Genomic DNA, 922,746 nt, shown 5'->3' with positions numbered 1-922,746 from the left:
GTTAGAGCTTGCTATACCTTTCAGTCCATTTGAAAGCGACAGATCTTCAGGAGGGATAGGGTTACCCTTAACCAATCCGAGATCAATAACTTTACTTGGTGCGTAATAATGGAAGATCTCCCTGTCCGTGATTCCAATCATAATATCCTGCGAGTGAATCTTTTTGAAATAAGGTGCTGCGAGGACTAAGGCATCGATAATACTCATCTCTTCATCTCCCATATAAAAAATGTATATGTAGTTTTATCGTCACAATGGGTTATTAAATGAATATTGTCATAGTAGAGTAACAATCCCCACGTATGATTTGTTTATGAATACTATTAGCAGACGCCAATTTCTGAAGAAAAGTGCTCAAGTGTCGCTCGGGCTGCTTGGAACCGCAAGTGCATCCGGCATTTATTCACACTGGGTTGAGCCCTACTGGCTTGAAGTTAAACATATAGATATAAAGCTTCGTCTACTCCCTCCAGCATTCGATAGATTTCGTATCGTTCATTTCAGTGATTTACACTTAGGCGTGTATACGAAGTCCGAAGCCTTAACAGAGTTAGTACAGCAAATTCAACATGTAAATCCAGATCTGATCTGCTTCACAGGGGATCTACTAGATCATTCTGTCGATTATATTTCTGAGGCTGTGGACATCTGTTCACAGTTGCGGGCACCCTTTGGACAATATGCTGTGTTAGGTAACCACGATGCTTTTGGCACTAGGAAAGCTGTGACGAAAGGGTTAACGCAATCTGGATTCCACGTACTTCATAATGAACATATTGTCTTAAAAAAAGATGCGGAGGCGCTTTATCTAGCTGGAGTGGATGATCCGTGGGTCGGCAAAGCAGATATTCATCAGGCGCTACGCCATATCCCTGATAAGGCATGTACTCTACTCCTTGCGCACGAGCCTGATTTTGCCGATGAATACAGTGATCTTCCCATAGATCTGCAATTGTCCGGCCATAGTCACGGAGGACAGGTGCGTCTCCCATTTGTAGGTGCCTTGTATACCCCGCCGCACGGCAGTAAATATTCAAGCGGATTATACCAGCTCCCACATAGTCGACTCCAGGTCTACACCACACGCGGAATTGGAGTGACTCGTATGCCTGTACGTTTTAATTGTCGTCCCGAGCTTACCGTAATTACTTTAAAGTCCTCATGATTGTGTCAAAAATTAATAAATGGTTAAAAAGTATATACCTTTTGCACGTCTATGCAACAACACTGTAACCGTGTTTGTAATCAAATCTATTTGGGGCCTAGGTATAATTGTAGGAGTGATAGATAACATCAAAAATCATAATGAACTACATAAGCCCATCATTGGAGAGGAGAAATTAAATCATGAACAAAACTGTGAAATGGACGTCTGCTGTATTAGCAGCTGGAGTATTACTTGGAGGTACTGGACTCATCGGAGGGAATTCTGTTCTAGCTGCAACCACTGGTACAAAAACAGTCACACAAGCCGTTCAGCAGCCTTCTGTGGTGCTTAAATATAAAGGCCAAGTCTTAACGCAGCAAGGAAAAATCGTAGACGGAAATACGATGATCCCTTTAACTGTATTGCGTGATGCCTTCGGCCTTGCTATTCAATACAATTCAACCACAAAGACTTACAGTGTAAGTAGTGACTCGGTGAAGCTTAACATGGAGGTCTCTGACTATGGCGTCAGTACCGATTTGAACGGATATTACATTTATAGCATGACCGGAAATCATGAAGTGAAGATGATCAACGACCGCTTATATGTTCCTTTCAAACTGTTAAATGATTATTTAGGTGTTCAAGGCGTATATAATCCAGCCCAGAAATCGCTTGAACTTAGCAAAAAGGTGATGAATGACATCAAGATCACCTCTGTTACCTTAGACAAGAGCAATAAGAATGCTAATATTAAAGTACAATATCCACAGATCAGCGGTCTGACGGATGAAGTACAAAACACGATTAATACCACCTTCAAAAAAGAGGCTGAACTATTCGTGTCAGAGGCTGAGAAAGAGTCTAGCCGTAGGGATGGCACAATAGAGAATAAATATGACTACTCTCAAACTTATGTTGTCACCTTTAACCGTGAAGGCGTGCTTAGTATTGTAGTTGATCAATATGGTTACAGCGGTGGAGCACACGGCGGTACCATGCGCGAGGGACATACCTTCTCGCTGAAGGATGGTATGAAGATAGAGCTTAAAGACCTGCTAAAGGCAGAACCAAACTACAAACAAAAGCTAGATAAAATGTTGAAGGCAAGTACCAAGGATATTGCTTTTCCGGAGTCAACTGGTGGACTCACAGATAAACCAGCCTTCTACGTCAGTGAAAGTGGCTTAGCTATCTTCTATCAACAATATGAAATCGCACCTTATGCAGCTGGAATTCCTACCTACACCTTTAATTTCAGTTCAATATTGCCTAAAGGCACCGATCCATTTGCTTCTTTCAAATAAATACTAACGCATAACAAAAAAGCGCTTCAGCCAATCGGCTAAGGCGCTTTTTGTTATCTATATTAATCTTCTAAACTGCCGGCAGGACCAAAAAATTCAAAATGAATTCTGTCATCAGGTACCCGCCATTCCTTGAGCGCCTTATATATGACCTTCATAAATGGGGTCGGCCCACAGAAATAGAATTCAGAGTTCACATCTGCTATTTCTTGAAGCCAAGAAAGATCAATATAACCAGATCTATTGTACTGGTCTCCTTCGTTTGGAGATTCATAACATACATAGGACCGAAGAGAAGAATGAGATTGCGCTAAATCTGCCACCCTATCTTTCATAGCATGCAAACTTCCATTGATGGCTGCATGAATATAAGTTACCTCGCGTTCTGGCTGTGCAGCAACTATTGTCTCCAGCATACTTACCATTGGAGTTAAGCCCACACCCCCACTGATTAGAACCACCGGAGTGTCACTACGCTGATCCAGTACGAAATCGCCCGCTGGAGAGCCCACTTCTAATATAGAGCCCACTTGGACGAAATCATGCAGATAAGCGGATACGACGCCCGCAGGTCTGTCTATCCCTTCACCTTCCCGTTTAACAGTGATACGGTAATACGCCTGTCCCGGAGCACTGGACAAACTGTAGTGGCGAATATGGGAATATTCTTCCCCCTCGGGCTGAACACGAACCGTGATGTACTGACCCGGGAAATAAGAAGAGATAGCCCCTCCATCCTCTGGAGACAGGTAAAAGGAAGTAATATGCTCACTTTCACTAACCTTCCGAGTGACGACAAAGTTTCTGAATCCACTCCAGCCCCCCGGAGCTTCCGCAGCTTCACGATACTTTTCTGCTTCCACACCAATGAAAGCATCTGCGATTACACCATAGGCTTTGGCCCATGCATCTATAATTTCCGGTGTTGCCGCATCGCCAAGCACTTGTCCAATCGCAGCTAACAAGGTCTCACCCACAATCGGATAATGCTCAGGTAATACACCCAGTGCTCGATGCTTCTCTGCAATCTGTTTTACCACCGGTAAGATATTCCCTAGTTGATCAATATTCATAGCCGCTGCTAGGACTGCGTTAGCAAGCGCTGTCTGCTGTCTGCCTTGCCGCTGATTGGCATGATTAAATATATTTAATAGCTCTGGATGGTTTTCAAATAACATGCCATAGAACGTCGTAGTAATGGTTGTTCCATGAACCTGTAATATAGGAACTGTTGATTTTATAATAGCAATCGTTTGTTGATCTAACATATGAATACCCTCTCTCCTGCAATTAGATAATACCTCTATAAAAAGCATATAGAAGCTGCAAATGAGCGAGTGTGCGCTGAATCACTTTAAAATTTAATAAAATGTGAATAAACAGAAAATGCAATGATATCCATCACATTCGAATGCCCAATCCAAAAAAAAGCTGTCCAAGCAGCTCAGGTAGCTACCGGACAGCACTTTCACTCTTATTTTGCCAGCTCCACAAAGCCTTCTCCGAACACATCTCTTACATCGTGAATGGCAATAAAAGCCTCTTTATCAATCGATCTTACAATTTTCTTAAGCATGGTTACTTCCTGTTTGCTAATGACAATATAGAGAAGCTCTTTGGGTTCTTTAGTATAATACCCTCGGCCATAAATGACTGTGACCCCTCTATCCATGATTCCATTAACTTGTTCAGCAATTTTGTCCTGCTCCTTGGATACAATCGTAACGGCCTTCTTAGGATTCACTCCCTCAATAATGAAGTCCATCACCTTAGTCGCTACATAGAGCATCACAATCGTAAACATCAGACTTTGAACACCAATGATGAAATACGAAGCAAATACCACAACTAAATCGACTAGAAGAAGAGCGTAGCTAACGTTCCAATCCAAAAATTTATGCAGGATTCTGGCGATAATGGTTGACCCTGCGGTCGTTCCACCCACACGTATGATCATTCCGATACCCACACCAGACAAGATGCCTCCAAATATTGCATTGATGATCAACTCATCGCTGGCGATATGCCAATTCTTCGTAAGAATCAGGAATAACGAGTTAAAAAACACCGCAATAATCGTGTATACTGTCGTCGTTTTGTCCAGAAATTTATAACCCACAATTAATAATAAAGCATTAAGAATTAAGCTAACAATACCTGGTGACCACTGATACAAATAGTATGTAATCATAGTCAGTCCCGTTACCCCGCCTTCACCGAACTCGTTCGGAATCACAAACAAGTTAACGGCCAAGGAAAACAGCAATGCTCCTACAATGATGGAAACAATATCCGAAATACGCTTTTTCATACCATGCCCCTTCTATCCTCTGTCTATATCTACCATCCACAAATACTAACACCGCTTCGATATAGTTGTAAACAATCCAGAAGAAACCAGCATTCTATATATGACGTAACCGACTACCCCACCGCAAGTGTTTAAGATCAGATCATCCACGTCAAAGGTGCCGATATACAATACTAATTGTGTAACTTCAAAGCTCAGACTCAGCGCAAAAGAGAGCATGAAGACCTTTTGAAATAACCTTACTTTTTGCGACAACAGCATAGGAACAAAGACTCCAAACGGAATAAACGCCAGAAGATTGCCCACTAAATTAAGTGATGAAAAAGGATCTGAAAGTGACAGATGCTTGATCTCTTGCGAGATCTCTTTAAAGGGTACATAGTTGCCCTGTCGCTTAAAAATTCTGTCGGGATGCTCGAGCATACGCCCTGCCTGTTCCCAAAGTGACTGCAAGCTAAAAGGTGCGCCTTTAAATACGATAATTCGGATCAAGAAATACATATAGACAATAAATACGGCTGCCAGCAATAATGTCATAGTAGACTCGCTCTTAGGCTTCGTACTCATCAAAATGTAGTGACAATTACGCCATCCATATTATCGCCCGACGTTTTATATTGCCCTTCCTTTGGAATCTTAATACTTGTATATCCTGATACTGGATAATAGTTCACCGTATATGTTTTGCCGTCTACAACCGTTGAAATTTCACTATTCTCCTTCAAAAGATCTAAATATTGTTCCAGCACGATCCCCTTCTCCTGAATGATCGCACTGTGCGGCAAGCCGACATAACGGAAGTGCCAAGGTTCATATTTAATCCCCGTAATCTCCGTTTTGTCTTTCGGATAGCGTAGAATAAAGCCGTATTTCCACGCATTCTTTTCCAGCCATTTGCCTTCAGGTGCTTTGCTCATTTCCGATTGAGACGATCCGATGTCCAGCGATAATCCTAAATTATGTTCGCTATATTGCGCTGGAAGAGCATAGTCTGAACCTTTTTCCGCATACAATTGCTCTTGCTCCTCAAAGTCCCTGTACCCACTGCTAATTAAAAAATGATTCACGTCATCCTTCTCAGCAGCTTTGATCATTTTATTGAATTTATGTGCTACACTTTCAGACAACCGAATCGAGGTATCTAGTAATCCATAGCCCTGAACCAGATCCTTCTGATCAAATAAGGTCACAATATCAGACTTCACGCTGTCCTCATGTACCGGATATTGTTTGTTCACCAGCAATAAATCCCCTTGATATACCTGATCTTGCGTAATCACCTTTAAACTATCGCTATTTCTAATCGATCCTTTCTGGATCTTATCATTCTTATCAGCTAAATTACCCGTATCCGGTAAATAACGAGCGGCTGCGTAACCAAGAAATAACACAACGATCACCAAAAAGCCCCACTTTTTCATCCGTAATGTCCTCCCATTTCCTTAAGACGTTTATGCTTGATAGGAATAGAATAACGAAGACACTTTAAAGAAAAGCAGGACAATTATAAAGTTTTTCTTAAAATGTATAAGGGCTCAGCGGCCTTACCCAGTAAAGGTATATCCTACACCCCAGATTGTCTTAATAAATTTGTTCTTATTGATGTCTTCACCAAGCTTTTTGCGCAAGGTACGGATATGCACCATGACCGTGTTGCCACTCTCATAATAAGCTTCTCCCCATACCTGCTGGAAGATACTCTCCGCGCTAAACACCTGCTTAGGATGGCTCGCCAATAAATGAAGAATATCAAACTCTTTCGGAGTTAGGTCTATTACCTCGCCGTAAAGAGTGACGGTATGTTCATCTGGTGAAATCGTCAACCCACCAACTTCGAGGACCGACTTAAGAACGGCTGCGGGCTGACTGAATTGTATAGAGCGCCGTAGTTGAGAATTAACGCGGGCGACTAATTCCATTGGATTGAACGGTTTGGTCATATAATCATCTGCGCCCATGACAAGTCCCGTGATCTTATCCAGATCAGAAGTCTTCGCGCTTAAAAAAATAATCGGCAGATGATGCTGCTCCCGAATGTGACGGGTTACCTCATAGCCATCCAGCCCTGGCATCATAATATCCAGAATCGCCAAATCTATTGTTTGGGACTCAATAGCTTGCACCGCTGCCCGCCCATCGGATACTTTAATGATATGATACCCTTCTTTTTGCAAATGCAAAGCCACCAGATCCGCAATCTCCGCCTCATCATCCGCAATTAAAATCGTAATGCGCTTCATCTATATTTCACCCCTGTAGGTTTGTGCTATATGATCTACATCCATTATACCCCAAACTTAAAAACCACCCTATGAACAAGGTGGTTTCTCGTTTACATCTGTGATTAATAATATACGGAAATACCATCACTTAAAAGATGATGTCTTAATTAGCTTTCGGCCTTTACCAAAAGGAATGCACAGCGGTGTTCCGAAGATCGGATCAGCGGTTACTTGGCATTCCATATCAAATACATCGTGAATCAATTGCTCGTTAACAATGTTCTCAGGCTCACCTTGCGCATAGATCCGTCCTTCTTTAACCGCAACGATGTGATGTGCATATCTACAAGCCAGATTAATATCATGAAGCACCATTACAATGGTGCGATTCTCCTGCTCATTAAGATCAAATAAAAGATCCAGAATATCGACCTGATGGGTCATATCAAGATAAGTCGTAGGCTCATCCAGTAGAATCGTCGAGGTATTCTGAGCGAGTGTCATTGCAATCCAAGCTCGTTGTCTTTGTCCTCCCGAGAGGGAGTCTATTGAACGACCTGATAGCTCATTCATATGAGTCACTTCAAGGGCTTTCTTCACCATAATCTCATCTTCACGAGACCATTGCTGAAGGAAGCTTTGATACGGATAACGGCCTTGCTTAACAAGCTGTTGGACAGTCAAGCCTTCAGGTGCAATGGGTCCTTGCGGCAGGATAGCGAGGCGTCGCGCAACCTCCTTAGCTGGAAGCTTGGCAATATCACTGCCATCTAGGATAATACTGCCTTCTTGAGGCTTCAATAAACGGGCAAGAGAACGTAGTAAGGTTGACTTACCACAGCCGTTGCTTCCGATGAATACAGTGATTTTCCCTTTAGGAATAAGCACATCTAGATTAGAGAACACTGGCTTTTTTCCATAGGATAACGTAAGATTGTTCGCTTGGATAACGGACATGTGAGTCACTCCCTTTATGAACTGCGATGACGGTACAATAAGTAGATGAAGAAAGGCGCTCCAATAGCAGCGGTGAATACGCCTGCCGGGATATCCAGAGGGATAAACGCAATTCTGGCGACAAGATCAGATAGCAGTAAGACAAGTGAGCCGATAAGAGCTGAGACTGGAATAACGCCGCCATAGGCAGGCCCAACTAGCTTTCGAGCAATATGCGGAGCCATCAGACCAATAAAATTGATTGCACCACCAATAGCAACCGCTACCCCTGCAAGGGCAACGCTGATCACGAGCAGAATCGTTCTTTTGACTTGGACCGAACTGCCAACACTCGTAGCTACCTCATCCCCTAGCTCTTGCACATTTAGGTGCCTAGCATAAATCAATGCAGCAGGAATCAGAATAACCATCCATGGCAGCATCGTTAGTACATCTCGGTCCCAAGATACACCATATATACTTCCCGTCATGAAAGTGAATGCTTTGACCGCTACAGCTGTCGGCGTAAACGATGATGAGAGAATCAACATATATGTAACTGCTGTAATCGCCGTAGACATTCCGATCCCAATCAGCACCAGTCGAAGTGGAGTAATCCCCCGTCGATATGCGAATAGATAGATCAGGAGTGCTGCCGCAAAAGCCCCGGCAATCGAACTAATAGGCATGAAACGGATACTTACGTGAGAGAAATAAAGAATGAAAATCACGGTACCAAGCGATGCCCCACCAGAAATCCCTATAATATCAGGTGATGTGAGTGGATTACGAACGATACCCTGCAGCAATGCTCCAGAGATGGCTAGTGCCGCACCGACCATAACCGCAACGACGACACGAGGCATTCTTAAGGAGAAAATAATCATCGCATCGGACGGATCGCCTATACCGAAAAGCGTTCGAATAACGGCAATCGGACTAATAAAAGTACTTCCAAGTCCTACACAGATGATCATCGTAATTACATTAGCGGCTAACAGCAACAAAATCATGATTAACGTTCTACGACTAATTTGAAAAGAGTGATTACGACCTCTAAGGGTCATCCATTTATCCATATTAGGCATCCCCTCTTCTGGCAATATATACGAAGAAAGGAACCCCGAGAATAGCAGTCATAACGCCAACAGGTATTTCCTTCGGAAATGCAATGTACCGTGATCCAATATCTGCGCCAAGCAGTAGAATACCCCCAAGTATAGCGCAGTAAGGAATAACCCAGCGATAATCCAGACCTACCAAATAACGTGTAATATGTGGAATTACAATGCCTACAAAAGCAATTGGACCTGCAATCGATACAGAACCACCTGCAAGCAAGACAATGATGACCCCAGCAGCTAGTTTAATGAATATTGTCTTCTGTCCGAGCCCTGTAGCAACATCTTCCCCCAGCGTAAGCAGGTTCATATGTCTAGCAATCACAAAGGCACCTAATAGTGCTATACCCATATAAGGTGCAGCTGTAATAAATATTCCCATGTCCCGCCCCGCAACAGAACCGACGAACCAATATAAGACTTGATCAAAGGTCTGCCCACCGGTTAATAAACAACCAAGGGATAAAGAGGAGAAAAAGGCAGTCATTGCAGCACCCGCGAGTGTAACCTTAAGGGGAGTCAGTCCATCGCTTCCACTGGAGCCGAGAATGTATACAATGGTGGCTGTGACAGCTGCGCCGATGAAAGCTAGGGTTGCAAAGGTGGTCAGACCACTTGCTCCGAAAAAAGCTGAGCCCGCAACAATGAAGAATGCTGCTCCGGCGTTAATACCGAAGAGACTCGGTGAAGCTAGAGGGTTGCGTGTGATGCCTTGCATCAAGGAGCCTGCAACTGCCAGACTCGCTCCAGCTATCGCAGCTATAAAAGCACGTGGTACTCTAGCTGTCTGTATAATCAAATGCTCTTGTGAACCATTGTAATCCGTGAAGGATTGGACAATCGTATGCCAACTAATATTAGTCACGCCAAAGGCGATACTGCATACAATTCCGGCAACCAATAACACCAGACTCATCAGTAATCCAACAACCTTCTGCGCTCGCGTGTTAAGTAGAGTGCTCATAGTTTCCTCTTTCCTATTATCCTATGATTAATTTACATATAAACCAATCAGGTTCCTAAGATATTTTAGGTTATGAGGTAGAACCTGTCAACGAAGATGATAATCATTATCATAAAATCGTTGACTTTGAGAATGTAAGTTGTTATAGTTTTTTCCATCGTCGTTGAGAATCATTTTCATAATATATAGGGGGTTAGTGAATGTTTTCCGTTATAAAAAAACAAAGATTTTCTTTAACTATATCCGCAGCTTTACTCGCCTTGACTGTCATTGTGTCAGGTTGTGGTCAAGCAGGATCTAATAACAGTAATGCAGCAAGTCCCGTTGAATCTAATGCAGCAAACTCAGGAGCCGAACATAAAGTAACTCACTCTATGGGAGAAACTACAATTAAAGGAACACCGAAGCGTGTAGTTGTACTAACGAATGAAGGAACGGAAGCTTTGCTGGCTCTTGGCGTGAAGCCAGTAGGAGCTGTTAAATCATGGACAGGTGATCCGTGGTATGAACACATCGCAGCGGATATGGAAGGTGTAACTGTCGTTGGTGAAGAAAGCCAGCCAAACCTTGAACTCATTGCCAGTCTGAAACCTGATCTAATCATCGGTAATAAGTTGCGTCAGGAAAAAGTGTACGACCAGCTAAAAGCCATTGCACCAACCGTCTTCTCTGAAACGCTTCGTGGCGCATGGCAAACGAACTTCCTACTCTATGCTGATGCTTTGGGCAAAACTACCGAGGGCGAAAAGCTGATTGCAGACTACGATAGCCGTGCTGCAGATTTCAAAGCAAAAGCAGGCGATAAGCTGAATCAGAAAGTATCTGTCGTTCGTTTCATGGCAGGAAAGACACGTATCTACCTAGAGGATACTTTCACAGGTATTGCCTTCTCCAAGCTGGGGATCACTCGTCCCGACAATCAGAAATATACCGATACATTCGTTGAAGAGATTACCAAAGAGCGTCTTCCAGAAGTAGATGCAGACATGTTGTTCTACTTCACTTACGACACTGGTGACGGAAAAGGCACCGAGATGGAACAAGAAATGCTGAAAGATCCGCTCTGGCAAAGCCTTAATGTTGTTAAGAACAATAAAGCCATCAGAGTGAGCGATGCAATCTGGAATACATCTGGCGGCGTCATCGCAGCTAATCTTATGCTTGATGAGCTTTACAAGATTTATGATATAAAATAAACAGCACGAAAAGAGATGGTACTGGAAATTTCCTGTACCATCTCTTTTTTATGGTTAAAAATAACCAACAAACTTCCTCTACTACAGCAATATATCCAAATTATTTTTTTCTATTATGGCTCTCTAGCAGGGCCTCTAATGAAATGCCATTAACTGTGACGCCTGAAAGATTGCAGTCTTTTATCTCTACATTTGAAAGATCACACTCTACAAAAGATGTGCCGTTAAGCTGGCATCGTTCAAACTTATTGCCTTTACCATACAAGTGAATATCATGAAAATAGGCTTCTCCTAATTCACTATTGCTAATCTCAATTTCCCACAATCCGACTTCATTAAACTTAACAAGATGCATATTGATATCGTTAAAAGTAGTACTGCTCATATTAATATTGTCAAACTTGGTACCCGCCATATTTACATTAGAAAAGTTCGTCTTAGGCATATCAATATCATCGAATTCACTTTGGCCCATGGCCACACGACGAAAGTTGGTTTCAGGCATTCTTTCATCCTGAAAAACTCTCTTTTTAAATTCGTCCTGCAATTTGTTTTCACTTAGATTGTTATTCACTGTACTCAACATCTCCCTTTTTAAGATCGTTCTTGATCTGCGGAGTCTACTCTCGACAGCTTCAATAGATAAATCAAGGAAATCAGCGATCTCCCTAACCTTGTAGTTGTCGATATAGAATAGAATGGTGACTATACGGTTAGCTTCGGATAAGGTGTTTAATGCCTTCCACACATCTTGCTGGAGTTCTCTTCGGAGGAGCTGATCTTCAGTGGTCTCCAACTGAGAAACCTCGATTTGCTCCATGAATTCATATGCAGCTTTCTTCTTATTCGCCCTAAACCAATCCATACATTCCCGTGTAGTAACTGCATATAACCAACTGGCGAGTTTCTCTGGCTCCTTTAAGTTGGGTAAATAACGATAGGTCTTAACAAAAACCTCTTGTGTAATGTCTTGCGCGGTGTGGAAATCACCCAATTTACCGTAAGCTACTCCATATACTGCATTGGAATATTTGCCGATAAGCCCACTGAATGCATCCATATCCCCTTTACACACCTTATCTACCAGTTCTGCATCCGTACGAGTCACTATCTGCCTCCTTAACAATCAAGCTCATAACATAGACGGAAAAGGAGTTCAAAAACCGTCTTTATGTCTTTAAATAATCTTTTTGATGAAGAAAGGTCTAGTTAGAGTTCAGTACTACTGGCTTGCCGATACAGCTCACGACTCTTATAACCAGCCTGTAGAATCTTCTTCATTTCTTCTTTACGCTTAGCTCTTGTTGCCTCTTGTTTGGCACTATAGACATATCGAGCCCAATCTTTGCGGTATCCCGGGGTAAGCGATTCATAGATCGCAAGCAAATCCGACGTACCTTTCAGATCTTGCTCCACGTTTGGAATGAAAGAAATATAGTCATCCACAGATTGACTAGGGGTATTGGAAAGCTGACCTTTCCCCTTAGCGTCCTCTTTCAACCCCACAACTGTAAAGACATCATCCAAACCTACCATGCGTGCAAATTTAATATTGCTTGTCCCGATGTAGCCATTCTCATCACTGCCCAGACCCTCTAGTAAGTCGTCACGATGAATAAAGGTCGGATACACTTTGTTTCCCTTTTTAGGATACGCCACAAAGAGATAGCCATTCTTATGAAGATGCTGTTGCTCAATCACACGGTTCACTAGTTCCTGTAACGACGCCATGTCTAGTACAAAGGCAAATATAAGATCATACGCCCCATTTAGCGAAGTATCATAATCCGTCAATTCCGCTAAATAATCGGAGCCTTCCGGTTTACTCAATATCGCTACTTGGTTGTATTTTTGTAAGTTCAGCTTTTCTACGATGGTTTTAGTCACTATGCTTCATCCCCCAAATGTATTCGGATGCTTCTTCATCGTGATCATTATAGCCTAATCGCTACCCAATCTAAAACATTCTACGGGCCGTCACAAAACGCTTCTTCCACTTCTCACTCAGGGCTTCATAATGGACGCCTTGCTCCTTAGAATACGTATGCAATATCTGATTATTTCCCGCATACATAGCAACATGACCAATGTCGAGACCACGTGCACTAAAGAACAGTAGATCTCCTTTACGCAGTTCGCTGATTCCAACTTCCTTCCCTTCTTTGGCTTGATTATAAGAGGCGCGTGGCAGATCCACCGACAACACGTTCTCTAATAAATGTGCTACGAAAGAAGAACAGTCAAAGGTAGACGTCTGGTTCGTCGCTGCACCGAATTCATAAGGGGTTCCCAGATACTTTTCTCCATAAGCAAGCAACGCACTTCCCTGCTTCTCAGCGAGCGACTCACTAGTATAATCGCTATATTTCGGTTTAGCAGATATGTACCCCGTCTTGTTGTCTTGCGTTCGCACTTCTAACCACAAAGCATCCACTTCTCTAACGATATGGACTTTATCGCCTACGGACAACATTTGCTGGACACCTGATTGATCCGATGAATTCGGCGAACTGCGCAGGTTAACCCCATAACGAATCGTTGTATCGTAATTCAGCGCTGAATAGATGCGGACGGTCCGAGTGTTAGCCTCCCACTTCACGGTGCTGCCTAGAGCCTCGCTGACAAAACGCAGCGGCATCATCGTATTACCACCGACAACCTGACCCGGAACGGTTAAGCTTAAGGCTTGTCCATTTTTGTTCGCGGTTAAATCTCCTATTTGATAAGTCAGCACCAGCGTTCCCTTAGTGGCCTTCACTGTTTTGGTATCGTTGTTCCATGAAATCTTTGCTCCCTGTTCTTCAAACAGCTTGCGCATGGGAATAAGCGTTGTACCGTTTATGAGCAAGGGCTGAACCTCTAATTCAAGCTGCCGATCATCCAGAAAAACGCCTGTAACCTGATTCTGAGGCATCACCGCCGCATGGGCTGGAGCTGTATAGAGTATAGATGTAAGTAGTACAAGTAGTGTGGCTTTCTTATGAATCCTCATGATGTCGTCACCTCGTTGATTAATATGTTCAATTGTTATTACTAAAAAAAGGGTAATTAGTTTTGTTACAATTATTGGGGTTGCTGTCTAACTACTGCTCAAACCATGTAAAAAGAGGACTGCGGTCACCTTTCGGTGCCACAGCCCTCTTTTTAATCCACTTCAAAAATAGAATCGATAATGATCGGAAGATTATCCCTTACAGAAACAGCGCCCAATACCGAACGAGCATGACTGCCCTTGTCCCCGAATACCTCCAGCATTAAATCCGAACAGCCATTGAGCACTTTATGATGTTCTTCGAATAAGGGATCTGCATTCACAAATCCTTGAATTTTGACCACTCTCTTCACTTTATCCAAGGAGCCTAAAGCAGACTCAAGGACGGCAAGGATCTCTATACCAGCCTGACGTGCAAAATGATAGCCTTCTTCGGTGGTGAAGTCTTGTCCCAGCTTGCCTTTGGGATGCCCGGCGGGTCCTTTTCCCGATACAAAACATAATCCATTAACAATAACGTAGTTAGCATATTTTGCCGCCGGTTCACTAGCACTAGGTAGGACAATACCTAATTCCTCAAGTCTATCCGCTATGATTCGATCCGCCACTTCAGTTCCCTCCTCCAATCAGTACAACCTCAATAAATTGGTAAGATTATACTGATTAATCCAGAAAGGGTCAATCCTATTTTGCTTCGACCTCTGCTTCCCATCTCGATATCTCAGCTCGAACAATTGGCGCTACTTCAGTACCCAATAGCTCAATGGCTCTCATTACATCCTTATGAGGCATCGTACCTAGCGGTACATGCAGCATAAAGCGTGTAATTCCTACGTGTTTGCGTAGGTGAATAATCTTCTCAGCAACAGTGTCTGGATCTCCTACATACAAGGCACCTTCAAATCTACGTGCCGCATCAAAGCTCGCCCGACTATAATGACCCCAGCCACGCTCACGACCAATCACATTCATACTAGCCTGCGTAGAGGGGAAGAACATATCGGCCGCAAGCTGATTATCCTCTGCAATAAAGCCGTGCGAGTGTGAGGCAACCGGAAGCTTCGACACATCATGTCCTGCTTGGGCCGCCGCTTTCTTATAGAGCTTCACCAGTGGAGCAAATTGCAACGGACTTCCGCCAATAATCGCGAGCACAAGTGGTAGCCCGAGCAGGCCAGCACGAATCACAGATTCCGTATTGCCTCCACTGCCAATCCATACGGGCAAAGGATTCTGAACGGGGCGCGGATAAATCCCCAAATTATTAATGGCTGGTCGGTGATTTCCACTCCAGGTTACTTTTTCGGATGCCGTTATTTTTAACAACAGGTCCAGCTTCTCATCGAATAACTCATCGTAGTCATTTAAGTCGTATCCAAAGAGCGGGAAAGATTCGATAAAAGAACCCCGGCCTGCCATGATTTCTGCCCGTCCATTTGAGATTCCATCAAGTGTTGCAAAATCCTGAAATACACGTACTGGATCAGCAGAGGACAGCACGGTTACCGCACTGGTCAGCCGAATTCGTGTCGTCTGTGAGGCAGCCGCAGCCAGCAAAACTGCTGGAGAAGATGCGGCATAATCCTTTCGATGATGCTCACCCACACCGAATATATCTAAGCCCACCTTATCTGCAAGAACAATCTCCTCTACTACCTCGCGCAATCGCTGTGCATGACTTATTAACTCCCCCGATTGAACATCCGGTGTTGTTTCTACGAACGTACTGATACCTATTTCCACTTACGATTCCCCCTTAACTATAATTTTCTCTTCGAGTTGTTTGTTTGATTATAACACAAGTTACGTTCAAGCAGAGCTAGGCATTAATGCCTAGCTCTAACTTGTCCAAAAACTCATTTTTAAAATTTGCAGAACATCACTGACAAATAGAGGATTTTGATGAAATATGTTGAAATGATCTAAAACAAGTAGCTCTCATGCATCTCATGCTTGATATAGGAGGGACATATGCTTCAAAGAAATAAACACAAAAATTCCATATCCAAACAAACCTTCAATCCTGTTCGGGGCTCCTTAAAAATCGCCGTAATATATTTTATTGTTGGGTGCTTATGGATCCCTTTAACAGATAAGGCCGTTTCCACTTTTACGCGAGATCCGGAGTGGATAAGACTTATTAATATAATTAAAGGCTGGTTCTTTATCCTCATAACAGCTTTGCTTATCTTTGCATTAATTCTAGGTACTCTGAAACGGATTAAAAGGATCGAGAAGAAACTGGATCTTGCCTATAGGGATAGGGTGAGCGCCCACGAAAATCTAGAGGCCGCCTATGAGGAAATCACAGCTACGGAAGAAGAACTCAGACAGCAATATGATCAGCTCATTGAGAATCAAGAGAAGCTAGCCATGAATGAAGAAAGGATGCATTACCTGGCGTATCATGATCTATTAACCGGCTTGCCAAACAAATTAGCTTTTTATGAGAATGGGCCTCACATTTTGGAACTGAATAACATTGCAGCCTTAATGTTCATCGACATTGATTACTTCAAATATGTAAATGATACGATGGGCCATGAATTTGGTGACCGGCTAATTGTTAAGGTTAGTGAGAGATTGGTGTCCCTGGTTGGGAGTAGTGGGGAAGTGTATCGTTTCGCCGGGGATGAGTTCATCGTTCTTTTATATTCTATTGAGAACAGTCAGTGTATAACTAGTGTAGCCTCTCACATTATTGCCGGTTTTAAAGATGCGATTGAGATGGATGACAGTCTGCTACATGTTAGCCTAAGCATCGGAATCAGTGCTCACCCCGAACATGGAAGTAATATTATGGAACTCCTTAAATGCGCAGACATCGCTATGTATAAAGCCAAAGACGCTGGCAAGGGTCAAATTATTGTCTTTGATCAACCGCTCAATGATACCTTTACTGAGCGAATGAACATTGAGAAGCAGTTGTATAATGCTTTAGAGAAAAATGAGCTAGAGGTATTCTATCAACCCCAGATTGATCTGACTCAGAACAGAGTGACGGGACTAGAGGCTCTTATGCGCTGGAACAACCCCATACTAGGCATGGTCCCTCCGGATAAGTTTATCAAAATAGCAGAAGATTCCCACCTCATTATTCCTCTCGGGGCGTGGGTGCTCAGAACAGCCTGTGCCTTTTTAAAAAGTCTTCATGAGCAAGGATTATCACATCTGACGATGTCTGTTAATATTTCAATGCTGCAGCTACTGCAAAGCGACTTCAATGAGTTAGTTCTAGACACCTTGCAAGCCTCCGGACTAGATCCTGAATACTTAGAGCTAGAGATTACAGAGAGTGTTCTGGTTGAATCTTACGAATATGTGAGTAGTAAACTGACTGAACTCAGAGCTCACAACATCAAAATTGCCTTGGATGACTTTGGTACCGGTTATTCCTCCTTAAGCTATCTTACTCATATGCCGATCTCGACTTTAAAAATAGACAAGTCCTTCATTGATTCCATTCGAACAGGGACACATCAAGCCGTTCTTGTCGAACAAATTATTATGATTGGTAAACGCATGAATATGTGTGTTATTGCAGAAGGTGTGGAGCGAACTGTACAACTCGATTACCTGCAGGAGCAAGGCTGCGATAAAATTCAAGGTTACTTGTTCAGTAAGCCACAGTCCGCACAGAGCGTAAAAGAGCTGCTAACCGAGTGGGAGAAGGTTTCGAGCTTAAATGAATAAAGATGAACCTATTTTTTTATATAAGAAGGTGTTACCGAATTGAATGTCATGACATGGATTGACTTATCATTATTCTTCGTTCTTTTCGTTCTATTCATCTACATATTTGTTACTGTAACAATCACTAACTTACATAAGGTTTACTTGACTTTCCATTTCACGATGATGTTATGGCCCTTCTGTCAATTTGCTCTCAAAACTACAGCGGATCCCGATGTTCAATTGTTTTATGTGAAGCTCGCTTTTATTGACTCGATACTGTTAACGATTGGATGGCTTCTTTTTACGATATTTCTCACTGGAAAATCATATCTCCTCCGAAAAAAGAAAACGCTGATCCTATACATTGTCGCAGCATTGATCTTAATTGGAGTGATCGTCAATCCAAAGCAAAGCTTTGTACTGCCAATGCATGGTGGATATGTTGAAAGATCTTATGGTCCGCTTTTTTGGCTGTTTATTCTCTTCTTGATCTGCACTATTATTATTTCTCTGTATATCATCTATTCAGCGCTTATATCGAACGCCACACAGCGGATCAAAAAACAGGTTACTCATGTACTCAAAGGTGTGCTGGTGCTGACTGTATTTGTATTACTGGATGTCTTTCTTAATGTGGTACTGTTTAAATCTCAGCCGGTGATTCCGGGGATGACCTCTCTGGGGATACTAATCTCTGCCATCTTTTTCGTCATTGCCATCCATCGTGATAAAATATTTGATCTCGTAACCATCGCTCATCAGGATATCATTGACACACTCACACTAGGTATTCTTGTACTGGATGATAACGAGACTGTGGTAGAGATCAATCGATCGCTTTTGCCAAAAATCAACCTACAGATCGGTGATCGCTTCGACTTATCGGCGCTAACACCCCTGGAGCAGACTGCCAGCGCTTTCCGATTGTTTCAACATACATATCTTAAACAGCCCATGGAGAGAACCGAAGTTGAAGTATTCTACACCTCGCTCCAAGCATACATCAATATTACAGCGGAACCCATTGTCGTAGGCGAGATCATGGTTGGACGGATTCTCACCTTTCAGGATAGAAGCGAGCTGCATCGCCTCATTGCTGAGACTAATCAGCAGAACGAGATCCTGCAAGAGCGTAATCTGGCATTAATTGCAATCCAGAATGAGCTTTCTCAGACCAACCAAAAACTCAAGCAGATGGCCATAACCGACAGCTTAACAGGTTGTTATAACCGTCATTACTTAACACAGTACTTAGAACAAGAGATCATAGAAAATATGATATTGAAGCAGCCTTTTGCCATCATTCTACTGGATATCGACTTTTTCAAAACGGTGAATGACAATTACGGCCACTTAGTCGGCGATGTTGTAATTTGCAGCACGGTAGAGGTCATTAAGCAATCGCTAAGGGAGACGGATATTCTGGCACGCTATGGCGGGGAAGAGTTTATCGTCTATTTACCAAATACGAACCACACACAAGCAAACCTCTGGGCAGAGCATATCAAATTCATGATAGAGGCCAATAAAGTACATGTGGATGAGGTTGCTCATTCTGTATCCATCACTGTAAGCATGGGACTACTGTCCATTAATAATTTTGCAGAGCAGTATGCAGAAAGCCCGACCAATCAACTAAATGATTTATTCGAATCTGTGGACAAAGCTTTATATCAAGCCAAAAATGCAGGACGAAACCAAATTGTTGAAATCATAAGATGACACGCCTTTAAATATTACCTAAAAAAAGAAAGAATCAGCCCTACTTCTATCGAAGGTAAGCTGATTCTTTCTTTTATATCTTTTTAACAAATTCGGATTTTAATTTCATAGCCCCAAACCCATCAATTTTGCAATCAATATCATGATCTCCGTCCACTAAACGGATGTTTTTGACTTTGGTACCTATCTTCAGAACAGATGAGCTTCCTTTTACCTTAAGGTCTTTGATTACAGTTACTGAGTCGCCGTCGTTTAATACATTGCCATTGGCATCTTTGATAACCTTTTGATCTTCACTATTCTCAGACTCTGATTCTAATGTCCACTCGTGTGCACATTCCGGGCAGACTAGTAGATTTCCATCTTCATAAGTGTACTCAGAATTACATTTCGGGCAGTTCGGTAAATTAGACATTGTTTCATTTTCTCCAATCGTAGTTCAAATTCTAGCTGTCTTGCGGCTAATCTTTAAAAGTATATTTCATATTCATGAAGGAATCCACTATATCCAGATAGTAAGCTTGTTCCACGTTTATTAAAAAACAAACTACTAAATATTATCTTGTATATATTTTCACAATTGTCTATGATAATAATGTAAAATTTTCATATAAATACATAGGAGAGTGAACAATGATTAGTCAAAGGAGTGTCGCATTTTCCATTATACTGTCATTAATTACATGTGGAATATACGGAATATTTTGGTTTATTGTTCTAACAAATGACGTAGGAAAGCTAAGTGGAGACTACACATTCACAGGAGGAAAGCATTTTCTTCTAACATTGATTACTTGCGGGATATGGAGCCTGGTTTGGGCCTACCAGATCGGTAAACATGTTGCAGAAGCTCAAAGACAACGCGGCTATCTCGTATCCGATAATTCAGCTCTGTACGTGATCCTCACAATCTTTAGTTTTGGTATTGTCACATACGCTTTGGTGCAATCTGATGTTAACAAATTGGTATAATTTTATGATTCATAGAAGGACACACCCTAAACTATTTTGGAGTGTGTCCTTAAGTCTCCTTGGCTTACTGTATTTCACTGTATGGATGCCTTTAACCAATCTAGGTATACCTTGTCTATTTCATGAATGGACTGGATTTTATTGTCCGGGATGTGGAATCACAAGAGTTATTCTATCCTTATTAAAGTTCGACTTCATTCAGGCGTTTAGATTTAACCCGTTGCTATTTATTCTAGCGCCTCTGTATATGTTGTACTTAATTACTGAAAAGAAACGTATCCAACCACTTAGCCATGGAATTATGGCTGTGATGTTGATCCTAACCGTTACATTTGGAGTACTGAGAAATTTTCCAATGTTTGATTACTTGGCCCCTACAGTAATTCGTTAGCATCAACTATGGTTACATAATAGCTTGAAGGCGCACAATCGCTTGAGCCCGGTCAACCACCTCTAATTTGCTATAAAGATTACTAATATAGTTACGGGCTGTCCCCTCCGCAATATGCAGTGTATCGGCAATTTCGCGATTGTTAAGTCCCCGGATAATGAGCTGCGCCAGCTCCTCTTCCCGTTCTGTCAGACTCATACGATCTACATTGGATCTTTGCCAATGTTCGTACTCCTCCGTCAATCTGTTCATCCTCGTCGCCAATTTGGCTGCTACCGGAGCTGGCAGAATAAATTGCCCGGATATCGTATCACGGATCGAAGAAATCATTTTATCAGCATCCATATCCTTCAGCATATAGCCGCTTGCTCCAAATGCCATACCCTCAACAATATAATCGGTCTCTATAAAAGTGGTTAAAATCAGAATGAATATATCCGGACGAATCTGCTTGATTCGTTTTAGTGCACTGATCCCATTCATGATCGGCATTTGAACATCAAGCAGTACCAGATCGGGTTGGAATGCTTCCACCATCTCGCAGGCCTCTTCCCCGTTCTTGGCAGCGCCAACCACTTCCATATCATCCTCCAGATCCAGAATGGTACGAAGTCCTTCACGCGTCAACAATTGATCATCGGCAATTACAATCTTTATCTTACTCATTTTCTATTCCCAACCCTTCGCATTGGCAGATCGATTTCCAGTAGACAGCCCTCATTCATTTCTGAATCGATGGATAAGCTACCTCCCAGTTGCTCCACCCGTTCTTTCATCGTCCTGAGTCCAAAACCCATCACTATATGACTATCTCCTGACCCACGATCTTTGAGCCTAAACTGTAAATTTGCTCCGACAGACTCCAGACTAAAATGAAACTCCGTACTCTTACCGTGTCTGATTCCGTTCGTTAGGCCCTCCTGCAAAGCATGATAGATGGCCTTTTTATAGGCTGTTGACATGGCCTCCGGCAGATCATAAATAATGGCATGGACGACAACGCCCGCATTACGTTCAGTATCGCGTATCAGTTGCTTCAACATGACCGTGAGGTCCGAATACTTGTCCTCCTTCAGCATATGGACAGAGCCGCGGATTTCATTCAAGCTATGCCGAACAAGATCCTGTGCTTCAACCAGTCGCTGAAAACCACTATCTATATCTTTTTTCTGAAGCAGCCGCTTGCCAGCTTCAATCTGCAGAATCGTCGATGTAAGTGTATGCCCAACAATATCATGAATCTCTTGGGCAATACGATTGCGTTCTTCAAAGACGGTAGCTTCGGCCAAAGCCGCAGATGTTTCTCGCATCGAACGCTCCAGACTACGAGTTCTTTCTACAACTTGGTCCTCTAGATTTTTTTTAAGATATTGGATTCCCGAATACAGCTTGGCGTTAGCGATTGAGATTGCGCATTGTGAACCAAGCAGCTTGAGCACATCGAGCCTACTTGGCGTAAATACACCTGGGGATAGGTTATTCTCCAAATAGAGCAAGCAAACCAATTTATTCTGATTCATGATAGGAAGACAAAGAACTGATTTCAGTCTATTATTCCTAACGTAAACGTTACGCGTAAATATCCCCTCACTGAGCGCATCATGTAATACAACCTGCTCCTGTGTTCTTGCTGCATAGGCTATAATCGCTGCCGGAACAAGATCTGACTCTTCCCCGAGAGGAACAGATTCGATATGCTGAGCTTCTGAGGTACCATAAGCTTCAACCATCCATTTGCCATCATGATCAAAAATAACTGCCCCATATTCGGCCCCAGCATTGTGGAGCATGATCCGCATCAGCGTGGCCAATAATCGACTCATCTCCATCTCGCCCGATAAAGCTTGAGCAGACATAACTACAGAAAGGGAATCGACTCGATCGAGCCCGGGCTCCCGTTTAATATGCAGCAAATGGCTATGCTGCTGCTCAAGGTCAGCCGCTTTAGCCTTTGCGCCCCATTGCAGATAAGCCTCGTAGGCCTCAGTCATATAGATTCTTGCTAGATGTAATTTGCCATGACGAAGTCCATATTTGCCATAGCATTCCGCCGCCATCGCTAAATCGTGAATATGGCCATTGATACGAGCAGCCTCAATAGACTGCTCATACAAGGCTTCAGCTTGTCGTGGATCTCGCGATAGGCGAGTCAGCTCAGCCTTCATCAACAAATATTTATGCTCATAATTTTCCGGGCAACGCTTAGCAAACTTTTTCATTTTCTTCAGCCGACTGTGCATTTTTACCCGGTATACACGCTGCTCTTCAGCGTTATATTCCTCATACAACTGAGCCCAGACTAAACATTCATACACGGTCTGCATAGGACTGTCTAAGCCATCTTCACGTGATTTTATAATGGCAGCTGATTTCGCTAATGCCTCACTGGCTTCGCGGTACTCCCCAAATACATAACCTGTCAAATATCGGTGTATCCAGACCATTTCTTGTATAAAATCAAAGGTATCTCCATGAACCGACTGTGCAAAATCAGGTTCGCTAATCTCTGCGATGTTAAATGGATCATCTAGTGAGCGATAACCTGTCAATCGAACTAGAGTAGCTGCAGCTATGATAGCCTGCTTACAGTGAAGACTGTTGTTATGGCGCAGCAAATCACCGGAATGAGCAATTAACCGATCATAGATATCGCCTAACGGATGGCCAAATTGCAAAAGGGAGGCACAGTTGATTAGCACACTCTGGTTGCCTTTCCATAAGTCACCTGATTCCAGTCCCACTTTACCTGCTTTCTCGGTAAACATACGGAGCATAGTTGGATCATAATGCCGCCAGCTATCGTAGCACATTGCGAACGCAGCTAAGGTTGTCATATGCACTTTCGGATAGGGTTCCGATAAGCTGCACGCCAGCATGGCCCATTTAAATGTTTCTTCATCATTACGGAAGTAATAGTATTGAAACATTGCATAGCCTATGAATCCAATGGAAGCCTCCGGAGTCATCCCATAATCGAGCGTCAATTCAATCATGGTGAAGGAAGAAGCGAGCCACCCATCTCGGTTGACATAGAAGCAGGCATTGCTCGTATGATCTAAAGTGGTCATTGCGACTCTACGAGCCTCGTCGGTCATCGGCGGTAAAAGATTAAGCGATTCGAGTGAAACCTTCTGTAGTCTGCGCCGCAATCTTAACCATTGAAGCGTCAATTGAACATAGCTAGGATCAAATTGATGGCTCACTTTCAATAGCGATAATGTATGCCGACCTAAGGAGATAACCTCTTCATGGTTATCATTACTTGCTTCCAATTGAACCTTCATCGCGTAGATGTAAGCCTTATCCGTATTTGTCGCAGCTTTATGGATTAACAGATGAAATAATTCATTAGCCTTATCAAAATGTGAACATAAGTATTCGAGCTCGGCCCTCTCACGAAATACCCGGAAGGTTAGCCCATAATGCTCCTCCCAGCTCTGCTCCTCTAGTATCGCTGTTGCCTGAAGCATATATTGTAAGGCTGTCTCATGTGCAGTCGTTTGCTTCGCTTTTATCCCTGCCTGTAAGTTCAGCTCTACCAGTTGAAGCCTCTGTTCGGGGCGATCTATCCATGTAAGCGCCTGATTGAAATGATGGACCGCTTCAAATAGAATCGTTCCTTCACTAAGAGAGCTGCGGCCTAGCAATAGCATGCCAATCCTCCAATGTAGCTCTGGGCGCACCTCTTCGGGAACAAGAGCATAAGCCGCCCGATGAATGCGGTTATGCTGGAATTTAAAATGCGTATATTCCTCCCCGTTAACAGGTTGTAGCACACGTCCATTTACAGCGACTTCCAACGCTTCGGTCAATGTCTCTACCGGAATCTCCATAATTTCGGCAAGCGTACCCACATCAAATATGCTGCCCATTAATGCAGCTCTACTAAGTGCATACACCGTCTGATCAGGAAATTGCTGTAATTTACTTGAAAGATAGGCTGCTGCATTATCAGGAACATTCAATTCAGTAATGCGCTGGAGGTCCCATTTCCAGCTTCGAAGATCCTCGTCAAATTCCACTCGCTGATCATCAATCAAATCCTGAAGGAATTGCTTAATAAATAGTGGATTCCCATCTGTCTTATGCAGAAGTACCCGCGCTAACTCGTCCAAGTCAGCAGCCTCGTAACGCATAACATCCAGTAGCAGTTGTTTTAAATCGGTGAGTTCAAGCGCTTGTAGAGATATTCTACTCATCACTACGTTGCGGTCTATCAAATGCTTTTCCAGCTTACTGAGTGGGTGCAGCCTCGTGATTTCCCGATCACGATAGGAAAGAACGATTAGCAGATGACTCGTGGCCGTGTCCTCTATAAGCGAAGTAAGATATTGCAGCGATGTTTCATCCGCCCATTGCAGATTGTCCAATATCAAGATCAAGGGATGATCTTCATGAGGAAAGAGTTGAATAAATCGGCTCATAATTAATTGAAATCGATGCTGAGCTTCCAGCGGCGGCAACGAAGGCACGGAAGGTTGGGGACCAATCAAGAGCTCAAGCTTAGGGACAAGTTCGATCAATAATTGCCCGTAACTGTCCACTGCCTGTAAAATACGCAGCTTCCAAACCTCCACCTGCAGCTTCGTTTCCATCAGCAGTTGACTGACCAATTCTTCTATAACTTGATGCCAGATGCCATAAGGGAGTGAGGTATGTAGAGATTCGAATTTGCCTCTGGCGAAAAAACCATCCAAAGAAATCGAATTTCTAAGCGTTTCTTTTAGAAAGGTTGTTTTACCGATACCACTCTCACCACTAAGCCAGACCGTCTTTACAGCACCTTGTGATGCTCGTTTCAGTGCTTCTCGTAAGCTTAGTTTCTCAAAATGTCTTCCGTAGAATCGTTCCGATACCATCCAGCGTTCCGGAATATCCCAGCATCCTAATAGGAAGGGCTCGATGTACCCGTATTGTTGTAGGTGGGTTAGACATTCCTCAAGATCCGACTTGATTCCAAAGGCGCTGGCATATCTCGCATCGGGCATCTTCTCCATGCATTTAGCAACAATGTCAGAGACAGATAGAGGGATAGTGGGAAACCTGCGATGTAAAGGCTCAGGTGTATCTGCAAGATGACGATATACAATATCAACAACATCATGAAGCTCAAAGGGGCGACTGCCTGAAAGACATTCATACATAATGACTCCAAGCGAATAAAAGTCAGAACGATAGTCCGGGTTCAACCCAGTTCGACCCGTTTGCTCTGGCGATATATAAGGAAGCAAGGCATCCGGCCGCCCGCTTAAAGGTGACAATGGACTGGTATCATTTTCAGCGGAGCACATTCGTATATCAATAAATTTCACTTCAAAAGTAATTGGATTGACGATTAGATGAGCGGGGGTCAGTTCATTTAGTGTTATTTTTTCTCGATGAATTTGCATAAGACAATCAGCAACAGCGATGGCGATCCGAAGCAGCACTGGAAGCTCCAGTGAATCAGGTGTACGCAGTATCTGATCCAGCGTACTCCCCTCTATATCTTTTAGGAGAAGGACTGGCCGATCCGGTGTGATTTCCAGGCTATATGCCTCGATTGCTCCACGACCGCTAAGTCGCTTAAGCATGTCATACTCATGACGAAAAGCATCAACCATAGTAGATCCCGGGTACTCGCCTGTAGTTGTCTTGGCAATAACCCTAAGGCCATCTTCTTGACGTAGGAGTCTGTACAGCCTGATATCTGAGGTAGTCTCTATCAGATCTAAAGTTTGGTATCCTTGCAACTCAAACATGAACAGCACTCCCTAGTTACAATTAGGTAGACAGAATAAGCAATCTCGCAAAGCAATTATACTCATTATATCATCTGATCTCGCCATAGAATCCTATGTTGTAATTAACTTTGTCATCTATTTTGTCATATGACATCTATAAAATTGCATTGTGATAATATAGGAAAAAATACACAATCATCCCCACATAAGGAGGATTCAAATTGCATCTTTCCTACATAGACTACCCTATGCTTGAGCACCTGTCCGATGAAGAATTACAGCAGTTAGCTCCAGAAATGCAAGAAGAGCATTATGAACCCGGCAAGCTTATCATGAAAAAGGGCGAGGTCAGCCAGCGGGTTTATATTTTGGTATCCGGTCAGGTACAAGTATTTATTAGTACGGAAATAAAGGTAGAATTGGCTATACTCTCGAAAGGCCAGTTCTTCGGGGAAATGTCCTGTCTTACCGGAGATCCCATTAGTGCACATGTAGAAGCGATCGATAATGTTCATGTAATATCCGTATCCAGAAATGGCATGCTGCTGTTGATGGACAAAAATCGCGAGTTCCGCAGCCAGATCATCGAATCCATGATCAAGAGAATCCAAAATTCCAACGAACGTGTACTGGAAGAGCATTCGAAAAGTCAGATCATCATGAAGCTTCATGAATCCGAGGAACAAGAGCGCTATGGTGAACTGATCGGAGAAAGTGCCGAAATGCGCACACTTCTCAGATCGATTGAACATCTGTCGACGGAGCGGGTCCATGTTGTCGTGATAGGTGAATCCGGTACAGGGAAGGTAAATGTAGCAAGAGCACTTCATTACCGAGCAACGAACGGTCAATACCCGCTACTGGTGTTAAATGTAGCAGACATGAGCCTTGTTGATTGGGAGACCAAGGTTATTGCGGCAAAAGGAGGAACCATTGTCATCGAGGAAGCAGAATCCTGTCCTTCTGAGAAGCTACTACAGCTGCTGGAGACAGCTGCACAGATTCGAATTATCCTGACTAGCACTTGTCCCTTGAAGATTGTTTCCCACTTAGCGGTCTTGCCTGTGCCTCCTCTTCGTGAGCGAACTGAAGATATACCGCTGCTTGCGCAATACTTTCTAGAGAAAGAAGGAGCGGGCAATGCGCAAGAGGTCCTCTCTCAAGATGCCCTGAGCATGCTGTCCCTGTTCCCTTACCTCGACAATAATGTTGAGGAATTACGAAATATCGTGAGGGAAGCCTATATTCGGAGCGAAGGACGTATGATCTACAGTCACCATCTCCGCTTCGGCCGAGTCCGTAAAGTAGGAGACCGCCCCGTTATTGGTCTGGCGTTAGGAAGCGGTGCAGCCAGAGGCATGGCTCACCTTGGGGTGTTAACCATTCTGGAGCAGGAGGGCATTCCCATAGACATGATCGCAGGAACAAGCGTTGGATCTATGGTCGGAGGAGCCTATGCAGCCGGAATGTCTGTAAAAGAATGTATGAAGGTTCTTTCTACGATCAGTTGGGGACAACTGGTGCGTCCAACCTTCCCTATGCGGTCCCTTGTTCATAACGCGCCCATTATCAGCTTTATCGAAAAGCATGTCGGTAAGCGTCTAATTGAGGAGCTGCCTATACCCTTTGGCGCGATAGCTTCAGACGTCTCCACCGGTGAGGCTCATATCATGAGGACGGGTTCGCTTGCACATACCATTGCCGCAAGTACAGCCGTTCCCGTAGCCATGCGACCTGTCAACTATCAAGGAAAGCACTTAGCCGATGGAGCCATTGTTCATCCTGTGCCAGCTGCGCTAGTAAGGAGCATGGGAGCTGATATTGTAATAGCAGTTAACGTTTGCCCTGAATCCTTCACGAAGGGAGCAGCCAGACATCTAATAGATTCCTTAATGAATACGATTGACATCATGAGCGCAAAGCTGATAAAGGAAGAGCTGCAATTAGCGGATGTAATCTTACGTCCCGATCTTGGCTTCAATCAAATCAGCTTTAAGGATGCGGACAATTACATAGCCGCCGGAGAAGTGGTAACAAGAGAAGCGATTACCCAAATCCGCCAAAAAATAGCCGCTTCCTAAATACATTGCATACAAAAAAAGAAAAATTCAGGAGGTGTCCCAAGAGCTATGAACTGCTACTGGTACACCTCCTTGTATTTAATGCTAATGTTATATTTCTACTCATAGCACATTTCATATTTCGTTAGCCCTATCGCGTTTGCGTACAATGCTGCCTGTGTCCGATCATTAACCTGCAGCTTCGCTAAAATCTGGCTGACATGCTTCTTCACCGTAAATTCACTGATATATAGACGTGTAGCAATCGTTCTGTTGCAAGCACCTTGTCCAAGTTCAATCAGAACTTCCTTTTCTTTCGGTGTTAATTCATCCGTCGGACTGCTACCGCTAATACGCATCTTTTCTTCCATTAGACCAGGATCATAGTACTTTCTCCCTTTATGCACCAACTGGATAGCAAAGAGTAACTCCTCCGGCAGTGCCTCTTTTAGGACATATCCATCTACTAGTACTTCTTCAGCCCTCAAAAAATCCTCTCTGCTCGCAGAGGAAGTCAACAGAATGAACTTACTAACCATGCCGCGAGCACGTGCTGTCTTAATTATATCCAAGCCCGATTCATCAACAAGCTTAAGATCAATGAGAACAATATCTGGCTTTGTCGCTTCAATCACTTCAAATGCTTCTTGACCATTCGTAGCTTCACCAGCGAATTGCACACCTGACTGCATTGAAATGACAGATGCCAGCCCTCTTCTAACTAAAGGATGATCATCCACAATAACGATTTTCATAGAAACGCCTCCCTCTAAATCTCATGACAATCTTAATTCTCTATATCAAGTCCACTTAGGTTACCGTCCAATTAATTTCTGCCCGTTTGGCCCCTTCCATCTTGAGCAGGAATTCCGACTTAAATCCAATAGCCCCTGCAAATAAAAAATTAGGAAAAGTACTTATCATCGAATTATAGCTTGTCACATTTTCGTTATAGATACGTCTACTAGCAGATAGATTTTCCTCAAAATATTAATCCTTTGTTGCAATTTGATATACGGATCGCTGACCTTAAGCTCTGGACAATAGTCTGCCTGAACATTAGCAAAAGATTCTCTCACACGATTACTCATGCTGAACATTCGTAGGCTGGAAGAGTTGAACCATCTGATTCATTATAATTAATAGACTTGTCTGGTTATAGTGAGCGTTGTCATCACTTCTGTCATATTACAAAATGGATGTTTTTTACATAATACGAGTCTCATATTACGTAAGCCCAATATAAAAACAGGCGAATCATGGTTGAATACACCACAATTCGCCTGTTTTCTTCTGCCTATGGGATTTAATTGTTATCAATAAAAGAAATTAATTGCACGAGATTACCTGCGACTTGGTAAGTTAACCCCAGCATGTAAGTTCCCTTCTCCTCGTTCGATAGGTCTATAGTGAACACATCAGGATTAGCTGCCCATTCATTCATATCAAACATGATTTCTTTAGATGTTCCAGTGTTTCTGACCCCTGCCGAACTAGGGATCACTTTACTGCCATCAAGCCCTTTCACCGGATTGGTCCATTCAACCACAGGTCCCTTTAATCCTCCCACCTCTACCACTTGAGGGTCAGCCAATAAGCTCGTTAGTTTAGTTAACCCTTGTAATGGGGAGAAGTCAGTGATTTCATTTCCAGTAATATCAAGTGTCTCTAGGTTCTTAGCATACTGTAGACCTTCCAAGGATCTAGCTCTTCCTGTCTCGCTCGTTAACGTTGTAAGGTTATACATATCCCCTAGCGTTAGTTCTCCAGTTACGCCTAACGTAGTCTTGATCGAAGCACTTATATATTTGTCCGCAATGGTAATGACTTGCGTAAGGTCTATTTCGGTCAGACCTTCTATTGCTTGTTGTAACGCTGCCGAGGCTGCATCTATTTCACTTTGTGTGACAGAAGGATTAGTCAAAGCCGCTTCTGCACTCGAAAGGCTTGCCGTAAATGCCGCATTACTCTCAGCCGTGAAGCCTTCTAGAGAAATTGCTTTTGCCTCTGCAATGGCTTGCTCCAGATCTCCAGTGAATAGGTGATCTCCATTCGCAAAATGTAGTTTGGTTCCTCCCCATGTAGCATGGTCAGATCCGTTGCCATTTCCGCCGTCTGTAACGACTAATTTCAGCTCTTTAGCTCCGTTAATATCCAATTCGATGAACTTCTGCGGATCTCTGGAGCCCATAACCCCACTATCGAATTTCTTCTCTCCATCGACAAACACTTCAAAGCTCACCGAACCGACCGTACCATACATTTGTCGATCTACACCCACATAGGAAGTGAAGTAGTCCGCGTTCTTATCGCTTAGATCGTATACAATCGTCGAGTTAGAGTGTGCTCCAATCCCTCTCTCGTAGGACACTACTTGATTGCTCTTATCTGTTAATCTCAGCGTATTGGCACTAATAGATTTATCCTTCAAAGGTGCGGTATAGCTGTTCTGAGTAGAATTCCAGTCGTAATCCGTTAGATACGTAAAGTCTGTCATATCGACCACGGCAATGGTTCTAGTCTTTGTCGTCGTATTCCCATCACTATCGGTTACAGTGTACGTGATCGGATACTTTCCAGCTCTGTTAAATTTAACTTGATCTTCACCCGTAACCTTTACTTGAGCCGTCAAGTCACCATCTTCTGAATCTGTTGCCGAATAGTCTGCACCTACTGCTATCGCTTGGCCCACTTTGGTAGATACTGATTTAGCTATGGTAAGCTCCGGGGGACTGTTCAGAATTATAAACTTCGCATCAGCGAAATCACCGTGATCTGATGCATTTCCGTTGCCTGCATTGTCTAATACCAATTTCAATTCACTTACACCCTTCACAGGGATTCGAGCTAGTTTGGCTTCCGTGCCAAATTTCATCAGTCCGCTGTTATACACTTCTACCCCATCGGCGAAAATTTTGAAGATCACACTAGAGTTGTTTTGCTCCGGGATATTTCTATCAACCCCTACAAACGTTTCAAAATATTCATAGTTTGCGCCCGCTAGATTATATACAATCTCAGAGTTAGCATGCGTTCCTAAGCCCTTAGCGAACTCTTTGGTTACGCCATTTACAAGTAGTTTAATCGGATTGTTAGAACTTGCCTTATCCTTACGAACAACATTATAATCCGTTCTTGCCGACTGCCAAGCTGTATCACTCAAGTATTTACTAGCGCTATACACAACGATTGTTCTGGTCTGCACAGCTGTATTCCCATCCCGGTCTGTAACTGACAGTTCGACGTTGTAAGTGCCTGTTTTGCTTGAAGTGAAACCATTCGGACTTACCTCAACGGCTCCAATCAAGTTACCATCTTCCTTATCAACGGCTGTAACACCGGTCAAAACATCAAAGTCACTGTTCAGCTCAATAAACGTTGTCTCTTCAGGCACTGTGATAGTAGGCTTGCTTGAAGTATTCGTAAACTTCGCATCCGCCCATACCGTATGATCTGAAGCATTGCCGTCTGTAGCATCTGTGGTAACCAGCTTCACTTCTCGCGCGCCTGTCACAGGTATTTTCACAAATTCATGCTCTGTCCCTGCCCGGAAAACATCGCTCGTGAATTTCTTCTCTCCATCTACATACACTTCAAAGGTTGCAGAGGATGGCTTTCCTTTCATCGCTTGATCGATCCCGATGTAGCTTTCAAAGAAGTCATAACCTTTACCCTCAATATCATAAACAACTTCAGAGTTCGCATGTACACCGATTCCCTTGGTATAGGTCGCAGCTAACCCTTGTCGAACAAGGGTGATGATTCCACCAGAAACGGCTTTGTCTTTCTTTAATTCACCCCAACCAACAACGACTGACTTGGCAGTAAGATCCGAAAGATAAGCATAGTCACTCGTTACCGTAACCAGTGTAGTTTTGGTTTCTGTAACCCCTTCGTTCTTCACTTCATATACCACTTCGTAGTCGCCTTTTTGCGTTACATCAACGGTATTTGCTTTCAGGGTGACATTAGCAGTAATATCGTTCCCTTGGTAGTTAGTCGCTTTTACATAGTTCATCGGATCAAAGGCTTGATTAAGCTTTAACGTAATTTGATCTTCAACAGACAGCGCTGGCTTGAAGGCTTTAACCTGTACCGGCTTCAGTGGGCTCAGCTTCTTATCATAACCAACGATCTTGTACGTATAATTGATGCTGCTATCTACATTCGTGTCCACGAACTGGTCAGTCCCAGTAAACCCTACTAACTTATCGTCTCTATACACCTCATAACCTAAGAAATCTTTCTTAAGATCCTTATCTATACTGAAGCTTAATGTGTTCGATTTAGCAGTAGTGTTAGGCGTGATATTAACCTTTATCGCAACATTCTTATCTGCTATTCCTGTTCCCTCATAATGAACCACTGAATTGTTTAAATACCAGAGCTTTTTCGGTGCTGGGTATTTAGCTAACTTCTCTTTCGTTTCAGGATTCACAGTGAAGCCATGTCTGGCAAAATAGCTACTTAGGTCTAACCCCAGCACTTCAGAGGAGAACTCCACCAAATACTGCTGCTTGGAATTGTCGCCGTTCGGAAGGGAGACCTTCCGCTCGCGGTACAGCTTGGTCAGTTCTGTCCAGTAACCCGGATGCGCTAATTCTAACTGCCAATAGGCACCGAGCTGTGCAAATAAGCCCTGCTGATTCATAACCACTTTATTTTCTTCGATTACATATTTATAAATATCACTTTCAAAAGGAATACGAGTATCCATCGAGTCCGCATAGACTGACATCAGCATAGACACCATATTATTGGTTACTTCACCATATTCTCGTTCACCCATCGCCAAGCGATGCCCTATTTCATGATTCAATCCCCAGCCTGGATAGACTTTGTTAAAATCACCTAACATCGTCCCTACGGTCCCAATTTGTATCCCTGTATGATCTCCCGCTGCATACATCGCACCATAAGGCTGCATCAATCGGATGTTCTCACGAATTAGCTTCGCATCATGAATCACACTACTGCCATCCAAGCCATAGAAGTCAAAGATCGTCTTCATCCAAGTATCATAGCCGGTGACGGTACCCAGCGGATCATTTTCTTGCGTAATAAACTTGTTATAAGCTTCTGTCGCAGTTCCTGTGAAAATAACATGATCGCTGACCATTTCCACCACATCGATGAGCTCGCGATCTTGAACATTCGGATGCGCTGCCTTATCTTCATCTAATTTTTGTTTATAGGTGGTTAAGAAGGCTTTAAATTGTTCAGGATCTGTAGTCTTGGTCATCATAGGGATCTTGGTAAGCCCCTCGAACCGGATCATAGGTGCTTTACCTTGTTCCTCTGCTGTATATGGATTGACGATATACACTGTACCGCCCTTAGTCACTTCATGTGCATAATAACTATTCGTAGCAAATTCAGGAACGGCTATAATGTTCTTACCTGGACGCAATTGCACACCTCTAGCCCAAACATTCCAAGCCGCCTCTTGTTGAGAAAAGACTAAAGAAGGTAGTTTATCGCTCGAAGCTGCGTCCACATAAACGTTGATTGTATCTCCAGGCATTGCAACGAGACCTGTAGGCTGGTTGTTCGTACCGAAACCAATTCTCAGGTTTTCCTGCGCATGCTTTTTCATATCTCCACGTTGTTCCGCCTCAATGATGGTGCCTTCGGTTTGAACTTCACCATTCACTAGCTTCTTAGCTAAATCCAAAGAATCTTTCAGGATTGGATAGAGCGGATGTACTTTTGCCGCTTCTTCTAATTGATTGATTGCTTCAACGCTATTATAAGCAGGAACAACCGCACTCATCGTGCCATCTGTGAAAATATCATTTACAGCTTCGCTTACTTTATCTTCTGTATAAAATCTAAATTCAGCCGCAAAAGGTCTGTTGATATTGGCTTTTGTGAACTTGAATTTCAATCTTTTAAACTTCGTAGGTTCGAATTTAAACTCCAGAAAGTCATTCGTACTAGTCGCGGTTCCGCTAGATATGAGTTGGAAGGTCTCTCCCTTACTTGTTTCTGATGCATAAATTTCAAAAGCCTCTGGGAAGCCTTTGCGGTTATCTCTAGCCAGGAAAGCCACTCTATCTAGTATTTTCGCTTGCGCTAACTCAAACACAACTTCATTCGTGAAGCTGTCATCATTGTTTTTGTTCGTTTCCCAGTGTGTATTCGGCTGGTCATCGAGCATGTATTCCGGTTTCGTACCTGGATAGCTCCCACCGTTCACCGTTACTTTTGATACATTAGAGTTAGGCATTCTATAAGCTTCGCTATAGGCATTTTCATATGCTGTACCATAGCCTTTTAGCTTCGAAACCTTAGCCGCTTTTGCCTCTATTTGATGATTCTCCAGAAGTACTTTTGCATTCTCTATATCTGCTTGAAACTGCGCGTACAGTGGATGTGTCTGCACTTCTTGTTCTAAAGTCGTTAATTTCTCCACCGTATTAAATGCTGCGCTAACTTGACTCAAGGTATCATCTGTAAATAAATTTTTCATTTTAGCGGATACGGTATCTTCTTTGTAAAAAGAAAACTCAGCTGCACTCGCCCAATCTTGGTTAGCTTTTTTAAAGACAAATTTAAGTCTCTTGAAGGCTGTGGGTGCAAACTGAATCTCTACTACGTCACCTGCTCCGCCTTTATATTCTCCAGAGGATACTAGCGTATAATCGCCTGCATCCGTAGTTGAACCATAAATATCAAATTCCTGAGCAAACCCCTTCCCCTTTGCACTGGATTGTCTTGCAGCATATACGATTCTATTTAATTCAGTGGACTCATTGAAAACAAAGACAACCTCATTCGTAAACGTTGAACTATTCGGTTTGCCCGTTTCCCAATGCGTACTCATATCGCCATCCATAGCCTTAGCTATAGGTGAACCTGAGTAGTTACCACCGTTATTGGTAATGGATTTAATATTCGCAGGATTCATTCTAAAAACATCATTATAAGCGCCTAGGATAGCCTTGCCGTACAGATCAAACGGAATAACTGACGCATTGCTGAATAGGTCAGCCTTGCTTTGTACTACAGTGTTCACTACACTTACCTTGCTTACATCACTTGCTAAAGCATAACCTGCCTCACTCGAAAAACTAGCTAACATGGCTGCCGATGTAGCGATCGCAATCATTTTTTTCATCTTTTCTACCCCCCAGATGTAATATGAATCTCTTCCGTGACTAAAAATAGGCAAAAAAAAAACTACCCCAAAAGAGTAGCTTGATTGCGTATAAAGTCGCATAAAAACTAAGACTTAATTTTTATTAAACTTTAACAAAAAGCGTAATACACTCTTTGGCAGCTGGCTGACAATAGTTATGATAACCTTAGTCCCTATAGCTTTGCGTCCCTACATTTCCATAGGTTTGCCTATGAAGTTTCGAATACATTACAAAGAGTAACATAACGCTACATCTGATCGCATGATTAATTGGTATGAAATCCGAATAGGTAATTGCAATTACTTTTTCTATCGTGATAGATATTCTTTATCGAGTATCCCGGAAGAGAGAGGAACCTTTAGGACTGGAGGTCTACTTAACTCCCCGCACCAAACAAACGCCGGAACCAATTCCACACATCGCCCGTGATGGGAATTAACCCGAAGCCATGCTCGCCAACTGCGATTAGACCATATGCCCATTGGCCAATAGCTACTGCTCCCCCAGCAATCCGTCCTATGGCTACCGCCCCAAATGCCGTATCACCTATGGCGACAGCTCCCAACGCTTTTTCGGCTATCGCGATCGCGCCTACAGCCACTCCTGCAATGGCAATCGCTCCAGCTGCGAAGCCAAGCCAGCTAATTGCTATCGCTCCAAGGGCTAACCACATTCCTAGTGATATTGCACCCACGGATAGAACCCCTACGCTTATCGCACCTATGGAAATCAAGCCTACAGCTACATCTCCAATAGCAATTAATCCAACAGCTGTCTTCACTTGTGGCTTGCTTCCGTGACCATACCCCTGACCTGAGTAGCGACCCAAATTGCTGCGAATACTTACCACCGGAAATGATGGAGACGGCCATTGATAATCAATTTCTCGTCCACCTAACCCTCTAGAATCCGCCCAGTGTGTGATGTACTTATGCCATTTCATATCCATCCCGTCCCCCTTCTCAATTACCTTAATTATACAACCCCGGGGGTTGGCTGTACTCAGACTCTGACCTGAAATTCATCTCATCCTCTAGACGGAGTTATACTCATTAGGATCACTGTTTGGGAATAGGATCAGGCTTTCCAAATAAATATCCCTGAAACAACTGATAACCACTCTGCTTAAGCCATTCAAAGTCCTCTCTAAACTCCACACCTTCTGCTAAAGGAACGGATTGGATTTCTAAAGCTTTTTCCAAAAATTGTTTAGCTATTTTCTGTTTGTTCAGATCGCTGTACACACCCTGAACATATTTCATATCCAGCTTCATGTAATGGGGTTTAAGCTCCAATAACATCTCGATCGTGCTGAAGCCCTCGCCAACATCATCTAAAGCGTATTCAAATCCCCGATCCTTGTAATATGTCAAAATAGCCTTCAAATGAGCGAGATCATCCACTTTCTCCGTCTCAACAACTTCAAAAACAAAAAGAGAGGGATCGACGCCTAATTGATTGGCCAGTTCAACGGTTGATCTTAAGCAGAACTCTGGCGCGTAGATCGACGTTGGGATAAAATTAATAAACGTTTTTTTATTTAAGGGTGCAGCATATTTTACAGCAGTCATTCTACATAACCGGTCTAAAGCATATAAACGCCCACGATTCCGTGCCGCCGCAAAAATCTCATTAGGATAGATAAGAGATCCGTCTTCTTTTTTAAATCTGGATAGGAGCTCGTATGCAAAAATCTCTTCCCTTACGTTCACAATCGGTTGGAAGTGACAAGTAACTAAGCCCTTAGTTATAACCTCATCAATCCACTCCATATCAAGTACAGTGGGTAATTCGGATAGAGGTCTCCATGTTTGGTCATCTATACGGAATTCAAACTGCTCCGACTCCATATGGTCATTACAGAAATCTAGAAAATCCCGCACCCCAGCCTCCTTAATCGTAATCACATTTTCTTCTACCTTATGTATCGTATTACTTCTACTCAAGTGATGAATAACCTCAGGTAAAATCCTTAGATTAAGCTCACCATGAGCCTTGATTTCAAAATTCAGCTCTCTTACTACACAATGATTACATGCCACATTCATAACCCCTTTAATAATCAATTCTCTGAAAAAGATCCCGGAACTGCTCTTCTCAATCGAAATCCGTATACTCCAGTAAATACGTCGGGTCTAACACGGTGATCTGCTGATGTTGAATATCAATAATCTTTTGCTCTTGCAGATCTTTAAGCACAAGGGTAGCCGTCTCCCTGAGCGTTCCGATCATATCCGCGAACTGCTGATGGGTCAGTCGAAGATCAATCCTCATCTCGCCTTGCTCCTCTATCCCGAATCTTTGGTATAGTCTTCTTAGTGTAAATATCGCACGCGCTCTCGCATCATGAAATTTCATTTCGTGTAATAACCGATTCGATAAAAATAAACGGTCCATTTGCAGCAGCATTAATTGTTCCTTAATCAATGGATAATCGGCAAGCATCTGCTTAAAAGGCTCACGTTTAATCTCAAATAATACTGTATCGTTCATAGCCACCGCAGATAACACTCTTACATTAGAGGGATGAATCACTTCCAGATCACCAAAGAAATCCCCTTTTCCAAAAAGATCTACGGTATGCTCTTTCCCTTTCGTGGTAGCGTACACTCTTATAATCCCCGAATAGATAATGTAGGCATGATCCCCCGGATCTGATTCTGTAAACACTAGAGTCCCCTTGGAATATGCCTTATAAGTGAATAATCTTGAGACCGCCTTGATCTCCTCCGAGGGTAAACCCTGAAAAAAGCGAATGCCAGTCCAAAAAGAAGCTTCCATCTCATTATTCCTTTCTAAAACATTCCATAGTTTTGTATGCCAACATACTGATAATAAATCATCATCCTGTTATATTCTATCGTAACGATGCCAAAACCAATAACAAAGGAGAACCTCCATGAGATATAATTTTGACGGAAAAGGACTTACAGAAACGCCAGAGATCGTGTTTGAGAGCAATCCTCTACTAGAACTGAGCATGTACAACAACCATCTTAAAGAAATCCCTGACCAGCTCTTCCTTCATGACGAATTAGAGGTACTTAATTATGCGGGTAATGAAATCGAACAGTTATCCGAGAACATCGGTCGCTTAGTTCACCTAAGAATGTTGGATTTAGGCCATAATCGACTTAAGCTGTTGCCGGAGACAATTGGCGGACTGCAGGGGTTAGATTCTTTTCTATACCTAAGCAATAATCAGTTGGAACAGCTGCCGGAGCAGCTTTGTAATCTCCAGAAACTCAAGTATCTGAACGTAACAGATAATCATCTCAAGCAATTGCCTACCCGTATAGGCGAAATGAGCAGTCTAATTGAATTGCGGCTTTATTATAATCAGCTAGAACGTCTACCTGATTCGATCACACAAATAAAAGGGTTAAGAGAGATTCATCTGTATGGTAATCAACTGGTCGTATTGCCAGAGCATTTGGGTGCTTTAGAAGAACTGCGGATACTCGATATGAGTGATAATCGAATCACTGAACTGCCTTCATCTATCGGTAAACTAAGCAAGTTAAGAAGACTTAACCTTCGAAAAAATAAACTGAATAAGCTGCCTGAGGAAATAGGTCAATTAAACAGCCTTATTGAGCTTGATTTAAGAGATAATAACCTGCAAGAAATTCCGAATTCTCTTTTACAGCTTGAACGTTTAGAGAAACTGGATCTCAGATGGAATCACAGCTTGAAAAAAATAGACATTTTAGAGGAATTAGAGCAAAGAGGATGTATCGTTTATAAATAACAAAAAAGCCCCCTGTTAAAGAAGCTTTTCATGCAAATCTATGCTATGCGTGACGCGGTTTCTTCCCTGTTCTTTAGAGGCATAGAGCGCTTGATCAGCTTTTTGCAGAAGGGTGGTTTCTGAATCGGCTGGAATAAATGTAGCTATACCAATACTCACCGTAATCCGGCCCATTTCCCAAGTTGAATACGCGATAGATTGCCGTAAATTCTCAGCTATAGTCTTTGACTCCGAGATGTCTGTATTAGGTAAAAGAAGTATGAATTCCTCACCGCCATATCTAACCGCCATATCCTCTTTACGAGATTGCAGTTTCAAGATACTCGCCATTTTCTCCAGCACATAGTCACCTGTCTGATGCCCATAGGTGTCGTTCACTTTTTTAAAATGATCAATATCTATAATACACAGCGAAAATGCTGCTTGAACTTGGCCATACCCTGCAATCTGCTCTTCCAGCTTCTCTTGAAGAAACCTTCTATTCTTCAGCCCAGTCAGCTTATCTGTATTAGATAATTCTACTAAAACGGCATTCATCTCCAGCAATTCAGCTTGCTTTTGCTCGATTTCCAGGTGAATTTGTTTGAGCTTTGCCAGCGCCTGATCTTTTTCCCAATAAGCCTCTTCTATTTGCTTCTTCGCAGATCGTAACTCTAGCTCATAATCAATACGTTTGCCCATCTGTACTAAAATACAATCAATGACCTCTACACCTTCACACTCAAGGCGTCTGCCATTTAACAAGTAAGGGACGGCTTGTCCCTTGCTGTCCTTCAAATTGATAAATAGCTCTTCTACCTGTCCATTCAGATTGATAAAAGGATAGAAGTATGAATGAAAAATAAGCTTGTTTGCCGTAGACATGATAGATTCAAAATGCTTATGCACCAAATCAACCTGCTTATACCCCATACGGTCCAAGAACGTCTGATTTACATCCTTGATTATTCCTTCATGGGTAATAGAAACATAGCCACAAGGCGCATATCTTAATCGGTCATCCATGATCTAAATATCCTTTCAACACAGCATAATCTCATCTAGCTTACTTAAGATATTCATTAATTAAAGTGATGGTCTCCTCAGGATGGCTTATATGCGGGTAATGCCCTTTAGCCTCCATTAACCGGAAGGTGCTATTATTCAAGTGTTTATGTAGATATTCTCCAGCCGCTATAGGTACGATACTGTCATCCGAGCATTGTAGAATAAGTGTAGGGATTGTAGCCTTAGGTAGATCTTCCCTATGATCTGAAAAGAACGTAACTTCTGCAAATTCCCTTGCAATAACAGGATCTGCCGAGATAAAGCTGCGCTCCAGCTCTTTCGTTAACATCGGGTCAGGGTTGTTCATAGCAAGAGGTGCCATAAAGCTAGCCCAGCCAGCAAAATTCATCTCCATCATCTCCAGAAGCTCAGTAATATCGCTCTTCTCGAAGCCTCCGAAATAAGTATCCCCCTCATTTAAATAACATGAAGAAGGACCAATCATAATCATTTTATCAAAATAGTCCGGCCGCTCAATCGAAGCAAGCATCCCGATCATAGAGCTAATCGAATGACCTATAAAAATAATATCTTTGAGTTCCAACGTTTCGATGACATCCAATACATCCTGTACATAGCCGTGGAGCGTATGATACTTATCTGTTGTATATGCACTTAAATCTGAGTTACCTGAACCTACATAATCAAATAGAACGATTCGATATTTTTTCTCAAAAGAAGGCGTGATAAACTGCCACATGCTCTGGTCACACCCAAATCCATGTGCAAAAAGGATGGTTCTTTCTCCTTCTCCAATCACTTTCACATGATTCCGCGCCCTAACATCGTTCATTTCATATAACTCCCTCTATAGTTAGCATTCTCTCTATTTTGAAGGGTTAACCTGGAAATATCAAGAGCATAAAAAACTCCGCTAGAGTAATCTCTAGCGGAGTTTTTATGATATCTAATTTTAGAATGCTGAAGTCCATCCCGCATCGGCAGCGAGGACTGCTCCGTTTACAAAACTGGAATCATCTGAAGCCAGGAATAACGCAACTTGTGCGATTTCTTCAGGTGAACCTACACGAGGAATTACAGCCTGTGTTAGTTGAGTGCGGCTCATGCCGAACTCATTAATATTTTTCATAGAAGCACTAATGTTAGTGGCAGTAGCTCCTGGTGCGATGGCATTACAACGAATGCCTTTGTTGGCATACATAAAAGCTGTATTTTTCGTCAAGCCTACTACTGCATGTTTGGAGGCAGTATAAGTTGCTCCAGCATGAGCACCACTTACGCCACCGGTAGAAGCGGTATTCACAATAACGCCCTTTCCTTTTTCGAGGAAAATAGGTAGCGCTTTACGTGTGGACCGCATTACACTTTTGGTATTGATGTCAAAGATAAGATCCCATCTCTCATCATTAATATCACCAACTGGCTCAAAGCCGTCCATAATACCCGCATTATTCACTAGTATATCTAGGGTTCCATATTCATTTACTGCAGTATCAATCATGTTATTGATATCTTCGACTAGAGCAACATTTACTTTCAACGCCTTAGCTACTCCACCATTACTAACGATTCCTGCTGCGACTTGTTCCGCACCTTCGAGGTTAAGATCGGCTACTATTACTTTAGCACCTTCTTTAGCGTACAACTCTGCGATAGATTTCCCCATACCCGAGGCTGCTCCGGTAACAACTGCAACTCTGTCTTGAAGTTTCATGTTGGAAGTCTCCTTTACGTTTATCTATAATGTAAGTATCAATACAAGCAAAAACGCCTTCGGCGTCCTTAATGGGACGGTAAGCGTATATGCGAGAAATATAAGGATAAAGTATAGCGTGAAACTTATACTTCCTTATATTTTATAAAATCTCTAAATCACTTAAAATTTATTCTACTCAAGTTTAATCTTCTGCAATTTAACTATCAATATACAGATGAGACATCAAATGTTCATAAATATATATAACTTGGAATTGTGTTGAAATAGGAATAGAAAATAGACAGTTAGGTGGTCTTCTGTTGCTTAAAAATCGAAGAACGAGTAAATCGAAGAAAGAACTAAAAAATGCATTGATATTACTCATGGAAAAAAAGAATTTCCGCACCATTACGATAACCGATATTGTGACCCTAGCCGATTTAAACCGTGGAACCTTCTATAAGCATTATCAAACCAAAGAAGAACTTCTGAATGAGCTAATTGATGATGTGCTGGAGGATTTAATTAAGGCTTATAAAGATCCCTATCTCCATACCGATAAATTCATGGTGAGTGAGCTTACTACCTCTAGCATCAAAATTTTCGAGCATGTCGTTTCCTACTCTAATTTTTATACCATCATTGTAAATTCCAATGTTCTGCCTGGGTTTCAAAATAAGATTTGTGACATCTTAAAGGAGCTAACCAAGCAGGACTTAGTCGAGGTTAATAATACTAATAACAATATAAATATCGAATTATTTTCTAGCTATACGGCCTATGCTCTATTTGGATTAATCATGGAATGGGTAAAGGGAGGGTTCAAATATACTGCGAACCATATGGCAGAGCAGCTGATTCAAATTCTGTCTTTTAATTCACACAATGTGATCATAAAGACTTCAAATCAACCCATTAAGCAGAATTTAATCTCTATTAATAGCGACTAATTATCTGTACCACCAAAAAGCCACTCCAATGTGCTGGAGTGGCTTTTAATATGCAATTTATAGATTATGGTCTTCCTTTTCCACCGCCACCGCCGCCACCTGGACCTTGATTGGTGTTCGCGGTGGTTACTCCGGATTCATTCAGCCAAGTTACACTACTTGTGATTTCAAACGCTACTACTTTCGTTCCTCCAGTATATTCGCCATCCGTATACAATCCATTTGCTTCACTGCCAGTCGAGGTACCTCCCGAGTAGAGGGTGTATGATCCACCGTCTTTCAAATCAGGGGAGCTCATCACCAACGACTGATAATCCTTCGATGGAGCAAAGGTTAGAATCGTGTTTCCTTCGCTATCCTCCAGATGGACCAATGTTCCGGCCTTTTGGATCTGAGGAAACGTCATGCTGACTGCATGTTGGTTGGAGGTGTCAGACGTTGCCTGAGCCATACCCGAGCTTCCCACAGCTATTAGAATACCGCCACTCTGTTCAAAGCTGCCATCGTAATCGAGAGCACCGTTTCCACCATTAGTAGGTCCATTAACAATTACTGTACCACCTGACATCACGATAGAGCCGTTCGAATCCAATCCGTCACCTGTGGCATCGACTGTTAATGTTCCCCCGCTAATCGTGAGCACATTAGCCGCAGCATCGCTGAATTGATCCTGCTCCTGAGGGCCACCTCCTACAGTCGCTTCATTATTACCTCCTGCAACATTCACTCCATCATCAGAAGCAACCACATGAGCTTCACCACCGGAAATCTCGATGTTTGCTCCTTCAATCCCTTCGTAGCTCTTCGTAATATCAATTTTGCCACCGGATATCGCCACCAAGGCATCCGCATGGATTCCATCGTCGCCAGTTTTGATGTTGAATTCTCCATCGGCTATCGCAACGTTACTGTTGCTGTGCACTGCATCATCAGCAGAATCAATGTTAAATGTTCCGTTGTTTACGCTAATATCTCCTCCAGCCTTCAAGCCTTTAGTACTTGGTATTTCCGATTCTGTTGTTGTTGTCGTTGTTGGTGCTTCCGTTGTTGTTATCTCTGGCTTTGCTTCTGGTTTTGTTGCTGGTGTCGATGTTTCTGATGTTCCCGGTGCTTGGCCACCTGTTCCTTGACCTCGGTCACCTCTCATGCCCATGCCTGCCCCTTGATCACCTGTCTTCACTTCGCCATTCTCGCTGCCTCCACCTGTAACCACGGTATACGTTCCGCCATCGATTACAAGTACAGTTTCCGCCTGAATTCCGTCATTGCCAGCCTTAATATCAAATGTTCCTGCTGCTATAGCAAGGAAGCCTTTGTCCGTTTCGGTATCGTTCGTTGATTTCATTCCGTCACCTTCAGCTGTAATGCTGATACTTCCATCCTGCACAGCGACTAGATCTTTACCGACAATCCCGTCATCGGCAGCCTGAATTTCAAGTGTGCCATTCATTATTTTGAGATCATCCTTGCTTGTAATCCCATCATTATAATTAGCAGAAACGGACAGCTTCCCTGTGCCATTGATTGTTAAGTCTGCTTTACTAAAGATAGCTGCACTAGGCTCATCTGTAGTGTCATCAGCATAGACATAAGTTGCTCCATCCGATACGGAGTTCTCTGTTCCGTCTTCCAAGGTAATGATCACTTTACCTGCTTCTTTAATATCAATTGCAGCACTATCGCTGTTCGTGATGTTCACACCGTTCAGTACCAAATGCACAATACCTTCATCCTGATTATTTACTACAATCTGTCCATCACTCAGCTTACCAGACAGCACATAAGTTCCCGCTGCAGTAATTGTCACTGATCCATCCTTAGACTCAGCCCCGGTGCCGTCAACAAGCGCACTTGTTCCAGCCAAAGCAATTTCCGTCGATTGGTCCGCCGTCCAACTTGTATTAGAATCGTCTTCATCGAACGTTACCAAGTCCGATAGCTTAGCACTTGCAAGTTGCACTCCACTATCAGCTCCACTCTGGCTCGACGTTAATTCACTCGACGTGGTTTCAGACTGTACTGTCTTATTATTATTGCTGCAAGCCGACATGAGTCCCGCACACAGTAACAAGACCCCTATTTTACTGACTGTTATATAATTCTTCATATCTCATCCATCCTTTCGATCATTTTAATAGTCATTTGCAGAGGGAGTCATAGTTAACGAGAGATCTAGATTCCCGTTACGAGTGCGAATCGCATCTAGAAATTCCTTTTGGTTCACAGTCTCACCCAGCGTAACGGCGTAGACGAGTTCATATAAACTACCAAGCTCAGTCGTTCTAATCTTCTTAAGCTCATACCCCACATTAAATTTATTGAAAACTTCAGCGAAGGCTTCCTCATACCCCAGACTCTCTGGAATAGTTACCTTGAGTGTCTTTTGCAACGTTGTTTTTACCCCGAAATTAGTCCGATTAAGAATAAACATAAGTGCGCACAAGATAAGAGTGAACAAGACTGCGTATCCGAATGAACCTACCCCGCAGGCCAGTCCTGATGCCATGGTAAACAATACAAATGTGATATCCTTCGGATCACCAGGTGCACTTCTGAACCGAATGATGGAGAATGCTCCGGCAAGACTGAAGGCTCTGGCAACATTACTGCCAATGAGCAGGATGATGATGGCTACAATTACGGGCAGCAGTACCATTGTGAGTGTGAAGCTTTGCGAATAACCGCCGGAATTTGTCTTCATATAGGTGTAGCTAATGATCCCGCCAAGGGCGATAGCTATAACAATAGTTAGGATTGCGTTGGTAAACGTTAGCTCTGTACTCGTTGCTACGGTAAATAATGAATCAAGCATAAAGAGCACTCCCCCGTTCTGTTTTACTGTTCTTCAGCATTTTTTTATATTCATTACCGTACTTGGAGAAGCTTGTACGGTACATTTGATGCTCTGAGAGCATTTTTGCTAACCAAACCGGAATCGTATTTTCAGCCTTTACTTCCATAAGCCACTGACCTGGCTCTAGTAATGGTTCGCCATAAACGCCATGCTCCATCTTGAGATCGTACCGCCGACTTCGGATATTCGTATCGAACGTGATTCTTAAATCGCGATTATTTTTACAGAACAATGCTTTGCGGTCATAAGACAGATACACCTTAGGCTGCAATTCATACCGCGTTAAAAAGTACTTAATCTCTTCTATCACCTGTTTGTTCATATAATCCTTAAATTCTGGTTCCCTGCCAGTGGCAACAAAAGCATAAGCCTCGTCCAATTTGAGCGACGTTCTTCTTTTATTCACCAGCCCAAACACCTTCTTCTTAATTTCCAGATATACCTTTGTATCTTGATTCGGAACACCGTAAGCTCTCAAACGCAGCTTCTCTTTGTACTTCGGCTTCGCAAGACTATTACGAATCAGGGTATTGTGCGCAGTATCATAATATAAGTTGGTGATGGAATAAAACTCATGCTGCTTGTTGAAATCGTCTAGTTCCATGTATTCAAGTAATTGGTTAAAAAATTTATAGTAGGCTTCGTTATCCAGTAAATATTTGTTCTCATAACGGTTGAATACCTCAATCGCCATATGGGATCATTCCTTTCTGTTTATCGTTGTCTCGTGTGCTTATGAATGTATCTTAGATCCCAAACCTTTAATGAATCTTAAATGGTTTTACAAACTACCCCACTACAGGTGTAAATCGTAACTCCGGTGAATGTTGGACTTCCGGCCGCTGTTGTCTGCAAATTTCTTGATTTAAACTGCTGTTCGCAGTGGAAATCCGCAGACAAAGGCGGACGCTATCGCTCCTAAAGTTCCAAAATCCCCCTCCGTTACTTGCCACCTGTTCAATTTTTACAATGCAGTTCTATACCAGCCTTCATTAAGGTTCAGTAAAGGTAATACTGATATAATGACCTCAATAACAAATACTCGTTTTATGTAGGGGATGCAAAACCATGAGAATATTAATCGTAGAAGATGAGCTTCATCTCGCTGAAGCCTTAACTCAAATATTAAAAAAACATAATTATTCGGTGGATGCAGTCCATGACGGTAGATCGGGTCTGGATTACGCACTGAGCGGAATTTATGATTTGCTGCTGCTCGACATTATGCTACCTGAGATGGATGGGGTTAGCGTCCTCAAGACGCTGCGCAAGAAAGGGGAATCCACTCCCGTTATCCTGCTTACCGCAAAGGGGGAGATAACAGATATGGTCACTGGACTAGACTATGGGGCTGATGATTATATCGCCAAACCTTTTTCCTCGGAGATCTTACTGGCACGAATAAGGGCTGTACTAAGACGTAAAAACGAGGTTATTCCAGATGATGCTTTAAAGTTCGGGGATATTGAATTGAATACATCGACTCTGAAGCTTACCGTGGGTGGCAAAGAGATCAAGCTGAACCTTAAGGAAAGTGAATTATTGGAGCTTCTGATTCTTAGGAAACAAGCCGTAACCTCCAAGGAACAAATTATTGAGAAGTTATGGGGGTTCGATTCGGAGGCAGAGCACAACAATGTGGAAGTGTACATTTCTTTTTTGAGAAAAAAATTGACCTTCTTAAATTCTACTGTACGCATTAGTACGATTAGAAATGTAGGGTATGTACTAGAGGTGACGGCCTAATGTTCACGAAGCTCAGAAATCGATTTCTTATTGTTAACCTAGTAACTATATCCGTAATAATGCTGGTGGCTTTCATATCGATTTATGTCATTACGTACCAAGATGTCCAAAACAATATTCAGATGGATCTTCACAGAATTATGGAGAACTACAAGTCTCCCGGCGGTGATACAGGACGAATGGGCTCAACTAAGGGAGGTTCCCAGTTACCCCATGCTGATAATAAACGTATGGATAACGGAACTCCACCTCCGGAACGGTCCGTCTCATTTATGCTGAAGATAGATACAGCGTCGAACCTCATCGGGAAAGATTCCAAATTTACGATGGACGATGAATTTTATGATACGGCTCTGCAAGAGGCTCTAAGTGCTGATAAAGATACCGGAAGGTTCACCTTGGACAGCAGCAAATGGATCTTCAACATCCAGCATACGAATGATGGGGCAATGCTTGTATTTCTGGACATCACTGCCCAGCAGAAAATCCTCACCAATCTAATCTATACCTTCTCTGTAGTTGGCTCGGTGATGCTAATTATTTTATACTTCACAAGCCGTTTTTTCGCTAATCGGTCCATCGCACCGGTGAAGGAGGCTTTTGATAAACAGAAGCAGTTTATTGCCGATGCTTCCCATGAATTGAAGACACCGTTGACCATTATTAACACCAATGCGGATGTTCTTCTCTCCAACAGTGATGATACTATTCACAATCAGTCGAAGTGGCTGCACTATATCAAATCGGAAACAGAGAGAATGACCAGTCTGACCAATGATCTGCTATACCTAACCGAGATGGACGACTCCAGATCGACCATGATCTATTCGAAGTTCAATTTGAGCGAAGCGGTTGAGAATATTATTTTAACAATGGAAGCTATTATCTTCGAGAAACGTATCTCGCTTGAATATGACATTGAGCCTAACCTGACTGTGATGGGGAATAGTGAACAGATTAAACAAGTGATTATGATCCTTTTGGACAACGCTGTAAAATATACGAATCCTAAAGGCTCAGTCACTTTATCCCTTAAAAAACAACATAATGATATGGTGTTATCGGTCACCAATACGGGTGAGGGCATTGCACCGGAGCACTTAGCAAGAATCTTTGACCGATTCTACCGTACGAATGCTTCCCGAGCGCGTAAACAAGGGGGTTATGGCCTGGGGCTGGCGATTGCCAAATCCATCGTTGAACAACATAAAGGAAAAATTTACGCCAAAAGCACGGTCGGCGAATCCACCACCTTTTACGTTCATCTTTCGTAACTAAAAGTAAAAAAAGACTCAATCCCTGTTATCACTAGGATTTGAGTCTTTTTAATATGCTGATTTCATTTACTACACTTCGCCCCAATAGACCTCGGTCTCATATTCAAAAAACACTTTATCATCCTGTTTATTTCGTTCAAATAGGTTCCTCAGCTCCGTCATCATATTCTCGTAACGTGGATCTCCGGGGGCCGGAATGTAGGAAGATGATCTCGCCCGTCCGCTTAATCCCTCGAAATCAAACACCTGCTGATTGCTAAAGTGCGCTACTTGCATCTGCCCTGCCTTAAAAAAGGAGCTAAGGATTTCAGGGGTAATATTCTTATGATTAACTTGAGTGTAGTCGGTGCCGAAGGTTTGCACGAGCTGCTCATATTCCTCCAGAAATGGGGTACCGTAAGTACGCCGAGAATTCCATATCAGAACTGCCTTTCCACCCGGTTTAAGAATCCGCTTGAATTCCAATTGCGCTGCATCCCTATCAAACCAGTGAAACGCCTGGGCACACACGATAAAGTCTACAGACTGGTCTGGCAATTCTGTCTTCTCGGCAGACCCAGGCAATGCGCGGAAATGGTTGTCCGTTGCGAACTTCTCCTCCGCAGCTGTACGCATTTTCGGATTTGGTTCAACGGCAGTCACGCGACACCCGCGCTCCAGAAGCAGTGCTGAGAATATTCCTGTTCCTGCGCCAATATCCGCAATATCACAATTCGATTTTAAACCAATCGTATTGTATAAATAATCAATGGCTTCTTTAGGATAACTCGGGCGATATTTCACATACGAATCTACCCGGTTTGAGAACCGTTCTTTGTTATTCATCCAAATACACTCCCTTAGCTTTTAGGTTCGTACTCACTTAATTTGCCTTGATAGATCAGCTTCAGCCGATCGCTTTGCCGAAAATCATCCGGCGTTACGAGCGCAGGCAGCTTGTTCCATAGCTTGATGCCGGACCTCTCCAGGATTTCCGCTACAAATTGTGAGCAGAAATAAGAGTTGCTGAATTCAACAGGTTCCTTCAGAGCGATACCAATCACGCCGAGAATATTATAGAGATACTTTTGCCGGCTTCGGATAAAAACTTTGAGTACCCGCTCCATTTTCTCCACTTCACGGGCTGTAACTTGAAGTTCATATAGAACACACGTCGTATTTGGATATTTGCTGAACGTGCCTGTCTTAATATCCTCCTTCACGAATCCTCCGTTTAGAGGGTTGCTCGGGTGCTTTCTGCCAAAGCTATATAACTCGGAAAGCTCCCGATTAAAGGAGATCGAGGCATGATTATAAGGAGCTCTCGTGTAGCCTTGAATAAGCTTCGTAAAGAGCGTTCCGGTATTCGTAAGCAAGATAAAGACCGATGGATCATCTGCCATTTACAATTTTCCCCTTATCAAGATTGAACGTTTCCTTCATAATAACATATGAACCCATTAATGGAATCTACTCTACGACAAGTTGGTGATTAGCTATCGACCGCTCTCTATTAACGGTAATTCTGATTTTTGCAGCCTTATCGGCCATTCACTTGATGTATGTAGTTATAGGCAAATTACAGCCCAGTAAAGATTATACAGGGATCGGCTTCCGCATCAAAACCTGGTGGGGAATGCTTTTTATCTTTTGTTTGGCTACTCTCTTTAATCCAGTCGTCTCACTATTGGCACTCATGGTGCTGACCTTCTTCGCACTCAAAGAATATTTTTCCATGATAAAGTCACGAAAATCCGACCGCAGACTATTTCTGTGGGCGTACTTATCCATTCCTCTACAGTTCTACTGGATTTATATCGAATGGTACGGGATGTTCATTGTGTTTATTCCAGTCTATGTATTCTTACTCCTACCGCTACCTAGGCTCATTAATAAAGGGACAGTTGGCTTCCTGCGTAGTGTTAGTTCAACCCAGTGGGGATTAATGCTGATGGTCTTCGGACTTAGTCACTTAGCTTATTTTCAATTTGCTACACCGGAGTATGGAGCGGGGCTTGTATTATTCCTAGTAGTGCTGACACAGCTGAATGATGTGGTCCACTATCTCGCATCCCTTTATATGGGAAAGCGCAAAGTGGTCCCAACCGCCAACCCGTATTTGACCTGGGAAGGTTTTGCCTGTGCGTTTGTCGTAACAACCGGGGTCTCCTATTTGATCTATCCCTACCTGACGCCGCTCAACCCGATCTTCGGTTTCCTGTCAGGCATGCTAATCAGTTTGAGCGGCTTCTTGGGTAGCTTAACGGTTTCCGTGCTGAAGCGAGATTTGCTCATCGGTGATGGCGATAAATTCGTAGCTTTAAAAGAAAGCTATTTAAGCCGTGTGGATAGCTTGACCTACACCTCGCCGGTCTTTTTCCATGTCATCCGTTATTTCTTCGATTTCATGTAAATTAGTTTTCTACAACGATTTTGATCGCTTGGCCGATAGGTGGCAAGCTTTTGGTCAACATTGGACCGTAGAACGCATACACTTTGTCACCTTTTTTCAGCTCACTTATGGCAATCTTCTGATTGTCTTTCGTGCCGAGAATAGTCGTAGTATCTGAAGTATTTAGAACAATCGTCTCGAAGGAAGAATCACTGAGCTTATCGCCTTTGATTACAACGCGGGTCGTGCCATTATCTGAAGGAGTAACCTCTTCGATCACGCCAACCGTTCCCAAGGTCTGCTGATCGGGAGCTTGTTCTTTCACAACAATCTTGATCGCGCCCGCCAATGGCGGCATGCTCATAGCCATGACCATACTGTGCTCGACCTCGATGGACATGCCTAGCTGCAGATCAGCAAAGGTTAGCTTCTTATTATCAGCAGATACGATCTCCGTTTCATCAGAAATGCCTAGGCGAATGCCATGACCATAGCCGTTGAGGCCGATTTCAGCATTTTTTTCGCCCTTATAGATACTAGTGATTGATCCTTGTTTGATCGTGTCTGAAGCGGTCTCTCCATTGCCTTGTTCCTTGGAATTAATCGATATGGTTCCAGTTGGGCCTGCGACTACTTCAAGCTTCAATACTTTTTCGAAGAATGATAATGGAACGTAGGTTTTGCCATTCTTTAGCTCCGGTATAGCACCCAGCGAAAGAATTGTTGTACCATTACGGTAAGCATCTTTTGCAATTTGAAAGGACATCGACTGGCTATCTTTCTCAAGACCTAGCGATTGAAGGCTTTGAGTCCATGTTAGCTTGTATCCAAGTGCTTCAGCTGCTGTACGGATAGGGATCATAACTTCCTTGCTTGAACCTACGTATAGCGGAACATCGACTGGGGAGAAGCCGTTACCATCAATGACTAGCACATATTTTAGACCACCATAAGAATCCTGCGGCACTGAGGAATTGGTCGCTGGTTTGACTGGAGCTGGCTGGATTGGCGCAGCAGAGATGACGTTCGATGCTATGAGCGTGCCAACGAGGACCGCTCCGATTACTTTGAATGTTTTCATAGTGAATTATACCTCCTGAGATGAATGAAATTGTGCTACTCTATCATTCTTAACGTGAGGTTCAGAAAAAATGTTGCGATAAGATCAATCACTCAGACGTTCCATAAATGATCTTGGAGCGTCTTTGTCATGTTCTCTTGCTGGCTGGCAAACTGCTTAAATCTATGTCCGTTCGCTCCAGAAGGATGAGGAAATCCCCATAAACAGCGGTGATCATCGAGCTTACCCTCAGATACCAAAAGCTGGAGCATTTCCTCGACCGTTTTTCCTAAAGGAATAATTAAAGCTTGGCTCAGGATGCCCAGCTCCTGCTCTAACGACAATAGCGCACATTCTCTAAGGAACGGATCTGAACGTAGCTTAGGATGTGCCCCATTATAATTTTTCTTCTCTACGAACACAGGAAAACGCAATAAAGAGGTGGTATGTAGGTTCGTTTGCTGCTCCTGAAACAATTGGTCACAAGAGGTAAGGTTCAAGTACTGATGCAGCCCAAGTGTATCTAGCATGTGAATTAACGTACTCCTCATGGAGCCTGCGAATCTCGCCGCTTCTTTTGCTTTTCTGCATACCTCTTCATCTGAAAGCCCGGCTTTCAACCCAATGACTGCTTCTTGTATGGCTATTCTCATTTGTGTAAAACCGGGTGTTAGTCCGATAATGATCACCTTTGCAGTAGGATTCAGGTACTCATTGTGCGGTGCATAGTACATTTCAAGCTTGCCGCTACGCTTCATTAGAAGCTTATCTACCTGCAGATCCTCTTTCGTTAGCGCGGTCCCCTTCGGAAGTGAAAGCATCGCTGCTTTATATTGTTGCAAATGGTTAGAGATGAGCATGTCATCCACCTCTCATGTCCCTATAATGATCCACTCACGAGACGCCCTTCGTACCATACGGCTTGACGATCCGCTCTTCGTGCTACAGCTTCAGCCGAACAGCTCGCATGCAGCAGCACAAAGCTTGCAGTGTCTCCTACCTTTGGCCACACCTGTTCACCTTTTAGTCCAAGCGGCGTTATCCCTCCCGTTATGAATCCTAGGGATTGCGATAATGACCGTTCATCACTACACCCATATAACTCTGCGTAACGTCCTACCTTCTCCAATTGATCCCCATTTCCAAAAGGTGACCAGTGATCCGTAAGGCTATCTGTTGCCAGTTTCACTTGTACACCTTGGCTGTGCAGCATTGGTAGTGGCATCATCATTCTGCCAATAGGTACTGTGGATGCAATCCCCATACCAAGTGATGCCATCCGTGCAGCCATTTCTTCTGCTTCCTGCTGCGATGCACCTGCGAACCAGAATGCGTGGCTAACGGTCACTTTGCCCTGCAAGCCAGCTTCTTCTGTGAGATCAGCCAAACGCGACAACGTCTGCTTTCCTGCTTCTTTTCCATCATGTAAGTGAAGATCAATGCCAGCATTACTCATTACCGCTAGCTCGACCATGGTCTGGAGTGACTTCTCGATATCTCCATCCACTGAGTATGGATCGACACCACCTACATAGGTTGCCCCCTCTGCCAGGGATTGCTTTACTAATTCAACAGAATTAGAGCGAAGCAGACCATGCTGCGGAAAGGCTACAATTTCTGATGAAATTTTGCCGGAGAAGGTATCCAATGCTTGCAGGGTTGCCTCTAAACGCTTCAGACCGCTGACAGGCTCAATATTACAATGACTACGCACATGTGTAGCACCGAAACGCTGTATAAGCGTCAAGATGCTCTCCGCTTGTTGTCTCGCCATAGGCAGCAGCTTAGGCAATAATACCTTCTCTTCCTCAATGCGTTCGAAGACACCGGCTGCAGGCTTTACCGCTTTCCATGGTCCAGCGAAATATGTTTTATCTAAATGGATATGTGCCTCCTCAAAGGAAGGAAGCATCAATAACCCTTTGCAGTCATATTTAGGTAGATGACTCTGAAGCTCTACGTCCGCTCCAACCACTTCCGAAATCTTATCCCCGTCAATTCGGATATGACAAACCTTCGTATCTGTACCAACCACTTGTCCATCCTCAATAACATAACCCTGCTCTAATCTTATATTGGTTAACCAGTAAGAAGCATTCAACATGCTACCCCATCCTTTTCTCAACGATTTAATATAGGTGCGAACCACTTTATCCTAAATGGTACCATAGCCCTTCCTATATAAAAAATGTTTGAAAGGTTTTTAGCATAAGACTATATCGTAAATATCCCAACTTCTAACTTTAAAAATACAGATAACTCGCTGAGTTCTCTAAGTTTGGTCGTCATCTCATCGATAGTCGCAAGTTGCTCCTCCGTGGAAGCCGCTACTTCCTGTGAGGACGATGCCGACTGATCAATGAGTTGCGAAGATTGCACTAGAGCCTTCAATGATTGATGTGACATTGTAGACAACTCACCAAATATGCCTTGAATTCGCAGCGTGCTTTGGGTTGTTAGATCAACCTTCTGAACGATTTCCTCCAGAGATTGTTGCCCTTGTAATACTAAATCATTCTGTTGATTGACCACTTGTTGACTCGATTCCATCGTTTTGACCGCTGCATTCGTATCCGCTTGAATTGCGCCAACAAGCTCGGCAATCTGCTCGGCTGCTCTTTCGGAACCTTCAGCAAGCTTACGGATCTCTCCTGCAACTACTGCAAAACCTTTCCCTTGCTCTCCAGCGCGGGCCGCTTCAATGGCTGCATTTAGCGCGAGTAGATTCGTCTGACTAGCCAATTCGGAAATCACGTTAATGATCTCACCGATTTGGCTGGATCGGCTGTTCAGCTGTGCAATGGTTTCTGTTGAACGCTCAATGGAACTAACCATAGTTTCCAAGTGATCTACAGATGCCCGGTTTGCACGCTGGCCAGTTTGCACCGCTTTTATTAAATGATTGGAATCGTGAACTGTCTTTACCGTTTCCTGAATAATTTCCTCAGAGATTTCCCCTGTCCGTTCCATCATCGTGAGTACTTGCCGCACATGTTCTGCTTGCTCCGTCGACCTCACAGCCATATCCGTAATAATCGTGGTAATTTGCTTGGATGTCTCATTTGTCTGCTCTGCTGAAACTTGAAGTATTTCTGCATTTTCATTCAGATGATTGGCCTGTGAAGTGACATTCCCGACGATGGCCCGAATGTTATCCAGAAACTGATTCATGGAATACGCCAACATCCCAATCTCATCATTACGCTTCATGTCCAGCTTCTTAGTCAGATCGCCTCCGTGTTCAACAAGCTCCATTACATGCTCATTGATTCTTCGCAGCGGTCGTACAATAAGTCGGGTTAAGATAATGAAGAGTAAGACAATAAAAATAATCAAAGCGATAACAAAACCGCCAATAATTAAATATTGGTTGTTCATCATTGGCTCCAAGATCTGTTCTACAGACATCACCAGCACTAGCTTGTAATCTGTATCGCCGATCCTTGTAAAAGCATAAACATTCTTCGAGTCCTCCGTACCACTAGTTCCCGTAGATTGTGCTATGACCTGACCAACCTTTTGCAACTGTATGTCCGGTTCATCAAATATAGCTTTACCTATATCGTGCTTAGGGTTCTGGCTTGCTACATATCGACCAGCTTTATCTATGACAAAATAATAACCTGCATCCTCCTCACTCATTTCAGCCAAGCTCTTCTGAAAATCATTCGACAATCGACTATTCAGTTTAGTAGAAGTAAGCTCCACCTTATAGTTAAGCTTTTGTTCAACTTCATGACTGAGAATTTCATTAAACTTAGAAAATGTGTACATACATAGACCTGCAAAAATCAACACCATGTATACTACAGAAACGGTCATAACGATGGTTCGAACGGTTTTCTTCTTCAATGTCTGAATTCCCTTCCAATCTAGTGACATCATGTCATCCATAGCTACAGATTAATCGGACCGTGATGTTTGACGCTGGACCTAGCTTCTCCAATGCGACTAGCTTCCTTGTTCAGTAGCTCATCCACTCGATGGCTCTTCAGCCCCCTTCTAGAAATCTCCTTTAAGACCTCTTCCAGTCCGGTGATCATGTTCAGCGGTGCTTCTCGATCTGCCCCCGGTGTATCACCATTGTCGTGCAGAACGATGATAGAACCGGGTTTTATCTTTTTCAATAAGTCATGCTTTATTTGGGCTGCGCTAACAGTCGCCTTCCAGTCTCCCACCATTACAGACCACAACACTACCCGATAAGAACGTCTAAGAAAGACAAGATCGCCTAAATTAAGGAGCCCCCATGGTGGTCGATACAAGATAGGCCGCTCTCCTGTAATCCGCTCGACAATTTCAGCTGTTCGATCTACTTGCTTCCGTCTATTCGTCCATGGAGAGTAAATCCAGTTAGGCGTATGTGTATAATTATGAATGCCGATCTGATGTCCTTCACGGTGCATTCGCTGGATTAAATCCGGGAATTGCTCAGCCCTTTTGCCTAATACGAAAAAAGTTGCTTTAACGTCATGTTCATGCAGCAAGTCCAATAATTCAGGGGTATAGCATGGATCTGGTCCGTCATCGAAAGTAAAGGCCACTTCCTTCGCGGCATTTCCTCTGGATACAACACCCCATCCCAATATTCGAGTAATCACAAACGGAACAATCATATAAAGAATAATCGCATCCATAGCTAAAATAAGGAGCGTCCACATTAGGAAACCGCCTCTTTCCTTCGAGGAGCAAACCGCGCTTTCAAAGACTGCTTACTAAGCACGAGCATCTTAGGAGACAACTTCTCCGTGCTGTCCTCAACGCGATGTTTCCCCTCCGGATGCAGCATCCGAAGTAAGAACCGAAGATAGATTCCGAACCATCGCCGCTGCCATTTGGACTTGATAGGATGCTGCTCAAACCCTATTCCATGAATGATCCCCCGGTGAAGTAGCGTAATCCCCGTTAGCGCCTGCACTTTGCTTAGTTCTGGATTGCTATCTAGTTCACGACTAATCTCCTTCATGGCCTCGCGAAGCATACGTGCAGTTCGAATTCCGGCCCGATCAGCGCCTAGGGTACGCGTAAGCTGCACTACCTGACGATTATCCAGATGAAGTTCACCCACCCAATCTCCGGGAAGAATCTGATGTCCATCTTGGCAGACTATACTTTCACCGTGATACTTTAACACGACCAATTTACATATCCCGTATCTCCACACAGACTGGCTGCGGAATTTGGTGACAATAGCAAATAGGTTCTCCCACATCATCCAAAGAGATTGCGAGAATAATTTTATAAATGAAACTGAGGCTACCATTAATCTTCCTTCTTTCGTGTAAAAGTTTATCTTCTAGCAAAATCTTTCACTAAACGCCGCGTATACCTGCCGATCATCTTTACTAAACTGTTGCCAAGATAAGCACCTATCCAAAGAGATACCGCGCCTAACAGCATGAACAGAAGTGAGGTGTTGAGTGTTTTATTTTCAATCCCAAATAACGATATAGAAGAGATATCGATGAAATACAAGATAGGTGACAACAAGAGAATAATAGGGGACAAATAAAAAAGAGTTGCACATATGAGACTGAGCATTCCAATTCCAAATTGCAGCATCAACCCTATAATTGCTCTCCAGTTATGCTCATCGGACAACTCCGCCTTAACCTTTTCCCATATGTTTCCTTGTTCTTGAGATCGAGTTGGAAGCGTCCGAACGGAGATATCCGTATAGACTTTCGTTCGAATTCGCTCATGTTGTAAAAAGGTTTCGGTAGAACGCAAAACATAGTAAAGGATCGGAATCCCTACTATGGTGAAGGACATCGCGACCCCAAAAGTGATGCCTACCAAATAAAAGCAAAAGTAAAATAGCCCTGTGGCAAAAGTAATTAATAAGAAACAGAAATTCCTCACATGCTTCCGGATCATTTGACTCATATTCTCCTCTTCCTCTCTGCACTAAAAATTTGTTCATCTTTGTAAATCCTATGTTAGAGCTCCTGATGTAAAATCGACCAGTGCCATAATGTCATATGACAGTTATTTCATACAAAAAAGCACCTTTCGCCTACTCCCACAAGGGAAAATAGACAACAAGATGCTCGCTCTACAATTTCAGATCATTCGGTTTTAGTTATTCCAAAGTGCCAAAGGCTTTCTCAACAGCCTCTTCGCGATTCCGTACACCCAGCTTAGCATAGATGGTAGAAGCGTAATTTCTCACCGTTCCATCAGACAAATACAATTTAGCTGCAATGGATTTATAACGCATGCCCTTTGACAGGCATTCTAGAATTTCCAGCTCGCGCGGGGTCAGCCCATACTCATTACTCTGCTCAGTCTGCGCTTCAGAAGTTGGATGCATCTCATAATGATCAATTAATACATTCGTAATAGCTGGTGTTATCATCTTCACACCCCGATGTACGAGACGTATCCCTTCGAATAGCTCCTGCGGTTCAGTAGACTTCAACAAGTAGCCATCTGCCCCGTTTTGCAGTGCTTCGACTGCCAAATCCGTTTCTTGAAAAGTAGTCAGGATCAGCACTCGTACCCCTGGCCACTTTTGCTTAATAAGCTTCGTTGCTTCTGCACCGTCCATGTCAGGCATATTTAAGTCCATCAGCACTACATGAGGCTGTTCCTGCTCACAGAAGCCTACTGCTTGTTCACCATTCTCAGCTAACCCAATGATCTCAAAATCGGGCTGCTGCTCTAAAATAATTCGCAGACTATCCCGGATATAAGGTTGATCATCGACCAGCAATAAGCGAATCATTTCCTCCTGTATCTCTTCAAGCCTTGGTAAACTACAGGTCACTAAGGTTCCTTCACCTGGCTTAGAGTAGAGATACACTTGGCCTTGCAGGTTAGAAGCACGTTCCTTCATCGCGTTCACACCAAATCCTGCTTTTAAATCTTCAGTGCCTAATCCATTATCCTGCACTTCCAGTCGAATTAACTTCTCTTCGTAATGCAGGGTGATGACAATTTCACTGGCTTGACCATGACGAACAGCGTTGGTTATCGACTCTTGCAAACATCTATATAAGGTCATTTTAGCCTGCTTGGATATTGTATAAGCCTCTCCGAACGTTCTTAGACGAACCTTAACCTTCGAAAAGGTCTGGAAATCATCCACTAATTTCTGCAGGGACTGCATAAGCGTCAATGAATCCTGCGAAGAGCCCACATGGTGCAAATATTTACGCACATCATCCAAGCCATTGCGAGTTAGCTTTAATAAGGAATCTATCTTTTGCTCTCCTTCAGAGGTATTCACCTCCGTACGTAAAGTCTCCAGCCCCATAAGAATTGAAGTATAAGAATGCCCTACAGTGTCATGCAAATCTTTGGATAATCGATTTCTTTCCTCCAGAAGGGTCATACGCTCGACTTGTGAGATATACTGCTCCAGGACAGCATTCTGGTTCTTAATAATCCCGTTCTGCTTATGATTCACCACCAGCAAGTGAAAAGCGAAGCCAATCGTATACACCAAGCCAAAGTTCACAATCATCGATATAGCATCCATTTGTTGTGACAATTTAGATAACATTATTGGAATCAAGATCACCGTGATCGGAGCTGACCAACGATAGGACTTCTGTGCACTATTGCTGGCAATCATAAAAGCAATTGGCAGAAAAGTTACATACGAATCAGGAAACAGAGCAGCCAAATATAAGCATAGACCACCTGAAAGAAGGATCTCCGCCATCAGATAATACTTATAATGCAGCTGCAAACAAAACCAAGGCACTGAAAAAGAGATCACACCCCAAACAAACACGATCCAGAAAGGAATCGTAAAGTCCTCCGAGAGGTAACACATCGTAACTATAAAAGAAGTAGAAAAACAAATCCGAAACAGGAGGACGAGCCAATCGTACCAGAACCACTGTTTGACCAGATTAAACAAGACATTGCCCCCTATAAATTCTGCTGACTAGACCCTTATTATAGTGTAATCCCCTGAGGCCTTACTAGTTACAAAAGGTCATGAGAAGGGATGACATTTATGCTAGGGGTGTAATTACAGAATAGAAAAAAAGATACCATCCCTTTAGGGGCAGCATCCCTTGATCAATCCTAATCGATTTCTGGAATTAAAACTTAATTCGTGAAAATCCATTGTCTGTCATTACATACCCCACGCCATTGCCTACATAGTTGAAATTAAAATCATCCTTCAGCTTAAAAGTATAATCTACTGCGAGCGTTTTAGGATTTAAAACATATGTGGTGGAACCCGGGAAGCCAAGCTCAATATTACCATCCTGTAATCGGCCCAACGATACAAAAAATTCTGTCTCATCTTTAAGCGCTACCGACTTAACCAATCCTTTGACATTATATAGAGACAGCTTGCCATTGGCATAAACCCCATAAACTTCACCAAGTGAGGATACGACAGCATCACCTGCGATATCTCTTCCCCACAGTAGATTACCTTTAGAGTTGAATCCGAATAACCGATTCCCTGTCTTTGGTATATTAGTACGGATTAGTACTGTTCCATCGGAAAGCACCTGATTGTAAGACACTTCAGTGTACGAATCGGCTGGCATTTGATATGTAAACACTGAATTTAAGGAAGAATCGAGTGCCTGGATACGTGAGCCTTTCCCACCACCGTAATTCGTTTGAATTAAGACACGATTTCCTTGCGCCAATACCGTTCCTTTATAAGAAATATTTTTTACTTTGGTACCACTTTTATTAATTAAAGTTAGTGACCCGTTATAATTCCCATTGTTATCAAAATTACCTTGGGATGCAAAGACTAAACTCCCGTTATCAAGTCTATATAAGTATCCCTCTGTCTGAGACAAATTCACTTTCCATTTCCGTTTTCCGTCTGGTCCCACCGCATAGATCTGAGTTGCGTCAGGTGAAAGATTATCTGTAAAGGTTATGTATACCGTTCCATCTGGCGCCACTAAATAATCTTTCGATTCACGAAACATCGCTGTGCCAGGGTCTGCAAAATTAACTGACCACTTTAGCCTCCCTGTCTGTGTATCATAAGATTTCAGCGTATCAACCAACCATACCTTAGTTTGGGTAGCATGCTCTTCCTTAGTGTGGAGATACACTGTATTTAATGATGGAACCTCCACGGGACCCCCTTCTATACTTTCTAATGCTCCCACAACATTCAGCTGACTCCATTGGGGGCTAGGTAATTTCGTTACTGTTCCAGCGGCCTCTACAACATTAAAAGATAGCGTACTGGCGGTAATCAGCAAGAGCGCAAGAAGACCTGTAAATATTCCTTTTTTCAAAAAATATCAACCTTTCTTTCCATAAATAGTATGTATCATGTTACTTTACTACCTTTTTTAAGGGACAACAAGATTATATTAATCATCTTTTTAAATGAAAGCCCTCATTGTATGATAGTACATATTATTTAGCCAGATATTACAGATAAAGGAGTTGGGATATAAGATGAGTGAGGAGAACAGCCTACAGCACGTAATCGATTCATTAAACGAATGGGTGATTAAATTACCGCAGGAATTCAAGACTATCTAGAACATATGGAGCACCATATTCAAAGGCAATTTTATAACGCATTACTCATCATCGGAGGAATCATCTATGTTAGCCGCACTACTTCACGGAATCGCCTTAGCCTTTGGATTAATTCTTCCGCTTGGCGCACAAAATGTCTTTGTATTTAACCAAGGGGCCTCACAGCCAAAGTTTAAAAAAGCCATCCCAGTTATTATTACGGCTGCTTTATGTGACACCCTTCTTATTTTATTAGCCGTCTTAGGCGTTTCTGTTCTTGTGTTTGCCATCCCTGTTCTGCAGACCGCTTTATTTGCAGTAGGACTTGTATTTCTTTTGTATATGGGATGGTCCATCTGGAGAAGCACACCTACCTCTTCATCCCAAGACACAGCACCTCTATCTTCAAAAAAACAAATTTTGTTTGCGATGTCCGTTTCTTTATTAAATCCACACGCGATCCTGGATACAATTGGGGTTATCGGCACCAGCTCCCTTAGTTACACGGGCATAGACAAAGTTACATTCGCCGTTTCGACTATCCTTGTTTCTTGGATTTGGTTCTTTGGGCTTGCTGTAGCAGGAAAGACCGTAGGACAAATAGATTCAAGCGGCAAAATCATGCTGATCATTAATAAGCTCTCTGCGATTATCATTTGGGTCGTTGCAGCATATATTGCTTACAAGCTTTTTCAGATGTAATAGAAGAAAGGCCATCCCTATAGGGATGGCCTTTTGTTAATATCTATACATATTCTTGTCCCTACATTCAGTTCACTATATGAGAGTCATAAGCCGTACACCAAATCGTCGTATAATTAAGTCCAATTTACACCATAATGTACTAGAATTTTGACTTCTTGTTCGGAATGCTGTACATTACAAAGTGGACGAACAATAATCAAACCAAAATACTATAATGTTCGCATTTAGAGGTGTATATAATGAAAAAAGTATTCGATTATGAAGATATTCAGTTAATTCCTGCAAAATGTATCGTAAATAGCCGTTCTGAGTGTGATACAACAGTCACCTTAGGTGGTCATACTTTTAAATTACCTGTGGTACCTGCAAATATGCAAACCATCATAGATGAGAAGATCGCCAGCTTCTTAGCCCAAAATGGCTACTTCTACATTATGCATCGTTTTGAACCGGAGAAGCGTACGTCTTTCATCAAGGACATGCACACCCGCGGATTAATCGCATCCATTAGTGTCGGAGTCAAAGAAGAAGAATACGATTTCGTTGAACAATTAGCTAACGAACAGTTGATTCCGGAATTCATTACGATCGATATTGCACATGGTCATTCCGAGGCTGTCATTCGAATGATCAAACATATTAAACAGTATTTACCTGCTAGTTTCGTTATTGCTGGAAACGTGGGAACTCCTGAAGGCGTTAGAGAATTAGAGAACGCTGGGGCCGACGCTACTAAAGTGGGAATTGGACCAGGGAAAGTATGTATCACGAAGATTAAGACAGGATTCGGAACAGGTGGCTGGCAATTAGCCGCACTACGCTTGTGTGCCAAGGCTGCAAGTAAGCCTATTATCGCTGACGGAGGCATTCGGACACATGGAGATATCGCCAAGTCCATTAGATTTGGTGCTTCCATGGTCATGATCGGTTCCCTATTTGCTGGGCATGAAGAATCTCCTGGTGATACCATCGAGATCGATGGAAAGCTGTATAAAGAGTACTTCGGCTCCGCTTCTGAATACCAAAAAGGTGAAAAGAAGAATGTTGAGGGCAAAAAAATAGTTGTCGAGCACAAAGGTGCTTTAGCAGAAACCTTGAGAGAGATGGAGCAAGATCTTCAGTCCTCGATTTCTTATGCTGGAGGCAATAAATTAGAAGCTATTCGTAAAGTAGATTATGTTATCGTTAAGAATTCCATTTTTAATGGTGACAAGGTCTATTAACAAACATAAAAGAGGTGAGTAAGACGACTTAGGTCGTTCTTGCTCACCTTTTTTTAGGTTGTTATGATTTCTGCTATACCACTTTGGGGTAATCATCTAATAGGCTATTAGATTGAACAAGAGAGGATAATCCCTATGCGGCAAGCTATGATTATTATTAACCCCTCATCTGGTAAAGAAGAAGCTGGCGAATATGTCAGATATGCAGAAAGAGTTCTAGCTGATCAAGGCTACTTGGTTACGATTAAGGAGACGGCAAAAGAACTAGATGCAACTCGTTATTGTATCACTGCCTGTGAGGAGTGTTACGATCTAGTCGTCTCCATTGGCGGGGATGGCACGCTTCACGAGACCATTAATGGTCTTATGAATCAGAAACAACACCCAAAGTTAGGTGTAGTCCCTTTAGGAACGGTTAATGATTTTGCCCGCGCGTTACAGATTCCATTGAATCCCGAAATAGCCATTCAAACCCTTGCTTCCTCGAACGTAAAGACAGTAGATATTGGTTGCTTGAATGACCGCTTATTCGGAAATGTTGTTGCTGTAGGTTCAATCGCCGGATCTTTATCCTCCGTTTCAATCGAAGAGAAAACCAAGCTCGGCTCTTTGGCATATTTGAAAGAAGGCCTAAAACAACTTACAAGCACTTCCCCCCACCCTCTTGTCATTCATTATGACGAGAAGACATGGCAAGGCGATTCCCCGCTTTTTCTCGCCGTGTTAACCAACTCCGTTGGCGGATTCGAGAATCTGATACCTGATGCTGCGGTTGACGATGGTCTGCTTCACTGTTTTATTATTCAAGACCTCAGTATACTCAATACCATTACAGCCAGTATTTCTTTACTACTTGGCAGCCTTAAGGATCATAAAGACGTTGTCTATTTCACGGCCCAAAATGTGACTGTGAGCTCTCCAGAAGCCGTAAAAACCAATGTGGATGGTGAAGAAGGTCCGATTTTACCAATTACGCTAAGTGTTCTCCCTCGTCATATCCAAGTCATTGTGCCGGAAGTAGACTAACAAATAAAAAGCAGTCCGGAACTCAAAAAGTTCCAGACTGCCATTCATTTATGGATACCCCGTTCCATATCTCCTTCTAATCAAATAACTAAGAAGTAAATTCTATTCCGATACAATAAACTTTTTACTTAATAACCACATTCCGCCGCTAATCCCTAAGAAATAGATGGGCATCGTCAGTAATGAACCATTATGCAGGGCGCTCATTCCCCATGTCGCCAAACTAACTAATAAGTAATATCCCAAACTGAAGATCGCACCTGCTGTTCCCACAACATCCTGAAAATTGACAAGCGCAAGACTTAGACAATTAGGTAAAGCGATACCGGCCCCCATTAACATGACAAAAAGGGTTATTAGAATGCATACCATCAACATCATATTCGGCAACGAGACAAGGCTGCTTACGATTGTTAATAGCAAAGCCCCACTGGTCATCACTAAACAGCCGATGTGAATTATTTTTTCTGCGGCATAGAGACTCAATAATCTCTTGGACATCATTGCTCCCACTATCGATGCCAAAGCCACAACAATGCCTAGAAAACCATATACTCCCGGTGAAATGTTAAAGTGTTCAATAAATATAAAGGGTGCTTCCGCATAGTAGCTAAATAAAACTCCATTGATGCCCCCGATCAGTAACCCAAACACTAGTACACGTGGCAATGAGAGCATTCTTTTAACGATAGGTAGAATAGCCACCTTTTTTCTCACGGAAACATCAGTCGTTTCTGGCAGCTTCCAAAAAGCATACACAAATAACAACACACTCATCATCACTAATGTAAAGAAAACCGCTCGAAAACCAAAAGCTTGATCCACCCATCCGCCAATAAGCGGCCCTACTGCTGGAGTAAAAGCGATCACCGCCGAGATTTGGGCAAACATGGCATGCCGCTTATTCCCGGATACACTCTCCCGAAGAATGGTTTGCGTAATGATAGAGCCAGTTGCTGCTCCAAATGCTTGAATGAAACGGCTGACCAGAAGTAGAGTAATGGATTCCGAGTAAAAACACATCAAGCTTCCAACACCATATACAATGAGGCCACCCAGCATGGCAGGTCTCCGTCCGATGAAATCAGAGAGCCAACCCCAACACAAAACACCTAAAGCAAATCCGATAAAATATATACTTAATGTTAACTGTACAGAACTATTAGAGACCCCAAGTGCTACCGCAATATCCGGCAACGATGGAGTGTAGATCGTCTCACTAATTTGCGGAAAAGCCACAAGAACAATCATTAGCAGTAAAGATGGTGCTGCATATTTTTTCATATTAAATTCGCCCTCCTACAAGCTTATATCCTCGAACAACAACAAGAATATGAGCCTAGCTAGGGAAATGGGGGCATCATTATGGCAAGACGACTATAGATCATCATGTTCGATATTACCTTTCATTGTTAAGTTTTCTTTGTTATATAGGAGGGTTTCAATGATTCAACTAAAATATCATTATATACGGTAATAGAAAAGCTCTCAAACGAAACGCATCGCCTGAGAGCATATTTATGTTATGAGTTTTGTTCCGATAATCCATTTACAGTTATACCAGCGGCGCTGGACTTCTTTTTATCCTGAGAAGCATGTAGCTTTACCATCACAAATCGTGCAAAAGGTTGGATCACTATACTTTCAGCGATCAGTACAATTAGGAAATTTCTTGGCCAATTCGCTAAGAAGTGATTGAACGTTTCAGAACTCAACCCGTTTCCGATGATGTCTCCAATAAAGGTCATCACAAATGACATTCCTAGTACGGTGAAAAGAATACGAAATAGAATTTTGGCGTTGAAGCTATCGCTAGGTTGTGTGAATTTAGCTGTCAGCTTTTCTGCGATACGCCCAATAACAACAGGCTCTAAAATCATAACAATGACCCAAATGATCGGAAACACCTTAAGGATCGATAAGGCAACTTCCCCATTAAATTCTCCAACCGCTAAAATGATATTTAATGAAGACATAAACAGAACGGTTAGTGTACAAATAATTGCACCGTATAATGCGCCCTCTTTACCGTTTCTCGGTAATCTTGTTTCTAGATTCATGATGTTCTTCCTTTCAAAATTGTCGGTAATAGTTTCGCAATAGTCTTTAAAGGTGCGGTAGATCGCTGCGTTTGACACAGCATGATCGCACCCTCAATCGAGGTTGTCAGCAATAAAGCAATATCAGAAGCTAGTTCATTCGAGAAACCTTCAGTTGCAAGCTTCGTGTAGTAAATAGTCTGAATGTTCTCATAAAGTGAGTTACATGCTTGGCGGACAGGCTCACTGACCGTAGCCATTTCACTGACAATACTGCTAAATGTATAGCCTGTAAGCTTGCCCTCGGTTTCCAGGTTGTGAATTAACTTATTAAGCATGAATTGTGTGGCCTCTTGTGTAGAAGAATGCTTTTTGAAAATGTCCTCCATATCTATTGTTATTGCTTCCTTTAGGCTTTTTAGACAAGCAATTAATAGCTCTTCTTTTCCATTTGGAAAATGATGATAGAGCGCTCCTTTGGTAACATCACAAGCTTTTAAAATTTCACTAACGCCTACACTCTTATAACCTTTTTGTTGAAAAAGGAGTGTCGCCTTCTCAATCATTAGTGATTTTGTATCCATAATTACGTATTCCCCCTAACATACCAACCGGTCTGTTTGTAATTATAACAATATAATATCCGTTAATGTAAGTGTTTTTTGCTTTTTTTCAAAAAAAGCATTGAAGTTTTCATGAAATACAGTAAAAAAAGACCCTAATCATGTTGTGCCGGAGGAGGCAAAGTTGCCGTCGCACATGGATTAATGTTATCATTCTGATGAAGTTATTTTACTTTAAATATGAAGGAGGAATACCTGATGAAAAAGAGATCCCTAAAATATTTATCTTTTGGTATTGGGTATTCTACTGCTGTTTTTTTCTAGAATTAATGATTGATAGGATAAGTCTGTCAAAAATTAAAACTAAAAAACAGTGGAGATATATAACCTAGCTATCGTTATGTATCTTCTATTTAAAGGAGACTTCATAAAAATGAATTTAAATAATAATGTGATCACAAGATATAATCCAGAAAATATTGCGAAACCCGTTGGTAACTACAGTCATGTAACAAAAATAAGCAGAAACGCTGAAATGTATGTATTTTCTGGTCAAATTGGAATCGATCAAAACAGTAATATCCCTACAGATTTTAATCAACAAGTAACAAATACGATGAGTAATATTGTAGAAGTCCTCTCTTCTCAAAAGTTGACTCCCGATAACGTAATCAAAATCAACATTTGGGCCACAGAAGAAATCGATTGGGATCATTTCTATGGAATTTGGAATAAAGTATTCGGGATGACGCCTCCTTCAATGACCATTGCATATGTTAAAGGATTAGGTTTACCTGAATTGAAAATCGAATTAGATGTTTGGGCTGCAGGATAAACTATATTAAGCAGGACTAATTTAAAATACTGTACGCAAAACGAGCCTTAGAAGCAATTCTAAAGGCTCGTTTTTGTAATCTGACAGCAAAAAGAGCTCAGTCTCCTGAGCCCTTCAAATACATTTCTATCTTTTTATATCTGAAGAATTGTCCCAACCTTCAACGTTCTCGAGCCCCGGAATGCTGTCTTTATAGAAAACAGGATCCTTCCCTTCACGTTTCTGCTTTTTATAATCCTTCAAGGCGGCAAAGGCCACTTTAGATAATAGCAGGATGGCAATCAAATTCACGATAACCATGAAGCCCATAAATAAGTCGGCCAAATCCCATACCAATTGAACCTTTGCTACGGAACCAAAAATAATCATCGCCAAAACACTGTATCTATAGAATAGTAATACCTTTTTGTTGGAATTCAAAAATTCTATATTGGTTTCACCGTAATAATAATTTCCAATTAACGTGCTGAAAGCAAACAAAAAAATCATAATCGCTAGTGATCCGGATGCCCACGAACCAATATGCTCGCTTAATGCGGCTTGTGTCAGCTTGATTCCGTCCAGCCCTGGCTGCTTATAGGCATCAGACAACAAGATAATGAACGCCGTACTCGAACAAATAAGTAACGTATCTGTGAGTACGCCTAGCGCTTGCATTAGCCCTTGTTTCACCGGATGACTCGTAGTTGCCGTTGCCGCAGCATTAGGCGCACTACCCATACCCGCTTCGTTAGAGAACAAACCACGCTTCACGCCCTGTAGAATTACTGCACCAAGAGAGCCACCAGCGACTTGTTCAAATCCGAAGGCACTTTTCACAATGAGTGCGAAAACTCCTGGGAGTTCTGTAATATTAATCAGCATAATAATAAGAGCAGCCCCAATGTAGATTCCTGCCATTACCACTACAATATATTCGGACATTCTTGCGATACGCTTAACACCGCCAAAGATAACCAGTGCAAAGGCAGCAGCCATTACAAGCCCAAGAATGGCCCGATTGGTGCCAAATGAATTTTCAAAGGCCACTGTGACCGTATTCGATTGGACCGCGTTAAATACAAGCCCGAAGGATAATGTAATCAGAACCGCGAATATCGCACCCATCCAGCGCTTGTTCAGGCCTTTCTCCATATAATAGGCAGGCCCACCGCGAAATCCGGTCTTATCATTCACTTTATATACCTGTGCCAAAGTGCTTTCTATAAAACCGGACGCTGATCCAATAATGGCAATCACCCACATCCAGAAAATAGCCCCTGGACCACCTATGGCAATAGCAATTGCGATTCCCGTTATATTACCTGTTCCTACCCTCGCCGCCATACTAATGCAGAAAGCCTGGAAGGATGAAATACTATCTTTTGACCTTTCATTGGATCCTTTAAGAACCCGAAACATTTCTTTGAACATACCAAACTGTACAAATTTCGATCTTACGGTGAAATAAAGTCCACAAGCAATAAGAAGGATCACCAATATTTTCGACCACAAAAAATCATTTGTTACGCTAATCATACTATCTAAAAATTGTTGCATGTAATTCCGCCTCTCCATTCTGTCGATACCAAGTTGCTAAGCTTATAACACATAGTATTTTCAAATATAACAGTCATTATTTCAAATGCCAATAAAAATTGTAACTTTCATAACATCTCTTGTCAGTGGGTTTCGCATACTTTTCAGAATTCTGGTAGAAAATACTATTCATATCTGAAGAGAGGTGGAGCTTTGCCATATGGATAAGGAAAAAGAAGATATGATTTTAACGGATCGACAGGGACATCCCATTACAGATAATCAAAATATACGAACGGTAGGAAATCGCGGGCCATCGACGCTCGAAAACTACCACTTTATCGAGAAAATATCTCATTTTGATCGAGAGCGTATTCCGGAACGTGTGGTGCATGCTAGGGGTGCAGGAGCCCACGGGTATTTTGAAGCTTATGGAAAAGTAGGCGATGAACCCGTCTCGAAGTATACGCGTGCTAAGCTTTTTCAAGAAGCAGGCAAAAAAACACCTGTATTCGTAAGGTTTTCAACAGTGGTTCATGGCGTGTACTCTCCGGAGACCTTTCGTGATCCACGTGGCTTCGCCACAAAGTTCTATACAGAGGATGGCAACTGGGACTTGGTCGGCAACAATCTGAAGATTTTCTTTATCCGTGATCCGCTGAAATTTCCTGACATGGTTCATGCTTTCAAGCCAGATCCCGTGACCAATCTGCAAAACCCGGAGCGGATGTTTGATTTTGTATCGAACTCTCCTGAAGCTACTCATATGATTACATTCCTGTTCTCTCCTTGGGGGATTCCAGCCAACTATCGGCAGATGCAGGGGTCTGGTGTTAATACCTATAAATGGGTGAATGAAAACGGCGAAGCCGTCTTAATCAAATACCATTGGGAGCCGCTGAAACATGGCATCAAGAATCTAACTCAGCAAGCCGCTGAGGATATACAAGCCAAAAACGTCAGCCATGCTACGCAGGATCTATATGAGGCTATTGCGCGTAAGGATTACCCTGAATGGGAGCTTTGTGTGCAAATCCTAAGTGACGATGAGCATCCTGAGCTCGATTTTGATCCACTCGATCCTACTAAGCTTTGGGATCATGAACGTTTCCCATTTTTACCTGTAGGGAAGATGGTTCTGGATCGAAATCCAGACAATTATTTTGCCGAGGTCGATCAGGTCGCTTTCGGGACTGGAGTTCTAGTAGACGGTCTGGATTTCTCGGATGACAAGCTGCTGCAAGGCCGGACGTTCTCCTATTCGGATACTCAGCGGCACCGGGTGGGCGCCAACTACATTCAATTACCGATCAATGCTCCAAAGACAAGGGTAGCGACGAATCAGCGGGATGGGCAAATGACTTATCATGTGGATAAGGCGCCTGAGCAAAACCCACATGTAAATTACGAACCTTCCTCGCTTGGCGGGTTAAAGGAGGCAGCTCCTTCTGGCAAAGAGCATCAACCGATGTATAATGATCGACTAGTTCGCGACAAAATTAGTCGGACAAATGACTTCGGGCAAGCTGGTGATACCTATCGCAAGTTCGAGGATTGGGAACGGGATGAATTGATTCATAACCTGGTCGATGCCCTAAAAATATGTGCGCCTGTGATTCAAACCAATATGATTGAACATTTTACAAAAGCTGATCCAGACTACGGTCGCCGAGTGGCTGAAGGTCTTGCTCAAGCCAAAGCTGACCACAAGCATCTAGGTACTTCAGAGAATCGAGACGGCGCGGAAATTGCGGAGCAATCCGGTAAACAAACCGATGGCTATTAGAAGTTAAATGAAGGGTTAAGGGACCTGTTATAAGGGTTCTTTAACCTTTTTTTGATTTTAAGAGCTTTCGCTTTGCCATATTCACGTAACATATGAACACTATGATTATTGTGTAGCTAAGATCATAGGAGGAACAAACCGTGCAAAATACAACCATATTAATTACCGGTGGAACCGGATCTTGGGGACGACAACTCGTGAAACGGTTATTGGAAAGAGACCCAAAGGAAATCAGAATATTTTCCCGCAATGAGTCACTTCAAGTAGAACTACAACAGGAATATCATCATAATCCCAAACTAACGTTCATCATCGGTGATATACGTGATAAGCAAGAACTGATGCAAGCTTGCCATCAGGTAGATTATATCTATCATTTAGCGGCCTTGAAGCATGTCCCGATCTGCGAACAACAACCAGACAGTGCGATGAAGACTAACGTACTCGGAACTCAGCATGTGATTCAAGCCGCTATTAAACACGGCGTAAAAAAAGTAGTTTATGTTTCAACCGATAAAGCAGCGCAACCATCGAGTACCTACGGAATGACAAAATCACTCGGTGAAAAGCTAATGGTCCATGCCAATCTCAGACAAACCAAAACTCAGTTTGTATGTGTGAGAAGTGGCAATGTACTTGGCTCAACGGGTAGCGTGGTGCCTATTTTCAAACAAAGTATTGTGGATGGAGTAGACATTTCCCTTACAGATGCTAGAATGACTCGTTTTTTCTTAACCATAGATGATGCAATTACCCTACTCCTTAAAGCAACAGAAGAAAGCAGAGGCGGAGAAGTCTTTGTGACCAAAATGCCTGCTTGCAGCATTAAGGATCTTGCCCAAGTCTTAATTGACGACTTATCAACTAGCACGATCCAAATCAAGGAAACGGGGATACGTCCCGGTGAAAGCTTAAGTGAGGCCCTAATTTCGGAATTCGAGAGCGCCTCATCTATACATCTGGATAATCACTATTATGTGATTCTCCCTCCTTTTGCTATAGAAGGTTTGCAGGAAGCTTATGCCTCTTGCCCGCCTGTGGACTTCCAAAGCTATGATTCCAATCATGTGTTGATGAGCAAACCTGCGATAAAAGAAATGTTACAACATGGTGGGTTTCTAGCATGAGTACCTCGATCGTATTTACAGGTGGAGGCTCCGCTGGCCATGTATCCGGCAACCTTGTGTTGATCTCTAAGTGTTTAGCAGAGGATTGGGACGTCCATTATATAGGCTCCGAACAAGGGATTGAGCGCAAGCTTTTGTCTGACTACAAGGAGGAAGTGACCTACCATCCCATTTCCACAGGGAAATTGAGACGCTACTTCGATTGGAAGAATGTAACTGATGTATTCAAAATCATGAAGGGCATCTTTCAATCCTACCGACTCCTACGAACCATCAAACCTGGTGTGATTTTTTCTAAAGGTGGATTTGTTTCTGTACCCGTCGTGATTGGAGCCAAACTCAACAAAGTGCCCATCATTATTTATGAACCAGACTTAAATCTTGGACTAGCTAATAAAATCTCACTTCCGTTTGCCACTCATCTGTGTACAAATTTTCTGGATACTGTAACCAAATCTGCTTCTCTCAAGGCCGTTCATGTGGGACCGCTCTTGAAGGAGCAATTCAAATTAGCTGATAAACAACGTGGTTTAGCCTTTTGCGGATTCACCTCTGCTAAGCCTGTTCTTCTTATTATGGGAGGAAGCCAAGGGGCACACAGCATTAACCAAATGGTGAACAATGTACTCGCTGAGTTGATAAATAAATTTCAAGTGGTTCATATTTGCGGGGAGGGAAAGGTTAATTATCACCTCTCGATGTCAGGCTACAAATCGTATGAATTCATTACAAGCTGTGAGCTGCCGCATTTATTAGCTATGGCGGATGTTGTCGTATCCCGTGCAGGCTCAAATTCTATGATGGAGCTTCTTTCTATGCAAAAGCCAATGTTATTAATTCCTCACACGAATGGTGGCAGCCGCTCTGGTCAACTTGCCCAAGCACAGTATTTTCAACAAACTGGACTCGCTGAAATGTTACTTGAAGAAGAGATGACTAATCAAACCTTTGTTCATTCGATCATGACGCTATACGAGAACCGCTCTACTTACAAAGATAAGATGAAGCCTTATGAGAACGGCAGAGGAGCCTATAAGGTAATGAATTTAATCAAACAAGTAAGCGGCGAGGACTTAACAATGATCAAGGCAGGTACGGTTTAGATGGGAATGAAGCTAGCGAATTGGTTGCTCCTCTGCTTTATCGCTGTCGTCTGTATTTTGGTTTATTTTGGACAAAGGGTCCTATAATAAACATCTCTAAATTGTACCGAACATTTTTGGAATGGGTATAATTAACGTATCTATAATCTTAGGGGGAGAAACTCATGGAGAAACATCCGACGTTAGAAATGTATGACTACAATGTATGGGCCAATCAAACGATCATCCATCGCTTAAAGGAGTTGCCTAAAGACATTTATCATAAGGATATCCAGAGTGGTTTTTCTTCAGTAGCAAAGGTTGTGACGCATATTTATGTCGTGGAGAATATTTGGTTTGACTTGATTTCAGGGCGAACTAGGAATGAAGCTAAAGCATCAGCTGCCCAATTAGAGCCCTTGTTAGCAATAAAAGATATTGAAGAAATGGATGTCCTCTATCGTGAGCTAACCAGCAAAAATAAAATAGTGTTGGCTAGTCAAATAGATAAGGACCCCACCGTTGTGTTAGATCATCCAACTATGGGATCACTTGAGACATCCATTTCCGGTGCTATCTTCCACGTAGTAAACCATGGCAGCTATCACCGTGGGAATATCGGGACTATGCTGCGACAAATGGGCCATACCTCAGTGCTGCAGGATTATGTTGCCTATCTTTATAACGAGTCCAAATAATCATCGATCCGTTATCTTTGAGAGTTAATTAGCCACAGCTTTGAAATATTGATAGACCTGATTTAGCTTTTTGTCATGTTTACCTTTTGGACTCTCCATATTCCCAAACTCGAAAAACTTCACTTTTTTCATACCGCAATATTGAAATAATGCTTTTCTCATCAGCACCTTATGGGAATTGTTTAACCAATATAAAGGATAAAGGGTTGGCCCCTTCATGCTGGAAATACAAACCACGGACTTCCCTTTCAGCAGCCCTTCGGGGATAAGGCCGCCCTTTTCTCTATAAGCAAAATTAGAGGCAAACATTTGATCAATATACCCGAGCAGCATGGCTGGAGGCCGGCCCCACCAGATCGGATACACAAACACAATTTTGTCTGCCTGACGAATCTGCTCACGATACTTCTCAAACTTGGGATCGATATGCATGTCTCTTCTACGTTTATTTTCGTTAAAGACCAGCACCGGATCAAATTGCTCTTCATATAGATCAAGCACCTCGATGTTCGTGATCTTTCGATTTTCATTACTTCCTTGAATGACTTTATTGAGAAAAGCATAACTTAAACTTTTATGATTCGGATGAGTATAGATGACTAAAACATTCATTGGTCCACCTCTTTAATTATCATTTGATAACAAAATCGTATCACAATCTTTATTTAGTTGTCAAATGATAATTGTATTATGATAATTATTTTGTTAAAGTTTACACTAAGAGGTGATCGTTATGGACAAAGAAGCGTTTTTTCATAAATTAGTGACCTTTACGACGGCAGTCCATGAAGTAACATTCGATTTAACCAAAGATGTTAGACCGGAAGGTATTACGCCCGTTCAATATAGTATTCTGGAGTATATTGCGGTCAGCCAGCCTGTTACCCTCAGTCAAATTAGTGATTGTAAGAATATCTCTATGCCGAACACGAGCCGTGAGCTCAAGAAATTAACAGAAAAGAATCTTTGTGAAAAGCTGGATGTCGCAGAAGATCGGCGTAAGCAAATGATTCGGTTGTCTGACGCTGGACAAGCGATGATGAACAAAGCTTTTGAACAGATCGGCGAACGTTTCCTGGACCGGATCAAGGATTCTTCTACTGAAGAACTGGAAGAAATCAACCGAGCACTCGATGTGCTTCAGTCCAAGGTGTTTAATAGCGACAATTGAGCAGATTAAAAAACAGAGCAGCTGCCTCCATTATAGGAGAACCGCTGCTCTGTTTTTTTCGATCGTTTATTTGGCTGATTTATCAGCCCCACATTCAGCTAAATCGCCGAATCCACTATTTCACCAGTCCACCGATAAAGGACTCAAAATTGTCAGCCAAGCGTGTGATCTTGTATTTGTTATCTCGATCTACATGGATAACCTCGGGTTCGCCATCATTTCCAAACTCGCGGTAATCCAGCATGATTACTTCATTCTCAGAAGGACAATCACAAATCACCACACCAACCTCAGGATAACGTCCATTTTCAATCACAGTCCGGCTGCCTGAAGCTCCACACAGCGACTTATTCTTATCTCGTCCAATTCCAAGGATCCCTGAAATCGTAATAAATTCTTCTGTTCCCGGAATTGGGTACCGAGTGTTATGAGGAATTCCCCCATTATGTAGCTTCATCATTTCAACGTAGTATTTTGGCAGCTTAAAAACCAGCTCTTCTTCTACTGAAGCAATCAATGCATCTGTAGGCGATTCAGAGATATATTCTGAGAACGCATACTCGCTGTCATCCCAAAAGTTGGTGGTGTCGATCGCTACTACAGGCTTCTTAGCAGGTTTATTCACAGGCTTTTTCGTAGCTTTCTTAGCCAATTTTCGTTTGATCCATCCCAAAAACTCTAAGGTGTCCTCATCATCAGGCTCTAGCTCGTCTGCAATTGTAAATGCTTTTAAAGCTTCGTCGTACCGCTTCAGATAATAATAGGAAACTCCGATACGGTAATGCCAAAGCGGGTCACCTTCACCCTCTTCTTCAATGCTCAAATACTGCTCTAAAGCTTCTTCATATTGCCCGAGATTATTAAGCGCTCTGCCCAAATGACTAGTTAGAACATAATCTCTTTCCTCTTCAGGAATTTCCGTTATTGCATCCACGATTTCTTGAAATTCATCCTCTTCATGCCAAGTATCCAATTTTCCCAATAGCTCATCACTCATCATTAATACCTCCTAGTAACGATCACTCAAAATACCTATTAGAAATTATACCATTTATAGCCTATGCCCAGCCAATCACGCATCAAAGGCGAAATTTAGTTAAAAAAACAGACCACATAGCTCTTCTGCGGTCTGTTACGTATACACAAATTCATGAGCACCCCTCATTGCTTGTTTTCAATCCTCTGCATAAACTCTTCAACGGCGCTATAGCCAAGCTGCTTCAGATACCAGTTGTTGGCGGCAGCTTCAATTAGGCCGGCTACGTCACGGCCGGGCTGAAGCTGGATTTCAATATGCGGAATTTGGACACCGAGATAGTCTGTGAACTTCGGCTCCAGTTCGAGCTCATTATTCAAGGAATTTTCTCGCCAAGGAGATAACTCGATGTCGAGTACAATTCGCGTCTCATCCTGAAAAGCTCTACGCCCGTACTGGCGTACAACATTGATCAGACCAATACTGCGCAGCGCTAGGAATTCGCGGGTCGTCTCGTTATGTGTGCCGAGAAGCGTCGCCGGTCCCAGCTTCTTCAGCACCACGATATCATCCGCCACAAATCGATGACCTCTTCTAATAAGCGTATGCGCGGTTTCGCTTTTTCCAATCCCTGACTTGCCTCTGAGTAGGACACCTATACCAGACACGTTTACACATACTCCATGAATTGAAAGCTCTGGCGCCAGCGCCTTCACCAGATAGGTATCAATCTTTGCGATGATCTCTGTCGTCGTCTCCTGCGTCCGAAGCAACGGGATGCCCTCTTCTTCGCAGAATAGAGTTAAATAAGGAATCTCCTGCTGACCTGTCGTCACAATAAAGCATGGTGGATGATACTTGACGATATTACCAATATGTAACTTGCGCTCTTCAACGCTTAGGGTTAACAGATAATTGATTTCCTTGCAGCCCAATACTTGTACCCGCTTCGTTGGGAAAAAATCAAAGTAACCCACGAACTCCAGACCAGGTCTATGCGCCTTTGAACGAGTGATTTCACGATCCATGCAGCTAGCACCTGCAAGCACTTCCAGCTTAAACGTCTCTGTAAGGCTTTGAACGGTAGTCGATTTCAATGCTGTTCCCTCCTGTGGCTGCGTATCTCGAATACGCAATACGGTTAACGGGATATATTCAACGACAAATGGGATGATTCCTGCAAAATAAACAAAAGGGCGTTCAATCACCGTTAAATGATTGAGCGCCTCTCGATTAGAACGTTCTATTTACTCGTTAATGTAAGTGTTGACTCGATTTTGAATCAGCTTGCTGACGTCTTCAGCGGATTTCTGACCACTCATATATGAATCAAATTCTTCAATTGCAATTGAAACGACCTTATGATCACTAGATAAATTCCTACTTGCTCCATCTAGAAGCTGATGTAATTCTTGAATTTTACTTTCTACAGTCTCAGCATCAAACTTCTGTTCTAGAAGAGGTAGTGTTCCCGCTACTGCCTGCTGCTTAGCATCATTAAGCTGTTTCTCCACAACTCCCTTATGCAGCGGAAAACCCTGTACCACTGGTGAAGATTGCATTTCTTCGGAAAGCATGAACTTAATAAAGTTCCAAGCTTCCTCTTGAACCTTGGACTTGCTGTTAATGCCTAAAGTAAAGTATGACTTAAATGGAGTTCCGTTATATTTTCCATTGACTGTTGGATTTTGATATAGTTTAAGCTTTGGATCAAGGACTTGAGAGAGGCCTGACATTGGATCGAAAAGGTTAGCATTGTTGAACAAGGTTTTGGTATAGTCGTACGTAAAATCATTACTAAGTACGCCCTCATCATACATCGATTTGATTTGCTTCATCATATCTCGAAACAGATCGGAATCGAAATTCGCTTGACCTTGATCAATGAGCTTATCATAATTAGCTTCTATATACTCCGCTAACATTTGAATCGGGAATAGATTAACAAATGCGAAATAATCCTCACCAACTTTTCCCTTAAGCTTCTTGGAAATATCTTTAAACTCATCCCATGTCCATGTCTGATCATCGATTTTAATGTTAGCCTGTTCTAACAACTCTGTATTCCCAGTTAGCGCGTCGATGACAAATGAGAATGGCATTGCATACAAACCATTACCATCTTGGGAGCCCTCAAAAATATTCTGATAGTACTGATTTCGATCAAAGTCAGCATCCTTATCCATCAGATCATAGAAATTAGTCAGCATGTTCTTGGCGACATATTTGTCCTGTGGTAGATCGTTCATTACGATCATGTCCGCCCCTTTGCCAGACATCATCTGTGTGCTCACTGTTTGTATATACTTCTCAACATCGCCCTTTGAGAATGCTTCTCCTGATTGACTCATTCCATCTTCATTCGTTTGGGGTCTAGCTAGATACTCTTTGATATCAATTTGTATATCTGGACGAATTTTTTTGTATTGCTTAACCGCCTCCTCTAAATAAGGAGTTACCGCCATAGTCGCAATCTCAATCTTCTTGCCATCCTGACCTGATTGTTCATTAGATGTTCCTTCTGTACCTGATCCCACGCTGCTGCTAGAGCATCCCGATAATACGACTATCATTGCTAATAAGGCCAATACCCATCTTCTATTCAAATTCATTCATTCCCTTCAATATACTCGGATTCGATTACCTTCCTGAAGTGGTTCACTTGATTCAATAATGATCTCATCATCAGGACTTAAGCCGCTCACAGCTACAATCTCATCTTCGGTTGAATCACCCGTTACAATATAAGCCTTGCGTGCATTAAACGTATTGCCGAGTGAGCTTTTCTTCTCCTCAATTACAAAGACATAGCTCCCTGTTGTATCTTTATGAACCCATTTCTTTGGTAACACATAACCTTTTTCATTTGACTCCTTCTTTATATCCAGACTGACTTGTTCGCCGCCTTTAATACCATCATCGGAGACAGAAACGACAACCTGATAACTGGATTTATCGGATGAATCTTCTTCACTGCTCTCTTGGGATGCAGCTTTAATCTCTTCAATTACACCGTTAACCAGTGTATTGTCTTTCTGCAATCGAACAGAAACCTTAGATCCAATCTCGAATAATGCCGTATTATCCGACTCGACAGCAAATGAAAATTCGAAGCCCTTACCACTATCCATTAAGGTCAGGATTGTCCCCCCTTGTGAAGCATTAATACTATCCTCTGCTGTAATCTTTGTGACTTTTCCATCAAAGGGGGCAGTCAGTGTCTGTTTATCCGCTTTATCTTTGCGCAGCTTATTCATCTTTCTTTGCGCCAGTTCAAGATCCATATTATCCAGTTCAAGAGCTCGCTCTGCCTTGGCAATCACTTGCTCATCACCACCTATTAATGCATTGAGCATATCCTCCTCGAGAATCTCCCGATTTAGCTTTTGTTTCTTAAGCGCCGTTTCCTCTTGATAGATCTGTTCATCCAGATCAGAGCTATCAAATGTCACGAGCTTTTGCCCCTTCTTAACCTCAGCATTCTCTTTTACATGAACCTTCACAATTTTAGAGCCAGTCTCATTCAACAAATCCACCTGCTTCCGAGGTGTTAAGACTCCACTCCCTTTAACCTGATAAACTAATGATTTCGAGGTAAGTTTCTCCGTAACTACTTTGGGCAGCGTCATCGTTTCGAGTGTGCTGCTAAAGAAAGTCAAACCAGCCAATATCGCAAAAAACAATACAAACAAAGCAGCCGTTAATCGTTGTCGCTTAGATGTGCTTGTCATCTCATTTCCCCTATCCTTTAATTCCAGAAAGCTCTATGCCCTCAATAAAATACCGTTCCGCCAAAAGAAACAAGAGAATCATAGGCGTCATATACAAGACCGCAGCCGCAAAGGATACCCCAAGCGCATCTTCCTGTAGACGAGATAGAAAAATGGACAAGGGCTGCAAATTGGCATCCTGCAGAAAGATCAGGGGCTGCTCCACCATATTCCAGTAATCTGCAAACAGCAGAACAACAAGCGCTGCCATTCCAGGTTTAACCATAGGCAGGACAATCCTGATAAAGGATCGAAAATAACCCGCCCCATCCATTTGGGCTGCTTCCATATATGCCGTTGGAATTTGGAGCATAAATTGTCTGAGCAGGAACACACCAAACGCCGCAAATATCCCTGGTAAAATAATGGAGCTTGGACTATTAATCAGCCCTAGCCGATCGGACATGATATAGTTCGGCACAAGCGTGACCTGAAACGGCATGAGCATGGTTATCAAATACACAATAAATAAGGGCTCTCTGCCAGGAAATCGCAGCTTAGCAAATGCAAATGCCGCTAATGTTGCCACCACGACCTGGCCTATAATGATTGGAAACACCATAAATACAGAGTTCCAGAACATACGAAGAAATTGCGAGGTTGAAATAAGCACCTTATAAAATTGCTCCAGCGAAACCCAATCTGGAATCAGCTTCAAATTCACAAAATCGTTCATCTGTGTATTACCTAACATGCCGTAATTCATCATAATTTCCTTCTCCGTCATCAAGGAGCTTACCATTGTGAGCACAACCGGAAATAGCATTACCAGCGCGATTACGGCTAAGATAATAGTAAGTAGCAGTGTTCTTATCTGTTTCTTGTTCATCTACACCCCTCCCTTTACTCCATAAATGAACGGAACTTATGTTCAACTCGGAAGAGCATCAACACAATGACTAAAATACAGAGCACCATTAAGAAAGCTGCAGCCGACAGCTTCTGAATATCGAGCGATAAGAACATATTGTTCATATAGTGCTGAAGCATATAGATACTGTCATGAGGATAGTCACCCGCAACTAAATAAATTTCCCGAAATACCTTGAATGAGTTCAGAATCGACATCAGCATCACTAAAAATCCTGTCGGTATTAAATAAATCAAGGTGATCTGGTGCTTACGAGCCCAGCTTGCACCTTCCAGGTTTGCTATCTCATAATATTGATCTGGGATATTTTGCAGTCCAGCCAAGAATAGAACCACATTATAGCCAATGTTTTTCCATACATAGATAAAAATAATGACCCCTTGCGCCCACTCTGATTTCATCCAATCGATCCGCTCAATTCCAATCCACTCTAATGCATGATTGAAAAAACCATTCCAGTCGAATAGGATCTGCCATACGAGCACAATTGACGCTACTGGAACAACCAGTGGCAATACATATGAGGTACGCAGCCAATTCCGAAGATAGACTCGTTTGTTAAGCAGCATGGCAAGAGCAAGTGACAACAGAATAAGGATCGGAACACCAATTATTGTGAACCAGAATGTATTCCCTGCCGCCTTTTGAAAGGACGAGCTAGCTAATAGGCTCTGATAATTGGCAAACGATAACCCTGCCTCACCACTTGGATTCTCAAATGAAAATACAACACTTTGACCAAACGGAATCAAATAAAATAGCGCAAACCCGATCAAACTCGGAGCAAGAAAGCAGAACGCCACAAGAATCTCCTTGCGAGCCAAATATGAAATTCTCACAGCCTCAACCTCCTTTCGAGCTTGTTCCATACAAGCAACATGTTTACCGTACAAATAACTATTCTATAGATCAGCTTCGGTATTAATTTGGAGCAATTGTGGAAAAAGTATGGAAAAGCCCGCTTGAAAGGACAACTTTGTTAGAATAAAAGATGTATTGGTCAGGAGGTCTGTTGATGAAGAACTATCAAATCGCAATCGTTGAAGATGATTGTCATATAAGAGATATCGTTGAGAATTATTTACAGAAGGAAGGCTATAGCACCCTATCGTTAGGTTCAGCAGAAGAAGCGCTCATGTTATGGAACACAGAGCGCCCGGATATGTGGATTCTAGACATCATGCTTCCAGGTATGAATGGCTATGAATTCTGCAAACAAATTCGTAAGGAAGCCGAAGTTCCTATTATTATGATCTCTGCTCGTGATGAGGAAGTAGATAAGATACTTGGACTTGAGCTTGGAAGCGATGATTATTTAACTAAGCCTTTCAGCCCACGTGAGCTGGTCGCACGAGTAAATCGTTTATTCCATCGGCTTAACTCCCTTACAGAAAGATCAGAACAGAGTATAGTCTCTTCTAAATCAAACGACCTCATCATCGATGAGCTTCGTCTAGTATTAGATAGTCGTCTGGTTTACTGGAGGTCTAAAGAAATTGAAATGACGGTGAAGGAATTTTCATTGCTTCATACCTTAGCAGCGCAACCGAATCGAGCTTTTTCTCGCAATGAGTTGTTAACATTAGTGTGGGGGAATGACTATTTCGGTAGCGATCGGGCAATTGACGATTTAGTCAAAAGACTTCGTCGTAAAATGGAAGACCTGCCTCTTGAAACCGTTTGGGGCTATGGTTATCGAATGCGCGTGGATGGAGTGAAGACATAACATGAAACTAATCTATAAGCTTCATTTATCATTTGGAATATTACTGGTATGCGTACTCGTGCTTACAGCTACATTCGTTTATCCTCTACTAATGGACACACTAATCAATAATCAAAGAGAAGAGCTAAGATCACAAGGCAGTGCAATGATGGAGTTGGTCAATTCGTTACCTGTTCAAGACCTAACACCTTCTCAGTCAGCAGCAGCTATCGTACAGCCGGCTCAAGAAATTAATAGATCCGTCGATGCGTTACTCATAGAGCCGAATCGTAATATATTATTTAGTACAATGACTGAAGCGCAGACACAGACATGGCTACCGCTCATTGAACAGCACTCAAGTCACAATCAGCAGGATTTATGGGAAAATGGACAGGAGAAATATATTGTTGAGACCTTAACTTCTAATCCACAGAATCTTGATCCAACTAGTGCTGTAACCGCAGCCACCCTTGTCTTGTCTACACCGCTAAGCAAAGTAAAATCATATCAATCAGAGCTTTTTACAAGAATGATGTTCATTATGGTGATTGGGGGCATTATTGCCTTTGGCCTAAGTTTATTTATTACCAAACGTCTCGTTACTCCTCTTGAGAAATTAAAGCTTGAGCTCAAAAAAGTTGAAAAACGCCAATTCGATGAGGTACAGCTCATTCAAACTGGCGGGGAAATTGGTGAGGTAGCCCAAAGTGTCCATCATCTCGCAGGAGAACTTAAACAATACCATCATGCTCAAAGACAATTTTTCCAGAATGCTTCTCATGAACTTAAGACCCCACTAATGACGATTCAAGGTTATGCAGAGGGAATACGAGATGGTATTTTCACCGGGGATCGTGCTGACAATGGTCTCGATGTAATCTCGAGCGAATGTGAACGGCTTAAGGGCATTGTCACAGAGATGATCTTGTTAGCCAAGCTTGAAAGTGAAGATGGTATTTTTGATCAAGAAGAAGTGTCGGTTAAACAATTAATCGATAAAACCGTCGATCGAATACGTCCATTAGCTATAAATGAGGAAGTTGACATCAAGGTAAGGTATGAAGTGGATAACCCGAGCAAACTTCATATTCATGGAGATTCAGAAAAACTATTACAAGCGGTACTAAATATTATGAGTAATGCGATCAGGCATGCATCACAAGCCGTGGATATAGAAATTTCAGAGCAGGATGGACAAGTGCAGATCGATGTCATAGATGATGGTCAAGGTATTCCTGATCAATTACTGCCTCAGCTATTTCAGCGTTTTATTAAAGGTAAGAATGGAGAAACGGGACTTGGACTCGCCATTTCACGTGCAATTGTTGAACGGTGCGACGGTACTATATCCGCTCATAACGGAGAGCATGGTGGAGCGATCTTTCGAATGAGTTTTCCTTCAAAATAAATGTCATTCTGATCCTCAAAGACTGTCATCGAATCGAATACGAACTCTTTCTATGATGCCGCCAGACAGCTCTATACTTTGTATGACTTTTTTGGCAAAGAGCCATACTAACCCTCACAGACTATGACTATCCCGAAGGAGAGTACTGATGAGCGAACAACAATGGCTGATTCCAGCAACCAAGGGATTGGGCTTCAAGTTGGACAAAGGACAGATTGTCCGGGTAACCGATGTAGAAGGAGAGCAGGTAGCCGATTTCGCTGCTTATAACGCCGTTCGCCCTAATGAACGGATTGACCCCGGTGTAACGATAGATGCTCTAGGCAAGATGAATGTTCTTCCGGGGGACATCCTCTATTCCAACCAATACAGACCACTGTTTACTATTATTAAGGATACTGTGGGCCGCCATGATTTCATTAACTCTGCCTGTCGTCCCGAGATGTATGAGGTGCTGTATAACAAAAAGAATCACGCCAGCTGCTACAATAACCTGAATGAGGCGCTGGAGGAGTTTGGCCTGCCCGCTCCCGATCAGCATTATCCGTTTAATCTTTTTATGAATACTGTCATTGATCCTTCTGGAAAAGTCAGCGTGGAGCGACCGCTTTCTAAAGCTGGGGATTATATTGAGTTGCGGGCTGAGATGGATCTGATCATTGCCATATCGGCTTGTCCCTGCTCCGAAAGTGTCTGCAACGGGTATAAATGTACACCGATTGCCGTGGAGATCCTTTAGAGTATGTCGCAAAGAGGTTCGTGCCAAATGGCTCGTCTTCTAACTTACCTACTTCTTGAATAGAATGACTTGTACAAGTTAACATCTCATTCAAGGAGCGATGACCATGAATAGCTTTTTAACCTATATCGTACTCGGAATATCGTTATCTGCACCGATTGGTCCCATCAATGCAGCCCAGCTCGATCGGGGAGCGCGGATGGGATTTTTCCAATCCTGGATGATCGGACTGGGGGCTATGTGTGCGGATTTAGTGTATATGCTACTCATTTACTTTGGACTAGCCCACTTTCTGAATACCCCGTTTATGAAAACCTTCCTGTGGACATTCGGCAGCTTCGTACTCCTTTATACCGGAATTGACACCTTAAAAAATATCAATGCCGTGCCTGGATCCGCCTCACGAGGTGCACAGACCGGCACTAGCGCCTTCCGTTCAGGCTTTTTGATGGCACTAATGAACCCACTCAGCATTCTGTTCTGGTTAGGTATCTACGGCTCCATTCTGGCCAAAAGCATAGAAAATCAACATTTCGATCAGGTGCTGTGGAACAGCATGGGTATTTTTGTCGGCATCCTACTCTGGGATGTGGTGATGGCGATGCTGTCTAGCTTCTTTCATCGGTTCACCGGCCCTTCTATGCTCCGGTTCATTTCCCTTGCCGCGGGGATTTGCCTTCTTGGTTTTGGCATCTACTTCGGTTCTCAGGCATTTATACAGTTGTTTGGCTAATAGGTTCAACCAGCAAGAGCTTTCCTAGGCCTTCACCCATCTCCCTCCCTTCGCATAGGATGTTTTGAACCTAACGAGGAGGGTGTTTTTGGATGGCCCATTTGAACACAAAGGTCTGGCTGGATGAACATCTGGCTGAGCTGCCGTACTGGCAGCAGGATGCTTTTCGTCAATTTACATCTATGATTGCAGATCCCGAAGGCAAATATCCCTGTATTCCGGGACGTCAGGGGTTTCTGTCCAATCATTTGCGTTTTGGCTTCGTAGCTGATCCACGAAGTGAAGAGTCTGCAATAGAGGTCGCTCAATTACTTCGTCAATATGGGGAATGCTCGCGGGATACCGGCAAATATGCTTCCCTTGTTCTATTTTTTGAAACTCCGGAAGATTTGGCGGAAGGTTTCTCCATTGAGGAATATGAGAATTTGTTCTGGTCCATTCTGGGCCGCGTCAGCGCGGTAGACACGGTGCCTTGGCCGAATGAAATTTCTACAGATCCCTCCCATCCTTCGTGGGAGTTCTGCTTTGATGGGCACCCGTATTTCGCGTTCTGCGCAACCCCGGCACATGAGCTGCGGAGAAGCCGCCATACCCCTTGTTTTGTCATTGCTTTTCAGCCGCGTTGGGTGTTCGAGAATATTAATGATTCTACCGCATTTGGCCGCAATATGAAGAAGCAGATCCGCAAGAAGCTTGCTGACTACGACAGTGTTCCCGCACATCCCTCCCTTCAATGGTATGGGCAGGAGAGCAATTTAGAATGGAAGCAATATTTTCTGCGAGATGATGAAAGTGCGCCGTCTAAATGTCCATATACTTATATGAAGAACAAGTTCAAAGCAATAGGAATTAAATTTCACTCTTAAGCGCTTATGAGGTTTGTGCGCGTTTTTTCAAGAGGTGCTCCCTAAACCAGGTAATCAACGCAATGACACAGATGATCAGAAGGCTGGACCAGAAGCCGGGACGGCCCCCTTTTTCAAAAAGTGTACCTGCCACGGCAGTAATGATCAGCGCCATAGCGATCATGGATCTAATCCAACCGCCCATCTTTGGTCTCAATAACTTAAGGAAAGAGGCAAGGATAAATAGCCATGTGTACAAAATAACTAGACCGGCCGCCGTGGTGATATGCTCAAAAATTTCCTTTGGCAGAAACAAGCTCAGTACAATTGTCACGCACAGGCCCAGCATATTAATACCAAGCGCGTAGAGCGGCATCTTCCTTTTTCCTTTGGTCACCGCCAGCCAAGAAGGAGCATCTTTATCCTCGGCCAAGGTTACCAGCATAGTCGAGACCGCATACAATGAAGCCACTAAAATAGAGAACCCGGCCACGATCATTACCCCGTTCAGTACATATACAAGAATAGGTAGTCCCATCGCTTCAAGTGCAGCAATAATTGAGCTTTGATCAGATCTCACTTTCTCAGGGCTCACGAATAATAGGGCGAGTCCTATCGACAGTACATACAGCAGGGTCACGCCCAGCAGCATAAACCTACCTGCTTTTGGAGCTTCTTTTGAGTCGCGTAGGTCCATCGCCATAAAGCCCATTACCTCAATACCCCCAAAAGCATAGAACGCATAAAGTAACCCTTTCCAAGCACCCATCCATCCTTTATTCAACCATGCTGCCGAACTGTGAACCGTATCCCAATTCCCCCTTCCCCTCAAAAGGGCAATCACGGCGACCACGATGAACATCAGTACCGCGGCGATTTTGATCATGGCGAATAGATTTTCCGCTTTGTTAATCCCCTGGCTACCTAGAATAATGACCAGCAGACCCAGTACAGCATAAATTGCGGTAAAAACCCAAAGCGGCCAACTCGGAAACCAGACCCGCGAAAACAGGCCCAAAGCAGTCAAGGTACTGCCGAGTATTAGAATTTCTGAGCACCAATAGATCCAGCCCATGCCAAACCCGGCCCAGCGGCCAAAAGCCTCTTTGGCATAACTACGAAAAGAGCCCTTTTGAGGATTCTGTATAGTCATTTGGGCCAGCGCCTCATAGACGAACAGAGTTGCCACAGCCGCCAACACAAAAATAACCAACACCAATAATCCGCTCTTACGGATAGCGATGCTGGAACCAAGAAAGAATCCCGTGCCAATCGTGCAGCCTACACCAAATAAAGTAAGCTGCCACCAAGGTAGCTTGCCAGTTGGAGAACCCATATGTATATCCCCTCCGTCTGGTGTTACTATGCGTTATCGGGTGTTATTTTATTCTGGTATAGGCTTAGGCAGGCAAAAGAAGACCCGACTTCCTGTTCAACAACAAGCGAGTCGGGTCTTCTACAGTTAGAATGGTCAGCGCCCTAATTATTTACGGGCATCTGAGGAGATCCGGCAGCGGGAACATAGGCATCCAGCATCTGCTGTATTACTGAAACCTGAAGCTGCGGAACCTGATAATAGGCATGTTTGTTCTGATAAAGGAACAACTCATATCCCATTTCAATAAAATGCTGCACCTGTGAAGCCAGCACCCGACGTAGCGCTGGGTTCGTCACTTCCGGTGAAGACATAGCCAGCAGTGAGGCATGGGATTTGATTAGACCCAACATATACCCGCTGACGCCCGCATCTTTCACATCCGCCAGTGACGAGTTAGGCTTCTTGGGCGGGGCCGGTTGGAGGCCGTAAACCGGCTGTGTCATATTCGGGATAAGATAGGTAGCCGTTTCCTGGCTTGGCTTTTGCCCTGTCTTAAAGCATTGGCAGGTCAAGTTGTACTGATCCAGCATGAAATTGTACTGCCGATCCAAGATAGACAATAGCTCTTGATCCTGTACAAAGGTTCTGAACATCATGAACTGGTCCAGTAAATTGATCTGGCAGGACAATACCTCGTGCACATCGAACATTTCGTGGGCGCCGTGGCCTAGCTGCTGTCCACCCATCTTCATGCTTCCTGACTGTAATTGCTGCTGCAAAGTATATTCTCCTTTGTTCTTAGATGAGTAGCCTCTATAATATGAAGGATCAGGTAGCCAATTATGCACGCAGTTATATTTTCATCCCTCCATATCTAAGTCAAAGCGCCTCACTTACTGCAACCTTCTTATTTTGAATCCGAAGATTCCTTCTATGTGTCGTGAATAATCCGAAGTACCCTAGCGTTACGAGGATACAGATTATAACATCAACTACAATTAAGTTCTGATAATTCCCAAAATAATCGAAGGATAGGCCTCCGATTAATACACCTACTATACCGCCGCCCTGGTGCATGAGAAGTAGAACACCGGTAAGTTTTCCTTTACCCTTTGCAAACTCATTAATGACAAGCATTCCACCTGGTAATGCACTTAAGTAGGTAATTCCGAACGCTATAGCAAAAAGAATAGGTGAACTTCCCAAGTGCATAAAGAGGAAAGCAAAACCTATAATGCGAATGCCATACAATAGAGACATCATCATTAATTTATTGTATCGGTCCAGAAAATAGCCGCAAATGAGTGCCCCCGTGATTTCCATAATACCAAGGATGCTCATAGATAAGGCGATCATGCTTGGTGATACATCTGCCAACTGATGTATGGCTACCAAATTCATCTCGACGGATCCCATATTGATACCGCAGGTGAACAGCGCAATCGCGACTACGACAAAGATAGGAAGAGAAATAAATTTCTTCGACGGTGGAGTTACTCTAGGTGATGTATCTTGACCTTCGACTTCTATTGAACGATCCGAAGGAGCTCTCTCCGTATTTTTCTGTTGTGAACTCTTAATTCCTAACCAAATTACGGGAAGTGTTACACAAACACCTAGGATAAAAGAAGCCATAAAGGCGTTTTTCCAAGTCAGCCAGTCCATGGATACGAAAATGGGTGTAATAATCGCTAATCCTACAGAAGAGGCACTCGCCAGCAAGGCCATTGCTTTAGCCCGATGATGCCGAAACCATTCAAACATCAATATATAATTTGTCGTCGCCCCAATACCTGCTAAACCAGAGATAACACCGTATCCAATAAAAAAGACAATAGGATGGTGGCCTAACACGACAATACCAGTACCCAAAGTACTCATGATTGCACTTAACATTAGAATCTTCTTTGTGCCATAACGATCCACGAGCCAGCCCCCCAAAGGTGTGCATACGGCTACGATGAATAAATTTGTGGACCATGCCATTGAGATGAATCCCCTGCTAATCTGTAAATCCGTCGATATTTGCACCTGAAAAAAAGACAAGCTGAAGCGAGTCAATGCACCAATAAATCCAATAACCCAGAGAGATCCTAATCCAATCCATGCATACCTGGATTCCTTAAACCATGTCGTTTCCATTATGGTTTCCACCCCTGTCTATTATAAAAGATACCGATTGGTATCTTTTATAATAGCATAGATGCTTTTCTTTGCAACAGAATAATTTCATTTGATATACTACGTGTACATATACAATTAAGGACGGAGGATGACAATGGAAAAGGGTGAGAAGACTCGCAATTACATCATAGCTAAAGCCGCTGAACTGTTTAACCAGAAAGGATATTCAGGCTCATCCTTATCTGATATAACAGAATTGACAGGCATTAAGAAAGGTGGCATTTATCGTCATTTTTCCAGTAAGGATGAGATTGCATATGAAGCCTTTAGCTATGCGGGTAGTATTGTGGGGGGCCAACTAGCTCATGCCATTAGTCAGCAAGAAACGGCCTCTGGCAAGCTATTAGCATATTTACATGTGTACGAGAAAGTAGTTGAAGCGCCACCTTTTATTGGGGGGTGTCCGCTCCTTAACACGGCTATTGAAAGCGACGACAGTCATCCAGGCTTGCGTGAAAAAGCCCAGCAAGCCCTAATAGGCACACTGGAATCCAAAAAGAAAATCATTTCTGAAGGTGTACAAAGTGGTGAATTCAAAGCAGATCTCGACATTGAGGCACTAGCTACCTTCTCCCTTTCCATCATGGAGGGCGGCATCATGATGAGTAAGCTCGAGGGAAATAATCGGCATATACGGATGAATATCAAGAGCTTTGCTGCTTATTTAAAAAAAGAGTGTCTACGCGAACCTAGTTAGTTCACTCAAAACTTTTTTAACATACAAAGATTTCAAAATAAAAAGGAGCTTCGTCATTACTCACGAGGCTCCTTTAGCTTAATCTTAGTTCCTTAACTTTATTTATGTTCCAACCACTGACATTCTGTGATTTCTATTTCTGTAAATGTTGCTTTAAATGACGAATCCTCTGGGCTACAAGCATATAAACCAAAGTTGATATGTTCACTCCCTTCAAACAAATGAAAAATACGCATCTGCTTAAAGGTAATCCCATCTAAAGAGTTTTCAACGCAGAAGTCACTCCCACGTCGACTTAATCTGTAATACATTGTTTTTATTGTTGCGTCGAGATCTGTTGTTGCCCAGTCTGAATATCCATGATTCGTAACCACACTACCCAATCTTTGATATTCTTCATTCTCATATTCAATCGATGCCTTGAACCAATTGTCACTGTCCTGATAGACAATTACTCCACACTGGTCAAATCTATGAGCGCTGTCAAAATCAGTTTTCACTATAAAAGAAAAGTATTTCTCATCCGTCTTCATTAGCAACGCAGGTGCATTATCGTTCCTGAACCCATAATAGGTGCGTTGCCAAAAATCCGTATTAGGCTCAGTTATAATTTCAATCTTCTCATCTGTAATAGAAAAAGTGTTTACTGGATACTGCCAAAAAAGATTTTCTTTTAAAAAGTTCATCTCACTGCTCCTTATCTAGGTCCCTCTTTACCCTTGAATGTCCCTTCTGGCATCTTGCTCGGCGAGAATCTCTTTGTCCTCCGCGTTATCTCTCGTCACTTTCTGAACGCCAACGGCGCTATATGAAATCAACAGAATAACAGCTATATAATACCCCTTTACATTCAATTGAAATGGAGCATTGTACAGACCAATAAAGAACATTACATACCCAATAACCAAGCCTGCAAAAGCCATAATTGTGAAAGCCCCTGTATTTCTCATCCTGTGTTTCGGATTTTCTAGCTTAATTTCTTTATCCTCTGAGTTGTCTCTAACGACCTTTTGCACAACGATACAGCTAATCGTAATTAACACCATGCAAAGCAAATAATACCCTTTCACGTTCAATTCCCAATCGTCGTTGTACACCCCCAAACAGAATAGAAAAAGACCTGCAGCCAATGCAAAATACGATACCCCTGTGAAAGCAGCTGTGTTGCGTTTACGATACCTCTGATTCATCCGACGATTCCTCTCCCAATACAGAATTGAATGGTGTTATAGCCTTCTTCACTATACCGTGGAACATCGGTAAAATTCTACCATTAATTAGGTTGTTTTGGGAAACACAAAGAAAACGGTCTCAGTCCCAGGCAATTCAGGACTAAAGCCGCCTCCTACATTTTCTGCAACTTTATGATTTAGAAAAAATGCTACTCCCTTTCCTGATCCACCAATTGCTGCTGTGCGAGACGAATCATCTCGCGGACCATCGATCCACCAATTTTTCCACCAATCTGACCCACTGATTCTGTGCTCAAATGTCCATTCTCACCGTGTTCCAATGGGATACCAAGTTCTTTTGCGACTTCATATTTCACATCATCAGGCCGCTCCGGATCTACATCATAACCCTCGCGCCGCATCACCTCGGCTTTAAACGTTTGCATTCCGCGATTGACTCCCGGCACTGCATATTTCCTGTTTCTTCTGGACATCCCTTATCCCCTCCTAACATGTTTTAAGTAACATGCCCGGAAAACGAAATATCCACCCCTGTTGATTTGCTCCGATTATTTCCAAGAGGGCGCTGAAAGGCCAACTGCTGTCAGGGTGCTTGCCCTCTGTTTCTTATGCATAAATTTTGCTTGAAGGTGACGTTACGTCACCTGCTATACTAACTGAGAACAACACGCTGGAGCAATCGATTGGATGTGAGGAAAGGATGTACAAAGAGAACTATTTAACGACAGGACAGCTTGCAAAGCGTACAGGAATAACGGTCAGGACATTGCGATATTATGATCAGATTGGGCTTCTAATTCCAGAAGATCATCACGCGGGATCGATAAGATCTTATAACATGAAAGACCTAGAAAAATTGCAGCAAATTCAAACGTTGAAATATTTAGGGCTATCACTTCAAGAAATAAAAGACATCTTAGATGCAGAGTCGCTATCCATAGGGGAGATCAGACATTCGTTACAAGCACAGCTCGATGTTCTACAGAGAAAAATCACTCATACGGAGCATGTAGTTCATGCAATACGAGATGCTATGCAAATGTCGGTCAATCGGTCTGATTGGAACCACTTAGCAAATGTTATTCAAACCTTGCAGAGTAAGCAAGATTGGGGGGAACAGTATCGGACGGCGAGCCGCTTGCAAACGCGGATACATCTTTATGACAAGTTCAGTACAAATCCGCAAGGCTGGCATAATTGGGTCTTTGAACAACTGGAGGTGCACCCTGGAGCCCACATTCTAGAGTTAGGTGGCGGCGATGGGACCTTTTGGATAAGAAACGCAGAACGAATTCCAAGCAGCTGGCGCATCACACTTACTGATATTTCGAGCGGGATGGTAGAAGAAGCACGTTGCCGCTTAGGAAGTAAGAATTCACAGTTTAAGCTCTTATCTGTTGACGCGCAACAAATCCCCTTCCACGATGAGCATTTCGATGTGGTTATCGCTAACAACATGCTGTATCACGTGCCGGACATCCCTAAAGCGATCCACGAGATACACCGCGTCCTAAAGCGAGGGGGTATAATATGCACCTCTACAATGAGCACTCAACACCTACAAGAGATTGAACACTTGGCGGTCTCGTTCGACCCCGACCTTCATGTATTGGATCAAGCTATTAAACGATTTAATCTGGGTAACGGAGGAGACCTGCTGTCTTCTTGCTTCTCCGATCTTCGGTTACTACGTTACGACGACCGTCTGTTAGTCGACGAAGCTGAACCCCTGATTGAATATATGATATCGACCCCGATGAACGCAAAAGAGCGACTTGTCGGTGCGGCTATAGACAAATTTCGAAACCACGTCAATCGTCTTCTACAGGAGAATGGAGCCCTCGAAATGACTAAAGAAAACGGGATTTTTCTAGGGAGGAAATGAGATGAAGGCACAGTATTACAACCCAAGAGTACGGATCGTAAAAGAGGAACTTCTATCGGATAACTGGTACACCTTAAAGAAGATCACATTCAAGTATGAAAAAGAAAATGGACAATGGGAGACACAATCCCGTGAAGTGTATGACCGAGGCAACGGAGCGACCATTCTACTCTATAATCGACACAAACAAACCATCGTACTTACGAGACAATTCCGAATGCCTACTTATCTAAACGGCAATGTGACTGGAATGCTTATCGAAACCTGCGCGGGGCTACTCGATAAAGAAACACCAGAAGAAAGTATTCTGAGGGAAACGGAGGAAGAGACGGGGTACCGTATCGACCGAGTGCAGAAAGTTGGCGAGGTCTATATGTCACCAGGATCCGTTACCGAAACCCTGCACTTCTTTGTAGCTGAGTATAGTGACGTCATGACAACTGGTCCTGGTGGGGGACTTGAGGAGGAACAGGAAAATATTGAAGTAGTGGAACTTCCGTTTGCTCAAGCGCTTGACATGGTCCAAAGCGGCGAGATTCGTGATGCTAAGACGGTAATGCTGCTCCAATACGCTCAGATCCAAGGTCTCTTGAAGGTAAAATCAAAACCGCTGCATATCCTTATCGCTGGCCCGTATCGTTCTGGAACCAATGATGATCCAGTATTAATCGAGGAAAATGTCAAATACATGAATAAAATTGCTCTTCAAGTTTACGAGGCTGGGCATATGCCAGTGCTGGGGGAGTGGTATGCTTTGCCTCTTATTGCTACAGCCGGTTCCACTAATCTAGGAGACGACGTTTTCAACCGGATTTTCCATCCGTCTTCCATTCGCCTGCTTAATTACTGTGATGCCGTGCTTCGAGTTGGAGGATCATCTCAGGGTGCCGATGAAATGGTACAGGTTGCGCAAGAGAAAGGATTGTTGATTTACGAACGGCTGGATGAACTTCCGTTATTGTGATAATAAGCATTTTTTTCTGTCTGATGATGCACTCTTGATTTAAGTCAATGCCCGCCATACTACTCCTAATTACAATAAAAATAAAAAGTCCTTTAGGAGGCTATCTATGGCTATCTCAGAAAAAGATCTATCGAATCAGCGAAAGTCCGCTTTAACTGCTGGAATCTCACTTATTATCATGACCCTTGCCTCATTTTTTTCGTATGGCTTTGTCCATGGGAATCTTGTTGTTCAGGGCGATGCCAGCGTCACATTCAATAACCTTGTGTCATCCACTAACCTTTTCAAAGGTGAAATTTTGGGTTGGATCATCATTATGATTACTGACATCCTGGTCGCCTGGGCGTTTTATGTGTTTCTAGAACCGATTAACCAAAAGCTATCATTACTCGGCGCCTGGCTTCGTCTAACCTATTCCGCTATATTGGGAGTCTCTATACTTAACTTGATAGTTGTGCTGCTGCTCACGGGAAATACAATCGACTTTTCCTCATTAAAAATCGAACAGACTCAAGCATTTATGATGTTATTTCTGGATGCATTTCAATTGATTTGGTCTATGGGATTGGTCGTTTTTGGCGGGCATCTGTTAATTGTGGGCTATGTGGCTTTAAAATCTGGCATCATCCCTAAAGTAATCGGCATCTTATTGCTGCTTGCTTCAATAGGTTACATGATCATTCATCTAAGCAAAATATTTCTTCCACAATACGAAGGGGTCATTACAATATTAAATTATATTTTTACTATTCCTATGATTGTAGGAGAACTAGGTTTTGGGATATGGCTACTGCTTAGAGGAGGAAAACTCCACAAAAGTGTATGACTTTCTTTTTAGTTATCACTGGAATGAACCCGCTTCTTAATTCTACTTAATGACTCTGGTGTCATCCCCAGATAGCTGGCCAATTGATGCTGAGGTACGCGAGTGAGTAAGTGAGGTCTTTTTCGCAACAAAGCTTTGTAACGTTCTTCAGGATTGGAAGCGATAAATGAAGTTAATTCGTCCTGTACCTCACCTAAGTTTTCCTCTACCATTTTGCGGATCATCGTTTCCAATTGCGAGTGTTTGTGAAGCATGTCTTGTTCCGCATAAAGTTCACCAACCACCAATGTGCTATCTTCTAGACAGGTTAAGGTGTACGCAGAGGGCTTACTTTCTTGATGCCGATTAAAAATCGAAGCCGCTTGCTCTTCTGTGTAGAAATTAGATGTGACTTCTTTTCCCGATTCATCTATCGAGTACTGCCTAACACAACCTTTTAGCACGAAAAAACATTTTGTGGGAAAATCTCCTTGTCTAAGGAGCACTGTCCCCTTTTTAAATTCCTCTATAAGGATACCCTCAACAATATCCTGCTGATCCTCTTCGTTAAGAGATGTAAATTTACTCATATACTTATACAATATATTTTTCATATCTCTCTCCAATCTTCCGAAGTTAATGGCCCGCTTATGATGCCCTTGAAGCTATTTAGGCTCCCGAGAGGGAGCTTCTTGCCTTATTATACTAGCTCATACTAAAACAAATGCAACCTCAGAACTCTTCATACGCCGCTCGGCTGCGTCCGATAGCGCCTTCATATACAATCGATCTCAAAAAACAGGGAGGCCCAATAGCCATTTCATGACTGTTGGGCCTCCCTTATCCTGTACTGTATATTACTTGTTCGCTAAGAAAGCATCGATTTGCGCTTGCAGCTCAGCTTGGATTTTATCAATGCCAGCTGATTTCAGCTGTTTGTTCAAATCTGCAAGGCCTTTGTCGATATCTTTAATTACGCCGTACTCAAGCGGAATGGCATAGCGGAGCATTACATTGCCCACATTGGCAATTTCCGTCTTCACTTTGCTATTGTCGAATACAAAGGTTTCAAGGGCATAGTGGTAGACGTTAGCTTCCCAGCCCTTAGCCAGATCGTTAGCTTCTTGCGGGAATGCTTCATTGTCAAGGTTGAGTGGCGAGTTGAAGTTCCAATTAGAGAAGCCGGTAAAGTTCGGATTTTTGTCGAGTGCTTTATATTTGGTGTCGCCAACCGGTTCATAGTGCACGCCACTAATGCCGTACATCATCAGGTCGTGCAGTTCTTTATCGTTTTGCATCAGATCGATCAGCATCAAGGAACGTTCTACATTTTTGGAAGTCGCATGAATCGACGTACCGTTTTGTGTAGAAATCGCCACTGATTTTTTCTTCCCCTGGTTAATATCAGCCAACGCTACTTCATAAGGAGAATTTTCTTGGCGCATTAAAGCCATGAGTGCTCCAAGTGTTCCGTTATTGTGCGTAATCGAGGCGGTTTTACCTGCTTTAAAATCCGCCTGATGATCATTTTTACTGTTCAGAACGTTTTTCGACCAAGCATTGTTATCAGCGAGATCTTTGTAATACACGAGTAGATCTTTGAACTCTTGCGTTTCATAGACGTTAAAGACTTTACCTGTTTCATCGGTCAATTTGAAGGCAAATGGAAGATCTAGATCAAACATATTCCATTCGTTTTGCTGCTTCAGTAATACACGGTCCAAATTATGATACTTCCAGTCTCCCGTTTCCGGAGTGAAAGGTGTAATTCCTTTTTCCTTCTCAGCTATCGTCTTCAAATAGGTAGCATATGCTTCCGGGCTGTTGATTTCAGGAAGATTGTATTTCTTACGCAAATCTTCACGATAGAGAATCAGCTTTTCAACAGATTCCCCTCTGTTTTGTGGAACCATGTACAGTTTGCCGTTTACTTTTGCCTGATCCCAGCTCACATCTGACATAGCTTCCTTAGTTTTTGGCATATATTTAGTAATTAGCTCATCGGTTAATTCTAGAAATCCGCCTTTCAGTGCCTGGTCATTATAACCGGCCCAGTTTGCCGAATAGATGAGGTCAAAATCTTCATTAGCTGCCAGCTTCAGTGGATATTTTTGAGCCCAGTCAGACCAGTCCAAGAACTCGCCCTCAAGGGTCGCATTAATTTTTTCTTTCAGTTTCTTGTTAATTTCAGCAAAAACACTATCATAGTCTATCGGTTTAGGCCCAACGAAGATCATTTTCAACTTTACTTCTTTAGAGGTGTCTATGGTATCTGAAGTTTCGGCTGCATTCGTTGCACTCGCTGTTTCTGTAGGCTCACTTGTTACCTCAGCGGCATTGTTGGTAGCCTTAGCGGATGTATTGGCGTTGTTGCCACCACCACATGCGCTCAAAATCATTACGAAGGTTAAAACGAGTGCGAGCATAATGAATCTATTTTTTCTCAGCATTTCAAGCCTTCCCCCTTGTATTAATTATATTGATAAACCGGATTTCCCCGGGTTCATCCTTTTACAGCGCCAATCGTCAAGCCTTGAACGAAATATCTCTGAACGAATGGATAAGCGAGCAGAATCGGACCTGTAGCTACAACCGTCATTGCCATCTTCAAGCTCTCGCTTGGGATCGATGTGGTTACGACTGCTCCTGCACCCATCATGGCTTTTCGCATGCCATCCATATTGCCAAGCATTTTGTACAAATAATATTGAAGCGGCATCAGCTTCTCATCGGAAATAAATAGAAGGGCATTGTACCAGTCGTTCCAATAGGCAAGAGCCAGAAACAAACCAATAGTCGCTAGCGCCGGCTTGGAGAGAGGCAGGATTAGACGAGCGTAGATCTTAAAATCGCCTGCACCGTCAATTTTAGCCGATTCTACGATTGCTTCCGGAATGCTGCCCATAAACGACTTCATAACAATGATGTAGAAGACGTTGAGCATCATCGGAATCACTAAAGCCAGCAATGTATCTTTGATATGGAGGTAATTGACCATAAGCAGATACCAAGGAACCAGACCGCCGTTAAATAAAGTTGTAAAGAAAAAGAAGAATGAAAATTTATTACGCCATTTAAAATCTTTTCTGGATAGCGCATAAGCCGTCATTGAAGTCAGAAACAAACCAAACAGTGTGCCTATTATAGTAACGCCTATCGTCACCATATAGGCTTGAATCATCTGGTCGGGATACTTAAACAAAATGCTGTAGGCTTCTGTTGAGAAGGCCGTAGGTATAAATTGATAGCCATCTGTTAATATTTTTGACTCTTCCGTCAGCGATGAAGATACGACAAGTATAAACGGGAATATACATAAAATTGCGAGAAAGATTAGGGATACATAACCAATACCCGAGAATATTTTACGATCGAGCTGCTTCATATCGTTACCTCCATTATGAAAACTGTACCTCTGATGCGGTTAGAATAAGGCGCGGTCTTTATCGTATTTGCGAACAGCATAGTTCACAGTCATAATCGTTGCGAAGCCAAGAACGGACTGGAAAACGCCAGCCGCAGCCGACATGCCGATATCATTCGAAGTAATCAACGATCTGAACACGAAAGTATCGATAACGTCCGTCGAAGAGAACAACAAACCGTTATTGCCGATCATGTTATAAAACATCCCGAAATCACCGCGGAAAATATTCCCGACCGCCAGCAGCACCAAAATAATAATCGTCGGGTAAAGATTTGGAATCGTCACTTTCCGGATCCGCTGAAAAATATTGGCGCCATCGATTTCAGCTGCCTCATACTGTTCAGTATCTATGCCCGTAATCGCGGCCAAGTACATTACTGTTCCGTATCCAAGGCCTTTCCAGGCGGAAACGAGAACTAGGATATACGGCCAGTAGGCAGGCGTATTGTAAATATCAATAGGTTCTAGCCCGAGTCCTCTAAGGAGTGCGTTCACAGTACCAATGTCATAATTGAGCAGGTTATAGGCAATCGCGCCGACAACTACCCATGAAATAAAGTAGGGAAGAAACAACGCCGATTGCGTAATTTTGCGGAACCATTTGCCACCGACCTCAAACAACATAATGGCTGCAAAAATTTGCAAAGAGTTATTTACAACGATGAATGCAATATTGTACAATGCTGTATTCCGTGTTACCCGCCAGGCATCTCCTGATTCAAAGAAAAAGCGGAAGTTATCGAGCCCGTTCCAGGCACTTCCAAAAATACCGCCCGCGTAATCATAATGCTTGAAGGCAATAATAATGCCCGCCATTGGGACATAGGCAAACAAAAGAAAAAAAGCAACCGCCGGAGCCAGCATCAGCAACAGAACCCTATAGTTTTTTAAATCGCTCCAAAATGTATGCCCTTTCATCTTTGCACCCCTTTCTTCTCTATATCTCTCATTATAAAAGGACGACGGCGGTGAGATAATTCAGCGAAACAACTAAACATAATACTAATTCAACGATTCATAAACAATTTCGATAAAAAAGAAGCCCCTGTTCCATATAGAACATGAGCCTCCCCAATAAGTAATCGATTCAGATTTTATTTTTCTTCCGGTACTCGCCGGGCGACATGCCCATATATTGCTTGAACTGCCTATTGAAATAAATAATATTTTTATATCCGGCTTGTTCCGCAATCTCATATACTTTTTTCGTTGGATCCTCGAGCAGCTCGCATACCCGCTTCATACGCAATTCACTTAGAAAATCGCTGAAGAGACTATTGGTTTCGACCTTGAACAGATGCCCTAGATAGTTAGGGGTAAAGTCGAAATGTGCGGCGACCTCGTTTAGCGTTATTTTTTGATCTAATCTTTCTTTCACATACTCCGTGATTTCATCAATTAACTTGCGCTTTTGCCTTTGGCGTTTCAAATAAAGCAGCTCCGACAGTTCAAAGAATCTTCTTCTCAGCCACGAAAGGATATCATGCACCGTTTCGAACTGAAACAGCACAAAAGGATGATGAGAATCCCAATTCAAAATCTCGTACAAATGCTCATTCATTTGCTGCAGATCAGCATGAAGCTTAGAGGTAATCCGGATAATGATATCGTAGATGTCGTTTTTCTGGGAGATCGGGCTGTCTCCGGCAAATAGCTGAAGCAAGCAATCATCAATAGTGGTAAGGTCGTAGTCGAGCATAGCTTTAAGCATACGATCCACAATAACCTCTAAGTCCGAAGCCATCTTTTCCTTTGGAGACCATTCCGAGGCATCTTGGATCAACCTATTCTTCCCTACGATCCATTTAATGCTTAGAGCGGCCTGCGCCTGCCGATAGGAATCATGTAGCTTGACCGGGTCGGTTGTGTACATTCCTCTTCCGATCGTAATCGAACAGGAGAACTCCTGATAGAACGCTCGAATCAACTCTTCCAGCAAAGCTGTAAAATATTGTTCCTGAACCGCAGCAAGGATCACAAAGTGATAGTCATAAGTCGTAATCACCATGCCCAAATTTTGATCCTGTGCAAACTTTCGGATAAACTGATTGGCAGTGCTGCTCCATAAACTCCGCTCTTCTTCCGTCCAGGTTTGGATTTTTCGCGCCATGTCGTCGATCTCAATGAGGGCAACCGCTGATGCACCTTGTAAGTATGGCGTGAGAACGTTGTGAATGTGCGTTTCAACCTGTCCCGGTGCAGCCTCGTTAAACCAACGCAGCAGTAGCTCCTGATTAACAAGTGTCAGCGTTTCCGACAAGGAAGTACGCTGCGTCCTCTCTTTCTCAATCTTTGTGCAGAGTTCGGTCAGCGTCTCGTTCAGCTCGTCATCATCCACAGGCTTAAGCAAATAACTGTATGCGTTCAATTGAATCGCTTCCTTGGCATAATTGAAATCCTGATGTCCGCTAATAAATAGAATATGGACATCTGGGTTAATCTCCTTCGCTTTCCGTGCAAATTCCACGCCTGACATAATCGGCATACCGATATCAGAGAGAATGATATCTACAGGGTGCTGCTCCATCATTTTCAAAGCGGCAAACCCGCTTGTTGCAGTTCTCACGCTATGCAAAGGCAAATGATCACTGCCGGCTACACGCCTTCTAAGCCATTCCAAATCGATTACTTCATCATCCACCAGCAGAACATTGATTTCCATCGCCATACTCCTCACTCCCCCATCACTTCCCTGATCTCTGCATTTTCCACCGGTAAAATAATTTGAACTGTCGTTCCCGCTCCAAAATAGCTACCGATTTGAATGCCGAAATCGCTCCCGTATCGCAGTTTAATTCGTTCTTCCACGTTTCTCAGACCGTAGCTGCCTGGTTGATATGCGCTTGATCGCATGTTTTGAAGTGTCTCCGGCCGCATGCCGATCCCGTTGTCAATGACCTTGAGTTCGATGCGGTCACCCAGCCGCTTTCCAGTAATACGAATCGCAATGGTCTCCCCGAACCAGGCGTGCTTGAATATATTCTCCACAAACGGCTGTAAAATCAGCTTAATAATAGGCACCTGTAAAATTTCCGGATCGACATCATAATAAACCTCAAAGGCGTCCGCATACTTCACTCTCTGAATTTCCAGATACATCCTCACCTGCTCCAGCTCATTTTCAAGGGAGATATATACATGCCCATCGTTTAATGTGAGTCGATAAAATTTGGAGAGACCTTGTACCATCTGCGTAACCTTCTCCACTTCCCCCAAATTGGCCAGACTGCCGATGGTCGACAGCGTATTGTACAAGAAATGAGGACTGATCTGGGCTTGAAGCACATCCAGCTCCGCTTGCTTTTTCTGAATGCCCTGCACATAAACGTTCCGGATGAGTTCCTGAATGCTGGTCGCCATTTGGTTGAAGCTATTAGCGATATAGACAAATTCATCGTTCCCTGGAAATCCGATTCTTTTATAAAAATTACCCTCCTGAAACGATCGAACCAAATACACAATCCGCTTGATCTTCTTGCCAGATATACGTGCAACTAGAAAACCGATAATAGCCATCACCAAAAAACTGATGGAACAAACGGTACTAATCACCTTCCGCATTCTACTAGCATCTTTGTTCAAATAAGAGTGAGGTACGCGCGCCTCAATGACATAGCTTGATACCGGAATATCTTCACTAATAATTAAATAATCATCTTGTTTCGTATCTTCAGCAGCAACACCTTGTTCATACAAAGTCATTCCTGTAGCCCTATCCAACAGACGAAGTTCAATCCCCTGTTCAATCGGAAAAGTATCAAAATTACCAAATAGCTCATCAATCCTCGCCGTAACGCGAATATATCCGATAATCGCAGGTGCTGCCTTGGAAGAAACAAGCTTACGGAAATATGAAATATTACCTAGCTCACGGTCGGTATCCGCTTGAAGCCACAAACTGTCTTGATTATTCGCAACAATCGACTTAAACCACTCCGTATTCTCGATCACCTGATCAGAAAGAACATAATAATCACTTCGACCGATAGGTGTCGACATATCATCACCAGTAATTTCAAGCATCGTCTCATTGACTGTAAAAAGCGCAAGTCTCAGCTTGTTCCCATACAGTTGCAGAGGGGCCTTCATATAAGGAACGATATCATCTCTCATTTTGAGCATATTTTCCAAAGGATCTCCCCTGAACTGAAGGGCATTCTGAAAATTCGTATTTAGAAACAGCGAGTTGGTCATACGTTTGATTTCATCTGTCTGGTATTCGATGTTGTTCCTCGTCTGCTTTAATGCGGTCCGGACATTCGTTTCCGCCATTTCAGTCCTGGACTCTACGAGCATTGTGTAGGCTATATAGCCAACCAGCACATCTGTCAGCAATACAAGAATGAGATACGGAATCATCATCTTGTATGTGAATGGAATATACTTTTTACTAGACAGTTTCCTCTCCATGCGCATGCTCCCTTATATACGTATCAATACGACTGCTATTTTGACCCATTTTACAACGAAAAGAAAGCGGTTACTATATCTTGTATTTGGAAACTTCGCTTTAGAGTAGCACTCTGTTCTCCAAAATATTTTTCAAGCTGATATGCGATTTGGAAGGTCCGAACTTTATAAGGTGATCTTGAAATTCAGCAAGCGCCTCAATCGTTGAGGTCTGTACCTTAATGAGATAATTATATTCTCCACTAATGCGGAACAAATCGGTAACTTCCATAGCATCGTTGCAAAAATCGGTGAGCTCTTGGCAATGTTCTGTTTTGATTAGAATAAAAGTAGTCGTACCCCGGTTCAGATCCCGCAAATTAAAAGCTGTATGATACCCCGATATGATGTTCCTTTCCTCCAACTTAATGATTCTTTCTTTAACGGATGGTTGTGACATCGAAACCTCTTTGCTGATTTGTGAAATGGGCATTCGAGCATTGTACTGCAATAATTGCATAATCTTTTTATCAATATCATCCATAAGATGTTCCATATCAAGCGCCTCCTAGCTCTTTTTAAATAAATAAACCCATTCAACTAAAATACCTTATATTCAATAACCATGTCAGGATAAAACACTTATCTTATATATGTATCTCCTATTTTAATCCAACTATAATAAATAGTACATTAGATATAGGAGTGATTAATAATGAGCGTAAAAGGTCTTGCACATATAGCGATTCAAGCCAAAGATTATAAAGCAACAATTTCATTTTACATTGACGCCTTAGGATTTAAGTTAGGTCATCATTGGAGTCTGCCCTCCTTTCAAATCAAAGAAGCTTCAATGCTTATTTCACCTGATCAAAGAACTTGCATAGAGATTTTTGATAAGGATGCAGTCATTGCCGCCCAAGGCAAAAAAGCCTTGTCTGAAGAGGATATAGCTCACGGAGCACTCTTACATTTCGCCTTCTATGTGGATAATGTAGATGAAATGTACCAAAAAGCCCTTGCTCATGGAGCAAAGGCTTTTATAGAACCAGATTCGCTTTCTCTTGGTGAACCGCCTCTTCTGATCAAGAACGCGATCGTTCACAGCCCCAATGGGGAAGTTATCGAATTTCTTGAAGAGGTTGATTTTGATATGTCTAATTACACTTCCTCATACAAAGAGGTATCCAAGGCTTGAATAAAGCCCGACCAATCGCCTGTCGTGTATAGCAGAAGCCGATGCATCGCGCGCGTACAAGCTGTATAAAAGAGTTTACGTTCGCTCTCCCGATGATAAGTCTGTGTAGAAGCATCGTAGATTAGCACGGCGTCGAACTCTACGCCCTTAGCAAGATACGCAGGAATAATTAGCGTTCCCTTCTCAAAGGTGAGTGTCTCCTTCGTAATAAGCCGCAGATTCTCCCCACCCTGAGCAAGCAGTGCTTCATAGGCTTCGCGGCTTTCCGCAGCAGTCTTAGTAATAACGGCGATGGAGTCGAGACCTTCGGCCATAAGCGCCGCAAGCTCCTCTTTTATCCGTACCGCCCGCTCCACCTCATTGCTAGCCTTCAATAGGTGCGGCTTCTTGCCGCCCCTATCAAAAGGCACGATCTCTTCATTAGGTAGCAGCGCCTTCGTAAACTCCACAATCTCGCGAGTCGAACGATAGCTTCGGATTAAACGAAATAGATTCGTTTCCTCTTCACCATAAAGCCGGATCAAAGGAGAATTCACCTCTTGCAGATTCGTCGCTTGCGGGAAAATCGCTTGACTGAAATCGCCGAGAACTGTCATGCTGGCGCGGGGAAACAATTGCTTGAGGAACGCGAATTGGAACGGCGAATAATCCTGTCCTTCATCAATAAATAAATGCCGCACCATTGTATTCGTACGCGAACCCTCGATAAGCTCTTTTAAATATAGGAATGGGGTCTCATCCTCATAAAACAGCTCGGTACGGCTCAACTTTTCCTTCGTCTGCTTACAAATTTCTGACCATTGGTCAGGCACTTCGGTCTCACCCGTCATTTTCTGATAAGTGGCTTCATCCCTAAATAACTGCTCGTATAATCCAATCGTATCTATGAATTTCAACCGTTTGGCATCCCGTCTTAGCGGTTTGAAGTGCTCCTTCACGATCATACGACGCAGTAACTCATCTTCCTGTGAGCTAAAGTCAAAGACATTCTCTTCCCCGTCCTTCTGAGTACGAAAATCGCCATAGATTTCAAGATACTGCTCTGTAAAATCGAAGACAGCTTCCTCTCGCCGGTACTTCTTAAGCACCTCACTGTAAGCTTCGGCATATTGATCGTTGTCGAGGTAATCGACTTCATCTTGAACCCAGGGCGCTTCCATTTCCTGACGCTCTAGCTTAGTCAGCTCACGCAGCAGCCATTCACGTAGTAAAGCAACGCGATTAGCCAATCGTATAGAGCTGTCGTAGCTGTAAAATTGCGACTTCATTTGCTCCGCAGTAATCAACTCGCGGTCCCGGAAACGGATACTGTGGAACAGCATACCTTCTTTGCCTAACCATAACGCGTAGCTTTGAAGAGCATGCAGGAAAGCCTCAGAAGCCTTATATTGCATCCCCGTTAACCGTGCTTCATACCCCTGCGAGGATTGTGACGTCAGTACATATTCAATCTGCTCGAAGGGGTCCTCCAAATTCATCGTGGATCCGAGCCAATAGGCAAGGTACTCCTGAAAGGTCGTTTGCTGCATATTCTCTTCGCCGAGCTCAGGGAGCACCGTCGATACATAACTGTTAAACATCGGATTTGGCGAAAAAAGAACGATCTGATCTGCCTTGAGCCTATCGCGGTGTTTGTATAATAAATACGCTACCCGTTGCAGCGCTGCAGACGTTTTTCCGCTGCCAGCCGCTCCTTGCACAATAAGCATACGGCTTTTGTCATTGCGGATGATGGCGTTCTGTTCCTTCTGGATGGTCGCCACAATGCTCTTCATTTGTGAATCTGCGCCTTTGCCAAGCACCTGCTGAAGCAATTCGTCCCCGATCGTTAAGCTCGTATCGAACACGTTCTGGAGCTGACCGTAACGGATCTGATATTGCCGCTTCAGCATCATCTCACCTGTAATCTGTCCTCCCGGCGTTTCGTAAGTAGATGGCCCTGGGGAATGATCATAATACATGCTTGCAATAGGCGTTCGCCAGTCATACACCAGAAAGTCCACACCGTCTGCATCAACGAAAGAAGCCACTCCGATATAAATTTTCTCACTCAAGCCCAAACCATCTTCTTGAAAATCCATTCGCCCAAAATAGGGAGATGGCAGTAGCCGTTTCATATTCTTAAAACGCTGCACCCGCTGCCGGTGGCTGCGCTCCCGCTCCGACAACAACGCTTCTTGCTGCTTTATACTGTAGAAGGTCTCTTCGAAATCTTCGTCTGTGCTCGTATTGACCGTGACTTCTTCCCAAAACCGCTTGCGAATGTCCACCACTTGATCACGTAGCCCAGTCACTTCTGGCTCTAGTTCTGCGATTCTTGATTGCAGCTTTTCCGTAACCAAATCAAGCCGATCTTGTTCTTGCTGCCAATCCATTACATTTACCATCTTCACGAACACGCTCCTTTTCATTCTTGTTATAAAGAAGCAAAAATTAAAATTTGACAAACTGTTAATCCACATGGTATTATAATAGTGTAGATAAGATGTTACACTTATGTGTAAATTAGTGAAATCAACAGTGATTATTTTATAATATCACGATCTTTCTTTGCATGCAAATTATTTATATAAGTAAGAAGAACCAGCAGACTCTGCTGGTTCTTCTTTTTTTGAATGCCAAGCTTGGGCACATATAGAGAATAGACAAAAAGACCGTCCTAAATACGGTCTTTTTTCTTACTACAGTAAGTTTACTATTTAGTTTGCAGCAGATTCATAATGATGGTTACTGCCTCTGCTCTTGTTGCCGTCTCATTTGGTGCAAATACATTGCCGTTACGCCCGCTCACAATGCCTGATTTCTTCACGGCTGCAACCGCATCCTTTGCCCATGCAGGAATTTGGCTATCATCAGCAAAGCCTGTTGATGCCGCCGTTGTTAAATCTCCCCCTGCTGCTCTAGAGATCATAACTGCTAGCTCCGAACGTGTTATGCTCGCTGCCGGACGGAAGGTAACATCCTCATAGCCGCGTATAATCTTCGCCTCTAAAGCTTGTGCAATGGACTTCTCAGCCCAAGCAGGGATTGTATCTGTGAAGCCCAATTCCACACCGTTTCCTGTTGGCTTCAGCGCATTCATCAGCATCACCGCAAATTCAGCGCGTGTCACCGCACCATTCGGTTTGAACGTTCCGTCGGTATAACCCTTGACGATCCCTTCGCTCACCGCTTTCTTAATATTAGCCTGTGCCCAATGTCCCGAGATATCGCTAAATTGAGCCTCTGTTGTCGGTTCAGTAGATGCATTGGTTACCGGTAATCCAGTCGCTTGATCCACTACGAGTACAGCAAACTTCGTAAAGTGATCCACATCTGCAGCAATGCGATTTCCATCTATTTTGCCGCCATTAACTTTCACCCAGCTCTTCTTCACTTCATCATAATAAAAGATCGCTACAGTTTGGCCGCTCTTCACTTGTCCTGAATCGAACACAAAGGTTAGCGTGACTGGTTTATTAAAGTTCTCCGCGAAGTTTTTTAGAACTTCATAGATCGGGCTTACGAGAATCTCATGATTGCTGAGAAGATTCTGCGAATCGAGCACTTTCTCAATCGTTAATACCAACTGCTTGCCTGAAGCATTAGCTGGAATTGAAATCACAAGCCCATTATCCAATCTGACTTCACCCGCTTGACCTGCAGGAAGCGTCAGTTTCCCATTGGAGGAGATAACCGGAAGTACGACATTAGAGGTACTACCACCATCATTACCACCGTTTCCATTACCATCAGAACCGTTATCTTGCGCAGCTCTCGTTATTGTTGCTGTGTATCTCGTACCTGTGCCATCTTGGGCAATTACGAATAACTCCAATCGGTTACTACCTACTTCAAGGGGAAGCTCTATGCTTGTTGCCCCACTTGCCAAACTTATCGGACCGGCCACAAGTGTATTGGCACTATTGTACATACTCACTGTCAAGGTACCATAGACAGCATCGCTGGCCGTTGCCGTCACTGTGAAGTTAGATAAAGAATACGGTACACTCGCTGTATAGTCGTATACACTTCCGCTCACTGTTTGATCCAATGTTATGCCGCTCAAATCCAAGCTATTCAAGCTTGCACTAGAACTTAATGTTGTAAACGTAATCTCTTGTCCGTAGCTTACTCCGGTTGCATTCACTGCGTAGGCACGTACATGATAGGTAGCTCCAGATTGAAGTCCTGCAAGACTTACTGAAAAGGCTCCTGTTCCACCTGATTCAGCTATAACTTTACTATCCTCAATTGTCGGATTGGCACTAGTAGAATATACGATTCCTCGCTCTGTAACCTTAGCGCCACCGTCCGAAGTGATATTTCCTCCAACCGCAGCTGTCATAGAAGTGATATTTTGTACTTCTGCATCCGTATCAACAATAGCAGGTTCCTCAATACCTTTGACAAAGCTTAGATAGAAATCATCAATCGATCCCCATGCGCCGCCGTCTGCTTTGATATTAGCTCCGATTGTAAGGGATCCATCGGTAACGAGAATATCCTGGATCTCAGGATTATTCCACTGTGCCCATCCTTTCACACCGGTGTTTACTTTTACTTCCTTACCATCCGTTACAGCAAACAGATTCATATTGGGGTTGGCAGCATCTCCCCCTTGAATAAACATCGAAAGATTATAATATCCCGGCTTCAGACCAGAAATAGTCTGCTCTACTCTAAAATCCACTGCTTTCGCAGAGTAGAAATGTAGTGAATAGTTGCCTGTTTTGGCATCTGTAACTTTATTTTGGTAGTCTGTATGTGGAGCATTAACGTCAGCATAGGTGATTTTCCACATGCTTCTATCGCTATTTTCAAAGCCTGCGTTGATGATAAAGTTCTCTTTTTTAATAACTAGAAGAGCCTTTACCACCTGACCGCCTTCCGTCGTTCCACCAATCACATAGCTGCCCGCACCCTTGCTAATGGCTTGCTCAAGCGCAACTTGATCCCAAACCACTGACATCTTGCCGGAGCTTCCATCATTGTAAGTAACACTTACGTCTGTTGGCAGATGGATTGGCTCCCCAGCAATCGCCGTTATCGAAACATCCTTAATTTCATCTACAGCAATAGGGGCCACTGCGCCTGTATTCACATATTTGAACACATTCAGCGAGGCAAGCGGATGTCCGTTAAAATCAAACAAAGCCTGGTTATCAACGGCACTTCCGCCATACCATTCCCCTGCATCATCAGGGTCATATTCCTTCGCGTAGCTGGATGCCCAACCGGAACCATACTGTTCCCAAATCAACTTATTCTGCTTCAGATTTTCTTTCGGACCTACCGGAAGCCAAGCAGGCTCCCAATAAAACACGCCAATTCCCGCTTTACCCACATTCGCAACCGCTTCGATCACGTCTCTAACTGAGTTAGCCTGACCTTGAACGCTGATAGGGTAGTTTAAAGTTTGACCTGAACTTTGCGGCGCTGTATTTCCGTGTCCATCCCCGTCTTCTGCGGTATACGCGTAAGAGGTTTCGGCTACCATTACTTTTTTACCATAAGTATCAGCTACTTGCTTCAACACGGATGTCAAATTGCTTAATGTACCGTGCCAGAATGGATAATAAGAACTTGCAAACACATCATAGTCCACATTGTTATCTTGCAAATTCTTCGCTATAGTGGCATATCTGCTTGCTGACTCCGGATTTGTAAAATGCAGAGCAACCAGAATATCAGGATTGATCTCCCGAATGGCTTTGCTTCCCTCATTAAACAATTGGCTCATCTTCGTCCAATTAGATTCACCAACGAATTGTCCATTCGTTTCATTGCCTACTTGAACCATACCAATATCAATACCTGCATCAAGCAGAGCTTGAAGACTTACTTTGGTATATTCGTAAAGCGCTGTCTTCTTATCTTCAAAACTCAAATTTGCCCATGCCTTAGGCGTATGCTGCTTGGCCGGATCGGCCCAAAAGTCAGAATAATGAAAATCCACTAGCAACTTCATGCCGTTTGCGGTCGCCCTTTTCCCAATTTCAATCGCGGTGGCCAGATCATTATTGCCACCACCATAACCTTTTCCAGCTGTATCAAAAGGATCATTCCATATCCGTACCCGAACGTAATTAACCCCCGCTTCATGTACGGTTGTAAAAATATCCTGCACTTCTCCGTTTTCATTGTAAAACTCGACTCCGCTATTCTCTAAAGAAATAATACTGGAGATATCCACGCCCTTAATAAAATCAGGCTGGAGTCCTTCCACCTTCTTTACAAAAATATCCGCCGGCACCGGCTGGGTCGTATCCGTACTCAACTGTTTCAACTCAAAGCTGTCCAGAAATCCATATGCGCTTGGAGCGCCGCTTATGTTCGCACCAACCTCAAGACTCGGGGTATCCTGCTTCAAGATAAATTTCAGGGTGAGCGTTCCCCAAGCATTATAGCCAGTGGTAGCAACAGCGGATGCCTTCTCGTCACCCGCAAACAATTCAACATTCCCCGTCTCATTGTCAGTACCGCCCATCGACTTGACTGAGAGCTCATAACTTCCCGCAGGGAGGTTCGTTATAGTCTGCTTAAGCGAGATGGTCTGGTTTCCAGTAGCGACTTTGTTAATCCAATATTTGAAAGCATGAGCTCCTTCATCTGGATTTAGCCAAGTATCATCGGCATATGCAAAATGCTTAATTTCTACATGATTCCAATCTGCCGTATCGACACTCCATGATCCATCATCCCAGAAATTGTCCTCGAAACCGCCATTTACTATTAAAGAACTGTTCGAATCTGCAGCCAAAGCACTCCTCATGTTGAATGAGAATGAACTTAGCAGCAACAACACTGCTAAAAATGCAGAGATACCCTTTTGATTAACTCTCACGTTCTGATCACCTTCCATTCTAAATTTTCAGATGCATATGTGTGCGTCCCAAGTTATGTAAGCACTTACAAATCAATATACCAATAGTTAAAATATTTAGTAACGGATGAAAAGATAACATTTTGTATGCTTAAGCAAGCTTTATAGGCTTTAATCTTCGTTTTCCATTATTCTGGAATAGATGATATTAAATAGATTTCAGATTTTTTTATCCAAATATAACTTTTTGTATGCCTTCTCCATCTAATCATACAGAGGGCCCTCAAGGAGGAAAAATCATTTGCTGGAAAACGAACTGGATATCAAAAAAGCGCAGAAAGGCGACCACGAGGCGTTTACCCGTCTTTTCAGGCAACTGGAATCCCAGTTGTACAGATTAGCCAAAACCATTCTGCTAAAAGATGAAGATTGCGCGGATGCTCTTCAGGAGACGACACTGAAGGTGTATAAAGGGTTGGCCAACCTTAAACAGCCTAAGTTTTTTAAAACCTGGGTTATACGCATCCTGATTAATGAATGCAATCAGTTACTTCGTATGCGAGAGCGAACTATAGCTGTGGCGGAAATTCCCGAAGAACCGGTCGATTCCTATGTGCATTTTGAAGATTCAGGCAACGTAGACCTGCAAAGCTTCATTAATCAGTTGGACGAATCCCTGCGGCTTGCTATCGTGCTTTTTTATTATGACGATTTATCCATTAAGCAGATTGCAGATGTGCTCGACATCTCCGAAGGAGCGGTCAGGGCACGACTTCATCGCGCACGGAGATTGTTGTCCAAACAGATACATCCTGTGCGGGAGGAGGGTCTTGCTAATGAATAATAACAATTTAGAAAAGCAGATCAGGGAGCTAGGAAAGGCTAATATACAGGAGCTTCCACCTTTACTGCGGTCGCGGCAGGATTCGATTTATGCATCACTCGCCACAATTGTCCAGGATCCTGTGGAAAAGGAAAAGAAAAAACGGATATATCCAAAAATCGCAGCTGCTGTATCTGCAGCGATAGTGCTAAGTGTTATGCTAACGGCCGTCTATCCGCCAACGTTGGCCAATGCGCTCAAGCAGCTTCCATGGATAGGCGGAATTTTTGAACGGGCAGATGATATAGGATTGCAAGCTGCTCAGCGTCTGGGTCTGATTACCCGACCGAATAGCAGTGATACGCATGATGGAATCACCTTGTCTGCCGAAGAGGCTGTATTTGATGGCAACCGATTGGCATTCTCAGTGAAGCGCAAGGGAGAAGGGCTGGACGGGAAGCTCACCGGCGTGACGATTGGAGCGGATGGGAAGCCTTTTCTAGGCAAAGGTTCAATAATGTCCGCAGAAGTTTTGATCGATGGGATTTCAATGGAGGAATTCTCAGATGGTCATTGGGAAGCTGTTCCTTTTCTAACCTGGATGGAAGGCAAGGAGCAGAGTACAGCTATTTTTCAACTGGTGGATTCTTCGAATTTGGGGATCACCAAGCCTTTCCCTGATCAATTTGAACTGACTGTAACCCTTCTTTTAAACGGTATAGATACACCATACATTCTGGAGATTCCTGCACGTAAGGTTACAGAAAATAGTATTGTCGTACCTGATATGCGCGCACAAGCAGAGGGATGGAGTCTGACGCTGCAAAAGCTGGAATATAGCCCATTAACCACGCGCCTGTTACTCAACATTGAACAAGAGACTGACGGGGATTACGCAGATTTTAATACATTGGGCTTTGAAGTGACGGATGAACAGGGACTGGTATTGGAAAATATATCGCAAAAAGCACTCCTTTCATTCAATAGATCACAGGATCTGAATCTGCTTGTAGAGCCGTTCGAGAAACATCCCAATATGCTCACAATCCGTGGCTATCTTTATGAGTTCGAGGATCCAAAAAGTAAGAGTGGCGCATTCAAAACAGATAGTTCCGGAAATCCTGTGAAGCATTATATCGATGGCCTGGAAATAAACGTGCTAGTTAAATAAACACTAAGGAGAATGATATCATGAAGAAAATGACAACGAAATTGTCTGTAATTTTAAGTGCTGCTGTATGCCTTGGAGCGTTGGGAATGCCGGCTTTAACCCAAGCAGCCAGTGTTCAAACCGCCGCTGAAGCTTCCCTGAATACAACAAAAGCCGCCGATTCACACGATCAGCTTACTTTAAAGGGCAGTGCACAGTTTGACGGTAATTATATTAAGATCGATCTGAGCCGTGAGGGATCCCTGTTCTCAGGAATGCTCGCAGGGGTAACCTTGAACGATAAAGGTGAGCCTTACCTTGCAGAAGGAACCATTATGGCAGTAGACGCCAATCTCACTAATTCAGGTGGAATTGATTTTAAATCACCACGCTGGATCAGTGATGGTGACGCCAACAAGGCGGTTGTTGTATTGCAGACCGGATGGCTAACTGAGCAGCAAAAGGCAAGCCTGGCTTCCTCTGAATTGAGCATCCATGTGAAGCTTAACGGAATCGAAGATCCGTATGTACTAAAGTTTTCTCTTAAGCAAGCAGGAGTAGCGCGTAACATTCAGCTACCAGCTTTAAAGAAAGACAACCAATTTGAAATCAAAACTAATCGTGTTGCTGTGGGAGAGACTTCTGTGCGCATTGCTTTAGCAGTTAAAGGGGTTGCTACCCAAGCACAGGCTTTAGGATATGATATTTATGATAATCTGGGAAACGAATTAGAATATATTGCACGGGAATCTGTTGCAACAACCCAGAATACTGTTTCTGAAGATTTATTGTTCGAGGCGCTTCGCCCGGCCGCAGAATATCTCATTATCAAACCTTATCAAGCCGTGTTTGAAAAAGGCACTGCCGGGGCTTATAAAGTAGATGCCAAAGGTAATGTAGTTAAAAATTACAACAAGCAACTAGAGATCAAAATTCCTCTGAAATAATAAACGCTGCAACAGATCCATATGTATGAGGAAAAGGGGATTACCTGTTGGCCGTGAGGCCTGAGGTAATCCCCTTTTTCATGGATGAAGCGTAATTGTATTACTAGTCATCCATAGACAAATCCAGTGTATTCCCTTTACTAATGAAGACCTTGTAATTAGCTATTTTGTCGTTCAGCATCTTCTCTGTCTCTGTTAAATGTCTGATTTGATCCTGAACTGAGCTTCTATGATCTTCCAGAAGATTCAAGCGGGCTTGGCTTGTATGTTCTCCTTCTAAATATAACTGGGCATATTGCCTGATTTGTGAAATGGGCATTTGGGTTTGTTTCAACCTCAGTACAAATCGCAGCCAAGCAAGATGAGTATCATCATATACCCTCTCTCCATTGGCACTGCGTATCGGAGCAACGATCCCTTCTTTTTCATAATATCTCAGTGTATATGTGGTTATCTCCAATAACTTGGATACCTCGCTAATCGTGTACATGCAAATCCTCTAATCTATTTTATTTTGAAAGTCACCCTGATTATAAAAAACATTTGCCTTAGAGTAAACTCTAACCTATATAATCAAATCGCAGTAAGATCGAATTACATTCTCGTAGAAAAATAGGAGGAAATCACATGAAGTACACTGTAATTACCGGCGCTAGTTCAGGGATAGGTTATGAAACTGCCCTAGCTTTTGCTTCTCGTGGAAAAAACTTAATCCTTGTGGCCCGCAGAAAGGAACAGCTAGAGGAATTACAGTCTAAAATCGCTCGTATTCATCCTAATGTAGAGGTTGTCATTCAAACGATTGACTTATCCGTTATCGAGAATGCTTATACATTGTATGAAAGCCTGCAAGGATATTCCATCGAAACCTGGATCAACAATGCCGGATTTGGGAACTTTGCTTCAGTGGCCGAGCAAGATTTAAATAAAATAACTACAATGCTACATCTGAACATAGAAGCGTTGACTATACTCTCCTCTTTATTCGTTCGAGACTACTCCACTATTGAAGGCACGCAATTAATTAACGTTTCATCTGGTGGCGGTTATACGATTGTGGGCAATGCTATAACGTACTGTGCGAGCAAGTTTTATGTAAGTGCATTTACTGAAGGACTATCTCATGAGTTGAAGAGTCAAGGTGCACCTATGCAGGCTAAAGTGTTGGCACCTGCCGCAACAGAAACAGAATTCGCGAAACGTGCTTTCGATATCACGAATTTCGAATATCACGGCGCTGTGCGGAAATTCCATACCGCGAAGGAAATGGCTGGATTCATGCTTGATCTGTATGACAGCAATCATGTGGTGGGACTTGTGAATGGTTTGACGTACGAGTTTGAGTTGAGAGATGCTATTTTTAATTATGTGGAGAGTACGCGATAGGCTTGTCTCGAAAGTTAAACAAATATGGCCATCCTTCAACGGATGGCCATGCACACTAACCAAGATATTGACACTTCCATTTGAAAATCTCATCAACAGCTTGATGAGATCCACCGGATGTTCGAAAGGAATCTTTAGTCGTTGCAACAGCTTTTTGGAATGACGGAAGGGTGAGCACACGCTCTACAGCTTCACGCAGTTCAGTTGCAGTTAATCCTTGCATTTGTAATTTAATGCCCGCTCCAATATTGACGACTTGCTCCGCAATGATCGGCTGATCCGCACTTAGTGGGATTACAATTAGCGGAACCCCATAGTAGAGACCCTCATGCGCACTATTCATTCCACCATGTGTAATGAATATTTTTGTGTACTGTAATATATCCGTCTGTGGAACATAGTTTTTAACTATGAAGTTGGGAGGAATTTCTCCCAAATCATAGATTTGCACTTTGTTCCCAATGGACATAACAATCGTATAATCCGTATTCCCGAATGCCTCAAAACAAAGCTTATAGAAATCACTTGCTTGGTTGAAGACCGTACCCATTGAAATGTAAATTAGGTCCTTTCCCTTAATTGCAGAAAAATCAAAATGATCTGGCGTTAATCGTGAAGAGATGGAAGGACCAACGAATTTATACGATGGGTCGAAGGCTTCTCCATAAGGTTGAAACTCCCTTGTCGTATACACGATTGTAAGTGGTGCAGGATTACAGAACACTTCGTAAGGAGAGTGAATCTGCACACCATATTGTTCCTTTATTTTTATGGTCAGACTTTGAAATCTATCGTCTACAGCTTTTACTATTTCTGCAGGGGCTTCTGTGTAGAATCGTTCCATGACTTGATCAAATGATTCCTTTGTCTGTGCAAAAGAAGTACAAGAGTTGATTGCAGGAAGATTAAGAATTTGAGCCAGTAAACGTCCACAACCAAACATCGAATCATGGATGATGTAATCGAAATGCTCCCCCTTAATCTGTTCAAGAACGCTTGGTATAACGATATCCGCCGTAAGTAAAAGCCCATTGACTCTTTCAAGCAGATAATCTCTCCCACCTGAAATAAAGGCTTTTATAAATTGTTGAGCGTCCAATGTCCGTACTATAGCACCTGTCTCCTCCATACGCTCCCGAAAAGCTTCTATAGTGAAGTACACTACCTCCTCTCCACGAGAAATAAGCTCCTGTACAACGCCAATCGTTGGATTGATATGTCCCTCTGATCCAGCATTAATAAATAAGACACGTGCCATGCCTACCACTCCTCAGTTATGACCTAAGTTACGATGTATGTAGCTCCCTCTTTTGTCCTTTTCAATGTACCCATTATACGTTTATCTAAGAACCGACTTCTACTTATCAAAATCCCCAGTCGATATTTCAATCCTAATTTTACCTAATTTTACCTAATTTTACCTAATTTTGCTATAATAATGAAAACATAGTTAACAAAAAATGGAGAGTGATGAAAACATGGACCGGATTCTGATCGTCGATGATGAACCCGACATTCGTGAGCTTATTCGCTTACATCTGGAACGCGCCGGATGGGACATCGCCGAAGCGGAGTCTGGGCGGCAGGCGATCTTACAGCTACAAGCGCAGCCTTTCTCACTGATCGTTCTGGACATCATGATGGACGACGGTAACGGTTTCGAAGTTCTACGCTACTTGCGGGAACATCGTCCGGAAACGCTGGTCATTGCGCTTAGTGCGAGAAGAGAAGTGGAAGACAGAATCGACGCACTTGGACTGGGAGCCGACGATTACATGACCAAGCCCTTCAGTCCAATGGAGCTGCTAGCACGGATACAGGCCCATTTCCGCAGGCGCCATCCTGAGACCTCCAACCGGCCCCATGTGATTCAATTGAATAAACTTATTCTGGATATCGACAATTATGTACTACATAATGATGGACAACAACATGGACTGACTCCGGTCGAATGCCATCTACTGCAAGTGTTCATGCTCAATCCTGATCGCGTACTAACAAAAGGAGAAATCTACAAACAAGTCTGGCAGCATGAAAACTATGACGCCAACAACCTCAGCGTCTTCATCAGCCGCATCCGAAAAATACTTGAAAGCGCACCCGGGTCCCAATCTAATCTTCATACCATTCGCGGCATCGGCTATCGCCTCTCAGGTGACGGACGATGAAGAGACGAACTAAGCTATGGCTGATGATGCTATCCAGTGCCGCAGGAAGCATCGTCTTGTTTATTACGATTACCCTAATGACCGGGAAGACTTGGACCCCGGGATATGATCTGAAGATGTTAAACGCCATCGCACAAGAAGCACTTACGGCTATAGAACGGCAAGACGCCTACTCGGGACCAGAGGTTCAACCCATTCTGGAAGAAGTACTACGCCCGCATTCCAAGATCCGCCTAGAGTGGCTGGCTGAGGACGGTTCGACGCTGTATGATTCCGCCGGCGAGAATAATTCCTACGACTTCCGCAAATTAGCCGACCGTGTTGACCATATGCCAAATAATCTTTGGGGTGAAAATACTCCGATCACTCTTACTTATTCCGTTGCCCATGATCATCGATCCTATTACATGTTATTGAGTTTATCCAGCGAAGACATGACATCTGGACAAATATATTTTTTTCTCCGAACGTATAAAGCTTTACTAACATTTATTTTACCTCTGTTACTGGCGTTGTTGCTTCCCTATCTCCTTTCCTTATGGTTCTTCTCTTCCACCGATCGTCGCATTACAAAACTGAACAACGCGCTGAACCAAGTCGGAATCCGAAGCGATGTCATCGTGCTGGAAGATACGTCGAGGGACGAGATCGCTCAGCTGACCCAACACTACAATTCAATGGCAATGCGTATCCAGAGCCAGTCTGCCCAAATTGAACAGTTAGAACATCGGCGAAGACTGCTCTTATCGGACCTGTCCCACGATTTGCGAACGCCGTTAACTATGATTTTGGGTTATGCCGAGATGATCCGTACCGGTGCGTACAAGAATGAGAACGAGCTTCAGTCCGGGGCCAAAATCATCCTGCAGCGTTCTCGCTACATGGATAAGCTGCTTGATCAGTTACTCGACATTACCCGTCAAGAAGAGCATTTACTTCGGCTTCAGCTTGCTCCGCATAACCTGTCGGAATTAATGCGAAAGATCGCAGCCGATTACCTCTTATTCCTGGACGATAAGAACATCGTGTTGGAGGCAGACATCCAAGATACGGATATCGAGGTTATGATCGACGCACCGCTGATCGAACGTGCTTTGCGCAACTTGCTGGACAATGCCGTTCGTTACGGTGAAGAAGGACACTATCTGGGAATTGGATTGACGGAGGAACAAGAGGAAGTGGTTCTCACGGTCAAAAACCGGGGTAAAGGGATCGCACGAGAGGATCGCGAGCGTATCTTCGAGCGTTTCTACCGCGCCGACGGTGGAAGAAAAGGCGAGGGACTTGGCATCGGGCTCTCGATCGTCAAGGAAATCGCGGAATTGCACCATGGCAACGTGCGTTTGCTGGACGAAGCTGTGACGGAAACCATTTTTCAGATTAGAATTCCTAAGAAGTCTCCTAGTGAACATGAAAGTTAATGTCGATCAAAGCTACGTTTTTCTGCGTGCTTCTACGAATAAATAGAAGGAGGCGACGAGAGCGCCCAATGTTCCGCAAATCATATCCATCATCGTGTCGGTCAAACTACCATTTTGCGAATGAAGCTCAAAGAGATGATCCACCGTAAACTCATAAATCTCCCACATTCCAGCCATTGCAACAGCAAACAGGAACGCGAACCAAATGATGATGTTGGAAGGCAGACCGCCCAGCCCTTTACGCTTAACCATCTTGATCAAGATGAATCGTCCTACGAACAATAAAATAATTCCAGACAGCAGATGTTCAATCTTATCTAAATAAGGGATGACACCATACAAATTGAATAAATTGGCGAGCATCATCGTGATTGTGATAAAGACCAGCACCGAAAACTGAAGTGCGGGAGGCAGTTCGCTGTTGGTCCTTGTGATTAAGCCCTTAAAGAGTAACAGGACTAGAATGATAAGGGCTGCTTGAAATGTTTTATCATCATTTCCATTCAGGCCAAAATAAACAATTGATACTCCGCAAATGAGGTGAAGAATCATTTCAAAAAAATAATTGAATCTATGGTTTCTAGAAGTCTCTTGCATAGCAGTTCCTTTCTGGCTAGACTCGTTTAATTAATTATCACCCGTTCAAAGTCACCCCATACGACAATCATATCATTAGTTACAAAAAGACTCCCGTGACTTTCCCTTAGTCGGGAATACACGGGAGCCTTGAGCGATCCAATCAGCCCTTACATCGCTTTTTCAGCCAAATCGTTCACTAAATTTCTCATCCACTTCCGGGAGTAAATCCGGGCGTAACCGAAGCCAAAACGGACAACCTCCTCAAGTGATATGACGAGATATACAAGGTAGACAGGCTGCTTCCAGACGTATGATAGCAATAGCCCGGAGGGGACACCTATCAGCCATGTCGCGGTCGATTCCATGCTGAACACGAACTTGCTGTCTCCCCCACTGTTTAGAATGCCGCCTGCTATAATCATATTGGAAACTTTGGCCCAAAGAAATCCAGCGAATACGATAACGATATATATGCTCATCTGTTTAGCATCCTCGGAGATATTGAATGCGGAGACATACAGCTTCGAGCCTGCCGCAATGATAACCCCGACAATTAGAGAGATGATAATGCCAAGACGAATGAACTTTTTCGCATGATCGAGTGCGATATCCGTTTCGTTCGCGCCCAAACGGTTGCCAACCAAAACCCCAGCTGCACTAGCCAGACCGGACAATAAGCCGATGCAAAGCCCTTGCAATGGGAAGGTAATGGTCATCGCCGTCATCTCCATCGTCCCCATGCGGCTATAGATGATCGCATATGCCGTTTCACCCAATACCCAGATCAATTCAGTCAGCAGCAGCGGATACGTCGTTCCAAAAAACTTGCGGATGAGCGGTCTAGGAATGATGAACAAGTTCTTTAACCCAACAGCGCCTGGTAAACGATATCGGTACACGGCACCAATGATCAACAAACATTCTATTACCCTGGAAATAAGGGTAGCAATAGCCGCACCCTTCAGACCAAGCGCTGGAGCGCCGAAGTTCCCGTAAATAAGTACGTAATTCAGTATAATATTCAACACAACAGCAATTAAGCTTACATACATCGGCCATTTGGCATGGCCCGTACTACGCAAAATCGCGGAATACATCATCGTGAGCATGACAGGTACAAAGCCGATCGACATGATCTGCAGAAAAATATATCCATTATCTATTACATTCGCATCTGTCGTGAACATGCTCAGGAAAAGCGGCGAATCGATGAAGACAGCCGCAGAAAATAAGAACGAGAACGCGAAGCCGACGATTAGTCCAAGGCCCAGCACCTGGGAGACGCTTTTGGAATCTTTGTTCCCCCAAAACTGGGCTGCATAAATAGACACACCCGTCGATAGACCAGCCAAGACAACCGCGATGATCCCATATATTTTGGTGGACATTCCCACCGAGGCAATCGCCACATCTCCAAGCTGCCCGACCATCAACTGATCCGTCAAATTGAGCAATGCCATTAGTAAGCTTTGAAGCGTAACAGGTACAGCGATTTTATACACACTTTTGTAGAAGTTCTCTTTCTCTGACATGGATCATTCACAACCCCCATATTCTCGATTTTACCGCGTCCATAGCCATTCGCAGTCTATGACTTCGTGTGAGGTTATATCACTTTTTTGTAGCGCATGAGCGTATAATTATCTTTTGGCTGAATTTCTACAACCTTGAACTTTTTCGCAAAGCACAATTGCTGATACCCGTCTCCATCCACTAAAGTAATGTTCGTGGAACCGCCTATGATGATCGGAAGCTGCATCAGAATAATTTCATCGACGATGTCCTGATCGAAGATATGCCAGTTCAAAAAGCCGCCGCCCTCGACCATCAAGCTGGTAATCCCGAATTTGTCTTCCAACTGACGTTCAAGCTCCACGAAATCGACTTTATCCTCACCGCAGATGAGGCACTCCTTCCCTCTTTCCCGGATCTGCTTGATTTTATATTCATCCCGTCCTTTCTCGGTTGTGACAATAATCGTCCTCCCCTCATCCGAGAGCACATTGCTATCCAGCGGAATATCCAAGGTGGTCGTCGGAATGATCCGGATTGGATTTTTGTTCTCCTCATACCGATTAGTAAGAAAGGGATTGTCCGTCAGAATTGTATTTTTGCCGACCATAATGCCCTGCACATTCCCCCGGAATAGATGAATGAATTCCATATCCTCACTGGAAAACAAAGAAAAAAGCTCCTTACTCGAATTACCAGCTCCCATAGTGAGCTTACCGTCAATCGAAATTTGGCTGAATATCGTTGTTTTCATTTGTCTTCTCCCCGTCTCTTTTAGCTTTTATATACGCCCCAGAATGCTTGGATGGTCTGTTCAATTTTTTTCAATGCTTGTTCAGAATTGCTTAAGGGCAGCTCGGTTAGACCCGCATTTAGCGCCTCCCATACATGAATCATGAAGGGGTAAGTCGGCATCGGCCGTGCGTGCTCCAACAGCGATATAATCATCTTTTTGTTAAGCGTAGCAGAGGCAGCTAGACGGTTCAGCACCTCTTCCTGAGCTGGAATCCGCTGTACACCCAGCGTCCACATGGTTTGGCACTCATCACTCAGCATAAAATGCGTGAACGACAAGATATCTTCCCGCTCCTCCGATGTTAACGAATGATTCGGGTAAATTAGGCCGATAGAAGAAGACATGGATAGCGATTGCTGGCCTTCTATGACCGGAAGCTGGCAGACCGCAAGCCTGTTGTTCATCTGCTTGTCCAGATGGTTATAAATCCACTCTCCACAAATAATGGCGCCAATCTTACCATCAATAAACTGCTCTAGCAGTCCTGTGGAACCGTCGAGACTAACGAGCACGCCTTGATCCATCTTGTCATGGATGAACTCAAGTGCTCGCTTCATTTCAGAGGTTACGATATTCGGCTTTCCATCCTGAACAGGCCAACCACCGAAAGCTGTAAGAAACGGAATAAACCAATAACCCTGCTGTAAATCTGCCCCAATCGGTATGATGCCTTGAGCGGACAACCTCTCTGCTGCCTCTTCGAACACTTCCCATGTCGTCGGCGCACTGGCGTAAATCTCCGGATTGTAATACACAACCAGATGATTGCCCCGTAATACCGGGATACCATACTGAACACCATCCAGTTGCATCGTTGAAAGTGCCCCTTCAGTGAGTGCATCATCGAATAGCCAGCCCGGTACTTCAGAGTAAAGTCCATTCTCAACATAGGAGGACATATCCGCAGGAACCATCGCCAGATGCGGACCTTGATGAGTGTCCTTAATTTGGTTCAGTCGCGCAGTCAACTCCGTAATGTTCATTACTTGTGGCGTAATTTGTACGCCGAAGCGCTCTGTATACAGCTTGCAAATTCCCTCTAACACCTCAATCGAGGTATCTCCCGGACCGTCAAACTCATGCCATAACATGATTTCTTTGCTCTTCTTTTCCATCGCTGCCTCTCCCCCTTAACTAACTTGTCTATGATTGTTTACGAGCACTAAAGCCTGATTTGGTGCAAGCAGTAAGCTGTCTAACGTCTGACCTACGATGCTGCCCGTTAAGGAACTATCCAGCGTCACGGTCATTGGGTAACGCCCAGGTATCGCAGCCTTCAAATCAACTTGGCAGGAGGTATCAGCGCTCAAGTTAAAGCAGCACAGCAGTGTCAGCTCCCCATGCATATACCCGTACAGAACTGTACCTTCCGGGGATTGAGCCACGAAAAAGTTTTCTGGCTTCACTAGCTGGGGCCAATCTTTCTTAAATTCACTTAGCTCTGTCAGCAGCGGCAGCATCGGTGCAGGATTAGTCCAATTGATTTGCATGACGTTAAAAAAAGCGCGGGAAATCTCCTCTCCGTTCGTGTTGTCTCCAAGACCACAGTTGAGGGGCTGCTCCTCATTCATTTCATAGCCAGTCGTCACGTATGGAATTGCATTCGGAAGAAATTGATTAAATACAGCAATCATCCGAGCCACCTCAACACCGCCACGGCTCGTGATCCGAGGCGTATCTGCTGTTTCTGCACAGGCGAACACATGAATGTTTAACTCAGGCAGCTCCTCTAAGAATGAAACGAGATTGTCCTTATTGATTTGCGTCATGACATTCCATCCGCTGCCAAGCATAATGTTGTAGCCGGTGCTCGCCGCCTTCTTGTGATTACGATTGAACAAATCTTCGCTGATCAAGATTGCATTCGGATTCAACTCTTTAATCGTGTCAAAAATACGAGTCAACAGCGGAATAGGAAGTACATGTCCGATATCGATGCGGAAGCCATCAATCCCATACTTTTCGAGATTAAACCGTACGGCCTCCTCCAGCACATCCCACAGCTCCAGATTCGGCTCCTCACCCGGGTAGTCATTGCATTTAATCGTATCAAAAAGAACATATGGTGCCTGATCCGAACTTATAAGATGTCTCACTTGCGGAGAAAAGTCCTTGTAGAGGCGCAAGAACGTAATGTCTGTCCAAATCGGCTGTACATCGTTAATCCAATCCGAATGTGCGGGAGCAGTCGTTATCCCCATCTCTTGCTCCACCAAAGTTAATAGCTCATCTCCAGTTTTAGCAGCCTTCTCTTTTAACTGCTGCCAAAGGATTGGATGAAGTTCATTGGGCGGCGGCGAGAACTTCCGCAGAAATGCTGCGGTTTCCTGGCTGTGGTAGACCGTCTCCAATTTGTCAGGCGTACACTCCTCAAAGAATCCAAGCTCAGGAATCGATGGCGGTGCAAAGCCTTCTAATTCCTGCATTTTGATCCAATACACCCATTCGGGATGTTCGGTAATGAACAAACTGTTTTTCGCCGTTACACGGGGAATGAAATCAACAACAGTCTTAATATCAAGCAAATGACAAGCTTCTACCAAAGCGCTGAGCTCATCGTGGATCGTAAACTCCTCCATACCATCCAGCAAGCTGTCGTGTAGGTTCTGATCCAAGTGGAATAACGATTGCACAGCGTAAGGTGACCCGATATCTCCTTTCAGATTCAACTTGCTGTACTGGTTCACTGGAAGCATATACAGAATATTGATGCCCATTTTCTTTAACAGCGGCAGAAGAATAAAGAATCTTAAAAAAGTACCGGATTCAATTGTTCCATCATGGTTGTAATCCCAAGCCGTCGAATAACGAATTAATGAAGAATAGATCGCGCTGTCGTCTAAATTCGTGCGTTCCTTGAGCGAATATCTCCACGAAAGCTTGTCTACATACTTCAAATGCTCTGTCAAAAAATCATACGGATGTACACAAATTTCACCGTCTTTTTCGAAAAGAACACGCTCATATTTGCACTCATTCCACACAGCAGGAATCCAAATTGGCGCGACGTCTTTATCTTTGTGTGTAGACAAGTAATCCTGAACAAGTCTAAATTTGCTTTCTTTGCTCATTAATAGATCCACCTCTCATTGATTGCAGTTCTACGTTTAGGGAACAAAAACCGTCTTTACGGTGTCACTCCCAACCACCTTCAAAGAGTTCAATTCATAGCCGATCAACTCGTTTATTGCTGCCTCGTGCTGATTGAGCTTAACTTTTCTAGTCACCAGTTTCTCCAGTTCAGGTGTCTCAGCGGCAAACCGCAAAGCTTCCTCGAACATGTAGCGGTATTCGCCTGCTGCGATAATTTTGATTGCATGCTGTACGAATCTGGTAGGGGAAAAGGTGTACCGATACTTCGCATTAATTCCAAAAGGAACGATGCGCCCTCCACGCTCAATCCATTCCTCCGCTACTTCGAGCTGAGTGCCCACCGTATCGATAATCACATCAAACTTATGTCCCGCGCAGATTTCATCTACGGTAGCTTGATTTAATTGGGATGGTGTTAGAGCAAAATCCGAGATTTCTCTGGCAAATGCCAACCGATAGGGATTAATTTCCGTCGCTACCGTGAGCGCAGCTTTTGATTTACTCACCATTTGACTTAACAGTCCCATTGGACCCGATCCAAGAATGAGCACCTTATCGTCAGCCGTGACATTAGCTTCTTTGAAATTGTGCAGCACACAGGCAAGCGGCTCGATTAATACCCCCGTCTCCCAGCTCATATGATCAGGCAAAAGGTGTGCAAACGTTTGTACAGTTGAGAAAAAAAAAGTGAATGTCCCATTTCGATTCAAACCAGCAATAGGCATCCCATTTCCATCGGAGCCTATACATAAGTGCGGCTGTTCTTTCAAGCAAAAATAACATTCATTGCAGCTTTGATTCGGATCGATAACTACTCGGTCCCCCACCTTAACACGGTCAACATTACTGCCAATTTCAATTACGATCCCCACAGCCTCATGACCACGAATGATTCCTGGAACTCCTTCCTCTTTACCGGTTATGACCGCTAGATCTGTTCCACAAATGCCTGTCATCTCAATCCGAATCTTAACTTCATCCGGGGTTACAATCTGTGGCTCTTCCCATTCGCAGAGCTCTAGCTTATCATTGGATGTCCACACCAGCGCTTCCATACGCATTCTTCCTTTCACTTTTCCTATTATCCATTTTCCACCAGAATATATCATACCTCCCATGTAAAAGTAAGGTGAATATTGTCGTAAAATGTTAAAGATTACATTTTTAATATACTCATCGCATAAGTAAGCGCTTTAAATAATATAAAAACCTCCCCCTCGAACGCTTCGCTCAGGGTTAAGCCATCTTTACTTGAAGATATAATAAAACGGCCTTAATCCAATTAAATTAGGACCAGGACCGTTAATCGTGTTAATTTCTTTATATTTCAATAATATGCTCTTAATGAATCATTAAGCCGTCTCTTCATTTCATTGCGCACATACTCAGGTTCAATGCATTGGCACTTATCGCCGAAGCTCATTAGGATTCCATAACCATAATCATCTTCAATAAAATCAAGATAGGCATAGAATTTGCCGTTGCCTAGGGGAGTAATGTTCTCTTCCCCGCAATAATCCAACATCCTGTCGAGGATAGAATGGTCTAGCTGCAATTTTATTCTTTGCATTTTCCTGGACATGGTATCTGTAAACTCTGAAAATGCTAGAGGAATCTCACGCATAACAAAACAATCTTCCATTCTCTCCAGTTCCGATATGCGGGATAGCTTGAATACTCGAAATTGCTGCCGCTTTAAACAATACCCCTGCACATACCAATGATTTTCTTTCAATAACAGACGATGAGGTTCAAGGGTCCGCATAAACTTATCCCCTTTAGCGCTTAGGTACATAAAAGACAGTATGTGCAATGCTCCAAGGCTGTTCGAATCACTTCAACTTTGGTTTGTAGATCATTGCTACCTAGCCAAGCGGATAAGTCAAAAGAGATTTGGTTGGTTTTCAGTGTAATTTCATGCTGTTTATCCTCCGGGATAAAGCTTTTTACTTTGGCCAGGGTAGCAGTGGTTTCCTCACCGGATAATGTATTGGATATAAAGCCAAGCCCCATCAGTAGAGCGGTTATGTCCTTGACGGTAAAAAAACCTTTTTCTATCTTATACTCATTCATGATCCCAATGCCCCTCCTACACCGGAGCTGGTCACAATCGGAATACCTGCTTGATTAATGGTTTCAATATCACGATAAATGGTTCTAAGTGAAACTTCGAACAGTTCGGCCAGCTCTCTCCCGCTCATCTTTTCTCTTTGCAAGAGTAGCATAATGATAGCGATCATTCGTTCTAGCTTCATACTCATCCCCCTGAAATTTATGTTCTATGACTGACATAAAAGCTGTCAGCGATACATTGCTATACTAAGTTTATCAAATGTTAAGGAGGAACTATAAATGGATTACAAGAACGAATTTTACCACACATTAAGCAAGACCCACTACAAATATGCCCATGTAGCGCAGATTTATCTATAAACATCGTGGAGGAAACACGCCATGAACTGATATCACGCTTCAGCACACCCCTCGGCTGCTCCACACAAAATAGGGGCTGTCCCTCGGCCACTTTCATGGCTTTTGAGACAACCCCTATCATTAATCATTATTGACTAATCGAACCTGTTGGATATAACGTCGTACCACCAATCGAAACTTTGATATTGCTGGACAATGGAACGTTCGTTTCATCAATCACGGTTCTCCACCAATCCCACGCAAGACCTGTACACTCTTTGGCGGAAATTTTGATATTCTTGGCATTAGGAGGAAGTGGAATCTCTGTCGAGAAATGCGCCGTTTTATCTCGGCCATTTCCTTCCCATGTTTTATGTGTAATGATTTCTAGTCCATTTGCATCAAATGTAAATTCATCCCAAGATACGTCAAACTGAGCTACATATGCACCACTGTGATCAAGCGTTATTTTACCCTTAGTATATTCTGTCGTTTTAGTCTCTATATATTCCGTATTGTTGTGAACAGCCGCAAGGGAATTGTCTTTCAAGAAGACACTAGTATATGAAATGGGGTATGCTGGATTTTTACTGCTAAATTGTGCATTGTCCTTAATTACATTTTGGATGACACTAAAGTCTTTCGTGACGATTTGGTTATGTGTTTGTGCATCGCCGCCTAATACAACAGCTGTAAATGAACTTTCATCATAAATATTTTTGTACTGCCCACTACCACTAGCTTGTATGTTAGGATTATTGAGCAATGCTTTAAATGCAGTCTGTACATCACTGCTCTTCGAAGTTGTCTCCAATTTGACGTAAATAGTTCTGCCATAAGCTACGTTAGATACCATCAGTGGCGGAGCCTCATTACTTACCCCTTTACGGACTAATTCAGCAAACGTCACACTGCTATCAAAAAGGTCCGATGGATTGTTAGGAAGAGTCGCGCTTACGGTATAAAAGATTTGCTTATAAGCAGCTACCATCACTTTTTTCTCGCCGCTTGCTACTGCGTTAAAGTCGATTCCGAGCGTGTTGTTAAGGTATTGTGCATTCACATTAAGTGCACTGGCAATTTGATTTTTGCTGTACACCATCGATTCTGCATACTGTAATCTTGCAGGCAGGGTATGTGTGTCTGAATATTTGTCAACCCAAGTCGACACGAGCTGATCAACGGCACCAGAAACACTGCTGAAATTTGGATTTTGAACCGCAATTGTATTTTCACTCTTCAACCCAGGTAGATCAATACTAATATCTAATGGTTTTCTCGCGGCCATAACCAGACTAGGCTGATTATTCGCAAAATCCTCATTTGCAAGTTGTATGACACCTGGATACGTGCGATTCGTGATCGAATCAATAATGGAAATATCTACGGGTGAGGTTGCGAGTGATTTTTTATCCCGTTCAACCACGATAAATTTTCCATTTGACTGGGTACCTTCTTTGGGAACAAAACTACTAATTCGATCACCATTTATGGCCAAAACTTCATTACGATTATAATTTAGGCCTGCGATTCCAGCATCAATATCATTAGGTACGTTTGCTTCAGCGAATGAAATACTGGAAAAGGTAAATAAGCTTAAACTTAATAATAAACTTCCTAACCATTTCGCCCCTTTAAAACGTTTTTGAGTTTTCATACATTTCTCCTCCTTCTTGTAAAACGATAGGACTTTCCCTACTGTATATATCGGTTTTTTGTCGGAATATCACTAGTCCTGAATTAAATTTCACTCATGTCGCAGCCTTCACACAACCAACGATACAAAAGTATCTCAGCCGTTTTACGGCTTTTGGGACAGCCTCTTTTATCTATGCTCATAATGATGGACGCTGTACGGAGCAACGGTTTTCTGCTTGAATTCACAGTTACAATCTCTGGGAATATTAAGCAACAGGTTACCATATTCCGTATGTAGCTTACGTGTGTAGCCACCGCTATGAGTTTCCACAATTCATGCCAATACGGTCGTATTTTTCATCATCTAAAAACGCAGTTTACCCCAGAATCATTCTACATTTCTTCATTAAAAACGTAATTCTCTACTTTGTGAAATTTTTAACAAACTCACTTTAACACAAGTTCCTACAAAATTTTTACCAGTACTTCAAAGGAAAATAGACATTATCCTATTAATTTATCAATATGATGATTGAATGACACCTAATCTATTCGACGTAATTGTCTAGTATCTACATTTCCGTAGAAAAGTAAGTTACAATAGATTCAAGAAAAGAAGAACGAGAAGAAATGGAATTTATAACTCATGAATAAAAAACCATAGGGGTATAAGACAATGATCAATAAACTTCATGAACTCAATAAACAAAAAAAACCACTATCCGTCATTGTGTATGACCAATTGTATAAATTAATCATGGAAGGAATATTTCCTCCCGACAGCCAGCTTCCAACAGAACCCGAATTGGCCAAAAAACTAGGTGTAAGCAGAATGACATTGAGACATGCTTTGGCACTTTTGAAGGAAGATGGCTTGGTTAAAAATATCCAGGGCAAGGGAAATTTCATTACCAAATTTCATCAGAATGAAAGTATGGATGGCTTGGAGAAGTTGGGGAATCCTCTATATAAATGCTATACGGGAAACATAGATGATATCGAACTTATTTTCCGAATTGACCTAATAACGGACTATGCCATACAAGTATTAAATCGAGAAATGACTGCAGTTGTTGCGTTGGAACGCTGGTATAAAAGTAACGATAAGATCGTAGCTTTTGCTTTTACGATGATGCCAATCGAAGCCGTTTCTCAATTAAATCTTGACTTACAAAACGAAAAGCAAGTACTGGACATGTTGGAGGAGAAGGTATATGAACTAGCTAATTCCTCCACCATTGAAATTAAACGTTCTGATTCTGTCAATACTCCGTCATTAAAATACCAACTTTCCTACGGAGAGGAATGTGATTTAATTTTAGAAAGTGTATATATCAGCGATAAGTACCCTGTTGTTTATAACAAATACTATATACCCATACAATTTAGTCAAATTAGGATTAAAACATCTAAATAACCGAATGAAGGGCATGCGCTGCCCATTATCTTTTAAAGCAAGCCACAATGGAACGAAAACGTCAAATGGCAAGCCTCCAATAAACCGGAGGCTTGCCATTTTTTTAATTTTAGAAGCATTAGAATGAAGACGAGACTGACTCATTCGTAAGAAAACCAACTTTCAGGAAAACCCCTTTCTGTAATAAAAAGACAAATTTTAAAAGGTTGTCAGTGAGATAAAGGTGTGGTAATATTCTCATTGTTAAATAACATACAAGTTGTTAGACAACTATACAATGTTGTATGATCAGAAAAGTTATCATGAATGACTATGAAATCGCAATCAAAGGGTAATTATTTTGGGGTTATTCATGGAAGCGCTACCTTATTCAACATCATTAGAAGCAAACAACAAAGGAGAAGAATATACCTATGTCTACTACAACTGCAGATGTGTGCATGAAGAAACCCCAGGAATATAATTTTAAGAAAGCAGTACCTATTACCTTGCTATTATTTCTACTATGCTTGATTATTGATAATTCGTTTAAGATTGTTTCTGTTGATATGGCAAAAGATTTTAACATTTCAGCGACAACAGTCAGCTGGCAAGCAACCCTAGCTGGCCTTGTGATTGGGATTGGGGCGGTTGTTTACGCAGCTTTGGCGGATTCCATTAGTTTCAGAAAACTTTTTACCGCTGGTATCATTTTAATATGTGTCGGTTCAGTCATGGGATATGTTTTCCAACATTCGTTTTTACTCGTTGTTATCTCACGATTGATCCAAACGGCAGGTTTAGCATCAGCTGAAACATTATATGTTATATTTGTAACCAAACATTTACCTGCAAATGAACAAAAGAAATTTTTAGGATTAAGTACAAGCAGTTTTGCTCTTTCACAGCTTATTGGTGCATTAACTGGAGGCTATATTTCTACGTATTTCCATTGGACAATGCTGTTTTTAGTTTCTTTAGTAACACTTCTCACCCTTCCATTTATTTTAAAATATCTTCCTAAGGAAGAAGCGAAAAACAGTCATGTTGATGTATTAGGATTATTTCTAGTGGGAACCATTTCAGCATCCCTACTACTGTATATTACCGATTTCAATTGGATGTACCTTCTCTTGTTTGTTGTTGCAATTACATTATTCCTTACTTATATTAGTAAGAACTCCAAAGCGTTTATTGGAATATCATTCTTTAAAAATAAACAGTTTATCTCATTGCTTGGCGTTGCTTTTGTGATTTACTCTGTGCAGTTAGCATATATTTTCTTATTTCCATTCTTGCTTGAAAAGATTTATGGTCTGAAGCTAGATACCATTTCACTATTATTGATTCCAGGCTATATAGGAGCCACTCTAGTCGGGGCTCTTTCTGGAAAATTCGCGAAGTTCTTAGGAAGCAAGCAATGCATTACAATCGCGATGTCTTGTATAGTGGTAAGCTTATTATTAGGCGCATTCTTTATACAAACTTCGGTTGTTGTATTTGTGATCTCCATGGTGTTATTCTCTAGCTCATTTGCATTCATGTATGCACCGATACTTGATTCTTGTATTCGTACGATTGAAAAAGAAAAAACAGGTACAGCCGTCGGATTTTTCAATTTAACACTGAATGTCGCGATGTCAATCGGAATTGCCTATACAGCAGCTATGATGGACCATTCCGCCATGCGAAGAAGCTTCTTAGGAATTACGAGCAATTCGGATGCTTCGATGTTTAGTAATATCCTATTCATTCTCGTATTCATTACCCTTTTCAGTTTATCTCTGTACTGGGTATTAGTAGGACGAAAAACGACGAAATAAATTACGTTGTTAGTTCATAATTGGAACCCTAAAACCAAAAGTTTAGGGTTCTTTTTTAAATTAAAATTCCTTTCCTTGTCCTCTTCTTTTGTAGCGCAGGTCCTCCTCTCAACTGGTCAACGACAAAATCATGGATTTAAAAGAACTCGCACATTCCCTGCACAGAAAAAAAAGTCTCCATCGAGATACCGTATCATTCTATATTCAAAACAAGGCGTTCCATTGTGGATGGCGCAGATAACCTGATGGATCTTCTTTAATTCTAATCCCGATTGAACTCTCACCTTGAACCTAACCGGTTACATACCTTCTTTTATACATCAAGGTAATTTGGCCTGCTATGTATTCCGCACTATATTGGCTGCCATCCTTAATCCACCACATAATAATCCCTAATAGTGATGCTGCAATAATATCAAGGGAGACAACCTCCTTAGTGGAATCTATGTTTCTCACGTTTCTTCGTTTTTCGATCGTATTTTTTAATAGGTTGGTTAATTGGTTTTTGAAGCCTTTGTGCTCTACCAATACAGCAAAGATTTGCCGGTATTCATAAAAATAACTTAAAAATGTGACCAACTGCTCCTGTTCGATACTGCTCTTCACTTGTAATAACGGTTCAACCTTCATGGACAGGTCATCAAAGATTTCATGTACGATCTGGCGCAATAAATCATTAATATCCTCATAATGCAAATAAAACGTTGCACGATTCAGCTCAGCACGGTTGGCGATTTTTTGGACAGTCAATTGAGAAATCTCCACATTCTCGGCCAATAATGAAAAAACAGCATTTTTCAGCATCTTTTTTGAGCGAATGGCTCGTGGATCAACTCTTTTATGTTCGGACATTTCATCCCTCTATTATCGTTTATATAGTATTTCATCAACTAATTTACCCATTCTGTCGATTAGTCGACATTTTCAATAAAATTGCAAATAGGAATACCGTTTAAATGCTGATATGATTTATTTTATCGACACTATGTCGAAAAAGCAATGAAGAGAGGCCTGCACCATGCAAGAAGATATTAAGAAAATAAATAAAGGAATCCTACTAACCATTCTAATTTTTGGTTGTTTCTTATCTACACTCAATCAGACGCTTTTAAATGTCGCCTTAAGTAGTCTGATGGATGTATTTGATGTCACGGCAACAACTGTACAATGGATTTCAACGGGTTTTATGCTGGTCAACGGGATATTGATTCCGATTACAGCCTATTTAATGAAACGTTTTACAACACGTCAATTATTTCTAAGTGCCATGTCATTTTTATTAATTGGATCAATCATTTGTGCAGCAGCGCCGAGCTTTAGTCTACTCTTAGTCGGACGGATGATCCAAGCTGCAGGTGCCGGTATTATAATGCCGCTCATGATGAGCGTTGTGCTCGCTATTTTCCCTGTTGAAAAACGCGGCAGTGCTATGGGACTGCTTGGACTGGCGATGATATTTGCTCCTGCTATTGGGCCAACGCTTGCGGGATTTATTGTTGAATATCACTCTTGGCGCTGGTTATTTATCGGCCTCATTCCACTCGTCATCATTGTTATAGCGTTGGCATTCAAGTATTTAGTGAATGTATCCGAGACGTCTAAGTCTAAGCTTGATGTGGTAAGTGTTCTTTTATCGACCGTCGGATTTGGCTTGATTTTATATGGCTTCAGTAGTGCAGGAAGTAAAGGCTGGGACGATCTAATAGTAATTCTGACCTTAGGGATCGGGATCGCTGTTACGGCCGTATTCTGCCTTCGACAAATCAAGTCTGATGATCCACTGTTAAACCTGTCTGTCTTCAAAAATAAAGTTTTTACGATGACTTCTCTTATTAACGTGTTAATTACCATGATGATGTACGCAGATATGATTTTATTGCCTATTTATCTGCAAAATGGGCGTGGTTCTACAGCATTTGATGCAGGACTACTCTTGTTGCCGGGGGCACTCGTAAATGCGTTCATGTCACCCGTCACCGGTAAATTATATGACCGTTTTGGTGCCAAGCCACTGTTCATCATTGGTTTACTCTTTATTATTCCATCTATGTGGGCGGTATCTGATCTATCTGAATCGACCACGTATATGTATCTAATGATTCGTACCATTGGCTTGCGAATTGGATTAAGCTTCATTACTATGCCACTCAATACGGCTGGACTAAATGCACTTCCCAAGCAACTCGGCACCCATGGTACAGCAGTGAACAATACCGTTCGCCAAATTGCCGGAGCCATCGGAACTGCTGTCGTAATTACGATTTATACTGTGCAGGCAACAAGTCATGCGGCCACAGTGATACAGAGCAACCCCTCTACTACTCCTGAGATCCTTAAATCCCTTGCATCCATTCTTGGGGCAAGTGACGCCTATTACTTTATGATGATTTTATCCGTCGCCGCGTTTGTTATAACATTATTTATGCCGATGAAGAGCAAGATCATGGTTGAAAAGAAAGCAAACCTAGTTAACAAGGAATAACCTTATAACGTGGAATGTAAAAAGGACAGCGATCAGCTGTCCTTTTACATTATTAATAGCTATTCCCGGCTCACCGGCTTACTCTTGTTTATATTTTTCTTTCAGAATGCTGGAGCCGATTCCCCCGACAACCATTAAAATCAAAGAACCGAAGTTCCAAAAGAATGACCCGCCATTCAAGGTAATCCCTAGCGCCGTTACTTTGTTCAGAAAGAGAACACAGAGTTTAATCACTAACAGCACAATGCCTGCTATTACGAAGACATCAAATACAAACTTTAATTTCGGGTGAGCTAATTTCTTCCCTTCTTCTATCACCTTTTTGGTCAACTCCTCGTCACTTCTTAGTAACTCATCGATAGTTACCCCAAAAAGATCGCTTATTTTAATAATGATTTCAATGCTTGGGTAGTTTTGACCATTCTCCCATTTCGAAACCGACTGTCGGCTTACAAACAGCTTCTCGGCCAGTTCTTCTTGTGACCAACTTTTTTTATTTCTTTCCGCTTTTAACTTCTCCCCAAAGATCATAGCAGCAACTACCTTTCTGCAATTCTTAAGCCTATATTGGATTAATCGTATGCAGAAGTAAAGAACGCTTTAGTTGCAGCCCCGCAACCCCAAGTTGCAGTTAACACTAGGCATACCGCTAGTTGATGTTGACCTCACTCAAGCTTGATTACTTTTCCCCTTTTTGCTTCTAATTGAATACAGGATGAATAATAAAACAAACCATAATGGAGTACACAATAAAGCCGGGCGTGTCTCTCCAGCGAACAGCATGATGATCAGTATTCCAGCGAACAAGGTTAAGACAATATAATTAATAGCCGGTGTGAACGGTGCTTTAAATTTGGATTTCGCCTGTAAGTCTGGCCGGGTTTTCTTATACTTAATATGGCAGATAAGAACAATGCCCCACACCCATATAAAACAAATGGCGCTAATCGTTGTCACGATTCCAAAAGCCTGCTCCGGAATAAGTTTACTCAAAAGTGCACCCACAGATATAACAATTGTAGAAATGAATAACGAGTTACCTGGTACATGGTTTTTATTTAGTTTGCCCAAACGAGGTGACGCTTGGTTATTTCTACTCAAATTATAGAGAATTCGGCTGGTCGAGAACATCCCACTATTACAAGCGGACGCGGCTGAAGTTAATACGACAAAATTAATAATCCCTGCGGCAATTGGAATCCCTACTAAAGTAAAGGTTTTTACAAAAGGACTCTCTGCCGGGCTGAGCTCCGTCCAAGGGTTAATGCATAGCAGGACAAAAAGCGCACCAACATAGAAAAATAGAATCCGTAAAGGAATTTTGTTGATTGCCGATGGGATATTTTTCTCCGGATCCGCTGTTTCCGCTGCCGACACCCCGACCAATTCCACACCCACGTAAGCAAATACAACCATTTGAAAAGAAAATAAGAAGCCTGATATGCCGTTCGGAAAAAATCCCCCATGCTCCCATAGGTTTCGTACCGTCACCGATCCTGCATCCGTCTTAAACCCAATGATCAGTAAAATGACCCCAAGACCAATCAAGGCGAGAATCGTAATTACCTTAATTAAAGCAAACCAAAATTCGAGTTCCCCAAAGCTCTTTACAGTTAATAGATTAAGTCCTAATAACACGACTAGACAGGCGATGGCAGGAACCCACTGCGGGATATCAAACCAGTACTGTACATATACGCCAACAGCAATGACATCAGCCATAGCCGTCATGATCCAGCAAAACCAATAGGTCCAACCGGTAATGAATGCGACCCGTGATCCAAGGTAGTCTTCAGCAATATCCGTAAACGATTGATAGCCCGCTTTAGATAATAGGAGTTCTCCCAGTGCTCTCATCACAAAAAACACAGCAATACCCACGATTAAATACGTGATCATGATGGATGGGCCTGCCTTCTCTATCGCCTTGCCTGATCCCAAGAATAATCCTGTACCAATGGTGCCGCCAATAGCAATAAGTTGAACATGCCGATTGGCCAGCTCTCTCTTTAATTCTGGTTGTGCCATACCTAGTTCCCCCTTGTGAGTACAATAAATTGGAATAAAAAAAGAGAGATTGGATGTCATCCAATCTCCCAGATCGTAAGAATATCAAATAATATTCGCCCTGCTGATAGCGATCAGCATGACAAATACATATTCAGTACTCTTCTGTCCTTTTGCCTGAGATTGTGAACCCTTCGGCGCCGCGGAATTTCCGCAGTCTCTCCAGAAGCTGCTCCAGCTAAAGTATAATCCTTAGCCATCATAGCTCGTGAATTATGAAGTTGATAAAGCGGTAACGCAGTAAAGCTGTTCTGATATTCTAACATATTACTTGTGATGTGAGTGTTAATCAGTGATAAAAGTCTCAAGAATTTAAAGTTAGCCTCATGAACATACTACTTTTTGAAAAGCAAAAAACTAAAGGAGTATGCTAATGAAAGCCGCTGTAGTAAAGAAATTCAAAGAAAAGTTAGAGCTACAAGACGTACCTAAACCAAAACCCGGACACAAAGAAATCCTTGTCCATATTCATGCGTGCGGAGTGTGTCATACTGATTTGCATGCTGCTCATGGCGATTGGCCCGTCAAACCGAAACTCCCTCTTATTCCCGGACATGAAGGCGTTGGGATTATTGAAGAAATAGGTGAAGGAGTTACACACTTAAAGGTAGGAGACCGAGTAGGAATCCCATGGCTGTACTCAGCCTGCGGTCATTGTGAGTATTGTCTTACAGGAAGAGAGACTCTTTGTCTCGATCAGCAAAATTCTGGATATTCCGTAGATGGTGGATATGCAGAATATTGTGTGGCAGCTGCCGATTATGTAGTGAAGGTTCCTGATAATCTAAGCTTCATCGAAGCGGCACCTTTATTTTGCGCTGGCGTTACGACCTACAAAGCTTTGAAAGTATCAGGTGTAAAGCCAGGTGAATGGGTAGCCATTTTCGGCGTCGGAGGATTGGGTCATCTTGGTGTACAATATGCAAAGGTGATGGGAATGAACGTAGTGGCCATCGACACGTCGGATGAAAAGATGGAGCTTGCCAAACAGCTTGGCGCAGACAAAACCGTAAACGCATTAAAAGAAGATGCCGCAGACTGGATTCAAAAAGAAATCGGTGGAGTACATGGTGTCGTTTGTACGGCGGTTGCGAAAAAAGCATTCGACCAAGCCTACGGGGCCATTCGTCGCGGCGGTACCTGCGTCATGGTTGGACTGCCTCCTGAATCCATGGATGTCCCGATCTTTGATACGGTATTAAACGGTACAAAGGTAGTCGGTTCGATTGTCGGCACTCGCAAAGATTTACAAGAAACATTACAATTCGCTGCAGAAGGAAAAATAAAAACCATTATTGAGACACGTAAACTAGAAGATATTAATGAGATCTACGATCTTATGTTAGAAGGCAAAATCAATGGTCGAATCGTCCTTGATATGACGAAATGACCCGAAAGAAAACCCGCTCGAAGTGTTGCTTTTCGAGCGGGTTTTTTTATGACTAAAATTTGTCCCACTTATGATAAGGTTCAGCGTAACATCTATAGAACGCAGACACCTGCACCAATGTCTCCACAAGCCGCGTTGGATACGATTAATGCTTACTACGTTCGGCAAGCTGGCGATGCGCCTGACCACTCAATATTTGACACTGCTGGAGTAACAGGTGTTACTCCGTCGAACTTAACCTATGTTGATTATGCATTGAGCGTGGACGAGACATCTCCATGGACAGTACTTGAAATTCAAGAGATTGTTAATGAAGTTCATTCAGGACTCGTATTGACAGCGATCAGCATGGGGCTTTCCCATGCCGTTTTGAATTCCATTTTTATTCCCGTTCTTACCTTTGAGCTTAACTTAATGACATTGCCTGTTTGGGTGTCCTTATTGTTTTTCTAAGTTTTGCTTGCTAAGCGACTCTATTCAGCATCATTCTGTTCTTCCAGCCATCTCAAAATCGCTTGGTTTGTTTCTTCCGGCTTTTCTTGCTGGATCCAATGACCGCAATTCAGATTGACCACTTCCGCATTAGGCACGAACTTTGTCAGGTTTTCAGACCTCTGGACCGTATCCCGGTCACCATAGATCATGAGGGTCGGCTGTACCATAAAAATGAAGGGGGTTGCGATTTTGGATGAGCTGTTTCATCCCTTCTTCATTTAGCGATTTGATTTATGCCTCGCATTTAAAACGTTCTGACTTTTGATGAGAATTAAACCCTAATTGATTGAGAAATACAGTAGCTCCTCTCTCCTAAAGATCAGGGAAACAATAGACCCAGATTTATGCAGTACCAAAAATCCTTTTAACGATTCTTTTGATATTTATATTTCCTTATTCTGTAATATATTTTTTGCAATGTTGAAATTTTAGCCCTTCTTCAGATGAAGCGATCAATATTCCAAGCCTTCTTAATCGTGTTTCTTCTTTCTTGGCGCTCATTACCCACCAGATAGAATCTCTTTTATAGGATGGTGATAAATTAGTGAAGAATAGCCAGGCTGTTTGATTTGCCTTGATTTGTTCTTCATATTCTTTGGCAAGTTCCACGTTTCTTTGTTCAGAGGAATAGCCTTGTGCATCGGTTCTGTTGTAAAAGACGTGCATTCCTTCTGGTCTCATCTTTCCAAGCTGTATTAGTGCTTTTACCTTCTTTACGTTCACAGCACTCCATACACTATTTACTTTGCGCGGAGTAAAGCGAATCTTATAGCTTTGTTTATCAATGGTTTTTCGTATACCGTCAATCCACCCAAAACAAAGAGCGGCATCTACTGATGCAGACCAAGTAAGGCTTGCACGCCCTGTACTTATCCCAAAATAGCCCACCCAAATTTCACTAGCTTCAGCATGATGTTCTTCTAACCAATCGTTAAACTCTTCTTGGTTGTTGAAAAAAACTACATCTCCCATTGTTCCAGCCATTTTAAAATCGCTTGGTTTGTTTCTTCCGGCTTTTCTTCCTGGATCCAATGACCGCAATCCAGATTGACCACTTCCACATTGGGCACGAACTTTGTCAGGTTTTCAGACTTCGCAACCACATCCCGGTCGCCGTAGATCATGAGGGTCGGCTGCTGGATGATTGGGTTCACTTTCGCCAATAAGCGCCAGTTGCGGTCAAGGTTCCTGTACCAATTTATGCTGCCCGTGAACCCTGATGTTTCAAAAGCGGAGACGTAAACGGCCAGCTCGCTTTCACTCAATACGGGCTCACCGAGCGGTGTTTCTGCTCTGGCGAGATTGATCAACGCCATACCTGGCTCAGGTGCTCTGAGAGGCTCGTTCTTCCGGTACAGGTTGCGAAGGAACCTGTATGTATTGTCTTCGAATACGGCGTCCGCGACGCCTGGCTGTCGATTGAAGTGGACGAAATAGAAATCGCCGCCAAGTATTTCTTCCATGAACTCGATCCAGGGTTTTTCTCCGCGCTCTTGGTAAGGCAAGCTCAGATTTATCACTTTATTGACGCGGTTTGGATGCAACAAGGTCAGTCCCCAAACGACGAATGCACCCCAGTCATGACCGACAAAGGTAGCGTCCTCGTATCCATAGTGATCGAGAAGCGCGATGAGATCACCCGACAAGTGTTCAATGTCATAGTCTGTTACTTCGGTCGGACGGGATGAGTTGCCGTAACCCCGCTGGTTGGGGACGATGACATGGTAGCCCGCTGCGGCAAGTGCGTCCATCTGATGGCGCCAAGAAAAGGCATGCTCTGGCCAGCCGTGGCAGAGTACAATAGGTTTTCCTGCGTTTTCTCGGCCTGCTTCAAACACTTCGAGTTCCACACCGTTGGCTGAAATAAGGGTGGGCTTGGGAAAATCGGTTGGATTAAACATTGAATTAAAACCTCCTTCTTGTGATACTTGTAGTATAATGAATAAAAGGTGACATCTAGGTGTCACCTTTCTGAAATCATGTAAAAAAAGAGGGCAATTATGGACAAAGTGGAGAGACTCATTTCGATTATCATGATATTGCTGAAAAAAGAGGTTGTTTCTACAACGGAATTCTCACAACTATTCAATGTCTCCAAAAGAACGATCCTTCGCGATATGGAAACATTGAGCTTATCGAACATCCCGATCTACTCTGTCAATGGGGTCAAAGGGGGCTACGGCATAATGGATGAATACAAGGTTGATAAACGCCTTTTAAGCAGCTCCGATTTACAGAATATATTAACTGCGCTCGGCGGATTGGAACAAATCCTCCGTACTGAAGAAGTTGAAAGAACGATAAAAAAAATAGAGGCAATGGTTAGTCCATTGTCTCTAAATCGTTCCATTCAACTGTCGTTTTATGATTGGGAAGGTCGGTCCGAGATTCTTGAAACCTTAAAGACATATCAAGAATCCATTTCAAAAAAGAGGCTGGTTTCGTTTGATTATACAGATAAGGACGGGGCTGTAACGAATAGAATGGTCGAGCCCTATGAGCTGCATTTTAGCGAATCGAGTTGGTACTTGAAAGGATTCTGTTTACATCGACAGGGATATCGAACTTTCAAGTTATCTCGGATCGATCATATTACTATGGATGAACGCGCGTTTCATCCTAGAGACGATTGGTCAGAGCAAGTACACGAAGCAAATTATCTACCTGAATTCGTCACGATTAAGGCCTGGATATCGCCTAGCATAAAAGATCAAATCATCGAAAGGTATGGTCGAAGAAGTATTGAAGACCATAGTTCTGGATTTTTATTAGCAACCATTTATGTCCCACAAAATCGTATGGGATTTCAACTTTTAGCAAGCTTCGGCACTCATCTAAAAGTTGTAGAGCCCAAAACCTATGTTGAAGACTTTCGAAATTATTTATATCAAATGATGGAGAACTATTCCTGATATATTTAGCATTAAAGCTTCAACCTTCAACTCAACTTTTCGCCCTACTTATGATAAGGTTCCCCCCGATTGATCTTCACCGCGCGATAAATCTGCTCCACCAGCACCAGGCGCATGAGCTGATGGGGCAGCGTCATGCGCCCGAAGCTCATGCGCTGCTGCGCGCGGCGCATGACCTCGTCGGAGAGCCCATGGCTCCCTCCGATGACGAACACGACATGGCTCGTCCCATAGGTGCCGAGCCGGTCAATTTCTGCGGCAAGCTCTTCCGAGCTCCACAGCTTGCCGTCAATCGCGAGCGCAATGACATGCGCCTCGCTCTTTATGTGCGCGAGGATGCGTTCCCCCTCGCGTGCCTTAACAATACCGACCTCTGCTTCGCTTAGAGAGTCGGGTGCTTTTTCATCTGCCACCTCAATCACCTGAAATTTCAGGTACGGTGTCAACCGTTTAGCATACTCCGCGATGCCATTAATCAAGTACTTTTCCTTCAATTTTCCTACGCCAATAATTTGAATAAGCATAAGTGCCTCCTGTTATAGTCCTCTATTGAAATAGCAAAAGGACGCGCACTGGGCGTCCCTTGTAAGTAGCTTCCTAATCTTTCGCATTCCTTAAATGTCCTATTCTTCAGACAATCCATCCCCTACTTACTCTCCTCCCGCTCCTCCATTACAAAATCCGGCTTTTCCCCAGCTTCATAAGCACTCAATATAGAATCCAGCAATCCTGGGAAACGTGCGCTCAGATCCTCTGTCCGTAGCGACAGTATACGCTGGGTTCCTTGCACCCGCGTAAACACAACCCCTGACTCGCGCAGCGTACGGGCATGGTGAGACATGGTGGATTTGGCGATCGGAACGTTGAAGCCGTTGCAAGCCTGTTCTCCATTTCTATGAATATCCGATACGATATGGAGGCGAATTGGATCGCTGAGCGCATACAATACGGAAGCAAGCTGAATGTCCTTGCGGTCCGGATGAAATAGTATTTTCATGGATGATTATCCCCTTTGTCCTACTTTTAATGCGAAAAAAATATTGGTGATCCTAATTGCATTTTATATCAACGCATGCTATATTTCAATTGTTCGTAAGTAATCGAACTATTAAACAATAAAAAAGGAGTGCTTCGCACATGACTTCTGTAAATAACCTTTCCGCGAATGCGGATCATGAAGCCTCCGTTCCGGAAGCGACTCTTCCACGGGAAGGCCTGCTGACTCTCCTGTTCAGCATTGCTGTGGTTCTCGTCATCATGAATACAGCCATGTTCAATTTGGCACTGCCTGATGTAACCGAAGCCTTCGGCATTACAGCTGCATCCGCTTCTTGGATTGTTACCGGGTATTCCATTATGTTTTCGATTGCTTCAATCACGTACAGCCGGCTCTCTGATTTTCTGCCGATCCGCCGCCTGCTGGTGATAGGCTTGTTGACGCTAGGCTTTGCGGCTGTGGCCGGCTTCTTCAGCACCAACTTTATCTTTCTACTTATTGTGCGCATTCTACAGGCGTCGGGCGCGGGCGCAGTAATGTCCTTATCTCTTGTGTTGTTTACCCGCTATGTCCCGCAATCCCGTCGCGGCAAATCGATGGCGACGATTATGTCAGCCGTTTCACTCGGCCTAGGCCTTGGTCCGGTCGCGGGCGGAGCCATCGTCGAATATCTTGGCTGGATCTGGTTGTTCGCTGTAACGGCAGCTATTTTGCTTCTCGTACCGTTGTTCCTCATCCTGTTGCCTAAAGAGGTGCCCACCCGGGGTTCCTTTGATGTGCTTGGTGGGCTGCTCTTGGGCGTCGGCACCACCGGTCTGCTGCTGTTCCTGACTAGTGGGCTGTGGGTGGCCTTGGTCGCCGGACTTGTCGCCATCGCTTTATTTGTTGGCCGCATCCGCAGCACGCCCGACCCATTTGTAATGCCCGCGCTTTTCCGTAACCGCTCATATCTCGTGCTGGCGGTGGTCGGAATCGCCTCCTATCTATGTAGCTTCGCCACCTTGTTCCTGCTGCCACAGATTTTAACTCATCGTTTTGGCTTCAGTGCAAGTCATGCCGGGCTTGTGATCTTTCCGGGCTCGTTGCTCGCAATCTTCGTTTCCCGTTCCGTCGGACGAATCATCGACCGTTATGGCAATGCGGGGATATTGCGCTTCGCTCCACTGCTTGTGTTGACTGCTACCGTCCTGTTCGCATTCTTCGCTGGGCGGTCCTGGATTGCCGTTATGCTGATCTATATGATTATGAGTCTTGCCTTCACGACGTTGTCCAGTAGTGTATCCAATGAAATCTCACGGATTCTGCCTTCCTCACAAATAGGCTCCGGGATGGGACTGTTCCAGCTACTGCAATTCTTTAGCGGCGCCTTCAGCGTAGCTATGGCCGCAAGTGCATTGGAATGGCAGCGTGGGCTGCCGCTCCGGGCCGCTTACTCGAACATCTACTGGGGACTCTCTATTGCAGCAATGCTTGCCATCATCTCAGCCATTGTCTACCGCAAGAATAACCGAGGTAGCTCCCTGACCAATATGGCAGATGCAGCAGATGCATAAGATTAATCCTCCAATGCACCTATAATTATTCCACGCAAAAACACCTTGCGGCCCATTTCCGGGACTGCAAGGTGTTTTTTTATAAGTCTTAAAGGTCCTTTAGACCACCAAATATTCAGCGTTCTTCTCACATTGGGTGCACTTTGCCGGCGGGTCCCAGTCAGAGAATTCCGTTTCCTTCAAATCCACTACATCTGGTGCATCTTCATACTCGTCCACAAACAAATCAATAGCTAATTCTACATGTTCTTTACATACTACATACATTCAACCAAGCATCCCTTTCTGTGCCGCTACGGCCTAATACTCCTTCTATTGTTCTACCATACTTCCCACGAAAATGGAACTCCTATCTATCCATTCCAGCGATCTGTTCATCCATTGTCTATATTCTTGCCCTTCACCAAAAAAAGATTCCTCCCACCCCGAAGGGCAAAAGGAATCTCATCACTTATCTCTCTCTATTATCTATAAATATTATTTTAAACTCTCCATCCTACCCTAGAAACTCCACCGGACGATCCAGCTCATACAATCTGCGGTAACGTGGTTCTTTTTTCATCAGCTCCGCATGGGTTCCACGCATTTCTACTGAGCCATTTTCCATAAAAATCACTTCATCCATCTGCTCCGCACCGACCAAATGATGCGTTACCCAAATTAGTGACTTACCCTTCATGGCTTCGAACATTGTCTTCAAAAGATCACGTTCCGTCCGCGGGTCCAACCCTACAGTCGGTTCGTCGAGTATGACAACAGGTGTATTTTGCAGCAAAATACGAGCTAACGCTATCCGCTGACGCTCTCCACCAGAGAATCGTTGCCCCGCTTCACGAACAAAGGTATCATATCCATCTGGCAACGAGGAGATCAACGTATCCATTTTGGCTAAGGCGCCAGCTTCTTTAATGGCTTGTTCGGAAGCCTTCGGATCACCCATACGAATATTGTTAGCTACTGTAGTATCGAATAAATGTGGACTCTGATTAAGCACCGCTATAATAGAAGGAATATGCTCGCCATAGGCATCTGCAGCAATTCCATTAATCGTAACCGAGCCGTGAGAAGGTTCAATAACACCTTGAATAGCCTTTAATAACGTCGATTTACCCGCACCACTTCGGCCGATGATCGCAATCTTTTTACCTTGTGGAATATCGAGGCTGAGATCGCGAACCGACCAGTTAGTCTCTGAACCATAGTGGTAACCTACATTTTCGAGCTTGATGTGAGCACTCTTCATGGCCTGAGGCAGAGCATCGACTACAGTTGCTTTTTCAGAGACGATGTTCTGCTCAGTTCCATTTACACCAGACAATCGCTCTAAGGAGTTACGGTACTGCGGGATTTTCTCCACCGCTTCAGACACTGGCAGAAAGGCATCTGCTACAGGAAAAACAACCAGTACGAACGCCGCAATCAATGTACCCGCAATAGCACCATCTGCAAACTCTCCAGCGGCCCAATATAGCATAGAAAGCACGCCAATCCCAATTACCGCTTGCCCAATGAACGTACGAATACGTGCCCAGCTGCGCAGCGCTGCATCGGTTTTGGCTACTTTTCTCTCATCTGCTTCGTAAGTGTCTACGAACTGGCTTTGTCGTCCACTAATGACCCAGTCACCCATACCAAGTACGGCGTCAGTCAGCTTTTGATAGAGACGATTACGCTCTACTTTCACTTCACGTTGGCGCTTCTGTGTGAACAATAGAGATAAGAACGGCAACACCACTACTAACACCAATATATACAGAGCCATCAATAGCGCAAAGGCGATATCAAAAGTACCCAGTGCAATCACAGCTGCTCCATAAATCAGCAAAGCAATAATGCTTGGAAAAACGGTGCGCAGATATACATTTTGCAAATATTCAATGTCATCCGCAAGCATCCCGAGAATATCCCCAGTGCGGAAGCGTGACGACAGGAACAAAGCCTGTGGTTCCAAAATATTGTACAGACGCACACGCATCTTAGATAGAATTCGCAAAATCGTGTCATGCCCAACTAAACGTTCTACATAATGAATGACAGCCCGACTCGTTCCGAACGTACGCACACCTACAATCGGTACATAAATCATTAAAATATTTTCGACGGGTGTAGACGCTTTTGAGATCAGAAATCCTGAAGTATACATTAATGATGAGGCTGTAAAAATCGTCAACGCCCCAAGCACGATAATAAGCAAAAAACGCCAAAAATACGACGATACATACGGAGCAAACCATCCTTCACGTTTCAATGGATTCCCTCCAATTGCGACCCAATCAACTCATAATACGCACCCTTGCGGGCAAGCAATTCCTGATGGGTACCGATTTCTGCCACTTTTCCTTGTTTCATTACTACAATAATGTCCATATCAAGCATCCAGTGCAGGCGATGTGTAGCCAGAAAGACCAGCTTTCCTTCAAAAAGAGGCACCATCGTCTCCTTCAGCTCATATTCCGTCTCAATATCCAGATGTGCCGTCGGCTCATCCAATAACATAATCGGACGACTGCTGAGTAAAGCTCGAGCCAGCGCAACCCGCTGCTCCTGCCCGCCACTGAACGAACGACCTCCGCCGCCGATCATCTCATCCAAGCCATTCGGAAGGGTTGCCGCCAGCTCTGATAATCCAGTAGCTTTCACAGCTGCAGCCACAGCTTCCATAGAAGCTTCAGGGTAATAGAAGCGAATATTATCAGCCAATGTACCACTAAAAATATAAGGGCGCTGCGGGATATACGAGGTCTGCTTTCGCCAAGCCTCATCCGTTAATGCGCTAACCGTTGTACCGTTTACTGTGATACTTCCTGAAGTAGGATGTAAGAAACCACCCAAGATATCGACTAGTGTAGATTTACCGGCCCCACTCTCTCCGATAATCCCAATTTTGCTTGCTCCTTTAAATTGCAGGTTTACCGCTTCCAGCGAAGAAAGACCAGCTTCCTCGTATTTCACACTGACATCATTTAATGTAAGTATGCTATTTTTATGCCAAGTGAATATCTCTTCTGGTGTTTTCGATGCTGATCTCAATGCTTGGTCACCATTAGAACCTACTACTTCAGCTTTCACTTCATCCTGATCTATAATGCTTTTCATTGCCTCAGCGGCTTCCTTACCATCGAGAGTAGCATGGAAATCCGAACCTACCAATCGTACAGGCAAAAAATATTCCGGTGCCAAGATCAGAATGGTTAAGCCCGTAACCAGTGTCATCTGATCGTTGACCAGACGCAGGCCAAGACTTACCGCGACGGAAGCAACGGATAACATCGTAAAGAAGTCCAGCGCGAACGAAGACAAAAAGGCTACTCGCAGTGTACGCATCGTCGCCGAGCGATACCGATCGCTGACGGTGGCAATACTCGTGCTATGACTACGACTGCGGCCCAGAAATTTCAGCGTTTCTAGCCCACGGAGGGAGTCTACGAAATGATTAGATAAGGTACGATAAGATTTCAGCTGACGGTCCATCTGCTTGCGAGCCGTCATCCCGATCAAGATCATAAAAACAATAATAATCGGCATAGTGATCGTTAGAATTATCCCACTCGCGGTATCCATCTTGTAGATATAAATAAGCACCAAAATCGGTGTAATTGACATCCCTACCATTCTAGGGATAATCGCTTCTAAATATGTGCGGAACTTTGTTACGCCTTCCAGCACAAGTGTGACAAGATCCCCGGTTCCACGCCCGCCCACCATTCTGGGTCCAAGCTGGAAGAGCTTATCCATCATTTCCCTCCGCATGTTGCTGCCTGTTGCTTCCGCAAAGCGGTAAGAGATACGGCTCATCAGCATGGCGCAAGCATGGCGCACTAGAAATGCAAGAAGGAACAATAGCGAAGTAGCCCATTGTTCCTTCAGAGGTTCTCCTGCAAATAGCGCAGAGATGACTTCTGCCAGCCATTTGGCCAACAGAAGTATGGACATGCTTTGCACCAGGGTAAGGAGGCCAACGATCAGAAATACCGGCTTAGCTCCTTTATACCCAAGCAAATTTTTATCCATTAGTATTCAAGATGCTCCTTCTCGTGAACGCGTTTATGAAAGACAAAGTAACTCCAAATTTGATATCCCAATACGAATGGAAGGATGGTCAGTGCCACAATCGTCATTACCTTTAAAGAGTAATGTCCCGAAGCCGCATTGGTAATTGTCAAATTAAAGGCTTGATCGATTGAACTAATCATAACACGTGGGAACAATCCTACAAAGATAGAAGTTACGGACAATGCTATTACCGCTCCTGTCATTCCAAAAGCATAGCCGTCCTTCTTCTTCGTCATGAAATAACCCGATAATATGAACGCGATAATTCCCAGCGCTACTATAATCATAAGAACTAAACCACGTTGTTCGAAAATATCAGTCATATAATAAGTCATTACCACGAAAGCGAGCAATAGAGCCCCAAGTGGCAAAAGCAATCTTTGCGCCATTTTTCGAGCGCGAGCCTGTAGATCACCCACTGTACGCAACGTTGTGAACATGAGACCATGTACCAAACAAAGAAGGACAACAGTCACACCAGCTACTACGGTATACACATTTACGATATCTGTAAAACCTGCGTACATTTGCATATCCCCATCAATCGGCAAACCTTTGATGAAGCTGGCGAACACCACAGCAAGGAGGAAAGGTGGGAGGAAGCTGCCGAAAAAGATACAAACATCCCAAGTTTTTTTCCAAGCTACGGAATCCCGTTTACCTCTAAATTCAAAAGCAACACCACGTGCAATCAAAGCTAATAAAGCAAAGACAAAGGGAATGTAAAATCCGCTAAACAACGTTGCATACCACTCAGGGAAAGCCGCAAACATTGCACCCGCAGCAGTAATTAACCATACCTCGTTTCCATCCCAGAAGGGTCCGATCGAGTTAATCAGAATCCGGCGCTCAGTGTCATTCTTAGCGAGAATTTGTGTTTCCATCCCTACGCCGAAATCGAAACCCTCCAGGAAGAAGAACCCTATAAACAGAACTGCAATGAGCACAAACCACAATTCATTAAGAGACATCATTGGGCGCCCTCCTCGTTATATGGATCATGCGAATCCCCGTGATCGTTATCCATCGCATAAGGACCTTTTTTAATCACTTTCATAAACAAACCAATTAGAACTAATCCGAGAATGGCGTAAATCGCTGTAAAAGAAATAACAGAGAATAGAACCTGACCACTTGTAATGTTAGGCGACACACTGTCTTCCGTTGTCATCAATCCGAATACCGTCCATGGCTGACGCCCGAATTCGGTCATGACCCAACCTGCTGTATTCGCGATTGGAGGAAGCAGTATTCCCCATAACATAAACCGCATAAACCAAGTGTTTGGACGGTCCATCTTTTTGCGCCACATTAAATACATTGCGTACATACCCATTACGATCATTAACGTTCCTGCTAGAACCATGATCCGGAAACTCCAGAATGTCGTACGTACTGGCGGGATATAGTCACCGGGGCCATAGGTTTGCTCATACTCAGCTTGCAGCTCAAGCATACCTTTAACTTCACCGGAAAATTTACTGTATGAAAGGAAGCTTAGCATATACGGAATTTGAAATTCTCCAGAACTTTCCTGCTTGTCAGGATCAATGTTAGCCCATACGGTCCAAGGTGCTGGGTCACCACTCTTACCCCACAGTCCTTCAGAAGCCGCCATCTTCATAGGTTGAGTCTCAACCAAATACTGTGCTTGCGCATGGCCTGCCACGGCTACACCAATAGAAGAAATGATACCTACGATTGCTGCAATTTGAAAAGATTTCTTAAAGAAAGATACATCTTGTTTCTTCAATATCTTATACGCACTAATACCCGTTACGAGGAAGGCGCCTGTTGCATACGCAGCAAGAACCGTGTGCGGGAATTCAACCAGCAATTGTCCGTTCGTAATGAGCGCGAAGAAATCATTCATTTCTGCCCGTCCATTATTTATCTCAAATCCCACAGGATGCTGCATAAAGGAGTTCGCTGCTAGAATCCAGAAAGCGGATAACATCGTACCGAAAGCTACTAGCCAGATGGATAACAAGTGCACTCTTTTGGACACTTTGTCCCAGCCGAATATCCAGATGCCAATAAAAGTAGACTCCAGAAAAAAAGCTGCCAATGCTTCGACTGCAAGTGGAGCCCCGAATACATCACCCACAAAACGTGAATAATCAGACCAGTTCATCCCGAACTGAAATTCCTGCAAAATACCTGTAACTACCCCTACTGCAAAGTTGATGAGAAACAGCTTTCCCCAGAACTGTGCCATTCTTTTGTACTCTTCATTGCCTTTTCTAACGTACATGGTCTCCATGATCGCAATCAAGAGCGCTAGTCCGATTGATACCGGTACAAAGAAATAGTGGAATATTGTCGTCGACGCAAATTGTATACGCGACAGCATTACTGTATCCATATTTTTCCCTTCCTTCTCCCCTTTTCGTTAACTATATTGTGTCAAAAATTTAGACGCACTTTTGTGATAAATGTCACACAAAGGGGTGCTTTTAACGGTGAAATTCAAATGATTTGTGACAAAAATCACAATTTACCTTAAAAAAAGCAAAAAAAATAAGACGGTTTGACCGTCTTGAAGTTGTTCACTGTTCTATAACAAGCTTGACTCATAAAGGCATTGGTTAGGTAATGGAAATACCCTTCTTCAGCGATTTGAGATCGCCATTCGAATTAAGCAATTGTGGTAGCATCTTCGTGCTGCGAACCATTGGAGAGTCACATAGACGGCAAGAAGGCGCATGTTCAAATGCGAAATTATCCCTCATCCATCCGTTGCATCCATCATTGGTACACGCCCAAATCGCGGTATTTTCTTCCGGTATTTCTTCCAAAGGTTTCTTCCGGTAGTTCATTGCCGTTCCTCCCATCCTGTAAGTCAATAGTGACTAACTAGATATAAAAAGACCGTCCCAACTTTCACAAGCTGGGACGGTTTCTTCTATTATTACAGTTTTACAACGTTTTCGGCTTGTGGTCCACGGTTGCCTTGAACAACGTTGAATTCAACGCGTTGGCCTTCGTCCAAAGTTTTGAAGCCGTCGCCAGTGATTGCGCTGAAGTGAACGAATACGTCGCTTCCGCCTTCAACTTCGATAAATCCGAATCCTTTTTCTGCGTTGAACCATTTAACTGTACCTGTTTGCATGTGTGTTACCTCCACAAATTTAAATTAATATGTTCTTTTTATCTTCAAACAAAGAAAAAATTCACACATTGAAAAAGGTTGTATTACCGAATATAACAGCCCTTTTCAATGCGAAAATTAGGGACTAAATGTATGATTGATATCATATTACCACACCTGATTAGCAAAGGCAAGCTGGCATCCGTATATATCCGTTTCTACCCTAATAAGTATTACCTTCCAATGTAAGGGTTGCCAGTCAGCCCAAAATTGATTAAATCAGCTTATAATTGCCATATTTATCAAAACTTTAGAAGAAATAGATCCCCGATAGCGATACAGAGTATCGCTATTTCAGGAAGCTCTACCTTCTCAACCGAAGGGGTAGTCCGCTCTACTTGTCATTACTGCTATATCATTATATGCCGACTTCCAGCATATTATTCCTCTGGTTTTTCAAGAAGTTTTACTGTAGTCTGATTGACTTTCCCATTTCGATAATAGGTAATCTTCAGATCCTCACCAATCTTCGTCTGATTATATAAATACTTGCGAAGGGAAAGCGTGGATGTAATAGGTTCATCATTAAATTTCGTAATTACATCATTGAACTGTATTCCCGCTTCTTGTGCAGGTCCAACAGCATCCAGAACTACAACTCCATCCTTAACATTGTTCGGTAGGTTCAGTTCCTTGCGTTGGTCCTCTGCGAGAGGAATGTAAGGATTGTTTAAATCTACCGAATATACGCCCAAGTAGGAACGGGCAATCCGCCCTTTCTCAGCCAGTTCATTAGCGGTATCTATCACATGGTTAGCTGGAATAGCAAAACCCAGCCCTTCTACACCTGCATCGGAGATTTTCATCGTGTTAATACCGATGACTTTACCATCCAGATCCACAAGCGCCCCGCCGCTATTGCCTTCATTAATTGCTGCATCGGTCTGAATGACCTCTTGCTCCCAATCATATACGCCGTCCTGATTCAAGGATACGGGAACCTTCCGTTCAGTATAGCTGACAATACCTGAAGTCAATGTGTCACCAAGTCCCAACGGGTTTCCGATGGCAATGACCGTTTCACCTAGACGAAGCTTCGAGGAATCCCCGAGCTCTGCGATTGTATTGATCCCTTTGGCATCAATAGAAAGGACCGCGATGTCACTCACTTTATCCGTTCCAACGAGTGTAGCTTTACGTGTCTCGCCATCTACTGTTACGACTTCAAGATTGCTAGAGTCTTCGATGACATGGTTATTAGTAATGATAAATGCTTTATTATCTACCTTTTTATAAATCACTCCAGAGCCTAATGCTGACTCATCCAGAATGTTCAATTCTTTATTATCTTCTTTATGATTGATAATACTTACTACTGCAGGACGAACCGTAGCAGCGGCTTGAATGATACGGTCAAACGGATCTCTGCTTGGGGCAACCTCCCCAGTTGTTACTACCGACTTCGGGGCAGTTTCGTGACTCATTTGTCCAGTAAGCATACTGAATAAAAACACTGCCACCACAGCACTGATTAAGGAGCAGACGGCGGATATTTGCCAAGTGGATAAGCCCTTGCGCGATCTTCGCACAGAATGCTTGCGGTTAGCAAATGATCCCTTTGATGCTTCATCCCCTCTGGACCGTGATACTTTAGTTGAATAGAAATCGTCATCAAACAATCCCACCGAAAATCTCCCCCTTCTATTGCCAACCGTTCACAGTATCTAAAACCTGAACCTCTAGCAATCACGTTCCAAGCATATACCTCTGCATCCTTTAGACTCCAACAATCACTAAAAAGTTTCACTTTATCCATTAACCACACAATAGTTTCAGTTAATCGAAAGAATTTTAGAATCTTTCAATATATCTTCTCTACTAGGAATATTTTGCAACTTAAAAGACTACACTAATAGAAAGGTTCCATAAATTTAGAGTTTGCTTATCACGTCTATAATTGTATCACAGGCAACCCTCATTTCGTGATTTTCCTGAGGTAAAAAGCCTGCGAATTTTTTACAACTCCAGTTCTGTTTTTACTACATAAGGAGGTATAATTATGAATTCTTTTTCCACAAGTATGGATCTGGTGGAGTTTATCGGTAAGCTTGGCGATTTGAAGGATGAACACTACCATATGACCCTTGCCTTCAGTGCTATGATCGAATTGATGATCGATAAAGGCCTGATCTCCCGCCAAGAATTAGAACGAAAGACTGCCGAGCTTGATCAGCTTATGACAACTGGCTCAGCTTATCCCATGGCGTAGGTTGGTCATAATACGTATCGCAAAGCTTAAACTCACTATCTTTAAAGAAACAGCCCCGATCCTCCATTGCGCAACGTACCGACATTTTAGCCAAATCCATCATATTATGATCCCGGCTTAAATGCGCTAAATAGGTACGTTTAGTCCGTCCTGTGAGAATTTCACTTAGTGCTGCTCCGGCTGCTTCATTAGAAAGGTGACCCATGTCGCCAAGTATACGTCGTTTCGTATTCCACGGATAACGTCCCATCCTCAGCATTTCAATATCATGATTCGCCTCCAGCACCAATACGTCCGCCTCTGAAATCGCATCTCTTACCTTGTCGCTAACATATCCCAGATCTGTAGCTACACACAGTTTTTCTTTTCCATCATAAAAATTGTAACCCACCGGCTCCGCCGCATCATGAGAAATTGCAAACGATTCTACACGCAGACTACCAAAATCCCTATGCTGTCCCGACTCCATAATGATTCGGTTATAGTCGGGTATTTTCCCAATGCCTTTTTCAATGGCTCCCCAGGTATTGGTGTTCGCATAAATCGGAAGATCGTATTTACGGGCCATTGCCCCGAGTCCTTTAATATGATCGGAATGCTCGTGTGTGACTAGAATCCCGTCTATATCATTACCCGTTAGCTCGCGCATGGCCAACAGCTCATCGATCCGCTTGGCACTTAGTCCCGCGTCAATCATAAGTGTTGTCTCCCCGTTCCGAACCACCGTTACATTTCCGGTAGAACCACTGGACAGTACTGTAAATGAAATCCCCATTTTCCTTACTCCTTCTAATCTGTTGTCTTCGGACTGATGATGTCCGCACTTATAGCATCCACATAATAGGCATTGCCGTTCTCCAGCATGAACCGCCACATTGGCGACGCTACCTGACTTTCGGAGTTGAACAACTCACCATAATAACCAAGCTCAATCTCCTTTACTACGGAGTCTGCCGGAAAATATTTTTCAATCAAACTGCTAAGCGCTTGCGATGCCGGCAGTACCTTCTGTTCCTTATCGCTACTGCTTGCCCCTATCTCAATCTTAGGTGAGCGGAAAGCTACAATCTTCTGATCACTATTAATCAACTCTAACCTAACTCGGAATAGCGACCACTGATTCTGAACTAGCGGGTGAAGCACGAACTTCCCAACTTCACTTTCTTGAGAATCAAAACGATAATTTGCGATATCCGGTATTTGACTCTCAAGCGCCTTGCTAAGGTCAGTGAAGGAAGAATAGATCAGCTTACTGTCTATAGGAACATCTAATTTAATGGGTGGTTCATTCTGCTCTTCAGCAGAATATCGATAAGTTATATTAGGAAGCTGCGGGGTAGAAGCCGGAATGGGACACAACACACGAATCCCTTTCTGCTCCATGACCGCCTGGGTTTCTTCGGACAGGGAAGTGAAATCGAGATTGGCACTAACCTGATCGCGCAAATCAATCCACAGCTGATAACATAGCAGCAGATTTAGACCTAAAAAGGCGCAAATTAGTACATTTTTGGCTCTTCCCCAATCCATACCCTTACCTCCTAAATGTTATATGAACAACTTGTACATTAATTTAATGTAAGAACGCTGCCGTCAATAAGCGTAACCTTCCAGACTGGAAGTAGTTGCAGCTTCTCTTCTTTCACTACAGGTACATACGCAGGTGTTAAATCCTTCACCGCCGAAGTTTTGCTAACCGCAGACAATTGATTCTCTAGCTCCACGCCTCCAGATAGCTCTACGATTTTCTTCTCTGCCTTACTCTCATCAATATAGATTAACGAGCGTTCATAAGAGGATACGGTGCCTTGCTGCAATTCCAGATTAATTACACCATACTGCAGCTGCGAGTTACTCATAATCGGATAGGAGCCATATGGATAGGAACCATAATATTGTTGAAAAGAGACCTTTCTCTCCTGTCTCCCCTCCTCGGTGGCTTCAAGACGATAGGTTCCATTCCATCCACCATGTTGGTTCACAAATTCTACAGCTTCAAGCGCATCCTTGGCCGGTGTACTGTCTCCGGCTGGAAGTGCGGCAGGATCGCTATAGCTCATCCAATTGCGTTCCTTATCGACCTGAAGACTCCGTTTGCTATCCGTATAAATCTCCGAGCCATTTTTCTCGCGAATATATCTAGTACTTCCAACATCGAAGAAAAGATTGTTCTGCATTTGTTCTATGGTATACATGCCTGAAGGCATCTCAACCTGAACCAGAGAAATCTTGCTGTCTGGCACATAATAATCACCATCTACGGACTTGTAAGGCGTCCAGTTCTTGCCGAAATCCACATGCTGCTGCACGTCTTGCACAGTTAAATCCGCTTTTGCCGCTTCATATATAATGTCGCCTCTCGTACTGAAGAAAATGGCATGCGCTTTGGAGTCATTCTTAATGTTATAGATCCAAATGCGATCAATGCTTTCTCCTTCAAATAGGGAGTCAGGTGACAGCTGCATAACCCGCTGAAGTAACGTTACCGGAATGCCGGATCCGAACGAAAGCTCAATCCCCGGATTCTCATTTCGAATCTTATCCCAATCATAATCCTGTACCGAGTGCCGCTGGAAGCTTTCAAATCCACGCCCTTTTAACCGATTCATAATCAAGCTATAGAACGTTGAGTCTGGATAAAAAAGCGTATGTTTGTTATCGCCCATATGGATGATCATTTTATCAGGGTACAGCAGGTTCTCAACCTTTTCCTCCGGACCCATATTGTCTGTCTTCACATATAGATTCTCGGAGAGTACCGCTGAGTCTGCACCAGGCAAGCGATAAATCAAATAGTAACTCTCAACAAGACTTCCCAGCACGAGCAAGGCTAGAATCCATGACTTCAATCTCTCCTTCATGCCTCACTCCCCCTTTGCGCATTCAGAGGTAGCGTAAAGGTTACCTTAGAGCCTTCATTAAGCTCGGATTGCAGGGAAATAGAGCCTCCATGGGCTTTCACAATTTCCCGGGCAATGGAAAGGCCAAGTCCGGTGCCTCCCATATTCCGTGAACGCGCCTTATCCACCCGATAAAAACGTTCAAAGATCCGCTCGATGTCTTTCTTCGGAATACCAATCCCGGAATCCCGTACAGAAATGGAGAGCATTCCATCCTCACTTTTCAAGGCTTCCAATTCAATCGTACCGCCTTCTGGCGTATATTTTAATGCATTGGAGACCAAATTCCCCAAGACCTGATCGATTTGATCACGATCGAGCCATGCTGTGCTTACATCCCTACGGACCCTTGTACTAATGTCGATCCGCTTCTGCCGAATCTGAAAAGAAAAGCGGTCTGCTACATCCTCTAGCATTTCAGTAATATCCGTCTGCTGAATTCTGAGAAGTGCCTCCTTGGAATCCAGACGCGACAGATGCAGTAGATCCGTAACCAGACGAATCATACGCTCGGTTTCGTTACGAATAACCCCAACAAAACGAACCGCTAACTGCGGATCCTCAAGCGCTCCATCATCAAGTGCCTCCACATAGCTCTTAATCGTTGTAAGTGGTGTTCTTAGCTCATGCGAAACGTTCGCGACGAACTCTCGGCGTGATTCCTCCAGGTTCTCTTGCTCAGTTACATCTTGCAGCACGGCAATAGTACCGGCAATCCCACCTTCACGGCGATGAATCGGAGTAAACGTAACTCTCACGATATTAGAATCTTCTCCACCCATATGTGTCAGATGAAGCATTGCAGACTGGGCATTTCCTTTAGCCAAGGAACCACTCTGCTCATAATCAAGACCTAGCAATTTATCCAGTGGGGCACCTTCCGGCAACGGACCTTCTGTTCCCAGCATAAGTGCTGCTCGAAGGTTCATAAGAATGACTACACCATTCTCATCCGTGGCTACCACACCGTCACTCATATTCGTCAGAATAGAGGTAAGCTTCTCTTTCTCTTCCTCATTCTGAGAGAGCGCCTCACGCAATCTGCCGGTCATATAATTGAATGCCTGACTGAGTTGTCCAATTTCATCGTTGCCGAGCACGGGCATTTTTCGATTGAACCGACCCTCAGCAACAGCTGTTGCATGCCTAGTCATTTCTTTAATCGGCTGCGTAATGGTGTGTGCAAGAATAACACATAGGACAACTGTCAGTCCCAAGGCTAACAGCAAACCAGAGATGAATACACTGTTGATCCTGCCCATGGTCGCATATAAATCTTTCATGTCAGCAGCAATATAGATTGCACCTACTACCTTGTCACCGGAAAGTACCGGCTTGGCCACAACCTTTTTTCGCACATTATCATCAGCAATAATATATTCTTCATTATCGCTGATCCCCTGCAAGGCGCGATTGACTACGGTCTGAGTGTTGCGCTGTCCGACATAGTCATTCTGAGAGGGCACGGAGGTGGTGATGATTTTGCCGCTGGCATCAAGCACCTGAATCTCGGCCCCGTTAATGTAAAGATTATTAACCATACCACGCAGACTTTCTACAGCCGTTTCCTCGTCAACGGTACCAGCCTCACTACCGAATTTATCAGCAGTCAGGATGGACAGCATCTCCGCACGTGCTTTAAGATCCTTCGTGAAGTTATCCGTTAACGAGTTCTTCATCGAGCTGACAAAATAGACTCCAATTAACTGCATAGCTATCAGAATCAGCAGCACATAAATAATAATAAGCTTGGCCTGAATTGTCCGGAAAAAGGACCACCACTTCATCACAGTCCTCCGCTTTTAGGGCTATGCATCAAATAGCCAAGTCCGCGCCGAGTATAAATATATTCCGGCTTGCTGGGATTCTCCTCAATTTTCTCTCTTAGACGACGGATCGTCACGTCTACGGTCCGCACATCGCCGAAATACTCGAATCCCCACACAGCCTGCAGTAAATGCTCCCGGGTCATCACCTTACCCGCATGTTTAATCATATAGTAGAGCAGCTCATATTCACGATGGGTCAAATCAAGCGGCTCCCCACCCTTATAAACCAGATACATATCTGTATCAATAAATAGATCAAAATGGTATATACCCTGTCTGGTCTCTGCAGGTTCATTCGCCATTCCCGGCGGTGACGGTTTGTGCTGTCTCCGCATTTGGGCCTTCACTCTGGCGAGTAGCTCACGTGTACTAAAAGGTTTGGTCACATAGTCATCCGCACCAAGCTCTAGACCAAGCACCTTATCAATCTCTCCGTCTTTGGCAGTAAGCATAATGATAGGAATGTCCAAATGTGCAGAACGAACCTCACGACAAACATCCATCCCGTCCTTACCAGGCAGCATAAGATCAAGCAGCATAAGATCAGGCTTTTTGGACAATGCCAATTCTACTGCACTGTTACCATCAAAAGCACAAATAACCTCGTAGCCTTCTTTTTCTAGATTAAACTTCAATATATCAGCAATAGGCTGTTCATCGTCTACTACCAGAATCGTTCCCATCTGCATGTCTCAGCTTCACCTTCCTATCCCTACTTAAAGATCATTCCTTTATTTTAACATACCTGTCTTACCGTCACATCCTACGAAATAAGGAATCGGCTTCCCCAGCAAAAAGAAACAGCTATATCGTCATTCCTATATTAAAAAAAATAAAACCGCTCGAGTTTAATCGAGCAGTTGAGGTTAAAGTATGAATTATCGCAAATACTTCATTGGATTTACTGCAGTGCCATTCTTCCGAATCTCAAAATGCAGATGTGTTCCCGTCGAGCGTCCAGTATTGCCCATTACACCAATTTTGGCGCCTTGTTCCAAACGCTGTCCCGTAGAAACGGAGATGCTGTTTAAGTGGCCATAATAGGTTTCGTATCCGTTACGGTGATCCACGATAACCACATTTCCATATCCACTCTTCACACCAGCAAAGATTACAGTTCCGGCATCAGAGGCTTTAATGCTTCGGTTGCCAGATACCATATCTAGACCCTTATGAGCACGGCTCCAGCGCTCACCGAAACTACTAGTAAGGGTTGCTCCGCTTACTGGCCAACTGAACATGCCTGTTCCTTCACCAACTACCTTCGTACCCCGATAAACCACTTCAGGGAGAGAAGATTTAATAACGGTCTGACCCAACCACTCTTCTTGTACGACCATTCCGTTTTTCTTTGTTAACCGATACTGCATTTCTTTAAGGCCCGTTTGTCCTGGACGAACGACCTTACTTTTGCCTGCTGGTAACTGGTCGCTTTTCCGCACGATCACTTCAGGCTCAGTAACCACCTGCTCTGACACTTGCTCTACAGTAACAACTGTAACATCTGGCTGTGGTACCTTCAGCTTCAGTGTATCTCCAATCTTCAACGTTAGCTCTTTCACATCCGGGTTGTTACTATAGATCTCTTTTTGTGTAATTTCAAACCGTTTGGCAATCCCCGAAATCGTATCGCCCTCTTGAACGGTATAAAGAAGTGGTGCTTCTTTACCCTCGGTAAGAGTTTTGACCGCTTCCTTCACATCCAACACTTTGTTAGGATCTGTCTTCACTGGAACAATAGCAACTTCTTCACTAATTTTGACTGACTCCACTTGGTTAGGAGCTTTTGCTTTCGCAGCACTTGAACTTGAGGCTGCTGTTCTTGTGAGCTTACTAGCCGTTGCTACTTTAGTTTGCGGAACATAATGATTCTTTACCCCTTCAAGCACCGCATTTGCGGTCTCTTGATCCTTAACAATGCCAACCACCTTGCCATCTACCAATAATTGTACACCTACGGCATAGGCCTTCAGCATTCCATCTAGTTTATTAAGCGTTGCTTCACTATCAACTTCCGGCTTGTACGCTTTCTCCTGTTTAATTGTAATGCCTTCTGTCTGAAGCACCATCGTTGAATCTGGATACTTGTCCTGATATTCCTGTTGCTTCTTATCATACAGCTGATTAAGCTGTGCCTGATCGTTAAGCTTCCCGATCTCCTTACCCTTCACCAACACTTGATAGAAGGTTTCAGTATTGGCTGCTACATACTTTTTCTCTGCACCAATCAACACAGTGGTTAGAAGTACTAAACCAACAGCTCCCAAAATCCAAGAGTGCCGGAATCTACGAGTTCCTTTTTCTTGATGAAAGTGTGTGGAGTCGTGATCTAAATTGTGGCTCTGCTGAACATCTGCTCCGGATTCTGCTGTGTCGCTATCCTGCAGTTTCCCCATCCGGCGCATGAACTTAAATCCCTTCATGAAACTCTCCCTTTCAGTCCGCTCGGTCATCCGAGACGAGCGGCCAAGCTAGTTATACGATCTCGAGTATATAGATTACGACCATGAATATTTCCACTTATCCTAGTTCTAATTTCCTGCTTCTAATGGACCCTCAAAAAGGTTACAATTGGTTACAAAAAATTAACCCTTTGAACATCCTTGTCTAATGTACCATAGCTGAGCGGAAAATTTCAACTTTGTACACATAAAAAAACCCACGAAATACGCGGGTTTTTTGCGCAAATATGAAAATTTAGCCTTTTTCTTGTGTCTAGAAATTGACAATTACTATGGTTGCTGTAGAGTTTCTGTAGTTGGTGTAAGCATTTTCATTATACTCTCGTATTCATCGGGATCAACATATTTGGCAATGACTTGTTGCAGCTCCTTAACCTCATCCTCCGTTAGACCATCCTCCATCGCCGTGGAGATTTTCTGCATCTCATCCTGCGGTAGTTTGGACATCAAGATATTGAATATATTTACCTTCTCCGCCGAAGGGAGATTATCTTTTAAGTCACCTATTGCCTCAGGTGTCATTACCAATTTCTGGTCCTCTAAACTTCCACTCTGGCTTTCGTTAGTAGAAGACTCATTTGAGGCTTGGCCCATAACCGGTAAAGCATCCTCGGGTGCTTTTTCCTCCACCGGCTCCCCTTTTTCAGGTGTATCCTTACTTTTATCTTTATCCTTGTTTACCGCGCTGCCTGTTGTCGTCGCTTCTTTATTCGCTTTATTGGAGTCCGATTGGCTATCCATGCCAATAATGCTCTTGACCATCCCACCTAAACCTGGGCCTGGACTATCCACTTTAATATCGAAGCTCGCCAGCACCGACTGAATATAAGCATTTACAACCACGCCCGTAGTTAGAATTGAAAGTGTACTTGCGAGTACTACAATTAGACATACTCCCAGTGCACGCTTCACGATCTTCATTTCTTCTCTCCTCTCACCTATGTTCAAGTCTATCTGGTATATTTTTTCCATGTTTTTCTATACTCCCAGTATTGACTAGAACCGGCTTCGGGAAACATACGCATAAAAGTAAACATAAAAAAGAGACCTCTCGCGAGGTCCCTTATAAATGACTAAATATATTTAGATATAAATTGGCATTACTTGATTCGTCTGCTCACGGTTACGGCCTACTGAGAAGATGGCGATCGGAATCCCTGTAAGCTCAGATACACGTTCAACATATCTACGTGTGTTCGCTGGTAGATCATCCAATGTTTTTGCAGAAGTAATATCTTCGCTCCAACCTGGAAGCTCCTCATATACCGCTTCGCACTCTGCCAGCATCTTAAGGCTAGCTGGGTAATGCGTGATTACTTCACCACGGTATTTGTAGCCTGTGCAGATCTTCACAGTCTCAAGTCCACTCAGCACATCCAGCGAGTTAAGAGACAAGCCTGTGATTCCACTCACACGACGAGCGTGACTTACAACAACACTGTCAAACCAGCCTACACGGCGAGCACGTCCTGTAACTGTTCCATATTCATGACCTGTTTCACGGATATAATCACCTGTTGCATCGTTCAGTTCTGTAGGGAACGGGCCATCTCCAACACGAGTAGTGTAGGCTTTAGCAACCCCGATAACCTGTTTAATCTTAGAAGGTCCAACACCAGAACCTATGCATACGCCACCTGCAGAAGGGTTAGAAGAAGTAACAAACGGATACGTACCTTGATCGATATCAAGCATTACCCCTTGTGCGCCTTCAAACAATACTTTGCGGTCTGCATCAATAGCTTCATTAAGAATGACCGACGTATCTGTCACATAATTACGTAGCACTTCCGCATATTCCAGGTACTGAGTCAGAATCTCTTCAACGTCAAGAGCTTCCGCGCCATATACTTGAGTAATCACTTGGTTCTTCTCTTCCATCAAGTGACGAAGTCTCAATTCGAATTCCTCAGCGTCCATCAGGTCAGCAATACGGATACCGTTACGTGCAGCCTTATCCATGTAACATGGACCGATGCCTTTGCGTGTTGTACCAATCTTGTTCGGACCCTTGCGGTCTTCTTCCAGAGCATCCAGTACCATGTGATAAGGCATAATAACATGAGCCCGGTCGCTGATCACTAAGTTTTTAGTGTCAAAGCCGTTCTCGTGAATATAATTAATTTCTTGGATCAAGGCAGCTGGATTAATAACCATCCCGTTACCAATTACACAAGTCTTTTCTTTATAAAATACACCAGAAGGGATTAAGCTGAGCTTAAACTTCTCACCGTCAATCAGAATCGTGTGACCGGCATTATTGCCCCCTTGATAACGGGCAACCACATCTGCACTTTCCGCTAGAAAGTCAGTGATTTTCCCTTTACCTTCGTCTCCCCATTGTGTTCCCACGACGACTACCGTTGACATGTTCATTCCTCCGTAGGTGCTAGCAAGCACCATTATTTTTCATAATATGGGCCCTGTACGTCATTCTTATGTACGTAGCCCTCCGGACTCCAAGCGGATTTACCCACTAAAGGACAATACTCAGTGTAACAGCCGTTTTTTTCAAAGTCAAATAAAACGAACGATTACACAAAGAAATGTGCAATCGTTCGGATATCATACATGACAGGTTACCCAGCAAATGGTTCTGCATGTGCTCGCTCGTAGTTAACGAACTTGTTGAAGTTTTTGAGGAAGACAAGCTCTACTGTCCCAACGGGACCATTACGCTGTTTAGCTATAATAATTTCAATAATATTTTTCTTCTCAGTGTCCTGATTGTAATAGTCGTCACGATACAAGAACGCAACAATGTCGGCATCCTGCTCGATAGAACCGGATTCACGCAAGTCACTCATCATCGGTCGTTTATCCTGACGTTGTTCCACACCCCGGCTAAGCTGCGACAGGGCGATAACCGGCACGTCCAATTCACGAGCGATCTGCTTCAAAGTACGGGATATATCCGATACTTCCTGTTGACGGTTTTCCCCGCCTTTACCGCGGCCCTGAATGAGCTGCAAGTAGTCAATGACGATCATCCCCAGGCCCTTTTCCTTCTTGAGCCTCCGGCATTTCGCACGAATATCCGTTACAGTAATCCCTGCTGTATCATCGATATAAATCTCCGCCTCCGACAGGGACTGAATGCCCATAGTCAGCTTCGACCAATCATCATCACTCTTGAAGTCACCGGTACGCATAGTATTCGCATCCAGATTAGCTTCGGCACAAATCATCCGCTGTACTAGCTGCGGCGCAGACATTTCCAGACTAAATATGGCAACCGTCTCTTTGGCACGTACGGCCACATTCTGAGCAATATTTAGCGCGAATGCTGTCTTACCTACAGAAGGACGGGCTGCAACAATAATCAAATCATTGCGCTGGAATCCATTAGTCATATGGTCTAAATCCACAAATCCCGTTGGAATACCTGACATGCCGCCCTTATCTTTATTCTGATGGAGGAGTTCAACCTTATCAAATACTTCCATTAAAACATCGCGGATTGCGATAAATCCACTGCCGCTGCGCCGGTTAGAGATTTCAAGAATTCGCCGTTCTGCATCACTCAGCATATCGGCTACATCTTCGCCGCCGGTGTAACCCTCGCTTACGATTTGCGTCGCTGTACGAATCAAACGCCGTAACATAGCCTTTTCTTCAATAATCTGCGCGTAGTATTCTACGTTAGCCGCAGTAGGCACAGCATGCGCCAGCTTAGCTAGGTAGCTAACACCACCAATATCTTCGAGTTCTCCCTTGTCCTGCAGTCTAGAAGTAAGCGTAACAAGATCAATCGGCTGGCTCTCTTCTCCGAGCTGCACCATCGCCTCAAAAATCATTTGATGCGCTTTATCGTAGAAGTCTTCGGTATTCACCCGTTCCATTGCAGTAATGAGCGCTTCATCCTGCAACAGAACAGCACCAATTACCGCTTGCTCCGCCTCAAGATTCTGCGGGGGAACCCGATCGAAAAAGAGATCTCCACCCATGTTACTCCTCCGTTACCTGAACCTTAAGGGTAGCCTTTACTTCAGTGTGTAGTTTTATACTTACTTGAAACACTCCCAAATGACGAATCGGCTCTCCTAGCTCAATCTTGCGCTTATCGATGGAAATGCTTTGAGTGGAAGCTAGCGTTTCAGCAATTTGTTTGCTCGTGATTGCGCCGAATAGACGGCCGCCTTCACCTGCTTTTGCTTTCATAGTCAGGGTAAGCTCATCTATCTTCTTGCCCAGTTGCTGAGCTTCTTCTTTTTCGTTATCTTTACGGCGTTGTTCAGCAGCTGCTTGATTCTCAAGCGTCTTCACATTGCCTTCCGTTGCCGGACGAACTAATCCACGTGGTAACAGGAAGTTCGAAGCATAACCTTCGGATACCTCTTTAACCTGACCTTTTTTACCTTGACCCTTAACATCTTTTATGAAAATGACCTTCATTCGAATAAACCCTCTTTCGATTCGATTTCAGCCAGCACTTGCAGCAGTCTGGCTTCTGCTTCTTTACATGTTCCTTCTAGCTGTACCGCGGCGTTCGATAGATGCCCACCACCACCCATTTTTTCCATCACGACCTGTACATTCATACGCCCAAGTGATCGAGCACTAATGCTTATCAGGCCGTCTGGTCGCTCACTAATGACAAATGAAGCGACTACGTTCGTCATCCCAAGTAATGTATCCGCAGTCTGAGCGATAAGTAGCTGTGGAATCTTCATACCTGGTGCCGTAACGACCAATGCGATTTGATCATAAATCATACGCGCATGTTTGATAATTTCGGCTTTTGAAATATACTCCTGTAAATCCTCTTTCAGCATACGCTGAATAAGAACGGTATCCGCACCATTTCGGCGCAGAAACCCTGCAGCTTCAAATGTACGTGAGCCTGTATGCAGTGCAAAGTGCTTCGTATCTACAGTAATTCCCGCTAAAAGCATTGTAGCATCCAATGGACTAATCTTTACCTTCTCATGGATATATTGAAGCAACTCTGTCACCAGCTCACAGGTCGATGAAGCATAAGGCTCTAAATAGACAAGTACAGCATCGTTGATGAACTCTTCACCTCTACGGTGATGATCCACCACCACAATTCTACTCGCATATTGCACAAGCCGCGGTTCCATTGTCATAGACGCCTTATGGGTATCTACAACAATAAGCAGTGTATGCTCCGTCATTACTTGTAAAGACTGCTCCGTTGTGATGAACGACTTAAACAATTCATCATCTTTCCGAATCTGCTCCATCATGTTCGTTATGGAAGGATTAGGAGTTTCCATCACAATGCTAGCCTCTACATTATACATCTGTGCGGCTCTCAGAAGGCCAATCGCAGCACCAACAGCATCGATATCTGGTGTCCGGTGGCCGAGGATCAGCACACGGTCGCTCTCCTGCATTAAATCACGCAGCGCATGCGCAATGACTCTTGCCCGCACTCGTGTACGCTTCTCCGCAGCATTACTCTTTCCACCGTAGAAAGACAACCTCTGGCCTGCTTTTACAGCAGCCTGATCTCCACCTCGGCCGAGCGCCATATCCAAACTGGATTGTGCTAAGGCACCTAGTTCGCTTGCAGAGTCCGCTCCAAATGCCATACCAATACTTAGTGTCATGGGCACTTTAAGGTCGGCCGTCATTTCCCTAATCTCATCGAGAATAACGAATCGACTTTCTTCCAGTGCTTGCAGACTACGATGATTAAGTAGCATTAGATAACGCTCAGACGACAGACGACGCAGATAAACATCAAACTGTTTACTCCATTCGGTGATCTCACTCGCTACCTTAGCGATCAGAGAAGTACGCTGTTGATCATCCATTCCTTGAGCAGATTCATCTAGATTATCCATCATCACTATGCCAATCGCCAGCTTCTCATCCTCATAACGTTCACGTAGCACCACAAGCTCAGTGATATCATACATGTAAAGAATACGTTCACTTGGAATAATGACAGCTTGATAAAATCGTTCATCCACAGTGAGCTCAAGGCGAGTGTCATGCAATACGCCATCTTTGTGAACATCCCTTTTTCCCGAGACATTCGTCGTAAAAAAAGACTGCATATCCGGCAGTAATTCCAGTAGCGGTTCCCCAACTAAAGACTTGCGCGCAAAAATATCACCAGCATAGCGGTTATTCCATTCTACTGTTCGATCTTCGCTAAACAGAATGATTCCGAGGGGCAGCATACTCACTGCTTCTCCCTCCACTCGCTTAATACGAAAAGTTAATCCATTAATATATTCCACCAGATTACGGCGGAACGAAATTTCCGTCTTCAGCATATAGAAGCATAATGTACCTGCCAGAAACAGGCTAACGACCCCAAGAGCCCAGTTATAAATACTAACAATTATAATAAGGGCCAACAGCAGCATGAACGCCCATACGGTATGATAGCCGTGCCAGCGTCTTTGCAGAAATTTAGGCATGAACTCTCACCCTATCGTTTCGATTTCGTCACATACTCCCGCAGTGGGAAAGCAAGATCAATAATACCGATAATGCGTAGCGGCGGCAGCAAAATGACCGGTATTGCTAGCAGAATGGCAACCATCTTGTTCCATTTGCGTTCATGCGCCAGGAAGAAGAAAAATCCAATCGCCTGAATCATAAAGCCAATTCGTAACAACGGCAGTAGATTGGCAGAAATCATGAGGATGTAATTATTCTCTGATCCTGAGAAGAAGAGCTGAAGAACCACACCAATCAAATAATACCAAATAAACGATCTCGAAAGTCTCCATTCACGAGCAGGCTTCATCTTAGGCACTGCATAATTCATACTGTTCAGAATCGGACGAACAATAGAATGCGTAATGACAGCTATCATAAAAGAGCTTACGATTAGAGTCATTGGGATCATTTGAACCGTCATATGACTTAGCTTGTTTACATCCTCAGTCGTAAATCCAAGATCAGTAAACAGTGGGTTAGCAGTACCAAGATCAGACAGAGGAGAGTTAACCATCTGCAGCACATCGTTCACATAGCTAGACAAATCAAAGTTAAATAACGCCGTACCGAGTAATAAGAGTAACAGGAATTCTCCAAGAATCGTAACCGTACCTGCAATCACGGTAGATACTGCTGAAGCATGTCTTTTATACCAACGTCCCATAACCAGAGCAGGTATTAAGAAATACGCCGCGATCAGCACATAAATAGGTGTAATCAGTCCAACAATCAGCAACACCGGCAATACGTGTAGAACGAATTGTTTGGTGTTCAGCGTAGTGAATAACACTACTGCCGGAACAATCATAAATAGGGTAGTGATGATGAGCAGTGGAGTCGTTAAACTAAGCAGCAAAAGTAAATATACTACGCTCCAAGCCACAGATGACCAGCGAAATTTCAACAGTATTCACCTCTTACGCATATGTTCTTCTAAAGCAGATATATCTTGATACCATTCTTCCAGTTGATGCCCTTCCTGCTTATGCTTTCTGAGCTTCTCGAGTAGCAAGTCATCTAATTGACGATAGGGAATCCCTAGTCTGCGGCCCAAAATATAAGAGCTCATAATCAAACTAGCCAGGCTGTCGCCCACACGGGTAGTACTGCCTTCCCATAACGCTTTAAATAACCGTGAAACTTGGTCAATCACTTCTGTTTTTAACCATTCAATTACCTTGGCGCGTTTAGCGACATCCAGATCCTTCGGCACATTGGACACGTCTCTCTACCTCCGGCAAAAAGCTTTATTCTCCATTATAGCATAAAAAATTCCGTGTCACACAAGGGCGCCCCGCACACCTTAAGTATGCTTCAACAAGGGATGAACTAGTACTTCTTACATTTTTAAAAAAGACCTGCTTTCCGTTATCGCCGGAAATACAGGCCTTGTTCCGATTGCTTCTATTACCGCGAATAAATTGGGCTATAATGACTCTTGAGATTGTTTTGATACAAATTTCTCACAATATTCTATGACTTGACTCCGGCGAACGATGCCAATAAACCGGTTCATATCATCGACTACAGGAACAAAGTTCTGTACCTTAGCCAAATTAATCAGATCTTCCATATCCGCATCAATCGAGACAGGTCTGTTATTCATCCTCAACGGCAAATCTTTAAGCAAGAATTTTGAAGCGTTCTCGAAAGTAACCTTGCCCTCGGATTCCTTCATATACCAGAGCAGATCACCCTCTGTAACCGTACCAGCGTATTCTCCATTTCGGTTCAGAATAGGGACAGCAGTATAACGGTGATACTCCATCCTCTCCAACGTTTGGCGTAGCGTTGAATCGATCGTTACGCAAGCGACTTCCTGTTTCGGAAGTAAAAAAAATGCAATATTCATCTCTTGATCCTCCTCAAAGAGTTCCGAAGGAATTACGGTTCTTTAACTTCCTTTTACTACCATGCAAAATTATTAATACGTGGCAGCTTAATAATCGTTCCAATACATTATAGCATGAAGACAGTAAGCAGCAGCCATAAGAATGTGAATGGCTGCTGCAATTAATTATATGAGTTTGAACTCCACTTTAGAATTATTGCGTAACTGCTGTTGATTTAGGCTCCAGTGCATTACTTGCTTTTCCCGGCTCAATTAGTTGATCTACAGGTGTTGCTGCACTCATCCAGTTGTCGATCATCGCCTTAGCTTCACTCAAATCCTCTTCATCAACGATATCATAGTAAACACCATCCATACGTTTACCTTCACCCATAACTGTGAAGCTTGAGATATCCATGCCTTTTCCGCCCATGAATTTTTTGGCTAGACTAATGATCATCGAAGGCTCTATATCGGTTTTAAAATTATCTCCCATAATATCCAGCAACTTCGGAATGTTGCCAATTTGACTGATCGATAACATTTTATTCGCTACAACATCAATAAAAACCTGTTGGCGTTTGGTACGGTTAAAGTCACTATCTTCACGATAACGCGTATAGTTCAATGCTTCTTGTCCGTTATAAAGCGACTTTCCAGCTTCAATTGTAAACTTTTCATGATCCTTACCCTTGTTCACAATGTCTTTCTTAATCGGCAGCGGAACGCCTCCAATAGCATCTACAGCATCCTTGAGTCCTTGGAAATTTATTGTCGCATAATATTGAATATCATGACCAAGCAGAGCTTCTAGAGAATCCTTGGCCATCTGTTGCCCCCCAAAAGCATAGGCATGTGTAATCTTATCCTTTTTATTATCCTTATGACCTATAATTTCCGTATACGTATCACGCGGAATAGAAATGAGCAGGATCTTATAGTCCTCAGGCCGAACAACAGCGTACATCATGGTATCTGAACGTGCCGTTTCATTATCACGTTGATCAGTACCTAGCAACATAATTGAGAACGGATCGCTCTTGTACACAACCGGTTCTGGCTTAACCTTATTATCATCCTTAAGCGGCTGGTAAGATTCTTCCTTTAGCTTAGTTTCAACCCGATCAGACAAAAAGAGGTCGAAGGCTAATACTGCCAGGGAATTACGAAACAGAAAGCCTCCCGCTATAATAACAACAAGAACAATGAGGGCGATATATCTTTTCTTTATTTTTTTCATCTTTGATTCCTTCATTTTTGATTCCTTCTTTATTGTAGAATAATTGCTTGCCATATATATAATGCTTCCTGAATCTTTATCAGGCAGTCATGACTTTATTTCTCACGGCGATCAACTGACCCTTATTCCATTATCTTATTGTCCCCCCTTTCAAGAAATTCAGGTCATTCAAAATTATAGAAAAAAAAGTTTTTTGCGGTTCTAAAATAATGTGGACTAAAACAATATTTCTATTGTAATCACTAAATGGATAAAAAGAAACCACAAATAACGACATGAATAGGGAAAAAGCACCAAACCAAGTAATAAATACTGGTATGGCGCTCCGACTTTAGTTCCTAATTCTGAGCGGATTCATCATATGTTTAACCCGATCTCCGGATTGTAAACCACGGAAAAATCCGTAATCAAATAATTTTGCTGCCCCTTCAAATCGGCTCTCATAAGTCTTTGCCCCCATAACGACTGCAATAAGCCTATGCCCATCCCGCTGAGCCGAGCCTGCAATACAGTATCCTGCCCGGTTATTATGTCCAGTCTTTAAACCATCTGTACCCTCATAAGCGTAAATGCCACCCATAGCTGGCAACATGAAATTGCTATTACTTACATATAGCCCCTTATTCTTCAAATGCATTTGTGTACGGCTGGAAATATTGAGAATATCCGGATGATGATAGATTAGTGCGGCAGCCAATTTAGCGGTATCACGAGCTGTCATCATAGTCTCACCGCTGATATGCATATTCGGATCAGTGAAACCAAGATCCTTACCTGATAGGCCCGTTGCATTAGTAAATATTGTACGAGAAGATAAGCCTAGACTATGTGCCTTGTCGTTCATCATGAGCACAAAAGAGGCTTCTGAACCAGCCATATACTCAGCCAATGCAACAGTAGCATCGTTGGCAGAATAAATAGTGACTCCTTCGAATAATTCTCTTATAGTATAGAATTCTCCCCGCTTCAATGAGAGACTTGTGCCGCCCATTTTACTTGCATAGGCACTAATTGGGACTCTATCCTCCCATCTAATCATTCCAGAGGAGATTTGATCCAGCACAATCATTTCTGTCATTAATTTAGATACACTGGCCGGTGGCATGGGTACATCACCATTAATATCCACCCAAATATCTCCGGTATCCATATCTAGAAGCACTGCTGATTCCGCGTCAATATTCGGTTTAAAACCAAGCCCAGTTGGCCTCCATACCGCAATTAAGACAACGACTAATACAGCTGCGATTGCCCCCACTACTATCCGTCTCTTCATCGTCGTCATCCTCCATACTATATATGACGAATGAAACTACAATTTGATTTCACTTTTCACAAAAAATTATTATTTTATTTTTCGTCCTCTTCCTTAATCCACCATTTATAAGGGTCAATAATCGTACTCATTGAATTCACGCGAACGCCCTGTAGGCGCTTATTTACTGGAACTATCGCTTTTCGTTCGGCAAAAAAGATCATAGGCACCTCTTCATTAACCAGCTTCTGCCACTCATAGTATATTTCTTTACGATAATCCATATCGTATGCCTTCATACTTACGCCTTCACGAATCAGCTCTTCATTCCGCTCGGAAGACCAACGGGGATAGTTCCATAGATCATTTTCTCTCCATAGACCTGTTGGATCGGGATCACTGGCTAGCCCCCATACTCCGTAAAATAGTTCGATAGACGGATCATCGGCTTCCACTGCGTCGTAGAAAGCATGAAATTCCTTTAATGCTCCACCGTTTAGCTGTACATCGAGTCCAACATCACGCCAATTTCTTAAAATGGCATTAGTACGTAGCTCTGCTGTTTGACTGCCTAGCATAGAATCAAAATGGATCATCAGCTTCTGGCCCTTTGGGTCTTCCCGTAATCCATCACCGTCTAGATCCAAGAACCCAGCAGCATCCAGCAGTTCCTTGGCCTTTGTAGGATTATATAGATAAGCATTAATCTCAGTATCAGGGATCTTCGCCCAGCTAGTGCTAGGTATTGGAGTCTCTACAGCCTCAGCTAGACCGTGGGAATATGCTTTGATGATCCCTTCACGATCTAAAGCATAATACATAGCTTGCCGTAATCTTTTGTCTTCAAATTTAGGGTTATCCATTACGATGGTCTCGGTTTCCGTATCCCAATGCCCGAATTTAAAACCTATATATTCATAGCCTAGCTCAGCAGTTTGCAGGATGTTAATGTTATCCAGTTCTTTTAGATCATCATAAGCATCCCGAGGGGCTGACTCTATGTCAATCTCTCCTGATTGAAAGCGTTCAGCCACTTCCTTATCGTCAAATGCCTTATACACTATCCCATCCAATAGCGCTTTGCCCTTGTAATATTGATCAAAACGTTTCATTTCTACCCTCTGGCCAGGCTGAATATGTTCAACCTCAAAAGGGCCAATACCTATAGGAGATTTTCGCATCTGGTCACTTTCAGGCATATCTTTAACAGCAATTCCAGTATAGTATTTTTTATTCATCGGATAGGGCCACAGACTATCGATGGTGTTTACCCGTGCAGCAGTTACAGTTATTTTCAAAGTATAAGGATCTATAACCTTCAATCCGGATATGCCCTTCGCTTCTCCCTCATGATAGGCCTCTGCACCCTGAATCATTTCAACACTATAATAATGCGAGCCCGTATAATCTGGACTAGCAATAGTTTCAATTGCGAATTTCCAATCCTCTACCGTTAATTCATCACCGTTATGCCAACGGATTCCCGGTTTAATTTTAAAGGTAAATACTTTATGATCATCAGATTCCTGCCAAGAGGCGATATTAGGAACCGTCACTAGTTCATCATTTACCTGAAACATCGGCTCAGTAATAAATTCCAGCACATGAAAATCATCTTCACCTTCATAAAAAGCAGGCTCAAACAAACCCGTAAATGGTGAGGAGAATCCGTAGGTAACTACTCCACCAGCTTGTGGCTTATCGTCTACTATATTATGGCGCGAAGATAATGGATTACTGCTAGAAGTTGTTCTACTACATGCTGACAATAGAGTTGCCATCACGAGCAGCGTTAACAACAACCTGCATATTTTCTTATTATTCATGTGTTTCTTCCCTTCTCTAGTTGAACGTATATCTACATTTAAGTTATGGAACATAAATATTTTTACTGTAACAAAGTTTTATGGTGGTTACAATAACTTCTAAGCCCTAGGCCTTTACTCCTGCTTGAAATTCACTTATTTCGTTATATCTATAAAAAAAGACCTGTCTCGTGGACAGATCTTCATTGAATCTATTCTTCATCTCTGTGCGTAATCGTTAAACCCTCAACATGTTTACGCTGCATCAGCTTGCGCTTTTTACGTGTATCCTTACTCTCAAAAATAATATCAAAGTCATATTCCTCCGGGTATAGCTCTTCTTTTGAAAGATAGGGCTTCAACCGCTTATGGTTAATTTTCATTTTTTGTTTCTGGATCATCACCCCAACCATTCCTAAATGATCTCTCTTCTCATATACGATCCCTGTCCGGCCGAGTGACGTTACCACGACTGCATCTCCAATTTCAAATTGAATCAGCTTCTCCTTGCTGCGGTCAGATGGAGTAGCCTCTTCTTCTGCATTGCCATGTTCCTCTACTGGAAGTGCATCATATTCCTGTTCTCCATCTTTGCTGAAAAGATTTCCCCATGCCTCTCCGCTGCCTTTCTGTAGCCTTTGTTGCTGCGCCTCTACGATTTCCCATGATCTCTTAATAACGTTATCCTGTATCCCCAGCTTTTTAGCGATCTGCAGAGCGTAACTTTCCCCCGCTTCTCCAATCGTCAATCGATACAAAGGCTGTAGCGTTTCTTTATCAAATTCCATTCGCGCATTTTGAAAGCCCGTCGTTGCGGCTGCAAAGGCTTTTAGCTCATTAAAATGTGTAGTAACAATAATATTCGCCCCTTTACGGCTCAGCTCTTCCAGAATCGCGATAGAGAGCGCAATGCCCTCCCCGGGATCCGTACCAGCCGCCAGCTCGTCAATGAGCAGCAGCACCCCCTTAGATGCATCTCTCAGCATTCCCTCAATACTCTTCATTTGCGCCGAGAATGTGCTGAGTGATTGTGCCAGACTTTGTCCGTCGCCAATTACACTGATTACATCCGTAAAAATAGTGAATTCGCTACCCTCCTCGACCGGAATCAACAGCCCCGATTGAGCCATGATCGTCAGCAGCCCTAGTGTCTTAAGGACCACAGTTTTACCACCTGTATTTGGGCCTGTAATGATGAGGGATTTATACCCCTTACCAACCTCCAGATTGATCGGAATCATCCCCTTCAGCATGGGATGCCTGCCTCCATTCATCTTTAGAAAGCCTTTCGCATTCAGCGTAACAGAAGATGCCCCCAGCGTTCGTGCATATTTAGCTTTAGCAAAAATAAAATCATACGTGCCCGTAGCCTCAATATTAAGGTGCAGGGCAGCCTGTTCCTGTTCTACCAAGCTAGTCAGCATGCTGAGGATTACGGCTTCTTCTCGCGCCTCTTCACCCAAAAGTAAATCAAGTTCAATTTGGAGAGCAGCGATCTCGTCTGGTTCAATAAACACCGTCTGTCCACTTGTGGATTGATCAAGCACCGATCCTTTTATTTGTTTATGATATTCCCGTTTTACGGGGATAACGTAACGGCCACCTCGCTGACTATAAATATTCTCCTGCAAAATCGATTGATGGCGTGACATAATTCCGTCGATTTTTTTATGAAGACGTTCTTTAGCCACTACAATCCGTTTTCGAACTCGCTCTAACCCCTTGCTTGCTCCATCATCAATCGCACCAAAACGGATACAACGATCAATAGCCTCCCTCACGTGATTTAACTCCATCAACGAGGATGCATATGCAGCAATCCGCGGAGCGCTCTGTTCTTTAGAGGCCATATATTTGCGCAGTTGACTACAGCTCTTAAGAAATGTAGCAACCGCAGTGAAATCTTGCTCACTGTACAAATATCCAGTCCCCATTAATGACATGATCCACTCAATGCCTTCTAATGAAGGAATGGGTACACTCGATCCTCGTTCCAGCAGTTCTTTAGCTTCAGAAGTTTCCTCCATTGCTCTTTGAATCGTCGGCAAATAGGTCATTGGCATAAGCTCTTCTACAGCTTTTTTTCCTACATAAGATACTGCGTGGCGCCCAAGCTCTGTTTTAATGATTTCGTATTCCAGCATGTTTAGACTTTGTAAATTCACAGCAAATCCTCCTTCAAATCTCTATTGGTTTGGACCTAATTCTCCATAACGCAAAGAAGGGCAAAGAATGCCACTATGGCAGTCCTTGCCCTTCTTTTTATACTGATGCCCTCTATCGTCCTAAGGCCCCGAAATGAGAACAGGTGCCGAAAAACAAAAAAACCGTGCAATAAGAGCACGGTTAATTACAAAGAGAACAACAGCCGTAAAGAGGCCATTTGACGCTTCGTGTGTTCTTAACTAAATCATCCACCCGTAAGGAACAACAGACTGCTGCGTAATACGAACTCAAATAGAGCACGTAATCGCCTCATGACGAGCCTGCTAAAGCCTTCCTAATCAAGTGTTATGAAATTGCTAGTTAAGAACGGTCACCGACATCAAAATTTCCCCTTTAGTTATAGGATAGCTGTAATTTAACATAATAAAGTGCCAACGTCAAACGATTCAACGCCCAAATAATTCGATTTCATGCTTACCCTACTATTAATACTTCCTTTTCTGCATACAAAAAAAGCAGCCGGTTTCCCGACTGCTTTTATAAAACGTCCTATTCCGTTGTGTAAGGAAGCAACGCGATTTGACGCGAGCGTTTTACAGCAATGGTAAGAGCGCGTTGGTATTTTGCACTTGTACCTGTTACACGACGTGGCAAAATCTTTCCACGTTCGCTGATGAACTTCTTAAGAAGTTCGGTATCTTTATAATCAATGTGAGTAATCTTGTTCACAGTGAAAAAGCAAACTTTTTTACGCTTGTTGCGTCCACCACGACGTGCTGGTCTTTTGTCGTTGTCAGCGCCTTCTCTTGGTTTAAAAGCCATATTCTTTTCAGTCCTTCCTAATTAAAATGGCAAATCATCATCCGATATATCAATCGGTTTACCATCGCCCGAAAAAGGATCTTGAGTATTGTTGTTACGCGAGAAATTATTGTTGTTATTTCCGCGTCCAGCGTTACCACCGCCACCATATGCTGGCTCTTCAGGCATACTACTTGCACCACTTGAAGTATTTCCACCTTCACGGCTCTGTGAAGATTCCAGGAAACGAACATTATCAGCAATAACTTCAGTTACGTATACACGTTTGCCTTCGTTATTCTCATAATTCCGCACTTGGATGCGTCCTTCCACTGCTGTCAGACGACCTTTGCGCAAGTAATTGGCACAGGTTTCTGCTAGCTGTCTCCAGGTTACAACCGGGATGAAGTCTGCCTCACGTTCACCGTTCTGGCCCGTAAAGTTACGATCTACGGCTAGCGTAAATTGCGTTACGGCAACACCAGCGGGAGTATAACGAAGTTCCGGGTCACGGGTCAACCGTCCGATCAAAATGATACGGTTCAACAATTCTGGTCCCCTCCTTTAGAGCGATTCATTACAAAGCTTGTCAAGATCTTAAGCAACGTCGTTCGTAATGAGATAACGAATAACTTCGTCAGAAATCTTCATAAGACGTTCTAATTCAGTAACTACTGCAGGTTCTGCATTGAAGTTAACCAAAACATAAACGCCATCACGGAATTTCTTGATCTCATACGCAAGACGGCGTTTACCTTGCACTTCGTGCTTTGTAATTTCCCCGCCATTGGAGATGATGCCTTGGAATTTATCGACTGCTGCTTGAACGGCTTCTTGTTCAATGTCAGGACGAATAATGTACATCACTTCATATTTGCGCATAATTTTCACCTCCTTATGGTCTGAGGCCCCTAATCACGTCAGGAGCAAGGAACGAGCACAAACATAGACTCGCACCTGATTAATATACCAAAATGAACAGCAGAGTGCAAGCAATATTAATACAGGACAACTCCTCCCCCTCTTTTTACATGAAAAAATCACTACCTGCGCACAATAATTACGAATTCATCTACACTAAAAAAGGAGGAATAATGATGGGTGAGAAAACGGAATATGAAGAAGGCGACAAGGCCCCCAATCCAGGCATGTACACAGAGGTAGGCGAAGCCCGAAGCTTCCACACTGAGATTTCGAATCCACAGCACATTAAAATGGAAAAAGGGGACACCTTCCCTGAGACCACCAACAAAAATCGAAAGTGGAAAAAGGTTGAAAAAGCACGGGTCCACTAATTCAAAAATATTTTAAAAATAAATGTGTATAAAAAGCCCGACATTACACATACTATACTCAGGCAGTACAAAAGAGAGGTGTGGTTCCGTTGGCCGTCGTAGACGAACACAATCACAGGAGATCTGATTCAGCATCTATTGTAAGCTGGGAAGAGTAGTGGGTTATTGCCTTAAAAAAGCATTAGCCTCAGCAACGCCTAAATCACTTTAGTCGCTATAAACAGAGAAATTCCAAACATCATTGATGTACTGCCTCCTGAAGAAGGACCCGAAAGGGCCCTTCTTTTTGCGTTATATATTATCCTGTATATCGGCTACTATAGACACAAAAAAACCTCCGTTACAGGAACGAAGGATTCATTAAATGTTATATATGCTGAAGTGGCGGAGAGGGTGGGATTCGAACCCACGCACGCTTTGACACGCCTAACTGATTTCGAGTCAGCCCCCTTGGGCCTCTTGGGTACCTCTCCGCAGCAAAAATAATTGTATCATGCAGACATGCCATTTGCAAGCTTAATTATTGTCTGTATTTTCCTCCGCAGAGCGCAGTACCTTCTTCATATTCTTCTCGAATTTAGCACGGGGAATCAGAACACTATGCTGACAGCCTGTACATTTAATTCGGATATCCATCCCCATGCGAATGATTTCCATCTCATTAGATCCACAAGGATGCTGCTTCTTCATTTGCACTATATCCCCAAGCTGAAAAACTTTACGTTCCACTATTCTTCCCCCTCTTCTCCTTCTTGTGTAGCTGCGATTTGCCGTCTTGATCCAGTGCTTGCCGACCCTGTAACTTCTAGTGCATGTTCTGTTTTTGCAAGATCTATTTGAGCCTTCGCCTCTGCCTCTGCCTTCTTACGTGCTTCTTCTTCAGCTTGAGCCAGTTCCAGCATGCTCTGTTTCTCTAATGCCTGCTTTATGTCGTTTTGAATTTGTCTCTCCGCTGCATCTCTTGCATTAGGAGCACAGCTGGCAGCTATACGAATCACATATTCCGAGGTACTCATGGACTGTATTCCGAGCACATTAGGGTAAGCAAGCACATTGAAGTTACGCTGTTCTATTCCTTTTAGCGCCTCGCCAATTAATCCTAACGTGACTTCCAAGCTTCGCTCCATTTTAACAGGAACATCAACTACAGCCAATGCATTGGAAAGAGAATAGTTCGTCACATTCGTAATTAGTCCATTAGGGATAATAAATACTTCTCCGGTTGCACTTAACAGTCTTGTTGTTCGCAATCCGATTAATTCTACAGTCCCTTTATAAGTACCTGTCTGAATTACATCACCAACCGCAAATTGGTCCTCCAAAATAATAAAGAACCCTGTAATAACATCCTTCACCAGACTTTGTGCTCCAAAACCTACTGCCAGACCAAGTACACCTGCTCCGGCCAACAAGGGTGCTAAATCGAAGTGGAACTCTGAAAGAACGAGCATGATCATCACAAAATTACAGATAACCGTTACTACATTTTTCATCAATTCCCCTACCGTAGTAAACCTTCGTGTGTTAGACAGAATTCTGCCACCCGTTTTACGTTCAAGCGAACGATCAATAATATTAGAAACAATCTTAATAATAACCCTAGTTAAGAGAAAAATAATAAGAATTCGTAGTCCTGAGAATAAGACATTGGCCCACATATCAGCATCGGTAAACCAATTCCACACCTTATCTTTAAAACGCAAGGCATCTTTTACAGCATCACCGGGAGTAGTAGCCTCTAATATCCACCTATTCATATTGTATAGTCCTCCCTACCTCTCAATCAGTATGTAGTTCTCGTTGTGTTTTCCGTAGATACCGCGTATTTCGATATTCTGTTCCGTTACTATCCTTTGTACCTCTTCCAGTGCACTTTGATAAAACTGAATCGATATCGCGCATCCTGCCGTGATCTCTTTCGGGGTTGGAAATATATCAATTTCAATTTCCGCATACTCAAGCAGCATTTCAGCACGAAGCGCCTGCTGGGTAGAGTCAAACGCGATCAACATCTCCTCCTGCATATACGTTACGCCTCCCGTAGGTTTATCGTCCTATCTCTTGCCGCTGTAGTATAAAACCCCTCTTCTATCCATATACTAGATACCATCAAATAGAATCAGCTTCAGAAAGGAAGATGGTATGAATTTTTCATCGAAAGCTACATCAGCGCAAGAAACGTCCTGTTTAAAAATATCACATACCGATCCCGATATCTATTCTGCTATTACCCACCGACTACTGTTTCACTTTGCACGTACACGCCCGGAAACACAGATTGTCGTCATTTGTGTAGGTACGGACCGATCCACAGGAGATTCTCTTGGCCCTCTTGTTGGCACTGCATTGTCACGTTTTCATAGTCCGCTGTTTCATTTATATGGAACTCTTGAGGAGCCTGTCCATGCTGTTAACCTTGAGGAAACTCTATCCCTAATCAACGAAAGATATAGTAACCCCTTTATCATCGGTATAGATGCTTGTTTAGGTCACTCTACTAGTGTAGGATGCATCCAAGTCGTTGAAGGGCCTTTGAGACCAGGTGCTGGCGTAAATAAACAATTGCCGCCGGTAGGTGATATCCATTTGACGGGAATCGTTAATGTCGGCGGCTTTATGGAGTATTTTGTATTACAGAACACGCGATTAAGTTTAGTTATGCGATTATCTGATATTATAGCTACGAGTCTATATTCTGCCTTAAAGCAATGGAATCTTCATGCTAGGTCCGCTGCAACGCGAGAGTAACTACTTCTTTTTCTTCAGGTGATAAGACATATTGTGATTCGCCATTCTGCATAGGTTTAGAGTAAATGTAAGAATTCTCACGATTATGAAGACTGGTTAATACAATACCACTACTGTTGTCATCCAGTATAGCGACTGAGAAACTCAGATCATTGCCACGTTCACCAAAGGCATTATAACGCTTCAGCGCAATATTGGACTTCATGCCACGCATTCTAGTTTGAGTTGCTTCTAATACGTTTTTTTGCTCACGTTGTTCTTCTTCCAGCATGTCGCTTTGGTTCTTCAGATCAATTAGAAGGCCTTCCAGATCCTCCACACCGCTCCCAGCCATCATGGCCTCATATTTACGCCGCATAGCACGCAGCTTAGCCCCCTGGGCGATCACAGTGATTATCAGCACTAACATAATTACTGTAAAACCAAACACAAACCACTGCAACTGCTCACTAATTAATTGATTTAATTCAGACATGAATGGACCATCCTTTTTATTCATCTGCTGCGGGCATTGCCATATAACTCATCCATAGCAGCCAGCATTCTGCTTATATTATGCTCTGTCGTATCTACACCTACACTCGCCCGAACAGCACCACTCTCTAGCGTGTCAACCGCCTTATGTGCCAAAGGGGTACAATGCATACCCGCTCTGACCGCTATTTTATAATCACGATCTAGACGGTGAGCAATATTCGCCGATTCTTCTCCATCTACCACAAAAGATACAATGCCAGTTCTCGGAGCCCCTAGAGAGGGTCCTAATATTCTAATGCCTGGGATGTTGGACAACCCTTCCATTAGCTTTTGAGTTAATGTCCATTCACTCTCATGGATAACGTTCGTCCCTAAAGATTGTACCTTTTGAACACCTGCTAGTAAACCGGCAATCCCTACCGTATTTTGCGTCCCCGCTTCATACCGATCTGGACGAACAGAGGGCTGTTCACTATTTTCAGATTGACTACCTGTCCCTCCATGCATTAAGGGTTCAAGATCCAAATTAGGTGATATATAAAGTCCGCCAGTTCCTTGTGGTCCAAGCAGCCCTTTATGCCCCGGAAATGCCAATAAGTCTATATTCATTTTTTTAACATCAATATCAAGTGAGCCTGCACTTTGAGCTGCATCCAATAGAAACACAGCACCATGCGATTTAACGATATCACCAATATCACCGATAGGGAGTATACTTCCTAGTAAATTGGAGCTGTGATTGCAGATCACCATTTTGGTATTCGGCTGGAAAGCATTTTTGAGTTCTTTTAAATCCAATTGCCCTTCACGATCCACTTTTAGATAGTCAACTTTTATCCCAAGTGTCTTACGCAAGTATTCCAGCGGCCGTCTCACAGAATTGTGTTCTGTCATCGTTGAAATCACGTGATCTCCCGCTTTAAGCGTCCCTCTGATCGCCATATTCAAACTCATCGTAGTATTATGGGTAAAAGCTATATCTTGCGCATTAGATACACCGAACAATCCCGCCAGCACACTCCGCGTCCTTACTAACACTCGACCGCTTCCTATCGCTAGCGAGTAATTACCTCTACCAGCATTTGCTCCTGACTGCAGAGCATTCATCATCGCAGATGCAACCTCTGGTGGTTTCGGCCACGAAGTAGCTGCATGATCCAGATATACGAAGTCTTCCATAACCTCGCTCCTCGTCTATTACCCTTTTTTAATCAACTTATTCAAAAAAACATACCCCTAATTATCCGATTAAGGATATCTCAGGATATGTTCTTGGCATAGATACCCATTTAGTTACCCAATAATTCCAACAATCTTTCTAAATCCTGAGCACTGTAGTAATTCAGTTCAATCTTCCCTTTTTCCTTACCCTGTTTAATTTTCACCGTTGTTTTAAAACGTTCACGCAATACTTCCTCTACATTATCAATATAGGGATCACGTTTAACAACTTTGACCTTAACTCCATTAGTAGGTTTTCGGTCCAAGTTCTTCACTGTTTCTTCTAGTTCTCTTACACTCCACTGTTGTTCCACGCATTGTTCGGCCAGTTGTTTAATTACTTCTGGATCCTTTAAAGCAACAATTGCCCGCGCATGCCCCATTGACATTGTTCCACGTGAAACATATTCTTTTACTTCTTCAGGTAAAGAAAGCAATCTCAGGAAGTTGGCGATATGAGATCTGGACTTTCCTACCTTAAGCGAGAGTTCTTCCTGCGTGAGTGAAAACTGATCCATTAAGCCTTGGTAAGCCACTGCAATTTCCATTGCATTTAGGTTCTCACGTTGCAAGTTCTCGATTAATGCAATCTCCATGACTTGCTGATCACTAAGATTTCTAACGACTGCTGGAATTGTAGCTTTGCCACAATACTGCGAGGCACGGAATCTGCGTTCGCCGGCAATGATCTCATACCCCTTCAATACGCTACGAACAATGATCGGCTGAATCACGCCATGTTGTCTGATCGATTCTGCTAGTTCTTGAATGGCCTCTTCATTAAAGTCTTTGCGCGGTTGATATGGATTAGCCCGAAGTTGAGCTAAAGGGATCTCAACTACCTTGTCATCTTCATTAATTGATAAAGATGGAATTAGCGCATCCAGACCTTTTCCTAATCGTTTACTCATAAGAAATCACTTCCTTTGCCAACTCTAAATACACTTCCGCTCCTTTAGAGCGAGGATCATAAGTAATAATGGATTGTCCATGTGACGGCGCTTCACTTAACCGGACATTCCGAGGGATAATCGTTCGATATACTTTTTCTTGGAAATACTTCTTAACCTCTTCTATCACTTGAATTCCCAGATTGGTCCGGGCATCAAGCATAGTCAATAATACTCCCTCTATCTTCAGATGCGGGTTGAGATTTTTTTGCACCAGACGAACGGTGTTTAAGAGCTGACTCAAACCCTCAAGCGCATAATATTCACACTGGATCGGGATGATTACCGAATCCGCTGCAGTAAGGGAATTGATTGTTAAAATGCCAAGTGAAGGAGGACAATCGATGATAATATAATCATAATTGTTTTTAACCGCATTCAGCGCCTTTTTTAGCTTTAGCTCTCTGGAAATCGTCGATACTAACTCGATTTCCGCACCCGCTAATTGAATGGTCGCCGGAATGATATGCAGTCCTTCATTTTGAGTTTCCAGTATGGTTTCTAGAGGATTTACCTCATTTATAAGAATGTCATATATACAATTCGCCACGTCCGCCTTGTTGACGCCAACGCCGCTAGTAGTGTTACCTTGAGGATCGATATCAACTAGAAGCACTCTTTTTCCTAATGTAGCCATACCGGCACCTAGGTTCACGGAGGTTGTTGTTTTACCGACACCGCCTTTTTGATTTGCTATGGCAATAATCTTGGACACTTATTTCACCTCGAATAGTTAGGAAGAATCTTCTCGTAGATCGCAAGTACAAATGTTCCTGACGCTGAGATAGCGTCACACTTTATGAAGAATATAGACAACTATTATATACTGGAACTTTAAATTACAGGCCTGGCCAACACATCCCGGTTCTAGCCACACCAAAGGCGGCCAATCACCTCAAGGCCGCCTTTAGCTTTTGAAACAATTTATCTTTTGGGGATTTGGATTACAATCTCGTAATGGTCACCACGGTCATTTTCTGACGTTTTGATTTCCATCCCTGAGCCTGACACCATATCAATAGATTGACGAATTGTATTAAGAGCTAGACGAACATCCTTGGTATAGGAGACCCGCTTTGATTTTTTAGTTTGTGAGACTTGTTTGTAGAAAGCAATACGAGCTTCTGTTTGTTTAACATTTAAGCCTTTTGAAATGATTTCTGCCAACACTTTCAGTTGCATCTCCACACTATCGAGTGATAATAATGAACGTGCATGTCTTTCAGAAATCTGACGCTCCATTAACGCCGTCTTAACCTCTTCAGGTAAATTAAGTAAGCGAATTTTATTAGCTATGGTAGACTGACTTTTACCTAGTCGTTGTGCTAAGCTTTCTTGCGTCAATTGATGAAGATCAATTAACTTTTGATAAGCAACAGCTTCCTCAATAGAGGTCAAGCCCTCACGCTGTAAGTTTTCTATAAGCGCAATAGATGCGGCTTGTGAATCATTGAATTCACGAACAATGGCTGGAATCGTCTCTAAACCAAGCTTTTTGACCGCACGCCAGCGTCGTTCACCTGCGATGATCTCGTACACGGAATCTCGCATGCGTACAACTATGGGTTGAATGACCCCATGAGTTTTAATCGTCTGGCACAACTCATCGATCTTGTCGTCATCGAATATCGTCCGTGGTTGGTAAGGACTGCTAATGACCTCATGAACTGGTATTTGTTTAATTTCTTCTCCGCTGCTCCGCTCGGTAAATCCAAATAGCTTGGTAAATTGTTCTTTCATTCCGTTCATAACCACCTAATTTCGTTATAGTACGATCTTCTTGACCTTCTTCTCGGAAAGCGTATCGTACAGCAATAAAAAACATTCTGATATTATGAAATGGCCTGCAGCTATCAGGCATCATAATCTCTCCTTCTTTCGAACAAGAGTACAGAGAAGGAGTTATATACAAAATTAAAAGTCTACTATGCTATTCTATCACTTTTCTCTACATAATCATATTCTCCGTAAAGACCTATTTTTCCTGCATTTTCATAATGATAGCCGCTTAATAAACATATCAAATTAGTTTATCTTTTAATTAACGTTCATTTAAGATCGTTATCGCAATTCCACTCAAAAAAGGTCATCCTCTAAAAAGAAGATGACCTTAAATATATTTGCCAATCTATAATGTTTCACGTGAAACATTATTTGATAAGTGGTGTTTTGGCAGGAATCCCCGCTTTTCGTGGGTACTTAGCAGGAGTGGCACCTGTCTTACGAATAATGACAATATGTCGCGCCGACTCTTCCACAGGCAAGCTGAACGACTCTACTTTACCAAGTTGAGCACGAAGCTCTTTTAAGCTGTACTTCGCCTCACTTAATTCTTCTGATGGATCGCTTCCCTTCATGGCAGCGAAAACTCCATCCTTACGTGTGAAAGGAAGACAAAACTCATTCAACAAGGATAATCTTGCCACCGCACGCGCAGTCACCAAATCATAGGCGTCACGATGCTTGAATTGCCGGGCAATATCCTCCGCACGCCCATGAATCAATTGCACATCAGTTAATTTCAACGTAGTACAGACATGCTGCAGAAAAGAGATTCTTTTACTTAATGAATCAATGATCGTAAGTTTCAAATGTGGAAAACAAATCTTAAGCGGAATACCTGGAAACCCGGCTCCCGAACCGATATCTGCCAAATTGTTTATCTCATTGATATTAAGGAAAAAGGCTAGAGAGATCGAATCATAAAAATGTTTCGTGTAAACCTGCTCACGCTCTGTTATTCCAGTGAGATTCATTTTTTCATTCCAGGATACGAGTTCCTTATAGTAAAGATCGAATTGCTCCAATTGTTCTGCTGTAAGTGTAATGCCTCTTTCTTGTAAAAGCTGTGTGAATTGAACTTCCGTATTATCCATAGATTATCCTTTCGCCGCGGTTACCCGGTTGTAATGCTCGAGATATACGAGGAGAATAGAAATGTCGGCAGGTGTGACTCCCGCAATCCGAGAGGCCTGCCCGATAGAGATTGGACGGATCTTAGTCAGCTTCTGCCGTGCTTCCATCGCTAATCCATGGATTTCATTATAATTAATGTCATCTGGAATTTTCTTCTTTTCCATCTTTTGCAGGCGCTCCACATGTTGAAGCTGTTTTTCAATATAACCGGCATATTTAATTTGGATTTCAACTTGTTCCTTCATTTCTGCATCGAGCAGCTCCGGTGATGGAGAGACTTGATCTACGAAGCTATATACAAGCTCTGGACGACGCATCAGAACAAGCAAATTGCTGCCGTCTACAATAGGTGCCGATTCATATTGTGCTAGTACATGATTTACCTCAACAGGTTTAACCTTTGTCTCTTGCAGACGAACAATTTCACGCTCCACCCGTTCTTTTTTATCCGTGAAGTTATCAAATCGTTCCTTTGTGATCAAACCAATATCGTAACCAATAGGTGTAAGTCTTAGATCTGCATTGTCATGGCGAAGCAATAACCGATATTCTGCACGTGAAGTAAGCAGACGGTAAGGTTCATTAGTGCCTTTAGTCACCAGATCATCAATGAGCACACCAATGTATCCCTGTGAACGATCTAAGATTACGGGTTCTTTATCTTGCACTTTGCGCGCTGCATTAATTCCAGCCATTACACCTTGTCCAGCGGCTTCTTCATAACCGGAAGTACCATTGATTTGTCCAGCAGTGAAAAGACCTGGTAGACGTTTAGTTTCAAGAGATGGCCATAGCTGTGTAGGAACCATTGCATCATATTCAATAGCATAGCCGTTACGCATCATCTCTACCTTTTCCATACCAGGGATGGAACGCAGAATCGCTAGCTGTACATCCTCAGGAAGACTAGTCGACAGACCTTGTACATAGTATTCCGATGTATTTTTTCCTTCTGGCTCTAAAAAGATCTGATGCTTAGATTTATCACTAAATCTTACTACTTTATCTTCAATAGATGGGCAATAACGTGGACCTGTTCCTTCAATAATACCCGTAAACATCGGCGCACGATGAAGGTTGTCATTAATAATCTGATGAGTAACCTCAGAGGTATAAGTTAACCAACAAGGAAGCTGTTCATTGTTCGATGATTTCGTTTCAAACGAAAAGAATTTAGGCTCATCGTCGCCGGGTTGAATTTCTGTCTTCGAGAAATCGATCGTATCGCGATGTACACGTGGAGGTGTACCTGTCTTAAAACGCACCAATTCAAAACCAAGCTCCCGCAAATTCTCAGATAGCTTCACTGATGGCTGTTGATTGTTAGGTCCACTCTCATATGTCAGTTCACCCATGATCACCTTACCACGCAGGTAAGTACCTGTAGTCAGGATAACAGTCTTACTATGGTATTCCGTTCCTGTCTTCGTAACTACACCTGCACAACGTCCATCCTCAACGATTAAACGCTCAACCATCCCTTGACGAAGCGTCAAATTAGGCGTTTTCTCCATCGTTTCCTTCATTGTATGTTGGTACAAGAACTTATCAGCTTGTGCACGCAATGCATGCACCGCAGGTCCCTTCCCTGTGTTAAGCATACGAAGCTGAATAAAAGTCTTATCTATATTACGGCCCATTTCTCCGCCTAGCGCATCAATCTCACGCACCACATGTCCTTTGGCAGGTCCGCCTATGGACGGATTGCAGGGCATGAATGCAACCATATCCAGGTTAATTGTGATCATCAACGTGCTGCAGCCCATTCGTGCTGACGCTAGAGCTGCTTCGCAACCGGCATGACCGGCGCCAATGACGATTACGTCATAGTTGCCTCCATCATAACTCATGTCCTGTTTCCCCCTAAATGTTATATTAAAATGTAAAACCTATTTTCCTAAACAAAATTGTGAGAATATTTGATCTAACAACGAGTCCGCTGCCGTATCGCCAATAATTTCACCGAGTTGTTCCCATGCTAGCCGTACATCGATTTGAATCATATCAATTGGAATATACTGTTCCGCCGCATCGTATGCATCCTGTAGTGATTTATAGGCTTTTTTAAGCAGTGCAATATGTCTCACATTACTTACATATGTCAAGTCACCCGATTCCAGCTTTCCACCAAAAAAGAGTGTCGAAATGGCATCTTCAAGTTTGTCTAGACCTTCCTCTTCCAGAACAGACATCGGTACGATGTTGGACTCCTCAAAGAACGAGAGCAACTTATCCTTATCCAGTTTGGGCGGTAAGTCCATTTTATTCATGATCACTAGGCATTGTCTACCGTGGATTTGTTCCATCAATGCCAATTCGTCCTCATGCAGCTCTTCGTTAGCATTTAGCACAAGTAGAATCAGATCCGCATCACTAACTGCCGCCTTGGAACGTTCTACGCCAATCTTCTCCACTACATCCATCGTTTCACGAATTCCCGCCGTATCAAGCAGCTTAAGCGGAATGTTGTTTATCGTTATATATTCTTCGATGACATCACGTGTTGTTCCAGGAATATCTGTTACAATCGCTTTGTTATCACGTGCTAACGCGTTTAATAAAGAAGATTTACCAACATTGGGACGACCAACTATAGCTGTCGTTATCCCCTCACGAAGAATTTTCCCTTCATTAGAAGTCTTAAGAAGCTTTGTGATTCCTTCCATCACTTCACTGCTTTTATCTTTAATAAATTCAGCTGTCATGGATTCTACATCATGCTCTGGATAATCTATATTCACTTCGATATGAGCCAGCATCTCAATAAGTGTATGGCGCAAAGCATGAATTCGATCCGACAAGGATCCACTAACCTGCTTTAAAGCCACAGAAAACGCACGATCCGACTTCGAGCGAATGAGATCAATAACTGCCTCAGCCTGTGATAAATCAATACGTCCACCCAAGAAAGCACGCTTGGTGAACTCACCCGGCTCGGCTAACCTTATCTCCTGCTGAAGAAGTAAATCCATCACTCTTCTTACAGAAATTACACCACCATGAGCACTGATCTCTACTACATCCTCGGTCGTAAAAGAACGTGGGCCCTTCATTACGGTTACAAGTACTTCTTCCATCTTCTCTCCGTTATCCGGACTAACGATATGCCCATAATGAACGGTATGCGATTCCGCTTCAGTTAACGGAACTCGACTACGAAACAAAGGCGCCACTTGGGAAATAGCCTGAGGGCCACTTACCCGAATAATAGCAATTCCTCCCTCGCCTAATGCCGTCGATACGGCAGCAATGGTGTCACTAAGCATGCTGTTTTTCACCCCAAAACCTATATTTTTTTGATCATAAACGGTCTTATATTGTTAAAAAAGCAATGACCCCTTACATTGGTCAAGGAGTCATTGCATCATATAGTCTTTACTTCAAAGTTATAACGACGCGGCGATTTGGCTCTTCGCCCTTACTAAGGGTATTCACTTGCCGATGATCCTGTAATCTGGAGTGAATAATTTTCCGCTCCTGAGGTGACATCGGTTCCAGTACTACCTCTTTACGAGTCCGAATGACACGACTGGCTAAACGATCAGCCAGCTCTTCGAGAGTTTTTTTACGCCGCTCACGGAAGTTCTCCGCATCTAGCACAAGCCGTATAAAACTGTCGGAGTAACGATTAGCTACGATATTAGCCAAATACTGCAGAGCATCGAGAGTTTGTCCTCTTCTACCAATCAACAGTCCCAAATCTGGACCTGATATCTGCAGAATCGTGGATTCCTTAGTGTGGACGATTTCGACTTCCACTTCGAGCCCCATGCTCTTAGCGACATCCACAATGAAATGAACGGCTTCTTGGTAAGCTTCCTCCACCGGTTGTCCGGAATCTTGGCGTGGCACACCGCCGTTAGCCTCCTGTTTGCTCTCTCTTGTTGACTGCTGAGGCAGTGACGGAGCACTCGCCGCTGATGCCGGTGCGGCTTCGGCTATCAAGGTTAACTCAACCTTGGCACCTTTCGCACCGATCAATCCCAGGAATCCTCTTGATGGCTGCTCAAGTACGTTGACCGTTACCCGGTCCTTTTGAACTCCAAGCTGGGTTAGTCCCCGTTCTACAGCTTCTTCAATGGTTTTCCCTGTTGCGACGACTTTGCTCATTTTGACTTTTTGGCTCCCTTCGATGCTTTACTGCCGCCTTTGCTCTTCACAGCAGTTGAGTCATCTGTACTTTTCACAGCACTTGCGATTGCCAATTTATGTTTATCGTTGTTGCGATATAAGAAATAGTTCTGAACAATAGTGTAAATGTTACTGTACACCCAGTATAGCGGCAATGCTGCTGGGAAGTTGTAGGACATAACGAAAATCAGAACTGGATAGATCATCATCATGAACTGCATTGGCCCTTGTTGTTGCATCGGGTTCATTTTAGTCATCATTCTAGTTTGTATAAATGTTGTTAATGCTGCAAGCACTGGTAAGATAAACAGATGATCCGGCTTACCTAGCTCCAGCCATAAGAAGGAGTGCTCCCGTAGATGTGGATTATAGTAGATCGAGTTGTAGAGAGCGATAAAGATAGGCATTTGTACGATCAGCGGTAAACAACCCGCCATTGGATTAACCTTATTCTCTTGGAACAAACGCATCGTTTCTTGCTGCACCTTTTCAGGTGTGTCTTTATATTTTTTCTGGATCTTTTGGAGTTCCGGTTGAATGGCTTGCATTGCCCGCGAGCTCTTCACCTGTTTAATCGTAAGCGGAAGAATCAACGTGCGGACAATAATAACCATCACAAGTACGGCTAAACCATATTCTCCGTTAAACCAATCAGCAAACTTGTCCAAGGCAATGGCGAAATAATACACTACATTACTTTGCCAGAAGCCTCCATTCTTTAAATCCTCCGTAGTGTGCGTAACAGCAGCTGACGGAGCGCATCCCGACAGAACAGCTAACGACAACACCATCACTGTGATGAGGAGAAACCATTTTCCCCGTCTAGTCTTCATTAGAGACACTTCAAAACCCCTCTCTTGAACATTCCATTCCACCGTAAATCATACCATAATTATGAATACAAATAAACAAGCCTCTTATGCGTCCTTTATTTGCGGGAAGCCTTGAGTAGCTTGGCTTTGCGCAGTACATGCAGCACGCTTTTTTCGAGCTCTGCGTATTCCATGGAAAGCGCTCCTTTTCTTACGATAAACACCATATCGAGTCCACCTGCAATTTCAGGTTCATGATGACGGACGATTTCCTTCACCAATCTTCTCATTCGGTTACGGACAACCGCGTTTCCAACCTTTTTACTGACCGATACCCCAACTCTAAATCGCTCTACCTCTTTTTTGCTAAACCAATACACTACAAATTGATGATTCGCAAATGACTTCCCATGGCGATATACACGACTGAAGTCGGCACGGTTTCGTAATCGTAACTTTTTGTGCACGGGAATCTCCTTCATAAATCCGGTTAAAAGTATCGTTCCGAATTTTTTTCTTCTAATAGTATAGTCATTTGGATGTCGCCATAAACGACCGCGACTACAACGCCGAAATTTCCCTTCTATATTATAGAAAGAAAAATATTCTCAACTTCTCACAAAATAATTCTGTATATACGTTAAATAGCCCCGCAAAGTGTAGCTAGCGCATTAAGCGAGATCCTAGTCGTTTGCAGAGCAAATAATAATAAAAAGCAGTAAAAAAAGACCACCGGAGTGGTCCCTTAGTGGCCTAACTTACGCACTCAAAACTTTTCTGCCTTTCAAGCGGCGAGCTGCCAGCACTTTACGGCCGTTTTTCGTGCTCATTCTTTTACGGAAACCGTGAACCTTCTTGCGTTTGCTCACATTTGGTCTAAATGTCGGTCTCATAATTGCACCTCCCTTACAGGAACTTAATTACTGTCATATAAGCAGAAACGGTCTAAGCCGTCCTTATAGTAGGGACAGTATCTACATGAATCATCATTTAATTATCGAGACATATCCTTACAGAAAACACCTTTATATATTTAAACATATTTTATGCGCAAAAGTCAACCTACTGCTGGCTCCAGACCCTCCCTCAAATTCAAGCCGCTTATCCACAACTCCCATTAGAAAAAAAGTAATCCACAAGATATGACAGTTATCCACCTGTGATCAAAAAATAAAGTCGACTACTCACAGATGAGCACAACCTGTGTATAAAATTATCGAAGCTTTGGCGTAAAGTGTCGAACCGTAAACAAATTATCAACAATATGTAGTGGTGTTCCTAATAATTGTACACAAGTGCTTGAATTTGTGGATAAAATAGCCCTGCTCATTGAAAAATAAGGGGCGTTTTGCTATGATGGTATTACTTTTGAATGTGAATAGATTTGTTTGTTCTCTTAATTATCAACAAGCTGTGGATAAAGTTGTGAACAAATCAAATTTATCCATATTTTTTTGTCTCTTCATATTGCCTACTGGGGATAAATATCAGCACCAACCTATTTTCTTCGACATTTCCACTTCATGGCTGATGCCACATTTGGAAGATTTAAAGGAGTGACAGTCTGTGGACAGCCATACTTCCGAATTATGGCAGCAAATTTTATCGATTATTCAAACCAAATTAAGCAAGCCGAGCTTTGATACCTGGTTTAAGGCTACTAAAGCGATAACCTTCAACTCCCAGGTTCTCATTATCTCGGCACCTACAACGTTCGCAGTAGAATGGCTGGAAAGTCGCTACACCAAACTAGTAGGAGCAACGGTCTACGAAGTCACTGGGAAACAAGTGGATGTAAAATTCGTGATTGAAGAAAGCAAGCCGCCTGAGCTTGTGGTTCAACAATCCGCTCCCACTCCCGTAGTATCACGAGAAGAAGCGCAAACGCATCTACTCAATCCCAAGTACACTTTTGACACTTTTGTAATCGGCTCCGGCAACCGTTTTGCGCATGCAGCCTCACTGGCAGTAGCCGAAGCGCCGGCCAAAGCATACAATCCCTTGTTTTTATATGGTGGTGTAGGTCTGGGCAAAACCCATTTAATGCATGCCATTGGGCACTATGTTCTAGAACATAACCCGAATAACAAGGTTATTTACATCTCATCAGAGAAATTCACGAATGAATTTATCAATTCAATCCGTGATAACCGCGGTGAAAGCTTCCGCAATAAGTATCGTAACGTTGACATTTTGCTTATTGACGATATTCAATTCCTCGCTGGAAAAGAGTCCACGCAGGAGGAGTTTTTTCATACGTTCAATGCGCTCCACGAAGAACGCAAGCAAATTATCATCTCCAGCGACCGACCGCCAAAGGAAATTCCCACACTGGAAGAACGGCTACGTTCCCGGTTCGAGTGGGGCTTGATTACGGATATTCAACCACCCGATCTAGAAACCCGAATTGCGATTTTGCGCAAAAAGGCGAAGGCAGAGAACCTTGATATCCCTAATGAGGCCATGATGTATATTGCTAACCAGATTGACACCAATATTCGTGAGCTGGAGGGTGCATTAATCCGGGTTGTTGCTTACTCATCGCTAACTAACCAGGATGTAACTACTCATTTGGCAGCTGAAGCACTCAAGGATATTATTCCTTCCAGCCGGCCTAAGATGATTACCATCGCTGATATTCAGCAAAAAGTCGGTGAATACTACAATTTACGCCTTGAAGACTTCAAAGCGCGAAAACGTACGAAAGCCGTAGCTTTTCCACGTCAAATCGCAATGTATCTCTCCCGTGAACTAACCGATTATTCGCTCCCTAAGATTGGTGAGGCATTCGGAGGACGTGACCATACGACCGTAATTCATGCGCATGACAAAATTACACAGTCATTAAAGGTCGATCAGGAGTTGTACAAAGTGGTAAATAATCTTGCGGAGAAAATTAAAAATCCTTCCTAAGAGGAACAAAGAGCCTATACACAATCTATACACATGTGGGTAGGCTTAATTTTATGCTATTTGATAGGGTTATCCACATATTAGACGCCCCTACTACTAATACTATTAAATAACTATAATAATTCATCATGTAAAGACGCGTAATAAAGAGATACCAATACAACGAAATTCCCAATTTTTCAGCTAGGAGTGAAATCATGAAAATAAGCATTCTTAAAAATGAACTCAACGAATCCATTCAACACGTATCCAAAGCTATATCCAGTAGAACAACCATCCCTATTCTGACCGGTATTAAGCTGGAAGTTAGCCATCAAGGCGTCACATTAACTGCAAGCGACACCGATATTTCGATTCAATCGTTTATTCCAGCAGAGAATGACAGCCATACGATCGTGAAGATAGATCAGCCAGGAAGTGTTGTTCTTCCCGCTAAATTTTTCGTCGAAATTATTAAGAAGCTGCCCTCCAAAGAGATTCACATGGAAGTTAAAGAAGGATTCCAAACATATATTTCTTCTGGATCCACTGAGATTCAGATCGTAGGTTTAGACCCTGAAGAATTCCCGGTGCTACCGAGTATTGAGGAGAACGATACTATCTCCCTGCCAGGTGATTTGCTGAAAAATATGATTAAACAAACCGCTTTTTCTATTTCTACCCAAGAGACAACTCCGATTTTAACAGGTATACTGTGGAATCTGGCTGATAATGAGTTTAAGTTTACAGCGACAGACCGTCACCGCTTAGCTACAAGAGCAGCAAAACTAGAAGGTACGGAGAATGTCCAATTTGCAAATATCGTAATCGCCGGTAAAACTCTTAATGAGCTAAGCAAGATTATTCCTGATCAAAATATGCTCGTTGATATTGTGGTTGCGGACAATCAAGTTCTCTTTAAAATCGACAAAGTACTGTTCTATTCACGGATCCTTGATGGAATTTATCCGGATACTTCTAGAATTATTCCAACAACCTACAAAACAGAACTAACTTTGGACACAAAAAAATTAAGCGAATCGATTGATCGTGCTTATTTGCTGTCCCGTGAAGAAAAAACCAATATTGTGCGCATGCAGACGCTTGAGCAAGGCGGTATTGAAATTTCATCTAGCTCTTCTGAGCTTGGTAAAGTTCGCGAAGAACTTGAAGTCATTGATTTCAAAGGTGAACCGCTCAAAATATCTTTCAACTCCAAATATATGCTCGATGTCTTAAAAGTTATTGAGAGTGAGCAGCTTGTAATAGCATTTACAGGAATGATGAGTCCGATCATTTTGAAGCCGCTCGATCAAACCAATAGCTTGTATATTATTTTGCCTTACCGTACAACAAATTAATGCCAACATTCATGAACATGTGGATAAGTGGCTGAAAGGATAAAAACCATGAAAAAAATACTTATCCACAGTGGATATATTAAGCTGGATCAATTCCTGAAACTTTCTGATTGTGTATCCACAGGTGGAATGGCTAAAGCTTTGCTGCAAGAAGGACATGTACTTGTTAACGGAGAAGTAGAGGAACGGCGCGGAAGAAAACTTTATCCGGGTGATCAAATTGAAGTGCAGGATAACGGCACATTTCAGGTTGAAGGCGGAGGAGTCAAAGAGGAGTAGGCTAGGGGAGGAACCATTTCGTGTTTGTTAAAAATATCGGTCTGCAGCATTATCGGAATTACGGGCTGCTGCGTCTGGAGAGCTTGGGCGATGTGAACCTGATTCTGGGTCAGAACGCCCAAGGCAAAACAAACCTCATGGAGGCATTGTTCGTCCTGGCGATGACCAAAAGCCACCGCACCTCGAAGGATCGCGAACTTATCTCATTTGATGCCCCTGGAGACGCTGCTCAGATCATTGCCGAGGTAGAACGGAAGTACGGCGATCTCAAGCTAGAGCTCACCCTATCTGCCAAAGGTAAAAAAGCTAAGATTAACGGTTTAGAACAGCGACGTCTTAGTGAGTTTGTGGGATCACTCAATGTGGTCATGTTTGCACCGGAAGATTTAGAGATAGTCAAAGGCACACCTGGCATCAGACGGCGTTTTCTCGATATGGAGATTGGCCAAGTCCAGCCCAGTTATCTATTTCACCTCCAGCAGTATCAAAAAATTCTCTTACAAAGAGGCAATTTGCTGAAGCAGTTGTGGGGGAAAGAGGCAGCGGGAAAAGACCTTTTGGAAATTTGGGATGCTCAACTTGTGGAGCATGGTGTTAAAATCGTCAAAAAAAGGAAACAATTCATAAAGAAGCTGCAAATATGGGCTGAAAGCATACACCGGGGGATTACGAACGGCGGAGAAGAACTGAAATTGCTCTATGTCCCCTCTTTCGGCGATCGGGATGAGGAAGATGAAGCTGTCTTATTAGACAATTTTATGTTAAAGTTATCACAAACGAGAGAACAAGAAATCAGGCGCGGTATGACGCTGACGGGTCCCCATCGGGATGACCTGTCCTTTTTTATCAACGGAAGGGAAGCTCAGGTCTACGGTTCTCAGGGACAGCAGCGTACAACGGCTTTATCGCTCAAGCTGGCGGAAATCGAGCTGATCCATGAAGAAATCGGAGAATATCCTGTGCTGCTTCTTGATGATGTTTTATCCGAGCTTGATCCTTACCGACAGACCCAGCTTATTGAAACCTTTCAAAGCAAGGTACAGACATTCATTACCGCTACCGGGATTGAGGGTCTGAATGCCGATAAATTAAAGGGCGCCAGCCTATATCATGTTCATGATGGAAAAGTGGAGTTATAAAGAGCGGAGGAAGATCATGTATATTCATTTGGGCGGGGAGAAGATTATTCGCTCTTCGGAGTTAATTGCAATATTTGATATTTCGATTGAGAAATCTTCCAAGGTGTCTAAGCAATTCGTCATTCACTCTGAGCAGGACAAGAAGCTTGAGCGGATTGGTGAAGAGGAAGCAAAATCTATTGTCGTAACTAAAAATATCGTGTATTACTCCCCCATTTCCTCCTCCACTCTTAAAAAAAGAGCCAAAATTTTGCTCGAAATATAACTTGCGTTTAGTAACAAAGAGATAATCTGAAAGAAGTAGGTGAAGGCATGTCAATGAATCAACCGACATATGATGAGAGCCAGATTCAGGTACTGGAAGGGCTAGAAGCTGTCCGGAAACGTCCGGGCATGTATATTGGTTCCACTAGTTCTAAAGGTCTCCATCACTTGGTGTGGGAGGTCGTAGATAATAGTATCGATGAAGCCCTAGCAGGTTATTGTGACCGGATTCAAGTGATTATTCATGAGGATAACGGGATTACTGTTATCGATAATGGACGTGGCATACCTGTAGGTGAAAATGAAAAACTTAAAAAGTCGACGCTTGAAGTTGTAATGACAGTACTGCATGCAGGCGGTAAGTTCGGCGGCGGCGGATATAAAGTATCAGGCGGCTTACACGGTGTGGGTATCTCCGTAGTAAATGCCTTGTCTGAGAAGGTTGTTGTTAATGTTAAGCGTGATGGGCATATTTATCAGCAGGAATACAGACGTGGTGCACCACAGTATGAGATCAAAGTTGTTGGAGATACGGAAGAGACAGGTACGACTACAACTTTTCATCCGGACCCTGAAATCTTTACTGAAACCACGGTCTTTGAATATGCGACACTGCTTACTCGTATTCGGGAGCTAGCTTTTCTTAACAAAGGAATTGAGCTTTCACTGCATGATGAGCGGACCGATGTCACCAACGTGTTCAAATATGAGGGTGGTATCGTTGAATATGTGAAATATCTGAATGAGAAAAAAGAAGCGCTGCACGAGGAACCAATCTACGTGGAAGGCTCACGGGATATGATTCAGGTTGAAGTAGCTCTCCAATATAATGATTCGTATACAGAGAACATCTACTCTTTTGCGAATAATATTAATACCCATGAGGGCGGAACGCATGAATCCGGCTTCAAAAGTGCTTTAACACGTATTATCAATGATTACGCCCGTAAAGCGGGTGTGCTGAAGGATGGTAATTCAAATCTGACTGGCGACGACGTGCGTGAAGGATTGACAGCCATTATTTCTGTCAAAATTCCAGAGCCTCAGTTCGAAGGTCAAACGAAGACTAAGCTCGGAAATAGTGAAGTCCGTGGAATAGTAGAATCACTGTTCGGAGAGAAATTGCAGGAATTCCTGGAAGAGAATCCGGCAGTATCACGCCGTGTCCTTGAGAAGTCGCTTTCAGCTTCACGTGCACGAGAAGCCGCTCGTAAGGCTCGTGAGTTAACCCGCCGTAAGAGTGCGCTTGAAGTCAGTGCACTACCTGGTAAACTTGCGGACTGTTCATCCAAGGATGCGTCTATCAGCGAACTGTATATCGTCGAAGGTGACTCTGCGGGTGGATCGGCCAAGCAGGGACGGGATCGTCATTTCCAAGCGATTCTACCGCTGCGTGGTAAGATTCTAAACGTAGAAAAGGCACGCTTAGACCGTATTTTATCCAACGCCGAGATCCGGGCTATTATTACTGCTCTTGGTACAGGAATCAGTGATGATTTTGACCTATCGAAGGCTCGTTACCATAAAGTCGTTATTATGACGGATGCCGACGTCGATGGAGCTCATATTAGAACCTTGTTGTTAACATTCTTCTACCGTTACATGCGGAAGCTAGTAGATGCAGGTTATATCTATATCGCACAACCGCCATTATTTAAGATAGAACGCAACAAAGTGATCCGTTATGCAGGTAGCGAGAAGGAACGAGATGAGATTATCGCCTCTTTTGGTGAGAATGTTAAGGTCAATGTTCAGCGCTACAAAGGTTTGGGTGAAATGAATGCTACCCAGCTGTGGGACACGACGATGGATCCTGAGGCTCGTATGATGCTACAAGTAACGATTGAAGATGCGATGCTCGCTGATAGTATCTTTGATACGCTGATGGGCGATAATGTTGAGCCAAGACGTGACTTTATCCATGAGCATGCGAAGAGCGTCAGATACCTTGATGTGTAACAATTACATTCAAGCATAAACGCCTTCGGCGTCCTTATAAGGACGATAAGCGTTTAAGCGAGAAATATAAGACATAAAGTATGGTGTAAAACTTATACTTTCTTATATTTTAATAAAACCTCCGGCTTCTGTTCCTAAAGGAATGAGAATGCTGGAGGTTTTTTTGGTTTCAGAGCTGATTTTTAGGCTTTAGTATATTGCCTATTGCGGGTAGTATATGGGGATTTTCTAGCTTTTACACGTCCGTATGCTACAGCATAGCGGTGTATTCTACGATAGATAGATTTATCAGGAAATAACTTGAATACAACAATGGATGGAAGCGTGTTGACCTCAAGCAGCCACATATCCATATGCTGATCCATGGCAATATCCAGACCAATTTCTTTAATTCCTGGATAGGTGGTTTCCAATTGGCCTGCAATTTGTACGCCTAAAGATTTTAATTGATTAATCGTGGAGAGTGTTTCAGAAGGGTTCATATGATTTTTTAATAATGTATTTACTGACAGAATACTGCCTCCACTATGATAATTGGTGACGATTTTCTGAGGGGCAGCTACTCTTCCGAGCATTCCTGTTGTTTCCCATGCACCTGATGGAGTCTTTTGGGCAAGAACTCGAAGGTCGAAGGGACGATCTTGGTGACGCAGGAGATCAATTCCTTTTTGGACGAGGTAGGTACGGTTCTGAATTCGTTTCTGTAAGGCCTCATGCAGCTCTTCGGGGGAGAAGAAAACTTCTGCCGTCTTTGCATATCTTAAAATATATAGGACCTGTGCTTCTTGCTGTTCTCTCTCCTCGTTATTGGCGGTGACATTCATTTCAGTCTTCTGCTGGCTAGGACTTAAAATCACCGTACGCTGCTCAGCTCTCATTACACCAATACCAAAGCTTCCGCGATCAGGTTTTATATAGACCATGGCATATAACGCAAGCATTTCTTTAAGAACATTTAAATCATATTTACGAGTATCAGGCACATATAGAGATAGAGATTGATTTTGAAGGATAACTTTTGTTTTAGCCCATTTACTTGGGACTCGTTGAATCTTCATTATCTTCCTCCTTAACAATTTTGTGCAGCATTTGCTCTTTTGAATTCCCTTGTACAAAACTTGCTGTGGAAGCATAATCTTTGGCAGCTGAAAATCAGGACAAGCTACCTAAACAATGGTATAATATAAGGATATGGGGTTATGCCTTATCGAACGATACTAGGATAATAAAACCGTGTTTCTTGTCTTTACAGTCTATGTACTAAAGACATTTGCGGAAAGGGCGAATACCCTAATCAGCGCAAAAGAAATCAATATTAGAAGATAAAAGGCTATCATGTTTAATTGTGCTACTTTTGTGAAAGTAATATAATTAAGGGTAGCGGTTTTTTAACTGAAGGAGGTCCAGCAACTCATGGCTGAACAAAATAACCCACAAGTCAAAGATCGGGACATTGGCGTGGAAATGCGTGAATCCTTTATGGATTACGCAATGAGCATCATTGTTAGCCGGGCTTTGCCAGATGTGCGGGACGGACTCAAGCCGGTTCACCGACGCATTTTGTTTGCGATGTCGGAACTTGGAATGTCTGCGGATAAGCCTCATAAGAAATCGGCAAGAATCGTCGGTGAGGTTATCGGTAAGTACCACCCTCACGGTGACTCAGCCGTCTATGAAACAATGGTACGGATGGCTCAGGATTTCTCTATGCGCTATATGCTTGTGGACGGTCACGGGAACTTTGGTTCGATTGATGGTGATATGGCTGCAGCGATGCGTTATACAGAAGCCCGTCTTTCCAAGATTGCAGGCGAAATGCTTCGAGATTTGAACAAAGAAACAGTTGATTTCGCACCCAACTATGATGGTGAAGAGAATGAGCCAGTTGTATTACCAGCTCGCTATCCGAACCTGCTCGTTAATGGAGTATCTGGTATAGCTGTGGGTATGGCTACTAATATTCCACCGCATAACCTAGGTGAAGTTATCGATGGTGTGCAGGCGATGATTAAGAATCCTGATATCACCCCTATGGAATTGATGGAGTATATCCAAGGCCCAGATTTCCCAACGGCTGGATATATTTTGGGTCGTGAGGGTATTCGTCAGGCTTATCGTACGGGGCGTGGTTCAGTGACCATGCGTGCAAAGGCAACGATTGAAGAGAATAACGGTAAGGCTCGCATCATTGTACATGAGCTGCCGTATCAGGTGAATAAGGCGAGACTGGTTGAGAAAATCGCAGAATTAGTACGTGAGAAACGGATCGAGGGTATAACGGATCTTCGAGATGAGTCTGACCGTAACGGTATGCGTGTAGTTGTCGAGATGAGACGTGATGTGAATCCAAATGTTGTGTTGAACAATCTATATAAACATACTTCTATGCAATCTACATTTGGTATCAACATGCTGGCCATCGTAAACAACGAGCCGAAAATTCTTAATCTGCGTGATGTGCTCTATCATTATTTGCAGCACCAGATTGAAGTTATTCGTCGTCGTACAATATTTGATCTTAAAAAAGCCGAAGCACGCGCTCATATTTTAGAAGGTCTGCGTATTGCGCTGGATCATCTGGATGAAGTTATTGCGTTAATTCGTGCTTCTCGGACAACGGACATAGCCCGTGAGGGATTAATGAGCACCTTTAGCCTTAGTGTAGAGCAGGCTCAAGCGATCCTCGATATGCGAATGCAGCGTCTGACCGGTCTGGAAAGAGAAAAGATCGAGAATGAATATAACGAATTGCTAGCTAAAATTGCAGAGTACCGTGAAATTTTGGCGAATGAGCATCTTGTACTGGAAATCATCAGTAACGAGCTGCAGGATATTCGTGATAGATATTCTGATGAACGCCGGACAGAGATTACCGTTGGTGAAGAAAGTATCCTGGATGAAGACCTTATTCCGCGTGAAGAGGTTGTTATCACTATTACACATACGGGATACATCAAACGTCTACCTGTCAGCACCTACCGCAGTCAGAAGCGTGGAGGGCGCGGAGTCATGGGGATGGACACCAAGGATCAGGACTTTGTGGAGCATCTCTTCGTGAGTAACTCTCATAACTATCTGATGTTCTTTACCGATAAGGGTAAGGTATACCGGATTAAAGCTTATGAGATCCCAGAGCTGGGACGTACAGCACGAGGGACACCAATCATCAACCTGATTCAAATTGAACAAGGTGAGAAGATTAGTGCCGTAATCCAAGTGGAAGAAACCGATAGTGACAAGTACTTGTTCTTTGCTACCCGCGAAGGTATCGTGAAGAAGACGCCGCTTGAGGATTACAATAACATCCGCAAAGGCGGACTTATCGCTATTAACCTTCGTGAAGAGGATTCTCTAATTGAGGTTAAGCTGACAGATGGACAGCAAAATCTTATTATCGGTACAGCTCGCGGAATGTCGATTACGTTCTCAGAGAATGATGTTCGTTCTATGGGTCGTAGCGCGACAGGCGTGAAGGGCATTACGCTTGATAGTAATGACCATGTCATCGGTATGGATTGTGTCGATAAGGAGCTTGAGGTTCTGATTGTTACTAGCAAGGGTTATGGTAAACGGACACCAGCCGGTGACTATCGTTCCCAGACTCGTGGTGGTAAAGGAATCAAGACCATTAATCTCACTGAGAAGAATGGCCCTGTAGTTGGTCTAAAAGTCGTTAAGAACGATGAAGACTTAATGATCATTACTACAAGCGGTACCTTGATTCGTACCAGCATGGATGGAATCTCTACTATGGGTCGTTATGCGCAAGGGGTTAAGCTAATTAACATCCGCGAGGATGATGCAGTGGCTACTCTGTGTAGAGCAGATAAGAACGAAGAGGACGAATTGTCTGAAGATATGGAAGGCCTCGAGGAACAAGTAACAGTAGATGAATCTGGTGATATTGATCAACCGGAAACAATCGCTGAGGATCAAGAAGATAATTTAGAGTAGGTTTTATTCAATAAAGAGCAAGGGCTTCTATTACAGAGACCCTTGCTCTTTTTGCTGTGATTAATTAATAGCTAGTTATTTAATGAAATTTAATGAGGATTTTTATAAGAATAGTTTTCATTTCACTAGTCGCTTCCTTTTATCCGTACTATAATTAGCCGATAGAGTATAAATCAGTATATAAAGTACTATTTTCTCAGAAATTATCTGTCATATTAGATTTCGGTAATCCTGAGCTTATTGTTATAGAAATTAAGGGGCTGAGTATATGCCAAGTGTATTGGCTGGAGAAGTTAAAGCGGGCTCAAAGATAACCAAAGATGTAATTACACCTTTGGGGGGAATTTTGTTCACCAAGGGAAAGATACTACTCCCCCGTGATCTAGAAATTTTAGAAGCTTTTTTGGTTGGGCAAGTGGAGATCGAAGGTGTTCAGGGAGAGGCCAACTCTGATGCTGTCAAAAAAAACGCCAAGCAGACAGCACTTAAAGCTGGAGCGATTATAAATGAATCGATGCTGATCAAGAACAATTCCCCACTACATGATGAATATGAAAAAATGATCGCACTTATTAGGACCAGCTATCGTTCGGTAACGGCAGCCTCACTTCCTATTTTTGAGTTGCGGAGTCAATTAGAGTTACTAATTAGTCATTTGAAGGATTATCATGTGTTGAAGTTTTCTCCACGTACGCTAAAAGACGAGGATTACAACTATCACAATGCCGTACTGTCCGCGTTAACATCATATAAGATCGCTCAGTGGTGCGGGTATCCGCAAAAGGATTGGATGCAGATCGCTTTTGCCGGATTGCTACATGACATCGGAAACGCAAAAGTAGATAGTTCTCTTTTACATAAGCCGGAGTCACTTAATAGTGCTGAAATAGAAGAGGTTCGCAGACATACTACATATGGCTATCAATTGTTGCGTAATGTTACAGCGATTAATGAAGGGGTAAGACTAACAGCATTGCAGCATCATGAGAAGGTTGACGGGTCTGGATACCCACTTAAGCTAGAAGGTAGCCAGATTCACTTTTACGCTAAAGTAGTTGCGGTAGCAGATATATTCCATGCTATGACTCTAGAAAGGGCCTATAGAAAAGCACAGTCTCCTTATTTAGTGTTAGAGCAGATAATGACAGAAAGCTTCGGTAAGCTCGACCCAGTCGTTGTACAGACCTTTATACAGAAGAGTACCGATTTGTTTAATGGAACCAGAATACGTCTGAGCGATGGACGTCATGGAGAGATCATATTTACTGACCGTGCTAATCCAACACGTCCTATGATTAAGGTAGAGGGTACGATTGTGAACCTAATGTTGGAGCGAGAATTGTATATTCAGGAGATCATTGCTTAGAGAAGGAAGTATTAAGAGACTGTATAAATGAGACTGTGCTAAAAGGTATATACCAATATATAAAGGGAGATTAATAGCACAGTCTCTTATTTATAGATTATATTAAAAAAAAGTGTTGCAATGAATCTCTATACATGATATATTCTATTTCTGGCCGAGAAACACACATGCCGAGCTCGAAAAAGAAGTTAAAAAAAGAGCTTGACATTAAACGGCCGAACATGATATAGTATAAGAGTTGCTGCTGAGACATTAAACGGCGCCAACGAGAACTTGATCTTTGAAAACTGAACAACGAGTGAGTAGGAAATCACGAAAGTGATATCCAAAATTAGAGAATTAATTTTCTCGTCAGATGTTTCAAAATGAGCATATCGCTCTTTTCAATACTAATTGGAGAGTTTGATCCTGGCTCAGGACGAACGCTGGCGGCGTGCCTAATACATGCAAGTCGAGCGGAGTCATTTTGAAAGCTTGCTTTCAAAATGACTTAGCGGCGGACGGGTGAGTAACACGTAGGCAACCTGCCCCTTAGACTGGGATAACTACCGGAAACGGTAGCTAATACCGGATAATTTCTTTTTTCTCCTGAAGAAAGAATGAAAGACGGAGCAATCTGTCACTGAGGGATGGGCCTGCGGCGCATTAGCTAGTTGGTGGGGTAACGGCCCACCAAGGCGACGATGCGTAGCCGACCTGAGAGGGTGAACGGCCACACTGGGACTGAGACACGGCCCAGACTCCTACGGGAGGCAGCAGTAGGGAATCTTCCGCAATGGACGAAAGTCTGACGGAGCAACGCCGCGTGAGTGATGAAGGTTTTCGGATCGTAAAGCTCTGTTGCCAGGGAAGAACGTCCGGTAGAGTAACTGCTATCGGAGTGACGGTACCTGAGAAGAAAGCCCCGGCTAACTACGTGCCAGCAGCCGCGGTAATACGTAGGGGGCAAGCGTTGTCCGGAATTATTGGGCGTAAAGCGCGCGCAGGCGGTCATTTAAGTCTGGTGTTTAAACCTTGGGCTCAACCTGAGGTCGCACTGGAAACTGGGTGACTTGAGTACAGAAGAGGAAAGTGGAATTCCACGTGTAGCGGTGAAATGCGTAGATATGTGGAGGAACACCAGTGGCGAAGGCGACTTTCTGGGCTGTAACTGACGCTGAGGCGCGAAAGCGTGGGGAGCAAACAGGATTAGATACCCTGGTAGTCCACGCCGTAAACGATGAGTGCTAGGTGTTAGGGGTTTCGATACCCTTGGTGCCGAAGTTAACACAGTAAGCACTCCGCCTGGGGAGTACGGTCGCAAGACTGAAACTCAAAGGAATTGACGGGGACCCGCACAAGCAGTGGAGTATGTGGTTTAATTCGAAGCAACGCGAAGAACCTTACCAGGTCTTGACATCCCTCTGAATCCACTAGAGATAGTGGCGGCCTTCGGGACAGAGGAGACAGGTGGTGCATGGTTGTCGTCAGCTCGTGTCGTGAGATGTTGGGTTAAGTCCCGCAACGAGCGCAACCCTTAACTTTAGTTGCCAGCAGGTAAGGCTGGGCACTCTAGAGTGACTGCCGGTGACAAACCGGAGGAAGGTGGGGATGACGTCAAATCATCATGCCCCTTATGACCTGGGCTACACACGTACTACAATGGCCGGTACAACGGGAAGCGAAGCCGCGAGGTGAAGCCAATCCCATCAAAGCCGGTCTCAGTTCGGATTGCAGGCTGCAACTCGCCTGCATGAAGTCGGAATTGCTAGTAATCGCGGATCAGCATGCCGCGGTGAATACGTTCCCGGGTCTTGTACACACCGCCCGTCACACCACGAGAGTTTACAACACCCGAAGTCGGTGGGGTAACCCGCAAGGGAGCCAGCCGCCGAAGGTGGGGTAGATGATTGGGGTGAAGTCGTAACAAGGTAGCCGTATCGGAAGGTGCGGCTGGATCACCTCCTTTCTATGGAGAATCGTCTTCTGCAATGAAGACATTCAAATCGGAAGTTAAACTTCCAAAATCTCAGGTTTAGGCCTGTTACTCACTCGTTGCTCAGTTTTGAGAGTTTAAGCTCTCAAGTAAGACTTGATCCTTGAAAACTGGATACCGAAACGAATTTGCGTTTTAGAACATCTTTTAGCAACTTGTGCAAACAAGTAAATGTTATTAGTGAGATTTTTCAAAGAAGATATCGTTCGATATTTTCCTGCGGAAAAATCAAGGTTAAGCTAATAAGAGCACACGGAGGATGCCTAGGCGCCAGGAGCCGACGAAGGACGTGGCGAACAACGAAACTGCCTCGGGGAGCTGTAAGCAAGCTTTGATCCGGGGGTGTCCGAATGGGGAAACCCAGCTGTGGTAATTCGCAGTTACTCATCTCTGAACACATAGGAGATGTAGAGGCAGACCAGGGGAACTGAAACATCTAAGTACCCTGAGGAAGAGAAAACAATAGTGATTCCGTCAGTAGCGGCGAGCGAACGCGGAACAGCCTAAACCTAAGAGCTTGCTCTTAGGGGTTGTGGGACGTCTCACATGGAGTTACAAAGGAATATGGTAGGTGAAGAGGTCTGGAAAGGCCCGCGATAGAGGTAAAAGCCCTGTAGCCTAAACTGTGTTCTCTCCGAGACGGATCCCGAGTAGTGCGGGGCACGTGAAACCCCGTATGAATCCAGCAGGACCATCTGCTAAGGCTAAATACTACCTGGCGACCGATAGTGAAACAGTACCGTGAGGGAAAGGTGAAAAGCACCCCGGAAGGGGAGTGAAATAGAACCTGAAACCGTGTGCTTACAAAAAGTCAGAGCCCTATCTATGGGTGATGGCGTGCCTTTTGTAGAATGAACCGGCGAGTTACGTTTAACATGCAAGGTTAAGTCGAGAAGACGGAGCCGCAGCGAAAGCGAGTCTGAATAGGGCGATTTAGTATGTGGACGTAGACCCGAAACCGTGTGATCTACCCCTGTCCAGGGTGAAGGTGCGGTAACACGCACTGGAGGCCCGAACCCACGCATGTTGAAAAATGCGGGGATGAGGTGGGGGTAGCGGAGAAATTCCAATCGAACTCGGAGATAGCTGGTTCTCCCCGAAATAGCTTTAGGGCTAGCCTCGGTATAAGAGTAGTGGAGGTAGAGCACTGATTGGGTGCGGGGTCCGCAAGGATTACCAAGCTCAGTCAAACTCCGAATGCCATATACTTATTGCCGGGAGTCAGACAGTGAGTGCTAAGATCCATTGTCAAAAGGGAAACAGCCCAGACCATCAGCTAAGGTCCCCAAGTGTGTGTTAAGTGGGAAAGGATGTGGAGTTGCACAGACAACCAGGATGTTGGCTTAGAAGCAGCCACCATTGAAAGAGTGCGTAATAGCTCACTGGTCGAGTGACTCTGCGCCGAAAATGTAACGGGGCTAAACACACCACCGAAGCTATGGCTAGATACGTATGTATCTGGGGTAGGGGAGCGTTGTATGTGGGTTGAAGGTGTACCGTAAGGAGCGCTGGACAGCATACAAGTGAGAATGCCGGTATGAGTAACGAAAAGATCAGTGAGAATCTGATCCGCCGAAAGCCCAAGGTTTCCTGAGGAAGGCTCGTCCGCTCAGGGTAAGTCGGGACCTAAGGCGAGGCCGAAAGGCGTAGTCGAAGGACAACAGTTTGAAATTACTGTACCACCGTAATCCGCTATGAGCGATGGGGTGACGCAGGAGGGTAGTGACGCGGACTGATGGATATGTCCGTCTAAGCAGTGAGGCTGATGTGTAGGCAAATCCGCACATCATTAAGGCTGGGCTGTGATGGGGAGCGAAAATTACAGTAGCGAAGGTCATGATCTCACACTGCCAAGAAAAGCCTCTAGCCAGGAGAAGGTGCCCGTACCGCAAACCGACACAGGTAGGCGAGAAGAGAATTCTAAGGCGCGCGGAAGAACTCTCGTTAAGGAACTCGGCAAAATGACCCCGTAACTTCGGGAGAAGGGGTGCCCCGGTAGTGTGAATAGCACGAGGGGGCCGCAGTGAAAAGGCCCAAGCGACTGTTTAGCAAAAACACAGGTCTGTGCGAAGCCGCAAGGCGAAGTATACGGGCTGACGCCTGCCCGGTGCTGGAAGGTTAAGGGGAGTGGTTAGGGGTAACCCGAAGCTATGAACCGAAGCCCCAGTAAACGGCGGCCGTAACTATAACGGTCCTAAGGTAGCGAAATTCCTTGTCAGGTAAATTCTGACCCGCACGAATGGCGTAACGACTTGGGCGCTGTCTCAACGAGAGATCCGGTGAAATTTTAATACCTGTGAAGATGCAGGTTACCCGCGACAAGACGGAAAGACCCCATGGAGCTTTACTGCAGCTTGATATTGAATTTGGGTACGATCTGTACAGGATAGGTGGGAGCCGTAGAAATCGGAGCGCAAGCTTCGGTGGAGGCGCCGTTGGGATACCACCCTGATCGTATCTAGGTTCTAACCTAGTACCCTAATCGGGTACGGGGACCGTGTCAGGCGGGCAGTTTGACTGGGGCGGTCGCCTCCTAAAGAGTAACGGAGGCGTTCCAAGGTTCCCTCAGAATGGTTGGAAATCATTCGAAGAGTGCAAAGGCATAAGGGAGCTTGACTGCGAGACCTACAAGTCGAGCAGGGACGAAAGTCGGACTTAGTGATCCGGTGGTACCGCATGGAAGGGCCATCGCTCAACGGATAAAAGCTACCCTGGGGATAACAGGCTTATCTCCCCCAAGAGTCCACATCGACGGGGAGGTTTGGCACCTCGATGTCGGCTCATCGCATCCTGGGGCTGAAGTAGGTCCCAAGGGTTGGGCTGTTCGCCCATTAAAGCGGTACGCGAGCTGGGTTCAGAACGTCGTGAGACAGTTCGGTCCCTATCTGTCGTGGGCGCAGGAAATTTGAGAGGAGCTGTCCTTAGTACGAGAGGACCGGGATGGACGTACCGCTGGTGCACCAGTTGTTTCGCCAGAAGCATGGCTGGGTAGCTACGTACGGACGGGATAAGCGCTGAAAGCATCTAAGCGTGAAGCCCCCCTCAAGATGAGATTTCCCAATTAGTAAGACCCCTTGAAGACGACGAGGTAGATAGGTTGGAGGTGGAAGTGCAGTAATGCATGGAGCTGACCAATACTAATCGGTCGAGGGCTTATCCTATACTTAAGACGCAAATTCAATTCGGATTCAGTTTTCAGGCATCAAGCCTGTAACACGCTTAGAAATTCATTCTCACTTCTGGTGATGAACGAAATTTCACGCGGCAGCGTCTGTTTCACAGACGCATGTTTGGTGGCGATAGCGGAGGGGTTCCACGCGTACCCATCCCGAACACGACCGTTAAGCCCTCCAGCGCCGATGGTACTTGGACCGAAGGGTCCTGGGAGAGTAGGACGTTGCCAAGCACGCAAGACCACTGTTGAGTAATCGACAGTGGTCTTTTTGTTATGTCTATTTACTTAACGGATTGTTAAGATTTAAATTTTGTTTGACAGACCACATTGATTAATCCATAATACAATTCATACTAAACATATAAGAATTATAGGGGGAGCGGATTATGTCATATTTTAATGTATCTGTTAAGAAACCGGTTCTGTTGGGGGCGATAGCAGTTTTGCTATTGATGGTAATTGCAGGATGCTCGGGATCTAATAATAAGGCTGCTTCAAATAAAGATGCGCAGGAAAGTGCGAGTCCAGCAACAGCAACTCAGAGTCCTCAAGCGGCAGAGCCGGCAGTAGGAGGAACCTTCGTCTATGGACGCCCTGCATCTGTAACCTCGTTGGATTTGCATAACCAGATTACGTCCAACAATGCTTTTGCAATCGACAAAGTATTTGAATCGTTAGTTGCTTTTGACAGCAAGGGCGAAATTGTAGATTGGCTTGCGAAGTCACATAGTATCAGTGAGGATGGCCTGACGTATACTTTTAAACTTCGCGACGGCGTAAAGTTTTCAAACGGTACGGATTTGACTGCAGAAGATGCTGTATTCTCCCTTGAGCGGCACTTGAAGGTTGGCGGCCCGCTGGCAATATCGGCAAAGGTCGGCACAATTAAGGCGCAGGATAACAAAACGCTTGTTATTACACTTAAAGAGCCTTATACACCATTTATCTCAGAGCTATCCAATTTCTCAAATGGCATCTTGCCTAACAATTTTGGTGGAGTTTCCGAAGAAGAATTCTTTAAGAAGCCCATCGGAACGGGACCGTTTGTGGTTGAATCATGGGATACAGCGGGGGATCTGACCTTTACTAAGAACAAATTCTACTGGCAAGAAGGAAAACCATATATTGATAAGCTTGTTTATAAGTTGATTGAGGATGATAGCCAAGCGATCAACCAGCTGAAGGCTGGGGAAGTTAATGCTATTGAATCTTTAGCGCTGCAAAATGCCAATGAGATCAAAGATGGAGCTGACACTAAAGTAATTACTAACGGCAGTTGGGTGACAGAGCAATTGTTCTTTAATACGCTGGATGAGCATTTCTCGGATGTGCATGTTCGCCGCGCGCTGGCTCTGGCACTTGATCGTGAAGGCTTGACCAAAGCATTAACGTTTGGTTATGCACAAACGGCAAACTCATTACTGCCAACAACGATTCCTTATAACTCCAATGATACAATCAAGGCTCTGAACTTCAATGTTGAGGCAGCCAAGGAGGAGCTTGCTAAATCTGCCTTCCCTAATGGATTCACTACCAAATTACTTGTAGCCTCCGGCAACAGTACAAGAGCACAAGAAGCACAAATTATCCAGGCAGCGGGTCAAACAATCGGGATTAAGATTGAGATTGAATCGATTGAGCTTGCTACTTTCCGTGAACGTTTCTTTGCATATGATTTTGCGGCAATGCTTAATAGCGGTCAAGCGGATTCCCCGGAAGCGAACTCGATCATTGCTTTTCAAACTGATCCGGAAGGCTTCAGCAAATCGTATTGGACGCATTATACGAATGATGAAGTAACGAAGCTTCTATATGAGGGCCAAAAAACTGCAGATGGCGATGCTCGTGCGCAAATCTATACTAAACTGCTGCAGACACTTGCTGATGAAGTACCTTATATTCCGCTTTATTATCCAGATGTCTTGAAAGGTATTCGTTCTTCTGTTGATGGTCTTGTTGTTCTACCTAACGGCAGCGCCCGTTTCGAAGATGTCCACATCAGCCAATGACGAATCTTAAGCAGGTGTTAAATCAACCTAGAGGAAGCAAGGACTCTTACAACTGGCTTGTGATATCACTTATAAAGGCGCTGGCAGTGATCTGCTGCGTAATGATAGCAGTCTTTTTCATCATCCGAATTGTGCCTGGAGATCCAGCTAAAATGATATTGGGAGAATACAGTACCCCTGAGGCGCTCAAGAGTATGCATCATACTCTTGGGCTGGACCTTCCTTTATGGGAGCAGTTCATGCGATTTCTGAAGACGCTATTTACTCAGGGGGATACTGGAAACTCCATTGTTATGGGTACATCAACAAGAGAGTTGATTATGCAGCGTGCCCCTGTCACTTTGTTGCTCATAGTAATGGCGTGTGTGTTGGCGATTTTCGTATCACTTCTGCTTGCTACAGTAGCAGCTACGCATAAGGATAAACTGCTGGATCATTTAATACGTATTTTTCCTACAATAACTTTGGGTATGCCAATCTTCTGGGTTGGCTTACTTTTAATTTTGCTCTTTAGTGTCCGGCTTGGCTGGTTCCCCGTTGGGGGAGTAAGTGAAGGGTGGATTGGAACTTTGCACAGTCTTGCACTTCCGGCAATCACCGTTGCTTTCTCACAGATCCCTACGCTGGTCCGTTCGTTAAGAGCACAGATGCTTGAAGTGTTAGAATCGGATTTTGTAGTTACACTTAAGGCTGCCGGAATACCAAGCAGGGTTATTTTATTTAAACATGTGCTGCGCAATTCGGCTCTACCAACACTGATGCTGATGGGTGTGAATATTTCATATCTAATCGGCGGTACATTGGTCGTTGAACAGGTGTTTGGAATAAAGGGAATTGGCAGTTTGTTATTCACTTCAATTTCGAAACGGGACTTTCCAGTTATTCAAGGAATAGCACTTTACTGTGCGCTAGCTGTTGTGATCATCAGTCTCTTGATTGAAATCATTTCTTGGTGGCTTGATCCCAGAACGAAGGGAAAACAATGAAAACGATAAGACTAGAACCACGATTGTATGAGGCTGGCAAAATGACTAGCGGCTTAAAACGAATATGGAATACCCCTTCACTTCTAGTGGGATTGATTATGTTTGCTGCTCTTATTCTCTTGACTGTGTTCATACCGTATATAAGTCCCTATGATCCCTCCGAGCAAAATTTGAGCGCCTTTCTGCAGCCTCCGTCGGCTGAACACTGGCTAGGAACCGATCAGCTGGGACGTGATCTGTTTACTAGATTGATTTATGCAGCGAGGACTGATTTAAAAATCATGGTCTTGGCAGAAATCATTCCCTTTTGCATAGGTGTGTTCCTAGGAATGCTAGCAGGATATTACGGCAAATGGATTGATACAGTTATTACGCTGCTGTCAGATACGTTGATCGCTTTTCCTTTTTATCTAATCGTCATTATCGTTGCTTTTGCCAGTGGAGCAGGAGAACGAGGCATTTATATTACGTTTATCCTTGTAGGTTGGATTGTCTTTGCCCGTGTAGTGAGAGGTCTTAGCGCATCTTTTCGCAATCAGGAATGGGTGGCATCCGCTCAAACCTTAGGGCTACCCGGAGTAAAAATTATTTTGCGTCATCTGCTGCCCAATGTACTTCCGCAAGCCGTTGTCGTTCTTATGACAGACATGATTGGATTGCTTGTTGCCATTGTTACACTGGGGTATCTTGGGATCGGTATTACACCGCCAACTCCAGACTGGGGAACTATGATCTCAGATGGACAGCCCTTCATCACTACAGCTTGGTGGCTCTCAGCTGTCCCAGGATTTGCAGTGGTGTATACCGGAATAGCTTTGTCGCTCCTAGGTGATGGTTTGGCAGACATATGGAGGAAAAAATGATGTCTATACAACCCATTTTAGAAATAAACGCACTATCGCTGGCAGCGAAGTCAAAAGAGAGATTAGTCAACAATGTTAGCTTTTCGCTGAGCAAAGGGGAGAGTCTAGGATTAGTAGGTGAGTCGGGTTCAGGAAAATCGCTTACGCTGCGTGCAATTCTGGGACTACTTCCAAATGGTGTTGAACAGACAGGTGGCACCATTAAGAGTGACGTAAGCAGTGCGATGGTGTTTCAAGACCCAAGAGGTGCGCTTGATCCACTCTGTATGGTTGTCAATCAGCTGGCTGAAGTCGTGTATTACAGACAGAAAGTTAGTCGAAAGGCTTCGCGAATGATTGCGCTGGAGCTACTCGAAAGGCTTGGTCTCCCTGATTCTTTAAAGAAAAAGGATCGATATCCGAGTCAGCTGTCAGGCGGTCAATGTCAACGGGTAGTCATCGCTTTGGCACTGGCGTGCAAGCCAGGTATTCTTCTCTGTGATGAGCCGACAACGGCGCTGGATGTCACGGTTCAACGACAAATTATTGAAACGATCACGAACCTCCAGCAGGAGTTGGGATTTGCTATGGTTTTTGTAACGCATAATCTCGCGATTGCAGCCAACTTGTGCTCACGCCTATGTGTAATGAAACAAGGGCAGATTGTGGAGCATGGCGCTACCCTTGATATTTTGCAAAATCCATCCGACCCTTACACACAGATGCTGATTGATTCGGTGCTTCCTTTGCCAGAGCTTGAAGGGAGTAGAGACTCATGGAACTAGCCTTACAAATAAAAGATTTAACTGTTCACTACGGCGGATTTACTGCACTGGATTGTATCAATTTGAATCTTGAGCAGCACACCACTCTTGGACTTGTTGGAGAATCCGGTTCAGGGAAATCTACGCTGGCGCGAGTAATTGCTGGACTGATTGCCCCGCATGAGGGGAAGATTCTGTTAGGTACCCAAGAGTTAAAAAAGAAAAGGAGCCGTGAGCAGCGTAAAACAATCCAGATGATCTTCCAAAATCCTGATGCATCGCTGAATCCAAAGCATTCGATTAGGCAAATTCTTTCCGAGCCCTTATTGTTTCATAAAATTGTGGGACGTACGGACGTTGAGCAAAGATGTAAAGAGCTTTTGAACCAGGTTCATTTGGAGCAAAAGGCTTTAGATAAATTCCCGCATGAATTTTCAGGTGGTCAACGGCAACGGATAGCGATCGCTCGTGCATTAAGCGTTGAACCAAATATCCTGATCGCCGATGAACCAACCAGCGCGCTGGATGTATCTGTGCAGCTTAGTGTGCTCGAACTGTTCAATACGCTGAAAGCTGAGCTTAATCTCACCATGCTTTTTATTTCCCATGATCTAGGAGTAATTAATGCAATTAGCGATACGGTAGCAGTTATGCGGCAAGGAAAGCTCGTGGAGCAGAGTCCGAAGGATCAATTCTTCATCCGGCCTAAACATGAATACAGTTACGAGCTGTTGTCGGCAGTTCCTAAAATGCCAAAATCAAGTACATCAGGAGGTTTCTTATGAGCCCAGAATATAATGTACATGTGCCACTTTCAGTGGATGAGTACAATAAGCTTACACAATTGATTTCTACTATCTTGTTTACTGAGCACCCACCAGTTATCATCCCAGCTGAGGCAATTCTGGGGATCGAGGCAGTGGCTGCAGGAATAGCCGCGCCTGGTCGAACCATTGTAAATATAGTAACAGGTCCCTATGGAAGTCTATTTGGAAAGTGGCTTGAACGGGGAGGTGCAACGGTTATTGAAGTAAAGGTTCCTTTTGATGAAGTGGTCACTAGCGACCAAGTTGCTTCCGCAATTAAAGAGTTTAGCCCTTGTGCCCTTTCCTTTGTTCAGGCTGAAGTAGTTACAGGTGGTTCTAATCCGGCTAAAGAAATATTTAAGATTGCAAAGGAGTTCAATCTCATTACTGTGACGGACTCAGTTTCTGCGGTTGGGGGAGAGGCGTTACTGGTCGATGAATGGGGAGTTGATTTTGCTGTGATAGGCGCACAAAAAGCCTTGGCTGGACCTAACGGTGTTAGCGCCGTCAGTATTTCACCACGTGGCTGGCAATTTCTTGAGTCTAATAAAAATGCACCGCGTAACTCCATTCTGTCCTTGCTGGATCTCAAACCTTCGCTGGATGGCACTGCGCCGCTACGGGTTGCTCCAAATATCCCTACTTTAGAGGCTCGAGCTCTGATCCTGGCCTTGACACGAATTGAAGAAGAGGGATTGGAGCAAATCATTCAGCGTCATGAAAGGGCTGCAGCTGCTACATTAGCTGGTATAGAATCCTTGGGGCTTGAGCCTTGGCAAAAGGACAGCAGACATTATTCTACACTGACTACAACGGTTCGGATTGCTGGAAAGCAAGATTTGCAGATCGAAAAACCTATAGGCATTGTGGCTCCAGGAGACGGAGAATTATTTGGCCATCTTTTGCGGATCAATCATTTCGGAACAAATGCTGCTCGGAAAAGTGTGGAGGAAGCCATATCAACACTTGCTGAGTTATTGAAACAAGACCCTGATCAGGCATTACATGCTGTTCGGCTGGCTTGGGGGGAATGAAGATGATTGACAAGCATCCAGAACTGCATACATTCAAGAATATTTATATAGCAGGTATCGAAGGTAAACGTTTTGATGTTGTGATTAAGGATGGTTATTTTTTATCTATAACTGAAATAGAGCCGCAACAAAATAATTCAACACTTACAGGGACAGATCTATGGATTAGTCCAGGTATTATAGATCTTCATACGCATATGGCTTGGACAGACTTTGACCATGCAGATCAATTAAAGCGCGACTCCCAGCAGATCGAAGCCATGCAGGCACAAGCCTTTGAGGCTACTTTAAGGACAGGTGTAACGACTGTACGTGATGCAGGCGGAATTGTGCCAAGCACAGTGCAGCATCTTGTTCAGCAGTATCAGCAGCCATTAAGAGTGCATACCAGCAGCGATATGCTTGGAGCAGCAGATGCCCGTGGACTTAAGCATTTGGAACAACGGATGGCGCAAATCTTTGCTACAGGAGCGGGCTGGGTAAAAATCATGGCCACAGGCGGTCTTGGGGCGCCCACCGAGAAAGTCGTAGATCCGATCTTTTCCGAAGAAGAGTTCGCATTCATTGTTCGTAATGCACATGCTCATGATAAGAAGGTACTGGTTCATACCTGGGGTGGAGTGACGATAGACTGGTCCATTCAGGCCGGGGTGGAATCTATAGAGCATGGGATGTTTCTAACTGAAGATCAGGCAGGGAGACTTGCTAATTCGGAGGTAGCTTTTGTACCTACTACATCCATCTATCGCATTGCCGCAGATCCGAAAGGCGTTCTAGCGTTGAACCCGATCATTTGCGAACGAGCTGCCCGCGCTGCTGAATCACATTCCAAAGCCATTAATTATGCAAAAAGAGAAGGCGTTCGTATTGGATTCGGTACAGATTATGCTACACCCTTATTACATGGTTATAACCTTCAAGAGCTGGATACGTTGATTGATTATGGCTTAACTCGAAGAGAAGCGTGGCAGTCTGCTACTAAAAGCGCTGCTGACATTCTAGGGAGCGGTAACGAGTTTGGTCAGATTGCAGAAGGTTTTATTGCAGATGCTGTTGTTTTCAATGTCGATCCATACCAGGCGTATAATGCAGAGATACTTCGAAACAGTATCGTTTCCGTAATTACTGGAGCGAAGGAAGCGGAATTAATTTAGATTCGTCTAAGCTATCTTCTGAAAACAACTGATATCTTTTTCAGTTGTTTTTCTTTTATATTATGGAATGTATATAAGGTAACAGTATATAAAGATAGAGTGTATTCATTAATACATGATTTATGGTTTTTAAATCTTTCAAAAAAAAGTGTTGCAATGAATCTCTATACATGATATATTCTATTTCTGGCCGAGAAACACACATGCCGAGCTCGAAAAAGAAGTTAAAAAAAGAGCTTGACATTAAACGGCCGAACATGATATAGTATAAGAGTTGCTGCTGAGACATTAAACGGCGCCAACGAGAACTTGATCTTTGAAAACTGAACAACGAGTGAGTAGGAAATCACGAAAGTGAAATCCAAAATTAGAGAATTAATTTTCTCGTCAGATGTTTCAAAATGAGCATATCGCTCTTTTCAATACTAATTGGAGAGTTTGATCCTGGCTCAGGACGAACGCTGGCGGCGTGCCTAATACATGCAAGTCGAGCGGAGTCACTTTGAAAGCTTGCTTTCAAAGTGACTTAGCGGCGGACGGGTGAGTAACACGTAGGCAACCTGCCCCTTAGACTGGGATAACTACCGGAAACGGTAGCTAATACCGGATAATTTCTTTTTTCTCCTGAAGGAAGAATGAAAGACGGAGCAATCTGTCACTGAGGGATGGGCCTGCGGCGCATTAGCTAGTTGGTGGGGTAACGGCCCACCAAGGCGACGATGCGTAGCCGACCTGAGAGGGTGAACGGCCACACTGGGACTGAGACACGGCCCAGACTCCTACGGGAGGCAGCAGTAGGGAATCTTCCGCAATGGACGAAAGTCTGACGGAGCAACGCCGCGTGAGTGATGAAGGTTTTCGGATCGTAAAGCTCTGTTGCCAGGGAAGAACGTCCGGTAGAGTAACTGCTATCGGAGTGACGGTACCTGAGAAGAAAGCCCCGGCTAACTACGTGCCAGCAGCCGCGGTAATACGTAGGGGGCAAGCGTTGTCCGGAATTATTGGGCGTAAAGCGCGCGCAGGCGGTCATTTAAGTCTGGTGTTTAAACCTTGGGCTCAACCTGAGGTCGCACTGGAAACTGGGTGACTTGAGTACAGAAGAGGAAAGTGGAATTCCACGTGTAGCGGTGAAATGCGTAGATATGTGGAGGAACACCAGTGGCGAAGGCGACTTTCTGGGCTGTAACTGACGCTGAGGCGCGAAAGCGTGGGGAGCAAACAGGATTAGATACCCTGGTAGTCCACGCCGTAAACGATGAGTGCTAGGTGTTAGGGGTTTCGATACCCTTGGTGCCGAAGTTAACACAGTAAGCACTCCGCCTGGGGAGTACGGTCGCAAGACTGAAACTCAAAGGAATTGACGGGGACCCGCACAAGCAGTGGAGTATGTGGTTTAATTCGAAGCAACGCGAAGAACCTTACCAGGTCTTGACATCCCTCTGAATCCACTAGAGATAGTGGCGGCCTTCGGGACAGAGGAGACAGGTGGTGCATGGTTGTCGTCAGCTCGTGTCGTGAGATGTTGGGTTAAGTCCCGCAACGAGCGCAACCCTTAACTTTAGTTGCCAGCAGGTAAGGCTGGGCACTCTAGAGTGACTGCCGGTGACAAACCGGAGGAAGGTGGGGATGACGTCAAATCATCATGCCCCTTATGACCTGGGCTACACACGTACTACAATGGCCGGTACAACGGGAAGCGAAACCGCGAGGTGAAGCCAATCCCATCAAAGCCGGTCTCAGTTCGGATTGCAGGCTGCAACTCGCCTGCATGAAGTCGGAATTGCTAGTAATCGCGGATCAGCATGCCGCGGTGAATACGTTCCCGGGTCTTGTACACACCGCCCGTCACACCACGAGAGTTTACAACACCCGAAGTCGGTGGGGTAACCCGCAAGGGAGCCAGCCGCCGAAGGTGGGGTAGATGATTGGGGTGAAGTCGTAACAAGGTAGCCGTATCGGAAGGTGCGGCTGGATCACCTCCTTTCTATGGAGAATCGTCTTCTGCAATGAAGACATTCAAATCGGAAGTTAAACTTCCAAATCTCAGGTTTAGGCCTGTTACTCACTCGTTGCTCAGTTTTGAGAGTTTAAGCTCTCATCTTTAAACTTGATCCTTGAAAACTGGATACCGAAACGAATTTGCGTTTTAGAACATCTTTTAGCAACTTGTGCAAACAAGTAAATGTTATTAGTGAGATTTTTCTTAGGAAAAATCGAGGTTAAGCTAATAAGAGCACACGGAGGATGCCTAGGCGCCAGGAGCCGACGAAGGACGTGGCGAACAACGAAACTGCCTCGGGGAGCTGTAAGCAAGCTTTGATCCGGGGGTGTCCGAATGGGGAAACCCAGCTGTGGTAATTCGCAGTTACTCATCTCTGAACACATAGGAGATGTAGAGGCAGACCAGGGGAACTGAAACATCTAAGTACCCTGAGGAAGAGAAAACAATAGTGATTCCGTCAGTAGCGGCGAGCGAACGCGGAACAGCCTAAACCTAAGAGCTTGCTCTTAGGGGTTGTGGGACGTCTCACATGGAGTTACAAAGGAATATGGTAGGTGAAGAGGTCTGGAAAGGCCCGCGATAGAGGTAAAAGCCCTGTAACCTAAACTGTGTTCTCTCCGAGACGGATCCCGAGTAGTGCGGGGCACGTGAAACCCCGTATGAATCCAGCAGGACCATCTGCTAAGGCTAAATACTACCTGGCGACCGATAGTGAAACAGTACCGTGAGGGAAAGGTGAAAAGCACCCCGGAAGGGGAGTGAAATAGAACCTGAAACCGTGTGCTTACAAAAAGTCAGAGCCCTATTAATGGGTGATGGCGTGCCTTTTGTAGAATGAACCGGCGAGTTACGTTTAACATGCAAGGTTAAGTCGAGAAGACGGAGCCGCAGCGAAAGCGAGTCTGAATAGGGCGATTTAGTATGTGGACGTAGACCCGAAACCGTGTGATCTACCCCTGTCCAGGGTGAAGGTGCGGTAACACGCACTGGAGGCCCGAACCCACGCATGTTGAAAAATGCGGGGATGAGGTGGGGGTAGCGGAGAAATTCCAATCGAACTCGGAGATAGCTGGTTCTCCCCGAAATAGCTTTAGGGCTAGCCTCGGTATAAGAGTAGTGGAGGTAGAGCACTGATTGGGTGCGGGGTCCGCAAGGATTACCAAGCTCAGTCAAACTCCGAATGCCATATACTTATTGCCGGGAGTCAGACAGTGAGTGCTAAGATCCATTGTCAAAAGGGAAACAGCCCAGACCATCAGCTAAGGTCCCCAAGTGTGTGTTAAGTGGGAAAGGATGTGGAGTTGCACAGACAACCAGGATGTTGGCTTAGAAGCAGCCACCATTGAAAGAGTGCGTAATAGCTCACTGGTCGAGTGACTCTGCGCCGAAAATGTAACGGGGCTAAACACACCACCGAAGCTATGGCTAGATACGTATGTATCTGGGGTAGGGGAGCGTTGTATGTGGGTTGAAGGTGTACCGTAAGGAGCGCTGGACAGCATACAAGTGAGAATGCCGGTATGAGTAACGAAAAGATCAGTGAGAATCTGATCCGCCGAAAGCCCAAGGTTTCCTGAGGAAGGCTCGTCCGCTCAGGGTAAGTCGGGACCTAAGGCGAGGCCGAAAGGCGTAGTCGAAGGACAACAGTTTGAAATTACTGTACCACCGTAATCCGCTATGAGCGATGGGGTGACGCAGGAGGGTAGTGACGCGGACTGATGGATATGTCCGTCTAAGCAGTGAGGCTGATGTGTAGGCAAATCCGCACATCATTAAGGCTGGGCTGTGATGGGGAGCGAAAATTACAGTAGCGAAGGTCATGATCTCACACTGCCAAGAAAAGCCTCTAGCCAGGAGAAGGTGCCCGTACCGCAAACCGACACAGGTAGGCGAGAAGAGAATTCTAAGGCGCGCGGAAGAACTCTCGTTAAGGAACTCGGCAAAATGACCCCGTAACTTCGGGAGAAGGGGTGCCCCGGTAGTGTGAATAGCACGAGGGGGCCGCAGTGAAAAGGCCCAAGCGACTGTTTAGCAAAAACACAGGTCTGTGCGAAGCCGCAAGGCGAAGTATACGGGCTGACGCCTGCCCGGTGCTGGAAGGTTAAGGGGAGTGGTTAGGGGTAACCCGAAGCTATGAACCGAAGCCCCAGTAAACGGCGGCCGTAACTATAACGGTCCTAAGGTAGCGAAATTCCTTGTCAGGTAAATTCTGACCCGCACGAATGGCGTAACGACTTGGGCGCTGTCTCAACGAGAGATCCGGTGAAATTTTAATACCTGTGAAGATGCAGGTTACCCGCGACAAGACGGAAAGACCCCATGGAGCTTTACTGCAGCTTGATATTGAATTTGGGTACGATCTGTACAGGATAGGTGGGAGCCGTAGAAATCGGAGCGCAAGCTTCGGTGGAGGCGCCGTTGGGATACCACCCTGATCGTATCTAGGTTCTAACCTAGTACCCTAATCGGGTACGGGGACCGTGTCAGGCGGGCAGTTTGACTGGGGCGGTCGCCTCCTAAAGAGTAACGGAGGCGTTCCAAGGTTCCCTCAGAATGGTTGGAAATCATTCGAAGAGTGCAAAGGCATAAGGGAGCTTGACTGCGAGACCTACAAGTCGAGCAGGGACGAAAGTCGGACTTAGTGATCCGGTGGTACCGCATGGAAGGGCCATCGCTCAACGGATAAAAGCTACCCTGGGGATAACAGGCTTATCTCCCCCAAGAGTCCACATCGACGGGGAGGTTTGGCACCTCGATGTCGGCTCATCGCATCCTGGGGCTGAAGTAGGTCCCAAGGGTTGGGCTGTTCGCCCATTAAAGCGGTACGCGAGCTGGGTTCAGAACGTCGTGAGACAGTTCGGTCCCTATCTGTCGTGGGCGCAGGAAATTTGAGAGGAGCTGTCCTTAGTACGAGAGGACCGGGATGGACGTACCGCTGGTGCACCAGTTGTTCCGCCAGGAGCATGGCTGGGTAGCTACGTACGGACGGGATAAGCGCTGAAAGCATCTAAGCGTGAAGCCCCCCTCAAGATGAGATTTCCCAATTAGTAAGACCCCTTGAAGACGACGAGGTAGATAGGTTGGAGGTGGAAGTGCAGTAATGCATGGAGCTGACCAATACTAATCGGTCGAGGGCTTATCCTATACTTAATACGCAAATTCAATTCGGATTCAGTTTTCAGGCGATTAAGCCTGAGCATTTACGCTGTAAATGCCCGTTTGGTGGCGATAGCGGAGGGGTTCCACGCGTACCCATCCCGAACACGACCGTTAAGCCCTCCAGCGCCGATGGTACTTGGACCGAAGGGTCCTGGGAGAGTAGGACGTTGCCAAGCAGATTAAGCCATTGTTGATAATATCAGCAGTGGCTTTTTTTCTTTTTTTATTATGCAAGTATTTAAGGCTAGTAATAACAGTAGAATAGGTTACTGTGGAATGACATTTTTGTTACCGACGCTGCGGTGGATACAAGTATAATAGAAAAGTGCTAATAGTTAGCAGATCTTTAATACGAAGGAACTACTCATAAATTCTAACTTTGAATTTTCTTGTGTCTTTAGATGCATTGTAGAGGTAGGGAGGATTTAAGGCATGAAACAATTAAAAATATTCAAGTTAATAATGATTTCTTGTATTTTAACTTTAATACTGGCAAGTTGCGGGGCTAAAGAACCTAAGTGGGATACTTTCGAGGGTGCACTGAATGAGAAAAGCTTCCCTGTCCCTCATGAGGCAAACTCACCAGATCAGACCACTACTAACGTTGCTATGGATTATGTACGTTATTCTTTACCTGGATTAAAGGAGAAGAATGGTATTCCGGATCCTTATTTGGAGGCTATTAAAGCCTGGGGATGGACAGAACAGGAAGATGATGATAGTGATTCTTCGGGCGTTTTTCTGAAGGATGGGTTAACGGTTCATTTAACAGTGCACGATGATTATTTTGTAGTAATGATTCCTAAAGAAAAGAAGACCTCCATTAAAGGCCTTAAGACGAAATAAAGAATCGCCATCCCTAAGGATGGCGGTTTGTTTTTTAATACATGAAAATAATATGAGCTATACTGCTGCACTTTATTGAGAGTAATAGGATACATCGGTCGGATTGAATTTCAGCATGCCTCCCTGATCCTGTCGATTCAGTCTGAACAGAGTATAAAGACGAGGCAGTAGGAGCCATAAGTGACAAGTGATCAGTGATACTGTAAATGCTGGCGGTGACCAGAAAATAAAGAGTGCTGCAATACAAAGACCGATATAGAAATTATGTAGTTGTACTTTACGGAATATACGGTAACTAATATGTTGATCAGGCATAAACCCTAACCAAGGCAGTTTAAATGAGACAGACCATCTTTTTGAAATGGGGTGTCCTGAGATTAAAAGAACTGAGCGTGAAATGACATATTGAACCCAGAAGGCTACAGGCGCTGCTATGATTATGTAAAGAATGCTCCACCAGGAAAGAAATACGGTTTCGAGCACAAGGACTAATAAGGGAAGCATAATATAAATAGGCAGCAGGCGTGCCGTTAGATTGACTTTTTTAATTAGTTTATATTGATAGAATGTAGCTGCACCTTTGGTAGTGGGTTCCATAGATTATAGTCTAACCTCCTCGTGAATTCGTATGTTCTTAATATCGGCGATTGGATGTATTTTATTAAACTGCGGCGAAAATTCACCGATATAACGGCAACGGAATATATATAATGCACGATACGAAGGATATGAAAAAACTATGAAAAGGTTTAAAATGATAGAAGGTGTATCATACTGTTCTTAAAAGAGTCAAGGTGGGATGGTTATGGAACAGCAAACCGGGCAAGCTTGTATCATTTGTGGACAGGTAAAAGAGGAAGGTATTGTGATTGTCTCGCATTTTATTTGTGAGGAATGTGAGGCTGAGATGATACGTACCGAGGCTGAAGATGCCAAGTACCGTTTTTTTATCGGCCGGATGAAGAAGATTGGATTGCAAAAGAACGCCTAAGTAGAGTAACTCTGTTAAATGATGCAATTAAGAGAGCGGTCTGGATGAAAGATACGAAGGCTGCATTAGTGATATTCAATACACGGCTTCCTCGTTCTTCAGGCGGGAGGAGCCGTTTTCTTGTCCATAGGGCTGCTTTTACACTGAAGCGTAGGCGTTTGCGAATATTTACGTTAAAATAGAAGGAACCCTATGGGAAGGAATTTAATATGAATAAATTACAACGTTGTAGGGCGCCTATATACGAAATGCTGGAACAATATAGAATTATGGGTAATAGATCATATCATGTGCCAGGTCATAAGAATGGAGAGGCATATGAGGGCGTTGAAGGCGCTGGCTTTTTAGATGAGGTAATGAAGTATGATGTTACGGAAATTTCTGGAACGGATGATCTTCATCATCCTGAGGGAGTTATCAAGGAAGCGCAAGAGTTGGCAGCAGACTGCTTTGGAGCAGAGGAAAGCTTTTTTCTGGTTGGAGGGAGCACAGCCGGCAATCTGGCTCTTATTCTAACCGCTTGTCCCGAGCCTGGAATGATTATGATTGTTCAACGCAATGTGCATAAGTCAGTCATTCATGGACTGATGTTGGCTGGAGTACGTGCTGTTTTTCTGGAGCCTCTGATTGATCCACTTAGCGGCTTGGCAGTGGCGCCGGCGGCCGAAGCTGTTAAGGCTGCACTTGCAGCCTATCCTGAAGCCGCAGCTGTACTTGTTACCATGCCGAATTATTACGGCATGGGTAGTGATCTTGCGCCCCTCGCGCGTATTTGTCACGACAGCGGTGTACCGCTGCTTGTGGATGAAGCGCACGGGGCGCATTATGGGCAGCACCCGGCGCTGCCAGCCGGGGCACTTGCTTGTGGCGCGGACGGCGTCGTGCAGTCCACGCACAAGATGCTCACAGCGATGACCATGGGCGCTATGCTGCATGTTCAAGGGCCGCGGCTCGACCGCGCCCTGCTCCGGCAGCGGCTCGCCATGGTGCAGAGCTCCAGCCCATCATATCCTATGGTGGCGTCGCTGGATCTTGCCCGGCGGCTGCTGCACAGCCGGGGCAAGGGTGCCTTCACGGCGGGGCTGGCCGCCGTGGACGTTCTGCGGCGCGGACTCGCGGAGCTGCCGCGCTACGGACTAGTGCAGCCGGCAGAGCCGCTGCACCCGAATACGCCGCCTGATTCTTTGGCGGCGTACGTGACACAGGACCCCTTTAAAGTCGTCATTTATGACGCCACCGGGGTCCTGAGCGGCTTCGAGCTGCAGCGTAAGCTCGAGGCAAAGGGCTGCGTGCCGGAGATGAGCGATGACCGGCACGTAGTGCTGCTGTTCAGCCTTGGATCGAAGGCTGGAGATGCAGATCATTTGCTGCAGGCGCTGCGGGAAATAGATTCGGAGGAGCCTTCCGAATCACCGAACGCCCCCGACTTATCAGGCGCTCGCAATATTTCCACGTGGAACAATTTCCATTCTTTACAAATCTCAGATCCTGTTCACTTCTCATTGAAGCCGGTGTCGGTCAATGAGATTGAAAGTATTGATCTTAAACATTGCGTGGGTAGAGTGGCGGCAGAGATGGTTATTCCCTATCCACCAGGCATCCCGGTATTATATCCGGGTGAAGTGATCACAGATCAGATCCAAAGAAGGCTGGCTGGTTTAGCCAAAGGAGGCGCCAAATTTCAGGCTTGTGCTGATCCGGTCTTGCAGCGTATTGAGGTATACAACATTCAGAAGGGCGGAGAAGCATAAGTGGGAAAAGAAGGTTTCTTCATAACATTAGAAGGGGGCGAAGGCTCCGGAAAAACAACGGTACTAGGTAGAGTAACGGCCTATTTACAGAACCGGTCCATGCCTTATCGAATTACCCGTGAACCGGGTGGCGTTGAGATTGCTGAGAAGATTCGTTCCATTATTCTAGATCCTGCCCATACAGCTATGGATGCGCGTACAGAGGCATTACTATACGCTGCATCAAGAAGCCAACATCTCGCCGAAGTCGTTGAACCAGCTCTTAGAGAAGGGCTTACTGTACTCTGTGACCGCTTTGTAGACAGCAGCCTCGTTTATCAAGGACATGCGAGAGGACTCGGAATAGAAGAGGTATGGAGTATTAATCGTTTTGCGATAGGGAACCGTATGCCAGATCTAACCTTTTATCTGGATGTAGACCCAGAGATAGGGTTGTCACGGATAGCAGCGAATCAAGAACGGGAAGTGAATCGTCTGGATCTGGAGAGCCTTTCTTTTCATAAGAAGGTCCGTGAAGGCTATCAATTATTAGCCCAGGCCAATCCGGACAGAATAGTAGTTCTGGATGCTAATCGCCCCATTCATATGGTAGAACAAGATATCGTGAGAACTCTTGAAGAGAGAGTATTAAAGGGTTTTTAGGGTGTTTTGTCTAATATACTAAGAGAAGTGACATAATTAGGCGTGTGCTTATGAAGTAAGGGTTACTACGAGTAACTCTAAGTAGTAATACACCATAAAAGTATTGGGAGGGAATGCGAAGATGAAGTTGATCATTGCAATTATCCAGGATAAAGACAGTAACCGGTTGTCCAGCGAGCTAGTCAAAGCCAATTTCCGTGCTACTAAACTTGCAAGTACAGGTGGATTTCTACGAGCGGGGAATACGACATTTATGATCGGGGTAGAAGACAGTCAGATTGAATCTGTATTGACCGTAATCCGAAACAGCTGTAAAGTGCGTGAGCAGTTAGTCACTCCTGTAACACCGATGAGTGGAACAACGGATTCGTATTTGCCACTTCCTGTTGAGGTACAAGTGGGTGGAGCTACTGTATTCGTACTTCCTGTAGATCGTTTTGAACATTATTAAGTATAATATAGATTAGCAAGCCATTTATAAAAAGGGCGGTAGATAACCTTTGAAGATCAATCCGGGGTATAGGCCCTTGAAGAGTGAGATGCCAAATGCAGAAGGGGCTAACAAACCCGTTCAGCAAAAAACGTTCTCTGATGTTTTTCAGCAGCAAAGTGAGCAGAAAACCAAAGATGAACTGAATCGCCAGATCAAAGAAATACAGTCTCAAGGCGATCGTTTATCTAAGTCTATGACGATTCGTGAGCTTACCATCTACCGGATGATGATCAAAAGATTTCTGGAGGAAACGGCTCGAAGAGGCGTCATTCTGAAGGAAACACGCGGATGGGATCGACGTGGACGTGGCAAGCGTTACAAGCTGCTTGAGGAAATTGATTCGGCTTTGCTATCAATGGCAGATGATTTGCTGAATAGTGAGCAAGGCCGGATCGATCTGTTAGGACGCGTTGGAGAAATCCGTGGGTTGTTAATCAACCTTTCTTTTTAAAATATAAGAAAGTATATGCTTTACACTATACTTTAGCCTTATATTTCTCGATTAAACACTTACCGTCCTTATAAGGACGCTAAAGGCGTTTATGTTTGAAAGTTTTGGGAGGAAATTATGCCTTTTCATGATATAGTAGGCCAGGAGAACGCCAAGCGGCTACTCCAAAATGCCTTGCGCAAAGAAGCTGTGAGTCATGCTTATTTATTTACAGGGCCGGCAGGCAGTGGACAAATGAAAACGGCGCTGATGTTTGCCCAAGCTATATTTTGTACCCAGAGCAAGGACGATGCCTGTGGGGAATGCCTGGAGTGCCGTAAAGTAGAGCATGGAAACCACCCTGATTTGTCACTGCTGCAGCCAGATGGAGCAAGTATTAAAATAGATCAAATCCGTGAGCTGCAGCGCGTCTTTTCCTATCGGTCAGAGGGTGTGAATCCGAAAGTTTATATTATAGATGGAGCAGACAAAATGACGGTACAAGCTGCCAATAGTCTGCTGAAATTTCTGGAGGAACCACCAGCTCCGGCTGTTGGAATCTTAATTTCTGATAATAGCCGTTCCTTATTGCCAACAATTCAGTCGCGGACTCAACGGATTCCATTTAGTCCGTTAAACCCGGATATTATGCTCCAAGCTCTGGCAAGTGAGGGCGTTCCCATACCCTTAGCTCGATGTGCAGTATCACTTAGTTCAGGACTTGATGGTTGCAGGAAACTTTTGGAACAGAATTGGTTTGCAGAAATGAGAAATGTAATGTTACAATTAGCTAAGGAGTCCTTAGGCAAGGGCAGCTCCGCTGTAGCAACTGCTGGGCAGAAGCTGTTCAAGACCGGACTCGCTGAACATTTGGATATCTTCTTCAGCATGTTCCATCTGTGGTTTAAAGATATGCTTTACTTCCTGTATCGTAAGCATGAAAGTATCGTTTTCATAGATCAGTTAGACTTTATTTCCAGGCATGCCCGTGAGCGGAGTGCGGAACAATGGGTGGCTTATATGGGATTTGCTGCAGAGAGCACTAAGAAGCTGCGATCCAATGCCAATGCCCAGTTGTGTCTGGAGCAGTTTTTAATCCGACTGGAAAGTTAAAGGATTAGTTATGATATATCCTCCGGATGTCGCTTTACCTGGAAATATCGTTTTAACAGACGAGGAAGGACAAGCATGGATCATCAGGGAGCGGACATGCCCATAGGTTCCTTTTACCGGCAAACAAGGGGGTTAATTTTTGTACAGCGTAGTAGGTGTCCGTTTTAAAAAAGCGGGTAAAATATATTATTTCGATCCACTTGATTTTCCGATTGAACGGGATCAATATGTTATTGTGGAGACAGCACGTGGGGTTGAATACGGTAAAGTTGTCGTAGGCAAAAAAGAGGTGGAAGAATCCGACGTAGTTTTGCCCCTCAAAAAAGTGATGCGTATTGCCGGAGAAACCGACGCACGCGTAGTTGAAGAGAACAAAGGGGCCGCTAAAGAGGCTTTTACCACCTGTTTAAATAAAATACGCGACCATGGTCTCAAAATGAAGCTCGTCGATGTAGAGTTTACTTTTGACCGTAATAAGATTATATTTTACTTTACGGCCGAAGGACGGGTCGACTTCAGAGAATTGGTTAAAGATCTAGCAAGTATCTTCCGGACCCGCATTGAGCTACGGCAAATTGGGGTGCGTGATGAGGCTAAAATGCTAGGTGGACTTGGACCTTGTGGGCGAGTGCTTTGTTGTTCATCTTGGTTAGGGGATTTTGAACCCGTATCCATTAAAATGGCGAAGGATCAGAACCTGTCACTTAATCCGACGAAGATTTCAGGACTTTGTGGACGTCTGATGTGTTGTTTGAAATTTGAGCATGACAATTATGAGAGTGTAAAGGAAGAAATGCCAGCGGTCGGCAAGATTGTCGTGACCTCATTGGGTGATGGCAAAGTAGTAGGACTTAATGCCGGAAGCCGTACGGTTCATGTACAGTTGTTTGAAGTGGGCAAAGTTAAGGAACTTCCAATGGATGATGTTGTCGTCAAGTAAACCATTATAAGGTTACTTTCGGGGTGGAAACTTGGAGAAGAAAAATATATTTGCACACATGCAGGATATGGAAGCACAGATGGAAACGATGCGCGCCAATCTTGGAGAATGGAAACAGACGGTAAAAGAACTGATGGAAGCTAATCAGAGGTTAACTCTGGAGAATGAACAGCTTCGCAAAATTTTAAAGCGGGATGCACCTTTGGATCCTACCGTAGATTCTGCGGAGGCGGAAGCTCTTTTAGCTGCCGGAGAGGGAACAGAAGAGGTTGTCGGGGAAGGTTATGACAACTTGGCCCGGCTTTACCATGAAGGCTTTCACATCTGTAATGTTTATTTTGGACATTTACGCACGGAAGGTGATTGTCTGTTCTGTCTTTCTTTTCTTAATAAATGAGGATATCCAGCCGTAGGAGATTGATCCTACGGTTTTTTTTGAATTTAGCTCAACAAAACATTTAGGAGATTACTACATGACAAATTCTTTTAACGATATATCTGTTCCTTTGTTGCCGACGGAGCGGGTGGATGATTTATTAACGCATGACTTGCGAATTATTCAAAGTGACGAAGTATTTAGCTTTTCTATGGATGCTGTACTGCTTGCGCGTTTCGCCAGCGTTCCGCCTCGTGGGAGAGTCCTGGATCTTTGTACTGGAAATGGTGTAATTCCTATTTTGATGACGACCCGAACTAAAGCTTCTATAGAAGGGATTGAAATTCAGCCCCGTTTAGCGGATATGGCTCGGCGTAGCGTGGCTCTAAATGGGCTACAGGATCAGGTTGTGATCCATGAAGGCGATTTACGTGAGTTATATAAAGTTGCAGGGCATGGCGTATATGATGCAATAACAGTCAATCCTCCTTATATGCCGCTTAACGGCAGTGACCTCAAGCTGAACACTCATCAGGCTATGGCTCGTCATGAAATCGGGTGTACGCTGGAGGAGGTCATTCAAGCCTGTGTGAGACTGGTTCGCACCGGTGGAAAGGTAAGTATGGTTCACAAGCCACAACGATTGGTCGATATTATTAGTCTTATGAGAAAATATAGGCTCGAGCCTAAGATTATTCGCTTTGTACATCCACGTGCGCATCTGGAAGCTAATATGGTATTAATTGAAGCGATACGTGATGGTAAGCCGGAGGTTCGTTTACATCCACCACTCATTGTATATAATGAGGACAATCAATACTGTCCAGAAATTATGGACATCTACTATGGTGCTAAAGAGGGTAAATCATGACGATATCATGCCAAAGCAGTTTTCAGAACAATAACAATACACATAAGCAGGAATCAACCGGTTCACTTTTTTTGGTGGCAACACCCATCGGTAATTTAGAGGATATGACTTATCGTGCTGTCCGCACTTTGCAGGAATGCGATATTATTGCAGCTGAGGATACAAGACAAACTCGGAAATTGTTGAGCCATTTTGAAATTACACCCTCTATGTTGTTCAGTTATCATGAGCATAATAAGGCTGCCAGTGGACCTGAACTTATCCGCTATATAATAGAAGGAAAAAATTTGGCACTCGTCAGCGATGCCGGTTTACCAGCCATTTCCGACCCTGGTGCAGACCTTGTAGCCCTTGCCATAAGTCATGGTATACCAGTAATTCCTATACCCGGAGCTAACGCAGCTTTGTCAGCATTAATTGCCTCTGGTCTGCCTACGACTACTTTCACTTTTATCGGCTTCTTACCTCGAGAACGTAAAGATATCCGTGCGGTATTAAGTCCACTTCGTTCGGCGCAAGGGACTATACTGTTCTACGAATCTCCACATCGCGTGGTGAAGACACTGGCTCATCTCCATGAAGCATTTGGCAATCGGCGAATTGTGCTTGCTCGTGAACTGACGAAGAGATATGAGGAGTTTCTACGTGGGACGATCGAGGAATGTACGGATTGGCTCGCTGAACATCCACCGCTTGGTGAGTATGTTATCGTCGTTGAAGGCGAGAGCAAGGAAGATGCTGAAATGGCGGAATCGGCTTGGTGGCGCCAGTTAAATATTGAAGAACATGTTGCTCATTACGAAGCAGCAGATATGCCGCGTAAAGAAGCTATGAAAAAAGCAGCCTCTGATCGTGGTGTGTCAAAGCGGGATATTTATAACGCACTTCTGGATAAAACGGAGCAGCAGTAAGTGTTATTGACGGATTCTAATTCTAAGAGGCTAACAAGGTGCGGAGGGGTATTACGAAGCTGACGAGATTCTAGCCTGAAGGTGGTTCCCAAAAGGAAGCCCAAGATAGACCAGATCATGGTAAAAACACGATTTGCTTCATGCTCTCACCGCATTCCCCATCATTATTAGGTGTCATGAGGGGAGTTAATCCTTGTAGACACCTTTTGGGCAGGAAACACAGGTGATTGCAGAAAAAAAATACCTCCCGCGGTCACGGGAGGTCAAGGAGATATGAAAAGGTTAGAATTAACAATTTGATTAGTTCTATTATATACTATTTATTTTAGTTTGTCACAGGGGTAGGGATAGTAGAAATGCATTCATGACAAACTATTTTTCCTTTGAAGTAAGTTACGTTCTCAGCGTTGCCGCAGAAAATGCAGGCAGGCTCATATTTCTTAAGCATAATGCGCTCACCATCAACGTAAATTTCAAGTGCGTCTTTTTCACCAATGCCAAGAGTACGGCGCAATTCAATGGGAATAACTACCCGTCCAAGTTCGTCTACTTTTCTTACAATTCCTGTTGATTTCATCATAACAATCGTTACTCCTCTCAATGTTCCAAAAACGTCATTATTCGACATTGTTCACTGTTTTATGATATTTATAATACCAACGATTCCCAAAACAGTCAACCTTTTTTCATCTGTTGAATAAGTGCTTTTTCACGAAAACTTTGAATTCCCTATAACAATCACGAATTCTAAAAAAAGTGAAAAAATAAACTTTGTCGATTTACCAAGACTAAAAACGTCACTATTCGACAAAGTACGACATAATTACTTATTATATACTTATATTGGTTAAAATCATATTAAATTTAATAAAGGAGTTGATCTCATGAAGCAGCCGCTCACAGAAGAAAAGGTTTTCAAAGATCCGGTTCACAATTATATCCATGTGCAGGATACTATTATTTGGCGACTAATAAATACAAAGGAATTTCAGCGTTTACGCCGTATTCGCCAGCTGGGGACCTCGTATCTTACTTTTCATGGCGCAGAGCATAGTCGGTTTTCTCATTCCCTAGGGGTGTACGAAATTACACGTAGAATTATTTCGCAATTTGAACGAAGCGGGTATAAGGATTGGATTCCTGAAGAAAGTCTGCTTACCTTGTGTGCGGCCTTGCTGCATGATCTGGGACACGGTCCATTTTCCCATTCTATAGAAGAAGCTTTTGAAATGAATCATGAGGATTGGACTTGTCGAATTATTCTGGAGGACACAGAGATTACTGAGATCTTGCGTGATGTGGAGGAGGATTTTCCTCGTAAAGTAGCCTCTGTAATCGCTAAAACTTATGAGCATGAAATTGTTGTAAATCTGGTTTCCAGTCCGCTAGATGCTGATCGCATGGATTATTTGCTGCGTGATGCGTACTATACAGGTGTAAACTATGGGACGATCGACATTGATCGGATTTTAAGAATGCTGCGTCCTTATAATGGTCGAATTGTTGTAAAAGAATCGGGAATGCACGCCATTGAAGATTATTTAATGTCGCGCTATCAAATGTACTGGCAAGTCTATTTTCATCCGGTGACACGTAGCTCAGAGATTATTTTACGACAAATTTTCCGTAGAGCCAAGGAGCTTTTCCAAGAGGGGTACAATTTTAGTTTCATGATTAATCCGCTGGAGGATTTGTTCCGTGGTGAGGTGACAGTGAAGCAATATTTAATGCTAGATGAAGCACTGGTACAGACGGCTTTTATGCAGTGGACGCTTGAGAAAGATGAGCTACTAAGCGACTTGTGTACCCGTTTTATTCATCGTAAACTGTATAAATATGTTGAGGTGGAGAATCTCGATACAGATATGATTACTGAAATTCGTAGCAGTTTTGCGGCAGCGGGACTTCACCCAGAATATGATTTGGAGATTGATTTTCCGACAGATCTGCCCTATGATGTGTTCCGTCCGGGAGAAGCTTTTGACAATAAACAAATTCTGCTGCTTGATCGGCATGATCATCTGCGGGAAATTTCAGAGGTGTCGGATATTGTGCGTTCTATTAGCGGTATTCACCGTGGCAGATATCATCTTTATTTTCCTCAGGATAAGTTGAGAAATGCGCTTACGCGATTGCCTGGTTCTATTGCAGAGATTTTTGCAAAATAATACAAGAAAATATGGGATTTTTGACAAGAAGAGTAGAAATATAAGATATAACGGATAGTGTGAAACTTATATTGTCTTATATTTAAAAAAGAACAAGGAGTGAGGGTTAAAATGTTTCTGTTTGACACACATACGCATCTGGATGCACCTCAATTCGACGAGGATCGCGAAGAAGTTATCGCTCGTGCTGTAGAAGCAGGAGTTAGCAAGATGATTAATATCGGATTTAATCGGGAGACGATTCCCTCAACGATGAAGCTGGCGGAATCTTATGATTATATTTATGCGGCAGTGGGTTGGCATCCTCAGGATGCGATTGATATGAAAGAAGGAGATCTCGATTGGATCGCTTCTCTATGCAGTCATAAAAAAGTAGTGGCTATTGGTGAAATCGGACTGGATTATTACTGGGATACTTCTCCCAAGGATGTGCAACATGAAGTTTTTCGCAAGCAAATTGGACTAGCCCGTGAATTAAATATGCCGATTTGTATTCATGATCGTGATGCCCATGAGGATGTTGTACGGATTTTACGGGAGGAAAAAGCAAATGAGGTTGGAGGCGTGATGCACTCATTCTCAGGAAGCTGGGAAACAGCTAAAATGTGCTTGAATCTTGGTTTTCATTTATCCTTTGGAGGACCCATTACGTTCAAAAATGCAAGAGTGCCAAAAGAAGTGCTTGCGCAGACCCCACTAGACCGATTATTGATCGAAACCGATGCTCCATATTTGACTCCACACCCCTTCCGCGGGAAGCGAAATGAGAGCGCTCATGTGAAGCTTGTAGCAGAGGCAGCAGCTGAAATTAAAGGGTTAACATGGGAAGAATTGGCTAAAATAACGTATGCGAACGCACTGGAACGATTTGGGATTGAGTGAAAACGGGAGCAAAACAGGCGAAAAATAGAGAATGGCCGATATATTAAACTTTTTTAATATAAAAACGGCTGAATATTACAATATTTTAACCATATTTTTGCGTAAACGTGGTTGAATCGTCCTTTACAACATGCATCAAAACAGGATATCATCTTTTCAGTGATGTGAGCTGTGTTATAGTGACAGCCATTGATTCATGGATCGTCTCGCTGAGTCTCCGTATGGAGAACGGGGGAACCAATATTGACCTGCCGCATGCCTGTATTTTAAATACGGTTTAGACGTGCCGTAGGACAGTATTTGATTTCTTCACGTGGTCTTTGGGGTGAATTTAAGGGCAACCGCCATGAGCGGGTGACCTGAAATAGGGCGTCTCTCTTTCGTCCGAACCCGACAGCTAACCCCGTAAGCGCAAGTAAGAGAGGCAACCTCGTGCACAAGCATTCTCTATTCTGATATTGGAGAAGCCACGAAAGAGTCCTCAGTTGAACTCTTTTTAGGCTTTTTTATTTTTGAATAAATAGAATGTTGCCCACATACTGTTATATAACAGGGGTGGGAGTAGCTGTGCCGAGCAGGCGATCCATGAGCAGGAGACGCTAAGTTATTACGTGCGTGTCCTGTGACAATCTCAAATAGTTTCGTCAAAGGAATTCAGTCCTCATGATATACAATTGACGACGGGGCTATGTAAGGAGGATGGAGAGAATGGGCGTATTCCAACCAGAAGTATCCCATGATTCGCAGTCATCCAGCAGGTCTTTCGCATTACGGTGGGAGCAAGTAAATACTCGCGTACTTTTACTTGCAGGCGTGATTTCAGTCGCTATCGCGCTACTTATTCTGCTGTACGTACACGGTCAAAGTAACAAACAATTATTTTTAGTAATAGACGGGCAAACACAGACGCTTGAAACGCGAGAAGCGCTTCTTGGTGATGTGTTGGAGAAAGAGCAAATTTCGCTGCAGCCGCATGATGAACTATCTTTAGGACTGAGTGATGAAATAAAAGACGGTGACCGTGTCGTTATCAATCGTGCGCAGAAAATTAGTCTTACTGCGGATGGAGCAACAAAAACGTTATATACGACCGAAGACACAATTGGTAAAGCAATTGAGAAAATGGGCATTACCCTAGAAGGTCATGATAAGATTTTCCCTTCGTTAGACACCACCATTTCTGCAAACATGGAGGTTAAGATTGTTCGCATCAACAAACAGACTGTACAGCGATCAACTAACTTACCCTTCAGAGTCATCAAGACAGCAGACCCCTCCCTTACTGTGGGAACAGTTAGAGTGGCACAGGCAGGCAAACCAGGCGTCATGATTCAGCATATTGAAAAGATCTACCAAGACGGAGAACTGGCCTCTATGCGCATGATTGGTAAGGAAGTACAAACGGTAACGAAAGATAAGATTATTGCCGTTGGTACCAAAGCACTTCCTAAGCCGGCTGTAGCTAAGACTACAACAACTTCCAAATCAAACACCACTTCAAAAACGGCTAAGGTTAGCGCCAAGACTAATAACGTCACTAGCAAGGCTGGCGTAGACTTTGAGTACAAGAAGATGATTAAGAACGTCTCCATGACAGCTTATTCATCAGAAGAGCCAGGTATTGGTACCAAAACTGCCTCCGGAACACGCGTAACGGAAGGTCGTACAATTGCGGTAGACCCGAATGTAATCCCTATTGGCTGGTGGGTATATATCGAGGGGCTTGGATTCCGCCGAGCAGAAGATACTGGCGGTGCCATTAAAGGCAATAAAGTAGATGTCTATTACGATTCACTGAGCCATGTCCGTAATTTCGGTCGTAAATCACGTACCGTTTATGTGATTGGACCTGTGAAGCCGGAGTTAAACTAGGCTGAAGCTTTTGCAAATTATTCTTTGATAAGCTATAGTGATGATAACCGTTAAGGAACGCCAGATGATCATTTCGTTGATCGCAGAGCAACCGCTCATCACTTATACATTCTTTAACCAAAAGAAGAGGAGCGAAACCTCTTCTTTTTTGCTTTTTTTGGAAGGAGTCAAGAGATATGATTAAGGAATTAATTGTCGTTGAAGGTAAGAGTGATACCGTCGCTGTTAAACGCGCTGTAGAAGCAGATACAATCGAAACAGGGGGCTCGGCTGTAGACCGGACCGTAATTGCGAAGATCGCGCTTGCTATGGAGCGTAGAGGAGTGATTATCCTTACTGACCCGGATCACGCGGGTGAACGAATTCGTAAGATTGTGTCCGCAAAGGTGCCGGGCTGTAAGCATGCCTTCATTCCGGAGAAGGACGCAACCCGCAAGGGAGATATTGGTGTGGAGAACGCTTCTCCAGAGGCGATTCGTCATGCGCTGCGGAATGTACATACCTCTTTTGAAGGTGCACCTGCTTTAATTGGACTTGATGATCTAATGGCCGCTGGAATGCTTGTACATCCTCGGGCAGCTGAAAGACGTATGGCACTTGGTAATTTGCTTGGAATCGGATATTGTAATGGCAAGCAGCTGTACAAGCGGCTGGCGATGTTTGGAATTACGCGGGAGGAATTTGCCGGAGCTCTCGCCCAAATTGATCAGGGGGGCATTACTTCATGAGTAGTAGAGAGGAAATTTCGACTCCAAAACGGACGAAAGAAATTATTCAACGTTATGGATTCAAGTTCAAGAAGAGCTTAGGACAGAATTTTTTGATTGATCAAAATATATTGGACAAGATTGTTGACGCCGCTGGGCTAGATAGCGAATCAGGGGCATTGGAAATCGGTCCTGGGATTGGTGCCCTGACCGAGCGTTTGGCGCTAACCGCTGGTGCGGTGACCGCTGTGGAGATCGACCGTAGGCTGATTCCTATTTTAAGGGACGTACTTTCCCCTTATCCGCATGTTAAGGTTCGTAATGATGATGTTCTGAATGTAAATCTGCAGGAGCTGTTCAAAGAAGATTTTGCATCCGTGAACAAGGTAAGCGTAGTTGCCAATCTGCCGTATTATGTAACTACTCCGATTCTGATGAAGCTGCTCGAAGAGAAGCTACCGCTTGATAACATCGTTGTAATGATTCAGAAAGAGGTTGCGGAGCGTATGGCCGCTTCTCCGGGAGGAAAGGAATACGGGAGCCTTAGCATTGCCGTGCAGTACTACAGCGAGCCTGAGCTCGTCTGCATTGTGCCGCGTACGGTGTTCATTCCTCAACCTAATGTGGAGTCCGCTGTAATCCGTCTAAAGGTAAGAGAGCGTCCACCGGTAGAAGTTGAGAGTGAGAAGCACTTCTTTGAGGTCGTCCAAGCTTCTTTCACACAGCGTCGCAAGACGATTGCTAACAATCTCAAGGCTCGTTACTTCCCGGAAGAGGGACGTGAGCGTCTGGAGGCTTTACTCGCAGAAGCTGGTATTGAACCAACCCGTCGTGGAGAAACGTTAAGTCTAGAAGAATACGCCCGATTGAGCGGTGTTCTGTTGGCTGCTGGAATTGAATAAGCTAAAAACATAGCTAGTTATGAACCAACTGAGGCCTTTGCCCATACGATGGGGTAGAGGTGGTGGTTGTAATGAATTTAGGAGACTTGGTCGTTCGTAAATCTTATGGCGGAGATTTGACTTTTCGTGTAGATCATATTGTGCAGGACAGAGCCGTCATTAAAGGCACAGATTTCCGTCTGTTGGCGGATTCTCCTCTGAATGACTTGGTTCAAGTGCCTCCTACCCGAATTACGGAACGAGGACAGCAGGCACAGATTAAAGCGAATGAATCACTGACACAGCTGCGGAAAGACCGACAGGAGCAAAGTCAGCGGAGCGGGAGCGCTCTATCAGAAGGAGCATGGGCTCCATCGCCCAAGGAAGCTGCTTATTTTGAAGTACCGGGGAAAGTACTGCATCTGGATGGCGATCCAGCGTATTTGAATAAGAGCCTTAGCTTATACGAGCAATTGCGGATCCCTGCTGAAGGTCATCATGTTCATGAGTCCGCAATGGCTGACACTTTATACCGGCTGCTGCCCCGCGTGCGTCCAGATATTGTGGTGATTACCGGTCATGACGGGGTGCTGAAGCAACAGCATACTTACGATCTTCACAGTCTGAGCAGCTATAAAAATTCGCAAAACTTCGTAGCTGCTATTAGGGTAGCTAGGGATTATGAGCGAAATTTTGATGCGTTGACGATTGTTGCAGGTGCTTGTCAGTCACATTTTGAAGCACTGCTGGGGGCAGGGGCGAACTTCGCCAGTTCTCCTGGACGGATATTGATCCATGCCCTAGACCCAGTTTATGTAGCGGCAAAATCGTCGTTCACGCCCATTAGGGATACGGTGAATCTGAGTGAGGTTTTGAACAACACCATTAGTGGTAATCAGGGAATCGGCGGTATTGAGACCCGTGGCAGCTTCCGTATTGGGATGCCGCGTCTGCAGAACCTGTCAGCACTAAAAGTGACACCTTCCGCAATTTAATCGACAGGTACAGGTCTATTTTCAAAGCTAATAGGTAATTTGAAGTGGCCGAATAGAGTAACGCGAAGAAAGGGTGAGCGATGAGCTTAACCCTTTTTTTATATAAGAAAGTATAAGTTTCACGCTATACATTATCCTTATATTTCCCGCATAAACGCTAACCGTCCTTATAGGGACGCCAAAGGCGATTATGCTTGTGTGAAATGGTAGTTATCTTTAAAGATCGACAATGTTATTTTTCTTGCTTTGTGGTAAACCTATTACAGATAACAAGGCTATTAGTTCGCCTCTGATTCTCCGCAAAAAAATTCCGTTGACAACCAAATATTCATCATCTATAATTATTTATTTGCTTTGACAAACACCTGGGGAAGTTGTATAATGGACAAGAAAAGAGGTGGTCGTCAGGCAATGGCTAATAACGCGCTGTTGGAAATCAAACGCAGTCTCGAAGCTCACGTCGGTCATAAGATCACGTTGCGTGCAAACGGAGGTCGTCGTAAAACCGTAGAACGCACCGGTGTCCTGGAAGAAACGTACCCTTCTGTATTTATTGTCAAACTGGATCAGGAGCAGCAAACATTCAAGCGAGTCTCCTATAGCTATGCCGATATCCTTACTGAATCTGTGGAAATCACAGTATGTGAAGACGATGGGCAGATGCGGATTATGTATATTAAAGCTTAATGTTTCACGGGCAGCTTCCTTTGGAGGCTGTTTTTTATTTGTATCAGAAACGGTTGTCCTTCAAAAAGGACGACCGTTTCTTTTTTTTTGGCGGTTAATATTCAGTGAATGATCCTTGTTCTTAGCAAGCATACTAATTGAGCAATCGGTTTATCATTTTCTTTCATAAGGGAGGAATTCCGTAATGAGCCGCAGAAAACGAGGCATGATGTCGGAAGAACTAAAGACAGAGTTAGCCAAGGAGCTTGGTTTTTACGAAACTGTGGAACGTGAAGGATGGGGAGGAATACGGGCGAAGGATGCAGGTAATATGGTAAAAAGAGCGATTCAGCTCGCTGAAGAGGCTGCCCGGAAATCTTAATCTTTAGCGTGTGAACAATTATTTAACGAAAAAGGGTGCGTCTAACTGGCGACACCCTTTTATTATTGGACTTCATTAGAAGTTTTTCATATAATATGTTAAGTTGTTTTTACGGGAAAAGCTGAAGGTGGGTGAACGCCTTGAAAATGTATGAGAAGGCACCAGCTAAAATTAATTTGATGCTGGATGTGCTGCACAAGCGTGCTGACGGTTTTCATGAGGTGGAAATGATTATGACCATGGTAGATCTAGCAGACCGTTTAGAGCTGTCTGAGCTGCCAAGGGATACTATTATAATATCAAGTCAAGCGGGTTATATTCCTCTAGATGAGAAGAACCTGGCCTTTCAAGCGGCTAGGCTTATTAAAGAGCGTTATAACGTGAAGAGTGGTGTACATATCCATCTGGATAAAAGAATACCGGTCGCAGCTGGCCTGGCTGGCGGCAGCAGTGATGCAGCGGCTACCCTACGTGGTCTGAACCGACTGTGGCGCCTAGGTATACCTGCGCAGGAGCTGCAGGAGCTTGGCGCTGAGCTTGGCTCAGATGTGCCTTTCTGCGTTACAGGTGGCACTGCCTTGGCAACAGGTCGTGGCGAGAAGCTGACGCCGATTAAGAACCCTCCGCAATGCTGGGTAGTATTAGCTAAGCCACCTATCAATGTATCGACTGCGGAAGTATACGGACGTGTGCGGAGCAATAATATAGCTGTTCATCCTTCGGCTCGAAAGATGCAGGACGCGATCGAAGCTGGAGATTTTGGGGGCGTGTGTAATCATCTGGGCAATGTGCTTGAGGATGTTACCCTAAAGCTGCATCCAGAGGTCCAGCAGCTCAAAGAGGCGATGGTTAAGCTCGGAGCAGACGGAGTGTTAATGTCCGGCAGCGGTCCTACAGTGTTCGGTTTAGTGTCCAAGCAGTCTAAAGTAGCAAGAATTTATAATGGACTGCGAGGGTTCTGCAAGGAAGTCTATGCAGTGAGATCACTCAATTAGTATGCTTCTCTTGTGTAAACCCGTACAAAAGTGATATATTTTTCATAAAATATTCGGTTTTGGCGAGGAGCATTCCGTGAAGAAATTAAAAAGAAGCCAACGTTTGGTAGACATGACTCAGTTTTTACTTGAGCGGCCACATGACCTACTGCCGCTGTCTATATTTGCCGATCGGTATGGAGCGGCTAAGTCCTCCATCAGTGAAGATTTGGCGATCATAAAAGAAGTATTTGAAGGTGAGGGCATTGGAGAGCTTCAGACCTTAGCCGGTGCAGCAGGTGGAGTACGTTATATTCCTGTGATGCCTAAAGAAATGGCGCTCTCTTTTGTTAAACGTTTATGTGTGCAGCTGGAACAGACAGATCGGATATTGCCTGGTGGTTATTTGTATATGTCGGACCTGCTTGGACTGCCATCTTTGATGGAGCAAGCTGGGAAGATCATCGCAACGGCCTTTTATGGATCGGAAATCGATGTGGTGATGACAGTAGAAACTAAAGGGATTCCGCTAGCCTATGCAACGGCAGCACAGCTCGGCTTGCCAGTGGTGCTGGTACGACGTGATCATCAGGTTACAGAAGGTTCAGCAGTAAGCATTAATTATGTATCTGGATCACATAAGAGCATACATACCATGTCTCTTTCTAGACGAGCACTCAAGGAGAAATCACGGGTACTCATTGTAGATGACTTTATGAAGGCAGGCGGGACCGTTCGAGGGATGGTTGATTTACTCGGTGAGTTCAATGCCGAAGTTGCTGGAGTGGGTGTGTTGGTCGAATCAGGTGCAGTAGAGACGGAAGAGCGTCTGTTGCATGACTATGTTTCTTTAGTGAAACTAAGCGAGGTAGACTCGAAAGAGCGGCGGATTTCCGCGCATCCGGGTAACTACTTTTCCTCTTGATAGATTGACGTTTCTTTGTTTTCAAAAAGCGTGGAAATTGTCGAAAACGTAAGGGATATTAAGAAAATCACCCGATGCGTGTCGAAAACAACAGATCCTAAAAAATATATTTCTTTTTTAGGTATTTTATGGAATCAAAAAGAAGGAATTCGCTTTGCTGTGTGGAATTATACACCAAGTCTCTGATGGAAAAAGGTGGTGAACACACACATGCAAATTACGGATGTCAGACTCCGCCGCGTTAACTCTGAGGGGAGAATGAAAGCAATCGCATCCATTACAATCGATAACGAGTTTGTTGTTCATGACATTCGCGTCATCGATGGTAATAACGGGATGTTTGTTGCAATGCCCAGCAAGCGTACACCGGATGGCGAATTCCGCGATATCGCTCACCCGATCTCTTCGGGAACACGCGAGAAGATTCAATCCGCGGTTCTGGCCGAGTACGATCGCGCCGCTACTGAAGAAGAAGAAGAAGTTATTGAAGAGGGAGCTTAGGCTGCCTCGGAAGACGGCTACCTTTTGGGTGGCGTAGGATCCGCCGTTTTTGATAAGATCATACCGAATATACTTCATGACTTAAGCAGCTTGATCTTGCAAGAAAAGCTAGCGCTAGTGAAGGATTTGACGACATCTTCGAAAGGCAGCGATAAATGCTTTTCTAACATGGGGTTTATAGAAAAGAGAACCATGACTTCATGGTTCTCTTTTCTTTTTGCCCGGAATGAGATATATTCAGTAGTGAGTTCAAGAGTAGGAGGTTGGCATTCTTGAAAAGAATGGCTGTAGTTCTTGCCGCAGGTCAAGGCAAGCGAATGAAATCTAAATTATATAAGGTGCTGCACCCCGTTTGCGGTAAGCCAATGGTAGGGCACGTGCTTGATACAGTAGAAGCGACCGGATGCCAGCGCACCGTTGTTGTTGTTGGGCATGGCGCAGAGAAGGTTAAGGCCTATGTAGGGCAAAGTGCGGAATACGTGCTGCAGGAAACTCAGCTCGGTACTGGTCACGCTGTCAAACAAGCTAAGGATTTGCTCGGTGGTGAAGAAGGAACGACGATTGTTGCTTATGGTGACACTCCGCTTATTACATCGGAGACGCTGATAGGATTGATGGCTCTGCATGAGGAGCGTCAGGCGGCAGCGACTGTATTAACCGCAGTAATGGATGATCCATCTGGATTAGGACGGATTATACGTAGTGAAGATGGCGGCTTAATGAAGATCGTAGAACAGAAAGATTGTAATGCCGAACAGGCAGCTATTCATGAAATCAACACAGGAATTTATTGCTTTGATAACATCAAGTTATTTTCGGCTTTAGAGAAGGTTACTAACAGCAATAATCAACAGGAATATTATTTGACAGATGTTATCAGTATTCTGCGTGAGCAAGGTGATCTTGTTCTAGCATTCCAGACTGAGGATGCTAACGAGTCTATTGGTGTTAATGACCGTTTAGCTTTATCTGATGCGGAAGGTATTATGCGTCAACGTATCAACCGCAAACATATGCTGGGTGGCGTAACCATAATCGATCCTGCCTCCACATATATCGGAGCAGATGTAGTCATTGGGTCGGATACAACGATCTATCCAGGAACCATCTTGAAGGGTAAAACTGTAATCGGTGAGAACTGTGTGATCGGACCGGCAAGTGAAATCGAAGATTGTCAGATCATGGACGACGCGACGATTAAGCAGTCCGTATTGAATCAAGCACAAGTTGGCGCACGGACTACCGTTGGGCCTTTTGCCTATTTGCGTCCAGGTTCTATACTTGGAGAAGAAGTGAAGGTTGGAGATTTCGTCGAGATCAAGAATGCTACGATTGGTGACGGTTCTAAGGTGTCGCATCTTAGCTATATTGGCGACGCATCTGTGGGTAAGAATGTAAACGTCGGTTGCGGTGCGATTACTGTTAACTACGACGGGTATAATAAATTTACGACAACAATTGAAGACGATGCCTTTATCGGCAGTAACGTTAACCTTATTGCACCGGTTTCTGTGGGCAAGGGGGCTTTTGTTGTAGCTGGTTCGACAATTACGCGTTCCGTTTCAGAGAACGATCTGGCTGTTGCCAGAGTACGGCAGGAGAATAAACCGGGATATGCAGAGAAGATCCGTTCCCGTGCAAAAGCGAAGAAAGACCACTCGAGTCCATCGTAAAGCGTTGCTAAGAAGCGCCGGACGGACTTATATTTCCGCGCCGGCGCCTTTGGAAAGCTAAATTCCGTCACGGAGGGTTTAAATTTTATGACTTATTGTGATTCCAAATTAAAGATTTTCACCTGTAACTCCAACCCAAAGCTTGCTAGTCAAATCGCTGATTACATCGGAATTCCGATGGGTGAATCGCATACTACAAGTTTTAGCGATGGAGAAATTCAGGTCAAGCTGTCAGAGAGCGTTCGGGGTTGTCATGTGTATATTGTTCAATCCACCTGCGGCCCGGTTAATGACAACCTAATGGAGCTTTTAGTTATGGTGGATGCACTCAAACGCGCCTCCGCAAAAAGCATCAATGTGGTTATCCCTTACTATGGTTACGCTCGTCAAGATCGGAAAGCTCGTTCCCGTGACCCTATTACGGCCAAGCTGGTAGCAAATTTGATTGAAAAAGCCGGCGCCCACCGTGTAATTACGATGGACCTCCATGCTATGCAGATTCAGGGATTCTTTGATATTCCAGTGGATCACTTGCTGGGAGTTCCTATCCTGGCTCAGTATTTCCGTTCCAAACAAATCGAGAACCCAGTTGTCGTATCGCCAGATCACGGCGGTGTAGTACGTGCAAGAAAGCTTGCTGATTTCCTGAACGCTCCGCTTGCAATTATAGACAAGCGTCGTCCAGAGCCGAATGTCAGCGAAGTCATGAACATTATCGGTAATATTGAAGGTAAAACAGCCATTCTGATCGATGATATTATCGATACTGCTGGAACCATTGTACTTGGTGCTAATGCTTTGATGGAAGGCGGCGTGAAGGAAGTATACGCTTGCTGTACACACCCAGTATTGTCTGGTCCTGCACATGAACGTCTGGAGAATTCTCCAATTAAAGAGATTATCGTGACAGATACGATTCCAATTCGCAGCGCGAACCCAACTTCTAAACTCAAAGTGTTGTCCGTGGCTCCACTTATGGGTGAGGCAATTATCCGCGTTCATGAAGAGTTGTCGATTAGTAAATTGTTTGAAATTGAATAAATATAATCAATAAATAGCAAGCAAAAACGCCTTCGGCGTCCCCAAAGGACGGTAAGCGTTTATGCGAGAAATATAAGGATAATGTATAGCGTGAAACTTATACATTCTTATATTGTACAAAAGGGTTACACCTCCACTCTCGGAGATGTAACCCTTATCGGCGTGATGCAGGTAGAAGCGCTGGCTTCAATACCCGGCGCGGGAGACGAAGGTGAATATGCTGCGGTTATAGAGTGTCCCTTGCAGCTCCACGAATCCTTCGTCCACTGCTGTCAATACACCAATGTCAATGTGCACGTCGCCTCTGTATATTTCCACAGGCACAGCATATTGGATATGGTACTGAAAATCGCGCTGATGTGTTAAGATTCCACTTTGATGTAGCATAGGTTATCACCTGTCTTCGGAGTATAATTTCGCTCTGGTTGCACAGAGATATGTAGATAAGATCTATTGTACCAAAAACGGACTTCTCTTGCCGGAGAGCCCGATGGAAAGGAAAGGTTCGATAATGAAATGGATTGTCGGATTGGGAAATCCGGGAACACAATATGCGAAAACAAGGCATAATGTTGGTTTTATGGCATTGGATGAGCTTGCGGCTCAGAACGGGATTTCCTTCAACCAAAGCAAATGTAAATCCGTGATCGGTGAAGGGGTTATCGGGGGAGTCAAAACCGTATTGATTAAACCGATGACCTTTATGAATTTGTCCGGTGAGGCCGTTCGCGCTTATATGGATTATTACAAAGTTAAACTAGAAGATATGATCGTCGTCTACGATGATCTGGATACCGAAATCGGAAAAATTCGCTTGCGTTATCAAGGTAGTGCTGGTGGGCATAACGGAATTAAATCGATCATTCAGCATGTAGGTACACAAAGCTTTAATCGGGTACGCATGGGTATTTCTCGCCCTGAACCGGGTTTTGCAATAGTGGATTATGTTCTCTCTTCTTTTCCTAAAAAGGAAGGCGATCCTCTGAAGCAGATGATCCTTAATACTTGTGATGCACTGGAGTTCAGCTTACAGAATTCATTCGAACAGACGATGGCTAAATTCAATGGTTGATCTGTAAACTCTGTTGGTTATGAGGCTAAAGATGATGCTCCCCGGACATACTGAAGGTATATAGTACCTTCAGGAGGCATATAGATGGCAATAAACTATGTATGTAGGCACTGCAAGACATCTCTAGGCAGCATTAATAGAAGTGATGTAACAGAAATGCAGTTGGGCCTTCATTCCTTGACCCCTGCGGAGCGCAGAGATATAATAGCGTATAATTCAGAAGGTGAGATCACGGTAAAGGTGACTTGCGACTATTGCAAGGAGGCTTTAGAGCATAATCCGGAGCTTAGCCTGCTGACGAGTCCGCTTCAGTAGGTGATAGCGCCTGTCTCTATCGTCATCCGCAAGCCTTGGCGTTACAGCTGAGGCTTCTTTTCGATTCCAATCATAATAGGTGACGGTGGCTTTGGCTTCCGTTAGCCTGTTTAGTAAGAGAGGTGCGCCTGTTGTTACAAGGTATTATAGAAGCTTTTTCCAAGGATCCCGATTTCCAGTCTATCACCCAGGGTGTAGCTGCAGGTATGAAAGAGCAGCTCATATCGGGGCTTACAGGTTCAGCTAGACAGATCATGCTTGCAGCACTGCATGAAGAGACAGCTCGTCCCTTGCTTGTGGTGACTCATAATATGTTTTCGGCTCAGAAAATGGCCGATGATTTACAGGAAGCGCTTTCCCCGGAACGAGTTCTGCTCTATCCTGCTAATGAACTTGTGGCTGCGGAAGCGGCTGTCTCAAGTCCAGAGACATTAGCCCAGCGTATTGATGTACTGACCAAATGTGCTCAGGGCTTCCGTGGTATTGTTGTAGTTCCCTACTCGGGAGTGCGCAGACTGCTCCCTGCACCAGAGGTTATGGCAGAGGCACAGGTTACGGTTTCTCAGGATGGAACGCTTGCTCTGGATGAATTCTTGATGTCCATGATCGAAATGGGTTATGAAAGAGTAGAGCGGGTTGAGAATCGCGGTGAACTGAGCGTAAGAGGAGGAATTATTGATTTTTATCCAATGACTTCTCCTTTGGCATATCGTGTTGAGTTATTTGATGATGAGGTTGATTCGATCAGAACTTTTGATCCAGTCGATCAGCGTTCTATTGATAAAGTACGAAGTGTGAAGATCACACCGGCTAAAGAGATTATAGCGAGCAGGTTTCGCCAGGAATCTGCTTCTGCTGAAGCATCGGTTATGCTGGAACGACAGCTTGAGAAAATGGCGGATCGGCAGGCTAAGTTGCGTCTAAAAGAAGAAATTGGACGCGAGCTAGAAATGCTGCGCGAAGGAACCTATTTTCCTGAAATCTATAAATATATCAGTCTTTTATACCCTGAACGCTCTCATTTATTTGATTACATGGCCCAGGATACGATCCTTATTCTCGATGAGCCGACAAGACTGCTTGAAACGGCGAAACAGCTCGAAAGAGATGAATCGGAATGGAACCTCCATCTGATGCAAAACGGCAAAACATTGCCGGATCTGGATCTCTCTGTTGAGACAGATGTTGTGATGTACAAACGTCCGTTCCAAAGCCTGTTTATGTCGATCTTTTTACGCCAGGTCCCACACATTCAACCACAGAACATTCTTGGGTTTATTAGTCGTGGGATGCAGGATTTCCATGGTCAGATGAATGTGCTTAAATCGGAAATGGAGCGTTGGCAGAAGTCTGGTGTAAAGGTAATGATGCTTGCGAGCAGTGAAGAACGGATTGAACGTGTGCGCAGAGTCCTTTACGACTACGGCATTGATGAGCCAACGATCGTACAAGGAAACCTGGGTTCAGGCTTTGAGCTGCCTTCTATTCATTTAGCCGTTATCACTGAAGGAGAGATGTTCTCTCAGAAGCAGCGGAAGGCACGAAAGATCTCCAAAGGGATAGATAATGCTGAACGGATCAAGAGTTATACTGAGCTGAAAATTGGTGATTATGTCGTTCACCAGAACCATGGTATCGGTAAGTATATGGGGATCGGCACGCTGGAGGTCAGCGGTATTCATCGCGACTATATGCATATTTTATATGCGGGTGGCGATAAGCTCTCGGTTCCGATTGAGCAAATTGACTTGATTCAGAAATATGTCGGTTCAGAAGATAAAGAGCCGAAAGTATATAAATTAGGCGGTAATGAATGGACGCGGGTGACCAATAAGGTCCGCTCTTCCGTTCAGGATATTGCTGATGATCTAATCAAACTGTACGCTGAACGCCAAAGTGCAGCAGGGTATGGTTTTGAGAAGGACACACAGGAACAGCGTGAATTTGAAGAAATGTTCCCTTACGAGGAGACTCGGGATCAGCTTCGAGCGATTGAAGAGATTAAGAAGGATATGGAACAGAATCGTCCAATGGATCGGCTCCTTTGTGGAGACGTTGGATATGGTAAAACGGAGGTAGCTATACGAGCAGCCTTTAAATCAGCGATTGAAGGTAAACAGGTGGCTGTACTGGTACCGACAACGATTCTAGCTCAGCAGCATTATGAGACCTTCCGGGAACGCTTCGCAAATTATCCGCTAAATATTCAGGTCCTAAGTCGTTTCCGCAGCCGTAAGGAGCAGAATGAGACGATTAAAGGCGTTCGGGCAGGAACGGTTGACGTGGTTATTGGTACTCACCGTTTATTGTCTCAGGACCTTGTATTTAAGGACTTAGGTTTATTGATCGTGGATGAGGAACAGCGATTTGGCGTGACTCATAAAGAGAAGCTGAAGAAGTTAAAAACGAATGTAGATGTTCTTACCCTGACAGCAACTCCAATTCCTCGTACATTGCATATGTCGATGCTGGGAGTGCGTGATTTGTCTGTTATTGAGACGCCGCCTGAGAACCGTTTCCCCGTGCAGACTTATGTTGTTGAGCATAGTCAGACGCTTACGAGGGAAGCTGTAGAGCGTGAATTGGCTCGTGGCGGTCAAGTCTACTATCTCTATAATCGTGTGCAGGGCATTCAAGAAATGGCCGCTCAAATTTCTATGCTTGTTCCTGAGGCTAGGGTAGGCATCGGACATGGCCAAATGTCGGAAGCGGAGCTGGAGAAGACGATCCTTGATTTTCTTGATGGAGAATACGATGTGCTGGTCAGCACAAGTATTATTGAGACGGGTGTAGATATCCCTAACGTAAATACACTTATTGTGCATGATGCCGATAAGATGGGCTTGTCTCAACTCTATCAATTACGTGGACGTGTAGGCCGGTCCAACCGGATTGCGTACGCCTATTTTACCTATCAGCGGGACAAGGTTCTGACTGAAGTGGCAGAGAAGCGTCTACAATCTATTAAGGAATTTACGGAACTGGGTTCTGGTTTCAAAATAGCGATGCGGGATTTATCTATTCGTGGTGCCGGTAACTTACTTGGTGCAGAACAGCATGGTTTTATTGCATCCGTAGGATTTGATCTATACTCACAAATGCTGGCGGAGGAGATCCGCAAGCGTAAGGTTACTGTGCTTGGAGAGGAAGATACCTCGCTCAAAGAGGGCAACACCGTCATTGATTTGTCGATTGACGCATATCTGCCATCCGAGTATATTTACGACAGTATCCAGAAAATTGAAATCTACAAAAAAGTTGCGGCAGTAACATCCTTCGATGATGCTTCTGAGCTTGAGGATGAACTCTTGGATCGGTTCGGAGAACTGCCTGAAGCAGTTGTTAATCTATTAACTGTGGCTCGTCTAAAAGTGTATGGAAAAATGTATGGTATTGATTCCATGATCAGACGTGGTGATGATGTTACCCTGAATTTCTATGAGGGAAGTCTTGGCGCTCTGGATACGGCCAAACTCGCCAAAGTTGGAAATAGCTTCGAAAGACGTGTACAATTCGATAGAGATGCTAAAGCCAGTATCCGAGTAAAGTCGAAAGACTTAAGTGATAAACAGCTGCTTGACTTGCTTGAACAGTTTCTTAAGGAAGCTAAACAGTCTTTTAAATCGAAGGGAGAACTACACAATGTCGTTAAATAAAAAAAAATCATGGAAAGTACTGCTCGTTTCATTGGTAGCAGCGGTTTCCTTTTCTATGCTAGCAGCATGCGGTAGTAGTGCTGATGATAGCAAGGCAGTTGCGACTTATAAAGGTGGAACAATCACAGAGAAGGAATTTGCTATGGATCAAAAAATCATGAAATTCCTCTCCCCACAGCAAGCGCAATATTTAGAGATTGAGGCGTTTAAGGAATCTATTTTGAAGCAGGAAGTGGGCTTTGAATATTTGGCTTCCAAAGCAACGGATGAAGCGAAGAAGCAGGCGAAGAAAGAGGCTGATAGCCAAATCGCTGACTTGAAGAAAGCTCTGGGCGACACTTATAAGAAAACACTTAAAGACGCAGACGTTACAGAGGGCGATATCCATAGTTATATGGAGCGTGTGCTGACGGTTTATCAGGATATGCTGCTTAAAGTGACAGATGATCAGGTTGTCAAAGAATTTGAAGCTACAAAAGGTGACTTTACGGTAGCGACTTTGCGCCATGTGCTAATCGGTCTGACAGATGCTAACAACAAAGAGCGCACTAGCGAAGAAGCACTGAAAATCGCGAAGGAAGTTAAGGCAAAGCTGGACGGCGGAGCTGATTTTGCAGCAATCGCTAAGGAATACACTGACGATACAAGCTCTAAGGAAACAGGCGGAGAATATAAAGATAAAGCTGTAGGAACGTATGTAGACGAGTTTAAGAAGGCTGCTCAAACCTTGCCTTTGAATACCATTAGTGATCCTGTAGAGACTTCTTATGGTTACCACATTATCAAAGTGGAGTCCCGTACCGACAAAACCTTTGATCAGTTAACGGATGAACAAAAAGAAGGCATTAAGAGCTCCATTGTGTCCAAGAACCTAGAAGCGTTCATGGAGAAAGATCTGGAAGGTATTATTGAGAGCATCAATCTGCCGAAGAGCTCTGCTGCCGCAGATGAATCCGGAACAAAAAATAGCGGAACAGAAGCCACTACAGCGCCAAGCGCATCCCCAAGTGCTACAAAAGCTGCTGAATAAACATCGGTAAAAATGGACAAGCTTACCTTAGAAAAGCCATCCTCACTTAATGTGAAGATGGCTTTTTATTTCGAAGAAACATCTTCAGAACGGCCTTTATCTTGATGCAGATATTAATACATGTCAGCTTATGTATAAGGATCTGGGAAGAGATGAATACTATGGTCAGATATTACGATAAATCACTGGGATTATCCTTTCCCATAATGGACAGTAGTAAGACCATACTTCTTAAGAAAGCGGGGCACATGTGAAATGAAAGCTACTGGAATTGTTCGGCGTATTGATGATCTCGGACGAGTGGTTATTCCCAAAGAAATTAGACGTACTCTACGGATTAGAGAAGGCGACCCACTGGAAATTTTCGTCGATCGGGACGGTGAAGTCATACTCAAGAAATATTCCCCGATTGGCGAGCTTGGTGACTTTGCAAAAGAGTACGCGGAGTCCTTGTTCGAAGGTACTGGGCATATTACGATGATTGCTGATCGTGATACCTTTATTGCACTGGCTGGTGGCTCCAAGAAAGACTATTTGGAAAAACAAGTAGGAATTCTTTTGGAGAAGGTCATGGATAGTCGTAAGACTGTACTGGAAACCAACGAAGGCAGTTATGAAATCGCTAAAGATCATCCGGATTTGGTGTCCTCATATGTAGCCTCACCGATCATTTCCGGTGGAGATCCTATTGGTTGTGTAGTGATGGTAAGTAAGGATGATTCAGCGAAAATGTCGTCAATGGAAGTGAAAATGGCCGAAACCGCCGCCGCATTCCTTGGCAAGCAAATGGAGCAATAACCGTAATGTAGACCCCGCTTTCCTTTTGGTAAGATATACAAAGGGCAAACGGGGTTTTGTCGTTCTTACAAAACCGTTTCTACTTGTGGGTATACATACGTTATAATATAGAAATTCATCCCATTAAAGTTGTAGAAGCAGGTACTTTATGAAATCGAACTCACAAACATCACGATTGCTGCAAGGGGCATTTATTCTAAGTGCAGCAGCGATTATTTCAAAGCTTATAGGTACACTCCAAAAAATCCCGCTGCAAAATCTAGGCGGAGATGCGGTATTTGGTATATACAACACGGTTTATCCTTTGTACACGATGTTGTTGACGGTAGCGATGCTGGGTCTGCCAGCGGCCATATCCAAATTTGTCGCTGAAGCCTCTGCAGGAAGGCGGGATGACGAGGGTCGGCGGATTCTGCGGTTATCTGCGGTTATAACAGCCATAAGCGGCTTGGTTATCGGAGCAATCACCTATGCAGGTGCGCCGATTATAGCTGGGTGGGTCGGCAACTCGCATGTGATGCCCGCTTTGCGGGCAAGTGCGTGGGGACTTGCGGTTGTTCCAATCATGTCAGCTCTTCGGGGTTACTTTCAGGGTCTTCATAATATGGTTCCGACGGCTGTGTCACAAATTGTAGAGCAGTCCGTACGTGTTACAGTAATGATTGTACTGCTCTTATACCTGACCTCACTGGGTGCAGGCGCTGAGAGCATTGCTGCTGGCGCATTGCTTGGCTCAGCCGGGGGAGGGGCAGCAGGGCTTGTGATTATGCTGCTATTTTTGCGACGTCATCGGCGGGTGTTAAGACAAGGGGCCCCTTTAGATGCTGCCGCTTCTGTCGAAAGTCAGGGTTTAAAGCTGCCCAATGCAGATAATGAGGGGCGTTCAAATCAACAGATTATGGGCGTTAAAGCAGGGGCCTTGCTGGCTTATGGAATTCCCGTGATGCTTGGTGCGCTCGCAATGCCTCTTATCGGTCTTGTAGATGTATTCACTGTACCTCGCTTGCTATCCTCTGTAGGAAGCGAAGTGGAGGCAATGACACAGTTTGGTGTATACAATCGTGGTTTGCCACTAGTGCAGATTGTAACGATGATTGCCACTTCTTTGTCTGTCGTGTTCATACCAGCCTTAGCAGAGGCGAAGTACAAGGGAGACATGAAGCTGATCGAGAACCGTTGCAGCTTGTCACTGCGTTGGTTCTGGCTGCTAGGGCTGGCAGCGTCAGCGGGCCTTGCAGTGCTTGCTGAGCCGATTAATATGGCTCTTTATGGCGACACCGCCGGCAGCAGCACTATGACTTGGCTGGCCATAACCGCTGTTGGCGGTACGGTCAGCATCATCTCGGCTGCACTCCTGCAGGGCCTCGGCTACGTGCGCGCCCCGGCCCTGCACCTTTTGGCCGCCGCGCTGCTCAAGGCGGCCCTGAACCTGCTGCTGGTTCCGCAGCAGGGCATTACCGGCGCAGCCATCGCTGGCGTGGCCGCGCATTCGTTCGCAGCAGCGCTCAACGTGCTGCTGCTGTATCGCCAGGGCCATCTGCGGCTTCGCCTCGCAGATGCCCTGGCACGGCCCGCGCTGCTCACAGCGGGCCTGGCTCTTGCCGCTGCAGCCACCAGCTGGGGCGTGGACGCTGCGGCTACAGCCGCTGGCATCGGCGGCGGGCGCACTGCCAGCTTGGCGCAGAGCCTGCTCGGGGTGCTCGCAGGCTGCGCTGTCTTTGCCGTAGGGGCTATAGTCCTTCGGCTCCTTAGCGAGAGCGAGCTTCGCCAGCTTCCAGGCTTCGGCCCGTCCCTGGCGGACAAGCTGAAGAAGCTGCGCTTATTCCCTTAATCAACGTTTACATCACAATATAAAAATGCGGTCTGCTGAGACAGCCGCTTAAGAGGAGGAACAGACATGAGTGCAACATTAACGGTCGTCGGTCTGGGTTCAGGCAACCCTGATCGATTGACGCTAGGAATTATAAAGAAGCTGAAGGCAGCATCCGTTGTCTATGTCCGCACAAAAGAGCATCCAGTCATGGCTGCACTCTCCGAGCTTGAAATAACTTCCCAGTCCTTTGATGGATTGTATGAATCTTTATCCTCGTTTCCAGAGGTGTATGCAGCGATTACTTCAAAACTGATTGAAGAGGCTCAAGCATCAGCAGACGGTACAGATATTGTTTACGCGGTTCCGGGTCATCCTATGGTTGCGGAATCAGCGGTTTCGCAGCTGCGCGAGCGGTGCCCTGAGGAAGGCATTGAACTGCAAATATTGGGTGGAGAGAGCTTTCTCGACGAGGCGTTTGTTCGACTGGGGTTTGACCCCATTGAAGGGTTTCAGTTACTAGATGCTTCAGGCATTCGCAGTGCTCAGCTTCAGCCTGAACTACATACTCTGATTGGTCAGGTGTACGATAGCTTCACAGCCTCGGAGACAAAATTATGTTTGATGGAGCTGTACCCGCCTGAATATGAAGTTGTTGTGGGGCATGCACTCGGTGTCGAGAACGAAGAAAGTATTGTAAGAGTCCCACTGTACGAACTGGATCGACTCGACGGTTATGGCAACCTGTCGTTAGTTTATGTACCTGCGAATCGTGACGAGAATCTAAGGAATCGTACCTTTGCCCGTCTGCATGAGATTGTCGATATTCTTCGAAGCCCGGAAGGTTGTCCATGGGATCGGGAGCAGACACATGAATCCCTGCGCAAAAATTTAATCGAAGAAACCTATGAAGTCCTTGAAACGATTGATGAGGATGATCCCGATCATATGAAAGAGGAGCTGGGCGACCTTTTGCTGCAAATTATGCTTCACTCTCAAATGGAGGAGGAGCTTGGCACGTTTAACGTGTATGACGTCATTGAAGGGCTGAATGATAAGCTTATCTTCCGTCACCCTCACGTATTTGGGGATACCAATGCGAATGATGCCGAAGAAGCGCTGAAGAACTGGGAGGGCATGAAGGCAGAAGAGAAGCGGCGTAAAGGTGTGAAGCCAGAGGAATTATCCGTTCTTAGTGGTGTTCCGCGTGACCTGCCTGCTCTTATGAAGGCATACAAGCTTCAGAAAAAAGCATCCAAGGTGGGGTTTGACTGGGACAACGCTACGGATTGCATAGCCAAGATTCGTGAGGAGATTGATGAGCTGCAGGAGGCGATTGACACAGATGCGGCGACAGATGATCAAATTCTGGAACTTGGGGATTTGTTGTTTGCAGTTACGAATGTCGCTCGTTTTATCGGTGCAGATCCGGAAGAGGCATTAACCCGGACTAACCGCAAATTTGTGCGCCGGTTTCAATATATTGAGCAAAGCTTGCAGCGCAAGGGAACGAGCGTAAAGGATAGTAGTTTGGAAGAGATGGAAGAACTGTGGCAAGAGGCTAAGGCTGAGGAGCGAAAAGTCTAGTAATTCACAGCCTCTTTACGGTATATGGACTCAAAAATGGGGCAATGCTGTGGATGTAGCTTTTATTTTCTGATTTAGAATGTGGCCAGTAGTTTAATAGTGCTATAGAATAGATTCTGCGACGATTTCTGAGAAATAACTGCTTCTTTTTTAAAAAAACGACGAATCGTGGCAGGATTTTAAGGTGACATCAAGAATAACATAAAGACGAAATGCGATTCGCCCCATATTATGGTGGTGATTCTCGTTTCATTTATTTTTTCGTATCCTAGGAGGAACTTTAAATTATGAACAAGACAGATTTGGTAAACAACATTTCCGAGAAAAACGGATTGGCAAAAAAAGATGTAGAAGCAGTATTGAACGGATTCTTGGGTGAGATTACAGAAGCTTTGGCAAAAGGTGATAAAGTCCAACTGATCGGTTTCGGAACTTTTGAAACTCGCAAACGTGCAGGACGCACTGGTCGCAACCCGCAAACGGGCACTACGATTGAAATTCCAGAATCGACTGTACCGGCTTTCAAAGCTGGTAACAAGCTTAAAGAAGCCGTTAACTAATGCGTCTTGACAAATTCCTGAAAGTGTCCCGTTTAATTAAGCGCCGTACAGTGGCCAAGGATGTGTCCGAACAAGGCCGGGTACTGATTAACGGGCGGGAATCTAAACCTAGTAGTGCAGTTAAGATCGGTGACGAGATTACTGTACAATTTGGACAAAAGCTTGTAACGGTCAAAGTAGAAAAGCTGGTCGAAACGACTCGCAAGGACGAGGCCGCTGGTATGTATACTCTAGTTCGGGAAGAGCCTGTTGCCAAAAGCAGCGGACTGGACTGGTAAGAGTAATAGAAGAAGGCATAACTTTACATTTTGTAGAGTTGTGCCTTCTTTTTGTTTCTATTATTTTTAGTGGGACGGGATGTTCTATAACTTCTGCCTCTGCCATAGATTAGAGGTAAGAAGGAGGGGTACATGCTATGATTGAGCCAGGAAAGGTAAACAAACAGCATGATCTGCACATGCGCAGTCGGAAGCAGCTGGAGTTGACGGGCGTGCAAAATGTGGAGAGCTTCGACAGCGAGGAATTTTTGCTTCGTACAGAACTCGGCCATCTCACCATTCGCGGGAATCATTTACATATCAAAAATTTAAGTCTGGAGAACGGAATGTTGTCCCTAGAGGGCAATGTACATTCCCTGATTTATCTCGATCCCGGATCGCAGGGCAAAAATAAAGGTCTGCTCGGTAAGCTATTTAAATGAATCCTGCAGTCCAGTGGGTGACGCTGTTCTACATGATCATGGCCGGGCTGGCAATGGGACTGGCCTATGACAGCTACCGGGTGCTGTCGCTGAAGTTCAATTTTCCCAAATGGCTGAATGCCATGCTAGATCTACTGTATTGGCTTTGGGCCGCCTTGCTCGTTTTTCGTATGCTGTATGCCGGAAATCAAGGACAATTGCGGTTTTATGTCTTTCTAGGTTTGTTTCTAGGAGTATGGATCTATTTTTTAATCTTCAGTGTTACGGTGCGGCGTTTTGTGTTAAGGTTAATTCAATCGGTTCAGTATATGTGCAGGTTGCTGTGGAGACTTGTGGAGATCCTGATAGGTACACCTCTTCTCTGGCTTTGGCGATTTATTTTAGGGCTGCTAAAGCTACTAGGTCGTATTCTGCGGTTCATCTTTAAGCTTCTGCTGCGTCTGACCAAACCAATTTGGGTATTACCTGTTAGGTGGATCTCTCCACAGTTATCGCGGCTGACACATAGCGCCTGGATTGTGAAGATCACTGAATGGATTACCAAATGGCGGAAACGCTGACCTTGAATTAGGGGGTACGTTGCATGAACAGATTTACTGCGGAAGAGAAAAGTAATCATAGCAAAAATTCGGCCGCAGGCGCGAAGAGAAGAAGATTTATGTGGATTGTCTTTGTGGCAGTATTTTTTGGTTGGGCGGGTTATACTTACTTCGCTCAAAGTGCGGTCATTGCGGACAAGGGTGAGGAACTTGCAAAGAAACAGGAGACTAGTGAGGATGTCATGGCATCTTTAACTCAATTAAAATATGAATTATCCAGACTTAATGATGACGAGTATATTGGCCAATTAGCACGTAAATGGTACAATATCTATCCTCAAGGGGAAACTCCTATTCGAACAGAGCAATCAGAGCAATAATAGCGGCGAAAAGAGGCTTTTACTCTGTTGCCTTGCTTTGCTCTTTACTGTATAATCAAATCACCGCAGACAGGATGACCTTAATATTCGTCTGTATATTTTTAAGGGAGGATCATTTTATTCTATGGCAATTGAAGTGGGCACCAAGTTAGAAGGCAAAGTGACAGGCATCACGCATTTCGGAGCATTTGTGGATCTGTCAGGAGGTGTCACAGGTCTCGTTCACATCTCGGAAATCGCCGATAATTATGTCAAGGATGTTAACGATCATCTGAAGATTAGTGATGTAGTAACAGTCAAGGTGATCAACGTCGATAAGGACGGCAAGATCGGACTTTCCATTAAGCAGGCTGTTGACAAGCCAGCATCGGAAGTACGTCCGCCTAGAGCTCCAAGACCAGAACGTCCTAGCGGCGGAGACCGTTTCGGCGGTGGAGGCGGCAGTGGTGGAGGCGGCGGTGGATTCAATCGTGAACGGGGTGGGCGTCCATTTAAGCCTGCAGCCGGTAAACCTTCATTCGAGGATAAAATGTCGCGATTCCTGAAAGACAGCGAAGAACGGATATCTTCGATTAAGAAGAACACAGAAGGAAAGCGCGGAGGCCGTGGAGCTAAACGCGTGTAATCCAATACCTGTACATCATAAATAACCGCAGGGGCATTTCGCCCTTGCGGTTTTTTTGTCATGTCATATAAAATTGCCGACAGCATCCATGTCATTCTCACATAACTCTAGGGCAATCGCTGACGAAAGACCGCCGCGTCAGCGCGTGAAATTACGTTGTAAACAATCTTGAAACCAATCAACCTACCGTCCCGCAAGGGATAGAACCGCTTTTTTACAGATCATGAATGAAGGCTTTTTTGTCGGAAATTTCTTGTGTGTGTCCCTCCATTTCTGACAAACTTTCTCAATTCCCCGGTTATATAATGAGTACCATAAATTCTTAAACGGGTGGTGTAGGGGAATGAGTAAAAGCAACGTGGTAAATTTGCCAGAGTGGACAAGAGTGGGAAGTGAAGATAAGAAGCAGAGACAAGCATTGCGCACGCGTATTACAGCTTGGGGTCAGAAACAACGGTATATTCAGCTAATAGCAGCGAAGAAATGGATGCTATTGCTTAGTTTCATGGGGTTTCTGCTGGGTAGAGCCATGATTCTGGACGAACTATCCCCTTTTGCTGTCGCATACTTTGCCGTCATTGTGTTTATGCGTCGCGACTCTATTCTACCTGTAGCTGCAGCCATTATAGCTGGAAGTCTCTTTACTCCATTCCCTGGAGCTTTGGTTACTACTGCTGAGCTGATTATTTTCTTTTTAGTTTATAAAGGCTTGGAAAGTTATGAACGAATAGATTTATCCTATGCACCACTTATGGTGTTCGTGTCTTCGTTTATGGTTGGCTTGTTCCAGATTGTTATTGGACCTTCTCTTTCTTGGTATCCGCTTATGATGACAACACTAGATGCTTTACTAGGTTTTGTACTTACACTGGTGTTCATTCAAGCGCTGCCTTTACTAACCTATAAGCAAAAGAGTAGAGCGCTCAGGAACGAGGAGATTCTGTGCCTTATTATCTTACTTGCCTCAGTAATGACGGGCCTTGTGGGCTGGACCCTTAATGGTTTGTCTTTGGAGCATATATTGTCACGATATTTGATTCTACTCTTCGCCATGGCAGGGGGGGCTCCTCTTGGGGCTGCTGTTGGGGTGGTGACCGGATTGATTCTCAGTTTGGCGGATATTAGTGCTATCTATCAAATGAGCCTGCTTGCTTTTTCTGGAATGCTAGCGGGAATGATGCAGGGTGGTCGAAAAGGTGCAGTATCTATCGGGATGTTGCTAGGATCCACGATCCTTTCCGTCTATTTTACGGGTCCAGGTGATATGATGGCCTCAACATGGGAAACCTGCGTAGCGGTAGTGCTATTTCTTATAACGCCTAAGGCGATGATATCTGCCATTGCTAAATATGTTCCTGGCACGTCAGATCATAGCCGATCGCAACACGAATATGCGCGAAGGGTCAGGGATTTAACGGCAGAACGGGTGACGCAATTCTCACAGGTATTCCAGCAGCTGTCGAGCAGCTTTGGTCAGATTCCACGTGCCGGAGAAGTAGGGAAGTCAGACCGTGAGATGGAGGATTTCATGAGTACGGTGACAGAGGGTGCCTGTGCAGGATGCATTCGGCGTTCCCACTGCTGGGATGCAAAATTCTATCAGACGTATAGATATATGACAGATATGATGACTACTGTTGAGGAATGCCCTGATATTACGGCAGCTCAGCTGCCTCCGGAATGGAGCCGGATTTGCGGTAAAACTGGTGAAGTACTTGAAGTCATGAAAGGACAATATGATCTTTACCAACATGATATGCGATGGAAAAGACAAATATACGATAGTCGTCAATTTGTTGCCGAGCAGTTATCGGGCGTGTCACAGGTTATGGAGGACCTGGCGCGTGAAATAAAACGTGAGGGACAGGCTATGTATCGTCAGGAAGCTCAAATCCGTGAGACATTGGAGAAATTAGGGCTGTCTATTCATAGTATCGAAATCCTAAGTTTAGATCCTGGGCGTGTAGAAATAGAGGTGGTGCATGCCTATACTCGTGGTTTTGATGAATGCCGTAAAATGATCGCTCCACTCCTTTCCGACATACTAGATGAGAATATTGCTGTCATGAGCGAGACGGCAGTCCATCCTCGGGAAGGATTGTCGATGGTTACCTTCGGTTCAGCCAAAGCCTTTGAGATAAACACAGGAGTGGCCGTTGTTTCTAAAGGAGGAGATATGTTATCTGGCGATAGCTTCAGTACCGTGGAGCTTGGAAACGGCACCTTTGCAGTATCCATTAGCGACGGAATGGGAAATGGTGAGCGGGCGAGAATGGAGAGTAGTGCCGCCCTCGGTATGTTAGAAAAGCTACTGCAATCCGGTATGGATGAGAAGCTGGCTGTAAAGTCGGTAAACTCTATTCTCTTATTACGTTCTCCTGACGAGTTCTACGCTACCGTTGACATGGCTTTGATCGATCAGTATTCCGCACAGACAACTTTTATGAAGATTGCTTCCGCACCGAGCTTTATCCGGAGGGGTAGTGAGGTCATTCCAATAACCTCTAGCAATCTGCCTATAGGAATCATTAAAGATATCGATGTGGATCTGATCAGCATGCAGCTTCGGGCCGGTGATATTTTGATTATGATGACGGATGGTATTTATGATGCGCCAGGATATGCCGTTAATAAGGAGATATGGATGAAACGGTTGATCCAAGAGCTTGAGGGGGATGATCCTCAAGATTTGGCGGATAGCCTGTTAGATAAGGTAATCCGTTATCAGGGCAATGAGATCCATGATGACATGACAATTGTCGTCAGTCGTGTGGATCATTTCCATCCGGAATGGTCCAGCCTGCATATGCCTGGTGTTGGCCGAATGGAGCGTCCGCGTACGGTGAGTTAGGAATTTTCTCGGTTTAGGCTTAGGTTTTATGTTTAGTACGCGGAAGGGCCGTATTGCTTGTGTGTTTAAGCACGCACGAAGTGTCGTGTTGCCTATATATTTGCAGTGCGCGCAATGCGCCGTGCTGCTATAGGAGTTTAAGTACGCGCGAAGCGTCGTGCGTGCTTGGAAGTCGGGGCGAGTCTGTGATGTGTAACTCGCCGGCCTCTACCATTACGTTTCAAAGGTTCGCTGACTTTGGAGGGTAATTTTTTAGATCTAAACTGTTTACTAGTGAAGGTACGGAACGGAGAGAAAGTTTGGAGCTGTAGAAGCGGAGCGTTCGCCTTTATTATTTGATTTCAACCGCAGAAGGCGGTTTTAATAGAGAAATCAAATAATAACAGCGATCGAAAGCCCAAACATTTCTCGCAGTTCCCCTATTCACTATCCCCTTAGTTCAGATCACAAATTTCCCCAACAAAAGCGACCGTTTGAAATCTCTCATTTCTGGATATGCTAGAAACAGAGGTTCAAACAAAGGGGGAGTTGAGGGTTATGAAGCAAATTATGCTCATTACTGACGGTTGTTCGAATGTAGGAGAAAGTCCGGTGTTGGCAGCGGCGCATGCCCTGCAGGAGGGAATCACCGTAAATGTGGTTGGTGTAGTTGATTATGGTACGATCGGCGAACTCGGAAGCCGGGAGATTGCCGACATTGCCAAGGCCGGGGGAGGCCTTAGCCGAATAGTCGGAACGCCACAACTGGCACAGACGATTCAGATGATGACACGCAAGACCGTGGTTCAGACGATCCAGCAGGCGGTTAATAAAGAGGTAAAAAAGATACTAGGCAATGGCTCATTGGATCAGTTACCTCCTGTTCAACGTTCACAGGTTGTTACAGTTGTAGATGAACTGACAGAAACAACACCGCTGCGCATTGCACTTCTTATCGATGCCAGTGCTAGTATGAAACCTAAACTGGGTGCTGTGGAAGATGCTATCCGCGATTTGGCGCTCAGTTTGGAAGCACGGGAAGGTAAGAGTGAGATTGCTGTGTTCCATTATCCTGGAAATAACAGCAGCGAAGATGCCAAGCTTGATCTAGATTGGACCCATGACATGTCAGGTATTCGTACGTTATTCTCTAAATTACACATGAGAGGCGCGACACCGACGGGTCCAGCTATTTTCAAGGTGCTTGAACATTATCGTTATGATACACTGGATGAACATCGTGGACGCCGACTAAGTGATGACCACGACGAAAGAGAAGGGATGATTGGTGGGTATGTCGTCTAATCCGTCCTATCCTACTGGTACCTTAATTAACGGCAAATGGCGGGGTAACCGTTATGTCGTTGAGCGGATGCTGGGAAGGGGCGCGAACGGAACCGTATATCTTGTGCAAAGAGAAGGCAGACGGGAAAGGTACGCGCTAAAAATCGGATACGATACACTTGAACTTCAATCGGAGATCAATGTACTAACCTCGCTGCAATCACGGCGAAAGCGGAATGAGCATCGTGCTCGTCGTGAGAATCCATTGTCTTCTTATTTTTTGGAAGCGGATGATTTTGCGAATGGGGATAATGTCCCCTTCTATGTAATGAGGTATGTTGAAGGCAAACCTCTGCATCATTTTTTATCGAAAAACGGTCCCGACTGGTTAGGCCTGGTAGGTCTTGGTCTGCTTGATAAGCTGCGCACGCTGCATGAATGCGGTTTTGTGTTCGGGGATTTGAAGCCGGAGAACGTCATGGTATCAAAGTACGGCGAAGTGGAGCTGATCGACTTTGGGGGCACAAGTCCTATTGGTCGCAGTGTGAAGCAGTTTACCGAATGGCATGACCGTGGTTTTTGGAATGCAGGCAGCCGCACGAGTGATGAGGGTTATGATCTATTCGCTTTTGCTGTACTGTGCCTCCGTCTTTTGAATGAAGAGGGGCTCAAGAAAGCTGCGCTACAGCTGCCGCAGACAAGAAGTGTAGATGAGCTGTTTAAGCTGGCTAGAAATCTACCCGACAAGAAACTATCCTCTTGGATTTGTTTGGCGTTAAAAGGAGGTTTCTCCGGTTCCGCTGATGCTACAGAGCTCTGGCGAAGCCATATTTACAATTCGCGTAGAAAGCGTCCTGATAGTATGGACACACCTCGCTGGCTCAAAAATGCTTTTGGGGTATCCTTGTTTGTGCTTGCCTTTACAATTTATTGGGTATTTCGGTTTTGAACTTATACATATAGTTAGAGAGAAGGGGGGCCGCATATGGAGCAAATGAATGGACTGGTGGAGTCAGTATTGGAGTCAGCAGCCGAGCACGAGCTGTGGGCGCCCCATGACACCATTGTAGTCGCAGTTTCCGGCGGCCCGGATTCTGTGGCTCTTTTGCATGTTTTGCATGAAATAGCAGTAAACGTTATGCCACTTACCTTAATATGCGCTCATGTGAATCACGGATTTAGAGCGGAGTCTAAGGAAGAGGTAGAGCTAGTACGTGGTATGGCTGAACAGTTGGGACTGCCCTTTGAGTTGGCAGAATTCGATATTCCCTCTTTGGCTAAAGAGAGTGGACTCGGTCCTGAGGGGACAGCACGCGAAAAGCGATACGAATTTCTGATTGATACCGCACACCGTTATGGGGCGCGCTCCGTTGCTCTGGCTCATCATGCGGATGATCAGGCAGAAACGGTGATTATGCGTCTATTGCGAGGAAGCGGTTTATCGGGGCTGTCCGGTATCAAGTGGAAAAGAACAGAAAAAAAGGTGGAACTCATTCGTCCATTCCTACGTATTAACAAAACGGCTCTTCTTGGGTTATGTCAGAATGAAGGTTTCACCTATGCCGAGGATGCAACTAATCTGCTGACGAAATACAAGCGGAATGCTGTTCGATTGGAAGTTCTTCCTTTTCTGGAAAGGTATAACGGCAGAGTGAGACAGTCACTTGTGCAGCTTGCGGAAATTGCAGGAGCTGAGGATGAATATATGGAGGCATCTGCGGTAAAATGCTTTGAGGAGCTGGTTTCGGAAGGGGAAGGGAAATATACCTTTAACAGAGCTTCATTTGCGGCCATACCCTCCGCTTTACAACGGCGTTTGATTAAACTAATATTAAATTATCTGTCGGCGGATCTATCTGCCCTTGATTTCTCCAAGATTGAATCTGTACGTCGGGGAACGCTGCAGAGCTATCCCACCACCTGGAGTTTGGATTTAGGTGGAGGCCTGACTTGTGTGCGGCAATATGATATCATCTTGTTCTCGTCCAAGCCCGCGCAGCAACAGGCAAGCTATACATATCGTCTGTTTTTACCGGATTCCGAGCTTAAGCTGGAGGAAATAGGTAAGGTGATGTCGATGGCGGTGCTGGAGAGAGAAAACTTTTTTGTACAGGGGGAGGATTATGGGAAGATGTCGGCTTGGTTTGACCGTGATGAACTGGTCTTTCCACTAACGATACGTTCCCGATTGCCTGGAGATACCATAAGAGTCATGGGATTAAACGGAAGCAAAAAGGTAAAAGATATTTATATTGATGATAAAATACCTGCTGCTGAACGCTCAATGATCCCCCTCGTTTGTGATGGTTTGGGCAATATCGTCTGGATTCCGGGCGTAAGACGCTCGATGCATGCCGCAGTAGGGCGGCAAACGACCTCGGTACTTCTATTGTCTCTAGCAGAGCTGGATGACCGTGAAGAAACGTAATGGTCGATGTAAGTCTTTCATAGTATAACTTAGGAGGTTTCGCAAGTTGCAAAATGATATTCAAGAAGTCTTGATCACCGAAGAGGAACTTCAGCAGAAAATTAAGGAGCTCGGTCGAACACTGAGCGAAGAATACGCAGGACGTACCCCTTTAGTCATTTGTGTACTAAAAGGCGCGTTTATATTTATGGCAGATCTGGTTAAAGCCATTACAGTACCTGTTGAGATGGATTTCATGGCAGTATCTAGCTATGGAGCATCCACCAAGTCCTCTGGTGTTGTCAAAATTATTAAGGATTTAGATGTATCGGTAGAAGGCCGCGATATCTTGATCGTTGAAGATATTATTGACAGTGGCCTTACGCTCAGCTATTTGATTGAGCTACTCCGCAACCGCAATGCTGCTTCTATCAATGTGGTTACCTTGTTTGATAAGCCCTCAGGTCGTACGGTTAATCTGGAAGCCAGCTATACAGGCTTCGTGTTGCCAGACGAATTTGTAGTAGGCTACGGATTGGATTATGCCGAGCGGTATCGGAACCTCCCATATGTTGGAGTGCTGAAGCCTGAGATTTATTCCAATTGAACTATTGATTGCCTTGATCATACGGATCGGGCACCCTTGGCTTCCTTTATTTGAGGTGTCCCAAGAGGCTATGGTACAATAACTTGAGTGTTGCGAGAGGAGGTAGGGGATGAATCGGTTCATCCGGAATTCTGGTTTTTATTTGATTTTATTTTTAGTCGTGGTGGGTATTGTCCAGTTTGTGAGCAATGGAAATGAAGCCGCCGATTTCCCTAGATACGACGAGTTACGGCAGGAGATCAAGAGCAACAATGTGAAGGATTTGACGGTTCAGTTTGAGGGTAATGCCTTTTTAGTTACAGGCGAATATAGAGAGTTGCCTGCCGATACTAAATCGAAAAGCTTCTCCACATATATTCCTCCAACAGATGCTGCTATTAATGAACTGATTCAAGCCAGTGATGTTAATGGGATTGAATTAACTCAGAAGAAAATGGAAGGTACCAGCATTTGGCTGACATTCCTTTCTTCTATTATCCCGCTAGTCATTATGTTCATCTTGTTCTTCTTCCTGTTTAACCAGGCGCAAGGTGGCGGCGGTAAAGTCATGAATTTCGGCAAGAGCAAGGCTCGGTTATATAATGAAGAGAAGAAGAAAATCAGCTTCGAGGATGTTGCAGGGGCGGACGAAGAGAAGCAAGAGCTTGTCGAAGTCGTTGAGTTCCTGAAAGATCCGCGCAAATTTGCAGCTGTCGGTGCACGTATCCCTAAAGGCGTACTGCTTGTAGGCCCTCCGGGAACAGGTAAAACATTGCTTGCACGTGCAGTAGCAGGTGAAGCCGGTGTTCCTTTCTTTAGTATTTCCGGTTCCGATTTTGTAGAAATGTTCGTGGGTGTCGGTGCTTCTCGGGTACGTGATTTGTTCGAGAACGCTAAGAAGAACGCGCCATGTATTATCTTCATTGATGAAATTGATGCTGTGGGTCGTCAACGCGGCGCCGGACTCGGCGGCGGACATGACGAGCGCGAGCAGACACTTAACCAATTGCTGGTTGAGATGGATGGATTCGGTGGTAACGAAGGCATTATTATTGTTGCGGCAACTAACCGCGCTGATATACTTGATCCTGCATTACTTCGTCCAGGACGTTTTGACCGTCAAATTACGGTTGACCGCCCCGACGTAAAAGGCCGTGAAGCTGTACTTAAGGTTCATGCCCGTAACAAGCCGCTTACGAAAGATGTAAGACTGGATGTTGTCGCTAAACGCACAACTGGATTCACGGGTGCTGATCTAGAGAATCTGCTAAATGAAGCAGCATTGCTAGCTGCACGTCGTAACCGCAAAGATATTTCCATGATTGAAGTGGATGAAGCCATTGACCGTGTTATCGTGGGTACTGAGAAACGTAGTCGGGTTATCAGTGACCGTGAGAAACGCATTGTTGCTTACCATGAAGCAGGCCATACTATAGCTGGTTATTTCCTTGAGCATGCTGATATGGTGCATAAAGTTACAATTATCCCACGCGGACGTGCCGGCGGATATGTTATTATGCTTCCGAAGGAAGATCGGATGATCGTTACCAAGCAGGAGCTTTTGGATAAGGTTACTGGATTACTTGGTGGACGTGTTGCCGAAGAATTGTTTATTGGTGAGATCGGTACGGGCGCATACAGTGACTTCCAACAGGCTACGCGTATCGTGCGTGCCATGATCATGGAGTACGGTATGAGCGATAAGCTTGGACCTATGCAGTTCGGCTCTTCTCAAGGCCAAGTATTCTTGGGTCGTGATATTGGGCATGAACAGAATTATAGTGATTCCATCGCTTATGAGATTGATCAAGAAATGCAGAACTTTATTACTTCGAGCTACGAACGTTGTAAAGAACTGTTGCTCAAACACTCTAAAGAAATGCACCTGATTGCCAATACGTTACTTGAGAAGGAAACACTTGAGCTTGATCAGATTAAAGAGCTGATTGAACAAGGATTCCTTTCTGAAGATGGTAAGGCTGAGGGTGGCGAAGGTGTTGCGCTTGAAGTTGGCGAACCTGTCATTGATAATATCGGTGATGTTCGTGTCCGCATTCAAGGCAAGTCTGAAGATACTGATTCCACGCCTCCGAACCTATCAAAGGAAATCCCGAACAAACCTGAATCTGAGGGTAATGACGGATCTGATGATGACAATAAAGGCGGCGGAACTAGCCTCACCTAAGCAGGATCACTATTCATAAGATGTAAATTAATCCGGAGAGCGTAATTGCTCTCCGGATTTTTTATTTTAATTTTTAGGTAATTTCATGCTTAGAAGCCTGTCTAGTCACATTGACAGGGGCTGGAACGTTGTGTACATTAGTGATTAATATTACTTACTATTAACATCAGCTTATTCATTTTTTCGGATGATGGCTCATGCCATTTGATAACATCGCACCGGCGTAAAGCCGCGAAGATTTAAGGGGGAGAACAATCGGTGGAAGCTCTGGCACTTGAGCGTAAGCAGGAACAGAATCGAGAACTTCGTATACGTCTTGAACAGCTTAAGAAGGAAAGAAACGCAATCATTTTAGCTCATTATTATCAACGTGATGAAATTCAGGAGGTTGCCGATTTCCGGGGAGACTCTTTTTTACTCGCTCAGAAGGCTGCAGAGACTGATGCAGAGGTTATTGTATTCTGCGGTGTTCATTTCATGGGGGAAAGTGCTAAAATTCTGGCTCCAAACAAAACCGTCCTTATTCCTGATGAACGTGCAGGCTGCCCAATGGCTGATATGGTCAATGTAGACGGTTTGCGTAAGCTTAAAGCGCAACATCCAAATGCTAAAGTGGTGACTTATATCAACTCGTCTGCAGAGATTAAAGCGGAAACTGATATCTGTTGTACCTCTGCCAATGCCGTGAAAGTAATCGAATCCCTCGATGCTGAAGAAATTATCTGGGTACCCGATAAGAATCTTGGTCAATACGTACAAGATCAGACCGGCAAAAAACTGATTATCTGGGAAGGCTATTGCAACACTCATGATATGTTGACTGTTAAAGATGTAGTAGAAATGAGAGCGAAATACCCAGAAGCAGAATTTGTAGTTCATCCAGAATGTCGTCCGGAAGTAGTGGCCATGGGTGATTATGTAGGTAGTACTACATCCATTCTCGAGTATTGCCGGAAATCTGACCGTAAGCAATTTATCGTTGGAACTGAGGATGGTACAGGATATCAGCTTCGTAAAGATAGTCCGGATAAAGAATTCCATTTTGCTACAAAATTTCTTGTTTGTCCTAATATGAAAGTTAACAATCTAAAAAAACTGGTGAAATGCCTGGAGACGATGAAGCCACAAATCTATGTACCGCCTGCTGTCGCCGACAAAGCCAGAACTTCCCTAGAGCGCATGCTACAAGTCCGGTAGTATGCGCTACTCTTTCGTTGAAACAGGTGAAACGCGGTCATGATTCCACAATATTTGGTTGATTTTGATCTTCGGGATATTCCTAAAGTAAAGACAGATTGTATTGTTATCGGTTCAGGGATTGCCGGATTGTTCACAGCTATTAAAGCTAGTGAAGATCGGCGTGTCATTATGATCACAAAGAAATCAGTAATGGAGAGTAATACTCGCTATGCACAGGGGGGGATCGCAGCTGTAATAGCTGAGGACGATTCCCCTGCTTACCACCGGCAGGATACATTAATGGCGGGAGCAGGTCTGTGCTCATCCACAGCTGTCGATGCACTTGTTAATGAAGGACCAGATAGAGTTCATGAGCTAATTCGTTTAGGTACTCTTTTTGATAAGGAAGATGGGGTACTGGCTTTGACGCAGGAAGGAGCGCATAGTCACCGTCGTATTTTGCATGCTAATGGAGATGCTACAGGTTATGAGATTGTTCGTGCCTTGGCTGAACAGGTAGCTGAACATGAGAACATTGAGGTGTGGGATGATCATTATGTCATTGATCTCATTACTGAAGGTGGAGAATGTGTAGGCGCATTGTTGCAGCGTCCCGGCGGAGGACGGTTATTCCTGCAAGGGGATGCGACTATTTTGTGCTCTGGCGGTGCAGGACAATTATTTAGATACACTACCAACCCTGAAGTAGCTACAGGCGACGGGGTAGCCATTGCTTATCGTGCCGGGGCTCATATACGAGATATGGAATTTATTCAATTTCATCCTACAGCATTGAGTTATCCTGGAGCTCCTAGATTCCTAATCTCCGAAGCAGTTCGTGGGGAAGGAGCAGTATTGCGCAATATTAATGGAGAGCGGTTCATGGAACGATATCATGAGTTGCTTGAGCTAGCCCCACGAGATATTGTAGCTCGGGCTATTGTAAGTGAAATGGAGCTTACAAAGTCAACGTTTGTCTATTTGGATATTACGCATGAATCCCCAGAAATGGTGAAGCATCGTTTCCCTACAATACATGAGACCTGTATGGGCTATGGACTGGATATTACAAGTGATTGGATTCCAGTGGCTCCAGCTGCGCATTATATGATGGGGGGCATTAAGACCGATCTGAATGGGGAGAGTACGATTCCTCGCTTGTTTGCTTGCGGGGAGGTTTCTTCCACAGGCGTACATGGGGCTAATCGATTAGCAAGCAATTCATTATCGGAAGCAGTTGTTTTTGGACATCGTATTATTGAGCGGATTCGCCAATTATCTCCGCTTGGACGTGATGTTACATCAGTTAGTAGCAACGAAGGGCGTGTTGATTCGCCAACTCAAGCTATTGTGGAACGCCGTTTGAAGCTACAAAAGGTAATGGTTCGATATGCTGGATTACGACGTAATGAAGAGACCTTGTCTAAGGGAATAGAAGAATTGAAACGGCAGCTACCCATCTTTGGATCCGTATTGACTAAACGAGAGGAATACGAGTTCGCTAATATGCTGACCTGCTGTTTGCTCGTGACAGAGTCTGCTCTAGCACGGGAAGAGAGTCGCGGGGCACATTACCGTGAGGATTACCCGCAGCGAAGTGATGATCAGTGGCGCAAGCACCTGCTTCAAATTCGCGATCTGGGAATAGTGGAGGAATTAAGCGATGATGTTTAATGGTTACAATGAAGAATTAGTACAATCCATTAAGGCTTGGCTGCGGGAAGATGTCGGTTCGGGTGATGTAACAACACAAATGACAATACCTGTTGGCCATGAATCTAAAGGGATTATTCATGCTAAAGAAGATGGCGTAATTTGTGGTATCCCGATTGCAGAGTTGGTTTTTGAAATTGTTGATCCTACGCTTAGCTTTACAGCCCTTGTAGAAGAAGGTCAGGCAGTGACAAAAGGGACTGTAATTATTGAGGTAGAGGGAAGCACACATGCAATTCTTACGGGTGAACGGCTTGCACTCAACTTGATGCAGCGTCTTTCCGGTGTAGCATCACGTACGTCATCTTTCGTACAGGTGCTCGATGGATTACCGACTCGTCTAGTAGATACACGTAAGACTACACCAGGACATCGTATGCTGGAAAAATATGCAGTTCGTGTTGGTGGAGGCTTTAATCATCGTTTTGGTCTATATGATGCGGTTATGATCAAGGACAATCATATCAAAGGTGCAGGTGGTATTAGGCAGGCAGTAGGTCGTGCGCGGAAGAACATTCCACATACGATGAGCATTGAAGTAGAGACTGAGAACTTAGAGCAAGTCGAAGAGGCGCTGGCAGCAGGTGCTGATATTATTATGCTTGATAATATGTCTAACGAGATGATGAAGCAAGCGGTGGCTAGGATTAAAGCTAAAGCTCCACATGTCAAGACAGAGGCCTCCGGCAATGTATCGTTAGAAACGGTTCGTGGGATCGCAGAAACAGGTGTGGATGTGATTTCTGTAGGACGCCTTACGTACTCCTTTTCCAGTCTGGATATTAGTCTAGACCTTAATGCCAAGAAGGAAGGGTCCTCATCATGATGCTTGCTGTCGATGTCGGTAATACCAATATTGTTCTCGGTGTATACAGAAAGCGCGAATTGTTACATCATTTTCGGCTAAGTACTGCGCGCCAATCCACCGTGGACGAATATGGAGTGCTGATACACAATCTTTTTCAGATGTCAGGGATCTCTGTTAAAGATGTGGAAGGTGTAATTATATCCTCGGTAGTTCCACCTCTGGTTAAGACTATCGTGGATATGTGTATAAAGTATATAGGCAAAGATCCGTTACTCGTAGGACCAGGGATAAAAACGGGACTTAATCTTCGCTATGAGAATCCGCGTGAGATTGGCGCAGACCGGATTGTTAATGCTGTGGCTGCGATTGAACAATATAAATGTCCGCTTGTTGTTGTTGATTTTGGTACGGCTACGACCTTCGACTGTATCGATGCAGGGGCTAATTATCTTGGAGGAGCGATTGTTCCGGGTCTTGTTATTTCTACAGAGGCCTTATACCAGCGGGCGTCGAAACTGCCACGAATTGAGTTGGAGAAGCCTAAAAAGGTTATCGGACGTAATACAGTTCACGCTATGCAGGCTGGTATTATTTTTGGGTATGCAGGCCAAGTCGAGGGGATTGTAAAGCGTATCAAAATCGAGATGAACGCTCCGGAACTGAAGGTTATTTCTACTGGAGGCCTCGCTTCGCTAATTGCGGGGGAGACGGATTGTATCGACGAAGTAAATCCTATGTTAACACTAGAAGGATTACGAATTATTTATGACCGTAACCAATAAAGATAAAGAAGCCTAAAGGGCGAAGAGATAGGAGGGCTATGCACCCAATGGAAAAAAAGAAGGATCGACTTATCCGTGGAACAGCTATGAATGGTAAAGTGAGAGCGTTTGCTGTCCGCACAACAGAATTGGTCGAGGAATTGCGGCGCAGACATGATACGTATCCAACGGCTACAGCCGCACTTGGACGTACAGTTACCGCTGCAGCCATGATGGGCGCTATGCTCAAAGGAAGAGAGAAGCTATGTATCATGGTCAAAGGGGATGGACCGATCGGGCAAATCGTTGCGGAGTCCAATGCGTTGGGAGAAGTGTGCGGTTATGTACACCATCCTCACATTCACTTACCTAGCAATAGTATGGGCAAATTGGATGTCGCTGGAGCCGTAGGAACTGAAGGGTTCATTGATATTATAAAGGATTTAGGTTTGAAGGAACCTTATCGAGGTAGTATTCCTATCATCTCCGGAGAACTTGCGGAAGATTTCACTTATTATTTCGCTGTTTCTGAACAAACCCCAGCTGCAGTTGGATTAGGTGTATTAGTGGATACCGATGAGTCAGTGATTGTAGCCGGAGGGTTTATCGTGCAGCTTCTTCCAGGACTGACGGATGCGGAGATTACGGAGATCGAAAAAGCTCTAGGGGCTATGCCTTCCGTGACAACACTTCTTGATCAGGGTCTAGAGCCAGAAGAAATGCTGCGTTTTCTTTTGCCGGATGCGGTAGTTATGGATGAACTGGATATTAACTTTGCTTGTCAATGTTCGCGTGAGCGGGTAGAGCAGACATTGGTTAGCTTAGGGCAAGATGAACTGGAGAGATTAATTGCAGAAGATGAGCAGGCTGAAGTTGTATGTCATTTTTGCAACGAGGCTTATGTTTTTAATAAGGACGAATTACAGGTCATTTTAGAACAAGCGAAATCGTAGGGCATGGGATGATGACGAGACAGGAACGTGCACTTCGCAATACGGTTGTTATTCTGGCTGTTGCAACTTTAATGCTCGGGGGCCTATTGTTCTGGAGCTTACGCGCCATGGCTCTTCTAAAAGGGGATACAACAGAAAACGAAACACCGGATGCAGCGACTGCAGGCGGACAACCGATAACAGATAAGCAGTGGATGGATGAGCTCAAAAAAAAGCATGGCCACGAAGTGCTGGTTGGAATGATCAATCATATTGTTGTGGAGATGGAAGCAAAGGCTCTGGGGATTACCGTGACCGACGATGAGGTTGAGCAAGAACTTGCACGAACTATGGTTGGATACGGATCGGAAGAACAGTATTATGCACAAATGCAGTCTCAGCTGGGATTATCTCGTCAGGAAGTGTTCGCAGAAACGGCTTATCGTCTGACCTTACAAGCAATAGCCACTGATGGTATTACGATTAAGGAAGCTGATATCGATACTTATTTAGACCAAAATACGGAGCGTTTCACTCCCAAAAGGGAATTGGAACTCTCCATGATTAAGGTTTCATCTTATGATGAAGGCGAGCAAGTAATGGATCGCTTGGAGCAGGGTGAGAATTTTGCTGATTTAGCTAGGGAAGTTTCCATTGATGCAGAGAGTCGGCAGCAAGGAGGCCGTTTGGGCAAAGTAGAGGAAGACGATCCTTTTTGGCCTGAGGGACTGCTTAAGACCGCTGCTAGTTTGGATGAGGGTGATATAGCGGGGCCGATTCAGGCGGAGGACGACTTCGCTATCATTCGACTAGAGAGTATTCACACACAAAATATTCCTGATCAAAAGGAAATTCGGGCGCTGGTACGTCAAGAGCTGGCGTTGGAGCAAGCACCCCCTCTACAGCAAGTGGAGAGTGATTTGCGCACGAAATATGATGTGGCAATAAATATTGACAACAGCCTGCAAGATTGATAATATGATATTAACGTAAAACCTACCGTTTTAGTCGGAAATAACTAACGGTGGTCCAATATCTATACCCCTTTATAGCAGTTATTATTGCATAATAGGGACACACATACAGAAGAGTAAAGTCACAATTTACGTTCTTATATCGCATTTATCATTCTAAGGAGGTTTTTGCTCATGGCTAAAGTCGTTAACAACGTAACAGAATTGATCGGAGGTACTCCGCTCGTTCGTTTGAATCGTCTGGCACAGGAAGGCTCCGCAGATATTTATTTGAAATTGGAATATCAGAATCCGGGATCAAGCGTAAAAGACCGTATCGCAATCAGCATCGTTGAAGAAGCTGAACGTGAAGGTCTACTGAAACCTGGAGGTACAATTGTAGAAGCAACCAGTGGTAACACTGGTATTGGCTTGGCACTTGTGGCTGCGGCTAAAGGTTATAAGGCAGTTATCGTAATGCCGGAAACCATGAGCTTGGAACGCCGTAATCTACTTCGTGCATACGGAGCAGAATTGGTTCTGACTCCAGGATCGGAAGGCATGAATGGTGCGGTTAAGAAAGCGGAAGAAATTCTGAAAGAGAACCCAAGCTATTTCCCATCGGAGCAATTCAAGAATAAAGCGAACGTGAAGATCCACCGTGAGACCACTGGACCTGAAATCGTTGAAGCTATTGAGTCCATCGGAGGCCCACTGGATGCTTTTATTGCAGGTATCGGAACAGGTGGAACGATCACGGGTGCAGGTGAAGTGCTGAAGAGCAAATATCCTGACGTGAAGATCTATGCTGTGGAGCCTGCTGCTTCTCCAATCTTGGCAGGAGGCAAACCAGGCCCTCACAAAATTCAGGGTATCGGAGCAAACTTCATTCCTGAAATCCTGAACCAGGACATTTATGATGAGATCATCCATGTTGAGAACGATGAAGCATTCGAAACTGCACGCCGTGTAGCTAAAGAAGAAGGCGTCTTGTCTGGCATTTCTTCCGGTGCAGCAGTATTTGCAGCACTTAAGGTTGCTAAAGACCTCGGTCCTGGCAAGAAGGTAGTTGTCATCATCCCAAGTAATGGTGAACGTTACCTGAGTACACCACTTTACAATTTCGAAGCGTAATTGTTTGCAATAACGTAATTTATAAGAGTCTTCATACCACTTTTCTGGTGGTGATGGAGACTCTTTTCGTTGATTATATGGGCAAAAGGCTCTATGGATATATGACGACCTAGACGTGGTAATTTATTATTTTTGAAAAATGCTATGGTTTTTACTGAAGACTTAAAAGCCATAATAATTTCCTATAGCTGGGGGCTTTTCAATAATGCCTTAAGTACAGTATACTGACAGGCAATATACTACTGATGATTAATAATAAGTAATTGCTAGATAAAACTAAGCAAATGCTTACGAAGTAAGTTTTGTCCCGAAGATTAAACTGTAGGATTATGCTAGACAAAACTAAGCAAATGCTTACGAAGTAAGTTTTATTGCGAAGTGATGTCTATGATGTAATTGCTTCATAAAACTTTTAGGAGGATGGCTTTGGAAATCATAACGACATGGAATGAGTGGGAACAATGGGCAGCTGAAGACTGGAGCATGTTCCCCTTGATTATAAAATCACCCAAGTGCTCGGGGGAATTGCCCGCATCCTGGAAGAAGGCCTGGGAACTAGCTTCCGAATACTCCGTAGTGTTGGAGAGTGGCAAGGGTGGCCGTTATACGTACTTAGGTTTAAATCCTGTATCAATATTAAAAGGCAAGGGAGAAGGCGCTGAGGTGTTTAGCCTTTCTCCCGAATCATTGGGTCATACAGCCGATGAGGGTTCACATGAGACTACAACGCTGCTAGGTAAGCAGCTAGAGCTGCTACAACAATGGATGTCAGGCTTCACCTCGCCAAGTCTAAACGTTCAGGGCATTCCTCCATTTACCGGTGGATGTATTGGATTTCTAGGGTACGATGTGGTTCGCTCATTGGAGCGTTTACCGTCTCTCGCACAAGATGATCCCGGTTTTCCTGATTATCTCTTTATGAGGATGGATGAGGTATGGATTTATGATCACAAAGAGCATGTGCTTTATTGTGCTGTTCATGTCCCGGTTCCAGCAGAATGTGGGATGGAGGATTTGCAGAACCTTTATCTCGGTGCTATAGAACAGGCTGGGCGAATGGTAGAGCAGTGGCAGTTGATATCCACTGCTTCGGGATTGAACGAAGAGGTCAAAGGTAGCATTGAGGCCCTCACAGATTCCTCAGGAGAGTGGCCGGGTATGACCTCGGCCTTCTCACCTGAGAAGTTCCAGCAGGCTGTGCTGGACGTTCAGGAATACATCCGCCAAGGCGATGTATTTCAAGTGAACCTCTCGCTGCGCCAGGAGGCGCAGCTGAAGTCCTCGCCGGAGGATGTTTACGAATGGCTGCGCAAGCTCAATCCGTCCCCGTACATGGGGCTCTTGCGGTCGCCCGGCTTCGCGCTATCCAGCGCTTCACCGGAGCTGCTCGTCAAGCTGCACGGGGACAAAGTGAGCGCACGGCCAATCGCCGGCACCCGGCGCCGAGGCCTGACTCCCGCGGAGGATGCCGCCATGGAGGCGGAGCTTCGCGGGAGCGAAAAAGAGATCGCCGAGCATATTATGCTTGTCGATCTGGAGCGCAACGACATCGGGCGTGTCGCTGCATATGGATCCGTCAGCGTGCCTGAGCTGATGACGGTGGAGCGTTACTCTCATGTGATGCATCTCGTTTCGCAGGTAGAGGGCCAGGTCGCACCGGATAAGGATGCTTATGCTGTAATCGCAGCATTGTTCCCAGGGGGAACGATTACAGGCGCGCCCAAAGTAAGAACAATGGAAATCATTGAAGAGCTGGAGCCGGTTCGGCGTGGGCCGTATACAGGATCCATGGGCTTTATTGACTATAACGGAAATATGGAATTAAATATTATTATTAGAACACTGGCTGTAAAGGATGGAGTCGGATATATTCAGACAGGTGCGGGCATCGTGATCGACTCTGATCCATACCGTGAATACCGTGAATGCCATAATAAAGCCAAAGCGGTAGTGAAGGCAGTACTCTGTAGTGAGTTACAGCAGGAATCCCAAACTACCAGCGGCGCCGAAGGGGGAGAAACACTGTGATCTTGGTCATCGATAATTATGATTCCTTTACGTATAACCTCGTACAGTATTTGGGTGAACTTGGGGAAGAGGTTAAAGTACACCGCAACGATGAAATTACCATTGAAGAGATTGAAAAAATGGCTCCCGATCATATTTTAATTTCTCCAGGACCATGTACACCTAATGAAGCGGGGATCAGTTTGGAATTGTTACATCATTTCAAAGGTATTATTCCGATCTTCGGCGTATGCCTTGGGCATCAGGCGATAGGCCAAGCATTTGGTGGAAATGTTATTCGTGCAGAGCGTTTGATGCATGGAAAGACATCCCCGATTCATCATAATGGTACGTCGGTTTTTGAAGGTCTGGAGTCTCCTTTTACGGCAACGAGATATCATTCTTTGATTGTAGAGCGCGAGAGTCTGCCGGATTGTCTGGAGATTACAGCGGAGACCGAAGAAGGGGAGATTATGGCACTGCGCCATAAAGAATACCCTATCGAAGGTGTGCAATTCCATCCGGAATCGATTATTACGGATCATGGTCATACGATGCTGCGTAATTTCTTGAAACGGAGAGCCGGAGAAACGGCATGAAATATATAGGATTTAACAATGGTGTCATTGATGCAAGACAAGCCGTGGTTTCCGCCCTGGATCACGGTTTTTTATACGGCATAGGATTGTTCGAGACCTTTCGGACGTATGGGGGAGTGCCTTTTCTACTGGAGCGTCATTTGAAGCGTATGGCAGAGGGCTGCAAGGAGCTTGGTATTCCATTTGCGCAGGATGTTGAACAGCTGCAGGAGTGGATCCAGCGTGTTATGGACAAAAATGAATTAAAAGAAGCTTATATACGCTATACCGTGACCGCTGGTGAGGATATTCTCGGATTACCTGCGGGCGACTATTGCGAACCCAATCATTTGCTGTACATCAAAGCGCTGCCGAAAGTATCCGAAAAGATATATAGCGAAGGCAAAGACCTGCAATTGTTGTCCTTAAGGCGTAACACTCCGGAGGGAGCAGTGCGATTCAAGTCTCTGCATTATATGAATAATATTTTGGCCAAGCGTGAGCTTAGGGGCTATGCCTCTGCGGCGAATGGTGCTGAAGGACTGATGTTGACTGCACAAGAGATCATAGCAGAGGGCATTGTCAGTAACATCTTTTTTATAAAAAACAATATTCTCCACACTCCAGATATCTCAGCTGGGATTCTACCGGGAATTACCCGGGAAATGGTAATGGAGCTGGCTCGTAGTGCTAGAATTAGGGTAGAAGAGGGCGCATATCATTGGGAGCAGTTAAAAATAGCCGACGAAGTATTTCTTACTAATTCCGTACAAGAAATTGTCCCGGTCACAACGATTTGGGAAAAAGATAAAAAATTTACCGTAGGCGATGGCCTTTGCGGCAGAATGACTTCGGATTTGATTTCATTCTATAGAGAAAGGACGGGAATACCGAAATGAGACCAGCCATATTCAAGCGGACATACCGCTGTGGAAATACTGATTTGGAATTGGGAAAGCGAACGCTGATTATGGGCATCCTGAATGTAACCCCGGATTCTTTTTCAGATGGAGGACTTTGGGATGATCCGGACAAAGCAGTAGAACATGCGCTACAAATGGCCGCAGACGGTGCTGATATTATAGATATTGGTGGAGAATCTACCCGTCCTGGTCATAAACCAGTGGGGCTTGAAGAGGAATTAGCTCGTGTATTGCCTGTCATCGAGAGTATTCATCGAGCGGCACCGCATATTCCGTTATCTATAGATACGTACAAAGCTGAAGTGGCACGCCAAGCTATTGCTGCTGGTGCCCATATCATTAATGATATATGGGGCTGTAAGGCTGATCCGGAAATGGCGGTAGTGGCAGCAGCTGCAGACTGTCCCATTATTTTGATGCATAACCGGCAGGACCGTGATTATACGAATCTAAGTGCGGATATGTCGGCAGACCTTAAGGAAAGTATTGATCTTGCTTTAGCCGCAGGAGTGAAGCCAGTCAATATCATCTTGGATCCAGGGATCGGCTTTGCGAAGGATTTTAATGAAAATTTGCAGGCGATGATGCTTTTGGACGGGTTGACTGAGTTTGGCTATCCACTGTTACTGGCGACTTCACGCAAAAAATTCATCCGGACCGTACTTGATTTGCCCGCTGATGATGTTGTGGAAGGTACCGCAGCTACAGTAGCCTTTGGTATTGCTCAGGGCTGCCAGATCGTACGAGTGCATGATGTATCCCTAATAAAACGAACGGTCAAGATGTGTGATGCGATGTTGTATGCTGCACCTCCATTGGTGCGTGAATAAAGATATTTTATAAAAAGGGCGGGTTTAAAGATGGATAAAATGACACTGCATCGAATGGAATATTACGGATATCATGGTGTATTTGAAGAAGAGCGTAAGCTGGGCCAACGTTTTTACATTGATTTGGAGCTGGAACTCGATCTACAGGGAGCGGGCCAGAACGATGATTTGAACCAAACCGTAAACTATGCTGAAGTGCATGAACTGGTCAAAAACATTGTCGAAATAAAGTCCTTTAAGTTAATTGAAGCTCTGGCAGAATATATTGCATCCTCCGTACTGGACACTTATACTGTTATCAATGCAGTAACGGTAAAGGTAACTAAACCGCATCCGCCATTCGACATTCATTTTCAGGGAGTGACTGTGGAGCTGCGCAGAACTAGAAAGTGAGAACAAAGTCCATGAATATACATTCCACCTCTGAAGAATCAGAGGCTTATATTGCTTTAGGGGCTAATTTGGGCGACCGTGAGGGCACGCTGTCAGAGGCTTTGAACAGACTGAATAATCATGATGAAATATCGGTAGTTCGCTGCTCCAAAGTCTACGAGACAGAGCCAGTAGGTTATTTAGATCAGCCGCAGTTTCTTAATATGGCAGCAGCTTTGCGCACGACGCTTGCGCCAGAGACCTTGCTGGAAGTAATGCTGGGGATCGAAACGCAGCTGGGTCGTATCCGGGATATTCGCTATGGACCGAGAACGGTAGATCTAGATTTATTGTGGGTAGAGGGCCAGACACTTGATACTCCGCATTTAACGTTACCGCATCCGCGTATGTTTGAGCGTGCATTTGTAATGCTTCCGCTCAGTGATATCGTTCCACAGAATGAACAGTCTTCCGGACTCCGCAAGTTGATTACAGCAGCGCTTCAAGACATAGACGGGAAGGAAGGAATTCGGTTGTGGACAACAAGCGTATGGGACGGAGGGTCAGGGCATTCCGCAAGCTAAAAGGCTATACTCAGCAGGAACTTGCGGATCTCACTGGGATTTCCTTGGCTGTGCTTGGCGCAGTCGAGAGGGGCAATAGACGTTTGGAAGATCAAATTTTAGATAAAATTGCGAATGTCCTAGGGGTTACAACCGAAGAATTGGTAAACCCTGACTCATAATTTTTAAGCAATTTAAATAGGAATAATGGAAGTGATACGAATGCTGAAGATTGGCGACATTGAGATGAAAAATCAAGTTGTTCTGGCACCTATGGCTGGGGTGTGCAATCCGGCCTTTCGTCTAATCGCTAAAGAGTTTGGTACAGGTTTAGTCTGTGCGGAAATGGTGAGCGACAAGGCTATTATTCACGGAAATACGCGTACTCGCGAAATGTTATTTGTAGATGAACGGGAGAAACCGCTTAGTTTGCAGATTTTTGGCGGGGATAGAGAATCACTGGTGCAAGCAGCTAAAGTGGTTGATAAAGAAACCAATGCTGATATTATCGATATCAATATGGGATGCCCAGTGCCTAAAGTAACTAAATGTGATGCGGGAGCCCGCTGGCTTTTGAATCCCGATAAAATCTATGAAATGGTCTCTGCAGTTGTCGATGTTGTCGATAAACCCGTAACCGTGAAAATGCGGATTGGCTGGGATAGCGAGCATATTTTTGTCGAAGATAATGCACGTGCAGTAGAACGTGCCGGTGGCAAGGCTGTCAGTGTACATGGACGAACACGAGAGCAACTCTACACGGGGCGCGCGGATTGGAATTATATCAAGATGGCAAAAGAAGCGGTCTCCATTCCGGTTATCGGCAATGGTGATGTGAATACACCTGAAGATGCTCGGGCTATGCTTGATCAGACCGGTTGTGATGGCGTGATGATCGGGCGTGGTGCGCTAGGTAACCCATGGATGCTGTATCGTACGATTCAGTATTTAAGCACCGGGGAACTGATGCCTGAACCTGGATTGGATGAGAAGATTAAGGTTGCCATTCTTCATATGGATCGGCTGGTTGCACTTAAGGGAGAAGCAGTAGCCGTTCGGGAGATGCGTAAGCATATGGCTTGGTATTTAAAAGGCCTGAAGTCTGCTGCACGAGTGAAGGATGTGCTCATGTTAGAGACAGAACGTGATGGAATGGTGAAGATTTTGAATGATTTTGTCGTTCAGCTAAAGCATGAAGAAGAGAATAAGGGTAATGAAATGTCTGCTTCCGCAGTATAAACGTTGTTTTCCTTACGCTTTTTGAACACATCCCACTTTATATGTGGTGTCATTGACATTTTGTAGCGGTTCCAATATAATTTCACAGTATAAAATCGCCGTTACAGTAAGAGCAATGCAGCAGGGAGGGTTCTTATCCTCCTAGATTAGCATATAGTATGGTGTTTTCAATAAATGTATACGACAGGAGAATCGGTTGAGATGAGCGATAAAGAAGTCATCCTTACGCCGGACGGGCTAAAGCGTCTGGAAGATGAGCTGGAATTCCTCAAATCTGTGAAACGCCGCGAGGTTGCTGAACGGATTAAGGTAGCGATTGGCTACGGAGATATCAGTGAGAACTCGGAGTATGAAGACGCGAAGAATGAGCAGGCTTTTATCGAAGGACGCGTTATCACCTTGGAGAAGATGCTTCGCAACGCGCGCATCATTAATAGCGACGAGATCGTTACTGATGTGGTAAGTATCGGTGTTACTGTAAGTGTTGAAGATTTGGAATATGGTGACACTATGGAATACACGATCGTAGGTACAGCGGAGTCCGATCCACTGAATAATAAGATCTCCAACGAAAGTCCAGTAGGCAAAGCCATCATCGGCAAGAAAATAGGCACGATTGTTGACGTTAATACACCTGCAGGCGTTATTCAATATAAAATTCTCGATATCAGAATGAAGTAGTGTACAGATCTTATAGTCTGTAAATAGATGTGCTGCCGAATGTATAAGTAGTTTTCTTGTATGCAGGCAGATAAGGGAACATTGTTTGGGAAAGCTTCCTTAGGGAAGCTTTTTTTCAAAATATAAGGGATTTATATCTGCAAGGGGATGAATAGCATGACCGAGGAAATGAATAATGTGGAGAATGCAGAGAACGAACTTAGTGAGCTTTTGCAAATCCGCCGTGCCAAATTGGACGAGCTAAGAGGACTTGGTATCGATCCTTTCGGCAAAAAGTATGAGCGTACAGCTAACGCTGGCGACCTAGTATCGAAGTATGATGGACTTTCTAAAGAAGAATTGGACGAGCTATCTGTTGAAGTCAGCATAGCGGGTCGCATTATGGCAAAACGTGTTATGGGCAAAGCCAGTTTTGCGCATATCCAAGATCTCAGTGGAAGAATTCAGCTTTATGTTCGTCAAGACAGCATTCCTGAAACGCAATACGCAGCGTTCAATGTTCTCGATCTAGGAGACATCATCGGCGTTCGCGGAACAGTATTCAAAACCAAAACAGGCGAGACCTCCATCAAAGTGCATAATCTCGAAGTCTTGTCCAAGTCCTTGTTGCCGCTTCCTGAGAAATATCATGGTCTTAAAGATGTAGAGCTGCGTTACCGTCAGCGCTATGTTGATTTGATTATTAATCCGGAAGTTCAACAGACCTTTATTGCTCGTTCAAGAATCATTCAATCTATGCGTCGTTATTTGGATTCACTTGGCTATCTTGAAGTTGAGACACCTACACTTCATGCGATTGCCGGTGGAGCTGCAGCGCGTCCGTTCATTACTTACCACAACACACTTGAAATGCAGCTTTATATGCGTATTGCTATTGAGCTTCATTTGAAACGTCTTATTGTTGGTGGACTGGAAAAAGTATACGAAATCGGTCGTGTATACCGTAATGAAGGAATTTCGACTCGTCACAATCCTGAGTTTACTATGATTGAGCTGTATGAAGCTTATGCTGATTACAAGGACATCATGAACCTTACGGAGAATATGATCGCTCATATTGCCCAAGAGGTATTAGGAACTCAACAGGTCGACTATCAAGGCAAGCCGGTAGATCTGTCACCAGGATGGCGTCGTGTAACTATGGTTGATGCCGTTAAAGAAGTAACCGGTGTTGATTTCAGTGTTCATATGACAGATGAGGAAGCACAGGCTCTGGCAAAAGAGCACCGTGTACCTGTAGAGAAGCACATGTCTTTCGGTCATATCCTTAATGCTTTCTTCGAGCAATTTGTAGAGGAAACTCTGATTCAGCCTACCTTTGTAATGGGACATCCGGTTGAAATCTCACCACTCGCGAAGAAAAACGATGAGGATCCACGCTTCACCGATCGTTTTGAATTGTTTATTGTGGGTCGTGAACATGCGAATGCATTTAGTGAATTGAATGATCCGATCGACCAGCGTCAACGCTTTGAAGCGCAAATCCAGGAGAAAGAGCAAGGTAATGACGAAGCTCATGAAATGGACGATGACTTTATCCGTGCTTTGGAATATGGTATGCCTCCTACAGGTGGACTGGGAATCGGTGTAGACCGTTTGATCATGTTGCTTACCAATTCTGCATCTATTCGTGATGTACTGCTGTTCCCGCATATGCGTAACCGTACAAACGAATAGTATTTATACAACAATGAGCATAGGGGAGCTGTCTAGCGGCGGTTCTCCTTGGCTACTGTTGATCAGAAGGTAAAGATTCTGGTATCGTTATAAAGATATATAGCTTAATACTAATTGTTTGAAAAAAAAGTGTTGCAAAGAATCTCTATACATGATATATTCTATTTCTGGCCGAGAAACACACATGCCGAGCTCGAAAAAGAAGTAAAAAAAGAGCTTGACATTAAACGGCTGGACATGATATAGTATAAGAGTTGCTGCTGAGACATTAAACGGCGCCAACGAGAACTTGATCTTTGAAAACTGAACAACGAGTGAGTAGGAAATCACGAAAGTGAAATCCAAAATTAGAGAATTAATTTTCTCGTCAGATGTTTCAAAATGAGCATATCGCTCTTTTCAATACTAATTGGAGAGTTTGATCCTGGCTCAGGACGAACGCTGGCGGCGTGCCTAATACATGCAAGTCGAGCGGAGTCACTTTGAAAGCTTGCTTTCAAAATGACTTAGCGGCGGACGGGTGAGTAACACGTAGGCAACCTGCCCCTTAGACTGGGATAACTACCGGAAACGGTAGCTAATACCGGATAATTTCTTTTTTCTCCTGAAGGAAGAATGAAAGACGGAGCAATCTGTCACTGAGGGATGGGCCTGCGGCGCATTAGCTAGTTGGTGGGGTAACGGCCCACCAAGGCGACGATGCGTAGCCGACCTGAGAGGGTGAACGGCCACACTGGGACTGAGACACGGCCCAGACTCCTACGGGAGGCAGCAGTAGGGAATCTTCCGCAATGGACGAAAGTCTGACGGAGCAACGCCGCGTGAGTGATGAAGGTTTTCGGATCGTAAAGCTCTGTTGCCAGGGAAGAACGTCCGGTAGAGTAACTGCTATCGGAGTGACGGTACCTGAGAAGAAAGCCCCGGCTAACTACGTGCCAGCAGCCGCGGTAATACGTAGGGGGCAAGCGTTGTCCGGAATTATTGGGCGTAAAGCGCGCGCAGGCGGTCATTTAAGTCTGGTGTTTAAACCTTGGGCTCAACCTGAGGTCGCACTGGAAACTGGGTGACTTGAGTACAGAAGAGGAAAGTGGAATTCCACGTGTAGCGGTGAAATGCGTAGATATGTGGAGGAACACCAGTGGCGAAGGCGACTTTCTGGGCTGTAACTGACGCTGAGGCGCGAAAGCGTGGGGAGCAAACAGGATTAGATACCCTGGTAGTCCACGCCGTAAACGATGAGTGCTAGGTGTTAGGGGTTTCGATACCCTTGGTGCCGAAGTTAACACAGTAAGCACTCCGCCTGGGGAGTACGGTCGCAAGACTGAAACTCAAAGGAATTGACGGGGACCCGCACAAGCAGTGGAGTATGTGGTTTAATTCGAAGCAACGCGAAGAACCTTACCAGGTCTTGACATCCCTCTGAATCCACTAGAGATAGTGGCGGCCTTCGGGACAGAGGAGACAGGTGGTGCATGGTTGTCGTCAGCTCGTGTCGTGAGATGTTGGGTTAAGTCCCGCAACGAGCGCAACCCTTAACTTTAGTTGCCAGCAGGTAAGGCTGGGCACTCTAGAGTGACTGCCGGTGACAAACCGGAGGAAGGTGGGGATGACGTCAAATCATCATGCCCCTTATGACCTGGGCTACACACGTACTACAATGGCCGGTACAACGGGAAGCGAAGCCGCGAGGTGAAGCCAATCCCATCAAAGCCGGTCTCAGTTCGGATTGCAGGCTGCAACTCGCCTGCATGAAGTCGGAATTGCTAGTAATCGCGGATCAGCATGCCGCGGTGAATACGTTCCCGGGTCTTGTACACACCGCCCGTCACACCACGAGAGTTTACAACACCCGAAGTCGGTGGGGTAACCCGCAAGGGAGCCAGCCGCCGAAGGTGGGGTAGATGATTGGGGTGAAGTCGTAACAAGGTAGCCGTATCGGAAGGTGCGGCTGGATCACCTCCTTTCTATGGAGAATCGTCTTCTGCAATGAAGACATTCAAATCGGAAGTTAAGCTTCCAAAATCTCAGGTTTAGGCCTGTTACTCACTCGTTGCTCAGTTTTGAGAGTTTAAGCTCTCAGTAAGACTTGATCCTTGAAAACTGGATACCGAAACGAATTTGCGTTTTAGAACATCTTTTAGCAACTTGTGTAAACAAGTAAATGTTATTAGTGAGATTTTTCTTAGGAAAAATCAAGGTTAAGCTAATAAGAGCACACGGAGGATGCCTAGGCGCCAGGAGCCGACGAAGGACGTGGCGAACAACGAAACTGCCTCGGGGAGCTGTAAGCAAGCTTTGATCCGGGGGTGTCCGAATGGGGAAACCCAGCTGTGGTAATTCGCAGTTACTCATCTCTGAACACATAGGAGATGTAGAGGCAGACCAGGGGAACTGAAACATCTAAGTACCCTGAGGAAGAGAAAACAATAGTGATTCCGTCAGTAGCGGCGAGCGAACGCGGAACAGCCTAAACCTAAGAGCTTGCTCTTAGGGGTTGTGGGACGTCTCACATGGAGTTACAAAGGAATATGGTAGGTGAAGAGGTCTGGAAAGGCCCGCGATAGAGGTAAAAGCCCTGTAACCTAAACTGTGTTCTCTCCGAGACGGATCCCGAGTAGTGCGGGGCACGTGAAACCCCGTATGAATCCAGCAGGACCATCTGCTAAGGCTAAATACTACCTGGCGACCGATAGTGAAACAGTACCGTGAGGGAAAGGTGAAAAGCACCCCGGAAGGGGAGTGAAATAGAACCTGAAACCGTGTGCTTACAAAAAGTCAGAGCCCTATTAATGGGTGATGGCGTGCCTTTTGTAGAATGAACCGGCGAGTTACGTTTAACATGCAAGGTTAAGTCGAGAAGACGGAGCCGCAGCGAAAGCGAGTCTGAATAGGGCGATTTAGTATGTGGACGTAGACCCGAAACCGTGTGATCTACCCCTGTCCAGGGTGAAGGTGCGGTAACACGCACTGGAGGCCCGAACCCACGCATGTTGAAAAATGCGGGGATGAGGTGGGGGTAGCGGAGAAATTCCAATCGAACTCGGAGATAGCTGGTTCTCCCCGAAATAGCTTTAGGGCTAGCCTCGGTATAAGAGTAGTGGAGGTAGAGCACTGATTGGGTGCGGGGTCCGCAAGGATTACCAAGCTCAGTCAAACTCCGAATGCCATATACTTATTGCCGGGAGTCAGACAGTGAGTGCTAAGATCCATTGTCAAAAGGGAAACAGCCCAGACCATCAGCTAAGGTCCCCAAGTGTGTGTTAAGTGGGAAAGGATGTGGAGTTGCACAGACAACCAGGATGTTGGCTTAGAAGCAGCCACCATTGAAAGAGTGCGTAATAGCTCACTGGTCGAGTGACTCTGCGCCGAAAATGTAACGGGGCTAAACACACCACCGAAGCTATGGCTAGATACGTATGTATCTGGGGTAGGGGAGCGTTGTATGTGGGTTGAAGGTGTACCGTAAGGAGCGCTGGACAGCATACAAGTGAGAATGCCGGTATGAGTAACGAAAAGATCAGTGAGAATCTGATCCGCCGAAAGCCCAAGGTTTCCTGAGGAAGGCTCGTCCGCTCAGGGTAAGTCGGGACCTAAGGCGAGGCCGAAAGGCGTAGTCGAAGGACAACAGTTTGAAATTACTGTACCACCGTAATCCGCTATGAGCGATGGGGTGACGCAGGAGGGTAGTGACGCGGACTGATGGATATGTCCGTCTAAGCAGTGAGGCTGATGTGTAGGCAAATCCGCACATCGTTAAGGCTGGGCTGTGATGGGGAGCGAAAATTACAGTAGCGAAGGTCATGATCTCACACTGCCAAGAAAAGCCTCTAGCCAGGAGAAGGTGCCCGTACCGCAAACCGACACAGGTAGGCGAGAAGAGAATTCTAAGGCGCGCGGAAGAACTCTCGTTAAGGAACTCGGCAAAATGACCCCGTAACTTCGGGAGAAGGGGTGCCCCGGTAGTGTGAATAGCACGAGGGGGCCGCAGTGAAAAGGCCCAAGCGACTGTTTAGCAAAAACACAGGTCTGTGCGAAGCCGCAAGGCGAAGTATACGGGCTGACGCCTGCCCGGTGCTGGAAGGTTAAGGGGAGTGGTTAGGGGTAACCCGAAGCTATGAACCGAAGCCCCAGTAAACGGCGGCCGTAACTATAACGGTCCTAAGGTAGCGAAATTCCTTGTCAGGTAAATTCTGACCCGCACGAATGGCGTAACGACTTGGGCGCTGTCTCAACGAGAGATCCGGTGAAATTTTAATACCTGTGAAGATGCAGGTTACCCGCGACAAGACGGAAAGACCCCATGGAGCTTTACTGCAGCTTGATATTGAATTTGGGTACGATCTGTACAGGATAGGTGGGAGCCGTAGAAATCGGAGCGCAAGCTTCGGTGGAGGCGCCGTTGGGATACCACCCTGATCGTATCTAGGTTCTAACCTAGTACCCTTACCGGGTACGGGGACCGTGTCAGGCGGGCAGTTTGACTGGGGCGGTCGCCTCCTAAAGAGTAACGGAGGCGTTCCAAGGTTCCCTCAGAATGGTTGGAAATCATTCGAAGAGTGCAAAGGCATAAGGGAGCTTGACTGCGAGACCTACAAGTCGAGCAGGGACGAAAGTCGGACTTAGTGATCCGGTGGTACCGCATGGAAGGGCCATCGCTCAACGGATAAAAGCTACCCTGGGGATAACAGGCTTATCTCCCCCAAGAGTCCACATCGACGGGGAGGTTTGGCACCTCGATGTCGGCTCATCGCATCCTGGGGCTGAAGTAGGTCCCAAGGGTTGGGCTGTTCGCCCATTAAAGCGGTACGCGAGCTGGGTTCAGAACGTCGTGAGACAGTTCGGTCCCTATCTGTCGTGGGCGCAGGAAATTTGAGAGGAGCTGTCCTTAGTACGAGAGGACCGGGATGGACGTACCGCTGGTGCACCAGTTGTTCCGCCAGGAGCATGGCTGGGTAGCTACGTACGGACGGGATAAGCGCTGAAAGCATCTAAGCGTGAAGCCCCCCTCAAGATGAGATTTCCCAATTAGTAAGACCCCTTGAAGACGACGAGGTAGATAGGTTGGAGGTGGAAGTGCAGTAATGCATGGAGCTGACCAATACTAATCGGTCGAGGGCTTATCCTATACTTAAAACGCAAATTCAATTCGGATTCAGTTTTCAGGCGACTCAAGCCTGAGCATTTACGATGTAAATGCCCGTTTGGTGGCGATAGCGGAGGGGTTCCACACGTACCCATCCCGAACACGACCGTTAAGCCCTCCAGCGCCGATGGTACTTGGACCGAAGGGTCCTGGGAGAGTAGGACGTTGCCAAGCACGCAAGACCACTGTTGAGTAATCGACAGTGGTCTTTTTGTTGTATTATTGAAGAATTCATTAGGGTTTATTTTGAGATACTACATTAGAGATAGGTGTAAGCATTGGTGATGGGTATGGTGGATTGTATAATTTGACCACTAATTGTCCACTCTGCGCGGACAATAGTCCAATAATTCGCTTACGCGTGAGTCGTTTTTTGAATACCTACTCTGATGATGTAATGTTCTTGACAGTCCAAATGCCCTTTGCTAAGATGGCAATAATATATTTTTGGATAAGCATCTCAAACCTAAATTGAAGATATGAACTTGTTTAACTTCCAGATGTACAGAGTTGTCTGTCGTGAATGGACTTAAAGTCGAAGGTTCTTCTTTTATAAAGTTTGTAGGCGGGTAATAATTTAAAACAACCGAGGAGGAATGACCCAGGTGTGGAAAGATAAGTTTGGTAAAGAAGGTCTGACTTTTGATGATGTGCTGCTGGTTCCGCGTAAATCTGAGGTACTGCCGAAGGAAGTAGATTTGACTACAGTTCTAAGTAAGAATGTGAAGTTGAACATCCCGCTTATGAGTGCAGGTATGGACACAGTCACAGAAGCGGCTATGGCCATTGCTATTGCTCGTGAGGGTGGTATCGGGATTATTCACAAGAATATGCCTGTAGAGCAGCAAGCGGAAGAAGTGGATCGTGTAAAACGTTCTGAGAGCGGAGTTATTACTAACCCATTCTCTCTTTCAGCAGAACATCTGGTATCCGATGCTGAACTGCTGATGGGTAAATATCGTATTTCCGGAGTACCGATTGTAGACAATGACAACAAACTGGTCGGTATTCTAACTAATAGAGATTTACGTTTTATTCATGACTTTAATATTCCAATCAAAGAAGTTATGACACATGAGAATCTCGTGACTGCTGCTGTAGGTACGACACTTCAAGAAGCAGAAGGCATCTTACAACGTCATAAAATTGAGAAATTGCCGCTGGTGGACGAGAATAACGTTCTTAAGGGCCTAATCACAATTAAAGATATTGAGAAGGCGATTCAGTTCCCTAACGGAGCGAAAGATGCACAGGGTCGCTTACTGGTTGGAGCAGCTGTTGGTATCTCTAAAGATACATTCGAGCGTACTGCAGCGTTAGTGAAATCAGGTGTGGATTTGATCGTCGTCGATTCTGCACATGGTCACCACATTAATATTATTGAAGCGGTTCGCCAAATTCGTGAGTTGTATCCTGATCTTACGATTGTTGCTGGTAACGTGGCTACAGGTGAAGCAACCCGTGAACTTATTGAAGCTGGAGCTTCTGTAGTTAAAGTAGGTATTGGACCTGGATCTATCTGTACAACACGAGTTATCGCTGGTATCGGTGTTCCGCAGGTTACAGCCATTTATGATTGTGCAACGGTTGCTCGTGAGTACGGAGTTCCTATCATCGCTGACGGTGGAATCAAGTATTCCGGTGAAATCACTAAGGCTATTGCCGCTGGTGCTCATGCAGTAATGATGGGAAGTATGTTTGCGGGTACAGAAGAAAGCCCAGGAGAATCGGAGCTTTATCAAGGCCGTAAATTTAAAGTATATCGTGGTATGGGCAGTATGAGTGCCATGAAACAAGGTAGTAAGGATCGTTATTTCCAGGATGACGATAAGAAGCTTGTTCCTGAAGGAATTGAGGGTCGTATCGCTTTTAAAGGGCCTCTTTCGGATACCGTTCATCAATTGATTGGCGGACTGCGTTCGGGTATGGGCTACTGTGGGACCAAGTCACTCGAAGAACTTCGGAATGACACTTCTTTCATTCGCATCACAAGTGCCGGACTTCGCGAAAGCCATCCACATGATGTGCAAATTACGAAAGAAGCTCCAAATTATTCCGTGTAATGGACTAGAAAGACTATTTTTTGGACAGACAGGACTATTTCGTCCTGTCTGTCTTTTTTTGCGTGTACCCCTGTGTTAGAATAGAACAAGCTATTGATATGAGGTTTAAAGGAGAGTAGTAATCATTGAAGCACAAACAGAAATTTAACGGTAAGCAATTTATGATTAAGACAGTCACAGTAGGTCTACTTTTAAATATGTTAGTTTCCACTCCACTTCCGGCATTCGCTGAGGAAGGTACGACAACGACAATACAAGCTGGTACTGCAACTCAGACGACTCAGAAAGTAGTAAAGATCCCTTCTGTGGAATCACTGGGTCTAAATTTGAAATCAGCGGTTCTAATAGAACCAACAACAGGTGAAATTCTTTTATCTATGAATGCAGATGAGGCTTTGCCTCCAGCTAGTATGACTAAGATGATGACAGAGTATCTTGTAGCAGAAGCGGTGAAGACTGGACAGCTTTCATGGGATCAAAAAGTCATAGTAGGAGAAAATGCGTCTAAACAGGTTGGATCACGTATTTTTCTAGCGGAAAATGACGAGCATACGGTTGAAGAGCTGTATATAGCAATGGCTGTCGGATCTGCAAATGATGCTACAGTAGCTTTGGCAGAACTAGTTTCCGGATCAGAATTGGAATTCGTAGAGCTAATGAATCAGACTGCCCAGAAGATGGGGATGAAAACTGCCTATTTTGTTAATTCTACTGGATTAGACAAAGCTGACATGCCTAAGAAGTTCCGCTCAACTGATAAGAAAGAAAACGTAATGTCAGCGATGGATGCTGCTATTCTTGCCAAATATATCGTTACTGATCATCCTGATTTTAATAGATTTACAACGGTTCAGTCGTATAAGTTCCGTGAACGTGATACCGCACCAATGATTAACTTTAACTGGATGTTGGAAGCTAACAAGAGTATCCAGAATTTTAAGGCTTATGCTTATGAGGGATTGGATGGTTTGAAAACAGGCCATACCGCTAGAGCAAAATATTGTTTTGCAGGTACAGCTGTACGTGATGGCATGCGTCTGATAAGTGTAGTAATGGGGGCTAATACAGAGCCACACCGTTTTACAGAGACGAAGAAAGTACTTGATTTCGGATTTAATAATTTTGAAATCAAACAGGTTGTGGCCCCTAAAGCAGTGATAGCCGGCAACGAAACCGTGCCAGTTCTTAAAGGGAAAAATAAAAAGGTGTCTGTAGTTACGGATGAAGCTGTTTCGTTTATCGTCCCTAAGGGAACAACCTCCCCTCAAATTAAAACAACTGTTGAAATAAATGATCCAGCAACCTTAGTTGCTCCTATAGAACAATCTGCTAAAGTGGGTAAGGTTACTTATTCCTACCAAGTTGAAGGCATGTCTGATGTTCAGCAGAAGACAGTTAATCTGATTACTGCTGAAGAAGCGGAGAAAGCCGGTTGGTTCAGTTTATTCCTTAGAGCCATTGGAGATTTCTTCGGCGATTTATTTACAGGGATCAAGAACTTGTTCTAATGAATTTAGCATCGAAAATTGCGTTAAATCCGAGTAAGTGGATTGTATATTTCCCTTCATTGGGGTAAAATTACAAGTTAGATTAAGATAGATCATTCGGGGGGCTAGGACATGGAAACTGGAACATCGCGAGTTAAAAGAGGCATGGCAGAAATGCAAAAAGGCGGCGTCATTATGGACGTCATGAATGCAGAACAAGCAAAAATTGCTGAGGCTGCGGGTGCAGTAGCTGTTATGGCATTGGAACGCGTGCCTTCTGATATTCGCGCAGCTGGCGGTGTAGCACGGATGGCCGATCCTACAATTGTAGAAGAAGTTATCAAAGTGGTAAGTATCCCTGTTATGGCTAAGGCTCGTATTGGCCATTACGTAGAAGCAAAGGTTCTGGAATCCTTGGGTGTTGACTATTTGGATGAGAGTGAAGTTCTTACTCCTGCTGATGAAGTCTTCCATATTAATAAACGTGAGTTCACTGTTCCGTTCGTATGTGGAGCTAAAGACTTGGGTGAAGCCTTGAGACGTATTAACGAAGGTGCATCCATGATCCGTACGAAAGGTGAACCAGGAACAGGCAACATTGTTGAAGCAGTGCGTCATATGCGCTTTATCAATAGTCAAATCCGCAAAGTAACTAATTTGTCCAAGGATGAGCTATATAATGAAGCTAAGAACCTGGGAGTTCCTTACGAGCTACTGCTTGAAGTGCATGAGCTTGGTAAGCTGCCGGTTGTTAACTTTGCTGCTGGCGGTGTAGCAACTCCTGCCGATGCTGCCCTGATGATGCATCTAGGTGCGGATGGTGTGTTTGTAGGCTCAGGTATTTTTAAATCGGACAACCCTGAGAAATTTGCCCGTGCGATCGTTGAAGCCACTACACACTATACTGATTACAAACTGATTGCAGAAGTATCTAAGAACCTTGGCGCACCAATGAAGGGGATTGATATTGCAACTCTAACCCCGGCTGAACGTATGTCGGAGCGTGGCCGTTAATAGAGAGAAGGTTGCCGGATGAAAATAGGAGTGCTGGCGCTTCAAGGCGCAGTTACGGAGCATATTGTTAGTATAGAGAAGACCGGAGCAGTGGGCGTACCTATCAAGCGAGTAGAGCAGCTTGAGGAGGTTGACGGCCTAATTATTCCTGGTGGTGAGAGTACAACGATCGGTAAACTGATGCGAAAATATGGCTTCATCGAAGCCATACGTAACTTCTCCAATCAAGGCAAGCCGATTTTTGGAACATGCGCGGGTATGATTGTTTTGGCCAAACAAATTGCCGGCGGCGAACCAGGGCATTTGGAGCTAATGGATATTACGGTGGCTCGGAATGCATTCGGTCGTCAACGGGAAAGCTTTGAATGTGATCTGGAGGTTAAAGGAATTGATGAGCCGGTTCGCGCTGTTTTTATACGTGCACCGCTTATCAACGAGGTAGGCCCGGGTGTAGATGTGCTTACAGTCTATAATGATGAGATTGTAACTGCACGGGAGGGTAACCTGCTGGTGTCTTCTTTTCATCCAGAATTGACCGATGATTTCAGACTGCATCAATATTTTGCTGATATGGTAGAGGCTACTAGGCAAGTGCAACAACAGAATCGCATATAAGAACATCCTGACTCTTTCAAAGCTGTAAGCAGCAATTTGAAAGAGTTTAGGCTGTTTTCAGGAGGGAAACTTTGTGTTAGACGTAAAAGTATTACGCAGTGATTACGCTCGAGTTGAACAAGCCTTAGAGAAACGGGGTAAATCACTGGATTTAATTGCTGATTTTCCACAACTTGATCTACGCAGACGTGAATTACTGCAAGAAACAGAAGGTCTTAAGAACCGTCGTAATACGGTTTCTGGTGAAGTAGCGAAGAAGAAGAAGAATGGTGAGCCAGCAGATGATCTAATTGCAGAAATGCGTACGGTATCTGACCGAATTAAAGAGCTTGATGACGAAGTGCGTGAATTGGAAGTTCAGATTGCTGAACTTACTATGAGTATTCCGAATATTCCTCATGATTCAGTTCCAGTTGGTAAATCTGAGGATGATAACGTTGAATTGCGTCGCTGGTCGGAGCCAAAGGAATTCGGATTTACTCCGAAATCACATTGGGAGCTTGCGCAGCAGCTCGATATTATTGATTTTGAAGCTGCAGCGAAGGTTACGGGATCTCGGTTTGTTTTTTATAAAGGACTGGGAGCACGTTTAGAGCGGGCGCTTATTAACTTTATGATGGATCTGCACAGTGGTGAGCATAACTATGAAGAAATGCTGCCGCCTTACATTGTGAATAAAGACAGCTTGTACGGAACGGGGCAACTTCCTAAGTTTGAGGAAGATCTGTTTAAGTTACGTGACACTGAATACTATTTGATTCCTACAGCGGAAGTACCTGTGACCAACTACTATCGCGAAGAGATTTTGACAGCAGCAGATCTACCTAAGTATCATGTAGCATACAGCTCTTGTTTCCGTTCTGAGGCGGGTTCAGCTGGCCGTGATACTCGCGGTCTGATCCGTCAGCATCAATTCAACAAGGTAGAGCTGGTGAAGCTTTCTACTCCTGAATCCTCTTATGAGGAGTTAGAAAAAATGACAGCAGATGCTGAGCGTGTGCTGCAGCTTCTTGGATTGCCTTATCGCGTACTTGGGCTATGTACAGCTGATATGGGCTTTACATCGGCTAAGACGTACGATTTGGAAGTATGGCTGCCTGAGAGTGGAATGTACCGTGAGATCTCTTCTTGCTCGAATACGGAGGACTTCCAAGCGCGTCGGGCAAATATTCGTTTCCGTAAAGATCCGAAATCCAAACCTGAATTTGTTCATACACTGAACGGATCTGCTTTGGCTGTTGGGCGTACTGTTGCAGCAATTCTTGAGAATTATCAGCAAGAGGATGGTAGTGTTCTGATTCCAGAATGTCTACAACCGTATATGCGTAATGTAAAATCGATCCAACCTAAAACTATTTAAGAAAATAGTTGCTTTTTATTCGCACCATATGGTATAATTACTAATGCATGTGAAATTTATATGCATTTGGAGAGGTACCGAAGCGGTCATAACGGGGCGGTCTTGAAAACCGTTAGGGTGCAAGCCCACATGGGTTCGAATCCCATCCTCTCCGCCATTCCTTTATGAACTTTAAGAAATAAGCAGATAGAAACCGTCTCCTTTGGAGGCGGTTTTTTTGTTGTGCTTGAACTGGTACAGTTTTAGTTATTGTTTGATGAACCTAGTTCCATTGAGAATAAAAAGATTGATTTCTCCGCAATGTATTAGAGAAGGAGGATGATCATAATTATGGACAGACAATTGGAAGTAGATCAGCATAATCTTGTCTCGGCCTGGCAAGAACGCCTGCCTGCGTTAATGGAGGATGGGGACAGTTTCAATGTACTAGCGGATGATGGTGATCCGAATAGTCTGCTTATTCATTTTAATGCAGCAGGACGTCAAGGGTACTCACTTGATTTTCGTTGCAGGTATGTAGATAGCAGGGAGGTCGCTGTTGATCTGCTTGATGTGGAGCAGAGTGGAATTCATATTGATGAGCATAGTGATGCAGTACAGCTATTAGCACAGCAGTATTCACGGCAAATTCACGAATGTGCTCAGGCTCTACAGAATATAACTAATCCTTAGGAGGAATGAACAATGTCAAAGCCAAAAAGTATTCCAGTTCCCGGGGCACAGCCCAACGATGGCCAGCGTAGAAAGGAGCATAATTCTTCTGCACCAGAACCACTTTCTGGCTCTAAAAAGGTGAAGCAGGCTAATCATGTAGACCATCATAATCCGCAAGGATAACAAATAAAAACAATAAGAATTATAAAGAAGTGTTTCTTGATTTTTACAAATAGTTTATGATAAGTGGGGGAGATTTTTTTTACATGGGAGAGGAGAAAAATAATGAACAAAAAATGGAGTTTATCGGCCGCGGCACTGTTGCTTACAGCAGCAGTAATTCTGCCAGGATGTGCAAGTAAACAGGAGGCGCCAAAAGAGGCCTTAAAATCAGCCGCGTCAAAAGCGACTACGATGTCTTCATATGAGATGAAGAGTAAATTCTCGATCAATGATCTAACCATCGAGACTGCTGATGCTGAATCTGCTGCAATGACCACACAGGTACTCAGCATGCTCAAGAATGCTGATATTACCGTCGACGGGGTTTATCAGGCTGATCCAATGCAGACAGAGCTAACTATGGTTCTGAATCTCAAGGGCGATATGAGCATGAGCTTCAATGTCCCTATGGTGATGACCACTGAGAAGTTGTATGTTAAGATTCCATCGATTCCGTTCTTCCCGATTCCGGAGACAATCGTAAATAAGTTTGTAGAGGTGGATCTGAAGGCGTTGGCAGAACAAGAGGGTGCTGAGTTTAATCCAAGTGCTCTTGATACACAGAAAATGCAAAAGTTCTCTAATGAAGTGATGGACACTGTATTAGCGGAATATGATGAAGGAAAATATTTTAATGAGCTTAGTCCAAAGGAAGCAAATTTACCGGAGGGTGTTGAAGCTAAACAGGTCGTTCAGTTCCAAGTGACAAACGATAATGTTAAAGAAGCAATCACCATCTTTGTGAATAATGCCCTGCCTAAAATCATTGATATTGTGAGCAAGGAAGAATACAAGGATATGCTGCAAATTAATGATGCTGATCTGGCTAAGGCTAAAGAAGAGATCACATCAAGTGAAACTAGAACTGAATTCGATAAGAGTTTGGCGGATCTTGATAAGTATCTTACAATTAATCAGTTCCACTACAATACAGCGATCAATAAAGACGGATTCCCTGTGTATCAGGATTTATTGATGGACATTAAAGTAAATGATCCGGAAGATGGCACGAACGTAGCCTTCTCTGTAAACGGAACAGGTCAATATGGTAAGATTAACGAGAAGCCAGAGTTCAAGATTGGCATTCCTCAGGGCGATGATGTAATTACAATGGATCAACTAGAGGAGCAATTCGGTAGCTTGGGGACTTATTAATAAGAAGTTACGAGAGAAAGACCCGCATGTTGCGTATGATATACGCCCATGCGGGTCTTTTTTTATTAGAAGAATAAGATTTTTAATCCTGAACGAGTCAGTAGAAAGTTATTTGTGTTCATCCGGCAGCATATCTTCGGCTAATATTGCATAGGTTTGATGATCCTGCCACTGGCCGTTTATTTTGAGATACCGGCGTGCGATACCTTCAGGTTTAAATCCGCTCTTCTCCAGCACCCTCCGAGAAGCCTCGTTATGCAATAAGATGGCTGCTTGAATCCTATGAAGACCTAAGGCTCGAAAAGCGTAGCCGAGAACTAATCCGACCGCAGCAGTCATGTAACCTTTTGCCTGCATCCGATGATCCATTAAATAGCCTAAATCAGCATACTGAGCTACACCTCTTGAGACATTAGATAGCGTGATTTGACCTATTAGTTGTCCATCAAGCAGATAGACACCGAACATATAGGCTTTGTCCTCCTGAGCATCCACCAGACGCTGATTGATGATCCGTTGTTGACTCTCCAAAGTGTAGAATTGCTCATCGCGTTTTGGTTCAAATGGTTCATGTGTTAACCGATTATTCAAACGCAGCTCCAGTAATTTCTCTGTATCCTTTAGCTCTAGAGGAGAAATATAGATACCATGTGAGGTATGATATAAAGTAAGGGTCATTTCAGGTCTCTCCTTTTTTTAAATATAAGAAAGTATAAGTTTAGCACCTATACTTTATGTTTTATATTTCTCGCTTAAACGCTTACCGTCCTTATAAGGACGCCGAAGGCGTTTATGCTTGTTTCGATGGTTTTTGACGTAAACGACGAAAGAATGAGGTCAGTAGGTCTGCACATTCTTCTTGTAAAATCCCCTGAATCACTTCGGTGCGATGGTTAAAACGCGGTTCTTCAAGCAAATTCATGAGGGTCCCAGCACATCCAGCCTTAGGATCAGGAGTGCCATATACAGTGAGGGGTACTCTTGATTGTACAATCGCTCCCGCACACATAGGACAAGGCTCTAAAGTAACATACAGCTGGCAATCCAGCAGTCGCCATGAGTTCATGACATTGCTGGCCTCACGAATGGCAACCATTTCTGCATGAGCTGTAGAATCCATTGTAGTTTCTCTTAAATTGTATCCACGTCCGATAATTTCACCATGCCGTACGATGACCGCCCCAATGGGAACCTCCCCTAATGCTTCAGCCTTGCGGGCTTCTGCTATCGCCTGCCTCATCCAGTGTTCATGAACCGCTCGCATATCATCTAGCGATTCACCTGCTTTAATATTCAAGATCATCTTCCCTTCCTTTATATCCATTGTACAACGAACAAATATTCGTTCTTAACAAAATGTGCATAACTCTGTGGATAACCGCCTACTTATGCACATTTTTGTACACATCGTTTTATAATAAAATGTTTATATGTGCATAAGCTGTGGATGGTTTCTTGAAATATAAGAAAGTATAAGTTTCACGCTATACTTTATCCTTATATTTCGCGCTTAAACGCTTCCCGTCGGTATAAGGACGCCGAAGGCATTTATACTTGTATATTGTAGAGAAAGACCTTTTGAATTTCAATATTTCTTGAATTGGAACGCTTCATTGAAATGTCTTTTCAAATGTGAGGGCAAAAGGTATGATGTTTATTGTAGGCCCCGCAAGGATTTACCAGTGGATAAGAGGTGAACAAACAGTTTGTCCATAAAGACAAAACTATCTGCTATTATTTTTGGGGCGGTGTTGCTAATTTTAGCACTGAACCTGACATTTAACCTTTATGCCGCCCAAAATAATCTACGGAATGAAAGCATTAATAATATGCAACTAACCGCTATGCAAATGGCCGTTTCTGTAGAACAAAGTAACTATAGCTCTAACTATGTAGAATATCAAATTGCGCATAATTTAAGGATGGCGGCTATCTTTGCCTCCGAAGAGCTGGACCCCGACTATAGGAATGTGACGAATGAACAACTTAAGGCCCTAACTTCCAAGGTGGGCGTGTCTAATATTTCAATTCTGGTAAAGACTGATAACGATATTGTAATAGCGAGGTCTTCGGTGCCTAGTGATATTGGGGTGTCCACAAAGGACTGGGGGTACTGGTATCTGGCCTTTTTGGAGTTGTTCGATAATCAGGAGGTATCCGTGGGTCAGGGGCAGGCCATGGACCATTTTTGGTCAGGCCCTTTTGATTATTCAACCTACAATCTCGATTTCATTGAAAAGTGGGGATATTACCATGATGAAGAGAGCAACTACATCATAAATCCTGTTATTCTCAATACTGCAGCCAGCGACTATGTCAAGATTACCAATCCCGATCAAATTGCAGCGCAGACTAAAGAAGCTAATCCAGGGATCTTAGAACTCACAGGATTTAACCCAGTAACATTTGGTTCAGCAAGTATGAAGGCTGACGGAACTGACACATTGAATAAGAATCTTGGTAACCGTCCCATTAAGTACGGCACCTATACTTATGGTAATGTGGAGCAGGATAGAACAGCGATTCTATTGGCTCAGGAGAAGCAGAAGCCGGTTACACTGGAGACGAAAGTGCTTGGAAAAAGAGTGCTCAAAAGCTTCATCCCTATCCAATCTCCTGGACTGAAAGCTTATGTGATTGGAGTCGTTTTGGATTACTCCGTGATTTCATCTGTGGTTCATGAACAATTAATTAATAATCTGACAACTTCACTGTTATTACTTACATTATTCTTGTTATGTAGTTACATACTGTCTGGATTTGTTACTCGTCCTATTCAGGCGATACTTGCCAAAGTGAACGATGTAGCTAAAGGGAAATTCGAGCCTCCACTTAAGGTAACTAGCCGGGATGAATTAGGGCAACTGGCACTACGAATCAACGCTATGACGGCTCATCTCATGCAGCGCACTAATCGACTCAAACAGACACTGGAAGAGAACCGAGCAGTTAAGGAGCATTTGGAATCGGTTATTAATGGAACCTCTGATGCGATACATACCATCGATATGGACGGCCGAATTACTAGTACGAACAGAGCCTTCGAAGAGCTGTATGGATGGAGTGCCAAAGAGGTGCTAGGGAATAAGCCTTACCTTGTGCCTGCGACAGCGCTTAAGCAGGAGGAAGAACGGCTTGATGCGTTAAAGAGTGGTGCGGTTCTACCACCAATTGAAACCGTAAGACTTAAACGTGATGGAACAATTGTTGAAGTTAGTGTTAGTACCTCAGTGATTCGTGATGAAGACGGGTACCCACATTCCTTTATTCACGTCTCACGTGATATGACGGAACGTAACCGAATGGAGGAACTGCTTAGACGCTCTGAGAAGCTGACTACAGTTGGCCAATTAGCCGCGGGAGTAGCCCATGAGATCCGTAATCCTCTTACGACGCTAAAAGGATTTCTGCAGCTTCAACAAGAAAAGCAGATTTTGGTCCCCCTCCATATTGAACTGATGTTGTCCGAGCTCGAGCGGATTAATCTGATCGTAAGTGAATTTTTGATTTTGGCCAAGCCTCAAGCTGTTCATTTTCAGGAAAAAGATGTGCGGGATATCCTTGGTGATGTGGTTTCTCTATTAGACAGTCAAGCTCATTTGTTTGGGATTCAGTTTAGTGCGACATTCTCTGAATATCCATCCACCGTACATTGTGAAGTGAACCAGCTAAAGCAGGTGTTTATTAACATCGTCAAAAATGCTATTGAAGCTATGCCTGATGGTGGTGTGATTTCAATGGAGTTAAGAAATACCTTGGATTCTGTCTTCATTCTTATTTCAGATCAAGGCGAAGGAATTCCTAAGGATATGCTGCCTAAGCTGGGTGAGCCCTTCTTCACCAATAAGGAGTCGGGAACAGGCTTAGGGCTAATGATTAGCCAACGTATTATTCAGGCTCATAAGGGTCATTTGGAAATACAAAGTGAAGTGGGTCAAGGGACAACTGTTATGATCAAGCTGCCTGCAGCTGGTACGGATACCCCTTGGCTTAATATTAAGGATGAACGGAGTGAAGGACAACGTGAGAATTAATAAATTCATCAGTGAGACAGGGTACTGTTCACGCCGTGAAGCAGATAAGCTGGTGGAAGGTGGTAGAGTTATGATCAACGGAGAACCTGCTGTGCTTGGCAGTCAGGCCGTTCCAGGCGATGATGTGAGAATAGATGGTGTTGCGCTTGAAACATCAAGCCAGACGGTTTACATTGCGTTAAACAAGCCAGTGGGTATCACTTCAACTACAGAGCAGCATATTAAGGGGAATATTGTTGATTTTGTAGGTCATCATGAGCGAATCTTCCCGATTGGGCGACTCGATAAGGATTCAGAAGGATTGATTTTGCTTACCAACGATGGGGACATCGTTAACAAGATTTTACGGTCCGAAGGTCGGCATGAAAAAGAGTATGTTGTTACTGTAGACAGACCGATTACGCCATCATTTATTACCGGCATGTCCAGTGGCGTAAAGATATTAGGTGAGAAGACGCTACCTTGTGAGGTCACTCGTATTACAGAGCGTGTATTCCGTATTATTTTGACGGAGGGTAAGAATCGTCAGATCCGCCGTATGTGCAGCGCTTTTGGCTACGAGGTTAGAAAGCTTCAACGCATTCGGATTATGAATATTCGTCTAGGGGCATTACAAACAGGAGAATGGCGTGAGCTGTCTGCTGAAGAGAAGCAAGAACTTGGAGCTACACTGAACTACGAACTTCTATAACTTAGAAAAGCCTAGATTTGAATACAATGTATCAAAAAAGAGCTGTTCCATCGGTCTAAGACCTTGGGACAGCTCTTTATGTTTGTAATAGGATAACCATTATTCATCGGAAGGAGCAATACCTGAGAACTCTTTGGTTTCTTGATATTTACGAATAATGGATACTTCAACCCGGCGGTTCTTACTTCGTCCAACAGCTGTTGTATTTTCAGAAATGGGGTGGTATTCCCCGTATCCAATCGCACTAAATTTCCGTGGATTTAGGTTCGTATTTGTTAGCAAGATCTTCATGAACTGAAGGGCGCGATCGGCGCTCAGGTCCCAGTTGGAAGAATAGTCGCTATTAGAGATAGGGATATTATCGGTATGTCCTTGCACGACTACATCATAATCCGGGAATTGCTGCAGCATGGTTGAGATGGACTTTGCTAATTGCCGAGAATCATCTTTAACTACTGCCTGTCCGGATGCGAACAACGCGTTATCACTTATCGTAATCATAAGCTGGGATTGATTGAGCTTAGTGCTGAGTAGATCGGTAAGGCCGTTCTTGCTGATATATTGATCAAACTGCTTCTTAAGCTTCTCTAAATCCTCTTGTTCCTTTTGCCGCAGCTTAGCCATTTCTGTTTGTTCATTTTTCTTGGTTACTGATTTATCCATTTGATCATTTTTTCCTAAATCCTCTTGACTCTTAGATGGCATTGCCGCCCGCTCTTCAAGAACACCTGTACCGCCATTAAGAGCAGAACTGAAGGCTTGACTCATCTCTTCGAATTTTTTGGCATCCGTTGCACTCATAGAATACATTACGATGAACAAGGCTACCAGAAGGGTCATAAGATCAGAATAAGGCAGTAGCCACGATTCATCGGCGTGTTCTTCATGCTCTTCGTGTCGTCTAGTCTTTTTGCTCACCCGATCCACTCTCCTTCTCATCATTTAACTTAGCTCGTTCCGAAGGTGTCAGGAAGACAGCAAGCTTCTGATTGATGGCAATAGTGGATACACCGGATTGTATGGACAAAAGACCTTCGACCATCATCATTCGAACTTCAATTTCACGTTTGGAAAGTCGTTTCAGCTTATTGGCAATAGGATGCCATAATACGTAACCTGTAAAGATACCGAGTAGTGTTGCGATGAAGGCAGCCCCGATTGCTGCAGCCAATTTGTTCATATCACTCATATCAGCCAGAGCGGCGATAAGTCCGATAACGGCCCCGAGTACGCCAAGTGTAGGAGCATACATACCTGCTTGTGAGAAAATGAGTGCGCCTGCTTTATGTCTATCCTCTGTGGCGTGGATGTCCTCCATGAGAACATCGCGGACAAAATCCTGATCATTTCCATCAATAATCATCCGCATGCCATTTCTGAGGAAGTTATCTTCTATTTCATCGACTTTCGACTCAAGAGCCAGCAGACCTTCACGCCGTGTAATAGAAGCCCACTCCATGAACATAGTAATTAATTCGGATTTACTGATTAATTTCTTTTTGACAAAAATCATTTTAAACAGACTTGGAATCTTCTTGACCTCCGAGAACGGAAAGGCCATAAAGATGGAAGCTGCCGTACCCACTAAGATAATAACGTAAGCAGCAGGTGTGGCTAAAGCGTGAAGAGGAGCGTGCTTGAGGATCATACCCCAAATAACTGCAACTAGACCAAAAATTAAACCAAGTATTGTTGAAATTTCCATTATGCACCTCGTCCATGAGATTATAAGATGTGTTCCGACAAAGCCGCGTATATCATCCTTGAAACAGCGGCAAGGCACTCTGTTCGAAACCGAATAACGTATATTCTTATTTATCGACATCATTCCGTTTTTTGTGAAGTCATTTTTTCGGCTATAATGGATAAGGTAAGTAATTATTCATCTGTGGAGAAAACGGAGTGATACATGTGGGTGTAAAGCATGGTAGAGATTACGGTGAAATCCTAACGGATTTGACTGAGGCTGTCGGAAGAATTTCCGATGGGTACTTATTTTTTGAAATGGATCCGGAAGAGTGGCAAGAATTGCCGCAGGAATCCAAGATGGAGGTATGGGAGGCACTGGCTGAGGATCTTTTCTTCGCGCTGGGTAATGAACCTATGATTGAGGTGGGGAGCGGCGTTATCATTTACGATAAGGACACGCACCGCATTAATATTTTAGTCGGAGAAGAGGATTTAGCCTCTGTTGTTTTGATTTAAGAAGAGGCGGTGGCGGGGCGTAATTTGCCCGTAGTTAGTAGCCCGTGTTAAAATTGGTGTAGCCGAGTTATAATCGCTGGGATTCTTGAATACATTTAATCGAAAATATTGCCTTTATCCTGGCACATCCCTTGGACCTCAGAAGCTAAGGGATGTTTTGTTTAACGAATAATACGAGTAAAGGGACCTGCGGATTTTACTGCAATTTTTAGTAAGGGAGGAAACGAATTGTTATTTACCGAAGAAGAACTGCGTGAGCAGATCAGCAAGCTGGAAGGTTGGAAGCTGGAAGAGAATACCATGGTGCGAAAATATATGTTCAGCCAATATATGAAGGGTATTGCTTTCGTTGATGAAGTAGCCACCATTTCAGAAGCCTTTGATCACCATCCACATATTACGATTGATTATAAGACAGTGACTTTACGACTGAAATCAAATGAGGAAGACGGTATTACAGCTCTAGATATTCGAGAGGCACATGAATTTAATGAAGCCTTTGAGAAAAATCGTTAGTGTCACCTAAACTCATAAATAAACGCCCGTGCGCAGATAGTGAACTATCTTCTGGCACGGGCGTTTTTAGTTGCTTAGGTAGTAGTTACTGTTACTTTTTCTCTGAGAGCCAGAGGGCGACGTTTGCAATCTCCTCAGGGGCTAGCTTTTCTTTAAAGGAAGGCATTTGACCTCGTCCTTTAGTGACGATACTGTAGATTTCTTCAGCATCATGCTGACCGCCTTCATTTTGAAGACTGGGCCCAACTCCACCTTGAAGCTGATCGCCGTGACAGGTGATACAGCTGGCTTTCACGGTTGCTTCGGCCTTTGCCGCATCCAATTGGACTTCCGGCATCGTCGGTTTATTCTGTTCAGCTACCTCTTCTTTACCTGGAAGTGTAAACATAAGTACTACCGCAAAGGCACAGGCGGCAAAAAACAAACCGCTCATGATCCATTTCTGCATCCCAGTTCGTCCCTTCTATGTAAGCTGCTCCCTACATTATAGCTCAAGGTGAAGCGTTATCATAGGGTTTGTGACAAAAAAATGAACGATAATGCCATCAAATCATTGAAAAATATGGAATTTAATATTATTTATCATAGACCATGCAATAAAAAGGTTTGTTTCCTGTGGGGGTTAGGCGCTCATACGTATCGGTAATCGTAAATCCACACTTTTGGTAAGTTCGGATCGCCCGCTGGTTCCAGGTCAATACCTCTAGATCAATCTCACGCTCAGGATAACGAATTAAGGCTGCTTGCACGATTGCATCCATGAATATTTTCCCTAGACCTTGACCGCATAGATCAGGGCGCATACCAATCCCCAAGCGAACAACACCTTCCATTGGAAACAACTGCGCGAATCCACACAAAATCCCTTGCCCATTTAGTATGGAGACATATTGCTCATTCCGTAGCTGCGGGTCACCGAACTCGATTCCAAGAGCCTGCATTTGCTCCCACGGCATCCAGCCGTAAATATTATAAGGGGCAGTGTAATCCCAGTTGCAAACCTCTTCCGCGTGACTGGTCTCCATAGGCGCTACATGAAAAGTAACAGAGGGATTTATCATAAGGTCAAGGACCTCCTTTCACGGGGGAACTTTAAATGTCTTATAATTCTAGCTTAAAATACTTATGGTCCTTATAAGGACATCGAAGGCGTTTATGCTTGTAACTAATTATATACAAAAAGAGGCATGGTCGACTCAGAAATTTATTAGGATTATTGTTTTACAAATTCTGAGAGGGGTAAATACTAAATAAGACAAAAAACAAGCTCTTCCCCAAGAATCAACATCTTGGAAAAGAGCCTATGTACGATTTACTTATTGAACATCATCATTATCCTCTGTCTCAGAAGCAACAGAATGATAAGCATCCGTGCTCATAATTCGTTTAGCACCGATGTAGCGTTTCACGTAGTAGCTATCACTCAGGGAGCTAATCGTTACACCGCGTGAGGAAGATGCGTGTGCAAACTTGCCTTCACCGACATAAATACCGACATGGGAGACACCCTTACCACTTGTATTGAAGAATACAAGATCTCCAGATCTTAAATCATCTTGGGAGATAGCAGTACCCATTTGATACTGGGAACCTGATTGGTGTGGTAGGTTTATACCAATTTTATCAAATACATACATTGTAAATCCGGAGCAATCAAATCCATTTGTGGAGATGCCGCCGGATACGTACTTAGTTCCGATGGTCTTGTCGATCACTTTATCCATTTTGGAATCCGCGAAAGCGCTTCCTGCTCCGATGGTGAAAATAATGGAAAAGCTAAGTACTGCTGCTGCTAGCTTCTTCTTCAAAAGTTTATACCCCTTCCGGATGCCTACGAGGTTAGCTTAAGGGTTCGGTTGAAGGTCCCCTATGACCCCTCTAAAAATGGAGGTCAATTCACCCAAAGTTGGTTCCCCCGTTTTCCTAATAGTTAGGAAACTCGGCTGATACTGTTGATTAGGAATAGCTTGTAATCAATACATGACAAAACCTTTGTAAATAACAACTTAATGATTACAAAAATGTTACTAAAATCTTACTGCAGTTATTGTAACAAACAGAGTGCCGCTTGGCAATCGTTTTTAACATAATCATGCAGAAAAATTCGTTTTTTTTAAAGACAAAATGCATATGTAAGCGATAATATTAAACTAATTTTTATATTTATTGAAATTTTTATCAAATAAAAGTGTTTAAAGTCCGTTCTAGAGGTGTAAAGAATATAATAAGGCAAAAGAAAACCTGGATTCGATTAAGTCAATAATCAAACCCAGGTCTATATAATGTAATTGTGAGGTTATAGTTGTGGGGAAGTATTAATCGTAGGCTATAGCTTGATATGAGGAAGTACTCATTACTCTTTTAGCACCAACGTAGCGATTGGCCCAGTAGGACTGGCTAAGTGAAGTGATGGTCACGCCATATGAAGATGATGATTGTGCGAATTTTCCGTTTCCAACATAAATGCCGACATGGGATACGCCGTTGCCCAATGTGTTAAAGAAAACTAGGTCACCTGAACGTAATTTACTTTTGGCTACAGGAGTTCCGACATTATATTGAGCTTTTGAAGTACGGGGCAAAGAAAGACCCACCTTCTTGAATACATACGTAGTAAATCCAGAACAGTCAAACCCGGCAGTGCTAGTGCCTCCGGTTTTATAGGCAACTCCAATTGTCTTTGAAATAACACTGTCCATCTTAGAATCTGCAAAGGCACTTCCTCCACCAATAGAGAACGCCATCACAAGTCCTAGCGCCGCAGCGACGCATGCTTTTCTTAAATTCTTCAAAAAAATTGTACCCCTTCCAATGCCTGTGAGGTTAGCTTAAGGATTCGGTAGAAGGTTCCCCTATGATCACTGCAAAGCGAGATCAATTCACCCAAAATATGGTTCCCCCACTTCCCGGTGCAAGGAATTCGGCGTTTTATGCACCAGATAGTGACTTATCGACATGACTACGACAAATACATGAAGTTATGTAGAAATCGTTTCAAATGATTACAAACTTGTTACCAATGGAACAGGACTTATTGTAACAAAGTCTTTACGATTTTGCAAATCCTCATAATTTGTCTATAACGCGAAAGAGTCCCAGCTCCTGATTCAGGAACCGGGACTCTTATATTATGTTCTGTAATGCTTCAAATTATTGTGGAAATGCTTTACTGTGCCATAGATGATATTGAGCTGAAATTCCCCACATTTTGAAGAGTGTTGAGGGCAGTGATGAAAGTTGACGAATAAGAAGTGCTGGTAGGCCAGGACAGAAGATGCCCGTTATTCCGCACACTAGCAAAAGGATCAGGCCTGCTGCACCAAGTATGATTGAAATTCCTATTGCCGGAATCAGCGACTTCAAGCAAATGAATAAGGAGGAGAACATCCCCGTGCCGCTGGTATAACCAAACTGCATATATAGAAGGAACAGGCGCACGATAAAGATGTATATAAGCCATGCCAATACGTATGGAACTAGATGAAGTAACAAAGAGTAGTTCAGAAAGGAGGACAAGAATAGCCCGTACATTTTTGGAGCAAGCCAGTATAACGGAAGTAGAGCCAGCACCCATTCGATTAGACTGAAGATAAACACTGGAAATCCATAAAGCTTCATACCTGGAAAAAAGAACAGGCCACGCTCTCCTTTTCGCTCCTGATGGAGTTCATGCAGTAATCCTGCCCTTATGAAGGGGGAGAGTAGCAGTCGTAAGACAACAAGCCCTAGGAACATCCATAACCAAGTACGTATCGCAGGATCTGTGTTTAAGCTGAACTGCCCTTCGACATAATAGAGTAGTCTGCCCATTCCGCTGCCTCCAGCGTCTTTATCTGGATAACGTAGTAGAATTGGAACGATAGCAGACCGGATGAAGCCGTACATAAAGTAGCCCCAGAGCAGTCGGTAGATGAAGAGCAGAATCAGAATATAAAATTGCTCCTTCATGCTTTGCCAGCCGCGGGTTATCGATGTTCTCACAATCATTCACCTCACCAGACAAGAGTTCCGAGCACGGTTTCAACTAGTTTAGTTACACTTAATGTCCAGCGGGAGAGCGTTTTGGGCTCTATTTCCGCCAGTCTGAAGTTATTAAGATGTTTGTTTTCTAACAGAATGGTATGCTCAGGATCAACCTCAGCAGAGAGAAGAAGCTTATCGCTTAACAATTGGAAGGTAGTCTCTGCTCCTTCACCGCTCCAGACCCGCTCTGTATCAGAGCCATCGGCGAATGTGAATTTAATGGGAACGTCAATGTAATGGCTCCCTTTGTTTGTAATCTTTACTATGGATTCATAGCTCTGAGCATCGCTGTTGCCATTCTTTTTAATCGTAATCGTATCTACTGAGAAATCAGGAGCACCACCACCATAAATATAATCTTCGAAATAAGGCTGCCATGATTTTTTGGTTACCTTCTCAATGACTTTTTGAAAATCAGACGTAGTGGGGTGCTGGAAACGGAATTTACGTGCGTAAGTGGACATGATGCTGTTCATTGCCTTAGTGCCTACTTGGCGTTCAATATCCTTAAGTACTAGCTTTCCGCGAATATACACATTCCGGCTATAGGATTCTGCCCCGGCATATTTCCATGTCTCTAAATTTAGCGGCTCTGATTTGGTCACCAAGCTGGACTGAAGTGGGAGATTCGTTTTGATGCCATATTCTTGTTCCATGAGTCTGTCTTCAGCATAAGAAGTGAAGCTTTCGTCTAGCCAAGCCTCTTCGAATTCATTGCTGGCTACCATGCCGTAAAAGTATTGATGGCCAATTTCATGAACGACGGTTCTTTCAAGTGAGGTGTCAGGAGAAGAGTCTGTGGCTCCAAACGCTGTAATGAGTGTTGGATACTCCATTCCTCCAGCCCCATTCCCCTCCTTAGGCGGAACGATAATAGACAGGGTGGAGTAGGGATAAGGACCGTACCATTTGCTGAAGTAGGCCAGAGCTGCCTTAGCGGCCTGAAGGTATCTTTCCTTTAAGTCTTTGTGTAATGGATCGAGATACACCTTAATCCGTACACCAGGCACTTCTGGCGTAGAGAAGGCTTCTTCGGCTACTGTAAAATCAGGGGATGCCGCCCACGCAAAGTCATGGACATCGTCAGCGTAGAACTGATATATTTTTTGATCTTGCTTTAGCTTGGCATTCTTCACAGGAAATCCGGTCGCAGCTACCGTGTAGTCGGAAGGAACCGCAATCGTTACATTAAAGATGCCAAAATCGCTGTAAAACTCAGAGGTGCCGTGGTACTGGTGCAAATCCCAGCCTTCCTCCTTAACCCCACGTGTGCCCATAGGCTCGTATACACTAAGTTTAGGGAACCATTGCCCAGCCATCACGAAATTGCCGGATGCGCCCATACGGGCAAATATTTTGGGGAGCTGAACCTCGTACTGGAGTTTAAGCGTGACACTTTCTCCACCATTAACCGGCTGTGGGAGATGTACCTTTAGGAGTGTCTTATCGTTGACGTTACCATCATCGGGTTGTACAAATTGCACTCTTTGCATTAGTGATGTTCCTTCTGTTGTGCGCAAATCGGTTAAAGTCATACTTCCGAAGCCATTCTCTGGCATGGTGTCACCTCTGAGCGTTCCTCCGGACTCCTTCATAAAGGTAGTATCTGGTGAAGCAAAAGCATTTGGATACATATGGAAATATAGATCACTTACCGGTTTTACACCGGGGTGTGTCCAGGTTACCGTCTCAGAAGCGATTAAGGTTTCTGTATCAGGAACAAGCTGAACATCGATGTGATACTCGACAACTCGTTGACTTAATGCCTCTTCTGCTGGAACGGGGGCGCTATCAGGCAGTGTCTGCTGTGGTGCAGCTGCAGGAGCTGTGCCGCTTGAGGACTTGGCCTCTTTTGAAACAAAGCTAGTAACAGAAGATGTGGAGTTATCCCCCGAATAGACCCATATGCCTCCTAATAGCACGAGGGTGGCCAGGGTCGCAAAGATGATGATGTACCTTAATGACAGTGACTTCATAGTGTGATTCCTCCCGTGACAAGCATCTACGGGATGTATATGTTTGCAATCGCCGCATTATTAGCTAAAATTAAATTATTCGTAAGAGGAAGGGTGTGCACTCGTGGACAACATACAACCGGAAGGCAAGAAACAGATTGCCTTAAATATTGTGAATGCCAAAAGTAAACATAAAGGCTTTGGAGCGGGCTCTATAGAGCTCAATAACGTATCGCCTGTCATTATTGATGGCGGTGAAGCAGTCATTGATATTGGTGCCATGCATGCCAAGAGTAAGGTTGAAAAGGGGATTAAATTCTCCATGAACCGTGAAGATGTACCTAATGGTAGACAGGTTTGGGTAGTATGGGTAGCAGTGGACCGTACACAGGATAGTCAATTCTATGGTGGAATAACGGCCTGCGAAATGTGGATCGATACGGAAGCACGTCGCGGTTGGAAAATTCTCGCCGAGCATGTCAATAAGTTGGATGCTGCTCTAAAACGCAAAATCGATGTGGGAGGGCTTGGCACAGTTGAAAAAGCTGCCCTCAAATCCCTCTTGATCTCTCATAATGAGGCATGGTGGACTGCGTCCTCCGATGAGCTTAAGGCTGCACTGACCGAGTAGGAACGATTACCCGGTCAAGGTTACCTGATACAGAAAAAGGCTTCGACATCCTGAAATAGGAGAGTCGAAGCCTTTTTGAATTGAACACAATGAATTAGTTTACGATTTGCCTGCCGTACTAAGTTTGCGTTTTAGTTGACTTACTCTAGCTTGACTGATCCCAAGAATTTCAGCAAGCTCTTTCTGATTGGCATATGGATGTTCTTCTATGGCCCGCTCCAGGCGTTGGCACATATCCTCTGTCTTCGTCTTCCGGGTAGTGCTGCTGTGCTCTGACACTTCGCCTGCAAAATCTTGGCGCGCCTCAGGCACTTGAGACATGCGTTCAGGGTCGGCAATTTCTTTTAGACAGCTACTGCAAATAAATTGCTCTTTATAGTAGGTGACATGGTCGTGGCTTCTGCAAAACGTACATTCTGTCGAGGTGTACTTCCTGAGTATGATGGTGTTATCGTTTAATATAAAAAATTCGATAGGATCACCAATGTCGATATTACGAGTCATACGGATTTCTGCGGGAACCACAATTCTCCCAAGACTGTCTAAACTCCGGATCATGCCTGTATCCTTCATCCCATGTCCCTCATTTACATCTTTATATTTTGGTTGCTACTAACTATTATAGCAGTAATTGTGAGTTAAGAGAATGGGGTGAATATAATTAATGAAGCGGTTACATCCTTTGTGGGAGAAGTGAAAATCGAGTTTGGCCATCCTATGGATTCTACAATAAATAAGTAATAAAAAAGAAAAACCTCTTCAATTAATGAAGAGGTTAATTCAACCACCAGCGTTTAATATTGTTCCACAGGGAACGACTTTCTTCAGCAGGATCTACTTTGCTTTGTACATCATCGACAGCGGGAGCTTTGCCATGTTGATCACAGTATTCGGTGGGCTCAGTTCCACTAATGAAAGTCTCCAGTTCTTTTTCGGGACAGGCTGCTGTAGCTAGCTTACCGGATTGCGGATTGATGTATACACTGACTACGCCATCTGGAATGGGAAAAATCTTAGGCGGGATATTTTCCAACGCTTTTTCAGTAAACTCCGCGAAAATTGGAGCTGCCCGTCGGCCATCGGTTGTTGTGATGTCGCGCCCCTTGTCATATCCAACCCAAACTGCAGTGGACAGCTCGGGGGTGAAGCCTACCATCCAGCCGTCTGTATCCGTAGTTCCAGTCTTCCCGGCTACCGGACGTTTGATTATAGAAGCTACGCGATTTCCTGTCCCCCCAGTCTCAAATACCCCCTCCATTAAACGGGTCAACACATAGGCGGCAGAAGGTTCTACAATGGCTTCACCCTTTGGCTGTGGTGCTTCATACAGCACCATACCATTAGAATCCGTTATTTTTAGAATGGCTGTGGTGGGCATTTTCTGACCACTGTTTCCAATAACAGCGAATGCCGCAGCCATTTCTAGCGGACTGATCGGTGAGGTACCGAGTGCCAGTGACGGCACGCTTTGAAGCGGACTATCAATGCCCATCTTGCCTGCCATCTCGCTCACCTTATCTGCGCCGATCTTCATGATCGTATTCACAGCATAGATATTGTCGGATGCTGCAATGGCTTGTCGCATATTGATTTCGCCCAGATACTTATCCCCGAAGTTCCGAGGCTGGTAGGTTTTGCGATTGTTATCATAATGGAACATCGTTGGCTGGCTTTTGAAAACGGAAAGACCAGTCATCTCTTTAGAAGAGAGTGCTGCTAAATACATGATCGGCTTAAAGGACGAGCCAGGCTGACGTGTGGTGGCTAGAGCATGGTTGTATTGGTTGGTACGATAATTTTTTCCGCCGACCATAGCTTTAATGTAGCCAGTGCGAGGATCGATGGAAACAAGAGCGGTCTCCAGATCACTCTTTTGATCCATCTCTTTGTCGACTGCTTGTTCTGCGGCATGCTGCATGTCAGGGTCAAGGGTAGTGTAAACATTTAGTCCCCCTTGTTCCAGCTCATCACTGCTGATGTGAAGAGATTCTGTGGCCAGATTGCGGATATAATCTCTGAAATAAGGTGCAACCACAGTGGTATCCTTCTGGCCTTGTGGTTTTAAGTTCAAGTCATCCTGAACAGCCTGTCCTGCTTCTTCTTGTGTGATTTCTCCTAAATTAGCCATGACAGTCAAAATGATTTTTTGTCGTTTTTTAGCGTTGTCTAAATGATTGTACGGCGAATAATAGGTTGGTCCTTTTGGAATCCCAGCTAGCATGGTACTCTCTGCCAAGTCTAAGTCTGCTGCAGATTTACCAAAATACATTTGAGAGGCTGCTTCAATGCCATAGGCACCATGGCCATAGTAGATGTTATTTAAATACATGTTCAAGATTTCATCTTTGCTGTATTTCATCTCGAGCTGCATCGTATACAAGGCTTCTTTAGCTTTACGCGTCCACGTCTTCTCGTGGGATAGATAAAGATTTCTCGCGAGCTGCTGAGTTAGCGTGCTAGCCCCCTGCGTTCGGTTTCCCTCTTCCAGATTGACGAGCACGGCCCGAGCCATCCCCTTCATGTCAAATCCGGAATGCTCGTAAAACTTACGGTCCTCGACGGCTAGTGTGGCTTCAATGAGCAGGGGAGAAATTTGACTTAATTTGACCGGTTCACGGCTACGCCCGTCTGAGGTAAAGGTGGCAAGAATATTGCCCCTGGAGTCGAGTAGCTTGGAGCGCACATCGTCGCCAATGGGAGGGAGATCTTTTTGGTATAGGTAACCGAGCAGAGCTCCCGTGGTCAGTAGAAACAATATAATCATGGCTACCAGCAGCCGGAATAAACGGCGGAAGCGGCTTTTTCGTTTGGGTGGACTCGTTGATTCACGTGACATGACACCAGACTCCCTTCTCCTTGTATTATGGGAAAGGAACTGGAAGGATATTCATTGTATAACTAGGTGATCTGTTAAAGGGACTATCACCGGAGGAGATTTAAATAGGAGATGACAAACTGTTTCCATTTTGTGACTATTCAATGGTGGATCATGCGTGCTTCAGGAGGTATAAAAGAGTAGAGATTGAAAGCGAGGGTATATATACAATAGGAGGTGTCATTATGAACTGGACGAAAAAGATTCACAGATCGACAATAACCGCCCTTTCGGCGACGCTAATAATGGTTTCAGGCTGGGGTGCATCAGCTTCTTCTGTACATGCTGCGGCATCGGCTACACCAGCGGCGTGCGGCACTGGAGATCATGGGCTACTACAGTCTCTGCAAAACAAGCATTCAGGAGACGTATCCACACCGCTTACCTTTTCTGATGTTCAGTTTCTGAATGGAAATATCGGACGGGCAGCAGGCAATGGATTTATGATTGGCACTTCTGATGGAGGCTGCAATTTTCAAGAAATTTATGAAGGTCAATGGAGCTTTAAACAGATTGATTTTCCCGATAACGTGCATGGTTTTGCCCTTGCTTCTGTAGAAGACGGTCAAGCTCGATATTTAATCAGTACCTCTAATGGCGGCTCAGAATGGAAAAGACTTTCGAATAAAGCTGTCAGCTTTGAAAGAATCGATTTTTTCGACAGTAAGATTGGTTTCGGATATAACAGGGCATCAACGTATTACACCAAGGACGGGGGACTTAGCTGGAGTAAGATTTCAACCCCATCCAATACACGTGGTGCTTATTTCAGTGATCGTAATACCGGCTGGGCTGTTGTAACTGTGCCTGGAACCGGCTACCGAATAATGAAGACTACAGATGGTGGGAAAACTTGGAGTTTATCGTTGAAGGCAGCCTTTTCTGATCCTGAGTATGGCCAAATCACCGCGAAGGGAGATCAAGTTGATGTGGTTCTCTTTGGCGGCTCAGGGATGAGTCAAACCTCATACTCCCTATATACAAGTACGAATAAGGGGAAAAGCTGGAATAGAGTGATCGCCCAGGAAACTGCTGGGGGTGGACCTTCCCCGGGTAGTGGAAAAGCTGTAGTAAATAAAGGGCCTGCGTCTGGCAGACCGGGAAATTTGGAGCTGATAGGGAACAATACGACCTTCTTGGTGGGTTATTCCGACGCAGCAGAAAAAGTAGCGGTAGGACGCACATATAACGGTGGCAAGCAGTGGACCAATCTTCCGGCGATTGCTGGGTATGAAGGAGTAATCTCGTTCACTAGTAATAAAGAAGGCTGGCTAGCCGTTCGCCAACGCGATTATTCATCGTTATATGTAACTAAAGATGGCGGCGCATCTTGGCAACTTAGATTTTCGTTGAAAATTTTGTCCTTGTAACGGGCGGGTTAGTAAAGGTAGCGAGCATAGCTTTTAGTTTTCTAAACGGTTCCTAAGGGAACCGTTTTTTTTGTGATTATGAAGTTGGTTGCACTTGTGTACAGTTTTACTACATGTTCCAAGTGTGCTTTTATCCATCAATATGGTAAAATTTTATGAGCTAAGCTAGATCTAATGGATTCTGAGATTGAAATGCTTCTTTGAACTGGATATAGTGTACAATGGGAAAGCGAATAGGCCTTTGAATGAATATAAAAATGTTTAAGTTTTACGACAGGCGTTTTTCTTATGCAGAATGCAGAGGCTTGCAGAATGGAGGAACGTGTGATGCCCGAATTACAGTCTAACAAATATGACGTCTCTATTACGCTCGTGAGCCTTCAAGATGGTCAGCGGAATGTTATGAAAGCGAATGGAGAGGTAGTATCCAAAGGACCGCATCTATATATTCAATATGAAGAGTTAGAGCAAGGCCCTCGAGGAGAGGAAATTTCTGTTCGTACAACAATAAAGATTGCAGGCAAACAGCTAAAGCTAATCCGCCACGGTGGGATACAGTCGGAACAGAGCTTTCAATCCGGACGGCGTCTGCCGGGATTCTATCGTTCACCATATACACAGTTTAATCTTTCTACAGAAACGAACAAGCTGGACGTGGTGCGCGAAGGGCGCTCCCTAACGGTTGCATGGGAATATGATTTGTACGTATACGAGGAATTGTCAGGAAAGTTTGCTATTAGTTTGCATATACAGGAGGAACCGAAATTATGACACAGAGAAAGAATCCGTTGGAGCTAGTGAATGAACGGGTAAAAGAAGCCATTGCCGATGCAATTGTAAATGCAGGAATTGTTGCACCGGAAGAGGTTCCGGATATCGTACTGGAAGTACCAAGAGATAAGGCACACGGTGATTTGGCTACGAACGCTGCTATGCAGCTGACCAAAATCGCAAAACGTAACCCACGCCAGATTGCTGAGGCAATTATAGAGCATTTGGATACAAGCAGCGCTTCTATTGAAAAAGCTGAGATTGCCGGACCAGGCTTTATTAACTTTACGTTGTCCAAGAATTATTTGTACCCAATTATCAGCCTTGTTGCTGAGCAGGGTGATGATTATGGCCGTATTAACATCGGTCAAGGTCAGAAGGTTGAAATGGAGTTCGTCAGCGCTAATCCAACGGGTAGCCTTCATTTAGGACATGCTCGTGGTGCTGCTGTCGGCGATGCGCTTTGCAACGTACTCGATTATGCAGGCTATCAGGTGACACGGGAATATTATATTAATGATGCCGGTAACCAGGTGGTCAACCTGTGCAAATCCATTGAAACTCGTTACCTGCAGGAGCTGGGCCAAGAAGCAGAAATGCCTGAAGACGGTTACCATGGCGAGGATATTAAGGGATTTGCTAAAGAGCTTGTGGCTGAAAAGGGTGATACACTACTCGAAATGAGCCCAAGTGACCGCGCAGCTTTTTTCCGGACTTATGGACTTAATAAAGAGCTCGATAAAATCAAACGTGATCTGGGACTATTCCGCGTAAACTTCGATATCTGGTTCAGTGAGACTTCGCTGTACGAGAACGGAGAAGTGTTACGCTCACTAGACGAGCTTCGTGATCGTGGAGAAGTTTATGAGCAGGATGGGGCAACCTGGCTGCAAACGACTAAGTATGGCGATGATAAAGACCGCGTTCTGATTAAGAACGATGGCACATACACCTACCTTACACCGGACATTGCTTATCACAGCGATAAGTATGGCCGTGGTTACGATAAAATGATTAACATTTGGGGTGCGGATCATCATGGCTATATTCCGCGGATGAAAGCGGCGATGTCAGCACTTGGCAATGATCCTGAGAAGCTAGTGGTTCTGATTGCTCAGATGGTCAGCCTGTTCCAGAATGGTGAAAAGGTTAAAATGTCGAAACGTACCGGCAAAGCGGTTACGATGGAAGATTTGATGGAAGAAGTAGGAATCGATGCGATTCGTTATTTCTTCACCATGCGTAGCATGGATTCCCATCTCGATTTCGATATGGACTTGGCGATCTCTACTTCTAATGAGAACCCTGTATTCTACGTTCAATATGCGCATGCGCGTATCTGCAGCATCTTCCGTCAGGCAGAGGAGCAAGGGATCTTCATTCCTGATTACGCTGAGATTGACTTCTCCAAGCTGACAGCAGTGCATGAATATGACCTGCTGCGCAAAATTGGTGAGCTCCCAGCAGAAATTGCTGTTGCGGCTGAAGGTTATGCTCCACATCGCCTCATCCGTTATGTATATGAGCTGGCTGCGATGTTCCACAGTTATTACAAAGCTGAACGTGTAATCACTGAGGATGCCGCTCAAACCGTGGCACGACTTGCACTGCTTGGTGCTGCGCGTACCACCATTGCTAATGTCCTGCGTCTTGTTGGTGTTTCCGCACCAGACCGCATGTAATTCAACATCAAACGACAAAAAATCCGCCTTCCGGTTCTCTGGGAGGCGGATTTTATTTTGTGCCGTTCTTCGCACCGGCACAAGCTGCGCTCACGTCAGAGTGACCCACCCGGTGCCCGGGTGGGGTCTATACGTTCGCGGATACCGCCCGCTTGGCCCTCACTCCTGCTTTCAGCAGGCGTAGGGCATCGGCAGCGCCGCCGCCAAGGGATGCGCGTCGCTGCCCCTTGCGCAGCCGCACCGGGGACGCGGTACGGCGCAAGAGCAGCTTCAGCTCCCTTGGCGAGAGCCCCGGTCGCACCGAGAGCAGCAGTGCAGCGGCTCCCGTGACATGCGAGGTCGCCATGGAGGTGCCGCTCATCTCTTTGTAGCCCTCCTTCAGCCAACAGGAGGTCACGCCTTCGCCGGGGCCATAGACATCGATATAAGAACCGCGGTTGCTGAAGCCAGCAACACGATGTCTTTTATCGATGGCACCCACGGCAATCGTCTCAGGATAACGTGCGGGGTAGTCTCCGCCACGTTTTCCATCATTCCCGGATGAGGCGATGACAGCGATTCCGGCTCGGTACGCTTTAATAACCACATTGTGAAGCGCTTTGCTTCTAGTTTTCATTCCGAAGCTCATATTGATGATATCAATTTTGTTCTGTACGCACCAATCAATGCCCAGTACAATGTCCGATACATACGCGGAGCCGCTATGATCAAAGGCCTTGACTGGATATAGCAACGCTCGTGGAGCCACTCCCATCATACCGCGTGTTCCTCCTGCCGCAGCTAGAGTTCCGGCGATATGAGTCCCGTGTCCATTATCATCTAGCGGCAACATTCCGCGGTGTAGTAAGTTGACCCCAGAGGCTAATGAATGCTTCAGATCGGGATGGCGGTAATCAGCACCTGTGTCGATTACGCCGATTTTGACGTGAACTCCGGTTGATTTGGACCATGCCTGAGGAGCATGAATGGCTTTTACTCCCCAAGGGAGTGTGGCGGTACCGCTCTTTTCGTTAGCTATGGAATGGATTTGTATTTGTAGATCCTCTTCGACATTTAGGAGGTCTGCAAATCGATTCATTAGTTTTCCAGCTCCGGCAGCAGGCACAAAAAAGGCCCGAATCAGCGGAGATACCTGCACTTGCCGCAGCTCAGGCTGCTTCGCTTTCAGCGCCTTCCATTGTGTAAAAGCTCCGGCATACTGGCGGGGATCATTGAAGGTAAGAATACGCCGCTCACCATTGTTGGGGGCAACCGATATTTCTTCAAGAAGCATGTGCCAAAATTTGAAATAGTCCATAGGTTTCGCTGTCCCCTCCTCGGTGCCCTGCTGCCATATTGTATGAGTGGAAGAGGGGGTCCGAATGGGAACTTGCCCTTTTTTAACGAAATGGGCTGCCCATCGTGTCAAAAGACGGCGCTTTACATAAAATAGACAGAAGAGATTAACACTCTCTTTGTAACATCACGTAAGGAGCCGATCCTTGGCGTGGATACAGTCATGCGCGGAGGGTTTCCTCCGCCTTTTTTTATTTAAAAGGAATTATAAGTTTCACACGGGTACATATGTTTTGGGTTTATTCTTCTTCAAGATGGAGACAGGTTTCTGCTATAGATAACAGCCTGAAGGCTCTTTCTGTTAGCTGTTACCGCTTTTGACTTGCAATTTGTTGTCAAATAGGTTTTACTTAGTTTTGTTAATGGATATTATTGAAATAAACCGTAATGTGAACAATGCGTGAGAGGAAGTGTCCTTTAGTGAGTACGCCACTCAATTTAAAGCTAGACCCTGAGAAAGTTAAAGAAATGCCGATGGTGGATTTGGCCTTTCTAGTGCTTAAGGCAGCCAATACACCGTATTATTACCGTGATCTGATGGTCGAGGTAGCCAAGTTGCGCGGCATGACCGATCAACAAAGCCAAGATACTATTGCCCAGTTATATACCGAGATTAACATTGATGGGCGTTTTGCCTGTGTCGGAACCAACCTTTGGGGATTGAAACGCTGGTATCCTCTAGAGCGCTCTGATGATCCGGTTGGTAACACCAAACGCGTGCGTATCATCAACGATGAAGACGATGATTTGGAAGATGACGACTTTGCTGAAGAAGAAGAAAACTACGCTGCTGAAGAAGAGGATTTCGACGCTATCGACGAAGATCGCGACGACCTCTATTCCGACGACGACAGCGAAGAAGAAGTCGACGAAGATGTCGTGATCGATGAAGATGACATAGACGAAGATGACTCAGATGAAGACGATGCAGAAGATGACTCAGATGAAGACGATGCAGAAGCTGACAAGTAAGATAAATAATTTCAAAGAGTCTTGCTGATGGTATAATTCCTCCCTTGACAGTGGGGGAACGTCAGAGTAAACTATTGCATGGGCTTATCATGTAAGTTAATAAACGCGTTTCTTAAAATAAAAAGTGCCCCGGTTCTACGGGTGTCACTTTTTTGTTTTTTTAGATGCAAAGTAGCTGTAGTTTTATGTAATTTGCGGGACGACGTTTTATGTTTTCCCCGGTGAATCAAACTTTTGATTTCCCCTGTTTTGATGATAGTAAAACGGGTTACGATAAACACCATGCGCCGCTTTTATGTCTGGACTTTATTTAGGAGGGTTTTACAGTGACAAAGTATATTTTTGTAACGGGTGGCGTTGTGTCTTCCCTGGGCAAGGGCATTACCGCCGCTTCGCTGGGCAGGCTGCTCAAAAACAGAGGTCTAAAGGTAACGATTCAGAAATTTGATCCGTATCTTAACGTAGACCCTGGAACGATGAGTCCTTATCAGCACGGTGAAGTATTCGTAACCGATGACGGTGCGGAGACTGACCTTGACCTTGGACACTATGAACGGTTTATTGATATTAATCTGTCAAAGAACAACAATGTGACGACAGGTAAGATCTATTCATCCGTAATCAGCAAGGAACGTCGTGGAGAGTATTTGGGCGGAACTGTACAAGTTATCCCACACATTACGAATGAGATCAAAGAACGCGTGTTCCGTGCAGGCCGCGAGACCAACTCTGATGTTGTAATCACAGAGATTGGTGGAACCGTAGGTGATATTGAAAGTCTTCCGTTCCTGGAAGCCATTCGTCAGATCAAGAGTGATATCGGACGGGAAAATGTGATGTATATCCACGTAACCTTGATTCCTTATATCAAGGCTGCTGGAGAAGTGAAGACAAAGCCGACACAACACAGTGTTAAAGAGCTGCGCAGTATCGGTATTCAACCGAATGTCATCGTGTGCCGTACGGAATATGAGCTTTCCGCAGATATGAAAGCGAAGATCGCACTCTTTTGCGATATTGATGCTAATGCTGTTGTGGAATGCCGCGATGCTTCAACGTTGTATGAAGTTCCATTGAATCTTCGTGATGAAGGATTGGACGAGATTGTTGTTAATCATTTGAAGCTTACGACACCTGCACCAGATATGCGTGAATGGGAAAGTATGCTTGAACGGATTCAGAAGCTTGAAAAAACAGTGGAAATTGCGATTGTTGGTAAGTACGTAGCACTGCATGACGCTTATTTGAGCGTTGTTGAATCACTTTCACACGCAGGCTTTGCTGCTAATGCAGAGGTTAAGATTCGCTGGGTGAATGCAGAGGAAATTACGGATGAGAACGTGGATGAAATGCTGCGTGGTATTGGTGGTATTCTTGTTCCTGGTGGTTTCGGTGATCGGGGAATTGAAGGTAAAATCTCTGCGATTCGTTATGCCCGTGAGAAATTGATACCTTTCTTCGGAATTTGCTTAGGTATGCAAGTTTCCGTAATCGAATATGGCCGTTCTGTTCTAGGTCTACAAGGTGCGAATAGCTCCGAAATCGATCCGAACACACCATATCCACTGATCGATCTGCTTCCTGAGCAGAAGGATATTGAAGATATGGGCGGTACTATGCGTCTTGGCTTGTATCCTTGTAAGATTGCTGAGGGTTCCCTGGCAATGTCTTGCTACGATGATGAACTGGTTTATGAGCGTCACCGTCACCGGTATGAGTTCAACAATACGTACCGTGATGAGATTGAAAAAGCAGGTCTGGTTATTTCCGGAACCTCTCCAGATGGCCGTTTAGTTGAGATCGTAGAGCTTCCGGGACATCCTTGGTTCTTGTCGGTTCAATTCCATCCGGAATTCACTTCACGTCCGAACCGTCCACAACCGTTGTTCCGTGATTTCGTCAAAGCTTCTTTGACTCATTCCGAACAGCAGTAATTTTGTAAATATAATCGGAACCTGCGGGTTCTGTATCAAACCTGAAGAGCCTCCCATAGGAGGCTCTTTTTTTTAACTATTCAAAAGTATAAGTTGTTCATCTATCCTTTATGTCTAATATTTTTCGCTTAAACGCTTACCGTCCTTATAGGGACGCCGAAGGTGTTTATGCCTGTTTGTCCATTTTGAAGAGCTCCGTAAATGACATCACTGTAATTCAGACTCTTTATTTACCCATTTTATCCAATTAGCAGGATTTGAGCAGTGAAGCACGAATAATAGGTTTCGTATGGGTTAGTTTCTGAAGGGGCCGTTAGCTGTGGAGAGCGCGGTATAGTCAATCTGGCTTAATCTCTGGGAGGGTATTATATGGAAAAAAAGAAAGTGTTAATTGTCGATGATCAGAATGGGATTCGGATTCTTCTTATGGAAGTGTTCAATAGCGAAGGATATACGACATTTCAAGCAGCTAACGGAAAATTGGCCTTAGACATTGTTCGCAGTGAGTCTCCTGACTTGGTTTTGCTCGATATGAAAATACCGGGAATGGATGGACTCGAGATTTTGAAGCATCTGAAGGAACTAAATCCATCCATTAAGGTCATAATGATGACCGCTTATGGGGAGCTGGATATGATTAAGGAAGCAACCAAGCTAGGCGCATTGATGCATTTCACAAAGCCATTTGACATCGATGAAATGCGGGTAGCGGTCAATATGCATCTTCATAATAAGTCTGTAGATCAATGCAGTTAAAGTGATATTTTCTGTATCGATTCTATTTGGTTATGGTGATTATAAACAGTTTGAGTGCAAATGCTATACGGGTTGGATAAAAATCGTCCCACCGGGACATTTTTTTGTTTATCCTATTTAGTATTTGACTCAGGATGTGTTATAATAAGCCTGTATGTGATGTCGGTTTAAAAACATAGCCAACCAACATTCTTAGGAGGATGAAACCATGCCATTAGTATCTATGACAGACATGTTGAACAAAGCACTTGAAGGAAAATACGCAGTAGGTCAGTACAACATTAACAACTTGGAGTGGACACAAGCTATTCTTGGTGCCGCTGAACAAGAGAAATCACCAGTAATCCTTGGTGTATCCGAAGGCGCAGCACGTCACATGGGCGGCTTCACTACTGTTGTTAAAATGGTAGAAGGTCTAATTATCGATATGAATATCACAGTTCCTGTAGCGATCCACCTTGACCATGGATCTAGCTTTGATAAATGTAAAGCAGCAATTGATGCTGGATTTACATCCGTAATGATCGACGGTTCCCACCACCCAATCGATGAGAACATTGATATGACTAAAAAAGTCGTTGAATATGCTCACGCTAAAGGTGTTTCTGTAGAAGCAGAAGTAGGTACTGTTGGTGGACAAGAAGACGACGTTATCGGCGGCATCATGTATGCTAAGCTTGATGAGTGCGTACGTATTGTTAAAGAAACAGGTATCGACACTTTGGCTCCTGCACTAGGTTCCGTTCATGGACCTTACCATGGCGAGCCTAACCTCGGATTTAAAGAAATGGAAGAAATCCGCGACGCTACTAACATCCCAATGGTTCTTCATGGTGGTACAGGTATTCCTGAACATGACATCAAGAAAGCTATCTCCTTGGGTACTTCCAAAATCAACGTAAACACTGAGAACCAAATCGTGTTCGCAAAAGTTGTTCGCGAAGTTCTAGCTGCTAAACCTGATGCTTACGATCCACGTACATTCATCGCACCAGGTCGCGATGCGATCAAAGAAACCGTTATCGGTAAAATCCGCGAATTTGGATCCAACAACAAAGCCTAATCATTGTTAGCTTCCGCCACAGGTGGACAAGCAATTTGTAAAGGGCAGGGTGTAGCTCTGCCCAGTTGAATAGTTTGATGAGGAAAGCACACCGCTTAGCCGGTGTCTTTCCATTTTCATCACTAAAAGTCCACAGCACGTATTGCCCACACAGCTGCAATACACGTAGGGGGAAATTGATAAATCTATGGAAAAATTAATGATTGGCGGTGGACGTCCGCTAGAGGGCGTTGTAACCATCAGTGGAGCAAAGAATAGTGCTATTGCACTTATTCCTGCGGCGATTTTGGCCGAATCTGAAGTTGTTCTTGATAATTTACCGTCCCTTAGTGATGTAGCCGTTTACTCCGAAATCTTGCAAGAGCTTGGCGCAAGTGTATCTTGGTCAGGCAACCAGATGAAAATTGATCCTTCGCGTATTGTATCTATACCTATGCCTAATGGTCCGGTTAAGAAACTTCGAGCTTCGTATTATATGATGGGAGCTCTACTTGGAAGATTCAAAGAAGCGACAATAGGTCTACCCGGTGGTTGTAACTTCGAACCTCGTCCAATCGATCAGCATATCAAAGGATTCGAGGCACTGGGAGCAACAGTTACCAACGAACATGGTTCTATCCACTTATATGCTAAAGAGCTACGCGGTGCGAAGATTTATTTAGACGTATCAAGCGTAGGTGCCACTATTAACATCATGCTGGCGGCTTCACGTGCCAAAGGCTCCACAATTATTGAAAATGCGGCTAAAGAGCCTGAGATTATAGATGTAGCAACCCTATTGAACTCTATGGGCGCTGTTATTAAAGGCGCCGGTACAGAAACCATCAGAATCGAAGGGGTATCGGAGATGCACGGTTGCCGTCACTCCATTATTCCCGATCGGATTCAAGCAGGAACTTATATGATTGCCGCTGCGGCTACGCGTGGTAATGTGTTGATAGATAACGTTATTCCTAAGCACTTGGAAGCTTTAACGGCCAAGCTTTTAGAGATGGGCGTTGATATTGAAGAGCTTGACGAAAGTATTCGCGTTATAGGTAGAGCTAAATATGAGCACGCAGATGTCAAAGCGTTGACCTATCCTGGCTTTCCTACAGATTTACAATCTCCTATGACAAGTATGTTGACACAGGCGGAAGGCGTTAGTGTGCTTAGCGATTTCGTCTACAGCAACCGTTTTAAACATGTGCCAGAATTGGTACGGATGGGCGCGAAAATACGCGTTGAAGGCCGTTCTGCAATTATTGAGGGTGGTAAGCTTAACGCTGCAAAGGTGAAAGCGACTGATTTACGGGCAGGCGCTGCTCTTGTCATTGCTGGATTGACAGTAGGGGATGGGATCACCGAGGTGACCGGCGTAGAATATATTGACCGTGGTTATGATAATTTAGTGAGCAACCTTCGACAACTTGGTGCTCATGTTTGGCGTGAGAACGAATAAAATTAGGATATCCCGTTTGGAAGGAGGTTTATTTGCTTATTTACCGCATATATCCTTCCAAATTGGGTATTAATATCCTAATGGGCATTTTAATAGACTCATCATTTTGCCTAGTAGATAGACTAGGGCGAACTCATTTAAAAATTGAATAGGTGGTTATTACATGGATCTTCAAATTTCCGATTTGGAAGAAATGAAGCTGACCGAGTTGTATAAGCTGGCCAAGAAATACCAGATCCCTTATTACGGACAGCTGAAGAAACGGGAACTGATCTTTGCGATCCTTCGGGCACAGGCAGAGCAAAGCGGTCTTATGTTTATGGAAGGCGTACTGGAAATTCTACCCGAGGGTTATGGATTTCTAAGGCCGATTAACTATTTGCCTAGCGCTGAAGATATTTATATCTCAGCCTCACAAATTCGGAAGTTTGATCTCAGAAGCGGAGATCTTGTATCTGGGAAATGCCGGACGCCGAAAGAAAATGAACGATATTTTGGCCTGCTTCAAGTCAATGCCGTTAATGGCGAGAACCCTGCTAGCGCAGCGGAGCGACTACATTTTCCAGCATTAACACCACTTTATCCGCAAGACAAGCTACCGCTTGAAACATCCCCTACTCATTTGTCTACCCGAATAATGGATTTGCTCGCTCCTGTAGGTTTGGGGCAGCGGGGTTTGATTGTAGCACCTCCTAAAGCAGGAAAAACGCTCCTCTTGAAAGAAATTGCCAATAGTATTTCCACTAATAATCCTGAGATTGAACTCTTTGTATTGCTAATAGATGAGCGTCCCGAAGAAGTAACTGATATGCAGCGTTCAGTAAAAGGCGAAGTGGTTGCATCGACGTTTGATGAGCTTCCAGAGAATCATATTAAAGTGGCCGAACTTGTGTTGCAAAGAGCTCTTCGTTTAGTTGAGCACAAGAAGGATGTAGTTATTCTTTTAGACAGCATTACCCGTCTTGCACGTGCGTATAATCTTGTGGTTCCACCATCTGGACGCACGCTTAGTGGGGGGATTGACCCAGCAGCCTTTCATCGGCCGAAACGGTTTTTTGGCTCTGCACGGAATGTAGAAGAGGGCGGTTCACTGACTATTTTAGCAACTGCTTTAATTGATACCGGATCACGTATGGATGATATTATTTATGAAGAGTTTAAGGGTACTGGTAATATGGAGCTTCATTTGGACCGAAAATTGGCGGAACGCCGTATATTCCCTGCTATTGATATTCGTCGTTCAGGTACACGTCGTGAAGAAGTGCTCTTGAGCAAAGAAGAGCTTGATACGATCTGGGCGATTCGCAAAAATATGAATGAATCCTACGATTTTGTGGAGGGATTCATCAAAAAGCTGCGTGATACAAAGACTAATGCTGAATTCTTAGCATCATTTGACGTTGCGGGAGCTAAACAATCGCCAAATGGAACTGCAAGTAGCGGAGGAACTTCCAACAGTGGTACGGCTGCTCGTCGCACAACACGGGCAAAGACTTCTTCAGTACCTACAACTTGAGAATTGATAATAAGAGGAGACTAACATGTATTTGGTATATGCCGACGGGCAAGGAAACGTATATGATCATCCAGAACTGTACGGGTTAGCCCGTAGTGGGGATATGATCGTTGAAATGTTGGAGGAAGAGTTGATTCCGCTGCCTGAAGGCGCCACTCTTGTGGGCTTGCCTAGTACGCGGGCTGTGGGTATGGATCCTGAGACAGGTGAAATGATGGCGTTGCCGGATGGCTCACAGGCTGTAGGCGCGCTGCTGCCTCAGGGCTATACTCGCTTGTGTCTTCCTGGGTATGTAAAGACAGATAAGTCTTACAAGCTTCCTCTGTTTGGGTATTCGGCTGTAGTGTGGAAGGATGGCGGGTTCTATGTTGCGGCGGATCCAACCGATAATCCGGAGAAGTGGAACCCACTGAACTGTGATAAACAGGATCTTGAGGTAAGCGTTGGCGAGTTGACTGCCAAATATCCTGATAACCGTCTCTATGAGCATCTTTCTAACTGTGCGCTTGGTTATGAATGCCTGACTTCCTCCAACACCTTCTTAGGGCGTTGGGAGGGCGGTGTACCTGTCTCTTATTCATGTAATGCTGGATGTTTTGGCTGTATTTCTGAGCAACCTGATGATAGTGGTTTTGTGTCTCCGCAGACTCGTATGAATTTCCGGCCAACGGTCAATGAAATTTCACAAGTTATGTTGGAGCACTTGAAGACGCCTGAATCGATTATCAGTTTTGGACAAGGCTGTGAAGGTGAGCCTTCTACGCAGGCAAAACTTATTATAGAAGCAATCCGTGAAGTGCGCTCGATTACTGACATGGGCTACATTAATATCAACACCAATGCTGGCTTAAGCGATCATATTCGTGGAATCGTCGATGCTGGGCTGGATTTGATGCGTGTCAGCACGATTAGTGCTCTAGATGATCATTACAATGCTTATTACAAACCACGTGGCTACACATTGGCTAATGTAGAGAAGTCTTTGAAATATGCTGCCTCGCAAGGTGTTTACACATCGATCAACTATCTGATTTTCCCTGGAGTAACTGATCGCGAAGAAGAGATTGAGGCGATGGTGGAGTTTGTAAGACGTACGGATCTGAAGCTTATTCAGATGCGTAATCTGAACATTGATCCAGAGAGTTATCTGGAGTTAATTCCTCCTGCTAAGGGTGAAATTCTCGGCATGAAGACGATGCTGGAAATTTTCCGGGACGAATTGCCGGATGTTGTTATTGGTTCTTACACACATGTACCACCAGCAAATATGGCTCGGGTAAAGCAACGGCAACTCAACATTTAATAGATTAAATGTACCAATGAATTACCAATGAAACATATTGATCAATTGAATTTTTCGTGCTAAAATACCACAGTGTAATCATATAACTCTGGGTCCGCATGAGGCTTAGGGCATGAGAGGTGAAATTCAAAATGCAAGCAGCAATTCAACCAAAGTATAACTTAACTAAGGTAACCTGCGCATGTGGCAACTCTTTCGAAGCTGGCTCTGTTAAACAAGAGCTTCGTGTTGAAATTTGCTCCAGCTGCCATCCTTTCTTCACTGGCAAGCAGAAGTTCCTGGATGCCGGCGGTCGCGTTGATAAATTCAAGAAGAAATACGGTATCTAATTGGAATAGCCGCTTAGCGGCTTAATGGTTAGATCGAGCTCCCAGCTTTCTCGCTGGGGGCTCATTTTATGTCTTGGAGTTGATTTTTGTCCGAGCGTGAGCTATACTTATCTTCGCCGTGCTAGACGGGGAGGTAGCGGTGCCCTGTAACTCGCAATCCGCTGTAGCGAGGTTGAATTCCTGTTAGAGGTGCTATCGATGTGAGGCCTTGGTTCCTACGGGCTGTGTTGACGGTTGGGTCCTCCGCAATGAGTGCTTATGAACCTGGTCAGGTCCGGAAGGAAGCAGCCATAAGTAAGTTTACTCTTGTGCCGGAGGGTGGCCTAGCCCGAGCAGTCATGTAGGGTTGCCGCTTGGATCGTAGTCATCAATAACAGGTGCACGGTTTATAATTCTGTTTATAACAGCATCTTTGCCACAAGCAAAGATGCTTTTTGTTTTTGGTCAATAGCCGATGAATATAGTATAATAAATTTGCGACAAATGCCGGGAAAGAGGCAGCCTAAGAGAGGGTAATGCATAGTGGAACATATCGCGCTGTACCGTGCTTGGCGGCCGCAGTCGTTTCAAGACATGGTTGGACAACAGCACATTATCCAAACGCTGCAGAACGCAATTCGTGAACAGCGGGTTTCGCATGCCTATCTGTTCAGTGGTCCGCGGGGAACTGGTAAGACAAGTGCTGCTAAAGTCTTAGCGAAAGCGGTCAATTGTGAACGTGGGCCAGGTCCGGAGCCTTGCAACGAGTGTCCTTCCTGCTTGCGAATCACTGCGGGTAATGTGATGGATGTGCAGGAAATAGACGCGGCATCCAACCGGGGCGTAGAAGAGATTCGTGACCTCCGGGACAAGGTGAAATATGCACCTACCGAGGTGCGCCGTAAAGTGTATATTATTGATGAAGTGCATATGCTGACAACAGAAGCATTTAATGCGCTATTAAAGACATTGGAAGAACCGCCGTCACATGCAATGTTCATCCTTGCGACTACGGAACCTCATAAATTGCCAGCGACGATCATTTCTCGTTGTCAGCGTTTTGACTTCCGCAGAGTAGCTTTGGAAGAGCAGACAGCACATCTAAGTGCTATCTGTGAGAAGGAAGGGATTACAGCCGATGTTAACGCATTGCAGTATATTGCCCGCCTTTCTGATGGGGGTATGCGCGATGCAGTGAGTTTGCTGGATCAGATTTCATCTTTTACAGATGGCAAAGTTACGTACGAACAAGTGCTGGGGATGACCGGAGGGATACCCTCTGAGCAATTTGCACGTCTTGCCACTGCCATATTGGAAGGTGATATGGGTCTTCTGCTGGAGCTTGTTGAACAGCTTATGCATGAAGGTAAGAGTGCTGATAAATGTCTAGAGAATCTTATGTATTATTTCCGTGATTTATTGATGATTAAGATGGTACCTGGGGCCGATCAACTGACGGAGCGAGTGCTTAATCCCGCCGAGTTTAAAGATATGGCCACCGCATTTTCCCGGGATCGTCTGTTTCAGATCGTAGATACACTTAATAAGTACCTGGGTGAAATGAAATATGCTACTCATCCGCAGACTTTGTTTGAAGTCGCACTGATGAAGCTTTGTAGCTTGCAGCAAGAGGAAAGTGAGACCGCATCAGCTGCTCCGTTAGGTGCATTGCAGGCTGGGTCAGGGGCGAATGCTCCTGCAGTCCACTCTGGTGAACTGGATCTGCTCAAGAGACAGATTACTGCGCTGGAGAAAAAGCTGGAGCAGGCATTGCAGGCCGGTGGTATTTCCGGAGGTGGGCGAGATGGTGCCTCTTCTGCGAAATCGAATCCGACTCCAAGTTCTGCGCCTAGAATCTCTGCAACCTCCAAAATGCCTCCAAATGTTGATAAGTTTATTGCTGGTAAGGATAGTCCTGATTTTGCAGCTATCTATAAACAGTGGAGTCTTGTCTTGCAAGGGGTAAAAGAGGAGAAGGTAACGGTTCATGCGTGGTTTGTAGACGGAGAACCTGTATCTGTAATGGACGACGCTGTGCTTGTTGCGTTTAAGAACACGATTCATCGTGATACAACGGAGAAGCCAGCAAACAGACAGGTCATTGAGAATGTGTTTGCAGCGCGTCTTGGTAAACCTTATAGACTGGTAACTATAATGCAGCGCGATTGGAACGAAGCCGCTCAGAAGTCAGTGGGACAGCCTAGCAAAGAAGAGTTGCGGCTAGAGCATGAACATGATACTGCAGATGCGAAATCTGAACCTTGGATTGATGAGGCTATCCAGCTTTTTGGAGAAGACCTTGTTGTCATAAAAGAGTAATGTAAGCATACTAGCGCAAATTGCGCATTCCAAAGGAGAGATGATGTATGAATAATATGAACCAAATGATGAAGCAAGTTAAGAAAATGCAGGAGCAAATGCTTAAGGCTCAAGAAGAACTAGGTGGCAAGGTGATTGAAGGCTCATCAGGTGGTGGAGTAGTTACAGTTCAAGTTAATGGCCACAAAAAGTTGCTTTCTATCCAAATCAAGCCAGAAGCTGTTGATCCGGAAGATGTTGAAATGCTACAGGATTTGGTAATCACTGCAGTTAATGATGCTTTGACTCAAGCTGAAGACCTTGCGAACAATGATATGGGTAAATTTACTGGTGGAATGAAGATCCCAGGCTTGTTCTAATTCACTCACTCCACTTTCGTCTAAAGGAGAATTATTAATTTGTATTATCCCGAACCGCTAGCCAAGCTGATCGATGCTTTTACGCGCTTGCCCGGGATTGGGCCGAAGACAGCCGCCCGGTTAGCTTTTCATGTGCTTAACATGAAAGAGGATGACGTCATTGATTTTGCTAAAGCGCTAGTAAGTGTCAAGCGTAATCTTCATTATTGCTCCGTCTGCTGTAATATTACGGATACGGACCCGTGTAAGATATGTCAGGACAAAACTAGAGATCCTTCAGTAATCTGTGTGATCCAAGACTCCAAGGATTTGGTGGCAATAGAACGAACCAAAGAGTTTAATGGGTATTATCACGTTCTTCAGGGTGCGATTTCACCTATGGAAGGTATTGGCCCTGATGATATTCGCTTGAAGGAATTATTGACTCGTTTGAGTGATGAAAGAGTGAGTGAGCTTATCATGGCGACTAACCCCAACATTGAGGGTGAGGCAACGGCGATGTATATTTCTCGTTTAGTTCGGCCTTTTGAGATTAAAATCACCAGAATAGCCCATGGCTTGCCTGTTGGTGGCGATCTTGAATATGCTGACGAGGTTACCTTGTCCAAAGCGTTGGAAGGTCGTCGTGAGCTATTCTAGTAGCTCTAAAGTCGTGTTTTTCAAAAGGAGGCCCCCTGGGCCTCCTTTTTTTGTTCTAAGTTTGTCCCTATCCCGATATGAATGAGAATAACGAGATGTAATTTTGCATCGAAATTATTCTGAGGAGGAATGAGTAATGGGATGGTGGAGCTCATTGTGGCGGGGAGTAGATGAAGAACAGGGTAGAAAAGATACGGAGGGCTGGGAAACGTTGCTGGAGGTTCGTAAGGCGCAATCTGAGTGGGAGAGAGCGTACCTAATGTTTGATGAAGCGTTGGGTCAAGATCAAATTGATTATGCTATTTATATTTTAGAGGCAGCAGAGCGCAAGTATCAGATACATCTTAAACATGCAAAGAGCATTGGATTAAATAGCAGTCAGATGTAGGCGCTAACCAAATGGAAATATAGGAGGGATCAACATGCTAAGAATGTTAGCTATAGGAGTACTGGTCATATCGGTTGTATTGTTGAGTGTAATTGTATTCCGGAAAAAACTTGGCTTTGGATGGCTTAGTCTGTTCGGAGCTCATTTGGTACTGGCTGCGCTCGCGATATATGTAGTGAATTTCTCGGGTTTAATCACACAAGTTCATATTCCCTTGAATCCCGCAACCATAGGCGCAGTAACGGTTCTTGGCCTTCCAGGCGTAGTAATGTTAATAGGATTAAGAATTATTTTGTTTTAATGCTTGACGTGAGTTTGAAAAATATGATACATTAAGTCTCGCCCCTTTGGACAAGATGTTGATTAACAACTTGCTGAAACGGTAAGCGAAAAAAAGAAATTAAAAAAACGCTTGACGAAAACAAAGGTGCTGTGATATATTATAAAGGTCGCTGCTGACAAGCAACGACAACGAAAGATGAGACATTGATCTTTGAAAACTGAACAACGAGTGAGTGGGAAATCACGAAAGTGAAATCCAAAATTAGAGAATTAATTTTCTCGTCAGATGTTTCAAAATGAGCATATCGCTCTTTTCAATACTAATTGGAGAGTTTGATCCTGGCTCAGGACGAACGCTGGCGGCGTGCCTAATACATGCAAGTCGAGCGGAGTCATTTTGAAAGCTTGCTTTCAAAATGACTTAGCGGCGGACGGGTGAGTAACACGTAGGCAACCTGCCCCTTAGACTGGGATAACTACCGGAAACGGTAGCTAATACCGGATAATTTCTTTTTTCTCCTGAAGAAAGAATGAAAGACGGAGCAATCTGTCACTGAGGGATGGGCCTGCGGCGCATTAGCTAGTTGGTGGGGTAACGGCCCACCAAGGCGACGATGCGTAGCCGACCTGAGAGGGTGAACGGCCACACTGGGACTGAGACACGGCCCAGACTCCTACGGGAGGCAGCAGTAGGGAATCTTCCGCAATGGACGAAAGTCTGACGGAGCAACGCCGCGTGAGTGATGAAGGTTTTCGGATCGTAAAGCTCTGTTGCCAGGGAAGAACGTCCGGTAGAGTAACTGCTATCGGAGTGACGGTACCTGAGAAGAAAGCCCCGGCTAACTACGTGCCAGCAGCCGCGGTAATACGTAGGGGGCAAGCGTTGTCCGGAATTATTGGGCGTAAAGCGCGCGCAGGCGGTCATTTAAGTCTGGTGTTTAAACCTTGGGCTCAACCTGAGGTCGCACTGGAAACTGGGTGACTTGAGTACAGAAGAGGAAAGTGGAATTCCACGTGTAGCGGTGAAATGCGTAGATATGTGGAGGAACACCAGTGGCGAAGGCGACTTTCTGGGCTGTAACTGACGCTGAGGCGCGAAAGCGTGGGGAGCAAACAGGATTAGATACCCTGGTAGTCCACGCCGTAAACGATGAGTGCTAGGTGTTAGGGGTTTCGATACCCTTGGTGCCGAAGTTAACACAGTAAGCACTCCGCCTGGGGAGTACGGTCGCAAGACTGAAACTCAAAGGAATTGACGGGGACCCGCACAAGCAGTGGAGTATGTGGTTTAATTCGAAGCAACGCGAAGAACCTTACCAGGTCTTGACATCCCTCTGAATCCACTAGAGATAGTGGCGGCCTTCGGGACAGAGGAGACAGGTGGTGCATGGTTGTCGTCAGCTCGTGTCGTGAGATGTTGGGTTAAGTCCCGCAACGAGCGCAACCCTTAACTTTAGTTGCCAGCAAGTAATGTTGGGCACTCTAGAGTGACTGCCGGTGACAAACCGGAGGAAGGTGGGGATGACGTCAAATCATCATGCCCCTTATGACCTGGGCTACACACGTACTACAATGGCCGGTACAACGGGAAGCGAAACCGCGAGGTGAAGCCAATCCCATCAAAGCCGGTCTCAGTTCGGATTGCAGGCTGCAACTCGCCTGCATGAAGTCGGAATTGCTAGTAATCGCGGATCAGCATGCCGCGGTGAATACGTTCCCGGGTCTTGTACACACCGCCCGTCACACCACGAGAGTTTACAACACCCGAAGTCGGTGGGGTAACCCGCAAGGGAGCCAGCCGCCGAAGGTGGGGTAGATGATTGGGGTGAAGTCGTAACAAGGTAGCCGTATCGGAAGGTGCGGCTGGATCACCTCCTTTCTATGGAGAATCGTCTTCTGCAATGAAGACATTCAAATCGGAAGTTAAACTTCCATTATAGAACCTTCGGGTTCGAACACTCACTCGTGTTCAGTTTTGAAAGAGCAAGTCTCTTTCGTATGCGTTTGGTGGCGATAGCGGAGGGGTTCCACACGTACCCATCCCGAACACGACCGTTAAGCCCTCCAGCGCCGATGGTACTTGGACCGAAGGGTCCTGGGAGAGTAGGACGCCGCCAAGCGGACAACCATTCTTTGGTTGATTCACAATATTATATATGTTATATGGGCTTTTAGCTCAGTTGGTTAGAGCGCACCTCTGATAAGGGTGAGGTCGGTGGTTCGAGTCCACCAAGGCCCACCATATGACATTATATCCTTTTATGGGGCCATAGCTCAGCTGGGAGAGCGCCTGCCTTGCAAGCAGGAGGTCAGCGGTTCGATCCCGCTTGGCTCCACCATAATTTTAATTCGATACCTTCTTTAAACTTGATCCTTGAAAACTGGATACCGAAACGAATTTGCGTTTTAGAACATCTTTTAGCAACTTGTGTAAACAAGTAAATGTTATTAGTGAGATTTTTCTTAGGAAAAATCGAGGTTAAGCTAATAAGAGCACACGGAGGATGCCTAGGCGCCAGGAGCCGACGAAGGACGTGGCGAACAACGAAACTGCCTCGGGGAGCTGTAAGCAAGCTTTGATCCGGGGGTGTCCGAATGGGGAAACCCAGCTGTGGTAATTCGCAGTTACTCATCTCTGAACACATAGGAGATGTAGAGGCAGACCAGGGGAACTGAAACATCTAAGTACCCTGAGGAAGAGAAAACAATAGTGATTCCGTCAGTAGCGGCGAGCGAACGCGGAACAGCCTAAACCTAAGAGCTTGCTCTTAGGGGTTGTGGGACGTCTCACATGGAGTTACAAAGGAATATGGTAGGTGAAGAGGTCTGGAAAGGCCCGCGATAGAGGTAAAAGCCCTGTAGCCTAAACTGTGTTCTCTCCGAGACGGATCCCGAGTAGTGCGGGGCACGTGAAACCCCGTATGAATCCAGCAGGACCATCTGCTAAGGCTAAATACTACCTGGCGACCGATAGTGAAACAGTACCGTGAGGGAAAGGTGAAAAGCACCCCGGAAGGGGAGTGAAATAGAACCTGAAACCGTGTGCTTACAAAAAGTCAGAGCCCTATCTATGGGTGATGGCGTGCCTTTTGTAGAATGAACCGGCGAGTTACGTTTAACATGCAAGGTTAAGTCGAGAAGACGGAGCCGCAGCGAAAGCGAGTCTGAATAGGGCGATTTAGTATGTGGACGTAGACCCGAAACCGTGTGATCTACCCCTGTCCAGGGTGAAGGTGCGGTAACACGCACTGGAGGCCCGAACCCACGCATGTTGAAAAATGCGGGGATGAGGTGGGGGTAGCGGAGAAATTCCAATCGAACTCGGAGATAGCTGGTTCTCCCCGAAATAGCTTTAGGGCTAGCCTCGGTATAAGAGTAGTGGAGGTAGAGCACTGATTGGGTGCGGGGTCCGCAAGGATTACCAAGCTCAGTCAAACTCCGAATGCCATATACTTATTGCCGGGAGTCAGACAGTGAGTGCTAAGATCCATTGTCAAAAGGGAAACAGCCCAGACCATCAGCTAAGGTCCCCAAGTGTGTGTTAAGTGGGAAAGGATGTGGAGTTGCACAGACAACCAGGATGTTGGCTTAGAAGCAGCCACCATTGAAAGAGTGCGTAATAGCTCACTGGTCGAGTGACTCTGCGCCGAAAATGTAACGGGGCTAAACACACCACCGAAGCTATGGCTAGATACGTATGTATCTGGGGTAGGGGAGCGTTGTATGTGGGTTGAAGGTGTACCGTAAGGAGCGCTGGACAGCATACAAGTGAGAATGCCGGTATGAGTAACGAAAAGATCAGTGAGAATCTGATCCGCCGAAAGCCCAAGGTTTCCTGAGGAAGGCTCGTCCGCTCAGGGTAAGTCGGGACCTAAGGCGAGGCCGAAAGGCGTAGTCGAAGGACAACAGTTTGAAATTACTGTACCACCGTAATCCGCTATGAGCGATGGGGTGACGCAGGAGGGTAGTGACGCGGACTGATGGATATGTCCGTCTAAGCAGTGAGGCTGATGTGTAGGCAAATCCGCACATCATTAAGGCTGGGCTGTGATGGGGAGCGAAAATTATAGTAGCGAAGGTCATGATCTCACACTGCCAAGAAAAGCCTCTAGCCAGGAGAAGGTGCCCGTACCGCAAACCGACACAGGTAGGCGAGAAGAGAATTCTAAGGCGCGCGGAAGAACTCTCGTTAAGGAACTCGGCAAAATGACCCCGTAACTTCGGGAGAAGGGGTGCCCCGGTAGTGTGAATAGCACGAGGGGGCCGCAGTGAAAAGGCCCAAGCGACTGTTTAGCAAAAACACAGGTCTGTGCGAAGCCGCAAGGCGAAGTATACGGGCTGACGCCTGCCCGGTGCTGGAAGGTTAAGGGGAGTGGTTAGGGGTAACCCGAAGCTATGAACCGAAGCCCCAGTAAACGGCGGCCGTAACTATAACGGTCCTAAGGTAGCGAAATTCCTTGTCAGGTAAATTCTGACCCGCACGAATGGCGTAACGACTTGGGCGCTGTCTCAACGAGAGATCCGGTGAAATTTTAATACCTGTGAAGATGCAGGTTACCCGCGACAAGACGGAAAGACCCCATGGAGCTTTACTGCAGCTTGATATTGAATTTGGGTACGATCTGTACAGGATAGGTGGGAGCCGTAGAAATCGGAGCGCAAGCTTCGGTGGAGGCGCCGTTGGGATACCACCCTGATCGTATCTAGGTTCTAACCTAGTACCCTTACCGGGTACGGGGACCGTGTCAGGCGGGCAGTTTGACTGGGGCGGTCGCCTCCTAAAGAGTAACGGAGGCGTTCCAAGGTTCCCTCAGAATGGTTGGAAATCATTCGAAGAGTGCAAAGGCATAAGGGAGCTTGACTGCGAGACCTACAAGTCGAGCAGGGACGAAAGTCGGACTTAGTGATCCGGTGGTACCGCATGGAAGGGCCATCGCTCAACGGATAAAAGCTACCCTGGGGATAACAGGCTTATCTCCCCCAAGAGTCCACATCGACGGGGAGGTTTGGCACCTCGATGTCGGCTCATCGCATCCTGGGGCTGAAGTAGGTCCCAAGGGTTGGGCTGTTCGCCCATTAAAGCGGTACGCGAGCTGGGTTCAGAACGTCGTGAGACAGTTCGGTCCCTATCTGTCGTGGGCGCAGGAAATTTGAGAGGAGCTGTCCTTAGTACGAGAGGACCGGGATGGACGTACCGCTGGTGCACCAGTTGTTCCGCCAGGAGCATGGCTGGGTAGCTACGTACGGACGGGATAAGCGCTGAAAGCATCTAAGCGTGAAGCCCCCCTCAAGATGAGATTTCCCAATTAGTAAGACCCCTTGAAGACGACGAGGTAGATAGGTTGGAGGTGGAAGTGCAGTAATGCATGGAGCTGACCAATACTAATCGGTCGAGGGCTTATCCTATACTTAGAACGCAAATTCAATTCGGATTCAGTTTTCAGGGAGTCAAATTCCTGTTTGGATTGCTGTGGTACTGATATCGTTTGGAGAGATACCCAAGTGGCTATAAGGGGACCCTCTGCTAAGGGGTTAGACTGCGTAAGCGGTGCGTGGGTTCGAATCCCACTCTCTCCGCCATTTTCAATCCATAGCATTTCTAATTATTGTGGCGGTGTAGCTCAGCTGGCTAGAGCGTACGGTTCATACCCGTGAGGTCGGGGGTTCGATCCCCTTCGCCGCTACCATAATACCTGGAGGCTTAGCTCAGCTGGGAGAGCATCTGCCTTACAAGCAGAGGGTCGGGGGTTCGATCCCCTCAGCCTCCACCATTATTACTTTTTTAGAATTACTTTTTACACCGTGCCGGTGTAGCTCAACTGGTAGAGCAACTGACTTGTAATCAGTAGGTTGGGGGTTCAAGTCCTCTCGCCGGCACCATTATTATCAATGCGGAACCGTGGTGTAGTTGGCCTAACATGCCTGCCTGTCACGCAGGAGATCGCGAGTTCGAATCTCGTCGGTTCCGCCATTTTTTTCCACAAGACTAGGGTGGGAAGTTTAATGCTACCACTTTATTTTTATGTCAATTTAATATGGCTCGATAGCTCAGTCGGTAGAGCAGAGGACTGAAAATCCTCGTGTCGGCGGTTCGAATCCGTCTCGAGCCACTTTTCCCTGGGGGATTAGCGAAGTGGCCAAACGCATCAGACTGTAAATCTGCTCACGTACGTGTTCGGTGGTTCGAATCCATCATCCCCCACCATTTATGAGCCATTAGCTCAGTTGGTAGAGCACCTGACTTTTAATCAGGGTGTCGAAGGTTCGAGTCCTTCATGGCTCATCCCAAACAGAAAGTCATCACCTTATGGTGGTGGCTTTTTTTGTGTTTTATGGTTGTATTATAGTAGCGCGCTACTGTAGCGATTAACATAATATAAGAGAATATGCTAAAATAGGCGAAAAGAGCAAAAGTGGTGGAGCATGGTGACTATGGATAGTGAGACATTGCGGAAAAAATTAGAGCAGCTCACCGGAAAGAGAACCGGAATCAAGCAGTTAGGGAGGCAGCATTCAGCTTCTCTTTTTAGCATGGGATTAGAAGGACAGGATCAGCTGGTAATCCATGAGGGTCATCTCTGGGCACCTTTGTATGAGAGTGACGGACGTATAACCGCTGTCTGGGTAGAAATGGAGGGGCTCACCTCTCTGGAAGTACAACTGGTCAACTATGCAGTTCGAAATTTTGCTATTGCACTTAAAGCTACAGGGCTTAGAGAAGAAGGTGAAGTGGAGGCGCGGCAGCTTGGCGCTTGGTTGAACACGGAGCTAGAGCAAGAGAAAAATGACACTGAAATTCCCGATGAGATCACCCTAAAGGGACGTCTGTTCGGAGATATGATTCCATTCCTCCTAAGTAGTGAGATTGCCCATAGTCCACAGATCTCTTATCGTTCACTGATGAAATTACTGCGTAGCTATTTTGAGAACGAAATTCTGCTCATTCCCCTTCAAGAGAAGGAATGGTTAATTTTAGCTCGTAAAGAATTACTTACGGGCGGGGATGATAAGGATGATGAAGAAGAGAGTGTAGATGATCTTCTAGCACAGACTAGTATGGGGTTACATGAGCTGATAGCTAGTGAATGGGTAGGGGTATTCCATTTGGCAGTAGCTCCGGCTATAGTCCCTGTTAAGGGATTGACTGGATCTGTAGCTTTGCTCAGGGAGACGATTGTACTTGGTCGTATTTTTCAAGTAGGAGAGTATATTCATTTACCTTGGGAACTGCATTTGGAACGTCTGGTTAACAGCATTCCTGATGTACGCCGCAAACAGTTGCTTGGACAAATTGGTGACTACTCCTCTGTACTATCAGATAAAGAAATGCTGCTGACTTTGGAGACTTTTTTTGAGATGGACTGTAATGTAAGTGAAACCGCCAAGAAGTTGTATATCCATCGTAATACGCTGCTTTATCGTCTGGATAAGATAAAACAAGAGACCGGAGCAGATGTACGAAGCTTTGGGGACGCTGCTATTGTTAAGCTTACTATGCTTTTGTATAAAGTGACGAAAAGGAAATAGGTTTTTTGTGAACCTTACAAATAGCCATAGTGTCCCGACTGGGGTAATATAAATGTACAAGGAAACAGAATTTTTATATTAACTAATTAATAATTAACTCGAGGGGGAAATACAATGGCAGGCGTACGTTTAGAGCATATTTTCAAAAAATACCCGGGTTCAGATAAAGCAACAGTAATCGATATCAATCTTGATATTAAAGATAAGGAATTTCTAGTATTGGTTGGACCTTCCGGTTGCGGTAAATCCACAACTTTGCGTATGATCGCTGGTTTGGAAGAAATCTCCGAAGGTAAAATGTACATTGGCGATCGTGTAGTTAATGACGTTGCACCTAAAGACCGCGATATCGCGATGGTATTCCAATCCTACGCCCTGTATCCGCATATGAGCGTATACCAAAACATGGCTTTCGGTTTGAAACTTCGTAAAGTGAAGAAGGATGAAATCGACAAGAAAGTTCGCGAAGCTGCTAAAATTCTTGATATCGAGCATTTGCTAGATCGTAAACCAAAAGCGCTTTCCGGTGGTCAACGCCAACGTGTCGCTTTGGGACGCGCTATCGTACGTGATCCACAAGTCTTCTTGATGGATGAGCCTCTTTCCAACTTGGATGCTAAACTTCGTGGTCAAATGCGTGCTGAAATCACTAAACTGGTTAAGCGCCTTGAAACTACTTGTATCTACGTAACGCATGACCAAACAGAAGCTATGACAATGGGTGATCGTATCGTAGTTATGTATGATGGTATCATTCAACAAGCAGCTTCCCCTGAAGAGTTGTACAATGAACCTACAAACTTGTTCGTAGCTGGATTTATCGGATCCCCTACAATGAACTTTATCAATGGTACTTTGTCCGAAGTGAGCGGTTCTATCCGTTTCCGTGCTGAGAACCTTGATGTTGAAGTACCAGGCGGAAAAGCTCAAATCATCCGCAACAAAGGTTACATCGGTAAAGAAGTAATCATGGGTGTTCGTCCAGAAGATATCCATGAAGAGCCAGTATTCTTGGAAGCTTCCCCGAACACAATCTTCACTTCATTGGTTGATGTTACTGAAAACCTTGGTCACGAAATGCTCCTTTACTTGAGCGGCCTTGGTAAATCTACTGTAATCGCTCGTGTAGATGGACGTTCCACTACTCGCGAAGGCAGCAAGCCTAAATTGGCTATTGATATGAACAAAATTCACTTCTTTGATAAAGAATCCGAAGCTAACATTTTGTTGGGATAAGATTGTAAAGATCTTTTCTCTCTTGATAAAGCCACCCGAAAGGGTGGCTTTATTGTTTAGATGGCCCCTGTTTGGTTAGGCGCTAAGATTGCATTCATAAGCGTTATCAATTAAGATAGCAGGAGAATTACCTCCGGAATGTAAAGAGATCGCTGCCAACCGGACGCAGTAAGCGGACAAATACCGCAGGTGACGAAAGGACGAAATTACATGGCTAAGAAAGTAAAAGTATCTGAATTGGTACAGCATTTTCAATTAGAGGTTATTTCCGGCCAGGAAGGTCTAAAGAGACCCATTACGGTCGATGACCTGAATCGCCCTGGACTAGAGATTGCTGGTTATTTTGAATATTATCCAGAAGAACGTGTTCAATTGCTAGGCAAAACAGAACTCGCTTTTTTCTCCATGCTGCCCGAAGCTGAGCGGAAAAGTCGACTTCGTGGAATTTGTAATGATAACACACCTTGTATTGTAATTACACGTGGTTTGGAAGTGCCTCAGGAGTTAATTGACATAAGTAATGAAAAGGCTCTTCCTGTGCTTCGCAGCTCGATGGCTACGACTATTTTCTCCAGCCGTTTGACGAGCTTCCTAGAAGGGAAATTAGCCCCTACGGCGACTATTCATGGCGTACTTTGTGATGTATATGGTGTAGGTATGCTAATTACGGGTAGTAGTGGGATTGGTAAAAGTGAAACAGCCCTTGAGCTTGTAAAACGCGGTCATCGATTGATTGCTGATGATGCCGTAGAGATCCGTCAGACTTCAGATAACCAGCTGCATGGTACAGCCCCTGAGTTAATCCGTCATTTACTGGAGATCCGTGGAGTAGGTATCATTAATGTAATGACACTTTTTGGTGCGGGTGCCATTCGTAATCATAAACGGATTACACTTGTTGTTAGATTGGAAGCTTGGCAGCAAGACAAGCAGTATGATCGACTTGGACTTGATGAGGAAACGACACGGATTATTGACACAGATGTTCCGCTTGTAACGATTCCCGTACGCCCAGGACGTAACCTTGCAGTTATTATAGAGGTTGCAGCGATGAACTATCGCCTGAAACAAATGGGCTTTAATGCAGCCCTGCAGTTCACGAATAAGCTAACTGCGACCATATCTGAAGATATGGATGATCTCGATTAGGAGTGTGAGAGAATGTTCCCATTAGCACTAAATCCTATTGTCTTCTCAATTGGATCACTGCAAGTACACTGGTACGGATTAATACTAGGTTTCGGTGCACTCGCGGGGTTATTTCTTGCGATCCGCGAGGGCAAACGGTTTGGTATACCACAAGAATTCTTTATGGATATGCTGCTGCTAGGTGTGCCTTCGGCCATTATTGGGGCACGGATTTACTTTGTAGCGTTTAAATGGGAGGATTATAAGGATAATTTAATAGATGTCTTTAAGATCTGGAATGGTGGCATCGCCATTTACGGTGCGTTAATTGGAGCCATTATTTGCGGAATTATTTATTTCCGCTATAAAGGCTACCCCTTCTGGCGTATCGTTGATATTTGTGCACCTGGACTACTTGCGGGTCAAATGATTGGACGCTGGGGAAACTTTGTCAACCAAGAGGCATACGGCAGCGTGGTTGAAGAGTCTTTTTTACGGGATAAACTGCATTTACCTGACTTCATCGTGAACCAAATGTACATAGGGGATGCTTTTCATCATCCGACCTTCTTATATGAATCTCTTTGGAGCTTACTGGGTATCGCGCTACTCATGGTCCTTCGTCGCCAGAAGTTTGTGCGTGCCGGTGAGATCTTCATGTCTTACTTTATATGGTATTCCATCGGTCGTTTCTTCATTGAAGCCATACGTACGGACAGCTTGGCCTTTAATGGAAGTGCAGGTTTGGCATCCTTTATGAACGGATTGTGGAAACCGATGGAATGGTTAGGCTTTGAGCAAGGATACTTGGACCCAAGCTATGGAAATATTCGTATTTCTCAGCTGCTTGCTCTACTGATCATCGTCGCAGCTGTACTGCTTATCATTATTCGTAGGGTCACTGGAGAGCCTAAAGCACATTATTCTGATCCTATCGTATGTACTAAACCGATCAAAGCAGATACTATAGTGCCTGAAAGCGCAGTAAATACACCGCAGAAAGCTCGTCACGGGGCTCAACCTGAGCAAGGACAGCCTGCGGATGGAGATAAGAAGGAGCAGTAAAGCTTATGATAGAATGCGTTCTTTTTGATCTAGATGGAACGATTGTCGATACGAATGAGCTAATTATTAGTTCGTTTATGTACGCGCTGAAGGACAATGGTCTAGCTCCACTCACTAGGGAAGAGATTATTCCGCATATGGGCACAACCCTTCAGCAACAGATGAGAGTCTTCTCTGGACTTGAGGATGTAAGTGGTGCGCTTGAGAAATCCTACCGTTCTTATAATTATGAACATCACGATGAGTTAGTACGTCCCTTTCCTCAAGTGAATGAGACAATGGAAGAGCTCTTACGTCGTGGAATTAAAATGGGGATTGTGACCACAAAAATTCGTCCAACAACGATTAAGTCACTTGAGATGTTTGATTTGCTAAAGTACATGGATACGATTGTGACGGTGAACGATGTTACTGAACCAAAGCCACATCCAGAGCCTGTTCTGACAGCAGTCAATAACCTTGGCGTTGATCCTCGTAAAACTCTTATGGTGGGTGACAGTACGGTTGATATTCAGTCAGCAAAAGCTGCTGGTGTATATGCGGCTGGAGTATCGTGGTCTTTAAAAGGCGAAGAGACTCTCCGCAAGTATGATCCCGACTATATCATCCATAACATGAAGGATATTATAGAAATTGTGGAGCGAGGAACGAGTGAATCGTGAGAAACGTAACCCGATATCCTGTAGAAGGTCATAACTCACTTTGGTACATTTACCGTACGGTCAGCCCGTGGAAGGGTGTCCGCAACTTTATTTTTATTCAGATTGCCCGTTATTGCCCGATTCTACCGTTAAAGAACTGGATCTATCGTCGGATTCTCGGGATGAAGGTAGGCAAGCATACTTCCTTCGGTCTGATGGCGATGGTGGATGTATTTTTTCCGGAAAAAATAACGGTGGGTGAGAACTCTATTATCGGTTATAACACGACGATTCTGGCGCATGAGTATTTAATCAAGGAGTATCGCCTGGGAGAAGTAGTGATTGGTGAAAATGTATTGATTGGCGCGAATACAACGATTCTTCCCGGTGTAACCATCGGTGATTGGGCAGTTGTTGCCGCAGGATCAGTAGTACACAAGAATGTGGCGGCTGGCTCTTTTGTAGGAGGCAATCCACTGCGAGAGCTACGTCCAGCTTCATCGGAAGATTCTTCGGAACAAGTGTAAAAGATGCTTCGTAAACCCTGCAGTTTCATATTGCGTTTTTTTAGCGCAGGATCTGCAGGGTTTCTTGCGTCTTGGAGAAGCATATTAAGAAAACTTTAAGATCTTCTTAAGTTTTTTATTCGGATGTAGGCGGTATAATTAACCTTAGTAATCACGTAAATCCCACGCTAGGCATTCAGCGTCAAATATCAGAATGTAAATTCAGCAAGTGCAGACTTCCTGGTATGTTCAGTTTCCACATTCCGCTTAGCGTCTCTATGAACAACCATCATAGTAGAGAAGAGGAATTTAATATGAATACTGTGAGACAGGAAAGGCTGCCCCAGCTGGATATTTTCAGAGCTCTAGCTATATTAGGTGTACTGCATGTGCATGCCTCATCTTTTGCTGCTGGAGAGCAGGCACTGCATTCACCTTATTATTACTGGCTGAACTGGATTAACATTTTCTTTAAATTCGGTACGCCCTCATTTATTTTCCTTAGCAGCTTCGTATTGTTTTATAATTATTATGGTCGTCCTGTGACACGTAGCTTGATCATTAATTTCTACCGTCGGCGATTAAAGTATATCTTACTGCCTTATTTGCTAGCTTCTATGGGCTATTATGCACTAACTCTATATGTGAACGGACGATTGATGCAGAGCCTTGGAGATAACTTGTTAAGCTTTTCTAGAGCGTTATTCTCGGGTTCCGCATATGCGCATTTGTATTTTGTCTTTATTAGCATTCAGTTTTATTTGCTTTTTCCAGTGCTGCTTAAGCTACTGCAGAGTTCCCGCTTCTTAATGAAATGGGCGATACCGGTGGGTTTGGCGCTTCAGTGGGGTTTTATTTTTTGGAATAAGTACGAACTGCACATTGTTGAAAAAGGGAGCTTGGCGATCTCCTACCTGGCCTATTATATGATGGGTGCTTATCTCGCCATTCACTTTGAGAAGGTGAAGCTGTGGCTGATAAAGCCATGGAGTGAGCTGGCTGCCAAGCAAAAGAGATGGACTGCCTTATTAGTGAGCTTGTGGTTAATTGCAGCCTTTATCCATGTGCAGCTATGGTATGTAGCCCGCCATTTTGGGGTGTGGACGGATTCGCTGTGGTACGAGCTGTTATGGAATGTTCATACGATGTTATCGGCATTGGTTCTGTTGTACGCTACATTTTTGCTTTATCGAAAGGCCCCTCGTGTGATCGTTGCTTTCTTGACTCGTTTAGGTGAGTTGTCATTTGCAATTTATTTGATTCATCCGCTATTGCTGGCGATATATCGCAGGTTCCGATATCATATTCCCCTCGAATCGCTAACTTATGTTTTCTTCATCTATGGAGGACTTGTAGTTGCACTGGGAGGAAGCTGGTTCATGGTGCAGTTTGCTTTTCGCCGAATTCCTAAGTCATGGATCTTCTTGGGAAGTGTTCCTCGGTCTCTAGAGTCTAGTTCCAAGGTAAGGTCAGGACATGCCTCGGAGGAGATGAGGAAGGTTAATACTTGATTTGGCATCATTTTGATGCGGAGCTTAACAGGAGGAAAGATAATGAGACAAAAAGAAAGAATTCCGCAGCTGGATATTTTTCGAGCGATTGCTATTTTTGCAGTGCTAGCTATTCATGCTACTTCGCGAACGTTGGCGGAGACACTAGGTACAAACATGTTTCATCCGTTCTTATTTATTAATAAATTCAGCCAGTTCGCTGTACCTTCATTCATATTTTTGAGTGGGTTCGTGCTGTTCTATAACTATATTGATCGTCCTCTGGGCGGAAAGACGCTGGGGAAGTTCTACAGTAGAAGGCTGCTTTATATTATCGTGCCTTATGTACTATTTTCACTGTTGTATTTTGCATTAAAAATGACGGCGGGACATACATGGAGTTTACCTCCAGGGGAGATGGCTTCTAAGCTTTGGAAGTATTTGTGGACAGGAACAGCATACACGCATTTGTATTATATTATTATCATTATTCAGTTCTACGTATTGTTTCCGCTCATTCTGTGGTGTCTGCAAAAGGTTCGTCGTCTGGCGGCTTGGGCACCGCTAATCGGATTGGCTCTACAATGGGGTTTTGTGCTGCTGAATAAATACATGACTAATAACGGGTATTGGCAGTTGTCCAAGGGCAGTCTGGCAATCACTTATTTCTCGTATTTCTTGCTGGGTGCTGGGATTGCAGTATATTATCCTTCTTTGAAAAAATGGCTGGTACCTTCACGTGAAGGCTGGCGCGCCGGTAAAGGTCCGGTATGGATTACGTTGTGGTTGTTGTGGATCGTAGCTGGGGTTGTTCATGTGGAGCTATGGTTTAACAACTATACGAAGAAAACAGTCATCAATAGTTTATGGTATGAGGGATTCTCTAACCTTCATGCGCTACTCTCTTGTGTGGTGTTGTTACAAGTCTCCTTCTTATTGTACGGAGCGGGCCGAAGCTTGATTACAAGACTGTTGTTATCTGCCGGAGCTTGCTCTTTCGGAATCTATTTACTGCATCCGTTACTGCTATTTTTCTATAGAAAATTACCGTTTCACGGGGGTTCTCTTGCATATACCGCAGCGATTGCTGGGGGTTGGCTCTTTGCGTTGTTAGGTTCATGGGTGGTAGTGGCCTTTGCCTTCCGATATATTAAATCGGCTTGGATCATCTTCGGCTCGGGTCCACAGAAAGCAAAAGCAGAATCTAAAAGTGCATAGTCTATTGCAAGGAAATATAAAAGCGTCGGTTTTCCCACATATGTGGGCAGGCCGACGCTTTTTATTTTTGCCTTATTCTCCAGCTTGTTCCCGCTGAAATTCTGCAATGGCTTGATACTGGCTTTCGAGACTACGGTAGACAGAAATATAGATCGGCAGCAGCTGCTTGTATATTTTGGTATGTTCATCCAATGGATCATGTTTATAGGTTGAACCAATCATGTCAAACACCACATCAAAGGAATCTACACGACCCGTAGCATAAAGGCCAAGTACAACCGCACCGAGGCAGGAGCTCTCGATACTCTCCGGAATGACAACCTCCTGATCAAAGATATCAGCCATCATCTGCCGCCACACTGAGGAGCGGGCGAATCCGCCAGTGGCAAGGATTCTGCTTGGGCGTCCGATTTGTTCTTCCATAGCAAGGAGAACCATATACATATTGAAGATTACGCCCTCTAGTACTGATCGAATCATATGCTCCTTATGGTGGTTCATAGAAAGGCCAAAGAAGGAGCCGCGGGCATCCGGATTCCACAGCGGCGCCCGTTCTCCAGTCAAGTAAGGATGGAATAAAAGTCCACCGCTTCCCGCAGGAACTTGCTCTGCAATACGAGTCAGAACCTCGTAAGGATCAATGCCTAGTCGTTTGGCGGTTTCAACTTCAGAGGCCGCGAACTCATCCCTTACCCAACGGAACAGCATACCGCCATTGTTGACGGGTCCTCCAATTACCCAATGTTTTGGAGTTAAGTTATAACAGAAGGTCCGTCCTTTGGGATCGGTGAGCGGGTGATCCACCACGGTACGAATTGCTCCACTCGTACCAATCGTAGCGGCCACTACACCGGGTTCAATTGCACCTACGCCGAGATTGGACAGGACGCCGTCACTGGCGCCAATAACAAATGGGGTTGTAGGGAGCAGCAGAAGTTCCTCAGCTAGACCAGGGAGCAGCCCTTGCATGATCTGTGTGGTGGGAACAAGCCGCGAGAGTTGATCCGCTGTAATATGAGCAATCTCTAAAGCTTCTTTATTCCACTCTAGATTCTCTAGATTGAGCATGCCTGTGGAAGAGGCAATGGAATGATCGATGACGTATTCGCCAAACAATCTTGCGAATATGTATTCTTTAATGGAAATAAATTTATAGGTTTGCTGGAATACGTCAGGCTGCTCTTCACGAAGCCACATTAGCTTGGTGATCGGAGACATTGGGTGTATAGGTGTGCCTGTGCGTAGATACAATTCATGGCCGTTTAGCTCATCCTTCAAACGAAGTGCGCATCCGGCACTGCGATTATCAGCCCATGTGATGCAGGCAGTTAGGGCCTTACCCAGTTTATCAACTGCAATGACACTGTGCATGGCTGAACTGAAGGAGACGAATAGGATTTCATCCGCAGATACACCGCTTTGCCGCATAACTTTAGAGATAGTATGGAAGACTGCACTCAGGATTTGTTCTGGGTCTTGCTCCGCTATTGAGGGTGAGGGCTGATGTAAGGGATATCCTACATTAGCTTGTGCAGCTATGGCTCCTTTTTCCTCGAAGAGAACTGCTTTGGTACTTGTAGTTCCAATATCAACGCCAATCATATAGGATTTAGTCACGCATTAGCCCTTCTTTCTAGTTGTAAGTAGATTTTTAGAACACTAATTACAGAATTATGAAGTACAATCATATTAGCTCATTATAGTATTGGATAAACGTGGAGGCAAAATAAAGGGATTCCCAAGTATTGGTTCGAAGTACATAAGTGTTTGATTTAGATTTTCTTTGTGAACAATTCAACCTAGGTAGACAAGCTTTAAGCATACAAGCATTAGAATTGAAGTCATAGCTTTACCCCGTTAGATTGACGAAAAAGCAGTGACCATGATACGATATTGAAAATACTTTAATTTGCTACCACTTTACCATAGTAAAGTAAATATAAACAGTATCTAATGATAACTGACGAGGTGAACAATGAAGATGTCCAAACCAAAGGGATTTGAGAAGCCGTCTGGCGTTCGGGACTATCTGCCCCGGGCCGTAACGAAATTACGCAAAATTGAGAATGATGTGCTGCATTGCATGAGTCGCTGGGGTTATCAGCAAATGATGACTCCGACGCTAGAATATTACGATACAGTTGGCGTGGCTAGCTCTACGTCCGACCAAAAGCTTTATAAATTGCTCAACAATCGTGGTCAGGCGCTAGTGCTTCGTTCTGAAATGACAGCTCCGGTTGCCCGTGTTGTGGCATCTTTATTAAAGGATGAGCCATTGCCATTGCGGTTGTCCTATCACGCTAATGTTTTCCGTGCTATTGAGGAAGAAGCAGGGCGGGAAGCAGAGTTTTTTCAGACAGGGGTCGAGCTGGTAGGTGACGATTCACCTGAGGCGGATGCTGAAGTAGTGGCGCTCGCAATTTCATCTTTGCAGGCTGCAGGTGTGAAGTCTTTTAAAATCGCGATGGGGCATGTAGGCTTTCTGAATGGTTTATTTCAAGAGGCACTTCCACAATTGCCGAAGGCTCAGGAGGAGCTCAAAAGTCATTTGTTGGGCCGTGACTACGTCTCTTTTCGGGAGACCTTACGCCGGCTGGATCTGACGGAAGCTCAGAAGAATGAACTGGATGGACTGTTACGTTTGCGTGGAGGCAAGGAGATTTGTGGACAGGCGCTGGAGCTTAGCGATCATCCGCTTGCCCGTCATTCAATAGATCATTTATGCAAGGTGTGGGAGGTACTGGTCTCTTACGGCGTATCACAGCATGTGCTGATCGATCTGACGATGATCGGGGACTTCTCTTATTATACAGGGATGACTTTCGAAGGCTATGCAGCGGAATTAGGGTTTCCGGTATGTAGTGGAGGTAGATATGATAATCTCCTTCAGCAGTTTGGACGTCCGATCCCTTCTACAGGTTTTTCTTTAAAAACGAATCGTATTCTCGATGGTGTGGCTGGATCGAGCGAAGAGGAAGAGCTGCCTATCTTGATCCAATATGATGCTACTCGCAGAAAAGAAGGTCTGGAAGAGGCAACACGCTTACGGTCGGAAGGGCACGCAGTAGTGACTAGACTAGCAGCAGGTCCAGAAGAGCTTGAAACTGTGAAGCGTCTAGATACGGATACGATCGAAGCAGATGGTATGCGGTACGGCGAAATCTATACCTTTGTATCTTTTGTAAGTGAACATGGCTGAGATATCGCTAGCAAGAATGAGCGGTTAAGATAAATTTTGTATGGAAATGGAAAAGGAGGCAACTTAACGATGGCACAGATTTTGAAGGTCGCTATGCCAAAAGGTCGGATTTATGAAAAGGCTGCTGAGCTGTTCCGCCAGGCAGGTCTCCCGATTCCACCGGATGGTGAGGCATCCCGCAAGCTTGTTATTCCGCTGCCTGAGGCAGGCATGGAGTTTATATTAGCTAAACCAGTAGATGTACCTACATATGTAGAATATGGTGTGGCCGACATTGGAATCGTGGGCAAGGACGTATTGCTGGAGGAAGATCGTGATGTATATGAGCTGCTTGATCTTGGCATCGCTCGATGCCGGATGTCGATCATTGGATTACCGAACTGGCAGCCGGGGATTCAGCAGCGTGTAGCGACGAAATATCCGAATGTGGCATCAAAGTATTTCCGGGAGCAGGGACAGCAGGTTGAGGTCGTGAAGCTGAATGGTTCAATTGAGCTTGCGCCGCTGATTGGTCTCGCTGATCGTATCGTGGATATGGTAGAGACGGGCCAAACACTGCGGGATAACGGATTAATTGAAATGAAGAGCATATTCGAAATTACGAGCCGCCTTGTGGCGAATCGTGTGAGCTATCGGATGAAAAATGAAGAGATACAGCAGCTGTGTGACCGACTACAGGCGGTTATAGGGGAACCAAATTTGCGGTAGGTGACAGATGTTAAGGGGTAAAGGGAGGAACCGGCGATGAAGGTTGTATCGAGCAAGGATTTTAAGCTAGAGCGAGAAGTCGAGTATGGAACGCCAGAGCAAAATCAGGCGGTAAAGGAAATTGTATTCGCGATTAAAAAAGAAGGAGACACGGCGCTTCTTCGCTACACGGAGCAATTTGATCGGGTCACGCTCACGCCGAATCAGCTGCGGGTAACGCCGGAAGAGCTTCAGGCGGCGTATGGCCGGGTAGAAGAATCTTTCGTATCCGCTATTCAAGCGGCTGCAGCAAATATCCGGGCTTTTCATGCTAGACAGAAACGGAATTCGTGGATGGATCTTCAGCCCGATGGCACGATTCTGGGACAGATTATTCGTCCGCTGAAGCGGGTAGGGGTATATGTTCCTGGTGGTAAGGCAGCTTATCCTTCCTCGGTGCTGATGAACGTGATCCCTGCACAGATCGCAGGCGTGCCGGAGATCGTTATGGTAACCCCGCCATCCACCGGCGGCAAAGAAGGGATTGATCCTTACATCCTGGTTGCTGCTGCAGAAGCAGGGGTGAATGAAATCTACCGTGTGGGCGGAGCGCAGGCGGTAGCTGCTTTGGCTTTTGGGACGGAGAGCATAGCGCCGGTAGATAAGATATGTGGGCCCGGCAATATATACGTTGCGCTGGCGAAACGCGAGGTATATGGTGCCGTGGACATCGACAGTATCGCGGGACCAAGCGAAATTGTCGTGCTCGCAGATGAGACCGCTGAGCCGGCCTATGTCGCAGCGGATCTGCTCTCGCAGGCCGAGCATGACGAGATGGCCTCAGCGATTCTAGTCACGCCATCGCAGAGCTTGGCGGATAGCGTGGCTGCTGAAGTGGAGCGTCAGCTACAGGAGCTGCCGCGACAGGCGATCGCCCGTTCATCCGTAGAAAATTACGGGGCGATCATTGTTGTGGAATCTATGGAGGAGGGAATCTCCGTAGTGAATCGGTTGGCACCTGAGCATCTAGAGATTGTTGTCGAGGATCCAATGGGCCTTGTGGGCAGCATCGAGAATGCTGGGGCGATCTTCCTGGGAGCGTATAGCTCGGAGCCTGTGGGCGACTATTTTGCCGGACCGAATCATATTATCCCGACCAATGGTACGGCACGCTTCTCGTCGCCAGTGGATGTGGATGATTTTATAAAGAAATCAAGTCTGATCTATTACAGTAAAGAAGCCCTCCTGCGGGATGGAAAGACCATTATAGAGCTGGCGCGTCGCGAAGGGTTAGAAGGCCACGCACGAGCCATTGAGATTCGACTCAAGAACGAAGGAAAAGGTGGAGACGGATATGGAGAACAATAATGAACAGGCCTTGCGCCAAGCAGGATTAAGCCGTAAAACAAACGAGACGGATATCAAGCTGTCTCTTAACGTAGATGGAAGTGGAGTTTCTGAGCTGGAGACGGATGTTCCTTTTCTGAATCATATGCTGGACCTATTTACGAAGCACGGCCAGTTTGACCTGTCAGTACAGGCGCGAGGAGATATCGAAATTGATGATCACCACACGGTTGAAGACATCGGGATCTGCCTAGGTCAAGCGCTGCACGAAGCACTGGGTGATAAAAAGGGAATCAAACGTTATGCGAGTGTTTTTGTACCGATGGATGAGGCGTTGGCGCAGGTTGTGATCGATATCAGCAATCGCCCACACTTTGAATATCGCGCAACGTATCCTTCACAGCAGGTGGGCAGCTTTTCGACGGAGCTTGTTCAGGAATTCTTATGGAAGTTCGCGCTGGAAGCTCGGATTACGCTGCATGTGATCGTACACTACGGTTCTAACACACATCACATGATTGAGGCTGTATTCAAGGCGCTCGGACGGGCACTCGATGAAGCGACACTGATTGATCCACGTGTGAAGGGTGTGCCTTCTACGAAGGGAGTGCTGTAGCATGACTGTTGCAATCGTCGATTATGGCATGGGCAACCTGCACAGTGTGAGCAAGGCGGTAGAACGTCTCGGTTATGAGTGTGTAGTGACGGGGGAAGCCGAGCAAATTCTCGCTGCTGATAGTGTCATTCTGCCTGGTGTCGGTGCATTTGGCGATGCGATGGAGCAGCTGCGGGAAAGTGGTTTGGATCGTGTGGTCAAACAGGTAGCTGCCGGAACCCAGCCGCTGCTAGGAATCTGTCTTGGTATGCAACTACTGTTTAGCAGTAGTGAAGAGCATGGCAGCCATGAGGGCCTTGATATTCTCTCAGGCTCGGTGGTGCGTTTCGCTCCTAGAGATGGCTATAAAGTGCCGCATATGGGTTGGAACAAGCTGAGCTTTAGGCAGCCGCAAAGTCCGCTTTTTGCAGATCTTGATGAGGGTCATGTGTACTTTGTGCACTCTTATCATGCGCTTGTAGCGAATGAGAGTGATCTGCTGGCTGTCACCGATTATGGTTACCCAGTCACAGCTATTGTGGGGCAAGATAATGTGTTCGGCATGCAGTTCCACCCGGAGAAGAGCGGGGAGCTAGGCATCAAGCTGCTGGGAAATTTTTTGAAATTAAAGGGAGAGCGGGCGTAAGCTGCGCTATAAATATAATGTAACGAAAGTGGGGAGCGCCAAATGTCTTCTTTTATTGTATATCCGGCGATTGATATCCGGGATGGAAAATGTGTCAGGCTGCAGCAGGGGGATTACAGTCAGGAAACGATATACAATGATAGCCCACTGGAGGTGGCAAAATCATGGGAAGAGCAGGGCGGAAAGTTCATTCATTTGGTGGACTTAGATGGCGCGAAAGCAGGTCATCCTGTGAATGATGCGATTATCGGCGCTATTGCTGCTAATGCTAATGTGCCTGTTCAGGTGGGCGGTGGCCTTCGTAATCTTGCGGACGTGGAAAAATTGCTTGGGCTTGGCGTTAGTCGGGTTATTATCGGAACTGCTGCGATTAACGATCATGCTTTTACCGAAGCGGTATTGGCTAAATACGGTGATAAAGTAGCTATCGGCATTGATGCGCGCAACGGTTATGTTGCGACACATGGCTGGTTGAACACCTCTGAGGTACGTGCTGAGGATCTGGCTAAGGAATTGGCTGCAAAAGGAGCTGAGACGTTCATTTACACCGACATCTCCCGCGACGGGATGATGCAGGGTCCGAACGTGGAGGGCATTGTGTCCATGGCGAAGGTCAGCGGTAAAACGGTGATCGCCTCCGGCGGAGTCACCAGTCTTGATGATCTGTTACGTCTGAACGTACACAGCGGCAGCGGTGTGGGCGGAGCTATTGTTGGCAAGGCGTTGTACACGGGCAATATTGATCTTTCCAAAGCTTTGCAGGCGCTTGGGCAGAAGTAGTGCTGAGTATGTGCGTTAGTTGACGAACCTGACTAATTAACTCGTTCACACTCTGCGAAAAATCTTATTTAGGGGTGCTGGTTGCATTTTGTGCAATAGAAAGCTGCTTAAAGAAGCTGAATGCTTATCTGATTGCACTTTGTACAATCTAAACAGTACAAAGCTCTTATTTTTGTGGATTTCTCAGGAATCTATTGCACGAAATGCAACAGACGGCACAATTAGATTGTTTGAGGTCGATTCTATTGTACAGAATGCAATAGAACGTTGAACTAGGCTAATAAGCCACTAAGCTATTGAGCGACTAAGGTGGTTTCAGCTAAAGCCTGATGTGGAATCTGCTGCAATAAGTTAATTAAGCGGCAGGTTGGGCATTATTCCTTTGATAGTATAAGTGTACTTCATACAACTATTGTTCCAATTCAGAACCCTTTAGCTAATTTAATTGTATTTCGTGCAGCTATATATGAGAGTTGAGCTTATATCTAAGTTCATTCCCAGATTTAATTGTACAAAATGCAGTTAAACACCTAGTTTTCTGGACGGACGGTGAAATAACTGCACAATGTGCAATTAAATGAACCGATGATATCATGAGCGCGAGCCCACATATCGCCTATATGAATGTGGTCTTGCGGTTGTCGCGAGCTCGTCGTCCTGCTAGGAGCAAGAATCGTGGGAACAAAGTGATTATAGAGTGAGTGGAGCGGGATTTAGGGGGATCAAAATGTTTTAGGAAAACACATGGAAAGGGGGATTAATAATGTTAGCAAAACGTATCATCCCCTGTCTTGACGTTAAGGACGGACGGGTAGTCAAAGGCGTTAACTTTGTGAATCTGCGTGATGCCGGAGATCCGGTAGAGCTGGCAGCGCTGTATGACCGTGAGGGTGCAGATGAGCTTGTGTTTCTCGATATATCGGCTTCCGTAGAAGGCCGGGCGACCATGATTGAGGTTGTGCGGCAGACCGCAGGTGAAATCGCCATTCCTTTTACAGTGGGCGGCGGGATCTCTACACCTGATGATATGAAGCGGATTCTTCGTGCAGGTGCAGACAAAATCGGCATTAATACGGCTGCTATCACTAATCCACAGTTAATTCTGGAAGGTGCACGCCGTTTTGGCTCTCAATGTATTGTGGTAGCAATAGATGCTAAATATAACGAGGCATTTGGTGAATGGGAAGTGTATACACATGGTGGTCGCAAGCCCACTGGCATCCGTGCTCTGACCTGGGCCAAGGAAGCTGAAAAGCTGGGTGCAGGCGAGATTTTGCTCACAAGTATGGATGCAGATGGGACGAAAGATGGCTTCGACCTGAAGCTGACCTCAGCAGTAAGCGATTTACTTAGTATTCCTGTGATTGCTTCTGGCGGCGCTGGAAAGAAGGAGCATTTTTACGACGTATTTACGGAAGGGAAAGCCGATGCGGGACTGGCGGCGACCATTTTTCACTATAAAGAGATTGCCATTAACGACTTAAAGGCTGACTTGAAGCAAAAAGGGGTAGAGATCCGATGAGCGAAACAGAAAAGAATACATCCATTAGCCAAAAAGAAGCGCTGGCCGGCATTCGCTGGAATGAAGCGGGGTTGGTGCCTACCGTTGTGCAGGATGCTAACACACTAGAAGTTTTGATGGTTGCTTATATGAATTCGGAATCGTTGCAGCTCTCGTTGGAAAGTGGCCAGACCTGGTTCTGGAGCCGCTCACGCAGCGAGCTTTGGCACAAAGGTGGAACCTCAGGCAATACACAAGCGATTACTTCCATATCCTATGATTGTGATAGTGATACACTGCTCGTGAAGGTTGTCCCTGAAGGACCAGCTTGCCATACTGGAGCTACGTCATGCTTTTTCCGTGACATTCCTTTGAATAACCAAGACGAGGAATCTCAGAAATCGTTAGCTACTAGCCTTACGGATGGTGAGCGTTTTGCTGTTCTTGGTGAGCTGGAGCGCGTGATTGCTGAGCGGGAAGTAGAGCGTCCGGAAGGCGCGTATACAACTTATTTGTTCGATAAAGGTATCGATAAGATCCTTAAGAAGGTAGGCGAAGAAGCCTCTGAAACGATTATTGCCGCCAAAAATAAAGATAATGCCGAGCTGCGTCTTGAAGTTAGTGATCTGATCTATCACTTACTAGTACTGCTACAGGAGCGCAAGCTTCCGCTGGATGAAATCATGGAAGAGTTGAGTACCCGCCACGAGCGCCCACGCCGGGACCAGTACTAGGGAGGGAACTGACGGATGCATATCGATTACCACACGCATCATGAGCGCTGCGGTCATGCCGTGGGCAAGCTTGAGGAGTATGTGCAGCGTGGGATACAGCTTGGTCTTCAGCAGCTAGGGTTATCCGACCACTTGCCGCTCATCCATGTTGATCCTGCTAGCTATTACCCTGAAATGGCCATGCCAATGGCTGAACTGCCTCGTTATGTGGAGGAATGCCTGACGCTGAAGGAACGCTACCGCGGAGTCATAGACTTGCGGGTAGGGCTGGAAGCAGATTATATTGAAGGCTACGAGGATCAAATTCGTGAGATTTTATCTCCTTACCCATGGGATTATCTGATAGGCTCTGTGCATTTTCTCGGGGAGTGGGATATCACGGATTATCGACAGGTTGATGGCTGGGAAGGCAAGGATGAACTAGAGGTATATCACCTTTATTATGATGCTGTAAAGAAGTCGGCGTTATCAGGATTATATGATATTATAGGACATATGGATGTTATTAAACGGTTCGGCTATGGTCCTCAGACACCAGAAGGTAAAGCAGAGGTGAGAATGCTGGAGCTGGAAACCTTAAAGGTTATAGCGGATAGCGGAATCGCCATGGAGCTGAATGCTTCAGGACTTACCAAGCCATGTGCTGAGATGTTCCCGGCGGAACATCTGCTACAGGAGGCTTTTAAGCTCGGTATACCACTTACGCTCGGCTCGGATGCACATGACCCTGCCAAGCTTGGTGACGGCTTGCAAGAGGCACGTAGCATGCTTTGGCACACAGGCTTCCGTGAGCTGGCTGTATTTGAGGGACGCCGTCGTACCACTGTTCCGTTCAAACTATAATTTATAATCCGCAGGAGGGTATTATGCATCATCAACAATTACGTATTTTTTCCGGTTCGTCGAATCCAAAGCTGGCGGCAGATATTGCAGAGCGACTTGGTGTTGAATTGGGGCAGATTAAGCTGACCCGTTTCATGAGCGGCGAGATTTACGTGCATTACGAAGAGAGCATCCGGAACTGCGACGTATTTTTGGTGCAATCCCTATCCCATCCCATTAATGAGATGTTCGTGGAACTGCTCGTGATGATAGATGCTGCTAAACGGGCATCAGCACGTACAGTTAACATTATTGTGCCGTATTATGGATACGCTCGACAGGAACGTAAGTCTGCACCTCGTGAACCGATCTCGGCTAAGATGGTAGCTGATGTACTTACGACCGCGGGCGCAACCCGTGTAATCACTATCGATTTGCATGCAGCGGCAATTCAAGGATTTTTCAACATTCCGGTCGATCATCTGACTGCTCTCGATTTGATCAGCAGCCATTTGAAGGCCAAGGCTATGTCTGATTTGGTCATTGTTTCTCCGGATGCCGGACGTGCATCTATGGCTGAGAAGCTGGCAAATAAGCTGGATTCACCTTTTGCCATTATGATCAAGAAGCGTCCAGCCCATAATGAATCTGTAATCACTCATGTCATTGGTGATGTCGAGGGACGTACACCGATTATTATCGAGGACCTGATTGATACAGGGACTACCATCGTGAATGTGGTTGAGGGTCTGAAAGAGAGAGGTGCGAAGGACAGTATCGTCTGTGCAACGCATGGATTGTTCTCAGGACCTGCGCTGCAGCGGCTTGACCATCCCTCTGTTCAGGAAGTGGTCATTACGGACTCTATTGCGCTGCCAGATGATCATTCAAGTCGGTTTACGGTCTTATCGGTGGCACCGATGCTTGCACAAGCTACACGTATTATTCTTGAGGGCGGTTCAATCGATAAGCTTTTCAGAGACGCGGGAATTTAATTCCCCGTCTTTTTTTAAATATAAGAAAGTATAAGTTTCACACCATACTTTATGTCTTATATTTCTCGCATATACGCTTACCGTCCTTATAAGGACGCTGAAGGCGTTTATGCTTGTTTTTACGTGAAAAAGTTGCTGTTTGTGGAGTGGTAGAGTCTTTCTCAACTTGAGAATCTCGCGGTCACATGTGGTATACTGTGTGAAGATAGCCGCACCCATAAAGGGAACGGAATAGCGATTAAGTTTGGAGCTCCGGTATACCCCATTGGGCGCCGTCCTCCTATTTTTTCGTTAGTATAAAAGGAAGCTTCTTATAAGGGGGTGCCTTGCTTCCATGATGGAGAGAACTTCAGAGTATGAGGAGAATGGTAATGTTATTCCTGTCACTCTGAATGCCAATTTTTTCTTTGAAAGAGCCGTTCGGTCCTTGGATCGCTTTCAATATGATAAGGCATTAAAGAATTTTCGCAAAGCTGTAGAGTACGAACCGGAGAACCCGGTAAATCATTGTAACGTAGCAGGCGTATTATCAGAGATGGGTAATTATGAGGCGTCTAACGACATTTTGACCCATGTGCTGGAGAATATTGATCCTGGAATGACGGAATGTTATTTCTATATGGCTAACAACTTCGCCAATATGGAAAGCTATGAGGAGGCAGAACGCTCACTTGTTACTTATCTCGAAGAAGATGTGAACGGTGAATTTCTGGCCGAATCGGAAGAGTTGATGGAACTTCTGCAATATGAGCTCGATCGTCCTGCACCACTTATCCGGATTAGAAGCCGGGAAGGGGTAATAGAGCATGAGCGGGCCCGAGCGCTGTTGGAGGAAGGCAAGTTTACACAAGCCGTAACTTTGCTTGAAGAGATTGTGAGCAATACGCCAGACTTCTTGGCGGCGCATAACAACCTAGCCCTTGCGTATTTCTATATGGGTCGTTTTACCAAAGCCAAAGAATGCATTATGCGGGTGCTTGAACAGGACTCTGGGAATTTGCACGCACTTTGTAACTTGGCGATCTTTTTGCAGTATGAAGGTGACCGCGGGCAACTGGCTGGATTATTACGTTTGCTAGAGACGACTATTCCTTTTCACCAGGAGCATTTATTCAAGATGGCCACTACGATGGGGATTCTGGGACGGCATAGAACCGCCTATGGTCATTTTCGGCGCCTGCTGAAAGATGAGGAAGTCGGCGGTGACGCCAGTTTGTACCATTACTGTGCGGCAGCAGCAAGTAATAGCGGTCTCTATGCAGAGGCTCAGCGTTGCTGGCAAAAAGCTGCTAAGCTGGATCCGGAATCGGCTGTGCCGAGATTTTTTCTGGCCCAACTGCAGCAAGCGCAGGGGGAAGGCAAGGCGTTGTCTCCAATCAGTTACAACTATCAGCTCCCCTTTCAAGAGCAGCTGAAGCTGTGGAAAGACAACAAAGGCAGTTTTGCTGAAGAGGTGCGGAACAATCCACTGCTTCGGTCTTCCTTCTTCTGGGCACTTCGCTACGGTGATGCCAATACGAAGCTTCAGGTTACGGAAGCTCTGCGCTGGATTGAGGATGAAGAAATGTCCGAGATTCTACAAGGACTTCTGAAACAACAGCCATTGCAGGAAGAAAAGCTGCAGGAAGCTGCGCTTCTGAGCCTGCAGCGACTGATTGGTAGTGTTCCGGAGGAAAATGTACTTCAGGAAGCCAAAGAAACTTCTAATGCGCGTCTGAAGGGATTGCCAGAATGGAGAGAAGATTGGCAAAAAGTCATCGACCAGACGGTAAGTATGATGGACCGGAGATTTGATGCCGTTCAGAAAAAAGATGCTGAATTACTTTGGAAGCAATTCGTGAGTAGCATATATCCAGATGTTCCTTTTATCCGTCAAACGGAAGGCTGGTGTGCTGCCTTGGAATATCTGATCGCAAAAATGCATAACCTTCCAGTCACCTACCGCGAGGTAGCTCAGCGTTATGACGTATCCGTGTCGATGGTCAGTCGTTATGCTCGGCGTATCGATGATGAATGTAGTTTTCAGGGAAGTGTGAGCGACAGTCTTCCCCCGTTTACTGAAAATATCTAAATTCTTGATGCATAAACCCTATTGTGAGGAGGCCACTGTTATGTACAAAACGATTGTAATCGGAACAGGCCCGGCCGGGCTTACTGCTGCTATTTATTTGGCACGTGCCAACCTTAACCCACTTGTAATTGAAGGGATGCAGCCAGGTGGACAACTGACAACGACAACAGAAGTGGAGAACTTTCCAGGTTTTCCCGAAGGGATTCTCGGCCCGGATTTAATGGACAACATGCGGAAGCAGGCTGAACGTTTTGGTGCTGAATTCAAGAATGGTTGGGTGGATTCAGTGGATTTTTCACAGCGTCCATTTAAAGTTACAGTAGATGGTTTGGGTGTATTAGAGGCAGAGTCGGTAATTATCTCTACCGGTGCTTCTGCCAGATATTTAGGAATACCAGGGGAGCAGGAGAATGTGGGCCGTGGGGTCAGCACTTGCGCTACTTGTGATGGCTTCTTTTTCCGGAACAAGAAGATTATCGTGGTCGGTGGTGGAGACTCTGCGATGGAGGAAGCCAGCTTCTTAACAAGATTTGCTTCTAGCGTAACCGTGGTTCATCGTCGTGATGAGCTCAGAGCTTCAAAAATTATGCAGGACCGCGCACGCGATAATAGTAAGGTTGTGTGGGCACTTAACCGTACACCGCTTGAAGTAACAACCGGCGAGTCTGGAGTTAAGGGACTGACGGTTCGAAACAATGATACAGGGCTTGAAGAACTCATCGAAGCGGACGGCGTGTTTGTCGCTATTGGTCATACGCCGAATACCGGATTCTTGGGCGGTCAGATTACGACCGATACCAATGGTTATATTGTAGTAAATCCAGGTACTACCGAGACGAACATTCCGGGTGTATTCGCTTGCGGCGACGTACAGGATACCCGTTACCGTCAAGCGATCTCCGCAGCAGGGACTGGCTGTATGGCAGCAATGGACGCTGAGAAATATCTTGAGGGCACAATGGTACATGACTGGAGCGAAAACTTGGGTAGTTAATATAACTAAATTTAATCGGAATGAATTCAAGCAGGTGATCCTTATCTTAAAGGGGCGCCTGCTTTTTTTGTAGCAGGAAGCTGGGTGCTGTTAAAATAACTGTAACAATGTCTTTCGAAAAGGGCTTGCACATTTTAAAAATACGTTTACAATAAGAGATAATGTTAACGTGAACAATCCGAACATATTTAGCAACCAAATTATTATAATTTAAAGAAATAAATAAGTTAAAATATCATAATCTGAAAAATGTTCACGTTAAACTAATCGTAACTTCCATTATGATTATAAAGGAGAGCAGCAAACCTCATGAGCAAAAAATTCATGGATGAGAACTTCCTGTTGTCGAGCGAGACCGCCATTAAGCTGTTTCATAATCATGCGAAAGATATGCCTATTATCGACTATCATTGCCACCTCAGTCCTCAAGAGATCTATGAGAACAAGACGTTCAACAATATTACCGAAGCTTGGCTGTATGGCGACCATTACAAATGGAGAGTGATGCGGGCAAATGGTGTAGAGGAGAAGTTCATTACTGGTGATGCTAGTGACTATGAAAAGTTCTTGGCATGGTCTAGAACCGTTCCTAAGATTATCGGGAATCCGCTCTATCATTGGACACATCTTGAGTTGCAGCGTTTCTTTGGAGTATATGATTTGCTAAATGAGGCTAATGCTCCGAAGATTTGGGATGAAGTGAACAGACAGTTGCAAGGTGAAGGATATGGAGCAAGAGATCTAATTGTTAAATCGAAAGTAACTGTTGTATGCACCACCGATGACCCAGTAGATTCTCTGGAATATCATGAAAAAATCACTAGCTTGAGTGGATTCGATGCCAGCGTAGTTCCGGGGTTTCGTCCAGATAAAGCCCTTGAGATTAATCGTACTACCTTCAAGCCTTGGGTAGCTCAGCTAAGCGAAGTCTCAGGAATGGATGTTGAGAATTATGGTCAGTTTCTAGAAGCATTGGAGAGCAGAGTGAGATTCTTCCATGCCAGAGCGGGCCGTGTATCCGATCATGCTTTGGATGCAGTAATGTTTGAGCCTGCTACCTTGGAGGAAGCTACGGCTATATTCAACAAAGCTCTTCGTGAAGGCGTTGTAAGTGAGAGTGAAGAAAAGAAATACAAAGGGTTCACATTAGTATTCCTTGGCAAATTGTACAACGAGCTGGATTGGGCGATGCAATTCCATATCCATGCGCTACGCAATAATAACAGCGTAATGTTCGGACGACTCGGCCCTGATACCGGCTATGATTCGATTAATGATGGCGTGATTGCTAAACCGCTGGCAGGTCTGTTAGATGCGCTGGACCGTGAGAATGCGCTGCCTAAGACCATTTTGTACTCACTGAACCCTAATGATAATCATGTCATTGCTGGTTTAATGGGCTGCTTCCAAGGGGGCGGTATTCCAGGGAAAATTCAATTCGGAACGGCATGGTGGTTCAATGACAATAAGGATGGCATGCTGGAACAGATGAAGACGCTTGCTAACCTCGGTGTGCTTAGCCAGTTTGTCGGGATGCTAACAGACTCCAGAAGTTTTTTATCATATACCAGACATGAGTATTTTAGAAGAATCCTATGTGATCTTGTAGGCTCTTGGGTAGAGAATGGAGAAGCTCCGGAGGATATGGAGCTACTGGGTAGTATGATTGAGAATATCTGTTACAATAACGCTGATCATTATTTCAATTTCTCGAAACAGGCATTGGTGACTAGGTAATCGTTATGATATCCTTACATGGAAGAGCCAAACCCGTTTGATAAGGAAGGTTGACCCATGGCACCTACAATCAAGGATATCGCCAAACTGGCGAATGTTTCACATACAACTGTATCAAGAGCACTTAACAACAGTCCCCTAATTAAAGAAGTTACACGTAAAAAAATTGCCGAGATCGCTGCGCAAGTGGGTTATGTCCCCAATTACAATGCCAAAAGCCTTGTGATGCAGCGGTCATACACCATTGGCTTGTTCTTCACGAGTATCGCCAACGGCACCACGTCTGGTTTCTTCTCTGATACGATTCGTGGTGTAAATAGTGTCATAGATGTAGAGTATAATCTGTTCATCCGTGGGATCGACGATTATGCGGACTATTCCTCTATTCATCACAAACGCTTTGATGGAATTATTCTAATGAGCCAGAGTGAAGCAGATAATAAATTCATTTACCATGTTGTCCAGCAAGGCATTCCAATCGTTGTGCTGAATCGGCAGATAGATGATCGCTCCATTATTAATATCATCTCGAATGACCGGGAAGGCGCTTATCATGCAGGCAAACACCTGATTGAGTCCGGGCATCAAGACATTGCGATCATTGAAGGTGTTGAGGGCTTTAAATCCACGCAGGAACGCAGAGACGGTTTTATAAAAGCTTTGATTGACCATAATATCCCTGTTCGTAACGATTATATGCGAAATGGTAATTACGATATGCAAAGTGGGTATGAGGCGATGGGCAAGCTGCTAGATTTGGAAAAACCGCCGACGGCAGTATTTTGTTCCAATGACGATATGGCAATCGGGGCTATGAAAGCTGTTTTTGAGCGAGGGCAGCAGGTGCCAAACGATGTTTCTATTGTTGGTTTTGATGATATTGGATTTTCGCTCTTTGCGAATCCTTCGCTTACCACAGTTAAACGTCCTATTGAGAAGATCAGCGAGCATGGAGCCCTCAAGCTGCTAAGCTTAATTAAAGAACCTTTGGAGAATGACGGGCTAACCTCCATTGATACGGAGTTTATTGCGAGAGAATCGGTTAGAAAACTGTAGAAGCAAAAAGCTGAACATAGCAGCTTGATCCTTTCACTCGTAAAGGATTTTGAATAAAAATTTTCACGTGTGCATTAATTAATAAAATAATAATATAAATATTGTATTATAAAGTATATTTAATTAGTTTATCGTGTGCATTAATAATCAGGAGGCGTTTATATGAGCAGATTAAATAGTGATAGTTGGAAAGCCTACAAGCAATATCCTGAGAAGGTTCTGCAATTTGGTGAAGGCAATTTCATGCGCGCTTTTGTAGATTGGCAGATTCATACCATGAATCAAAAAACGGATTTCAATGGTGGCGTGGTGGTTGTACAACCGCTGGGTAACGGACTTGCAGAAATGCTAAATGCTCAGAACGGTTTATATACGCTTTATCTCCAAGGAATCAAAGATGGAGCAGCGGTAAAAGAACATGAGGTCATCAACTGTATTACACGAACGCTTAATCCTTTTGCCCAGCATGAGGAGTATATGAAGCTTGCCGAGAATCCAGAGCTGCGCTTTATCGTGTCCAACACCACTGAGGCGGGAATTGCTTTTGAAGCAGGCGACAAGTTAACCGATGCTCCGCAGAGCAGTTTTCCAGGTAAACTGACGGCCTTATTGTATAAGCGTTTTGAATTTTTTAACGGTGATGCATCTAAAGGTTTTATTATCATTCCGTGCGAGCTGATTGACCGAAATGGGGATGAGCTTAAGAAGGTTATTTTGAAATATGCAGATTTATGGAATCTTGGAGAGGGCTTTGTAAACTGGCTGAATGAAGCTAACACCTTCTGCTGTAGTTTGGTGGACCGCATCGTTCCTGGATATCCAAGAGACACCATCGCTGAGATTACGGAAGAATTGGGCTATGAGGATAAGTTGGTCGTTGTCGGCGAGCAGTTCCATCTTTGGGTAATTGAAGGGCCTCAATGGATTAAAAATGAATTCCCGGCTGAAGTAGCAGGTCTTAATGTGCTCGTGGTAGATGATATGACCCCTTACCGGACGCGTAAAGTGAGAATTCTAAACGGAGCTCATACCGCATTGACACCAGTAGCGTATTTGTACGGCATTGATACGGTTGCCGAGGCCATTGAGCACAAAGAGGTTGGGGCGTACGTGAAGTCCTTAATCTACGATGAGATCATTCCGACGCTGGATCTGCCGGTAGAGGAATTGAATTCTTTTGCAGACGCGGTATTGGAAAGGTTCCTGAACCCTTATGTGCAGCATTACTTGATGAGCATCTCCCTTAATTCTATCTCGAAATTTAAGACAAGAGATCTGCCTTCTTTATTGCAATATGTAGAGTCCAAAGGACAATTGCCCGAGAAGCTTGTTTTCTCAATGAGTGCATTAATTGCCTTCTATAAAGGACGTAGAGGGGAAGAAGAGATTCATCTGGCGGATGATGCGGATATTTTGGAATGGTTCGCCTCCTTGTGGGGAGGATGGGATGGCACAGACACTGGGTTACGGGCACTGGCTGTCGAGGTATTAGCAGCGACAAATCGCTGGGGCTGTGACCTGAATGAAGTGGCTGGTCTTACTGACAAGGTGACAGAAGGGCTCATTGCGATTGAGAGAACAGGTATGAAGCAAGCGCTGCAAGCGTACGTGAAGAGACCTGCACACAACTAATACACAGGAGGTGGATAACGACATGATTAAGACTATGAAAGAGGTACTGCAGATCAACGAGGCTGATAACGTGGCAGTTGCACTTAAAGACTATCAAGCAGGCGACACCATTGTGATTGGTTCAAAAGAGATAAAAATTACGGAAGATATTGCTAGAGGTCATAAAATTGCACTAACCAGTATTAGCGAAGGCGAGAATGTATTGAAGTATGGTTATCCCATCGGTCATGCTAAAGCGCCTATCGTGCCGGGCCAGTGGGTGCATACCCATAATACGAAGACAAACCTAACAGGGGTTGAGGAATATACTTTTGAGCAGAAGCTGACCCCCAATCCTTTTAAAACGGAGAATTTGACCTTTAAGGGGTATCGTCGCTTTGACGGATCTGTAGGTATTCGTAATGAGCTGTGGATCGTCCCTACGGTTGGTTGTGTGAATGGAGTGGCGGAGCAGATCATCAATATTTTTAAGGCAGAGGTTGGCGATATCGCTCCGTTCGATAACGTGCTCGTACTGAAGCATAACTATGGTTGCTCCCAGCTGGGTGATGATCATGACAATACCCGTACAATACTTGCTAACGCGGTTAAGCATCCAAATGCGGGCGCCGTTCTTGTGCTCGGACTAGGTTGTGAGAATAACAATTTGCATATTTTTAAAGACATGCTGGGTAGTTACGATGACGATCGAGTGCGTTTTCTTGTCTCCCAAGAGGTTGGAAACGAGATTGAAGAAGGCGTAAAGCTGCTGAAGGAACTCTACAATAACGTACAGGGCGATCATCGGGAAGAAGTCGCACTCTCTGAGCTGAAGATTGGTCTGAAGTGTGGAGGCTCGGATGGCCTGTCCGGGATTACAGCGAATCCGCTTCTTGGACGTCTGTCTGACTATATGGCTGCCCAAGGCGGCACAACTGTACTCACTGAAGTACCTGAAATGTTTGGCGCCGAAAAGATTCTGATGGAACGTGCTGCAGACGAAGCTATTTTCCACAAAATTGTTGATCTCATCAATGACTTTAAGCAGTATTTCATGGACTATAAACAGCCGGTATATGAAAACCCTTCACCAGGCAATAAAGCCGGAGGGATTACTACGCTTGAGGATAAATCGCTGGGTTGCACTCAAAAATCCGGTAATTCCACGGTAATGGATGTACTCAAGTACGGAGAGCTTATCACTAACAAAGGCTTAAATCTTCTTAACGCGCCGGGCAATGACCTAGTGGCTTCGTCGGCTCTGGCTGCTGCTGGCTGCCAATTGGTGATCTTTACGACCGGACGGGGGACACCTTTTGGTACATTCGTGCCAACAATGAAGGTGTCTACCAATACCCCATTGTATGAAGGTAAACGTCACTGGATCGATTTTAATGCGGGTGTGTTGGTTGAAGATGGTTCTCCAGATGAGGTTCTGCGTGACTTCATTAACTACATTATCAGCGTGGCTAGTGGGGAATGGGTAAATAACGAGAAGAATAACTTCCGCGAGATATCGATATTCAAAACAGGAGTAACGCTATAATAAATAATTTATTACGAATTAGACTGTCCCTTATGCTATTTAGCGTAGGGGGCAGTTTTTTAATTTCACATTATACATAATCCATCTTTAAAAGAACGGTCATTGCTTTCTTCTAATTTAGTGATTGCAATCACTATTGCCTTGTACGGCCTGTGCTAATCTGTTGTTGAGAATAGTTCTCATATAAAGGAGAAGAGTCCAATGGAAAAAATGCTGCGAATGGATGAGTCTATCTTCGAGATGGTATCCCGGCATCCAGAGGTCGTTGAGATTATGGTAGAGCTGGGCTTTAAGGACATTGCTAAGCCAGGTATGCTGCAGACCGCTGGCCGTTTCATGACCTTATCCAAAGGAATCAAGCTGAAGAAAATGGATCTCGATACCGTGAAGTTAGCATTTGAACGACACGGCTTCGAGATTATGAAATAAAGGAATCTATCATCAAAATTTTCATTAAGGAGAGATCAATAATGAGTGAATTGATAAATAACCGCGAGGTTGATGTACCGGAGCTAACTCGTCGCCAAGCCATGCTCAAGGAGATTATTAAAGAACTGCATGCAGGCAAAAGTGTTGAAGAGGTTAAGGCACGCTTCGAGGAAGCTGTAGGTGATGTTACTGTTGCGGAAATCTCTGCAATGGAGCATTCGTTAATGACTGAAGAGGGAATTCCAGTATCCGAGGTACAGCGGCTTTGTTCGGTGCATACAGCAATATTCAAAGGCTCTATTGAGCAAATTCACCGCTCCTCAAAGCCTGAAGAACAACCCGGCCACCCAGTCCACACCTTCAAGCTAGAAAACCGTGAGATTGAAAGACTTGTGAACTTCCGTTTAGATTTGCATGCTACCAAATTCCAGAAGAATGACAGCGAGGAGCTGATCTTTAAGCTGCTGGAGGATCTTAGCTTACTGCTGGATCTAGATAAACACTATAGTCGAAAAGAAAATCTGTTGTTCCCTTACCTTGAAAAATACGGCATTTATGGACCAACCAAGGTAATGTGGGGCGTGGATGATCATATCCGTCGTATGATTAAAGATGCAAAAGCAGCGCTCAGCAGCTACAGAGGAAATGCAGCAGATATTGGTGTTCAACTTACGGAGATCATCAAGGAAGTTAATGAAATGATTTTTAAGGAAGAAAATATTTTATTGCCTATGTCGCTGGATAAATTGACGGAAGACGAATGGGTCAAAATCGCTCGGGAGAGCGATGAGATCGGATTCTGCCTAACGGCGCCGGAGCAGGAGTGGATACCCGAACGTGCCGCAGAGCCGGAAGGTGCAGCATTGCAGGGTGAAGCAGTGGGAGCCGCTCCGCAAGAAGGGTTCATCCGTTTTGAGACAGGGCTGTTGTCATTGCATCAGCTCGAAACAGTACTCAATCACCTGCCAGTAGATCTGACATTCATTGATGAGAATGATGTCGTTCGATATTTTTCACACGGGAAGGAACGTATCTTTGCCCGAACTAAGGCAGTTATCGGCCGCACGGTACAGAACTGTCATCCGCCTCAAAGTGTTCATGTGGTGGAGAAGCTTCTGGAAGATTTTAAGGCAGGTCGTAAGGATGCTGAGGACTTCTGGATCAACATCAAGGATAAATTTATCTATATCCGTTATTTCGCCGTCCGAGACGAGACTGGTCGGTATATGGGTACGCTGGAGTTTACACAGAATATCGCACCTATCCGTGCACTGGAGGGGCAAAAGCGTATTTTGTCAGAATAAATGGGTGTTTTAGGTTATTTTCCAGATAATAATATAGTCAGAAGACTCTCTTACATAGTCGTAAGGGGGTCTTTTTAGAATATAATAGAGTATAGTATTAAAATAAGGAATTCCCGGGTGTGTTGTCTTTCCTTGACCACAGAGGGGGCTTCTATTATAGTTGGTACTTAGGATTAACTATTTTAGTATAAAAAAAGGTGGCTTGTTACATGTCTGAGAATATCTACGTTGGCGTGGATTTGGGTGGAACTGCAATTAAGGTTGGAATCTGCAATGCTGAGGGAACGCTACTGCATACTTATGAGGGACCCACAGGAACTGCAGAAGGTGTCGATACTGTTATCGATAATATCGAGAAGTATGTACGCCAAATTGTGGAGGATTCCCCGTACTCTTGGGATCAGCTTGCAGGTGTAGGCGCGGGCGTAGCAGGGTTCACAAATATTCGTGAAGGAATCATTATCCTTGCGCCCAACATAGGATTTAAAGATGTGCCGATTCGCTCCATTTTGGAAGATCGCTGGAACAAGCCTGTCAAAATAGACAATGATGCGAACGTGGCTGCACTGGGTGAAGCCTGGAGTGGTGCAGGACGCGGGATTGAAAATTGTGTCTGCTATACGCTAGGAACAGGTGTTGGTGGCGGAATCATTATTAACGGAAAGATTTATCAAGGTTTTGCAGGTCTAGCAGGTGAGCTTGGCCATATCACTGTAGTGCCGGATTTGGAAGCCATTCAATGTGGTTGCGGTAATATGGGATGTCTGGAAACCGTTTCCTCCGCTACAGGAATTATTCGTATGGCTAACGATGCAGTAGCTCGTGGTGATCGTACTTCCCTCTCAATGGTAGAGAAGATTGCTGCGAAGGAAGTCTTTGATGCGGCTAAGGCTGGCGATGAAGTAGCGATTCGCATAGTAAACCGTGCAGCATACTACCTGGGTAAATCTATGGCTTCTGTTGCAGCCGTGCTTAACCCTGAGGTCTTCATCATTGGTGGTGGTGTGTCTAAGGCTGGAGATATTCTATTTGATGAAGTTCGTCGTGTGTTTGCTAAGCTCGCACCGGCTCCGCTTCAGACTGGTGTTTCGATTATTCCTGCAGAGCTTGGTAATGATGCAGGTATTGTGGGTGCAGCAGGTCTTCTGCTTCGTTCTTAAAAGATAGGGAGTATTCATATACTAATTTAGGGAGGGGACGCTTTAATGACCGAATTGGACAATACTCCAACGGCTGGAGCCACCCTGATCATTATTACCGGAATGTCAGGTGCGGGTAAGACAATTGCTGTGCAGAGTCTGGAAGACCTAGGGTTCTTCTGTGTCGATAATTTGCCGCCGGTGCTGATCCCTAAGTTTGCAGAACTGATTGAGCAGTCGAAGGGTAAGATCGCCAAGGTAGCGCTTGTGATTGACCTGCGCGGTAGGGAATTCTTCACTGCTTTGTCCGAGTCTCTAGCCTATATTAAAGATGAGTCAACCATTGGCTGTGAAATCTTGTTCTTGGATGCTACGGATTCGGTGCTTGTGCAGCGTTACAAGGAAAGCCGGCGTCATCATCCTCTAGCGCCTAAGGGACTTCCGCTTGATGGTATCAAGCTGGAACGTAAAATGCTTGAGGAATTAAAGAATTCAGCTACATTATGTCTGGATACTAGCAGTATGAAACCAGTGCAGCTCAAGGAGAAGATCGTTTCTCGGTTCTCGCATTTAGGAAAAAGTACACTCTCCGTCAACATTACATCGTTCGGATTTAAGTATGGTATTCCTATTGATGCAGACCTCGTCTTCGATGTTCGCTTTTTGCCTAACCCACATTATGTGGATCACCTGCGGCCAAAAACAGGTCAGGACAGCGATGTCTATGACTATGTAATGAAGTGGCCTGAAACACAGGTGTTCCTGACCAAACTGCTCGATATGCTTCATTTCTTAATTCCGCAATATCGTAGGGAAGGTAAATCCCAGATTATTATCGGCATTGGCTGTACAGGCGGGAAACACCGTTCAGTAGCCATTTCTGAATATTTGGGCAAAATGCTGGGCGTCAGCGAAACGGAATCCGTAGCCGTTAGTCATCGGGATTCCGAGCGTGATCGGCACTAATGAGAGAAGGGGTCCATAGTGGCTGAAGAACAAAGACAGCGTCCACGTATCGTCGTTATGGGCGGTGGCACGGGGCTATCTGTCATGCTTCGCGGCTTAAAAGAAAAGCCGCTAGATATTACAGCTATAGTTACCGTAGCAGATGATGGAGGAAGCTCGGGCATTTTGCGCAGTGAACTGCAAATGCCGCCTCCTGGGGACATCCGCAACGTATTAACAGCTATGGCTGATGTAGAGCCGCTCATGGCGGATATTATGAGATATCGTTTCAACACGGGCGAAGGCTTGGCGGGTCATAGTCTTGGCAATTTAATTCTTGCCGCGCTTACAGATATATCTGGCGATTTTGTCACAGCTGTTCGTGAGCTTAGCCGATTATTTGCTGTTCGCGGACGGGTATTACCCGCTGCGGGGGATGCCGTAGTATTGCGTGCAGAAATGTCGGACGGCACGATTATCACGGGTGAATCTAAGATACCGGAAGCAGGCGGGATCATTAAACGGGTTTCTTTGGAGCCTGCTGATGTGGAACCGTTGCCTGAAGCACTTGAAGCGATTCGAAATGCTGATGCAATTCTTTTGGGTCCAGGGAGTCTATATACGAGCATTCTTCCGAACCTACTTGTTCCGAAGCTAGCAGAAGCAGTTGTATCTTCTGATGCAATCAAAATTTTTGTCTGCAATGTAATGACTCAGCCTGGTGAAACGGATAATTATACTGTAAATGACCATCTACAAGCCGTTTATGATCATATTGGGATTCATTTATTTGATTATATTATTGTGAATGACGGTGAAATTCCTGAGCAGGTGCAGTCGAAGTACGCTGAGAAGGGTGCGCGTCCGGTACAGCTCGATAAGGATGTACTAGAAGGCAGTGCATATAAAGTTATAGCGGATAAGCTAGTGTTATTCCGAACTTATTTAAGGCATGATACCGATAAGCTTAGTCATCATATCTATCAGCTTGTGCAAGATTGGATAAACAGAAACCCTAGGGTATAACTTAAAATATAAGAAAATATAAGTTTTACACTTATACTTTCTTATATTTCTCGCTTAAACGCTTACCGTCCTCAAAAGGACGCCGAAGGCGTTAATGCTTGTATATATGAATGACGTACTTATTTTCAGAAAGAGGTGAGACCCTTGTCTTTTGCGGCCCTTACAAAAAAAGAGCTGACGATGGTGGAGAGTGAGCCCTGTTGTGAGAAGGCGGAAATGTCAGCGCTTATCCGTATGAATGGATCTGTGCAGCTTTCAAGCAAAAAGGTGATTCTCGACATTTCGACGGAGAACGCCGCGATTGCAAGGCGGGTATATTCTTTACTTAAGAAATATTACCAGGTCCATATTGAGCTACTCGTGCGTAAAAAAATGCGTTTGAAGAAAAATAACGTTTATATCGTTAGAATCCCTAGTCGCGTACAGGAAATCTTAAATGATCTCAGAATTGTGTCCGAAGGATTTATTTTTACCGACGGTATTGATAAAGAGATTGTTGGGAATAACTGCTGTAAGCGTGCTTATTTGCGGGGTGCCTTTTTGGCGGGCGGATCCGTTAATAATCCGGAGGGTTCCTCTTACCATTTGGAGATTTCCTCGATGTATGAGGAGCATTGTAAGGCGCTGGTCGATCTGGCTGGTGAATTTCACCTAAACGCACGCTGCATTGAACGTAAAAAAGGGTTCATTCTATACATTAAAGAAGGCGAGAAGATTATCGAATTCTTAAGTCTGATCGGGGCGCATCAAGCGTTGTTCAAATTTGAGGATGTAAGAATTATGCGCGATATGCGTAATTCCGTGAATCGGATCGTGAACTGCGAGACCGCGAATCTCAATAAAACGATAAGTGCCGCGGTGCGGCAGATTGAGAATATCAAACTGCTGCAGCGAGAAGTGGGTCTGGAGAGCTTACCGGATAAACTGCGGGAAGTTGCAGAAATTCGAATGGCACATCCAGATATCAACCTTAAAGAGGTTGGTGAAATGCTGAAAGGTACGGTTAGTAAGTCCGGAGTAAATCATCGACTTCGTAAGATTGATGAACTGGCAGACAAGGTTCGAGGCGGCTAATCACTTTTTTTCTAGTGTGGTTTACGTTATAATGATATAATAATATAAAATTAATGTGAAATTTTTGGGGAGAACTCAATTAGGGGGTAAGCGTTTCATGACAAAGCACCCGGTAGTTGTTCGGTTGAAGACAGGGCTACACGCTCGACCGGCAGCATTGTTTGTGCAAGAAGCTAACAAGTTTTCGTCGGAGATTTTCGTGGAAAAAGACGATAAAAAAGTAAACGCCAAAAGTATTATGGGTATTATGAGCCTAGCGATCAGTTCCGGCACGGAGATCTATATCAGCGCGGATGGTGCAGACGCGGATCAAGCTGTAAACGCTTTGACGAGTCTCGTCAGCAAAGAAGAGCTTGAGAACCAATAATCTTTTGAAGTGACTTTTTATCGAATGACTAAAAAGCCCCCAGGGGCTTTTTTTTATACCAAAAAATAGATTTTAACTGTGCAACATTTACCAAAAAGACTCGTCTAGAGGATAATAACAAATCACAAAAGATGAAAGGGGCTGGCAAATATGAAAGGTTTGGTAAAAAAGATTGGTTCAGTGTTGATCGTAGGAAGTTTGTTAATTGGAGGGATTAGCATGAGTGGTGTCTTCCAAGGCCCTGCAAAGGCTTACGCAGATGAAGTGCAGAAAAATGTTGTTAGTGTAGTAGGTAAAGGTGAGTTGTCCATCAAGCCGGATATTGTATACTTGTCCATCGGTGTGGATACTACGGCTACAACTGCGCAAGAAGCGCAAAAAACAAATGCTGCTAAAATCCAAAAGATCACTACATTACTGAAGGGGACTTGGAAAATCGCAGATAAGGATATTCAAAGTACCCAATTCTATGTGCAACCCAACTATAGTTATAGTGAAAAAGAAGGACAGCAAGTGAAAGGATACAACGCGAATCATACACTGTTAGTGTCCTATAGAGATCTGACCAAGGTTGGTGAATTGCTAGACGCTGCATCTGCGGCGGGGGCAAATAATATCGGAAATGCACGTTTTTCCGTGGAAGATACTTCTGCCTTTGAAGCTCAGGTGATTGAAAAGGCGATGGCGAACGCAGATGTTAAAGCAGGTGCTATTGCTAAGGCAGCTAAACGTAGCTTGGGTCAAGTAATCACGGTCAGCCAAAATGATGGCAATGTCACTCCGGTTTATTTTGAACAGAATCTAAAAATGGAAATGGCTGCAGCAGATGCTGGTGCAAGCACATCCGTTCAACCGGGAGTAGTTAAAGTTACAACACAGCTGAGCGTAATGTATGAATTGAAATAGTAGCAGAACAAGGTGATTGCAGAGAGGAGAGGTGATCTTCCACTAGTAATAGTGGGGGCGCCTCTTTTTTGTGTGAATTCTCCAAGATTAGGTTTAATAAACTGGAAAGGAGTGGGAAAACTAGATGATGAATATTTCAAAAGAAACAGTACGCAAATGGGGCATAGGTTTGATGTCGGCGGGATTATTGCTTGGTGGAGGATTGCTGCCTAGTGATAAGGGTTATGCAGCGTCTGATCAGACGAAGAGCAAGGCTATTGCTGCAAGTATAGTTTTAAAGGCGAACGGGGTAATTTCTCAGCAGACAGGTATTTTGCAGGAAGGGAAGGTCTGGATTCCGATTACCTTTATGCGTGATGTGCTGCAATTACCTCTAACTTATGATAAAAAAGAAAATGCATACACGATCGGAAAGGGAACGACTAAGGCCAAGTTGCTGTTATCTAGCTATGGTACTTCAATTTGGGTGAACAATTATTACATTCGAGAGTATGAAGGAAAGCTAATAAACAATCGGCTCTATGTTCCATCAGGTCTGTTAAATGATTATTTAGGCTATAAAGTGGATTGGAGTCGGGGCTCTAGTAGGTTGAATGTGGTGAATAGATCACAGAATGCGTTGATAGTAACCACAGAGACCTATGCTAAGGATCGAAAAGAGGCTTTGATCCAGCTTGATTATCCGAAGTTTAGTGGATTAAGCAATTCCAATGCACAGCAGGCCATGAATGATATTTTGAAAGAAAGTGCCATGAAATTTGCTGCAAACGCAGAGAAGGATATCTCGAATCGATCCGGGTCAGAGCCTAAGTATACCTATGATATAGAATATATGGTGACCTACAATCAGGATGGTGTGATCAGCTTAGTGATGTCACAGTATAGCGATACGGGCGGCGCTCATGGTATGACCAATCGGGAGGCGTTTACCTTTTCGCTCAAGGATGGCAAACGTCTACTGTTGGGCGACCTGTTCGGAGCTAACCCAAACTACAAAAAAGAGTTGAATGCTAAGTTGAACAACCTAGTAAAAGCGGAGGAAAGTTATTTGGGAGGATTCAACGGATTGAATACGGAAAAGTATTTTTATCTGAAGGATGATCAGGTCGTTCTGTTCTTCCAATTGTATGAATACACAGCTTATGCTGCGGGGTTCCCGGAATATCCCTTTACTTTCAAAGAACTGTTGCCGGAAGGCGGTAGCCCATTTGCTGCTGTAAAATAAATAGAGAAGTCGTAACCGCTAGTGTCACCACTGGACATCTCCCCCTTACCAAAATGACCTCGAATTCATATGCTAAATGGAGTAACTAGTTTATGAACGGGGGAGAGCTATGAGCTATCAATACACTGCAATTGGCGATTCCTTGACGACTGGATTTGGCGCTCTGCCAGGTAACGGTTTTGTACCGGTGTACCGTAGAATGGCGGAAGGGAGACTGCGTTCTAATGTAGCCTCTACGAATTTGGGCGTGAATGGATTGACTACTTCTGAATTGGAACAGCGGCTACGCGGAAGCTCTATGACTCGTGAAGCCATTCGAGCAGCGGATATTATCACTCTATCCATTGGTGGTAATGATTTAATCCATGCAGCGAAGGCTGCAGCTAGACAACCTGAAAATTTATCTAAAGAGCTGCGAAGATCATTGCAAGAGTGCAAACAGAATTTTGCTGCAATTATGAGTATCCTCTTCCAATTGAAGGCGGGAACGCGTAGACCTTATATCATTCGAATTGTGGGATTGTATAATCCCTATCCTCAGGTAGTAGGCGCTACAGAGTGGGTAAGGCAGTTTAACAGTTATGCCTCACAGTACAGTAGCCGGGTATGTGGATTTGCTTCTATTTATAGTGAGTTTGCAGGAAACGAGAGAGGGCTTTTATCAATTGACCACTTACATCCGAATGGTCGAGGCTACCGTGTGATTGCTGAGAAACTGGATGCGCTTGGTTATGGTGGTTTGTATTAATTGAGATTCGTATGAAGTAGTGGTCTGAAAAGTAAAGAGGCTGTGCACTAACCATCAAGTGGATAGGGCACAGCCTCTTTGTGTTGTTTTATAGCTTACACACCGCTAGGCAGTGTCTTCTCGATGACTTTATCAACGATACCGTAAGCTGCCGCGTCTGCAGCAGTCATGAAGTAATCACGATCAGTGTCCTTCTCAATACGTTCTAGCGGTTGACCCGTACGTTCTGCAAGAATACGATTCAACTTATCACGCAATTTCAGGATACGACGGGCACGGATTTCAATATCCGTTGCTTGACCTTGAGCACCACCCAGAGGTTGGTGAATCATGATCTCACTGTTAGGCAGTGCGAAGCGTTTGCCTTTAGCGCCAGCGTTAAGTAGGAAAGCTCCCATAGAAGCTGCCATACCCACACAGATGGTGGAAACGTCCGGTTTAATGTACTGCATTGTATCAAAAATAGCCATACCTGCAGTAATGGAACCGCCGGGGCTATTCACGTAAAGGTGAATGTCCTTCTCCGGATCTTCGGCAGCCAAGAACAGCATTTGTGCGATGATAGAATTGGCTACCACGTCATTAACCTCCGTTCCAAGGAAAATGATGCGGTCCTTCAGCAGGCGGGAATAGATGTCATAAGCGCGCTCACCGCGGTTGCTCTGTTCTACTACCATAGGAATATAACTCACGTGGAAAACCTCCTTGATATTGGTTCTTCAAATGTATTCATTTTTACTCTTGCCGTATTACCCACATGATAAACAAATTCAAACAAAAAGTCAAAGAAAGTCAAACTTATATTCAAAAAAAAGAGCCGACACGCGGCTCTTTGGTTAAGTAGTAGTATAGGCACTACTGAATTATGTACAAAAGTGAAATTAATGGCGCGCCCGCCAAGAATCGAACTTGGATCTCAGGCTTCGGAGGCCTACGTCATATCCATTGGACCACGGGCGCAACAAAAATGATTATAATACAATTTCTGTGCAATTGCAATGGACAGGAAGAAACGACGCTGTCGTCCTTTATTGACGACAACCGTTTCTCGTAGAAATATAAGGATGATATATAACGTGAAACCTGTAATTTCTTATATTTTTAATAATACTGTACACAGGCTTTATCCCTATTCTTCAAGGTGGACAAGCGTACATTGTGTTTCACTCAGCTAAAGAATCTGGATTGTTAATGACAGGTTTTTTGGAGCAGAACCTCTTTCCCAATCTTATAAATGTATAAGAAGACAAGCGCTTGAGAATTCTACTCTCGGAAGACTTGCACTTCGAGCAATATTTGGTTAGAATATGAGTGGGACTTAAAAAGTTTACCCGGGACATTTTGAGACCATGAACAAGGGAATAGAGGAAGACGAAGTTGCAGGAGTGAAAGTATGCGTAATTTATTAGATATCCAAAAGCAGCTTCTGCCTGATCTCATGGAAACCCTTAAGAGACGGTACACGATTCTTCATCAGATCATGCTGTCCGATATAATTGGGCGCAGAACGCTTGCCGCTTCGCTTGATATGACTGAGCGGGTACTGCGTGCCGAGACGGATCTTCTGAAATCGCAAGGGCTCATTGAGATCGAGAGCGTTGGCATGCGCATTAGCGCTGCTGGGCGTAGACTGCTTGATTTACTAGAGCCGGTCGTTAAGAGCCTGTTTGGTCTGGATGAGCTGGAAGAGAAAATTCGGGCAACGTACGGTCTGGATAAAGTTATTGTGGTGCCGGGTGATTGTGAGTCATCGCCGTTCACCAAACGTGAGCTTGGCCGAGCGGGTGCAAAAGCGCTGCTCAGTGTACTTCGTACAGATGATATAGTTGCTGTCACAGGTGGATCAACGCTTGCCGACATGGCTGATCAACTGACACCGCCGTTATCCCTTTCCTATAAGAACGCTTGGTTTGTTCCGGCGCGTGGTGGATTAGGAGAGAGTATGGAGATTCAAGCCAATACGATTGCCTCAACAATGGCAAAACGGGTAGGAGCGAATTACCGGTTGCTGCATGTACCTGATTTACTTAGTGGGGATGCCTACCAGTCACTAGCACTTGACTCTAATATTGGTGAGATTGTACAAATCATCCGCAGTTCGCGTATTATTGTACATGGGATTGGGGATGCCATTGAAATGACTCGCCGCCGCAAGCTGGATGAGGCAACTGTCTCAGAAATCCAGGGTGAGGGAGCCGTGGCTGAATCCTTTGGGTATTACTTTAACGAAGATGGTCAGGTTGTCCATACGATGCTTACGATGGGACTACGTCTAGAAGATATTGTTCGGACGGAGACAGTCATCGGTATTGCTGGAGGCAAACCAAAGGCCAAAGCCATTCATGCCATGCTGCGTTTCGGGCAGGAGAATATACTCGTCACCGACGAGGCTGCTGCTGTGGAAATCGGCAAGGAAATTGATAATCAGTTACAGATATCCTCGTAACTCACTAGAACATATATCTTGCATCATACTTAACATTGTTGTCATGACAGGCTTCACGGTCTGTTTTGAATAAATAAAACGAATTCTAGGAGGAACTATTCAATGAGTGTAAAAGTTGGAATTAACGGATTTGGACGTATTGGACGCCTTGCTTTCCGCCGTATTCAAAATGTAGAAGGTATCGAAGTGGTAGCAATCAACGACTTGACTGACGCTAAGATGCTTGCTCATTTGCTTAAATATGATACAACTCAAGGTAAATTCCAAGGTGATGTTGAAGTGCATGATGGCTTCTTCAAAGTCAATGGCAAAGAAGTTAAGGTTCTTGCTAACCGCAACCCTGAAGAATTGCCATGGGGCGACCTAGGCGTTGATATCGTACTTGAGTGCACAGGTTTCTTCACAACTAAAGAAGCAGCTGAAAAACACTTGAAAGGTGGAGCTAAGAAAGTAGTTATCTCCGCTCCAGCTACTGGCGACATGAAAACTGTCGTTTACAACGTTAACGATGACATTCTTGATGGTACTGAGACTGTTATTTCCGGCGCATCTTGCACAACGAACTGCCTAGCTCCAATGGCAAAAGTATTGAACGACAAGTTCGGTATCGTTGAAGGCTTGATGACTACAATTCACGCTTACACTGGTGACCAAAACACTTTGGATGCTCCACACGCTAAAGGTGACTTCAGACGCGCTCGTGCAGCAGCTGAGAACATCATTCCTAACACTACTGGTGCTGCTAAAGCAATCGGTCTTGTTATTCCAGAACTTAAAGGTAAATTGGATGGCGCGGCTCAACGTGTTCCAGTTGCAACTGGTTCCCTGACTGAGCTTGTAACTGTTCTTGATAAGAGCGTTACTGTTGAAGAAATCAACGCAGCAATGAAAGCAGCTTCCGATCCAGACACTTATGGTTACACTGAAGATGAAATCGTATCTTCCGATATCAAAGGTATGACTTTCGGATCCCTGTTCGATGCTACACAAACTAAAGTATTGACTGTTGGCGACAAACAACTCGTTAAGACTGTTGCTTGGTATGACAATGAAATGTCCTACACTGCACAATTGGTTCGTACTTTGGAGAAATTCGCTAAAATCGCTAAGTAATTGACTTGATATAAGTAACATCTATAGAGCGGAAACAGAAGTTCCTTGTTTCCGCTCTTTCTAAATGTATTTCTTGTTTCCTGCTAGAAACAACTTTGGGTGTGGAGGAATTAATCATGAACAAAAAGAGCGTCCGTGATGTAGAAGTAAAGGGTAAACGCGTATTTGTACGCGTGGATTTCAACGTACCTGTAGAAGACGGTAAGATTACTGATGATACTCGTATTCGCGAAACCCTTCCTACCATTAAATATTTGATTGAGAACGGTGCAAAGATCATTCTTGCGAGTCACATGGGTCGTCCTAAAGGTCAATTCGTAGATTCCATGCGTTTGACTACTGCTGCTGAGCGTCTGTCCGAGCTTCTTGGCAAACCAGTAGCTAAAGCTGACGAAGCTGTTGGCGAAGCTGTCAAAGCAAAAATTGCTGAGCTAGGCGAAGGCGACGTACTTGTACTTGAGAATGTTCGTTTCTACCCAGGCGAAGAAAAGAATGATCCTGAATTGGCTAAACAATTCGCTGAACTGGCTGATTTGTTCGTCAATGATGCGTTTGGTGCGGCTCACCGTGCACATGCATCGACAGAAGGTATCGCTCATTTCTTACCAGCTGTATCCGGTCTTTTGATGGAGAAAGAATTGACCGTTCTTGGTAAAGCTCTTACTAACCCAGAACGTCCTTTCACTGCGATCATCGGTGGTTCGAAAGTTAAAGACAAGATTGATGTTATTGATAACTTGTTGTCTTTGGCTGATAACGTCCTGATCGGCGGTGGATTGTCTTATACATTCACTAAAGCACAAGGCTTTGAAATCGGTAAGTCACTTGTAGACAACGACAAACTTGACGTTGCTCTTGGATTCATCGAAAAAGCTAAAGCACTTGGCAAAAACTTCATGCTTCCTGTTGATGTTGTGGTTGCTGATAAATTCGGTGCTGATGCTAACACTAAGATCGTTAATTACAATGAAATCCCAGAAGGTTGGGAAGGACTTGATATCGGACCTAAGACTCGTGAACTTTATGCCGATATTATCAAGAACTCCAAGCTGGTTGTCTGGAATGGACCTATGGGCGTATTCGAAATCGATAAATTCGCTGAAGGTACACTTGCAGTAGCAAAAGCTTGTGCAACAACTGAAGGTTACACTGTTATTGGCGGCGGAGATTCCGCAGCAGCAGCAGAAAAATTCCACCTGGCTGACCAAATGGATCACATCTCCACTGGTGGCGGTGCATCCCTTGAGTTCATGGAAGGCAAGGCGCTTCCTGGCGTAGAAGCACTGAACGACAAGTAAGACGTATAGAAGGAGGCAATTTAATTCATGAGAACACCAATTATTGCGGGTAACTGGAAGATGTTCAAAACAGTTCCTGAAGCAGAAAGCTTTATTGCTGACATCAAAGGCAAAGCAGAAGTAGAAGGCGTTGAGACTGTAATCTGCGCCCCATTCACTAACCTGCCTGCACTTGTAGCAGCTGCAAAAGGTACAGACATCAAGATTGGCGCACAGAACCTGCACTTTGAAGATAACGGTGCTTACACAGGAGAAATCAGTGGTGTAATGCTTAGCGATCTTGGCGTAGACTATGTAATCATTGGTCACTCAGAGCGTCGTGCTTATTTTGGCGAAACAGATGAAATCGTGAATAAGAAAATGCATGCTGCATTCCGTCATGGTATCACTCCAATCGTATGTGTTGGCGAAAAGCTCGAAGAGCGTGAAGCTGATCAAACTAAAGCAGTATGTAAAGTACAAACTGAAGCTGCATTCCAAGGACTTAGTGCCGAGCAAGCAGCAAAAGTTGTCATTGCATACGAACCTATCTGGGCTATTGGCACAGGTAAATCTTCCACTTCCCAAGATGCTAACGAAGTTATTGCTTACATCCGCAGTCTTGTAAAAGATTTGTATGATGTTGCAACAGCTGAAGCTGTTCGTATTCAATACGGCGGCAGCGTGAAGCCTGAGAATGTAACTGAGTACATGGGCCAAAGCGACATCGATGGTGCGCTTGTTGGCGGTGCCAGCTTGCAGCCTGCTTCCTTCGTTCAATTGGTTGAGGGGGCGAAGTAAGATGTCAGCTCCAAGACCTGTAGCTTTGATCATCATGGATGGTTTCGGTTTGCGTGGAACATCTGAAGGTAACGCCGTTGCTCAAGCTAACAAACCTAACTATGACCGTTACTTGAAACAATATCCTAATACTACCCTTACTGCTTGTGGTGAAGCTGTTGGTCTTCCAGAAGGCCAAATGGGCAACTCTGAAGTAGGGCACTTAAATATTGGTGCAGGACGGATTGTATACCAGGATTTGACTCGTATCGATAAATCGATCCGTGAGGGCGAATTCTTCGATAATGAAACACTGGTAGCCGCAGTTAGAAATGCTAAGAACACAGGTAAAAAGCTTCATCTTTACGCGCTTGTATCCGACGGAGGGGTACATAGCCATATTAATCACCTGTTTGCTATGCTTGACCTGGCTAAGAAAGAAGATATGCACGAAGTGTATATCCATGCTTTCATGGATGGCCGTGATGTACCTCCAGATAGTGGTAAGAAGTTTGTCCAAGATCTGGTGGCTAAGATTGAAGAAGTTGGAGTAGGTACAATTGCAACGGTATCCGGACGTTATTACGCCATGGACCGTGACAAACGTTGGGATCGTGTAGAAAAAGCCTATCGTGCTATGGTTTATGGCGAAGGACCGAAATACACAGATGCTCTGCAAGCTATCACTGCATCTTATTCAAATTCCGTGTTCGACGAATTCGTTGAACCTAGCGTGATTGTAGACAGTGAAGGCAAGCCGGTAACGGCAGTAGAGAGCGGCGATTCTGTCGTGTTCCTTAACTTCCGCCCTGACCGTGCTATTCAGTTGTCACAAGTGTTCACGAATCAAGATTTCCGTGGTTTCGACCGGGGTCCTTTGTTCCCGCAAGACTTGCACTTCGTATGCCTGACTACTTTCAGTGAAACGGTACAAGGTTATGTAGCCTATTCACCGAAGAACCTGGATAACACATTGGGTGAAGTACTTGTGCAACACAACAAGAAGCAACTGCGCATCGCGGAAACTGAGAAGTATCCGCACGTAACGTTCTTCTTCAGTGGTGGACGTGATGAGGAACTTCCAGGAGAAACTCGTATCTTGATCAACTCTCCTAAAGTGGCAACCTATGATCTTCAACCCGAGATGAGTGCTTACGAAGTGGCTGCAGCCTGCGTAGCAGAAATCGAAGCGGAAAGACAGGATGCTATTATCCTTAACTTTGCAAACCCTGATATGGTTGGACACTCCGGTATGCTGGAGCCAACAATCAAGGCTGTAGAGGTAACTGATGAGTGTGTAGGTAAAGTAGTGGACGCAGTAGTTGCCAAGGGTGGCGTTGCGATCATTATCGCCGATCACGGTAATGCAGACATGGTATTTGATGAGAACGGTCGTCCGTTCACAGCTCATACCACTAACCCGGTTCCGTTCATCCTTACGGATGAAAATGTTGTATTGCGCGATCGCGGTATCCTTGCTGATGTAGCACCAACCATTTTGGATCTGATGGGAATTCCGCAACCTGCGGAAATGACTGGTCAATCCATGATCGCTAGTCGCAAATAAGGAAACAATACCTAAGATTAAGCTTCAACAATCAAAACCAAAACATTGTTTAAAGGAGATTAACTAAAATGACTATTATTTCTGATGTTTATGCTCGCGAAGTCCTTGACTCCCGTGGTAACCCTACTGTAGAGGTTGACGTTTATCTTGAATCCGGTGCTAAAGGCCGCGCTATCGTTCCTTCCGGCGCTTCCACTGGCGCTCATGAAGCTGTAGAGCTTCGTGATGGCGACAAATCCCGTTACATGGGTAAAGGCGTTCTGAAAGCTGTTGAGAACGTAAATGAAATCATCGCTCCAGAAGTTATTGGTATGGACGCTCTTGACCAAGTGGGCATCGACAAATTGATGATCACTTTGGACGGAACTCATAACAAAGGTAAATTGGGCGCTAACGCAATCCTAGCTGTATCCATGGCCGTAGCTCGTGCAGCTGCAGCAGCATTGGATATTCCTTTGTACGTATACCTGGGCGGATTCAACGCTAAAACTCTTCCAGTACCAATGATGAACATCATCAATGGTGGTGAGCATGCGGACAACAACATCGACGTTCAAGAGTTTATGGTTCTTCCTGTAGGAGCTCCAAGCTTCAAAGAAGCTCTTCGTACAGGTGCTGAAATCTTCCACAACTTGAAATCCGTACTTCAATCCAAAGGCCTGAACACAGCTGTTGGTGACGAAGGTGGTTTCGCACCAAACCTTGGTTCGAATGAAGAAGCAATCACTACAATTATCGAAGCTATCGAAAAAGCTGGTTACAAACCAGGCGTTGACGTATTCTTGGGTATGGACGTTGCTTCCACTGAGTTCTACAAAGACGGTAAATACACACTTGCTGGCGAAGGTAAATCTTACACTTCCGCTGAGTATGTTGACCTTCTTGCTTCATGGGTTGAGAAATACCCAATCATCACAATCGAAGACGGTATGTCCGAAGACGACTGGGATGGTTGGAAATTGCTTACTGAAAAATTGGGAGACAAAGTTCAATTGGTTGGTGACGACTTGTTCGTTACAAACACTGAGCGTCTTGCAACAGGTATCGAAAAAGGTATCGGTAACTCCATCTTGGTTAAAGTTAACCAAATTGGTACATTGACTGAAACTTTCGATGCTATCGAAATGGCTAAACGTGCTGGTTACACAGCAGTTATCTCTCACCGTTCCGGTGAATCCGAAGATAGCACAATCGCTGACATCGCTGTTGCGACTAACGCTGGTCAAATCAAAACAGGTGCTCCTTCCCGTACAGACCGTGTTGCTAAATACAACCAATTGCTTCGCATCGAAGACGAGTTGGGTGAATTGGCTCAATACAACGGCCTGAAATCTTTCTACAACCTTAAAAGATAATCTGCTTTTATAGCAGAGTACGAAGACCCGCCATTATGGCGGGTCTTTTTTTAATATGTGTTTATCCTAATCTTTCAAGAAAAGCTACGACTTAACAGTCTAGGCGGTTGTATTACCGGCACTGCTATGATAAAATAAGAATACTGTTTATGTATCGTGATAACCTCAATTACCATAGATAGTGATGCTTAGGCGTAGGAGGTGGAAGTGAATGGATATCTTTTTGAAAGTTGTGCTCCTGATTTTTTCCGTCGGTCTTATTGCGGTCGTTCTTCTGCAAAAGGGGAAAAGCGCGGGTCTTTCCGGTGCCATCTCCGGTGGTGCTGAGCATCTCTTTGGTAAAACAAAAGCTCGTGGTATGGAACTCGTACTACAACGTGTAACAGTTGGACTTGCTGCAGGATTCTTCATTATGGCGATTCTAGCTGCTGTTTTCATTGACTAAAGTACCTACAGTAAGCCCTCGCTCTGTTCTGAATGGAATGGAGCGAAGGCTTTTTTGTTATAATAAAAAGGGGATAAAGCACCTGCAGGTGCTTTTCTTTGCATAGCAGAAAGAATAAGATTCGATACGGTAAAGCCTTAATAAACAAACTTTTTCCTTCGGTGTGAATGAAATTTTGTACTGCGTTTACCTTTGGATGACAGTAACAGGGATGCGCAGGATTGATTTCGTGTATACTAGGGTATGAAGTAGGTAAAGGTAAATTTTACTTGGCATTACTACAGAGCAGGACAAGACATACATATTTGCCAGCGGCTTGGAGCCGCGGAGGGCTGGGGTGACGAACATGATAACACAAGAAATATTACTCGATTTCATGCGGGAAACTGCATATAAACCAATGACTTATGAAGAGCTGGTGAGCCATTTTGCTCTAGAAGATAGCACAGGGTTTAAAAAGTTCGAGGAACTACTAATTGAATTAGAGCAGGACGGAAGAATTGTATTAACTCGTAATGCACGTTATGGCGTTCCGGAGCGGATGGATTTACTGCGAGGCCGGTTACAGGCTCATGCGAAAGGCTTCGCTTTTCTTATCCCGGATGATCGTGATCATCCTGACGTATATATCCATGCGAATGATCTTAAGGGAGCTATGAATGGTGATATCGTCCTTATCCGTATTACCTCTAAAAGTCCGTCCGGCGGACGTATGGAAGGCGAAGTTGAGCGCATTGTAAAACGGGGAGTACTGCAGACGGTTGGCGTATTTCAAAACCTGGAGACCTATGGCTTTGTGCTGCCTGATGATAAACGGATTAACCGCGATATTTTTATTCCGAAGCAATCCTTCATGGGGGCGGTAGACGGTCAAAAGGTCGTTGTACGTATCGTGAATTATCCAGAAGGCCGATCAGCGGCAGAGGGTGAAATTATTGAGATCCTCGGACATAAGGATGATCCAGGAGTTGATATTCTATCTATCATTCGTAAGCATCAGCTGCCAGAAGCCTTTCCGGCTGAAGTGATGAACGAAGCGGACAACGCTCCGGATTCAATCACAGAAGAGGAAATTGCTGAGCAGGGACGTCGCGACTTGCGCGGACTAAACATTGTCACGATTGACGGTGAGGATGCTAAGGACCTGGATGATGCGGTTAATGTTCAGCGACTGGAGAACGGACACTACAAGCTAGGCGTGCATATTGCGGATGTAGGTTATTACGTACGCGAGAGCTCTGAGCTCGATAAAGAAGCCTATGATCGGGGCTGTAGTGTGTACTTGGTGGATCGGGTGATTCCGATGCTGCCTCACCGTTTGTCTAACGGTATTTGTAGTTTGAATCCACAGGTAGACCGCTTAACGATGTCCTGCGAGATGGAATTTAACGAACATATGAAGGTCGTGAAGCACGATGTCTTTACAAGTGTGATTCGCACCAAGGAAAGAATGACTTATTCCAATGTCCGCAAAATTTTGGAGGATGAAGACGCTGAATTGCTGGAGCGCTATAGTCCATTAATTGATGATTTCCGTCTCATGAAAGAATTGGCGATGAAGCTGCGTGATGCACGGATGCGGCGAGGCGCGGTTGATTTTGACTTTGAAGAGAGCAAAATCATCGTAGATGAGAACGGCAAGGCTGTAGATATTGTGAAGCGTGAGCGTTCTGTAGCTGAGCAGATTATCGAGGAATTTATGCTCGCGGCGAATGAAACAGTCGCGGAGCATTTTCACTGGTTGAAGGTTCCGTTCCTTTACCGGATTCACGAAGATCCAGATCCAGAGAAGCTGCAGAATTTTATGGCTTTTGCAGCTAATTTCGGATATCACGTGAAGGGACGTGGCAATTCGGTTCATCCACGTGCTTTGCAGGATCTGTTGGAGCAAATCCAAGGGACTAAAGAACAGACCGTTATTAGCACAATGATGTTGCGTTCCATGAAGCAGGCAAAATATGATGCGGAGAGCACAGGCCATTTCGGACTGGCTGCGGAATACTATTCCCACTTCACTTCGCCGATTCGCCGTTACCCCGATCTGGTCATTCACCGCGTAATGCGTGAAGTGATTGAGAATGGAGGGGCGCTGAGCCAGAAACGACATGATTATTTGGCCGGCCGGATGCCTGACATTGCTCAGCAGTCCTCGGAGCGTGAGCGTGTAGCGGTAGAAGCAGAACGCGATACAGAGCAGCTGAAGAAAGCTGAATACATGCAGGATAAAGTAGGCGAGGAATTCGAGGCAATGGTCAGCAGTGTGACCAGCTTCGGAATGTTCATCGAGCTGGACAATACTGTCGAAGGCCTTATTCGTCTCAGCGCTATGAGCGACGATTATTATCACTTCGACGAGGCCCATATGGCGCTCATCGGCGAGCGCACATCACGGGTGTTCCGTATTGGTGACGAGGTGAAAATTCGAGTCGCCAAGGTAAACATGGATGACCACACGATCGATTTCGAGTTGGTCGACATGAAACCACGCGCGCCAGGTGAGCATCGCGGCGGTGGTTTTGGAGGCAGCCGCGGTGGCAAAGGCGGCCGTCCAGGTAGCGGCGGCTTCAAGGCGCCAGCCGGGGGTAAAGGCGGCGCGGGCAGCAAGGGCCGCGGCGGTAAAGGCAAGCCCGGCGCTGCTGTAGGCGCGGGCAAGGGCAAGCCTGGCGCTGGTGTGCGCGCCGGCGAAGGGCCGCGCGAAGCGGCCGGTGTTGGCGCACCGGGCGGACGCGGAAAGCGGAAGCGCGGGCGTGATGCCGGCGAGGATGCGAGCCGGGTAGTTGCGGCGCCGGGCGGAAGCCCCGGTGCAGAGCGCGGGGGCGAAGCCGGCAACGCAGGCGCGCCACGTGAGCGCAGCGGCGGGCGAGGCCGCGGCGGTGACAACGGCGGTGCCGGTGGTGGACGCGGCATCAGCTTCGGCTTTGGCTCCGGCAAAGGCGGATACGGCTCTCCTGCGTCTGACTCTTCCAGCGGCGAAGTCCGCGGCCTGGACGGCAGCACGAAGTTCCGTAGCCGTGAGGACCGCGGCGGTAACTTTGGCGGTGGAGAAGGCCGTAGCGGCGCTCCAACAGGTAGAGGTCGCCGGAAAAAGAAGAACAAAAGCGGTGTGTTCATCGGTCAATCCGTGACACCGGGCAACGTTCAGACGTCGGAACAAGCCGCTTCTAAACGTAGCGACACTACAGGTAACGCACCAGACGGAGCTCCTCGTAAGAGAAAGAAGAAATAAATAACGTTATTGGCCTACATGTCGTAGCTCTATGACGAAAGATTAAGCACCGCTCCCTTTGATTGGGGGCGGTGCTTTTTTAATTCTTTTTCGCTGCTCAAGTGTGAAATTCTCGTTTCTAACCGAGACTATTGGTTGCCGCAAGTTTGTTGAGTAATAATCAGAAGAAGCTATGTGACAGCGTCGTTTTGCAACTATGACACTTGGGTTGGAGCAAAGTAACCCGTGCTATCACGATGCTTATTTTTTAATTGCATAATGTGCAGTTAAAATTCCGGCGTTTCAGTAGAGATTGAGGTTAATTGCACTTTGTACATCTAAATCTGATCAGTATCTTCAAAACGGCATGATTTCGAGTTTTTAACTGCAGAAAGTACAACTAAACAACCATCGAGCATCTAAATATATTAAATAGATGTATAAAGTGCATTTATGTAGCTTTAGGGTAGCGTCGGAGGGAGAGAGTGAATAGAAAAGGGTATGAGTTAACTGAGATGTGTGAATATAGAAACATAAACAACTTTTTATAAATAAATGTAATTAAAGTTAACTATTGGGTAAACTTACTGACAACTAGTTGTCAAAATGGCTGGGAAAGGATTACCTGATCCTTCCTTGCGCACAATCGATTCCATTTGTTACAATATAGATCAGACGTTCGATGACTATGTCGTTTAAGATTAGAGAGACATGGTTACTTTAACTTATGAATATGATTCAAGGAGTGATTCTCATGGGTAAAAAAGCAGACGGGAAAGTACTTGCCCAGAACAAAAAAGCTTCCCATGATTATTTTATCGAGGATACTTATGAAGCTGGCTTGGTGCTGACAGGTACAGAGATCAAGTCGCTGCGTAATGGCCGCGCTAATATTGGAGATGCTTTTGCTACGATCCGTAACGGTGAGATTCACATTCACAACATGCATATCAGCCCTTTTGAACAAGGCAATCGTGCTAACCCTACGGACCCGACGCGTACTCGTAAATTGTTGATGCATAAGGAGCAAATTCATAAACTTCTGGGCTTGTCCAAGCGAGATGGATTTACGATTGTGCCACTCAAGGTTTATGTGCGAAATGGCTATGCGAAGCTGTTAATTGGTCTTGGTAAAGGTAAGAAAGAGTACGATAAACGTGACTCTGCTGCTAAGCGTGATGCTCAACGTGATATTCAGCGTGTATTGCGTGAGAAGCAAAAGATCGCCAGATAATCTAGGAAGAATGTACGATTCAAATGAGTACCAGTTTCCACCTTCAATTCCTTTAACCTACGTGTTAAAGTATTGATAAATGTGATATACTGAGTAAGTAAGATTATTGCTTCGTTACAGACTTCTTGAAGAAGAAGCTGTGGATAGGATCTCTCTTGCTTGGAAGATCCGCTTGATCCGAAGCGCCCTTTTTAATGAGGGGCCGTTCTTGGATTCGACGGGGGTAGTTCGAGCATGAGTAGCGAGTAGTGGGGACGCGTCCGCTTCATCAACGCTAAAGCCTATTAAACGGCAAACAACAAAACAACTACGCTTTCGCAGCCTAAGAAACTGCGCGCGTGCTTCTACCCTGCATCGCCCATGTGACAGGGATAGGGGCTAACAAGTAGTGGGATACGCCGTCTGGTCTCCGCCTGGGGTCAACGGAAGAAGATAATCAGGCTGACCCAACGTATAGCCGGTTACGGGGCGATACTCGGGTGACATGAAAACTGTGACTACACTCGTAGAAGCTTATGTGCCGTTATCTTCGGACAGGGGTTCGACTCCCCTCGGCTCCATAAGAAAAACCCGCTAAAATAGCGGGTTTTTTGCTGTTTAGTGGTTGGATTGCAGACCGAATGTAGACAAGGAGTTATAGGGAACTAAATGTGTTCATTATTGTAGACATGTTGTCTACATCTAAAATTAGATCATTCACTTTGAAGTTATTAATATCTATAAGAGCCCGAACTGATATAAAATTATAGTATTAAGCATCCAAAAACAAAAACATTCGGAGGAATTACTATCATGAGTTTTACTATTGATTATGTTAAAAACAAAAACAGAATTATTGTAACATCGGACGGTATGGATGTTGAGGATGCCCTTGCGTACGCGGAACAATTTCCGAAAGTACTGAAGAAAACTAAGCGAGGGTTTACAGGTATGACTGTAATTACTGGTGGCCTGGTATTTAAGCAAGAAGTGTTGGCAATTCTTGCTCCAACTAGTGAGGATGCTGTGAAAGCTGGAATCTCTACAAAACACAAATGGGTGTATGTTGCGCCTACTTCTTTCTACAAAACGCAAATGCATCGTATGTTTAAAGATATTGCAAACTTGTACGAATCGATAGAAGAAGCTGAAACGTATCTTGATTCTGCAGGGAATTAGCAACTTCTAAAATTAAAAGGATCCAGCCATCATCTGTAGCGGCAAAGGTACTTCTGCGTATTAACTTATATAATTGCATCACTATACTAAGGAGTTATTCCTATGATCAGTCTCCTTTTTTAACCATAGATAAGTAATTTTTATACGATTTTATAATTTGAAAGCTTATGTGCCGTTATCTTCGGACAGGGGTTCGCCTCCCCTCGGCTCCATATGGAGTATTATTGAAGACACCATGAAGGGTGTCTTTTTTCATATTTTCAGAGTATGATCTGGACTATGCGTGGCGGTTCAAAAAAATGAGTATCTTGCTAGGTCCAGTATCTTTCGGATATGGAATTAAAGATTGCAGTGAAGATGGCGTGAAGGCCAAAAAAATTTAAGGTTCTATATAGGGATAAAAAAGGCAAACATAGGATAGGAAGAGTTAATAGGGAGATATAAATGAAAACCAGTATACTTATGCTATAATTTAATAAAGTGACTCTGTGCTTTTAGAAAAATTGGATAAAGGATGCATTGACCAACCATGTATGAGAATCAGACTTCTATGCACCACAAGCTGTTTATTATCGGCGCAGGTGCTGCCGGACTAATGGCCGCCGTTACTGCGCGTGATATGGGTATCGATACTGCCATTCTGGAGGGTAACGACCGGATTGGAAAGAAGATATTAATGACAGGTGATGGCCGCTGTAACATTACGAATGAATCCACTGCAACGGGTACGGATGAAGCAATCGCTTTATCGCGCAAGTATCACAGTAATCAGGCCGGATTTCCACTTGCAGTATTGCAGCAATTTGGCATCCGTCAAACCATAGATTTTTTCTCCTTCCTCGGGCTTCCGCTTACAAGATTGAAGGAGGGCTTGATGTATCCAATGTCGCTGCAGGCAGCAGCGGTGCTGGATATTTTCCAGCTTGCGCTGGAGGATCGGAATGTTCCGGTATACCTCAATAACAAAGTGTTGGATGTTACTGTTTCGAAGAATCATCCGCGCTTCAAGATAAAATGCCAAACGGAGACAGAGGAGGAGGTTGTTTATACTAGCGACTATCTACTTCTATCTGCGGGTGGTCTTGCCGGTCCAAATGCGGGAAAAGAACCTCCTGGGTATACACTTGCCGAACGTCTGGGACACACCCTGATTGAGCCTTTGCCGGCCATTGTGCAATTGAAGCTGCAATATCCGAATATGAGGGCACTGTCCACTATCAAATCTCAGGGACAAGCTCATATCATTGTGAACGGTAAAGTCATCTGCAGTGAACAGGGTGAAATTGCCTTCACGGATTATGGTATTACCGGCCCGCCAATTCTTCAGCTAAGCAGGAAGGCTGCGTATCATCTTGCAAGAGGAGAACAGGTAACATTGTCGGTTGATCTGATGCCGGGCCGCACGGAGGAAGAGTTGGTTGAGTTTTTAGAAAGGCTCTGGGAGACCTTTGGACACCGGACTGTGGCGGATTGCCTTGTTGGCATCTTCAATAAGAAGCTTGTTTCTGTCCTACTAAAAGAGACTGGCTTAGATCAACAGCCAGAGCTGCTTTGCCAGGATCTATCGATGAAAACCAAGGGGAAATTTTATCGAATCTTGAAGCGTTGGGAATTTAAAGTGACGGATACCAATGGCTTTACTAATGCGCAAGTGACAGCCGGCGGCATTGATACGTCGGAACTCATCGAAGGAACGCTGGAATCCAAGCTGGTGCCTGGGCTGTATTTGGCTGGCGAAGTGATGGATGTCGACGGAGATTTCGGCGGCTATAACCTGCAATGGGCCTGGAGTTCCGGATATGTGGCCGCCATGGCGCTAGCTAAGTCAATTCAATAAATTTATTAGGAAAAGGGATGCATCAATTAAAATGTATAAGGATCAGACTTCTAAGCACCACGAGCTGTTCATTATCGGTGGGGGTGCTGCAGGTCTAATGGCTGCAGTTACAGCGAGGGATCAAGGTATTGATACAGCAATTATTGAAAGCAATGACCGGCTTGGGAAGAAAATAATAACGACGGGTAACGGGCGTTGCAACATTACGAACCAATCCACCGCCACCGGTACGGATGAAGCGGCCGCTTTATCACGCAAGTATCACAGTAATCAGGAAGGATTCCCAATACATGTATTGCGGCAATTCGGTGTCCGCCAAACGATCGAATTTTTCTCCTCGCTCGGGCTTCCTTTTGTAAGCTTGGAGAATGGCCGGATGTATCCGATGTCGCTGCAGGCGGCTTCGGTGCCGGGTGTATTTAAGCTGGCGCTGGAGGATCGGAATGTTCCCGTATATTATAAACATAAAGTGTTGGATGTTACCGTTTCGGCGGGACATCCGCGGTTCGCGATAACCTGCCAGACGGAGACAGAGGAACAGGTTGTGTATACCAGCGACTATCTTTTTCTATGTGCAGGCGGCCTTACCGCTCCCAAAACGGGAACGGACGGCTCCGGTTATACGCTTGTCCAACGTCTGGGGCACACCCTGATCAACCCGGTGCCAGGCATTGTACAATTGAAGCTGGATTATCCGTATTTGAAGGAACTATCGGGCATCAAATTTGAGGGAGAGGCCCATGTTATCGTAAACAATGAAGTCATCCGCACTGAGTCTGGTGAGATTCTTTTTACGGACTATGGTATCTCGGGCCCGCCCATACTTCAGCTCAGCAGAAAGGCTGCGTATAATCTCGGAATAGGAGAATCGGTGACATTGTCGGTTGATTTAATGCCGGAGCGCACGGAGGAAGAGTTAATTGATTTTCTGGAGATCCACTGGGGGATCTTCGGACACCGGACGGTTGCCGATTCTTTTGTGGGCATCGTCAGCAAGAAACTGATTCCAGTTCTGCTGAAGGAGGCTGGAATTGATCAACAGCCGCACTTGCTTTGTATGGATTTATCATGGAAAACCAAGAAAATATTTTATCGAATCTTGAAACGTTGGGAATTTAAAGTGACCGATACCAATAGCTTCACGAATGCACAAACAACAGCCGGTGGCATCGATACGACGGAGCTAATCGAAGGAACGTTAGAATCTAAGTTAGTCCCTGGGCTGTATTTGGCAGGTGAAGTGATGGATGTCGATGGAGATTGCGGCGGCTATAACCTGCAATGGGCCTGGAGCTCCGGCTATGCTGCCGCGATGGCGCTTGCTAAACGACGTGTTAGCGCCACGTAAAAGGATAGATGGTTGCTGACTCTTGGCATGTTGCGGTGGAATACTTGCATGCATTGAACACAGGGCGGCTAATGGATTTACTGTGCCACGCCTCGGTTCCATATAGAGTAAATAAAAGACACCTTGTGAGGTGTCTTTTTTCAATCAATTCTTATTCCAATATTCCCAGACTGCTCCCCCTGTTGCATTCGCTGAAAGGCTTGAAGGGTGTCTTGTAAAGGATACACACTATCAATGATAGGGCGTATCGAGTGGAGTTCCATAAATTGAAGCATCGCAACAAACTCCTCACTGCTTCCCATTGAGGTGCCGATGATACTGATTTGGGGGTAAAATATGGATCGTGCTGCTATTTCCATTCGATCTCCTGAGCTTGCTCCAAACGTAACGATCCGGCCATTTGGCTTAATGATGTCAAAGTACTGTTGGAACGTCGCTGGCCCGATACTATCCAGGATGAGATCCACTGTTTCTCCTTTCATACTTTCCTTCCAATCACTATGACTGTCAAAGGCATGATCTGCCCCATGTGCAAGAGCAACTTGCCTTTTTGTTTCACTTCGTGATGTGACACTGACTCTTGCACCCGCTGCTGAAGCCATAAGCATGGCATAAGTAGCCACACCGCCACCAATACCCGGAATAAGGATATGTTCACCTTGCTGTAAGCGGCCTCTCGTAAACAAAGCCCGATAGGCTGTCAAGGCAGATAAGGGCAACACGCCCGCTTCTTCCCAAGACAAATAAGCTGGCTTGCTGATGGCATTTTGCGCAGGGATGACGATAGACTCGGCAAATGTACCATCTGAAGGGCCACCCACTATGGCCGGAACGTTCGGGACATCGTGGGTGATTTCCCATCCGATACACGGATTAATGATTACATCGGTACCTACTGTAAGTGATGTTATGCCTTCACCTACCGCTTCAATTATACCCGCCCCATCAGAGCCCATAATCAGGGGAGCATCCTCATTTTTTCGATCCGCTATGAGAAATAAGTCTCGATGATTTAACCCTGCGGTTTTCAGCTTTACTTTTACTTCACCGAAGCCTGGCTGTTTATCAACAACGTCTTCATATGTCAGGCTCTTCAAGCCGTTCATCCCAGCATGTACGATTGCTTTCATCCTAATCCTCCAGTAATTCGTATTTCAATGAATCTATATTGAATTGTACAGAGTGGGAATCATACAGTAAAATGAACAAAACCGATTGTGAGTATCATAAATAATCATACCAAGCAGGTGACATAGAAATGGAAAGCGGAGATTTAAGAATATTTCAGGCTGTGGCTCGAGAGGGGAGCATAACCAAGGCTGCGCAAATGTTGAACTATGTACAGTCTAATGTGACGACTCGAATTCAGTATCTTGAGGCTCAGTTGAAAACACCCCTTTTTCGGAGATCCAATCGAGGAATGACGCTAACTTTGGCTGGCGAGAATTTACTGGGATATGCGGATAAAATACTGACTCTGATGGACGAGGCTGTGAAAACTACACAATACTCGGATCATCCTGCAGGGCCTCTTCGGATAGGGTCCATTGAAGCGACAGCAGTCATTCATCTGACTCCTTTATTGGCCGAGTATCAATCACGATATCCGGATGTTAATTTATCGCTCACTACGGGTGTGACACATGCGCTCTTACAAAAGGTGTTGGATTACGAGCTTGATGGAGCGTTCGTCTATGGTCCTGTTGATGAGCCAGATATAGAACATATCGCGGCCTTTGAAGAGGAGTTGGTGTTGATCTCTGAGCCGGGACAAAACGGAATGTATGAGCTACTTATGAAACCGATGTTGTTCTTTGACGTTGGATGTACGCATCGGGCAAAAGCAGAGAGTTTTCTGAGAGGCACTGGCCTGACCACTTATCAGATTATGGAATTTGGCACATTAGCAGTTATTCTAGATGGCGTTTCCTCTGGACTTGGTGTGTCTATGCTGCCACAGTCATCGATTGCCAAGGCGGAAGAACAGGGCATAATCACTTCCCACCGTTTGCCTGAAGAGTATCGAGATTTGCAGGTATGGTTTGTGCATAGACATGACACAATTTACTCAAGCGCGTTAACCAGGTTAATACAATTAATTGAAACTAGGCCATAATAGTTCACCCGCAACGATCGATACGTCGAATGTTAGTGCTAGTCCATTTCATCAAACAATTTAAGTAACACACAGCAGGAGGAAATGATGAATTTTATAAAAGATCAACTAGCAGGATACGGTGTAAACGAACAAATGACAGGTTATCTTTCGAATATAATCATGGTCTTATTTATAGCACTACTCTCTGTACTGGCCAATTTAATAGCCAAAAAAATCGTGCTGAAGATAATTATTCATTTCATTAGTAAGGATCGGTATGCATGGGATAATATCGTTTTGGAGAAAAAAGTGTTTCACAAGCTGTCGCATCTGGCGCCAGCCTTCATCATCTATTATTCTGCGTCTATCTTTCCGCTATATCAGGCTTTTATTGAAAAATCCGCCTTAACTTATATGATTATCGTCACTATCACGGTGTTTAATGCACTACTTAATGCCATCGATGCTATTTATCGCTCATTCGAGGTCTCCAAGATTAGGCCGATCAAGGGGTACATTCAGGTTGCAAAGATTATTCTATTTATCATTGGTGTTATTGTGGTGATCTCTAACCTCATTGGTCAGAATCCACTGATTATACTTAGTGGGTTAGGTGCATTATCCGCTGTTTTTATGCTGATTTTCAAAGATTCTATATTGGGTTTGGTGGCAGGTGTTCAATTATCATCTAATGATATGGTTCGTGTAGGTGACTGGATCGAAATGCCTAAATATAATGCGGATGGTGATGTAATTGACATTACATTGAATACGGTAAAGGTTATGAATTTCGATAAAACAATCACCATGATTCCTAGCTACGCCCTTATTTCAGATTCGTTCAAAAACTGGAGGGGCATGCAAGTTTCTGGCGGCAGAAGGATTAAACGAAGCGTTCATATCGATACAAGCAGCATATGCTTTTGTACAAAAGAAATGATGGAGGAATTCCAGAAGATTCACTACCTGTCCGATTTTATAAGGGCAAGATTAAATGAAATTAGCATTTATAATATCGAACATCAAATCAATACGGAGAGTAAAGTAAATGGAAGACATCTCACGAATGTTGGTGTATTCAGAGAATATATCCATGAATATCTGAGGAATCATCCTAAAATTCATAAGGATATGACGCTGATCGTCAGACAGCTAGCACCAGAGGATAATGGACTGCCCTTAGAAATCTACGCGTTTAGCAATGATACTAACTGGGTGGTGTATGAATCGGTTCAAGCTGATATCTTTGATCACATTTTTGCAGTTGTACCGATATTTGGGCTTCGTGTCTTCCAAAACCCGACGGGCCATGATATTGCTCGCTTAAAAGAAAGCAAAGAGTATTCGTCTGGATACTGAAGATAAGAATGATTTGCAGGAGAAGGCATTTCTTAATATCAGTAAAAAAGCGACCATCGTTGGTCGCTTTTTTACGTTTTTTTCATTTTGGAAAGGATCATAAAACGTGCGATTTATTGGGGTGCGGACATAGCTGAAGACTCTAATGGAAGTTCCCAGATTCATTTTCTGAGAATTTGCCATCGCTGTCATGCAGAGCTTGTTTGCGGCGATCATTACGGGCTTGCTGCTGCTGTTGGGCTTCCAGGCTGTTTACGGGCGTCGCTTCCAGTTCTTTTACTGTGTTGATTAGATTCTTATCTGGTTGATTTGCACTCAATTGAAAGCTCCTCCCTTGATTATCTAATGGTTGTGAATTTTATTATGTGCTGGCTACTGTGTGGTTATTCATGTTGTATTTTCACAAGAGCCCAGGATACATTGCTGAAAGTACGGGTGAATCAATGCTCTGTCCTATAATCATTAACTCAGAATACTGTTAGATGTGAAAAATATGAGGAAATGATTGTATCGGAACTGATTTCTGTTCTGATATGTTGAGGATGTTTTAGTCCCATAAAATGTAATATTGTCAGGAGGTGAAAAGGAAGCTTTATATCTTCTTGCAAGCGGTTACAATTCTATCTGCAACAAATTAGAATCAGGAGGGAATAAAATGAAAAAAAGTATTGCCAAGGTAATCAGTATTGGTGTGTTGTTTTCTCTTGCACTTTCTTTGATAGCAGGTGGATGGACAAATACAGTAGTGCATGCTGCTGGTCTTTCGATAACAGGCAGTGGAGGCTGGAATGAAGCGGCATATGTGGAATGGTCACCTGTAAGTAATGCGACAGGATATAACGTATATGTTAAACAGGCAAGCGCATCAGATTCGGGGTACCAACAGATTGATAATGAATTGATCCGCAAATATTCTTCCTATTGGAGAGCGGATGCTGTAGGGCTTGCAGCTGGAAGTTATGTAATGAAGGTTGAGGCTACCCTATCAGGGGGAGGAACGGCAAGTTCGGTATCAAATACGTTATCCGTAACGTCATATGATCGATCTGGGTTTGCTTTTTCGGCAAGCTCGCCATTTGGTACGGGTTCTGGCGCTTATAATGAGAATGGAACCCTCAAGAATGGTGCTCAAGTGCTGTATATAACATCTCAGAATGCGAAAACCGTAACACTTGATGTGAAAATCAACAGCTCAGGTGCTGTACAAACAGGCGTTGGTCTTGGTAGCATCTTGGCTCTGAGACAAAAGGGTTATGATACAACCCCACTTGCCATCCGAATTATCGGTAAAGTTACAGCTGCTGACCTGAGTGGACAGCTTAACAGCAGTGGATATCTTGAAGTCAAAGGTAAAAATAATTATTCGGAAATGAATATTACAATCGAAGGTATCGGAAAAGATGCTTATGCATACGGTTGGGGATTGCTGCTTAGATATGTTGGTAATTTGGAAGTAAGAAATCTGGGTGTGATGTTATTTCCTGACGATGGCATTTCAATGGACACAGGCAATGCGAATGTATGGGTGCATAATAATGATATTTTTTATGGATCTGCAGGGAGCGATGCGGACCAAGCCAAAGGTGACGGATCTACGGACCTCAAAAAAGGATCAACGTACATTACCATCTCGTACAACCATTACTTTGATTCCGGAAAAGCTGCTCTAGTCGGACTTAGTGAGTCTGCAGAATTCTTTGTTACCTTCCACCATAACTGGTTCGATCATTCGGACTCCCGTCATCCGCGGATCAGAGTGGCCTCTGTTCATGTCTATAATAACTTCTATGATGGAGTCTCGAAATATGGTGTCGGCGTTACAACCGGAGCTTCGGCCTTTGTGGAATCCAATGTTTTTAGAAATACTAAAGACCCAATGCTTAGTTCCTTACAGGGTACAGATGCTTTAAGTGAGGGGACGTTCTCGGGTGAAAATGGAGGTATGATTAAAGCTTATAACAATCTAACTGTTGATGCTTCAAGTCTTATCTACGCTAACTCCAATACAGGGACAGCTCCTGCTAATGCAACCTCATTTGATGCCTATTTAGCCTCGTCGAGAAATGAAACCGTCCCAAGCTCATACAAAGCATTAAAGGGCGGAACAGCTTATAATAACTTCGATACGAGCATCCAAACTGGAGTGAACGTATCGAATATTGACAACGTAAGCAATGTGGAACAGGTTGTTACGGCAAAAGCCGGACGTCTGAATGGCGGAGACTTCACATGGGAATTTAATGATTCAGTGGATGACGCATCGTATGCGCTGAATACAGCGCTGATGTCTGCAATCAGAAGCTACACAACGGGGCTCGTCTCCGTAGGGGGCAATTCAAACCCAACAAGTGCGACACCAACTCCAACAGCTACTCCTGTGCCAACAGCAACACCTACAACGACTCCGACACCCACGACAACGCCAGTGCCGACAGCGGGAGCAACCGTTCATAACTTTACCACTGATGGAACAACGAGCAGCTTCTTCAATATCCAAGGGAATCTCTCAACAAGTAAGGGAACTGTGACATATCAGGGGTTAACCCTAACTCAATGTCTAAAAATCGAGAGTGCAACCAGTATTCAGTTCACAGCTGCTAAAGCTTCAACCCTAACCCTGGTGTTCAATACAGAAGGAACTAAAATCAAAGTGGATGGAACAAGTTATCCTATAACGAATGGAATTGCCACTGTCTCCCTTACGGCGGGCGCACATACCATTACGAAGGATAGTACGGCGAATCTGTATTATATGAAGTTGGAATAGATAGTTTTATAAGATAAAAGCTGCTAACGATATTGCAATATCGTTAGCAGCTTTTTTGGTCAGGGTCGCTTTTTTTCTATGATCTTAAGACTCGAATCATTGCAGATTGTTTGATTTGTTTAATGTTATAATATTTTCCAAAATTTTTTTCGTAGTTATTGACTTCATATCAAATGATTTGTACGCTGAGGACATAGTTTATCAACATGGGAGATTACAATATGAAGCTTAAAGATGATTACCGAACAATTTGGAATAAAAGATTGCTGAAGTATCCATCATTTTATCGCAAAATGATTGCATATACATTATTTTCATCGATCATTCCTATCGTTATCGTTGGAATCGCTAGTTATGCATTAACTTCTAATGCTATTAAAGATAATGTTAGCCAAGATATTACTCAAATCTTGAATTACGCTTCAAGGACGATGGATACCGAGTTGGAAGCGGTTCAGAATAACTTAGTCCAGATGGAACTGAGCTCGTTCTTTACTTCAGACTTGAATGAAATGAAGCGAACCAATTATTCCAGCTTCTATACGGGTGTATATCAGAATTTGTTAGCTTTTATGAACGGAAATTCTCGTGTTAAGGATATTGCGCTATATACATTGGATGAGAACTACTTAATATCATCAACTTACGGTGGAATAAAGATCGAATCAGCAGTGGAACGGGAGAAGTATGCGAACCTACTGGATAAAAATCAGCAACTAGATTGGAAAGTAGGCTATTCTCAGGGTGGCAAAGACTATGATTCAGGAATAACGTTAACAAGTACAGTACCTTTACATTCAAAAGAACCTATCGGATTTATCCAGGTCATCATAGATAATAAAGCGTTTGAATCACTGACAAAACAATTTCTTAAATACGAGCATGAGCAAATGTATGTGATGGATAACACCGGTCAACTTGTATTCCATTTGAACGGAAGCGAAGTGCCTGAAGACTTGTATGAATTGATAACGGTTACAAAAAAAGGTGAGCAAGAGTTTATCTATCGATGGCAGGACCGAGAGTACTTAGTGACCTCTACGGAATCTCCAATCCAAAAGATGTTGTTTGTGGATATGATCCCGACGGCGGAACTGTATAGCAGTGCAAGGCAGATTGCAGGCATTACGATAGGAATTGTAATTGCTGTACTTGCTGCAGGAATTGCATTGGCGATGATCGGCACTAGGAAAGTGTATAGTCCGATTCGGAAGCTAGTCTCTCTCATCAGCGATAATCAAACCGCGGATATGGGAACGGATGAGTTCAGTTATGTGAATCAGCGTTGGAAGGAAATTAACCGTAAAGCGAGTCAACTAGAAGAACAATTAAATGAACAATTCCCACTTATTCGCGAGCTGTTCGCCTTAAGGTTAATGGAGGGGCAGTTTACTCATGACCGTCGTGAATATTTACTGGAGCTTCTGCGCAGGCATTCTATTCCGGAGAAGCAGTGTGCAGTTGTATTTATTATTGCCTATGATCACCTATCGGATGTGACCAAGTTCCAAGAGACGGATAGGGATCTAATTCTCTTCATCATAAAGAATATGACGACAGAATTATTGGAGCATCAGCAACTGGAGGGCTTGGTCATCAACTCTTTTAATGATCAAGTTGTGGTTTGGCTATGGACAGAGCATGAAGAGGTAGACGTTTGGTCAGATAAGCTGAAGCCTGTGATTGATAGGATACGTGAGCAGATTACTCATTTTTTGAAATCTCCGGCGACGATCGGTTTGAGTCGAACCACATCGCATGTGGAGGAGTTGCCTGATTTATATCGTGAGGCGCAGCTTGCGATTCACTCGCGGATGATTAATGGGGGAAATCAGATTATTGAGAGCAAAGGGCTTGCGATTTCGATGATGTACCGTTATCCAACGGAGATTGAGAACCATCTGACCGATTCGCTGCTGGTGGGAGATCTCTCTGAAACGAAGCGGATGCTTGATGCATTCTCTGATAAAGTACAATCCGCTGTACACAATCCAGAGCTCATTATGATGTCTTACGATCAGCTGTTGTCTACTACTTTACGAATGGTATATTTAATGGATATAAATTCGGAGCAATTATTTGGCTATACAACTAGTGAACTCAATGTAAATCTGAGAAAACTCACAACTATACATTCAATTAATGAGTGGTTTATGGATCGTATATTCGAACCGATTATGCTGTATGTGAATAGTAAGAAGAATCAAGAGTATGAGCAATTTATTGAGAAGGTCACGGACTATATCGAGGCAAACTATCATCTTGATATCTCTCTTGACCAGTGTGCACAGATATGCAATTTGAGCCCGCAATATTTAAGCAAGTTGTTTAAGCGGACGATGAATATTTCCTTTATCGAGTATTTAACACAATTGCGTGTAGCCAAAGCCCAGGAGTTGTTAGAAACGACTGATTTATTGGTCAATGAAATAGCGGAGCAGGTAGGATATAACCCTAAAAATTTCATTCGTGTATTTAAGAAGCAGGTGGGCTTACCGCCGGGGCAATATCGAGAGATGCATCGAAAATAGTATTCCTGACTAAATTAAATGCACTTTTTTTTAATAAGACTTTGCCAAGAGCGAGAGAAATGAAACCTCTCGTTCTTGCAAGTCTTTTTTTGATTTTTATGAGGTGCAAATTTATAATCTCTCAGGGCTAATGAGGTTAATTATTGAGACTAGAAGTGTTCATAAACCCAGTAGTATCAAGCTATTCGCAATTATTGCACAAGGATCTCAGGCGAATAAGAATTGGTCATTGTTGATGGGCGTTGCAGCTTGTAAGATGCAGACATGAAACGTTACAGTCAACCAGGTTCAAACAAAATCGTTGGAGGTGGTGAAACCCTTGCCGCAATCTAATCTTAAATTAGCGAACGCAAGTTTATCACAGGCATATGAAGCCGACAGACAAAGATTAAATCCGAAAGACTCCCTATGGGCTCGATTCAAAGTCATATTTGGTCGAGAGAAATATTTGTACTTACTAGCACTTCCAGGTCTTCTCTTCTTTTTAATCTTCAAGTACTTCCCGCTATGGGGGTTAGGTTTAGCATTTAAAAACTATTCTCCATACCTAGGGTTCTGGGAAAGCGAATGGGTCGGATTCAAATATTTTCGTGAGTTTTTCACGAATCCAGACTTCTTTCTCTTATTTAGAAATACGATGGCGATTAGCTTGCTAAATATCATCTTCTTCTTCCCGATTCCGATCGTTCTTGCATTGCTCATTAACGAGGTTCGGAGTATGAGATTTAAGAAAGTAATACAAACGATAGTTTATTTACCTCACTTTTTATCTTGGGTAATCATTGCTGGTATCTGTTTTATTATTCTTGGACAGAGCGATGGAATTGTTAACAAGATTATTGTCGAGCTTGGCGGTCAGCCAATCGCTTTCTTGACAGAGCCGAATTACTTCTGGGGTTTGTTAACTGCGCAGAGCATATGGAAAGAAGCCGGGTGGGGTACAATCATCTTCTTGGCTGCAATTGCAGGTATCAATCAAGAAATGTATGAGGCGGCTCAAATTGATGGTGCGAACCGTTGGAAACAGATTATGAAGATTACAGTGCCTTGCATCAGGAGTACAATCGTCGTGTTGCTCATACTCAGGCTCGGTCAAGTGATGGAGGTAGGGTTTGAACAGATCTTCTTGATGATGAGTTCTCCCGTAGCACATGTTGCGGATGTCTTTGATACATATGTGTATCGGGCAGGGATACAGAACGGTCGTTTCAGTTATGCGACAGTCGTTGGAGTATTCAAGTCGGTTGTTGGTCTTGTACTTGTAGTAACAGCCAATCGTTTAGCTAAAAAATTTGGTGAGGAGGGTCTTTACTAATGAATAAGTCCCTCGGCTATAAAGTGACAAACGGCATCATTTATGGTGTGCTCAGTTTAATCGGGCTTGTAACACTACTACCTTTTCTTTATGTCATTATCGTATCCTTTACAGATCCTTCGGAATATTTGAGCAAGCCATTAATTCTTATTCCGGAAAACTGGAGTCTTTCCTCCTATAAGTACATTCTATCAACCAAGATGTTTATGAGCTCATTAGGGGTTAGTGCCTTCTTAGCTATTGTCGGCTCTGCGATTAGTATTATGGTGACGAGTGCCTTGGCGTATTCTCTATCACGGAAACGATTCTTCGGGAAGAAGTTTTTCCTAGTTGCTATTCTAATGACGATGTTGTTCAACCCAGGAATGATTCCAAATTTCATGTTAGTTGAAGGATTAGGTCTTATTGACTCCATCTGGTCGTTGATATTACCGGCAATTACAAGCGCATGGTATGTATTCTTGATGAAGAACTTCTATCAGGAACTGCCGGAGGAGTTAGAGGAAGCAGCGAAGATTGATGGATGTAATGATATCGGAGTCTTTTTCAAAATTATGTTCCCGATCTCGCTGTCAGCGGTTGCTGCATTCGGTCTATTCTTTGCAGTAGGTTTCTGGAATACGTACTTCAATGGCGTTTTGTACATCAACTCAGATGAACTTCGGCCGATGCAGGTTGTGCTGCAGATGATGCTGATACAAGCTTCAACGAATATAGCAGATCCATCCGTAGCTGCTATGCTACAGAGTGAGCAGATGCTTCCTCCAGAGACGATTAAGATGGCGGCAGTAGTCGTTGCTTCTCTACCTATCATTATGGTCTACCCGTTCCTTCAGAAGTACTTTGTTAAGGGTATGTTGGTTGGCTCCGTGAAGGGTTAAGGGGTAAACCAAGCTTATATATTAATTTATTAGATAAAAGGGAGGGTTTTTACAAATGAAAAAAAGAAGTTGGATGACCATGTTATTGGTGTTAGTTCTCTCTACAAGCATGTTGGTGGGTTGTGCAAAGGGTGGTGAGACCAATTCTGCTGGAGATGCTTCCAAGTCTGAGCAACAAAAGCCAGTTGAAATCAATATCGGTACGATGACTTATGGTGAATCCCCTAGTAGTGATCTTGAAAGCATTCTACAGCTGAATGAAAAATTGAATGTAAAGCTTCAGATCGACTTCTATCCAATTAATAACTATAAAGAAAAGTTGAATGCATTGCTTGCTTCGAAGAGTTTGCCAGATGTCGTTCTCATCGAGGATATTAATGACCCTGCGTTCTCAACTGCAATAGATCAAGGTGCATTCTGGGATTTGACTCCTTTCCTGCCAGACTATCCTAATCTAGCAGGCTATCCGGAGAATGCAATTAACAATATTAAGTTCAAAGGAAAATCTTATGGTATTCCACGCGTTCGTCCATTGGACGGGCATGAGGCGCTGTTGATTCGTGAAGACTGGCTCAAAAACGTAGGATTGACTGCTCCTACTACTATGGAAGAGTTCTACAAAGTGTTAGAGGCCTTTACAAAGAATGACCCGGACAAAAACGGTAAAAACGATACTTACGGTATGGTACAGGCAAGTGTCAGTCCTTATATGATGACGATGTTTGGTGCAGGCACATCGTGGAAGGAAACAGCTGATGGCGGTCTTGAGCCGTACTGGCTAACAGCTGAAGCGAGAGAAGCGCTTGAATTCTGGAGCAAGGCTTATGGTGATGGTCTTATTACACCGGACTTACCAGTTATGAAGTCAAGCCAAGTGAAAGAAATGATGATTCAAGGCAAGGCGGGTATCTCATTCGGTAATATTAACGAAGCATTTATATTTGGCCAAGAGTTGCAAAAGATTAAGCCTGAAGCTGAGTTGAAGGCGTATGAAATTCCAGCTGCGAAAGATGGCAAGAAATACAATGAGCAAGCTTATGGTTATTATGGATTGTTCCTAGTTAACAAATCGGTTAGTGAAGACAAGCTCAAGAAGATTCTTGAAGTTTACAACGAAACGGCTACTCAAGAAGGCTACAATCTCGTGACTTATGGTATCAAAGACAAGGATTATACCGTTTCTGAAGATGGTTCTATTGTTCAAACAGATGAAGGTAAGAAGCAAGGATACGGTACAGCGACAACAGCACAATGGATTTCTGGTTTCTTCAATAAATACCAACGTGCTGAAGGACCTGGAATGCCAGCAGAAGTATTAGAGTACAATCGTAAGCTGATCGATACAATCTCAGAATCTTCGATTAAGAATCCTGCTGCAGGATTGCCAAATACCGAAGCGTGGATGGAAAAAGGCGGCGATTGGCAGAAGAAGTTTGTTGATATGTATACAAATGTCGTTATCAAAAAATCCAGCTTGGAGGATTGGGACAAGTTTATTAATGGACTGAAAGCAGACCCGAGCTTCCAGCAGCATCTCAAAGATACTAGCGATGCTTACAAAGCAAGTAAGTAATTAAGTAATTAAATAAGCCCGGTAAGTTCGAATAGTCAGTCGAGTTTGCCGGGCTTATCCTTTTTACCAATTCATATGGGGGGAAAAGAAGTGGAAATGTTGAATAGAGCTGCACGGATGGAAACAAGATGTATCAGTTCATTAATCAAGGTATTTGCCGATGAAGAACTACATGCGCCAGCTCAACTTAGAGGCTCGGCACTACTTGGTGAATTCTATTCTTTCCAGGTTGCATATCGGGCAAATGTACTTATGCGGTCGCTTCAAGTTCGGGCCGAGCAATCCGAGTTGGGGCCCAATATCACTGTGCGAACTGTAGAGTTAGTACCTGCTAATATGGTGAGCTATCACGATGCAGATGAACATGTCTTAAGAAGCATGCCAGGTCTTTATCCAGATGTGTTAATTCCGTTCGATACAAATCGAGGTTTAACTGGTTATCCGAATCAATGGCGCTCAATATGGATCACTGTTGAGGTGCCGCTCAATGCTAAGGCGGGCTTATTTGATATTTGTATCCAAATCGAAAATGATAGCGGCGAACAAGTAGGGGAGGATACATTTACGCTGGAAGTGATCACGGCAACATTGCCGGAGCAGTCGCTTATACATACGGAATGGTTCCATGTAGACTGCTTGGCTACCTACTATAAAACGGACATATTTAGCGAGTACCATTGGCAGTTGATTGAGCAATACATCCACACCGCGGTGAAACATGGAATGAATATGATTCTAACCCCTTTGTTTACACCGCCGTTAGACACGGAGATCGGGGGAGACCGCCCAACCGTACAACTTGTTCAAGTAGAACGGACAGGAGAGAAGTATAACTTCACTTTTGAGCGATTAAAGCGTTGGATAGAGCTATGTGACCGCAGTGGCGTGAAATATTTTGAGTTCTCCCATCTATTCACACAATGGGGTGCCAAGCATGCACCAAAAGTAATGGCTATGGTTGATGGTCAATTAAAGCAACTATTTGGATGGGATACCGATTCTAGAGATCCGGAGTACACGGGATTCCTTACGTTATTTTTACAAGAGCTATTAGCGTTTGTGAAAGAGAATGGTTTAGAGCAGCGAGTTTATTTCCATCTATCGGATGAACCAAATCTTGCGGACATGGATTCTTATCGTGCAGCGAGCGAACTTATTGGGCCAATTCTAGAAGGTTTTCCGATCATTGATGCGCTCTCTGAGTATGAATTTTATGAAAGTGGTTTAATTAAGCATCCGATTCCAGCGAGCAATGGTATTCAACCATTTCTGGATCATGGCGTAGAGGGGTTATGGACTTATTATTGCTGTGCCCAATACAAGCTCGTTTCTAATCGCTTTCTTCATATGCCGTCATCACGCAATCGTGTACTCGGGATGCAAATTTACAAGCTAAAGCTTAAAGGATTTTTGCATTGGGGTTACAACTTCTGGTATGCACAATTTTCGAAGTATCCGATTGATCCATTTCAAGTGACGGATGCAGGAGGTGGATTTCCAGCGGGCGATGCATTTTTGGTATATCCAGGCGCTGAGGGGCCGATCGAGTCGATCAGGCTGGAGGTCCTTACGGAAGCTCTGCAAGATTTACGCGCACTTGAGCTACTCGAGCAGAAAGTCGGAAGAGAGGCAGTAATCGCCTTATTGGAAGATGGCTTGGAGCAAGAATTATCCCTTGAAGTATACCCACAAGAGGCAGAATGGTATATCCGTAAGCGTGAAGAGATTAACCGTCTGGTTAGCGAGAATTCTTGTTCAGAATAGTAATGACAGGTAGAAGGAGTCTATATCGAGTTCATGAGTAGAGGAGTATCTAATATGGCATCATTCACAGTGCAAGGAGATCAATTTCTTTATGAGGGTACACCCCTTACGCTTGTGTCAGGAGCGATTCACTATTTTCGCGTAATTCCTGAGTATTGGAAGGATCGATTGAGCAAGCTGAAGGCTTGCGGCTTTAACACGGTAGAAACGTACGTTGCATGGAATATTCATGAGCCTCAGGAAGGTAAGTTCTGTTTTACGGGTATGGCGGATATCGTCACATTTATCGAAACAGCAGCAGAGTTAGGTTTGCATGTTATCGTACGCCCAAGTCCTTACATCTGTGCGGAGTGGGAGTTCGGTGGAATGCCGGCCTGGCTGCTTGCCGAGGATGGGATGCGCTTGCGCTGCTATGACGAGGTATTTTTATCTAAGATAGATTCTTATTATGATGTGCTGCTGCCGAAGCTGAAGCCGTTGTTATGTACGAATGGCGGCCCGATCATCGCGATGCAGATAGAGAATGAGTACGGAAGCTATGGGAATGACCTGAAATATCTAGAACATATACAGGAGAGCATGATCTCACGCGGGATGGACATCCTGCTGTTCACCTCAGATGGCCCTGAAGATTTCATGCTGCAAGGCGGCATGGTTCCAGGAGTTCTTGAAACCGTTAATTTTGGCTCGAGAACGGAGGAAGCCTTTAATAGTTTGAAGCAGGTGCAGCCGGATAAGCCGCTAATGTGTATGGAGTATTGGAACGGGTGGTTCGATCATTGGAACAAGCCGCATCATACGCGAGATGCACAGGATGCTGTGCATGTGTTTGAGGATATGCTGAAGGCTGGCGGATCGGTTAACTTTTATATGTTTCATGGCGGAACAAACTTTGGATTCTACAATGGTGCCAATAATCACGGGATATATGAGCCAACGGTAACTAGCTACGACTATGACAGCCCACTGACAGAATGGGGGGACGTTACGGAGAAGTACATTCTGTTAAGGGAGCTTATTGCAAAATATCTCGATACGGAGCTAATGCCGCTTCCTGAGCCTGTTCGCAAGATGGATTATGGCAGTGTTCAGATGAAGCCAGTAGCACCGCTGTTTGACCTACTGCCAGTGCTGTCGACGCCTGTGCAACGAACTTGCCCAGAGCCGATGGAGAAGCTTGGACAGGATTATGGCTTCATTTTATATACAACGAAGGTTTCCGGTCCTAGACAAAATTGTTCACTGGTCTTGCAGGAGGTACATGATCGTGCGCTCGTATTTCTCGATGGAGAGTATAAGGGAGTTATTGAGCGTTGGGATCCGCAGCCGATTGAGTTCCATGTACCAGAGGGCGGAGCAGAGCTTCGTATTCTAGTCGAGAATATGGGCAGAACAAACTATGGACCGTATTTAAGAGATTGTAAGGGAATTACCGAGGGTGCGAGATTGGGATTCCAGTTCCTATTTGATTGGACGATTCATAGTCTACCAATGGACAATATCGATCTACTACATGAACCTGTTGTTAATGTTGAGGAAGGAAAAGAAGGACCTGCATTTTATAAAGGCTCCTTCCATATTGAGCAAGAGGCAGATATCGCAGACACCTTCCTAGCACTTGAGGGCTGGACAAAGGGAATTGTATTCGTAAATGGCTTCAATCTCGGACGTTATTGGGAGGCGGGACCGCAAAAGACGCTTTATGTTCCAGGGCCATTGCTGCATGCCGGTGAGAATGAGATTGTTGTGTTCGAATTGCATGGTACGAATGACCTGCAAGTTACACTTCAGGATCAACCGGACTTAGGGTGATATTACTATGGGTTCAGTAGGAGGAGACCTTGAATGGGCATCAGAAAGAGACGGATTTCAATTATAGTAGCATTCTGTATGACATTCCTACATCTTGGTTGAGCATGTGAAGACATTCAAGGATATGGACAATCATTGGGCTAAGGAAGATGTAGACTATCTGGTGAGGCTGCTGCAGTTCTGCAACGAATGCTTCGCTGAGATGAATGGATCGTGGAAAGGGTGTAAGGACATGTGGAAACATGCAATTGAAGATGCAATGGAGAAGATCAAAAATAATGTGGAGCGTTTCGGTGATCGCTTCCCACATGTCAGTGTTAACGGCAGGTATGAATTGAACAATAATGATGATTGGACGAACGGGTTCTGGAGCGGAATGCTGTGGCTGTGCTACGAGTATTCTGGCGACGAGGCTTACCGTGAGGCAGCACGCCTTACGGTAAAAAGCTTCAAGCGGAGAATGGAACAGAACATCGTTCTTGATCATCATGACATTGGATTCCTCTATACGTTATCCTCGCAGGCGCAATGGGTGGTGGAGCAGGATGAGGAATCAAGAGAATTGACACTACAAGCGGCAGATGTACTCATGCGTCGTTGGCGCGAGGATGGACAGTATATTCAAGCTTGGGGACTGTCTGGTGATGCACAGCATGGGGGACGAATGATCATTGATTGTCTCATGAATCTCCCGCTGTTGTTCTGGGCTTATCAACAAACAGGGGAAGAGCGTTATCGTCAGGTTGCGATTAAGCAAGCTGATCAAAGCCAGCGATATCTTGTGCGTGGGGATGATAGCTCATACCATACGTTTGTGTTTGATACGGAAACAGGTGAAGCGCTTGGCGGAGCGACTCATCAAGGATTTACGAACGGATCTACATGGGCTCGTGGTCAAGCATGGGGTATTTATGGCTTTTCCCTTGCCTATCGCTACACAGGACATAAAGTTTACTTGGACACGGCGAAGCGTATGGCATCCTATTTTATTGGGCAACTGCCAGAAGATTATGTGGCTTATTGGGACTTTGATGCTCCGGTTAATGCGAATACGTATCGAGACAGTTCCGCTTCAGCGATCGCCGCAGCTGGCTTGATCGAGATGCTAAGTCTTCTTGACGATACAGATCCCGATCGCGCTGAGTTTGAAGAGAAGTTTGAGCTGTCGATGACCTCACTCATGCTTCATTATTCAACTATTGGCGAAGAAGGAGCCGAGGGATTATTAAAACATGGGTCCTACTATGTACGAGGAAATGTAGCTCCAGATGATTATATGATATGGGGCGATTATTTCTACCTCGAAGCACTGATACGTTTGGAAAAAGGAATAAAAGGATACTGGTACGAGTCACAACCTTTACAAGAAATTCGGTGATTAAACAATGACAACTATCGCACTCATACTCGTGTTAGCATCTGGTTTTACGCATTCAATATGGAATTTGTTTGCGAAACGTAGCATGAACAAAGATGTGTTCCTATGGATGATTAATATCCCGTGTTTTTTGCTGCTTACTCCATATCTGATTGAATGGCTAGTAAGCAATACGATTCCATTGAAAGCTTACGGCTTAATACTGCTATCTATAATGCTGCAGAGCGGGTATTTCATACTACTATCGAAGGCGTATCAGTTCGGTGATATTTCGCAGGTTTACCCGATTATGCGTGGGACAGGAGCACTGCTCGTTCCTGTCCTAAGTGTACTTATGTATAACGAGTCCCTTTCCATCTTCGGATGGGCAGGTTTAATGCTTATTATTTATGGAATGATCCGCATCGGTGGCTTTAAGCTGAATCGAACATTGCTGCAAGATAAGAAGTATATGAAGGGTCTTATGTATGCTCTTGGGGTTGGTTTATGCATAACAGGCTATACCCTGACAGATAAGAACATATTGGAATTCATGCCACCGCTTGCATTACTGGCCCTGTGCAACATTGGCTATATGCTTGTTCTAACATTGCCTGCCTTGCGCTCGAAAGCGGTTAAGACGGAGTGGAAGATCAATAAGGTGCCACTTATAGTCGGCTCCATTTTATCGCCAGGATCTTACTTGTTATTCTTATTTGCTATGAATCTAGGCCCTTTAGCACATCTGTCTCCGATCCGAGAGATAGGCACCGTCTTCGGGACACTGCTAGGCATAATAGTCTTGAAGGAACAGCAGGGTAGAATGCGGGTCATGATGTCGATTGCGATTACGACAGGGATAATTATTATTGGAACACTTGGATAGATGAAGAATTGTACAACTAAACTTGGAATATGGAGGGTGGCTAACTATGAATAAAGGACAAATTTCCGTTAAGCTGGAACAGAATAATACCTACTTCCCGATTGAGGCAGAAGAAGAGTACGAATGGTTCGCGATTCGATTTACTTATGAGAAGGAGAAGTCGTGGGGACGATTACATTTGTTTGATTCGGAAAAACATATTCGATTCTGCTTTCTGGATGGTGGAAACGAGCGGCTCATTGTCGTTCATAACCAACCAGAATTAACGAGTTCAATAGCGGTGCCAGGGCCGATTATGACCGGCACATGGATGCTTGAAGTTTCAAATGAAGAAGGCAGAACTTTTGAAGCTGAGTGGGAATTTGGTTGTGGCACATTGCCAGACGAGTATGTATCTGCGCAAATTCAGGGCGAACGTGAGTATTGGAACAGCGGCAAGCTGAATGCTGGCTTCATAATGGAAAACTATGACTGGGCGAAGATATGGCAGGCAGGAAGCCGTTGGTACAAGGGGGATTTCCATACGCATACCGTGTTGTCCGATGGCAAGATGACTCAGCTTATGAATCGTGAGCAGGCACTGAAGCAAGGTATGGATTTCTTTGTAGCGACAGATCACAATGTAATGTCTACATCTTGGGCTAAAGGAGATGCGCTCGTCATTCCAGGTGTAGAGGTAACAGCTGGCGACGGACATTGGAATGCACTTGGACTTCGAAAATGGATCGATTGGCGAGCAACCTCACCGGATGGAGGCCTAACCACTCAGCAGGGTATGGATCGATTGATGAAAGAGGCGGCAGAACTGGGGGCGATTTGCTCAATTAATCATCCGATGCTGACGCCATGGGCTTGGCTATACGGAGAGACGCAGTTGGAGGGAGTACATTCCATGGAAATATGGAATGACCCGACCTTTTCTCCTAACAATGTAGCTACCGAGAAAGCATTGCAGTTATGGACAGTAAGCTGGAATGAAGGCTATCGCATTACAGGTATTGGCGGCTCTGACTCACATATGCTACCAACTGAGAGCTATGATGATAGCCCAATTCCTTCTTTAATCGGGGATCCTGCTACGTATGTGTGGTGTGATGATCTGAGTGCAGATGCAGTATTAGAAGGTGTGCGAAATGGGCATGTTTATGTATCGCGCGGTCCAGTGATTGATGCATCGATTCAAGCTGGTGGTAATACTTATCGCTTCGGCTGTGACCTGTCTGCTGCATTCAGTCAGGAACAAGGAGAAATAGCATCTCATGAGGTGACTTGCACATTAAGCGTAGCAAGTGATGTCAACGCTCGAGTGACACTGATCCACAACGGAATTGCTGAATCGGTAAGGGATGTATCTATAACGGCCACAGGAGAAGTACCTGAGGTGCTGGAATGGAATATAGCTTTAGAAGAGGGGACGTATAACTGGTATCGCTTTGACATTCGTGATGAAGCGGGGACGCTGCTCGCCTTTACGAATCCAGTTTATTATGGTTCTAAGAAGCCGCAGATCACAACTTATAACGAGCTCTTGGCAAGTGCGAACCTGACGTGAAAATAGATGCTGCATTTATTGTTGAAGCTAGCGGATAAGACAATTTTACAAACCGTATACACGTAAATAGGCTACCCAGGTTCTGAGCTCAGGTGAATTGTGATTTCGCATAGCTACAATTCGGGTCCGCCATGTAAAACCACATCAGCAAGAGGATGTGGTTTTTGCTTTATTTACAATCTCTAGGGTCCTCGTAACAATTTGACCATATTTTTTTGTATAATAGGATCCTTTTTTAAGGAAAATGTAGAATTCTAGTATTTGGAAGGTTAATATGTTAGATTATGTATGAATTATCTAGATGTGATTACGGCTATTTGCCATTTTGGATGAGTATCGTCAAATAACTAGATTAATAGTGCTGCCTTTAGGTTCCTTTCATTGAGATATTTGATCTTTCATTAATAGCTAGAAGGAGAATACTATGAAAATAATACTTTTATCTGGCGGATCTGGAAAGCGATTATGGCCGTTGTCAAACGACTATCGTTCGAAACAGTTTATAAAGGTAATGAATAGTGATAATGGCATTAATGAAAGTCAAACTTCAATGATCCAACGAGTATGGAACAACTTAAAAAAGTATGATCTTGCTTCTTCGGCGATCATTGCAGCAAGCAGGGTACAGCAAGAGGTCATCGAATCTCAACTTGGCGATGATGTTACTCTCGTGCTCGAGCCCGTTAAGAGGGATACTTTCCCGGCAATATGTCTAGCATCGAGTTTTTTGCATACAAAATGGAATGTGAACGAAGATGAGGTAGTTGTAGTCATGCCTGTCGATGTTGAATCGGATGAAGGCTTTTTTGCTGCTATTAGGCAGCTTGCGCTTGAATTTGAATCATCGACAGCAAATATAGGGCTTATTGGCTTGAAACCGACACATCCTTCAGAGAAGTTCGGTTATATTCTTCCTGATTCTTCAGATGATAATGCAGCTTTGTTAACAATTGACCGATTTGTTGAAAAGCCTGCTTCAGACGAAGCATCACAATTGATTGCTTTGGGTGCGCTATGGAATTGCGGGGTATTTGTTTTCCGCTTAGGCTATCTACTTCAATTATTGGATGCGTCACAACGGCCTAGGCAATACGAGGAGCTTCTTACTCAATATCACACGATGCCTGCCATCAGCTTTGATTATGAAGTGGTTGAGAAGGAAAGAAACGTTGTCGTGAAACCGTATGAAGGAAAATGGAGTGATCTGGGAACTTGGGATGAATGGGCAACCACGATGCCAAGTTACTTGAATGGAAAAGGTATTCTAAGTGAGGATAGTGTAAATACACATATCGTCAATGAATTGCAGATCCCAATCGTTGTGATGGGGATTTCCAATGCAATTATCGCGGCCAGTCCAGACGGGATTTTGTTCGCGGATAAAAAACTCAGTCCCAAGCTAAAGGAACTGATAAAGCCCATTTCAGCAAGGCCTATGTACGAAGAGACCCTATATGGATGGTACCGTGTGATTGATATAGAGAAGAACGAGATGGACCAGCACGTAGTTACGAAGCGGGTGCATGTATGGGCTAGAAAACATATTAGCTACCAGATTCATACGATGCGCGAAGAAATATGGACGATTATTAGCGGAAATGGGGATGTCGTTGTTGATGAGCAACGCTTTACCGTGAGTTCAGGCGATGTGATTCATATTAAGTGTGGATCGAAACATGCAATTAGGGCGATAGATGGCCTTGACCTGATTGAGGTTCAAATTGGTGTTGAAGTTAGTGAAGAAGACATAACAAGATATGACTACGACTGGGAAGAGCACAGGCTCCTAAGGAAAGGAAGAATATTCGTATGAAGCCTGTACGTATTGGGGATGCACTGTTGAGCGAAGGCTTAATTACGAACGAACAGCTGCAAGAAGCTATCGATTACCAGACAAGATTTGGCGGTCGCCTAGGCGATATTATTATGAAACTAGAAGGTGTGGATCGCGAAGCGATTCAATTATTCACTCAGCAGCTTCCAAGCAAAGGACGACTAGGCGAAATGCTGGTGAATACAGGGCAGATTACGCAAGAACAGCTGGATCAAGCTCTTTTGTTTCAACAGAAAAGTGGAGGTATTCTGGGAGATATTTTGTTATCGTTCCGTTTTATTGAACCTGATCAGCTATATCGGGCCATTGCCACTCAGAATAATATGGGTCGTATCGGCGTGGAGTTTTCATTTGAGCAGGAGCATAAATTGCCAGAAACGATGGCCCGTGCTTATAATGCGATTATTTTAAATAGAGATTTCAACCGGTACTTGGTAGCGGTGAGTAGCATTCTATCTCAGGAACAGGTGAGGGAACTAGAAAGATACCTGGACAGCCCGATTGAACAAGTAATGGCAACTAGAGACGAGATGGAATTATTCTGGAAAGAAGTTTACGTCGAGGAGCTCATGTTGGAAAGTACGGATAAGCTTATAGCCGAAAAACCAGAAGATTCCGCACATATTACGTTTACGAAAAGACAAACCATTGGATTACTTATATCCGGTGTATTATTTGTGGGCGGTTTGATATGGGATTGGCTATGGACATTAATCATATTTAACATCGTTGTTCAAATCGGATATTTATTGATGTCGGTCTTTAAATATTCCATTTTAATCTACGGGGCAAAGGAATCAGCTCAGCTTAGGTACACGGAGGAAGAAATTGCAGCTATAGATGAAAGATCCTTGCCGGTATATAGCATACTGGTTCCTATCTATAAGGAAAGCAATATCATTCCACAGCTTATTCGAAATATTGAAAACTTAGATTATCCTAGATCGAAATTGGATGTCAGGCTGCTAATTGAAGAGGACGATGTCGAAGCCCAGGAATTACTGAGAGCGTTCAAGCCTCCATCTTATTTTACGGTGCTTGTTGTGCCGCACAGCTTGCCCAAGACTAAACCAAAAGCTTGCAACTACGGTCTTATACGGGCAAGAGGAGAATATGTAGTTATTTATGATGCGGAAGATCGTCCCGATCCAGATCAACTGAAAAAGGTATACCTTGCCTTTCAGGCGAGTCAAGAAAATGTTTGCTGTATACAGGCAAAGCTTAATTATTACAACAGCAATCAAAATCTGCTAACCCGCTGGTTCACTCATGAATATAGCATGTGGTTTGAATTGCTTCTGCCAGGAGTAATGCAACTCGATATTCCAATACCTTTGGGAGGCACTTCAAACCATTTTAAGACGGATGTATTGAAGAAAATTAATGCGTGGGATCCGTACAACGTGACGGAAGACGCGGACCTTGGAGTTCGACTATATAAAGAAGGATACAAGACGGCTATTGTTGACTCCAGAACATGGGAAGAAGCAACGAGCCGAGTAGGCAACTGGATTAGACAGCGGTCGAGGTGGATTAAGGGTTATATGCAAACATGGCTTGTCCATATGCGTAATCCGGTTCAGCTTTGGCGTGACCTCGGAGCAAAAGGCTTTTTTGGCTTTCAAGCGATGGTGCTTGCAACTCCCATGCTGCCTTTATTAAACCCTATATTTTGGACAATGCTGTTGCTGTGGTATTTGGCGAAAGTAGAAATCATACCTCTATTTTTCCCAGGTCCAATTTATTATTTTGCCGCATTTGAATTGTTTATTGGCAATTTTATTTTTGTATATAGTCTTACTGTTGGTATTTACTGGGTAACAAGAGATTTACATAATAAAGGAAATAAAGTATTTTCATTTTCACTTATCAAATACACATTGTTGACGCCGATTTATTGGGTGTTGATGAGTATCGCAGCAATTAAGGCGGCAATCCAACTCGTCACCAAGCCATTTTATTGGGAAAAAACGACTCACGGACACGCTACAATGGATACACATCATGCAAATTCAAAAATGGATACATCGATGTAGGCCAACAAATAAATGGATAGGTGAATTGAATGTCAGTTACATGGAAACGATCAAAATATATTATCTTTTTTTTGGTTTTGTTACTAGAGTTGGGGGTAGGATATTACCTAACATCCATTTATGGATTTATGTCGGGAGACGCTTCAAGCCGTGTAGCTAATGCTTTCTATGTCCTTTATAGTCGTGAGCCGAGCCTTGCAAATATTGGGTTTGTCTGGAATCCTCTCCCGAGTTTTATGGAGATGATTTTACTTGTATTTTATCCCCTATTCCCAGCACTTGCATCAGAAGGATTAGCTGCCGTTATTGTTTCCAGCTTATTTGCTGCTCTAACTGTAGCGTTATTAGTAAAGGCTGGAAAGCAATTCGGTTTAAACAAATGGTTAAGCATCATCTTTGCACTGCTTTACGCTTTTAATCCGTATATTTTTTATTATGGAGCTAATGGACTAACAGAGGTTATCTTCATTTATTTCATTAACATAGCTGTGATCCAAATGCTGCTCTGGATGCATAAAGATGGTGCAAGACCTTTGGTTATAGCAGCCATTGCAATTGCATTTGCTTTTTGGACACGTTACGAAACTGTATTTTTTGGGGCAGCACTAGCAGTAGCGGTCCTTATCTGGATAATGCAGACCAAAAAAGAATTAATGAAGGAGCGGTTGCAGCAAGTCGAGGGAACGTGGATTCTTCTATTAACGCCGGTTGTTTTCTCAGGATTGTTATGGATTTTCTTCAACTATACAATTATGGGGGATGGATTTTACTTTCTGACATCCAGCTACGGGAATTTAGGACAAGCTACCTTATTAATGGAAGATGAGAAATTTACTTCGCTGGTTAATAACCCTATTTCTACTTTAATTTTCGTTGCGGAGCGTTTATGGTATTTCAGTATACCGCTCATTATCATATTTGTGATGCGTATCATAGAGCGGCGAATATTCAGATGGGATTTTCTCATGCTGCTTATACTTGCACTCTCAATACCTTCGATGCAAGTTATTCTTTTGCTAAGGGGAGGGACTGCAGCGTGGATTCGATACTACATGTATGTATTTCCGATCGTTGTTGCGTGGATTCCTTACGAGATTAGCAAAATGAGATTTCGTAAAGTAGGATCAACCCTGCTCATTATTGGGATGCTTATAAGCGGAGTAGTCATGGGTATGATGATGAATAATCCGAAAATCGCATCCGATGAATATGAGGCTTTCCGTCAAAATAAGCTGTTTGAAGAACAACAAGCTGGCGCAGCGGTAACAGCATTCATTAATAAAAATGTGCCTAACCAGATGATTCTTACAGACTCATTCAGCAGCTTTAGAATTATTATGGGCAGCAGCAATCCTAAAAACTTCGTTATAACAAGTGATGATGATTTTGTAGAATCGCTTGAAAATCCTGCAGAGCATAACATTGATTTTATCCTGCTTCCAAACCCGAAAGCCGTTTTGTCCATAGATGGAGTGAACCAAAAGTATCCGGATCTCTATGAAAATGGAGCAGAGTGGACTACATTGTATCAAGAGTTTAATGGTTATTGGAAACTATATAAGGTGAAGTAGGCTTGAAATAATGAATCCTTCACCTCCTAAGCCCTAAGCTATCATCAACAACAAATCCCCTCGCCTCTACCCAAAACCACATCCGCATGAGGATGTGGTTTTTTGCTTTCTATGACCTGTCTAAAGACTTGAAGAAAAGCATATCCTGTCAGGATTATTAATCCATAAAATGTAAAAATGTCACATGATAATTTGATGACTACAGTCACTATTTATCTTAATTTAAAAGTATTACAATAAAGGATGGTCCTAAAGATTTAACTTTTGCTAGAGTTGAAGCCTAATAGAAATTATAAAATGATACACTGGAGGCTGCTCTTGAAGATGAACCCACAACTGTTACGAGATTTCCCATTCTTCGAACATCTTGATGATGAATATTTAGCTGAAATTGCCAAGTTATGTAGCGAGCGTACTTATATAAAGGGAGAGTCTATCTTTTTTGAAGGTGAAGAGGGAGAGGAACTCTATCTGGTTATATCTGGAGTTGTTCAAATCTATCAAGATAACCACTCAAGGGATGTAATCCTTTCTATTTTTAGAGAAGGTGATTTCTTTGGAGAGATGGCTTTATTGCAAAATGAAAGAGCACGTTCTGCGTCTGCAAGAACCATTGAGAAATCCACCTTATGTATTCTGAAAAAACGCGATTTCATACCCTTATTAAAAAGTAATCCGGAAATACTAATCGGCATTTTGGAAACAGCGTTAGATCGTCTACGTGATGCCAATAAATTAATAACAGACTTAACCGTTATTGATGTGCGTACGCGCATTGCTCGCGTGTTGCTGCGTCTAACAGAACAGCATGGAGTGCCCTCTGATGAGGGTGTTCTAATCGATTTGAAGCTGACGCATCAACACCTGGCGGATATGACAGGAACGGCGCGCGAGACCGTGACAAAATCATTGCTTGGATTACAGGATGAGCAGTTGATACGTATTGATCAGAGGAAAATACTTGTGTGCAACATAGATAGACTTAGAAAGATACTTGATGTGATTTGAGTTCGAGTATTTGGAAATTGTAATTGGGGTTACAGACCATTTATCACCCAAAATGATATAACAATATTAACAAAGAAAGCGCATATTTGGATTTGTTAATCGTAATGACGCAATGATCATCCATAAATGAAAAGAGGAAATGAAATGAGCGTGAAAAAATTAGTTTTATCTATGTCAGGTACTTTTGTACTGGGGATCATTGTAGGAGGGGCTTTGTTGTATAACAATTCGGTGTATAACTCTGTTAAGGATGCCCTGAATGGAAATGCCACGCAAAATTCGGTAGGTAGCGTTGATATGAGTGGTATGACACAGGTTAACATTCAGGGCATGGATCTTGAAGCAGCAATGATGGCTGTACAGTCGAGTCGTGCAAGTATGTTAGAGGATCAGTTGAAAGATCAAATCGCATCCGTACAAGCCAAGAATGAAACAATCTCAAAACTGAATCAATTGTTAGGAGTGATCAATGAAGAGCTAGCGAAGCTTCCTTCAGGTGCCGAGGCCAACGCTGCTGTAAAGCTGGCAGATGACAAGGGGGCCATGTTTACTGCTATGAGTATGGCTATACCGCAAACAAAAGGGCAACTTGAGAATCTGTTGGGACAAATCAAATCACAGATTGATAGTGCAAGTAATAGTCAGCAAATGGACATGCTGCGCCTGCAAAGTCTAACGAATAAACGTAACGAAGCTTTTGATACAATGACAAATTTTATTAAAAAAATGCAAGATTCCAGAAGTAGTGTTATTGGAAATATGCGGTGATGAGTTAAACCTATGATACCAAGTGCTGCAGTCGATTTTCTACGGGATCATCCGTTATTACGAGGTATTCCTGATGATGAGCTACGAAATGTAATTAATGCTATAAAACTTGTGTCTTTAGAGGATGGACAGCGACTTCTTATGGAAGAGTCCACCTCTAAGGACTGTTTCATTATATGGCAGGGGAAAGTGCAAGTCACCTCAGTTAACTTAGTTGGGCAGGCACTGCTCTTGGCTGAACTTGGACCGGGAGAGTTAGTCGGAGAGATCGGTCTGATTCGGAACGTACAAAGATCAGCTAGTGTTACGGCAATCGGGCCAGTACAAGCGTTGCGTCTAGACCGTTCCTCGTTCGAATATTTGGCGAAGCTGAGTCCGTTATTTTATGAAAGTGTACTTGTGAACATACGGATCCGAATGATCCATAGTATGCTTCGCAAAGCGACAATTTGGTCGGTCATTCCTGATGCTGAACTTCGGGGTCTTGCAGAGATTACAACGATCAAGAAAGTAACCAAGGGCGAAGAGATTATCGTAGAAGGTGCGGTAATGGATCAATTTCTCATGATTAGTAGCGGGAGTATCGAACTTCACGGTCAAAAGCGGCGTAAGACTGTTCTTCGTGAAGGGGATTTTTATGGAGAGACAGAGTTACTAACAGACACGGCTTCCTCACACACGTTGATCGCGATAGAAGATAGTGAATTGCTAATCATGGGCAAGTTAGAATTCTTAACTATACTCGATTATTACGCTCCGGTTCGTCAACAACTCATTGAGTTTCTAAATATGCGAACACCCCATCTGATGGAGAGAGTTACAATTGCTTTTGGCGAGGAGTCTATTATCGAGGATAATGAATTGCTACCTAAAGCCAAAGACAATTGGATTAACCAGTTGCTATGGTTGGTCGGTGGATTCCTTGTCTTATCCTTCTTGGCACTGTTCCTTCATAGCCAATGGTGGAAGATCGCCGCCTTAATTGTTGGAGGTGTGGTGGGTCCCCTAGCATTCGTAGCTTTTGTGAGAAATCAGCAGTTAATAGGCTTTCGTCAGAGGAGGCTTGGTCTAGTTTTTGCGTCTACCGGAATTGTCGCTATCCCTCTGGCTTGGTATTTAGAGCGGATTTGGCTTTTTGAAGCAAAAGCAAGTTCCTTTGACTTTTCGCAGTTTTACGTACCTTTGTCTGTAGCTCTAATAGAAGAAACTGCAAAATTATTAGTCTGTGTGATGCTCGTTCGAACGCGAAAAATCCATTTTCTGATGGATGCAGTGGTGTTTGGTGCCGCAGCAGGAATGGGATTTGCTGCAGTGGAAAGTATTATTTATGGATGGGTGCATATAGACGAAGCCTCTTCACTTGGGATGCTCGCAGTCCTATGGATGAGAGCATTATTATCGCCATTCGGTCATGGAACATGGACTGCGATTGCAACTGTGGGTATCTGGTATGCAAACAGCATGCATAAGCACTCGAATTTGGGGGACGGTAAGCCGTGGACGAGAGGGATACGTGCAATGGAGATGTTTTTGGCAGCAGTCGTGATGCATGCACTATGGAATTATCACTTTGAATCGGGTCTGATGAAGGCGGGAGCTATGGCTGTAGTCGGGTTTATAGGACTCTATTTATTATTCTCACTTATTCGTAGGGGAAGAAAAGAGGAGTTCCATACATTGAATATGTTGAATCCAACCACGCATGAGGCGATAAGGCATGACGATCAAGTGAAGCCCATGACGCAGGAGCTTTACTGTGAAGGCTGCGGGTCATTGTCTCCTCAGGGTACCCGCTACTGTGCACGCTGTGGCCAAGCATTAAGGGTTAAATGATAATTAACTCTGACGTAGATCCAAAAGCTCCGTTCCTAGCAGAACGGAGTTTTTTACGTGTTTATTTAGAAGCATTTGAAGGATTCCAGTGTAGACCCAAAATCTTCCGTTCCACTGAAACCCCGCAACCGAGGTGCGTCCTACGAAACCGGGTAAAACCAGAATTGATTTCTATTCACGAGCCAAACGTACGTATTCCGAAACAAACAACCAGCGATTGCTCCCGGATCGACAGCCAAGGGCAAAACCGCAGATTGCTGAGGGATGAATTCCGGGGGAGGTGAACTGGGTGCCGTGAGTTCCTGTTCCTCGATGTGGCTGCGACTCACTTAGCTTCTTCACATAAATCGGAGATTGCTTTGTTTTTGGTTAGTTGCAATAGAAGGTCATAGAATTGCTTTCTTTGCTCCATTGAAAGATTCTCCAGCATGTTGTCAGCGACTGTATCCTGGAAAGTAAGAACTTCCTCAATCGTGGATTGTGCAAGTTCCGTAAGCTGGATCAGTGTAGCTCGTCGGTCGGTTGGATCAGGAATTCGAACGAGGAGCTTATCCTGCTCAAGCGCATCAACAAAATCAGTAACGGTGCGTGCTTTGATCCCTAACTTAACAGCTAACTCATTCATACGGATATTGCCTGTTTCGGCAACGACTGAAAGCAGGCGTAACCTGGGACCGGAGAGATGATAAGGCGTATTAAGCGCTAATAACTGGGATTGAAATTCTGTTTTAATGTAGTTGGTTGATCTCATTAATATGTGAATGACGTCTATCGCCTTGGGATGATCTGTGTTCATGGATGTAGTGCCTCCTTGACTTTATTGTCAATTTTTCATACTAAATTTCATGGAAACGGCGAATATGTGTGCACTCTTAATGAGTACACTCTTTATATTATACTCTTATAAGGCGCATCCAGCTATTCTTCCATGTAAATGATATAACTTGACACGCAAGAAAATAATGAGTATCCTCAGTAATATATATTACTGAGGATACTCATTATTTATCTTTTTACTTATAGTTCATTATGAATTTAATCAGAAAAGAGGTTTAGATCATGACGGATACATCATCACAAAATGCAGATAAGCTGCTGAAAATACTTGTAGTTACCTTAATATTCTCGGTTATGAACGGTACGATGTTCAATGTAGCTCTCCCTGAGATCGGCAAAGAGTTTAATCTCGTTCCATCGCAGGTTAGTTGGATTATGACCAGTTATATGGTGGTTTACGCGGTAGGTTCTATCGTCATGGGGAAATTGGCGGATAAGTATCGGTTGAAAGATTTGTTAACGTATGGACTGCTTATATTCGCTCTCGGTTCATTAATAGGTCTGTTTGCTAGTGAGTTTTGGATTATTATTCTGGGCCGTGTAATTCAAGCTGCCGGTGCTTCCGTCCTTCCTGCAACAGCAATGATCATTCCAATCCGGTATTTTGCTCCCGAGAAGAGGGGGAGAGCACTTGGGACTTCTGCGGTTGGGTTAGCGCTTGGTAATGCTTTGGGACCGGTCGCTGCAGGCCTTATCACCAGCTTTGGAAGCTGGAGACTCATGTTCGTCCTTTCCTTGCTTCCGCTACTGACGCTTCCTTTCTTCCGAAAGTATTTAGATAATGCGAGAGGGAAGGCAGGAAGTATTGATGTCCTTGGTGGCGGGTTACTAGCTGCAGCAGTCGCAATCTTCTTGCTTGCCATCACACAGATGCAACTGTGGTTGTTCCTCGGGGGCCTTGTCTTGCTAGCCTTATTTATCATTCGGATTCGGAAAGCTGAGGAGCCCTTTATTAAACCCGTTTTGTTCCGTAACAAAACCTATTCGATTGGGTTGTTGCTTGCTTTTACGACGACAGCTATGAGCTTTAGCATGACATTCATGACACCACAATTTCTAGCGACAGTGAATGGTTTGTCCCCTTCGACCATTGGTTTCGTGTTAGTACCAGCTGCTATTGCTTCGGCTATCATGGGACGCAAGGGAGGCAGGTTGGCTGATGATCGTGGTAATTTCGTGCTTGTGTTCGTCGCTTCGGTATTGTTATTTCTTGCTTTCTCCCTACTCTCTACTTTTATTGGATTATCGGCATATTTCATTGCCATTATTTTAATATTAGGGAACGTGGGCCAGACTTTCATGCAAATCTCGATGTCCAATACGATTTCGCGGACACTGCCAAAAGAGGAAACAGGAGTGGGTATGGGATTACTCTCCATGATCAATTTCATCTCTGGCGCGACGGCCATGAGTGTGGTCGGTAAAATGCTCGACAAGGGTACTGCCGCTGTGCAGTTCAATCCTTTGAATGCTAATGCAACTGCCCATGTGTACAGTAATATTTTTCTCGTCATGTCCCTAGTGATTATTGCTGTAGTTGTACTTTACCGTTATCAGTTTGGCACGGGTGCTCCCGGGTCGATGAATATTAAGAAAAAAATGGAGGTTTAATATGCCGCATTCAGCGCCTTATGGATATTATTCCCTCTATAAATTAAGCGCATGAAGAAACCATGAAGGTTATAATAGATACAAAGAAGAACCGATGTTTGCTAACCAACAGTACAATAGACCCCGTATCTTACGATGGGTGGGGTCTATTTTTTTGGCGTAAGGCTGTAATGGGAAAATTGTGGAGTCGGTATTATTGAAAGGTGATTTAAATGTTAAAAGCTTATGGTTGGCTCACTTTTTGTGTAGTCGTATGGGGCAGTAATTTTGTGTTTGGAAAGATCTTAGTTGAGGACTTCTCCCCCGGTCTATTAACTTCACTGAGACTTTTATTTATAGTGTTATGTCTAGTAGGAATAACGGCTTACAAAAAGAATTTTAAGCTGGTGAGTAAATCGGATGTATTCCTAATTTTATCGCTAGGTGTTATTGGTGTGTTTATTAATCAATGGTCCTTTTTTAAAGGGCTGCAAACAGCTGATCCAACAACATCTGCAATCATTTTAGCTATGACTCCTATTTTAACTGGTTTATTAGCGGCAGTTTTTTTAAAAGAAAGATTAACGATCCGTATGTTGATGGGGTCTATTCTAGCGATCATAGGCATTTATTTTGTCGTTGTAAAAGGGGGATCCTCCTCTTTGCATTTTGATAAAGGACTACTGTGGATTGTTGTAACGATGATAACCTTCGCCATTATGATTATTATGACTAGGGTACTCTCACAAAGAATAGATCCGCTCACGATTACTTTATATTCGAATCTGGTGGGCTTTATTGTATCGACCCCGTTTATCTTCTCGTTAGATACACCTTTACGAATGAGCTCGAATATTACGGATTGGGTTCTTCTGATCGGAACCGCTGTTGTTGTACATGGTGTAGCTACACTGGTTTGGAATAACAATATTCGCCATGTTGATGCTTCAAAAGCGTCTGTATTATCTAATTTAGAACCTTTTGTAGCTATGATCATGGGATTGATATTATTGTCCAAACCTATTACAGGTGTAGAAATATTAGGGTCTTTGTTCATTCTAGCAGGAGTTATGCTATCTACGTATCAACGAAAAATGCGATATAAGCGTACAATAGGCTGATTTTCTGAGTCTTTAGATGTTCTGAAGTTAATCAAGCAAATAAAACCATTTTATGGTATGTTTTTTTGCGATGGATGTTATAACTTGGGAGCTGCATAAGGATGATAGGGAATACGACAGGGAATACGACAGGGAATGCGACAGACAAAGAACGGACGATATTTGATCATGCTGGAAATACGATTAAGACAGAAGATCGAGAGATTCGAATTCTTGCCAAGTATGAGGAACCGCTGGTTGTCTTGCTAGGAAATGTGCTTAGCGATGAGGAGTGTAATGAGTTAATTGAATATTCTAGGCAACGATTGCAACGTTCAAGAATTGGTGAAGACCATGCGGTCAATTCAATTAGAACGAGCAGTGGTGTGTTCTGTGAGGAGAATGAGACGGTTACAAGAATCGAGAAACGATTCTCTCAAATTATGAATATTCCTATCGAGCATGGTGATGGCTTGCAAGTTCTGCTGTATATCCCTGGCCAAGAGTATCTACCCCATCATGATTTCTTCACACAAACGAGTCGAGCAAGTAGCAATAATCGAATTAGTACGCTCGTGATGTATTTGAATGATGTGGAGGAAGGTGGAGAAACAGCTTTCCCTATGCTTAATTTAACAGTGAGTCCTAACAAAGGTATGGCGGTCTACTTCGAATATTTTTACGATAATCATGAATTAAACGAGTCCACCTTGCATGCAGGTACGCCAGTGATCAAAGGCGAAAAGTGGGTTGCAACGTTGTGGATGAGAAGACAAGTCCTTCGCTCATCATAGAGGTATGAACATGTACTAAGTTCCACATGGAGTATCAGTAAAGACACCTTAAAAGGTGTCTTTTTTCATTTTAACGGCAATGTCTACTCCACCAAAACGCCATTAATGAACGTCATAGTTTTATCTTTGAATTCAAGGATAAATTTGTTTGGGAAATCCAAATCGGTTTGAATCTCCGTCCCCAACATTACTTTTTTCCCTACATCATCAAAGGGATTGTGAATCAAGCCTCTAGGGGTATACCTAGTTTCGGAACCGATCACATTATTATTTTCATCGCGGATAAATTTAGTTTTTCCTGAGAACACCAAGTCCTTGCCGTTTTCCAAAGTCAGATGAACCTCCAAATGAGTCTTTGTCTTCTGATAATCGATAGTCACATCTTTAGAGGACACAGGGAAGCCAATCACAAAAAGTCCAATAAGAGCTGCAGCCAGTATGATTACCGATAAGATGGAAAGGACGATTACCTTTATGTTTTTTGATTTCACCTTTTTAAAATAATTAAGATTGTTAACCTCTTCTTTATCAACAATAGGCACGTTTAGATTTGCTGTTGCGGTCATTTCATGATATGACTGAAGGCAGCTTTCGCAGGTTTGCAGATGTTTTTCAATCTCTTCGTTGCTATGTAAAGAGGTTAGCTTTTCGATATAGGAGGGCAATAAATCCTGAATGATCTCGCATTTCATGAAGATCTTCCTTTCATTAATTTTTGTTTTCCACGGTAAAAGGTAACTCTTGCCCAGGTTTCATCCCTTCCGAGAATTTCGCCAATTTCCCGAAAGCTGAACTCTCCGGTCAAACGCAGATACAATACTTCCTTGGTATTTGGATCAAGTAAATGAAGCTGTTTAAATAACTCCATTTTGTCTTGAGCTAAAATGAACTCAGTTTCTGTTGAATTTGCGTTAGAAAAAGGAGGGTCTTCTAATTCACAAGTCTTCCTTTTGTTCTGCTTGTCCAGTTCCTGATACCACACATGCTTAGCAATCTGACAAAGCCATACATATACTTTGCAGGTTCCATCGTATTTGTGTATGGACTTTATAGCTCTATAAAAGGTTTCTTGGGTGATTTCTTCTGCCAGTAAGTGATTATGACAAAAACTAAATACGAATTTATATACTTGGGTTGAATATTCCCTGTATAATTCCTCGTTGTCCTGCATCCGTTCACCTCCTCACTTTATATATCCGTAAAAAGCTATAAACGTTACAGCCTTTCTAAAATAATTATGAGTATAACGAAATAACGCCTCGGGTGTGTAGTATGATAAAAATCCTTAGAAATGTAAAAAAAGAAGGACTGCTTTTCCTCTATAATTAGATGAGATCTTATTGTATAAGTTACAAGGGGGCTCATAAATGACAATAAAGGTGAACCGACAGTTAAATGAAGGTCCTAAAATTCAAAAAGAACAAGATATTGTCACGAAAATGATTCGTATATATTGTAAGAAAAAACATCACCATAAGGGGCTTTGCAACGAATGTCAGGATCTAAACGATTATGCTCTGAAGAGGTTAGCTTATTGTAAGTTCGGGGAAGTGAAAACGGCTTGTGCTAAATGCCCTATTCATTGTTATAAACCGGAGTATCGTCAAAGAATAAAAGGGGTTATGCGTTTTTCAGGTCCATGGATGTTACTGTATCATCCCATTGAGTCAATTAGGCATATTCCATTACCCAATAAGCTGAGGAAATAAGTAAAAAACGGACATCATTTGATGCCCGTTTTAAGATCTAGCATTTTACGTTCTATTTTCCACTAGGCAATAATTTATTCAATAAGATCGCAGCCAATGAAGCCGCTAGTATAGGTGAGCCCAATAAATATTGCACGAATGAAGGTAAGGAATGCAAGTAGTCGCCAGGAATGAGTACCAAAGCTAACGTGATAATCATCGGTATTGCGATAATGTACATTTCTTTCTCGCCAATGGTTACGTTCTTCATCACCTGCACACCATTAATTGCAATGATCCCGCAGACGATAGCGAAGACGCCGCCGATTACAGCGGATGGTATGGAAGAGATCAGAGCAGCTAATTTACCAGAACAACCGAAGAGGACAAACCATCCTCCTACTGCGAGGAAAACCCGGCGGGAGGCAACACCTGTGATGGAGATAATGCCCGCATTGGTAGAATAGCCTGTAACAGGTGTTGAACCGAGTGCAGAAGCAATAAGACAGCCAATCCCCTCACCGATAACCCCTTTATTAATATGTTCGTCTGTTAAAGGTTTATTGATTACGTTGCTGACAGCAAACCAGGTACCTGTTGTTTCAGCTAGCAGTACGAGATAAATAATAACCATGGTGATAATAGCCGAAAAGTTGAACGAGAATCCGAAATCTACAAAAGCGATACGCGGCATGCTAAACCAGTTCGCTTTGCTAATCGCTGAGAAATCTAACACACCCATCATGTTAGCAGAGATACATCCAACTACTAACGCCATCATGACGGAAATAATTCGGAAGATCGATCCTTTATTACGGAACATAGAACCGAGAATCACGAATAAAAGGAGTGTACCTGCTGAAATAAGGGCTAACAAAACGTTCTGATTGATTGAAGCGCCTGAAGCTCCATAGATATTGTCTCTTATAGCAACAGGTAATAAAGAAAGACCAACTATGAATATGATCGTACCACCTACAATGGGTGGGATAAAGTTCTTAACGATTTTATTAAAGATCCCGACATAGCCCAAAATAATAACTAGAACCGCACCGATTAAGCTGGCACCTAACACGGAACTCCAACCCAGCTCCCCGCCGCCACTAGCGGCATAAATACTGACAATCGCACCAAGCGGAACATAAGATGGACCTTGCGCGATAGGAAGCTTCATACAGAAATAAGTCTGCACAATCGTTGCAAGTCCAGCAGCAATAAAGGTAGATTGAATCAACGCGCTTGACTGATTCGGTTGTAAGCCGATTAACATTGCAATCAGGAAAGGAACTACATAAACGTCCATTGCCAATACATGTTGAAAGCCTAGGATGATGGATTTACCGAAGGAAACTTTTTCATCGGGTAGAACGGTTAATAGTTGTGACTTCAATGGCGCTTGATCTTGTACGTTTGCTTGTGTTTCCACTCAGATGCCCACCTTATATTTTCTAGTTTTATCGATCCTTAACGTGAATGAACCTTTTCACCCTGTACCCAGACTTCACGGATATTCTCAGGTCGAGCTAAATACATCATCTTTTGAAACACGTCCTCTAAATCTTCATTCCCATCAAAAATAGGCAATCTAGCCGATGGTAATTTCGTATCAATAATTTGAACATCCCATGTATAGCCTTCTAGTATCCGACCGATAGGTAAGCTTAAACTTTTACCACCGCCAGCAGTAGCAAGATAGAAAGCTTCATCAATCTTAATCCGTGATCCTAATAATCCACGCTCTTGTGCAGGAAGGGAAGGATTAACGCCATCCTCTAGCATTCTTGAAGACATTACAGCTTGTCTTATGTTATCGAAGAGACTAGGTGAAAAACCGCCAGAAATATCAGACCCTAAACCAATCTCTACACCTTTGGAGTGGAAATGAGCGATAGGGATGACACTATTGGCAAAATAAGCGTTTGATATTGGACAATGCGCAATAGCCGTTCCTGTCTCCGCAAATAACTCTACATCTTCTTCTTCTAAAAAATTACAATGTGCCATTACAGATTTATCACGGAGTAGACCGAAATCATGCAAGGCAAAAGCATCGTTCTTCTGGAATCGTTCTTGTACATAACCATGTGCCCAATCACTTTCACTACAGTGCGATTGAATATGAGTATCATATTTGGCGGCTAAGTCTCCTAAACCTTGCAAAGCCTCATTTGTACAGCTAGGAATGAACCTAGGTGTCACTACTGGATAAACGCCTTGCTTAGTAGATTTGGCTAGTTCTTTTACCGCTAGTATAAATTCTTCTGTATCTTTAATTGCGGTGCCGGTGTCAGTGTCGCGATAGTATTCTGGATTTCCTTGAGGGTCGTCCATTACCACTTTTCCAACGAGTCCGCGTTGCCCTTTATCCGCACATATTTGGGCTAATAGTAAACTGGCTTCTTTATGCACCGTTGCAAAATAAAGGGCTGTAGTAGTTCCGTTCGCGAGTAAAGTATCAACCACATCAGAGTAGACCTTTTTAGCAAAATCCAGGTCCGAAAACTTAGACTCCAGTGGGAAGGTGTACGTATTTAACCAATCATAGAGTGGAATATCTAATGCAGTTCCAGATTGAGCCCACTGCGGGGCGTGAACATGCAAGTCGATAAAGCCAGGCAAAAAATACTGACCTTCAGCTAATCGATGGAAGTTGTCTTGGTCTTGATAAGTAGCTAGTAAAGTTTGATAGTCGGGTTCTTCTGGTGAAACGATCTTTTCTATCATTCCATCTGTATTAATGCAGTAGAGATGGTCTTTTAAAATTTGAATTTCCTTTGGTGATTTGCTTGAAAATGAAGTGCCTAGGAATATTTGCATATATTCAGTCATGATTTCCGCCTTAATGTTCGTCTTTTGGTGTTCGTTTGTTATTATAATCCGTAAAAAATGATAAGTCTATACCTAAAGTCGAACGAACAAAGGGGGTGGGCGCTGAATTATGCTCTGATTAGATCAAAATTGTTAGGATTACGTAAAATGTATGCGGTTACTTACTTATGCTATAATACATATAGATAAATAAGGTTAAGCGCTTAAGAAAAATGGGTTAGGAGTGTTACTGAAATGAGAAGATATAACTTTTGGCGTCCGATCATGCTAATTATTGTCGCGTTGCTTACGAGAAGCCTGGTGACTAACGTATGTATTTTGTTTGGTATGCAGACTGAAGTAGCGAGTAGTATAGGTACGCTGGGCATGGTCATCGCCGGTTTAGTGATGTATAATCGCATGAACATTCGTCGTCGAAAATAACAAATTAATTGCTAGAATCCGATCCATACGGTTGAAGTTATTCCTAATTCCATTATAGATATCGGTGACTAAGAGTAAGACTGGGGAATTTTTCTCGGTCTTATTTTTTTTGTTTTGTACAAAATAGAGTAAGCGATCAAGCATAGCCTTAACAAAAAAAGTGTCTCCTATTTTTAATGATATTTAAATTACGGCCAAGTAAATGCAAAAAAATAAAATTTGGGAGTGGGAAAATGGTATTATCGATGGAATGTGATTATTCATCAAAAGTTTATTTAGAAAAACTCAATGCCTATTGGCGTGCGACGAACTATGTTTCCGTAGGTCAACTGTATCTGAAGGATAACCCGTTGTTAAAGGAGCCGATCAAGGATACCGATTTAAAGATTAAGCCCATCGGACACTGGGGCACTATTCCAGGCCAAAATTTTATTTATGCCCATTTGAACCGTGTAATTACTAAATATGATTTGAACATGTTCTATATTGAAGGTCCTGGTCACGGTGGTCAGGTTATGGTTTCAAATTCCTATCTGGATGGTAGTTACACGGAAATTTATCCTGAGATTACGCAAGATATCACAGGTATGAAGAAATTGTTCAAACAATTCTCATTCCCAGGTGGGATTGCTTCACATGCCGCTCCTGAAACACCTGGCTCTATTCATGAGGGCGGCGAATTAGGTTATTCTCTTTCTCATGGTGTCGGTGCCATACTGGATAATCCTGATTTGATATCGGCTGTTGTGATTGGCGATGGCGAGGCTGAAACTGGACCACTAGCTACTTCATGGTTCTCCAACAGATTCATCAACCCAGTTACCGATGGTGCGGTCCTGCCGATCTTGCACTTGAATGGATTCAAAATCAGTAACCCAACGATCTTATCTCGTCAATCGAAAGAAGAAATTACCGCCTACTTTAAAGGTATGGGGTGGCAACCATTCTTTATTGAAGGTGAAGATCCTGATCTAATGCATCCAGAAATGGCCAAGGTGCTCGATACTATCGTCGAAAGAATTGAAGAGATTCAAAAAAATGCGCGTGAGAACAATGATCTTACTCGTCCGGTCTGGCCAATGCTGGTCTTCCGCTCTCCTAAGGGTTGGACAGGTCCAGAGCAATGGGAAGGTGTGCCCATTAATAATTCGTTCCGTGCCCATCAGGTGCCAATTCCGGTTGACCAAAAAAATATGAAATACGCGCCAGCGTTGCTGGAGTGGCTGAACAGCTATAGACCGGAAGAGTTATTCGACGACAATGGCCGTTTGAAAGCTGAAATTGCCGAGATCCTGCCTTCAGGAGACAGCCGTATGGCAATGAATCCTGTAACTAACGCCGGCAACCTGATTAAAGACCTGCATTTGCCAGATTACCGCAACTTTGCGCTTGATAATTCCGTACCAGGTCAAGTTATTGCACAAGATATGTCTGTTCTGGGTAAATACCTGAAGGAAGTTATTACTCTTAACGAAGGAAATCGCAATTTCAGAATTTTCGGACCGGATGAAACGATGTCTAATCGTCTGGGACCTATCTTTGAAGTAACCAACCGGCAATGGCTGGATCAAATTAAGGAACCAAATGATGAATTTCTCTCATCTTATGGACGTGTTATCGATTCTCAATTGTCCGAGCATCAGGCAGAGGGTTTTCTTGAAGGGTATGTGTTGACTGGCCGTCATGGTTTCTTTGCAAGTTATGAAGCTTTCTTGCGTGTAGTCGATTCTATGATTACTCAACATTTCAAATGGCTGCGTAAGGCAAAGGATCAAAGCTGGCGTGCAGATATCCCATCCTTAAATGTGGTGGCAACTTCAACCGTATTCCAACAAGACCACAATGGTTACACTCACCAAGATCCAGGGATATTAGGTCACTTAGCTGACAAGAAGTCTGAATTTATCCGTGAGTATTTACCTGCGGATGCGAACTCCTTGCTGGCTGTCTTTGATACTGTCTTAAACGACCGTCAAAAAATAAACCTAATCGTTACGTCCAAACAACCGCGACTACAGTGGTTTAGTGCTGACGAAGCACAAGAATTGGTTGGAAAAGGCCTGAAGATTATTGATTGGGCAAGCACCGATCAAGGTGGAGAGCCGGATGTTGTCATTGCTTCTGCAGGTACAGAACCAACAATTGAAAGCTTGGCAGCAATCTCCATACTGCATGAGAAACTGCCTGAACTTAAGATTCGATATATCAACGTGGTGGACTTATTAAAACTAAGAAGTCGAAAACAGGATCCTCGTGGCTTATCTGACGAAGAGTTTGATCAGTTTTTTACAAAAGACAAACCTGTTATCTTCGCTTTCCACGGTTATGAAGGTCTGATTAGAGACTTTTTCTTTGAGCGTCATAACCATAACCTGCATGTACATGGATACCGTGAGAATGGGGACATTACAACTCCATTCGATATGCGTGTATTGAATCAGATGGATCGCTTTGACCTGACGAAGGAGACTATTCTCAGCTTGCCTGATGCGGATGAACATAAGACCATCTTGGATGAAATGGATGCGATCCTTAAGAAACATCATCAATACATTCGTGAAGAGGGAAATGATTTACCAGAAATAGAGAACTGGGTGTGGAAGCCACTGAAATAAAAACATGGTGTAACGGGTGTAGTGAAGTAAAAGACATCTTAGGGTGTCTTTTACTTTTTATGATAATTTTTACCTTTGACAGAATGAATGCGATTTCATATGATATATGTAACCGGTTACCTAGATTTGGACAATCATAAAATCACATATACTTGTCGCATCTTAAAGAGGAATCATATTTTTTTTAAGAATGTGGAACCGGTTCCACATACCTCAACAGGAGTCTCATCCGTCATTATTTCTCCAAACGAGCAAGAAGCAGAAATGCTTATGAAGTCCCTTGGTTTTCGCGAAAAGTACAAAGAAAAGCTAATTGTCACAAACGGAAAAGATGGAATTATTTATTACAAAAATGGAGAAAATATTTTCATCAAAGCGCCAGAGGTTCAAACAGTAGATACCATGGGTGCAGGGTCGGTGCTCAAGGAGGAATGCCTTTATTAAAAGAGCTGAAACAATTCATGGGCTGAGGGTATACTAGGAGGCGATTCTTTAATGCTAAGAAAAGAACCAAACGCATTAACACCACAGATGTATGCTGAGCTTCGCCGAAAAGTGGATTTTCAAGAATATTCATTAGAAGATGTCGCACAGGCCTTAGAGAAGACGCTATTTTCAGTTGTTATATTCGATGATCATAAACCAATTGGTATTGGTCGAATTGTCGGTGACGATAGAATTGTGTTCTTCATAAAGGATGTAGTAGTTGATCCTGAATACCAGAAGCAATCAATTGGTTATACTATTATGCATTCCTTAATGAATTACATTCAGGAAAAAGCGTGCGAGAACGCATATATAGGTTTAATGGCTACGCCGAATACAGAGAAATTCTACGAGAAATTCGGATTTATTCAACGTCCTAATCAGGATTTTGGCCACGGAATGGTTAAATTTGTAGATAAATCATATAAAATTGATAACCCGATGGAGGATAAATAATATGTTAAAAAGACCGATTATTATTGATACAGATCCTGGGATTGATGACGCAGTAGCTATAGCTATTGCTTTGTATAGTGAAGAACTTGATGTCAAGCTAATCACAACTGTAGCAGGGAATGTGGGCGTAGACAAAGTAACAAACAATGCATTAAAGCTGCTGAAATATTTTAAAAAGGAAGTTCCCGTTGCCATGGGTGCGGCTGCCCCGCTGATTAGAACACCTCAAGATGCGAGTAATGTGCATGGTGTTAGCGGAATGGAAGGTTTTGATTTTGAAGAACCTACAAATGATCTTTTGCTTGAAGAGAATGCAGTTAATGCCATGTATAAGGTGATTAAAGAAAGTACAACCCCGATTACGCTTGTTCCGATTGGACCGCTTACGAATATTGCATTATTGTTGAAAATTTATCCTGAGGTAAAAAATAACATTCAAGATATCGTTCTAATGGGGGGATCAGCCTCCAGAGGAAATATGGGGGTAATGTCTGAATTTAATATTCATGTGGATCCGGAAGCTGCAAAAATTGTGTTTGATAGTGGACTTCCGATTGTTATGGCTGGTTTAGACGTTGGATGGAAAGCGCTTGTATTACCAGAAGACTCTGCCCAATTAGAAAACATGAACGATGTTGGGAAAATGATTCACAGCCTCTTTCAGCGGTACCGTGGCGGCAGCATGAAGACCGGGTTAAAAATGTATGATAGCTGTGCCATTGCCTATTTGTTAAAACCAGAAATGTTTGAAACGGTTGAGACTCACGTGGATATCGAACTGAACGGCAGTATGACAGCAGGAACTACAATCGTTGATTTGAAAGGATATTTAGGTAGACCTAATAATGCCAAAGTGTGTCTTGATATCGATCAGCAATTATTTCGAGAATGGCTATTAGATAGCTTGAGAAAGTGCAACTAACGAACTAACACCAACTAAATGGGGGACAGCGCGATGGACATAATCATGTACGGCTCTGCGATTCTGGCGATTGTTATTATTGTATATATGTTAATAAAGCAGATGGATATTAAGATTACACTATTCTTCATTGGTATTGTTCTAATGTTCATTGGAATACTAATGGGTAATGGAATAAGTGCTAAAGGGTTTGAATCTTCGGGTGCTGTATGGTTAGATCCATTGGTAGCCATAGCGGACCAGTTTAAATCGTCACTCACATCTGCTGGTTTTATCATTCTTATTCTTGGTGGATATACAGCATACATGTCCTATATTAATGCGAATGATGTGACCGTCAATGTATTAACGAAACCACTAGGTAAAATTAAATCGGTATATATTCTTGTGCCAGTAGTCTTTTTGCTAGGAAATTTGTTGTCTCTTGTAATACCTAGTGCCTCAAACCTGGCTATAATCTTACTTGCAACATTATTCCCTGTGTTGAAAAAAGCTGGAATGTCAACGTTATCCGCAGCTGCGATTATTGCGACATCTGCGACCATCGTACCAACGCCAATGGGCGGGGATAACGTGGCAATTGCAACTGAATTAGCACAATATGCTGAGTATGCAGGTTTGACCGTAACAGATTATGTATTCCGTTACCACGCGTTAGTCTCCATCCCTACATTATTAGTAATGGCTGTTGTACATTATTTCTGGCAAAAACGTATGGATAAAAAGATGGGCGTCGACACAGAACACGCAGAAGTTGAACTAAAGGATGTTAAGCTAGTGGAAGGTGGAAAGCTGTTTACAACGGTTTACGCTTTGTTGCCAGTGCTTCCTATCCTGTTCTTGATCGTAGTATTTATACTTCAATCTGCATCTAGTATGACTATTAATATAAGCGTTGAGGTAGTTGCCTTATTATCTTTCGCTATTGCGATTGTTTGTGAATTAATCCGTAAAAGGAATGCAAAGCAAGTGTTAGATGGTACAGAGCATTTCTTTAAAGGCATGGGCAGCGCGGTTCCAATTGTTGTTCTGCTGGTTGCGGCTTCTGTATTCGTTACTGGATTGAAATCAATTGGACTTATTGAATCCTTGGAAACAGCGATGACTGGTATTCACGGTTCCAGCCTTGGATTTATTCTTCCACTCATTCTCGTTACCTTGACTGCTCTAATCGTTATTTTGAGCGGTAGCGGTACGGCGCTCTTCTATTCGATGATTCCTTTATTGGTTCCTCTTGCTAACGCTGCGGGTATTAACCCAATTGCAGTTACAGTGCCAATGGGTCTTGCAGGTAACCTGTTTAGAGCAGTTTCTCCAGTCGCGGCCGTTGTTCTTATTGTAGCTGGCTCCGTTAAGAAGAATCCGATTGAGATTGTAAAACGCACATCTGTGCCAATGCTTGTGGGTGTAGTCTTTATGTTCATCCTGTCCATGATCGTATTTTTATAACTAGGATATCCGGCGTAGCATAGCTGCTGTTCTGGCTCCATTAAGTATTCAGAAGGGGATGTTCCATAGCCAATGTTCATGGCTATTAGGACATCCCCTTTCGCTATTTCTTAGACTTTTTATCCCTACACTCCCAGAGATTGTGGTAATATATTACAATTAGACGATTACCATATGGGAGGTATGTGAGTGAAGCATAAATGGATGAACTCGCCGTACACCTTTGCTTTAGGGATGTTTGCGATGATGGTTCCCAGTCAGGCTTTTAGTTCTTTTTACAGTTATTTTTATGTGGAGAAATTGGGCTTGGGCATTGGACTTGCTACACTGGCCAGAACAATCTTTCTGATCTGGGATGCGGTGAATAATCCGCTGTTTGGATACTGGTCAGACCGCACAAATACCCGCTATGGTCGGCGTAGACCCTGGGTGTTCGGCTCGATTCCGCTATTTATGCTGGCGTTTGTGCTGGTGTTCTCTCCACCCGGCGGATTATCTGAAAATGGACTCTTCACTTGGTTTCTAGTGACACTTATTTTCTATGAGGCTGTCGCTACGGTCTTGTGGGTGAACTATGGCGCACTGCTTCCGGAGCTCTTCCGTGGAGATCGTATTCGGGCAAAAGCCTCAGCGATTCAGCAAGGGTATCAAGTGGTTGCTCTGTTAATCGGTACGGCTCTAACGCCAAAACTTTTCGCAGCAATTAACTTCTCTAATATGGCTATTGTGTATGCCTGTCTCTTCGGCGTGTTTATGTTTTTATGTATGATGAATGTCCAAGAGAAGAAAGAGACCACTAAGACCGAACCGTTGAAACTCATCCCGGCTTTTCGGGAGACGATTCGGAATAAGAAGTTCTGGGTGTTTAATATTTCGAACTCTTTTGCCCAAACGGTTAATGGACTTGTAAGCTCGATGATTCCCTTTTATGCAAAATATGTTCTACATATTTCAGAAGCACAAGTGTCTATTATGCTCGCGGCTGTCTTTGTCTCGGTCATTCCATTAGTGTTCGTATGGTATTGGATTATTCGTAAGATGGATGGGGTCAAGGCATGGCGGCTATCGCTTATCCTATATGCTTTATCTGTCATTCCGCTATGGTTCGGGTATGATCTTGTAAGTGGTGTGGCCGCTGGCATTGTTGTCGGTTTCGGACTAGCAGGATTTCTAGTAACCCCGGCAATCGTAGGTGGCAAAATTATTGATGAGGATGCGGAGAAGACAGGTTTGAGAAGAGAAGGCATCTATACCGCGGTAAGTGGATTCATTACTCGCTCGAGCGGATTAATCTCGGCGCTGGCTTTTTTCATTGTAGGGATGATCTTTGGTTACAAGGGTGGCGATGACCCAGGGTCAGATCCAGAAGCAACGTTCCGGTATTTAATAAGCGTGGTGCCGTTATGTCTGCTAGCGATATCTGTTGTCATATCTTTTACTATTAAGTTTACATTTACGGGGCAATTGAGAGGTGATGCTGACTATGATCAGAAAATTAATCATCAATTGTGATGATTTTGGGCAAAGCCCTGCCATGAATCAAGCGATAATGCATCTATTAGAAGAGGGAAAAGTATCTTCAGCGACGATCATGGCGGTGGCCCCTGGATTCGAGGAGGCAGCTAGATGGTGTAGCCGTAGGCAACAACGAAATGTGGGCCTTCATTTGACGATGACTAGTGAGTTTGAGGCTTTACGCTGGAGCAGCCTGACGGGGGACTCTTCACTACATGACGATGGCGGGCATCAATATAAGACGGTAAAAGAGTTTGAGCAGGGGGCACAGACAAAAGCTGTGCTGAAGGAGATTGTTGCGCAGTATGAGAGAGTGAAACAATCCGGAATAGTGATTAGTCATGTTGACAACCATATGGGAAGTTTATATGGCATGGAAACGGGACGCAGCTTGCTCCCGCAGACGTTGTGGAGAATTTCCCGCTGGGGATTACCATCACGGTTCTTTCGATACATCCATCCAGAGGATCCTCTTCTGGGATCGCTGAAAAATATTGAACGTCCTGTTGCACTTGGATCCGGGCTGGCCGATACACTTGGAGTCCCGATTCCTGATTACTTGTTGTCGCATCCTTTTGGTGTGCAAGAGGGTGAGACGTACGATAGTTTCAAACAATCCATTATCGCCAAGATGTATTCGCTACCTGATGGTGTTAGTGAAACCTATATTCATCCCGGAATCGACGATCCGTGGATGCTTGCAAATATACCACATTGGGAGAAGCGAGTCTGGGAATACCGTCTACCCTTTGATGATGATTTTACCTATGCGATTCGTGATGCTAGTGTTGAATTAACGGACTATCGCTATGTACAGGAGCATTTAAAGCGCCCACGAGTAAAATCTGCGGGGAGACTGTTGAAGAAACTGATAAGTTCATGAGGAAAAATAAAAAGACACCTTGAGGGGTGTCTTTTGACTATCCCATTAAACCCTTCAGTCCATTCAAGAATGGGGAAATAGATTTAATCATATTGTAGCCCATTTTCACAACCGGCATTGTTCTTTGGATCATCCCTACGAAGCCCATAATTCCACCGAATCCTGAAGCGCCTGAACTTGCAGACTCGGCAGCCCCTGCAGCTCCTCCTCCCATTCCGAAAAGTGAGCCGAATAATGGCATGAGTCCTGATACGTTCGCTTTCCGGGAGCGGGAAGAAGAGTGCTTTTTTGATTTTTTATTTTTATTTTTACGTGGTTTGGAGAGGGTCAATCCATCCTTATCGAGGCCAGTTATCCATCCTACATACGTACGTCCATCATGAAGCGTAACGCACACAGGTCTACCCTTGAGCTGTTCAGCTCGCTTGCGAATTTTTGCTCTGTTTGACATTTGTGGATCACCTCATTGGTCTATTTAATTATATATTACTCAGATATTCCGGTGTTGCTTGTGCGGGTTCATCATTAATATGAAAAGAAAGTCCAAAAAATTGGATGAGGAAACGACGTTATACATAAATATCGATTTCCAAGTATCTCTCGTGAAAGCCCATTGCATTTATAAAGGTGTTCTTCCGCTTATAAGATTCGAATAACAATTAGTGAAGGGGGTGGTAGGATGTTATCTGCATGGATGGGGAGTATTACTTTTGCCGGAGCGGCGATTCTTTACATATTACTGTCTTTAGGATTACCTTATGGAGAGTTCGCAATGGGTGGCAAACATAGAATCATGTCCTCACAGATGAGGATTGCGTGTGCGATCTCAGTTGTTATACAACTGATTGCAATCTCGTACTTGTTGCAGGCAGGCAACGTGATTTCTATTGGATTACCTTTTGATAGAGGCGTATGTTACTTTTTTACAGTCTATCTAATTCTCAATACCGTAATGAATATATTATCGAAGAGCAGAAAAGAAAGACTTGTGATGACACCTTTGTCTTTAATCACGGCAATTTGTTTTGGGTTTACTGCCATCATGAGTGGGTCTTGAGAGAGTTATTATCAGATAAAGATTCGACGTGTTTTGATTTTATGTATGCGCTTTCTTAGGACGCATCTCTATAAGGTGTGTTTTTTTGTATGTCTAGAGACTCTTGATCTAATAAAATAAAAATGTGACCTAGGTCTTTCTTCACACGTTAATATATTTAACACGAAATTATATTAATTTTACAATCCTATACGTTTTCGTCATGTTTGTGTGATATAATATCACCGAAATTATGTAAAAACTACTAGGGGGAATAAATCTTTATGGGATGGAAGACACGATGGAACAAGCCTCTCGCTTCTGTACTAGCAACTGCAGTGCTTTCAGCACAGGTACTAGGTGGAGTCGTTTTGGGTACGGTTTGGAGTCCGGACAAAGTAGCTGCTGCACCTGCTACACCTGCTTCTGGAGCCAAGGTTGAGCTTCGTTTGATGAGCACAACGGATGTGCACACTAATGTGTATGGTTGGGATTATTTTAAGGGTGCACCATCTGTAACCGTCGGTCTTGACCGCACGTCAAGTCTGGTGAAACAAGCGAGAGCTGAAGAACCCGACAACCTCCTGCTTGACAATGGGGACTTGATTCAAGGAACCCCGCTGGGTACGTACGTGGCGAAGAAATCAGAACTGAAAGATCCGAATGAGATTCATCCGATGATTGCGGCTATGAATGTTATGAAATATGATGCTGCGACTTTTGGTAATCATGAATTCAATTATGGTTTGCAATTTTTAGATCGTACTATAAATGGTAGCGATGGCAAGAAGAAGTCAACTACCGGTGCAAATTTTGATTATGTGAATGCGAACATATATAAAATGGATGGCACGAATGCCTTTGATCCTTTTGTTATCATACCTAAAACAATAAAAGACAGTAATGGTACAGAACAAACGATTCAAGTCGGCCTAATTGGCCTTGTTACCCCTCAAATCATGGAGTGGGATAAGGTTAATCTGGAGAACGAAGTCACCGTTAAAGATATTGCCGCAACGGCTGCGGAGTTTGTTCCAGAAATGAAAGCTAAAGGAGCAGATGTCATTGTTGCTATGGCCCATACTGGGTTTGATATCAACGCTGTTATAGGTGATGGTTCTGAAAATGACATTAACGCCTTGAGTAAGGTTCCGGGTATCGATGCGATCACATTCTCACATACCCATAAGGTATTCCCAACGGGAAACGACAGCACACTGGATGCTATGTTCAAAGATCCGGATACTAAAAAGCCTTACAATAACGATAAGGCTGTGATCGATAATGCGAATGGTCACATTAACGGTACGCCTGCTGTACAAGCTGGCTACGGCGGTGCTTATTTAGGTCTAATTGATCTGGATATTGTATACGGTGATAAAGGCTGGGAAGTAGATAAGAAAAGCTCAAAAGCTTTAACTCGTTCTATCTATAAGACAGAGAATAAAGTGAATTATCCAACGGTCGAACCTGATCCAGCTGTAGATGATGCTGCTGCGGCAGCGCATAACGCTACTATTGTTTATACTGAACAGAAGCTGGGTGTGACAACGGCTCCAATGAACAGTTATTTTGCAATGGTTCAGGATGATCCTACGGTTCAGCTCGTAACGTATGCACAGAAGTGGTATGTTCAGAAGTATATTGATGTCAATGTTCCTCAATATAAGGACCTACCGATTCTGAGTGTCGGCGCTCCATTTAAAGCAGGACGTAACGGCCCAGAAGAATACACTAGTATTGATGAAGGCAACTTGACTATCCGTAGCGCAAGCGACCTCTATCTATACGATAACACGCTCAAAGCGATCAAGGTTAAGGGTTCTGTTGTTAAAGAGTGGTTGGAAATGAGCGCGGGTGCATTTAACCGCATCAAACTTGGAATCTCGACTCCGCAGTCTCTGTTGAATCCGGAATTCCAAGTCTTTAATTTTGATGTGATTGATGGGGTCCAATATAAAATTGATGTAACGAAAAACGCGAAGTACAATCCGGATGGCTCCATTAATGATGCTTCATCGAGTCGTGTGACGGAAGTGACTTACAATGATCAGCCTTTAGATCTTGATCAGGATTTTATTGTTGTCACTAACAATTACCGTGCAAGCGGTGGTGGTAACTTCCCGGGCGTTAAAGGCTCAGAGTTGGTAGTGGACTCTCAAGATGAGAATCGTCAGGTCTTGATGGACTATATCAGTGAAGCTGGAACGATTGATCCTACTGCTGATGGCAACTGGTCATTGGCACCTATTAAGGGTAGTGTGAAAGTAACGTTCACTACAACGCCTAAAGCAGCAAGTGTACTTCCGGCGAACATATACGATATGGGTCAGCAAAATGATAAAGGCTTCGGAATTTTCGAACTGGATCTAAGTGTGAAAACTCCTGCGCCAACTGCAGATGTTGAAGTTCACCTTATTGGAATCAATGACTTCCATGGTCAACTAGACACAGTTTCTACAGTGAGCAATAAGTCTGTAGGCACAGCAGCTTACCTCGCGACTTACTTGAAACAGGCTCGTGCAAAGTATGAGAACTCCTTGCTCTTCCATAACGGTGACTCCGTAGGAGCATCGGCACCTGTATCCTCGCTTGAGCGCGATGAGCCGACTCATGCTTGGATGAACATGATGAAATTTGATGTAGGTTCCTTGGGTAACCATGAGTTCGACCAAGGTGTTGATGCGCTAATGACACAGCTTTATGGTGGTGCAGATCCAAAGAACAAAAAAATTATCCATGCTGGTTCTGATTTTGATTACGTGAATGCCAATGCAGTGTATGCCAAAAACGGCGAACCCATTATCAATCCTTATGTAATCAAAGAAGTCGGTGGTGTGAAGATCGGCTTTATAGGTCTTGTAACCAAATCCACACCAAGCAAGGTTGCACCTTCTGGAACAGTGGGCGTACACTTCCTCTCTCCAGAGGAGGAAGTAGCGGCTGTTGAGAAATATGCGAAGGAGCTTCAATCTAAAGGTGTAGAAACGATCATCGTACTTGCGCATGATCCTGCCACAACTAAAGATGGCAAAACCACAGGTGAAGCAGCTGACCTAGCCAATGCGCTTCCTGCGAACTCCCCTGTTGACGTTATCGTTGCTGGTGATAACCATGCTCTGGCAAACGGATTGGTCAACGGTAAGTTGCTTGTACAAGCATACTCTTACGGTACAGCATTTGAAGATATCAAGCTGATCATTGACCATGAAACAGGAGATGTGAAGGAGAAGTCTGCTGTAGTAACGTCCACCTTCCATGAAGGTGTAACACCAGATCCGGAAAGTGTGGCTCTGGTAAATGCATACCTTGAGAAGCATCCTGAACTGACCCAACCAGTGGGTACAACAGACGGAACTGTTACTCGTACAGATGCTTACACCAAAGAAGCTGCCCTTGGCAACCTGATTGCTGACGCTATGCGTACTGCTGATTTCGGCGATGGCGCAAAGGCTGCTGATTTTGCCTTTATGAATCCGGGTGGTATCCGTGCGGATCTTCCGAAGGGTGATGTAACCTTTGGCGATTTGGCTAAAGTTCAGCCGTTCGGCAACACACTTGTGAAGCTGACACTGACTGGAGCACAAATCAAAACGTTGCTGCAACAGCAATGGAATGTGAAAGCTGATGGAACGGCAGATATTAAAACGCTGCAAATCTCCGGACTGAAATATACAGCCAATATGTATCTTCCGGTAGCAGATCGTGTTGCCAATCTTACACTAACTAATGGTACACCAATTAATCCTACGCAGGAATATACGGCTGTCGTGAATAACTTTATGGCTGCTGGAGGGGATAACTACAAGGTTCTGACTGAAGGTAAGAATTCATTGGCTGGTCCGATTGATTTGGATGTATTCTACGATTACATTGTGAAGACGTTTGATCGCAAAGAGATCAAGGCAGCCATTGAAGGTCGTATTACGAACAAAGAGAAGGCTGATACGGGATCGGGCAGTGGCGATGGTGGTTCTAATGTTGTAACTCCAACACCTACTCCAACCGTGAAACCAACAGCAACACCAGCACCAACAGCAACACCAGCACCAACTACTGCCCCAGCAGCAAGCTTCAAAGATCTGGGTAAGGTAGTCTGGGCGCAAGAAGCTATTCAAGCATTGGCTGCTAAGGGCATTATAAAAGGGTTGGATGCTAATACTTTTGCACCAACCAAAACAGTGACACGTGCAGAATTTATTACAATGCTGGTACGCGCACTCAATCTGACGGGTTCGGCAACAACCAGTTCATTCAGCGATGTTAAGCAAGGAGTTTGGTACACGGATTCTATCGCCCTTGCGGTCAAGGCCGGACTTGTAAAAGGCTCTGGAAATGGTAAATTTGAACCGGGTCGTGAAGTGACTCGTGAAGAAATGGCTATTATGATTGCTAATGCATTGAAAGATAAACTACAGCCGATTGATAAGAATGCAGCGCTGGGCAAGTTTGCAGACAAGTCCAGTATTGCTCCTTACGCACAGGACGCTATAGCACAACTGACCCAATTGGGGATTGTTAACGGTGTTGAGGGTGGTAAATTTGCACCTAAGGGCATAGCTAACCGCGCTCAAGCGGCAGTCATTATCTACCGTATGCTTGAACAAGCTTCATAATCCGATAGTTCTTCTAAAAAGTGTATCGATGATCCCTAATAGGGACTCGGTACACTTTTTCTTTTTACATTAGGTATTGCCCTTTGCGCTAATATATGATAATTTAGTTCTGCACTGCATGATTCTTTTATATTTTGTGCGGTCGTGGCGGAATTGGCAGACGCGCACGGTTCAGGTCCGTGTGGGTTAATCCCCGTGGAGGTTCGAGTCCTCTCGACCGCATACCTAAGTGCTTATAAATTAGCTGTACTTTTGAATTGCTCTTCAACCTGAAGAGCCTTTTTCTATTTATAAGGATATTTCAGATTTGGATAACTCTAATGTAAAAGAAGTGAAGCGAAGATGGAACCTAATGTAAATGTCAATACGAAGCGAAGTGTGAGGTTTCTTGAAAAATATTTTTCAGGAGAATCGTTAGATTATCGCCATATGATTGCTTTATTTATCCCTATTCTGGTAGATCAAGCCTTTATAGTGGGGCTAAATCTAGTGAATACGGCTATGATCAGTTCGTCCGGTGTGGCAGCTATCAGTGCGGTGAACATGATTGATTCTCTTAATCTTTTTCTCATTAGTGTGTTTATCGCGGTATCAACAGGTGGTACGGTTGTCGTAGCGCAGTATAAAGGAAGCGGTAATAGTCTTATGGTATCAAAAGCTACCGCAGGCGCCACTTCATCGGTTTCCCTTATGGCTTTTGTTATTGGTATGTTTGGTATTCTTTTTCATAATCCGCTGTTGAACTTACTATTTGGAGCAGCTTCACCCGAGGTAATGCACAACGCCCGAATCTATTTGATTGGGAGCTGTATCTCCTATCTTGGTATAGCTGTGGTAGAGGCGGTGTGTGGTGCTCTTCGGGGAATCGGAAGGACGAGAGCCTCGCTTGCGCTATCGCTCATTATGAATTTAGTTTACGTCCTCTTGAATCTCGTATTTATTAACCTTTTGCATATGGGCGTTCTAGGAATGACCATTTCTATAAATATAGCTCGATATTTGGGCGCGATATGCGCTCTGTATTATCTGTTCCGGATGGACAATGAACTGCATATTCGAATTCGTGACTTACTGGTGGTTCAATTCTCCATGCTCAAAAAAATAATGTTCATCGGTATGCCGTTTGCGGCGGAGCAGATGTTCTTTAATGGTGGTAAGATTCTGACGCAAGTCTTTATCGTCAGTCTCGGTACTTACGCGCTTGCTACAAATGCTATCGCCTCTTCCTTTGCGGGGATTATGCAAATTCCGGGTAATGCGTTGTCTTTGACGATTATTACAGTGGTCGGACAATGTATGGGAAGCAATAATGTTAAGGATGCTCGGAAATTTATTAAATCGTTTCTCGTAGCATCTTCCCTTTCCTTTGTGGTGATGGGATTGTTAGTTATGCCTTTCTTCCATCCGCTAGTGTCGATGTTTCATCCACCTGCGGAGATTGTGAGGGATATTTTCATAATTGTACTTATCAATACAATCGTACAAATACCGTTGTGGTCTGTTAGTTTCATAACACCGTCAGCGCTTAGAGCGGCGGGTGATTCCAAGTTCACATCCATGGTGTCTATGTTAAGTATGTGGTTGTTCCGTGTAGTACTCGGATACATCTTAGGTATTGTTCTCGATTTCGGTCTACTTGGGGTTTGGTTAGCTATGAACTGTGAGTGGGGAATAAGAGGATTCATATTTCTACGGCGCTTCATGGGTAAGAAGTGGGTTCAGCATCGTGTTATATAGTAAAAGTAAAAGACACCCCGTGTGGGTGTCTTTTTGTTTGCCATGCATGTAGTATTATTCTTTGATCTGTGAGAACAAATCATTCAAAGCTTCACTCATTGTAGGGTGAGTAAAGATATGATCTCTCAAAAAGGTAAAATCTTGCCCTGTTTGTATTGCCATGCTCACGATATTAATCACTTCGCTAGATTCCGCACAGAACAATGTAGCTCCTAGGATTTTATTGGTTTTTGCATCCACAATTGCTTTTAGGAAGCCCTCGGTTTCGTTAATTAAGCGAGCACGTGGAATAGCTGCTGCAGGCAACTTAGCGACTTTAATTTCAAGTCCTTGTTCGACGGCTGCTTCTTCACTTATTCCTACTCTGGATAGCGGGGGATCAATAAATACACTGTATGGAACAACGTCACGGTCATTTGTGGTATGGGAATGATCGCCGAAGAGATCATTTCGTACAATTCTATAATCATCTAATGAGATGTAGGTAAACTGTAATCCGCCTTTGACATCTCCGAGGGCCCATATATGGGGAACGGTGGTTTTTAGGGAAGGGTCCACCTTAATAGCACCCCGATCTGTAACTTCTACACCGGCTGCTTCTAAATTTAATCCCTCAATGTTTGGTTTTCTACCTGTCGCAACCAGAACCCCATCGACTTTCAATTCTTGAATAGCACCATCTATCGAAAAGGAGATAACTGTTCCATCTTTAACATCCTTCAGTCCTATAACCTTTGCATTCAGTTTGACCTCAATGTTCTTCTTGGTAAAGGTTTGGAGGATGGCGTCCGCGACATTGCGGTCTTCTTTAGGAATGAATTTCGAGGAACTCTCCAGCACCGTAACCTGTGAGCCGAATTGACTGTAGATCGACGCGAATTCCAATCCAATATAACCACCACCAATGATGGCTAGTTTAGTTGGGAGCTCCTTAAGATCCATAATGGATGTGCTGGTATATACGAACTTACTATCTTGTATCCCATCAATAGTAGGAATGATGGTTTCAGCGCCCGTATTAATGAAGATTTTATCGGCGGTCAAGATTTTCGTCTCACCGGCATCCTTTACTTGGACTTCGTGATCCGATAAGAAGGAAGCTTCACCATTGATAACTTCTATATTCTCGTTCTGATTTAGATTATCGTAATTTTTTTGGCGTAGACTTGAAATAAGCTGATCCTTATTATGGACCGCTTCTATATAATCTTCCCCTTGATGGGCTTGATAAGCTAAGGATTTCGTAGGGATACAGGCGATGTTAATGCAAGTTCCACCGTACATTTTCTTAGAGCGTTCAATCACGGCTACTTTCCATTTTCGATTAGCTAGTTCTGTGGCAAGGGTCTTTCCGCCTTTACCGAAACCAATAATAATAGCGTCGAACTTGTTCATTTTAATACCTCCGGGTCACACAGGGTGTTTTAAATTATGCATTAAATAGCATGTTGATTTATTATTACCCTAAATCCGAAGGCCATTAAACGAACGATAAAGAGATTTGAAGACGAAAAAGAGATCTCCTCTAAATGGAGTCTCTTGATGGTAAATATCGATCTGCCATCGATCATGATTGTTTGACCCGTAATATAGTCGGAATCTTACTGTGTCATTTCTTCGATCGAACTCATTCTAGATGCATGTGCATTGCCGCCTTCTTTAACAATGAAAGAACTGAGTTCGAGGTACTCAGGAGGATCGCTTTTTGGTGTTCCGCTCGACATGAAACTGTCTAGGTAGGGGAGAGTGTAGGGAATCCCATGGTGATCACTGCACCGCCATCCTTACGGTTCCCTGCCGAAATCAGACCTCCGGAGCGCTCAACGATCGCACGGGATATGGCTAGTCCTAGCCCTGATTCGCCATCTTTTCCTTTTACAAATCGGTGGAACAGGTATGGAAGCAGATCTTCTGATATGCCAGGGCCATCATCACTAACGGAGAGCAGAACCTGATCATCTTTAACCGAAGCATGAATGTAGATATGCTGGTTGGCATAACGAGTTGCATTGGAAACTACATTAAGCAGCGCCTGCAATAGCTTATCTCTATCGGCCCGGATCGTAAGTGGCTCGCAGTCATCGTAGGATACATGTAGGGTCAGTCCCTTTTTCATCAAAAGGGGGTTCATGCGTTCAATTGTTTCTACGACTAAATCGTCCAGAGAAAGCTCGCTAGTTCTAAATATATCCTCCTCACTATCCAGTTTCGCAAGCAGGGTCATTTCAGTAACGAGCTTCTTCAGACGACTACTCTCACTCATAATAATATCCAGACCTTTATCGATCCCTTCCCCCTCGAAGATACCATCCTTAATCCCTTCAGCATACCCAGAGATAGACATTAGTGGGGTCTTTAATTCGTGTGAGGCATTCTGGAAAAATTGCTTCTGTACGTGGTTAAAACGATTCAATTCGCCAGCCATGTCATATACCGACTTAGCGACAGCGCCAATCTCTCCGCCAGCTTTGATTAGCTTAACATCTGAGAAGTGGCGTTCCTTTACCTTTTTCAGCTCTTGCTGCAGCTTCATTAGAGGCTGGATTAGCTTTTTCGTGATAAACAGGCCAAATAGGAGCATGAATGCCCCTGCTGCACCGAAAACGATTAGAAGTCTTTTGAGCAGAGCTTGTTCAATCGTTGTAACTGCGCTCATAGGTGTAAGCAGAGTTAGCGTGCCTATCGGGGTGGACTTCACTTCCGTTATATATCTTGCATCTGTTCCATTCCATATGTTCTGGAGATCCGAGGTTTGACCTGCGACAAACTGCGTATTGGAGTTTACCGCGATTGAACTCATATTCGATGAGGTGGACAATACTTTTCCTGTCTCATCGCTAAGAATGGCCTCGACGCCTGCGGTACCAACAGTAGAAGGCATGATTACGGGTAACGCATGGAGTTCAGTCCCCATGTCGCCCTTGTACGTGCTTCCCTCAATCATAGTGGCTGACATGGCAGAGCTAATGGTTCGCAATTCTGCCTTTTGTGTACCGACAAAATGATTGAGCAGTACAAAGTGGATCACGACAGCGGTAATAGACAGGAGCAGTACCAATACGATGCTAAAGGCTATATTAATCTGATGTGCTAGCTTCATTGATCTCCATTCCCTCCTCAATACGCATACGATAGCCATGTCCCCAAACGGCTTCAATCGGCAGCAGGTCTAGTTTTTTTCGCATTCGTTTAATTAAATGGTCCACGGCGCGGTCGCTCCCAAAATAGTCATCTCCCCAAACATAGGTTAACAACTCATCTCTTGTAAATGCGCGGTTTGGAGAAGCTGCAAAAACTTTTAGAAGGGTGAATTCTTTGCTGGTGAGTTCAATCTCATTACCATGCCAGAACACACGTCTTTCCTCCAATAATAACTGTAGGTGGCTAACCTCAATTTGCGTCGATAGGTGTGGGCTACTAATTGCGGGTTCCACGGGGTTACTCATTTTATACCAGCGTTGTAACTGGCGTTTAATGCGAGCAACTAGCTCCCGGGGGCTAAATGGCTTGACCAGATAATCATCACTGCCAAGCTCTAAGCCTAATATTTTATCCACTTCATTATCTCTTGCGGAGATCATAATAATCGGTACCTCGGCTTCATTGCGAATCCGCCGACAAAACTCGTACCCGTCCATGCCAGGCAACATTACGTCGAGCACCCACATATCCGGTGGGCTTGTCTGCCATAAGGTCCATGCTTCCTCAGCGCTGCCAAGGCCGATCGTGCGGTAATTTTCTTTTTGTAAATAGGCTTCTACAAGATTACGTATATGCTGATCATCGTCTACTACGGCAATGAGATAGTTGGTATTCATTTCGTTACCTCCAGAGTATTCTTCTGCAATTATATCAATCCATAGGTGGGTATAGGGGTCTGCCATCGTTTTTCCACAAATTAACCAATGTTATGCCACACCCATTTTGTAAGCTTGGACTTGTAAGATCATTCAAATCGACGAGGAGTGTTGTATTTATGAATCAACAGATGATATTTAAAAAGTTAGCGTTGTCCGCCCTACTAGTGTCCGCAGTTGCCGCACCGACTGCAGTGAACGCAGCTAGTGGAGCAAACGATCAAAGTGCGAAGACAACAGCAGCAGCCGTGGTTACTCCAGCAAATAGTGGATCACTTTCTGCAAGCTTAATAAGCTTTGATTGGGTAGATCCCCTGGAACTGGCTAAAACATACGCACCTAATACTCTGGAAGACTGGAAGAAGACTTTGGATCAATATTATAAGGCTGCTGGATTTAGTATTACCGCAGTTTCTGAGCTTGTACCTTCTGAGCAGGCGGAGGGAGTTAAATTATCGAAAGAGATTGGATCAGCTGAAGCTCTGCCCGTGAGTTACATTGAAGCGGGTCGCAGCGTTGATATCCAATTACCTGAAGCTCAGAAGATGGAGAGTGTTGTCTCTACTTCAATTAAAGGTGTAGCGGCAATTGCGGCTGTAGAAGCGACTGGAGCTACGATTTCAATTCAAGAACTTAGTGAGGCTGATAAAGCCTTCTTCAAAGCCCAAGAGGATCTGAATAGCGCGGCTAAAACCAAAGATTCCACTGTGATTAAGGAAGCTTTAACTAAACTATTGGATCAATATAAAGAGAAAATCAAGGCGTTAGAAACGTCGAAGCAACAGTGATAACCGCAGCTTGATACAGAATAGAGAGAATGAAAAGGTAAAAGCAAAAAGACACCTCGAGGGGTGTCTTTTTGTTACGTAAATGTATCTAGTCCAACCCAATCTCGCTTTTTGCTTGAACCCTTGCTCTTTTCCGCCAATTCACTCCGATCACCCCGGCAATGATCATCACCGTGCCGGTCCAATGATACCATTCCAGCTGTTCATTCAGCAGGAGTACACCACCAAGAATAGAGACAACTGTCGAAAGACTGCCGAAGATACTCACGCGTGAAGCCTCCATTCGGGATAAAGCATAGTTGGAGAGGAAGGAGGTCACGAGGGAAGATAGCACACCGAGATAAATCATGGAGAATATGAATTTTGGCTCCTGAAAAGGTGTGAAATATTGATTCAAGGTTCCTGCCGAACCATGTTTAATGATCGACAATCCATTAAAAAATATAAATCCAAATAAAGTAATCATATAAGTGAGCTCTTTAGGACTCCAAGTTCGTGTCAGCTTTCGGGCCGCAACATTATAGCCGGCAAGGGATAGCGCTGAGATTAGGATGAGTAAGACGCCCCACAGACTGGAGGAAGAAATACTCACGCCCGGAATGGCAAAGATAAGAATGATGCCTGCAACCGAGATTAAGGTGGAGATCTTCTGGAATCCGCTTGTAGTTTCTTTCAAGAACATCGCTGCTAAAATGATGGTAAAGATGGGCATGGTCGCCTGAATAATACCCGCTACAGCAGATGTTGTATGCAGAAGTCCAAAGGCTTGAAGTGTAAAGTACAACGATGGGTATAGTAGAGCAAGTGGGATTACCACTGCTGCCTTGGAAATACCAAACTTCACCCGCCCCCATCCTGGAAAAGTAAATAATGAAGCGGCAAGGAAAGATAACGTGAAGCGGTGAGCTAACGTATCGAATGGGTCCGAGACGGTTAAAGCCATTTTTACAAATATAAAAGAAAACCCGACAATAATAGCATTCAAGACAGCAGCTACTATCGCTTTTTGAGTAGAAGATGTATTCATCTATAAGACCTCCAAAGTGTTGCGCGCATTTAGGACCGGTCCTGTTATGCTCTTTATTCTAAGGCTAGAACAGCTATGCTACAATGTAATTATTGTTCATCTGTACCGGTACAAAATAGACTCGGAGGTAGGTGAAGGGCATATATAAGTATTCGGAGTTAATCAACGATCTGGAATTACAAATCGCTGAAGATACATATCGTGAGGGCGACAAGTTACCTTCTATTCGAGAGCTAGCGCTACGTTATGACTGCAATAAGAGCACGGTTATTCGAGCACTCCAAGACCTTCAGGACAAACATCTAATCTATGCCGCGTCAAAGAGTGGATATTATGTCATGAAACGCAGTGGGGAGCGAAAAGAAGAGGGGGCGCACTGGATTGATTTTACAGCATCTGCACCGGACCCGGATATTTTTCCGTATCTAGATTTTCAACATTGTATTAATAAGGCGATCGATATGTACCGTAAGGATTTGTTTATCTATGGAACGCCGCAAGGGCTGCCGTCTCTGATCCGTGAAATGCAGCGGCAACTGGCCTCTTATCAGGTATTTGCTGATTCCAAACAGATTTTTATCACCTCTGGTGTGCAGCAAGCACTTGGACTCTTAACCCGTATTCCTTTTCCAAATAGCAGGGAGCGTGTGTTGATTGAACAGCCGAGTTACCCACTGTTTATGGAGTATTTGAAGACGTACGACATCGAGACAGAGGGGATACAGCGTTCGGATGACGGGGTGGACTTGAATGAATTAGAGCGGTTATTTAAGACGGGCCAGTTCAAGTTCTTCTATACCGTTCCACGGTTTCATAATCCGCTTGGCGTTTCCTATACCCGCAACCAGAAGAAGGCGATTGCCCAGCTTGCAGCTAAATACGATGTGTATATCGTTGAGGATGACTACATGGCAGATCTGGAGCAGGATACGAAGCAAGATCCGATTTATGCCTATGACAATACATCACACGTTATCTATTTAAAAAGCTTCTCCAAGATTATATTCCCAGGTCTGCGCGTTGGTGTGGCTGTACTTCCTGAGGTGCTCTGTGAGTCCTTTAACCGATTCAAAAGACTGATGGATATAGATAGTTCTATGCTGTCACAAGCTGCCTTGGAGTTGTATTTGAAAAGTGGAATGTTCGAGCGCCACCGAAAAAAGATGCGTTCCTGCTACGGAAAAAGATCCATGCTCCTCCATGATTCGATTATGAGGGAGGCAAATGCAGCATCTGAAGAGCATTATTCCTATGTTCCTGCCAGTCAGCTAGGTGTGCATACGTATCTGAAATTGGAGGATAACTTTAGAGCAGAGCAGATGATCAAACGGCTGCAAAAAAAGTTCATTCGAGTGGAGATGGCGGATAGCGGTTACCTTCCCTATTTTGCGAAAAAAGAGAGAATTCTAAAGCTCAATGTATCTAGTGTAAAAGAGCCTGATATTTCTTCTGGCATTGCACAGGTGATTCGAGAAATACGCTGAAGTAGCATCTTATGAATGTTCTATCTTAATAAGATCCATCAGTTGAGAGGCGACCTCCAAGCTGTTATCTTCCCCTCAATTATGCCCCAATCCTCATTTCTCGTAACCCATAGTTTTTCTCTATCCTCCATTCAGTGAATTAAATAGGTGTTTGATTCTCCTCTAACAGGAGGTTTTATACTTGGTTCAGGTCGGCGGCCAGAAGAGAAATCCAAGGAGGATTATAGATTATGAGATGGATTGAGATCATGCTTGTCTTATTTAATGTATGGATGTTGGGTGGGTTAATGCTAGGACGCCCTAAATCACAACGCGGGTGGCTGATAGGCGGCGGAATTTCTGCTGTTTTACTGCTTGTCCACGCTTTCGTGGAAGGATTGCGGTGGCCGATGATCCCAATGTATCTGGTCACACTATGGGCGATTGTAGGAGGAGTAAGACCTTTCTTACGATCCACAGCAAGGATAGAAAGAAAGTCGCGACAGCGCTGGAAGACACTAATTATTGGAGGAGTTGGAGTGGTTTATGCTGCTGTGTCCATTGCGCTGCCGCTCCTATTCCCTGTATTTTCTTTTGCGGAGCCCACAGGTCCTTACAAGATAGGAACCATTACCTACCATTGGACCGATTCTGCAAGAGAAGAAAAATTTACGAAAACATCCGGTGATTCCCGCGAATTAGCGGTGCAAATCTGGTATCCGGCAAGTTCGGAGGCTACTGGAAAAAAGGCGCCCTATTTATCTGATCCTGCTCCCTATATAGAGGGATTGCATGAATTTTTGCACCTGCCGGAGTTTTTATTCTCAGGGTTTAAGCTGGTCAACACCCATGCTATTGCGAATGCCGGATTAGCGGATACAGAATCTAAATATCCTGTGCTTCTATTTTCGCATGGATTTATGGGCTACAAGAATCAGAACATGTTTCAAGTCGAGCAATTGGCAAGTCACGGCTATATTGTCGTAGGGATTGAACATGCTTATAGCAGCGTGGCTTCGGTATTTCCAGATAAGCCTGTGGTGAAGTTTGATTCAGAAGGAAAAATGGGCTATGAGCAAATGAAGTATTCTTTTATGGATCGGCGTAATGAAGTTTGGGTAGAAGATGCGAAGTTTGTGCTTGATCGAATGGAGGCCTTGTCTGCGAACGACCCTAGTGGTCTGTTTACTGACCGGATCGATCTTGAACATATGGGCATGTTCGGGCATTCCTTTGGGGGAGCCACGACGGTGCAAATGCTGCTGGATGATCAGAGAATACAAGCAGGCATCGATATGGATGGGGTACTTTACGGTGAAAAGCGGATTCCTACAGACGGCCTAAAGAAGCCTTTTCTGCTCATGAGTGCCGATGACACATTAAAAGGAGTAGACCAAACCACTGATGCAGAAATCACCGCGCTTGGGACGAACAGAGAAGAAATTACAGCCTACTATAATGAGCTGGTTGCCCGTTATGAGCCGGTAACCGCAGGTGGAAACTATTGGATGACATTCAAAAAAAGCACTCATATGAGCTTCTCCGATCTATATCTGCTCACCCCGTTGTTTAAATGGATGGAGGGTGTGGATGTGAGCGGAACGCATGAGCTGATTAATGAGTACACGCTTGATTTTTTTGACCATTATTTAAAAGGGCAGCCCTTGCAATATTTGAACATCAACCTGGGAGACCATCCGAAGTTCACACTTCAACAAGGCGCAGAGTGAGAGTTCTCCTGCCCGAGTTTCCATTGTAATCCTTGCATCAGCAAGGTATTTCCTTCTACAATAACATCCCATTTGGGATTGAGAAGCAAGCACAGTTTATTAAAGCGTTCTATCCGTTCGGTAGGAGCAGTGTGCATGCATTGAGCATATTGACGGAAAAAGGCAGCTTTATCGCGGAACTGCTCTGGATCTGCATACAGCATCACAAAATCTTCAACAATAGCCTGTACAACAGCGCTGTCTGCTGATAATTTGTGTTGCAGGGCTGCTTCCACCCGGACTCGGATACTCTCCAGCGTTCTGATCCAGGACGCAGCGGGAACACGAGGGTGTCTGACCATATTGAGGAAGGGCAGTTCGAATCGGACAAGCTCCTCCATGTACTGCGCATCATTCATTAGCGCTTGTAGCTCATTCCAAGCTACGGTTTGCCCAGCTGTCACTTTGACTTCATTGATAATATATTTATTGAACAAATATAAAAAAGTATTCTGCCATTCGGATGGCAATTGACTGAACGGTTGTATTTCTTCTATTTTGCTGGAGATGAACTCGTTTCGTTTAGCGGTATTCATGGACAAGGAGTCAGCCAGCTCATTCATGTAATCCATGGAATTGCCTGATGAATCATGCGCTTGGGCTTGGCGCAGAATCGAAATCATATTAGTCAGCGTATTAACCTGCGTCTCCAGTGCTTCGATTTGCCAGTTGAGTGCTGTATTGAGCTGAATCTCTCCAGCGATGACTTGGCGGATCTCGTCAATGCCAAAGTCCAAATAACGCAGTGTTGTGATCAGCCGCAGGCGGGAAATATCTTCGGGAGTATATAACCGGTGTCCACCTTCGCTGTGACTCGATGGTTTCAAAAGATCAATGTCGTCATAATAACGGATGGTTTTAATGGTTGTGCCCAGCAGCTTAGCCACCTCGCCGATGGTTTTGGTATCTTTACGCAAGAAATCACCCCTTCTGATGGAATAATACGATGTTGCAATTGATTGTACCGAAAGGAACAAGAGCTTTCAATTAGCGCTTGCATTTGGATGATAGTAGAGCAAACTGGGATTACGGCGTTTACTGCTGGGATGTTTACCATTCTCATAACGCAAAACAGCGATCCACCAATAACGGGGGAGCGCTGTTTTTTACCGCAACTATTTATCAGTATAGATGATGTCTCTTATTGATCTTCTACTATCTCTGACTGCCAGCCTAACTGTCTGCACATCTCGCTCATTTTACGAATATTGAGTCTGGCTTCAATCTTGGTTAGTCCCAATCTGATCGAAGTATCCGCAGCCCAGCGAAGTAAGTACACCGAGGTATCAGCCTGCGCTTCTTTAGCCGCATAATCTAATAATACAAGGGTATTGTCTACGACACCGGCGCGTACATATCCCCAATAGCTGCCATCAAATTGCCGTACGGTAAACAACTCGCGATCCTCTGTCACTCCAACCTCTTCTAGTGGACTCTCCAGATGCTCCAGCCACTCCTTTTCAGAAGTGAAATGTAGTGTATATTGCGGAATGTTCCACTCAGTTGTCTGGGTCGCGAGGTCGGCAAGCTGCTTACTATTTTCTAAAGGGATCCAATTTTCCAAGGGATGATCTAACTCTGCGGGAACGTCTACGACTATTTTCCAGGGTCTGTAGTTTACTTCTACGCCAATGGACCCAAGGATCTCAGGTACGCCGACACTTTCTAAGCCTCTTTGCTTGGCGATCCGAATAAGTGCTCTCAGTGCAGCCGGTGAACCTTTTGCAACATCATTACTATGCATGACTACAATGGTTCCATTCTCAAGCGTAGGTTCAACTCTGGCAACGATCTCTTCAGCAGAAATACCAGACCAATCTCCGCAGTCAACGCCTTCAATATCTAGATAATCGCCCCATTCTGTCAGCCACTCGAGATTTTCTTCCCGGAATGAGCAATATGGAAAACGCATGAAATTGGGAGAAGGGAGACCCGTTGCGTCCTGATAGGCCAGCTCAGTCAGCTTCAATTGCTCTAAGAATACCGCCTTTGGCACTTGGGCCATTCGCCGATGATGGTACGTATGCGGAGCAAGCACATGACCACGGGACAGGATCAATCTCGCCTTCTCTGGATAGCGATCCATCCATTCCCCAGTGAAGAAAAAGGTGCCGACAGCACCTTCCTCCTCCAAAACATCAAGCCATAATTCAACGGGAAGCTGGGAAGGCCCATCATCAAATGTAAACGCGCAGATGGCTTGGTTCACATCGCCTTTCCAAACCGCTTTAGCTGACATATTGACGCCTCATCTCTATGGTTATTTAGTAAAAAAGTTCGGCAAGAACTCTTTATTGGCTTCCAGCATTTCATCCAGCATACGAACCGCCACATCTACAGATGGAACGAGTGGATGATGCACCATTGCCTGAAGGGCAAGCGCACGATCACCGGTCACAGCGGCATCAATGGCTAGCTGCTCGTAGGTTTTGACAGCATGAATAAGCCCTTTGGCCATCGGTGGAATCTTAGTCAGTGGTAGAGGTAGTGGTCCGTTCTTGGTGACAACACAGTTCACTTCAATGCTTGCATCATCTGGCAAAAAGTCCAGTATGCCACGGTTAGCAACATTCAAGGTCTGGATGTCGTTTGAACCGTTATAGAGCGATCTCATGAGATTAACTGCTGCTTCTGAATAGAAAGCACCACCGCGTTGTTCTAGCTGTTTCGGTTTCTCGCTCAGCTCTAAGTTGGCGTATAGCTCAAATAGCTCTTCTTCTACGCGTTTGACGACTTCAGCACGGTTGATACCTTGCTTAAACGATTCCATCTGCTCTTCGAGCATGGCATCCGTCATATAGAAATATTTCAAATAGTAGGAAGGCACGGCGCGAAGGGATTTTAGGAATTCTGGATTCCACTCTCGGGCTGGCACGTTCTTGGCACTGTAGCCCTCTGTGAGCATATCATCCAGCTTATCTTCACCTTCAACGTCGATTCGAGTAATCCAGTGTAAGTGATTCAGACCAACGAATTCGGCATAAACACGGTCGGCAGCTACGTTATATTTGGCGGATACTTGTTTGATCAGACCGATAGGTGCATTACAGAGACCGATACTCTTTACTTTGGAGTATTTCAGAACAGCCTCAGTGACCATTCCTGCAGGATTGGTGAAATTGAGCAGCCATGCGTTAGGAGCCAGCTCTTCGATATCCCGGCATACATCCAGAATGACAGGGATCGTACGCAGTGCTTTCATCATTCCGCCAGGACCTGTCGTTTCTTGACCAATGACACCATATTTAAGAGGAATCGATTCATCACGTGCGCGGGCATCAAGCATACCGACACGCATCTGAGTGCTGACGAAGTCTGCACCTTCGATAGCCTTCCGGCGGTCTGTTGTAAGATGAACTTCAATCGGAAGCCCGGATTTCTCAACCATGCGTTTAGCGAGATTTCCAACGATATTCAGCTTGCGAAGTCCAGGTTCGATGTCTACGAGCCATAGTTCACGAACAGGAAGCTCCTTGTAATGAAGAATAAATCCCTCTACCAATTCGGGTGTATACGAAGAACCCCCACCGATAACTGCGATCTTTAATCCTTGATTAGTTGCCAAGATCAACCACTCCTGTCTTTTTTGTTTGTTGGATCGATTCATAATCTTGAAATTGCCGCATGGTCTCATACGCTTCATTACTAAGGGTCAAACCATCTTGATCCATCGCGGACCATACGGCACCTACTACAGGCTCTGTGGCAAGAGTCACCACAGTTGCTTGTGGAGCTGCGGCTTGTACAGCTTTCTCAATAGGTCCGCGAATCCAGCCGCGATCCCCACGGGTTAGCAGACTTCCCGCCAGAACCACATCGAAGGTGTCCTGCTCCATCCCAAGCTTGTGGATGACTGCAGCAGCGGACTTCCCTAACTCAACGCCTTGCCGATTTAGAATCTCTAAGGCTACAGCATCTCCTTCAGCTGCTGCTTCGAAAAGCAAACGAGCAGCATGAACAGGGACCCTTTTCCAATGATTGAGGAAATCATTAAACATATCTGCAACTTCCTCATAACCTAGCAAGTTGAGTAGAAGTCCGGTCAAGAGGGTAGGTTGCTCCCGTCCATCCCAAGCTCTTATGACAGAACGAAAGACTTCAATGTTGAGAGCACCGCCACCACCGAAGTCACCGTACATGTAGTCAAAGCCACCACACTGATAGTGCTCTCCTTGCGTGTTTCTGCCTGCCGAATTGGTGCCTGTGCCGCAGATTAGTGCAACTCCATAAGGGCGAGTCGTCCCTGCACGTAATCCGATCATGGTGTCACAGTTAATGGTGTAATTGATAAATCCGATCTCGCGAATCATTGGATGGAGAATGAGATAATCGGCCTCTCGGTCAGCACCGGCAAGCCCAAGATAGGTATGTTGGATGTCCTCCAATCGGAGTCCAGCCTCATCTAGTGCCCCGAATGTGGCCTCTCGAATGCTGTTGGCTGCCTCAAGTGCGCCTGTCTGGTGGTTGCCGTTACCGCTCCTGCCCTTACCGAGAACATTGCCATGTTCATCGCATAGCAGAGCATAGGTTTTGGTGCCTCCACCATCGATCCCCAAGTAGTAAGTCAATGGTTGTCACTCCTTGTTTATATGATTTAATTAATTGGAAGTGGTAGATTCCCGTACAATTAACTCTGGGTCAATCTTTACTCCAGCTCCGCGCTTCATCTTTCCAGAGATACGTTTTAAGAGCATTTCGGCAGCTGCTAATCCAATTTTGTCCGAAGGCTGACGGATCGTTGTTAAATATGGATGAAGCTGTGAAGCAATATAATGATCATCATAGCCAATCACAGCTACTTGTTCGGGTACCCGAATGCCAGCTTCCATTAACGCGTTGATGACTCCAAGGGCGATATTGTCATCGCCAGCGAATACCGCAGTAGGTAATTGTCCTTCGTTCAGCCAACGCTTGCAGGTTTCGTATCCCATTCCAATTTCGAAATCACCATGTACAATCTCAAATGGAGTAAGACCTTTTTCCTCAAGCGCTTGTAGGAATCCGGCACGCCGCTCCCGCGTACTACGGAACATCTCCTGTCCACATAGATGAGCAATTGACGTATGACCAAGCGCTAACAGATGACTGGTAGCCATGTAGCCACCTTTGAAGTTGTCAATCGTGATAGAGTAGGTGTCATTCTCGGGCTTTTGGTTATCAATCAGCACATAGGGGATGCCGCGCCGTTTTAATTCCACAATATAATTATCCTCTTCCATCGGAGAGAGTAGAAACAAACCGTCTACACGATCCTCCTGGATTAAATAATGGCTATCATCCGATTCGATGCCTGCTGAGATGGAGATGGCCAAAAAATAACCATGCATCGCTAAGACTTCATTCAGCTCTTTGACCACTGCGTCAAAAAAAGAATCCTGCAGGGTCGTGACAATAATCCCGATAATTCCCGTCTTACCGCTTGCCAGACTGCGTGCCGCTGCATTAGGGCGATAATCCAGCTCTTTAATGGCCTCCAGCACCTTCTGGCGATTATTCTCGCGTACCGATTCGGCCCCATTTAAGACTCGGGATACGGTTACAACCGATAATCCTGATTTTTTGGCTACATCAAAAATACTCACTTTCATCTCTAGTTCTCCTCGCGGCAGATTTTCCGATCCTGTTTTCTACCTTTAGTATACAGGGTTGGCAGACTGTCCGCTAAACGTATGATTTCAAACAGGTATACCGTCCCTAAAGGGACGGCATATCTGCCAAATATTAACGATGAATGATCTCCGTAACTTTTTTCTGAATCGTCGTCATCACCTCTTCCACCGTCTTATGTCCAGTTTCTACTGGCTGCAATTCATTAATGAACATGTCATTAATTTGCGAGTAGTTGGTGATTAAATGGTTGTAGGATTCGAAGCCATAGTTCACAGCACCCTCGTAGACATTTTTGATATCTTGTGGATCGATGCCGTCAAAATGTTTATAGTAAGCTTCAGCAGCTTCGGTGTTGACTGGCGGGTTACCGCCACTAAGCTCAATGGATTTCTCCTGCACTTCGGTAGTGATCAAATATTTGATCCATTCCAAAGCTTCCTTCGGATGTTTGGAGTCCTTCAAGATCAGCAGCGGATCGACGTAAAGTGTGCTGCGTACCTTATCGTTGCCTCCCCATGGTACAGCGGCTACACCGATTTTGAAGGGAAAGTCATTCGCACCTGCAAGGTTCCATGAGCCACCGATAGACATCCCGATTTTGCCTGCAACAAAGGGATCACCGTTCTGTCCAGCTACGCTTTTGCTCCACTCGGAGGAAGGAGAGACTTTATCTTTGAAGACGAGATCAAAGAGTTTGTTGTAGGCAGCAATCACTTCAGGGGAATCAAAATAAGTCTCGGAAGGCACGCCGCCATTCGTCCATGTATCCTCTGAATAAGGCTGCGCTCCAAAATATAATGGCCGCATATCGCGTTCAGACCAGGTGAAGTCTACGCCATATTGTGTTTTGGCAATATCATCGGAGACGAGAGTCATTTGTTTAGCCTGGTCGACCATCTTTTCAAACGTCCAGCTCTTATCTTCATAATCGCTTGTTGGGTAAGTCAGTTTGGCAGCATCAAACATGTCTTTGTTATAGAGCATCAAGGTGACATACATATTAACTGGGATACCATATGTGTGATCTTTAACCTTATAAATGTTCATCAGGTTCTCTGGGATGTTGTAATCGGCTGCCTTGAAACCATCCTCTTTTAAAAGGTCGGTCAAATCGAGCAGCATATCCTTGTTGTAGTATTCTGCGAAACCTCCATAACCCCAGTGACTTGTCACATCGGGTGATTTGCCACCGGCAATTAGCGTTTGCAGCTTGCTGTCAAACTGCTCATAAGGTGCTTTTTCCACTTTTACTTTAATGTTCGGGTGCTGCTTTTCGAAATCAGGAATTAATTTCTCAACAAAAGTCCGGTCTTCTGAATCTATTGTGTAATGGGTGATAGTTACCGTTTCTGCTTTGCCTCCTGAATTGGTCGAGCCACTATTTCCTTCAGATAGAGTGTTACCCGCCGATTTGCCGCCGCTACAGCCTGACAATGCCAGAACAACAAGCATGGTTGTTGCAAGTAAAAGCGCACTACTTTTCCTGTTCTTGTTCATTAGCTAAACCCTCCATGATTTCAAGTATATTTGGCCGCCCGGATGGCGGATTATTACTTAATCCCTGTAAGTACAATCCCTTCGACGAACTGTTTCTGTGCTACAGCAAACAGTGTTACGATAGGAACCATAGCTAGAACCGAAGCGACCATCAGCAAATGCCAAGGTGGAATGCGGAATCTCGATGAGGTGAGAGAAGCCATCCCGACGGGTAGCGTGAACTTCTCTGACGAGCTTAGGTAAAGCACCGGTGTAAGCAGATCGTTCCAGTTGTAGATAAAAGCAAAGATAGCTACAGTTGCAAGTGCGGGTTTGGAGAGTGGGAGTGCTATAGTAGCCCACATCCGTATTTCGCCGCATCCATCAATGCGTCCGGCATCAAACAGCTCTTCAGGCAACGTGGAGAAGAATTGGCGCAGCAGGAAAATGTTATAAGCTGAGCCGAAAAAAGCAGGCACAATCAAGGGTAGGAAGGTGTCGATCCAGTTCATTTGTGAAAAGAGTACGAATTGCGGAATCATAATGGCTGGATAAGGCAACATCATTGTGCTCAACAATAGGATGAACCATATCTGATTCCCTCTACCTCTGAATCTGGCGAATCCATAGGCGACCAGCGCTGAAGAAATCAAGGTGCCTACAACGCTGAGACCGGCGATAATTAAACTATTTTTGTAAAGCGTACCGAACTGCAGGGTATCAAATATTTCTGTGTAATTGCTCCACTGCCAGCTCTCTGGAAGAAAGGTGGGTGGGAACTTCAGCATCTCACGTTTGGACTTAAGTGAAGTGGAGACCATGAAGAACAAAGGAAGCAGCATCAGAAATGTTGTAACTACTAAAGTAATAAAGCTAAAAATCTTAACAGGCTCCACTTTTCGACGGCGTTTGGTTCCTTTAGTCTGGGGGCTTAGCGCTCTGACTGTACTCATTTGCGTCCGCCTCCTTCGTAGTGAACATAACGATTAGACAATTTCATAATTAGTGCGGTGCACAGCATAACTACGATGAGGAGCACCCATGCCAAGGCTGAGGAATAACCGGCACGATATTCTTTGAAAGCACTGGTGTAGAGATTATAGACATAGAACCAGGTAGAGTAATTTGGACCTCCTTGAGTCATAACAAAAGCTTGGGTAAAGACTTGGAAGGAATCGATCAGTCCCATAATTAGTTGAAAAAGCAGCACGGGAGAGATCATCGGTAAGGTAATGTTCAAGAAAATTCTGAAGCGTCCGGCACCGTCAAGGTTAGCGGCTTCGATCAAGCTAGCCGGTACGCCTTGCAGACCTGCGAGGAATAAAATCATTCCTGAGCCTGCTGTCCAGAAGGTCATGATGATCAAGGCATATAGTGCAGTGTCCGGGTTCATCAGCCAAGCCGGTCCATGAATACCGAACCAGGAAAGGATGTAATTGAAGAGCCCGATCTGTGGGTTGAAGATCCAGTACCATAGGAGGGACATGGCCACGCCGGATACCATGCTTGGAAAATACATGGCCGTTCGGAAAAAGCCGCGCAGGGGAATGGTCTGGTGAAGCAATAGCGCAAATCCAAGACCGAGAACAAGCTGGATAGGTACACCGATGAAGGTATATCTCAGTGTGACAACCACCGATTTCCAGAATAGGTCATTGTGAAACATCTCTGTGTAGTTAGCGAGCCCGATAAACTTAGGCGGGTGTATGATGTCATAATCAGTAAAGCTGAAGTAAAGCGATGATAAGATAGGATAAAGGGCGAATACTAGGAAGCCGATAATCCAAGGAGAAATGAACAGATACATGTAGAAAGTCTGCCGCCTGTTCTCGCGATTGATCATGACACACCAACCTCTCATTTTAAAGTATAAGCGCTTTAACTTTTGGCCGTACTAATACTATTAATTAGCAATAATAATAGATACCTTGGTATTAAAGTTTAATCGCTTTAACTTTTTGGTTCGCTTGATAAGCTTATCATAGAGGATGATCACTAAATAATCAATACTTATTTTTAACTATAAGAGCGCTATCAGTCATTAAACATAACATTAACCTTGTTATTTTTTTTGGAAAGTCCCTCGAAAAAGATTTCTAAGGTTTTGATGATAGTAATTATAACGTATGAATGTTATTTTCGATTGATATTTCTCATGCTATGATTAGGTTTGGTCATATTTTGTTAGAAATGAGGAAACTGAATGACGACTAGACCTTACTTAAAAATGATCCAGCATTCTGTTACAACCTCAGGGATTACCTTTGAGGAAGTTACACCGAATTTCGTATATAGAGCTACGGATGGATTGAAATCATTTGTGATGGTAGACGCTGAGATCGGACTAAACAACAGTGCTTCTACGATCATTGCTATGAGTAAATCTCTAACTTATGACGTTTTGCATAAGGCGAATATCCCCGCGGTAGAACATATCTATTTGCCACATCCTGACTCCAAATTTAACAACTTGAATCCTTATTCATTGGCTGAACGTTATTTCCAAACGCTCAATGGGGTGGTAGTTATGAAGCAGGATAACGGGGCACAGGGAAATCATGTGTACAAAATTAATGAGATAGCCGATCTGCACGAAAAGCTGGATTTATTATTTTCTTTACAGCTTAATGGGGCAATAGGTCCCTATTATGAAGCGAAGATTGAGTATAGAATCGTAACTTTTAATCACCAGGCGCGTGTATTCCTTGGCAAAAAAAGAGTTCGCTCTTGGAAGCACAATTTGATTAACGGGGCTATTGCTATTGAGGTTAGCGATCAGGCCAAACGAGAGGCGCTTGCGGCGCTTGCTTCCGAGACCTCTAAAGCGATGGGCCTTGATTTCTGCTCCGTGGATATTTTGGAAACAGATCAAGGCCTCAGAGTGATCGAAGTGAATCATAAGGTTATGCTAGATGAGTATTGTAAGCAGAATCCAAGTGAAGTGCCAGCTCTATCTGATCTTTATCAGGAAGTCATTCTCCAGCGCTTTGAGAAGCTATAAGCCGATATCGAGCAGCGATTGCCCGAATAATCTTTTGGCATTTCCGATAAAGGTTTGCGTGCCGACAATTACAATAATCTCGGAAGACGAGCCAGTTTGTATGTGCGTTAGAGCGTCCTCTAAATAGGGGAACTCGTAACTTTGTTCGATAAAACGTTTGGCAACATGGAGTGCATCTGTAGGAAAAGAAAGATGACTAATATCGGGCTTTGTGATGATTAATTGATCCGAGACCGAACTCATCACTTCGATAACCCCTGGGTAATCTTTATCTTTAGGGACACCGATAATTGAAGTTACAGCTCGGCTGCGGTCAGGATTCACCAGTTGAATAAGCTCAGCCAAATAGCCTGCCGACTCTTTATGAATTGCTCCGTCAATTATCGTTAATGGATCATGACAGATCACTTCACAGCGACCCGGCCATTGTAATTGTGCAAAGCATTTGAGAACGAGTTCCCTATTCAGAGGACCACTTGTAATATCCTCACATAGTGCGACTGCAGTGGCTGCATTTAGAGCTTGAAATTGCCCCAATAACGGAATCGTTAAGGACGGGTAAACCGCTTGATTTGTCTGAACATTAAAAGTAGTTCCAACGGGTGTTATTGCAATAGAGTCAGCCTGGAACTGCTCCTCATAATACTGCACAGCGTTGGAAGTGAGGTTCGCTTTTATAGTCGCAAGTACGCTCGATTTCTGTTTGCTAATATAGACGTTAGTAGCCTTGTTTTTGACGATACCCAGTTTATGTAGTGTAATGCTGTTCAGGTCAGGTCCCAAATTAGCTACATGTTCCTCCATAATCGGAGTAATGACAGCCCAATCATTCTTCAGGACATTCGTGTCATCAAACCTTCCGCCTCTTCCACATTCAATTACATTGAAATCGGTATGATTCTCCTTGAAGTACAACGTCGCAATCGCCAGACCCACCCCAACAGGACCTTGATACTCATCAGCGGCAAGCTGATCTTCAATCGTTTGAAATCCCTCGCGAACCACATTTCCTAATCGTATAAAATCCTCTGTGGATATGGCCCGCCCGTCAATCCGTATTCTTTCGTTGAAATCAACCAGATGAGGGGAGGTAAACAAGCCCACTTTATAGCCTAGGTGACTTAACAAAGAAGAGATAAACCTTGAGGTGGAGCCCTTACCTTTACTGCCTGTGACTAGTATGTATTGTTGATCTCGATCCGGATTTCCGACTAGTTCCAGCAATTCTCTGGTTAATTCCGGTCGTCTAACTTGTCCATCCAAAGTTTCTGTGATGTTGTTAATGGCTCTTAGATAAGAGCTGTAGATCATATCTTCTACCTGGGCTTGTGAAGTGAATTCCACGATCATCGCTCCATTTAGTTAATTTTTGCTCGTTCTTCAGATAGCGTCGTGTAGATGATTATCGGAAGTAGTATCAGAGAAATAGCAACGGTCAGAGCGATGCTCCAGTTCAAATCCTTATACAGCTGTACTACTGTAAACAATAGAGCAATTACAGGCAAGACCAGCTTATTTAAGTGTTTTAAGAATAGGGAGTTCATGCTTCTCTTTACGGTAACCGATGTGCCGATACTGGGGATTTCTAGTTCATTTCGTGACAAAGCGGTGATTCCGATAAATAAGTGGCTGTCGTTAAATTTGAGCTGATCATCCTCCTCATTTAGCTTGATCAACTGGGCAATATGCTCAGTATCTATATCTAAGATGGGGACGGTGATTTCTTTGTTGTTATAGGTGATGACGATTTTGTCGGTCTCTTCCATACCCAGCAGCTTTCTAACATTGGGGTGAATTCGGCATAGATTTTGGTGCTCATCAAAAGGATAGGGATGTCCTACTCTTAGCGTAAGCTCTCTTTTGCCAATAAAAAGATTTCCTAATGCGGTTAAGGGCTGTTTGATTCCCAGATGTATAAGTTTATGTATGCCTGGCTTGGACTGAGGACTTGTTCTTGCACGGGTAATAATTAGTTGATCATCCTCAGTGGCATGAGTCTCAAGTAACAACATGATATATCTGTTGAAATATAGTGCATTCGGCTTGGCTGTGTCATCCTCTTTTAACGTTAAGTTTACCCGAAAGCCATTCTTAGGATTAATCAGCTCTACATGGTTCGAATACTTGCGGACGAGCGTTGGACAAGCTTTGACATAAGGTTTGGCAATCTCGTCCACTTTAGGAATTCCCCGAAGGATCGTGTTGTACTCAGGTTTAGTAATGGTTAATCCTGTTATGGGGCAATCTCCTAGCTTGTCCTTTGCTCTTTTAGATAATTGAATACTGCCTCTAGGGATATCACTTTTAGATAAAAGCAAACAGCTAACCTGAGCATCATTCTCTGCTTTAAGCTCGACAAAGATATGGTGGACTAAGCCTAATTCAGCCAGCTCATCGGGGTTCATCGTGAGTTCTTCCCGGGCAGTATAGCTTTGTTTGTCCAATAGGGTGAAGGTCTGCTCGATATTTATGTTAGGCACCTCCCAATTGATTGATGATTTGTTCGAGGGAATGAATGGTTTTTTGGAATAAATCAAATGATTTCGGGTTACGATAATTTCGATTAATTTCAATTTGAATACTTTGAACTAACAGCTCTTTGGCGGAATATGATGTGACCGTTCCCGGATGAGATGCAGAAAATGTATGGTTTTGATGAACATTGGTAATACCATTATTGAAAAAAATACGTACGACTTCATTTATATTATTTTCTTGTATGGAAGTTCCGTGTAATGTACCTAAATCAATATCAAATTCCCTATCCATAGAGGCACCATGCAAGTCTATAACAAAGTTAATTTGATGTTCTTTGACAATTGTTCCAAGTGCAGTCTTATATTCTCCGCCAAGGATGTAATTGGGGTCTTCTTTGGAGAAGCTATTGGAATAGATACAGTGACAATTGGTGAGCTTTTGTAACAGCAGCGCAAGAGAACCTGTATACATGTCCGCAGGTTTTACTGCATGCTCTCTATAGTGGTTAATGGTATGCGGAGCGGACACAAGGACAGGAAGAGTACCTTTTACAATGGAGTAAGAGGGCTCTACCCCGATATCGCCAAAATAATTATTATTAGAGAATTGTAACTCATACTTTTCGATCAGAGATAAGATATGCAATCACCTATTCATAGTTATTTTAAAAAATATAAGAAAGTCGAAGGCGTTTATACTTGTCTATTATAACGTTTGAAGATTTGTAATGGCGAGTTTCCTGCAATAAAATGGTTATTGAAATGTTCCAAACGGTGTGCTAATATTTCAATTGAAAACGTTACCGATAAGGATACCGGAAAAAAAGCGGAGAATATTTAAGTGAAATGAAAACGCTGACATTATTCTCGGTGAGCAAGCTCGGAGACGTCTTTAAGAGAAGTAATTTAATAAAAAGTTCGAGGGGGAAGAAAAATGAAGAATATTAAAAAATATCTAGGGCTCATGTTGGTAATGTCTATGGTTGTAGTCTTGGCAGCAGGGTGTGGGAATAAAGAGAACAATACAGCAACCAATGGTGGAAACGCTTCATCTGGTAAAAATGGATCGGTTTACTTTTTAAACTTCAAGCCTGAAATTGCAGAGATATATGAAAAAATCGCTAAGGATTACGAAGCGGAGACAGGCGTTAAAGTAAAAGTCGTAACAGCTGCAGCAGGTACTTACGAAACCAAATTGAAATCCGAAATTTCTAAGTCCGATGCACCTACGATCTTCCAAATTAATGGACCTGTTGGTTTCCAAGCTTGGAAAGACTACACCTTGGATTTGAAAGATACTAAGCTATACAGCTACTTGTCCGACAAAAGCTTGGCTGTAACTGAAGGCGAAGGCGTGTATGGTATCCCTTACGTAGTTGAAGGATACGGTATTATCTACAACGACGCCATTATGAAGAAATACTTTGCTTTAGCTGACAAAGCTGTTTCGATCTCGTCCACAACTGAAATCAATAATTTCGAGACTTTGAAAGCAGTAGTAGAAGATATGACCGCTAAAAAAGATCAACTGGGCATCAAAGGTGTATTCGCCTCGACTTCCCTCGCTGCTGGTGAACAATGGAGATGGCAGACTCACTTGGCTAACTTGCCACTGTACTATGAATTCAAAGACAACACTGAGTTTGATAACACAGTTCTTGCCGGTCTAGCTTCTAAGGAAGTTGAATTCAAATATAACGATAAATTCAAAAACATCTTTGATCTTTACATCAAAAACTCTGTGACTAAAGAATCCCTTCTGGGTAGTAAATCTGTAGCGGACTCCATGGCTGAATTCGCACTGGGTAACGCAGCAATGGTTCAAAACGGTAACTGGGCTTGGTCACAAATCAATGATGTAGATGGTAACGTAGTTAAAGCTGAGGACATCAAATTCTTGCCTATCTACACAGGTATGGAAGGCGAAGAAAAACAAGGTCTGGCTGTAGGTACAGAAAACTATTTGGCAATCAACAGCAAAGCCTCTGCTGAGAACCAACAAGCTTCTATCGCATTTTTGGAATGGTTGTTCTCCAGTGAAAAAGGTAAAGCTTATGTAACGAACGACTTAGGTTTCATCGCTCCATTCAACACGTTTGAAGACAGCGAAAAACCAGCAGATCCACTGGCTAAAGAAGTATCCGCTTGGATGGAAAAAGATCTAACTTCCGTAGCTTGGACATTTGCGGCATTCCCAAGTGAAGAGTTCAAAAATGTCTTTGGTGATGCGCTCTTGCAATACGCTCAAGGCAATAAAACCTGGGATGAAGTTGTAACCATCTTTAAGGACACTTGGAAGGCTGAAAAGGCAAAATAATAAATGCATGGAAAAATGATTGAATAACTCTCAGTTGTTATAAAGATAAAAGCTTAGTGCCACTGGATTCCCTTTGGAAATTCAGTGGCACTAAGCAACAATTCGAGTAAATTCATCTGTTTCATCATTTTCCATACTGAGATAGGAGAAGACTCCATGGAAAAATCGATAAGAAAATATTTTGCTCTTTTTGCATTACCGACCATAATAGCCTTTGGGATCGCGTTTGTTGTACCTTTTCTGCTAGGTATATATTTATCCTTTACAGAGTTTACTACAGTCAATGATGCAACATGGATAGGGTTTGGCAATTACGCTAAAGCATTTTCAAATCAAGAATTTCTAAATGCACTAGGCTTTACTGTTAAGTTTACAGTTCTATCTGTTCTTACGATCAATGTATTCGCCTTCATACTGGCGATGTTGTTAACTAGAAAGCTAAAAGGGACTAACGTATTTAGAACTATTTTTTTCATGCCTAACTTGATAGGCGGTATCGTATTAGGGTACATCTGGCAGCTGATCTTTAATGGAATCCTGTATAAATTTGGAGTTACTTTGACCTCTGACGCAACTTATGGATTTTGGGGATTAATCATCCTTATGAATTGGCAATTGATAGGTTACATGATGATTATCTATGTTGCAGGTATTCAAAATGTGCCTAAGGATATAGTAGAAGCCGCAAGAATTGATGGAGCTTCACGTTCAAAGATTTTACGTAATGTGACGATTCCACTCGTAATGCCATCCATTACCATTTGTTTATTCTTAACGTTATCGAATTCATTCAAATTGTTTGACCAGAACTTAGCGTTGACTGCTGGTGCTCCTTCTAAGCAGACCTCGATGTTAGCACTGGATATCTACAATACCTTCTACGGAAAAACAGGATGGGAAGGTGTCGGTCAAGCGAAAGCCGTCGTATTCTTTGCACTGGTAGCCTTAATCGCCTTAGTACAACTTGTCATTACTAGAAGAAAGGAGGTTGAGAACTAATGCAACAGACTAGAGCAAAAGACTATTCTATATTCACCATTTTGTTGGTCTTGGCCATTGCGTTCTTATCTCCGATCTTTATTGTTCTGATGAACTCCTTTAAAGGTAAGTTCTACATTAGTGATACACCTTTCTTATTCCCTAATGGAACTACTTTTGTTGGTTTGAAGAACTATACTAGCGGTATAGCGAAGATTGATTTCTTCAGTGCTTTTGGAATGTCCTTGTTTATCACGGTGTGTTCGGTTGCTGTAATCGTGTTATTCACTTCCATGACCGCATGGTATATTACTCGGGTGAAATCAAAATTCACGAACTTGATGTATTACGCATTTGTGTTCTCGATGATCGTACCGTTCCAAATGGTTATGTTCACAATGACTAAGACAGCCAATGTACTGCATCTCGACAATCCGATTGGGATTATCTTGATCTATCTGGGATTTGGATCAGGACTATCGGTATTTATGTTTAGTGGATTTGTGAAGTCCATCCCACTGGAGGTTGAAGAGGCGGTTATGATTGATGGATGTAATCCACCGCAGGCGTTCTTTAAAGTGGTATTGCCCATCCTTAAGCCTATAGCTGTAACCGTAGCGATTCTTAATGTAATGTGGGTATGGAATGACTTCCTGTTGCCTGACCTACTGATCGGTACTGAATACAAAACCATTCCTATTGCGATACAGTACCTAAAAGGTGGATACGGATCGATTGATATGGGAGCTATGATGGCGATGCTAGTTCTAGCTATTGTACCCATCATTATTTTCTACCTCACCTGCCAAAAATATATTATCGAAGGTGTCGTTGCAGGAGCCGTTAAGGGTTAAATAGAATATGTATGTAGAAGCGAGTAGGGTGCTTTTCTTGTGGAGTCTTCTCTTCAAGAATCCCCTACTTTCTTATTTAACGTGTAAAGGAAAGGTAGAAATGGAGAGATTGACTATCATAGATATCGCCAAATTATGTGGGGTTGGCGTGACTACAGTATCTAGAGCTATAAATAATCATCCGGATATTAATGAAGAAACAAAAGCGATGGTTATGAAAGTCATCAAAGAAAACCATTATGTACCGAATAACAGTGCCAGAAATTTAAAACGTTCCGATTCGAAAACGATTGCAGTATTGATCAAAGGAATATCAAATCCATTTTTCAGCCCGATGATTAAAGTATTTGAAAAAGAGATCCAGCGAAAGAAATACTCCTTTATCCTACAGCGAGTCGATGAGAATCAAGATGAGATCGAAGTGGCAATTGAGCTGGAGAAAGAAAAGCGCCTGAAGGGAATTGTGTTCCTGGGGGGATTATTCTCACACTCTCAGGAAAAATTACAGCAATTGACGGTTCCATTTGTCCTCAGCACGATTGGGATGACGGAAGAGTTTGATCTAAGTAACTATTCCTCCGTATCTGTAGATGACTTTAATGAGAGCTATAAAATTGTAGACTATTTATGTAATCTGGGACATGAAAAAATAGCAGTTATTACCGCGCCTGAAGATGATGTGAGTATCGGTAAATTAAGATATGAAGGATATAAAAAGGCTCTTTCTGATCATGGAATAGCTTATAATGAACGGCTAGTACGGCGGATGAAAGAAGATATTGACAGCTATAGTATGGAAAATGGGTATGCGGTTACAAAAGAACTGCTGGAGTCAAGGGAAGAGTTTACTGCTATTTTCACCTTGTCAGATAGTATGGCCATCGGTGCTTGTAAAGCCATATTTGAAGCAGGCAAGCGAGTTCCTGAAGATTACTCTGTGGCAGGTTATGACGGACTGGATATTTCCTTCTATTATAATCCTTCTATCACTACCATCAAACAGCCAGTAGTAGAAATTGCGGAAGCGTCGATTAAGATTTTGTTTGATCTCATTAATAAGAAGGTCAATCATGCGCATCAGATTTTCCCTGCAGAATTAATCGTTAGAGAATCTACGAGATCTATATTGTAGTGTCAAAAAATTTTATAGGTTTATGTTTATTTACGAATCGGGGTGGGGAGATAGAGCCGCAAGAGATTAAACTTAATGAATCAGCAACATCACACGGTTTCTCGCCGCATTCGGTGACCCTACTCGGATTCGGATTGATATGTTAAATGGGTTTAGTCTCATTGTTAAGTTAACCAGGCATTTACCATGTCGGCTACGGGTTTATAGATAAATATCATCCAGCCTAAAGGGTTAGAGACTGGGATATGGAATGCGTTAATTACGCCAAAAAAGGTTCCCAACAACAGAAGAAATGAGAACACCCACAGCTCCTTGATTAATTTTTTCCTCCACATAAGGGGTACTTCAACAGCTATAATAACAGCCACAACGATGAGGATCACTACTAAATCCAATATTTACGACCTCCCAAACCATCTTTAGTTTTGAGATTTCAAGTCCTTACTCAGTGCTCTTCGAAACATTGCCACACCTAACAACACCAAGGGTAGAAATAACCCGAAGGTTATAACATAATACACCCAATAATTATCGAAAACTGTGTTGTAATATGTGAAATTGGGGGCAATAATAGGCGCTAGTGACACCAAAATCAACCCTGTGGGTAAGGTTAACACGCGATACTCTTTTAATTTTAATAATTGGGATAAACCCAGAATGAAAGCATAGAAGAACAAAGTTACTTTTATAAATAGGGTTAACATCCACTGTAGAGCTATCAGGGCTTCCACCCGCTCGAAAAACCCACCAATGGATATACGTCTTGCTATGTTGTAGCTGGGATATATATCTCTGGTCGTCAGATCCGGACCTAGCACTAATATGGAAACAGTCAGTGTCAGGAAGATGATAGTACCACCTAGTAAACAGCCCAGTAGTAAGCCTTTTGTTATCTTCTGTTGTTGGCTTACATAAGGGAGTACCATTAGAAAGACAACCGGTTCTAAAAAGGTGTAAGCCGTAATGGAGATAGATCCTCTCAGTACTGGTTTTATTCCGTCCTCCAAAATGGGCAGGATTCTGACAATATTCATCTGAGGAACAATTGCGACCGTCAGGATCAGGAATAGGATAATAATCATTGGAGTAAAGATCTCACCAGTTCGTCCTAAGACCTCAATACCAAGTCGTGTTGCCATAATCACGATAAGTATAAATAGGGTTAAAATGGGCGGAATAGGGGTTCCTGGCAACATTTCTGCAATCACAAAATCACTGACCTCACGCATACTTCCAACGGTAACGATAAGAAAAAACATTAAAGTCATAAGCGATAGAACCGTACCTAGCCATTTTCCAAAAGCCTTTTGAATAGCCTCAATAAGCGTTAATTTGGGATATAACTTTATGAACCTACTGTACATATAGATGGCTAGCAAACCTATTACCATCCCAATTAAAGTGGAAATCCAAGCATTTTGTCTGGCGTAGTGTGTAGTGGAAGGGGGGATTACGAGAATGGAATCCCCGATGGTAAGAAGCATAACCAATATGGTTAGCTGACGAGTACTTAGTTTACCTTTTTCGAGCATAGCTTCGTTCCCTCCAATGTATCACTTCATCTCTTCTAAGAAAGAGTTAGTCACTTTCCCTAATTGTCGAATCTTAATGTCCGTCTTTACGCTTACAGGCAGGTTTACAAAGGTTTGATCCCAATTGTCTTTCAGTTTCTTCCATGCCTGTGGGTTTGAGCGATGTATGACCTCACCGAAGCCAAAAATATCGGATTTGAATTCTTGTTGCACTTTTTTAATCGTAGTTTCGAATAAATGTACTACTTTCTGGTTAGCGATTTGTTCTAATTCGGTGATGGTCTTTGGATTGGTCAGGTCTAGATTTCTACATTGAACCTCTCCTATATCTGATTCTATATGTTGCTCAATACTGATTTCTGGGTTGTCATTATGCATGCTGCCTTTTATTTTGGAATGGGCTTCAAATACATCAAGCGAAACCTTTTTTCCTTCGGGACATTGGATATAGAAAACCGTGCTCTTTACCTTATTGGTTAAATAATTATACACTTTTGATTCCTCTGGGTTTAGCCAACCAATTAATTTGTCCTCTTTGAATAAAGCCAATCCGGAGTATTTCAATTCTGTTGGAGAGTCTACCGTTTCAACATTCTTCTGAGTTTGTCCGACATCTACATTTCCATTGATGACAACTCCTGTTAAGACTGGATTCTTACCCTTACTCACAAGTTCTGTAATTAGTGTTCCTAACGTCACAGTAGAGGTGGGTGCCCATTGCTTCTCCGATGTTTCCAGACTAGAAAACAATCGCACAGCAGGAATCTTTTCGAGGCTGGTTAATATTTTCAGGGCATCTTCTGCTTTGGTATCCTTTGCTACCACTATAAAGTAATCATTTCGTATTTCGGTATCTCTTGACATGAAATCAAGTACATCACTGATTCCCTCTTTAGCCAAAGCTTCACCGAGGACTAAAATCCGCAGATGAGAGATATAAATTTTACGTGGACTAAGGGTTGTGATTTTCCTAAGGGCTTCATATACGGTATTTCCGGTTGCTTTATATAGGTTTACGGGTGATTGAGGAGAACCACCCTTTGAGCCTGCGATTTGACTGGGTAATACGACTTGAGCAGAAACTTGATATTGATCTCCGATTTTGTCGATTCCGATTCCTACAGCAATCGCAAGATCGTTTAATTCCCGGCGACTCCAGCAGCCTGTTACGAATAGTTGTATGAGTATAACCACACACAGCAGAAGTGCTCTTCGTTTCATAGTTTATTCCTCCGTTAGATCTCCCGGTTTTTCCGGTGGTGTACTCTTTACCCGAACCATATTTTTTTGATTGATCAGCTTAGGGCGGGTAAACATAGCCCAACGGGGCATTCGGAAAAAGGTGTCCTTTTGATCAGCAAGATTAAACGGAGCAAACGGGCTCATATAAGGAACTCCAAAGGAGCGCAAGCTACACATGTGAAGCACTATTGCGATAACACCAATGATGATACCGAACAATCCAAAGGAAGCCGCTAGAAACATCATTGGGAAACGAAGCATTCTGACCGTCAAGGCGAGATCAAAGGCCGGCAGAACAAAGCTGGAGATCGCCGTAACAGCAACGACAATGAGCATGGCGGCAGAAACAATGCCAGCATCTACTGCAGCTGTTCCAATGACTAGCGTTCCTACTATAGAGACAGATTGGGCTATGGTTTGGGGCATGCGTACACTAGCTTCTCTTAGAATCTCAAAAGCAAGCTCCATTAAGAGGGCTTCAATAAATGCTGGAAGCGGTACGCCTTCCCGTTGAGCAGCTAAGCTAATAAGTAGGGTTGTAGGCAACATCTCTTGATGAAAAGTAGTAATAGCTACATATAAGGATGGGGCTAGAAGAGAAATGAATATACAGAAATAACGGAGCATCCGAACTAAGGTACCAACATCTGCACGTTGGTAGTAATCCTCAGCGGTCTGCATGAAGGAAACGAATGTAGTAGGAACCGTCATGACTATAGGCGTTCCATCTACTAAAATAGCTACTTTTCCTTCCATTAGCGCAGCTGCAATAACATCAGGTCGTTCGGTATGATGGATCGTTGGAAATGGAGTATAGGTTTCATCCTCGATTAATTCCTCGATATAACCACTCTCCAAGATGCCATCGATGTCGATTCGATCTAAACGTGTATGTACTTCTTGTACAATCCCATCATCTACAATTCCTTTGATATACATAATGGATACATCGGTTTGGGTCATACGTCCGATTTGTTGTGTTTCTAACCACAGATTTGGATCTTTTATTTTCCGCCGGATTAATGCAGTGTTGGTACGCAAGCTTTCTGTGAAGGCTTCCTTAGGTCCGCGGATCACCGTTTCGGTGGCACTTTCTGATACACCTCGATCTTTCCATCCACGCATGCCAATCGTGAAACCCTTAGCGTATCCATCTAGTAAAAGGATCACATCTCCGGATAATAAGGAGGTTAACAAAGAATGGAACTCGGTCGCATCTTTGATATCACCTACGGTAAGCATGTGATTTTTTAATAAGGAATAGTTGTCATTCTCAGGTACTAAGCTCAAATCTGGAATTTCTAAGACAAGAGACTCCAGAATGAAATCCTGAATAGCTTTACTGTCAGCAAGTCCATCCGTATAGAAAATAGCGGCTTTAATCTTATGTTTGGAGCCAATGAAGAAATCTCTGACCACAAGGTCTGTGCTATTGCCGAGCGTCTTTTTTATATGTTCAATATTATCTTGAAGGTTTTCTTTGAGAGGTTCTTTAGGTAATTCTCTAGTGGGGTTGGGGTGCCCTAATGTAGGGTTTTTGAATATTTTAGTTATTGTTCTGTTTAGAAATCCCATAGTTGTTATCCCTCTTCCGCAAGCTGCTGTGAAATTAGCTATTACCAAAATGCGGTGGGATTATTCTTTGAATAGTCAACTGCAGGTTTGGGGATGAACATGCAAAAAAGCCGTCGAGAGAATCTCGACAGCTAGGGTTAGAACTAGGTATTTAAGAACTTTAGGACGTCCAGTCGTTATATAAATGTTTCTCAGTTAGGATGGACAACAACTGGATACCGACCTCATTATGGCCACCTTCAGGGATGATCAAATCGGCGTATTTTTTGGATGGCTCAATAAAAGCTTCGTGCATCGGTTTAACCGTGCTCAAATATTGGTGATGGATCGATTGAATGCTCCGACCACGTTCCTCGATATCGCGGAGTACCCGGCGGAGGATGCGTACATCAGGATCAGCATCAACAAAGACTTTGATATCAAGCATATCGCGGAGGTTCTCGTCGGATAGAACATGGAGTCCCTCGATGATTACAATATTGTTGGGTTTCAGTTCTACAGTCTCCGTAGTGGAGCGGGCATGAACTGTGAAGTCATACACCGGTGCATATGCGGCCCTATCTTCTCGCAGACATTTAAGATGCTCAATAAGCAGCTCGTTATCGAAAGCGAAAGGATGATCGTAATTGATGGATTCACGTTCAGCGAAGCTGAGGTGTGAATGATCTTTATAGTAGTTATCTTGAGATATGAAAGTTACCTTTCCCGTTCCAAGACGGTCAATGACGGAGCGGGCTACGGTTGTTTTTCCCGAGCCGGTGCCGCCGGCGATACCAATGATGAGCATGTGATTCAATAACCCTCCCTAAGATTGCCGTTGCAATTCCAATATTGTAGCACAGCGCTCATGTTTTTTCACCTTAGATCGGGTAAAATTAAGATGGGATTTTTTGAAATTCGTCTATATTAGGGACAAGGCAAACACGGAAGGGGCAATTCTACCAATGAACGGAAAAAAATCAGTGCAAGAGGCGTTTAATGAAACGACTTATCGAATCGTAGGACATGGGGATCGAGATGTTCAAGTCTTGAAGGAAGCCTTTGAAGCTGTAGAGAATAGTACACCATCTGATATTTATGGATCGGGAAAGGTGATTGAGGATTTCCAGTCGGAAATGGCGAAGCTTTTGGGAAAAGAAACAGCAGTCTTCTTTCCGAGTGGAACGATGGCACAGCAAATCGCTTTAAGAATATGGTGTGATGAAAAAGGACTCAAGAGCGTCGCCTATCACCCTTTATGTCATTTAGAGATCCATGAGCAGGATGGGTTGAAGGAATTGCATCATATCGAGCCTGTCCTACTTGCGGATAAGAATCGACTAATTACCTTGGATGATGTATTACAAATGAAGGATGATATTGCTTGTCTGCTGCTTGAATTGCCACAGCGTGAGATTGGCGGACAGTTACCAGAGTATCAGGAGCTTGAAGCGATTTCTGCACATTGCCGTGCTCGTGGAATTAAGCTGCATTTGGATGGCGCAAGATTGCTTGAGACGCTTCCCTATTATGGAAAGACAGCTGCTGAGATCTGCGCCCTCTTTGATAGTGTCTATATCTCACTGTATAAAGGAATCGGAGGAATTGCTGGCGCGATTCTAGCAGGCGGTGAGGAGTTTACGAAGCAATCGAAGATATGGAAACGGCGGCATGGTGGCGACCTAATCAGTCTGTATCCATACATTATTTCCTCTGATTATTACTACCAGCAAAGAGTAGATAAGATGCAGCAGTATTATGAAGGGGCTAAAGAGCTTGCTGCTTTAGTTAATCAATGTCATGCGGTGACTACGTTACCTGCTGAGCCTGTCTCCAACATGTTTCATATGCATTTTCAAATGTCTAGGGAGAGCATTGAACCGATCCTGTCTTCTGCATATGAGGCAACAGGAATCGGTTTAAGCGCAGCGATAAGACCAACGGGAGAACATAGTTCTTATTGTGAGATCAGTATTGGAGACAAGTACGCCGACATTCCTAAAGAAGAGGTAAAAGGATTCTTACTGCTGCTCGATAAGCTAATGCGTGAATCATCTTCCGAGCAGCGTTCGAAGTAACGAGATCCGTAATAATTGTTTTTTAATAAGCTTTGTACGGAATTCATTTCTTAATTGATTGTAGATCGGCGGGCAATGGTTAAGGGCCCAATGATACATGAATTTAAAGTCTGTGGCGTCTTTCGCAGAATTTAATAAATAGTATGAGATCGTATCATATGCATTATGGTTAAACCATTCCGTCATTTCCTGCTCGTGATAGCCATATTTCTGAACGGCCATATTCTTAATTAACAGCTTCTCCTCCAGATTCTCAATTAAGAATCGCTGACTCAAATTAAAAGTAATGTTGTCCCCGTGTAATCTGTACACACCGGCAAGGGTATCTATGAAGCCAGCATCACCGACCAACAAGGAACGCAGATAAATAGAAGCATCGTTAACCATGTTCATATTCAGGATATCCATAGCCATTAAAGCCTCACGCTTAAAGACAGTTGTTAAGGTGGAGGAGGGCTTCGGATATCCTTTTTTCTCGAAATTCATGAAATAATCCTGCTTCTTAATAATCCTGCTTAGCTGTAGGCTACTGATCTTCAGTTGCTTGGCCTTTGAAAATTCAAGAAACACATTAGCAGCCACAAATGCTATTTCGGGATGGTGATTGTGAAAGTCCACAGCCTTACTTAAATAATTCATGTCAATCAGATAGTCATCATCATCGAGAAAAAGAACATATTCCCCATGACCATGAGCAGCAAAAGCCTTACGGCGATTATTTCCCGGTCCGCTATTCTTTTCGTTCCGCATATAGATTACCCGTGACTCGCTTCCGAAGCTTTGATGCATTAACTCTTCCGTGCCATCTGTAGAGCAATCATCAATAACTGTGATCTCTATATAAGGATAGTCTTGCTTTAAGATGCTTTGGATCGCTTGATATAGAAATGCCTTTCTATTGTAAGTAGTGATAATGACACTAACCTTGGGATAATCGGCAAAGGAAAGGATTGCTGAGTGTGAAGTATCCGTATGGGAGGACTGATGTTTGATTGCAACGATCCCATGGATTAACCCGTCAATTTCTTCGTTCACAATACTGAATTGCTCTGACAGATAGAACCTTAATGCATCTTCTGAAGCTCTGCCTGTGAGATAAGCACGGATCACCTCAGATAAGATTTCTAGATAGGTTTTAACTTGCGGATTTTGTTCTTTAGCTATGATCAGGCGGCATCGTTGGAATATCTCTTGATCATTCAATTGAAGGGCAGATGAATGGTTGATTTCATCATTAAGGTCATTTAGAAAGACGTAACAGGCTTGCTGTAAAACCTCGCTATGATCCATTTGGGTCCTCCTAATGTGTTATTTGGATAAACTACTTACCTCAGGTCTAGCAATAACCTTATTTTTGAGCTTAGTTCGGTATATTTTGAGATGCCCCCACGTATACAGGAATACTTCCCGTTCCATCAAGGAGGCGATTACGAAATAGACAGGCAAGATCACAAGTCCTAGCAGTGCACCCCACAACATAATTCCCGCATAGGAATGGATGGGGATATTGATAGCGCTAGAGATCAGAATAATACCCACAAAAACCACTGCATTCGTTAGCCATCTTTTAAAGGTGACCCAAGGACTCCGATTCAGCAGATGTCTGCTAGCGTAGATCACGATATCTATGGAGCGGTATAAGAGAGCGGCTATCGTCCCCATCAATACACCGTAAATCCCCATAAAGATAACGAAGACAATAGAAGCGACTAGATTGATAGCGGATTCTAGTATGGAACGGTTCTGTGTGTTCTTAAAGTGTCCGGCGATCGTAATCACATTATTAGAAGAAGCTCTGGCATTGGTTAATAATTTGATGACTACGAACAGGATCGGCAGCCACATATCGATATAATTCACGTCATTTACCCCAGCGGTATACAGTTTCATAAAAGGTAGAATTAGAATGTAAGCTACCGTTAGAATCGAGAAAATGAGCCCCATAAAATACACTTCGTAAGCATCATAAAATTTAATAAAGGCTTCTTTACTCTCATGAAAGCTCTGACCGAGAGCAGCCTTCACGCTTCCGTTTATGGTTTGGACGATGTTATCTACAATCGTAAAAATCATGTTGTACATGACATAAATGCTGACGATCTTTAAGTTCGTAAATATAGTCAGGATTAGCACGTCAGTATTTCTAAACACTAAGTAGGAGATCTCATGGACTAAGACAGAATTTTTTTGACCAATGGCTTCATAGTCTGGTTTAAGATTTAGGTTGATCCATTTGTAATGCTTATTGATGTAAATATAGAAGACGACGATTTGAAGTATGGTCAGTATGAAGTAGGAAGCTTGCACAGCAATGATGTTAACGCCTTGAAGTAATAACAGAATCCGAATTACATTGTTCAGAATATTAGCTACGGTGACTATAGAAGTCTCTACATAGCTTTTTCCCTCTGCAGCGAGAAGCACTTTGAATTTCCCTTGAAAATAATAATTGATCGCTCCGCCCATCCCTGTAAGTAAAATAATGAGCATAATCGATAATCGATCGATGTCAGAAGTGATCACTAATGGATACACGGTGGCGATTAGAAGAACGGCGAAGAAATAATAAATGCCTGTTTTTTTATAATAGCTAGAGGTGGCGGCCAAAATAGAGTTGATGTGGTTCTTATCATCCGAAGCTACTGGCTTATATAGGGCTTGGATCGAAGCGGCGCCTACGCCGGCTTCCAGCAGTGCCAAATAACTAATAATTTGTACAATAGAAGCGATTAAACCATTGGCCTCTGAGCCATAGTTGACCATAATCAGCCGGGGGATAAAAAAACCGAGGATGATCGTGATGAGCTGGCTCCCGAGTCCAAAAGATAAGTTAAGAATGCTCCGCTTGGCTCTCATAACGTATCCTCCTTTCGTAAAGCGATAAATACGTATCCAGATGCTCGAAATGCCTTTCGGCATGTTTGACTTGCGGCGTGACATCCATATAGTGAGTGGTCATACTTTCAAAAACCTGCGTAGGCTGGAGCTGCTCCAGTGTAGTGAAATCGGTATATAGCCCTTTGAACTGGGCATCTTCCATTACATTGATCATTTTTTTGCTGTAAGCGACGGGAAACACTGGTTTACCCAAAACCCAGCCGAGGATCATCGCATGGAATCTTGAAGCTACGATAAAGCTGGAATGGGCTAGAACGGCCAAGACCTCTTCCATATTCGTTTTATATAAATGCACTTGGGTGGCATCCTCATAGGAGTGGCCCATAAGATTCCGGATTTCCTCAATCGCCAGCTGATCGCCTTCGTGTTCACAAAATGACATAAAATGAACAGCGTAGCCTTTTTCAATGAAATAAATTGCGAGTTCTTTCATTTTTTCATAATAGAGGTTGTCAAAACCGTTCAGACCTTTAGCAGAAGGCTTAATGACGGATAAGACGATATAATCCTCTGGTTCGGTTTGAAGATCTGACGGGTTAAGCTGAAAAATAATATCGGGTGCTAAACGGACGTGATCCAGATCCTCAAATAAATCATAAGAGTACTTTTCTCTAAAGCAGATATCTGTATAGTCCTTAAAAACCCGCCTGTGTTCCTCATAATATTCTTTATCTGTGTAAGGGCCGAAATTCGATCCTAATAAATAGTAGGGCTTGTTCTTATTCCGGATGGCTTCTGCGTTCTTAAAATGCTCCTCCCAATGCTCTGCCTGCATAAAGATCGAGCCGCCGATATGAACAACACCATCGGAACGATTTGCCATGAATTTTTGCGCCAGATTATGTATCTTTAACCTTCTGCAAATAAAGGCAATGCCTCTTAAGAAAATGGAATCGGAAGGATACACTTTGAGGTTCCTGATCTCTTTGAAGCATAGCTTGTATAGGCGTGGAGCACAGATTCTGAATTCGGTATCCGGATACCTTTCACATAGCACCTTTATGAATAAATCATCGCCCAAATTAAATTCGGTATAGGCATAGATCAGCATCTTCTTCATATTCTAGATTCCTTTCGCTTGAACCTGGATAAGCTTCTCTCCACAGAAATGAATCTGTGATATAGAAGCGGGGAGATTAAGAATGCTCGGATATAAAGGGCTAATCTTCGATCATTCCCTCTATAACGTCTTATGAGTTCATACATTTCTTGGTTTAGTTCCGGATAGGTATGATCGATGTCGCGAAGTAACTTATGAATGCTTACGCCTTCTGTCCCATTTAGACAGGTTTTTAGGTTGAAAAAGTAATTCTCGATCAATTCGCGATTTCTTATATAAGGAGATATCATATCCAACTTCTCAAAGGGATGGGCCTCGAAATAAGCATCTAACCGTTTGAATACACCAACGACATCAAATTTTTTCACATTATAGCTGTTGGAAATCGACGTGTTTCTTTGTAAATAAAACGATAATATATCCGGCAATGTGATGACTGTAGCGGCTCTGGATAAGGCTTTGTAGATAAATTCCTGATCTTCTCCATTCACACAGCGTTCCGTATATTGGAGCCCATGAAGGAGCAATAATTCCCGGTTATACGCTATGCTCCCTGTCCATATTCGCAAGCTTTTGTTCACAAAAATATGAGTCAGCGCTTCACTGCCTGTTATGTTGCTATAAGCGGAGGTGTAGCTCAAAGTAGTGACTCCATCCTCTGTGACATGGCTATATCCCCAGCAAATAATCTCGGGGTCAGATGGTTGAGTATAGGTATGAATGGTTCGTACTAAGTCTGTAGAGATATAATCATCACCATCCAGAAACAGCACATATTTCCCTGTAGCTTCTGTTAAGCCTCTATTTCTAGCCACACTAACTCCCTGATTCTCTGTTCGAATGACTTTGCAAGAAAGATCGGGGTGAAGTGCGAGAATATTTGCTATCACGTTGTAGGTGTTATCTGTAGATCCGTCGTCCACGATAATGACCTCGAAATGCGGTTCACTTTGGGTAAGGAGTGAATCAAACATAGGGGTTATATAATGTTCAATATTGTATACAGGGACCACAATGCTTAGATTCATGTGCTGGCTCCTTTCCTTGGTAGAACTGGATAAATAGCTATCTTAAGCTTACCCTTCGTATCAAAAGATTGTATATACTACTTTAGTTTACTTATTGCTACCTCTAATTCGTTGTAACATCACGTGAATAATAATTATTACAGTATGTAAAATGACAATCATATCGATTGGTATAACATATATAGAAAGTCTATAAAATCATGAACGCTCGAAGCGGAGGGACCTACGATGCAGCTGCAAAAAATATTCGTGAACGGTGAGAGATTAAAGAATACGATTGAGGCATTTGCGGATTATGGGCGTACAGATAACAACGGCGTGACCCGGTTATCGCTGACGGAAGAGGATCTTAAGGTTCGGGATTATTTTCGATCCTGTTGTGAAGAATTGGGGATGTCTGTGAAGGTGGATGATATGGGCACGATGTACGCTACGCTTGCGGGTGTAGAGTCTGGGCCTCCTATTGTGATTGGTTCGCATATGGATACTGTGAAAAAAGGCGGCAGATTCGATGGTATCCTTGGGGTAATCGCTGGACTAGAGGTAGTTCGCACACTCGTGGATCACGGGATAAAACCGAAGCTATCGGTGACCATTATGAATTTCACAAATGAAGAAGGGGCTCGCTTTGAGCCTTCGATGATGGCTTCTGGTGTGCTGGCCGGTAAGTTCGACAAGGCAGAAATGTTGAATAAAAAAGATCCGGAGGGCATTACCTTTGGCGAAGCGCTGGAGGAGAGTGGATATGAGGGAGACGCGAGCAATCGTATTACCGAAGCCACTGCTTATTTGGAGCTTCACATCGAGCAAGGTCCCGTGCTAGAACAAGAAGAACTGTCGATTGGTCTGGTGGACTGTGTAGTTGGCATGGCCTGTTATGAGATTGAGGTGACGGGGGAATCGGATCATGCGGGCACCACGCCTATGGCAATGCGCAAGGATGCCTTGTTCGCTGCCACGGATTTGATCACGGAGCTTAGAAACAAGCTTAGTGGACTCGATTCTGAACTGGTGTATACCATGGGCAGAATGAATGTGTTTCCTAATATTCATACCGTCATTCCTAATAAAGTGATCTTCACCATTGAGGCTAGACATAAAGATATGGAGATTGTCCGTGAGGTGGAAGCTATTATTCATAGCTTGCCGGAGATGCTACTGGACTGCGGAGTAAGTAAGACCAAGCTTTGGGGCAGAGAGACTGTTTGGTTTGACCCGGGGATATGTGATTTAGTGGAGCAAGCGGCACAAGCCTTGGGTTATTCTAAACGGAAGATCGCAAGTGGCGCAGGGCATGATGCTCAGTTCGTAGCCAGCTTTCTGCCATCCGCGATGGTGTTTGTACCTAGTGTGAAGGGAAAAAGTCATTGTGAAGAGGAGTTTACCTCCTATGAAGACTGTGAAAAAGGGGTAAATGTAATCCTAGAAACGGTGTTGTTATTACTGTCAAAGTAATACGCGTCACTAAACTTAACATTCTATTATGGAAGTAGTGCTTTAATTTCATACAAAATCGTCAAAAAGACACTTTAAGCAGTGTCTTTTTTTATGAGATAATGATTAGGGTTGTGTTGGGTACCAAATGACATAAAGTTACTGGGCGGTTTAAGTCGAATCCTTTGTGTAAAAACACAATGATGATAGATAATATTTTAATTTTTTACCAAATTGGGAATACTAAACGTATGTTATCATTCTTTACATAAGGGATCTACATTAGACGGGAGAGATGAATGATGATTATCGGAGTGCCTAAAGAAATTAAAAATAATGAGAATCGTGTAGCCATAACGCCTGCGGGTGTAGTTAGCCTTATTAAAGAAGGACATCAAGTGCTGGTGGAAGCTGGGGCTGGTGTGGGAAGTGGATTTCCGAACGAAGAGTATGCTTCTGCCGGAGCGAAGCTGATTCAGGACGCAGCTACGGTCTGGAGCTCTGCCGAAATGGTGATGAAAGTGAAAGAACCGCTCGAAGGCGAGTACCCTTATTTCCGTCCAGGCCTTATTTTGTTCACGTATCTGCATCTTGCGCCTGAACCTTCTCTGGCCGCTGCGCTCAAAGACAAGGGTGTCTTTGCCATCGGGTATGAGACAGTTGTTCATGAACGTACCTTGCCGTTATTAACACCGATGAGTGAAGTGGCGGGCCGGATGTCTGTTCAGCTTGGCGCTCAGTTCTTGCAAAAAAACTATGGCGGACAAGGGATTCTTCTCTCCGGTGTTCCCGGGGTTAGTCGTGGCAAAGTTAGCATCATCGGCGGTGGAGTAGTAGGTACAAACGCTGCAAAAATGGCTATCGGTTTGGGTGCTGATGTTACAATTGTTGACCTCAGTGCAGAAAGATTGCGTCAATTAGATGATATTTTTGGGGCACAGATCAATACGCTGATCTCTAACCCTTACAATATTGCCAAAGTGGTAGCTGAGGCAGATCTGCTGGTAGGTGCGGTGTTGATTCCGGGTGCGAAAGCACCGAAGCTGGTTACAGAAGAAATGGTCAAGACCATGAAGCCGGGATCAGTGATTGTCGATGTGGCCATTGACCAAGGTGGTATCGTAGAGACGATCGACAGAGTGACAACACATGATAATCCTGTATTTATCAAGCACGGCGTGCTGCATTATTCTGTTGCTAATATGCCGGGCGCTGTGGCCAAAACTTCGACGATCGCTTTAACCAATGTCACCGTTCCATACGCCCTGCAAATTGCCAATAAAGGCGTGATTAAGGCGATTCAGGATAATGCCGGCCTAAGAAGCGGCGTAAATGTCGCCAACGGTAAAATCACCTGCCAAGCCGTGGCTGAAGCACTTGGCGAGAAACATTTTACGGTAGAACAAGCTATGGAGCAGACGTTCACGATGAGCTAAATAGAGCTAAATTGAGATGAATAGATGCGTTCCAAGTGAGTGGTGATATTTAGGGACAATAGACAGCGAATTCCCGCTATGGGAGTTTGCTGTTTGTTGTTTCTGGGAGTAATATTTTTGGCTCCTTTCGATGTGGGGGAGATCCGGTAGAAGTTTGCTAGTTCGATCCAGGAGGTAGCTAGAATCGGCTTCAGTGTGGCTAGATCCAGTAGAAGTCTACTAGTTCGGTATTAAAGGTTGTAGGACTGCGTTATGAAGATGGTTGGATCGGGTGGATGTGTGTTGGTGATGATTTTTAGGGAAATCCTCCCTAAAAATTACGCGAAAATAGCTTGAAACGCTATAATTAGGGAATTTCTCCCTAAAAATACGAAGAATATGCCCAATAATAACCTGATCGGTTGAATATTAGGGAGTTTTTCCCTGATTAGTAGTAAACCAAGCCTAAAATACAGAATTTTAGGGAGGAATTCCCTAAAAACTCTAAAGGGGCTCTATCAAGTAGCGGTTTAAGTGTTGTCGCGCCACTCCGTCACCTCGCTTCCCGTAATCCGCAGCAACGTAACCTGCAACTCCGTCCCATGCAAACCCGCAACCCTGTAACCAACGTAACCCGTAACTCAGCAACTCCGCCCCCACGCAACTCTATAACCTCGTAACTCCTCCACCCGGCGATCTCAAGGTCCCGCCATCTCGCCCCATCCCATTATCTTATAGTCAGCTGGGAGCACGCATACTATAATAAAATCACTCTAGAGTACAAGGTTCGGCTATTTTTTCAGGCAGGGGTGGGGCTAGTGACGGAAAAGGATCCATTGTTTGATCGTTTCTTCGATAGTATGGAATCGTTGGCGGATGCGATTAGTGAATCTCTTCAATCCCAAGTTACGATTGAGGACAGCAATCACCATGTGATCGGATACAGCTCCCATCAATTTGAGAGTGATTCCGCGAGAATTTCGACCATTATTGGAAAGCGTGTACCTAACGCTGTCATTATTGGCTTACGCAAGAAGGGGATTATGCAGCAGCTTGAGAGCGCTACACGTCCGATTCGGATTCCTGCGGTCATGGAGGTAGGTCTTGGCCCCCGACTCGCTATTTGCATCAAACATCAGAAGGAAATACTCGGGTACATATGGGTAGTGGATGCAGGCAATCTAGTTGAAGGACACGCAGAGAATATTGTAGAGAAAGCGGCGGCCATCGTTGGTCGTTATATATTGAAGCAACGGGGTTGGAAGACGAAGCAGGAGAAAACGCAGGAGGATTTTTTCTGGAAGCTGCTTACCTCCCATTATGACAATGAAGCGAATATCAAGCAGGACGCGGAAGTTTGGTCGATTCTTTTGCCGGACAAATATTATATTAGCGTGTTTGAGAGTGACAAGGTCATCAATGACCACTTCGTACTTCGGTTTCGGCAAACTATGACCTCCTATCCGGGGCTGAAATTATTGTTTCTGACTGCTGAACACAATCGGTTAATTATATTGTTTTCATTCAGCTTTCGCATGGAAGGTACGGGTGGTCTGTATTCGTTCATGCACAAAATTATAGAGGATATGCGTAAGAGTGAGAGCTGTATGCTGGCTGCAGGCTGTAGCCTGGATTACACTGAATATATGTCGGCAGCCATTGCGTACTGGGAAGCGGGTTCCATTCTGGAAGTCAAGAAGCTGCTGCCTTTTCATGGCCGAGAGTTACTATTGTATGAGGATATTGGATTTTGGGCGTATGTTCCGGCTATTATAGAGCAAAAACGTAGTCGGACCCGTAAAAGTCCTTTACTGTATCCCCTAAAAGAGCATGATCGCGAGCATAAAAGTGATTTTCTAAAAACCATTGCCGTTTATTTATCACTCAGTGGAAACTTGAAGGAATCCGCCGCTTTTTTACATATTCATACCAACACATTGCTGTACAGATTAAATCGCATAGCAGAGATTACGGGGAAAAGCTTAAAGGACACGGGATACCGCACTTCTTTATATTTGGATATTTTGACGGAAGAGACCAGGCAGCTCAATCAGTGGTTTGTTGAGTCAGGGGAATAAAATGAATTAAGCACCAACTGGGCAGCGAACACGTACAATAACCTATATTTAGAACCTATAATATTGGAGGGACTAAGCATGGTGAAGGAAGTTCGTTCACCCGATGCCCTTGACTTTGAACGGAAAATGAGAGACAGCATCGTGGAATCGGCGGAAGCTTTAAATAACAGTGGAGCGGATTTTGCAACATTTGATGAGTCGCGCTGCAACCCGCAGTTTTGGACGCGTACAGATATTGGAGGACTACAGCTGAACGCTGGTGTGGCGCCTTCGGTGGGGATTAAAGACATTTTTCAGAACGGACATTTATATGCCTTCGAATGCGCGACAGCGATGGTCATTGTTATGTACAGGGCGACAATTGAAGCTATAGGTGAAGAAGCCTTTAATAGGTATTTTAAGGATTTATTCTTATGGGATTGGAACTACGACGAGAATCTGCGCTTAGTTACGAACTATAATAAGGATCAGATGCTGCGGGGAGATATTGTGTATTTCAGGAATCCAGATCATGCGCCTAGCAAGCCAGAGTGGCAGGGTGAGAATGCTGTTAAGCTTGAAGAAGACCTGTATTATGGCCACGGCATTGGGATAACCACTGCAGAAGTCATCATAGCCTCACTTAATGAGGAAAGATCGCCCGGAAGCAATACCTCAGCTTTTCTTACGAATGAGTCGATACATCCTGATTTTAATTATTTACAGCGACTATCTACAGGTTCTGTCTTACCCGGAGCGGAAAATAGAGGCTCTGAGTGCACTGTCTTTTCAAGAATTGGGACTAGAAGTTACATTTATAAGATTTAACAGCTAAGAGGGTCCCAAGAAGAGTAATCTTCCTGAAAAAAAGGGGCTGTCTCATAAGTAGATGTTCTACAAAAGAAACAGCCCCGGTTATTCTTCAGTTGTTCATAACACGAACGAGGTGGTGTTCTGGAATCACTTCACCATCCGTTTATCCGTCATACGTAGTTTCAGTAAAGACACCATCTAGGGTGTCTTTTTTTCGTGTGGATTCAATAGTTCTAGTTCGTAGTCATTAAAGCTTGAGCAGCTGTATTGCACCTCTTTGTGACTCTTGCATATTACGTCATGCATACAATTTAAATCTTTAATAATAGCAAAGGTTTAATTTTACATTGAACTGTTATAGTACTCATTGATCAATGCTTTACTAACAAGGGGGAAGGATAAGCGCATGAATACATTACGTAAGACAATAGTGATTGCATCAGCGATAACGTTGCTAGGAGGAGGGTTTAATACAGGCTTTAGTCAAAATAATTATGTCTACGCAGCAGATGATACTACGCCATCCATCCTGGTCGAAGATTTTGAAGATGGAATCAATGATGTGAAATTTAATCCTAAACGTATGTATAATGCTACGCTGCATTTGGAAGATAACAAGAAGCTTGTAAGAAATGGGCAATATTCGGCTAGAATTGATTACGATATGATCGGCATAGTAGATAACCCCTCTCAAATTGAAGTCGGGTATAAAACGGGAAATATCCCAGTTACAGGTTACCCTACTAAAGTAGGCATGTGGGTTTATGCAAACAATGAAGGACATTTGCTGACGACAAAATTTAGAGATATAGGCGGATCTTCTTTCCAGGCAGAATTTTATGATGTAAATCAAGTGGGTATCAACTGGTCCGGCTGGAAATATATCGAGGCAGATATTCCGCAGGGTAAACCGGGTCCGATTGTTCTTGAATTGTTTTTCCAATTGAAACAATCGAATATGAGCAAGAAAAACAAGGGCTCTATTTGGGTAGATGATATTACCTTTATCTATGATGAAGTTGATGAGGATAAGGACATTCCTGCCATTAAACCTAAAGCCCCTGTTGAAAATGAAGTCTTAAACACTCCACTTGATGAATTGAAGGTTGAGCTGACCGATAACGGATCAGGTCTGGATTTGGGTACCTTATCTGTTCAGTTAGATGGAACGGATATCACGGATGAAGTGCACTATTCTCCAGATACAAATGTATTAACTTACCCAGGAGAATATGTAGATGGCGGTTATCATGAGCTTGTGATTGAAGTGAAGGACAAGAATGGTAACCCGGCAGCAAAAAAACTCACCTTCACAATAAATGCAGGAGAGCGTTTGTTCATGACTGCAGACGAAGAAGCCATAAGTAATGAAATCTATCCTGTTCATATTAATATTAAAGATTACTTGAAAGCAGAGCAGGCAAAATTCAGCTTAAATTATGATGCAAGCACCCTTCAAGTTGAAAGCATTACTCAGGCGGCTGGAGTCTCCCTAACCTCAGATATTGATAATGAGCACGGCATGGTTCAAGTAGCACTTGATAACGTAATAGCAGCAGCTCAAAATGTCGTTACTGTTAACTTCAGAGTGAGCTCTCATGCCGTCTTAGAGCGTGGCGAGGCGTATAAAACCATAACAATGAGTAATGCGAGTCTTACTGCTGGCGGCGTTCAGACGAGTACACCATTAGCTGCGCCTATTCATTATACAATCGGTTTCCCCTATCAGCTGAAAATGACGGGAGTTGGTTTGGGTACACCTTCTACCTTTACAGTGTTAGACCATGGAGGCAAGCCGTTTGAAGGTGCGGATATTGTTTTCACTGGATTATTAAAGCAAAGCTCAGTCGCTACAGTTAACACTGTTACGTCTAGTGTATATGAGGATGATGATACATCTTCTAATGTAATCATGGTTGCAAATGATGGTGAACGTTACTATGCTTCAACAGCAGCTAAGAATGGATTTTACGAGGTTATTCTCGCAGACGGACAAACAACAGGTTATATCTCTGAAGCTGATGTTAGTAGTCAGTTATTGAGCGGCAGCCTTGGTAAAACAGATGCTAAAGGACAGTTAATAACAGACCTCACTACATTGGCACTTGGAACCTATCAGATACAAGCAGTCATCGGTGATCAGAACAGTAAGGTTGTCAATTATGAAGTTGTAGAGCAGTATGGTATGAATGAACCGCAATATATTCAAACCTATGTCGCAGAGGATATGTCTTCACAACTGAGTGCTGCCTGGCAAACAAAACCAGATCAAACCTCTACGTATATTCAATACATCGAAACTGGTGAATGGGGAGCAGGTGCAAGCCCAGACAACAATAAAGTAAAGCAGCAGCAAGCTGAGAGTGAGCTGCAGGTGCTTAGTATGAAGGAAAATGGAACGAAGGGTGAAATCCGGTTTCATAATGTCCTGGTTAAGGGCTTGAAAGCAGATACCACTTACAAATATCGTGTAGGCTATGAAGACCAATGGTCGGAGTGGCATGAATATTCTACTGTCGATCAGGATAAATCAACACCGACCTCATTCTTGTTTATTACGGATTCCCATACGAATCAACTACCAGGATTACAAATCTATCAAGAGCTAATGACTAACGCTTTGACACAATATCCATCAACACAGTTTATTATGCATGGTGGAGATATGGTTGATGTGGGCGGCGCATTCGAAGAATGGCAAAAGTTCTGGCTAGCATCTTCTGTTTATGCAACAAAACTCCCGACTGCACTAACACTGGGCAACCATGATGTGAAGAGTGAAGGGAAGGATGTGTTCACCAAAGGTGCGAATTTCCCGGAAAACGGACCAGAATCCCAACTGCAATATGCTTACTCCTATGAAGTCGATGATACTCATTTTGTCGTATTGAACTCAGAAGGCACAGAGGAACAGATGGTTGATCAAGCAGCATGGTTAAAGGACGATTTGGATCAGAATGATAAAAAATGGACTGTCGTTATGTTCCACCGTCCAGCTTATCATACAGAGAATGGCCGAGAATCCCTTGTTGAGTACACCCAAACCTATTTTGCACCCATATTAGAAAAGAAAAAAGTCGATTTGGTTCTGGTTGGTCATGATCATGTATATGCGCGCACCTATCCAATGATGGATGGAAAGCCAAATAAAGCTACCAATGAGGGAACTGTATACCTTGATGGTGGTGCTTCAGGCTGGAAATTCTATGATGGCACCCAATATAATTATTTGAATTATATTTTTGATGAAGACGTTCCTGTATACTCCGCTATTAAAATTACTGAGGATGCGATTCATGTGGAGGCACGTACAAGTGCGGGTGCATTAATCGATGAGTTTTCTGTCAAGAAAGCAGAGGAAACTGAGACACCAACACCAACACCAACACCAACACCAACACCAACACCAACACCAACACCAACACCAACACCAGCACCAACGCCGACACCAACAGCAACGCTAACACCACCAACATCAACACCGACACCAGCAGCAACGCTAACACCACCAACACCAAAGCCAACAGCGATGCCAACACCGCCAATATCGACATCGAAGCCAACAGCGTCGAAGCCGGTATTCAACGACAAGGTAAATGTAGATGCAGTTAAAGCTATCGTGGAAAAAGAGAAGTCTGCTCCCGCTATAAACTTTACGGATGTTCCGGCATCTTCGTGGAGTGCCTCTGTAGTGGAGCGTGCAGCTAAGATGGGGATTGTAACGGGTTATAGTGATGGTTCTTACCATCCGAATCAAAAGGTAACTCGCGCCGAGTTCGCCACAATGGTAGCAAAAGCTTTTGGTCTACCGAATTCAAGCGGTTCATCTTTCTCTGACACGCAAGGGCATTGGGCTTCAGAATCGATTGCAGCATTACAAGCTAAAGGGGTAATTACGGGTTATAGTGATGGCTCTTTCCATCCGAATCAAGAAATTTCCCGCGCTGAGATCGTTGCAATGCTTGCTCGGCTGACAAACTATGTTCCTAACGCATCCAATCTATTTTTGGATGTAGCTACGAACTGGGCTTCAGAACAAATTAATGCTTTTGCAACTGCTGGCATAGTAACTGGTAAAGGCAACGAATTGTTCAAACCAAATGATGCTGCATCCCGTGCGGAGTCGGTTGCGATGATCATTCGTTTGTTGGATAAATTACTTGCACACTAAGTGAAATGTTTTGGGTAGTTAACCGGATTCAGCTCCACCAATAAGAAAAAGAAGGGGCTGTCCCTGAGTCATTTATGACTTATGGGACAGCCCCTTTGCTGTGTCTAATAGCCTAAAGCTCAACAAAGTCGTTGCGGAATTTCTCGAAATCAGATTTTCTACATTCTAGCGCAAGCCGTGTGCCTGTTTCTTCATAGCTAGTGGATTGAACATGGGCATGCTCGTTGAAATAGGAGACCACATTGCCGCGATCAAATGGAATCAGAATTTCACACTGTACATAATCCGTAAACACATGGCTGCGAATCAGATCTGTAAGTTCAGCTATCCCGCTATTTTGTTTGGCAGAGAGATAGACATTGTCACCCTCAAGGTGAGGGTAAGGCAAGTCAGTTAGGTCAGCCTTGTTGTAGGCATAAACCGTTGGAATTTGGTCCGCGCCGAGCGCTTTCAAAGTCTCATCAGTGACGGCCATATGCTGCTCATGCTGCGGATCGGAAATATCGACTACGTGAATCAATAAGTCAGCTTCGGTCACCTCTTCGAGCGTGGAGCGGAAGGCTTTGACCAGATGATGGGGAAGCTGGCTGACGAATCCAACGGTATCTGTTAATAAAAAGGTTTTGTGATCCGGTAGCTCAATGCTCCGAACGGATGTCTCCAGCGTAGCGAATAACATATCCTTGGCGAACACTTGCTTATTAGAGCCGGGATGATACGTCTCCACGATCACATTCATTAAGCTGGACTTGCCGGTATTCGTATAGCCGACGAGACAGACGACCGGAACCTCATTCTTATGCCGCTGCTTCCGCTGAATTTGGCGCCTTGCTACTTGCTGTTGAAGCTCAACTTGTAACGCTGAAATACGTTCTTCTATTCTTCTGCGATCCAGCTCCAGCTTCGTTTCACCAGCGCCTCTGTTCTTCAGCCCAGCACCACCGCCTTGTCTTCCGAGGGATTCTCGGAGACCTGTCAGGCGGGGCAGCATATACTGCAGCTTGGCTACTTCTACTTGCAGCTGTGCTTCTTTGGTCTTCGCTCTTTCTGCGAAAATATTCAAGATCAGAATCGTTCGATCAATGACCTGACGGCCTAGAGAAGACTCCAAATTGCGAATCTGTGAAGGAGACAGCTCATCATTAAAAATAACAATAGGAGCATCATGCGCTTCTAAGAGCGCAGATAATTCTTGGATTTTGCCTGTGCCGATATAGTGGGAAGGGTTGATCCGGCTTGCCTTCTGACTAAGTTCTCCGACAACTTCTAGGTCACAGGCAGCTGCCAGATTAGTGAGTTCTTCCATCGAATAATCGAAGTTTGTTTCGTTTTGTAGCTGAACACCGACTATAATAGCTTTTTCTCGTAGTTGTTCCATATATTTATTCATCCTCCAATAGTAAATAGTAAACGCAAAAAAACACAGGACATCTGCCTGTGCTTACGGTTCGTTAGAGGACGTCAGAACAAATGTGTAAGGAGAAATCTCCATTACGACATTAGGGTCTTCCATAGATATATCGAATTAAACAACGGCTGGGGCGTAGGGAAATGATAACCTAATCCCTTACGAGCAGCAGTTGGTTTATTGGCTTCTATGGAGTTAAATGGGTAGACCTATCCTGAGTCCTCTGCACATGGGCAGAGCTTTAGCGCTATTCAATTAGCCGCGCAAAGTTCTAACTCGGATAAAGTCTATCACACGTAACCCTCCGTTCATAAAAAGTTAAGTCGAGTTTACCACATCCTTTATTTGGTGGCAAATCTGTATTTTATGCTCGGTGAAGCACATCTCTATTTTAATATCAATCCAAGAATTCTAAAAAATGATTGCATACCATATATATATAATTTGATATGAATAGGAGGTGTGAAGACATTGCCTGTCCTCTCTACAAACACCATCATTAATTTACCTGTCGACGGTACTCGTCCAATAGATCAAGTTGTGATCAAAGTGGTTAACAATGGATCAGCTGGCGCGGCTTGTTATTTAACGGGTTTAGCCAATAGTGCAAGTCCTCAGACAGTCTTTATTGAAGAATTATTTGAGCTGCAATATCGGGAAACGTCAAGCAAGACCTACACTATTGTAGAGGATTTATTCCAATTTAATTTTGTGTATTCACAGGAACAATTGAAGATTCAGGTTTTTCTTGTGGATGTGAACGGTGTCTGGACGGCTGTTAATCTGGAAGTGTTTGAAGTAGGCCGTATAACCTCGGAAATCCGTGATAATGTATCGGTTACATCGACTGACTTCGCGGCGATTAGCTTTATGAGGAGTTCTGCCTTTACTATTCCACAGGGTCTTGCGGCTGAGATTAGACCGGCGGCTTTAGATATTCTATCCAAAAGACCTGTGCGATATATGGTCGTCACAGGTGGCACTCTGGATGGGACATTTGAAAATTTCCCAACGCCAACTACGGATATTCCTGTCACGGACACGGCACTGCTGGTGAATTATACCTGCACTACGGTCACGGGTGGAAAGGTGATTATGCAAGGTACAGGATCGGGAATCTCCGGTGCTTATGCGAATTTGGCTGTTAATTTGCTTAACGAGCGACTCTCTTACGAGCTTCAGAATGAGCCGGTTACTTTGGTGGTTAACTCACTTTCAGGTGATGATGATCTCGCAGTCACCTTTAAGATGTCCGAGCAATGGTGAGCGTTCTTTAATCCAGTACTGAAGACAAATTCTAGTGATTGAAAAAAGGAACATCCGCGTAGATGCGAATGTTCCTTTTGGTGGTCGTTGCAAGCGTTAAGATTAGTCTGTTAAGCCTCTCCTTAATGTAAATAGGTCTTTCAAAGCCTCAGTAGACAGCTCGGTAATCCAGCCTTCGGAGCTGGAGATGACATTATCACTTAGCTGCTGCTTACTCTCCAGCATCTCATCAATCTTTTCTTCGAGCGTCCCGAGAGCGATGAACTTATGCACCTGTACATCACGCGTCTGGCCCATCCGATAGGCGCGGTCTGTCGCCTGATTCTCAACGGCCGGATTCCACCAGCGATCGAAGTGAAATACGTGATTGGCTGCGGTTAAGTTCAGACCGACACCTCCGGCTTTGAGAGAAAGGATGAATACATTCGGCTGATCAGACGGTGGTGCATCTGGACGTCTGGACCCTTCGTCCGCGGAAGGTGCAGGCGTCTGGAATCGCTCAATCATTCGGTCACGCGCCTGTTTGGAGGTGCTTCCGTTCAAATAAAGGACAGGCTCCCCAAGCTCCTGCTGTAGAACAGCCTGAAGCATTTTTCCCATCCCGACATATTGCGTAAAGATGAGACAGCGCTCATCCTCTGCACGCAGCTCCTTAACCATATCCAGCAGTCTTTCAAGTTTAGAGGAACGGTTAATGAGTAGACTGGTATCCAGTTTATTATCCGAATCGGTTTCAGGGAGGACCTCCTTAGTCACAAGCATCGGGTGATCACATAGCTGCTTAAGTCCGGTCAAAGCCCCAAGAATAGCGCCCTTACGCTCAATACCTTCCAACTTCTGCATACGGTCGAGCAGTCCGTTTACGGTCTGGTCATAGAGCGCAGCTTGTTCAGCTGTCAGATGGACATAGGTCTTCATCTCGTTTTTATCTGGAAGATCGAGCTGAATGTTAGGATCCTTTTTCTTACGGCGTAGCATGAACGGCTTCACGAGATTCTGTAAGTCCGCTGTACGCTTCTCGTCGCGTTCCTTCTCAATGGCATTACTGAATCGGTCGTTAAAGGCTTTGGCACTACCCAGATAACCTGGGGTTATAAAATCATAAATGGACCACAGCTCAGATAATCTATTCTCAATAGGTGTTCCTGTCAGCGCAATCCGGTGTAAAGCCGGGAAGCTGCGCACAGCTACCGACTGCTTCGTTTGAGCATTCTTGATGTTCTGTGCTTCGTCCAGGCAAATCGCCGCCCAAGTGAATTCCTTCAGCAACTCCTGATCAAGCGCTGCAGTCGCATAAGAGGTGAGTACCACGTCAGCTTGCGAAGCAGCGCCATAGAAGAATCCTGCGTCCAAACGGCGACTTCCGTAGTGCAGCATCACATTCAAAGAAGGCGCAAAGCGCTGCAATTCCTTCTGCCAGTTGCCCAGCACGGAGGTAGGGCAGATGATCAGAGCAGGCCACCCCGGAGGGTCGGTCTGGCGACGGGATGAGCTAGGATCGGTATTTTCTTTGATATGAAGTAAATATGCGATGAGTTGGACGGTCTTGCCAAGCCCCATATCATCGGCTAGACAAGCCCCCAAACCGAATTGACGCAGGAAAGTCAGCCAAGCATATCCTTCATGCTGATAGGTGCGTAGCTCTGCCTGGAGTCCTGCGGGCACTGGAGGCTTCGGCCATTGTGAGCGCTGGCCGAGCTGACCAATGAGACTGATCAAATGCTCGTTTAGCTCTACCTCGAGCCGCAGGCGCGCCGCATCCTCTTGAAGCTGCTCTTCTGTAGCCTCAGCCTCAGCTTCCTCACTCGCTTGCAGCAAATGAAGCTGAAGCACATCTTGGAAGGACAAGCCTTGCGACTTGTCCATACCTGCCATGGCTCTTTGGATTTGCGCCAGCAGTGCGGGATCGAGCGAGACCCATTTGCCTTTGAAGCGGACGAGTCGTTCCCCTCTTGCGACCAGCTCGGCAAATTCAGCTTCGGTGAGGTCGACGTCGCCGATGGAGATTCGCCAATCGAAATCGATGATCGAATCGAGGCCGAACAGCGACTCGCCGCCGCTGCGTTTGTCCTCGCCGGAGCTGATCTTGGCGCGCAGGCGCGGTTTTTTCCGGCTGGCGGCTTCCCACCACGCCGGCAACAGCACTTGCCAGCCTGCATCCAGCAGCCGCCGGCTCTCGGCGGTTAAGAACCGCCAAGCGATGGCATCGCTGAGCGGTTCGGCCAGCACGTCGCCGCCCGCCGCGAAGCGCTCGGGCGGCAGACTGCCGCGGAGGCGCTCCAGCCATCCCGCGGCGCGTTCGTGCACGTGGGCCGACCATGCTGTCGGCCACAAGCCGTGCGGCTCGCTATCATCGGCGAGCCTGATGGGAACAAGCGCGGATTCATCGCGCTTGTCCTGAAGGATCAGCTGGAGCCGCCAAGGGGATTCATCCCCTTCCGGCTCCAGCAGCTGAAGTGCGGGCCGGAAAGGCGCGGTATCCGCCTTCCAGCCAATGGCGATAAGCCATGCAGCGGTATCCATGCCCGCTGCAAGGGCCCCGCTTCTATCGAATAGAAGCGGGAATTCGCTCCGGAGGTCGCCTGCCTCGGCCTCCGTGCTGTAATACCTCTGCGATACGGCGGCGGAGAACGCCGCGCGTAACCCGCGGCTAAATTCGCTGCCGCCATTTAGCGCCTCAAGAGCCCCTTTGGCAGTGTCATTCTCCACTGCCACCTGCGCCAAAGCGCCCTCATCCCAGGTCCATTGCAACCTCCCGGCGCGATAAGCGGAGATATCTGGAATATACTGTTTGTTCTCCAGACATATAGTCAGAAGTGGCGCCAGTTCAGTCAGGTGAGCCGCATCGCCCTCCCAGTTCCATTCGATATGCGCCAGCAGCTTCTGCTCTGTAAAGAAAGGGATGACCTGCTCTGCAGGTAGAATCACTAGCTCTACACCTTCGCCAGCTGATTGAACCGTTAACTCCGTTCCATAAAAAGACGCCTCATGCCAGGCGAATAACCGCTGTTTAAGCTGCAAACCGGGCAAGAGATCTTCTCTTTCATTCATTCCGTATATTAAAGCGTCGCCATACTGGCTTAATGCAAGCCGGATGGTCAGCGTGCGCAAATGCATGTTCATGGTATTAGCTTTCCTTTCCGAAGCTCCTCTTGCAGCGCACGGAGTCTGCTGTGCTTTGTGGTGAAGGCAATGAGGAACTCTTCCCACCGTTCTTCTTGTTTCATTTTTTTATACAACTTGGATAATCGCTTCAATAGTTTCACAGCCGCCTTGTAGCTATGTCTATTCTTATCCAGCACAAATCTTTCGACGGCCTGATGGTAGAAGGGGAGCAGAACCTCGGGTGCGTTTTTCTCCATAGGCTGGAGGTCTGTAACACGAAATTCGGAAGGCAGCTTACCGATGGACAGTTGATAATCCATCCATGTCTGCCATTTTTCATAGGTAATTAACTTCTCTTCGTATACTTCTCCAGAGATAGGTAACATGGTGGCTAATGTATTCCACATCTGCGGCTCAGCTTCAGGAAGGTGGCGAACGGCCTCTTCCCATCTGTTCGAATAGTTATTCAGATTGTAGAGTCTGCTGCTCAGCAGTGGACCGATCTGAACAAGCCAACCTACCAAGCGTGACCATTCACCTGCATCCAGAAGCGGGGAGGTGAAGCTCATAAGCTCATCAGGATGGAGACCTGGGCGCTCGGCAGCCTTATTCAGTAATTCCCAAGCCTTTGGGTCATCTTTCAGATAAAAATACATGCGGCTCTGGGCTAACAGCCACGCATGGCGTGACAGTGAAGCGCCTAATTCACTTTCTGCCTGCTGAAGCTGTTTGATTTCATCCAGATAAAGCTTAGTTCCACCGGTATTCGGATAAATCCAGTTTCTCCACAGCAGGTCATAGCACAGTGAAAAAGAGGGCTGATCCCGCAAGCGCTCGCGCGACTCCGTCAACATCTCACGCCGCAAGTAGGAGAGGGTCTCGACGATATGCGGCCACAGATCGTATTCCTGCTCTTGCTCGGGAGACAGCGGGAGTGTGCTTTTTAACAGACGTGTGATTGCTTCCTGTAGCTCAGAGACCGCTACTTGCGTGTAATAGCCGAGTGATGAGGTGAAGGCGACCTGACCGGGTAGATTGGCGGAAGGCTTAGCCAGCTTTTCTAGAAGAAAAAGATGGGCATGCAGGGTAAATAGCTTGTCCATTTCCGGTGATAACTTCGGCTTAAATTTAGTAATGGAAGATAATGCTCGATCCACATATTCAGGATTCCGAGTGGTATGTGCCAGAGGCGTGATGCAGAACGCAAAATACTCGCGCCACTCCGTGATGCCTCCGTCAGCGATACGGCTGGCATGTTCTTTTAGCTGCTGCTCGTGCTTTCCATCGGTTCCGACAGGTGAACTACTTGATGTTTTTGGGAGAAAAGATGCGGCTTTGGCGTTAGCTAGAACTTGTACAGACCTATTCTGTTGTTCAGCAAAACTGAGCAGCACGGCGGCCATATGCTTGCAATGACCTGAAACAGGGCAGTTGCAATGGCACCGAGTGAAGCTGTCCAGATCAATAGTAACGCGGTAATCCTCTCTACCTTCAACAAGGGCATTGATCTTAGATGGCTCCGTCATAGTGAACGAACGAATACGGCTTTGCTTATAATATTGGAACCCTCGTTTGAGGGTGAGGTCATCGAAATAATAGGCGACATTCTGGATGAGCTTACTCCACTGCGTATCATCCATAGTATAGGTTGGTTGCATACAATTGGTCTCCCGTAAGAAAAATGGTCGTTATTTGACCTTCATTATATCATTTCTTTTTGAGTAGGATGTTTTGGCGTTGTAATGAAAGCGAAATTGCTGGCTTGTATGGAACGTGGGGCCTAAACATATACTAATCGTGCTGAATTTTGAAGTATAGATCAAACAAAGGTCAAAAAAGGTCAAAACATTAAAAACATTAAAATTTGTAGCATTAAATCAGCTAATTTGCCTGAATTTGACCGAAAATTGGCTTAAATCGGTTTTGTTATTCCTCTGATAGGGGACTATAATAAGGTCATAGGTCAAATAAAGTCAAAGTCAATGAGAGGAGAATGGATAATGTTTGATTTGGTTCCTTTTGGTAAACGTAGAGATGATGCTTTTGGTATGCTGGCTAAGTCTTTAAATGATGTTTTTAATGATGATTTTTTTGCACCGATCAAGAGCTCCACGATGTCCTTCAGAACGGATATTCGCGAGAGTGAGCAGGCTTACCTGATTGAAGCTGAACTTCCTGGCTTTAAAAAAGAAGAAATCGACATTGATTATGCCAGCCCTTACTTGACGATTAAAGCGGTGCGGAAGGAAGAGAATGCGGAGGAGAACAAGGATCATCAAATTGTACGTAGAGAACGTCGATATGGTGAATATGTTCGCAGATTCTATGTTCAGGATATTGCAGTGGAAGAGATTCGCGCGTCTTTGAAAGACGGATTACTGAAGCTGGAAGTTCCAAAACAGCAAAAACCACAAGGGAAACGCATTGAGATTCAAGACGGAGATTCTAGCGCTTCGCAGTCTGAATAAGCATAATTTAGGCGGTAATAGTTTCCGCTCAGCATTTTAGAGATAGGCAGCGAGCTTTTAATATAGTGTTATGAATAAAAGGCGCATTGTAGTGGAGGATTCCGGCTATGGTGCGTCTTTTCTCGGAATCGTACGATGAGTTGTATTTAATAAAGCGTTGAAAGGAGGAATCCGAATGGCTAACAAAAGCTATTATGATGCTTTGGGCGTGAGCAAAACAGCAACTAAACAGGAAATTAAAAAGGCTTATCAAAAGCTGGCCAAGAAGTGGCATCCCGATGTGAACAAAGCCTCTGAGGCAGAGGCGAAATTCAAAGAAGCGGCTGAAGCCTATGAAGTGCTGGGCAATGAGGAGAAACGCAAGCTTTACGATGAGGAGCTGCTTTATGGGGCTCAGCGTGGTAGAGCTGGTGGAGGTGCGTCGAGCGGAGCCTCTTCGTGGGATTCAAACTATGGTGGAAGCTGGAGCGGCGGAACTTATTCTGCAGGAGGTTCTGGCATTTCGGAGGAAGATTTGTTCGGAATGTTTTTTGGGAATCGGGGATCGGCGGATCGCGCTGGCTTTGATTTCTTTTCTAGTAGTGGTAGTGGGCGTTCGAACGGCAATCCATGGGGTGAGGCGCGTAGTTCGACGCAGTCGCAGCTGGATATTACGTTGGAGCAGGCCTATAAGGGAGCAACTGTAAGAGTGCAGATCGGTGATAAAACTGTGGACGTTCAAGTTCCGCCGGGATCTAGTGAAGGCACGATTTTAAAAATCGCAGGAACCACTCAGAGTGGCATAGCTCCAGGTGGCGATGTACTGCTGGCACTTCATATTCTTCCTCATGATATATACGAGCTTCGAGCTGGCGATTTATACGGTGTAGTTGAAGTTGCTCCATGGCAAGCGGTATTGGGTGGTGAGGTGAAGGTTCCATTACCGGGTGGCGGTGCCGTGAAATTGAAGATTCCTGCAGGAATTCAAAGTGGTAAAACGCTGCGTATCCCAGGCAAAGGTTTGAAGCGTGAGAATGGTGCGAACGGTGATATTTTATTTGGTATTGAGATTGTTGTCCCTGAGCCAACCAGCGAAGCGGAGAAGAATTTGTACCGTAAACTGGCTGAATCCAGTAATTTCGAGGCTAGAGCTAAACGTCAAAGCGCTAGTGCGCAGCGCCCGAAGGCAAAAGTGGGTAATTAATAGGTAGGTAGAGGTAACTTTGTATGAATAGAGTGCTAGTAGTAGAAAAGTAACTTAATTAGAAACTAACTATAGTAGAGACCTGTGAGAAGTGTCGGGAAAAGGAAGGGTAAAAGTGTTCTAAAGGTGCCGATTTCGGCTCGGTGAGCGAAAAGAGGGGTAAAAATGCCCCAGAATGAGTCGTATTGGGCTCGATGAGCGAAAAGAGGGGTAAAAATACCCCAGAATGAGCCGTATTGGGCTCGATGAGTGAAAAGAGGGGTAAAAATACCCCAGAATGAGCCGAATTCGGCTCGATGAGCGAAAAGAGGGGTAAAAATACCTCAGAATGAGCCGAATTCGGCTGATCACTCGAAATGTACGGTATTAATCCCGCAGATAGCGCCAAATGCGGCTCATCCGTCCAAATGTACGGTATTAATCCCGTAGATAGCGCCAAATGTGGCCCATCCGTCCAAATGTGCGGTATTAATCCCGCAGATAGCGCCAAATGGGGCTCATCCGTCCAAATGTACGGTATTAATCCCGCAGATATCACCAAATGCGGCTCATCCGTCCAAATGTACGGTATTAATCCCGCAGATAGCGCCAAATGCGGCCCATCCGCCTCAATTCAGCGGTATTAATCCCGCTAAATCAATCTATCCCGGCCAAAACGGCCGATCCTATATATCAGTCCTAAATAGAAAGGTGAGAGAGCTATGGATTTCAATAAACTTACTCAAAAGCTGCAGGAAGCAGTAGCTGCGGCGCAGTCGCTGGCTTCAGAAAGCGGACATCAGGAGATCGATAATCTCCATCTTTTAAAAGCGTTACTCCAGCAGCAAGAAGGCTTGCTGCCAAGATTGCTGCAAAAGATGAACGTCCCCGTAGCTGAGCTGCTGCGCAGCACGGATGAACTGCTTGGGCGCAAGCCGAGCATAAGCGGATCAGGAGCAAGCACAGTACGGCGTTATGCCTCGCAATCGCTGATTCATCTGCTGGAACAGGCGGAGAAAGAAGCAGCGAAGATGCAAGACGAGTTTGTTTCGGTGGAGCATGCCGTGCTGGCCATGGTGTCGGATTCGAGCAGGGATAATCGTGAGCTGCGTAATCTTTTTGTCAGTCGTGGATTAACACGCGAGAAGCTGATGTCTATACTTGCTGAGATTCGTGGACATCAGCGTGTAACGAGTCGGGAGCCGGAGGCTACTTATGAGGTGCTGGAGAAATACGGACGTGATCTTGTAGCAGAGGTTCGCGCGGGTAAGATCGATCCAGTCATCGGACGTGACGCTGAGATACGTCGTGTGATCCGAATTCTGTCCCGTAAAACGAAGAATAACCCTGTGCTGATCGGTGAGCCAGGTGTAGGTAAAACAGCGATTGTGGAAGGCTTGGCTCACCGGATTGTACGCAAAGACGTGCCGGAGGGGCTGAAGGACAAGACGATTTTCTCGCTGGATATGAGTTCCCTTGTAGCAGGCGCGAAGTTCCGAGGTGAATTCGAGGAACGCTTGCAGGCGGTACTTAGGGAAGTTCGTGAAAGTAACGGCCGTATTATTCTTTTTATTGATGAGCTGCACACGATTGTAGGCGCAGGTAAAACCGAAGGTTCGATGGATGCGGGCAATATGCTGAAGCCGATGCTGGCTCGCGGCGAACTGCACTGTATTGGTGCCACAACGCTCGATGAATATCGCAAGTATATTGAGAAGGACCCTGCGCTGGAGCGTCGTTTCCAACAGGTGCTAGTCAGCGAACCGGATGTAGAGGACACAATCTCCATTCTACGCGGTCTGAAGGAACGGTTCGAAGTCCATCATGGAGTCAAAATCCATGACAGCGCCCTCGTCGCTGCAGGTGTTCTGTCTAACCGCTACATTACGGATCGTTTTTTGCCGGATAAAGCGATCGACTTAGTGGATGAAGCTTGTGCCATGATCCGTACAGAGATTGATTCCATGCCGGGTGAGATGGATGAAGTGACCCGCCGTCTGATGCAGATGGAGATTGAGGAAGCAGCGCTAAAAAAAGAAACGGATGACGCCAGCAAACGCCGTCTGGAAATCTTACAACGTGAACTAGCCGATCTCAAGGAGAAGCAGCTTGGGATGACGGCGCGTTGGGAGAAGGAAAAGTCAGCGATTCAAGGCATCCGCGACCTCAAAAAGCGGCTGGAGCAAGCCCGTAAGGATTTGGTCGATGCACAGGAGGAATACGATCTTAATAAATCAGCGGAATTGAGCTATGGCATCATTCCTGATCTAGAGCGGCAATTGAAAGCAGCGGAAGAAGCGGCACAGCAGGATCAGGATACAAGATTATTGCGTGAAGCTGTAACCGAGGAGGAAATCGCAGATATTGTGTCGCGTTGGACGGGCGTTCCAGTTAGCAGACTGGTTGAAGGCGAACGGGATAAGCTGCTGCGTCTGGAAGAAACACTGCATGAACGAGTTGTGGGCCAAGATGAAGCTGTCAGCTTGGTGGCCGATGCCGTGCTTCGGGCAAGAGCCGGGATCAAAGATCCGAATCGGCCGATCGGTTCCTTCCTGTTCCTCGGTCCGACTGGGGTAGGGAAGACGGAGTTGGCTAAATCGCTCGCGGTCTCTCTCTTTGATCGCGAAGATGGCATGATCCGTATCGATATGTCGGAGTATATGGAGAAGCACAGTGTTTCTCGCCTAGTCGGTGCACCTCCGGGATACGTTGGATATGAGGAAGGCGGCCAACTTACAGAAGCTGTACGGCGTCAGCCTTATACAGTAGTGCTGCTCGATGAAGTGGAGAAGGCGCATCCCGATGTATTTAATATTCTACTGCAGCTGCTTGATGATGGACGGCTGACCGATTCACAAGGCCGGATGGTCGACTTCAAGAACACGATCATTATCATGACCTCAAATATCGGTTCGCCACATCTGATTCAAGGCACCGATGAGAAGGGTCAGCTTACGGAGGCTGCCAAGGATAGCGTAATGAAGGAACTAACTGGTCATTTCCGTCCAGAGTTCCTGAACCGGGTTGACGATATTGTGATGTTCAAGCCGTTGACCCTGGGCGAGATCGAGAAAATCGTGGACAAACTGGTGGACGGATTACGTTTGCGTCTTGCTGACCGGGAAATTGGTCTTGAGTTAACTGAGCCCGCGGTACGCTTTATCGCTAAGGAAGGTTTTGATCCAGTGTATGGGGCGAGACCGCTGAAACGCTTCATCCAGCGAAGTCTGGAGACCCGTGTGGCACGTGCGATCATTGCTGGTGAAGCCGCAGAAGGTACGGTGATTCAAGTAGACGAATCCGGTGGCGGCCTGACGGTGAGCATTATGAAACCAGATCTCGATGAACCACAGCGTACTGAATAAGAAGAAGTTAGCAAAACGGATCGTACTATGGAAAATAAAAGGCGTCCACAAAGCCATTAAGGTTTTGTGGACGTCCTTTTTATGATTACCCTCACTCCACCCAAGGTATTAAATGAGGGTGTTCATCCAGAATGGACAGGTATTGCTCCTTCCAGCCGTATTGGCCATCGGGATCAAGGAGCATGTAACGCAGATATTTTTCTAAGCGGAACTCTGCCTTCGACCAACCGAGATGCTTGAGTCGCAAGTTGCTTAGCTGGTGGGGAAGCTCGAAGACATTCTCTGGGAATCGCCCACAGTGCTGTGGAGATTCATTCCATACATAGTTGAAGTCTTCTTTATAACGAAGCAAAAAAGGACGGTAATTCAAATGAGAGCGCCAGTAAATATCTTCTCTGTAATGGGTGGCGTTCCATAAATCATAGAGACGGAAACAGAATAAATCGACCTCGTCAGCGTACAGCAGGGGTTCGATATTTGCCGCGAAGCTCGCTTCAAAGATTTCGTCTGCGTCCAGACTCAGAATCCACTCGGGCTTCGTTTTCAGAACCTCTTCCCATTGCTGCTTTCGCAGCTCAATTTCATTACTGAATTTGGATATGGTATTGTGCACGAGATGAACGGGAATGCCTTCAAGCACCTCCAGGCAGATAGCTGCTGAATTATCGGTGCTGCCATCATCGATAATGACAGCCTCGTCGATGTATCTGCGATGCTCTTCCAGAACCTGCCGCAGAAAGCGTCCACTTTCATTTTTCACAACCATGGTGAGGGTTAGCTTGGGCCGTTTTCTGGCTGGGGGGACTGTCTCCTTTGAGCTTTCGTTGTCTGGGTTGTCTCTGGTGGGTGTCGGCATTACTGATGCAGGTACTTCGTCCGTAGATGAACTGTTCTCAGTATCAGTGGCTTCAGCTTTGGTCTCCGTAGTTTCTTTGATGAAATCCTCAACTTTACTCAAATCACTGTCTCTATACAAGTGTAGCGCCGGATAATGGGTATCGACGAACAAGGGGATGCCAAGGGCTGCGGCACGAATGCAGAAATGACGGTCTTCTCCCCAATATGAAATGTTGCGAATTTGATTATAGCTAACTCCGGTTTTTATCGCATGCTGACTAATCAGTGTACAAGCCCCGAGTCCGCCCACCTCATAGATTCCGGGAATCCGCATCTTTGCTATAAATTCATGAAATCTGCGATTAATCTCCTCTGGTTGCAGTTTTTCACCGGGCAGTAGCTCCCACTGATTGTATTCGTCGTGCATCCATACCTGCGGCTGAAACATAGTCTCTGGCTGCCACTGCGTCCAGAACACCTCTGAAATAATATCCTTGTTCGTACCTATTAGATGTCTGAGGGTATCAGGATGGAGGATGAGATCAGAGTCTATAAGGAATAAATAATCATAGTTCAAGGTTTGGGCGCGGTTGATCATGAGATTTTTAAAATTGGCTACTTTCCAGACTAAGTTGGTATTCCAAAAGTGGGTAGTATCATTGCGAATATACGCATCGTGAAAGCCGGAGCTCTGAAGATAAATATGATCACCCATGCTTTGGAATTCCTGGAGCAGCCGACTTGATTCCTCATCATCATTATCATCAACTAGATGGAAATCCAGCTCAATATCGGCAATATTCAGACGAAGCAGGGAATTCAGAAATTCTTTTAAAACCATAGGCTTCTGGTGGATTGGACTGCCAATCAATACGCGAACCTTGTTTTCCGTCATTGCCGCCTCCTTGGGGAACGCCCCTCTTTCCTTGGATGATCCTTATGTTCTCAATATATTTACAGGAGAGCGGCAATAATCCTTATTTTTCAAAGTTCTGTAAAGTAAATGAGTATTAGATGTATTAATTCGTAACGATCTGCTGTACAATAACCGAATAATTAGATGACAATATGAACAGCAAAGGATGAGCGCTATGGATAAACCATCAATTGATTCCCTCAATATTACATTAATGTGAAATGCTATCCATTGTAATTCCTAGTATTCCGATATACAATATAAAAAACACAAGCAACGCAGAACATAGAATACGGGGGAGAAACTTATGCGTAAAGGATTATCTGGAGTTATTACTTTGATTTTGTTAACATTTTTGATTAGTGCGTGCTCCGGAGGGAACACCGCCACTTCTACAAATACAAATCAGACACCTGCTACTAATGATGGAACGACAGTAAGCACTGAGATAAAAGATGGAGGCAACTTGATTATTGGAGTTGCTGCTGATCCTGTTATTCTAAATCCGAACTACGCGGGTGACCGTGTCAGCCTTACGATTGACCAAGCGCTCTATGCTCCACTGTTCCAAGTAAATGATGGTAAGAAGACCTTCTACTTGGCAGACAGCCTGACCCTTTCAGAAGATAACCTGACTTATACGTTGAAGCTGAAAAGCGGACTGACATGGCATGACGGAGAAAAGCTTACTGCTGACGATGTCGTGTTCACGATTGATAGCATCCTCGATGAGAAGCAAAACAGCATGTTGAGAGCGAACTTATTCATCGGTGATAAACCCGTTAAGGCCGTTAAGGTGGATGATCTGACCGTAGAGTTCAAGCTTCCGCAGGTCAGCCCAGCTTTTGAAGCTACACTAGTGCAAGTATTTCCGATTCCAAAGCATATTTTTGAAAATGAGACGGATCTAGAGAAAAGCACCAAGAATGCTAATCCTGTTGGATCTGGACCATTTAAATTTAAGGAATATAAAGCGGGCGAATATGTTACATTAGAAAGATTTGATAACTACTTTGGCGGCAAACCACATCTTGATTCTGTTACGTACCGGATTGCTAAAGATACGAATGCTGCGAATCTCGCACTTCAGAGTGGTGAGATCAACATTAAATATCTAGATCCACAGGATGTTGGAACGATTGAAGCTTCGAACAATTTCGAAATTCTTCCTTATAGTGAAGGCCGATTGTCGTACCTGTTGTTCAACGCGAACAGCGATAGAGGTGCTCTTGCTAAAAAAGAAGTTCGTCAAGCCTTGTCTCTAGCACTAAGCCGTGATGAAATCATTCAGGCTGCTTATTCCTCTAGCGAGTATGCTGACCCGGCGAAGTCATTCTTGACTCCGGATGCATTGTTCTATACTAATGACGTACCTTCTTTCGATAATGATGTGGAAAAAGCGAAAGAGCTTCTGCAATCGGCAGGGGTTAGCGATCTGAAATTGAGATTGATTGTATCGAGCGGTAATAAAGCTCAGGAAGCCATTTCACTATACGTGCAGCAAAAGCTAAAGGCCATTGGCGCTGAAGTTGAACTGCAAAATATGGATGCCTCGGCATATGGTCAGAAGTTCAGCGATATGAATTCAACAGATTTTGAACTTGCGATTGCAGGTTATATTATGGGTTACGATCCTGATGCTTACAGAATTTTGTATACTTCTACTGCTGACTCTAACTACTCGCATTATAATAATGCTGAAGTCGATAAGTTGTTCAATGAAGGTGCAGGAGAAGCTGATGTGACTAAACGTGGTGAGATCTATAAGAAGATCCAAGAGATCATTGCTGACGATGCACCGATTTATCCAATTGCTAATACTAAGACTATTGTAGCTGTCTCCAAGAACTACGGCGGTCTGGAAGAAGCAGTCTTGAAGCCTGTCGTTATTTTTGAAGATTTATCGAAAATCTACCTTAAATAAAAACGGGAAAAAGTAAGCTGGGTTATCCAGCTTACTTTTTTACCGATACAGAACTGGGAGAATAAACGTATGAGACAACTTATCGTCCGAAGATTACTGCAAACCCTGCCGATGTTGTTTTTTGTTTCGGTTGTGTGCTTTGCGATGATTAAGCTGGCTCCGGGGGATCCGGTATTATCCTTCGTTACGCCGAATATGCACGCAGATGATATTGAGCGCATCCGGCATAACCTTGGGCTGGATAAGCCAGCCTACATTCAATATTTAATCTGGATTAAAGAAATATTACAGGGGAATTTCGGTTATTCCCTAGTGAATCATCAGCCAGTATTGGATCAAATTCTAGAACGCCTTCCTGCAACGGCAGGTTTGATGGGTTCTGCGATCGGTCTCGCTGTTTTGCTGGCGATTCCACTCGGTCTTATTGCTGGAGCGAACCGGAACCGCTGGGTAGATAAGCTGATTAATTTCTTATCCTATGTCGGAATATCTGTGCCTTTGTTTTGGCTTGCCATCTTACTAATGTACTTATTCGCGATTAAGCTGCATCTGCTTCCTATTATGGGGATGCGAACGATTGGTGTGGAATCGGCGTTTGATGTATTCAAGCATGGTATCCTGCCTTGCACCGTGCTTGCTTTTGGATTCTTGGCTGGTTATGTGCGATACATTCGCTCTAGTACCATTGGTCAGCTAAAAGAAGAGTACGTGCAGATTCAATATGCTTTTGGATCTAACAAGACAACGATTCTGTTCCGTCATGTAATGAAGCATGTGTTGCTTCCTGTAATTACATTGCTCGGGATGTCTATGGGTGATCTGGTGGCAGGCGCAATTGTTACAGAAACAGTATTTTCATGGCCAGGTATTGGCTCTTTGGGGATGACTGCAGTTAAAGGGATGGATTACCCCGTGATTATGGGAATTACTCTATTCTCCTCTTTAATGCTGATCATCGGTAATCTGGTCGCGGATATTCTATATAGCTTCGTGGACCCACGAATTAAATTAACGAGGTGACCTCATGAATCGCAGTAAATGGAAAAGTGTTGGAGATGAGCTATTTACGAATAAATTGGGCGTCGCAGCCCTCATTACTTTAATCATCTTCTCACTGGGCTCTATATTTGCTTTTTTATCTGGACATGATCCGAATGCGATGGATGTTCTGGCACGTCTGAAATCGCCGGGAGCCGATCACTGGTTCGGGACGGATGACTATGGCCGGGATTATTTTGCCCGCGCATTATATGGTGGCCGGGTATCACTGCTAGTTGGCTTTGCTTCAATGATCATTGCTACAGGCATAGGTGTTACGGTGGGCGTAATCAGTGGATTCTTTGGCGGATGGGTCGATAATCTTCTCATGCGGATGCTTGATGTAGTGCTGTCCATTCCTTCTTTCTTAGTTCTGCTGCTGCTTAGCGTATTTCTGAAGCCGAGTGTTGGGAATATCATCATTATTATTGCTCTATTAATGTGGATGAATATCGCCCGTGTCATTCGGGCAGAGACGATGACGATTAAGGAACGCGAATATGTACTCTATGCAAAAGCCTCCGGACAGAGCAATTTCGGAATTATTTGGCGTCATATTCTTCCGGGGCTAGTGCCTGTTGTCATTGTAGGTGCGACGAATAATATCGCTTCGGCGATAATGATGGAGTCGTCCCTAAGTTTCCTCGGGTTCGGGGTACAGCCTCCGAATGCGACTTGGGGCAGTATGCTTAACAATGCGCAGGGATATATCGCTCAAGCGCCATATCTGGCTTTATTCCCTGGATTATTGATACTATTAACGGTACTGAGCTTTAATGTTTTGGGTGATATTTTGCGGGTAGGCTTTGAACCGAAGCTGATCCGAAGATAGGAGTGTGAAGACATCATGACGGAACGGCTATTGTCTGTCGAGGATTTGAAGGTTTCGTTCCATACAAGGGACGGAGAGAATCAAGCAGTTCGCGGCGTTAGCTTTCATATAGATGCTGGTGAGACGGTAGGAATCGTCGGAGAATCTGGTAGTGGGAAGAGTGTAACTGCCAAGGCGATTATGTCGTTAATTACACCTCCGGGTAAAATTATCGGTGGAAATATTAATTTTCGTGGTGAGAATTTATCGAACCTTTCGGAAAAAGAGTGGAGAAAGCTACGCGGCAATCGTATAGCAATGGTGTTTCAGGACCCCATGACCTCTCTTAATCCTGTAAAAAAAATCGGCCAGCAGCTTACGGAAGTCATCCGTCGGCATCGGGGTTTAAATAAGCAAGAAGCGCTTAAAGAGGCAGCAAGCATCTTGCGTCAGGTAGGTATTAATAATCCTGAACAGCGGCTGCAGCAATATCCGCATGAATTCAGCGGCGGGATGCGCCAGCGGGTCATGATCGCCATGGCTCTTTCCTGTAAGCCAGAGCTATTGATTGCGGATGAGCCGACAACTGCGCTCGATGTAACAATACAGGCGCAAATTCTCGATCTTTTTAAAGAGTTGAAAAATAATACCAGTACAGCTGTAGCGCTCATTACCCATGACTTGGGTGTGGTAGCACAGGTATGTACACGGGTTATCGTAATGTATGGTGGACTTGTGATGGAGGAGGGCACGGTAGAGGATATCTTTTATCGCCCACAGCATCCTTACACGAAAGGTCTGCTTCGCTCGATTCCAAAACGTGACGGCAAGTCGCGGGAACGCCTTGTCCCTATCGAAGGCACACCTCCGGATTTGCTGAATCCTCCTTCGGGCTGTCCATTTATGGAACGTTGCCCTAATGCTTTTGCTCGTTGCAGCGAACGTCCTCCGGTCATCGAATTATCGCCTGGCCATCGTTCGATGTGCTGGCTGGCAGACGGTGTGCAGGAGACTTCAGCCGTAGCTGGTGTTGAAGGGAGCGGTTCTGTTGAGTGATAATAAGATTCTAGTGGACGTAAATAATCTGAAGAAACATTTCTCCAAAGGCAAGGATATATGGGGACGTAATACATCAGTGCTTAAGGCGGTAGATGGCGTAAGCTTTCAGATTCGTCAGGGGGAGACCTTTGGACTGGTCGGAGAGTCGGGGAGCGGCAAGTCCACGGTTGGACGCTGCTTGCTGCGATTGTATGACTATACAGATGGTGAAGTGTCTTTTGACGGGCAGCCGCTGAGCAAGCTTGGAGAGAAGCAGCTTAAGCCTTTTCGCAGACGAATTCAATCGATCTTTCAAGATCCATATTCCTCGTTGAATCCAAGCCTGAATGTGCTTGATCTGATCAGTGAGCCTATGAAAATCCACGGGATCCACGAAGGCGACGAGCGTATAGAGGCTGTTGCGGCACTGCTGGATAAGGTGGGTTTAAAAAGAGAGCATCTTTATCGCTTCCCTCATGAATTCAGCGGTGGGCAGCGTCAACGGATTTCGATCGCTCGAGCGTTATCTGTGAAACCTGAGTTTGTAGTGTGTGATGAACCGATTTCAGCGCTGGATGTATCTGTTCAGGCGCAGGTAGTGAATATGCTGGAGGATTTGCAGTCCGAATTTGGGTTGACCTACCTCTTTGTTGCGCATGATCTGTCGATGGTACGTCATATTTCGGACCGGATTGGTGTGATGTATGGCGGTCGTCTAGTAGAGGTAGCCGAAAGTGATGAACTGTACGAGAATCCTATTCATCCTTATACAAAGGCATTGCTGTCTTCCATTTTGGAGACGGACCCTAGACGGGCTAATCAAAGAATTATTTTAGACGGATATTCGGCAGAGTACGGCAGAGCTGAGACTTCTACATTGCAGGAAGTTAGTCCGGGCCATTATGTTGCCTATGATTTCACGGATTAAGTAGAATCTATATACAGGTACGGGAGGAATCAGGATGTCAGACAATTTGAACCGAGTAAAGTTATCCCAGTGGGATGCGTTATTGGTAGAGTCACTTCGCTCTTTAGGCTGGTCCAATGAGGATATTCTTCGTAAAGTGGCAGAGGGCGATTTGCCCGTTGACGAGAGTGAATACGAATTTGATTATAAGCAGTTGACCACTTTGCAAGCTGAGCAGCCAGAATTGTTCGAGCAAGCGGTGAAGACAGGCTATCAGATCAAGTACAACACGATTCGTGGCATTCGTAGCTGGATATGGGTTGTTCTTGGTAAAGAGGCAGAGTTGGAGCTTGAAGAGGGTAAAGAAGCCATAGAAATAGTATTGACGACAGCCGAGAAGAACCGGCTGGAATCTGTGCTGTCATTCGGCTGGCAGATTCACGGTGGAGCCGGCGTGGAAGACGATTCCAGCGCTAACGCAAGCTACCGGATCGAGCCGATTCAACGATAACCTCTCCGAGCAGAGAAGAAATAAAGAAAGAACGCCCTTACCTTTTCCTCATGGAAAGGATAAGGGCGTTCTTGGTTAGTTCACTTCAATCCGGCCACGCCGGAAGCTGATTTCTGCTTTGCCGGTGTGCAGCTGCCACATATGCCAGAATACAAACGGAACAATCATAATAAAGTTGATGATTCCCCAATAGTTCATGACGTCTGCATTGTACCACGATGAAGCATCCATTAGTGTCGGGAACAGGCTAACGAAGCAGGCGCGTAGAAGTAAATGTGCCGCTAATGTATAGACCCGCGCAATGATGTAGAGTTCTGGGCGGCGTTTGATGATGGGATAGAGCTCGGCTGCGAGAAGAATGCATAGCGAGCTTGCAAAGAACTTCGGACTCTCGGCATAGACAAAGGCTGCATTCCAAGTTGTATAGAGGAAGTTCCAGCCGATTGTCGTATATGCAATGAGATCGCCGTGTGATTCTGTAGAAATCTTCCAATATTTTGGAGCAAAAGGGATGGTTATACATAATAGGAGGCCGGTAAGCGCATTGAACGTATTCCCCATCGTAAAGTCTTTAATGGTCGCTTCCATGATATTAAGGAATAGAACGCCATATACGAACCACAATACCCAATCCTTCTGTAACCCATTCCAGAACGGTCCTTTTCGTTTCTCGTAGTTAGCAATACGAATGAATCCAACAAATATCGTAGGAAGAATTACACTTAAAATCTTGGCCCACCGAAACCAGCCTTCGACACCGCCCATAAGCCAAAAGGGAAAGGTTAGTAAAGAAGCAATCCAGAACCAGTGGGCAAACTTATAATGCTTGCGCATGATACTGACAACAATAAGAAGCAGAACTATGTAGCCGATCATACTAACGCCGTACTGCCATGCAGGAATATCCATGATAAACCTCCTTTTTTTGTGAAAGCGTAATCATTTTTTTGCCTATACTGAGCTTCAACCCTACAATGCTTGGTTAATTCATAAACATAACAATTGTTCGGTTTTATTGTATTAGGGATTAATTGGTTCTGTCTGTGCTAATTAACACACAAAAAACAAAGTAGATTCAGTACTCTTTTCATATAAAAATAAATCGCAATAAGCGATTCAGTTGGGCGGGGAGTTTATGTCTGAGGATAGAAAATTACATATTATTGAGGCGACGAATCGTGTTATCTATCGAATGGGTATTGCGGGTACGACTATGCGGAGAATTGCCGATGAAGCCGGGCTTAGCACGGGGGCGTTGTATCATCATTACAATAGTAAAGAAGAGATTCTTTATGATGCGATGGATCGCAGTCTATCCGTATCTACGAGAATTGCCGAGGAGGTACAGCAAGGGAAGTATAGCCGCGGGGAAGTTATTGAGCAAATCAGCGAGAATGTGAAAGATCGTTTTAACAAAATAGATGACAATCGAATGCAGTTCTATCTTGCCCAGGAAGCGATACTCGGGAACGAGGAAATCTCCAATCAATTGAAAGTTAAGTATAAGAAATGGATTGGTCATACCGAGGAGCTGTTACAACGCTTGTACGAAAAACAACCCGGGAAATACAATAAAGCCATTGCCTCATTGCTGATTGGAGCTATTGACGGGATCGTTATGCAGACGCTGCTGGGTGTGGCGAATACGGATGATATTGAAGATATTTCCGAGGTATACCACAAGCTTCTTGTAGAAGGCATTCCGAAGCTGTTAGAAGCATGGGATGAATAACGCAGAGCGTGGCGGTACGGCTAATCCTTGTGCGTGTAATTCACAGAATGAAACTCCCCGCAGCTTGCTGCGGGGAGTTTCATTATACGTTTACTGCTGTATAAGCAACCTCATATTGTGCAGCTTCAATCCAGGTTCCTGTCTTAAAGTCTCTGCCCCGGACAAGCACTTTATCTCTATATACTTCCACATAGAAGCCTTGGCTGCCTGTCTTATGCTTATCTTCGTTTGTCCAAAGGTAGGCGACAGAAGCAGCATTAAACATTGTTGCCATCTCTCCATGGCCAGGGTACATAGTGTTGTCTACCTCTAACTCCCAATGGGTGTGACCAGTGAATAACAAGGTCTGGGGGTGTCTCGAAAGAATCTCTTTTAATTCCTTATCTTGAGTGACACCATACCAATCTTGTGATTCTAACGATCCAGCTACTGTATCTTTAAGCGGTTGATGCAGGAAAAGAAAGATAGGCTGATCCGGTGAAGCTTGCTCCCCAAGCTTATGCTCCAGCCAATCAAGCTGCTTAGAGGAAAGATGACAGAATTTAGGTAATCCTTTTTCTGTACCTAGAAAGATAAAATGATAGCCATTAATCCAGTGATCATGATAGGGTCCAGACATTCCAGTCTGTGACGTATACATCCCTAAGCGAGACTTCCAAATCCCGAGGCCTACATCATGATTACCTAAAGTGAAAGTAATGTCGGGCAAGTCAGCCTTATGTTGATTAATGATACGAAGCATTTCTTTATATTCAGCAGAAAAACCATGGTTTGTGACATCGCCGATATGCATAATCCCACTGCTCATTTTTCCATGTGCGGCTATATCACGGAGCGCCAGCTCAAAGTTAAGATTGTACTCATGATTTCGGTCAGCGGTGACATGCGTATCCGTGATGATCTGAAAGGTAATAACAGGCTTCTCTTCAGGTAATGTGTTCGCGCTCATGTTTAGGCATCCCCCTTCATTTTATGAATCTATGAAATACTGTGGCTGTTCACTAATGCGTCTTCCCGCTAATGTTCAGTCCTATGATCCCGGTTAGGATAACGGCTATCCATAGTAGGGAGGACAGGGTTAGCTTTTCTTCGAAGAACAGGGCTCCTATGAAAGAAATAAGGATGATTCCCGCCCCTGACCATATCGCATAAGCAACGCCTACCTTAATAGAGGTGAGGGCATAATTCAGGGAGGTGAAGCTGGCTCCATAGAACAGAAACATGAGCACGGAAGGCCAGAGCTGAGTGAACCCCTGAGATATTTTCATTGAGATGGTCCCTGAGAGTTCGAACACAATCGCTAGCATCAGAAACATCCATGCCCATATTCCTTCTATTTTCACAGGGAAGTAACCTCGATGCTGAGTTCAGCGTAAGATCGCACAATGAGATCTGCATCCGGGAGAATATGCGACGAAGCACTAATGTCTTCATTTTCAGTGATACCTATAGCTACCTGCACACCCGCTGCTTTAGCCATTCGCATATCCCCATTAGTATCACCGATAACTGCTGTGTGCGCGGGTTCAACGGCCAACCTTTCGCAGGCAAGCTGCACCATGTCGGGGAAAGGTTTACCCTGATCCACAAGGTCTGTTCCAATTACCTCGGAGAAATAGTGCCGTATGCCGAGCCATTGGAGATGTTTCTCTGCAGCATCTGTTTCATCTGCGGTCACCACGGCGAGAGGGATACCAGCACTCGCACACTCATCGAGAAAACGATGAATACCCGGCAACGAGTGAACGGGGCGTTTCTCTTCCAACATAACATCCGCTTCCAGACGGCACTGATGAACAAGCTCTATGGACTCCGCCCACGATAAACCTTGCAGATAACCCTGCCATGACAGGATGGCATAGAGGTCACTCATAGTCCCCATAGCCAGGGGGCCGTTCCGATCATAATCGGTAATGCTTCCTTGGGCATTGTGTATAGTTCCCATTAATGCAGGGAGCTGTTCTTCTGGAATCTGTAGTCCTCTTTGCTTCATATCCTTCGTGAATCGCTCTAAAAAACACTCGCCCCAGCTGCCCCAGAGGGATACGAACTGGAGCAGCGTACCATCCTTGTCGAATAGAATAGCTGCTACAGCGTATCTGCCTTGTGGCGTGATGAGCTCAGACATGAACTCCACCGCCTTTATTTTAGTTTATCAAGCGCTGCTTGCGCTGTTTCCTGTGCTTCCTTAAGTGCCTGTGCTGCAGGAATATTCTCAATCTGCACCTTATCAGCGGCGATTTTCAGCGCATCGTTGATTTTGCCGCCAGTTGGATCTTGGAATGGTGCAGAACCATGAGAAGCTTGCATCAACGGAACCTTAATCTGTGGATTGCTTTCACTGAATGACACAAACGCCGGGTCTTGCAATGCGGATTGGCGCACCGAAATATATCCAGTATTAATGGACCAAGAGGCAGTATTCTCGGCATTTGTGAAGTAGGTTAGCCATTTCATAGCCGCTTGTTTCTCACTGTCGCTAGCTTTAGATAGAATGCCGGCCATCAGTGCTTGGGCTACGGGTTTGCCCTCGCCAATCCCTGCCCAGCCTGGCTGCTCCATAGCAGAAACAATGCTAAAGTCGAGGTCACCTTGATCGCCACTGGAGCCGGTGTAGCCTGCGGATTGATTCTTCATTACATCATCAATTGTTTTGTACCAATATTCCCAGCCTTGCCCCCCTGAATGAATCCGCATGATCTTATCCTCGTGGATCCATTTGCGGAACAAATCCCAGGTTTCGATCCACTCTTTAGAGTCGATCATGACTTGTTTCCCATCCTCGCTAAGAATAGTGCCTCCTTTGCTGAGCACGGCATCAATCATGTTCCCTGAACCCCACATAGGCTCCCAACCGAAGAGGGTGGTTTTGCCGCCGTCTTTCACGGTCATTTTCGCAGCTGCGGCAGCTAGGTCTTCCCAAGTCTTCAATGTGCTCGCATCAATTCCGTTCTTCTCAAAAGCATCTTTGCGATAGTACATAACCTGTGTTGTTCCATACATCGGCAAGAAGTATTGCTTGCCATCAACCTGGCCCTGATTTAGAAAGGTTTGGACAAAATCCTCTTTATTAAAATCTGGCTGCAATGCCATAAGCTCATCTATCGGAGCGAAATATCCTTTGCGGGCCCAATCTACGTTTGAGGAGAGAGCAGCAGCAGGCACTTTTCCTGTAGCAATGGCCGCTTGCAGCTTCTGCTCGGTTTCAGTGTAGTCTGCCTGCGCGATACCTTTGACAATGACCTCTTGCTGGGAGGCATTAAATTTCTGAATCAGTGCCTCCATATTCTCACCAAGCTTACCGCCGAGACCATACCAGAACTCAATCGTTACCGGTGCATTTTGTGTAGGTGCAGCCTCTGCGGAGGGGGAGGAAGAAGCTCCATTTGCCGCTGTAACATTATCTGTACTCGCATTTCCTCCACAAGCTGTTAACATTGTAAATCCGGCAACCAAAGATAGGGCGGACAGTCTCTTCAATACGTTCATCATCATTCTCCTCTTATTAAATAGAATAGTTAGCTTATCCTTTGCTGGAACCAGCGGTCATGTTGACGCTTTGCATGATGGTTTTCTGAGCTAGTAGAAATACTAGCAGCAACGGGGCGATGGTGAATGCGCTAGCGGCCATGATCAGCGGCCATTTCAATCCGTAAGCACCTCCTTGAGTGAAGAAACTACGCAGACCGGCCGAGACCAGCTGTAGATTAGGATCTTTGGTGATGAGCATTGGCCAGAAATAGTTATTGTACTGATCAATGAAGGTGATCAGGGCTAGCACAGCAAAGGAAGACCGTGTAATGGGGACAAGAATGGTCCAGAGAATCCGCATATGCGAGGAACCATCCACTTCTCCAGCCTCTACCAGCTCATGGGGAACCTGAAGGAAGGCTTGCCGAATTAGAAAGATAGAGAAGACACTTACACAGTTAGATAGAATCAACCCGGCATATGAATCCAGTAGATGAAGCTGGGACAATACCAGATATCCGGGAAGATAAACGGCGGTGGCAGGGACCATATAGCCGAAAAGAATGACACCTGCGAACAGCCCTCTGAAGCGGAATTTCATATGCGTAAGCGCATAGGCCATCATCCCGGAATTTATCACCTGCAAAATAACAATCGACACGGCGACAAATACGCTATTGCCCATATATCTAAAGAAAGGGGCTTCGTGCCAGGCGGCTGAAAAGTTACCCCACAGCGGCTCTTTCGGCCAGATCGTCGGCGGAGACTGCCAGATTTCATCATTGGTTTTTAAGGCGCTGGTGACCATCCAATAGAAGGGGAAGGCCATGATCAGTGCAATAGCTGCAAAAAATAGATGGCGGGCCAGTTTGCCCACTCGTACGGTCGTTGCATTCATCAGTCGTTCTCCTTTACAGCAGTAGTTATTGATAATGGGTTGTCCGTTTACTAACCTCTAGTGAGATTACGGAGAGCAGCATACATATAAATACCAGAATCATTGCGACACTAGAGGCTTCTCCAATCTGAAAGGCTTCAAAGGCAGACTGATAATACATATAGAGCAAGGTACGTGTTGATCCCGACGGTCCACCTTGTGTGAGTACGTTAATCTGGTCGTATGCCTGTAAGGCACCAATGATCTGTACGATGAACAGAAACAGTGTCGTTGGCGAGATTAGCGGTAAAGTAATACGGTTGAATTTTTGCACAGCATTTGCTCCATCCAGTTCAGCGGCTTCCAACAGATCGGTAGGGACATTGCGTAGTGCCACCAAGTAAAAAATCATCGCCCAGCCTACCGATTTCCATATCGTCACGAGCAGAACGCCGAGCAGTGCCCATTTAGGATCTTGAAGCCAACCGATTTTTTCTAGACCTAAGAGGTCAAGTACAGTATTAGCAAGGCCAATTTCAGGTTCATAGATCCAGGACCAGACAATGGATACCGCCACGGTCGGCGTGACCCAAGGGGAGAAAAGCAATACCTGATAGAGGGTGGAGCCTTTCAGCTTCCCATTCATCAGGAGTGCAAGTCCAAGTCCGATCAGAATAACGGGCAGTACACTTCCCGCACAGAATAACAAGGTTACTCTTAGCGCTTTATAGAAGGCGGGATTGCTGAACAGATCCAGATAGTTGGTTAGTCCGACAAAGGTTTTCTCGGGGCTCATGAAGTCCCACTCAGTAAAGCTGAGATAAAATACATAAAGTAATGGCGCGAGCCAAAATACCACGAATGGAATCATTGCCGGCAAGGTGAAGAGCACCGGTTTCAACTCACCTATAAATCTTGTGCGTTTCATTATTTTGTCGATACCCCATTCCATCTTCTGTTTTTTGCGGTATAATTCTGAGGAAAGCTCCTCCGTTCAAAAAAAATTGTACACTCATCGAGCAGCTGCGTGGTCAAGCGGGCGTAAAGATCGATGCGAGATTATGTAAAAATTTAAGAGATTAGCGAAAGTAGTTGCTATTTTGTGTAAAATAGAAGGTAGATTCTAAGTGGAATGAAGGTGCAGCTATGAAACAGGTAGCCTTTGGTGAAGAGAATAGAGACTTATCTCCACGCGAGCAGCTGCTGCGTCCGATGATTGATGCAATTGCTCAGACGATGGACTTATATGGCGCCAATTACTCATTCGGGCAGCTGTATGGAATTATGTTCTTTGAAGACCGGCCGATGACGCTTGAAGAGATGAAGAATGTGATGAATATGAGTAAGAGTAATATGAGCTATGGAGTTCGTTCTTTGATGGCTTCCAAGATGGTGACCAAGCTGGAGGAGAAGCGGGAGCGAAAGGATCTGTATGCAGTGGAAACAGATTTCTTTCAGACCTTTAAGAATTTTTTTGGAATGAAGCTGCAGCGGGAGATTGATGTCATGAGGCAAGCCTTGGATGTTGTTATTCCTGAGCTGGAGGGATTGGTTCATGCCGTGGATACGCCTGAGGAGGAGCGGCAATTCTGCCTGAAGGATCTGGAGAAGCTGGAGCATGCCATTCAATATTATGATTGGCTGCAGCAGTTTGTGGACGAGCTAGGGGAAGAAAATTACTTTGTAGACAAGAGAAGGTCCTAGACCGTCTACAATTACAAATAGATGTACATAATTATATATAGATCTCCATGTGAGGGAGGTGTTCCTTAAGTCAGTTCAGGCTTAGGGTTCGCCTCCTATTTTTATGATAAGAAACAAAATAAAAAAGAAAATGTAACCAAAAGTAGGTGGAACTGTCACCAAATATGTAGTTACATAGTGAATAAAAGATCTTTTTAAGGAGATTCAGAGATTGCATACGAAAAAATATATGATACTTTTAGTCATTGTTCTGCTAATAAGTCTTGCTGCTATTTTCAACAATCAACACGAGTCTTCTGCAGTTACTATAGATGTGAACGGTCAAATCATTAAGACAGTAGCTACATATCCGGGCTCGCCTGATGAGCTAATGATTCCCAAGGCTGCAGCAGAACAGGCCCTTAATATGCATATCGGCTGGCAGAAGCAGGGGGCACTTCCGAAAGGTATTTACTATAGAGACCATGTAGCTGTGCTGATGTACCATCATCTTTCAGAGAAGCCAATGCCGCAGTTTCCTTGGATCTTATCTGCCGATCGGTTTGATGATCAAATGAACCTGCTGAAGCAAGAAGGGTTTCACGTGATTACGATGGAACAATACCGTGAATTTATGCTGAATGGCGGCACGGTTCCAGATAATGCGGTGCTGCTGACTTTTGATGATGGATATGAGAGCTTTTATGAGTTGGCTTTTCCTATTCTCAAAAAATATGGCTATACGGCAGTGAATTTTGTTATCGTATCTACGATTGATCACCCAGATCCGAATAGTGTGCCGAAGCTCAATTGGGAGCAGATGCGGGAAATGAAGCGGGACGGGATGGGATTCTATAGTCACACGTACGATTTACACCATTATGGTATCGTGGATGCTGAGGGTGGGGAGCGGCCAGCCGCCAGTGCTTTGTTATATATCGATGATGAGAACAGAAACGAAATGAATACGGAGTACTACAGCAGAGTTACTCGTGATTTAGCCAAGGCGGAGCAAAGACTGAAGGAAGAGCTGGGGAATACCGATTCAGCGGTTGCCTTTCCTTATGGATCATACAATGACCGATTGCTATCGGCATGTGATTCACTCGGAATTTCGCTAACATTTAAAATCCAGGATGGGATCAATGCGAGAACGGACCGAAATGCCTCCCGGATCAACGGGGGAAGTCAGAGTCTAACTGCAGTCCAAACTCTTGAGCAGGTTAAACATATAGATTCACCTATGGAATTAACCCTGAATAACCAAAGAGTAGCTCTGATAGGAAGTGCGCCCGAAATGAGGAAAGGGACCCTGATGGTTCCGTTTATACAATTATGCAAGGATCTACATATTGATCTCAACTACGATCAGAAGAGTCGAATCGTTAAGTTAATGAACACAACGGGAGGCTTATAAACGGCAAAGGAAATGTATGGAATGGATATCAGCTTTCCCTATGTTCATTAGGAGTTTACAAAAAGTGAGAAATTTCGCCAATTTGGGCGAATCACTAGTTGCTATAAGTGAATTCCTTACTGTAGACTATAATTAGAGTACTAATTGGTAGGCGAATGGAGAGAACAGATGGAAGTATTTAAGCGTTATTACGCGAATTTAACGGTCCGGCGTTTTTTTATTTTGGGGCTGGTTGCCCTGCTGCTATTCAGTATTAGAGATATGCTCAATTTAGTACTGTTAACATTTCTGATTGCTTATGTAATGAACAGCTTTCAGGTGCTGCTCACGAAGCGAATCAATAAATATGTTGCGGTCAACAGTAAAGTCATTATTGTTATTTTGTATTTAGCTCTGATTGCTCTGATCGTAGTGACCTTAGTGAATTATTTACCGAAGGTCTTCACACAGATAAAGCAGTTAACTAATTTTCTGACCAGTTTAACCCCTGCAAACATTCCGCAGAACGAAATCGTGCAGTATTTATTTGCCCAGCTTAAGGATTTGAACTACCAGTCTTATGTGAAAGATGGTCTTGAATACGTCCTGAAAATAAGTAATTGGGGCACAAGCTTCGTATTATCCACCATTCTGAGCTTTGTCTTTATCCTTGAGAAGAACAGAATTGTCAGTTTCACTGCCCGTCTTAAAGAGAGCAAGATTTCTTGGTTCTATGTTGAGCTTGAGTATTTCGGTAGAAAATTCATCTCATCGTTTGGTAAAGTGATCGAAGCGCAAATTCTGATCGCGCTGTTTAATACATGCTTTACGGTGATCGGACTCTGGATCTTAGGTTTTCCGTATTTATTCGCCTTATCGATTATGATCTTCCTGCTTAGTTTGATTCCAGTTGTAGGTTTTGTGATCTCCTTAATACCACTTTGTATTATTGGTTACAACATTGGTGGCATAGCAATGACGATATATGTATTGGTTATGATCGCCATACTACATTTTGTTGAGGGTTATTTCTTAAATCCAAAACTGATGTCATCCAAAATGAATCTGCCTATGTTCTACACCTTTATCGTACTTCTCTTCTCTGAGCACTATATGGGTGTATGGGGTCTAATTCTCGGAATTCCAATTTTTGTATTCTTCCTGGATATACTGGAGATCAATAGAGATAACAAGATAGAGACTTAGGAATTCAGTTTAATAGCGTTGAATATACGAAGAGGGTGATCTGACAGCCATTCAATGGCTATCGGATCACCCTCTTTATTTAAATATAAGAATTTATAATCTCCACGCTATATATTATCCTTATATTTCTCGCATAAACGCTTACCGTCCATTAGGGACGCCCAAGGCGTTTTAGCTTGGGCGCGGAGAAATGTTATACGGCCACTATATGTATCTTTCTTAGCCGAAAGAAGTGAGAACGCTCTCCGTAACGATGTCCCTCAGCTCCGCTTTGTGTGCTGCATACTGCTCGGCTGTAATATTTCCGGAAGCTAGTCGTGAATCTAGCTGTTCCGTTAGCTGGGTTACCTGTAGATCGATCACATCTTCAATATCTGTGTTTTGTTCTATTGCAATATCTTGAAGTGATTTGCCGTCATATAAGGCATCGTACAGATCATCATCTGTGGGTTGGTTAAGGGCTTTCAATAATAATTCGTCTTTATCCGCAACACTTGTGGTGGACCATTGAGTTGACGAGCTTGCGTTAGCAGTAAGGCTACTCCAAGCATTTCCGAAAGACATTACTATAACTACGGTTCCTACTATAATCACTCTTTTTATATCCATTAGAGTCCTCTTTTCTTATTTTACGAATAACGTTCTATGGTTTCTGTTGAAAGTGTCTGTGATGGTTGTGGTTTAACTTATTTCTATTATAACCCGGAAAGCTGAGCTGAAGCTTAAACAATATTTAAGATAACCTAAAGATTTAACATTGAAATGATATAGCGATAATATACCCCTAGTATAATTTCCAGATGATCTAAATTGCATATTTATGCAGAAGGGTCACAATCAAACTTACGGGGAGTGTTCGGAGTTTTGAGAATAACAGCAAAAGCTAAACGTTTTCTATCCAGCGTAATTGCAAGTAGTTTGATGTTGGGGATCATGGTTCCAGCAGGATATGCGGAAGAACAGCGGCCGGATACAGAGCAGACATCTTCCGAATTAGGAGCACATTTTGATGAACAGGTTGAGCTCAACACGCTTTTAAGTCAACCGACTGTAATGACAGATGTATACGCGACACCAACCAATCCAGGCTCTTTACTTATTACAGAGGTTGTTCCAGATACTAAAAATGTAAAAGGCGCGGATGGTAGCTCTGTAGATGGTTACGAATTTGTTGAGGTTTACAATAATACGGACGAGCCGGTTAACTTTAAGGATTATTATTTCTTTTATAATGACAAAGATACTTGGACACCAAATGGCGATGCGGTCATACCGGCGCATGGAAATATCGTCTTCTGGATTATGAACGGCAATAATCTGAGTGTTCCTGCCGAAGATTTCATCAAAAACTTTAATCCTTCAGCATCTCTGCAGGAAGGTGTAAACCTGTTCCGTATTAACGGTGGCGGTGGTATGGCAAACACTTCTCCGCGCAACTTACAAATTAAAAGTAAAGCAGGAGATGCTCTTATTGTCTCTGCTTCTTATGGAAAAGAACAGGTGAAGGAAAACAACGGGATTCTCTATAAGTATTCGCAATCCGACAGCTCTATGATGAGTCTCATGGCGATTTCGGGAACGGTTGCGGCTACACCAGGAACCGTAGATCCAGAGCAACTGCCTGAGCTAGTACCTGGAGACAAGCAACCGGTAATTGAACACCACTCGCAGAGCAGTGTGGATCCAGCGGATCTTCCCGTCACCGCGAAGATTACGAACCTAGAGATTGGACCAGACGGAACGCTACCGGTAGTGAAGTTGCAATACGGCTCTCCTTCTCAGGTGAAAGATACGGTAATCACCATGACCTCAAAAGGTGAGGGGGAATACACGGCCGTGATTCCTGCGGCTGCACTGGAAGAACCAGAACTGCACTACAGCATTCGTGTAAACAATGTAACAGAGAGCTATTCTGTTCATGTGAACCTGCCTGCATTTGATTCGAATAATGTGCCGCCGCTGTTAATTACAGAGCTGCTGCCCAATTCGACGAATGTAAAAGGAACGAGCAGCGATGCTTTTGAATTCATTGAGGTATATAACAATACTGATGCACCGATTGATTTTAAAAACTACAAGATCTATTATCGCTATCCTGATAAAGGCAATGCTTCCGATGTGAAGTGGCCCTCTACGAAAGAGAGTTTTGTAATTCCTGCACAGCAGTCCGTAGTGTTCTGGGTTATTAATAGTGCTAACAGTACATACACCGCTAGTGATTTTAATGCAGAATTCAACACTAATCTGATGGATGGCACAAATCTCTTTCAAATCAAAAGCGATGGGATGGCGAACTCTGGCCGCCGGGCCGTCGTAATCAAAAGTAATACCGAGAAAGAAATTTCCTCTGCGTATTATGATGCTGATCTTACCTATGATGGTGGGGCTAAAGGTGACGACACCAAAGAAAATAAAGCCCTTCTATACAAGTATCCTGTGAATGGGCAAAGTAAAATGCTCAAGATTAGCACAGGATCAGCGGTTCCGTCACCAGGGCAGGTAGATGATGCACTGCTTCCTAACACACCGATCCATGTGGATCCGGATACCGAAAATCCGACGGTAAATGATCTGACTGCTGTAACGGAGATTGATCAGTCGATGAGTCTGGATTTGAAGGCTTTCGCGGATGACAATAAAGCCGTTACGTCTGTAGAAGTAAGGGTAGCTTCGGATAAGCAGCCTGATTTTGTCAGCCATAATCTATCCCAAGACTTTAACGATAGCTTGTATCATTATAAATTGTCGTCTGCTGATTTGATCGGCAGAAATGAAATACAGTATTATTTCGTCGTTTCCGATGGCACAAATGAGACTGAATCTCCGGTAATGAAAGTGAAAATTACAGGTGGTCCAGATCAATCATCACTTCGTTTGAATGTGAAGGATGGGCAATTCATTAATGGCTCTATGACGGTAAAAGGAACCTCTGCTACCGCAAAGGCTGATGAAGTGGGCCTGAGCATCGACAATAAGGTGCTTGGCAATAACGAGGTATATGCCGCGCTTGAGAATGATGCTTACTTTGTATTTGATGCGAAGAATGTAGATTATTATTTCAAAAACGGTATCACCATGGGACCAGAAGAATTAGGGGATGCGAGTATTCTATACACCTTTATGGACCCGATTACTACGTATACGACATTGACCTTCCCGATCTCCTCTGCCGCTTTGCAAGTGGGCAAGGATAATGTGATCTACATTCGGGCGGGCTCTAAATCATCGCCTTTTGACCCTCGTCCCGAGGAGAATAAAGATGATTTTGAAGTAAAGAATGTGCGCCTATTACTTGCAGACGGTACTGAAGTTTGGGACCCTGCTTATGCAGAACGTGATAAAGAAATTAAGATGGGGGACAGCGCAGGTAAGCATGAATCCATCGGCTTCCGGTTCGATCTGAAATCTGATTTGTTCCGTTCGAAGGCTTATAACTGGAATACTACAGAAGTAACGGACGGAGAACATAAAGTAACAGTGACCGAAGGTGGATCCAAGGTATCGTCAAACGTAGTTGTAGACAACACGCCACCATCCATTAAAGCATCGATTGAAGATGGAAAAACTTATCGTGGTAATTTCGTAATTACTGCTGAGATCAAGGATACTTACGCAGGTGTAGATAAAGTTAGCGTGAAGCTGGACGGCAATGTTATTGAACTGCCTTATGCTACTACATCCGGAAAGTTGTCCGGTGGAGACCATACGCTTTCTATCACCGCATTGGATAAGATAGGTAATCAGGTGGAAAAGGTAATTACATTCCATGTACCGAATGAAAATCCATTTGCACCACTCCTGATCTCACCTCAGAACTGGGAGATTGGTGTGGGTACGAATCCGACCTTGAAGGTTAAGGTTGAAGATCCTAACCAGGATAAGATGGATGTTACCTTCTATAGAGGCTTCAAGTACGATGGTAACCATCCAGAGCAAGGATTTACTGGATTTAAGAACGCATCCGATACAGAACCGCCGAAGCAATCCGTTCCTGCGGGCGAAGAAGCCCTTAACAGTGACGAATACAGCAAAATAAGTTCAGTTGACGGAAAGTACTTAATTAACGATGCTGTTGAGCAATTCCCATATCAGCGCTATGAAATTAAGCTGGATGAATCGGTGAAGGCTTCAGATCGTGTGGATATTGAATGGAAGGGTAATTCACTTCCAGGTCGTAAAGTAAGTCTCTACGCGTGGAGTCCTGCTGAAGAAAAGTGGATACAGCTGGATCATTTAATTGCTGGTACTGAGGATTTTGAACTGAAATCTACGGTGACTGTTGGAGAATTCGCTAGCGGAGATAGCATTGCTGTCATGGTTCAGGATGAGATTGCGTCCGCGACTAAGACTGCACCTACAGTTACGCAGGATACCTATGATTTTTCTTTTGTATGGATGTCTGATACGCAATATTATTCTCAAAGCTACCCTTACATTTATCAGAAAAATGTAAAGTGGATTGCCGACAATAAGGATAATTTGAACTTGAAATATGTAATTCATACCGGAGATGTAGTGGACAAATCCTATCAGGAATATGAATGGCAAGAAGCCGATCGGGATATGAAGGTACTTGAGGATGCAGGTATTCCATATGGTGTTCTTGCGGGTAATCATGATGTAGGCCATCAAACCGGAGATTACACGAAATTCTGGCAATACTTTGGGGAATGGAGATTTAAGGACATGCCAACCTTTGGCGGATCCTATGACAACAACCGGGGCCATTATGATTTAGTATCTGCGAACGGAAATGACTTCATTATCGTATATATGGGCTGGGGACTGGCTGAAGAGGAAATTGAATGGATGAATGAGGTCGTTGCTCGTTATCCAGAACGTAAAGCGATTCTTTGTCTTCATGAATACCTGCTCGTATCTAATAACCGCGCACCGATTGCCGATACGATCTTTGAAAAGGTTGTAAAACCTAACAAGAACGTAATCGCAGCTTTATCCGGTCATTATCATGATGCGGAGCTTAAGGTAGATGAGTTGGATGATAATGGAGATGGCATTGCGGACCGCAGTGTATATCAAATGCTGGCAGATTATCAAGGTGCCGAAGAGGGTGGACTTGGTTATATTCGTCTGCTTCAGTTCGATGTAGCTAACAACAAGCTTCGTGTGAAGACTTATTCGCCTTACTTGGATGATTATAATTATTATGATGAAAATGAGTTCCCTGGCAAAGATGAGTTCGTACTAGATCTCGATCTGCAGCCTGTAACCAAACGTGTAGCTACCGATTACATTGGAGTTAAGGTTTACAGTGATCAGACAATTGCGACCCAGCAGCAAGTAGAGAGCGGTACGGAGACTCAGGTCACTTGGAGTAAGCTAAATCCAGAAAGCTACTACCAGTGGTATACAAAAGTCGAGGATGATAACTCTGGTAGTGTGCTTTCAGACATTTGGGGCTTCTACACTGGGAAAGAGAATGTAACACCGACACCAACACCAGAGGTATCGCCATCGCCAGAAGTAACGCCGACACCAGCACCAGAGGTGACATCGGCACCTCCAGTAGTTTTGCCAGTGCCAACAGTGACTCCAACGCCTACAGCCACACCTGGAGCGGGAAAAGGAAACATTGAACTGGCATTAGGAAGTAATGGAACGTATACAGCTGATCCGTCAGCCTTGAAGAAGCTGATAGAGGAAGCTGCTACAGGGGGAAGCCTAAAGATTAGCGTAGGCGGGGCAACCTCGGCTCAAGATCAGATTAGAATTGCACTTGATGCAACGAGCATCCAACAGGCTGCCGACAAGAAGCTGAATCTGAATATTGTATCTTCCAGCGTTACATTAAGCGTACCAACAAGCTCTTTACCAGCGATCCCGGCCGGCAGTGAAATGCTGCTGCTGAGCGTTGATACAACTACGACAGCTGTACAAAGCAATGTCGCTGGAATAAGTCCATCCAAGGCAACCGTGACGCTGAACCTCAGTACCACAGCAGGCGGCAAAGAAACGGCTATTCATCAGTTTAAAGGTGCTGTTACGATTACCCTGACGCTGACGAAGGAACAGCTTGCTAAGCTTGATACAGATTTTGCGGGTGTCTATTATGTAAATGGCAGTACCTTGGAATATTTGGGTGGAGTGTTTAAAGGCAATACCGTTACCTTTACAACAGATCATTTCTCTTCCTTCGCGGTACTGGAATACCATAAGCAATTTAGTGATACCGCTGGTCACTGGGCAGAGCTGTACATTTCCAAGCTGACGGCTAAGCATGTGATTAAGGGTATCGACGATACGCACTATGGTCCACAAGCGAATGTAACCCGTGCAGATTTTGTTACACTAGCCATTCGTTCACTCGGATTGAATGAGACAAGTGAAACTACGGGGAATGGTGCTTTTGCAGATGTATCAAAAGATGCTTATTACGCATCATCAATAGACAAAGCTGTCCAGCTTGGACTCATCCAAGGCAGTGATGGCAAGTTCCGTCCTAAAGATGCAATTACACGTGAAGAAGCGGCTGTTGTCCTGCAGAAATTGATACAATACAAAGCTGGAGTGCAGTCTTCCATTGCTGCTACTGCAAGCTTTAAGGATATAAACAGCGTATCAGAGTGGGCGAAGCAAGCGGTAAGTGAATTGCAAGCTAAGGGAATCCTTGACGGTAAGGGCGACAATCATTTCGATCCTCGTGGCAAAGTAACCCGTGCTGAAATTGCAAAACTGTTATATGGAATAATCAATTTATAAGAATAGTATGGCAAAGGCAGGCAGAGGTAACTCTGGCCTGCCTTTGTCATTTTTTGCACTCTATATTCCTTTTCTTCTAGCAAAGCAGGAAATTCTTACTATTCATATGATTTTTCATATATAATATTTTTGAATAAATTTTTAATAGACATAATCTAGCTTCCTGCTGGCAGTCATAATGATATCTTTCGTTGTTACACTAGTTATTCACGATGATCCGGCAGTTATTCTCCTTGTTACGGCACTTCTTCCAATTGGCGCAGGAATGGGTATTCATCCACGATTGCTTGTATTCCTTATTCTGTTATCCACTGCCCCCTTCTTCTTTGCTTATCAATTACCAACGTATTTGAACGCTTATTATAGCGCTGGCTCGGACTCATTGCATAATACATAGATTGGAGAAACGAACCTTGAGAGTAAAGTTAGCACATATTTTGCTTCTACTTACGGTAATTTTTGCGGTTGTACTGTATAGAGGGAGTCTTGACTCCATTGATCATCTGTTACAAGACCGCGTGATGCAGCACGAGAGGTCTGTGGATACAACGATTGCTATCATCGGGATAGACGACCAGAGCTTGGAGGACTTTGGCAGCTGGCCGTGGAGCAGAAATGTTCATGCACAGCTGTTAGATACGCTCTCCGAGGGACATCCAGCAGTGATCGGTTTTGACCTTACGTTCCCTGTAGGCTCGGAGGACCCGGAGGCGGATACAGAATTCGCTGCGGCTGTGGCCCGTGCGGGGAATGTAGTTTTGCCGGTATATGGCACATTTGCGCCAAATACCGAGCAGGGAAAGATCGAAGCGCTGGAGCTATCCCAGCCGTTTGAGGCTTTGCGGAAGGCCGCGGCTGCAACCGCCCATATCAATACTATTACCGATACTGATCGAGTGGTGCGTAAGGCTCTTTATTCTTTTGACTATGAAGGGGAGTCTATTCACAGCTTGTCATGGACGGTCTACCAGAAATATCGAGAGGCGATGGGGGGCACTGCTGATCCGCAGAAACTCCCACTGGATGACTTTGGGCGCTTTTATATCCCTTATTCAGGTGGCAATGGCGACTTTGAGGAGATTCCTTATTCGGCGGTTCTTAGCGGAGAGGTTCCACCATCTTATTTTGAGAATAGAATTGTGCTTATAGGGCCCTATGCTACAGGGTTTAAGGATGACTTCCTAACACCAATTAGCGGAAAAAATACGTTATATGGTGTGGAAATTCATGCAAATATCATTCAATCTCTACTGGACGATAATTATAAGCGGGTACTGGATTGGAAGTGGAACGAGGTAGTGTTGCTTTTTGTTGCGCTCCTAGCCTATCTACTATTCCGTAAAGTGAAGATGCTATATTCCTACGCGGTCATTGTGGTCATCATTGCACTTCTTATCTTTGCAGGTCGTTTTTTCTATGACCAAGGGATAGTAATTTCACTGGGTTATGTGATTCCCTTTCTAATCGTTAGTTGTATTATCGTAATAGCTTTTCAATATTTAGAAGAACTGATGGAGAAACGTAGAGTTACGGATATTTTTGGTCGATATGTTGCCCCGCAGGTTGTCGATCAAATTCTCAAGAACGGTAAAGAAGGGCTGAAGCTGGGAGGAAGCCGCAGAGAGCTAACCTTGTTATTCGTTGATATTCGCGGGTTCACTCCGTTGTCGGAGGCTGCTGAACCAGAGGAGATTGTTGAGATTTTGAATGAGTATCTGGATCTGACTGCGGGTTGTATTTTTAAGTATGATGGCACGCTGGACAAGTTTATCGGGGATGCCACGATGGCGATCTTTAATGCTCCATTGCTGCTGGAGGATCATCCAATGCAAGCGGTGAAGGCGGCGTGGGCGATGAAGGAAGGCTCGGCTGCGGTGGAACAAAAGCTGTTCGAACGGTTTGGTCTTGTAGTGAAATTTGGTATCGGGGTGCATACTGGTCCAGCTGTATTCGGGAATATCGGCTCCAAGACCCGGATGGATTATACAGCGATTGGCGACACCGTCAACACGGCAGCCCGTCTGGAAAGCAATGCGAAGCCTGGACAAATCCTCATCAGTGAGGCTACCTACGCTTTTGTAAAAGATAGAGTATCAGCCGTTTCATTAGGAGAGATCAAGGTAAAGGGCAAGGAACAAGGAATCAGTGTCTATGAACTGGAGGGATTGAGATGAGGTCGTTAAAGCTTACACTGTCGTTTATGCTGTTGTTCAGTATTCTTTGGCCAGCAGTTGTCACAGAGGCGAAGGATAGCGTCAAAGTTGGGAAAATAACTGCGGTCTCAGGCAAGTCTGAAGTGAGAAAGAGCGGTGGAACGAAGAAATTCAACGCTTTTAAAGGAATGGCGATTACCCAAGGTGATACGATTATAACAGGCAATGATGGGCAAATTAGCCTCGATCTTGATGCTAACAAGGAAGTTACGATCGGAGCTAGCACTACGCTTACCATTAGCCAATTAGTAGAAAGCGCAAAGGCATTGGGTGGGAAAACAAGCCTGAAGCTGCAAAACGGGCAAGTCCTGATCAAGGTGAAAAAGAAGCTGGATGGCGATTCTCGCTTTGAGATTGAGACACCAACGGCTATTATGGGCGTTATGGGTACAGAGTTTTTTGTAAGCGTTAATAGCCAAGGCAATGTAGTCCTTAATAATGGGATAGGGAATAACGGCGATTATCTGGGAGTTCTGGAAGGAACAGTTCATGTAGTTTCGACTATTGATCCCACGCTGATTGAGCGTATGATAACAGCCTCCCAGCAGTTAATTATGGAGAATCAACAATGGATAGAGTCGCAGTTGTCCCTAAATGCATTACCACAATTTGCGCTAGAGCAGCATTTGAAATATCTGAACGAAGAAGAGGTATTGGAATTCGAATCGGCTAAGAAAAAAATCGAGCAACTACTCGAGCAAATAAAAGCCGCTATGCCCGTTCACTCAAGTCCGCCTATTCCAACAATTCCACCTCAGATTAACTATGATCTATCTAGTTCAGCTCCCTTAGATATAACGAGACCAACATCGCCGACGAGACCTACACCAACGCCGACACCGGAACCGACGTCAACACCGACGCCGGAGCCAACAGCAACGCCGACGCTGGAACCAACACCAACACCAACACCAACACCAACACCAACACCAACACCGTCGCCGGAGCCAACACCGGAGCCAACACCGGAGCCAACACCGGAGCCAACACCAAATCCACTAGGTGCGCCTGAGTTAGACCAGCAGGAATTTAGAGAACATATCTATGACTATCTCGTCCGTGATAATGAGATTGTTTTGCCGTTTACTGCACCATTAGTCTTTAATATCACAGATGACTCTAATCCTAATGCTGCGAGGGATGGGGTGAGTGTTACTTTGAATCAAAGTGAGGACAAGCTCGATTTAGGTGAGGTATATATTCGAGAGAATAAGCTTCACATTCAGCTGCGTGAATCACTTCCTTATAGCTCTTTCGTTCAAATCAAGGTGAACGGCGGTTTGTTAAAGAATGCCCTTTCCGGGGGTGAAGTACAGGAAGAGGATCAACTGATAGCAGATGGCGGTTTTACCTACAAGGGAATGATCACTCCGAGTTATTTTAACCATACTGGCCCTATAGGTGAAGGTGAAGCACCAGAATTTATCATCCATTCGCTGGGTTATGATGTAGGGGAGATTAGATATCATTATGAATATTCTGAGGGAGATCCATCTTCACTAGAAGATACAGATTATGTACTGGAGCGGAACGGTGAGAATACCTTTGTGCTTAAACTTACTCCGGAGTTCTTGAATGGATTATTTCCCGAACCTTATATCGTTACCATTCCTCTCGTGAGGAATGAAGATACAGAAAACGGCCCTGTTGAGGTAGTAGTAGACAACCTCCAGATTAGATTATCTTTGTTATTTTAAAGGCGCAATAACCTTCGAGAGGAGAACAAACATAATGAAAAAGGAACTCATCTCCATCGTTTGTGGATTTATGCTCATAAGCGCAGTGCCATCTAGCATCGTTACCGCAGTGCCATCTAGCATCGTTACCGCAGAGGCAGTACAACCCGTAAGCGGCAACGTTCAAGGGAGTATAAATCAGAATATCTCTTCTAACGCTGTACTCTCTCTTAAACAGCCATGGGGATTGACTGCTGTATCTGGCAGCAATGATCTCATTATCGTACAGTCCGGAAGCGGTACTATCAGCAAGTGGAGTAATGGTGAGCTGCAGACAGTGGCTGGACAAGGTGCAGAAGGATATATCGATGCGAATAGTGCAAAGGCCTTGTTTAATCATCCGACGTATACCGCTGCTGACAGTAAAGGCATTATCTATATCAGTGATACCGACAATCATGTCATCCGTAAAATTAAGAATGGAGAAGTATATACCTTCGCAGGAACGGGAGCGGCTGGCTATAAAGATGGACAACCCAATACCGCGCAGTTTAACGCGCCGGGTGGATTGGCAATAGACAATAATGACAATGTATATGTAGCCGATACGCTGAATCATGTGATTCGCAAAGTTACACCGGAAGGTATTGTGACTACTTTTGCAGGTCAGCAGGGTAATATTGGTGCTTATTTAGATGGTTCGGTAGCTTCGGCCAAATTTAATGAGCCCGTGGGTCTTGTGTTCGATGAAACCGGTAATCTCTATGTGGCTGACAGTGGGAATCAGATGATTCGATTGATTAAAGGCAATATGGTTGAGACCTTTGCGGGCAAAGCAACGACAGTTGATCCAGTGACTGGATATATGGCTGGAGGGTTCCACAATGGAGATCGTCTGTCTGCGCTGTTCAATCGTCCTCGTGGACTCGCCTATGCCGATGGAGTCTTGCTGATTGCTGATAGTCTGAACCATAGGGTTCGGGCCATTCAGAAAGATGGAAGAGTCATCACAGTTGCAGGGCAGGGCACCTTGGGAGATCAAGTTGGAGCATTGGATAAAGTGATGTTTAATCAGCCTTCCGGTGTTGCGTTTGCTTCCGGGAAATTGTATGTGACGGATACGCTGAATAACAAGCTGAAGGTATTGAGTCTCGATTTGCAAGCCCTTAAGCCACTGCGTAGCGAGGGTGATCTGCTCGATGCAGTCTCGTTACTACCAGTGGGTAAGGACATGCAAGTATGGTTGGACGGAGTACAGGTGAAATTGAATACTAACAATCTACCACTTGAGCAATCCGGCAAAATTTATTTACCGGTTAGAGCGCTATTTAGCGCATGGGGAGCGGACATTCGTTGGGATTCGGCAAGCAAAGAGACGATGATTAGCAAAGAGGAGTGGACACTTTCCCTAAAGCCAGATGCAAGCCTTAATGTGGAAAACATAAAGGGCACTTTATATGTGGCAGCTGAATATTTGCCGACGGTTTCAGCTTTTATGCAGGTTTATGATGAGGACAGTCATGCAATTGTGCTGGAAAGTGGCCAATAATGGTTCGTTATTATAAAAGTTAAGGCTGTCGAGAAAAATCTCGACAGCCTTTTTTTATGACGACAATCCTTCAACGACTTTATCAATATTCCATTTAATCATCTTAATGTATGTGTCGCCTTCTTCGCCTTTCTTAGCTAAAGAATCGGTGAAAATCTTAGAATGTATCGGTACACCCGTTTCATTGGAGATGGTTTCCATTGTTTTCGGATTAACGCTCGTTTCCAAAAATAAAGCCGGCACTTGATTTTCATCAATGATTTTAATTATATTTTTCATTTGTTCTGGCGTTCCTTGACTATCGGTATTGATTTCCCAAATAAATGCGGATTCAAATCCGTAGGCTTTTGAAAAATATTTAAATGCCCCTTCGCTTGTAACCAAAATACGTTTCTCCTGCGGGACTTTTTCTACCGCTTCTTTTGCATATTGATCCAATTCATTAAGTTTCTTAACATATTCTGATTGGTTATTCAGATAAAATTCTTTGTTGTCCGGATCTTTTTCGATTACATGTTTAGTGATGATATCTACATATTTAATAGCATTCTGAACATCAAGCCAGGCATGAGGATCTTCTTGAGTTTCTTTGCCTTTTTCTGTTAGGTACATTGGAGTTACTTCATCTGAGACGGCAAAAGCGACATCCTTTTTATTAGTGACATCAAGAAGGTCTTGGAACCACCCCTTACCTGTTTCCAGGTTCAATCCGTTATAAAAAACTAAATCTGCACTAGATACTTTACTTGTATCCTTAGGTAATGGATCGTACATATGCGGGTCTGTTCCGATGGGAACCATGCTATAGACCTCAGCTTTTTCCCCTACAATGTTTTCGGTCATATCCGCGATAATGGAGTAGGTTGCAACAATCTTCAACTTGTCATGGTCTGCTTCTCCCTCACTAACATTTGAACATGCGGTAAATAGTAAGATGAACATTGTCAAAGAGAGCATCTTTATTGTTTTTTTCATCCTTGTTTAACCCCTTTTCTTAGAAAATTATTTTTGGGCGAGATAATAAATGATATAGCAAACAAACTTACGCCTACCAGAACAATGGTGGCACTTGTAGGTAAATTGAATCTAAAGCTAATGATCACACCTATAATTCCAGATACAGCGCCGATGGTAGAAGCCAGGATAATCATGTGGATCAGCTTATTCGTCCAAAGATAAGATGTAGCTGCTGGAATAACCAGCATTGCAATCACAAGCACAATGCCTACTTGAGATAATGAGGACACAGTAACCACGGATAACAGCATCATCAATAAATAATGATAGAATCCCGTTTTTAAACCAAATGCCTTAGAGACGACAGGATCAAACGAACTAATTAACAGCTCTTTATACAACAATGAAATGATGGCTATAACAACAAGCATGATAATAAATGATTGCATTAATTCGGACTGCGGGACGGCTAAGATGTTACCAAATAAAATATGAGTTAGATCAAGCCCGCTCTTGGCGAAAGTGATTAAGACAATTCCTAGAGCGAAAAATGAGCTGAGAATAATTCCGATCGAGGTATCACTTTTGATATTGCTGCGACTTGTAATAAATTGAATGAGGATGGCTGCTAAAAGTCCAAACAATGAAGCTCCTACAAGAATGTTGATCCCTAAAATATAAGATAACGCCACACCTGGTAATACAGCATGAGACAAAGCATCTCCCATTAATGACATTTTTCTGAGTACAATAAAACTTCCTAAAACCCCTGAAACAATGCCAAGAATGATAGCAGACAATCCGGCGTTAAGCGCATAGATCGGAATGTTTAATAATGATGAGAAATAGTCAATCATTTTCGGTGCCCCCCATTCCTTTGATTACAAGATTACCTAAGGAAGCCCCGTAAGCATTGAGGATATTGTCGGCTGTAAAGGTGTCTTTCACATCGCCAAAAGCAATAAGCTTTTTATTGAGAATGATTACTTTGTCAAAGTATTCTTCGACTTCATGTAAATCATGATGAACGATCAATATGGTTTTCCCTTCTTCGCGAAGCTGTTTAAGCAGTTTTACAATAATTTTCTCACTGACTAGATCTATGCCGACAAAAGGTTCGTCTAAAAAAAACACATCCGCTTTTTGGGCAAGCGCTCTGGCAATAAAAACTCTTTGTAGTTGTCCTCCAGACAAATTACTAATTTGTTTATTTGCAAGATCACTTATATCTACCATGGCCATACATTCCTCGACGCGTTGCCGCTCTTTTTTCCCGGGGCGCTGAAAGATTCTTAAGTTTGGATAGGTTCCAGTTAGCACAGTATCGTTCACTGTGATTGGAAAAGTAAGGTCAATATCATTTTTTTGCGGTACATATGCGATCCTCCGTTTATACTCAGAAATGTCTTTTCCCTCTACCCTCACCGTTCCGCTTCTTTTCTTGATTACTTCTAACAATGACTTAATGAATGTCGATTTTCCTGCACCATTTGGCCCGATAATTCCGATGGTATACCCAAAGGGAATATCGATATTTACATTTTCTAGCGCTGAATTACCGAAATAATCCACGTTTAGGTTTCTAATTTCAATCATTAAAAAGCTCCTCGTCTTGAAATTTATTGATTTGTTTCCTATTGGAAACATTTATTTTAATTATCTAAAATGTTTCCCTAAGTAAACATTTATTCTTAGGTACAATATATTTAACAATGGGCAAAATGTCAATGAAAAAGCTTAAAATTTATTTGATTTTGAATTAGTACAAGCATGCGATCTGCACCGGTATCGGGGTAATTTTTTTAGAATTAAAAATACATACTTGACAGGTAGGAATAAAGGGTTATATGATATCAGCAATACTTAAACACTAATTAAATGAACAGTGAAATAATTTATCTGAGCCGATTGGACCGCCAAAGGCTCCCGCACTTTTCCCTTGCCTGGGATATGTGCTGGGAGTCTTTTTTTGTTGGCTATGGAGAGAGATGAGGTAAGAATGAGCGATACGTATTGGAGACAGCTGGAGGAGACGGACTGGGTATTCCGCAAGATGGTCCGCAGATTTGTAAAGGAACGGGATAAGGTTGCAGTAGCAGGCATCTCTTTACCCGGCATGCTGATTCTACATAAAATCATTCGCGAGGGTGAACAGCGGCTTGGGGATTTAGCAGATGAACTGGACTTTACGTCAGGTGCGATCACAGCTTTGAGCGATAAGCTTGAGGCAGGCGGATTTACTGTACGCAGACGTAAGGAAGGGGACCGCAGGACGGTGATGCTGGACATCACAGACAAAGGCCGGAAGATGGCAGAGCTTAACAGCAACATTGGGGAACGATGTATTTCGCTTCTGTTTGAGGGGTTCACGGAAGAGGAATTGGTGCAGCAAAGTCACTTTTATCAGCGGATCATTAGTAATCTCGAAGGATTCTCAGACATCTTGCTGAAGCTGGTGAAGGAGAATGCTGAGGCTGAAGCTTCTCCAAACCTTGAACAGAAGCCACGAGCAGTCACAAAGAAAAGTAATTATCTTAGCTATTAAAATAAATTAAATGTAGGAGAGATGAACGATGGGACATTCAACCATATTTCCAACTGGAGCAACCGTATTTAATCCGAGCAAAGCGTGGAGTGGCTATACCGTATTTCAAGCGGGTGAAGAAGGTGTTGTACTGATTGATATGAACGGTAAAGAAGTGCATCTGTGGAAGGGACTGCTCGGGTTTCCGGCTAAAATCTTCCCTGGTGGTTATGTGCTAGGCAGTACAGGAAGGAGAGATCCCAAATTTGGCATTCAGGATAATGTAGATCTGGTGCAGGTCGATTGGGACGGTAACATCGTATGGAAATATAACAGCTATGAACATATAGAAGATCCGGGTTATGAACCGCTCTGGTATGCCCGCCAGCATCATGACTATCAGCGCGAAGGCAATCCGGTGGGTTATTTTGCACCAGGGCTAGAGCCTAAGGTAGACGGTGGCAAAACCCTAATCCTCGCTCACAAAAATATCTACAACCACCAAATCTCCGACAAGCAGCTGCTGGATGACACGATTATCGAAGTGGATTGGGAAGGGAATATCGTTTGGGAGTGGGCTCCGAATGAACATTTTGCAGAGCTAGGCTTTGATGAAGCGGCCAAAAACGTCTTATTCCGTGATCCTAACTCACGCTCCTTCGGGAATCTGGGGGGCGGTGTCGGTGACTGGTTGCATATCAATTCAGCTTCGTATGTAGGACCTAATAAGTTTTACGATGCAGGCGATGAGCGTTTCCATCCAGATAACGTGATCTGGGATGCACGGGAAGCGAATATTATCGCAATTACAGATAAGCGTACCGGGGCCATCGTGTGGAGAATTGGTCCAGACTACTCACTGCCAGAATTGAAGCATATCGATTGGATCATTGGCCAGCATCATGCGCACATCATTCCGAAGGGCTTGCCGGGAGAAGGAAACCTGCTTGTATTTGATAACGGAGGTTGGGGCGGTTATGGTCTTCCCAATCCATCTTCACCCTTTGGGCAAAAAAATGCACTTCGCGACTACTCTCGAATTCTAGAGATTAATCCAGTGACACTCGAAATTGAATGGCAGTATACCGCGGCAGAAGCAGGATTCTCTGTTCCGACGGATTCTTATAAATTCTATAGTCCTTATATTAGCTCAGCCCAGCGGTTACCGAATGGCAACACCTTAATTACAGAAGGATCTAACGGTAGACTTTTCGAGGTTACGCCAGAGCATGAACTGGTCTGGGAATACATCTCGCCGTATAACGATTCCAGAAATACAAACATGGTTTACCGTTCCTATCGTGTGCCTTATGCGTGGGTACCGCAGCTGGAGAAGCCGGAAGAACAAGCGATTGAGCCGATAGATGTCACGCAGTTCAGAGTACCAGGAGCTGCACCTAAGGGATCGGATTCGGTAGTGAACGTGGCAACAACCCTGCCGTTTGTTGAGGGGGCTGCTTGTGTGGCGACGACTGATGAAGGTAGTAGCCGCAAAGCCAACTAATACATTTGAGGGGGATGTCGTTGTGAAAAAGTCATGGATCAGCTCAAGCTTTCTGCTCTTATCCTTATCCGTTGTTATCCTATTATCAGGTTGCAGCTCCAAAGGTGATGCGTCGTCCTCTAAAGATGGAGCATTGAACGGCAAAAAAGAGACATTGAAGATTAAAATCGCTGACATCAATACGAATCCAACCTTTCGTGTGGCATTAGATAAAGGTATCTTCGCCAAACACGGGATAGACGCCGAACTAGTCAACTTTGGTTCCCCGGCAGAAGGTGTAAATGCACTCTTCATTAAACAGGTAGATGTTGCTTTCGGGGCCGATTTTCCCTTGTTGAACGCAGTGTCGAAAGGAGATTACGCTATCATCGCCTCTGCGGGTCTGGCGACAGATGAAGCTTCTACAGAATGGAAGCTGTTCGTACAGGATGATATCAAGACAGCTGAGGAATTGAAAAGCAAGAAGCTGAGCTTTATTCGTGGAACCTTCATTCCGTACCTTTGGGATGAATATTTAAAAGAGCATAACATCGCGCTCAGTGATGTGGAATTGATAGGGCAGGGAGCCTTTGACGAATCTTATATCGCTTTGAAGCAAGGGGCTGTGGATGGTGCATGGTTCTATGGTTCAGTTCTTAATGATAAGCTGGGTGCCCTTGCAGGCGTACATGAGCTGACGGATATGTCCAAAACAACCGTGCGGTTAGGGATGGGCATTGTAGCAGGGAATGATTTTGTAACGAAAAATCCAGAGGGGATCGCGAACTTTCTCGCAGCAGTGGATGAAGCAGGGGGCTATGCCCAGGCTCATCCAGATGAGGTTGCTGATTTGATGTACGAGGAAGTGAAGCAGCCTAAGGAATCGACGATCAAAGATCTTCCGAACAATCCATGGGCGCTCGGATTCACGCAGGCGGCTTATGACAGTCTGACGAAGCAGAAGAAATATATGGTCGACAATGGAATCATTGAGAAGGATTTTGATCTGGATAGCAAGCTGAATCTTGAACCGCTAACCAAAGCTTTGCCGGAAAAAGTCACGTATAAGAAATAGGAGGGTTCAGCATGTCATCACCTGCTAAGCAGCACACCATTCATATTGAGCAGCTTCGCAAGAGCTACAGTGAGTCAGCCGCTGGAGATGTTCATTATATTATTAAAGATGTGGATCTCGTAATCAAAGGTGGAGAGTTCTTCGTTCTACTCGGTCCAAGTGGCTGCGGAAAGTCGACGCTGCTGAATATGATCGCCGGATTTGTTTCCAAATCTGGCGGTAACCTTCGGGTGGATAACGAAGAGGTGAATAAGCCTGGCAGAGATCGGGCAGTTGTATTTCAGCAAGCAGATTCCTCTTTATTCCCTTGGCTAACGGTTCGAGAGAATGTGGAGTTTGGACTGCGAATGAAGAAAATCGCAAAGGCTGAACGGCGCACGATATCGGATAGGTTCATCGGACTTGTAGGACTGAACGGGCATGAGGAGAAGTTCCCGAAGGAGTTATCGGGAGGCATGAAGCAGCGTGTTCAGCTGGCACGGGTGCTTGCCAATGATCCAGCGATCCTGCTGATGGATGAACCCTTTGGTGCGCTTGATGCGATGACCCGGAGGACGATGCAGAAAGAACTGGTCAACATCTGGCAACAGACGCATAAGACGGTAATTTTTGTAACCCATGATATTCAGGAAGCCTTGCTGTTGGGGGAACGGATCGGCATTATGTCTGTAGGCCCTTCCTCTAACATCACGGACATTTATGACAATACGCTGCCTTATCCACGGGACGTAGCCTCAGCGGAATTTTATTCGCTATACAACCAGATTCAGAGCCATTTCGAAGAATAGGATAGGGTGGGACAGATGATGAAATGGGTGGAAAAGAAATGGGTTTCTGTATCCATACTATGGATTGCCGTACTTTGCGTCTGGCAGCTTGGGGCAGTGATCTACGGTCCTGATGTGATCCCTGGACCCTGGAGTACGCTTAAGGGTGGACGGGAACTTCTAGAAGACGGAACTTTGATGCAATATATAGGGATAAGTTTTTACCGGGTGCTAATTGGCTGGGTACTCGGCAGTTTAATGGCGATTCCCGTAGGTCTGATTATTGGAAAGGTGAATGTGATTCGTATCTTTGCAGAGCCTTTTCTGAACTTTATTCGTTTTATCCCGCCGATTGCATTCATTACATTGTTTCTAGTGTGGTTTGGCATTGGGGAGCAGTCGAAGATTGCGTTGATTATGTACGCTACCTTTTTTATTGTGGTGCTGAATACCTTGACCGGTGTGATGTCCGTAGAGGAGGATAAAATCCGCTCAGCCCGTAGTATGGGCGCCAGTGAGTGGCAAATTCTGATTCATGTGATCGTCCCGGCGACGATACCGTATATTTTTACAGGCATCCGGTTAGCGATGGGAACCTCATATATGGCGATTATCGGTGCGGAAATGATTGCTTCGAACGAAGGTGTAGGTTATCTGATTTGGAATTCCAGATTGTTTTTCCGGACAGATTGGATCTTTGTAGGGTTATTCTGTCTTGGCTTTATGGGCTTTTTCACGGATCGGTTATTTGGATGGTTCGGCAAGAAAGTGCTCGATAGATACGGCGTGGTAAGTGTGGCGGCGCGTAGAAGGTAGTATAGCTTTAAGCATAAACACGAGAACCGCCTGAGTGAATCAGGTGGTTTTTTGGTATGTCTTACTTTTTATTTACAAATATTCCTATCCTCCTTAATGCCGCGAAAATAGTACACGCCTATACTGCAATTGGGTGCCTAACAGTTGGAGCATAGAGAAGCCCGCAAATAAGAAATAGGAGTGAAGGGGAAATCATGAAAAAAGGGATCAAAAATCAATTATCGATGGGTCTAATGTTATCCTTGCTCGTCCTGTTGCTTGCTGCTTGTGGAAATTCGGCTAAGGCTGACGAATCAACGAATGGAAATGCTGGCACCAAAGAATTAAGTCTGACCGAGATCGAGAGTAAAGCTAAAGAAGAGGGCAGTGTTATCAGCGTGGGAATGCCGGATTCCTGGGCGAACTGGAAAGATACATGGAGTGATATGAGTAGTAAGTATGGTCTTACACATTCAGATACGGATATGTCGAGTGCGGAGGAAATTGCCAAGTTTGATGCGGAAAAAGATAAACCAACGGCTGACATCGGAGATGTAGGTATCGCTTTTGGATCGGTTGCCGTGGATAAAGGAGTAACACAACCTTATAAAACGACCTACTGGGATGAGATCCCTAATTGGGCTAAGGATAAGGACGGGAATTGGATTGTCGGCTATCAAGGGACGATTTCGTTTCTGACAAACACCAAGCTCGTGGCTAATCCACCGAAGAGCTGGGAAGATCTGAAGAACGGAAATTACAAAATCATCGTAGGTGATGTAACCAAAGCTGCTCAAGCGCAGATGGCTGTATTGGCCGCAGCGATTGCTTTTGGTGGCGATGAGTCGAACATTGAGCCGGGGATTGCTTTTTTCGAGGATTTAGCTAAAAAAGGACGTCTCTCCAATGCAGAAGCTTCTCTTGCCAACATTGAAAAAGGGGAAGTAGAAGTTACCCTGCTGTGGGATTTCAACGCTTTGAACTATAGAGATCAGATCAACAAAGATGGCTTCGCAGTAGCCATTCCGAAGGAAGGCAGTGTGGTGAGTGGTTATGCAACGATCATCAACAAATATGCGCCGCATCCTAACGCTGCGAAGCTGACACGTCAATACATCCTTAGTGATGAAGGACAGATTAATCTTGCCAAAGGGTACGCTCGTCCGATCCGTGACAGTGTAACACTGCCGGATGATGTTGCGGCTAAACTGCTGCCAAAAGAGGAGTATGTTAACGCTAAGCCTGTTGGCGATTACAAGGTATGGGAAGAAACAGCGAAGACCATTCCACAGTTATGGCAGGAACGTGTGCTTGTGCATTTGAACTAGAATTGTTCTTCCCCCAAAAAAAGAAACAGGGCACCTTCGTTACGATGCCGTAAGGTGCCCTTGTTCTATTCCCGCGACAAGGAGTGAGGAAGTTGAAACAGAAAAGCCGCGGTGTGATCCTGGCACTCATTCCGTTTGCACTGATGGTGTTGGCATTTCAGCTGGTGCCTGTATTGTCCATGCTGACGGGAAGTTTCCAAAAGGCCGATGGAACTGGACTTACGCTAGGCAATTACCTGCATGCACTGCAAAGTGCCTATTACATGCAGGCAATCAAGAACAGCTTGCTGATCTCTTTAACCTCAAGTCTGATAGGGATCATCGTCGGACTTTTTTGTGCATATTGTATTACTCGGTTCACTCCGAGGGTAAGGGACAGACTCTTAATGCTGTCGAATATGACCTCTAACTTCGCAGGAGTTCCGCTGGCTTTTGCGTATATTATTTTGCTTGGTAACAATGGAGTGTTTACGCTCTTATTCAAACAGTGGGGCTGGAGTGTTTTTACCGATTTTGATTTATATAGCTGGTCTGGTCTGATTCTGGTGTATGTATATTTTCAGGTTCCATTAGCCTTACTGCTCTTGTATCCATCCTTTTACGGAATTCGTGAGCAGTGGAGAGAGGCGGCGTCCTTGCTGGGAGCAGGACCGTGGCAGTTCTGGAAGACGATTGGGCTGCCAATTCTAACTCCGGCGATCTTCGGCACACTGGGAATACTGTTTGCCAATGCGATGGGTGCTTATGCAACGGCATATGCTTTGGTTGGCGGGAATTATAATCTGCTGGCGGTACGTATCGGTTCACTGGTTGCTGGAGATGTGGTTACTCAGCCAGAAATGGGGAGTACGCTTGCTGTTCTGCTGGGTCTGACTACGATTTTGGCCGTCTATTTGAATCATCTGATGGTTCGGCGAACGGAGAGATTTGGAGCTAAAGCGCTCAGTAAACCGGATGTGAAAACCAAATCTTCTCGGCGCTTGTGGACGGCAACTAGTGAGGAGGTGGGGCAATGAATATACGTAAAGCAGGCTTCGCTCCGCGCACTTTCATGCTAATGCTCATGGTGTATTTATTACTTCCACTGTTAGCAACCGGTATTTATGCCTTCGCGCAGGACTGGCAGAATACCTTGTTGCCTCAAGCTTGGACACTGAATTGGTTTGGAGAAATGTTTAAGGATATTCGTTTTTTGGAGGCGCTTTGGACCTCGCTGTATTTATGCCTGATTAGCGTGGTGCTGAGTCTGGCCGTGATGCTGCCAGCTGTTTTTGTCATCACCATTTATTTTCCGCGCTGGGAGAGCTTTATGAAAGTGATTGTTGTTCTGCCTTATGCGGTGCCTGGTGTAGTGGCTGCGGTGGGACTTATTCGTACCTATTCCTCTGGCCTCTTTGATATCGCTGGAACAGCTTATTTATTGGTGGGGGCGTATTTTGTGGTCATTCTTCCCTATATGTATCAGGGCATTCGCAATAGTCTGTTGACCGTTAACGCCGTAGAACTGCTGCATGCCGCAGAATTGCTTGGAGCCCGCCGCAGAACGGCTTTTATGAATGTGATTTTGCCAAATATCTGGCCTGGCGTTATCGTCTCTACCTTATTATCATTTTCCGTTCTGTTCGGTGAATTTGTTCTTACAAACATGCTAGTTGGCGGGCATATTCAGACGATTCAGGTGTATCTATATCAAAGAATGGGCGAAAGCGGACATTTAGCCAGTGCGATTGCCATCTCGTATTTTCTGTTTATTCTAGTTCTTTCGATGGTACTAATGAAGCTTGGCAAAAAGATGGGAGGAGGCGTTAAGGGATGAACGATTATCTGAAGCTGCAGGGAATACTCAAAATGTTTGGTGAGACCTGTGTGCTAGACAATATAGATTTGGAGATACGTGAAGGGGAGCTTGTGACGCTGCTAGGACCTTCCGGTTGCGGGAAAAGTACGTTACTTCGCTGCATAGCTGGCCTTTCGGAGCTGGATGGCGGCAGAATCCTTCTAGAGAATAAAGATCTGGCAAATCTGCCGCCCCGTAAACGCGAGGTGGGGATGGTGTTCCAGTCTTATGCTCTATTCCCTAATCTGACGGTGAGCCAAAATATTGAGTATGGAATGAAGATGCGTGGTTTGTCCAAAGCCGCCCGACGTAGCCGCTGCGAGGAACTGCTGGTTTTAGTCGATCTAGAGGAGAAGCGGGACGTCTATCCGCAGTCACTCTCCGGTGGACAGCAGCAGCGGGTAGCGCTGGCCCGTTCTCTAGCCGTGCAGCCCAAAGTATTACTGCTGGATGAACCCCTGAGTGCACTCGATGCCAAGATCCGCAAGAATCTACGTGCTGAAATTCGTGATATTCAGAAGCGCTTTAACATGACGACTCTATTCGTTACGCATGATCAGGAAGAAGCGCTGATTCTATCCGACCGCATCTGCATTATGAATGGTGGACGCATCGTCCAAGATGGAACACCGGAAGGACTGTACACCGCGCCGCGCACAGAGTTCGTTGCCCGGTTCATGGGCAGTTATAACGTATTGACTCGGCCAGAGGTGATGGCGCTGTTCCACGGAATAGATAGTGGGATGGACAGCTTTGCTATTCGCCCCGAAGCCGTAACGTTACTGCATGATGGGGCGGGTCAGCAGGAGGCTGCTGCCGGAGCACAACTGGTGAATGGAGTGATTAAATCTGTGTCTGTGCTAGGCAATATTATTCGATGTACGGTTGAGGCTGTAGGAATCCGATTAACGGTTGATCTTTTAAATGATGGACGCTGGCTGCGGGTTGGAGAAGGGGACAAAGTCACATTGGCGTTGAACCCTTCCGAGCTTTTACATTTAGAGCGAGAAGGAGCGTGAGTAGATTGACGGAAATGACCAATAAACTCATTGTGGTTGTCTTGGACGGACTTAGATATGATGCTGCTCGCAAATACATGGGCTATCTGGAGCATCTTGTGGAGCAAGGATCCTTATCTTGTTATCGAGTACAGTCGGAGTTACCCAGTCTATCACGTCCGCTTTATGAAGTGCTCTTAACGGGTACACCCGTGTCCAAAAATGGAATTACGGCTAACCATATTGTGAGACCTAGCCATGAAGAAAGTGTATTTCATTTGGCAGTAGCCGCTAATTTGCGTACAGCTGCTGTCGCCTATCATTGGGTCAGTGAGCTTTATAATTCGGCCCCCTTTGATCCACTGGCTGATCGCCATCAGCATAATGTGATGATGCCAATTCAGCATGGCAGCTTTTATTTCGAGGATCACTATCCTGACAGTCATGTGTTTGCCGATGCCGTGTATTTACGGAGTGCTTATGATCCGCATTTTCTATACATTCACTCCATGAATATAGACGACGCCGGGCATCGTTATGGCGGGGAGAGCAAGGAATATGAGCTTTCCGTGCGTAACGCCGATGGACTGCTAGCCACTGTTTTGCCTATTTGGATGGAGCAGGGGTATAAGATTCTGATTACGGCAGATCATGGGATGAACGCAAATGGGTACCATGGAGGGGTCACCTCTTCCGAGCGGGATGTGCCGTTATATACGTTTGGAGTAGATGCGTTGCCTCTGGCAAAAGAAGATCAAGCAATCCCCCAATTAAGGCTGGCTCCGTTAATGTGCCACTGCTTAGGGCTTGCTCCCTCAGCTGCAATGAGCAAGGAAGGCTTGCCCCCTTTTGTGCAAAAGCAACCACTTCATGAGGTGAATGAACCTGTGATTTTAGGATGAAAATAAAATAGTAAATCACGATAAAAATCATATACGGGAACGATGGTTTTTTGTATAATAAATAGTATATTTTACCTATTGAGAGGTTGTCTTTTGAGCGCTTCTAGAGCTTTGAAATGGATTACAGGCTCATTTGAAATTATTTTAGCAATTCCAATTCTGGGTGCTGCTATTGTAATTGGCACTGGGTACTCCGCACTGGGATTGATGTTTATTCTTCACCTGGTTACTTTGATTTTATCTTCAAAGAACCAAGAATCTATTTATGGTTCAGTACTCGGAATTGTAACTTCTTTACTCGCTTGGATTCCATTCGTGGGATGGGTACTACACTTGATCACAGGGATTTTGTTGATGGTAAGCGGTGGACAGAAGACTCGTCATTCTTCGAATCATACATATCCACATTAATTCAGACATCCTAATACAGCCCGATTCGGACGTTTGTCCGGTCGGGCTGTATTCATGTTATAATGAGGGCACATTTTAGCATGAAGTACATGAAAGGAGGCACATCCATATGGAAGTAACAGCACAAGATGTAGCGGAATGGATGGTTAAGGAAATTCGGTTTACGGGTACCTTGTATCAGACCGCGGCGATTGAATATGTGAAAGAGAATTTTGGGGAACAATTTGTATTTGTGAATGAGAATGGCAATGCCTCACTGTCCAAGGAAGTAAAGAAAGCTTTCCGGAAGCTGCACGGCGGCAAAATCGCGTGGGATCGCGATGGATTTTTGTGGGCGTGGACTTAAGCTGGAGGTGAATATATGCCGGTTATCCGAAGTAAATTAAGTGTGGTCATGGAGAATCATGATCCCAAACTCTCTATACGAAAGCTTGCTAAGGATATTAATTATCACTTTGATTCGGTTCGCCGTATGTATAAGGATGAGATGGTACAGTATCCCAGAGACTTGCTCTTAAAGCTTTGTTTATATTTTAATGTACAGCCTGGGGAACTCATCGGAATCGAAGAGTTGAATGAAAGTGATTGTACAATAGAAGAAGTGATAGGTGAACATGGTTTAAGTAAGCGTTAAATAAATTGAGAAAGTGCAGTTGGGAAGAGTTGAGGAATGGGAAGTTGAATTCACTCAAGTCTTCTTTTTTGTATGGAAAAGGGGAGATCTCTGCTAAATTTGACTAGATTATATGGTCATGTTATACTTAGACTGACAAGAATTTATGGTCAAAGAGAGCAGGAAATAAAAAATGAGTAAATTTATTCAATTAAACAAGCGTACTGGCGAAACAAAGTCCCAAAAGAAATTAGCGAGAAAACAGGGACGTATCCCGGCTGTATTGTATGGAGTGGGTAAAGATACTCTGAACGTAGAAGTGGATGAAAAAGAGCTGTTGGGTACTTTGAAAAAAAATCCACGGGCTATTCTGCAAGCAAAAACAACGGACGATGAAGCAATGCCGATCATTGTTCAGCATATTCAAAAGGATTCTCTGTCAGGTAAGATCTTGCATATTGATTTCCAGCATGTGAACATGTCTGTAAATATGGATAGTAAAGTTACGATTCATTTTGCAGGGGAAGCAATCGGCGTGAAAGCCGGTGGCGTATTGCAAGTGGAATTGTATGAAGTAGAGGTTCGTTGTATGCCGGGCGTTTTGCCTACTTCTATGGAAGTAGATATTAGTAAACTTGATATTGGCGATCAGCTGCTAGTTTCTGACCTGATTTTCCAAGATGGAATCGAAGTGCTGACCGATCCGAATGCAGTAATGATTCAGATTAAGACTGTACATGAAGAAGTTGAAGAAGCAGTAGTAACTACAGCTTAAATATATATTTATATTAAAAAAAGCAAGTTTCCAGGGAAGAGGAAACTTGCTTTTTTTGCGTGTAAATCATACGGGAACTTCTCGCTGATCCTTTGCCATAGGTGAGCTGCATAAGGGGCAGGGCTTTGAGGTTAGATGATCCTCAGCTCCGCTAGCTTTCATGCGTGTCCAACCAGGACAACTGCTGCCCGTGCAGTTCCATACCGGAACGACATGGGTTTTTGTAGCGGCTGTTCGGCTGGTCGGCAAGGATCTTGTTGTCACGGTTCTACTCACCGTAGTTGCTGCTGTGGAAGAAACCGCTGAACGGAAGGCGGATAACATGAAGCGGGAGACCTCCGCTTTTTTACCCCGATGCTGTGCAGGTGAGCTGATGAATAGCTCCTCTCGGGCTCTCGTAACGGCCACATACGCCAGTCTCCGTTCCTCCTCCAGTGCTGCTAAGCTTGAGGATCCGCTGCTTCCGGCAGCAAGCTTGCGGTCTTTTAACCGGTCGCCCTCCAGTGCAGAGCTATGCGGAAGAATTCCCTCAGATGCTCCAATTAAAAAGACTACAGGAAACTCTAGCCCCTTTGATTTATGAATGGTCATTAATGCAATCCGATTGCCTTGCTCTTTAGTACCTGGTTGGCGATTATGCTCGTTACGCTCCGTGACATTATCAATGAAATCAAGAAAGGCAGGGATGCTGTCGAAACGCGCCGCGGAGGATTCTAGCTCATCTAGCATTTCTTTTAACGTCTCTCTATGCAGCGTCGCTTGATGCCGTTCATTCGCTTCGATGAAATAATCATAGAATTGTGTACGAATCTGCCGTATTGCTTGTATTGGGGTCAGTTCGCGTATATTTCGGATTAGATCGAGCCGATCTCTTAGTTTAGTCCCTTTGAAGTCTTCCATGCCAGGCATAGACAATAGGTGGATTAACGGTCCTTGTTTGGGCTGTCTAGCTTCCATCTGGCGGATGTGATTCATGCCTTTTTCACGGTTCATATATAGCGTCGGCAGGATATTCTCCATCGCTGCAAAATTTCGCCGATTCAAGGAGAGTCGCAAATGATCCACTACCGGAGAGATCAGCCAGTGCTCGTACAATAATTGCCCTTCTCCGTAATCAATATAGGGAATATCGCGTAAAAGGAGCAGTTCGAGAACGGCCCGATTGCTGCTCGAGGCCCGGTACAACATGGCGAAGTCGCTATATTCTCTTTTGCCGCTAGAGACCTCGTTTAAAATATGCTCGATCATCTGCTCGGCTTCTTCATCTGCAGTTTGCGGACGCATATATCGTGGCTGACTTCCACTACCTTTTGCGGCTTGCAGGGTTTTGGAACGCCGACGTGTATTGTGCTTGATAATGCCGTTGCCAAGTCCAACGATAGCTGGGCCTGAGCGGTAATTAATATCGAGCGTAATAACCCTTGCTCCCGGATAGAGCTTCTCGAACTCTAGAATGAACTCACTGCGCGCTCCGTTGAAGGAATAAATCGTTTGGTCATCATCACCAACCACCATTAGATTATGCTGTGGGTGAGCGACCATTTTGACAAGTTCGTACTGCAAGGCGTTTGTATCCTGGAACTCATCCACCATCACGTACAGATATCTCATCTGCAACTCTTGCAAAAGCTCCGGACGCTCCTTCAGCATCCGATAGGCAATTAAGAGGACATCATCGAAATCGATTTTGAAATTGTCTTGTTTCCATTGTTCGTATATTTCCAGAATGGATTTCATTTCTTTTTCGGCGGTGGTGCTTTCTGGTAGATCTTCCACCGTGCCCATGTTCATTTTGCAGGAAGAGAGCAGAGAGAGTACGGTTTCCGGTGGATAAGCATCCTTCGGCAGTCCGAGCTCACGCATGATCTGCTTCAATAGGATGTGCTGGCGCCGTGTCTCACTGAAAATTTCCTGTTGCAATCCTTGTCTGCGCAAGAAAAATAAGAAAAAAGAATGGAACGTACGGGCCTGAAGTCTTGCAACGTCCGCTGTGCTGACTCCCGGGAGCAGGGCGATTCGTTCGCGCATTTCTGCCGCGGCTTTACTCGAAAAAGTCAGCAATAGCAGCTGACTCGGCGAGACGCCGCGCACGGACAACAAATAACCGGTTCTGCAGATCAGAACCGAGGTTTTGCCGGAGCCTGCACCGGCCAGTGTCAGCAGCGGCCCTTTATGATGCCGCACCGCAGCAATCTGCGGGCGGTTGAGCAGGATGCCGCCTTCCTCCAGCCTGCGGAAATAAGCGGAGTCCCCCTCCTCCCGCTTCACTAGCTCCTTGCTGGTCTGTGCTGAAGCTACTGCCGCTTGCGGGATGCGTTCGCCGGTTGCTCCCAGCGGGATATTATGAAATAAGAGCTTATTCAATAGATTCACCTTCATATATTTCTGTATAGAGTGAGCTCAACAAAACTAGTTGGAGAATGGTTGAGTTCATCTTAAAATGTGCCGATTAAAATACGCCGAAAATTTAGCCAATCTACAATATACCATCCCAGCCTTTTTACTGCACAGAAAAAAATGCTGGATATAGTATGGGGGAGTGTGGAGCTTGGTTGTGTGAATGGGGATTGGTGGGCAAGATGTACGGTATAAATCCCGTATAAATGCGGGAATTTGGCTCCGGCGGCGAAAAGAACGGTATAAATGCCCTAGAAGTGAGCGGATTTGGCTCTGCGGGCGAAAATAAGGATATAAATCCCCCTTGTCCTCTCTTAAGTTTACAGTAAAGCCCATTCCCTTTCCTTATTATCCTCATATCCTAAAGCAAAATCATGATATGGAGATGACCGTATGCCCTCGCCCAATAAGGTCCGCATAAGACATGCCGTTACCATAGATGTACTGATTCCGGCTATCGAGAAAGATTTGGCTACACTCCCCTATGTTATTGACGCTGTCCGAACACATGTTAAGCATCCGATAGGTCGTATATTGATTGTTGCTCCAAAAAAGACACGAATACTGGATTTCTGCCGAAAAAAAGGCTGTACCTTTGTCGATGAGAATACAGTCCTCCCGATTACAAAAAAAGATATCCATTACCGTTCACGGAAATGGGAAAGATCCGGTTGGTTGTTCCAGCAATTGTTGAAGCTGAATGGTGACAAGCTGTGTACGGCTGACTATTTTTTAGTCATCGATGCAGATACGGTCTTAATCGCTCCTCATCGATTCCGTGAGAAGGGAAAGACGATTTTTTACAGCCGCAATTGGAGTCAGCCTCAGTACTTTACAACCTATAGGAAGCTAATGGGTAAGAAGGCGGCATCTGCTTCTTCTTTTGTGACGCATTATATGCTGTTTGAACGCAGCCAATTGACTCAGATGAAAAGAGAGATTGAAGCAAAGCATCAGAGGCCTTGGTATTCGGCGATTATACACAGTATGAACCGCACTAAGCAATTTGCTTTTTCTGAATTCGAAACTTATGGGAATTACCTGTATTCGAAGGATCGTGGGGGCATGAAGATCCAAAAAGCACGCAATAAAGGCCTCCATATGAATGCAGGTCAGCTTTCCAAGCAGAAGCTGAATGAGCTGGCGGAAAAGTATAGATCATTGTCTTTTCATAAACGGAAGGGGTATGTGAGAACACCGAGTAGTAAGTCCAGCGCAGGGGGGCGATAGCGTTGCAGATCGTGCTCCTTTCAGGGGGATCGGGGAAGAGGCTGTGGCCGCTGTCGAATGAGATCAGGTCAAAGGCATTTTTAAGACTTCTTCCAACAGAAAATGGCGGCATGGAGTCGATGATCGAGCGAGTATGCAGAGGGCTGGATGAGGCAGGATTGTTAGATTCAAGCTGCATTGTAACCCATCGCAGTCAGGTGGAAATTACCCGCAAATCTGTTGGCAATCAGGTTGCTTTACTGGCGGAGCCACAGAAGCGGGGAACTTTTACTGCAGTTGCATTGGCGGCGAGCTATTTGCATTCCGTGAAGAAAATAGACTTAGAAGAGATCGTTGTGGTCATTCCGGTGGATTCTTATGTGGAGGCTTCTTTTTTCAGTCAGCTTCGGCAGTTTCCCAGCGTGCTGTCCGAATCACAAGCGGATATTGCCCTGATCGGTGTTACGCCTGAATTCCCATCCACACAGTTCGGGTATATATTGCCGAGTGAAGGTTCAGAGGGGATGTCTTTTTTAAATGTGAAGCAATTTGCAGAGAAACCAGACGAAGTGGCGGCAGCCGAGTTCATCTCCTGTGGAGGACTATGGAACTGTGGGGTGTTCTCCTGCACATTAGGATACTTGCTCTCAACTATGGTGGAACGGAATCTTTCAGCAGATTACATGGAGCTAGTGGAGTGTTATGACGAATTGCCAGAACGAAGTTTTGACTATGAAGTGCTTGAGCATACGCAGCGAGCGGTAGTTATTCCTTACACCGGAGTTTGGGCGGATATTGGTAGTTGGGATGCGCTTACCCCTCATTTGCAGGAAAAGGTAATTGGCAGGGGGAGCATTTCTGAGGATTCAAAAGGAACCTATTTAGTGAACGAACTCTCTTGTCCCGTACATGTCATCGGTGCCCCAGGTTTGATTGTGGCAGCGGGTGCGGATGGTATTTTGGTTGCTGGGATCGAGCAGGCGAAACGGATTAAGCAGAAGCTGGAGGGTCATGCCGCGAAGCCGATGATTGAAGAAAAGCGGTGGGGCAACTCACGCATTCTGGATTTCTCACGAACAGCAGCAGGAGTTGAGGTTACGACTTCCAAAATCACGATGTTGGCAGGGAAACACACCAGCTATCATTTTCACAGGCATACCAAAGAAATATGGTCTTTTCTTTCGGGCAATGGAGAGTACCGTATGAACGGCGTTCTTCATGCAGTTGCAGCCGGAGACACAGTTATAGTACCTGCCGGTGCGAGACATGGTTTGCGGGCGATTACACCACTCGAATTGATCATTATTGAACTGGTGACGTCTTCTGATGTGGGGGATTATGTACGTGTTTCTGCTGAATGGGTGGGGGAGGAAAGCGCTCCTGATCATTTGTAATTCAATAGATTGAAAAAAATCAACCGGGTTTAATCCAGCGTACATGTCCCGGTTGAATTTAATTTTAGAGTGTAGCTAATTAACATCACTGCATTTAAAAGAGTTATAGATCTGAGCCACCTTCGTATCTTTTGGATGGAAATCGAAATGTGACCTCCGTTCCCAGTCCTAGAATACTGGTAATGGACAGGCCGTACTCTGGTCCGTACATTAGCATAGCCCGGTCATTTACATTTTTGAGCCCATAGCCTATAGACTGGGATTTAAGCAGAAGATTGAGTCGTTCTTGTGGGATGCCAACGCCATTATCCTTTACTTTGAAGATGATACACTCCTCCACCATTTCTCCGGATAGAATAATTTTGCTTCCTTCTTCTTCTCTATTCTCAATACCATGAATAATAGCATTCTCAATTAGAGGCTGAAGCATCAGGTTAGGCATGTAATAAGAGAGAATAGCCTCGTCGATCTGATATTCTATCTCAAAGCTGTTGCTATGCATGTTAAGCTGAATCTGTATATAAGATTGTACATTCAATAGTTCATCTGAAACCGAAATAATATTATTCCCTTTATTCAGCGTAGTCCGATAGAACGTGGATAGAAGCTGAGCCATTTCACTTATATCTGTTGCATGGATTCGAATGGCTCTCCAATTGATGAGCGAAAGAGCATTATATAGAAAATGAGGATTAATCTGAGCCTGTAGGGCTTTCATTTCATATTCTTTTCGTGAAATTTCCTCAATGTAGACTTTATCGATTAACACTTTTGTTTTGTCAACCATATTGCCAAAGCCTCTGATTAAATCCCCAATTTCATCTTTGGATGTGCTGGTGACGGTGACTTCCAGGGATCCCTCTTCTACGGTGCGCATATTATTGCGCAGACGCTTAATTTGTGAATTGAACTTTCGAGAGAATAGATTGGCGGTTATAGCAACGGCAGCAATACAGGCAACAATAACAAGCCCAACTGTCGAAAGGATTTTCCAAGCAGAATTCGTAATCATCTTCGTAGGTTTGCATAACATCACTGTCCATCCTGATATAGGAACTTCAGATTGCAGTACAGTGTACTTTGTATTTTTCCATTGCAGCGTATCCAAGTTATCTGTGCTATTGGAAGGAATATATCCTTCTATACCAGGCGAGGCATAGATCGACTTTCCATAAGCATCTTTGACGAGAATCTCTGAACCTTGAGAGAGTAGGGAGTCAAAGGGTGTGAATAACGAATCGTAATTCACACGTGCATACAGCACATTTTCTTTTGGATCTTTCTGTTTCGTATTAATAATGCGTCGAACAGCAAAAATCTCCTTATTATCTGTAAACCACAGGACATCGACTGACTTCATCAACGGCGGGTACCAATGTTCCTGTTTAATATCATTTAGGGCTCGGACGGTATTGCCATGTGCCAAAAGATTGGTTCCTGTATACAGAGTGATTTGTTCTACACCTGTATTTAGATACCGTGCCGTATTGAAATTTTGGTCAATCACATGGGTTAACTGATCATACATTTCATACATACTTGTGTAGGTATGATTAGCTGAATTAATAATTTCCTGATTAAAACTCAAGAAATTCATGAGTTTATTGTAGACATCCAGATGACTATTTAAAGCTAAAGCCCCTTGATTTAAGGCTGCTTTCAAATCAGATTTGGATTGCTTAATGAGGGATGATTTGGCTTCTTGATAGCAGAAGCTGCCCAATATAATCACAGGAATCATACTGATTAACATAAATGAAAGCATGATCTTGGTTTGAAACTTCAAGTCGCGAATATTTTGCTTAAGTGTCCGCCAAAGTTGCATGATGCTCCTCCCGATATACAGAGGACTTCTGATTATACTGTCTATATTTTTCTGGTGTGTACCCATAGAAATCCCTGAAATTTTGGCAGAAGTATGAAATATTGCGATAGCCCACTGCGGTGCAAATATTTGATATTTTTTGATGCGTATTTGTTAACAACTCTTTTGCGTTTTGCATGCGGACATTCTTAATATATTTATTAAGCCCACAGCCTGTCTGCTTCTTGAATATGGAGCTAAGATAATGTGGAGACAAATACACTTTAGCAGCAAGCATTTCCAGACTGAGATCATCTGCATAATATTGTTCAATATATTGTTTGACGGCATCGACATCACGGTTCTGAGTAGGCTCATGGTTAGTAGAGTTCTGATCAATCCGAGCGATACCTTCAAATATGATATCTTTGATATCCCGCAAATCTTCAGATCCATATATGATCTCGACGGCAGTCTGCAGCTCCATTTCTGATATAGGTGCAGCTTGTGTCATGATCTCTTGATAGATTGTGGAAAACATATACTTTACATATAAATGTGAATACTGTACTTGATGTACGTATTTTTGATATAAAATCTCAGTATTTGCTCGTAAGCTAAAAATATCTTGATCCTTCAGATTATTTCGAATCTGATCTAGTAGATGGCTATCTGTAAGGTCTGGATACAAGGCCTCAGAGAAATGTAAGTCATTTTGTGTATTAAACACAAAGGTATCTGGGAGAAAAAAACGATATTCCATCAATTCTTCTAATGAAGTCAAAAGTGAACCTAAATCTAGTATTGAGGTTAGTTCCTCTTTCATAGCGAGATAACAATTTACTTTATATTTATCAAGGATACAATGATGCAGGTGCATCGCTGAATTATTATCAAACTGGGAAGAAGGGGACTCTTGCTCGGGAAACAGTAGTAGACTTTGACAGCCGTTTAGATTTAAGTAATCAGCAGATGTGTCTACTAAACCAAGAACAAACTCTTCGAACTCCGAATCCACAGATTCAAAAAATGGCTTATCGAATTCTAACAAAAGCATTTTATTGTAATGGCTGGGTAATTCAATAGACAGCTCTTGAAGAGGAGGCGGGCTTCCGATGCCATTGACTAGAGAGAAGAGTAGATGTTTTCTCACATAGCTTAGCTTTCTTTGTGACGCTTCTTCTTTTTGTTGCTGGCTCTTTAATTCCTGAATAACTTTTTCTAAAGTAGTTTGGAATGCTTCAATGTTAACCGGTTTCAAAAGATACTCGGATACGCCCAGGGAGAGGGCTGTTTTGGCATACTCAAATTCAGCGAATCCACTGAATAAAATCACCTTTAATTTGGGGTGCAACTTTAATGCTTCCTTTGTTAGCTGTAATCCATCCATTATAGGCATCCGCACATCGGTAAATAGAATATCGACAGAGTGTGCGCTTACATATTCAAGTGCTTTACGACCGTTTTCTGCAACATGCAATTGGAGGGGGAAGCCAAGCTCCTTAATGAGGAAAGCAATCCCCTCTCGCTCCTCCTTATGATCATCTACCACCAATATGGATAACATTATTTACCACCTTTCGACATGTAGTGACATTGATATTGTAGTATAACATCTTCGACCGTAGCAATTATTCCTCGATATTATCGTTAATGATGAGTATTTATTTGTGTAAAACATAATTTTTTTGCGTTTACGATGGATAGCAATAATCTATAAACTTAAGGAAGTAACAATATAATTTTTTTTGAAGCTGGCCGGCGCTTTGAAATCGTTTTCTAATACGAGTTTTTTTATAGAAAAAGGGAGGCTCTTATAATGAAACATAAATTGAGAAAATCAAGCTCCATAGTATTAGCATCACTATTAGCTGTTGCTATGGTAGGTTGTTCAAGTTCTAATAATTCTTCAGCATCTACCCCAAAGACAGATGCGAGTGATCCTGCATGGAAAGAAGCACAGACGACTCCATTTGGCGCCTATCCTGAAACAGTTACTTATTCTGTTGGACAAGTGGCAACGAGCTATTCAGCACTTGCAGGAACGCCTTATGAGAAAGATAAATCCACAAACAATGTGTGGACAAGATATTTCAAGGATAAGCTGAACATTCAAAATACGACCTCGTTTGAGTCCAATGATGGTACAGACTATAGTCAGAAAGTTTCGATGGCGATTGTAAGCGGTGAAATCCCTGATCTAATGGTGGTTCCTGACTACGCGACATTGCAACAGCTTTATGAGAACGATCTGATTGCAGATTTGACAGAGGTTTATGAAAATACTGCCAGCGATCGAATTAAGGAAATTTATGATTCCTACGGTGGTCGTGTTCTGGATAGCGCAAAGTTCGATGGCAAGCTGATGGCCATACCAACTACTGAAATCTCACATGGTCCTGGTATCCTCTGGCTTCGCAAAGACTGGATGGACAAATTGGGACTTGCTGAGCCGAAATCAATGGCTGATGTCGAGAACATTATTAAGCAATTTGTAGAAAAAGATCCAGGTGGTAACGGAGCGGGTAAGACGCTAGGTCTTGTTGTCGATAATGAAAACGTTGCCGGTGTCTCTGGTGGACAATTCTCATTTAATAATATTTTTTCACTATATGGTGCGTATCCAAAACAGTGGATTGATGATGGAAGTGGAAAGGCTGTATACGGATCTGTTCAACCAGAAATGAAGCCAGCACTGACCAAGTTGTCTGAAATGTACAAAAATAACTTGATTGATCGCCAGTTTGCAGTACGTACTGGTGATGACCGCAAGGCGCTACTTACAAGCGGAAAAAGTGGGTCGTTCATGGATAACTGGTGGGGAAGCTGGACTGTGGCTGACACGCTTAAGCTGAATCCAGAAGCGGAATGGGTATCTTATGTTGCCCCACAATCAGAAGATGGCTCGCTTACAATGTTCACTGGAAATCCTTCCAGCAGTTATTTGGTTGTTCGCAAAGGCTTTGAACATCCTGAACTTGCAGCCAAGCTTGTGAGTGTTCAATATGACTATCAGCGTTACCAAGAAAAAGATGAAAAAGCTTTGAAAGAATTTGAAGATTATAAGAGCATGAATGTTGGCGGATCTCCGCTCGCCATTAATATCGATTATTATGACGCTTTCTATCGTAACGTTGACATCATGAAAGAAGCATTAGAAACAGGCGATACAAGTAAATTAACTAGCAATGAGGATTTAACGGCTTATAACTCCTATAAGAAATTTCTTGATAGTAAGAAGAATGGAGAAACACCAGACTCCAATGCATGGGCTGGATATACTTCCAGTATTACGACAGCTAGTTTGGTGAAAGCCTCTAATATTAAAGAAGTGAATCCATTATTCTTTGGAAGTACATCATCCATGACGTTGAAATGGCCGACACTTACTAAAATGGAACTTGAAATGTACTTGAAGATCATTACAGGTGAGCAAACACCTGACGCGTTTGATAAGTTTGTAGATAGCTGGAATAAAACTGGCGGCGAAGTAATTACTAAGGAAGTTAACGAAGCGATAGCAACCAAATGATGTTGAAAGAGATGATCCGTAAATGAAAAATAAAAAAGATCAGACAGCATTCCATCTCATGATGGCGCCAGGCATGATTTTCCTAATTATCTTTTCGTTTATTCCAATGTTCGGTATTATAATGGCTTTTCAAAATTATGTTCCGGCTAAGGGAATGAGTGGTTCATCCTGGGTAGGTCTTGATAATTTCAAATTTATGCTCCAAATTCCTGACAGCAAACAGATTTTCAGTAATACGATCGTTATCGCGTTATGGAAAATTATCGTGGGTACTTTTACATCCATCGTGTTTGCCCTGTTATTAAATGAAATTCGGGTAAAGTTTGCTAAGCGATTCATACAGACGGTTGTTTATCTGCCGAACTTCTTGTCATGGGCGATCTTAGCTACTGTAGTCATGAATATCTTCTCTTATGAAGGTCCTGTTAATGCTATGTTAAGTTGGTTTGGGATTGACCCGGTCTTGTTTATGGCCAGCAATACCTGGTTTAGACCGATGCTAGTATTAACAGATGTCTGGAAGGGTTTTGGGTACGGTTCAATCATCTACCTAGCTTCCCTGACATCCATTGATCCCGGACTTTATGAGGCGGGCTCCATTGATGGAGCCAACCGGTTTAAGAAACTGTGGCACATCACGTTGCCAGGCTTAATGCCAACTATTTTGCTGGTTACAACCTTGAACTTGCCGAATGTATTGAATGCTGGTTTTGATCAGATCTTCAATCTGTATAATCCTTTGGTGTATGAATCTTCGGATATTATTGATACCTACGTTTATCGGGTGGGTCTGGTAGAAAGACAATACAGCTTAGGTACAGCAGTTGGCCTATTACGGTCGGTCGTTGGTATCGTACTGATTCTTTCTGCGAATAAATTGGCCCAAAAACTTACGGATTATCGTATTTTCTAAAGAAAGGGGGGTTCTCCCATTTACGCATCTAACATCAAGGGTCGTATTGCAGATGTTATTATCTGGGTATTTGTTCTAGCGTTCGCCTTGTCCTGTCTCATACCGTTAGTCAATTTAGTAGCCATCTCTTTCAGTGATAATGCGGCGGCTTCCGCAAATCTAGTAAGTATATTCCCGGTTAATCCGACGTTTAGCTCCTATGAAAAATTATTGTCAGACAGCCAGTTTTGGCGTTCATTCATGATCTCTGTAGAACGGGTAGTGTTAGGTCTGCTTGTGAATATGGTACTGATGATTCTTACAGCCTATCCATTGTCTAAAAGTTCACGAGTATTCACGGGTCAGAAGATTTATATGAATCTCGTTATCTTCGCGATGTTATTCTCAGGCGGATTGATTCCCACCTTTATGGTAGTCAAAGAGCTTAATCTTTTAGACTCCATCTGGTCATTGATCTTGCCGGGTGCAGTACCGATAGGGAATGTTATCTTGCTGATGAATGCATTCCGGGCTGTACCGAAATCTCTAGAGGAAGCAGCGAATATAGATGGAGCTTCACAGTGGAGAATATTAGGGACAATTTATCTCCCAATAGTATTGCCTACGCTTGCCACCGTTACGCTCTTTACTATTGTGGGCCATTGGAATGATTACTTTGGTGCCCTGGTATATATTAATAAAACGGCGAATTATCCATTGCAAACCTATATCCAACAGCTTAGTGTTGAGGTTCAGAACATTACGGATCCTGAAAAATTATTGGAATTAGCAAAAGTTTCGAATAAGACTTTGAACGCTGCTAAAATCGTAGTTTCTACGCTACCATTGTTGTTGATTTATCCGTTTATGCAAAAGTATTTCGTATCAGGGATTGTCGTTGGTTCGGTTAAAGAATAAATATTAGTAGACAGCCGCTATGAAGCTTCATAGCGGCCTACTATTTTCAAGTAGGAGGCTTACAATGAATAGTAATCAAGTTCATACATCAATTCTGGATGACATGAAGACATTTGTCTCTCAAGAAGCCAATCGGAGTATTTCATTTACGAATAAAGAGGCAGCATTTTATTTTACGCAATCCCATCATACGGATCATGTGGAACATGCATTTTTTGAGGGACTTAATATTGCTAAGAATAGAATTTTCGGTGGATACACCTTATTCGTAGGTGAACAGAAGCTAGACAATCGACAATCTGAAGTTTGGGCCTATCCTTATAAAATGGTGCGTAAGCACGCCGATCTTACAGAAGAGCTGTGGTTGTTGGATTATCATAATCTATTAGAAATTAGTCTCGCTAATGCTAAGGAAGACATAGGCATCGTTTTAAGGGGAGAGAATGTTAGCTATATAAACCAACAGGATCATATCGCGTTCTTTAGTGCTATCGAGGGAGATTGGGTGATTGCAGTTAGTGCTATCAACCTTTCACCTTTGCATATGGATAATGAAGTTCTAATTGCCGGTGCAAACGCTGGGGGTTATTATATCGCTGCAGGTAAGACATCCGAAGAAGCAGCAAGCTTAATCCTTAAAGCTAGACAAGATATTAGCACTTTGAAAGATGAACGTGTTAAGCGGATGGAAGATTTCTTACACTATAATGCCCATCTAACCAGCAGTGATGATACATTTACTTTAGCCATGAATTGGTTGAACATCACAATGGATCAGTTGGTTACTAGACAGCAGGGTGATGGTATCTATGCAGGACTGCCATGGTTTAACGAATATTGGGGACGGGATCAATTCATAGCTCTTCCAGGCGCTGTGCTCGTTACAGGGCAATTCGAAACGGCTAGAAATATCTTGCTATCATTCGCAGAGTTTCAGAATACGGACGAAGATTCTAAATACTTTGGTAGAATTCCAAATATCTTGTCTCCTGGAAAAGTGGATTACCATACAACGGATGGTACGCCGCGATTCATTATCCAGTTGCAGGATTACGTTAAGTATTCAGGAGATACAGCGATCATTAAAGAGCTGTATCACAATGTAGAATATAGTATTGAAGGTTCCATTAAATATTGGGTAGATGATAAAGGGTACTTGAAGCACGCAGATAATGAAACTTGGATGGATGCCCGGGATGGCAATTTGGAGTCATATTCTCCTCGGGATACCCGTGCCAATGATATTCAAGCACTCTGGTATAACCAATTGCTTGCTGGTGTTTACTTTGCTGAATATATGAATGACAAGGTGAATGCTGATAAATGGAAGGGCATTGCTGAAACCTTGAAGCGCCATTTTGAGGTCGATTTCATTGATCAAGCGCATCCTTATTTAGCAGACAGACTGGATGCAGAAGATAAGCCGGAATTCTCCCTGCGCCCAAACCAGTTATTTGCTTTTGAAATGTTTGATGATAACGATTTTAAGGCTAGAGCGATTCGTACCGCGTGGGAAGAGTTGGTCTATCCATGGGGTGTTGCTTCGCTAGATAGACATCATCCATTGTTTCGTCCGTTTCATTTAACATCTCATTATCCGAAAGACGAGGCTTACCATAACGGTGCGGTTTGGATTTGGCTTAATGGTATTGCGATGCAGCGTATGATTGAAGCAGGGCAGGAAGAAACGGCCTATCAGCTATTCAAGAATATGAACTGGCAGGCCTTGAATTTAGGTGTTGTTGGTGGACTTTGTGAGAATATGGATGCTTATCCTGAGGAAGATGAGAACTGGGCGAAGTTGACGGGTGCATACCTGCAAGCTTGGTCCAATGCTGAGCACCTGCGTGTGTGGTACCAATATTTCTTAGGTATCCGTCCAGACCTGATTAACAATACACTGACAATTGCTCCAAGAATTCCGCAAGAGCTTGAATCCTTGGCTTATAATGTGAACATAGGAAAGGGACAGATCGAAGCCACGTATAACCGTGGACTTGAAATCACTTACGCCTATACATTCAAGAATGTGGGACTGGAAGTTATCATCGATATGTCTCCTTTCGAAACGGTATCGCTTGAAGTTAAGCCCAATATGGAGCTGGTTGTAAGACAAGATGATCATACACTGGCAGTTACCTTATATGATGAGAATCGTCAAATGCTCAAGGAGATTCAGTCAGTGCTATCCGAATCACGTGTTATGCACAATAAGCGGAATAACGAGTTATTAAAAGACGTTGAGTTTGCCAAGCCATTGAGCTTGGACAATCATCCTTGTATAAAGCTGTAGCTATAATTAGTTAAGACAATCTTAAAAAAACCTCTAACCCATCCTCAGGATGATGTTAGAGGTTTTTTTGGCAGTTTATGATTTAAGCCAGGCATGTTGGTTCAGAATTTAGCCATAAGATGCTCAAGTCCTGTCGCCACTCCATCTTCGGCATTACTGACTGTAACAAATTCAGCCATTTCCTTTAGAATCGGTGCTGCGTTAGCCATGGCAATCCGGTAGCCTGCCACCTCGAACATCGGTTGATCATTATAGCTGTCACCCATTACGGCTACATCTGTTAGCGGGATGCCATAGTGGGCGGCGAGCATAGCTACACCGGAGCCTTTGTTGGCGTCCTCATGGTTAATTTCGATATTATTGACATGGGAGGCTGTAATAATAAGGCCAGGGATCGCGGCGAAGCGGGTGGAGGCTTCTTTGAGCAGTTCCCGGTCTAGAGAAAAGGCTAATGTTTTATAAATGACGTTTTCTTCTTTACTCCAGATCTCTTCCATACTTTCGACGTAAGTTACAGCCGCTTGTTGAAACTGCTGATCGATCATTGCTTTTAGCAGCCAGCTAACTTCCTCAGGTACTTCTTCTTCACTTAGTGCAGATAGTTTCTCTAATCTTACCCGTTTATTGAGCTCCACATATACGTTGTCCTCTGTGTATACCTCGTAATACAAATCCGGAATTTCGTTCATCCAGCGTAATGCAGGAATGATGTCTTCCTTCTTCAGCGGTTTACTTGCTGCCAGCGTGTGGTCAGACAATGTAACCACTGCGCCATTCAGACTGACTACAGGGCATTCCAGATCTGCCAGCCGCAGTTGTCGTTCCGCATCCATAAAAGAGCGTCCCGTAGCAATAATTACGATATGACCTAAATTTTGAGCCTTTATAATCGCCTCGCGGTTCTTTGGGCTAATTTGTCCTTCTTCGTTCAGCAATGTTCCATCCATATCTAAAGCAATCAGCATATTGTAAGATCTCCTTATCCAGTCATAGTTGTCCCCTTCGCGGGCTAGTGAGAACGTTAATTGTATCTTATCATTAATATTCTGAAAACCAAAAACACCTTTTCATTCCTAGTCTAATCGTATATTTTTAGAATATAGTTCAGTCGTGGTACAATAGTTGTTAAACTAATCGACTAGCCGAGTCTATCGTCAGTTCATGTTCGTGGGACGTGATCCGTCGGTATTTTTCCTGCGTAAGGACATCGGCAGCTGTGTATGTAAGGGGGACTAATCGTGAGATCCAAAAACTTGGCCACCATGTCACTAGCTTTTATGGCATGTGGGTTTCTGATTACACTATTTCTACCTGAAAATCTCGCTGTAATTCTACTAAGAGGTGGCTTTGAGGCTGGGCTGGTTGGGGGGATTGCCGACTGGTTCGCGGTAACCGCGTTATTCCGCCATCCGCTCGGGCTGCGTATTCCACATACCTCACTGCTGCTCAAGAATCGGGATAAGATTATTCAGTCGTTAATTACCGCTATGGAGACTGAGCTGCTGAACAAAGAGAGTATTGAGAACAAGCTGCGCAAGTTTGGCATTATGTCTATGAGTTCCAAGCTGCTGACGAAGTTCTTTAGCAAGAAGAAGGCGAGAGCCCAGATCCTAGAGCAACTTAGCGAATTCGTGTCACGTCTTCCGGTAGAGAAAGCTGTACCTTTTCTTCAAAAGGCAGCCTCTGACTATATTCGTGAAGCGGAGCTTGGAGTTGCGGCTGATAAAATTGTCACTAAATTAATGAACGACGGAAAAGATGTAGCGGCTCTGGATTATGCGCTGGAAGGGGTATCTAACTGGAGCGGTCGTCCTGAAACGAAAGCTATGCTGGGTAAGATCGCCAGCGAGAAACTGGCTGAAGTAAAGCTCGGTGGACTGAAAGGGATGGCTTTTCAGGCTTTCGTTGGATTCATGGATGCGGATATGCTTGGTGAAATGCTGCAAGGCATGCTGCAGTCCGGTATTCGCGATTTTCGTGAAGAGGATAGCCCTTATCGTGAAGAGATCATCCGGGAAATCCGGGTGGCGTTGTTCCAGATTGTTAATGATGAGGCTAGAATGACTTCTGTGAAAGAATGGGCACTACAAGAGCTTGAGGGAGAAGCAGTAACTGCTTTTCTGCATACTCAATTGGAGAACGTACGTAGTAAGGCACTCTCCTTATTAGAAGAGGACCGGGCAGCTGGCGGACGAAAACTATTTGCACTATACACCCTTCTTATGCGCCGTATTAGTAAGGAACAAGAGTGGATCGGTAGCTGGGAGGAGCGGATTCGCGCTTCATTGATTGCATTTGTAGAGGCTAACCACTTCCGAATCGGTCTTTTGGTGAAGGAGAATCTGGATAGCATGGACGATGCTAGTCTAGTGAATATGCTGGAGGATAAAGTAGGTAAAGATCTTCAGTGGATTCGTGTGAACGGTGCCTTATGCGGTTTTGTTGTAGGGCTTGTACTTACAGTTGTTCAATTTATTTAAATCAAAGTAGTCCGTCTCCAGTGAATGGAGGCGGACTACTTTTTTATGTTTATAGGATCTATTGCTGTACTAAGGCAGCTTGATAAAGCCGTTCCAAATCAGTTGCTGTACGTTGCCAATTGAAGGCTTCAAGCGCATCCGCTCGTCCTTGTTTCCCAATGGTTGCTGCTACCTCCGGATTCCGGCCTAGTCGCAGCAAATCTCTAGCAAAGGGCAAGGCCTCGCGATATCGTTCCACCAGGTATCCGTTATGGCCGGAGTCGATAATCTCACGGATACCGCCATTGCTAGAAGCGATGACCGGTAGTCCCGAGGCCATGGCCTCTACATTAACAAGCCCAAAGGATTCATGATTCTGAGAAGGACATACGAAGCAGTCGGCTGCTTGATAAATGGTATGGATATCCTCATGAGCTACATTTCCAAGGAAGGAAACGGATACGCCTAGTCGCTGTGCAAGCAGCTTCAGCTGTCGCAAATATGACGGTTTCCCTTTGCCTGCAATTACAAGATGAGCAGGAAGGTGCTTATTTAAATGGTACATAGCACGTATCAATACGGGCACCCCTTTGCGGGGAATGACTCGACCGACGAATAAGACGGTAAAGACCCTCGGGAGTCTGTAAAGTTTCCGAAGATGGTATTTTTCCTGTAGCGCTACAGGAATGAATCGATCAAGATCTGCTCCGAGCAGGACAATACGGATTTCATTGTTTAATTGAGGGAAGCGACGGGTTAGTCTTCGCTGTAGAGAGTGGCTGTTCGCAATAATCAGATCTGCTCTAGCCAAGGCTCTAGCAGTCTTAACTGTGTCCGGTGTGAATGTAAGAGAATGCAGAAATAGAAATACCGGAAGATGAGGGAGCCGTTTCTTTACAGCAGACATAAGATGAGGGCGATTATCGACCTGAACTATATCAAATGACTCATTCTGAATGTAGTCTAATACCGAAGTACGATAATGAACGGGAGTACTTGCGGGCAACCGAATGATTCTGACCCGCTCCAATATGGAAGCATCGGGCAGTCCCGGCACTTTGCGGCTCACAATGGTAACCTTATGTTTCTCAGCCAGCCTTCTGGCAATGGCCCAAATGCAGATTTCTACTGACCCGTCTCCCGGAACCGGGAGACGTTCCGGCGCAATAATACAAATATGCATGGTTCATGCCTCCTCTGATCCGCTAATGGTTATCCTCTTCCCACCATATGCAGCTTGAGTATCTAGAGATACATCTGAGAGCGGAGAGGGCGTTCAACCCATTCCATTCATATAGTCGGAGCATAAAATACTAAGGTTAAGCAAGGCTGTGATCATTATTTGAGTGACAGGGGAGAGGGCAATTGGGAACAAAGTTAAAGTCTGCGTTGACCAGCAAATGGATTAAAACCAAGGTGCTCATGCAAAGTTCCGAGATTTCACCGCTCATTCCAGAAACAGTGAAGTTTAGTAAAGCAAACTTAAGAACGATGCTCTTGAAATATGGGATGATTTACGTTAAGCCGGAACATGGCACCTATGGTAACGGTGTAATGAAGGTTGAACAGAGTAAGGATTCTCATGGAACAGAATACAAATACCAAAGTGGAACAAAGATAAAAACCTTTGGAGCCTATGACACCTTTTATTCATCCCTTAAGAAAGCAACACGCGGACGCAGTTACTTGATTCAGAGAGGGATTGTTTTGCTAAAGCACGGAAAGCATCGTTTTGATATCCGTGTGATGGTCCAGCTCAGTCCGCGTGGCAAATGGGAAACTACCGGATTGATTGGCCGAGTAGCTGAGAAGGGCAAGATTGTTACCAATTATCATAACGGTGGTACGCTAATGTCTATGGAGAAGCTGCTGTCGCCTTATTTGAACGATGCTCAGCAAGCTCAGATGCTTAAGATATTGCGAAAGCTAGGTGAGGATACCGGACGTTTCTACCATAAGAAATATCCTGGCTTTAAACAGATTGGTGTAGATGTAGGATTAGATAACCACATGACGCCTTGGATTATTGAAGTGAATACGAGTCCAGATCCATATATTTTCAAACATCTCTCTAATAAAAGCATGTACCGCAAAGTGATGGCTTACCGCAGAGCAAATGAGAAGAAGAAGTCCGCTAACTGATTTGCTTCTTCGTATTCGCAATAACAAGGGAAACCTTTTGTTCGAGCTCAATTATTTTTTGCTTATGGGTTGCGATCTGACGGTAACCGGAGACCAGTGCAGCTAAGGACTGGGTGGTTAGAGTAAGGTTTTGTTTGCGAATCGCTGCTTTAAAGTCAGTCCAATCTGCTGAGACACGTTTGTTTAACGAGGTGATCACGCTCTTGTTAGATTTGATCGTGATTTGAGGACTTTCAATGCCAGACAAGGTTTTACGCGCTTCGGCTATCTTTTGGGAACGTTTCTTTTTCGCGGCGTTCAGCTGATTCTGCTTGTCACTGATCTCTTGGCGTGCCAACTGAACCAAGATCTTCATAGCATCACCTTGGGCACGTAGTACGGTATTCAAGGTCTTGTCCTTAAGTGACTTGGCGATACTAATTCGCTTGTTAAGTGTACTATACTGGTCAAATAAAGGCTGATAGCGCTGCTTGCTACTCTTAACGGAGGCTTCCAATCGGGTCACTGTTTCAAGATCAATCCCTTTAATTTGTTGACGAACCCCAACTAGCGATTGCTCATTATTGTAGTGAAGGATTCGGATTTGCTCCTCGCGCTGATCATACTGCAGCTTTAAGGTGGATAAATCATTGTAAAGAGAAGTCAGCTTAACCCTGGCAGGACCATCTGCCGTTGCGGCCGTCAGATCAAAAGCCGCTTTAACAGAGGGGGTTAATTCTGTTGTAGATGCAGCAATAGCTCCTGATGATGTGCTTAGCAGTAGCAGGATCGTAAGCAGTAGTAAGGGCACTGACTTAAATATTTTCATTTATTCTCCTCCTATTGTCGTAACCTAATGGCAACAAAAAAAAGCACCCGTAGCAAAGGCAAAAGCCTTTATTACGGGTGCTTCCAGCGTAATAGGTCACGAACGATATTATTATGTTTAATAATAGTTTGCCTCAGGCCATCCAGTCAATATTTAAAATTAAGCTATTCCCTATTTAAAATGTTACGCAGGACATTTCTATACTCACTTCTCTTATCGTATACTGAACTTAGGATGGAATAAAGGATGCAACGTTCGCAACAAAGGAGGTCTGGCGTAGATGGATAACGCGGTAGAATATAGCACAATGTTGGAACATGCATTTATGTGGTCCCCAGAGGGAATAGCCGTACTGTCTTTAAACGATGGTAAGGGCAACTGGCTGAAGGTCAATCCGGCTTTTTGCAATTTACTTGGCTTAACGGAAGCTGAGTTTCTTGCTGGGGCTATTTTTGCAGAAATGGAAAATAGACAGACGTCTTCGAAAGAGCTTTCCTATAGATTGGTGATGGACGAGCTTCAGAATTCTCCAGCAGGGAGCTGGAAGAAGGAAGAATGCTTTCGCAAAGGGGATCAACCGGTATGGCTTTCCCTGACATTCTCAGGATTTGGAACAGCAGGACAAGCTCCTTCGTGTATTATTGTGTACGCCGAAGATATTACAGACCGAAAGATTGCAGACCAACAAATGGCAGATCAACGAGATCTAGAGGAACAGATTTATCAAAGTGAACGTAATTATAGATTGATTTCCGAGAATTCGCTGGATTTAATCTCGCGTCATGCAGTTGAAGAGCGCAAACAGTTCGAATTCAAGCTTCAGGAGAATGAACAGCGCTATAAATCCTTATTTGAATATAATCCCTCTGCTGTGTACTCAATGAATTTGCAAGGGGATTATTTAACAGCCAATGCGAATCTGGAGAAGCTGACCGGGTATTCGCTGGAAGAACTGATCGGAATGTACTTTGGTCCCGTTGTGCATGAGAAGGACATGGAGAAGACGCTGTATCATTTTAACTTAGCTGCTAAGGGCTATCCCCAAAGCTATGATCTGACGCTTATTCATAAAGAAGGCCATCTTGTAGAGATTAATACCACTAATATTCCGATCATTGTAGACGATCAAGTGGTTGGTGTATATGGTATTTCCCGTGACATTACGGAACGTATAAGATATACAGAACAAATTGAGAAGCTAAGCAATGAGTACACCCTTATATTAAATGCAGTATCTGAGGGTATTTTTGGACTCGATATGGAGGAGAAGGTGACCTTCATCAACCCTGCAGGTTTGCATATGCTCGGCTATGAACATGATGAGATCATGGGTCATACCTATCTAGATCATATTCAGCAGACAGCGCTTGATGGTATCCATTACCGACCAGAGGAGTCGCCACTCATCAAAGCCATTAGGTCAGGGGGATCTTACCAGAGCAAGGATGCAGTCTTATGGCGTAAAGATGGTACAAGCTTTCTTGCGGAGTACCAAGTAACCCCTCTTTTTGATAAAGGTGAACCTAAGGGTGTTGTAGTCGTCTTCAGGGATATTACAGATGAGAAGGAGATCATTCGGGCGAAGGAATCTGCGGAAAAAGCAGACCAGGCTAAATCAGAGTTTCTAGCCATTATGAGTCATGAAATACGCACGCCTATGAACGGCATTGTGGGGATGACTGATCTGCTTGCAGAGACGGAACTAGATGAAGAACAACGTGAGTACACAAATATTATTAAGGAGAGCAGTAGCTCTCTTCTATATATTCTGAATGAAATTCTCGATTACAGTAAAATTGAGGCCGGAAAAATGATGATCGTACATGAGCCCGTGCATCTTCTAGAGGTACTGGACAGTGTAACGGATCTATTTATGGCTAAGGCTTTGGAAAAAAATCTTGAGCTGTCTTACAGCATGGCACCAGGAGTTCCTACGTTCATTATGGGAGATGCAGGACGATTACGTCAGGTATTGGTTAATCTGGTCAGCAATGCGATTAAATTTACTGACCGAGGTAATGTCTGTATTTATGTGGAGCAGAAATTGTCCGTGGTTTCAAAGAAATCGACTTTGAAGTTTAATGTCAGAGACACGGGGATAGGTATTCCTTTAGAAAAGCAGCATCAGTTGTTTCAATCATTCTACCAGCTGCACTCCTCATTTAATCGTAAGTATGCCGGGACGGGTTTAGGACTAGCCATTTGCAAGAAGCTTGTCGAGTTGATGGGCGGAGCCATTGCGGTGGAGAGTAGCGAAGGAAACGGCTCTAATTTCTATTTCACGCTACAGATTAATCCTGAAAGCAAATATGAGGGCGATGAGGAAGATATTGCTCAGGCAGAGCAGAAGCCCGCACAGGAAATGGAATCACGATCTAATTCAGAGGGATCTATGGATGTTGGTGAAAATGTGATTTTACTTCCAGAAGGCCCTGCCCTTTCAGCTTCTAAGCCGAACTCTTCAAAGGGAGAAACATCCTGATGAGGCATAAAAACTCCAGTCTCAGTAACAAACTATCGGTAGATCCATACACACAGTGGGAGGCTGGGGTTTCATCCCCGTCTTCTGCATGTGGACCAGCGACGCTGGCAGCTTTAACCGAGTATTGGAATACCCAGCTAGGAATGGACTTTATTCGTGGCAAAGGTCATTTTCACTCTAAAGCAGCTCATATTAATTACATATACAGTCATCACGGAGGTACCCCTTTGGGGATGAGTACACGTAGTTTTGTAAAGGGGATCACAGCTTATATCCACTCTTCAACCTCGCCAAAAGGGGGACATAAGCTTTCTGTCTCTACTTTTAACGATTTCGATGTGTATAAAGTGGAGATTGATGCAGGTCGGCCAGTAGCTGTTAAATTTGATAAATGGTTTAATTTTCGGTGGAGAGGGAATTTTGCTTACGATTACCATTGGGTATTAGGAATAGGATATGAAGTACCTGATAACGGGGATCGTCCAATCCTCATCGTTCAGGATAATGGTGTGAGGTATAAGGATGGAAGGATTGCTCTTTGTAAAGAACGCCGCATCCCATATTATGCAAATAAAGACATCATTACGATGGTGGGAATGAATATCTTAGAAACGCCTAGTTAATCGTGATTTAGCTATGCAATTACCCTGGGAAAATGATCTGGTTATTTTGAGTCCAAACGTTTGCACAAATTCGAGGATCATACTATAATCCAGTTAATAACTGGAAAAGGGGATAGGTGCTTTGTCCGTACAAAAGGAAATGAAGGAACCGATTTATTATGGTGATCCTGCGACTACTAGAGGGATTTCCGTATTCGCTCAGGAGTTTGATCAGTTGTTTAGTTATGACGGGGATGATCTCGGACTTACATATTCATCGGCCTGTTCATCATTTTGCTTGTGGGCCCCTACGGCTCAGGAGGCTGAGCTAGTAATTTATGATTCATGGCAGGGAGCTGCGGGGTCCAAATATGCTATGATTCGCGATATTCGGGGAACGTGGAGAGCTACGGTTGACGGTGATTTAGATGGCAAGTTCTATACCTACCGAGTGCGTCTAGGTGAACAGTGGAATGAAGCAGCTGATCCTTACGCGCGTGCTGTCGGCGTGAATGGGGACAGAGGTGCTATTCTAGATTTGCGCAAGACGGACCCTGAGCGTTGGACGGAAGATAAGCCGTCGTTTGAGGATCCTGTAGACGCTATTATTTATGAGCTTCATTTGCGTGACTTATCTATTCATCCAGCAAGCGGTATGGCTCATAAGGGTCAATATCTCGCTTTGGCGGAAGAAGGAACCCGCGGACCAGAGGGCATTCTCACCGGACTCGATCATATCGCAGATCTCGGTGTAACCCACGTGCAGCTATTGCCTATTTATGATTATTCTACAGAGAGTGTAGATGAGACGAAGCTGGATGAGCCTCATTTTAACTGGGGTTATGATCCGAAGAACTACAATGCTCCTGAAGGCTCCTATGCTACGGATCCTTATGTGCCCGGACTACGTATTCAAGAACTAAAAACAATGATTCAAGCGCTTCATGATCGTGGACTCCGCGTCATTATGGATGTTGTTTACAACCATGTGTACGACGGATATCGCGTGAATTTCACTAAACTGGTTCCTGGCTATTATTTGCGTTATAAACAAGACGGAAGCCTGTCGAATGGCTCAGGCTGTGGGAATGACGTGGCTACAGAACGCTTGATGATGTCCCGCTTCATTGTGGAGTCCGTGGTCTATTGGGCTAAAGAATACCATATCGACGGCTTCCGCTTTGATTTGATGGGCTTGATGGATGTCGATACGATGCGGGAAACCCGGCGGCGTCTGGATGGAATAGATCCGTCTATCATGACGATCGGTGAAGGCTGGATGATGGGGACTGAGCTACCGATGGAACGGCTCGCTCATCAGAAGAATGCCTCCCTTATGCCGGGAATCGGACATTTTAATGATGATTTCAGGGATGCTATTAAAGGAAATATCTTTTTGTACGATCAGCCGGGCTTCATCAGTGGAATGATGGGTCTGGAGCCTGCGATCAAGGCGGGGATTGCGGGAGGAATTGACTTCAGCCCAGGAATTAAGCAATTTGCCGAGGAGCCTCAGCAAAACGTTAATTATGTGGAGTGTCATGATAATCATACCTTATGGGATAAAATCGTATTGTCCACCGAGGGTGAGACGGTTACTCAGCGCCGTTCCATGCACAGACTAGCTTCTGCGATAGTGTTCATGAGTCAGGGGATTCCTTTTATCCATGCAGGGCAGGAGTTTATGCGTACGAAGGACGGGGTGGAGAACAGCTATAAGTCTTCGGTTGAGATCAATCGTATGGACTGGGAATTGTGCGCCGCGCATCAGGAAGATGTAGCGTATATGAAACAGTTAATCGAATTGCGTAAAGCTCACCCGGCCTTCCGTATGCGAACAGCAGCTGACATTCGGAACCATTTGGTTTTTGAAAAAGCACCGGCAAGTGCAGTAGCTTACACGCTTCGTGGCCATGCTGGAGGAGATGCAGCGAAGCATATTTATGTTATTTTTAATGCGAATGCTGAACAGACTACTGTGGTTCTGCCGCAGCTTGGAGCATGGAAGACCATCTTCGGGGCTGATCTTACACAGGAGCTGACTGGAAATAAGCTAACTGTAAATGGAATTGGGACAGTAGTCCTGACGGCGAAATAAATAGTCTTTTACAAGATCATTATTGAAAAGCATGCGGAGTAACGTACTTTAATCAGGTACAGTACACTGTGTGCTTTTTTTTGTTTTTCCATTTTCTTAATTTGATTGTTTCATTTTACATAAAAAGGTGACATTACTCATTTTCGATGATGATATTGGATGTTAATATGAAGGCATTTACTTTGGCGCTTTAGAGTGGCATAGGCTTGGCAGCAGACAAACATAGCGCGTACTTTTCTTTTTTAACGGTTTAGGAAGTATATATCTGTGGGGATATTTAGAGAGGATGAGAGAGATGGGGAAAGCAACCGGATTTTTGGAATTTGAACGGCAGACGCCTTCGGAGTGTGAGGCGCTTGAGCGGATTAAGAATTGGGATGAATTCTCGATTCCTATGGATGAAGAGAATCTGCGCGAGCAAGGCGCGCGTTGTATGGACTGTGGTACGCCATTTTGTCATGTAGGACGTCTGTTGTCTGGTATGGCTTCCGGCTGCCCTCTACACAACTTGATTCCTGAATGGAATGATATGGTTTATCGTGGGAACTGGGAGGTTGCACTGAAACGTCTGCATAAGACCAATAACTTCCCTGAATTTACTGGACGTGTGTGTCCAGCACCTTGTGAAGGTTCTTGTACAGTAGGGATGAACGGCAAGCCCGTAACGATAAAGTCGATTGAAAAGTCGATTGTAGATAGAGGTTTTGAAGAAGGTTGGATTGTTCCTGAGCCACCGCTTACTCGCACAGGTAAAAAGGTAGCTGTAGTGGGCTCGGGTCCAGCAGGTCTTGCCTGTGCAGCTCAGCTTAACAAGGCAGGGCATTCGGTGACCGTGTATGAACGGGCAGATCGGATTGGTGGTTTGTTGATGTATGGTATTCCGAACATGAAGCTGGATAAGAAGACGGTTCAGCGCCGAGTAGACCTGCTGACGGCTGAAGGCATTACATTCGTAACTCGTACAGAGATTGGGAGAGATATCTCGGCGTCACAACTCAAGGCGGAGCACGATGCTGTTGTCTTGTGTGGCGGGTCTACGCAGGCACGGGAGCTTCCTATAGAGGGTCGTGAGCTGCGGGGCATTCATCAGGCGATGGAATTTCTGACACTGAATACTAAGAGCTTACTGGACTCAGAGCTTGCTGATGGTGAATACTTGTCTGCGGCAGATAAGGATGTAGTTGTAATCGGTGGCGGGGATACTGGCACAGACTGTGTAGCTACGTCGATCCGCCACAGCTGTCGTAGTGTGATCCAGCTTGAGATTATGCCACAAGCTCCACTGACCCGTCAGCCTAGCAATCCGTGGCCAGAATGGCCAAAGGTTCTTAAGGTGGACTATGGCCAAAAAGAAGCGGCTTCACTGTATAAGGAAGATCCACGTCGTTATCTCGTTTCGACGAAACGTTTTGTTGGTGATGATGGTGGACATGTGCAGGAGCTGCATACCGTGCGCATTGAGTGGACTCGCAATGAACAGGGACGGATAGTTCCGGTTGAAGTACCAGGCAGTGAAGAAGTTCTAAAGGCACAGCTGGTACTACTCGCATTAGGATTCACAGGGCCCGAAGAGATTGTGCTAGGTGAGCTTGGGGTGGCACGTGATGAGCGCGGAAATGCCAAGGCGGAGTTCGGAGCACAAGCGACCAATGTAGAGGCGGTATTTACAGCAGGTGATATGCGCCGCGGACAAAGCCTTGTAGTTTGGGCCATTGATGAGGGGCGTCAGACAGCCCGCGAAGTGGACCGATTCTTGATGGGATCATCGAATTTGCCGTAAGAATAGAGGCATATAGGGCAGGGCGTTCCTTTTGGAGGAACGTCCGCTTTTGCGTTGTTTGCCTATTCAAGGTTAAAATTGAAACCTAAGCACAAGATCTATTTAAGTCGAAAAGGAGAATACATGATGAAGCTAATGTTTATTTCCGATATTCACGGTTCTTTATTCTGGTTAGAACGGGCTTTGGAAAAGGTAGAGGAAGAACAGCCAGACAGTCTTGTAATCGTAGGAGACTTTTTATATCACGGTCCCAGAAATCCACTGCCGAAGGGTTATGACCCGCAGGGAGTTGCTAATAAACTGAATGAATATAACAAAAAGAAGCCTATAACGGCAGTACGTGGTAACTGCGATGCTGAGGTAGACCAGATGCTGCTGCAGTTTCCGATGATGGGCGATTATGTGATGCTCCTACATGAAGGCAGACGAATCTATGTTACACACGGTCATGGCTTTAGTATTGAGAATTTACCGGCACTATCTGAGAAGGATATCTTTATTCAGGGGCATACCCATCTTCCGGTTGCGGATGTAAAAGAGGGCGTATACGTGCTGAATCCCGGTTCGATATCGCTGCCTAAAGAGAATAATCCGAATTCCTATGGTATCCTTGAGGGTGGAGAATTCATCGTTAAGGATTTTGAGGGCGATGTGGTAAAAAGGATTACACTATAAGCTCAGTCAGATTACATGTGACCCGAATTCCTTCCAACATTATTAGTGTTCTAGGGAATTGAGCACTAGAACATATTATTGTATGATGAGGTAGGAGTTTTAGGGCAGGGCTGGCTCCAAATATAATAGTAAAGGTAGTTAACACATGAATCCTAAAGATTTGAACTATACAATGCCACCGGAATGGGGCAAGCATGAACGTACTTTTATCTCCTGGCCGGTGCAGGAATCTATGTGTTTTCCGGACAACCACGAGTCGGTATGCCAAGGTTATGCTGACATTATTACAGCTATTGCCGAGTTTGAACCGATTACGGTCATCGTTAACCCGGAGGACGTGGAAAAGGTAGAACGTCTGGTCAGCGGACCGAATGTAACGCTGCTGCCTATAAAGCATAGCGATGCTTGGCTGCGTGATAACGGGCCTACCTTTGTTGTTAATAAAGACGGCGTTCTAGCAGGCGTGAACTGGAAGTTTAATGCCTGGGGCGGTAAATATTCACCTTGGGATCTGGATGATGAGGTAGCTCCACAGATTCTCGAACACACACAAGTGACACGCTTTGATGCGCCGCTTGTGATGGAAGGCGGCTCGATCCATACGGATGGAGAAGGCACCTTGATTACTACAGAAGAATGTCTGCTCAATACGAACCGCAACCCGGATTTGAAGCGCGAGAATATTGAAGAGTACGTGCGCAATTATACAGGTACAGAAACTATTATCTGGCTTAAGCGTGGTCTAAGTGGTGATGAAACCGATGGTCATGTGGATAATATCGCTTGCTTCGCTGCTCCAGGTAAAGTCATTATTCAGGTCTGTGAGGATCCGCAGGACGAGAATTTTGAGATTACACAGGAGAATCTTCGTATTTTGGAGAATGCCAAAGATGCCAAAGGGCGTAAGCTGGAGATCATCAAGATTCAGCAACCACCACGGGTGGATCATGACGGCAGCCGTCTGACGCTCAGTTATTTGAACTTCTATTTCGTAAATGGTGGAATTATTTTACCTGTGTTTGGCGGTACAGCGGTGGAAACAGATAAACTTGCCGAGGAAGTACTGGCTGGTTTGTTCCCGGAACGTAAGATTCGTACAGTTAACGGTATGGCGGTCATCACCGAGGGCGGGAACGTTCACTGCACTACGCAACAAATGCCTGCTCAGCAATAATTGAAGGAAACTAAACGTCCAAAGGGACATTTATATATAAGGAGGACAGATTCTTGAGAAATGTAAAAGTAGCTGCGACGCAAATGAGCTGTTCCAGCAATATTGATGAGAATATCAGCAAAGCTGAAACATTGGTCAGAGAAGCGGCGGCACAGGGAGCACAAATTATTTTGCTGCAGGAGCTGTTCGAGACTCCGTATTTCTGTCAGAAAGAGAAGGCTGATTATTACGCATATGCAACAGAGCTTGAGCATAACAAAGCGATTAATCATTTCACAGCAATAGCCAAGGAACTGCAAGTGGTGCTGCCAATCAGTTTTTATGAGAAAAAGAACTACGCACGTTACAACTCACTAGCTGTAATCGATGCCGATGGAACGATACTGGGCAAATACCGCAAGAGCCATATTCCAGATGGCCCAGGGTATGAAGAGAAATTCTACTTCAATCCGGGAGATACTGGCTTTAAAGTATGGAACACTCGCTATGCCAAGATTGGTGTAGGGATTTGCTGGGATCAGTGGTACCCGGAAGCGGCTAGAGTGATGAGCCTGATGGGAGCAGAAATTCTGTTCTATCCAACCGCTATCGGATCAGAACCACAGGATGGATCGATCGACTCTAAGGATCATTGGCAGACTTGTATGCTTGGGCATGCAGCGGCTAACCTTATTCCAGTCGTTGCCTCCAACCGTATCGGTGAAGAAATTGATGAAGATTCTAGCATTAATTTCTACGGCTCTTCGTTCATTGCGGGACCGCAAGGCAATAAAATTGTTGAAGCAGGCCGGGACGAGCAAGCTGTAATAGTGAGCGAATTTGATCTGGATGCTTTGGAAGTCGGACGGATCGAGTGGGGCGTCTTCCGTGATCGCCGGCCGGATCTGTACAAAATGATTGGTTCTTATGATGGGGACATCATTCTTTAAAAGAATTCACAGTTAAATGTGCTAAAGGCATTGCTAGAGAGGATAGAATCTCTGGCAGTGCCTTTTTTGGTGTTTCAACGAGAAATACGGGGGTTCTTTGAACAGAGGAGCAATTGTTCGGAATTCCTGTGCAAGATCGGACACAATCTTTTCTATCAAAAGTGCTGTAAAAGTCTGGAAAAGTAGAATATTGATATTTTATCAGGTATATTAGAAGAGTAAACCGTGATTCAGGGATCTACTATGAAAATTCTGTCGGATACGTGGAGAGGAGGCTCTGGGATATCTTTTGTTATCATAATCTTGCAGTGATAGAAGGAGAAAACGATGAGCACATTTAAAAACTGGTTGAACACAACCAAAAACGGACTAACAGAACAAGTAAAGAAATTCAAAAATAAAGATTTCATGAATGCGGTAGTTGCGGGCTGCGCCTTGGTTGCTGCTGCCGACGGTAAAATAGAAGAAGCTGAAAAGAATAAAATGGCTGGTTACATGAATATGAGTAATGAGCTTAAGGTGTTTGACATGAGAGATGTCATTACCCAGTTCAACTTTTATGTAAGTAACTTTGAGTTCTCACCAGAAATCGGTAAGCAGGAAGCACTGAAAGCAATCGGTAAGTTTACCGGTAAACCAGATGTGGGACGTGTAATTGTGGGTGTGTGCTCAGCTATTGGATCAGCTGATGGTGATTTTGATGACAATGAAAAAGCAGTTGTGCGGCATATTTGCGGTGTCTTGGGATTAAACCCTGGTGAATTCAGTTTATAAATGATGTAATACCATATACATGAGTTCGGATGAAACGTATTTAGTTCTTTAGCGTATCACTCATATAACATCCAAAAGCTAGACTAATAGATGGTGATTCTTTTTAGAGAATGGAGGTACGTAAAGTTGGCTGGAATTAATCTGGTAAAAGGTCAGAAGATTGATCTCACAAAAGGTAATGCAGGCTTATCTAACGTAATTGTGGGTTTAGGTTGGGATCCGGCTGAGCCAGCTCGAGGATTCTTCGGTGTAAAGAAACAGGCCAACGTGGACTGTGACGCTTCAGCACTGATGCTGAACGAGAATGGTAAGCTAGTTAAGAAGGGTAACCTGGTGTGCTTCCATAACAAGCAAAGTCCTTGTAACTCTGTCATTCACTCCGGAGACAATCTCACGGGTGATGGTGACGGAGACGATGAGCAAATCATGGTTAACCTGAATGCCATTCCTTCCGATGTACACAAGGTTCTGGTAGTTGTGAATATTTATGATGCCACGAACCGTAAACAGGATTTCGGATTGATTAAGTCAGCTTATATCCGTGTGATAAACGCTCTAGGCAACAATGAGCTAATTCGTTTCAACCTATCTGATAATTACAATGGCTATACGGCGCTTATTTGTGGGGAGCTTTACCGTCAAGGTGGAGAGTGGAAGTTCGCCGCAATTGGTGAGGGTAGTCACGCGGCACATATCAATCAACTGGCAGAACGCTACGTATAATCCAAATAAAAGAAAAGAGGAATGTTATCATGGCAATTAATCTATCCAAAGGTCAAAAGATCGATTTAACAAAAACAAATCCAGGTCTATCCAAAATCACAGTAGGTCTTGGTTGGGACACTAATAAATATGACGGCGGTAAAGATTTCGACTTGGACGTTTCCGTATTCTTGACTAATGCGAACAGCAAAGTTGAAAAAGAAACCAACTTCATTTACTTCAATAATAAACAGAACGAGAACGCTTCTGTTGTTCATACAGGTGATAACCGTACGGGTGACGGCGATGGTGATGATGAGCAGATTCAAGTGGATCTTCTGAGTATCCCAGCGGATGTAGAAAAGGTAGCTTTTACTATTACAATTTATGAAGCTGAAACAAGAAGCCAAAACTTCGGTCAAGTTTCTCGTTCTTATGTACGTATCGTAAATGATTTGAACAATGAAGAACTAATCCGTTTTGATTTGGGTGAAGACTTCTCTATTGAAACTGGCGTTGTTGTCGGTGAATTGTACCGTCATGGTGCAGAGTGGAAGTTCAATGCAATCGGTAGCGGCTACAAAGACGGCTTGAGCGGTTTGACTCGCGATTACGGCTTGCAATAAATCTTGTAGTATAAATCTTGTAGTACACAGTGAATTGAATCCACTCACGAAAGAAGGTTATGTCAGTGACGATCAGTCTTTCCAAAGGACAGCGGATTGATCTTACCAAGACTAATCCAGGTCTGACAAAGGTAGTAGTTGGATTGGGCTGGGACACTAATAAGTATAGTGGAGGTCAAGATTTTGACCTCGACGCTTCAGCGTTTCTGCTTCATGAAGACGGCAAAGCTAAAGGTGCAGATGATTTTGTATTCTATAACAACCCAAATGGTGGCGCAGGCTCTGTAGTCTACACGGGAGATAACCGTACGGGAGAAGGCGACGGAGATGACGAGCAAATTATCGTTGATTTCAGCAAAGTCCCTGCCCATATTCAGCGTATCGGTATAACCGTAACGATTTATGATTACGAAACTCGTGCACAGAACTTTGGACAAGTCTCCAATGCTTTCGTACGTGTGGTTGATGCTTCCACAGATCGCGAAGTACTCCGTTTCGACCTGGGTGAAGATTTCTCAACAGAGACGGCAGTTGTATTCTGCGAATTCTACCGCAATGGTGCGGATTGGAAATTCCAGGCAATCGGTAGTGGTTTTGGCGGCGGCCTTAGCGCATTGTGTAAAAATTATGGGCTGGACGCGCAATAGCATCTTCCGGGCGGGGTCATCACCGATCCTGCCCTTTTTTTAATTCTTTATGGATTGCCTCACAAAGGAAATGGAATGGGTCTCGAAGTATAAACTCCACTTTGTGGGGTTATTTGAAAATACAAGAAAGCAAAAGTTTCACACGATACTATATGAATTATATTTCTCGCTTAAACGCTTGCCGTCCTTATAAGGACACCGAAGGCGTTATGATTGCTCCATTTATAAAGGTGGTGTAAGAATGGGTATTACAGTTGTCAAAGGACAAAAGGTTGATTTAACTAAAGGGAATCCTGGACTTGATTCTCTTATCGTAGAGATTGGCTGGCAATCGCCATCTTCACTTGAGATTGATACTTCTGCTTTTCTGCTTGGAGCGCAAGGTAAAGTAAGCAAAGATGAGGATTTGATATTTTATAATAATCCGTCTACACCTTATATCAGATATAAGGAAATGCCTACATCAAACAGCCTCAAGCAATTTGACGTGGAACTAAACAAAGTTCATTCTGATGTGATGAAACTCGCGTTTACACTTACCATTTATGATGGCGAGAAGCGGGGTCAAAGCTTTAGGCAGGTAAATCAGGCCTATTTTCGGATTCTGAATCAAGTAACAGGTGCGGAGCTTCTCCGATGTGATCTTGAAAATCATTTCTCCGTGGAAACGGCTGTTGTGGTAGGAGAATTATATAGATATAACGGTGAATGGAAATTCAGCGCCATAGCCGCGGGTTTTGCTGGTGGTCTACAGGAACTGTGTAGGAACTTTGGGATAGAAGCGAACGATGAACCGGCACCGACACCAATACCAGTGCCTAAGCCTGCTGCTCCGCCGCAGCCAGAGCTTAAACGTCAATCAGCGCCGGTAGCGGAGCCTAAGATTCAGATTCCACCTCCTCCTGCAGCTGCGCCTTCACCTGTAACACCCCCTCCGGTCAATCTCAACCTGAAGAAGATCGAACTGAAGAAAAAAGGTGATTCGATCAACCTGAAGAAATCAGCTGGTGGTTTGGGCGAATTGCTAATTAACCTCAACTGGAATCAGAAGCAGGGTGGAGGGCTATTTAATCGTAAAAATGGTGTGGATTTAGATCTTGCTTGTCTATATGAGTTGAAGAATGGCAGTAAGGGAGTAGTTCAGGCGCTGGGCAATGCTTTTGGCTCATTGAACCAACCTCCTTATGTCTTGCTTGATGGAGATGACCGGACAGGCTCTGTAACAACCGGTGAGAATCTGCGGATTAATGGCAGCAAAATTGCTGATATTGAACGGATTCTAATTTTTTCTTTTATTTATAAGGGTGTTACCAATTGGTCAGAAGCTGACGGTGTTGTCACGATTACCCAGAGTGATGGCCCCGATATTATTGTCAATTTGGACGAGCATAACAACCGCAAAGGCATGTGTGCCATCGCGTTATTTCGGAATGTGAATAACGAGACATTCAGTGTTGAACGGCTGGTCCAATATTACAGTGGTCATCGGGAGATTGATGAGGCATATGGTTGGGGACTGCGCTGGGTTGCTGGCAGTAAATAGACGATTTTTTCGGAGGCGCAAGTGTAATGGATTGGTTCGCTGATTTTTTCAGGAATATTAGTGAGAACTACGGTCATTTTTTCTCATGGAGCGATGTGGTAGGTACGCTCTCAGACCCGGTTAGCTGGGGCATTATTGGTAGCTTAGTGCTACTAGAAGGGCTGCTCTCTGCAGATAATGCGCTTGTTCTCGCCGTCATGGTTAAGCATTTACCTAAAGAACAACAGAAGAAGGCGCTCTTTTACGGTATTATAGGAGCTTATGTATTCAGATTTTTGGCTATCGGTCTAGGGACATTTCTTATTAAATTCATGTTGGTTAAGGTTCTTGGTGCAGCCTATCTCTTTTATATCGCTTATGGCGGGTTATTTAAGGGCGGTGGCGATGAGAAGATCGAGAATAAGGGGTTCTCTTTTTGGAAGACGGTTCTCCTTGTTGAATTAATGGATATTGCTTTTAGTATTGATAGTGTTATTGCTGCATTTGGTGTTAGTAACCAGGTTTGGGTGCTCTTTATGGGCGGAATCATAGGCGTTCTGATGATGCGGGGAGTAGCGCAATTATTCTTGAAGCTTATTGATAAAATTCCGGAACTCGAGCGTGCCGCTTTTGCGCTTATTGCCATTATTGCTGGTAAAATGCTCGCGGGCGCTTTTGGGTACGAAATGCCACATGTATTATTCTTTTCAATCATTATTCTTGTATTCGGTGGTACGATCCTTTACAGCGTACTGCGTAAGAAAAAAGAAGCCCATAGAAATGCTTGATTTCAAAGCTAGTTGAACACTGCTGCTTTCAGGTAATCGTATATGTTTATAGCGTAGGCCTTCACTTATATATGAGAGAACCGGATAGGGTATAGCTGGTTCTGCCACTCTCTATAGGAGAGGCCTGCGCTTGTTTTGCTTGGCTTCGCAAAACTATAAGGGGGAACCATCTTGAGATACTTCGATTACCTGACGAAAGAACAAGAAATAGCCTTATTTTATAATCCGCCGATTTCATTTAACCATAATACTACGAGTAAAGATTTGCTGGCTCATGCTGTTGGAGCTGCCCTTTATATGCCAGCAACTCGTGCTAGTGTTCCCGAAGACATTTTGAAGCTTAAAAGTGCAGGACTTGTAACCGTTATTATTGATCTGGAGGATGCGATCGGGGATAACGAGGTTGACCATGCAGAGGAGTCTCTCATTCAGCATCTTATTTTTCTCGCCGCATATGAGGAGAACGAGCCAAGCGGGAGTGATAGTCTTCCGCTCCTCTTCATCCGAGTTCGTAACCCGGAGCAGCTACGGCAGCTGATTTTTCAGTTAGGGTCTTTGGTTACGATGTTAACAGGGTTTGTTTTCCCTAAGTTTTCGGTCGACAACGGAATCCAATATTTCGAGGCGATAGCCGATTACAATAGAACGCGCAGTTACTCAGACCCAGTGCTTTATGGCATGCCAATTCTGGAAAGTGCGCCTATTATTTACCGGGAGAGCCGGGTAGATAGTCTTTTATCTATTCGTAATTTGCTAGGCAATTACCGCGAATATGTGTTGAACGTTAGAATTGGAGCAACAGACTTCTCAAGTTTATTCGGACTGCGCCGTAGTCCTGATATTAGCATTTATGATCTTACCCCTATTCGAGACTGCATATCGGATATTATTAATATTTTTGGCAGAGTGGAAGAAGGGTATGTAATTTCCGGACCAGTCTGGGAATATTTTGCGAATAAAGGGCATCGGGTGCTCAGACCACAGCTACGGCAGACTCCATTTGAGGACACCTATGGTAAAAACGGCCGCGACATGCGAAATAGTTACATTTCTAGCAGCATGGATGGGCTTATTCGTGAAGTGATTTTAGATAAAGAAAATGGGATCTTGGGCAAGACGATTATACATCCCTCACACCTCAGACCTGTTCAGGCCATGTACACGGTAATGCACGAGGAATATGTTGACGCCTGCAGTATCGTAGAGAGTAACGATGGTAGCCTAGGAGTCTTCAAGAGTCAATATTCTAATAAGATGAATGAGATTAAGCCGCATTTGAACTGGGCAAAGCGGATTTTACTACGATCACAAATATACGGGGTGTTACATGAACAACAGCATTTTGTCGGATTATTACCCGAAAACGAATTTACACACGTATAACATAGTCGAGAACCTGCAGGTTACGGTTACCGAAACATCTAATCCCTTTCATTTGCCTGTGGATACTTTATTCTCCATGGCAGCCCGGATTAATAAGAAACGCTCCTTTTTGTTCGTCAGCAAGGTACTTGGTAAACATATCCCTGTTAATCCGTACACCTCTCTGCTAAGTGGTGCTGCATTAGCGCTGCTGTTATATCAGGAGATGAACGGTAATTCTGCGGATAATGATAGGATGGAAGATTTATTAGATAAAGCTGTACACGGACTGATGCACCCTGAGTCTGCCAAAGAAGCCTATGAGCATTTATTAGCTGCAAGATTAGTTCTTCCTAGGCCTGTTGTCTTTATTGGTTTTGCTGAGACTGCAACTGCGCTGGGTCACAGTGTGTACAACATGTTTGCCGATGCAGCATCATATATTCATACTACCCGTGAACATATCATCGATTTGGAGTCCATTGTTAGCTTTGAAGAAGAGCATTCACATGCGGTTGACCATCTATGTTACGCCTTGAATACTAAGCTATTATCAGGGACTGAGCCGATTATTTTGGTGGATGATGAGATTACAACAGGGAATACAGCAATTAATACGATCCGTGATATTCAGTCCAAATTCCCTCGGGAGGAATACGTAGTCGTTTCTATTTTGGATTGGAGGAGCGGTAACAATCTTCATACCTATAGCGAATTAGAACAGGAACTGGGGATTCGGATTAAGTCCTTGTGTTTGCTTCAAGGAAGTATTGAAGTAAAAGGCACGCCTTTGCTAAATGCTAGGAATGACAAAGATTTGTTATCGTCTTCAGTGGAATCCGAAGTAGTGACCACTTATGTAGTGGACGGTTTAGAACGTCTGCAGGCAACATCCGTAGATTCATATGGTGACACCAACTCGTCTCCTTATGTGAAATACAGTGGACGTTTCGGACTGGAGTCGCTGAATAATGATGATCTTGATGTAGGAGTAACCCGGATAGCCGCACAGCTAAGAGAACTACGAGGGGGAGATTCTAAGACTCTAGTGATGGGTGTAGGGGAATTTATGTACCTTCCTATGCGGATAGCGGCTGAGATGGGGGAAGGCATTTCATATCAGTCCTCTACTCGCAGTCCAATCCACCCTGAACGTCGACCAGATTACGGAGTGCATAGTGCTGCCGCATATCCTTCAGCTAGCGATCCGGAAATTACAAACTTTATTTATAATGTGGATTCTGATCAGTATGATGATATATTCGTGCTGATTGAGCGTGATGTACCGCATGAACGAATGAAACCCATGCTTGATATACTGAAGACACTTGCCCGCCATAAAGTGCATCTTATTGTACTGACTCCTGAAGGAAGAAGTGGAGGCCTCCAGTATGAAGGGAACATGTAATCATAAAGTCATGGACAAAAAAATAGCAGAACCGGTTCCGCTAGGTAGCTATCCACCGTCAGATGTTACGTTTCTGCTCAAGGATCTTAGTGACGTTTCGCTGGAGCTGGCGACAGAGGAAAGGGAGGAAGCTATTCAATCCGGTGTCCATTATTCTGAGATGTTGCCCGTTGAATATCAGCCTACCGAGCAGTATATCGACTTGTTTCATGAGACGCTGCAGCAATCAGCTAAGAAGGTTGCTTTAGCTGTTGCCATTGTTTCTGAGATGATTGTCTCAAGAAGAGGACTAAGTACGGTGCTTGTCTCTTTAGCTAGAGCAGGAACACCCATTGGTATACTGATTAAGCGTTATATAGCTGAGAGATACAAGGTAGATTTGCCGCATTATAGTATTTCTATTATTCGAGGAAAAGGGATAGATGAGAATGCGATACTCTACATTCTGCAGAAGCATGGACTTGATGCTGATTTGCAGTTTGTGGATGGGTGGACAGGAAAAGGGGCTATCCGTGGGGTGCTGATTGATTCTTGCAACACCCTCTATGAGAAGTATGGTATTCGTTTAAATGATGATCTTGCCGTATTGGCTGACCCGGGAAACTGCGCAGGCATGTTTGGGACTAGAGAAGACTATCTCATTCCTAGCGCCTGCTTAAACTCTACCGTTTCAGGGCTGATGAGCCGAACGGTGTTACACGCTGATCTCATTGGTCCTGAGGAATTTCATGGTTCAAAGTTTTATAAGGAGTGGCTGGATGCGGACGAGTCCAATGTATTTATTGATACGATTTGCCCGTATTTTCCTTCTATAGTAGCAGAAGCGAAGAATATTGCTGGACAGATGCTGGAGCATCCGCCAGAAATCACTTGGCAGGGTCTTCGTGATATTCAGAGTATTCAGGAGACTTTCGGTATAGATAACATTAATCTGATAAAGCCGGGAGTCGGCGAAACAACCCGCGTATTACTGCGCAGAGTACCTTGGAAAATTCTTGTCGATACTATGGATAATCCGAATCTAAAGCATATTCTTCTCTTAGCGAAGGACCGGGGCGTTCCTGTTGAGATCTTTCCTGGGATGACGTACTCCTGCTGCGGAATAATTAAACCGCTGAAGGGGGAGACAGAATGATATATGCTAGTGATCTAGATCGTACTTTGATCTATTCTTTAGGTGCCATAGGTGTGCCGGAGAATACTCCAGGTTTAATTCCGGCGGAAATAATAGAGGGAAAGACGAGATCCTATATTTCGCAGCAAGCATTAAATCAGCTGATGGATCTGAACACGCGGATTATTTTCATCCCGGTTACTACGCGTACGATACAACAATATAAGCGTATTAATCTGTTTCAAGAGACGGTCATACCTGACTATGCGGTTACAAGCAATGGGGGAAATATCCTAATCGGTGGAGTTGTCGATAAGGAATGGAGAGAATCAATCGGTAGATTGGTAACTCGTCACTCTGCTGGGGCTGAAGAGGTTAGATCATATATCAAAGCGGTTGTACGTGAGGATTGGATCATTAGTGAGAATTATTGTGATGATCTATTCTATTCCTTCATGGTTTATCGGGATCAGTTGCCTTTAGATGAAATCACTAATTTATCAGATCGGCTCTATAATCTCGGCTGGAGAGTTTCTTTACAAGGCCGCAAGCTGTACGCTGTGCCGGCTGCCGTGAACAAAAGCGATGCTATACTCCATTTGCGGCGCACCGTTCGCTCTGAACCAATGGTGGCCTCCGGGGACTCACTGCTAGATAAGAGTCTGCTTGAGAGTGCAGACTATGCTATTGCCCCTTGCCATGGTGAAATATTTGCAGAGCAACAGAGTGGTCTTGTAAAATCAAGATATCCATTTACGAAAGAATCAGGTGTATTTGCTGGAGATGAGATTTTGCAGTATGTAAATATGATCTATAATAATCTAACTGCATTGGGAGTGGGGCCACTATGAAAAAGGTAAATATTTATTTCAATCGTTGGTTTTCCGTGGCTTACCATTATATGAATCTCCTCCGCAATAACGAGGATGGTATACCGGTTCAAATCTTTGCAACACATCCTGATATCCGCCATATGTCGCTACAAGGTGCTGACTTTGCTGAAACCGAGCCGGCGCTGAAGGGAATAGAATATGTTCAGTTTTGCGTTGATTTCTGTCGGCGTAATGAGATCGATGTTTTTATTCCACGGTTGCATATGCTTGATATTGCTCTCCATGCGGCAATGTTTGATGCGATTGGTACAAAGGTTCTGGTCTGTAGAGATCTTGATTTGCTGGAGTCCATTATGGACAAAGGTAAATTTTACGAGAATGTTAGTGAGCAGGGCATTATGAGTATCCCAGATTATCATGTGGTTAGTACAGCGGAGCAGTTTAAAGAGGCTTACGAGGACCTTGTTGCCAAGGGACATCGTGTTTGCTTTAAGCCTACTGAAACAGAAGGCGGGTTAGGCTTCCGTATTATCGACAATACCCGCGATCCTCTTCAAGAGCTTTTTGGGTATGTAACTCCATTGATTACGTTTGATGATGCCTATCGCATTCTTGCAAGCAAAGAGACCTTCCCTGATTTGATGGTGATGGAATTACTGGAGGGTTACGAGTATAGTATAGATTGTCTGGCAGATGAGAACGGTAAGCTGTTAGTAGCTGTGCCACGTCGAAAAGTGGGCGGTCGTCTGCGATTGATGGAGCATATCCCTGAACTGGAGGAGATTGCAGCTAGAGTTGCAGAAGTTTATAAGATCCCCTTCAATTTCAATATTCAAATGAAATACAATGGAGATATTCCAAAGCTGTTGGAAATTAACCCACGAATGTCCGGTGGACTGCATATGTCATGTCTGTCAGGGATTAACTTTCCTTATTTAGCCGTCAAAAGCGCACTCGGTGGCGAGGTTCAGCCTATGAATTTTGAAGGTGATGTATTGGCTAGCCATCTGGAGCAACCGATGATTATGAAAATAAACGGCCAATCTGTCATTCCGGATGCCGTGAATTGAGCGTTCATAAAGTCGCTCACAAGAGGTGAGAACAATTCAGTTTAAATCGAAAGTATTGCTTTACGCCGGTATCGGCTACGTTGTTGCTGTATTAACGAGTTCTTTTCTTCCCGAATTCATTTCTCTGCTGTTGCCTTTAGCGGGTGCGGGGATAGGTGCTCTGGTAACGAGAAGTCCAAGAACCAATCTCCCAGCGGAGGTGTTGCCAGCAGGCCCTGTGACGACACCTATTGCTAAGGCACCCGCTGCGAGTGCTCCTCAATTAAGCAACACGACAAATGATACTACATCAGGTAATCACAGCTATGACGGTAGGACTGAGAGCGCGGTGAAGATTGGACCGGAGTTCGCTCCGGTTGTGGAGTATCTTAGCATTCTGGAAGATATGATTATCTCAGAAGGGCAGAAGGATACGCTGGACAATGAAATTGTCGAGAAATCATTGGCGCTCTTCGCGAGGCTTCAACGTGTAATTCCACTGCTGCAGGAGCTGAATAACGGCGAGATTAATCATACGGTCCGCAGATTGATTCTGAAGGATTTGAATGGTGTAATCAACCCGTTCTTACGCCTAGGCGGTGAAGCAAAGACGAAGAATCGGAGAATGCTGCTGAACGGTCTAAGAGATGTCGATTCCAAAATATCGGATATTGCGTCCACGATCGAACATAAAGACCTGATGGAACTTCAGACGAAGGCGGAACTGATTCATCAGCGGTACAGCAGTTCCGAACTATAGGAGGGAATCCCATGTCCACGCAGTTGATCCAATTAAAAAAAGAAGATGAACAAAAGGTAGTCGAGGAAGCGGCACAATTAATTGAGAAGGTATCCCAAACGGATACTGTTACACTGGATTCCTTGATGGATGATATCGGTAAGCTTGGGGTTAAGACGCAGGAAAAAGCAGGACAAACCTTGAAGCTGCTAGATCGCCCGGTGAATGACCTGATGTCTGGTAAACGCGTTGAAGTGCCTAACATGATTATGAAGCTGCGGAATGAGTGTGAGAATCTGCAGCAAAGTAAGAATGTGAGCTTCTTTGGCAAGATGCTACGCAAGAGTCCGATGAAGAACTATGTGTACAAATATCAGTCGGTCCGTACGAACATTGATGCCATTGTTACAGGGCTTCGCGATGGTAGAGATACCCTCGAAGAGAGCATTGTGAATATGCGTCAGCTGAAACGTACTTCCATGGAAGAGATCTATAACCTACAGACCAAAATTGCTTTCGGCACTAAGTTGAAAGAGTTGTTCGAGGTAGAGATCGCGAAGCCTGAGAATGAGTACCGTAAAGCTTATCTGGAGCGCGGTTTGCGTAAAGTGATGGTTCGAATTCAGTCGATGACAGAAATGATTCTGCTGTACAATCAAGCGATTGCTGCTACAGATATTATTAATGACAATAATGACAAGCTGATTGATTCCGTGAATAACGCTATTGATAAGACCTCTAATCTGATCACGGTGTCGGCAATGATTGCGATGTCTTTAGCGGATCAGGAGAACGTCATCAATGCTGTAGAAGCGACGAATAAGACGATTGAAGATCAATTTAAAGAAAATGCACGTCTGCTGCGTACCACTACAGAGAAAACAACCGAGTTGCTGTCTAAGCCTTCTATGTCTATGGAAGCTGTGAATCAAGCGATCGGTGATCTGCTTAGCGCATTAGACACTTCAGAACAGTCCAACCGTCGCATTATTGAGAGCTGCCAGGATTATACGTCTAAAATGACGGCAATCAATACTCAACTAGGCAATCGTTTAGGACTAAATGAGGCGGACAAGCCTCAGGCACTGAAGCAAGGAGAGGCTGAGAGTCAACTGAGCAGTTTCTTGAACTAAATTTGTTTTGACAATAATAAAAATACAGAGAATAGATTGAGAAGCCTGTTGAATTCATTCAACAGGCTTTTTTAAACGCCAATACTCAATCATAAAGCCCTATCTTCACACATAAGTTGTCACAAGACTACATGTGGAGGAAGTGAGGATAGGCATATGATCTTAGGGTGCTTGATACTCGTGCTTATCATCGTAGCCAGTAGTGAAAGAGCAGAAGCGATTGCAAAAATGAATGAGGACACTTAGGATTTTTACCATGATTTGGTTCAAGTAATTTCCAGCTGGTTATTGGGTATAATAACGCAAGATTGCACGATTAGCCCATAACTAGCTGGAAAACCCAAATTCCTAAGGAGGTCACATGGAGAACGAGGCGCTGCTACAGGTTGAAAAATTAGCACTTAAGAAACAAAAGATCTATCGGCAAAGTATATTGCGCTATATTGCCAGAGCCATGCTGGCCAGTATGTTTATCGGGTTCGGCGTAATTGTAGCATTCAAGACAGGCAACTACTTCTATATGGAGCATTCACCATTTGCGTATCCAATGGCTGCGATTACTTTTGGAGCAGCGATCATCCTAATCTCATACGGGGGAGGGGACTTATTTACCGGAGATACTTTCTACTACACGTACACGGCTTTGAGGCGCAAAATGAAATGGACCGAGGTTGTACGCATGTGGGTCATGAGTTATATAGGTAACATTCTTGGTGCTGCTGCATTTGCACTGTTGATTTTTTTAACAGGCCTGTTTTACAGTTCTGATGTAAATGGTTTTTTACTATATGTGGTTGAGCATAAAATGGAGGCTCCGGCAGGTCAGCTTTTTTTCCGTGCTATCCTCTGTAACTGGCTCGTTTGTATGGCTTTTTTCATCCCGATGAATATAAAGGGCGATGGGGCCAAAATGTTCGCAATGGTCTTATTCGTATTCTGTTTTTTCATCTCCGGTTATGAGCATAGTATTGCCAATATGTGCACCTTTGCAATTGCATTAGTCCTTGACCATCCCGGAACGGTTTCGTGGGGCGGTGTGGTACATAATCTTGTGCCCGTTACAATCGGAAATCTAATTGGCGGTGGAGTTCTGATGGGGGTTATGTATTATTATGTGAACAAACCTTTTCTTGACGACACGAAGGATTAAGAAGAAATAATGTGCATCCGCAACTTCGCTCTTTAAAAGAGCGGAGTTTTTTTGTGCTGCAAGAAATTTATTCGCATTGGGATATTTTGATTTTTTAGGGTTCAAAAGGATTAGGGGGAAAGAAGTAGAATACATATTAGTATTACAAAATTGAAGATTCATACAGAATGGGGTAAGGCTTTGGAAAAGACAACAGGGGTACTGACGGATGAGACTATCATTAAGGCTTCCAATCAGCATTGCATGGATCAAGGAATAGACCCTGAGCAGCCTCCTATTTTTCCAAAATGTTATGCTGCAGATGAACTGGGGTCACAACTCCGTGTATATAGTGAAGTGATTGAGGTTATTGATTTTTTTGTGACTAAGTTTCTTTCTTCAGTAAAAGGTAATCCGATCCTTGTTACGATATCGGATGATGCAGGTTATCTATTGGCGTTCAAAGGGGATCCGACAATTATTGATCTCGTTGGGCAGGTTGGCATCAAAGAAGGTGTGCAACTAAATAAAGAAGTGGGTACAAATTCAATTGCGTTGTGTCTCGAACACCAGCGGCCTTTTCAGTTGAAGGGACAAGACCATTATCATCAAATTCTTCATCGTTTAGTATGCTGTACGGCTCCTTTTTATAAAGAGGATGGACGAGAAATATTGGGGACGATATCATTTATGGCGGATATAGATGTGGCGCATCCCCACTTATTGCCTTTACTCTGTACCATGGCTGACTCCATCGAACGCGAGATTTTGCTGCGTAGAGGGAATGCTGAGCTTCAGCTTTTAAATCGAATCCTATTGGATACCAATTATTTGGGTGTTATTATAACGGATGAACTCGGAACGATCGTCAATATAAATGAGAACTGCTTAAACATGCTTCATTTGGATGGTGAACATCAAGAATCTGTTATCGGTGCCAGTGTCTTCGAAATTCGAAATGTGGGCTCTTATTTTCAGCATGTCATTCTTCAGCAAGAGGCATGTGCTGGGCTGGAAGTGATTCAAGAGAGCAACGGTTTGTTTGAACATTATATGCTGGATGTGCTTCCGGTTTATGATTCGAATGCATGTTTAGCTCGTGTGATTGGGAGTCTTCGTAATATCACAGAGATGAAAAAAACGGAAGAAGTGCTGCGCAATACAGAGAAGCTAGTGGTTGCTGGACAACTAGCCATGAGTATCGCACATGAGATTCGCAATCCGCTAACTACAGTCAAAGGAATGCTTCAACTGGCCAATAAAGATTCGCAACTGCTACATTATGATCTTATTATGTCAGAAGTAGAAAGAATGAACCTCATTGTGAGTGAGTTCCTCATACTAGGTAAACCGCAGGCCGCGCATTATAGGGTAGAACAATGTAGCACGATTCTGCAGGAAGTGCTCAGCATCTTTGCGATTCAAGTGGAGATGAATAATATATCATTGAACACGCAATTCCATTTTGATGCGAATATCTTGTGTGATCGCAATCATATCAAGCAGGTCTTCCTAAACATCCTAAGAAACTCAATGGAAGCCTTGCCCTTTGGCGGAAGCATTACAGTTGCCCTAGATGTGGAGAATGGATTCCAGAAGATTACCTTCACAGACAACGGAGAGGGTATGAACCGGGAAGTACTCGATAAATTAGGCCAGCCTTTTCACACGACCAGAGGTGATGGTAATGGACTGGGAATCATGATTGTTAAAAAGATAGTATCTGCACATAGAGGGCGAGTGGCCATAGCGAGTGAAGTGGGCGTAGGTACGGCCGTTACGATTTATCTGCCAATAAAATAAAGGGCTTGTCATGACTATTTCTTCGTCATGCAAGCAGTAATTCATAATAAAAGACTCTTCCGCCCAAGCAGGCTGGAAGAGTCTTTTGTTTGGAGATAGTCTACCACTTGGATCCGCCTGATGAATTTCGGCCGGACTTCCCTCCGCCGCCCCAAGAAGATCCGCCGGAGGATTTGCCACCGCTGCCGCCTCCACCCCAGGAGGAGCCACCGGAGGAGCGTCCTCCACCGAATCCACCTGATGAAGGAGGGCCAGAGGACATTCGTTTGCGAGCCTGCGCGCGACGTTGCTGTTCTCTCATCATAGCTAATTGAGCTAGTCGTTCTTCTTCTTCCTTCTGACGAACGAGTCGGTTCGCTTCATTCACAAAGGAAGTGATCTGTGAATCATAAGAACGGCCAAGGGACTCCAGTTCCTCAAGATTATAAGGCCGGGATGCCAGGCGATGATCCAGTGCACTGTATTCCGGCAGTAAGGATAGCTCGAAGTGAATTCTAGAAGATAATCCTCTGCTATGCAGCATTCGCTGGGTCGTTTCCACCCGGCTTTGCCCTTCGGAAAAGAGGCGAGTGACCTTATCCAGTCTTTCATGAAGTGCATTTAGACTTTGTGAGACGCCATCGAACTGTCTTGCAGCTTCATCTAGGAGGGACAGCAACTGTTCTAGCGCATTGTGGGCCTTATCATATTCGCCGCGCTCATCACTGGTCCAATTCTCAATCTGCGCCACTTCACTAGCACCTTCCCGAAGGCGTGTGCTCCACTCTGTAAGGATGTTCTCCACAGTTGACACATGTTGTTCTTCAAAATACATACGTGCTTCGGTAATCCGGCTTTGCAGTCCGTCTCGCCGCTGTTTTAATTGGCTCCATTCGGTGCGGAATGTCTCTAAATCTCTGCGGTTGTTCTGCCGAAGGAGTGCTTGTTGTTCTGTCATAGCAACAGCCTCATCCAGGAGAAGGTCAAGAGTGGCGCCAATCTTGCGCACCTCATCCATATCTCCAACACGCAGCGGCGCTTCAAGCGTCAGCGATTCTGCGCGGGCCTGCTCCAGACGGTCAAATGGTTTTACCTTCATGTTGTGGAGTGAATTCTGCTCGATGATGTTTGTGATTTTGGTACGGACTGCAGCTAATACCGTAGGGAACTGGTTTAGCTTATCATCGTAGAGATCGACATCCTTCAGGTCTTGTTCAATCTTTTCTTGGCGATCTTGTGCATCCTCGGTAATTTCTTGTGCGGCGATAGGGTCAAAAAGCTCCAATTGATCTGCCTTAGAGGTCTCCTCGGCAAGCTCCTTGAGCTCTTCTACAATTTCTTGAAGTGCATAGCCAGTTTCTTTAACCGCACCTTGTAGCTGCTCTTCAAGCTCTGGTGCATCCTCTTTCAGCTCTGTAATTCGCTGTTTAACATTGCGATCAGCTTCACTGATGACAGCAATGTTCTTCTCTTCCTCCTCAAGCGCTGCGCGGAAGGAGTCCTCTGTCTGCTGTAATTGTTCCACGGCTGCCTTAAGGGCAGTCAAACGATAAAAGGGTGGCTGTACACCTTGCCCATCATTTTGCAGTGAAGAGATTTCAACGAGCTTTGCAGAGAGTCGTTTTGAAATGCCTTCTACCAGTACCTCGGTTTTTCCCTGAACGATCCCTTGAAATGGCTTTAATGACTCCAATGCTCGATTCGCCCGTACTAGCAAATCGGATAACTGCTCTTGTTGTACGTTTAGCTGTTTGCGTCGACGTAGACCTGTGATCACAATAAATAGCACAAGTAGTATTAGTACGATTCCGATTAGAATGGCGGCAATCGTAAACATGGAGCTACTGGAGCGGCTTCCTGTACTGACCGAGTTCCCTGGTTTACCGGAGGTTCCGTTCCCTAAACCGCTATTCGTACTGCCAACTGCGCTACCGCTTCCTGCACTTCCTCCAGCATTTCCGGTACTCTCCCCGATGGAATGAACCGCTTTAATTAAAGCCTTTGTCCCTCCAGCGAAGTCTCCTTCTCTGGCATAAGGGATGAAATAAGTATCAAGCAGCGCTGTAATGGCAGCAATTCCTGATTTTCCTCCCTGATTTTGGGACCAGGCATTTAACGAGGTTTGAAAGCCAGGATTGTTAAAATTAAGTTCAATGGACTGATCGCCAGCGGAGATCAGCAAGAGAATATCGCGAGTGGACAGTCCCCATGAGGCGTAAGTATCCTCGGCGTATTTATCGGCCGGAGTGCCGTTTAAGGAATCTACGGTGAGTACATGCATAGTAACGAGATCTCCAGTGGCAGCAGCAGAAATGGACGTCGCTTCTGCGGAACTAAACATTCCAGCTTTATCGGTTACTAATCCCTGCTCAGCAGGGATTTCGGCGGCGTATGCAACGGGTATCCATAACACGCTGATCAATAAGAATAAAGCTAAATACTTTTTCAAGCTGACACGCTCCAATCTGAAGGACTTTGTATTCAATATATTATGCTGATAATTATACTATATCATTAACCTTCACGTGACGCGGGGATACTCCTATTCTTACATGGCTGCCAATCATACAAGCAAAAAAAGCCGCATTCCCTAAAGGAATGCGGCGAATATTCAGAAAGATTATCTTGTCGGCAGACAAAGAATGTATTGCAATCTGGATTTAATTTCTTTTTGCCATTTTAAATCTCCAACTTTAACGGCAAGATTGAGCAGATCCAGATAATCGTCAACCTGTAGTGTTGTTCGGGTAGAGGTAACGTTCATGGGTGATCAGTCTCCTTTTAACTTAAATATAGTAAAGTGAAATCAATAACTTATTTAATAATGATAATCATTATCAACTTGTATCATTATTGCTATTATCCACATTTTCCATCTAAAAAGCAATATAAAAATGTAGCATCCGTAATTTTATATAATTTACAAAGGGAAGGGTTCATTGATGGGATTTGCGTATATTATGTGACGAGGAAAGAAAAAGCAGGGGTATTGCCATATTTTGTCGAATAACATTTAGGATATTACTGTAAATTCAGTAAAAAGGGGGAATGAGCGATGAAGCAGTACAGACTGTTGCTTCTGATTAGCATTCTATTTATGCTCTTACCTCCTACTGCCATTCACGCCGAAAGAAAGGAGATCGAATATCAAGTAGAGCTGGAATATCCACCTTATAAATATATAAAAGATGGGTACATGACCGGTTTTGATATTGAATTGAGTAATATGATCTTTGAGAAGCAGGATTACGATGTCCACTACAGTACAGGGAAGTGGCCTGATGTATATAATCGGCTCGTTCAGGGAGATATCGAAACAGCGGGTCTAATGGCAGTAACGGAAGGACGACAACAAGAGTTGTTATTTTCGGAACCTGTTTTCAAAAGCTATATTTCAATCTACGCAAGGCGAGGGCTTAAGGGTGAGATCGATTTAAATAAGCTTGGAGGTTATAAGGTAGGTCTAGGAAACGGGCAGTATTCTGAAACAGTACTGAACGGGAAACTGGGAATTAATGATTACGTAGAATATGCAACGATTCCTGAAGCCTTGGAGGCTTTAGAAAAAGGGGAGATTGACCTTCTATTTGAGAATCAGGAGGTGGTCGATTATCTGCTCGTTGAACAGGGGAAGACGGACAGTATTATTAAGAAAATGAATGATCTTTATCCCAGGGATGTGGCTTTTGCAATCAATAAGTCTACACCGGAGTTAGTTTCTTATGTTAACGAGAGATTGGAGGAATTACAGCATTCGGGTGCTTTTGAAGAATTGTACCAGAACTATTTCTTCGTTCATTCTGATTATTATAAAGGCATGATCCACAAAAGATGGGTTTACGGAGCAATCCTTCTATTCTGTCTTCTTATTCTGGGTGGAGTCCTGCTTAAAATGAATATTAATCGTTTACGGCGTGCTGTTTATTCAGAGCATCAATTTTTTGAGGATGTTATAGAGCATAGTGGCATGGTAGTTTGGGCGGTGCAGACAGATAAAAAGGTAGTGCGGTTTAACAAGTTCGCTGAGCGGATGACGGGTTTAAGCGAAAAAGAGGTGCTGGGAGTAAATATTGAGGATATCGGTGGTCTAAAAGGTAGTACGGCTGCAATCCGTGATCTTTTGATGCGGGCAATACGGAATGAATATGTTAACAACGTAGAAATTAAGCTCCCAGACCAGTCATCTGAAGCGCGATATTTCTCATTCCGGACAGCCTTATTAAAAGGACTTGATAAGCAAGCAGCCGATATCTTTGTACTTGTAGGTGTGGATATCGATAATCGTAAACAAAATGAGCTGAGGCTACAGCTAAGTTATAAGGAATTGGAAGCTACATACGAAGAGCTCTCAGCGACAGAGGTCGATCTACAGGAACAATTTAATAGGCTTCAAATCAGTGAACGACGTTTCCGGCTCACCACAGAAGGTTCTGGTGCATATATGTGGGAGTTTGATTTGGAGGCGAGACGATTTCATTTATCAGACCGATGGTATGACCTCATAGGTTACACGAAGGATGAAATCAACTCGTTTGAAGAGGGAGCTTTTAGTATTGTTCATCCCGATGACCTAGCTTCAACCCGTAAGCTTAAACATGATCACCTGGAGGGTGTTACACCTATTTTCGAAACGGAGTTCCGCATGATTACCAAAGACAATCAAATCGTGTGGTTTGAAGTTAGGGGTAAGGCTACCGTTAATCCAAAGGATGAAGTTCTGTTATTCATGGGCTCCTTGATTGATATCAGCGAGCGGAAGCAAGCGGAGCTTAATCTGAGCAACAGCTACCAAGAACTTGGGGCGACCTATGAGCAGCTCGCGACTACTCAACAGGAGCTTCTAGTACAATATAATATGCTTCTAGACAATCAGAAACATATGCATCGTCTGGCTTATGTGGATGCGCTCAGTAATTTACCTAACCGTTTATGTCTGCTGGAGACCATGGAGAAGTATCTAAAGCATCCGGGAGGGAAATTTGCACTACTGTTTCTAGATTCAGATAATTTCAAATACATCAACGATACCTTAGGTCATAAATCCGGGGATGTACTCATCCGGAAGGCAAGTGAGAGATTGCAGTCACTGATGCGGGAAGGAGATATGCTCTCACGGCTAGGTGGAGATGAATTTGTCATTTTTATTAAGGGTACTGAGGATCGTGAGGCTGTGTTGAATCTGGCAGAGCGTATAATGAGAGCGTTCAGGCAGTCCTTTTTAATAGGAGAGAGTAATCTGTATGTCTCGCTAAGCATCGGAATTTCCTTTTATCCAGAGGATGGGGAGACGGCCGAGCAAATTTTGAGTAATGCGGATGTGGCGATGTACCGTGCTAAAGAGGATGGCAAGGGAACTTATGTAGTCTATGACAAATCGATGCATACAGCGTTTAATGAACGAATGAATATAGAGAAACATTTGCGCAATGCAATGAACAATAATGAATTTGAACTGAACTATCAGCCCCAGATGGATATCGAATCCGGATTCATCTCAGGCTTTGAAGCTTTAATTCGTTGGAACAGCCCATCGCTTGGTTCTGTATCTCCACTTTCGTTTATAAAAATTGCTGAGGATTCCAGACTGATCATCGATATTGGTGAATGGGTGCTTCGCGAATCTTGCATCTTTATGAAAGGTATTCAAGATCGTACAGGTGTTCCTTATAAAATATCGGTCAATATTTCGATTATTCAGCTATTCCAGAACGATTTTATCGAGATGGTACAGGATAGTCTGGCAGTAAGTGGCCTAAATCCAAGCTGTCTTGAGCTGGAAATCACGGAGTCTATTTTTATGAAATCATTTGAGAGTATTCTGGGTAAGCTGCAGTTTCTTAAATCTAAGGGCATTAGTATCGCCTTGGATGATTTCGGAACGGGCTACTCATCACTTAGCTATTTGCAGCAATTGCCGATTTCAACGCTCAAGATGGATAAAACCTTTATTGATTCACTCTCAGAAAAAGCTAACAGCCAGTCTTTTGTGCAGTCCATTATACAGTTGGGGCATAATATGGGACTGAAAGTTGTAGCAGAGGGTGTAGAAGAGGTTATTCAAATGGATTTGCTCAAGCAATTAGGCTGCGACAAGGTTCAAGGCTACCTGATTAGCAGACCTGTGCCGAAGCAGGCAGTCGTAGAGCTTTTGGAAACACAGAGGCACTATGGGATTTAGCAGTCAGATTCAAACAGATGAACACAAACAAGCCCGTGAAAAGATCCGTGGGCTTATTTGTTCAAATATAAGAATTTATAAGTCTCACGCTATATATTATCCTTATATTTCTCGCATAAACGCTTACCGTCCATTAGGGACGTCGAAGGCGTTTTTGCTTGTGTTCGGTCTTTAGCCGATTACGATTTTGTTCTTCCCGGTATTCTTAGCCTCGTAAAGTGCATCGTCTGCTTTCTGAAATGTAGAATTTTTGGAATCTGTACCTATAAAATCGTGCATACCGATACTGACGGTTACGCTTTTGCCGTTCATTTCCGCAAAAGGGGTATCGGAGATGGACGTTAGAATATGCTTCATAATCTCATGAGAATGATCAAGGGTTTTAGAAGTCAGAATGACGACAAATTCTTCCCCGCCAAAGCGAGCCGCGAAATCATCAGGACCGACATGCTCGAGGAGGATCGCTGCAACCTTTTGTAATACGATATCTCCAACGGAATGCCCATAGGAATCATTTACTTTTTTGAAGTTGTCGATGTCCATAACGGCTAGCTGCATGGGAAATGGATTACTCTGCTGATGATCGATCAGCCATCCTAAGTATTCATGAAACGTCTTATGATTATAAAGGTCCGTCAGAGGATCGATCTTGGATAGCCGATCCATGATTATATTCTGAATGCGTAATTCCTGTTCTGACTTTACGGAGTTCTCCAGTGATCTCATCAAATCACGCCCACGACCGATGACTGCAAAGCCTGCTAAAGCAGTAGCAGCAAAAATAAGAACAATAATGATAGTTTGGGTGATGGGGACGTATCCGTGATTAGATGCCTTGATGAATAAAATGATCGTGTACAGTAGACAAACAGCAGAAGAGGCTATCATATAACTAGACTTCATATAGATCATGGATACAAGCAGCGGCAGCAGCATAATTAATGACATTACATACAGTTCATCATTGAGATTGATGATAATCAGAAGCGCAAATAAATGGCTCGCTACTGTAATAGCTAGCTCGGACCATAAGGGTTTCCATCTATAGATAAATTCCAGAATAATGATCAAAGTCAATATGATGGAATCAGGAATCAGCGACTGAGTAATAAACTCTCCCATGGTTAGGGTATCCGAATGTTGGCCCCATAGGCATTGAGAAACAAACATATGAATACTTAAATCCACAATCAGGATGATCCAGAATGCATTAAGCAGCACGCGATTCCAATGGGTCTGACGAGGAGTTTGAGATGTAGTATGCATAATGTGTTCCTCTTTTCCAGTGGCAATTTGCTTATATATTCGACAATAATTACGGATTCCCTCTCGACCAATTATCTCCAAATATATTCGTATATTACGGTAACGTTGGTGTAGGTCCTCCAGGGATATGGATTTGCGTGTGAAAAGACTGATCGAAAAGGAATAGTATAGAAAGTATTTCCTTTAATTAACTCTGCTGATATAATGTTAGAATACATAACATCAATCGAGTGGAGTGGGAATAATGATGCAGATTCGCCCTAGCCAGATTTTTGTAGTCGTCCTGTTGCTCCTTGTCAGTGTTTACAGTTTGTTGATAGACATGTTCTGGATTCATAAGCTGGTAATCATCCTGCTTATGGCCTCTCTAGGCTGGGTCCTACTAAATTTGTCCCGCTACGGTTACCGCAAAGAAGCGCTGCTGAAGGAGTCGCAGAATAAAGTTGAGCTGCTTGGCAATGAGATTGTAGTTACTTCGGACCGACTGCATGGTGCACTCGAAGAAATCAGTCGTCATACAGAAGAGCTGCAGCGGACAGCAGATTATTCACATGAATACGAGATGGATTTGCGGATTCGCAGTAACGAAGCTAAAGCTAATATTGAAGGTGCTTATCAGACAATGGGCGGAGTAGCATCCGTTACCGCACATATCGAAGAGTTGACGGAGAGACTGGGGTCAAATATGAAATATGCTCGTCAAGGAATGACAACCATGGTTGATTCCTTGAGCATCGCAGATGCTGTGATGAAGGATTTACAGATGCAGAGCGGGGACATGTTAGCTAAGTTTACTATCTTGAGTAATCATATTGCGATGGTAGAAGAGATCAATACGCTTATTAACGGAATTGTGGATGAGACCTCACTGCTAGCGCTTAATGCTTCCATAGAAGCGGCCCGGGCCGGGGAACAGGGCCGCGGATTTGCGGTGGTGGCCAGCCGGATTCGGCAGCTGGCTGATCAAAGCAAGAGCTCGGTAGACCGTTCCTCTGGCATCTTGCTCGACATAAATAACGGAGTACAGCAGGTGCTGGAATCCGTGACGAAAGAGCAAGCTTCAGTGGAACGTGGGGTGAACGAGGTCGGCACTGTGAAGCTTCGACTCGATGATATCGCGTCGAGAGTCGATGAGGTAGGCAGCGCCGTAACAGAAACCATCGATGCTGCCGCGAAGCAGAGCAAGCTGATTGTTGAAGTGACGACGGAGCTGAGTGGGGCAGTGGCTATCGTGAATGAGACGATTGCCAATGTCGATCTTACGCTGGAACAAGTGACACGGCAGCGGAGCCAGATCGGGCAGCTGAACGAAGTCAGCGCTAATCTGTTAGCGGAGTCGCAATCGTTGCAGCAATCGGTTACCAGCGTAGCAGCCCGAGAAGAAATCGAGATGAGCCAATATGCTGCCCGGCTTCAAGAAATGCAGAGTCTCTTGGAGACAATTTCAGCTAAGGAAGAACTGTACGACCCAGATACTGAAGTTCATCAAGGTGTTTTGACCTCTTACATTAAAAAAATTCCGGATGTACAAGCCATTTGGTCCAATCGGACGGATGGGACCTTTATCTATTCCGAGCCAGCGGCTGGCCTCTTGAATGCCAAGCGACGTGATTGGTGGAATGGGGCCATAAATGAAGGTCAATATGTCTCGAAGCCTTATGTATCAGCGATTACGAAGCGTTCTTGTATTACATTATCCAGAGCGATTAAGAATCGTCAGGGAGATGTCGTTGGTGTAGTAGGTATCGATTTGGCGGTGTAATAAAACCAGAAAAGCAAGCCCTGCTATATTGGGGGCTTGCTTTTTGTTATTTTAGGTAGTGCTGATCTGCAACTGTTTCCACGTCGCCTGCCAGTTCTTTTTAATAACGCGTTGTTCATAAATAGGGAGTAAGCTCGGGTTTTCAGTAAAATGTGGGGTAGGTCGTAATACTACATGAATAACATCGGAAATTCCGTGTGGAGCGACTAGGATGATTTTACCTGATGGATCTAGGGAGAGCCCAAGCGCTGTGGCGGTTTCCGGAAACTTGGATATCGCATCAACAGCTGATGTATAAGGTGGAAGTTGATTGACGGTATGCATTCTTGCTTCATTTTTAACAGACCAGGGAACATTGGGGTTTAAATCTCTTAGCTTCGCCTCCCAATCCTTCTCCACTTCCTCTTGAAGATTGCTGTCGTCATAATAAATAACATCAACATCTGGCAAAGGTGTCCGTTCTTCGAAGCCATGAAGGGTATCCCAAATTTTTGCACGCACAAAGCCAGCGCAAACCCACCAGTCAGGTAACTGCAGCGATCTAGCATTTTCTAATATATCCATCATCCAGGGATCATTTTGTACAAGCTGTATGATATCTGCCTCGTGTTCTAATTTTTGCAAACCGCCCACCTCCGTATATGTATGCTTTTATTCTGTTCATATCATACAACAAGAGTTTCAATAGAGGTATTAAAGGATAGGCTGAATGGACAGAGGCATGAACTATCTTTATAATAAGTCGACATCTAGTCCTTTGGAGGCGGTGACCGTGCAATATACGTTTACGATATTACTGCAATTATTCGAAAGAGCAGCACTACTGCTGATGTGTCTGTTCGTGCTGACTCGTCTGCCGCGGTTTAAAGAGATTTTTCAAAAAGGAACCTACGCCCCGCAGGAGCTTGCCATAGCGACGACGATCTTCAGTTTATTCGCCATCTTCGGTACCTATAGTGGCATTAATGTGGAAGGCTCGCTTGTGAATGTGCGAATTATCGCCATCGTGTCTGGTGGGATTTTGTTCGGGCCATGGGTAGGACTCATAACAGGCATCATCTCAGGGGTTCACCGTTTTTTAATTGATATCGGAGGGGTAACCTCTCTTCCTTGTCTGATTACGAGTATTACCGCAGGGATTGTGTCAGGGGTAATATACCGCCGCACTTCTGGTGAACGTCGCTGGATGGCCGGTATTTTGGCCGGGATGGCCTGTGAAGCCCTGACGATGCTGCTCATTCTAGTGATGGCCGAACCGTCGTCGCTGGGTGTGGATATCGTGTCCAAAATTGCTTTTCCGATGATTATGAGCCAGATTAGTGTCGGTCTGATTGTCATGCTAGTGCAGAGTGTGGAAGGTGAAAAGGAACGGATTGCGGCGAAGCAGTCCAAGCTGGCACTGGATATTGCCAATAAGACCTTGCCTTATTTTCGCAATATTAATCCCGAGTCGCTTCGTACCATCTGCCAAATTATCAAAGAAGATATCGGTGCAGACGCTGTAGCTATTTCGGATACAAGACTTATTCTCGCTTACGTTGGTGTTGGGGAAGAGGACTATACTACGACCAATGAAATTATAAGTGAAGAAACTAAGGTGACGTTGTCCAGTGGTGAAATTACGATCCGTAACGACGATAGTGATTATGTGAATCCAGAGATTAAATCGCTGATTATTATTCCATTGAAGGAAAAAGGCGAAGTGACGGGAGCGCTCAAAATCTATTACACCAGAGCCCACAAGATCACTTATTCTCTACAAGCTATGGCTGTAGGCTTGTCGCAAATGATCTCTACGCTAATGGAAGTATCGCGGGTTGAGGGCATTAAAGAAATGGCGAACAAAGCAGAGCTAAAGGCGCTGCAGACAAGCATTAACCCACACTTTCTGTTCAATGCGCTGAACGCGATTGCGTCCTCGATTCGGATTAACCCGGATAAGGCGCGCGAGCTGATCGTGAATCTGTCCGGTTATATGAGATACAATCTGGAGCTAACGGATGAATTCATTGATATTAAGCGCGAGCTGCAACAGGTTCAACAATACGTAGAGATTGAAAAAGCGCGCTTCGGAAGCCGGCTTAATGTCCTCTATGATATTGATGAGGTTCAGGTTCGGATTCCGAGTCTACTCATTCAGCCGCTTGTAGAGAATGCGATCATACATGGCATACTGAAGGTACGAGGGACGGGAACCGTAACGATTTCTGTAAAAGATCAAGGCGATAATGTGCGAGTTGGCATTCGGGATACCGGAGCTGGCATCAGCGAAGAAACCATAGAGAAGGTCTATGCTGGCGATATGCCGGAGAATAAGATCGGACTGTTTAATGTACATCAACGGGTCAAGCTCATCTATGGAACTGGTCTTACGATTCAGAGGCTCGATAAAGGGACGAACATTTATTTTGATGTCAAAAAGGAGGGTCTATGAGAGCAATTATTGTGGAGGATGAAGAGCTAGCAAGACAGGAACTGGCTTATTTAATAGAAACTCACAGTGGGATCGACATTGCCGCACAATTTGAAGATGGGCTGGATGCACTCAAATTTTTACAGGTTGAGACGGTAGATGTGATTTTTCTGGACATTAACATTCCCTCGATCGACGGAGTCCTGCTGGCTCAGAATATTAGCAGATTCTCGGTAAAACCTTATATAGTGTTTATTACTGCGTATAAGGAGCATGCCGCCGAGGCATTTGAGATTGAAGCGTTTGACTATATTCTTAAACCCTACAGTGAGGTTCGCATTAAGGCTATGCTGCACAAGCTAGAGGGGGCGTTCGCTGCTCGCGGAAGACAGGGGGAAGAGGAACGTAATCCAGTTAGTGATAAGGTGAATCTGTGGAAAAATGAAAAGATTATCGTAGTGAATGCTGATGATATTTATTACGCCTCCGCACAAGAGAAAAGTACGAGCGTAATAACTAAAGGTGAGGAATATAGTATGGCGCTCAGCATCAGCGATTTTTATAATCGACTGCCGGAGGATCGTTTTTTCCGCTGCCATCGTTCCTATATCGTTAACCTGTCCAAAATCAAGGAAATCATCCCTTGGTTCAACAATACATACTTGCTGCGCCTGCATGATTTGGAGTTTGAGGTGCCGGTAAGTCGAAGCAAGGTAAAGGAATTCAGGCAGATCATGCGCCTATAAATGCAGTTCATTCTTCATTTTCGTCATCTCATGCCAGATTTCTCTCAACATCCGCTGGTTTAGCTACAATAAAGAGGCAATAGAAGCTCTTGTAGCAGATCACGAGAGGGAAAGAAGGAATAGACCATGACTTCGACGATGGACAACAAAAACGCCAAACGGTGGCTTATCGTATTAGGAACAGTAATTATGCAGATGGGTCTAGGTACCATTTATACATGGAGCTTATTCAATGCACATCTGGTAACAAAATTCGGATGGGAGCTTAATTCTGTTTCGATTACGTTTTCGATCACGAGCTTTGCACTCGCTTTTGCGACTTTGTTCGCAGGGAAATTGCAGGATCGTTTTGGTCTTCGCCGGTTAACTGCCGCCGCAGGGATTGTGCTTGGTCTAGGATTGATTCTTAGCTCTCAGGCGAATTCGCTTCTAATGTTCTATATATTGGCTGGTGTAATCGTTGGTTTTGCAGACGGAACAGCTTATATCACTTCATTATCTAACTTAATTAAATGGTTTCCGAATAATAAAGGCTTAATCTCCGGTGTGTCCGTGGGTGCTTACGGAACGGGGAGTTTGATTTTTAAATATATCAATGGTAGTTTGATCGACTCGGTGGGTGTGTCTAATACGTTTATGTATTGGGGCATGATTGTTATGGTGATGATTGTAATCGGTTCCTTACTCGTCAGAGAAGCTCCAGTACAAGCGGCATCACTGGGTGCAACAGCAACATCGACTATCGCTAAACCAAAAGACTACACGGTAAAAGAAATGCTACGCACGAAAGAAGCTTATCTGTTATTCATTATTTTCTTTACCGCTTGTATGTGTGGTCTGTATTTGATCGGTATTGTAAAAGACATCGGTGTGCAGCTGGCTGGACTTGATGTACAGACGGCAGCTAATGCCGTAGCGATGATCGCAATTTTTAATACAGCAGGACGTTTGATCTTGGGTGCCTTGTCTGACAAAATGAGCCGTTTGAAGCTGGTAGGCGCTTCGCTTGCAGTAACGGCAGCCGCTATGTTGACCCTTAGCTATGCGACGCTGAATTTCGGACTGTTCTTCACTTGTGTAGCTGCCATTGCATTCTGCTTCGGGGGTAACATTACAGTGTTCCCGGCAATTGTCAGTGACTTCTTTGGTCTTAAGAATCACAGTAAGAACTATGGAATCGTATATCAAGGTTTCGGTATTGGAGCCCTTTCAGGTTCGTTCATCGCCGTCTTCCTGGGCGGGTTTAAACCTACTTTCGTGATCTTTGGTCTCTTGTGTCTTCTGGCCTGCATCATCGCGATTTCGCTAAAACCGCCGGTGGAGAAAGCAAAAGAGAAGAAAGCGCTTCGCCTCAAAGCTACAGAACGGACGGCTTAAAGGTAAAAAGACAATAAATTAAACAAAGACGTACAAACTGACAACAGTTGTACGTCTTTTTTCTATTGGCGGGCAGTAGTCCGTGGAGCATGTGAAACAAAAAAACTAAGGTGATCTGAATTCAGAATGAATTACTCATTGGAGAATATTACAGAAACACGGTCCGTATTGCAGCTACTATTGATTTTTGGCTCATTCTGCTAGGGTTACGGACTATATAGCTCTTATTAGCCTCTACATGTGTATAATTGGAGTGAATTTGGGAGAATAGTTCGGTTTACATAGGCACTTTTTTCGCTGCCCAAGTGTTATAGAAGATATAAAGGTTAAGGAGGTGCTTACAACGCCACAGGATTCGCTAGATCCAAAGGAGCTGGAAGAGTTAATCATTAGTATTCAAAAGGGCAATATCGAACGGTATGCTTTTATCGTTAGAGCTTTCCAAACGCCAATCTACCGCTATTGCTATCGTTTGTTAGAAAACAAGCAGGATGCGGAGGACGCAGTTCAGGATGTTTTGGTAAAAGGCTATCAATCTATCCATCAATACAAGCCGCAGATGCATTTCTCGGCATGGCTCTATCGAATCGCGTATCATCATTGCTTAAACCTGCTGCGTAGACGGCGTTTGCAAAAGCGAGTCATGAGTATCTTCAAGCCTGATTTTATGTCTGCAAGTCCTGAACAAGAGCTGGATGATCGGTTGTTTAATCCCTCATTGTCAGCCGCTTTAGCACAGTTGTCGCTGGAAGAGAGGAATATGCTTATTCTGCGGGTGTTTGAAGAAAAGACTTATGCAGAGATAAGCGAAATTCTTGGGGTCAGTCCCAATGCACTGACGAAGAGAATGAACCGGATCAAGCGGAAGGTGCAGGAAGCTATGAAATTGGAGGAGGAGATCAGATGGAACGAACCACAATCAGCGATGAATACCGAGATGTAATGTATGCCTCAGCCGGCAATGAACTTCTGGGTGAGATCGATGTAGAAGAGGAGGTTATGGGACATATCCGTGGCATGTCAGATCGAAAGCGATTGTTCTCGCTCTCGCTGAAGACGATGAATAAAACAACGGCAATTGCCAGTATGTTAGCCTTGTTCCTGATGATCTCAGTGACAGCGTATGCTGCATCGGAATATATACAGATCCGCAATAGTGAAGGCGTAGTAAAGGTTCAGCATGTTGCGCCGAATGAATCTGCAGGAGTAGCTTCCTATGATAAGTATGCACAGAAAGTAGATGCTTTCGCTAAACCGGGAGAATTGATCGCCTATCTTGTGAACAATAATGCAGGCGCAGCAGGCTTGGCAACAGAATTGTCTTTTAAGTATAAAGAGCAACGGATAGGCGAATATTCTGATTTTTTGAAGGAAATCAAGCGGACAGGGGCGCCGATGCTTCCTGCATTGGCAGCAGGGTATGCTTTTGAATATGGGGTTATAAACCCTAATCATCCGACTACGGATGCGGAGAAGAACAGTTCTCTATATCAGGAGACGTTACAAGATCTTACTGCCCAAGCAAACAAAGATAAGGGAAGTAGTAATTTATTTATGAAGGCTATACCTTGGTCGGAACCAGGCTGGATCAGTGCAATTTATTCGAAGAATAATGCTTTTATAGGTATCTCTGCCACGATCATGCATGGCGGGAAAGTGTTCGTGGAGCAAGAACCTGAGAATCAAGCGGATAAGATTATAGTGGCTGGCACAGAAGTGATCTATAACAAAGTAGTGAAGGAAGAGGTAAGCTACGATTATCTGAATTGGTATAACGAGAAGCAGGATGCGTATTATACACTCAGCAGCTACGGAGATAAGATTTTGAGTAAGGAGCAATTTTTACAGTTGGCTGGGGAGCTGTTGAAGTAGATTCTTATAGTCTTGTAGTTGCATGCGCTAAGTTAGTTGTACTATATACAATTAAAGTTAACTAATACCTTTATATAAGCCCTGTAGTTGTATTTAATACAGCTATTACTGGTTAAATTAGTGGAAATAAACGTTTTTACGGATTTTAGTTGTAGAGAATGCAATTAAGGAAGAGGATATGGGAGATCAGAAATAAATAAGTGTATAAAATACAGTTAGATCATATGAAAGGTAGGAAGCATTCCCGACAACGCCGGACTTTTTATCCTAGGGATTCATGATTCACCTTGTACTTATGAAATACTTCATCTCAAAAGTTGATTCAGATATAAAAGAAGGTATCCCTAATGCGAAGCTTTAGGGATACCTTCTTTATATTCTTAAGTCGGAAGATCGATCAGGGTTAGCCTTCCAGCAGCAGTGCTTCTGGATCTTCCAGCAATTCCTTCACTTTGACGAGGAAGCTAACCGCTTCAGAGCCGTCAACGATCCGGTGATCGTAGGAAAGGGCGATATACATCATTGGACGGTTAACGGTTCTTTCTTCGTCCAGCGCAATTGGACGCAATTGAATCTTATGCATCCCTAGAATACCTACTTGAGGGGTATTCAGAATCGGGGTGGATAATAGGGAACCGAATACACCGCCGTTGGTGATAGTGAACGTACCGCCTTGAAGCTCGGAGAGACTAAGTGTATTAGCGCGTGCCTTGGAAGCGAGTTCACCAATCTGACGTTCGATTTCCGGGAAACTGAGGCGATCTGCGTCACGGACAACCGGAACCACCAGACCTTCCTTAGCTGCAACGGCAATACCGATATCGTAGAATTTCTTAACGACCAGATCTTCACCGTCAATCTCTGCGTTCAGCAGAGGGTAGGTCTTCAGCGCACCGATCACGGCTTTGGTGAAGAAGGACATGAAGCCTAGTCCTACTTCATGCTTCTCTTTAAAAGCATCCTTGCGGCGCTTGCGGATGTCGAGGATCGCTGTCATGTCCACCTCGTTGAAGGTGGTCAGCATGGCTGCGGTCTGCTGCGCTTCTACCAAGCGGCTGGCAATCGTGAGCCGTCTGCGCGACATGCGCTTGCGCTCCACGTTCTTGCCATCCTCCGGCGCGGCTTTGCTCGCTGCCGGCTTCGCTGGCTCCGGCTTGGCTTGTGCCGCCGGAGCTACCGGTGCAGCGGCCTGTGGCGCTGCTGCACCATGACCCGACACATCGGCCTGACCAATCCGGCCGATAGGATCACGGGCGCTAACATCGCCGAGGTCGATGCCGCGCTCCCGTGCCAGTTTGCGTGCGCCCGGCGATGCCAGTGCAGCGGGGCTTTCGCCACCCGCTACAGCGACTTCGGGCGCTGCTACAGGTGCGGCTGCTGCGCTGCCGCTTGCCGGTGCCGCTTCAGGCGCTTTGCTCTCAGCGGCCTGCGGTGTACTACCGCTAGCGGCTCCAATGATGCCGATGGCTTCGCCAACGGCTACGTTCTCGCCCGCTTGACGTAGGATGGAGGAGATGACACCCTCCACCTCCGCACTAATTTCCAAATTCACTTTATCCGTCTCTAACTCAGCAAGCACATCACCTTGACCTACCGTGTCGCCTTCTTTAACCAGCCATTTGTAGATGGTTCCTTCGGATATAGATTCTCCCAGATCGGGTACTAAGATTTCTGACACAGGCCGTTACCTCCCCAAACATAATGGTTTACGCTATTGTGATACCGTCCTCTTAAGAGGACGGTACAGCTGTTTGTACTTGTGAATTTGCTTTTAGGGCCTCTGAAACAATTCTACGCTGTTCAAAGCTATGAACATCTGCATAACCACTCGCAGGACTGGAACGTTCAGGACGTCCGATATATCTCACGCTAGTGTTTTGCGGTGCGATGGCCCGTAACCGAGGTTCGGTATAACTCCATCCGCCCATATTCTTCGGCTCTTCTTGCACCCAGACAATTTCCTGAAGGGATGTGAAGGAGCTTAAGTGAGCACTCAGTTCATGTTCTGGGAACGGATAGAGTTGCTCTAAGCGCAGTACATGCAGCCATGACCAATCTTTGTCTGAAGCAGCTTCTAGCTCTGTTTGGATGTCGATAGCTACTTTACCGCTGCAGACTACTAGACGTTTGACCTCACCTGGCTTCTGGCCTAGCAGGGGCTCAGCTAACACAGGCTGGAATTGTCCGGAAGCGAGCTCAGTTCCGGCAGATGTGCTGCGCGGATTACGAATGAGACTCTTCGGCGTCATAATCACCAGTGGTTTAGCGTCTTCCTGTCCACATAAAGCAGCTTGGCGCCGCAAGACATGGAAATATTGAGAAGCAGTGGTCAAGTTAGCAACGGTCCAGTTCTCTTCCGCGGATAACTGTAGGAAGCGTTCCAATCTACCACTGGAATGTTCGGGTCCCTGTCCCTCGTAGCCATGCGGTAACATGACGACGAGATTGCTGCGCTGCGTCCATTTCGCACGTCCAGCGGCAATGAACTGATCAAATATAACCTGACCTGCATTGGCGAAGTCGCCATATTGTGCTTCCCAGATGACGAAGGTTTCTGGTGCGAACACATTATAACCATACTCAAAGCCTAGCACAGAAGCTTCAGATAGCGGACTGTTATATACGCCAAAGGAAGCGCGAGAATTACTTAGCTGATGAAGCGGAGAGAATAATTCTCCTGTCTTACTGTCGTGCAGCACCAGATGGCGGTGTGCGAAGGTGCCGCGCTGTGCATCCTGACCGCTAAGTCGAATTGGCGTTCCATCCTTCAGGATGGTTGCGAAGGCGAGGGACTCAGCGAGTGCCCAGTCGACCTTTTCACCCTCATTCAGTGCGTCCTTGCGACGCTGCAGAATTCGCTCCAGTTTCGGATAGACTTGGAATCCATCAGGTACGCTCAGTAGCTCACGATTAATCTCTTGCAGACTGGAGATCGGTACGGCTGTAGTGCCTGCCGCTGAGCGATCTGTATGAAGAGGAATGAAGGCCTTTGGTTCTTTTTTCTTGTGATTGCCTTCCTTCATACTATCGTACGCACGTTGCAATACGCCTTCTGTTTCAACGTGCATCTTTTGTACATCTTCAGCTGTAAGAATTTTTTCGCGCTGTAGCCGCTCCGCATACACCTTGTAAACGGTTGGATGATTGCGTACCTTACCGTACACGATAGGTTGTGTAGTTTCAGGATCATCCATTTCGTTATGTCCATGACGACGATAGCCGATGAGATCAATAACGAAATCCTTTTTGAATTGATTGCGATATGCACTAGCTAAACGAACGGCTGATATACAGGCCTCAGGATCATCAGCATTGACATGGATAATTGGAATTTCATATCCTTTGGCGATGTCACTCGCATAATGCGTTGAACGGGAGTCTTCGCTTTCTGTCGTAAAGCCGATCCGGTTATTAACAATGATATGGATCGTCCCGCCATTCTGATAACCTTGAAGTTTGCCAATATTAAGTGTTTCTGCAACAATCCCTTCACCTGGAAAAGCAGCATCGCCATGCATCAGTACCGCCATAGCTTTACTGGTATCAATCTTCGGCAATCCGGCTGTGCTCCGATCTTCTTGAGCAGCACGAGTGAAGCCTTCCACGACAGGATTGACGAATTCCAAGTGACTTGGGTTATTCGCTAGTGTTATTCTTGTGCGTACGGTTTCTCCTTCACGGACAGCGCGATCTGCACCCAGATGGTATTTCACATCACCCGTCCAGCCATAGTTAATGCCTGTAGAGCCTTCGGAAGGGAAAAGCTCCTTGTTCGGAGAATGATGAAACTCTGAAAATATAATGTCATAAGGTTTGCCTAAAATATGTGCAAGAACGTTGAGGCGACCACGATGCGCCATGCCCATCAGAATATGCTCTGCGCCGTCATGCGCAGCAGCGCGTACGATTTCATCCAGCATCGGTACGAGAGCGTCGTTGCCTTCCAAGCTGAACCGCTTCTGACCCACAAAGGTTTTGTGGAGGAAGGTTTCGAATTGCTCTACTTGGATCAGGCGGTTTAGCAGCTCTTTACGTTCTGCATTATTTAAAGGCGCTGGTGAGCTTGTGGATTCTGCCTGTCTGTTCAACCATTTCAGTTCTTGTTCTTCATGCACATGCCCGAATTCATAGGCGATTGTCTTGGTGTAAGCCTGACGCATACGCTGAACTGCATCCCATCCGGTATGCACATCATTCGGCGCATTCTCCCAAATGAGCGTGGCAGGTAGTGCGAGCAGATCCTCACGAGTCAGCTCATAGGTTTCGAGTTCAAGATATTTAGCCATGGGATTGTGATCGCGCTCAAGCGGATCAATATCAGCGGCCATATGGCCATATATACGAATATTAGCGATTAGCTTGGAAGCTCTTACTGCCTTTCTAAGCCATTCGGTGTCTCCCGAAATGCGAGGCTGTGGAGCCGGTTCGCTATCCGGTGTTAGGGGCGGGGGACCCGAATTTGTAAAAAGCTCGCGATAATTATTCTCTACGGTGGAAGGATCTTTCACAAACTGTTCATATCTTTCTTGAATGTAGCCTAAATTGGGTCCGTAATACTTACTCCAAATGGATTCGTTATAGGGCTCTTTGGCTGCCATGAATACATCCTCCTTAACGGATGAACTCCATACGTGACATTTTGTGTCAACGCTTACTGGAGCTGTGATGATTGCGGTTTCATTTCTCATCTTATTGTGCTACTTTCCACACGTGTAATCAATTCATTCTTTCGTCCAATACGTTCGCAAAATGGTATGGGTTAGCTTGTTCTAATGAAAAGAACGCTGTTTCTTCTCATTACCCATTCCTAAGGCCCACTAAAATGATTCTAATATCCTTATTTTTAACTAATAGGGAAGGAAGTATCATTCTATCGGCTTAATTAATTTTATGAATGGGACGAGTATCGTGTTAATAGGACAAGATATCGCACAAAAGCGCTTCTATTTTTTGTTTTTTAATGGAAAAACTAATCAGAAATCGACACACTTTTCCACTTTAGTATAGTATAATGTTATTGCAGTTAGCGATTTTCATATATTTCAAAGTAGATCCTTTCGTGTAAAGGGTCCAGTAAAAGGTAAACCTGCCGAAAGGCAGGGGCACAAAGTCGCGGGTCTAAGGTAGAAATACTATGACAGCCGGATTGCCTGGGGACTAAAATCTTAGGAGGAGATTTTTTGGACAAGTCCAACCAGGGAAGCAACAGAGAACAGCAGGTCATTGATCTAGACGTAGAGTGGGTCCATTTATTATTAGCAGCTAAGAAGGCTGGCATAAAGGCAGATGAAATTCGTCGCTTCTTTCATGAGAAGACTGTGCAAGCCGTGCAGTAATACATTCAGAGCATTAGATATCAAAAGAGCACAGCGATAACTCGCTGTGCTCTTTTTCTTTATATAAGGATCTATAAGATTCAGACTTGGTCCTTATATTCTGCTAGAATTCAAACGCCTTCGCGGTCCATGTTAGGAGGGTGAAGGCGCTTATGTTTAATAGTATGAGTAGAAGAGGATCTTATCAGGTCAGGTGGAATATTAATCCTTCTGATCAAGGCGCCATTTCTGGTAGTCCAGAAACTCCTTGAATTCGCGTTTGCTTATGCCTGAGGCCATAGCTTCCTGCACCAATCGGAACCATTCCGAATCTAAAGGTGACTCCTCAGCATCATTAGGTTCTCCATAGAGCAAAGCGTGGATGGATACCTGAAGCGCATCGGCGATCTTTTCGATAAACTGAATTGAAGGATTGGATTGGATGTTTCTCTCCACATTGCTAAGATACGACTTAGCAACATCCGCTCTGTCCGCAAGCTCAGATAGGGACAATCCCTTTTCTAGGCGGAGATGCTGGATACGTTGGCCCATATTTTGTGGCACTATGCTGACGCCCCTCCGTAATTTTTGTTATTAGTATAGCAAATATCAATAAATTCGACAAAGTTTATTGTAAAGAGAAGAGCAGCATCTACTTATCCGCTTTCCGGAATAAGAATCTGCTGCTCTTCGAATGGAAGACTTATTAGATTATTTAGCGGATCCAGCAGTTTGCTTACCTACGAAATCCCAAGTCAGAGTTAATGAATCTTTTTGGAAGTAGTTTTGCTCTTGGCCGTTATCAACAAATTCGAATTGAACGGTGAAGCTATCATTTGTGCCGGCCTTAATTCCAGATGCTTCGCTAGTACCCCAGATTGCATCAAGTCCAGTGTTTTTTACGAGATCCGGTGTCTGAGTCTTCAAATCGGCCAGGGTAGTTTCCCAAACTACTTTCTCTTCACTACCAGGTAAGATGCCGCTTTTATCTTTATTCACCAGGAATTTAACTTTGATGGATTTTGCCAAATCGTTAGCGCCGTTGTTACCACCTACATCATTAATAGAGGTAGCTGTTTTGAGGAGGATCGAACCGATATCAAGTGTACCGTCATTTTTTAGTTTGAAGTCTCTTTTGATCGTATCGCCTGGCTTCAGATCCTTCAAATCAACGATAACAGAAGGATCAGAGTTCAAATCCAGTGTACCTGCTGCGAATGTAGCGGTGCTTTGTGCAGTGTCACTAAAGTAAGCGAAAGTTCCTCCACCAATCAATGATAAACCCAGTGCTGCAGATGCTACGCCAAGACCCAATGTTTTTTTGATACCCATAATTAAAATTCCTCCTCGGTTTTTGTGGTTTTTTTTATAAAAGTTATATATTGTAACTTCCGGTTCGTAAGCGGAAGCGGACAATCAACGAATTACTGTATTTCAGTTGGGGGTGGAGAGGCGGGCAGTATAGCAGCATTTTTCTTTTCGAGTGCAGCTACAGCCTTCCATGACGAATACAGAGCATAGAGCAGGAGCATCAAGCCTGGTACGATCATGAGCATGACACTTCCAGCTTTGGAAACTGCGAAATTCATAGCGTAACCTACGTAAGGTACGGTGACCCCGGTATACTCAGCTACAACATTCGTGGAACTGGTAGGGTTCATATCAGGCGCATCATTGTTATCGCCTTTCGTGCGATACATGGCTTCACCAGTAGCGTTGTTCATTGTTGCTTCTACAACACGGTGAGTAATTAGCAGGTTTTCTTCATTTCTAAAGGTGATCACATCGCCTTTTTTGAAGCGATTCATATCTCCTCCGGGTTTTAAAGCGACAATCGATCCGGTTTGAATCCCTGGTTCCATCGAACCTGAGAGTACCGATTTGATCTGGTATCCGAAGAAGGCAGGTTCACCGCCGGAGGCCTTTGATAAAACTACGGCTACCACCAGCAGAATGAATATCACAAGCATGATGCTCGATAATGTATTGTTGATCATTTTTTTAATCCGCATATTATTCGCCACCTTTAACTTGTTGAGGGTCCGAAGGGGCTGGTGTTGCTACCGGTGGGGAAGTGGTTGTATCTTCCGCTTTTGGCGCCTCCTGAGGAACCGCTTGCTGTGGTACATCTTTTGGAATCGTTAGCTCTTCACCAATTTCCGGAACGACCGGGTTAGTGGCTGGGGCTTCAGGCTGTTCATTATTTATGTTCTCTGGAGTAGCTTCACCTTTCGGTGGAGTCACTTCCGTTTTTGCTTTCTCCTCAGCTTCAGCTTTCGCTTTGTCCTCAGCTTCTTGCTTTTCTTTTTTCTCCAGTGCCAAGCGTTCTTCTTCTTTCTTCGTTTGTTCAAGCGCCTCTAGTCGGGCTTTCTCAAGTGCTTCCAATTGTTGTTCACGGGTTTGACTGATCAATTGGAGCTGACTCTGAAGATTGCTGATTCCTGAAGTAGCCGATTCTTTAAGACCATTCATTTCAGTATTGAGATTTTCATAAGTGGAGGTAAGTTCGCTAGAGATATTGCCGGCCGGCTGACTAAAAGGAATCAGGAAAGGTAACGGCTGCTGAAACGCCTCGTTGCGTAACTCGGGTTGTCCATATACATCACTGGTCACTACCGAAGCAAATGGAAGCCCGATGTCGTGTATGGAGTTTAGATATTGGATGACTCCCTTTAAGGAAGCATTCAGGGATTCAGAGATTACACCGCTTTGATTCAGGCTGCTTTGCAGCTCTCTGAAGAATTGTTCATCCTTGATTTCTAGACAGTTTGAATCTAGAGAGGTCATATATCCTCCAATCTGGAATAGGACGGCTGCTGCTGCGTTCAGCTCACCATTGATTTCGTTCCAAATTTGGCTGTTGGTGGCCAGTTGCTCATTCACGCCATCGATTTGAGATTGAAGCGCGGAGATTTGTGTGGAAATCTCTTGCGCTGCGACATCAAGCTCATCCAGCGTCATGCCTTCTATTCCCGAAACGTCTGAGAGACTGCCTGAAGGGGTATAGCTTTGCAGCGATCCTTTTAAAGCAGTAGCTCTTTCGATATGATCTTTGAGTTCTGTTAGAAGCCCCTTGATCGAGTTTGGAAATACTTCGCAAAAGCTAATTGTGCTAGTGGTTTGCGTAGTAGCTCCAAAACCACCATAGGTACTACCCACTTGCTGCGAGGTAGTCAGAAACAAGACGGAGACAGCCATTCCTGATTGCAGAACACGTAATCCGATTTGTTTCTTTCGTTTAGGTCTTCTTTTTGCTGATCTGGGTCTCAGAGGAATACCTCCCCTCAATGTCTTGAGTTTCTTTGGTTCGTTATTGTTGTTCTTTATTGAGAACAACTTCTGTAATGAATAATACATGGAATAAATTGAAAAGAAAACTGTCAATAAGTCTCGTTTGTGCTCTATAAAGAACAAAAATGTTAATTTATCTCTATTTATCTCGGTTTATCGCTTGATATCTATTTTTATTCGCAATAGAGAACGATGCATAGGAGGGGAATGTATTAAAAATAGCCTAATCATGCGAGAGGCACGATTAGGCTATTAGAATTCTTGCGAGTTTAATTGTGGGCTCAGTTAGGGAAGACGAGTACCACGTGAACTAACATATAGGTCATACCATTCTTTTCGAGTAAGCTCCAGCTTGTCTGCATCGGCGCAGGCAGCGATGCGCTGCGGATTCACAGTCCCAATCACAGGCTGAATAGCTGCCGGATGTGTCATTAGCCAGGATAGCACTATGGCTTCGGGTGTTGTTCCTTTTTCATCTGCAAGTTGTTTAACCATGGCAGCTGTTTGGACCATATTCTCTGGTTGATCCTCTAATGAACGTCCACTAAATAAGCCTTGTGCGAGTGGGCCCCAAGCTTGAAGCTGAATGTTCTCCATTCGACAATGTTCAAGGGTTCCTTCGGGAAAGGTAATATCCTTCCAAGGTTCACGGTTTACACTGATTCCAGCATCGACCCAGCTGAGCTTGGCTAGGCTCATGTGTAGCTGGTTTACGATAAAAGGTTCCTCGCAATAGGCTTGCAGCATTTTGATCTGCGCTGCGCTCATATTGGAAACGCCGAAATGACGAACTTTACCTGTTGCCTTTAATTGATGCAAAGCAGAAGCTACTTCCTCTGGATCCATTAGGGGGTCAGGCCGATGGAGCAGCAGAATATCAATATATTCCGTTCCTAGTCGCGACAATATTCCATCTACACTGCTTAGAATATGCTGGCTTGAGAAGTCAAAGACATTAGAGCTGTCTCCAGGCTCCATTAGCTTAATACCGCACTTCGATTGAATAATGATTTCTTCGCGGAGTCCTGGGCGTTCTTTAAAGATTTGACCGAATACCTTCTCGGCTTTACCACGGGTATAAATATCTGCGTGATCAAACATATTGATACCAATAGATAGTGCTGCGTCGACGGCTGCATGTCCTTGCTTAACATTCTCGGCGGTAATCGGTTCATGATCCCAGCCTCCACCAAATCCCATACAACCTAGAGCAATACGGCTGGCTGGTATACCGCGCTTGTTTAAAGGCAGCGTTCTCAACATTGTGATTCCTCCTAGGAAAATATGATTGCGTACACGTACATATTGTACACGCTTAGATTCTAGTGTGGTATTTATTGTCTCTGCGAAAGCGAAAAAAAAGAGTAGAGGTCCTAAGGACTCTACTCTGTATTAAGTGGTGTTCCAATGTCATTCAACTTGCGTGCTACAACATCATCATAGAGACGTTGTAGCCATTTTAGTTCAATAAGGGTGTGTTCATAGGTGCCGTACATGAGATGAAGGGCGGAACGAGGAACAATAGGAATATGTTCTTCATATACCTGATAAGCCAGATTCACCTGATGTTCGGTTTCCCGAATACGTTCTTCGAGCAGCTTCTCCACCTTGTTTTGATCAACATGACGGGACATGGCTAGAGCCATATACATCGGATGATAGAAGGGCTCGTTCTTTTTAATTTGCTGTAGAATTAACTGCTCGAATAAATTTTTACCTTGCTCAGTAATACCGTAAATGGTTTTGTCAGGGCGATCACTGCTGCTAATCACTTCTAAAGCTTCGATATAACCATCTTGTGCAAGTTTATCGACAGCATAGTAGAGAGACCCAAGCTGGAGCTTTGTAATCCGGTCCATGGAGCGCTCTTTCATGACTAGTGTAATTTCATAGGGATGCATGTTTCGTTCAAGCAATAGTCCGAGAATAGCCAATTTCATCGACATAATCGTTACCTTTTACCCTCGGACGCCTGAGCAGTTTTACTCGGAATGGTGAGGCGGTCTTTTGGCATAAGCAGCACAAAGACTAAACCAAGGACGGCAGGAATCATGGCCCACATAAAGGTATGTGCGATTGAAGAGGACAGTGCACTAGATATTTTCTCTAAAATTTCAGGTGGAATCTTGGCTCTTGCTTCAGGTGTCAGGGCTGCCCGTGGATCGCCGAAGGCTGCTGACTGCTCACTTCCGCCAAAAGCTTCGCTAATGCTGCTAGTGAAGTTGTTACGCTGAATAATACCGAAGATCGTAATCCCCAGCGTCATCCCAAGCGAGCGCATAAAGGTACTTGTTGAAGTTGCCGAACCGCGTTGGCGCATATCGAAATTATGGATAGCTGCCATGCTTAGCACGGAGAAGGAGAAGCCCACGCCGAATCCAGTTAAGGCCATGAATACATTAAGCATGAGACGGGAGGTATCTGGTGATAAAGTGCTTAGACTGTAGACACCTGCTACAAAACAGACTGCGGATAGGATCATAATGTTGCGGAAACTGGTTTTGGTTGTAAGTAGCCCACCGGTCTGACTGCCCACGACCGTACCGATCATCATCGGCATGAGGATCAGTCCAGAGTTCGTAGCGGAGCCGCCAAATACGCCCTGTACAAAGATAGGAATGTAGATGGTGGCTACGATAAAGGCAGAGCCATAGAACAAGGCTGTCACACTACTTGTTGCAAACAACCGTTTACTGAACATCGCGAACGAGATAACAGGTTCAGCCGCCACTCTCTCAATGAGGATGAATGCCAGCAAGAGTACAGCGAAGCCGGCGAATAAGCCGAGAATGACACTGGAATCCCAAGCGTATTGATTGCCTCCCAGTTCTAGCGCAAACATTAGGCAGATAATGGCGCCGACGAGAGTGAAGGCTCCGCCCCAGTCGATGCGCTGTTTAGCGTGAGAGATCGATTCTTTGTAAGAAGTTGCGATCAGAAAAAGTGCAATAATTCCGAGCGGCAGGTTAATGTAGAATACCCATTGCCAGCCTACATAGTCGGTAATATATGCACCCAATAATGGTCCGAGTACACTGGAAATTCCGAAGACCGCACCGAAAAGGCCGGTCAGCTTTCCTCTTTTTTCAGGAGGGTAAATGTCGAAAACGATGGTGAAGGCGATAGGCATTAGTGCACCGCCGCCGATTCCTTGAATTGCCCGGTAAATACTTAGTTGTGTAATACTGGTTGCAGTACCGCACAGTGCTGAGCCAATCAGGAATACAATCAGTCCGAACATGAAGAAACGTTTACGTCCATACATATCCGAGAGCTTGCCGAAGATAGGGGTCCCAGCCATTACCATGACCATATAGGCCGAAGTGACCCATACGATTTTGTCCAGACCGCCAAGGTCGGAAACAATGGTTCCCATAGCTGAAGCTACAATGGTATTGTCCATCGCGGACATCAGAATACCGAGCAGCAGGCCGATAACTACGAGTTTAAGATTACTTTCTTTAGTATGCATGCTTCGCAGGCTCCTTTTTCTAATAGTGATAAATCCGTTCAAAAAATGTTCATAGGTTAGAAGCAAAATTTATTATATTCAAATTTGAATAGGGTAGCAATAGTTTTTTTCAAATATAAGAAGTATAAGTTTCACACAATACTATATGTCTTATATTTCTCGCTTAAACGCTTACCGTCCTTATAAGGACACCGAAGGCGTTTATGCTTGAAAAAATGGGATTTGGGGGATAGGAAATAAAGAACGCCTCTTGACATACCCTACGGGGGTATATTATATTATTGGCAAGGAGGCTGATTCTTATGTCTACTAGTAAGCAAGAACAAACTGAGAAATCCTGCGAAGCTGACTGTCATTCTTCAGCATCTGGAGAACGAATGAGTCATCATTCGACAGATTTCAAAAATGGTTTGAATACTCGCCTTAACCGGATTGAAGGCCAGATCCGCGGGATAAAGGGTATGATAGAGCGGGATACTTATTGTGACGATGTGCTCAATCAGCTCGCAGCGGTTCAAGCGGCACTAAACGGTGTTGGTAAGATGCTGCTGGAAGGGCATATGAAGAGTTGTATTATTGAACGAATCGAAGCCGGTGAACATGAGGTTATCGATGAGCTGCTAATTACGGTTAACAAATTAATGAAATAATAAGCTAATGCTCCTTGAGCATGGCTTCATAACATTTACTGGAGGTAATTATAATGTCGAACGCTACATTAAACGTTGAAGGAATGTCTTGTGGTCACTGTGTCAACTCTGTAGAGAAGGCTGTAGGTAATCTTGGAGCTACTGCTAAAGTTGATCTTGCTGCTAAAAAAGTTTCCGTTGAGTATGATGAGAACAAGGTGAGCCTTGGAACTATTAAAGAAGCTATTGAAGAGCAAGGGTATGATGTAGTTTAATTTGAAGCACAGTAATAAGGCTTGGAGCTGTATGGGAATGCCATAAGCTCCAATGCCTTTTCTTTTTATAGAAATTATCATACTCTATAGGGGTATGAGGAGGCTTTGGAATCATGGATAAGTTAAAAATAACAGCTTCACCCAATGAACAGCAAGCGACCGTACAGATTACAGGCATGACCTGTTCTGCTTGTGCAGCTCGAATTGAGAAAGGTTTGTCCCGGATGGAGGGTGTTTCTCGCGCAAATGTAAATTTGGCCTTGGAACAAGCCACTGTCGGATTTGATCCTTCTGTATCAGGGTTACCACAAATTGAAGATAAAATCCGCGCTCTTGGTTATGATACCGTCAAAGAGACCGCGGATTTTGATATATCAGGCATGACCTGCGCTGCATGCTCGGCGCGGATCGAAAAAGTGTTGAGTCGTACGCCGGGGATCGCAGCAGTGAATGTGAATTTAGCGCTGGAAACGGCACATGTAGAATATACTCCCGGTAATATTAGTCCAAGAGAGATCATGGAGAAGGTAAGCAATATCGGATATAAAGCTACTCTTAAAGAAGACCGCAAGGATCATGTGGATCGTCGTGTACAGGAAATTCAGCATAAGAAGTGGAAGTGGATCATTTCTGCTATTCTTTCTTTCCCATTGTTATGGGCGATGGCAGGTCATTTTTCATTCACAAGCTGGATTCCAACACCGGAGTTATTTATGAATCCTTGGTTTCAGCTTGTTCTGGCGACCCCCGTACAGTTTATCATCGGTTGGCAGTTCTACGTAGGCGCGTATAAAGCACTTCGTAACGGAAGTGCCAATATGGATGTGTTGGTCGTACTGGGGACATCAGCAGCGTATTTCTACAGTCTTTATCTGACGATTGATTCATTAAGTATGAAGGGAATGAATCATGACATTGAAATGTATTATGAGACGAGTGCTGTACTCATCACGCTCATCCTCGTTGGTAAATGGTTCGAGGCGCTAGCAAAAGGACGTTCCTCTGACGCCATTAAGAGCTTAATGGGGCTTCAGGCAAAGACGGCTCTCGTGATCCGCGATGGCAAAGAAATGAATATCTCTACAGATGAAGTGATTCCTGGTGATATTGTATTGGTGAAGCCCGGAACAAAGGTGCCGGTGGATGGTGAGGTAGTAGAGGGTTCCTCTTCTGTGGACGAGTCTATGTTGACCGGAGAAAGTATTCCTGTAGAGAAAAAACCTGGAGATACTGTTATCGGTGCTACATTAAATAAGAATGGGATCTTAAGAATCAAAGCCAACAAAGTAGGAAGAGACACTGCACTCGCTCAAATCATTAGAGTAGTGGAGGAGGCCCAAGGCTCCAAAGCGCCGATCCAGCGGATCGCGGATGTCATCTCAGGTATTTTTGTACCGATTGTTGTAGGCATTGCGATGATCACTTTCTTGGTCTGGTACTTCTGGGCAGCACCTGGTCAATTTGCCGATGCCCTTGAAAAAGCTATTGCGGTGCTCGTAATCGCCTGTCCATGTGCGTTAGGTCTTGCAACACCGACCTCCATTATGGCGGGATCAGGCCGCGCTGCAGAGCTTGGTATTCTGTTCAAGGGTGGTGAGCATTTAGAAGGCGCACAAGGGATTAAGATCGTTGTTTTGGATAAGACAGGTACGGTTACAAATGGTAAGCCCATGCTGACTGATATCGTGACTACCACTGGAATTGCCGCTTATGGTAAAGAAAGTGCAGAGAATCGTCTATTAGCTTTAACTGCGGCAGCCGAGAAATTATCAGAACATCCGCTTGCGGAAGCTATCGTTGCAGGAGCCGCTGACAGAGGTTTGATCTTACCCACCGCTGAACAGTTTGATAATGTACCTGGACGGGGAATTATGGCTGTTGTCTCCGATCAACAAGTTAGGGTGGGTACACGGCGTATGATGGAAGATCATCAATTGGACATCACAGAGTGGACCTCAGTCATGAAGAGACTGGAAGAGGCAGGAAAGACAGCTATGCTTGTAGCGGTGGGCGATGAGATTGCCGGGATTGTCGCTGTAGCGGATACGATTAAACCAACCTCAAAAGCAGCTGTAGCTGCGCTTCATGCGATGGGCATAGAGGTCATTATGATTACAGGTGACAATAAAATCACCGCAGAAGCTATTGCGAAGCAAGCAGGTATTCGAAAAGTGTTAGCAGAGGTTCTGCCAGAAGGCAAAGCGAAGGAAGTTCGTAAGCTGCAGCGGAATGGGACAAAGGTAGCTATGGTTGGGGATGGCATCAATGATGCTCCTGCACTGGCTACTGCAGATACGGGCATGGCGATTGGTACAGGGACGGATGTAGCAATGGAGGCTGCAGATATTACACTGATGCGGGGAGATCTGAAGAGCATACCCGATGCCATTATGATGAGCCGTAAAACGATGAGTAATATTAAGCAGAATTTGTTCTGGGCACTTGCATACAATACAATAGGTATACCGATTGCTGCACTCGGATTTCTAGCTCCATGGCTAGCTGGAGCTGCGATGGCATTCAGTTCTGTGTCCGTCGTCTTGAATGCACTTCGTTTGCAGCGGGTAAAGCTTTAAGAGAAACCTAACTATGTAAGGAGTGGCCGCTGTGCAAGAAAACAACGAGACAATATCTCTATTAATGAACCATGCATCTGTCCGCAAGTATCAGGATAAGCCAGTAAGTGAAGAGCAGCTTGCAGCTATTATTGAAGCAGGCCAAATGGCTTCGACTTCCAGCAGTGTACAAGCCTATAGTGTTATTGCAGTGACTGACCCGGCTATAAAAGCAGAGCTTGCCGGATTATCGGGTAATCAGGCTTATATAGAACAATGCCCAGTCTTCTTGGTCTGGTGCGCGGATCTGTATCGGTTGCGTGAGGTGACAAAACCTCATTTGCAGGGAGAGACATCGTATGAGGATTCTGCGGAGAACCTTATTGTAGCTACCGTTGATGTTGCGCTTGCTGCTCAGAATGCTGCTGTAGCTGCGGAATCGCTTGGGCTCGGGATTGTTTATATCGGCGGAATCCGTAACCGGATCGCGGAGGTTTCTGAGCTGCTTGGACTGCCCGAATTGGTTTATCCGATATTTGGAATGTGTGTGGGCTATCCTGATGGAGCCACAAGCCTGCGTCCGCGTCTGCCATTAGAGGCTGTTCTACATCGCAATCGCTACAATGCCGAAACGACAGTGGAGCAGGTCAAGACTTACGATAAAGTCTCTTCAGACTATATGCGTGAGCGGACTCATGGTGCCAAGGATACACCTTGGTCTGTGATTATGGCAGAACGGTTGGCACAGCCAGCGCGAATGCATATGAAGGAATTCCTTCTCGGAAAAGGATTCTTTAAGAGGTAATCTAGTATTTTCGATTAAAGAGGTTGCCCTATTCGTAGTTAAAACTACGGGAAGGGCAACCTCTTTTTCGTACCCTGAGGCATGAAGGTGACAGTTGTCATCTTAAAGAAATGACAGTCCATACTAATGTCAGGTCTCCTTTTTCCATATGATTGAAATAGATCAAACGCATTCGGAATCGGAGGGGTTACGAAATGGACAGTGTTATTGAGATGAATGGAGTTAGCAAATTATATAAGGATAAGAAAGCAGTAGATAATATCAGCTTCAACATTGCCAAAGGTTCGATTACAGCTATTCTTGGACCAAACGGAGCAGGCAAAACAACGGCATTGGGAATGTTATTGGGGCTATTAGAGCCCACTGAAGGTACAGTGAAAATATTTGGACAACATCCAAAAGATAAAATGGTACGTGAAAAGACCGGTGCGATGCTGCAAGAGGTAAGTGTGATGGATCGGCTGAAGGTTCGGGAGATCATTGCTCTGATCCGTAGCTATTATCCACAGCCGATGGATATGGAGTTTCTAATTAAAGCTACAGGGCTTGCGCCAGCGGATCTGAATAGATACGCCGAGAAGCTCTCGGGCGGTCAAAAGCGTAGTCTAGGCTTCGCGCTGGCCCTGGCTGGTGATCCAGAGCTGATCTTTTTCGATGAACCTACGGTTGGACTTGATATTACTTCCCGTCGGCGGTTCTGGGATACGGTTCGTGGACTTGCGGAGCAGGGCAAGACGATTGTGTTCACGACACATTACTTACAGGAAGCTGAAGATATTGCGGATCGTATTCTGTTGTTTAGCAAAGGCCATTTAGTTGCAGACGGAAGTCCAGATGAGATTAAATCGCGGATTGTGAAGCGTTCGCTGTCCTTTTTACCAATAGGTGATCGATCAAAATTACGCAGGAGCCTGCTGGAACTAACCGCTATTGAGGGTTGTTATGAAAAAGAAGGTCGAATTCATGTGACGACAGACGATACGGATGAAGCGCTGCGAGCGATTTTTGTTACTGGACTTCCCGTGAAGGATGTTCGTATAGATCAGGGACGTTTGGATGACGCTTTTGAACAATTGACCATGAACCAAGAGGAGGCTATCTAAAGATGAGATTAATTACTGTACAGTGTAAAGCCGAGATGCTGAGGATCATCCGTAATCCTTATTACGTATTCTGGTCATTGCTCATGCCCATTATGTTCTATTTCATCTTCACCCGCGTGGTTAATACAGGTAACGATGATCCGACGTGGCGCGCTCACTACTTAATGTCGATGGCAACCTTTAGTGTAATGGGCTCTGCGATCATGACGCTTGGCATCCGTTTAGTGCAAGAACGAACACAAGGCTGGACTACCTTTATTCGGATTACCCCGCTACCGGGTTCCGTCTATTTCTTCGGAAAAATGTTCGGGCAAACGATGATGCATCTGTTTTCGGTCATTTGTATTTTTGCCGCAGGATATTTAATCAATGGTGTCTCCTTATCTGCGGGTCAATGGGTGCTTAGTGGGCTATGGATTCTGATCGGTTCCCTTCCATTTTTGGCGATTGGTACGCTTGTAGGTGCTATGAAACGGGTGGATACGGCTAGTGGAGTCAGTAACGTGATTTATATGGCGCTTGCTGTAGCGGGGGGCATGTGGATGCCAATTGAGATTTTACCACGTTTAATGCAGAAGATTGGTCATTGGTTACCTTCTTATAACTATGGAAATGGGGCGTGGGAGATTGTACGTGGTTCAGCCCCACATTGGAGTAATGTCTTGATTTTGCTCGGATATTTGGTAGTTTTTATGTTACTATCGGTTTATATTCGAAAAAAACAGGAAGCGGTGTAAAGTAATGACCGAGCGTGGACAGTTCCAGTTATTTCCGAGAAGTCAGGGGTTTTTCCCTTATGTATGGGCTGTTTATCTGATTTTGCCCATCCTGAATTTGCGCGGGGAGACTGGAATGAAGCTCATTCTAGGTGGGATTATGATAGCGGTGTTTGCCATCAGCTATCGCCAGCTGTATTGGGTTCGGGGTGGCGTGTTTAATGTTTGGTTAACGACTCAAATGGTGATCATCGTGGTGCTTAGCTTGTTTTATACGCCCTTTAATCTGTATATGGGCTTTTTCACCGTGAATTTTATAGCTTATTATACGGAGAATAAAGGGTTTAAAATTGCATTTACTTCTTTTGTGGTTATGGTACTTTCGGTGCTGGTCTTAGTAGGCCGTGAGTTGGAATGGGTTAGTATTATGTTTTTAATCCCGTTTATCGTTATTATGCTGATTATGCCATTCGGCGTAAGATCCATGCATCAACATCAGAAGCTGGAGAAAGAGCTAGATCAAGCTAATGAGGTGATTAAAGAATTGGTGAAGCGTGAGGAACGCATGAGAATCGCTCGTGATTTACATGATACCCTCGGGCATACGCTGTCCTTGATTACATTAAAAAGCCAACTCGTAGAGAAGCTGGTGACCAAAAATACGGAGCGAGCCCAAGAGGAGGCGCGGGAAATTCAGCGTACTTCGCGGGCTGCGCTCCGTCAGGTGCGCGAGCTAGTGTCGGAAATGCGTGCGATCTCAGTAGCAGAAGAACTGGCAGAAACCGGGGAAATGCTGCGCACGGCGGAGATTGCCTTGGAAGTGGAAGGGGACATCTCGCTAGAGGGAGTATCCGATCTGACGCAAAATATTCTCAGCCTCTGTATCAAAGAAGCGGTGACTAACATTGTGAAGCATAGTAGAGCGGATAAATGCTTCATCGGGGTGGCAAAGACCGCCGGAGAAGTTCGAGTTACCGTTAAAGATAACGGAATTGGCCTCCAGAACGGTGAGAGATGTAATGGTGAGCTTAGTGATGGAAATGGTATGAAGGGGATGGCGGAACGTCTATCCCTGATTGATGGCTCTCTGTCGCTAAGCTCAGAAGAAGGTCAGGGAACTACGCTGATCGTTATGATCCCTCTAATCGTTAAGGAAGCAACAGGAGGTGAGAGTGCATGATAACCATCGTTATAGCGGAGGATCAACGTCTGCTTCGGGGAGCGATGGCATCCCTGCTGGATCTTGAGGATGATATCGAAGTCGTCGGAGAGGCTTGTGATGGAGCTGAGGCGTTAGCTTTAATCGACAGGCTTCAGCCGGATGTATGTCTCATGGACATTGAAATGCCGTTCAAGAGCGGTTTGGAGGTTGCAGAAATATTGCGGAGTAAAGGTTGTCCGACTCGAATTATCATCTTGACTACCTTTGCCCGTCCGGGCTATTTCGAGCGTGGAGTGAAGGCTGGTATACAAGGGTATTTGTTAAAGGACGAGCCTGTAGATAAGCTGGCTGAATCTATTCGCCGTGTAATGGCTGGACATCGGGAGGTATCCCCCGAGTTAGTTTTTGGTAGCCTGCGGGAAGAAAATCCACTAACAGCACGGGAACGAGAGATTTTAAAGTTGGCTGGTGAAGGGCAAACGGCGGCGGAGATCGCTTTTTCGCTACACCTTTCTTATGGAACTGTTCGCAATTATATTTCTGAAATACTCAATAAGCTGGAAGTGAAAAGTCGAATTGAGGCGGTACGACTGGCAGAGGAAAAAGGCTGGATTTGAGGGGAGTAGGGCATTGTTATGCAAATATTTCTGATTCGTCATGGTGATCCGGACTATTCCATAGATGGTCTAACGGAATTCGGGCATCTTGAAGCAGCAGCACTAGGAAAACGCATGGCATCTATCGGTCTGGATGAACTATATGCTTCACCACTGGGTAGAGCACAGACCACAGCCAGTTATGTGGCCAAAGAGACGGGACTTGTAATTCAGACAGAACCTTGGACTTGTGAACTGGATTGGACAGAGATTATGTTAGATGGACAATTGTCGTCTATTTGGGATAGCCCCGGAGAACATATTAGCGAACTATCGAGTGGAAAGAGAGTATGGTCTGATGAAACAGATCATTGGTTGAAGCAAGAGGAATACAGATTGCGGTTCAGCGAATTACAAGCGGCGTCAGATCAATTCTTACTTCGACACCATTATAAAAGAGAAGATGGCCTGTATCGGATCCTTGAGCCTTCTACCAAGAAGATTGGAGTAGTATGCCATGGTGGCTTTGGCCTCGCATGGCTAGCTCATTTATTACAGATTCCTTTAGCTTTGGCTTGGTCCGTATTTTGGTTAGCGCCAAGCTCGGTAACGACGATCTTGTTTGAAGAGCGCAGCGAGAACTTTGCGGTTCCTAGATGTATTGGACTAGGAGATGTTTCCCACCTTTATGCTGGCGGCATGAACTATCGCCCGAGGGGATTAATGGGCAATCATGTTTAAAGTGAATGCTTAAGAGTGAGTAAGAACATTGCCTATGAAGTGAAAGGCCATCCCACAGAGGATGGCCTTTTTACTAGCTCTATATGATCGGAGCGAATAGGCCACTCTTCAACGTGGATTTATTTTCACCTGTGACCCTTTACCACCTGTCTGGATGCCAGTGTCCTTCGTTCCAACTTCCTTCAAGTCAGTCACTAGTCGCTCCAATACGGCCTTGGAGGCAGCCGCTTCTTTGGTGCCGGATGCCTTCACGACTAATTGCACCGGCTTGCCGGAGCGGAGATGCTTCTCAGCCTGACGGAGCTTCGTATCGTAGTCATGCTCTTCAATATGAGCCGTGAAGCGGAGCTCTTTGACCTTCTCCTTGCTGCCGCCCTTTGCTGCTGAGCCACCACTAGCCTTGCGTGCTGAGGCTGCTTCTTTCTGCGCGGCCGCTTTTGCTTTGCCCTTTGCAGTTAGGCTGCAGGGCGGTGGGCTGCTCATTAGTGAGGTGCATACCAGATCAGCACCTGCTGAACGAGCCATGGCCAGCGCCTCTTCTCTGGACACAATCCCCAGCTTCTCACCTCTAAGTCCAGTAAGTACTACTTCGGATGCTCTAATTTGTTCGTTAATTAATACAGCCACTTGGGTGAATCCTCCCTGAGAACAATGATATAGCTATCATATATGGAACTAGCTTGAGGTTCAAATGTGGAGCGTAGGATTAGCGTTACTAATCCTCTCAATTTCCTCTTTTATGATTTGTATGAATAGTTTTTTTGATGATGTTGCTAGATATTCTCGGTTGCGCCGCTGCAATATACCAACTTGAATGAACGGCTCGCTTAGTTCAACATCGATTTTTACGATATCTGTCATTAAAGCTGTCGAATCAAGCACTACCCCCACCCCAGGGTTCTTTCTTATAAAATGAGGAATAGCAGAAATTTGACTTATGGTGGATAGAGTGGGCTTTGATTCCAATCTCGAAAATTGCTTAGCTAACCGAAGATAATATAAGCAAGTGTGTCCTCCAGCTATAATTGGATATTCAAGAATTTCTCGAAATGAAATATTGTCTCGTCCGCTTAAAGGATGATTGTGATCTACTATAAAAGCGATTTTCTCGTGATAGAGCGGTTCGAAATAAAAGAAAGACAGGTCGGACGGCTCACCGCAGATGGCGAAATCCAGTTCACTTTGTAGAACAAGTTGTGAGAGCGAATCAGTGTTACCCTGAATGAAGTTACATTCCATTTTGGGTTTTTGCTCATGAAACTTTCCCAAGGCGTTCGGTAGGACGGATTCCATCATGGATTCAATGCCTCCGATATGGAGTGTGCCAATTTCGTCATGCTGTAAAGCCTTGGTGAGTTCTGATACATAGTTCCAATGTTGAATAAGGTTATCGATTTCCGCTGCAAAAACTTGCCCAGCACTTGTCAGTTCTACTTCCCAGCCTCTGTGAAAGAGTTGTATGCCCAGTTCTTTTTCAAGTCGTTGAATTTGGTTGGTAATGGTAGACTGCGCATAATTCAACTTTTCGGCAGCACGTGAGAAAGTGCCTTCTTGAAGGATGGTCTTAAAAGCCATCAGTTCTTTTAGATCCATCGATTGTCACCTCTATCGGTATAATTGATTAAGATTATTATCTTATTCAATTATATAAATCAAAATACTGAGAGTACAATAAAAGAATTCCAAAGAAGGAGTGAATTAATTTGCCATTCATTAGAGTCAGTTATTTGGAGCAACAATACGACATTCATCAGCTAGAGGGAATATGCAGAGCGATTATGAGTGCGTTAATTCAGCATTTCCATGTACCGGATGATGATATGTTTCAGGTTTTTCATGCGCATAAAGCGGGGGAGTTTTTTTATAGTAAAGATTATTTAAATATTGAACGAAGCGACGGACTGATATATATCCAAGTTACGCTAAAATCCGGAAGATCGACGGAGCAGAAAACAAGCTTTTACGCGATGTTAGCCGAGGAATTATCGATGACGCTAAACATCAGAAAAGAAGATATATTCATTGTGCTCGTCGACACGGAATTCGAAGATTGGTCGTTTGGTAACGGTGTTGCTCAAATGCTACAACCTCCGGTTAGGGAGGTGTAATATGGCGCATCGGAAAATCGTCACAAATGTACGGGAATCGTTAGGGGAGTTTGCTCCAGCATTCGTCGACTACTCGGAAAATGTGTTATTTGGGGACTTATGGAGACGGGAGCAATTATCACTTCGGGATCGTAGCATGATTACGATTTCTGCTTTGGTGATGGGAGGCATGACGGAACAACTCCCCTATCATCTGCGCTTGGCTTTAGAGAACGGCTTACAACTTGAAGAAATCGTGGAGGCCATCACCCACCTTTCTTTTTATGTAGGTTGGCCGCGAGCCTCTTCAGCTCTAGAGGTTGCAAAGGATGTAATAGGAAAAAATAAATAACGTCTGACTTTTCAATCCCATCCGTAACCTTTAGGAACTTCATTGGCACTTGTATATAATACGGAAGAAGGGAGCGGGGGAGAAAATGCTTCAGTATATCGAAGAGGCTAAACAAGGAGATCGACAAGCTTTTGAACAGATCGTTAGGCATTTTACACCAATGGCGAATGCAGTTGCGTATGAAAAGCTCCACGATTACCAATTAGCGGAAGATGCTGTGCAGGAAGCTTTCACAGAAGCCTTTTTGCATTTGAATAAATTACGAGCAGTAGAGGCATTCCCGGGCTGGTTTAAAGCTATTGTGGTGCGGCAATGTTATCGTATCTTGCGAAGAAAGCAGCATCCTGCATTACCCTACGATGAAGCTGCGCAAGCGACAGAATCTTCATTTAGTGTGGCGGACATTATTGAGAAAAAGGAAACCCAGCGGCTGGTTCACGAGTCTATAGCTGCATTAACGTCCAATATGCGGATTGCCGTTCAATTATATTATTTTCAGGGATATTCCCTTCAAGAGATTGCTGACTTTCTGGGGACTTCAGTCCCGGTATTGAAGAAACGACTCTTTGATGCTCGCCGCAAGCTTAAGGGTGCGCTACCTGTAGCGGATGTCCTCTCCGTGTTCAATCATTTGTACGAAGGAGGAAAAGGTGTGCTTCATATTGTAAACGGAGATGTAGTGGGAGATAAGCTGCGTCAGGGAATTGTGCAAGGTGATGTATTAGTATGGAGAGAGGTCTACTCTCATGGTCCGGTCTTTTTAGAGCCTGGGGAACAGAATAACCGCTTAGTAAGAGCGCATTATTTAGAACAAACGATGGGGATTCCGCAGAAGGAATTTATTCAGATCAGTAAGGCACAGGAAAAGATCTTAGCTGATTTTCATAAATATGATGAAGTTGTATTATGGTTCGAGCATGATCTATTCGATCAGACGATGCTGTGCTATTTGCTCCATTGGTTCTCCAAGCAGAAGAAGGGATCCACGAAGCTGAGTTTATTGTGTATTGGAGAATATCCCGGCATTGAGCTGTTTCGAGGACTTGGACAACTATCTGTAGAGCAAATGGAGACTTTATCAGGAACGTGGAAGTTAATCGGCGACAAGGAGCTAAAGGTAGGCCAAGAACTCTGGGAAGCCTATGCTTCGCCTAATCCAGAATTGTTGAAGCAACGATTAACTACAGATACATCCGCTTTACCATTTGCACATGACGCCTTCATAGCGCATTTATCTCGGTTCCCATCGACCTCTAAAGGACTTGGCATCGTAGAACAACTCACGCTGGAGATGATCCATGAGGGAATAAAATCACCATATGATCTGTTCAAAAATGTGGGTGATAAGCTTCATATACTAGGCATGGGCGACTTGCAATATTGGCATATTCTAAGACAGATGGCACAACGCCCGTACCCTTTACTGCAAACCCATGGGTTCAATGATTTTCCTGGTTATAACGATCCAGTAATGCCATTCAAAGACTGCGAGCTTGCATTAACCGAGCTAGGCAAAAGTGTATTGGCTGGAAATGAAGACTGGGTTCAGAAAAAAGGAATCGATGAATGGTATGGAGGGGTGCATCTGCAAGGATCGACTCCACGCTGGCGATGGAATTCGTCTTCGCAAACGATTCAATAATTTAAAGATTGTAAGTTAGAGAAGGAGCTGTCTCAAAAGTAGTGTATGCTACTTAGAGGCAGCTTCTTTTCTTGAGAGTAATTAGGGAATTTTTCCCTAAAATCAGGGTAATATCTATACTTTTTAACAAATTGGTCGAATTTTAGGGAGATATTCCCTAATCACTAGACAAATGAACAGAATATCAGATTTTTTAGGGAGAAATTCCCTGATTATCTATCGGAGGATCCGGTTCCCCCCTTCTTCAACCCATGGCGAGGAGGCTCCGCGGACGGAGTGTTGTTTCAAACTCTTTTCAAAACGTGAAGCCTGCCGCAGTTTTTTACTTCAATCATTATTCATAAACGTCTTATGATAGGCGTTGCGATATTGGGTCGGTGTCATGTTTTCGTATTTTCGGAAGAGGCGCATGAAATATTTATCGTCGGTGAACCCCGTCTCTGTCGCGATTTCCCTCACGCTGAGGGCGGTTCTGGTTAGCAGCTCCTTCGCTTTAGTCACACGTACGGAATGAATATACTCCAAAGGCCCCATCGAGGTATGTTGTTTAAATAGCCGAGCTAAATAATCCTTGTTGTAATTGAATTTCTCCGCGATGATTGCCACCGTAAGAGGTTCACTTGCATGTATTCTTGTCCACTCGGCTATTTTTACAAAGGTGACATCTTGTTGCGCACGGATTAGCTTACTGGCGAACGGCTGAAGCGCATGCTCAGATAGCTCAATTAAGAGTGAGGTCAACAAATAATTAACACTGGAATAGGTCAAATATCCTGAGTTAGCCACATGGAGGATTTGATTCGCCAGGATATGAATCCGGTCACTGTGCTCGATCTTTATGAACTGTGGTAGATATAGATCATGTACGGACCATACGCGCTGTGTGCGCGAAAAGATTTCTTCCGCCTCAGGCTTCATTTCCTCCTCACTCAGCAATAAACCCTCGCTTTTCAGCTCGAAATGAAACCAATAAAACTTAACCCCGGGCCGTGATTCTCTATAGCCGACATGCGTGCGATTAGGCATAAGCAAAAGAGCTTCATCAGGGCCTACTTCGAAGCTTTTGGTCTCCTCATTTAAATAAACCGTTTCATTCACGCCTATGATTAGCTCATAATTGCCCATTGCACGTTCTACATGTTTCCATGGCGTTTCTGAGATGAATTCACCTGCCGCAGTAAAATGAACAGGTATATCTGCATTTATTTTCAAATAGGTCATGCGGTCCTCCTAGCAATTAATAAGTCGGATTTGTCCACCATTTGTATGGCTGATCTACCGACAAATCAAGGTTCCGATGTTATCTTATGGATACAAATATACACTTGTCATATCACCCTGACAAGATTGCGAGGGAGCGATTTCATTGAAGACGCAAGCTTTTGATTTGCAGAATGTACGCATTGATTCAGGTCCACTTCTCCATGCGATGGAGTTAAATACGGATTATTTACTCAAGCTTGAGGCAGATCGGCTTCTGTCGCGTTTTCGCCAATATGCTGGCTTAGAGCCTAAGGCTGCTCACTATGAAGGCTGGGAATCTCAAGGCATTAGCGGCCATACGCTAGGCCATTATATCTCTGGATGTGCGTTAATGTATGCCTCGACAGGGAATGGAGAGCTGCTCACCCGCGTGAATTATGTAGTAGACGAATTGGAGGATTGTCAGGATGCGCATGGTAATGGCTTTATTTCCGGGATTCCTCGTGGCAAAGAGCTGTTTGAGGAAGTGAAGGTAGGCGACATTCGCTCACAGGGCTTTGACCTCAACGGTGGCTGGGTACCGCTGTACACGATGCATAAGCTGTTTGCGGGTCTTCGTGATGCTTATCGATTGGCTGGAAATCAGAAGGCGCTCGTTATTGAAACGAAGCTTGGGCTGTGGCTTGAAGATATTTTTGCAGGACTGAATAAAGATCAGATCCAAGAGGTGCTGCGTTGTGAATTCGGCGGCATGAATGAAGTCCTCACAGATTTGGCAGAGGATTCTGGCGATGACCGTTTCCTCACCTTAGCCGAAAGCTTTTACCATGGAGAAGTCCTTAATGATCTTGCCGAAGAAAAAGACACATTAGCAGGAAGACACGCCAATACTCAGATTCCGAAGATTATTGGAGCGGCAAGACAGTATGAGGTAACGGGACAGGAGCATTATGCAGGTATCTCTCGCTTCTTCTGGGATCGTGTTGTGAATCATCATTCTTACGTGATCGGCGGCAACAGCTATAATGAGCATTTTGGTGAACCGGATAAGCTGAACGATCGATTGGGAGAGGGTTCATGTGAGACGTGTAATACCTACAACATGCTGAAGCTGACCAAGCATATGTTCCAGTGGGATGCTTATGCCGCATATGCGGATTACTACGAACGTGCAATGTATAACCATATCCTAGCTTCTCAGGAGCCGGTTGATGGACGTGTGTGTTATTTTGTATCCCTCGAAATGGGTGGACATAAGTCGTTCAACTCCCAGTTTGAGAGCTTTACATGCTGTGTAGGCTCAGGAATGGAAAGCCATTCTATGTATGGCTCGGCGATTTACTTCCATAGTGAAGATGAGCTGTATGTGAATCAGTACGCACCTTCAACAGTGACTTGGAAAGAGCAAGGCATTAGTTTGAAGCAAGAGACCAAGTTCCCTGAAGAGGGACTAGGCACCCTGCGTATCAGCACGGAGAAACCAACTAAATTCACATTGAAGCTAAGATACCCCTACTGGGCTGAGCAAGGCATGAGCGTTAAAGTAAATGGTGAAGACATTCAAGTGAATGTGGGCAAATCCAGCTACCTAGCTTTGGATAGAGTATGGCAGGATGGGGACGTTGTCGAATATGATATTCCGATGTCGGTAAGAATCGAGTCCATGCCGGATAATCCAAACCGAATTGCATTCCTCTATGGACCGCTTGTGCTTGCAGGTGATTTTGGACCTATAAATGCTGAGCTAGGCAGTGATCGCGCCCTTGCTTCTGTATTAATTGGAGATCGCGAGACGCTAACGGATAGCTTGATTCAGTCTAACGTTAGCAAAAATGTGTTCCGGATGAAAGGTTTAGGATATGCAGGAGACCATGAGCTTCGTCCGTTCTACCCTATGCATGATCATCGTTATTCGGTGTATTGGGATTTGTTCACGCCAGAGGAATGGAAGCTGGTAGAGGTTGAATATCGCGAGGCCGTAGAGAAGAATTTGCTGCTTGAGCAGCTAACCGTCGATTCGATACAACCTGCTGAAATGCAGCCCGAACGCGACCATAATTTCGAAGGAGAGTATGTAGGCTTAGGAAAAATCTACAACCGCAAGTATCGCGACAGCTGGATCAATGGCTGGTTCTCCTTCACGATGGAAGTCTTGCCAGAGGAGCAAGTAGATCTGGTAGTAACGTATTTGAAGTCCAACGATACTTCGGTGGCCTTCGATATTACGGCAGATGGGGAGCAACTTGGGCTAGGCGTCCTTGAGTCTGAAGAGATGAACAAGCTGGAGACCATTCGTTACGAGCTTCCGCAGACGATCACGAGCAGCAAATCAGCGGTTACGATCAAGTTCGCTTCGCATGAAGGATATAAGGTGGGCCAAGTGGCAGGACTACGTATCGTCAAACGTAATTCTTGAAATATATGGATTAGAGAATTATAATAGGAACAATTCTTTTAATTGGGGTGAAATGGATGTCTTTCCGTATCGTTCGAAGTAACTAGTTATCGGGCTGGGTCAAACGCGTACCAGCTATCAAGGGGGGAGTCTACCCTTTTGATTACATTAACTAGAGCTTTGAACGGTGCCATAGGCAGCTTTTTGTATAGAGCCAGGCACTTAACCTATTTAACTTTGAGAACCGTTTAATTGTGGATGGTTTTTTACAGTTGGATGGTGGGGTTGCCTGGCTTTTTTGCATTCAATTAAAAGATAGGGGATTAACGATATGTTGAAAAAGAGTCTAGCTCACCTGAAATGGTGGATATGCGGTTATATTGTATTGGGTTTTACTATTCAACTGCTGAGTAGTTTAGGCATTGTAGTGTTTCAAAAAATATTAGACAAGGTCACGGTGATCAACAGCTTTGGTGAGATATTTAATTTAATCTTGGTGTACGGCCTTTTGCTGGCTGGGGTGGTGATCCTAAATTATGTGGATGAATACCCTAGTGTGTATTTATCGAACAGTATAACGGAGAGGTTAAAGATACTTGCACTATCTAAAATATCCAAAATCGACTATCAAGCCTATCAGGATATGGGCACAGGTCAGATGATTAAAGTGATCGAGAATGGAGCAGCGGCTGGAAACAGCATGATTTTCTCCTTTTTCCTCAAAACATTACATGAGTTATTGCCCACTCTTCTGTTCAGTCTTATCTTTATCAGTTTCTATGATTTAAGGATCATGGTAGTGATTGCTGTTGGCTACGTGGTCGTCTTTTTGATAACGAATCTGCTGTTGAAATTTCTGTATGCAATGAAGGCGGCCATTCTAGAGGAACAAGAAAAGATGTCCAGATTCTCTATCCGTGGATTTATGGAATTAGTCGTCTTCCGAACGAACAAAAGATATGAGAAAGAGATCGATAAATTAAGCCAGACTGCACGCACTATCATTCAAAAAAATGCTCAGTTACAAATGATCCATGAAGCTTTTTTCGCGATATTCGAGTTGTTTGTCACGATTATTAAAGTCGTTGTCTTAATTTACGGTGTGAAAAGCATTGTCGCAGGTGAGACGTCACTTGGTGTTGTGGTCGCACTGTTTATGTTTATTGATAAGATTTATTCGCCGATTGCTATCTTCAATGTCCTCTTTGTAGATTACAGACTGAATAGAGTGACCTACAAGAGATTTGAAGAGTTTATTCATGCCCCAGAAGATAAGAATCTAGAACGAGGAGAAGTTATCACTGAGATCCACGGTAATATTGAATTTAGGGATGTATCTTTTGATTATGGGCAAGTGAAGATCTTGAATAATCTATCCTTTTCGATTGCACGAGGAACGTCGGTTGCTATTGTCGGATTAAGTGGGGGCGGTAAATCAACTCTGATTAAGTTAATCGTAGGCTTATTAAAAAAGGACAAAGGTGAACTCTTATTGGACGGTAAGGATATCGATGAGATCCATCTGGATAGCTACTATGATCATATCTCTTACTTATCACAAGACACGCCGATTTTTGACGCTACGATTAGGGACAATATTGTATTTGATGAGCATTCCTTGTCCGATGAAGAGTTGTATGAGATTTTGGAAAAGGTTCATCTGCAAGAAAAGGTAAGCCAATTACCGGATCGTTTAGATACTTTGGTAGGTGAAAAAGGGGTTAAATTATCTGGCGGTGAGAGACAGCGATTAGCTTTTGCCAGAATCATTGCTCAGAAAAGAAACATTCTAATTCTAGATGAACCTGTTTCTGCACTTGATAATATTACGGAGCAAAGCCTAATGGAGACGATATTGCAGGAATTTAAGGATAAAACCATCATTATTGTTGCCCACCGACTAAATTTTATAAAAGACGTTGATAAGATACTGGTAGTGGACCAAGGCTCGGTCGTGGGTGAAGGAAAGTTTGATGATTTAATAGAGCATTGCGAAGCTTTTAAAGCGTTATGGAATAGAAAAATATCGTTTACAAATGCTGATTAAATTGTTAACCTCTTCTAAAAAGAGGTGCATTCTATGGCTTGGCCAACACATATTGTAGCGGCAGGTGGATTCGCAGAAAATGAACAAGGAGATATCCTTTTAGTAAAGACTCATGATGGTGGATGGGTATTTCCTGGTGGACAAGTAGAGGTCGGAGAGAACCTGGTGGATGCATTAATTCGAGAGATTAAAGAGGAAAGTGGAATAGATGTCACGGTATCTCAATTGATTGGTGTGTATTCCAATACAGGCATTCATAAATGGTATGACGGTGTAACCGATGTTCCTACTAAGGTCATGTTTGATTTTATCTGCAAGCCCGTTGGTGGGGAATTATGTACCTCGGAGGAAACCTCTGAAGTGATGTGGGTGGCAAAAGAGAAAGTGCTTGATTGGATTACACAACCGGCTATTCGTACCCGCTATCAAGCTTATTTGGATTACGATGGGAATACGAGGTATATGGATTATGTAACTGGAGACACGTTTGAAGTTAATTTAGATCGAACGGTGTAAATATAAGTGATAGGCCATCCTGCAAAGGATGGCTTTTTAAAATATAAGAAAGTATAAGTTTCGCCAAAGACGTTTATTCTTGTTATGCTTTGATGCCCTCAAAGGCAGAGGTGATCATATATTTCACAAAAGCTTCGTCTAGCTCATCCCCTGTGATCAGAAGCCGATAAAATATCGGTCCATACAGCAGATCAATCGTGATCCCAATATCCAGATCCGCTTTTAATTGGCCTCGGGTCACCCCACGCTCCAACAACTGTCGCGCCTCTTGGCGGCGGGGAGCGAAAAACCTCGCACGATAGGCCTCAGCAAGGCCAGCATCAAATTGACCTTCGCCGATCAACTCGGTAATGATCTTTCCTTCTCGGCTGCGAAGAAAATTAGCCAGGTTTGTGGCATGCATCATAATATCGTCCATGACCGAACCGGTGTCCGGCACTGGCAATCTTGCGGATGCTGCAGAGAGGTAGCCGTCCATGACCACAGCTGCTTTGTTAGGCCACCATTTATAAATGGTTGCTTTACTTACCTTGGCCCGTTCCGCGATTTTCTCTACGGTCACCGCACCAAATCCAGTCTCTAGTAGTAGATCATACGATGCTGCCAGAATAGAAGCCTCGGCTTCGCTATTGCGCGGCCGTCCTCTTTTTTTATCCATCAGAGATCCCTCCCGATTAATCTATCCTTTATTTAACTTGCGATCTAAAAAGAAACTATACGTTCATTATACAAAAGGTTATATGAAGTAGCCAATCGCCTATTTACAAAACTGAACGTTCAGTATATATTTAAATCAATTAATGAACGTTGCGTTCAGTATTTAGAATCGAAGGGTGGAGATCTTATGAATCAAGGAAGACGAATGAATCCTGTAAGTTCAGTAAGTTCAGTAAGTTCAGTGAATCCAGTCAAGGAACATGCGGAAGGAAAGACGATCCCTGGATGGATTACATTTCTATTAGCGGCCTCCTGCGGACTAATTGTGGCCAATCTGTATTACGCCCAAACCCTGATCGGACAGATCGCCCAAGCTACGCAGCTTTCTTCTGGGGCAGCGGGTCTGATTGTAACTTTGACCCAGGTAGGATACGTTCTTGGACTTTTGTTCGTAGTACCGCTTAGCGATATTATTGAGAATCGCCGCCTGACAGTGGTGTCGCTGGCTATGGTGGTGGTATCACTGGTAGCAGCCACACTAGCTCCGAATGCAGCGATCTTTTTGGGAGCATCCCTGTTCATTGGCCTTGGTTCCGTAGCTGCCCAGATTCTTGTGCCGTATGCGTCTTTTCTGGCTGCTGAAGAGCAGCGCGGCCGGGTGGTCGGTAATGTAATGAGTGGGCTGCTGCTCGGTATTATGTTCGCCCGACCTGTAGCTAGCTTTGTCTCTGGATTGTGGGGCTGGCATGCGATTTATGCCATATCGGCAGTAGTGATTGCCTCATTAACACTTCTATTGTCCCGTGTGCTGCCGCAGCGCCAGCCTGTGCCTACAATGAATTATGGCGGATTGATACGTTCTCTAGGTACTTTACTGAAGAATACGCCGGTGCTGCGCCGCCGGGCGATTTATCAGGCTTGCCTGTTTGGAGCTTTCAGCCTGTTCTGGACGACGGTCTCTTTGCATCTGGCCGATACGTATCATTTAAGTCAGCAAGGCATTGCCTTGTTTGCGCTGGCCGGTGTGGCTGGGGCTATCGCTTCTCCCATCGCTGGGAGATTGGCTGACCGGGGCTGGACCCGCCCTTTGACCGGACTTGCGTTTGTGCTGGCAGCTGTGGCTTTTCTTCTTGCTTACTTGTTTCAGAATGATTCAAGAGTGACGCTCGGATTGCTGGTTGCAGCAGCTATTATGCTGGATATGGGGGTATCGGGTAATCTGGTGCTTGGACAAAGGGCAATTTATTCCCTTGGCAACGAGGCGAGAGGACGTTTAAACGGATTATTTATGGCGATATTTTTTGTAGGCGGAGCCGTTGGCTCTTCACTAGGCGGCTGGGCATATGCGTACGGAGGCTGGAGTCTGACCAGCTTGATTGGTCTGGCGCTGCCGATCTTGGCCTTCTTGTACTATTTAACGGAGAAGAAGCAAGCGTAAGGCGTTCCAATAAAGCCTGTACTTACAAGGACTGCTCTCCGGGCTGGATATAGTCAGCCTATTCAGCCTAAAGAGCAGTCTTTTTTACGTAAATATAGGATGGCTCGAGGACATAATCATCACAGTGTTGCTCAAAATGTGATGATTGACTAATTAGTAACTATATCGGTGGATAAACCTGAAAAAAGTACATCTTTTTATAATACGTGGAGAGCTGAAGCACTTATTCCTGCGAATCTGCAGTTATTTTTGCGCTAGAAGAAGCTTTCAAGCCATTTGTGAGGATATTTCCTGCACATTTGCAGTTTTTGGTCTGCATGATGAGGATGCCTGTACAAAATGCTGCACTATTGCAGGTTTTCACTATTCCAGCGAGAGGTATGCAGCGAAAAGTATGCTCCAGGATGCTTCCCTGCCTCGATTCCGATAAGCCTCCCTAAACATTAATGCTACATCGTATAAGGATTTAGGCGGATCATTTGAATAAGGTTTGCCGCCGAGGCAGATAACGGTTCATTTTTTCGCGTACAGATTGCAATGCTATTCTTCAGATGTATGCCTTCAACATAAACTTGGCATAATTCTCCACGTTCTACATATTCACGAACAACGAGTGAAGAGACGAAGTTAGCGCCATACCCGGCGATAACGGCTTGGATCGCTTCATGAAGTCCGTTAAATTGCAAAGAGATCGTGGGAGCTGGCGTATTATATGTACGGCATAACGATAATAATCTCTCTCTAGTCGAACTCCCTTCCTCACGCATGACAAAAGGCTCCTTCATCATTTCGGATAAAGAAATTTGCTGATTCGCATAGGGGTGATGGGGTGCGACCACAAACCATAACTCGTCCTGAAATAACTCCTCTGTCTGGATCGTATCTGGATATGCCTCAGTGATTCCCCCGTAAATTGCTATATCCACGTCTACATTTAACAGCTGCTTCAGGGCATCGCTTGAATTGGTGGTAGTAATCACCATTTCCACTTGCTCATATTGTTGCTTGAACTTTGCGATCCAAGTAGGGATGAGATAATGAGCAGGCAAATACGTCGCGGCTAGGCGTATACTTCCATTCGTGCCGTTAACATAATCCTGAGTGAATTGTTCGATCTGCTGTTCGACAGCGAACAGTCTTTTCGCGAGTAGGGCAAGCTCTTCACCCGCATCCGTTAAAGCAATTCCTCTACCTTGAGGCTTGAATAGGGCGAAGGATAGTTCCTTTTCGAATTTCTTGATCTGAGCCGTAATCGCAGGCTGACTGATATTTAAAGTTTCGGAGGCGCGTGTCACACTTCCTGTCGATGCGATTACATGGAATAAGCGCAAGGCGTGTAGATTCATGGTTAAGCTCCTATCTGCTATCGTTTAATTCATATATTTAATATATAGTTTAGTTTTAAAGATATATTATATTTATGATTATAACTGATTTACAATACAGGTATAAAGTTGAAGTTGAAGTTGAATTTGAACTTGAAGTTGAATATGAACTTATATTTTGGACTTAAATCTTTAGTTAGGGAAAGGAGTAACGAAGAGGAGGTTTGGAACTGTAGGAGCGTTAGCGACCGCCTTTGTCTACGGATTTCAACCAAGAATAGTGGTTTTAATCGAAGAAATCTGGAGACAACAGCGGCCGGAAGTCCAAACACTCCTCGTAGTTACGACCGATCCCTAATTGTGGAAATGAAAATTTTATTTCAAAGGAGAAGTGATAAATATGAATCAAACGACTACATGGGATAAAGTCGATCAGTACATTACAGAGCGTTTAATTCCGAAGGACTCCGTGCTGGAGGAAGCGTTGTCCGCGAATCAACAGGCAGGGCTGCCGCCCTTTGATGTCTCACCTAGTCAGGGAAAATTCCTTAACCTATTGGTTCAAATGAAAGGTGCACGCCGGATTCTGGAGATTGGCACTTTGGGTGGGTACAGTACAATTTGGATGGCAAGGGCGCTCCCGTCTGACGGACATATCGTTACCTTGGAGCTAGATCCATCGCATGCTCAGGTGGCTGGGGCCAATTTCGCGCTTGCTCAGGTAGATGATCTGATAGAACTTCGTATAGGCGATGCTTTGGGGCAGTTGTCTCAGATGAAACAAGAGGGTGTGGAACCCTTTGACTTTATATTCATTGATGCCGATAAACCCAACAACCCTAACTATTTACAGTGGGCGCTTCAATTTTCCCGGCCCGGTACGGTGATTATAGGCGATAATGTGATTCGTGAAGGCGAGATCATTAACAAGAATAGCAAAGATCCTCGTGTAATAGGCGTACGGGAATTTTATGATCTGTTGGCTGAAGAGCCTAAGATTTCGGCTACTGCCATTCAGACAGTGGGAAGTAAAGGGTATGATGGTTTCGTATTGGGGATTGTGAATAGCTGATATATGTATTGCAATATCCAACAATTGTAATATAATCTATTGAAAATCCAATAGTGAGAGGTACTTTCTATGCAACCTACATTTGAAACACAAAGGTTAATACTAAGATCGTTTCAATCCACAGATGCAAGTAAAGTTCAAGAGCTTGCTGGGGATATAGAAGTAGCTAGAACAACGCTGTCTATTCCTCATCCATACCCTGATGGAGCGGCTGAATCTTGGATTGGTGCCTGTAGGAAAAGCGCAGACGAAGGGGAAGGATTTCCTTTTGCTTTAATTAGTAAAGAGAGTAATACCTTAATAGGCTGTATGAGTCTAAATATAGACAAATCGCATCAAAGAGGTGAGCTTGCTTATTGGGTAGGAGGACCTTTTTGGGGAAATGGCTATGCGACTGAAGCAGCTAAGCGATTAATTGATTTTGGATTTGAAGACCTCACATTAAATAAAATATGGGCAGCGGCAATGACTAGAAATCCTGCCTCCTCTAACGTTATGAAAAAAGCTGGAATGAGATTTGAAGGGGAATTTAAACGGCATATTTTAAAATGGGATAAATTCGAGGATATAGTCTTCTACGGGTTAACTAGAATTGAATATGAAGATAGGAGATAGAGGTATGATAACAACAAGGGGTTCCTAAGCCATGCTGGCTTGTGGAACCCCTCTTTTTTTAAAGTGACTCTTTAATTACCTTTTTATAATAGAACACGGATAGCACTGCAAAAATCGAATACAAAGCGGTGTATAGCAGCATCACCAGAATCATCGGTGTCATGAGCTCTGTACCGAAGAAGAACCATCCTGATTTTACGGCGAAGTAACTGTGAAGCAATCCAATGACTAATGGAATCCCAAAATTAAATAATTGTTTCGCCTGAATCCCTCTAAGCAGATCCCCTTGCGTGAAACCAAGCTTTCTGAGGATCGTGTAGTTGGGCTTTTCATTCTCACTTTCATCCATTTGTTTAAAGTAAAGAATGCATCCAGAGGTAATCAGGAAGGTTAGCCCCAGAAAGGCCACGATAAACATGATAAGTCCCATAGTTTGCTTTTGATTGTTCTTCGTCTCCAGTTGAGAGTCGGTTATGTGGCCTTTTGCAAATTTCATGTTCTGAAAAAGCTCATTAGCCTGCTCAACGCTTGCCCGTTCTTTCATATCGATGCCGATATTAAGAGAGGACTTTCTTTGAAGGGCTGGATCTAGATCCTTCTTTAAGCGTTCAAAGGTCGTGTCGTCTACAATAGCAAGGGGTAAGCCACCACCTGTGAAATTGTATAAAACGGGGGCTTCCATATCAATTCTTTTATAAAACTGCGGAATGACTTCATGTTGTCCCTTGAATTCAATGCCACCCTGGTCCTTCATAGAAATCAGATTCTCCATTGCACTACTTGTCTTCGTAAAATAGGCCTCATCAGGGGATAGATCAATGCCCTCCAGCGAATTTTCACTGATGACGGGAAGAGTCATATTATTCGACATCATACCGAGCGCCTTGGAATTTTCTGCCAGAAGCTTCTCTATATTTACATCCACTTGAATGACTTCGGTTATTTTTTCCGTAAACAGCAAATTTTCAGTCGTTAATGCCTCTTTAAATTGTTTAGCATCCTGGATATCCGTAAGAATAAAATCTGACGGAACATAGAGCTTCGCACTTTTCTCAGCAGAGTAGAAAGAAATATAACTCAAGGATAATAAACCCAGCGCCAGAGCTGATACCGTTGTAATGATGGTTAACAGTACGGCATTTGATTTCATTCGGAACATAATGGAGGAGAGAGACAACACCTCTTTAATATTCAGATACCCGTTTTTCTTTTTACGAATGAGATGAAAGATAAAGCTTACCGAGCCTTTATAAAAAAGATAAGTCCCGATGATAACTGAAGCCAGAATAGTGATCATGGATATAGATAGCTCAGTCATTGATGTTAAGTCTCCGCTAAATAATCGGGATGAAATCGAATAGCCAAGCAGAATCAATCCAATCCCAACGATCCCTATAATCATTTCAAAGAAGGACAGCTTTTTCACGTTGCCTTCTGTGGTTGAGGTCACCCGGAATAAGGATAGAATGCTTTGTCTTTTAATAAATCCATAATTCATCAGCATGATCAAAAGATAGATTACAAAGAATACGATCAGCGTTTGAACCAGGGCAGGGGTAGAAAAACGAAGGGATGCTATCGCATCGATCCCCATTATTTTAAAAAGAATCATGAGAATTAACTTTGAAACAGAAAAGCCTACGGCGATCCCTAAAACTAAAGAGCCGAAATATAAAATGAAGTTCTCTGCTGAAAGAATTCGAAATATTTTACCTTTGGTCATCCCTATTAACTGGAACAGGCCAATTTCTTTTCCCCGGCGTTTGATGAAGATAGTGTTTGCATATAACAGGAAAATGGATACAATCGCGACCAGTAAGACCGAGGCAGCCTTGATTGCTGCGCCACCTTTGATCGAGCCTTCTACCGCATCCATCGAGGGATCGTATTGCAACGTAACAAAGGCGAAATATAAGGCCACGCTAAAAACGAGAGCAAATACATACAGATAGTAATTTCTGATGTTTTTTCGCAGATTTCGAAGCATCAGTACATTAATGCTCATTCTGCACACCACCTAATACACCTTGTGTTTTTATGATGTCGTTGAAGAAGACTTGTCTTGATTGTTCTCCTTTATTTAATTGCGTATAGATCGTACCATCCTTTATAAAAATAACTCTACTGCAATAGCTAGCTGCCACTGGATCATGTGTAACCATAACGATCGTTGCTTTTCGTCTTTGATTTAGTTCACTTAGCTTATTTAACAAATCAGAAGCAGATTTAGAGTCCAAGGCTCCTGTAGGTTCGTCAGCAAAAATAATGCTTGGATCATGAATGAAGGCTCTAGCTGCAGAGGTGCGTTGTTTTTGACCCCCAGAGATTTCATTCGGGTACTTATTTTTCAACTCTAAAATCCCCAGCTCCCTCGCGACGTTTTCGAATTTCTCATTGGCAATTTTCTTAGGGGTGTTGGTAATGGATAGAGGTAACAGGATGTTTTCCTTCACCGTCAGCGTATCTAAGAGATTGTATTCTTGAAAAATAAATCCTAAATGATTTTTCCGAAATTCAGCTAATTGCTTTTCTTTCATATTAGAAATTTCAGTACCCTCAATGGTAATCGATCCGTTGCTGATCTGATCAATTGACGAGAGAACGTTAAGCAGGGTGGTCTTTCCTGAACCGGAAGAGCCCATGATCCCAACAAATTCGCCTTCTTCTATAGAAATATCCAGTCCACTCAACACGGATTGTTTGTTTAATTTATTTCCGTAGCTTTTATGAATTTTAGTGGCTTCAAGAATTACCATAATGATTCACTCCCTTTTTATACTCGTTCTTTTTGTATAGCTTTATTATAAAAGGCTTTGCCGTTCTTATCCTTCGATTGCCCGAACAAAATAAAAAAGCATGTGACATTGTTGTCACACGCTTGAGAGCTTCACAAATTCATTTTTAAGCGGAAAGGTTAAAGTGAACGTCGTTCCTGATCCGAGCCTCGACTCAACTCCGATGACGATCAACAAGGATTGCGCCGCTTTTTTGGCTAAATATAATCCCATACCTGTGGCGGCATTGTCGCGATGCACGGTGGTGGAAGTAAATCCTCTATCAAATATCCGAGGCAGATCCTTGGGATCTATCCCGCGCCCGCCATCCTTCACCTTAAGAACGATATGCTCAGCTTGCTGATAGCTACTCACTGCAATATCTGAAGCCTCACTATATTTTACGGCGTTGGTTAGTAGTTGTCGGATAATAAAAGCCAGCCATTTGGCATCACTAAGCACTTCAGCTACTTCCAAGTTCAGCTCAAAGCCGATCCCCTTCTGAATACACCAGGATTGCAACGTCTTAATCTCCCCGAAAATAAGCGTTTCTAAATCGATATGTTCTATATACAGATCATTTTCGATAAAGGGAATTCGCCTTTGATGTAGCTGTTGATCCAGCAGAAGATGTATGCGCAGCCATTCATAGGTCAGATGTTTCCTCATTACATCATCTTCGATTCGCTCCATCATTAGATGCATCGCTGTCAGAGGGGTCTTCACTTCATGAATCCACGATAATAGTTCATCTTTTTCCTGTTCTAACGTCATTTGATTGTTCGAGGCAGCCTGTTTTAACCATTTAGCTTGATTGATAATACTCTCCTCAATAATATGCTCAAACGGGCTTTCGGGGGTGGCGATACTCGTTACATCCAGATCATCATCTCGCTCAACCAAGCTTTTATAGAACCTGGTTTCTCTGGGATAGCGAAGGATTAAGAACATCACAAAAAAAAGCATCGACAAGGAGACCAGATAGAGAACTGAAGAGAATGGGATTGATGAATCCATATAGGTGACAAAAAGTATAAAAAGATTGGTAAAGAGGACTAGTAGGATCCAGCTACTTCTTTCCAAGAGATACTTTTTAATCATAGTGCTTCCTCTTCGATGGCCATATACCCTTGTCCTACTTTCGTTTCAATGAAACTACCCAAGCCTATCTCATCCAGCTTTTTTCGCAGCCGGTTTACGTTGACGGTAAGGGTGTTGTCACTTATAAAACGTTTATCATCCCACAAGCTATTGATTAATTCCTCGCGGGTGACGATTTTATTTTTTTTCTCAATAAGCAATTTCAATATAAAAATCTCGTTTTTCGTAAGCTCAATCGATCCCATATCATGCGTCAATACATTTCTCTCATAATCCACGGTTGCTCCACACCATGTCTTGAGCTCAAGGTTATCCGTGTTGTAATTGTAGACGCGCCGAAGAATCGCTTGTACTTTGGCAATGAGTACATCGAAATGGAAGGGCTTTTGAATATAGTCATCGGCTCCAAGTTGCATCGACATTACCATATCCGTAGGATGATCCCGGGATGATAAGAAGATAATCGGAAGGTTAGAGTGGGAACGAATCATTCGGCACCAATGAAACCCATCAAATTTAGGTAATTGGATGTCGATGATGACTAAATCAGGTTTGATCTCTATAAATTCCTGCGTGACATTGCTGAAATCTTGAATGCCATACACATCATAAGACCACTGGGTAAGTCGCTCCTTGATCTCATTAAACAGCGTTGAATCGTCTTCGATTAATAATAGCTTGAACAAATGCTTCACCACACTTTTAGTTAGCTTTACAGCATTTTAGATAATACATCCTGATAATGCTTAAACTCTTTGGCTTCATTTAGATTAGGACATGTTCTTAAGGATAGCAGAGCACTTTCGATTAAGAACTGTCTCGGTTCCTTGTTGTTCATGATTTCTTCCTGGATAAAGTATAACAGCTTAAGATAATTAGTGAGGTTCGCATCACCAGTTGTAAATGATCTCTCTATTACTTTTTTTAAGCTGATTGTCGCAAAGGACAAATCATTATTGAAAAAATCACTGTATTCCGCTGCGGGTAATAATTTGCCCACATGCTCTGGTGAGATGAGTTGAATGCCCATTTGACTTACTTCTTCAACAATGGTTTGGATAAGCGTAGTGCAATAATCAATGATCTGCTTAGAGGTGATGACTTCATTCATAGCACTGTTGATTTGTAGCATATTTTGTAGAATTCCTGTAAAAATGATGGCTCCGTCCAGTAAATAGGGTTTCTTATCCTCAGGGAAAATATGAAGGAAACGTTCATGTACCCAGGTAAGGAGGTTGAACTTTGTTTTTTTGATAAACGTTATTAAGTCTGGGTCATTGGAGACCAAAGCATCTTCTACGAGCTGTAACAATTTATTTTTCTTATTGATTTTCATGACCAGCTGAATCTGCTCGGCAAATATCTTAATGTCAGAAGGATCTTGACCTATGAGCAGGGAATTTCGCCCTTCTTCAAGTCGATCGTGAATGGACGTAAATACAGCCTTAAAGAGATCCCCTTTTGAAGGGAAGTAGTTATAAAAAGATCCTTTGGAGATCCGGCTATGATTCAAAATATCCTGAATGGATGTGGCGTGGTAGCCTTTTTCAATAAATAATTCATGCGCTTTATGAACCACTTGCTCTTTTCGTTTATTTATCATCTGAGGTGCCCCTTTAAGCTGAACTCTTTGTTCCAATATAGACTAGCGTATATTTCCACTTAATACAATTTCAATTTTAAGTGATTTTTGTCTTGCCAAGCGAGAAATAAGGGAGTAATATATTCTACACCGGATTATAACACGAGTTCAATTTTGAACCGTTAGTATGATTATAGAATGGAGGATTCCAAAATGAAAGCAAAAGAAAGTAAAGCATCTTACGGGATATTGGCAATCCTCATGATTGGTGCATTTGTTGCTTTACTGAGTAATACCCTACTCAATATAGCTTTACCATCGATTATGAAGGATTTTAATGTTAGTGCCTCAACGGTACAGTGGCTATCAACGGGCTATATGCTGGTGAACGGGATCATGATTCCTTCAACAGCTTTTTTGATTCAAAAGTATACCGCGAGACGGTTGTTCTTAATCGCGATTGGATTATTTGCGATAGGAACCTTTATCGGCGGATTAGCACCAAGCTTCCCTGTGTTGCTGATCGCCAGAATGGTTCAGGCTTCAGGGGCTGCGATCATGATGCCATTATTAATGAATGTATTGTTCACTACCTTTCCACCTGAGAAACGTGGTTCAGCTATGGGGATGTTCGGGTTGGTTATGATTTTTGCACCAGCTATCGGACCTACATTATCTGGATGGATTATTCAGCACTATGAATGGCCTGTACTATTCTTTATGATTGCCCCAATCGCCGTATTGGTGTTCATTCTGGCCTTCTTCAAATTGCATGATCCTAAAAAAGATGTGGCTATTAAGATTGACTTCTTATCTGTAGTTCTATCAGCGATTGGTTTCGGGGGTCTCCTATATGGCTTCAGTTCTGCTGGGAACAAAGGATGGGATGATCCAATGGTCTACTCCGCGCTTATTATCGGAGCGATTGGATTAGTGATCTTCATTATGCGCCAAATGAAGATGAAGGAGCCTATGCTTAACTTCAGAGTGTACAAATATCCGATGTTCGCTTTATCCTCAGCGATTTCGATTACACTGAATATGGCAATGTTCTCAGCGATGATGCTAATGCCGATTTACCTGCAAAATATTAGAGGGATTTCACCACTGGATTCGGGACTTCTAATGTTGCCTGGTGCGTTAATTATGGGTGTTATGTCTCCAATCACAGGTAAATTGTTCGACAAATTCGGCGGTAAGGTATTAGCGCTAATTGGTCTAGCGATCGTAGTGATTAGTACGTATTTCTTTAGTGATTTGACTGAAACGACTAAATATTCGACACTCATGATCCTATATTCTGTGAGAATGTTCGGGATCTCTATGGTGATGATGCCAGTTATGACCAATGGATTGAACTCGATTCCAGCCAAATATACGCCGCATGGTACAGCCATGAACAGTACGATTCAGCAGGTTTCAGGGGCGATTGGTGGGGCATTGCTCGTAACCATTATGTCCAACAGTACTACTTCGCACGTGAAGGATATGGTCGCTGATGCTGTAAGTAAATTAACGACTAAGCCCTCGGCAGACCAATTGCTTGGTATACAAAATCAAGTCATTGCGAAAGCTACCATTGAAGGGATTAACGATGCATTCTTAGTATCCGTAGGTGTAGCGATTATTGCATTTATTCTAGCCTTCTTTATTAAAAGAGGCGTACAGCCTAAGGAAACGGCAGAAGAGAAAGTGACTGCAAAGAAAGTAGCTGCTAAGCAAGTTACAACGCATTAGTTCTACGAGATTTGTTATATAGAAAGGCGCCACCTAATGGTGGGCGCCTTTTTTAAATATAAGTTCTGATACATCCTGAATGACTGTGATGGAATCATTTCCTCCAACATAAACTCTATTGGTGACTGGGTTTAGCACAGTACTGCCTGACACTAAGGGGAATCTTACGAGCCTTTTAAATGTGGTGGCGTTATAAACGGACATGTGGTTCTTATCGAAATTACCAACAAACAAATGATTTGTATTCGGATTAATGGTTATGTTGGAGGAGGTAGGCAGAACCTTTGTAGTGATGATTTTGTTGTTACTTCCATTGATGACGAATAGCTTTCCTTTACCTTCAACTTGTGCACTTGAGACATAGATACGGTTTGTCAGCGGATTGATAACGACCTCACTTTGCAGACGCCCCAGCTGTACATTTTGCAGCAATTTATTGTTGCGGCCGTTGATTACCGAGAGAAACCGACTTAAGTTATTAGCGACATAAATGCGGCCTGTGATTACATTAAGTGCGGGTGGTATCACAGGGTTATTACCGACTTTTATGGTGGCAATGATGGCCTGTGTATTCCCATTAATGACGGAGACGGAATTTTTTATTGTATTGGTCACATATATACGATTTGTAAGCTCATTAATAACGATTCTGGAAGGGCGGCCGCCGACTTCAATCTTCGTTTTGATCTGGTTTGTTTTCCCATCGATGACGAATATATTTCCTGCTATGCTAGTTACATAAATCAAATTTTTTCGAACATTTACTCCGATATTATCAGGCATGCGGCCCACTTTCACAGTCTTTATCACCTGGTTTGTCCGCCCGTTAATAACAGAAACCGTATCGTCACGAAAATTTGTTACATAGATTCGGTTAGTCTGGGGGTTAATCCCAAGCTGTGTTGGCAGTCTTCCAACATTGATGCGTGCGATAATTCGATTCGTTATGCCATCGAGTACCCCGATAGTTCCAGCCTCAGTGTCTGGGTTAACAAAGTATACCCTATTTGTGCTGACATTTACTTCGATATCTCCGATCGGTCCGGCAGAGCGGACTGTAGCAATCACTTTTGGCTGCGCCATGCTTATACCCCTTTTCAAGTAAATAGATACTTCATTATATTTAGGCTTAGGCAAAAGGGTACTACATATATCGTTGCAAGATGTATCTTCGGGGTGTAGAATAATAATCCCAAATCTACATTTGAAGTTAAATGTAAGCGTTATATTTTTAGGGAAATTGTGATCGATTGGAGGCTGGAGGATAAGATGATGAAATCAGTGTTGTCGGATATTTTACTAACGCCTGACAAGCTACAACTTCATAGTGAATTAATAGAAGAGATTGGACAATACATTACGCGAGAGATCCTAAATCATCCGTTATTGCAAGAAGATCGTCAGAGGGTAAGCATTATCCTAGATGGATCGACCGCACTCGGGGTGGTAGATGGGCAGTCGGATGTAGATATAATCATTATTTGTGAGGATGAGTCTTACAACAGTATTAATCATCGGTTCGAGGAAGCAGGGCTGATTCCGGAGCACAGTAGTTTTTTTATGGATTTAAGGCTTCCGAGTGGGAAGACAGGGCATTATACACTCCATAAAATATCTGATATCAAAGAAGCTTTAATGAGCGGGGATATGGAATGGCTGTGGAATGCATCGGTGTCCTATATTTACTACGATCAGCTGGATCTGAAGTCACTTTTTCATTCCTATGTTCCACTCCAATCTGAAGTACTAATGAAATTTCGTAAGAATTCATACATACAGCTAAGAAGCTATGCCAGAAGTCTAGATAATCCTGTAGTTCGTGGCGACGCCTTTCCAATCTTGTTCTTAGCGGTTTCCCTTTGTAAAGAGGCTTTACGCTGTGCAATCACTATTGAAGGTTATCCGTATCCCTATGACAAATGGCTTGTTCCCGTAGCGCAGCAAACGGTCGTAGGTCGAAAGATTTTGGAGTGTGCAGGCGATTTTTGGAGTTATCTTAGAGAGGATGAATCCTTTGCTCCCATGCACCAGGAGGACAATAATTTTGTCAAAATGGAAAAACAATTTCGAAAGATACTTTTGGAGGAATTCCGCCTGCGAGGGATCGATGAACCTTGGTTAATAGAGTGGTGGAAGTTTTTGAAGGAATAAACGGAGTAATGACGCTGACTATCCTTCTTGATTACGGTAAGGTATACTGGAATGAACTTTTCAGTAAGAGGTGATTAAATGGCTGGGACAGTCTCTATATTAGGCGTTCCTTTTTCAAAACTAACACTAAACGAGACAACACTTCATCTAACAAAACATATTCAATCCGGAGAACCGAAGCTATTTCATTTGATTACGGCGAACCCGGAAATTACGATAACAAGCCAATCGGATGAGCTGCTTCGAACCATACTCCATGAGGCAGATTTGATTACTCCTGATGGGATTGGCATTGTGCTGGCATCGAGAAGAAAAGGTGACCCTATAGCTGAACGAGTTACGGGGTATGAACTACTTCTTGAGCTGCTCGCACAAGGGAATAAGCTGGGCTGGAGCTTTTATTTCTTAGGCACGGATGAGCATACCAGCTGTAAAGCGGTCGAAAAGATTACAGAGCTATATCCGAATGTGAAAATTGCCGGAAGACATAATGGTTTTCTTGCTAAAGAAGAGGAACCGGCCATTGTGGCAGAGATTCAGCACGCACAGCCAGATTTCCTGATTGTCGCGATGGGGGCTCCATACTCTGACAAGTGGGTTTATAAGCATAAACAGGCGCTTTCTCAGGTTAAGGTTGTGTTTGGCGTGGGGGGAAGCTTGGATGTTATAGCGGGAAAAGTGACTCCAGCCCCTGCGATATGGAAGAAACTCAATTTGGAGTGGCTGCATCGACTCTTATTCGCACCTGTGGCCAAAGGACAAAAGTCGCGCTGGCGCAGGCAAGCAGTTCTTCCTAAATTCGTGTATCGAGCTATGATTAGGAAATAAGGCAGATGGCCGCCCTGGAAAGGGTGGCTTTTTTTGAGTAGTAAGCTGAGGAAATATTGAAATTAAGAATTTTTATGAAAATTTAAATGAAAATATTCATGGAAATGTAACAGTAACCATAACTAATTACATAAAAAACTTCCCAAAACAGCATCTTTGCGTTATCATTAATGTGAAAACATTCACAAAGGGGCGTTATAAAGATGAAGAAGACAACAAGTACTGCTCTCATTCTCATTCTCTCTGTCATGCTCGTAATCGCAGGCTGCGGTAACAGTAATAGCAACAGCGCAGGTAATAGTAATGGCAACGAGAACAAAAGTAAGGTAAATGAGACGGCCAAAAATGATAAAGCTGAAGCCGTATCAGGTGCATCAGAAGCTAGTTACACACCACTGGATCAATTAAAAGATAATTATGATATCGTTATTGTTGGTGCTGGTGGTGCAGGAATGTCTGCTGCACTGGAAGCTAAGGCCAAAGGCTTGAACCCTGTTATTTTAGAAAAAATGCCGGTTGCAGGTGGGAATACAAGTAAATCCTCCTCAGGAATGAACGCTTCCCAAACGAAATTTCAAAAAGAGCAAAGCATTGAAGATAGCAATGATAAGTTTTATGAAGAGACACTAAAGGGCGGCCATGACACGAACGATAAAGAGATGCTTCGTTTCTTCGTTGACAATTCCGCAAGTGCAATCGATTGGTTGGATTCGATCGGAATCAAGCTGAACAATATTACGATCACAGGCGGCATGAGCGAAAAACGCACCCACCGTCCAGAAGACGGCTCTGCGGTAGGCCAATACCTTGTCAAAGGATTGGTTAGAAACGTACAAGAAAAAGAAATTCCACTGTTTGTGAACGCGGATGTTAAAGAAATTACTCAAAAAGACGGTAAGGCTAACGGCGTCAAAGTACTCTTTAACCAAGCTGATGAAAAAACCATTACAGCGAAGGCAGTTGTTGTAACAACAGGTGGTTTTGGATCCAACATGGATATGATATCAAAAGTTAGACCTGATCTGGAAGGATACGTAACGACTAACCAAATCGGCAGTACCGGCGACGGCATCAAGATGATTGAGGCACTTGGCGGAACCACCGTTGATATGGATCAAATCCAGGTTCACCCAACAGTTCAACAAGAAAAATCTTATCTGATCGGGGAAGCTGTACGCGGCGAAGGTTCTATCCTCGTGAATAGCGAAGGCACACGGTTCGTAAACGAATTGACTACACGTGATAAAGTTACCGAAGCGATCAATGCACTTCCTGAAAAAGCGGCAACGCTTGTCTTTGATTCCGGCGTCAAATCACGCGTGAAAGCAATTGAACAATATGACAAAATGGGCTTCGTGATCCAAGCGGATACCATCGAAGCATTGGCGAAAGAAATCGGTGTTCCAGCCGATAAGCTAAAAGCGACACTTGATACTTGGAACAGCGCGGTAAAGAACAAGAACGATGCTGAATTCGGCAGAACAACAGGGATGGACAACGATTTATCCGCGGGTCCTTACTACGCTATTAAGATCGCCCCAGGGATTCATTACACCATGGGCGGTGTGAAGATCAATACGAACACAGAAGTATTAAATAAAGACGGCGCTGCTATTCCTGGCCTGTATGCGGCTGGTGAAGTTACAGGTGGATTGCACGGTCAAAACCGGATCGGTGGTAACTCTGTAGCTGAAATCATTATTTTCGGCCGTCAAGCAGGGATTAAATCTGCTGAGTTTGTACAAGCACAATAAGATTTAACTGCTATTCTGGTTAAAACAAAAGAACCGCTTGGGCTAATTGAAGCCCGGGCGGTTCTTTGTTTAATCTCTCGTTTAAAGTGAGTGGAGTGACCTCTATTCAAAAAGCTACTTCTCGCTTTTAGCTTGTTCTTCTCGCATCCACTGTGACAGCTGGCGTTTGAGTTTAAGGAATTCCGGGGAATCCGTAATCTCATCGCGGCGTGGCCGTGGAAATGGCACATCAACAGTATGTAGGATGGAGCCGGGGCGACCCGAGAATACATAAATACGATTCGAGAGCAGCAACGCTTCTTCGATGTTATGGGTAATGAATAGCACGGAGCGGCGATTCTCCTCCCACAGCTCCAGCAGCCAGCGCTGCATTTCACTGCGAGTTAGTGCATCCAATGCGCTGAAAGGTTCATCGAGCAGCATCAACTCCTGCGGAGCCAGCAATGCTCTGAGAAAAGCAGCACGCTGCTGCATCCCACCAGACAGCATATGCGGATAAGCCTGTTCGAATCCATTCAAGCCAACCTTGGCGAGCCACTGGCGCGCTTCTTCACGAGCTCCATCCTGCAGAGCGCCTTTAATTTCCCCGGCTAGAAGTACATTATCTTCAATCGTTCGCCAAGGAAAAAGCGCAGGCTGCTGCGGCATATAACTGATTTCACCACGTTGACCCGTAACGGCTCTGCCGTTCATGCGGATCGTTCCTGCATCGGGCTTCACTAGTCCGCCGATCATATGGAATAAGGTGCTTTTTCCGCAGCCGGAAGGACCGACGATCGAAACGAACTCTTGCTGCTCTACCTTAAGAGAGACGTTGTTAAGCACGTTCGTCTCGCGGCGACGATGGGTGAAGGACTTGGAGATGCCGCTTACTTCAAGAGCAGGTGGTGCAGTATGAGCTTCAGGAGAGCTTATGTTTTCAGTTGTTCTTTGCTCTATTTGCGTCGCTTGAGACATACAGGCATCTTCCTTTCTATGAGTTACGGCGCGGTTTCCAGCGAACTAACCATTTTTCGAGCAAGGCGATAATCGCAAAAAGCACAAGACTAAGGAGCACAATAATAACAATAGCGACAAACATCCGATCCGTACGGTAAGCCGATTTTTGCAGCAGCATATAATAGCCAATCCCTTTATCCGCGCCAATCCACTCAGCGACCACGGCTCCCATAACCGCATAAGTAGCAGATATTTTCACACCGGAAAATAGTGCCGGGATAGAAGACGGAAGCTCCAGCTTGGTGAAGATTTGCCACTTGCTTGCGCCAGCCATTTTCATATAATTCATCATGACCTGATCACTTTGAGACAAGCCGCCCATTGCAGCGACAGCTACCGGGAAGAAGCATACCAGTGTAATCAGCACGATTTTGGGCAAAAGACCGAAGCCAAACCAGATGATAAGCAGTGGTCCGAGTGCGATAGAGGGAACATTTTGACTCAGAATAATGAGTGGATAAAAAGCCCGTCTAGCCCAAGGTAAAAGATGCAAAAGTAGAGCGACGATCAAGCCTACACCTGTACCAATAGGAAAACCGATTAATGTGAGTCGGAGCGTAGCCATCGTATGAGCCCAGAGACCTGAGGCATTACTGGTGGATTCGCGAGCAATATCAGCAGGACTCGGCAGAATCCAGGATTCGATATGGAATAGAGAAACAGATAACTGCCATACGGTTAAAAAGAAGACGACCGCCACAAGGGGCGGCCATATTAGCTTCCAGGTCGATCTCACGGCCGATATTTCTCCGTCAATTTATCCATGCTGATTCCGTTAGGGTTATGAGCGATTTTGATTTGGGAGATCACGCTTGGACTACCTGCCTCGATCAGCGCCTCCTGCATTTGACGTACAACCTCCAGAAGCTCGCTCAGTTCACCTTCCATAGTAGTTTCCAGTGGATTCACCTGATGTTTAACGCCGGATTTTTGAATAACTTCAATCGCTTTATCTACGTATGGGATGGAGTCCTCATTGTTTGGAGTCTTAGGAATTACTTGAATGCTTAATAATGTATTAGCCACAATAATCAATCCTCTCATTTTATAATGTAAGTTAAAAAGTCAACTTTGATAACGAAGTGTTTTCAGGAAGCAGATTCGGCGTCGAATCTTGAACGAACTTGGGAAGTCCGGTACTCACGTAGCACATCACTACGCTCCGTTCCTCCTTCCTCAAGTAACGTTCAACCTTCTTGGTTCTGAAAGCTGACTTTTTGAACTCTCATTGAAATAGGTAAGTTCAAGAAGCCAACTTTGAAAACGAAGTAATTCAGGAAGCAGATTCGGCGTCGAATCTTGAACGAACTTGGGAAGTCCGGTCTACTCCGCCGGTAAAAAATCATTCGTGAATGCACTAGCTGCATCCAGCGGTTTGTCCAGCAGCTTCAAATCATACATCCAGTCGCCGTAATTCTGCCAGACCTCGGTTTTTTGCTCTCCCCAGCGTGGGGCGTCGTCCTTATATTTCGGGCTAAGCCATTTTTGGCTAGCTAGGACAAGCTCGGCATCAAGGTCAGGCACAGCCTTGGATAATGTAGCGGCAGCCTCTTCTGGATGATCAATCGCATATTGATAACCCTTCGATGTGGCTTTCAGGAAAGCCTTCACCAAATCTGGATTCTCAGAAATCTGCTTCTCACTCGTGGTCAGCACAGGGGTGTAATAATCGAGCTGAGGCGCATAATCCTTCAAGTAGAGCATATCCAGAGGCTCACCACGCAGTTCGGCTTCAATACCGGTCCAAGCGTAGAAGATCCAAGCGAAATCAATGTCACGTTTGACTGCAGTAAAATAGTCAGCTTCACCAATACTGATTAGCTTCACCTTTTTCACATCGCCACCAACAGGGTCCATGATCGCCTTCATGGCTGCTTCCTCAGCGGGAGAGCCCCAACCTCCGTAAGTTTTACCCTCAAAATCTTTTGGTGATTTAATCTTGCGATCCACTGGAGCGGCGAATCCCGAAGTATTATGCTGAATAATGGCTGCAATCGAGACAAGGGGAACGCCTTGTAGACGAGCTAGAGTCAATCCTTCCTGAGCGCTGATTCCAAAAGCAGCTTCGCCAGAGGTAACCATAGTATCAGAACCCGCTGCGCCAGGTTGAACGATTTCTACATCCAGACCTTCTTCCGCGTAATAACCAAGATCCTTGGCTACGTATAGACCGGTGTGGTTCGTATTCGGTGTCCAATCCAGTGCAACCTTAACTTTGGTAAGCTCTTTTGGAGCATTTGATCCGGTCGCTGCATTCGATTCCGCAGCATTTCCTTTGTTTCTTCCGGCTGTATTCCCATTGTTGCTGCCGCATCCGGCAATCGCAAGAATGAGCATACAGGTGAGGCTAAGCATAAGTACTTTTTTGACTTGCATGTCTTCTTCTCTCCTTTAAGGTTGCCAGATCCCGTCATCCAACATGAACCATAAAGTGTAGTATGTACATTTCTTCTACATCTTTTGTGATCTACACAAAAAAAGCGCCCCGAGTGATCGGGACGCTGGCTTGGCGCAAGGTTAGTAAAGGTCACAGGGACCAAAACCAATTGGCGATTCCTACGCTGGCATTATCCAGATCAGGTATAAGGGTCAGTATCTTGTGGGATACAATCTCAGCCGGCCAATTCCAGCACCCCTGGTTCTATGAAGTTAACGGGTATTTCTCGCTTAAACGCTAATCGTCTTTATAAGGACGCTGAAGGCGTTTATGCTTGCATACGGTGTATTATAGACGGCTGTTCTCGGAATGTCTAGTAGCATGCTCCTAAATTTTTCAAATCTCTCCGTCCGTTTTCATTAATCCAGATCTTTATGTTTCTTGCGATGACGCCGCTTAAGCTCAGTAACCAGAGCACCTAGCGTAAGGACAACACTGATCATTATCCCGCTCATAATCACGAAAAGAGCAAGAAACTCAAAGGGGGAATAGCTAACCATCTTACTCCATTGAATCTTTCCATCCAGATCGTCAATGACTTGATTCATGCCATAAATCCCACTTACCACCGTAAATACAGTGAGGATCATCAGCAGATTATCCCGGCGCTTCGACTGGAACTTATCTTGATACTGAAAAAGGTCAGTCAAGGTTTCTTTTACTTCCTCGAACAGAGCGTCGTTCCCGTATACTTTACGCAGCTGAAGAAAAATCTCCCGTCCTTGCGACTGTGAAATCAGCTCCAAGAAATAGAACTTTGCCGAGAATTTATTAATCGAGTAGATTAAATTATCGATCTCATCATAATCGTGGTTTATGCGTAGTCGGGAATGCATATTTGCCAGCTTTAGCAGAACGATTTTGTGGAAAATATTGAGTAGAAATCCGTAATAATATTGCCCGTACATCTGGTTGGCGAGGCTAACGGCGATCTTTGGTTCAGCTCGGGTTAGACAGCAAAAGGTCTGCTCATTCATCATATAATACGAGTCTGGGCCCCATCGATTATAGGAATGCTCATGACAGTAGTTCGCAATATACGCTGGATCGCTGGCACTGGCATAGGGCTTCCCGTTCAGATCAATTCCATCAAGCTGAGAGGCGCGATAGCGTATATTTATACTAATCTCATCAGAATCCCCTTCACTCTGAAAGCCATAAAAGGCTTGCACCTGCATTCTTTCATCTACGAAAAAGGGAAGGGTCTCGAAATAAGCCCCATTGATATCCGAGTGATCCAGAAAAGGCTCCAGTCCATCCACCAGATTTCGGAAGACAAAATCCTCTACCATCTCATAGGTCTGTTCCCCGCAATGGATATAGGTGTAGTCATCCTGTACGAAGGTATTCTCAAGCGTCCGGAAGCGGTCCGCGAATTCCAGTGCAATACTAAAGGGAATCGAATCCCCCTCAAGCTGGACACGTATCGTCACAAATCCAAGCTGAAAAGGACATATGAATATATCCGTCGAGAGAATTTTAAAAAATATAGACTGCTGAGGAATCTCTAGAATACAGTCCAGATTATTGACTCTGGAAAAGCGGCGGAAAGAGTCTACATCCTTCTTGCGTGGAAAAAGAATGTGTGCAGCAAACGGTAAATAGGTGCGCTCCATCCGTTCATGGGAAACACAGTGATCTTCTCCGTAATAGGCATTTTCTAACTCTTTATTATCCAGAAAAAAACGTGTGAAGCCATCATCCTGCAATTGTTGGATAAGCTTCTTAGAATCACCCTTTTTTATTGAAAAGGGAAAAATAAACTGCATAAGCGCAGTATGTAATAAAGGCTCAGTTGAAAGCTTATCCATTCATCGTCCATCCTTGTGCTCAGAATATGCTTATAGATGACATTACCCTAAAAGGATTAGGTTGATACCATTTTAACATTCTAAATACTGGAACTCTTTCTTTGGACTGCTTGCCTGGATTGGAACCTCCATGCGGCAATGCTCAGCAAGAACAAGAAGGCGGCAAAACCGGCAAGTAATCCAGCAGTTTGTACCACCTTTAGATGGTCCATAGACCAGCCCATGAATAGGGGCAGCAGAGCTCCACCGACACCTCCAGCAGCGATCATTATGCTGGGTGTTGATTCTTCGGCTCCTGGCAGCATCTTGCTGGAGAAGACTAAAGCTATGGAGAAAATACCGGACATAAATAGCCCAAGTAGCATAATTACGATGAATGCAGCTAATAGATTATCTGTGAACGGAAAAAGAGCCAGCAGTAACAAGGTCAGTAAACAGCTACTTAAAATATATACACGGTAAGAAATTTTCTCTGCAATCACTCCAGCAAACAATCTTCCCGTAGACATAGCTAGCCAAAAGAAAGTGACTGTCAGCGCCGCCGCAGATTCTGTCATCCCTAGCTTGGCGATAAAGATGGCGGGCATAAAGTTGACCAGACTCATCTCCGTACCTACATAAAGAAAGAAGAAAAGGATGAAGATGCCCAGCAGAATCCATTGTTTCCCTTTATACGGAAGCTGTTTGCTGGACTGCGAGGAATGTGCGGATGCTGAGACTTTGCGAGGTGCTCGCTCGTCCAGTATGCGCTGCAGATTCCCAAAATGGCCTCTTCCCCAGAGGATGAGAGAAAGTAATGAGAAGCCAGCGACAATTAGGAATGCTAATCTCCATGCTCCGGTAGCAATGAGCGGACTGGCGATAAGAGGCATTACAAGTGCTCCTATCCCAAATAGGACTTCAAGTCGGCTCATCGCGATCGCGGTTCCTTCTGTCACAGCTCCGATAATGATGGTGCCGATGACGGCTTCGATCATACCGAAACCAAAGCCAGCCGCAACAGCAATGACATACATCCACTCCCAAGGGGGTAGAAAAGCATACGCAATCTCAGCAGTCAGGAGAAGGGAGGTGGCGATAATGATGCCTCCTCGTTTCCCAAAACGGCGATTGAGTAGGGGAGAGACAAGCACACCAGCCAGAAAACCAGCGAATTGACTAAAGATTAATTGCCCGCCGGCACTATAATTTTGGTCATAATGCTGTAGCAGAACGGGAAGAATAGATCCCAGCACTACATGAGCAAGGCCAATGACAAAGTAGGAAAGACAGCCGATCCAGATCAGTTTTTTCACGAAGTAAGCTCCTTATATTGAAAGTAGTTTATAGAGTAAGGTCGGATTCAATGTGAACCGGAAGGGTACATTATAATAAGCACCATTGTTATGATAAATCCAAACGGTGAGCTTGGATATATAAACTTTTGTTTACATGCTTGAAGGGAGAGATTTACGTAATGGATAACAAACAACTGGAGCAACTCATTATTAGAGCATTGGATGACAACAAGTTTGGTTCCTTTGGTACGATCGAAGAAGGAAATAAGCCGAAAGTACGTTACATGGCCATTTTCCATGAGGGTTTGAAGATTTATTTAGCTACGAATCGCAAAACTCATAAGGTGGAGGAATTATCGAATAATCCGAATGCTTTTTTGCTGCTTGGATATGAGTCAGGCGGAAGCAAAGACGTGCTGGAGATTGGAGCCACCGTTGCCGTTTCTAAAGATGAAGGGCTGCGCACAAAGGTGTGGAACAAAGAGCTGGAGCCATGGTTTACAGGGCCTGATGACCCTAATTATGTGATTCTTGAACTTACTCCAACGCGTATTGAGTATGTTGGCAGTAATAAAGAGCACGGCGTGTGGACTCCCTAAACCAATTTAAAATCGATTCCGAAAGCCTTCCTATCCCCCACGGGTTTAGGAGGGCTTTTTTAAAAGATAAGTCCCTGAGTGACCTGTTAAAACATGTTATAATGACTTCAACTTTTTACGTAGTTTCTCAGGGGAGGACTTAAAATATATGAGCGTTACTCTGTTATATATTGAAGATGATCATGAAATCGGCAGCGTCGTGTCTGCGGATTTAAGTGAGCGTGGTTATAGTGTGCGTTGGCTGCGGAGCGGGGAGGGAGCGACGGAGGAAGCGGCGCCTTGTCAATTAGCTATTCTGGATGTAATGCTTCCGGGTCTGGATGGCTTTACTGTCGGACAACGATTGAAGCGGGCGTACCCTAAGCTTCCGATCTTGATGCTCTCTGCGCGAACCTCTATTGATGATAAACTGCAGGGGCTTGAATTCGCGGATGATTATTTGACGAAGCCATTTCATCCGGATGAATTGGCAGCCAGAATTGAAGTGCTGCTCAGGCGGAATGGGGCATCTGTTCAGGATTCGCTCACGCTTAAACACCTAGTCGTATATGAAGGGGATAACCGAGTAATAAATGCTCAGACACAGGAAGAAGTCATGCTTACGGGTAAGCAATTTCAGATTTTTTCTTATTTGCTGCGTCATCTCGGCCAAATTATGACGAAGGAGCAGATTTATGAAGCCGTCTGGGGAGAAGCCTATCTCGAAGGGGATAAAACTTTAATGGTACATATACGATATTTGCGCGAAAAGTTAGAACTTGATCCGGGCAATCCCGAAATTATAGAAACTGTCCGGGGGATCGGATATCGGGTAAGAGCATGAGGGGGTTAGGGCGCATTCGCAAGCAGCGTAACTCCTCTTTGCTATCGGGATATTTGCTTATTATTGTTTCTGCACTGCTTTTTATCCCTGTGGTCCTGCCGTTATCTTTTGTTCTCTACAATATGGTTAATGAAGTGACTAAAGGGGCTCCACCTGTAGACACCTCTCTGTATTCGAGTGTTGCAGCGCTGGAGACCATGTGGCATAAAGAGGCGCTTCAATTGGAAGATGCTTCTTCAGAAGGCATAAATGAGCGGCTACATGAACTGAGCGGGAAATACACTGAGGCTACTATGTTTTGGGTAGATGGGGAGGGAATGACCCAGTTGATTCTCACACCTGATGAAAGCAATCCGCAACATGGCAGTGGAGTTCCGGAGCAGTGGACTGCGGCTGAGGCAATTTATTTTATGAAGGAAAGTACAAAGCGTGATCCTTTAGCCATCGTCGCCTTCATGGGAGACCGAGTGGATGCGGGTAAAGGGTTTATGGTAATGCAAATTCCAAACAAGCTGCTCAACAAAGGGGCTTATGGGGGAGTCGGGGCTTGGGCTTTGTATTACTTTGTGCTCTTTGTACTTTTTGGAGGGTTCGCACTGGTTTCTTTGCTGTTCTTTAGAAAAATACGCAAACGGCTACTACAGCTGCAAACCGCGATGACGATTACGGGACCGGATAGAATGCCTAAGTCTATTATGACAGGCAAGCTGGATGAGATTGGCAGACTGGAGGAAGCTTTTAACACGATGGTGGCGAAGCTTGACGAAAGTCGAAAGAGGGAAATCGAAGAGGAAGAGCTGCGTAAACGTCTAGTATCTAACCTATCTCATGATTTGCGTACACCACTAACGGTTATTCGCAGTCACATCCATGTAATGACTAAAGAGAGCTTAACCCCGCAAGGACAACAGTCCTTAGAGCTAATGGATAAGCGTATAGCGGATCTTAGCGTCTTGATCGAGAATCTTTTATCCTACAATCTCCTCAACAGCGGACGGATCACTTTGAAGAAGGAGCGTAAAGATGTCTTGCGCTTGTTGCGGGAAAGTGCTGCTGCTTGGTACCCCGTATGGGAAAAAGAGAACTTCGAGATCGATATTGACTTGGAGGCTGATCCGCTGTTCTGGATGGTGGATGAGGTCTGGTTCCGCCGTATTCTTGATAATCTGTTTCAGAATATTGTACGTCATGCCAGCAGTGGTCTTTATGTAGGGATTTCTACGGAGTCCCGTAATGGGCAACGTGTTATTTTGATTACGGATCACGGCAGAGGTATCCAGAGTCCATCCGATTACAAAGGGGCAGGATTAGGGCTGTCCATCGTGGATCTGTTAATGAAGCATATGGAGTTAGAGTGGGATATGGAGAGTACAGGAGATGGAACTTCCGTAGTAATCTTTAATCCACTGTAGAAAGAAAATAAAATCTTAGACTTACCATTGTCATTAAGCTCTCACGGGAAAAAATAGTCAATAAAAACGAGCTCAACGGCACCTGTTTTAACAAATAACGAGCAGAATAGCGTAATATATTTGGTTGTAGTTATAATGTTTAATAGGGCCATTTAATGGTTCCAATTCTTAGGAGTTACCAATGACCTGTGTTGAAATATTTCGAAAAGGGGCAAGTTGTGTGAAAAAGACTGAAAAAATATACAACACTGCAGTAGAGGCAACTTTAGAGGTGATGGTGGGAAATGGAAACCTGTTATTCTCTTTCATCTGACATTCGGTAAGAAACGTAATAATGAATTTAAGAGCTGGAGTCTAAAGGAACTCCTACATCTGATGTGCCGTTGGGGGGATTCGCATATAGAGAGAAAGTACGAGGGAAAGGCTACCGTTCTGGCTAATTCAATGCTTACAGGGGGCCCGCCAACATTTTAACGAAAATATACACTAAGGACTATTCAATAGTTTAAAGGCCGGGTTTTCCTACTCTAGGGAATCCGGCTTTTGTTTTATTCTCGTAGTGGACGTAATGTTTAATACTTGATACCCCTTTACGACAGCCAGTGATCAGTGTGATTAGACTGGAAAATAAAGCACTAGACAGGCCACGGCTGCCATATGGGGCGTTGCACTTCTGGTAGTCTTCCTGATCGATGGCCGCCGACAATCAGCCTTTTGCAAAAAAAACAAAGGAAACCGAACTTTTTTTTGATAGAGAGACAATATAGTGTGTAAGCAGCTTACTTAGGAGGGCCCTCTGAATGCAAAGTGAATACATGTACCAGTTACTCATAAAAATGAAAGACGGTGATCAACAGGCGTTTCATACGATGTATGATGCCACCTATCAGGACGTCTACCGGACAGTCTCCTTTCTGGTGGATCATCAGCAGGATCGGGAAGATGTCATGAATGAGATCTATATGCAAATGTGGACATCACTTGCTAACTACGATACGAACCGACCTTTCCACTTCTGGCTACACGGCTTGGTAATCCGTCAAGTGCAGAGATTTCGGGTCAAGAGCTGGCGGAGATTCCGAATTTTTGAACGCATTCGTGCCTTCTCTCGGGAAGAGTCTCATTGGGATCAACCTGCTGTGTTGATGGATGGGACGAATCAAATGATATCGAAGGCAATCCAAAAACTGACCGACAAACAGCGAACGGTGATTATCCTCCGCTTTTTTCACGACTATACTCTTGAGGAAATCGGGACATTGCTCGATATTCCGCTGGGTACAGTCAAGTCCAGGTATCATGCTGGCCTTCAGGCGCTTCGAAAAAACTTATGGAATCTCCCCCCAGAAAGGATGGAAAAGATCAATGCTAACTGAACGCAAAATCCGTGAACATCTGCACAAAGAGGCAGAAACTATGGAGTGCCCCCCGGTTATTTCCAAACGTATAGAACAGTCTTATTTTCAATATTTACAACCAAAAAGGAGCGGAATAACCATGAAAAAACGATTGATTGGTGGAATAGTTGCTGCTGCGATTTTAATTCCAACCGCAGCATATGCGGCCCCTACCCTGATTGAAATGTTTACTAGAACACCAATGACTGCTGAACAAGTCAAGGTGGATGAGGTTGGCAAAGCAACACTTGAGAAGCTGTATAGCACATTTCCCGAAACAAAATCTTTTGAGATAATCGATGCAAGCAGCGTTCAAGGTGTCCAAACAAGCATCATACTGCAGGAAAAAGAAGGAACCGGTAAAAAGATTACCCTTCATACAAACAGTATTACGGGTGCGATTGAACACGTGATTCAAGAGAACTGGGAGCCTAAAGAGAAGCCAATCACTACTTTATCCGATCAGGAAATCAAGTCGAAGGTAGATTATCTAATTGATAAAATGTATGGCAACATCGAAGAGTACGAATTTGCTATGGAGAAAATGGAGAACCCGGATCAAAAAACGTTTATGTTGAATTACACCAAAAAGGGATCAAAAACACCGTTCTATCAGGTATTTGTTCAGAGCAATACAATCAGTGTTTCTCTGATCGGAGGTGAGACTACACCTTCAAACATTAAAGTAGAAGGTTTTTTCTCTAGAAATGGTAAGCCTGATTATTCTGCTGATGCCTATCTAAATGATGCAAAACTGTTTTCTTTACTAAAAATTAGCCCAGAAGAATTAAAACAAGAATTAGCAAAAGGTAAATCTGTTGTGGAGATTGCAGCATCTAAAAATGTCTCTAAACAACAAGTGATTGATGTCATTGCAAAAACACAGGTTGATGGACAAATTCAAGGTGAAATTAATGGTGAAGTTACTAAAAGTAATCGTTCAAATGAACAACAGTTAAAAGCTATTGAACCAAAAGTATTACAAATTATTGAACACAAAAATGAAACACCATCGAAGAAATAACAAGTCAAGGCGCATGAGGTATAGAACCCAATGGATAATCCAGAGCCAAAAACGATCATGTTGAATTACACTAAAAAGGACAAGGACTGAACTAAACTGTTCTTCCAGGTATTTGTTCAAGGCAATACAATCAGTGTTGGGTTGGTCGGAGAATAGGAGTACAAAAACCTCAACTCTGAAACGGTGACCCGTAAGATGGAACACTTTTTAAAAGTGTCCCTTCCTGCGGGTCATTTGTGTTTAATCAAAAGCACGAATGGACAGAACGGAGATTCTTAGGCGTAAAATTAGAAACGCTATCGTGAAAGCCTAAACGTCGAGCCGTAGTTCCGTCGGCAAAAAAATCGTAGTCCCATGCAAATCGCCGAATAGCCAAGAGGATACGTCTTTATAGGAATGCCGAGCAAGCCTATGCTTCTCAATCATTTTGTTCCAAAGCTGCTCCTTGTCCGCCATGACAACGTCTAGAGACATCTGCAACGGAGGCGCTGTTTCCATGCCAAAGTATTGAGCGATTTTCGGCTATAACTCATTCCAACGAAACAGGTCGCCGTTCGTAATGTTGAATGCCTGATTCGCACAGCGCTCGTCGATCGCCGCCCATACTGTTGCCTTTGCGAGAAGCCGCAGACTACAGAAGGACGGAGTGGCTACCAAGTCCAAGCCTTACCCTTATGCCGTTGTTCTAAGAAATCTTGCTGATTAAACAGCGGCGGTCTAGGACTTTATTTTCATTGAACATCCATATCGTCAAATTTAAACAAAACTTAAACTTCGTGCCGCCTTGTTCTTAACCTTGGGACGTTATGCTAATTACCGAGGTGAGGAACATGAAAGAAACAGTGATTGAAACGAAGGATTTATTAAAAAAATACCGTGGCCGGGCTGCGGTGGAAAATTTAAATTTGAACATCCGCAAGGGAGAGATCTATGGCTTTCTTGGCCCGAACGGGGCAGGGAAAACAACAACAATTCGTATGCTGCTTGGACTGATCACTCCAACATCAGGAAGGATTGAAGTCTTCGGCCAGGATCTTCGCAAGCATAAACTGCAAATTTTGCGGAAAGTAGGGTCGCTTGTCGAGTCTCCATCCTATTACGGGCACTTAAGCGCTGTGGATAATCTTGAAGCCATCCGGCGTATCCTTGGTGCTCCGAAGTCACGGATTGCTGAGGTGCTAGATATTGTTTCCTTAACAGGGGAAGAGAAACGTCCAGTTAAAGGGTTCTCCCTTGGGATGAAGCAGAGACTAGGTATTGCTGCTGCCTTGCTCGGGGAACCGGAGCTGCTTATTCTGGATGAGCCGACGAACGGACTTGACCCGTCAGGGATTCAGGAAATTCGCGGACTGATTAAACGATTGCCGCAGGAGCAAGGGATTACCGTCGTAGTATCCAGTCACTTGCTTAGTGAAATTGAGCAAATGGCGGATACCGTAGGGATCATTCGTCAAGGGCAAATGGTGTACCAAGATAGTATAACGAATCTGCAGCGGCAAGCCGGGGGAGAAATGCGGTTAGCAGTCTCGGACCCGGAGGCCGCGCTGCGTCTTGCTGAAGAACGGGGGTACACAGGGATACTTCAAGAACAAAAGCTAGTCTTCTCCCGGATGATCGATGCAAGAGTTGCCTTGCTAGTCAAAGCCTTGGTAGAGAATGGGCATGCTATTTATCGTGTAGAGGAGCGGAGACAATCACTTGAGGACTTCTTCCTGCAGGTTATAGGAGGAGAGGAATCATGATGTGGCGGGCACTGTCGGCGGATTGGCTCAAAATCCGTGGCAAAGGACTCTGGTTTCTAGTGTTTCTTGGACCGCTTGGACTTGTAGCCATGCAAGGCTTGAATTTCGGCCTTCGTTATGATTATCTTCGCGAGCAGTATAGTGCGGATTTATGGGGTGGGCTTCTGAACAATGTGGCTGCATTTGTGCCCATTGCTCTTTTTCTTGGAGGGACCTTAGTATGCTCGTTGATTGCAAATGTAGAACATCAGATGAGCTCGTGGAAGCAGCTCTTGGCACTACCTATCTCACGTACTTCAGTATTTATGGCTAAGCTGGTGTTATGTTTGGTGCTAGTGGCGGTTTCTTGTTTGTTGCTCTCGGTGGGTACAGTTGGTTTAGGGCTTGTTTTGGGCTTCAAGGTCGAACAGATTCCGTATTTGGATGTGTTACGAATTGGCTTTATGTCCTATATTGCAGCATTGCCGGTTATCGCTTTGCAGCTGTGGCTTTCTCTGGCTAACCGTAATCAGACATTGCCAGTTGCTCTTGGAATAACCTTATCTCTGGTGTCTATCTTCTCCATGTTACTTTCGGAGTGGGTTCCTTTAACATGGCCATATATGGCTTGGGAATCTTCGCATCGTCTCTTATTTAGCGGTGCAGGGTTGCTGCTGGGGCTGCTGATTCTTTTGCCGGGTGCACTGCACTTCGCACGAAAGGATGTGGATTAACGATGAATTCATTTTGGAGAGTGTTGTCGGCAGAACGATTAAAAATGTCTAAATCATATGTATGGCTTTTAGTTATAGGCAGTCCGATTTTAGCATTGCTTCCCGGGGCATTGGCAGATAATCAAGGGGAGAAGATGAGTTGGGAACTGTTGTTAAATGTGATGTCCATGATGCATGCCTTGCTGTTTCTACCTGTGCTCTCGGGTATTTTCGCAGCGCTGATCTGTCGTTATGAGCATCATGACGGAGGCTGGAAGATGTTGCTGTCTCTGCCTGTGACTCGGTTATCAGTGTACCTCTCAAAATATGTGATGATTATCGGATTGCTGGCTGCGGTTCAACTAACGTTCCTGGTGATGGTGCTGGGAATGGGTTTTTTCCGAAATATTCCGGATTCGATCCCTTGGTCGCTGCTGCTTAGCTCGGTATTTGGCGGCTTTATTGCCTGTCTGCCACTCGCTGCACTGCAACTGGCTATCTCTCAAGGCTGGAGCAGTTTTGGCGCACCGCTGGCGCTGAATGTGAGTCTGACCATTCCTAATATGCTGATCGCCAATTCTTCAACCTATGGCCCCTATTATCCTTGGGTACAACCGATGTTGGCTATGATGCCGTATGGTGATGACACGTTTGGGGCTTTTAATTTACCGTTCGAAACGCTGATGATGGTAGTGGGCGGTAGTTTTATTGTGTTTTTTGCGGCAGGACTATTCTCCTTTTATCGTAAAGCCGTCTGATTTACAGCGATTCTTATAAACGCCTTCTCCATGGACATCCAGAGCTGGTTTTCATATAATTGAGGAAAACAATCAGCAAAGCTGACTAGCTGGTGGAGGAGGCGATAGCATGGAGCCAACGGCATTAGAAGATTGCGATAACACATGCAAGGGTTCGGAGCTTGAACCGGAATCCATTGCATTGATTCTGCCTGACCGAGAAATAACGGATAAAATGGCAGAGATGTTCAAAGCGTTGGGTGATCCCACACGAGTGCGGCTCATTTACGCTTTGTCCCAGAAAGAACTATGTGTACACGATTTGTCTGTGATCCTTGATATGGGCCAATCTGCGATATCCCATCAGCTCCGTTATTTACGGAATTTACGAATTGTGAAGCGTCGTAAAGAAGGGAAGACGGTATTCTATTCGCTCAACGATGCGCATGTAGAGCAGATTTTTCTGCAGACGCATGAACATGTCCGTCATGAATAGCTGTACTTTTCAAAAAAGAGCGGTTCTCCGATTATTGGAGAACCGCTCTTTTACGTTAACTAGATTGATTTAGGTTGCTCGATAGGGTTGGTTTTCTAAAGGATAGAGCCAGCCAGAGACAATGCACAGCGAGTACGAGAAGGATGAATAGATCGATCCCCATATATTCGCTTGTATTTTCGTTACCAACAAACTGAATTAGATTATGTACAAAATGAAACAATATCAGCGGTAGAATATTATTATTTTTCAGCATCAACAAGGTAAGCACAAAACCGATCAGAAGAGAATATACGAGCTGTAGGAGGATTTGCGTCATGTCTGTACCGGATAAAGCATTAAGCAAGTGGGTAATAGAGAAGAGTATGCTTGAAGTAATCACAGCCGTTTTAGCGCCCTTAGTGAGTAAAGTCTTGAAAATCAATCCGCGGTAAATACTTTCTTCCACAAAGGCTACAAGCAGGGTGAAGAAGATAAAGAACAACACCTCAGACGTACTGATCTCACGAAAACCTTTAAAGGATATGGTGATCAGGACGACAGCTAGAGGTGCGTAATAAATCCACTTCCCAGAGGAAATGGTATTCAGAGGACGGAAGCCAAGATCACTCCATTTGTTCTTAACCGTGAAGTAGATGATCAGTACAAGCGCGATTGGAATAAAGGAGATCAGTACAGGGGCGGTATACGAAAGCTCTTTAATTGTAGCGTAAGTCCCGGCGGCAGATACAGCTAAAAGTAACAGCACCTCAATAATAACAACGGTCCAAACAGGGTATTTCTGTGAAAAAGAAGACGTCTTGGCTAGCTTTGACATGGTCTACATTCATCCTTCCTTCTGTGTAATTTAGTTGCCAATTCATCTCGGGTGCAATCATACATGATTTACCATATTTTCACGAAAAAATCAATTTATTTAATTTTTATGAGAGCGGAGAAAAATGGTGTATATGACGTATTGACCTTCAAAAATAAAGGGAATATAATAGCAATAAGAAAACATATGAACAAGTGCTCATATATGGTTTTTATTTGAGGAGATGTGCCGTATGGATACGATGCAAGGAAAAGTAAAACGTCAGTGGGAATTAGAAGGCTTAGATTGCGCCAATTGCGCAAGGAAAATCGAAGATAAAGTGAAGAAAATCGAGGGCGTATCGTCTTGTTCCGTTAATTTTGTTACGAAGACAATGACGATGGAAACCGCCGCAGGTTATGAGGAATCGGCGATTGTTGAAGCAAAGAAAACGGTGAAGGCGCTTGAGCCCCATGTAAATGTAAGAGAGAAGACTCAGGGCAGTCGCAAGCTGCAGAATAACGGTAGTCATAAGCATGGAGAGGATCACAAACATGGCCATGAACACGATCATCAGGCTGCAGACGGACATAAGCATGATGATGCGGATGGTCACAGCCATGGCCACAGCCACGAGCATGGGGAAGGCGATACCCGTAAGATTCTACTGCGGTTAGGTGGCGGTGGGATACTCGCGCTTGCCGGAATATTCTTACCGGTGGAGGGTGTAGTAGAACTGCTGATTTTCTTAGCAGCCTATCTCATCGTGGGTAGTGAAGTTGTCTGGCAGGCGGTTAAGAACATTATCCGGGGTCAGGTATTTGATGAGAATTTCTTGATGGCTCTTGCAACCATCGGTGCTTTTGCGATTGGTGAGTATCCAGAGGGCGTAGCGGTTATGCTCTTTTACCAAATCGGAGAGTTGTTCCAAGGTCTAGCAGTAAACCGTTCACGTCGATCTATCACGGCACTTATGGATATCCGTCCCGAATTTGCTTACCTTAAGCTTGGAAATGATCTAAAACGAGTCTCCCCTGAGGAAGTAGCGATCGGTGATGTGATTGTTGTGAAACCGGGTGAGAAGGTACCTCTGGACGGAACGATCCTTGAGGGAAGCGCCATGATGGATACATCAGCACTTACCGGGGAGTCTGTACCGCATTCGGCTGGACCGGGAAGCACAGTATTAAGTGGATTTATTAATCGGAACGGCGTTATTACAATTCAAGTTACACAGACCTTTGGAGAATCAGCCGTATCCAAAATTCTGGAGTTGGTACAGAATGCTTCAAGCAACAAAGCCAAAACAGAGAACTTTATTACTAAGTTTGCACGAGCTTACACACCTATAGTAGTGATCACAGCTGTGCTGCTAGCTGTCGTTCCTCCGCTAGTGATTAGCGGGGCAACCTTCTCAGATTGGATTTACCGGGCGCTTGTATTCCTCGTAATCTCCTGTCCATGTGCGCTTGTGGTCTCGATTCCACTTGGTTTCTTCGGAGGGATTGGAGCAGCTTCACGCAGTGGTATTCTGATTAAAGGAAGCAACTATCTTGAAGCGCTGAATGATGTGAAAGTAGTTGTCTTTGATAAGACCGGAACGTTGACTAAGGGGCAATTTAAGGTTACAGGAATTTATCCGTCAGGTGGCAATTCTAAGGATGAATTGCTGCAGACAGCTGCTTATGCGGAGAGCCATTCGAACCATCCGATTGCCGAATCGATTAGGGCAGCTTATGGAGAACAGATTTCTAAGGAAGCGATCTCGAATTACAACGAAATCTCCGGTCATGGGATCGAGGTTTCGATTGAAGGCAAGACCGTACTTGCAGGTAACGCGCGTCTGATGGAGCGAGAGGGCATAGCTTATGAGGTGCCTGCGCAGAGCGGTACAGTTGTTCACATCGCGGTGGATCATCAGTATGGGGGTTATCTGGTGATTGCAGATGAAGTGAAGGAAGACTCGCAGCAGGCTATTCAGAGCCTCAAGAAGCTTGGCATCCGTAAAACGGTGATGTTAACTGGCGATGCTTCTTCTGTAGCTGAAGATGTTGGGAAGCAGTTAGGTGTAGATGAGGTTCACGCGGAGCTTTTGCCGCAGCATAAGGTAGAGGCCATCGAGAAGCTGGATCGTGAAAAGTCACATCGCGAGAAAATTATTTTTGTCGGTGATGGAATTAACGATACCCCAGTACTAGCTAGAGCAGATGTTGGGATCGCAATGGGCGGACTGGGCTCCGATGCTGCGATTGAAGCGGCAGATATTGTAATTATGACCGATGAACCTTCGAAGATTCCTGTTGCTATCGGCATTGCCAAGCGTACACGGATGATCGTATGGCAAAATATTATTTTCGCTTTAGGTGTTAAAGCTATATTTCTTATTCTCGGCGCATTTGGGATTGCCACGATGTGGGAGGCTGTATTCTCAGATGTTGGGGTAACCGTGCTGGCTGTACTGAACAGTATCCGAGCATTAAAGGTTAAAGATCAAGGATAAAAAAATCGCTCTTTAGGGTATTGGTGTTATCTACCGATCCCCAAAGAGCGATTTTTTCCGTTTGCAGGAGATTAAATGCTGTCTTCCAAGTGTAGGCTCTCAATGCCTGAGCGAACAATGCTGCAGGAGGCGTTGAATTTCTCCGCTTCTTCGGTGTTTAGGTTAAGCTCCAGTAGTTCTTGAATTCCAGTGTTGCCAATAATGGCAGGTACGCCGGTACATATACCACTTTGCCCGTACTCTCCATCCAGAATTGCGGATACGGCAATGATCTTATGCTCATCATTCAGAATGGAACGAGTAATGTAAGCCAGTGCGCTGCCAATACCGAAATGTGTGGAGCCTTTTTTAGTAAATATCTCCCAGCCCGCATCTTTGGTCTTGCGGGAGATATCCTCCAGATCCAGATGCTGGAACCGCTCACGATGCTGATCCATAATTTGCAGGATGGGCTTGCCGCCAATCGTCACATGTGACCAAGCTACAAACTGGGATTCACCATGTTCTCCAAGTGCGTAGCCGTTAACGCTGCGTGGGTCTATGGAGAACACATCAGACAGTAGTGTCTTTAGGCGCGAAGAGTCAATGGAGGTTCCTGTACCAATGATTCTGTGGCGAGGCAGCCCTGATATTTTCCATACCATATAAGTGACAATATCGACTGGATTAGCGGCGACTACGAATATTCCATCGAATCCCCCAGCCATAATGTTGGTGATAATTTCTCTAGTAATGACTGCAGAGGCTTCCAGGACGTCAAGTCTTGTCTGCCCTGCCTTTGGATTAGCGCCGGCGGTTAAGATAACTACATCCATTCCTGCGCAGTCGCTATGGGTTCCTGCATACACCTTGGTACGTGTGCTTGTGAAATCCATGCAGTGTGAGAGATCAAGTGCTTGTGCCATAGCGCGGTCATAGGTGCGGTCGATCATCATGATCTCGTCGCAAATTGCCTGATTGACCATGGAGTAGGCGCAGCTGGAACCGACCATCCCGGCACCGACGATGGCAACTTTTCTTGATTTACTTTTCAATTGCCTTGACCTCGCTTTCTATTGTTAGGTATGCATATATTTTAACGTATCCCTCCACAAGTTACCTAACATCGGACACAGAAAAATGTTTTTTCCTACATGGTATTCATCCACGTAAGAAGCCATCTCAATCGTATGAATTGAAATGGCTTCTTAGAATAACAACATATACTTATGACTGTAAGGACTGTGCCTCCGAGGAGGTCATAGCTTTATAACGTTTGTACATAAAGAATCTCCAATGAAGAATCATTCCGAAGGCTAAGATGAAGAATAATCCACCGGACTGAGGGATACTGACATAACTATTAATAAATTCATGAAGTAAGGTGCGAACTAAAAGGAGTCCGAGCAGAATGAAAGCAAAGCTCTTAGAACGCTGAGCATAAATTTGTCCATCCCGTTGTTCGAAGTTTGTGCTGCGTATTAGAGGATACGCGAAGATGAACCAGCCAATCAAAAAGGCGAGTGCTGCCCACCATAAAGGAAACCTAACTTCAGGTACAACGAACATGGCAAAGCCAGTCGACATCCCGAGAGGTGGAATCCATATTTTTCGAATGGTAACCGGACGTGCGCTAGCTTTTAGACGAATAAAAATAACCATTAGCGCCATGAGCAAGGTCCCTATAGTGGAGCCGATATGTAGGAGTGAGGGGTTAATGCTACCCATGATTCACGACCTCTCTATGATTTGAGTCACTTTTATCTCCATTATAACAGAAAAACGATGGCAGAACATTGAAGTGTAGCCGCTGTATGGAGGTAGTAGCTCCGTGAAAAGCACTGCATACTACATTAAGTAGAAAGAGGCCGAAAACACCAAATAGCAGGTCAAGGTAGTTAACCTTGACCTGCTATTTTTTTTAATAATATAAGTAGTCCAACAATTATTGGTTCAGCCTAAGCTTATGAACGGCTACGCCCATTTGTTGAGCGAAGAATAAGGCTGACGATAAAGATCAGAACAACGGCCCCGATCAAAGAAGGGAAGAAATAGAAATCACTTACTTTAGGTCCCCAGCTTCCCAGAAGCACGCCACCGAGCCATGAACCGATAATACCTGCGATAATGTTACCAATTACCCCGCCTGGAATATCTCTGCCCATAATCAGACCCGCTAACCAACCAATGATCCCACCAACAATTAACATCCATAAAAAACTCATGTTACTTCAACTCCTTCGTTTTGTTGTTTTCGATGTCTACTATTAACCTTGCCAATCATGTTTAAACCACTTGTAAAAACTTACTACTGCCGGGAGAGTTAGGAAATGGCTTCAAAATTGAACTCGATAATGTATTACAACTATAAACATGCTATAGTGAAAAAATATTATAAAATACTGAGTGAGTTGCTATCAGTAAAGGGTAATTAAGAAGTAAATACAATTTATACAAACAAAGGAGTCGCTACTATGGAACGGCTTAATGAGGTATTGTTTTATGTGGGAACGTACAACCCTGAAGGTGAGGAAGCTATTCTACTCTGCTCACTTAGTCCTTCATCAGGGGAAATGAAGATTCTTGAGGGTACTAAGGGCATTGAGAATCCATCGTTTTTAGCAGTAAACAGCACAGGCAGCGTGCTCTATGCGGTTAGTGAGAAGGATGAGGGCGAGGTCTATGCTTTTGCTATTGATCCTGTTACTAAAGCGTTGAGTCCACTTGGAAGTCGTCCTACGGAAGGTGGCGCTCCTTGTTATGTCTCGATCAGTCCTAAGCAAGATTACATATTCGTCTCTAATTATTCCGGTGGCAATGCCAACGTATTTCCAGTAAATGAGGATGGTTCGCTTCAGGTCATGTCTGATCAAGTGAAACATGTAGGTTCAGGAATTCGTGAAGACCGTCAGGAAGCTCCGCATCCACACTCCGTCATTCCGGATGGAAGCGGCAAGCATATACTGGTTTGCGACTTGGGACTGGATCAAATCCTGATTTATCGCCTTGAAGAAGGTAAGCTGTCTAAGCATCGGGAGATTAATCTTCCACCAGGTTCAGGCCCACGCCATCTGGCGGTACACCCTTCAGGACAATGGATTTATCTGGCGAATGAACTAAACTGTACCGTAACGGTATTTGCTAATGATGAGCAGAATGGAAACCTCAGCATTTTACAGCATGTCAGCACGCTTCCAGAGCAATATAATGCGGGTAGTGATGATACAGCTTCCGATATTCATGTATCGCCATGTGGTAAATTCTTGTATGTCTCAAACCGGGGACAAGATAGTATCGCCTTGTTCCATATTGAGGGTTCAACAGGTCATCTTGAAGCGGTAGATTGGCAGGTTACAGGCGGACGTACTCCGCGTAATTTCGCCATTATTGGTGGCAAGCTGCTCGCTGCGAATCAAAATAGTGATATTATTACTTCGTTCTCCATCGATAGTGACAGTGGCAGATTAATTCCTACAGGGAACGAGCTGAAGATAAAGACACCGGTCTGTATTCAAGCCGTGTAGGCTGGGAATAGGTTATTGTATGTTTCAATATTAGAGGCTATTCCCCCAAATTCATCAAAATAAAAGGCCTTCCAATCAGCTGTACATGTGCTGAGGGGAAGGCCTTAAATGGTATAATGGCAAGTTACCTTAAAACATATTTCGAATTCCTAGATCGTAAAAGCCGATGTCATCTAGCATGATTTTATCTCCCTCGGCTTCAAGGTAGAAGGTGATTTCCGTCAGGTTCTCAGGCTCTAGCTCAGGTTCTTCCTCCTGAAACTGTTCGAACGGCATCTCATAGGTCTGAAATACAGCTTCGGACAGATCACCGTACTTCCCATCATTAATCCGTTCTTCAAGCCATGGGAATAACGTGAACTGAGTTTGCGGAAGTGGAAGAATATCCATTACCTCACTTAACGGCAAGCGTGCCGAGGTATCATTTTTGTCGGTTAACTCAACCTCTACATTGGGAGGTAGCGGAATACTTAGTTCATCTTTGATATCACCATTGAGGTTTGCTAAGGAAAATGTAAGGCCATCTGCGTCTGAAAGGGCCATTTCAGTAACAACACTGTCTTTAAGCTTAATGTTGTAATAAGCTTCCTCGTCTTTTTTGGCTGTGCGTTCAAGAACGACACCATATGTGGCTTTGCTTTTCGATTCACGATCCTTCGCGAGCTCTTCCGACCAGGATAATCCGGATGCTTCTGCTGTTCCGAGATTAACGGTATTCTTGTTGCGGTCCTCGTCAAATGTGGCTACAGGCCGATATCCCCCATCCTGGAATCGATTGTAGTAAGTGGTCTCCGGTAGCCATTTCAGTCCGCTGCGGTAATCCCGGAACAAGCTCTGGTATTCGTCTTTTCCATGCAAAGTGGTCTCTAGAAAAGCTGATACATACACTTTAGCGATTTGCCGCTGCTTGTCTGCATCCATAATTTGCGCTCGATTTAAAAAGAGGCCAGCAGGTAATGTCTGATCATACGCGCCCCAATCACTGTTGAATTGACTGTGATTGGCGTCCGCAATATACAGCGAGCTTTTGAAAGCGGAGGATCCTGGAGAATAGGAAGTACGTATATACTGCCGGTCACCATAGAAATCATGTACATCCCCATCACGAGCCCCTTGCAGAGTCAAATAGTTGACATCCTTGAGACGGGCTTGCTGATCGTCTATCGTTTTGTCCGTAGGGGCAAGGGCGACCACAGAGGCTATATTAAAACGATCTACTGCCTTCATAACGGGATCATTTTTGAACCAACGTTCGGCGTCTGCTGCCATAGCAACAGCTTGTCCTCCACGGCTATGGCCGAGCAGGGCGGTTTTTGTGAAATCTATTTTTTGATAAAAAGGATTGTCTGGTTCATCCGAGAAAGCTGCTAGCTGTTCCAGGTGTTTCAGAATGATCCAGGTCCGTACTTTGAAATCATTGTCCGGAATACCGGACCAAGCAGAATAGTTCAGGAAATTCTCATCCAGGGAAATTGCGATAAACCCCCGGCTGGCCAAGAGTTCACCGAGATAAGCGTACCCTCCGTCAGAGTAATCTTCCATCATATGATTTCCGTGCACCATCAGAACTACCGGATAGGGACCATCGCCCTTAGGCATCCATACTCGGCCGTTCAGTGGAAGTGCATTATAATCGAAACCCCAGAATAAAGTGCGGAGTTTTGACCAATCCTTAATATAAGCAGAAGCATCTACTGTAGAAGAGATCACATTGGTATCCTTGCCGTATTCGGTCCGATGCAGATCCTTACCGCTGGCATAAGTGAAGGTCTGATAGGCTTGATTGCCAGGTTGTGACGGACTTGCGGCTGTCAATGGAATCACATCAGAATCACTGATATCAATGGGTTCCAAAGTAGGTATTTCCTGCACTCCGTTTGCCAGAGCAAGTTGGGAAAAAGTTACCGTAATGGTAAGCAGAAGTCCCATGGTTATTCTTTTGCTGCGCAGCAGTCCGATGGCTAATCCGCCCAATGCACCTAATAAGGATAGTAGAACAGCAATGAGAGCCGCAGCTTCAATCTCAAAGTCTGCGTAATATAAGATTAGTAGAATCGCTCCAACATCGCTCAATACACAGCCTGCGAATAGTCGTGGGATGCGCAGTCCGGTCAAGGCGATCAGTACAGCAATGATATTGCTGGCAATGGCCAGCAGAATGGTACTCGTACCTGCAGCAAGTGCAATATCTGTTGGCACCCCTAATCCAGTGGGTATACCTAATACGGCAGTGGTGAAGGCCAAAAAGCAAACGATCCAAAGACCAGCGATTGCTGTCCTCCAGACCGTTGTATCATAACGGTAAGTTCCCCTAATCCTTCGACTAATTTCTTGAGTCATTCTCCTATGAAGCCGTGGTCTTATCGGCGCAGGGACGTACTCTAAATCCATACCCATGATTCTCACTCCCGACATTAAGCGGTAATTTCTCTAGACCATAAGCTGTAGCAATAATATTACTTTATAGCATCAATAACAAGTGGATCTTACAGGAACCCACACCATTGCCTGTATAGCGTGGGATTTGAAAGATTCCTTTGTCATTGGCTGGAAAAAAAGGTTTGACACGGTTAAAGGGTTTCAGTATTATATCCATATAAACCAACTAAGTAGATAGGAATAATTGAAGAAAGTTCTTACCGTACAGACGGAGGAACGCCTGCATTAGGCTCGCAGACACGTGTCATAGGACCGGTTTGACCTGCCATACGTGGGCTTTCCTCCGTTCTTTTTGTTATCCACAGGAAAGAAATGAAGGCAAGAAAAACATGGGGGAGTGGAAAAGATGAAGAAAAAGATGAATAAAGGGCTTCTTGTAGGGTTTAGCTTGTTGCTGACGGCAGGGCTTACTGCTGCTTGCGGCAGCAATAACAACAACGGCAATAGTGCTAGTTCGGCAACAGACGCACCAGCAACAACCAATTCAGCGGAGGCCACAAATGCGGCTGAAGCAACAAAAACTCCATCTAAAGATCCAGTAGAACTACTGAACGTATCTTATGACCCTACTCGCGAATTGTACGAGAATTATAATAAAGCTTTTGCTGCCTATTGGGAGAAAGAAACAGGACAGAAGGTCACCATTAAACAATCCCACGGTGGATCGGGGAAACAAAGCCGTGCTGTACTTGATGGTCTGGAAGCGGATGTTGTGACCTTAGCACTTGGTTATGATATTGATGCCTTGCAGGAAAAGGGACTTATTAATGAAGGCTGGCAAAGTAAATTTGATCATAACAGTTCACCGTACACCTCGACGATCGTATTCTTAGTACGCAAAGGAAATCCAAAAGGAATCAAAGATTGGCCGGATTTGCTTAAGGAAGGCGTAGAAGTGATTACACCAAATCCGAAAACATCAGGTGGCGCACGTTGGAACTACTTGGCGGCGTGGGGTTACGCGCTAGACCACAACAATAACGACGAAGCTAAGGCTGAGGAATTTGTAAAAGAATTGTTCAAACATGTTCCGGTGCTAGATACGGGTGCGCGCGGTTCTACGACCACTTTTGTAGAGCGTGGAATTGGCGATGTGCTGATTGCATGGGAGAATGAAGCTTACCTTTCTGTAGAAGAGCTTGGTCCAGATAAATTCGATATCGTAAATCCATCTGAGAGCATTCTGGCTGAACCGCCGGTAGCAATAGTAGATAAGGTTGTGGATAAAAGAAATACGCGTGAAGTGTCCGAGGCTTACTTGAAGTATCTCTATACGGAGGAAGGACAAAAAATCGCGGCTGAGAACTACTACCGTCCAACGCTAGAAAGCGTGAAAGAACAATATAAAGATAAGTTCCCGGAAATAAAGCTCTTCACATTGGCTGATAAATTCGGAACCTGGAAAGAAACGCAAGAGAAGCATTTTAACGATGGCGGGATCTTTGACAAGATCTATGTGCCGGGTGCTAAATAACAGATTAATAAAACGAAAATTATATTTTTCTTTAAGAGATTTGTCCCTAGTAAGGGGCTGATCGGCTAACCTGCCGAAGGCGAGAAAGGATGAATAGGGGATGAATGTCACCGCAACGACTACAGCTGTATCGGCGACAACGCGGCGAAGGATACTACCCGGTTTTGGGATAACGATGGGGTACAGCGTACTTTACCTGAGTCTCGTGGTACTCTTGCCACTTTCAGCATTGTTGTTCAATTCTACTGGGCTGAGCTGGGCGAAATTCTGGGATGTAGCTACCGATCCGCGTGTATTGGCTTCGTATCGTGTCAGCCTGTCTACGGCAGCGGCTGCTGCTTTTGTGGATGCTATTCTAGGTCTCTTGCTGGCGTGGGTACTAGTGCGTTACGAATTTCCGGGCAAAAGAATATTTGATGCGCTGATCGATCTTCCGTTTGCTTTACCGACAGCTGTAGCTGGTGTCTCCTTGACGGCTCTTTATGCCACAAATGGCTGGATCGGGGCGTGGCTTGAGCCACTAGGATTAAAGGTGGCATTTACTCCGCTTGGCATTACCCTTGCCTTAATGTTCATCGGGATACCGTTCGTCGTGCGAACGGTACAGCCGGTGCTGGAGGATTTGGACCGAGATATGGAGGAAGCCTCGGCAACCCTCGGTGCAGGCCGCTGGAGAACCTTTCGTTCAGTAGTACTGCCTGAGCTGTTCCCGCCGTTGTTAACCGGCTTTGCTTTGGCATTTGCCCGTGGTATTGGTGAATTCGGCTCTGTCGTGTTCATCTCCGGCAATATGCCGATGAGAACGGAGATTGCTCCTTTGCTTATTATGTCCAAACTGGAGCAGTATGATTACGCTGGTGCTACTGCCGTTGCGTTGCTCCTGCTTCTCATTTCCTTCTTAATGCTGTTAGTCATTAATACGCTCCAGCGATGGGTGCGTAAGACTTCTCGGTAAGTCTTTCGGTGTTACTCTCTATATTGCAAGTATTTAATTTGGAAGTTTTGTTTTGCTGAGCGATTCTTAGCGAAGCTATACCCTAACAGGTAAATGACGACTTTATTTTACGAAGCATACTTGCTTCCGTAAAATGTAGAATCTTTAGGCGAATTGAGGAGTCGCAGAGTGAATTTGCTTTTAGAGGAGCGATAGCGATCTCGAAGTTTTGAACTCAGATAACTGGTAAGAAAGGAACGGAGAGGAATATTGGAACTGTAGAAGCGTTAGCGTTCGCCTTTATCCTCGGATTTCTACCGCGGACAGCGGTTCAAATCAGGAAATCTGAGGATAACAGCGATCGGAAGTCCAATATTCCTTGGAGTGACCCATTACCAGTAATCTTGTTTGAACGATTCCAGCCGCCCGATAACTCCCAAATTCACTCGAAGACATTTCATATTTCCCGTTGTTCGGCATTTTTCAGAAGCTAATCATGCTTTCGTAAAACCCTTTAAAGGAGGAATAACTTGTGGCAGGCACCATCCCACTCCAAGCCCCCCGGCTACAGAAGAATACGTCCTCGCCAGCGACAACGGAAACCAAGGCTGTAAAATGGGTGTTGATCGGAGCTGCTGGACTAGTCCTTTTTTGGCTGATTGCCTTGCCTTTGATTGTTGTGCTGACAGAGGCGCTGAAAAAGGGCTGGGACGTATATATAGCTGCTCTGACCGATCCAGATGCCCGTTCCGCTTTGCGGCTGACGTTGCTTGTTGCAGCGATCACTGTACCACTGAATACCTTTTTTGGTGTAGCGGCTGCATGGGCAGTAACCAAGTTTCGTTTTCGCGGTAAAGGGTTTCTCATTACCTTGATAGATCTCCCCTTTGCAGTATCGCCTGTCATCGGCGGTCTGATCTTTGTGCTCGTCTTCGGCGCCAACGGTTGGTTTGGCCCTTGGCTGAGCGCCCATGATATCAAGATCGTATTTGCGCTTCCAGGCATCGTGTTGGCCACGCTGTTTGTGACCTTTCCCTTTGTGGCGCGTGAGTTGATCCCACTGATGGAGGATCAAGGGACACAGGAGGAAGAGGCAGCGATTACCCTCGGAGCACATGGGTGGCAAATCTTTTTCAGAGTCACGCTTCCTAATATTAAATGGGGTTTATTGTACGGTATTATTTTGTGTAATGCGCGGGCCATGGGCGAGTTCGGCGCAGTTTCTGTGGTGTCCGGGCATATACGTGGGGAGACGAATACACTGCCGCTGCATGTTGAGATTTTGTACAATGAATATCAATTTTCAGCCTCTTTTGCAGTAGCTTCACTGCTCCTGTTGTTGGCTTTGGTGACGATGATTATTAAAAGCTGGTTATCACGAAAAAATGCCCATTGACAGTACTTTTGGTTCCGTGCTAAGTTAATTCATAGTATACGGGTTGGTAATAACGGAATTATGGAATTTAGGCGGATATAATCCTTTGGATGGGGAAAGGGAGGCTAGAGAATGGCTAAACCGCTGAAAGTGGATGATTTATGGCTTACGCGGATTGCAGGGCTTCTGGATGATATGGAATTTGGCTCCTTGCACATCGTAGTGCATGAAGGTCAGATTGTTCAGATGGAGCGTACGGAACGCAAACGTTTTGAGAATGGCAATGGCAACGCAAACGGGCGTTACATTAATGAGAGTGGAACCCGGCGGGCCGATTCCCAATCGGCAGGACGTTGATACAATCTCGGGCAATCATAAAGGTATATATAATATTTAAGAATAAACGCTAATAACCCACTCCTGAATAGGGGCGGGTTATTTTTCTGACGATTTAGGTGCTCTTATTAATAACGATTTGCCTGACGTGAAGAGGAAATCCCTTCAACGAGCAGTACGAGCGCAGTGATGCCATGCATGATCCAACCTAAGAGTGGAATAAACGCTAAAATCGAGGTGATAATGCCTAGAACATTCCCTACGATGGGTTTCCGCTCTCTTTGCAGGATTACAATGGCTACAGCGTGGAGTAAAAAGGCAACGGCAAGTGGGACCCAACCATTGGCTATAATAAAGAGACCGCCGAGGACAGGCAGAGCCAGAAAAGCCTCATACACACACGTTCCCCATTTAAACAGCTTTGCTACAGGAGACATTATGCCACCAACCTTTTTAGAATATTGTTATAAATACTATTCCACACAGTGAGTAATAGGATACAAGAATATAATACTTACCACTTTGGCGGATGTGTATGAATTTTGGGAATGGACGGCATTTTCATATTCATATATAGTGTGAGTTAGATATTTCCAAAAGAGTGTAAAGATATATGATCACCCAATAAGGATACGAATTTTACCATTGGGTGATTTTCAATTTATAAAGGAATCATCAAGGGGAGATCACATTGCTTAGAAAATCCTTTTTCACAAAACTACTTATCGCTTATCTGGTTATTATATTCGCTTACACTATGATTGCTGTCTGCCTTTCTTTTTTTAAGGACAGCCAAAACGTGCGATCGGAATTAAGCCAGAAGCAGCAGAATTTTCTCATGCAATCGCGCGACAAAATTGACACGAAACTCGGTGTTTCTTTCAATTTAATTACACAATTGAGATTAGATGATCATGTTGTTAAATTCGCTGAAAAAGATCGCGATTATTATGAGATCACGCAAGCCTCTTATGCACTGAAAAATCATATAGATGCATTCTCTGAATTCGGCTATAGCATCGATTTAATGAAGACTAACGACGATTTGGTTATTACGCCGCAAATTTCGTCGGATAGAAGACGCTATATGGAAGATATGGGAATCACTAATGAGGATTTGGCACAATTAGGTACAGACAGCACGAGTCCAAACATAACGGTATCGAGCAGCCAAAATACAACGTCGACGAACAATGAAAGCGCATCCATAAGAATCGTTAATCCGGAACGGGTAGGAATAGGGAACTCATTATTTTTTGTGGTCTCATTCTTTGAACAATTGCTGCTGCCACCCCTATCACCTGATGCGCAAGAAGCTTTTGCCATTATCGAAAATGGCCGATACGTAACGCTTAAATCAAGCTTTGACGATAAACGGGAAAAGCAATTGCTTGCCTATCCACTGGCACAACTGGATGAACAGGCAACCGTGGATTATAAGAAGCTATCCAATGATGAATTCGATTTCCATTTAATCCGCTCGAATACAATGCCGCAATGGTCGTATATGTATGTTACACAGAACTACTCTTTGGTGGACTCCTTTTCCCCCAATTTAAAAGGGACTGTACTTTTATTAGCCATTCTTATCTTTGTGGGACTTGCGTTCGCCTATACAGTTTCCAGGCGCATGTACCGGCCTGTGGGTCATCTCGTCGGATTGTTCAAGAGCTACGGTGAGCCTTCGGGAGCAGACGAATTCGCTTTCTTGAACGAGACAGCGACGAGTATAAGTAAAGCCAATGAACAGATGAAATCCGCGCTACATGAGCACGAGCTTTCGATGAGAGACAAGTTCCTGCGGGATTTGCTCCATGGACTCGTTCCACCTGACAGGGTGGATGACCTGCTAAATGCACATCAACTGCAAAGCCTTTCTAGCAACTTGAGCGTTTGTGTGATTTCATTCTCGAACGCTAAGGAATTGGAGGAGCAATATTCGAAAGATGCGATTCTTACGATAAAATCAAAGACTTCCTTGATTATTCATGAGCAGTTGAAGGTTCATTTCCCTTGTGAACTGCTTGATCATGATTTCACCAAATTTGTCTTCATAATCAGTGAATCCGATACGGAATCCATTCAGAAGAAGCTCATGAAAGCGATGGCTCAAATCGAGGACGCGCATGCATACGGATTGACTGCAGCTGTAGGCCAGCCTGTAATTTCTGCTGGGGAAATTGACCGCTCCTTTATCCAGGCACTTGATATTCTGAAGAGAAGATCGGCTGTGGACAAGACTTCCGTCATTACTTATAAACAACTCAGTCAAGTGCAGATGGTCAGCTATTATTATCCTATCGATACGGAACGCGAGCTGATCAGCTATGTGATTCGCGGCAAGCGGGAGAATGCTTTAAATACGCTAAACCGTCTGCTATCGGAAAATCTGGAGCAAAGGCAGTTAACCAGGCAGCAGCTCGACCAGTTCAGCCTGCTTGTGTTGGCTACGCTGAGCCGAATTATCCAGCAGTTGAATATGCCTTTTGAAGAGTTCGTTCAAGCTCATAAGGAATCTCTGGACATCGTACAGCACGGCGAATCGAAGGAGCTTATGGTTTCCGCCATTACTTCCTTGTTCGGCGCCATGATGGATACGATTGATCAGCAGAATGAAATGATGGATAACAGTATGGTAAAGCGGATGATTGAATATATTCATGACAACTACAATAGGGATTTATCGCTTAGCATGATAGCGGAGGAGTTTAACTTCTCTCCTGGTTATGTCAGTATCGCTTTCAAAAATCATTCCGGAGAAAATTTTAAAGATTACTTGAATTTTTATCGTGTGCAGCAAGCTAAAGAGATTATGCGTCAGCAGAAAGATATCAAAATTGGAGATTTAGCACTAATGGTCGGGTGCAATAATGCAAACACGTTTATTCGCATGTTCCGCAAGTATGAAGGGTTAGCTCCTGGCCAATACGCAAAGAAGCTTAACGAGAAGGAATGAGGCTTCAAGTAATGAGAACCGTCGAACATACAATAGCCGCCTAGCTTAATTGCCAGGCGGCTATTGTATGTTCGACGGGCGTTTCTCTATATAACGAGAAATTGTTGATACATAAAATAATGCACATTATGAACCCAGACATAAAGAGTTGCCGCTAGATGAAATAATGGCGATAGACAGCGCTTACATTCATTCCTATAGTTTAAATTGCAACGCTGACCTTTCAATTGGGAGCGCTCCTGAGGGGATCAGCTAAACATCGTTGCGAGAGGAGAAGAGAGTGCTGCTTAACTTTAAAGAAATAAAAACCAACCTGATCAGGGACCGTTATCTTTATCTACTCCTGATACCGTTTCTGGCTTGGTATATCATCTTTGCGTATAAGCCGATGTACGGCCTGCAAATCGCCTTTAAGGATTTCAGTGTATATAAAGGAATTGAAGCGAGTCCCTGGGTTGGATTTGAACACTTCGAGACCTTTTTTAAAAGTCCATATTTCTGGCGGCTATTAAAAAACACAGTATTGCTCAGTTTGTATCAATTGCTGTTTGCGTTCCCTGTGCCGATTATCCTCGCTTTGTTATTTAACGAATTGAAGAATGGGGTATTCAAAGCAACGGTGCAGACCTTCACGTATTTGCCCCATTTTATTTCGGTCGTTGTCGTAGCTGGGATCGTTACTAACTTTTTGGCTCCTAGCAACGGCATTATCAATATCCTGATCGAAATGATGGGTGGAGAAAAGCAATACTTTCTGACCAATCCCGATTATTTCCGTACGATTTTTATCGGGTCCATGGATATTTGGAAGGAAGCGGGATTTGGTACCATCATCTATATAGCTGCATTGTCCGGTGTCAATCCGGCTTTGTATGAGGCAGCGGTTATCGATGGAGCTAATAAATGGAAGCAAATGTGGCATATCACGCTTCCTGCCATCATTCCGACGATCGCAATCATGCTTGTCATGAAGGTGGGCTCCATGTTGGAAGTAGGCTATGAGGCGATCATTCTTCTATATCAGCCAGCCACCTATGAGACGGCCGACGTTATTAACACCTACGTGTACCGGTCCGGTTTACAGGATGCACGTTACGACCTGGCGACAGCGGTGGGACTGTTCAATGCCGTCGTTGGATTTATTCTAGTCGTATTTGCCAACAAGATGAGCAAGAAGTTAACAGAGACTGGATTATGGTAGGTGATGGAAGATGAAAAAAACCAGAGGCGAAAAGCTGTTCTATATCTTTAACTGTGTATTTCTTGGAATAATCGCTTTGTTTGCATTATATCCGTTTGTCTATGTCTTATCCGCATCCATCAGCTCCTCTGATGCGGTCGTTACCGGCAAGGTGATCTTGCTGCCGCGCGATATTAACTTTGACTCCTATGCAAAGGTATTATCGGAAAAGGGGATTTGGATTGCCTATTTTAACACGTTTTATTACACGATATTCGGCGTAATCGTCAATTTAATTCTCACCATTTGCGGCGCCTATGCCCTGTCCAAGAAACGGGTTATGGGGCGTACGGCCATCAGCTTCTTTATCGCGCTGACAATGTGGTTCCAACCGGGCATGATTCCGATGTATCTCAATTTTAGAGATTTGAACATGCTTGACAACAGGTTTACGATCATTATCGGTTTCGCGATTACGACCTTCTATGTCTTCCTCATGAGAACGTTCTTCCAGAGTATTCCGGAGGAACTCGAGGAAGCGGCAAAGGTTGACGGAGCAAATGATCTGACGATTTTATGGAAGGTGTATCTGCCGCTGTCCAAAGCCTCTCTTGTAACGATCGGATTATTCTATGCGGTGCACCGCTGGAACGGCTATTTCTGGACGATGATCCTACTGAGCGACGAGAGTAAGGTACCGCTACAAGTCTTGCTAAAGAAACTCATCGTAGAAATGAACGTGAGCGACGAAATGGGGAATATGGCGGTATATTCTAAGGAAACGATCATTTATGCAACTATTATCGTCTCCATTATACCGATTGTTGCAGCTTATCCCTTCATTCAGAAATATTTCGTCAAAGGCGCCATGATCGGTTCCGTCAAAGGCTAATGGCTACTTCAATCCTTTTACTATGAAATCAAGAAACCAATATTGGGAGGTCATGAATATGGGTAACAAAAAATGGATGAAATCATCTGCAATAATCATGATGTCAGTCGGTATGCTGCTGGCAGGCTGTAGTAACAATAACGCTCCGCAAAATAGTGGAAGTTCAGCGAATGATTCAAAAGGGTCGGATACAGAACAACTATCCGGGAACTTAATCTCTAAAGAGCCGGTTGAACTGACGCTCCATATGCACTACTCAGATAAGTTTATATTCGACGATAACTGGCCCGTCTTCAAAGAAGCGGAAGCCATGACCAATATTAAGCTAAAGGGTACTGCATCTAAGGCCTCGACGAATAGTAAAGAACTGTTCAATACAATGATGGCTTCCGGAAAAATTCCGGATCTGGTCCATCATCAAATTAAGGAGCAGTACGACAGCCTTGGGATTGAAGGGGCCTTTCTTCAGCTAGATGACCTGATTGAAAAATATGCCCCGAACATTAAAAAGTTCTTTTCCGAACATCCAGATGCAGCTAAATATATGAAAGCCTATAACGGCAAAACGTATTTCCTTAACTTTACGCCAGATGGACCGGCTGCAAGGGGCTGGTTTGTACGTCAGGATTGGCTGGATAAATTGGGACTAGAGCAGCCGAAAACTGTAGATGAGCTGTATGCGCTCTTGAAAGCCTTCAAAGAAAAAGATCCGAACGGTAATGGAGTAAACGATGAAATCCCATACTTCAGCCGATCCAAGCTGGATGGAATTTACGATCTACTGATTCAGTGGGGCGTGCAAGGCGGGGCCGATGCGGCCAAACGCGGATTTTACGCGGATAACGGTGTCGTCAAGTACGGCATGTATGAGCCGGGTTATAAGACTGCCATCGAAAATATTGCGAAGTGGTATAAGGAAGGCTTAATCGATAAAGAAATTTTCACCCGCGGAGAGAAGGCGCGTAACATTTTGCTCGGAGACAATGTCGGCGGCATGACGCACGACTGGTTCGCCAGCACAGCTAACTTCAATGACATTCTTGCGACTGAGATTCCAGGCTTCTCTTTTGTTCCGATGACGCCTCCAGCGAACACTGAAGGCAAAGTAATCGAAGAAAGTTCTCGCAAGGGGACGCATGCAAGCGGATGGGGAATCTCGGCGACTACCAAGCATCCCGTAGAAGCGATCAAATATATGGATTTCTGGTTTTCCGAAGAGGGTCGGAGACTGATGAACTTTGGCATCGAAGGTAAGGACTACGACCTCGTGGACGGCAAACCGAAGTTTAAAGATTCATTATTGAAAAATAAAGAAAAGACAGTCATTCAACAGCTTCAGGAAGAGGGAGCCCAGATCGAGCTCGCCTTCCATCAAGACTACGCTTACGAAGAACAATGGACAAACGCAACTGCGTTGAAAGGCATCAAGGAATACATTGACAATGGCTATATTATGAAGGCTTATCCGCCGATTTCTTATACAGATGATGAACGGACCAAATTTGAGGAGTTAAATGCGGGCGTACTGACTTATGTGGAGGAAAAGCTGCAGCGTTGGGTGCTCGGCGTGGAACCAGTAAACGATGAGACATTTAGCAAGTATATTAAAGAGCTGGAAAGCTTGGGCATCAAGGATTTGCTTGCTCTGGAGCAAGGTGCATACGACCGTTACATGAAATAGCTGGAATCGCTCCTTCCGGAGTCTTGATGATTTCGGAGGGGGCATTTCGAATTCAAAATAACATAATGGAGATGAATAAATGAATCTGCAATCATTGCTGAAAGAGCCGATGACTACGACGGAGCTGTTAGCTAACTTGCGCTCACGGCTTGAGCCGATGGACGAGAAAGCCGCCTATATCGCAGCACATATGCCTGATCACGTGCGCGAGACGATTGCGAATGCCGAATTCGCCTATCAAGGAATGATCATGCTTCCTGGTACAGGGGGAGTCAGAGAGTTTGTCGGGAATCCGCCTAGCTGGCTAGAGCGCAGACATAATGACAATGAATATTTATGGCAGCTGAATCGCATGACGCATTGGCAGGATTTACTGGAAGCCTACTCGCTCACCAAGGACGCGAAATACGGACTCAAGGTCATCGATGAAATGCTGGACTGGATCGAAACGGTCACTATTCCTGAGGACTTACTGGCTAAGCCGATTGGCTATTTTACGGAATGCCATCCGCTGAGGGTTTTGGAGATTGGTATCCGGGGCTACAAAATTTGGCCGCTTGTTCTGGAGCATCTAGGCCCTTCGGAGTTGTTCACGGAAGAAATTTTGGAGAAGTATTTAACAGTCATTTACAAGCAAGTAAAAGCTTTGCGTAACGTGTCTCCTCAGCTGTGGCCTAAAGCGGATCATAACCATTATTTAATGGAATGTTTGGGCCTTCTGACGACTGCTCTTTACTTTCCCGAGCTGAAAGAAGCCGAGGAATGGAAGGCTTTTGCGATAGAGGGCATCGAAAAGTGCAGCATGGCGCAACTGACAGAGGATGGCGGTCAAATTGAAGGCTGTCCATCGTATCATAATGGCTGCATGTTCTGGTTCGGGCTGGCTGTCGTTCTGGCTAAACGTTTCGATTTTGAGTTCTCTGCGGAGTACATGGGACGGTTCAGAAAGAATTTGGATTACTCGATCTACTCGTTAAGACCAACCGGGAAATGTGTACCTGTCGGAGACTCTTTTGCAAATCCGCTTGCGGTAATGTCTGGCGTTTATGGGTATTATGCCTTGAATGATAGCTCCTGGCTAGGGCTTGCAACGAATTTGATTGATGTACACGAAGTTGTAAGGGAAGCTAGTAAGCATGTATGGAGAGCGCTCGATGTCCGCCAATTTGTGGAGGAGCTGTATTCCTTGCAGGATAGAGAGTTTGTATTGGATAAGCCCACGACATTCTGGAATCGTACATTGGATCAAGCAATTATCCGCAGTGGCTGGGATTCGAAGGCTCTCAGTTTTTTGTTTACATGTAAAAGCCCGATTCAGAATGCCCATGCCCATATCGATCTGATGAGCTTTGATTTTACGGCGCTCGGAAAAGACATGATTTGCGATCCCGGATTTTTTTGTTATCGGAATGATGAGGACCGTAAGCAGTTTAAGAGCTCGAATTATCACTCTACGCTGCTGATCGATGAGCGAGATCATTTCGAGTATATTAATTCCTTTACATTTGGGCCACAAAAGCCTGGTGGAATCTACAATGTAGAGGATAGAGGCTTCTACCAGCTCGCCAGCGCCAGCCATACAAACTATGATCCGGTTGTCCATCATCGGCATATTTCACTAGTCGATAATCGGTTCATTGTTATTGCAGATCGGGTAGAAGGACTAAATGATCGTAGCGTTCAGCGTTATTTCCATCTGGATTTTGTCGAGGTGAAAGAGAGCCTAGGCGGCGTGATTGGGACTAGCGATATTGCAAATCTGGCGATTGCGACAAGCCATACGGGGAAATTGGATCTTCTGGAGGGAAGGCTGTCCGATGAGACCGATATCTCAAGGCCTTCGACAAGGGTCCGCTTTCAGGATAGGTACAGCGGTACTATGACTTTCTTGACCGTGCTTATTCCTTTTCAAGGGGGGCAACAGCCTGCCGTTCAGATTATTGAAGAAGAGGAAGGTGTATTTAGCTTCGAGATTGGAGATCAGTACTTGGTTTCGATAAACGAAAGAGATATGCACATAAGCAAACGGGCTTGAAAAGGGGTGACCCTTAGAAAGTTAAAAAATAGGAGTGAGCAGATTGTTGAACCTTCAGGCTGATGATCAAATTTGGGTAGATAATGTCATAGCTAAACTAACGGACAAAATGGACGTCGTATGTGAACGATCAAGAAACAAAATTCCATACACGACAAGAAATGGCACGCACGATAATCAGATCGAAAAAGATATCAACTGGTGGACGAATGGATTTTGGGGCGGTATGATGTGGCTCATGTACCATGAAACCGGCGCTCAGAAGTACAAGGAAATCGCCAATTTTACGGAGGATGCATTGGATGCCTGCTTCCATCAATTCTACGGTCTGCATCATGATGTCGGATTTATGTGGTTGCCTACGAGCTTGGCCAATTATAAAGTTACCGGAAATCCGGAATCTCGTAAGAGGGCAATGCACGCCGCCAACTTACTTGCTGGACGATTTAATCTGGCAGGCGGATTTATCCGCGCTTGGAACGATGATACGGCCAGCGAAGATACAAGAGGGTGGGCGATCGTGGACTGCATGATGAATCTACCGCTTCTCTATTGGGCGAGCGAAGAGACTAAAGATCCGCGATATGCGCAAATCGCAATGAGGCATGCGGACACCGCTCTAGAAGCTTTTATCAGGCCGGACGGGTCCGTGAATCATATCGTGGAGTTTGATCCGTTCCATGGAGGCGTGGTCCGAACTTACGGCGGCCAAGGCTACGAGGATGGCTCGTCCTGGACACGTGGGCAGACCTGGGCTTTATACGGCTTTATGATCAGTTATACGCATACGGGAAAGCCGGAGTATTTGCAGGCAGCCAAACGGGTGGCGCATTATTTTATGGCTAATATTCCGGATAACGGGGTTATTCCAATCGATTTCCGGCAACCGAAGGAGCCCGCTTACGAAGACTCCACGGCAGCGGTGATCGCAGCTTGCGGACTGATCGAGATCGCCCAAGTTGTTGGCGAGCACGAAAAGGAGGTCTACCTGAACGCCGCGCTGAAGCTCGTGAAAAAAGTGGACGCTACTCGCTGCGACTGGACGACCGATTCCGATCATCTTTTAATGGGCGGTTCAGCAGCGTATCATCATAAAGACATTCATGTTTCAATCATTTATGGCGATTATTATTTTATGGAAGCTATTTTTAAGTTAAAGGGGAACGACTTGTTCTTGTGGTAGTAAAACGATATACCAGATCAGTTAACCAGAATATTGGGAGTAATCGCCTTTTTAATAAGAAGATAACACTTCATAATAATGAAAATTATTGATAAAAAAAGCCGCCTAGCCTATGTGCCAGGCGGCTATTGTATATTCGACGGAGGCAAGTCTTGCCTGTGCACCATTGAGTCGTATATAGTTGGAACAGCAATGCTGGACGGCGCTAATTCTATTTTATTGTAGGATGCTAGGAGGAGAAAGGTATGGGGACAACAGGAAAGCTGGATATACGTCATGAATGTCCTTCAGGGGAACAGTATTTAGCACTGAGAAAAGAGGCCGGTCTGAGTGCAATGAGTGAAGAAGGGGCTGCGATAGGGCTGCCTCGTTCTATTTTTGCAGTAACCTTGTATGAGGAAGATACCTTGGTCGGGATGGGCAGGGTGATTGGCGATGGGGGATGCTTTTTTCAGGTTACGGATATCGCAGTGAAGCCTTCTTATCAGGGTCGCGGTTTAGGAAAATTGATCATGGGGGAAATCAGGGATTTTCTTCATACTGTACCGGACAAGGCTTATGTCAGTCTAATCGCGGATGGGGAAGCCTCTAAATTGTATGCACAATATGGCTTTGAATCGGTCATGCCACGTTCTCAGGGAATGTTTTTACGTCCTTAATGTGAGGACATGCTACTTAGTAGAGAGTGCCCCTTGTATTGGTGAAGGGGTTTTTCGTTTGGAAGTTAACGGATGCGATTTGATTTCAAATGGACCGCAGGGGATAAATAATGATTAAAGGTTGTAAGGGAAAGGCTATTGAGACGAGTATTGAAAAATATAAATAAGCAGGAAGGCCGCACGCTGGCCTTACCCCGAAAAAGTGAGGAAAAAACAGATGGATGTTGTAGTATTGGGTGCATCAGGAACGATTGGAAAGGCGATTGTACAGGAGGCTTTAAAAAGAAAACATGAGGTAACAGCTGCGGTACGGACTCCAGAATCAGTAACCCTTGAACATGAACGTCTGCACATCACGACTGTAGATGTTCTAGATCCTGCTTCAGTCGCAGCTGCAGTCCGTGGACATGAAGAGGTAATCAGTGCATACGGTCCAGCACTCGGCCAAGAGAAGGATTTGATAACAGCAGCTAAGGCAATTGTAGAGGGAATGCAAGAAGCTGGGCTAAATCGACTGTTAGTTGTGGGTGGTGCAGGGAGTTTGAAGACTGAATCAGGAGAGCTGTTGATGGATACGGCAGATTTTCCTGCACAGATTAGACCACTGGCAGAGGCACATGCGGAAGCTTATGAAATTTACAAAAACACAGAACTGGATTATACGTATGCCAGTCCTGCTGCGGTAGTTCATTCCGGTCGACGTACAGGTCAATTTCGCATTGGACTCGACCGTCTCGTTTTTGATGAGAACGGCGAAAGTATTATCAGTGTTGAGGATTTTGCTGTAGCTATGGTGGACGAGCTGGAGGAAGGGAATTTTAGCCGGACGAGATTTACTGTAGCATATTGATATCAAGCTAGTTGTGGATTGAAGTGTAGCGGAAAGGGGCCGAACCATGTATCTGGTAACTGCTGAGCAAATGCGGCGGCTGGACGGAGAAACAATCCAGCGGCTGGGGATTCCAGCTATTGCGCTGATGGAGAATGCGGGAAGAGTGATCGCAGAGGAGATCGTTGCGCTGTGCCGGCGGAGAGGTGGAGAGGGCTGCAGAAATGCAGCCGGATGGGAAGACGCTGGGAAGGATGCATTTCAGGTCAGCGCAGATCATGCGCTGACCTTGGACAATGCCGCCACCGAGCGATGGTTCATCCTCGTCGGCAAAGGCAACAACGGCGGCGATGGCCTCGCCGCCGCACGGTATCTTCGCGAGACCGGCATCGCCGTCACGCTCGTTTATGCGGTGCCGCCGGAGTCGCTCTCCGGCGAGGCCGCCCTGCAGCGCGATGCGGCTGCAGCTATGGGCCTTCCTGCCGTGGTATACGGCAGGGATCGGCTGGACCTTGCCGAGTGCAGCGGCATCTTGGATGCGCTGCTCGGCACCGGCGCCGCGGGAGCCCCTCGCGGTGCCTATGCGGAGCTGATTGCCGCAGCGAATAGCAGCGGCAAAGTGATCGTGTCCGCGGACATCCCGAGTGGTCTGAACGCGGACACCGGTGAGACGCATGAGCCTTGCATTCATGCGTCGGTGACGGTTTGCCTCGCGTTTCTCAAGCGAGGCCTCCTGCAATACCCCGGTGCAGGCGCAGCGGGGCATGTGAAGGTCCGGGCCATCGGCATTCCGTCTTCTTTGGCCCCTGAAAGCGGTGTGCAGGTTCACTTGCTGACACCGGAAGTGCTGCATGCCCATCTGGGCGTAGATCTGGCCCGCCGGCGTTCGCCTGAAGGCCATAAGGGTACTTATGGGCATGTCCTTCTTGCAGCCGGCACCTTAAGAATGAGCGGCGCCGGACTGCTCTCTGCCCGTGCTGCACTCCGGGCAGGCTGCGGATTAGTGACATGGGCGCTTCCTCAGAAGCTGCTGCCCTGTATCATCGGTTCTGCCCCTGAACTCATGTTAGCCGATGTTGGGGGCAATGAAGATGGAACCTGGCAAGCAGGGAGCGTTTCAGAGCTACTGAAGCTAAGTAAAGAACGAGATGTTCTTGCCATTGGTCCCGGACTTGGTCGATTCGAGGCTGATACAGAATGGCTTCGCAATCTCTGGGAAGGGACGGATTGTCCTCTGGTGATCGATGCGGATGCTTTAAATATATTAGCTGACGCTGATTACAAGAGCTGGGCAAGTAGACGCCATCCGGTGATTCTGACGCCTCATCCAGGTGAGATGGCCCGTCTTGCTAGTATAACAACAGCTGAGGTACAACGGGACCGCATCAGTCTGGCTATGGGATATGCGAAAGAGCATAAGGTTACGCTTGTATTAAAAGGAGCACATACGGTTATAGCAACGCCTGAAGGGCAAGCTTATGTAAACACCACAGGCCATCCCGGCATGGGTACTGGTGGAGCCGGTGATGTGCTAACGGGCATCATTTCCAGCCTGCTGGCTCAGGGACTGAATGAGGCGCAGTCAGCAGCTTTTGGTGTATATCTACACGGATTAGCAGGGGAGAGAGCCGCCCGTCAGCGGAATAATCCAGCGGCTATCATTGCCGGTGATATCATAGAAGCACTCTGAGTGCAGCTTATAGCAGCAGCAAGCAGAGCAGCGGAAGAAATAGTGCAAACACAGGCAGTAACAGAGGGGAACGCTCTACACCCAGTTGCGTCACTCGTAGCAGCAACAGTCCCAAAATTCCAGCCAAGCCCCACAGCAGTAGCTCTGCACCTTGTTCTGCTGCCAGCCATAGACCTGCACCGAAACCTGCGGCTACGTATACAACAAGGGAAACGATGTGGGAAGTGGAACGCAGGAGGCGCAGCAGAACATCGGCTACTAGTGCGGCTGGTAGTCCATAAGCGTAAATCGCATAGGGGATCGAAAGTGGCCAACCCTCTGGTATGCCGTTATGTTGTGGAAACCCAAGCATAAGTAAAGAGATAAGGACGTACGTTAGCCCTGCGCAGGCTAATTTTGTTAAGGCATACATTCCGCTTGTTAAACGGACTGAAGGAATATCATAATCGGGCATCTTATTCATAGGTATACATTCCTCTCGTGGTGTGTTGTGTATCAGCTGGTGACCATATCTCCACCGTTGACATGTATACATGTCCCGGTAACATATGAAGAATCAGGGCCCGCTAAAAATAGATATGCTCCTGCTAGCTCATAAGGCTGTGCAGCACGTTTAAAGGGTGTATCTGTACCAAAGATACTAACTTCCTCTGCAGAGTAGCTTGAGGGAATCAGTGGGGTCCATACCGGACCGGGAGCTACACTGTTGACTCGGACGCCAGCGTCTACGAGAGATAAGGCTAAAGAGCGGGTAAAAGAGACCACCGCCCCTTTGGTGGAGGAATAATCTATGAGCTCTTTATTTCCTTGATAGGCAGTAATGGAAGCGGTATTAATGATGGATGCACCTTTTTTAAGATGTGGAAGTGCGGCCTGAGTGAGGTAAAAGAATGAAAAGATATTCGTCTGGAACGTCTGGTACAATTGCTCTTCTGTTATATCCAAAATACTTTTTTGTGGATATTGGACCCCGTGATTATTGACCAGAATGTTCAGCTTGCCGAAGGTGCGGATCGTATGCTCCACAGCCCTGAAGCAATTCTCCTTATGGCGTAAATCAACTTCAATCCTTAAACAGCGTTGCCCTAATTCTTCGATCCGCTTTTGAGTGACTTCCGCATCTGAGGCTTCGTATAAATAAGCTATAGCAATGTCTGCACCTTCTTTTGCAAAAGCAATGGCTGCGGCTTTACCAATCCCGCTGTCGCCTCCGGTGATGAGTGCAACCTTTCCCTTCAGTTTTCCACTGCCGATAATTTCCGGGTTTTCACTGATGGGACGAGGATTCATCAGACTCTCCAGGCCCGGTTGACGATCTTGATGCTGTGGAGGAAAAGCAATAGGCTGTTCTTTACATACTGTCCGCTCCCCATAATAGGGGTAGATGGGATTCATTTTTTTGAAATAACCTCCTTGCGTTCTACCTTCCGTATATTTCTATGCATGCGCCCAGAAAAGCGTGCGCTGTCATCAATACATACATATGCGTTTATAAACCCGAGTCGGAGGAGGCGCTTGTCCAAAATGAATGATTGGCGAAATATCGATGATTTGATTCATGGAACCGCGGTTCAGAAAGAGGTCTATAACCTTCTTTTAGGGCTCGATATTATGAATTTGCTAAAGGACTATAACCCTTTGTTGGTTGGGACAATACCGCTTGGAATTCAAGTGGAGGGCAGCGATTTGGATATCATATGTGAGGTTCATGATCCTGCGGATTTTAAGGCGCTAGTTGTTCGATATTTTGGAGCCATGGAGGGGTTTGTTAGCGAATCACGAGTGGTTCAAGGGATTCCTCGAACGAAAATTAACTTTATGGTAAAGGGCTGGCCTATCGAACTGTTTGGACAGCCGAGGCGAACGGAGCTCCAGAATGGTTATTTGCATATGATCGTTGAAGCTGAAATTTTAGCTCAGATGGATGATGATTTTCGCGAACGGATCATTCTTTTAAAATCAAGCGGATGGAAGACAGAGCCTGCCTTTGCGAAAGCTATGGGATTAGAGGGCGATCCTTACGAAGCGCTGCTGGAGCTGGAAAAGCTTCCTCGGAGCGCTCTTCATGCTTTATGCCATTCTGTTCAAGCGAGGGAACAAGTATGATCTTGTCTTGAGAATCTCCGCGCAGCCGGTATTGCCAAGTGCCACCTGATGGTTATTGAAACCAATGAACATGGAAGAGGGTTCTGGGAAGGGATGGGCTGGCAGTATAGAGGTGGAATTATGCTGTGCTCCCAGGATATCTTGTGATACTCAAGACATGAAATAGAAATACTAGCCTTTGAATACGCAAAGTCAGGCATTTGGATATCACAGCAAATGTCACGGTGAACTCCGACTGCTAGTGCAGTATACTATATAGGAGTACGATAATTGCCTATTCTTGCAGGCAGGAGGTCTTTTATGCGTTTTAAGGATGTATTTTCAATTATTGGTCCGGCGATGGTCGGTCCTTCAAGCTCACATACCGCTGGGGCGGCACGGATCGGGAGGGCCGCAAGGCAGGTGTTGGGTGAAGTACCGCGTGTGGCTGAAGTAACGTTTTTCGGTTCTTTTGCAGCAACTTATCAGGGACATGGCACTGATCGGGCAATTGTTGGAGGGTTACTTGATTTCACTACCGACGATCATCGGCTTCCAGATTCCCTAGAACTGGCGGTCGAATCCGGGATGGAAGTTTCTTTTAAGCAAGGAACAGGTCTGTTCCCACATCCAAACACCGTTAAGCTGCATCTCATCGGACAAGAAACAGGAAGCGAACTGACGCTAACAGGGACATCTATTGGTGGCGGAAACATCGAGATTGTTGATATCGACGGTTTTGGAGTGAAGCTTACGGGGATCTATCCGACGGTTCTGATTAATCATATGGATTATTTAGGTGTTCTGGCAAGTGTTACGGAAGTGATGCGTAACGGACAGTTTAATATAGGGCATATGTCTCTCGATCGTAAGAATCGTAGTGGTGCAGCCTTAACGGTGCTGGAGCTGGATGAAGCGGCTACACCGGAGCTTCTTGAAGCGCTTAAAGCGCTCACTGCTGTGAAATCCGTGAAGCTGGTTAATTTAAACGAAGGTAAGCAAGATGAGAAGGGGAAGGAAAGTTTAACATGAATTTTCAAACACTTAGCGAGCTGGCTGTATTGTGTGATGAACGTGGTCTCACGATTGGAGCACTTATGCTCGAAGAGCAAAGTGCGGAATCTGGACGTTCCAGTGATCATGAATTTTCCACGATGCGTGAATATTATGGCGTGATGAAAGAGGCTGTTCATCGCGGGATGCATGAAGATACAACTTCGCGCAGCGGTCTTACAGGCATGGATGCCCAGCGTGTAGGAGCATACAACGCGGCTGATGAGCCATGCCTAGGTGGACCTGCAGGTCAAGCTATGGCTTACGCGTTGGCTGTATCCGAAGTGAATGCTTCTATGGGCCGGATCATTGCGACGCCTACTGCTGGTTCATGCGGGATTATTCCGGGTGTATTTCTCAGCTGTCAGGAACGGTTTGGCTGGGATGATGACTACATGGTATCCGGATTGTTCGCAGCCGGGGCCATCGGTTATGTCATCGCCAATAACTCCTTTGTATCGGGTGCGGAAGGCGGCTGTCAAGCTGAGGTAGGTTCTGCCATTGGGATGGCCGCAGGCGCGTTAACCGAGCTACGCGGCGGAACGCCTGCACAAGCAGTGCATGCTGTCGGGTTAGCACTTAAGAACACTTTAGGCCTGATTTGTGATCCGGTTGGCGGACTTGTTGAGATTCCTTGTATTGTTAGAAACGGATTCGGTGCAGTTACTGCACTTGCCGCCGCAGATATGGCACTGGCTGGTGTTCGTAGTGTGATTCCTTCAGATGAAGTTATCAAGGTCATGCTCGAGGTAGGCTCAGCTATGCCAGAGAAACACCGCGAGACTGCAGGGGGCGGTTTAGCACAGACACCTACCGGCCGTAAAATCATGCAGGATTTACGCAAAAAGAAGTAATTAATACGTCTCAAATCACAATTTGTATTTAGAGCAGTTTGAAACGTTCCAGCTGATCCCATTGACCTTCTTGTCGAAGGATTTCTGCCTGCCTAGGTCCAATGAGGTCAAAGTGGGGAAACGATGAACGATTATGAATATATTGGGCAGGCAATCCGTTCTCCTCGCACCAGTGTTTCAGTGTGGTAAGATCACTACAGCCCACCTTGGTGACGGTAGTGATGCCGGGAAAGCGTGGATCCAGCCAATAATGAGTCAAGAAGGCGATCTCTCCTGCGGAGACCGCTTTTTTCCACCGGGATAATTCTTCTCTATTGATGCCGAAGGCCATAACTTCTCATCCTTATCTATTGTAGTTGACAACATTATAACCCATGAAAGGGGATTACATCATGAACGGACAAGTAAGAGCGGATATTCGTCCTGGGCTTGAAGTGGATATTGTACTTAAGCAGGATCAGCCTACAGGCAAGCTAACACACGGTACGGTGAAAGATATTCTCACGAACTCGCCTCGGCATCCGCATGGCATTAAGGTCAGATTGACTAGCGGACAGGTAGGACGAGTTAAGAATATTACAGGCAACTAAATAAACTACACTTCTCCATATTAAAAAGCACCCTAATCTCGGAGGCTGTTCTGTTCACGGAAACAGAACAACCTACGAATTAGGGCTTTTTGGTTTAAGTTGTTATATTCGGCCCATAAAATCCTCAACAGATTTATCAGCTTTAGTCTGATTACATAACGTGCAAGCGCAGACGCAATTATCTGGGGTTGTATGACCACCTTTAGCACGAGGTAGTAAATGATCAATGGTGTCCCCATAAGCGCCGCAGAAGTAGCAGGTGTAATTGTCTCTGGCTAGTATATAAGCGCGAAAATCCTTATTACTATACAATCGTCGAATCGTTCGACGGTTTACAACGATAGCGGCATGTTCCCTGACCAGGGTAATTGCAAGCGCTAGATCAATCTCCTGGTGCCAACGCCGTCCCTTGTCGCTATGACCGCGCATTAGAATCATCCCTTTGGTAGAAGGAATCAATTGGGTTGGATCTTCGGGATTTAGCTTTGTGCCTTGAGCATGCGGCCTTTTTCTTCGCTGTTCCAAACCTCGTACGCGTCGGTTCGGATTAGATTGTCCTGAAGAAGCAGCAGCGGAAGACGGCTTTCCCTCTTTGGGACGCTCCAATAGAGTGTGCTGATGGGTTTGAATCGTATCAAGCTTCACCAGTAAGGGGTTTGCTGTGAGTTTTATATTTAGTGTTTCCCGTTGTTTGCGACATTCACGGCAGGCACCACGGCGTGACTGCCCCTTGGAACGTTTTCCTGTACGTCTGCGAAATTCTGTGAGCGGCTTCAGCTTGTGGCAATAAGCACACTGCTTGGTAGATAGAAGGTCGGTATCGTTCATAGATATGTTAGGTGCAGCGCATGTGTACGCATGTCCTGTCTCCTTGTTTTTGAAATATAAACTATAAGTTCCACACCATAATTTATGTCTTGGATTTCTCGCTTATAAGGACGTAGAAGTTGTTTATGCTTTGGATTCAATGATGTTTATTTATGAGTTCCGTTAAGTGAAATGTTAGCTTCTAAACTTAGTATAACGTAAAGCGCTGCTGTTCACATCGTACGTAAAAAAACCGTAAACACAGCCAAATTTGTGATATGCATCTCGGTGATAAACAGGGAAAACTTGTAAAATAGAAAAAAGGGCAGATTCGTTATCTAGATAGGGTTGCTCTAATTCTTATTTGGAAATGGGGAAGTGAAATGGAATTAACGAAGGGAAGGCCGGGTACAGTAACATGGCTGTATATTCTTCTTATTTTTTTGGGGGTTGGAGCGTTAGGAGGGGGCGGTGCTCTTGTAATAGATCCAAGCGGGGATCTAATGAAAATGCCGACTTCTATGCTGGAAAGATCGCCATTCTCTGATTTTTTATTCCCGGGTATTCTGCTATTTATCGTATTTGGATTACTGCCCCTCCTCGTTGTTTATGGTCTGGTCAAGAGACCTCAGTGGCACTTGGTGGAACGATTAAATCCGTTCAAGCAATTATATAGCTTCTGGGCTTTGTCTCTGTATATCGGGTTTGGGCAAATCATTTGGATAACGGTGCAGACGTACATGCTGAATAGTGTTGCAATGATACATCTGATCTATATGAGTCTAGGGCTGTTGATTCAGACCGTTACACTACTCCCCTCTGTACAAAGTTACTTTTCGCTGGACGGCGGTACGGAAAGACGTTAAAATTGCAGTGAACAAAAGGCATTTCATTTGTCAGGGCAAGGAGCGAGCCGATTTGACAACGATATACGATATTGCCAAAAGAACCGGTTACTCTCCAACAACGGTTTCTAAGGCGTTTAATAATTATTCCGATGTACGTGAGAAAACTCGTCAGGAAATATTCCGGGTTGCCCAAGAAATGGGGTATTTGCCAAATTCACATGCCCGTACATTGACCACTAAGAAATCGTGGACCATCGGCGTGCTGTTCGTAGAGAATACGGGATTTGGTATTCGCCATCCTTTTTTCAGCGCTGTGATCGAAAGCTTTAAGAAGGTTGCTGTTGAAAAGGGTTATGCCCTCATGTTTATCTCTAAAGATGTCGGTGGTAAGCAAAGCGGTTATTTAGAGAATTGCAGGATTCGTGGCGTAGACGGCGTTGTTGTCTTCTTGTCCGATTATGAGGATCCGTATTTCCGTGAACTGCTTGAGAGTGATATTCCTACCGTTATTATGGATTTCGAGACTTCTGAGACGCATACGGTATGCTCAGATAATACTTCTGGAGCCCAGCTGGCAGTGGAGTATCTAGCCTCTTTGGGGCATCGCAAGATTGCCCATATTTCCGGAGGCATGAATACATTTCCAGGTAAAATGCGGGAGTTGGGTTACAAGACCGCTATGAAGCAGCGAGGGTTTAAAGTACCTAAGTCCTATGTTGTAAACGGAGCCTTTTATTCTCGAGAAAGCGGCTATAACGCGATGCTGGAGCTTCTTAAGCTCCCTGAACGTCCAACCGCCGTCTTTGCTTCCGGTGACTTACTAGCCTTAGGGGCTATTATGGCCGCTAAAGATAGTGGACTTTCCGTACCGATGGATATTTCAGTTATGGGTTACGATGACATCGATCTTGCCGAGTACGTTACACCTGCATTGACAACGGTGCGTCAGGATACGGAGCTTCTTGGAAGCCAAGCGGCGGACATTCTTTTAACATCAATTGAAGGTAAAGTATTAGATAAGGAAGCGATTTTAGTTCCGGTGGAAGTGGTTGAACGGGAATCCTGTGCACCTCCGATTAGCGGAAAGTAGTCTGATAAATCTTGACGAACTGAAAAGAGTCCTGCTAAAGTAAAAGACAGTATAGCTTTCAATTGTTCTTATGAGATGAGATAGTGGTATTTGGCACATCTTATGTAGTGAGATGGAGCTATAATAGACTCATTGTTATAAATGCTCTTTCAATTGATTTGGAAGATCATTTTTTTTCGAAATAATCGAAACCGGTTTCGATTATTTCGATCTGATGGCTCATTGCTCCGAATCTATAACATCGGAAGATGATCCAGTAAAGACTAGTGCTTTGGTAAGAAAACAATTCAGAGGAGATGGATGAAATGGCAAAAGTTCAAACTGTGGTAACTGCAAAAGATACAGGGGAACGCTTAACTCCAAAAGATGCAATTGTTTTTAGCGCAAGAGTAGGATCTGGGTCTGCCGATGTGGAGATTAAGCCAGAGCAGGAGTTTCAAAAGATGATTGGATTTGGCGGCGCTTTCACTGAAGCTGCTGCGTATACGTTGTCACGTCTGAGCTCCGAGAAACGAGCAGAGGTTATTCATCGGTACTTCCATCCAGTAGAGGGATTAGGCTATAGCATGGGGCGTGTTCATATTCACAGCTGTGATTTTGCCCTCGGCAATTATACTTATGTTGCTGATCATGACACAGAGCTAGCTACTTTTGATATCTCACATGACCATAAGTGGGTACTTCCGCTGATAAAAGACGCCATGGAAGTAAGAGGCGGTGCATTCACGATGCTGGCTTCTCCTTGGAGCCCTCCGGCATGGATGAAAACAAATGGAGAAATGAATAACGGTGGATCACTGAAGCCGGAATACGCAGAAGTTTGGGCACGCTACTATACGAAATTCATTGAAGCTTATGGAAAAGAGGGAGTACCGATTTGGGCAGTTTCCGTGCAAAATGAGCCGGCTGCCGTTCAGGTCTGGGATTCATGTATTTATAGTGCGGAAGAGGAACGGGATTTTGTTAAAAATTATCTTGGACCGGTGATGCATCAGACCGGCCATTCAGATGTGAACATTGTAATCTGGGATCATAACCGCGATATTATGGTCGAGCGTGCTTCGGCAGTATTATCTGATCCTGAAGCTGCAAAGTATGTGTGGGGTACAGGTATTCACTGGTACGGAGGCGAGGAGTTCGACAAAGTAGAAAAGGTACATGATTTATTTCCTGACAAGCATTTGTTGTTCACAGAGGGCTGCCAAGAGGGCGGCGTTAAGCTGGGAGAATGGTTTACAGGCGAACGTTACGGCAGAAACATGATTGGAGATCTCAATGCGTGGACAGAAGGATACCTGGATTGGAACCTGGTACTGGATGAGACTGGAGGTCCTAACCATGTAGGCAATCTCTGCGATGCGCCGATTATTGCAGATACTACAACGGATGAAGTGCACTATAACAGCTCCTATTATTACATTGGGCATTTCAGTAAATTCATTGCGCCAGGTGCAGTACGGATCGGATTTACATCTGAAGCGGAAGGTATCTTAACCACAGCATTCCGTAATCCTGACGGTAGTATTGCTGTCGTACTGATGAATGAAAGTGAAGAAGTGCACAGTGTAACGCTAGGTCTAGGCGAAGAGATTGCAAGCAGCGAGCTATCGCCTCATTCCATCGTAACGCATTTGATTTCATAAATAATCTACAACTTAGGAGGACATAAATATGAGCAACTATTATTTCGAATCAGGTACATTTGTAATGGAGCAATTTGATGAAGGAAAGCCTTTTTCCAGTTTCTTACCGGGTCTTGCCGGACTGAAGGGAATTCCGATGTGGACTTTTTATGTGAATCGGGGTCAGGCCATTTGCAGCTTCGGGGTACGCGATAAGAATTCGCCGATCATGGAATTCTCTCCTGCAAATATCTCTTATAAGAACGTAGGGACGACCGGTTTCAGAACCTTTATCAAAATTAAAGGCGAGCAAGAGATTTATGAACCGTTTCAATCTGCACGTCCAGATCCTGCTGCAAAGCGCCTCATGACCATTTTGCCTAATGGGCTTACCATTGAAGAAAGCCATGCCGGACATGGTCTGAAGACGACCGTACACTATTTTAATTTGCCTAATGATGATTATGCAGCGTTGGTACGTCGGGTAGAGATTGAGAACATCGGCGGTAAAGAGATCGAGCTGGAGCTGATGGATGGTCTGCCTGAAATCTTGCCTTATGGCGTAGAGAACAGTGGATACAAGGAAATAGGGAATCTACTGCGCAGCTGGATGGACGTATACAACTTAGAGAATGGTATTCCGTTCTATAAGCTGCGTTCCAGCACCAATGATGATGCACAGGTTAGCGAAATTACCAATGGCCATTTCTACCTATCGTTCACTGGAGAAGGAGAAAAAGTCTCGCCAATCGTCGATTTCGAGCTAGTCTTTGGTGGCAATACCTCGCTTACGTACCCAGACCGCTTTGCGGGATTAACCCTTGCCGAACTGGGCGAGCTTCCGCAATACCCGGTCAACAAGGTTCCGTGCGGTTTTAGCGGAGTGGCAAGACGTTTAGCACCAGGAAGCAATCTGATCCTGAATACACTGGTTGGACATGTAAATGACATCGACAAAATCAATAAGAAGGCGGAGCAGTTATGCCGCGATGAATATATCCTGTCTAAATCTCAAGAGGCCGCAGGTCTGACGGAGGAATTAACGGAAGACATTGCTACTCACACTTCATCGGCTGTGTTTGATGCGTATTGCCGTCAATCCTATCTCGATAACTTCCTGCGTGGAGGCTATCCTTTTGTCTTTGACAATGGTGGTGATGGCTTTGTAGTTCACTTATACTCGCGTAAGCACGGTGACTTGGAGCGTGACTACAATTTCTTCTCACTCGCCCCAGAATATTATTCACAGGGGAACGGAAACTTCCGTGATATGAATCAGAATCGTCGGAATGATGTGTTTTTTAATCCGAAGGTGGGTAGCTTTAACATCAAAATGTTCTATAGCTTGATTCAGGCGGATGGTTACAATCCACTGAGCGTGCAAGGAACAACCTTTGAAGTGAAACCGGATAGTAAGGCACAAGCTGCGGAGTGGATTGGAAAAGCTGCGGCAGATCATCAAGCTGAGCTTGTAAAGCTGTGCAGCACTCGGTTCACACCAGGTAGCTTAGTGAACTATATTGCGGATCATAACGTTACCTTGAAGGTAAGCGAGCAACAATTTTTGTCGGGATTACTTGCCCTGTCACAGCAAAACATTGAGGCAGCTTTTGGCGAAGGCTTCTGGTCGGATCACTGGACATATAATATGGATCTGGTAGTAGGTTACTTGGATATCTTCCCTGACAAAAAGCAGGAGCTTCTATTTGGGGATTACACTTATGCGTTCTATGACAGCCCAGCGTATGTGCTGCCACGAAGTGAGAAATATGTAATCAGTGACGGAAAGGCTCGGCAATATGGTGCACTCCTTGAGGATGAGGAGAAGCTGCACAAGCTGAAGTGGAAAGCTGGAGATACACATTGGCTGCGTACTGAAGGCGGTCACGGCGCCATTTACCACACCAATTTGTTCGTGAAGATGTTGTCCCTTGCCTTGAATAAATTTGCTACACTTGATCCTTATGGTATGGGTGTAGAAATGGAAGGCAATAAGCCGGGCTGGAACGATGCTATGAATGGACTGCCAGGATTGTTCGGCTCCGGAATGAGTGAGACTTTTGAGCTGAAACGTACCGTAGTCTTTTTGTTAGATGCTCTGAACGGCAAAGAGAACGTCCAAGGAGCTGTAGATCTGCCAGAAGAAATTGCTCAGCTGCTTGAAGAGGTATATCGAGCGGTAACAGCTGTTCTTTCGGGAGATTTGGAACAATTTAATTATTGGGACACTGTAGCTTCAGCGCGTGAGGCCTACAGAGCACGTATCCGTTTTGGTATTACTGGGGTTGAGTCTGAAGTAAACTTAGAATACATTCGTGAGGTCCTTTCCAAGTTCTTGGTCAAAATCGATGAGGGGATCAACAAGGCGGTAAAACTGGGTAACGGGCTTACCCCAACGTATTTCCGCTTTGAGGCGAAGAAATTCCAGCAGGTGACAGATGCTGAAGGTCAACCGGTACTTAGCGGATACGGCCTCCCAAAAGCTGTGGTAGAGGAGTTTGAGGTATTTGCATTGCCGTATTTCCTTGAGGGACCTACTCGTTGGTTGAAGACGCTGAAGGATCCGGTGCAAGCCAAAGAAATCTATAATTTGATTAAGCAAACAGAGCTATATGATCCGACTACGTCTATGTATCAAACTTCGGTTAGTTTAGAGGGAGAGTCTCATGAGATCGGACGAATGAGAGCCTTTACGCCAGGCTGGCTAGAGCGGGAGTCTAACTTCTTGCATATGTCCTACAAATATTTGCTTGAGCTGCTGAAGGGCGGGCTATACGAGGAATTCTACGGCGAGCTGAAGACCTCTCTAGTTCCGTTCCTGGATCCGGCTGTCTATGGACGCAGCACGCTTGAAAATTCATCCTTTATTGCGACTGGAGGCAATCCTGATCCTAATAATCACGGTAGAGGGTTCGTAGCAAGACTAAGTGGATCGACTGCTGAATTCCTGAGTATGTGGAGAACGATGATGGCCGGAAGCCATGTTTTCAGAGTAGAAGATGGACAGCTTACGTTATCTTTGGATCCGGTTCTACCAGGCTGGCTATTTGATGAACAAGGCAATCTCTCTTTCACATTTCTAGGTGGCACGGAAGTAACTTATTCGAACCCACAATGTGAGAATACGTTTGGGGAGAAGAAGGTTGTTATTCAGAGCATGACGCTCGTCTATCACGATGGAACAGTGACCGAAATTTCAGGAGCACTCGTTCGTGGCGATGAGGCAGAGGCTCTGCGGCGTGGAGAGATCAAGCAAATTCGAGCAATAATGGCATAGAAAATAAGGGAGGGCCTAGGCCCTCCTTTTATTTTTTTCTCCAAATATAAGAAAGTCCTTAAAGGACACCGAAGGCGTTTTAGCTTGAACCCGAAAAATGGAACCTATAACCCGAAATTCAAAGCCTTACGGAGACAGGCAAAAGCAAATACAATAAATACATAGATATTGTAAGCGCTTCAGAAAAAGAAAAAGATACATAGCCTGGAGGTCCAAAGGATGGAGAACAAAAAAAGCGTGGAAGTAAGCCCAGCGATGAATCCGTTAATTCCTGGCAATTTCGAAACCGGTAAAGTAAATAGAAACTCGCTGTGGAGGAGATTTTTAGCCCAGCGTCATTTACAGACCATGGCCCTACTAGGCGTAGCCTGGATGATCATCTTCAACTACATTCCAATGTATGGAGTTATTATTGCCTTCAAAGAGTTCAACATTGTCAAATCAATTTCCGAAGCTCCATGGGTAGGACTAGCTCATTTCAAAGAATTCCTACAAGATGAAAGCTTGGTTGACGTTATTAGGAATACGTTAGGCATTAGCTTGATCAAGCTCTTCATCGGTTTTCCGCTGCCGATTATATTTGCACTATTCCTAAACGAGGTCCGTTCGGTGAGATTCAAAAAGTGGATTCAGACGATTTCGTATTTACCTCACTTTCTCTCATGGGTTGTACTCGGCGGGATTCTAGCGACCTGGCTTGCGGATATAGGGATTATCAATAACATCTTGTTAGCGCTAAATATCATTGATCAGCCTATTACCTATCTGGCCGAACCTAGCTATTTCTGGACGATTGTTATTTCATCTGATATTTGGAAGGAACTTGGATGGTCAGCGATTATATATCTAGCAGCAATCTCTGGTGTATCTCCTGAAATGTATGAGGCTGCTACGATTGATGGTGCTGGAAGATTCCAGAAGATGTGGTTTGTTACGCTGCCGGCCATCAAATCGACGATCAGTATTCTCTTCATTCTTGCAGTCAGTGGTGTACTAAGCTCCAACTTCGATCAGATCTTGGTGCTACGTAACTCGTTGAATGATAGTGCAAGTAATGTAATCGATTATTATGTGTACTACACAGGGATTCTCTCAGGCCGCTTCTCCTATTCGGCTGCGGTTGGACTATTAAAATCGATTATTGCTCTAATCTTGCTGCTGATAGCTAACCAAGTGTCTAAAAAAATCAACGATACATCATTGTTCTAGGATAAGGAGGACCTACACATGTTTGCTCTCAATCGCAAAACGAAGGGCGAGGCCCTATTCGATATCGTCAACAATATCATTATGCTGTGTATTTGCTTCATAACGCTTTATCCGATCTGGTACGTACTCGTCAATGCCTTTAATGAAGGCACGGACGCTATGCGAGGTGGTATATACTGGTGGCCGCGGGTGTTCAGTCTAGGAAACTTCAAGGCAGTGTTCGACAGCCCTGGCATTATGCAGGCGATGTGGATCACCGTTGCCAAAACAGTGATCGGCACAGTCCTGCATGTATTTTTCACAGCGATGGTAGCCTATGCATTTTCTCGTAAAGGCTTGATTGGTGGAAAGTTTTACATGTTTATGGGTACAGTTACGCTCTTCTTCGCGGGAGGGTTGATCCCTAGCTTCTTGCTTATCAAAGACCTTCAGTTACTAGATAATTTCTTAGTGTATATCATTCCTGCGATGTTTAGCTTCTTCGATCTTATTATCTTCATGACCTTCTTCCGAGAGATTCCTGAAGGATTGGAGGAAGCGGCCCGGATTGATGGGGCTAATGATTGGTCCATCTTCCTACGAATTGTGCTTCCAGTGTCTATGCCTGTTATTGCGACCATTGCGCTGTTCCACGGCGTGTTCCAATGGAATGATTATTTTACAGGTATGATCTATATCAATAATACAGAGCTACAGCCGATTCAGACGTACCTTTTCCGCGTTGTAGCACAATCTAGCTCGACTCAAATGATGGTCGCTGCACAAGGTAGCGGCATGACAAGAAGCGTAACGTCACAGTCTATTAAGCTGGCGACGATGGTGGTCACCACACTTCCTATCGTGTTCGTATATCCTTTCTTACAACGCTACTTTGTTAAAGGCATGATGATCGGCTCCATTAAGGGCTGATCCTTAGTAAAGGTAACTCCTCCAGCAGCTCATCTCTATGAGCTCTGGGGTTGAGCTTATAATTAACAATCATAGAAAAGGGGTAAAGAATATGGGTATGAAACGCAAACCGAGAACAGCGATGGCTCTACTTCTGGCAGCGATTATGGCCTTGTCAGCCGCAGGCTGTTCCAGTGGAAATAACGCTAAAGGAAATTCGGATGGTACTAAAGAAACGAACACGGGGGCGACAAATGCACCTGCTGCTACATTGTCTGCTGATGAACCAGGTTGGAAGATTGACACTTCACCGATTACGTTTGACTGGTACCTGAACTTCTCTTGGTTCCCTAACAAATGGGGCGTGGACCCAACTTCTCAATATGTAACTAAGAAGACCGGCGTTGATATTAATTTCATCGTTCCGGCTGGTAACGAGAATGAGAAACTGAACACACTCATTGCTTCTGGTAAATTGCCTGATTTCATCACATTGGGCTTCTATGAAGATGCAATTAAGAAAATAATCGAAGGTGATCTTGCGCTACCTCTGAACAAGCTTGCTGATGAATATGATCCTTATTTCTACAAAGTTTCTGATAAAGATAAGCTGAATTGGTACACTCAGGAAGATGGCAATGTGTATGGCTATCCTAACTCTTCTTCCTCTCCTGCTGACTATGAGAAATATGGAGAGAACTACGTATCCAACCAAGTATTCGCGGTCCGTAAGGATATGTATGAAGCGATTGGCAGTCCTGATATGCGCACACCAGAAGGTTTCTTGAATGCGCTTAAGTTAGCGAAGGAGAAATTCCCTGACGTAAATGGACAGCCGCTAATCCCGCTTGGTCTGCATGAATTTGGTGTAAACGGTAATGATTCTCTGGAAGGTTATCTTCAGAACTTCCTGGCAATTCCTAGAGAAAAAGATGGTCAGGTATATGCCCGTGAGACTGATCCTGAATATATCCGCTGGATGAAGACACTTCGCCAAGCGAATCAGGATGGACTGCTTGCTAAAGATATCTTTATTGATAAACGTCCACAAATGGAAGAGAAGATCGCTCAAGGTCGTTATTTCGCGATGCTCTACCAACGTACAGACTTTGCAGCGCAACTAGGTACGATCTACCAACAAGATCCTAGCAAAACTTATATTGCTATTGATGGTCCTTCGAATACGAACTTGGATCAACCGACCCTAGATGGACCTGCGATCGCAGGCTGGACAGTAACACTGATCTCCAAAGATGTAAAGGATAAAGCTCGCGCTATCCGCTTCCTAAGCTACTTGAACAGTGAAGAAGGTAATAAAGATTTGTTCCTCGGTGAAAAGGGTGTCAGCTACGAAACGATTGATGGCAAAGACCAATTTAAGCCTGAAGTGTTTGATCTAATGAATAAGGATCGTTCGGCGTTTGATAAGCAATACGGATCTTCGTTCACCTACTGGATGATGCAGAACACGAATATCACGGATCAATGGGCACCTAAATCAGTAGAACCTTTTAAACAATTGGAAGATTGGACGAGAGGAAAAGCGACTAGTACTTCAACGTTCCAACAGATTGATCCTACAGGTAACTCCCCTGAAGGCATCATTGCTACAAAGCTGAAAGAACTGCGCGGGAAGACGATTCCTAAGCTGCTTATGGCTTCTTCGGATGCTGAGTTCGATAAAATATGGAGTGAGTATTTAGCGAAACAAAAGGATATAGGTGTAGATAAATTCCAAGCCTATCAACAGAAAAAGTATGAAGAGAACAAAGTGAAGCTCGCCCAATAAAATATAACCCAGAAGCCCGCTGATTGCGGGTTTTTGGGTTATTTTGAAACAATAATAAGGTATAGTTGTTAAGTATGTTAAGTATTCACGATATTAGCGAGGTGAACGTTGAAGAAGTGAAGAGGGATAATATGCGTGAGTGCAGCAAAGAAATTTGGAATTCCTTCTTATATTGGTGGGGACGAAGGTCGCTGCAGAGTCGTTTGATTGCTGCCTATGTTTTTATTATTATAGGTCCGTGCTTGCTGGTGTCCGTCTATTTTTATGAGTCTATCAATAGTACCTATTTCCGAGATGCTGTTGAGAAAAATGAGTATTTGCTGCAAATGGAAAAATTGCATATCCACAATCAAATTGAAGCGATGGAGCGGGCAGCACAGATGGCGTATTCTGACTCGGATGTTAAAGACTTTCTTGCGAATGAGACTGAGCCGATGCTTGAAGATTTGGTTGATTTTAATACAAATGTTTATGTGAATATGACACGTATTCAATTTAATAATCCGAATATCGAGCATTTACGGCTGTATTCCAAAAGTAAAACGATGCATGAAATTTGGCCGATTTTATTTCGCGAAGAACGAGTCTCTTCCGAGCCCTGGTACCAGAAAGCACTGCAGTTGGAGGAACAGGAGTACTGGTCTTTTCAAAGGAGTGATCCGGATCTGATGCAGAGATACTTGGGTGCACCGACTGAGAGTTTGCCGAAGGTTTCTTTACTACGTGAGATGAGTCGTCCTGCTGGCAACCATATTGGGATGGTTCAAGTAGATATGATGTTGAACCGCTTTACACCAAAGACATATACCGATGTACGGGATAACCAGACACAAATGTTCCTTGTAGATGGTGAGCTGCAGCTATTTACTCGTCCTGATCAGTCTTTTCTACAGGATAACGAGGAGATGGCTAGTGTTATTACTGAACGATACAAGACCTTCAAGGCTACTGGTGAATGGGATAGTAGTTATACAGCCAACGGTAAATCTTATTTACTTATTAACACACCGCTGGAACGTATTGATGCTTATCTGTTAAATGTGGTCTCAACGGAGGGCGTTTTGAAGGATATCTCCCGTACACGCAACTTTATTATTGGAGCTAACATCGGATTTATTATTTTACTCACGTTGATCGCTTATGTGATGAATGCCTTTATTCTAAAAAATCTGCGCAGATTGACCGAAACGATGAAAAGCGTGCGCAGAGGTGAAGCATATAGTGGCATTACGATTCGGGGTGGGGGAGAAGTCGGTGAGCTTGCCCATCATTTCTCTAAGCTAATGAATACAATTAATAAGTTGGTGGCTCAGGCTGTGAGTAAGCAGGCATTGTCCAAAGAGGCTGAGCTGCGCACGCTGCATAATCAAATAGATGCACATTTTTTGTATAACACACTTGAAAATATTAAAATGCTTGCTGAAATTGAAAATCAGCGAACGATATCAGACGCACTAACTTCGCTCGGTGGAATGATGCGTTATAATTTCAAATGGTCTGGGGAGTATGTGAAGCTTCGCGATGAAGTCCGCCATATTGAGAATTACATTGAAGTAATGAATATTCGTTTTGAGTACCCGGTTAAGCTTGTACTTCATATTGAACCTCGATATTTGGAGCTGGAGGTGCTGAAAATGTCACTGCAGCCTATTGTAGAGAACAGTGTTAAGCATGCTTGGAACGGTGAAAAAGAGAATTTAGAGAACCCGAACATTCATATTCATATTTCGGAAACGGAAGGTGATATTTCCATAGAGCTTCGTGATAATGGTATCGGTCTTACCCCAGAACGTCTAGTTGCTTTAAACGAGGCGATATATGCTAAGGATGAATGTTGTAATTGTGATAGCTCCTGTGAACAGCGGGAAGTAAGCCAGAGAGCAGGGGGCATAGGACTGCGAAATGTACACCAGCGTCTGCAAATCTTTTATGGCGAAGAATACGGGCTTGTAGTACAGAGCGAGGCAGGGAGTTGGACGATGGTACGTCTAAGCTTGCCGAAAGTTCTTTTGACGGGAGAAAAACAACCATGAAGAAATTACTGATCGTTGATGATGAGAAAAATATTCGTGTAGGTCTGAAGATCATGATTGAAAGGGAATTTCCGTCCGCATATTCGATCATAATGGCGAGCAATGGTGCAGAGGCGCTCGAGGTTTTTAAGACAGATGGTGCAGATATTATTATTACGGATATTCGTATGCCGGTAATGGATGGAATTACGCTTTTGGAGCAGCTATCTGTGGAGGTAAGAGGCGAGAAAAAACCAGCAGTGGTGATCCTAAGTGGGTACGATGATTTCGAATATGCTAAATGTGCCATACGTTATCGTGTGAAGGATTATCTACTTAAGCCGATTCGCCGAGATGAGCTGTTCGAAATCCTGCTGCATATCCATAAGGAACAGGAAGAACAGGAGTTCAGCGTCAAGAAAATAGAGCGGGAAGCAGAACAGTTTCGCAAAGAGCTACGCTCCAGCCGTTTACGGGGACTGCTGCAGCAGCAGGAGGTTCAGTTGGAGCCCGAGCAGCAAGAGGAGCTAAATGGTTTGGAGGTTCCTTTTACAGTTGGCGTGCTGAATTACTATTTTAATGATGGGACTCGGATGAAGGCGACAGAAGTTCAAGGGCTGGTCGAACGTTTGATGGGGCCAATCGAAAAGTGTTTTTCAGAAATTATAACGGACTGGGACGGTAAGTTAGTATTAATCGGGACTAGTAGACAGAGCTTTATGGAACTATCCCGTCAAGCTGAAGCTAGAGAAATAACTAGTTTATCGATCGGAATCAGCCGTGAGGGAAAAGGTCTCGAAGAACTTCGTTCCTGTTACAAGGAAGCTTGTCGGGCACTACAATATACTTTTTTGTTTCCGCAAGAAGGATTTTTGGATTACGAGGATGTCAGTCAAGAGCGTCGTAACTTTCCTTTGCCGAAGGAGGCGCTTCGTAAACTGCTCAATATGCTTGGGACAGAACGTGAGAAGGAAATAAAATGCCTGCTGTCTGTTATTTTTCAAACAGAGCATTTGAAGGAACTGGACTTGTCTTATCTCGAGAGTGTCGGGCAGAGTATCAATGAGCAGGTGCTGGATGAAGTATTTCGGCTGTATGGGGAAGCCTCGGTTGAGGTGTTAAAGCTATATCGTACGGTTGGTAACATGTATAACTATCGCCATTTCCATGATTATTATCGTGCGCTTGAGAATTTGCTCCTGAGTGTGAGTGATTACATTGTAGGAGTGCGCTCTGCTCATACGGAACATGCTGATATGGAGGAAGCGTTGAACTATATTGAAACGAACTATGCTCGTCCACTAAATATGGCTATGGTTAGTAACCATGTTTCTTTGAATTATTCTTATTTTAGCGAAGCCTTCAAAGCATATACTGGTGAGAATTTTGTCATTTATTTAAAAAAGGTACGCATCCGTCATGCTAAAGAACTGCTAGCGAAAGAATGTGGCAAGCTTGCTGAGGTTTCGGAGAAAGTAGGTTTTGAGAACAGTAAGCAATTTGCCCGTGTATTCAAAGAGTTGGAAGGGATCTCTCCAGGGGATTATAGAGCCAAAATGCTGTCTGAAGATCTGTCGTAAAAGGCAGGATAAGTAGCTTTAGTATAAATATCATTGCTGTACTGTACCTTGATGGGCGTTAAGGGTGTCGTTAGAAGTGATCCTCCTATATAATGGCAGTGAGAAGCTTTGCTAGGATTAGCAGCAAGAGAGTTTGGAGGAATGAAGGGTGGAAGAAATTCAAGGCAATTTGATTACAGTTCAGACGTTGGCAGAGGACTTTCGGCGACTGGGTGTACAGGCGGGGATGACGATTATACTGCATTCGTCCTTCAAATCACTAGGCCAATGGGTGGCAGGTGGCCCGGTTGCCGTTATTTTGGCGCTTGAGGAGGTCCTTGGAGAGTCAGGTACACTTGTGATGCCCACGCATTCTAGTGATCTGACGGACCCTGCTGGCTGGAGTAACCCACCGGTGCCCGAATCTTGGTGGCAAAGTATCCGTGAGCAGATGCCGGCTTATGATCCAGACCTGACCCCACTGAGGGGGATGGGGGTTATTCCGGATTGCTTCCGTAGACAAAAAGAGGTAAAGCGCAGCGATCACCCCATTCATTCATTTGCGGCTTGGGGCAAGCATAGGGATGAGATTATATATGGTCACTCCCTTGAATACGGTTTGGGGGATGACTCTCCATTAGCTCGTATTTATGATCTGGGGGGAAGTGTGCTGCTGCTAGGCGTTGGAAATCTGAATAATACTTCATTACATCTTGCTGAATGCCGGGCCTTCTATGAAGGAAAGAAGGAAGCCATTGGCGGAGCACCTATACTAGTGGATGGTCATAGACAGTGGGTGGAATTCAAGGAGCTAGATTGGAACTCTGACGATTTCGTTGAACTTGCTGAGCAATTCGGGCAAGAGACAGGGCTCATTACAAATGGTCATATCGCCTCAGCTGCAGCTCAATTGATTCCACAGCGTGAAATTGTAGACTATGCGGTGAACTGGATGGAGCAAAACAGGAAGTAGACTATCTCTGAATTAGGGATTAGGAGGAGAAGCAACGGATGAGTACTACAACGATATATCTAACGCGTCATGGACAGACAGAATGGAATGTGCAGAATCGTATGCAAGGTCATATGGATTCTGCGCTGACGACGCTTGGCGTACAACAGGCGGAATGGTTGAGTCGGGGAATGCAGGCTACAAATCTGGATGTCATTTATGCAAGCTCTAGCCCAAGGGCGCTGCGTACAGCTGAAATTATACGCGGAGAGCGGGATGTTCCGCTGAAGATTTCCGATGCATTTAAAGAAATTGGCATGGGCGTATGGGAAGGTAGAGATTCTGCTGAACTGGCAGCCCAGTATTCAGACCAGCATCGTTATTTCTGGAAGGAACCCGACCGGTTTAAAGTGGAGGGCAGCGAGACCTTCGCAGAGGTGCAGACAAGAACACTGGAGAAGCTTCAGGAAATTCTCACTGCCCATCAGGGTGAGACGATTCTTATCGTAACGCATACGGTAGTGATCAAGCTCTTGATGGCTTATTTTGAGGGCAGAGAGTTGCCTAAGCTATGGGATCTGCCTTACATATATCCAACCTGCTTATCCAGGATTGATTTTACGGATGGCGTGCCGGAGATCCTGCTGCACGGGGATACAAGTCATTATGAAGAGAATGAGGCTGGGATGGAATCCTAGAGGTTATATGAAAAAGAGGCGGTTCCTCGAGTGCATTATGCACCCTAGGAACCGCCTTTTTGTCCTCAGAGCTGTGGGCCTTTATTAATTGATGAACTGAAGAGATTTCAAGGTCTTCTCCAGCATCGTAACGGCTTCAGCACGAGTTGCCAGCTTTTGTGGAGCAAAGGAACCGTCTTTCGCTCCTTGAATGATGCCCTCAGCAGCGATTTCTGCTACTGCTGCTTGGGACCAAGCAGGAATGCTTGCTGCGTCACTGAATTTAGCTAGTGCTGCAGGATCGGCATTTAAGGTTTTGCCCGTGTACTTGATGGCTTTAGCTAATACAGAGGCCATTTCTTGCCGAGTGATCGGGCTACCTGGCTTAAAGCTGCCATCGGTATAACCAGAAATCAATTCGGCTTCTGCAGCAGTGCGAATAGCATCAGCATACCATGCGTTTGGATTTACATCCTTAAAAGTTGTCTCGCCACCCGTTGTCACAAGTCCAAGAGAACGCGTAATTAATGCTGCGAACTCAGCCCGTGTGATCGACTGTGAAGGAGAGAATGTATCGCTATTGGTTCCACTAACGATCAGTTTGGAAGCTAACAGATCAATGGACGCTTTAGCCCAGTGTCCGCTAATATCTCCGAACGTTTTGGAAGATTTAACAACGGTGTAATAGCTGTTGCTGTTCCGTTTAATCGTAACATCTGTTGTTCCATTAGCCTTAGGGGCAAATATCGCAGGCACGAAGGAAATCTTGCCTGTAGCAGGATCGAAGACGACTGCCGTTGCGTTATTTGAATTTAAGGAAGTAGGTACATTGATCGTCCGATTAACATAAGTACTGCCGAAGTTGTTCAGCGGTACACGCTTAGATCCGGCTACTGCTGAAACACTAAATTCGATTACTGGAGCAGCTAAAGTAGCATTACCTAGCTGTGAAGCGATAGCTTGGTTTGTGCTGCTTAGCGTTTTCGAATCCGCTAATAGAATGGATACTGTAATTGTAAAGTCGCTGGTGCCTAATTGAGCGGCAAGCGATACACTGTTTACAACACTGAGCGGCAAGGAATACGAAGCGCCATCAGTAGTAAGGGTAAGAATGGTGTTAGGCTGTGCAGCAGCTTGTTTTACAAGCACACTGCCTGGGAGTTCTACTTGAGCGCCGCCAGTAGTCGCTTTAACCGGAATAACCAGTTCATGTTTACCAGTTGGCAGTTCAGCAAGTTGTTTGGTCAGATCAGCAGCATCAATTGTTGTTACTTGCGGTGCAGCCGTTGGTGCTGTTGTTGCAGTAGGTGTTGGTGCTACTGTTGCTGTTGCTGTTGATGTTGGAACTGTTGGTGATGTTGGCACCGGTGTTGGCACTGGTGTTGGGGTTATCTCCGGCAATGGTGCACCCTTCAGATCCACAATCCGGCCCTCAACAGCGGAAGTGTTCGCAGTGACATTTCCAATCTTCTGAAGATACTTCGTAAATACATCAAAGTCCGGCAGGTACAGTAGATTCACGCGACCTTCTTTATAGGCCTTTTCAAGTGAAGTATAGAAATCTCCACCTTTAGCTGTGAAAGCATTAGTAGCTACTTCATAAGATGCTTTTAGATCTAGAGGAACGTATTTGTCTCCGTTCTTCACTTCGATACGTAATACACGTTCGTTCACAGGCTTCGTAGAGTCATAGTAGAATTTCAACCCTGCAACGTGTGGGAAACGTCCGTCTGCTGCTGGAGTTTTGGAAACCCCATTCTCCATTGCATCCTTAATTTCTTGTCCGGTCAAAGTGATCGTAACCAGATCGTTGTTGAAAGGAAGTACTCCGAGTACTTCACCTTGTGTAATTGGTCCTTCATTGATAGATTCGCGAATACCGCCACCATTTTGCAGGGCGATTACCGCATTAGTGCCAGCTTTCTTGGCTGCAAAAAGCATACCATCGGCAATCAGATTACCAAGGTTAGTTTCCTTTGTACGAACATTATCACGAACGCCGTTTAGAACAACCTCTGAGTTTCCTACTACCTCATTGCTCAGTTCTAGAATACCTGGCTTATAGTCGGTATCCAGGATTTTTTTAGCTTCAGGATCCTCTGCGATAACATAGTTAGCGCCGTTCTTAGCGTCGATGGAGATTAATTGGTCTTTCCAATCTGTCAGTACGCCATCTTTGTTAAATTTAACTTCAAGCTGACCAAGGAAGAGTCCTTTTTCACCAGTTTGTACAATAAGCTTCGGTGCATTAGGATCGCTGTTATCTACAACCGCTTGATCTAATTGCGTATGGCTGTGACCACCGACAATAATATCAATGCCATTAACCGCTTTGGCTAACTTGAGATCCTCTTCGTAGCCAAGGTGTGAGAGAACAATAATCTTGTTAATCTTTTCTTTTTGCAGCATAGCGACAGTTTCTGTTGCCTTCACTACAGCATTCTCAAAAGTTACTTTACCTGGTGAAGCAATGTTGGCAGTATCTTCTGTCGTCAGACCAATGATACCAACCTGTTCTCCGTCAACTTCTTTGATTAGAGCAGGGTAGATGGTTGCCGCATTACCCGAACGACCGATTTCATTGGTAAACATTTTGCTTAGCGTATCATCTGCAGAGAAATTCACATTGGATGAGACAAAAGGGAACTTAGCGTTGCCGATGAATTTGGAAAGCACTTCAGAACTTTCACCATTTTTATCAAATTCATGGTTCCCGAAAGTCATAGCATCATATTGAACCAGATTCATAAAGGTCAGATCTGCTTGACCCAGATACTTGTTGAAGTAGAGTGTTCCGGAGAACACATCACCCGCATCGAGAAGAATAGGGTTTTCTGTAGTCGCCTTAGCATTTTTGATTGCCGTTACACGGCGTAGAATGTTATTTGGTGAGCTTACAGTATCTAGTCCTGCATGCGTATCGTTGGTGTGTAGAACTGTTAATGGGAAGTCTTCAGTTGTCTCCGGCAGTGGTGCACCTTTCAGATCCACAATCCGGCCCTCAACAGCGGAAGTGTTCGCAGTGACAGTTCCAACTTCTTTAAGATACTTCGTAAATACATCAAAGTCCGGCAGATACAGCAGATTCACACGGCCTTCTTTATAGGCCTTCTCAAGGGAAGTATAGAAATCTCCACCTTTAGCTGTGAAAGCATTAGTAGCTACTTCATAAGATGCTTTTAGATCTAGAGGAACGTATTTGTCTCCGTTCTTCACTTCGATACGTAATACACGTTCGTTCACAGGCTTCGTGGAGTCATAATAGAATTTCAACCCTGCAACATGCGGGAAACGTCCGTCTGCTGCTGGAGTTTTGGAAACCCCATTCTCCATTGCATCCTTAATTTCTTGTCCGGTCAAAGTGATCGTAACCAGATCGTTGTTGAAAGGAAGTACTCCGAGTACTTCACCTTGTGTAATCGGTCCTTCATTGATAGATTCGCGAATACCGCCACCATTTTGCAGGGCGATTACCGCATTAGTGCCAGCTTTCTTGGCTGCAAAAAGCATACCATCGGCAATCAGATTACCAAGGTTAGTTTCCTTTGTACGAACATTATCACGAACGCCGTTTAGAACAACCTCTGAGTTTCCTACTACCTCATTGCTCAGTTCTAGAATACCTGGCTTATAGTCGGTATCCAGGATCTTTTTAGCTTCAGGATCTTCTGCGATTACGTAGTTAGCGCCGTTCTTAGCGTCGATGGAGATTAATTGGTCTTTCCAATCTGTCAGTACGCCATCTTTGTTAAATTTAACTTCAAGCTGACCAAGGAAGAGTCCTTTTTCACCAGTTTGTACAATAAGCTTCGGTGCATTAGGATCGCTGTTATCTACAACCGCTTGATCTAATTGCGTATGGCTGTGACCACCGACAATAATATCAATGCCATTAACCGCTTTGGCTAACTTGAGATCCTCTTCGTAGCCAAGGTGTGAGAGAACAATAATCTTGTTAATCTTTTCTTTTTGCAGCATAGCGACAGTTTCTTTTGCCTTCACTACAGCATTCTCAAAAGTCACTTTACCTGGTGAAGCAATGTTCGCTGTATCTTCTGTCGTCAGACCAATGATACCAACCTGTTCGCCGTCTACTTCTTTAATCAGAGCAGGGTAGATGGTTGCCGCATTACCCGATCGACCAATTTCGTTGGTGAACATTTTGCTTAGAATATCATCTGCAGAGAAATTCACATTAGATGAGACAAAAGGGAACTTAGCGTTGCCGATAAATTTGGAAAGGGTATCAGAATCTTTATCAAATTCATGATTACCGAAAGTCATAGCGTCATATTTGACTAGATTCATAAAGGCCAGATCTGCTTGACCCAGATACTTGTTAAAGTACAGTGTTCCGGAGAACACATCACCCGCATCGAGAAGAATAGGGTTTTCTGTAGTCGCCTTAGCATTTTTGATTGCTGTTACACGGCGCAAGATGTTGTTTGGTGAGCTTACAGTATCTAATCCTGCATGCGTATCGTTGGTGTGTAGAACTGTTAATGGAAAATCTTCAGCAGTACTAAAATCAATCTGTGCTACAACCGCATCATGATCGGATACCCGACCTTTCGATGGAGAGAAGTCGGCATTTAGATGGACGACATCTACTTTGGAAGAAGCCGTTAGATTTTTACTGACAAGAATATGATCCAGTACTTGAGAGTTTCCGTCATAGGTGTACGTATACTGCTCATTTAAAGGCAATGTGTCGATCAAATTGTCCAGCTCTGTACCTTTTAAAATAGTTGCAGTTTTAGTGAATTGGAAATCATTCAAATCGCCAAGAGCTACGACGTTGGCTTCAGGATTAGCAGTCAGAACCTCTTTGACAAATCCGTTTACGACCGCCGCAATTTTATGACGTTGTGTTTCACTGGACAATACCGGTGGCTGAACGTTCCCGAAAGGACCATTATCGCCGCCTTTTGAATTGAAATGGTTTGCGATCACGATCACTTTTTCGCCGCCGAAAATAAATTGTGCAGCAAGTGGTTTACGTGAACTAGCAAATGCAGCATTCGTTGGATCAATTCGTCCTGGATTGTAAGTCAGCTTGTCTGTCGCTGCATTATAAGCAACGGATTGCGTAGATGTACCTTTTTGACCGTTTACACTATCCGCAAGCTGTACTCTTGCTGGATTGTACAAGAAGCCTACGCGAATGTTTCCGCCTGGAGCTCCGCCATCCTGATTGTTGACTGGAGCGATGTCTGTGTATTTATATACAGGACCGCCTGCAGTTTCAATAGCCTTAATTAGTTCGTCAACACTTGCTTCAGTGATTCCATTATTGGTTTCACCATTGCTATCCTGCATTTCGACCACGCCGATAATGTCAGGCTTTTTCATATTATTCGTGATGGAGTCGGCAAGTTTCTGGATTTTTGTTGCTCCGACGCCTGGGTAGAAGTTCTCAATGTTGTATGAAGCGATTAATAGCTTGTCCTCATTAACCTCAAGAGTAGTTGTTTCTTGTTTAAAAGTACTTGGGGTAATGGTTGGCAGCTTACCGTTCTCCGGAATTACTTTGAAATTGCCATTGTTGTATCCGATGACTCCTGTAACATCTCCAGCGAACTTATCTCCGGTGATTACTTCTTGACCCGGATTTCCATAAGCAATGATAAGGCGCTGAGGATTGAATTGGTTATATTCTTTTAGAACTAGTCCACCAGCTGGTGTGATGACATCAGGAGTATCATTTTCTACTCTTGTAGGGATGTTATAAAGCATGGAATTTCCGCTACCACTTGTCCAGTAAGGACTAATAATCGTAGGGGTAGGGAGTTTTACAAGCATGCCTTCTAACGATTCATAAAAATCTATGGCATCTTCACTAGGTTCAAAATCAGCCATGCTGTCATTATCAATGATGGAAGAAGGAATAGCTCTTCCACCTTTGCCAAGTACGATAGGTTCAGGCACAGTATAACTAGAAGAGGAATCTACTGTTAGTGATGTCATATTAATTTGAGTGGAGGTTAGATTGCTCGCACTTCCTTCGTTATACTCGGAAACGACTCCATTAACGCGCACTAAATCTCCAACTTTAGGTTTAAGGGATGCATTTGTGCTGTAAACGAAAATACCTTCCGATGTGTTCACATTATTGTCCGGCTGAGGGTCCTGCATAAAGAAACCTCTATAAGCGCCAGTTGCGAATGTGTATCCGTATTGGGTAACGATACCTTCTACGTCAGTAACGTTCTGACCTACATACTCAGAGGCATGAGATTCTCCTTGAATATCATGTATACGAGGGAGATCAGAAGCTTTATAAGCAAAGGTATACACCTTACTTGTCTTGCCATCTGCTACGACAATTGCATTAATGGTAAGATCTTTACTAACTGTAATTGGATCTGAATAAAGCTTGCTTGCTGCTGTCGGTTCAGTTCCATCGGTCGTGTAATGAATTTGTGCTCCAAGGGTAGGGCTGGATAGGGTCACAGCACTTCCTTTAATGATGCGACCTGCACCAGGGCTCGCCATTACAGAAAAAGTTTCTTCCACCAAAGCGTTTTCGTTAAGTGGAATGAATTGATAAGTTGTATTATATTGCTCGATAACCCCAGTGATACTATCAAAGGTTGCACCCTTTACTAGTTTAGGCAGGGTTGAGAAAATTGTGAATTGTTGTCCGCCTTGACTTGCAGTCACTGTATTTCCATTTACATTATCTATAGTGACATTATTCATAGTTACCAGCTGAGCTTCATGGTTTTCTCCGTTCGCTGCAGACAAGTCGGTTGCTGTAATCAATTTAGGTGCGGGTACACCTACATCACTCGCAACGACAGAGTATTGAAGTCCGCTTTGGAGTTTGAGCTCTTGCAGGTTGCTGTAGATATCCATCTCGCCACTAACTGCAACACGATCTCCAACGTTTGCGAACTCTGGGAATCCATAAAGTACGATCCCACCGGTTCCATCCTGAATATACATTTTTGCTGCGTTAATGTGAGTTACGATACCTTCTGTTGAAATATTCTGACCTTTATTACCAAGGCGTGCTGTTGCGACGTCTGTTTTCGTCAGAATCGTGTAGTCAAAAGTTGTTATTGCGCTGTTTGGCATATTCGGTTCTGAAGCATACGCCTTAATCGTAGTGTCCTCAGTTAAGGTGATAGGCCCTGTGTAAGGTTGGAAATCAGTTGAACCACCTGATCCATAAACAGCTGAATAGACGGATGCTCCAACTGTCGGAGAGTTCAGAGAAATTTCAGTGCCTACCGGCCAGGCATTAGCGGCTGGTGAAGCTACTACGGAGCTAGCTGTCTCTGGTGCTTTACCATAACTACTATTGCGTGGACTTGCTGCTTGAACAACAAAATCCGCAACGTTGTTATCCGTATCTAGACCACGGCTATCAGCTGGTGCACCAGCTGCGGCTTTACGAATAGCGGCTGTCGCGTTGGTGAGAGCAGGGGTTGGAGTTCCCTCAACACCTGTAGCTGTACCATAGCCAACTAAATCTATCGTATTATTCGATGGGTCAACCAAGTCGACTTTACCGTTTGTCCCACTCATAGCTAGGATACCTGCGGCATCAGGAGTAGGTAGTGCAGCAGTTCCTCCTGTTCCTGCAGCCTCTTGGACGAGGTAGTATCCATTTGCAGGAATAGTTCCTGTTAATTCTGTTCCGCTGCTAAAGGTTCCAGTTGCGGAAGTATACCGAACTTTCCATCCAGTCAAAACTACTGGTTTGTTGGTAGGATTGTATAATTCAATAAAATCATTCTTAAACTCTGCTCCGCTGTTTCCACCACCGCCATAGACTTGTGAGATAACAACATTGCTATTATCCGGTGCTGCCTCGGCAGTCTGAATAGCTGGTAGCACACTGCCGACAAGCATTAACATTGCCAGTCCACTAGCCCACCATTTCCTTACTCTTGAAGAAATAATCATTTGGATAAGTATTCTCCCCTCAAATCTTTTATTAGAAACCTACTAAATCTTATCATTCAAATGTAAAATGAAAGGTTGGTTTGCATTAATATAAATTAAAGGTTCTATAAATTAAAATAAAAAAATAAAAAGTTATTGTTTTCGCATAAGAATAGGGGCTGAAAATAGTGCATAAATACAATAATCCTTAAAATCTAGTGTTTATTGGATGATGAATAGTCCCATATATAAATTAATTTTTATAGTTGAATTATCAAAGGATTACAAAAAATGTATTCTATACTTGTGTTAAATTTTACATTTGAATAACAATAGAGAAGGAGTTATTGGGCTCGGCTATTCGGGAGGTCTTAGAACAAAAAAATGCCCATTCAGCTTCTTGTTGAGAAGTGAGTAGGCATTATATTTTAAATTTACCTGGATAAAACAGACTACTGTTGTGGAAGTTCTAGCCGCTCTAATCCGTCCATGTATTTGCGCAGCGCCTGAGGGATGTAGATAGAACCATCCTCTTGCTGGTGATTCTCCAGCAGCGGGATCAGAATTCTTGGCGTAGCCACTGCGGTGTTATTTAAGGTGTGGCAGTATTGTAAGCGACCGTCCGCATCCCGATAACGGATGCCCGAACGACGAGCTTGGAAATCGAGTAGATTAGAAGCCGAATGGGTCTCACCGTATGCGCCTCTGCTAGGCATCCATGTCTCGATGTCATACTGCTTATGCGTCTTCAGGGACATATCCCCTGTGCAGACAGCCATGACTCGATAGGGGAGCTCTAAGAGCTGAAGAATGTGCTCGGCATTCGCGAGGATCTCGTGAAGCATATGGTCCGAGACCCCCTCGTCATTTCGGCATAAGACGACTTGCTCGATCTTCGAGAACTGATGTACGCGGTACAGCCCGCGCACATCTCGCCCCGCTGATCCAACTTCACGGCGGAAGCAAGTCGACATTCCGGCTAGTCGCATAGGTGTGTCAAGTTCTACAATCTCATCGCTGTAGAGTGAAACTAGCGACACTTCAGATGTGCCTACCAGCCAGCGATTATCTCCGCTGAGCTCGTACGTCTGATCCATCCCACCCGGGAAGAATCCGGTTCGCTCCAACGCTTCAGGGCGGACAATCACAGGAACATCCATCACGGTGAATCCGCGTGCAGTGAGCACATCTAGGGCTAGTCTCTGTACAGCAAGATGTAACATCAGTCCGACTCCTTTAAGCACATAGCTGCGAGGACCGCCTGCTTTGACGCCACGGGGAATATCAATAATATCGTGGAGTTCACCTAGCTCCACATGATCACGAGGCGCAAAGCTGAATTCCGGCACCGCTCCGTTCAACCGCAGTTCTACATTATCGTTATCATCGTTGCCGATGGGTGTATCCTGCGACACCGGATTCGGTGCGAGCAGCATGAGCTCTCTACAGCGGCGTTCAGCCTCGTTCAGATCTGCTTCCAGCAGGCTCAGCCGATGATTGAGTTCTCGTACCTGTGCCTTGACGATCTCTCCAGCAGGGCGGTCACCCTTACGTAGTAATTGTTCAACTTCTTTAGTTAGCCCATTACGTTCGGCTCTCATTTGTTCTGTTTCTTGTCGCAGGCCCCGGCGCTTCTCATCCCAATCCAGCAATTCATCCAGTGGGAAGTCGATTCTTTTCCAGGTGGCAGTGTTTCTTACAAGTTCCTGATTATCCTTGATCCAGTTCATTTCCAGCATATCGCTCGCTCCTTTTTGTTTAAAAGATAAGAGAGTGTAAGTTTCACACTTCACTTTATCCTTCTATTTCTCGCACAAACACTTACCGTCCTTATAAGGACGCCGAAGGTATTTATGCTTGAAAAAACGCAAAAAACGCCCTCATCCATGGGACGAGGAGCGTCAGCTCGCGGTGCCACCCAGGTTGATCGAATCTCCTTAACAGCAGGAAAGAATTCGACCCTCTTTGGTCTTCGCAGTAACGGGCGAAACCCGGTGAACTTAGGGAGTCATTATAGGCTCCGGTCGCAGACGCCTCACGGTTGGATGCCGGTCATTGGCCTGATTGTTGGATTTAATATTGTTGCTTAGTATATCGCAAGAGTGGGATGAACGCAAGCGTTTATGGTTTGACAATAAGATCTAATCTGCGATAGGATTAATATTAATTTAAAGTATTCCTGTCGGGATAAATATTTGCAGTGTGAGCTGCTTAATAGGATGAAAGAGGTGGAGAAGTGGCTAAAATTGTTGTGATTAACGGAACGCCTTCCTTGGTATCGCGCATCAATGCAGTTATAGAGTATGCGGAGGCAAGCTTAACGGATCAGGGCTTTGAGGTTGAGCGTATTAACGTAGCAGAGCTGCCAGCGGAAGATTTGATTCATACCAAGTTTGAGAGTGATTCTATCGTCAAAGCGAACGGCCTTGTAGCCGAAGCGGATGCGGTAATCGTGGTTAGCCCGGTTTATAAAGCCTCTTATACAGGCGTGCTGAAGACCTTCTTGGATCTAGTTCCACAAAAGGGACTGGCCGGCAAAATCGTACTCCCGCTCTTCATGGGTGGCAGTCTTGCACATCTACTTACGATTGATTATGCTTTGAAACCTGTATTGTCTGTACTCGGTGCACGTTACATTCTTGGTGGAGTGTATGCCGTGGATTCTCAGGTGGTTCGTAATGATCACGGAGTGGTAGAGCTTGCTGAGGAGCTGAAGCTGCGTCTGAATGATGCGTTAGCTGAGCTTGCAGAAGAAACTACACATCGTGTGGAACGCAAGGCTTAAGACTAAGTAGCTAGCATTCTGTTTCGTATGGATTCATACCAACTATATAAGCGTCTCATTCATACCTGATCCAAGGGGTGAAGAGACGCTTTTTGCTATAGTAAAAAGGCCATCTCACTGTGAAAGTAGAGAATGGCCTCTTTTTTATATAGGGTTCGTTATAATCCGGTCTTACAAATCGTCGAATCCGTTATCGTCGCCAACCTTACCGTAGTTACGGGACTTAGCTTCGAAGAAGTCGGTTTTGGTGGCATTAAGCGCATCATCGGAGAAAGGTTTGATCCAAGGCATGCAGTTAACATCAACGCCTTGGTAGGCTTTTTCCATACCCATCAAGGTTAAGCGCTTGTTCGCTGTATATTTGATGTAGTCACTAAGCTCGTTAAGATCAATACCGCGGACATTAGTAAGGGTGTAGTAAGCCCAGTTGGTTTCAAGCTCTACCGCGCGGTCGATCGTACGATACACGTAATCCATGTTCTCTTTAGTGTTCAACTCAGGGAAATCTACAAGCAGCTGCTTAAATACTTCTGCGAAGAAATAGCAGTGCTGATTCTCGTCACGTTGGATATAAGAGATCATTTGGCTGGTCGCCATCATCTTCTGGTCACGGGCCAGATTGTAGAAGAAGGCGAAGGTGCTGTAGAAGAAAATTCCTTCCAAGATGAGATCCGCTACCAGTGCATGGAAAAAGGTCTGTCTCGTAGGGTTATCACGGAACTCTTGATAAATATCAGAGATAAACTGATTGCGTTCCAGCAGGACAGGGTCTTTTTTCCAATATTCAAAAATTTCTTTCTGCTCACTTTCCGACACGATAGAGGAAAGAACATAGGAATAGGATTGGTTATGCACCACTTCTTGTTGTCCGATAATGGCAGAGATAGCTTCTAGAGAAGAGTCAGTAAAATAACGCTTCACGTCGCTTACGAACATCGTCTGCATCGAGTCTAACACGGCGAGTAGAGAGATGTTGATCTTAAATACGCGTTGCTCCTCTGCATCGAGCATAGGGAATTGTTGCGCATCTTTGGACATTGGGATTTCATCCGCGATCCAGTGATTCAGCAGCAGCACCTTGTACAGCTTGTACATATGCGGCATGCGGATATCGTTCCAGTTCAGAATACCGGAGCACTCACCGTCGATGATGCGTGTGGATTGGTTGGGCGCTTCAGTGTTAAAAATCTTTTGTAGTTGCATTTATTTTCCCTCCATTTTTTTGCGCGGGTAATTCGTCTTGTCTGATCTTTAATTAAATTAGGTTGATGAAGTAACGGAGAGAAAGTTTGGAGCTGTAGGAGCGATAGCGTTCGCCTTTATCCTCGGATTTCTACCGCGAAGACGGTATAGATCAAGAAATCTGAGGACAACAGCGGCCGGAAGCCCAAACATTCCTCGCAGTTACGAAATTCATCATCGTTTTTCTATTCAGGGCACTAAGATAATTAGCTAGCGCAAGAATCACACTCTTCTATTGTCAAAGCACGGCTACGCACATAATAAGTTGATTTCAATCCGCCCTTCCAGGCGTTCAGATGCAGCTCAAGGAACTCGGTAGCCTTGATGTCAGGACGAACATACAGGTTGAAGCTTTGGCCTTGATCGACGTGACGCTGACGAGCAGAAGCCATGCGGATCGACCAGTTTTGGTCAATTGTAAACGCAGTTTTATAGTACCAAATCGTCTTGTCGGACAGATCCGGTGCTGGGTTAGCGATCTTGTAAGTTGTTTTCTCTTCATAGGAAAGCAGTTCATACAAAGGATCAATGCTGGCTGTGGAGCCGGCAATAATCGATGTGGAGCCGTTCGGTGCAATCGCGAACATCCATGCGTTACGAACACCGTCTTTAGCCACTTCTTCTTGCAGCTCGCGCCATTGTTCAGTGGTTACATATTTACCTTCTTGTTCACCGCTAACGTAGCCACGTGAAGTAAAGTATGCACCTGTCTCCCAATCGGAACCGGCGAACTTCGGATAACGGCCTTTTTCACGGGCAAGCTCCATGCTCGAACGTACCAACAGGTAGTTGATGTGTTCATACAAATGGTTGTTATATTCTACGGCTTCATCAGATTCCCAACGAATGCCCTTGAGTGCCAATAGGTGATGCAAGCCGAATGTGCCGAGACCCACTGCGCGGTATTGGCTGTTCGTGTATTGTGCTTGCAGAACTTCAATATTATTAATGTCGATTACGTTGTCCAGCATACGTACTTGGATAGGTACAAGTCTTTCCAGCACACCAGCTGGAATCGCACGTGCCAAGTGAATCGAATTCAGGTTGCAGACTACGAAATCGCCAGGGATTTTGGAGATAACAATCCGGGTCTTGCCATCTTTGGTTACTAATTCTTCCTGTTCAATAACGGTAGCGGATTGATTCTGCATAATTTCTGTGCACAGGTTGGAAGAGAAGACCATACCTTGGTGACGGTTCGGGTTCGTCCGGTTAACCGTATCACGGTAGAACATATATGGAGTACCTGTTTCAAGCTGTGATTTCATAATCCGTTTCATGATGTCGATCGCAGGAACGGTAATACGGGACAATTCCAAATTGGCTGTAGCTTCAGCATATTTTTCACGGAAAGTGCCTTTACCAAGCTCTTCATCGTAGAAGTCTTCCAGACCAAGCGGACGACCGTTCTCATCCGTCCAGCCCATAACCTTTTTCACTTCATGTGGGCAGAAGAGGTTCCAGTGGCTGCGTGATTCAACGGCTTCCATGAACAAGTCCGGCAGGGTTACACCGTGGAATACGTCATGTGCACGCATACGCTCGTCACCATTATTTAGTTTAAGATCGAGGAAAGCGAGAATATCTTTATGGAATACATCAAGGTAGACAGCGACAGCACCTTTACGTGTTCCGAGCTGGTCTACACTGACTGCTGTATTGTTCAATTGGCGAATCCAAGGAATTACGCCGGAGCTAGTGTTCTTATGGCCACGGATATCCGAACCACGTGCCCGTACTTTACCAAGGTAGACGCCGATACCGCCACCCATTTTGCTAAGGCGCGCTACGTCTGTATTGGAATCAAAGATACCCTCTAGGGAATCGTCTACCGTATCAATGAAGCAGCTGGATAGCTGTCCAGCGACCTTTTTGCCGGCATTGGACATTGTAGGGGTAGCAGCTGTCATGTAGATGTTGCTCATAGCCCAGTAAGCTTCTTTTACAAGCTCAAGACGTTTCTCAGCTGGTTCACGGTGCATCAGGTACATAGCAATAATCATATAACGTTCTTGTGGAAGCTCCATTACACGGCCGTCAAAATCATGCGCCAAATAACGGTCGGATAGCGTAAGCAGACCGATATAGTCAAACAAAAGATCGCGTGTATAATCGATACACCCACCTAGTTCGATAATTTGTTCTTTGGTGTAATGACTTAGAAGCTCTTCACGATAGATTCCTTTTTTTACGAGATCCGTAATTAGCGGGTACAGCTCACCGTAAGGCTCTTCTGGATAAGCTTTATAGCGGCGATGAACGGCTGCTTTTTTATAAAGGGTAGTCAGAAGGGCACGGGCAGCTGCAAACTTCCAAGTAGGCTCTTCTTTCGTTACAAGCTCTAGAGCACTCATGGTGAAGGCATTGCTAATTTCTTCTCCACTTACGGAGTCACGACGCAGTTTGGAAATTACTCCCCGCAGCAATGTTTCTTTATTTAGTTGATCAAGACCTTCTAAGATACGGTCGGCGTATACGGAAAGGCGCTTCTCATCAAAAGCCAGTTGGCGATTATCTGGTTTTACTACGAATTGTGGCATGGTTATTTCATCCCTTCTTATTTTGGATTAATTTTGAATATCAAAAATTGATATATTATAGCGCAGTAGGCTGCCACAGAAAGACCTCCGAGCCGTTCGTACTGGCCGGAATGTCGATTATGCGTTGGTTAGAGCTTCCTCGGTAAGGAAGTGTAGTATCTTTCAATTCTTCTATAAAACGTCCATCTATTAATACCTGACACTGTGTAAGTAGATTCCACTCCGGCGAACCGGGAAGGGCGGTTAGTTCCTCATACGTATAACCACTGTAAATCCAGATGGGGAAGCCAGGGAGCACGGCGCGAAGCTCATGAATGAACCCAAGTACCTCTTCTGCCGAGAAAAAAGGATCGCCGCCTGCCAGTGTTAGACCATCCAGCAAAGGGTTAGCGGCGATTTCTGCAATGATTTCATGTTGACGTTCTAAGGTGAAGACTTCTCCATATTTAAAGTTCCATGTCTCGGGATTAAAGCATCCCGGGCAACGATGACGGCAGCCGCTGATGAAGAGGACGGCCCGCATGCCCTCTCCCTCGTTAATCGACTCCGGATAGTATCCGCAAATATTCATAGATGCTTAACGCGATCCCGTACTTCGGCTTGTTTGGCGGCATTGAAGCGGGTCTGATAGTCGCCAGTTAAATAACCTGTAACTCTGCGCAAACGACGGATGTGCACGTCATTCTCATGTGCGTTGCAGGAAGGACAGTTTGTCCCAATTACGCCTTCGTATCCGCAGCTGGAGCAGCGGTCAATCGGATGGTTAATGCTGAAGTAGCTGACCTGTTGTTCTAATGCATATTTAATGATTTTGATAAAAGCAGATGGATTGCTGCGGGCATTGCCATTTAATTCGACATAAGAAATAGCCCCGGCATTGCAGTATTCATGGAAAGGAGCTTCCAAGCTGATCTTCTGAGCAGCACCTAGATCGTAGTATACAGGGATGTGGAAAGAGTTCGTATAATACTCACGGTCAGTTACGCCCGGAATAGAACCCAGTACCTTGCGATCAATCTTGGTGAATTTGCCGGACAGGCCCTCTGCTGGTGTTGCGAACAAGGTAATGTTGAGATTAAGTTCCTCACTTTTAAGGTCGCAATACTCCCGCATGTGACGCACGATAGCCACAGCCTTGGCATGGACTTCCATATCCTCGCCATGGTGTTTGCCGTACATGGCTTTCATGCATTCCGCCATACCGATGAAGCCAAGCGACAGACTACCATGTTTCAGCAGTTCGCCTACAGAGTCTTCAGGAGCGAGATTTTCGCCGCCTTCCCAGACGCCTTCTCGCATCATGAAATCGGATGCTTTAGCCTTTTGCGCGCTTTGGATGTGGAACCGATGAAGAAGTCCTTCCAGCGCAATATCCATATAGTGGTTTAGATCCTCATAGAAGCCAGCTTCATCTGCGACGGTACGTCGGCCTGTTACTGTGCCGTGTGCCAGACCGAGCCGAACCAGATTCAGTGTATTAAAGGAAAGGTTGCCCTTCCCGGAGCAATGATTACGCCCAAAACGGTCACCGAGCACTCGGGTGCGGCAGCCCATTGTAGCAAATTCCGTATCAGGATCACTTGGATCATAATACTGCAAGTTGAGCGGAGCGTCCAGATTAGCGAAGTTTGGATATAGTCTGCGTGCAGAACAATCCGCCGCTTTTAGGAACAATTCATAGTTAGGATCGCCTTGCTGTTGATTGACTCCTTGCTTGCATTTGAAGATTTGAATCGGGAACACAGGTGTTTCTCCGCTGCCAAGTCCGTTCATCGTTGCTGTTAGCAGGGAGCTGATCACAAGCTGACCTTCTGGTGAAGTACAAGTACCATAATTGATGCTGGTAAACGGAATTTGCCCACCGGATCGGCTGGACATGGTATTGAGATTATGTACCATACTTTCAGCCGCTTGCAGGGTTTCGATTTCGGTTTCCTTTAGTGCAAAACGGAACGCTTTTGGATATAACTCCGCCAGATCGGTCCGGCTCATTGTAATCTCGCCCAAAGATTGATTAGCTTGTCCCTCATCAAAATAATCCAGACCCTTGCGGAACAGCTTAGCGAAGGATTTGGTTACATAAGGTGCCAGATCATTGTCGAGCTTATTGGCGGATACGCCGCCATATTGAGCATTTTGCTGGGATTGAAAAATAATTGCTACCAGTGACATAGCTGTCATTATGGAGTTCGGAGGACGAACACTGCCGTTGCCGGTGTTGAAGCCTTCGCGGAGAAGCTTATCAAACGGGATAAAAATGCAGTTAGTCGTTCCGATTGCGTATTGATCCAGATCATGCACATAGACGACATTGTCATCAATGGCTTGCACTAGCTGCGGCGGCATCGTAAAGTTGCGGGCGTACCATTTTGAATATTCACTGCCGAACTTGCTCATTTTACCGGAGAAACTCTCTCCGTTCAAATTGGCATTCTCGCGCAGCAGGTCCAAATCCCGGCTGTCGATAATATCGCGTCCTAAATCAATGAGCTCTTCTAAAAGAACTTCTCGTGCATTTGTTGTACCGTTAAATTGTCTCTCCAACAACGTCATTGTATAGCTCTCCTCTCAGTCTATCGTCCTATCATTAAGAAGTGGGGCCGCATAAGCGGCCGTATATTCATTGTGATCTCATAAAAAAAGCATCCTCTAGCGAGGATGGCAGAAAATGCCCGATGCGTTATGTAAATATCCACACAGATATTTGTAGTGGCCTCTAAGAAGATGACCGCATGCGGACACCGTTCCTGTTCCTCGCAGGCACTCATAGTTGGTGTCGTCGAAACAGGCAGGTCTCCTGGCTTCCGTAGGACCTCTCAGCGCCTTCCCAAGGGGGCTCTTACCCCTCAGTGGCTTCTGCCAGGAGATCTGCCCATCTTAAGCTTCTAAAAGCTTGTAAGGGGCATCCGGTTACAGTGGCGGGACCGCAGCGGATTTTCACCGTACTTCCCTATTAAGCTCTAATTCCGATAAAGGATCAAAGCGCCTGTCTCCACTATATTTTGTTGTCGTTAGATAAAAATAACCCAAGATGTTGTGTTTGTAAACAGTTTTTTAGAAAACCCGCGCGGGGAGCGGGTTCTTCAAAAGTACTCCACAAATGATCCACAGGCTGTCCATAAGTAATCCACAATTGATCCACAGGCATATAAAAAATGATTCATAAATTTTCCGAAAAGATGCCACAAAGAGTCCATAAATGTAGTGCAGATGACCCTAGAATTCATGTTAGAAAAAATACTTGTGGCGAAAGTCATATTTCGGAGAATTTTGGGGAAAGAAGAAGGGGCATAATAAAGCTGAGATCATTTGTGGGAGAGCGGTGGAGTTGTTACAATAGAAGGAGACACATACTTTAAAATTCCGAGGAGGTATTCTCATGCCTATTGCTGAAGTAACCGTTATTCCGATTGGAACAGGTAGTACGAGCCTTAGCAGCTATGTTGCGGATATGCAGCGAGTGCTGAAGACGGTAGAAGGGATTACTTATGAGCTTACATCCATGGGTACAATCATCGAAGGGCCTCTTCAGCGTATTTTTGCTGCAGTCGAAGCGCTGCACGAGTCTCCTTTTGCCGCAGGTGCAGAGCGTGTCTCTACCTCACTTAAAATAGACGACCGCCGCGATAAACCCTCCACTAGCCGTGGAAAGCTGGAGTCTGTGGAGCGTAAACTACAGGTGGAATAGCAGTTTGGGAGAGTAGGGAAATAGGGAGAAATAGGCTTGCGTTTCTGGCTGAAAGTTGTATAATATTTTTTGTTTGACAGAAAAATCAGCCTTAAGCTGGTGTAGCTCAGGGGTAGAGCAACGCACTCGTAATGCGTAGGCCGGGGGTTCAATTCCCTTCACCAGCATCCAAAAAAACCTTTTGTGGCGCGGATTCTTGGAATTTCAAGAGCCGCGCTTTTTTGATTCTTCTACCATTCTTTTACCGAAAGAGTGTCTTTTCCGCTTGTAATGGAGTCCCCAACGACCGGGGCCAAAAGGCAAAAAACCTGCACGTGGTGCGTGAGAGCAACATACCTGCAGTACTCACGGAGAATTTATTTTTGGATGTGGTAACCGACGCTGCCAAACTCAAAAAAGATGTGGTTATCCAAGCAATCATTGATAGCCATGTGATCGGGATTGCAAAGTACCTAGGGCTGAAAAAGAAGGAAACAGCGAATCAGGGCAACAATGACAATAAAGTGGTAGTACTCGTAAACGGCAAGAAAGAGCAAGTAAGACAGTTAACCTTACAAAGTGAACTGGAAAGTTAATTTGTCGAGCCGGAAGTTTTGGGCGCTGCTGGCCGTTACCGGCGTAACCTCTCATCATAAAATAAAGTAATACGAGCGAGGGGGAGTTTCCTGATGGATGCTTATTGCAGCTGCTTGCGCTACATGAATAGAAGAGTGCGGATTCTGACTAAAGATGGTAGACAGCACGTAGGCGTAATTACAAATGTGGACAGAAATAATGTTTACTTAAGAACGGAACATAACGGATCTGTGCACACTTCAGCTTTTTTTGGTAATCCTTTTGCTACAAATGACATCTTAACCTTGAGTTTGTTCACTCTGCTGGCTATAGCCCTTATTTAAAAAATCATAAAACCGGGAAAAACCGCCCACTGGCTTCGGCTGGTGGGTATTTTTTTGTTTTTTACGAAATGTCGGATCCCGCAACAGGCCTACTATTTTCGTTTCTTTTTTACCCAAGCACCGATACAAATCCCGCATATCTTAGTTTTGTATCCAATTAAAAAGGAGGAATTGACAAATGGGCGAAGTACGTGGAGAACGTTGTTGCGGCGTTGGTGAACGTGAACGTGAACGTGAACCTGAACGTTTTGTTGGTGGAGCCTTTACATCCACAGGGGCAATCTTAGTGCTCTTTATCCTGCTGGTCATCATTACAAAAGCTTGTATATTTTAAATTGTATTCAATTACAAAGGAGGAGTTAAAATGGGCGAATTCGCAGGAGGATATGGTGGCTTTACTTCTACCGCCGCAATTCTGGTTCTGTTTATCTTGTTGGTAATCATCTCTAAGACTTTGTTTATTTAAGTTTCAAACCTCCCAATATAGCTGCACCTTATTAAATCCGCCAGTACTCATGCTGGTGGATTTTTTTCATACATAATCAAAGACGCACCCTGTCAACCCTAAGTGGTAGGCGAGTATCCCAAATGGATTATGTTGAAATTATGCGGAAGTACCGTAACCCTGCCAGTAATGGTGGGGTATTTCTTTGCGTTCAGGCAAATTTTTTTATCAGTGATATAGAGTTCATACACATAACGTTACATCCGTCTAACCTTTACTCAAGTAAAATGGCGGAATGACCCAGTCTCTCTTGTGTGATATTTGGTGTACACCGAAGACGAGATTCGCCCCGAAGACTATACATCAATCATACGTGCAGGCAGGTTGCAGTGCTTACCTTTAGGTAAGTACGTGAACTAAAAGTGCATACTTACGCGATGTCATGGTGGGAGGTATACTCAAGTCCTAAATCTGATTCAAACATGGAGGATACACCAATGAAAACACTTATTGTCGTCACGCACCCAAACATCGAAACATCCGTCGTTAATAAACGCTGGATCGAAGAACTCCGTAAATATCCAGACAAATATACGGTGCACGAGCTGTACAAAGCCTATCCCGATGAAAAAATCAACGTGGAAAAGGAACAACAGCTGATTGAAGCGCATGATAAGCTCGTCTTACAATTCCCTGTCTACTGGTTTAGTAGTCCACCTCTGCTTAAAAAGTGGCTGGACGAAGTATTTACTTACGGATGGGCATATGGCTCGAAGAGTGATAAATTAAGAAATCGAAAAATCGCATTAGCTGTAACTGCCGGAGGAAGTGCAAAAGACTTTAGTGAAGAAGGTAAACTCGGCTACGGGCTTGACCGTATTTTATCTCCCTTTGACACGACTTTTTTGTATTGCAACGCTGATTATCGTTCCTTCTATGCCATTTATGGCACGGAATCTGAGACGGTAGGAAGTACGGATTACTTAAATAAATTGGATATCAGTTCGCAAGGCTATGTTGAATTTATCGAAAATATGTAATTAGATTTGAAGCAAAAAGCAGCATTTTCATTAATGGAAATGCTGCTTTTGTCATAAGTTGTCGTTAAATCGTAAAAGGTATGGTTATCTCTTGCGCGGCTGGAACGAAGTTTTTCTCTCCCCAAGTGCACATCATATCCAGCACCGGAATAAGCGATTGGCCCTTCTCGGTCAAGGAATACTCAACTTTAGGGGGAATCTGGGGGAATTCCTCGCGCCTGACGAGACAGTCGGCTTCCAGTTCTTTCAACATAACGCTTAACGTCTTAAAAGGTATTGTGCCGATACCCCGTTGCAGTTCATTGAACCGCACGATCTTGTTTTCAGAGAGATAGTAGAGAATAGTCATTTTATATTTACCACTAATGATAGACAAGGTGTAGCCAAAGCTAGTGTCCTTCTGCTGAATGCCAGGTGGTATACAGATTTCATCACTCATGGGCTAGTACCCTCCTTCAGAAAATATTCAACGAAAAGGCAAACGCCTGTTGTCGCTCCGTACTCAGGTCCCGACTTTATTATGTTTTCAACCTGCTATCAAGTCATCCTGTGAGAACGAATTCACTATATCATTTTGAAACAATTTGTTCAAAGCACTCGTGGCTAACTATCAATCGGTCGATTTTCTCTGTCGGCGAAGCGGGCCTCTTTGGTTGGAAATCAAAAGTGCCAAGCGGATAGCCTAAGCGACGAATTGAAGTTTTTAATGTAATTTTCATGTGAGCATCATCTTATTTTCAGGTTCAAGGTATATATTGAAGACACCAAACACCCCCCAGTGTTTTGTGGTATAAATCTCTCAGGTCTTGCCAACTCCCATGGTAAGGCCTATTTTTTTGTTCGCTAATTAAATGAGGGAGGGGGTAGCTTCTTCGCTACTTCACTTAATCTGATACTGCTCTTCATAGCTCTTAAAAGATGAAATATCCAGACCGAGATATCTGCGCATATGAATGGCAGCTTGGGCAGCGACGATGTCGTTTAACAACAGCATTCGTTCATGGTATCCACGACATATAAATTTGGCTTCTATCCCCGTGTTAAGTCTGTTCTGCTCATAAACCTTGATTCCCCGTTTTCTCATCTCTGAACGAACATCTCTTAGATCTGTTGTAGCAACTGCTGCGGCTGTTTCAAGAACCTCCAGATAGGGGGTAGGTGTTCGTAAATGTGCAGATAGAATGGCGGAGTCCCGTTCGAAAGCTGATAAAATCATCGGAAGCAATAAATAAGATTTGACCAGCATGTTGTCCCTGCTTTCAGCTCTATTCATGAATCTCATCACCTCTAATGGGAACGTGTATTCGTATTCTACCCCGATATTCCAAAAATAATCAATGGTATTTCTAAACAGCTAGTTCAATGTGATTGAATTCACAACTAAATTAGAAAGAATAAAATATATTAAAATTGTAATAATAAAAAATAATGCTTCAGACTTATATAAAGGGAGAATTAGGATGAAAGAGGAAGGAAGTCTCCACCGTGGAATGGTATTTGGTTTGATTCTAAGTATTCCATTATGGATATCGATATTAGGTTGGATAAAGTTACTTTAAAATTGAAGGAAAACCTTTGTGTGAAGCGCCTTTAGGCGCTTTTTTTGTGCTTGCTTACGCGTATGAATATCAAAAGGAATTGATTGACAATTGTGGGGATGGAGCGCTAAACTATTATTAGTTCAAAAGTATTAAAAGTCATAGACGATTATTTAATAGGATGCTTAAAATGCTAGTTCTAATCCGCAAGTCAATACATATATTATCATGATAATAGCAAACCGCCTGAAAGGGTGGGACGCAAAGTCCAGGAGTCTAAAGTGTCTTAAATGCGCTATGACCGTCCGACTGCCATGAGAAGGGAATTCCACTTCTTTTTTGGCGGTCTTTTTTGTTGTTAGGTCCTTTAGAGTTTCTGGTAATTATTCTGATTAAATATAAATCATAGATTTAGGAGGTGTGCTTTTTGAAAAGAAGAATGAAACCGCTGCTTGCACTAGTATTAGCGGGGATTTTGACAGTAGGTAGTGGTCTTTCTGGAGGTCATTTGGTAAATGCGGCTGGGGAGGTGCTTCCCTATACTCCTACACCTGTGTTAGGTATTGCAGGGAATTTTAATACTTTTTTTTGGGGATTTCAAACAATCTAATGATCAGGTTCATGGGCGCCTTGCGGCCAAAGGTAATATTACTTTGCAGAATTACGGCGTATCCAAGGATAATCCAGGTGGAGATGTTCTTATCGCTGGTAATGACATCAGTTTTACTAATGGGACTGTTCATGGAGCATCCGTTTATGGTGGTGTTTTTTCCAGCAACGGTGTAGATCTTAAAGAACCAGCGAGAAAAGGGACTCCTATTGATTTTGATGCTGAAGAGCAATTTCTTATTGGACGTTCTAATGAATTCTCTTCGCTTGCTACAATAGGAACTTTCAAAAAGGAGTATGGGAAAATAACGATTGATGCTCCGGAACCATTTAACGTTCTTAATCTTAGTGCTGCCGATTTCGCTGGTGCTAATGGCTTACAGTTTAATATTGCAAATAGCGCCACAGTTATCATTAACGTTAGCGGAAGTTCAGTTAACATTCCAAGCTTTCAAATCTGGGGAGGTAGCCCTAACAAGGTATTATTTAATTTTTATGAAGCTAGCACTGTTGACATTGGAAGTTTAACAATAGAAGGAACTATCCTAGCTCCGCTTGCAAAAGTAACTTATAATTCCGGTGAACTGCATGGGACGCTGATTGCAAAGGGATTTGCTGGTGGGGTGCAGATGCATTGGTATCCATATGGAGGGGAAGAACCACCTCCGACACCAACGCCGACCGTGGCACCAACACCGACACCAACCGTAACACCAACACCGACACCAACCGTGACACCAACACCGACACCAACCGTGACCCCAACACCGACGCCGACCGTGACGCCAACACCAACGCCGACCGTGACGCCAACGCCAACGCCGACCGTGACGCCAACACCAACGCCGACCGTGACGCCAACACCGACGCCGACCGTGACGCCAACACCGACGCCGACCGTGACACCAACACCGACGCCGACCGTGACGCCTACGCCGTGCGTGACACCGACACCGAAGCCAACACACACACCAAAGCCAACACCGACACCGAAGCCGACACACACACCAAAGCCAACACCGACACCGAAGCCAACGCACACACCAAAGCCAACACCGACACCGAAGCCAACGCACACACCAAAGCCAACACACACACCAAAACCAACACCAACGCCGATCGTGACGCCAACACCAACGCCGACCGTGACGCCAACACCAACGCCGACCGTGACGCCAACACCAACGCCGATCGTGACGCCGACACCAACGCCGACCGTGACGCCGACACCAACGCCGACCGTGACGCCAACACCAACGCCGACCGTGACGCCAACACCAACGCCGACCGTGACGCCAACACCAACGCCGACCGTGACGCCAACACCAACGCCGATCGTGACACCAACACCAACGCCGACCGTGACGCCAACACCAACGCCGACCGTGACGCCAACACCAACGCCGACCGTGACACCAACGCCGACACCGTCGCCGGAAGTAACGCCAACACCGTCGCCGGAAGTAACGCCAACACCGTCGCCGGAAGTAACGCCAACACCGACACCGTCGTCGGAAGTGACGCCAACACCGACACCGTCGTCGGAAGTGACGCCAACACCGACATCGTCGTCGGAAGTAACACCAACACCGACACCGTCGTCAGAAGTAACGCCAACACCGACGCCAACGCCGGAGCCTCCTGTGTTCCCGACACCAACACCATCATTTGTAATTGGTACTATCGTTGTTAATGATGATCCTGTGCCGCTGGGTCCTGTAGCTTCGTCGACTCCAGCACCAGTACCAACACCAACACCGTCGAGCAATACAGAGGTACTTGTTGATGAGGAGGAGATTCCATTAGGACCAGTATTGACAGTAACACCAACGCCGTCACCAGAGGATATTGCTGTAGTGGATGATACAATCCCGCTAGGTAATCCACCTGTGGATGAACTTCCAAAAACGGGAGAATCAAGTTCAGTCCCTTATTATGTAACTGGTCTAGGTTTTGCACTTATTGGATTGCTAATGAGAAATAGATTCTCGAGCAAGAAATAATAAACGGTGATTGTAGCTTGAATACAAGTTATGCCGTGAAGAATAGTAAAGCCGCTTTCGGGACATATTCCGAGGGCGGTTTTCTTTTGTTATGATTGTTATATTTTGGCGCATTCTAAGTAGATGCTATACTGATTTACAACGGATATGAGGAAAGGACGGGGAAGATGAATTGGTATGGTTCTTCATTAGCGCTGTCATCGTCATAGGAGCTCTGATCTATGCGGGCTTTTTCTTTTATGGAATTGCTATTAAACGAGCACCGAAGGAATTCCTGAGTAATAATCGTGATTTGAAGGTTGATCCCCCGGTTGCCGGGGCTTCTTGGGGTGAGGGGAAGGATTGGATCTCCAGTCAGAGCTTTGAGAATGTGGAGATTACATCTGAGGACGGGCTACAACTAAGAGGGTACTTGCTCCTTTCGGATCGTGCTGAAGGTCGTACGGCGATTCTAGCTCATGGTTATTCTGGAAAAGGGAAGGATATGGGGGCGTACGCCAAAATCTATTACGAGAGAATGGGCTTTAATATCCTGATTCCCGATGCCAGGGGACATGGGGAAAGCGCTGGGAATTATATTGGTTTTGGATGGCATGAGCGCAAGGATTATTTGCAGTGGATTGAATATATAATAGAAAAGACTGGGCCCAGTGCTCAAGTTGTGCTTCATGGGGTCTCTATGGGTGGTGCTACAGTGCTAATGACCTCAGGTGAAAATCTCCCGCCGCAGGTCAAAGCTATTGTCTCGGACTGTGCTTACAGCTCAGTTAAAGCACAATTAGCCTACCAACTACGGCGTATGTATCGCTTGCCAAGTTTCCCTTTTATTCAAAGTGCGAGTCTAATTACTCGTTTGAAAGCAGGGTATGGTTTTAGTGAAGCATCTGCCTTGAAACAGGTGCGGAAGGCGAAGGTGCCGATTCTATTTATTCATGGGGATGCAGATAACTTTGTACCGTATAGTATGATGAATGAATTGTATGAGGCATGTCAGAGTCCCAAAGAGAAGTTCGTAGTGCCGCAAGCAGGGCATGGGTTAGCTTATGACATGGATAAGACGGGGTATATAAACGTAGTAACAGTTTTTGTGAATCAGTATGTAAATTAGATGCCCTGAACGTAGACAGCGCCCGATATCCGCTAGGTAGCGGTTATCGGGCGCCTATATTTTTCCACACATGGCATGTGTCCTTATGTAAGGTTCGTACAGCCATGCTTTTTCGTTATATTCATCCCCCGCCGTTCGTGAGTAACGGGTGTCTTAATTCCTTGTTATTTCCAGCAGCCGTGTGGCGAGAATAATCCTTCCAATACGACAAAAGCCCTACCTCTCTTTTGCCCTTGCGGCTCCATTGACCGCGCCAGTGTGAATCGGAATGCTATATTTCGAATTTAGTCTCATAAAAAGGAAAGTTTCTGCAAGAAAACATGAAGCCTCTGTGTCCAAATTGCCGAAGTGTAAAATAGTCGGCCTGACATCTTCTTGATGGGGATATTCAATATATCGAAAAACAAATACGATATAAATATAACACACTATTGTTTAAAAGGCAAATATAATAATGAATTCCAAGATAAGGGTTGTTTGATATAGAAGGGGAACAAGCAGAGCAAGAGAGAGCGTTTGATTTGAATATATCGTATGCTGGATTATTTGTGGATTAATTCGGAAAAGCTAGAAAGCCAGAGTAAATGGGGCTGTGGGGGTTATTTTGCGTGCCTATTTTGTGAACTGGTCTCTAAAACTTACATTAAACCCCAACATTGATTGAAGGATTGAGGGTAGACCGTTATAATTAATAAGTCTGGATTTTAATTAAAAAATAAGGGAGATTTTTATGAAACGCGCAGATGTGTGGTTGATTTCCATCGTGTTGATTGCTGCGCTCGCTTTTCTCGCACCGAGATGGTTTTCGGACAATGATGATAAAGGTGGGGCCGGTAAAAATCTCGTAGCCAATGTAACGGTGGACGGCGAGTTATTTAAAACGGTAAAGCTTACAAAAGAAGAACAAACCATTGAGGTTCGTACCGAACGTGGCTATAACCTCTTGAAGGTGCATGATTACGGGATTGAAATGTACGATGCCGACTGCCCGGATCAAGTATGCCTAGGTTTTGGTTTTATTACCCTGCCCAAACAGACGATTGTCTGTCTACCGCATAGAGTATTAGTGGAAATCACAAGTGCGTCGGGGGAGGATGATATAGATGCCTATGTCCAGTAGTGAATCTGCAACAGCTTTAAAAAGAACGGTAATTATTGCGATTTTCGCCGCAGTGGCAGTAGTGCTTAGTCTAATAGAAGCGCAGATTCCGTTGTCAGGAATGGGACTGGTGCCGGGTGCTAAACTAGGATTAGCTAACATTATGATTTTGACTTGTATTTACTTTTTACGTGGACGGGACGCATTCCTGCTTGTCATCCTCAAAACGTTGCTTACTGCATTTTTGCTAGGTACTTTTTCAAGCTTACTATTCAGTTTATTCGGTTCGCTGTTTAGCTTTGTTGTAATGTTCGTGTTAATGCTGATTAGTGGCAAAGGCAAGAGTATAAGCTTGATCGGCATTAGTATAGCTGGTGGGATTGCACATAATATCGGTCAGCTGCTGGCAGCTTCTATGGTATTCTCATCCCTTAGTATTTTTTATTATCTTCCCATGCTGCTAATCACTGGAGTAGTAACAGGAATTGCCGTGGGCTATGCAGTCCGTTATTTGGTGGCTTCATTGTCAAAAATATCGTTGTTTGAAGAGTTTTTGGACTGATTAGTCACATCAGCGGAAGGATGACTAACATGAATGAATCATATGAAGGTCAAGAATTAGAGGGAGAAGGACAAGCTATCATCTCTCTGGATGGGGTATCGTTTGGTTATGATCCTGAGCATCCGATTCTTCAAAATATAACGTTATCTATTTCTCAGGGCCAATGGGTTAGCTTGGTTGGTCCCAATGGCTGCGGGAAGTCTACGCTAGTTAAGCTACTAAATGCTTTGCTGCCTAAGAGTGCTGGCGAGATTGTGGTTAGTGGTATGCAACTGAGTGAGGAAACGATCGGAAGCATTCGGCAATGCATCGGTATGGTGTTCCAAAATCCAGATAATCAGTTTATTGGAGCCACTGTAGAGGAAGATATCTTATTCGGCCTGGAAGGGCTTTGTTTGTCGTACGCAGAGATGGCTGAGCGGCTGCACTCTTATACGACGAGGCTGGGAATAAATCATCTGCTGTCCAAACACCCAGGTGAGCTGTCTGGAGGCCAAAAGCAGCGTGTCGCTATCGCCTCCATTCTTGCTATGGAACCAGGCATCGTCATTTTTGACGAGGCCTCTTCTATGTTGGATGAAGGAAGCAGAAATGATCTTCTTGGTATTTTGCAAGATATGCGAGCGGAAGGAAAGTATACGATCCTTATGATTACGCATGATGCAGATGAGATTTTGGCATCGGATCGGGTGCTTGCGCTGCATGGAGGTGGTTTAGCTGCTGATGTTACACCGGCGGAATTGTTCCGGAACGAGGAGCTTCTGCAAAAATGCCATCTGTGTGAGCCGTATCCTTGGCGTCTTGCACGCGAGCTGCAGAATCGGGGCATCCATGTGGATGTTCCTGCCAGTGAAAAGGAGCTTATAGACACGTTATGGCCATAGAATTACAGCAAGTAAGTTATTCCTATGCTGACCGAAGCCTATGGAAGCTGACAGCGCTCCGCGACATTAACCTCAGTGTTCCAACAGGCTCTATGGTTGGTATTGCTGGGGCGACAGGCTCTGGTAAATCGACACTGCTGCAGTTGTTTAACGGGATACTGAAACCAACGGAGGGTACGGTAAAAGTACTCGATGTAACCATCCAGGCGGGGGAGAAATCACCTAAGCTGATGCCGCTGCGCCGTAGAGTCGGATTGGTATTTCAATTTCCAGAGCAGCAAATGTTTGAAGATACGGTCGAAAAGGATCTTATCTTCGGTCCTCTTAACTTCGGCATGAGCCTCGAAGAGGCAAAGGCACGCGCAAGACAGGCCATGTTGGATATGGGGCTGGATCTGGCGCTGCTAGAGCGGAATCCTTTTAAATTGAGCGGTGGGCAAATGCGTAAAGCAGCTATCGCCTCCGTACTAGCTATGGACCCTGAAGTCATCGTTCTGGATGAACCGACGGCTACGCTTGATCCCATCAGCCGTGCAGAACTAATCCACTTGCTGGAGCGTTTATGCCGTGAGCAGGGGAGAACGATCATCGTCGTCACGCATCGGATGGATGAGTTATTGCCTTACGCGGACAACTGGCTTGTCCTTAAAGAGGGCAGTACGGCATTTCAAGGCAGCGTAAAGGCACTGGCAGATGACCCTTCGATTCTGGAGCAGTGTGGCTTGACGGTTCCGCAGTCCCTTCGTTACTGGCGTGCAGTAGCTGATCGCTTTGGTCTTACGGATGAAGCTCCTCGCTTAACGGCAGAGAGCTTAGCAGAGCTAATCGCTTCGCTACCATCTGGATCAGGCAACTCTAGCGAGCAGCACGAAGGAAAGAGGGATGGCCATGAATGAGAAGCTAATCATAGGGCGCAGTATTGAGACCGGTTCATGGGTACATAAGCTAGATGCTCGTGCCAAAATCACCGGAATGCTATTATACGTAGCTGTTATCCTGCTCTCCCGTTCGTGGATGGCTATGGCGCTGCTGGCTATTTTCTCAATAGCGGTTATGGCTTCCACTCGGATTCCGCTTAAATACTTCCTGAAAGCAGCTAAGCCTTTACGGTATTTAATGCTATTTATCTTTATCGTACAGCTGCTGTCTGTGAAGACGGGTGAGGCGGTGCTGACGCTTGGTTCGTGGTCCATTTATGAGGGAGGGCTAAGATTAGGCGCATTTTCGGTCATCCGCATGTTCTTTCTGATCACTTTCACGGCGTTACTTACATTCACCACAACGCCGGGTAAGCTGAATCAAGGGCTGGAGGGGATTTTGGCTCCATTCAAAAAGTTTGGCTTGAAGCCCGACCGTATCACACTGATGATCAGCATTTCCCTTCGTTTCATACCTACGATTCTAGATGAATCACAGATTATCATGAAAGCGCAGGCCTCACGGGGTGCTGATCTGAAGGAGCTACCTTTAAAGGAAAAGGGACGAATGTTAGTGTCCTTGCTGGTTCCGATTATCGCTAGTGCGTTTAGGCGTGCGCAGGATCTGGTATATTCCATGGAAGCTCGTGGCTTTCGTATGGATGCTCCGCGTAGCCAGTATCACCGCCTAAGGTGGGGCATATTCGATACTATTTTTATTACTATGTTTATTGTAATGGGGATTGCAGTAGCTTTGGTGTAAAGTACAACTTGTATGGAGAGTATCAACTTGGGAGGGAACTTGAATGGCACGTTATTTTAATGGTAGAGAGATTGAATTATTAGCACCCGCAGGAACGTTTGAGATTTTCAAGGAAGTGATCCAGGCACGATGTGATGCAGTTTATTTTGGTGGACCTGTATTGAATATGAGAATGATGCGTAAAGGATATAATCTGTCTCATGAGGAGATCGTAGAGGCACTAGATATTGCTCACCGTCTAGACAAAAAAGTGTATATTACAGTGAATAACCTATTTAGTGAAGAAGATGTGGAAGAGGCTAAAGAATATTTGCGTTTCCTTGATGGTGCTCGTCCCGATGCCTTGATTGTTCAGGATATGGCAGTGCTGGAGCTAATTCGCGAGATGGAGCTTAATCTTCCTATTCACTCTTCGGTCATGATGAATGTTCACAATCTGGAAATGATCTACGCATTGCGTGATCTGGGTGTAAGTCGTGTGGTTACTTCGCGGGAAATGGATTTGCAGACAGCTAAGCTGCTAGGTCAGCGGAGTGGGATGGAACTGGAGTATTTTATTCACGGGGATATGTGCTCCGTTCACGGTGCGAATTGTTATTTCAGCTCCCATGTATTCGGTATGAGCAGTAACCGTGGGAAATGTATGAAGCCTTGCCGCTGGGATTATCGGGTTAAAAAAGACGGGTATGTATATCCGGCCGAATACCCCCTAGCTGTAAAAGATATGTTTATGTATGAGCATCTTCCGGAATTGATTGAATCAGGGATCACCTCCTTTAAAATAGAGGGCCGCATGCGGGATAAGGAGTTTATGGTGATGCTGGCGAATAGCTACGGCGAAGCCATTGACCGGTATATCGATGATCCGATTGGCTTTGATCGTACGGTAGATACGAAAGAGCTTCATAACAACCGTAAACGTGACTTTTCGACGGCGTATGCCTTCGGCAAACCAGGACTGACTAACATTAACCGCCGTTATGAAGGAACTGGTAAATTCTATAGCACTGGAAAAGTATTCAGTACACCAACTGCAGAGCGTGAGCTGTCTGAGAAACGAGTTGAGCAGTTGCGGGAAAGATTGGCTGAGGTCGAGCAACTGGAGAAGACAAAAGCCAAGTTAGCTGTACGTGTGAATAATATGGAACAGGCACGGATGGTCTTAGAGCTTGGTGTAGATAGCCTGTACTTGCCAGGGGATGTATTTGAACCAGATAAACCTTTTACAAAGCGTGACATCAAGGAACTGGGTGAGCTAAAGGGCGATAGCAAAATCTACTTGGGTTTACCACGGATGATGACCGAGCTGCATTTTGACCAATATGATCAATTGCTTGGCGGAGAACGCTTGCCGATTGACGGTATTATCGTTACAAATTTAGGAGCTATTCGTCGTTATAACAATACAGGTTATCCGCTAATTGGGGACAGTAACTTAAATGTATACAATCATCTTTCAGCGCAATTATATGCTAACTTAGGTTTAACTCAGCTTTCGGTATCGCCAGAAATGACGCTAGAGCATTTTGCTACCTTTGCCTCTCGTTGCAAAACGCCTTTGGAAGTTGTTGTTCATGGTACACCTGCACTAATGTATATGGAACATGATCTTTATGAGAATACGGAGTTAATGGAGCCTATTGCTGAAGAGGATAATCAATATGTACACAATAATGTATTGGTACTAAAGACAGACCAAGGCGAGAATCCGGTATATCGTGATCAGCACGGCCGTTGCCATCTTTTATTCGCAAAAGAGCTTTGCTATTTACCTTTGTTGAGTGAGATGAGTGGACTAGGGATATCAAGCTTCCGTATTGAAGGAGCAACCTATAGCGTCGAACAGCTACGTGAAATTATTGTTTCTTATCAACAGGCAATCAACGGATCTGATAGCGGGGATGACATGCTGGGCGGCCTTAAGCCGGTCTATGCTGGTTATACTTTGGGCTCGCTACAGTTCAACTAATTGTATTTTAATGGGAACTAAATATCGCCTAGTGATAGGGCGGTGCACAGGACTCTATGAATAAGTTACTATTTTCACAAAAAGGAGAGAACCCTTCATGGAACAACAAGACTTCATCGGAAGAGAAGCGGTAGCAGCCAAACGTAAGCAATATTTCTATCCTTGTACACAGCATTTTTACCGTGATGCACCTCAGCTTGTTCGTGGTTCAATGCAGTTTGTTTATGATGAAAAAGGAAAGTCCTATACGGATTTCTTCGCTGGCGTATCCGTAGTCGCATGTGGTCACTGTAATCCGGCTATAACAGTACGCACGATTGAACAACTGCAGCAGCTGCAGCACACGACAACCATCTATCTAACTCAACCGAGTGTAGATTTGGCAGAGCGTTTGGAAGAGGTTATGCCGGGTGGACTACGACGGACCTTCTTTGTTAACAGTGGTTCTGAGGCTAATGAGGGAGCTCTGCTGCTCGCTCGGATGTATACGGGACGTAAAGGGTTTATAGCGCTGGAGAGTGGCCTGCATGGCCGTACCAATCTAACTATGAGTGTGACAGGCCTGCCTATGTGGCGTACCGATAAATACTTGGATCATGACGTTGAGTTTATTCCTCGCCCTTATCATCCGGATTTATCGCTGGAGGAAGCGGCATCGTTATCCCTGGAATCGCTAGAGCGGGTGCTTGAAGAGAAGGGGAATACTATCGCTGCCATGATCGTAGAGCCAATCCAAGGCAACGGCGGAATGATTATGCCAACCCGAACCTACTTCCGTGATGTAAAAGCATTGTTAGAGAGATACGGTGTACTCCTAATCGCTGATGAAATCCAAACTGGATTTGGACGTACTGGTAAAATGTTTGCTATGGAGCATTTTGACGTTGTACCCGATATTATAAGTATGGCCAAAGCACTCGGTAACGGAATTCCAGTTGCAGCCTTCGCTACAACCGATGAGATTGCCCTTGCTCTAAACCGTCCTTCAGCTTCCACATTTGGGGGGAATCCGGTATCTGCTGCAACAGCGCTGGCTGTGCTTGATTATATTCGAGATGAACGGCTTCCTGAACGCTCGGTACAGCTCGGAGAACGATTGAAGGCAGGTCTGAAGGCTTTGCAAGCTCGTTATCCTTCGTTGATGGTTGATGTGCGGGGAACTGGACTAATGCTGGGTGCGGAGCTAACGGGTGTAGATGCTGAGGGTGCAGCGGCACTTACAGATCAAGTGCTGGAGGCGATGAAGGACCGAGGATATCTAATCGGTAAAAATGGCATAGGACGCAATGTACTAGCCTTCCAGCCACCGATGATTATTACAGAAGAAGATATCGACGGGATGCTTGACGTCCTGAACGAAGTTCTTGCAGACCATAATCATTAATGGACATAAACACAGTAGTGAAGAAAGAGGAATGCACGAATGGCGATTCTAAACATATGTAAAACTGCAGGTCTAAAACTTAAAATGTTCAGCGAATTGGTAATGTTCTCTCATACGCTTTTTTCGCTACCATTTGCTATTATATCGATGGTATGGGCCGCAGGGGGCTGGCCATCGGGACATGTGATGATCTGGGGATTGATTGCATTGATAGGCGCCCGTAATGGCGCCAATGCATTCAATCGGCTGGCGGACCGTACGTTCGATGAACAGAATCCTCGTACGGCACATCGACATCTGCCTCAACGCTTACTGGCGGAAAAAGAAGTTGTTGTCTTTGTTATTGTCAACTATGCCATTTTCATTGTGGCTTCAGGAATGCTTAATTTGCTCTGCTTGATCTTGTCACCGGTGGCTATCGTATTGATATCAACCTATTCCTACACGAAGCGATTCACCTTTCTCAGTCATTTATATTTAGGATTTGTTATTGCTTCTGCACCGATTGGCGCATGGTTCGCTGTAACCGGAAATATCGCATTTACACCGTTTGTTATCGGTACTGTTGTTATGCTGTGGATTGCCGGATTTGATATTATTTACGGCACTCAGGATATTGACTTTGACCGGCGGCATGGTCTATGGTCTATTCCTAGCTTTTTCGGTCTAGAGAACGCGCTGCGCATTGCAAAAGGACTACATTTCATCATGATTATGCTGCTATTGTTCTTATATCTATGGCGTGATCTCGGCTGGATGTATCTGGTGGGAATTGGGATTGCGACGCTGCTCCTGATGACCGAGCATAAGATTATAAAACCGTCGAATCGTAAGCTGATGAAGGTGGCCTCTTATAATCTGAATCAGGTGATCAGCATAGTGATTTTATTGTGTACGCTGATTGATTTTTTTTATGTTAGCTAGGAGCGTTGATCGTTGAGTGTGGTTAGGAAGCTGCACTGCGTGGAATGTTGGACTTTCGATCGCTGTTATTCTCGGATTTCTTTGATTTGAACCGGCTGTCTGCGGTAGAAATCCGAGAATAAAGGCGAGCGCTACGCTTCTACAGTTCCAAAATTCCACTCCGTTCCGTCCTAACCAATGGCGCATTGCCTCCAAGCTAACAACAAAAGACAACAGCCTACCCAAAAGAGGGTAGGCAAAGGGATCGGAAAGCTGGCTACGCGGCTTTCCTTTTTTGTTTTTGTGGACATCTGCGAGGGGGGGCTAGAGCCGTGTGAGAGGGCTGAACTAATCCAAGGCAGACTTATAGGGAAAACCTCCCTATATTACCGAGCTTTATTGACTTTAGATCTTGTTATAGGGAAAGTCTCCCTCTAAATTGGCTGATTGGTCTATAAACCATGCGAATTTAGGTTTTTAGAGGGAGGAATTCCCTATAATCGTGGAATTCAAGTGATTATTAGCTAATTAGAGGGAGGAATTCCCTATATAGTAACGTCAAATCCTAAGAGACTATTCTCCAAGAGCTAAATACGCTCACGGGCGCTGCGCTACGTTCGGCTTGTTTAGCTAAAGTACACAAAAAAACGGATACCAACCCAAGTAAATGGGGGTATCCGTTTTTGATTGCTCCGAGAGCAGGCACTTAGCGATCACGGTCGGCAAAATATTGCAGCAGTGTATCCAGATCGGCATGCGCCGGATAGGAGGAGAGCTGCTGCACAATCGCTCCAGCCTTATCTAGGTAGTTCTGGCTGAACTGTTCTGCGCGAGCTAAGGCATCGCTTCTCTTAATTAGGACGAGCACATGTGCCACCTCAGCATCCGAAGAATCAGGGCCGATTGAACGAATCACAGGCGAAAGCTTTGGATCCTGTAATGCATAAAGCACTGGCAGGGTAACCTGACCATGACGCAGATCGCTGCCGGCGGGCTTACCCAGCACAGCCTCAGACTGCGTGAAATCCAGCAGGTCATCTTGTATTTGAAAAGACATGCCTAAGGCTTCGCCAAAGGTATACAGAAGGTTGGCCACTTCCTCTGAGCTTTCGGTGGATAATGCACCCACACGTAAGCAGGTGGCCATAAGAAGAGCTGTTTTGTTTAAGGACTTCTCCAGATACTGCTCCATTGTAATCTCATAATCAAAAGCATGTTCCATTTGCTGATACTCACCTAGACAGAGCTGAGCAGTAGCTACAGAAGATAAGTCATGAACATATTTGTTTTTGTCTCCGGTATATTTGCTTAACAGTTCGATAACCCGAGCGGACATATAATTGCCAATATGCACTGCTGATAGTGTGCCCGTCTTAGTATGTAGGGCGGGTTTGCCCCGCCGTAACTCAGAATCGTCGATGATATCATCATGAATTAATGAGGCAACATGAATAAATTCAGCGGCAGCAGCTAATTGAAGCGCTCTTCGACCCGTATCCTTTCGGCCAAAACGACTGCCAACAATGACCATAAGAGGACGGAGGCGTTTACCTCCAGAATTTATAAGCTCAAGAACACTCTGCCCGAGTTGTGATTTCTTAGGAACATCCTTATCTCGTGCCACAAGATTTACGATTTCACGATTAATTTCATCTATGTCTATGTTTAAGGCCTCATGCAGCTTCATCTTATAGATCCCACCTGTCAAATGGCTTTGCTTGTGCGACTGCGCTGTCTGCACTCTTGAATCAAGAATTGTTCGATTCCAGCCGCTGGATCATGTTCCGCGAAGTCTCCATTTGACCGTCTAATTTGCATTTTTTTGATCGAAGGAGCTAGATAAGCAACTAGGTCGAGCTCACGGCATTTCACCGCAAACTGAAGGTAAAAGCTGTACAAATAATCTCCATCCAAAATGTTGCGTGTAAGGTCGGGATGATGTGGGATACATTCCATATGGCGCTCAGCTGCCAAAGTGAGAATAGTGTAAATACCCAGCAAATTGACTTTGCGGTTGTATTCCAGATCATGGCGTTCTAGTACCGAGATTAGCTGCTCACATGCAGCCGGAGAGGGGTTAAGCTCAATTCCGGCAATAGGTGACATTTCAGTATGCAACAACCGGAGGGTATCTTCTATGAGTTGTTTGTTCACAAGATTCTCTCCTTCTTGTCGGTTTTGCCGGAAGAAACCATACCCCTGATCATCCCTACAAAACCATTCATTAAAGAATAAATTGACCATTTCCTGATATTAGGAAGATTATTTTCTTCTTGTAAATAAGGAGAGTAATGTGTCCTAGGGACACATTACTCTGAAGTACATCCATATTTAGCTTACTGACATGCAATCTACATATTTTCTTTAAAATAAATTACACGAATTCAGGGCTTTATAATCAGTCGGTGTATAGATACCATCGTCTGACGATCGGAACTCTCTTCCAATGTTTCTTAAGCCAAGGAAGTACATAGTAATCTAGGCCAAATGTGCTGCCCGATCCGCCGATGCAGGCGATACCCGCACCAACATACCATAACATTTCTGTAGAAGCCATTTTGGTCGACCAGATCATGACGGACATGGCTATCGTCGCTATAGAAGCAATAGCTGTGAACAGACCAACGATGAGCATAATACCGAACACGATTTCTGCACATACCATACCGATTTGGAACCATTTTGCGAGGAAAGTATAACTTCCGTCGTTGTTGTAGAACATCAAATCCATGAACCAGTTTGTAATATTATATACGAAGCCAGGAACTGGCAATGCTTCAACCGCTTCTTTTGCAGTGGATACTGCTGAAGCTGCAGATTGTGCATCTACTGTTGTTTTAACTGCATCCACCGCTACGCTGGCTGCTGATGAAGCATCCGTTGCAAAAGGAGCGGCTGGAATTAGGAATATCTTGTTAGGATCTACCCAAATTTTCCGTAGCTTATCTATACCTTCATATAACCACATTCCACCAAGCAGCATGCGAAGCGGAACGAGCCAGAAGTTAGGTGAACGCTTGGAGAAGTGTCCGCCCAAGAAGCTCTTACGGTTCTCAACATGGAAGAACTCATGCATCATGTAAGTCCAAACCTTATTGAAGCCTACAACCTGAGACAGGTAGAACATATTGATAAAGTGTTTGGATAACATTGCCATAAAACCAGTAAGCATAAAGAACTTGCCTGGCAAACCAACGTTTGCTACACCGTAGCGGCTACCGATGGATACCATGGTACCGTGGAAACCTGGTTTGTATGCTTTTTTAGCAGTGTTCTGAATGTCAGCTGCAATGTTACCAGCAACGATCGGAGCTGCTTGTTCAGCATTCTCAACCATTTGTGGTACAGGACGAGTTTCACCTTCAGGAATGAAGAAAATGTTGTCCCCTACTACATATACGTTCTTATGATCTACACTTTCAAGGTTCTCATTCGTAACAATACGTTTGCGTCCTTGTTGTTGTACTTCAAGTCCACCCACGATTTCAGAACCTTCAACACCTGCAGTCCAAACAATGGTTTGTGAAGCGACAACATTTTTCTCACCAAGGGCAACACTACCTTCGCCTACTTCAGTGATCTTGGCGCCTGTAACAATTTCCACGTTCAGCTTGCGAAGGTGAGCTTCGGCTTTTTGAATCAGCTTATCTGGAAGGATAGGCAGAATCTTCGGAGCCATATCAGCCACAATCAATCTTACTTCGGATGGGTCGATATAGAACTCCTTGCACAATTCCTCGCGTTGCTCAGCCATTTCCCCAACAAGCTCGACACCTGTAAAGCCGGCACCAATGATAACGAAAGTTAACATTGCACGGCGTACAGTTGGATTTTTCTCCATAGCGGCTTTGGTATACATGTCGCGGATTTGACGTTTCAATGCTACCGCATCATCGTAAGACCAGAAGGAGAAGGTATTCTCTTCTGCACCTGGAATGCCGAAGAAGGTTGGTTTGCTACCTGTACCGATTACAAGGTAATCATACGCATAGGTAGTTTTATTGGATTTGAGTTTCTTACCCTTGAAATCAATATTGCTGATTTCGTCAAGAACAACATTCACTTTAAGTCCAGCAAAGATTTTCTTTAGATCGATCTTGATTGAATCCTCTGGAGCACGGTTCGCGGCAACCTCATGCAGCTCAGTCAATAGAGTGTGATATGGATTCCGGTCGATCAGTGTGATTTCAACATCTTTGTTTTTCTTAAATTTCTTTGCCAGTTTCTTAGCCGTGAGTACGCCGCCGTAGCCGCCGCCCAAAATGACTATTTTTTTCAAAAGAAATTCACCTCATTCGTCTGATTAACTGCAGAAGGTTATGCGAAATTATTTCGCGCCTTCGAGTGCTTTTTCAGCAAGTGTAAAATATTCACCAACATGAATACTCACGCCGGAAATTGCATCAGTTTTACCTTCAGCTGTAAGTTCTGGAGCAGTACCTTTTTCAAGATAGTATTGCTCAACTTTTGCGATCTCTTCATGCCATTCAGCAGAAGCGCCGCCAGCTTTCATACCGTATTTACCATCGACGGAGAATTGTTTTTTGTCGTCGCCAGCAGCATTTACGCCACTGAATTTAACAGCAACAACATTACCGTTAGCAACAGTCAAGTCAACAGTGGATTTCCAACCGGAGTCTTTATCCATTTCGCCTTCAGCATGGTAACCTCCGTCTTTGTATTGACCAGCTTCAACAGGTCCAGCAGCCAGAGCAGCTTGAGCAGCTTTTACAAAGTCAGATACGTGTACAGATACACCGGAGATAGCATCAGTTTTCCCCTCAGCGTCTAAAGTTATAGCTGCTGGATCTTGTTTTTCAATCAGGAAAGCTTCAGCTTTTGCTGCTTGCTCGTGCCATTCAGAAGAAGCACCACCAGCTTTCATGCCATATTTACCATCTTCAGAAAGTTTTTTCTTAGAGTCACCAGCAGTATTTACGTTAAAAGCGTCCCAGTCAGCCTTAGTAATCTTACCGCCTTCTACAGTCAGAAGCGCATAATACTGCCAGCCAGTTTTAGCGTCGACTTCAGCAGCAGAGTAGTAATTTCCGTCTTTGTACTTAGCCGCTTCAGTTCCAGTGTTAGTGGAATTAGTTGCTGTACTGTTTTCTGTTGGAGCATTAGTAGCCGCCGGTGTGTTGTCTGTGTTGTTACCACAACCTGCAAGCAAACTACCTAGGATAAGGGCAGTCGACAAGATTACTGTTGTTTTTTTCATTTGTTATGACCTCCAAAAATATAGTTTAAAATATATATATTAAAATGTAAAACATTTTAATAGTAATGCGAAGTGATAAAAATCACTTTATAAATGATATTTGTCACTTTAATCTTGAGGTGAAGAGCCAAACTCTAACAGTATCATGACATATATCGGCATACAATAGAAAAAAATTTAATGATGTTGTTTCATCTCCGAGGGCATTCTAGCACATAGAGCAAATAACTCATGTGAAAAAAATCACTTAAAAAATTAAATGTTTAATTTATACATTGATTGTATCAAATTTTAAAGGATTTGAATACCTTTTTTTAAACTATTATTTGACAAATTGTGACTTTCTATAGATTAGGTAAGATTCATGGCGAATAGGACAGGGTAATGTAACGATAACACAGGATAGTATTCTACCCTACTTAATTCAGCTAAGGAGATGAGCATATAATGGACAACAATGTGTTTAAAGGAAAATGGAAACAGCTCAAAGGCGAGGCCAAAAAGCAATGGGGCAAGCTTACAGATGACGATCTTGATGTGATTGATGGTGAAAAGGATAAGTTGGTAGGTAAACTACAAGAGCGTTATGGCCATTCGAAAGAAGACGCGGAAAAAGAGTATCAAAGCTGGGGACGTTCTTACCGCGATTAATTCAAAATAGCTTATACTCTCAATGCCCAAATATAAAATGCATAGGAAGAGCGCAAATCGTATACGATTTGCGCTCTTCCTATGCAACAATTAGGTGTGCGAAGGTTAAGCTATGGTATTATTGTGAGATGAAATCTGTAATTTATCTTGTGCAGGTAGGAGCAAAACTATGGGGTATCTTAAAATATTTTTCGGGAATACCGCAATTCTTATAGCCGTGGCCTATTTGGCTAATCTGATCTATAAACATACCATTTCAAATGCAAGTGTAGGAATAAAGAAGGCGAGCTGGGTGATCCTGGCGATCTTTGCTGGTTGGATCAGTACTCTTTTTGGTTATAATCTGGACGACCATGTGATCTTTGATTTGCGGTTTGTACCCTTAATCATCTCGACGCTGGCGTATCCTAGACCCATCACACTTATATTGATCGGTATAGGGACGGGGCTTACAAGGTTAACTTTTGGAGTGACAGAGGCAGCAGTTGCAGGAATGCTAAATCTTTTTATTTTGGGAGTTATTTGCGCGGCGCTTAGCTACTGGGTCAGACGCTCAACCCTCAGTATTGTGAATCAAGGTCTGATCGTTATTCTAATCGTTAATCTTATGAATGCCATAAACATTATGGCGTTAGGTGTTATCCCTGTGGAAGAGTACATAAGAGAGATTATGCCAATTACGTTCCCTGCGGGGCTAATTTTAAGTATTTTGTTCTCATTAATTATCCATGATTTTCAACTCGGTCTTCTAAGGAATGAGCAGATCCAGCATGCTAACGAACAGTTGTCTGCTCAGACTGAAGAATTACATAAGAACAAGCTTGATCTTGAAGAGCGTGCTAATCAGTTAATGATGGCATCTCAATTCAAATCGGAATTTCTCGCCAATATGTCACATGAGCTTAGAACTCCATTGAATAGCATCATTAATTTATCGCAATTAATTGAAGAAAATGATGATTTGCTTACGGAAGCAGAAATAAGAGAGTATGCAGCCATTATCCATCGTTCGGGTGATGAATTATTGATGATCATCAGCGACATTCTGGATTTATCCAAGGTGGAGGCAGGTCGATTAGATATTATAAATGAAGAATTAAATGTTAGCGAGATCCCAGATTTGCTGGCAATGCAGTTCGCTGTGACGGCCAAACAAAAAGGACTGGATTTTAATATCTCCATGGATGAGAATGTCCCTCCAATGATTCATTCCGATCCACATCGCGTACAGCAGATTTTGCGTAATTTGCTCTCAAATGCTTTTAAGTTTACAAAGACAGGTTACGTATCGCTGCATATCCACGAGCAGGAAGGTGGGGAAGGGGATGCCGTGCAACATTGGCTTGTATTTGATGTGGAGGATAGTGGTATAGGAATCGCACCGGAGAAGCATGCCATGATCTTTGAAGCCTTTCAACAGGCAGACAGAACGACTAGCCGGAAATATGGTGGAACAGGACTAGGACTTTCTATTAGTAATGACTTGGCCAGATTGCTCGGCGGGTTCATTTCTATGGAGAGTAAGGAAGAGAAGGGGAGTCGATTTTCGCTTTATTTGCCCCTTGAAGTGGATAGTGAGTAAAGCTCCAATATTATTTGGTGATTTGGCGTATTGACAGTAGATTGATGCGGAGTAGAATGAAGCCAATGCCGCATCAAAGGAGTGTTACCGCCTCTATGGACAACATGGAAAATAAGCATAAGGTTACGGTTTCAAAACGTGTTCGTAAACCTTCAGTTCATCGCAGAAATTTGCGTATAGCTACGCTGGAAGGTGTGCCGTCAACTATTTTTCAGGTACTGCTGCAAGGGCAGTTCCTAACAGGATTCCTACTATATTTAGGAGCTTCCTCTAGCCAAATTGGATTTGTGCTAGCGCTTACTACATTAGTTAATGTGGCACAGATTGGGGTAGCTTTTCTGATTCAGAAGCTGCCAAGTCGCAAATGGGCTATGGTTACTTTTATCGGTCTGCATAGGATACTTTGGGGTTCTACGGGACTAATCCCGTTTATTTTTCCTAAAGAATATTGGGTCATCGCATTTATTGCTTTATATACTACTGCTTTTATTGCCAATACTGCTGGTGGTGTGTTGTGGAGCTCTGTGATTAGTGATCTAGTTCCCGCACGGGTACGTGGACGTTATTTTGGGATTCGTAACACGGTCCTGAATGCACTTGGAAGTTTGGTTATGTATGGCGGAGGTATTATTCTGGACCGTTATCCCGGGGGTCATGGTTTTCTGATTCTATATATTGTTGTGTGGATCTTCTCGATATCGAATGTCGTAGTATTCTTTTTTTATCCGGATGTACCGTTCGAGAAATCAGAAGAGCATAAATTTTTGCCCATGTTTAAGAAACCGCTTAAAGATACATTATTTATGAAGTCAACCTTGTTTCTGGCTGCTTGGCTGTTGTTGCAGAACCTAACGGTTCCGCTATACTCTTATGTCATGTTGCAGTTACTTCATATTAATTATGAAACGTTGTCATTGCTTAATGTGTCCCAGACCGTGTTTATGATGGCTAGCTTCTACGTTTGGGGCAATCTAAATGCGAAATACAGCAATAAGCGACTGTTATTCTTTACTTTGCCAATTATTGCGTTGTCCTCATTGATGTGGGGACTCTTGTCTGTGATGCCGATGCTGGTGGTCTTATTCGCGGCCCATATCGTTTTTGGTGTTGGTGTAGGCGGTTTCAACCAGCTGGCCTTTAACTTTATTATTGGAGACACGCCGAAAAAAGAACGGCCGATGTATATGGCCACATATGCGGCGCTTACCGGGTTATCATCCTTTTTTGGTCCGCTTATTGGCGGTCAGCTCTATGAAAAAATTTCGCACTGGCCGCAATGGACTCAGGTATACGGTATGCAGCTAGTGGTAGGGACGCTGATGATTGCGCTTGCGTTTCTGCTAGGTCGTCGTATTCTAAAGGACGAATAGAAGTAAAGGGGGGTTATTCCTTGTTAAGAATAGCGATGGTATTAGGTGCCACCGGATTGGTAGGCAAAGCGGTTACGGAGGAATTGTTAAATCGTGATAGCTGGGAAGAAGTAAGGGTGCTTGTACGGACACCGTTAGCCATAGAACATCCTAAGCTTAAACAAATCGTTGTAGATTGGGAGAACCTAAGAAACTATACAGAGTCGTTCGAAGGGGTACATTCCATCTTCTGTTGTTTAGGGACTACGATAAAAAAGGCGGGATCACAAGAAAAGTTCGAACGAGTCGATCTACACTATCCGCTTGATGCTGCAGCCATAGCGAGAGAACAGGGTGTTAAACAGTTTTTGGTCGTCTCTTCAATAGGGGCAAAGGCGAAGTCGCGTAATTTCTACAGTCGGACTAAGGGAAGAGCGGAAGAAGGTTTAACCGCTATTGGATTTCAAGGTATGCATATATTTCGCCCCTCCTTGCTACTAGGCCAACGTGAAGAATTCAGATTAGGGGAGAGAGTCGGAGCCAGTTTGATGAAAGCGCTGGATTTTGTAATGGTGGGTAAGGCTGCTAAATATCGTGCGATACCTGGTACGACAGTCGCAAGAGCTATGGTTAACATTGCGTCTGCGGATACCCGTGGATTACATATTTATACGAATGAAGTGATACATGTGATTGGGAAACGCTAAGCTTTCTGGGTCTCTAATAAATTTGCATTAAGATGAGAACAGGACTTACAATGGACAATAAATGATCAGCGCATAATGGAGAGGGGTAGTAAGATGAGCAAAAAACAAGTAGCTACAACAAAAGCACCCGGAGCAATCGGTCCTTATAGTCAAGCTATAACCACGGGTAGCTGGGTATACACTTCAGGACAACTTGGTCTGAATCCGGAAACGGGTAATTTGGCTGAGGGTGTACAAGAACAAGCGCGTCAAGCGCTTAACAATGTACAAGCCATTCTTGAGGAAGCTGGTGCAACATTAGACCATGTAGTAAAGACAACTGTATTCTTAAAGGATATGAATGATTTCGCGGCCGTTAATGAGGTTTATAGCACCTTCTTTAAAGAACCTTATCCTGCCCGCAGTGCTATTGAGGTTGCGCGTCTACCTAAAGACGGACTTGTTGAGATTGAAGCGGTAGCTCGTAAGAAATAAGGAGTTATCCTTTGCACTTTTATTATTTTACCAAAATGGCAGGCTAAGGTGGATAACCCTAGCCTGCCATTTTTTATATTAGAATTAGTAACTTCTGTATCTCCGATACCTGCTACGGCGGGGTTTGAAAAATAACCAGATGCTGTAAAGAAGCAGGAGGCCTGCTGTAATCAGTCCCGTTAAATAGACATCGCTGGTCTCTTTGTGTTCCAAGGCAATCGCAATGAAGGCCCACACGAATACGAGTGGATAAATGCTATCTCGGTAAGGATAGCTGATCACAATTGCAAGTAGAGTTCCCACGCAGAGCATAATAACGCCCCAAGTGCTACCGCTAAGACCCCAACCTTCCCAATGATTCTTTTCTAGAACAACGCTGATGTTCACGATAGTAGCCACAGAGATCCAGCCAAGGTATATACTAAAGGGTAGCTTCATCAGCCATTTCTCGCCTGAGGTAGGATTAGCGATCAAACGTGTTTTTCGGTAAATGACAATCAGCGTGATTAACATCAGCACCATAGCAACCAGAGAGAGCTCAATGTATAAGTATTGCCAAAGGAAGAGCCAACTCATATTAAAAATACAGCTCAGAACAAACCAGAACTGAATCGCCCGCACAGAATCTCTAGAGGCTGTATAGGAGCGGAATTGATAAATAACGAAGCCGGCTAATAGTAGATAAATCAATGACCAGATGGAAAACGCGTAACCGGCAGGTGTGATGTAGGTCTGATATTTATCAGAGATTTCTCCAGTGCTGTGCCCGCCTAATGGTAAGGTGACCGAGAGCACATTCACGATAATCACACCTAAAAAGAACAGAAGATTCCACCATTTATAAGGATTATAACGTCTCAAAGAATTCACTCCCTAGCTTTTTAATAGGGTGATGCTTACTTAGAATATACCCGCTTTCGGCACAATTAAGACTATAAACAAGAAAAGAAGTGACTAGTGAGTCATAATGTTCATGGATAGTATGGTAGTGGTGAAGGGTATTTTACGATAGTGGATAGAACATTTATTAAAAATATGCTGAAATGAATCAAATTCATGGGTGTTTCTATGTACTTCAACTTTATTTGTATAAAAATCTACAGAAAATATGCAGAAACGTTTTTAAATCAGCGCTTTTTCGTATAAGATGAAGAGATGAAGATTCAAGAGCAGATAAGTTTTATCCTAGTTCTTTATCCTTATATTTCTTACAGGAGTGTATCTCATCTCTCAAAGGATGGAGAAACTACTTCTACTTGTATAGCTTCAAAATTTATTTCTCGCGGAAAAGGTTGCAGTTACCACCTGATGGTGGCGGACTGGTTCTTTTTTTGCTTGCTTAAAAGACAGGAGATCACCGATGACTAAGCATCTTTATGCAATATGGTTGGGGGATGTGTTATTTTGCTTCTCTGGCGAAACTTCGGAGCCGAAGGTTGACGCTTGGACCCGAGTGGTGAAGCGGCTGGAGCTGCAGGGAGGAGTTCGCCCTTTTGCGAGTGCTGCTCTGCGACTCGCAGAAGTGAAATATCCGGCTCCTCCTGTAGAGGGGAAGCCAGCACGCCGTGGATTGCCCGGAAGAACATTCGAAGGGCTCGCCTTAGTCCCTAGCGATGCATTTGAACTGCTTCTGGCATGGGATGAGACGTTATGCCGAGATCAGGGAGTAGAGCCTGGAGGCGAATTGCGCTATTGGGCGGCAGCAGCTCGCTTTGCGCTGGAATTGATGGGTACAGGCGGCGTTACGCCAGGAGCCTTGCCCCCACGTCCGGTAGGTTCACGCCGTCGTGGTGGTGAACAGGCAGCAACGGTCTGCTGGTCTCCAGCTTTTCGAAAGCAGGAGGATAAGGAGATCTTTCTGCAGCTGGCGTCGTCCATGCCGGTATTGGCCTTAGGGACGCATATTGCTGAAGCGGGGGATTTATCTTCGAGGGAAGAGGCTGGCGCCTATGTGCTTTACTCCTTTATGCAGGCGGTAATGACTGCAGAGATCAAGAAAGTGATTGCGGGTATTGAAAGTGAACTTACCCCTTACAAAGCCAATTATCGCCGGGGTTACTCCCCTTTAACTGAGCTGTGGTGGAATAGTCTTCTTACAGGCAGCCGGGATATACCCGTGCAGGGAACTCAAGCAGAGGTGACAGATCTTCTGGCTACTGTGAATGAGACAGCTGGTAGCGATGTGCCGCAATCGGAACCTGAAGAAGCGCGGAGTGGACAGCTGGGTCTTGGGCTACGTCTTGAGCCCCCTGGAGATAATGACGAAATCTGGCGCTTAACCTTCTGGGCGGAGAACAAGGAAGAAGGGGAATTCTGGATTCCGGCAAAATCGATTTGGAGCAGTAAGGAACGAGAGTTTACGTTATGGGGGAAACGCTATCGCAATATACAGCAGCAGCTTCTTATAGCGCTGGGCCGAGCGGCAAGAATCTCTCCAGACATAGAGCGCGCTCTTTCTATGCCTGCACCTACGGGAGCAGATTTGGAACCAGAGCGTCTTTATTTCTTTTTGAAGGAGACGGTGCAGCAGCTGCGTGAGCGTGGAATAACCGTGCAGATGCCATCGCGCTGGAGCCGTGAGGGACGCCGCCGGATTGGCATGAAAATGAAAATGCAGCCGGTAGTGAGTGGGATTGATAGTCCTGCTCCAGTGGCTCTTGGGATGGAAGAGCTGATTTCATTTCGCATTGAAGCCTCACTTGGGGAGAGTACAATCAGCGAAGAAGAACTAAACGCACTAGTGGAGGCAGGCGTACCCTTTGTACGTTTCCGCGGAGAATGGATTGAGGTAGATCCTAAAGAAATTCGCCAGGTTCTTAGATATATGAAACGCCATGAAAATGGGGAAATGACCGCAGCCGATTGGATGCGTCTAGAGGCTGAGGATGGTGAAGAGCGGCTCTGGAAAGGGATGTCGGTCACGGGGATGGAAACATCCGGACTATTGTCATCGCTGATGCGGGGCGACATATTGCGTAATCTTCCAGTGCGTGCCGTACCTGAAGGTCTGCACGGCACACTGAGACCTTATCAGGAGCGCGGCTATCAATGGCTCTCCGTTCTCAGTGGTCTGGGATTTGGGGTGTGTCTGGCCGATGACATGGGTCTCGGTAAGACGGTGCAGGTCATTACCTGCCTTCTGGACCGCGCTTTAAGTGCTCCACCTGAAGAGAAGCAGGAGCCTGTCTTGATTCTATGCCCAACCTCACTTTTGGGGAACTGGCAGCGGGAATTGCAGCGCTTTGCGCCTTCTCTTAAAGTTCACATTCATCATGGTGGACGCCGAGTGCGGGGGGATAGCTTTTTAGAACTGGCTGCCAGTCATGATATTGTATTGACGACCTATCATTTAGCAGGTCGTGACAGTGAGGATTTAGCGCATGTTCAGTGGTCCACTGTGGTGCTGGATGAAGCTCAGTATATTAAGAATCATCGGACAAAACAGGCGCAAAGTGTGATGAAGCTATCAGCGCCGCATCGCATAGCTATGACGGGGACACCAGTAGAGAACAGACTAGGTGAGTTATGGTCTATTTTTCACTTTTTAAACCCGGGCTATTTAGGAACCTACCATTCCTTCCGGCAGCGGTATGTATCTGGAGAGGGTGGAGAACGACTGCGGGAATTGCATCGCTTGGTATCACCATTCTTGTTGCGCCGCTTGAAAAGCGATCCGGATATCTCTAAAGATTTGCCGGAGAAGCTGGAGCTGAAGTCTTATTGTCCGCTGACGGAAACACAGGCAGTCCTATATCAGGGTGTCGTGGATGAAATGCTTGGCGTGATCGGAGAGAGTAGCGGGATGGCTCGCAGAGGACTCGTGCTGTCTTCTCTAACGAAATTGAAGCAGATTTGTAATCATCCTCAGCTATTCCGCAAAGAAGAAGGCAGGGGTCCACGAAGTGAGCATTCCGGTAAAATGGAAGTCATGTTCGAGATTCTGGATAGCATTGCGGAGGTCGGAGAATCTGTGTTGATCTTTACTCAATATGTAGCGATGGGTGAGCTCTTGGTTAGCAAGCTGACTAAGCGTTATGGAACAGCGCCGCTGTTCTTGCACGGCGGAATTCCAAAACGAGAGCGCGACGAGATGGTTCATGATTTTCAAGAGGGAAAAGGCCCATCCTTCTTCGTACTTTCTTTAAAAGCGGGTGGCGTAGGGTTGAACCTTACAAGAGCTAATCATGTCATCCATTACGACCGTTGGTGGAATCCGGCAGTTGAGAATCAGGCGACAGACCGGGCGTTCCGAATTGGTCAGGATAAAAATGTTCAAGTGCATAAGTTGATTTGCCAAGGAACGTTGGAAGAACGTATTGATGAATTGATTGAGCGTAAGAAGAATCTTTCCGAGCAGGTTGTTGGCTCTGGCGAAACATGGTTGACTGAGATGTCCAATCATGAGCTGAAGGAACTTATTGAACTGCAGGATCAGGACTGGATGTAAGACAGATATGAGTGTTACGGAGGGATCGAACAATGAGTGAACGGTTAGAGATGCGGCTGGAAGTTGTGCCTGGATTAGTAAAAGCAGCATGGACGGTGCTACCTGGGAAAGTGACGGGAGGGTCTCGGTCGAAGGGTGAATTGAACGCCAGCGCGCCTGCTCAGGAACAACAAGCGGATCGACCTCTCTCTCTGAAGGTTCCGGTATGGCATGCTTCCCGAAGAAGAGAAATATTACGAAGTCTGGCACTAAGTCCCGGGGAAGTATTTTCCCTGCTGCAAGGACGTTTGACGGGTGAGCTGGCAGAACTTGAGCTTCTACCTACGGATAGTGAACTGGAGCAAGCCCTTTTTGAGGGTGAGGGTTTGGAGCATAAGGCGGAAACTTTGAAGTTTATTAAAGAACGTCTTGCTGAAGAGCCACTGCTGGCACTTTCGCTGAGAGGATTTACTAAAGGAGAGCTCTTAGACGGAATTTTTGCCCTTTGGGCTGAAGGGGATATTTCTAGCGGCGAAGCTGAAACAGAGGAAGAAGAGGCCTCGGTTAGTGAACTTTCTACAGAATTGGCTCGGCTTGAACGCAAGGGTCCGGCCATTTCCTCTGGCGAATGGCTGGCAGAAGCGGCTGCTGAGGGTTCTCTACATCAGCCTGGGCCACAGTTCCATGAGATTGCGGCTAGACCGTTTCCTTCGCCGGTAGTTGTAGCTGAAGTTACAGAAGACTGGGGAACATTGCTACCGCAGACACCTAAAGCCATTGAGGGATTAACTTTGATTATGCAGCGGGTTGCAGAAGCGTCTGCACGTCGGGCGAATAAGGGTCTGATTAAGCGGTAAGTGAAAATACGAAAGAGGCTGTCTCAAAAGTAGTGAATGCTACTCTTGAAACAGCCTCTTGTTTTGCCTAATTATCTAACAGAGTTTCTGGTTAGTTATTCTAATGCTGACCAGCAGGGGGCAATTCTCCTTCTGAAAGCTCTAGAATTTCGCGGCGAAGACGAAGCATTTTTTGATCTAGTTCATCAGCGGCGCGCGCGGCTTCTTTCAGTTCCTCAGCGACATGCGAAGGCAACTGCTTATCGAATTTATAATACAGAATATGTTCCATGCTTGCCCAAAAGTCCATAGCTAGGGTGCGCAGCTGGATCTCAGCCTTGACCCAGCGTGTTCCTTCCAGCAGGACGAGTGGGATACCGACTATAAGATGAAGGCTTTGATATCCGTTTGGTTTAGGATGAGCTATATAATCTTTAATCTCAAGCACGCGGATGTCTTCGCGTGTACTAAGATGATCTACTAAACGGTATATATCTTTAACGAAGGCACATACAATCCGCATTCCGGCAATATCGTGAATGTATTGCTCCATATTTTCCAAGCTGAAACCATAGCCTTTGCGCTCCATCTTTTGAAGAATGCTCTTTGGTTCTTTGATCCGGCATTTGACATGTTCGATGGGACTGAAGCCGTCGCGTGATTGCCATTCCGTCTTGATTACATCAATTTTATTCTGAAGATCATTTAACGCGTGGCGATAGAGTGCCGGTAAGGCTTCGAACTCGTTAACCAGTTTGGCGAAATCCTCGTTGCTGTTACCTTGCCACTGTTGCAGATCCTTTACGTGTACCTGTAGCTGACTAAGCGTAAGCTGTGTGCTCTCATGTTCTTCCACTGAAACTCTCCCGATTTCGTTATTTGTGATAATTCTATTTTAACCGATGTAGAACCTCTGACGCAAAATTACATTCAAAATTAGGAAATATAACCCATAAGTGTAAGGGGGAAGTGGCTTAAATCAATTAGTATGGATTTTATAGGAACATTCTCCTCTAAATCGCGTATTAAAGCACATTAATGAATCTACTCGATACATTTGGTATGATAGAAACACGTATCGCTGGAGAGGGAGGAACTGTAATGAGTTTTATCAAAAAAATTAAAGATAGCGCGAGTCGGGTTACCGAAAAAGCCCAAAACTCAGTAGAGATCGGCAAGCTGAACGGACTTATTTCCGATGTTGAACAAGAGATGGAAGTTGAATTTACGAAAATGGGCAGACTTTTTTATGAAGGATATCGTTCAAAGGATATGTCGGTAGCTGAAGGTAAAATGGTGGAGCTGTCCCGTAACTGTTCCAAACTTCAGGAAAAAATCGAAGTCCTGCGGACACGAATTGCTGAGCTGAAAAATGAGCGGTTATGTTCATGTGGTCATATTGTGGCGCTTGATGCAAACTTTTGTCCGAAATGCGGAAGTAAGCTGGAGCCATTGTCCGCTTCGAGAAGGGTGCCTTCTACACCGGTATTTGTTCAATCTGTGAATGAAGATGACGAAGATCAATATTATGGTGCAGATGAGCTTACGGATGAAGAGAAGGAAATTGCAATGAAGCTGCACCCGCAGAGTGTCGTATATGCTGAAGTTCAGCATCCGGATGATGAGCTGCCACTTGAAGAATATAAGGCGAGCGAGCAAGATATTGAACGGGAACGTAAACAAGCCGAGCAGCTGGAACGGGAAAGAAAAAGACAACTTGAACTAGACCGTCGCTTCGGCGAATGGCACAAGAATGAGCAGCAGGAGGAATCTGCGGTCACTGAGGACCATGGTGTACGAGATATGATCCAGTGCCAAATCTGTCGGAACGAATTACCTAAGGGCTCCTTATGGTGCCCGCGATGTGGGTCAGAGCAAATATAGAACGGATTTCAGTCAGCTTAGGGGGACAACAAGATGGAACAGCTGCTGCTGCATCTGCGCAATCTGGGCTTCACAGAGATGGAGTCCAAAATTATGGTAGAGCTTGCGACAAAAGGTCAGGCTTCTGGCTATGAGGTTGCCAAACAGCTCGGAGTTTCAAGATCGAATGTGTATGCGGCGTTACAACGCCTTACGCAGCAGGGATATGTACGATGTGGCGAAGGAGAACCTGCGCGGTACAGTGTTCTCAATCCAGAGGAGCTTGCGACCATGATCTCGGGACGGGTTCAAGCTTCACTGGCTTATATGGAAAGCGAGATGCCTCGCGGTGGACCTGTTAGCCCTTCGTTTTATAATGTGGAAGGTGACCGCAATGTATTGGGCGCTCTTATTCGCCAACTTAATATGGCTGAGCAAGAGATCGTAGTGGATATGTGGCGTGAGGAAGCGTCACTTCTACGGAGTGAACTTGAACAGGCGGAGTTGCGTGGCGTTAGACTCTTGTGGGCGTTTGATGGTGGCAATGCTGCTCCTGCCGCCTATCCGGTATGGCCGCCTCTCGGAAGAGATTCTCAGCGAACAGATGGACGGAAGTTCTCATTCGTGATCGATCGGAGCTGGTGTATGCTCGGGATGCGCTATGAAGATGGATCGGCGCAAGCGGTTGTAACCGAGCACCCGGTCTTAGTAGATCTGCTATTGAATCATTTTGCACAGGAAATGGTGCTGTTCGAGCTGGAGCAGGATATGGGCGCAGAATTAGAAGAACGTTATGGTGAGCGTTACAGCAAAATTCACAGCAAATATGTGATGCATGATCCAGGCGATGATGGGGAAGAACAGGCGCAGTAGCTATTACAGGGAGGTGAAAAGCATGGAATGTATCGTACATTTTGAAGTGGTGCATGAGGATGGTCCTAAAAAATTGCGTGGACTGCTGTTTCTGGATAAAGGAGCAAGTCCCGGAGAAGCAGAGCTAGTTGAAATGTTCAAGGACATGAAATTTAACGTGAGACTGGAAGACCGCGAGAAATTGATCTTTAAGCCGGTAAATCCGGGCGATTTCGTGGAGATTCGAATTACGGGTTATGATAACGGGCAAGAAAAGAGCAAAGATGATCATAATTTAAAATCTATCGTTGGAAATTTATTACCACAAAAACCGACAGGTCTATAAAGTGGGGAGAAAGGATTCATTGATGGGAGAAGGAGGAGCACTATGGAGCTGTTGAGACAAAAGGTGTTAAAAGAAGGTATTGTACTCGGGCAAGGCGTGCTCAAGGTAGATTCTTTTCTGAATCATCAGATGGACCCCTTTCTAATGCGTGAGGTTGGCCGTGAGTTTACCCGCCGTTTTTCCGGCGAAGAGATTACGAAGGTACTGACGATTGAATCTTCGGGAATTGCTCCGGGGATTATGACGGCATTAGAGCTGGAGGTTCCGCTGATTTTTGCCCGTAAGCAGAAATCGTTGACGCTGACAGAGGATATTTATGTAGAAAAGGTTTACTCCTTCACGAAGAAAGAAACGAATGAAATTACCGTTTCCAAGAAGTTCATTGCTCCGGGTGAGCGAGTTCTGATTGTCGATGATTTTTTGGCGAATGGCGAAGCCGCCTTCGGACTTGCTCGTATTGTTGAGCAGGCAGGAGGAAGTGTGGTTGGGATTGGTATCGTGATCGAAAAAGCGTTCCAGCCAGGAAATCGGTTACTGCAGGAAGCTGGTTACCGGGTAGAATCACTCGTGCGAATCGCTTCACTGGAGGACGGAAGAATCTCTTTCGTGGAAGAAGAGGAAGGGCTACTTAGCTAAGACTCTTTGGTGTAGATTCGGATGAAGTTAACACAAAACAGCAAGAGACAGGTTTATAAGCCTGTCTCTTGCTGTTTTTTTTGTGATGCACGGGTATGGATTACCCGTTGCTACCGCATGCCGCTGCAGGATCGGCGTGGCGCTGCGCGCTAACCGCCGCCAGCGGCGAGAGCACCCGCAGCGCCCCTGACTCGCAGCGCACGGCAAGCGGCCCTTTGCCGAAGCTCTCGCCATCGCCGATCGCCGGCCGGGCCTCTGCGAAGTTGACGGCTACGCTACGTCCACGCAGCATCGACACGAAGGGCAACGCTACATGCTTGCCCTTCAGTACCGTTGGGAACAGCCGCAGCAGCTGCCCGCGGCTGCACCCGTGCACGACGCAGACGTCGAGCTGGCCGTCATCGGCCTTCGCCTGCGGGCAGATCAAGAGCCCGCCGCCGTAGCTGGGCAGGTTGCAGACCGAGACCAGCCATGCCTTCTCAAAGACGTGCTCCGTCCCGTCGCACGCAACACTCACCCGGCATGGCTTAAACGTCATCAGCGTATGCAATATGCCGATGATATAAGCCAGTTGGCCTGCGCCAATGGCATTGCACAGCCGTTTGTAACGGCTGGCATTCACATTCTCGGCCACCTGAGCATCAAAGCCGTTGGCAACGGCTGTTAAAGTCAGTCCGTTTGCGCCTGAGATCAGATCGGCTTCGATATACCGTTCGCTAAGTGCAGCTTCCAGCGCGGCTTCAGTCGAAAGCGGAATGCCGAAGCCGCGTGCGGAGTCGTTACCGGAGCCGGCAGGGATGATTGCCATAGGAATATCTTTGCCACGAAGGGCACCCAAGATGCTGTGCAGCGTGCCATCGCCGCCGATTACAATCGCGGCTTTCCAGTCCTCACGGTGTTTAATTGTATTTAGAACGAGGGCTTCTGCACCCTCTGCGCTATGCGTAAACAAGGTCATATATGGCAGCATCCGCTCTTTCATGAGCGCCTCTACAGTATGCCAGGTCCGCCCGCCTGCGCCCCCGCCGGAACGCGGGTTTATGATGAATAGATACATTTAAATTCCTCCAGCCTGTAGAATTCCGTTGATGCCCGTCTTTCCATTGTAAGGAGTGGATGGGCAAAAGGGAATACTTTTCAGCGATAAGAGGTGTTAGTTCAGCGGTGTTTATAGATGCCGAATCTGACTTTCTGCGATATCCCCAACCCAAGGGAGCTTATACCATCTGCTGCTTAAAGCTTGATAGATCATAAGCAGCCATATAGCAAAGCTGCAAAGAGAAAGGATTGCACTCAACAGAGAACCGAGAAAAGGGATAAATCCGGTTAGGACATGGAGAATCATCAGCACGCCGAACGTAAGCAGTGATTGCAACGCGTGGAACAGCACGAAGCGGTTGCGTTTCTCCAGAGCGAGAAAGACCACGCCGCCGATAAAAGGGAAAAAATAGCACAGCGCGCCCGCAATATTATCGGGCAATCCGGTGGATGATTTGAAAGGGGACAAAGGGCTCACTCTCCTTCTACTTGGAGAAGAAGGGGGTTAGTTCGCTACTCCTTCTTCCTTAAAAGCCTATGACTTGTCAGGAAAAAGTATGTTTAGCTCATTGTGGGTATAATATACTTTTCCAACAGCTTGCGGGGGCTTTTCCAATTGTTTGTCTTACTCTCTGCTGTAAAGACCACAACCGCATCTAAATTGGGTAGGATAAGGATTTGCTGTCCGCCATGACCGTGGGCAAGCTTGTAGGGTTGGCCGCTCATCGTACCCACCCAGAACTGATATCCGTAATCTCCAAAAGCCGGGTATCCCGTAGTCTGTGCAGTTAGTGCTTCTTGCAGCCAATGCTTCGGAATGATCTGCTGCTTCGCAAATACGCCGTTATTAAGCAGACACATACCAAATTTAGCCATATCTCTTGAGTTTAAGTAAAGACCAATATGTCCCATACTATGTCCTTCCGGACTCGGTAACCAAGCCGTGTGAGTCATTCGGAGAGGGCTAAATAAATGCTCAGCAGCATAGGTGAATGCATCGAGACCTGTAGATTCACTAAGGATCATCGAAATCAGATGGGTGTCGATACTACGGTATTGAAATTGACCGATATGTTCCGGAATTATGTTCATACTAAGAGCAAAGGAACCCCAGCGGCGACTACGATGGAGATTCCGGACGAAAGGCTCCCCCAGCTTCTTGCCCGTGATCCAGCTAAATCCGGAAGTCATGGTAAGCAGATGACGAAGAGTGATTTTTGATAAATGAGGGGAGTGCAGGTATGGAACATGTTTACGAAGTACCTTGGAAACCGAGACATCGATATCAGGGATATCTCCCCGATCGATAGCGATTCCGGTAATTGCGCTGATAAAGCTTTTAGTCGCAGATCGAAGATCATTTAATGCCCCGGCATGATGGTTGCCGTAATAACGTTCAAAGATGAGCTTGCCATGGCGAGCAATAAGCATACTATGCATCTTTGGATATTCTTTCTGAATAGCACAATCAGCTTGTTCAAGACCCTCACGGCGCGTTGCAGTTTCCTCGGGTAGCGCGGTAGTCATCGCGGGAACTACGTTATAAGATGAAGTCAGTAATGGTGTAGGTTGGCCCATAATGATCTCCTTTTCTTGCTGTGGTATGTGCTAGGTGTGGCCTGCTATAGAACATATTGTATTTTAACCCGACACGAGCAATATGACTTACGAAGAACATTGTAAAAAAATAAAAATTTTCCAATTAGCACATTTTACAAGGAAAGGTGGAAGTTGGACCGGAATATGATACAATATAACGATAAGGCCCGAAAGGGGTGATTCAGTAAGTGGCTCTTCGGGTAATAAAAGTGTCAAGGAGCTTTCGTTCAACAGGCGTCCTTACTCTCAGCCCAAATCACGACGAACCTGCTTCACCGGCGAACCAGTATCTCAAGGCTTTGAAGCTTTGAATTTTACGTTTTGGCGGATAATGCAAGCCACGTATGTGTAATGGTTGCTTCACTTGCATTCGAGGTTACGGCGTACTTTTCATCATGCATTCTCTACAACGGAGCATTCATTTTCAATGTTTTGGGAGGGAACTGATCATGGCAAGTAAAGGTCATAACGAAGTCAAGGAAAGTTTACGGGAAATGACACGTATTTTCCGGCCCAAAGATCCCAAGAAATTCGTAAAGGAGTACGTCCGAAAATATCGGATTACCGGAGGCTATGAAGAAGAACTGACCATGGTCGTGGAGCATGAGCTGGTAAAGATGAATTCATCCGTCTCCTAGCTAACAGATACGAGTGTCACTTACTTTTGACATCATTTTGAGTAATAACATCCACGAGGATTCTTATAAACCGTGCCCGAGCAGCGTTTGTTGCAGGAATCGGTTTTTTTTGTATGTACATTTATGAATAAGAAATATTGTCTCTCATAAAATAGTCAAATGAATTAATAGACACATTTCACAATGAATGCGCTTTAACGATCATTTTTTATTTGATTGCGTTTTCAAAAAATGCGCATAAATGCAGGTGGGACAAGGAATTATTATGTCGAAAATTACAATGTGAACTAGTTGTGAACGATTGACAAAACTTTCCCTTAAACTTATATTAATAGTGATTGTTATAATTGACAGAAAAAAACAGGAACCTACGAAATCGGGAAAAGCGGGGTAGATCAATGATGAAAACGTGGCAGGCTGTAAAGCGACTCCTTCCCATGACCGCTATGTTTGGTCTCTTTCTTGCCGGGTGCGGCCGTGAGGACTTGTCAGTGCTCAGACCACAGGGACCTCAGGCGGAAATGTCTTATGGATTAATGGAGCTGTCGATCAGTATTATGATCGTCGTGTTGCTGATTGTCTTTACGATTGCAGCTTATGTACTGATCCGTTTCCGTCGAAAGCCGGGTCAGAATGAAATCCCTGAGCAGGTTGAGGGTAGCATCAAGCTTGAGATTCTCTGGACGGTCATTCCGCTTATCCTCGTAGTGGTACTGGCAGTTCCAACGGTGAAAGCAGTGTTCGCCGCAGGAGATGATCATGCCAATGACAAGGATGCGATTAAGGTTAAAGTAACCGGCCACCAATATTGGTGGGAGTTTGAGTATACCGATTACAAGGTGACTACAGCGCAGGATCTGATTATTCCAGTGGGCAAAGATATTGCTTTTGAACTGGAGACTAAAGACGTGCTGCACTCCTTCTGGGTCCCTTCCCTTTCCGGTAAAATCGACACCAACCCAGCCGGGACGATTAACCGCTTCAGCTTCAGTGCACCTAATGAAGGCGTTTACCGTGGCAAATGTGCGGAACTATGCGGGCCGTCTCATGGATTCATGGAATTTAAGGTGAAATCGGTTAGTGAACAAGATTTTCAGAAGTGGATAGATTCGATGAAAGCACCCGTAGCTGTGCTGCCAGAGGATCCTGCTTTAGCTGAGAAGTTCAAAGCGGCGTGTCTGACTTGCCACGCTGTAGGTGATCAAGGGATTAATAATGCGCCGAACTTGACCGGAATTGGTTCTCGGGAGTCGATTGCAGGGATCCTGCTCAACGACGACACGAGGGAGGATGGTGCACCAATTGAGGAGAATCTCAAAACATGGCTGCATGATCCACAATCCGTAAAACCGGGCAATCTGATGCCTAACCCCAAAGATCTAGGCCTAAGTGATGCGGAGATTGATGGCATTGCTGAGTATCTGGCCAACTATAAGCTGGACTAATGCCTTAGCCTAAAGGCGGGCGGAACTTTCGAAAAAGGGGGTACGAACTTTGGCTCAAGCAGCGCATACCTTGAATTCATCCAAGCCTCTCGGGCATGGCCACAGTGTGAAGCGCCATACAGGACTTATGGATTGGCTTACAACCGTCGATCATAAAAAAATCGCAATTTTGTACCTATGGGCCGGAGGATTATTTTTTGGTATCGGCGGAATTGAAGCACTTCTGATTCGCTGGCAACTCATCAAACCAATGAATAATTTTTTGGATGCCCAAACGTTTAATGAACTTATTACCATGCATGGTACGACGATGATATTCCTCGGCGTCATGCCAATCATCTTCGCCTTAATGAATGCCGTCATACCGCTACAAATTGGTGCACGTGACGTAGCCTTTCCTTTTCTAAATGCACTTGGCTTCTGGACCTTCCTGTTCGGCGGAATTCTACTGAATCTCAGCTGGATAATGGGTGGCGCTCCTGATGCCGGATGGACCTCCTACACCCCACTATCTACGAGTACATACAGCACTACACACGGTGTAGACTTTTATACGATTGGTCTTCAAATTGCCGGATTAGGTACCCTCATCGGGGGGATTAACTTTCTAGCCACGATCATTACGATGCGCGCGCCGGGAATGACCTACATGCGGATGCCGATGTTTGCTTGGACTACATTTATTACTTCCGCAATTATTTTGTTTGCATTTCCAGCAGTTACAGTAGGTTTAGTACTGCTGACATTCGACCGGATACTTGGAGCCAATTTCTTCGAGGTTGGGGCTGGGGGTAATCCGGTGCTCTGGCAACATATCTTCTGGATATTTGGTCATCCAGAAGTATATATCCTCATTCTGCCTGCCTTCGGAATTATATCGGAGGTTATCCCGACTTTTTCACGGAAGCGATTGTTCGGATATAGCTCAATGGTGTTCGCTACCATCCTGATTGCCTTCTTGGGCTTCATGGTTTGGGCTCACCATATGTTCACTACCGGACTTGGGCCGGTAGCTAACGCATTGTTCTCTGTATCAACGATGTTGATTGCGGTTCCGACAGGAATCAAGATTTTTAACTGGTTGTTCACGATGTGGGGAGGGCAAGTACGTTTCACGACACCAAACCTGTTCGCGGCAGGATTCATTCCTACCTTTACGATGGGTGGCGTCACTGGCGTCATGCTGGCTTCTGCGCCTGCTGACTTTCAGTTCCATGATACGTATTTTGTTGTAGCGCATTTTCACTACGTTATTGTGGGCGGCTTGGTGCTTGGCCTGTTTGCAGGTCTGCATTACTGGTGGCCGAAGATGTTTGGTCGGATGCTAAGTGAGAAGCTGGGCAAATGGACTTTCTGGACGTTTATCATCGGATTCCATCTGACATTCTTTGTACAGCATTTTCTTGGACTCATGGGGATGCAACGTCGGGTATTTACGTATTTGCCGAATCAGCAATTCGATTTGCTGAATTTAGTCAGTACAATTGGTGCTGGGCTGATGGCTGTCGGTACGATTATTTTCTTAGTCAATGTCTTCCTAACTTCAAGAAAGCCAATGGATGCAGCTGATGATCCGTGGGAGGATGGACGTACACTAGAATGGACGATTTCTTCGCCACCGCCAGAATATAACTTCAAGCAAACCCCGCTTATCCGTGGAATTGATGCATTCTGGAAAGAAAAGATGGCAGGAAATAAAGGCATGACTCCGGCTGAACCCGTTGGTTCGATTCATATGCCGTCTGCAACCATATTGCCGTTCACTATGTCTGTTGGGATTTTCATCGCTGGACTGGGCTTTATGTTTAGTCGGGATGACTTCGGCAACGCCTTTATGAGCTTTATGTTTAATAATTATATCGTTACAGCCATCGGTCTTATCATTACGTTTGGATCTATGCTGTTGCGTTCGCTGTATGATGATCATGGATGGCATATTGAACCTGAAGAGCTGGAAGGAAGTGAGCGGACATGACAACGGCACATGCAGAAGCTTCTAAGGAAGAATTTCCTCACGAGCCGGAAAAAGCTACGCTCGAAGGACGAAACAAGGTTCTTGCCTTTTGGTTATTTCTAGGTGGGGAAGCAGTATTATTCGGTACGTTGTTCGCTACGTTCCTCGCATTGCGTAATCAGACGAATGAGGGGCCATCGGCGAATGAACTGTTTCACTTGCCGCTTGTAGCTGCTGCAACATTCATTCTTTTGGTAAGCAGTCTGACGAGTGTATTCGCTATCCAAGCGATGCATAGGAACCGTCCGGCTGTGCTTCGTAACTGGCTTTTGGTAACTGTAGTCTTAGGTCTTGGCTTCCTGATTCTGGAGATCTATGAGTTTACTCAATATGTGAGACACGAAGACTTCGGAATGACTACAAGTGCATTTAGTTCGGCATTCTATACATTAGTAGGATTCCACGGTGCGCACGTAGCTTTCGGGATTGCATGGATCGCCATCCTGATTGGGCAACTCATGCGTAAAGGATTAACCGTAGTTACTGCACCAAAAGTGTATGTGTCAGCCATGTACTGGCATTTTATTGATGTGGTATGGGTCTTCATCTTTACGGTTGTATACCTACTTGGAAAGGTGGGCTAGACACTATGACGACAGATCAGCATGTGCCAGAGAATGACGGGTATAAGCATCGTCATCGGCATGAAGGGCCACAGAGGCATATTGTTGTCTTTATACTGTCCATTGTCTTGACCTTAATTGCTTTCGCCGCTGTTGCTGCTGGAGGCGTGAATGCCACCTTTGCGGTTATTCTACTACTGGTGATGGCAGTCATTCAGGTCATTGTACAGATGGGCTTCTGGATGCACCTGAAAGATAAAGGACATCTAATACCGATTATCTTCATGCTGGGTGGTTTTTTTACCGCCGGTACCTGTATTATTATGTCGCTGTATTGGGTTTGGTGGAATTAACGGACTATAAAGAAAGAGGCGGGCTGAGATGCCCCCTCTTTTTGGTGTTTAACTAGATCCTGCGCTAGGAGGGGTTAGGGTTATGCTCGGATTACAATATTTTAGCTTTGCAGAACTGTGGAGCCCGCTTTTTCTGGCGGTTATGCTGCTGCTGACGGCGGGTTATTTCGTTTGGATTGGTCCGATTGCTGGACGTCATGCCGATTCAGTTCCGGTTCCGATCTGGCGAAGAGCACTATTTGTGTGCGGAATGCTTGCGCTTTATCTTGCACAAGGCGGTCCTGTTAGTCTATTAGGACATATGATGTTTTCCTTCCACATGGTTAGTATGGCCTTGTCATACCTAGTGGCGGTGCCGCTGATTATGCTGGGGATTCCAGATTTTATCTGGCGCAGCATATTGAGAGTAAATCCATTTCGCCGGCTGTCTTTTTTAGCTCGACCGGTGGTAGCTGCTTTACTGTTTAATGGACTATTTTCTTTGTACCATATTCCTGTTATCCATGATTATGTGATGCTGCATTTTACCGTTCACCGAATCTACTATATTGTTTTATTCCTAACAGCTGCCTTAATGTGGTGGACATTGATCAATCCGCTACCGGAGCGCCGAATGGCGAGTGGACTGGGCAAGATTGGGTTTATTTTTCTAAACATGGTATTGCTGACACCAGCATGCGGACTGATTATTTTTGCAGATCAACCGCTCTATGCTACTTACAGTGATCCGGAGACTTGGGCACTTGCCATGGGCTATTGTATATCGGGTGATCCTTCTGCCTTACTTCAGAATTTTGGGGGTCCTGCGTTCTTTTCATTGTTGTCACCAAAAGTGGATCAGCAGGTGGGAGGTATCGCGATGAAGTTCATTCAGGAATTTATTTTTGCCTCTATGCTTGCTTATGTGTTCTATCATTGGTATAAAAAAGAGAACGGACAAGAGGGCGATGAATTATCGACGCCTTCCTCAGCACTCGAGGAGAGCACCTTGACCCGTGCATAACTGGTAGACTGCCAAGGAGGAGAATCATGGATATTTTTACGGTGTTTCCAACTATTAGCACATCGTTCATCGTGCTCAGTGCGGTGCTCGTAGCTATTGGCTGGTGGCTCATCATTAAGGGCAAACGCGAGGCGCACAAGAAGACGATGATTGCTGCCGCAATCGCTGCGCTCCTGTTTTTTATTGTTTATGTATCTAGAACGTTGTTCGTGGGAAACACCTCATGGGGCGGACCGGATGAACTTCAGACGATTTATCAAGTGTTTCTGATCTTCCATATCGTGCTGGCAACGGTAGCTGCGGTATTCGGACTTACTACGTTAACTCTTGGATTTAAGGCGAAGTACTCCAAGCACCGTAAGTGGGGCAGAGTAACATCTATAATCTGGTTCATTACTGCGATTACTGGCGTTATGGTATATGTGCTGCTTTATGTTCTGTATCCAGGTGGACACACCAAGCCGGTGTGGGAAGTTATTTTGGGCGCGTAAGATAGTTGCGTGAAAAGAGCTTGTGATTGGCATGTGAAAAGAGCATGTGAATATGCGTGCGAATCGTACGTGAATTTGTGTGAATAGTAATGAAATAAGCCTGTGCATCTGCTCGTTCCTAAATAGGGATGATGGATGGCGGGCTTATTTTAGTTTATGGAGTTGGGGGAGTGCTGAAATCTTGAAATTGTACTGTGAAATCACTCGTAATCTGAACAGTGCGTGATGTGAAGTATTCTGTTTGCTTATTTTAGGGAAAACCTCCCTGAAAAAGATGAGTTTTGAGCTCGAAAATCGGTAATTAGGGAATTCCTCCCTGTTTTTTTACGGTTTTAGCGCTAAAACGCGTAAATGGGTGAATTTATAGGGAGGAATTCCCTAAAAACGATGATTTCAGGCTAAATCCAAGTAATTAGAGGGAGGTTTTCCCTAATTGTTGATTCTACTAGCATTTACACCCACCGAGCGATCACATCCACTCGCAGTAGCACCCGTCGAGCCTTCGCATCGATTGAGCGGTCGCATCCATTAGTGGTCACAACCACCGAGGAGTCGCTCCCGCCCTTCAATCACCCCACCGAGCCGCAACAACTGGCCCTACACCTACAACCCGTTGGCGAAGCAACAATGAGGCTGACCTCACTCCGCGTCCCTCGCTCACATTCAACCTCTCCATAAGTTATGTTTAATCCTCTGATTAGTTAATCCCGATAATGATCAGTTTCCCATACGTGCAAAGCCTTCTCCAAAGGGGGGAAGCGCATACCTCCTAATCAACTTGAATGTTTTCCATTTACAGGATTGACAATGGTAAATTAAGGACATATACTGTGTATATAGATATATACAGTAAGCACAGGGATATGAACACCTGCTTCTGCTAGACGCTGAAGACATTGTAAAGCGAGGTTAGTTTTAATGAGAACATTAAAAGATTCATGGTTTATGTTGCGCTCTGATTTTCGCGGAGACAAATTAAAGATATTAGGGACCCTCGTAATAACAGTTATTTTTATGTGTTATCTTGGTGGAATGACTAGCCTGGTAGCAAATGACGTACTAGGTGAGCAGGATCGGACGATGATAACAGATTTCTTATTTCTCTCCTTTATACCCTTATTGGGATTAACATTCTCTCGCCGTTCCATGAAATATTGGAGTGAAGACTCTTACACAAAAATGTTGGTTTACTTAAGAACCTTACCGATTCCAGCTGCAGTAATACTATCGCGGAGAAAACTTCAGGGGGGAGGCTCCTTTATTCTAAATGGTACGTTATTCTTCGGTATTGTTTACTTGTTAGGGGAAAATTTCCGGACAGAGCTGGCGGTTCCCTCGTATATAGCTTTTGCCATTACATGGCTCGGCTTCGGATTCATGGTCTCAGGTCTATATATTTTTATTGAGTATCTTTTTAGCGGCAAAGCTTATCTATGGCTAACATTGCTTATCGTAGTGTTATCGTGGGGAATATCATTCCTAGTTACACTTGGGGGAGGCAATTTATTTTTATACAGTATCTCCTATTCCAAGGAGTGGGGGCTGTTATCTCCGATCATGTGGGGGTCACTTCTACTGGGAACAATATCTGTGCAGTTATTCTCTAAATGGACTATACATCGACTGAAGAGTCGCAATCTCGTATAAAAAATCGGAATGGCAAGGACTGCGCTCTAGCACGCTAGAGTGGAAGGCGAGGTGTAAATAATGTGGATACCGGTACAAATCAACGAAAATAGTGCAGAGCCCCTCTATCATCAGATAGAGACTCAGCTTAGATCCTTAATCATTAGCGGAGTCATTACAGAAGGTACGCTACTGCCCTCGATTCGTGAGTTTGCAGGAGATCTGAAATGCAGTGTAATTACAGTGCGGCGCGTATATCAGGATCTGGAGAACGAAGGTTTGCTGCGAACGAGACAAGGAACAGGTACCTTTGTATCCCACATAGGCGACGGAGCAATGGAAGAATACAAACGAGACACGGTAGGCAAAGCACTTGAAAGTGCTGTGGATATCGGCCGATCGGTACATTGCAGCAAGGATGAACTTGAGCAGATTTTTATGGAGATTGTAGAACGCAAGTATAGAGCAAAGGAATGAAAGGCGGGCGCTAACTCACATGGTACAGATGGCTATAGAATTGCGGAATGTACTTAAACAGCGGCGAAACAAGACGATAGGACCGCTGACCATGAATCTGCCAAGAGGATATATTACAGCCTTGGTAGGTCAGAATGGATCTGGCAAAAGCACGCTACTGAATCTACTGATGCAGCTGACCAATCCAGAGGAAGGCGAGATATATTGGTTTGAGAACAAGTATGATAGCGGGTTGCCTCTGGAGCTGCGGCAGACCATTGCCTATGTTCCTGAGACGTCGATTACTGAGGAGAACCACTGGAATGCAGAAGAGGCCGCTCAATTTCGACAGCATTGGTATCCGAACTGGGATGAGTCGTATTTTCAGGATCTAATGGATCGCTTTGAGGTTCCATATCATATGAGGCTTTCTAAGATGTCTAAGGGTGAGCGTCGGAAATTCGAAATTGCCGCAGCACTTGCGTCACGCCCAAGTCTGCTGCTATTGGATGAACCTTCATCAGGTCTTGATCCCTTTGCCTGGAAGATTATGATCGAGACGCTGCTTAAATATATGGATGAGAACAACGCTACGATCATCATCTCCACACACATTGTGGAAGAGGTGCGGCGGTTGGCAGATTATATCGTGCTTATGCATAGAGGTGAACTGCTGGGTATGGCCGAGAAAGACAGTTTATTCGGTACTTGGACCGAGGTGTGGGTACAGGTTGCAGATGAAGAGGAGCTTGCTGAGTTATCAGCGGAATTACCAGGAGGTATAAACTTTACCATGGATACACCGGGTGTAGCTTCTTTTATCATAGAACAATTTTCTAAGAACGAGAAACGCATTCAGGACTTGGGCGTAAAGGTTATCAAGAGTCGCAGTTTAGAATTGGACGAAATATTGGGTTTATGGACACAGGGACACCGTCCTATCCTGATTGATCACAAGAGAGGGGACTAGAGAAATGGAAGCCTTAAAGCTGGAAAGTGTAATGAAGCAATATGGAGAAAAAACCGCTGTAAACGGAATTAACCTAACGGTAGGCAAGGGGGAAATTTACGGATTACTGGGGGCAAATGGTGCAGGAAAAACAACCACCATGCGCATGGTGCTTGGCTTAATTTACCCTGATGGCGGGAATATTTTGTATAATGGAAAGCCGTATAACAGCGAACTTCAGCAAACCATGGGCTATCTACCCGAAGAAAGAGGATTATATCCAAAGGTAAAGGTAAGCGATCAAATCGTCTACTTGGCACGTCTGCGCGGGATGTCGGCTAGTGATGCAGATAAGAGCCTTCGCTACTGGCTCGATCGGTTTGAGGTTCCGGATTATTACAATAAGAAGATTGAAGAGCTCTCCAAAGGGAATCAGCAGAAAATGGGCTTTATCGCCGCAGTCGTTCATAAGCCGCAAATTCTCATCCTTGATGAAGCCTTCAGTGGCTTGGACCCTGTTAACGTGGAACTACTGAAAGATACGGTAAAAGAATTACGTGATCAAGGAACGAGTATCTTATTCTCTACTCACCGGATGGAGCATGTTGAAGAGCTTTGCCGTAATATTACGATTTTGGATCGTTCCAATACTGTCGTGCAGGGCGATATTCGTACGATTAAGAGTGGGTATCCTCGTGAACAAGTATTGTTGCGTACGGATAACGAAGTGACCGGTCTAGAATCAATTGCAGGTGTAACAGCAGTACAGCGACAGGAGCGAGGTTATCTGTTGTCCATCAGTGAGATCGGCGCGGCACAACGTATCCTACAGCAGGCGATGGCACAGGGTGAAGTGGAGCATTTTGAAATTAAGGAACCAACATTAAATCAAATCTTTATCAGAGCGGTGGGTGAATCTCATGAATAAGATGGGGACAATTATTGGCTTTACCTTTAAAAATAAAGTAAGAACGAAATCATTCATGATTACTACATTAATTCTAGTGTTGCTGCTCAGCATTGGGATGAATCTTCCGTACATCATCGATCAGTTTAAGGGTGATTCTAAAACAAACGCAGAGACTCAAATTGCTGTGATCGCGGAAGAGGGAAATCAGGCTGCAGAGTTGTTGAAGGCATATACTTCACCTGAAGGAATGCCGCAGGCAAAAGTTGTGCAATATACTTCTGCCGACGATGCGGAGCTAAAGAAAGCTTTAGATGAAGGGACTGTAGAGGGGTACGTTACTTTTGCAGAACCTACTGGCGAAGGACTTCCACCCGTTACTTATCATAGTGAAAATGGTGAATTGAAGGGCGATGTGCAAATCTATCTCCAAAATGCCCTTCAGCAGGCCAACACCCAGTTCATCGTTGGCGACAAGCTGACGCAGGAGCAGATTGCTGCTATGTCAACACCGGTACAGATAGCTACTCAGCAGCTCAACCCTGATGGGACTGCGGGAGATAAGGATGCGTCGCAGGAATCCGCTCCACCTATTAATTACGTCATTGTATACGCCATGCTTATGCTGTTCTTCATGTCTATCATGATGACCGGTAATATGATCGCAGCTGAGATTACTTCAGAGAAGAGCTCACGGATCATGGAGATTCTGATTACAAGTGCCTCACCTTTAGCGCAAATGTTTGGTAAAGTTATCGGTGTCTTCTTAGTAGGATTATTACAAATTGGCGTCATTATCGCAGCGGTAGTTGTCAATCTTAAGCTTCCGCATAATGCAACGATTTTGAAAGATTTAGACCTGGATTTAGGCCAGCTTAATATTAATTTGTTGCTTTATGGAATTGTTCTTTATGTACTAGGTTATTTCCTCTATGCCTTGATGTATGCAGCTGTAGGTTCGATTGTCAGCCGTACAGAGGATCTTGGCCAAGCGGTTATGCCGATTATGATGTTAGGCTTCGTAGCATTCTATGTTCCACTGTTCAGTATCTCTAATGCGGATACTCTGCTGGTTAAGGTAGCGAGTTATGTGCCTTTCACCTCTCCATTGACCATGCTGCTCCGGATTGGTGTTGGTGAAGTAGCGATCTGGCAAGTTATTGTATCATTAGCCATCCTGCTTGTTACCACGTTCATCTTTGGATGGTTGGCTGCCAAGATCTATCGCACAGGCGTATTGATGTACGGCAAACGTCCAAGTATTAAAGAGATCAGAAAAGCGATGAAGGCTTACAAGATCTAAGTGGCTTCATATAAACTTTTAAGGAGTGGTAATCATGACTAAAAGTGAACAATACAATATGATGCTTTTAATGAGTTCGGTATCTCTGGCTACGGTTAGTAGAATGCTCCATTCAGATGGATCCGCTGTTATGGATTTCACTCAGGGTGTATTGACTGGGATTGCCATGGTGGGGATGATTGCGGGATTGTGGATGTACGGTAAGGCGCGTAAGAGTAAAGCGTAATAGTAGGAAATAAGGAAGCCGCGGCAGATGCCGTGGCTTTTTTATTTTTTGTGTATGTATCGTAAAAGTTATTTGGAAGATAGTTGAGGGGATTAGACAACGGATAGATTACCACTAGGCAGCAAATCCTCTTGAGCAGTCAGTTGCTCCCGCACACGCCTAAGCTGCGCTTTTAGTACAGGAACACTCTTTTGCAGAATGATGCTTATTTGAGGTAAAGATAGCTTTAGGCCATACCACATCGTTTTTATAAGCTGTTCCTCCCAAGGCAATGCCTTGGCAGACAGGAGAGACCGGCATGCGTAATAATCGGCGCATTGTCGGATACAAGAGCGGTAAGCTTCGATAGAGAATAGCTGGCTGTCGAAGCTTTTTTGACGGAATATTTTATGAAGCTCTTTAAAAGTACGGATAGTAACCTTCTCGGCTTCTGCTGATTGTTGTAACAACATGGAACTGAGCGTATAGATATCATTCGTACACTTTTGAACACACTCTGCAAATATAGTTCTACGGGGGGATTCGGCAGGTAAGGGGTCAGGCATGATAAACACGATCCTTTCAGAATGGGTTATGGGATGAACCTATAATATAGAAAAGTAAGAAATGGATTTGTTGATAAGCTCGGCGGTATCAGGTTCTGGATAACTATGTTTTTGAAGCGCAACACTGGATGGTTTATAATATAGCCGCCCTCCTTTGGAATCTCTCCCACCAGCGACAGCTCTGTACAGACGACCTTGCTCAATGTGCCCTGCCAAGGATTTACCCTGCAGCTTGGCTCTTAAATCCTGTAAAGCACCTTGCACTAGCTCAAACTGAGTCTGATCCCACTCTGAACCATGGGTACGTACTTTATCTATCGCTTCCTCTAGCCGGCAATGGTATATCATTCTGAGAAAAGAACTCCATTTAATAAGGTCGAAAGTTTTGGTATTGGCAGAGATAAGACATGCCCCCCAGCTGCTACCTCCTTTACAGGTAAGTTTCAGGATGCCATAACGGCTGTCTTGATCAGCCTCCATTCCATAGTGAATAGGCTCTGGTGAATCAAAGACGAATACTTCTATGCGAGATAGTCTTCGCTGGTCCATGACAGGTTTCTCCTCCTTAGGTTTCCAAAAGCTTAAGATTTACATGGTGAATGACGTTAGCCTTCTCTATACAGGCGAGCATTTCAGCTTCATTCTCACAGACTGCGGCATGCTCCAGCCATAGTCGGAATTTCTGTTTGCGTATAACGGATAAATGTAAGGGAAAGGTGTTGCGGGATCTCATTACGTACCAACCGACTGCAACATCTTTCCACGGTTCCTTAAAAGCGGTGAGCCATGGAAAACGTTGGTGTGCTGACCAATCCTGCAGCTGTTGCTTTTCTCGGATATTTTTATATATTTCGTATATAATTGTTCGGTCCATACAGTATTCACAGGTAGATGGGCTGCTGAAATGGCGAAGTGATTCAATCTGCTTCTGACCAAAAGCATAGCCGACAATAGTTCTGTGATGATCCTCTTCGAACCACAACGCTCCAAAGCAAACATAATTTAGACTTATCGGCTCAAGTAGCCCTTGCTGAGTTCCCCAATAATAGTGTTTCATTCCTTTCACCCCGTCCAGCATGCTATCACCCTATAGATTCAGGTAACGCAAAAACCGCAGCAAGAGGAGGACCTCTGCTGCGGTTTTGGAATACAGGTATACACACACCTGTGCCAAAGCGTGGCGGATCAAGGGTCTCTCTCTTTACGCTTACGAGGTTAGCTGTCGGATTCGGACGGTGAGAGTCGCCCTACCTATGTGAGACTTGAACAGTCTCCTTCGGATTCACCCCAAGTAGGCCATGTGGCCTGATGGTTCCCCCGTTCCCTGCAAATGCAGGAACTCAGCGTTGAATGTATTTCGTGAAATAGATTCAACCCGAATCATACTCTTTTCAAGGTGTTTCTGTAAAAACAGAAAGTGTTCTTTTGAGCGCAATTTAAACCAAATCCTGCCTACTACGACGGAAAAGGGAACCAAATAGGTATTTATTGCGAGTTATCGGGCTTCTTCCTCGCTTAATCTCGACTTCTTGTTTTCTTACCTATAAAGGCGATTTTTTAAGATTTCTACATTTGTGGTGAATAAAATCACATGGTATGCCCGCTTTTCGCTAATGGATTAAAACTCGAGTAAACAAGAGATATAGAGAGATTGGATATCAAGTAAGCGCTATCCGATACGAAAATAGTTTTTAATTTGCATTATTTTGGCATCAATCAGGTTTTACAATTCTTCCTGCATAAGGGTATGATTACTCCTGTTTCAACAACAATCGAATATTTGATCCGCTTAATTTCCGTTAAGGAAAGCGGGGGAACCAACAATCGGCAGACGATGTGAGAGTCGGAAGCCGGTTATGGGGTGAATCCTGTAGAAGATGCGAGTGAGCTCGCATCTTCTACAGGTAGGGCGACTCTCACCGCCCGAATCCGACAGCTAACCTCGTAAGCGTATGGAGAGAGGATGAGTGCAATGTGACCGCTAGCGAGCCACAGAGGAGAATCCTTTGTGGCTTTTTGCTGTGCTTTTTTAAGCAAAGCATTTATGGAAAACCTCACGAAGAGGTCGTTATATTCATCATTAGCGGTAGCTTTTCTTTCAAGATCAGGGTGATCAAGTTCTGATCTTACAAGCAAAGCATTTGAGGAGAATAAGAGATGACAGATCAGAATGAATATGTACTGGTATGTGCGCCAACGAAGGCAGGCGAACATTTTATTAAGCTTCTAAAATTCAGAGGCATTAAGATGGCCGGATTGACCAACAACTTGCCTGAGAAGGCCCTACTCGAAGAGATGGGGATTGAACAAGTCGTTCTAGTTGATACCCGCCATCAGAATACTTGGTTTCGCCCGCCGTTCCCGGTAGGACGGGTATATCTGTTCGAGAGCAGCTTTACGTTATGCTGCCGCTACATTCAGATGTGCCGCACCTGGACGACACAGCCGATTTTTGTAATCACAAGCTCAATAAATCCTAGATTGGTCTATAAAAGACTTGGTGCAAGTTATGTAATCTATTCTCATAGTGGTGATGCTGATTTTCTAATCGATAAATCACCTCATCAAGGATAAAAGAAGGAGTGCGGGAGATATGATGGATCTGTATATGGTGGCTTCGTTAGCTGTAATTTACGGGTTGTTTTATGGATTTATGCGCTGGTGCGCAGGTGTAGTTGAGGATACAGGGAGGGATAAGTTGTGATTCTAGTAATCGCTGTTACCCTACTGTTGTTTGTATATCTGGTTTACGCATTGATTCATCCGGAGAAATTTTAAGGAGGGGCATTCATGGGCATTTTGCAAATAGTTGCTGTAATCGTAATTCTTATCTTGCTGGTTAAGCCGATGGGCACGTATTTATATTATGTATTTTCTAATGAACCGAACCGTACGGATCGATGGTTTGGAGGCATGGAAAAAGGGATTTATAAGCTGATCGGCCTGAAAAAACGGGACGGAATGTCTTGGAAGAAGTATGCGCTCAGCTTTGTGTTAACAAATATCGTATTGGTTACTTTCAGTTACATTGTTCTTAGATTGCAGCGGGGATTGCCGTTAAACCCGAATGGAATTACGGATATGGAACAGACGCTTTCATTCAATACAGTGATCAGCTTTATGACCAATACGAACCTGCAGCATTATAGCGGGGAGACGGGGCTTTCGTATTTTTCACAAATGGCTGTCATCACGATGATGATGTTCACATCTGCAGCGAGCGGATTTTCTGTTGCGGTTGCCTTTGTCAGAGGAATCACGGGACGGAAATCAGTCGGGAACTTCTTCGAGGATTTCGTCAAAGCACATATTCGTGTGTTCATTCCGCTAGCTTTGTTAGTTTCATTGGTGCTGGTAGGACTACATGTGCCACAAACGCTCAAGCCATCACTTGAAGTCACTACACTAGAGGGCCAAACACAACAAATTGCTATCGGTCCAGTAGCTTCTTTGGAATCGATCAAACATCTGGGCACGAATGGTGGCGGCTTCTTCGGGGCCAATTCATCGCATCCTTTTGAGAACCCTAATCCACTTACGAACGTGCTAGAGATTCTCTCTATGTGGATGCTGCCAGCTTCGCTCCCTTATATGTACGGATTGTTTGCCAAGAACAAACGTCAGGGCTGGGTAATTTTTACCGCAATGATGACCTTGTTTGTTCTGCTATTAAGCCTAAACTTCTATGCTGAATCGAAAGGCAATCCGGCGATCAATGCACTAGGAATTGAATCTTCACAAGGTAGTATGGAAGGTAAAGAGGTGCGCTTCGGCATACCGCAGTCTTCCTTGTTTACTTCAGTAACAACCGCAGCTACGACAGGTAGTGTTAACAATATGCATGATACGCTGACGCCGCTGGGAGGTATTACGCCTCTTGCACTGATGATGCTCAACAATGTCTTCGGTGGTAAAGGTGTCGGACTGATCAATATGCTGATGTATGCGATTCTGGGTGTCTTCCTGTGCGGTCTCATGGTCGGCAGGACACCGGAGTTCCTCGGACGGAAAATAGAGGCCAAGGAGATGAAGCTGATTGCCATAGCGATCCTTGTACATCCGTTCATTATCCTTGTGCCAACCGCAGCTGCGTTCCTGACCGATTTGGGGCAAGGGGCGATTACGAACACTGGATTCCATGGACTCAGCCAAGTGTTATATGAATATGTCTCTTCTGCCGCGAACAATGGTTCAGGATTTGAAGGGCTTGCAGACAATACAACTTTTTGGAATGTCACAACCGGGATTGTCATGCTGCTAGGTCGTTATGTCTCTATCATTGCAATGCTGGCGGTAGCAGGTTCTCTGCTTAAGAAGAAGCCGGTTCCTGAGACGATTGGCACGTTCCGCACAGACAATGGACTGTTTACGGGAATTCTGATTGGTACAGTAGTGATTATCGGTGCGTTGACGTTCCTGCCGGTCATTGTACTCGGCCCCATTGCAGAATATCTAACCTTACGGTAGGAAGAGGGAGAATAAGATGAGTACTGTAAAAAGAAAAAAGTTGCTGACGGGACCCATACTCCTTAGCGCTGTAAAGGATAGTTTTATAAAGCTTAACCCAGTAACGCTAATCAAAAATCCAGTCATGTTCGTGGTAGAGGTCGGTACGATCATTGTCCTCCTCATGGTGCTGGCTCCTGGATATTTTAATGCAGAGCAATCGATAGGCTTCAATATCACAGTGTTGTTCATTCTGCTATTTACAGTGCTGTTTGCGAACTTCGCTGAAGCACTGGCGGAAGGCCGGGGGAAAGCCCAAGCCGATTCGCTCAAGAAAACAAAACAAGATATCACAGCTAACAAACTGGTTGGAGGAGCGGTGAAGACAGTCTCTTCCTCCGAGCTGCGTAAAGGAGATATCGTCATTGTCAGTCAGGGAGAACTCATCCCTGGTGACGGTGAGGTGATTGAAGGGCTAGCTTCCGTAGATGAATCAGCGATTACAGGTGAATCCGCACCTGTAATCAAGGAGGCTGGTGGGGACTTTGGCTCCGTTACAGGCGGTACACGGGTCGTCAGTGATGAGATCAAGGTCAGAATTACTAGTGATCCTGGTGAGTCGTTTCTAGATCGGATGATTTCCCTCGTTGAAGGGGCGAAACGTCAGAAGACACCTAATGAAATCGCGCTAAATACGCTTTTGATCAGTCTGACGCTGATTTTCTTGATTGTAGTAGTGACCTTGCGGCCGATTGCAACTTATCTAGGTGTTGATCTTGATATTCCCGTCATGATCGCCTTGTTGGTCTGTCTGATTCCGACAACAATCGGGGGGCTACTCTCCGCAATCGGAATAGCGGGTATGGACCGGGTGACCCAGTTTAATGTACTCGCCATGTCGGGTAAGGCAGTTGAGGCTGCCGGCGATATTAATACGATGATCCTAGATAAGACCGGTACGATTACCTTTGGGAACCGGATGGCGAGTGAATTTGTACCAGTCGGAAATGAATCCGAAGCGGAGCTTACGGCATGGGCGGCCATCAGTTCCCTAAAGGATGAGACGCCTGAGGGACGTTCTGTAATTGAGTTGGCCAAAAAGCTGGAACGCAGCTATGACAGCAAGCTTGCTGAAGGTGGCGAATTCGTAGAGTTTAAGGCCGAAACTCGGATGAGTGGTATTGACCTGCAAGATGGACGCTGCGTACGCAAAGGTGCGGTAGACTCCGTGAAGAAATGGGTACAGTCGAAAGGCGGTGTCATTCCCGCGAACCTCGACAGTAATTCTGATGCCATCGCCCGGATGGGGGGGACCCCGTTAGCGGTTGCGGTAGACAATCGGATCTATGGACTTATTTACTTGAAGGATACCGTAAAGCCAGGCATGAAAGAGCGGTTTGATGAGCTGCGGAAAATGGGGATCAAGACCATCATGTGTACGGGTGACAATCCGCTGACCGCAGCTACGATTGCCCGTGAAGCGGGGGTAGATGATTTCATCGCTGAAAGTACACCTGAGGATAAAATAGCAGTCATTCGCCGCGAACAGAACGAGGGTAAGCTGGTTGCCATGACTGGGGATGGTACAAATGATGCCCCTGCCCTAGCACAAGCTGATGTGGGCTTAGCCATGAATAGCGGCACTACAGCTGCTAAGGAAGCAGCAAATATGGTCGATTTGGACTCTGACCCTTCGAAGATTATAGAGGTCGTAGCGATTGGTAAACAGCTGCTGATGACGCGGGGCGCGTTAACAACCTTTAGTATCGCGAATGATATCGCGAAGTATTTCGCTATTATTCCGGCGATGTTCATGCTCGCCATTCCTGAAATGGAAGCCCTGAATGTAATGGGACTAGGCTCGCCAAGCTCGGCTATAATATCCGCCTTAATATTTAATGCGATTATTATTCCGCTGCTCATCCCACTGGCTATGAAGGGTGTGTCGTATAAAGCTATGAGCTCTACGAAGCTGCTTGGACGCAATATATTTATCTATGGGCTAGGCGGAGTGGTTGTTCCATTTGCTGGCATCAAGCTCATTGATATGATCGTAAGTGTATGGATTTAACGACGTGTTGACTAATCATTGAAAGGGTGAGAGCATCGTGAATAACGGAAACTCCATGGAGGACACTGAAGAGCAGTTATCATCATCGAAAGGTGCTTATTTCTTTATTATTGTGCGACTAAGTTTAGTATTTATTGTTCTCTGCGGAGTGATCTATCCTCTGACAACTACAGCGCTTGCCCAGGTTCTAATGCCGTCACAGGCGAACGGCAGCTTGCTTAAGAATGATGCTGGAGTAGTTGTAGGCTCGGAACTCATCGGGCAGAACTTTACGAATCCAGCTTTATTTCATGGTCGTGTGTCTAGTATTGAGTATAAAGCAGAAGCTTCAGGTTCCAATAACTACTCTCCATCCAATCCGGATATGCTGCAGCGGACAAAGGATTTCATTACGCAGTGGAAGCTCGATAATCCGGATGTGCCCGTGAACAAATTGCCAGTTGATTTGGTCACCAACTCGGGTTCGGGGCTTGATCCGCATATCACACCTGCTTCAGCTATGGTGCAGATTCCTCGGATTAGCAATTTAACCGGTATTCCTGCATCGCAGCTGGAAGAGCTCGTAAATAAGCATACCGAGGGTCGTGACTTAGGGTTGTTTGGTGAAGAACGGGTCAATGTGTTGAAGCTGAACATGGATCTACTGAAACTAGCGAACAAATAAATATAGTAAATGTCCCTGCCAGATTACTAGAATCGGGCAGGGATATCTTGCTTTCTAAAATATAAGAAAGTATAAGTTTCACATTATACATCATCCTTATATTTCTACGAGAAACGGCTGTCATCTTTGAAGGACGACAACGTCGTTTCTTCTTGGAACAGAAGGATACATGCATGATCGGGGTTATTAAGGAGTGGTCTTGATGGGAACATACCGGAGGAAGACGCCGGAGGAGCTGCTGCTCTCTATCTATGAGCTGCATCGGGGACGTCTGAAGATCTATATCGGTCCGGTCAGTGGGTCGGGCAAAACGTATCAGATGCTGCGTGAGGGCCAGGCGCTAAAAGCGCAGGGAATCGATGTTGTGATCTGTGCGGTTTCGACGAATCAGAGTCCAGAAACTAAGGATCAGCTGGGCGATTTGGAACGGATACCAAGTATTCATTGGTTTCAGAAAGATATAGAGAAGAAGGATCTTGATGTAGCTGCTATTGTGGCACGTAATCCAGAAGTTGTGCTAACCGATGGCTTGGCTCACCAGAATCGCGAGGGTGCGGAGAGGTCTGGAAGACTGGAAGATATCAAATATTTATTGAGCAATGGGATTAGTGTCATTACAACTGTAAACGTATACGAACTGGAGGGTGCTGCGGATTTAGTGCGGAAGTGGACCGGAATTGAGGTAGAGCATTCCCTTCCTGCAGAGGTGCTTACCCTTGCCGATGATATCGTTCTAATTGATGTGACTCCAGAAAAGATACTTCAGCGCTTGTCCGATGGACATTTAGGGAAGCACCAGCAGAGATCGCTTTTTAACAAGGGTAATTTAAGCAAGCTGCGGGAGCTGGCACTTCGGATGGTCGCTGAGGATGTTAATGATTCGCTGGAGAAACACCGGGAAGAACAAGGGCTGCAGGGAGCTTCGGGGATCGCAGAAAAGGTGTTGGTATCTGCGCAGTATTATTGGAACGGCTCGATCCATATCCGACGTGGACAGCAGATTGCCAAGCGGTTAAATGGGGATCTGTCAGTGGTGTCATTCTGGAAGCAGGGTCTCACCCTTTCTAAGGAAGCAGCTACCTTTAAGCGTTCCCTCTGGAAGCTGACCGAGAAGATTGGTGCCTCTATGGAGGAGATCACCTTTCGCTCGAAGCGGGAGATCCCACGTCTGTTGGTAAAATACGCGATCGAACACAATATTACCCGAATCGTTATGGGACACTCCAAGCAGACCGCTTGGCAGGAATTATGGAAAGGCTCAATCGCTAATTCGTTACTGAAGCAAATCCGAGGTGTGGATGTGTTCTTCGTGGCGGATCGCGCAGACCGTGAGGGAGAACGTGTACTTCCAACCCGGCAGACTCGTAATGAACGGAAAGCTGATGCCTATCACAGGTTAAGCAGTCAGGAAGTAAAGGATAAAATCGATGCGATTCGCGGAGGAACCTTTAAGGTATACATTGGGGCTGCTCCTGGTGTGGGCAAGACTTACAAGATGCTGCGTGAAGGGAACGATCTCTTGAAGAGAGGGATCGATGTCGTGATAGGGCTCCTGGAGACACATGGCCGCAAAGAAACCCTTGAACAAATCGGCGATTTGGAGACCCTTCCGCGTCTACGTATGGAGTACCGCGGGACTATCCTTGAGGAGATGGATACGGCAGCAATTATTAAGCGTAATCCAGAAGTCGTGCTAGTGGATGAACTCGCTCATACCAATATGCCAGGCAGCAAACATAAGAAGCGGTATATGGATGTTATGGAGCTGCTGGATGCGGGAATATCTGTGATTTCTACCGTGAATGTGCAGCATTTAGAAAGTCTGAATGATGCCGTAGAGCAAATTACAGGAGTTAGAGTAAGGGAGACTTTTCCGGACAGCATTCTACAGCGGGCAAATGAGGTAGAGCTTATCGATGTATCACCCAAGACGCTTCAAGAGCGAATGAAGGATGGAAAAATATATGCCATGGCCAAGGTGGATCAGGCGCTGGGGGCTTTTTTCAAAATCGGGAATTTGATCGCCCTTCGGGAGCTGGCGTTGCGGGAAATTGCTGATGATGTTGATGAAAGGTTAGAATCTTGGGAACGTGTTGGTTCGTTACGGGGACCTTGGCGGCGTCAGGAAGTAATATATGTGTGTATCACCTTGGGGGATCATGCGGAGCGTTTAATTCGGCGTGGTTTTCGGATTGCATATCGTCTAAAAGCTTGCTGGTATGTTACGTATGTGCAGGAATTTAAACAAAATGGACCCGTATATGATAAACGTATAAATGATTTAAAGGAATTGACGGAACGACTGGGTGGGACGTTTAAGATGATTGAGAGCGGGCTTCCCGCACGAGTGGCGTCCTTGCTGCTTGAAAGATCTCAAGCTTTGCAGAGCACTCAGATTATTATCGGTCAATCACAACGCTCATGGCTGCGAAAAAGTATCCGCGGCGATGTTACCAAGCAGATTCTGCGTTCTGCCAGAAACGTGGATGTGCTGGTCGTGGCAGATCTCATACGTGAGGAAGCATAGACTATGACTAACAAGTAAAAACGCCTTCGGCGTCCCTAAAGGACGGTAAGCGTTTATGCGAGAAATATAAGGATAATGTATAGCATGAAAATTATAGATTCTTATATTTTGAAAAAGGGTACCTTCAAGCCGATTGGCTATGAGGATACCCTTTTTTGCAGCTATGAATTACATCATGTACTGAATAGTTTAATGGCTTAATTATTGGGCAGCTTCGATGAGTGCTTTGAGCGCAGGAAGATTAAATCCCTTGATCGCTTGATCCCCTGCTACAGTGACAGGAACACCCATGAATCCAAGCTTCTCAACTTCCTCTTGATAGACTGTGCTGGTCATAACATCTCTTACTTCAAAAGGGACACCCTGCTCCGTAAGATAATTTTTAACCAAATTACAGTCACTGCACCCTGCGGTTGAATAGACAATCACTGGCTCACTCATTGGTTCACAGCCACTTTGATAGCATCTCTTGTAATTTTCCAGTGGGAAGTGTTCCAGCGAACCTCATTGTCCTCAAGCAGGAAGAGTTGTGGAGATTCATGTTTGATGCCAAAATCCTCAGCAATTTGATTGGAAACGGGACGATCCTCGATGACTAAGACCACTGCAGCGGCAGTATCCGCATCCTTTAGATAAGCCTGAAACTCTTCATTAGCTTTAGCACTAATCGGGCAGGTCGTGCTGTGTTTGAACAGCAGCTTCTTGCCAGGCTTAGCTACATATTGCTCAAGATCCTCCAGCGTATGGAGTTGTTGAATAGACATAGATATCACCCTCCTGGGATCGTTATTTTGCTAACAATTGTGTTGTTAACAACCTGTAATCATGATTGTAACATATATCAAAATTAAAACAAAAAGGATTCTGAAAGGCTTGCACAAGAGGCGATATACCTGAAACCAATCGCGTTGAAAAAAAGAGTACAGCATGCTAAGGTGAAAAGAAGCAACATGCCTAACCATATCGCTACGAGATAGGAGTGTTCAGAAGAATGAAGAGAGTTGCATGTGTAACTGGAGCTGATCGGGGGCTCGGACTGTCGCTTGTACGTTCGTTGCTGGCCAACCAGTTCTCAGTATTTGCAGGACAGTTTTTGAAAGAATCAGAAGATTTGAAAGCGCTTAAAGAGCGATATCCTGAACAGTTGGAGCTTATCCCCCTAGATATCAGCAATAAAGATAGTGTAAAGCAGGCTGCGAGAGTGATAGCCAGTAAAACTGGATATGTCGATATGATTATTAATAATGCAGGTATTATTCGTTCTGCTGATAATGCTACTGTGCTGGTGGAGCTGGATGATGAAGGCATGGCAGAAATATATAATGTAAATACGCTTGGCGCGTTAAGAGTCAGCAATGCACTGATGGGACTATTACTACAAAGTGAGGATAAATTAATCGTCAATATTTCGTCAGAGGCAGGCAGTATTGCCCGAAATAAGCGTATCAACATGTATGGCTATTGTATGTCGAAGGCAGCACTGAATATGCAGTCCTCCTTGATGCATAATCATCTGAAAACGCTTGGCGGTCAAGTAATGGTGTTCCATCCTGGCTGGCTGCAGACTTATATGCATGGTAAGAAGGATGAGAAAGCGGAAATGACTCCTGAACAGTCCGCGGAGCAGATTATCGACCTTGTTCTGGATTATAAAAAATATATGGGCGAGGAACCGGCCTATCTGGATACGGATGGCAGCTCATGGCCGTGGTAGAACGGATATTTCAAAATAGATAAGAAGAAAGGCGCTGATAACATGTCTACACTAAAAGCACTCGCACTAGGAAGCTACTCGGAGGTTAAATATCACCCCTTTGCTGGCGTGGACCGGGAGATCGAACAAATCCTTGCGAATGACTTACAGGTTTTTTCTTCAGAGGATTATGCACTTCTCAATAAAGAAACGATGTCTGACTACAAGCTGGTAATCTCCTACACTGAATTTTCTGATGACAAAATCCCCGCGGAACAAAGTGGTGCTTTGCTATCTTATGTGGCTGGCGGGGGCGGACTACTAGTGGTACATAACGGAATTTCCTTACAGCGCAATCAGGAGCTTGGTGCTATGCTGGGCGCACATTTCACCCATCATCCAGAGTATACTTCGCTGCAGATGTCCATACCCGCACGAGAGCATCCCATTATGCAGGGAATTGAAGAATTTGTAATTGAGGATGAGCCGTATTATTTTGAGATGCATCCTTATTTCGAAACAACGGTGCTCGCTGAATATTCTCATGAGGGAGCTATGCGCCAAGCGGCTTGGTGTCACGAATTTGGCTTGGGCCGGGTTGTTTATTTAATGCCAGGGCATCATTTACCATCATTCTCAGTAGAACCATTCCGCGAAATGATTCGTAGAGGTGGGCTTTGGGCAGCAGGATTATTGTAGAATATAAGCGGCGGATATACTTGTTGTAAGATTATAAATGAGTCCAACTGTGGGATAACTACGGTTGGATTTTTTTTGTTGACTCTTACATTGATGTCAGGGTTTATACTGGTGTAGAACAATTCTCATGAACCCCGGGGAGATTGCTATGAAAATAGGTGAGCTTGCTAAACTGACGGGCGTAAGCGTCCGTTCAATTCGTTATTATGAGAGTCAGGGATTAATTTCACCGATCCGTCAGGCCAACGGATATCGGGAGTACTCTCCGCTCGCTGTGGAGACGGTAGAAACGATAAAATTATATTTGAACCTGGGTCTGTCCACAGAGCAGATCGCGGGCTTTCTACATTGTGTTTTGAAGAACAAAGAAGCTTTCTGCGCAGAAGTGATGCCACTATACCGTAGCAAGCTTGAGGATATTGAACGTCAGCTTGTAGAACTGAATCAGATCAAACGCAATTTGGAAGAAAGAATGGCCTCTATCTTGCAAGAGCAGAACGAGAGTAGTTTAGAGGCATGTACACTGGAGAGTTTGGAGTAGGTACTGCTGGAGTTGAAAACTTTGAGGAGGAATGACAAATGGCTATTACAAATGCAGATAGCGCTGATTGGGTACGAGCAGAGATTCGCGGTGGTGGAACGGTTTTGGTAGATTACGGTGCGCCATGGTGTCCCCCTTGCAAGGTGCTGTTGCCTCTTTTGGAAGATCTTCATCAGGAATATGGAGACGATGTCTCTATTGTGAAGGTGAATTGTGACGAATTGCCGGATCTGGCTGGGGAAGCTGGTGTTATGGGGATGCCTACAGTCATTGTATATAAAGATGGGCAGCCAATGGAAAAGTTGGTTGGCTTACGTCCGATAGCAGCCTACCAAGGGATATTGAACAAGGTTATTCTAGCATAGGGAATTGGAATTTAGTTGTATTTTGATGCTATATTAATCTCAAGCTGAGAAGGCATTAAGAAGCCTCATCCGGATATTTTCCTGCGTGCACTAAATAGGCTAGACATGAAGCCCTAGGAGAGCGTCTACATTGTTGATCATCCGCTGAACGATGTAGACGCCGCGGTTAGCCGTGACGGTATGAAAGGCACAGCTTTGGAAGGAGTCTAGCACGTATGGATTTTCAGGTCGCATATACCAACTATCACTCTCTGCTGAAAGCAATCGCTTACCGTATGACCGGCTCTATAGCAGATGCAGAGGACCTCGTTCAAGACGTATTCATCGAGTACAGCAAGCTACAAACAATAGATATCACCCATCCGAAAGCTTACTTAATCCGTATGACAACAAATCGTTGCATCAACTATATGCAATCCGCCCGTATAAGGAGAGAGCAATATGTCGGCACATGGCTGCCGGAGCCGCTCGTCAGCTTTACGAATGGAGGCGGCGATAATCCTGCTGATCTTTTCGATCACGATGAAAATGTATCCTACGCCCTGCTCGTCATGCTGGAACATTTATCGGCTGTCGAGAGAGCCGTCTTCATCTTGCGCCAATCCTTCGCTTTCGAATATAGCGAAATTGCCGATGTATTAGGAAAATCAGAAGCCAACTGTCGAAAAATATTTAGCCGCGCTAATGATAAGCTGCATCAACAATCGCCAGTTCTGCCAAACAACACGGCTCAGGCAACACCTCTTGCGACAGCATTCCTCGCAGCTGCTCGAGGCGGCAACGTCGATGCGCTTGTCAGCCTGCTGACCGAGGACGCGCTGCTTACGTCGGACGGCGGCGGTAAAGTTCGCGCAGCGATCTTCACTATTACGGGCAGAGATCGTGTTCAAGCTTTCATTGGAGGCGTCATTACGAAGGGCTTCCTCGGAGATTCGCAAAGGATGGTGCTACTTAACGGCCAGCTGGGCATCGTCATCTATCGGGATGGCCGGCCGCTTAAGACAATTAGCTTCCAGCTTGATGCGGCCGGGGAGCGGATCGAGCATATTTATATCGTACTCAATCCCGATAAATTACAACGAATGGGGTAACCTGTCACAAACGGAGCTTTTGCATTGTCTTATTAGTGAAACAATCAAAAGATAACCGGTCTACAGCCGGAGAGGAGCTATCCCCATGGAACAAAGAATGGATCTGGCCGGTGAAATTCCAGCCGCATACAAAGCGATGATGGGTCTTGAAGCGTTCGTACAATCGACAGGCATGGAGAAGTCGTTATTGGAGTTAATCAAAATCAGAGCATCACAAATTAATGGCTGCGCCTTCTGCATCGATATGCATACGAAGGATGCCCGCAAAGCAGGCGAGTCGGAACAGCGTATCTACATGCTGAACGCATGGCGTGAAGCGCCGTTCTACAGCGACGAGGAGCGTGCAGTGCTTGCGCTGACCGAATCAGTTACACTCGTGACGCAAGGACATGTACCGGACGATGTCTATTCGGAAGCGGAGCGCCATTTCGATACTAAGCGACTTGGCGAGATCATCATGGCAATTGTTACAATCAATGCATGGAATCGCATCGCGATCACCACTCGCATGATGCCGCAATAAACTTTAATTACGTCAGCCGAACGTCCAAAGCTAGCATCCGACACTTTACAGATACAATAGAGGTATAAGAACATATGAAGTTTAACTTAGGGAGACCCCATACTGTGGGGTCTTTTTTGTATGCATGAATTATCCATCTTCGGTAAAAAATACGGTCACAGCTATAAAGGAGGTGTTAGGGGTGTGGAATGAGGTAATAGAATTAATTCCAAGTTGGGGTGTGGTTTTCCAAGGGATTATGATTTTCTGTGTCCCTTTCTTCCTGCTTCGTACAATAAGCTGGGCTAAAGCTAAAGAAGACAGGATAACGACTAGAGCGGAAAAAGCTACTGGCAGCAAAGGTGGAGGTGTTTCTTCCGGAGAAGACTCTGGAGGAATGAGCGTCGAAGAAGGGACTAAGGGGCGGAATAAATCGGATGTAGTAACTAAGGATACTGATGCAGCAATAATATACAGTGGTCATTTAAAGGAGGATTTGCAGAAATTTAAAGAGATCAGCGCAGATATGCATGATGTGAACGTAAGGGAATTGCGAATCGGAAGCATAATGACCAGGGCAGCGCTAATGTACGTAGACGGGCTAACGGACAAAGATAAGATGGACCAGAATATATTGAAGCCATTAATGAATGCGTATCAGCCATTTAAGGAAATAAATACTATTCCGGAAGCGGAGGTTCTACAAGATATTCTCATTCATGAGATACTACTCATCTCGGAAATTGAGCTTACGGATAATGCATACCTCTCGCTTCAGAAGGTGTTATTTGGATCTGCCGTGCTGCTCGTGGAGGGGATATCCAAGGCTTTTGTGCTTAGTAGTCCGAAGGGGAATACAAGGGGGATTCAGGAGCCGGAATCTGAAGCAGTCCTGCGTGGCTCACGAAGCGGATTTAATGAGACATTAAGCGACAACACGGCAATGCTGCGTAGACACGGGCAGAGTACGGAGTTAGCAATGATTTCTTTTACTGTAGGAAAGAGAATGCAGAAGGAACTCATCTTAACCTATATCAAGGATATTGCGAATGATGAGCTTGTAGAAGAGGTTAAACGAAGAATAAAAACGATAGATATAGATGATGTTCAAGAATCTGGTTATGTCGAGCAATTGATTGAAGATAATAGTTATAGTCCCTTCCAGCAAATTCAAAATACAGAAAGACCGGACCGCGTAATGGCAGCACTTCTGGAAGGAAGAGTAGCTATCTTAATTGATGGTACTCCCTTCGCTTTGATTATGCCGGTGACCTTTGGAATGTTACTGCAATCTCCAGAGGATTATAACGATCGCTGGATGGTAGGGTCGCTGCTACGTCTTTTGCGTTTTTTTGCGGCAACGATATCACTTTTTGCGCCAGCACTATATATTTCCTTCCTCTCGTTCCAGCCAGGATTGATTCCAACGAAGTTGGCTATTTCCATTATCGCCTCCAGGCAAGGCGTTCCCTTCACTGTATTAATCGAAGCATTGATTATGGAGACCTCGATTGAAATCTTACGGGAGGCTGGACTTCGCTTACCTAAACCTATCGGTCCGGCGATGGGAATTGTCGGCGGTTTGATCATTGGCCAAGCCGCGGTAGAAGCTGGGATCGTGAGTCCAATCCTAGTCATTGTAGTATCAATTACGGCTGTTTCTTCCTTCTCTATGCCAATGTATAGTGCGGGGATGACGCTTCGTATGCTCCGGTTTGCAGCTATGTTTTTTGCAGCAATCTTTGGATTATACGGAGTGGTACTGTTTTTTCTTTTGCTTAGTAGTCATTTAATTAAGCTGAAGAGCTTTGGTATTCCCTATCTTGGTCTGGCAGTCCCGAATAAGACAGTCAATTGGAAAGATTTTATATTCCGTATGCCTTTGCAATTTTTAACCGGGCGGCCTACGTTGTTGAAACCAAAAGACCCTTTGCGTAAAGGGTGAAAAGTCTAGGTGAAGGAGGAAGAGAACATGAGCCCCGATGTAAAGGACCGAATTACTGCTGTTCAAGCGACGGTCATTCTAGCCAATTATACGATTGCGGCAGGGGTGCTTACGCTTCCTCGGACCCTTGTAGAGGCCAGTGGCAGTCCAGATGTATGGATAAGTATTTTGTTAGGGGGAGTAATCTCCTTTCTGTTCGGATTGATCATAGTGAAGCTTAGTCAACGCTTCCCAGGCCAAACTTTTTTTCAATATATCGGGAAGATCATCGGCAAGCCACTCGGAATGCTTCTCTCAATAGGAGTCATTGGATATTTTCTCAGTATCGCCGGTTTTGAGATACGTTCGGTGCAGGAAGTGACCTCTTTTTTTCTACTGGAAGGAACACCTCCTTGGGCGATAGTGGCTGCTTTTATATGGATTGCCTTCTATTTATGCAGAGGAGGAATTAATGCGATCACTAGCATGTGCAGACTTATTGTTCCGATCACCTGGACAGTGTTTCTAGGAGTTTGTCTGCTTAGTTTCGAAGTTTTCGACCTCAATAACCTGCTTCCCGTCCTTGGAAACGGATTGGAACCCGTATGGAAAGGGATTAGGCCAACCATCCTGACCTTTACAGCTGGAGAAGCAATGCTGTTCGTTGTTGCTTTTATGGACAAGCCCCAAAAAGCAGTGAAGGTAATAATAGCTGGAACTTGTATATCGACGATATTTTATGTCCTGGCAGTTGTAGCGACTATAGGTGCCTTTTCTATAGATGGAGTTCTCACAAGAACCTGGCCGTTTCTCGATCTTGTACGAAGTTTTGAAGTGAACTATCTCATCTTTGAGAGGTTTGAGTCGTTGTTGTTGGTGATCTGGATTATGCAGATCTTTTGTACCTTTTGTGTTGCGATTTATGCAGCGGCGTTAGGCTTGTCTCAAATCATTCATAGAAACTTCAAAAGCTGTTTATTGGCGTTACTTCCTGTTGTTTATATAGTTTCTAGGATTCCTCCCAATGTGAATGCTTTGTTTGCTTTAGGATCAGGCATCGGTGATAGTATGCTTATTTTATTCGGTTTGCTTCCCTTACCATTATTAATCATCACCTACTTCCGGAGGGCTGCTTCATGAAAAAATGGAGGTTGTGGATCGTACTCTCTGTACTGTGTTCTCTGTTATCAGGCTGCTGGAGCAGCACACCGATTGAGGAGTTAAACATGCAGATTGGTGTTGCACTAGACAGTGCGGAGGAGTCAGGAGGCGAGGAAATAGCTAAGTCTGAAGGGGAGAATCATACGAAGCCTACAAAAATAATAAGCACCTATCAATTTACGATTCCGCAGGGGTCGGGAGGGGCTGTTATGAAGTCATCTGCCAGTTCCTCTTCCTCCTCCTTTAAGAATTACTATAATATGAGTGAAACTAGCGATTCTATCTTTGAAGCGATGCGGCAGCTTTCACTGCGTACTAGACGCACTCCGATTGGTCATCATTTAAAGGTTATTGTGATTAGTGAAAAACTCGCACGTTCCAATAACCTTACTAAAATCATAGATTTCTTTACTCGGGATAATGATATTCGTCCGAGTGTTATGTTATTTGTCAGCAAGGGAATGGCCAAAGATGTATTGGAAAATGCGCTGCCGGGTCAGACTCCTGCTTTTGTACTTGAAGGCATCTTCAATAATAGAGACCGGAATATGGGGATATGGGAGCCGGTAACTTTGGCAAAAGTAGTTGGCCCATTGCAAGGAAAGAAAAGCTTCTTATTGCAAAATGTTATCGCTATTGATCAGGAGACAAAGCTATCAGGAGCAGGCGTAATCAAAGGGACAACGGGGAAGCTTGTTGGATTTTTGGATGAGTCGGAACTGGAGGGGATGGCTTGGCTGACCGGAAAGGGGTTAGGAGGAGTGCTTAAGACGTATAATCCGGATACCAAAGACCTCTTAACCTATGAGGTGAAATCCATGCATAGCAAGATCAAAGCTAATGTGAACAATGGGCAGATCTCTTTTAACGTGAAAATAAAATCTACAGGTAGATATGCCGAGGTCTTTGCCGAGAAACCGAAGAAATTACATGACGGAATTGTAAAGAAGGATAAAGCTTTGCTGCAGAAGCGTGTCCTAGAATTGGTGCAAACTACTGTAACAAAAATGCAGAAGGAACTTCATACCGAAGCTGCCGGTTTCGGCACCAGTCTACATAATCAGCATCCAGCCGTATGGCGGAGCGTCAAGGATAACTGGGACGAAACCTTCAGCCAAATTCCGATTACCTATGAAGTAAATGTGAATATAGAAGAATACGGCGCATCAGATACAACGGCTGAATAAAGAGGTTATAAAAGATTCAGAGTTACTTTATTTGATGTGTGAGCGGTATGACATCATTTTGGTGCAGTGCATCGAGTACCTCGGTTTTTAATTCTTCAGTAAAGGTATTCCATGTTTTTTTGCCGACATTCAGCTCTTCTCGCCCAATAGCATTTAGTGTTTCCAGCCATAGGCGTTTATCGTTAATTAGCCCGAGTTGATCTTGAATCTGCTTATATATTTCCTCATGGGCATGAAATTTCTGATTTAACGCAAAAGAGGCTGCACTAGCGGTATATCGCAGTTCCTTAGCAGCCATCCTCAGCTCATGCAGTGAGTCGAAGGCTGCTTCTGATTCGGCATCTTGTCCACGAAATATAGTCTTGCAAGCTTTTTTCTTCTGCTCGTAAGCTACCTCAAGTTCGCGCATGACAACGTTGGCATCTTTTTTCGCTACCAGGGCCTCTAGCTGTTCACTTAGAAAAGCTTTCCACTTCTCATCCAGATCCTCATTGATTAGCTTAGGTAGCTCATCGGCCAGCTTTTTACGATAAGTTTTGCGCTTGTCCTTTTGGTGGTCGATCACAGCCTTCAACAGTTCTGCTGTCTTTGTATCGCCGTTTTCCTTGGCGTGTTTACGTTTAGTCTTGAACGATTCAATCAGAACGTCTGCATCTCTGACCTTGCCTAATCTCTTTTGGGCTTTTTCAAATAGGGGGTATAGCCCTAGAGTATGACCAGGGTCGAGAATGGAAAGCAGTGTTAACAGCTTGCGGCAGTTCAATCTTGCTTGGTGAATGTCCTCGTCATCAAATTTGCTAATTGCATCATGGCAGTAATCCCAGAAATCAATATACAGCAGGTTAAGTGCCTGTTCCCATTGTCTTGTCTTGGTTAACTGTCGTTCCTTCATCACTTCCACTGTCATGCGGCATCACTCCTTAACGTTGTGTATAGCATGAACCTAAGGCTACCCCCTATTCGAGCTGGGGTATGTTCGTATACTATAAGGATAGCGTTATCATAACCTCATTTCAATTCTGATTTCGCACTAGCGAGGCAGAACGATTACAATATTACGGATAATACGGGAAAGAGGGGAATCGGTGGATACTCGGGAATACGATGCAATGATCAATGGATCTGTTGATAGAAGTAAAGAAGTCATCGGACTTCCTGCAGAAATGGGACTTTTCCAGCATCTAATCTTAAAGGATGACAGGATAGATGAGAAAGCAGGGGGCATCGGGGAGATGTTGATCCCGTTCGCCTTTGAAGAGACCCTTTGTAGGGATGTCGGAGCGGGACTTGTTTCTCCTAGTCTGCACCTATGGAGTCATTCCGGGGGTGTTGTGCTGGGCCTACGGGACAGCAAGCTTCCGTACGCGGCCCAAGCGATGGCTAAGTTGGAGCAGCAAGGAATTCGTACAGCGGTAAGACATTCCGGTGGTGCTGCGGTGCCTCTGGATGATGGAATTGTTAATGTTTCGCTAGTTCTCCCCAAAGGACGCGGAAAGCTGGACTTTCATGATGACTTTAGGCTTTTGGCTTCTCTGATCACTGAGGCAGTTGCTATGAGTCATCCACAGGCTGCGGCTCAAATTGAGGCTGGTGAAATTGTTGGTTCTTACTGCCCGGGGGACTTCGACTTGGCGATCGGTGGGCGGAAATTTTGCGGCATTGCTCAGCGCAGACAAAATAATGCCTATTTCGTACATGCATTTGTAGTGGTTTCGGGTTCGGGACAGGAACGTGGTGAACTCATTCATAAATTCTATGAGCAAGCCTCTGGAGGAGACTCAGCATTATCTTATCCACGGGTTCGTCCAGAGACGATCGCTGGGCTTGGCGAACTAGGTGGACCGAATGCGACTGAAGTATTTGCCGAAGGTATTAGACAAGCATTAGCCCACCGTGGAGTGGTGCTTAAATCCTCTGACAGGCTACAGCAGGAGACCGGATATTTCCTAGACTATGAAGATCCGCGTGTTCTGGATGCTGCGCGAGTTCTGCATGAACGTTATGCCCAAGGATAAATGGATATTGAGCATCGTTAAGAAGGACGTAACGGAAATCTGGCGAGAGGCCAGCATCTGTTACGTTCTTTTTAATCATATAAGTCCGGACGTCTGTCTGCAAAAATCGGGATTTGTGCTCGAATTTCACGCACCATATGTAAATCGATATCCCCCGTTAGGATTTCTTCCCCATCAGAAGCTTCACATAAAATATCTCCCCAAGGATCAATTATCATAGAATGCCCAGCAAAGGTATTGTTAGGATCGCTTCCTGCACGGTTGCAGGCTACTACATAACATTGGTTCTCGATCGCTCGGCTGATCAGTAGTGCACGCCAATGTGACAGCCTGGATAATGGCCATTCTGCACTGATAAACAAGATTTCTGCACCTTGTGCGGTATGAGCACGAACCCACTCTGGAAATCGGATATCATAACAGATTAATCCGGCACATAACGTGCCCTCCAATGTGAAGAGGCCTTTGTCTTCTCCAGGCTGCAAATATAGATGTTCATCCATTAGCTGAAACAAATGTAGCTTACTGTATTCGCCAACGAGTTCTCCAGTTCGATTAAATACAAACATACGATTAGTTACACCGGAGGCGTTCTTGCTAGCGACTGAACCAGCGACGATATTGATGTTGTATTGTCTGGCTAAGCTGGAGATGAATTCCTTGGTAATTTCTCCTTCTGGATCACCAATATCTTCTAGTCGGGTCAGATCATAGCCAGTGGTCCAAAGCTCAGGGAGAATAAGACAGTCGGGGGCTGTGGCGGCAGCTACACTAATTTTATTTGCTACAGCAGCATAATTCATATCGGGTTTGCCAAATGCTATATCCAGCTGAATCAGGGAGATTCTCATAGGATTCCTCCTTTTTGTTCAAGACTATAGCACCATAAGAGGATAAGCAATGTTGATTTTTAAAAAATGATTTGATATATTAGTTGACGGGTCAATGATTATCAGTTAATATTATTTTATACAAAACAATTGTGCACAATTAAATTTATAAAGGAGGTATATTTTGACGGAGCACTATCCTGAGGAAGACCGCATATTTGAACTGCTGCAGGCATTAAACAAGGGAATCTGTCCGAAATTCGAACGATGTGCTGGGATTAGTCCCACACGGCTTCGCCTCCTGCATGAACTATTCCAGGTGGATGAAGTCAGCCAAATTACGCTGCAAAAGGGCATGGATATAGATGCGGCCGCCGTCACTCGGCACTTGAAAGGGATGGAAGAGAGTGGTACGATCACTCGCCGCAACAATCCCGCAGATAACAGGGTTACATTGGTCTCATTAACGGATCAAGGGCGGGAAAGAATGATTCAATATGGCGAAGAGAAGAGACGATTTGTCGCTACTCTGCTTACTGGATTTAACGATCAGGAGCGAAAAGTGCTCATAGATATGCTTAATCGTCTGCAATCTAATATCAATCTGTTGTAACTGTAACTACCCAAATTACACATTCAAAGGAGAAATACACATATGAACGCTACACAAACACAAACCAATGATTTTAAAGAAATTATTACGGGTCGCCGCTCTATCCGCAAATATGATCCATCCGTTAAGATCAGCAAAGAAGAGATGACTCAGATTCTTACGGAAGCGACTCTTGCACCTTCTTCTGTAAACATGCAGCCTTGGCGGTTTCTTGTCATTGAAAGTGAAGAAGCAAAAGCTACTTTAGCTCCTCTTGCTCGCTTTAATGGCGTACAAGTTGAAACCTCTGCAGCTATGATTGCCATTTTCGGTGATTTGAACAATTTCGACTATGCAGAGGAGATTTATGGTACAGCTGTTGAACGTGGACTAATGCCTGCTGAAGTAAAAGAAAACCAATTAACTAGATTATCTGCTCACTTTGCTACCTTGCCACGTGAAGTTAACAAAGATACTGTGCTTATTGATGGTGCTCTTGTTGCAATGCAATTGATGCTGGTTGCCCGTGCACATGGATACGATACAAACCCAATTGGCGGTTATGAAAAAGATCAAATCGCAGAAGCGTTTGGCATGGAAAAAGATCGTTATGTTCCTGTAATGTTGCTTTCCATCGGTAAGGCTGTTGATGCAGGTTACCCATCTGTCCGTTTGCCTATCGATAAAATTGCTGAGTGGAAATAATACTTTATACCTTAGGAGGAAAATACAATGATCATTATCCATGCAGTACTTAAAGTGAATCCGGAACGTCGCGAGCAGTTTTTGGCGGAGTCCAAAACACTTCTCACAGCTACTCACGCTGAAGAAGGAAATCTCTCATACGAGCTGTATGAGAATGCTGGAGAAGCGAACTCATTTATTATGGTGGAGACTTGGCGCGACGCTGAAGCCGTATCCAGCCACAATACGAGCGCTCATTTTACCGCGTTCTCAGCTAAAGCTGGTGAATTCTTGGCTGCGCCACTAGACGTAAAAGTATTTAGCGCAGAGCAAGTGAAATAAGTTATCTCGATTCTTAGTGAATCCTGGTTGATCTTAAACAGGGATGTTCCATAGCCATAATGGCTGCGGGGCATTCCTGTTTTTTATGTTCCCCGTTTATAAGGAGGAGTTCAAGGGTATCTATCCTTACCTTGATACATGTGCACTCACAATAAAGATAGGGGATCTTACATATGGAAATACAGAAAAATATGATCGATATCGTGAACTATTATTTATCAGGCGGTTCACTTGCCCGCATTATGGGCGAAGCAGGAGAAGAGGCGGAGCGCAGACTAATGGGGATCGACCTGGAGGCGGCTAGAGCATACCGACAGTCCATTGGCGGAGTCATTACGGAGGGTGAGCAGCTATTTCAGGTTCCTGGCTTTAGCCCAAGATTGCTGGGACAACTTACTGAAGTATTAGACAGATTAGATTCAGACAAGCTAAAAGCTCTGGCCCCACAAACCACATGGAATAACCAAGTAGATCCTTACGTGAATGGACCCGAGTGCCTAGGGATGATACTAGAAGAAATAAAGAAGGCACAGCATTATATTCACCTGTCCGTGATGCTCTTCTTTAATGACCATTCAGGCAATCTGGTTGCAGATGAATTATTTCACGCCCTTAAACGGGGGGTGAAGGTACGGATCATGGTCAATTACGCGCTGACAGCTTTAGGGTATGAGAACAATCTGGCGTTTGGTCAATTTTCCAAGATTTCTGAAAGGCTCGAGAATGCAGGAGCTAAGCTGTTGAATACCTTCAATTCTTATTATACAGCCGTAGAATGGCGTGTGAAGCGGAAGGCGCTGAAGCAACAAGGCGTACCGGAAAGTATCCTGTTCTTACAGGATAAAGTACAAGAGGACGTTGAAATCACTGGGCTGAATGTCATTGATCATCGGAAGTTTATGGTCATTGATGGGGTAACCTCTATTATTGGCAGTCTGAATATTGGAGATCAATACACGTACGTGACGCCTGTTCAGGCATCTTCTTCGATCAGTATAGAAGGACATCTACAGGGGATTCCTAGTAAAAAAGAGGAGTGGCATGATGGCTGCTTCCGGATCCGTGGCGCGGCGGCGCAGCCTTTAAATGCTAAGTTTCATTCCCGTTGGTTACTTCTGGGAGGTGATCATTTTGACGTGGATGATGCCTTCTACCATCCGAATGTAAATTATCATTTTGGGGAGGAAGAATGTACACTGTTTGCAAGCTTTCCGGGTAATCCAGTTAACTTAATTCAGCAATACTATTTGAATTTAATTACCTATGCGACTGAGGAGACGGTGATTGTAAATCCTTATTTAATTGATCAAGAGTTTTGGGATCGGCTGGGGGAGCTGGGGCCAGACTGTTCCTGTCATCTGAGCATCTGCAATCCGCTGAAGGTTAATGATCATCCTACCAATACTGTGGCGGTACGAGGCAATATGTATAAGCCGTTTCTCAATGGGGTTTCCTTTTATGATTACAGCTTCACAGGTCGTTTTTCACATTGGAAAATAACCTATGACCATAGATCACGGGCGGTATTTCATGGCTCCTACAACATCAATGAGAGAAGCGCCTGCCACGATTTCGAGCTGGGAATACTGGTGAAAGGGGAGGCATTCGCAGCGCGGATAAAGTCTATGATCGATTATGATCTGGGTGTCTCACGGAGAATTACGAAGAAAAGTGAGTTCTTTAAGCATCCTTGGCTGCATCCTAGTATGTATCTGAATAAAGTTACTCAGAATTACACTTGATAATATCGGTTCATTGTCATGTATAATGATCGTTATAAATTATCAAGGTGGAATAATAGCTATGAAAATCAAAATTACAAAGAGTGGCATGAAAAAGGATGAGGTATTCTTTCGCACAGAGTTTGGCGAGGGTCGGGGGATCTGGTGCGGAGCTCCTGTGGAGCCAGATAAGGAAACAGATGTGGAATTCGAGCTTTCGGAGCTGCTGATGAGATGGGTGGATATTCTGCCTGCACCTGCTAGTGAGTTCAATACAAGGTTAGAGGGAGATAAGGTTGTTTTTACCGGTGTGCTGGAGAATATTGAAGAGGACGGAACAGGATTTTTGCGAATAGGTGAAAGTTTAGTGATGTTCGAGTGTCTCGGTGAGCCTATGGCGCTTGGTGTGTTTGTAGAAGTACAGGTTCGTAATGTGAGCATCTACCCCTTGAGTATTTGACGCTTATCAGGGACTAAGATAACATACAAAGATGACATTAGAATCAGAAGTAAGCTATGAGGAGTAGAAGTCTATGAACACCGAAATTCAGCAATTTAAGACCGAATTCTTCAAGGCGCTGGCTCATCCGATGCGAATTCGTATACTGGAACTGCTCAGCGAAGGTGAGAAGAATGTGAATGAGCTACAAGCCATTCTAGGATCAGAAGGTTCTGCTGTATCCCAGCAGTTAGCTGTTTTACGCGCTAAGAATGTTGTAGCCAGTGTAAAAGAAGGTACCACTGTGATCTATTCGTTACGTGATCCTCTAATTAAAGATCTTCTGGTCGTAGCTAAACAAATATTTGATAACCATCTGGTGAATACCATTTCATTGCTCGAAGGTATGCGCGGAGAATAAAGGAATAACATTATTTTGGCGTTGACAACAGTTGCGTCCTAGAGTAATGTTCTTCTTATATTCAAATAATCAGATATTTAAAGAAAAGAAGGTTTGATCATGACAGGGTGGGGCCGATATAAAGGCTACAACATGAATGCATTTCGCAAGGATTTGATTTCGGGAACAATCGTTGGTGTTATTGCCATTCCTTTGGGGATGGCATTTGCTATTGCATCTGGTGTAAAACCGGAGTATGGCATTTACACGACAATCGTTGCCGGAATATGTATTTCATTATTCGGAGGATCAAAATTTCAAATTGGTGGGCCAACAGGTGCTTTTATTCCTATCTTGTTTGCCATTGCGATGGAGTATGGCTATGAGAACTTGCTTATCGCTGGGATGATGGCAGGGGTTATTCTAGTTCTCATGGGGTTATTAAAGCTGGGTGTATTGATTAAGTTTATTCCGAGGCCAGTAACGATTGGTTTCACAGCAGGGATAGCGGTCATTATCTTCACCGGGCAGATTGCTAATTTCCTTGGACTAAGGAATATAGAACGGCATGAGAGCTTTGTAAATAATATGAAAGAAATAGGGCTTCACCTATCGACGATGAATGGATACAGTATTCTGACCGCTGTGATTTGTCTTACCGTCGTTATCCTAGCGATTCGATTCGCTCCGAAGGTGCCTGGATCATTGGTAGGTCTTCTGTGCGCGACTGTGGTTGCTGCGTTATTCTTTAGCGGCAAAGTGACTACGATTGGCTCTGCTTACGGAGAAATCCCTAATACCTTACCGAGCTTTCGATTTCCGGACATTACTTGGGAACGAATTACCCTGCTAATTCGTCCGGCATTTATCATTGCAATGCTAGGTGCTATAGAGTCATTGTTATCCGCTGTTGTAGCGGATGGAATGACAGGCAGCCGCCATAATAGTAACCGAGAGCTGATCGGTCAGGGAATCGCAAATATTGCTGCTCCATTGTTCGGGGGCATACCAGCGACAGGAGCAATTGCTAGAACAGCGACGAACATCAAGAGTGGCGCTGTTTCTCCCATCTCGGGGATCGTTCACGGTGTTGTGGTGTTTCTAATTCTCCTGTTGCTCGCACCCTATGCTTCCAGTATTCCTTTAGCTGCGATGGCACCGATCTTAATGGTAGTAGCTTGGAATATGAGTGAGCGCAAAGAGTTCCTTCATCTGCTTAAGATCAAGACCGGCGATTCCTTGGTGTTATTCATCACCTTCTTGTTAACGATATTTGCAGATTTAACGCTGGCTGTAGAGGTGGGATTAATTCTTGCGGTTATTCTGTTTGTGAAACGAATGGGAGAGGTTCATTTGGTAGCCAAAGTGCTGCCTGATCCGAAGTCCGTTAAGGTAGAGGCACATATGGTTACGGAGAGTCATGACTGTCCGCAAATTGGAATTTACACAGTGGAAGGTCCGCTGTTTTTTGGCGCTGCTTATCGATTCGATGACACTATGCCAAGCTATGGTTCAGATCAACCTAGAATTATATTAATGCGGATGGGGAAAGTACCCTTCATGGATACCACTGGAGAATCCAATTTAGCAGAGCTGGTGCGGCATTTACAAGCTGTTGGAGGGAAACTTATGATCTCAGGTATTCAGCCACAGCCGCTTGAGCTACTCAAGAGAACTGGACTGTATAGTACCATAGGTGAGGCTCAGTTTTATCCGCACACCGGGGAAGCCATTAATGACGCACTTAACAGCATCGATTACAACAAGTGTATTGGATGTAGCCATGCCGCTTTTAGGGAGTGTACAGCGTTCTCCTCTCTGGAAGAGGCGGGAAGTGTGCGCGGTCTGAAAGGGCGCAAGAAACCTGTGATTGCACCTGAACTAAATAGTGGTCTTTGAGTGAAATAGATAAGAGTCAGCCCGGACGTTTCTGCGTCCGGGTTTTTCTGTTCAAATATAAGAATTTAAGTTTCACATCATATATTATCCTTATATTTCTCGCTTAAACGCTGATCGTCCTAATAAGGACGACAAAGGCGTTTATGCTTGAGATTGGACTTGGGAATGCCAAATTTGTACAATTGGGTATAAGTTAAATGTAAACTATCTCGATAAGGAGAATATAAGCTCATGAAGGAATTGAATTATCCGAAGGTGTTTATGCTCTTGGCAGGTCTGTCTGTGGCGACATTGGCCGTATACCGTGTAGTGTCACTACAGACGGATTCGTTTTATGCATTTTTACTCTGGAATTTATTCCTGGCTTGGATTCCGTTCCTGTTCTCTATGGCTGCTTATGAATTGGATAAAAGGAAGATAGGTGGATTGCTGCTTGTTCCGCTAGGCGTCGCTTGGCTGCTGTTCTTTCCGAACGCGCCTTATCTCATGACGGATCTGGTGCATCTGACGATAAGAAAAAGCAGATATATCGTGGATGGCACCATTCAGAATCGGTATTGGTATGATCTGGTTACCCTCTTATTGTTCACTTGGAGCGGCTGGTTGACCGGGTTCTTCTCTTTATACCAGTTCCAGACGGTTGTTTATCGCAAGAGCAGCCTGCTGTTCTCTTGGATATTCGTATTCGCAGCATGTGTACTTGGGGGGTATGGTGTCCTGCTTGGCCGAGTCTACAGGCTGAATAGCTGGGACGTACTGACGGACCGGCATCAGTTGTACCAACTGGTTATGGACAGCTTGAATCGACAGTCGGTATTTTTCAGCTTGTTCATTGCGTTTGTATTGCTGGTTATCTACGCTACGATGTACTGTTTGCTGAATGGTCTTGGAACCAGTGAAAGAGGAAGGGGCGCTAAGCGCATACGTAGTTAATCCATAAATTCCGGATCAAATTGGTATTGCTTCAGATCTACCACACCTTTTTCATTAAAAATAATCCCTTCCTCCTGTAAATAAAGCTTCTGGAGGGAGTTGGATTCATCTTCAGTCAAGGCGATCATTCCTTTGGCGTTGATAACCCGATGCCAGGGAAGTTTATATTTTCTACTCATGGAGTGAAGGATACGAACTACCTGCCTTGCGCCTCTTGGGCTTCCTGCCGCACGAGCAACGCCTCCGTAAGTCATCACTTTTCCTTCAGGTATAGATTGTATGATACGAATCACTTGTTCTGTAAATGGTGTCATAGGGAGCTCCTATCTCTTATTTTTATCAAATTATACCAGATGATCACTACAATCATAAACATTCAACATGCCGCTGCTAAAGCGGCTTTTTTTTATTTTAAACGTATGGAGTTTACTCTCCTTTGCGAAGAAGTTGATCCCTTTACAGTATAATTTTGGCGGATACTATTTAGTGAGACGGGGGATAATTTCTAGGAAACCTAATGTGACAGGAGTGACTACTGTGGAATGATGAACCTGTTTCGGTAAATATTCAAGGATGATGGAACACTTAGAATCAGAGTGATAAAGTAAAAATAAGCAGGTGGCATCACAGCAATAGACCTACTTTCGAACATTCCTGATCTCTAGTAAAGATTAGGAATTCTTTGATTTTAAAACTAAACATAAGTTAGCTATAATGATAGATATATATAGAATGGTTGTTTTAGAAAAGAGGGAAACAGGTATGAACGTCAGCAACATCATTATGTCCTCTTATTGGGGTAGAGAGGTTAGACATAAATATATTACTCAAGGATCTAAGGCATTGGCTGTTATTTTTCCAGGTAAAAATTACTCGGCTGAACGCCCCCTGCTAGATTATGCGGCCAAAGCAGCTCGGGAACATAATTGCGATGTCCTGCTGCTTGAATATGGCTACCAGAGTGCTAGAGTAGGTTTTAAGCGTGATGAAATGATTATTCTCATTCAGGAATGTAAGGCGGCCATTGCATCTCTTCCTGAATACAAAAAGATTCTATTCATTAGCAAAAGCGTGGGTTCGGTCATAGCAGGGAGAATTGCAGAAGAGCTAGAAATACAGAAAAAGACGTCTCATCTATATATAACACCATTACCTGAGGCGATCCCTTTGATACAGCAGAGTCGTGGGACTGTAATTTATGGCGGAAGCGACCCTTTATTTAGCGAACAGCTTTCTGGTGAAATTAGTGGGCTTCATCATTTGAAAGTGTATAGAATCGATGATGCTAATCATAGCCTTGAGGTAGAGCAGGTCAACGAGTCACTAGCCATTCTGCTTGTTATTATTAATTTTTATCATGAATTTTTCCGTGATGCTTTAAATACATAACCTTTGGAGGATGCTGATTATGATTTTGGAAGCTGCGATGCTGCAAGTGAAGCCTGGTTTAACTACTGAATTTGAAAAAAGCTTCAAGGAGGCATCAAGCTTAATTTCTTCGATCGAAGGCTACATAGGGCATGAATTGCAACATTGCTTGGAGGATGATCATAAGTATCTACTGCTTGTGAAGTGGACAACGCTTGAAGATCATACCATAGGATTCAGAGAATCCAGCCAGTATCAGGAATGGAAGGCGCTACTTCACCATTACTACGACCCATTTCCGGTTGTTGAGCATTTTACCCGCATTAATCTGGACTAAATGGAGGCTGCCGAATGAAGGCGAAGCTTGTTGGGAAAGGCAGAACAGCGGAGATCTGGCAGCATGATGATCAGAGGATTCTTAAATTGTACCTAGAGGATGTTTCAGAACAGAATATTAGCCGAGAATATAAGATCAGCCAGTTTGTGCACTCGCAGGGCGTCCGGACACCACAGCCATTTGAACTCATTTCTGAACAATCAAGACAAGGTATTGTATTTCAACAAATTAAAGGTCCCTCCCTGCTAAAGGTGATGGGTGAGAAGCCTTGGAAAGTCAGTAAGTATGCCAGAATGATGGCTAGGCTTCACTACGATTTGCATAAACTTGAAATTACTGAGGAGATTGGACAGCAGAAGGATATGTTGAAGTGGAATATCATGGGGGCTCCAATGCTTAGTGAAGATGAGAAGTCAGCCATCCTGCGCTATCTGGAGAAGTTACCACAAGGAACCTATTTATGTCATGGAGATTTCCATCCTGACAATGTACTTATGGATGATCAGCTCTGGGTAATCGACTGGATGACAGGTGTGGTGGGAGAACCAGCGGCCGATGCTGCGCGATCTGTAGTAATGTTCAGTATGGGAGCCATGCCCCCTGGAGCCTCTGCCTTATCGAGAATGATGATAGGTTTTATTAGAAAGAAATTAACCAAGGGATATATTCAAGAGTATCTCAGATTATCAGGACATACTTATGAGGACGTAGACCGCTGGATTTTGCCGATCGCTGCCGCGCGTTTGGTGGAGGGGCTTTCGCCTCCAGAGAAGGAGCTGCTGGTAAAAGAAGTTCGTAAACGTCTACAAACCTTAGCCGCAGAGGTAAGCTGATCATGGCACAAAAACGGAGGCGTATTCTATGACTACCTATATTGCGCTGCTGCGTGGAATTAACGTCGGCGGGAACAAAATTATTAAAATGTTGGACCTGAAGGCGATGTTTCAGACTCTTGGATTTGAAAATGTACGAACGTATATTCAGAGCGGAAATGTTGTATTTGAGAGTGATGAAGGTTCGGAGAGTCTGCTTACTGGAGTCATTGAACGCCAGATTCATGAGGTGTTTGGTTTCGAGGTCTCTGTTATGATTCGTACACTGGCTGAGATGGAGAACGTGATCGCTAACGATCCCTTTCAGCTCTCCGAGCCAGAGGAATTCAAAAGATGGTATGTTACTTTTTTACCAGCCGAGCCTTCAGCGGAAGCATTGGATAAACTGCGCACTTACGAGAATAGTCCGGATAAAGTGCTTTTTGTCGGCAGAGAGATGTATATATTATATGAGGTCAGTGTGAGCCAGTCGCCGCTTTTCAAGGTTCCTTTTGACAGAATATTGGGTATGACGCTTACAGCACGTAATTGGAATACGGTGAATAAGCTCGTTACTATGGGCAGGATGGAATAGTCCATTTTAAAATATTTGCTTGGGTTGGGATTTGAACAGAAAGCCTCCACAGTTGTGGGGCTTTTTTTGCGTTCTGGCGGCCTTGTATATTCAGCAAACATTCAGCTTGGACTCATTGAGAGTTAAGGTAAGGGTGAAATAATACACCTACAGAAAGATTGAACCGGGGGCACAGAACTGCCGGAATATAGACGATCAAAGGATAGGAGTGGATGGAGATGAGTAGGTTCAAAAAAATAAGCTCGGATCTTATACTTTGGCTCATTTTATTACTTGCCGCTTTTTTGTATGGTTATGGAGTTTGGAACGACCACTATGTGAATACATACTACACCACCGCGGTGGGAAGTATGCTGCAGAACTTTCATAATTTCTTCTTCGCTTCACTGGACTCCGCGGGTTCAGTAACGGTGGATAAACCACCAGTTACCTTTTGGATTCAGACACTTAGCGCGCTTATCTTCGGGCTGCATGGTTGGAGTGTGATTTTGCCACAGGCACTCGGCGGCGTGGGCTCCGTGTTACTTGTATACCTGCTGGTGAAGCCTACCTTTGGCAGAGCGGCAGCACGTATAGCAGCTCTAGTCATGGCGACTACTCCGGTAGCAGCGGCAGTCAGCCGGACGAACAATATTGATGCGCTGCTTGTATTCACCCTTCTGCTCGCGGCATGGTTTCTATTTAAAGGGACGAAGAGCAACAAGATGGGTAGCCTTCTTACCGCATTTGCGTTAATCGGTGTTGGGTTTAACGAGAAGATGCTGCAGGCGTACATGGTTCTGCCGGCTTTTTATTTCTTTTATGTCTTAGCTGCCAAAGTGAGCTGGAAGCGGAAGACGGGAGTATTGGCAGCCTCCACAGCAATATTGCTTGTAGTCTCCTTATCCTGGGCAGTGATCGTGGATTCGATTCCCGCCAGCAAACGGCCTTATATCGGCAGCAGTGGTACCAATTCAGTGCTGAATCTTGCTTTTGGGTACAATGGCGTTGCCCGATTAACGGGGGATCGCGGGGCAGGTGGTGGTGGCGGTGGAATGCCAGGAATGAATGGCGGTGAGATGCCAAACATGAACGGTGAAATGCCCGCTATGAATGGTGAGATGCCGAACATGAACGGCGAGATGCCAGCTATGAATGGGTCAGGCAGTAATAGTGGCACTGATGGTGGACGTGCAGCATTTTCGGGCCGGCAAGGCACAAATTCGACCTCGAATAGCCAGACTGGTGACGATGATGGAGGTGCACCAGGTCAGCCTCCTAGTGGAACAGACAGTCAAGGTCGGCAATTTGGTGGCGACGACGGCGGGCGAGGAAATCGCGGCGGCATGAATGGCGGTGGAAGCGGAGGCGGAATGTTCAATACAGGAACAGCAGGCCCACTGCGCCTGTTCCAATCAGAGCTGTCAGGTCAAGCTAGCTGGATGCTGCCTTTTGTATTGCTAGGCATCATTGGATTATTCGCCAATCTGCGGAGAAAGAACTTTACCCAGGCTCATAAAGAAGCTCTCTTCTGGTTAGCGTGGCTGGTGCCCGTTATGGGGTTCTTCAGTATCGCAGGGTTCTTCCATCAATATTATCTGGTGATGATGGCTCCGCCAGTTGCAGCGTTAGTCGGTGCAGGATGGTCAAAGCTGTGGACGCTATATCGCGAGCACTCTGGTTGGCTGTCTTGGCTATTGCCAGCCGCAACGCTGGTTACAGCAGGTTTCCAATGGTACATTGTTCATCCTTATAACGATACGATTGGCAGTGGCTGGTCCATTGGGATTTTAGCTGCAGGCATAGTGGTTTCGCTGGTACTGGTAGTTCTTAAAGGCATGAAGAAATCCTTTAATTTAACGACAGGCGTTGCAGCCGTATTAGTATTGTTAATTGGGCCGCTCTACTGGGCAGCTACTCCCATTACTTATGGCTTGAACAGTCAAACCCCTGAGGCGGGCCCGAGCAGTAGTGAGGGTAGAGGGGGAATGGGAGGCAGTCCAAGCAATTTTGGACGTAATAGCGCCGCAAGTGCGAATGAGAGTCTGTTGTCCTATTTGGAGGAGAACAATACTGGGGAGCCTTATCTTTTTGCTACATTGGATTATGGCACAGCAGCTCCTTATATCGTTGACAAGGGTGCATCGGTTGTTATTTTGAACGGATTTTCTAACTCAGACACCGTGTATACCCCCGATACCCTAAAGGCGTTTATAGAGAGCGGAAAGGTGAAGTACTTCCTGATCAATAGCGGTGGTATGGGTGGTGGACGCGGGGGAAGCTCCGAGTTGACGACTTGGATCACAGAGAATGGTACAGAAGTTCCAGCAGCCGATTGGGCAGGAAGCGATGGAGGAAACAGCGGGACATTATACAAAGTTACTGTAAACTAGGCGAATGTTAATCCTATGAGGCGTGTTATGAGATAGATCAGGCACGCTTCATTATTCAAATTTAAGGAGGAGCTGCTCATGAGTACCAACGTGCGCTATTCCATTATTATACCAATGTTTAACGAAGAGGCGGTCATTCAAGAGACGTATCGACGTATCAAAAAAGTAATGGGTTTAACTAATGAAGTGTATGAGCTGATCTTTGTGAATGACGGCAGCACAGATAATTGCGCCCAGATGATTGAGGAATATAGCTACTGGGATGAGAGTGTGAAGCTGATCGACTTGTCTCGTAACTTTGGACATCAGATCGCTATTACTGCCGGAATGGATTACGCCTTAGGGGATGCAGTTGTCATTATTGATGCCGATTTGCAAGATCCGCCGGAACTGATTCTGGGCATGATTGCGGAATGGAAGCAGGGGTATGAAGTTGTATATGCCAAAAGGTTAAAGCGAAACGGAGAATCCTTATTCAAAAAGTGGACGGCTAGTCTCTTTTATAGAGTACTTCGTTATTCAACCGATATATCTATCCCTGTCGATACAGGAGATTTTCGCCTCATCGATCGTAAAGTCTGTGAGGAGCTCAAACGCCTGCCGGAGAAAAATCGGTTCGTACGCGGGCTAGTCAGCTGGGTCGGTTTTCGGCAAAAAGCCATTGAATATGAACGCGATGAACGTCTGGCAGGAGAAACTAAATATCCGCTGAAACGGATGATCAAGCTCTCTCTGGATGGAATTACTTCCTTCTCTTATAAGCCGCTAAAGCTGGCAGGATACCTTGGCGCACTGCTGTCGGCTTCCGGCTTTCTATATCTGATGTATGTGCTATATCTGGTGGTTTTTACGGATTCAGTCGTTAAGGGCTGGGCATCGATGATCGGAATCACACTGACCTTTAATGGCTTTGTGCTCATTATGTTAGGGATTCTGGGTGAGTATGTCGGTCGGATTTATGATGAGACCAAGGGACGTCCGCTCTATATTGTTCAAGAGTTCTATGAAGGTAAGAAACAGCAGGATGTTCGTGAGCAGCAAGTTCTACATCGTCAATAAATGCAAGGGAGGAATTCGTTGTGAAGATTAGAAAAGCGGTTATTCCCGCCGCGGGTTTAGGCACTCGTTTCCTGCCTGCAACTAAGGCTCAGCCCAAGGAAATGCTGCCCATTGTGGATAAGCCGGCGATTCAATATATCGTAGAAGAAGCTGTTCAATCCGGTATTGAAAGCATCATTATCGTGACGGGCCGCAACAAGAAGTCGATTGAAGATCATTTTGATAAATCAGTGGAACTGGAACAGACGCTTTTGGAAAAAGGAAAAGAGGAGCTGCTTCGTGAAGTCCAAGCGATTAGCGAACTGGCCAGCATTCATTACATTAGGCAAAAAGAGCCGCTAGGACTAGGTCACGCCATCCTTTGTGCGGAACAGTTCGTTGGCGATGAGCCCTTCGCTGTTCTGCTCGGTGACGATATCATGGTCTCGGAGGACCCGGCGCTACTGCAAATGATGCGATTATATGAACAAGAGGAGAAGACCATCGTCGGTGTTCAGTCGGTACCACGGCAGGATGTTCATAAATACGGAATTATTTCATCAAGCGGTTCTCTACAAGGCGTCCATGAAGTTAAAGGTTTGGTGGAGAAGCCCTCCCCGGATACGGCACCTTCAGAGCATGCGATTATGGGACGTTACATTTTGGAGTCTTCGATATTTTCAGTGCTGGCTAACCTTGAACGGGGAGCAGGTGGTGAATATCAACTGACTGATGCATTGCATGAGGTATGTCGTAATGAAGGTTTGCTGGCCCTGGATTTGATCGGCAAACGTTATGATATTGGTGATAAATTCGGCTACATTCAGGCTACGCTGGAGGTCGGATTGATGCGGGAGGAGTTGCGTCCATTACTGGTTCCGTATTTACAAATGCTGGCTGCGAGTCTGAAGGAAAGTGAAGAAGTGGGGGCGTTACCTTGGGATACACGCTAGTGATTAAAGTAGACTGTTTCAAACGATCCTAACATCGTCTTCGGCGGCGGTGGGATGATGTTTGGGGCAGTTTTTTTGCGCGTGGGGCGTTTACAGGGCAGTTGGGGATGAACAAATAAGTGTACTTTATACAATTAAAAAGCGCATCAGACTGCTATGTATCGACTTAGTTGCACTTGATACACTTATTTCTTCATAATCCAATGGAAACACTCTTTCCATCTGTTTTTAGTTGCATAAACTACACTTAAAAAAGTCATAAAGGGGGCTAAAGTATGAAATAACTGCACCAAGTGTAGTTATTTTTTGCGATATAAAAAATCCGGAGGACAGATTCCTAAGAATCGTCTCCGGATCTATATTTTCAGTCATTGATTAAGCCTTTAGTACATCATGATCCACGTAACGCGTACCATTTAACTCGCTAATCACATTAATGGCTACCTTCGCGCCATCGCCTGCAGTAATAATGGCATGTACACTTACTCCGGCAACGGTACCTGCAGCCCAAATGCCTTCAATATTTGTTTTGCCTTCTGGATTAACAGCGACTACTGTTTTGATTCTTGGCTCTGTACCATCCTTAGTTTCCACGCCTGCTTTGGCGGCTAGATCGGTAAGGGCGCCTGTTGCAAGAATAACATGTTTGGCTTCATAAATGATTCCGTCTTCGGTCTCAATGACAAATCCGTTGCCGCTGGAAGTGAGGTTAATAGCTTGTTCTGCTACCAGCTCAGCGCCGAATTTGACGGCTTGCTTATGTCCGGTTTCTACGAGATCAGGACCGCCTACTTCGGAAATTCCATAAAAGTTCTCAAACCATCCTCTACGGGTCATGCCTTTATCATTGTCGATCAGCAACGTTTTTTTGCCCGCCTTGGCGGCGAACAGGGCTGCGCTTGCACCGGCAGGACCGGCTCCAATTACGGCGATTTCGTACATTTTTTGACCTCCTAAAAGTTTTGTGAAGCAAAACTCGCATCGAAAGCATAGGCTTAAGTTTTGTGAAGCAAAACTCGCATCGTAGACATAGGCTTAAGTCTATCATCTATTATAACGGTTGTTACTCTCACTTGGCTAATCCTTCCTCGCAAGGAAGGGTAACCCTGAACGTTGTTCCCTCACCGAGAGTGCTGCTTACACTAATCTTGCCGTGATGTGCCTCCACGATAGACTTGGTAATAGAAAGGCCGAGTCCAGATCCACCATATTTTCGTGTGCGAGAGGAATCGCTGCGGTAGAAGCGATCAAAGATATGTGGGATATGCTCTGGAGAAATCCCGCAGCCGTTGTCTTGCACCGTTAAAATGGCCTCATTTCCTCTAGCATGTAAAGAGAGATGAATGGTGCCAGATTCTGTATCCGTATGCTGAACTGCATTGTGGAACAGATTCAGAATTACCTGTTTGATTTTATTGGGTTCATATTTACCATGGATGCCATACGAGATATCAAAAGTAACTTTGCGCTGATCCGCTAACAAGAGCAGATGCGGCTTCATTTCGGAAATGACCTCACCGAGCAGCAGATCCGTCATCCGCAGTTGAGGGGCGCCGTCCATCCGAGCGAGCAGCAGCAAATCCTCCACCAGCTTATTGATCCGTTTCGATTCGCCATGCATGCTTCGCAATGAATTGTATAACTGTTCTTTGTTGTCCGCAGCGCCACGCAGTAAGACCTCCAAAAAACCGTGGATTGAGGTCAGCGGCGTTCGCAGCTCGTGAGAAGCATCGGCAGCGAAGCGGCGCATCTGTTCCTTGGCTTCCCGTTCATTATGAAAGGATATTTCGAGACGCTCGAGCATACCATTGAATGAATGGGCCAGCTTGTCGATCTCAGTCTGGCCTTGGTTAATTGGAAATCGGATATCCAGATTACCGGCATCAATGATCTCGGCGGACTCTCCCATATTTGAAAGAGGGACCAGCGTCTTTCGAAGGGCAGGCAAGTATAGGAAGAAGCCAGCCAATAAAGCAATCACTGACAAACCTGCGTAGATCATCAATTGCTGTAAGATTACATCCGTAAGAGGTCCGGTATTCACGCTCATTTGGAGAAGCAATCGAGTATTTCCAGGTCTATAGAGATTCACGAATATAGCCAGATGTTCAGTGCCGTCATCGGCCTCTATGAGCTTGTAATTTCCTGTTGCTCTATCCGTGGTATGAATGAGCAGATTATTGTATTGCTCATTCGTTAATCTAGGCGCGGCTGAATCAGATAAAGTCATTTGCTGTAAGTCTCTGAAGGTGCCATCTGAGCTATAAATAGCGAGGGTTGTATGGGCATCCAGCAGGAGTGGACGCCTATTCTCACCGGTTCTTTGACCATTTGGGATTTTATTCTCGCCGTTTCTTTCCCCCGGCAAATTGCCGTTATACTCGGTGTTTCCCTCATTCGGAGTTGTGGTGTCCTCGTCATAGGAATTGAAAAAGTTGAAAAACATCTCACGGGGAACTGAACGTATTTGCGCTTCCATAGACTCTGCTCTATTGCTATATATGAAATCCCGCATGAGTATATATTGTAATACTCCGATTAGAAGAAGCAATCCTGATAGAATGAGCAGCGAAATGGCTAGCAGCTGTTTGCGTAGAGAACGTGGTGCGGGCAGCTTACGAAACCATTTAGAGAAGCGCGTACTCATAGATCTACCCGGTAGCCTGCTCCCCGCAGGGTACGGATAATACGGTGCTCCTTATCCCCGAGCTTCTCGCGAAGCGAACGGATATAGACCTCAACGATATTTTCCTCACCACCAAAGTCATAGCCCCACACTTTATCAAGAATCATGGGTTTACTTAGTACAAGGCCGTGATTAATAACGAGATACTGTAATAACTCGTATTCCGTGGGTGAGAGTTCAAGGACTTCTTCCTTGAAGCGAATTTCTTTTCTACGGCTATCAATTCGGAATGGACCGCAGCGTACCTCGCCGAGCAGACCTGGAAACTGATTGCGTAGCCGCGCTTGAATTCGGGCAAGCAATTCGTCGAAGCTGAAGGGCTTGACCATATAATCGTCAGCACCAATAGTGAGACCCTTGACTCGATCGTCCACTTCATCCTTTGCAGTTAGCATGATAACGGCTAGTTCCGTCTCTTCCGAGCGAAGGTAATGACATAACTCGAATCCATCCATGCCAGGCATCATGACATCTAGGATGGCTACATGTGGCTTGAACTCAGCAGCGACCGAGATGGCTGTGATTCCGTCGGGTGCGGTTCTGACTTCAAATCCTTCGTTAAGGAGACCCAACTCTAGAAATTGTAATATATGAGGCTCATCATCTACGAGCAGTAGTCGAACGCCTTGAGCTGCTTTCATCATAGGTACCTCCAAATCAGTGATAGATAGCTACATTATGACATATTCGGTTGAATGTTTGCTGAAGATGAGTCCCTTTGCTTTACGATTAAAGGAGCCTTTTCTTATTTCATGATGATTCAAAGCGGTTAATTTAGTTATAAGTAATATTAATGTGTTTAATAACAAACAAGGTTAAAAAATTCGGATTTTCGAAAATGTGATAAAGGGTTTTGACGGCGGATATAGAACACTTTACAATAAGGATAATCTCCTGATTTTGGTGAAAGTTACCCATTTTAGGAAAGATCATCCGACCGTGTTACATTTCCTTCCACGTTTTTCTCATCTTTGTCCATCTTCCTATCAAGGCTCATTTCTTTCAAGTGTATTTCTTGTTCATTCATTTCTTTTTGGAACTTCTGTTCATTCAACCTGTGCTTGCTGAACTTCATATTACCCATAAGTCAAGGGAGGCTTTTCCATGAAGAAAAAGGAAATGGTAGCCATGCTATTGGCTGGAGGCCAAGGCAAAAGATTGAAAGGTTTAACCAAATCGCTTGCTAAGCCCGCTGTTTATTTTGGAGGGACCTATCGGATCATCGACTTCCCTTTAAGTAACTGCTCCAATTCAGGTATTGATACAGTTGGTGTGCTGACTCAATATGAGCCACTCATACTGCATTCTTACATCGGAGTAGGCAGCGATTGGGATTTGAACCGTAAGAACGGTGGGGTATTCGTGTTGCCACCGCATGAACGTGAGAATGGAAGCAGCTGGTATCGGGGAACAGCCGATGCGATTTATCGGAATCTTAAGTTTGTGGATCAGTTTGATCCAGAGCATGTTCTTATTCTGTCCGGTGATCACATTTATAAAATGGATTATCACGCTATGCTTCAATACCACAAGGAAAGAAACGCTGATTGCACAATTTCTGTCATTGACGTTCCGCTGGAGGAAGCAAGCCGATTTGGAATTTTGAATACGGAGGACGATCTGAAAATTTACGAATTTGAGGAAAAGCCCGCTCAGCCAAAAAGCACATTAGCTTCTATGGGTGTGTATATCTTCAAATGGGAGGTTCTCCGCAAGCATTTACTAGAGGACGGGGAGAATGTAGGATCATCCCACGATTTCGGCAAGGACATCATTCCTTTAATGCTGGAGGACGGAAACTCCTTATTTGCGTACCCTTTTGAAGGATACTGGAGAGATGTAGGTACAGTAACTAGCTTATGGGAAGCAAATATGGATTTGCTGAGCGATACCCCGCCACTTAATCTAAATGATCCCAGCTGGCGCATTTTTACGCGTAATCCGAATCAACCTGCCCAATATGTCGCCCCTGGGGCGAAAGTGTCAGGCTGCATTATTAATGAAGGCTGCATAGTGCACGGAGAAGTAAATCACTCGGTTCTCTTTTATGGTGTAGAAGTGGGTGAAGGAAGTGTAATTACGGACTCCGTGATTATGCCTAAGGTCAAGATTGGCAAGAACGTACGCATTCATAAAGCGATTATTAGTGAGAATACGGTAATCGACGATTATATGGAAATAGGCATCGAACGGGAGAACGAGAACGAAATTCTGCTGATCGACAATAAAAGCAAAAAACGTAAATCAGCTGTGGCCAAAACCATATAATCAAGCTAAAATGCCTTCGGCGTCCTTCTAGGGACGGTAAGCGTTTATGCGAGATTTATAAGGATAAAGTATATCGTGAAACTTATACTTTCTTATAAATTATAAGAGGACGGTGGATTCCGATGAAGCAACTCATGGGTGTAATTAATCTGGATCATGAACTCGACAAACTAAATGAACTCACTTATTTCCGCTGTGGTGCAGCCGTACCTTTTGCCAGTCGTTATCGGTTGATTGATTTCGTGCTTTCTAATATGATGCGTGCAGACCTGGAGAGCGTTGGCCTGTTCGTCCGCCGTAAATACCGTTCTCTAATGGACCATTTGGGTGACGGGAAATCGTGGGATATGAACCGCAAGCATGGGGGATTATTCATTTTGCCTCCAGACTGGAACGATCCAACGGATACTTCTCTCGGGGACTTACAGCATTATCATAACAATCTGGATCTTTTTAAACGGGGATCTGCTAAATATATCGTGTTTTCCGGCAGCCAGCATATCAATACGATCGATCTTCAGGATTTGTATAGTTACCATCTGGAGAAGGGTGCCGACGTTACAGTAGTGTATAAAAAGATTGAAGAACTGCAGCCAGAACATGATCTATGCCAGCGTATTGAAGTAGACGAAGAGAATAAGGTGACTAATATCCATCATGAGAAAGACCATCCTAATTTATATCTGGATATCTTCATTATGGAGAAAAAACTGTTCTTGGAGCAGGTGGAGCATTGCATTGCGCATGGAGAGAGTTATTTTTTCCGAGATGTAGTTCAGAAGAACCGACACAAATTTAATATCGCCGCATACGAATATCATGGCTATCATGCCGTAATTAATTCATTAGAGAGTTATTATAAGAACAGTTTGGAACTGCTCCAGCAGGAGAATTACTTCAGTTTGTTCAAAGAAAGCCCGGTACAGACGAAGATTAAATATGAGGCTCCGACCCGATACTTGGAAAGTGCTAATGTCAGTAATTCGTTGGTGGCTAATGGCTGCATTATAGCTGGAACGGTAGAGAACAGCGTGATCTTTCGGGGGGTTCAGGTACGTAAGGGAGCGAAGATCATCAACTCAGTAATTATGCAAAAATGCGTCATCGAAGAAAATGCGGTCATTGAGAATGTAATCATGGATAAAGACGTACATTTGAGTAAGAATCGAATTCTTGTTGGAGATAGCAAACGTCCATTCGTCATCGCCAAGAGCAGCAAGATCTAACGACTGGATTAGATGAACAAAGCAGTATTAACCTATCTGATCTAATGGCACAGTCTGCTGCACTTCTAATAAAAGCATTTGTCAGGAGGACCTACTGTTGTTTAACGATAAAGAATCTTTCAAACAGGCATTCCGTGAGACCCTCATTGGTAAATTAGGTAAACCGCTTGAGGAAGCCTCGAATGCCGATGTCTATAAAATACTGGGCAACATGATTCGTGAGAACGCCGGGAAAAATTGGGCGGAAACGAACCAGAAATATAAGCTCGATAAAGATAAGCAGGTTTACTATTTTTCAATGGAGTTCTTGATCGGTAGGCTTCTGGGGAACAATCTGTTGAATATGGGTGTACTGGAAGTAGTACGTGAAGGTTTAGCGGACCTTGGCTTTTGTTTGCAGGATATAGAAGAGGAGGAATCGGACGCTGGGTTAGGGAATGGAGGTCTCGGTCGTTTGGCCGCCTGCTTCCTGGACTCACTCGCTTCCCTGCAATATGCGGGACATGGCTGTGGTATACGGTATAAATATGGCCTGTTCGAGCAGAAGATCGTTGATGGGTATCAAGTGGAACTTCCTGATTACTGGCTGCAGAATGATAATGTATGGGAAGTGCGCCGCGAAGACAAGCAGGTTGAAGTTAGGTTCTGGGGGACTATTGAGACCCGCGAAGAGAACGGACGGCTCATATTTGATCATACGCAATATGAGGCTGTTCGTGCAGTGCCTTACGATGTCCCTATCATTGGTGCTGATCGCCGGCATGTGAATACACTGCGTAATTGGAGTGCTGAATCCATCACCCAGCCCTCAAGAACCTTTGGTTCTTTTGCCGGGACGGACTATCATAAGTTTCTGGAGTATAAGCGTTCAGTAGAATCCATTTCGGAGTTCCTTTACCCAGATGACTCTCAATACGAAGGCAAGCTGCTTCGCCTGAAGCAACAGTATTTCCTCTGTAGCGCGGGGCTGCAAAGTATTCTGCGTACCTATGCCAAGCTTGGGATTCCTATAGAATCGCTGCCAGACAAGGTTGCTCTTCATATTAATGATACACATCCAACGTTGGTGATTCCTGAATTGATGAGGATTCTGATGGATGTACATGGTTTAGGATGGGATGAGGCATGGAGTATCACGACGCGTATGGTCTCTTACACTAATCACACTATTCTGAGCGAGGCGCTTGAGAAATGGCCTATTCAAATGGTTAGGGAGCTACTGCCACGTATTTTTCTTATCATTGAAGAGATCAATGCGCGTTTCTGTGGCGAGCTTATGAGTCGTTATCCGGGGGATCAGGATCGAATTGCGCAGATGGCGATTATTCATGATGATCAGGTTCGGATGGCTCATCTGGCGATTGTAGCGAGCCATAGTGTCAATGGAGTAGCGGCGCTGCATACAGAAATATTAATGAAGCGCGAGATGCGACTTTTTAATGAAATGTATCCACACCGTTTCAATAATAAGACGAACGGAATTACCCATCGGCGATGGTTACTGCATGCCAATCCAGATCTGGCTAATTTAATCAATCAATCGATAGGGACCCGTTGGGTGAGCCATCCTCAAGAAATGATTGGCTTGATTAAATATTGTGAGGATGCTTCCTTCCAGGAACAAGTAGCCAGTATTAAGCGCCAGAATAAGCTTCGTCTTGCAGAGTACATCTACAGTAAGCATTCAGTACATGTCGATCCTGACTCTATCTTTGATGTACAGGTGAAACGTCTACATGCCTACAAGCGCCAGTTGCTTAATATTTTGCATATTCTGCATTTGTACAATCAAATCAAAGATAATCCTTCGATGGATATGGTTCCACGCACGTTTATATTCGGAGCAAAGGCAGCACCGAGTTATCATCTGGCGAAGCGGATTATCAAACTGATTAATACAGTTGCGGAGGTAGTCAATAAAGATCCAGATGTTAAAGGGAAGATTCGTATCTTTTTCCTTGAAAATTATTCAGTATCTCTAGCAGAAAAGATCATTCCTGCAGCGGACATCAGTGAGCAGATTTCTACAGCCAGCAAAGAAGCATCCGGTACCGGGAATATGAAGTTTATGATGAACGGTGCATTGACGGTAGGGACGATGGATGGCGCAAATGTAGAAATGCATGAAATGGTGGGAGACAACAATATGTTCCTGTTCGGACTTCGTGCTGAGCAGGTCATGGATTACTATCAGCATGGCGGTTATCATGCGCGTGATATTTACAACGGGGATAGTCGTGTGAAAGAAGTGCTGGATCAGTTAATCAAACCAGGACCTATATGTTGTCACGCTACGGAGTTTGAGAGCATTTTCCACTCACTTCTGGATAATAACGATGAGTTTTTTGTCCTGAAGGATTTCGCTAGTTACGTTGAGACGCACGTCGAAATTGATCGGGCATATCGCAACCGGCAAGAATGGCTGAAGAAGTCCATTATTAATATTGGTCATTCCGGTAAATTCTCCAGCGATAACACAATTAGTCGCTATGCAGCTGAGATTTGGAACATTAGTCCAGTTCGACTGTAGGATCAACATAAAAAGGCTGTCTTATAAGTAGGTAACCCCTACAAATAAGACAGCCTTTTTTCTTATGGGATATAAAACGAAGAAATTTTTAGATAGCTTCCGATACTAAAGCTGCGAACCGCTCCAGAAACCGGCGTTCTTCATCATCAAAGCGATCCTTGAGCGGACTGTCGATATCAAGTACGCCAAGCAAGCGATCATCCTTTATTAAAGGAACAACAATCTCGCTGTTGGAGGCTGCATCACAGGCGATATGACCTGGGAATGCATGCACATCGCCTACTACAAGTGTGCGCCGCTCGGCGGCTGCCGTTCCGCACACCCCGCGAGATAGCGGAATTCGAATGCATGCAGGGAGGCCTTGAAAAGGTCCAAGTACTAGCTCCTTGCCGTCAAATAAATAAAAACCGGCCCAATTCGTATCCGGTAGAGCGTGTTTAAGTAGTGCCGAAGCATTAGCCAGATTGGCTGTAGCACTTGGTTCGTCCTTTATCAATGCTTCGAGTTGGATTAGAACGGCTTCAAACTGCTCGCTGCGCGTTCCATCATATGGCATAGCTTGAAACATGAAGCATCACCTTCCTGTACTTTAAATTCAATATGAAACCATAACTGTAACTAACAACATAGTACAGCTATGAGGGGTACGTCAAGACACAACATTGTTTTGTAATATTTTGGGATGGGCTATGATCCCTCTGTAGCGCTGAACCCTTGTGATGATGTTTCCAATGAACTGTCATAGGGTAATGCAAGAGTAAATACCGAAGGCTTTGTTGCCAGAAGGAGTGGAATATGCGCGCTGATGTACAGAACTTGTTCATAGGAATTCACATGCTTTATTGTGCTCATGATAAAGATGTGACGATCTCGGAGATGCTGCTCGGACTGGAAGACATGGGGTATCGTGTAGGAGAACGCGAAGTGAAACAGGAATTGGAAAAGCTGACGCTGGACAACTTTCTGACTGCACATAGTGAAGGGTACAGTATTACTGGCACGGGTATTGAAGAGTTCAAGGATATTCGAGCCAAACTTCAGGTGCTGTGTAGTGAAGTTATTCAGGGAGCAGACTGAAATCATTTAAAGCAAAGTTCCATAAAAGCGTTTGTATCAAGGGAGAATTAACCTTCTGATGCAGGCGCTTTTTACGTGAGAGGATACAATTTGTTCTTTTCAAAGTTAAAGAAATTAGAACTTTTAGCTTAAGGATATACTCTTGAATGATGTATAATTGATAAGTTGAAGGGGGAGCGGAGAATTGTATCTATGCAATGGAGTGACACCTACACTGATCGGTAGAAAATTAAAATTATGTGCTATGACTACTGAGCATGCTTCAGCATTATTTCAGGTTTGGTCTCATCCGGAAGTTTCTCTCTGGCTGGGTGCACCGGCATTATCCTCTATAGAAGAGACGAAGCAGCTTATCGACCTTCTATCACAGATGGCTCAGGAAGAGGAGAGCTTACGTTGGAGTATTATTGGACCAGGGGAGGAAGTCATAGGTAGCTGTGGATATAACCATTGGCAGCTTCAGGGAGCTTACCGTGGTGAAATAGGCTGTGATCTGTCGCCTGCCTTTTGGGGGCTTGGATATATGAAAGAAGCGCTTGGGCTTGTACTCGATTTTGGTTTCAATATTATGGGCTTGAATCGGATTGAAGCGCTCTGTCATCCTGATAATATCCGTGCGGAGAGGCTGGTTCATACGCTTGGATTTCAGAAGGAAGGCGTATTGCGTCAATACAGGCAGATCGCTTCCGGCTTTCAGGATACTGCTCTCCATGCTCTACTGCGCGAGGAGTGGCAATCCACTTAATACATAAAGAGAGGGTTTGGAACATTGAAGTCATCAGGGGATTTAGAACGTAAACTAATATTAACAGGGGTACTGCTGGCCACGTTTCTGGCGGCTATTGAGGGGACTGTAACAGGACCAGCTGGGCCGGCGATTGTAGGCGACTTTCAGGGAATGCAGTGGCTGAGCTGGATATTTACTTCATATTTACTGGCAATGGCTATTACTACACCTATTTTCGGCAAAATCAGTGATCTGTTCGGACGCAAGCCTGTATTCATGTGGGGAGCGGCTGTTTTTTTACTAGGCTCATTATTATGCGGCATATCTCAAAGTATGGAACAGCTGATCCTGTTTCGCGCGATACAGGGGATCGGTGCGGGTGCACTTATTCCAATGACCTTTACCATTATCGGTGATATTTACAGCATTGAAGAAAGAGCAAAGACACAAGGGTTGCTAAGCTCTGTATGGGGGATTTCCTCTTTGGTAGGGCCACTGCTTGGTGGCTATGTGGTAGATTACTTAAGCTGGCGCTGGGTATTTGTATTCAATCTGCCATTTGGCGTGTTGGCAATGGTATTTATTGCGCGCTACCTGAAGGAAGAAAAGGTGCGTCGGAAGACACAGATCGATGTGCCAGGCGTCCTTCTGTTCGCGGCAGGCATGGGTGCTCTACTCTTTGGACTCTCCACGGGAGGGCAGAACCTGGCATGGACCTCTCCTTTACTACTCGCAACACTGGGTGCAGCAGTTATCCTGCTAATCTTATTTTTGTTTGTGGAGCGCCGTGCACCAGAGCCTATGCTTCCGCTGAACCTATTCTCAAATCGTAATATCGCAGTATCAACAGGTGCTAACCTGCTTGTAAGCACATTAATTATTGGACTTTCTACGTATATCCCTTTATGGGTTCAGGGCGTTTCTGGAAAAAGCGCTGCGATCTCAGGCTTGCTGCTTGCGCCAATGTCTGTAGGCTGGATGTTTGGGTCAATCGCAGGCGGACGAATGATTCTGCGAGCGGGTTCTCGCCGAACGGCAATGCTTGGATTGATGATGATTGCTGCCGGAGCTATTGGTCTGGTTTTCTTGACTGGAGAGTCTTCACAGGTAATCCTCTTATGCTTGATGCTGGTCTGTGGGGTAGGCTTCGGATACTCCTCTACGGTCTTCACGATTATCGCTCAGTCGTCGGTTGCGTATGATCAACGCGGTGCGTCCACAGCACTTAATGCATTTACAAGGTCACTAGGTCAGACCATTGGGGTGGCTATTTTCGGTTCCTGGCTGAACTTGAATATTGATCAGCTGTTGCGAAAACAACCGGATTCAAACGTTACAGGTGATGATATTAATAAGCTGCTAGGCTCGCATACAGGCACTAACCTCTCCGGCGAAGTATCAAACAGTTTACGTGGTGCACTAGAAGGGGGACTTCATTCACTATTTATTGTGATGGCAGTTTTCGCAGTCTTGTCACTAGTTATATCTTGGGGGTTGCGCAAGGGTGTACCTTCGGTAGAGGATGCTACGTCGTCTTTGAAAAAGGCATAACTCATTTTCTAAATCACATAAAGAAGCCCGACCGGGTATTTACCGGTCGGGCTTCTTCGTGCAATAACAGCTTGTCTAACACATATGAAGTAAAAAGCAGCCTAACCTCTAGCTCTACTTACGGGGAAGAGGGGAAAGCTTCTCAGCTTGCAGACCCATCTTCTTGAGCAGAGTGATCATTTGTTCCTTCTCTTCATCATTCAGTCCGCTGAAAGCAAGATGAAGACGCTCTGAGTATTTCGGATACATCTCATTCATGAGACGTTCGCCTTCCGCGGTCAACTCTGCGAAAATCACACGACGATCACTTGGACAAGGCTTGCGTTGCAAATAGCCGCGTTCTTCGAGCTTGTCGATAACGTAAGTCACGTTGCCGCTCTGTAGCAGTAGTTTGGCACCAATTTGTTGAATGGGCTGTGGTCCCTTATAGTACAACACTTCCATGACGGCAAAGGCAGTAGGGTTAAAACCTTCAATTTTGCTGCCGGTAACAGCATGCTCATTAATACTCTTGAATGATTTGGCAAATACCCGGTACAAATGTAGTGTTAATTGTGTATCACGTTCATAAGATTGTATCATGCTTCTCCACCCTCTATCGTTAATCATGTGAACTCGTCGCACGTCTGTAATCATATTAATTAGTGCACGGTTTACCTGTGCAACGAACTTTGAGATAACAATAGAATACGTGAAAGATCGAATGAAGAACATGTGATTTGTCACAATGAGCAACTTTTAATTATTAAAAATCAAACAATTTTTTGAAGACGCTGAAATTGAATGTTTTTTTACTTCAGTCTCTGAAAGGATATCAATTTCATCCCCCGGTTCAGTGTTATTTACGCCTCCAGACGGATGAATGACAATCCCCAATATTTTACTATTATTTCATTGAGAAATAGTAACGGGGAGTGAAGGAAGGATGGAGGAACATCATATTGATGATTTAAAAGAAAGTAAGCTAACCGCAAATAAACCATTCATGCTGCTTATTGCGGCACAGCTTGTATCGAATGTAGGAGACTGGTTGCATATACTAGCGCTACTGACAATGGTAGGGTTTAAATGGAATGCCACACCGTGGGAAATTACGGCTATATCTTTATGTATGGCAGTGCCTTTGCTCTTAGGAGGACCGTTTGCAGGTTACTTAAGTGATAGATTTAACCGCAAGGCACTAATGATTGGTTCGGATATAGCCCGTGCAGCGGTTGTTATTTGCTTGGTATTTGCAGGCTCGCTGTGGCAGGTTTATGTGCTGCTGCTGGCTAAGGGATGTATGGATGTGTTGTTCTCTCCGGCCAAAAGCGGAAAGATTAAGGAACTTGTTCCTGCGGCTCAGATGGATAAAGCAATGGCGCTTAGCTCATCTATAGAGCAGATAACTAAAATCGTGGGTCCAGCTCTTGGTGGATTGCTAGTTGCAGCCTTCGGCATATCTGTTTGTTATATGATCGATTCTGCTACGTTCGTTTTATCGGCGATTATTTTGCTTGGATTACCGCGTACAGCTGCGATTAAGAAGAAAGATACGGAAACAAGCAGGGGGGATACGGAGGTGCGTAACTCCTTCCGCCAAGAAATGTCGGCAGGTCTGCATGTGATTGCAGGAATGCCTGTAGTGCTGTGTGGCATTGTTATGCTGGTACTGGTGCTGCTAATGCTACAGATCGGAGACTCTCAGATTGTAACGTTATTCCGGGAGATTCCAGGTGTGAACGGAGATCTGCTGGGGTGGTGTGTAGCAGCCAGTGGCTTTGGAACCTTGCTATCTGCACTGCTTGTAAGCCGATTAGGCAGTGGTAAGCATCCGCTTATTTTTATGGGATTAGGGGCTGTAATCATGGGCGTTGTCTTCTCAAGTGCAGGGATCGTAACTGCTCATGGTCAAGCCGGAATCTGGATGAACATTGATTTGTTTGGGTCCTTCATGTTTGCGGGTGTGGGTGCAGGACTAGCGTTTATCCCCTTCAATTCAATGCTCCAGCAGCGGACACCTGCGGAATACACGGGTCGTGTATTTGGAACCATAGGCAGCCTGACAAGCGCAGCTGTTATTCTAGGACCTGTAGCCGGTGGAGCCTTAGTGACAGCATCGGGGCCGGTATCTGCCTTTATTCTATCTGGTTTGCTTACAGGATTGCTAGGACTAGGGCTGTTAATGCTGCGTGGTAAAATCGAGCGCAGGGATGAAGCGGCGATCAAGAAGCAGGAAGGAATAGCTGCGACGAATAACATGGACCTTGTAGGACAGACCTCCCTTTGATGGGAGGTTTCTTTTATTCGCTATTGCGCAGGGCTTAAGTTATTATTGTGAAAAAAGCAGCTTGATTATTTTTAGGAAAAATATATAGTACGATTAGATAAGTTGCGATTGCCTCTGTTGATCATTTGAATATCATTCATATACGCAATAGGGAATGCAATTTATAATAGTATTTATTAGAAGTACTAGGAGATGGAGAGTATGGAAAAAGAAGAAACTACAGTGGATACCGAGAGCTATGACGACATTGTGCTCGATGTTGAGATCGATGAAGCTGGCTATGAAGCGGGAGATCCTTGCATATTCGATATTTCTTTTCAAGTGAAGCGAGGTCAACTGCTCGGACTGATCGGACCTAATGGTGCTGGGAAAAGTACAACCATTAAGACCCTGCTTGGTTTGTTGAAGAATACCAAGGCTAAGGTGTCTTTTAGTGGAGTTAATAAATCTTACGCTTATGTACCAGAGCAACCTGTGTTTTATGAGGATTTGACATTGTGGGAGCACTTGGATTTAGCGGCCGCTGCCTATGGATTGAAGTACGAACAGTTCGAAGAAACTGCTGAAAGACTGTTAAAGCAGTTTGGTATGGGCCATGTGCGCAATGATCTTCCAGCTGGATTCTCTAAGGGCATGAAACAAAAAATGATGCTAATGCTTGGCTTCTTGGTACAGCCAGATGTTTATATTGTGGACGAGCCATTTATTGGTTTAGACCCCCGCGCCACTAAAGATTTCCTGCGGTTGCTAGAAGCGGAGCGGAAGCGCGGAGCTGGTGTATTAATGTCTACGCATGTACTGGATACAGCAGAGAAGATATGCGATGATTTCGTATTGATCTCCGGGGGAAAGGTTGCCGCCTCAGGAACACTCGAAGATATACGTGATTATGCTGGACTGCCGGAGGCGTCGTTGTTTGATTGCTTCGACGAATTAACATGAGTAAGCAGGGACAGCGGGCGTTTGCTTTTTCTAACGCTAAACAACTATTCAGACGGCGGCTATTCTCTCATTGGCGTGAGCAATCCGCTATTATCCGTACGGCGGCTGATTGGACTGTTCTTTTATATATTCTTATTCCCGGGGGATTATTGGGAGGGCGTTTGTATTATGGGTTCTGGAATGAGGCGCTACCGGCTTGGAGTGTGAATTTGCCGTTTATGCTCATTCCTTCATTATTAGTGCTCTTGATCTGCAACGGGGGCTTGGTGCTGTTATTGCAGGAAGGCGATCTATTATTTCTTAGACAACGGCAACGATGGATGAATACGATCTTATTTCGCGGGTTGCTCTACAGCCTGATTGTAACCTCGCTGAAGTTCTGTGTAGCTTTTGCACTGTTACTGCCTTTTCTGATTCGGGGATTTGAGATGACGTCATCGGAGGTATGGGCGCTATTCGCTCTGACCTTGGCGTGCAGTTGGTGTGTTAAGTTACTTGGACATCTTGTAAAAGTACAGAAGCAAGGTTGGCGTCGCTGGTTATGGCTATTTTTGGCGATCTCCGTCCCGAACGCTATTTATTTCAGAGTAGCTAGCCTTTGGAATGATCGCCCGCTCATCATATTGCTGAGTGCAATTGTATTCACAGTCGTTGCAATATTTGCTTTCCGGTGGCGCTTATTGATGCGTGGGACATTTATGAACGATGTGCGCGAGGACTACAAGCAGCGAATGAAGATAGCGGCCATACTGCTCCGCCATGTTCTGGATAAACCTCGCCCGACTCGCCATAAGCCATGGATTTTCCGGAAGTCGCAGCCTTTGCTTAAGTCAAAGACTGCCGAGAGCCGTTTCTCTGCGGCAGCAATTAAGGCACTCATACGGAATCCGGCCCATTTAAAGCTTTACTTGGCTTTCACTGCCGTGTCCGCGGTAGCGATCCTTATCATTCCATCGGGATTTAAATGGCTAGGATTTGTAGTATTAACATCGCTTATGACTTTTTGGCTGTTTTCGTTCTGGTCTTTGTTTGTTGGAGATGATTACATTGGGATACTTCCATTTACGAAAGAACAAAAGGCTGAAGCGGGTATGCATGCGGTCCCTATTTTATTACTTCCCTTTACAATGATTACCTCCGCACTAATCTGTCTCTCTTTATATGGATGGTGGGGGATCATCTTGTTCGTACCGGTTGGATACATGGTTGGACTCTTTATCAGCAGAATATTTGGTACGTTCCGATTGGGCAAAGATTGATAGATAGATAAACAAAACAGCGTGACTTGAGAAGCCTCTCAAGTCACGCTGTTTTTAGTTGCAACGCATTAACTAAGGCGAAGGTCAGCGGCATGTTTGCCTGCTGTATATCCAGTAGAGAACGCTGCTGTAATATTGTAGCCACCAGTGTAGCCATGGATATCGAGTACCTCTCCACAGAAGAATAACCCTTGCATAAGCTTAGATTCCATTCTTTTGGGATCGATCTCTTTCAGATTTACGCCGCCGCCCGTAACAAAGGCTTCGGACAGGGAGCGGGTTCCATGAACATTAACGGGCATCCTTTTCAAGATACCTGCTAGCGCATGCAATCCAATCTTGGATACATGATGACCCGTAATATCTCCATCCAGGTCAGCTTTAGCTAACAAGAGGGGAATGAGACGTTCTGGCAGCAGCCCCTTTAGTGAATTGCGGATCGCTTTCTTTGGCTCCTGGTCCAGCTTGTCCTGCAGCGATGATTCCACTTCTTGCAAGTTCAGATCAGGGAAGAGATCGATGGACATCTCAACCGTGTCATTCCCTGATTTACGCTGGACCTGTCTCAGAAATTGGCTGCAGCGCAGTGCAATTGGCCCGGATAATCCAAAATGGGTGAAGATCATATCTCCGCGATGAGAAATGACCTTCTTTCCTTTTGGATTCCATACAGTAAGTGCCACATCGCGTAGCGACAATCCTTGCAGCTCACCGGATTTAATCCACTCTTCCCGTGAAATAATCGGTACCTCTGTCGGAAATAGCTCAGTAATGGTGTGGCCTGCGGCTTCAGCCCATGGGTACCCATCTCCAGTAGAACCGGTCTGAGGAACGGACTTTCCTCCGGTGGCGATGATTACGGCAGCACTGGAAATCGTTTTGCCCGAGCCTAGCTGAACGCCTTTAACAGCCCCTTCTCCATATATTACACGTGAAACAGGACTATCCGTCATAATCTGCACACCTAGACCCCGTACTTTGTTGATTAAGGCGGAGACGACGCTGGAGGCCTTATCGGAGACGGGAAACATCCGTCCGTTGTCTTCTTCCTTTAATGCAATGCCTAAGCCTTCAAAAAAGGCAATGATATCTTGATTATTAAAATGGTCGAAGGCGCTATACAAAAACCGCCCGTTTCCCGGGATATGGGAGATTAACTCATCTCTCTCCTTGACGTTCGTTACATTGCAGCGTCCGCCACCAGATATTCCGAGCTTTCGTCCTAGCTTAGCTCCCTTGTCGATCAGTAGTACGGATGCCCCGTGTTCTGCTGCGGCCACGCTTGCCATTAATCCCGAAGGGCCGCCACCTATGACGATCACATCGAAGTTGCTCATGAAATTTTACTCCTTTACATGTTAAGACACGGGTGTTACTTCGTGTTTTCCTAACGGAATCATACCATTCTGACTGTCATGTAACCAGTCTTGTCCGCTCACTTGGTTATAATCGTTGTCAGGAGAGTAATCCTGTGCTTTAATCTAGTCATGTAGGGGAATTTGTCCATTTTGGGGTGTGATTGTAATTATTGGCGCAATTAAGGATATATTATTGCAAATATCGGCAGCATGCTCCTTTCTATTTCTGATTCAGTGGTGGGTGGACCGAGGGCTTGTGGCTCGAAAAAAAGGTAGTTTCCCGGATAATCAAACTTTTTTGGTTTTGGCGTGTGCGTTAAGTCTTATGTTATGCTCTCTTCTTTCGACGACTTTATTCGGTATTGCTTATTTGAATTTAGGAATGATTCCTGCTTATATCGGTATTTTATATGGAACTGTACGTTCAGGCATTCTGCTGTCCATCTTTTTGCTTGTCTGTAATATATTCATTGCAGAGCCAGCAGGAATAAGTAATATGATATTAAATTCAGGAATATTATTATATCCGTTGCTGTTTGGGCTGGCTAAGCCTTTTAAGAAAGGCACAGTGGTAGAGAAGATAGGTATGTTATGGATGGTTCTTTGTCCGAATATGTTGTTCATTGCACTTGTGCCTATTATAGGTGGAAAAAATATATATGAGGCTCATTCTGGCGAGTCACTTTTGATTACTTTGTATCTATTTTTCAGCATCGCACTAGGCGGTATTTTTGTTTATTTTGTTGAAATGGTCTGGAGTAGTTGGCGGGCTAAAATACATATGGAAAGTATAAGTGATAATTTCCAGTGGGAGTCTGAGAAGCTGCAGCAGATTACAAATGTAGTACCTCTGAGTATTATGTCCCTGGATGATCACGGAGTTGTGACCGACCTCAATGATTGTATGTTGGGAATGGCACGAATGCATTATCCCAATTTGAAAAGGGAAGATATTATTGGCAAGCCGGTTAGGGAATTTTTTAATGGTTCAGCGGATGTTGATGCATATATGAGGGTACGGGATAACATTCAGCATAAACGGCGTTCCCATGAGCGAATGATTCATGGAACGCGGATCTATCAAATTTATTCAGCACCACTAATGCATAAGAACTCAGGATTAACGAGTGGAGTGGTACTCATTGCACAGGATATTACGGATGAAGTGAAACTCCGCTCAGAGCTGGATCATGTGGAACGTTTGAGCTTAGTAGGGCAGATGGCAGCCGGAATTACCCATGAAATTCGTAATCCTATGGCGGTAGTTCGCGGATTTTTACAGCTAATGAGAGAAAAGAGCTCGGATGACTTGGATTCTTATTATCAGATCGTATTGGAGGAGCTGGATCGGGCGAATAGCATTATTAATGATTTCCTATCGCTGGCGCAAAGCCGGATATCTGATAAGGAGAAAGTGCTATTACACCGAGTTATAGAAGAAGTCAGTCCGCTGCTGTGGGCGGATGCTAATCTTCGTGGTCAAAGTGTTGAGCTAAAGCTGAACGCATCCATCCATGAATTGGAGTTAAACGTTCGGGAAATCAAGCAGCTTATCCTTAATTTAGGCCGCAACGGCATGGAGGCTATGGGATCCAAGGGGATTCTGACACTGGAAACACATAGTACTCAGGAACAAGTGGAGCTGATTGTAAGGGATAGAGGAATAGGTATGTCGGACAGTCAACGAGAGAAGTTGTTTTCCCCGTTCTTCACAACAAAAAGGGAGGGAACGGGTCTAGGGTTATCCTTGTGTCTCAGTATTGTGGAAAGGCATAACGGTAAAATAACTGTAGATTCTGTAGAAGGAGAGGGTACAGTATTTACCATCACATTCCCTTTAGTAAAGGAAGAATATAGCGAAGCCATGCTTGCGGATTGAATCAGGTTACTGTAGCATCTCTTGCTTTCACAGAGTATGAATGTATAATAAAGTTAGTAAGTACTGCTGTAATGTTATCTGACAAAACAGTAATCAGTGAAGGAGAGTGCAGAGAAATGTCCATGTCTTTTAATCAATATATGAGAGATTCGATTCAGCCTATGCGTGATGACCTTACAAGCATTGGGTTTCAGGAGCTTATGACTCCAGAAGAGGTGGAAGCCACTCTTCCTACCGCAAAAGGTACGGCGCTTGTAGTCGTGAATTCGGTCTGTGGTTGTGCCGCTGGACAATGCCGTCCTGGTGTAGCTCAGGCATTGCAAAATGAGATCGCTCCGGATCACTTGTTCACAGTGTTTGCAGGTCAAGAGAAAGAAGCTACTGCTAAAGCGCGTGAATATTTTGCTCCTTATCCGCCATCTTCCCCTTCCATCGCATTGATGAAGGATGGAGAGCTCGTTCATTTTATTGAACGACATAGTGTTGAGAATCGTTCGGCTGCTGAAATTGCTGCTGAGTTGAAAGAAGTTTTTGATCGTTTTTGCAAGTAAAAAAGTTATTCCATATAATCTCGCATTAGTCGGTAATTCGGCTGTTGCGGGATTTTTCAAAATATAAGAGCGATAATGGGATAGAATATACTTAGAAGCATAGAGCTTCACTTGGTATGGATATTTTGATGATATGGAACCATTTCTGATGGAACGGGGTGTGGTTTGTGAGTTTACAGGAAGAAATTATTGCTGATCTTGGTGTGAAGCCAACGATTGATGTAGAAGCAGAGGTACGCAAACGGGTTGATTTCTTAAAGTCGTACGTGCTGAAGGCAGGTGCTAAAGGATTATTGATCGCCATTAGCGGCGGGGTGGACAGCGCGGTAGCTGCGGGTCTGTGTAAGCAGGCTACGGACGAGCTGTCGGCTCAAGAAGGCACAGAGTATATTACGCTTGGAGTATACCAGCCATATGGTGTTCAAGAGGATATCCAGCACAGCTATGATGTCGCAAAAGCTTTTAATCTGACCCATACCGTGGAGACAAACATTGAGGAAGCTGTAAATGAGATTGCGCTTGAAGTTGAGCATAGCCTGAAGTCCTTGGGCCAACATCGTCATATGACCCATCAAGGCAAGGGGAATGTTAAAGCGAGAACACGTATGGTTATGCAATATGCGCTCTCTTTTGAGAACAATCTGATTGTAGTAGGAACGGATCATGCTTCAGAAGCCATTACGGGTTTCTACACCAAGTGGGGGGATGGTGCTGTAGATATTACACCTCTATCCACACTTAACAAACGTCAGGTTCGTCAATTAGCGGCTCATATTGGTGTGCCTGCGGATATTGTTACTAAAGCACCTACGGCAGGCTTATGGCCGGGGCAGACGGATGAAACCGAGCTGGGCATTACTTATGACGATAATAGCGATTATTTGGAAGGCAAACAGGTTAACCCAGAGGTAGCGGAGAAACTCGAGAATTACTACCGGAGAACGGCGCATAAGCGCAATGTCATTCCTGGAATTTAGAATAGGTAGAAGTAGAAACCGCCACGGGTCTGCGTTGTAGCAGCTCTCGTGGCGGTTTTTTGTGAGATGGATAAGTTACAAGAATCTTAGTTAGCCAGCGTTTGATCGATAAAATTAGTGGTCGAAGCAATCGCAAGCTCCAATTGTGGGGTAGTGCCGGCAAAAGGATGCACAGTACCGAAGGTATGATTACCCTCAGGAATATGAACCCAGTTAATATCGGGCCGGAGTTCAGTGAGCTGCTCAGATCCTTGCCGGAGGTGCGCTCCATCCAGACTGCCTTGAATAAGAACAACTGGGAAGGACGCTGTCTTCATACGTTCAAGGATATTATAACGTTCTTTTTGGTTCTCCATATCTTCTAAAATAACAGCATCCAGCGGCATTTGTTGACCCGTGCGTGCATTAAGGACGTGGGTTCGTCCTGTTTGCTTCATCTCCTGCTTTTGTTCTTCCGTCAACAAATCGAGCTTCGTAACCCCGTTCCAGGAGATGACCCCGCTAACTTCACTGGGATGGTCAAGCGTGTAGACCAGACAAATTCCCCCTCCAAGACTATGTCCTAGAAGGAATAAGGGTAAGCTGCCGAATTTCGGGTGCTGGCTAAGGTAGGACAACAGTATTTCCATGTCCTTCAGCTCGCGACGAAAGGTGTTGCGGGCGAATTTTTCAAGCTCGGTAAAATGCAGCAGATCCTCTCCGATTCCAGCATGAGAGAAGTTGAAGGTGATCACTTCATGATCTTGGCTGAGAGTAGTGGCTATGTAAGGAAACATCCCCCAATCTTTGAAGCCCTTGTAGCCGTGTGCAATAACGATAAGGCTCTTAGGTGCTTCTTGGGCAGGAAAGTGTGAGCAGCGGAGAACAGCGTCTTCACCAGCGGGTATTTCGAAATTACGATGCTGCATAGGGTAATCCCCTCTCTCTATATATAAATGAAGTAAATCAGCAAGTCCATCACGAAGGCGCCTAGATAGACTTCCAAAGCATTTTCTTTTAAGATAGCAGAAAGAATCTTATAGGACTATAATTTAAAATTGAAATGAATGACCTGTATAATGATCATACCATTATTGAAGTAGTATAGGATACACGTCCATAAGGAGCGTGAAATTTTGATTTACGGAATCGGACATGATGTGTTAGAAATTGAGCGAATCTCAGAGGTAATGCGCAGGGGACAGGGTAAGAAATTCAACCAGCGCATCCTAACGGAGCAAGAGTACCAGCTTGCTGAGCAACGAGGTGGAAGGTTGGCTGAGTTCGTAGCCGGGCGTTTTGCTGCCAAGGAAGCCGTTGTGAAGGCTTTAGGTTGTGGCATTGGTAATGTGGTTGGTTTTCAGGATATTGAGATATTACCTGACCGTAAAGGTAAGCCGGAAGTAACCTTATCATGCGAAGCCTGGAGCAGACTAGATCTACCTGAAGGACAGAAGTATACCATTCATCTTACGATAACACATGGCCGTGATTTAGCTTCAGCTTTTGCGGTGGTGGAGGAGCTAGGTTCATGAATTGAACCGTGATTATAGAAGGGCAAGGAGAGTTACAATGAAACAACAAGAACGACAGGATTTGCAGGAACGAGAAGAAGGACGAGAGTTAAAAAAAGGACAAGATCTGCAAAATCAAGATGAACGACCAAAACAGCTGGATTTTAAAGAAGGACAAGATAAACAAGATCAGGAGTTACGAGAGGCCAAGCAATATTTCAGTTATTATTTGCTGGAGTGGTATCAAGGGCAGAAGCGGGATTTGCCTTGGCGCAGGCACCGCAATCCTTATTATATTTGGATTTCTGAAATTATGCTGCAACAGACAAGGGTAGATACGGTAATCCCTTATTTTAATCGTTTTATTGAACGCTTTCCGACGGTGGAGTCACTCGCTGACGCCCCTGAAGAAGACGTGCTTAAGTGTTGGGAAGGCTTAGGATATTATTCCCGCGCACGTAATATACAGCATGCAGCCAAGCAGGTAAAGGAGCTTTATGGTGGACAGGTGCCGAATGACCGTGATGCGGTGTTCAGCTTAAAGGGAGTGGGTCCTTACACAGCAGGGGCTATTCTCAGCATCGCGTTTAATCGGCCAGAGCCAGCGGTAGATGGTAATGTAATGCGGGTGTTGTCCCGATACTTCCTCATCGAGGATGATATCGCTAAGGGACCCACCCGCGTGAAAATGGAGCGCCTGGCGGCTGAGCTGATCCCGGAGGGGGAAGCTGCCTCATTTAATCAGGCGCTTATGGAGCTCGGGGCGCTCGTATGCACCCCGAAATCACCGAGCTGCTTAACCTGCCCGGTGATGGAGCATTGCGCTGCGCGCCTGGCGGGCTGCGAGACTTCGCTGCCCGTCAAGACCAAGGCCAAGCCGCCGCGCCCAGAGGAGCGGCTGGCGGCCTTAATCGAGGGCAGCGGTGCCCACGCGGGCCAAGTGCTCATCCGGCAGCGGCCACAAAGCGGGCTGTTAGCCCGCATGTGGGAGCTGCCGCATTGGCAGGCGCCGCCAGCGGAAGGCGGCGCTAAGAGCGCGCGGCTGCCGGAGGCCGCGGCGCTGGACCGGCTGCGCCGGTCACTGCGGCAGGCCGGGATCTCCGCCCGGCCTGAGGAGCACTGGATGGCTGCTGAGCATATCTTCAGCCATATTGTGTGGACCCTGCAGGTGTATCGCTGCAGGGAGGAGGACGCCCTTCCGCTGCCAATAGCGGCAGAAGGACGGGCAGCCTACACCGCGGATGCAGGCCTGTTCCCAGAGATGGACAGCAGCGTGCCCGTCGAGAAATTTGAGGACGGTAATGCTAGTCCAGAGGATGGCGGAGCCGTGCGCTGGATCAGTCGTGACGACATGGCTAATTATGCGTTCCCTAATGTCTTCTTGAAGCTGCTGAACCTTTATTTCGATGAGCAGGAAGAGCTGGCGAAGTCGGGGAAGTAGCAGATTATCCGATGTGGCAAAAGAATGAGTTGTAAGAGAAGCAGCAGATATACGAGAAGTGCCTGAAGTAAGCAAAGTACGCTGAAGTCGATGAGTAAGAAACGCATCCAAAGTCTCTGGAGTAGGAAATATGTTAAATGCGTCGATTGTGCTGAGCGAGTTGAATATGTAGATGTTTAAGATGTGATGAATGCGTCGATTGTGCTGAGTGAGTTGATACAGTTTGATGTGTTGAATATATAAGTTATGTGTGAAGAGAGAGTGGCGTACGCATCTAAACATGATCACTTATCTCATCCCCGTGGTCAGTTTAAAGGGAATTCCTCCCTATAAACTGCCTGTGGGGATCTGTTTTTGATCTTTTTAGGGAAAAACTCCCTTTAATTTGGGTGAATACCTGTATTATGCTCCAATATGGATGATTTAGAGGGAGGATTTCCCTAATTACTCGTATTTAAGTGTTTATGAGCAGAATTAGAGGGAGTTATTCCCTAATTAGAAGCAGAATGCCTCATTTAGGCGTCTTTCCAACAGCGGTACGATAAAGGGCAGTCTCGTTCCACACTCATTGATCTGCATTCAAGCGGCGTAAAAAAGCGATGTCCGAGGATAATGATCTACTCTATTTGTTTCTAACGAACCCTGTTTCTAACGAACCCTGTTTCTAACGAACCCTGTTTTTAACAAATCTGCTTCTAAACGAAATTAGTCTCAAACAAACTCTCTACACACCCACCCAAATAAACGACCCAAACACAAAAGAAGGTATCCCTTAGCCATAACGGCTCGGAGATACCTTCTTTGTTTATACTTAGTTAAGCGGTAAATCCACAGCCTTGAAGGCTATGACTTTATCCGTAATTTAATTCCTTATTTCGAGCTTTCGTAACGTTTGCCAACTTCTTCCCAGTTTACTACGTTCCAGAACGCTTTGATGTAATCAGGGCGTTTGTTTTGGTAGTTCAGGTAGTAAGCGTGCTCCCATACATCAAGTCCGAGGATTGGAGTAGCGCCTTCGCTGATTGGGTTGTCTTGGTTAGGTGTGCTTGTTACTGCCAGTTTGCCATCTTTAACAACTAGCCAAGCCCAGCCACTGCCGAAACGAGTGGTTGCTGCTGCTGCGAAATCTTCTTTGAATTTTTCGAATCCGCCCAGTTCGCTGTCAATAGCTGCTGCAAGTGCGCCAGTTGGTGCGCCGCCGCCGTTTGGTCCGATAACTTCCCAGAACAAGGTGTGGTTAGCGTGTCCGCCACCATTGTTACGAACAGCAGTGCGGATAGCTTCTGGTACAGCGTTCAGATCTGTAAGAAGTTCTTCGATGCTTTTGCTTTGCAATTCAGGTGCCTTTTCCAAAGCTGCGTTCAGATTAGTCACATATGTGTTATGGTGTCTATCATGGTGAATTTCCATCGTCAAAGCGTCGATGTGTGGTTCGAGTGCGTTGTTTGCATAAGGAAGTGCTGGTAATTGAAATGCCATGGAAAAATCCCTCCTGAGTATATTAGAATTTGTATAGATAAAGAACTTCGGCGGTTTATCGTCAAAATTCTTTATTGTTGATATGTACTATAGGGTATCTCCCAATAGGATACTTTAATTAAACAGTATCTGGATCAATAATGCAACACTAAACAAACATAAATGTTTATAAAGTATGTTGGGAGTGTAAACAGGATCATCAATTGTATTTAAAATGTTAAAATAAAGAGCCGTCACCCCATAGACATAACTCTGTATAATTACCCTTATAATGAAACAATGAATCTCAGCCAAAATGTAAACGCTTGATATTAAGCGCTTTCAAAAGAAAAATGATGATATCACGAGAAAAGTGTGCTTTAATAGATTTAAAAGCAGGTATTCCTCGGTATTTGATGCTTTTTTTTATTTTCTCAATGTTAAGGGAACCCCTTCTTTTTGTTAAATTCATAAGCCATAGACAAGGGAGATTTTAAAGAATGCACGTTCGTTCCTTTCAATTAAGCGACGTTAGCCCTGTGACTGATTTGCTGCAAACAGCATTATCGGAAGAATGTTTCGAGAACACTATCGAGCCTTTCTCCAGGCAGCTTTCATGGGATTCAGATCTCATTGTAGTTGCGGAAGATGAAGAAGAAATTGTTGGAGCACTGATTGGTACGATTGAGAAAAACCACGGTTGTTATTTCCGGATTGCTGTACATCCTGATTATCGCCGCAGAGGAGTCGGTAGAAGTCTGGTATCGGCTATGGAATCCAGGTTTCAAGCTCGTAAGGTTAGTGGTATCTACGTAGCCGTCGATGAGCATAATTCTTTTGCATTGCCATTGTATGAAGCTATGGGATATAGCGAGAATCAAATTTTTAAATCTGTCCGGAAGCTGAGCATTGTTGGGTAATTTTGATCACTCAGATGCGTAAGCGGAAACATTTACTAAATAAAGAACTATAGTTGATGATATAGTCTGTTTCATTCATACTCAAGCGTATTTTCCAGAAGTCCATTACTAATGGCTGGGAGATATGCTTTTTTATTGTTATAATATCTGCAAGTATAGACATCAATAATTGAGAATAAGAGGTGACATATTGAGTCAGGAGTCCCAAGTAGAGTTCATGCGTAATCGGAAGCAAAGACATAGATCCTCCAGATCAAACAAAGGCTTTGGTGGTCGTTTGGCCGCGGAATTGAAGGATTGGTTGCTTACAGCGGTAGTTGTCTTTGCGGTAATGTCGGTTCTTAATATTTTTGTGTTCAATATATCAACGGTTAAAGGTCAGTCTATGCAGCCAACGCTTGTGGAAGGTGAGAGGCTCTTTATTAATAAGCTTTCATTGATGTTTGTAAACCCAAAACACGGGGATGTCGTCATTCTTCATGATCCTAGCACTGGACCAAGTCGGAAGGACTTTTTAGTGAAACGAGTCATTGGCATACCTGGAGATATCATAGAAGTGAAGGATCACCAGTTATATGTGAATGGAAAAATAGTGAATGAGCCCTATATCGATACTGAGATTGAAGACCCGGATTTCGCTGCGTTAACTGTGGAGAGCGGAAATTATTTTGTCATGGGAGATAACCGTCATGCTTCAGCAAGCAAAGATAGCCGTTATTTCGGCTCCATCCCACAGGACATGATTGTAGGCAGGGCGGATTATATCTGGTGGCCGCTGTCTAAACTGAAAGGGTTATAAGAATTATATCGATAACATGAAAGGAGAAGGCGGAAATGAACAATACATTTCAGTCACCGTATGCTCCCCCGCCTTCCAAGTGGGCACAGCTTAAAGCGGAGATTCAGGAGGCTGCGACGTCACTCGGTATTGATGATATCGGGTTTACTACAGCAGAGCCTTTTTTATATCTGAAAAATATTTTGCAAGACCACCGAGACAAAGGATATGAATCTGGTTTCGAGGAACCGGATCTGGATAAAAGGACAATCCCCGCTCTGAGCTCTGGGGACAAGCCCTTATCTATTATTTCAATTGCTGTGGCCTATCCTTCCAAAATGGAGAATCCTCCGAAGTCTGAGCCAGGTGCACGAAGAGGTATTCTCGCCAGAGCATCATGGGGCAGGGATTATCATCATGTGCTGAGGGAGGCCTTGAGTAAGCTAGAGGACTTTATTCATGAGCGTGTGCCGGAGGCTGTACTGGAAAGTATGGTCGATACCGGTGTGCTGGTAGATAGAGCGGTTGCGGAAAGAGCAGGAATAGGCTTCAGCGGCAAAAACTGTTCCATCATCTCGCCCAAATGGGGATCCTGGATTTATCTAGGGGAGATGGTTACGAACATTCCGTTTGCTCCGGATGAGCCTGTTGAAGAAGGCTGTGGGGAATGTACCAAGTGTATTGATGCCTGCCCAACCGGCGCGCTGGTGGGTCCGGGTCAACTTAACGCGCAGGCTTGTATTTCTTTTCTGACGCAGACCAAAGGATTTCTGAGTGATGAATACATGACCAAGATTGGCAACCGTCTATACGGCTGTGACACCTGCCAGATTGTATGTCCCAAGAATCGTGGGAAGAACTGGAATCATCGCCCTCAGATGCTGCCTGATCCTGAGATCGTGAAGCCATTGTTAATGCCAATCCTGGATCTTAGCAACCGTGAATTCAAAGAGAGATTCGGAAATAGCTCTGCTGCCTGGAGAGGCAAAAAGCCGATGCAACGAAATGCGATCATCGCTCTCGGTAATTTCAAGGAAGTAGAAGCGGTGCCAAAGCTAACAGAAATTGTTCTGAAAGAGTCGCGGCCTGAGATGCGAGGCACTGCTGCTTGGGCGCTGGGACGCATCGGTGGTGAGGAGGCTCTAGCTGCTGTTGAATCGGCTTTAGAGCGCGAAGAGCATGACACGGTAAAAGAAATGCTGAGCTGGGCACAGGATGTGCTCCTTACTGCGAAGCAGGCACGAGAGGACAGCGATGTTTAATGAAGGAAAAAGATCATAGACAGGTTGCATATTCCCAATTGCTGTCCAGTTCTCGAAATGCTATGATAGATTCGCGTGCCATATGGCGATGCAGACAATAGAGTGTAGAGGTGGGCTTTAGATGAATATCGCATTACCTATTATTACATTGGTCGTAGGTCTCATCGGTGGATTTTTTATCGGTGTGTATTATCTGCGCAGACAAATGACAACTATGCAGAATGATCCTGAAATGCTGCAAAAGGTTGCGAAACAAATGGGTTATAACCTGAATGGGAAACAAATGCAACGTGCCCAACAGATGATGAAGAATCAGAACCAGACAGGCGCCCGACCAGGAGCAGCTAAAGGGAATAAACGTAGAAGTAAGTAACCGGGTCCGGATAGAAATTATACGGGTGCGGAAGGGGGAGACATCATGGGGAACATCAATGAATACGTGAACGGTAAAGTATCAGAGAACCGTGAGCAAATCGAGTATCACGTTGAGAAAATATTAGAATTAATCGGTGAAGATACCGGCCGCGAGGGACTGCTTGAAACACCAGCACGTGTTACGCGGATGTACGAGGAGATATTCGGCGGTTATTCGATAGATCCCCGCGAGGCGCTCGGTGTTACTTTTGATGAGTCTCATGAAGAGCTAGTGATCGTGAAGGATATCGTTTATTACAGCCAATGTGAGCATCACATGGCTCCATTCTTCGGTAAAGTGCATATTGGATACATTCCGAGCGGACGGATTGCTGGACTCAGCAAATTAGCTCGCCTAGTTGAAGCAGTGAGTCGGCGTTTGCAGGTTCAAGAGCGCATTACGACGCAAATTGCGGATATTATGACGGAGGTACTAAGCCCTCACGGCGTTATGGTCGTTGTGGAAGGTGAACATCTTTGTATGTGCGCACGTGGAGTGAAGAAGCCAGGAAGTAAGACGGTAACCATGTCTACTAGAGGGGTCTTCCGGGAGGATGCCGCCGCTCGTGCGGAGTTTCTGAGCTTGATTAAAGAATAGTATATAGAGGTGTCTATACCTCGAAATTAGAAGGACCCATCATTCACTTTTTGTGAACGATGGGTCCTTTTGGGGCAATATAAGCGAATAGAAGTGATGTCTTCTACGAAGTGGTAAGAGATCAGTAAGGCTTCCATGCCAGTTTACTGGCAGCGGCATAACGCTCTGACACATATGGCCAGTTGACGACCTTCCACCAATCGTTAATATAATCCGCACGATTATTCTGATGTTTCAGATAGTAGGCATGTTCCCATACATCCAAGGCCAAGAGCGGAACAACGTCCCATTGCGATAAATTTTGATGTTTTTCCGCAGTGAGAATTTCTAGTCTATGGCTGCGTGGGCTCCAGACGAGAATGGCCCAGCCGCCACCTTCTACTTTATTCGCAGCTTCGGTGAACTGTTTCTTGAAGCTGTCATAGCTTCCAAAGCTTTGTTCTATAGCTTCTAGTAAAGCACCTGTTGGGCGGCCCCCACCTTGCGGAGACATCACGTTCCAAAAGATCGTGTGAAGATAGTGGCCTGCACCATTAAAGGCTAATTCTCTCTCCCAATGTTTAACGAGATCGAAGTCACCGTTCTTACGGGAATCTGCTAATTTAACTTCAGCCTTGTTTAATCCATCTACATAACTTTGATGGTGCTTATCGTGATGAATTCTCATCGTCTTTTCGTCAATATAAGGTTCTAGTGCATTATAGGCGTAAGGCAAGGGAGGTAGCGTATGGCCGCCAATGGGTACCGCGTCGTTTTTATCGCGGATATCAGGAACAGTGTCAGTAAAAGTAGAGAATCCATCATTCCGCATAGTATCGTCTGTATCGATGTTTACGACATAATCCTCTGTATAATCGCGCATGACTTGTGATAGCTTTCCGGGCGAGCTGAGTGTCTGTAGTACGGCTAGGAAGTATTCTGATTCGCGAATAATATGCAGAATCACAGTAGTTGCAAGGGGGACGGCTTTGACCGCTGCGCTACTCTCCATGATGGCAAAGAGCTGCCGGACGAACTCTTGGGATTGATTGCAGGAGATATGTAGCAGTTTCTCCGTTTCCGCAGTGAGTTCTGCCTGTGGCGGAGGAGAAGCGGAAAGGGCAGCATTCAATAGCTGCTGTGCCGCCTGCTCAGTTGCACCAAAAACAACGGCCCATTCATCGAGGAGTTTCACATAAGGATCCTCTAATTTAGGTACGATCGCTTTGATGACTTCGGTATGCTCTTTCTCTTGTGTTTTCCAAAATACGATTTCTTCCAGGATACGTACTGGCAGCATCGGCCCGTATACATATAGCATGCCAAGAAAACCTCCCGTGATATGTCTTTATCAGTCCATTATATGAACGGTCTTGGAAGGTTATGAAGAACATAAACTTAGAGTGCCTCTTTGGCTTCTTTCTTTCCTGGGGATGAAAACAGCCTCTTCCTAGGGCGCGTTCTTTCTGTCCCTGGAAGAGGCTGTTTGTATGGTTATTAACGCTTAGTTAATTACTTGCCATCGCCGGCTGATCGCCATTATTATTTTTGGCCAGATGGACATTCCCTAAAAAAGCGGAGACCCGCCGCAAATACTCACGGGGATGCTCGCGGAACAACAGCTCATGATGACTACCCTCGATGATCCAGGAATCAGAGAACGGATTGTTCTGATTTGCTGCTAGTTCTTCGGCAATAGGATAAGGGGCTTTATCGTCTTTGGTTCCATGCATGAAAAGGATAGGGAAAGGATAATCTTTGGATTTAACCTTTGCATAAGGAATCTGATCTAGTCCCGTACCGTTCAGTACCGGGAACAGCATTTCCATGATCGCCAGGGAAGGCTGGCGCGGCAGATCGATATTCTGCTTGATATTATGATACAGTGTGTCTGGTTCTAGCAAAAAGGTACTGTCCAGAATCATCGCGTCGATGTCCTCAGATACTAATCCTGCCTGCAGTGCTGTGCCAGCCCCCATGGAGAAGCCCCAAACAACGAGCTCTTTAGCCCCGCGTTCCTTCGCGAAATCAATGGCGCCTAGAAGCTGCTGGGATTCTTTTTTGCCGCCGGTTGCAATATCCTTATTACCTTGGGCAGCAAATCCGTAATCAAACATTACGACATTGAAATTCAGACTGTGTGCATAGTGAGCGAGATCGTACATAGGTACCCAAGACTCTTCGCGGTTGGCACCATAGCCATGACTGAATACAATAGTCTTAGTAGCATCCTTGGCTGGAATATACCAGCCGTTCATCAGGCGACTGCCATCCTTAGCTGGGAAGGTTACATCCTCGTAGGCGAGGCCTTTGGCCATCATAGGATTGGAGTACAGTGGCGCGACGGTTGGATTGGATAGCACCCAAGCGATGTAGCCATGAAGCGAGACAAAACAAAATGCTAAAAAGAAAAATATAGATAATAGCAATGCAACGATAATATGCTTAACACGGATCATCCGCAGCGATAGTCGTGATGAACTGCCCTGTTTAGGTAGTTTAGGACGACGGGAGACTGACGTGCCGGCTCGGCTGGTTGTCAGATCCATAAGGTCCCCTCCTAAGTATGATGTGAGTACTAGTGCCTAGGATAATTTGTCGAAAATGATACTAAAGCATTAGTATATTTAATATGTTTATCGTAAGTTGAAGCACTTACAAAGTCAATGAATTGGACCGTTTTGTAATGTAACTGTAAAGTGCGGACCAGTCTTTTTCGGCTCAGTGAATATACTGGACTTTCCGTAGAGTTTTGCACTAAGATAGAGTTAGTTATAATGTAACCGCGTTTCATTTGATGAAACACGAAGGGGGATTACTGTGGAGGACCGAAAGCTAACGGTACGCGCGGTAGAACGTGCGCTTGATATATTACTTTGTTTTACGCAGGACAGAGATTTAGGGTTAACGGAGATCGCATCAAAGATTGACTTACATAAGAGTACAGTCCACAGATTGCTGGCAACACTAGAGGAAAAGGGCTTTCTTATTCGCAATCCGGCGACAGAAAAATATAGGTTGGGTATACGAATCTGGGAGTTGTCTACGCATCTGCCTGCTTTTGACGAGTCGGCAGCAGTATTGCTGCCATCTATGGAACGGCTGAGAGATCGACTCGGAGAGACGGTCAGCCTTTACTTACGGGATGGTATTGAACGCGTACGTATTCAGGCGGTACAGAGCCAGCAAGCGATTCGTAGAGTTGCACAGATCGGTGCGAGGCTGCCATTATCCGTAGGGGCGTCGAGTAAGGTGTTAGCAGCGTATGCACCACCTGAGGTGTTGAGAGAGCTGCTGGAGAGTTCGGAGTGGCCGGATTACGTTGAGAAGAGTGTATACAAAGATCAGCTTAATGAGATCATACGGCTGGGGTATGCCACGAGTTTCGAAGAACGTGAGTCTGGTGCGGCCGCTGTGGCGGTACCAGTCACAGGCCGTAGTGGAAATGTGATTGCGGCGTTATCGCTGTCAGGGCCGGTCAGCCGCCTGTCTAGGGATACGTTAGTAGAGTATGCCGCCATCTTGAAGGAAGCAGCAAGTGAAATGGGCATGATGATTCCATAGCCCAACATGAGAAAAACGGCCAGTCTCCGGATGATCGGAGGCTGGCCGTTTAATATCCAAATATAATAAGACAAGGGAGTGTCTCTAGCCTTAATGGCCAGAGAGCACTCCCTTGTGCGTCTTGCGATAAACCTATTCTACAGATACAGCCGAAGAATCTGTGGCATCCGCCAGCATTTGGCGAAGTACAGTTTGTAGAATACCACCATTGCGATAGTAATCAATATCAACCGTACTGTCGAGGCGTGCTGTGACAGGGAAATCGAACTGAGTACCGTCTTCACGGGTGGCGGTAACAGTTAGATCTTGGCTTGGCGTCACCTCGTTATCGAGACCGGTAATGTTGAAGGTCTCGCGTCCGGTCAGTCCCAAGCTGCTCCAGCCGTGGCCTTCCTGGAATTGCAGTGGAAGCACACCCATACCAACCAGATTGCTGCGGTGAATCCGCTCAAAGCTCTCAGCGATAACAGCTTTAACACCCAACAGAAGCGTGCCCTTGGCAGCCCAGTCACGTGAGCTTCCTGTGCCGTATTCTTTACCGGCGATAACGATGAGATTCTGTCCAGCGTCCTGATACAGCATGGAAGCGTCATAGATGGACATGACTTCATCGCTTGGCAGGAAGGTTGTAACTCCGCCTTCTGTACCTGGAGCTACTGCGTTACGAATCCGAATATTAGCGAATGTACCACGCATCATGACTTCATGATTTCCGCGGCGTGAGCCGTAGGAGTTGAAGTCTGCACGTTCTACACCATGATCGCGTAAATATTCGCCGGCAGGACCAGAGGTAGAGATATTACCTGCAGGTGAGATATGGTCGGTCGTTACTGAATCAGCAAGCAACGCCAGAACGCGTGCATCCTTGATATCCTTGATGTCTCCCAGACCGTCTGCCAGATGTTCAAAGAATGGCGGATTCTGAATATACGTGGAATTATCATCCCACTCATACAGCTCGCCTTGTGGAACAGGGATAGAATTCCAACGTTCATTAGCAGTGAATACATTCTCGTATTTACGACGGAACATCTCCGGACTAAGGGAGAGACCGATAGCTTCACGAATTTCAGCAGTAGTTGGCCAAATATCCTTCAGGAATACTGGCTCACCTTGTGGATCAAATCCAAGCGGTTCAGTCTGCAAATCGATATTTACAGTGCCAGCTAGTGCGTACGCAACTACGAGCGGCGGTGAAGCCAAGTAGTTGGCTTTGACCTGAGCATGTACGCGGCCTTCAAAGTTACGGTTACCGGAGATTACAGCAGCTACGGTCATATCGTTATCAGTGATGGCTTGGCTAACCTCTTCAGGCAATGGACCGGAGTTACCGATACAAGTAGCACAGCCATATCCCGCCAAGTAGAAGCCCAGTGCTTCAAGTGGCTTCAGCAAGTCTGCTTTTTCCAAATATTCAGTAACTACCAATGATCCTGGAGTCAAGCTGCTCTTAACGTATGCTGGTTTGGTCAGACCACGTTCCACAGCTTTTTTCGCCAAAAGACCTGCACCAAGCATAACGCTAGGGTTAGAAGTATTCGTACAGCTTGTAATCGCTGCGATCACGACCGCGCCTGTGCTCAGCTTGCTTTTGGTGCCATTTTTATGTTCTATTTCTACAACTTGGGCGATTTTCTCATCGCTGAGACCGTAACCGCCTTTGTCTACAGGTGTACGGATAATACCTTCGAAATTTTCTTTCATATGCGTAAGTTCGATCCGGTCTTGCGGACGTTTTGGTCCAGCCAAGCTTGGAACGACAGAAGCTAGGTCAAGTTCAATTACATCGCTGAACTCAGGATCTGGCGTATTCGAAGTGCGGAACATGCCTTGTGCTTTGTAATAAGATTCAACGAGCTCTACCAGATCATCTGGACGACCTGTGCTGCGAAGATAAGCAAGGGTCTCTTCATCTACAGGGAAGAAACCGATCGTTGCTCCGTATTCTGGCGCCATGTTAGCAACCGTTGCCCGGTCAGCAAGACTGATGTTAGCAAGACCAGGACCGTAGAATTCGACGAATTTGCCGACTACGCCTTTTTTACGCAACATTTCAGTCACTGTCAGTGCCAAGTCTGTTGCTGTAGCCCCTTCGATAAGGCTGCCTGTAAGCTTGAAGCCCACTACATCTGGTGTAACAAAATAGAGCGGTTGTCCGAGCATACCTGCTTCAGCTTCAATACCGCCTACACCCCAGCCTACAACACCAAGTCCATTGATCATCGTAGTGTGGGAGTCCGTTCCAACAAGGGAATCTGGATAAACGACAGTTTCACCATCGATAGTTTTAGTAGTGGCTACGGAAGCCAAATACTCCAAATTCACCTGATGCACGATACCGGTAGCTGGAGGAACTGCACGGAAATTATTGAAAGCGGTCTGTGCCCAGCGAAGGAAACGGTAGCGTTCCTCGTTGCGCTCGAACTCCACGTTCATATTGTATTCCAAAGCGTCTGCCGTACCGAAAGCATCTACCATAACAGAGTGGTCAATTACAAGGTCAACGGGAACGAGCGGGTTGATCTGTTTAGGATCTCCTCCGGCTTTCTTTACAGTATCACGCATAGCTGCCAGATCTACGACTACCGGAACACCGGTAAAGTCCTGAAGTACGATACGAGCAGGGATAAACGGAATTTCTTTATTGCGATCAATGTCGCCTGACCAATCAGCCAATTGTTTCACATGTTCTTCTGTAATCGCCCGTCCGTCAAATTGACGAACAGCCGCCTCAAGTAATACTTTGATCGAGAAAGGAAGGGAAGAGATAGAGCCCAGTCCTTGTTCCTCAAGGGAGTTAAGATCATAATAGCGATAAGATTTGCCACCTGATTTCAGGGTGCGGGCCAACGAGAAATGATCCTTGCTTGGCATATGTGCGCCTCCTTGTTTCATCTATTGAAACTCAATTTCACATTGCATGTTATTTAATTATAACGGTTACAAAGAGGGGAGTAAAGTTTTTTTTCCTATATATAAAGCCCGAATATCGCATCTCTGAAACCATTTAGAGTTACCTCTAAAACGTAAGCTATAAGCAAAGCATATGCCCTACCATGTAAATTGAAGCGATCTGTATAGCGGCCTGTTTCCTTTCATATACATAGAGCAGTAGTTAAAAGGGAATGAAGGGGTGCGAGTATAATGGAACAACAGTGGAAGCAGAGTCTATATGTATATGTAGATCAAGTGAATAAGGCCAGGGTGGAACCTAAGTCCTCATCGCAAACAGTGTCAGTATCCGTTAAAGATCCACGTTTTCTGGTGGAGCAAGGGGAACGTTCACGCCGTATCGCTGAATGGTATACCGCTCGTGGGATCACTCCGCTGCGTGGGGAAACAGGTGTAAAGACTTTACGGACCGTCCGGCAGACTCCGACTGAGGTGGTAGCAGAGGTTACGCTGCATAGTGCACTCTATTATGAAAAAGGAGGCGTTAACCACCGTGAGGATAGGGTTGAGCTGGAGCGGTTGACCTTTGTGCGGGACAGAGGGGGCTGGGAAATCGCTGCTATAGAACGAACTATTCCCGAAAGGAATACAGTTCATAGAGCTGAGGCGGAGTTATCAGGCAGGTTGTCCAAATGGGGGGAAGCTTTGCCTGCTCCGCTGCCATCACAGCCCCTTCTAAACCGGAATATTCTTGGTGAGATCTCGGGCTCAAGAGAGGTTCATTACAACCGTGAAGAAGCGGTGGCTTATGCCGATCGTTGGTGGAAAGACGGGAATCCGGAGTTCGAAACATTTGAGGTAGATTGTACGAATTATGTCTCCCAATGCCTCTTTGCAGGGGGCGCGCCTATCAACTATACTGGTAAAAGAGAAACGGGTTGGTGGTACAAAGGCTACCAAGGAAAACAAGAATGGTGGAGTTATAGCTGGGCTGTATCAGACAGTCTGCAGCGCTATTTGAGCGTTAGCCGGAGCAGTGGCTTGCGTGCGGAAGTCATGGAGCGGCCGGAGCAATTGATGCTGGGCGATATCATTCAATATGACTGGGATGGTAACGGGCAATATCAGCACAGCACGATCGTCACAGCCTTTGATGCTGGTGGCATGCCGCTTGTGAATGCACGTACAGTTAGCAGTCGTCATCGCTTCTGGGACTATCGTGATTCCTACGCATGGACGGATCAAACGAAATACCGTTTTTTTCATATTAACGACTATTTATAAGACAGAAAGAGGTTATAAAGGTATGGGGAACGCAAAACTAACCGTAGGGCTGGTGTACGGGGGCAAATCCGGAGAACATGAGGTATCTTTACAGACGGCTTTTGCCGTGATGAACTCATTTGATTACGATAAATATGAGATTATCCCGTTTTATATTTCAAAACAGGGCTTGTGGAAAGTTGGAGAGACGTTATCGGCACCTTATAGTGAGGTAGAGCAGCTCAAGCTTTCAGATGCAACAGAAGATATGGGTACAGCCCTGAATGTAGTATTTAGTGGACTATCCGGTGCGGATAAAGCGGTGGACGTCATGTTCCCACTATTGCACGGCACGTATGGCGAGGACGGAACAATTCAAGGGTTGTTCGAAATGGCGAATATTCCTTACATTGGGGCTGGCGTTCTTGCCTCTTCGGCAGGGATGGATAAGGTTGTTATGAAGAAGCTATTCGCTGATGCAGGTCTGGATCAATGTGAATATTGTTATTTTAACATCAGCGCTTGGAAAAGAAAAAGCCATGAGTTGATTGTGGGTGTAGAGGATAAACTGGGATATCCAGTATTTGTAAAGCCTGCTAATCTGGGCTCAAGTGTAGGTATTTCTAAGGCTTCTGATAAGGAAAGTCTTGTAAAAGCTATAGATTTCGCCTTCCGTTATGACACAAAAGTCATTATTGAGGAATTCGTGGATGCTCGTGAGGTAGAGGTAGGTGTGCTCGGAAATGATGAGCCAGAGGCCTCTGTTCCGGGTGAAATCGTTTCTTCTGGAGAATATTATGACTACGCAGCTAAATATACGGACGGTAAATCGCAAATGATGATTCCTGCGCCAGTAGATTCTGAAGTTGCTGATCGTCTGCGGGAGTCCGCGATAACCGCTTTTAGAGCGATTGAGGGTAGCGGGATTACCCGGGCGGACTTCTTCCTGCGGAGATCGGATGGTAAAATTCTAATTAACGAAGTGAATACGATGCCTGGCTTCACTCCGTACAGCATGTATCCGCTATTGTGGCGTGAGACAGGTGTATCCTATAGAGCTCTGTTAGACCGTATGATTGAGTTAGCCTTAGAGCGCTATAATTTCAAACAAGGTCTTAAGTATGACAACGAGTAATTGAAGCTACTAGCGGGTTCATCCCGACTGGAAAGGGGCGACGAAATATGGGTTTTCAAACTGAATTTAATTCCGTCTGTAAGTTCAAGAATGAACAAGAGCTGTACGAGCTGCTGGAGTATGGGCGTACCAAAATGGTGAAGCAGGGCTTTCGCGTGTATCCGACGGGTCAGAAGGTGATTGCCTACACACCTGAGAATGTAGCTGTAGCGATCGTCAAAATCTCAGCCTCGATCGCAGAGATTAATTTTCAGGGGCATGAGGTTACAGCGGTCGAAATGGAACTCGTGCGTAAATTGAATGAAGAAGAATCAAAAGTGCAAACTGCACTAGCAGATGAAATGTTTTTTGGAGCGCAGGGATGATTGTCCGTTTTGGATATGTAGCGATGTCCACCGTTATCAAAGACTGCTCACCATCCAAGACTATGACGATGGCCTCCTTCAAGAAGCTGGATGACCGTGAAGCGGCACTTCGGCGTTTGGAGAACCTCGCTCGGATGAATCTGCACAATACGCTGCGACTAATGAAGCATAATGTGGGTTCGGACATCTTCGTGTACCGTCTCACTTCCAAGTTGATTCCTCTGGCGACGCATCCTGATTTACAGGATTGGAATCCGTTTGCTGCGCTCGCTGAGGAATTCGCGGAAGTGGGGCAATATGTGAAAAAGCATGGGATGCGGGTGTCTTTTCATCCAGATCACTTTACAGTGCTTAGTACACCCCGTCCTGAGGTGCTAGTAAGTTCCATCCGGGATTTGCAGCACCACACGGACATGCTGAATGCCATGGGACTTCCTGCCATGGCGAAGAACAATATTCATATTGGCGGAGCCTATGGGGACAAGCCGGTGGCAGCCAAGCGGTTTGAGAAGCATTTCCGCGAGCTACCAGCAGCGCTGCAGGCACGTATTACGCTGGAGAATGATGATAAGACCTTCACAGCCCCGGAGACACTGGCAGTCTGCCAGAACGTAGGCCTGCCGATGGTGCTGGATATTCACCATCAATGGGTGAATAATGAAGGAGAGCTCCCTTGGGAGCTGTGGCCTGATATTCAGCAGACATGGCGGAGCGGGCTTACACAGAAGGATGTTCCATCTGGAGAGCTTTTCCCGCCTAAGATTCATGTATCTAGTCCGCGCAGTCCGTCTGATCCACGCAGCCATGCAGATGGTGTGGAGCCTGCGCCATTAGTAGCTTTTTTAAAGCGGATAGCTGCAGATACCCCTGCTATTGATGTTATGATTGAGGCAAAACTAAAAGATGGTGCGTTATTTGGATTGATGGAAGCAATGAAGGAGCTGGCTGATGCCGGTAACGGAATTTCTGTATTAAATGGGGCAAGTGTGAATATCGAACCTTAAACAATGAAAATAAGGCGATAGGTCCCGAATACGGGCCCTATCATGACTTGATATGTAACTTGAAATAGGGTACGTTGAATGAAACTTTATTACGATTAACATTCAAGGTAACATAGAGATGGGTATCCCTTATGGCGGAACTTTGAGAACGTTTTGGCGTATTGAACGGTATTGTGAATAGGATTGCTTTAAATTTCATGCCAATGGCGATTATGTTCAAGGAAGCGGAGTGAAGATATGAGTCCTTTAAAACCAGAGGGTAAGAAAGAACGTGAACCCTATGTAGTAACAAGCAAGGGACATACGGCGGTAGCCATTAATGCTGCTGCCAAAGCAGGAGAATGGATAAAAAGCAGACAGGGCCTGGTGAAGGAACTTAATACAAAGACATCGGCACAGGATCTGGTCACGGAAGTAGATAAAGGCGTTGAACAGATGATTCGCAGGTTGATCCTGACACATTATCCAGATCATGCGATCCTCGGTGAGGAAGGCGTTTCCCCGGGAGCAGCAGCAGCAACCGCTGCATTGGAAGAAGCTCGTGAGCATGAATATCTGTGGATTGTAGATCCTGTAGATGGTACGACTAATTTTGTACACGGATTTCCTTTTTACTGTGTCTCCATTGCTTTAGTGATTCGTGGAGAATTAACGGTGGGGGTAATTTACGATCCGATTCGTGATGAAATGTTCGTTGCTGAAAAAGGTAAGGGAGCCTACATGCATGGTGTTCCTACCGCAGTCTCTACGGAGGACGTTTTTGGAGACAGCTTGATTGCAATGGGCTTTCCGCCGGACCGTGAATTTGCGCAACCTGTAAATATGGCAGGACTGCAGAGCATTCTTCCGCAGATTCGTGGTATTCGCGCAGGAGGTTCAGCTGCTCTACACTTGGCTTATGTGGCAGCAGGTCGGGTAGATGGATACTGGGAAGTAGGCTTAAGCCCTTGGGATTGTGCAGCAGGAGTACTGCTAGTGCTTGAATCAGGGGGCAGAATTACGGATACGCTTGGGCGTCCATACGATATTGGCACTCGTCATATAGTAGCAAGTAATGGTCATATTCACGAATATTTGGTTTCGTCACTGAAGAATGCTGAAGCAACAGGATATAAGCTTTAGGGAGGACGATGCATCATGAGCGAGAAGGATGATCTGGAACGCAAGCTAAGTGAAATGTTGGTTGATGGTGAGATGGAACAGGGTGACCGTATAGCTAAAGAAATCCGTGAGATCTCTCCGAAGTATGAAATTCGTATCCAGACCACAATGGATCCTATTGTGGAGGAGACGCTGCGGTATCGTAAGATTGGACATGAACTAGACGATCGTTATGATAAATATCTGGAACGTGCCGGGAAACATTTAAATTCACAAGATTCAAATAAAGAATAAGACATTCGTTTCTAGCTGTGATAATAATTGTGATGTTCAGAGCGGTTTCCCGAATATGGGAGGCCGCTCTTTTGCGTTGCTATCAGGGATGGTAGAATGAGAATTAGAACATTTTGGGAGGGATACGATGCTAAGCAAGTGGAGAAGAATTTTAGCAGCTAGCACAAGCAGTATGCTTTTGTTATCTGTGCTGATTGGCGTAGGTGCCGGATCGGCAAATGCAGCTGACACGTCTATAACACAAGATGCAAGTCAGGATGTCTTTCGCATCGTAGCTCTTGGCGATTCGATTACTGCCGGATACGAGCCGGGAATGACGGATGTGAATACCAAGCCTTACGGTTATGCGGAGCGACTACTGGAGCAGGGGTGGTATCATGGCCGGAGCGAGCTTACCAATTATGGTATTCTTGGATTGACCACTGCTGGATTACGTAATTACACTGGAGCCATCAAGGACGGCTCAGCGATTACCGCTGAAGGTATTCAGTCAGGTCTTCCAGATCCGCGGATTGACCAATTCGTAAAGTTAACCCCGCAGATCGCATCAGAGCTGAAGGAAGCCGATCTGATTACGATTACAATTGGCGGGAATGATGTAAGCCGTCTTTTCTTACAGGTGAAGGAGCTGACAGATACAGATTTTGAATCTCAGCTGGAGCAGAAGCTAGCGGATTACAATACGAATGTGAAGGCGAGTCTTGAGAATATTCGTGCGATAAATCCTCAAGCAACAATTATATTGGCTGACCAATACCAGCCTGCTCCTAAGATCGCTCTTGGTGCGATGTACACTAAATTGATGACCGCAGCAGCGAAATTTACGGATTCGGCAGATCGTGTGGCTGCAAGTATGAATCAAGAGGGAGCAAAGGTAGTAGTAGCTCATGTAGCGGCAAAGTTTGCCGGCTCAGAGGGATCACTCACACATATTATCGGGGCAGGACAAGCGGATTTTCACCCTACGCAGCTCGGATACGAGACCATTGCAAAAGTATTTGCTGAATTACAATGGGGGGAATACCGCATTCCCACTGTAGCGGCGATGGCTACGGATACTTTACCGATGTCGATTGTTGTAAAGGGTGTAGAGTTAAATACGCCGAATAAGCCCATCCTTAAGAATGGTCAGAACTTCTTGGCGCTTAAAGATATTCTAAATGCCGTAGGCGCTAACGGAAAGTGGGATAATAAGACCTCCAGTGCGACTATTGAATACGGTGGCCGGACTGTTGTAATCACGATCGGTAGCAAATTTATTAAGGTGAATGGACAGAATGTAGCCATTGATACCCCTGCTTTTCTGCAAAAGGTAGGCAAAGAAGATAAAACTTATCTTCCCCTTGCCGCATTGGCGACCGGACTTGGATTTGATGTTAATTATAGTAGCAAACTGCGAACGGCTTTCATAAATCCATAAATCTGCATAATATATCATAGGTACTTTAAATTAAGCCCGTAAGGCAAAGGTGGATGGAATATTGTCTAGTTCAAAATTTAGTGCTGAATATATCATCACTATGGATGATATTGTACGGGAAGGTCATCCCGTACTTCGTACCGTAGCTCAACCAGTGGAGCTTCCTCTACAGGAGGAGGATCGTGAGACTCTGCAATGTATGCTTCAGTTTCTGAAGAACAGCCAGGACCCGGAGATTTCCGAAGAATACAATTTACGCTCTGGCGTAGGTCTGTCGGCGAATCAAATCGGACTGTTGAAGCGTATGTTCGTGATGTATTCTACGGACGAGAGAGGGAGGATTGTAGAGCATGCTTGGGTTAACCCTAAGATCATCAGTCACTCACTAACCATGGTGTACTTACCGGAGAGCGAGGGGTGTCTGTCCGTTGATCGACCGGTGCATGGTTTTGTACCTCGTTATGAATCTGTGAAGGTAAAGGGATATGATCTTGAGGGGAAGGAAGTGGTCCTTAAATTTAAGGGCTACCAAGCCATCATTATCCAGCATGAGATTGATCATCTCGATGGGATCATGTTCTACGACCGAATCAACAAGGAAAATCCATTCAAGCTTCCTCAGGGAGTGGAAATCCGTAACTTGTACGAGTGAAAGAAAATCTCTGAATCATAAAGCGTGTGGTCTTGCAGCATAAAGCTGAGGGGTACATGCTTTTTTTTTGCTATCTGCAAGATTGAAAGATTTCGAATATTTTACAAATTAATCCACAGGAGGTACCATATAGCTAATGGGTAGAAAGTAACTTTATTATAAGAAGGAGGTTATTAAATGGGTTGGGGTAGAATGCCAATAAGAGGCGTGGTCAACGAATATAATGATGAGGTTAAGAAGATTGATGAGCAGATTTTGACTCTGATTCAGGAACGTAAAGCTATAACAGGCAAAAAACGGTTCTCCCCCGAAAGTGAGCTCCTTGAGGAATGGTCAACTAGATTCGAGATGGAGACTTCTCAGATTGTACAGTATATACACAGTCTGAATGAGGCTGTGCCCAGACGGAAATATTGGGAAGAGCCTGGTTTACTGCTCGGCGTACTTCCAATTGTGAAGCGGACAGTCCTCGCAGATTGCGAGTATACACTTACACATGCTATGCAGTATGAAACGCTCAGTATAGTTACTGTGGAGATTAAGTATTTAAAAGAAACAGTGGAGCAGGTTTATCTTAAACCGGCTCTAACATTGGAGATTTTGAGCGAGGCAGCCTATGAAATCCAGCAGCATGGAGGACACGGAGGGGGAGCTCATACACAAATGCAGTTCTTGGTCTCGCCACCGCTGCCAGCGGATCTGGATACGGTTCAATTTGCCTTAATACCCGGAGGAGACCAAATGTTTCGACCTGCCATGACAGAGATTATATTGGACAAGCAAATTGACTTCGAATAGTGCCTATGCAAAAAAAACCTACCACCAGAAGCTTGGTGGTAGGTTTTAGTATGTTTAGTGGCTGTAAATAACGTCTTATTTCTCAGCCGCCATAGCGCGGAATGATTCTTCTGCTGCAATCAGCGTAGCGTCGATATCTGCATCGGTATGTGCTGTCGTTAGGAACCAAGCTTCATATTTCGAAGGGGCGAGGTTAATCCCTCGGTTCAACATGTGACGGAAGAAGCTACCGAACAATTCGCCATCTGTATCCTGTGCCTCATCGTAATTCGTAACTGGATGCTTACAGAAATGAGTAGAGAATGAACCACGGATGCGGTTGATCGTCAGTGGAATGCCATGACGGTCAGCGGATTCCTGAAGACCGCCGACAAGGCGGATCGCAAGCCGTTCCATCTCATCATATACGCCTTCTGCGCTCAGCACTTCCAGACAGGCGATCCCTGCGGAAATGGAAGCAGGATTTCCCGCCATTGTTCCCGCTTGGTATGCCGGTCCTAGTGGGGCTACTTGTTCCATCACATGCTTACGTCCGCCGTACGCGCCGATCGGTAGACCGCCACCGATGATTTTGCCGAGTGCTGTAAGGTCAGGAGTAATGTCTTCATGGTTATCCAGTCCTGCATATGTCTGTGTGGAACCATAATGGAAGCGGAAGGCCGTAATGACTTCGTCATAAATAACGAGTGAGCCGTTAGCATGAGCCAGCTTACAGAGCCCTTCGAGGAATCCGGGCTTCGGCATCACCATACCGAAATTACCGACGATCGGTTCAACCATTACAGCGGCGACATCTTCGCCCCATTTTTCTAGTGCCTCTTGCAGGCTTTCCAGATCATTAAACGGAACAGTGATTACTTCCTGTGCAATACTGCTAGGAACGCCGGCACTATCTGGAATGCCAAGCGTAGAAGGCCCGGATCCTGCTGCTACGAGCACTAGATCAGAGTGGCCGTGATAACAGCCAGCGAATTTTACGATTTTACTGCGCTTTGTATAAGCACGAGCGACACGAATGGTAGTCATAACCGCTTCTGTGCCTGAATTGACAAACCGGACTTTATCCATAGACGGAATAGCTTCTTTAAGCATTTTAGCAAGCTTAATTTCGAGCTCTGTTGGGGTTCCGTAAAGAACACCATTCTCAGCTGCAGTGGTAATTGCCTTCGTTATATGTGGGTGAGCATGGCCGGTAATGATCGGTCCATAGGCTTGGAGATAGTCGATATATTCATTGCCATCTACATCCCAGAAGTGAGATCCGCTGGCACGTTTCATAAATACAGGTGCTCCGCCTCCAACGGCTTTAAAAGAGCGGGAAGGGCTATTTACACCTCCAACGATATGTTGAAGGGCTTCGTGATAAAGTTGCTCAGATGTGGAACGATTCATAATGTGATCATCCTTTCGATTGTTGGTGCTCATGGCAACGGGCGAACAACGGTGTTTCCGCTGTCCGCCCGTATTATACCATTGCCTGTAGTGTCTACTTGTGAACGTTGCTTGTCAGATCTTTATTGGGTTCCGCTAGTGTTACTATTTGAAGTAGTCTCTGGTGAACTTGAAGGTGTAGGCGTTGGCTCAGGGCCATTTAAGGTATCCTGAACAAATTCCTTTAATTTTTTCTCACTGCGAATGCCTATAACCTGCGATCCGTCACTTGTAGTTTCCTCTTTGAGCAGATCCATTGGCGGAATTTGCTCACTACCGCCCATGGTACTATCGTACCCAACGGTTGCAAGCTTCCACATATCATTTACTGTCAGATTAGTTTCGATATAAGGCGTAACTTGAGACAGGATATTCGGTAGCTTGATTATGGATGTGGTCTTGATCAGCTTGTCAGCCACAACCTTGAGAAAAGCACGCTGGCGCTCGGTCCGAGTGAAGTCGGAGGTAGCGTCATGTCGAAAACGTACATATTGCAGAGCTTTATTACCGTCGAGATGCTGATATCCTTTTTTAAGATCAATGTCATACTCGGGACCATCTGCAATGGTCTTGTACACCATATCTTTCTCGACTTCATAATCTACACCACCAACGGCATCTACTAGCTTGATGAATCCTTGGAAGTCCGTGTAGACATAATATTGAATCGGGATGCCGAGCAGATCGCTTACAGTCTGCATCGCCGTGTTAGGTCCATAAATGATAGCTGAATTAATACGTTTTTCGCCGTGATCTGGAATCGGAACGTAAGTGTCTCTAAGAATTGAGAATACGCTGATTTTCTTCTTCACGGGATCAAGTGAGGCTACGAGCATTGTATCAGAACGAGGAATTTCTCCCTTCTTGACACCGCGGGCATCTACGCCCATTAGCAGTATATTAACAGGCTCTGTACCTTCCCATTTTGGAGGTTCTGGCGTGTCGACATCAACAGTTTCAGCATTCTTAAATGGTGAATTCTCGGTGTTCGACATGCTGCCAAGCTCAGTGTAGATGGATGTAAAGTAGTAAATGGCTCCACCGATAATAAGGAGGAGTATAATGGCCAGTGTCCAAAGCAGCGGTTTCTTTTTTGACTTACCAGTCTTTGCGTGCCTTTTCTTTCTAGGTGGCATTTCTCGTTCTTCCTTTCGCATTCACATTCTCTACATTATAATTTCTTTTGGGGATACGCGCAATTCATGCTCGATCCTCCAATATCAAGAAGGAGTGGATATAACTTGAACGTAGTAGCTATTGGACAAAAAATACCGAATTTCACTCTTCCGTCTTCCAACGGGCAAGAGGTTAGTTTAAGTGATTACCTGGGCCGAAAGGTCATTTTATATTTTTATCCTAAAAATATGACACCAGCCTGTACGCAGGAGGCCTGCGAATTCCGGGACGCCCATGATCAGATTATTACGCTTGGTGCGGTTGTTCTAGGCATCAGTCCAGATCCTTTGGCTTCGCATATGAGATTTACGGAGAAGAACAGTCTACCCTTTCCACTGTTGTCTGATGAGGATCATAAGGTCAGTGAAATGTTCGGTGTATGGCAGCTTAAGAAGCTCTATGGTAGAGAATTCATGGGCATTGTACGTTCTACTTTTCTGATCGATGAACAGGGGATCTTAGTGGAAGAATGGCGGAAAGTACGAGTGAAAGGTCATGTAGCATCTGCCATAGCAGGGATTTCCAAATCATAAAGTTTGTTAATAACTTTTTGTAAAAGTCTGTTACATTTTTAACAGCTTTCATAAGGTATTGTCATGATATAGTTTCCTCATAATTGCTTCAAATTTGGAGCAAGACGAGGTGGTGTAGTGATAATGCTGCGTATTGGCCTTGATATCGGATCAACTACTGCGAAAGTGGTTGTTATAGAGCGTAACACTATTGTTTATCAGGACTATGTAAGACATTATAGCGATATAAAAAAAGCAGCCCTCTCTCTTCTATCTGATGTACAGAGCAGATTTCCTGAGAGAGGCGCAGCCCTTACTGTAAGCGGTTCCTCAGGCTTATCTTTATCCAAACTGGGAGGCGTACCGTTCGTTCAGGAGGTGATCGCCTGTACAAAGGCGATTGGCGAGCTGATTCCAGAATGCGATACGGCGATTGAACTGGGTGGTGAGGACGCCAAGATCATCTATCTCCGAGGCGGCATTGAGCAGCGTATGAATACGGCTTGCGCGGGAGGAACGGGAGCATTTATTGATCAAATGGCATCGCTGCTACAGGCCGACCCAGCGGGCTTAAACGCATTGGCAGAGAAGCATGAGCGAATCTATCCTATCGCTTCACGCTGCGGTGTATTCGCCAAAAGCGATGTGCAGCCGCTATTAAACGAGGGGGCCCGCCGGGAGGATGTGGCGGCTTCAATCTTTCAGAGTATTGTTAATCAGACGATCAGCGGTCTCGCTTGCGGACGTCCAATTCGCGGACGGGTGGCTTTCCTTGGCGGACCGCTAACCTTCCTGCCAGCCCTGCGTCAGCGTTTTGCGGAGACGCTTGAACTTGCGGAGTCAGATATTCTTTTCCCCGAGCGGTCGCAGTATTTCGTAGCGATTGGATCAGCACTCTCTGAAGCGGATCCTACTATTTTGCCGCTTTCAGGCTGGATCGCGCGAATAGCGGCTGTGGATTTTACAGCGGATCGGGCAGCGGATGCTGAATTACCACCGCTGTTTGAGAACCCCGAAGAGCTTGTTGCGTTCCGTCAGCGCCATGGTAAAGCTTCTGCTGCCAGATCAGATCTGGCTGTGTATCGTGGCCCTTGTTATCTGGGGATCGATGCAGGGTCAACAACAACCAAACTCGTATTGACCGGCTCTGCTGACGAAATTCTACATACCTTTTATGGCAGCAACAAGGGGAATCCCTTGTATTCTGTCAGTGAGGCACTGAAGGAAATGTATCGGGTTCTACCGGAAGGCTGTTATATTGCAGGTTCTTATGTAACAGGTTATGGAGAGGGGTTAATCAAAGCCGCTTTATGGACGGACGGCGGTGAAGTGGAGACGGTTGCTCATTACAAGGCCGCATCTAAGTTCATGCCGGAGGTAGACTTTATTCTGGATATCGGCGGACAGGACATGAAATGCATCAAGATCCGCGGCGGTGCTATCGACAGTCTAATGCTCAATGAAGCCTGTTCGGCAGGCTGCGGCTCTTTTCTGGAGAGCTTTGCTTCTGCGCTCGGATTAGGTATCGAGGAGTTTGCGAAGTCAGCGGTGGAAGCAGTCAAACCTGTTAATTTGGGTTCCCGCTGTACGGTATTCATGAATTCTAAAGTGAAGCAGGTTCAGAAGGAAGGTGCGTCGCTGGCTGATCTTTCGGCAGGTCTTGCCTATTCCGTAATTAAGAATGCCCTGCAAAAAGTAATTAAAATTCGCAACCCTGAGGATTTAGGGCGGAATATTATTGTTCAGGGCGGCACCTTCTATAACGAAGCCGTATTGCGGGCCTTTGAGCGCCTAACGGGGAGAACGGTAGTCAGACCGGATATTGCTGGCGTTATGGGAGCGTACGGTTGTGCACTGATTGCCCGTGAGCAAGCAGGGGCTGACGGAAAAAGTACACTGCTTGGACCGGAGGAAATAGCCAACTTTAAGTACGAGGTATCTTCAGGTCGCTGTGGCCGCTGTGGAAATAACTGTGCGTTAACGATCAGTCGGTTCCCGGACAAGAGCTTCTACGTTACAGGCAATCGCTGTGAGCGTGGTGCAGGAGGCAGGAAAGAGAAGAATGTACTGCCAAATTTGATGCAGTATAAGTATGAACGCTTCTTTGACTATGAAGCATTACCTGAGGCAGGTGCAGCACGGGGCACTGTCGGTATTCCACGTACGATGAATATGTTCGAGAATTACCCGTTCTGGCACACTTTTTTCACCAAACTTGGCTACCGGGTAATTCTCTCTCCTAAATCAAGCAAGAAGCTCTATGAAAGTGGGATGGATACGATTCCTTCAGAATCGATCTGCTATCCTGCAAAGATGGCGCACGGACATGTGCAGAGCTTGATCGGTAAAAGCGTCGATTTTATTTTTTATCCTGCCGTAGTGTATGAGAAGAAGGAAGATGAAGCAGCGGATAATCATTTCAATTGTCCGGTGGTCGCCTCTTACCCTGAGGTCATTCGCAACAATATGGATGGACTAAAGGATAATGGAATCACGCTGGTCAGTCCGTTTCTGACCTTCGACGATAGATCTGCGCTGACTAAGGGACTCGTGAAGACATTTACAGGGATTCCGAGAGAAGAGATTGCGAATGCTGTGCAGGCAGGACTTGCTGAAGCTGACCGCGCCAAAAGTGATGTGCGTACCAAAGGTGAAGAGACGCTTGCGTATCTTGCCAGCACTGGGAACAAGGGAATACTTCTCTGTGGTCACCCTTATCATGCGGATCCTGAAATTAATCACGGCATTGCAGATATGATTACCGGTATGGGACTCGCCGTGCTGACAGAAGATTCTGTCTGCCATCTGGACCGAAGTGAAGGGGATGTGGCGGTAGTTAATCAGTGGACCTATCATGCCCGAATGTACCGCGCAGCCCGCCTTGCCGCAGTCCGAACCGACCTGGAGCTTGTTCAATTGACTTCCTTCGGATGTGGGATTGATGCGATCACCTGTGATGCCGTACAAGACATTATGGAAAGGCATAACAAAGTATATACGCTGATCAAAATCGATGAGATTAGCAACCTTGGCGCTGCGCGCATTCGGCTGCGTTCACTGCTGGCAGCGATGCGCGAACGGGAAAAAGGAAAGGTGCTTCCTCAGAAGCCGCCTAAAATACAGGCTAATGTAGCATTCACGAAGGAAATGAAAGAAACGTACACGATCCTTGCGCCGCAGATGTCGCCCATTCATTTTGAATTGTTTGAACAGGTCTTCCGCGATGCGGGATACCGTCTCAAGATCCTTGAAACCACTGGGCCTGAAGAGACGGAAGAGGGCCTTAGATACGTTAACAATGATGCATGTTATCCCGCTATTGTAACGATAGGGCAGATTCTATCGGCACTGAAGAGTGGGGACTATGATCCGAATCGTACCGCTGTAATCATGTCACAGACGGGCGGTGGCTGCCGGGCGACGAATTATATTTCTTTGCTCCGCAAAGCCCTAAAGGATTCAGACCTCGAACAGATTCCTGTGATTTCGCTGAATGCTTCTGGAATGGAGAACCAGCCAGGCTTCCGAATCAGTCTTAAGCTGGCAAATCGGCTGATCGCTGCGGCTTGCTATGGTGATCTAATGATGCGGTTGCTAAATCATTTTAGGCCGTATGAGGTCGTTCCACAGAGTGCTGAGCGTTTATTCCGTAAGGGGATGGAGCGTTGTAAGGTCAGCCTAGTCAACTTCTCGTTCCGAGAATATAAACGTCTGGTTCGTGAAATTGTAGCTGATTTTTGTAAGCTGCCCGTTACAGGTGCTACTAAACCAAGAGTAGGCATTGTTGGAGAGATCCTGATTAAATTTCACCCGGACGCCAACAACCGTATCATCGAGATGATTGAGGCGGAGGGCGGAGAAGCGGTAATGCCAGACTTCTTAGATTTCATCTTTTATTGCGTGTATAATCCGATCTACAAAGCCGAGCAATTCGGTAAAAGTAAACGGCTAGGATATATTAATCCGATGTTGATCTCCTATCTGGAGATTTATCGCAAGCCGATAAAGGTAGCTCTTGAGGATGCCGGACTGGCTAAAGGACGGGAAAATATTTATGGTCTTGCTGAGAAGGCCAGCCGACTGGTATCCGTAGGAAATCAGATGGGTGAGGGATGGTTCCTGACTGCAGAAATGATGGATCTGCTGGATAATGGTGTGAATAATATTGCTTGTATTCAACCGTTCGCCTGCTTGCCCAATCATATTACCGGGCGTGGGATGATTAAGGGCCTTAAGGAGTTGTATCCAGGTGCGAATATCGTCGCCATTGATTATGATGCTGGAGTTAGTGTAGTTAACCAAGCGAATCGAATCAAGCTGATGATGTCGATTGCTAGCAGTCAGGAAGGGAATGCTGTGTCTGATTTAGAACCATCACTTAAACCGCTGCAGCAGACCCTACTTGAAGGCTCCTACAGTTTGACCTGAGCTTAAAAAGGTAACATATAGACGAAGTGCCTATAAAAAGCGGACCAAGAATTCACTTGGTCCGCTTTTTTTGTGCTGATTATTAGTTTGTTGAAGGAGAGCTGGCTACGCCTCTCCACCGTTTCAGATGAGGCAGCTGTTCGGCGAGTAATTTGCGGGCGACAGCCTCATCCATTCCTTCTTGAACCAAGTAGCCTGTACAAATGTCAGACATTTCTTGCAGCGTAATATCAGGCTGTTTAAATGCTCCATCTTCGTAGCAGTATACACAATAATCTTCGATCTTTTGCCCTTCCTTGTTCGTTCCAAGTAAATCTTCCGTAGGCATAGGCATCCCACAGCTTTGACAAAATTTCGGTTCGCCTTGCATTTGCCCTACATGCTCTTGATTCATATACAGCACTCCTTTTAAAAGTATGCGAAGCTTATGAGCACTCGCTTTAAGTACATTATAGAACTATGAATCTGACGACATACCGTCAGGTTTAAAGCGAGGTTGCATATTTTTTGGCAACCCCAAGAGCCAACTCTCCAAGCTTCTGACGAATATGTTCCGGCTCTAGCACTTCTAAAGCCGTTCCGAAGCTGAGCAAGAAACCATAGAGCCATCCGTCCTCGGGATAATGGATGGACACGTTATATCCACCATGTCCGTCCGGTTGAAGCTCAGTGGAGTCAAAGCGATCTTCCGCTAGATGTCTGCCTTCAGCTGTGAAGTGCAGAAGGATTGGCGACACTACTAAGGTTGAAGTCACTCGCTGATAATCAGTGCTCCAGGGCAGCTCATGCATGTCCCTATCTTCTCTAATGAACTCCCGTTTTTCTTTAACGAGTCCTTTCATACGATGCAGCTTGAATAATCTGAAATCCTGGCGTTGCAGGCAGTAACCATACAAGTACCATGCTTGTCCTTTTAAGACTAAAGTATAGGGCTCGACAGAACGCTGACTGGACTGCCCCTCGGCATTGACATAATCAAAGGCCACAGTTCTGTTTTCTTCCAGCGCCTCTTTTAGAGTTGCAATCTTCTCTTCTAGGATAGGCTGAAGACCCCAAGGAGAGAAATCGATGATAAGCTGGGTCGTTTTGCTTCGGAAAGCGGCGGTCTGTGAGGGCGGGATTACGCTACTGATCTTCTCCATGAGCAGAGTGTGTTCAGTTCCGCCATAAGAGGAGACGCTTTGCAGAGCGGAGAAAATATCAGCCAGCTCGCGGTCGGTCAATACATTGCGGTCTAACCGGTAGCCTTCCATAAGGCCGATACCACCACCCGATCCCTGATAGGTGACGATAGGAATTCCAGCCCCATTAATACTTTCAATATCACGGTAAATGGTACGCACGGACACTTCGAACATGTCGGCGAGCTCCTTCGCCTGAATGAGACGCCGGTTCATTAGTAGAATGACGATAGAGAGCAATCGATCAATTTTCAAAAGGTAGAGCCCTCCTTTTCGGATAATTTCGTTATGTAATGATGTACTACATCTTAGCAAATTCTTGAAAATAAAGCATGGATGGAGCCTCGGGCGCTGGGTTTTGCTGGGGGAGCAGGGTTCTCTATAATTGCTATACTGTTGGCAGGGTATGCGTTGATACGTAGTAAAAAGAGCGGTGAATTCACCGCTCCTTGGAAGGTTTTTTAATCTGGGCCTGAATCCGAGTGGCAGCTTTGCCAGGGAAGAGGCGGGCACCAATGTTTTTGCGATAACGGTAAATGATCACAAGAGCTGCTATTACTGCACCACCAGAAATAATCCAAAGCGCATATGACTCGAACAAATGGAAGATGCCCATCCACTGTGGACCAAACACCTTTCCGATGCTAAGAAACAGTACTACCCAGAATACGGCTCCACTATAAGCATATAGGGCGAATTTACGGAAGGGAAGCGCGATAATACCAGCAAAATAACCTGTAAAGTGCCGTACCCCTGGAATGAAATAACCGATAAAAATTAGAAAGCTTCCGTATTTCTCAAACCATTTCTGTGTTTTTTCTAGCTTAGTAGGTGAGAATAGAAACCATTTTCCATATCGCTGGATAAAGGGCATACCGGCTTTTAATCCGACAAAATAGGTGAGGGTCATCCCAGCTGTGGTGCCTGCAAAAGCAACTACAATTAGCGTAAAGAAATCAAGTCTCCCAGTATAGGAAAGGAAACCGGCAAACGCCATAGTGGTCTCTCCGGGAAAGGGCAGGGCAACGAACTCGAGAAGTAATCCAAAGAATAATACGCTATATCCATATTTGGTGAATAATTCTTGTATAAAACTCAGCATTTCCATAAGATTGTCACTCTCCAAGAGGCAGTTGCCTTATTCTATTTTACAGCTTGTCTTCATACAATCTACCAAATGGCTTTTAAGCCAATAGAATGCTGGAGGTAGAGAAGATGAAGGGTAATAAAAGCGCACACAGCCGCCGAAAGTTGATAAGCGGATTGCTCGTTATGGTTGTAATATTCATCGTAATGCTCGGATGGAGTATAGGGAAAAACTTGAATTCATGGGAGCTCCGATCCTTGCAGCCCGCTAGCGCCGAGTCTGTATCTGTTAAGAATAAGCTTACCGCAGCGACGATGCAAGATTTGCCATCTGCAGTAGAACCACTCGCTTCTGCATCTCCGGAAGTTCACTCCTCTTCAAGTGCGGCCCTTACTGTGACTCAACTCCCTCAAGCTAATGGGGTAGAGAAAATATCCAAGGTTTCGACAACGAGTTCTGCAATCACAGCAGCCAAAAAATCTAAAAAAACAGTCTATATTACATTTGACGACGGACCTAGCGATAACACCTTCAATGTACTTGAAATTTTACATCAGGAAGGTGTGAAGGCAACCTTTTTTGTTCTTGGTAATCAAGCGAAAAGCCATCCTGAGCTCATCGACTCCATATGGGAACAGGGCCATGCGATTGGCAATCATACCTATAATCATAATTACCATGATTTATATAGTGGATTCACGGAATTTTGGAATCAAATTAAACAGACTGAAGAGATTGTTCAGGGGATTACAGGGGTTCGGCCACAGCTTATCCGCGCCCCAGGTGGAACCTATGATCATTTTGATAATACCTATTTCAATTTATTGAAGCAAGCAGGTTATAAGGTGATGGATTGGACGGTGGATAGCGGCGATTCTAAACGGAAAGGCGTGCCAGCCTCAGAAATTTTGAAGGAATCCACAATGGATATGAAGTCTTCCCAGGTTATTTTGCTGCTACATGATGGTGGCGGTCATCAAGAGAGCGTCAAAGCGCTGCCGGACATTATTGCACGCTATAAGGCGGCTGGATATGACTTTGGCCTATTGGATGAAACGGTAGAACCTGTACAATTTAGAGTCTCTTCAAAAGCCGCTAATTTGGGGCGAAAAAAGCCTTCAGAAGCTTGGGTCGCCTCAAATATCACACCGAATACGGAGCTCTTTGCGCCTGGAAAGCCATTGATTCTGGAGGTCGGAAAGCTGGAGACGAAGCTGAATCCCGGGGAATATTCCGTGCGAAATGGACAGTATATGGTTCCGCTTCGTGCTGTAATTGAACGGCTTGGAGGGCGAGTTAGCTGGGATGTGAATAGCCGAAGTGGAGAAATAGATTGGAACGGGAAAGCGGTCATTGCCGATGTAATGAACAAACAATTGATTCTAAACCATCCTGATAAGGGTCAAAAGACAATCGATGCGAGGGTAGAAATGATTGGTGGATCGATCTGGGTATCGCTACGAGAACTGCTGGAGACAACAGGTCATCCTCCGCTTAATATAAGCGTTACTGAAGTAGAACGCCGGGTAAAAACATTCTGAAAGAAGAGCTGAGGCTGTCTAGTAAAAAGAAAAAACAAATGTCTGGGCACCCTTTTTCATGGGAAGAATAGATAGTAATAAGTTCCTGAGCTAGGAACAAGTCTATGACCAAAGGATGGGTGTCCCATTGTCCTCTTCATCACTAATTGATCAATTGAAGAAAGATGCCGGAAGTGTCAAAAGCTTCTCTTATCCGCGTAGCCGAAGTGCTCTGATGGAATGGTTAAGGATGCTAACTGTGGCTGGAATTATAGGTGCTTTATATGTTTGGCGAGGAGGTCCGTCTTTGCTGTTTCTCCTGATCGTTGTTGGAGTTATTATGCTCGGTGGACTTATGCTTCAGCTCTCTGGTCCACGGACGATTAAGCTAGTTCGTACAATTACTCCTGCGAGACCGATGGCTGGTAATACACTTCATGTGAAGGTAAAGCTGAGCTTCTCTTCTCGGTTGCCTCTCCCTTGGATGACCATTGCCGATTATTGGGGTGATAGCCATCATCAGAAGCTGCTATTTCCTGGATTCAAACGTTCTTTTTCATACACATATACGATTGAAAATTTATCTCGCGGCAATCATCATCTGCTGGGCTGTAGAGTAACTTGGGGAGATTTTCCGGGTTGGTTCACGGGAAGATCTGAACCGGATGGAGGACAGAGTTTTAAGGTGCTGCCAGCGCCTTTATACTTTGGTGGAACTGTACCAGATAGCGGATTTATGACGGGTGACACCTTGTATTCTAGACGGGGAAGAAGCATCAGCGATGAGGCTTTGGAATCCAGGGATTATGAGCCAGGAGATCCACTTAGCCGAATTCATTGGAAGAATAGTGCAAGAACGGGGGCGCTGCAGAGCAAAGTTCCAGAACGGGAAAAGGCAAGAATGACCTGTATCGTATTGGCTAATGACCCGCTCAACTACGAGGTTCCTACAGATGCGCTTAAACCTCGTGGGAGCCGAGACGATTCGCCTCCAGCATTTGAGAAAGCGGTGTCGACAGCGATGGGGCTGCTGCTCTCCGCTGAGCGTTCAGGTGCTTATGTTCAGTTGTTTAGCGGCGGTTGGCCAGAAGGTATGGCTAGACATGAAGGTCTGGGTAAAATCCCAGGGAGAGTGCTGGATATTCTGACTGAAATTTCCCTGGATGGCACTAGAAACCTGTCGCTGCTGCTTGATGATGCTTCCCGCGGCTGGATTCCGGGGATGACAGTAGCCATTATTACGGGACGGCTAGAAGAGGAATCTGCCAAGGTGATTGCCAAGTTCTTGATGCAAGGTGTGAAGGTGGAGCTTTATTATGCTTGGGACCAATCAGCACCGAAGCCAGGGGAGGCTCGCCAGCCTGGAAGGGGAACTGTCGGAGATAGTTTGGCTCGTCTTGGAGCACGAATGTTTTGTCTGGATGATGCATTGCCAGCATTCAGATTCAGGGAGGTAGAGTTCCATGAATCATCCGGAAAACCAACACTACGGTAAGGGAAAATCGGGTGATACAGAACTGGCTATGAATGGCTTTCAGTTCAATTTGGGGCAAATAGAGAACAGACATGCCGGTAAGCAGAGAAAAGTGCCTCTGTACTATCGTTTGCTGTTCTCTTTGGCCATTATGGGGCTATTTATTGAATGGTTACTCCCTTTATATAGGTCTGCTTTATTAGAAGATACCTCCAAGATGCTACAAGTTCTAATGGTATTGGCGGCGGTGTTGCTGTTATGGGGGATATTTCAGATTCCGGGGTGGCTACTGCTAAGTATTCAATTTCTTATTACTGTTTCAGCATGGCTTTACTTATGCAGTGGGGGCGAAGGCATAGGGTGGTTAGGGATTTATGCGGACGAAATTGCGAATGATCTCATTCTGCTTCTTTCTGGACATGTTTCTCAGTTAAGCGAGATCAGCAGGCTTTTGATATTGATTGTAGGTTGGGGACTATTGGTATCCTCAGTACAGCAGCTTGCACTCTTCCGAGGGAGTACAGTGCTATTCACAGCAGTTACAATCATTTACTTGCTGATCTTGGATATGGGCTTTGACGTCAATACCACAATGGATATTGTGATATCCATGGGTCTTATTTTTTGGATGCACGCGATGAGTGGTCTCCTGCGTCTTCAAGAACGTGAGGGAGTTACTACACTGCCTTATGCGCGTTGGGGAGGGCTGACTTTGGCGACAGCCATTGTCGTGATGGCAACAGCATGGTTCGGTGGGCAGCTGCTCGGGGCAAGACCAACCAGCGAGCTTACGTTGCAATCGACATTTCAGAAGCTGCAGACTTGGGCTTCAGGCCATTTGCCAGATGATAAGGCGTCTAATGCTTCTGGAACAACAGGGTATAGTTCGAATGACGGTGAACTCGGAGCCCCGTTATCCCGCAATACTGAACCAGTCTTTACAGCTATAACTAGCGAGCGTACTTACTGGCGAGGTGAGAGCATTGCTTACTATGATGGCCGCCGATGGATCAGGGGGGGCGAAGAGTTTATGCCGCTTAATCTGTCCGGTATTCCAAAGAATTCTTCATTGATGCTAAGCGGTGAAACTAGGAAACGAACACTTCAACAGCGAATACAATTTGCCACCCCTTCTTCCGGGGGAATTCCTTTATTCAATGCGGGAATAATAACTGATGTTGAGTCGGTTGAACTCTTGGGCGGAAGTAAATTGGGATATGTGCTGTCTAACTTAGACAGAGAGAGTTTTCGTCTGCCTGATTCAATAGGCTCTGCACGGATCACAGAATATTCAGTGGAATCCTTACTTCCTGAGAGCGATCCAGTACTGCTTCGTGGTTTAAGCAGTAACGATCCCCAGGAAATTATGGGCAAGTATTTGCAATTGCCAGATTTGTTACCCGTACGAGTGAGAGAGCTGGCGGAGATGCTTACAGCTTCTTCAGGTAACCGCTATGACTCCGTAACTGCCATTAAGGATTACTTACAACATGGATATTCCTATACGTTGAACACAACGGTTCCACCATCCGGATCTGATTTTGTGGATCACTTTTTATTTGAGACAAAACAAGGCTACTGTGTTCATTTTGCAACAGCTATGACCGTACTGCTGCGCAGTGCAGGAATTCCTGCTCGTTATGTCCAAGGCTTTGGGCCTGGGACCTTGCAGGACGATACTATGCCGGCGAAGTATTTAGTCACCCAGGGCGATGCCCATGCTTGGGTGGAGGTCTATTTCGCCGGCGCCGGTTGGGTCCCATTCGACCCAACGCCTGGCCCCGCCCTTGCCGCCGGCTTCGCCGCACCGGCGCTGCCTGCGGCAGCCTCGCTCGCGCCGCAAGCTGCGCGAAACGCGGGCTTGCCCGCCCTGCCGCTGGCGGGCGGGACCTCTGCAGCGCCGCTCGCTGCCGCGGCGCTGCTTCCCGCCGCCGCTTGGCGCTGGCGGCGTAGCCTGGCTCTGCTGCTGGCCGCGCGCAGCGCCAGCAGCATGAGCCGCGAGAGGCAGCTGCGCGCTGCCTCTCTAGCTTGGCACGGGCTGGCGGAGCGGTATGGACCGCCGCCGCCCGGTGTCACTGGCAGGGAGTATGTGGACTCCCTGCAGATCTACGATGCCGGACTAAGCGAAGCCGTCCGGCAGTTCGTACGCCAGTGGGAGACCCTGGCGTACGCGCCCGCGCCTTCAGCCTTCGTCGCGGCCGATCCCGCGAAGGAAATGCCTACAATATCTGCAACGTCTAGAATTTCAGCAAGGTCGATGATATCTGCAATCCCTGCAATGTCTGCGGCGCCAGCATCACCTGCAGAGATCAGCGAGCTTACTACTCATGATGCGTCCGCGTTTATGCGCGAATGCCTGATCATCACCTTCCGGTTAACTTAATCGGTCAGAACAGCTGATGCTGCTATACAATTCCTTCCATGGAAAGGAATGTTCTTCATGAAGTTTAACTCTCTCCTATTATGAGAAGTGTGTTCTCCTTTCCTTGACGATGAGAATTAACCATGAGTATAATGAATCCAATAATCAAGGGAGGCTCGTAATGAATAAGCCAAATGAAATTATCGTCGTTCTCGATTTTGGGGGACAATACAACCAACTTATCGCGCGCAGAATTCGGGACCTGGGAGTATACAGCGAACTTTTGCCGTACAATACGCCAGTAGACAAGATCAAAGCACTTGCACCTAAAGGGATTGTCTTCTCTGGTGGCCCTAGCAGTGTATATGCTGAAGATGCTCCACATGTAGATCCAGCGATCTATGATTTAGGAGTACCGATCTTCGGTATTTGCTATGGTATGCAGCTAATGGCTCACCAACTTGACGGTAAAGTGGAACGCTCCGCTAAACGTGAATACGGTAAAGCCGATATTGATTTTGAAGAAGGTACTGCACTCGTTGCTGGGCTAGAGAGCCGTCAGACGGTATGGATGAGCCATGGTGACCATGTGGTTGAACTTCCAACAGGATTCAAGCTGAATGCAGGAACTGAAAGTGCTCCAATCGCGGCAATGAGCAATGATGAGCGTAAATTGTTCGCGGTTCAATTCCACCCAGAAGTACGTCACTCTGTACATGGTAATGAGATGATCTCGAACTTCTTGTATCAAATTTGCGGCTGCGACGGCAAATGGACGATGGAATCGTTTATTGATGAAGCTATTCAAGATATTCGTAACCAAGTTGGAGACAAAAAAGTACTCTGCGCACTTAGCGGTGGCGTAGATTCTTCCGTAGTTGCAATGCTTATTCACCGTGCAATCGGTGATCAATTAACTTGTATGTTTATTGATCACGGTCTTTTGCGTAAAGGTGAAGCTGAAAGTGTTATGGAGACCTTCGTAGGTAAATTCGATATTCATGTCGTGAAAATCGATGCACGCGAGCGCTTCATGAGCAAGCTTGCAGGTGTTGAAGATCCTGAACAAAAACGTAAAATCATCGGTAACGAGTTTATCTACTGCTTCGACGAAGAGTCGGCTAAGCTCGGAGATTTCGCATTCCTTGCACAAGGTACACTGTATACGGATATCGTTGAGAGCGGAACAGCTACAGCTCAAACAATTAAATCTCACCACAACGTGGGTGGTCTGCCAGAAGATATGAAATTCAGCTTGATCGAGCCGTTAAACACCTTGTTTAAGGATGAGGTTCGTAAACTAGGTGAAGAACTGGGAATGCCACGTGCTATCGTTTGGCGTCAACCTTTCCCTGGTCCAGGTCTTGCTATCCGTGTCTTGGGTGAAGTAACAGAGGACAAGCTTACTATCGTTCGCGACTCTGACTACATTCTGCAAGAGGAAATTGCTAAAGCGGGATTAGACCGTGAAATTTGGCAATACTTCACTGCCCTGCCTAACATGAAGAGTGTTGGTGTTATGGGGGATGCTCGTACTTATTCCTACACAGTAGGTGTGCGCGCAGTAACTTCCATCGACGGAATGACGGCTGACTGGGCGCGTATCCCATGGGATATCCTTGAGAAAATCTCCGTACGTATCGTTAACGAAGTTGAGAACGTAAACCGCGTAGTGTATGACATTACTTCGAAACCACCAGCAACAATCGAGTGGGAATAGGATCGGTGCAACTATAGATTTCAAAAAAACTCTCTTTTATTTGCGTTATTTAGCAAATAAAAGAGAGTTTTTTTATTTCTCAAGTAAAGGGTTGTGCTGGAGACGCCGTTTTCACAAATCTTTCATGAACACGTTTTGTTGAAAGGGCTTGCAACCCTCGAAAAGTTATGATAAATTGTACTTGTCTAAGAAATAGACAAGATAAACAAGTACATTTTCTACTAAAGGGGCCAATCAAAATGATGACTATTTCCAAAGAGACACCTCATATTAAACCGAACGGGGTAGAGATCGCTGAATCGATTCTGTTGCCTGGTGATCCTTTAAGAGCTAAGTTCATTGCGGAAACTTTTTTAGAAGATTACCAGTGCTTTAACGAGGTAAGAGGAATGTTAGGATATACCGGTACTTACAAAGGGAAGAAAATCTCTGTTATGGGTACGGGAATGGGTCCAGCGAGCATGGGAATTTATTCTTGGGAATTAATCAATGTATTTGGAGTTAAGAATTTAATCAGAATTGGTACCTGTGGTGCAATGCAAGAAAACATTGAGCTATACGATGTAATTTTTGGTATGGGAGCTGCAACGGATTCCAATTATGGTCATCAATATAATTTACCTGGACAATATCCACTAACGGCTTCTTTTGAGCTTTTGGAGAAAGCTAAGAAAATAGCAGATGATAAAGGACAAAAGGTTCATATTGGTAATATTTTATCCAGTGAAATATTTTATAATGCGGATCAGGCAGCTAATAAAAAGTGGCAGGATGTAGGGATTTTGGGTGTTGAAATGGAATCTGTAGCCCTCTATTGGAACGCTATCCAAGCACGTGTAAAAGCGCTGTGCATTCTAACAGTGAGTGATCATCTTATTACAGGAGCACAGACCACTTCGGAGGAACGCCAAACTGCATTTACTAAAATGATGGAGATCGCATTAGAGTTAGCATAAATGCTTTCCTTCTATGTGAAACTAATGTAAACGATATAAAGTTTATACAGCATGAGATATTGGAAGCCTGTTATGTAAAGTCGTTCCGGTTATATTATTTTTAATTACTAGATAAGGAATGAGAGTAGAATGAAGAAATTTAAACGTGTACATTTAATCGTGATGGATTCAGTAGGCATTGGAGAAGGAAAAGACGCGGATCAATTTAACGATGTTGGCTCCCATACCCTATTACACATTGCAGAACATATGAATGGATTAAATCTGCCCAACCTAGCCAAATTGGGTCTATCTAATATTGAAAAAATTTTGGGTGTTCCAAAAGCTGAGAAACCACTTGCTTATTATACTAAATTACAGGAAAAATCAGTCGGGAAAGATACAATGACAGGTCATTGGGAGATCATGGGTTTAAATATTGATCAACCTTTTAATGTGTATCCAAATGGATTCCCCGACGAATTAATTAAACAGATCGAGGACATAACTGGCCGAAAAGTAGTAGCGAATAAACCTGCAAGTGGAACGGCTATTCTTGATGAATATGGCGAGCATCAAATGAAAACAGGGGATCTGATCGTTTATACCTCTGCTGACCCGGTTCTGCAAATTGCAGCTCATGAAGAAATCATCCCATTAGAAGAGTTATATGATATTTGTGAAAAGGTTCGGGAAATCACCAAAGACCCTGCCTATTTAATTGGTCGTATTATTGCCAGACCTTATGTAGGCCAACCCGGGAAATTTACGAGAACCTCCAATCGTCATGACTATGCCTTGAAACCATTTCATAAAACGGTTATGAATAGCTTGCAAGACGGAGGTTATGATGTCATCGCCATTGGTAAAATCAATGATATTTTCGATGGTGAAGGCGTTACAGAATCCATTCGTACAAAAGACAATATGGATGGTATGGATAAACTGCTTGATGTAATTAAGAAAGATTTCACTGGAATGAGCTTTTTGAATTTAGTTGATTTCGATGCTTTATACGGTCATCGTCGTGATCCGGAAGGCTATGGAAGAGCACTAGAGGAATTCGATAAACGATTAGATGAGGTATTCGATTCCATCCGAGAAGATGATTTGTTAATCATTACGGCTGACCATGGAAATGACCCAACCTTCCCTGGTACAGACCATACTCGTGAGTTTATTCCTGTCCTAGTCTATTCCAAGCAATTAAAGGACAGTGGGGCATTACCTGAGCATGATACCTTTGCTGATATCGGTGCGACTATAGCAGATAACTTTGATGTTGATATGCCAGACAACGGTGAGTCTTTCCTGCCATTTCTTAAATAATTGATATCGCATAAAAACCTCCAAAGTTTCTTTTTGGAGGTTTTTACGTTGCGATTGAAGCAGAGAATGACATTCCTTGTCGCTTGAAAAATGATGTGTCATAATGGGGAGAAAAGGACATCAGATGAATGAACACGCATAAACTAGATAAATTGAAACGGCCGCTTTATATCAATGTATATGATGAGCTTCTTCTTCAGATTAACAAAGGAGAATACCTCGTAGGTAGCCAGCTTCCTTCAGAACCAGATTTAGCCAAAAAACTAGGGGTTAGTCGCGCTACTTTACGGCAAGCTTTAGTTCTTTTGCAAGATGATGGATTAGTAAGAAATGTTCGTGGTAAGGGGAACTTTGTACTTGAATCTTCTTTTAACCAAGAGGATACTCAATTAGAGAAACTGAGCAACCCCATGCATAAATGTCATATAAGCGCATTTGACCAAGTAGATCTACATTATCGGCTGGACCCGCAAACGGAACATACCAAACAAGTATTAAGAAGAGAATCAGCTACAGTTGTAGCTTTGGAACGTTTGTATAGAGTAGGAGGAGAGCTACATGCTTACGCTTTTACTTTTATGTCTATGCAAACAGTAGAGAGGTTATCTTTGGATCTTGATAGTAAAGAGAGAATGCTGGATTTTCTAGAGAATCAGGCTTATGTAGACGCTAACCATGGGAATATTGAAATAAAATATACGCATACCGTTAACTTAGCAGATCGGAAAGATAAATTAATGGGGCAGAACGAGTGCTTTTTGCTACTAGAAACCCTTTACGACAAAACAGAGCCAGATTATCCGTTAATGTATAATAAATTTTATATCCCACAGCAGTTCTCAAATTTAAAATTAAATATGTCTAAAGGTTAACCAATAATAATGGATTAGAAAAACTCCCTTTTATCTGCGACATTTAGCAGACAGAAGGGAGTTTTTTTGACCCGAATCAAAGAGTTTTTCGAGGGGTGATTGCTTAATGCAAAATAAATCCTTCTTCTTCGGCCTCATTGTTTGGCAGGAAAGGCAGCTTCGGGTTCGTTTTCAATAAAGTATCCATCAATGCATGATCAAAATTATGCTTTACTACACAGTTGCGGTCAAAAATCATGGTAGCCTCATCTCCCGGTTTACATGCCGGCCACTGGGGAAGGGAAGGGATGTTAGGATTGCCATAGCGTGCAAAGCTTACCCATGCCCCACAGATGCGCTCCTCCATCCGATCGGAAACTCCCGGAATGAGGCACACGGGAACACGTTTCGTATTATGGAATACGAAAGGGATCTCAGCGCAATGCCATGCTATCTTGCCGCCCTCAAAAGGAAATTCATAAGCAAATAAGTAGGAGTAGGTAGGAGCTTCCTCGTGTACGGACTTCTTCTCAATAAAGTCCTTGGTTGGAATACGGAAGAAGGTATCTAAGAATAGCAGGTCAGTCAAGTTTTTATCCGGATACGCTTCCCTAAATTGTGTGACAAGCTTCTCCGTAAGACTGCCATACTTTTGAGACAGCATCTCCATGGTGGCTTCCTCAGTCGCGTCCTGCTTGTTAGGAACACCGGGACCAAAAGCGAACTCACCAAATACGCTACCAATCAATACCGGAATGGTCTTCGCATGCTCGGTAAAGCCCACCTCTCTAGGATCGCCTACATAGAATTCATTAGGCATAGGATTACCGCCAATGTATTCCCCTTGCATTGCGAGTGCTGGTGCAACTTTATTATATGCTGCAGCTAACTGAGGATAAGGAACCGCTTCCAATTTTTCTACTTCTACCTCGCCAAAATTAAGCTCTGTCAACAGTGCCTTTACGATGGCGGTACTATCGGTCTTGCGGGTGTCCAAAAACCCATCAATTAATCCGCTCTGGATAACGCCCTTATGGAACAGGCCGTCTGCTGCGGGAGTATTCATTAGTGTCCATACCTTCATACCGCCACCAGACTGTCCGAAGATGGTCACATTGTCCGGGTCGCCGCCGAAAGCTGTAATGTTTTCCTGAATCCATTTTAAAGCTGCTACCATATCGGCATTTCCGGCATTAGCGGAATTGACGTATTTATCTCCAAAAGCAGACAGGTTCATGTATCCCAGAATATTCAATCGGTGATTTAAGGTTACTACGACCACATCACCGAACTCGCTAAGCTTGTCTCCTTCATAAGCTACCTGTTCAATAGAAGAGCCAGCTGCGAAACCGCCCCCGTGCAGCCATACCATAACAGGTTTTTTGGCCTGCGGTTCAAGGCTCTGAGTCCAGATATTCAGATACTGACAATTCTCATCCATAGGCCAGTAACGGTGAGGAACCAGCACTTCCATTTGAGGCTGATCCTGGGTTAACATGGGAGACACATAACCGTAAGCGAGTGCATCCTTAATTCCCTCCCAAGGCGCTACCTCTGTGGGCATCTGGAAGCGCTTGGCATCTGCGTACTTTATCCCGTGAAAGGTATAAGTGCCGTTGACCTGAAAGCCTCTCATTTTTCCAGCTTTGGTCTGTACAATGGGTTCTGCTGAGGAACATACGAAATTTTTTGCTGTCATCATGGAAATCCTCCTTACATCAGATAGCCCCATTATAATAAAAGTAGGTTAGTGAAAAATATAGGAAACTTATCTGCTTTATCCTTATTCTTTGCTTCTTTTCTGGAGGTCAGCAGGTCTGGTCTCAGGATAAGAAAATAATCATGATAAAAAAGTCAAGATTCCCTTATGCAACAGAAATCATCACCACCCTCTAGCTGATTGCTAAGTACGAAAAAAATGTGGAATAATGTCCATATGAAAACTACCTATGAGGTCATTACAACCAATCGTTATACTCCGTTCCGGTTATTGCTTCATCGCCCGAATCATGTGCAGATGCATTGGCATGAAAATTTAGAGATTATTTTTGTCCTAAAGGGCACGATCGAGTTGTTTCGGCAACAAGAGCGGCATCTTCTGCACGAATCAGCCATTACCGTTATTAATTCGAAGGAGGTTCATTCGATCAGTGGCGATGAGAACAGCTTGATCTTAGCGCTGCAGGTGTCTCATTCTTATATAGAAGAGCAGTTTACAGTAATTAAAGAGCTGCAGTTCCATTGTGATTCTTATCTATACGACCATCAGCATCAGATCGAGTTCGATCCGATCCGGCAGATGTTGGCGTACATGATGCTGACGTATACGAAACAAGCACTGGGTTATGAACTGGAGCTGAAAGGTTTATTGTTCCGGCTCATGGCGTATCTTGTTAAATATTATTCCAAGCCTTTGCAGGGCAAAGATGCATCATCCGATGTGAAGTTCATGGATCGCCTCTTGGCCATTACCGAGTTCATCCAACATAATTATGCGAAGCCGATCTCTTTAACAGAGATTGCTGAGCAAGAATTTTTGTCGGTGCACTATTTGTCTCGATTTTTCCAAAAGTTTTTGGGTACGACCTTCTCTCAATACCTTAACGGTGTGCGTCTGGAGCATGCTTTAGATGAATTGAATTACAGTGATTTAACGATCACCCAAGTGGCGCTGAATAACGGATTTCCCAGTATCAAATCATTTAATAAGGTATTCAAAGAGTTTTACGGAGCAACTCCGAGAGAGTATCGCGCGAAGCGCGCGGGAGATATGTCCGCTTATGCGAATGCCAGAGCATCGAAGACTCCTAATTATCTGGAAATGAATCAACAGGATGCCTTCAAGGAGCTATTCAAATATTTGCCGAGCGAATCTCAGGAATCCAACTTTATTATGCAAGATAAAATGGTCGTAAAGACAGAGAGCATCCACCTCGATGTAAATACTTCAACGCCACTTATGCATACTTGGCGAAAATTGACTTCGATTGGCAAAGCGAAAGAGGGTTTATTCGGAGAGGTGCAGCGGCAGCTCATCCAGCTTCAGAAGGATATCGGGTTCTCCTATATCCGGTTTCATGGCATCTTCGACGACGAGATGATGGTGTATCATGAGAACGGACGAGGCGAGCCGTATTATCTGTTTACTTATGTGGATCAGCTATTTGACTTTTTCCTGAGCATAGGCCTGAAGCCGTTCATCGAGCTTGGGTTTATGCCTTCGAAGCTGGCGTCTGGTGATGCGACAATTTTCGTGAAAAAGAGCAATGTCAGCTATCCCAATCAATTAACGCGCTGGATGGGGCTCGTCGAAGCACTGATTGACCACTGTATCGAGCGATACGGCGTTGAAGAGGTGACTACTTGGTATGTTGAAGTATGGAATGAACCTGATGTCATCTCCTTTTGGAGCGGGACTCAAGAGCAGTATTTCACCTTCTATCAGGCAACCCATGAAGTGATCCGGAAGTATCCCAAGCTTAGAATGGGGGGGCCAAGCTTGTTGTCTCCAACGATTCTTAATGATACTTGGTTACAGGATTTTCTGTACTTCTGCATGCAAAACCATTGTTTGCCCGACTTTATATCGTTCCATAGCTACCCGTTCGATCAGATTTTTTATGATGCCATGCAGCTCGATGGGGGGATGTCGGAGGAATTCGTTTGGACGGCAGAGGAAATGTCGAAATATTGGACACTGTCGGCGGCTGAAGATTATTTATCGCAAGTCATCGTCAAAGCGCGTGATATAGTTGTTGAATCCGGAGCAATTATCAAGGAAATTCACTTGACGGAGTGGAATTCGAGCGGCAACCAACGAGACTTGATTCATGATACATGCTATCAATCCGCTTATATCGTGAAGAACGTCATCGATACGATCGACCAAGTGGATAGTCTTTGTTATTGGACGAGTACAGATTTTCTGGAAGAGTTTCTTGTGCCGAATCAAGTGTTTCACGGTGGACTCGGGCTGATGACGAACAACGGGATTGAGAAAGCTGCTTATCACGCTTATCAAATGCTTGCCAAATTAGGTTCTGAGATGATCCAGCGCGGCGAGAACTATTGTATTACGAGACAAGGGAATGAGATTCAGGTGCTCTTATTCCATTATGTACATACAGATGCCTTGTATCGTCGTAATGATGTCTCTCATTTGAATGAATACGATCGCTATCGCATTTTCAAGCATAACGATCCGCTCGAGCTTACCTTGGAATTGTCGGGCCTTGCGCCAGGCAGCTATCAGATTCGCAAAACAGTGTTGAACCGCCAATGGGGCAGCTCCTACGATCGTTGGGTGGACATGGGACACCCCGTACATCTTCATTCGGAGGATATTTCCTATCTAAGGAGTGTAAGTCTTCCGAAACGGGAAATTTTCGTTCAACTCATCGATCAGCAATTTAATCTCAAAGCAGAACTTTCACCGCATGAAGTCCAATTGTATGAAATGAAAAGAATCTAATCTATGATAAATCGACCCCTAGCAGGCATGTAGGGGTCTTTTTTGTCCTCTGACAGGTTCATATTTGACCTTACTACAATTCCACAAAGCTTAAGTAGGTTTCAAAGAGGTTAAATTTGCGATGGAACAGGGATAAATAGCGGGAAGTTATTGTTGTTAGCGCTTACTATAATGAAAGCATGATAATGAGCAGGAGGTAAACACATATGTCAACCAAACAAGTACCATGGTTTGAACGAATCAGCTATTCACTTACCGATACTGCATCCAATCTCGTCTTTCAAGTAGTAACAACCTATCTGTTGTTCTACTACACAGATTCGATCGGAATGAGTGCGGCTGCTGTAGGTACTTTATTTTTAATCGCCCGGGTTATCGATGCTTTTGACAGTCCTTTCTTCGGGATCATGATCGATAAGACAAATACCAGATGGGGAAAATCGCGTCCATGGTTCCTATGGTTAGCCTTGCCATTTTCCGTTATCGCTGTGCTAACGTTCTCTGTACCGGATATTAGTCCGTCGGGACAAATTGTGTACGCTTACGTGACCTATATCCTGTTAGGGATTCTATATGCAGGTATCAATTTGCCGGTCACTTCTATTCTGCCCAGTCTATCGAGTGATCCGCAAGAGAGAACGGTTATTGGTACGATTCGTGTCCTGTTTGCCATGGTAGGGACGATTGCCGTAACGACCTTTACATTGCCGATTGTTCATAAATTAGGGCAAGGCAATGATGCCAAAGGCTTTACCTGGACGATGATCATTTTTGCATCAATTGCATTTGTGCTGTTCATCAATGCATTCTTCAATACGAAAGAGCGCGTAGTATCCGCTTCTTCTCAGAAATCTTTACCGGTCAAAGAGGGCATGAAAGCGATCAAAGGCAATTGGCCGTGGGCCATCATGTTATTCATAAACTTTATTTTCTGGGTGGCGAACATCATGAAGACCCAGACGACAACCTATTATTTCACGTATAAAATTGAAAGACCTGACCTGATTCCAATGGTAATGGGCTTGAACCTAGTCATGATCTTGACCTTAGTCATCGTGCCGTCCTTAACCAAAAAATTAGGTAAACGGAATATCATGATATTCGGATTAATCGTTTCAATTATCGGTCAACTGATCATGTTCATGGGAGATCAAGCGAGCAGCATCACATTACTAATAACTGGAAGCGTCGTTGTTAGTCTTGGTGGCGGTTTTGCAGGCGGATTGTTGTTCATTATGATCGTGGATACCGTGGATTACGGCGAGTGGAAAACAGGGGTTCGTGCACAAGGCTTGCTGACAGCTTCCTCAAGCTTCGGTGTAAAGTTCGGTATGGGTATTGGCGGCGCGTTATCCGCCTGGATGCTTGGACTTAGCGGTTATAAAGCGGGAGCAGTGCAGACGGCTTCGGCATTGCGGGCCATCGAACTAAATTTTATTTGGATTCCTATTGTTTGTTACGTCTTAGCCATTACCGCACTATTGTTCTATACCTTAGATAAAGATGAGAGTCAAATGCTAGCAGATTTGAAAGCACGCAATAACATTGCATTATAAATTCAAGGATATCGAGAGGAGAAAACAATATGCTACATCAAGTAGATTTGACGAAGAAACCATTTAACCTGAACGAACAAGATATTACATGGGTACAAGAAACATTAGAAGGCTTAACGTTAGAAGAAAAAGTCGGACAGCTCTTTTGCCCGGTAGGGATGGGTGACAACGCGGCTTTGATCGATATGGTGAAAAAATACCAGCCAGGCGGATTAATGTATCGTCCGGGTCCAGCGCAAGAGATCCGCTCAGCGCATAAATCCATGCAGGAGAACAGTAAGATACCGATGCTTCTCGCAGCGAACCTGGAAAATGGGGGAGATGGGGTTGCAACGGAAGGCACTTACTTCGGGAAGCAGCTTCAAGTGGCGGCTACAAATGATCCGGATATGGCGTATAAGCTAGGGACTGTGGCTTGTAGTGAAGGAAGAGCCGTGGGATTGAACTGGTCCTTTGGACCAATTGTCGATATTAATATGAATTTCCGCAATCCGATTACGAATGTTCGTACCTTCGGCGATCGTCCAGAGACCGTGCTTGATATGGGACTTGCTTACATGAAGGCAGCCCACGAGAACGGTATGGCGGTATCGATTAAGCATTTTCCGGGTGACGGGGTCGATGATCGGGATCAGCACTTACTGACATCTATAAATTCACTCTCCACAGAAGAGTGGGATGCGACTTTTGGACATGTATATCAGACGTTAATTGATGAAGGTGCTAATACGGTCATGGTCGGACACATTATGCAGCCAGCCTATCAACGTCATTTTAATCCACAATTAAAGGATGAGGATTTGCTTCCAAGTTCGTTGTCGTCAGAAATTCTACAAAATTTGCTGCGCGAGAAGCTGAACTTTAACGGTGTTATCGTCAGTGATGCCACGTTAATGGCCGGATTTACAATAGCAGAACGTCGTGAGCTGGCTGTACCAAAAGCGATTGCTGCGGGATGCGATATCTTCCTCTTCAATCGGAACTTCGAGGAAGATCTAGAGTATATGCTAAGCGGCATTCGTAACGGCATTCTGACGGAAGAACGCTTGAACCAAGCTGTAACGCGTATTCTTGGCTTGAAGGCATCTTTAAGATTGCATGAGCAAGCTCGTACGAATACCTTGGTTCCTGATGAGTCAGCTTTAGCGGTCATTGGTTCTGAGCAACATCACCAATGGGCACAGGCTTGCGCCGACCAATCCGTAACATTAGTGAAAGATACGCAGCAATTACTACCGGTTACACCGGAAACGCATAAGAGAATGCTGCTCGTCGTGTTAGGTGATGAGGAAGGAAGCTTCTCCGCGGGAGGAACCCATAAGCCATTCGTAGAGAAGCTGCGGAATGCTGGATTTGAAGTTACCGTCCATGATCCGATGGACATGCAAACCATGTTCATGTCGGTTCGGGATTATGTGAAACAATATGACTTCGCGCTTTACTTCGCGAACTACGCGACAGCGAGTAATAAGACAGATCTGCGTATTAACTATACACCGCCATATGGTGGGGATATTCCATGGTTTATTAAAGAATTGCCAACGATGTTCGTATCCGTGGCGAACCCTTTCCATTTGCAGGATGTGCCGCGTATTCCGACGTTCATCAATGCATACTCAGGAAATGAATATTCCTTGAATGCGATCGTTGACAAAATCCAAGGCAAATCTGAATTTAAAGGAACCAATCCGGTCGATCCGTTCTGCGGCTATTGGGAAGCCAGACTATGATGCGTGCCGTTATATTTGACCTTGACGGTGTACTGGTATCGACGGATCATTTTCATTATAAGGCTTGGAAGCAAATAGCAGATCGGCTGAACATTCCTTTCGATGAGGGTGTCAATAACCGATTGCGCGGTGTGAGCCGCATGGAGAGTCTGGATATTATTTTATCCGGTGCTTCGGACAAACAATTTACAGATGAGCAGAAGCAATCGTTAGCAGAGGAGAAAAATACGATTTATCGTAAGTTTCTGGAGCAGCTTTCACCTGCTGACATCTTACCCGGTGTAACGGAGACCTTGGAAGGATTAAAGGTGAAGGGGGTCGCCGCCGCTGTAGGGTCCTCCAGTAAGAATGCGCGGTTCATTCTTGAACAAGTAAGCTTGTTAGATTGGTTCGCCGTCGTAGTCGACGGTAATCAAATCTCAAGAAGCAAGCCGGACCCGGAAGTATTTTTGCTCGCGGCAAGTCAGCTGGAATGTGATGCATCCGCATGCCTGGTTGTCGAAGATGCGGTAGCCGGAGTGCAAGCAGGCGTCCATGCAGGAATGGAAGTTGCGGCGGTAGGTGACGCGGTGAACAGCAAGGAAGCGACCTTTACGCTTCAACGAATAGATCAACTGCTCAAGCTGATCTAAATACAAAGTAATGATGAAGTGGGAATAGACTTAAAAAGTCGAAAAACCTTGTAGTTTAGGGTTTTCGACTTTTTTTATTATAAATTAAGTTCTACTAGATTATTATGTATTTCCAACTAGCTGGAAAGTCTTAAATACTGGACTTTTGCTAAAAATCTATTGTAAGATCTGTGACAATATAGACTCTAATGTTTTTGCTTGATAGGGCTCGCCAAATTCATATAATACATCGATTGCTGATTGAGCAAGCTTCGTTCCTTCTTCTTTACTGTTTCTTTTAATTTTAATTAGACCGTTATAATACTTATATACAATCTTAAAGAACAGCGTTTGATATTGAGGACTGCTAATATTATTTAAGTTCTCTAGTAAGATCTCTGCATAGCTTATTTGATTGATCATAATTAATTCGTAAATCATATTGGTTAGCATTACACATATGACATCTCGTCCGCGTTCGTGGGCTTCATATTTTTTCATAGACTTAATAAGCGTTTGAAAGAGTATATCTCTTTGATCGTAATCTATGTAATTTAAAGTATTTGTGAACAGCTGCATTTCTTGGAGGGTCCAGGATTGGAGATTGTTGAGATAGTTAGTGATCGTCTCGATATCTTCTGTCAAAATGACATTCTTCTCAAACTGACCCGTCAAGTTAAAGTGCTTTAATAATCTTATACGAGACCTGACTTCTGCCAGATGAATTTTTGAGGTCAGATCCTCTCTCTGATGTAGTTCTTGATAAATCTCAATTAATGCTTCGAGATCGTTATTGTTTCCAGCTTTGGAATATTTGTTGGTAAATGTATCGTGTTTAGATAGTTTATAACCTCTATAAATGTAGAAAAATTCATCAATCCCCATCATAAGTCGATTTAAAATTTGTTCTAACAGCCTTAATGTGATCTCATGGTTTCCTTTTTCAAATTCAATGGCATATGATTTCGAGATAATATCTAAATACACTTCTTTTTGACTTAATCCCTTATTGGTCCGTATATTTCGAACAACCTCACCGTAGGTATTCAATTCGTTCGCCACCCTCTTATTGAAATCGTGAGCTTTTATTATATTTCAGAGAGAATCTAATTTGATTACGAAATTTTGATATTTGAAAGTCTGCTCATAGTGGTTTTTTGAGCTGATTGGAAATATTAGTAAATAAATCGAATCCGTTGGGAATTTCTTCAATTTAAGGTCCTATTTATAAGACCTTTGTCGAAATGGGACATAAAAGCAATTATGATGTAAGTACGTTAGATGGATTAATGGAAGCATAAGTTTTATATTTCCTTGGAAGGATTTGATTTATTATGAATAATAAAAGTGATTTTTTCAGATTTGAGCGTAAAAATGATGATTTCCCGTTCTACAGTGAACTGTCATCGCCTAGTCTAAATTTGAAGAGCAGCCTCATTTTTCTCGTTTCTGTCGCGGTTGGTTTTGCTCTGTTTCTTATTATGTTTGGAGGTCCCAATGTACAGCCCTTTATGAATGTGATTTTTCCTTTAGCAGCAGTAATCTTTGTGGCACGAAGTCAATGGACATCATTATTCAGAAAATTAGTAGCTAAAGATATTCTTTTGATTCTTGGAACTTACGTTGCGAATTTGATTGTGACAGGTATTGTCGGTTTCCTTATTACGAAATTGTTTAGTACGAGCGCTAATCCCGCAACCGATAGTTTCAATGGTAATTTTGCTGATGCAATTCCATTCTTCTTGAGAACGATCCCGATGCTGTTTGGTGAAGAATTAATCACGATACTTCCATTCTTGGTCGTGCTATCATTTGGAGTTAAGAAACTTAAGATGAGTAGAAAGTCTGCTATAATTTTAGCCTGCATAGTTTCAGCTATTTTATTTGGGGCATACCATTTACCAACGTATAATTGGAATATTGTCCAAGCTATTCTCGGTATTGGTATTGCACGGATCGTTCTGCTATATCCATATCTTAAGACTAAAAATATATGGACATCGTTTATAGTGCACGTGATGAATGACTGGACAATGTTTGCTTTGGCCTTTTGGGCATCCACTCGCTAATTTTTCTCAAAGGATTTTTTGCGATAGAGTCTTAACAAACACCTGCAACTCCTTATTGAAGAAGGGGCTGCAGGTTTTTTTTGTATTCAAAAAAATGTGATAGACGCTATATAGCTGCTCAATATGAATGTGATAAAATGGGAAAAATCTATCATAGGGAGAAATTAACATGGGATTTTCTCTTCTCGGCACACTAATGGCATTAATCCTTCTTGCCCCAAGTTTGCTAATGATTAAGTTTCCACCTGAAAATGTACCTTCGGGTTTGCGAGATGCAGAACCAATCTATACCCTCTTGGAGAGAGCAGGACAATTGGGTTGTATAGGTATTCTTGCGATGTCACAGGATAACTTTCAACAGGTAAAGCTTGGCGTAATTGCTGTCTTTATTGTCTTGTTTATTGCTATTTATTATGGTCTTTGGATTCGATATATCGTTAAGGGGAGGCAATATAAATTGTTATGGGACCCTTTAGGAATTATTCCGATCCCGATGGCAGTCCTCCCAGTATGTGCATTCGGATTGGCAGCGATTTGGGGAAAATCTATTTGGCTGAGTATTGCAGTAGTTTGTTTAGCAATAGGGCATTTAGCTAATTCTTGGCATAGTTATAAGTACACTAAAGATCAATAACTAGAAACATAGTGAAATATACCCATATAAAAAGTGATCGGATAGTTAATAAGCTGCATTGCAAGAACGAGTTTGATAGTAGATACAAGCATGAAAATGTATGATTTACGAACAATGGAAAAAATAAAGTCGAAAATGTTCGCTTTTTATCATTGACAACTTATATGATGTCCACCTAAAATGATAGAGCACAACAACATAATTCTTTCGTATATTTCCGGGAATTGGCCTGGAAGTTTCTACGAGGTCACCGTAATGACCTGGCTACGATTAAGAAGAGCAGAGCAACCCCGCATTGTCCTTAATTTAGGACTATGGTCATGGGAGGCTACTCTTTTTTTCGAGCCGGTGTCTAACAGATACCGGCTTTTTGTTGCTGTCAGACACACAACATACCTTAGGGGGAGAACAATTTGAATCGGTTTTTCAAGTTGAAAGAGAACGGCACCACAGTTCGTACAGAGATCATGGCGGGCTTGACCACGTTCATGGCAATGGCTTACATCTTGTCGGTTAATCCGAGTACTTTAACAGCATTTGGCCGTATTGATATGGGCTGGTATTCTGTATTTCTAGCGACTGCGCTGGCAGCAGGTATTTTCACCATCGCAATGGGCGTGTTCATAAACTTTCCAGTGGCATTGGCACCTGGTATGGGACTTAACGCATATTTTGCTTCCGTAATTCTATCTTCCGCCACATCAGAGCATCCATTCACTTGGCAAATGGGTCTGACAGCCGTATTTATTTCCGGTTTGATCTTTATCTTGCTGACTGTAACTCGAGTGCGACAGATCTTACTAACTGCAATTCCCGACAGCTTGAAACATGCGATTACAGTAGGTATAGGGATGTTCATTACGATCCTTGGTCTTAAGAACAGTGGACTCATGACGATTGGTGTTGAAGCCGGTAAAGACATTCCTGCTAACACTTTCACAGATGTCCTTTCCTTTGAAACTATCATTCACATGGGTAGCCTAGAGAATTCCAATGTCCAATTGGTAATTATCGGACTTCTTCTAATCTCTATCCTGATGGTATTGAACGTTAAAGGTGCGATTTTATTCGGTATCTTGGGAACAACTGTCGCTGGTATGCTGATGGGTGTAGTTGATTTCAGTGCATTGTCCAGTCCGGCAACGCCTTGGGTTCCTGACTTCACACAATTGAACTTCTTCCAATTTGACTGGGATGGTATCCTGCACACAGGTATTGTTTCAGCGATTGCAACTTTCACATTTGTAGAGTTGTTTGATACATTTGGTACACTTGTAGGTACGGCTCAACGCGCAGGTATTATGGATAACCCTGAAGAAGGTAATAGACGTGTAGGTAATGCGATGTTTGTCGATGCAGTTGCTGTAGCAGGTGGTGCGGCACTGGGTACTTCGACTACTACTGCTTTTGTAGAAAGCGCGGCAGGTGTTGCTGAAGGTGGACGTACAGGTCTTACAGCTGTAACAACGGGCGTATGTTTCTTGCTTGCATTGTTCCTTGCTCCAGTGGTTGCTCTTATTCCTGGATCTGCTACAGCCGCAGCATTGATCGTCGTAGGTGTGCTGATGGCACAATCGATCCGTCAAATCGATTTTCAAGATATGGTTGTTGCAATTCCAGCGTTCCTAACACTTGTAATCATGCCTTTCACTTATAATATTGCTAACGGTATCTCCTTTGGTATCGTAACTTATGTAATCCTTGCTTCTGTTGCTAACCTTGCAGGTAAGAAGAAATACGATATTCACTGGATGATGTGGGTACTTGCGATCCTGATCGTTCTCCGTTATGTATTCCTTGGTAGCGAGGGCTAACATATATACAGTATTTCTGAAATTCATCTTGGGCTCCTTCATTACTGAAGGGGCCGTTTTTTTTATTTTGGATTATGTATTCCCCTACTTAACTTGTTGGATGTTCTTCCTTTCCATCATCCAATATTTAGATTATATTGTTGAAGAGGTGATGAATGTTGTCCACAAGATTTAGCAATTGGTCTTCTTATTTTAAAAGTAATCCTTGGCCTCTCTTATTGTTTTTGCTGGGGGCTGTGATTCGCATTTTTTACTTTGGTTCGATTCCAGGTGGCTTGAATCAGGATGAGGCATCTATAGGTTATGACGCTTACGCTATTCTTCATTATGGAATAGACCGCAATGGTATTCATTTACCTATTCACCTCATTGCTTGGGGAAGCGGACAGAATGCACTTTATGCTTACTTATCAATGCCTTTCATATTATTGTTCGGACTTACTCCAATGTCTGTACGTGCGGTTAGCTTAATCATGGGTCTACTGGGTATGCTCGTATTCTATCTTCTTTCCAAAGAGCTATTTACTTCCAGAACTGCTGGTATTGTGGCGATGTTTTTTATCGCAATTAATCCTTGGCATATTATGATGTCAAGATGGGCACTGGAATCTAATTTATTCCCCACCCTGATTCTGTTCTCCGTTTATATGTTACTTAAATCATTTCAAATTCCGAAGTGGTCTTATGGCTTTACAATTATGCTTGCCCTTTCACTTTATGCCTATGGAACATCCTATTTTTTTGTGCCGATATTTGCTTTAGGTGCTGGAATTCTTCTATTCTATACAAGAGCACTAAAGCTTCGGACCATTCTATGGAACTGTGCTCTGTTTATATTAATGGCACTCCCAATCTTCCTATTTATTATGATCAATCGATTGTCGCTAGAGGGGATTTTGACCCCATTGTTCTCAATTCCGAGATTGACAACGCCGCGTGTGGAACAGGTAACTTCTATATTCGGAGGGCAACTATTACATACAGCATTAAGCAATTTCCGGGAATTTTTGAAGATATTAATTAGCGGATCTGATGGTTTGCCTTGGAATTCGATTTCACCTTATGGATACGCGTATCCTATTGCGTTACCCTTTGTACTTATAGGACTTATATTTATGTTAACGACAATACGGAACCGTGGTCGTGAGCGGACGGGAATGCTCGTTATTTTACTTTGGCTGTTTGTTTCCGTTTTGATGACCTTTGTTACGAACGTAAACATTAATCGGATGAATGTGATTTTCTATCCAATCATTTTGCTGATTGTTGCAGGGTTTATGTGGTTAAGCAAGAAAGTAAAAGTATTAGCAATTCTGTCGGCTGTAACCTTTAGCTTATTTTTTGTTCTATTCACTACAGTTTATTTCCGTGATTATCCTAAAGAGATAGGACCCGCTTTCTATGAATCCTTCGGTGAGGCTATACAATATGCTTCTGAAGAGAGTGCTGGGAACATCTACGTGACTGATAAAGTTAACATGCCTTATATTTATGTGCTTTTTTATGAGCAGATCAATCCCCATAATTTCTTAGCAAACGTTAATTATTCTAATCCTGGAGGTGCATTTCAGCAGGTGTCTTCCTTTGGGAGATATAGATTTGGACATTCAAGCATAGTTCCGGGAGAGACAGCGACATATATCTTGTGGAATGGTGATCCCATTCCTGCTGAAAGCGATAATTATTCGGTTAAACAGTTTGCCAACTATACTGTTGTGACCGCTAAGACTGGGGGAGTAGAGGGAATCTCGGGATTTACAAATGGAGGATTTGAAGAGGGGATATCAGGCTGGAGCTTCTCATCCGGTACGGGTGTGGCGACCAATAATCCTTATAATGGAAGTTATCTGGCTTATCTTGATCCGGGATTTGACAAAACGATTACACAATCTATCAGAATAGCAGAACCTGGAGAATATAAGCTTGGTATAATGGTTAGTGCTGGTGGAGAAGAAGGAAGGGTTGGCGTCCGAGTTAATGGCGTAGTGCGGGCGGAGGCTGAAATACCTGCTAGTGAGGTTTATCAAGAGCTTACACTTCCAATGGTATCTATCGGTCAGAATGAGCAAACTGAAATTTTTATTAAAGGCGGTAAAGGCTGGATTAACATAGACGAGGTGAGGTTGGAACGATGATCAAGAGTACACGTACGGCCGCAGTGACTGTATTGATGCTGTTATTGTTTTTGCTTCCTGTAACAAGCATTTATGCAGATGGAAATCTATTGCAGAACCCTGGATTTGAGGAGGGAGGAGAGGACGCTCCTTCTAACTGGACTAAGGATATGTGGATTTCTGGAGACAACTCTGGCATACTTTCAATCCAATCGGACGAGGTTCACTCCGGTAGTAAAGCGGCAGTCATTGAGAATATCGAGCCCAATCATTTGAAATGGGTGCAGACGATTAAGGCAACGCCGGACAGCTATTATAAAATCTCTGGATGGATCAAAGTAGTAAGTACCGCAGGCGAGGGAATGGGCGCCAATATACTTGCCGTTGGAGTAGGCGGGGGTTATCCCAGCGTAACGGATACGGCAGGAGAGTGGCAGTATCTTGAATACATAGGCCAGACAGGACCTAAGCAGAAAGAATTCGGCATAGGTGCAAGTTTGGGGGGCTACTCCAGCTTGATTCAAGGTAAAGCTTATTTTGATGATTTGTCTGTAGAAAAATTAGACGCTGCTCCCGAAGGGGCCAACGTCATTTCGCTGGATAGTGCAGCAGTTAGTCAGGATGCTGGTGGCAAAAAAGCGGATACCCCACATAAGGTATCTCCAACCAAGATGCTGCTGATCTCAGCGCTTTTCAGTGTATTTTTTGCAGTGCTTTATACCAAGGCATTCCGCAGTGAGAAGCTTATGAAGCAACCTGAGAATGTCTATTCCAAATGGCTGAGCATTGCCATCGGGGTTGCTTTTATCCTAAGGGTCTGGATTGGTCTGACTGCTCAAGGCTATCAGAACGACATGAATACCTTTATAGCTTGGGGTCAGCGTATGGTTGATTTAGGTCCAGGCAAGTTTTATGAAGAAGGGTATTTTGCCGATTATCCTCCTGGTTATTTGTACATTTTGTACATTCTTAGTTTTATTCGCGGTGTATTTGGCTTTGCGCATGGTTCGGGTGGAGAGAATCTGCTATTCAAACTGCCAGCGATTATTTCTGATTTGGTATTGGGTTTCTTCATATATAAAATGTCCCGCAAAAAACTCGGCTCAGGGATCGCTTTTGGCTTAACGCTATTATTTCTGTTTAATCCGGCGGTGCTTGTTAATTCAGCGGCGTGGGGACAAGCGGATTCGTTCTTTCTGATTTTCCTGTTGCTCAGTATCCATGGCGCTGCGAACAAAAAGTTTGTTCAATCCGCGATTTTGTTTGCAATAGCAACTTTAATTAAACCACAAGCGTTAATATTCACACCGGTATTATTGTTTGCTTTCTATCATCACCGTGCTTGGAAGCAGCTTGGATTTGGAGCTTTGTACGGATTAGGGATATTCGGATTGCTCGCGGCACCATTTTTCTGGAATAACGGTGGTTTAGTTGGCCTTATTAATCTGTATAAGAGTACGTTATCTTCCTATCCCTATTCTTCTGTGAATGCATTTAATCTATATGCATTGACTGACCCGATGTGGTCATCTCTTGACCTAACTTGGTTAGGTATTACTTACCGTGTATGGGGCTTCATATTTATTTTAGTGGCAGTAGCCATAGCAACGTTTTATTCCTTCAAAAAAGATCGCTTGGATTTATCCAAATCCTACTTTATCGGTATGGCGCTCATTGTAGTAGTCTTTGTGCTTGGAACCAAAATGCATGAACGTTATATGTTCCCTGCAGTTATTCTATGTATGTTCACTTATATAGCGAGTCGGGATCGTAGGTTTTTATCCCTATTCCTTGGATTCAGCTTAACGCAGTATATCAATGTGGCTTATACGTTGACCCATCTAAATGCAGGTGTAAATCCAGGTGCAGATGGAATCGTTTTGGTCACTTCTATTGCTAACCTGTCATTATTGCTATACATGCTCTACATCGGTTATGACGTGTATGTTCGTGGGGGAGTAAAACCTCTTCCAGCACCACCAACACCTGAAGAAAAATATGAAGAAGACCTTAAAGTCGTCGAGCAAATAAGACCGCACCAGAAGGGAGGGAGACTTAAGCGATGAAGTTTAAACGTATAGATTGGATATGTATTCTTGCCATTACTGCCGTTTACGCGGCAATTGCTTTATATAATTTAGGTTCTACTAAATCTCCAGAGACCTTGTGGGAGCCAGCTGCCAGCGGTGAAAGCTTCTATGTAGATCTAGGACAGAGCAAACAATTGGAACGAGTGAATATCTTCGGTGGCGTAGGTACCGGGAAGTTTAAGCTCGAATTCAGTGAATCCCCTGAGGTCTGGAGTAGTCCACTGGATGTAAGCGAGGATGTTGGGAATGTCTTCATCTGGAAAAGCCAACCTCTGAACGTTGCAGCAAGATACGTGAAGTTTACAGTCACCTCTCCAGGGTTCACTTTAAATGAAATGGCCTTCTATGAGCAGGGAGGCGAAAGAGTACCTCTTTCTATAGCCGGTGTTACACCGGATGCTAATGCAGTCGCTAAAAGAGGAGAGCCTGCCAATCTTTTTGACGAGCAGTCGCTCATCCCTGAATATTCTAACTTTATGAATAGCACTTATTTTGACGAGATCTACCATGCACGGACAGCTTATGAATATACACACGGGATTGTGCCTTATGAGAACACGCATCCACCACTAGGCAAGCTATTGATCGCAGTAGGGATGGAACTGTTTGGAGTCAATCCTTTCGGCTGGCGTATTATCGGAACATTGTTCGGGATTGCCATGCTGCCTCTCATTTATGTAATGGCACTACGTCTCTTTAAAAAGAGTAAATACGCAGCACTTGCAGCTGGATTGTTCGCACTGGATTTCATGCATTTCACACAAACAAGAATCTCTACGATCGATGTATACGGAGTATTCTTCATCATGTTAATGTTTTATTTCATGCAGCGATATTACACTATGAATTTCTTCAGGCAGCCCTTAAGAAAAACACTAATTCCGTTATTCTGGTCCGGTTTATTCTTCGGAATTGGTGTCGCCTCCAAGTGGATTGTACTGTACGGAGGAGCTGGGCTGGCCATTATGCTAGCTATCTCGCTCTTCGAGCGCTACAGAGAATATAAAGCATCGGGACGGTTGCTCGCGGAAGGGAAGATCAAAGACAAGGAACTGCTGGGTACCTGTCGCGAAGCCGTAAATTCGTTCTGGAAGAATACCATTATTACGCTAGCTAGTTGTGTTGCATTCTTCGTAATCATACCGGTCATTATTTATAGTTTATCTTTTGTTCCGGGTTTATCTGCATCCGCAGAGGGCTTTACTATAAAAGGCTTGATTGATTCCCAAAAGAACATGTACAACTATCACAGTCAGCTTGTAGCTACACATCCTTTTGCGTCCTCCTGGTGGCAATGGCCGTTTATGAAGAGACCCGTCTGGTTCTTCAGTGGCAGTGAGGGATTGCCGCAAGGTCAGGTCAGCAGTATAGTGACTATGGGGAATCCGCTTATCTGGTGGACGGGGATTTTCGCAATGCTGGCAACACTGTGGATTACACTGAAACGCAAAGATAAGACCCTCTATATGATCTGGATCGCCTTTTTCTCACAATATGTTCCGTGGATGCTTGTCCCAAGGGAAACCTTTATCTACCATTATTTTGCTATGGTGCCTTTTATGATTCTTGGTATTGTATATATAATGAAGTTGCTAGATAGCAAATATCCTGAGGCTCGTTATGTTAGTTATGTCTATGTGGCTGTTGCTTTACTGCTCTTTGTCGCGTTCTACCCTGTCCTGTCAGGGATGCAGGTAAGCGGAGATTATGTGAAGAATATGCTGCGTTGGTTCCCATCTTGGGTTTTCTAAGATTTTTTTAAAATATTTATAACAATAAGTTTATGCTTACAGCGTTATTATGAAGAATAGAAAGATGTAACGCTCCATAAAGCTTTTAGGAGGAATAAAGGTGAAAGCCAGATATAGTGTAATTGTACCCATGTTCAATGAGGAGCAAGTAATTAGCGTTACTTACGAACGTTTGAAAAAAGTAATGGACGAATGCGGCGATACTTATGAGCTAGTCTTCGTTAATGACGGAAGTCGTGATCGTTCGGCCCAGATGATTCGGGAGATCAGTGATCGGGATGAATGCGTCAAGCTAATTGACTTCTCGCGTAATTTCGGACATCAGGTAGCGATTACAGCTGGCATGGACTATGCCGAAGGTCAAGCGGTTGTTGTTATTGACGCTGACCTTCAAGATCCACCGGAGGTCATTTTGCAAATGATCGAGAAGTGGAAAGAGGGCTATGACGTTGTGTATGCGAAGCGGCTGAAGCGCCGTGGAGAAACGATGTTCAAAAAGGTAACGGCCAAGATCTTTTATCGATTGCTCAGCAGCATGACAAGTGTAGACATTCCCACGGACACAGGTGATTTTCGTCTTATTGATCGTAAGGTATGTGATGTCTTGCGAGGTCTCAAGGAAAAAAATCGGTATGTCAGAGGTTTAGTGAGCTGGGTCGGCTTCAAGCAGACGATGGTGGAATATGAGCGGGAAGAACGATTTGCAGGAGAAACCAAGTATCCTCTTAAGAAAATGATTCGTTTTGCGCTGGATGGGATCACTTCCTTTTCGCATAAGCCACTTAAGATTGCTACGTATGTCGGATTCTTTCTTTCCTTCTCCAGCTTTCTCTATTTATTCTTCGTATTGTTTCAAAGAATCTTTTTCACCTCATGGACGGTTCCAGGTTGGGCTTCCATTGTAGGGGTCAATTTGCTCTTTAACGGTATCGTTCTGATGCTGCTAGGTGTAATCGGTGAGTATATTGGACGGATTTATGACGAGTCTAAGGATAGACCGTTGTATATTGTCAGTGAGACCATAGGATATCGTGACGAAGAAGAAGTGGATCGCCGGAAGGATTACAAAGATGTCAGATAAGAACTTTCGGACTGCTTTCATACAGTTTCTCAAATTTAATGCTGTAGGTCTGGTAAATACCCTCATTGATTTCGTAATCTTTACATTACTGAACTCACTTGGGATGGTATATGCGTTGGCACAGGTGATTTCTTATAGTGCAGGGACAGCGAACAGCTTTATTTTGAATAAAAAAGTAACCTTCAAGGATCGTGACCGTGGCAATAAAGAGGGTTTTGATAAGACGCAGTTGCTGAAGTTTATCGTACTGAATCTGGTAGTACTCGGAATATCGCTGTTGCTAATGCATCTGTTGACTGACAAACTAGGCATTCAAGTGTTGATCTCTAAGGTATTAGTAACGTTTGTGACGGTGATTATTAACTTCTTCGGAAGTCGTAAATGGGTATTCTAAAGTTCAGTAGAACCAATCTACGGAGGTGAAAATCATGCGTAAATTCTCGTATGTGCTCATACTGGCGGGGATCCTTATCATGCTCTATCCAAAAGCTAACGAATGGTATAACGACTGGCAGCAGGATAAGCTATTAGAATCAGCTGAACTGAGCACCAGTGAAAGTACTCCACCACCTGATCTAAAGAGCAGATATGCCGAGGTCACTCAGCTACTAGCGGAGGAATCAGCTTTAGATGCACAAGCACAGCCGCAAGAAACAGAAAAGCCGGAACCGGAAATTGAAGTGGGTGGCAAAGTTATCGCATTAATTGAGATCGATAAGATCGATCTGAAGCTACCTGTATTAGAAGGGGCTACTAAAGCGAATATGAAGCATGCTGCGGCCCATATGAAAGAAACAACTCCAATAGGAGAAATAGGGAACGCCGCAATAGCTGCACATAGAGCTAGAACTACGGGCAGATTGTTTAACAGGCTGAATGAGGTTGTGATTGGGGATACGATTACGGTAAAGACTAGCGATCAGACTTATAATTACGAGGTTTATGATATTTCTGTTGTACTTCCTAGTGATGTGTCTGTTCTAGACGGGAATAACAAAGATAAAATTCTTACTCTAATTACGTGTGACCCACTAGTAGATCCTACACATCGTTTGATTGTTCATGCCAAGCTTTCCTAATCGTTGACGAGAAATAACAAGAAAACTCAAATACAGAGAAATAACTATAAAATAATAGTAAATCTAGCAATTTTGTTCTTGTTTACGAGGATAAATATGGTAGTATAAGACTATAAAAGCTAAACACGATAAACGGCAAACCTATCGAAAGGTAGGGACGCAAAGCTAAAGGGCCTTCCCGTAAGGATGGCAGCCAGTTACCGAATGAAGAGGCTTTTTTTGTTTTTATAAAATATATAAGAATCTTAGATTCATATTTCTACTTGGACTGATTCTGTTAATTTGTCTAGTGAAATTAGAACAGATAGAGCTTATACGATAACGGCAAACCTATCGAAAGGTAGGGACGCAAAGCTAAAGGGCCTTCCCGAAAGGATGGCAGCCAGCTACCGAAAGGGGTTTTATCCGTGAAAAAGGTTTATTTTATGATGGTGGCGCTGTTCGTACTGATTACTGCGGTTCCGGTAAGCACAGCTCAAGCCGCAAGTGTAGATGCAAGCTGGTTGATTACATCGAAAGTGGCTCAAGGTGTTATTGGAATTAACTATGATATTCCGAAAGATAAAAGAATCAAACTCATGATCACTAAAGACAACAGCAGCTATACATATAACTTATATGCTTCTGAACAAGCTGAGGACTTCCCTTTACAACAAGGTAATGGTACTTATAAGGTTTCTGTTCTTGAGAATACAACCGGCAATAAATACAAAGCGTTATATTCCGAAGTAGTAGACGTAACCATGAGTGACTCGAATTCCGTATATTTGGGCTCCGTACAGAATGTGAAATGGAGTTCTTCTGATAAAGCGATCCTTAAGGCAAAAGAGCTTACAAAAGGCAAAACAACAGATGAAGAGAAAGTTAAGGCAATCTATAACTATGTAGTTGCTAATGTACAATACGATTATTCTCTTGCTAATAACGTAACAACAGATTACATTCCGAACATTAACAACACTTTGAATACTAAAAAAGGAATCTGCTATGACTATGCTTCTCTTTTTGCCGCAATGCTGCGTAGTGTAGATGTGCCTGCTAAATTGGTGATGGGGAATACTAGCTACGTTACGCAATACCATGCATGGAATGAAGTGTTGATGGATGGGAAATGGGTTACTATTGATACAACGGTAGATGCATCGTCAGCGAAGAGTAAGAAGAATACGGATTTTATTAAGGCTTCAAGTAAGTATACTGCAGCAAAATACTATTAATTTGCATCGCTAGATTCATAACTCTATTAAATAAACAACCAGCTTAATTATTAAGCTAGTTGTTTATTTTTCTATTAGGGGTTGCTTTTCTATGAATAGATAGGTTATTATAGTTAAGCGTTGTTAGACAGCGTACAGGCAATGTTTGTGAGAGTTATATAAACGGCTTTCGAAAAATAAAGCTTGCATTACTGAGAACAACATGATATATTATAAGAGTTGCTGCTGAGACATTAAACGGCGCCAACGAGAACTTGATCTTTGAAAACTGAACAACGAGTGAGTAGGAAATCACGAAAGTGAAATCCAAAATTAGAGAATTAATTTTCTCGTCAGATGTTTCAAAATGAGCATATCGCTCTTTTCAATACTAATTGGAGAGTTTGATCCTGGCTCAGGACGAACGCTGGCGGCGTGCCTAATACATGCAAGTCGAGCGGAGTTACTTTGAAAGCTTGCTTTCAAAGTAACTTAGCGGCGGACGGGTGAGTAACACGTAGGCAACCTGCCCCTTAGACTGGGATAACTACCGGAAACGGTAGCTAATACCGGATAATTTCTTTTTTCTCCTGAAGAAAGAATGAAAGACGGAGCAATCTGTCACTGAGGGATGGGCCTGCGGCGCATTAGCTAGTTGGTGGGGTAACGGCCCACCAAGGCGACGATGCGTAGCCGACCTGAGAGGGTGAACGGCCACACTGGGACTGAGACACGGCCCAGACTCCTACGGGAGGCAGCAGTAGGGAATCTTCCGCAATGGACGAAAGTCTGACGGAGCAACGCCGCGTGAGTGATGAAGGTTTTCGGATCGTAAAGCTCTGTTGCCAGGGAAGAACGTCCGGTAGAGTAACTGCTATCGGAGTGACGGTACCTGAGAAGAAAGCCCCGGCTAACTACGTGCCAGCAGCCGCGGTAATACGTAGGGGGCAAGCGTTGTCCGGAATTATTGGGCGTAAAGCGCGCGCAGGCGGTCATTTAAGTCTGGTGTTTAAACCTTGGGCTCAACCTGAGGTCGCACTGGAAACTGGGTGACTTGAGTACAGAAGAGGAAAGTGGAATTCCACGTGTAGCGGTGAAATGCGTAGATATGTGGAGGAACACCAGTGGCGAAGGCGACTTTCTGGGCTGTAACTGACGCTGAGGCGCGAAAGCGTGGGGAGCAAACAGGATTAGATACCCTGGTAGTCCACGCCGTAAACGATGAGTGCTAGGTGTTAGGGGTTTCGATACCCTTGGTGCCGAAGTTAACACAGTAAGCACTCCGCCTGGGGAGTACGGTCGCAAGACTGAAACTCAAAGGAATTGACGGGGACCCGCACAAGCAGTGGAGTATGTGGTTTAATTCGAAGCAACGCGAAGAACCTTACCAGGTCTTGACATCCCTCTGAATCCACTAGAGATAGTGGCGGCCTTCGGGACAGAGGAGACAGGTGGTGCATGGTTGTCGTCAGCTCGTGTCGTGAGATGTTGGGTTAAGTCCCGCAACGAGCGCAACCCTTAACTTTAGTTGCCAGCAAGTAATGTTGGGCACTCTAGAGTGACTGCCGGTGACAAACCGGAGGAAGGTGGGGATGACGTCAAATCATCATGCCCCTTATGACCTGGGCTACACACGTACTACAATGGCCGGTACAACGGGAAGCGAAACCGCGAGGTGAAGCCAATCCCATCAAAGCCGGTCTCAGTTCGGATTGCAGGCTGCAACTCGCCTGCATGAAGTCGGAATTGCTAGTAATCGCGGATCAGCATGCCGCGGTGAATACGTTCCCGGGTCTTGTACACACCGCCCGTCACACCACGAGAGTTTACAACACCCGAAGTCGGTGGGGTAACCCGCAAGGGAGCCAGCCGCCGAAGGTGGGGTAGATGATTGGGGTGAAGTCGTAACAAGGTAGCCGTATCGGAAGGTGCGGCTGGATCACCTCCTTTCTATGGAGAATCGTCTTCTGCAATGAAGACATTCAAATCGGAAGCTAAGCTTCCACAACTCACTCGTTGCTCAGTTTTGAGAGTTTAAGCTCTCATTTTTAAACTTGATCCTTGAAAACTGGATACCGAAACGAATTTGCGTTTTAGAACATCTTTTAGCAACTTGTGTAAACAAGTAAATGTTATTAGTGAGATTTTTCTTAGGAAAAATCAAGGTTAAGCTAATAAGAGCACACGGAGGATGCCTAGGCGCCAGGAGCCGACGAAGGACGTGGCGAACAACGAAACTGCCTCGGGGAGCTGTAAGCAAGCTTTGATCCGGGGGTGTCCGAATGGGGAAACCCAGCTGTGGTAATTCGCAGTTACTCATCTCTGAACACATAGGAGATGTAGAGGCAGACCAGGGGAACTGAAACATCTAAGTACCCTGAGGAAGAGAAAACAATAGTGATTCCGTCAGTAGCGGCGAGCGAACGCGGAACAGCCTAAACCTAAGAGCTTGCTCTTAGGGGTTGTGGGACGTCTCACATGGAGTTACAAAGGAATATGGTAGGTGAAGAGGTCTGGAAAGGCCCGCGATAGAGGTAAAAGCCCTGTAGCCTAAACTGTGTTCTCTCCGAGACGGATCCCGAGTAGTGCGGGGCACGTGAAACCCCGTATGAATCCAGCAGGACCATCTGCTAAGGCTAAATACTACCTGGCGACCGATAGTGAAACAGTACCGTGAGGGAAAGGTGAAAAGCACCCCGGAAGGGGAGTGAAATAGAACCTGAAACCGTGTGCTTACAAAAAGTCAGAGCCCTATCTATGGGTGATGGCGTGCCTTTTGTAGAATGAACCGGCGAGTTACGTTTAACATGCAAGGTTAAGTCGAGAAGACGGAGCCGCAGCGAAAGCGAGTCTGAATAGGGCGATTTAGTATGTGGACGTAGACCCGAAACCGTGTGATCTACCCCTGTCCAGGGTGAAGGTGCGGTAACACGCACTGGAGGCCCGAACCCACGCATGTTGAAAAATGCGGGGATGAGGTGGGGGTAGCGGAGAAATTCCAATCGAACTCGGAGATAGCTGGTTCTCCCCGAAATAGCTTTAGGGCTAGCCTCGGTATAAGAGTAGTGGAGGTAGAGCACTGATTGGGTGCGGGGTCCGCAAGGATTACCAAGCTCAGTCAAACTCCGAATGCCATATACTTATTGCCGGGAGTCAGACAGTGAGTGCTAAGATCCATTGTCAAAAGGGAAACAGCCCAGACCATCAGCTAAGGTCCCCAAGTGTGTGTTAAGTGGGAAAGGATGTGGAGTTGCACAGACAACCAGGATGTTGGCTTAGAAGCAGCCACCATTGAAAGAGTGCGTAATAGCTCACTGGTCGAGTGACTCTGCGCCGAAAATGTAACGGGGCTAAACACACCACCGAAGCTATGGCTAGATACGTATGTATCTGGGGTAGGGGAGCGTTGTATGTGGGTTGAAGGTGTACCGTAAGGAGCGCTGGACAGCATACAAGTGAGAATGCCGGTATGAGTAACGAAAAGATCAGTGAGAATCTGATCCGCCGAAAGCCCAAGGTTTCCTGAGGAAGGCTCGTCCGCTCAGGGTAAGTCGGGACCTAAGGCGAGGCCGAAAGGCGTAGTCGAAGGACAACAGTTTGAAATTACTGTACCACCGTAATCCGCTATGAGCGATGGGGTGACGCAGGAGGGTAGTGACGCGGACTGATGGATATGTCCGTCTAAGCAGTGAGGCTGATGTGTAGGCAAATCCGCACATCATTAAGGCTGGGCTGTGATGGGGAGCGAAAATTACAGTAGCGAAGGTCATGATCTCACACTGCCAAGAAAAGCCTCTAGCCAGGAGAAGGTGCCCGTACCGCAAACCGACACAGGTAGGCGAGAAGAGAATTCTAAGGCGCGCGGAAGAACTCTCGTTAAGGAACTCGGCAAAATGACCCCGTAACTTCGGGAGAAGGGGTGCCCCGGTAGTGTGAATAGCACGAGGGGGCCGCAGTGAAAAGGCCCAAGCGACTGTTTAGCAAAAACACAGGTCTGTGCGAAGCCGCAAGGCGAAGTATACGGGCTGACGCCTGCCCGGTGCTGGAAGGTTAAGGGGAGTGGTTAGGGGTAACCCGAAGCTATGAACCGAAGCCCCAGTAAACGGCGGCCGTAACTATAACGGTCCTAAGGTAGCGAAATTCCTTGTCAGGTAAATTCTGACCCGCACGAATGGCGTAACGACTTGGGCGCTGTCTCAACGAGAGATCCGGTGAAATTTTAATACCTGTGAAGATGCAGGTTACCCGCGACAAGACGGAAAGACCCCATGGAGCTTTACTGCAGCTTGATATTGAATTTGGGTACGATCTGTACAGGATAGGTGGGAGCCGTAGAAATCGGAGCGCAAGCTTCGGTGGAGGCGCCGTTGGGATACCACCCTGATCGTATCTAGGTTCTAACCTAGTACCCTAATCGGGTACGGGGACCGTGTCAGGCGGGCAGTTTGACTGGGGCGGTCGCCTCCTAAAGAGTAACGGAGGCGTTCCAAGGTTCCCTCAGAATGGTTGGAAATCATTCGAAGAGTGCAAAGGCATAAGGGAGCTTGACTGCGAGACCTACAAGTCGAGCAGGGACGAAAGTCGGACTTAGTGATCCGGTGGTACCGCATGGAAGGGCCATCGCTCAACGGATAAAAGCTACCCTGGGGATAACAGGCTTATCTCCCCCAAGAGTCCACATCGACGGGGAGGTTTGGCACCTCGATGTCGGC

789 protein-coding genes, 15 tRNA genes, 14 rRNA genes, 2 other RNA genes, 8 pseudogenes and 14 riboswitches (1 of these 842 running past the window's edge) are annotated in these 922,746 nt (G+C 44.5%); of the genes and pseudogenes, 535 read left to right on the top strand and 293 right to left on the bottom strand.

The genetic code is table 11. From position 1 onward, the window contains the following. Nucleotides 1-313 precede the first annotated feature (313 nt). Together NSQ29_RS28320 and NSQ29_RS28315 are read left to right on the top strand one after the other, a co-directional pair. Nucleotides 314-1,165 (top strand): metallophosphoesterase, encoded by an 852-nt coding sequence (locus tag NSQ29_RS28320; protein ID WP_341126584.1) that lies wholly within the window; start codon nt 314-316, stop codon nt 1,163-1,165. A gap of 182 nt (nt 1,166-1,347) precedes the next feature. Continuing rightward, entirely contained in the window at nt 1,348-2,454 is a 1,107-nt protein-coding gene (locus tag NSQ29_RS28315; protein WP_341126583.1) for a PdaC/SigV domain-containing protein, read from the top strand. Between the two features lie 62 nt (nt 2,455-2,516). Here NSQ29_RS28315 and hmpA read toward each other — a convergent pair whose 3' ends face one another. From hmpA to NSQ29_RS28275, 8 genes are all read right to left on the bottom strand, one after another. Next, nucleotides 2,517-3,722: an NO-inducible flavohemoprotein gene (hmpA, locus tag NSQ29_RS28310; RefSeq protein ID WP_341126582.1), complete on the bottom strand. Its 1,206-nt coding sequence runs from the start codon at nt 3,720-3,722 to the stop codon at nt 2,517-2,519. A gap of 206 nt (nt 3,723-3,928) precedes the next feature. Next, nucleotides 3,929-4,765, bottom strand: a complete 837-nt coding sequence (locus NSQ29_RS28305) for a YitT family protein (protein ID WP_042192837.1) — start codon at nt 4,763-4,765, stop codon at nt 3,929-3,931. Nucleotides 4,766-4,810: 45 nt separating this feature from the next. Further along, nucleotides 4,811-5,332, bottom strand: coding sequence for a VanZ family protein (locus tag NSQ29_RS28300; protein WP_341126581.1), 522 nt, complete (start codon nt 5,330-5,332; stop codon nt 4,811-4,813). After that, complete coding sequence (locus tag NSQ29_RS28295) at nt 5,332-6,186, bottom strand: M15 family metallopeptidase (protein WP_341126580.1); 855 nt, start codon at nt 6,184-6,186, stop codon at nt 5,332-5,334. Before NSQ29_RS28295 ends, NSQ29_RS28300 begins: the two co-directional genes overlap by 1 nt. A gap of 123 nt (nt 6,187-6,309) precedes the next feature. Next, nucleotides 6,310-7,005 (bottom strand): response regulator transcription factor, encoded by a 696-nt coding sequence (locus NSQ29_RS28290; RefSeq protein WP_042192843.1) that lies wholly within the window; start codon nt 7,003-7,005, stop codon nt 6,310-6,312. A gap of 126 nt (nt 7,006-7,131) precedes the next feature. Next, nucleotides 7,132-7,944 (bottom strand): ABC transporter ATP-binding protein, encoded by an 813-nt coding sequence (locus NSQ29_RS28285; protein WP_340973430.1) that lies wholly within the window; start codon nt 7,942-7,944, stop codon nt 7,132-7,134. Between the two features lie 14 nt (nt 7,945-7,958). Further along, nucleotides 7,959-9,002, bottom strand: coding sequence for a FecCD family ABC transporter permease (locus tag NSQ29_RS28280; protein WP_340973431.1), 1,044 nt, complete (start codon nt 9,000-9,002; stop codon nt 7,959-7,961). A 1-nt stretch (nt 9,003) separates the two neighbouring features. Then, entirely contained in the window at nt 9,004-10,008 is a 1,005-nt protein-coding gene (locus NSQ29_RS28275; protein WP_341126579.1) for a FecCD family ABC transporter permease, read from the bottom strand. Nucleotides 10,009-10,208: 200 nt separating this feature from the next. On the opposite strand from NSQ29_RS28275, the gene NSQ29_RS28270 reads away from it, so the two are divergent. Continuing rightward, nucleotides 10,209-11,204, top strand: a complete 996-nt coding sequence (locus NSQ29_RS28270) for an ABC transporter substrate-binding protein (RefSeq protein WP_340973433.1) — start codon at nt 10,209-10,211, stop codon at nt 11,202-11,204. 100 nt (nt 11,205-11,304) lie between these two features. Here the strand turns inward: NSQ29_RS28270 and NSQ29_RS28265 are convergent, their stop codons facing one another. The 5 genes from NSQ29_RS28265 to NSQ29_RS28245 form a co-directional block, all read right to left on the bottom strand. Further along, nucleotides 11,305-12,312, bottom strand: coding sequence for a sigma-70 family RNA polymerase sigma factor (locus NSQ29_RS28265; protein ID WP_341126578.1), 1,008 nt, complete (start codon nt 12,310-12,312; stop codon nt 11,305-11,307). A gap of 101 nt (nt 12,313-12,413) precedes the next feature. Further along, nucleotides 12,414-13,094 (bottom strand): YdeI/OmpD-associated family protein, encoded by a 681-nt coding sequence (locus tag NSQ29_RS28260; protein WP_341126828.1) that lies wholly within the window; start codon nt 13,092-13,094, stop codon nt 12,414-12,416. A gap of 67 nt (nt 13,095-13,161) precedes the next feature. After that, the gene (locus NSQ29_RS28255) at nt 13,162-14,196 is read right to left on the bottom strand and encodes a C40 family peptidase (RefSeq protein WP_340973435.1); all 1,035 of its coding nucleotides are present in this window, start codon (nt 14,194-14,196) and stop codon (nt 13,162-13,164) included. Nucleotides 14,197-14,348: 152 nt separating this feature from the next. Next, complete coding sequence (locus NSQ29_RS28250) at nt 14,349-14,804, bottom strand: RidA family protein (RefSeq protein WP_339267857.1); 456 nt, start codon at nt 14,802-14,804, stop codon at nt 14,349-14,351. A 76-nt stretch (nt 14,805-14,880) separates the two neighbouring features. Then, nucleotides 14,881-15,939: an LLM class flavin-dependent oxidoreductase gene (locus NSQ29_RS28245; protein ID WP_042192850.1), complete on the bottom strand. Its 1,059-nt coding sequence runs from the start codon at nt 15,937-15,939 to the stop codon at nt 14,881-14,883. Between the two features lie 522 nt (nt 15,940-16,461). On the opposite strand from NSQ29_RS28245, the gene NSQ29_RS28240 reads away from it, so the two are divergent. Further along, the gene (locus NSQ29_RS28240) at nt 16,462-17,889 is read left to right on the top strand and encodes a putative bifunctional diguanylate cyclase/phosphodiesterase (RefSeq protein WP_339267860.1); all 1,428 of its coding nucleotides are present in this window, start codon (nt 16,462-16,464) and stop codon (nt 17,887-17,889) included. A 48-nt stretch (nt 17,890-17,937) separates the two neighbouring features. Then, nucleotides 17,938-19,593: a histidine kinase N-terminal 7TM domain-containing diguanylate cyclase gene (locus NSQ29_RS28235; protein ID WP_081951316.1), complete on the top strand. Its 1,656-nt coding sequence runs from the start codon at nt 17,938-17,940 to the stop codon at nt 19,591-19,593. Nucleotides 19,594-19,666: 73 nt separating this feature from the next. Here NSQ29_RS28235 and NSQ29_RS28230 read toward each other — a convergent pair whose 3' ends face one another. Beyond that, complete coding sequence (locus NSQ29_RS28230; protein WP_341126577.1) at nt 19,667-20,008, bottom strand: zinc ribbon domain-containing protein YjdM; 342 nt, start codon at nt 20,006-20,008, stop codon at nt 19,667-19,669. Between the two features lie 218 nt (nt 20,009-20,226). On the opposite strand from NSQ29_RS28230, the gene NSQ29_RS28225 reads away from it, so the two are divergent. Together NSQ29_RS28225 and NSQ29_RS28220 are read left to right on the top strand one after the other, a co-directional pair. After that, the gene (locus NSQ29_RS28225) at nt 20,227-20,565 is read left to right on the top strand and encodes a DUF4234 domain-containing protein (RefSeq protein ID WP_052404459.1); all 339 of its coding nucleotides are present in this window, start codon (nt 20,227-20,229) and stop codon (nt 20,563-20,565) included. Beyond that, nucleotides 20,546-20,956, top strand: coding sequence for a DUF2752 domain-containing protein (locus tag NSQ29_RS28220; protein WP_341126576.1), 411 nt, complete (start codon nt 20,546-20,548; stop codon nt 20,954-20,956). The genes NSQ29_RS28225 and NSQ29_RS28220 overlap by 20 nt, the downstream gene beginning before the upstream one ends. Before the next feature lie 12 nt (nt 20,957-20,968). Here the strand turns inward: NSQ29_RS28220 and NSQ29_RS28215 are convergent, their stop codons facing one another. Beyond that, nucleotides 20,969-21,622 (bottom strand): response regulator, encoded by a 654-nt coding sequence (locus NSQ29_RS28215; protein WP_042192856.1) that lies wholly within the window; start codon nt 21,620-21,622, stop codon nt 20,969-20,971. After that, the gene (locus NSQ29_RS28210; RefSeq protein WP_341126575.1) at nt 21,619-26,697 is read right to left on the bottom strand and encodes an AAA family ATPase; all 5,079 of its coding nucleotides are present in this window, start codon (nt 26,695-26,697) and stop codon (nt 21,619-21,621) included. Before NSQ29_RS28210 ends, NSQ29_RS28215 begins: the two co-directional genes overlap by 4 nt. A 203-nt stretch (nt 26,698-26,900) precedes the next feature. Between NSQ29_RS28210 and NSQ29_RS28205 the strand changes: the two genes are divergently transcribed. Further along, nucleotides 26,901-28,760: a patatin-like phospholipase family protein gene (locus NSQ29_RS28205; protein ID WP_341126574.1), complete on the top strand. Its 1,860-nt coding sequence runs from the start codon at nt 26,901-26,903 to the stop codon at nt 28,758-28,760. 98 nt (nt 28,761-28,858) lie between these two features. Here the strand turns inward: NSQ29_RS28205 and NSQ29_RS28200 are convergent, their stop codons facing one another. From NSQ29_RS28200 to NSQ29_RS28180, 6 genes and pseudogenes are all read right to left on the bottom strand, one after another. Next, nucleotides 28,859-29,494, bottom strand: a complete 636-nt coding sequence (locus tag NSQ29_RS28200) for a response regulator transcription factor (RefSeq protein ID WP_341126573.1) — start codon at nt 29,492-29,494, stop codon at nt 28,859-28,861. 55 nt (nt 29,495-29,549) lie between these two features. After that, nucleotides 29,550-29,711 (bottom strand): annotated as a pseudogene (locus NSQ29_RS31645) (LemA family protein); the annotation flags it as partial. A 334-nt stretch (nt 29,712-30,045) separates the two neighbouring features. Continuing rightward, nucleotides 30,046-35,859, bottom strand: a complete 5,814-nt coding sequence (locus NSQ29_RS28195) for an NPCBM/NEW2 domain-containing protein (RefSeq protein WP_341126572.1) — start codon at nt 35,857-35,859, stop codon at nt 30,046-30,048. Nucleotides 35,860-36,013: 154 nt separating this feature from the next. After that, a riboswitch (cyclic di-GMP riboswitch) is annotated at nt 36,014-36,100 on the bottom strand. A gap of 157 nt (nt 36,101-36,257) precedes the next feature. Further along, complete coding sequence (locus tag NSQ29_RS28190) at nt 36,258-36,824, bottom strand: hypothetical protein (RefSeq protein WP_042194709.1); 567 nt, start codon at nt 36,822-36,824, stop codon at nt 36,258-36,260. Nucleotides 36,825-36,939: 115 nt separating this feature from the next. Beyond that, the gene (locus NSQ29_RS28185; protein WP_341126571.1) at nt 36,940-37,923 is read right to left on the bottom strand and encodes an EAL domain-containing protein; all 984 of its coding nucleotides are present in this window, start codon (nt 37,921-37,923) and stop codon (nt 36,940-36,942) included. A gap of 55 nt (nt 37,924-37,978) precedes the next feature. Continuing rightward, entirely contained in the window at nt 37,979-38,662 is a 684-nt protein-coding gene (locus NSQ29_RS28180) for a Crp/Fnr family transcriptional regulator (RefSeq protein ID WP_341126570.1), read from the bottom strand. Between the two features lie 118 nt (nt 38,663-38,780). On the opposite strand from NSQ29_RS28180, the gene NSQ29_RS28175 reads away from it, so the two are divergent. Next, complete coding sequence (locus NSQ29_RS28175; RefSeq protein WP_341126569.1) at nt 38,781-39,632, top strand: leucine-rich repeat domain-containing protein; 852 nt, start codon at nt 38,781-38,783, stop codon at nt 39,630-39,632. Between the two features lie 15 nt (nt 39,633-39,647). On the opposite strand, the gene NSQ29_RS28170 is transcribed toward NSQ29_RS28175, so the two are convergent. From NSQ29_RS28170 to NSQ29_RS28160, 3 genes are all read right to left on the bottom strand, one after another. Then, nucleotides 39,648-40,637: a sensor domain-containing diguanylate cyclase gene (locus NSQ29_RS28170; protein ID WP_341126568.1), complete on the bottom strand. Its 990-nt coding sequence runs from the start codon at nt 40,635-40,637 to the stop codon at nt 39,648-39,650. Between the two features lie 40 nt (nt 40,638-40,677). Next, nucleotides 40,678-41,472 (bottom strand): alpha/beta fold hydrolase, encoded by a 795-nt coding sequence (locus tag NSQ29_RS28165; protein WP_341126567.1) that lies wholly within the window; start codon nt 41,470-41,472, stop codon nt 40,678-40,680. A 120-nt stretch (nt 41,473-41,592) separates the two neighbouring features. After that, complete coding sequence (locus tag NSQ29_RS28160) at nt 41,593-42,354, bottom strand: SDR family oxidoreductase (RefSeq protein WP_042131593.1); 762 nt, start codon at nt 42,352-42,354, stop codon at nt 41,593-41,595. Between the two features lie 365 nt (nt 42,355-42,719). Between NSQ29_RS28160 and NSQ29_RS28155 the strand changes: the two genes are divergently transcribed. Continuing rightward, a complete protein-coding gene (locus tag NSQ29_RS28155) occupies nt 42,720-43,286 on the top strand; it encodes a TetR/AcrR family transcriptional regulator C-terminal domain-containing protein (protein ID WP_081951317.1) in 567 nt (188 codons plus the stop codon). Between the two features lie 64 nt (nt 43,287-43,350). Here the strand turns inward: NSQ29_RS28155 and NSQ29_RS28150 are convergent, their stop codons facing one another. The 3 genes from NSQ29_RS28150 to NSQ29_RS28140 are packed head-to-tail and all read right to left on the bottom strand — an operon-like array spanning nt 43,351 to nt 46,834. Next, nucleotides 43,351-45,393 (bottom strand): carbohydrate-binding domain-containing protein, encoded by a 2,043-nt coding sequence (locus NSQ29_RS28150; protein WP_341126566.1) that lies wholly within the window; start codon nt 45,391-45,393, stop codon nt 43,351-43,353. A 24-nt stretch (nt 45,394-45,417) separates the two neighbouring features. Continuing rightward, on the bottom strand, nt 45,418-46,098 hold the full coding sequence (locus tag NSQ29_RS28145) for a DUF4956 domain-containing protein (protein WP_341126565.1): 681 nt from the start codon (nt 46,096-46,098) through the stop codon (nt 45,418-45,420). Then, complete coding sequence (locus tag NSQ29_RS28140; protein WP_341126564.1) at nt 46,091-46,834, bottom strand: polyphosphate polymerase domain-containing protein; 744 nt, start codon at nt 46,832-46,834, stop codon at nt 46,091-46,093. Before NSQ29_RS28140 ends, NSQ29_RS28145 begins: the two co-directional genes overlap by 8 nt. Before the next feature lie 374 nt (nt 46,835-47,208). Between NSQ29_RS28140 and NSQ29_RS28135 the strand changes: the two genes are divergently transcribed. Next, nucleotides 47,209-47,886 (top strand): response regulator transcription factor, encoded by a 678-nt coding sequence (locus tag NSQ29_RS28135; RefSeq protein ID WP_339244023.1) that lies wholly within the window; start codon nt 47,209-47,211, stop codon nt 47,884-47,886. Next, complete coding sequence (locus tag NSQ29_RS28130; RefSeq protein ID WP_341126563.1) at nt 47,886-49,160, top strand: sensor histidine kinase; 1,275 nt, start codon at nt 47,886-47,888, stop codon at nt 49,158-49,160. The genes NSQ29_RS28135 and NSQ29_RS28130 overlap by 1 nt, the downstream gene beginning before the upstream one ends. Nucleotides 49,161-49,232: 72 nt before the next feature. Here NSQ29_RS28130 and NSQ29_RS28125 read toward each other — a convergent pair whose 3' ends face one another. Together NSQ29_RS28125 and NSQ29_RS28120 are read right to left on the bottom strand one after the other, a co-directional pair. Continuing rightward, nucleotides 49,233-49,988: a class I SAM-dependent methyltransferase gene (locus NSQ29_RS28125; protein ID WP_341126562.1), complete on the bottom strand. Its 756-nt coding sequence runs from the start codon at nt 49,986-49,988 to the stop codon at nt 49,233-49,235. Nucleotides 49,989-50,002: 14 nt separating this feature from the next. Then, on the bottom strand, nt 50,003-50,545 hold the full coding sequence (locus tag NSQ29_RS28120) for a hypothetical protein (RefSeq protein WP_042192886.1): 543 nt from the start codon (nt 50,543-50,545) through the stop codon (nt 50,003-50,005). 95 nt (nt 50,546-50,640) lie between these two features. Here NSQ29_RS28120 and NSQ29_RS28115 point away from each other — a divergent pair, with 95 nt between their 5' ends. Beyond that, nucleotides 50,641-51,555: a phosphatidate cytidylyltransferase gene (locus NSQ29_RS28115; RefSeq protein ID WP_042192888.1), complete on the top strand. Its 915-nt coding sequence runs from the start codon at nt 50,641-50,643 to the stop codon at nt 51,553-51,555. A gap of 1 nt (nt 51,556) precedes the next feature. Here the strand turns inward: NSQ29_RS28115 and NSQ29_RS28110 are convergent, their stop codons facing one another. The 9 genes from NSQ29_RS28110 to NSQ29_RS28070 form a co-directional block, all read right to left on the bottom strand. Next, entirely contained in the window at nt 51,557-52,615 is a 1,059-nt protein-coding gene (locus NSQ29_RS28110; RefSeq protein WP_341126561.1) for a copper amine oxidase N-terminal domain-containing protein, read from the bottom strand. A gap of 92 nt (nt 52,616-52,707) precedes the next feature. After that, nucleotides 52,708-53,454 carry a uracil-DNA glycosylase family protein gene (locus tag NSQ29_RS28105; RefSeq protein ID WP_341126827.1) on the bottom strand — a complete coding sequence of 249 codons (747 nt, stop codon included), beginning with the start codon at nt 53,452-53,454 and terminating at the stop codon, nt 52,708-52,710. 20 nt (nt 53,455-53,474) lie between these two features. Further along, nucleotides 53,475-54,698, bottom strand: a complete 1,224-nt coding sequence (locus tag NSQ29_RS28100; RefSeq protein ID WP_341126560.1) for an amidohydrolase — start codon at nt 54,696-54,698, stop codon at nt 53,475-53,477. A gap of 110 nt (nt 54,699-54,808) precedes the next feature. Beyond that, nucleotides 54,809-56,488, bottom strand: a complete 1,680-nt coding sequence (locus NSQ29_RS28095) for a methyl-accepting chemotaxis protein (RefSeq protein WP_341126559.1) — start codon at nt 56,486-56,488, stop codon at nt 54,809-54,811. A gap of 2 nt (nt 56,489-56,490) precedes the next feature. Beyond that, entirely contained in the window at nt 56,491-57,255 is a 765-nt protein-coding gene (locus NSQ29_RS28090) for a polysaccharide deacetylase family protein (protein ID WP_341126558.1), read from the bottom strand. After that, nucleotides 57,255-57,857 (bottom strand): YkoP family protein, encoded by a 603-nt coding sequence (locus NSQ29_RS28085; protein WP_042192898.1) that lies wholly within the window; start codon nt 57,855-57,857, stop codon nt 57,255-57,257. The genes NSQ29_RS28090 and NSQ29_RS28085 overlap by 1 nt, the downstream gene beginning before the upstream one ends. Nucleotides 57,858-57,883: 26 nt before the next feature. After that, nucleotides 57,884-58,480 (bottom strand): sensor domain-containing protein, encoded by a 597-nt coding sequence (locus NSQ29_RS28080; RefSeq protein WP_076284978.1) that lies wholly within the window; start codon nt 58,478-58,480, stop codon nt 57,884-57,886. A 196-nt stretch (nt 58,481-58,676) separates the two neighbouring features. Then, nucleotides 58,677-60,464 carry a hybrid sensor histidine kinase/response regulator transcription factor gene (locus NSQ29_RS28075; protein ID WP_341126557.1) on the bottom strand — a complete coding sequence of 596 codons (1,788 nt, stop codon included), beginning with the start codon at nt 60,462-60,464 and terminating at the stop codon, nt 58,677-58,679. 187 nt (nt 60,465-60,651) lie between these two features. Continuing rightward, nucleotides 60,652-61,830 carry a PQQ-binding-like beta-propeller repeat protein gene (locus NSQ29_RS28070; RefSeq protein WP_341126556.1) on the bottom strand — a complete coding sequence of 393 codons (1,179 nt, stop codon included), beginning with the start codon at nt 61,828-61,830 and terminating at the stop codon, nt 60,652-60,654. A gap of 319 nt (nt 61,831-62,149) precedes the next feature. On the opposite strand from NSQ29_RS28070, the gene NSQ29_RS28065 reads away from it, so the two are divergent. From NSQ29_RS28065 to NSQ29_RS28055, 3 genes are all read left to right on the top strand, one after another. After that, the gene (locus NSQ29_RS28065; protein WP_341126555.1) at nt 62,150-62,764 is read left to right on the top strand and encodes a LysE/ArgO family amino acid transporter; all 615 of its coding nucleotides are present in this window, start codon (nt 62,150-62,152) and stop codon (nt 62,762-62,764) included. A gap of 242 nt (nt 62,765-63,006) precedes the next feature. Then, the gene (gene guaC, locus NSQ29_RS28060; protein WP_042192907.1) at nt 63,007-63,990 is read left to right on the top strand and encodes a GMP reductase; all 984 of its coding nucleotides are present in this window, start codon (nt 63,007-63,009) and stop codon (nt 63,988-63,990) included. Nucleotides 63,991-64,125: 135 nt separating this feature from the next. After that, a complete protein-coding gene (locus NSQ29_RS28055; protein ID WP_339267916.1) occupies nt 64,126-65,016 on the top strand; it encodes a diacylglycerol/lipid kinase family protein in 891 nt (296 codons plus the stop codon). A 102-nt stretch (nt 65,017-65,118) separates the two neighbouring features. Here the strand turns inward: NSQ29_RS28055 and NSQ29_RS28050 are convergent, their stop codons facing one another. The 3 genes from NSQ29_RS28050 to NSQ29_RS28040 all read right to left on the bottom strand — a co-directional run bounded on the left by NSQ29_RS28050 (nt 65,119) and on the right by NSQ29_RS28040 (nt 67,639). Then, nucleotides 65,119-66,300, bottom strand: a complete 1,182-nt coding sequence (locus NSQ29_RS28050) for a multidrug effflux MFS transporter (RefSeq protein WP_341126554.1) — start codon at nt 66,298-66,300, stop codon at nt 65,119-65,121. Between the two features lie 239 nt (nt 66,301-66,539). After that, nucleotides 66,540-67,076 (bottom strand): DUF2798 domain-containing protein, encoded by a 537-nt coding sequence (locus tag NSQ29_RS28045; protein ID WP_042192914.1) that lies wholly within the window; start codon nt 67,074-67,076, stop codon nt 66,540-66,542. Beyond that, entirely contained in the window at nt 67,073-67,639 is a 567-nt protein-coding gene (locus NSQ29_RS28040; protein ID WP_076298048.1) for a TetR/AcrR family transcriptional regulator, read from the bottom strand. Before NSQ29_RS28040 ends, NSQ29_RS28045 begins: the two co-directional genes overlap by 4 nt. Nucleotides 67,640-68,051: 412 nt before the next feature. Between NSQ29_RS28040 and NSQ29_RS28035 the strand changes: the two genes are divergently transcribed. Next, a complete protein-coding gene (locus tag NSQ29_RS28035; protein WP_076284986.1) occupies nt 68,052-68,453 on the top strand; it encodes a RidA family protein in 402 nt (133 codons plus the stop codon). A 126-nt stretch (nt 68,454-68,579) separates the two neighbouring features. On the opposite strand, the gene NSQ29_RS28030 is transcribed toward NSQ29_RS28035, so the two are convergent. Beyond that, nucleotides 68,580-69,992: an alanine/glycine:cation symporter family protein gene (locus NSQ29_RS28030; protein WP_341126553.1), complete on the bottom strand. Its 1,413-nt coding sequence runs from the start codon at nt 69,990-69,992 to the stop codon at nt 68,580-68,582. A 199-nt stretch (nt 69,993-70,191) separates the two neighbouring features. Between NSQ29_RS28030 and NSQ29_RS28025 the strand changes: the two genes are divergently transcribed. From NSQ29_RS28025 to NSQ29_RS28010, 4 genes are all read left to right on the top strand, one after another. Then, nucleotides 70,192-71,757, top strand: a complete 1,566-nt coding sequence (locus NSQ29_RS28025; protein ID WP_341126552.1) for a catalase — start codon at nt 70,192-70,194, stop codon at nt 71,755-71,757. Nucleotides 71,758-71,897: 140 nt separating this feature from the next. Continuing rightward, nucleotides 71,898-72,884 (top strand): SDR family NAD(P)-dependent oxidoreductase, encoded by a 987-nt coding sequence (locus NSQ29_RS28020; RefSeq protein ID WP_341126551.1) that lies wholly within the window; start codon nt 71,898-71,900, stop codon nt 72,882-72,884. Beyond that, the gene (locus tag NSQ29_RS28015) at nt 72,881-73,987 is read left to right on the top strand and encodes an undecaprenyldiphospho-muramoylpentapeptide beta-N-acetylglucosaminyltransferase (protein WP_341126550.1); all 1,107 of its coding nucleotides are present in this window, start codon (nt 72,881-72,883) and stop codon (nt 73,985-73,987) included. The genes NSQ29_RS28020 and NSQ29_RS28015 overlap by 4 nt, the downstream gene beginning before the upstream one ends. 164 nt (nt 73,988-74,151) lie before the next feature. Then, complete coding sequence (locus tag NSQ29_RS28010; protein WP_341126549.1) at nt 74,152-74,664, top strand: DinB family protein; 513 nt, start codon at nt 74,152-74,154, stop codon at nt 74,662-74,664. A 24-nt stretch (nt 74,665-74,688) separates the two neighbouring features. On the opposite strand, the gene NSQ29_RS28005 is transcribed toward NSQ29_RS28010, so the two are convergent. Beyond that, on the bottom strand, nt 74,689-75,276 hold the full coding sequence (locus NSQ29_RS28005; RefSeq protein WP_042192931.1) for an NAD(P)H-dependent oxidoreductase: 588 nt from the start codon (nt 75,274-75,276) through the stop codon (nt 74,689-74,691). A gap of 121 nt (nt 75,277-75,397) precedes the next feature. Between NSQ29_RS28005 and NSQ29_RS28000 the strand changes: the two genes are divergently transcribed. Further along, nucleotides 75,398-75,835, top strand: coding sequence for a MarR family winged helix-turn-helix transcriptional regulator (locus NSQ29_RS28000; RefSeq protein ID WP_042192933.1), 438 nt, complete (start codon nt 75,398-75,400; stop codon nt 75,833-75,835). A 115-nt stretch (nt 75,836-75,950) separates the two neighbouring features. On the opposite strand, the gene NSQ29_RS27995 is transcribed toward NSQ29_RS28000, so the two are convergent. From NSQ29_RS27995 to NSQ29_RS27970, 6 genes are all read right to left on the bottom strand, one after another. Continuing rightward, a complete protein-coding gene (locus NSQ29_RS27995) occupies nt 75,951-76,832 on the bottom strand; it encodes an SMI1/KNR4 family protein (protein WP_042192935.1) in 882 nt (293 codons plus the stop codon). Nucleotides 76,833-76,996: 164 nt separating this feature from the next. Next, the gene (gene hprK / locus NSQ29_RS27990; protein ID WP_042192937.1) at nt 76,997-77,908 is read right to left on the bottom strand and encodes an HPr(Ser) kinase/phosphatase; all 912 of its coding nucleotides are present in this window, start codon (nt 77,906-77,908) and stop codon (nt 76,997-76,999) included. Nucleotides 77,909-78,058: 150 nt separating this feature from the next. Further along, the gene (locus NSQ29_RS27985; RefSeq protein ID WP_341126548.1) at nt 78,059-79,423 is read right to left on the bottom strand and encodes an ABC transporter substrate-binding protein; all 1,365 of its coding nucleotides are present in this window, start codon (nt 79,421-79,423) and stop codon (nt 78,059-78,061) included. Between the two features lie 9 nt (nt 79,424-79,432). Beyond that, nucleotides 79,433-80,542 carry an efflux RND transporter periplasmic adaptor subunit gene (locus NSQ29_RS27980; protein WP_341126547.1) on the bottom strand — a complete coding sequence of 370 codons (1,110 nt, stop codon included), beginning with the start codon at nt 80,540-80,542 and terminating at the stop codon, nt 79,433-79,435. A gap of 10 nt (nt 80,543-80,552) precedes the next feature. After that, a complete protein-coding gene (locus NSQ29_RS27975; RefSeq protein ID WP_339267938.1) occupies nt 80,553-81,410 on the bottom strand; it encodes a carbohydrate ABC transporter permease in 858 nt (285 codons plus the stop codon). Nucleotides 81,411-81,424: 14 nt separating this feature from the next. Beyond that, nucleotides 81,425-82,321, bottom strand: a complete 897-nt coding sequence (locus tag NSQ29_RS27970; RefSeq protein WP_076284997.1) for a carbohydrate ABC transporter permease — start codon at nt 82,319-82,321, stop codon at nt 81,425-81,427. Nucleotides 82,322-82,467: 146 nt separating this feature from the next. Between NSQ29_RS27970 and NSQ29_RS27965 the strand changes: the two genes are divergently transcribed. The 5 genes from NSQ29_RS27965 (at nt 82,468) to NSQ29_RS27945 (ending at nt 86,906) form a co-directional block, all read left to right on the top strand. Continuing rightward, complete coding sequence (locus tag NSQ29_RS27965; protein WP_341126546.1) at nt 82,468-83,178, top strand: response regulator transcription factor; 711 nt, start codon at nt 82,468-82,470, stop codon at nt 83,176-83,178. Between the two features lies 1 nt (nt 83,179). After that, nucleotides 83,180-84,568: a sensor histidine kinase gene (locus NSQ29_RS27960; protein ID WP_339267941.1), complete on the top strand. Its 1,389-nt coding sequence runs from the start codon at nt 83,180-83,182 to the stop codon at nt 84,566-84,568. 148 nt (nt 84,569-84,716) lie between these two features. Further along, nucleotides 84,717-85,307: an urea carboxylase-associated family protein gene (locus tag NSQ29_RS27955; protein WP_339244073.1), complete on the top strand. Its 591-nt coding sequence runs from the start codon at nt 84,717-84,719 to the stop codon at nt 85,305-85,307. A 106-nt stretch (nt 85,308-85,413) separates the two neighbouring features. Further along, the gene (locus NSQ29_RS27950; protein ID WP_076285001.1) at nt 85,414-86,040 is read left to right on the top strand and encodes a LysE family transporter; all 627 of its coding nucleotides are present in this window, start codon (nt 85,414-85,416) and stop codon (nt 86,038-86,040) included. Nucleotides 86,041-86,132: 92 nt separating this feature from the next. Beyond that, nucleotides 86,133-86,906, top strand: a complete 774-nt coding sequence (locus tag NSQ29_RS27945) for a YqcI/YcgG family protein (protein ID WP_341126545.1) — start codon at nt 86,133-86,135, stop codon at nt 86,904-86,906. A gap of 4 nt (nt 86,907-86,910) precedes the next feature. Here the strand turns inward: NSQ29_RS27945 and NSQ29_RS27940 are convergent, their stop codons facing one another. The 3 genes from NSQ29_RS27940 to NSQ29_RS27930 all read right to left on the bottom strand — a co-directional run bounded on the left by NSQ29_RS27940 (nt 86,911) and on the right by NSQ29_RS27930 (nt 90,345). After that, a complete protein-coding gene (locus NSQ29_RS27940; RefSeq protein ID WP_341126544.1) occupies nt 86,911-88,221 on the bottom strand; it encodes an amino acid permease in 1,311 nt (436 codons plus the stop codon). Between the two features lie 143 nt (nt 88,222-88,364). Beyond that, nucleotides 88,365-88,955, bottom strand: coding sequence for a spore coat protein (locus NSQ29_RS27935; protein ID WP_339271834.1), 591 nt, complete (start codon nt 88,953-88,955; stop codon nt 88,365-88,367). A 127-nt stretch (nt 88,956-89,082) separates the two neighbouring features. Next, the gene (locus tag NSQ29_RS27930) at nt 89,083-90,345 is read right to left on the bottom strand and encodes an MFS transporter (protein WP_341126543.1); all 1,263 of its coding nucleotides are present in this window, start codon (nt 90,343-90,345) and stop codon (nt 89,083-89,085) included. Nucleotides 90,346-90,481: 136 nt separating this feature from the next. Here NSQ29_RS27930 and NSQ29_RS27925 point away from each other — a divergent pair, with 136 nt between their 5' ends. Beyond that, nucleotides 90,482-91,084 (top strand): TetR/AcrR family transcriptional regulator, encoded by a 603-nt coding sequence (locus NSQ29_RS27925; protein ID WP_341126542.1) that lies wholly within the window; start codon nt 90,482-90,484, stop codon nt 91,082-91,084. 98 nt (nt 91,085-91,182) lie between these two features. On the opposite strand, the gene NSQ29_RS27920 is transcribed toward NSQ29_RS27925, so the two are convergent. The 4 genes and pseudogenes from NSQ29_RS27920 to NSQ29_RS27905 form a co-directional block, all read right to left on the bottom strand. After that, nucleotides 91,183-91,770, bottom strand: coding sequence for a DUF1349 domain-containing protein (locus NSQ29_RS27920; RefSeq protein WP_042192966.1), 588 nt, complete (start codon nt 91,768-91,770; stop codon nt 91,183-91,185). Nucleotides 91,771-91,797: 27 nt separating this feature from the next. Then, on the bottom strand, nt 91,798-92,034 hold the full coding sequence (locus NSQ29_RS27915; RefSeq protein ID WP_306035596.1) for a YiaA/YiaB family inner membrane protein: 237 nt from the start codon (nt 92,032-92,034) through the stop codon (nt 91,798-91,800). Nucleotides 92,035-92,091: 57 nt separating this feature from the next. Next, nucleotides 92,092-92,274, bottom strand: a pseudogene (locus NSQ29_RS27910) (YiaA/YiaB family inner membrane protein); the annotation flags it as partial. 191 nt (nt 92,275-92,465) lie between these two features. After that, nucleotides 92,466-92,750, bottom strand: coding sequence for an alpha/beta-type small acid-soluble spore protein (locus NSQ29_RS27905; RefSeq protein WP_076285007.1), 285 nt, complete (start codon nt 92,748-92,750; stop codon nt 92,466-92,468). A 146-nt stretch (nt 92,751-92,896) separates the two neighbouring features. On the opposite strand from NSQ29_RS27905, the gene NSQ29_RS27900 reads away from it, so the two are divergent. From NSQ29_RS27900 to NSQ29_RS27890, 3 genes are all read left to right on the top strand, one after another. Next, the gene (locus NSQ29_RS27900; protein ID WP_341126541.1) at nt 92,897-94,162 is read left to right on the top strand and encodes a MerR family transcriptional regulator; all 1,266 of its coding nucleotides are present in this window, start codon (nt 92,897-92,899) and stop codon (nt 94,160-94,162) included. A gap of 1 nt (nt 94,163) precedes the next feature. Then, nucleotides 94,164-95,126 (top strand): GDP-mannose pyrophosphatase NudK, encoded by a 963-nt coding sequence (gene nudK, locus NSQ29_RS27895; RefSeq protein ID WP_339267956.1) that lies wholly within the window; start codon nt 94,164-94,166, stop codon nt 95,124-95,126. Nucleotides 95,127-95,232: 106 nt separating this feature from the next. Beyond that, nucleotides 95,233-95,952, top strand: a complete 720-nt coding sequence (locus tag NSQ29_RS27890; protein WP_341126540.1) for a DUF4386 domain-containing protein — start codon at nt 95,233-95,235, stop codon at nt 95,950-95,952. Nucleotides 95,953-95,960: 8 nt separating this feature from the next. On the opposite strand, the gene NSQ29_RS27885 is transcribed toward NSQ29_RS27890, so the two are convergent. From NSQ29_RS27885 to NSQ29_RS27855, 7 genes are all read right to left on the bottom strand, one after another. Continuing rightward, a complete protein-coding gene (locus NSQ29_RS27885; RefSeq protein ID WP_339799502.1) occupies nt 95,961-96,545 on the bottom strand; it encodes a Crp/Fnr family transcriptional regulator in 585 nt (194 codons plus the stop codon). A gap of 243 nt (nt 96,546-96,788) precedes the next feature. Continuing rightward, nucleotides 96,789-98,381 (bottom strand): ABC transporter substrate-binding protein, encoded by a 1,593-nt coding sequence (locus NSQ29_RS27880; protein ID WP_339799503.1) that lies wholly within the window; start codon nt 98,379-98,381, stop codon nt 96,789-96,791. Between the two features lie 53 nt (nt 98,382-98,434). Next, nucleotides 98,435-99,316 (bottom strand): carbohydrate ABC transporter permease, encoded by an 882-nt coding sequence (locus tag NSQ29_RS27875; RefSeq protein ID WP_076285013.1) that lies wholly within the window; start codon nt 99,314-99,316, stop codon nt 98,435-98,437. A 39-nt stretch (nt 99,317-99,355) separates the two neighbouring features. Beyond that, nucleotides 99,356-100,276 carry an ABC transporter permease gene (locus NSQ29_RS27870; protein WP_042192982.1) on the bottom strand — a complete coding sequence of 307 codons (921 nt, stop codon included), beginning with the start codon at nt 100,274-100,276 and terminating at the stop codon, nt 99,356-99,358. A 169-nt stretch (nt 100,277-100,445) separates the two neighbouring features. Beyond that, on the bottom strand, nt 100,446-102,026 hold the full coding sequence (locus NSQ29_RS27865) for a response regulator (RefSeq protein WP_341126539.1): 1,581 nt from the start codon (nt 102,024-102,026) through the stop codon (nt 100,446-100,448). Nucleotides 102,027-102,031: 5 nt separating this feature from the next. Continuing rightward, nucleotides 102,032-103,768: a sensor histidine kinase gene (locus tag NSQ29_RS27860; protein ID WP_149645521.1), complete on the bottom strand. Its 1,737-nt coding sequence runs from the start codon at nt 103,766-103,768 to the stop codon at nt 102,032-102,034. Nucleotides 103,769-103,868: 100 nt separating this feature from the next. Then, entirely contained in the window at nt 103,869-104,303 is a 435-nt protein-coding gene (locus NSQ29_RS27855; protein ID WP_076285015.1) for an Lrp/AsnC family transcriptional regulator, read from the bottom strand. Nucleotides 104,304-104,462: 159 nt separating this feature from the next. Here NSQ29_RS27855 and NSQ29_RS27850 point away from each other — a divergent pair, with 159 nt between their 5' ends. Beyond that, entirely contained in the window at nt 104,463-104,945 is a 483-nt protein-coding gene (locus NSQ29_RS27850; protein ID WP_042192990.1) for a VOC family protein, read from the top strand. Here the strand turns inward: NSQ29_RS27850 and helD are convergent. Both helD and NSQ29_RS27840 read right to left on the bottom strand, forming a co-directional pair. Beyond that, on the bottom strand, nt 104,909-107,332 hold the full coding sequence (gene helD, locus NSQ29_RS27845) for an RNA polymerase recycling motor HelD (RefSeq protein WP_042192992.1): 2,424 nt from the start codon (nt 107,330-107,332) through the stop codon (nt 104,909-104,911). The genes NSQ29_RS27850 and helD overlap by 37 nt on opposite strands. Nucleotides 107,333-107,640: 308 nt before the next feature. Beyond that, a complete protein-coding gene (locus NSQ29_RS27840; RefSeq protein WP_445739179.1) occupies nt 107,641-111,789 on the bottom strand; it encodes a glycosyl hydrolase 53 family protein in 4,149 nt (1,382 codons plus the stop codon). 262 nt (nt 111,790-112,051) lie between these two features. On the opposite strand from NSQ29_RS27840, the gene NSQ29_RS27835 reads away from it, so the two are divergent. Genes NSQ29_RS27835 through NSQ29_RS27825 form a run of 3 tightly spaced genes read left to right on the top strand, consistent with a single transcriptional unit; the run spans nt 112,052 to nt 114,670 of the window. Then, complete coding sequence (locus NSQ29_RS27835; protein ID WP_231573368.1) at nt 112,052-112,594, top strand: sigma-70 family RNA polymerase sigma factor; 543 nt, start codon at nt 112,052-112,054, stop codon at nt 112,592-112,594. Continuing rightward, complete coding sequence (locus NSQ29_RS27830; RefSeq protein WP_341126538.1) at nt 112,587-113,744, top strand: DUF4179 domain-containing protein; 1,158 nt, start codon at nt 112,587-112,589, stop codon at nt 113,742-113,744. The genes NSQ29_RS27835 and NSQ29_RS27830 overlap by 8 nt, the downstream gene beginning before the upstream one ends. 20 nt (nt 113,745-113,764) lie before the next feature. Further along, on the top strand, nt 113,765-114,670 hold the full coding sequence (locus tag NSQ29_RS27825) for a DUF5643 domain-containing protein (RefSeq protein WP_341126537.1): 906 nt from the start codon (nt 113,765-113,767) through the stop codon (nt 114,668-114,670). Between the two features lie 103 nt (nt 114,671-114,773). Here the strand turns inward: NSQ29_RS27825 and NSQ29_RS27820 are convergent, their stop codons facing one another. Beyond that, nucleotides 114,774-115,160, bottom strand: coding sequence for a MerR family transcriptional regulator (locus NSQ29_RS27820; protein ID WP_339799516.1), 387 nt, complete (start codon nt 115,158-115,160; stop codon nt 114,774-114,776). Between the two features lie 137 nt (nt 115,161-115,297). Here NSQ29_RS27820 and NSQ29_RS27815 point away from each other — a divergent pair, with 137 nt between their 5' ends. Beyond that, nucleotides 115,298-116,056 (top strand): SDR family NAD(P)-dependent oxidoreductase, encoded by a 759-nt coding sequence (locus tag NSQ29_RS27815; RefSeq protein WP_341126536.1) that lies wholly within the window; start codon nt 115,298-115,300, stop codon nt 116,054-116,056. Between the two features lie 55 nt (nt 116,057-116,111). On the opposite strand, the gene NSQ29_RS27810 is transcribed toward NSQ29_RS27815, so the two are convergent. Next, the gene (locus NSQ29_RS27810; protein WP_340973512.1) at nt 116,112-117,314 is read right to left on the bottom strand and encodes a macrolide family glycosyltransferase; all 1,203 of its coding nucleotides are present in this window, start codon (nt 117,312-117,314) and stop codon (nt 116,112-116,114) included. Between the two features lie 202 nt (nt 117,315-117,516). Here NSQ29_RS27810 and NSQ29_RS31640 point away from each other — a divergent pair. From NSQ29_RS31640 to NSQ29_RS27800, 4 genes and pseudogenes are all read left to right on the top strand, one after another. Continuing rightward, nucleotides 117,517-117,816, top strand: a pseudogene (locus tag NSQ29_RS31640) (response regulator); the annotation flags it as partial. After that, a pseudogene (locus NSQ29_RS31635) lies at nt 117,793-117,892 on the top strand (DNA-binding response regulator); the annotation flags it as partial. The pseudogenes NSQ29_RS31640 and NSQ29_RS31635, both read left to right, overlap by 24 nt. 29 nt (nt 117,893-117,921) lie before the next feature. After that, nucleotides 117,922-118,224 (top strand): winged helix-turn-helix domain-containing protein, encoded by a 303-nt coding sequence (locus NSQ29_RS31630; protein ID WP_410477466.1) that lies wholly within the window; start codon nt 117,922-117,924, stop codon nt 118,222-118,224. Next, on the top strand, nt 118,221-119,645 hold the full coding sequence (locus tag NSQ29_RS27800) for a HAMP domain-containing sensor histidine kinase (RefSeq protein ID WP_341126535.1): 1,425 nt from the start codon (nt 118,221-118,223) through the stop codon (nt 119,643-119,645). Before NSQ29_RS31630 ends, NSQ29_RS27800 begins: the two co-directional genes overlap by 4 nt. Nucleotides 119,646-119,657: 12 nt before the next feature. Here NSQ29_RS27800 and NSQ29_RS27795 read toward each other — a convergent pair whose 3' ends face one another. From NSQ29_RS27795 to NSQ29_RS27745, 11 genes and pseudogenes are all read right to left on the bottom strand, one after another. Continuing rightward, nucleotides 119,658-120,197, bottom strand: a complete 540-nt coding sequence (locus NSQ29_RS27795; RefSeq protein WP_341126534.1) for a hypothetical protein — start codon at nt 120,195-120,197, stop codon at nt 119,658-119,660. A 194-nt stretch (nt 120,198-120,391) separates the two neighbouring features. Beyond that, on the bottom strand, nt 120,392-121,756 hold the full coding sequence (locus NSQ29_RS27790; protein ID WP_339244100.1) for an MATE family efflux transporter: 1,365 nt from the start codon (nt 121,754-121,756) through the stop codon (nt 120,392-120,394). Nucleotides 121,757-121,830: 74 nt separating this feature from the next. Beyond that, the gene (locus NSQ29_RS27785; protein ID WP_341126533.1) at nt 121,831-122,490 is read right to left on the bottom strand and encodes a dihydrofolate reductase family protein; all 660 of its coding nucleotides are present in this window, start codon (nt 122,488-122,490) and stop codon (nt 121,831-121,833) included. A 20-nt stretch (nt 122,491-122,510) separates the two neighbouring features. Next, nucleotides 122,511-123,647 carry a sugar ABC transporter substrate-binding protein gene (locus NSQ29_RS27780; RefSeq protein ID WP_341126532.1) on the bottom strand — a complete coding sequence of 379 codons (1,137 nt, stop codon included), beginning with the start codon at nt 123,645-123,647 and terminating at the stop codon, nt 122,511-122,513. Nucleotides 123,648-123,662: 15 nt separating this feature from the next. Then, nucleotides 123,663-125,603 carry an alpha-amylase gene (locus tag NSQ29_RS27775; RefSeq protein WP_341126531.1) on the bottom strand — a complete coding sequence of 647 codons (1,941 nt, stop codon included), beginning with the start codon at nt 125,601-125,603 and terminating at the stop codon, nt 123,663-123,665. Between the two features lie 36 nt (nt 125,604-125,639). Next, nucleotides 125,640-126,680, bottom strand: a complete 1,041-nt coding sequence (locus tag NSQ29_RS27770; RefSeq protein WP_341126530.1) for a zinc-dependent alcohol dehydrogenase — start codon at nt 126,678-126,680, stop codon at nt 125,640-125,642. Nucleotides 126,681-126,952: 272 nt separating this feature from the next. After that, a complete protein-coding gene (locus NSQ29_RS27765; RefSeq protein ID WP_340973519.1) occupies nt 126,953-127,390 on the bottom strand; it encodes a helix-turn-helix transcriptional regulator in 438 nt (145 codons plus the stop codon). Between the two features lie 20 nt (nt 127,391-127,410). Continuing rightward, nucleotides 127,411-127,698, bottom strand: a complete 288-nt coding sequence (locus NSQ29_RS27760) for a hypothetical protein (protein ID WP_341126529.1) — start codon at nt 127,696-127,698, stop codon at nt 127,411-127,413. Next, the gene (locus NSQ29_RS27755; protein ID WP_341126528.1) at nt 127,695-127,880 is read right to left on the bottom strand and encodes a helix-turn-helix transcriptional regulator; all 186 of its coding nucleotides are present in this window, start codon (nt 127,878-127,880) and stop codon (nt 127,695-127,697) included. The genes NSQ29_RS27760 and NSQ29_RS27755 overlap by 4 nt, the downstream gene beginning before the upstream one ends. A 305-nt stretch (nt 127,881-128,185) precedes the next feature. Next, nucleotides 128,186-129,694, bottom strand: coding sequence for a thiol-activated cytolysin family protein (locus tag NSQ29_RS27750; RefSeq protein WP_340973523.1), 1,509 nt, complete (start codon nt 129,692-129,694; stop codon nt 128,186-128,188). Nucleotides 129,695-129,889: 195 nt separating this feature from the next. After that, nucleotides 129,890-130,052, bottom strand: a pseudogene (locus NSQ29_RS27745) (transposase); the annotation flags it as partial. Between the two features lie 299 nt (nt 130,053-130,351). Between NSQ29_RS27745 and NSQ29_RS27740 the strand changes: the two are divergent. Together NSQ29_RS27740 and NSQ29_RS27735 are read left to right on the top strand one after the other, a co-directional pair. Next, on the top strand, nt 130,352-131,092 hold the full coding sequence (locus NSQ29_RS27740; protein WP_234534765.1) for a GntR family transcriptional regulator: 741 nt from the start codon (nt 130,352-130,354) through the stop codon (nt 131,090-131,092). Between the two features lie 413 nt (nt 131,093-131,505). Then, nucleotides 131,506-132,894 carry an MFS transporter gene (locus NSQ29_RS27735; RefSeq protein WP_340973525.1) on the top strand — a complete coding sequence of 463 codons (1,389 nt, stop codon included), beginning with the start codon at nt 131,506-131,508 and terminating at the stop codon, nt 132,892-132,894. A gap of 291 nt (nt 132,895-133,185) precedes the next feature. Here NSQ29_RS27735 and NSQ29_RS27730 read toward each other — a convergent pair whose 3' ends face one another. After that, nucleotides 133,186-133,746 (bottom strand): TetR/AcrR family transcriptional regulator, encoded by a 561-nt coding sequence (locus NSQ29_RS27730; RefSeq protein ID WP_340973526.1) that lies wholly within the window; start codon nt 133,744-133,746, stop codon nt 133,186-133,188. A 166-nt stretch (nt 133,747-133,912) separates the two neighbouring features. Between NSQ29_RS27730 and NSQ29_RS27725 the strand changes: the two genes are divergently transcribed. Then, nucleotides 133,913-135,376: a DHA2 family efflux MFS transporter permease subunit gene (locus NSQ29_RS27725; protein WP_341126527.1), complete on the top strand. Its 1,464-nt coding sequence runs from the start codon at nt 133,913-133,915 to the stop codon at nt 135,374-135,376. A gap of 78 nt (nt 135,377-135,454) precedes the next feature. On the opposite strand, the gene NSQ29_RS27720 is transcribed toward NSQ29_RS27725, so the two are convergent. Beyond that, nucleotides 135,455-135,907: a helix-turn-helix domain-containing protein gene (locus NSQ29_RS27720; RefSeq protein WP_076298088.1), complete on the bottom strand. Its 453-nt coding sequence runs from the start codon at nt 135,905-135,907 to the stop codon at nt 135,455-135,457. A gap of 138 nt (nt 135,908-136,045) precedes the next feature. Beyond that, nucleotides 136,046-137,404 carry an amino acid permease gene (locus NSQ29_RS27715; protein WP_076285040.1) on the bottom strand — a complete coding sequence of 453 codons (1,359 nt, stop codon included), beginning with the start codon at nt 137,402-137,404 and terminating at the stop codon, nt 136,046-136,048. A 134-nt stretch (nt 137,405-137,538) separates the two neighbouring features. Then, a riboswitch (glycine riboswitch) is annotated at nt 137,539-137,619 on the bottom strand. Between the two features lie 197 nt (nt 137,620-137,816). Here NSQ29_RS27715 and adhP point away from each other — a divergent pair. Both adhP and NSQ29_RS27705 read left to right on the top strand, forming a co-directional pair. Next, a complete protein-coding gene (adhP, locus tag NSQ29_RS27710) occupies nt 137,817-138,833 on the top strand; it encodes an alcohol dehydrogenase AdhP (RefSeq protein WP_341126526.1) in 1,017 nt (338 codons plus the stop codon). A gap of 48 nt (nt 138,834-138,881) precedes the next feature. Further along, nucleotides 138,882-139,286 (top strand): hypothetical protein, encoded by a 405-nt coding sequence (locus NSQ29_RS27705; protein WP_341126525.1) that lies wholly within the window; start codon nt 138,882-138,884, stop codon nt 139,284-139,286. Between the two features lie 20 nt (nt 139,287-139,306). Here NSQ29_RS27705 and NSQ29_RS27700 read toward each other — a convergent pair whose 3' ends face one another. The 3 genes from NSQ29_RS27700 to NSQ29_RS27690 form a co-directional block, all read right to left on the bottom strand. After that, on the bottom strand, nt 139,307-139,495 hold the full coding sequence (locus NSQ29_RS27700) for an alpha/beta fold hydrolase (RefSeq protein ID WP_341126524.1): 189 nt from the start codon (nt 139,493-139,495) through the stop codon (nt 139,307-139,309). A gap of 226 nt (nt 139,496-139,721) precedes the next feature. Continuing rightward, nucleotides 139,722-140,312: a YdeI/OmpD-associated family protein gene (locus tag NSQ29_RS27695; RefSeq protein WP_341126523.1), complete on the bottom strand. Its 591-nt coding sequence runs from the start codon at nt 140,310-140,312 to the stop codon at nt 139,722-139,724. Beyond that, nucleotides 140,288-141,229: an alpha/beta fold hydrolase gene (locus tag NSQ29_RS27690; protein WP_076133036.1), complete on the bottom strand. Its 942-nt coding sequence runs from the start codon at nt 141,227-141,229 to the stop codon at nt 140,288-140,290. The genes NSQ29_RS27695 and NSQ29_RS27690 overlap by 25 nt, the downstream gene beginning before the upstream one ends. Nucleotides 141,230-141,328: 99 nt before the next feature. Between NSQ29_RS27690 and NSQ29_RS27685 the strand changes: the two genes are divergently transcribed. Further along, nucleotides 141,329-142,240: a helix-turn-helix transcriptional regulator gene (locus NSQ29_RS27685; RefSeq protein ID WP_340973537.1), complete on the top strand. Its 912-nt coding sequence runs from the start codon at nt 141,329-141,331 to the stop codon at nt 142,238-142,240. Between the two features lie 44 nt (nt 142,241-142,284). Here the strand turns inward: NSQ29_RS27685 and rlmH are convergent, their stop codons facing one another. Both rlmH and NSQ29_RS27675 read right to left on the bottom strand, forming a co-directional pair. Then, a complete protein-coding gene (gene rlmH / locus NSQ29_RS27680) occupies nt 142,285-142,764 on the bottom strand; it encodes a 23S rRNA (pseudouridine(1915)-N(3))-methyltransferase RlmH (protein WP_042131690.1) in 480 nt (159 codons plus the stop codon). A gap of 122 nt (nt 142,765-142,886) precedes the next feature. Beyond that, nucleotides 142,887-143,237, bottom strand: coding sequence for an ArsR/SmtB family transcription factor (locus NSQ29_RS27675; RefSeq protein WP_042193020.1), 351 nt, complete (start codon nt 143,235-143,237; stop codon nt 142,887-142,889). 140 nt (nt 143,238-143,377) lie between these two features. On the opposite strand from NSQ29_RS27675, the gene NSQ29_RS27670 reads away from it, so the two are divergent. Then, entirely contained in the window at nt 143,378-144,790 is a 1,413-nt protein-coding gene (locus tag NSQ29_RS27670) for an MFS transporter (RefSeq protein WP_341126522.1), read from the top strand. A 99-nt stretch (nt 144,791-144,889) separates the two neighbouring features. Here the strand turns inward: NSQ29_RS27670 and NSQ29_RS27665 are convergent, their stop codons facing one another. From NSQ29_RS27665 to NSQ29_RS27630, 8 genes are all read right to left on the bottom strand, one after another. After that, nucleotides 144,890-145,057: a CxxH/CxxC protein gene (locus NSQ29_RS27665; RefSeq protein WP_076120603.1), complete on the bottom strand. Its 168-nt coding sequence runs from the start codon at nt 145,055-145,057 to the stop codon at nt 144,890-144,892. Between the two features lie 229 nt (nt 145,058-145,286). Beyond that, nucleotides 145,287-147,038, bottom strand: a complete 1,752-nt coding sequence (gene cydC / locus NSQ29_RS27660) for a thiol reductant ABC exporter subunit CydC (RefSeq protein ID WP_341126521.1) — start codon at nt 147,036-147,038, stop codon at nt 145,287-145,289. Beyond that, nucleotides 147,035-148,801: a thiol reductant ABC exporter subunit CydD gene (gene cydD, locus NSQ29_RS27655; protein WP_341126520.1), complete on the bottom strand. Its 1,767-nt coding sequence runs from the start codon at nt 148,799-148,801 to the stop codon at nt 147,035-147,037. Before cydD ends, cydC begins: the two co-directional genes overlap by 4 nt. After that, complete coding sequence (cydB, locus tag NSQ29_RS27650) at nt 148,801-149,817, bottom strand: cytochrome d ubiquinol oxidase subunit II (RefSeq protein WP_042193024.1); 1,017 nt, start codon at nt 149,815-149,817, stop codon at nt 148,801-148,803. The genes cydD and cydB overlap by 1 nt, the downstream gene beginning before the upstream one ends. Further along, nucleotides 149,814-151,208: a cytochrome ubiquinol oxidase subunit I gene (locus NSQ29_RS27645; protein WP_339799565.1), complete on the bottom strand. Its 1,395-nt coding sequence runs from the start codon at nt 151,206-151,208 to the stop codon at nt 149,814-149,816. Before NSQ29_RS27645 ends, cydB begins: the two co-directional genes overlap by 4 nt. 223 nt (nt 151,209-151,431) lie before the next feature. Further along, a complete protein-coding gene (locus NSQ29_RS27640; RefSeq protein WP_042131698.1) occupies nt 151,432-151,662 on the bottom strand; it encodes a cold-shock protein in 231 nt (76 codons plus the stop codon). 92 nt (nt 151,663-151,754) lie between these two features. Further along, entirely contained in the window at nt 151,755-151,955 is a 201-nt protein-coding gene (locus tag NSQ29_RS27635; protein ID WP_019914582.1) for a cold-shock protein, read from the bottom strand. Between the two features lie 419 nt (nt 151,956-152,374). Beyond that, nucleotides 152,375-153,619, bottom strand: coding sequence for a S1C family serine protease (locus tag NSQ29_RS27630; protein ID WP_042193026.1), 1,245 nt, complete (start codon nt 153,617-153,619; stop codon nt 152,375-152,377). A 374-nt stretch (nt 153,620-153,993) separates the two neighbouring features. Between NSQ29_RS27630 and NSQ29_RS27625 the strand changes: the two genes are divergently transcribed. Next, entirely contained in the window at nt 153,994-154,203 is a 210-nt protein-coding gene (locus NSQ29_RS27625) for a hypothetical protein (protein WP_313639770.1), read from the top strand. Here the strand turns inward: NSQ29_RS27625 and NSQ29_RS27620 are convergent. The 21 genes from NSQ29_RS27620 to rpsF all read right to left on the bottom strand — a co-directional run bounded on the left by NSQ29_RS27620 (nt 154,169) and on the right by rpsF (nt 177,797). Further along, on the bottom strand, nt 154,169-154,978 hold the full coding sequence (locus tag NSQ29_RS27620; protein WP_042193028.1) for an MBL fold metallo-hydrolase: 810 nt from the start codon (nt 154,976-154,978) through the stop codon (nt 154,169-154,171). The genes NSQ29_RS27625 and NSQ29_RS27620 overlap by 35 nt on opposite strands. Before the next feature lie 14 nt (nt 154,979-154,992). Next, entirely contained in the window at nt 154,993-155,733 is a 741-nt protein-coding gene (yycI, locus tag NSQ29_RS27615) for a two-component system regulatory protein YycI (RefSeq protein ID WP_042193029.1), read from the bottom strand. Between the two features lie 38 nt (nt 155,734-155,771). After that, a complete protein-coding gene (locus NSQ29_RS27610; RefSeq protein ID WP_042193030.1) occupies nt 155,772-157,064 on the bottom strand; it encodes a YycH family regulatory protein in 1,293 nt (430 codons plus the stop codon). After that, nucleotides 157,061-158,890, bottom strand: coding sequence for a cell wall metabolism sensor histidine kinase WalK (gene walK / locus NSQ29_RS27605; protein WP_042193031.1), 1,830 nt, complete (start codon nt 158,888-158,890; stop codon nt 157,061-157,063). The genes NSQ29_RS27610 and walK overlap by 4 nt, the downstream gene beginning before the upstream one ends. Then, complete coding sequence (gene yycF / locus NSQ29_RS27600; RefSeq protein WP_042193032.1) at nt 158,890-159,621, bottom strand: response regulator YycF; 732 nt, start codon at nt 159,619-159,621, stop codon at nt 158,890-158,892. The genes walK and yycF overlap by 1 nt, the downstream gene beginning before the upstream one ends. A 189-nt stretch (nt 159,622-159,810) precedes the next feature. Next, nucleotides 159,811-161,355 (bottom strand): M23 family metallopeptidase, encoded by a 1,545-nt coding sequence (locus NSQ29_RS27595; protein WP_339268022.1) that lies wholly within the window; start codon nt 161,353-161,355, stop codon nt 159,811-159,813. A 309-nt stretch (nt 161,356-161,664) separates the two neighbouring features. Further along, a complete protein-coding gene (locus NSQ29_RS27590) occupies nt 161,665-162,315 on the bottom strand; it encodes a hypothetical protein (RefSeq protein WP_341126519.1) in 651 nt (216 codons plus the stop codon). Nucleotides 162,316-162,477: 162 nt separating this feature from the next. Further along, entirely contained in the window at nt 162,478-163,764 is a 1,287-nt protein-coding gene (locus tag NSQ29_RS27585) for an adenylosuccinate synthase (RefSeq protein ID WP_042193035.1), read from the bottom strand. A 209-nt stretch (nt 163,765-163,973) separates the two neighbouring features. Further along, entirely contained in the window at nt 163,974-165,341 is a 1,368-nt protein-coding gene (gene dnaB, locus NSQ29_RS27580; RefSeq protein ID WP_042131710.1) for a replicative DNA helicase, read from the bottom strand. 1 nt (nt 165,342) lies between these two features. Beyond that, nucleotides 165,343-165,789, bottom strand: coding sequence for a 50S ribosomal protein L9 (rplI, locus tag NSQ29_RS27575; protein WP_042193036.1), 447 nt, complete (start codon nt 165,787-165,789; stop codon nt 165,343-165,345). Next, nucleotides 165,786-167,792 (bottom strand): DHH family phosphoesterase, encoded by a 2,007-nt coding sequence (locus NSQ29_RS27570; protein ID WP_339244144.1) that lies wholly within the window; start codon nt 167,790-167,792, stop codon nt 165,786-165,788. The genes rplI and NSQ29_RS27570 overlap by 4 nt, the downstream gene beginning before the upstream one ends. 11 nt (nt 167,793-167,803) lie before the next feature. Next, nucleotides 167,804-168,721 carry a DUF2232 domain-containing protein gene (locus tag NSQ29_RS27565; protein WP_149644935.1) on the bottom strand — a complete coding sequence of 306 codons (918 nt, stop codon included), beginning with the start codon at nt 168,719-168,721 and terminating at the stop codon, nt 167,804-167,806. 6 nt (nt 168,722-168,727) lie between these two features. Beyond that, nucleotides 168,728-169,030 carry a MazG-like family protein gene (locus NSQ29_RS27560; protein ID WP_170880353.1) on the bottom strand — a complete coding sequence of 101 codons (303 nt, stop codon included), beginning with the start codon at nt 169,028-169,030 and terminating at the stop codon, nt 168,728-168,730. Nucleotides 169,031-169,243: 213 nt separating this feature from the next. Next, nucleotides 169,244-169,669, bottom strand: coding sequence for a CBS domain-containing protein (locus NSQ29_RS27555; protein WP_042193039.1), 426 nt, complete (start codon nt 169,667-169,669; stop codon nt 169,244-169,246). Nucleotides 169,670-169,862: 193 nt separating this feature from the next. Next, nucleotides 169,863-170,903, bottom strand: coding sequence for an LCP family protein (locus NSQ29_RS27550; protein WP_179085792.1), 1,041 nt, complete (start codon nt 170,901-170,903; stop codon nt 169,863-169,865). 316 nt (nt 170,904-171,219) lie between these two features. Further along, nucleotides 171,220-172,164: a D-alanyl-D-alanine carboxypeptidase family protein gene (locus NSQ29_RS27545; RefSeq protein WP_339244147.1), complete on the bottom strand. Its 945-nt coding sequence runs from the start codon at nt 172,162-172,164 to the stop codon at nt 171,220-171,222. Between the two features lie 74 nt (nt 172,165-172,238). Then, on the bottom strand, nt 172,239-173,969 hold the full coding sequence (opp4A, locus tag NSQ29_RS27540; protein ID WP_341126518.1) for an oligopeptide ABC transporter substrate-binding protein: 1,731 nt from the start codon (nt 173,967-173,969) through the stop codon (nt 172,239-172,241). 191 nt (nt 173,970-174,160) lie between these two features. Continuing rightward, nucleotides 174,161-176,113 carry an endonuclease MutS2 gene (locus NSQ29_RS27535; RefSeq protein ID WP_341126517.1) on the bottom strand — a complete coding sequence of 651 codons (1,953 nt, stop codon included), beginning with the start codon at nt 176,111-176,113 and terminating at the stop codon, nt 174,161-174,163. Between the two features lie 550 nt (nt 176,114-176,663). Beyond that, nucleotides 176,664-176,936 (bottom strand): 30S ribosomal protein S18, encoded by a 273-nt coding sequence (gene rpsR, locus NSQ29_RS27530; protein WP_036651767.1) that lies wholly within the window; start codon nt 176,934-176,936, stop codon nt 176,664-176,666. 21 nt (nt 176,937-176,957) lie between these two features. Further along, on the bottom strand, nt 176,958-177,464 hold the full coding sequence (gene ssb / locus NSQ29_RS27525) for a single-stranded DNA-binding protein (RefSeq protein ID WP_036677780.1): 507 nt from the start codon (nt 177,462-177,464) through the stop codon (nt 176,958-176,960). A 48-nt stretch (nt 177,465-177,512) separates the two neighbouring features. Then, on the bottom strand, nt 177,513-177,797 hold the full coding sequence (rpsF, locus tag NSQ29_RS27520) for a 30S ribosomal protein S6 (RefSeq protein WP_036677776.1): 285 nt from the start codon (nt 177,795-177,797) through the stop codon (nt 177,513-177,515). A gap of 215 nt (nt 177,798-178,012) precedes the next feature. On the opposite strand from rpsF, the gene NSQ29_RS27515 reads away from it, so the two are divergent. Continuing rightward, a complete protein-coding gene (locus NSQ29_RS27515; RefSeq protein ID WP_042131720.1) occupies nt 178,013-178,210 on the top strand; it encodes a YjzC family protein in 198 nt (65 codons plus the stop codon). Nucleotides 178,211-178,592: 382 nt separating this feature from the next. On the opposite strand, the gene NSQ29_RS27510 is transcribed toward NSQ29_RS27515, so the two are convergent. The 4 genes from NSQ29_RS27510 to NSQ29_RS27495 form a co-directional block, all read right to left on the bottom strand. After that, a tRNA-Ser gene (locus NSQ29_RS27510) sits at nt 178,593-178,683 on the bottom strand. A 43-nt stretch (nt 178,684-178,726) separates the two neighbouring features. Next, nucleotides 178,727-178,939, bottom strand: a complete 213-nt coding sequence (locus NSQ29_RS27505) for a DUF951 domain-containing protein (RefSeq protein ID WP_042193044.1) — start codon at nt 178,937-178,939, stop codon at nt 178,727-178,729. Further along, entirely contained in the window at nt 178,939-179,967 is a 1,029-nt protein-coding gene (locus NSQ29_RS27500) for a mechanosensitive ion channel domain-containing protein (protein WP_339244153.1), read from the bottom strand. The genes NSQ29_RS27505 and NSQ29_RS27500 overlap by 1 nt, the downstream gene beginning before the upstream one ends. Before the next feature lie 15 nt (nt 179,968-179,982). After that, nucleotides 179,983-180,234, bottom strand: a complete 252-nt coding sequence (locus NSQ29_RS27495) for a DUF3343 domain-containing protein (protein ID WP_042193047.1) — start codon at nt 180,232-180,234, stop codon at nt 179,983-179,985. A gap of 118 nt (nt 180,235-180,352) precedes the next feature. On the opposite strand from NSQ29_RS27495, the gene yyaC reads away from it, so the two are divergent. Next, a complete protein-coding gene (gene yyaC / locus NSQ29_RS27490) occupies nt 180,353-180,958 on the top strand; it encodes a spore protease YyaC (protein ID WP_042131724.1) in 606 nt (201 codons plus the stop codon). On the opposite strand, the gene NSQ29_RS27485 is transcribed toward yyaC, so the two are convergent. The 12 genes from NSQ29_RS27485 to rpmH all read right to left on the bottom strand — a co-directional run bounded on the left by NSQ29_RS27485 (nt 180,933) and on the right by rpmH (nt 192,358). Further along, nucleotides 180,933-181,433 (bottom strand): DUF4446 family protein, encoded by a 501-nt coding sequence (locus tag NSQ29_RS27485; protein WP_339799579.1) that lies wholly within the window; start codon nt 181,431-181,433, stop codon nt 180,933-180,935. The genes yyaC and NSQ29_RS27485 overlap by 26 nt on opposite strands. Nucleotides 181,434-181,453: 20 nt before the next feature. Next, nucleotides 181,454-182,614 (bottom strand): aminotransferase class V-fold PLP-dependent enzyme, encoded by a 1,161-nt coding sequence (locus NSQ29_RS27480; protein WP_341126516.1) that lies wholly within the window; start codon nt 182,612-182,614, stop codon nt 181,454-181,456. Between the two features lie 110 nt (nt 182,615-182,724). Further along, nucleotides 182,725-183,567 carry a ParB/RepB/Spo0J family partition protein gene (locus NSQ29_RS27475; protein ID WP_042193054.1) on the bottom strand — a complete coding sequence of 281 codons (843 nt, stop codon included), beginning with the start codon at nt 183,565-183,567 and terminating at the stop codon, nt 182,725-182,727. Beyond that, on the bottom strand, nt 183,560-184,321 hold the full coding sequence (locus NSQ29_RS27470) for a ParA family protein (protein ID WP_042131728.1): 762 nt from the start codon (nt 184,319-184,321) through the stop codon (nt 183,560-183,562). The genes NSQ29_RS27475 and NSQ29_RS27470 overlap by 8 nt, the downstream gene beginning before the upstream one ends. A gap of 209 nt (nt 184,322-184,530) precedes the next feature. Further along, nucleotides 184,531-185,346: a nucleoid occlusion protein gene (noc, locus tag NSQ29_RS27465; protein ID WP_076285062.1), complete on the bottom strand. Its 816-nt coding sequence runs from the start codon at nt 185,344-185,346 to the stop codon at nt 184,531-184,533. A 410-nt stretch (nt 185,347-185,756) separates the two neighbouring features. Beyond that, a complete protein-coding gene (gene rsmG, locus NSQ29_RS27460) occupies nt 185,757-186,482 on the bottom strand; it encodes a 16S rRNA (guanine(527)-N(7))-methyltransferase RsmG (RefSeq protein ID WP_339268038.1) in 726 nt (241 codons plus the stop codon). Nucleotides 186,483-186,485: 3 nt separating this feature from the next. Beyond that, nucleotides 186,486-188,372: a tRNA uridine-5-carboxymethylaminomethyl(34) synthesis enzyme MnmG gene (mnmG, locus tag NSQ29_RS27455; RefSeq protein WP_339268040.1), complete on the bottom strand. Its 1,887-nt coding sequence runs from the start codon at nt 188,370-188,372 to the stop codon at nt 186,486-186,488. 39 nt (nt 188,373-188,411) lie between these two features. After that, nucleotides 188,412-189,788 (bottom strand): tRNA uridine-5-carboxymethylaminomethyl(34) synthesis GTPase MnmE, encoded by a 1,377-nt coding sequence (gene mnmE / locus NSQ29_RS27450; protein ID WP_042193063.1) that lies wholly within the window; start codon nt 189,786-189,788, stop codon nt 188,412-188,414. Between the two features lie 109 nt (nt 189,789-189,897). After that, the gene (jag, locus tag NSQ29_RS27445) at nt 189,898-190,632 is read right to left on the bottom strand and encodes an RNA-binding cell elongation regulator Jag/EloR (RefSeq protein ID WP_042193066.1); all 735 of its coding nucleotides are present in this window, start codon (nt 190,630-190,632) and stop codon (nt 189,898-189,900) included. Then, nucleotides 190,629-191,495 (bottom strand): YidC/Oxa1 family membrane protein insertase, encoded by an 867-nt coding sequence (locus tag NSQ29_RS27440; protein WP_042193068.1) that lies wholly within the window; start codon nt 191,493-191,495, stop codon nt 190,629-190,631. Before NSQ29_RS27440 ends, jag begins: the two co-directional genes overlap by 4 nt. A gap of 86 nt (nt 191,496-191,581) precedes the next feature. Then, nucleotides 191,582-191,932, bottom strand: a complete 351-nt coding sequence (gene rnpA / locus NSQ29_RS27435) for a ribonuclease P protein component (RefSeq protein ID WP_042193070.1) — start codon at nt 191,930-191,932, stop codon at nt 191,582-191,584. A gap of 291 nt (nt 191,933-192,223) precedes the next feature. After that, the gene (rpmH, locus tag NSQ29_RS27430) at nt 192,224-192,358 is read right to left on the bottom strand and encodes a 50S ribosomal protein L34 (protein WP_039295761.1); all 135 of its coding nucleotides are present in this window, start codon (nt 192,356-192,358) and stop codon (nt 192,224-192,226) included. Nucleotides 192,359-193,031: 673 nt separating this feature from the next. Here rpmH and dnaA point away from each other — a divergent pair. The 6 genes from dnaA to gyrB all read left to right on the top strand — a co-directional run bounded on the left by dnaA (nt 193,032) and on the right by gyrB (nt 199,359). Continuing rightward, nucleotides 193,032-194,378: a chromosomal replication initiator protein DnaA gene (dnaA, locus tag NSQ29_RS27425; RefSeq protein ID WP_042183777.1), complete on the top strand. Its 1,347-nt coding sequence runs from the start codon at nt 193,032-193,034 to the stop codon at nt 194,376-194,378. A 197-nt stretch (nt 194,379-194,575) separates the two neighbouring features. Beyond that, nucleotides 194,576-195,718: a DNA polymerase III subunit beta gene (dnaN, locus tag NSQ29_RS27420; RefSeq protein ID WP_339244164.1), complete on the top strand. Its 1,143-nt coding sequence runs from the start codon at nt 194,576-194,578 to the stop codon at nt 195,716-195,718. Between the two features lie 48 nt (nt 195,719-195,766). After that, entirely contained in the window at nt 195,767-195,997 is a 231-nt protein-coding gene (gene yaaA, locus NSQ29_RS27415; RefSeq protein WP_042123047.1) for a S4 domain-containing protein YaaA, read from the top strand. Nucleotides 195,998-196,017: 20 nt separating this feature from the next. Further along, on the top strand, nt 196,018-197,136 hold the full coding sequence (gene recF, locus NSQ29_RS27410; RefSeq protein ID WP_042123050.1) for a DNA replication/repair protein RecF: 1,119 nt from the start codon (nt 196,018-196,020) through the stop codon (nt 197,134-197,136). Nucleotides 197,137-197,152: 16 nt separating this feature from the next. After that, nucleotides 197,153-197,401, top strand: a complete 249-nt coding sequence (gene remB, locus NSQ29_RS27405; protein ID WP_036677731.1) for an extracellular matrix regulator RemB — start codon at nt 197,153-197,155, stop codon at nt 197,399-197,401. A gap of 47 nt (nt 197,402-197,448) precedes the next feature. Beyond that, a complete protein-coding gene (gene gyrB / locus NSQ29_RS27400) occupies nt 197,449-199,359 on the top strand; it encodes a DNA topoisomerase (ATP-hydrolyzing) subunit B (protein WP_042183779.1) in 1,911 nt (636 codons plus the stop codon). A gap of 182 nt (nt 199,360-199,541) precedes the next feature. On the opposite strand, the gene NSQ29_RS27395 is transcribed toward gyrB, so the two are convergent. Next, nucleotides 199,542-200,417: a YheC/YheD family protein gene (locus NSQ29_RS27395; protein WP_341126515.1), complete on the bottom strand. Its 876-nt coding sequence runs from the start codon at nt 200,415-200,417 to the stop codon at nt 199,542-199,544. 355 nt (nt 200,418-200,772) lie between these two features. On the opposite strand from NSQ29_RS27395, the gene gyrA reads away from it, so the two are divergent. The 16 genes from gyrA to NSQ29_RS27315 all read left to right on the top strand — a co-directional run bounded on the left by gyrA (nt 200,773) and on the right by NSQ29_RS27315 (nt 223,431). Beyond that, entirely contained in the window at nt 200,773-203,313 is a 2,541-nt protein-coding gene (gene gyrA, locus NSQ29_RS27390; protein WP_042183783.1) for a DNA gyrase subunit A, read from the top strand. Nucleotides 203,314-203,581: 268 nt separating this feature from the next. Further along, nucleotides 203,582-204,679 carry an HD-GYP domain-containing protein gene (locus tag NSQ29_RS27385; protein WP_341050990.1) on the top strand — a complete coding sequence of 366 codons (1,098 nt, stop codon included), beginning with the start codon at nt 203,582-203,584 and terminating at the stop codon, nt 204,677-204,679. A gap of 390 nt (nt 204,680-205,069) precedes the next feature. Beyond that, nucleotides 205,070-206,627, top strand: a 16S ribosomal RNA gene (locus tag NSQ29_RS27380). 259 nt (nt 206,628-206,886) lie between these two features. Beyond that, nucleotides 206,887-209,815 (top strand): 23S ribosomal RNA (locus NSQ29_RS27375). Nucleotides 209,816-209,943: 128 nt separating this feature from the next. Continuing rightward, nucleotides 209,944-210,060: ribosomal RNA gene (gene rrf / locus NSQ29_RS27370) — 5S ribosomal RNA — on the top strand. The 16S, 23S and 5S rRNA genes sit together here, the layout of an rRNA operon. Nucleotides 210,061-210,215: 155 nt before the next feature. Next, nucleotides 210,216-211,838 carry an ABC transporter substrate-binding protein gene (locus tag NSQ29_RS27365; RefSeq protein ID WP_341126514.1) on the top strand — a complete coding sequence of 541 codons (1,623 nt, stop codon included), beginning with the start codon at nt 210,216-210,218 and terminating at the stop codon, nt 211,836-211,838. Next, complete coding sequence (locus NSQ29_RS27360; RefSeq protein ID WP_042183789.1) at nt 211,835-212,824, top strand: ABC transporter permease; 990 nt, start codon at nt 211,835-211,837, stop codon at nt 212,822-212,824. Before NSQ29_RS27365 ends, NSQ29_RS27360 begins: the two co-directional genes overlap by 4 nt. Next, the gene (locus NSQ29_RS27355; protein ID WP_143764167.1) at nt 212,821-213,687 is read left to right on the top strand and encodes an ABC transporter permease; all 867 of its coding nucleotides are present in this window, start codon (nt 212,821-212,823) and stop codon (nt 213,685-213,687) included. Before NSQ29_RS27360 ends, NSQ29_RS27355 begins: the two co-directional genes overlap by 4 nt. After that, a complete protein-coding gene (locus tag NSQ29_RS27350; RefSeq protein WP_231573369.1) occupies nt 213,684-214,451 on the top strand; it encodes an ABC transporter ATP-binding protein in 768 nt (255 codons plus the stop codon). Before NSQ29_RS27355 ends, NSQ29_RS27350 begins: the two co-directional genes overlap by 4 nt. Continuing rightward, nucleotides 214,442-215,215 carry an ABC transporter ATP-binding protein gene (locus tag NSQ29_RS27345; protein WP_042183794.1) on the top strand — a complete coding sequence of 258 codons (774 nt, stop codon included), beginning with the start codon at nt 214,442-214,444 and terminating at the stop codon, nt 215,213-215,215. Before NSQ29_RS27350 ends, NSQ29_RS27345 begins: the two co-directional genes overlap by 10 nt. Next, the gene (locus NSQ29_RS27340; protein WP_042183796.1) at nt 215,212-216,270 is read left to right on the top strand and encodes a pyridoxal-phosphate-dependent aminotransferase family protein; all 1,059 of its coding nucleotides are present in this window, start codon (nt 215,212-215,214) and stop codon (nt 216,268-216,270) included. Before NSQ29_RS27345 ends, NSQ29_RS27340 begins: the two co-directional genes overlap by 4 nt. 2 nt (nt 216,271-216,272) lie before the next feature. Further along, nucleotides 216,273-217,424: an amidohydrolase family protein gene (locus NSQ29_RS27335; protein ID WP_341126513.1), complete on the top strand. Its 1,152-nt coding sequence runs from the start codon at nt 216,273-216,275 to the stop codon at nt 217,422-217,424. 426 nt (nt 217,425-217,850) lie between these two features. Further along, nucleotides 217,851-219,408: ribosomal RNA gene (locus tag NSQ29_RS27330) — 16S ribosomal RNA — on the top strand. 233 nt (nt 219,409-219,641) lie between these two features. Then, nucleotides 219,642-222,570, top strand: a 23S ribosomal RNA gene (locus tag NSQ29_RS27325). 74 nt (nt 222,571-222,644) lie between these two features. Further along, a 5S ribosomal RNA gene (rrf, locus tag NSQ29_RS27320) occupies nt 222,645-222,761 on the top strand. 256 nt (nt 222,762-223,017) lie between these two features. Next, entirely contained in the window at nt 223,018-223,431 is a 414-nt protein-coding gene (locus tag NSQ29_RS27315) for a hypothetical protein (RefSeq protein ID WP_042183800.1), read from the top strand. Between the two features lie 72 nt (nt 223,432-223,503). Here NSQ29_RS27315 and NSQ29_RS27310 read toward each other — a convergent pair whose 3' ends face one another. Continuing rightward, a complete protein-coding gene (locus NSQ29_RS27310; protein ID WP_042183802.1) occupies nt 223,504-224,028 on the bottom strand; it encodes a hypothetical protein in 525 nt (174 codons plus the stop codon). Between the two features lie 208 nt (nt 224,029-224,236). Between NSQ29_RS27310 and NSQ29_RS27305 the strand changes: the two genes are divergently transcribed. The 10 genes from NSQ29_RS27305 (at nt 224,237) to rsmI (ending at nt 231,949) form a co-directional block, all read left to right on the top strand. Next, nucleotides 224,237-224,422, top strand: coding sequence for a sigma factor G inhibitor Gin (locus NSQ29_RS27305; protein ID WP_042123074.1), 186 nt, complete (start codon nt 224,237-224,239; stop codon nt 224,420-224,422). A 209-nt stretch (nt 224,423-224,631) separates the two neighbouring features. Next, nucleotides 224,632-226,173 carry an aminotransferase class I/II-fold pyridoxal phosphate-dependent enzyme gene (locus NSQ29_RS27300; RefSeq protein WP_341126512.1) on the top strand — a complete coding sequence of 514 codons (1,542 nt, stop codon included), beginning with the start codon at nt 224,632-224,634 and terminating at the stop codon, nt 226,171-226,173. Next, the gene (tmk, locus tag NSQ29_RS27295; RefSeq protein WP_042183814.1) at nt 226,174-226,815 is read left to right on the top strand and encodes a dTMP kinase; all 642 of its coding nucleotides are present in this window, start codon (nt 226,174-226,176) and stop codon (nt 226,813-226,815) included. A 121-nt stretch (nt 226,816-226,936) separates the two neighbouring features. Beyond that, on the top strand, nt 226,937-227,266 hold the full coding sequence (locus tag NSQ29_RS27290) for a cyclic-di-AMP receptor (RefSeq protein WP_042183817.1): 330 nt from the start codon (nt 226,937-226,939) through the stop codon (nt 227,264-227,266). Between the two features lie 49 nt (nt 227,267-227,315). Beyond that, nucleotides 227,316-227,759: a YaaR family protein gene (locus NSQ29_RS27285; RefSeq protein ID WP_042183820.1), complete on the top strand. Its 444-nt coding sequence runs from the start codon at nt 227,316-227,318 to the stop codon at nt 227,757-227,759. A gap of 117 nt (nt 227,760-227,876) precedes the next feature. Next, nucleotides 227,877-228,851 (top strand): DNA polymerase III subunit delta', encoded by a 975-nt coding sequence (holB, locus tag NSQ29_RS27280; protein WP_042123085.1) that lies wholly within the window; start codon nt 227,877-227,879, stop codon nt 228,849-228,851. Between the two features lie 139 nt (nt 228,852-228,990). Continuing rightward, nucleotides 228,991-229,791 carry a PSP1 domain-containing protein gene (locus tag NSQ29_RS27275; protein WP_042123087.1) on the top strand — a complete coding sequence of 267 codons (801 nt, stop codon included), beginning with the start codon at nt 228,991-228,993 and terminating at the stop codon, nt 229,789-229,791. A 31-nt stretch (nt 229,792-229,822) separates the two neighbouring features. After that, the gene (yabA, locus tag NSQ29_RS27270) at nt 229,823-230,188 is read left to right on the top strand and encodes a DNA replication initiation control protein YabA (protein WP_042123089.1); all 366 of its coding nucleotides are present in this window, start codon (nt 229,823-229,825) and stop codon (nt 230,186-230,188) included. Between the two features lie 76 nt (nt 230,189-230,264). After that, nucleotides 230,265-231,038 carry a tRNA1(Val) (adenine(37)-N6)-methyltransferase gene (locus NSQ29_RS27265; RefSeq protein ID WP_042183822.1) on the top strand — a complete coding sequence of 258 codons (774 nt, stop codon included), beginning with the start codon at nt 230,265-230,267 and terminating at the stop codon, nt 231,036-231,038. Then, on the top strand, nt 231,035-231,949 hold the full coding sequence (rsmI, locus tag NSQ29_RS27260) for a 16S rRNA (cytidine(1402)-2'-O)-methyltransferase (RefSeq protein WP_042183824.1): 915 nt from the start codon (nt 231,035-231,037) through the stop codon (nt 231,947-231,949). Before NSQ29_RS27265 ends, rsmI begins: the two co-directional genes overlap by 4 nt. Before the next feature lie 325 nt (nt 231,950-232,274). Here the strand turns inward: rsmI and NSQ29_RS27255 are convergent, their stop codons facing one another. Next, complete coding sequence (locus NSQ29_RS27255) at nt 232,275-232,529, bottom strand: AbrB/MazE/SpoVT family DNA-binding domain-containing protein (RefSeq protein ID WP_042123095.1); 255 nt, start codon at nt 232,527-232,529, stop codon at nt 232,275-232,277. 304 nt (nt 232,530-232,833) lie between these two features. Here NSQ29_RS27255 and NSQ29_RS27250 point away from each other — a divergent pair, with 304 nt between their 5' ends. The 13 genes from NSQ29_RS27250 (at nt 232,834) to NSQ29_RS27190 (ending at nt 245,616) form a co-directional block, all read left to right on the top strand. Continuing rightward, a complete protein-coding gene (locus NSQ29_RS27250) occupies nt 232,834-234,117 on the top strand; it encodes an HD domain-containing protein (protein ID WP_341126511.1) in 1,284 nt (427 codons plus the stop codon). Between the two features lie 111 nt (nt 234,118-234,228). Next, on the top strand, nt 234,229-234,999 hold the full coding sequence (locus NSQ29_RS27245) for a TatD family hydrolase (RefSeq protein WP_042183828.1): 771 nt from the start codon (nt 234,229-234,231) through the stop codon (nt 234,997-234,999). 197 nt (nt 235,000-235,196) lie between these two features. After that, a riboswitch (cyclic di-AMP (ydaO/yuaA leader) is annotated at nt 235,197-235,426 on the top strand. Between the two features lie 281 nt (nt 235,427-235,707). Further along, a complete protein-coding gene (locus tag NSQ29_RS27240) occupies nt 235,708-236,871 on the top strand; it encodes a 3D domain-containing protein (RefSeq protein ID WP_076286881.1) in 1,164 nt (387 codons plus the stop codon). Nucleotides 236,872-237,047: 176 nt separating this feature from the next. Further along, the gene (rnmV, locus tag NSQ29_RS27235) at nt 237,048-237,599 is read left to right on the top strand and encodes a ribonuclease M5 (RefSeq protein ID WP_042183831.1); all 552 of its coding nucleotides are present in this window, start codon (nt 237,048-237,050) and stop codon (nt 237,597-237,599) included. Then, nucleotides 237,596-238,480, top strand: a complete 885-nt coding sequence (rsmA, locus tag NSQ29_RS27230) for a 16S rRNA (adenine(1518)-N(6)/adenine(1519)-N(6))-dimethyltransferase RsmA (RefSeq protein WP_341126510.1) — start codon at nt 237,596-237,598, stop codon at nt 238,478-238,480. Before rnmV ends, rsmA begins: the two co-directional genes overlap by 4 nt. 71 nt (nt 238,481-238,551) lie before the next feature. Then, nucleotides 238,552-239,454 carry a sporulation peptidase YabG gene (yabG, locus tag NSQ29_RS27225; RefSeq protein ID WP_042183835.1) on the top strand — a complete coding sequence of 301 codons (903 nt, stop codon included), beginning with the start codon at nt 238,552-238,554 and terminating at the stop codon, nt 239,452-239,454. A gap of 411 nt (nt 239,455-239,865) precedes the next feature. After that, nucleotides 239,866-240,141: a biofilm formation stimulator Veg gene (gene veg, locus NSQ29_RS27220; RefSeq protein WP_019914493.1), complete on the top strand. Its 276-nt coding sequence runs from the start codon at nt 239,866-239,868 to the stop codon at nt 240,139-240,141. Between the two features lie 184 nt (nt 240,142-240,325). Then, nucleotides 240,326-240,502: a small, acid-soluble spore protein, alpha/beta type gene (locus tag NSQ29_RS27215; RefSeq protein WP_042183837.1), complete on the top strand. Its 177-nt coding sequence runs from the start codon at nt 240,326-240,328 to the stop codon at nt 240,500-240,502. Between the two features lie 140 nt (nt 240,503-240,642). Next, nucleotides 240,643-241,497, top strand: coding sequence for a 4-(cytidine 5'-diphospho)-2-C-methyl-D-erythritol kinase (gene ispE, locus NSQ29_RS27210; RefSeq protein WP_042183839.1), 855 nt, complete (start codon nt 240,643-240,645; stop codon nt 241,495-241,497). A 76-nt stretch (nt 241,498-241,573) separates the two neighbouring features. Then, complete coding sequence (gene purR, locus NSQ29_RS27205; protein WP_042183840.1) at nt 241,574-242,401, top strand: pur operon repressor; 828 nt, start codon at nt 241,574-241,576, stop codon at nt 242,399-242,401. A gap of 210 nt (nt 242,402-242,611) precedes the next feature. Further along, complete coding sequence (gene spoVG / locus NSQ29_RS27200; RefSeq protein WP_042123119.1) at nt 242,612-242,902, top strand: septation regulator SpoVG; 291 nt, start codon at nt 242,612-242,614, stop codon at nt 242,900-242,902. A gap of 272 nt (nt 242,903-243,174) precedes the next feature. Next, entirely contained in the window at nt 243,175-244,575 is a 1,401-nt protein-coding gene (gene glmU / locus NSQ29_RS27195) for a bifunctional UDP-N-acetylglucosamine diphosphorylase/glucosamine-1-phosphate N-acetyltransferase GlmU (RefSeq protein WP_042183845.1), read from the top strand. Between the two features lie 87 nt (nt 244,576-244,662). Beyond that, nucleotides 244,663-245,616: a ribose-phosphate diphosphokinase gene (locus NSQ29_RS27190; RefSeq protein WP_036678796.1), complete on the top strand. Its 954-nt coding sequence runs from the start codon at nt 244,663-244,665 to the stop codon at nt 245,614-245,616. Between the two features lie 186 nt (nt 245,617-245,802). On the opposite strand, the gene NSQ29_RS27185 is transcribed toward NSQ29_RS27190, so the two are convergent. Beyond that, nucleotides 245,803-246,003, bottom strand: coding sequence for a hypothetical protein (locus NSQ29_RS27185; protein ID WP_042183847.1), 201 nt, complete (start codon nt 246,001-246,003; stop codon nt 245,803-245,805). 124 nt (nt 246,004-246,127) lie between these two features. On the opposite strand from NSQ29_RS27185, the gene pth reads away from it, so the two are divergent. From pth to NSQ29_RS26945, 48 genes are all read left to right on the top strand, one after another. Continuing rightward, nucleotides 246,128-246,688, top strand: coding sequence for an aminoacyl-tRNA hydrolase (gene pth, locus NSQ29_RS27180; RefSeq protein ID WP_042183849.1), 561 nt, complete (start codon nt 246,128-246,130; stop codon nt 246,686-246,688). 84 nt (nt 246,689-246,772) lie between these two features. After that, a complete protein-coding gene (locus NSQ29_RS27175; protein WP_042123127.1) occupies nt 246,773-247,003 on the top strand; it encodes an anti-sigma-F factor Fin family protein in 231 nt (76 codons plus the stop codon). Between the two features lie 131 nt (nt 247,004-247,134). Then, complete coding sequence (gene mfd / locus NSQ29_RS27170) at nt 247,135-250,659, top strand: transcription-repair coupling factor (RefSeq protein WP_042123128.1); 3,525 nt, start codon at nt 247,135-247,137, stop codon at nt 250,657-250,659. Then, complete coding sequence (locus NSQ29_RS27165) at nt 250,646-251,689, top strand: peptidylprolyl isomerase (protein ID WP_042183851.1); 1,044 nt, start codon at nt 250,646-250,648, stop codon at nt 251,687-251,689. The genes mfd and NSQ29_RS27165 overlap by 14 nt, the downstream gene beginning before the upstream one ends. Before the next feature lie 255 nt (nt 251,690-251,944). Further along, on the top strand, nt 251,945-252,487 hold the full coding sequence (spoVT, locus tag NSQ29_RS27160; RefSeq protein ID WP_042123132.1) for a stage V sporulation protein T: 543 nt from the start codon (nt 251,945-251,947) through the stop codon (nt 252,485-252,487). A gap of 148 nt (nt 252,488-252,635) precedes the next feature. Further along, nucleotides 252,636-254,318, top strand: a complete 1,683-nt coding sequence (locus NSQ29_RS27155; RefSeq protein ID WP_341126509.1) for a putative polysaccharide biosynthesis protein — start codon at nt 252,636-252,638, stop codon at nt 254,316-254,318. Nucleotides 254,319-254,384: 66 nt separating this feature from the next. Continuing rightward, on the top strand, nt 254,385-255,884 hold the full coding sequence (mazG, locus tag NSQ29_RS27150; RefSeq protein ID WP_340973598.1) for a nucleoside triphosphate pyrophosphohydrolase: 1,500 nt from the start codon (nt 254,385-254,387) through the stop codon (nt 255,882-255,884). A 287-nt stretch (nt 255,885-256,171) separates the two neighbouring features. Further along, on the top strand, nt 256,172-256,444 hold the full coding sequence (locus NSQ29_RS27145; protein WP_036678778.1) for an HU family DNA-binding protein: 273 nt from the start codon (nt 256,172-256,174) through the stop codon (nt 256,442-256,444). Continuing rightward, nucleotides 256,444-256,722, top strand: coding sequence for an RNA-binding S4 domain-containing protein (locus NSQ29_RS27140; RefSeq protein ID WP_042183857.1), 279 nt, complete (start codon nt 256,444-256,446; stop codon nt 256,720-256,722). Before NSQ29_RS27145 ends, NSQ29_RS27140 begins: the two co-directional genes overlap by 1 nt. Before the next feature lie 137 nt (nt 256,723-256,859). Next, nucleotides 256,860-257,144, top strand: coding sequence for a sporulation protein YabP (gene yabP, locus NSQ29_RS27135; RefSeq protein WP_042123140.1), 285 nt, complete (start codon nt 256,860-256,862; stop codon nt 257,142-257,144). Next, complete coding sequence (gene yabQ, locus NSQ29_RS27130; protein WP_076286874.1) at nt 257,141-257,704, top strand: spore cortex biosynthesis protein YabQ; 564 nt, start codon at nt 257,141-257,143, stop codon at nt 257,702-257,704. The genes yabP and yabQ overlap by 4 nt, the downstream gene beginning before the upstream one ends. Nucleotides 257,705-257,727: 23 nt before the next feature. After that, the gene (locus NSQ29_RS27125) at nt 257,728-258,063 is read left to right on the top strand and encodes an FtsB family cell division protein (RefSeq protein ID WP_042183861.1); all 336 of its coding nucleotides are present in this window, start codon (nt 257,728-257,730) and stop codon (nt 258,061-258,063) included. A gap of 124 nt (nt 258,064-258,187) precedes the next feature. Next, entirely contained in the window at nt 258,188-258,688 is a 501-nt protein-coding gene (locus NSQ29_RS27120; RefSeq protein ID WP_036678766.1) for a S1 domain-containing RNA-binding protein, read from the top strand. 343 nt (nt 258,689-259,031) lie between these two features. Beyond that, nucleotides 259,032-261,539 carry a stage II sporulation protein E gene (spoIIE, locus tag NSQ29_RS27115; RefSeq protein WP_076300975.1) on the top strand — a complete coding sequence of 836 codons (2,508 nt, stop codon included), beginning with the start codon at nt 259,032-259,034 and terminating at the stop codon, nt 261,537-261,539. 537 nt (nt 261,540-262,076) lie between these two features. Further along, nucleotides 262,077-262,823 (top strand): VWA domain-containing protein, encoded by a 747-nt coding sequence (locus NSQ29_RS27110; RefSeq protein WP_341126508.1) that lies wholly within the window; start codon nt 262,077-262,079, stop codon nt 262,821-262,823. Beyond that, entirely contained in the window at nt 262,813-263,751 is a 939-nt protein-coding gene (locus tag NSQ29_RS27105; protein WP_339799624.1) for a serine/threonine protein kinase, read from the top strand. Before NSQ29_RS27110 ends, NSQ29_RS27105 begins: the two co-directional genes overlap by 11 nt. A 36-nt stretch (nt 263,752-263,787) precedes the next feature. Next, nucleotides 263,788-265,230 carry a tRNA lysidine(34) synthetase TilS gene (tilS, locus tag NSQ29_RS27100; protein ID WP_341126507.1) on the top strand — a complete coding sequence of 481 codons (1,443 nt, stop codon included), beginning with the start codon at nt 263,788-263,790 and terminating at the stop codon, nt 265,228-265,230. Nucleotides 265,231-265,276: 46 nt separating this feature from the next. Next, nucleotides 265,277-265,816, top strand: a complete 540-nt coding sequence (hpt, locus tag NSQ29_RS27095) for a hypoxanthine phosphoribosyltransferase (RefSeq protein WP_042183870.1) — start codon at nt 265,277-265,279, stop codon at nt 265,814-265,816. A gap of 109 nt (nt 265,817-265,925) precedes the next feature. Continuing rightward, nucleotides 265,926-267,980: an ATP-dependent zinc metalloprotease FtsH gene (gene ftsH, locus NSQ29_RS27090; RefSeq protein ID WP_149643860.1), complete on the top strand. Its 2,055-nt coding sequence runs from the start codon at nt 265,926-265,928 to the stop codon at nt 267,978-267,980. A gap of 258 nt (nt 267,981-268,238) precedes the next feature. Next, nucleotides 268,239-269,177 (top strand): quinolinate synthase NadA, encoded by a 939-nt coding sequence (nadA, locus tag NSQ29_RS27085; protein ID WP_042183878.1) that lies wholly within the window; start codon nt 268,239-268,241, stop codon nt 269,175-269,177. A gap of 39 nt (nt 269,178-269,216) precedes the next feature. After that, nucleotides 269,217-270,833 carry an L-aspartate oxidase gene (gene nadB / locus NSQ29_RS27080; RefSeq protein WP_076286871.1) on the top strand — a complete coding sequence of 539 codons (1,617 nt, stop codon included), beginning with the start codon at nt 269,217-269,219 and terminating at the stop codon, nt 270,831-270,833. Continuing rightward, on the top strand, nt 270,823-271,698 hold the full coding sequence (gene nadC / locus NSQ29_RS27075; RefSeq protein WP_042183890.1) for a carboxylating nicotinate-nucleotide diphosphorylase: 876 nt from the start codon (nt 270,823-270,825) through the stop codon (nt 271,696-271,698). The genes nadB and nadC overlap by 11 nt, the downstream gene beginning before the upstream one ends. After that, complete coding sequence (locus NSQ29_RS27070; protein ID WP_042183892.1) at nt 271,695-272,462, top strand: type III pantothenate kinase; 768 nt, start codon at nt 271,695-271,697, stop codon at nt 272,460-272,462. Before nadC ends, NSQ29_RS27070 begins: the two co-directional genes overlap by 4 nt. 47 nt (nt 272,463-272,509) lie before the next feature. Beyond that, nucleotides 272,510-273,394, top strand: coding sequence for an Hsp33 family molecular chaperone HslO (gene hslO, locus NSQ29_RS27065; protein WP_042183894.1), 885 nt, complete (start codon nt 272,510-272,512; stop codon nt 273,392-273,394). 8 nt (nt 273,395-273,402) lie between these two features. Continuing rightward, the gene (locus NSQ29_RS27060; protein WP_341126506.1) at nt 273,403-274,347 is read left to right on the top strand and encodes a peptidylprolyl isomerase; all 945 of its coding nucleotides are present in this window, start codon (nt 273,403-273,405) and stop codon (nt 274,345-274,347) included. A 174-nt stretch (nt 274,348-274,521) separates the two neighbouring features. Then, the gene (gene cysK, locus NSQ29_RS27055) at nt 274,522-275,460 is read left to right on the top strand and encodes a cysteine synthase A (RefSeq protein WP_042123166.1); all 939 of its coding nucleotides are present in this window, start codon (nt 274,522-274,524) and stop codon (nt 275,458-275,460) included. Nucleotides 275,461-275,880: 420 nt separating this feature from the next. Further along, complete coding sequence (locus tag NSQ29_RS27050; RefSeq protein ID WP_445739178.1) at nt 275,881-277,488, top strand: anthranilate synthase component I family protein; 1,608 nt, start codon at nt 275,881-275,883, stop codon at nt 277,486-277,488. Continuing rightward, nucleotides 277,485-278,066, top strand: coding sequence for an aminodeoxychorismate/anthranilate synthase component II (pabA, locus tag NSQ29_RS27045; protein ID WP_341126505.1), 582 nt, complete (start codon nt 277,485-277,487; stop codon nt 278,064-278,066). Before NSQ29_RS27050 ends, pabA begins: the two co-directional genes overlap by 4 nt. Further along, entirely contained in the window at nt 278,063-278,944 is an 882-nt protein-coding gene (locus tag NSQ29_RS27040) for an aminotransferase class IV (protein ID WP_341126504.1), read from the top strand. The genes pabA and NSQ29_RS27040 overlap by 4 nt, the downstream gene beginning before the upstream one ends. After that, nucleotides 278,941-279,798, top strand: a complete 858-nt coding sequence (gene folP / locus NSQ29_RS27035; RefSeq protein WP_341126503.1) for a dihydropteroate synthase — start codon at nt 278,941-278,943, stop codon at nt 279,796-279,798. The genes NSQ29_RS27040 and folP overlap by 4 nt, the downstream gene beginning before the upstream one ends. 30 nt (nt 279,799-279,828) lie before the next feature. Next, nucleotides 279,829-280,191, top strand: coding sequence for a dihydroneopterin aldolase (gene folB / locus NSQ29_RS27030; protein WP_042183904.1), 363 nt, complete (start codon nt 279,829-279,831; stop codon nt 280,189-280,191). A gap of 11 nt (nt 280,192-280,202) precedes the next feature. Next, the gene (folK, locus tag NSQ29_RS27025) at nt 280,203-280,754 is read left to right on the top strand and encodes a 2-amino-4-hydroxy-6-hydroxymethyldihydropteridine diphosphokinase (protein WP_076286864.1); all 552 of its coding nucleotides are present in this window, start codon (nt 280,203-280,205) and stop codon (nt 280,752-280,754) included. Next, entirely contained in the window at nt 280,706-280,915 is a 210-nt protein-coding gene (locus tag NSQ29_RS27020; protein WP_076286863.1) for a helix-turn-helix domain-containing protein, read from the top strand. The genes folK and NSQ29_RS27020 overlap by 49 nt, the downstream gene beginning before the upstream one ends. Before the next feature lie 40 nt (nt 280,916-280,955). Beyond that, nucleotides 280,956-281,972: a tRNA dihydrouridine synthase DusB gene (dusB, locus tag NSQ29_RS27015; protein ID WP_076300985.1), complete on the top strand. Its 1,017-nt coding sequence runs from the start codon at nt 280,956-280,958 to the stop codon at nt 281,970-281,972. Between the two features lie 201 nt (nt 281,973-282,173). Next, nucleotides 282,174-282,653: a transcription elongation factor GreA gene (gene greA, locus NSQ29_RS27010; protein WP_042183910.1), complete on the top strand. Its 480-nt coding sequence runs from the start codon at nt 282,174-282,176 to the stop codon at nt 282,651-282,653. 156 nt (nt 282,654-282,809) lie between these two features. Continuing rightward, entirely contained in the window at nt 282,810-284,330 is a 1,521-nt protein-coding gene (lysS, locus tag NSQ29_RS27005; RefSeq protein ID WP_179085871.1) for a lysine--tRNA ligase, read from the top strand. Between the two features lie 406 nt (nt 284,331-284,736). Continuing rightward, nucleotides 284,737-286,294: ribosomal RNA gene (locus NSQ29_RS27000) — 16S ribosomal RNA — on the top strand. A gap of 232 nt (nt 286,295-286,526) precedes the next feature. Continuing rightward, nucleotides 286,527-289,455, top strand: a 23S ribosomal RNA gene (locus NSQ29_RS26995). Between the two features lie 75 nt (nt 289,456-289,530). Next, nucleotides 289,531-289,647, top strand: a 5S ribosomal RNA gene (gene rrf, locus NSQ29_RS26990). Between the two features lie 431 nt (nt 289,648-290,078). Then, nucleotides 290,079-291,536: an IMP dehydrogenase gene (gene guaB / locus NSQ29_RS26985; protein WP_042183912.1), complete on the top strand. Its 1,458-nt coding sequence runs from the start codon at nt 290,079-290,081 to the stop codon at nt 291,534-291,536. 161 nt (nt 291,537-291,697) lie between these two features. Next, nucleotides 291,698-293,044 (top strand): D-alanyl-D-alanine carboxypeptidase family protein, encoded by a 1,347-nt coding sequence (locus tag NSQ29_RS26980; protein WP_341126824.1) that lies wholly within the window; start codon nt 291,698-291,700, stop codon nt 293,042-293,044. A 111-nt stretch (nt 293,045-293,155) separates the two neighbouring features. Continuing rightward, nucleotides 293,156-294,037: a pyridoxal 5'-phosphate synthase lyase subunit PdxS gene (pdxS, locus tag NSQ29_RS26975; RefSeq protein WP_042123186.1), complete on the top strand. Its 882-nt coding sequence runs from the start codon at nt 293,156-293,158 to the stop codon at nt 294,035-294,037. A gap of 18 nt (nt 294,038-294,055) precedes the next feature. Continuing rightward, nucleotides 294,056-294,652: a pyridoxal 5'-phosphate synthase glutaminase subunit PdxT gene (gene pdxT, locus NSQ29_RS26970; RefSeq protein WP_280789057.1), complete on the top strand. Its 597-nt coding sequence runs from the start codon at nt 294,056-294,058 to the stop codon at nt 294,650-294,652. A gap of 73 nt (nt 294,653-294,725) precedes the next feature. Further along, complete coding sequence (gene serS, locus NSQ29_RS26965; RefSeq protein WP_341126502.1) at nt 294,726-296,012, top strand: serine--tRNA ligase; 1,287 nt, start codon at nt 294,726-294,728, stop codon at nt 296,010-296,012. Between the two features lie 68 nt (nt 296,013-296,080). After that, nucleotides 296,081-296,169, top strand: a tRNA-Ser gene (locus NSQ29_RS26960). 173 nt (nt 296,170-296,342) lie between these two features. Next, entirely contained in the window at nt 296,343-296,684 is a 342-nt protein-coding gene (locus NSQ29_RS26955) for a hypothetical protein (RefSeq protein ID WP_042183934.1), read from the top strand. Nucleotides 296,685-296,696: 12 nt separating this feature from the next. Continuing rightward, nucleotides 296,697-296,849 carry a small acid-soluble spore protein P gene (locus NSQ29_RS26950; protein ID WP_042183936.1) on the top strand — a complete coding sequence of 51 codons (153 nt, stop codon included), beginning with the start codon at nt 296,697-296,699 and terminating at the stop codon, nt 296,847-296,849. 102 nt (nt 296,850-296,951) lie between these two features. After that, nucleotides 296,952-298,043, top strand: coding sequence for a hypothetical protein (locus NSQ29_RS26945; protein ID WP_341126501.1), 1,092 nt, complete (start codon nt 296,952-296,954; stop codon nt 298,041-298,043). Nucleotides 298,044-298,151: 108 nt separating this feature from the next. On the opposite strand, the gene NSQ29_RS26940 is transcribed toward NSQ29_RS26945, so the two are convergent. Both NSQ29_RS26940 and tadA read right to left on the bottom strand, forming a co-directional pair. Continuing rightward, a complete protein-coding gene (locus tag NSQ29_RS26940) occupies nt 298,152-298,721 on the bottom strand; it encodes a GNAT family N-acetyltransferase (protein ID WP_339268101.1) in 570 nt (189 codons plus the stop codon). Between the two features lie 112 nt (nt 298,722-298,833). Beyond that, nucleotides 298,834-299,346: a tRNA adenosine(34) deaminase TadA gene (gene tadA / locus NSQ29_RS26935; protein WP_076301051.1), complete on the bottom strand. Its 513-nt coding sequence runs from the start codon at nt 299,344-299,346 to the stop codon at nt 298,834-298,836. Nucleotides 299,347-299,749: 403 nt separating this feature from the next. On the opposite strand from tadA, the gene NSQ29_RS26930 reads away from it, so the two are divergent. Both NSQ29_RS26930 and rluF read left to right on the top strand, forming a co-directional pair. Beyond that, nucleotides 299,750-302,077 carry an ATP-binding protein gene (locus NSQ29_RS26930; RefSeq protein ID WP_341126500.1) on the top strand — a complete coding sequence of 776 codons (2,328 nt, stop codon included), beginning with the start codon at nt 299,750-299,752 and terminating at the stop codon, nt 302,075-302,077. Further along, nucleotides 302,067-302,768 (top strand): 23S rRNA pseudouridine(2604) synthase RluF, encoded by a 702-nt coding sequence (rluF, locus tag NSQ29_RS26925; RefSeq protein WP_341126823.1) that lies wholly within the window; start codon nt 302,067-302,069, stop codon nt 302,766-302,768. The genes NSQ29_RS26930 and rluF overlap by 11 nt, the downstream gene beginning before the upstream one ends. A 99-nt stretch (nt 302,769-302,867) precedes the next feature. On the opposite strand, the gene motB is transcribed toward rluF, so the two are convergent. After that, the gene (gene motB, locus NSQ29_RS26920; RefSeq protein ID WP_042183946.1) at nt 302,868-303,686 is read right to left on the bottom strand and encodes a flagellar motor protein MotB; all 819 of its coding nucleotides are present in this window, start codon (nt 303,684-303,686) and stop codon (nt 302,868-302,870) included. Then, nucleotides 303,670-304,473: a flagellar motor stator protein MotA gene (gene motA, locus NSQ29_RS26915; protein WP_076286892.1), complete on the bottom strand. Its 804-nt coding sequence runs from the start codon at nt 304,471-304,473 to the stop codon at nt 303,670-303,672. Before motA ends, motB begins: the two co-directional genes overlap by 17 nt. 206 nt (nt 304,474-304,679) lie before the next feature. Between motA and NSQ29_RS26910 the strand changes: the two genes are divergently transcribed. Beyond that, on the top strand, nt 304,680-304,973 hold the full coding sequence (locus NSQ29_RS26910) for a hypothetical protein (protein ID WP_042131745.1): 294 nt from the start codon (nt 304,680-304,682) through the stop codon (nt 304,971-304,973). Nucleotides 304,974-305,201: 228 nt separating this feature from the next. Next, nucleotides 305,202-305,489, top strand: coding sequence for a 4a-hydroxytetrahydrobiopterin dehydratase (locus tag NSQ29_RS26905; protein WP_042123209.1), 288 nt, complete (start codon nt 305,202-305,204; stop codon nt 305,487-305,489). Between the two features lie 91 nt (nt 305,490-305,580). On the opposite strand, the gene NSQ29_RS26900 is transcribed toward NSQ29_RS26905, so the two are convergent. From NSQ29_RS26900 to NSQ29_RS26875, 6 genes are all read right to left on the bottom strand, one after another. Beyond that, nucleotides 305,581-305,937 (bottom strand): c-type cytochrome, encoded by a 357-nt coding sequence (locus tag NSQ29_RS26900; RefSeq protein ID WP_042183950.1) that lies wholly within the window; start codon nt 305,935-305,937, stop codon nt 305,581-305,583. Nucleotides 305,938-306,064: 127 nt separating this feature from the next. Beyond that, on the bottom strand, nt 306,065-306,550 hold the full coding sequence (locus NSQ29_RS26895; protein ID WP_076301049.1) for a GNAT family N-acetyltransferase: 486 nt from the start codon (nt 306,548-306,550) through the stop codon (nt 306,065-306,067). A gap of 255 nt (nt 306,551-306,805) precedes the next feature. After that, complete coding sequence (locus NSQ29_RS26890; protein ID WP_042183954.1) at nt 306,806-307,297, bottom strand: C40 family peptidase; 492 nt, start codon at nt 307,295-307,297, stop codon at nt 306,806-306,808. A gap of 5 nt (nt 307,298-307,302) precedes the next feature. Next, nucleotides 307,303-307,444, bottom strand: a riboswitch (cyclic di-AMP (ydaO/yuaA leader). Between the two features lie 360 nt (nt 307,445-307,804). Next, nucleotides 307,805-308,233: a C40 family peptidase gene (locus tag NSQ29_RS26885; protein ID WP_042193080.1), complete on the bottom strand. Its 429-nt coding sequence runs from the start codon at nt 308,231-308,233 to the stop codon at nt 307,805-307,807. Nucleotides 308,234-308,286: 53 nt separating this feature from the next. Beyond that, a riboswitch (cyclic di-AMP (ydaO/yuaA leader) is annotated at nt 308,287-308,425 on the bottom strand. Between the two features lie 214 nt (nt 308,426-308,639). Beyond that, on the bottom strand, nt 308,640-309,470 hold the full coding sequence (locus NSQ29_RS26880; RefSeq protein ID WP_341126499.1) for a hypothetical protein: 831 nt from the start codon (nt 309,468-309,470) through the stop codon (nt 308,640-308,642). Between the two features lie 11 nt (nt 309,471-309,481). Continuing rightward, nucleotides 309,482-311,488 carry a M1 family metallopeptidase gene (locus NSQ29_RS26875; protein ID WP_341126498.1) on the bottom strand — a complete coding sequence of 669 codons (2,007 nt, stop codon included), beginning with the start codon at nt 311,486-311,488 and terminating at the stop codon, nt 309,482-309,484. Between the two features lie 103 nt (nt 311,489-311,591). On the opposite strand from NSQ29_RS26875, the gene NSQ29_RS26870 reads away from it, so the two are divergent. Continuing rightward, the gene (locus tag NSQ29_RS26870; RefSeq protein ID WP_076286896.1) at nt 311,592-312,098 is read left to right on the top strand and encodes a YwhD family protein; all 507 of its coding nucleotides are present in this window, start codon (nt 311,592-311,594) and stop codon (nt 312,096-312,098) included. Between the two features lie 99 nt (nt 312,099-312,197). On the opposite strand, the gene NSQ29_RS26865 is transcribed toward NSQ29_RS26870, so the two are convergent. Beyond that, nucleotides 312,198-312,671, bottom strand: coding sequence for an AbrB/MazE/SpoVT family DNA-binding domain-containing protein (locus NSQ29_RS26865; protein ID WP_341126497.1), 474 nt, complete (start codon nt 312,669-312,671; stop codon nt 312,198-312,200). A 202-nt stretch (nt 312,672-312,873) separates the two neighbouring features. Further along, on the bottom strand, nt 312,874-314,934 hold the full coding sequence (locus NSQ29_RS26860; protein WP_341126496.1) for a transglycosylase domain-containing protein: 2,061 nt from the start codon (nt 314,932-314,934) through the stop codon (nt 312,874-312,876). Nucleotides 314,935-315,158: 224 nt separating this feature from the next. Between NSQ29_RS26860 and NSQ29_RS26855 the strand changes: the two genes are divergently transcribed. The 3 genes from NSQ29_RS26855 to argS all read left to right on the top strand — a co-directional run bounded on the left by NSQ29_RS26855 (nt 315,159) and on the right by argS (nt 318,796). Beyond that, a complete protein-coding gene (locus tag NSQ29_RS26855) occupies nt 315,159-316,343 on the top strand; it encodes a hypothetical protein (RefSeq protein WP_341126495.1) in 1,185 nt (394 codons plus the stop codon). Between the two features lie 327 nt (nt 316,344-316,670). Further along, nucleotides 316,671-317,114: a DUF1934 domain-containing protein gene (locus tag NSQ29_RS26850; protein ID WP_143764154.1), complete on the top strand. Its 444-nt coding sequence runs from the start codon at nt 316,671-316,673 to the stop codon at nt 317,112-317,114. Next, complete coding sequence (gene argS, locus NSQ29_RS26845; protein WP_341126494.1) at nt 317,111-318,796, top strand: arginine--tRNA ligase; 1,686 nt, start codon at nt 317,111-317,113, stop codon at nt 318,794-318,796. Before NSQ29_RS26850 ends, argS begins: the two co-directional genes overlap by 4 nt. A 127-nt stretch (nt 318,797-318,923) precedes the next feature. On the opposite strand, the gene NSQ29_RS26840 is transcribed toward argS, so the two are convergent. Next, nucleotides 318,924-320,093: a S8 family peptidase gene (locus tag NSQ29_RS26840; protein WP_445739201.1), complete on the bottom strand. Its 1,170-nt coding sequence runs from the start codon at nt 320,091-320,093 to the stop codon at nt 318,924-318,926. A gap of 458 nt (nt 320,094-320,551) precedes the next feature. On the opposite strand from NSQ29_RS26840, the gene rpoE reads away from it, so the two are divergent. The 35 genes from rpoE (at nt 320,552) to NSQ29_RS26665 (ending at nt 348,222) form a co-directional block, all read left to right on the top strand. After that, on the top strand, nt 320,552-321,103 hold the full coding sequence (gene rpoE, locus NSQ29_RS26835) for a DNA-directed RNA polymerase subunit delta (RefSeq protein WP_042183972.1): 552 nt from the start codon (nt 320,552-320,554) through the stop codon (nt 321,101-321,103). Between the two features lie 326 nt (nt 321,104-321,429). Next, entirely contained in the window at nt 321,430-323,037 is a 1,608-nt protein-coding gene (locus NSQ29_RS26830; protein WP_042183974.1) for a CTP synthase, read from the top strand. Between the two features lie 369 nt (nt 323,038-323,406). Continuing rightward, nucleotides 323,407-323,793, top strand: coding sequence for a response regulator (locus NSQ29_RS26825; protein WP_042123230.1), 387 nt, complete (start codon nt 323,407-323,409; stop codon nt 323,791-323,793). Between the two features lie 208 nt (nt 323,794-324,001). Continuing rightward, nucleotides 324,002-324,856, top strand: a complete 855-nt coding sequence (gene fba, locus NSQ29_RS26820) for a class II fructose-1,6-bisphosphate aldolase (protein ID WP_036679934.1) — start codon at nt 324,002-324,004, stop codon at nt 324,854-324,856. Between the two features lie 187 nt (nt 324,857-325,043). Next, nucleotides 325,044-326,297 carry a UDP-N-acetylglucosamine 1-carboxyvinyltransferase gene (locus NSQ29_RS26815; protein WP_060623903.1) on the top strand — a complete coding sequence of 418 codons (1,254 nt, stop codon included), beginning with the start codon at nt 325,044-325,046 and terminating at the stop codon, nt 326,295-326,297. 163 nt (nt 326,298-326,460) lie between these two features. Continuing rightward, entirely contained in the window at nt 326,461-327,813 is a 1,353-nt protein-coding gene (rho, locus tag NSQ29_RS26810; RefSeq protein ID WP_042123234.1) for a transcription termination factor Rho, read from the top strand. Nucleotides 327,814-327,838: 25 nt separating this feature from the next. Beyond that, nucleotides 327,839-329,116 (top strand): radical SAM protein, encoded by a 1,278-nt coding sequence (locus tag NSQ29_RS26805; RefSeq protein WP_042183978.1) that lies wholly within the window; start codon nt 327,839-327,841, stop codon nt 329,114-329,116. Between the two features lie 131 nt (nt 329,117-329,247). Then, nucleotides 329,248-329,445 carry a 50S ribosomal protein L31 gene (gene rpmE / locus NSQ29_RS26800; protein WP_042123239.1) on the top strand — a complete coding sequence of 66 codons (198 nt, stop codon included), beginning with the start codon at nt 329,248-329,250 and terminating at the stop codon, nt 329,443-329,445. Between the two features lie 116 nt (nt 329,446-329,561). Beyond that, nucleotides 329,562-329,830: signal recognition particle sRNA large type (gene ffs, locus NSQ29_RS26795), an RNA gene on the top strand. 137 nt (nt 329,831-329,967) lie between these two features. Then, complete coding sequence (dnaX, locus tag NSQ29_RS26790) at nt 329,968-331,743, top strand: DNA polymerase III subunit gamma/tau (protein ID WP_076301044.1); 1,776 nt, start codon at nt 329,968-329,970, stop codon at nt 331,741-331,743. Nucleotides 331,744-331,790: 47 nt separating this feature from the next. Continuing rightward, nucleotides 331,791-332,102, top strand: a complete 312-nt coding sequence (locus NSQ29_RS26785; protein WP_042183982.1) for a YbaB/EbfC family nucleoid-associated protein — start codon at nt 331,791-331,793, stop codon at nt 332,100-332,102. 39 nt (nt 332,103-332,141) lie between these two features. Next, a complete protein-coding gene (recR, locus tag NSQ29_RS26780; protein ID WP_042123249.1) occupies nt 332,142-332,741 on the top strand; it encodes a recombination mediator RecR in 600 nt (199 codons plus the stop codon). A gap of 136 nt (nt 332,742-332,877) precedes the next feature. Then, the gene (locus NSQ29_RS26775) at nt 332,878-333,129 is read left to right on the top strand and encodes a DUF2508 family protein (RefSeq protein WP_339268124.1); all 252 of its coding nucleotides are present in this window, start codon (nt 332,878-332,880) and stop codon (nt 333,127-333,129) included. A 43-nt stretch (nt 333,130-333,172) separates the two neighbouring features. Next, nucleotides 333,173-333,430 (top strand): pro-sigmaK processing inhibitor BofA family protein, encoded by a 258-nt coding sequence (locus NSQ29_RS26770; protein WP_371915754.1) that lies wholly within the window; start codon nt 333,173-333,175, stop codon nt 333,428-333,430. Between the two features lie 302 nt (nt 333,431-333,732). Then, a 16S ribosomal RNA gene (locus tag NSQ29_RS26765) occupies nt 333,733-335,290 on the top strand. A gap of 124 nt (nt 335,291-335,414) precedes the next feature. Then, nucleotides 335,415-335,531, top strand: a 5S ribosomal RNA gene (rrf, locus tag NSQ29_RS26760). A 45-nt stretch (nt 335,532-335,576) separates the two neighbouring features. After that, nucleotides 335,577-335,653 (top strand) — tRNA-Ile (locus NSQ29_RS26755). A gap of 21 nt (nt 335,654-335,674) precedes the next feature. Continuing rightward, a tRNA-Ala gene (locus NSQ29_RS26750) sits at nt 335,675-335,750 on the top strand. Nucleotides 335,751-335,888: 138 nt separating this feature from the next. Next, a 23S ribosomal RNA gene (locus NSQ29_RS26745) occupies nt 335,889-338,817 on the top strand. Nucleotides 338,818-338,899: 82 nt separating this feature from the next. Continuing rightward, nucleotides 338,900-338,991, top strand: a tRNA-Ser gene (locus tag NSQ29_RS26740). A gap of 30 nt (nt 338,992-339,021) precedes the next feature. After that, nucleotides 339,022-339,098: transfer RNA gene (locus NSQ29_RS26735), tRNA-Met, on the top strand. A gap of 8 nt (nt 339,099-339,106) precedes the next feature. After that, nucleotides 339,107-339,182: transfer RNA gene (locus NSQ29_RS26730), tRNA-Val, on the top strand. A gap of 33 nt (nt 339,183-339,215) precedes the next feature. Beyond that, nucleotides 339,216-339,291: transfer RNA gene (locus NSQ29_RS26725), tRNA-Thr, on the top strand. Between the two features lie 13 nt (nt 339,292-339,304). After that, a tRNA-Asp gene (locus NSQ29_RS26720) sits at nt 339,305-339,382 on the top strand. Between the two features lie 66 nt (nt 339,383-339,448). Continuing rightward, a tRNA-Phe gene (locus tag NSQ29_RS26715) sits at nt 339,449-339,521 on the top strand. Between the two features lie 9 nt (nt 339,522-339,530). Further along, nucleotides 339,531-339,616, top strand: a tRNA-Tyr gene (locus NSQ29_RS26710). 5 nt (nt 339,617-339,621) lie between these two features. Beyond that, nucleotides 339,622-339,694, top strand: a tRNA-Lys gene (locus NSQ29_RS26705). Nucleotides 339,695-339,843: 149 nt separating this feature from the next. After that, nucleotides 339,844-340,938: a PucR family transcriptional regulator gene (locus NSQ29_RS26700; RefSeq protein ID WP_042183986.1), complete on the top strand. Its 1,095-nt coding sequence runs from the start codon at nt 339,844-339,846 to the stop codon at nt 340,936-340,938. Nucleotides 340,939-341,052: 114 nt separating this feature from the next. Next, nucleotides 341,053-342,174 (top strand): ABC transporter ATP-binding protein, encoded by a 1,122-nt coding sequence (locus tag NSQ29_RS26695; protein ID WP_042123255.1) that lies wholly within the window; start codon nt 341,053-341,055, stop codon nt 342,172-342,174. Between the two features lie 210 nt (nt 342,175-342,384). Continuing rightward, entirely contained in the window at nt 342,385-343,323 is a 939-nt protein-coding gene (gene hprK / locus NSQ29_RS26690; protein WP_042183988.1) for an HPr(Ser) kinase/phosphatase, read from the top strand. Nucleotides 343,324-343,335: 12 nt separating this feature from the next. Next, nucleotides 343,336-344,367 (top strand): prolipoprotein diacylglyceryl transferase, encoded by a 1,032-nt coding sequence (lgt, locus tag NSQ29_RS26685; RefSeq protein ID WP_042183990.1) that lies wholly within the window; start codon nt 343,336-343,338, stop codon nt 344,365-344,367. Nucleotides 344,368-344,372: 5 nt separating this feature from the next. Further along, nucleotides 344,373-345,029, top strand: coding sequence for a pyrophosphatase PpaX (ppaX, locus tag NSQ29_RS26680; RefSeq protein ID WP_076286834.1), 657 nt, complete (start codon nt 344,373-344,375; stop codon nt 345,027-345,029). Next, nucleotides 345,026-345,535, top strand: coding sequence for an acyltransferase (locus NSQ29_RS26675; protein WP_179281711.1), 510 nt, complete (start codon nt 345,026-345,028; stop codon nt 345,533-345,535). Before ppaX ends, NSQ29_RS26675 begins: the two co-directional genes overlap by 4 nt. 293 nt (nt 345,536-345,828) lie before the next feature. Further along, entirely contained in the window at nt 345,829-347,025 is a 1,197-nt protein-coding gene (locus tag NSQ29_RS26670) for an acyltransferase (protein ID WP_341126492.1), read from the top strand. A gap of 42 nt (nt 347,026-347,067) precedes the next feature. Next, nucleotides 347,068-348,222, top strand: a complete 1,155-nt coding sequence (locus tag NSQ29_RS26665) for an acyltransferase (protein WP_341126491.1) — start codon at nt 347,068-347,070, stop codon at nt 348,220-348,222. A 72-nt stretch (nt 348,223-348,294) separates the two neighbouring features. On the opposite strand, the gene gntK is transcribed toward NSQ29_RS26665, so the two are convergent. Continuing rightward, nucleotides 348,295-349,824 (bottom strand): gluconokinase, encoded by a 1,530-nt coding sequence (gene gntK / locus NSQ29_RS26660; protein ID WP_341126822.1) that lies wholly within the window; start codon nt 349,822-349,824, stop codon nt 348,295-348,297. Between the two features lie 379 nt (nt 349,825-350,203). Here gntK and NSQ29_RS26655 point away from each other — a divergent pair, with 379 nt between their 5' ends. The 26 genes from NSQ29_RS26655 to NSQ29_RS26530 all read left to right on the top strand — a co-directional run bounded on the left by NSQ29_RS26655 (nt 350,204) and on the right by NSQ29_RS26530 (nt 377,706). After that, the gene (locus NSQ29_RS26655) at nt 350,204-351,421 is read left to right on the top strand and encodes an ATP phosphoribosyltransferase regulatory subunit (RefSeq protein WP_341126490.1); all 1,218 of its coding nucleotides are present in this window, start codon (nt 350,204-350,206) and stop codon (nt 351,419-351,421) included. A gap of 69 nt (nt 351,422-351,490) precedes the next feature. Further along, the gene (gene hisG, locus NSQ29_RS26650; protein WP_042123270.1) at nt 351,491-352,129 is read left to right on the top strand and encodes an ATP phosphoribosyltransferase; all 639 of its coding nucleotides are present in this window, start codon (nt 351,491-351,493) and stop codon (nt 352,127-352,129) included. 36 nt (nt 352,130-352,165) lie between these two features. After that, entirely contained in the window at nt 352,166-353,476 is a 1,311-nt protein-coding gene (hisD, locus tag NSQ29_RS26645; protein ID WP_076286830.1) for a histidinol dehydrogenase, read from the top strand. Then, nucleotides 353,463-354,071, top strand: coding sequence for an imidazoleglycerol-phosphate dehydratase HisB (gene hisB / locus NSQ29_RS26640; protein WP_036687073.1), 609 nt, complete (start codon nt 353,463-353,465; stop codon nt 354,069-354,071). The genes hisD and hisB overlap by 14 nt, the downstream gene beginning before the upstream one ends. Before the next feature lies 1 nt (nt 354,072). After that, nucleotides 354,073-354,696 (top strand): imidazole glycerol phosphate synthase subunit HisH, encoded by a 624-nt coding sequence (gene hisH / locus NSQ29_RS26635; protein ID WP_339268140.1) that lies wholly within the window; start codon nt 354,073-354,075, stop codon nt 354,694-354,696. Nucleotides 354,697-354,738: 42 nt separating this feature from the next. Further along, entirely contained in the window at nt 354,739-355,476 is a 738-nt protein-coding gene (gene hisA, locus NSQ29_RS26630; RefSeq protein WP_076286827.1) for a 1-(5-phosphoribosyl)-5-[(5-phosphoribosylamino)methylideneamino]imidazole-4-carboxamide isomerase, read from the top strand. A gap of 763 nt (nt 355,477-356,239) precedes the next feature. Beyond that, nucleotides 356,240-356,998, top strand: a complete 759-nt coding sequence (gene hisF, locus NSQ29_RS26625) for an imidazole glycerol phosphate synthase subunit HisF (protein WP_042123282.1) — start codon at nt 356,240-356,242, stop codon at nt 356,996-356,998. After that, a complete protein-coding gene (gene hisIE / locus NSQ29_RS26620) occupies nt 356,995-357,711 on the top strand; it encodes a bifunctional phosphoribosyl-AMP cyclohydrolase/phosphoribosyl-ATP diphosphatase HisIE (protein WP_341126489.1) in 717 nt (238 codons plus the stop codon). The genes hisF and hisIE overlap by 4 nt, the downstream gene beginning before the upstream one ends. Nucleotides 357,712-357,726: 15 nt before the next feature. Then, nucleotides 357,727-358,554 carry a histidinol-phosphatase HisJ gene (gene hisJ, locus NSQ29_RS26615; protein ID WP_339268144.1) on the top strand — a complete coding sequence of 276 codons (828 nt, stop codon included), beginning with the start codon at nt 357,727-357,729 and terminating at the stop codon, nt 358,552-358,554. A gap of 23 nt (nt 358,555-358,577) precedes the next feature. Continuing rightward, on the top strand, nt 358,578-359,528 hold the full coding sequence (locus NSQ29_RS26610; protein WP_042123288.1) for a ribose-phosphate diphosphokinase: 951 nt from the start codon (nt 358,578-358,580) through the stop codon (nt 359,526-359,528). 334 nt (nt 359,529-359,862) lie between these two features. After that, nucleotides 359,863-361,599: a tetratricopeptide repeat protein gene (locus tag NSQ29_RS26605; RefSeq protein WP_076286824.1), complete on the top strand. Its 1,737-nt coding sequence runs from the start codon at nt 359,863-359,865 to the stop codon at nt 361,597-361,599. Nucleotides 361,600-361,639: 40 nt separating this feature from the next. Next, complete coding sequence (gene trxB / locus NSQ29_RS26600) at nt 361,640-362,593, top strand: thioredoxin-disulfide reductase (protein WP_149647951.1); 954 nt, start codon at nt 361,640-361,642, stop codon at nt 362,591-362,593. 309 nt (nt 362,594-362,902) lie between these two features. Next, nucleotides 362,903-364,330 carry a glucuronate isomerase gene (gene uxaC, locus NSQ29_RS26595; RefSeq protein ID WP_341126488.1) on the top strand — a complete coding sequence of 476 codons (1,428 nt, stop codon included), beginning with the start codon at nt 362,903-362,905 and terminating at the stop codon, nt 364,328-364,330. A 57-nt stretch (nt 364,331-364,387) separates the two neighbouring features. After that, the gene (locus NSQ29_RS26590; protein WP_341126487.1) at nt 364,388-365,386 is read left to right on the top strand and encodes a LacI family DNA-binding transcriptional regulator; all 999 of its coding nucleotides are present in this window, start codon (nt 364,388-364,390) and stop codon (nt 365,384-365,386) included. 162 nt (nt 365,387-365,548) lie between these two features. Continuing rightward, nucleotides 365,549-367,018 carry a tagaturonate reductase gene (locus NSQ29_RS26585; RefSeq protein ID WP_341126486.1) on the top strand — a complete coding sequence of 490 codons (1,470 nt, stop codon included), beginning with the start codon at nt 365,549-365,551 and terminating at the stop codon, nt 367,016-367,018. A gap of 34 nt (nt 367,019-367,052) precedes the next feature. Then, entirely contained in the window at nt 367,053-368,543 is a 1,491-nt protein-coding gene (locus NSQ29_RS26580; RefSeq protein ID WP_076299995.1) for a UxaA family hydrolase, read from the top strand. Between the two features lie 201 nt (nt 368,544-368,744). Further along, nucleotides 368,745-368,972 carry a DUF1858 domain-containing protein gene (locus NSQ29_RS26575; protein WP_076299971.1) on the top strand — a complete coding sequence of 76 codons (228 nt, stop codon included), beginning with the start codon at nt 368,745-368,747 and terminating at the stop codon, nt 368,970-368,972. Between the two features lie 41 nt (nt 368,973-369,013). Continuing rightward, the gene (locus NSQ29_RS26570; protein ID WP_341126485.1) at nt 369,014-370,276 is read left to right on the top strand and encodes a DUF438 domain-containing protein; all 1,263 of its coding nucleotides are present in this window, start codon (nt 369,014-369,016) and stop codon (nt 370,274-370,276) included. 209 nt (nt 370,277-370,485) lie between these two features. Next, nucleotides 370,486-371,436, top strand: a complete 951-nt coding sequence (locus NSQ29_RS26565; protein ID WP_042184026.1) for an ROK family glucokinase — start codon at nt 370,486-370,488, stop codon at nt 371,434-371,436. Nucleotides 371,437-371,481: 45 nt separating this feature from the next. Beyond that, entirely contained in the window at nt 371,482-372,381 is a 900-nt protein-coding gene (rapZ, locus tag NSQ29_RS26560) for an RNase adapter RapZ (protein WP_042123306.1), read from the top strand. Between the two features lie 57 nt (nt 372,382-372,438). Next, nucleotides 372,439-373,386, top strand: coding sequence for a gluconeogenesis factor YvcK family protein (locus NSQ29_RS26555; protein ID WP_179085868.1), 948 nt, complete (start codon nt 372,439-372,441; stop codon nt 373,384-373,386). 144 nt (nt 373,387-373,530) lie between these two features. After that, nucleotides 373,531-374,460 (top strand): DNA-binding protein WhiA, encoded by a 930-nt coding sequence (gene whiA, locus NSQ29_RS26550; protein ID WP_042123310.1) that lies wholly within the window; start codon nt 373,531-373,533, stop codon nt 374,458-374,460. Nucleotides 374,461-374,557: 97 nt separating this feature from the next. Further along, a complete protein-coding gene (locus NSQ29_RS26545; protein WP_036687106.1) occupies nt 374,558-374,827 on the top strand; it encodes an HPr family phosphocarrier protein in 270 nt (89 codons plus the stop codon). A gap of 150 nt (nt 374,828-374,977) precedes the next feature. Next, nucleotides 374,978-375,733, top strand: coding sequence for an SIMPL domain-containing protein (locus NSQ29_RS26540; protein WP_042184030.1), 756 nt, complete (start codon nt 374,978-374,980; stop codon nt 375,731-375,733). Between the two features lie 124 nt (nt 375,734-375,857). Then, complete coding sequence (locus NSQ29_RS26535) at nt 375,858-376,958, top strand: PdaC/SigV domain-containing protein (RefSeq protein WP_341126484.1); 1,101 nt, start codon at nt 375,858-375,860, stop codon at nt 376,956-376,958. Between the two features lie 109 nt (nt 376,959-377,067). After that, nucleotides 377,068-377,706 (top strand): GDSL-type esterase/lipase family protein, encoded by a 639-nt coding sequence (locus NSQ29_RS26530; protein ID WP_042184032.1) that lies wholly within the window; start codon nt 377,068-377,070, stop codon nt 377,704-377,706. Nucleotides 377,707-377,801: 95 nt separating this feature from the next. On the opposite strand, the gene clpP is transcribed toward NSQ29_RS26530, so the two are convergent. Beyond that, entirely contained in the window at nt 377,802-378,398 is a 597-nt protein-coding gene (gene clpP, locus NSQ29_RS26525) for an ATP-dependent Clp endopeptidase proteolytic subunit ClpP (RefSeq protein ID WP_042184034.1), read from the bottom strand. A gap of 193 nt (nt 378,399-378,591) precedes the next feature. Further along, nucleotides 378,592-378,666, bottom strand: a tRNA-Arg gene (locus NSQ29_RS26520). Between the two features lie 433 nt (nt 378,667-379,099). On the opposite strand from NSQ29_RS26520, the gene NSQ29_RS26515 reads away from it, so the two are divergent. The 13 genes from NSQ29_RS26515 to NSQ29_RS26455 all read left to right on the top strand — a co-directional run bounded on the left by NSQ29_RS26515 (nt 379,100) and on the right by NSQ29_RS26455 (nt 395,471). Next, complete coding sequence (locus NSQ29_RS26515) at nt 379,100-380,152, top strand: sugar-binding transcriptional regulator (RefSeq protein WP_042123320.1); 1,053 nt, start codon at nt 379,100-379,102, stop codon at nt 380,150-380,152. Nucleotides 380,153-380,254: 102 nt separating this feature from the next. Continuing rightward, entirely contained in the window at nt 380,255-381,265 is a 1,011-nt protein-coding gene (gene gap / locus NSQ29_RS26510; RefSeq protein ID WP_036687120.1) for a type I glyceraldehyde-3-phosphate dehydrogenase, read from the top strand. A 116-nt stretch (nt 381,266-381,381) separates the two neighbouring features. Beyond that, nucleotides 381,382-382,563, top strand: a complete 1,182-nt coding sequence (locus NSQ29_RS26505) for a phosphoglycerate kinase (RefSeq protein WP_042184036.1) — start codon at nt 381,382-381,384, stop codon at nt 382,561-382,563. A 27-nt stretch (nt 382,564-382,590) separates the two neighbouring features. Further along, nucleotides 382,591-383,343 (top strand): triose-phosphate isomerase, encoded by a 753-nt coding sequence (gene tpiA / locus NSQ29_RS26500; RefSeq protein ID WP_042123325.1) that lies wholly within the window; start codon nt 382,591-382,593, stop codon nt 383,341-383,343. A gap of 1 nt (nt 383,344) precedes the next feature. Next, nucleotides 383,345-384,889 carry a 2,3-bisphosphoglycerate-independent phosphoglycerate mutase gene (gpmI, locus tag NSQ29_RS26495; protein WP_042123328.1) on the top strand — a complete coding sequence of 515 codons (1,545 nt, stop codon included), beginning with the start codon at nt 383,345-383,347 and terminating at the stop codon, nt 384,887-384,889. Nucleotides 384,890-384,957: 68 nt separating this feature from the next. After that, nucleotides 384,958-386,244 carry a phosphopyruvate hydratase gene (gene eno / locus NSQ29_RS26490; RefSeq protein WP_042123330.1) on the top strand — a complete coding sequence of 429 codons (1,287 nt, stop codon included), beginning with the start codon at nt 384,958-384,960 and terminating at the stop codon, nt 386,242-386,244. A gap of 211 nt (nt 386,245-386,455) precedes the next feature. Further along, a complete protein-coding gene (gene secG, locus NSQ29_RS26485; protein ID WP_042123332.1) occupies nt 386,456-386,689 on the top strand; it encodes a preprotein translocase subunit SecG in 234 nt (77 codons plus the stop codon). Between the two features lie 346 nt (nt 386,690-387,035). Then, nucleotides 387,036-389,915, top strand: coding sequence for a ribonuclease R (gene rnr / locus NSQ29_RS26480; RefSeq protein WP_341126821.1), 2,880 nt, complete (start codon nt 387,036-387,038; stop codon nt 389,913-389,915). Nucleotides 389,916-390,648: 733 nt separating this feature from the next. After that, entirely contained in the window at nt 390,649-391,128 is a 480-nt protein-coding gene (gene smpB / locus NSQ29_RS26475; protein ID WP_042123338.1) for an SsrA-binding protein SmpB, read from the top strand. Between the two features lie 198 nt (nt 391,129-391,326). Further along, nucleotides 391,327-391,691: a transfer-messenger RNA gene (gene ssrA / locus NSQ29_RS26470) on the top strand. Between the two features lie 229 nt (nt 391,692-391,920). Continuing rightward, nucleotides 391,921-392,286, top strand: coding sequence for a hypothetical protein (locus NSQ29_RS26465; protein WP_042184038.1), 366 nt, complete (start codon nt 391,921-391,923; stop codon nt 392,284-392,286). A 529-nt stretch (nt 392,287-392,815) separates the two neighbouring features. Continuing rightward, the gene (locus NSQ29_RS26460; protein ID WP_341126483.1) at nt 392,816-394,123 is read left to right on the top strand and encodes an aminoacetone oxidase family FAD-binding enzyme; all 1,308 of its coding nucleotides are present in this window, start codon (nt 392,816-392,818) and stop codon (nt 394,121-394,123) included. A 31-nt stretch (nt 394,124-394,154) separates the two neighbouring features. Then, nucleotides 394,155-395,471 carry a BaiN/RdsA family NAD(P)/FAD-dependent oxidoreductase gene (locus NSQ29_RS26455; RefSeq protein WP_042184042.1) on the top strand — a complete coding sequence of 439 codons (1,317 nt, stop codon included), beginning with the start codon at nt 394,155-394,157 and terminating at the stop codon, nt 395,469-395,471. 140 nt (nt 395,472-395,611) lie between these two features. On the opposite strand, the gene NSQ29_RS26450 is transcribed toward NSQ29_RS26455, so the two are convergent. Then, entirely contained in the window at nt 395,612-396,601 is a 990-nt protein-coding gene (locus NSQ29_RS26450) for a zinc-binding dehydrogenase (RefSeq protein WP_341126482.1), read from the bottom strand. Nucleotides 396,602-396,729: 128 nt separating this feature from the next. Here NSQ29_RS26450 and NSQ29_RS26445 point away from each other — a divergent pair, with 128 nt between their 5' ends. Together NSQ29_RS26445 and NSQ29_RS26440 are read left to right on the top strand one after the other, a co-directional pair. Further along, nucleotides 396,730-397,587, top strand: coding sequence for a LysR family transcriptional regulator (locus NSQ29_RS26445; RefSeq protein ID WP_341126481.1), 858 nt, complete (start codon nt 396,730-396,732; stop codon nt 397,585-397,587). 87 nt (nt 397,588-397,674) lie between these two features. Continuing rightward, entirely contained in the window at nt 397,675-398,928 is a 1,254-nt protein-coding gene (locus NSQ29_RS26440) for a mechanosensitive ion channel family protein (RefSeq protein ID WP_076299965.1), read from the top strand. A gap of 142 nt (nt 398,929-399,070) precedes the next feature. On the opposite strand, the gene NSQ29_RS26435 is transcribed toward NSQ29_RS26440, so the two are convergent. Next, nucleotides 399,071-399,247, bottom strand: a complete 177-nt coding sequence (locus tag NSQ29_RS26435) for a hypothetical protein (protein WP_179085866.1) — start codon at nt 399,245-399,247, stop codon at nt 399,071-399,073. Nucleotides 399,248-399,583: 336 nt separating this feature from the next. Here NSQ29_RS26435 and NSQ29_RS26430 point away from each other — a divergent pair, with 336 nt between their 5' ends. From NSQ29_RS26430 to NSQ29_RS26355, 16 genes are all read left to right on the top strand, one after another. After that, nucleotides 399,584-401,695 carry a pectate lyase family protein gene (locus NSQ29_RS26430; protein WP_341126480.1) on the top strand — a complete coding sequence of 704 codons (2,112 nt, stop codon included), beginning with the start codon at nt 399,584-399,586 and terminating at the stop codon, nt 401,693-401,695. A 221-nt stretch (nt 401,696-401,916) separates the two neighbouring features. Further along, nucleotides 401,917-404,226 (top strand): helix-turn-helix domain-containing protein, encoded by a 2,310-nt coding sequence (locus NSQ29_RS26425; RefSeq protein ID WP_339244277.1) that lies wholly within the window; start codon nt 401,917-401,919, stop codon nt 404,224-404,226. Between the two features lie 319 nt (nt 404,227-404,545). Beyond that, on the top strand, nt 404,546-405,541 hold the full coding sequence (locus NSQ29_RS26420; RefSeq protein WP_445254185.1) for an ABC transporter permease: 996 nt from the start codon (nt 404,546-404,548) through the stop codon (nt 405,539-405,541). Next, the gene (locus NSQ29_RS26415) at nt 405,541-406,422 is read left to right on the top strand and encodes a carbohydrate ABC transporter permease (RefSeq protein WP_341050907.1); all 882 of its coding nucleotides are present in this window, start codon (nt 405,541-405,543) and stop codon (nt 406,420-406,422) included. Before NSQ29_RS26420 ends, NSQ29_RS26415 begins: the two co-directional genes overlap by 1 nt. A 55-nt stretch (nt 406,423-406,477) precedes the next feature. Beyond that, the gene (locus tag NSQ29_RS26410; RefSeq protein WP_341126479.1) at nt 406,478-407,995 is read left to right on the top strand and encodes an extracellular solute-binding protein; all 1,518 of its coding nucleotides are present in this window, start codon (nt 406,478-406,480) and stop codon (nt 407,993-407,995) included. A gap of 96 nt (nt 407,996-408,091) precedes the next feature. After that, the gene (locus NSQ29_RS26405) at nt 408,092-409,759 is read left to right on the top strand and encodes a DUF4091 domain-containing protein (RefSeq protein WP_341126820.1); all 1,668 of its coding nucleotides are present in this window, start codon (nt 408,092-408,094) and stop codon (nt 409,757-409,759) included. Nucleotides 409,760-409,813: 54 nt separating this feature from the next. Continuing rightward, nucleotides 409,814-411,571 carry a glycoside hydrolase family 35 protein gene (locus NSQ29_RS26400; RefSeq protein ID WP_339244281.1) on the top strand — a complete coding sequence of 586 codons (1,758 nt, stop codon included), beginning with the start codon at nt 409,814-409,816 and terminating at the stop codon, nt 411,569-411,571. Nucleotides 411,572-411,803: 232 nt separating this feature from the next. Then, the gene (locus NSQ29_RS26395; RefSeq protein WP_341126819.1) at nt 411,804-412,949 is read left to right on the top strand and encodes a glycoside hydrolase family 88 protein; all 1,146 of its coding nucleotides are present in this window, start codon (nt 411,804-411,806) and stop codon (nt 412,947-412,949) included. Nucleotides 412,950-412,956: 7 nt separating this feature from the next. Next, on the top strand, nt 412,957-413,814 hold the full coding sequence (locus NSQ29_RS26390) for a DMT family transporter (protein ID WP_340973691.1): 858 nt from the start codon (nt 412,957-412,959) through the stop codon (nt 413,812-413,814). A 46-nt stretch (nt 413,815-413,860) separates the two neighbouring features. Beyond that, the gene (locus NSQ29_RS26385) at nt 413,861-415,366 is read left to right on the top strand and encodes a CehA/McbA family metallohydrolase (protein ID WP_341126478.1); all 1,506 of its coding nucleotides are present in this window, start codon (nt 413,861-413,863) and stop codon (nt 415,364-415,366) included. 424 nt (nt 415,367-415,790) lie between these two features. Next, nucleotides 415,791-417,179 carry a sugar phosphate nucleotidyltransferase gene (locus tag NSQ29_RS26380; RefSeq protein ID WP_341126477.1) on the top strand — a complete coding sequence of 463 codons (1,389 nt, stop codon included), beginning with the start codon at nt 415,791-415,793 and terminating at the stop codon, nt 417,177-417,179. Next, nucleotides 417,176-419,236 (top strand): glycosyltransferase family 2 protein, encoded by a 2,061-nt coding sequence (locus NSQ29_RS26375; RefSeq protein ID WP_339244287.1) that lies wholly within the window; start codon nt 417,176-417,178, stop codon nt 419,234-419,236. The genes NSQ29_RS26380 and NSQ29_RS26375 overlap by 4 nt, the downstream gene beginning before the upstream one ends. A 128-nt stretch (nt 419,237-419,364) precedes the next feature. Continuing rightward, the gene (locus NSQ29_RS26370; protein WP_341126476.1) at nt 419,365-420,807 is read left to right on the top strand and encodes a glycosyltransferase family 39 protein; all 1,443 of its coding nucleotides are present in this window, start codon (nt 419,365-419,367) and stop codon (nt 420,805-420,807) included. 324 nt (nt 420,808-421,131) lie between these two features. Then, nucleotides 421,132-421,815 (top strand): Crp/Fnr family transcriptional regulator, encoded by a 684-nt coding sequence (locus NSQ29_RS26365; RefSeq protein WP_339244289.1) that lies wholly within the window; start codon nt 421,132-421,134, stop codon nt 421,813-421,815. Between the two features lie 144 nt (nt 421,816-421,959). Then, complete coding sequence (locus NSQ29_RS26360; RefSeq protein WP_076299962.1) at nt 421,960-422,583, top strand: hypothetical protein; 624 nt, start codon at nt 421,960-421,962, stop codon at nt 422,581-422,583. A 12-nt stretch (nt 422,584-422,595) separates the two neighbouring features. Next, nucleotides 422,596-424,416 (top strand): cyclic nucleotide-binding domain-containing protein, encoded by a 1,821-nt coding sequence (locus NSQ29_RS26355; protein ID WP_339244291.1) that lies wholly within the window; start codon nt 422,596-422,598, stop codon nt 424,414-424,416. Nucleotides 424,417-424,419: 3 nt separating this feature from the next. On the opposite strand, the pseudogene NSQ29_RS26350 reads toward NSQ29_RS26355, so the two are convergent. Then, nucleotides 424,420-424,724, bottom strand: a pseudogene (locus NSQ29_RS26350) (hypothetical protein); the annotation flags it as partial. Between the two features lie 17 nt (nt 424,725-424,741). Continuing rightward, nucleotides 424,742-425,212, bottom strand: a complete 471-nt coding sequence (locus NSQ29_RS26345; protein WP_076286808.1) for a MarR family winged helix-turn-helix transcriptional regulator — start codon at nt 425,210-425,212, stop codon at nt 424,742-424,744. Nucleotides 425,213-425,475: 263 nt separating this feature from the next. Between NSQ29_RS26345 and NSQ29_RS26340 the strand changes: the two genes are divergently transcribed. The 3 genes from NSQ29_RS26340 (at nt 425,476) to NSQ29_RS26330 (ending at nt 428,737) form a co-directional block, all read left to right on the top strand. After that, on the top strand, nt 425,476-426,864 hold the full coding sequence (locus NSQ29_RS26340) for an MFS transporter (protein ID WP_339244293.1): 1,389 nt from the start codon (nt 425,476-425,478) through the stop codon (nt 426,862-426,864). Between the two features lie 212 nt (nt 426,865-427,076). Continuing rightward, a complete protein-coding gene (locus tag NSQ29_RS26335; protein WP_341126475.1) occupies nt 427,077-427,964 on the top strand; it encodes a DMT family transporter in 888 nt (295 codons plus the stop codon). Nucleotides 427,965-428,065: 101 nt separating this feature from the next. After that, nucleotides 428,066-428,737, top strand: a complete 672-nt coding sequence (locus tag NSQ29_RS26330) for a 2OG-Fe(II) oxygenase (RefSeq protein WP_341126474.1) — start codon at nt 428,066-428,068, stop codon at nt 428,735-428,737. Between the two features lie 83 nt (nt 428,738-428,820). Here the strand turns inward: NSQ29_RS26330 and NSQ29_RS26325 are convergent, their stop codons facing one another. The 3 genes and pseudogenes from NSQ29_RS26325 to NSQ29_RS26320 form a co-directional block, all read right to left on the bottom strand. Next, nucleotides 428,821-429,303: a hypothetical protein gene (locus tag NSQ29_RS26325; RefSeq protein ID WP_341126473.1), complete on the bottom strand. Its 483-nt coding sequence runs from the start codon at nt 429,301-429,303 to the stop codon at nt 428,821-428,823. 30 nt (nt 429,304-429,333) lie between these two features. Then, nucleotides 429,334-429,429, bottom strand: a pseudogene (locus NSQ29_RS31625) (zf-HC2 domain-containing protein); the annotation flags it as partial. Then, nucleotides 429,426-429,908 carry an RNA polymerase sigma factor gene (locus NSQ29_RS26320; RefSeq protein WP_042184069.1) on the bottom strand — a complete coding sequence of 161 codons (483 nt, stop codon included), beginning with the start codon at nt 429,906-429,908 and terminating at the stop codon, nt 429,426-429,428. The gene NSQ29_RS26320 and the pseudogene NSQ29_RS31625, both read right to left, overlap by 4 nt. 196 nt (nt 429,909-430,104) lie before the next feature. Between NSQ29_RS26320 and NSQ29_RS26315 the strand changes: the two genes are divergently transcribed. Further along, entirely contained in the window at nt 430,105-430,446 is a 342-nt protein-coding gene (locus tag NSQ29_RS26315) for a nitrous oxide-stimulated promoter family protein (protein WP_076299956.1), read from the top strand. Nucleotides 430,447-430,498: 52 nt separating this feature from the next. Here the strand turns inward: NSQ29_RS26315 and NSQ29_RS26310 are convergent, their stop codons facing one another. Further along, nucleotides 430,499-431,851 carry a uracil-xanthine permease family protein gene (locus NSQ29_RS26310; RefSeq protein WP_076286682.1) on the bottom strand — a complete coding sequence of 451 codons (1,353 nt, stop codon included), beginning with the start codon at nt 431,849-431,851 and terminating at the stop codon, nt 430,499-430,501. 38 nt (nt 431,852-431,889) lie between these two features. Further along, nucleotides 431,890-433,254 (bottom strand): guanine deaminase, encoded by a 1,365-nt coding sequence (gene guaD / locus NSQ29_RS26305; RefSeq protein WP_341126472.1) that lies wholly within the window; start codon nt 433,252-433,254, stop codon nt 431,890-431,892. A 234-nt stretch (nt 433,255-433,488) separates the two neighbouring features. On the opposite strand from guaD, the gene NSQ29_RS26300 reads away from it, so the two are divergent. The 8 genes from NSQ29_RS26300 (at nt 433,489) to NSQ29_RS26265 (ending at nt 442,003) form a co-directional block, all read left to right on the top strand. Beyond that, nucleotides 433,489-433,677 (top strand): hypothetical protein, encoded by a 189-nt coding sequence (locus tag NSQ29_RS26300; RefSeq protein WP_042184077.1) that lies wholly within the window; start codon nt 433,489-433,491, stop codon nt 433,675-433,677. 233 nt (nt 433,678-433,910) lie between these two features. Further along, entirely contained in the window at nt 433,911-436,292 is a 2,382-nt protein-coding gene (locus NSQ29_RS26295) for a phosphoketolase family protein (RefSeq protein WP_341126471.1), read from the top strand. A gap of 192 nt (nt 436,293-436,484) precedes the next feature. Continuing rightward, nucleotides 436,485-436,736, top strand: a complete 252-nt coding sequence (locus NSQ29_RS26290; protein WP_341126470.1) for a PfkB family carbohydrate kinase — start codon at nt 436,485-436,487, stop codon at nt 436,734-436,736. 51 nt (nt 436,737-436,787) lie between these two features. Further along, a complete protein-coding gene (locus NSQ29_RS26285; protein WP_076286680.1) occupies nt 436,788-437,234 on the top strand; it encodes a GNAT family N-acetyltransferase in 447 nt (148 codons plus the stop codon). 1 nt (nt 437,235) lies between these two features. Further along, nucleotides 437,236-438,156 carry a ribonucleoside hydrolase RihC gene (gene rihC / locus NSQ29_RS26280; protein ID WP_076299953.1) on the top strand — a complete coding sequence of 307 codons (921 nt, stop codon included), beginning with the start codon at nt 437,236-437,238 and terminating at the stop codon, nt 438,154-438,156. A gap of 33 nt (nt 438,157-438,189) precedes the next feature. Continuing rightward, nucleotides 438,190-439,605: a C4-dicarboxylate transporter DcuC gene (gene dcuC / locus NSQ29_RS26275; RefSeq protein ID WP_341126469.1), complete on the top strand. Its 1,416-nt coding sequence runs from the start codon at nt 438,190-438,192 to the stop codon at nt 439,603-439,605. 189 nt (nt 439,606-439,794) lie between these two features. Continuing rightward, nucleotides 439,795-441,117 (top strand): MFS transporter, encoded by a 1,323-nt coding sequence (locus NSQ29_RS26270; protein ID WP_341126468.1) that lies wholly within the window; start codon nt 439,795-439,797, stop codon nt 441,115-441,117. Continuing rightward, nucleotides 441,089-442,003: a polysaccharide deacetylase family protein gene (locus tag NSQ29_RS26265; RefSeq protein ID WP_341126467.1), complete on the top strand. Its 915-nt coding sequence runs from the start codon at nt 441,089-441,091 to the stop codon at nt 442,001-442,003. Before NSQ29_RS26270 ends, NSQ29_RS26265 begins: the two co-directional genes overlap by 29 nt. 37 nt (nt 442,004-442,040) lie before the next feature. Here NSQ29_RS26265 and NSQ29_RS26260 read toward each other — a convergent pair whose 3' ends face one another. After that, nucleotides 442,041-442,454: a hypothetical protein gene (locus NSQ29_RS26260; RefSeq protein ID WP_341126466.1), complete on the bottom strand. Its 414-nt coding sequence runs from the start codon at nt 442,452-442,454 to the stop codon at nt 442,041-442,043. 228 nt (nt 442,455-442,682) lie between these two features. On the opposite strand from NSQ29_RS26260, the gene NSQ29_RS26255 reads away from it, so the two are divergent. From NSQ29_RS26255 to NSQ29_RS26240, 4 genes are all read left to right on the top strand, one after another. Then, nucleotides 442,683-443,060, top strand: a complete 378-nt coding sequence (locus NSQ29_RS26255) for a hypothetical protein (RefSeq protein ID WP_341126465.1) — start codon at nt 442,683-442,685, stop codon at nt 443,058-443,060. A 263-nt stretch (nt 443,061-443,323) separates the two neighbouring features. Continuing rightward, entirely contained in the window at nt 443,324-447,655 is a 4,332-nt protein-coding gene (locus tag NSQ29_RS26250) for a bifunctional 2',3'-cyclic-nucleotide 2'-phosphodiesterase/3'-nucleotidase (RefSeq protein WP_341126464.1), read from the top strand. A 138-nt stretch (nt 447,656-447,793) separates the two neighbouring features. After that, a tRNA-Leu gene (locus NSQ29_RS26245) sits at nt 447,794-447,877 on the top strand. A 120-nt stretch (nt 447,878-447,997) separates the two neighbouring features. Next, nucleotides 447,998-449,392, top strand: coding sequence for an MATE family efflux transporter (locus NSQ29_RS26240; RefSeq protein ID WP_042184093.1), 1,395 nt, complete (start codon nt 447,998-448,000; stop codon nt 449,390-449,392). A gap of 54 nt (nt 449,393-449,446) precedes the next feature. On the opposite strand, the gene NSQ29_RS26235 is transcribed toward NSQ29_RS26240, so the two are convergent. The 3 genes from NSQ29_RS26235 to NSQ29_RS26225 all read right to left on the bottom strand — a co-directional run bounded on the left by NSQ29_RS26235 (nt 449,447) and on the right by NSQ29_RS26225 (nt 453,210). After that, a complete protein-coding gene (locus NSQ29_RS26235) occupies nt 449,447-450,787 on the bottom strand; it encodes an FAD-dependent oxidoreductase (protein WP_341126463.1) in 1,341 nt (446 codons plus the stop codon). Between the two features lie 337 nt (nt 450,788-451,124). Beyond that, entirely contained in the window at nt 451,125-452,492 is a 1,368-nt protein-coding gene (locus tag NSQ29_RS26230; RefSeq protein ID WP_339244312.1) for a sensor histidine kinase, read from the bottom strand. Further along, nucleotides 452,470-453,210, bottom strand: coding sequence for a response regulator transcription factor (locus tag NSQ29_RS26225; protein WP_341126462.1), 741 nt, complete (start codon nt 453,208-453,210; stop codon nt 452,470-452,472). Before NSQ29_RS26225 ends, NSQ29_RS26230 begins: the two co-directional genes overlap by 23 nt. A gap of 158 nt (nt 453,211-453,368) precedes the next feature. Here NSQ29_RS26225 and NSQ29_RS26220 point away from each other — a divergent pair, with 158 nt between their 5' ends. Further along, nucleotides 453,369-454,037, top strand: a complete 669-nt coding sequence (locus NSQ29_RS26220; protein WP_341126461.1) for a hypothetical protein — start codon at nt 453,369-453,371, stop codon at nt 454,035-454,037. Between the two features lie 88 nt (nt 454,038-454,125). Here the strand turns inward: NSQ29_RS26220 and NSQ29_RS26215 are convergent, their stop codons facing one another. Beyond that, nucleotides 454,126-455,064, bottom strand: coding sequence for a DMT family transporter (locus NSQ29_RS26215; RefSeq protein WP_042184104.1), 939 nt, complete (start codon nt 455,062-455,064; stop codon nt 454,126-454,128). Nucleotides 455,065-455,204: 140 nt separating this feature from the next. Here NSQ29_RS26215 and NSQ29_RS26210 point away from each other — a divergent pair, with 140 nt between their 5' ends. Continuing rightward, complete coding sequence (locus tag NSQ29_RS26210; protein ID WP_339271447.1) at nt 455,205-456,548, top strand: aminotransferase-like domain-containing protein; 1,344 nt, start codon at nt 455,205-455,207, stop codon at nt 456,546-456,548. A 230-nt stretch (nt 456,549-456,778) separates the two neighbouring features. Beyond that, complete coding sequence (locus tag NSQ29_RS26205; RefSeq protein ID WP_341126460.1) at nt 456,779-458,257, top strand: alpha/beta hydrolase; 1,479 nt, start codon at nt 456,779-456,781, stop codon at nt 458,255-458,257. Here NSQ29_RS26205 and NSQ29_RS26200 read toward each other — a convergent pair. From NSQ29_RS26200 to NSQ29_RS26165, 8 genes are all read right to left on the bottom strand, one after another. Then, entirely contained in the window at nt 458,239-459,213 is a 975-nt protein-coding gene (locus NSQ29_RS26200; protein ID WP_256716338.1) for a MerR family transcriptional regulator, read from the bottom strand. The genes NSQ29_RS26205 and NSQ29_RS26200 overlap by 19 nt on opposite strands. A 224-nt stretch (nt 459,214-459,437) precedes the next feature. After that, entirely contained in the window at nt 459,438-460,535 is a 1,098-nt protein-coding gene (locus tag NSQ29_RS26195; protein WP_341126459.1) for a polysaccharide deacetylase family protein, read from the bottom strand. Nucleotides 460,536-460,556: 21 nt separating this feature from the next. Beyond that, nucleotides 460,557-461,861 (bottom strand): 6-phospho-beta-glucosidase, encoded by a 1,305-nt coding sequence (locus NSQ29_RS26190; protein WP_371915750.1) that lies wholly within the window; start codon nt 461,859-461,861, stop codon nt 460,557-460,559. Then, entirely contained in the window at nt 461,851-462,864 is a 1,014-nt protein-coding gene (locus NSQ29_RS26185; RefSeq protein ID WP_339268219.1) for an N-acetylglucosamine kinase, read from the bottom strand. The genes NSQ29_RS26190 and NSQ29_RS26185 overlap by 11 nt, the downstream gene beginning before the upstream one ends. A gap of 30 nt (nt 462,865-462,894) precedes the next feature. Continuing rightward, complete coding sequence (locus tag NSQ29_RS26180) at nt 462,895-463,884, bottom strand: LacI family DNA-binding transcriptional regulator (protein ID WP_042184112.1); 990 nt, start codon at nt 463,882-463,884, stop codon at nt 462,895-462,897. 133 nt (nt 463,885-464,017) lie between these two features. Beyond that, nucleotides 464,018-465,403, bottom strand: coding sequence for an ABC transporter substrate-binding protein (locus tag NSQ29_RS26175; RefSeq protein WP_341126458.1), 1,386 nt, complete (start codon nt 465,401-465,403; stop codon nt 464,018-464,020). A gap of 53 nt (nt 465,404-465,456) precedes the next feature. Further along, complete coding sequence (locus NSQ29_RS26170; RefSeq protein ID WP_042184115.1) at nt 465,457-466,335, bottom strand: carbohydrate ABC transporter permease; 879 nt, start codon at nt 466,333-466,335, stop codon at nt 465,457-465,459. Continuing rightward, nucleotides 466,332-467,225 (bottom strand): carbohydrate ABC transporter permease, encoded by an 894-nt coding sequence (locus NSQ29_RS26165; RefSeq protein ID WP_042184117.1) that lies wholly within the window; start codon nt 467,223-467,225, stop codon nt 466,332-466,334. Before NSQ29_RS26165 ends, NSQ29_RS26170 begins: the two co-directional genes overlap by 4 nt. Before the next feature lie 360 nt (nt 467,226-467,585). Here NSQ29_RS26165 and NSQ29_RS26160 point away from each other — a divergent pair, with 360 nt between their 5' ends. Beyond that, a complete protein-coding gene (locus NSQ29_RS26160) occupies nt 467,586-468,383 on the top strand; it encodes an ATP-grasp domain-containing protein (RefSeq protein WP_341126457.1) in 798 nt (265 codons plus the stop codon). On the opposite strand, the gene NSQ29_RS26155 is transcribed toward NSQ29_RS26160, so the two are convergent. The 3 genes from NSQ29_RS26155 to NSQ29_RS26145 are packed head-to-tail and all read right to left on the bottom strand — an operon-like array spanning nt 468,378 to nt 471,506. Then, complete coding sequence (locus NSQ29_RS26155) at nt 468,378-469,727, bottom strand: bifunctional folylpolyglutamate synthase/dihydrofolate synthase (protein ID WP_341126456.1); 1,350 nt, start codon at nt 469,725-469,727, stop codon at nt 468,378-468,380. The genes NSQ29_RS26160 and NSQ29_RS26155 overlap by 6 nt on opposite strands. 14 nt (nt 469,728-469,741) lie before the next feature. Continuing rightward, nucleotides 469,742-470,827, bottom strand: a complete 1,086-nt coding sequence (locus NSQ29_RS26150) for a hypothetical protein (RefSeq protein WP_341126455.1) — start codon at nt 470,825-470,827, stop codon at nt 469,742-469,744. A 28-nt stretch (nt 470,828-470,855) separates the two neighbouring features. Beyond that, the gene (locus NSQ29_RS26145; RefSeq protein ID WP_341126454.1) at nt 470,856-471,506 is read right to left on the bottom strand and encodes a hypothetical protein; all 651 of its coding nucleotides are present in this window, start codon (nt 471,504-471,506) and stop codon (nt 470,856-470,858) included. Between the two features lie 288 nt (nt 471,507-471,794). Between NSQ29_RS26145 and NSQ29_RS26140 the strand changes: the two genes are divergently transcribed. The 4 genes from NSQ29_RS26140 to NSQ29_RS26125 all read left to right on the top strand — a co-directional run bounded on the left by NSQ29_RS26140 (nt 471,795) and on the right by NSQ29_RS26125 (nt 476,141). Further along, on the top strand, nt 471,795-473,177 hold the full coding sequence (locus NSQ29_RS26140) for an ABC transporter substrate-binding protein (protein WP_076286658.1): 1,383 nt from the start codon (nt 471,795-471,797) through the stop codon (nt 473,175-473,177). A 156-nt stretch (nt 473,178-473,333) separates the two neighbouring features. Further along, nucleotides 473,334-474,176: a carbohydrate ABC transporter permease gene (locus NSQ29_RS26135; protein WP_060626540.1), complete on the top strand. Its 843-nt coding sequence runs from the start codon at nt 473,334-473,336 to the stop codon at nt 474,174-474,176. Further along, on the top strand, nt 474,176-475,009 hold the full coding sequence (locus tag NSQ29_RS26130) for a carbohydrate ABC transporter permease (protein ID WP_042184128.1): 834 nt from the start codon (nt 474,176-474,178) through the stop codon (nt 475,007-475,009). Before NSQ29_RS26135 ends, NSQ29_RS26130 begins: the two co-directional genes overlap by 1 nt. 100 nt (nt 475,010-475,109) lie before the next feature. Next, nucleotides 475,110-476,141 (top strand): LacI family DNA-binding transcriptional regulator, encoded by a 1,032-nt coding sequence (locus tag NSQ29_RS26125; protein ID WP_341126453.1) that lies wholly within the window; start codon nt 475,110-475,112, stop codon nt 476,139-476,141. Nucleotides 476,142-476,305: 164 nt separating this feature from the next. Here NSQ29_RS26125 and NSQ29_RS26120 read toward each other — a convergent pair whose 3' ends face one another. The 5 genes from NSQ29_RS26120 to udk form a co-directional block, all read right to left on the bottom strand. Beyond that, on the bottom strand, nt 476,306-476,536 hold the full coding sequence (locus tag NSQ29_RS26120) for a hypothetical protein (RefSeq protein ID WP_339799763.1): 231 nt from the start codon (nt 476,534-476,536) through the stop codon (nt 476,306-476,308). Nucleotides 476,537-476,560: 24 nt separating this feature from the next. After that, on the bottom strand, nt 476,561-477,673 hold the full coding sequence (locus NSQ29_RS26115) for a GerAB/ArcD/ProY family transporter (RefSeq protein WP_341126452.1): 1,113 nt from the start codon (nt 477,671-477,673) through the stop codon (nt 476,561-476,563). Nucleotides 477,674-477,694: 21 nt separating this feature from the next. After that, nucleotides 477,695-478,894 carry a Ger(x)C family spore germination protein gene (locus NSQ29_RS26110; RefSeq protein ID WP_341126451.1) on the bottom strand — a complete coding sequence of 400 codons (1,200 nt, stop codon included), beginning with the start codon at nt 478,892-478,894 and terminating at the stop codon, nt 477,695-477,697. A 3-nt stretch (nt 478,895-478,897) separates the two neighbouring features. Then, nucleotides 478,898-480,490, bottom strand: coding sequence for a spore germination protein (locus NSQ29_RS26105; protein ID WP_339268235.1), 1,593 nt, complete (start codon nt 480,488-480,490; stop codon nt 478,898-478,900). Nucleotides 480,491-480,650: 160 nt separating this feature from the next. Then, nucleotides 480,651-481,277, bottom strand: a complete 627-nt coding sequence (udk, locus tag NSQ29_RS26100) for a uridine kinase (protein WP_042123429.1) — start codon at nt 481,275-481,277, stop codon at nt 480,651-480,653. A 157-nt stretch (nt 481,278-481,434) separates the two neighbouring features. On the opposite strand from udk, the gene NSQ29_RS26095 reads away from it, so the two are divergent. Further along, entirely contained in the window at nt 481,435-482,547 is a 1,113-nt protein-coding gene (locus tag NSQ29_RS26095) for a threonine aldolase family protein (protein ID WP_341126450.1), read from the top strand. Here the strand turns inward: NSQ29_RS26095 and NSQ29_RS26090 are convergent. Genes NSQ29_RS26090 through NSQ29_RS26075 form a run of 4 tightly spaced genes read right to left on the bottom strand, consistent with a single transcriptional unit; the run spans nt 482,521 to nt 487,533 of the window. Continuing rightward, nucleotides 482,521-483,837 (bottom strand): glycosyltransferase family A protein, encoded by a 1,317-nt coding sequence (locus NSQ29_RS26090; RefSeq protein WP_341126449.1) that lies wholly within the window; start codon nt 483,835-483,837, stop codon nt 482,521-482,523. The genes NSQ29_RS26095 and NSQ29_RS26090 overlap by 27 nt on opposite strands. An 18-nt stretch (nt 483,838-483,855) precedes the next feature. Further along, nucleotides 483,856-485,403, bottom strand: coding sequence for a sugar isomerase (locus NSQ29_RS26085; protein ID WP_341126448.1), 1,548 nt, complete (start codon nt 485,401-485,403; stop codon nt 483,856-483,858). Then, nucleotides 485,378-486,505, bottom strand: a complete 1,128-nt coding sequence (locus tag NSQ29_RS26080; RefSeq protein ID WP_341126447.1) for a polysaccharide pyruvyl transferase family protein — start codon at nt 486,503-486,505, stop codon at nt 485,378-485,380. The genes NSQ29_RS26085 and NSQ29_RS26080 overlap by 26 nt, the downstream gene beginning before the upstream one ends. Further along, the gene (locus tag NSQ29_RS26075) at nt 486,502-487,533 is read right to left on the bottom strand and encodes a glycosyltransferase family 2 protein (RefSeq protein ID WP_341126446.1); all 1,032 of its coding nucleotides are present in this window, start codon (nt 487,531-487,533) and stop codon (nt 486,502-486,504) included. The genes NSQ29_RS26080 and NSQ29_RS26075 overlap by 4 nt, the downstream gene beginning before the upstream one ends. Before the next feature lie 228 nt (nt 487,534-487,761). Here NSQ29_RS26075 and NSQ29_RS26070 point away from each other — a divergent pair, with 228 nt between their 5' ends. The 5 genes from NSQ29_RS26070 to NSQ29_RS26050 all read left to right on the top strand — a co-directional run bounded on the left by NSQ29_RS26070 (nt 487,762) and on the right by NSQ29_RS26050 (nt 497,423). Then, nucleotides 487,762-488,988 (top strand): Zn-dependent hydrolase, encoded by a 1,227-nt coding sequence (locus tag NSQ29_RS26070; RefSeq protein ID WP_341126445.1) that lies wholly within the window; start codon nt 487,762-487,764, stop codon nt 488,986-488,988. Nucleotides 488,989-489,269: 281 nt separating this feature from the next. Further along, nucleotides 489,270-490,403, top strand: a complete 1,134-nt coding sequence (ald, locus tag NSQ29_RS26065) for an alanine dehydrogenase (protein ID WP_341126818.1) — start codon at nt 489,270-489,272, stop codon at nt 490,401-490,403. A gap of 797 nt (nt 490,404-491,200) precedes the next feature. Next, a complete protein-coding gene (locus NSQ29_RS26060; protein ID WP_341126444.1) occupies nt 491,201-492,460 on the top strand; it encodes a PucR family transcriptional regulator in 1,260 nt (419 codons plus the stop codon). A gap of 78 nt (nt 492,461-492,538) precedes the next feature. Continuing rightward, nucleotides 492,539-493,267, top strand: coding sequence for a protein-glutamine gamma-glutamyltransferase (locus NSQ29_RS26055; protein WP_339244344.1), 729 nt, complete (start codon nt 492,539-492,541; stop codon nt 493,265-493,267). A 391-nt stretch (nt 493,268-493,658) separates the two neighbouring features. Beyond that, nucleotides 493,659-497,423 carry an S-layer homology domain-containing protein gene (locus tag NSQ29_RS26050; protein ID WP_341126443.1) on the top strand — a complete coding sequence of 1,255 codons (3,765 nt, stop codon included), beginning with the start codon at nt 493,659-493,661 and terminating at the stop codon, nt 497,421-497,423. 112 nt (nt 497,424-497,535) lie between these two features. Here the strand turns inward: NSQ29_RS26050 and hflX are convergent, their stop codons facing one another. Continuing rightward, on the bottom strand, nt 497,536-498,801 hold the full coding sequence (hflX, locus tag NSQ29_RS26045; protein ID WP_076299935.1) for a GTPase HflX: 1,266 nt from the start codon (nt 498,799-498,801) through the stop codon (nt 497,536-497,538). Nucleotides 498,802-499,293: 492 nt separating this feature from the next. On the opposite strand from hflX, the gene NSQ29_RS26040 reads away from it, so the two are divergent. After that, the gene (locus NSQ29_RS26040; RefSeq protein ID WP_341126442.1) at nt 499,294-500,097 is read left to right on the top strand and encodes a hypothetical protein; all 804 of its coding nucleotides are present in this window, start codon (nt 499,294-499,296) and stop codon (nt 500,095-500,097) included. 102 nt (nt 500,098-500,199) lie between these two features. Here the strand turns inward: NSQ29_RS26040 and NSQ29_RS26035 are convergent, their stop codons facing one another. Then, nucleotides 500,200-503,220 carry a DEAD/DEAH box helicase gene (locus NSQ29_RS26035; protein ID WP_341126441.1) on the bottom strand — a complete coding sequence of 1,007 codons (3,021 nt, stop codon included), beginning with the start codon at nt 503,218-503,220 and terminating at the stop codon, nt 500,200-500,202. Beyond that, on the bottom strand, nt 503,217-504,860 hold the full coding sequence (locus NSQ29_RS26030) for an SWIM zinc finger family protein (RefSeq protein WP_341126440.1): 1,644 nt from the start codon (nt 504,858-504,860) through the stop codon (nt 503,217-503,219). The genes NSQ29_RS26035 and NSQ29_RS26030 overlap by 4 nt, the downstream gene beginning before the upstream one ends. Nucleotides 504,861-505,202: 342 nt before the next feature. Here NSQ29_RS26030 and NSQ29_RS26025 point away from each other — a divergent pair, with 342 nt between their 5' ends. The 4 genes from NSQ29_RS26025 to clpB all read left to right on the top strand — a co-directional run bounded on the left by NSQ29_RS26025 (nt 505,203) and on the right by clpB (nt 510,197). After that, complete coding sequence (locus NSQ29_RS26025; protein ID WP_076299931.1) at nt 505,203-505,670, top strand: Hsp20/alpha crystallin family protein; 468 nt, start codon at nt 505,203-505,205, stop codon at nt 505,668-505,670. A 175-nt stretch (nt 505,671-505,845) separates the two neighbouring features. Further along, nucleotides 505,846-506,853, top strand: a complete 1,008-nt coding sequence (locus NSQ29_RS26020; RefSeq protein WP_341126439.1) for a J domain-containing protein — start codon at nt 505,846-505,848, stop codon at nt 506,851-506,853. Between the two features lie 356 nt (nt 506,854-507,209). Then, nucleotides 507,210-507,479 (top strand): hypothetical protein, encoded by a 270-nt coding sequence (locus NSQ29_RS26015; protein WP_341126438.1) that lies wholly within the window; start codon nt 507,210-507,212, stop codon nt 507,477-507,479. A 75-nt stretch (nt 507,480-507,554) separates the two neighbouring features. Further along, a complete protein-coding gene (gene clpB, locus NSQ29_RS26010) occupies nt 507,555-510,197 on the top strand; it encodes an ATP-dependent chaperone ClpB (RefSeq protein ID WP_341126437.1) in 2,643 nt (880 codons plus the stop codon). A gap of 91 nt (nt 510,198-510,288) precedes the next feature. On the opposite strand, the gene NSQ29_RS26005 is transcribed toward clpB, so the two are convergent. Beyond that, the gene (locus NSQ29_RS26005; protein WP_341126436.1) at nt 510,289-511,929 is read right to left on the bottom strand and encodes a glycosyltransferase family 2 protein; all 1,641 of its coding nucleotides are present in this window, start codon (nt 511,927-511,929) and stop codon (nt 510,289-510,291) included. Between the two features lie 328 nt (nt 511,930-512,257). Between NSQ29_RS26005 and NSQ29_RS26000 the strand changes: the two genes are divergently transcribed. From NSQ29_RS26000 to NSQ29_RS25975, 6 genes are all read left to right on the top strand, one after another. Next, the gene (locus NSQ29_RS26000; RefSeq protein WP_341126435.1) at nt 512,258-513,874 is read left to right on the top strand and encodes an ABC transporter substrate-binding protein; all 1,617 of its coding nucleotides are present in this window, start codon (nt 512,258-512,260) and stop codon (nt 513,872-513,874) included. Nucleotides 513,875-513,943: 69 nt separating this feature from the next. After that, nucleotides 513,944-514,894, top strand: a complete 951-nt coding sequence (locus NSQ29_RS25995; RefSeq protein ID WP_042123467.1) for an ABC transporter permease — start codon at nt 513,944-513,946, stop codon at nt 514,892-514,894. Between the two features lie 4 nt (nt 514,895-514,898). Further along, entirely contained in the window at nt 514,899-515,744 is an 846-nt protein-coding gene (locus NSQ29_RS25990) for an ABC transporter permease (protein ID WP_042184173.1), read from the top strand. 15 nt (nt 515,745-515,759) lie between these two features. Next, nucleotides 515,760-516,779: an ABC transporter ATP-binding protein gene (locus tag NSQ29_RS25985; RefSeq protein WP_341126434.1), complete on the top strand. Its 1,020-nt coding sequence runs from the start codon at nt 515,760-515,762 to the stop codon at nt 516,777-516,779. Next, nucleotides 516,769-517,689 (top strand): ABC transporter ATP-binding protein, encoded by a 921-nt coding sequence (locus tag NSQ29_RS25980; protein ID WP_341126817.1) that lies wholly within the window; start codon nt 516,769-516,771, stop codon nt 517,687-517,689. Before NSQ29_RS25985 ends, NSQ29_RS25980 begins: the two co-directional genes overlap by 11 nt. 34 nt (nt 517,690-517,723) lie before the next feature. Beyond that, a complete protein-coding gene (locus tag NSQ29_RS25975) occupies nt 517,724-518,179 on the top strand; it encodes a hypothetical protein (RefSeq protein WP_341126433.1) in 456 nt (151 codons plus the stop codon). 75 nt (nt 518,180-518,254) lie between these two features. On the opposite strand, the gene NSQ29_RS25970 is transcribed toward NSQ29_RS25975, so the two are convergent. Next, nucleotides 518,255-519,088: a hypothetical protein gene (locus tag NSQ29_RS25970; protein WP_341126432.1), complete on the bottom strand. Its 834-nt coding sequence runs from the start codon at nt 519,086-519,088 to the stop codon at nt 518,255-518,257. A gap of 226 nt (nt 519,089-519,314) precedes the next feature. On the opposite strand from NSQ29_RS25970, the gene NSQ29_RS25965 reads away from it, so the two are divergent. After that, nucleotides 519,315-519,911 carry a TetR/AcrR family transcriptional regulator gene (locus tag NSQ29_RS25965; protein WP_076285089.1) on the top strand — a complete coding sequence of 199 codons (597 nt, stop codon included), beginning with the start codon at nt 519,315-519,317 and terminating at the stop codon, nt 519,909-519,911. Between the two features lie 82 nt (nt 519,912-519,993). On the opposite strand, the gene NSQ29_RS25960 is transcribed toward NSQ29_RS25965, so the two are convergent. Genes NSQ29_RS25960 through NSQ29_RS25935 form a run of 6 tightly spaced genes read right to left on the bottom strand, consistent with a single transcriptional unit; the run spans nt 519,994 to nt 525,187 of the window. Next, a complete protein-coding gene (locus NSQ29_RS25960) occupies nt 519,994-520,860 on the bottom strand; it encodes a metallophosphoesterase family protein (RefSeq protein ID WP_339268272.1) in 867 nt (288 codons plus the stop codon). Nucleotides 520,861-520,912: 52 nt separating this feature from the next. Then, on the bottom strand, nt 520,913-521,227 hold the full coding sequence (locus NSQ29_RS25955; protein ID WP_339248381.1) for a DMT family transporter: 315 nt from the start codon (nt 521,225-521,227) through the stop codon (nt 520,913-520,915). A gap of 23 nt (nt 521,228-521,250) precedes the next feature. Continuing rightward, nucleotides 521,251-522,039: an HAD family hydrolase gene (locus NSQ29_RS25950; protein ID WP_341126431.1), complete on the bottom strand. Its 789-nt coding sequence runs from the start codon at nt 522,037-522,039 to the stop codon at nt 521,251-521,253. Nucleotides 522,040-522,053: 14 nt separating this feature from the next. Continuing rightward, complete coding sequence (locus tag NSQ29_RS25945) at nt 522,054-523,400, bottom strand: ABC transporter substrate-binding protein (protein WP_340975091.1); 1,347 nt, start codon at nt 523,398-523,400, stop codon at nt 522,054-522,056. A gap of 34 nt (nt 523,401-523,434) precedes the next feature. After that, the gene (locus tag NSQ29_RS25940) at nt 523,435-524,280 is read right to left on the bottom strand and encodes a carbohydrate ABC transporter permease (RefSeq protein ID WP_042184188.1); all 846 of its coding nucleotides are present in this window, start codon (nt 524,278-524,280) and stop codon (nt 523,435-523,437) included. 25 nt (nt 524,281-524,305) lie between these two features. After that, nucleotides 524,306-525,187, bottom strand: a complete 882-nt coding sequence (locus NSQ29_RS25935; protein ID WP_076285209.1) for a carbohydrate ABC transporter permease — start codon at nt 525,185-525,187, stop codon at nt 524,306-524,308. A gap of 218 nt (nt 525,188-525,405) precedes the next feature. On the opposite strand from NSQ29_RS25935, the gene NSQ29_RS25930 reads away from it, so the two are divergent. The 3 genes from NSQ29_RS25930 (at nt 525,406) to NSQ29_RS25920 (ending at nt 528,544) form a co-directional block, all read left to right on the top strand. After that, nucleotides 525,406-525,963, top strand: coding sequence for a GbsR/MarR family transcriptional regulator (locus NSQ29_RS25930; protein WP_339799810.1), 558 nt, complete (start codon nt 525,406-525,408; stop codon nt 525,961-525,963). Between the two features lie 211 nt (nt 525,964-526,174). Continuing rightward, a complete protein-coding gene (locus NSQ29_RS25925; RefSeq protein ID WP_341126430.1) occupies nt 526,175-527,359 on the top strand; it encodes a polysaccharide deacetylase family protein in 1,185 nt (394 codons plus the stop codon). A 168-nt stretch (nt 527,360-527,527) separates the two neighbouring features. Then, nucleotides 527,528-528,544, top strand: coding sequence for an AI-2E family transporter (locus tag NSQ29_RS25920; RefSeq protein ID WP_042184192.1), 1,017 nt, complete (start codon nt 527,528-527,530; stop codon nt 528,542-528,544). 219 nt (nt 528,545-528,763) lie between these two features. On the opposite strand, the gene NSQ29_RS25915 is transcribed toward NSQ29_RS25920, so the two are convergent. Further along, the gene (locus tag NSQ29_RS25915) at nt 528,764-529,153 is read right to left on the bottom strand and encodes a hypothetical protein (RefSeq protein ID WP_042184194.1); all 390 of its coding nucleotides are present in this window, start codon (nt 529,151-529,153) and stop codon (nt 528,764-528,766) included. Nucleotides 529,154-529,408: 255 nt separating this feature from the next. Between NSQ29_RS25915 and NSQ29_RS25910 the strand changes: the two genes are divergently transcribed. The 5 genes from NSQ29_RS25910 to NSQ29_RS25890 all read left to right on the top strand — a co-directional run bounded on the left by NSQ29_RS25910 (nt 529,409) and on the right by NSQ29_RS25890 (nt 540,702). Next, nucleotides 529,409-535,264 (top strand): S-layer homology domain-containing protein, encoded by a 5,856-nt coding sequence (locus NSQ29_RS25910; RefSeq protein ID WP_341126429.1) that lies wholly within the window; start codon nt 529,409-529,411, stop codon nt 535,262-535,264. A gap of 178 nt (nt 535,265-535,442) precedes the next feature. Continuing rightward, nucleotides 535,443-535,661, top strand: a complete 219-nt coding sequence (locus NSQ29_RS25905) for a hypothetical protein (protein WP_340973778.1) — start codon at nt 535,443-535,445, stop codon at nt 535,659-535,661. A 16-nt stretch (nt 535,662-535,677) separates the two neighbouring features. Then, nucleotides 535,678-537,438, top strand: coding sequence for a CHASE2 domain-containing protein (locus NSQ29_RS25900; RefSeq protein WP_341126428.1), 1,761 nt, complete (start codon nt 535,678-535,680; stop codon nt 537,436-537,438). Beyond that, nucleotides 537,435-539,174: a FecR family protein gene (locus NSQ29_RS25895; protein WP_341126427.1), complete on the top strand. Its 1,740-nt coding sequence runs from the start codon at nt 537,435-537,437 to the stop codon at nt 539,172-539,174. The genes NSQ29_RS25900 and NSQ29_RS25895 overlap by 4 nt, the downstream gene beginning before the upstream one ends. A 34-nt stretch (nt 539,175-539,208) precedes the next feature. Next, nucleotides 539,209-540,702 carry a stalk domain-containing protein gene (locus tag NSQ29_RS25890; RefSeq protein WP_341126426.1) on the top strand — a complete coding sequence of 498 codons (1,494 nt, stop codon included), beginning with the start codon at nt 539,209-539,211 and terminating at the stop codon, nt 540,700-540,702. A gap of 54 nt (nt 540,703-540,756) precedes the next feature. On the opposite strand, the gene NSQ29_RS25885 is transcribed toward NSQ29_RS25890, so the two are convergent. The 3 genes from NSQ29_RS25885 to NSQ29_RS25875 are packed head-to-tail and all read right to left on the bottom strand — an operon-like array spanning nt 540,757 to nt 543,252. Further along, nucleotides 540,757-541,677, bottom strand: a complete 921-nt coding sequence (locus tag NSQ29_RS25885; protein ID WP_339244380.1) for a metal ABC transporter substrate-binding protein — start codon at nt 541,675-541,677, stop codon at nt 540,757-540,759. Next, on the bottom strand, nt 541,674-542,516 hold the full coding sequence (locus tag NSQ29_RS25880) for a metal ABC transporter permease (protein ID WP_042184200.1): 843 nt from the start codon (nt 542,514-542,516) through the stop codon (nt 541,674-541,676). The genes NSQ29_RS25885 and NSQ29_RS25880 overlap by 4 nt, the downstream gene beginning before the upstream one ends. Then, a complete protein-coding gene (locus tag NSQ29_RS25875; protein WP_341126816.1) occupies nt 542,509-543,252 on the bottom strand; it encodes a metal ABC transporter ATP-binding protein in 744 nt (247 codons plus the stop codon). Before NSQ29_RS25875 ends, NSQ29_RS25880 begins: the two co-directional genes overlap by 8 nt. A gap of 406 nt (nt 543,253-543,658) precedes the next feature. On the opposite strand from NSQ29_RS25875, the gene NSQ29_RS25870 reads away from it, so the two are divergent. The 14 genes from NSQ29_RS25870 to NSQ29_RS25805 all read left to right on the top strand — a co-directional run bounded on the left by NSQ29_RS25870 (nt 543,659) and on the right by NSQ29_RS25805 (nt 555,167). Further along, nucleotides 543,659-544,204: a MarR family winged helix-turn-helix transcriptional regulator gene (locus NSQ29_RS25870; RefSeq protein WP_042193136.1), complete on the top strand. Its 546-nt coding sequence runs from the start codon at nt 543,659-543,661 to the stop codon at nt 544,202-544,204. 28 nt (nt 544,205-544,232) lie between these two features. Then, nucleotides 544,233-545,687: an aryl-sulfate sulfotransferase gene (locus tag NSQ29_RS25865; RefSeq protein ID WP_339244383.1), complete on the top strand. Its 1,455-nt coding sequence runs from the start codon at nt 544,233-544,235 to the stop codon at nt 545,685-545,687. After that, nucleotides 545,659-546,741, top strand: coding sequence for an ABC transporter substrate-binding protein (locus tag NSQ29_RS25860; protein ID WP_081393124.1), 1,083 nt, complete (start codon nt 545,659-545,661; stop codon nt 546,739-546,741). The genes NSQ29_RS25865 and NSQ29_RS25860 overlap by 29 nt, the downstream gene beginning before the upstream one ends. An 11-nt stretch (nt 546,742-546,752) precedes the next feature. Continuing rightward, entirely contained in the window at nt 546,753-547,529 is a 777-nt protein-coding gene (locus NSQ29_RS25855; RefSeq protein WP_042184205.1) for an ABC transporter ATP-binding protein, read from the top strand. 18 nt (nt 547,530-547,547) lie between these two features. After that, the gene (locus tag NSQ29_RS25850; protein WP_341126815.1) at nt 547,548-548,324 is read left to right on the top strand and encodes an ABC transporter permease; all 777 of its coding nucleotides are present in this window, start codon (nt 547,548-547,550) and stop codon (nt 548,322-548,324) included. A 194-nt stretch (nt 548,325-548,518) separates the two neighbouring features. After that, a complete protein-coding gene (locus tag NSQ29_RS25845) occupies nt 548,519-549,631 on the top strand; it encodes an ABC transporter substrate-binding protein (protein WP_076285102.1) in 1,113 nt (370 codons plus the stop codon). A gap of 92 nt (nt 549,632-549,723) precedes the next feature. Beyond that, nucleotides 549,724-550,647: an ABC transporter permease gene (locus NSQ29_RS25840; RefSeq protein WP_341126425.1), complete on the top strand. Its 924-nt coding sequence runs from the start codon at nt 549,724-549,726 to the stop codon at nt 550,645-550,647. Further along, on the top strand, nt 550,644-551,447 hold the full coding sequence (locus tag NSQ29_RS25835; RefSeq protein WP_042184213.1) for an ABC transporter permease: 804 nt from the start codon (nt 550,644-550,646) through the stop codon (nt 551,445-551,447). The genes NSQ29_RS25840 and NSQ29_RS25835 overlap by 4 nt, the downstream gene beginning before the upstream one ends. Beyond that, a complete protein-coding gene (locus tag NSQ29_RS25830; RefSeq protein ID WP_341126424.1) occupies nt 551,444-552,487 on the top strand; it encodes an ABC transporter ATP-binding protein in 1,044 nt (347 codons plus the stop codon). Before NSQ29_RS25835 ends, NSQ29_RS25830 begins: the two co-directional genes overlap by 4 nt. A 14-nt stretch (nt 552,488-552,501) precedes the next feature. Further along, nucleotides 552,502-553,368 carry an alkaline phosphatase family protein gene (locus NSQ29_RS25825; protein WP_076299988.1) on the top strand — a complete coding sequence of 289 codons (867 nt, stop codon included), beginning with the start codon at nt 552,502-552,504 and terminating at the stop codon, nt 553,366-553,368. 93 nt (nt 553,369-553,461) lie between these two features. Then, nucleotides 553,462-553,779: a hypothetical protein gene (locus NSQ29_RS25820; protein ID WP_042184217.1), complete on the top strand. Its 318-nt coding sequence runs from the start codon at nt 553,462-553,464 to the stop codon at nt 553,777-553,779. A gap of 109 nt (nt 553,780-553,888) precedes the next feature. Beyond that, nucleotides 553,889-554,125: a DUF6953 family protein gene (locus NSQ29_RS25815; protein ID WP_042123499.1), complete on the top strand. Its 237-nt coding sequence runs from the start codon at nt 553,889-553,891 to the stop codon at nt 554,123-554,125. Nucleotides 554,126-554,140: 15 nt separating this feature from the next. Then, the gene (locus NSQ29_RS25810; RefSeq protein WP_262495646.1) at nt 554,141-554,413 is read left to right on the top strand and encodes a helix-turn-helix domain-containing protein; all 273 of its coding nucleotides are present in this window, start codon (nt 554,141-554,143) and stop codon (nt 554,411-554,413) included. Nucleotides 554,414-554,585: 172 nt separating this feature from the next. Continuing rightward, nucleotides 554,586-555,167, top strand: coding sequence for a 50S ribosomal protein L25 (locus NSQ29_RS25805; RefSeq protein WP_042184221.1), 582 nt, complete (start codon nt 554,586-554,588; stop codon nt 555,165-555,167). Nucleotides 555,168-555,233: 66 nt separating this feature from the next. On the opposite strand, the gene NSQ29_RS25800 is transcribed toward NSQ29_RS25805, so the two are convergent. Further along, a complete protein-coding gene (locus NSQ29_RS25800) occupies nt 555,234-557,531 on the bottom strand; it encodes a UvrD-helicase domain-containing protein (RefSeq protein WP_341126423.1) in 2,298 nt (765 codons plus the stop codon). A gap of 426 nt (nt 557,532-557,957) precedes the next feature. Between NSQ29_RS25800 and NSQ29_RS25795 the strand changes: the two genes are divergently transcribed. Together NSQ29_RS25795 and NSQ29_RS25790 are read left to right on the top strand one after the other, a co-directional pair. Beyond that, on the top strand, nt 557,958-558,794 hold the full coding sequence (locus NSQ29_RS25795) for a DUF6492 family protein (protein WP_341126422.1): 837 nt from the start codon (nt 557,958-557,960) through the stop codon (nt 558,792-558,794). Between the two features lie 11 nt (nt 558,795-558,805). Beyond that, complete coding sequence (locus NSQ29_RS25790; protein ID WP_341126814.1) at nt 558,806-560,167, top strand: sugar phosphate nucleotidyltransferase; 1,362 nt, start codon at nt 558,806-558,808, stop codon at nt 560,165-560,167. A 103-nt stretch (nt 560,168-560,270) separates the two neighbouring features. On the opposite strand, the gene NSQ29_RS25785 is transcribed toward NSQ29_RS25790, so the two are convergent. Together NSQ29_RS25785 and NSQ29_RS25780 are read right to left on the bottom strand one after the other, a co-directional pair. Next, a complete protein-coding gene (locus NSQ29_RS25785) occupies nt 560,271-561,992 on the bottom strand; it encodes a sensor histidine kinase (protein ID WP_341126421.1) in 1,722 nt (573 codons plus the stop codon). Continuing rightward, entirely contained in the window at nt 561,970-563,538 is a 1,569-nt protein-coding gene (locus tag NSQ29_RS25780; protein ID WP_341126420.1) for a response regulator, read from the bottom strand. Before NSQ29_RS25780 ends, NSQ29_RS25785 begins: the two co-directional genes overlap by 23 nt. 252 nt (nt 563,539-563,790) lie before the next feature. Here NSQ29_RS25780 and NSQ29_RS25775 point away from each other — a divergent pair, with 252 nt between their 5' ends. From NSQ29_RS25775 to NSQ29_RS25760, 4 genes are all read left to right on the top strand, one after another. After that, a complete protein-coding gene (locus tag NSQ29_RS25775; protein ID WP_341126419.1) occupies nt 563,791-565,503 on the top strand; it encodes an ABC transporter substrate-binding protein in 1,713 nt (570 codons plus the stop codon). 22 nt (nt 565,504-565,525) lie between these two features. Beyond that, the gene (locus tag NSQ29_RS25770; RefSeq protein ID WP_042184236.1) at nt 565,526-566,416 is read left to right on the top strand and encodes an ABC transporter permease; all 891 of its coding nucleotides are present in this window, start codon (nt 565,526-565,528) and stop codon (nt 566,414-566,416) included. 18 nt (nt 566,417-566,434) lie between these two features. After that, nucleotides 566,435-567,313, top strand: coding sequence for a carbohydrate ABC transporter permease (locus tag NSQ29_RS25765; RefSeq protein WP_283912014.1), 879 nt, complete (start codon nt 566,435-566,437; stop codon nt 567,311-567,313). Nucleotides 567,314-567,377: 64 nt separating this feature from the next. Continuing rightward, nucleotides 567,378-569,606: an amylo-alpha-1,6-glucosidase gene (locus NSQ29_RS25760; RefSeq protein WP_341126418.1), complete on the top strand. Its 2,229-nt coding sequence runs from the start codon at nt 567,378-567,380 to the stop codon at nt 569,604-569,606. Between the two features lie 101 nt (nt 569,607-569,707). On the opposite strand, the gene NSQ29_RS25755 is transcribed toward NSQ29_RS25760, so the two are convergent. Continuing rightward, a complete protein-coding gene (locus NSQ29_RS25755) occupies nt 569,708-570,571 on the bottom strand; it encodes a Cof-type HAD-IIB family hydrolase (RefSeq protein WP_042184240.1) in 864 nt (287 codons plus the stop codon). Between the two features lie 273 nt (nt 570,572-570,844). On the opposite strand from NSQ29_RS25755, the gene NSQ29_RS25750 reads away from it, so the two are divergent. Next, complete coding sequence (locus NSQ29_RS25750; RefSeq protein ID WP_076285116.1) at nt 570,845-572,086, top strand: DUF445 domain-containing protein; 1,242 nt, start codon at nt 570,845-570,847, stop codon at nt 572,084-572,086. Nucleotides 572,087-572,144: 58 nt separating this feature from the next. Here NSQ29_RS25750 and NSQ29_RS25745 read toward each other — a convergent pair whose 3' ends face one another. Next, nucleotides 572,145-573,248, bottom strand: coding sequence for a glycosyltransferase family 4 protein (locus NSQ29_RS25745; protein WP_341126417.1), 1,104 nt, complete (start codon nt 573,246-573,248; stop codon nt 572,145-572,147). 182 nt (nt 573,249-573,430) lie between these two features. On the opposite strand from NSQ29_RS25745, the gene NSQ29_RS25740 reads away from it, so the two are divergent. After that, entirely contained in the window at nt 573,431-574,207 is a 777-nt protein-coding gene (locus NSQ29_RS25740; RefSeq protein WP_256716337.1) for a YheC/YheD family protein, read from the top strand. Here NSQ29_RS25740 and NSQ29_RS25735 read toward each other — a convergent pair. Next, nucleotides 574,200-575,015, bottom strand: coding sequence for a hypothetical protein (locus NSQ29_RS25735; RefSeq protein WP_076285118.1), 816 nt, complete (start codon nt 575,013-575,015; stop codon nt 574,200-574,202). The genes NSQ29_RS25740 and NSQ29_RS25735 overlap by 8 nt on opposite strands. Before the next feature lie 280 nt (nt 575,016-575,295). On the opposite strand from NSQ29_RS25735, the gene NSQ29_RS25730 reads away from it, so the two are divergent. The 22 genes from NSQ29_RS25730 to NSQ29_RS25625 all read left to right on the top strand — a co-directional run bounded on the left by NSQ29_RS25730 (nt 575,296) and on the right by NSQ29_RS25625 (nt 600,384). Beyond that, entirely contained in the window at nt 575,296-577,497 is a 2,202-nt protein-coding gene (locus tag NSQ29_RS25730; RefSeq protein ID WP_341126416.1) for a PAS domain S-box protein, read from the top strand. Further along, nucleotides 577,497-578,120, top strand: coding sequence for a C39 family peptidase (locus NSQ29_RS25725; protein WP_341126415.1), 624 nt, complete (start codon nt 577,497-577,499; stop codon nt 578,118-578,120). The genes NSQ29_RS25730 and NSQ29_RS25725 overlap by 1 nt, the downstream gene beginning before the upstream one ends. A 121-nt stretch (nt 578,121-578,241) precedes the next feature. Continuing rightward, a complete protein-coding gene (pulA, locus tag NSQ29_RS25720; protein WP_341126414.1) occupies nt 578,242-580,197 on the top strand; it encodes a type I pullulanase in 1,956 nt (651 codons plus the stop codon). Between the two features lie 295 nt (nt 580,198-580,492). Further along, the gene (locus NSQ29_RS25715) at nt 580,493-581,977 is read left to right on the top strand and encodes a glutamate synthase subunit beta (protein ID WP_341126413.1); all 1,485 of its coding nucleotides are present in this window, start codon (nt 580,493-580,495) and stop codon (nt 581,975-581,977) included. Between the two features lie 126 nt (nt 581,978-582,103). After that, nucleotides 582,104-582,652, top strand: a complete 549-nt coding sequence (gene yfcE, locus NSQ29_RS25710) for a phosphodiesterase (protein ID WP_042184252.1) — start codon at nt 582,104-582,106, stop codon at nt 582,650-582,652. A gap of 145 nt (nt 582,653-582,797) precedes the next feature. Further along, nucleotides 582,798-583,826, top strand: coding sequence for an agmatine deiminase family protein (locus NSQ29_RS25705; protein WP_341126412.1), 1,029 nt, complete (start codon nt 582,798-582,800; stop codon nt 583,824-583,826). 53 nt (nt 583,827-583,879) lie between these two features. Next, nucleotides 583,880-584,755 (top strand): N-carbamoylputrescine amidase, encoded by an 876-nt coding sequence (gene aguB, locus NSQ29_RS25700; RefSeq protein WP_076285125.1) that lies wholly within the window; start codon nt 583,880-583,882, stop codon nt 584,753-584,755. A 327-nt stretch (nt 584,756-585,082) separates the two neighbouring features. Next, nucleotides 585,083-585,529: a tellurite resistance TerB family protein gene (locus NSQ29_RS25695; RefSeq protein ID WP_042184258.1), complete on the top strand. Its 447-nt coding sequence runs from the start codon at nt 585,083-585,085 to the stop codon at nt 585,527-585,529. Nucleotides 585,530-585,655: 126 nt separating this feature from the next. Beyond that, nucleotides 585,656-586,252 (top strand): TerD family protein, encoded by a 597-nt coding sequence (locus NSQ29_RS25690; protein WP_341126411.1) that lies wholly within the window; start codon nt 585,656-585,658, stop codon nt 586,250-586,252. Between the two features lie 29 nt (nt 586,253-586,281). Next, nucleotides 586,282-586,857, top strand: coding sequence for a TerD family protein (locus NSQ29_RS25685; protein ID WP_042184261.1), 576 nt, complete (start codon nt 586,282-586,284; stop codon nt 586,855-586,857). Nucleotides 586,858-586,922: 65 nt separating this feature from the next. After that, on the top strand, nt 586,923-587,504 hold the full coding sequence (locus tag NSQ29_RS25680) for a TerD family protein (protein WP_341126813.1): 582 nt from the start codon (nt 586,923-586,925) through the stop codon (nt 587,502-587,504). Nucleotides 587,505-587,745: 241 nt separating this feature from the next. Beyond that, nucleotides 587,746-589,047, top strand: a complete 1,302-nt coding sequence (locus tag NSQ29_RS25675; protein WP_341126410.1) for a TerD family protein — start codon at nt 587,746-587,748, stop codon at nt 589,045-589,047. Between the two features lie 26 nt (nt 589,048-589,073). Then, nucleotides 589,074-589,814 carry a TerC family protein gene (locus NSQ29_RS25670; RefSeq protein WP_042123539.1) on the top strand — a complete coding sequence of 247 codons (741 nt, stop codon included), beginning with the start codon at nt 589,074-589,076 and terminating at the stop codon, nt 589,812-589,814. 171 nt (nt 589,815-589,985) lie between these two features. After that, nucleotides 589,986-591,197, top strand: coding sequence for an HpcH/HpaI aldolase/citrate lyase family protein (locus tag NSQ29_RS25665; RefSeq protein WP_339244420.1), 1,212 nt, complete (start codon nt 589,986-589,988; stop codon nt 591,195-591,197). Continuing rightward, nucleotides 591,142-592,584: a phosphoribosyltransferase family protein gene (locus NSQ29_RS25660; RefSeq protein WP_445739177.1), complete on the top strand. Its 1,443-nt coding sequence runs from the start codon at nt 591,142-591,144 to the stop codon at nt 592,582-592,584. The genes NSQ29_RS25665 and NSQ29_RS25660 overlap by 56 nt, the downstream gene beginning before the upstream one ends. Further along, the gene (locus NSQ29_RS25655) at nt 592,568-593,719 is read left to right on the top strand and encodes a cysteine protease StiP family protein (RefSeq protein ID WP_341126409.1); all 1,152 of its coding nucleotides are present in this window, start codon (nt 592,568-592,570) and stop codon (nt 593,717-593,719) included. The genes NSQ29_RS25660 and NSQ29_RS25655 overlap by 17 nt, the downstream gene beginning before the upstream one ends. Then, on the top strand, nt 593,716-594,549 hold the full coding sequence (locus NSQ29_RS25650; protein WP_341126408.1) for an HAD family hydrolase: 834 nt from the start codon (nt 593,716-593,718) through the stop codon (nt 594,547-594,549). Before NSQ29_RS25655 ends, NSQ29_RS25650 begins: the two co-directional genes overlap by 4 nt. Then, nucleotides 594,546-595,601 carry an ATP-grasp domain-containing protein gene (locus tag NSQ29_RS25645; RefSeq protein ID WP_341126407.1) on the top strand — a complete coding sequence of 352 codons (1,056 nt, stop codon included), beginning with the start codon at nt 594,546-594,548 and terminating at the stop codon, nt 595,599-595,601. Before NSQ29_RS25650 ends, NSQ29_RS25645 begins: the two co-directional genes overlap by 4 nt. Nucleotides 595,602-595,635: 34 nt before the next feature. Then, the gene (locus NSQ29_RS25640; RefSeq protein WP_042193161.1) at nt 595,636-596,340 is read left to right on the top strand and encodes a hypothetical protein; all 705 of its coding nucleotides are present in this window, start codon (nt 595,636-595,638) and stop codon (nt 596,338-596,340) included. Between the two features lie 11 nt (nt 596,341-596,351). Further along, nucleotides 596,352-597,452, top strand: a complete 1,101-nt coding sequence (locus NSQ29_RS25635; RefSeq protein WP_042184271.1) for a toxic anion resistance protein — start codon at nt 596,352-596,354, stop codon at nt 597,450-597,452. A gap of 361 nt (nt 597,453-597,813) precedes the next feature. Beyond that, on the top strand, nt 597,814-598,602 hold the full coding sequence (locus NSQ29_RS25630) for a formate/nitrite transporter family protein (protein WP_341058991.1): 789 nt from the start codon (nt 597,814-597,816) through the stop codon (nt 598,600-598,602). A 150-nt stretch (nt 598,603-598,752) separates the two neighbouring features. Beyond that, nucleotides 598,753-600,384 (top strand): ATP-binding protein, encoded by a 1,632-nt coding sequence (locus NSQ29_RS25625; RefSeq protein WP_341043752.1) that lies wholly within the window; start codon nt 598,753-598,755, stop codon nt 600,382-600,384. Nucleotides 600,385-600,484: 100 nt separating this feature from the next. On the opposite strand, the gene NSQ29_RS25620 is transcribed toward NSQ29_RS25625, so the two are convergent. Both NSQ29_RS25620 and NSQ29_RS25615 read right to left on the bottom strand, forming a co-directional pair. Then, complete coding sequence (locus NSQ29_RS25620; RefSeq protein WP_341126406.1) at nt 600,485-602,812, bottom strand: septation ring formation regulator EzrA; 2,328 nt, start codon at nt 602,810-602,812, stop codon at nt 600,485-600,487. Between the two features lie 171 nt (nt 602,813-602,983). Beyond that, entirely contained in the window at nt 602,984-603,127 is a 144-nt protein-coding gene (locus tag NSQ29_RS25615; protein ID WP_167348483.1) for a hypothetical protein, read from the bottom strand. 291 nt (nt 603,128-603,418) lie between these two features. Between NSQ29_RS25615 and NSQ29_RS25610 the strand changes: the two genes are divergently transcribed. Beyond that, complete coding sequence (locus NSQ29_RS25610) at nt 603,419-606,541, top strand: EAL domain-containing protein (RefSeq protein WP_341126405.1); 3,123 nt, start codon at nt 603,419-603,421, stop codon at nt 606,539-606,541. A gap of 171 nt (nt 606,542-606,712) precedes the next feature. On the opposite strand, the gene NSQ29_RS25605 is transcribed toward NSQ29_RS25610, so the two are convergent. Continuing rightward, nucleotides 606,713-607,807 (bottom strand): GGDEF domain-containing protein, encoded by a 1,095-nt coding sequence (locus NSQ29_RS25605; protein WP_341126404.1) that lies wholly within the window; start codon nt 607,805-607,807, stop codon nt 606,713-606,715. A 244-nt stretch (nt 607,808-608,051) separates the two neighbouring features. Here NSQ29_RS25605 and NSQ29_RS25600 point away from each other — a divergent pair, with 244 nt between their 5' ends. Continuing rightward, entirely contained in the window at nt 608,052-609,569 is a 1,518-nt protein-coding gene (locus NSQ29_RS25600) for a methyl-accepting chemotaxis protein (RefSeq protein WP_341126403.1), read from the top strand. A 51-nt stretch (nt 609,570-609,620) separates the two neighbouring features. Here the strand turns inward: NSQ29_RS25600 and NSQ29_RS25595 are convergent, their stop codons facing one another. Then, nucleotides 609,621-610,136: a nucleotidyltransferase family protein gene (locus NSQ29_RS25595; protein ID WP_149646368.1), complete on the bottom strand. Its 516-nt coding sequence runs from the start codon at nt 610,134-610,136 to the stop codon at nt 609,621-609,623. 262 nt (nt 610,137-610,398) lie between these two features. On the opposite strand from NSQ29_RS25595, the gene NSQ29_RS25590 reads away from it, so the two are divergent. The 5 genes from NSQ29_RS25590 (at nt 610,399) to NSQ29_RS25570 (ending at nt 615,977) form a co-directional block, all read left to right on the top strand. After that, nucleotides 610,399-612,003: a sensor histidine kinase gene (locus tag NSQ29_RS25590; RefSeq protein ID WP_341126811.1), complete on the top strand. Its 1,605-nt coding sequence runs from the start codon at nt 610,399-610,401 to the stop codon at nt 612,001-612,003. Next, nucleotides 612,000-612,728, top strand: a complete 729-nt coding sequence (locus NSQ29_RS25585; protein ID WP_042184277.1) for a LytR/AlgR family response regulator transcription factor — start codon at nt 612,000-612,002, stop codon at nt 612,726-612,728. Before NSQ29_RS25590 ends, NSQ29_RS25585 begins: the two co-directional genes overlap by 4 nt. 138 nt (nt 612,729-612,866) lie before the next feature. Beyond that, nucleotides 612,867-614,105, top strand: coding sequence for an L-lactate MFS transporter (locus NSQ29_RS25580; RefSeq protein WP_339268334.1), 1,239 nt, complete (start codon nt 612,867-612,869; stop codon nt 614,103-614,105). Nucleotides 614,106-614,439: 334 nt separating this feature from the next. Beyond that, complete coding sequence (locus NSQ29_RS25575) at nt 614,440-615,048, top strand: RNA polymerase sigma factor (protein ID WP_341126402.1); 609 nt, start codon at nt 614,440-614,442, stop codon at nt 615,046-615,048. Continuing rightward, nucleotides 615,009-615,977: a hypothetical protein gene (locus NSQ29_RS25570; protein WP_341126401.1), complete on the top strand. Its 969-nt coding sequence runs from the start codon at nt 615,009-615,011 to the stop codon at nt 615,975-615,977. The genes NSQ29_RS25575 and NSQ29_RS25570 overlap by 40 nt, the downstream gene beginning before the upstream one ends. Before the next feature lie 403 nt (nt 615,978-616,380). Here the strand turns inward: NSQ29_RS25570 and odhB are convergent, their stop codons facing one another. Continuing rightward, nucleotides 616,381-617,655, bottom strand: a complete 1,275-nt coding sequence (gene odhB / locus NSQ29_RS25565; protein WP_076299889.1) for a 2-oxoglutarate dehydrogenase complex dihydrolipoyllysine-residue succinyltransferase — start codon at nt 617,653-617,655, stop codon at nt 616,381-616,383. 52 nt (nt 617,656-617,707) lie between these two features. Next, the gene (locus tag NSQ29_RS25560; protein ID WP_042184285.1) at nt 617,708-620,575 is read right to left on the bottom strand and encodes a 2-oxoglutarate dehydrogenase E1 component; all 2,868 of its coding nucleotides are present in this window, start codon (nt 620,573-620,575) and stop codon (nt 617,708-617,710) included. Nucleotides 620,576-621,046: 471 nt separating this feature from the next. Continuing rightward, nucleotides 621,047-621,131: riboswitch (cyclic di-GMP riboswitch) on the top strand. Between the two features lie 26 nt (nt 621,132-621,157). Between NSQ29_RS25560 and NSQ29_RS25555 the strand changes: the two genes are divergently transcribed. Then, the gene (locus NSQ29_RS25555; RefSeq protein WP_231573373.1) at nt 621,158-621,313 is read left to right on the top strand and encodes an anti-repressor SinI family protein; all 156 of its coding nucleotides are present in this window, start codon (nt 621,158-621,160) and stop codon (nt 621,311-621,313) included. A 201-nt stretch (nt 621,314-621,514) separates the two neighbouring features. Here the strand turns inward: NSQ29_RS25555 and NSQ29_RS25550 are convergent, their stop codons facing one another. The 7 genes from NSQ29_RS25550 to NSQ29_RS25520 all read right to left on the bottom strand — a co-directional run bounded on the left by NSQ29_RS25550 (nt 621,515) and on the right by NSQ29_RS25520 (nt 628,055). After that, a complete protein-coding gene (locus NSQ29_RS25550) occupies nt 621,515-621,844 on the bottom strand; it encodes a helix-turn-helix domain-containing protein (RefSeq protein ID WP_042131791.1) in 330 nt (109 codons plus the stop codon). 159 nt (nt 621,845-622,003) lie between these two features. Then, nucleotides 622,004-622,624 carry a TasA family protein gene (locus NSQ29_RS25545; protein WP_076285138.1) on the bottom strand — a complete coding sequence of 207 codons (621 nt, stop codon included), beginning with the start codon at nt 622,622-622,624 and terminating at the stop codon, nt 622,004-622,006. Nucleotides 622,625-622,716: 92 nt separating this feature from the next. After that, the gene (gene sipW, locus NSQ29_RS25540) at nt 622,717-623,304 is read right to left on the bottom strand and encodes a signal peptidase I SipW (RefSeq protein ID WP_149646254.1); all 588 of its coding nucleotides are present in this window, start codon (nt 623,302-623,304) and stop codon (nt 622,717-622,719) included. Nucleotide 623,305: 1 nt separating this feature from the next. Continuing rightward, nucleotides 623,306-624,649, bottom strand: a complete 1,344-nt coding sequence (locus tag NSQ29_RS25535) for a hypothetical protein (protein ID WP_341126400.1) — start codon at nt 624,647-624,649, stop codon at nt 623,306-623,308. Nucleotides 624,650-624,868: 219 nt separating this feature from the next. Continuing rightward, entirely contained in the window at nt 624,869-625,846 is a 978-nt protein-coding gene (locus NSQ29_RS25530) for an aldo/keto reductase (protein WP_341126399.1), read from the bottom strand. A gap of 119 nt (nt 625,847-625,965) precedes the next feature. Then, the gene (locus NSQ29_RS25525; protein ID WP_042184294.1) at nt 625,966-626,529 is read right to left on the bottom strand and encodes a PadR family transcriptional regulator; all 564 of its coding nucleotides are present in this window, start codon (nt 626,527-626,529) and stop codon (nt 625,966-625,968) included. Nucleotides 626,530-626,534: 5 nt separating this feature from the next. Continuing rightward, a complete protein-coding gene (locus tag NSQ29_RS25520) occupies nt 626,535-628,055 on the bottom strand; it encodes an MDR family MFS transporter (protein ID WP_340973836.1) in 1,521 nt (506 codons plus the stop codon). A gap of 377 nt (nt 628,056-628,432) precedes the next feature. Here NSQ29_RS25520 and NSQ29_RS25515 point away from each other — a divergent pair, with 377 nt between their 5' ends. The 9 genes from NSQ29_RS25515 to NSQ29_RS25475 all read left to right on the top strand — a co-directional run bounded on the left by NSQ29_RS25515 (nt 628,433) and on the right by NSQ29_RS25475 (nt 636,637). Next, nucleotides 628,433-628,705 (top strand): metal-sensitive transcriptional regulator, encoded by a 273-nt coding sequence (locus NSQ29_RS25515; protein ID WP_231573462.1) that lies wholly within the window; start codon nt 628,433-628,435, stop codon nt 628,703-628,705. Nucleotides 628,706-628,758: 53 nt separating this feature from the next. After that, nucleotides 628,759-628,959 carry a copper chaperone CopZ gene (gene copZ, locus NSQ29_RS25510; protein WP_339268345.1) on the top strand — a complete coding sequence of 67 codons (201 nt, stop codon included), beginning with the start codon at nt 628,759-628,761 and terminating at the stop codon, nt 628,957-628,959. Nucleotides 628,960-629,072: 113 nt separating this feature from the next. Further along, on the top strand, nt 629,073-631,535 hold the full coding sequence (locus NSQ29_RS25505) for a heavy metal translocating P-type ATPase (protein WP_341126398.1): 2,463 nt from the start codon (nt 629,073-629,075) through the stop codon (nt 631,533-631,535). A gap of 31 nt (nt 631,536-631,566) precedes the next feature. Beyond that, the gene (gene nfsA / locus NSQ29_RS25500) at nt 631,567-632,319 is read left to right on the top strand and encodes an oxygen-insensitive NADPH nitroreductase (RefSeq protein WP_341126397.1); all 753 of its coding nucleotides are present in this window, start codon (nt 631,567-631,569) and stop codon (nt 632,317-632,319) included. 194 nt (nt 632,320-632,513) lie between these two features. After that, on the top strand, nt 632,514-633,422 hold the full coding sequence (locus tag NSQ29_RS25495; protein WP_042184304.1) for an ABC transporter ATP-binding protein: 909 nt from the start codon (nt 632,514-632,516) through the stop codon (nt 633,420-633,422). Between the two features lie 2 nt (nt 633,423-633,424). Then, nucleotides 633,425-634,159: an ABC transporter permease gene (locus NSQ29_RS25490; protein WP_042184306.1), complete on the top strand. Its 735-nt coding sequence runs from the start codon at nt 633,425-633,427 to the stop codon at nt 634,157-634,159. 4 nt (nt 634,160-634,163) lie between these two features. After that, nucleotides 634,164-635,318: a sensor histidine kinase gene (locus NSQ29_RS25485; RefSeq protein ID WP_340973839.1), complete on the top strand. Its 1,155-nt coding sequence runs from the start codon at nt 634,164-634,166 to the stop codon at nt 635,316-635,318. Next, complete coding sequence (locus tag NSQ29_RS25480; protein ID WP_042184310.1) at nt 635,315-635,917, top strand: response regulator transcription factor; 603 nt, start codon at nt 635,315-635,317, stop codon at nt 635,915-635,917. The genes NSQ29_RS25485 and NSQ29_RS25480 overlap by 4 nt, the downstream gene beginning before the upstream one ends. 18 nt (nt 635,918-635,935) lie before the next feature. Next, a complete protein-coding gene (locus tag NSQ29_RS25475; protein ID WP_340973840.1) occupies nt 635,936-636,637 on the top strand; it encodes a histidine phosphatase family protein in 702 nt (233 codons plus the stop codon). A gap of 108 nt (nt 636,638-636,745) precedes the next feature. Here NSQ29_RS25475 and infC read toward each other — a convergent pair whose 3' ends face one another. Continuing rightward, nucleotides 636,746-637,264: a translation initiation factor IF-3 gene (gene infC / locus NSQ29_RS25470; RefSeq protein WP_341126396.1), complete on the bottom strand. Its 519-nt coding sequence runs from the start codon at nt 637,262-637,264 to the stop codon at nt 636,746-636,748. 60 nt (nt 637,265-637,324) lie between these two features. Next, entirely contained in the window at nt 637,325-638,230 is a 906-nt protein-coding gene (locus NSQ29_RS25465; RefSeq protein ID WP_340973842.1) for a LysR family transcriptional regulator, read from the bottom strand. Nucleotides 638,231-638,340: 110 nt separating this feature from the next. On the opposite strand from NSQ29_RS25465, the gene NSQ29_RS25460 reads away from it, so the two are divergent. The 3 genes from NSQ29_RS25460 (at nt 638,341) to NSQ29_RS25450 (ending at nt 640,718) form a co-directional block, all read left to right on the top strand. Beyond that, nucleotides 638,341-638,745: a tautomerase family protein gene (locus tag NSQ29_RS25460; RefSeq protein ID WP_340973843.1), complete on the top strand. Its 405-nt coding sequence runs from the start codon at nt 638,341-638,343 to the stop codon at nt 638,743-638,745. Nucleotide 638,746: 1 nt separating this feature from the next. After that, on the top strand, nt 638,747-639,076 hold the full coding sequence (locus tag NSQ29_RS25455) for a carboxymuconolactone decarboxylase family protein (protein ID WP_076300081.1): 330 nt from the start codon (nt 638,747-638,749) through the stop codon (nt 639,074-639,076). An 85-nt stretch (nt 639,077-639,161) separates the two neighbouring features. Beyond that, the gene (locus tag NSQ29_RS25450) at nt 639,162-640,718 is read left to right on the top strand and encodes a sigma-70 family RNA polymerase sigma factor (protein WP_341126395.1); all 1,557 of its coding nucleotides are present in this window, start codon (nt 639,162-639,164) and stop codon (nt 640,716-640,718) included. 327 nt (nt 640,719-641,045) lie between these two features. On the opposite strand, the gene NSQ29_RS25445 is transcribed toward NSQ29_RS25450, so the two are convergent. Continuing rightward, nucleotides 641,046-641,939: a helix-turn-helix transcriptional regulator gene (locus NSQ29_RS25445; protein ID WP_341126394.1), complete on the bottom strand. Its 894-nt coding sequence runs from the start codon at nt 641,937-641,939 to the stop codon at nt 641,046-641,048. A 145-nt stretch (nt 641,940-642,084) separates the two neighbouring features. On the opposite strand from NSQ29_RS25445, the gene NSQ29_RS25440 reads away from it, so the two are divergent. From NSQ29_RS25440 to NSQ29_RS25430, 3 genes are all read left to right on the top strand, one after another. Next, nucleotides 642,085-644,337, top strand: a complete 2,253-nt coding sequence (locus tag NSQ29_RS25440; protein ID WP_341126393.1) for a beta-L-arabinofuranosidase domain-containing protein — start codon at nt 642,085-642,087, stop codon at nt 644,335-644,337. 310 nt (nt 644,338-644,647) lie between these two features. Then, nucleotides 644,648-646,363, top strand: coding sequence for an ABC transporter ATP-binding protein (locus NSQ29_RS25435; protein WP_341126392.1), 1,716 nt, complete (start codon nt 644,648-644,650; stop codon nt 646,361-646,363). A gap of 33 nt (nt 646,364-646,396) precedes the next feature. Continuing rightward, entirely contained in the window at nt 646,397-646,879 is a 483-nt protein-coding gene (locus NSQ29_RS25430; RefSeq protein WP_094869671.1) for an NUDIX hydrolase, read from the top strand. An 82-nt stretch (nt 646,880-646,961) separates the two neighbouring features. Here the strand turns inward: NSQ29_RS25430 and NSQ29_RS25425 are convergent, their stop codons facing one another. Further along, nucleotides 646,962-647,537, bottom strand: a complete 576-nt coding sequence (locus NSQ29_RS25425; RefSeq protein ID WP_339244459.1) for a TetR/AcrR family transcriptional regulator — start codon at nt 647,535-647,537, stop codon at nt 646,962-646,964. A 186-nt stretch (nt 647,538-647,723) separates the two neighbouring features. Here NSQ29_RS25425 and NSQ29_RS25420 point away from each other — a divergent pair, with 186 nt between their 5' ends. Beyond that, entirely contained in the window at nt 647,724-648,974 is a 1,251-nt protein-coding gene (locus NSQ29_RS25420) for an MFS transporter (protein ID WP_341126391.1), read from the top strand. Between the two features lie 449 nt (nt 648,975-649,423). Here NSQ29_RS25420 and NSQ29_RS25415 read toward each other — a convergent pair whose 3' ends face one another. After that, complete coding sequence (locus tag NSQ29_RS25415; RefSeq protein ID WP_341126390.1) at nt 649,424-650,320, bottom strand: LysR family transcriptional regulator; 897 nt, start codon at nt 650,318-650,320, stop codon at nt 649,424-649,426. A 379-nt stretch (nt 650,321-650,699) separates the two neighbouring features. On the opposite strand from NSQ29_RS25415, the gene NSQ29_RS25410 reads away from it, so the two are divergent. Together NSQ29_RS25410 and NSQ29_RS25405 are read left to right on the top strand one after the other, a co-directional pair. Further along, nucleotides 650,700-651,371 (top strand): O-methyltransferase, encoded by a 672-nt coding sequence (locus NSQ29_RS25410; RefSeq protein ID WP_341126389.1) that lies wholly within the window; start codon nt 650,700-650,702, stop codon nt 651,369-651,371. Nucleotides 651,372-651,440: 69 nt separating this feature from the next. Then, complete coding sequence (locus tag NSQ29_RS25405) at nt 651,441-651,986, top strand: GNAT family N-acetyltransferase (protein ID WP_341126388.1); 546 nt, start codon at nt 651,441-651,443, stop codon at nt 651,984-651,986. Between the two features lie 58 nt (nt 651,987-652,044). Here NSQ29_RS25405 and NSQ29_RS25400 read toward each other — a convergent pair whose 3' ends face one another. From NSQ29_RS25400 to NSQ29_RS25380, 5 genes are all read right to left on the bottom strand, one after another. Next, on the bottom strand, nt 652,045-653,991 hold the full coding sequence (locus NSQ29_RS25400) for an ABC transporter permease (RefSeq protein WP_341126387.1): 1,947 nt from the start codon (nt 653,989-653,991) through the stop codon (nt 652,045-652,047). Continuing rightward, complete coding sequence (locus NSQ29_RS25395; RefSeq protein WP_149646232.1) at nt 653,981-654,742, bottom strand: ABC transporter ATP-binding protein; 762 nt, start codon at nt 654,740-654,742, stop codon at nt 653,981-653,983. The genes NSQ29_RS25400 and NSQ29_RS25395 overlap by 11 nt, the downstream gene beginning before the upstream one ends. Nucleotides 654,743-654,856: 114 nt before the next feature. After that, nucleotides 654,857-655,861, bottom strand: a complete 1,005-nt coding sequence (locus NSQ29_RS25390; RefSeq protein ID WP_339268375.1) for a sensor histidine kinase — start codon at nt 655,859-655,861, stop codon at nt 654,857-654,859. After that, complete coding sequence (locus NSQ29_RS25385) at nt 655,858-656,547, bottom strand: response regulator transcription factor (protein WP_042193184.1); 690 nt, start codon at nt 656,545-656,547, stop codon at nt 655,858-655,860. Before NSQ29_RS25385 ends, NSQ29_RS25390 begins: the two co-directional genes overlap by 4 nt. 26 nt (nt 656,548-656,573) lie before the next feature. Further along, nucleotides 656,574-657,464 carry a TetR/AcrR family transcriptional regulator gene (locus NSQ29_RS25380; protein WP_256716355.1) on the bottom strand — a complete coding sequence of 297 codons (891 nt, stop codon included), beginning with the start codon at nt 657,462-657,464 and terminating at the stop codon, nt 656,574-656,576. Nucleotides 657,465-657,656: 192 nt separating this feature from the next. Between NSQ29_RS25380 and NSQ29_RS25375 the strand changes: the two genes are divergently transcribed. Then, the gene (locus NSQ29_RS25375; protein WP_042184348.1) at nt 657,657-659,180 is read left to right on the top strand and encodes a DHA2 family efflux MFS transporter permease subunit; all 1,524 of its coding nucleotides are present in this window, start codon (nt 657,657-657,659) and stop codon (nt 659,178-659,180) included. Nucleotides 659,181-659,213: 33 nt separating this feature from the next. Here NSQ29_RS25375 and NSQ29_RS25370 read toward each other — a convergent pair whose 3' ends face one another. Next, nucleotides 659,214-660,263 (bottom strand): YncE family protein, encoded by a 1,050-nt coding sequence (locus NSQ29_RS25370; RefSeq protein WP_341126386.1) that lies wholly within the window; start codon nt 660,261-660,263, stop codon nt 659,214-659,216. 186 nt (nt 660,264-660,449) lie between these two features. On the opposite strand from NSQ29_RS25370, the gene NSQ29_RS25365 reads away from it, so the two are divergent. From NSQ29_RS25365 to NSQ29_RS25355, 3 genes are all read left to right on the top strand, one after another. Continuing rightward, nucleotides 660,450-661,331: a nucleotidyltransferase domain-containing protein gene (locus NSQ29_RS25365; protein WP_341126385.1), complete on the top strand. Its 882-nt coding sequence runs from the start codon at nt 660,450-660,452 to the stop codon at nt 661,329-661,331. Nucleotides 661,332-661,409: 78 nt separating this feature from the next. Next, on the top strand, nt 661,410-662,159 hold the full coding sequence (locus NSQ29_RS25360) for a WecB/TagA/CpsF family glycosyltransferase (protein ID WP_076285166.1): 750 nt from the start codon (nt 661,410-661,412) through the stop codon (nt 662,157-662,159). A 203-nt stretch (nt 662,160-662,362) separates the two neighbouring features. Next, entirely contained in the window at nt 662,363-663,913 is a 1,551-nt protein-coding gene (locus NSQ29_RS25355) for a flavocytochrome c (RefSeq protein WP_076285167.1), read from the top strand. Between the two features lie 114 nt (nt 663,914-664,027). Here NSQ29_RS25355 and NSQ29_RS25350 read toward each other — a convergent pair whose 3' ends face one another. The 6 genes from NSQ29_RS25350 to NSQ29_RS25325 form a co-directional block, all read right to left on the bottom strand. Further along, on the bottom strand, nt 664,028-664,870 hold the full coding sequence (locus NSQ29_RS25350) for an ABC transporter ATP-binding protein (RefSeq protein ID WP_081382967.1): 843 nt from the start codon (nt 664,868-664,870) through the stop codon (nt 664,028-664,030). 16 nt (nt 664,871-664,886) lie between these two features. Then, complete coding sequence (locus NSQ29_RS25345; RefSeq protein WP_076300092.1) at nt 664,887-665,648, bottom strand: ABC transporter permease; 762 nt, start codon at nt 665,646-665,648, stop codon at nt 664,887-664,889. Then, nucleotides 665,645-665,938 carry a thiamine-binding protein gene (locus tag NSQ29_RS25340; protein ID WP_036682688.1) on the bottom strand — a complete coding sequence of 98 codons (294 nt, stop codon included), beginning with the start codon at nt 665,936-665,938 and terminating at the stop codon, nt 665,645-665,647. The genes NSQ29_RS25345 and NSQ29_RS25340 overlap by 4 nt, the downstream gene beginning before the upstream one ends. Before the next feature lie 297 nt (nt 665,939-666,235). Next, a complete protein-coding gene (locus NSQ29_RS25335) occupies nt 666,236-667,288 on the bottom strand; it encodes an ABC transporter substrate-binding protein (protein WP_341126384.1) in 1,053 nt (350 codons plus the stop codon). Nucleotides 667,289-667,448: 160 nt separating this feature from the next. Then, a riboswitch (TPP riboswitch) is annotated at nt 667,449-667,559 on the bottom strand. 149 nt (nt 667,560-667,708) lie between these two features. Further along, nucleotides 667,709-669,160 carry a hypothetical protein gene (locus NSQ29_RS25330; RefSeq protein ID WP_042184368.1) on the bottom strand — a complete coding sequence of 484 codons (1,452 nt, stop codon included), beginning with the start codon at nt 669,158-669,160 and terminating at the stop codon, nt 667,709-667,711. An 80-nt stretch (nt 669,161-669,240) separates the two neighbouring features. Then, nucleotides 669,241-670,455, bottom strand: coding sequence for an MFS transporter (locus NSQ29_RS25325; RefSeq protein ID WP_341126383.1), 1,215 nt, complete (start codon nt 670,453-670,455; stop codon nt 669,241-669,243). 161 nt (nt 670,456-670,616) lie between these two features. Here NSQ29_RS25325 and NSQ29_RS25320 point away from each other — a divergent pair, with 161 nt between their 5' ends. From NSQ29_RS25320 to NSQ29_RS25295, 5 genes are all read left to right on the top strand, one after another. Beyond that, entirely contained in the window at nt 670,617-671,036 is a 420-nt protein-coding gene (locus tag NSQ29_RS25320) for a pyridoxamine 5'-phosphate oxidase family protein (RefSeq protein ID WP_341126382.1), read from the top strand. Between the two features lie 148 nt (nt 671,037-671,184). After that, complete coding sequence (locus tag NSQ29_RS25315) at nt 671,185-671,859, top strand: response regulator transcription factor (RefSeq protein ID WP_042184374.1); 675 nt, start codon at nt 671,185-671,187, stop codon at nt 671,857-671,859. Then, a complete protein-coding gene (locus NSQ29_RS25310; protein WP_341126381.1) occupies nt 671,856-673,271 on the top strand; it encodes a HAMP domain-containing sensor histidine kinase in 1,416 nt (471 codons plus the stop codon). Before NSQ29_RS25315 ends, NSQ29_RS25310 begins: the two co-directional genes overlap by 4 nt. Before the next feature lie 800 nt (nt 673,272-674,071). Next, nucleotides 674,072-674,647: a sigma-70 family RNA polymerase sigma factor gene (locus tag NSQ29_RS25300; RefSeq protein ID WP_341126380.1), complete on the top strand. Its 576-nt coding sequence runs from the start codon at nt 674,072-674,074 to the stop codon at nt 674,645-674,647. Then, on the top strand, nt 674,637-675,692 hold the full coding sequence (locus tag NSQ29_RS25295; RefSeq protein WP_341126379.1) for a hypothetical protein: 1,056 nt from the start codon (nt 674,637-674,639) through the stop codon (nt 675,690-675,692). The genes NSQ29_RS25300 and NSQ29_RS25295 overlap by 11 nt, the downstream gene beginning before the upstream one ends. A 309-nt stretch (nt 675,693-676,001) precedes the next feature. Here the strand turns inward: NSQ29_RS25295 and NSQ29_RS31620 are convergent, their stop codons facing one another. Together NSQ29_RS31620 and NSQ29_RS31615 are read right to left on the bottom strand one after the other, a co-directional pair. Beyond that, complete coding sequence (locus NSQ29_RS31620) at nt 676,002-676,166, bottom strand: hypothetical protein (protein WP_445739176.1); 165 nt, start codon at nt 676,164-676,166, stop codon at nt 676,002-676,004. 48 nt (nt 676,167-676,214) lie between these two features. Next, a complete protein-coding gene (locus NSQ29_RS31615; RefSeq protein WP_256716357.1) occupies nt 676,215-676,355 on the bottom strand; it encodes a hypothetical protein in 141 nt (46 codons plus the stop codon). 167 nt (nt 676,356-676,522) lie between these two features. On the opposite strand from NSQ29_RS31615, the gene NSQ29_RS25285 reads away from it, so the two are divergent. The 4 genes from NSQ29_RS25285 (at nt 676,523) to NSQ29_RS25270 (ending at nt 679,359) form a co-directional block, all read left to right on the top strand. Further along, nucleotides 676,523-677,434 carry an ABC transporter ATP-binding protein gene (locus NSQ29_RS25285; protein ID WP_341126378.1) on the top strand — a complete coding sequence of 304 codons (912 nt, stop codon included), beginning with the start codon at nt 676,523-676,525 and terminating at the stop codon, nt 677,432-677,434. Next, complete coding sequence (locus NSQ29_RS25280; protein ID WP_341126377.1) at nt 677,431-678,147, top strand: ABC transporter permease; 717 nt, start codon at nt 677,431-677,433, stop codon at nt 678,145-678,147. The genes NSQ29_RS25285 and NSQ29_RS25280 overlap by 4 nt, the downstream gene beginning before the upstream one ends. Nucleotides 678,148-678,149: 2 nt before the next feature. Then, complete coding sequence (locus tag NSQ29_RS25275; protein ID WP_076285177.1) at nt 678,150-678,884, top strand: ABC transporter permease; 735 nt, start codon at nt 678,150-678,152, stop codon at nt 678,882-678,884. 109 nt (nt 678,885-678,993) lie between these two features. Next, nucleotides 678,994-679,359: an ArsR/SmtB family transcription factor gene (locus NSQ29_RS25270; protein WP_042184384.1), complete on the top strand. Its 366-nt coding sequence runs from the start codon at nt 678,994-678,996 to the stop codon at nt 679,357-679,359. Nucleotides 679,360-679,414: 55 nt separating this feature from the next. Here the strand turns inward: NSQ29_RS25270 and NSQ29_RS25265 are convergent, their stop codons facing one another. After that, nucleotides 679,415-680,176: a CPBP family intramembrane glutamic endopeptidase gene (locus tag NSQ29_RS25265; protein ID WP_341126376.1), complete on the bottom strand. Its 762-nt coding sequence runs from the start codon at nt 680,174-680,176 to the stop codon at nt 679,415-679,417. A gap of 232 nt (nt 680,177-680,408) precedes the next feature. On the opposite strand from NSQ29_RS25265, the gene NSQ29_RS25260 reads away from it, so the two are divergent. After that, nucleotides 680,409-682,655 (top strand): heavy metal translocating P-type ATPase, encoded by a 2,247-nt coding sequence (locus NSQ29_RS25260; protein WP_341126375.1) that lies wholly within the window; start codon nt 680,409-680,411, stop codon nt 682,653-682,655. A gap of 71 nt (nt 682,656-682,726) precedes the next feature. Here NSQ29_RS25260 and NSQ29_RS25255 read toward each other — a convergent pair whose 3' ends face one another. The 3 genes from NSQ29_RS25255 to NSQ29_RS25245 form a co-directional block, all read right to left on the bottom strand. Then, nucleotides 682,727-683,689: an L-lactate dehydrogenase gene (locus tag NSQ29_RS25255; protein ID WP_042184390.1), complete on the bottom strand. Its 963-nt coding sequence runs from the start codon at nt 683,687-683,689 to the stop codon at nt 682,727-682,729. Nucleotides 683,690-683,861: 172 nt separating this feature from the next. Continuing rightward, nucleotides 683,862-684,362: a CcdC family protein gene (locus NSQ29_RS25250; protein ID WP_042184392.1), complete on the bottom strand. Its 501-nt coding sequence runs from the start codon at nt 684,360-684,362 to the stop codon at nt 683,862-683,864. Between the two features lie 236 nt (nt 684,363-684,598). Next, nucleotides 684,599-684,859 (bottom strand): GlsB/YeaQ/YmgE family stress response membrane protein, encoded by a 261-nt coding sequence (locus NSQ29_RS25245; RefSeq protein WP_042184394.1) that lies wholly within the window; start codon nt 684,857-684,859, stop codon nt 684,599-684,601. Nucleotides 684,860-685,108: 249 nt separating this feature from the next. On the opposite strand from NSQ29_RS25245, the gene NSQ29_RS25240 reads away from it, so the two are divergent. Beyond that, nucleotides 685,109-686,158, top strand: a complete 1,050-nt coding sequence (locus NSQ29_RS25240) for a lactonase family protein (RefSeq protein WP_076300104.1) — start codon at nt 685,109-685,111, stop codon at nt 686,156-686,158. 129 nt (nt 686,159-686,287) lie between these two features. Here the strand turns inward: NSQ29_RS25240 and NSQ29_RS25235 are convergent, their stop codons facing one another. Beyond that, nucleotides 686,288-688,555: an alpha/beta hydrolase family protein gene (locus NSQ29_RS25235; RefSeq protein WP_341126374.1), complete on the bottom strand. Its 2,268-nt coding sequence runs from the start codon at nt 688,553-688,555 to the stop codon at nt 686,288-686,290. A 388-nt stretch (nt 688,556-688,943) separates the two neighbouring features. Between NSQ29_RS25235 and NSQ29_RS25230 the strand changes: the two genes are divergently transcribed. From NSQ29_RS25230 to NSQ29_RS25215, 4 genes are all read left to right on the top strand, one after another. Further along, nucleotides 688,944-690,071, top strand: a complete 1,128-nt coding sequence (locus tag NSQ29_RS25230; protein WP_042184400.1) for a sulfate ABC transporter substrate-binding protein — start codon at nt 688,944-688,946, stop codon at nt 690,069-690,071. Between the two features lie 100 nt (nt 690,072-690,171). After that, on the top strand, nt 690,172-691,026 hold the full coding sequence (gene cysT / locus NSQ29_RS25225; protein WP_042184402.1) for a sulfate ABC transporter permease subunit CysT: 855 nt from the start codon (nt 690,172-690,174) through the stop codon (nt 691,024-691,026). Between the two features lie 511 nt (nt 691,027-691,537). After that, entirely contained in the window at nt 691,538-692,401 is an 864-nt protein-coding gene (gene cysW, locus NSQ29_RS25220) for a sulfate ABC transporter permease subunit CysW (protein WP_042184404.1), read from the top strand. 111 nt (nt 692,402-692,512) lie between these two features. Further along, the gene (locus tag NSQ29_RS25215) at nt 692,513-692,737 is read left to right on the top strand and encodes a YezD family protein (RefSeq protein WP_042184406.1); all 225 of its coding nucleotides are present in this window, start codon (nt 692,513-692,515) and stop codon (nt 692,735-692,737) included. A 107-nt stretch (nt 692,738-692,844) separates the two neighbouring features. Here NSQ29_RS25215 and NSQ29_RS25210 read toward each other — a convergent pair whose 3' ends face one another. Beyond that, nucleotides 692,845-693,153 (bottom strand): hypothetical protein, encoded by a 309-nt coding sequence (locus NSQ29_RS25210; RefSeq protein ID WP_076285185.1) that lies wholly within the window; start codon nt 693,151-693,153, stop codon nt 692,845-692,847. Nucleotides 693,154-693,407: 254 nt separating this feature from the next. Between NSQ29_RS25210 and NSQ29_RS25205 the strand changes: the two genes are divergently transcribed. From NSQ29_RS25205 to NSQ29_RS25165, 9 genes are all read left to right on the top strand, one after another. Then, nucleotides 693,408-695,672, top strand: a complete 2,265-nt coding sequence (locus tag NSQ29_RS25205; RefSeq protein ID WP_341126373.1) for a helix-turn-helix domain-containing protein — start codon at nt 693,408-693,410, stop codon at nt 695,670-695,672. Nucleotides 695,673-695,952: 280 nt separating this feature from the next. Then, the gene (locus NSQ29_RS25200) at nt 695,953-696,873 is read left to right on the top strand and encodes an ABC transporter permease (protein WP_231573375.1); all 921 of its coding nucleotides are present in this window, start codon (nt 695,953-695,955) and stop codon (nt 696,871-696,873) included. 10 nt (nt 696,874-696,883) lie between these two features. Next, nucleotides 696,884-697,744 (top strand): carbohydrate ABC transporter permease, encoded by an 861-nt coding sequence (locus NSQ29_RS25195; RefSeq protein ID WP_341126372.1) that lies wholly within the window; start codon nt 696,884-696,886, stop codon nt 697,742-697,744. Between the two features lie 58 nt (nt 697,745-697,802). Continuing rightward, nucleotides 697,803-699,425, top strand: coding sequence for an extracellular solute-binding protein (locus NSQ29_RS25190; RefSeq protein WP_341126371.1), 1,623 nt, complete (start codon nt 697,803-697,805; stop codon nt 699,423-699,425). A gap of 79 nt (nt 699,426-699,504) precedes the next feature. Further along, the gene (locus NSQ29_RS25185; RefSeq protein WP_340973888.1) at nt 699,505-701,460 is read left to right on the top strand and encodes an alginate lyase family protein; all 1,956 of its coding nucleotides are present in this window, start codon (nt 699,505-699,507) and stop codon (nt 701,458-701,460) included. 43 nt (nt 701,461-701,503) lie between these two features. After that, nucleotides 701,504-702,643: a glycoside hydrolase family 88 protein gene (locus NSQ29_RS25180; RefSeq protein ID WP_379424940.1), complete on the top strand. Its 1,140-nt coding sequence runs from the start codon at nt 701,504-701,506 to the stop codon at nt 702,641-702,643. Nucleotides 702,644-702,888: 245 nt separating this feature from the next. Continuing rightward, a complete protein-coding gene (locus tag NSQ29_RS25175) occupies nt 702,889-703,302 on the top strand; it encodes a GNAT family N-acetyltransferase (RefSeq protein WP_341126370.1) in 414 nt (137 codons plus the stop codon). 217 nt (nt 703,303-703,519) lie between these two features. Then, nucleotides 703,520-704,152 carry an NAD(P)-dependent oxidoreductase gene (locus NSQ29_RS25170; RefSeq protein WP_076300111.1) on the top strand — a complete coding sequence of 211 codons (633 nt, stop codon included), beginning with the start codon at nt 703,520-703,522 and terminating at the stop codon, nt 704,150-704,152. A 46-nt stretch (nt 704,153-704,198) separates the two neighbouring features. Further along, nucleotides 704,199-705,821, top strand: a complete 1,623-nt coding sequence (locus NSQ29_RS25165) for an NAD(P)H-hydrate dehydratase (protein WP_341126369.1) — start codon at nt 704,199-704,201, stop codon at nt 705,819-705,821. A 7-nt stretch (nt 705,822-705,828) separates the two neighbouring features. Here NSQ29_RS25165 and NSQ29_RS25160 read toward each other — a convergent pair whose 3' ends face one another. Then, entirely contained in the window at nt 705,829-706,284 is a 456-nt protein-coding gene (locus NSQ29_RS25160; RefSeq protein WP_094874201.1) for a hypothetical protein, read from the bottom strand. 32 nt (nt 706,285-706,316) lie between these two features. Continuing rightward, nucleotides 706,317-707,216 carry an SDR family oxidoreductase gene (locus NSQ29_RS25155; RefSeq protein WP_341126368.1) on the bottom strand — a complete coding sequence of 300 codons (900 nt, stop codon included), beginning with the start codon at nt 707,214-707,216 and terminating at the stop codon, nt 706,317-706,319. A 129-nt stretch (nt 707,217-707,345) separates the two neighbouring features. Here NSQ29_RS25155 and NSQ29_RS25150 point away from each other — a divergent pair, with 129 nt between their 5' ends. From NSQ29_RS25150 to sdaAA, 3 genes are all read left to right on the top strand, one after another. Beyond that, nucleotides 707,346-707,927, top strand: coding sequence for a DUF4269 domain-containing protein (locus NSQ29_RS25150; RefSeq protein ID WP_076285195.1), 582 nt, complete (start codon nt 707,346-707,348; stop codon nt 707,925-707,927). 300 nt (nt 707,928-708,227) lie between these two features. Then, nucleotides 708,228-708,938: an L-serine ammonia-lyase, iron-sulfur-dependent subunit beta gene (gene sdaAB, locus NSQ29_RS25145; RefSeq protein ID WP_339244491.1), complete on the top strand. Its 711-nt coding sequence runs from the start codon at nt 708,228-708,230 to the stop codon at nt 708,936-708,938. Beyond that, nucleotides 708,935-709,813 carry an L-serine ammonia-lyase, iron-sulfur-dependent, subunit alpha gene (gene sdaAA / locus NSQ29_RS25140; RefSeq protein WP_341126367.1) on the top strand — a complete coding sequence of 293 codons (879 nt, stop codon included), beginning with the start codon at nt 708,935-708,937 and terminating at the stop codon, nt 709,811-709,813. The genes sdaAB and sdaAA overlap by 4 nt, the downstream gene beginning before the upstream one ends. Before the next feature lie 28 nt (nt 709,814-709,841). On the opposite strand, the gene NSQ29_RS25135 is transcribed toward sdaAA, so the two are convergent. Further along, nucleotides 709,842-710,144, bottom strand: a complete 303-nt coding sequence (locus NSQ29_RS25135) for a hypothetical protein (protein WP_042184436.1) — start codon at nt 710,142-710,144, stop codon at nt 709,842-709,844. Between the two features lie 61 nt (nt 710,145-710,205). Here NSQ29_RS25135 and NSQ29_RS25130 point away from each other — a divergent pair, with 61 nt between their 5' ends. Further along, a complete protein-coding gene (locus NSQ29_RS25130) occupies nt 710,206-710,403 on the top strand; it encodes a YwbE family protein (RefSeq protein ID WP_042184438.1) in 198 nt (65 codons plus the stop codon). 102 nt (nt 710,404-710,505) lie between these two features. Here the strand turns inward: NSQ29_RS25130 and NSQ29_RS25125 are convergent, their stop codons facing one another. Then, nucleotides 710,506-711,231 (bottom strand): HNH endonuclease, encoded by a 726-nt coding sequence (locus NSQ29_RS25125; RefSeq protein ID WP_339799988.1) that lies wholly within the window; start codon nt 711,229-711,231, stop codon nt 710,506-710,508. Nucleotides 711,232-711,593: 362 nt separating this feature from the next. Between NSQ29_RS25125 and NSQ29_RS25120 the strand changes: the two genes are divergently transcribed. The 11 genes from NSQ29_RS25120 to NSQ29_RS25070 all read left to right on the top strand — a co-directional run bounded on the left by NSQ29_RS25120 (nt 711,594) and on the right by NSQ29_RS25070 (nt 727,154). Continuing rightward, on the top strand, nt 711,594-712,076 hold the full coding sequence (locus NSQ29_RS25120) for a hypothetical protein (protein WP_339268436.1): 483 nt from the start codon (nt 711,594-711,596) through the stop codon (nt 712,074-712,076). Between the two features lie 52 nt (nt 712,077-712,128). Continuing rightward, nucleotides 712,129-713,148 carry a LacI family DNA-binding transcriptional regulator gene (locus tag NSQ29_RS25115; RefSeq protein WP_042184444.1) on the top strand — a complete coding sequence of 340 codons (1,020 nt, stop codon included), beginning with the start codon at nt 712,129-712,131 and terminating at the stop codon, nt 713,146-713,148. Between the two features lie 305 nt (nt 713,149-713,453). Then, on the top strand, nt 713,454-714,791 hold the full coding sequence (locus tag NSQ29_RS25110) for a glycoside hydrolase family 30 protein (protein WP_341126366.1): 1,338 nt from the start codon (nt 713,454-713,456) through the stop codon (nt 714,789-714,791). A gap of 28 nt (nt 714,792-714,819) precedes the next feature. Continuing rightward, entirely contained in the window at nt 714,820-718,047 is a 3,228-nt protein-coding gene (locus NSQ29_RS25105; RefSeq protein WP_341126365.1) for a cellobiose phosphorylase, read from the top strand. A gap of 219 nt (nt 718,048-718,266) precedes the next feature. Further along, on the top strand, nt 718,267-719,256 hold the full coding sequence (locus tag NSQ29_RS25100; RefSeq protein WP_340973907.1) for an ABC transporter permease: 990 nt from the start codon (nt 718,267-718,269) through the stop codon (nt 719,254-719,256). Between the two features lie 18 nt (nt 719,257-719,274). Next, nucleotides 719,275-720,165, top strand: a complete 891-nt coding sequence (locus NSQ29_RS25095) for a carbohydrate ABC transporter permease (RefSeq protein WP_340973909.1) — start codon at nt 719,275-719,277, stop codon at nt 720,163-720,165. Nucleotides 720,166-720,256: 91 nt separating this feature from the next. After that, the gene (locus NSQ29_RS25090) at nt 720,257-721,933 is read left to right on the top strand and encodes an extracellular solute-binding protein (protein ID WP_340973911.1); all 1,677 of its coding nucleotides are present in this window, start codon (nt 720,257-720,259) and stop codon (nt 721,931-721,933) included. A gap of 131 nt (nt 721,934-722,064) precedes the next feature. Continuing rightward, nucleotides 722,065-723,966 carry a cache domain-containing sensor histidine kinase gene (locus NSQ29_RS25085; RefSeq protein WP_341126364.1) on the top strand — a complete coding sequence of 634 codons (1,902 nt, stop codon included), beginning with the start codon at nt 722,065-722,067 and terminating at the stop codon, nt 723,964-723,966. Then, nucleotides 723,963-725,525 (top strand): response regulator, encoded by a 1,563-nt coding sequence (locus tag NSQ29_RS25080; RefSeq protein WP_340973914.1) that lies wholly within the window; start codon nt 723,963-723,965, stop codon nt 725,523-725,525. The genes NSQ29_RS25085 and NSQ29_RS25080 overlap by 4 nt, the downstream gene beginning before the upstream one ends. 148 nt (nt 725,526-725,673) lie before the next feature. Further along, the gene (locus NSQ29_RS25075; protein WP_076300123.1) at nt 725,674-726,477 is read left to right on the top strand and encodes an aminoglycoside N(3)-acetyltransferase; all 804 of its coding nucleotides are present in this window, start codon (nt 725,674-725,676) and stop codon (nt 726,475-726,477) included. Nucleotides 726,478-726,515: 38 nt separating this feature from the next. Further along, nucleotides 726,516-727,154 (top strand): histidine phosphatase family protein, encoded by a 639-nt coding sequence (locus NSQ29_RS25070; RefSeq protein WP_076285207.1) that lies wholly within the window; start codon nt 726,516-726,518, stop codon nt 727,152-727,154. 84 nt (nt 727,155-727,238) lie between these two features. Here NSQ29_RS25070 and NSQ29_RS25065 read toward each other — a convergent pair whose 3' ends face one another. After that, nucleotides 727,239-735,047, bottom strand: coding sequence for a 5'-nucleotidase C-terminal domain-containing protein (locus NSQ29_RS25065; protein WP_341126363.1), 7,809 nt, complete (start codon nt 735,045-735,047; stop codon nt 727,239-727,241). 431 nt (nt 735,048-735,478) lie between these two features. Next, complete coding sequence (gene serS, locus NSQ29_RS25060; RefSeq protein WP_341126362.1) at nt 735,479-736,765, bottom strand: serine--tRNA ligase; 1,287 nt, start codon at nt 736,763-736,765, stop codon at nt 735,479-735,481. Between the two features lie 147 nt (nt 736,766-736,912). On the opposite strand from serS (NSQ29_RS25060), the gene NSQ29_RS25055 reads away from it, so the two are divergent. Both NSQ29_RS25055 and ssuE read left to right on the top strand, forming a co-directional pair. After that, the gene (locus tag NSQ29_RS25055) at nt 736,913-737,116 is read left to right on the top strand and encodes a hypothetical protein (RefSeq protein ID WP_339268453.1); all 204 of its coding nucleotides are present in this window, start codon (nt 736,913-736,915) and stop codon (nt 737,114-737,116) included. A 146-nt stretch (nt 737,117-737,262) separates the two neighbouring features. After that, a complete protein-coding gene (gene ssuE / locus NSQ29_RS25050) occupies nt 737,263-737,811 on the top strand; it encodes an NADPH-dependent FMN reductase (protein ID WP_042184465.1) in 549 nt (182 codons plus the stop codon). Between the two features lie 171 nt (nt 737,812-737,982). On the opposite strand, the gene NSQ29_RS25045 is transcribed toward ssuE, so the two are convergent. From NSQ29_RS25045 to NSQ29_RS25030, 4 genes are all read right to left on the bottom strand, one after another. Further along, entirely contained in the window at nt 737,983-739,014 is a 1,032-nt protein-coding gene (locus NSQ29_RS25045) for a ribonucleotide-diphosphate reductase subunit beta (RefSeq protein WP_036682584.1), read from the bottom strand. A 245-nt stretch (nt 739,015-739,259) separates the two neighbouring features. Continuing rightward, entirely contained in the window at nt 739,260-741,593 is a 2,334-nt protein-coding gene (locus tag NSQ29_RS25040) for a ribonucleoside-diphosphate reductase subunit alpha (protein WP_042184468.1), read from the bottom strand. 55 nt (nt 741,594-741,648) lie between these two features. After that, the gene (gene nrdG, locus NSQ29_RS25035; protein WP_076285948.1) at nt 741,649-742,164 is read right to left on the bottom strand and encodes an anaerobic ribonucleoside-triphosphate reductase activating protein; all 516 of its coding nucleotides are present in this window, start codon (nt 742,162-742,164) and stop codon (nt 741,649-741,651) included. Then, nucleotides 742,161-744,146 carry an anaerobic ribonucleoside triphosphate reductase gene (locus tag NSQ29_RS25030; protein WP_341126361.1) on the bottom strand — a complete coding sequence of 662 codons (1,986 nt, stop codon included), beginning with the start codon at nt 744,144-744,146 and terminating at the stop codon, nt 742,161-742,163. Before NSQ29_RS25030 ends, nrdG begins: the two co-directional genes overlap by 4 nt. 217 nt (nt 744,147-744,363) lie before the next feature. Next, nucleotides 744,364-744,598, bottom strand: a riboswitch (cobalamin riboswitch). A 374-nt stretch (nt 744,599-744,972) separates the two neighbouring features. Between NSQ29_RS25030 and NSQ29_RS25025 the strand changes: the two genes are divergently transcribed. The 7 genes from NSQ29_RS25025 (at nt 744,973) to NSQ29_RS24995 (ending at nt 747,665) form a co-directional block, all read left to right on the top strand. After that, on the top strand, nt 744,973-745,281 hold the full coding sequence (locus NSQ29_RS25025) for an MTH1187 family thiamine-binding protein (protein WP_076285946.1): 309 nt from the start codon (nt 744,973-744,975) through the stop codon (nt 745,279-745,281). A gap of 95 nt (nt 745,282-745,376) precedes the next feature. After that, nucleotides 745,377-745,448: transfer RNA gene (locus NSQ29_RS25020), tRNA-Thr, on the top strand. Continuing rightward, entirely contained in the window at nt 745,413-745,856 is a 444-nt protein-coding gene (locus tag NSQ29_RS25015; protein WP_340975104.1) for an N-acetylmuramoyl-L-alanine amidase, read from the top strand. The genes NSQ29_RS25020 and NSQ29_RS25015 overlap by 36 nt, the downstream gene beginning before the upstream one ends. A gap of 93 nt (nt 745,857-745,949) precedes the next feature. After that, nucleotides 745,950-746,180 carry a hypothetical protein gene (locus NSQ29_RS25010; RefSeq protein WP_042184478.1) on the top strand — a complete coding sequence of 77 codons (231 nt, stop codon included), beginning with the start codon at nt 745,950-745,952 and terminating at the stop codon, nt 746,178-746,180. Between the two features lie 178 nt (nt 746,181-746,358). Next, entirely contained in the window at nt 746,359-746,514 is a 156-nt protein-coding gene (locus NSQ29_RS25005) for a hypothetical protein (RefSeq protein WP_197071257.1), read from the top strand. Between the two features lie 30 nt (nt 746,515-746,544). Beyond that, nucleotides 746,545-746,646, top strand: a complete 102-nt coding sequence (locus NSQ29_RS25000) for a sporulation protein YjcZ (protein WP_197071258.1) — start codon at nt 746,545-746,547, stop codon at nt 746,644-746,646. Between the two features lie 476 nt (nt 746,647-747,122). Further along, nucleotides 747,123-747,665, top strand: a complete 543-nt coding sequence (locus tag NSQ29_RS24995; protein ID WP_042184480.1) for an NAD(P)H-dependent oxidoreductase — start codon at nt 747,123-747,125, stop codon at nt 747,663-747,665. Between the two features lie 64 nt (nt 747,666-747,729). On the opposite strand, the gene NSQ29_RS24990 is transcribed toward NSQ29_RS24995, so the two are convergent. After that, nucleotides 747,730-748,104, bottom strand: coding sequence for a winged helix-turn-helix transcriptional regulator (locus tag NSQ29_RS24990; protein WP_042184482.1), 375 nt, complete (start codon nt 748,102-748,104; stop codon nt 747,730-747,732). Between the two features lie 441 nt (nt 748,105-748,545). Then, nucleotides 748,546-748,938: a hypothetical protein gene (locus NSQ29_RS24985; RefSeq protein ID WP_042184484.1), complete on the bottom strand. Its 393-nt coding sequence runs from the start codon at nt 748,936-748,938 to the stop codon at nt 748,546-748,548. 491 nt (nt 748,939-749,429) lie between these two features. Then, nucleotides 749,430-749,520: riboswitch (cyclic di-GMP riboswitch) on the top strand. A 110-nt stretch (nt 749,521-749,630) separates the two neighbouring features. On the opposite strand from NSQ29_RS24985, the gene NSQ29_RS24980 reads away from it, so the two are divergent. The 11 genes from NSQ29_RS24980 to NSQ29_RS24930 all read left to right on the top strand — a co-directional run bounded on the left by NSQ29_RS24980 (nt 749,631) and on the right by NSQ29_RS24930 (nt 761,425). Further along, a complete protein-coding gene (locus NSQ29_RS24980; protein WP_341126360.1) occupies nt 749,631-749,813 on the top strand; it encodes a hypothetical protein in 183 nt (60 codons plus the stop codon). Continuing rightward, entirely contained in the window at nt 749,767-751,815 is a 2,049-nt protein-coding gene (locus NSQ29_RS24975; protein WP_341126359.1) for a choice-of-anchor A family protein, read from the top strand. Before NSQ29_RS24980 ends, NSQ29_RS24975 begins: the two co-directional genes overlap by 47 nt. Nucleotides 751,816-751,987: 172 nt before the next feature. Next, nucleotides 751,988-752,923: an alpha/beta hydrolase gene (locus NSQ29_RS24970; protein ID WP_341126358.1), complete on the top strand. Its 936-nt coding sequence runs from the start codon at nt 751,988-751,990 to the stop codon at nt 752,921-752,923. Nucleotides 752,924-753,653: 730 nt separating this feature from the next. Continuing rightward, nucleotides 753,654-754,043: a NusG domain II-containing protein gene (locus tag NSQ29_RS24965; RefSeq protein ID WP_042184493.1), complete on the top strand. Its 390-nt coding sequence runs from the start codon at nt 753,654-753,656 to the stop codon at nt 754,041-754,043. Further along, on the top strand, nt 754,027-754,584 hold the full coding sequence (locus tag NSQ29_RS24960) for a Gx transporter family protein (RefSeq protein WP_042123757.1): 558 nt from the start codon (nt 754,027-754,029) through the stop codon (nt 754,582-754,584). Before NSQ29_RS24965 ends, NSQ29_RS24960 begins: the two co-directional genes overlap by 17 nt. Nucleotides 754,585-754,613: 29 nt before the next feature. After that, nucleotides 754,614-755,468, top strand: coding sequence for an ATP-binding cassette domain-containing protein (locus NSQ29_RS24955; protein WP_340973929.1), 855 nt, complete (start codon nt 754,614-754,616; stop codon nt 755,466-755,468). Beyond that, complete coding sequence (locus NSQ29_RS24950; protein WP_042184495.1) at nt 755,459-756,364, top strand: ATP-binding cassette domain-containing protein; 906 nt, start codon at nt 755,459-755,461, stop codon at nt 756,362-756,364. Before NSQ29_RS24955 ends, NSQ29_RS24950 begins: the two co-directional genes overlap by 10 nt. Next, nucleotides 756,357-757,148, top strand: coding sequence for an energy-coupling factor transporter transmembrane component T family protein (locus NSQ29_RS24945; protein WP_042184497.1), 792 nt, complete (start codon nt 756,357-756,359; stop codon nt 757,146-757,148). The genes NSQ29_RS24950 and NSQ29_RS24945 overlap by 8 nt, the downstream gene beginning before the upstream one ends. A 43-nt stretch (nt 757,149-757,191) precedes the next feature. After that, the gene (locus tag NSQ29_RS24940; RefSeq protein WP_341126357.1) at nt 757,192-759,117 is read left to right on the top strand and encodes a peptidase U32 family protein; all 1,926 of its coding nucleotides are present in this window, start codon (nt 757,192-757,194) and stop codon (nt 759,115-759,117) included. A 97-nt stretch (nt 759,118-759,214) separates the two neighbouring features. Further along, nucleotides 759,215-760,501, top strand: coding sequence for an aspartate aminotransferase family protein (locus tag NSQ29_RS24935; protein ID WP_341126356.1), 1,287 nt, complete (start codon nt 759,215-759,217; stop codon nt 760,499-760,501). A gap of 39 nt (nt 760,502-760,540) precedes the next feature. Beyond that, nucleotides 760,541-761,425, top strand: a complete 885-nt coding sequence (locus NSQ29_RS24930; protein WP_076300130.1) for a UbiA-like polyprenyltransferase — start codon at nt 760,541-760,543, stop codon at nt 761,423-761,425. A gap of 685 nt (nt 761,426-762,110) precedes the next feature. Here NSQ29_RS24930 and NSQ29_RS24925 read toward each other — a convergent pair. The 4 genes from NSQ29_RS24925 to NSQ29_RS24910 form a co-directional block, all read right to left on the bottom strand. Beyond that, entirely contained in the window at nt 762,111-763,091 is a 981-nt protein-coding gene (locus tag NSQ29_RS24925) for a polyprenyl synthetase family protein (RefSeq protein WP_341126355.1), read from the bottom strand. A 17-nt stretch (nt 763,092-763,108) separates the two neighbouring features. After that, the gene (locus NSQ29_RS24920; RefSeq protein ID WP_042184507.1) at nt 763,109-763,558 is read right to left on the bottom strand and encodes a hypothetical protein; all 450 of its coding nucleotides are present in this window, start codon (nt 763,556-763,558) and stop codon (nt 763,109-763,111) included. A gap of 244 nt (nt 763,559-763,802) precedes the next feature. Beyond that, nucleotides 763,803-765,683 (bottom strand): FAD-dependent oxidoreductase, encoded by a 1,881-nt coding sequence (locus NSQ29_RS24915; protein ID WP_042184509.1) that lies wholly within the window; start codon nt 765,681-765,683, stop codon nt 763,803-763,805. Between the two features lie 48 nt (nt 765,684-765,731). Then, a complete protein-coding gene (locus NSQ29_RS24910) occupies nt 765,732-766,622 on the bottom strand; it encodes an FMN-binding protein (protein ID WP_076285940.1) in 891 nt (296 codons plus the stop codon). A 447-nt stretch (nt 766,623-767,069) separates the two neighbouring features. Here NSQ29_RS24910 and NSQ29_RS24905 point away from each other — a divergent pair, with 447 nt between their 5' ends. The 5 genes from NSQ29_RS24905 to NSQ29_RS24885 all read left to right on the top strand — a co-directional run bounded on the left by NSQ29_RS24905 (nt 767,070) and on the right by NSQ29_RS24885 (nt 771,385). Next, nucleotides 767,070-767,273: a CsbD family protein gene (locus tag NSQ29_RS24905; RefSeq protein ID WP_042184513.1), complete on the top strand. Its 204-nt coding sequence runs from the start codon at nt 767,070-767,072 to the stop codon at nt 767,271-767,273. A 169-nt stretch (nt 767,274-767,442) separates the two neighbouring features. Further along, a complete protein-coding gene (locus tag NSQ29_RS24900) occupies nt 767,443-768,855 on the top strand; it encodes an ATP-binding protein (protein WP_341126354.1) in 1,413 nt (470 codons plus the stop codon). 95 nt (nt 768,856-768,950) lie between these two features. Next, nucleotides 768,951-770,225, top strand: coding sequence for an MFS transporter (locus tag NSQ29_RS24895; RefSeq protein ID WP_081393187.1), 1,275 nt, complete (start codon nt 768,951-768,953; stop codon nt 770,223-770,225). Between the two features lie 20 nt (nt 770,226-770,245). Then, entirely contained in the window at nt 770,246-770,911 is a 666-nt protein-coding gene (locus tag NSQ29_RS24890; protein ID WP_341126353.1) for an oxidoreductase, read from the top strand. Nucleotides 770,912-771,004: 93 nt separating this feature from the next. Continuing rightward, the gene (locus NSQ29_RS24885) at nt 771,005-771,385 is read left to right on the top strand and encodes a RidA family protein (RefSeq protein ID WP_076285938.1); all 381 of its coding nucleotides are present in this window, start codon (nt 771,005-771,007) and stop codon (nt 771,383-771,385) included. 84 nt (nt 771,386-771,469) lie between these two features. On the opposite strand, the gene NSQ29_RS24880 is transcribed toward NSQ29_RS24885, so the two are convergent. Further along, complete coding sequence (locus NSQ29_RS24880) at nt 771,470-772,246, bottom strand: tryptophan-rich sensory protein (RefSeq protein WP_341126352.1); 777 nt, start codon at nt 772,244-772,246, stop codon at nt 771,470-771,472. Nucleotides 772,247-772,745: 499 nt separating this feature from the next. On the opposite strand from NSQ29_RS24880, the gene NSQ29_RS24875 reads away from it, so the two are divergent. Then, nucleotides 772,746-775,832, top strand: coding sequence for a DEAD/DEAH box helicase (locus NSQ29_RS24875; RefSeq protein ID WP_341126351.1), 3,087 nt, complete (start codon nt 772,746-772,748; stop codon nt 775,830-775,832). A 32-nt stretch (nt 775,833-775,864) separates the two neighbouring features. After that, nucleotides 775,865-776,668: a hypothetical protein gene (locus NSQ29_RS24870; RefSeq protein WP_341126350.1), complete on the top strand. Its 804-nt coding sequence runs from the start codon at nt 775,865-775,867 to the stop codon at nt 776,666-776,668. 100 nt (nt 776,669-776,768) lie between these two features. On the opposite strand, the gene NSQ29_RS24865 is transcribed toward NSQ29_RS24870, so the two are convergent. Continuing rightward, nucleotides 776,769-777,443: a GTP pyrophosphokinase gene (locus NSQ29_RS24865; RefSeq protein WP_042193221.1), complete on the bottom strand. Its 675-nt coding sequence runs from the start codon at nt 777,441-777,443 to the stop codon at nt 776,769-776,771. Between the two features lie 305 nt (nt 777,444-777,748). On the opposite strand from NSQ29_RS24865, the gene NSQ29_RS24860 reads away from it, so the two are divergent. The 4 genes from NSQ29_RS24860 to NSQ29_RS24845 are packed head-to-tail and all read left to right on the top strand — an operon-like array spanning nt 777,749 to nt 780,344. Further along, entirely contained in the window at nt 777,749-778,531 is a 783-nt protein-coding gene (locus tag NSQ29_RS24860; protein ID WP_341126349.1) for a zinc ribbon domain-containing protein, read from the top strand. Nucleotides 778,532-778,564: 33 nt separating this feature from the next. Next, nucleotides 778,565-779,383: a TrmB family transcriptional regulator gene (locus NSQ29_RS24855; protein ID WP_042184525.1), complete on the top strand. Its 819-nt coding sequence runs from the start codon at nt 778,565-778,567 to the stop codon at nt 779,381-779,383. A gap of 22 nt (nt 779,384-779,405) precedes the next feature. Then, nucleotides 779,406-779,708, top strand: coding sequence for a hypothetical protein (locus tag NSQ29_RS24850; protein WP_042184527.1), 303 nt, complete (start codon nt 779,406-779,408; stop codon nt 779,706-779,708). 42 nt (nt 779,709-779,750) lie between these two features. Next, nucleotides 779,751-780,344, top strand: a complete 594-nt coding sequence (locus NSQ29_RS24845; RefSeq protein ID WP_042123794.1) for a xanthine phosphoribosyltransferase — start codon at nt 779,751-779,753, stop codon at nt 780,342-780,344. Between the two features lie 100 nt (nt 780,345-780,444). Here NSQ29_RS24845 and NSQ29_RS24840 read toward each other — a convergent pair whose 3' ends face one another. From NSQ29_RS24840 to NSQ29_RS24830, 3 genes are all read right to left on the bottom strand, one after another. Further along, on the bottom strand, nt 780,445-781,401 hold the full coding sequence (locus NSQ29_RS24840) for a diacylglycerol/lipid kinase family protein (RefSeq protein WP_341126348.1): 957 nt from the start codon (nt 781,399-781,401) through the stop codon (nt 780,445-780,447). Between the two features lie 111 nt (nt 781,402-781,512). Then, nucleotides 781,513-781,851 (bottom strand): DUF4870 domain-containing protein, encoded by a 339-nt coding sequence (locus NSQ29_RS24835; protein WP_060626766.1) that lies wholly within the window; start codon nt 781,849-781,851, stop codon nt 781,513-781,515. A gap of 92 nt (nt 781,852-781,943) precedes the next feature. Further along, entirely contained in the window at nt 781,944-782,960 is a 1,017-nt protein-coding gene (locus tag NSQ29_RS24830; protein ID WP_341126347.1) for a serine hydrolase domain-containing protein, read from the bottom strand. Between the two features lie 470 nt (nt 782,961-783,430). Here NSQ29_RS24830 and NSQ29_RS24825 point away from each other — a divergent pair, with 470 nt between their 5' ends. The 13 genes from NSQ29_RS24825 (at nt 783,431) to NSQ29_RS24765 (ending at nt 794,955) form a co-directional block, all read left to right on the top strand. After that, complete coding sequence (locus tag NSQ29_RS24825) at nt 783,431-783,619, top strand: hypothetical protein (RefSeq protein WP_042123803.1); 189 nt, start codon at nt 783,431-783,433, stop codon at nt 783,617-783,619. 398 nt (nt 783,620-784,017) lie between these two features. Next, nucleotides 784,018-785,064, top strand: coding sequence for a cytochrome c oxidase subunit II (coxB, locus tag NSQ29_RS24820; protein WP_042123804.1), 1,047 nt, complete (start codon nt 784,018-784,020; stop codon nt 785,062-785,064). A 127-nt stretch (nt 785,065-785,191) separates the two neighbouring features. Then, entirely contained in the window at nt 785,192-787,039 is a 1,848-nt protein-coding gene (gene ctaD / locus NSQ29_RS24815; protein WP_076285960.1) for a cytochrome c oxidase subunit I, read from the top strand. Next, nucleotides 787,036-787,662: a cytochrome (ubi)quinol oxidase subunit III gene (locus tag NSQ29_RS24810; RefSeq protein WP_076300135.1), complete on the top strand. Its 627-nt coding sequence runs from the start codon at nt 787,036-787,038 to the stop codon at nt 787,660-787,662. The genes ctaD and NSQ29_RS24810 overlap by 4 nt, the downstream gene beginning before the upstream one ends. 5 nt (nt 787,663-787,667) lie before the next feature. Further along, nucleotides 787,668-787,994, top strand: coding sequence for a cytochrome C oxidase subunit IV family protein (locus tag NSQ29_RS24805; RefSeq protein ID WP_042184535.1), 327 nt, complete (start codon nt 787,668-787,670; stop codon nt 787,992-787,994). Nucleotides 787,995-788,076: 82 nt separating this feature from the next. Next, the gene (gene ctaG / locus NSQ29_RS24800; RefSeq protein WP_076285928.1) at nt 788,077-788,997 is read left to right on the top strand and encodes a cytochrome c oxidase assembly factor CtaG; all 921 of its coding nucleotides are present in this window, start codon (nt 788,077-788,079) and stop codon (nt 788,995-788,997) included. 26 nt (nt 788,998-789,023) lie between these two features. Then, a complete protein-coding gene (locus NSQ29_RS24795; protein WP_042123812.1) occupies nt 789,024-789,488 on the top strand; it encodes a DUF420 domain-containing protein in 465 nt (154 codons plus the stop codon). A gap of 918 nt (nt 789,489-790,406) precedes the next feature. After that, the gene (locus NSQ29_RS24790) at nt 790,407-791,135 is read left to right on the top strand and encodes a hypothetical protein (protein ID WP_341126346.1); all 729 of its coding nucleotides are present in this window, start codon (nt 790,407-790,409) and stop codon (nt 791,133-791,135) included. A 60-nt stretch (nt 791,136-791,195) separates the two neighbouring features. Next, a complete protein-coding gene (locus tag NSQ29_RS24785) occupies nt 791,196-791,591 on the top strand; it encodes a GntR family transcriptional regulator (protein ID WP_042184543.1) in 396 nt (131 codons plus the stop codon). A gap of 91 nt (nt 791,592-791,682) precedes the next feature. Continuing rightward, nucleotides 791,683-792,540 (top strand): ATP-binding cassette domain-containing protein, encoded by an 858-nt coding sequence (locus tag NSQ29_RS24780; protein ID WP_445739200.1) that lies wholly within the window; start codon nt 791,683-791,685, stop codon nt 792,538-792,540. A 4-nt stretch (nt 792,541-792,544) separates the two neighbouring features. Continuing rightward, on the top strand, nt 792,545-793,447 hold the full coding sequence (locus NSQ29_RS24775; protein WP_076285924.1) for an ABC transporter ATP-binding protein: 903 nt from the start codon (nt 792,545-792,547) through the stop codon (nt 793,445-793,447). After that, nucleotides 793,440-794,729 (top strand): ABC transporter permease, encoded by a 1,290-nt coding sequence (locus NSQ29_RS24770; RefSeq protein WP_076285923.1) that lies wholly within the window; start codon nt 793,440-793,442, stop codon nt 794,727-794,729. Before NSQ29_RS24775 ends, NSQ29_RS24770 begins: the two co-directional genes overlap by 8 nt. A gap of 34 nt (nt 794,730-794,763) precedes the next feature. Further along, on the top strand, nt 794,764-794,955 hold the full coding sequence (locus NSQ29_RS24765; protein ID WP_341126344.1) for a hypothetical protein: 192 nt from the start codon (nt 794,764-794,766) through the stop codon (nt 794,953-794,955). 92 nt (nt 794,956-795,047) lie between these two features. Here NSQ29_RS24765 and NSQ29_RS24760 read toward each other — a convergent pair whose 3' ends face one another. The 3 genes from NSQ29_RS24760 to NSQ29_RS24750 all read right to left on the bottom strand — a co-directional run bounded on the left by NSQ29_RS24760 (nt 795,048) and on the right by NSQ29_RS24750 (nt 796,557). Continuing rightward, nucleotides 795,048-795,407, bottom strand: a complete 360-nt coding sequence (locus NSQ29_RS24760) for a hypothetical protein (protein WP_341126343.1) — start codon at nt 795,405-795,407, stop codon at nt 795,048-795,050. 132 nt (nt 795,408-795,539) lie between these two features. Further along, the gene (locus tag NSQ29_RS24755) at nt 795,540-796,049 is read right to left on the bottom strand and encodes a hypothetical protein (RefSeq protein ID WP_076285920.1); all 510 of its coding nucleotides are present in this window, start codon (nt 796,047-796,049) and stop codon (nt 795,540-795,542) included. A gap of 16 nt (nt 796,050-796,065) precedes the next feature. Further along, nucleotides 796,066-796,557, bottom strand: a complete 492-nt coding sequence (locus tag NSQ29_RS24750) for a hypothetical protein (RefSeq protein WP_143759525.1) — start codon at nt 796,555-796,557, stop codon at nt 796,066-796,068. Nucleotides 796,558-796,690: 133 nt separating this feature from the next. Next, nucleotides 796,691-796,856: riboswitch (cyclic di-AMP (ydaO/yuaA leader) on the bottom strand. Between the two features lie 420 nt (nt 796,857-797,276). Continuing rightward, a riboswitch (cyclic di-AMP (ydaO/yuaA leader) is annotated at nt 797,277-797,467 on the top strand. A 190-nt stretch (nt 797,468-797,657) separates the two neighbouring features. Between NSQ29_RS24750 and NSQ29_RS24745 the strand changes: the two genes are divergently transcribed. The 6 genes from NSQ29_RS24745 (at nt 797,658) to NSQ29_RS24725 (ending at nt 805,208) form a co-directional block, all read left to right on the top strand. Continuing rightward, on the top strand, nt 797,658-798,074 hold the full coding sequence (locus NSQ29_RS24745) for a hypothetical protein (protein WP_076285918.1): 417 nt from the start codon (nt 797,658-797,660) through the stop codon (nt 798,072-798,074). Between the two features lie 126 nt (nt 798,075-798,200). Further along, complete coding sequence (gene kdpF, locus NSQ29_RS31610) at nt 798,201-798,278, top strand: K(+)-transporting ATPase subunit F (protein ID WP_076285959.1); 78 nt, start codon at nt 798,201-798,203, stop codon at nt 798,276-798,278. Between the two features lie 12 nt (nt 798,279-798,290). Next, complete coding sequence (gene kdpA / locus NSQ29_RS24740; protein WP_339268513.1) at nt 798,291-799,967, top strand: potassium-transporting ATPase subunit KdpA; 1,677 nt, start codon at nt 798,291-798,293, stop codon at nt 799,965-799,967. Nucleotides 799,968-799,983: 16 nt separating this feature from the next. Further along, entirely contained in the window at nt 799,984-802,017 is a 2,034-nt protein-coding gene (gene kdpB, locus NSQ29_RS24735; RefSeq protein WP_042184559.1) for a potassium-transporting ATPase subunit KdpB, read from the top strand. A 55-nt stretch (nt 802,018-802,072) separates the two neighbouring features. Next, complete coding sequence (kdpC, locus tag NSQ29_RS24730) at nt 802,073-802,681, top strand: potassium-transporting ATPase subunit KdpC (protein ID WP_341126810.1); 609 nt, start codon at nt 802,073-802,075, stop codon at nt 802,679-802,681. 202 nt (nt 802,682-802,883) lie between these two features. Beyond that, a complete protein-coding gene (locus NSQ29_RS24725; protein WP_149644628.1) occupies nt 802,884-805,208 on the top strand; it encodes a histidine kinase in 2,325 nt (774 codons plus the stop codon). Between the two features lie 201 nt (nt 805,209-805,409). Here the strand turns inward: NSQ29_RS24725 and NSQ29_RS24720 are convergent, their stop codons facing one another. Together NSQ29_RS24720 and ytxJ are read right to left on the bottom strand one after the other, a co-directional pair. Next, nucleotides 805,410-805,649 (bottom strand): glutaredoxin family protein, encoded by a 240-nt coding sequence (locus NSQ29_RS24720; protein ID WP_042184561.1) that lies wholly within the window; start codon nt 805,647-805,649, stop codon nt 805,410-805,412. After that, complete coding sequence (gene ytxJ, locus NSQ29_RS24715) at nt 805,646-805,972, bottom strand: bacillithiol system redox-active protein YtxJ (protein ID WP_341126342.1); 327 nt, start codon at nt 805,970-805,972, stop codon at nt 805,646-805,648. Before ytxJ ends, NSQ29_RS24720 begins: the two co-directional genes overlap by 4 nt. 227 nt (nt 805,973-806,199) lie before the next feature. Between ytxJ and NSQ29_RS24710 the strand changes: the two genes are divergently transcribed. The 9 genes from NSQ29_RS24710 (at nt 806,200) to NSQ29_RS24665 (ending at nt 814,371) form a co-directional block, all read left to right on the top strand. Next, nucleotides 806,200-806,922 carry an SDR family NAD(P)-dependent oxidoreductase gene (locus NSQ29_RS24710; protein WP_341126341.1) on the top strand — a complete coding sequence of 241 codons (723 nt, stop codon included), beginning with the start codon at nt 806,200-806,202 and terminating at the stop codon, nt 806,920-806,922. A 42-nt stretch (nt 806,923-806,964) separates the two neighbouring features. After that, nucleotides 806,965-807,600, top strand: coding sequence for a ThuA domain-containing protein (locus tag NSQ29_RS24705; RefSeq protein WP_076300145.1), 636 nt, complete (start codon nt 806,965-806,967; stop codon nt 807,598-807,600). Nucleotides 807,601-807,748: 148 nt separating this feature from the next. Beyond that, the gene (locus tag NSQ29_RS24700) at nt 807,749-808,141 is read left to right on the top strand and encodes a MerR family transcriptional regulator (RefSeq protein ID WP_076285912.1); all 393 of its coding nucleotides are present in this window, start codon (nt 807,749-807,751) and stop codon (nt 808,139-808,141) included. 38 nt (nt 808,142-808,179) lie between these two features. Next, complete coding sequence (locus NSQ29_RS24695; protein WP_042184566.1) at nt 808,180-808,506, top strand: thioredoxin family protein; 327 nt, start codon at nt 808,180-808,182, stop codon at nt 808,504-808,506. A gap of 215 nt (nt 808,507-808,721) precedes the next feature. Beyond that, a complete protein-coding gene (gene sigJ, locus NSQ29_RS24685) occupies nt 808,722-809,597 on the top strand; it encodes an RNA polymerase sigma factor SigJ (protein WP_076300146.1) in 876 nt (291 codons plus the stop codon). 85 nt (nt 809,598-809,682) lie between these two features. Continuing rightward, entirely contained in the window at nt 809,683-810,120 is a 438-nt protein-coding gene (locus NSQ29_RS24680) for a carboxymuconolactone decarboxylase family protein (RefSeq protein WP_076285910.1), read from the top strand. A gap of 181 nt (nt 810,121-810,301) precedes the next feature. Continuing rightward, nucleotides 810,302-812,044 carry a spore germination protein gene (locus NSQ29_RS24675; protein ID WP_341126340.1) on the top strand — a complete coding sequence of 581 codons (1,743 nt, stop codon included), beginning with the start codon at nt 810,302-810,304 and terminating at the stop codon, nt 812,042-812,044. Nucleotides 812,045-812,071: 27 nt separating this feature from the next. Beyond that, nucleotides 812,072-813,163, top strand: coding sequence for a GerAB/ArcD/ProY family transporter (locus tag NSQ29_RS24670; RefSeq protein WP_341126339.1), 1,092 nt, complete (start codon nt 812,072-812,074; stop codon nt 813,161-813,163). Beyond that, entirely contained in the window at nt 813,160-814,371 is a 1,212-nt protein-coding gene (locus NSQ29_RS24665; protein WP_341126338.1) for a Ger(x)C family spore germination protein, read from the top strand. Before NSQ29_RS24670 ends, NSQ29_RS24665 begins: the two co-directional genes overlap by 4 nt. 22 nt (nt 814,372-814,393) lie before the next feature. Here the strand turns inward: NSQ29_RS24665 and NSQ29_RS24660 are convergent, their stop codons facing one another. Then, on the bottom strand, nt 814,394-815,278 hold the full coding sequence (locus NSQ29_RS24660) for a CHAD domain-containing protein (protein WP_341126337.1): 885 nt from the start codon (nt 815,276-815,278) through the stop codon (nt 814,394-814,396). Nucleotides 815,279-815,456: 178 nt separating this feature from the next. On the opposite strand from NSQ29_RS24660, the gene NSQ29_RS24655 reads away from it, so the two are divergent. Then, complete coding sequence (locus NSQ29_RS24655) at nt 815,457-816,386, top strand: lipoate--protein ligase family protein (protein ID WP_341126336.1); 930 nt, start codon at nt 815,457-815,459, stop codon at nt 816,384-816,386. Nucleotides 816,387-816,457: 71 nt separating this feature from the next. Here NSQ29_RS24655 and NSQ29_RS24650 read toward each other — a convergent pair whose 3' ends face one another. Further along, nucleotides 816,458-817,237, bottom strand: coding sequence for a carbon-nitrogen family hydrolase (locus NSQ29_RS24650; protein ID WP_341126335.1), 780 nt, complete (start codon nt 817,235-817,237; stop codon nt 816,458-816,460). Between the two features lie 163 nt (nt 817,238-817,400). Between NSQ29_RS24650 and NSQ29_RS24645 the strand changes: the two genes are divergently transcribed. The 8 genes from NSQ29_RS24645 (at nt 817,401) to NSQ29_RS24610 (ending at nt 824,226) form a co-directional block, all read left to right on the top strand. Next, nucleotides 817,401-817,829, top strand: a complete 429-nt coding sequence (locus tag NSQ29_RS24645; RefSeq protein WP_042184581.1) for a MarR family winged helix-turn-helix transcriptional regulator — start codon at nt 817,401-817,403, stop codon at nt 817,827-817,829. Nucleotides 817,830-817,871: 42 nt separating this feature from the next. Continuing rightward, nucleotides 817,872-818,513, top strand: coding sequence for a nitroreductase family protein (locus tag NSQ29_RS24640; RefSeq protein ID WP_339268538.1), 642 nt, complete (start codon nt 817,872-817,874; stop codon nt 818,511-818,513). Between the two features lie 27 nt (nt 818,514-818,540). Further along, on the top strand, nt 818,541-818,834 hold the full coding sequence (locus tag NSQ29_RS24635; RefSeq protein ID WP_042184585.1) for a putative quinol monooxygenase: 294 nt from the start codon (nt 818,541-818,543) through the stop codon (nt 818,832-818,834). A 173-nt stretch (nt 818,835-819,007) separates the two neighbouring features. Beyond that, on the top strand, nt 819,008-820,576 hold the full coding sequence (locus NSQ29_RS24630; protein WP_341126334.1) for a phospholipase D-like domain-containing protein: 1,569 nt from the start codon (nt 819,008-819,010) through the stop codon (nt 820,574-820,576). Between the two features lie 61 nt (nt 820,577-820,637). Then, nucleotides 820,638-821,015 carry a hypothetical protein gene (locus tag NSQ29_RS24625; RefSeq protein WP_339268541.1) on the top strand — a complete coding sequence of 126 codons (378 nt, stop codon included), beginning with the start codon at nt 820,638-820,640 and terminating at the stop codon, nt 821,013-821,015. A 73-nt stretch (nt 821,016-821,088) separates the two neighbouring features. Then, on the top strand, nt 821,089-821,415 hold the full coding sequence (locus NSQ29_RS24620; protein ID WP_042123860.1) for an ArsR/SmtB family transcription factor: 327 nt from the start codon (nt 821,089-821,091) through the stop codon (nt 821,413-821,415). Between the two features lie 99 nt (nt 821,416-821,514). After that, nucleotides 821,515-823,293 (top strand): SulP family inorganic anion transporter, encoded by a 1,779-nt coding sequence (locus tag NSQ29_RS24615; protein WP_341126333.1) that lies wholly within the window; start codon nt 821,515-821,517, stop codon nt 823,291-823,293. A 231-nt stretch (nt 823,294-823,524) separates the two neighbouring features. Continuing rightward, complete coding sequence (locus NSQ29_RS24610) at nt 823,525-824,226, top strand: DUF1361 domain-containing protein (protein WP_341126332.1); 702 nt, start codon at nt 823,525-823,527, stop codon at nt 824,224-824,226. Here the strand turns inward: NSQ29_RS24610 and NSQ29_RS24605 are convergent. Continuing rightward, nucleotides 824,223-824,540 carry an MGMT family protein gene (locus NSQ29_RS24605; protein WP_042184593.1) on the bottom strand — a complete coding sequence of 106 codons (318 nt, stop codon included), beginning with the start codon at nt 824,538-824,540 and terminating at the stop codon, nt 824,223-824,225. The two genes, NSQ29_RS24610 and NSQ29_RS24605, sit on opposite strands and share 4 nt — an antisense overlap. Nucleotides 824,541-824,988: 448 nt before the next feature. Here NSQ29_RS24605 and NSQ29_RS24600 point away from each other — a divergent pair, with 448 nt between their 5' ends. The 7 genes from NSQ29_RS24600 to galU all read left to right on the top strand — a co-directional run bounded on the left by NSQ29_RS24600 (nt 824,989) and on the right by galU (nt 831,701). Then, on the top strand, nt 824,989-825,615 hold the full coding sequence (locus NSQ29_RS24600; protein WP_339244592.1) for a hypothetical protein: 627 nt from the start codon (nt 824,989-824,991) through the stop codon (nt 825,613-825,615). Between the two features lie 19 nt (nt 825,616-825,634). Further along, complete coding sequence (locus NSQ29_RS24595) at nt 825,635-825,931, top strand: antibiotic biosynthesis monooxygenase family protein (RefSeq protein WP_341126331.1); 297 nt, start codon at nt 825,635-825,637, stop codon at nt 825,929-825,931. A 14-nt stretch (nt 825,932-825,945) separates the two neighbouring features. After that, nucleotides 825,946-826,764 (top strand): phosphotransferase family protein, encoded by an 819-nt coding sequence (locus NSQ29_RS24590; RefSeq protein ID WP_042184606.1) that lies wholly within the window; start codon nt 825,946-825,948, stop codon nt 826,762-826,764. Between the two features lie 28 nt (nt 826,765-826,792). Then, nucleotides 826,793-827,338, top strand: a complete 546-nt coding sequence (locus tag NSQ29_RS24585; RefSeq protein ID WP_341126330.1) for a DUF1697 domain-containing protein — start codon at nt 826,793-826,795, stop codon at nt 827,336-827,338. 218 nt (nt 827,339-827,556) lie between these two features. Beyond that, complete coding sequence (locus NSQ29_RS24580) at nt 827,557-829,710, top strand: glycosyltransferase family 39 protein (RefSeq protein ID WP_341126329.1); 2,154 nt, start codon at nt 827,557-827,559, stop codon at nt 829,708-829,710. Between the two features lie 78 nt (nt 829,711-829,788). Further along, on the top strand, nt 829,789-830,769 hold the full coding sequence (locus NSQ29_RS24575; RefSeq protein ID WP_341126328.1) for a glycosyltransferase family 2 protein: 981 nt from the start codon (nt 829,789-829,791) through the stop codon (nt 830,767-830,769). 20 nt (nt 830,770-830,789) lie between these two features. Continuing rightward, nucleotides 830,790-831,701 carry a UTP--glucose-1-phosphate uridylyltransferase GalU gene (galU, locus tag NSQ29_RS24570; RefSeq protein WP_341126327.1) on the top strand — a complete coding sequence of 304 codons (912 nt, stop codon included), beginning with the start codon at nt 830,790-830,792 and terminating at the stop codon, nt 831,699-831,701. A 375-nt stretch (nt 831,702-832,076) separates the two neighbouring features. On the opposite strand, the gene NSQ29_RS24565 is transcribed toward galU, so the two are convergent. From NSQ29_RS24565 to NSQ29_RS24550, 4 genes are all read right to left on the bottom strand, one after another. Next, complete coding sequence (locus tag NSQ29_RS24565) at nt 832,077-832,643, bottom strand: FAD-dependent oxidoreductase (protein ID WP_076116777.1); 567 nt, start codon at nt 832,641-832,643, stop codon at nt 832,077-832,079. A 127-nt stretch (nt 832,644-832,770) separates the two neighbouring features. After that, nucleotides 832,771-834,348 carry a sensor histidine kinase gene (locus NSQ29_RS24560; protein WP_341126326.1) on the bottom strand — a complete coding sequence of 526 codons (1,578 nt, stop codon included), beginning with the start codon at nt 834,346-834,348 and terminating at the stop codon, nt 832,771-832,773. Continuing rightward, nucleotides 834,345-835,028, bottom strand: coding sequence for a response regulator transcription factor (locus NSQ29_RS24555; protein ID WP_076116779.1), 684 nt, complete (start codon nt 835,026-835,028; stop codon nt 834,345-834,347). Before NSQ29_RS24555 ends, NSQ29_RS24560 begins: the two co-directional genes overlap by 4 nt. A gap of 278 nt (nt 835,029-835,306) precedes the next feature. Further along, nucleotides 835,307-835,462: a hypothetical protein gene (locus NSQ29_RS24550; RefSeq protein ID WP_341126325.1), complete on the bottom strand. Its 156-nt coding sequence runs from the start codon at nt 835,460-835,462 to the stop codon at nt 835,307-835,309. Nucleotides 835,463-835,491: 29 nt separating this feature from the next. On the opposite strand from NSQ29_RS24550, the gene NSQ29_RS24545 reads away from it, so the two are divergent. The 3 genes from NSQ29_RS24545 to NSQ29_RS24535 all read left to right on the top strand — a co-directional run bounded on the left by NSQ29_RS24545 (nt 835,492) and on the right by NSQ29_RS24535 (nt 840,411). Then, nucleotides 835,492-836,655, top strand: coding sequence for a glucose-1-phosphate adenylyltransferase (locus tag NSQ29_RS24545; protein WP_042184623.1), 1,164 nt, complete (start codon nt 835,492-835,494; stop codon nt 836,653-836,655). Nucleotides 836,656-836,777: 122 nt separating this feature from the next. Then, nucleotides 836,778-837,881 carry a glucose-1-phosphate adenylyltransferase subunit GlgD gene (glgD, locus tag NSQ29_RS24540; RefSeq protein ID WP_042184625.1) on the top strand — a complete coding sequence of 368 codons (1,104 nt, stop codon included), beginning with the start codon at nt 836,778-836,780 and terminating at the stop codon, nt 837,879-837,881. A gap of 97 nt (nt 837,882-837,978) precedes the next feature. Beyond that, a complete protein-coding gene (locus NSQ29_RS24535; RefSeq protein ID WP_076285889.1) occupies nt 837,979-840,411 on the top strand; it encodes a glycogen/starch/alpha-glucan phosphorylase in 2,433 nt (810 codons plus the stop codon). A gap of 88 nt (nt 840,412-840,499) precedes the next feature. Here the strand turns inward: NSQ29_RS24535 and NSQ29_RS24530 are convergent, their stop codons facing one another. Beyond that, nucleotides 840,500-840,979 carry a GAF domain-containing protein gene (locus NSQ29_RS24530; protein ID WP_042184630.1) on the bottom strand — a complete coding sequence of 160 codons (480 nt, stop codon included), beginning with the start codon at nt 840,977-840,979 and terminating at the stop codon, nt 840,500-840,502. Between the two features lie 227 nt (nt 840,980-841,206). On the opposite strand from NSQ29_RS24530, the gene NSQ29_RS24525 reads away from it, so the two are divergent. From NSQ29_RS24525 to NSQ29_RS24515, 3 genes are all read left to right on the top strand, one after another. Further along, nucleotides 841,207-841,488, top strand: a complete 282-nt coding sequence (locus tag NSQ29_RS24525) for a hypothetical protein (RefSeq protein ID WP_076285888.1) — start codon at nt 841,207-841,209, stop codon at nt 841,486-841,488. Nucleotides 841,489-841,672: 184 nt separating this feature from the next. Beyond that, on the top strand, nt 841,673-842,233 hold the full coding sequence (locus NSQ29_RS24520; protein ID WP_341126324.1) for a GNAT family N-acetyltransferase: 561 nt from the start codon (nt 841,673-841,675) through the stop codon (nt 842,231-842,233). A gap of 24 nt (nt 842,234-842,257) precedes the next feature. Then, nucleotides 842,258-843,766 carry an MDR family MFS transporter gene (locus tag NSQ29_RS24515; protein WP_341126323.1) on the top strand — a complete coding sequence of 503 codons (1,509 nt, stop codon included), beginning with the start codon at nt 842,258-842,260 and terminating at the stop codon, nt 843,764-843,766. Nucleotides 843,767-843,880: 114 nt separating this feature from the next. On the opposite strand, the gene NSQ29_RS24510 is transcribed toward NSQ29_RS24515, so the two are convergent. Beyond that, nucleotides 843,881-844,348 (bottom strand): MarR family winged helix-turn-helix transcriptional regulator, encoded by a 468-nt coding sequence (locus NSQ29_RS24510; RefSeq protein ID WP_042123913.1) that lies wholly within the window; start codon nt 844,346-844,348, stop codon nt 843,881-843,883. A gap of 343 nt (nt 844,349-844,691) precedes the next feature. On the opposite strand from NSQ29_RS24510, the gene NSQ29_RS24505 reads away from it, so the two are divergent. The 3 genes from NSQ29_RS24505 to NSQ29_RS24495 all read left to right on the top strand — a co-directional run bounded on the left by NSQ29_RS24505 (nt 844,692) and on the right by NSQ29_RS24495 (nt 848,236). Then, entirely contained in the window at nt 844,692-846,035 is a 1,344-nt protein-coding gene (locus tag NSQ29_RS24505) for an MFS transporter (protein WP_341126322.1), read from the top strand. 201 nt (nt 846,036-846,236) lie between these two features. After that, a complete protein-coding gene (locus NSQ29_RS24500) occupies nt 846,237-846,977 on the top strand; it encodes an ABC transporter ATP-binding protein (protein ID WP_042184638.1) in 741 nt (246 codons plus the stop codon). Beyond that, nucleotides 846,974-848,236 (top strand): ABC transporter permease, encoded by a 1,263-nt coding sequence (locus NSQ29_RS24495; protein ID WP_339268577.1) that lies wholly within the window; start codon nt 846,974-846,976, stop codon nt 848,234-848,236. Before NSQ29_RS24500 ends, NSQ29_RS24495 begins: the two co-directional genes overlap by 4 nt. A 68-nt stretch (nt 848,237-848,304) precedes the next feature. Here NSQ29_RS24495 and NSQ29_RS24490 read toward each other — a convergent pair whose 3' ends face one another. Beyond that, complete coding sequence (locus NSQ29_RS24490) at nt 848,305-849,573, bottom strand: BaiN/RdsA family NAD(P)/FAD-dependent oxidoreductase (protein ID WP_341126321.1); 1,269 nt, start codon at nt 849,571-849,573, stop codon at nt 848,305-848,307. Between the two features lie 178 nt (nt 849,574-849,751). Here NSQ29_RS24490 and NSQ29_RS24485 point away from each other — a divergent pair, with 178 nt between their 5' ends. The 3 genes from NSQ29_RS24485 to nadE all read left to right on the top strand — a co-directional run bounded on the left by NSQ29_RS24485 (nt 849,752) and on the right by nadE (nt 853,001). Next, nucleotides 849,752-851,473, top strand: a complete 1,722-nt coding sequence (locus tag NSQ29_RS24485) for a two-component system sensor histidine kinase NtrB (RefSeq protein WP_341126320.1) — start codon at nt 849,752-849,754, stop codon at nt 851,471-851,473. 116 nt (nt 851,474-851,589) lie between these two features. After that, nucleotides 851,590-852,024 carry a BrxA/BrxB family bacilliredoxin gene (locus NSQ29_RS24480; RefSeq protein WP_042184644.1) on the top strand — a complete coding sequence of 145 codons (435 nt, stop codon included), beginning with the start codon at nt 851,590-851,592 and terminating at the stop codon, nt 852,022-852,024. Between the two features lie 167 nt (nt 852,025-852,191). Then, on the top strand, nt 852,192-853,001 hold the full coding sequence (gene nadE, locus NSQ29_RS24475; protein WP_042184646.1) for an ammonia-dependent NAD(+) synthetase: 810 nt from the start codon (nt 852,192-852,194) through the stop codon (nt 852,999-853,001). Between the two features lie 86 nt (nt 853,002-853,087). Here the strand turns inward: nadE and NSQ29_RS24470 are convergent, their stop codons facing one another. Continuing rightward, nucleotides 853,088-853,909 (bottom strand): alpha/beta hydrolase, encoded by an 822-nt coding sequence (locus NSQ29_RS24470; protein WP_341126319.1) that lies wholly within the window; start codon nt 853,907-853,909, stop codon nt 853,088-853,090. Between the two features lie 207 nt (nt 853,910-854,116). On the opposite strand from NSQ29_RS24470, the gene acpS reads away from it, so the two are divergent. Next, the gene (gene acpS / locus NSQ29_RS24465) at nt 854,117-854,515 is read left to right on the top strand and encodes a holo-ACP synthase (protein ID WP_076300164.1); all 399 of its coding nucleotides are present in this window, start codon (nt 854,117-854,119) and stop codon (nt 854,513-854,515) included. A gap of 37 nt (nt 854,516-854,552) precedes the next feature. Then, a complete protein-coding gene (mutY, locus tag NSQ29_RS24460; RefSeq protein ID WP_341126318.1) occupies nt 854,553-855,935 on the top strand; it encodes an A/G-specific adenine glycosylase in 1,383 nt (460 codons plus the stop codon). An 870-nt stretch (nt 855,936-856,805) separates the two neighbouring features. Here mutY and NSQ29_RS24455 read toward each other — a convergent pair. Further along, on the bottom strand, nt 856,806-857,414 hold the full coding sequence (locus NSQ29_RS24455) for a superoxide dismutase (RefSeq protein WP_076285882.1): 609 nt from the start codon (nt 857,412-857,414) through the stop codon (nt 856,806-856,808). A 479-nt stretch (nt 857,415-857,893) separates the two neighbouring features. Here NSQ29_RS24455 and NSQ29_RS24450 point away from each other — a divergent pair, with 479 nt between their 5' ends. The 5 genes and pseudogenes from NSQ29_RS24450 to folE all read left to right on the top strand — a co-directional run bounded on the left by NSQ29_RS24450 (nt 857,894) and on the right by folE (nt 861,365). After that, entirely contained in the window at nt 857,894-858,313 is a 420-nt protein-coding gene (locus NSQ29_RS24450; protein WP_036676822.1) for a GNAT family N-acetyltransferase, read from the top strand. Between the two features lie 190 nt (nt 858,314-858,503). Then, the gene (gene lepB / locus NSQ29_RS24445; protein ID WP_042184655.1) at nt 858,504-859,112 is read left to right on the top strand and encodes a signal peptidase I; all 609 of its coding nucleotides are present in this window, start codon (nt 858,504-858,506) and stop codon (nt 859,110-859,112) included. A 35-nt stretch (nt 859,113-859,147) separates the two neighbouring features. Then, nucleotides 859,148-860,344 (top strand): annotated as a pseudogene (gene queG, locus NSQ29_RS24440) (tRNA epoxyqueuosine(34) reductase QueG); the annotation flags it as partial. Between the two features lie 130 nt (nt 860,345-860,474). Beyond that, nucleotides 860,475-860,726 (top strand): YneF family protein, encoded by a 252-nt coding sequence (locus NSQ29_RS24435; protein WP_042123938.1) that lies wholly within the window; start codon nt 860,475-860,477, stop codon nt 860,724-860,726. Nucleotides 860,727-860,771: 45 nt separating this feature from the next. After that, nucleotides 860,772-861,365, top strand: a complete 594-nt coding sequence (gene folE, locus NSQ29_RS24430) for a GTP cyclohydrolase I FolE (protein ID WP_042123940.1) — start codon at nt 860,772-860,774, stop codon at nt 861,363-861,365. Nucleotides 861,366-861,486: 121 nt separating this feature from the next. Here folE and NSQ29_RS24425 read toward each other — a convergent pair whose 3' ends face one another. Next, entirely contained in the window at nt 861,487-862,665 is a 1,179-nt protein-coding gene (locus NSQ29_RS24425; protein ID WP_094877189.1) for a Fe-Mn family superoxide dismutase, read from the bottom strand. A 187-nt stretch (nt 862,666-862,852) separates the two neighbouring features. Beyond that, nucleotides 862,853-863,893, bottom strand: a complete 1,041-nt coding sequence (locus NSQ29_RS24420; protein ID WP_042184661.1) for an alpha/beta hydrolase — start codon at nt 863,891-863,893, stop codon at nt 862,853-862,855. 271 nt (nt 863,894-864,164) lie between these two features. Between NSQ29_RS24420 and NSQ29_RS24415 the strand changes: the two genes are divergently transcribed. Beyond that, nucleotides 864,165-864,908 (top strand): IclR family transcriptional regulator, encoded by a 744-nt coding sequence (locus NSQ29_RS24415; protein WP_042184662.1) that lies wholly within the window; start codon nt 864,165-864,167, stop codon nt 864,906-864,908. A 132-nt stretch (nt 864,909-865,040) separates the two neighbouring features. Here the strand turns inward: NSQ29_RS24415 and acnA are convergent, their stop codons facing one another. Continuing rightward, nucleotides 865,041-867,782: an aconitate hydratase AcnA gene (gene acnA / locus NSQ29_RS24410; protein WP_341126317.1), complete on the bottom strand. Its 2,742-nt coding sequence runs from the start codon at nt 867,780-867,782 to the stop codon at nt 865,041-865,043. Between the two features lie 270 nt (nt 867,783-868,052). On the opposite strand from acnA, the gene NSQ29_RS24405 reads away from it, so the two are divergent. From NSQ29_RS24405 to NSQ29_RS24365, 9 genes are all read left to right on the top strand, one after another. Beyond that, nucleotides 868,053-869,084, top strand: a complete 1,032-nt coding sequence (locus NSQ29_RS24405; RefSeq protein WP_445739175.1) for an amidase domain-containing protein — start codon at nt 868,053-868,055, stop codon at nt 869,082-869,084. 22 nt (nt 869,085-869,106) lie between these two features. After that, complete coding sequence (locus NSQ29_RS24400) at nt 869,107-870,198, top strand: D-alanine--D-alanine ligase (protein ID WP_076285873.1); 1,092 nt, start codon at nt 869,107-869,109, stop codon at nt 870,196-870,198. A 47-nt stretch (nt 870,199-870,245) separates the two neighbouring features. Then, nucleotides 870,246-870,563, top strand: coding sequence for a hypothetical protein (locus NSQ29_RS24395; RefSeq protein ID WP_042123954.1), 318 nt, complete (start codon nt 870,246-870,248; stop codon nt 870,561-870,563). After that, entirely contained in the window at nt 870,560-871,567 is a 1,008-nt protein-coding gene (gene uvsE / locus NSQ29_RS24390; protein ID WP_341126316.1) for a UV DNA damage repair endonuclease UvsE, read from the top strand. Before NSQ29_RS24395 ends, uvsE begins: the two co-directional genes overlap by 4 nt. 237 nt (nt 871,568-871,804) lie before the next feature. After that, nucleotides 871,805-872,689, top strand: coding sequence for an inositol monophosphatase family protein (locus tag NSQ29_RS24385; protein ID WP_042184672.1), 885 nt, complete (start codon nt 871,805-871,807; stop codon nt 872,687-872,689). Nucleotides 872,690-872,704: 15 nt separating this feature from the next. Further along, nucleotides 872,705-872,962 carry a hypothetical protein gene (locus NSQ29_RS24380; RefSeq protein ID WP_341126315.1) on the top strand — a complete coding sequence of 86 codons (258 nt, stop codon included), beginning with the start codon at nt 872,705-872,707 and terminating at the stop codon, nt 872,960-872,962. A gap of 127 nt (nt 872,963-873,089) precedes the next feature. Further along, a complete protein-coding gene (locus NSQ29_RS24375; protein WP_076300172.1) occupies nt 873,090-874,382 on the top strand; it encodes a stalk domain-containing protein in 1,293 nt (430 codons plus the stop codon). Nucleotides 874,383-874,482: 100 nt separating this feature from the next. Further along, entirely contained in the window at nt 874,483-875,034 is a 552-nt protein-coding gene (def, locus tag NSQ29_RS24370; RefSeq protein WP_042193240.1) for a peptide deformylase, read from the top strand. Nucleotides 875,035-875,211: 177 nt separating this feature from the next. After that, a complete protein-coding gene (locus NSQ29_RS24365; protein ID WP_341126314.1) occupies nt 875,212-875,832 on the top strand; it encodes a hypothetical protein in 621 nt (206 codons plus the stop codon). A gap of 75 nt (nt 875,833-875,907) precedes the next feature. On the opposite strand, the gene NSQ29_RS24360 is transcribed toward NSQ29_RS24365, so the two are convergent. Both NSQ29_RS24360 and NSQ29_RS24355 read right to left on the bottom strand, forming a co-directional pair. Then, complete coding sequence (locus NSQ29_RS24360) at nt 875,908-877,224, bottom strand: glutamate-1-semialdehyde 2,1-aminomutase (protein WP_339268602.1); 1,317 nt, start codon at nt 877,222-877,224, stop codon at nt 875,908-875,910. A gap of 122 nt (nt 877,225-877,346) precedes the next feature. Beyond that, nucleotides 877,347-878,399 (bottom strand): LCP family protein, encoded by a 1,053-nt coding sequence (locus NSQ29_RS24355; protein ID WP_076301084.1) that lies wholly within the window; start codon nt 878,397-878,399, stop codon nt 877,347-877,349. A gap of 105 nt (nt 878,400-878,504) precedes the next feature. On the opposite strand from NSQ29_RS24355, the gene bcp reads away from it, so the two are divergent. Together bcp and NSQ29_RS24345 are read left to right on the top strand one after the other, a co-directional pair. Then, entirely contained in the window at nt 878,505-878,972 is a 468-nt protein-coding gene (gene bcp, locus NSQ29_RS24350) for a thioredoxin-dependent thiol peroxidase (protein WP_445739174.1), read from the top strand. A 123-nt stretch (nt 878,973-879,095) separates the two neighbouring features. Next, on the top strand, nt 879,096-883,379 hold the full coding sequence (locus tag NSQ29_RS24345) for an acyl-CoA dehydratase activase-related protein (protein WP_341126312.1): 4,284 nt from the start codon (nt 879,096-879,098) through the stop codon (nt 883,377-883,379). 82 nt (nt 883,380-883,461) lie between these two features. Here the strand turns inward: NSQ29_RS24345 and NSQ29_RS24340 are convergent, their stop codons facing one another. From NSQ29_RS24340 to NSQ29_RS24330, 3 genes are all read right to left on the bottom strand, one after another. Next, nucleotides 883,462-883,773 (bottom strand): zinc ribbon domain-containing protein, encoded by a 312-nt coding sequence (locus NSQ29_RS24340; protein ID WP_231573377.1) that lies wholly within the window; start codon nt 883,771-883,773, stop codon nt 883,462-883,464. 91 nt (nt 883,774-883,864) lie between these two features. After that, nucleotides 883,865-884,815, bottom strand: a complete 951-nt coding sequence (locus tag NSQ29_RS24335) for a helix-turn-helix transcriptional regulator (protein ID WP_341126311.1) — start codon at nt 884,813-884,815, stop codon at nt 883,865-883,867. Between the two features lie 184 nt (nt 884,816-884,999). After that, on the bottom strand, nt 885,000-885,668 hold the full coding sequence (locus tag NSQ29_RS24330) for a DedA family protein (protein ID WP_076285863.1): 669 nt from the start codon (nt 885,666-885,668) through the stop codon (nt 885,000-885,002). A gap of 107 nt (nt 885,669-885,775) precedes the next feature. Here NSQ29_RS24330 and NSQ29_RS24325 point away from each other — a divergent pair, with 107 nt between their 5' ends. From NSQ29_RS24325 to NSQ29_RS24295, 7 genes are all read left to right on the top strand, one after another. Next, nucleotides 885,776-887,188, top strand: a complete 1,413-nt coding sequence (locus NSQ29_RS24325) for a polysaccharide deacetylase (protein ID WP_341126310.1) — start codon at nt 885,776-885,778, stop codon at nt 887,186-887,188. A gap of 127 nt (nt 887,189-887,315) precedes the next feature. Then, nucleotides 887,316-888,662: a DUF58 domain-containing protein gene (locus NSQ29_RS24320; RefSeq protein ID WP_341126309.1), complete on the top strand. Its 1,347-nt coding sequence runs from the start codon at nt 887,316-887,318 to the stop codon at nt 888,660-888,662. Continuing rightward, nucleotides 888,631-891,024 (top strand): transglutaminase TgpA family protein, encoded by a 2,394-nt coding sequence (locus tag NSQ29_RS24315; protein ID WP_341126308.1) that lies wholly within the window; start codon nt 888,631-888,633, stop codon nt 891,022-891,024. The genes NSQ29_RS24320 and NSQ29_RS24315 overlap by 32 nt, the downstream gene beginning before the upstream one ends. Before the next feature lie 160 nt (nt 891,025-891,184). Continuing rightward, nucleotides 891,185-892,723, top strand: a complete 1,539-nt coding sequence (gene guaA, locus NSQ29_RS24310) for a glutamine-hydrolyzing GMP synthase (RefSeq protein ID WP_341126307.1) — start codon at nt 891,185-891,187, stop codon at nt 892,721-892,723. Between the two features lie 242 nt (nt 892,724-892,965). Continuing rightward, entirely contained in the window at nt 892,966-893,679 is a 714-nt protein-coding gene (gene deoD / locus NSQ29_RS24305; protein WP_379426044.1) for a purine-nucleoside phosphorylase, read from the top strand. Between the two features lie 129 nt (nt 893,680-893,808). Continuing rightward, the gene (deoB, locus tag NSQ29_RS24300) at nt 893,809-894,987 is read left to right on the top strand and encodes a phosphopentomutase (protein ID WP_042184699.1); all 1,179 of its coding nucleotides are present in this window, start codon (nt 893,809-893,811) and stop codon (nt 894,985-894,987) included. A gap of 128 nt (nt 894,988-895,115) precedes the next feature. Next, entirely contained in the window at nt 895,116-895,859 is a 744-nt protein-coding gene (locus tag NSQ29_RS24295; RefSeq protein ID WP_339268616.1) for a GntR family transcriptional regulator, read from the top strand. Nucleotides 895,860-895,962: 103 nt separating this feature from the next. On the opposite strand, the gene NSQ29_RS24290 is transcribed toward NSQ29_RS24295, so the two are convergent. Continuing rightward, nucleotides 895,963-897,540: a carboxylesterase/lipase family protein gene (locus tag NSQ29_RS24290; protein ID WP_341126306.1), complete on the bottom strand. Its 1,578-nt coding sequence runs from the start codon at nt 897,538-897,540 to the stop codon at nt 895,963-895,965. 234 nt (nt 897,541-897,774) lie between these two features. Here NSQ29_RS24290 and NSQ29_RS24285 point away from each other — a divergent pair, with 234 nt between their 5' ends. The 4 genes from NSQ29_RS24285 (at nt 897,775) to pgmB (ending at nt 904,227) form a co-directional block, all read left to right on the top strand. Beyond that, nucleotides 897,775-900,309 (top strand): GH39 family glycosyl hydrolase, encoded by a 2,535-nt coding sequence (locus NSQ29_RS24285; RefSeq protein ID WP_341126305.1) that lies wholly within the window; start codon nt 897,775-897,777, stop codon nt 900,307-900,309. 206 nt (nt 900,310-900,515) lie between these two features. After that, nucleotides 900,516-901,865 (top strand): glycoside-pentoside-hexuronide (GPH):cation symporter, encoded by a 1,350-nt coding sequence (locus tag NSQ29_RS24280; protein WP_341126304.1) that lies wholly within the window; start codon nt 900,516-900,518, stop codon nt 901,863-901,865. Between the two features lie 29 nt (nt 901,866-901,894). Beyond that, nucleotides 901,895-903,595 (top strand): glycoside hydrolase family 3 protein, encoded by a 1,701-nt coding sequence (locus tag NSQ29_RS24275; protein ID WP_341126303.1) that lies wholly within the window; start codon nt 901,895-901,897, stop codon nt 903,593-903,595. Continuing rightward, the gene (pgmB, locus tag NSQ29_RS24270; RefSeq protein ID WP_341126302.1) at nt 903,592-904,227 is read left to right on the top strand and encodes a beta-phosphoglucomutase; all 636 of its coding nucleotides are present in this window, start codon (nt 903,592-903,594) and stop codon (nt 904,225-904,227) included. Before NSQ29_RS24275 ends, pgmB begins: the two co-directional genes overlap by 4 nt. 156 nt (nt 904,228-904,383) lie before the next feature. On the opposite strand, the gene NSQ29_RS24265 is transcribed toward pgmB, so the two are convergent. Then, nucleotides 904,384-905,256, bottom strand: coding sequence for a helix-turn-helix domain-containing protein (locus NSQ29_RS24265; RefSeq protein WP_042184710.1), 873 nt, complete (start codon nt 905,254-905,256; stop codon nt 904,384-904,386). 284 nt (nt 905,257-905,540) lie between these two features. Between NSQ29_RS24265 and NSQ29_RS24260 the strand changes: the two genes are divergently transcribed. The 12 genes from NSQ29_RS24260 to NSQ29_RS24205 all read left to right on the top strand — a co-directional run. After that, the gene (locus NSQ29_RS24260; RefSeq protein ID WP_042184712.1) at nt 905,541-906,275 is read left to right on the top strand and encodes a CPBP family intramembrane glutamic endopeptidase; all 735 of its coding nucleotides are present in this window, start codon (nt 905,541-905,543) and stop codon (nt 906,273-906,275) included. 169 nt (nt 906,276-906,444) lie between these two features. Then, the gene (locus NSQ29_RS24255) at nt 906,445-906,909 is read left to right on the top strand and encodes a hypothetical protein (RefSeq protein ID WP_341126301.1); all 465 of its coding nucleotides are present in this window, start codon (nt 906,445-906,447) and stop codon (nt 906,907-906,909) included. Nucleotides 906,910-907,096: 187 nt separating this feature from the next. Beyond that, nucleotides 907,097-907,196, top strand: a riboswitch (purine riboswitch). Nucleotides 907,197-907,322: 126 nt separating this feature from the next. Next, nucleotides 907,323-908,723 (top strand): NCS2 family permease, encoded by a 1,401-nt coding sequence (locus tag NSQ29_RS24250; protein ID WP_042184716.1) that lies wholly within the window; start codon nt 907,323-907,325, stop codon nt 908,721-908,723. Nucleotides 908,724-908,878: 155 nt separating this feature from the next. After that, a complete protein-coding gene (locus tag NSQ29_RS24245) occupies nt 908,879-910,858 on the top strand; it encodes a glycosyltransferase family 39 protein (protein WP_341126300.1) in 1,980 nt (659 codons plus the stop codon). Beyond that, on the top strand, nt 910,855-912,903 hold the full coding sequence (locus NSQ29_RS24240) for a glycosyltransferase 87 family protein (RefSeq protein ID WP_341126299.1): 2,049 nt from the start codon (nt 910,855-910,857) through the stop codon (nt 912,901-912,903). The genes NSQ29_RS24245 and NSQ29_RS24240 overlap by 4 nt, the downstream gene beginning before the upstream one ends. Further along, complete coding sequence (locus NSQ29_RS24235) at nt 912,900-914,678, top strand: phospholipid carrier-dependent glycosyltransferase (RefSeq protein ID WP_341126298.1); 1,779 nt, start codon at nt 912,900-912,902, stop codon at nt 914,676-914,678. The genes NSQ29_RS24240 and NSQ29_RS24235 overlap by 4 nt, the downstream gene beginning before the upstream one ends. 100 nt (nt 914,679-914,778) lie before the next feature. Further along, complete coding sequence (locus tag NSQ29_RS24230; RefSeq protein WP_340974028.1) at nt 914,779-915,759, top strand: glycosyltransferase family 2 protein; 981 nt, start codon at nt 914,779-914,781, stop codon at nt 915,757-915,759. After that, nucleotides 915,749-916,153, top strand: a complete 405-nt coding sequence (locus NSQ29_RS24225; protein ID WP_042184722.1) for a GtrA family protein — start codon at nt 915,749-915,751, stop codon at nt 916,151-916,153. Before NSQ29_RS24230 ends, NSQ29_RS24225 begins: the two co-directional genes overlap by 11 nt. A 34-nt stretch (nt 916,154-916,187) precedes the next feature. After that, complete coding sequence (locus NSQ29_RS24220) at nt 916,188-916,838, top strand: class D sortase (RefSeq protein ID WP_042184724.1); 651 nt, start codon at nt 916,188-916,190, stop codon at nt 916,836-916,838. Nucleotides 916,839-916,962: 124 nt separating this feature from the next. Continuing rightward, nucleotides 916,963-917,043: riboswitch (cyclic di-GMP riboswitch) on the top strand. 108 nt (nt 917,044-917,151) lie between these two features. Next, nucleotides 917,152-917,232: riboswitch (cyclic di-GMP riboswitch) on the top strand. Nucleotides 917,233-917,245: 13 nt separating this feature from the next. Continuing rightward, on the top strand, nt 917,246-918,055 hold the full coding sequence (locus tag NSQ29_RS24215) for a transglutaminase-like domain-containing protein (protein WP_341126297.1): 810 nt from the start codon (nt 917,246-917,248) through the stop codon (nt 918,053-918,055). Nucleotides 918,056-918,426: 371 nt separating this feature from the next. Then, a 16S ribosomal RNA gene (locus tag NSQ29_RS24210) occupies nt 918,427-919,984 on the top strand. Nucleotides 919,985-920,198: 214 nt separating this feature from the next. Further along, nucleotides 920,199-922,746: ribosomal RNA gene (locus tag NSQ29_RS24205) — 23S ribosomal RNA — on the top strand (it continues 381 nt past the right edge of the window).

Origin of the sequence: Paenibacillus sp. FSL F4-0236 (assembly GCF_038000135.1) — a bacterium.
Lineage (GTDB): Bacteria > Bacillota > Bacilli > Paenibacillales > Paenibacillaceae > Paenibacillus_AQ.
This window is presented reverse-complemented; position numbering and strand designations above follow the sequence as displayed.

What these genes read in the sequence shown, in the direction of transcription:
- NSQ29_RS28320 (WP_341126584.1), top strand. Translation starts at nt 314, where the DNA reads ATGAATACTATTAGCAGACGCCAATTTCTGAAGAAAAGTGCTCAAGTG.
- NSQ29_RS28315 (WP_341126583.1), top strand. Translation starts at nt 1,348, where the DNA reads ATGAACAAAACTGTGAAATGGACGTCTGCTGTATTAGCAGCTGGAGTA.
- hmpA (WP_341126582.1), bottom strand. Translation starts at nt 3,722, where the DNA reads ATGTTAGATCAACAAACGATTGCTATTATAAAATCAACAGTTCCTATA.
- NSQ29_RS28305 (WP_042192837.1), bottom strand. Translation starts at nt 4,765, where the DNA reads ATGAAAAAGCGTATTTCGGATATTGTTTCCATCATTGTAGGAGCATTG.
- NSQ29_RS28300 (WP_341126581.1), bottom strand. Translation starts at nt 5,332, where the DNA reads ATGAGTACGAAGCCTAAGAGCGAGTCTACTATGACATTATTGCTGGCA.
- NSQ29_RS28295 (WP_341126580.1), bottom strand. Translation starts at nt 6,186, where the DNA reads ATGAAAAAGTGGGGCTTTTTGGTGATCGTTGTGTTATTTCTTGGTTAC.
- NSQ29_RS28290 (WP_042192843.1), bottom strand. Translation starts at nt 7,005, where the DNA reads ATGAAGCGCATTACGATTTTAATTGCGGATGATGAGGCGGAGATTGCG.
- NSQ29_RS28285 (WP_340973430.1), bottom strand. Translation starts at nt 7,944, where the DNA reads ATGTCCGTTATCCAAGCGAACAATCTTACGTTATCCTATGGAAAAAAG.
- NSQ29_RS28280 (WP_340973431.1), bottom strand. Translation starts at nt 9,002, where the DNA reads ATGGATAAATGGATGACCCTTAGAGGTCGTAATCACTCTTTTCAAATT.
- NSQ29_RS28275 (WP_341126579.1), bottom strand. Translation starts at nt 10,008, where the DNA reads ATGAGCACTCTACTTAACACGCGAGCGCAGAAGGTTGTTGGATTACTG.
- NSQ29_RS28270 (WP_340973433.1), top strand. Translation starts at nt 10,209, where the DNA reads ATGTTTTCCGTTATAAAAAAACAAAGATTTTCTTTAACTATATCCGCA.
- NSQ29_RS28255 (WP_340973435.1), bottom strand. Translation starts at nt 14,196, where the DNA reads ATGAGGATTCATAAGAAAGCCACACTACTTGTACTACTTACATCTATA.
- NSQ29_RS28235 (WP_081951316.1), top strand. Translation starts at nt 17,938, where the DNA reads ATGACATGGATTGACTTATCATTATTCTTCGTTCTTTTCGTTCTATTC.
- NSQ29_RS28230 (WP_341126577.1), bottom strand. Translation starts at nt 20,008, where the DNA reads ATGTCTAATTTACCGAACTGCCCGAAATGTAATTCTGAGTACACTTAT.
- NSQ29_RS28225 (WP_052404459.1), top strand. Translation starts at nt 20,227, where the DNA reads ATGATTAGTCAAAGGAGTGTCGCATTTTCCATTATACTGTCATTAATT.
- NSQ29_RS28220 (WP_341126576.1), top strand. Translation starts at nt 20,546, where the DNA reads ATGTTAACAAATTGGTATAATTTTATGATTCATAGAAGGACACACCCT.
- NSQ29_RS28215 (WP_042192856.1), bottom strand. Translation starts at nt 21,622, where the DNA reads ATGAGTAAGATAAAGATTGTAATTGCCGATGATCAATTGTTGACGCGT.
- NSQ29_RS28210 (WP_341126575.1), bottom strand. Translation starts at nt 26,697, where the DNA reads ATGTTTGAGTTGCAAGGATACCAAACTTTAGATCTGATAGAGACTACC.
- NSQ29_RS28200 (WP_341126573.1), bottom strand. Translation starts at nt 29,494, where the DNA reads ATGAAAATCGTTATTGTGGATGATCATCCTTTAGTTAGAAGAGGGCTG.
- NSQ29_RS28195 (WP_341126572.1), bottom strand. Translation starts at nt 35,859, where the DNA reads ATGAAAAAAATGATTGCGATCGCTACATCGGCAGCCATGTTAGCTAGT.
- NSQ29_RS28190 (WP_042194709.1), bottom strand. Translation starts at nt 36,824, where the DNA reads ATGAAATGGCATAAGTACATCACACACTGGGCGGATTCTAGAGGGTTA.
- NSQ29_RS28180 (WP_341126570.1), bottom strand. Translation starts at nt 38,662, where the DNA reads ATGGAAGCTTCTTTTTGGACTGGCATTCGCTTTTTTCAGGGTTTACCC.
- NSQ29_RS28175 (WP_341126569.1), top strand. Translation starts at nt 38,781, where the DNA reads ATGAGATATAATTTTGACGGAAAAGGACTTACAGAAACGCCAGAGATC.
- NSQ29_RS28170 (WP_341126568.1), bottom strand. Translation starts at nt 40,637, where the DNA reads ATGGATGACCGATTAAGATATGCGCCTTGTGGCTATGTTTCTATTACC.
- NSQ29_RS28165 (WP_341126567.1), bottom strand. Translation starts at nt 41,472, where the DNA reads ATGAACGATGTTAGGGCGCGGAATCATGTGAAAGTGATTGGAGAAGGA.
- NSQ29_RS28160 (WP_042131593.1), bottom strand. Translation starts at nt 42,354, where the DNA reads ATGAAACTTCAAGACAGAGTTGCAGTTGTTACCGGAGCAGCCTCGGGT.
- NSQ29_RS28155 (WP_081951317.1), top strand. Translation starts at nt 42,720, where the DNA reads ATGGAAAAAAAGAATTTCCGCACCATTACGATAACCGATATTGTGACC.
- NSQ29_RS28150 (WP_341126566.1), bottom strand. Translation starts at nt 45,393, where the DNA reads ATGAAGAATTATATAACAGTCAGTAAAATAGGGGTCTTGTTACTGTGT.
- NSQ29_RS28145 (WP_341126565.1), bottom strand. Translation starts at nt 46,098, where the DNA reads ATGCTTGATTCATTATTTACCGTAGCAACGAGTACAGAGCTAACGTTT.
- NSQ29_RS28140 (WP_341126564.1), bottom strand. Translation starts at nt 46,834, where the DNA reads ATGGCGATTGAGGTATTCAACCGTTATGAGAACAAATATTTACTGGAT.
- NSQ29_RS28135 (WP_339244023.1), top strand. Translation starts at nt 47,209, where the DNA reads ATGAGAATATTAATCGTAGAAGATGAGCTTCATCTCGCTGAAGCCTTA.
- NSQ29_RS28130 (WP_341126563.1), top strand. Translation starts at nt 47,886, where the DNA reads ATGTTCACGAAGCTCAGAAATCGATTTCTTATTGTTAACCTAGTAACT.
- NSQ29_RS28125 (WP_341126562.1), bottom strand. Translation starts at nt 49,988, where the DNA reads ATGAATAACAAAGAACGGTTCTCAAACCGGGTAGATTCGTATGTGAAA.
- NSQ29_RS28120 (WP_042192886.1), bottom strand. Translation starts at nt 50,545, where the DNA reads ATGGCAGATGATCCATCGGTCTTTATCTTGCTTACGAATACCGGAACG.
- NSQ29_RS28110 (WP_341126561.1), bottom strand. Translation starts at nt 52,615, where the DNA reads ATGAAAACATTCAAAGTAATCGGAGCGGTCCTCGTTGGCACGCTCATA.
- NSQ29_RS28105 (WP_341126827.1), bottom strand. Translation starts at nt 53,454, where the DNA reads ATGCTCATCTCTAACCATTTGCAACAATATAAAGCAGCGATGCTTTCA.
- NSQ29_RS28100 (WP_341126560.1), bottom strand. Translation starts at nt 54,698, where the DNA reads ATGTTGAATGCTTCTTACTGGTTAACCAATATAAGATTAGAGCAGGGT.
- NSQ29_RS28095 (WP_341126559.1), bottom strand. Translation starts at nt 56,488, where the DNA reads ATGGATGACATGATGTCACTAGATTGGAAGGGAATTCAGACATTGAAG.
- NSQ29_RS28090 (WP_341126558.1), bottom strand. Translation starts at nt 57,255, where the DNA reads ATGTGGACGCTCCTTATTTTAGCTATGGATGCGATTATTCTTTATATG.
- NSQ29_RS28085 (WP_042192898.1), bottom strand. Translation starts at nt 57,857, where the DNA reads ATGGTAGCCTCAGTTTCATTTATAAAATTATTCTCGCAATCTCTTTGG.
- NSQ29_RS28080 (WP_076284978.1), bottom strand. Translation starts at nt 58,480, where the DNA reads ATGAGTCAAATGATCCGGAAGCATGTGAGGAATTTCTGTTTCTTATTA.
- NSQ29_RS28065 (WP_341126555.1), top strand. Translation starts at nt 62,150, where the DNA reads ATGTTAGCCGCACTACTTCACGGAATCGCCTTAGCCTTTGGATTAATT.
- guaC (WP_042192907.1), top strand. Translation starts at nt 63,007, where the DNA reads ATGAAAAAAGTATTCGATTATGAAGATATTCAGTTAATTCCTGCAAAA.
- NSQ29_RS28055 (WP_339267916.1), top strand. Translation starts at nt 64,126, where the DNA reads ATGCGGCAAGCTATGATTATTATTAACCCCTCATCTGGTAAAGAAGAA.
- NSQ29_RS28050 (WP_341126554.1), bottom strand. Translation starts at nt 66,300, where the DNA reads ATGAAAAAATATGCAGCACCATCTTTACTGCTAATGATTGTTCTTGTG.
- NSQ29_RS28045 (WP_042192914.1), bottom strand. Translation starts at nt 67,076, where the DNA reads ATGAATCTAGAAACAAGATTACCGAGAAACGGTAAAGAGGGCGCATTA.
- NSQ29_RS28040 (WP_076298048.1), bottom strand. Translation starts at nt 67,639, where the DNA reads ATGGATACAAAATCACTAATGATTGAGAAGGCGACACTCCTTTTTCAA.
- NSQ29_RS28035 (WP_076284986.1), top strand. Translation starts at nt 68,052, where the DNA reads ATGAATTTAAATAATAATGTGATCACAAGATATAATCCAGAAAATATT.
- NSQ29_RS28030 (WP_341126553.1), bottom strand. Translation starts at nt 69,992, where the DNA reads ATGCAACAATTTTTAGATAGTATGATTAGCGTAACAAATGATTTTTTG.
- NSQ29_RS28025 (WP_341126552.1), top strand. Translation starts at nt 70,192, where the DNA reads ATGGATAAGGAAAAAGAAGATATGATTTTAACGGATCGACAGGGACAT.
- NSQ29_RS28015 (WP_341126550.1), top strand. Translation starts at nt 72,881, where the DNA reads ATGAGTACCTCGATCGTATTTACAGGTGGAGGCTCCGCTGGCCATGTA.
- NSQ29_RS28010 (WP_341126549.1), top strand. Translation starts at nt 74,152, where the DNA reads ATGGAGAAACATCCGACGTTAGAAATGTATGACTACAATGTATGGGCC.
- NSQ29_RS28005 (WP_042192931.1), bottom strand. Translation starts at nt 75,276, where the DNA reads ATGAATGTTTTAGTCATCTATACTCATCCGAATCATAAAAGTTTAAGT.
- NSQ29_RS28000 (WP_042192933.1), top strand. Translation starts at nt 75,398, where the DNA reads ATGGACAAAGAAGCGTTTTTTCATAAATTAGTGACCTTTACGACGGCA.
- NSQ29_RS27995 (WP_042192935.1), bottom strand. Translation starts at nt 76,832, where the DNA reads ATGAGTGATGAGCTATTGGGAAAATTGGATACTTGGCATGAAGAGGAT.
- NSQ29_RS27985 (WP_341126548.1), bottom strand. Translation starts at nt 79,423, where the DNA reads ATGAATTTGAATAGAAGATGGGTATTGGCCTTATTAGCAATGATAGTC.
- NSQ29_RS27980 (WP_341126547.1), bottom strand. Translation starts at nt 80,542, where the DNA reads ATGACAAGCACATCTAAGCGACAACGATTAACGGCTGCTTTGTTTGTA.
- NSQ29_RS27975 (WP_339267938.1), bottom strand. Translation starts at nt 81,410, where the DNA reads ATGAACAAGAAACAGATAAGAACACTGCTACTTACTATTATCTTAGCC.
- NSQ29_RS27970 (WP_076284997.1), bottom strand. Translation starts at nt 82,321, where the DNA reads ATGGAACAAGCTCGAAAGGAGGTTGAGGCTGTGAGAATTTCATATTTG.
- NSQ29_RS27965 (WP_341126546.1), top strand. Translation starts at nt 82,468, where the DNA reads ATGAAGAACTATCAAATCGCAATCGTTGAAGATGATTGTCATATAAGA.
- NSQ29_RS27960 (WP_339267941.1), top strand. Translation starts at nt 83,180, where the DNA reads ATGAAACTAATCTATAAGCTTCATTTATCATTTGGAATATTACTGGTA.
- NSQ29_RS27955 (WP_339244073.1), top strand. Translation starts at nt 84,717, where the DNA reads ATGAGCGAACAACAATGGCTGATTCCAGCAACCAAGGGATTGGGCTTC.
- NSQ29_RS27950 (WP_076285001.1), top strand. Translation starts at nt 85,414, where the DNA reads ATGAATAGCTTTTTAACCTATATCGTACTCGGAATATCGTTATCTGCA.
- NSQ29_RS27945 (WP_341126545.1), top strand. Translation starts at nt 86,133, where the DNA reads ATGGCCCATTTGAACACAAAGGTCTGGCTGGATGAACATCTGGCTGAG.
- NSQ29_RS27940 (WP_341126544.1), bottom strand. Translation starts at nt 88,221, where the DNA reads ATGGGTTCTCCAACTGGCAAGCTACCTTGGTGGCAGCTTACTTTATTT.
- NSQ29_RS27935 (WP_339271834.1), bottom strand. Translation starts at nt 88,955, where the DNA reads ATGAAGATGGGTGGACAGCAGCTAGGCCACGGCGCCCACGAAATGTTC.
- NSQ29_RS27930 (WP_341126543.1), bottom strand. Translation starts at nt 90,345, where the DNA reads ATGGAAACGACATGGTTTAAGGAATCCAGGTATGCATGGATTGGATTA.
- NSQ29_RS27925 (WP_341126542.1), top strand. Translation starts at nt 90,482, where the DNA reads ATGGAAAAGGGTGAGAAGACTCGCAATTACATCATAGCTAAAGCCGCT.
- NSQ29_RS27920 (WP_042192966.1), bottom strand. Translation starts at nt 91,770, where the DNA reads ATGAACTTTTTAAAAGAAAATCTTTTTTGGCAGTATCCAGTAAACACT.
- NSQ29_RS27915 (WP_306035596.1), bottom strand. Translation starts at nt 92,034, where the DNA reads ATGAGAAATACAGGGGCTTTCACAATTATGGCTTTTGCAGGCTTGGTT.
- NSQ29_RS27905 (WP_076285007.1), bottom strand. Translation starts at nt 92,750, where the DNA reads ATGTCCAGAAGAAACAGGAAATATGCAGTGCCGGGAGTCAATCGCGGA.
- nudK (WP_339267956.1), top strand. Translation starts at nt 94,164, where the DNA reads ATGAAGGCACAGTATTACAACCCAAGAGTACGGATCGTAAAAGAGGAA.
- NSQ29_RS27890 (WP_341126540.1), top strand. Translation starts at nt 95,233, where the DNA reads ATGGCTATCTCAGAAAAAGATCTATCGAATCAGCGAAAGTCCGCTTTA.
- NSQ29_RS27885 (WP_339799502.1), bottom strand. Translation starts at nt 96,545, where the DNA reads ATGAAAAATATATTGTATAAGTATATGAGTAAATTTACATCTCTTAAC.
- NSQ29_RS27880 (WP_339799503.1), bottom strand. Translation starts at nt 98,381, where the DNA reads ATGCTGAGAAAAAATAGATTCATTATGCTCGCACTCGTTTTAACCTTC.
- NSQ29_RS27875 (WP_076285013.1), bottom strand. Translation starts at nt 99,316, where the DNA reads ATGAAGCAGCTCGATCGTAAAATATTCTCGGGTATTGGTTATGTATCC.
- NSQ29_RS27870 (WP_042192982.1), bottom strand. Translation starts at nt 100,276, where the DNA reads ATGAAAGGGCATACATTTTGGAGCGATTTAAAAAACTATAGGGTTCTG.
- NSQ29_RS27865 (WP_341126539.1), bottom strand. Translation starts at nt 102,026, where the DNA reads ATGGCGATGGAAATCAATGTTCTGCTGGTGGATGATGAAGTAATCGAT.
- NSQ29_RS27860 (WP_149645521.1), bottom strand. Translation starts at nt 103,768, where the DNA reads ATGGAGAGGAAACTGTCTAGTAAAAAGTATATTCCATTCACATACAAG.
- NSQ29_RS27855 (WP_076285015.1), bottom strand. Translation starts at nt 104,303, where the DNA reads ATGGAACATCTTATGGATGATATTGATAAAAAGATTATGCAATTATTG.
- NSQ29_RS27850 (WP_042192990.1), top strand. Translation starts at nt 104,463, where the DNA reads ATGAGCGTAAAAGGTCTTGCACATATAGCGATTCAAGCCAAAGATTAT.
- helD (WP_042192992.1), bottom strand. Translation starts at nt 107,332, where the DNA reads ATGGTAAATGTAATGGATTGGCAGCAAGAACAAGATCGGCTTGATTTG.
- NSQ29_RS27840 (WP_445739179.1), bottom strand. Translation starts at nt 111,789, where the DNA reads ATGGAAGGTGATCAGAACGTGAGAGTTAATCAAAAGGGTATCTCTGCA.
- NSQ29_RS27830 (WP_341126538.1), top strand. Translation starts at nt 112,587, where the DNA reads ATGAATAATAACAATTTAGAAAAGCAGATCAGGGAGCTAGGAAAGGCT.
- NSQ29_RS27825 (WP_341126537.1), top strand. Translation starts at nt 113,765, where the DNA reads ATGAAGAAAATGACAACGAAATTGTCTGTAATTTTAAGTGCTGCTGTA.
- NSQ29_RS27820 (WP_339799516.1), bottom strand. Translation starts at nt 115,160, where the DNA reads ATGTACACGATTAGCGAGGTATCCAAGTTATTGGAGATAACCACATAT.
- NSQ29_RS27815 (WP_341126536.1), top strand. Translation starts at nt 115,298, where the DNA reads ATGAAGTACACTGTAATTACCGGCGCTAGTTCAGGGATAGGTTATGAA.
- NSQ29_RS27810 (WP_340973512.1), bottom strand. Translation starts at nt 117,314, where the DNA reads ATGGCACGTGTCTTATTTATTAATGCTGGATCAGAGGGACATATCAAT.
- NSQ29_RS27800 (WP_341126535.1), top strand. Translation starts at nt 118,221, where the DNA reads ATGAAGAGACGAACTAAGCTATGGCTGATGATGCTATCCAGTGCCGCA.
- NSQ29_RS27795 (WP_341126534.1), bottom strand. Translation starts at nt 120,197, where the DNA reads ATGATTCTTCACCTCATTTGCGGAGTATCAATTGTTTATTTTGGCCTG.
- NSQ29_RS27790 (WP_339244100.1), bottom strand. Translation starts at nt 121,756, where the DNA reads ATGTCAGAGAAAGAGAACTTCTACAAAAGTGTGTATAAAATCGCTGTA.
- NSQ29_RS27785 (WP_341126533.1), bottom strand. Translation starts at nt 122,490, where the DNA reads ATGAAAACAACGATATTCAGCCAAATTTCGATTGACGGTAAGCTCACT.
- NSQ29_RS27780 (WP_341126532.1), bottom strand. Translation starts at nt 123,647, where the DNA reads ATGGAAAAGAAGAGCAAAGAAATCATGTTATGGCATGAGTTTGACGGT.
- NSQ29_RS27775 (WP_341126531.1), bottom strand. Translation starts at nt 125,603, where the DNA reads ATGAGCAAAGAAAGCAAATTTAGACTTGTTCAGGATTACTTGTCTACA.
- NSQ29_RS27770 (WP_341126530.1), bottom strand. Translation starts at nt 126,680, where the DNA reads ATGGAAGCGCTGGTGTGGACATCCAATGATAAGCTAGAGCTCTGCGAA.
- NSQ29_RS27765 (WP_340973519.1), bottom strand. Translation starts at nt 127,390, where the DNA reads ATGCGGACCCTTGAACCTCATCGTCTGTTATTGAAAGAAAATCATTGG.
- NSQ29_RS27760 (WP_341126529.1), bottom strand. Translation starts at nt 127,698, where the DNA reads ATGAATGAGTATAAGATAGAAAAAGGTTTTTTTACCGTCAAGGACATA.
- NSQ29_RS27755 (WP_341126528.1), bottom strand. Translation starts at nt 127,880, where the DNA reads ATGAAGCTAGAACGAATGATCGCTATCATTATGCTACTCTTGCAAAGA.
- NSQ29_RS27750 (WP_340973523.1), bottom strand. Translation starts at nt 129,694, where the DNA reads ATGAAAACTCAAAAACGTTTTAAAGGGGCGAAATGGTTAGGAAGTTTA.
- NSQ29_RS27740 (WP_234534765.1), top strand. Translation starts at nt 130,352, where the DNA reads ATGATCAATAAACTTCATGAACTCAATAAACAAAAAAAACCACTATCC.
- NSQ29_RS27735 (WP_340973525.1), top strand. Translation starts at nt 131,506, where the DNA reads ATGTCTACTACAACTGCAGATGTGTGCATGAAGAAACCCCAGGAATAT.
- NSQ29_RS27730 (WP_340973526.1), bottom strand. Translation starts at nt 133,746, where the DNA reads ATGTCCGAACATAAAAGAGTTGATCCACGAGCCATTCGCTCAAAAAAG.
- NSQ29_RS27725 (WP_341126527.1), top strand. Translation starts at nt 133,913, where the DNA reads ATGCAAGAAGATATTAAGAAAATAAATAAAGGAATCCTACTAACCATT.
- NSQ29_RS27720 (WP_076298088.1), bottom strand. Translation starts at nt 135,907, where the DNA reads ATGATCTTTGGGGAGAAGTTAAAAGCGGAAAGAAATAAAAAAAGTTGG.
- NSQ29_RS27715 (WP_076285040.1), bottom strand. Translation starts at nt 137,404, where the DNA reads ATGGCACAACCAGAATTAAAGAGAGAGCTGGCCAATCGGCATGTTCAA.
- adhP (WP_341126526.1), top strand. Translation starts at nt 137,817, where the DNA reads ATGAAAGCCGCTGTAGTAAAGAAATTCAAAGAAAAGTTAGAGCTACAA.
- NSQ29_RS27705 (WP_341126525.1), top strand. Translation starts at nt 138,882, where the DNA reads ATGACTAAAATTTGTCCCACTTATGATAAGGTTCAGCGTAACATCTAT.
- NSQ29_RS27700 (WP_341126524.1), bottom strand. Translation starts at nt 139,495, where the DNA reads ATGGTACAGCCGACCCTCATGATCTATGGTGACCGGGATACGGTCCAG.
- NSQ29_RS27695 (WP_341126523.1), bottom strand. Translation starts at nt 140,312, where the DNA reads ATGGCTGGAACAATGGGAGATGTAGTTTTTTTCAACAACCAAGAAGAG.
- NSQ29_RS27690 (WP_076133036.1), bottom strand. Translation starts at nt 141,229, where the DNA reads ATGTTTAATCCAACCGATTTTCCCAAGCCCACCCTTATTTCAGCCAAC.
- NSQ29_RS27685 (WP_340973537.1), top strand. Translation starts at nt 141,329, where the DNA reads ATGGACAAAGTGGAGAGACTCATTTCGATTATCATGATATTGCTGAAA.
- rlmH (WP_042131690.1), bottom strand. Translation starts at nt 142,764, where the DNA reads ATGCTTATTCAAATTATTGGCGTAGGAAAATTGAAGGAAAAGTACTTG.
- NSQ29_RS27675 (WP_042193020.1), bottom strand. Translation starts at nt 143,237, where the DNA reads ATGAAAATACTATTTCATCCGGACCGCAAGGACATTCAGCTTGCTTCC.
- NSQ29_RS27670 (WP_341126522.1), top strand. Translation starts at nt 143,378, where the DNA reads ATGACTTCTGTAAATAACCTTTCCGCGAATGCGGATCATGAAGCCTCC.
- NSQ29_RS27665 (WP_076120603.1), bottom strand. Translation starts at nt 145,057, where the DNA reads ATGTATGTAGTATGTAAAGAACATGTAGAATTAGCTATTGATTTGTTT.
- cydD (WP_341126520.1), bottom strand. Translation starts at nt 148,801, where the DNA reads ATGGATAAAAATTTGCTTGGGTATAAAGGAGCTAAGCCGGTATTTCTG.
- cydB (WP_042193024.1), bottom strand. Translation starts at nt 149,817, where the DNA reads ATGATGTCTCTTAATGAATTGTGGTTTGTGCTCATTGCAGTTCTGTTT.
- NSQ29_RS27645 (WP_339799565.1), bottom strand. Translation starts at nt 151,208, where the DNA reads ATGGATACAGTAATGCTGTCGCGTATACAATTTGCGTCGACGACAATA.
- NSQ29_RS27640 (WP_042131698.1), bottom strand. Translation starts at nt 151,662, where the DNA reads ATGAACTACCGGAAGAAACCTTTGGAAGAAATACCGGAAGAAAATACC.
- NSQ29_RS27635 (WP_019914582.1), bottom strand. Translation starts at nt 151,955, where the DNA reads ATGCAAACAGGTACAGTTAAATGGTTCAACGCAGAAAAAGGATTCGGA.
- NSQ29_RS27625 (WP_313639770.1), top strand. Translation starts at nt 153,994, where the DNA reads ATGAATTCTTTTTCCACAAGTATGGATCTGGTGGAGTTTATCGGTAAG.
- NSQ29_RS27620 (WP_042193028.1), bottom strand. Translation starts at nt 154,978, where the DNA reads ATGGGGATTTCATTTACAGTACTGTCCAGTGGTTCTACCGGAAATGTA.
- yycI (WP_042193029.1), bottom strand. Translation starts at nt 155,733, where the DNA reads ATGGATTGGGGAAGAGCCAAAAATGTACTAATTTGCGCCTTTTTAGGT.
- NSQ29_RS27610 (WP_042193030.1), bottom strand. Translation starts at nt 157,064, where the DNA reads ATGAAGGAGAGATTGAAGTCATGGATTCTAGCCTTGCTCGTGCTGGGA.
- walK (WP_042193031.1), bottom strand. Translation starts at nt 158,890, where the DNA reads ATGAAGTGGTGGTCCTTTTTCCGGACAATTCAGGCCAAGCTTATTATT.
- yycF (WP_042193032.1), bottom strand. Translation starts at nt 159,621, where the DNA reads ATGCAGATGGGAACGATTCTGGTAGTAGACGATGAACAGCCTATTGCT.
- NSQ29_RS27595 (WP_339268022.1), bottom strand. Translation starts at nt 161,355, where the DNA reads ATGAAGGGATTTAAGTTCATGCGCCGGATGGGGAAACTGCAGGATAGC.
- NSQ29_RS27590 (WP_341126519.1), bottom strand. Translation starts at nt 162,315, where the DNA reads ATGAAGATCGTGAAGCGTGCACTGGGAGTATGTCTAATTGTAGTACTC.
- NSQ29_RS27585 (WP_042193035.1), bottom strand. Translation starts at nt 163,764, where the DNA reads ATGTCAACGGTAGTCGTCGTGGGAACACAATGGGGAGACGAAGGTAAA.
- dnaB (WP_042131710.1), bottom strand. Translation starts at nt 165,341, where the DNA reads ATGGGTGGAGATCTCTTTTTCGATCGGGTTCCCCCGCAGAATCTTGAG.
- rplI (WP_042193036.1), bottom strand. Translation starts at nt 165,789, where the DNA reads ATGAAGGTCATTTTCATAAAAGATGTTAAGGGTCAAGGTAAAAAAGGT.
- NSQ29_RS27570 (WP_339244144.1), bottom strand. Translation starts at nt 167,792, where the DNA reads ATGCCTAAATTTCTGCAAAGACGCTGGCACGGCTATCATACCGTATGG.
- NSQ29_RS27555 (WP_042193039.1), bottom strand. Translation starts at nt 169,669, where the DNA reads ATGAATATTGCATTTTTTTTACTTCCGAAACAGGAAGTCGCTTGCGTA.
- NSQ29_RS27550 (WP_179085792.1), bottom strand. Translation starts at nt 170,903, where the DNA reads ATGAAGGAATCAAAGATGAAAAAAATAAAGAAAAGATATATCGCCCTC.
- NSQ29_RS27545 (WP_339244147.1), bottom strand. Translation starts at nt 172,164, where the DNA reads ATGAAGAGACGGATAGTAGTGGGGGCAATCGCAGCTGTATTAGTCGTT.
- opp4A (WP_341126518.1), bottom strand. Translation starts at nt 173,969, where the DNA reads ATGAATAATAAGAAAATATGCAGGTTGTTGTTAACGCTGCTCGTGATG.
- rpsR (WP_036651767.1), bottom strand. Translation starts at nt 176,936, where the DNA reads ATGGCTTTTAAACCAAGAGAAGGCGCTGACAACGACAAAAGACCAGCA.
- rpsF (WP_036677776.1), bottom strand. Translation starts at nt 177,797, where the DNA reads ATGCGCAAATATGAAGTGATGTACATTATTCGTCCTGACATTGAACAA.
- NSQ29_RS27515 (WP_042131720.1), top strand. Translation starts at nt 178,013, where the DNA reads ATGGGTGAGAAAACGGAATATGAAGAAGGCGACAAGGCCCCCAATCCA.
- NSQ29_RS27500 (WP_339244153.1), bottom strand. Translation starts at nt 179,967, where the DNA reads ATGAATAGGTGGATATTAGAGGCTACTACTCCCGGTGATGCTGTAAAA.
- NSQ29_RS27495 (WP_042193047.1), bottom strand. Translation starts at nt 180,234, where the DNA reads ATGCAGGAGGAGATGTTGATCGCGTTTGACTCTACCCAGCAGGCGCTT.
- yyaC (WP_042131724.1), top strand. Translation starts at nt 180,353, where the DNA reads ATGAATTTTTCATCGAAAGCTACATCAGCGCAAGAAACGTCCTGTTTA.
- NSQ29_RS27485 (WP_339799579.1), bottom strand. Translation starts at nt 181,433, where the DNA reads ATGTCTGAATTAAATCAATTAATTAGTGAGCAGTTGCAGTGGTTTGTG.
- NSQ29_RS27480 (WP_341126516.1), bottom strand. Translation starts at nt 182,614, where the DNA reads ATGGAAGACTTCGTATATCTGGATCATGCAGCTACTTCGTGGCCGAAA.
- NSQ29_RS27475 (WP_042193054.1), bottom strand. Translation starts at nt 183,567, where the DNA reads ATGAGTAAACGATTAGGAAAAGGTCTGGATGCGCTAATTCCATCTTTA.
- noc (WP_076285062.1), bottom strand. Translation starts at nt 185,346, where the DNA reads ATGAAAGAACAATTTACCAAGCTATTTGGATTTACCGAGCGGAGCAGC.
- rsmG (WP_339268038.1), bottom strand. Translation starts at nt 186,482, where the DNA reads ATGGATAATACGGAAGTTCAATTCACACAGCTTTTACAAGAAAGAGGC.
- mnmG (WP_339268040.1), bottom strand. Translation starts at nt 188,372, where the DNA reads ATGAGTTATGATGGAGGCAACTATGACGTAATCGTCATTGGCGCCGGT.
- mnmE (WP_042193063.1), bottom strand. Translation starts at nt 189,788, where the DNA reads ATGCTTAGTGACACCATTGCTGCCGTATCGACGGCATTAGGCGAGGGA.
- jag (WP_042193066.1), bottom strand. Translation starts at nt 190,632, where the DNA reads ATGAGCAAAGTCGTCGCAACAGGGAAAACCATTGAAGAAGCTGTAGAA.
- rpmH (WP_039295761.1), bottom strand. Translation starts at nt 192,358, where the DNA reads ATGAGACCGACATTTAGACCAAATGTGAGCAAACGCAAGAAGGTTCAC.
- dnaN (WP_339244164.1), top strand. Translation starts at nt 194,576, where the DNA reads ATGAAAATAAGCATTCTTAAAAATGAACTCAACGAATCCATTCAACAC.
- yaaA (WP_042123047.1), top strand. Translation starts at nt 195,767, where the DNA reads ATGAAAAAAATACTTATCCACAGTGGATATATTAAGCTGGATCAATTC.
- remB (WP_036677731.1), top strand. Translation starts at nt 197,153, where the DNA reads ATGTATATTCATTTGGGCGGGGAGAAGATTATTCGCTCTTCGGAGTTA.
- gyrB (WP_042183779.1), top strand. Translation starts at nt 197,449, where the DNA reads ATGTCAATGAATCAACCGACATATGATGAGAGCCAGATTCAGGTACTG.
- NSQ29_RS27395 (WP_341126515.1), bottom strand. Translation starts at nt 200,417, where the DNA reads ATGAAGATTCAACGAGTCCCAAGTAAATGGGCTAAAACAAAAGTTATC.
- gyrA (WP_042183783.1), top strand. Translation starts at nt 200,773, where the DNA reads ATGGCTGAACAAAATAACCCACAAGTCAAAGATCGGGACATTGGCGTG.
- NSQ29_RS27385 (WP_341050990.1), top strand. Translation starts at nt 203,582, where the DNA reads ATGCCAAGTGTATTGGCTGGAGAAGTTAAAGCGGGCTCAAAGATAACC.
- NSQ29_RS27365 (WP_341126514.1), top strand. Translation starts at nt 210,216, where the DNA reads ATGTCATATTTTAATGTATCTGTTAAGAAACCGGTTCTGTTGGGGGCG.
- NSQ29_RS27360 (WP_042183789.1), top strand. Translation starts at nt 211,835, where the DNA reads ATGACGAATCTTAAGCAGGTGTTAAATCAACCTAGAGGAAGCAAGGAC.
- NSQ29_RS27355 (WP_143764167.1), top strand. Translation starts at nt 212,821, where the DNA reads ATGAAAACGATAAGACTAGAACCACGATTGTATGAGGCTGGCAAAATG.
- NSQ29_RS27350 (WP_231573369.1), top strand. Translation starts at nt 213,684, where the DNA reads ATGATGTCTATACAACCCATTTTAGAAATAAACGCACTATCGCTGGCA.
- NSQ29_RS27345 (WP_042183794.1), top strand. Translation starts at nt 214,442, where the DNA reads ATGGAACTAGCCTTACAAATAAAAGATTTAACTGTTCACTACGGCGGA.
- NSQ29_RS27340 (WP_042183796.1), top strand. Translation starts at nt 215,212, where the DNA reads ATGAGCCCAGAATATAATGTACATGTGCCACTTTCAGTGGATGAGTAC.
- NSQ29_RS27335 (WP_341126513.1), top strand. Translation starts at nt 216,273, where the DNA reads ATGATTGACAAGCATCCAGAACTGCATACATTCAAGAATATTTATATA.
- NSQ29_RS27315 (WP_042183800.1), top strand. Translation starts at nt 223,018, where the DNA reads ATGAAACAATTAAAAATATTCAAGTTAATAATGATTTCTTGTATTTTA.
- NSQ29_RS27310 (WP_042183802.1), bottom strand. Translation starts at nt 224,028, where the DNA reads ATGGAACCCACTACCAAAGGTGCAGCTACATTCTATCAATATAAACTA.
- NSQ29_RS27305 (WP_042123074.1), top strand. Translation starts at nt 224,237, where the DNA reads ATGGAACAGCAAACCGGGCAAGCTTGTATCATTTGTGGACAGGTAAAA.
- NSQ29_RS27300 (WP_341126512.1), top strand. Translation starts at nt 224,632, where the DNA reads ATGAATAAATTACAACGTTGTAGGGCGCCTATATACGAAATGCTGGAA.
- NSQ29_RS27290 (WP_042183817.1), top strand. Translation starts at nt 226,937, where the DNA reads ATGAAGTTGATCATTGCAATTATCCAGGATAAAGACAGTAACCGGTTG.
- holB (WP_042123085.1), top strand. Translation starts at nt 227,877, where the DNA reads ATGCCTTTTCATGATATAGTAGGCCAGGAGAACGCCAAGCGGCTACTC.
- NSQ29_RS27265 (WP_042183822.1), top strand. Translation starts at nt 230,265, where the DNA reads ATGACAAATTCTTTTAACGATATATCTGTTCCTTTGTTGCCGACGGAG.
- rsmI (WP_042183824.1), top strand. Translation starts at nt 231,035, where the DNA reads ATGACGATATCATGCCAAAGCAGTTTTCAGAACAATAACAATACACAT.
- NSQ29_RS27255 (WP_042123095.1), bottom strand. Translation starts at nt 232,529, where the DNA reads ATGATGAAATCAACAGGAATTGTAAGAAAAGTAGACGAACTTGGACGG.
- NSQ29_RS27250 (WP_341126511.1), top strand. Translation starts at nt 232,834, where the DNA reads ATGAAGCAGCCGCTCACAGAAGAAAAGGTTTTCAAAGATCCGGTTCAC.
- NSQ29_RS27245 (WP_042183828.1), top strand. Translation starts at nt 234,229, where the DNA reads ATGTTTCTGTTTGACACACATACGCATCTGGATGCACCTCAATTCGAC.
- NSQ29_RS27240 (WP_076286881.1), top strand. Translation starts at nt 235,708, where the DNA reads ATGGGCGTATTCCAACCAGAAGTATCCCATGATTCGCAGTCATCCAGC.
- rnmV (WP_042183831.1), top strand. Translation starts at nt 237,048, where the DNA reads ATGATTAAGGAATTAATTGTCGTTGAAGGTAAGAGTGATACCGTCGCT.
- rsmA (WP_341126510.1), top strand. Translation starts at nt 237,596, where the DNA reads ATGAGTAGTAGAGAGGAAATTTCGACTCCAAAACGGACGAAAGAAATT.
- yabG (WP_042183835.1), top strand. Translation starts at nt 238,552, where the DNA reads ATGAATTTAGGAGACTTGGTCGTTCGTAAATCTTATGGCGGAGATTTG.
- veg (WP_019914493.1), top strand. Translation starts at nt 239,866, where the DNA reads ATGGCTAATAACGCGCTGTTGGAAATCAAACGCAGTCTCGAAGCTCAC.
- NSQ29_RS27215 (WP_042183837.1), top strand. Translation starts at nt 240,326, where the DNA reads ATGAGCCGCAGAAAACGAGGCATGATGTCGGAAGAACTAAAGACAGAG.
- spoVG (WP_042123119.1), top strand. Translation starts at nt 242,612, where the DNA reads ATGCAAATTACGGATGTCAGACTCCGCCGCGTTAACTCTGAGGGGAGA.
- NSQ29_RS27190 (WP_036678796.1), top strand. Translation starts at nt 244,663, where the DNA reads ATGACTTATTGTGATTCCAAATTAAAGATTTTCACCTGTAACTCCAAC.
- NSQ29_RS27185 (WP_042183847.1), bottom strand. Translation starts at nt 246,003, where the DNA reads ATGCTACATCAAAGTGGAATCTTAACACATCAGCGCGATTTTCAGTAC.
- pth (WP_042183849.1), top strand. Translation starts at nt 246,128, where the DNA reads ATGAAATGGATTGTCGGATTGGGAAATCCGGGAACACAATATGCGAAA.
- NSQ29_RS27175 (WP_042123127.1), top strand. Translation starts at nt 246,773, where the DNA reads ATGGCAATAAACTATGTATGTAGGCACTGCAAGACATCTCTAGGCAGC.
- NSQ29_RS27165 (WP_042183851.1), top strand. Translation starts at nt 250,646, where the DNA reads ATGTCGTTAAATAAAAAAAAATCATGGAAAGTACTGCTCGTTTCATTG.
- spoVT (WP_042123132.1), top strand. Translation starts at nt 251,945, where the DNA reads ATGAAAGCTACTGGAATTGTTCGGCGTATTGATGATCTCGGACGAGTG.
- NSQ29_RS27155 (WP_341126509.1), top strand. Translation starts at nt 252,636, where the DNA reads ATGAAATCGAACTCACAAACATCACGATTGCTGCAAGGGGCATTTATT.
- mazG (WP_340973598.1), top strand. Translation starts at nt 254,385, where the DNA reads ATGAGTGCAACATTAACGGTCGTCGGTCTGGGTTCAGGCAACCCTGAT.
- NSQ29_RS27145 (WP_036678778.1), top strand. Translation starts at nt 256,172, where the DNA reads ATGAACAAGACAGATTTGGTAAACAACATTTCCGAGAAAAACGGATTG.
- NSQ29_RS27140 (WP_042183857.1), top strand. Translation starts at nt 256,444, where the DNA reads ATGCGTCTTGACAAATTCCTGAAAGTGTCCCGTTTAATTAAGCGCCGT.
- yabP (WP_042123140.1), top strand. Translation starts at nt 256,860, where the DNA reads ATGATTGAGCCAGGAAAGGTAAACAAACAGCATGATCTGCACATGCGC.
- yabQ (WP_076286874.1), top strand. Translation starts at nt 257,141, where the DNA reads ATGAATCCTGCAGTCCAGTGGGTGACGCTGTTCTACATGATCATGGCC.
- NSQ29_RS27125 (WP_042183861.1), top strand. Translation starts at nt 257,728, where the DNA reads ATGAACAGATTTACTGCGGAAGAGAAAAGTAATCATAGCAAAAATTCG.
- NSQ29_RS27120 (WP_036678766.1), top strand. Translation starts at nt 258,188, where the DNA reads ATGGCAATTGAAGTGGGCACCAAGTTAGAAGGCAAAGTGACAGGCATC.
- spoIIE (WP_076300975.1), top strand. Translation starts at nt 259,032, where the DNA reads ATGAGTAAAAGCAACGTGGTAAATTTGCCAGAGTGGACAAGAGTGGGA.
- NSQ29_RS27110 (WP_341126508.1), top strand. Translation starts at nt 262,077, where the DNA reads ATGAAGCAAATTATGCTCATTACTGACGGTTGTTCGAATGTAGGAGAA.
- NSQ29_RS27105 (WP_339799624.1), top strand. Translation starts at nt 262,813, where the DNA reads ATGTCGTCTAATCCGTCCTATCCTACTGGTACCTTAATTAACGGCAAA.
- tilS (WP_341126507.1), top strand. Translation starts at nt 263,788, where the DNA reads ATGGAGCAAATGAATGGACTGGTGGAGTCAGTATTGGAGTCAGCAGCC.
- ftsH (WP_149643860.1), top strand. Translation starts at nt 265,926, where the DNA reads ATGAATCGGTTCATCCGGAATTCTGGTTTTTATTTGATTTTATTTTTA.
- nadB (WP_076286871.1), top strand. Translation starts at nt 269,217, where the DNA reads ATGATTCCACAATATTTGGTTGATTTTGATCTTCGGGATATTCCTAAA.
- nadC (WP_042183890.1), top strand. Translation starts at nt 270,823, where the DNA reads ATGATGTTTAATGGTTACAATGAAGAATTAGTACAATCCATTAAGGCT.
- NSQ29_RS27070 (WP_042183892.1), top strand. Translation starts at nt 271,695, where the DNA reads ATGATGCTTGCTGTCGATGTCGGTAATACCAATATTGTTCTCGGTGTA.
- hslO (WP_042183894.1), top strand. Translation starts at nt 272,510, where the DNA reads ATGGAAAAAAAGAAGGATCGACTTATCCGTGGAACAGCTATGAATGGT.
- NSQ29_RS27060 (WP_341126506.1), top strand. Translation starts at nt 273,403, where the DNA reads ATGATGACGAGACAGGAACGTGCACTTCGCAATACGGTTGTTATTCTG.
- cysK (WP_042123166.1), top strand. Translation starts at nt 274,522, where the DNA reads ATGGCTAAAGTCGTTAACAACGTAACAGAATTGATCGGAGGTACTCCG.
- NSQ29_RS27050 (WP_445739178.1), top strand. Translation starts at nt 275,881, where the DNA reads ATGGCTTTGGAAATCATAACGACATGGAATGAGTGGGAACAATGGGCA.
- NSQ29_RS27040 (WP_341126504.1), top strand. Translation starts at nt 278,063, where the DNA reads ATGAAATATATAGGATTTAACAATGGTGTCATTGATGCAAGACAAGCC.
- folP (WP_341126503.1), top strand. Translation starts at nt 278,941, where the DNA reads ATGAGACCAGCCATATTCAAGCGGACATACCGCTGTGGAAATACTGAT.
- folB (WP_042183904.1), top strand. Translation starts at nt 279,829, where the DNA reads ATGGATAAAATGACACTGCATCGAATGGAATATTACGGATATCATGGT.
- folK (WP_076286864.1), top strand. Translation starts at nt 280,203, where the DNA reads ATGAATATACATTCCACCTCTGAAGAATCAGAGGCTTATATTGCTTTA.
- dusB (WP_076300985.1), top strand. Translation starts at nt 280,956, where the DNA reads ATGCTGAAGATTGGCGACATTGAGATGAAAAATCAAGTTGTTCTGGCA.
- greA (WP_042183910.1), top strand. Translation starts at nt 282,174, where the DNA reads ATGAGCGATAAAGAAGTCATCCTTACGCCGGACGGGCTAAAGCGTCTG.
- lysS (WP_179085871.1), top strand. Translation starts at nt 282,810, where the DNA reads ATGACCGAGGAAATGAATAATGTGGAGAATGCAGAGAACGAACTTAGT.
- NSQ29_RS26980 (WP_341126824.1), top strand. Translation starts at nt 291,698, where the DNA reads ATGATTAAGACAGTCACAGTAGGTCTACTTTTAAATATGTTAGTTTCC.
- pdxS (WP_042123186.1), top strand. Translation starts at nt 293,156, where the DNA reads ATGGAAACTGGAACATCGCGAGTTAAAAGAGGCATGGCAGAAATGCAA.
- pdxT (WP_280789057.1), top strand. Translation starts at nt 294,056, where the DNA reads ATGAAAATAGGAGTGCTGGCGCTTCAAGGCGCAGTTACGGAGCATATT.
- NSQ29_RS26955 (WP_042183934.1), top strand. Translation starts at nt 296,343, where the DNA reads ATGGACAGACAATTGGAAGTAGATCAGCATAATCTTGTCTCGGCCTGG.
- NSQ29_RS26950 (WP_042183936.1), top strand. Translation starts at nt 296,697, where the DNA reads ATGTCAAAGCCAAAAAGTATTCCAGTTCCCGGGGCACAGCCCAACGAT.
- NSQ29_RS26945 (WP_341126501.1), top strand. Translation starts at nt 296,952, where the DNA reads ATGAACAAAAAATGGAGTTTATCGGCCGCGGCACTGTTGCTTACAGCA.
- NSQ29_RS26940 (WP_339268101.1), bottom strand. Translation starts at nt 298,721, where the DNA reads ATGACCCTTACTTTATATCATACCTCACATGGTATCTATATTTCTCCT.
- tadA (WP_076301051.1), bottom strand. Translation starts at nt 299,346, where the DNA reads ATGATCTTGAATATTAAAGCAGGTGAATCGCTAGATGATATGCGAGCG.
- motA (WP_076286892.1), bottom strand. Translation starts at nt 304,473, where the DNA reads ATGGAAATTTCAACAATACTTGGTTTAATTTTTGGTCTAGTTGCAGTT.
- NSQ29_RS26900 (WP_042183950.1), bottom strand. Translation starts at nt 305,937, where the DNA reads ATGCAGAAATGGATCATGAGCGGTTTGTTTTTTGCCGCCTGTGCCTTT.
- NSQ29_RS26895 (WP_076301049.1), bottom strand. Translation starts at nt 306,550, where the DNA reads ATGATAAATCCCTCTGTTACTTTTCATGTAGCGCCTATGGAGACCAGT.
- NSQ29_RS26885 (WP_042193080.1), bottom strand. Translation starts at nt 308,233, where the DNA reads ATGGCGTTCTCTATTGGTGGAGGAAGTGCCTTTGCAGATTCTAAGATG.
- NSQ29_RS26875 (WP_341126498.1), bottom strand. Translation starts at nt 311,488, where the DNA reads ATGAAGTCACTGTCATTAAGGTACATCATCATCTTTGCGACCCTGGCC.
- NSQ29_RS26865 (WP_341126497.1), bottom strand. Translation starts at nt 312,671, where the DNA reads ATGAAGGATACAGGCATGATCCGGAGTTTAGACAGTCTTGGGAGAATT.
- NSQ29_RS26860 (WP_341126496.1), bottom strand. Translation starts at nt 314,934, where the DNA reads ATGTCACGTGAATCAACGAGTCCACCCAAACGAAAAAGCCGCTTCCGC.
- NSQ29_RS26855 (WP_341126495.1), top strand. Translation starts at nt 315,159, where the DNA reads ATGAACTGGACGAAAAAGATTCACAGATCGACAATAACCGCCCTTTCG.
- NSQ29_RS26850 (WP_143764154.1), top strand. Translation starts at nt 316,671, where the DNA reads ATGCCCGAATTACAGTCTAACAAATATGACGTCTCTATTACGCTCGTG.
- argS (WP_341126494.1), top strand. Translation starts at nt 317,111, where the DNA reads ATGACACAGAGAAAGAATCCGTTGGAGCTAGTGAATGAACGGGTAAAA.
- NSQ29_RS26840 (WP_445739201.1), bottom strand. Translation starts at nt 320,093, where the DNA reads ATGGACTATTTCAAATTTTGGCACATGCTTCTTGAAGAAATATCGGTT.
- NSQ29_RS26825 (WP_042123230.1), top strand. Translation starts at nt 323,407, where the DNA reads ATGGAAAAAAAGAAAGTGTTAATTGTCGATGATCAGAATGGGATTCGG.
- fba (WP_036679934.1), top strand. Translation starts at nt 324,002, where the DNA reads ATGCCATTAGTATCTATGACAGACATGTTGAACAAAGCACTTGAAGGA.
- NSQ29_RS26815 (WP_060623903.1), top strand. Translation starts at nt 325,044, where the DNA reads ATGGAAAAATTAATGATTGGCGGTGGACGTCCGCTAGAGGGCGTTGTA.
- rho (WP_042123234.1), top strand. Translation starts at nt 326,461, where the DNA reads ATGGATCTTCAAATTTCCGATTTGGAAGAAATGAAGCTGACCGAGTTG.
- NSQ29_RS26805 (WP_042183978.1), top strand. Translation starts at nt 327,839, where the DNA reads ATGTATTTGGTATATGCCGACGGGCAAGGAAACGTATATGATCATCCA.
- rpmE (WP_042123239.1), top strand. Translation starts at nt 329,248, where the DNA reads ATGCAAGCAGCAATTCAACCAAAGTATAACTTAACTAAGGTAACCTGC.
- NSQ29_RS26785 (WP_042183982.1), top strand. Translation starts at nt 331,791, where the DNA reads ATGAATAATATGAACCAAATGATGAAGCAAGTTAAGAAAATGCAGGAG.
- NSQ29_RS26775 (WP_339268124.1), top strand. Translation starts at nt 332,878, where the DNA reads ATGGGATGGTGGAGCTCATTGTGGCGGGGAGTAGATGAAGAACAGGGT.
- NSQ29_RS26770 (WP_371915754.1), top strand. Translation starts at nt 333,173, where the DNA reads ATGTTAGCTATAGGAGTACTGGTCATATCGGTTGTATTGTTGAGTGTA.
- NSQ29_RS26700 (WP_042183986.1), top strand. Translation starts at nt 339,844, where the DNA reads ATGGATAGTGAGACATTGCGGAAAAAATTAGAGCAGCTCACCGGAAAG.
- NSQ29_RS26695 (WP_042123255.1), top strand. Translation starts at nt 341,053, where the DNA reads ATGGCAGGCGTACGTTTAGAGCATATTTTCAAAAAATACCCGGGTTCA.
- hprK (WP_042183988.1), top strand. Translation starts at nt 342,385, where the DNA reads ATGGCTAAGAAAGTAAAAGTATCTGAATTGGTACAGCATTTTCAATTA.
- lgt (WP_042183990.1), top strand. Translation starts at nt 343,336, where the DNA reads ATGTTCCCATTAGCACTAAATCCTATTGTCTTCTCAATTGGATCACTG.
- ppaX (WP_076286834.1), top strand. Translation starts at nt 344,373, where the DNA reads ATGATAGAATGCGTTCTTTTTGATCTAGATGGAACGATTGTCGATACG.
- NSQ29_RS26670 (WP_341126492.1), top strand. Translation starts at nt 345,829, where the DNA reads ATGAATACTGTGAGACAGGAAAGGCTGCCCCAGCTGGATATTTTCAGA.
- NSQ29_RS26665 (WP_341126491.1), top strand. Translation starts at nt 347,068, where the DNA reads ATGAGACAAAAAGAAAGAATTCCGCAGCTGGATATTTTTCGAGCGATT.
- gntK (WP_341126822.1), bottom strand. Translation starts at nt 349,824, where the DNA reads ATGATTGGCGTTGATATTGGAACTACAAGTACCAAAGCAGTTCTCTTC.
- NSQ29_RS26655 (WP_341126490.1), top strand. Translation starts at nt 350,204, where the DNA reads ATGTCCAAACCAAAGGGATTTGAGAAGCCGTCTGGCGTTCGGGACTAT.
- hisG (WP_042123270.1), top strand. Translation starts at nt 351,491, where the DNA reads ATGGCACAGATTTTGAAGGTCGCTATGCCAAAAGGTCGGATTTATGAA.
- hisD (WP_076286830.1), top strand. Translation starts at nt 352,166, where the DNA reads ATGAAGGTTGTATCGAGCAAGGATTTTAAGCTAGAGCGAGAAGTCGAG.
- hisB (WP_036687073.1), top strand. Translation starts at nt 353,463, where the DNA reads ATGGAGAACAATAATGAACAGGCCTTGCGCCAAGCAGGATTAAGCCGT.
- hisH (WP_339268140.1), top strand. Translation starts at nt 354,073, where the DNA reads ATGACTGTTGCAATCGTCGATTATGGCATGGGCAACCTGCACAGTGTG.
- hisA (WP_076286827.1), top strand. Translation starts at nt 354,739, where the DNA reads ATGTCTTCTTTTATTGTATATCCGGCGATTGATATCCGGGATGGAAAA.
- hisF (WP_042123282.1), top strand. Translation starts at nt 356,240, where the DNA reads ATGTTAGCAAAACGTATCATCCCCTGTCTTGACGTTAAGGACGGACGG.
- hisIE (WP_341126489.1), top strand. Translation starts at nt 356,995, where the DNA reads ATGAGCGAAACAGAAAAGAATACATCCATTAGCCAAAAAGAAGCGCTG.
- hisJ (WP_339268144.1), top strand. Translation starts at nt 357,727, where the DNA reads ATGCATATCGATTACCACACGCATCATGAGCGCTGCGGTCATGCCGTG.
- NSQ29_RS26610 (WP_042123288.1), top strand. Translation starts at nt 358,578, where the DNA reads ATGCATCATCAACAATTACGTATTTTTTCCGGTTCGTCGAATCCAAAG.
- NSQ29_RS26605 (WP_076286824.1), top strand. Translation starts at nt 359,863, where the DNA reads ATGATGGAGAGAACTTCAGAGTATGAGGAGAATGGTAATGTTATTCCT.
- trxB (WP_149647951.1), top strand. Translation starts at nt 361,640, where the DNA reads ATGTACAAAACGATTGTAATCGGAACAGGCCCGGCCGGGCTTACTGCT.
- uxaC (WP_341126488.1), top strand. Translation starts at nt 362,903, where the DNA reads ATGAGCAAAAAATTCATGGATGAGAACTTCCTGTTGTCGAGCGAGACC.
- NSQ29_RS26590 (WP_341126487.1), top strand. Translation starts at nt 364,388, where the DNA reads ATGGCACCTACAATCAAGGATATCGCCAAACTGGCGAATGTTTCACAT.
- NSQ29_RS26585 (WP_341126486.1), top strand. Translation starts at nt 365,549, where the DNA reads ATGAGCAGATTAAATAGTGATAGTTGGAAAGCCTACAAGCAATATCCT.
- NSQ29_RS26580 (WP_076299995.1), top strand. Translation starts at nt 367,053, where the DNA reads ATGAAAGAGGTACTGCAGATCAACGAGGCTGATAACGTGGCAGTTGCA.
- NSQ29_RS26575 (WP_076299971.1), top strand. Translation starts at nt 368,745, where the DNA reads ATGGAAAAAATGCTGCGAATGGATGAGTCTATCTTCGAGATGGTATCC.
- NSQ29_RS26570 (WP_341126485.1), top strand. Translation starts at nt 369,014, where the DNA reads ATGAGTGAATTGATAAATAACCGCGAGGTTGATGTACCGGAGCTAACT.
- NSQ29_RS26565 (WP_042184026.1), top strand. Translation starts at nt 370,486, where the DNA reads ATGTCTGAGAATATCTACGTTGGCGTGGATTTGGGTGGAACTGCAATT.
- rapZ (WP_042123306.1), top strand. Translation starts at nt 371,482, where the DNA reads ATGACCGAATTGGACAATACTCCAACGGCTGGAGCCACCCTGATCATT.
- NSQ29_RS26555 (WP_179085868.1), top strand. Translation starts at nt 372,439, where the DNA reads ATGGGCGGTGGCACGGGGCTATCTGTCATGCTTCGCGGCTTAAAAGAA.
- NSQ29_RS26545 (WP_036687106.1), top strand. Translation starts at nt 374,558, where the DNA reads ATGACAAAGCACCCGGTAGTTGTTCGGTTGAAGACAGGGCTACACGCT.
- NSQ29_RS26540 (WP_042184030.1), top strand. Translation starts at nt 374,978, where the DNA reads ATGAAAGGTTTGGTAAAAAAGATTGGTTCAGTGTTGATCGTAGGAAGT.
- NSQ29_RS26535 (WP_341126484.1), top strand. Translation starts at nt 375,858, where the DNA reads ATGATGAATATTTCAAAAGAAACAGTACGCAAATGGGGCATAGGTTTG.
- NSQ29_RS26530 (WP_042184032.1), top strand. Translation starts at nt 377,068, where the DNA reads ATGAGCTATCAATACACTGCAATTGGCGATTCCTTGACGACTGGATTT.
- NSQ29_RS26515 (WP_042123320.1), top strand. Translation starts at nt 379,100, where the DNA reads ATGCGTAATTTATTAGATATCCAAAAGCAGCTTCTGCCTGATCTCATG.
- gap (WP_036687120.1), top strand. Translation starts at nt 380,255, where the DNA reads ATGAGTGTAAAAGTTGGAATTAACGGATTTGGACGTATTGGACGCCTT.
- NSQ29_RS26505 (WP_042184036.1), top strand. Translation starts at nt 381,382, where the DNA reads ATGAACAAAAAGAGCGTCCGTGATGTAGAAGTAAAGGGTAAACGCGTA.
- tpiA (WP_042123325.1), top strand. Translation starts at nt 382,591, where the DNA reads ATGAGAACACCAATTATTGCGGGTAACTGGAAGATGTTCAAAACAGTT.
- gpmI (WP_042123328.1), top strand. Translation starts at nt 383,345, where the DNA reads ATGTCAGCTCCAAGACCTGTAGCTTTGATCATCATGGATGGTTTCGGT.
- eno (WP_042123330.1), top strand. Translation starts at nt 384,958, where the DNA reads ATGACTATTATTTCTGATGTTTATGCTCGCGAAGTCCTTGACTCCCGT.
- secG (WP_042123332.1), top strand. Translation starts at nt 386,456, where the DNA reads ATGGATATCTTTTTGAAAGTTGTGCTCCTGATTTTTTCCGTCGGTCTT.
- rnr (WP_341126821.1), top strand. Translation starts at nt 387,036, where the DNA reads ATGATAACACAAGAAATATTACTCGATTTCATGCGGGAAACTGCATAT.
- smpB (WP_042123338.1), top strand. Translation starts at nt 390,649, where the DNA reads ATGGGTAAAAAAGCAGACGGGAAAGTACTTGCCCAGAACAAAAAAGCT.
- NSQ29_RS26465 (WP_042184038.1), top strand. Translation starts at nt 391,921, where the DNA reads ATGAGTTTTACTATTGATTATGTTAAAAACAAAAACAGAATTATTGTA.
- NSQ29_RS26460 (WP_341126483.1), top strand. Translation starts at nt 392,816, where the DNA reads ATGTATGAGAATCAGACTTCTATGCACCACAAGCTGTTTATTATCGGC.
- NSQ29_RS26455 (WP_042184042.1), top strand. Translation starts at nt 394,155, where the DNA reads ATGTATAAGGATCAGACTTCTAAGCACCACGAGCTGTTCATTATCGGT.
- NSQ29_RS26450 (WP_341126482.1), bottom strand. Translation starts at nt 396,601, where the DNA reads ATGAAAGCAATCGTACATGCTGGGATGAACGGCTTGAAGAGCCTGACA.
- NSQ29_RS26445 (WP_341126481.1), top strand. Translation starts at nt 396,730, where the DNA reads ATGGAAAGCGGAGATTTAAGAATATTTCAGGCTGTGGCTCGAGAGGGG.
- NSQ29_RS26440 (WP_076299965.1), top strand. Translation starts at nt 397,675, where the DNA reads ATGAATTTTATAAAAGATCAACTAGCAGGATACGGTGTAAACGAACAA.
- NSQ29_RS26430 (WP_341126480.1), top strand. Translation starts at nt 399,584, where the DNA reads ATGAAAAAAAGTATTGCCAAGGTAATCAGTATTGGTGTGTTGTTTTCT.
- NSQ29_RS26425 (WP_339244277.1), top strand. Translation starts at nt 401,917, where the DNA reads ATGAAGCTTAAAGATGATTACCGAACAATTTGGAATAAAAGATTGCTG.
- NSQ29_RS26415 (WP_341050907.1), top strand. Translation starts at nt 405,541, where the DNA reads ATGAATAAGTCCCTCGGCTATAAAGTGACAAACGGCATCATTTATGGT.
- NSQ29_RS26410 (WP_341126479.1), top strand. Translation starts at nt 406,478, where the DNA reads ATGAAAAAAAGAAGTTGGATGACCATGTTATTGGTGTTAGTTCTCTCT.
- NSQ29_RS26405 (WP_341126820.1), top strand. Translation starts at nt 408,092, where the DNA reads ATGTTGAATAGAGCTGCACGGATGGAAACAAGATGTATCAGTTCATTA.
- NSQ29_RS26400 (WP_339244281.1), top strand. Translation starts at nt 409,814, where the DNA reads ATGGCATCATTCACAGTGCAAGGAGATCAATTTCTTTATGAGGGTACA.
- NSQ29_RS26395 (WP_341126819.1), top strand. Translation starts at nt 411,804, where the DNA reads ATGTGGAAACATGCAATTGAAGATGCAATGGAGAAGATCAAAAATAAT.
- NSQ29_RS26390 (WP_340973691.1), top strand. Translation starts at nt 412,957, where the DNA reads ATGACAACTATCGCACTCATACTCGTGTTAGCATCTGGTTTTACGCAT.
- NSQ29_RS26385 (WP_341126478.1), top strand. Translation starts at nt 413,861, where the DNA reads ATGAATAAAGGACAAATTTCCGTTAAGCTGGAACAGAATAATACCTAC.
- NSQ29_RS26380 (WP_341126477.1), top strand. Translation starts at nt 415,791, where the DNA reads ATGAAAATAATACTTTTATCTGGCGGATCTGGAAAGCGATTATGGCCG.
- NSQ29_RS26375 (WP_339244287.1), top strand. Translation starts at nt 417,176, where the DNA reads ATGAAGCCTGTACGTATTGGGGATGCACTGTTGAGCGAAGGCTTAATT.
- NSQ29_RS26370 (WP_341126476.1), top strand. Translation starts at nt 419,365, where the DNA reads ATGTCGGGAGACGCTTCAAGCCGTGTAGCTAATGCTTTCTATGTCCTT.
- NSQ29_RS26365 (WP_339244289.1), top strand. Translation starts at nt 421,132, where the DNA reads ATGAACCCACAACTGTTACGAGATTTCCCATTCTTCGAACATCTTGAT.
- NSQ29_RS26360 (WP_076299962.1), top strand. Translation starts at nt 421,960, where the DNA reads ATGAGCGTGAAAAAATTAGTTTTATCTATGTCAGGTACTTTTGTACTG.
- NSQ29_RS26355 (WP_339244291.1), top strand. Translation starts at nt 422,596, where the DNA reads ATGATACCAAGTGCTGCAGTCGATTTTCTACGGGATCATCCGTTATTA.
- NSQ29_RS26345 (WP_076286808.1), bottom strand. Translation starts at nt 425,212, where the DNA reads ATGAACACAGATCATCCCAAGGCGATAGACGTCATTCACATATTAATG.
- NSQ29_RS26340 (WP_339244293.1), top strand. Translation starts at nt 425,476, where the DNA reads ATGACGGATACATCATCACAAAATGCAGATAAGCTGCTGAAAATACTT.
- NSQ29_RS26335 (WP_341126475.1), top strand. Translation starts at nt 427,077, where the DNA reads ATGTTAAAAGCTTATGGTTGGCTCACTTTTTGTGTAGTCGTATGGGGC.
- NSQ29_RS26330 (WP_341126474.1), top strand. Translation starts at nt 428,066, where the DNA reads ATGATAGGGAATACGACAGGGAATACGACAGGGAATGCGACAGACAAA.
- NSQ29_RS26325 (WP_341126473.1), bottom strand. Translation starts at nt 429,303, where the DNA reads ATGACCGCAACAGCAAATCTAAACGTGCCTATTGTTGATAAAGAAGAG.
- NSQ29_RS26320 (WP_042184069.1), bottom strand. Translation starts at nt 429,908, where the DNA reads ATGCAGGACAACGAGGAATTATACAGGGAATATTCAACCCAAGTATAT.
- NSQ29_RS26315 (WP_076299956.1), top strand. Translation starts at nt 430,105, where the DNA reads ATGACAATAAAGGTGAACCGACAGTTAAATGAAGGTCCTAAAATTCAA.
- guaD (WP_341126472.1), bottom strand. Translation starts at nt 433,254, where the DNA reads ATGACTGAATATATGCAAATATTCCTAGGCACTTCATTTTCAAGCAAA.
- NSQ29_RS26300 (WP_042184077.1), top strand. Translation starts at nt 433,489, where the DNA reads ATGAGAAGATATAACTTTTGGCGTCCGATCATGCTAATTATTGTCGCG.
- NSQ29_RS26295 (WP_341126471.1), top strand. Translation starts at nt 433,911, where the DNA reads ATGGTATTATCGATGGAATGTGATTATTCATCAAAAGTTTATTTAGAA.
- NSQ29_RS26285 (WP_076286680.1), top strand. Translation starts at nt 436,788, where the DNA reads ATGCTAAGAAAAGAACCAAACGCATTAACACCACAGATGTATGCTGAG.
- rihC (WP_076299953.1), top strand. Translation starts at nt 437,236, where the DNA reads ATGTTAAAAAGACCGATTATTATTGATACAGATCCTGGGATTGATGAC.
- dcuC (WP_341126469.1), top strand. Translation starts at nt 438,190, where the DNA reads ATGGACATAATCATGTACGGCTCTGCGATTCTGGCGATTGTTATTATT.
- NSQ29_RS26265 (WP_341126467.1), top strand. Translation starts at nt 441,089, where the DNA reads ATGATCAGAAAATTAATCATCAATTGTGATGATTTTGGGCAAAGCCCT.
- NSQ29_RS26260 (WP_341126466.1), bottom strand. Translation starts at nt 442,454, where the DNA reads ATGTCAAACAGAGCAAAAATTCGCAAGCGAGCTGAACAGCTCAAGGGT.
- NSQ29_RS26255 (WP_341126465.1), top strand. Translation starts at nt 442,683, where the DNA reads ATGTTATCTGCATGGATGGGGAGTATTACTTTTGCCGGAGCGGCGATT.
- NSQ29_RS26250 (WP_341126464.1), top strand. Translation starts at nt 443,324, where the DNA reads ATGGGATGGAAGACACGATGGAACAAGCCTCTCGCTTCTGTACTAGCA.
- NSQ29_RS26240 (WP_042184093.1), top strand. Translation starts at nt 447,998, where the DNA reads ATGGAACCTAATGTAAATGTCAATACGAAGCGAAGTGTGAGGTTTCTT.
- NSQ29_RS26235 (WP_341126463.1), bottom strand. Translation starts at nt 450,787, where the DNA reads ATGAACAAGTTCGACGCTATTATTATTGGTTTCGGTAAAGGCGGAAAG.
- NSQ29_RS26230 (WP_339244312.1), bottom strand. Translation starts at nt 452,492, where the DNA reads ATGAAGCTAGCACATCAGATTAATATAGCCTTTAGCATCGTATTGGTA.
- NSQ29_RS26225 (WP_341126462.1), bottom strand. Translation starts at nt 453,210, where the DNA reads ATGAATACCAACTATCTCATTGCCGTAGTAGACGATGATCAGCATATA.
- NSQ29_RS26220 (WP_341126461.1), top strand. Translation starts at nt 453,369, where the DNA reads ATGAATCAACAGATGATATTTAAAAAGTTAGCGTTGTCCGCCCTACTA.
- NSQ29_RS26215 (WP_042184104.1), bottom strand. Translation starts at nt 455,064, where the DNA reads ATGAATACATCTTCTACTCAAAAAGCGATAGTAGCTGCTGTCTTGAAT.
- NSQ29_RS26205 (WP_341126460.1), top strand. Translation starts at nt 456,779, where the DNA reads ATGAGATGGATTGAGATCATGCTTGTCTTATTTAATGTATGGATGTTG.
- NSQ29_RS26195 (WP_341126459.1), bottom strand. Translation starts at nt 460,535, where the DNA reads ATGTCAGCTAAAGCGGTTTGGAAAGGCGATGTGAACCAAGCCATCTGC.
- NSQ29_RS26180 (WP_042184112.1), bottom strand. Translation starts at nt 463,884, where the DNA reads ATGAAAGTGAGTATTTTTGATGTAGCCAAAAAATCAGGATTATCGGTT.
- NSQ29_RS26175 (WP_341126458.1), bottom strand. Translation starts at nt 465,403, where the DNA reads ATGAACAAGAACAGGAAAAGTAGTGCGCTTTTACTTGCAACAACCATG.
- NSQ29_RS26170 (WP_042184115.1), bottom strand. Translation starts at nt 466,335, where the DNA reads ATGAGTACAGTCAGAGCGCTAAGCCCCCAGACTAAAGGAACCAAACGC.
- NSQ29_RS26165 (WP_042184117.1), bottom strand. Translation starts at nt 467,225, where the DNA reads ATGATCAATCGCGAGAACAGGCGGCAGACTTTCTACATGTATCTGTTC.
- NSQ29_RS26160 (WP_341126457.1), top strand. Translation starts at nt 467,586, where the DNA reads ATGACGACTAGACCTTACTTAAAAATGATCCAGCATTCTGTTACAACC.
- NSQ29_RS26140 (WP_076286658.1), top strand. Translation starts at nt 471,795, where the DNA reads ATGAAGAATATTAAAAAATATCTAGGGCTCATGTTGGTAATGTCTATG.
- NSQ29_RS26135 (WP_060626540.1), top strand. Translation starts at nt 473,334, where the DNA reads ATGGAAAAATCGATAAGAAAATATTTTGCTCTTTTTGCATTACCGACC.
- NSQ29_RS26130 (WP_042184128.1), top strand. Translation starts at nt 474,176, where the DNA reads ATGCAACAGACTAGAGCAAAAGACTATTCTATATTCACCATTTTGTTG.
- NSQ29_RS26125 (WP_341126453.1), top strand. Translation starts at nt 475,110, where the DNA reads ATGGAGAGATTGACTATCATAGATATCGCCAAATTATGTGGGGTTGGC.
- NSQ29_RS26115 (WP_341126452.1), bottom strand. Translation starts at nt 477,673, where the DNA reads ATGCTCGAAAAAGGTAAACTAAGTACTCGTCAGCTAACCATATTGGTT.
- NSQ29_RS26110 (WP_341126451.1), bottom strand. Translation starts at nt 478,894, where the DNA reads ATGAAACGAAGAGCACTTCTGCTGTGTGTGGTTATACTCATACAACTA.
- NSQ29_RS26105 (WP_339268235.1), bottom strand. Translation starts at nt 480,490, where the DNA reads ATGGGATTTCTAAACAGAACAATAACTAAAATATTCAAAAACCCTACA.
- udk (WP_042123429.1), bottom strand. Translation starts at nt 481,277, where the DNA reads ATGCTCATCATTGGTATCGCCGGCGGCACCGGCTCGGGAAAAACAACC.
- NSQ29_RS26095 (WP_341126450.1), top strand. Translation starts at nt 481,435, where the DNA reads ATGAACGGAAAAAAATCAGTGCAAGAGGCGTTTAATGAAACGACTTAT.
- NSQ29_RS26090 (WP_341126449.1), bottom strand. Translation starts at nt 483,837, where the DNA reads ATGGATCATAGCGAGGTTTTACAGCAAGCCTGTTACGTCTTTCTAAAT.
- NSQ29_RS26085 (WP_341126448.1), bottom strand. Translation starts at nt 485,403, where the DNA reads ATGAGAGCCAAGCGGAGCATTCTTAACTTATCTTTTGGACTCGGGAGC.
- NSQ29_RS26080 (WP_341126447.1), bottom strand. Translation starts at nt 486,505, where the DNA reads ATGAAGAAGATGCTGATCTATGCCTATACCGAATTTAATTTGGGCGAT.
- NSQ29_RS26075 (WP_341126446.1), bottom strand. Translation starts at nt 487,533, where the DNA reads ATGAATCTAAGCATTGTGGTCCCTGTATACAATATTGAACATTATATA.
- NSQ29_RS26070 (WP_341126445.1), top strand. Translation starts at nt 487,762, where the DNA reads ATGCAGCTGCAAAAAATATTCGTGAACGGTGAGAGATTAAAGAATACG.
- ald (WP_341126818.1), top strand. Translation starts at nt 489,270, where the DNA reads ATGATTATCGGAGTGCCTAAAGAAATTAAAAATAATGAGAATCGTGTA.
- NSQ29_RS26055 (WP_339244344.1), top strand. Translation starts at nt 492,539, where the DNA reads ATGGTGAAGGAAGTTCGTTCACCCGATGCCCTTGACTTTGAACGGAAA.
- NSQ29_RS26050 (WP_341126443.1), top strand. Translation starts at nt 493,659, where the DNA reads ATGAATACATTACGTAAGACAATAGTGATTGCATCAGCGATAACGTTG.
- hflX (WP_076299935.1), bottom strand. Translation starts at nt 498,801, where the DNA reads ATGGAACAACTACGAGAAAAAGCTATTATAGTCGGTGTTCAGCTACAA.
- NSQ29_RS26035 (WP_341126441.1), bottom strand. Translation starts at nt 503,220, where the DNA reads ATGAACATGCATTTGCGCACGCTGACCATCCGGCTTGCATTAAGCCAG.
- NSQ29_RS26030 (WP_341126440.1), bottom strand. Translation starts at nt 504,860, where the DNA reads ATGCAACCAACCTATACTATGGATGATACGCAGTGGAGTAAGCTCATC.
- NSQ29_RS26025 (WP_076299931.1), top strand. Translation starts at nt 505,203, where the DNA reads ATGTTTGATTTGGTTCCTTTTGGTAAACGTAGAGATGATGCTTTTGGT.
- NSQ29_RS26020 (WP_341126439.1), top strand. Translation starts at nt 505,846, where the DNA reads ATGGCTAACAAAAGCTATTATGATGCTTTGGGCGTGAGCAAAACAGCA.
- NSQ29_RS26015 (WP_341126438.1), top strand. Translation starts at nt 507,210, where the DNA reads ATGTACGGTATTAATCCCGCAGATAGCGCCAAATGCGGCTCATCCGTC.
- clpB (WP_341126437.1), top strand. Translation starts at nt 507,555, where the DNA reads ATGGATTTCAATAAACTTACTCAAAAGCTGCAGGAAGCAGTAGCTGCG.
- NSQ29_RS26005 (WP_341126436.1), bottom strand. Translation starts at nt 511,929, where the DNA reads ATGACGGAAAACAAGGTTCGCGTATTGATTGGCAGTCCAATCCACCAG.
- NSQ29_RS26000 (WP_341126435.1), top strand. Translation starts at nt 512,258, where the DNA reads ATGCGTAAAGGATTATCTGGAGTTATTACTTTGATTTTGTTAACATTT.
- NSQ29_RS25995 (WP_042123467.1), top strand. Translation starts at nt 513,944, where the DNA reads ATGAGACAACTTATCGTCCGAAGATTACTGCAAACCCTGCCGATGTTG.
- NSQ29_RS25990 (WP_042184173.1), top strand. Translation starts at nt 514,899, where the DNA reads ATGAATCGCAGTAAATGGAAAAGTGTTGGAGATGAGCTATTTACGAAT.
- NSQ29_RS25985 (WP_341126434.1), top strand. Translation starts at nt 515,760, where the DNA reads ATGACGGAACGGCTATTGTCTGTCGAGGATTTGAAGGTTTCGTTCCAT.
- NSQ29_RS25975 (WP_341126433.1), top strand. Translation starts at nt 517,724, where the DNA reads ATGTCAGACAATTTGAACCGAGTAAAGTTATCCCAGTGGGATGCGTTA.
- NSQ29_RS25970 (WP_341126432.1), bottom strand. Translation starts at nt 519,088, where the DNA reads ATGGATATTCCTGCATGGCAGTACGGCGTTAGTATGATCGGCTACATA.
- NSQ29_RS25965 (WP_076285089.1), top strand. Translation starts at nt 519,315, where the DNA reads ATGTCTGAGGATAGAAAATTACATATTATTGAGGCGACGAATCGTGTT.
- NSQ29_RS25960 (WP_339268272.1), bottom strand. Translation starts at nt 520,860, where the DNA reads ATGAGCGCGAACACATTACCTGAAGAGAAGCCTGTTATTACCTTTCAG.
- NSQ29_RS25955 (WP_339248381.1), bottom strand. Translation starts at nt 521,227, where the DNA reads ATGTTTCTGATGCTAGCGATTGTGTTCGAACTCTCAGGGACCATCTCA.
- NSQ29_RS25950 (WP_341126431.1), bottom strand. Translation starts at nt 522,039, where the DNA reads ATGTCTGAGCTCATCACGCCACAAGGCAGATACGCTGTAGCAGCTATT.
- NSQ29_RS25945 (WP_340975091.1), bottom strand. Translation starts at nt 523,400, where the DNA reads ATGAACGTATTGAAGAGACTGTCCGCCCTATCTTTGGTTGCCGGATTT.
- NSQ29_RS25940 (WP_042184188.1), bottom strand. Translation starts at nt 524,280, where the DNA reads ATGAATGCAACGACCGTACGAGTGGGCAAACTGGCCCGCCATCTATTT.
- NSQ29_RS25935 (WP_076285209.1), bottom strand. Translation starts at nt 525,187, where the DNA reads ATGAAACGCACAAGATTTATAGGTGAGTTGAAACCGGTGCTCTTCACC.
- NSQ29_RS25930 (WP_339799810.1), top strand. Translation starts at nt 525,406, where the DNA reads ATGAAACAGGTAGCCTTTGGTGAAGAGAATAGAGACTTATCTCCACGC.
- NSQ29_RS25920 (WP_042184192.1), top strand. Translation starts at nt 527,528, where the DNA reads ATGGAAGTATTTAAGCGTTATTACGCGAATTTAACGGTCCGGCGTTTT.
- NSQ29_RS25915 (WP_042184194.1), bottom strand. Translation starts at nt 529,153, where the DNA reads ATGGATATAAAAAGAGTGATTATAGTAGGAACCGTAGTTATAGTAATG.
- NSQ29_RS25905 (WP_340973778.1), top strand. Translation starts at nt 535,443, where the DNA reads ATGATATCTTTCGTTGTTACACTAGTTATTCACGATGATCCGGCAGTT.
- NSQ29_RS25895 (WP_341126427.1), top strand. Translation starts at nt 537,435, where the DNA reads ATGAGGTCGTTAAAGCTTACACTGTCGTTTATGCTGTTGTTCAGTATT.
- NSQ29_RS25890 (WP_341126426.1), top strand. Translation starts at nt 539,209, where the DNA reads ATGAAAAAGGAACTCATCTCCATCGTTTGTGGATTTATGCTCATAAGC.
- NSQ29_RS25885 (WP_339244380.1), bottom strand. Translation starts at nt 541,677, where the DNA reads ATGAAAAAAACAATAAAGATGCTCTCTTTGACAATGTTCATCTTACTA.
- NSQ29_RS25880 (WP_042184200.1), bottom strand. Translation starts at nt 542,516, where the DNA reads ATGATTGACTATTTCTCATCATTATTAAACATTCCGATCTATGCGCTT.
- NSQ29_RS25870 (WP_042193136.1), top strand. Translation starts at nt 543,659, where the DNA reads ATGAGCGATACGTATTGGAGACAGCTGGAGGAGACGGACTGGGTATTC.
- NSQ29_RS25865 (WP_339244383.1), top strand. Translation starts at nt 544,233, where the DNA reads ATGGGACATTCAACCATATTTCCAACTGGAGCAACCGTATTTAATCCG.
- NSQ29_RS25860 (WP_081393124.1), top strand. Translation starts at nt 545,659, where the DNA reads ATGAAGGTAGTAGCCGCAAAGCCAACTAATACATTTGAGGGGGATGTC.
- NSQ29_RS25855 (WP_042184205.1), top strand. Translation starts at nt 546,753, where the DNA reads ATGTCATCACCTGCTAAGCAGCACACCATTCATATTGAGCAGCTTCGC.
- NSQ29_RS25850 (WP_341126815.1), top strand. Translation starts at nt 547,548, where the DNA reads ATGAAATGGGTGGAAAAGAAATGGGTTTCTGTATCCATACTATGGATT.
- NSQ29_RS25845 (WP_076285102.1), top strand. Translation starts at nt 548,519, where the DNA reads ATGAAAAAAGGGATCAAAAATCAATTATCGATGGGTCTAATGTTATCC.
- NSQ29_RS25835 (WP_042184213.1), top strand. Translation starts at nt 550,644, where the DNA reads ATGAATATACGTAAAGCAGGCTTCGCTCCGCGCACTTTCATGCTAATG.
- NSQ29_RS25830 (WP_341126424.1), top strand. Translation starts at nt 551,444, where the DNA reads ATGAACGATTATCTGAAGCTGCAGGGAATACTCAAAATGTTTGGTGAG.
- NSQ29_RS25825 (WP_076299988.1), top strand. Translation starts at nt 552,502, where the DNA reads ATGACCAATAAACTCATTGTGGTTGTCTTGGACGGACTTAGATATGAT.
- NSQ29_RS25815 (WP_042123499.1), top strand. Translation starts at nt 553,889, where the DNA reads ATGGAAGTAACAGCACAAGATGTAGCGGAATGGATGGTTAAGGAAATT.
- NSQ29_RS25810 (WP_262495646.1), top strand. Translation starts at nt 554,141, where the DNA reads ATGCCGGTTATCCGAAGTAAATTAAGTGTGGTCATGGAGAATCATGAT.
- NSQ29_RS25805 (WP_042184221.1), top strand. Translation starts at nt 554,586, where the DNA reads ATGAGTAAATTTATTCAATTAAACAAGCGTACTGGCGAAACAAAGTCC.
- NSQ29_RS25795 (WP_341126422.1), top strand. Translation starts at nt 557,958, where the DNA reads ATGCCCTCGCCCAATAAGGTCCGCATAAGACATGCCGTTACCATAGAT.
- NSQ29_RS25785 (WP_341126421.1), bottom strand. Translation starts at nt 561,992, where the DNA reads ATGCAACTTTGGCGGACACTTAAGCAAAATATTCGCGACTTGAAGTTT.
- NSQ29_RS25780 (WP_341126420.1), bottom strand. Translation starts at nt 563,538, where the DNA reads ATGTTATCCATATTGGTGGTAGATGATCATAAGGAGGAGCGAGAGGGG.
- NSQ29_RS25775 (WP_341126419.1), top strand. Translation starts at nt 563,791, where the DNA reads ATGAAACATAAATTGAGAAAATCAAGCTCCATAGTATTAGCATCACTA.
- NSQ29_RS25770 (WP_042184236.1), top strand. Translation starts at nt 565,526, where the DNA reads ATGAAAAATAAAAAAGATCAGACAGCATTCCATCTCATGATGGCGCCA.
- NSQ29_RS25760 (WP_341126418.1), top strand. Translation starts at nt 567,378, where the DNA reads ATGAATAGTAATCAAGTTCATACATCAATTCTGGATGACATGAAGACA.
- NSQ29_RS25755 (WP_042184240.1), bottom strand. Translation starts at nt 570,571, where the DNA reads ATGCTGATTGCTTTAGATATGGATGGAACATTGCTGAACGAAGAAGGA.
- NSQ29_RS25745 (WP_341126417.1), bottom strand. Translation starts at nt 573,248, where the DNA reads ATGCATATTTGTATTATTGCGCCGGAACGTCTCCCGGTTCCGGGAGAC.
- NSQ29_RS25735 (WP_076285118.1), bottom strand. Translation starts at nt 575,015, where the DNA reads ATGAAAATATTTAAGTCAGTGCCCTTACTACTGCTTACGATCCTGCTA.
- NSQ29_RS25730 (WP_341126416.1), top strand. Translation starts at nt 575,296, where the DNA reads ATGGATAACGCGGTAGAATATAGCACAATGTTGGAACATGCATTTATG.
- NSQ29_RS25725 (WP_341126415.1), top strand. Translation starts at nt 577,497, where the DNA reads ATGAGGCATAAAAACTCCAGTCTCAGTAACAAACTATCGGTAGATCCA.
- NSQ29_RS25715 (WP_341126413.1), top strand. Translation starts at nt 580,493, where the DNA reads ATGGGGAAAGCAACCGGATTTTTGGAATTTGAACGGCAGACGCCTTCG.
- yfcE (WP_042184252.1), top strand. Translation starts at nt 582,104, where the DNA reads ATGAAGCTAATGTTTATTTCCGATATTCACGGTTCTTTATTCTGGTTA.
- NSQ29_RS25705 (WP_341126412.1), top strand. Translation starts at nt 582,798, where the DNA reads ATGAATCCTAAAGATTTGAACTATACAATGCCACCGGAATGGGGCAAG.
- NSQ29_RS25695 (WP_042184258.1), top strand. Translation starts at nt 585,083, where the DNA reads ATGAGCACATTTAAAAACTGGTTGAACACAACCAAAAACGGACTAACA.
- NSQ29_RS25685 (WP_042184261.1), top strand. Translation starts at nt 586,282, where the DNA reads ATGGCAATTAATCTATCCAAAGGTCAAAAGATCGATTTAACAAAAACA.
- NSQ29_RS25675 (WP_341126410.1), top strand. Translation starts at nt 587,746, where the DNA reads ATGGGTATTACAGTTGTCAAAGGACAAAAGGTTGATTTAACTAAAGGG.
- NSQ29_RS25670 (WP_042123539.1), top strand. Translation starts at nt 589,074, where the DNA reads ATGGATTGGTTCGCTGATTTTTTCAGGAATATTAGTGAGAACTACGGT.
- NSQ29_RS25660 (WP_445739177.1), top strand. Translation starts at nt 591,142, where the DNA reads ATGAACAACAGCATTTTGTCGGATTATTACCCGAAAACGAATTTACAC.
- NSQ29_RS25655 (WP_341126409.1), top strand. Translation starts at nt 592,568, where the DNA reads ATGAAGGGAACATGTAATCATAAAGTCATGGACAAAAAAATAGCAGAA.
- NSQ29_RS25650 (WP_341126408.1), top strand. Translation starts at nt 593,716, where the DNA reads ATGATATATGCTAGTGATCTAGATCGTACTTTGATCTATTCTTTAGGT.
- NSQ29_RS25645 (WP_341126407.1), top strand. Translation starts at nt 594,546, where the DNA reads ATGAAAAAGGTAAATATTTATTTCAATCGTTGGTTTTCCGTGGCTTAC.
- NSQ29_RS25635 (WP_042184271.1), top strand. Translation starts at nt 596,352, where the DNA reads ATGTCCACGCAGTTGATCCAATTAAAAAAAGAAGATGAACAAAAGGTA.
- NSQ29_RS25630 (WP_341058991.1), top strand. Translation starts at nt 597,814, where the DNA reads ATGGAGAACGAGGCGCTGCTACAGGTTGAAAAATTAGCACTTAAGAAA.
- NSQ29_RS25615 (WP_167348483.1), bottom strand. Translation starts at nt 603,127, where the DNA reads ATGAACGTTACCTCTACCCGAACAACACTACAGGTTGACGATTATCTG.
- NSQ29_RS25610 (WP_341126405.1), top strand. Translation starts at nt 603,419, where the DNA reads ATGAAGCAGTACAGACTGTTGCTTCTGATTAGCATTCTATTTATGCTC.
- NSQ29_RS25605 (WP_341126404.1), bottom strand. Translation starts at nt 607,807, where the DNA reads ATGCATACTACATCTCAAACTCCTCGTCAGACCCATTGGAATCGCGTG.
- NSQ29_RS25600 (WP_341126403.1), top strand. Translation starts at nt 608,052, where the DNA reads ATGATGCAGATTCGCCCTAGCCAGATTTTTGTAGTCGTCCTGTTGCTC.
- NSQ29_RS25595 (WP_149646368.1), bottom strand. Translation starts at nt 610,136, where the DNA reads ATGATGGATATATTAGAAAATGCTAGATCGCTGCAGTTACCTGACTGG.
- NSQ29_RS25590 (WP_341126811.1), top strand. Translation starts at nt 610,399, where the DNA reads ATGTGTCTGTTCGTGCTGACTCGTCTGCCGCGGTTTAAAGAGATTTTT.
- NSQ29_RS25585 (WP_042184277.1), top strand. Translation starts at nt 612,000, where the DNA reads ATGAGAGCAATTATTGTGGAGGATGAAGAGCTAGCAAGACAGGAACTG.
- NSQ29_RS25580 (WP_339268334.1), top strand. Translation starts at nt 612,867, where the DNA reads ATGGACAACAAAAACGCCAAACGGTGGCTTATCGTATTAGGAACAGTA.
- NSQ29_RS25570 (WP_341126401.1), top strand. Translation starts at nt 615,009, where the DNA reads ATGGAACGAACCACAATCAGCGATGAATACCGAGATGTAATGTATGCC.
- NSQ29_RS25560 (WP_042184285.1), bottom strand. Translation starts at nt 620,575, where the DNA reads ATGGCAGCCAAAGAGCCCTATAACGAATCCATTTGGAGTAAGTATTAC.
- NSQ29_RS25550 (WP_042131791.1), bottom strand. Translation starts at nt 621,844, where the DNA reads ATGGGCCAACGTATCCAGCATCTCCGCCTAGAAAAGGGATTGTCCCTA.
- NSQ29_RS25545 (WP_076285138.1), bottom strand. Translation starts at nt 622,624, where the DNA reads ATGGGTATCAAAAAAACATTGGGTCTTGGCGTAGCATCTGCAGCACTG.
- sipW (WP_149646254.1), bottom strand. Translation starts at nt 623,304, where the DNA reads ATGCGGATTAAAAAAATGATCAACAATACATTATCGAGCATCATGCTT.
- NSQ29_RS25535 (WP_341126400.1), bottom strand. Translation starts at nt 624,649, where the DNA reads ATGTATTATTCATTACAGAAGTTGTTCTCAATAAAGAACAACAATAAC.
- NSQ29_RS25530 (WP_341126399.1), bottom strand. Translation starts at nt 625,846, where the DNA reads ATGTTGAGAACGCTGCCTTTAAACAAGCGCGGTATACCAGCCAGCCGT.
- NSQ29_RS25525 (WP_042184294.1), bottom strand. Translation starts at nt 626,529, where the DNA reads ATGTCGATGAAATTGGCTATTCTCGGACTATTGCTTGAACGAAACATG.
- NSQ29_RS25520 (WP_340973836.1), bottom strand. Translation starts at nt 628,055, where the DNA reads ATGCATACTAAAGAAAGTAATCTTAAACTCGTAGTTATCGGCCTGCTG.
- NSQ29_RS25515 (WP_231573462.1), top strand. Translation starts at nt 628,433, where the DNA reads ATGAGTCATCATTCGACAGATTTCAAAAATGGTTTGAATACTCGCCTT.
- copZ (WP_339268345.1), top strand. Translation starts at nt 628,759, where the DNA reads ATGTCGAACGCTACATTAAACGTTGAAGGAATGTCTTGTGGTCACTGT.
- NSQ29_RS25505 (WP_341126398.1), top strand. Translation starts at nt 629,073, where the DNA reads ATGGATAAGTTAAAAATAACAGCTTCACCCAATGAACAGCAAGCGACC.
- NSQ29_RS25495 (WP_042184304.1), top strand. Translation starts at nt 632,514, where the DNA reads ATGGACAGTGTTATTGAGATGAATGGAGTTAGCAAATTATATAAGGAT.
- NSQ29_RS25490 (WP_042184306.1), top strand. Translation starts at nt 633,425, where the DNA reads ATGAGATTAATTACTGTACAGTGTAAAGCCGAGATGCTGAGGATCATC.
- NSQ29_RS25485 (WP_340973839.1), top strand. Translation starts at nt 634,164, where the DNA reads ATGACCGAGCGTGGACAGTTCCAGTTATTTCCGAGAAGTCAGGGGTTT.
- NSQ29_RS25480 (WP_042184310.1), top strand. Translation starts at nt 635,315, where the DNA reads ATGATAACCATCGTTATAGCGGAGGATCAACGTCTGCTTCGGGGAGCG.
- NSQ29_RS25475 (WP_340973840.1), top strand. Translation starts at nt 635,936, where the DNA reads ATGCAAATATTTCTGATTCGTCATGGTGATCCGGACTATTCCATAGAT.
- NSQ29_RS25465 (WP_340973842.1), bottom strand. Translation starts at nt 638,230, where the DNA reads ATGGATCTAAAAGAACTGATGGCTTTTAAGACCATCCTTCAAGAAGGC.
- NSQ29_RS25455 (WP_076300081.1), top strand. Translation starts at nt 638,747, where the DNA reads ATGGCGCATCGGAAAATCGTCACAAATGTACGGGAATCGTTAGGGGAG.
- NSQ29_RS25450 (WP_341126395.1), top strand. Translation starts at nt 639,162, where the DNA reads ATGCTTCAGTATATCGAAGAGGCTAAACAAGGAGATCGACAAGCTTTT.
- NSQ29_RS25445 (WP_341126394.1), bottom strand. Translation starts at nt 641,939, where the DNA reads ATGACCTATTTGAAAATAAATGCAGATATACCTGTTCATTTTACTGCG.
- NSQ29_RS25435 (WP_341126392.1), top strand. Translation starts at nt 644,648, where the DNA reads ATGTTGAAAAAGAGTCTAGCTCACCTGAAATGGTGGATATGCGGTTAT.
- NSQ29_RS25430 (WP_094869671.1), top strand. Translation starts at nt 646,397, where the DNA reads ATGGCTTGGCCAACACATATTGTAGCGGCAGGTGGATTCGCAGAAAAT.
- NSQ29_RS25425 (WP_339244459.1), bottom strand. Translation starts at nt 647,537, where the DNA reads ATGGATAAAAAAAGAGGACGGCCGCGCAATAGCGAAGCCGAGGCTTCT.
- NSQ29_RS25420 (WP_341126391.1), top strand. Translation starts at nt 647,724, where the DNA reads ATGAATCAAGGAAGACGAATGAATCCTGTAAGTTCAGTAAGTTCAGTA.
- NSQ29_RS25415 (WP_341126390.1), bottom strand. Translation starts at nt 650,320, where the DNA reads ATGAATCTACACGCCTTGCGCTTATTCCATGTAATCGCATCGACAGGA.
- NSQ29_RS25410 (WP_341126389.1), top strand. Translation starts at nt 650,700, where the DNA reads ATGAATCAAACGACTACATGGGATAAAGTCGATCAGTACATTACAGAG.
- NSQ29_RS25405 (WP_341126388.1), top strand. Translation starts at nt 651,441, where the DNA reads ATGCAACCTACATTTGAAACACAAAGGTTAATACTAAGATCGTTTCAA.
- NSQ29_RS25400 (WP_341126387.1), bottom strand. Translation starts at nt 653,991, where the DNA reads ATGAGCATTAATGTACTGATGCTTCGAAATCTGCGAAAAAACATCAGA.
- NSQ29_RS25395 (WP_149646232.1), bottom strand. Translation starts at nt 654,742, where the DNA reads ATGGTAATTCTTGAAGCCACTAAAATTCATAAAAGCTACGGAAATAAA.
- NSQ29_RS25390 (WP_339268375.1), bottom strand. Translation starts at nt 655,861, where the DNA reads ATGATTAAAAAGTATCTCTTGGAAAGAAGTAGCTGGATCCTACTAGTC.
- NSQ29_RS25380 (WP_256716355.1), bottom strand. Translation starts at nt 657,464, where the DNA reads ATGATAAATAAACGAAAAGAGCAAGTGGTTCATAAAGCGCATGAATTA.
- NSQ29_RS25375 (WP_042184348.1), top strand. Translation starts at nt 657,657, where the DNA reads ATGAAAGCAAAAGAAAGTAAAGCATCTTACGGGATATTGGCAATCCTC.
- NSQ29_RS25370 (WP_341126386.1), bottom strand. Translation starts at nt 660,263, where the DNA reads ATGGCGCAGCCAAAAGTGATTGCTACAGTCCGCTCTGCCGGACCGATC.
- NSQ29_RS25365 (WP_341126385.1), top strand. Translation starts at nt 660,450, where the DNA reads ATGATGAAATCAGTGTTGTCGGATATTTTACTAACGCCTGACAAGCTA.
- NSQ29_RS25360 (WP_076285166.1), top strand. Translation starts at nt 661,410, where the DNA reads ATGGCTGGGACAGTCTCTATATTAGGCGTTCCTTTTTCAAAACTAACA.
- NSQ29_RS25355 (WP_076285167.1), top strand. Translation starts at nt 662,363, where the DNA reads ATGAAGAAGACAACAAGTACTGCTCTCATTCTCATTCTCTCTGTCATG.
- NSQ29_RS25350 (WP_081382967.1), bottom strand. Translation starts at nt 664,870, where the DNA reads ATGTCTCAAGCGACGCAAATAGAGCAAAGAACAACTGAAAACATAAGC.
- NSQ29_RS25335 (WP_341126384.1), bottom strand. Translation starts at nt 667,288, where the DNA reads ATGCAAGTCAAAAAAGTACTTATGCTTAGCCTCACCTGTATGCTCATT.
- NSQ29_RS25330 (WP_042184368.1), bottom strand. Translation starts at nt 669,160, where the DNA reads ATGGATAAGCTTTCAACTGAGCCTTTATTACATACTGCGCTTATGCAG.
- NSQ29_RS25320 (WP_341126382.1), top strand. Translation starts at nt 670,617, where the DNA reads ATGGATAACAAACAACTGGAGCAACTCATTATTAGAGCATTGGATGAC.
- NSQ29_RS25315 (WP_042184374.1), top strand. Translation starts at nt 671,185, where the DNA reads ATGAGCGTTACTCTGTTATATATTGAAGATGATCATGAAATCGGCAGC.
- NSQ29_RS25310 (WP_341126381.1), top strand. Translation starts at nt 671,856, where the DNA reads ATGAGGGGGTTAGGGCGCATTCGCAAGCAGCGTAACTCCTCTTTGCTA.
- NSQ29_RS25300 (WP_341126380.1), top strand. Translation starts at nt 674,072, where the DNA reads ATGCAAAGTGAATACATGTACCAGTTACTCATAAAAATGAAAGACGGT.
- NSQ29_RS25295 (WP_341126379.1), top strand. Translation starts at nt 674,637, where the DNA reads ATGCTAACTGAACGCAAAATCCGTGAACATCTGCACAAAGAGGCAGAA.
- NSQ29_RS31620 (WP_445739176.1), bottom strand. Translation starts at nt 676,166, where the DNA reads ATGTCTCTAGACGTTGTCATGGCGGACAAGGAGCAGCTTTGGAACAAA.
- NSQ29_RS25285 (WP_341126378.1), top strand. Translation starts at nt 676,523, where the DNA reads ATGAAAGAAACAGTGATTGAAACGAAGGATTTATTAAAAAAATACCGT.
- NSQ29_RS25280 (WP_341126377.1), top strand. Translation starts at nt 677,431, where the DNA reads ATGATGTGGCGGGCACTGTCGGCGGATTGGCTCAAAATCCGTGGCAAA.
- NSQ29_RS25275 (WP_076285177.1), top strand. Translation starts at nt 678,150, where the DNA reads ATGAATTCATTTTGGAGAGTGTTGTCGGCAGAACGATTAAAAATGTCT.
- NSQ29_RS25270 (WP_042184384.1), top strand. Translation starts at nt 678,994, where the DNA reads ATGGAGCCAACGGCATTAGAAGATTGCGATAACACATGCAAGGGTTCG.
- NSQ29_RS25265 (WP_341126376.1), bottom strand. Translation starts at nt 680,176, where the DNA reads ATGTCAAAGCTAGCCAAGACGTCTTCTTTTTCACAGAAATACCCTGTT.
- NSQ29_RS25260 (WP_341126375.1), top strand. Translation starts at nt 680,409, where the DNA reads ATGGATACGATGCAAGGAAAAGTAAAACGTCAGTGGGAATTAGAAGGC.
- NSQ29_RS25250 (WP_042184392.1), bottom strand. Translation starts at nt 684,362, where the DNA reads ATGGGTAGCATTAACCCCTCACTCCTACATATCGGCTCCACTATAGGG.
- NSQ29_RS25245 (WP_042184394.1), bottom strand. Translation starts at nt 684,859, where the DNA reads ATGAGTTTTTTATGGATGTTAATTGTTGGTGGGATCATTGGTTGGTTA.
- NSQ29_RS25240 (WP_076300104.1), top strand. Translation starts at nt 685,109, where the DNA reads ATGGAACGGCTTAATGAGGTATTGTTTTATGTGGGAACGTACAACCCT.
- NSQ29_RS25235 (WP_341126374.1), bottom strand. Translation starts at nt 688,555, where the DNA reads ATGGGTATGGATTTAGAGTACGTCCCTGCGCCGATAAGACCACGGCTT.
- NSQ29_RS25230 (WP_042184400.1), top strand. Translation starts at nt 688,944, where the DNA reads ATGAAGAAAAAGATGAATAAAGGGCTTCTTGTAGGGTTTAGCTTGTTG.
- cysT (WP_042184402.1), top strand. Translation starts at nt 690,172, where the DNA reads ATGAATGTCACCGCAACGACTACAGCTGTATCGGCGACAACGCGGCGA.
- NSQ29_RS25215 (WP_042184406.1), top strand. Translation starts at nt 692,513, where the DNA reads ATGGCTAAACCGCTGAAAGTGGATGATTTATGGCTTACGCGGATTGCA.
- NSQ29_RS25210 (WP_076285185.1), bottom strand. Translation starts at nt 693,153, where the DNA reads ATGTCTCCTGTAGCAAAGCTGTTTAAATGGGGAACGTGTGTGTATGAG.
- NSQ29_RS25195 (WP_341126372.1), top strand. Translation starts at nt 696,884, where the DNA reads ATGAAAAAAACCAGAGGCGAAAAGCTGTTCTATATCTTTAACTGTGTA.
- NSQ29_RS25190 (WP_341126371.1), top strand. Translation starts at nt 697,803, where the DNA reads ATGGGTAACAAAAAATGGATGAAATCATCTGCAATAATCATGATGTCA.
- NSQ29_RS25185 (WP_340973888.1), top strand. Translation starts at nt 699,505, where the DNA reads ATGAATCTGCAATCATTGCTGAAAGAGCCGATGACTACGACGGAGCTG.
- NSQ29_RS25175 (WP_341126370.1), top strand. Translation starts at nt 702,889, where the DNA reads ATGGGGACAACAGGAAAGCTGGATATACGTCATGAATGTCCTTCAGGG.
- NSQ29_RS25170 (WP_076300111.1), top strand. Translation starts at nt 703,520, where the DNA reads ATGGATGTTGTAGTATTGGGTGCATCAGGAACGATTGGAAAGGCGATT.
- NSQ29_RS25165 (WP_341126369.1), top strand. Translation starts at nt 704,199, where the DNA reads ATGTATCTGGTAACTGCTGAGCAAATGCGGCGGCTGGACGGAGAAACA.
- NSQ29_RS25160 (WP_094874201.1), bottom strand. Translation starts at nt 706,284, where the DNA reads ATGAATAAGATGCCCGATTATGATATTCCTTCAGTCCGTTTAACAAGC.
- NSQ29_RS25155 (WP_341126368.1), bottom strand. Translation starts at nt 707,216, where the DNA reads ATGAATCCCATCTACCCCTATTATGGGGAGCGGACAGTATGTAAAGAA.
- NSQ29_RS25150 (WP_076285195.1), top strand. Translation starts at nt 707,346, where the DNA reads ATGAATGATTGGCGAAATATCGATGATTTGATTCATGGAACCGCGGTT.
- sdaAB (WP_339244491.1), top strand. Translation starts at nt 708,228, where the DNA reads ATGCGTTTTAAGGATGTATTTTCAATTATTGGTCCGGCGATGGTCGGT.
- sdaAA (WP_341126367.1), top strand. Translation starts at nt 708,935, where the DNA reads ATGAATTTTCAAACACTTAGCGAGCTGGCTGTATTGTGTGATGAACGT.
- NSQ29_RS25135 (WP_042184436.1), bottom strand. Translation starts at nt 710,144, where the DNA reads ATGGCCTTCGGCATCAATAGAGAAGAATTATCCCGGTGGAAAAAAGCG.
- NSQ29_RS25130 (WP_042184438.1), top strand. Translation starts at nt 710,206, where the DNA reads ATGAACGGACAAGTAAGAGCGGATATTCGTCCTGGGCTTGAAGTGGAT.
- NSQ29_RS25125 (WP_339799988.1), bottom strand. Translation starts at nt 711,231, where the DNA reads ATGAACGATACCGACCTTCTATCTACCAAGCAGTGTGCTTATTGCCAC.
- NSQ29_RS25120 (WP_339268436.1), top strand. Translation starts at nt 711,594, where the DNA reads ATGGAATTAACGAAGGGAAGGCCGGGTACAGTAACATGGCTGTATATT.
- NSQ29_RS25110 (WP_341126366.1), top strand. Translation starts at nt 713,454, where the DNA reads ATGGCAAAAGTTCAAACTGTGGTAACTGCAAAAGATACAGGGGAACGC.
- NSQ29_RS25105 (WP_341126365.1), top strand. Translation starts at nt 714,820, where the DNA reads ATGAGCAACTATTATTTCGAATCAGGTACATTTGTAATGGAGCAATTT.
- NSQ29_RS25100 (WP_340973907.1), top strand. Translation starts at nt 718,267, where the DNA reads ATGGAGAACAAAAAAAGCGTGGAAGTAAGCCCAGCGATGAATCCGTTA.
- NSQ29_RS25095 (WP_340973909.1), top strand. Translation starts at nt 719,275, where the DNA reads ATGTTTGCTCTCAATCGCAAAACGAAGGGCGAGGCCCTATTCGATATC.
- NSQ29_RS25090 (WP_340973911.1), top strand. Translation starts at nt 720,257, where the DNA reads ATGGGTATGAAACGCAAACCGAGAACAGCGATGGCTCTACTTCTGGCA.
- NSQ29_RS25085 (WP_341126364.1), top strand. Translation starts at nt 722,065, where the DNA reads ATGCGTGAGTGCAGCAAAGAAATTTGGAATTCCTTCTTATATTGGTGG.
- NSQ29_RS25080 (WP_340973914.1), top strand. Translation starts at nt 723,963, where the DNA reads ATGAAGAAATTACTGATCGTTGATGATGAGAAAAATATTCGTGTAGGT.
- NSQ29_RS25070 (WP_076285207.1), top strand. Translation starts at nt 726,516, where the DNA reads ATGAGTACTACAACGATATATCTAACGCGTCATGGACAGACAGAATGG.
- NSQ29_RS25065 (WP_341126363.1), bottom strand. Translation starts at nt 735,047, where the DNA reads ATGATTATTTCTTCAAGAGTAAGGAAATGGTGGGCTAGTGGACTGGCA.
- serS (WP_341126362.1), bottom strand. Translation starts at nt 736,765, where the DNA reads ATGCTGGAAATGAACTGGATCAAGGATAATCAGGAACTTGTAAGAAAC.
- NSQ29_RS25055 (WP_339268453.1), top strand. Translation starts at nt 736,913, where the DNA reads ATGGGACGAGGAGCGTCAGCTCGCGGTGCCACCCAGGTTGATCGAATC.
- NSQ29_RS25045 (WP_036682584.1), bottom strand. Translation starts at nt 739,014, where the DNA reads ATGCAACTACAAAAGATTTTTAACACTGAAGCGCCCAACCAATCCACA.
- NSQ29_RS25040 (WP_042184468.1), bottom strand. Translation starts at nt 741,593, where the DNA reads ATGCCACAATTCGTAGTAAAACCAGATAATCGCCAACTGGCTTTTGAT.
- nrdG (WP_076285948.1), bottom strand. Translation starts at nt 742,164, where the DNA reads ATGAATATTTGCGGATACTATCCGGAGTCGATTAACGAGGGAGAGGGC.
- NSQ29_RS25030 (WP_341126361.1), bottom strand. Translation starts at nt 744,146, where the DNA reads ATGACGTTGTTGGAGAGACAATTTAACGGTACAACAAATGCACGAGAA.
- NSQ29_RS25025 (WP_076285946.1), top strand. Translation starts at nt 744,973, where the DNA reads ATGCCTATTGCTGAAGTAACCGTTATTCCGATTGGAACAGGTAGTACG.
- NSQ29_RS25015 (WP_340975104.1), top strand. Translation starts at nt 745,413, where the DNA reads ATGCGTAGGCCGGGGGTTCAATTCCCTTCACCAGCATCCAAAAAAACC.
- NSQ29_RS25010 (WP_042184478.1), top strand. Translation starts at nt 745,950, where the DNA reads ATGGATGCTTATTGCAGCTGCTTGCGCTACATGAATAGAAGAGTGCGG.
- NSQ29_RS25005 (WP_197071257.1), top strand. Translation starts at nt 746,359, where the DNA reads ATGGGCGAAGTACGTGGAGAACGTTGTTGCGGCGTTGGTGAACGTGAA.
- NSQ29_RS25000 (WP_197071258.1), top strand. Translation starts at nt 746,545, where the DNA reads ATGGGCGAATTCGCAGGAGGATATGGTGGCTTTACTTCTACCGCCGCA.
- NSQ29_RS24995 (WP_042184480.1), top strand. Translation starts at nt 747,123, where the DNA reads ATGAAAACACTTATTGTCGTCACGCACCCAAACATCGAAACATCCGTC.
- NSQ29_RS24990 (WP_042184482.1), bottom strand. Translation starts at nt 748,104, where the DNA reads ATGAGTGATGAAATCTGTATACCACCTGGCATTCAGCAGAAGGACACT.
- NSQ29_RS24985 (WP_042184484.1), bottom strand. Translation starts at nt 748,938, where the DNA reads ATGAATAGAGCTGAAAGCAGGGACAACATGCTGGTCAAATCTTATTTA.
- NSQ29_RS24965 (WP_042184493.1), top strand. Translation starts at nt 753,654, where the DNA reads ATGAAACGCGCAGATGTGTGGTTGATTTCCATCGTGTTGATTGCTGCG.
- NSQ29_RS24960 (WP_042123757.1), top strand. Translation starts at nt 754,027, where the DNA reads ATGCCTATGTCCAGTAGTGAATCTGCAACAGCTTTAAAAAGAACGGTA.
- NSQ29_RS24955 (WP_340973929.1), top strand. Translation starts at nt 754,614, where the DNA reads ATGAATGAATCATATGAAGGTCAAGAATTAGAGGGAGAAGGACAAGCT.
- NSQ29_RS24950 (WP_042184495.1), top strand. Translation starts at nt 755,459, where the DNA reads ATGGCCATAGAATTACAGCAAGTAAGTTATTCCTATGCTGACCGAAGC.
- NSQ29_RS24945 (WP_042184497.1), top strand. Translation starts at nt 756,357, where the DNA reads ATGAATGAGAAGCTAATCATAGGGCGCAGTATTGAGACCGGTTCATGG.
- NSQ29_RS24940 (WP_341126357.1), top strand. Translation starts at nt 757,192, where the DNA reads ATGGCACGTTATTTTAATGGTAGAGAGATTGAATTATTAGCACCCGCA.
- NSQ29_RS24935 (WP_341126356.1), top strand. Translation starts at nt 759,215, where the DNA reads ATGGAACAACAAGACTTCATCGGAAGAGAAGCGGTAGCAGCCAAACGT.
- NSQ29_RS24930 (WP_076300130.1), top strand. Translation starts at nt 760,541, where the DNA reads ATGGCGATTCTAAACATATGTAAAACTGCAGGTCTAAAACTTAAAATG.
- NSQ29_RS24925 (WP_341126355.1), bottom strand. Translation starts at nt 763,091, where the DNA reads ATGAAGCTGCATGAGGCCTTAAACATAGACATAGATGAAATTAATCGT.
- NSQ29_RS24910 (WP_076285940.1), bottom strand. Translation starts at nt 766,622, where the DNA reads ATGAAAAAAACAACAGTAATCTTGTCGACTGCCCTTATCCTAGGTAGT.
- NSQ29_RS24905 (WP_042184513.1), top strand. Translation starts at nt 767,070, where the DNA reads ATGGACAACAATGTGTTTAAAGGAAAATGGAAACAGCTCAAAGGCGAG.
- NSQ29_RS24900 (WP_341126354.1), top strand. Translation starts at nt 767,443, where the DNA reads ATGGGGTATCTTAAAATATTTTTCGGGAATACCGCAATTCTTATAGCC.
- NSQ29_RS24895 (WP_081393187.1), top strand. Translation starts at nt 768,951, where the DNA reads ATGGACAACATGGAAAATAAGCATAAGGTTACGGTTTCAAAACGTGTT.
- NSQ29_RS24885 (WP_076285938.1), top strand. Translation starts at nt 771,005, where the DNA reads ATGAGCAAAAAACAAGTAGCTACAACAAAAGCACCCGGAGCAATCGGT.
- NSQ29_RS24875 (WP_341126351.1), top strand. Translation starts at nt 772,746, where the DNA reads ATGACTAAGCATCTTTATGCAATATGGTTGGGGGATGTGTTATTTTGC.
- NSQ29_RS24870 (WP_341126350.1), top strand. Translation starts at nt 775,865, where the DNA reads ATGAGTGAACGGTTAGAGATGCGGCTGGAAGTTGTGCCTGGATTAGTA.
- NSQ29_RS24860 (WP_341126349.1), top strand. Translation starts at nt 777,749, where the DNA reads ATGAGTTTTATCAAAAAAATTAAAGATAGCGCGAGTCGGGTTACCGAA.
- NSQ29_RS24855 (WP_042184525.1), top strand. Translation starts at nt 778,565, where the DNA reads ATGGAACAGCTGCTGCTGCATCTGCGCAATCTGGGCTTCACAGAGATG.
- NSQ29_RS24850 (WP_042184527.1), top strand. Translation starts at nt 779,406, where the DNA reads ATGGAATGTATCGTACATTTTGAAGTGGTGCATGAGGATGGTCCTAAA.
- NSQ29_RS24845 (WP_042123794.1), top strand. Translation starts at nt 779,751, where the DNA reads ATGGAGCTGTTGAGACAAAAGGTGTTAAAAGAAGGTATTGTACTCGGG.
- NSQ29_RS24840 (WP_341126348.1), bottom strand. Translation starts at nt 781,401, where the DNA reads ATGTATCTATTCATCATAAACCCGCGTTCCGGCGGGGGCGCAGGCGGG.
- NSQ29_RS24830 (WP_341126347.1), bottom strand. Translation starts at nt 782,960, where the DNA reads ATGGGCCAACCTACACCATTACTGACTTCATCTTATAACGTAGTTCCC.
- NSQ29_RS24825 (WP_042123803.1), top strand. Translation starts at nt 783,431, where the DNA reads ATGGCAAGTAAAGGTCATAACGAAGTCAAGGAAAGTTTACGGGAAATG.
- coxB (WP_042123804.1), top strand. Translation starts at nt 784,018, where the DNA reads ATGATGAAAACGTGGCAGGCTGTAAAGCGACTCCTTCCCATGACCGCT.
- ctaD (WP_076285960.1), top strand. Translation starts at nt 785,192, where the DNA reads ATGGATTGGCTTACAACCGTCGATCATAAAAAAATCGCAATTTTGTAC.
- NSQ29_RS24810 (WP_076300135.1), top strand. Translation starts at nt 787,036, where the DNA reads ATGACAACGGCACATGCAGAAGCTTCTAAGGAAGAATTTCCTCACGAG.
- NSQ29_RS24805 (WP_042184535.1), top strand. Translation starts at nt 787,668, where the DNA reads ATGACGACAGATCAGCATGTGCCAGAGAATGACGGGTATAAGCATCGT.
- ctaG (WP_076285928.1), top strand. Translation starts at nt 788,077, where the DNA reads ATGCTCGGATTACAATATTTTAGCTTTGCAGAACTGTGGAGCCCGCTT.
- NSQ29_RS24795 (WP_042123812.1), top strand. Translation starts at nt 789,024, where the DNA reads ATGGATATTTTTACGGTGTTTCCAACTATTAGCACATCGTTCATCGTG.
- NSQ29_RS24790 (WP_341126346.1), top strand. Translation starts at nt 790,407, where the DNA reads ATGAGAACATTAAAAGATTCATGGTTTATGTTGCGCTCTGATTTTCGC.
- NSQ29_RS24785 (WP_042184543.1), top strand. Translation starts at nt 791,196, where the DNA reads ATGTGGATACCGGTACAAATCAACGAAAATAGTGCAGAGCCCCTCTAT.
- NSQ29_RS24780 (WP_445739200.1), top strand. Translation starts at nt 791,683, where the DNA reads ATGAATCTGCCAAGAGGATATATTACAGCCTTGGTAGGTCAGAATGGA.
- NSQ29_RS24775 (WP_076285924.1), top strand. Translation starts at nt 792,545, where the DNA reads ATGGAAGCCTTAAAGCTGGAAAGTGTAATGAAGCAATATGGAGAAAAA.
- NSQ29_RS24770 (WP_076285923.1), top strand. Translation starts at nt 793,440, where the DNA reads ATGAATAAGATGGGGACAATTATTGGCTTTACCTTTAAAAATAAAGTA.
- NSQ29_RS24765 (WP_341126344.1), top strand. Translation starts at nt 794,764, where the DNA reads ATGACTAAAAGTGAACAATACAATATGATGCTTTTAATGAGTTCGGTA.
- NSQ29_RS24760 (WP_341126343.1), bottom strand. Translation starts at nt 795,407, where the DNA reads ATGTTGTTACAACAATCAGCAGAAGCCGAGAAGGTTACTATCCGTACT.
- NSQ29_RS24755 (WP_076285920.1), bottom strand. Translation starts at nt 796,049, where the DNA reads ATGGACCAGCGAAGACTATCTCGCATAGAAGTATTCGTCTTTGATTCA.
- NSQ29_RS24750 (WP_143759525.1), bottom strand. Translation starts at nt 796,557, where the DNA reads ATGAAACACTATTATTGGGGAACTCAGCAAGGGCTACTTGAGCCGATA.
- NSQ29_RS24745 (WP_076285918.1), top strand. Translation starts at nt 797,658, where the DNA reads ATGACAGATCAGAATGAATATGTACTGGTATGTGCGCCAACGAAGGCA.
- kdpA (WP_339268513.1), top strand. Translation starts at nt 798,291, where the DNA reads ATGGGCATTTTGCAAATAGTTGCTGTAATCGTAATTCTTATCTTGCTG.
- kdpB (WP_042184559.1), top strand. Translation starts at nt 799,984, where the DNA reads ATGAGTACTGTAAAAAGAAAAAAGTTGCTGACGGGACCCATACTCCTT.
- kdpC (WP_341126810.1), top strand. Translation starts at nt 802,073, where the DNA reads ATGGAGGACACTGAAGAGCAGTTATCATCATCGAAAGGTGCTTATTTC.
- NSQ29_RS24725 (WP_149644628.1), top strand. Translation starts at nt 802,884, where the DNA reads ATGGGAACATACCGGAGGAAGACGCCGGAGGAGCTGCTGCTCTCTATC.
- NSQ29_RS24720 (WP_042184561.1), bottom strand. Translation starts at nt 805,649, where the DNA reads ATGAGTGAGCCAGTGATTGTCTATTCAACCGCAGGGTGCAGTGACTGT.
- ytxJ (WP_341126342.1), bottom strand. Translation starts at nt 805,972, where the DNA reads ATGTCTATTCAACAACTCCATACGCTGGAGGATCTTGAGCAATATGTA.
- NSQ29_RS24710 (WP_341126341.1), top strand. Translation starts at nt 806,200, where the DNA reads ATGAAGAGAGTTGCATGTGTAACTGGAGCTGATCGGGGGCTCGGACTG.
- NSQ29_RS24705 (WP_076300145.1), top strand. Translation starts at nt 806,965, where the DNA reads ATGTCTACACTAAAAGCACTCGCACTAGGAAGCTACTCGGAGGTTAAA.
- NSQ29_RS24700 (WP_076285912.1), top strand. Translation starts at nt 807,749, where the DNA reads ATGAAAATAGGTGAGCTTGCTAAACTGACGGGCGTAAGCGTCCGTTCA.
- NSQ29_RS24695 (WP_042184566.1), top strand. Translation starts at nt 808,180, where the DNA reads ATGGCTATTACAAATGCAGATAGCGCTGATTGGGTACGAGCAGAGATT.
- sigJ (WP_076300146.1), top strand. Translation starts at nt 808,722, where the DNA reads ATGGATTTTCAGGTCGCATATACCAACTATCACTCTCTGCTGAAAGCA.
- NSQ29_RS24680 (WP_076285910.1), top strand. Translation starts at nt 809,683, where the DNA reads ATGGAACAAAGAATGGATCTGGCCGGTGAAATTCCAGCCGCATACAAA.
- NSQ29_RS24670 (WP_341126339.1), top strand. Translation starts at nt 812,072, where the DNA reads ATGAGCCCCGATGTAAAGGACCGAATTACTGCTGTTCAAGCGACGGTC.
- NSQ29_RS24665 (WP_341126338.1), top strand. Translation starts at nt 813,160, where the DNA reads ATGAAAAAATGGAGGTTGTGGATCGTACTCTCTGTACTGTGTTCTCTG.
- NSQ29_RS24660 (WP_341126337.1), bottom strand. Translation starts at nt 815,278, where the DNA reads ATGACAGTGGAAGTGATGAAGGAACGACAGTTAACCAAGACAAGACAA.
- NSQ29_RS24650 (WP_341126335.1), bottom strand. Translation starts at nt 817,237, where the DNA reads ATGAGAATCTCCCTGATTCAGCTGGATATAGCATTTGGCAAACCCGAT.
- NSQ29_RS24640 (WP_339268538.1), top strand. Translation starts at nt 817,872, where the DNA reads ATGAACGCTACACAAACACAAACCAATGATTTTAAAGAAATTATTACG.
- NSQ29_RS24635 (WP_042184585.1), top strand. Translation starts at nt 818,541, where the DNA reads ATGATCATTATCCATGCAGTACTTAAAGTGAATCCGGAACGTCGCGAG.
- NSQ29_RS24630 (WP_341126334.1), top strand. Translation starts at nt 819,008, where the DNA reads ATGGAAATACAGAAAAATATGATCGATATCGTGAACTATTATTTATCA.
- NSQ29_RS24625 (WP_339268541.1), top strand. Translation starts at nt 820,638, where the DNA reads ATGAAAATCAAAATTACAAAGAGTGGCATGAAAAAGGATGAGGTATTC.
- NSQ29_RS24620 (WP_042123860.1), top strand. Translation starts at nt 821,089, where the DNA reads ATGAACACCGAAATTCAGCAATTTAAGACCGAATTCTTCAAGGCGCTG.
- NSQ29_RS24615 (WP_341126333.1), top strand. Translation starts at nt 821,515, where the DNA reads ATGACAGGGTGGGGCCGATATAAAGGCTACAACATGAATGCATTTCGC.
- NSQ29_RS24610 (WP_341126332.1), top strand. Translation starts at nt 823,525, where the DNA reads ATGAAGGAATTGAATTATCCGAAGGTGTTTATGCTCTTGGCAGGTCTG.
- NSQ29_RS24605 (WP_042184593.1), bottom strand. Translation starts at nt 824,540, where the DNA reads ATGACACCATTTACAGAACAAGTGATTCGTATCATACAATCTATACCT.
- NSQ29_RS24600 (WP_339244592.1), top strand. Translation starts at nt 824,989, where the DNA reads ATGAACGTCAGCAACATCATTATGTCCTCTTATTGGGGTAGAGAGGTT.
- NSQ29_RS24595 (WP_341126331.1), top strand. Translation starts at nt 825,635, where the DNA reads ATGATTTTGGAAGCTGCGATGCTGCAAGTGAAGCCTGGTTTAACTACT.
- NSQ29_RS24590 (WP_042184606.1), top strand. Translation starts at nt 825,946, where the DNA reads ATGAAGGCGAAGCTTGTTGGGAAAGGCAGAACAGCGGAGATCTGGCAG.
- NSQ29_RS24585 (WP_341126330.1), top strand. Translation starts at nt 826,793, where the DNA reads ATGACTACCTATATTGCGCTGCTGCGTGGAATTAACGTCGGCGGGAAC.
- NSQ29_RS24580 (WP_341126329.1), top strand. Translation starts at nt 827,557, where the DNA reads ATGAGTAGGTTCAAAAAAATAAGCTCGGATCTTATACTTTGGCTCATT.
- NSQ29_RS24575 (WP_341126328.1), top strand. Translation starts at nt 829,789, where the DNA reads ATGAGTACCAACGTGCGCTATTCCATTATTATACCAATGTTTAACGAA.
- NSQ29_RS24565 (WP_076116777.1), bottom strand. Translation starts at nt 832,643, where the DNA reads ATGTACGAAATCGCCGTAATTGGAGCCGGTCCTGCCGGTGCAAGCGCA.
- NSQ29_RS24560 (WP_341126326.1), bottom strand. Translation starts at nt 834,348, where the DNA reads ATGAGTACGCGCTTCTCTAAATGGTTTCGTAAGCTGCCCGCACCACGT.
- NSQ29_RS24555 (WP_076116779.1), bottom strand. Translation starts at nt 835,028, where the DNA reads ATGAAAGCAGCTCAAGGCGTTCGACTACTGCTCGTAGATGATGAGCCT.
- NSQ29_RS24550 (WP_341126325.1), bottom strand. Translation starts at nt 835,462, where the DNA reads ATGAAGTTCAGCAAGCACAGGTTGAATGAACAGAAGTTCCAAAAAGAA.
- NSQ29_RS24545 (WP_042184623.1), top strand. Translation starts at nt 835,492, where the DNA reads ATGAAGAAAAAGGAAATGGTAGCCATGCTATTGGCTGGAGGCCAAGGC.
- glgD (WP_042184625.1), top strand. Translation starts at nt 836,778, where the DNA reads ATGAAGCAACTCATGGGTGTAATTAATCTGGATCATGAACTCGACAAA.
- NSQ29_RS24530 (WP_042184630.1), bottom strand. Translation starts at nt 840,979, where the DNA reads ATGTTTCAAGCTATGCCATATGATGGAACGCGCAGCGAGCAGTTTGAA.
- NSQ29_RS24525 (WP_076285888.1), top strand. Translation starts at nt 841,207, where the DNA reads ATGCGCGCTGATGTACAGAACTTGTTCATAGGAATTCACATGCTTTAT.
- NSQ29_RS24510 (WP_042123913.1), bottom strand. Translation starts at nt 844,348, where the DNA reads ATGATACAATCTTATGAACGTGATACACAATTAACACTACATTTGTAC.
- NSQ29_RS24505 (WP_341126322.1), top strand. Translation starts at nt 844,692, where the DNA reads ATGGAGGAACATCATATTGATGATTTAAAAGAAAGTAAGCTAACCGCA.
- NSQ29_RS24500 (WP_042184638.1), top strand. Translation starts at nt 846,237, where the DNA reads ATGGAAAAAGAAGAAACTACAGTGGATACCGAGAGCTATGACGACATT.
- NSQ29_RS24495 (WP_339268577.1), top strand. Translation starts at nt 846,974, where the DNA reads ATGAGTAAGCAGGGACAGCGGGCGTTTGCTTTTTCTAACGCTAAACAA.
- NSQ29_RS24490 (WP_341126321.1), bottom strand. Translation starts at nt 849,573, where the DNA reads ATGAGCAACTTCGATGTGATCGTCATAGGTGGCGGCCCTTCGGGATTA.
- NSQ29_RS24480 (WP_042184644.1), top strand. Translation starts at nt 851,590, where the DNA reads ATGTCCATGTCTTTTAATCAATATATGAGAGATTCGATTCAGCCTATG.
- NSQ29_RS24470 (WP_341126319.1), bottom strand. Translation starts at nt 853,909, where the DNA reads ATGCAGCATCGTAATTTCGAAATACCCGCTGGTGAAGACGCTGTTCTC.
- mutY (WP_341126318.1), top strand. Translation starts at nt 854,553, where the DNA reads ATGAAACAACAAGAACGACAGGATTTGCAGGAACGAGAAGAAGGACGA.
- NSQ29_RS24455 (WP_076285882.1), bottom strand. Translation starts at nt 857,414, where the DNA reads ATGGCATTTCAATTACCAGCACTTCCTTATGCAAACAACGCACTCGAA.
- NSQ29_RS24450 (WP_036676822.1), top strand. Translation starts at nt 857,894, where the DNA reads ATGCACGTTCGTTCCTTTCAATTAAGCGACGTTAGCCCTGTGACTGAT.
- NSQ29_RS24435 (WP_042123938.1), top strand. Translation starts at nt 860,475, where the DNA reads ATGAATATCGCATTACCTATTATTACATTGGTCGTAGGTCTCATCGGT.
- folE (WP_042123940.1), top strand. Translation starts at nt 860,772, where the DNA reads ATGGGGAACATCAATGAATACGTGAACGGTAAAGTATCAGAGAACCGT.
- NSQ29_RS24425 (WP_094877189.1), bottom strand. Translation starts at nt 862,665, where the DNA reads ATGCTATATGTATACGGGCCGATGCTGCCAGTACGTATCCTGGAAGAA.
- NSQ29_RS24420 (WP_042184661.1), bottom strand. Translation starts at nt 863,893, where the DNA reads ATGGATCTGACAACCAGCCGAGCCGGCACGTCAGTCTCCCGTCGTCCT.
- acnA (WP_341126317.1), bottom strand. Translation starts at nt 867,782, where the DNA reads ATGCCAAGCAAGGATCATTTCTCGTTGGCCCGCACCCTGAAATCAGGT.
- NSQ29_RS24405 (WP_445739175.1), top strand. Translation starts at nt 868,053, where the DNA reads ATGGAACAACAGTGGAAGCAGAGTCTATATGTATATGTAGATCAAGTG.
- NSQ29_RS24400 (WP_076285873.1), top strand. Translation starts at nt 869,107, where the DNA reads ATGGGGAACGCAAAACTAACCGTAGGGCTGGTGTACGGGGGCAAATCC.
- NSQ29_RS24395 (WP_042123954.1), top strand. Translation starts at nt 870,246, where the DNA reads ATGGGTTTTCAAACTGAATTTAATTCCGTCTGTAAGTTCAAGAATGAA.
- uvsE (WP_341126316.1), top strand. Translation starts at nt 870,560, where the DNA reads ATGATTGTCCGTTTTGGATATGTAGCGATGTCCACCGTTATCAAAGAC.
- NSQ29_RS24385 (WP_042184672.1), top strand. Translation starts at nt 871,805, where the DNA reads ATGAGTCCTTTAAAACCAGAGGGTAAGAAAGAACGTGAACCCTATGTA.
- NSQ29_RS24380 (WP_341126315.1), top strand. Translation starts at nt 872,705, where the DNA reads ATGAGCGAGAAGGATGATCTGGAACGCAAGCTAAGTGAAATGTTGGTT.
- NSQ29_RS24375 (WP_076300172.1), top strand. Translation starts at nt 873,090, where the DNA reads ATGCTAAGCAAGTGGAGAAGAATTTTAGCAGCTAGCACAAGCAGTATG.
- def (WP_042193240.1), top strand. Translation starts at nt 874,483, where the DNA reads ATGGATGATATTGTACGGGAAGGTCATCCCGTACTTCGTACCGTAGCT.
- NSQ29_RS24365 (WP_341126314.1), top strand. Translation starts at nt 875,212, where the DNA reads ATGGGTTGGGGTAGAATGCCAATAAGAGGCGTGGTCAACGAATATAAT.
- NSQ29_RS24360 (WP_339268602.1), bottom strand. Translation starts at nt 877,224, where the DNA reads ATGAATCGTTCCACATCTGAGCAACTTTATCACGAAGCCCTTCAACAT.
- NSQ29_RS24355 (WP_076301084.1), bottom strand. Translation starts at nt 878,399, where the DNA reads ATGCCACCTAGAAAGAAAAGGCACGCAAAGACTGGTAAGTCAAAAAAG.
- NSQ29_RS24345 (WP_341126312.1), top strand. Translation starts at nt 879,096, where the DNA reads ATGCTGCGTATTGGCCTTGATATCGGATCAACTACTGCGAAAGTGGTT.
- NSQ29_RS24340 (WP_231573377.1), bottom strand. Translation starts at nt 883,773, where the DNA reads ATGAATCAAGAGCATGTAGGGCAAATGCAAGGCGAACCGAAATTTTGT.
- NSQ29_RS24330 (WP_076285863.1), bottom strand. Translation starts at nt 885,668, where the DNA reads ATGGAAATGCTGAGTTTTATACAAGAATTATTCACCAAATATGGATAT.
- NSQ29_RS24325 (WP_341126310.1), top strand. Translation starts at nt 885,776, where the DNA reads ATGAAGGGTAATAAAAGCGCACACAGCCGCCGAAAGTTGATAAGCGGA.
- NSQ29_RS24315 (WP_341126308.1), top strand. Translation starts at nt 888,631, where the DNA reads ATGAATCATCCGGAAAACCAACACTACGGTAAGGGAAAATCGGGTGAT.
- guaA (WP_341126307.1), top strand. Translation starts at nt 891,185, where the DNA reads ATGAATAAGCCAAATGAAATTATCGTCGTTCTCGATTTTGGGGGACAA.
- deoD (WP_379426044.1), top strand. Translation starts at nt 892,966, where the DNA reads ATGACTATTTCCAAAGAGACACCTCATATTAAACCGAACGGGGTAGAG.
- deoB (WP_042184699.1), top strand. Translation starts at nt 893,809, where the DNA reads ATGAAGAAATTTAAACGTGTACATTTAATCGTGATGGATTCAGTAGGC.
- NSQ29_RS24295 (WP_339268616.1), top strand. Translation starts at nt 895,116, where the DNA reads ATGAACACGCATAAACTAGATAAATTGAAACGGCCGCTTTATATCAAT.
- NSQ29_RS24290 (WP_341126306.1), bottom strand. Translation starts at nt 897,540, where the DNA reads ATGATGACAGCAAAAAATTTCGTATGTTCCTCAGCAGAACCCATTGTA.
- NSQ29_RS24285 (WP_341126305.1), top strand. Translation starts at nt 897,775, where the DNA reads ATGAAAACTACCTATGAGGTCATTACAACCAATCGTTATACTCCGTTC.
- NSQ29_RS24280 (WP_341126304.1), top strand. Translation starts at nt 900,516, where the DNA reads ATGTCAACCAAACAAGTACCATGGTTTGAACGAATCAGCTATTCACTT.
- NSQ29_RS24275 (WP_341126303.1), top strand. Translation starts at nt 901,895, where the DNA reads ATGCTACATCAAGTAGATTTGACGAAGAAACCATTTAACCTGAACGAA.
- pgmB (WP_341126302.1), top strand. Translation starts at nt 903,592, where the DNA reads ATGATGCGTGCCGTTATATTTGACCTTGACGGTGTACTGGTATCGACG.
- NSQ29_RS24260 (WP_042184712.1), top strand. Translation starts at nt 905,541, where the DNA reads ATGAATAATAAAAGTGATTTTTTCAGATTTGAGCGTAAAAATGATGAT.
- NSQ29_RS24255 (WP_341126301.1), top strand. Translation starts at nt 906,445, where the DNA reads ATGGGATTTTCTCTTCTCGGCACACTAATGGCATTAATCCTTCTTGCC.
- NSQ29_RS24245 (WP_341126300.1), top strand. Translation starts at nt 908,879, where the DNA reads ATGTTGTCCACAAGATTTAGCAATTGGTCTTCTTATTTTAAAAGTAAT.
- NSQ29_RS24240 (WP_341126299.1), top strand. Translation starts at nt 910,855, where the DNA reads ATGATCAAGAGTACACGTACGGCCGCAGTGACTGTATTGATGCTGTTA.
- NSQ29_RS24235 (WP_341126298.1), top strand. Translation starts at nt 912,900, where the DNA reads ATGAAGTTTAAACGTATAGATTGGATATGTATTCTTGCCATTACTGCC.
- NSQ29_RS24225 (WP_042184722.1), top strand. Translation starts at nt 915,749, where the DNA reads ATGTCAGATAAGAACTTTCGGACTGCTTTCATACAGTTTCTCAAATTT.
- NSQ29_RS24220 (WP_042184724.1), top strand. Translation starts at nt 916,188, where the DNA reads ATGCGTAAATTCTCGTATGTGCTCATACTGGCGGGGATCCTTATCATG.